Genomic DNA, 918,213 nt, shown 5'->3' with positions numbered 1-918,213 from the left:
CGACTTCGACACCCGGCGCGGCCAACGCATCCTGTTTCGCATCAGCGACCCCCTTGGCGAAGCAGCGCCGTTTGCCGCCCGCGCCGAATTGTTTGCCCCGGATGGCCGCGCCCTCGGCAACACCCTGGTGGCCGACAAAGGCCGCGCGTTCCTGACCGGCGTGCCGCCCGAGGCGCGGTTGTTGGTCAGCGTCGACGGCCAGCCGTGGTGCAGCCGTGAATTGAAGCTGGACGAAACAGCGCCTGCCGACGGCGGCATCACCCAAATGAATATTCAATGTGAGCGCGCGGCCGGTGGGTCGGGTGCCAAGGATTCCTGACATGATCGTTAAAGCAACACATAAGGTGCGTGGACGGCTGATGCTTGCGCTGTTGTGCGCAGTATTGAGCTGCCTTTCACAACAGGCGCAAGCGTTGGTCGAAGGGAATCTCAACTGCACAGTGCCAGGCGTTCCGAGCGGCGGCTACACGTTTACACCGGGCCAGGCGATCAGGATCGTCTTCGAGGGCACGTGCACCGTTCGCCGCGCATTCCCCTATTCAGCCGGTTTAAATACGCGAATCAACTACATGAGCGGCCCGAATCAAGCCCCGTTGAGATGGTCCGACCCGTATAACAACATCTATTTATACGATCTGAATATCGGCCAATACAGCCGCAATTGCCTGGGCGGCTACTGCCGGCCTCTACCCCTTAATACTGTGGTGCCTTACCGCTACATTCTGGTGGGCACAGCACCCCAAACTGCAGGCACACGTTGGATAGGGGTGTTGCTGGGCGTTACCTCGGAAAACTGGCTGGGTTATGGCGAGTGGTTTCTTAACACAGGGTTTTCATACACCGTAGTCCCGCCTGCCTGCAGCCTGAGTTCACCCGGCAGCGTCAACCTGCGCTTCGGCTCTATCAGCAACAGCGACCTCAATAACCAGATGCAGTCGACCACAGTGTCAATTAAATGCTCGGCGCAGATGCGAGCCAACGTCTACCTGCTTCCAAACCAGACGGTAGTCAGCCCTACTACCGGTGTGACGCGCACCTCGCTGGCAGGTTTGAACATGCAGGCGCTGTGGACCGACACCCTGAACCCGGTGAACTTCACTACCCCGCGCTTTATGCAGTTACGCGTGGGCAGCAATGACGTAAACCTGAGCTTCAAGCCACAACTGGCGGCCGGGCAATCACCGACGGGTGCGTTTCAGAGCCAATACACGCTGAACATCGACTATCAATGAGGGCCTTGCCATGAAAACTCCACTGCTCGCCCTGATGCTGCTCAGCAGCACCGCTCACGCTGCCGACGTGGTGAATATCACCGTCAGCGGCACCCTCACCCGCCCACCGTGCGTATTGAGTACCGGCACAACCCTGACCGCCGCATTTGGCGACGTGCGTACTGACCAGGTGGCGACCACCGGCACTGTGGAAGTGCCGGTGCGCTTGAAGTGCTCGTCGGGTTCTTCGCTAAATGTCAGCTTCACGTCCAATAACGGCACCTACACCTCCACCGTGGCCAAGACCACGGCGGATAACCTCGGTGTGTCGTTGCTGTGGGCGGACAACACGGCGGCAAACCTCAATGGCACCGTCAAGAAATACACCAACCTCAGCGGCGACGTGGATATCAGCCTCAAGGCGCAACTGGTCGAACGCGGCACGCTGGCGCCGGGCGCGTTCACCTCGTCGATGGTCATGACCCTCAATTACCTATGAAAGCGCTCGCCTGGATGCTGCTGGCCGTAGCCAGCACCGCCCTTGCGCAAGCGGCGGAAGAAGCGCAGATCGACGTCAGCGGCAAGCTGACCGCACCGCCGTGCACCGCAAGGTTTCCGAGTACGCAACAGGTGGACCTGGGCAAGGTCAACCTCAACCAGTTGGCCGACGGCAGCACCGTCGCCACCGATGTGCCGCTGGTCTTCGACTGTCAGGCGGGCGCTCAGGTCGAGCTGAGTTTGTCGGCGGGCATGGCCCGGGCCCTCACCGTCAGCCCGGTGCTGCTCACCAATCTCCCATCCCTGGGGTTGCAGGTGCAATTGCGTGACAAGACCGACAAGCCGGGGATCGGCCTGGGCCAAACCGGCACCTGGCCGGTAGAAGACGAACCGTTGGCGCTGACCCTGCGCGTCAAGCCCGTGTCCCTGGGCGAGCTGCCCGAGGCGGGTAGCTACAAAGCCACCCTGTTGATGCAGATGACGTACCGCTGATTACTGAAACTGCCGGGCTTCGATGCAATAGGTCAGCAGCGCCTGGTCACTGTCCACCTCCAGCTTGCGCATGGCCGAAATCTTCTGCGCGCTGACGGTCTTGTTGCTGCGGCTCAACTGCCGCGCGATATCGCTCACGCTCATGCCCGTCACGAATAAACGCAGCACTTCCATCTCCCGTGGCGACAGGCTCTGGAAGCGCGCCTGCACCTGGGTCACATTGGCCAAGACCGAAGTCGCGGCGGGCTCCGGTGCGCGGTAACTGCGCTGGGCACTGATCGCGCCGAGGGCCTTTTCGATCTCGCCGTGCAGGTGGTTCTTCTGGATCACCCCGGCCACACCCAATTCCTGCAAGCGGGTGAGAATCAGGCTGTTGGAAATCATGGTCAGCACCAGCACCTGGGTCGCGGGAAAGTGACGCAGGATGTACTCGATCAGCTTCAACCCATCGCCATAGGTGTCGTCACCCGGCATGTTGAAATCGGTGATCAGGACTTGCGGCCGGTGCTTGCGCAACTGCTCGATCAGTTGACTGGAACTGACCGCCTCGCCCACCAGGCTGTAGCGTGAATCACGCTGCACAATTTCGCGCACGCCCACCAGTACGATCGGGTGGTCATCGGCGATCACAACGTTCATTTCTCGCATTCTTTATCTTCCTTGTAATGGGCTTTCATCAAGTTTGCGACTCTGCCAGCAAGCACTGCGCAACCGCTGTAAGCCGTGCGCACACGCCTCGAATCTGCGTGGTGGCGTATGTATCCAGCGGTGCGTCGTACAGGGTGTTCTCCCATGCCTGACAAGCGCTGGACAGTTCCCCGGCACGCACACTGGCCAGCGCGCCGTTGAGGCTGTGCAAACGCTCACGTACGAGGGTGGCATCGCCGGCCGTCAGGCCTTGTTCGATCTGCTGCACATCCACCAGCAACGTGTCGGCCATCAGTTGGCGCATGGCCGGGGAAAGCTCGATCCAGCCTTCGCGGTCCCGGTCCACCTGCACCACCGGCAAGGCCGTGGCCCGCCGGCAGTGCGCCATTAACGCCTGGCGCAGCATGCTCAGGCTCAGCGGTTTGACCACCCACGCGTTCATGCCCACCGCCAGGCAACGCTCGCCCTCCTCGCGCAGGGCATTGGCGGTGACGCCGATGATCGGCACCTGGACGCCTTGTTCACGCAACGCGCGGGCCAGGTCGTAGCCGTTGAGGCGCGGCATATTGATGTCGGTGATCACCAGGTCGAACGGCTGCGAACCCCAGATTTGCAGCGCATGCTCGCCGTCACGCGCTACGGTGGGGTGGGCGCCAAGGGCCTCGAGCTGTTCTTGCAGCACGGCCTGGCTGACCGGGTTGTCTTCGGCGACCAGCACGCGCACGTTCAGGCACGGTGCGTCCAGGCACGGCGGCATCGGTGGTTGTTCCGCAGAGGGCAGGGTTTCCTGAAGCACCGGCAAGGTGATGAACAGCGAAAAACTGCTGCCCAACCCTGGCTCGCTGACCACGCGCATGCTGCCGCCCATCAACTCACTCAAGCGCGAGCAGATAGACAGGCCCAGGCCGGCGCCATTGCCGTCCTGGTCGCCCGCTACCTGATAAAACGGCTTGAACAACTGGTCCAGCGCCTTTTCCGGAATGCCCACGCCGGTGTCAGTGACCTGCCATTGCAGGGTCACTTTATCGTCAAGTAGTTGCTGCACCATCAGGCGCAAACGCACGCGCCCGGAGTCGGTGAACTTGATCGCGTTGCCCAGCAGGTTATGCAGGACCTGCCGGATGCGGCCAGCATCGCCAAGCAGTTGCGGCGGTAGCAGCGGGTCGATCTCGGCATCGATCTGCAAGCCTTTATTGCGCGCGGTCGCGCTGAACGCCAACACCGATTCCGCCACCAACTGGCCCGGGCTGAACGGCGCCGCTTCCACGGCCATTTGCCCGGATTCGATTTTCGATACATCCAGTACGTTGCTGATCAACTGGAACAGCACAGTGGACGAACCCTGGATAATTTCCAGGTAGTGGCGCTGGCGCTCGCTCATGTCGGTCAGGGCCATCAGTTCCAGATTGCCGAGCACGCCGTACAGCGGGGTGCGGATTTCATGGCTCATGGTTGCCAGGAACACGGTTTTGGCCTCGTTGGCTTCGGTGGCTTCCTGGCGCGCCTGGGTCAGCAACTGGGCCTCGTCCACGTGTCGGGTGATGTCGTTGCAGCCGCAGAGGAACACGTCCTCACCTTCGTACCGCGCCGCCACCACCACGACCTGCAAGTACCGCCCCTCCACCGCCAGGCACATCTCGCCGGGGGTATCCGGGCCATCGTTGGCCTTGAGCACGTCAAGCAGCGGTGCGGTGCCCTGCAATTGCAGCGCGCGCTGGTTTTCCAGGAGTAACTGGTGATCGCTGCGGCGCACTACGCACAATCCCACCGGGGCGTTGTGCAGCATGATGCGGTTGAATGCCTCGCTCTCGAACAGACGCTCCTGCGCGCGTTGCGCCGGGCTGACGATGCGGGTCTTGTACCAATGGTTGATCCACCAGCCCAGCAGCACGGCCGCCAGAAACGTCAGGCCAAGGCCCAGCAGCGGCCATTTGGCGTAGCGCAGGAAATCCTGATAGCTGATGGCGTACAGGCCGGTCCAGTGCTCGCCACCCTCGCTGAGCATCTTGAAGCGCAAACCCTGGCTGTTGAAGCTCAGGCCCAGGGGCGCCATGTGTTCATCGCCGAGGCTGCCGAGCAACACGTCGCCCTGGGGCGAGATCAGGGTGAACTGGTTGTAGACCGACAGTTGCAGTACTCGCTCGATTTCGTCGACCTGCGAGGTGTCCACCACCGCCGCCAGCGTGAGCAGGCCCTGAGGCTGATTGGCCGGCAATACGGCGGCAGGCGCGTCGAGGCCGATCATCGCGACCACGCTGCGGCTGTTCTGGTACAACTGCGGCGGCGCACGCATCCAGCGCACGCGGCTGTCGGTCAGCAGGAGGCTTTGGCTCTGTTGCAGTTGCTGCAAGCGGCTCACCACGTCGCGGTACTGCTCGCGCAACAATGGCTGGTGCTGGCGCAAGCCGCCCACGCCGGGCACGGCCAGGCTGGCGACGGCATTGGGGGTGAACACGAACAGCTGCGGCGAGGCGTAAAACGAGCTGGCCCAGTAGCCGCCGTAGTAGTCAGTCAGTTGCACGCCAAACGCCAGTGCCCGGCGCGTGTCATCCGCCGAGAACGTCTCGGCGTGGGACAAGGTGAAGGGTAGCGACATCGCAAACCCCTTGGCCTGCAACACCACCTGCCCGCCTTCGTGCTGCAACTCCACCACCGAGGTCGACTGCACGGCCGGCAGCGGCGGCGCGTTGCTGCGGCTGTAGCCACTGGCCACGTTGCGCAGGAACGCCTCGTGCTCATGGATGATCTCCACCACGCGGGCGAAGTGGAACTCGACCTTTTCCTGTTCAGCGTCGAGCAACCGCGACACCGCCCAATAGCAACTGCTGGACAGCAACAAGGCGAGCCCCGTGAGCAATAACAGGGCTTTGTTCAAGCGTTGAGAGCTTTGCGCCAGCTTGTCCAGGCGCAGACTTGCATGTTTCATCGTCAGTACCGCAGAAGCCTGAATCAGGATATGGGGCCTATGCTTGATCCCGGCATTGGCCAATAACGCCCGGCTGACCGGGCGACCCTTCCTTCGGGCTTCTTGACTGTGTGACCCTGGCCACTCACATAAGTGCTGGCGCAGGGCCATCCTCGATTAACAGGGCGCTGAATTTTTCCGCCGCCACGGCATGGGAGATCAGGAAACCCTGCACCTGATCGCAGCGGATACGCCGCAACATCGCCAGCTCCGCCTGGGTCTCGGCGCCCTCGGCGATGGTGGTCAGCCCGAGTTTGCGGCCCAGCTCGACAATGCTTTGCAAGGCCGACGCCAGGCTTTCGTTCTCGGCACAGCCATGCACCAGTGACCGGTCGATCTTGACCTCGTTGAACGGCGTCGACACCAGGTTGAAGTAGGAACTGAACCCCTTGCCGAAGTCATCCTGCGCCAACCCAAAGCCCATCATGCGCAAGCGACATGCTCCAGCGTAGTAGTTACTGGGCAGCCGTGTGGTGGAGCTTTCCATCAATTCGAAGGTAATTTGCCGGGGTTCGGCGTCGCGGCTTTGCACCTGGGCAAGCAGGCGGTCGACCAGGTCGCTCTGGTCGAGCAAATGCGTGGGCAGGTTGATCGACACCGGCAGCCGGTAACCGAGTTGCGCCCACTGGGCCTGGGCGATGAGGGTTTGGCCGAGAATGCAGGTGAGCAAGCGGGTTTCCAGGTCAAGGCGCTCGATGTCGTCAAGAAACGCGCCGGGCATCAATAACCCTTCCACCGGGTGCACCCAGCGTGCCAGGGCTTCGGCGCCCACGATGCGCCCGTCATGCAGGGATTTTTTCGGCTGGAACCACGCCTGGATTTCACCATTGGCCAAGGCGCGCTCAAGGTTCTCCCGGGCATGGCTGACACCCCGGTGGCAACACGGCGTGCGCGCCTGCTCGGCGAGTTTGTCGAGGCAATCGCGCAGGGTGCGCACCTCGCGTTCGCGCACCGGCTTGGAGATTAGCCCAGCGACGGTCAGGCCGAGGTTCCCGGCCACCTGCCCGGCGCCCACCAGCATGCGCCGCGACGCCACGCTCATCAGCGCCAGCGCAGGCGGCGCGTGCATGCGGGCCAAGTGCTGGATCAGTTGCACACCGTCCATCCCCGGCATCATCAAGTCGCTGAGCAGCAGATCGTAGCGCTGTCGGGCCAGGCGTTGCAGCGCGGTGGCGCCATCCCAGACCACATCGACGTCAAACCCGCCGATTGCCTGGAAGACGTTGATCAAGTACTCATGCTGGAAAGGATGGTCTTCCACGATGAGTACGCGATAGGCGCTCAAAGCACCCTCCTCTGATAGCGATGCAGGCACTGGTAGAGGGCGCGCAGGGTGAACGGCTTGACCAGGCAATGATCCATGCCAGCGTTCAGGCAGCGCTCGGCTTCGTCGAGCATCGCGTTGGCGGTGGCCCCGATGATCGGCAGTGAGCAACCCAGGCGACGCAGTTGTTCGGTGAGTTCATAGCCGTTCATGCGTGGCATGTTGACGTCGGTGAGAATCATGTCGAACGCGGTATCACCCCACAGTGACAGCGCTTCAATGCCGTCGCCGGCCAGCACCACGCTGCAGCCGAGCTCTTCCAACTGGTCGCGCAGGATCAACTGGTTGATCAGGTTGTCTTCGGCCACCAGCAGGCGCAGGTTGAGGCTGAACTCGGTGGGCTTCTCGCTGATCCTCGGCGACAACAACTCTTCGCTGCCCTGGGCGCGGCTGACCGCGCGGTTGAGCGCCTGCAGGTTGTTCAGGCCGATCTGCCAGGGATAAGCGCCATGCTCGTCGACCGCGGCCATCACCCGCGGCCCGGACCAATGCAGCAACTGGTCGGGCTCGGTCGGGCCGGGATACAGCTCGACCAATACCGCGCCGGGGTCGGCCTCGGCGGACTCCGGCGCACCGAGTTGCGCGCGCGCGCCCCAGCGACGCAACCAGCCGCCAACACTTTCCGCCAGCTCACGCACCGGCGACACCACATACACCCGCTCGCCGAGCAGCGGCTGCGCCCAGGGAGCCTGGTCGTCGTCGTTGACTTGCTCCAGCGGCAAGGTGAAGGAAAAGCTGCTGCCCAGGCCCGGTTCGCTGACCACCCGCAAGGTGCCGTTCATCAAGTGCATCAGGCGCTTGCAGATCGACAAGCCCAGGCCGCTGCCGGCGACCACATTCGCATTGCCGCTGACCTGGAAGAACGGCTCGAACAGGTACCGCTGGTCTTCCTCGGCGATGCCCTTGCCGGTGTCGACTATCTGCCACTGCAACATCGTGCGCTCGCCTTCACGGCTTTCCAGGCGCAGACGCAAGACAATCCGGCCGCTTTCGGTGAATTTCAGCGCGTTGTTCAGCAGGTTATTCAGGATCTGGCGGATGCGTGTGACATCCCCGCTCACGTGGTCGGGCAACTGCGGGTCGAGGCAGGCGAACAACTGCAGGCCCTTGCTTTGGGCGGCGCCTGCGTAGCCCTGGATCACTTCCTGCACCAACTCGATCGGTGAGAACGTGCTGAACTCTAGGGACAGTTGTCCCGCTTCGATTTTCGACACGTCCAGCACATCGCAGATCATTTGCAGCAAGTTCGCCGACGAGCCCTCGATGGCATTCAGGTAGCCACGCTGCTGGCTGTTAAGGTCGGTGCGCGCAAGCAATTCCAGGGTGCCCAGCACGCCATACAATGGCGTGCGGATTTCATGGCTCATGGTTGCCAGGAACAGGGTCTTGGCCTCATTCGCCGCGTCCGCCAGCGTGCGCGCCTGCTGCAGGGCCAACTCCACCTGCTTGCGTTCGGTGATGTCGCTGAAGGCGCAGATCAGCACCTCCTCACGCTGGTAACGGGTTGGCGCGAAACTCAAGTACAGGTGACGACCGTCGGCCATTTGCAGCTCGTCGGTGCTGCTTTGTTCCGACTCATCGAACGCGCGGCGAATCCAGCCGTGACACAGTTGCTGGCGCTCGTGGCCGTTGCCCAGCCATTGCCGGGACAGGGGGTTTTCCAGCACTACCTCGCCGTCGCTGCGGCGCAGCACGCACAAGGCCACTGGCGCGATACGAATCACCGCGCTGCTGAATGCCTCACTCTCCACCAGCGCTTCGATGCGATTGGCTGCCGGGATAATCAAACGCTGATCGATGCGCCGCACCAACCGCACCATCAATAAGCTGGCCGCTGCGCACAACAGCAGGCACAGCAGCAACGGCATGGCCAGGCTGGGCAACAGTGAACTCAGCTCCAGGCTGTAGACGATCTGCCACTGGGAGTAACCCAGGTGCTTGCGAATGGCCAAGCGATCCGGCAGCCAGCGGCTGCCTTCCCAACCAAAGCTGGCCGTGGCGTGATACTGGCGCAGCACCTGCGCAGCCGAGGGTTGATGAGGCGTGCTGCTGAAAATCAGCTGCCCGGCGCCGTCAAGCAACATGAAGTCCCCGGCTTTTTCATGCTGCAGGGCGTTGATCAGGTCCGGGCCGTCCACCTCCAGCCCGAGCCAACCCGACGTGGGGCTACGGTCGTCGAGGCGGGTGAAGATGTATAGCGGTGAATCCAGGCGGCTCTGCTCAGTCAGCCACAACTCATCGCTGACCGAGACCTTGCCGGTGTCCACCGCCATCAACCGCTGCAATACCGGCTGCGGCACATTCTCCGGGGCCGCCCCAACGGTAAACAGGCGCTCCACCACCGGCTCGGCGCGCTGCGCGACGTAGATCAGGTTGACCTGGTTGACCTGCAGGTAATCAAGCAGGCGCCTAGTCAGCCAAAGGCTCCAGATATTGCCCGCCTCGCCCAAGGTGATGTGCAACTCTTCGGCCGGCACATTATTGAGGTTGCCCACGGGTGGCGTGACATGACGAACCGTCGACAGGCCGAGGCTTTTGAGCAGCGTCTGGCGGCTGACAAAAAAACTCTGCGCATCGGAAATCGCCTCATTCATATAACTGCGCCGTAGCGAAATTTCCTCATTCAACGCCGCACGCAAGTAGCTGTAGGCACCCACATACACGCCGAGCACCAATGCCAGGGCAAACAGCCGCAACAACTTGCGCGCGGCCTTGGGCGTCGAAAAAGAAGAGTCGAGTGGTTGCAGGAAATGTTTGAGCTTCATCGCCAAAAGAGTAAGCGTGGCGAGAGGGTAGTTGAATAAGACGGATCTCAAAGCCCCGCACTGCTTGCGCCGATGGAACTCTCGCGCAACACGCTGTTCTAGACACCTTCGTCGCTGCTTGCGTAGCATCGGCGGCTGTCCTTCGTGCACTTCATCAAACAGAGTTACCCATGACTATCCAGCAAACACCCGGGCACGTGCTGCCCGCGCGCAGCGCCGCCAAAATGGAAGCGGCCATGGCCGTGGGCGCCTTTGCGATCGGCACCGGCGAATTCGCCATCATGGGGCTGATGCCCGACATCGCCCACAACCTCAATCTCAGCGAACCGCAAGTGGGCCACGCCATCAGCGCCTATGCGCTGGGCGTGATGGTCGGCGCCCCGCTGCTGGCCATCCTCGGCGCCAAGTTGCTGCGTAAACACATGCTGCTATTGCTGATGGGCCTTTATGCCCTGGGCAACCTCGCCACGGCGTTTACCCCAACCTTCGGTTCGCTGGTGGCCTTCCGCTTTATCAGCGGCCTGCCCCACGGCGCCTACTTCGGCATCGCCGCCGTGGTCGCCTCCAGCATGGTGCCCAACGACAAACGTGCCGGCGCGGTCGCGCGGGTGATGATGGGCCTGACCCTGGCCATGCTGCTCGGCAACCCCATCGCCACCTTCCTCGGTCAACACTTTGGCTGGCGCTCGGCGTTCGCGCTGGTCAGTGCTATCGCCCTGTGCACCATCGCGTTGGTCTGGCAATTCGTACCGGATCGCCACGACGAACCCCGCAGCGACCCGCGCAAAGAACTGCGTGCCTTCACCAAACCGCAGGTGTGGATGGCGCTGTCCATTGGCGCTATTGGGTTTGCCGGGATGTTCTGCGTGTTCAGCTACCTGGCGCCGACCATGCTCGAAGTGACCAAAGTCTCGCCGCAGTGGATTCCCTTCGGTCTGGCCGCGTTTGGCGTAGGCGGCATCATCGGCAACATCGCCGGCGGCAAGCTGTTCGATCGCCTGCAATTTCGCGCAGTGGGCTGGATTATGGTGTGGTCGATGGCCGTGCTGATTTTCTTCACCTTCGCCGCGAGTTCGCTGTGGGGCGTACTGCTGGGTATTGGCCTGGTCGGCACCATGATCGCCATGGCCGCGCCGCTGCAAATCCGCTTGATGGACATTGCGCATGAGGCACCGAGCCTGGCGGCGGCGTCCAACCACGCGGCGTTCAACCTGGCGAATGCGCTGGGGCCGTGGTTCGGTGGGATGGCGATTACGGCGGGGTATGGGTGGACCAGCCCGGGCTACATTGGCGCGGCTACGGCGCTGGTAGGCTTGGGCATCTACCTGATCGCCCGACGTATGAAAGGCGGTCACTAAAGCCCTCCCACGATCCAATGTGGGAGCGGGCTTGCTCGCGAAAGCGGTGGGTCAGTCACTGAGTAAATGACTGCCCCACCCGCTCAGTCAGTCATCATGCATCAACCCCGAACCATACTCCCCGTAACTGCTCCCCAGCGCGTTGCCGCCAAAATTCATCTTGGCGGCCTTGCTGGGGCTGTGGTCGCCAAACGCTTGGCATCCCCCTGAATAACAAGGGTCGCTGCTCAGGTCGCTACTCATGCCAGATGAACCCGACGAACAAGCGGCCAAGAGCAACGTGCCTGCGACCATCACGACTTTGACGAGATTGGAGATCATTTTTTCAGTTCCCTTTGGACTGGAGGCGTACAGGTCCTCTCTTAAGGAGGATCGTAGACCTCATAAGCGCAGGGAATTATGAAACTTTGCTGAATGACAGGATGGGTTCAGTTTGCCGCCTTGAGGTAAGGCGGCAGGGTTCGGCGTCAGGCGGTGGCCGTGCTGCCTACAGGCGCGACTTGCTCCAAAGCTCGGTCAACGAGTAGAGCACTCAGGTCGATTAGCTGCTGGATGCCCAGGACGATGGCGCGATGGGGTTCATCGAGGTCGAAAGCCAGGGTTGCAGCCATTTGGTTGGCGGATTCCAGGTTTTCGGCGGCGTTGGCTAGAAGGGTTTCGGTATCTATGTCGGGGCTGACGCGGAATAGGTTGCTGCTCGGTTGCTCGGCGGGAACGTCGTTATCGGATGACGGCAAGTAATGATGGATAGCACGCTGAGCCGCAGCTTGAAGCTTGGCATCAGTGGGGGCAGCGTTTGAAGCATGAGGCGGATTCGGTGTGACTTTGTACATGGCGAAGCTCCTTAACTATTCAGGAACTGCCAATCTCACTTCCACATGAGGGTGGCAGCTGTACGCAGGTGTGGAAGACCAGGGCTAAGGACCCGGCGCACCGAAGTGCCCCGCGCACAGCCGCCATAACACATGATACAGGCGTAAAAAAAACGCCGGCAGGTGTTTATAGGCGATTGCGTCTTAGCTGGTACGGACTTCCACATCCGGCCGCTGGTTTTCCAGCGGTTTGAGGAGGTTAGCGATGCGAGGTCTGAGGGACAAGCTGAGAAAAGCGTGGGAAATTTCTCAAGGAATATTGGAGAGTTCCATGGCCTGCCACCGCATGATCACCATGAAAGACGTCGTACAGATCCTCCAGTTTGGTCCGCTGATTGCGAAGAACTACAGCAAAACCAGCAAGTGATCCGCCGTGACATAAATGTCGCTGCTACCGGACAAAGTGCAGCTTGGATACGGCACCGTCTCCAAGTGCATCGATTGGTTGATCCACTGCCCGAGCATTTTTCTCACCAAGGAAGAAATTAATTGGACGGGGTTATTTGACCCTAATCATTTCCACTCAAGGTCTGAACTATCGAATTCGAAGACCCTGCTGCCTTCTTGGTAAAAATCGGCCTCGATGTAGATTTTTTCGGACTTCCGAGCTTGGGCAACGAACGACGACGCACTGCTGATGAAAAGTAAATTAGAGCTGTGGTCATCAGGCTCGCTGGCTGACATGCGCAGAGCATTGCCCTTAGAAAATCTGACGCGTACATCGCAGTCATCGTATCCACAAACAAACTGACCTTTCTCGATAGCTACATACACCGACGTGCCCCACCGTGGATGCTTACGGATAGTGAGTGTGGCTCTTTGCACGCCGCTGTACGGAAATTTGAAATCCACGGTATTCAACGACGAAACGTACGCCCGCCGCACTGGTTTTCCGGACATATTGTCCTCGCCATCAGAGTAGTTCCAGATTAACCCCATGCTTCGCCGAAGAGCCTTTTCTGCTGCAGCTTTTTCTCGGGTTTCCGCTTCTCTGGTCTGCTGAGTAGCGAGCCTCGAGAATTTATCAGCATTGGCCTGGTAGGTCTGGTCGATAGCGGCTAGTTGGGCGTAGGTGCCTGCAAGCCTTTTGTAATCGCCCTGCTGGATGCTCGCAATGGACGTGAGGAGAGTCGATTTCTTTTGCTGCTTTTCAACCTCAGCCTTTTGCCCCGCGACCTTCGATAGCTCTTGGTCAATCTCAAAGCTGCCAGCATCACTGTACTTAGAGCCCAAGGCAGTGGCCCCGGCGTAATCCTGCTTGTCGGTCAAGACATTCATCTCCGCGAGGATTGCATCTTTGTTAGCGGAAACGTAATCGCGCTTTTCCTTCAAGGCCTGCTCCGCCTTTTGCTGGCTGACTAACGCTTGCTGAGCAGATCGCTCGGCGCGATCAGCATCCAAAGCCTTGTTGCTCGTGTAGAAGAAAAGACCAAAGCAAACCAAGGCAACGACAGCACGGCCACCTGGTGTGATGGTGATATTGGTTTTATCTTTGATCAGTCGGTTGATCTTAGGTACGAACATGCCGGCCGCGAGAAGCATGATCAAACCAGACTGGAAGCTGGTGAAGATAGCGCCCAGAGCAAAAATCAAGAAAACCGCAAACAGCAGCCACATCGCAAACGATCTGAAAAATCCGACAACCCTTGAGTCTGCCACTGCTATCGCTCCCTGATAAAACGTCAAGGAACATATGTAATAGCACTGTGCCATTCAATGCAATACCGACAAATGACCTACCGGCTAATTACAAGAATTCTAAGGATCAACACCCCGCCCCTCCTAACCCATTGCTGATAAACCGATCACCCTTGGCATTCTCCATGCCAGATCCCAATACCCTCAGACACAGCACCACCGCAACACCTCCCCCGCCGCTTCTCCGTGGTCCCCATGATGGATCGGATCGCCAAAGCCTGATTTCATTGGTCAAATCCGTGATCATGTTCACCATGTGTACGAATTTCTGTACCACGCTCGTACCCAAATAGCTGAATTATTGGACGGACTGGTTGGACTCCACAGTGACGTGTACACGCTCAGTCATGGCATTACCGACTGGCACTACCCACTTTTCTTCCAGTCTTGGCATCGTTGACAAGGCAAATTTCGCCATAGCGACTACCCGTGTGATCACCTGCCCTCGAAGGACGTGACACGGAGGTGGTTATGTAGGCGTATTAGTTTAGATAAACTCAAACTGGAAACGATAACCCTATAGGTAGTAATCAAAATGACTTTGATTGTTGCAGGCTATGAGTACGCCAAGTCCGTTGACTACTCGAAATACTTAGATGACGAAGCGAAACCCAGCGATCCCACGATGGAGGTTGAGGGCCTGTACGTTGTAGCGGACAGTGCGATCACAGATGCCAACGGTAAAACGCTTCTCAATGGTTTCAGAAAAACTTATGAAATCGATGTGGAACTATGGAAGCCAAGTTTTTCGCCTGGTGGCTCGTTCCATAGTTATACCCAGGTATACGAAAACAATAAAATATTCATAAGCTTTGCAGGAAGCACTCTTACTGCGCAACACATAATTAACTGTATTACTTCGCACCTTGGCAAACTCAGAATCAGCTACCGAAGATCCCAAGAAGGATCAATCACCTACACCGCGATTCGGCACTGTCAGAAAAATCCTCTCGAACAAAATACCTCTAGTTCCACATGGGATGACGATACGTTCCTTGATCGTAACTTTGAAGGCCTTCTCACTGGAGAACTTATTGCTAGCACAATAGAATACTCAATTACCGAAGCATTAACCTCGGCCTCTAAGTTTAAGCTGGAGCTTAAAGACTTCGAAGCGATGCACACAGAGTTGCTAGCTGGCGTTTGGTGCCCGGTAATTAGACGGCATGAACTCTACGTTTATAGGATGGAAAGCAGGCGTGATGATAATGGAGTTCTAGTCCCCTACACAAAAAAACGCCTAGTTCCTGAGAACGAAATAGTTTTGCTCGGTATGCAGAAACAACTTGAAAGCCAAGCGCAGCAAGCCTTCAAAAATTCACTCTCCGCATTCACCCCACCCTCGAAAGAGTTACTCAATTTTGTACGCGATGCGATAAAAAACGCTGAGGCGCAGGGGGAAAAAGGCATCGCCTTCCCTATGTCCCTGACTACATTAACGCGACACAAAATAGAAAAGGGTTTTCACCCAGAATAAGCGTAAAAAGCCAGCTGAAATCATAATCCTCAACAGCGGAGTCGCAAGCCCCTTTTGCGATTCCACTATACCACTATGCAAAAACACACTCACCCAAAACGATTTCGCACTCTATTAGAGCGAAACCGCACTCATCTATTGCGATTTCGCATTCACACCCTGCGAAAGTTTAGCTATACATTCAAAAACCTTTAAATATCCGTTGAGCCATCAAAAGCTCCAATTGCACAATAGCTTTAGAGCTTCTTTTTAGCCAGTTGTGTCTATGTCAGACAAGCAGGACTAGATACTCACATCCCTCCGGGTGTTGCGTGATTGCCTCGACAAATAAAACAATAAAAGTGAGTCAAGATGAAGAAAACTGAGAAGCAGAATAAAGAGACTAGGATCACTTTCAGGCTTAGCAAGTCTGAGCTAGATACCCTGAATGCAAAGATGGTTGAAGCAGGCTATAAGTCCGCTGGAGCATTTATCCGTGACTACGTTGCCAATGGGCAGGTGAAGCCCAAAGTCACCCAGAACATTGTTCAGATCGCCCGTGAGCTCATGAACCTCGCCTCGATGATCAACGCAGACCGTCCAGGCTCCGAACTGCTTGAGAAAGTGAAGTACATCGCCCAAGTCAACTTTGGGGGTGTTGCATGATCGGCAAGATTTTTCCTAAGTCAGTAGGCTCGTTTAAGAACCGGATTCGGTACATTTTTGGCTGCACCAAGCACGATCACGAGATCAGCGGAATCCGAACGATCAGCCACAACACTATGAGCAAAGATCCACTGCCAGGCGTCCTTCAGGGTAACGAAGCAGACCTCACGGAGATGATCAAGGAGTTCGACCGGATTGAAACCCTTCGCCGCTTCTCAATCGACTCTGATAAAGCCATCAAGCCAGTCTTCCACGCAATGCTCTCCCTTCGGCCCGGAGAGTCCCTGACGACCGCACAGTGGCGCACAGCCGTCCAGACCTACATGACAGACCTGGGCTTCAACGAGACCAACCAGTACCTCGCTGTAATGCACCAAGACAAAGAACACCAACACGTCCACATCGTCGCCAACAGGATCAGGCTCAACGATGACTTCTCCATGGTCAAAGACAGCAACGAGCGAAGCATCAGCCTCGACTCAGTGTCGGCCATAGAAGATCGCTTCGGCCTCACCAAAGCACCAAAGCCCAAGGACACATGGGGCACCTCGATCACTCACGCAGAGCTCCAAGCCTCGATCCGCGACGGCGACCTGCCGTTGAAGCACAAGATGATCGCGAAGATCGCAGGCGCTGTCGAAGCCACCAACGCCGTCGATGGCGATATGTTCACGTTCACCAGGCTACTCAGGAAGCAAAAGGTCTATATCAACCTGACCCTCAACGAGGACGGCCAACCAAAAGGAATATCGTTTGAGTTTGACGGCAAATATTTAAGTGGCAGACAGCTCAAGCGCTCAAGATTCACATGGCACAAATTAACTACGCAGGAAGGAATACATTATGACCCCGAAACCATTCGTGAACTTCAGGATGACATTGCGAGAAGAGATAGCGAAGAACAAGAAAGAGCTCGAATCTATTACTTTGAGTTCGTTGCAACTTCGGGAAAGAGAAGAAGCCCGATCTACGTCAGGTTCACAGCCAGGGACTATGAAGTCCAGAAAATGATTCAGGAGGTTCTTGAGCTGCTGGATGCTATTTTTAATGAGCTATTTAAGCCAAGGGAGTGCAGGTTGATGCGCAGTTACATAGAGTACATACCGGGCCAGCCGCTGGAGCTAGAAGAGGAACAGGCTCCAGCGCTATAAGATCTCGTTAGTCACCTAGTACGCAGGAGGGCTGAGTCAGCCTTCCTTTACTGCGCCTTCTATCTTGGACTCTATGGCTTTGGCTCAGTAGAGATATTGGCGCTTAAAGGGTAACTGGACGTGTATTCGGTGGCGCACCAGATGCCTGCAGCGAGCTGAATAAACGGGACTGGAACAGGGTGTTTGAGTAATGCTGACGGCATGCAAAATTCAGTCAGACGGCTTATTCACGCAGACCGGTATTTGGCCCGCCCTTCGGGCCAGCTGTCGTAAATCAAGCCAGCCATTTCCAATAGCTATCTTGGCCCTCCGGGCTTCCATCTTCGTGCCTGCGCGCTCCGCTTGCCTGATGTGACAGTCCTTCAACGCATCAGTCCCACCAGCCCCGCATGGGCAAACCTGTATCTCTTCAAAAAAAATCACTTCAGGCTCAAGGTTTTCCGAAACCAACCGTTTGTGATGAGTAAGTACCCTTTTTGAGCGACAGCTTTGACCCTCTCTACACATGACTTCGCACAGCGCCTGAGCGGCGCCTTGTCGCTCCCCTGCACGATTCTCGGCAACCGCCAACGGCGCACATGGGAGCGGCTGATCGGCTACATCGAATCCTCAGCCTGCACATCCGAATTCAACAAAGCGGCAGCCTATGCCGAGGGCTATGCGCATGCAATGGCCGATAGCGGCCAGATCGATATCTCCACAGATCGGGATCTGCTGATCATTGCAACCGTGGATGCATGGCGATGCGCCCGTACTTACACGAATACTTCGACCAACCTGAGCTACCCAGGAAAACCATGACTTCCTTTTTTAAACGCTACGCCGACGGCGGAACATCAGACCTACACATCCATATGCCGCAGCGTCTTCTGCCCACGACCGTCAGTCATTGTCCCATCGAGGTCTTAGTGGGCCACTGGGAAAAGTATCTCGTAGATCCCTCCTCCGCTCATGAGCATTGTCCATGGGCAGCGCGATTCGTTATGGGCATGCCCGTGCCAACCTGGTCGCGCGGGCTGGAATGGAACATCGGTCAGAAGTCTCGTTTCATCTCTGCAATATGGTCAGGCGGGGATCTGGGGAGCTACCTGACGAATGACTGGTACGAGCCAGAAAGCGGTAGCAGGGCATTGGCGGAAAACAGTGAAATTTTGATTGATGGCCAACAACGTCTGCACAGCCTTGAAGAGTATTTCCTAGACCGCTTTGCAGTCCCAGATGCGCAAGGGCAGCCGAGGATTTGGTCTGAGCTGGGCAACGGCGAAAGGAAACGCTTTCTGTCGACGATCTTTACCCATGTGAGGGTCTCGTCTGGTGACGAGGTGGCATTGCGCAGAACATACGATCTTTGCGCGATGGGCGTTGTGCCTCGGTCATTTGATCAACGAGCTGTTCGGTAACCTTTTAATCAAGGCGGTCGGGCGTATCCCTTCGGGAGCGGCTGTTGTAAACCGAGCCCCGCTACGTTGGGTCTCGGCCCTTCGGGCTTCCATCCTTACGCTCTTCGACCATCATGGTCTGCGCGCTCCGCTTGCATAATGGCCGAGATCACTTCCCTGCTTGGACATTGCAGGCAGCTCCCACATACTGATCTCGACTAAATCAGAAGCGAGGCCGGCGATGGCATGGCTCTTTTGGAAAGATAAACGCCCTGCCTGGGTGCAGGCAGAAGAACGAGAGTTCATCAAAGCGGTGAACAGCCTGCAAACGCTGCAGACAACTCCTCGTGGCGGGATGAGAATTGATCCTGAAGAGCTCAGGGATCAGATCCTAGAGTCAAGAGAACGATACAAAGATCTAGTGAAGAGGTAGAGATGCGAAGTGCCAACTTGTTCGGTGCCTGACGCAGCTATTCACGAATGGGCAGATTGGTGCGTGCCCCTGCGGCGAATGGCTGTCGTGAAACGAGCCTGGCGAAGCCCCCATCTCTGCATTCGGCGCTTACTGTCGCGTATGGAGATCATCATCCATTTTCAATTCCTCGATTCAAACCGGCAGTCAGTCGACGATAAAGGTCGGCTAAGAGGCGAGCATCCAGCAGCGCGTGATGTGGAAGTTCCGGGAGCGTCACGTCGTCGATATCATCCGCTTCAAGATGCCTGAATAGCAGGATCAGGTTGGTTGGACTATTGGCAACGTTAGCAGGCCAACGATGATGTACGTATGCCAATTGGCAGAAGAGATCCCAGTCCCAATCCGGGGCGTCCGAGCAGATCTCGAGCGGGCCTTCAAGGCTGCCCAGGAAAGCGAGCAGTGAGGTTTGAGCTTCGACCAAGGGTTGCCCATGTTCAGGTAGGTTGAGCTGAGGCAGGACGTTTTGGATCACAAAATCGCTGCAATCTGCCACATGGTAGGTATCTGTGAGCTCGACATAGAATTCGTGGCCAGCCTCGGACACAAGTGCAACTGAAATCAGCTTCGTGTCGCGGTTAAGCCGAGTGAACTCGCAGTCCAAAAATACCTTCATCTCCCCTCCCCTGTGGGCACCTGGTTCACGCCTGCCGGTGTACCTTCGACAGATGATCAAGGCTGACTGAATTCTTCTATGACCTTAACTGATTACCCTGAGGAATCTATGCCGCGCTCACAGCAAGCAAGTCAGCAACCTTTACCATACTCTTTGTGTAAACAGCGACGTAGATCCTAAAGGAAAATTAATTTTAACAAAGCCCGAAGCCGTAGGAGAACTTGCTTACGATAGCTTCGTTAGAGTTCCTGACTACATTGCCGGAACCTTAGCGGACTTTGATTTTGACAAACAAAAAGCATCACATACAAAATTCGATACGATCCGCGACGGAGTATTTGCTGCAGAAAAAAGAAATTCTACAAGGTGTTTTTCTATCCAAACTTTCAAGCCCACAGATTGATGTGGGGAGCGCAAGAGGGCGACACTTCAAAGCCTTAAGGCACTGATTATTCTTTCGCAGATTATAACAAGCCCTTTGTTAAAGGGCTTTCGTAGCAAGCGGAGCGCGCCGGCCAGGAAGGCCGAAGGCGTGAAGGATATCAGCTCGAAAGTGGCCGAGACGATGCGAAACGCGAAGGCTCCGTTTACGACAGCCTGGCCGCGAAGCGGCATGCCCTCCCCCCTTCCCGGACGCAAGTTATATCTCCATCCCCGGCGAAGTCGCGTTCTACGAGCAACTGCGAGGAGCGCTTTAAAAAAAGCGGCACTGGAAATACTGTACAAAAACACAGTTAATCATCTTTTTGTCAATATCTCACAAAGCCAGCGTGGCCCACTGCCATTATTCGCGGTAAATTCGTGCATCAATGCGGCCTGAGCTTCGTCTATCCGGCGCGACATGGACGCCCAGTGCGATTATCCGAGAGAAGGACACATGGACAACACAGAAGCCAGTGCAAGCATCGCTGGGTATGGCTACCAGTTCGAGCGTGCGCTTTATAGAATCTTTCACAGCTCACATAGGGATGCGCTCTTCGGAATAGAAACAACGGATGACGTCGAGGAAGTGACTCCTACAGCAACTGGAACTATTTCAATCCAAGAGCAAGACAAACTCACGCTCTCTGGAAAAAATCCGTTGCAAGACAGCAGCAAAAATCTGTGGAACACATTCAAAAACTGGCTTGAGAAGCTCGAGCAGTCCCAAGCAACTCATGAGCAGATCAACTTTATTCTAGTGACCAACGGAGTGGTCGGAAGCAACAGCCTCGTTCATCTGTTGTCAGCAGCGTCATCCCCAACAGACGTGGCGCACGCTATTAAGACCCTTCGTACTCACGCACTCACCATGGATGGTGCTACCGCTGAAATTGCAGCAAAGGTTACTGCGTTTGACGATGAATCAATCGCCTATGTTGTCGGTCGTTTCGAGGTCATTCACAAGCATGAATCTGCTTCGATAACCGATGCGATGTACGCCGCGCTGCAGCTGCCAGAGGGTCTGGACGAGCATAAGAAAGTAATATTGGATAGTCTCACGGGCCACCTTTTCAACATGGCGCGTGAGACATGGAGACGCAGGGAGCCCTTCTGGACTACATCCCTGCCACTCTTCAACCGCAAGCAGCTCCTTTTCGAAAAATTCCTCAGCGAAGCTTGGACTGCGCGAAGTCAGGACGAAACCGAATATCGCGAGCTGATAGCGCTCAATCAAGAATTGAATCTGCCTTTCATTTTCCAGCTCAAAGAATTGGGGCTAATGGAGCGAACCATCGAAAAGGAGCTTGGACATTACTGGGCTGGGTATGCCGAGCGGTCGAGACTTTTACTCAAAGGTAAGGTACTCCCGGAGCACTTTAATGAGCTTGAGAACACACTTCATGGGAGGTGGGACAGTCTTCGCGAAGCATATTCAAACCTGAAAGGCATTCCTTTCGAAGATTTCTCCGGTGACGATCACAAGCAGATCTACATCAGTACGACCACTCCAGAAAAATTCACAATAGAGATTGGCCGTTTGAAGTCAGACCATCGTTACCTTTACCTAGGCACTTATCACCATCAAGCAAATGATGACGGTACAGATCACCCGATTCTCTGGCATCAGGTCAAAGGTGAAAGTAAGTGAGCGGGCCATATTTGGATACCTATGTAATCCACAACACCGCGCTGGCGTGCTTCTTATTGACCGTATTCGTACAGCAATACGAACTGGAAGCTTCCGAACACCCGCTGGACATGTTGAAACTCAAACTCGTTTTACCATTTGTTTGGGATGAGGCTTCCCGGGAAGCCTTGTGTTCAAGGAATGCTAAAACCAGGCTAGACAAGGTTTTTAGAGAGGCACCAGGTCTTAAGGTTGACTTGGAGCAACGCGTCGCTTCTCGGGCGCCAGTAGCTCTGCAGGGCTTGAACCTCGCAGTTTCGACCAATCTGTTGGCAGTGGCTCATCGCAAAGATGAACTACCGGTCTTCAGTAACAAAATTGATCGCTGGCCGCGTGGAACAAAGTCTGCTCTGCCCAAAGAGATGGTGATGACAGTCAACCGTCTGGCCAATTGGTACGCAAGTGTTGATACCCCTACCCTCCTGAAGCTTCTGTTCGGTATTCCCAATGAAATTTCAAATTGACTCAATTATTCTCTGGCCAAAAAAACAGAACAACGAGATTCAAGAGATCCAATTCAAGCCAGGAAAAATAAATATTATTCACGGGCTGAGTCGAACAGGTAAATCATCCGTTCTTCATATCATCGATTACGCGATGGGGGCAACCAAGTGCCAGATCCCCATCGGCACGATTCGAGACAAGGTCATGTGGTTTGGGGTGAAGGTAACTTTGCGAGGGGAAAGCTGGATAATCGCCCGCAAAGGCCCAATAGATAGTACCCCTTCGAACGACTACTACTTTGAAATGTTCCCTGGCTCGATCCCAGAGATTGTGCCTACCAAAACCAATAGGTCGACTTTCAAGGATAAGTTCAACAATTTGATAGGCGTGAGCGACCTTCCGCATTCTGATGCAGAAAAACCAGGCAAGCTTGATGCCCGAACTTCTTTCAGGGACTTGGCCGCTTTCAACTTTTTGCCACAACACATTGTGGCCAATCCAAACACGCTATTTTTCAAAGCAGACACCTGGATCCACCGTCAAAAGCTGACTAGGGCAATGCCTTACGCTCTAGGGATTGTAGATGCGCAATACGTTATAAATGAACGCAGACGGGACGACGCGCAAAAAGAGCTGGATGGTCTCGAAAAAGAACTCAAGGTTGTCGAGAAAGCAAAGCTTCACTGGCGTCATGAGGTAAACCGGATGATCGACAGATGTATCGAAATCGGTCTACTCGAAGCCGACATACCTGACGATCTAGACATCAAAGTCGCGAAGCTAAAATCGGTCATGGATGCATACCGAAACAAGCGGCTGGAACAAACACTGATTGCGCCTAAGCGCCTACATATCAACGAACGATTTGATGCTGCTGTCGCCAAGGAAACTGCACAGCAGCGACTGGTAGACGAGCTAGGGGAGGAGATCAGTGGCTACAGCAGCTTGGCCCAGAGTAGCCAGCAGTTCGTCAAAGCGGTAAATGAAGAAAAGAGCCATGTTGTCGGCTTGGATTGGCTGAAAAAAAGTCTTCGGGATGAGGGCCAATGCGTTGCCTGCGGATCCACAGCGGACACGATGAGCACGGTGATCACCAACCTTGAAACGAAGGTCAACAAAATCACGCGCGTGGCTGAGATATTGGAACAGAATCCTGCTTTTGATAGCAGGATATCCAACCTTAAACGAAATCTGGCAAAGGAGGAGAAGACGCTTCATACCTATCGCGCTGACAAAAACGCAATTTTGGCGGAGGACGAAAGGCTTCGTAGCGTAATTGGTGATATCTATTATGTTGCTGGGAAAATTTCTGAGGTACTCAAAAAAATCGGCCATACATCAGCAGACGAGGCGATTGCCCAACGCATGAAAGCCGAAAGCAAAAAGATCAGCGATTTCAACAGACTGATGGCCGGCGGGAACCGCGCTGTTAGAGAACGCGAGGTAGATGCCAAGCTTACCGAACTCATTGAGCATTACGCAGATCAGTTTGGCGCCCTCGAAGGTGCGGCTAACTCAGTTCTCAGGTTGGATCAGAAAGAATTGACCATCCGATTCGACAAGGAATTCGATCAGTTTGACTACCTTTGGGAAGTCGGTAGCGGGGCTAACTGGATGGGATATCACGTGGCTGCGTTTCTCGGCATCCATGAATTTTTGCTTCAGAAAGAAAATCTACACCTGCCCACCTTGAGCTTTCTGGTGATAGACCAGCCTAGCCAAGTATATTTCCCGAGCAGCGATCTTGGGGGCAATGCACTGGACTTGGATATGGCCGTGTTGCGTAGGCACAGAATCGAAGACCTGCAGGCCACGCGACGAATTTTCGAGGTACTTGGAGAGGCAATCTCACGGACGAATGCCAACCTCCAAATTATCGTACTTGAGCATGCAGGGGAGGAAATCTGGGGTGACATAGAGCACACACACTCAGTAGCCGCTTGGAGTACAAAAGGCGACGGCCTTATCCCAGCAACGTGGGATTAAGCTCACGCCGTGCGTACAGCCATGTGGAAAAAGCCACCGTTATCAAGGTGGCTTCTCTGAACCTCCAGCGGTTACGTTATGCTTGTTTATATAGCAACCCTCCTTTCTGTAACAATATCCAAGCCAGAGGTGCGGGCATGCTCTGGCAGTGTTGTAGGAAAAAGCCTCCACGGTGGCTCCCAGCGACATCAAGTGGGATTACGCGAGAAAAAGAAGGACTCCATGCCCCAACCACTGTTCGATTTTGATCTCAAACGCGTCTCGCACCAGCACTACATAACAGGCAAAGCCGCCATCAATTTCCCCCATCCTGGAAGCACCACGGGTGGCTGGCATTTCCTTTCATATTTTGATCGGGAATCCGGCGTGGCTAAGGTGTCGTTAGCAGGCATTCATTACCCTGACACCACCAACTAAGTTGGCGGCATAGGCATCACTGACGTCACTCATCAGCTCGCTGATCGCGGATGGCGTATTGAAGGACGACGGCTCTTGGTAGCTGACCGTTATGGAGCTGCTGCGGACATGATAGTGAAGTGGGTACTGAGCCACTCCAAGCATTGTAAGCTTTAGGTAGCGGAGTGGTTCCATCGCAAGCAGAAAGACAGCGATTACTCGCAGTGATTTACTTGGGAAAATCTAAGCTATTTCAGCAAGGTAAGCTGAAGAAAATGAAAGCGTGGCACTGGGCTGGCCTTAGGAAGTCTTAGCAAAAGCAAAGACTGTAAAGACTGACGCTGCATCGCTCGCTCCATTCATTAGGGCTTGGATAGGGATTCGTGCAGAACAACGTCGTAGAACATTTCAATTAGAGCTTTTCAATAAAGCTTCCCAAGCGCTCTAAAAGCCCCTCTTTTGATTTTTCAGTCTGAGATTGCTGAGCTTTGAATCGCTCCCACACATCAGGCTCGAATCGGCTTATTGAGACAATGTTCTTCTGTGAAAGTATGATCGTGAAACCAATCCTCCTACCTCTTCGCTGCATATCCTCAACTACAGCGGAGTAATCGGTGGTGTAGGTCACCTTGAGAGTATCCTTATCACGGTACCCGCTCATCGTAGGAACGATTTCGAAATCCTCGTCCATCAGGCCCGTCTCATGTAGATCACCTACTGATGAAACTCGACCGACGTAGACCTTCCGATCATCCATCGAAAACATGTACTGACTATTTTCATCGCTTATCGAACTGAGCAAATGCTTGGTTAGCGGAGGAAGGGGTACCTGTGAATTCAGAATGAGCGCCCTCACCTTTGAGGGCCCTATCCAGAAACGAACCATGATCAAAAAAGGTAAGACTCTTGGGCAGAGCCAAGCCAGAAAAAAAGAGAGAATCGTGGCCTGCCCAAAAAAAACCCAGAGCGGAGCGCCCTTTTCCTCAATGATCACATTGCGTACCAAAAACGCTTTCAGGTACTTAACGTAATCTGCATAGTCAGTGGTGAGAAATGCAAAATATGAGTGTTTGCTCGCATACATCAGAGCGAAACTTGCTACAGAAGCGACAGCAAAAAGAAAGATTCCGGTCTTCGCTATCAGCATGTACAGCAGTTGGCCATCGTAGCGACTGATGGTTGCCTGACGATAAATACTGCCGTGACAAAAGATGTAGCCACTGACCAAAATGGGCAAAATTAACAAAAGCCCCATTATTCACTAGCCACAATTTTTTTAGCTTTCTCGCTCGCAGCGATAAAATTCTTGTTGTTTAGAATTTCTTGCGAGTCAATGGACATCCCTCCACGGGAGCTTACACGTAGAGTTTGGAGATCGCGCAACGCCTCCAGAAGCTCCTTCTCCTCCTTACTCGGTTTAAACAGCAGTCCAAGCATTTTCATTCCTCAAGTTCTCCGCCCGTGAAGGGAGGTGTACGTACTACGCCTACTCTCACTTGTAGGTACTATAGCACAGCGCCACATGAGTTTTTTACAGCGTATGCTCAGGTCGCGTCCAAGCCGATGAGCTTACCGTGACCCAGTTTATGCCCGCGAGTCCCGCCGTCCCAGGACTCGCCTCGCCTCGCCTTTTCAGCATTGAGCCTACTTAAAAAAAAACTTAGTAAAGAGGTCATCCAACCCGAAGGCTGCCTCAGGAGTACAGATCCTCGCGCCCTTGCTCTTCAGGGAACGTTTCACCGGGCCAGAGGCCGTAGATACCGCATCACCGCGCCATTGCGCTGGCAGCAGCACCCCAGTAGCAGGCTCTTAAACCATACAGGCGCGTCATGCCAAGAGATCTGTCAGCTCGACAATGCGGTATGTGTATTCGTGGCGTTCGCTCTCTATTGTGTCAATTCGCTGTATTTCTTGCCCTATTTCCAGGCGTCGATCCAACAATTCGAAAACGATGTCACTCTTGTCTGAGTAGCCCCACTCGGCGACGTACCTCAGGAGAGACTCGTCCTCGCTTTGCAGAAGGCCTGGCATGAACTGCCAACCATCATCTGTCTTCTCATACACATGGAAGTACATTTCCTTGGAGGCCAGCTTTCCGCCGGAGAGAACCGCATGGATTCTCATCGCCTGATGACTCGTCGTCGACCCAAACGAGGTCAATTTGAACCGCTGCTTTGCTCATACCAGGCTGCTCGTCAATGAAGTTTAGAGAGTCACGGGACGCCAGCAAAAGTCGCGAACCACTATCACGTTGTTGCCGTAGATGACGTGAAGATCGAATTTCTTGACTTGCTTCGAGATGCTCTCCATGACCACGTCAGCCAGCCGGTCACGCTCGCAGATCTTGTAAAACTGATCCCATTTCAGAGTCACGCACTCGTTACCGTTTTTGCGCATTATCTCATTAAGATCTGTGGCGATACTTTGTGCTGACTTAGCCATAATGCCCTTCTTTCCAGTGCCTGAGATGATTCTCTAGCGCAGCCTACAGCCACCTAGCAGAATGTCAAAAGAATTCTTATAGATTCCTTACAGATGCCTTACGGATGTCTTGCAGAGATGTATTTTTGCGGCCTTAAAATACTCGCCTAGAAACCTCTGAGTGCTTATGGATACTACGAAATCTGAGACCAGGCGAAGAAATCGACGACGCAATGAATGGGTTTTCACAAGCGCCGGCGTGACATTTGATTGGGTATGCAACCAACCAGAATGCGCGACCGACCCACAGTTTCATGTGGGAAACCTGAATATGTCGAAACACGCTACCGATCAGTAGATTCTTTCGCGCCAGTCAAATTGAAACGCCTCGCCGAGGGCAAAAGTCAGCGGTAGAAAAGCGCGTATAGATTGCCTAAGCCGATATGCCACGGGCGCTATCGCAACTTAACAGGCACCGAGATGCGTTCTGGGTGGAGTATTCAGCGCACGAGTGAGGCGAGCCTAAACTCGTTTTTAACCCGACATAACCCTGACATCACGTCATTGACAACACTACATATGGTGAATACGATGAAAAAATAGCACATCATATGGTGTAAAAAGCTATGAATCGTGAAAGCATCCAGCAAGCAGCCCATCGTCTTCATAAAGAGATTTGGGACAATCAGGAACGCTTATGGCCGAACCGCCACCTAACGCCTTTTCAGATGCTGGCACCTGAGGTCGCGGCCCATATATTAGGACTTGATTACCAGCTCCTTCCTAATCTGGGCTCTCCACTCTTCGGGCGAGAGGGAGAGCGCTTCAAGGCTGCTGGTTTAATGAATCGCTCGATTCGACGCATAGCCGTTTCCACCGAATTCCCAATGAATGTAATTCGGTTCACTGGCGCACATGAGGTCGGTCACTTTGTGCTTCACGAAGATGAGGTGATGCATCGTGATAAGCCTTTGGACGGATCGGCACGAGGACAAAGTCGACCTCCCAGGGAAAGGGAAGCTGATTACTTTGCGGCGTGTTTTTTGATACCAGCCCGACTTCTACTGGATGCTTTTGCTGCTCAATTCCAAATGAAGGGCCCCTTCCCCTTCACCGATACCACCTGTTACCACCTCAATCCTTCAGATCCATGGTCGCTTCTGAACGCAGAAAGGGATTCGCTTGATCGAGAAATTTCGTTGGCAAGATGTGCCCGGTTCAACAACCGTAATTTGATTCCACTTTCGGTTCAGTTTGGGGTTTCGGATATTGCGATGGCAATACGAATCAAGGAGCTTCAGCTAGTTCGCTGGCCTTAAACGGCATGCGCACTCCTTTGAAGCGGCAGGCGCTGTTTGGCTCAGTTATTTTTAGCCCCACGTTCTCGCCGCGAGCTAAGCCCTTAAAGCTTGAGATGTTTGAAGAGCATCTTTTCCTCGAGTGTTTGATCCTTCAAATCAGAGTCCGAGCCGGTTCGCCATTCGATAATCTTGTCCCCGATCCTCCAAGACCTGGTTTCAAGTGAATACGCGCAGCTAGCGAGGCTTTGAAACAGCTGGTACGCCTGCTCACCAGTCAGCAGGTAATCGACATTGCCCTTACCGAACAGGATCCCACCGTCATGCATAGTCCGGATGCAGAGCGCATTTTCCGGATAGTCTGGGTCTGCACCTACACCTTCATATGTCCAACAAACGCCGAAAAATCGGAACGACGCGCCTTTACCATAGATCGTATCGTCTGAAAATTTGAGAGCCCCTCGATCTCCAGGGAGCGGAGATATTTTCACGAGACGTCCGCCGTCCCAAGGCATGCTCGCAATGTCCAAGCCTGTGCGCATGACAGACATCAATAGCCCCTGGGCAATAGCGTCGGCCTGCCGAGCACTCAATTGATATCGCGAGTCTCCGAGCGACATATCGACAGTGCGACCGTCTTCCGTTGTGGCAGATACATGACTGACTGCCCGGTGGGTAAATTCGACACTTTTCGGCACATAAAATGGCTGAGAGTTTTTGATCGGTACTACGCTCATTGCCGGCACTCCGCATGGTTTTATATACCTAACGGTTTTCGCGACGGCGAAACTTTAGCTCGCGAGAAAATTCTGTTGTTACTCAGTGTGATCGCCGGCCATAGACGTCCATGAGTCTTAGTTCAGGCTAGGTAAAAGAGCAGACTACAGAAGAACTCACTGGCGTCCTCCGCATTGCACTCAATGCCAAGGTGCTATGATGGCCACCTGCCTGATGAGACCATGCTAGATGTTCGCGAACCTAACCAGTCCGGGGTCGCCAACTGATCTATGCAGAGTTAGGTCTACGCTCACCAAGGAAGCACTTAGGGGAAGGATCACTATGTCTGCAGTCTCTGATTTCCGTTTGACCTGGTTGTGGCGCCACGCTTTCGTCAATCCACAAATAGACATTACGACCGCTGAGCAGGAGTTTTTCCGAGAACGATACCTAGCCATGCGTGAAAAAGCGGGCCAACTGGTCGCTCAGATCGTAGCAGCTATGCCAGGCATGACAGTCCATGACTTGAGTCACCTAGACGCCTTGTGGGAGACAGCATCGCTCGTTTCAGAAGGCGCCTTGACAATTTCTCCTGCCGAAGCATTCGTTTTCGGGGCGAGTGTCCTTCTGCACGATTCGGCTATGAGTCTTGCCGCTTATCCGAACGGCCTTGAGGATTTGAGGGAGACCGTGGCATGGAAAGATACCGTGACGGCCTTGCTTGGGGGAGATGACCATGATCCCGAATCGGTCAATAACCCTTCACCAATCATCGTCAACCGTGCTGTACCTGAAGTCTTACGCCAGTTGCATGCCCAACAAGCTGAGAAGCTAGCAACTCAAGGCTGGCCGTCCGTTAACGGAGATACGCTTTACCTGATTGACGATGCAGACGTACGCTTTTTTTATGGCGAGACAATCGGACTCATCGCGCACAGCCACTGGTGGTCGGTAGCACGAGTGGAGCAGGAACTTTCGGAGGATCTTGGTGCTCTTGCAGGCAAGACGAAGAGTAAGATTGACCGCGTGAAACTCGCTTGTTTACTCCGTATTGCAGACGCACTCCATTTGGATCAGCGCAGAGCCCCGAGGTTTCTGCGAGCAATATCACACCCCAAAGGCATATCTGCCCTGCATTGGTCATTCCAAGAGCGGCTAGCTGCGCCCCATATCGAGCATGAAGCCGTGGTCTTCACCGCTGGCGCACCTTTCGATATCGACGACGCGGACGCCTGGTGGCTCGCATATGACACGATCTCGGCGGTGAATCGCGAGTTGCAGGACGTAGACTTGTTGATGCAAAACAGAGCAAAGGGATTGTTCTTTCGAGCCCGGCGAGTCAAGGGCGCCGGCAGCCCCGAATCGTTAGCGCGTACTATTCATACCCGAGGATGGCGTCCGGTTGATACGCAGTTAAAAGTTTCAGACATCCCGAAAGTTGTTGAAACACTGGGGGGCGCCAAGCTTTATGGTGACGACCCGACTGTAGTCATCAGGGAGCTCATCCAAAATAGTACCGACGCCATCCAAGCACGTAGACGTTATCAAGCAGGACGACGCGATAGCTGGGGCAACATAGTGGTGTCCCTCATAGAAAAAGCGGATGGCCACTGGTTGACCGTCGAAGACAATGGTATTGGGATGTCAGAGCTCGTTTTGACCGGCCCGTTGATTGATTTCGGCACATCATTTTGGCGGTCATCACTCGCAGCTCAGGAGTTTCCTGGTCTCATCGCAAAGGGTATGAACGCGATAGGACGATATGGAATCGGTTTTTTCTCGGTATTCATGATTGGTTCCTTAGTAAAGGTGATTTCTCGCCGCTTTGACTTAGGCGAAGCCGCCGCTCGCGTATTAGAGTTTAGAGATGGCACTGTATCGCGCCCCATTCTCGCCCAAGCGATACGGGGTCAATCACCAGTCGACGGGGGGACGAGGATTGAGATTTTGCTGAAGGCCGATCCACGGACTAAAGGGGGAATACTTTTCAACAGTAAATCTGGCGAAAACGTTCTCACTCTAAAGCAGCTCATTGCATCGATAGCGCCAAACTTAGACGTTTCGATTGAGGTTGAAGAAGGCGGTGAAAGTTTTCCAGCGGTAAGTTCCGGCGATTGGCTTGACCTACCTGATGCAGATTTGCTTAGCCGACTTAACCCCTTTGGAATGTCAAACAGACACAGGCATGGGACGAGCATTTCCGCGATACGACCTATCCTTGATGAGACTGGAAAACCGCTAGGTCGAGCATTTATCCAACCAAGTAGTTTCTTCGGCGCTGATGGAGGATGGGTCACTATCGGAGGACTTAGGGCGTCTCGGATGTCTAACATTCAAGGTTTGTTGGTAGGCGAAACCTTAACTGCGTCTCGCGATTCCGCCTTGCCAACTGTGTCTAAAGAACAGCTCGCGGCGTGGGCAACAGAGCAGGCGAAGATTATTGCGGCGGCTAGATCTGATGAGCTTCACAAAGCCCGATGTGCAGAAGTTGTACTTGAGTGTGGAGGAGACATTGGTGAACTGCCGATAGCATGCCAGGGCCCGAATGACTGGTTAAGCGTAAGAGAGATACGTGAACGATTCCAAGACACGTCGGAGGTGGTGATCACATTCGACGGGGAATTCTCCTATGAGGAGGACACCGACGATGTCCATCCTCGAGACTTCAAAAGCTCCTTCGAGCCAGTTAGCAACATTTGGGTTATTCCGAAACACAGCGGCTCAGTGTTAACCGTAGGTCAGACACAATGGCCAAGAGCCTTGGCTCCAGATTTTTCTTGGCAAAGATCAAACCTTGCACAGCTGATCAGGATAGTGATCAGCGAAGCCTGGAGCGAAAATTACGAGGTCGATGATGAAGACGTGGAGGTCGGAACGGTTAACGGCACACCGATAATACGAAACGTTACAGTGTTTAGGCGAAATGATGAATCCGCCGGGTCTGAGAGCTCATTCGAAGAGTGAAGCTCGCAGTAAGCTCAGTTAGTGGAGGATGCTTCAATCTGACGTGGAACCCTAACGAAAGTCGAACCGTGCCGCTTGGTCTGACGATGTCGCGAGCCAGTATGCTGAGAGCATCCATTTCATATGATTCGACCATACAAAACTTTTTGGCTCATCGCCCTAAGCCAAAGCGTCCCGGTGCTGAGCCTCCTGATTATCTCGCCGACAATCTTAGGGGCGAACGGGCGAGAGCCGGAAAAGCGCCTGCCAAAATGTCTTTTAGCTATGCCGAGGAAACCTCATGCCAGTTGAAGGGCCTCTACCAATGACGGGGGATCAGCACGATATTGATGCTGATGCCGATCGTTGCCTAATGGCACGTACACCCAGGAATTGGCGACTAAAGAGCCTAGGTGGGACGGACGATTATGGCTTCGACTACCAAGTCCAAACTACGCCAAATCAACAAGCAACGGATATTTTTCGCATTCAGTTGAAAGGCACTCGTTCCCCTAGCATTACGGCGGATGGGGAATACCTTTCCATAGCACTGAAGGCATCGACTGTCCGCTTTTATGACCGAGCGGTGGAGCCCCTGCTCTTGGTGATCTGTGATCTTTCCGTCGATCCGGATCCTGTGGATTGCAGGCTCTACTACGTTTGGATCAGAGATGAGCTGCTGCGCGTTAATGTAGCTGAGCTGCCTGAGGAGCAGAAATACGTCACCCTTCGGGTTCCTGTAAAAAATCGTCTCACGTCATCTACCGACCTTTCTGAAGAAATTCGTTATCAGAATGAGCTGTCCCGAGCAGGGCATGCCCTGAGCGCAAAAGCGGAACAAACCCATCCTGCAATGGATTCAGAAAATCGTCTGATATTGGTTCAAAGTGCCGTTCAAGGAGTTGCAGCGAGAGGCGCGACCTTCATAGAGGCCCTTGCAGGCCCCAAAGACGAGCATTGGATTAATCCTGCGCCGGGCACACTTGCTTGGCATCTGACCCAAGCCAGGGCTGAGCTGCGTATCAATGCTTTGGAGAGAGCTCTGCATCACCTTGATCAAGCCGAGTCCATGTTGGCAAAAGCAACGGAATTGGAGCTTGGCGAATACTGGTGCTTACGCGGAAACTGGCACGTTGAGTCGGGCGCTGATCAAGCCGCAGTTGTTGCCTATCGCAACGCGTATGAGGAAAACAGCCTTCCCAAATACCTTGCAGCACAAGTGGAAGCGGACATTCGGATTAGATTCGAAACTAGGCCAGAATCGCTCTCAGAGCTACACGCCTTGCTGGAGGGCGATGACCCCGTAATCATCGGGACTAGATCGAGGCTGCACGCGGTTCAAGGGAACTACAAACTTTCGCTTGAGATTGCAGATCACCTGCCAGAGCCTAAGAGGTCGTTCGCAAGAGCCTTCGCGCACTGGCTGTCCGGCGATCCAGATAGTGCATTAGCTGACTCCGAGGCGGGCCTAGATGTATGCGACAGATCTCATGATTCCTACCAGCTATTGCTGCTACTTAGGGCCCGCTCCAAATTTACTCTCGCGCTTGCTACAGCCAGCACGATCAGTAAAGACGTCATCCCGCCGTCCGGTCTGCCTGGCGTAGATCGGCAGGCGCTAGAGAGTGCTTGGACAGCAATCATCGATGCTGTCACTTCTATCAAGGCGGTGGGCTGGGACTCAAATATTGAGCAGATTGCGGACATATGGGCTGCAACCGCCTTAGCGCTCGGAAAGGGCCGAAGCATACTTGCAGACCTTATTGAAGCGACGCGTACACGTCCGGGCCTACCAAATATTCAGGAGGCTTTGAGAAGCGTCGCTGCCCAGTTAAAAGACTTTGATCTTGCCCTAGCGGCAAACGACCAATTGCCTGAGTCTTCCGAAAAACAACTGTGGAACATCCTGCTGCTTTACGAGACACGCAAGTTTAGGCTTTGCTGGCAAGGCTTTAGGGGATGTATAGAGTCTTTGGATAGAGGCCATCCTTTATTCGGGCCCGCAGCAATCGCTGCCTCCCTTTCAGCCCATAAGATGGCTCAGCCTACCTTTGTAAAACAGTGGATCGAAGAACTACAGTCGCATCCAGACCTGAGAGATCAAGCCGCACTCTCAGAGTTTTACATAGCCCTAGAGGTGAGCAGGCTGGCGAAGGAAGATGCATGGAAATCTTTGCATTCCCGCTATGAAGAGCTGGGCCGACCTCTGAGCATTGCGCTCACCCTATTCCAGGAGGCTGATCCTACAGATCTTGAGTATGCGGTGCTGTGCGTGCGTCTATGCGAGAAAATCACAGAGCACTTGTTGCTTTCTCCAGAGATGGCAGCCCGATTGGGGATCGCGTTGGTGACGCTGAAAGACTGGCAGGCACTTCTAGAACTCTGTCAGAGCAAAAGGGTTCGGGCTGAGCCTGGGGATCGGATGGCAGCCTTCGAAGCATTGGCACTCGATCATCTTGGAGAAACAGAACAAGCACGAGACCGATTGCAGGGCATTTTAGCCAAAGGAACTGACGATCAGGTTGCACTCAACACTTACGTAACTATCGCTACAAGGTGTGGCTACGTTGAGGACGCCGTGGAGGCTGCGGAGAAGGTATTTGAAGCCGCAGAAACCAAACATGAACGGCTAGAGTGTGTGAAATTACTGTTTACACTCATCCAATTTGGGGATCAGACCAGCAGCAGGCTTGTTGAGCTTGCTATTCGGGCAGGTGACTTGGTGGATCAAAATGTTGAGAGCCAGGAAGGCGCCTACCTGATGATGCATTTGAGCTCCACGTTAGCGATCACTGACCTCGATCTTGCCAGCGATCGTGAGCAATTTCAGACACGCGCAAATGCGTTTTTCCAGAAATTCCCCAATTCTCGAATGCTTAGGAGAGGGGAAATTCGGGAAGGTTCTTCTGCCACAGAGTTGGTAGAAAGTCTCAAGTCTCTTATAGGCATAACCGCAGATCAGGAAGCGCTCAAGAGTCGGCTTGAATACGGTTTGCAGCAAGGTTTCACAGTCATTCCGTTCTCATGGCGTCCTCGATTTGTTCTGTCCTCCATCTGCGATGTCGTGCACCTCTGGGAAACTGCGAAGGTGTCGAGCCGTGATGATCGAAAGTACCATCTTTCCATGAATAGCGAGCTTGCTTGGCAGCCTCTTGGCGCTGAGGCTCTAAGGCAACTTGTTCCCTTACTGGACTGGACGGCATTGCTCGTACTCTACGATTTGGAATTGATCGAACCCGTTGTCAATTTCTTCGGGAAAATTGCGATTTCCAAAGCCACCATGGAGGAGCTTGCAGAGTTCACGAACCCGATGTATGGAAGTCCAATGCGTGGCAAGTGCCTGGGTCTACAAAAGTCCTTGAAGCCCCATCTCGCTTCAATTCTGCAGCCGTCGTCGTCAGGAGGAGTCAACAGGGCCTCTAATACTGCACCGGTTGGCCGAAGCAATACACAGATTGTAGAGATCTGCGCGGCAGAGCCCGAACGGTTCAGACTTTACTCTGATGACTTTGCTTTCCGAATTTTTTGTGCCGGAAAGTCCGATCCTAACGGAATCTGCACACTTGATGTCTTGGCCGCGCTGGTAGAGGTAGGACTGATTACCCCTATTGATAAGGCCCGAAAAATGGCGCAACTCTGTGAGTGGCGTGTCGGTGTAGTTGTGCATCTACCCGATATTATGGTGCTTCTCCCTCCGTTACTAAATTCGGCCAAGAGCGTACGCCTAGCCGTGGAAATGCTTGATGCGGAACCCGGATTTATTTCTATAGCCTCAGCGCTGTGGGACTATCGCTCACCATTTGAGCAATCACTGGCACATGCTGCTGCTGTGCTTCGCGCTCTCGTTATAGAGCGGTCGCTATCCGACATCGGGCTGGCTGCGCTGTTGAGGCACTGGTATGTCAAAGCGGCCATGAAAAAGGATGCTCCCCCTCACGGCCTCCAGGCAATAACTCTCCTGATACTGATGGCAGGTCTAGATGAAGACTTCACGAAGACTTCTGCAAGAAGATTCTGGACGATCTACATGCTATTGGTAGAGTCCCACCACGGCACCAGGATGGACGAGTCTTGCGAGAGAGATGCGATCCGACTCTTAGGTACCCATTGTGCCCAATTAGAAGCTGTTGAGCCTGGTGAGGGCCATCGAGTGTTCTCTGCTCTCAACGCGAGCCTCATACAGAATGCGTTTGAACAAACTGAGTTTTCCGCCGCTTATGCAGCCGCGCGGGTAGCCTCAGAATACGAGCGAGCAAGAGAAAAATGATCGTTTAAAATTCCGTCGCCAAATGGAACACTCCCCCTCGAAGGCCAAGCGTCTAGCTGATCGCAGAGCTGGATGAAGACGATCGATAAGCGCATGGAATACATCAAAGGCTGATTCGGTTACGGAACCTTACATGAAGCAGCCTCTGTTCGACTTTGACCTCAAACGCGCATCCCGAGAAAACTACATAACAGGCAAGGCCGCCATCAATTTTCCACATCCTGGAAGCACCACGGGTGGATGGCATTTCCTTGCATATTTTGATCGGGAATCCGGCGTGTGTAAGGTGTCGTTAGCAGGCATTCATTACCCTGACACCACAGCCTACTTTGGTGACCTTGGCATCATCGACGTGACCGATGAGCTAGCAAAGCGTGGATGGTCAGTGGATGGCCATCGCCTGTTCATGGCAGATCACTATAGGGCTGCTGCGGACATGATTGTGAGATGGGCACTGAGCGAGTCCAACCACTGCAGCGTCGAGATTGATGATTGGTTTCCCTCTCGTGAGGAAAGACAGCGACTGCTTGAGATTTTAGATACAGGAAGGTCACAGCTTTCAAAGGTTGGCCGATGGCAAAAAGTGGAAGCTTGGCTTCGTGCGCAAACCTTCAGCTAGGGTAGTCACTATCCTAGATGGAGCGTGGTGCCGGTGCTAAGTAGTGCGTCGGCCCCAAGGGCCCCAGGTCGGTGGATTTTCGACGATATCAATCGATGCGCTGAGCTCGTCTTGCATGCGCTCGAAAACCCTGTCGAGAGTCGAATGGGCTTTTGACTCCCTCAATGCGCTAACCAGTTGGAGCAGCTCGCGGCCCTGCGCTAAAGACATCTGGACGTCGCAGTAAACAGTGTCGTCATCGTCTGTCATTCCCATCGAAAAATCCTCGCAGTATGGTCTTGGCCTCTGTTCCCACGACCGGCATTAGGCCGTGCCCTTCGGGGACGGGCTGTCGTAAACCGAGCCTGCGTCTCGGCCCTTCGGGCTTCCATCCCGCACGACTGCGCGCTCCGCTTACCGTGCTTATCCAGCCGCGTTATCAGTTGCCTTAAGTTCGAGCGAACACTCAGGCTGAGCTTCAACAATACTCATCCCTTTCGCATAGCTGAGGGCGGGTATCCCCCCCTCTGATAGTTCAAGCTTCGAAAAAAGCACGGCAGGCCTCCATCAAAGCGGTAGCGTCATGCAGAGCTCGATGGCGCCTGGTTGTTGGCAGTAGGCGATAAATGTCACTAGCCGCCTCCCGGCCCACTAAGACCTCCAAAGGCTTCAACTCGAAGGTGGGCATCAGATCTGCGGCCTCGGAAAGCACATCGAACCAAAAACCGTCTTGAGGAGAGTCGCTGCAAAGCACCTGGCCTGAAAACAGCTTATTCATATTTCTCGCCACAGCGTCTGGGGTATCACCTTCCTGACGTAACTGATCCTGGGAGAGTCCGTGCATGTCTTGCGCATCAAACGACCAGTGCATCCAGTAGCGGGCGGGCTTGATCAGCGAACTGAAGGAGGTGTCACTCGACACGACAGCCACCTCAATGGGATAGCTATCTGGGGCTATCCCTGATGCCTCGAAATCGATAAAAAAAGAAGGCCGTTCCACCTTGCTGCTCCTGCTTGAAGGCTGCGATTTTCAGAGGCTACACCGACTGCTTGTGTGCTTGCGCCGCCATCGCTCGAACCAGCCGCTCTAGCTGGTAGGAGCCTGTGCAGCCCGGTGATTTTTCAGATGCTGCATCTCACGCTCCCATTCATTCACAAATTTATCCCAGTCTGTGGCGTAGGGCCCATCAGGAACTCTGGTTGATCCGATGCTCGCTTGCAGAAAGCGTTCTCGCCAGGGCTGCGGAATAGTCTGCTCCAAGATGATGTCGATTCCGGAGTTGTGGCGCATAACCGAGACAGAGTTACGAACCTCAGGGAGCTCAAGTAGCCTATCGCTACAGGGGGTGTCGTTTCGCTCTTGGTCGTCGAGATCATTGAGGATGGCAAGGAGGTCGGATGCAGTGGGATCGCCAGGACGGAGGCATGCAAGGGCCCACAGAGTCCTTCGCCTAGCGCCCTCAAGCTGACGGAGTTCATCGTGGGTCATTTCAGCCGCATCCTTGTTGATTTGATGTAGGGCAGTAGCTATGGCGTGCCGCCTGCGGCGGAAGGCTGGCGAGAACTGAGCCACGACTACGCCGCGTCTCAGCCCGTTGGGCGCTCATCCTGTACGCCTGCGCGCTCCGCTTGCCCGATACTCGCAAGGAAAGGAAAGTCTGGCGCAGCGATCCTGAAGCCGGGGCGGGTGTAAGCGTGCCCTACGTACAGGACTATTACTTGTGGAACTTACTGAAGCGACTCGATAGAGCTGCGGCTTCGGTAGTTTTCCAAGCTTCAGGATTAGACGTAGCGTTGAACATCACCCATGCCCTCCACAGGAAAAAGGCGGCAACCAAGCTCGACTCAATTACTGCAAATACCGTAGTGGTATACATATAATCTGAATTTTCTCCGAAGAAAAACAGCACTGGAAATATCGAAGCTATCCAGCCGGCGACGAAAGTTAAGCAAAATGCGATGGCCGCAGTGACCGTCAGGAAAAGCGGGACTTGATATCTATACTGGGTTGCAAATGATTTCTCGCCGTTTTGCTTCGCTAGGCCGTACAAGATGCCTGTGTTTTTTTCTTTGTCATTGTTTCTTTTAAACAAGCCATACAGAGTTACACTCTCGCCGACCTCTAACTCTTCGTAAAGCTTGTTCGACACTTGCAAATTTGGGATAACTGCACCATCAATGCTGACTTTAGCTTTATGTCCGCCGTTCATTCGATCAACAGATCGAACGTAGTCAACTTTTCCTGAAACTTTCACGCAATCGAACTTCATCACTCACTATCCCTGCCTTCTCTCAAAAAAATCGATCTGATTCTTGCCAAGACGTCGCTCAGTGACAATTGCAGGCGGGCTTACCCGGGCCATAAACGTCGGACTTGATGAGCGCTTCTCCCATCGAGACGTCCCTAGCCGTGTCTTAGGTGCTGCTCTCATGACCAATCCATCATCAATCCAAACACCCCGCCGCTATGATCAAACGACTGCTTGGCAAACCATGTGTCACGATAATATCACTATGGTCTGTTTATCGAAACACGCTTGCCGTGGCTCTATCCTCGCTTTTGAGGATCCGACTCATGAATCTGAAGGAAGCGCTGGCGGGGGCATTACGCGGAGCCCGTGCACACCAAGGGTTGAGTTACGAGGATCTGGCGGGTGCAACACACAGAACGAATGTAGGGAAGCTTGAGCAGGCCAGGGCGACGCCGACATTGGAGAAACTGGACGAAATCGCTGACTACTTAGGCCTCGACCTTTTGACGGTAGTCACTCTCGCCATTGCGGCTCAGGGTGGCGAACTCCCTTCGGAGGCTCTGCAGCGTGCTGCCTTGCGAATTAGGGAATTCGAGATGTCCGGGGGTTGGCAGTTAGTAGAAGAGCAATTCAGTGATGGAAAGCTCATCAAGCGCTCCCAAGGCAAGCCAAAGCGGCCCGTTAATGCGATTTACGTTCGAGCCCTGAAAGCGCAAGGTTTCGACAGGAAAACAATCGCCGAAAAGCTCGGCGTTGCGCGAAGCACTGTCCAAAAATATTGGAATACATAAGCCTGCAGAACATCAGCAATCCTGCAATCTAAGCAAATCGCGGTTTTGGCGCGCCCTATCGGGTCGGCTGTCGTAAACCATGCCATGGCTGACGCCAAGTCATGGCCCTCTGGGCTTCCATCCTCGCGTCTCCGGCCTTACTGGCCTGCGCGCTCCGCTTGCTCTCGTTATTTCCATCGACGGAAGACACTCCAAGGATACCTTCAGCACTGCGCAATAGAGTGTAGTCATCCTGTCCGTCCAGATTTCTGTTGGAAGGTGCAGTCGCGGGGTGGACAATACGGGTTTGGTCAGTTGGTAGGCGGCCATTGAGGAAGGAACCCGCGCATGAGTCAGAAAGTCCTGAGGCTTCCCCGGAACGAGGTCGGTCGCGACTTCGTTATCGGTGACATTCACTTTAAGTCGATTGATCTCTACAAAGGATTAGTGAAGCTCGGTTTCGACAAAACTATCGACCGAGTCATTGGGGTGGGTGATCTCATAGATCGCGGGCCTGGAGTCCTCGACGGTCTGAAGCTTCTTGGTGAGCCGTGGTTCTTCACCGTCCAAGGTAACCATGAGCAGATGCTTATCAACGCTTACAGGGAAAACCCCAGCGCTCGTTATGTAGCTCATGGCGCAGGCTGGTGGTCGACCATAGCCGACGAATCGAAAGAGATGATAGTTGGAAAGCTTGAGAGCCTTCCATCCGTCATAGAAATCGAGTCGCCTCGCGGCTTGGTTGGCGTTGTTCACGCGGACATTCCTTCCGGGATGTCATGGGTCGAGTTCACTCGAGACATATCAATCCCTGCTTTCGAAGAGATTGCGCTATGGGGGCGCGAGCGGATCAAAAAGCACCATCGAGAAGGTGTAAAAGGGGCATGGCGTGTATGCACAGGGCACACCTGGATTCCAGCGCCGGTTCGATTAGGAAATGTTCTGGCACTCGATTGCACGGGAGGGGGGGAAGGGCCACTCGCTATCTATTGCGTTCAAGACGACACGATTTACGTCGAAGGGCGTCCAGTGTCACTTGACCAAGCGGACGTCGTTACCGAGCTACTGGAAGAACTTGAGCAGACGGTAGGTAATCTGAAAGCAACCATCCACGCTAATAGGCTAATTGAGTCGCAAAGCTTGAGCCAAGAGGCCGACGAATTGACTCGTCGATTGAACACTACCTGGCTGACCTTACGTTCGGAAATTGGCGAATCTCAGAAGTTACTTAACGCGCTGCACGGACTCAGCCTGCTCACCGAGGAGCGAAGGGCAGCTAAGCTCGAAGAGCTGAAATTCAAGCATTCAGGTACCCAAATAGAGGGATTGCTTTCGAGACTTCTTGACTGAAGATTGAGTACCAGTAATTTTGGGGATCTTGGAGAAATGATGGCCGAACCTGTGCGAGTGGTTGGTTAATGACGCATGTCCGGCTAATCCGCCACGGAGAGAGCGCTGCGAACGCAGGCCAAGCCACTTTAGATCACGCGACCATTCCTCTCACTTTGAAAGGATTTGAGCAGGCGCAACTGGTGGCATTGTCGTTCAACCACGCACCGACTCTGATCGTTGCCTCGCCCTTCACCCGAGCGCATTCAACCGCTATGGCGACCGCACCGGTGTTTCCTCATATCCCTTTTGAAACCTGGCCCATCCACGAATTTACTTACCTTGAACCTGGGCGGTGTGCCAATACGACCGTTGCTCAGAGACGAGACTGGGTCGCGGCATATTGGGCCAAGGCAGATCCCGAGTTCACGGACGGTGAAGGCGCAGAGTCATTCCTAGATTTCATATCTCGAGCTCAGTCTTTCCTGGATCGACTTGCGGAGCATCCTGCTGATGACATCGTAGTGTTTTCGCATGGGCAACTTATCAATACCGTCGCGTGGCTGATCGAGCGCAACCCGCAGACAATCGACGGCCAGGCAATGACCGAATGGCGAGAGTACGAGATCACTAACCACGTGCCTAACTGCTCTGGCTACAAGCTAACTAAGCACCCAGACGATGCTGGCTGGAAAATAAGTCCTGGGGAGTCGCGAATTGAAGTAACTCAACGCGTACCAGGTAGGGCCTACCAAGCGGTGCGCGATCCCGAGCGGCTACTCATTGAAGAGCGCGCCGAAGCTCTATCCGCTGCCGGCTACCCGCTGCCAGATGATGATCCGGCTATGTACGCTGAACAAATGCTGATAGAGGCTAGAGCGGCAGCTCGTCCATTCCAGGTAGGTAACGGTAGCGAAAACACTGCCGCTGAGCTCTCCGCAAGAGAGGTATCCCAGGTGCTTAGGGAGGCGATTTTCGGTCGAAGCGTCATGAATAAGGTGGGTCATGAATCGTGGGACGAGATTTATGCCGGCCACTTCCAGATCAATGTAGACGGTTGGGAGATATCGATTTACAACGACTGTGATCAGCTCGACTACTGCGAACATTGCGTCAGTCCAGATGGGCGACACTGGTCGTTTGACTCGGGGTATCGCTTTGGCACTGATCCAGTTGCACTACTCAGCACATGGGAGCATCAGACGCTTGAGCGAATGTTGAAGGCGTTGTGATGAAAATTTGGTTTTGATATGCCCCATTGGACTGATGTCGTAAACCATGCCGACGGTGTCCGATGTCTTGGCTCTCTGGGCTTCCATCCTCACGCTTTGGCCTCTCTTCCTGCGCGCTCCGCGTGCGTTGAACGCGTCCCTAATCGACAGAAAAGAACTCCTTTGATACTCGGTTTGCCCGCTTTTCTTCGCTAATGGGAGAGTCCGCTTTCTCATTCGAGGCAGCTGAAACTATGCGCTTATCTCTGAGCGACCGAGAAAGTCATGACCTCTTTCATGCAGTCACATATCCGAGCGCCGACTAATGGCAGGATGCTATTGCATAGTTCTTAGGGCACCTCGTACCATCCTTGAGCGGGTAAGCCACTCGCTTCTTTCCTCTGGCGGAATCAATAATAAAAAGGAAGCATCTGTGAAGGAACGACGCGCATTGAAGGCCTTTGGGAGCTGTTTCCATGGCTAACCGACAGCTTTCTCCGGATATCGTCGCACTAATCCACCACGTGGAGTTGAACGAGTCAGGCTGGTGGAAAAAAGGTGTCAGCCAGATCGTAAAAGGCGTGCTTTGGAAGAATCATGGTGCAGCGTTGGGGTTGAATGCGCTACATGACGCGATTCGTGCAGAGGCGCCCGGAGCCCTAGGATCTGATGACGAACTTGAAAGGCAACTAAATAATCTCCGTGATCAGGGAACCGTTTCAATCTTGCCTGGGCCAGCCTACAAACTGACTGAGCGAGCTTTTAACGATCTATCTGTTCAAGCTGCCGCTGCACATGCGGAGCAGGATGCGTGCGAAGCGGACTTCATTGTGACCTGCCGGGAGCACTGTCCAACCCTTGACCCCAACCTGGTATGGAAAGATTTCACTGAGGCGCTTTCTCGAGCTATCCGCGTCAGCGGTGCCAACCTCTTCCGGCTATTAGTTGGCGGAAAGCTGCAAAACGATTTTGATTGGCTGCATAACCTTTTCCACAAAGTGGACGCCGACAACCGAGAGGGTCTGCGTAAGGTTTTGATGTTTTTCTTCAATCCGGGAAATCAAGTCTGTCGAAGCCAGATTCTTCGTTTCATGACGGCCTACTTTTTCGCGGAGGCAACCCGCCTCAACCCTGAAACCCTTGCTGCCATCAACCAGGCTCGTAAGGTGAAAACAATTAAGGTGGTACTGGATACCAATTTCCTTTTCTCAGTGCTCCAGCTTCACGACAACCCGGCTGACGCAGCAGCGTTATCACTCGTTGATTTGGCTCACAAGAGCAACGGGAAGCTGGATATAAAGCTTTACGTCCTGCCGAGCACCTTGGAAGAAGCCAAGCGCGTTCTAATCGCACAACTGCATATTATTGAGCGCATACGGGTCACTCAGGCAATGTCCCGCGTAGCCATGACTCAGCCGCTACCCAGCATCGCCAAAAAGTTCTTCAGCACTGCCGCCTCGACTGCAAATCTTTCTGCAGCCGATTTCTTTCGCCCTTACATTGATGAACTTAGGTTCATCCTAGAGGAAAAAGGAATAAGCGTACTGGATGCACATCCAAGCATCTATCACACACGCCAAGATGTCATTGACGATGTAATGCACGAGGTTGAGAGGGAGACAAAAGAGCTCCCGGAGAAACGTCGCAAAGGGTACGAAGCTCTGCTGCATGACGCCGTACTTTGGCATGCCGTCAACGACCGTCGCCCCCCAAATAATGAGTCACCTTTCGAGACTGAGTATTGGGCAGTTTCCATAGACTGGCGCCTGATCGGCTTTGACCGAGCAAAACGCGCAGCCATCCGCGCGAAGCTGCCGGTGGTACTGCATCCAAGCAATCTGGTTCAGCTCATTCAGTTTTGGGTGCCTCGCTCTCCAGAACTCGAAGAAAGTTTGGTTGACTCCTTGCGCCTGCCACTTTTTTTCCAATCGTTCGATCTTGAGGACGAAAGGGCGACGTTGAAGGTGCTGGAATCAATGTCGAGATTCGAAAATGTTGGAGATCTACCAGAATCCGCCATCCGCGTGGTGCTTACTAATCGGGCGCTTCGCGCACGGATCAGCAATATCGAGGCTTCCAATCAGGAAGTGTTCGAGTTGGTACATGATGAGCTGTTGAGCCACCACCGAAACGTTTCCCAGCAGCTTGAAGAAACCAAGGCCGTACTGGATGAAAAGGAGCAGCACCTGCTCGAGGAGCGGGCGGCCCGTTCTGTCGTTGAAGGTCAACAGGACATCACTGCCAAACAGATCGCTGATTTAGAGTCCGAGCGGAGGATGGCCGAGCAGAGGGCTCAAGATCTCGAGAATGCACAGACTCAGTTGCAGCAGCGTCTGCAGGAAGCTAACGAGGCCACAAACGAGATCCAGGCTCATCGAGACCGTGCCGAAACCGCTGAGAGATCACTCACACGTATCAAATATGTCGGGATTTTTCTCGTGCTTCCCACCCTACTAGGTGTGGGTATTTATTTCTTGAGCAGTGCTTTAACACCCGAAATGCTGCCGGTGATAACCACAGATACAAGGGTACTGTGCTTGCGACTTTTCGCAGCCACTCTCCCTCTCACTTTAGCTTTCTGTTTTTCAGCGAAATATGTCGAGCCCAAGCCTCATCTGAACTCTTGGAAGCTGAGCAAATTCTTGAGCTGGGTCGGCACTAAGGTGATCGTTGCCCCAGCATTGATCGCTGGCGAAGGTATCTTCACTGGCGGGACATGGGATGGGATCAAGGCGCTGCTCGGTATTAGCTGATACGGATCTGGGGCCTACCTCTCGGTGCGCCCTGCCTCCCTGTCCTGTCCCAGCGACGACCAACACCCTATTTCCCTGTTGCTATGCTCGGCTTAAAACAGGAGTGAAAAAGTGGCTAGCGAATACTCATTATCAGACGTCCTGGAAAGGATGTACGAGAACCAACTCGCCCTTGAGGCCGCCCTGATGGAGCTGACCCTCCAGGTCGAAGCCCAGGGGCATGCGCAAGTCGGTGAGAACGTTCGCGGTGCGCTTTACACAATAGGCGAGAACGCTGGCCACATAAAACAGGGCTTGGCCCGCCTCAAAAAGCTTCCATGAGGCAGCCGCTATTTGATTTTGTTCTCAAACGCGTTACCAACCAGCTACATCACAGGAAAGGCCGCCATCAATTTTCTGCATCGGGAAGCACTGAAGGTGGTTGGCATTTCTTGTCCTACTTCGACCGAGAATCTGGCGTAACAAGTTAGCTGGCCGTGGCTGGTCTGTTGAAGGCCAACGGCTGTACATGGCGGATCATTACAGGGCTGCAGCGGACATGATTGTTAAATGGGCACTGAGCGAGTGCATTCACTGCAGCGTTGAGATTGATGATTGGCCTCCCTCTCAAACGGAGAAACAGCGCCTGATTGAGCTTCTAGATACGCGAAGGTCAAAGCCTCGCCAAGGTGGCAGATTGCAAAAAAGTAGAGGCTTGGCTAAGTACATAAACCTGAAACCGGGATAGAAGCATGCCCTCAATATTGACGCTTATCTAATACCGTATGAACATTGCAGCCTATTAATTGAAAGCCCTTTGAATCTATGGAGAAGTGAAGAATGAAAAAACCACATAGCACAAATTACAATCCTGATCACTCAGAAACCAGCAAGCTAATTATTTTTTTGATGATCGCTGCTGCCTCCATCTTTGCTACTACTATAGTGCTGTGTGTATGGTTCAGCTGGGGAGCAGTCCTAGGATTTTCACTGTTTTCTACATGCTTCGGACTTTTAATGACAGCTGTGCTGACAATAACAAAATTAAGTGACAAACGCACTTTTTGGCTTACTCTCTCGGGTGTCTTTATGTCTGCCGTAGGTTATATTGCATGCTTGCAGGGAGTTTTCCATCCTGTCTCACAGCTATATTTAAAGACAAATCAGAACTTTGAAGTGAGCCCTGACACTGCCAACTGCAAATACGTTGTCGCGAAGAGTTCATTGATTTGTGATGTGGCGGTTCAACCTAAGTAGAATCAAGTCTGTCTTTAAACTCAATAAGCGTGCAGTCAGTATTCTCACGCTAAAGAGGAACCTTTATGAAGTTGGAAATACTAATTTATGACGCTTTCGTGTCATTTAGTAAGGCGCATACAGGTGAGGAGCCAACCTCTCCTAATTTCGTCACAACAAAAGGTGGCTGGCAGATGAGTGTCAGTGGCGCTACAGAAAACAAAATCAAGCTCGTTTCGTCAGCTCTGTTGAAAATTGGTTGGCCTGATTGTATTAAGCTTGATATAGCGGAGCATCATGGTTTAATCAAAAAGGCCATGGTTGGAGTGTATGCCGAGTTTTTAGAGTCTGGCACGAGTCCTTGTGCGATTAGGTATTTCTTACCTGCCTACTTGAAAGGCGTCATAAAGCCATCTGTGGCAGAGCTGGCATCTACATCAGCCCGTGACTTCACGTGCCACTTACCTGCTGCGCTCACAGGCTTAGAGCGCAATGGGCCTTTTATCCTGGGGCCTGTTGCAATTTTTAAAAAAATGGATTGGATTGATTCTGTTGATTTTCCTGCTGGTGCGCTGAACTTTTTAGGGGTAGATAACTCTGACTGGCGTGAAAACTTAAAAGCGGCGCTGGTTGATAAAAGTGTACTACTAAAACCTCTGAATACTTCGCTTTTTGGTGTGCTTACTAAATCAGGAAGTATGATCAAGGTAACTACTTCAGGTTATGGGCAGGCCCTCTCTCATAAGCTCTCCACGATTGCAGCGAGGACTGCACTTGACTCCATATCACTAATAAGTGGTAGTCATAAAATGTTTAGAAGCCTTACTCTTTATACTGAGAGAAGACCCCCGATCTTAACACATAGCATAGTTGAGACAGATGGGGTTCTTTGGCATGCCGGTGCTAAACTATCTGACGAAATCAATCCGTTTCTACTCAGTCTTGAGGATTTGAGTTGTAACCAGAAAAGATTTTTAGATGCGGTAGCTAAAATATTGACAGGCCTCTTCAATGTGAACGAAGGTTGTCCTGGCCTCTGTCGGCGATGGTCGACAGCACTTGATTGGCACGGTGAAGCATGCCGGGAGGTGAATGACCAGATAGCGATTGCAAAATTTGGTACTTGCTTAGATGTATTAAGTAGTGGGGGTGGCAAAACCCCCGTGATAGCAAATATGGTTTCAAATTTAACCAAGATTCCTGTAAATGATAATATTGTAAATGTTGGTGAGGCGCTTTCTCTTTATAAGGCTATATCCAGGATTTATGAAAATGGCAGGTCTGAAATATTGCACGGTAATAAGGTTGATAGGATGAGTTCATTTGAAGAGCTAAGGGGTATGGCTGAGCATTTTTCTAAGATTACTCTTGTTAGCGCCGCTTTAGCTTTTTTTAATTATTCAGGCGCAGATTCAGAAAAAGCTTTCTGCGACATGTGACTTACATTCTATTGGAGCACCTACGACGAGACGACTTAGAGCAGATTTACACAGTTTACTCCAAGCCGCTTAACCTGACGTTTCTGTTAAGTTATTGAATTATGGGCGGGATGGCTCTGCCTCGAAGCTATAAGCCGCCCCGCTAAGTGGTTATGCGCAAAGCGTATGTGCCGCGCGTTGCCATCAAGTTACGATGGCAGGAATTTAACCGGAAAGCCTTGCGAAGTAGTCTCTCTATCAAGACCATGCAGGGGCTCGGAGGAAGTGCTCCTGCCTGCTGACATAGAAGCGCAGAGGATTGATGTGATTATGCAGAAGGCTCCGTTGATGGCAAAGTGAGCACGACCACTACTGAAGTACCGGTGGTGTGAAATGTTGCTGCCAATGTGAAAGGCGCAAAAACTCCCGCAGGCTCGCACGTCCATTGTCGCGCTGGAAGGTCGCGATTACGTACCGCGAGTTCACTGTGGTCAGTACCCAAAAACGGCCCTCGCGCGCCGCCTTAATGATGTCAGAAGTCCGCATCAGATGTCCGTCGCCGAACCGTCCATATTGGTCTTTACGGTTGTGACCAAACACGACGCCTAATCCAGCACGAGCCTTTATGGATACTCCGCAGAGATAGGCTGTTATCGGTTTGTCGAAGCCTTGCGCCTGTGCTTTTAGGATTCGTGCAAGATCGAAATCTGTATGTCGTTTTCCATGAAGATTCACATCCACAGTGTTCAGCATAATTGCGCTCCTTTCGCAGCCCGTATGGCGTTACCAGGAAATCCGCACGGAAACATCTGCGCTGATATCGTGCTGGATTCTTGGTAAATCTCAGGCTGTACGAATCATGTTTGCGTGATAGATCGGACGAAGGTTGCTCAGCACATCAGTGTTGAAGCCAGGTTGGTGAGAGCTGTGGTATTTGGAGCCGGTCTCCACCTCTAGCAGGCACACAACACACTCGTTTTGGTCTTCACCAAGCGTCACTTTGGTCAGTTTCTCCATGCGCCAAACTCCCGTGCCATTCATGTGGGCAGGTGTGACTACTTGCACCTCTGTGATGATCGTCTCCGCGTCCTGGGCAATCAGCAGTTGCTGAAGCCGTGGTTCGCTGTCGATCATCAGAACCGCCTCTGAAATTCTGTCCTCGTACATGGCATGGACAGTTACGTGATACCAGTGATTACGAAGCACTTTGGATACCTGATGCCATTGGTACTGACCTTCACCGAACATACCCGGCAGGCCAAGCATGTCGGAGTCGTGTGTTCTAAACATCGTATGTCCTTAGCCTGAATGGGCTCCGATACAGAGCGCAGTTAGAAGAGGGAGAAAACGTCTTTCAGGCTTGCGAGCTGTTCATGACCTGGGCCGATCAACACGTAAATAGTGTTCCTGGTTTCGAACGCAACACCGTCGTGGAAACCGGTGTACATGCTTGAACGAACCCAATCGCCGCGTTCAAAACGGCCTTGGCTGTCCTCGGCCACGTTGTGAGCAAACAGGATCATCGGGAGCTGGCCCGCTGCAGAGTTCGTCGCGGGTGACTTCGATGCGAAATATTGTCCAGTCGCGAACTAGGCAGTAAGGCTTTGTAGGGAATCGTTCGACTGCTAAAGCTCGAGCTTCGGAAGTACCCTCCAGGCCCTCAAGGGGCGCACGTGGCCCTTTCATAAAGTCGGGCTCTTGGACGCTAGCCATAGGGTTCACCTCAATTAATAACCCGGAAATTGACAATTCAATCCCGCTTGTTTGCGCTCGCCCCTCGCAAAGAGTCTCTCCGCACGCCAGTTACGTTGGCTTGGAGACGTCAATCGGATCACGGGAAGCCAGCCTGAAAGTGCTGGTCGCACCATAATACGGATGATAATCCGTGTTATGGTGCAGCGCAATATGGCCTCATCCTCGATTTGCTTGGGGAAATGTCATGGAGGCCGCAGAAGCCCTTGCTGTAGTAGTACGAACACTGCGTAGAAGAAAGGGTTTTGCGCAGGAAAACCTGATCACAATTGACCGTTCCTACTGGGGCCGGATAGAGCGTGGTGAAGTTAACATCACGATTGATGTGCTCATTCGTCTTGCAGCGCTAATGGAAGTTGAGCCGGCCTCACTCATTCTCATGGCAACGTCCCTGCAATCTAATGAGCCGTTCGGGGAGGGCCTTAAACGCGTTTCCAAACAGATGAACAGAATTAGAAAAGAAAGTGTTGATCAGGAAATGGAGTCAATGGCACGAGCCGGAAAACTACCGCCTGGTCGACCCGTCCGATCCGATGCGGCGCAAAAGGCAGCGGAGGCTAATCGTTTGAGCAGCGCCGGCGTGTCTGTGTCAGAAATAGCAGAGAGACTGGAGCTGTCGAGATCGACTGTGCGCAGATATCTACAAACAACCACGCCCGAGCGACCTTGATTTCGAATGACCTTTAAATGAGCACAACCCGAGTCAACCTGTCATAGGAAGGCTTCCTGTGGAGAATTTCGGAGGAGCACCTCGGCCCATCGGATCTCCATCAAGTTGTGGGCGCGTCATGGACGGATGTCCGGTCGACCGGTGGTAAAACAGAGGGTATCTGGACGGCTACCTCGGTGGTGGTGATGTGTTGAGTATTCTGAGGATTGCTCAGGCCGCTGCGGGGGCGATTGTTCCCTATAGTCCGGTTGAGCGAGGGCGAATCGTTATCTATTCCGTTCATGCTGAGCACCTGGCGGATAATGAAAATAGCCTTCCGCGTTGTCACCACAGAGCAACTCCGCGACTTGCTCCGACATGCCTGCCTTCCATTTCATACTCCGCTCGGCCCAATTGACCAATACAGACTGCGGATCAATGCGCCTTCTCAGGGTAGTCCTTCCTATGGATTGCTTGTGGTGAACATGCTAGCGATGATACGGGCGTCAAGGAGAGCGTGATGCGGAAGCGGAACCCCGTCGCTTGTGGCATTTAGAGTGGTTGCGTCAGTTGGGTAATTCCGGACGTTCCTTGGCCACTTACCATTGTCATATGCAAGTTCGGTGAAAAGCTCCCAGTCGTACTGTGGAGCGTCTGTGACAATTTCCAGGATTTCGTCAAACGAGGCTAGGAAATCGAGCAGCGCTGACCTTGCCTCAATGGTGGGTCGTACATAGCTACCGCCCCACAGCTGCGGAAGCACGATTTCCTTTACGAAATCACTGCAGTCTTCTTCTTTCCAAGCATCGAGCAATTCCACGTAGAATTCGCGCCCATCCTCAGCCACCAATGCGAGTGATATCAGCTTCGCAGCCGCTGAGAGCTTGGTAAACTCGCAATCAAGAAAGACCATCACCTTGTTAGAACTCCGTAATGACTAGGGCCCGCCTGGATATGGCGCAGGAAGGTCAGCTATGGGAAATGGCCCTCGAGCATCTTGGCTCAGACGGACTCCTCCAAGCGGTCATAGAAATGTGGAGTCACGCCGCGCCTCCGCCCAAACCTGTCGTTGAGCACTTGTCCACGAAACAGGTGAGCCCAGAAGTCCTAGACATACTGAAAATTGCCCAAGAGCGAGTCGGTGCCTTCGTTGCTGATCGGATACCGGTTCCTGGCACAGTGACGCTATACGCTCGTCACGCCAGTGACCTAGCGGACGGGCTCATCATGCTATTACCGAAGGCGCAGCTTTCGCGAGCCTGGAGAGGTTCCTGTCTAGAAATAGACTTAGGTATCTGAAGTCTGATCATGCTCCACAGCGTACCTTAGCGTAGCCACCCCTGTAGAATTTGTTGAGCTAATTGCTTCTCCATTGAGATGTTTTATGAACGCTGATTTAACTGAAGAAGAAATGCGTCGCGCCTTGTTTGGTGAGGCTCAGCAGGAAGTGCAGGTTTCTGCTCCTCCGGTGCAGGAGCCTGCGCCAGAGGTTGTTTTTACCAAGCCGATAGCAACTCCCGCAGCCAAGAAAAAAACGGCGAAAGCTTTTACGCCCCGGCTGCGGGTCACGCTGCGGGTCACGCTGCGGGTCACGCTGCGGGTTGGGAACGAGTTTGAGGGGAAAATGATCGAGTTGGTTCACGACGCTGATACGTTGAGCTCGTTGCTTGCTGAGCAAGAGGCTGTGAAGGAGGCAAGGAAGAAATACAAGTATGTTGAGGTCGTATCGGTTAAATCGATGTAGACGCGTCAACTGACCAAGTTGTGCAAGGATCAGCCCTACCTGGATCATTGATCAAACAACTTGCCTGGCCAAAGGGGCCTTCAGATCGCTCGCATGCAGCTGTTCTTGATGTCATTGGCGCTGATGCTATAGGATCAGAACAGGAGATGGCATTCCTCCTCTAACCGCCTTCGCGCTGATGATGCCTACGTGAACCCTGGACAGGGTGCGTAGGCGTGTCTCCCTGTCCTCCAATTTAGGACAGGATATGAATTTGCCCTTCGATTTTTTCTTCTCTTCCCGCCTCCGTGCGAGCCGTTTGCCCGTTAGTCCACTCATATGTGATGAGGAGGGCTCTCCGTGCTGAAGCCATTAATCGTCATTGCCGTTGGCGCTTCACTTGGAGCCTGGTTGCGTTGGCTCTTGGGGATGAAACTGAATGCTCTGTTCCCGACGATTCCTCCAGGTACTGTGGTTGCGAATATGGTTGGTGGTTACATCATCGGCTTGGCCATCGCCTTCTTGGCCGCATCTCCTTCCCTTAGCCCAGAGTGGCGCCTCCTGATCATCACGGGGTTCTGTGGCGGTCTCACCACCTTTTCTACATTTTCAGCCGAAACGGTTGCCTTGATTCAGGAAGGCAGACTGCTCTGGGCGCTTGGCTCAATTTCGTTGCACGTCGTAGGTTCGTTAGCGATGACCGCTGCCGGGCTTGTGTCCTACCAAATGATTGGTACTCGCTGAGGAGATAGAAATGAAAGGCTATATGGTCGTTTTCTTCACCCAACAAAACCGTCGTTATCAGGGAAAAATGCTAGGCGAATGGATAGTCGACGTGGCTAAAGAAATGGGATTACGCGGCGCCACGCTCTGCACCGGAATCGAAGGGTTTGGGCACACTGGGAAACTGCATTCATCGCACTTTTTTGAGCTGGCGGATCAACCCACAGAAATTCGCTTGGCAATCACGGAAGATGAGGCAGAACGGCTGTTCACACGACTGGACTCCGAGGAAATATCGGTGTTTTTCACGAAGACGCCAATCGAGATGGGCACCCTTGGAAAAACGCCTTCCAGTGCAGCCCCCTCCACAACTTCGGAGGTATGAACATGAGCTACGCGGACATCCCAGCTGGCAACGCCATCCCCGATGACTTTTTCACCGTTATCGAGATTCCTGCAAACCACTCGCCGATTAAGTACGAGGTGGACAAGCCGAGCGGACAAATTTTCGTAGACCGCTTCCTCAGCACGCCCATGTTCTATCCGGCCAACTACGGGTTCATTCCAAATACGTTGAGCGATGACGGAGATCCATTGGATGTCCTGGTGATTTGCCCTTACCCGGTATCGCCTGGCGTTGTCATTCGCAGTCGCCCGGTTGGTGTGATGTATATGACTGACGAAGCCGGAGCGGATGCCAAGGTGATCGCAGTGCCTCATGAAAAACTTAGCTCGATATACAGCGACGTAAAGGAGTGCGCCGACCTCCCTGCGTTACTCCTCGCACAGATCCAGCACTTCTTCGAAAACTACAAGGCATTGGAGCCGGGCAAGTGGGTGAAGATGGGCCGTTGGGGGAGCGCGGACGAAGCGCGGGAAGAGATTCGCAAGTCGGTAGCGGCGTATATCCCCAAATAGGCCTACACCAGATTGAAATGCATCTGTCGGAGGGGCGCGCTGAGGTGCTTGCATTTATGCTTCGCCTCAGTTGCTTCAATCATCAAATATCCGAGGAACCACACGCCTGTGAAGAAGGATCGATGCTCGCTCGCCTAGTGAGGCTATGCGCTTGGAGCGCGCTCCTGGGTTTCGTGAGTGAGCCCGTTTCGGGGAACAGACTGGAGGCTGATTAGGGCTTGGTGTAAATCGTTACAGGCTATGTGCCCTGCCGCGTTGGTAAACCCCGGATGTTAAAATAATCGCTTTGGATCAAAGCGCAAGGACACTGATGACTCACAGTAAAACTCCCGCAGAAACCCCTAGAGCAGCCGCGATTCTGGCTCGCTTCCTATCGTCGGAATCCGCTGGCGGCCTTGTACTGATGGGGGCAGCACTCGCGGCTCTGATCGTGGCCAATTCGCCTCTCTCGCAAGGTTATTTTGCCGCCTTGCACAGTGTCTGGCTGGGCATGTCTGTGGAGCATTGGGTCAATGATGGCCTGATGGCTATCTTCTTCCTGATGGTCGGCCTTGAGATCAAAAGAGAGGTTCTAGCAGGTGGGCTTTCCACTTGGGGCCAGCGTGCCTTACCGGGATTCGGTGCTATAGGCGGCATGGTTGTGCCTGCGCTGATCTACATCGCAATCAACTGGGATAATTCTGAGACCTTGAAGGGCTGGGCCATCCCAGCCGCTACCGATATCGCATTCGCCCTGGGCGTCTTGTCGCTGCTGGGTAAGCGAGTCCCGACTTCGTTAAAGGTTTTCCTCGCCGCCTTGGCGATCATTGACGACCTGGGCGCTGTGGTCATCATCGCCTTTTTCTACACCACTGGTCTTTCCATGCCGATGTTGCTGACATCGCTCGCAACCCTGGTCATTCTGATCGCAATGAATCGATTGGGCGTCAGACGATTATTCCCATATTTGCTGGTCGGTGGTGTGCTGTGGTTCTTCGTGCTGCAGTCGGGAGTGCATGCCACCCTTGCGGGTGTTGCCGTTGCACTGTGCGTCCCAATGGGCAAACCTGAAGAGGAGGCCCGGTCTCCACTGCTGTTCCTGGAAGAAAAGCTGCACATGTGGGTAGCGTTCGCTGTGGTGCCGATTTTCGGCTTCGCCAATGCGGGTGTTTCACTGGCCGGTATTTCTATGGAGAATCTAGTCGATCCGGTTCCGCTGGGCGTAGCTCTGGGTCTGTTGGTGGGCAAGCAGATTGGCATTTTCCTATTGGCTGCTCTGGCCATTCGTATGGGCTTGGCCAAACTACCGGAAGGCAGCAATTGGGCACAGCTTTACGGCGTTGCGCTCTTGTGTGGCATCGGCTTCACGATGAGCCTGTTCATCGGCAGCCTGGCATTTGCTGGATCAGCTCACCTGATTGACGAAGTAAAGGTCGGTGTGTTGATCGGTTCGACCCTGGCTGCAATCGGTGGTGTCCTGATTTTACGGCGCAGCGCTGCTCCTGCCGCTTCGCCCGCCACGATTTCCAGTTAAGCGTAAGGTCGCCGGCCAAAGAATTTCTCCCTGATTGAAATTCAGTGGCCGGGAGCTACCGAGGTATCCTTTCAACTGCGGATCGGCACCAACAACTCGGACGCGACTTTTTTCAGCATGAAAGTTTCGCGCTGGATGGACTGCCCCATCGATGACTCCTGACGCTGCATCACGGCTTCATTGTGCGTTATGGCCTCATGCAGGTTGATCCAGACAGGCCGCATTCCATTAGCGATTTCGTGACTTTCCATTCGTACGGGCTCTAGCTGGGGCGCTACCTCGCATTGATAAAAATGCGAGGTCATGTGCATCAGATCGTACTGTGGCTTCCAGTAGGGCCGGTACTCCTCGATGTAACCGTAGTGCTGGAGCACCTGTATTTCACGAGCACCAGTCTCTTCCTCAAGCTCACGCTTCAGGCCTGTGACAATGTCCTCGTCACCATCAAGGCCACCTCCAGGAAAGCTGAAGTCGTTATAGCGCTCGGTGAACAGCAACAGGATCTGTTCGTCCCGCAATACGATGCCTCGAGCAGCATGACGACGGAATACTCTACCCTGCGTGGATTTGAGTTCTGGATGAATAATTTCGGTTATGAGTTGCATATAGTCTTCAGTTCAAACAAGTGATGGAGGCCTAATCATTTATCGGCATTTTCAACGGTTCTTAGTTACTTTTTTCGACTTGTTGAGCGCATCCGATGCACAGCGCAGTGGCGGGATCGAAATCCAACCTGCCTTGAGCTATTGGCTCGTCGCAGTCGACGCAATAGCCATATAAACCTTCGTCAATTCTTCGAAGCGCAGCCTCAATGCGTAGTCGTTCACTCTTCCCTCGTGCTCGGTTGGCGTCCAGCATGGCTTGTTGCTGCAATGCATCCATACGCGAGAGTCTACCTACCTTGCTTTGATCCAACTCGATGGAGTCGCGTGATTGTGCTGAGAACTCAAGATTTTCCAATTCAACCAAGCGGGCAAGTAGCAGATCGCGAGCGTGCTTCCATTTGATCTCATCACTCATGGGCAATGCCTACTGATGCAGTCTGGGGGCGGCAGGCGCGAAACACCTCCGTGAATGTTGCCGATTGGGAACTCACGAAAAAGGCTGTGGATTGGCGGTAGGACAACCGCTCATGCCAGCTATAGGATGGGCCATAAAGTTTTGTGCTTTGGCGCATTGCTGGCATCCCATGGATTAAACCTAACAGAGGTACCGATAATGAGTCACCCCGCGATCTGGACACTGCCTAGTACAGCATCTGTGCTTGCGACCGCAGAGGAGAACGGGATACCACATGTGGTAATGATAGCTAAGCTCGAAATCCATGGTAACAAATCATTAGCTCAGGGCCGGTAGTCGCGGTTGCATCTACGGGGTTGCCGGGCGATGATTCGGCCCGACATATAAGCATCTAGTCATTTTCCTCTCATTTCTAGCTGAGTCAGACCCTTGTAGAAACCAACCAAACACCACTTCGCCATGCCTCCTCCGCCGAGGTATGTGTCCGGTCGCTTCCTGCTCATGAATCAGGACGCGTCATGTGTTTGTGTATCAATGGTTTCTAAATGCGCTTGAAAAATATTTTTCTCAGCTCGGCTCTTTTTGTCCCGATTTTCGCTGTATTTACTGCCGCCTGGTGGCTCCACCCTGATCGCCCTGTATCGGGTTTTTCTTTCTCAGCAGCTGTCGATCAACAGGGGGTTAGCGCTCAGGCACCTTTTTACAGCAGCAGATTTGCCTCCTCGGATCTTGAAGAATTTGTACACGCCTCATCGGTGACGGCACTGCCTGATGGCGGTCTAATGGCGGTATGGTTTGCTGGCTCACGAGAAGGTGCAGCCGATGTACAGGTTCGCGGCGCTCGCTACGACACCGAAACGGCTGAATGGGATGATGAACTCGTTCTTGCAACGCGAGAGTCGACCCAGCGTGCGACTCAAAAATACATACGCAAACTGGGTAATCCGGTTATTGCTTTGGCGCCTGATAACCGTCTTTGGCTCTTCTATGTTTCAGTCTCAGTGGGCGGTTGGGCTGGGAGCGCAATCAATGCAATGCACTCGGATGATTTGGGTAAAAATTGGTCGGCCCCTCAGCAACTGATCACGACTCCCTTTTTGAACATCAGCACGCTCGTGCGCAATGCCCCAATATTTCATCAGGATGGCACCATCGGCTTGCCTGTATACCACGAGTTTTTGGGGAAATTTGCTGAGTATCTTTACATCAGTCCCACCGGGAATGTAATTGATAAAAGCAGAATCAGCAGAGGTAAGCACTCTTTGCAGCCTACGGTTGTGCCCATGGATGAGCGTAACGCGGTAGCTATGCTGCGTTACGCCGGTGACACATTTCACAAAGTGCTCGCGAGCCGTACGGAGGATGCAGGGCAAACCTGGAGTGAGCCTTACCCGCTTGACCCTGCTAACCCAAACTCTTCACTTGCTGCAGTGGCAACACCTAATAGCGGCTTGCTGGTCGCGTTGAATGACCTAAAGGACGGGCGATTCCGACTTCGGCTTATGAGTACCGACTCTAACCTTGACTTCTGGAAGCCGCTGATCAATTTGGATGAGTCTCCAGACCCAGAAGGTAATCCATTTAGCGCTGAAGCCTACCGTGAAATCATCGGCGATAAGTTCCGCCTATCCAGTGGCCCTCGAAGAGAAATACTCGCTGATGAATTCTTGGTGAATCTTGATCAGCGTGTCTGCGAGGATACCGGTTGCAACTTCGAATACGAATATCCCTATTTCATCAAGAGTGACGATGGTCTCTATCATATCGTTTACTCATGGAATAACACCTTCATCAAACACGTCAGCTTCAATGATGCTTGGCTAGAGGAGCAGCTCTAATGCTTGAACTTTGGCAAGCGCATTTGACCCTCGTACTACTCGCGTTCGTCGTTACTCCAAGATTTGGCCTGCGCCCAGGTATGCAAGTGATGTGGCTGATCGTCTTACTGGGAGTCAGTTTTATTTCTATAAATGGGCTTTCGTTAGCAGCCTACTTTCGCAGCTTCACGGACGATGTGGCTATTACGTCCCTTGTGGCGCTTGGATTTGCTGCTGCGGTACGTATGGGACTAGCGACGAGGCAGGATAGTACGGCTCGCTTGCAGCTACTGATCCCTTTGGCGGCGCTGGCCCTCTTTCTCTATCCGGCCACGATGGGGATGACCTACTTTGATCCTTATCGACTGGGTTACAACCCGCGACCGTTGATCATGATTATCGGCGCGATGACCTTGGGGCTGATGGTGTGGAGAAACTGGCTGGGTGTGTGCATGTTCGGCCTGGCCACTTTGGCCTTCAGCTTGGGCGTTAAACCTTCCCCGAATTACTGGGACTACTTGCTCGACCCATTCATTGCTCTCTACTGCTGGGGAGCGTTGATTGTATATGCGATTAACAGGATCTGGCGTGGCCTGTCCGCACGGCGAAAGTTCACGTTGCCGATACGTGTTTGATGGCTAGGCAAACCTACGTTGATAGTTCTATAGATTGAGGATTCAAACGATGGATTGGCTTCACTCGAGACGCTTGCACTACTGGGTTGGTGCAGTAGCAATCCTGTTCGTAACGCTGGCGGCATTGCGCGGGTTGTTCTTCATAGGTTTCTCGGGATTCGCAGCCAGCGCTCTGAGCGAGGTTGAAGCGGTACCGGAAACCCTCGGAATAGGGCTGCGGTTCGACCTTCGTTTGGCAATCCTGCTGATGTTACCCGTCGCCCTGCTGGCGTGGTTGCCGGTGTGGAATTTGACACGCTCACATGCAGTTCGCTGGTTGACGCGGCTCTACCTTGCGCTGGCGCTCGGCGCAGTAATGTTGATCTATATCGTCGACTTCGGTCACTACGCCTATCTGGGTGTGCGCATCAATGCGACCGTATTACGGTTTCTAGAAGACGCGCAGATCTCAACAGACATGGTCTGGCAAACCTATCCTGTGGTGTGGATTAGCCTTGGCTGGGTGGCTGGTACGGCCCTGATTTTTTGGCTATTGCTGCGTCTTGAGCGAGTGACCCTGGATCGTCCTGCAAAGCCCATCAGTCGACTCTCTCTGACCTGGTGCAGCGCACTGATGGTAGTGGCTGTCTTCCTCGGTATTCTGGGCCGCGTCGAGAACATTAACCTGGAAAACCCGGTACCGCTTCGTTGGAGCGACGCCTTCTTCTCTGGCGACAACCAAATTTCAGCTTTAGGCCTGAACCCGGTGATTTTTCTCTACGATACTTTGAGGGTACCCAGTGAGCCCTTTGATCGGGAGCAGGTCGCTGCACACTACGACGTTGTAAGTCGCTATTTAGATGTTGACCAGCCCGATGTTAAAAGCCTGAGTTTTAGCCGTGAACAACCACCGCAACCCTACGCCATCACGGGCAAGCAGCAACCGAACGTGGTTTTCATCATGCTCGAGTCTCTGGGCACCAGCGCTGTCGGGGCTTACGGCAATCCCCTGAACCCCACTCCGAATATTGATCGACTGGCTAAGCAGAGTTGGTTCTTCGAGAACTTCTATGTGCCCGTTACAGGAACAGCAAAAACCGTATGGGCCAGTATCTCCGGCGTACCTGACGTCTCTCGACAGGAAACAGCAACGCGCAACCCCCTAATCACTCGTCAACACAGCTTGATCAATGCAATGAAGGGTTACGACAAGTATTACATGATTGGCGGTAATTCTGGTTGGGCCAACATGAATGCGTTGATTCGTCAGAGCATCGACGATATCCAACTGTTGGACGAGCGTCACTGGAAGTCACCCATGGTAGACGTCTGGGGTGTTTCGGATTTGGATCTGTTCAAGGAAAGCGACAAGATCCTGCGCCGACAGGCTGAGGGCAAACCATTCTTTGCCTACATCCAGACTGCGGGTAACCATCGACCTTTTACCATCCCAAATGAGAACGACGGCTTCGAGGTGCTTGATATACCTCTGGAAACCGTGCAGAACGCTGGCTCTCGCAGCGTGGCTCAATACAACGCGGTACGCCTGTTGGACTTCAACATTGGGCGCCTGATGGAAATTGCTCAAGAAGGCGGTTGGTACGACAACACGATTTTCGTCATGTTTGGCGACCACAACACGCGTATCAGCCAGATTCCGCATATGCCGCCGGCATTCGAAAAACTGGGGCTTGAGAGCAATCAAGTGCCTTTGCTGATCCACGCACCCAAATTGCTCGAGCCGCGTGTGATTGACGAGGCCGTTGGCTTGGTCGACCTGCTACCCAGCGTGCTTGGCATGGCCGGTATTGAATTCCGCAACGGTGCGATGGGAAGAGATATACAGCAGCCAGCTCCAGAAGGAGAGCGTGTTGTTCCTCTGGTGCTCAGAGAGGGCACGTTCCCGCTTATCGGCGGTGTGACAAAGGACTTCCTTTTACAAATGCAGCACGATGGCAGTCAGCCGAGCTTACATGATCTTGAATCGCAAGAGCCCCTGGAAAACGTGGCCGACCTGCATCCCGAAGAGTTTCGCCGTTTGCTTGCGTTGACGCGAGGTCTACATGAGACCTCACGATTAATGCTCTATCAGAACGTCAATACGGATTGAGTTTCACTGTGGAGGCCAGTCATGCTGAGCCTCCGCACAGACGTAAGGATCAATCTCGCATTGCTGTGAACCTCCAGATCGTGCACTCCATCGAGCGGCGATCCGGTAGTACGATTGCAACGATTATGTATTGGCGCCTAGCGTGGGCCTTGAATAACCGCCCATGACGCCTTCTTTTGAAAGAACCCACTGCCACAGTTGGATATCGCGCGCACGAAACGCTCCAGCACACGACAAGAGATAGTAGCGCCACATTCGATAGAATCGGTCACCTAACTCTGCTGAAAATTGTGGCCATGCGGCTTCAAAGTTGGCGTGCCAAGCCATCAAGGTCTTATCGTAGTCAGCACCGAAGTTATGTAAATCTTCGACCACAAAAAGCCCGCCTACGGCGTCGCCGATTTGACCGATTGATGGTAGGTCGCCATTCGGAAAAATGTACTTATCGATCCATGGGTCGGGCGTAGTGTTGCGCTCGTTTTTTCCGATGGTATGCACCAGGCACAATCCGTCATCTACAAGGCAACGGGAGGCAACTTCCATAAACTCCCGATGGTTCTTACGGCCAACGTGCTCGAACATCCCCACGCTAACGACTCGATCAAAAGCGCCATGTACTTCTCGATAATCCTGGAGCCGAAACTCCAGTGGCAATCCGACGTAACGTTTTTTTGCCCAATCGGTCTGCTCCTTGGAGATTGTAACGCCCACGCACTCGACGCCATAGTGTTCAGCGGCGTACCCCATAAAACTGCCCCAGCCGCACCCAATGTCTAAAACTCGCATTCCAGGCTTCAATTGGAGTTTTCTGCAAATCAACTCGAGCTTGGCTTCCTGAGCTTCTGCAAGGTTACTAGCGTTTTCCCAGTAGCCGCAGGTATAGGCCATTCTTGGATCAAGCATTGCCGAGTAAAAGTCGTTGCCCAAATCGTAATGCGCCTCGCCTACTTGCCAGGCACGCGTTGTATTCTGTCGGTTAAGCAAGCGAACGCGCAGAGCATGGAATATCAACTTGAACGGCTGAACATGTTGATCGAGATGTGCCCGTAGTAAGTGACAGAAAAACTCGTCTAGTCTTTCCGCATCCCAGTCACCATTCATATAGGCATCACCTAGCCCTAGGCTGCCATGAGCAAATGCTCGTTCAGGAACGTTACTCGCATTAAGATGCATGTCCCAAGGGCGATCTCCGCCAATGCGTATGTCAGCTTTCTCAAGCAATTCAATCATCATCCTGTGAATACTGGATTCACGAGAGATAAATGAGGAAGGATTTGTAAGTGATTTTTGAGCCATTTCTTATATCCCGTGTTATGCCTCTTATTAAGAAGAGCTTCAAACATGGGTGGCCTCGAAAACTACTCCCGAGGCAACCTTTTCCAACAGCCGTTCACCTTCGAGTTGGCAAGTAGCTAGGTAAGAACAGCATAGGAATTGCCGTGCTACGTAGGGTTCTGCTTATTATGTTACCGACGAAAAACCCTTGGATTTTCGAATTTCCGCAAGTGCTCATCACCAATATATCTATTTTTTCTTGTTCACAATAACGTTCAATAACGATTTCATACTCACCGGGCATCACTTCAGCCTGCACGGTAAAGTTATTATTCTGTAATAAGTTCCTTGCCCAATCCACTTGACTCCATGCAGTATCAGACTCTGCGTCGATCATCAAGAGGTGGCATTTTATACCCTTCAAAAAAGGGCTATGCGCTATGGCCTCAACTGTTTTACAGTCGGTCTCGCTCCCATCGAAAACGATTAAGAAGCTTCGGGGTATATTGAACTGGGACGGCGTAACGAGCACAGGACAATTAAGTGTCAGAATGACATTCTCTACTCCCAACCCAACGCGCTCTCCTGGTGCTCCGCTGGTGTCTCCGTTTCGGCCAATAATCAACAGTTTGATTTCGCTTTCAATTTCTTGAATGCAATTAACCAATTTTCCATGGCGTTGCCGTCCTTGGGGGTGCACGATACCCAGTTGGTCTACACGATGCTTCGCCGCCTCAAGCAAATAATCGCCATGCTCTTTTGCCAAGGTATTACGTTGTTCATCGAGCTTTGCAAGTTCTTGCAAGAGCCGATCTCGAATACCGATACTAAGTGTCCCGCTTAGATCAGAAGGAGGCGCACATTCTTTCGTCAATGCGTGTAAAAACGTCAACGGGGCAGCGAGACGAACACTTGCCCATGCAGCGTAATCACATACTGCAGTTGACGACGCTGAGCCATCAATGCAGGCCATTACGTGAGTCATTGAGTTCTCCATGAATCAGTGCCCCATCAATTGATCGATAGCGTCAGGCTTATCGTGGACTCCGAAACGGTCAACGATAGTCGCGCTTGCCTCATTAAGGCCCAGCACCTCAACCTCTGTACCTTCACGCCTGAATTTGATGACGACTTTGTCCAACGCAGCAACTGCTGTGATGTCCCAAAAGTGTGCAAAGGAGAGATCAATGACAACTTTCTCCAAAGCTTCCTTGAAGTCAAACGAATCAACAAATTTATCTGCAGAGTTGAAAAAAACTTGACCAACCACAGAATACTTACGCTCGATCCCGTTTTCGTCGGCTTCAGAACTAACGTACATGTAATGGCCGATTTTGTTGGCAAAAAACATTGCTGCAAGCAATACACCCACCAGCACCCCGTAAGCGAGGTTGTGTGTTGCGACAACCACTACCACGGTGGCCACCATAACAATATTGGTGGATAACGGATGCTTTTTAAGGTTGCGCAATGAGTCCCAACTGAAGGTTCCTATTGCCACCATAATCATCACAGCGACCAGCGCAGCCATAGGGATTTGTGCCAGCCACTCGCCCAAGAATACCACCATAAGCAACAGGAAAACGCCCGCTGCCAGAGATGACAGCCTTGTACGTCCTCCAGACTTCACATTAATAATTGACTGGCCGATCATTGCACATCCAGCCATACCACCCAAAAGTCCAGATGCGATATTTGCAATCCCCTGGCCTTTACACTCCCGGTTTTTGTTACTCGGTGTATCAGTTAGGTCGTCAATAATTGTCGCCGTCATCATTGACTCTAACAGGCCGACCACTGCAAGAGCTGCTGAGTAAGGAAAGATGATCGCCAAGGTTTCAAAATTGAGCGGTACATCCGGCCAAAGGAAGAATGGCAGAGTATCTGGTAACGAACCCATGTCTCCTACGGTACGAATATCAAGTCCAAGGTATATAGCAACAGCGGTGAGTACGATGATGCATGCAAGGGGAGATGGGAGAAGCTTTCCAATCTTAGGTACATAGGGAAACAGATAAATGATGCCCAACCCCGCCAACGTCATCGCATACACTTGCCATGTAACATTAGTTAATTCTGGGAGCTGAGCCATGAAAATCAGGATGGCTAACGCGTTAACGAAACCTGTCACCACAGAGCGGGAAACAAACCGCATCAAGCTTCCAAGTTTCAAATATCCAGCAACAATCTGCAGTACACCAGTCAGTAACGTCGTAGCAAGGAGATATTGAAGCCCATGATCTTTTACTAAAGTTACCATTAATAGCGCCATCGCGCCTGTGGCGGCGGTAATCATACCTGGCCGTCCGCCTACGAAGGCAATGACCACTGATATACAGAATGAAGCGTAGAGACCCACTTTCGGATCGACCCCGGCGATGATCGAAAATGCTATTGCCTCTGGAATCAGCGCAAGGGCTACGACTATACCGGCCAATAAATCGCCTCTTATATTGGACAGCCAAGATTGCTTTATTGTTTGAAGCATTCGATTTTCCGTACAGATACATTAATAATTGGCTACTCGTTAAGAAAGTTGCCTTTGAGTATTTAGGTTAAATTTTAACTACATGGTATTTGGCTTTTAATCAAGTAATAAGAGGGTAGCAGGTCGAGGCCAAAAGCCTGATCTGATTTCATTGGGTGGTAAAAGCCCTATTTCTAAAATTAGCTGTGCACCAGTGCTCAACGGGAACGCAACAGTGAGCTTAAGTTTAGAAGTGGGCCTGCCTCACTAAGGCGGAATACCGAGTTTTGTTATGAATCCGGTACGCACCAGCGCGTCCCGACTATGCATTAAGCAAGGCCGGTGACGCATTAGAGTAAAACTTAAAATTGGCGGCATTAGCCCCCCATTTCAAAGCCCCAAATACACCATGCGTCGGAATGCATCAGTGGTTAGCTGCTGAATATGACTTCCAGATAAATACCAGGCTACTCAGCAGACAACGAACAGCATCGATTGGGTGGTGATCAGGCGACGTGTAAAATTACCGTCGTGCGTGGCGACGGCGGAGTGCCAAAAAGCCTGCATTGTAAAATGCAAACGTGCGGCGCTAAAGCGAGGGGGATGGCTGTCTAAGGTGGACTAACAACCAGAAGGGAGCAGAAATTCATCATGTGTCTTCGTATCGCCTGACATTGAATTTGCCAAAATTTTAACATATTCCTCATCGCCTTAGGGAGTAAATTTTCGAATATGGTCAAAATTTTAATGACCAACGTTGAACCCTGACGTCTGAATGTCCATTTTTTCTTGTACGCATAAGTCATTTGGAAGAATCCTCCGGTATGCCTCTCATGCTGAGACTAATTTGACCTCTATAGTCAATATTGGTGACTCTCACAGATAGCGAGTCTCCCAAGCTTAGATATTCATAAAGCTGACCTAACGGTTGCTCGGCAACCTCAGATAGCCGCAGCGTTCCATAACATCCATATGGTAATGAAATACAAGCGAAACCTACCTCTAAACTGAACACGTGCCCATGATAAATTCTGCCAGGGACTATGAGACAATCAGAGTTCTCCAGAGTGGGAATTAACGACTTATCTTCCGGGTCTGATACTTTTAGTGAAGACTGCTGACAGCGAGTGCTTCGAATTTGGGCGCTGGATGACTGGTGGCTCAGCGCTGAACAGAGACTATTATGCTCAAGAATTAGCTGCGTGTAGGTTGCATTAGATAGCCAGTAGCGCTCGTCAGGCTCAAGCTGAAAACTTCTGCTTTCAAGTATCGTATTGAATGATCGATTGGAACCCTCAACTTCAAGTCGATTTAACAGATTGCCAAGTAACTGCTGTCTAGCTAGGAGATCTTGTCTGGGAGATTTAAAAGTTAGTCTACGCATTATCATTCCTCTTATTTGGCACCATTAGGGGAAATCTAGGAACGTATCGGGCAAAGTCTAAATCATTAATCTACATTCGGTTAACCTCCTCGCTAGGGTTTCCTCCGGCTTTACACGAAATTAAAAAAGCCTACTGAGTCCGTCGAACGCGGCGACTCGATAAGCCTCTGCCATGGTTGGATAATTGAACGTCGTATTGACGAAATATTTCAAAGTATTTGCCGACCTACGTTGATTCATAATTGCCTGTCCAATATGGACGATTTCTGCTGCTTGATAGCCAAAGCAATGTACACCTAACACTTCTAAGGTATCTCGGTGAAATAGAATTTTCAGCATGCCTACCGGTTCAACGGCAATTTGTGCACGCGCCATAGATTTGAAAAAGGCTTTACCTACTTCATAAGGTATTTTGGCGTCAGTTAGTTCCCGCTCGTTTTTCCCTACCGAGCTGATCTCGGGGATGGTGTAGATACCGGTAGGTACGTCATTAACGAACCTCCAACTTCCGCTTTCAATCAGATTCTCAGCAGCCGAGCGTCCCTGGTCATAGGCAGCACTAGCGAGGCTGGGCCAACCAATCACATCCCCGGCAGCAAAGATATTGGGGACTTCCGTACGATAGTCTTGGTCAACTTGAATTTGACCACGGCTATTGGCTTCGATCCCAATATTTTCGAGCATGAGATCCTCAGTATTTCCTGAGCGTCCGTTACACCAAAGCAATGCGTCCGCCTTGATTTTTTTGCCGGATTTCAAGTGTAGGATGACGGAGCTATCAAATACCTCAATGCTCGCGTACTCCTCGTTGTGACGGATTAAAACGTTATTATTCCGAAGATGGTAGCTTAGAGCATCGGAAATTTCATCATCTAGAAAACTAAGTAGTTGTTCACGGTTGTCAATTAATTCAACCATCACTCCTAGCCCGCTAAATATTGACGCATACTCACACCCAATCACCCCCGCGCCATAAATAATTAGCTTACGAGGCGTATGATTAAGACTCAGAATTGAATCGCTGTCGTATATTCGCGCATGGGAGAAATCTACATCCGCCGGATGGTAGGGGCGAGACCCTGTAGCTATCACAACTTCCTTAGCTATTAGCGTTTCTACTTCACCGCCAGCACCAATTACATTTAAAGTTTGTTCGTCTACGAAACTTGCTATACCAAAGAAAGTATCGACCCGATTGCGAGCGTAATAGCTTGTGCGTGAGGCGACCTGCTTAGTTATGACTTGTTCCGCACTTTTTAATACGTCTGGAAACGAGAACCAGCGTGGCTCACCAATTTGTCTAAACATGGGATTGGTGTTGAACTGCATTATTTGTCGAACGGAATGTCGCAAAGCTTTTGAGGGAATAGTACCAAGGTGGGTGCAGTTACCACCAACCTGAGCGCGGCTATCCACAACAGCTACTTTGCGGCCATTTTTTGCCGAGTTCATGGCAGCACCTTCTCCTGCCGGGCCTGAACCTACAATGACAACGTCATAATTGTAAACTGCCACTCAACCTCCTCAACAAATCAAACTTTTTAAGGTACCTATTGTATTGATTATTTAAAACATCAGTATCCGCGATTCCTAGTGATCTCAGGATGTAACGCCTTGACAGACAGTTGGCCTTGACCATGGTGATTGACTGATTGGCACACTACACGAATGCATTCCCCTATCTTAAATTGCTCTCTTACTGGGACATGTGTATTTATTAATTGCTCGAGAGGGAGAAAGCCTTCACGTCCGGGAGACAAATTAACCAGTACACCATTCGCCTGTATACCGCTCACCACACCCTCAAAAATTTGACCGGGCTTAAGTGGCTTAAGTGTTTTCTGAATTGCGAGGATCGCGTTTTGCAGACTATCATCATTACTTGCACTGACTCGAACGGTTCCGTCTGGAAAAACCTCAACATTGCTATAAGTCTGCTGGCAGATTGCTTTTACAACGCTTCCGCCACGGCCAACTAATTGCCCGGTTTTCCGTGATGATATCTTCAGGATTTGTACTCTAGGTGCAAACTCACTCAGCTCTCTCGGAAAGGCAACACACTCTTTCATAAGTGCAATCAAAGAAAGGCGCGCTTGCTTAGCATTACTTAACAACTCTTGCAATATATCTCTTGTGAGAAGTGTTTTGCTTCGCAAATTAATTCCAGCAATACCAGTCATTGTCCCAGCAATTGTGGCAACGACATTGCAAGATGCTCTTTCAAAATCGTCGGGATCAATCAGCGGAACAAGTTGGGAGGGTGAACAAATTAAACCCACCTCTACCGCGCCGACAACAGAAAATAGCGGCACTCCTGCGTCTAACATAGATAGCATTGCTGTGCACAAAATTTCATCTGGCGAGCATGAATGCCTCCCAACTGGCTCTACATCTACATGGATTACGTAGGGGAACATATCTAACTTTGGTAGCACAAACCTCAAGGTATCGGCTACCCAGCGTCCGGCATTTAAAGCATGATTAGGAATTGGGTATCTCGCGCCTGCATCATCTGGAGAGTTATGAATATGGACATCAAAGCTGTTCTTTGCTTCAGTATACTGACCATTCAAGGAAGAGCGATCTCTACCCAAGGTCGTGAGCGCAATCGCGCTATGATCTCCAGTCGTATAACTGGCAGATCCATGGGCTCTTGGAAATAAGTGGGTTTTAATTTTTCTCGTATGAAGAGTTGCATGGATGTCACTTGATGACACTGCATTTAAATAATATTCCCTAAGAGTCTCCTGTACGCATTGGTAGAAGTAAACGGCGATTATCTCTTTCCGGCTTCCATCAATTTCGTTAATGCAGATCGCTATCTCCACCGCTTTTTGTAGATCACTTAACTGGTTTGAAAGATCTTTTTTCAAATTTTCCTGAAAAAGCTTCATCAGTGATGTTTTAGCAAGCGCAGCAACTTTTCTTTTTAGTGTTGTTTCGACAGTTTTTGCGAAACTCTTACTACTGGGTGAGTGTTCCAGGATCCATTCTTTTATCGAGCTGCTTGTTTTATGAATATCTCTCTGCCCAGCCTCAATTGCACAAATCAACTCTAATTCATCAAGTTCATTAGTAATGCCGCGCACTTGAATGGTCTGCGAAGAACTTCCGTACACCCACAAGTCGCACTGCGATTTTTCAATCGCGCTATTACTAGGGTTAGTGCAGAAGACGCCATTTATTTTCGCTAAGCGCGCCAAAACTATAGGGTCTGCATGCTGCGGCAAAGTAATTCCTAGCGCACAGCTTGCTGCAATGACAGCTGCGACAATTGGATCGACTTGAGGGTCACGTGAAAAGACTAGGATGTTTAACTCTATTCTTAATTCGTGTTTGTCGGGGAGGGTGTCGTTTAGCACTGATTGGAGTTCTAGAGATCTGCTTTCCTCTACTTTGTTGATCTCGGTTTGGTGGATATGTGAATCATCGGGAATTCGGCCACGTGCATAGCTTCGCTCTACAAATGAGACCACTAAGCCTGGTGGGCGAGACTGAAAAGAAGGGGGCGGCACATGACAAGTGGCCAGAACGACGCTTTGTCCAACATGAACCATCACTGGCGAACCAGTATGTTCAGCGGTCGATCCGAGTTCAATGAAAACCGGATGTTCGCCAAAGCTAAAACGCTTGCTAGAACTGCTCATAGGTATCCTCTCGCGAACCAAGAATTGAAAGGCTTGGGCGAGGTGACGCTATGGCGCTTTACGCTCCGCTAAAGAGCTTTTAGTAGAAATATACATTGGTGTCTGCCATTCTTTTGCAGTTTATTTGATTTTTCGTACGGCTGTTACCATACGCTAAAAAAGGAATGATGACAATTTAAAGGTGGCCGCCAAGGAGATCTTAAGATAAAGATCTGACATAACATTCTGTTTTATAAGCTTTTTTTGTCGAGGGCTTTTTACTCTTTGCCAGGATGGGCAGAGCCTCTCCTTGTGGCCGACAGTAGACATCTATTCCTCATTCTACGAATTGTTCCCATACGCTTAAACTCTCCCCCTAAACTCACATCAGCTCTGCCGCGCGCTGTCATGTTTTTCTAACATTTCGTTTCTGTCGTGGTCTGATTTCAATTGGCCGCCTCCGCATCTGTTTTCAGGTGCTGCAAGGTTTCTAGATTGTCTAAAATGTTATATCTGCTTTACCTTGACGGTTTGAAAGTTCATTTATGCGGTGAAAGTAATGATGCAGGACTTACGAAGTATCAGAAGCGAGATTAGCGATGTATAAATATTTAAAATTTGTTAGTTTGAACTGGAAGGGTCTTTTATTTGGTGCGACCCTCATGGCAACCTCTAGTTTTGGGCAAACTTATTTTGTGGCACTTTATAGCGGTAGTTTTAGAGGTTTTTTTTCGCTCTCGGATGGCGAGCTTGGAGCTATATACGCAGTAGCAACGCTTTTTAGCGCATTAACCCTTCCCTGGGTCGGACGTCTAATAGACCGTGTGTCGCTATTTCGATATACCCTTTTTGTCGCCATGGGTCTAGTGCTAGCATCATTGGTTACTGCTTTCAGTGTAGGGTTTATAACTCTAGGAATTGGCTTTTATTTGTTAAGATTGAGTGGTCAAGGATTGATGGTTCATACCGCTATGACAGCAACTGCTAGGAAATTTCCATTTGATGCAGGGAAAGCGCTTGGTGTCATCGCCCTGGGTTTAGCACTGGCTCAAGCGTTGATGCCTTTAGCAGCGGTGGGACTGATCGGTGCAATTGGATGGCGCTTGGCATGGGTCGTGAACGCCTTAACCGTCGCAGCAATAATAGCTTTTGCCTTAAGGCTACTTCCAACTACTATTTCCATAGAAAAAAAGTATAGCGATAGAATCACTGTCCCCCCAACCGCTCTTAGGTTATGGCGTGACCCGCGAATTCTACTGACATTGCCAATTGTTTTGGCCTCGCCATTTATTACAACCGGGTTCTTCTTTCACCAAGGTCGGTTATCAGAAGAGATGAACTGGAGTATTGCGTGGATTGCGGGATGGTTTATAGCTTATGCACTCACTCAAGCCTTATCTTTGATAATCTCTGGCCCTATGTTGGATCGCTATGGCCCGGTGCGGATTCTTCCCTTTTTTATGGCGCCGCAAGGTATAGCAATGGTGGCGCTGTATCTGTCTAGTTCGATATGGGTCGCTCCTCTATATCTAATATTGACGGGAGTCTCTTCAGCTGTTGCATCAACACTATCTACAGCTTTGTGGATGCAATTGTATGGTCAAGAACAACTAGGTCGAATTAGATCTTTAGTTGGAGCTTGGAGCGTGGTTGCTAGTGGAGCCTCTCCGGTAATCATGGGTATACTTATCGATCAAGGCATCACTCTTAGATTTCAAGCGCTTGGCTGTCTTGCTTTTATATTCATTGCTAGTCTTCTTTCAACTAAAGCGACTCTTCTGGGGCGTGCAAACCATCCGAGCTAAAAGAAACTAAATATTTAAAAGGCAGATTTTAGTTTTTCGATGGCGCAGGTCTCATATATCTGCCCATGGAGTTTCTCACATGTAAGAAACTCCATGGCTGTGGATCAATCTTAGCGAAGCAATAGTACCGGTATAGTTGCCGTTCGCAACATTGTTGTAGTTGTGCTGCCTACCAGAAACTGCCGGATACGTGAATGCCCGTAGGCTCCCATGACTAGGAGGTCAATGGCGTGCTCGGCTTGATAGGCATGCAGAACTGACTCAACTTCGCCTGGCCGGATTTCGGTCTGAACTGTCAGGCCGGATGAGGCAAGTACACTTCTTGCTTTCTCGAGTTCGTTCTGATTATCGTGAGAATCTGCTCCAACCATAACGATATGAATTGGTAAGCCTTTGCACAACGGGCTTGCAGCAAGCGTCAACAAGGTCTTGTGGCCAATAGCGCTTCCGTCAAATGCAACCATGACGGCTTCAGGTTTTTTAAATTGGCTGGTTGTAATCAAGATAGGACGATGGATAGTTCTGACTACCGCTTCAATCTGACTTCCAAGGCTTTCGGTACTATGAGCGCTATCTTCGCCAACCCTTCCAATCACCAGTAATCGAATATCGTCCTGAAGATCATTCAGGCTCTCGACGAGATGACCGTGGCGCTGCTTCAGATCAGGTGAAATGACGCCAGAGCTGACTGTCCGCTCGCGAGCCTTTTCAAGCATGTGCTGGCCATGCTCCAAGGCCAGTTTGGCACGCTGCGCATCTAGCGTGGCCAGCTCATCCAGCAGATGCTCTCGACTGCCAAGACCGATGTTGCCGCTCAGGTCTGCAGATGCTGGGTATTTCCCCTCATCCAAAACATGCAGCAAGGTAAGTGGCGCGCTAAGTCGTTGCGACGCCCATGCTGAGTAGTCGCAGACCGCCAGCGAGGATTGTGAGTTATCAATGCATGCCATTACGTGGGTCATTGTCAATCTCCTTAGTGGCTCATAAGTTTGTCGATGGCGTCAGGTTTGTCATGCACGCCAAAACGGTCAACGATAGTAGCGCTGGCTTCGTTCAGGCCCAGCACCTCAACCTCTGAACCTTCGCGACGGAACTTGATGACTACCTTGTCCAGCGCTGCAACCGAAGTGATGTCCCAGAAATGGGCCTGGGTCAGGTCGATGGTGACTTTGTTCAGGGCTTCCTTGAAGTCAAAAACGTCGGTGAATTTGTCTGATGAGCTGAAGAACACCTGGCCCACCACACGGTAAGTTCGGTGAGACTTCGTTTCTTCAAGCGTGCTCTTAATATCGAGGTAGTGTCCGACCTTGTTCGCAAAGAACAGCGATGCCAGCAGCACTCCCACCAGTACACCGTAGGCCAGGTTATGCGTCGCGACGACCACCACGACAGTCGCAACCATGACGATGTTGGTCGACAGTGGGTGCTCTTTAAGATTGCGCAGGGAATCCCAGCTAAAAGTGCCGATGGAGACCATGATCATCACGGCTACCAATGCGGCCATTGGGATCTTGGAGAGCCATTCCCCCAGGAACACGACCATCAATAGCAAGAAGATGCCTGCGCATAAAGTTGAAAGGCGAGTACGACCACCAGACTTCACGTTGATGATTGACTGGCCAATCATGGCGCAGCCGGCCATACCACCCAGCAGGCCAGATGCAATGTTTGCAACCCCTTGACCTTTGCATTCGCGGTTCTTGTTGCTGGTGGTATCGGTCAAATCATCGACGATGGTCGCCGTCATCATGGACTCAAGCAAACCGACTACAGCCAAGGCAGCTGAATACGGGAAAATGATACGCAGGGTTTCAAAGTTCAGCGGGACTTCAGGCCACAAGAAGATTGGCAGCGTGTCTGGCAACTGGCCCATGTCACCTACGGTGCGGATATCCAACCCCAGGTAAATCGCGATAGCGGTCAGTGTCAGGATGCACACCAGCGGCGAAGGAATCAGCTTGCCGATCTTCGGTATATACGGAAACAGGTAGATGATTCCCAGGCCCGCTGCGGTCATGGCGTAGACATGCCAGGTGACGTTGGTGAGTTCGGGCAGCTGCGCCATGAAAATCAGAATCGCCAGTGCATTCACAAAGCCTGTGACTACTGAGCGCGAGACAAAGCGCATCAGCGAACCTAGCTTCAGGTAACCCGCGAGGATTTGGAGCACCCCACAGAGCAACGTAGCTGCCAGCAGATACTGAAGCCCGTGATCTTTCACCAGTGTAACCATCAACAATGCCATAGCACCGGTAGCTGCCGAGATCATCCCAGGGCGACCACCGACGAAGGCAATGACGGCGCAGATACAGAAGGAAGCGTAGAGACCGACCTTGGGGTCGACGCCGGCGATTATGGAAAAGGCGATTGCTTCCGGGATCAGCGCAAGCGCGACCACTATCCCCGCGAGGACGTCTCCACGGATGTTGGAAAGCCAAGTTTGTTTGAGTGTTTGCAGCATAGAAATATCCAAGGCAATGCACCACATGCCGGCCAGACAAAAGGCGAGCGTGTCGATACGAATTCAAATTGTGAGGATTGTTCGATGAGTGCTTAGGGTGTAGGAACCGGTCACACAGCAGTACGCAGCCGCGAGCGGAGCTGGCGGAGCGAGGTATTGCGAGGGGGCGTAGCGCTAAGGCGGCGTAGGCTGCCAGTAGATCGTTTGGAGTACAGTCATGCTGGTGTTCCTGTAGCTCAAGGGTAAACAGAACCGACAGTATATAGGAAAGCTGGTGTCGATTACGATCCACCGCTCAGCTTTGCACCCGCTGAGCTTTAAGATAGAGCTAGGTAGGGAGCGCGTTTTTGAATATTAGCCCTGGTTGGAAGCGGGTGGGCTTGTCGACATAAAACGGTATCACGGCGGCTATGAATGACGCCCTAGGCGCGCAGTTGCTGAAGTCGTTGGCTTTGGCGCCTTCGTTCATCAGTAAGCATGCCTCATTCATTCAACGTCCCGAAGCCGCCCGTCATCCTCCGATCCAAAAGCGGCATTGTATCCGGCCCAGGTGGGCAGAGAAATTCTACCCACGCCTCATACGCCAGCTTTTGGCGGTGGACGGCGAGGAGCCACTCAGCGCTTCCTGACTGACGCGCCGCGACAAGCATCATTAACGTCGTCGTAGCTGCATCGAGCTCTAGCAAAAATTTATGGGATTGGAAACGACGTTCCTCGGCGTCAATCATAGATCGGCATGCCCGTCATGTGCGCTGGTGCGAATTTAACAGTCTTATTAGTATCATTGTGACATTAGCTTGCAGCTTTCGTCGACTTAGAAGTGCCAGATGGTAGAACAGTCAAGAGACGCTCATGCTGGACGAGCGGAAGACTTACATGGCAGTGAGAGTTTGGCCTGAGCCGTTAAGCAGCGAGATCACGCCTTGGTTGAAAGATATCAGCGCACCAGTAGTGCCTGTAGCCGATCCCTGTCGACACATGAATTAACCTTTCCCAGCCGTGCAGGGCATCACCTTTTTGACCAGCGTTCCGATAGTCATACCTTGGATCAAAATGGAAAACACTACGATTATGTAGGTGAGGGAAACTACTATATCGCGAGGCTCGCTCGGCGGAAGCGATAAAGCCAGAGCCACTGAAATGCCCCCGCGTAACCCACCCCAGGTCATTACACTCCAAGCGCCCTTTGGAAGCCGAAAAAGCCTACCTAAGGCGGCTATAGGAAGCCCGACCGTCAGTAAGCGAGATAGCAGCGTTAAAGCCACGACCATCAATCCCGTGACGAGAAGGGAGTTCGAGAACTGGATTAGAACCACTTCCAGGCCGATCAGGACAAACAAAACTGCGTTAAGGATTTCGTCTATCAGCTCCCAAAACATGTCGAGATTTTTCTTGGTCTGTTCTGACATTGCATAAGAGCGACCCTGATTGCCAATAATTAACCCCATCACCACCATCGCCAAAGGGCCGGAAACGTGTAGGCGTGTTGCGAGGGCATAGGCGCCGAGTACAGCGGCCAAGGTAATGAGGACTTCCTCTTGGTAGCTGTCGATGCTTTTGAGCATTCTGTAGATGACATATCCGACGACCGCGCCTAGAAGAGCGCCGCCGCCTGCCTCTTCCAACAGTAGCTGTGCGGCTACTGTAACCGAAGGAGCTTCACCGCTGGCGACCATAGCCAAAATCAGGGAAAACAGGACGACGCTGACGCCGTCGTTAAATAGAGATTCGCCCGAAATAACCAGCTCAACGCTACCGGGGGCGCCAGCAGACTTCAAAATGCCCATCACAGCGATAGGATCGGTTGGCGAGATCAGCGCACCGAACACCAGACAGTAGGCGAGCGGCAATTCGAGCTCAGTCCAGGAAAGCAACGCCCATAGACCCAAACCGATAAATAACGTCGACAGGGTTGTGCCCACTACGGCCAACGACGTCACTTGCCATCGGTATGTACGCAGCAGTGACAAGTCGACGTGCAAGGCTCCAGCGAATAGCAATAGCGACAACATTCCTTGCATGAGCAATTCGGAGAAATCTATGGACTCCACCAGCGATTGCTCCAACGTGTGCAAGGCATGAAAGCCAAGGCTATCAGCTGCCATGTTCAGCAGCGATATGCCGAGTGCGATACCCATGACACCAATGGCGGAAGGGAGCCCCACGTAACGTCGATTAACATAGGCTAGTAGCGCTGTGACACTTAGAAATATCGCAAGGATGTCTAGCAACGGTTAGCTCCGTCTGAGAGGTATGTCTGTTGATCCGCGACCAACGCTGCGATTCGCGGCGAGTTCTGCCTTCCGGTTAGAGGGCAAAAGCACCCGACAGTGCAACAAATGTTTCCGCTCGGTAGCGCTGCCTGGATAGCAGCTTGGCCACTATTGGCACATCGGCACCATGAACCAACAAACGACCCACACGCTATGTGTGGCTGCGGAGCTTTCCCCCGAATAGGCAGCCTACTGTTAAGAGCGGATGTGCATTCGATTTGCGTCGCGAGTCATCAGGCTGTGCCATGAGATAGCTTTCCACTTGCTTGACCACATTTCGTGCGGTACGAGACACTCCGATGAATGTGGTGGAGGCGAATCACGTCCAATTACCGTAGCCCACCAGCGACAGATTAGGTGAAGCAACACTCCGGTTTACGGCGACTTTGCCGTCATAGCCAACGATATCCAGGTTACCCAAGAGGTCGAGCACTGGAGAAAATTCAGTACACCAGATGACGGCATCAATCTGTACACCGCGTCAGCGAGCTTCCATGAGTGCACCATGACTATGCCGTCCCGCCCCCTAGGCGCTGAGCCACTCTTCAACCTTGTCACGGGTTGGGATGCCCCCTGAGTGAACGACTTTTCCATCAATCACGACACTGGGCGTGGACATTACCCCGTAGCTGACGATCTGTTGCATGTCTTCGATTTTTTCGAGCTTTACGGGTACACCTTTCGCACTCGCCACTTGTTCGATGATGGCGACTGTCGATTTGCATTTTGCACAACCGGTGCCCAGAACCTTGATGTCTTTCATACAAACCTCGGTAGGTGGATTACAAAGCGAAGTTGAAGACGTAACCAACGATGAGAATGCCGACGGCGACGACCCCAATGAAGGTGGCTATCAGGCGAACTTTAAGCACCTTGCGCAAAATCACCATCTCCGGAAGAGATAGAGCGATGACACTCATCATGAAGGCCAGCACAGTGCCCAGTGCCGCGCCCTTTGCGAGTAGTGCCTGCACAATGGGGATGATGCCTGCCGCATTGGTATACATGGGGATGCCGATAAGAACCGCGAGCGGAACCGACCACCAGGCTTCCTTGCCCATGAAACTGGCCATGAAATCCTCTGGCACATACCCGTGAATGCCCGCGCCAATGGCAATACCGGCGAGGATGTAAGGCCAGACTTTTCCGACGATTTCACGCACGCTGCCAAACCCGGCACTTATCCGCTCATACAGGGGCATGCGGGTGTCCCCGGCAGTTGCCTGGATCCTGGGCATGTCACGAACCCAATCTTCCAGATAGGCCTCCATTTTCAGGCGGCCAATGACCCAGCCAGCCACAATCGCAATAAACAACCCTAGGCTGAGATACAGCAACGCAACTTTCCAGCCGAACAAGCCAAGCAGCAGTGTCAGCGCGACCTCATTCACCATGGGCGCAGCAATGAGGAAAGAGAACGTCACCCCCAGGGGCACTCCAGCTTGAACAAAACCTATAAAAAGAGGAACTGCTGAGCACGAGCAAAATGGGGTAAACACCCCGAGAGAGGCAGCCATCACATTGGCTGTGCCCTCGCTTCGCCCAGCCAACATTGCGCGGGTGCGTTCAGGTGTGAAGTGGGAGTTGAGCATGCCCATCAAGAACACAATGCCGGCCAACAGCATCAGCACTTTGGGAGTGTCGTAGAAAAAAAACTGTAAGGCGCCTCCAAGGTGGCTATTCCGATCAACTGGAAGCGCTGCGACCAAAGCCTCTGAAACAGGAATAAGGGCTTCGTACAATCCGAACCAGACAAGCGCTGCTACCGCTAAAAACATGCGGGGATTCCGCTCAGGCCAGCGCACAATCATTTCGTTCATGTCCACTACTCCTCAAGCGTAGGTGTACTAGGCTGCGGACGGATCGCCAAGAAAGGTTGCAATCTCATTGACTGTGCTGCGCGCTGTCCGTGTTACACCGATCAGCGTCGCAGAAGCCGAACCTGTCCACTCGCCATAGCCCACCAGCCATAGTCTTGGCTCTTGGATCGAATGAGTGCCTTCGACCTCAACACGGCCTTCGGTGTTGATCACCCCCAGCGTATCTAGATGCTCGAGGGCTGGTCTAAATCCGGTACACCAGATCACCACATCCACGGCAGACTCAGATCCATCGGCCCAAATAACGCCTTCGCGAGTGAAACTTTCAAATGGACGTACAGATTTTAGAGCTTCACGTTCACGGGCTTCTACAACCGGCGGCACCATGACAATGTCTCCCAACCCGCCGACGGGCTGATCAATGACACGCCCCTCCTGCTGAGCTTTCAAGCGCTGAGTGGCACGTTCGAATAGCACCCGCCCATCCACTTCATCAGGCAAAAACACCGGCTCAGTAGGAGTCAACCAAGTGGTCTCAGCGACCTTGGAGACTTCTGCCAAAATCTGCGCTCCTGAATTGCCACCACCCACCACCAAAACTTTCTTGCCAGCAAACGCTTGTGCATCGACATAGTTCGCGGAATGCAATTGCCGACCGGCGAATAACTCGGCATCAGGGTAGTGAGGGATATACGGATTGCTCCAAGTGCCGGTAGCGCTGATTACAATCTTGGCATCCCAATATTTGTCGTCAGAGCGTACTCGCAGGCCAGATTCCTTACGCTCGACAGAAGTGACCCGAACCGGGCGCTCGACCGGGAATTGGTAGCGCTGTTCGTATTGGTTGAGATAGTCGACCACATGGTTGCGCGAAGGATAACCCTCTTGCGTGGGGGGCATCATCCAGCCAGGGATCGAACTCCAAGTGGCCGGAGAGAATAGACGTAGCGAATTCCAGCCGTGTCGCCAGGCACCACCGGGTTCTTCCTCCGCATCGAGGATAACGAATGAAAGTTGAGTTCGGCGTAGGAAATACGCTACCGCCAAGGCTGACTGCCCCCCGCCGATAATGACTACATCTAGTTTGTCACTGGCCGAATGAGTCATGGGGGAAACCTTAAGTCGCTGCTGAACTGTCGCCAGTATAGAGACCCAAGAACGAATCTAATCTGATCTCGATCATCTGTTGAACATGCTAAAGCTGCCGTTGGTCAGCCGGCAATTAGGCCTCATGCCTCCAGGCCCATCTGCTTTACATCGGTTTAAACCCTGCGGCCATTCTCATCAATGACGACTTGTCCGTCTTCTTTGACGAAGCTGCCGCGCTGCTCCTGCGGCAGAAGGTCGAGGACTGCCTCTGACGGACGACACAAGCGTGTGCCCAAAGGCGTCACGACGATGGGGCGATTGATCAGGATGGGATGAGCGATCATGGCATCGATGAGCTGGTCATCAGTCAGTGACGTATCGCCGAGTCCTAGCTCCTCGTAGGGAGTGCCTTTAATACGAAGCAGGGCCCGCACCTCAATACCCATATCCTTGATCAACCTGACAAGCGTGGTGCGGTCAGGTGGGGTCTGTAGGTACTCAATAACAGTCGGCTCTTCTCCGCTGTTGCGGATCAGCTCCAAGGTGTTGCGAGAGGTGCCACATTGCGGGTTGTGATAGATCGTGATCTGACTCATACCGTTTCCTCGCGGTGAGTTAAATGGAGCGCTGGTTGACGCGCTTGGACAGCTCTTCAGCTAACTCTTTTCGCTCGGAGTAGCGATCAACCAAGTAGTCCTGGCGACCCCGCAACAGCAGCGTGAACTTCATCAACTCTTCCATCACGTCCACCAGTCGGTCGTAGTACGAGGACGGTTTCATACGGCCTGCCTCGTCGAACTCGGTGAACGCCTTGGCCACCGAAGATTGATTTGGGATGGTGAACATGCGCATCCACCGCCCCAATACCCGTAGTTGGTTGACCACATTGAAAGATTGCGAGCCACCACAGACCTGCATTACTGCAAGGGTCTTTCCTTGCGTAGGTCGAACAGCACCAATCGCAAGCGGAACCCAGTCGATCTGGGCCTTGAATACTGCGCTCATGGAGCCGTGCCGCTCAGGCGAACACCACACCTGTCCTTCAGACCATTGCATGAGTTCGCGCAATTCCGCGACTTTGGGATGTGTATCCGGAGCATCATCCGGCAGCGGCAAACCCGAGGGATCGAAGATTTTGGTTTCGGCGCCGAACTCCTCCAACAAGCGGGCTGCTTCCTGAGTCACCAACCGGCTGAAAGAGCGCTCTCGCGTCGATCCATACAGAAGCAAGATTCGAGGCTTATGGAGCGACGGTGTACGCGGCTCCAGTTGCTCCAGCGACGGAATGTCGATCAGGTCGGCGTGTACGTTCGGCAATGTGTCTTGCATATAAACTCCTACGGCGGCGCCAGATTGGGCACCGCCTCGGTTGATCTTTAAAGCGAACCGATGCGATTCAGTTCAGCTTTTAGCTGGTCAGCGCTCATGGTCTTCATTGGCAGCGCAAGAAATGCGCTCACGCGCTCGTGAATTTTGGCCAGTGTGGTTTCGAACGCTGCGGTGATCTCGGCTTCCGACCCGCTAGCGTCAGACGGGTCGGCCAGACCCCAATGCGCCTTCAAAGCTGGCCCAAAGAAGATTGGGCATGCCTCACCCGCTGCCCGGTCACAGACAGTGATCACGATGTCTGGAGGCGAGCCTTCAAAAGCATCCGAAGCCTTGCTGCTCAAGCCCGCAGTGGAGATACCCGCCGCCTCAAGCGTTTGCAATGCCCGTTGATTCACCCGGCCACTGGGAAAGCTTCCTGAGCTGACCGCTTCTACACCCTCGGGCGCCAAGTGGTTGAAAAGCGCCTCGGACAGAATGCTGCGGCAGCTGTTGTGGGTGCACATGAACAAGACTTTCATCAGACGATTCCTTGATTCAGAAACTGAGGCGCAGTGCCAGGGCGGACAATGTGGCGACGAGGATAGGCAAGGTCAGCACGATCCCGGTCTTGAAGTAGTAACCCCAGCTGATCGTTATGTTTTTCCGTGCGAGCACATGCAGCCACAACAGAGTTGCCAAGCTCCCAATTGGGGTGATCTTCGGGCCCAAGTCGCAGCCGATGATGTTGGCGTAAATCATCGCTTGCTGGACTACACCATCGACTTCGGCGGCATGAATGGATAAGGCGCCTACCAGAACGGTGGGCATGTTGTTCATGATCGAAGACAGCAACGCTGTTAGCAGTCCTGTACCTAGGGACGCGCCCCAAACGCCATAATCGGCGAACACGTTCAGGATCTGCGCGATGTGGTCGGTCAGGCCGGCGTTCTTCAGGCCATAAACAACCAGATACATACCCAAAGAAAAAATCACCACCTGCCATGGTGCCTCTTTGAGCACCTTGCTTGTGTTGATGGCGTGACCACGAGCCGCGATGACGTAAAGAATGAATGCACAGACCGCTGCAATGGCGCTGATTGGTACCCCCAATGGCTCAATGACAAAGAAGCCGATCAGGAGTAGTGCCAGCACCCACCAGCCGGCAACAAAAGTGGCTCGGTCGTGGATTGCCTCGTCCGGATTGTCCAGTTGGTTGAGGTCATAGGTCTTTGGTAAATCTTTGCGGAAAAACCACAGCAGCATGGCTAATGTCGCCGCCACGCTGACGATGTTTACCGGCACCATGATCGAAGCATATTCGTTGAAGCCGATATCGAAATAGTCGGCAGAAACGATGTTGACCAGGTTGGAAACCACCAGCGGTAAGCTCGCCGTATCGGCGATAAAACCGGCTGCCATAACGAATGCCAACGTAGCAGCAGGCGAAAAACGCAACGCCAGCAACATCGCGATCACAATGGGTGTGAGGATCAATGCTGCTCCGTCATTGGCGAACAGGGCCGACACCGCTGCGCCCAGCAGGACGATAAAAGCGAACAGCTTGCGGGTGCTCCCGCCTCCCCACTGGGCCACATGCAGCGCAGCCCATTTGAAAAAGCCTGCCTCATCAAGCAGCAGACTAATGATGATGACCGCGATGAAAGTCCCAGTGGCATTCCAGACGATGCGCCAAACCTCGGGTATGTCTGCGAGGGTAACGACGCCTGCCAGCAACGCCACGATGGCACCGAACATCGCACTCCAGCCAACCCCAAGCCCCTTTGGCTGCCAGATAACAAGGACGATGGTGGCGATAAAGATCAATACGGCAATCAGCATTTCATTAATCCGGTTGGGCGTGACTCAGCTACACACGGCTTGGTTGGTCGGACGGTCGTTCATGCCGCAGAGGCGCTTAGCCTCGGTTTCCAGCCATTGCTGATTGGCGTCTACCACCGCCTTCAAAACTGCAGTCACCCACGTGGGCAAATCAGGATTCAGCCGGTAGTACACCCATTGGCCTTGGCGACGATCCAACAGCAAACCGGCAGAGCGCAGCAGCGCCAAATGGCGAGAAATCTTTGGCTGACTCAGGTCGAGTGCTGCCGTTAGCTCGCAAACACACAGCTCACCTTCACTCACGACAAGCAGCGAAATTTTTGCTCGGGTGTCATCCGCCAGGCACTTGAATAAGGTGGTGGGGTTCATGGGTTCTGTCACAGATCCTCCAGGTGTTTGGTCTTGACCAAAACGAAGAGCTTGATGCGCTCGTGGATGTCGTGGAGCGTGTGGCGAAATGCGCCAGGATCATCGCTGGTTACTGGGTCAGGAAAATCCCAGGCAATGACTTCACCTGCACTGGGCGTTGGTAGGCACTCGCTTGCGGATTTATCACAAAGAGTAATTACGTAATCGAATCGATCAGCTTGAAACTCGCTGATGGACTTGCTGCGCAGGCCCGTTGCATCGACTCCAACTGCCTCCAATGCCTGAATCGTGCGCGGATCAACCTCAGACGGTTCGGAACCGGCGCTGAAGGCCTCGAAGCTCGGGTCAGTGTGCCGCAGCAAAGCCTCCGCAAGCAGGGAGCGGACTGAGTTGGCAACGCACACGAAAAGCACTTTGATAGCAGGGCTCATGGTTGAACTCGATGCATATGGAAAATCGAATATACGATTTTTCGAATATTCGGTAAAGCGAATATGATGACTGCTGCTTCGGCTTGAGCGGTGACGGCCCATACAAAGCGGCACAAAGGAGATAAAGGGATGAGCAAGGAGATGAGGATCCAGGCAAAGGAAATAGCCGGAGGACAGTGGCAGCGCTTTCGCGATGCGCTGAAATCTGCTGACCTTCCAGCAGACGATATTGATCTTCCAGGCCGAACCTTTTTTGAGTTCACCATGGACGGAAAGAGTGTCGGATGGGGTGGGTTTGAAACATATGGAGCAGATGGATTGCTGCGCTCCATGGTTGTAGAGCCGGCATACAGATCGAAAGGGGTCGGTGTCGCGGTGCTTCGGGTCATTGAAGCGATAGCCGTCGAGCAGGGAATCGCTCGATTTCATTTGCTGACAACAACTGCGTCAGGCTTTTTTGAGCAGCAGGGCTATGCAGTAAATCAACGAGGTTCTGCGCCGCCTCTGGTTTCTCAGACAGAGCAGTTCAGAGGGCTTTGCCCTGGCTCGGCTTGCTATATGTGTAAGGATTTACATTCGAACGGGCTGACAGCGCTGTCTGAAGAACCGCTGGCTTGATAATCAAGCACAGCGGATTCCGGGGGGGAAAGGAAATCATCGCAAATACCCTCGCCCTTTCACCAAAAGCAGGGTACGAACCCACAGCTTCTTCCATGCAGGCGTATCGTAGGCAAATCCGAGGCAGGGCCTAGTTTGAGTAACAGTTCTTGCGAATGCACCGATGGGAGTGTCGCGCCGAATGTAGCCAATTTCGAAGAAGTCGCTGCGCTTCTCAAGATTGCTGCCGCCACGGGTGTAAACATGACTGTCTTGAAAATCGTGCAGCTCCTGCTCCATAGGAATTGAGGAAAACTTGAAGTTTGGATCGATAAATCCGTAATCCGCGAGATAGATCGGGTGATCACTATGACTCACAACATGAATCATCGTTTCTCTGATGATCTCAGGGCGTACCGTTCCTGTGCCGACAGAGTAATGGTCGCGCTTACCACGCATTTGCAGCCAGAGGCTCCAGACGCCAGTGCAAGCCGCAACCACGGCGCCAACTAGCGTGATCTGCTTCGTCAAAGATTCGACGTCCATGTTCCCCCTAGCGCGTTTTAGATGGTGACGTGGGTTCGGTTCCGCTGTCCTTCCAGTAACGCTTAGATTACTGCTAACGGCGCGAGATCAGCATGGGAATTGCGTGCTTCATAGAATGCCGAATGGATGCTAGGAGGTTGCATCTATTTTGCAGTGGCACTGTGCTCGCCCGGCGGCCTTGCATCTAGCACATACATCGGATCTGTTTGAGCTCCAGGCAGAATGGATGCCCAAGCTTCGTATGCTTGCTTGTGGCGGATTAAAGCTTCGTCCCAACCGCTCCCCGTCACTTCGCGAGAGACAACGAGCATCATTAGATGATTAGTGGTTGCATCTAAATCGATCAGAAGGTGATGAGCGTTAAATCGAAAATCATCGGTAGAAGGCATGACGTCACACGTTAATTGTGGGAGTGGTAAGGGAGCACGGGCACTTTCCATGTGACATCACTCTGACACTGCACAGTACCATCAGTGCGCCCTTCCAGACGACCGGTTGATGACGTTGAAGCCCACCTAGCCAATCTGAGTCGCGATGGGGGAGTGCTTGATGGTTTACCTGTTGATGGCTTTTAGCCTCGATGCCAGCTAGATTTGGAGCTTTCTACGATCAAGGAAGGATATGAAAAAGCTCATCGCAGTAATGGGAATCTGTGTCGCAATTGGCGGTTGCGCTACGTCCCACTACACCGCAGGACGAGACTTTCCGTCGGCCAGTGTAGCGAGTATCACCAAAGGCAAAACCACGACTGCTGAGTTGAAGTCGCTATTTGGTGAGCCCTACGCTAAGAGCGCAGTCAGCGAGACCGACGAGAAGTGGATCTATACCTACACCAATGGCTCAGCCCATGCCCAGAGCTACGTGGTCACCATGAAGGTGACGACTACGGGCACTCAGAAAACGCTTGACGTTTTGATCCGTAATGACGTGGTCATCAACTACACGTTCAGCGAAGGCCCCGCTCCAGGCAGTACAACTGCGACGAACTAAGTTCGCCACCTTGCCATTGGGCGACCCACTGCGCTCAGCACGTTGTTGATGGAGCAAGCTCATGGACAGAACCTATGCCTTCGTGGATGAGTCCGGGAATTCCGACCTTGATACTTCAAAGGGAGGAAGCTCGGGCTTCTTCATCGTGTGCTCCATTCTGGTGGCAGAGAAAGACCTGGAAGCTGCTTATGCCCAAGCTGAAGCACTCCGCATGCGTCATTTTCAAACTGGAGAGATCAAGTCCAGCAATCTTAAGCCCAAGGATTCAGATCGCCGTGCCCGGATCTTAAACGAGCTGTCCGATCTGCCATTCAGGCTCTATTTCACCGTCGTTGATAAGTCCCAAATTCGCAAAGACGGTGGCCTTCGTTTCAAGACCTCATTCATAAAATATGTGAATGGGTTGCTCTATGAACGTTTGTTCCGCACATACCCCGATCTCCAGATGATCGTAGACGAGCATGGTGGCAAGGAATTTGAGGAGAGCCTCAAAAGCTACGTTTCAGAACGGTTTATCGACGACCTATTTGGCGATAAAGATGCGTTCCAGACGATGGCCAGTCAGGACAACGTTTTGGTTCAGGTTGCAGATTTTTTTGCTGGCTCAGTCGCTCAGATCTACGAAGAGAAAGCATCAGAAGAAGCAGTTCTTGCCTACAAAAAGATCCTACGCAGCCTGACTCTTGGAATGCTTGAGTGGCCATCCAAATACCAGTCTCTTCTGCCACCGCCGACGGATGAATCTGGGTATGCAGACTACCAGGTACACCAGGAAGCTCTCCGCCAGGCCGACCGTTTTAGCGAGCGAGTTGGTGAGCATCCTAATGAGGATGAGCGCCTGCAGCTGAGCATCTTGCGGTTCTTGAGATTCCAAAGCGAATTCGTCACCAAAGACTACGTGCCAACCGCAGAAATAGTCGGCCACCTTAAAGATAGCGGCTTCGGAGATATCAACGACCAGAGGATCCGCTCCAGCGGCATCGCCAAGCTTCGCGATTCGGACGTGATCATCACAAGCGCGGCCAAAGGCTACAAAATTCCTCAGACACGGGCTGACATCAACGAGTTTCTGGAAAGGGCGTCAGGCATAGTCGTCCCTCTGCTGGAACGTGTCAAAAAGGCTCGAGAGGTGTATCGGCTGAGTAGTCGAGGAGAATATGACATCGTGACTGCAGCCAACCTGACTGAGCTTGCCAAGCTGCTCGCCACGCTTGAGGCATTGGCGGATGAGTGAGACATGCCTGCATCGCTGAATCGTTCACTTGAAAGGAGATACCAGACATGTCGAGCGTATTTTCGAAGCTCTCATCACACCTCAGTTCCTTGGTGGATACTGATCCCAAGCTTGCATTGCAAAAAGCTCGTGAAATTGATCTAGACGGGCGTGATCGCGCTAATTGGATGTCCCTGAGCGCAGCTACTTTGGTGAATGCCGGCCCCTCGGTTGGACAACAAGACGCCATTGAGGAGGGGCTTGATCTGGACTCGCAGCACTGCGCATAGGTGAGCGAGTTCGCCACAACTCTTGGGCACCTGTCCACTCTGCGATCAGAGGCGTATCGACCAAGCCGGGTGCCACAGCGTTTAAGCGAATGTCTGGCCCAAGTGACACCGCGAGCAAGCGGGTCATGTGATTAAGCGCAGGTTACCGCATAGGGGATCCCCTAGCTTGTGGCTTCCGGCGTCCATTCAAGATGCTGAGGACAACGGACGCAGACCCACCTCTCCCCGACCAGCGCTCCTGGACGCCCGCAGACCTCGCAAAGGGTCAACGACGCCTCCTCGGCAGCATCCACAATCGCCTGACAAAACTCATCGCCGCCAGATATGTAAAACCGTAAGCCGCCGAATTTTTCCTTAACCTGGCTCACGATTATCGGAGGTGTGCTGGGATTAGCATCCAAGTATGTCTGTAGTTGATTACACAGGTCGTTGAGCAAATCCAGCCATCCTGGATAGCATCGAATTTCCCGAAGATCTGGGCTCGAAAAAATCTTGGGATAATTTCGCCGCAAGATTGGTAAGAGCTCGTCGTTCATAAGTCCCCTTTGCGATTAGGTAGTTAGGAGCGCATTTCTTTCGTCGGATTCAGACCAACAGCGATGCTCTAATGAGTAGATCAGATAGCCCCTCAGGGACTAATCGGGAAGTAGCAGTGAAACTGGAGCTGTTATGCCACGAGGCTCTGAACGATGCACCGTCACGCTCACAGCCGTCTAGCCAAGGTTTGTCATAGACCGCTACGTCGTCAAATCTTGCATTGTAGATCTGGACTATCTCGTGTCCAGTCTTACCCTCGTAGATGAAAATACTTTTAAGGTGCCAATCAATCGGACGTCGCTGATCGAAAGGCCCAGCTCCTCCTGTACCTCTCGGGCAATGGCATCGATACTCCGTTCAGCAAACTCAATACCTCCAACAACAGGGCGAAAAAGAGTCTGCCCTCCAGCAGCATCATGGAACTGGTTGACCAGTATTTTTCCGTGATGATTAACGATGCAAAGCGCGAGTAGTCGAATGCGTGGGTCTGGCAGGAGTAAAAATCCCTGGTGTTTATAGAGCAGTCGGTACTGCCTCTCAGCCTAGGGCTCAGTGGCCGTCAGATGGCGGGGCATGATACTAAATCTGTGAACGTGGAACTTTAAGCGTTAATCCTCCCTGATAGCGCAATTCTGCACTGCAGCAATCTGTTACAGCATCTACAGGGTTTAGAAAACAGCTGTCCCGGCGATACGCGTCAGTCTCTACTGCTCCGATCCGATTCGGTTAGAGCGTAATCAATCCATTGACCATCTCAATGTTCAGCACATCGCCAACCTGAAGCTTCAGGGCGTCAGCTATCTCTGGTGTTGATGATGATGTCACCGCTACCGTCTTCAGCTACCTACCAGTTACAAAAAATGCGTTTGTCGTCGCTCATAATTATTCGCAAACCGGCCTGATAATTCTGCGAAGGAATTCAAACGTTGGTACAGCCCATGACCGCATACGTAATGACGAGCAGGGTCAGACATCGTCTTTCTCTTCCCAAATTTCGAATTCACCCCAAGCGCCTAGGCAAATCCTCCTACAAGGCATTTTTATGATGAATCCTTGCTCCAGAAGCAGTCTTGGGATGTTTCTCATCAGACCAGATATCTCCCATTGTTCCGCAGTCGGCGGCATCACCTTTTCAACGAATAAATCCAAGTCGAAGTCCTGCGTTGCGACAAATGGCCCGGCGCGGTCGTATTGCTCAAACACACCTGATGCTACGCAGATGACTTCCCCGGCTTTCACGATCATGAAGACTTCTCAAGGTTTTTAAGGAGGCCTCGCTCACGGCAAAAACGAACAGACCGTTACTGAAGTATCCGTGGCGTGAAATGGTGCTGTCCCTTTGCGATGCGCAGAAAGTCGCGCAGGCTCGCACGCCCGTTCTCACGCTGGAATGTTGCGAGCACGTACCGGCTATTTACCGTAGTCATTACCCAAAACCGACCTTCTCTTTCGATCTTAAGCACATCGGATGTCCTGATCAGATGACCATCGCCGAACCGACCGTACTGATCTTTACGCTTGTGGCCAAAAACAACACCGATGCCTGCGCGCGACCTGATTGAAACACCGCAAAGGTAAGCGGTCACCGGCACATCAAATCCTTGCTCCTGGGCTTTAATAATTCGTTTGAGATCGAAATCCGTGTGGCGTTTTCCGTGGAAATTTACATCTATGGTGTCGAGCATCACTGCGCTCCGGTGCTTTTCCGCAAGTCGTTATCAGGAACTCCGCACGGAACCAAACGCGTTGGTATCGTGCAAGATCTTTGGTAGTTTTCAGCCTGATCTAATCATGCTCGAGAGAAAGATCGGGCGAAGGTCTGTCAGCGAATCGATTTGAAAGTCTGGACGGTGCGAGTTGTGGTAGATAGCTCCTCTCTCAACCTCTATCAGGCAAACCTCAAAATCACTGTCGTAGCCGAGGGATACTTTAGTTACGCGCTCCATGTCCCACCCGGCACCTTTGTTCATCCATGCGGGGGTCGTGACCTGAACATCAATTATCTCTCGTTCAGCGCTCTGGGTGACGAGCATGCTTTGCAACCTGTGCTCCCCCTCAATCATGTCAACGAATTCAGTGCTGCGAGCTTGGTCAGTCAAGCGAACAGTAAGGTGATACCAGTGAGTTCTGAGCACCCGTGACACGCTATGCCAATGCGCAAGGCCTTCACCAAAAATGCCGGGAACGCCGATTAGGTCTGAGTCTTGTGTTCTGAACATCAGGTGCCTCAGTTTTCTGCGGACGCAAAGCAGCCCGGTTGGTTAATTCAAAATAGAGAGAAGATCTCTTTGATGGTTGCTGCTTTGCGATGACCCGGCCCGAGGAGCACATAGACGCTATTCCGAGTTTCGAACAGAAAACCTTCGTTGAACGCAGTACCCATACTTGAGCGCACCCAATGTCCCGGCTCGAAACGGCGCTGCTCGTCGTCCACAACTTTGTGGGCAAACATGAAGATTGGTTGGCAGCCTGCGGCGGCTACTTTGGCTCGCTCGTCGTCGGTGACGATGGCGTCTAGGATGATCCACTCCTCGACGGCGCATAGAGGCATCCATTTGTAGCGCTTTCTGGCTGCAGACATCGCGTCTTGGAGGCTAACTTCTGAGCCAACTAAAGAGACTCCAGGGTCTCCGAAAAGCCCTGTATCGATCACTCCAACCATGTACAGCCTCCGAAATATTCTACGAGTAATACGCCTGCTCAGCAGAGGCTTGCTGGAAAGTCCGCGCGCCGGTCTTCATGCCCAGCGAAACGCTCTCATCTAATTCCCATAAATTGCCAAAACGAGCTTACGGAAGCTTCACAAAGGGCCGTCCTGGCTGCTGTATGCGCAATACTACCTCATTCTGATATTTAACGGAAACCCTCCTGTGTGGCTATATCCTGACTTTTGAGTGAGCCATGCAGCTTAGAATCGCACTCGCGGGCGCCATCCGAGCACTGCGCAAGCAGCGTCAACTTCGGCACGAAGACCTTTCTGACGCCTCCGCGAAATCCAAACTCAGCGCCCTCGAGCGAGGCGAAACAAGTATTACTCTTGAGAAGTTCGAGAGCCTTGCTGAGGGCCTTCGAATAAACCCTCTGGCCCTCCTAGCTCTTTGTATGTCCCAACAGCAGGACACCCCCTACCCTGTCCTCATTGATGCTGCTTTAAAGCAGCTGCAAGCGTTTGAGAAAGAAGGAGGTCTTGGAATTCTTGCTGAACAGCTCACTGATGGAGCGGTTGCCCCCCGTAAGCCTGGAAAGCCTCAGAACAAGGGAAGCGAAAGCGTCGTTCGCGAGCTTAAGACTGCTGGAATGAATCAATCGCAAATTGCGCGGGAGACGGGGCTAGCTCTATCGACTGTGCATCGATATTGGAAGAGGATTAACGCTACCGAAGCTGATTGTTAGAGGACAATGCTGGATTGACGCAGATGCTCTCAAAGGGGGCGGTGCGTTGAGATTGAGCTTCGCCTACACGACAACTCGAGGCCAAGCGGAAAGATCGGTTTGCCGCCAAATGGCTTCGATCACTGGATAACCTTATTTCTGGCTTAATCCACAGCCCCCTGCGCACGCGAACCTCATTAGCGATGGTGCCAGATCTTGATTCAAAATTTACATAAATGCGACATTAATTTCTTTTTTTTCGACATCATGAAATCTCCGCCCTTGAATTCGTTTTTCAAAACCGGAGATCTATATTTTGAATTCAAAAAAAAGCAGCATTGCCTGGGCCTCCCCAGTTTCATGTTCTAAAAACTGTCGTGTTTGCTGGTTGCTTTTCAAATCTGATCCTTCGATCTATAGGATTCTTGAGCTCATTTTCAACAAAATGACATCGTTTAGGGTTGCGCCTCCGCCCCCTCATAACTACTCGCCCATTTGGGGCCGAAGGCCCCGGCTCCTTTTTGCCATCAAAAGCTAAGCTTTTCACTTACTTTTTTTGGTAAATCCGGGGCTCTGCGTGATCGAAAATCGAAAAATCCAGCGAATCAGCAAGAGGCATAATTTCGCCCCGAGCCTTCGTAACTATCCCCAGCATCAAGGACTAGAAATTTTCTCTGTGATATACAGCACACCGCTGAGTCGCCGTTGATAAATAAACACCGCCTCAGTGGCTCGAGGTTTCTCTCAGCAACGCCGGATGGATGGTTAGATAGATTTCCCGAATCAACCTATATTTGCGAACACGTTACATAAGTAAAATCTCACCTAACCACCACTAAGCCACATAAAATTGATTCTTGGCTATATCGTTAACCCAAGGTAGCAAAGTGATTAGCCGAGCGCTGCAAACTTTGTTTTATAGTGGCAATGCTCATTTTTTTACTTTGCAACTTACATTCTAAGACTGCGCCCCTACGCGCAGTTACTACGGACATGCCGCCCAACCCAAAAAAACTTTGCCGATGACAACTTTACCATCAACGACTAGATCTCTATTATCTCAGTATAGATTTCAACATCCTCATAGTTAAGAGTATGCCCTAGGCATACCGTTTAAATAATACGGAATGCTCCTTGACGCCCAGACAAAAAACATTTCTCATGTATTGACAGGCCGCAGGTACGACACCGGGCTTCAGAAAAAATGGGGGTGCTGACGGTCATGATGGCGAGCACTTCCGAGATGTTGATATGCAAAAAAAAATCGCTCAGGGCACAGGCCATGTCGTTGAAAAAGAAACCGCGCAAATCTTAAATTTTTCAAAGCTACGCCTGGAAGACTTGTGCAGGAACTTTATTGAGCAAGCACACACTGATGACAAAAATCACCTCTGCAGTGCTAATGAGAGAAAAAGAACTGTCCTGATTACTAGGGTTAATGATTTCGGCAGCACTCAGAAAAAGCCTGCATCGAATGATTGACGCCAGCAACTTGAGAAGCAAAATGGCAGACGAGATCAACTGCTACACCGCCGAGGACATCAGCGAGCTTGCCAAGGTAACTCTTGAGACCCTTGCTTACTGGAGAAAACACGGCAGAGGCCCGAAACCTATACGCTTCGGCTCTGCTTACTTATATCCAAAAAACGCTGTGATGGAGTTCATTGGTAGTTTGATGGAAACTGATTCTGACGACTTTATCAGGCGCTGCATTTAAAAAAAAGGGGGCCAGATGGCCCCCTTTTTTTTATGCCGGGGCGCCATTCATATCACCGAGCTTCTGTAAGATCAGAGCGAGCTGGCTGTCGACATTTTTCAAATCTCCCTGTTTGAGATTTAGAGCATTGTAAGCTGCATGAACATCAGTCGCTTTGACGTGTGTATAGCGCTTCAGTGTTTGCCAGTCGCGATGGCCACTCATTGAAGCGACCTGGGGTACGTTAAGGCCAAGGCCAAAGAAGTCGGTAATTGCTTTATGCCTTAGGTCGTGGAATCGAACCGGACGTGTCACTCCCGCAACTGCCCTTGCACGAGTGAACGCGGTAGACACAGACTTGGGATTGTAGGGAAAAATGCAGCCTGACTGGCGACTCCCAATGACCGTTTCGACTATCTGCCAGGCAGATGGAAGCAATGCAACTGTCTCATCGTTACCCTCTTTGTCACTCGGATGCTTACGGTCACGAATGATGACAGTTTTATTTTCCCTGTCTAAATCTTCAATTCTGATCCCACAGATTTCCGACTGTCGCATGGACGTGTAAAGTCCGAATTTGATGACCTGGGGCATGTCGATCTTTTGGCGCTTTTTGTTGGCGTAGGCCGCAATAATGGCGTCAACTTCTGACTGAGTCGGCAAGCATTCAACCTCTCGGCTTTTGATCCTCATTTTGTGATTGGTCTTGAGGCTTTTCCGAGCTTTGTCTGCAAGGTCGGGATCTACATCTAGGTGCTTACTGTCATAGCAATAGCGAAGGACAGATGACAGCAGGGAGAGATCACCGGCGATAGTCTGGCCCTGTACGCCCTCCTTTTTCCGATCATTGATGAACGAATCCAGGTGGCTCTTCGAAAGCCGTTCGATGCCGATTTTGCCAAATCTTTTCTTCAACGCCTTGTAGATAAACAGCGCGCTCCGCTGAAGGGTTCGCCCACGCTGTATGTAATCGAGGTAGTCATCGATATAATGAGCGACAGTTGAACCCTTGGGGGCCGCCGTCCTGCCTGTAGCCTTGATCTCTTCAAGCTGACGCTCCTTCTCCTTCGCGAATGCCTTCGCAAGCTTTTCGGTCACGAACGTTGCGCTGATCGGGGTGATGCCCTTTTTCCGAATGAGGGCGCGCCATTTGCCACTGGGGAGCTGGTGTATCGAAGCCATACTTGTGTTCACTCAATGTTCATTAACCCGTACCCCGATGCATACCTTTTTGCACACGGCGTGTACCCCAGGTGTACCAAAACCATCATTTTGGCCCTGAAATGTACACGCAGGATAGCACTAAAATATGCTGGAGGCCTTTAAATACAAGGCTTTATGAATCGTAAATTTAGTGTAGCCCCAATGATGGACTGGACGGACAGGCACTGCCGCTTCTTCCTGCGCCTTCTCTCCAAAAACGCCCTCCTCTACACCGAGATGGTCACCACCGGCGCAATCCTCCACGGCGACCACGAACGCTTTCTGCGCCACAGCGAGGCCGAGCACCCACTCGCCCTGCAGTTGGGCGGTAGCGTCCCCGCCGACCTGGCCGCCTGCGCCCGCATGGCCCAGGACGCCGGCTACGACGAGGTGAACCTCAATGTCGGCTGCCCCAGCGACCGGGTGCAAAACAACATGATCGGCGCGATCCTGATGGCACATCCTGCGTTGGTGGCGGATTGCGTTAAGGCGATGCGGGACGCCGTCTCGATCCCGGTGACGGTTAAGCACCGCATCGGCATCAACGGCCGGGACAGTTACGCCGAGCTGTGCGATTTCGTTGGCCAAGTGAAAGACGCGGGCTGCACCAGTTTTACCGTGCATGCGCGAATCGCCATTCTGGAAGGGCTGTCACCGAAGGAAAATCGGGACATCCCGCCCTTGCGCTACGACGTTGCCGCCCAGTTGAAGCAGGATTTCCCTGAACTGGAGATCATCCTCAACGGCGGCATCAAGACCCTCGAACAGTGCCAGGAGCATCTGCAGACCTTCGATGGCGTGATGCTGGGCCGCGAGGCTTATCACAATCCGTATTTGCTGGCCGAGGTGGATCAGCAGCTGTTTGGCAGCACGGCACCTGTGATCACCCGTGCCGAGGCGTTGGCGCAGTTGCGTCCTTATATTGCCGAACACCTGGCGACAGGTGGCTCGATGCATCACATCACCCGCCACGCGCTGGGGCTGGGGACGGGTTTCCCGGGGGCGCGGAAGTTTCGGCAGTTGTTGTCGGTGGATATTCATAAGGCCAGTGATCCGCTGGCGTTGCTGGATATGGCCGGGGAGTTGTTGGAGGGGCGGTGATTTGGGTGTCAGTGGGTTTATTGGGTGGCTGACACGACGCCTTCGCGAGCAAGCCCGCTCCCACATTTGGATGGGGGGATGTCAGGAAGATGGGGCAAGGCTGCTCCCACCGTTTGATCGGGTGGTCATCGGGCAGTTGGGTTGAACCTGCTGGCTGTTTTGGCCTCCTATTGAGCATTGGCCGGTGATTCAAACGGCTGTTTTCAGGTTGTTGCCCTCGCAAACGATCGAATGCATTTGCGCCCTTGAGCGGCTGTCAGCGCTCGGGTAATGTCATCAGACCCACAGGACAGAGCACGCCCATGACTTCCAAGCTGGAACAACTCAAGCAATTCACCACTGTAGTAGCCGATACCGGCGATTTTTCTACCCTCGCCAAGCTCAAGCCACAAGACGCCACTACCAACCCTTCCCTGCTGCTCAAGGCCGCGTCGATCCCAGGCTATGCCAAGCTGCTGGATGACGCTGTTGCCGACTGCAACGGCGATGTAGGCCTGGCCAGCGACCGTTTTGCGGTAGCCGTCGGCCAGGAAATCCTGAAAGTGGTGCCCGGCCGCATTTCCACCGAGGTGGATGCCCGTCTGTCGTTCGACACTGACGCCGTCCTCAAGCGCGCCCATCGCCTGATCGACCTGTACGACAAGGCCGGCATTGGCCGTGACCGCGTGCTGATCAAGATCGCTTCCACCTGGGAAGGCATCCGCGCCGCCGAGCAGCTGGAAAAGGAAGGCATCCAGACCAACCTGACGCTGCTGTTCTCCTTCGCCCAGGCCGTGGCTTGCGCCGAAGCCGGCGTGTTCCTGATTTCGCCGTTCGTGGGCCGTATCTACGACTGGTACAAGAAGGCCAACGGTAACGATTACACCGGCTCCGAGGATCCGGGCGTGCAGTCGGTGACGCGCATCTACAACTACTACAAGGCCAATGGCTACAAGACCGTGGTAATGGGTGCAAGCTTCCGTAACCTGAGCCAGATCGAAGAGCTGGCTGGTTGTGACCGCCTGACCATCAGCCCGGACCTGCTGGAAAAACTGGCAGCCGACAACGGCAAGCTGGAACGCAAATTGTCGCCAGGCCATGCGGGCGAAGCTCGTGTGCACTTGACCGAAGCGCAGTTCCGTTGGGAATCCAACGAAGATGCAATGGCCACCGAGAAACTGGCCGAAGGCATTCGTCAGTTCGCCCGCGACCAGGAAAAACTCGAAGCGCTGTTGACCGCCAAGCTCTAAAAACGGCGGCGACAAAAAGGGCGGCACCTGTGAGGGTGCCGCCCTTTTTTTGTATTAGCCGATTTCGAGCCGAACTCAGTTAAAAATGTGGGAGGGGGCTTGCTCCCGAATACAGGGCGTCAGTCGCTACATTCACTACTGACCCGCCGCTTTCGGGAGCAAGCCCCCTCCCACACTTTGACAGTGTTTCAGCTGGAAACTAGTGCCGCTCCAGAGCATTCACCAGGTCGTGGAACGCCTCGCGGTTGGAGTCGTTCAGGCCCATCAGGATCTTGTGGGCTTCCAGTACCTTGACCCGTACCACTTCCTCGGACTGGTCCTGGGACGGCAGGTCGGTCAGGCATTCCGGGCACGGGATCGGGCGGTCAACGATGTTGAACACTTGATCGAAGCCCATGGACTGCAACAGACGGGTGATGTCTTCGTGGGTGGTGACGACGGTCGGCAGCAGTCCGACCTTCTGCCGAGACAGAATGGACAACTTGGCCAACAGCCCAAGGGTGGTGCTATCGATGCTGCGGGTTTCGGTCAGATCGATCACGATCGCCGAGAAATTCAAGGCTGTGAAGATCCGCTCAATCGTCGCATCCAGCGCCGAACACAAGGTCAGGCGCACTTCACCGACAAACTTCAGGACAAAAGTCCCGTCTTGCTCGGCGAATTGGATTCTTCCGGTACTCATCAAAGATTCCTGCTCAACACCAATAGGGCGATATCATCCGGCATCTCCCCTAGCGTGGCCAATCCAAAAACCTGCCGCAGGCCATCCAGGCTGCCGCCCGCCGACCTGACCCGTTGGGGCAAGGCGGCTTCTTTCTCTTTGAGTGTAGGCTCTGGCAAAAGGTCCAGGATACCGTCGGACATCAGCGTCAGGCTGAACGTCGGCGGCAATTCCAGGATGTGGTCTTCGTAGGTGGCTTCATTGAACAAGCCAACCGGCAAACCACGCCCTTCCAGGTAGCGCACACTGTCTGGAGTGTATAAAACCGGCAATGGCAGGTGACCGCCAATGCTGTAGGTCAAAAGACCTGTTTCTTCATCAATCACGCCGCCGACCATCGTCACGTGCTTGCCCAGCTTGCAGCTGATCAGGCCCCGGTTGATGTGGCCCAGCACTTGCGAAGGGGTGAACTCCGGCAAGGTGCCATTGCGCTTGGACTCGAACAACAGCCGTGTAGTCATGAACTTCAACAACACGGTCACGAATGCGGAGGAGGCGCCGTGGCCGGAAACGTCGGCCAGGTAGAACGCGACACGCCGCTCATCAACGCGGAAGTAGTCGACGAAATCACCCGACAGGTACAGCGACGGGATGATCTGGTGGGCAAACTTGAACTCGTCGATGCTCCACGGGCTCACCGGCAGCATGTTCATCTGCACCTGGCGACCGGCGTTCTGGTCTTCCTGGAGCAGGTTCAGGCTGGCTTCGAGTTCGCGGTTGGCGGTTTCGAGCTTTTCACGGTAACGCTGGTTTTCCAGCAGCAGCCGTGCACGATCCAGGGCACGACGCACCGAGTGCTCCAGCACAGCCAGGTCTTCCAGGGGCTTGATCAGGTAGTCGGCAGCGCCGAGGCGCAAGGCCTCGACGGCATCGTTCATCACGCCGGCACCGGGACACGACAATCACCGGCGTCTGCGGGGCGATGTCGGTTACCTGGCGGATCAGCTCAAGGCCGCCCACCTGGGGCATGCGCAGGTCGCAGATCACAAGGTCGGGCTTGTCGCGCTCGAATACCTGGAGACCCTGGAGGCCGTTGCTGGCCTGCAGGACGCTGAAGCCACTGTCTTCCAAATAGGCCGCAAGACTCGCGCGCACTACTTCGTCGTCATCGATTATCAGCAGCGTGGCACTGGTTTTCTGCATGTGGGCAAACGGCGCCAGAATTAGGTTGGCGTAGGCAGCTCGACAATGGCCGGGCTTACTACTGGATTCGCTTTCTAGCCTCTCTGTCCTACAAAACGCCGAGTTATTGCCGACGCACAAAGGTAAAGCAGAGGTGCCCTTCTAAGGCGCAGACGGTACTCCCATCCGCCAGGGGTTTCAAGCTCACGGCGATGGTCGCCGGGCGTCTTTACATCGCAAATCACCAGTAGTTATAAGAACGCATAAAACCGCGACTTAAAGTAAGCACGTAACCCACGGATAAACCTCGAATGCCGCCCACAAAAAAGGCGACCCGAGGGCCGCCTTCTTCTTTCAAGCCTGGGGCTTAAAAGTCGTCTACAACCTTGCCATCCTTGACCTTGAACTCACGGTTCTGCAAGTAGGCGTTGCGGATGAAGGTGTATTTGTCGCCGCTGATCAGCTTCTCGGAGGACAGCAGGCTGGCACGCGTGTCGACGATATTCAGGCCGAAGGTGCTGTTGCGCCAGCCGATATCGTTCATGTAGCGGTACGGCTGGGTGTAGCTGTCCACATACTTGGACGGCGCGTCACGCAGGGTGCTTGGGCCCAGCAGTGGCAGCATCACGTAAGGACCGCTGTCGACGCCCCAGTAGCCGAGAGTCTGGCCGAAGTCTTCGTCGTTGCGTTGCAGCCCCATTTTGGTGCCGACATCAACGAAACCCAGCACGCCGAACGTGGTGTTCATCAGCAAGCGGGCAGTGTCGACGCCTGCAGCGTGGGGCTTGAGTTGCAGCACGTCGTTGGCAAAGTTGCCGACGTCGCCGATGTTGCGGAAGAAGTTGTGGATCCCGTCCTGCACGAACTGCGGGGTCACGAACTGATAGCCTTGAGCCAATGGCTTGAGGGCATAGGTATCAACGGTATCGTTGAAGGTGAAGATCGGGCGGTTGACGCTTTCCCATGGATCATCTTCCGAGGCCGCCTGGGCTACGAAAGGAACCAGCAAAATACTCGCACATACGGACAGCTGAGCTAGACATTGGCTCCAGCGCATAGCTTGAACTCCTTGAATGGTCTGTCATGGGCGCTATGCCCTGAATGAGGCCGTCAGTATATGACGGAAGTGTCAGATTAGGCAGCCTTGCGGAAATGTCATTCAGCAAATGCACAAAATTCCTACAATTGCTGCGGGTGTAACTTGCTTGTCACCCAAGTCCGGTAGCGTCACTGCTATTTCAGGGACGTCGAAATGCCACACGCCGAGATTGTTAGTGCCAGCACCCCGTCCTTGACGGCCGTACTGTTCGGGCTTAGTGGCTGCCTGGTGGACTTTGGTTCCCAGGCCCGCGCCGATTCCGCGCCTTCCAGCGATACCCATGCCACTGTCGGCGCTCTGAAGATCCTGCGCAGCCTCGAAGAACAGCGCGTCCCTTGTGCATGGCTGGACGAGTTGCCGGCGTCGGTTTCCACACCGCTGGCCGCCGGGCTACCCCGCTGGATCAAGGCTGCCAAGCCCTCCTCCACCCGCTGGCCGGCGCCCCACGCCTGCTGGCAGGCCCTGATGGAACTGAATATCGAACGCCTGGAAGGCTGCGTCCTGGTCAGCGGCGAGCCACGCCTGCTGCAATCGGGGCTCAATGCCGGGCTGTGGACCATCGGCCTGGCGTCCTGTGGCTCACTGTGCGGGCTTTCGCCGCAGCAATGGCAAGCACTCACCGAGAAGGAACGCGAGCATAAGCGCGCCAAAGCCACTGTCGCGCTCTATGGCCTGGGCGTGCATTCGGTGATTGACCACCTGGGCGAACTGCAGACCTGCCTGGCCGACATCAGTCTGCGCCAGCTTAAGGGCGAGAAGCCCTGATCGAGATCATGCACAGTAGGCGCGAGTGGATTAATCTACAGGTCAGCCCATAGACCTTTCCCGGCGTGCCGCGGTCTATGTCAGTGCCTATCGATAAAAGGAAGAACGCCATGCCTGCCCGCGAACAACTGCAAGAACAGGTCAAAATTTTGCGCGAGCAATTGGATCAGAATCCAGAAATGCCCCTCGAACAGCGCGAAGAGCTGCGAGATTTGATTGCTGAACTGGAAGTTCAGGAGCCACTGGAAGGTGCCATTCAGGATCCAAGCATCGCCGACGGTGTGAACCTGGCGGTAGAACGCTTCGAAATCGACCACCCAGGTATTGCCGGGACCTTGCGCAGCATTGTGGTGACACTGGGTAACATCGGGATTTAATAGCCCGACACCTAACAAATGTGGGAGCGGGCTTGCTCGCGAATGCGGTCCGTCAGCTGATACATATGCTGGCTGATACACCGCTTTCGCGAGCAAGCCCGCTCCCACATTTATTTTGGGTGAAAGCTACTGTCGAGCCAGGCGCAGGTTCTGGAACTGCAGATCTTCCGTACTGCGGTACGGGTTGATATCGAGCCCGCCACGCCGCACATAGCGCGCATACACCGTCAGTTTCTCCGGCTTGAGCAAGCGCTGCAGGTCGAGAAAGATCCGCTCCACGCACTGTTCATGGAAGTCCGAGTGCTGGCGGAAGCTCACCAGGTATTCCAGCAGGCTGGCATGATCCAGCGCCGCGCCGCGGTACTCCACCGCCACACTGCCCCAGTCAGGCTGGCTGGTCACCGGGCAGTTGGACTTGAGCAGATGACTGTGGACGCTCTCCTCCACCACGCGCGAATCGTCGCAACGCAACAGTTCCGGGCGCGGGTGCTCGTAGTTGCTGACGGTAATGTCCAGGTCATCAATGCACACACCCGGCAACGCGACCACGCCTTCGGCTTCAACCTCGCCCAGGCTGCGGATGCGCACGCCAACCGGCTTGCCGGCCGCGGCACTCAGGTCGGTGCGCAACGTCGCTTCAAGGCTTTGCACATCGGCAAACGCGGTTTGGTTCAGCGAGTTGAGGTACAACTTGAACGACTTCGACTCGATGATGTTCGGCGAGTCGGCCGGGATACTGAATTCACCGATGGCCACCACGGGTTTGCCGGATGGCAGCAGCCAGGACAGTTCGAAGCAGTTCCAGAAATCCACGCCTTTATACGGCAGGGTCTCGGCACTCAGGCCCAGCTCGGCCCACTTGGCGGCGCGAGGAATCGGGAACAGCAACGACGGGGTGTAGGTGGAGATGTATTCACTGGACTTGCCCAGCGGCGAATGTTCGGCTGCGGGATGCATGGCGGAAACCTGGCTAAATAAACGCCGCCATTCTACCCGCCTTTGCCCGTCAATGGCTTACTGGCTGACGGTCAGCTTGCCGACCATGCCCGCCTGGTAATGCCCCGGAATGTTGCAGGCAAACTCCAAGCCGGTGGCCTTGGTGAAGGTCCAGGTCAGCTCGGCGGTCTTGCCTGGCTCTACCAACACGCTGTTGGGGTCGTCGTGCTTCATGCCTGCCATATCACCATGCCCCATCGCACTGTGGTCCATTTTGCCCATGCCGGTCGCCGTCAGCATGCCGCTGGCCTGCATCTGCAGCATCTCTTTCTGATGCGCTGCGTGCATGGCGGCATCGCCAAGGTTGAATTCATGAAGCAACTGGCCTTTGTTGACCAGCACAAAGCGCACAGTCTCACCGGCTTTTACATCAATAGCCTTGGGCGAAAAGGAAATATCCTGCAGTACCACTTCCACGGTGCGCGTGGCCTTGGCGGCGGGCGCGGCCTCACCGAAGGCGAAGGTTTCAGCCGGGGATGCCAGCACCGGAAGACTCATCGCCATCAGGCAGCCCGCCAACAACCAGGATTTACGTAAAAACATGCTCACACTCCAAAGGTTCGGAATCAGTCTGTGGGACACTTTACGAACGCGCCGCTGCCAGCCAGCTGACTGCCAGATTACAACTTTGTCAGCTTGAGCCTGCTGCCGGATGTGCGCGGTATAACGTCTGTGTTCCCGTAAAACCATGAGCCGCCCATGAAACTGCTGATCGTCGAAGACCAACCGAAAACCGGCCACTACCTGCGCCAGGGCCTGGCCGAGGCCGGGTTCAACACCGAACTGGTGGCCGACGGCACCAGCGGCCAGCACCTGGCGCTGACCGGTGACTATGACCTGTTGATCCTCGATGTGATGCTGCCAGGTCGCGATGGCTGGCAGATCCTCCAGGCCGTACGCAACGCCGGGCTCGACATGCCGGTACTGTTCCTTACCGCGCGGGACGCCGTGGAAGACCGGGTGCATGGCCTGGAACTGGGCGCCGACGATTACCTGGTCAAGCCCTTCGCCTTCTCCGAACTGCTGGCCCGGGTGCGTAGCCTGTTACGCCGTGGCAGCAGCCCACCCCAGGAAACCAGCCTGCAACTGGCCGACCTGCGCATGGACCTGATCCGCCGCCGGGTAGAGCGCGACGGCCAGCGCATCGACCTGACGGCCAAGGAGTTTTCCCTGCTGGAACTGCTGCTACGCCGCCAGGGCGAAGTACTGCCCAAGTCGCTGATTGCCTCTCAGGTGTGGGACATGAACTTCGACAGCGACACCAACATCATCGAAGTCGCGATCCGCCGCCTGCGCCTGAAGGTCGACGATAACTTTCCCAACAAGCTGATCCATACGGTACGCGGCATGGGCTACGTGCTTGAGGAGCGGTTCAGTTGATGAAACGGATTTCCCTGGCCAGCCGCCTGGCACTGCTGTTTGCTGGCTGTACCGCCGTGGTTTCATTGCTGGCCGGCGTGCTGTTCAACCATGCCAGCGAGGCGCACTTTATCGAGCTGGACCAGCAGTTGCTCGACGGCAAGCTGATAGCGCTGCGCAGTACCTTGCAGGATGCGGACACGCCCGAGCTATTCGCCTTGCGGGAAGTGAAGCTGCGCGACGAACTCAATCGCCAGCCTGACCTGGCCTTGCGCATCACCGCAGGCGACCGGCTCTGGTTCGACGGCGCCCCGGGCATCGCCCTGCCGCAGGAGCCTGGCCTGCACAGTTTGCAGAATGCCGGGACCGATTACCGCGTGTATAACGTGCCCCTGGTACCTGGCAATCGCGAATCGCCACAACTGACGCTGATGCTCGACATCACCCATCACCAACACTTCCTGCAACGCATGCAGCATCTGATCTGGCTGACCGTCAGCCTTTCCGCCCTGGCCACCGCCCTGCTCGGCGCCTGGGCCGCCCGCAGCGGGTTGCGGCCACTGCGGCGCATGAGCGAAGTCGCCAGCGGCGTGTCTGCCCACTCCCTGACCCAGCGCCTGCCCCAGGAACAAATGCCCGCCGAACTGGCGGAACTCGCCCAGTCCTTCAACGCGATGCTTGGTCGCCTGGACGATGCCTTCCAGCGGCTCTCGGCATTTTCTGCCGACATCGCCCATGAACTGCGCACGCCACTGTCGAATTTGCTGACACAGACCCAAGTCATCCTCACGCAGCCACGGGCGCTGGAGGACTACCGCGAAGCCCTGCACAGCAACCTGGAAGAACTGCAATGGATGGCGCAGTTGGTCAACGACATGCTGTACCTGGCCAAGGCGGACCATGGGCTGCTGGTGCCCAAGCGCGAAACCCTGGTGCTGGCGGACGAGGTGGAGGCATTGCTGGAGTTTTTCGCACCGCTGGCGGAGGACGTCCAGGTGCGGCTGGTTCGGGAAGGCAGCGCCAGCACTTCAGGTGACCGCAGCATGTTGCGCCGGGCGATTTCCAACCTGCTGGATAACGCGTTGCGGTTCACCCCGCCGGGTGGCGAAGTCAGCGTGCGGATTGTCGAGGGGATGCAAGGCGTGACGCTGAGTGTGGAAAACACCGGGGAAGGCATTCCCGAGGCATTGTTGCCACGGTTGTTTGACCGGTTTTACCGGGCAGATCCGGCGCGTCATGAAGGGAGCAGCGAGCATGCGGGGCTGGGTTTGGCGATTACCCAGTCGATTGTGCGGGCCCATGGGGGGCGGATTTTCTGTGAGTCGGGGGCGGGATGGGCGAGGTTTGTGATGGCGTTGCCGCAGGGGTATTGATGCAAGCTGTAGCGGCCCTTTCGCGAGCAAGCCCGCTCCCACATTTTGACCGAGTGCATTCAGGAAGAACGCGGTCAAAATGTGGGAGCGGGCTTGCTCGCGAAGGCGGTCTTAAGAATTACGAATACCTGAGGGCATGCGCCGGCTCAATCTTCGCCGCCCGATACGCCGGATAGATGGTCGCCAAAAAGCTCAACACAAACCCCGCCGAGCAAATCAGCAACACATCCCCACCCTGCAACTGCGAAGGCAGGTTGCTGACGAAATACACGTCCGAACTGAAGATATGCTGCCCGGTCACCCGTTCCAGCCAACCGACCAGTTCACTGACGTTCAGCGCCGCAATCACGCCGAGGATGCCACCGATCAAGGTACCGACGATCCCGATCACCGTCCCCTGCACCATGAAGATCGCCATGATCTGCCGCGGCGTGGCGCCAATGGTGCGCAGGATCGCAATGTCGGCTCCCTTGTCGTTCACCACCATGATCAAGGTCGCGATGATGTTGAACGCCGCCACCGCGACGATCATCAGCAACAGCAGGCCTATCATGGTTTTTTCCATCTTCATCGCGCTGAACAGGCTGCCCTGGGTGTGGGTCCAGTCGTCGGCCTTGTAGTCGGCACCGAGGCTGGCGGCGATATCCGCCGAGACCTTGGGTGCGGCATACAAGTCTTTCACCGCCAGGCGCACGCTTTGCACCTGGTTCGGCTCCCAATGCTGTATCTCGGCGGCGTCGGCCATGTGGATCAGGGCCATGGAGCCATCCAGCTCCGCGCCCACCTTGAACACACCCACCACGTTCAAACGCTGCATACGCGGGGTGATGCCACCGGGCGCACTGCTGATTTCCGGTACGATCAGGGTCAGCTTGTCACCGACATTCAGGCGAAAACGCCGGGCGGTGATTTCGCCGATCACCACACCGAACTCGCCCGGTTTCAGGTCTTCCAGATGGCCCTGGACGATGTGCTGGGCCACGATCGACACCTTGCCTTCCTGGGCCGGATCAACGCCACTGATCTCGATCGGCTGCATCGCGCCCTTGTAGGAGAGCATGCCGTCCATCTGTGTGAACGGTACGGCAGCAGTGACTTCCGGATTCTTCATCGCGGCATCTGCCACCGGCTGCCAGTCGCTGATGGGCTTCACGCCAACGATGGTCGCGTGGGGCACCATGCCGAGGATGCGTGAGCTCATCTCCCGCTGGAAACCGTTCATTACCGACAACACCACGATCATCGCCAGCACGCCGAGGGCGAGGCCGATCATCGAGGTCATCGAGATAAACGAAACAAAACGGTTGCGGCGCTTGGCGCGGGTATAGCGCGTGCCGATGAAAATCGATAACGGTCTGAACATTCGCGGGCACCGTTGAAAAAATAGAAAACCCGGCGCTTGGCGCCGGGCTTGAAACAGGTCAGATGGCGACCAGATGACCTTCCTGCAGGTGCAACACACGGTCCATCTGGCGGGCCATGCTCATGTCATGGGTCACCACCAGGAACGCAGTGCGCATCTGGGTGCTCAACTCCAGCATCAAGTCCTTGATGCCCTGGGCGGTGTGGGAGTCGAGGTTGCCGGTCGGCTCGTCGAGCATCACCAGCCCCGGGTTGTTGACCAGGGCACGGGCAATCGCCACACGCTGGCGCTCGCCGCCGGACAACTCAGCCGGTTTGTGCTCCAGGCGATGGCCCAGGCCGACCCGCTCCAGCAACGCCTGGGCACGCTGGCGCGCCTCGGGAATCGCGGTCTTGCCGATCAACAGCGGCATGCAGACGTTTTCCAGGGCGGTGAACTCAGGCAGCAAGTGGTGGAACTGGTACACAAAACCCAGCGAACGGTTGCGCAGCTGGCCACGGGCCCTCTCGCCCAGGGCCGACAGCTCTTCGCCGGCCAGCCAGACGCTGCCCTGGGACGGCGTATCAAGGCCGCCCAACAGGTTGAGCAAGGTACTTTTACCGGAACCGGAACTGCCGACGATCGCTACGCGTTCGCCCGGGTGCAGTTCCAGCTGCAGGTTGGACAGCACCACCACGGACTCCGGGCCTTCCTCGTAGGATTTGCCCAGGTTGCGGCAGCTCAGGATTGCTTTTTCACTCATGCCCGATTCACTCATAACGTAAAGCCTGCGCCGGCTGGGTACGTGCCGCGCGCCAGGCTGGATACAGGGTGGCAAGGAAACTCAGGACCAACGCTGCGCCGCCGACCATCAATACGTCCTGGCTCTGCACCTGGGACGGCAAGTAGTCGATGAAGTAGACGTCGGAGTTCAAGAATTTGTGGCCGATCAACACTTCCAGCCCGGCGATAGCCGCGCTGACGTTCAGCGCGGCGAGAATCCCCACCACGGTGCCGATCAAGGTGCCGACGACGCCGATCACCGTGCCCTGGACCATGAAGATCGCCATGATCTGCCCCGGCGTGGCGCCAAGGGTGCGCAGGATCGCGATGTCGCCCTTCTTGTCGTTCACCACCATCACCAGCGTGGAGATGATGTTGAAGGCGGCGACGGCGACGATCAGCAGCAACAGCAAGCCGATCATGGCTTTTTCCATGCGGATGGCCTGGTACAGGTTGCCGTGGGTACGGGTCCAGTCGCGGGCGTAGTACTGGTTTTCACCCAGGTGCTGGGCGATTTCCCACGAGGTACGCGGCGCGTCGAACAGGTCGTTGAATTTCAGGCGCAAGCCCTGGACCTGGTCCGGCTTCCAGCGATGCAGGCGGGCCAGGTCGGTCAGGTTGGTCAGGCCCAGGTAGCCGTCGATCTCACCGGCGCCGACATGGAAGATGCCGACCACGGTAAAGCGCTTCATGCGCGGGAACATGCCCGCCGGAGTCACGGTGACTTCCGGCGCGACGAAGGTCAGCTTGTCGCCGATGCCCACGCCGAGCTTGGCCGCCGCCTTGTCACCGATAGCGATGCCAAAGCTGCCGGGCGACAAGTCGTCCAGTTTGCCCTGTTGCATGAAGTTATCGATGATCGAGACATTGCGTTCCTGCGCCGGGTCGATGGCATTGAGCAGGACTTTCTGCACCTTGCCGTCGTTGGTCAACAGGCCCTGCATCTGGGTGAAGGGCGCAACCGCCAGCACTTTGGGGTTCTGCTTGACCTTCGCGGCCAGGCTTTGCCAGTCGCTGATGGGCTCACCCGACTCGATGGTCGCGTGGGGCACCATGCCCAGCACGCGGGTACGCATCTCATGATCGAAGCCGTTCATCACCGACAGCACCACAATCATCACGACAACGCCAAGGGCGAGCCCGATCATCGAGGTCAGGGAAATGAACGACACAAAATGATTGCGACGTTTTGCACGGGTATAACGCGTGCCAATAAATACGAAGAGAGGTCTGAACATGTCGGGGCTTGTTCGGAGGAAAAGAAGACGTCCTTGTGGCGGGGTCAGGTAAGCAGCTTTACACTCAGACCATCACCGCTGCCTTGGGTTCGCCATGTCGACATTAGATGAAGAAGATCGCCGCGAATACTACCGTATCGAGGACATGATCGCACTGGAAATTACCCCACTGTCGGGCCCGGAAGCGCTGAGCAAGGAAGTGTTGCTGGATGATTCGCCGCTGTTCAATCTGCTCAGCGAGTTGCACCTGAGTGAATTTGAATCCCAGCACTTGCTGCGCCAGATCGGCGAGCGGGACCGCACCCTGGCCGCCTTCCTCAAAGTGCAGAACAAACGCATGGATTTGCTCAGCCAGATCATGGCGCAAAGCCTGCTGGGCGAGATCGGTACGCCGCAGCCCGTGGTCATTTCCGAAGGCGGCATCGAGTTCCTGTACCCCACGGCGATCCAGCCCGACAGCCACCTGGCGGTCAAGCTGGTGCTGATGCCACAAGCCCTCGGGCTGTTGCTGAGGGCAAAGGTCACCCATTGCGACGCCAAGACCGGCGGCTTTGAAATCGGCACGGAATTCGAAGCCATGACCGATGCCCAACGCCAGTTGCTGGCGCGCTATATCCTGCAGAAACAGGCCCAGGAACGGCGTCTGGCGCGGGAAAAAAGCGACGAATCCGACACCTGAATACGATCATTGAATGGCGCGTCGCGTCATCCATCCAGCCAGGAACCCTGGCGTAAAGGAGCAACTGTGACCCTGATTTATGGCCACCGCGGTGCCAAAGGCGAAGCACCGGAAAACACCCTGACCAGCTTCCAGGAATGCCTCAGGCACGGCGTGCGCCGCTGCGAACTGGATTTGCACCTGTCCATGGACGGCGAGCTGATGGTCATCCACGACCCGACGCTCAAGCGCACCACCGACCGGCGCGGCAAGGTCGTCGAGTATTCAGCCGCCGACCTGGTCAAGATGGACGCGCGCAAAGGCGGCCCGGGCTGGGTCAACCCTTGCCCGATCCCGCGCCTGGAAGAGCTGTTCGAACAGTGCGACTTCGACCACTGGCAACTGGAAGTCAAAAGCGCATCGCGCACCCGTGCGGCAACCACCGTGCTGGCGATCCGGGAAATGGCTCAGCGTTTCGGGCTGATGGACAAGGTCACCGTGACCTCAAGCTCGCGGGAAGTGTTGAAAGCGGCGCTGGACCTCACCCCGGACCTGTCCCGCGGGCTGGTAGCCGAATACGCCTGGCTCGACCCGTTGAAGGTCGCGGCCAACTATGGCTGTGAGATTCTGGCGTTGAACTGGACGTTGTGCACCCCTGAGCGTCTGGAAAAAGCCCAGCGCCAGGGTTTGCACGTGTCCGTGTGGACCGTCAACGAACCCGCGCTGATGCGCAGGCTCGCCGACTTCGGCGTAGATAGCCTGATTACAGACTTTCCCGGTTTGGCCACTGCCACCCTCGGGAATTACTGAAATCGGTCTCCCCGGCCGGCTCAGGCCACCGGCCGGAGCCGCTCAAAAAAGCCGGTTGAGGCCGTCGTAGGCCGCTACCCGATAGGCTTCAGCCATGGTCGGGTAGTTGAACGTGGTGTTCACGAAATACTTGAGGGTATTCAGTTCACCCGGCTGGTTCATGATCGCCTGGCCGATGTGCACGATCTCCGACGCCTGATAGCCGAAGCAGTGCACGCCGAGCACTTCCAGGGTCTCGCGGTGGAACAGGATCTTCAGCATGCCCTGGGGCTCACCGGCGATCTGCGCACGCGCCATGCTCTTGAAGAACGCCTTGCCGACTTCATAAGGCACCTTGGCCTTGGTCAGTTCGTGCTCGTTCTTGCCGATCGAGCTGATCTCGGGAATCGTGTAGATCCCGGTCGGCACGTCGTTGACGTAGCGCCAGCTACCGTTGTCGACAATGCTGCCAGCGGCCGAGCGGCCCTGGTCATGGGCGGCACTGGCCAGGCTCGGCCAGCCAATCACGTCACCGGCACCGTAGATGTTCGGTACGCAGGTGCGGTAGTTCTCGTCGACTTCGATCTGGCCACGGCTGTTGACCTTGACCCCGATGTTTTCCATGCCCAGCTTGTCGGTGTTGCCGGTACGGCCGTTGCACCACAGCAAGGCGTCGGCCTTGATCTTCTTGCCGGATTTCAGGTGCAGGATCACACCGTTGTCCAGGCCTTCGACCCGCTCGTACTCTTCGTTGTGGCGCACGGTGATGTTGTTGTTGCTGAAGTGGTAACTCAACGCCTGGGAAATTTCCGAGTCGAGGAAGCTCAGCAACTGGTCGCGGTTATCCACCAGCTCGACCAATACACCCAGGCCGCTGAAGATCGAGGCGTATTCACAGCCGATCACGCCGGCGCCATAGATGATCAGTTTGCGCGGGGTGTGGCCCAGGCTGAGGATGGTGTCGCTATCGTAGATACGCGGGTGGTGGAAATCGATATCCGCCGGGCGATACGGACGCGAGCCGGTGGCGATGATGATGTGCTTGGCTACCAGCTTCTCGACCACGCCGTTGGCGCAGACCACTTCGACGGTTTGCTCGTCGGCGAAGCTGCCGGTGCCGAAGAACAGGTCGACGCGGTTACGGGCATAGAAGCCGGTACGCGAGGCAACCTGTTTGGAAATGACTTTTTCAGCGCTCTTGAGCACGTCCGGGAACGAAAACCAGCGCGGCTCACCAATGGCCCGGAACATCGGGTTGGTGTTGAACTGCATGATCTGGCGCACCGAGTGACGCAAGGCCTTGGACGGGATGGTACCCAGGTGGGTGCAGTTACCGCCGACCTGGCGACGGCTATCGACCATCGCCACCTTGCGCCCTGCTTTGGCGGCGTTCATCGCCGCACCTTCTCCAGCTGGGCCGGAACCCAGTACCACCACGTCGTAGTTGTAGACAGCCATGCGTACTCCTCAGAACAGGCCAGGGCGCACGGTTGGACGCCTGGCTAAATCATGCCGCGGCCAGCGGTCATGAAGGATCAATGTGGCTCAAGTGTGTGAGCCGGGGCACAGTCTATAGAACGCTCAACGTCGCGCACATTAACCCTTGGTCGCGTCGTAGGCCAGTTTTGCCTTTACTACACGGCGCTCGTTATTGAATTAACCTGTAGGCAAGCACCTTTTCAGGACTGGCCATTATGAAGCATGTCGTCATTTGTTTATTGCTGATGTTTTCGGTCCCGGTTCTGGCGAATGAGGCTGATCGCCTCAAACAAGCCGATTTTCCGGCGCAATCTCATCAACTGGTGCTGAAAAACCAGGCCGTCCTGACCTACCTGTGGGCAGACGTCTATGCGGCGGCATTGTTCGCCCAGGCTGACCTGAGCGCCAAACAAGCCCTGGATCAGCAAAAAGACCTGCGCCTGGAGCTGTATTACTTTCGCGATATCGACCGCAACGATGTGATCAAGGCCGCCACCGCCCCCCTCGAACGTCAGCAAACACCCGCCACCCTCGCCCGCCTGAAGCCTGAACTGGATCAATTGCACAAAAGCTTCCGCAACATCCGCAGCGGCGACCGTTATGCGCTGGACTTCCAGCCTCGGCGCGGCCTGAACCTGGAAATCAACGGCACGGTGGTGTTCAGCAGTCGCAATGACGAGCTGGCCAAGGCTTATCTCGGCATCTGGCTGGCACCAAAAGGTTTGTCCGACAGCCTGCGTAACACCCTCCTCAACTGATCGCAAAAACCCTGTGGGAGCGGGCTTGCTCGCGAATGCGGTGTGTCAGTGGCTCATAAGCTGACTGACACACCGTTTTCGCGAACAAGCCCGCTCCCGCATTGGATTTTCATCACCGGGAGGCCTGCGGCAATTTGCCAGCTTGCTATCGGTTTTTTGTTGCCTGTGGTGGCTTATACACATATCGTTACAAAACTGTTCAGCGCCAGCCTCGTGCCAAGGCTTTAACAGCAAGGACGGTTGCGACCAGGGATTACTAATAAGATAGCCAAAATGAGTGCATGACATGTCCACTACAACGGGCAAGGGCAAGGCGATCTTTCGCGTTGTCAGCGGTAACTTCCTTGAGATGTTCGATTTCATGGTCTACGGCTTCTACGCCACGGCCATTGCCAAGACATTTTTCCCCACCGACAGCGCGTTCGCGTCCCTGATGCTGTCCCTGGCGACCTTTGGTGCCGGGTTCCTGATGCGTCCTCTAGGCGCGATTTTCCTCGGTGCCTACATCGACCGTCACGGCCGTAAAAAAGGCCTGGTGATCACCCTGGCGATGATGGCCGCCGGTACCATCCTGATTGCCTGCGTTCCCGGGTATGCCACCCTGGGCGTCGCGGCGCCGTTGCTGGTGCTGTTCGGCCGCCTGCTGCAAGGCTTCTCCGCCGGTGTCGAACTGGGCGGCGTGTCGGTGTACCTGGCGGAAATCGCCACTGCGGGCCGTAAAGGCTTCTTCGTCAGCTGGCAGTCCGCCAGCCAGCAAGCCGCCGTGGTATTCGCCGGCCTGCTGGGCGTAGGCCTGAACCACTGGCTCAGCCCGGAAGAAATGGGTGACTGGGGCTGGCGCGTGCCGTTCCTGATCGGCTGCCTGATCGTGCCGGTGATCTTCGTGATTCGTCGCTCCCTGGAAGAAACCCCGGAATTCCAGGCGCGCAAACACCGCCCTACCCTGCAGGAAATCGTCCGCTCGATCGGCCAGAACTTCGGCATCGTCATCGCCGGCATGGCGCTGGTGGTGATGACCACCGTGTCGTTCTACCTGATCACCGCCTACACCCCGACCTTCGGCAAGGCCGAACTGCACCTGTCGGACTTCGACGCGCTGCTGGTCACTGTGTGCGTGGGCATCTCGAACTTCATCTGGCTGCCGGTGATGGGCGCGGTGTCCGACAAGATCGGGCGTAAACCCCTGCTGCTGGGGGCGACTATTCTGGCGATCCTCACCGCTTATCCAGCGCTGTCCTGGCTGGTGGCCAACCCGAGTTTCAGCCATCTGCTGATCGTGCTGCTCTGGCTGTCGTTCCTGTATGGCTCGTACAACGGCGCAATGGTTGTAGCGCTGACCGAGATCATGCCGGTAGAAGTGCGCACCACCGGTTTCTCCCTGGCCTACAGCCTGGCGACGGCGACCTTTGGTGGCTTTACTCCGGCGGCGTGTACCTACCTGATCCACGTGCTGGACAACAAGGCCGCACCGGGCATCTGGCTCAGCGGCGCGGCGGTGCTGGGCTTGATCGCCACATTGATTCTGTTCAAGGGCAACCGGCATGAACTGCGTACCGCGCAGGCTTCGATAGTCGGCGGCGCTTGATAGGCCGCTTTCGCGAGCAAGCCCGCTCCCACATTTGAAATGTATTCACAAATCAAAATGTGGGAGCTGGCTTGCCTGCGATGAGGCCGGTACAAGCAACACAAAAACAACAGACATAAAAAAGCCCCGAACCAGTCGGGGCTTTTTCATTTACCGCTGATGCTTAGCGCGGGAATGCTGGCGGGTTAACCCCGGCCATGTCTTCCATCACGCGAACCACCTGGCAGCTGTAACCGAATTCGTTGTCGTACCAGACGTACAGAACAACGCGGTTGTCTTGAGTGATGGTCGCTTCAGCGTCCACCACACCGGCGTGGCGCGAGCCCACGAAGTCGGTGGAAACCACTTCCTGCGAATTGACGAAGTCGATTTGCTTGTGCAGATCGGAGTGCAGCGCCATGTAGCGCAGGTACTCGTTCATCTCTTCACGGGTGGCGGCTTTCTCAAGGTTCAGGTTGAGAATGGCCATCGACACGTTCGGCGTCGGAACACGGATCGCGTTACCGGTCAGCTTGCCGGCCAGCTCAGGCAGGGCCTTGGCAGCAGCGGTGGCAGCACCGGTCTCGGTGATCACCATGTTCAGCGCGGCGCTACGGCCACGGCGATCGCCCTTGTGGAAGTTGTCGATCAGGTTCTGGTCGTTGGTGTACGAGTGAACCGTTTCAACGTGACCGTTAACGATGCCGAACTTGTCATTCACAGCCTTCAGCACCGGCACGATGGCGTTGGTGGTGCAGGAAGCGGCGGACACGATCTTGTCGTCAGCGGTGATTTCACCGTGGTTGATGCCGTGCACGATGTTCTTCAGCTTGCCCTTGCCAGGCGCAGTCAGGACAACGCGGTCGATACCCGGGCACGCCAGGTGCTGGCCCAGGCCCTCGGCGTCACGCCACACACCGGTGTTGTCCACCAGCAGTGCGTCCTTGATGCCGTACTGGGTGTAATCCACCTCAGACGGGTTCTTCGCGTAGATCACCTGGATCAGGTTACCGTTGGCGGTGATGGTGTTGTTTTCTTCGTCGATGACGATGGTGCCGTTGAACGGACCGTGGACCGAGTCACGACGCAGCAGGCTCGCGCGCTTGGTCAGGTCGTTTTCAGCACCTTTACGCACCACGATGGCACGTAGGCGCAGGCCGTCGCCGCCACCGGTTTTTTCGATCAGGATGCGCGCCAGCAGGCGGCCGATACGACCGAAACCGTACAGCACAACGTCGGTGCCTTTGCGGGCTGCGGCGTTTTGCTGGCCAACCACGTCGGCCATTTCTTCACGTACGAACTGCTCGGCGGTGCGGCCAGCGCCTTCCTTGCGGAATTTATAGGCCAGCTTGCCCAGGTCTACCGAAGCCGCGCCGAGCTTGAGCTCGCTCATGGCTTTAAGCAGAGGGAATGTTTCGTGGACGGAGAGTTCGCTATCGTCGGCAGAACGATGGCGAGCAAAGCGATGAGCCTTGAGAATCGCGATGACTGATTGGTTGATCAGGCTGCGGCCATAGATCGAGCTCACCACGTTGTTATTGCGGTATAGCTGACCGATAAGCGGAATCATCGCTTCAGCGAGTGCTTCACGGTCGATCCATTCACCAAGACACTGGTCGGGCTTCTGAGTCACGGGAACCTTCCACATGTAGGGGCAGAAAAAAGGGGCTACATTATGCCGCCCGACCGCCCTCGGAGCAATGCGCGGCCCGCAACAAAACCCCTTGCAAAAAAATATCGCCCCTCTGCAGCCCAGTAAATACGCGGCTTCCAGCGCACCCCCTGTTGGACCAATGTGACAAAGTGTCCGTAACCCTCCGAAACATACACCGATTTCGGCACTACATAATGAGTCAAAAGGCACCTTTGTTTGTCTTAGCCACTACATTTCCTACAAACCGTAATAGGCTCAGTCAGCAACTGACAGGCGGCACTCCGGGCCGTTACAATTACCGACTTTGTCGCAACGCTTGGAGCTCAACCTTCCGTGCCCGTTCTGCGTCTACCGCTTCTCCCTGCCGCGGCAGGTAAACAGCACTGGGGCAATCTGCCCGGTGCCGCCCTGAGCCTGGCCATCGCCGAGGCTGCCAGCGCTGCCAAGCGCTTTACCCTGCTGCTCACCGCCGACAGCCAAAGTGCCGAGCGGCTGGAACAGGAGCTGAGTTTCTTCGCCCCCGATTTGCCGGTACTGCATTTCCCAGACTGGGAAACCCTGCCCTACGATCTGTTCTCGCCGCACCAGGACATCATTTCCCAGCGCATCGCCAGCCTGTACCGCTTGCCGGAACTGGCCCACGGCGTGCTGGTGGTGCCGATCACCACGGCCCTGCACCGCCTGGCACCGACCAAGTTCCTGCTGGGCAGCAGCCTGGTGCTGGATATCGGCCAGAAGCTCGATGTGGAGCAAATGCGCACCCGGCTTGAGGCCAGCGGCTATCGCTGCGTCGACACGGTGTACGAGCACGGCGAGTTCGCCGTGCGTGGCGCGTTGATCGACCTGTTCCCGATGGGCAGCAAACTGCCCTACCGGATCGACCTGTTCGACGACGAAATCGAAACCCTGCGCACCTTCGATCCGGAAAACCAGCGCTCCATCGACAAGGTGCAGTCGATCAAGCTGCTGCCGGCCCGGGAGTTCCCGCTGCAAAAAGACGCGGTCACGCGCTTCAAGGCACGTTTCCGCGAGCGCTTCGACGTGGACTTCCGTCGCTGCCCGATCTTCCAGGACTTGAGCAGCGGGATTACCCCCGCCGGTATCGAGTACTACCTGCCGCTGTTCTTCGACGAAACCTCCACGCTCTTCGATTACCTGCCCCAGGACACCCAGGTGTTCTCGCTGCCAGGCATCGAACAGGCAGCGGAGAATTTCTGGAATGACGTGCGCAACCGTTATGAAGAACGCCGCGTCGACCCGTCCCGTCCTTTATTGCCACCGGCCGAGCTGTTCCTGCCGGTGGAAGACTGCTTCGCCCGCCTGAAAAACTGGCCGCGGGTAGTCGCCAGCCAGCAGGACGTGGATGCAGGCGCCGGCCGCGAGCGCTTTCCGGCGCAAGCGCTGCCGAACCTGGCGATTGAAGCCAAGGCCAACCAGCCGCTGGAAGCATTGTCGAATTTCCTCGGTGACTTCCCCGGCCGCGTGCTGTTTACCGCCGAGTCCGCCGGGCGCCGCGAGGTGCTGCTGGAGTTGCTGGAACGCCTGAAGCTGCGGCCGAAAACCGTCGACAGCTGGCCGGACTTTGTCGCGAGCAAGGACCGCCTGGCGATCACCATCGCACCGCTGGACGAAGGGCTGCTGCTGGACGACCCGGCCCTGGCACTGATTGCCGAGAGCCCGCTGTTCGGTCAGCGGGTGATGCAGCGCCGCCGCCGCGAAAAGCGCGCCGATGCCAACAACGATGCGGTGATCAAGAACCTCACCGAACTGCGCGAAGGCGCGCCGGTGGTGCATATCGACCACGGCGTGGGCCGTTACCTGGGCCTGCAGACCCTGGAGATCGACAACCAGGTGGCCGAATTCCTCACCATGGAATACGCCGAGGGCGCCAAGCTCTACGTGCCCGTGGCCAACCTGCACCTGATCGCCCGCTACACCGGCAGCGACGACGCCCTCGCCCCGTTGCACCGCCTGGGCTCCGAGACCTGGCAGAAAGCCAAGCGCAAGGCCGCCGAACAGGTACGCGATGTGGCCGCCGAGTTGCTCGACATCTATGCCCGCCGCGCCGCCCGCGAAGGTTATGCCTTCGCCGACCCAAAAGCCGACTACGCCACCTTCAGCGCCGGCTTCGCCTTCGAAGAAACCCCGGACCAGCAAACCACCATCGACGCCGTGCGCGCCGACATGCTGGCGCCCAAGCCGATGGACCGCCTGGTGTGCGGCGACGTGGGCTTCGGCAAGACCGAAGTGGCAATGCGCGCAGCGTTTATTGCGGTGCACGGTGGCCGCCAAGTGGCGATCCTCGTCCCCACCACCCTGCTCGCCCAGCAGCACTACAACAGCTTCCGCGACCGCTTTGCCGACTGGCCGGTGACTGTGGAGGTGATGAGCCGCTTCAAATCGGCCAAGGAAGTGAATGCGGCCATCGCCGACCTGGCGGAAGGCAAGATCGACATCGTCATTGGCACTCACAAGCTGCTGTCGGATGACGTGAAGATCAAGAACCTCGGGCTGGTGATCATCGACGAAGAGCACCGCTTCGGGGTTCGCCAGAAAGAACAGCTCAAGGCCCTGCGCAGTGAAGTCGACATCCTGACGCTCACCGCCACGCCGATTCCGCGCACGCTGAACATGGCGGTGTCGGGCATGCGCGACCTCTCGATCATCGCCACGCCGCCGGCGCGCCGGTTGTCGGTGCGCACCTTCGTCATGGAGCAGAACAAAAGCACGGTCAAGGAAGCCCTGCTGCGTGAGTTGCTGCGCGGCGGCCAGGTGTACTACCTGCACAACGATGTAAAAACCATCGAGAAATGCGCCGCCGACCTCGCTGAACTGGTGCCGGAAGCACGGATCGCCATCGGCCACGGGCAGATGCGCGAGCGCGAACTCGAACAGGTAATGAGCGACTTCTATCACAAGCGCTTCAACGTGCTGATCGCCTCGACCATCATCGAGACCGGCATCGACGTGCCGAGCGCCAACACCATCATCATCGAGCGCGCCGACAAGTTCGGCCTGGCGCAGCTGCATCAATTGCGCGGCCGGGTCGGGCGCAGTCACCACCAGGCGTATGCCTATCTGCTGACACCGCCGCGCCAGCAGATCACTTCCGACGCCGAGAAGCGCCTGGAAGCGATCGCCAACACCCAGGACCTCGGCGCCGGCTTTGTGCTGGCCACCAACGACCTGGAAATCCGCGGCGCCGGCGAACTGCTGGGCGACGGCCAGAGCGGGCAGATCCAGGCCGTCGGCTTCACCCTGTATATGGAAATGCTCGAGCGCGCGGTGAAGTCCATCCGCAAGGGCGAACAACCGAACCTCGACCAACCGCTGGGTGGCGGCCCGGAGATCAACCTGCGCCTGCCGGCGCTGATCCCCGAAGACTACCTGCCGGATGTGCACGCGCGACTGATCCTGTACAAGCGCATCGCCTCGGCCACCGACGAAGAAGGTCTCAAGGACCTTCAAGTGGAGATGATCGACCGCTTCGGCCTGTTGCCGGAGCCGACCAAGAACCTGGTGCGCCTGACCCTGCTCAAACTGCAGGCCGAGCAACTGGGCATCAAGAAGGTCGACGCCGGGCCGCAAGGTGGGCGTATCGAATTCGAAGCGCAGACGCCGGTGGACCCACTGGTGCTGATCAAGCTGATTCAGGGCCAGCCCAATCGCTACAAGTTCGAAGGGGCTACGCTGTTCAAATTCATGGTGCCGATGGAACGCGCCGAAGAACGCTTTAATACACTGGAGGCGCTGTTTGAGCGCCTCATCCCGAAATCTGCTTGAAGGACGCCCCAATGCGCCTGTTCCGCATTTTGAGCTTGTTGTTGGTGGTCGTTGCGCCTTCGGCGTTCGCCGACAGCCCGTACCTGGTGGAGATGATCCTGGTGCGCCAGAACGCCGAGCCGGTGATCAACAGCCGTGCGGCGCCGGAAAACTGGGACGCCGGCGCACCACGCCTGGGGACTGACAAAATGAGCCCGCCACGACTGGGCAATATTGTCGAGAAGCTGCAAGCCAGCAGCGACTACACCGTATTGCTGCACAAGTCCTGGGAACAGAATCTCGGTGAGCAACCGGTGAAGCTGGCCATCAGCGATGGCCAGGAACAGTTCGGCCAGTTCCCCATCGAAGGCACCCTGAACCTGCAGCTTGGACGCTTTACCGATATCGACGCAGACTTCTGGGTCAACCAGTTCGACGCCAACGGCAGCGTCATCGCCAGCGAACACCTCAGCCAGCAAGACGTGCGCACCAAGAACAACCAGCTCAACTACCTGGACGGCGGCCACCTCGCCCTGCTGATCAAGATCACTTCGCTGACCGCCAAGCCGCCCAGCGCTCCACCGCCCGATGTCCAGGACTGATCCAGCACCATGCCCCTGACGTCGTCGTTGACCAAACCCCTGGCCCCTTCGTGGGCCAATCGCTTTAAAGAGCAAAGCCTCGAGCGTGGCCGACGCTACGCCCTGGAAAACCGCGTGCGTATCGTCGAGTCCGGCGACAGCACCATCATTGCCAGCTGCGAAGGCTCGGGTGGCAATGTCTACCGCCAGACCATTTCGCTGCGCGAATCCGCCAAGGGCACGTTGATCCTGGTGGACAGCCGCTGCACCTGCCCCGTGCACACCAACTGCAAACACATCGCCGCCGTGCTGCTCAAGGTCCAGGAAACCCTGGCCTACCCGGCGGCGGCCCAGGATGCCGAGTTGCTGGAGAAGCTCCAGGCGGTGCTGGATAACCGCGTGGTGTTGCCGCAAGTGGTGATGGAAGACGTGCAACCGGTGCCGCGCCTGTGGCTGGCGAGTATCGAGTTCAGTGCCTTCGAGCCGCGCAACGGCAAGATGCAGCGTTATATCCAGCATCGCGCAGCGTTGTCCTTCAACTATCTGGGCAACTACGTCAGCGGCCAGAAGAACGCCGACATTATCGTGCGCCAGGAACAGCAGAGCCTGCGGATCAAGCGCCACCCCGAGGTGGAGCAGCAGTTTCGCGAACAGCTGCGCCTGCTGGGCTTCAAGATCGCCACGCGCCAGAGCAAGGCCCTGCCGGAAAGTGCCGGCGAGCTGTTCGAGATGGTCAACGACAGCGCGTGGCTGAACTTCACCCTGAATGCCTCGCCGAACCTGCGCGCCCAGGGTTGGGAACTACAGATCGATGAAGATTTCGGTTTTGACCTGAGCGCCGTCGACGACTGGTACGCCAGCGTCGACGAGATGCCGGAGCGCGACTGGTTCGACCTGGAGCTGGGGATCATCGTCAACGGCGAACGCCTGAGTTTGCTGCCGATCCTGTTGAACCTGATGCGCTCTCACACCGAGATCCTCAACCCGGAAAAACTCGCCCGGCGCCGTGATGACGAACTGATCCTGGTGAACATTCCCGGCCTGCCCAACGGCCACGGCCCGCTGCAAGTGGCGCTGCCTTATGGCCGGCTGAAACCGGTGCTGGCAACCCTGGGCGAGTTCTACCTGCAAGAGCCCGGCACCACCGCGCTGCGCCTGGCCAAGGCCGACGCGATTCGCCTGAACCCGCTGGAAGACCTGCCGCTGCAATGGGAAGGCGGCGAAAAGATCCGCAACTTCGCCCAGCGCCTGCGGGACATCAAGGATTTCAGCTGCGAAGCGCCGGAAGGCTTGAACGCAACGTTGCGCCCTTATCAACTGGAAGGCCTGAGCTGGATGCAGTCGCTGCGCCAACTCGACGTCGGCGGGATTCTCGCGGATGACATGGGCCTGGGCAAAACCTTGCAAACCCTGGCGCATATTCTCAGCGAGAAAATCGCCGGACGCCTGGACCGCCCGTGCATGGTGGTGATGCCCACCAGCCTGATCCCGAACTGGCTCGACGAAGCGGCGCACTTCACGCCGCAGCTCAAAGTCATGGCGTTGTACGGCGCGGGGCGCAAGAAACATTTCCCGCAGTTGCAGGACTACGACCTGCTGCTGACCACCTACGCCCTGCTGCCCAAGGACATCGAGCAACTGGCCGCCCTGCCCTTGCACGTGCTGATCCTCGACGAAGCGCAGTACATCAAGAACCCCAACAGCAAGGCGGCCCAGGCGGCCCGCGAGCTGAACGCCCGCCAGCGCCTGTGCCTCAGCGGTACACCGCTGGAAAACCACTTGGGCGAGCTGTGGTCGCTGTTCCACTTCCTGCTGCCGGGTTGGCTGGGGGACGTGAAGAGCTTCAACCGCGATTACCGCGTACCGATCGAAAAGCGCGGCAGCGATGTGCGATTGCAGCACCTTAATGGTCGGATCAAGCCGTTCCTGCTGCGTCGCACCAAGGAGCAGGTGGCGACCGAGCTGCCGCCCAAGACCGAGATCATCCACTGGGTCGACCTCAACGAAGCCCAACGCGACGTGTACGAAACCATGCGCCTGGCGATGGACAAGAAAGTCCGCGACGAGATTACCCGCAAGGGTGTGGCGCGCAGCCAGATCATCATCCTGGAGGCGCTGCTCAAGTTGCGCCAGGTGTGCTGTGATTTACGCTTGGTCAATGATGCAACCCTGCCGGCAAAGGGCAGTAGCTCGGGCAAACTCGACAGCTTGATGGAGATGCTCGAAGAGCTGTTTGCCGAAGGCCGCAGGATTCTGCTGTTTTCCCAGTTCACTTCGATGCTGAGCCTGATCGAGGCCGAGTTGAAGAAGCGTGGCGTGGCTTATGCGCTGCTTACCGGTCAGACGCGGGATCGGCGCACGCCGGTGAAAGACTTCCAGAGCGGCAAGCTGCAGATCTTCCTGATCAGCCTGAAGGCAGGCGGCGTCGGACTTAACCTGACGGAAGCCGACACGGTGATTCACTACGACCCGTGGTGGAACCCGGCCACGGAGAACCAGGCCACCGACCGTGCGTATCGCATCGGCCAGGAGAAGCCGGTATTTGTGTACAAGATGATTGCCCGGGGCACCGTGGAAGAGAAAATCCAGCATTTGCAGCAGGAAAAGTCTGATCTGGCGGCGGGCGTTCTGGATGGGCGGACGACGGGGGATTGGAAGTTGGGGAATGAGGATATCGAGGCGTTGTTTGCGCCGTTGCCTCATAAGCAGGAAAAGCGCTGACTGTTAGATCGCCTTCGCGAGCAAGCCCGCTCCCACATTTGACCGCATATACCCTGGAGGAATGCGGTCGGATGTGGGAGCGGGCTTGCTCGCGAAGGGCGCACCGCAGTTGTCAGTCGATCAACTGAGCATCCCGCAGCGCACCCAACGCCGCCAACCAACGCGGATCCTGCTTGTACTCGGTCGACGCCACCGCCTGACCACGCATCCGAGCGATACGCGCCGACGGAGTGACCTTCATGCGCTGGGCGGCACTCAGGGCCAGCTCGGCGGCGGCGCGGTCGTTGCACACCAGGCCCATGTCGCAACCGGCAGTCAACGCCGCCTCAATACGACTGGCAGCATCACCGACCACATGAGCCCCCGCCATCGACAGGTCGTCACTGAAGATCACCCCGTCGAACTGCAACTCGCCACGCAGGATGTCCTGCAACCAGCGCCGGGAGAATCCGGCCGGTTGCGCGTCCACTTGTGGATAAATCACATGGGCCGGCATGACGGCTGCCAGTTGCTTGCTCAGGCGGGTGAAAGGCACCAGGTCATTGGCGCGAATCTGTTCCAGGCTGCGCTCGTCGTTGGGAATGGCGACGTGGGAGTCGGCTTCGGCCCAGCCGTGGCCGGGGAAGTGCTTGCCGGTGGCCGCCATACCGGCGCTGTTCATGCCACGGATGAAGGCGCCCGCGAGCACGGCGGCGCGCTCGGGGTCGCCTTCGAAGGCGCGAGTGCCCACAACGGCGCTGCGTTGGTAATCGAGGTCCAGCACCGGGGCGAAGCTCAGGTCCAGGCCAACCGCCAGCACTTCGGTTGCCATGATCCAACCGCACTGCTCGGCCAGTTGCTCCGCATTCGGGTTGTCGGCCAAGGCACGCATCGCCGGCAGACGCACAAACCCCTGACGCAAGCGTTGCACTCGGCCGCCTTCCTGATCGACCGCCAGCAACAGGTCCGGGCGCACGGCGCGAATCGCCGCGCTCAATTCACGCACCTGCCGAGGATGCTCGATATTGCGTGCAAAAATGATCAGGCCGCCCACCTCGGGCTGACGCAACAAGTGGCGATCCTCAGCCGTCAGCCAGGTGCCGGCAACGTCCACCATCAAAGAGCCTTGCAGGGCTTGGGTCATATAGCTTCCTTAAATAACGCACGCAGCCCGAAGCCCCCGCGAGATCGCATCGCCAGGATTGAATCTGGAGACGGACGCTCAGCGAGCGCAACGGGCTGTGGATAGATAGCTGAAATCGGCATGGGCGGCTAGCTTAGCGGATGCAAGCGGCCGCGCACACCCGGGAGGGGTTAAACCTTGGCCGGGACCGGTACTGACTTGCTGCGCGGGCGCAATTGGGCGGCGGCCATGGCCTGGTCGGTGACGCCGGTTTCGGCACGCATGCCGGCGGCGAGAAACGGCACCATCAGGCGCATGACCTGCTCGATGGAGGTGTTGACGCCGAAGTCGGTCTCGGCAATCGCACGCAGTGCCTTGATCCCGGACATGCTGAATGCCGCGGCACCGAGCATGAAGTGCACGCGCCAGAACAGTTCGATTGGCGGGATACGCGGGGCGGCTTCGTTGACCAGCAACATATAGCGGCGGAACACCTTGCCGTACATGTCTTCCAGGTAGCGACGCAGGTGGCCCTGGCTCTGGCTGAACGCCAGGCCCAACAGGCGCATGAAGATCGACAGGTCGTTGCCGCTGCGTGGCTGGACCACCAGGGCTTGCTCGACGAGGATCTCCAGCAGGTCTTCCAGGCTTGGCTTGTTTTCAGGCTTGGCCTGGCGACGCTCCAGCTCACGATCGAGGCTGATGCAGAAAGGCCCCAGGAACCGAGAGAACACGGCCTGGATCAGCGCCTTCTTGGAGCCGAAATGGTAGTTCACTGCCGCCAGGTTGACCCCGGCCTTGCTGGTAATCAGCCGCAATGAAGTTTCAGCAAATCCTTTTTCCGCGAACAACTGCTCGGCAGCATCGAGAATGCGTTCAACGGTTTCCGACTGGGCCATGGCTACTCCGCCTGACAAACACTTGTTTGAAACATACGTTTCAAGCTATGTCTTGTCAAGCCTGCAGGTCGGTTTGCGGCTGGCCGGTCAGCTAGTTCATGGCCATTTAATCACATTCGCCAAGGTCTGTAGGCAGCGCTGTCTCCAGTGTGTAGGACAGGTGATAAATGACCGTCCAGCGGAGTGACTGAAAACGGTGATTGCCAAGCGCAGTCCACTGTATATAATCCCAGTCACTGTATAAAAAGACAGAGCGATCAACATGCTAAAACTGACGCCACGCCAAGCTGAGATTCTGGCTTTTATCAAGCGCTGCCTCGATGACAACGGCTACCCGCCGACCCGGGCGGAAATTGCGCTGGAACTGGGATTCAAGTCACCCAACGCCGCTGAAGAACACCTCAAGGCCCTCGCCCGCAAAGGCGCGATCGAGATGACCCCGGGTGCTTCACGCGGTATTCGCATCCCTGGCTTCGAAGCCAAGGCCGACGAGTCGACACTGCCGATCATCGGCCGCGTCGCAGCCGGTGCGCCGATCCTGGCGCAACAGCACGTCGAGGAATCCTGCAACATCAACCCGACCTTCTTCCATCCCCGTGCCGACTACCTGCTGCGGGTCCATGGCATGAGCATGAAGGACGTGGGCATTTTCGACGGCGACCTGCTGGCCGTCCACACCACACGTGAAGCTCGCAATGGCCAGATCGTCGTCGCCCGTATCGGCGATGAAGTGACGGTCAAACGCTTCAAGCGCGAAGGCAGCAAGGTCTGGCTCCTGGCCGAGAACCCCGAATTCGCGCCGATTGAAGTGAACCTGAAGGATCAGGACCTGGTGATTGAAGGCTTGAGCGTCGGCGTTATTCGCCGCTAACGGAGGCATCATGCAGTTCCTACAGACCCCACAACACACTCAACTGTCGCTGTTTGAGGCCTTTATGGCCCAGCCCCTTGCGCCCATCCTCAAGGAAGTGGGTCGAAGCGCCCTGGAGCGCCGAACCCGAGGCGTTCAGTGAACTGTCGTTGCGCGGTGCTGCCGGGAACTGCCTGAGCCTGTTGGCGCCGATCCTTCGCGAACTGAGCGAGGAACAGGACGCCCGCTGGCTGACGCTGATCGCCCCGCCATCCAGCCTGACCCAGGCCTGGTTGCGGGATGCCGGCCTGAACCGCGAACGCATCCTGTTGCTGCAACCCCGTGGTGCTCAAAGCGCCCAGCAGTTGACCTGCGAAGCCTTGCGCCTGGGCCGTAGCCATACGGTGGTCAGCTGGCTGAACCCGCTGACCACAGCGGCCAGGCAGCAACTGATCAGCGCCGCCCGCACAGGTGATGCGCAAAGCTTGAACATTCGGTTGGGATAAAACGATACGCGGGTAACTGACAGCTGTCAGGATCCGCCATGACGCGAGGCTTCTTCAGAATTGAGAAGCCGATCTGCACAATTGAAGCCTGTAAAAAAGTCGACAGACGGACTCAGTGAAGAATCCGCGGGCCGTCTTCCTTTTCCGGTTCGCCTTCAGCCAGGCGTCCCGCCATCTGCACACCTACGCTCAACATGGCTTTTGCCACTTCCACGTGCTGGCCCTGCAGGAACGCTTTTGCGTCCTCGGAAAAATCCAAGATCACCAGAGAACCCTCGTCCTCAGCCCGGCGCAGCTCGATTCGGCCGTCGGGCAACTCAACAATTTCCAGAAAGGACGTTGGCATAAAAGTCTGTTCTCCACGAAAGGCCGGCATTATATCAGTCTTGTGGCGAGCGGGCTTGCCCGCATTGGGCTGAGCCGCGGCCCTCCGACAGCTGACACTGCCAGGCCTGAAAAGCCTTGGGGCTGCTTCGCAACCCAGCGGGAGCAAGCTCCCTCGCAACTAAGAGCGGTAGGCGTCAGCGAGAAGCCTTCAACACTCGTTCAATCCATCCCGAAACCGAATGGCCAACTTCTTCAGCTCCTGCCGCCAGCTTTCCAGCTCTTCCCGGCTCAACGGCTCGGGTCCTTCTTCGTCCAGGCTTACGGCCACGATCAGCGGCTGGGTCACATCGCCTTTGGGCGTGTGCTTCACCCGTGGCGGCTGGAACATCTCCGCGTGGGCTACCAGCAAGCGCGCCAGCCAACTGTCCGGGCTTTGCGCCATCTCCACCAGTTCGGCCAACTCCGGGATGGCCATGGACTCCAGCACATCCCGGTGGATGATCATTTCCGCACGCGGCGAGCCGGCCTGCGGCAGACGGTAGAACCCGGCAATCTCATGGCACAAGCCAAGCAAGGCGCCATACAGGTGGAACAGCGCGGCTTCACGCCCGGCCTGTACCAGCGCGATAGCGTTCATCTCCTTTCCTTCCTCGGCACGGCCAAGGGCTTCCAGGGACAAACCCGCGAAGTAAATTTTCTGGTTGGTACGGGTATAGAGTTCGTTGGCCATGAAGGCAGTCTCCACAACGAATAAGGCGTGATGCTGGCTGAACAGTGTCACGGATCAGCCAAGGCCACTGCAAGCGCAAAAAAAGGCCGCCTATCAAGGCGGCCTTTGTGCATGTAGCTGATCGTATCAAGCGCCCTGGCGCTTGTCCTCGACCTTCCACTTGCCACCGTCGTAGAACGCTTTCCAGCCGGTAGGCTTGCCTTCCACTTCGGTCTGCACGTACTGCTCCTTGGTCTTGCGGCTGTAGCGGATTACGGACGGGCGACCGTCCGGGTCCTTCTTCGGCGCTTCGCAGAGGAAGTGGTACTTCGGATCGATCTCGTCCTTGTGGGGCACGATCTCCATCACCAGCGGTGCACGGGTCTCACGGTTTTTCGGGAACTGGCTGGCAGCCAGGAACAGCCCCGAAGCACCATCACGCAGGATGTAGGTGTCGTTGACCTTCTCGCACTTGAGCTCAGGCATCTTCACCGGGTCCATCTTCGGCGGCGCCGCGTCACCGCTTTTCAGCAGTTTGCGGGTGTTCTTGCACGTCGGGTTGGTGCAACCGAAGAACTTGCCGAAACGGCCGGTCTTGAGCTGCATCTCGCTGCCGCACTTGTCGCATTCCAGGCTCGGGCCTTCGTAGCCCTTGATGCGGTAAGTGCCTTCTTCGATCTCGTAGCCGTTGCAATCCGGGTTGTTACCGCAGATGTGCAGCTTGTGCTTCTCGTCCAGCAGGTAGGCATCCATTGCCGTGCTGCAGATCGGGCAACGGTGCTTGCCACGCAATACCAGTGACTCGGATTCACCCTCGTCATCGGCCGCGATTTCATCGCCCGGCACCAGGTTGACGGTGGCCTTGCAGCGCTCTTTCGGCGGCAGGCTGTAACCCGAGCAACCGAGGAACACACCGGTGGAGGCGGTACGAATCTGCATCGGGCGGCCGCAGGTGAGGCACGGAATGTCCGTCATCACCGGCTGGTTGGCACGCATGCCGTTCTCGGCGCTTTCTGCTACTTCAAGTTTCTTCTTGAAGTCGCCGTAGAACTCGTCGAGCACGTTTTTCCAGTCGCGTTCGCCCTGGGCCACGTCATCGAGGTTCTCTTCCATGCCGGCGGTGAAGCCGTAGTCCATCAGGTTGGAGAAGCTCTCGGACAGGCGCTCGGTGACGATGTCGCCCATCTTTTCCGAGTAGAAACGACGGTTGTGCAAGGCGACGTAGCCGCGGTCCTGGATGGTGGAAATGATCGCCGCATAGGTCGAAGGACGACCGATACCGCGTTTTTCCATCTCCTTGACCAGGCTCGCTTCCGAATAACGCGCCGGCGGCTTGGTGAAGTGCTGGGACGGGTCGAGCTTGATCAGCTTCAACACATCGCCCTGAGCCATGTCAGGCAGCACATCGTCGTCGCCCGGCTTGGCGATTTGCGGCATCACGCGGGTGTAACCGTCGAACTTGAGGATACGGCCCTTGGCGCGCAGCTCGAAGTCACCAGCACCCACGCTGACAGTCGTCGACAGGTATTGCGCCGGCAGCATCTGGCACGCCAGGAACTGGCGCCAGATCAGCTCGTAGAGGCGCTCAGCGTCGCGCTCCATGCCGCTCAGCTTGCTTGGCTCGGTGTTGGCGTCGGAGGGACGAATCGCTTCGTGAGCCTCTTGTGCGCCTTCCTTGCTGCTGTAGACGTTCGGCTTCTCCGGCAGGTACTTCTTGCCGAATTCGCTTTCAATATAAGTGCGCGCCATCGCCACCGCGTCTTGCGACAGGTTGGTGGAGTCGGTACGCATATACGTGATGTAGCCCGCTTCATACAGGCGCTGGGCCATCATCATGGTCTTCTTCACCCCGAAGCCCAGGCGGTTGCTCGCAGCCTGTTGCAGGGTGGAGGTGATGAACGGCGCCGACGGCTTGCTGCTGGTGGGCTTGTCTTCACGCTTGACGATGCTGTAGCTGGAAGCCTTGAGCTTCTCCAGCGCGGCCATGGCCTGGGCTTCGTTGAGCGGCTTGAAGGCCTCGCCTTTCTCGCGGGCCACTTCAAAGCGTACGTTGTTGCCCTTGGCAGTGCCCAGGTCAGCGTGCACTTCCCAATATTCTTCAGGGTTGAACGCACGAATCTCGCGCTCACGCTCCACCACCAGCTTTACCGCAACCGATTGCACACGGCCGGCGGACAGGCCACGGGCGATTTTCGCCCACAGCAGCGGCGAGACCATGTAACCCACGACGCGGTCGAGGAAGCGACGGGCCTGCTGGGCATTGACGCGGTCAATGTCCAGTTCGCCCGGCTTGGAGAAGGCTTCCTGGATCGCCTTCTTGGTAATTTCGTTGAACACCACGCGCTTGTAGCGGCTGTCGTCACCCCCGATGGCTTCCCGCAGGTGCCAGGCAATAGCCTCCCCTTCGCGGTCCAAGTCGGTTGCGAGATAGATGGTGTCAGCATCCTTGGCGAGCCGGCGCAGCTCTTCGATGACCTTTTCCTTGCCCGGGAGGATCTCGTACTTGGCTTTCCAGCCATGATCGGGATCGACACCCATGCGCGAGACCAGCTGCTTGCGCGCTTTCTCTTTAGGCGTGAGCACCGGACCTTCGCCCGCAGCCGCCTTGCCACGCTTGGCGGCAGGCTCCTTGCTGGCGCTAGCCGAACCGCTGGTGGGCAGGTCTCGGATATGGCCGATACTCGACTTCACCACGTACTCGTTACCCAAGTACTTGTTGATGGTCTTGGCCTTAGCCGGGGATTCCACAATGACCAGCGATTTGCCCATGGATCGGAAAATTCCTGAATTCGAGAAGTGAAAGGCGGTTGGCGCCTGACGCGGCAACGCTATATATAGTGGCAACAAGGTGAGGTCAAGCGCAGCATTCTGCGCGGCCTGCCTTTATTGCACGGAAAAAAGGCTGGGTTCGGCCTGCATCAAAGCAAAGCGCGGGACCTGTTCGCCGTCAACTTCGACGGTCTCAAGGAACATGCTCAAGGGACGCACCCAAAAGCCGTAATCGCCATACAGTGCTTGGTAAAACACCACTTCCTCTTCGGTCTCGGAATGCCGCGCCACATTAAAAACGCGGTACTGCGGACCTTTATAATGCTGGTAGAGCCCTGGTTCGACTTTCATGCTCTGGTCCTCTTACAAAATTTGTTAAAAAAAAATATAAAAAATTCCAAAAAACAAAAACCGGGGCACTGGGCCCCGGCTTCCGTCAACGAAACGTTTAGATACGTTCGAAGACGGTGGAGATGCCTTGGCCGAGGCCAATGCACATGGTTGCAACCCCAAGGTTGCCGCCATTTTGCTTCATCACGTTCAGCAACGTGCCGGAGATACGAGCGCCGGAACACCCAAACGGGTGACCCAAGGCAATCGCGCCGCCGTGCAGGTTAACCTTCTCGTTCATCTTGTCGAGCACTTTCAAATCTTTCAGCACTGGCAGGGCCTGTGCGGCGAAAGCTTCGTTGAGCTCGAAGAAGTCGATGTCGGAGATAGTCAGGCCTGCGCGCTTCAATGCTTTTTGTGTGGCCGGTACTGGACCATAGCCCATGATTGCCGGGTCCACACCTGCGACTGCCATCGAACGAATCACGGCCATCGGCTGGATGCCCAGGTCCTGGGCACGCTGGGCCGACATCACGATCATGCACGAAGCACCGTCAGTGATCTGCGACGAAGTACCGGCTGTCACGGTGCCGCCCTTTGGATTGAAGGCCGGCTTCAGGGCCGCCAGGCTTTCCAGGGTGGTGTCCGGACGAATGGTTTCGTCGTAGTCGAACAGTTTCAGGAAACCGTTCTCGTCGTAGCCGTTCATCGGGATGATTTCATCCTTGAACTTGCCTTCCACGGTGGCCTTGTGGGCCAACTGGTGGGAACGCAGGCCGAATGCATCCTGGGCTTCGCGGGTAATGCCGTGCATTTTGCCAAGCATTTCAGCGGTGAGGCCCATCATGCCCGAGGCTTTCGCCGCGTACAGGGACATGTGCGGGTTCGGATCCACACCGTGCATCATGCTGACGTGGCCCATGTGCTCCACGCCGCCAACCACGAACACATCACCGTTACCGGTCATGATCGCTTGGGCAGCGGTGTGCAGCGCGCTCATGGACGAGCCACACAGCCGGCTGACGGTCTGGCCGGCAGCGGTGTGCGGGATCTGCGTCATCAGGGAAGCCATGCGGGCGATGTTCCAGCCCTGCTCCAGGGTCTGGTTGACGCAGCCCCAGATCACGTCTTCGACTTCGTTCGGGTCGACCTTGACGTTGCGTTCCAGCAATTTGCTGATCAGGTGCGCCGACATGTCTTCGGCACGGGTGTTGCGGTGCATGCCGCCCTTGGAGCGGCCCATCGGAGTACGACCGAAGTCGACAATCACGACGTCTCTTGGATTCAAGCTCATAAATATTCTCGCTCTAGTCGTCTGGGCACTTAACCGAAGAAGCTCTGGCCGTTCTTGGCCATCTCGCGCAGCTTCGCAGTCGGGTGGTACAGCGGGCCCAGATCAGCGTATTGATCAGCCAGGGCAACGAACTCGGCCACACCGATGGAATCGATGTAACGCAGCGCACCACCACGGAATGGAGGGAAACCAATACCGTAGACCAGGCCCATGTCGGCCTCGGCTGCGGTTTCAACGATGCCGTCTTCCAGGCAGCGCACGGTTTCCAGGCACAGGGCGATCATCATCCAGTTGACGATGTCCTCGTCGGACACTTCACGCTGTTCGTAGATGACCGGCGCGAGTACTTCGTGAACCGATGGGTCGGCCACTTTCTTCTGCTTGCCCTTCTTGTCGGTCTCGTAGGCGTAGAAGCCCTTGCCATTCTTCTGGCCCAGGCGCTTGGCTTCGTAGAGCGCGTCGATCGCCGAGCGGCGGTCGTCTTTCATGCGGTCCGGGAAGCCTTCAGCCATTACGTCGCGACCGTGGTGGCCGGTGTCGATGCCGACCACGTCCATCAGGTACGCCGGGCCCATTGGCCAGCCGAATTTTTCCATGACCTTGTCGATGCGCACGAAGTCCACACCGGCGCTGACCAGCTTGGCGAAACCGCCGAAGTACGGGAACAGTACGCGGTTGACCAGGAAGCCCGGGCAGTCATTGACGACGATCGGGTTCTTGCCCATTTTCTTGGCGTAGGCAACGGTGGTGGCAACGGCCAGCTCGCTGGACTTCTCGCCACGGATCACTTCCACCAGCGGCATCATGTGCACCGGGTTGAAGAAGTGCATGCCGACGAAGTTTTCCGGACGCTTGAGGGCCTTGGCCAGCAAGGTGATGGAAATGGTCGAGGTGTTGGACGCCAGGATCGTGTCTTCTTTCACCTGGGCTTCAACTTCAGCCAGTACCGCCTGCTTGACCTTCGGGTTCTCGACAACCGCTTCGACCACCAGGTCGACGTGGCCGAAATCACCGTAGGACAGGGTCGGACGAATGCCGTTAAGCACTTCAGCCATTTTCGCTGCAGTCATGCGGCCTTTATCAACGCGACCTACCAGCAGTTTCGCGGCTTCTGCCAGACCCTGCTCGATGCCGTGCTCGTTGATGTCTTTCATCAGGATCGGCGTGCCTTTGGACGCCGACTGATAAGCGATACCGCCGCCCATGATACCGGCGCCGAGTACGGCAGCCTGTTTCACGTCGCGAGCGATTTCGTCGTAGGCCTTGGCCTTTTTCTTCAGTTCCTGATCGTTCAGGAACAGACCGATCAAGCTCTGCGCGGCAGAGGTCTTGGCCAGTTTGACGAAACCAGCGGCTTCGACTTCCAGGGCTTTGTCGCGACCGAAGTTCGCGGCCTTCTGGATGGTCTTGATCGCTTCAACCGGCGCCGGGTAGTTCGGGCCGGCCTGGCCAGCCACGAAACCCTTGGCGGTTTCGAACGACATCATCTGTTCGATGGCGTTGAGCTTGAGTTTTTCCAGCTTTGGCTGACGCTTGGCCTTGTAGTCAAATTCGCCGCTGATGGCGCCCTTGATCAGGTTCAGCGCGGCTTCTGCCAGCTTGTCGGGAGCCACCACAGCATCCACGGCGCCGACTTTCAGCGCGTCTTCAGCACGGTTTTCCTTGCCGGCGGCAATCCACTCGATGGCATTGTCGGCACCGATGATGCGCGGCAGGCGCACGGTACCGCCGAAGCCTGGGTAGATGCCCAGCTTGACTTCCGGCAGGCCGATTTTCGCGGTGGCAGACATCACGCGGAAGTCGGCGGCCAGGCACATTTCCAGACCGCCGCCCAGGGCGATGCCATTGATCGCGGCAACGGTCGGCACGTTGAGGTCTTCGAAATCGCTGAAAATCTTGTTGGCTTCGAGGTTGCCAGCCACAAGCTCGGCATCGGGCAGCTTGAAGTTGTCGACGAATTCGGTGATGTCAGCGCCGACGATGAACACGTCCTTGCCGCTGGAGACGATCACGCCCTTGACCGAAGCATCTGCTTTGATGGTGTCTACGGCCTGACGCAATTCATTCAGGGTTAGACGGTTGAACTTGTTGACGGACTCACCCTTGAGGTCGAATTTCAATTCGACGATGCCACTTTCAAGAGCCTTAACCGTGATGGCTTTACCTTCGTAAATCATCAACTGATCTCCACGATATGGAAGCTGAACAGTACACGTCGGACGCAGGATTCAGCGTAGGCACTGACGTTTCCGTCGATGCTAACGCCAATTTGCCAGGCACACCCGCCAACGCGATAGTCGGGATTCTGTACGAACGGTCTGAAAGACAAACGCTCAATTCATACGCCCGTTTGATTTGGGTACGTCACCTTCAGCCAAATCCGAAGAATTGTCAATCGCTCGAAAGGGCCGCAAAAACGCGACTTTTCAGTCATTTCAGAACCCGGGGCAGCCGGCATCGCCCCGCCAATGTTTAATCATTCGCGAAATCAATAATGTGAATTTTGATTTAAAGGGCTGTACAGAACCGAATATGCGGCTAGGCTAGCGGCACGTAAAACGAATTACCGGCCTGCCTGGCCAACTCCAGCCCGATGATGCTTTCGGGCTTTTTAATGCCCGCAGGAATCTCAGGCCAGCGCCTTGAGCACCGCGTCAATGTCCTGCAACACGCTCAACTCGCCCTTCTCGCCCCAGTACAGGGTGATCATTTGCTTGTCGGCTTCGACTTTGTAGACGTTCGCCGGCAGCGTCGCAAAATGTGGCAACAACTTTTCATCGACGCAGGTTTCCTGCCACTGATTGACCCAAACCCCCGGCTCCAACTGCCAATAACTCCAGGTCACCCGCGTGGTGCCACGCCGTGGCCGGTGATACTGGGCACACGGGCTTGGCGGCTCGTGCTTGAGCCAGTGTGGCCATTCCTGGGGCGTCAGTTGCATGGCCAGGCCAATGCGCCGCGCCTCCATGCGCAAAGCCATGCGCCCGCTCGAATGGCGCGAAGGACGCAGCCACGCCAGGGGGCTTAAAACCAGCGCAAGGATTGACACCACTATCCAGACCGTCATATGTGTACTCCCGAATTTCTTGATGAGCGGATTTGACCTGACGCAACCCCATCCGCTTGAAACCAGCCATACTGAACTTATCGCTTTCCCTTGGAGGACTCCTCATGCCCTACGAACATATTCTGGTCGCCGTGGACCTGACCGAAGAATGCGACCCCGTGATCAAGCGGGCCGTAGGCCTTGCAGGCGACTCGGTGAAGCTGTCCCTGGTGCATATCGTCGAACCGATGGCCATGGCCTTTGGCGGCGATGTGCCGATGGACCTTTCCCAACTGCAACAGCAGCAGTTCGACCAGGCCAAGGAACGCCTTGACCGGCTGATCAACAAGTACCCTGCCCTGAAAAAAGACCAGAGCCACCTGACCTACGGCCAGCCGCGCCAGGAAATCCACCACCTGGCCAAGGAGCAAGGTTGCGACCTGATCGTGGTCGGCAGCCACGGCCGTCACGGCCTGGCCTTGCTGCTGGGCTCCACCGCCAATGACGTGCTGCACGGCGCACCTTGCGATGTGCTGGCCGTGAAACTGGTCAAGAGCTCGTAAGACCAACGGCAATCCAATGTGGGAGCGGGCTTGTGTGGGAGCGGGCTTGCTCGCGAAAGCGGTGGATCAGTCGACAAATATATGGACTGACACACCGCATTCGCGCGCAAGCCCGCTCCCACATCTGAACCGCGCTTCATACAAAAAACCCGGCGCTCATACAAATGAGCGCCGGGTTTTTTATTGCGCTTGAATCACTCAGGCATCCAGCTCGGCCCAGCGTTCAACCAGGGCTTCAAGCTCGCTGTTAAGCTGCTCGAGGGATGCAATCACCTTGGCGGTTTCTGCAGCCGGACGCAGGTAGAAACCCGCATCAGCCATTTCAGCTTCAACGGCAGCAATCTGCTGTTCCTTGGCGTCGATATCACCCGGCAGTGCTTCCAGCTCACGTTGCAGCTTGTAGCTGAGCTTCTTCTTCGCAGCAGGTGCTTCCTGGGCTGGTGCCGGAGCAGCAGCCACTGGAGCAACCACGGCCGAGGTCAAGTCAGCCTTGCCGGACTTGCTCTCGGTCACGCCCAGCAGGCGCGGCGAGCCGCCCTGGCGCAGCCAGTCCTGGTAACCACCGACGTATTCACGCACCTTGCCTTCGCCTTCGAAGACCAGGGTGCTGGTGACCACGTTATCGAGGAATGCCCGGTCGTGACTGACCATCAGCACGGTGCCGTTGAAGGTGAGCAGGACCTCTTCCAGCAGTTCCAGGGTTTCCACGTCGAGGTCGTTGGTCGGTTCGTCGAGTACCAGCAGGTTGGCTGGCTTGCTGAACAACTTGGCCAGCAGCAGGCGCGCACGCTCACCACCGGACAAGGCCTTGACCGGCGTACGTGCACGCTGCGGGCTGAACAGGAAGTCGCCCAGGTAGCTCAGCACGTGGCGGCTCTGGCCGTCGATGTCGATAAAGTCGCGACCTTCGGCGACGTTGTCGATCACGGTTTTTTCCAGGTCCAACTGGTGGCGCAGCTGGTCGAAGTAGGCCACGTCGATGCGCGTGCCCTCTTCCACGGTACCGCTGGTGGGTTGCAGGCCGTTGAGCATCAGCTTGAGCAAGGTGGTCTTGCCGGTACCGTTGGCGCCGAGCAGGCCGATACGGTCGCCGCGCTGCAGGACCATGGAGAAGTCCTTGATCAGGAACGGGCCGTCCGGGTGATGGAAGCTGACGTTTTCCAGCACCATCACTTGCTTGCCCGACTTGTCGGCGGTGTCCAGCTGGATATTGGCCTTGCCGGTGCGTTCACGGCGCTCGCTGCGCTCGACACGCAGGGCTTTCAGGGCACGTACGCGGCCTTCGTTACGGGTGCGGCGGGCCTTGATGCCCTGGCGGATCCAGACTTCTTCCTGGGCCAATTTTTTGTCAAACAGCGCATTGGCGGTTTCTTCGGCGGACAGTGCAGCTTCTTTATGCACAAGGAAGCTGGCGTAGTCGCCATTCCAGTCGATCAGGCCGCCACGATCCAGTTCGAGGATGCGTGTGGCGAGGTTTTGCAGGAAAGAACGGTCGTGCGTGATGAACAGCACGGCGCCCTGGAAATCCTTGAGGGCTTCTTCAAGCCAGGCGATTGCGCCGATGTCCAGGTGGTTGGTCGGTTCGTCGAGCAGCAACAGATCCGGCTCGGAAACCAGGGCCTGGGCCAGCAGGACGCGGCGACGCCAGCCGCCGGACAACTCGGCGAGGGTCTTGTCGGCGGGCAGTTGCAGGCGACTCAGGGTGCTGTCGACCAATTGCTGCAAGCGCCAGCCGTCGCGGGCTTCGAGGTCTTGCTGGACGTGCATCAACTTGTCCAGGTCGGCTTCGGTGACGCAGTTCTGCGCCAGGTGATGGTATTCGGCGAGCAGTGCGCCCACGCCGTCGAGGCCTTCGGCAACCACGTCGAACACTGTCCGTCCGTCGGCCACCGGCAATTCTTGCGGCAATTCGCCAATCTTGAGGCCCGGGGCGCGCCAGACAGAGCCGTCATCGGGCTTCTGGTCGCCTTTTACCAGCTTCATCATGCTGGACTTGCCGGTGCCGTTGCGGCCGATGATGCACACCCGCTCACCACGGGCGATCTGCCAGGACACCTTGTCCAACAACGGCATAGCGCCGAAAGCAAGGGACACATCGCTGAATTTGAGCAGGGTCATACGCTTCTCCAAAAACTGGGCGCGCATTCTACCTGACTTAGGGCTCGAGGCGGCCGGCATTTTCGCCGCTGACACGTTCTGTTGGACATTTCAGATGAACTTGAACGAAGCGACCGGCAAAGCTTTCACCGGTTGCGGGCAAAAGGCTAAGCTAGGGGCAATCAGTGTCGGCGACGTCGGCACTAGTCCAGATTCCTCTGCACGGACGTCTCATGCGCAGTCGCCTTTTCAGCTTTTTATCTTGTCTGCTTCTTTCTGCCACCGCCGTTCAATCCGCCCAGGCCGTGGACCTCACCACCCAACGTCAATATTACGATGAAGCCAAACGAGCCCTCGCCAAAGGCGACAGCGGCCCGTATTTCCAATACAGCCAGGCCCTGGCCGACTACCCGTTGACGCCGTACCTCGCCTACGACGAGCTGACCGCGCGGCTGAAAACCGCCAGCAACGAGGAGATCGAACAATTCCTCGCCAAGAACGGCGACCTGCCCCAGGCCAACTGGATGAAACTGCGCTGGTTGCGCTGGCTGGCCGACCGTGGCGACTGGCAAACCTTTGAAAAGTACTACGACGCCAAACTCAATTTCGTCGAACTGGACTGCCTCCATGGCCAATTCCAGCTGACCCACAACCAAAAAGCCGAAGGCTATAAAACCACCGAGAAGCTGTGGCTGACCGGTAAATCCCAGCCTGCGGCCTGTGATGCCACCTTTGGCCAGTGGGCCGCCGACGGCCAACTGACCGAACAGAAGATCTGGGACCGCGCCAAGCTGGCCGCCGAAGCCCGCAACTATCCGTTGGCCAACAGCCTGGTGAAGACCCTGCCGACCCTCGGCGCCCAGGGCCGCCTGATGGTGGACGTGGCGCAGAAGCCCGACATGCTCGGCGACCCATCGCGCTTCCTGCCGGCCAACGAAGCCATGTCCGATGCCGTAGGACTGGGCCTGCGCCGCCTGGCACGCCAGGACCCGGACAAGGCCATGGCCCTGCTCGACGGTTATGCCAGCAGCATGCACTTCTCTCGTGACGAAAAAGTGTCGATCGCCCGGGAAATCGGCCTGACCCTGGCGCGTCGCTACGACCCGCGTGCCCTCGACGTGATGACCAAATACGATCCGGAATTGCGGGACAACACCGTTTCCGAATGGCGCCTGCGCCTGCTGTTGCGCCTGGCCCGCTGGGAAGACGCCTACCAGTTGACCCGCAAGCTGCCCCAGGATTTGGCCACCACCAACCGCTGGCGCTACTGGCAGGCCCGCAGCCTGGAACTGGCAGAGCCGAAGAACCCGCAAGCCCTGGTGATGTACAAGGGTCTGGCCAAGGAACGAGACTTTTACGGTTTCCTGGCGGCGGATCGCTCCCAGTCCCCGTACCAACTGAACAACAAGCCACTGGTGATGAGCCAGGCGCTGATGAACAAGGTACGCAACACACCGGGCGTGCGCCGCGCCCTGGAGTTCTACGCCCGTGGCCAGATCGTTGATGGCCGCCGCGAGTGGTACCACGTCAGCCGGCACTTCAACCGCGACGAAATGGTCGCCCAGGCCAAGCTGGCCTACGACATGAAGTGGTACTTCCCGGCGATCCGCACCATCAGCCAGGCGCAGTACTGGGACGACCTGGACATCCGCTTCCCGATGGCCCACCGCGACACCCTGGTGCGCGAAGCCAAGGTCCGCGGCGTGCATTCCAGCTGGGTATTTGCAATCACCCGCCAGGAAAGCGCCTTCATGGACGACGCGCGTTCCGGCGTCGGTGCCACCGGCCTGATGCAACTGATGCCAGGCACCGCCAAGGAGACTGCGCGAAAGTTCAGCATCCCGCTGGCTTCGCAACAGCAGGTGCTCGACCCGGACAAGAACATCCAGCTCGGCGCCGCCTACCTGAGCCAGGTCCACGCCCAGTTCAACGGCAACCGCGTGCTCGCCACCGCCGCCTACAACGCCGGCCCGGGCCGTGTACGCCAATGGCTGCGCGGCGCCGATCACCTGAGTTTCGATGTGTGGGTGGAAAGCATCCCGTTCGACGAAACCCGCCAGTATGTGCAGAACGTGCTGTCTTATTCGGTGATCTACGGGCAGAAGCTCAATGCACCGCAGCCGCTGGTGGATTGGCATGAGCGGTATTTTGATGATCAGTAAGTAACGCGTCCCATAAAAAATGCCCGCATTGAGAGATGCGGGCATTTTTTGTGGGCGGTGAATCAGTGGGTGGTCGACTCACCATCACTGAACTGCAACGCCGCCAGCCGTGCATACAGCGGATTGCTGGCGATCAGTTGCTGATGCGTCCCCACCGCCACCAGCTTGCCCTGGTCCATCACGGCAATCCGGTCGGCATTCTTCACGGTGGCCAGCCGGTGGGCGATGACCAGGGTGGTGCGCCCTTCCATCAACTGCGGCAGCGCCTGCTGGATCAGGTGTTCGCTCTGGGCGTCCAGCGCGCTGGTGGCTTCGTCCAGCAGCAGGATCGGTGCATCCACCAACAAGGCCCGGGCGATGGCCAGGCGTTGGCGCTGGCCGCCCGAAAGGCCCATGCCGCCGTCGCCCAGGTGGGTCTGGTAGCCGTCGGGCATTTGCAAAATGAAGTCGTGGGCGTGGGCGATGCGCGCCGCCTCCTCGACCTGGGCAAAGGTGGCCGTCGGATCGCCGTAGCGGATGTTCTCCTCAACGCTGCCGAAAAACAGCGCCGGGCTCTGGGACACCAGGGCGAAACAGCGGCGCAGGTCCAGCGGATCCAGCTCGGTCAGCGGGTGGCCTTCAAGCAGGATGCGGCCTTGCTGGGGATCGTAGAAACGCAGCAACAGATCGAACATCGTCGATTTACCCGCGCCGGACGGACCGACCAGGGCCAGGGTTTCGCCTGCATTGATGCTCAGGCTCAAGCCGTCGATGGCAAAACGATCCGGGCGCGACGGATAGGAGAAGCGCAAATCCTGGATTTCCAGGCGGCCGCTGACCCGCTCCGGCAGCTCGATCACGTTGGCTTCGGGCGCCTTGATCTCATTGCTCGACTGCAGCAATTCGCCAATCCGCTCCGCCGCACCGGCGGCGCGCTGCAACTCGCCCAACACTTCACTCAAGGTACCGACGGCACTGCCGACGATCAGGCTGTAGAACACGAACGCCGCCAGCTCACCACCGGAAATGCGCCCGCCGATCACGTCCATGCCGCCGACCCAGAGCATCACGCCCACGGCGCCCAGCACCAGCATGATCACCAGGGTAATCAGCCAGGCGCGCTGCACGATGCGTTTGCGGGCGGTGGTGAAGGCCTCTTCCACCGTCAGCGCGAAGCGCTGTTCGTCCTGGACCTGGTGGTTGTAGGCCTGCACGGTCTTGATCTGGCCGAGGGTTTCGGACACATAGCTGCCGACATCGGCGATGCGGTCCTGGCTCTGGCGCGACAGGCTGCGCACCCGGCGGCCGAAGATCAGGATCGGCGCCAGCACCAGTGGCAGCGCTATCACGACGATGCTGGTGAGCTTGGGGTTGGTGACAAACAGCAGCACGATCCCGCCGATCACCATCAAGGCGTTGCGCAGGAACAGCGACAGCGAGGAGCCGATCACCGATTGCAGCAAGGTGGTGTCGGTGGTCAGCCGGGACTGGATTTCCGAGCTGCGGTTGTTTTCGTAGAAGCCCGGATGCAGGTAGATCAAGTGGTTGAACACCTGCCGCCGGATGTCCGCCACCACCCGCTCGCCGATCCACGACACCAGGTAAAACCGCGCAAAGGTGCCCACCGCCAGGCCCAGCACCAGGATCATGAACAGACCGATGGATTGGTTGAGCAGGTGCGGCGACTGGGTCATGAACCCCTGGTCCACCAGCAGGCGAATACCCTGGCCCATGGACAAGGTAATGCCGGCGGTGACGATCAGCGCCAACAAGGCGCCCAGGGCCTGCCAGCGGTAGGGAGCGACGAAGCGACTGGCCAGGCGAATCGCGCGGCGTTGACGGGCTGAGAGCATGGAGGGTTTCACCTGAAGGTTGGAGACGGGAACCTGCATAGCTACATGGGGGGAACTTGAGCGAATCACAATGAGTCAGGTTAATTATGCTCACCGAACCTAGGCCCTAGAGGCTATCGGTCTAAGGACCGGCTGGAAATTTGTATCGGTTTCTGCTGGACTGGGCATTCGATCTGCGGGCCGCGCAAGGAGTTGTAACAACGCGGTCACGCGGGGGTTTTAAAGTAGGTACACAACCTGATGAGGAGACGGGCCATGTCCTTGCAAAACAGCAGCAACGCCAAAATTCAAGTGATCCGCCAACCGCAGCAGTTGCCTTGCTCGTACATCGACGCTCAGGGCCGCGAAGTGCAAATCACCGAAGAAATGATCCAGAGCGCGTGCGCCGAACTGGAACAGAAATTGGTCAAGCCTGCCAAGCGAGGCTGATTCGCCCACGCTCTCTTAAACCCGGCCTTGATGGCCGGGTTTTTTATGCCTTCAGATTGCCTGTGCGCCCAATGCCGCCACGATGTTCGACAAGGCGGCAGACTCGCCGTTGATCCGCACTTTCAAGCCGTCAATCTCACGCCGCTCGGGGTAGTGCTTGCGCAACAGGTCGAAGGCCTTGCGCTGCTCATCCACTGTGCCTACCAGGCTGCGGCGGAAATCCGCGTCATCACGGCGCGGGTCGTACACGCTGCGGCACAGGGTCGCCAGGGCCCAGGCCGGATCGGTATTGGCATTGAGGCTGACTTCGGCCAGCCACGGCTCCGGCAGCAAGTCGCTCAATTGAATCGTCGGGTCCTGACCAAGATGCCGGCAAAACGCCTGATAGATCTGCGCCGTGCCGCGCTGCTTGCCGTCCAGGCTGTAGCCGGCGATATGCGGGGTGGCCAGTACACACAGGTCGGCCAGGTCGACGTCCACCTGGGGCTCGCCTTCCCACACATCCAGCACGGCCTGCAGGTCTTCGCGCGCCAGCAGCACCTCCTTGAGGGCGGCGTTGTCCACCACCGGGCCGCGGCTGGCGTTGATCAGCCAGGCACCGGGCTTGAGCTGGTTGAGGCGCTCGCGGTCGAACAAGTGCCAGGTGGAGCCGTTGCCGGACTTGCTCAGCGGCGTGTGCAGACTGATCACATCGCACTGCTCGACGATCTGCTCCAGGCTGACGTAATCACCGTCCTCGGCGATCTGCCGGGGCGGGTCGCACACCAGCACGTTCCAGCCCAACGCCTTGAGCACCTTGACCAGACGCCCGCCGACTTCACCAGCACCCACCACACCGTAGGTGCGCTGGGCCAGGTCGGCGCCTTCGATCTCGGCCAGGGTCAGCAGGCTGCCCAGCACATAGTCGACCACGCCACGGGCATTGCAGCCGGGGGCGCTGGACCACTGGATGCCGGCGCGCTGGAAGTAATCGAGGTCGAGGTGATCAGTGCCGATGGTGCAGGTGCCGACAAACCGCACCGGCGTGCCTTCGAGCAAGGCCCGGTTGACGTTGGTCACTGAACGCACCAGCAGCACATCGGCCTGCTCGATCGTCGCGCGGTCGATGGACCGGCCCGGAACCCGGCGAATCTCGCCGAATCCTTCAAAGAATGCATCGAGCAGCGGGATATTTTCGTCGGCAACAATCAGCATGGCAGGCTCCTTTCGCGGATCAGCAGTGTACAGCGGTTTTCCTTGTGGCGAGGGAGCTTGCTCCCGCTGGAGTGCGCAGCGCTCCCAAATGCAGCACCGTGTTTTTTCAGGTACACATCGGTTGCCCGTTCTGGGGCTGCTGCGCAGCCCAGCGGGAGCAAGCTCCCTCGCCACAGCAAGCGCCCTCACCACAAAACGCTATATATGCGCGGGGATGTGTTTACAAATCCACAACACAGGTTTTTTCCTGACCAACACGTCAAGGCGTAGAATGCGCCGTCCTGCGCTCCCCCTATCGGACATCTGTACGTGAACACTGCCACAACCACCACCGCCCTTTCTCGCCCCGCCCGCGTCAGCCTTGAAGTGCGCAACCTGCTGGCCCTGGCGCTGCCGATCATGATCGGGCAACTGGCGACCACCGCCATGGGGTTCGTCGATGCCGTGATGGCCGGGCGTGTCAGCTCCCGAGACCTGGCGGCGGTCGCCCTGGGCAACTCCATCTGGATCCCGGTGTACCTGCTGATGACCGGCACCCTGTTGGCCACCACGCCGAAAGTCGCCCAGCGCTTTGGTGCCGGCACCCACGGTGAAATCGGCCCGCTGGTGCGCCAGTCGATGTGGCTGGCACTGGTGGTGGGAATTACCGCGCTGCTGTTGCTGATCAGCGCCGAACCGATCCTGCACCTGATGAAGGTCGATCCCGAGCTGATCAAGCCCTGCATGGGCTACCTGCACGGCATCGCTTCGGGCATGCCGGCCATTGCGCTGTACTACGTGCTGCGCTGCTTCAGCGACGGGCTGGGCCGAACGCGGCCGAGCATGGTCATGGGCCTGTGCGGGCTGGCGCTGAATATTCCGCTGAACTATGTGTTTATCTACGGCCACTTCGGCGTGCCGGCCATGGGCGGCATCGGTTGCGGCTGGGCCACGGCGATCGTGATGTGGGTGATGATGCTCGGCCTGGCCGCCTGGACCCGCTGGGCACCGGTGTATCAGAGCAGCGAGCTGTTCAAGCGCTTTGACTGGCCGCAATGGTCGGTGATCAAGCGTGTGTTGAGCATTGGCTTGCCCATCGGGATCGCGGTGTTCGCCGAGTCGAGCATTTTTGCGGTGATCGCGCTGCTGATCGGCAGCCTCGGCGCCACGGTGGTGGCCGGGCACCAGATCGCGCTGAACTTCAGTTCGCTGGTGTTCATGATTCCCTATTCCCTGAGCATGGCGGTCACCGTGCGCGTGGGCCAGGCCCTGGGCCGAGGAGAACCCCGTGAGGCGCGCTTTGCCGCAGGTGTCGGAATGGGCACCGCGCTGGTGTATGCCTGCCTGTCCTGCAGCCTGATGCTGCTGTTTCGCGAACAGATCGCCACCATCTACACCCAGGACCCGCTGGTGATCCAGGTGGCGGCGATGCTGATTGTGTTTGCGGCGCTCTTTCAGTTCTCGGACGCGATCCAGGTCACGGCCGCCGGCGCACTACGTGGTTACCAGGACACTCGGGTGACCATGGTGCTGACGTTGTTTGCGTATTGGGGCGTGGGCTTGCCGGTGGGCTACGCGCTGGGGCTGACCGAGTGGCTGGGCCAGGCCCGAGGCCCGAGCGGCTTGTGGCAGGGGCTGATCGTGGGCCTGAGCTGTGCCGCGGCGATGTTGGTGATCCGCCTGGTGCGCAGCGCACGCAAGCGGATTCGCCGGGCTTAAGCCGATTTCTTGCGGATCCAGTATAGGTAAGTACCGGCCTGTTCCTGCTGGTCCACCAGTTCATGGTCGAGAAACACGCAGAACTTGGGGATGTCGCGACGGGTCGACGGATCGGTCGCGATCACCTTGAGCAAGCCTCCGGGCGCCAGGTCGCGGATGTGCTGGTGCAGCATCATCACTGGCTCCGGGCAGTTGAGGCCGGTGGCGTCGAGGACGGCATCGACGGGTAAATCAGGGGTCAGGCTCATGGTTTACTCCTAAACAGGCCGGCATTTTAACGGTAACGCGGGGCGCCAGGTAGCCAGCGGCGCCCTCGGTTTTTTCGCGAGCAAGCTCGCTCCTACATTGAGCAGCGTTTACCGGGCCTTTGGCTTCTTCACATCCAACCGGCGCAAATGGCAGGTCACTTCTTCACGGTCGTGGTACAGCTGCTTGCAGCCGATCTCCACCCGGATGCCACGTTCCTTGAAGCCTTCCGCGATGCGTTCAAGTAGGCGCTTCACTTCGGCATAACGCTGCTTCATCGGCAACTTCAGGTTGACCACTGCTTCGCGGCAATGTCCCTCGCCGATCCAGGTTTCCAACAGGGCCGCATTGCGCGCCGGTTTCTCGACGATGTCGCAGACCATCCAGTCCACCGGCTGCTTGGGGGTGTAGATGAAGCCGTCGGCCATCAAGTGCTGCACCAGCCCGGTATCCATCAGGCTTTCGGCCATCGGGCCGTTGTCGATGGCGGTCACCAGCATGCCGCGGTTGACCAGTTGCCAGGTCCAGCCGCCAGGCGCTGCGCCGAGGTCGACGCCGGTCATGTCGCTGTGCAGGCGCTCGTCCCACTGGTCTCGGGGGATAAAGTGGTGCCAGGCCTCTTCCAGCTTCAAGGTCGAGCGGCTTGGCGCGTCCCGCGGGAATTTGAGGCGCGGGATGCCCATCGGCCACATGGCCGAGTTGTTCGACTCGGCCAGGCCCATGAACACTTCGCGGCCGCTCTTGAAGGTCAACAGCAGGCGCGGCTTGCTGGCGTCTTCCACCAGTTTGCCGGCGGCCATCAGCGCCTTGCGCAAGTGAACTTCGAATTTCTTGCAGAAGTTCGACAGCTCCTTGCCGTCATTGGTGTCGACCATTTCCAGCCACAGGCTGCCGCACACCGGGAAATCCCGCAGGTGCGCGAGGATCACGCTGATACGGTCGGTTTCCGGCAAGTCGATGAACACCCCGCGCGCCCACTGCCTCGGGAAGATCAGCTCGGCAAAGCGTTGGCCGCGCATCAGGCGCTGGGCGCCGTCTTCTTCGGTGCAGACAAATTCGGCGCAGGCGCTGCCGGTCTTGGCCTTGGCATAGCCCGAAACGTTCAGGCGTGCGGCGTGTTCCGCGATCTCGGAACAGACTTCGCCTTCAAAACCCGGGCGGCAGTGCATAAAAAGGGTGTTCATCAACTCTCCTGGATCACGGGCTTGCTATAGCGCAATGCCTGTCATGAAAACGCGCGCATGATAGCCGAGTTCGGAACCTTGGACTTATTGATAGAGTCCAGTAATTAGCCAGCTACTTAAAACAGGGCTAATTTGTAAGCTCTGTTCGTCCCGTCAGGTCCGTAGCCGTGCGGACCATAAGGAGTCATGTAATGTCATCCCTTGATAGTCTGAGAACCCTTAAAACCTTACAGATCGACGACAAGACCTATCACTACTTCAGCCTGCCCGAAGCCGCCAAGAGCCTGGGTGATCTGGACAAGCTGCCGATGTCCCTCAAGGTGCTGCTGGAAAACCTGCTGCGCTGGGAAGACGAAAAGACCGTCACCGGCGCCGACCTCAAGGCCATTGCCGCCTGGCTCAAGGAGCGCCGCTCCGACCGCGAGATCCAGTACCGCCCCGCCCGGGTGCTGATGCAAGACTTTACCGGCGTGCCCGCCGTGGTCGACCTGGCCGCCATGCGCGCCGCCGTGGCCAAGGCCGGCGGTGACCCGCAACGCATCAACCCGCTGTCACCGGTGGACCTGGTGATCGACCACTCGGTGATGGTCGACAAGTTCGCCACCACCGGCGCCTTCCAGGAAAACGTCGACATTGAAATGCAGCGCAACGGCGAACGCTACGCCTTCCTGCGCTGGGGCCAGAGCGCCTTCGACAACTTCAGCGTGGTACCGCCGGGCACCGGCATCTGCCACCAGGTCAACCTGGAATACCTCGGTCGCACCGTGTGGACCAAGGATGAAGACGGCCGCACCTATGCCTTCCCCGACACCCTGGTCGGCACCGACTCCCACACCACCATGATCAACGGCCTCGGCGTATTGGGCTGGGGTGTGGGCGGGATCGAAGCGGAAGCCGCGATGCTCGGGCAGCCGGTGTCGATGCTGATCCCGGAAGTGATCGGCTTCAAACTCACCGGCAAGCTGAAAGAAGGCATCACCGCCACTGACCTGGTGCTGACCGTCACCCAGATGCTGCGTAAAAAGGGCGTGGTCGGCAAATTTGTCGAATTCTATGGCGACGGCCTGGCAGATCTGCCACTGGCCGACCGCGCCACCATCGCCAACATGGCCCCGGAGTACGGCGCCACCTGTGGCTTTTTCCCGGTGGATGAAGTAACCCTGGACTACCTGCGCCTGTCGGGCCGTCCTGCAGAAACCGTCAAACTGGTGGAGGCCTACACCAAGGCCCAGGGCCTGTGGCGCAATGCAGGTCAGGAGCCGATCTTTACCGACAGCCTGGCGCTGGACATGGCCAGCGTCGAAGCCAGCCTGGCCGGGCCTAAACGTCCGCAAGACCGTGTCTCGCTGCCTAACGTCGGCCAGGCCTTCAGCGATTTCCTCGACCTGCAATTCAAACCCACCAACAAGGAAGAGGGCCGCCTGGAAAGCGAAGGCGGCGGCGGTGTTGCGGTGGGCAACGCCGACCTGATCGGTGAAGCCGACTACGACTTCGAAGGCCAGACCTATCGCCTGAAAAACGGCGCGGTGGTGATCGCGGCCATTACCTCCTGCACCAACACCTCCAACCCGAGCGTGATGATGGCGGCGGGACTGGTGGCGAAAAAGGCCGTGGAGAAAGGACTGAAGAGCAAGCCCTGGGTGAAAACCTCCCTGGCGCCGGGCTCCAAAGTCGTGACTGATTACTACAAAGCGGCAGGCTTGACCCAATACCTCGACAAGCTGGGCTTCGACCTGGTGGGTTATGGCTGCACCACCTGTATCGGCAACTCCGGGCCGCTGCCCGAGCCGATCGAAAAAGCCATCCAGAAAGCCGACCTGGCCGTGGCCTCGGTGCTCTCGGGCAACCGTAACTTCGAAGGCCGGGTGCATCCCCTGGTGAAAACCAACTGGCTGGCCTCCCCGCCCCTCGTGGTGGCCTATGCCCTGGCCGGCACCGTGCGCATGGACATCAGCAGCGAACCACTGGGCACCGGCTCTGACGGAAAACCGGTGTACCTGCGGGACATCTGGCCCAGCAGCAAGGAAATCGCCGACGCCGTCGCCCAAGTCAGCACCCAGATGTTCCACAAGGAATACGCCGAGGTGTTTGCCGGTGATGAACAGTGGCAGGCCATTGAAGTGCCGCAGGCTGCAACCTACGTGTGGCAGAAGGACTCCACCTACATCCAGCACCCACCTTTCTTCGACGACATCGGCGGCCCGCTGCCGGTGATCGAAGACGTCAAGGGCGCCAATGTGCTGGCATTGCTGGGGGACTCGGTGACCACCGACCACATCTCCCCTGCCGGCAACATCAAGACCGACAGCCCGGCCGGCAAATACCTGCGCGAGCAAGGCGTCGAACCGCGGGACTTCAACTCCTACGGCTCGCGTCGCGGCAACCATGAAGTGATGATGCGCGGCACCTTCGCCAACATCCGCATCCGCAACGAAATGCTCGGCGGCGAGGAAGGCGGCAATACGATCTACATCCCTACCGGCGAGAAAATGCCGATCTATGACGCCGCCATGAAATACCAGGCCTCGGGCACCCCGCTGGTGGTGATCGCCGGCCAGGAATACGGCACCGGCTCAAGCCGTGACTGGGCGGCCAAGGGCACCAACCTGCTGGGGGTCAAGGCGGTGATCGCCGAGAGTTTCGAGCGGATTCACCGTTCCAACCTGGTGGGCATGGGCGTGCTGCCCCTGCAGTTCAAGCTGGACCAGAACCGCAAGGCACTCAAGCTGACCGGCAAGGAGAAGATCGACATCCTCGGGCTGACCAACGCCGAGATCGAGCCACGCATGAACCTGACGCTGGTGATCACCCGTGAGGATGGCAGCAGCGAGAAGGTCGAAGTGCTGTGCCGCATCGACACCCTCAATGAGGTCGAGTACTTCAAGGCCGGCGGGATCCTGCACTACGTGTTGCGGCAGTTGATTGCCTCGTAACTGACACGCGCTACCCAAAACACCGCCTTCCCTGGCGGTGTTTTCATTTTTACCGTCGGTGACGCTCGGTATACTGCCGCCCTCAGATTTTGACTGTCACAAGGATTCCCCATGCTTGCATTGCCATGGCTGTACCTGGCGCTTCTTTCCATCGGCTATGTACTTGCCTTGAGCTACGGGCAATTGGGGTTAATGGCGGCACTGTCTGTCGCCATGCTGCTGTTGGCCGGGTTTGCCGTGCGGCAACAGCGAAACCCGTGGGTACGCTATCTGGGCCACGGGCTGTTTATCGTGCTGGCGCTGGGGCTGGCGATGCATTGGCTGCCGGGGTTCTACAACGGTCGCGGGATCGCGCCGCAGCGTTTTACGGACGACGCCGTGCCTTTCTCGATGTACCTGAACCAGGACAAACCGTTGATTGGCTTCTGGCTGCTGCTGGCCTGCCCGTGGATTGTTGCGCGCCGGTCCCTGCGCCTGTCGATCTACGCCACCGCCCTGGCGTTGACACTGACGGCGATTGCCGCCCTGGGCGGCGCTGCGTTGCTGGGCGTCATCAGTTGGGCCCCGAAGTGGCCTGAGCAGGCCTGGCTGTGGGTGTTGAATAACTTGCTGCTGGTGACCCTGGTGGAGGAAGCGCTGTTCCGCGGTTATATCCAGGGCGGCCTGAGCCGACGGTTCAGGCAATTGCCCTATGGTGAAAACCTCGCCCTGCTGTTGGCCGCCCTGCTGTTCGGCCTGGTACACCTGGGCGCAGGCTGGCAGTGGACCCTGCTGGCGACCATCGCAGGCCTGGGCTACGGCCTGGCGTATCGCTTTGGCGGATTGGGCGCGGCGATCGTTACGCACTTCGGGCTGAACCTGCTGCATTTCGGGTTGTTTACCTATCCGATGCTGGCGGGCTGAGGCTGCGCCGATTGTTGCAAAAAATAAGTTAAATAAAACCCCGCGACGGTCGACAACCTGTCAAAGCCTTGCGGATTGAACAATCATGCGTAATAACCAACCCGTTACCCAGCGCGAACGTACCTTCCCCGCTCAGCAACGGTTGATCTCCACCACGGATGCCAAAGGCGTGATCACCTACTGCAACGACGCCTTCGTCGAGATCAGTGGGTTTTCCCATGACGAACTGCTGCGTGCCCCGCACAACCTGGTTCGTCATCCGGATGTGCCGGCGGCAGTGTTCGCACACATGTGGTCCACGCTCAAACAAGGCTTGCCATGGATGGGCATCGTCAAGAACCGCTGCAAGAGCGGTGATCACTATTGGGTCAACGCCTATGTGACACCGGTCTTCGACGGCAACCAGGTGATCGGCTACGAGTCGGTGCGGGTCAAGCCCACCGCCGAGCAGATCCGCCGTGCCGAAGCGCTTTACCAGCGCATCAACCAGGGCAAGCCGGCCATCCCGCGCCGCGACAAGTGGCTGCCGGTGTTGCAGGACTGGCTGCCGTTTATCCTGGTCAGCCAGTTGAGCTTCCTGATTGGCGTCTGGCTCAATTCCCACTGGGGCTTTGCCCTGGCAGCGGCGCTGTCGGTACCGCTGGGCCTGTTGGGCCTGAGCTGGCAACAACGCGGGCTCAAGCGCTTGCTGCGCCTGGCCGAACAGACCACCTCAGACCCGCTGATCGCGCAGATGTACACCGACAGCCGCGGCGCCCAGGCGCGCCTGGAAATGTCGATCCTCAGCCAGGAGGCGCGCCTGAAGACGTGTCTTACCCGTTTGCAGGACACGGCTGAACACCTCAACTCCCAGGCGGCGCAGTCCAATACCCTGGCGCATAACAGCTCCAGCGGTCTTGAACGCCAGCGCGTGGAAACCGAACAGGTGGCCACCGCGGTCAACCAGATGGCCGCGACGACTCAGGAAGTCGCCAGCCATGTGCAACGCACCGCCGATGCCACCCAGGAAGCCAATCGCCTGACCGGGCGTGGCCGTGATATCGCCGGCGAAACCCGCGAAGCGATTCAGCGCCTATCGGTGGCCGTGGGCGAGACCGGCGTGACCGTGACCCAACTGGCCAAGGACAGTGACGAAATCGGTGGCGTGGTGGATGTGATCAAAGGCATCGCCGACCAGACCAACCTGCTGGCGCTGAACGCGGCCATCGAAGCGGCTCGTGCCGGGGAGATGGGTCGCGGCTTTGCGGTGGTGGCCGACGAAGTGCGGCAACTGGCCCAGCGCACCAGCGAGTCCACCGGGCAGATTCATGCGCTGATCGCCAAGCTGCAACAGACCGCCAGCGCGGCCGTACAAACCATGGACGCCGGGCATCGCCAGGCGGAAGAAGGTGTGGCACGGGTGATGGAAGCGGATCAGGCGCTGATCGGGATCAGCGAGGCGGTGGCGCATATCACTGATATGACGGCACAGATTGCGGCGGCGACCGAAGAGCAGAGCTCGGTGGCGGAAGAGATCAGCCGTAACATCAGCACCATTGCGCTGCTGGCGGACCAGACGTCGGAACAGGCGTTGAATTCGGCGCAGTTGAGTGAAGAGCTGACGCATACCGCCAATACTCAGTATTCGCTGGTAGAACGCTTTAACCGGTAAACCGCTTTCGCGAGCAAGCCCGCTCCCACATTTGGAATGCATTTCAAATGTGGGAGCGGGCTTGCTCGCGAAAGGGCCCTATCAGGCGCCGAGAAACCCGGCCACCTTCACCGCCGCAGCCTCCAGATGCTGCTCATGACTGAACCCCGAAGCCTTCAACGGCTTCAAATCATGATCCCCCGCCACCAGCCACATCACCTCGATGCTCGGCGACAACACGTACCCTTCCACCGCCGCCCGATTGCCCAGTGCATCCCGCTCACCCTGCACAATCAACGTCGGCGTCTTCAGCCCGGCCAGGTGCTCGGTCCGTGGCTTCTCCGGCTTGCCCACCGCATAGAACGGATAACCCAGGCACACCAGCGCGTCCGCGCCCAATTCATCCGCCAATAGACTGGCCATCCGCCCGCCCATGGACTTGCCGCCAACGGCCAGTTTCCCAGCGACATGACGTCGCACCTCGGCGTACACCTCGCGCCAGCATTCCAGCAATTTCGGCGCAGGATTGGGCGGACGCTTGCCCCCATCCACACGACGCTGGGCCATGTACGGAAACTCGAAGCGCAATACGTTCACGCCATGCCCCGCAAGGCGTGCAGCCATGTCTTCCATAAAGCCCGAGTCCATTGGCGCGCCCGCGCCGTGGGCCAGGATCAGCGTCGCGGGCGTACGCGCGATAGACCCTGTCGCGGCCTTCCACAACCAGCCGCGTTCCCGCACACACTGCGCCCATTGATCCCCGTCAATACTGGCCTTGTGCTCTTTGCCCATGCTTGCCTCGCTTTTTAGTCTGCCTATAACTCCAGCCCAAGTGCCGCATTTGCTTGGGTTGAACCGTGGATGGGGAACCATGAACACTACTTTAAGTACCGCCTATAACTACAAGGTGGTCCGCCAATTCGCCATTATGACGGTGGTGTGGGGCATCGTCGGCATGGGGCTCGGGGTTTTTCTCGCTGCCCAGTTGGTATGGCCCGAACTCAACTTCAATTTGCCCTGGACCAGTTTCGGCCGCTTGCGCCCGCTGCACACCAACGCGGTGATCTTTGCCTTTGGCGGTTGCGCGCTGTTTGCCAGCTCCTTCTACTCGGTGCAACGCACCTGCCAGACCCAATTGTTCGCGCCAAAGATCGCGCAGTTCTGCTTCTGGGGCTGGCAGCTGGTCATTGTGCTGGCCGCGATCACCTTGCCGCTGGGCTACACCAGCTCCAAGGAATACGCCGAGCTGGAATGGCCGATCGACATCCTGATCACCATCGTCTGGGTGGCCTATGCCATCGTGTTCTTCGGCACGGTGATGAAGCGCAACACCAAGCACATCTACGTCGGTAACTGGTTCTTCGGTGCGTTCATCATCACCGTAGCGATCCTGCATATCGTCAACAACCTGGAAATCCCGGTCAGCCTGACCAAGTCCTACTCGCTGTACGGCGGTGCGACGGATGCCATGGTGCAGTGGTGGTACGGGCATAACGCGGTAGGCTTTTTCCTCACCGCCGGCTTCCTCGGGATGATGTACTACTTCGTGCCGAAACAGGCCGAACGTCCGGTGTATTCCTATCGCCTGTCCATCGTGCACTTCTGGGCCCTGATCACCCTGTACATCTGGGCCGGCCCGCACCACTTGCACTACACCGCGCTGCCGGACTGGGCACAGTCCCTGGGCATGGTGATGTCGCTGGTACTGCTGGCACCGAGCTGGGGCGGGATGATCAACGGGATGATGACCCTGTCGGGCGCCTGGCATAAGTTGCGCAGCGACCCGATCCTGCGCTTCCTTGTCGTCTCTCTCGCGTTCTACGGCATGTCGACCTTCGAAGGGCCGATGATGGCGATCAAGACGGTCAATGCCCTCTCCCACTACACCGACTGGACCATCGGCCACGTACACGCCGGGGCGCTGGGTTGGGTAGCGATGATCTCCATCGGCGCGCTGTATCACATGATCCCGAAAATCTTCGGTCGCGAGCAGATGTACAGCCTCGGCCTGATCAACGCGCACTTCTGGCTGGCCACCATCGGCACCGTGCTCTACATCGCCTCGATGTGGGTCAACGGCATCGCCCAGGGCCTGATGTGGCGTGCGGTCAACGAAGACGGCACCTTGACCTACTCCTTCGTCGAAACCCTGGTGGCCAGCCACCCAGGCTTCATCGTGCGACTGGTGGGCGGGGCGATCTTCCTCAGCGGCATGATCCTGATGGCTTACAACACTTGGCGCACTGTGCGTTCGGCACAACCCGCCGAAGTCGCCGCTGCGGCGCAGATGGCCTGAGGAGTCGATGATGAAACACGAAACCATTGAAAAGAACGTCGGCCTGCTGATGCTGCTGATGGTGCTCGCCGTGAGCATCGGCGGCCTGACCCAGATTGTGCCGCTGTTCTTCCAGGATGTGACCAACAAGCCGGTGGAAGGCATGAAGCCCTACACCGCGCTGCAACTGGAAGGTCGCGACATCTATATCCGCGAAGGCTGCGTACAGTGCCATTCGCAGATGATCCGCCCGTTCCGCGCCGAAACCGAGCGTTATGGCCACTACTCGGTGGCCGGTGAAAGCGTGTGGGATCACCCGTTCCTGTGGGGCTCCAAGCGTACCGGGCCGGACCTGGCCCGCGTCGGCGCGCGCTACTCGGACGACTGGCACCGCGCGCACTTGTACAACCCGCGCAACGTGGTACCGGAATCGAAGATGCCGGCGTACCCATGGCTGGTCACCGCCCCGGTCGACAGCAGCCACACCGAGACCAAGCTCAAGGTGATGCGCACCCTCGGCGTGCCGTACACCGACGACGACATCGCCGGTGCCGTGGCCTCCCTCAAGGGCAAGACCGAGATGGACGCGCTGGTTTCGTACCTGCAAGTGCTCGGCACTGCCATCAAGAGCAAGAGGTGAGCCATGGGATTTGATTTCGATGCTGGAACCATCCGCGGCCTTGGCACGCTGGTCGTGGCCATCGCCTTCATCGGCCTGTCGCTGTGGGTGTTCAACTCCCGGCGCAACGCAGAGTTCGCCGAGGCGTGCCTGCTGCCGTTTGCCGATGAACCGCTACCGCCAACCCCCGACGCTCAAGAAGAGCCTGCAACAAGGAGCAACCGGCCATGACTACCTTCTGGAGTACATGGATCTGTGTACTGACCCTCGGCAGCCTGATCGGCCTGACCTGGCTGTTGATCGGCACCCGCAAGGGCGAGACCAAGGGCAGCGTGGACCAGACCATGGGCCACGCCTTCGACGGGATCGAGGAGTACGACAACCCGCTGCCACAATGGTGGTTCATGCTGTTCGCCGGCACCCTGGTGTTTGCCGTCGGCTACCTGATCCTCTACCCGGGCCTGGGCAACTGGAAAGGCGTGTTGCCGGGCTATGAAGATGGCTGGACCCAGACCAAGGAATGGGACAAGGAAATGGCCAAGGCCGACGCCAAATTCGGACCGATCTTCGCCAAATTCGCGGCCATGCCGGTGGAAGAAGTCGCCAAGGACCCGCAGGCGCTGAAAATGGGCGGTCGCCTGTTCGCCTCCAACTGCGCGGTGTGCCATGGCTCGGACGCCAAGGGCGCCTACGGCTTCCCGAACCTGGCAGACAACATCTGGCGCTGGGGCGGTTCGGCGGATGCAATCAAGATGACCATCATGAATGGCCGTCATGCCGCGATGCCGGCCTGGGGTGAAGTGCTGGGTGAGGACGGTGTGAAGAACGTCGCAGCCTATGTGCGCCATGAATTGGCAGGCCTGCCGCTGCCGGCGGACAGCACTGCGGATGTCGCCGCGGGCCAAGTGGCATTCAGCACCACCTGTGTCGCCTGCCACGGGCCGGAAGGCCATGGCGTGGAAGCCATGGGCGCGCCGAATCTGACGCAGCCAGGCGGCTTTATCTACGGCACCAGCCTGGCGCAGTTGCAGCAGACCATTCGCCACGGCCGCCAGGGCCAGATGCCTGCGCAGGAAGTACTGCAAGGCAATGACAAGGTGCACCTGCTGGCCGCCTATGTTTACAGCCTGTCCCACAATGCTGATGGCGCAACGCCTGACAGCCAACCCGAGTAATCCTGCACCACCCAAAAGCCGCGCCTGATTCAGGCGCGGCTTTTTTGCGACCCATTGTCGCACCCTTCCGATCGCTGACTTTCCCCTCCTGCCATTCGGGTCTACGCTTGTTTGCACAGTGGACTGGCATTGGCCGGTCGACGGCCGACTTGCACTCGATGGGTTGAAACATTTCTGCTCGATGACAGGCGCAAAGGCTGGTACCTACCGGCTGTCGTGCCACTGGCCATTCGTCACCCGAGCTGCTTGTTTACACACACTCAGTTACAAGTACCTTCGACCCGTTTAAAATCCTGTCCAAGTCGTCAGCTTTTAACCCTGAATTTTGTCCCTACGCCAAACATGGAAAGGGCGCAGAATCTGGTTTGGAACGCATTGACGCAGGTCACCTTGCGTTGCAATGGAATCTTGCTTTCTCCATACTTGCGACCGATTTTTACCCTATAAAAAAACTAAACCGTGGAACCTTAGAATGAGCACAGCAATCAGTCCGACTGCTTATAACTATAAGGTAGTCCGCCAGTTCGCCATCATGACGGTGGTCTGGGGGATCCTTGGCATGGGGCTCGGCGTTTTCATTGCCTCGCAACTGGTTTGGCCAGAGTTGAATTTTGGCCTGCCATGGACGACATTTGGACGCCTGCGCCCGTTGCACACCAACCTGGTGATTTTCGCCTTCGGTGGATGTGCACTGTTTGCCACTTCTTACTACGTCGTGCAGCGAACCTGCCAAACGCGACTGATTTCCGATGCACTGGCGGCCTTTACCTTCTGGGGTTGGCAAGCGGTCATCGTGGGCGCGATCGTCACCCTGCCGCTGGGCTACACCACCACCAAGGAATACGCCGAGCTGGAATGGCCGATCGCCATTTTGCTGGCGATTGTCTGGGTGACCTACGCAGTGGTGTTCTTCGGCACCATCGTCAAGCGCAAGACCAAGCACATCTATGTCGGCAACTGGTTCTACGGGGCATTTATCCTGGTGACGGCGATGCTGCATATCGTCAACCATGCGTCCTTGCCGGTGAGCTTCTTCAAGTCCTACTCGGCCTACGCCGGTGCGACGGACGCAATGATCCAGTGGTGGTACGGCCACAACGCCGTAGGTTTCTTCCTCACCACCGGCTTCCTGGGGATGATGTACTACTTCGTGCCGAAACAGGCCGAGCGTCCGATCTACTCCTATCGCCTGTCCATCGTGCACTTCTGGGCCCTGATCACCCTGTACATCTGGGCAGGTCCGCACCACCTGCACTACACCGCATTGCCGGACTGGGCCCAGTCCCTGGGCATGGCGATGTCGATCATCCTGCTCGCGCCAAGCTGGGGCGGCATGATCAACGGCATGATGACCCTGTCGGGCGCCTGGCATAAATTGCGCACCGACCCGATCCTGCGGTTCCTGGTGGTCTCCCTGGCGTTCTACGGCATGTCGACCTTCGAAGGCCCGATGATGGCCATCAAGACGGTCAACTCGCTGTCCCACTACACCGACTGGACCATCGGCCACGTACACGCCGGCGCCCTCGGTTGGGTAGCGATGATTTCCATCGGCGCGCTGTACCACATGATCCCGAAACTGTTCGGCCGTGCGCAGATGCACAGCGTCAGCCTGATCAACACGCACTTCTGGCTGGCCACCATCGGTACCGTGCTCTACATCGCCTCGATGTGGGTCAACGGCATCACCCAGGGCCTGATGTGGCGTGCAATCAACGATGACGGCACCCTCACCTACTCCTTCGTCGAAGGGCTGCAAGCCAGCCATCCGGGTTACATCGTGCGCGCCCTGGGCGGTGCGATCTTTGCCAGCGGCATGCTGTTCATGGCCTACAACGTGTGGCGCACCGTGCGTGCCTCCGACCCTGTAGAAGCCGAAGCCGCTACCAAGATCGCCGTTGTGGGAGCTCACTGATGAAGCATGAAGTAGTCGAGAAGAATATCGGCCTGCTGGCCTTCTTCATGGTCATCGCCGTGAGTATCGGCGGCCTGACCCAGATCGTTCCGCTGTTTTTCCAGGACGTGACCAACAAGCCGGTGGAAGGCATGAAGCCGCGCACCGCCCTTGAACTGGAAGGCCGCGACGTCTACATCGCCAACGGTTGTGTCGGCTGCCACTCGCAGATGATCCGCCCGTTCCGTGCCGAAACCGAACGCTACGGCCACTACTCGGTCGCCGGTGAAAGCGTGTGGGACCACCCATTCCTGTGGGGTTCCAAGCGTACCGGCCCGGACCTGGCCCGGGTCGGCGGTCGTTACTCCGATGACTGGCAGCGTGCGCACTTGTACAACCCGCGCAACGTGGTGCCCGAATCGAAAATGCCGGCGTACCCGTTCCTGGTCGAAAACAAACTCGACGGCAAGGACACCGCCAAGAAGATGGAAGTCTTGCGCACCCTGGGCGTGCCCTACACCGACGAAGACATCGCCGGCGCGGCAGCGGCCGTGAAGGGCAAGACCGAAATGGACGCACTGGTGGCCTACTTGCAAGGCCTTGGCACCATCATCAAAAGCAAACGGTGATCTGGATGGATATCGGGATGATTCGAGGCCTGGGCACCGTTGTCGTGATGGTGGCCTTTATCGGCCTGGCCTTGTGGGTGTTCAGCCCCAAGCGCAAGTCGGAGTTTGAAGACGCGACGTTGCTGCCCTTCGCGGATGATCCCGAAGCCATCAAGCACGTCGTGGAAGCGTCTAGGAGTAACAAAGAATGACTACGTTCTGGAGTCTGTACGTCACAGTCCTCAGTCTGGGTACCATTTTCGCCCTGACCTGGCTGCTGCTGTCGACCCGCAAGGGCCAGCGCGCCGAGCAAACCGATGAAACCGTCGGCCACTCGTTCGACGGCATCGAGGAGTACGACAACCCGCTGCCCAAATGGTGGTTCATGCTGTTCGTCGGCACCATCATCTTCGCCCTCGGTTACCTGGCGCTGTACCCTGGCCTGGGCAACTGGAAAGGCCTGCTGCCGGGCTACAGCTACCTCGACAACGACAAGCAAACCCCGTTTGCCAATGGCCAGACCGGCTGGACCGGCGTGCACGAATGGGAAAAGGAAATGGCCAAGTCGGACGCCCGGTTCGGGCCGATCTTCGCCAAGTTCGCCGCCATGCCGATCGAAGAAGTGGCCAAGGACCCGCAAGCCTTGAAGATGGGTGGCCGCCTGTTCGCCTCCAACTGCTCGGTGTGCCACGGTTCCGACGCCAAAGGTGCCTACGGCTTCCCCAACCTGACCGACGCCGACTGGCGCTGGGGCGGCGACCCGGCCACCATCAAGGAAACCATCATGAAGGGCCGCCACGCGGTGATGCCGGCGTGGGCCGAAGTCATTGGCGAGCAAGGCGTGGCCGATGTGGCCGGCTTTGTGGTGACCAACCTCGATGGCCGCAAATTGCCGGAAGGCGCGAAGGCAGACGTGGCCAACGGCGAGAAACTCTTCGCCGCCAACTGCGTGGCGTGCCACGGTCCCGCCGGTAAAGGTACACCCGCCATGGGCGCGCCTGACCTGACCCACCCTGGCGCGTTCATCTACGGTTCGAGCTTCGCGCAACTGCAGCAGACCATCCGTTATGGCCGTCAAGGCCAGATGCCTGCGCAGGAGCAGTTGCAGGGCAATGACAAGGTGCACTTGCTGGCGGCCTATGTTTACAGCCTGTCCCATGGAGACAAGGCAGCTGAGGAGCAGTAAGCATTAAAACCAAAAAGCCCCGCGCAGCCAATGCTGCGCGGGGCTTTGGTAATGGGGCATTGGTGGAACTCAACTTACCCCGAGGACGAGGCGTTACCGTTCTTCATGCACTTGGTCCACTCTTTTAATAGCAGCGTTGATCGCCCCCCGATCAGCCGATTTAGACCAATCCGTCAGTCCTAACTGTGCCACTAACTCAGGACGACTCAAGATTTCCCGCGCGACCATCGCTTCATCTGGGCCGCGATCATGACGCGTCCCATCCGCGATGTTCTTCAGTGAAGCGTAAGTCACACCCTCCCTGCGATCAATCCCACCCCAACCGCGCTCCGGGTAATAGGTGTCATATTCATTCAGGAGCTTTTGCGCCAGTTCTTTATCACTCATCGTGGCCAGGGGAAACCCCATATTCTGACCCACGGTTATGATACTTTCACGATCGATTTTGCCATCGTGCTTATGCTTTCCGTACCCATCGAGTTTCTCCATGAGTACAGGATTTTCCAGCAGCGAACGGGCGAAATTCATGTCGTCACTGCTGTAGCCACTCTGCGCAGAGGCATACGCTACCTGTCGTAGAGAGTCGCGGGTGATGTAGTCTGGTTGCGCAGGGTCGGCATACTTATCAAAGTTTCTGAGTAGACGGTCGGCCACCCGATAATCATTCCAACTACTGAATTGCTCTACGCTGATGCCAGAGGATACTGGCAGCGTCGAAGCCGATGGTGGAACGGCTCCAACATTATGCGTGTCATTAGCACGTTGAATGGTCATTGGTTTCCTCGATTTGAATAACGTCAAAACAAAATAAATTTATCGGCGCGCAAGAGACCTAGGCATAACGCTCAACAATTGCTCATCAAAGGTTTCATCGTGGTAACGCTGCGCGCTGCTACAAAACATTGCCGAACACTGATCCAGACTTGATCTCAACGTCGGCATTTCCTGCGTGGCAATAACGCGATCAGCGTTCCTACAACAAACGTTTCATTCTGTGTAAACAAAGGCTCGTTTGGGCCTAAGAACTGATATCGCAGAAGCGTCAGCTTCCTAACCAATCGTTGTAGGTTATTTAACAGCGCAAAAAGCAGTTATAAAAACGCCACCACACCGGCCCGTAGACCTCTCCTGATTTACTTACTCAACACCAGGAAGTCGCAAGGGAAACGGCAAGGTGCACTTGCTGGCGGCGTATGTTTCGGACTGTCCCATGGGAACAAGCCGCCAGACGCCGTGTGAGGAAAAGCGGTGAAAAAAAACGGCCCCGCCAGTGGAGATTGGCGGGGCCGTTTTATTTTCAAGTCGAAAAAGTCGTCACCGCCAGCAACGCATCTACATTTGAGATTGATCAAGAAAACCGCAGGTAGTAACGTGACTACATTCGTACTCCATACGGAGGTTAGCCCCCATGACCATCACCACCATTTCCAGCCGTGAATTCAATCAAGACACAAGCGGTGCCAAAAAAGCCGCCCGTCAAGGCCCGGTTTTTATCACTGACCGGGGCAAGCCTGCCCATGTACTGCTAAGCATTGAGGACTACCAAAAACTGACAGGCCTCAATGCCGACATCGTTGACCTGTTGGTGATGCCAGAAGCGGCAGATATCGAGTTCGAAACCGAACGCGCCGTGATCACTCATCGACCCGTGGACTTCACTTGATGTATCTACTCGACACCAACGTCATCTCTGAACTGCGCAAACCCCAAGCCGATGCCAAGGTCGTCGCCTGGGCCAAAAGTGTCATCGCGCCACGGATGTATATTTCGGCCATTACCTTGAAGGAACTGGAAACAGGAGTCCTGCGAATGGAGCGGCGTGATCCCGCCCAGGGAAAGGTTTTGCGCACATGGCTCAAGCGCCATGTCATGCCGGCGTTTGATGCCAGAATCCTGCCGATTGATGCAGCAGTTGCCCTGCGCTGTGCCAGCTTGCATGTGCCAGACCAAGCCAACGAAAGTGACGCGCTGATCGCTGCAACCGCGCTGGTTCATGGGCTGACAGTGGTCACGCGCAACACTGGCGACTTTCAATCCAGCGGCGTCGCGCTGATCAATCCATGGGACGAATGACCGGTAAGGCTGAAAAAACCGTCCATACTTCACAAGTCAATTGACCCAGATCACGTACACCATCAATTGATTTCCCCCAACGCGACCAAAGGTCGCACCCGTCGAAGGGTATCAGGGGCGTATCATTAGGCCACTGCAACACCCCTATTTTGACCCCGGCTGGCACGTACTGGCCGAGGCAAATCTCCACTGCCGTGGGATGCAATGATGAGCAACCAGATTCCGGTACATGACGTTACCCCGCCTGCCAAAAATTCGAATAACACCGTCGATCTCTACGCATCGCGGGAGAAAATCTACACCCGTGCCTTCACCGGTTTGTTCCGCAATCTGCGGATGCTCGGGGGGGCCGGTTTGTTCCTGCTCTACTTCGGCACCGTGTGGCTGAACTGGGGTGGCCACCAGGCTGTCTGGTGGAACCTGCCGGAGCGTAAATTCTTCATTTTTGGCGCGACTTTCTGGCCCCAGGATTTCATCCTGCTGTCGGGCATCCTGATCGTGGCGGCGTTTGGCCTGTTCTTCATCACCGTGTATGCCGGCCGCGTCTGGTGCGGCTACACCTGCCCGCAAAGCGTGTGGACCTGGATCTTCATGTGGTGCGAAAAGGTCACCGAAGGCGACCGCAACCAACGCATCAAGCTGGACAAGGCGCCGATGAGCGCCAACAAGTTCCTGCGCAAGTTCGGCAAGCACAGCCTGTGGCTGATCATCGGCTTCGTCACCGGCATGACCTTTGTCGGCTACTTCTCGCCGATCCGTGAACTGGTGTTCGATTTCTTCACCGGCCAGGCGGATGGCTGGTCGTATTTCTGGGTCGGCTTCTTCACCCTCGCCACCTACGGCAACGCCGGCTGGCTGCGCGAGCAGGTGTGCATCTACATGTGCCCGTATGCGCGTTTCCAGAGCGTGATGTTCGACAAGGACACGATGATCGTTTCCTACGACCCGCGCCGTGGCGAAGTCCGTGGGCCGCGCAAAAAAGGTATCGACTACAAGGCCCAGGGCTTGGGGGACTGCATCGATTGCACGATGTGCGTGCAGGTGTGCCCTACCGGCATCGACATCCGTGACGGCCTGCAGATTGAATGCATCGGCTGCGCTGCCTGCATCGACGCCTGCGACAACATCATGGACAAGATGGAATACCCGCGCGGGCTGATCAGCTACACCACCGAGCACAACCTGTCCGGGCAGAAAACCCATAAGCTGCGCCCGCGCCTGATCGGTTATGCCCTGGTGCTGCTGGCGATGATCAGCCTGTTGGTGGCCGCCTTCTTCGTGCGCTCGCTGGTGGGTTTCGACGTCAGCAAGGACCGCGTGCTGTACCGCGAAAACGCCGAGGGCCGGATCGAAAACGTCTACAGCCTGAAGATCATGAACAAGGACCAGCGCGACCACACCTACGTGCTTGACGCCGCAGGCCTGCCAGACCTCAAGCTGCAAGGCCGGCGCGAGATCAAGGTAGCGGCCGGGGAAATCTTCAGCATGCCGGTGGAGTTGTCGAGCGCACCGGAACAACTGCCGTCGAGCACCAACGAGGTGAAATTCATCCTCAGGGATGCCGATGACGACAGCGTCCACATTGAAGCCAAGAGCCGATTCATCGGCCCACAAGTCCGTTAATAGAGAGCCGAACAATGCCCGCAGCTACTGCCGCAAGCCCCTGGTACAAGCACCTTTGGCCCTGGATCATCATTGGGATCCTGACCTGCTCGGTGACGTTGACCTTGTCCATGGTGACCATCGCGGTGAACAACCCCGACAACCTGGTCAACGACAACTATTACGAGGCCGGCAAAGGCATCAACCGTTCCCTGGACCGCGAACTGCTGGCCCAGACTCTGCAACTGCGGGCCAAGGTGCACCTGGACGAGTTGACCGGCGAAGTCGAATTGCACCTGACCGGCAACAGCGGGCCCGGCACCCTGGAGCTGAACCTGATTTCGCCGACCCAGCCGGAGAAGGATCGCAAGATCATCCTGACCCGCAGCGACAGCGAACCCGGCCGCTACATCGGCCAGGTGACCGACAAGGTCGAAGGCCGCCGCTTCGTCGAGCTGCTGGGGGTGGAAGGCGACCGGACCTGGCGTATGTTTGAAGAAGAACAGGTCAGCCATGACAAGGACTTGCTGCTGGGCGACGAGCCGCTGCAGGGTGCTGAAGACCTGAAAAAATAGAGCGTCACCTGTTTGATCGTTCCCACGCTCTGCGTGGGAATGCATCCCGTGACGCTCCGCGTCACAAGAGCGGACGCGGAGCGTCCAGCGAAGCGTTCCCACGCAGAGCGTGGGAACGATCATCGGAACTGAGCCATGACCACCCCAATCCCCTGCTACCACTGCGCCCTGCCCGTGCCGCCCGGCAGCCGGTTCACTGCCGTGATCCTCGGCGAGCCCCGCGAGCTGTGCTGCCCGGGCTGCCAGGCGGTGGCCGAGGCGATTGTCGCCGGTGGCCTGGAAAGCTATTACCAGCACCGCAGCGAAGCCTCGGCCAACCCCGAGGCGCTGCCGGTGCAACTGGTGGACGAGCTGGCGCTGTATGACCGTGCCGATGTGCAAAAGCCTTTCGTGCGCCACGACGGTGACCTGTCGCAAGCCACACTGTTGATGGAAGGCATCAGTTGCGCCGCCTGTGGCTGGCTGATCGAAAAACACCTGCGCAGCCTGCCCGCCGTGGCCGAGGCGCGGCTGAACCTGTCCAACCACCGCCTGCACGTGCGTTGGGCCGATGGGCAACTGCCCCTGAGCCAACTGCTCGGCGAGTTGCGTCACATCGGCTACGCCGCCCACCCGTACCAAGCCGACCGCGCCGCCGAACAACTGGCCAGCGAAAACCGCCTGGCCCTGCGTCAACTGGGGGTGGCCGGGCTGCTGTGGTTCCAGGCGATGATGGCGACGATGGCCACCTGGCCGGAATTCAATATCGACCTGAGCCCGGAGCTGCACGTGATCCTGCGCTGGGTCGCGATGTTTCTGACAACGCCCATCGTGTTCTACAGCTGCGCGCCTTTTTTCAAGGGGGCGATGCGCGACCTGCGCACCCGCCACCTGACCATGGATGTTTCGGTGTCCCTGGCCATTGGCGGTGCCTACCTGGCCGGAATCTGGACCGCCATCACCGGCACCGGCGAACTGTATTTCGATGCAGTCGGCATGTTTGCCCTGTTCCTGCTGGCTGGGCGCTACCTGGAGCGTCGCGCCCGGGAACGCACGGCGGCAGCCACTGCGCAGTTGGTCAACCTGTTGCCAGCCTCGTGCCTGCGCATGAGTGCCGACGGGCAAAGTGAACGGATCCTGCTCAGCGAACTGGCCCTGGGCGACCGGGTACTGGTGCATCCGGGGGCGGTGCTGCCGGCAGACGGCATCATCCTCGACGGCCAGTCGAGCATCGACGAATCGCTGCTGACCGGCGAGTACCTGCCGCAACCACGCCAGGTCAGCGATGCCGTCACTGCCGGCACCCTCAACGTCGAAGGTGCGCTGACCGTCGAAGTCCGCGCCCTGGGCCACGACACGCGCCTGTCGGCCATCGTGCGCCTGCTGGAGCGGGCCCAGGCGGAGAAACCCCGGCTGGCGGAGATCGCCGACCGCGCCGCCCAATGGTTCCTGTTGTGCTCGTTGGTCGCCGCTGCGGTCATCGGCCTGGTGTGGTGGGAGCTGGATTCGTCACGGGCGTTCTGGATCGTCCTGGCGATGCTGGTTGCGACCTGCCCTTGCGCCCTCTCACTGGCAACACCCACCGCCCTGACGGCAGCCACCGGCACCCTGCACAAACTCGGCCTGCTGCTGACCCGCGGCCACGTGCTGGAAGGCCTGAACCAGATCGACACGGTGATTTTCGACAAGACCGGCACCCTTACCGAAGGTCGCCTGGCGTTGCGCGCGATCCGCCCGTTGAGCCTGCTGGGCAGCGACGAGTGCCTGAGCCTCGCGGCGGCGCTGGAGCAACGTTCGGAACATCCGATCGCCCGCGCATTCGGCCGCGCGCCGTTGGCGGCGGATGAAGTGCTCAGCACGCCGGGCCTGGGCCTGGAAGGCCGCGTCGGTGACCGCCGGTTGCGCATTGGCCAGCCGGGTTTTGTTTGCGAACTGAGCGGCTGCGCCCTCCCCGCCTCGCCGAAGGAAGCCGGCCAATGGCTGCTGCTGGGCGACACCGACGGCGCCCTGGCCTGGTTTGTCCTGGATGACCGCCTGCGCAGCGACGCGCCCGCCTTGCTCGCCGCCTGCAAGGCACGCGGCTGGCGCACGTTGCTGCTGTCGGGAGACAGCTCGCCGATGGTTGCCAGTGTCGCCGCCGAGCTGGGCATCGACGAAGCCCATGGCGGCCTGCGCCCCGATGACAAGCTGCAAATGCTGCAACAGCTGCACAAGGAAGGCCGCAAGGTGCTGATGCTCGGCGATGGCGTCAACGATGTGCCGGTGCTGGCCGCCGCCGATATCAGCGTGGCCATGGGCTCGGCCACCGACCTGGCCAAGACCAGCGCCGACGCGGTGTTGCTGTCGAACCGCCTCGACGCCCTGGTGCAAGCCTTTACCCTGGCCCGGCGCACCCGCCGGGTAATCATTGAAAACCTGCTGTGGGCCGGGCTGTACAATGGCCTGATGTTGCCGTTTGCCGCCCTCGGCTGGATCACTCCCATCTGGGCGGCGATCGGCATGTCCCTCAGTTCGTTGACCGTGGTGCTCAATGCCCTGCGCCTGACTCGCATGCCGAGCACGCCAGCCGTGAGCCCCGCCCCCGTAACCCGCCCGCTGCCGGCTTGAGCCGCACGGGCATGGAGTGCAGATGCCAGCTCTTTACGTGATGATCCCGGCGGCGCTGTTGATCGTGGCCATCGCCATTTACATCTTCTTCTGGGCGGTGGACAGCGGCCAGTACGACGACCTCGATGGCCCGGCCCACAGCGTGCTGTTCGATGACCAGGACCCGAACCACCTGGCGGCCGTCGATGAAGCCAACGGCCCTGAACAACCGCCCAAGCCGAAAGATCCGCCCCATGCTTGAACTGGCGCCCCTGCTGGTCTCGGCGGTGATCCTCGGCCTGCTGGGCGGCGGCCATTGCCTGGGTATGTGTGGCGGCCTGATGGGCGCGCTGACCCTGGCGATTCCCAAGGAGCAACGCAGTCGGCGCTTTCGCCTGCTGCTGGCCTACAACCTGGGGCGCATCCTCAGCTACGCCACCGCGGGCTTGCTGATCGGCCTGGCCGGCTGGGCCGTGGCCAACAGTCCGGCAGCGATGTTCATGCGCATCCTCGCCGGGCTGTTGCTGATCTGCATGGGCTTGTACCTGGCCGGCTGGTGGAGCGGCCTGACCCGTATCGAAAGCCTCGGGCGCGGCCTGTGGCGGCATATCCAGCCGGTTGCCAACCGTTTGCTGCCGGTGTCCAGCCTGCCCCGGGCGTTGCTGCTGGGTGCGCTCTGGGGCTGGTTGCCGTGCGGGTTGGTCTACAGCACGTTGCTGTGGGCGGCCAGCCAGGGCAATGCGCTGGACAGTGCGGTGCTGATGCTCGCGTTCGGCCTTGGCACCTGGCCGGTACTGCTGGCCACGGGCTTAGCCGCTGATCGAGTCACCGCGTTATTGCGCAAACGCAGCGTGCGGATGGCTGGTGGCCTGCTGGTCATGCTGTTCGGCATCTGGACCTTGCCCGGGCCGCACCAGCACTGGCTGATGGGCCACTAGATCGCCATGTGGCATAGCGCCGCTCCCCGTTGATGCAAATCAAGATGGCTTCCCCACCCAGCCCCTAGACTCGGCCCACTAGCCTATCCGGGGGAACGCCCGCATGCTCGACGCCATTCGTTGGGACACTGATCTGATTCACCGCTACGACCTGGCGGGGCCACGCTATACCTCGTACCCCACCGCCGTACAATTCGACAGCCAGGTCGGCACCTTCGACCTGCTCCACGCCCTGCGCGACAGCCGCAAGGCCGTACGGCCCCTGTCGCTGTATGTGCACGTGCCGTTTTGCGCCAACATTTGCTACTACTGCGCCTGCAACAAGGTCATCACCAAGGATCGCGGCCGGGCTCACGCCTATCTGCAACGCCTGGAGCAGGAAATCCAGTTGGTGGCGTGCCACCTCGACCCCAAACAGCCGGTGGAGCAGCTGCACTTCGGCGGCGGCACCCCGACCTTTCTCAGCCATGACGAGCTGCGTCAGGTCATGGGCCGTCTGCGCCAGCACTTCAACCTGCTGGACGATGACTCCGGCGACTACGGGATTGAAATCGACCCACGGGAAGCCGACTGGGCGACCATGGGCCTGCTGCGTGAACTGGGGTTCAACCGCGTCAGTATCGGCCTGCAGGACCTGGACCCCGAAGTGCAGCGTGCGGTGAACCGCCTGCAAAGCCTGGAAGAAACCCGCGCAGTGATCGACGCAGCGCGCACCCTGCAGTTTCGTTCGATCAATATCGACCTGATCTACGGTTTGCCCAAGCAGACACCGCTGAATTTCGCACGCACCGTGGAAGAAGTCATCAGCCTGCAACCGGACCGCCTCTCGGTGTTCAACTACGCACACCTGCCGGAACGGTTCATGCCCCAGCGACGGATCAACACCGACGACCTGCCCTCCCCGGCGGAAAAACTGCTGATGCTGCAAACCACCATCGAGCAGTTGACCCGGGCGGGCTACCGCTACATCGGCATGGACCACTTTGCCCTGCCGGACGACGAATTGGCCGTCGCCCAGGAAGAAGGCACGCTGCAACGCAACTTCCAGGGCTACACCACCCATGGGCATTGCGATTTGATCGGGCTTGGGGTGTCGGCGATCAGCCAGATCGGCGACCTGTACTGCCAGAACAGCAGCGACCTGAACCACTACCAGAACGCCCTCGCCGGCGCGCAACTGGCCACCAGCCGTGGGTTGTTATGCACCACGGATGACCGGTTGCGACGGGAAGTGATCCAGCAGCTGATCTGCACGTTCAGCCTGAATTTCGAGAAGATCGAACAGGCCTTCAACATCGATTTTCGCGGCTATTTCGACGAGCTCTGGCCGCAACTGGAGGCGATGACCGAGGACGGACTGATCGAACTCGACCCACAGGGCATCCGCGTATTGCCGGCGGGACGCCTGCTGGTACGCTCGGTGTGCATGGTGTTCGATGCCTATCTGGAGCACCAGAATCGGCAACGATTTTCGCGGGTAATCTGAACCTGTCCTACTTCGCCAGCAGGGCCATCGCTTCCAGCTGCGACTCGGGAGACTCGTCCTTCAAGGCCTTGGTCAACTGCGATTGGGCCGTCATCAAGCCGGCCTGCAATGTCGCGATATCACTCTGCAAGGCGGCCACTCTGGCCTGCCTTGCCTGCGGGGTCTTTGAGGCGTCGGACATGGCAGCTGAGAGCTGAGCCAGCTTCTCGGCGAGCTGTTTTCTCATCTCGCGAATCATTTTCAACAGCTGCTTGATGTTGTCTTTCAGGTTGCTGTCGTCAATGTCCTTGTTGGAGTTGGTGCTGGCCTTGGAGGCTTTCAGCCCCGCCCCCGAGATATCCACCACCAGTCCTTGGGGCTTGGTGTCAGTGGCCCGATCGGTCGAAGACGCTTGGTCTTTATCGTCTGCAGCGGGGTCTTTTTTCGCATCAGGCACGGTTAGCGAAGAAACAATGGCAGGGTTGGTTGCGCCAATGGAAAGCATGATCTGAGCCTCCAGCTCTAGGAGTGACAATCTTGTATCGACCTCGATACAAAATTCTTTATACCGCTGCTGCTTTTTTGTACACGCTGGCCTGATCGTCCCCCAGTGCGGTACCCTTACGTCTTATGTGTGTTTTCCCACAAGGATTTAAGAAATGTCCGAGCCAGTTAAACTGCGCGCTCATAGCCAGGCTCATTGCAAGGATTGCAGCCTGGCCCCCCTGTGCCTGCCACTTTCGTTGAATCTGGAAGACATGGAAGCGCTGGACGAGATCGTTAAACGCGGTCGCCCACTGAAAAAAGGCGAGTTCCTGTTTCGCCAGGGCGACAAGTTTGACTCCGTTTATGCAGTACGTTCTGGCGCGCTGAAAACCTTCAGCCTGAGCGATGGCGGCGAAGAACAGATCACCGGCTTCCACCTGCCGAGCGAACTGGTCGGACTGTCGGGCATGGACACTGAGATTCACCCCGTGTCGGCCCAGGCCCTGGAAACCACATCGGTGTGTGAAATCCCGTTCGAACGCCTGGATGAACTGGCCCTGCAGCTGCCGCAATTGCGTCGCCAGTTGATGCGCGTGATGAGCCGGGAAATCCGCGACGACCAACAGATGATGCTGTTGTTGTCGAAGAAAACCGCCGACGAGCGTATTGCCACTTTCCTGGTCAACCTTTCCGCACGTTTCCGCGCGCGGGGTTTCTCGGCCAACCAGTTCCGCCTGAGCATGTCGCGCAACGAAATCGGCAACTACCTGGGCCTGGCGGTGGAAACCGTGTCCCGGGTATTCACCCGCTTCCAGCAGAACGAGTTGATTGCGGCCGAAGGCAAGGAAGTGCATATCCTCGACCCGATCCAGCTCTGCGCATTGGCTGGCGGTTCGCTCGACGGTTGATCCAGACGCTTGCGGCCGAGCCAATCGGCTGGGCCGCAGGTATACTTCGAGTCCGCTTTCCTCCCCAGGACTCCTCGACGATGGTCTTCGATTCGTTCGACATCAAATCCCTGATTCGCCCAGTCATCGACTTCCCCAAGCCTGGGGTGATCTTTCGCGATATCACGCCGCTGTTCCAGTCGCCCAAGGCCTTACGCCTGGTGGCCGACACCTTCGTACACCGCTACGTCGAAGCCGACTTCACCCACATCGGCGCGATGGATGCCCGCGGTTTTTTGATCGGTTCGATCATTGCCTATCAGTTGAACAAACCGCTGATCCTGTTCCGCAAGCAAGGCAAATTGCCGGCTGACGTGCTGGCCGAGAGTTACCAGACCGAATACGGCGAAGCCTTCCTGGAAGTGCACGCCGACAGCCTGTGTGAAGGTGATTCGGTGCTGATGTTCGATGACCTGATCGCCACCGGCGGCACGCTGATCGCGGCGGCCAACCTGGCCCGGCGCATGGGCGCACGGATTTTCGAAGCGGCGGCGATCATTGACCTGCCGGAGCTGGGTGGGTCCCAGCGCCTGGAAGACATGGGCATTGCGACGTTCTGCCTGACGCAGTTTGCCCTGACAGACCAATAACCCGGGATTCGTGTGGCGAGTGAGCTTGCTGTGGCGAGGGAGCTTGCTCCCGCTGGAGTGCGCAGCGCTCCCAAAGATCTTGGGGCCGCTACGCAGCCCAGCGGGAGCAAGCTCCCTCGCCACAGCTCCCTCGCCACAAAAGCGCTTTCTACAAGCCCATCTGCTTGCTGATGATTTCGTTCATCACTTCCCGAGTCCCGCCACCGATGGACAGGATGCGGTTGTCGCGATACAGCCGCTCCACCAGGTTGCCGCGCATGTAGCCCTGGCCGCCGAGGATCTGCACGGCATCAAAGGTCACGCGGTCGGCGGTGTCGGTGGCGAGGTTCTTGGCCATCGAGATCTCCTTGATCACACTCTTGCCCGCGGCCATCTTGGCGGCCTGGCGGTAGGTGAATTCCCGCGAGACCTCCACCGCCGTGGCCATTTCCGCCAGGCGATGCTTGAGCACCTGGAACTTGCCGATGGGTTTGCCGAAGGCCTCGCGCTGGGCCGCCCACTTCAGGCTTTCCTCCAGGGCCATCTGCGCAGTCATATTGGCCATCAGGGCCAGGGCCAGGCGCTCGCTCTGGAAGTTGCCCATGATGCAGGCGAAACCCATGTTCTCGGCGCCGATCAGATTGCCTGCCGGTACGCGGCAATCGTCGAAGAACAGTTCGGCCGTGTCCGACGCCCACCAGCCCATCTTCTTCAGCGGTGTACCGGTGGTGAAACCAGGCGTGCCCTTTTCGATCAACAACAGGCTGATGCCGGCAAAGCCCGGCCCCCCGGTACGCACGGCGACGGTATAGAAGTCGGCACGCTGGCCGCTGGTGATAAAGGTTTTGCTGCCGCTGACGCGGTAATGGTCGCCGTCGCGCACGGCACGGGTCTGCAGGCTGGCGACATCGGAGCCGCCACCGGGCTCGGTGACGGCCAGGGCGGCGATCTTCTCGCCGGATAACACCTGCGGCGCCACACGATCGCGCACCTCGGGCCGGGCCCATTTGACGATGGGCGGCAAGCCGATATCCAGCGAGCCCAACCCTGCCACTACTCCGCCGGAGCCGCAGCGCATCAGTTCTTCGCTGGCGGCGACCTTGGCGAACAGGTCACCTTCGTGGCTGCCTCCAAGGGCTTCGGGGTAACCGATCCCCAGGATCCCCGCCGCGCCGGCCTTGAGGTACAGCTCCCGGGGGAAGCTTTCCGCTTCCTCCCACTGCTCGATGCCCGGCAACATCTCGCGCTCGACGAAACGACGCACGCTGTCGCGGACCAATTGGTGGCTGGGGTCGAAGTATTCCTGATAGGCAGACATCGGCAAGCTCCACGGGAAGGTGGAGCGAACTTACCAAGCGCTTGCTTGGTTATCAAGCAAGAGGAAAGGCTCGTGAACGCCACAAAACAAATGTGGGAGCGGGCTTGCTCGCGAATGCGGTGTATCAGTCGCCAGATGCATTGACTGAACCACCGCATTCGCGAGCAAGCCCGCTCCCACATTTTGTTCTGCGGTGTTTGTTACAGGGCGATCGGCTTACGTCCGGCAAACGAATGCGCCAAGGTCCCGCCATCCACCAGTTCCAGCTCGCCACCCAGCGGCACGCCGTGGGCGATGCGCGAGGTAATCAGGCCTTTGTTGGTCAGCAGCTGGGCGATGTAATGGGCCGTCGCTTCGCCTTCCACCGTAGGGTTGGTGGCCAGGATCACCTCGACGAACGTGCCCTGCTCCTCGATCCGCGTCACCAGTTGCGGAATACCAATCGCCTCCGGCCCCAGCCCGTCCAGCGGCGACAGGTGGCCCTTGAGCACAAAGTAGCGCCCGCGGTAACCGGTCTGCTCCACCGCGTAGACATCCATCGGCCCTTCGACCACGCACAGCAGCGTGTCGTCGCGACGCGGGTCGGCGCATTGCGGGCACAGCTCTTCCTCGGTCAGGGTGCGGCACTGGCGGCAGTGGCCGACCCCTTCCATCGCCTGGCTCAGGGCCTGGGCCAATCGGGAGCCGCCGCTGCGATCACGCTCCAGCAGTTGCAGCGCCATGCGCTGGGCGGTTTTCTGGCCCACACCCGGCAAAGTGCGCAGGGCGTCGATCAGTTGACGAATCAGGGGGCTGAAGCTCATGGGGAAAGGTCCGACAAAACAACGAGACGCGGTTTATACCCGCGCCTCGGATTAGCGTCAAATGCTCAATCTTGTCCGACCCGCACCACCAACTTGCCGAAGTTGCGCCCCTCCAGCAAACCGATAAAGGCTTCAGGTGCCTGCTCCAGGCCTTCCACCACGTCCTCGCGGAACTTGATCTTGCCATCCCGCACCCACGGCGCCATGGCACTGAGGAATTCCGGTTGGCGGTCGCCATAGTCGTCGAACACGATAAAGCCCTGGATCCGCACACGCTTGGTCAGCAAGGTACGTTGCAACGCCGGCAGCCGGTCGGGACCGCTGGGCGCTTCGTGGGCGTTATAGCCGGCGATCAGGCCACACAAGGGAATGCGCGCCTTGGCATTCAGCAGCGGCACGACCGCGTCGAATACCTTGCCGCCGACGTTTTCAAAGTAGATATCGATGCCCTTGGGGCAGGCCTGGGCAAGCTCCTCGGCAAAGTTGTCGCTCTTGTGATCGACACAGGCATCAAAGCCCAGCTCGTCCACCACATAGCGGCACTTGTCGGCGCCACCCGCCACACCGACCACCCGCAGGCCCTTGATCTTCGCCACCTGGCCCACCACCGAGCCCACCGCACCGGAAGCGGCCGCCACCACCAGGGTTTCCCCGGACTTGGGCTGGCCGATATCGGTGAGGCCCATATAGGCGGTCATGCCGGGCATACCCAGCACACCCAGGGCCATGGACGGGCTGGCCAGTCCCTTCGGTACCGGGATCAGGTTGCGCCCATTGGAGATGCTGTGGCTCTGCCAGCCGGTGGAACCGACCACCAGGTCACCCACCTCGAACTTCGGATTGCGGGACTGTTCGATGCGGCTGACAGCGCCACCGGTCATCACTTCGTCGATTTCTACCGGTGCGGCGTAGGACGGCGCATCACTCATGCGCCCGCGCATGTAGGGATCCAGGGACAGGTAAAGGGTCTTCAGCAAAACCTGGCCGTCGGCCAGTTCCGGCAGCGCGACGCGCTCCAGGCGAAAGTTTTCCGGCACCGGTGCGCCGTGGGGGCGTGAGACCAGCACAATGCGCTGGTTGAGGGTCAATGCTTCGGACATCAGCGAGGCTCCTTCTATCGGTGATTGAATTCAACGGTATAGGGTGCAGACCCCAACACAGGGTCCAGGGTTCGACAAAACTCTCGCAGTAGCAGTTGTCGAGCGCCAGCGAGGCTACGTTAGCCGCACCGCTGCTTTCATGCCAGACGTGGGACCGAGTCGCTGCCGACGCAGCCTCGCTGGCGCTCGACAGCTGCTACGGGTATGGAAAATAGCCGGCCAAAAAAATGCCAGGCGCGGGGCCTGGCATTTTCGGTGCTGCTTGCCGATCAGAACGGCAGCTTCATGCCCGGTGGCAGTTGCATGCCAGCGGTCACGCCGGACATCTTGTCCTGGCTGTTGGCTTCGATCTTGCGCACGGCGTCGTTGACGGCCGCGGCAAACAGCGCCTCGAGCATTTCCAGGTCGTCTTCGCCGACGCCCGGCAATACGCTTGGGTCGATGCTCACGCGCTTGATGTCGTGACGACCGGTCATCACCACGCTGACCATATCGCCACCGGCTTTACCGGTGACTTCGGCGTTGGCCAGTTCTTCCTGCATCTTGGCCATCTTTTCCTGCATCTGCTGCGCCTGCTTCATCAGGCCGGCCATGCCACCTTTCATCATGGGAATCACCTCAAAAGTACGTGGATCAATTATTGGCCCCGGGTTATGACGCTTGGGGTACCGGGGCTTCTACAGGTTCAATAGTATCGTGCCGCACCACCGCGCCAAACTGCTGCATCATCTGCTGGATGAGCGGATCACCGTGGATCGACTCTTCAGCCTCACGCTGGCGGTTGACCCGGCGACGAGACGCCGCCTGGGCCGGGGTTTCCTGCTCGGGCTTGATCAGCTCGATGCTGATGGTCAGCGTGCGCCCGTGGAACTGGTTCAGGGCATCGTTGAGCCGGCGCTGCTGGGTCGCGTTGAACAGGGCGCTGTGGGCCGGGTCCAGGTGCAGCAGCCAGTGGTCGCCATCAACGGCAATCAGGGTGCAGTTGGCGGCGATGCTGCCGGTCATGCCGGAGATCGGCAGTTTCGGGAACAGCTCCAGCCATTGCAACGCCAGGCCGGTGGCCGGCATCGCGGCAGGTTCGGGTTCAGGCTCCGGGGCAGGCTCGGCGGTGTGTTCGCTGGCCAGGTCGTCCAGGTAGCTGTAGGCCGAATCCATGTCCGGCTCGATGTAATCTTCGTCCAGCGGCGGCTCGTCGTCGAGGTCGGTGCCCGGGGTGGCGGCGTCCACTTGCGCAACGGTCGGCTCCGGCACCGGGGCCGAAACCCACTCGGGGGCGTCCGGCACCACGCTGTCCGGGGTCGGCGCGGGCATGGGTGTCAGTTCAGGCTGCTCGCTGGTGGTTTCCAGCACCGGCTCGACGGCAGGCTGCAGCTCGACCTCGACCTCGGCCTCTACCGGGTCGTTCCACGGCAGATCGACTTCAGGCACGGGCGCAGGCTCAACCACCGGCTCCGGCACCACCACTGGCGCCACGGGCTCGGCGACAACCGGGGCGGCGGCCTGTGCAACCGGCGCAGGCGGCGCAACCACTGGCGCGACAACAGCCGGGCCAGCCACTGGTTTGGCGGAATCAACTGTGGCCTGGCTGATCCCCACTGGCTTTAGCGGCTGTCTCGGCGCATCCGCCGTGTCGGCGGGCCTGAAGGCCAGCATCCGCAGCAGGACCATTTCAAAGCCGCCTCGCGGATCGGGTGCCAACGGCAGGTCACGTCGCCCAATCAGGCCCATCTGGTAGTAGAACTGTACGTCTTCGGCCGGCAACGCCTGGGCCAGGGCCAACACGCGGTCGCGGTCGCCGTGGCCGTTGTCGACACCTTCGGGCAGGGCCTGGGCGATGGCGACGCGGTGCAGCACATTGAGGATTTCCGACAGCACGCCATTCCAGTCCGGGCCTTGCTCGGACAGATGGCGCACGGCTTCGAGCAACGCCTTGGCGTCGCCTTCGATCAACGCGTGCAGCACGTCGAACACCTGGCCGTGGTCCAGGGTGCCGAGCATCGCCCGCACGTCGGCGGCCAGCACCTTGCCTTCACCGAAGGCGATGGCCTGGTCGGTAAGGCTCATGGCATCACGCATCGAGCCGTCGGCGGCACGCCCCAGCAACCACAGGGCGTCGTCTTCGAACGGTACGTTCTCGACACCCAGCACGTGGGTCAAATGCTCGACCACACGCTCCGGGGTCATGTTTTTCAGGGAGAACTGCAGGCACCGCGACAAAATCGTTGCAGGAAGTTTCTGCGGGTCGGTGGTGGCCAGGATGAATTTGACGTAGGGCGGCGGCTCTTCCAGGGTCTTCAACAAGGCGTTGAAGGAGTGGCTGGACAGCATGTGCACTTCGTCGATCAGGTAGACCTTGAAGCGGCCACGGCTCGGTGCGTACTGCACGTTGTCGAGCAGCTCGCGGGTGTCTTCGACCTTGGTGCGGCTCGCGGCGTCGATCTCGATCAGGTCGACAAAACGCCCTTCGTCGATTTCCCGGCACACCGAGCAGGTACCACACGGCGTCGAGGTGATGCCGGTTTCACAGTTCAGGCACTTGGCAATGATGCGGGCAATGGTGGTCTTGCCCACCCCCCGGGTACCGGTGAACAGGTAGGCGTGGTGCAGCCGCTGGCTGTCCAAGGCATTGATCAGAGCCTTGAGCACATGGGTCTGGCCGACCATTTCGCGGAACGAGCGCGGACGCCATTTACGTGCAAGAACCTGATAACTCATCGAAAACCGTCGCAACTGGGAAGCGGAAGCGGGTAATGCTAGCGGAGCAAGGGGGAAATTGCATCCGGCACGCTCGTCTAATCTGACTAAGCTGGTCTGACCAAGCCTGTAAAAGGCTGAACCCGGAGAATTTATGCGCGCAGTCCTGGGCGCCTTGTGGATGATTGCCACGGTCAGCCTGGCGGCACCCGCACCTCTGCGATTCTCCATTTCCGACAGCTGGACCATGCCCATGGTGCAACTTGACCAGGGCCAGCCCACCCAAGGGATTTTGTATGACCTGATGTTGAGCCTGGCCACCCAGGTCGGCCGTCCTGCGAAATTCCATGTGCTGCCGCGTGCGCGCATCGACACCGCCATGGAGCGCGGGGATGTGGACGTGCGCTGCTACGTGACACCGGCGTGGCTGAACAACCTGTCGGGGGACTACACCTGGAGCATCCCGCTGCTGGTCCAGCGCAATGTGCTGGCCGCCGCGCGCGTGCCCTCAACGTCGGTGGCACTGGACAGCCTTGCGCCGCAACACATCGGCACGGTACTCGGCTACAGCTACCCGACCCTGGAGGCGCGCTTCGCCAGCGGCCAGTTCAGCCGCGACGACAGCCGCAGTGAAGAGCAAGTGCTGCAAAAACTGGTGGCCGGACGCTTCAACTATGCAGTGATCAACGAATGGATCCTTGATCGCTTCAATCAGCAATTACCGCCCACACAGCGCCTGCAGACGGTGGCCGTGATCGAGGAGCAACGCCTGGGCTGCTATGTGCGCAACGATCCACAGGTGCCGGGGCAGCAGATCCTGCGCACGTTGCTGCGGATGAAAATGTCCGGGGAGATTGATGAAATCATCCAGCTGTATATCGGGAACAGCGCCCCCGCCCCTTAAGATCACCTGATTGTCCTTGTGGCCAGGGAGCTTGCTGGCCAGGGAGCTCCCTCGCCACAGCAAGCTCCCTCGCCACAATAAACATCACTCGAGCTTTTGCCACTGCGGCGGCGGTGCAAATCCCTCGACCCAACCCGGCACGTCGTCCGCAGGCATCGGCCGGGCGATGAAATAGCCTTGGGCCACTTCGCAGCCCATGCGCATCAACAGCTGGCCGTGCTCCAGGGTTTCCAGGCCTTCGGCAATCACTTCGCGGCCAAACGCACGGGCCAGACCTATCACGGCCTTGGTCAGCGCCAGGTCGTCCTTGTCGTGCAGGATGTCGCGCACGAACGACTTGTCGATCTTGATGGTCTGGGTCGGCAGGCGCTTGAGGTAGCTCAGGGAGGAATAGCCGGTGCCAAAATCATCCAGGGAGAACTGCACGCCCAAGGCCTGGCAGGCCTCCAGGTGCTGGGTGACACGCTGGATATTGTCGATGGCCACCGACTCGGCGATCTCCAGGTCCAGCCGGTGCGGCTCCACCTGCGGGTATTGCGCCAGCAAGTCTTGCAGGCGCTCGACAAAATCCTCGCGCTGGAAGTGCCGCGCCGCGATGTTCACGCTCACCGACCACCAATGCCCATGCACCTGCCAGCGATGCATCTGGCCCAACACCTGAGCGATCACCCATTCGCCGATATCGACAATCAGGTCGGTCTGCTCGATCAGCGGCAGGAAATCCCCCGGCTTCACCAGGCCACGCTCGGGGTGCTGCCAGCGTAACAACGCTTCGAACCCCACCACCGTGCCGCAGCGCAAGTTGACCTTGGGCTGGTAATGCAGGCACAACTGGCCCGCCGCCAGGGCCTGGCGGATCTGCTCCACGGTCTGGTGGCTGGCCTTGACCTCCTGTTCCAGGGATACATCAAACAACTGGTAGCGGTTGCGCCCGCTCTGCTTGGCCACATACATCGCCTGGTCGGCATGGCGCAGCAAGGTGTCGGCGTCCTCGTCATCCAGGGGGAACAGCGTGACGCCGATGCTGGCGAACACATTCAGCTCCGCCCCCTGGATCGAGTACGGCTCGGAAATCGCCTTGAGGATGCGCAGCAAGGCGCCGTTCAGCTCGTCGATATCGCGCACATAACGCAGGATCAGCACAAATTCGTCACCGGCGAGCCGGGCGACCACGTCCTCGCCGCGGATGATCTCCCGCAACCGAGTGGCCACTTCCACCAACAACAGATCCCCACAGGCATGCCCATACCCGTCGTTGACCGCCTTGAAGCCGTCCAGGTCGAGCATGCACAACGCCAACGGGATGTCTTCGCTGCGGGAGAACTCCAGGGACTGGTTAAGCAACTCGGACAGATAGGCGCGGTTCGGCAAGCCGGTCAGCACATCGTGGCCGACCCGCCATTGCAGGGTGTGCAACAGCTGGCGCTTTTCGCTGACATCAAAGCGGATCGACACGTACTTCTGCACGCGCCCGGTCTTCTCATCGAGCAGCGGCACCATGGTGCTGTCCACCCAATACAACGTCCCATCCTTGGCCCGGTTGCAGATTTCCCCACGCCACACCCGGCCTTCGCTGATGGCTTGCCACATGCCCTGGAAGAACCCCGCAGGGTGCAGTCCCGAGCTCAGAATGCGGTGATTTTGCCCCAGCAACTCGTCACGCCCGTAGCCGGACATGCCGCAGAACTGGTCATTGACGTAAGTGATGCAGCCCGCCAGGTCAGTCTCGGAGAAAATGGCGGCTGCATCCACGGCCCTGCGGTATTTCTCGTCCATGAGTCAGGCTCACTGTGGCTAGCGGTTGAACCGCTCGACCAGGGCGCGCAACCCGGAAGAGATGCTTTCGAGTTCCCGGCCACGGGTAACTGCAGCGTTGGCATTGCCCGCTGTCTTTTGCACCGTGGCGGCAACGTTATTGATCTGCTGTGAAACTTCCTCGGCGACGTGGGATTGTTCCTGTGAGGCAGCAGCCATTTGCTGACTCATATCGGTAATACGCTCCACCGCGTGGCGAATGCCTTGCAGCGCCTGCTGCGCCTCAAGTACTTGCTGCACGCCCTGCTCGGCCTCGTGAATGCCCAGGCTCGCGATCTCGACCGCCTCATCGGCGCCCGCCCGCAGGTTCTGGATGATGCCCTGGATCTGCTGGGTCGACTCGCGCGTCTTGCCCGCCAGGGCGCGCACCTCGTCGGCCACCACGGCAAAGCCACGGCCCTGCTCGCCGGCGCGGGCCGCTTCAATGGCCGCGTTGAGGGCCAGCAGGTTGGTCTGGTCGGCGATTGCCTGGATCATGCTCGCGGCCACCTGGATTTGCTGGGTCTGCCCGGCCAGGTTGCCCACCGCCTGGTTGATCTGGGTGACGGTGCCGGCCAGCAGCTGGATCGCCTCGCGGGACGTGCCGGCCACCTGGCTGCCCTGCTCGGCGAGGGTGTTGGCGGTGTGAGCTTCGCTGGCGGTTTGCTGCACGTGCACCGCCACTTCGGCGATGGACGCAGCCATCTCGGTCATGGCGGCGGCGGTCATGTCGGTCTCGGCGCGCTGTTCCAGCAACGCCGATTCGGTGGTGCTCGACAACACGCTGGAATGGGCGGCTGCTTCGGCCATCTGGTTGGCCAGGTCGCTGAGGCGCGTCAGGGCGGTTTTAAGTCGCGCTTCTTCGCTGATCAGGATCATTTCGAGCTGCGCGGTCGGCCCCAGCGCGTCGCTGTAGGTCATGGCGCTGATGGGGTCGGAAAAGGTATTGGGCGTGTTCTGCACAATCTGCTTGAGCTGTAGCCCCAAGCGTTGATGCCCCCAGACGCCCAGGCCGAGAAACAAGCCGACAGTCAACGCCTGGGCCCACACACCCGGAACCCATTGGAAGGCGGCGACACTGGCAACGGCAGCGGCCAGTGGCAACGCCATGGCCCGGGATACAGACGCCACACGCCGCACCGGAGAGACCGCCGCACCACCTGCCTGCAACCGCGCGTACAGCGCTTCTGCGCGGCGCACCTGTTCGCGGGTGGGCTTGACCCGCACCGACTCGTAGCCCATCAGCCGCCCGTCTTCGAGAATCGGCGTCACATAGGCGCTGACCCAATAATAGTTGCCGTTCTTGCAGCGGTTCTTCACCACGCCCATCCAGCTCTGCCCGGCCTTGAGGTAGCTCCACATCAGCTGGAACACGGCGGGCGGCATGTCCGGGTGGCGCACCAGGTTGTGGGTGCTGCCGATCAGCTCGGCCTGGGTAAAGCCGCTCATGGCGGCAAACTCGGCGTTGCAGTAGGTAATATGGCTGTTGACGTCAGTTGCGGAAATTAGCCGTTGCTGCTCCCCAAAAGTCTGTTCAACAGCAGTGACCGGCAAATTGAGACGCACGTTAAAGCTCCATGGACAGCATTCGATCGCCCTCTCGACCACCGGGTATGCAGGACAGGCGGATTCGTATTTCCAGTCGGGCTGCGCCGTCGATCGGCTGGTTGGCCGCAAAGGTACGCAAACCCACGATTTTGCACAGCAATTCATCATCCATTCAGTGATGATCAACTAGGCTTGAATTCGGGTATCCGGCACGTGAGGCGCAATGAAGCGTGGCACTGACGAGCGACATTTCAGTCCCTGCCAGGCGTCCGTTTTATGGGCACATTTATGAGAGTAAGGAGAGAGCAATGATTTCCTGTTTCATAAACCTGCCTTCTGAAACGAGACCACCAAATACTTGTCCTAGATGCCGATTCTACGAATTACATCACATTTTGCAAGAAAAGGTGATGATACATGCGGTTGTCTAATTTTAAGATTTATCGTTAAGTTCTTGATTCTAAATGGGAATTGAGCGATGCACATTTCAAGTTTGGGTCCAGCCATCAGACGTTACCGCAAGGTCGCAGGGCTTACTCAGGCTGAACTAGGTGAAAAAACCGGTTTTGACCCTAAAACCATCAGCCGCTTCGAAACCGGCACCTATACACCCAGCGTCGAGGCACTGTTCTTGTTCGCAGAGGCGCTGGGAGTGAAGCTGAAAGTCTTTTTCGCAGACCTGGTCGACGAGGAGGAACAGCGCGCTTATCTGTTCGGTGTCATTCACAAAGCCACCCCGAAGGATCTGGGAAAGCTGATCGCAGCGGTAGACCAGGCCTTGTCCAAGCCTTAGAGCTCGCAACACACGTGCACGCAATAAAAAGAGCAGACAGCCAGATTGACTGTCTGCTCTTTGCTTGATGACTCCTGACATGAACTGACAGGACAGCCCCTTAGACTAGGGACTGAGCCGCGCCATTGCTGCGTCATTCCACGGAGTCATCATGAATAGCATTGCCCATTACTTTTTGTTGTACGTCGACAGCCCGGCCACCAGCGCCAACCTCTACAGCCGGCTGCTGGACAAGCCGCCGGTGGAGCTGGGGCCGACCTTCGCGCTGTTCATCCTCGACAACGGGGTGAAACTCGGCCTGTGGTCGCGCCATACCGTGGAGCCTGCGGCCCACGCCTCGGTTGGCGGTAGCGAGGCGGGTTTCTGCGTCGCTGATATCGCAACGGTCGACGATTTGCACACACGCTGGGTGCAACTCGGGATGAGCATCATCCAGTCACCGGTCGAGGCGGACTTCGGCTACACCTTTGTCGCCCAGGACCCCGACGGTCACCGCCTGCGGGTGTTTACCGTGAACCCGTAACGGCTTGCGGCGCCAGCGCCCTTCGAGGCTGATGGCGCCGACACTGGCCAGCACGATCAGGCCACCCAGCACCACGCGCAGCGAAACCTGCTCGCCCAGCAGCGTGGCGGCCATCACCATCGCCACCGGCGGCACCAGGTACAACGCCACTGACGCGCGACTGACCTCGACATGCCGCAACACATAGGCCCAGGCCAGGTACGCCAGGGCGCTGGGAAAGGCGCCGAGCAACAACACCGCCCAGTTGGCTTGGGTCGATGATTGCGACACCACCGCCGGCAAACCCGGCAAATAGACACACAACAGCAAGGTGCCCGACCACACGGTGTAGCACACCGTGGTCAGCGGGCTGTAGCGCCGGGAATAGTGTTTCTGGATGGTGAAATAAAGGCTCCACGACAACGCCGCCAGCAGGATCATCAGTCCACGAGGATCAATCTGCCCCAGGCCATGCTCGCCCCAGATCACCACCAGCACCCCGCTCAAGCCCAGCAGCACGCAACCCCAGCGCCAGCCGGTAACTCGCTCCTTCAAGCCGAAAAACGCCACCAGCACCGTAAATAGCGGAACCGACTGCGCCAGCACACTGGAGGCAGCGGCCGTGACAAATTGCTGGCCGAAATTGATCGTCAGGTGATGCAGGAAAATCCCGAAGAAGCCCAGCACCAGCAACCACGGCAGGTCCCGCAGACGTGGCCGCTCGATCCTCATGACCAACGCGACGCCGGCCATCAATACCGAAGCAATCAGGAACCGTCCCAAGGCCAACTGGCCAGGGCTGTAGCTGTGCAAGGCCAGATGCACGCCAATCGGCGAATACGCCCAACAGAGGATGACGCTGGCAGTGACTAGCGTAAGCTTTACAGGTGACGGGGCTTTCATGAACAGCGTCCAGCAGTGGGAATGCCGTCAGTCTTGGCCCCGGCAAGGCGCAGGACAATTAACCGTTTCTGACTTCTGTAATCACTGGAACTGAGCGATGGAACTGGCCCAACTGAAAATGGTGAAAGCCGTGGCACAAACCGGCAGCGTGGCCCAGGCCGCCCTGCAACTGCACTGCGTGCCGTCCAACATCACCACACGCATCAAGCAACTGGAAAGCGAGTTGGGTACCCCGCTGTTCATTCGCGCCGGGCGCGGGTTGGCGATCAGTGCCGCAGGGGAAGTGTTTCTCGACTACTGCGAGCGCATCCTCGCGCTGGTGGAAGAGTCCAAGCGTGCCGTCGACAGCAACGCGATTCCCCGCGGCAAGCTGCGCATCGGCGCAGTGGAATCCAGCGCCAGTGGCCGCCTGCCGCCGCTGCTGGCCGAATACCATCGACGTTATCCACAAGTGGAGCTGGAACTGGTGACCGGCGCCTGGGCGCAGTTACTCGATGACCTGCAACATCACCGCATCGACGCCGCGCTGGTGGCCGCCGGCGGCAAACGCCCGAAGCTCGAACAAAGCGTGGTCTACAGCGAGCGCCTGGTGCTGATTACCAGCGCCTCCAGCGCACCCATCGAGGACGCCCGGGACCTGGCCGGCCGCACGCTGCTGGTGTGGCCGCCAGGCTGCCCGTATCGCGCAGCCCTGGAGAACTGGCTCAAGCCCCACGACATCAAGCCTGCCATCGCAAGTTATGCCAGTTGGGGCACGATCATTGGCTGCGTCAGCGCGGGGATTGGCGTGGCACTGGCGCCGGAAGGCATCCTGGCGCGCTACGAGCAGGCCAACCAATTGACGTCCTACCGCTTCGACGAATTGGCGGCGGTGGATAACCTGCTGTTCTGGCACAAGGACACCCAACGCCATCTGGCGCGGGATGCCTTTGCGGGGCTGTTGCGGGAGACTTTCGGCTAACCGGTTTTCGCCCCGCTACGCGCGGGCGCAGCAGCATCTTCAGCCTTTTGCGGGGACCAGCCTGGCGTACTGGTCCTGGCTGATCCAGCCCTTGGAAGAGCGGCCTTCGCCATTGATGAACTCGACCTGGGCCCAGCCATCCTTGAACGCCAGTACCGCGACCACATCGTCCTTGACCACGTAGGCACGATGGCTGGCCTTGGCGTCCGGGGTCTTCTGCAGGAAGGCCTTGTCGGACGAAACGGTCACCAGGCCAATCCATTTCTTGGCAGCGGTTTGGGTCAGGTCCAGGCCGGTGGCAATTTCCGGCATCAACACGTTGATGCAGCCGGGATGTTCGCGGCCCTTCTCCACGGTCAGCGTCACACCGTCCGAGGAAGCCGCGACGGTACCCGGATAGGCCTCATCCAGCCATGTCGACACCGATGCCTTCGCACCGTCGACCTTGCCCTGCAGGAAGAACGTGCATGAGCGGGTCACGCCCTCGCCCATTTCCTCGGCATAAAACCCCTCCACCTGATGCTCGGGCGTCACGGCCAGCATCAGCCCTTCGTACTTGCCCGAGTGCAGCGTAGCGGCAAACGCCGGCGCACCTGCAGCAACACACACGAAAGAGGCAACCAGCAATCGGGACACGCAACGTTTGAACGGCATTCTATTTTTTCCCTTCAAGTGCTTCGTAGGCTTTTTTGATGCGTTGGTCATAGTCGCCATAATCCTTGCCGTTATAGTTCAGCGCCATGGCGGCGTAATCCTTGTTCTTCATGGCCTTGACCAGGGCCGGGCTCTGGCTGCAAAAACCGAGGAAGGCCTTTAGTTGATGCCCGGCATTAATCTTCATGGCCACCACAAATTCAAACACCGTTTTATAACCGCATGCCGTGAAGTTGGAGCCCATAATCTGAAACATGCCCCAGGAGGCCGACTTCAAGGCCGCTTCCTGATCCAGTGCGAAGGCGGTGGCCATGGTCTCCCAGGCCTTGGTCTGGTCCTTGTTATTGGCCTTCCACTGGGGCCCGGCCTTCTTCACGTAGGGGTACGACAACAGCGGGTGGGTCTGGTCGTATTTACTCTTGGTGTACTTGCGAAAATGGTGCCCTTCAAAGGCGATCACCGGCAACTTGGCCGGGCCGAACCCGGAGCGCCCGCCCGACTCCACCGTGGCAAAGGCCTTGATGATATTGACGGAAATGCCGTTACCCAACTGCGTGGCAGCGTTCTGGAAGTCCGTATCCGTCAGCGTCGTGCCGCCGTCGCACGTGGCCTGGAGCATCATCTGCCGGTTGCGCCGCTCAGCCTCGATCATTGCCCGCATGCGGTCCAGATAGTGGTCGACCGTGGCCTGGACCATGTCCGCGCCGGTGTTGCCGAACACATTGAGGAACGTCGGAATACGCAGGGTCGGGTTCGGCTTGACCGGCACCTTCACCGCTTCTTCGATCAGGCTATTGAAGGTGCGCCCGGTAGGGTCGATGACACCGTCGGGATGCGCGTATTTGAGGTGGCGGAACTGATACTGGCTGATGCACTGCACCAACTGGCCGTCGCATTTGCCATTTTCCGCCAGGGGGAAACCCAACTTGGGAATGATCAAGTTGAATAAATACTGGATGCATTGAACATCGGCGGGCAAGTTGCGGGCTTTGCCCGGCGCACCGACGGAAGCGCTGATGAGAGTGGGCAACCCTTGCAGGCTTTTCATTACTGACATCCTTGTTAGTTGGAGTAGATGAGCCATAAAGCGCCATCACTTTAATATCATCCATGTGCCACCGACATATTTAGAAATATGTCGCTGGCGCAAACTAACAAGGCGAATTTGGCTTGTCCAGCGCAAGGTTTTAAGGATGTGAGCAATCCCTCACTGACGTCGTCCCTGGGAATAATTTTTAAACGGACTGGGCACTTTGCCACTACCTGCGCTACTGTCTGTTTCGCAGGATGCATTGTCGTCCTGACATCTAACAATGACGTCCAGGGACTGACATGAAATCGACCTTTATTGCCTGTGCCATCAGCGGATTGCTCTTCGTCTCGCCAAACACCCACGCAGAAGATTTTGCGGGCTACTTGCTCAAGGCGGTAACGCCAAAAGGTCCGCAATGGCAAACCAAAAACGATGACGAGATGGCATCAGCGTTCGCGAATGCCGGGGTAAAACGATACAAGTGGTCTGCCGACACCGGAAAAGACGAGATCACCCTGTTTGTGTTGCCGGGCCAGAATCAACCGCCAAGCGCGGCCCGTGATTCCGATACCCGGGCCGCCGAGAAGAACTGCAAAACACATATCAGCCAGACTGACATGGGAGATACCAGCACCCCGTATATGGGCTGGTCGGTGATCTGCACACAGGCGAACGGCAACGTCATGACCTTGAGGCATTTTGCCTATCAATTGGGGGGCGACACGTACAAGGTTTCCAGGACCTGGAGAGAAATGCCTTCAGAACAAACCGTTGCACAATGGAGCGCAACGCTCGCCAGCATCGCCGACCACATCAACAGCACTAAGCCGTGACACAGGAGGTGCCCATGCGCTGGCTAATCGTGGTATCGACTGTCCTGCTGCTGTTCGGCTGTGCATCCAAACCGCCTGTGGCGCCGCCGGACCTGTCCCGCCCGTCGATCGCCGAGACAAAGTCGGTGGTGTTTGCAGGGAAAACATACGTCCTGAAATACCAGGCCCGGGGCAACGTTCCGCTCTGGGAGTATTTCCTCGCACCAGAAAGCGTCAACGCCTGGAGCGAACTGGTGGATTTTCGCCTCGCGCCGCCCCAGAGCACCGGCAACGAGCCCCGGGATCTTGCCAACCTGACCGCGCAGGCCCACAAACAGGAATACCCCAACCTTCCGGTGGAGATGTTTTCAGACGAGAAAACCGATGCGATCTACGTGCTGCTGTTTTATCCGACCTCCACACGCAAGGACGGTAGCTTCTTTGAGTTCAATATCTTCAAATACTACAAGGACAACGGGACCGGCCAAATCATCAGCTTCCACTTTGCCAAGAACATCCCGTCCGACACGCCTGCCGCACGACAGGAGTTGCCCGGGCACATGGCGAGGTTGCGCGCAGAAGTGATTCCGGCCATGGGAGAGTTCCCGCTGTACCGTCAGTAACCCTGATGAGCGAACAGCAGAAATCGCTTCGCAGATGACGATTGTAAGCGAAGGGCTTCATAAAAGTATTTTTTTGAATCAAGGAGGGTTGCGTTATGGAGGCAACCCCACCAGCCACACCCCGGCACACAATGTTCCCGCTGTGGCTGCTGCCTTCCGGCTCTGACCAGGTTCACGGGTAATCGTTGCGGGGGGACCGATGGGGTCACCATAACGACGCTCGCCTCTCGGCAAGCCGCGCCATTGTACCGATCTCATCGGAAGTTACAACCGTTCGCGCGGGATTAAAAATATGAAGGGCTTCAAGCACTTGCCTATTGGGCCTGGAGCACCTCATCTGCCCGACCGCCCTCTTGCTGGATCACCAGGTGAATGAAGTGCAGCTTGGCAATCACCGCCGGCGGCAGGACGAACGGATAGAAATCCGGCTGGCCCATGCTGCGGGACAGTTCGTTGAGCATGCCGGCCAGTTCGATCCACGCATTGACGAATGACAGGAACGCCGTGCCACCGGGATGCCCGGGGTCGTAGAGGGTGCTGAGGGGGAACGGCTGGTAATCCAGGTCCATCTCCCGGGCGCTCATGCCGAAGCCCAGCGCGGTGTCGACGGCGTCCATCATGTGCAGGTAATGCGCCCAGGTTTCCGCCCAGTCTTCCCACGGGTGCATGGTGGCGTAGGCGCTGACGCAGGTTTGCTGCCAGTCCGGGCGCGGGCCGTTCTGGTAGTGCTGCTCCAGGGCGTCGGCGTAGCTGGCGCGCTCGTCACCGAACAGCGTGCGGAACGGCTCCAGCCAATGGCTGTTGGCGATCAGGCGGTCCCAGTAGTAATGGCCGACCTCGTGACGGAAGTGACCGAGCAAGGTGCGGTAAGGCTCGCGCATCTGTACGCGAATTTTCTCACGGTGGGCGTCGTCGGCTTCCTTGATGTCGAGGGTGATCAGGCCATTGGCGTGGCCGGTGGTGGGCGCGTTGCCTTCCAGGTCGATGCCGACAAAATCGAAGGCCAGGCCGGTGTCTTCATCCACCGCCTTGGGAATCACCTGCAAGCCCAGGCTGATGAGTTGGGCCACCAGACGACGCTTGGCGGTTTCGACCTTGCGCCAGCGTTCGGGGTTTTCGGGGATCGACAGGTCGGGAATGGTGCGGTTCAGGCTGCAGGCCACGCACAAGACCTGGCCGTTGTCGGCGGGCAGCAGCCAATTGCACGCGGCGGGCGTGTCAAGGTTGGCGCAGCGACGAAAGGCACCGGCTTCAGGGTCGGCGTCCAGCAGCCAGGTATCGGCGTACGGGCCGGGCTGCAGGGAGGACAGGCGACTCTGCTCCGGCTGATAGCCCAGCAGCGCCGAGCAGGCCAGGCACTGGCTGTTGCGAAAGAACAGCGATTGCCCACAGCGGCACTGCCAGACCTTGCTGTTGCGCGAGGTCTCGGCCATGAACGGTGCGGCGATGCGCAAACTGAGTTGTTCGAAGAAGCGGTACATGGCGATCTCTCCGGGAGGCTTGCCAATACTAGAGCATTGCCCGAGAGAGATCGTTCCCACGCTCTGCGTGGGAATGCATCCAGTGACGCTCCGCGTCGCACCTTTCAGAGCGGACGCAGAGCGTCCAGGGCGGCGTTCCCACGCAGAGCGTGGGAACGATCATCAGACTAGAGCATTGCCCGAGAGAGATCGTTCCCACGCTCCGCGTGGGAATGCATCCAGTGACGCTCCGCGTCGCACCTTTCAGAGCGGACGCAGAGCGTCCAGGGCGGCGTTCCCACGCAGAGCGTGGGAACGATCATCAGACTGTGATGTTGTGCTTGGCCAAAAATGCCACGAACGCCTCTTCATCCAGCACTTTCAAGCCCAGCTCAGTGGCCTTGGCCAGCTTCGAACCCGCGCCTGGCCCGGCGACCACGCAATGGGTTTTCGCCGACACCGAGCCCGCGACCTTGGCGCCCAGGCTTTCGAGTTTTTCCTTGGCAACATCGCGACTCATCAGTTCCAGGGAGCCGGTGAGCACCCAGGTGTGACCGGCCTCGGGCAAGCCTTCGACGACTTTCTTCTCACTCTGCCAGTGCATGCCGAAGTCCTTGAGCTGTCGCTCGATGGCCAGCGCGCGCCGGGCGTTTTCTTCAATATCAAAAAAGTCCCGGACGGCCTTGGCCTGCTTCTCCGGCAAAGCCTGGCGCATGTCGAGCCAGTCGGCCTTGATCACGCCTTCGAGGGAGCCGAATTTGTCGGCGAGTTTCTGCGCGGCGCCCGGGCCCACGGACGGCACGTGCAGCTTGTCGAGCAAGCCGCCCAACGTGGTGCTCGCCGCAAACTCGGCGCTCAGGTCGCCCTGCTCCTGCAACTCCAGGCCGCACTCGTCCTTCGAGATCAGGGCGCCAATCACATCCTGGTTATGGCTGTCTTCAAAGAAGCTGTGAATCTCGTGGGCCACTTCCAGGCCAACGTCCGGCAAGTACGTCAGCACTTCCGGCAAGGCCTGCTGCACGCGCTCCAGGGATGCCAGCGAGCGCGCCAGCACCTTGGCCGTCTCCTCGCCCACATCGGGAATGCCCAGGGCGTAGATAAACCGTGCGAGGGTTGGCGTCTTGCTGTTTTCAATAGAGGCAATCAGCTTCTTGCTGGAAACGTCGGCAAAACCTTCCAGGTCGATGATCTGTTCGTACTTGAGCTTGTAGAGATCCGCCGGCGAGCCGATGAGTTTTTCGTCCACCAGTTGCTCGATGGTCTTGTCGCCCAGGCCATCGATGTCCATGGCCCGGCGCGAAACGAAATGGATGATCGCCTGCTTGAGCTGCGCACCACAGGCCAGGCGCCCGACGCAGCGGTACACCGCGCCTTCACTGACGGTTTCCTTGCCCTTGCTGCGCTTGACCAGTTGCGTGCGCTCAACGTGGGAGCCGCACACCGGGCAGCTCTCGGGGATCTGCACCGCGCGGGCGTTTTCCGGGCGACGCTCGGTGACAACCGACACCACCTGGGGGATTACGTCACCGGCACGGCGGATGATCACGGTGTCGCCGATCATCAGGCCCAGGCGCGCCACTTCGTCCATGTTGTGCAAGGTGGCATTGGACACGGTCACACCCGCGACCTTGACCGGCTTCAAGCGTGCCACGGGCGTCACAGCGCCGGTGCGGCCGACCTGGAATTCAACGTCAAGCAGCTCGGTCAGCTCTTCCATGGCCGGGAATTTATGGGCAATTGCCCAGCGCGGCTCGCGGGCACGGAAGCCCAGCTCCCGCTGGTAGGCAATGCTGTTGACCTTGAACACCACGCCGTCGATTTCATAGGGCAAGGCGTTGCGGCGCTCACCGATATCGCGGTAGTAGTCGAGGCAATCCTGAATCCCCTTGGCCAGCTTCAGCTCATGGCTGATGGGCATGCCCCACTTCTTCAGCTGTTGCAGGTTGCCGATGTGGGTGTCGCTGATATCCGTGGTCACGCCATAGCAGCAGAATTCCAGCGGACGGCTGGCGGTGATCTTCGAGTCCAGCTGACGCAGGCTACCCGCCGCCGCGTTGCGCGGGTTGGCGAAAGTCTTGCCGCCAACTTCCAGCTGGGTGGCGTTCAGCCGCTCGAAACCGGCCTTGGACATGAATACTTCGCCGCGCACTTCGAGGGTCGCCGGCCAGCCGGTGCCGTGCAGTTTCAAAGGAATGTTGCGCACGGTACGCACGTTGACGCTGATGTCTTCGCCAGTGGTGCCATCGCCACGGGTGGCGCCACGCACCAGCTCACCGTCCTGATACAGCAGGCTGACCGCCAGGCCATCGAGCTTCGGCTCGCAGCTGTACTCCACCGCTGCGCCACCGCCAAACAGGTCGCCCACGGGCAGGTCCAGGCCTTCAGTGACCCGGCGATCGAATTCCAGCATGGTGCTTTCATCAAAGGCGTTGCCGAGGCTGAGCATCGGGATTTCGTGGCGTACCTGAGTGAACGCAGACAATGCCGCACTGCCGACCCGCTGCGTCGGTGAATCACGGGTTACCAGCTCCGGGTGCTCGGCTTCAAGCGCCTTGAGCTCGTGGAACAAACGGTCGTACTCGGCGTCCGGAATGCTCGGCTCGTCGAGGACGTGGTAACGGTAGTTGTGCTGATCCAGTTCAGCGCGCAGTTCGAGGATGCGGGTGTGGGCGGCGGTCATGGGTGTTCTCTCATAAAGCAAAAGAGCAGCCGAAGCTGCTCAATATGTTAGTGCATGGATTCTACAGGCAACGCTTAAGCTTGGACCTTAGCGCTTCTGTGTCAGGGCACGACGCTCGAACTCGACGATGCGCTGACGGTAATGCTCGATGGTCTGGGCGGTCAGGACACTGCGTTGATCGTCCTTGAGTTCGCCGTTGAGTTCCTGGGACAGCTTGCGAGCTGCCGCCACCATCACGTCGAACGCTTGTTTCGGGTGACGCGGGCCTGGCAAGCCGAGGAAGAAGCTCACCGCCGGAGTGCTGAAATGGTCGATGTCGTCCAGATCGAAGATGCCCGGCTTGACCGCATTGGCCATGGAGAACAGGACTTCGCCGTTGCCGGCCATGCTTTCGTGGCGATGGAAAATATCCATCTCGCCAAAGCGCAGACCGCTTTCCAGAATATTCTGCAGCAGGGCCGGGCCCTTGAAGCCGGCGGCGTCACGGCAGATCACGCTGATCACCAGCACCTCTTCGGCAGCCGGCTGGTCCTTGACGGATTCTTTATGGGCGCTCTTGGCCGGGGACTCATCCGGGAAGTCGTCATCACGGCTGCTGAAGCTCGGGCCTTCTTCCAGGTCCAGGTTCAGGTCGCCCTGGGATGGCTCGCTGGCCGCGCTGCGCTTGCCGCGCTTGGGTTCACGGGCTTCACGCACCGGTGCGCTCATCGACGGCAGGTCGTGCTCGTCCAGGTGCGGTTCTTTATGGTTGTCCAGGACACGCGGTGGCCCCAGCAGCTCGGCGCTGCCGTCGTCGTCCGGCAAATTGGACAGGTTGCGGTCCAGGCGAAATTTCAACTTGCCCTTGCCGCCACGCATCCGGCGCCAGCCATCAAAAAGAATACCGGCAATGACAATAATGCCGATGACGATCAGCCACTCGCGCAGACCGATTTCCATGTAATCCCGTGCCTCTAATAAAAAATGCTGAAAAATAAGGGGTTTAGCACCGTGCAAACCGCTTTAAAACGTGGCGCCAACTCTATGTTCTGAATGACGTTTTGCCCACGCATACGAAAATTTGACATTAAACTAGCACGACCAAAGATAACTTTACACCGTCTGTCAAAATGCCTTGAACAAATATGTCCATTTGCCACTTTTCCCAGACCGGTAAATCACCTTACGTCCTGCTGAAAATCCTCCTTCGACCTGCGGCTCAGGATTCCACCAGCGCCATCGCCTCTTCGACATCCACCGCCACCAATCGCGAACAGCCCGGCTCGTGCATCGTCACGCCCATCAATTGATCGGCCATTTCCATGGCGATCTTGTTGTGGGTGATATAGATGAACTGCACCGTCTGGGACATCTCTTTAACCAGTCGGGCGTACCGTCCAACGTTAGCGTCATCCAGCGGGGCGTCAACTTCGTCGAGCATGCAAAACGGCGCCGGGTTCAACTTGAAGATCGCAAATACCAGGGCCAATGCGGTCAGTGCCTTCTCGCCACCAGACAACAAATGGATGGTGCTGTTCTTCTTGCCCGGAGGCCGCGCCATGATCGTTACCCCTGTATCGAGTAGATCTTCGCCCGTCAGTTCCAAGTAAGCGCTGCCACCACCGAAAACTTTCGGGAATAACGCCTGTAAACCGCCATTAATCTGATCAAAGGTATCTTTGAAGCGATTACGGGTTTCCTTGTCGATCTTGCGGATCACGTTCTCCAGGGTGTCCAGCGCTTCGACAAGATCGGCGTTCTGCGCATCCAGATAACGTTTGCGCTCGGACTGCTGCTGGTACTCGTCGATGGCCGCGAGGTTGATCGCGCCGAGTCGTTGAATGCGCGCGGCAATCCGCTCAAGTTCTTCTTCGGCTTCTTTCTCGTTGGCCTCGGCGGTCAGGGTATTGAGCACGCCGTGCAGGTCGTAGCCGTCTTCCAGCAACTGGTCTTGCAGGGTTTTGCGGCGCACCGTCAGGGCCTGCCATTCCATGCGCTGCTGTTCGAGCTGGCCCCGGATCAGTTGCGACTGTTGCTCGGCCTGGGTCCGGCGTTTTTCCGCGTCGCGCAGTTCGCGGTCGGCGTCTTCCAGGGCGATCTGGGCGGTCTTGAGCTCTTCGTCGACGGTCATGCGCTTGTCGAGCAACTCTTCAAGCTTCAGGCGCAGCTCTTCCAGCGGGGCCTCGCCCTCCTCCAGGTTGAGGCTCAGTTGCTCGCGTTTTTCGGTCAGGCGTTCGGACTGCATTTCCAGGCGCTCAAGGGCCTGGCGCGTGGAGTCGTGCTGCGCCCGCAGGGAGCCGAGGCGCACGGCCAATTGATGGGCGTGATCCTTGTGCTGGCGAGCTTCCTGGCGCACCCGGTCGAGGCGCTCGCGCAAGCTGTCGCGCTGGGCCAGCAGCAACTCGCGCTGCTCGGTGTCCAGGGCCATGCTGTCGAGGGCTTCCTGCAATTGCAGGCGTGCTTCGCCGACTTGTTCGTGTTCGAGGGCGCGTTGCTCGCCCATCTCGGCCACTTCTTCGTCGAGCCGGGTGCGGCGCAGGGTCAGTTGCTCGACCTTGGCCTTGCTCGCCGAGAGCTGGGCTTTCAATTCGCCCTGCTGGCGCGCTTCGTCCTGCAACAGCCGGCGCAGGTGTTCGCGGCCGGTCTCTTGCTGGCGCTGGGTGGCGCGCAGGGTTTGCAGCTGGTTTTCCAGGGACTCGAGTGTGGCTTCGCGCTCTTCGCGCTCGGCGGTCAGGTTGACGATTTCCTGGCCACGGGCCAATACGCCGCTTTCCGCTTCGCTGGCACGCCGTACCCGCAAAAAGTGCCGGCCGACCCAAAAGCCATCACGGCTGATCAGGCTTTGCCCGGCGGCCAACTGCCCGCGCTGGGCCAGGGCCTGCTCAAGGCTGTCGACCGGCTTGACCTGGCCGAGCCAGGGCGACAGGTCAATCGCCGCCTCCACTTTATCCAGCAGGCTGCCCGGCACGCGAGTGCCGTCCGCCGCCGGGCTGAGCAAACGCAGATCGCCCTGGGCAAAACCCGCCAGGTCAAACCCGCCAAAATCATCCACCAGCACCGCTTGCAGGTCGGCGCCGAGCACGGTTTCCACCGCCAGCTCCCAACCGGTTTCAACCTTCAGGCCTTCGGCCAGGCGCGGACGCTCGGCCAGGTGTTGGTCACGCAGCCATTCAGCCGTGCCGGTGCCCGGGTCGAGCGCCGCTTGCTGCAAGGCTTCCAGGGAAGCCAACCGGCCGTTGAGCCGCTGCAAATCGCCCTGGGCCTGCTGCTGTGCCTGGGTCGCCTGCTGCAGTTGCTGACGCAATTGCTCGAGGCGCTCCACTTGTTGTTCTTCGCTGGCTTCCAGCTCTTCCAGCGTCATTTCGCTTTCGGCGAGTTTCTCGCTCAGTTCGAGGATCGCTGCATCTTCCGGGTCGGCAGCGAGCAGCACGCGCTCTTCCACCAGGCGCCGCTGACGCTCGGCCAGGCGCTCCATGCTGGTTTCCAGTTGCTGGATGCGTGACTGCTGCACCTCAGCCTGGCGGCGCGGCTCGGCAGATTGCAGGTTGAACGTGTCCCACTGCTCCTGCCAGGCGTGCATGGTGGTTTCGGATTCTTCCAGGGCCGCAGCGGCTTCCTCGGCAGCGGCGCTGGTGACTTCCTGCTCGGGAGTGAGCATGTCCAGCTCCTCCCCAAGGGTCAGCAGCAAGGTGCGGTCGTGGCCCAGGTGCGATTCGGTTTCCAGGCGCGCACGCTCGGCTTCTTTCAAGTCGTCCTGCAACTGGCGCAAACGCTGCTGGCCGTGCTGGATGCTCTGCTCGACCCGGGCGATATCGCCGCCCACCGAATAGAAGCGCCCCTGCACCAGATTGAAGCGCTCGGACAGGTCATGGTGACCGTCCCGCAGGCGTTCGATGCTGGCGTCGGCATTGCGCTGCTCGGCCACCAGGGCTTCGAAGCTGATTTCCTGGGTGCCGATGATTGCTTCGCGCTGGCCCACCTGGTCATTCAACGCCTGCCAGCGCAGGGCCGACAGTTGCGCCTTGAGCTGACGCTCCTCGCCCTTGTATTCCTGATACTTCTCGGCGGCCTGGGCCTGGCGGTGCAGGCGCTCCAGCTGGCGCTCCAGCTCTTCACGCAGGTCAGTCAGGCGGGCAAGGTTTTCATGGGTACGGCGGATACGGTTTTCGGTCTCGCGCCGGCGCTCCTTGTACTTGGAGATGCCGGCCGCTTCCTCGATAAAGTTACGCAGGTCTTCGGGCTTGGCTTCGATCAGCTTGGAGATCATCCCCTGTTCGATGATCGAATAGCTGCGCGGGCCCAGGCCGGTACCGAGGAAGATGTCGGTGATGTCCCGGCGGCGACACTTGGTGCCGTTGAGGAAGTAGCTGTTCTGGCTGTCGCGGGTCACTTTGCGGCGAATGGAGATTTCCGCATAGGCCGCGTACTCGCCCACCAGGGTGCCGTCGGAATTGTCGAACACCAGTTCGATGCTGGCCTGGCTCACCGGCTTGCGGCTGGTGGAGCCGTTGAAGATGACGTCGGTCATCGACTCGCCACGCAGGTTTTTTGCGGAGCTCTCGCCCATCACCCAGCGTACGGCGTCGATGATGTTCGACTTGCCGCAGCCATTGGGCCCGACCACTGCCGCCATGTTACTGGGGAAGTTCACCGTGGTCGGGTCGACGAAGGATTTGAACCCCGCCAGTTTGATGCACTTGAGCCGCACGCTTAGGCTTCCGCCAACGCAGCAATGACCAGCGAGCAACTGCGCTCGCCGTAGGCCGAGAGCACCAGGCGAATCTGCGGCAGGTCACGGGCCAGCACGGCGGCGAGCAATTGCTCGAACAGCACCAGGTACTCGCTCATGGACGCCTTGCGCTGATCCAGCGCCAGGTAATAGGCGCGGTTCATCGCCGGCTGAAGGTTCTCGACGGTTTCCTGCAGGTACGGGTTGTTGGCGAACGGATAGGCGGCACGCATCACGTTGAAGCTCTCTTCAACGAAGGCGCGGATGTCCTGGCGTTCGAAGCTGGCGATCAGGCGCTGCTGGATTTGCACGAACGGCGCCATGTCGGCCTGGGTCTGCCAGCCGGCGGCGACCGCATTGCCCAGCAGGATGTACAGCTCGCCCATCAGCGTGCACAGGCTTTGCACCTTGTGGGCCGTCAGCTCGGTGACGTGGGCGCCACGGCGCGGCAGGATCGCAATCAGGTGCCGGCGCTCGAGGATCAGCAAGGCTTCGCGCACGGAACCACGACTGACATTCAGCGCCAGTGTGACCTTCTGCTCCTGGATCCGCTCCCCAGGCTTGAGATCGCCGCGAATGATACGTTCGGCGAGGTGGTGAGCGATTTGCTCGGCAAGACTATCCGGCGCCTTGAACGTCATGTTTTCCCTTCAAAATCTTCTATCGGTACAAGCGCGGCAGTGTAGCGCACTTGCCGGTTGATGGCGTACGGCCCACAGAGCGGAATTTGGCATGAAATAAGCAGCCATTAAAGTCCAGAAGCCCCCAAAAACGGCGGTTCCAGAGAACTGGACCATAATTAAGGATGTTGATATCGCATTTTCTTGACCTTTCGGTCAGAAAATCGTTGACCGAAAAGTCAGACATGACTAGATTCGGCGCAAAGCGGTTAACAACAATAATGAGTCTGCGAGGCCTTCCGTGATCCAGTTTTTACTAAACCAGGAGCTCCGTAGCGAGCACGCCCTGGACCCGAACCTGACCGTGCTCAACTATTTGCGTGAGCACCTGGGCAAATCCGGCACCAAGGAAGGCTGCGCCAGCGGCGACTGTGGCGCCTGCACCGTGGTAGTCGGCGAGTTGCATACCGACGATCAGGGCGCCGAGCAGATTCGCTATCGCAGCCTCAATTCGTGCCTGACGTTTGTCTCGTCCCTGCACGGCAAACAACTGATCAGCGTCGAAGACCTCAAGCACCAGGGCCAACTCCACAGCGTGCAACAGGCCATGGTGGAGTGCCACGGTTCGCAATGCGGCTTCTGCACCCCGGGCTTTGTGATGTCGCTGTTCGCCCTGCAAAAGAACAGTGATGCACCCGACAGCCAAAAGGCCCACGAAGCCCTGGCTGGCAACCTCTGCCGCTGCACCGGCTATCGCCCGATTCTTGCCGCCGCCGAACAGGCCTGCTGCAACAAGCCCCAGGACCAGTTCGACAGTCGCCAGGCCGACACTATCGCGCGCCTGAAAGCCATCGCCCCGACGCAAACCGGCGAGTTGAACAGCGGCGACAAACGCTGCCTGGTGCCGCTGACCGTCGCCGACTTGGCGGACCTTTACGACGCTTACCCACAAGCCCGGCTGTTGGCCGGCGGCACCGACCTGGCGCTGGAAGTCACCCAGTTCCACCGCACGCTGCCGGTGATGATCTACGTCGGCAATATCGAAGAGATGAAGCGCATCGAAAGCTTCGACGACCGCCTGGAAATCGGCGCCGCCACTCCCCTGTCCGATTGCTACAGCGCGCTCAACCACGAATACCCGGATTTCGGCGAATTGCTCCACCGTTTCGCCTCGTTGCAGATCCGCAACCAGGGCACCCTGGGCGGCAATATCGGCAATGCCTCGCCCATCGGTGATTCGCCGCCACTGCTGATCGCCCTCGGCGCGCAGATCGTGCTGTGCAAGGGCAACACCCGCCGTACCCTGGCGCTGGAAGACTACTTCATCGACTACCGCGTCACTGCCCGCCAGGACAGCGAATTCATCGAGAAAATCATCGTGCCCAAAGGCGTGCCGCTGTTCCGCGCCTACAAGGTTTCCAAGCGCCTGGACGATGACATCTCTGCCGTCTGCGCGGCCTTCAACCTGAAGATCACTAACGGTGTGATCGACGATGCCCGCGTGGCGTTCGGCGGCATGGCCGCCACCCCGAAACGCGCGAAGAACTGCGAAGCCGTACTGAACGGCGCCACCTGGAATTCCGCCACCGTGGAAAAAGCCTGCGCGGCCCTGGCCGAGGATTTCACCCCGCTGTCGGACTTCCGCGCCAGCAAGGAATACCGCCTGCTCAGCGCACAGAACCTGCTGCGCAAATACTTCATCGAACTGCAAACGCCGCACATCGAGACTCGGGTGACCGCTTATGTCTAACCATCACGCCGTGGAAAAATCCCAGGCCGAACTCGCCGAACTGTTTGCCAAGGACCTGACCAGCGGCGTCGGTCGCAGCGTCAAGCACGACAGCGCCGCCAAGCATGTCTCGGGCGAAGCGCAGTACATCGATGACCGCCTGGAATTTCCCAACCAGTTGCACCTCTACGCACGCATGTCGGACCGCGCCCACGCGAAGATCCTCAGCATCGACACCGCGCCCTGCTATGCATTTGAAGGCGTGCGCATCGTCATCACCCACGAAGACGTGCCGGGCCTGAAAGACATCGGCCCGTTGATGCCCGGCGACCCGTTGCTGGCCATCGACACCGTGCAGTTCGTCGGCCAGGTGGTGCTGGCCGTCGCCGCCCGCGACCTGGAAACCGCACGCAAGGCGGCGATGGCCGCTGTGATCGAATACGAAGACCTGGAGCCGGTGCTGGACGTGGTCGAGGCGTTTCGCAAAAAACATTTCGTGCTCGACAGCCACACCCACCAGCGCGGTGATTCGGCGGGCGCACTGGCGACCGCGAAGAACCGTATCCAGGGCACCCTGCACATCGGCGGCCAGGAACACTTCTACCTGGAAACCCAGATCTCCTCGGTGATGCCCACCGAAGACGGCGGCATGATCGTCTACTGCTCCACGCAAAACCCCACCGAAGTACAGAAGCTGGTGGCCGAAGTACTCGACGTATCGATGAACAAAATCGTGGTCGACATGCGCCGCATGGGCGGTGGTTTTGGCGGCAAGGAAACCCAGGCCGCCAGCCCGGCATGCCTGTGTGCGGTGGTCGCACGCCTCACCGGCCAGCCGACCAAAATGCGCCTGCCGCGTGTCGAAGACATGCTGATGACCGGCAAGCGCCACCCGTTCTATATCGAGTACGACGTAGGCTTCGACGACAGTGGCCGGCTGCACGGCATCAACCTGGACCTGGCGGGCAACTGCGGTTGCTCACCGGACCTGTCGAACTCGATTGTCGATCGCGCAATGTTCCACTCCGACAACTCGTATTACCTGGGCGACGCCACTGTCAACGGCCACCGCTGCAAGACCAACACCGCCTCCAACACCGCTTACCGTGGCTTCGGCGGCCCCCAAGGCATGGTCGCCATCGAAGAAGTGATGGACGCGATTGCCCGACACCTGGCCCTCGACCCGCTGGCCGTGCGCAAGGCCAACTACTACGGCAAGACCGAGCGCAACGTCACCCACTACTACCAGACCGTCGAGCACAACATGCTCGAAGAGATGACCGCCGAACTCGAACAAAGCAGCCAGTATTTCGAGCGCCGCGAAGCGATCCGTCGCTACAACGCCAACAGCCCGATCCTGAAAAAAGGCCTGGCCCTCACACCGGTAAAATTCGGCATTTCCTTCACCGCCAGTTTCCTCAACCAGGCCGGTGCGCTGATCCACATCTACACCGACGGCAGCATCCACCTGAACCACGGCGGCACCGAGATGGGCCAGGGGTTGAACATCAAGGTCGCGCAGGTAGTGGCCGAGATTTTCCAGGTGGAAATCGACCGCGTGCAGATCACCGCCACCAACACCGACAAGGTGCCCAACACCTCGCCGACGGCGGCTTCCAGCGGCGCCGACCTGAACGGCAAGGCCGCACAGAATGCCGCCGAAACCATCAAGCAGCGCCTGGTGGAGTTTGCCGCGCGCAAATATGAAGTCAGCGAGGCCGACGTTGAATTCCACAGCGGGCATGTGCGGGTCCGCGATCACATCCTGACCTTTGAAGCGCTGATCCAGCAGGCGTATTTCGCCCAGGTGTCGCTCTCCAGCACGGGCTTCTACAAGACCCCGAAAATCTTCTACGACCGCAGCCAGGCACGTGGGCGGCCGTTCTACTACTTTGCGTTCGGCGCGGCCTGTTGCGAGGTGATCGTCGACACGCTGACCGGCGAGTACAAGATGCTGCGCACCGACATCCTGCATGACGTGGGCGCCTCGCTGAACCCGGCCATCGACATCGGCCAGGTCGAAGGCGGCTTCATCCAGGGCATGGGTTGGCTGACCATGGAAGAGCTTGTGTGGAATAACAAGGGCAAGCTGATGACCAACGGCCCGGCCAGCTACAAGATCCCGGCGGTGGCCGACATGCCGCTGGACCTGCGGGTGAAGCTGGTGGAAAACCGCAAGAACCCGGAAGACACGGTGTTCCATTCCAAGGCCGTGGGTGAGCCGCCGTTCATGCTTGGTATTGCCTCGTGGTGTGCGATCAAGGACGCCGTGGCGAGCCTGGGTGACTATCGCCATCAGCCGAAGATCGATGCACCGGCGACGCCGGAGCGGGTGTTGTGGGGCTGTGAGCAGATGCGCCAACTGACCGCTGCAAAAGCTGTGGAAACGGAAACCGAGCTGGCTTCGCTCTAGACCGAGGCGCTGCCATCGCGGGCAAGCCCGGCTCCCACATTTTGATGTGTGAACCCAATCAAATGTGGGAGCGGGCTTGCTCGCGAAGGCGGTCGAACTGACAACAGAGATGTTGAGGTAAACATGAACAACTGGATCAGCGCCCTCGCCGACCTGCAGAACCAGGGTGAACCCTGCGTGCTGGTGACCATCATCGAAGAGCTCGGCTCCACGCCGCGCAACGCCGGTTCGAAGATGGTGATCAGCGCCGCCCAGACGTTCGACACCATCGGTGGCGGACACCTGGAATACAAGGCGATGCAGATCGCCCGGGACATGCTTGTGCGCGGCCAGCAAAACACCCACCTGGAGCGCTTCAGCCTCGGCGCCAGCCTGGGCCAGTGCTGCGGCGGCGTGACGGTGCTGTTGTTCGAACCCATGGGCCAGGTGCAGGCGCAGATCGCGGTGTTCGGCGCCGGCCACGTGGGCCGCGCGCTGGTGCCGTTGCTGGCCAGCCTGCCGTGCCGGGTGCGCTGGATCGATTCCCGGGAACAGGAATTCCCGGAACACATCCCCCAAGGCGTGCGTAAAATCGTCAGCGAAGAGCCGGTGGATGAAATCGACCACTTGCCTGTGGGCAGTTACTGCATCGTCATGACCCACAACCACGCGCTGGACCTGGAGCTGACCGCCGCCCTGCTCAAGCGCAATGACTTCACCTACTTCGGCCTGATCGGCTCGAAGACCAAACGCGTCAAGTTTGAACACCGCCTGCGGGATCGCGGTTTCGACACCGCGCAACTGCAACGCATGCATTGCCCGATGGGGCTGACCGAGGTCAAAGGCAAACTGCCTGTGGAAATCGCCATCTCCATCGCCGGCGAAATCATCGCCACCTATAACGCCAACTTCGGCCAGCACACTGCGAGCGCCGAACCCATTGCCAAACTGCTGCCGGTATCCCGCCGCAGCCAAGCGACTAACTGAGACGACCATGCCTTTGACACGCAAAGCCTACCGTGCCGCCATTTTGCACAGCATCGCCGACCCTGCCGAAGTGGGGATCGAAGCCTCCTATGAATATTTCGAGGACGGCCTGCTGGTGATCGACAACGGCCAGATCAGTGCCCTTGGCCACGCCAGCGACTTGCTCGCCAGCCTGCCCGCCGACATCGAAGTCACCCATTACCAGGACGCGCTGATCACCCCCGGGCTGATCGACACCCACATCCACCTGCCGCAGACCGGCATGGTCGGTGCCTATGGCGAGCAGTTGCTGGACTGGCTCAACACCTACACCTTCCCGTGTGAAAGCCAGTTCGCCGACAAGGCCCACGCCGAAGAAGTCGCGGATATTTTCATCAAGGAACTGCTGCGCAACGGCACCACCACCGCGCTGGTATTTGGCAGCGTGCACCCGCAGTCAGTGAACTCGTTTTTTGAAGCGGCCGAGAAGCTCGACCTGCGGATGATCGCCGGCAAAGTAATGATGGACCGCAACGCGCCGGACTATTTGACCGACACCGCCGAATCCGGCTACGCGGAGAGCAAGGCGCTGATCGAGCGCTGGCACGGCAAGGGCCGTTTGCACTACGCGGTGACGCCACGTTTCGCACCGACCAGTACACCTGAACAACTGACCCTCGCCGGGCAGCTGCTGGGGGAATACCCGGACCTCTACATGCAGACTCACATCAGTGAAAACCTGCAGGAAGTGGAATGGGTGAAAGAACTGTTCCCGGAACGCAAGGGTTACCTGGACGTGTACGACCATTACAAACTGCTGGGTGAACGCTCGGTGTTCGCCCACGGTGTGCACCTGTGCGACGACGAATGCGCGCGGTTGGCAGAAGCCGGTTCGGCAGTCGCGTTCTGCCCGACATCGAACTTCTTCCTGGGCAGCGGTTTGTTCAACCTGCCGATGGCCGAGAAGCACAAGCTGAATGTCGGCCTGGGTACGGACGTCGGCGGTGGCACCAGCTTCTCGCTGCTGCAAACCCTGAACGAAGCGTACAAGGTGATGCAACTGCAAGGGGCGCGCTTGAGTCCGTTCAAGTCGTTGTACCTGGCGACCCTGGGTGGTGCGCGGGCGCTGCGTCTGGAAGACAAGATTGGCACGCTGCAACCCGGCACTGACGCGGACTTCCTGGTACTGGATTACAACGCCACCCCGCTGCTCAGCTATCGCCTGAAGCAGGCCAATAACATCGCCGAGACGTTGTTTGTGTTGATGACACTGGGGGATGACCGGGCGGTGTTGCAGACGTATGCGGCGGGGCAATTGGTGCATCAACGCTGATTTAACAGGTACAACAAAACAAATGTGGGAGCGGGCTTGCTCGCGAAGGCGGTGTGTCAGTCGCTGGATGTGCTGACTGATCCACCGCCTTCGCGAGCAAGCCCGCTCCCACATTTAGTTAGTGGCGAGCCTGGAAAATTACAGTTTTACAGACGAGCGCCCCGGCTTCTTGGTCTGCAACAGATGCGAGAACACCGCATGCAGGTCATCCGACGCGCTTTCCTCATCGAGGTTGAGCTTGCTGTCGATGTGATCCATGTGATGCATCATCAGGTTCACCGCCAAATCCGCATCCCGCGCTTCGATCGCGTCGATCAACTGCGTGTGCTCATCGTAGGAACAGTGGGAGCGGTTGCCGCTTTCGTACTGGGCGATGATCAACGAGGTCTGGGACACCAGACTGCGCTGGAAACTGATCAGCGGCGCATTCTTCGCCGCCTCGGCCAGCTTCAGGTGGAACTCGCCGGAAAGCCGGATGCCCGCGCCGCGATCGCCCCGGGAGAAGCTGTCGCGCTCGTCGTTGACCATCTGCCGCAGCTCGGCCAGTTGCTCGGCCGTGGCATGCTGCACCGCCAATTCAGTGATCGCACGCTCCACCAGGCGCCGGGCGAGGAATACCTGGCGGGCTTCCTCGACGCTCGGGCTGGCCACTACCGCACCACGATTGGGCCGCAGCAGTACCACGCCTTCATGGGCCAGGCGCGACAGCGCGCGGCGAATGATGGTGCGGCTGACGCCGAAGATTTCGCCCAGCGCTTCTTCACTCAATTTGGTACCGGGCGCCAGGCGTTGTTCGAGGATCGCCTCGAAGATATGCGCGTAGACGATATCGTCCTGGGTTCCACTGCGACCGGCCTTACCGGCTCGCGGTTGTTTCTTGAGGGGCTGCAACTGTTCGTTCATGGGCACTCGGGTCGGGAGAACGGCGGCGAATTGACGTTGACTGTAATACGGCACAGAGGGTCGCTGGCAAGTATCGCGTAAAATCAGCGCACATTGTACACAACCCAGTGCGCCAACACACTGTACGGCTGTTTGCGGCGCCGGCTGTATTGCAATGAATCGTTACGTTTGAGTTTAGGCTTGATTCCACGTTTTCTCCTTTGCAGGAGCGAGCTGGCTCGCGAAAAACGCCTAGGCAGCGCATTCATTAAGGATGCCAGCGTCATCGTTAATGATCTTCGCGAGCAAGCTCGCGCCTACAAAAACAACCCGGTAAAAGGAACACCGCCCATGTCCGACGTCCCCCAAGCGCGATTACGCCCACTGGCCGACACTTCGCCTTCGGCCATCGTCGCCGGTTTCATCGCCATGATGACCGGCTACACCAGCTCCCTGGTGCTGATGTTTCAAGCTGGCCAGGCCGCCGGCCTGACCACCGCGCAAATTTCCTCGTGGATCTGGGCGATTTCCATCGGCATGGCGGTGTGCAGCATTGGCCTGTCCTTGCGCTACCGCACGCCGATCACCATTGCCTGGTCCACACCGGGCGCGGCGCTGTTGATCACCAGCCTGGGCGGCGTCAGCTACGGCGAGGCCATCGGCGCCTACATCACCTGCGCGGTGCTGGTGACGATCTGCGGGCTCACCGGCAGCTTCGAAAAACTCGTCAAGCGCATCCCGGCGTCCCTGGCGGCGGCCTTGCTGGCGGGGATTCTGTTCAAGATCGGCAGCGAGATTTTCGTCGCCGCGCAGCACCGTACCGGGCTGGTACTGGGGATGTTCTTCACTTACCTGGTCATCAAGCGCCTGTCGCCGCGTTATGCCGTGCTCGCGGCACTGCTGATCGGCACGGCACTGTCCGGGCTGATGGGGCTGCTGGATTTCAGTGGCTTTCACCTGGAAGTGGCAACGCCGGTGTGGACCACGCCGCACTTCTCCCTGGCCGCGACCATCAGCATCGGCATCCCGCTGTTCGTGGTGGCCATGACCTCGCAGAACATGCCGGGTGTCGCGGTGCTGCGGGCCGACGGCTATAACGTACCGGCGTCGCCATTGATTACTACCACCGGCCTGGCCTCGCTGGTGCTGGCGCCGTTTGGCTCCCATGGCATCAACCTGGCAGCCATCAGCGCGGCGATCTGCACCGGGCCCCATGCCCATGAGGATCGCAACAAGCGCTACACCGCCGCGGTCTGGTGCGGGATTTTTTACGGGATCGCCGGGGTGTTTGGCGCGACATTGGCCGCGTTGTTCGCCGCCCTGCCCAAGGAACTGGTGCTGTCGATTGCCGCACTGGCGTTGTTTGGCTCGATCATCAATGGTTTGAGCATCGCCATGAATGAACCCAGGGAACGGGAAGCTGCGTTGATCACCTTCATGGTCACAGCGTCGGGGTTGACGTTGTTTTCCATCGGTTCGGCGTTCTGGGGGATTGTCGCGGGGGTGTTGACGCTGGTGATTCTGAACTGGCGCAAGGCCTGATTCTTTAGACCCAGTAACGAAAAAGCGACCCGGGCGGGTCGCTTTTTCATGACATCAGACTGCCGGGTTGATCGGCTTTTCTGGGTGCCAAGCGTCCAGCAGGGCGCTGACTTCAACGCGGGTCAGCTCTGGACGAGCCTTCAGCCACGCTTCAACAGCGGCACGCTGTTCTTCGTTGACCGAACCACGGGTGGCTTTGCAAACCAGACCGAAGTCATCACCGCCGACGTAGTCCAGGCCGTTGCCGTCCATCGCTTCAGTCAGGAATGCTTCGAGGAAAGCGTCAACCGCTTCATCGTCCAAACCTTCTTTGAAGTCCAGGTTCAGTTCGAAACCCAGCTCTTGAAATTCATCAACGCACAGTTTTTTGCGCAGACGCCGGGAACGGTTAGTCGCCATTGGAACAATCCTCTTAAGTAATAACGGGCGGCACTTTAGCAGTTTAAGCAGGCCTTTGCCCGATTCTCTGGGACAGGCGGCAGAGTGCCAGTAAAAAAAACCGCCAATTGCAGCTATCGTTCAGCCACAAGTGCGACAGCCTTGGGGCATAATGCCGACACTTTCATGACCATTGAGGGATTTTTCGTACATACCCCTCACCTTTTTACCCCCTCAGCAGTAGGGTTTTAATTCTTATGATCAAATCTTTGCGTCCACTGTTACTCGCCAGTTTTCTTCTGCCCCTGGCCTTTTCCGTTACCGCCGCCCCGATCAACACTTCCCTGCCGCCCAAGGTCCAGGAAGCCCTCCAGAAAGCCAAGCTGCAAAACAATGCCCTGTCCCTGGTGATGATTCCCCTCAATGGCCCGGGCACACCTACCGTGTTCAACGCCGACGTGTCGGTCAACCCGGCCTCGACCATGAAGCTGGTCACCACCTACGCGGCCCTGGAAATGCTCGGTCCCAACCATCAGTGGAAAACCGAGTTCTACACCGACGGCACCCTGAGCGGCGGGATCCTGAACGGCAACCTGTACCTCAAGGGCGGCGGCGACCCCAAGCTGAACATGGAAAAACTCTGGCTGCTGATGCGCGACCTGCGGGCCAATGGCGTGCAGCAAGTGACCGGCGACCTGGTGCTGGACCGTGGCTTCTTCATCCCGCCGCAACTGCCGGAGTTCAATGACGACGGCAACGACGAGAACAAGCCGTTCCTGGTCAAGCCCGATGCCTTGATGGTCAACCTCAAGGCGCTGCGCTTCGTCACCCGCAATGATTCGGGCAAGGTGCTGGTGTCGGTCGAGCCGCCGATTGCGAGCATCCGCATCGACAACCAGGTCAAGGTCTCCAACGCCAAGCAATGCACCGGCGATGTGCGCTACAGCCCGATGACCGCCGCCGACGGCAGCGTCACCGTGACCGTCAGCGGCCAGTTGGCGGACGGCTGCAGCTCGCAGACGTATCTGTCGTTGCTGGACCACGCCACCTACACCGCCGGCGCCGTTCGGGCGATCTGGAAGGAACTGGGCGGCAGCATCCAGGGCCGCGACATCCAGGCGCCGGTACCGAAGAACGCCAAAGTGCTGGCTCGTGCGTTCTCGCCGGACCTGGCGGAGATCATCCGCGACATCAACAAATACAGTAACAACACCATGGCCCAGCAGTTGTTCCTGAGCCTGGGTGCGCAGTACCGCACCGATGCCGACGGCGACGACGCCAAGGCCGCCCAGCGCGTGGTGCGCCAGTGGCTGGCGAAAAAAGGCATCACCGCGCCGCACCTGGTGATGGAGAACGGCTCCGGCCTGTCCCGTGCTGAACGGGTCAGCGCCCGCGAAATGGCGACCATGCTGCAAGCGGCGTGGAGAAGCCCGTACGCGGCGGAGTACATCAGTTCGCTGCCGATTGCCGGCACCGACGGCACCATGCGTAAACGCCTGAAGACCACGGCCATGCGCGGCGAAGCCCACGTCAAGACCGGCACCCTGAACACCGTGCGGGCGATTGCCGGGTTCAGCCGCGACAACAATGGCAATACCTGGGCTGTGGTGGCGATTCTCAACGATCCGAAACCGTGGGGCGCGTCCTCGGTACTGGACCAGGTGCTGCTGGACCTGTATCGCCAGCCGAAACTGGCGGCGGCGGCCCCGGTCCTCTAACAGCAGCAAATATCAAATGTGGGAGCTGGCTTGCCTGCGATGCAGACGCCTCGGTCTATCAGGAATACCGAGGTGATGCTATCGCAGGCAAGCCAGCTCCCACATTGATCTCTAATAGCTTGAATGGCCGTGCACTTCAGGCAAGCACCCGCTCCGCCTCAACCCTGTCCCTGCCCGCCTGCTTGGCGGCATAGACACCCGAATCCGCCCGCAGCAACAAGCTGTCGACGCCCTCCTCGACCCGCCAACTGGCGACCCCGAAGCTCGCCGTCACCGTGCCGACACCTTCCATCGGCTCACCGCGCAACGCCTGCCACAACTCCAGGGCAACATTGAACGCCTGGCTGCCGTCGGTACTGGCGCACAGCACCACAAACTCCTCGCCGCCCAGCCGGCAAAACACATCCGTGCGTCGTAACCGCTGGCTGATGCGCCGGCATAACTCCTTGAGCACTTCATCACCCACCGCGTGACCATGCTGGTCGTTGATGCGCTTGAAGTGATCGATGTCGAACATGATCACCGACAACGCCCCCGAGGCACGCTTGACCCGGATCATCTCGGCCTTCAGCCGGTCCTGGAAGTAGCGTCGGTTATGAATGCCGGTCAGGGAATCGGTAATCGACAGCGCCCGCAGCTCTTCCTCGACCCGCTTGAGATCGGAAATATCCGACACATAGCCATGCCATAACGTACCGCCACCGGCCAGCTCTTCCGGCGTCGCCTCACCGCGAACCCAGCGCAGCCCCCGATGGGGCAACTGCACCCGGTATTCTTCACGCCAATGGCTCAGTTGCAGGGTGGACAGGCGAATGGACTCCCGTACCCGCTCGACATCCAGCGGATGAATCCGCTCGAAGACCTTTCGCGCATCCTGCTGCAACACCCCAGGCTCGATTTCGTAGATGTCGCGGATGCCATCGCTGGCATAAATGAACCGCGAGACATTGTTCGGTTCCAGGACGAACTGGAAAATACCGCCGGGCACATGGGCGCTGAGTTTCTTCAGCAGGCGGTCCCGCGCGGCCAGTGCCTCATAGGCGCGCTTCTGCTCGGTGACATCCAGGCAGATCGCCAGGTGCCCGACCCACAGGCCATGCTCGTCCAGCAGAACAGTGGCGAGCATGTTCACCGTCAGTTGGCTGCCGTCCTTGCGTACCAGCGTCCACTCGCGGGCCTCATGCACTGCATCGGCGCTGTCCACCAGCATCGCCTGGGCTGGCGCGATGCGCTTGCCGAGGATTGCGCTCAATTGCGCGGCACGGGCTTCCAGCTCGGGGGCCAGGTGCAGGCTTTCGAGGGTCAGGTGGCCCAGTACCTCTTGTGCTTCAAAGCCCAGCATCTGCTCGGCGCCGGCGTTGAAGGTGGTGATCACACCGCGCAAGTCCGTCGCGATGATCGCCACCTGGGTGGCCGCATTGAGCACGCTGCGCAGTTGGCCGTGGGTGCCTCGCAGTTCCTGTTCCCGCTGACGCAATTGGGCGGTGCGCTGCTCCACCAGCTTCAATGCGCGCTGGCGCTGGCTGACCACCACGTAGAGCAACGCACTGAGCAGCACACTCAGCAGGCTGCCCATGACCAGGATACTGACCAGCGACGAGTGATTGCCCTGCTGGAACACCTGGCTGGGGCGCAGGCTCAAGGCGTAGACGTGGTCGCCGAGCGTCAGCCGGCGTGCTGCCACCAGGTCACTGTCTGCCACGGGGTTGCTGGATTCGTACAACACCCGTTGCTCTGCATCGGAGGTGTCGACAATCTGCATCACCAGGTTGTCCCGTGCGGCCTTGGGCAAGCCATCGGCCACCAGTTGGCGCATGCTGATCACCGCCATGACGTAGCCGTAAGGTTCACTGTCGGGCACTTGTGTCGTCGGTGCCCGGCTGACCGGTGCCACCAGCAATACACCCATGGCATAGGCCGGCTCCACACCCACCAGTTGCATGGGCTGGGACACCGCCATCTTCCCTGACTGTTGCGCACGCTCCACCGTCGAGCGCCGCAGTGGCTGGGCCAACAGGTCAAAACCCAGCGGCGAGCCAAGAATGCTCTGGGTCTGGCTGTACAGCACCGGAACATACTCATCGCGATCAGTCGCCGGGGTCAGTTCGCCCGCCGCATTCAATTCACGAATGGAGAAATTCGCACCGCGCTCCGCCGTGATTGCCTGCTCGAACGCACCGCGCTGGTCACGCAAAACCCGGGGTGCCCAGGCATAGGCGCGGGTACGCAACAGCAAGGGCTGCGCGAACCCTTCGAACTCTTTGCGCGAGACTGTATTTGAATTGACGAAGAACCGCCGCAGGCTGCCCAGGCGTTGTTCCTGGTCCTCGAAACGCTCCTGGAGACGGCTGTAGCGCTCGTTGACCAGCAGTTGAAAGCGCTGGCGCATCTGCTGCTGGTAAAGCTCGGACGCGGCCCAGGCGACGACGATCGTCAGCGCGATACCGGCCAGCAACACCACCACCGCCACCAGCCACGCCGACACCTGCTCACTGATAAAGCCTAGGATTTTCGGGCGGACGGCATGCAGCGGCATAGACAAGACTCGGAACGCCAGCGTGCGGGTGCGTCACTTTGGCCAGGTCCTAAGTTATAGCCACAGGACTTGCGTTTGACCAGCGCAAAAAAAAGCCGCAAGGCCGGAATGATCCGGGCCTGCGGCTTCAGAACGCAGTGATCAGCGCGCGGTGATTTTCCACGCCCGATGGATCTTGGCGTTACGCGCAAAATCCGGGTCGATGGTCTTGTCGCTGATCTCTTCGACGGCATACCGCTCGACGAGGTTGTCTTCCAGCTGGAACTTGCGGAAGTTGTTCGAGAAGTACAACACGCCGCCCGGTGCCAGGCGCGCCATGGCCAGGTCCAGCAACTGCACGTGGTCGCGTTGCACGTCGAAGATGCCTTCCATGCGCTTGGAGTTGGAGAAGGTCGGCGGGTCGATGAAGATCATGTCGAACTCATCGCGGCTGGCTTCCAGCCAGGCCATCACGTCGCCCTGCTCCAGGCGGTTCTTGTCGGAGAAACCGTTGAGGGAGAAGTTGCGGCGCGCCCAGTCCAGGTAGGTCTTCGACAGGTCGACGCTGGTGGTGCTGCGCGCGCCACCCTTGGCGGCGTGCACACTGGCGGTGGCGGTGTAGCAATACAGGTTGAGGAAGCGTTTGCCGGCCGCCTCTTTCTGGATGCGCATGCGCATTGGACGGTGGTCGAGGAACAGGCCGGTGTCCAGGTAATCGGTCAGGTTGACCAGCAACTTGACGCCGCCTTCGCTGACCTCGGTGAACTTGCCCTGGGCGCTCTGGCGCTCGTACTGCTTGGTGCCGCTCTGGCGTTCGCGACGCTTGACCACCACACGGTTCTTGTCGATGCCCAGCGCCTGGGGAATGGCCGCCAGGGCATCGAACATGCGTGCCGAAGCTTTTTCCGGGTCAATCGACTTCGGCGCCACGTATTCCTGGACGTGGACCCAGTCGTGGTACAGGTCGATGGCCATGGAGTATTCCGGCATGTCGGCATCGTACACACGGTAGCAATCGACGCCTTCGCGCTTGGCCCACTTGCCCAGCAGTTTCAGGTTCTTTTGCAGGCGGTTGGCAAACATCTGCCCGCCTTCGCTCAAGCGCGCCTGCTCGACCACTGGGGCCGGGGCGGGTTTGATCGGGTTCCCGTTCTTGTTGTACTGGCGCTCTTGCGGCTCGGTCGGCGCCTGGTCGTAGGCCGCTTGCTCGCGCTCGGCCTGGCGTTGTTCCGGGGTGCGACGCTCGCCGGTGACGAACTGGTCCGGGGTGACCTTGATCAGCAGCAATTTGCACGGCAAGGCGCCGTTCCAGAACGAATACTGTTTGTGGCTGCGGATGCCCATGCGCTTGCCCAGGTCCGGAGCACCGGTGAACACCGCCGCTTCCCAGCCCAGGCACGCCTGGCGCAGACGCTCGCCGAGGTTCTGATAGAGGTACAACAGGCTGGCTTCATCACCCAGACGCTCGCCATACGGCGGGTTGCAGATCACCAGGCCTTTCTGGTTCTGGTCCGGGCGCGGCTCGAAGGTACCGACTTCGCCCTGGTAGATCTTGATCCAGTGGCTGAGGCCTGCACGTTCGATGTTGTTACGGGCGGGTTGGATCAGGCGAGGATCTGCCTCGTAACCACGAATCCACAGCGGTGGCTTGGCCATGCCGATGGCGGCACGTTCGCTGGCCTCTGTGTGAAGTTTTTTCCACAGCGCCGGAACGTGGCCAAGCCAGGCGGTGAACCCCCACAGCTCACGGTTCAGGTTGGGCGCCATGTCGGCGGCGATCATCGCGCCTTCCACCAGGAAGGTACCGACGCCGCACATCGGGTCCGTCAGCGCGCCGCCTTCGGCAGCGATGCGTGGCCAGCCGGAGCGAATCAGGATCGCCGCCGCCAGGTTCTCTTTCAACGGTGCGGCGCCCTGCTGCAGACGGTAGCCGCGCTGGTGCAGGCTGTGGCCGGACAGGTCGAGAGAGAGGATCGCTTCGCCACGGTCCAGGCGCAGGTGGATGCGCAGGTCCGGGTTGATCTTGTCGATGGATGGACGTTCGCCGGTCGGGGTGCGCAGCTTGTCGACAATCGCATCCTTGACCTTCAGCGCGCCGAAGTGGGTGTTGTCGATGCCCGAGCCATGGCCGCTGAATTCAACGGCCAGGGTGCCGTCGGCGAGCATGTGGTCTTCCCACTCGATGTCCAGCACCCCGTGGTACAGGTCTTCGGCGTCCTTCATCGGGAAGCGCTTGAGCACCAGCAACACGCGGTTGGCGAGGCGCGACCAGAGGCACAGGCGGTAGGCGGTCTCCATGTCGGCCATGCCGCGCACGGCCGAGGTGTGCTCGCGGGCTTCCTCAAGGCCAAGCCCGACGGCTTCCTCGATCAGCAGGCCTTCGAGGCCCTTGGGGCAGGTGAGGAAGAGTTCAAAACGGTCCGACATGGGGCATTCCAGGCTTTTCAGCAATAAGTGAACGGGCGACGCATCGCGCGTTCGGTTTTCAATCAAGCGCTTTTCTTGAAGAGCGCTCGTGTGGCACGAATGTGCCGTTCCACCCCGGCTACCGGCCTTTCGGGCCTTTATCGACGGGGCAGTTCAAGTATTTGAAGCAACAAGAAGAAACATTCCGACCCTTCGTCGAATAATAACCGACTGCAACAGGCGGACATTCTCACTAAAGGATTAAACCCATCCTCTTTGAAGGGCACATCATAGCTGGGTTTGCCCAATAAAAGGGGCGAAAAGCCATCCCAGCTTATGGCTATAGCATCGTTATCGTTACGTGCTTATGACAAAACGATCATTGAATCCATGTGACCTATTGGTTAGAACTCAACACAGGTTGGCGCCGTAACGACGCCGACACATAGCTCGCCACGCCGGCAGCGAGCGCACCAACGGCAGAAAAACTCTGCCCGGCCTCGGACGAGGCCGAAGGATATCAAGACAGTCAACAAGTGAGGGAAACACCCTATGAGAAGACTTAAGCGTGATCCGTTGGAAAGAGCATTTTTACGCGGATATCAATATGGCGTTCATGGCAAATCCCGTGAGCTTTGCCCATTTACTCTACCGTCGGTACGCCAAGCCTGGATCAACGGCTGGCGAGAAGGACGCGGCGACAACTGGGACGGTATGACTGGCACTGCGGGAATCCACAGACTCAACGAACTTCACGCCGTCGGCTAATCAAGGGCATTTAATTCCGACACCAGCACGAATACGCAACCACTTAACCACGCACGCCCCATCCGGGCGGCGGGCTTCGGCCCAGGGGCTCCTTCAAGGAGCCCTTTTTATTGCCTGTTGTCAGCCGCGCGGCAATGCCGCAATCGCATCCACCGCCTGGCGAATCAACGCCGGGCCCTTGTAGATAAAGCCGGAGTACAACTGCACCAGGCTCGCGCCGGCGGCGATTTTCTCGGCCGCGTGCTTGCCCTCGGTGATGCCGCCCACGGCAATGATCGGCAAGCGCCCTGCCAACTCGGCCGCCAGCACCTTGACGATGTGGGTACTCTGGTCGCGTACCGGCGCACCGGACAGGCCGCCCGCTTCGTCACCATACGCCAGGCCTTCGACACCGACGCGGCTCAGGGTGGTGTTGGTGGCGATCACCGCATCCATGCCCGAGTCCACCAGGGCCTGGGCCACCAGTACGGTCTCTTCGTCGTTCATGTCCGGGGCAATCTTGATTGCCAGGGGCACACGCTTGCCGTGGCGCACAGCCAAATCTTCCTGGCGCTGGCGCAAGGCTTCGAGCAGTTGCTTGAGGGAGTCGCCAAACTGCAGGCTGCGCAAGCCCGGAGTGTTCGGTGAGCTGACGTTGACCGTGACGTAGCTGGCGTGGGCGTAGACCTTGTCCAGGCAAATCAGATAGTCATCCACCGCACGCTCCACCGGCGTGTCGAAGTTCTTGCCGATATTGATCCCGAGGATACCGGTGTACTTAGCCGCCTGAACCCGTGACAGCAGGTTATCCACACCCAGGTTGTTGAAGCCCATGCGATTGATGATCGCCTCGGCTTCCGGCAGGCGGAAGATCCGCGGCTTCGGGTTGCCTGGCTGCGGCCGTGGGGTCACGGTGCCGATTTCGACAAAGCCAAAACCCAGCTGCGCAAAACCGTCGATGGCTGCACCGTTTTTGTCCAAACCCGCAGCCAGGCCTACCGGGTTGGGGAAATCGAGCCCCATCACCGACACCGGCATTTTCGCCGGGGCCTTGCACACCAGGCCATTGAGCCCCAGGCGGCCACCGGCACCGATCAAGTCCAGGGACAGATCGTGGGAAGTTTCCGGAGAGAGTTTGAACAACAGCTGGCGGGCCAGGGTATACATGGGCGGGCTTGACTCGGATGGCGGCGAAAGGTGGCGGCGATTATAGCCGGGGTGACGGGCTGCATGCGAGGCGTGCCGTCCAATCGTCAGTTACGGTGCGTCATCAGTTCCTCATAGCGGACCCAGATTTTTTGCGCATAGCGAAGACGCAGGGCCTCACGCTGAGGCCCGGGCCCGCCGCCCACATTGTAGGAACCGATCGCCGTCCAGTTGTAGCCGAACTGTTTGACGAAGTCGGCAAGGATCGACGCCCCCACCTCCACCGACAGGCAAGGCTCATCCAGCAAGCGCTGCTCGGTAATGCCCTCCTTTAGCAGGCGCGGCAGGTGAATGCTGTTGATCTGCATCAGCCCGATATCACGGGTGCCGTTGTTGTTGGCGTAATTCATGGCCTTGGCGCGGTAGCCCGACTCCACCGCGGCGATGGCCTGCAACAATTCCGGCTCCATGCCGTATCGGCTGGCAGCCTCGGCCCAGCAATACGCCCGGGCCTCATTGCCGAAGCCGAGCGTGAGCATCAGCAGCAGCGCCCCCTTGCACCAGGCGCTGCTCATGCCTGCCCCCGACCGCAGGTGGAACAGACAGCGCCCACCGTCAGGCTGGTCATCCTGACCGCACAGGTCACCCGGTACCCCTTGCCGTATACCGTCTTGATCAGGCCCTTGCCGCCCTTCAAATATTTGCGCAGCGAACAGATGCAACGGGTCAGGGACTCTTCCGTGGCCTCGTTATGGGGCCATGCCTGTTCCAGCAAGTGGTCCTTGGTCACCAGCACTCCGGCCGAGGACAGCAACAGGCGCAACACCTGCCACTCCTTGGGCGGGAGTTGAATATCCGAGTCTTCACTGGTCAATCTACCGTCGCCGTGCAACGTCCAGCGCTCAAAGACCATGGGGGTAGCCAGTACCCCATCGTTCACCACGGCCATTCGTACCTCCGCACCCAACTCACCTTCATTTCCAACACTGGTTTCCTGAAGGTCGCGACTATAAAAAGCCCACTCGCTGTATAGGAGAGGAAAAAACCCCATAGGCACTGATTTTTTCAGACTGGGCACGTAGGACCTTTCGACGATGCCCGCCCAGGCGCGCCACCAACGTTCTTATCCTTCGGTCACCCGGTTAAATGCCCGCTTCACCTGCTCATGCTGGGAGCGCGTCAACGGCGGCGCCTGCCCCGGCTCGGCAGCGGTATGCAGCACACTTGCGACCGCCGTCGCCTGAATCACAAACAATCGCACACTGTTGGCCATGGGCCCGTTGTAGCGTCCGAGCAAGGCTGTGCCGGTATCGCGCTGAAAATTCCCCACCAGCAATCGCCTGCCCGGAGCCACACGCACCACCGTGTTGATCCCCATCCGCTCCACCCCCGCCGAGGGTTTGTCGCGACTGGCAGCCTTGCCCATCTGGCGGCCATCCTCGACGGTGAGCAGCATCTCGATTTCATTCGCCTCGGCGAAGCGCGGCAGAACACTGACCTGCGTACCAAAGACCACCGGTTGCCATTCGTCGTGGTCTTCACCCGGCCGGGGTAGATAGAACGTCTGGTTGTCGTTGAAAACCGCGGGCACATTCTCCTGGGTGAGAATCACCGGCAACGTCGTGACCCTCGCTCGCCTGCGCAACTCCAAGGCGGTGATCCGCTGCATGAATGCTTCGTCCTCGATGGGTGCCATGACCCGGGTAGCTGAAGGCTTGTCCGCCCCCTTGTGCATGGTCGCGCCGATCTTCTTGAGCTCATCGCGGTCCACATCCACCAGCCACATCGAAACCTCCACCGCGCGCTTCGGTACGTCCAGTTCTGCCACCAGACCTTCGATAAAGCTCACCTGCGCGGGCTTGCCCTTGATCAGCAGGCTGTTGGTGTCCGGGTACGCCAGCACCGAGATATTCTTGTCGGCCAGTAATCCGGGTTGCCGCGGGGACGCACTCTCCTGCTCGACGGCCAGCAGTTTTTCGATCATGGATGCCATGCCCGGCACCGTGACGGTTCTGTCGCCCATGTTGTACTCGCGGTCTGCAACGTGGGTGTTGAGCACCTGCACCACCCCGATCCGCTGCGGCCCCAGGCGCAGTTCCGCACGCTGGCGGTCCATCAGTTGGGCCAGGCGCAGCACATGGTCGACATAGTTCGGCGGCCCGGACACGTAGAACACCCGCGCCCCACTCGCACGCAGCGGGTAGCGCGCCTCTTCGAGCCCCGAACGGCGCATGAACCCGCGCAGGAGGTCGACCGAGATATGCCGCAGGGTCACTACCGAGCTTTTCGCCTCGTCGGCGTCATAGAGGTAAAGCACCTGGCCATCGGTGTACCAGATCAGGCCTTGCTGCTGGGCGACCGACTCCAGCAGCGGTTGGGGCGAGTCGAAATCGAACGCCCCGCTGATGCGCTTGCGAGCTGCCGCCTGACTGACAACGATCGGCTGCCCCAGCGGCAGGGACAACGCGGTAAAAAAAGTGTGCAGGCTTTCATCACGGGCCTGGTAGGAGCCCCCGAACGCGCCGGGGCTGCCCAGCAGCACCAGGCCGAAAAGCAGCGTCGAAAAACGGTGAAGGTGGCTGAACATGCCTGCATGGCCCGGGCTGAAAGAGCGGCCATACTGCGAGGCAGGCCGATTTCAATCCTGATGGAAAGCTGACGCCCAGCCCATCCTGTGCGCATCGTGGCATGTGCCTTGCTATGCCTTGTCTATCGCAGCTCGCGCCAACGGCGGAACGGGCTCAAGGACACAGACGTCGTTACCCCGGGCTCTTCCTCTGAGTACCCGACGGAACGGCGTTTTTTTATGAAAGGTACGTATTGATGAGTGATCCCCTGGCTTGGGTCAACGGCAGCGATGCCCCGGAAAAGAGCAGCCTCAACCTGGGTTTCATGGCCCTGAGCGATTGCGCCTCGGTGGTGGTCGCCGCCACCCAGGGCTTCGCCCAGCCCTATGGCCTGACCTTGAATCTCAGGCGCCAGTCATCATGGGCCAGCCTGCGGGACAACCTGGTCAGCGGCGAACTGGACGCCGCCCACAGCTTGTACGGCCTGATCTACGCCGTGCACCTGGGCATCGGCGGCGTGGCACCCACCGATATGGCGGTGCTGATGGGCCTGAACCAGAACGGCCAGAGCATCAACCTGTCCCGTGGCTTGCAAAAGCTGGGGGTGACCAGTCCTGAGGCACTGGACCGCCACGTGCACCAAAGCCGAACAAAACTCACCTTCGCCCAGACCTTTCCCACAGGTACCCACGCCATGTGGTTGTATTACTGGCTGGCCAGCCAGGGCATTCATCCCCTGCAGGATGTGGACAGTGTGGTGGTGCCGCCGCCGCAGATGGTTGCGCACCTGCAAGCCGGGCGCATCGACGGCTTTTGTGTGGGCGAGCCCTGGTGCGCCAGTGCGGTGAAGCAGAACCAGGGCTTTACCCTGGCCACCACCCAGGCACTGTGGCCGGACCATCCGGAAAAAGTCCTCGGCTGCACCCAGGCATTTGTCGAGCAATACCCCAATACCGCCCGGGTACTGGTGATGGCGATCCTGCAGGCCAGCCGTTTTATCGAACAGAGCACGGAAAACCGCCGCTCCACTGCACAGTTGCTGAGCGCCCCGCAGTACCTCGACGCCCCGCTCGATTGCATCGAACCGCGCCTGCTCGGCGACTACGATGACGGCCTCGGCAACCACTGGCAGGATCCCCACGCGCTGCGTTTTTATGGCGACGGCGAGGTGAACCTGCCCTACCTGTCTGATGGCATGTGGTTCATGACCCAGTTCCGCCGCTGGGGCCTGCTGCGGGAGGACCCGGACTACCTTGGCGTTGCCCGGCGTGTGCAACAACTGGACATCTATCGCCAGGCGGCCAGCGCCGTGGGCGTGCCTGCCGGTGGCGAGGCCATGCGCAGCAGCCAGTTGATCGACGGAAAAATCTGGGACGGTTCGGACCCGGCCGGGTATGCCCGCAGCTTTCGCCTGCATGCCATGGCAGATGTTGCCAGCCGCCAGGCCTTGCGCTGACAGGAGGAACCCATGCTACGAATCCTGTTGATCAATGACACACCGCGCAAGGTCGGTCGGCTCAAGGCTGCGTTGACCGAGGCCGGGTTTGAGGTGATCGATGAATCGGGGTTGACGATCGACTTGCCGGCGCGGGTCGAAGCGGTGCGCCCGGACGTGATTTTGATCGATACCGAGTCGCCGGGACGCGATGTGATGGAGCAGGTGGTGCTGGTGAGTCGCGACCAGCCACGGCCGATTGTGATGTTTACCGATGAGCATGATCCGGGGGTGATGCGTCAGGCGATCAAGTCCGGGGTGAGTGCCTACATTGTCGAGGGGATTCAGGCGCAGCGGTTGCAGCCGATTCTGGATGTGGCGATGGCGCGGTTCGAGAGTGACCAGGCGCTACGCGCGCAGTTGCAGGCGCGGGATCAGCAGTTGGCCGAACGCAAGCGGATCGAAACGGCCAAGGGGTTGTTGATGAAAATGAAGGGGTGTAATGAGGAAGAGGCCTACACGCTGATGCGGCGTCAGGCGATGAGTCGGCAGCAGAAGCTGATTCAGGTGGCGGAGCAGATTATTGCGATGAGTGAGTTGTTGGGGTGAGAGGGGGGTCGGGGTGTATATCCGTTATTTAGGTAACGGCCGCTATTGGTTCCGCCCTTACGGCGGCTCACTTTTGAACAGCCGGGCTACAGGCCGGCTTGAGTGTTGTGAAGCAAAATCAAAATCTAAAGCGGGCACGGTTCAAATGTGGGAGCTGGCTTGCCTGCGATAGCATCAACTGGAAGTACCTGATGTACCGAGTTGTCTGCATCGCAGGCAAGCCAGCTCCCACAGAAAAGCAGAGCCACACCGCCCGTAGCAGCTGTCGAGCGCCAGCGAGGCTGCGTGCTTTTGATCTGGCTTTTGATTTTGATCTGCGGGCCCCGTCAACCACGATGGCCGCAAGTAGGCACGGTGGAGCGGGTAAACCGGCAGGACGCCGGTTTAGCCGCGCCGGGCCATGGATGGCCCGTCGCGGCGGCCCGCGGAGCCGTGCCGGAGTGCGGGCATGCCGAGCCTAAGCGAGGCACCGAGTGGTGGGGCAAAGACCTTTTGGTTACTTTTGGCTGGGCCGGCATTCCGGGCGTTTGCCAAAAGTGACCCGCTGTAAGAGCGGAACCCTAAGCCGCCGTTACCGCAGCAACGGATATGTACACCACACCACACCACACCACACCACAACGCCCCCACCCCCTGTTGGCCCACCTCTTGCTAAAGAATCCCCACAGGTAGCCAACGGCGGTTGCCCCCTCCACGACAAAGACGTCGCACACCCGGTTTGCCCCAGCGAACCCGGTGGCGGCGTTTTTTCGTTTTGGTCCCATAGCCCGGGGCCGATGGGGCGGCCACAGCCGTTCCATCACCAGGCCTTCTCATAAGACCCCTTACCGCTGAGGTGCGTGATGAAATCAAGCTTCTGGAAATCCGGTCACACCCCGACCCTGTTCGCCGCGTTCCTGTATTTCGACCTGAGCTTCATGGTCTGGTACCTGTTGGGCCCATTGGCGGTACAAATCGCCGCCGACCTGCACCTCACCACCCAACAACGCGGCCTGGTGGTCGCCACCCCCATCCTGGCCGGCGCGGTGCTGCGGTTCCTGATGGGCATGCTCGCCGACAAACTCTCCCCCAAGACCGCCGGCCTGATCGGCCAGGTGATTGTCATCGGCGCCTTGTTCGTCGCCTGGAAACTCGGAATCCACAGCTACGAGCAAGCCCTGCTGCTGGGCATGTTCCTCGGCATGGCGGGAGCCTCGTTCGCCGTCGCCCTGCCCCTGGCGTCCCAGTGGTACCCCGCCGAGCACCAAGGCAAGGCCATGGGCATCGCCGGCGCCGGCAACTCCGGGACGGTGTTTGCGGCCCTGCTGGCACCGGTGCTCGCCGCCGCGTTTGGCTGGAGCAATGTGTTCGGCTTCGCACTGATCCCACTGATCCTGACGCTGATCGTCTTCGCCTGGCTCGCCCGCAACGCCCCGCAACGACCCAAGGCCAAGTCCATGGCCGACTACTTCAAAGCCCTGGGCGACCGCGACAGTTGGTGGTTCATGTTCTTCTACAGTGTGACCTTCGGTGGTTTCATCGGCCTGGCCAGCGCCCTGCCCGGCTATTTCAACGACCAATACGGCCTGAGCCCGGTCACCGCCGGCTACTACACCGCCGCCTGCGTATTCGGCGGCAGCCTGATGCGGCCTTTGGGCGGCGCCCTGGCCGACCGTTTCGGCGGGATTCGCACCCTGCTCGGCATGTACGGCGTGGCAGCGATCTGCATCGCGGCGGTGGGGTTCAACCTGCCAAGCTCCTACGCAGCACTGGCGCTTTTTGTGTGCACCATGCTCGGTTTGGGTGCCGGTAACGGTGCAGTCTTCCAACTGGTGCCCCAACGCTTTCACCGCGAGATTGGTGTGATGACCGGCCTGATCGGCATGGCCGGCGGCATCGGCGGTTTCGCCCTGGCGGCGGGCATGGGCGCGATCAAGCAAAGCACCGGCAGCTATCAGTTGGCGCTGTGGTTGTTCGCCAGCCTGGGCGTGCTGGCCTGGTTCGGCCTGTACGGCGTCAAGCGTCGCTGGAGAACCACCTGGGGCTCTGCTGCGGTGACGGCTGCACGGGTCTGATGAGCCTGCAACTGAGCTTCGCCCAGGCCAGCGCCACCGGCCCACGGCAGGAAAACCAGGACGCTTTGCGCCTGGTCACTCCCGCCCCGGAGCTGGCCGCCAGCAAAGGCTACCTGTGTGCCATCGCCGATGGCGTCAGCCAATGCGCCGATGGCGGACTGGCTGCACGCTCGACCTTGCAAGCCCTGGCCCTGGACTATTACGCCACGCCGCAAACCTGGGGCGTGGCCCAGGCCCTGGAACGCTTGCTGGTGGCCCAGAATCGCTGGCTGCAAGCCAACGGCGGCGGCCAGCCGTTGCTGACCACCCTCAGCGTCCTGGTGTTTCGCGGCCAGCGTTTCACCCTGGCCCATGTGGGTGATTGCCGGGTGTACCGCTGGCTCGATGGCCAGTTGCAGCGCCTGAGCCAGGAGCATGTGTGGGAGCAACCGGGCATGCAGCATGTGCTCAAGCGCGCCATGGGCCTGGATCAGCATCTGGTGCTGGATTTCCTCGACGGCGAGTTGCGGGCAGGCGAGTGTTTCCTGCTGCTCAGCGACGGCGTGTGGGCGACCCTGGATGACAACAACATCAGCGCAATCCTGCGGGAACAGTCGGACCTGGACCTCGCGGTAAACACCCTGGTCAGCGCCGCGCACCTGGCCGGTAGCCAGGACAACGCCAGCGCCCTGCTGGTCCGCGTCGACCAGCTTGGCGCCGCCACCCTCGGCGATGCGCTGGTGCAGTTGCAGCAATGGCCCCTGCCGCCCCCCCTGAAACCCAGCCAGCGCTTTGAAGGCTGGCACGTAGAGTCGCTGTTGGGGCAAAGCCGCCAATCCTTGCTCTATCGGGTGCGCGATGCCCATCAACAGGCGTGGCTGCTGAAGACCTTGCCGCTCAGCCACGACGATGACGTGTTCGCCGCCCAGGCATTGCTGTCAGAGGAATGGTTCCTGCGCCGGGTCGCCGGCCGCGCGTTTCCTGAAGTCCATCCAGCCAGTGGCCGTCAGCATTTGTACTACGTGATGCGTGAATACTCCGGCCAAACCCTGGCCGAACTGTTCAAGCACCAGGGCCCATTGCCCCTGGCGCAGTGGCAAACCCTGGCCGAGCGCCTGTTGCGTGCCGTCGGGCTGCTGCACCGCCGGCAGATCCTGCACCGCGACATCAAGCCGGAAAACCTGCTGCTGGCCGAGGATGGCGAATTGCGTGTGCTGGACTTCGGCCTGGCCTACTGCCCCGGGCTCTCGGAGGATCGCGCGCACCTGTTGCCTGGCACGCCAAGCTTTATCGCCCCGGAAGCCTTCAACGGCGAACGCCCTACCCCGCAACAGGACCTGTATAGCGTCGGTGTGACCTTGTATTACCTGCTCACCGGGCATTACCCCTACGGCGAAATCGAAGCTTTCCAGCGTCCCAGGTTCATTACGCCTGTCGGCGCCAGCCGCTACCGCCCCGACCTGCCCGACTGGCTGCAACAGAGCCTGGAGCGCGCAGTCGCCGCGCAACCCGAGCAGCGTTATGAAACTGCCGAGGAATGGTTGCTGGTACTGGAGCAGGCGGATCGCCGCGAGTTGAGCACGCGACCAAAACCGCTGCTGGAGCGCGAACCGCTGAAGGTCTGGCAAACGTTGGCCGTGCTGTCGTTGCTGATCAATCTGGTGCTGTTGTACTGGCTGTTGCACCACTAAGAGGCGAATTTTCTCGATACATCGCCGCCTCACTTAGCAAAACCGGTCAAAATCCTACTTGGCACAACCGCTGCATTAGCTTTCCCATCAACACACATATAGCCGCACCTTCAACGTCGAAGGTCGGGCTTCCCGAGAGAACGGGACCAGGACAAAGGCGTCCTCGCTACTTACGTAGCGGGGACGCCTTTTTTTGTTGCGCACGATTTGTCGAGCCACTGCGGAGAACGACATGAAGAAACTCAAACTGGTGATGATCGGCAACGGCATGGCCGGGGTTCGCACCCTTGAAGAATTGCTCAAGCTGAGCAGCGACCTGTACGACATCACCGTTTTCGGCGCCGAGCCCCACACCAATTACAACCGCATTTTGCTGTCGCCGGTGCTGGCCGGTGAGCAGACCTTCGAAGAGATCGTGCTCAATGACTTGAGCTGGTACCTCGATAACAACATCAAGCTGTTGCTTAACCGCAAAGTGGTGCAGATCGACCGGGTCAAACGCAAAGTCATCGCCGAAGACGGCAGCGAGGCCGAGTACGATCGCCTGCTGATCGCCACCGGCTCCACGCCGTTTATCCTGCCGATCCCGGGCAATACGTTGCAGGGTGTGATCGGCTACCGCGACATCGCCGACACCCAGGCCATGATCGACACCGCCAAGACCCACAAGCACGCGGTCGTCATCGGCGGCGGCCTGCTGGGCCTGGAGGCCGCCAACGGCCTGATGCTGCGTGGCATGCACGTGACCGTGGTGCATATCGGCGAGTGGCTGCTGGAACGGCAACTGGACAAGACCAGCGGCCAGTTGCTGCAAACCGAACTGGAAAGCCGTGGCCTGGTGTTTCGCTTGAAGGAGCAGACCGAGGCGCTGCATGACGCCGGCAACGGCCGCGTCGGCTCGGTGCAATTCAAGAATGGCGATGTGATCCCCGCCGACCTGGTGGTGATGGCTGCGGGCATCCGCCCCAACACCGAACTCGCGGAAAAATCCGGCATCCCGTGCAACCGCGGGATTCTGGTCAACGACACCCTGCAAACCTACGACCCGCGCATCTATGCCATCGGCGAATGCGCCAGCCATCGCGGGATTGCCTACGGCCTGGTGGCACCGCTGTTCGAGCAGGCCAAGGTCTGCGCCAACCACCTCGCCCAGCTGGGCTTCGCGCGCTATCAAGGCTCGGTGACCTCCACCAAATTGAAAGTCACCGGCATCGACCTGTTCTCCGCCGGGGACTTCATGGGCGGCGAAGGCACGGAAACCATCACGCTTTCCGACCCGATTGGCGGCGTGTACAAGAAGCTGGTGATCAAGGACGACATCCTCGTCGGCGCCTGCCTGTACGGCGATACGGCTGACGGCGGCTGGTATTTCCGGCAGATCCGTGAGAACCATGCCATTGGCGAGATCCGCGATCACCTGATGTTCGGTGAAAATGCTTTGGGCGATGTAGGCCACCAAGGCCAGGACAAAGCCATGAGCATGGCCGACACCGCCGAAGTCTGCGGCTGCAACGGCGTGTGCAAGGGCACCATCGTCAAGGCGATTCAGGAACACGGGCTGTTCAGCGTCGACGATGTGAAGAAGCACACCAAGGCTGCGAGTTCCTGCGGTTCCTGCGCCGGGCTGGTGGAACAAATCCTGATCAACACCGTGGGCGGCGCGGCGGACGTCAAACCGAAAAGCGAAAAAGCCATCTGCGGCTGCAGCGACCTCAACCACGGGCAAATCCGCCAGGCCATCCGCGACCAGCACCTGCTGACCATCGCCGGCACCATGAGTTACCTGAACTGGCGCACCCCGAACGGCTGTGCCACCTGCCGCCCGGCACTCAACTACTACCTGATCTCCACTTGGCCCGGCGAGGCAAAAGACGATCCGCAATCGCGCCTGATCAACGAACGCGCCCACGCCAATATTCAGAAAGACGGCACCTACTCGGTAGTCCCAAGGATGTGGGGTGGTGTGACCAATCCGTCGGAACTGCGGCGCATAGCTGATGTGGCCGACAAGTACAACGTGCCGATGGTCAAGGTTACCGGCGGGCAGCGCATCGATTTGCTGGGCATCAAGAAGCAGGACTTGCCCGGCGTATGGAAAGACCTCGATATGCCATCCGGCCATGCCTACGGCAAATCCATCCGCACCGTGAAGACCTGCGTCGGCAGCGAGTTCTGCCGCTTTGGTACGCAGAATTCCACACAGCTGGGGATTGAGCTGGAACATGACCTGTTCAATATGTGGTCGCCCCACAAGGTCAAGCTGGCAGTGTCCGGCTGCCCGCGCAACTGCTCGGAAGCGGGGATCAAGGACGTGGGAATCATCGGCGTCGATTCCGGCTGGGAGATGTACATCGGCGGTAACGGCGGGATCAAGACCGAGGTCGCCGAGTTCTTCGTCAAGCTGAAAACCGCCGAAGAAGTGCGCGAATACAACGGCGCTTTCCTACAGCTCTACCGGGAAGAAGCCTTCTACCTGGAGCGCACCGTGCACTACCTGCAACGGGTCGGCATGGAGCACATCAAGAAGGCTGTACTGGAAGACCCGGCGCGGCGCCAGGCGCTGAATGAACGCCTGCAATTTTCCCTGTCGTTTGAGCAGGACCCGTGGAAAGAACGCCTGGAACAGCCGCTGCTGAAAAAGGAATTCGACACCATCCCCGTCAAACTGCTGGAGGTGCCGGCATGAACTGGCTGGATATCTGCGCCCTCGAAGAAATCAACGCCCTGGGCTCGCGCATCATCAGCGGGCCAAAAGGCGACATCGCGATTTTTCGTACCAGTGACGACGAGGTTTTCGCCCTCGACGACCGCTGCCCGCACAAGGGTGGCCCGCTGTCCCAAGGCTTGATCTACGGCAAGCGCGTGGCCTGCCCGCTGCACAACTGGCAGATCGACCTGGAGTCCGGGGAGGCCCAGGCACCGGACGTCGGCTGCGCCCATCACCACCCGGCCCGCGTGGAAAACGGCCGGGTGATGTTGGCCCTGCGGGACGCCGGTTGATGAACCGCCAGACCACCGCGTCCACCTGCTGCTACTGCGGGGTCGGTTGCGGCGTACTGATCGAGCATGATGGCTCGCAGATCCTCGGCGTCAGTGGCGATCCGAGTCATCCGGCCAACTTCGGAAAATTGTGCAGCAAGGGCTCCAGCCTGCACCTCACCGGAGACCTCGCAGCCCGCGCGTTGTACCCGGAACTGCGGCTGGGCAAAGGCCTGGCCCGCAGCCGCACCGACTGGGATACCGCCCTGGAGCACGCGGCGAACGTGTTTGCCGAAACCATCGCTGAACACGGGCCGGACAGCGTCGCGTTCTATATTTCCGGGCAGTTGCTGACCGAGGATTACTACAGCTTCAACAAACTGGCGCGGGCGCTGGTGGGCACCAACAACATCGACAGCAACTCGCGGCTGTGCATGTCTTCGGCGGTGGTCGGCTACAAGCGCAGCCTGGGGGCCGACGCGCCACCGTGCAGCTACGAGGACCTGGAGTCGAGCGACTGCGTGATGATCGTCGGCAGCAATATGGCCTACGCGCATCCGGTGTTGTTCCGACGCCTGGAGGAAGCCAAGGCCCGCCGGCCACAGATGAAAGTGCTGGTAATTGATCCCCGGCGCACCGACACCTGCGACTTGGCGGACCTGCATCTGGCGATTCTGCCGGGTACGGATGTCGCATTGTTCCATGGGATCCTGCACTTGTTGTTGTGGGAAGACTGGATCGACCGCGACTTTATCCAGGCCCATACCGACGGCCTGGTCGAACTCAAACGCCTGGTTCACGACTACACACCGCAAATGGTCACGCAGTTGTGCGGGATCAGTGTCGAGCAACTGCGTCTGTGTGCGGAATGGGTCGGCACCTCGGCGAGTTTTCTGTCGTTGTGGTGCATGGGGCTCAATCAGTCCACCGCCGGCAGCGCGAAGAACAGCGCCTTGATTAACCTGCATTTGGCGACCGGCACCATCGGCCGCCCTGGCTGCGGACCTTTCTCCCTGACGGGTCAGCCGAATGCCATGGGTGGGCGGGAAACCGGCAGTTTGTCGAATTTACTGCCTGGCCATCGTGAGGCTGCCAACCCCGAACATCGGGCAGAAGTAGCCGCGTATTGGGGGGTCGACCAACTGCCGGCCAGCACCGGGCTGACCGCCATCGAATTGTTTGAACAGATGCAGGCCGGCAAGATCAAGGCCTTGTGGATCGCGTGCACCAACCCCGCCCAATCCCTGCCCGACCAGAACACCGTGCGCCAGGCCCTGGAAGCGTGTCCGTTCGTGGTGCTACAGGAAGCCTTTCGTACAACCGAGACGGCGCGTTACGCCGACCTGTTGCTGCCAGCCGCGAGCTGGGGCGAGAAGGAAGGCACAGTGACCAACTCTGAGCGGCGCATTTCCCACGTTCGCCGAGCCATCGCCCCACCTGGGGAAGCGCGGCCGGACTGGGCAATCACCGTGGATTTCGCCCAACGCCTGGAGCAGCGTCTTTGTCCCGGAAAACCGGGGCTTTTTGCCTTTGAGCAACCGACGCAGATCTTTGATGAATACAAGCTGCTGACCCGTGGGCGTGACCTGGACCTGTCGGGTATCAGCCACGCGCTGCTGGACCGGATAGGCCCGCAGCAATGGCCATTCCCGGCCGATGCGGTGGGCGGAACACCAAGGCTGTACACCGACGGATTTTTCCCTACGGAGACTGGCCGCGCGCACTTTGTCGCCGACCCTTATCGCGCCGCCAAGGAGCAGCGTGACGCGCGCTTCCCACTCACCCTGATCACCGGCCGCCTGCGGGACCAATGGCATGGCATGAGCCGCACCGGCACCGCTGCGCAGCTGTTCGGCCATGTCAGTGAAGCAGTGCTCAGCCTGCACCCGGACGAACTGCGTCGCCATCGCTTGAAGGAAGGGGATCTGGTCAGCCTGAAAAGCCGGCGCGGCAGCGTGATTGTGGCCGTCGGCAGCGATGACAGCGTGCGTCCCGGCCAGGCTTTCCTGCCGATGCACTGGGGCGACCGTTTTCTTAAAGGCGGCGTAAATGCGCTGACCCAGCCGGCATTCGACCCGCTGTCCAAACAGCCGGAACTCAAGCACAGCGGCGTGCGCCTGGAGGCGGTGCGACTGCCCTGGCACTTGTTTGCGCTGATTGAAGGCGATGTGCAGCAACACTTCGAAGCGTTGCGACCGCTGTGTGACGGCTTTGCCTACGTCAGCCTGAGCCTGACCGGACGCGAGCGGCCTGCCCTGCTGATTCGTGCGGCGCATCACGAGGCGCCCGCCCTTGAACTGCTCAAGCAGATCGACCAACTGCTGGGCCTCAACGACGGCCCCGTGATGGCGTACGACGACCCGCGGCGCTCCATTGGCAAGCGGGTAAAGATTGAAAAAGGCCGTATCACCGCGATCCGCCTGGCTGGCGAAACCCTGGCTCGCCACTGGCTGCAAAGCCTGTGGCTGGAAGGTCGCACCGATGAGCAGTTACGCCGCTGGTTGTTGGCACCATTGAGTGCGCCACCGGGGGGCGGCTCGAGCAGCAACAAGACGCTGTGCAACTGCAAGAACGTCAGCGAAAGCGCGGTCTGCGCCGGCATTGCCCGGGGCCTGGACCTGAACGGGCTGAAGCAGGAACTGGGTTGCGGCACGCAATGCGGCTCCTGTGTGCCGGAAATCAAACGGTTATTGGCGAGCGGCAAGCAGCCAATCGCGATCAGAGTGTGAGGCAAGCATATGAGCGCAAAAGTCTGGCTGGTGGGCGCAGGCCCCGGCGATCCGGAACTGCTGACACTCAAGGCGGTGAGAGCCCTGCGGGAAGCCGATGTGGTGCTGATCGATGATCTGGTCAACCCGGCGCTGCTGGAGCATTGCCCCGCTGCACGGCTGATCACCGTGGGCAAACGCGGTGGCTGCCGTTCCACCCCACAGGCATTTATCCATCGCCTGATGTTGCGTTATGCCCGGCAGGGTAAATGCGTGGTGCGGCTCAAGGGCGGCGACCCGTGCATTTTTGGTCGCGGCGGCGAAGAGGCGGCGTGGCTCAGGCAGCAAGGGGTGGAAGTGGAGTTGGTCAACGGCATTACGGCAGGGCTGGCCGGGGCAACGAACTGCGATATCTCGCTGACGTTGCGCGGTGTCAGCCGTGGCGTCACGTTGGTCACGGCCCATACCCAGGACGACAGCAGCCTCAATTGGCGGGCCCTGGCCGAGGGCGGCACGACGCTGGTGATCTATATGGGGGTGGCGAAACTGGGGGAAATCCGCCGGCAATTGCTGGAAGGTGGCATGAGCGATGACATGCCGGTGGCGATGATTGAAAACGCTTCACTGCCACAACAGCGCGAATGCCGCAGCAGCCTCGCCCGGATGCAGGATGATGCGCACGAATTCGCGCTCAAGAGCCCGGCTATCCTGGTGATTGGCCGGGTTGCTCAAGCGACGCAGGCGCTTGCGGCCCTGGCCAGCGCCACGGCCTGAGGCAAATTGCAGGCGAAAAAAAGCCCGGCCTAAGCCGGGCTTTTTTCTACAACTCAGTAATTACTGAGCTGCTTGTGCTTCTACCGAGGCTTCTACGCGACGGTTGATAGCACGGCCAGCTTCAGTTGCGTTGTCAGCAACTGGGCGGGATTTGCCATAACCAACCGAGCTTACACGGTTAGGAGCGATACCGTCTTTGACCAGGACTTGCTTAACAGCGTCAGCACGACGCTGGGACAGCTTCTGGTTGTAAGCGTCAGGACCGACGGAGTCAGTGTGACCTTCAACAACGGTGGTGGTTTGTGGGTACTGTTTCATGAAGTCAGCGAGGTTTTTCACGTCGCCGTAGCTGTTAGGCTTAACAACCGACTTGTCGAAGTCGAACTTCACGTCCAGCTCAACACGAACAACCTGAGCAACCGGAGCTTCTGGCTCTGGGGTTGGCTCTGGAGCTGGTGCTGGGGTAGGAGCTGGAGCAGTTTTGCCAGCGTTGCCGCCGAAGTTTACGCCCAGGCCAACCAGTGCGGAGTAGTCCCACTTGCCGTTGTCGATAGCGTAGTCAGCTTCAACACCAGCACGTGCGAACAGGTTGTCGGTGAAGTAGTACTTCACACCAGCGCCAGCGATAGCCAGGGTCGATTGATCGCGACCTTTGTGACCATCAGCTTCAACGTTGGTACGGCTCTGGTGGCCGAAACCGCCCTCTACGTATGGACGCAGGGAGTCGACGCCAGCTTGACCGAAGTGGTACTGGGCAGTAACGCTGCCGGTATCACCTTTGATCTTCTGGTTGCCAGTACCGTCGTTCGAACGGGTGTGGTTGGTAGTGTCGTAGTTCAGGTTGATCGACACGTCGTCGGTCAGGAAGTAACCGATGCTGGCGCCAGGATTGAAGCCGTCTTCGATATGTTTGACGCTATCGTTGAACTGCTTTTTGTAAAACAGCTGGCCTTCAACTGCGCCTTGGCCTTGTGCCAGAGCGCCGACAGAAGTGGCAGCAATAAGAGTACCAATGGCCAAGCCCAAGGTGTTTTTCAGTTTCATCCGTTAAATCCCCATCTGGTGATTGTAAAGCAGTCCCACATACCGGGGGACAACTCGGCGACAAGTCTAACAGAACTTGCCTACACGTAAGAGATATTTGCCACGCACTAAGTTTCAGTGCTGCCCGCAAATTTCTCACGTAATTTATCAAGAGCGCGTTTGTAACGCATTTTTGTAGCACTCAAACCCATATGCATGATGTCAGCGATCTCCTGAAACTCCAGCTCTGCGACAAATCGTAGCACCAGAATTTCCCGGTCAATCGGATTCACATGCACCAACCAGCGATCGAGTCCGCCCTTTTCTTCCGGGGTAGGCGCCTTTTCCTCAGACGCTTCCTCAAGGGGGTCCAGACTCAAAGCATCCATCAAGCGACGCTTTCGCCGTTCCTTCCGATACTGCGTGATGCACTCGTTGTACGTGATGCTATAGAGCCATGTCTTGAACTTCGATTTTCCCTCGAAGTTCTTCAGGCCGTATAGCACCTTGAGCATCACTTCCTGACAGACATCATCCGCATCTCTATCGTTCCCTAAATACCTTGAACAAACGTTGAACAGAGTGCGTTGATACCTGCGCATCAATTCTTCGTACGCGCGTGTTACGTGAAACAGCTCCGTGTGCGAGCGCGCGACCAACTCCTCATCAGAGAGCTCACGGGGGTCATAGCGCGTGGACAGCGTTTGGGCTTTATTCAAAACAAGTCGTGCCGACAGTCAGGTCAATGTCCGCCATGGCCTGGATACCCAGGTTTGCGGCGGCGTACATTAGCAGGATTCGCCGGGTTAGCGGCTAGTCACATGCTGTTCCAGCAGGATCCGGTTCGAAAGCGAAACCAGTTCGCCATCGTCCGTCAGCACTGTCGTCTTGACCGTGCCGATCTCCTCGATCTGCCCTTCGACCTCGCCCACACGCACTTGTTGCCCAACCTGATATAGCTCACGCACATAGATTCCCGCAAGAATCTGCCCGGCAATTTCCCGGCTTCCCAGTCCCATGGCCAGCGCAACGGCCAGACCAACGGTAATCAAAACAATCACAATCACATGGTTCAGCAGGTCAGTCTTGACCTCCAGCTGGCTGATCGCGACCGAAATACTGATGATAATCACCAGACCCTGGGCAATTCGCCCCAGGCCGCTGGCGTAATCCAGACCCACGCCTTCAGCCGCGCCACGCACCAGGCCATTGGCCAGTTGCGCCAGCAAAACCCCTACCAGCAACACCAGCGCGCCACCGAATACTTTCGGCAAATACAGCGCCAGCATGTCGAGCGTAGCTGAAACTCGCTCAAGTCCAAGGGATTCAGCCGCAGAAACCAGAAAAATCAGCAAAACAAACCAATAAACGATCTTGCCGATCAGTGTCGAGATCGGCACTTGCAACCCGGCACGCCCCAAAATCTTGGTCAGGCCGGTGCCACCCATCAATCGATCAAGACCCAGCTTAGCCAGCAACTTGGAAAGCAGGGTGTCAAGCAGCTTGGCCACGACAAAACCCAGCAGTACCACCACCAGTGCACCAAACAGGTTGGGAATGAAATTCGCCACCTTGGTCCACAACGCAGTCATTGCAGTTACCAGACTCTGGGTCCAGAGATCGAGTTCCATATTCATTCAGCCTTATCAGCAGTGCGAGCAAGAGGTTTACGACGGGAAACCGGTGAGACATGGGCCGAACCATTGTTCAAGGCCATCATCAACGCCGGCAACCAGCGGCCAAGCAGACCGAACAGATCCCCCGCCCCGACCTGGCGGTTGGCGGTTTTCAAGACGCGACCCAGGCAAGCATCGTCGTCCCGGTTGGACGGCGAGGCATTGAGCATGTCACGCAAAGACTGTTCGAACGGATCGTGCATAAAAAACCTCTCGCAAGTGATTTAAAAGACGAGGGTAAAATTCTTCGGGTCACATGACCTCTTTCCACGTTCAGGTCACATTCAGCTCAAACCCAACGTAACCGTCGAAACAACCACCATTGCCCGACCGCCACCGTGACCATCATCAGGCAGGCAATCAGGAACCCGTAAGGGCTGGAAGAGAACGGAATACCGCCTACATTGATGCCCAGCAAACCGGTCAGGAAACTCATCGGCAGGAAGATCCCGGTGATGATCCCGAAGCGGTACATGGTGCGGTTCATGCGCAGGCTCAAACGCCGGTCTTCGGTCTCCAGCACAAGCCCCACGCGCTCCCGGGCCAGCTCAAGCTCTTCCAGGTAGCGGGTCAGGCTGTTGTTCAATTCGTTCCAGTAGTCAGCATCGTCGTCACAGAACCAAGGCAATTTGATCCGGGTCAACTGCGCGAAAATATCCCTCTGCGGCGACAGGAAACGTTTAAGCCCGGCGGCGCGCCGACGGATCTGCAAAACGCTGCCGTGCTCCGGAGTATACCGTTCGTCGGCATCCAGTTTTTCTTCTTCGATATCGACGATTTCGGACAAGTCGCTGACCAGATCCTGAACCTTGTTGGTCAGGTACTGCGCCATATACAGGACCAGTTCCGAGGAAGTCTTCGGCCCCTTGCCGTCTGCCAGTTGCACCAGCAACTCGTCGGTGGCGCGCAATGGGCGCAAACGCAGGGAAATCACCCGCGCTGCCGAGGCAAAGATCCGCACCGAGACCATGTCTTCCGGTTCGGCGCCGGGATTGAGGTTGACCCCGCGCAAAAACAGCAGCAGTTCGGCATCCGGCAGCGGCAACAGGCGTGGACGAGTGTTCTCCTCCAGCAGCAGGTCACAGGCGAATTCGCTGAGGCCGCTGGATTTGCGCAACCAGGTCTGGGTCTGGGGATGGCTACGGTCCCAATGCAGCCACAGGCTTTCCTGAGGCTGCAGTTGCAGCTCATCAAGCTCTGTCCGGGCAATCGAACGCGCACCACCTTTACCGTCCAGCACCAGGGCATGCACCAGCCCCCACTGCGCGTTTTCTTCCTCGAACATCCTCACCCCTGTCGGCTACGGCTATTTATTCAGGCATTTTCAGCGGGCTTGGGGAGACGATCACGCCGTTATTGTCGGCGTACACGTACTCGCCCGGGCGGAAGGTCACGCCGGCGAATGTCACCGCCACGTTCAAATCGCCAATACCGCGCTTGTCAGTCTTCATCGGGTGGCTGGCCAGGGCCTGCACGCCCAGGTCGGTCTGGGCGATCACGTCGACATCACGGATGCAGCCGTAGATCACCAGCCCTTCCCAGCCGTTTTTCGCGGCTTTCTCGGCGATCATGTCGCCCAGCAACGCGCGGCGCAGGGAACCCCCACCATCGACCACCAGCACCTTGCCGGCCCCATTGAGCTCGGCTTGTTCCTTGACCAGGGAATTGTCTTCAAAGCACTTGATGGTCACGATCTCGCCACCAAAGGAGTCCCGGCCGCCGAAGTTGCTGAACATCGGCTCAACCACCTGCACCAGCTCCGGATAGGCGTCACACAGGTCGGGGGTAAGGTAATGGTTCATCGAGAAACTCCTGTAGGTGAAAGAAGGTGTCAAACATCCCACTGTTTACTTACATCTGGAAACGCTTTGCCGTGAAGGTTCTTTAATCCGGGCCGAATAGTCAGGCCCATCGGATAGCAACGCAAGACCCACTGCGCGACTGAATATGACCAGAACCACCCAACGCGTCATATCTTAGCCTCTACGGCAAACAAGCGAAACGCCCCTGATAGAGCCTTGCGCTCAAACCGCTGCCAGTTCCTGCGCCTGCGCCCCCAGCAAAGGTGTAAGCGGATTTTTCAACCAGCGCGTCACCAGCGGCCACACTTCAGCCTGGGCGGCCTTGCTGACGAGCATCTCGACATGCCCGAAATCCCCGCTGAACCCTTGCTGGCGCCCCAGGCACAGGTATTGGCGATGCTCGGAGCCGACCTGCTCAAAGAGCTTGCGACAGGCCCAGTCCGGGTCCTGGTGATCGCCGGCGGCGCTCACCGCCAACAGCGGCACGTCAACCTCGGCCAGGCCTTTCCACCAATCCTGCTTACCTTCGCCAAAGCGGCCGAACAGCCCATTCCAGCGCATGGCTTCAATCAATACGCCCGCCGGCTCGTCCTCCGGGCCGCGTTTCCACCGAGCGCCGGACAATTGGCCGAAACGTTTCAAGAGCAGGCGACCGGTCCACTCCACCGGTGGCAACTTCAACGGCCAATGCGTGCGACTGACCTGGCAGCCAAACAGCGCCACCGAGGCCACTGCCGGCGCGCCAAGGTGCTGCCCACCCAGGGCCGCAGCCAGGGTTGTGCCACCCAGGGAATGCCCGATCCAGTGGGGAATCTGCCCGCTTTGCTCACGCACGAAGGCGGCAATGGCCGGCAAGTCGTAGCGAGCATAGTCGGCGACACGATTCCTGGCGTAGTCCTGGTTGCGCCGGGACAGCCCGTGACCGCGCATTTCCGGGATCCAGACGTCAAACCCTTCGCGCGCCAGGTAGGCGCCCAGGCCGATCCCCTTGGGCGAGTACCAGAAGCGGCGGTTGGAAAAACTGCCATGCAACAAAACCACCGGCACGCCCCGGTTTTCCGGGACGTCAGCCAGGCCCAGGCGGGTCACGGCCAGCTCGACGGTACCGTCAGGGCTGTTGCCGGGTTTCAGCCGATACACATCTTCACTCAGGTCGCCACGACGCTCAGCGCTGATCAAGGCGACGGGAAACAGGTTGCTGCTGCTTTGCATAATGCTCTTGCACAAAAAAGGGCGGCGTCCGCAAGGAGTTCCGCCCTGTACAGAATGAGAAATGCCGGCCAACCGCAAGGTTGACCGGCACTTTTGGGTGTTGCGTATTACGCCTGGGCTTGACCTTCAGCCAGGAAGAACCAGGTTTCCAGTACGGAATCGGGGTTCAGCGAGACGCTTTCGATGCCCTGCTCCATCAGCCACTTGGCCAGGTCCGGGTGATCGGAAGGGCCCTGGCCGCAGATCCCGATGTACTTGCCGGCCTTGTTGCACGCCTGGATGGCGTTGGCCAGCAGCTTCTTGACCGCAGGGTTACGCTCGTCGAACAGGTGGGCGATGATCCCGGAGTCGCGGTCCAGGCCCAGGGTCAGCTGGGTCAGGTCGTTGGAACCGATGGAGAAGCCGTCGAAGAACTCCAGGAACTCTTCAGCCAGGATGGCATTGGATGGCAGCTCGCACATCATGATGACGCGCAAGCCGTTCTCGCCACGGGACAGGCCGTTTTCAGCCAGCAGGTCCACCACCTGGCTCGCTTCACCCAGGGTGCGCACGAACGGCACCATGATTTCGACGTTGGTCAGGCCCATCTCGTTGCGCACGCGCTTGAGGGCACGGCATTCCAGCTCGAAGCAGTCGCGGAAGGCTTCGCTGATGTAGCGCGAGGCGCCACGGAAGCCCAGCATCGGGTTTTCTTCTTCCGGCTCGTAAAGCTTGCCGCCGATCAGGTTGGCGTACTCGTTGGACTTGAAGTCCGACAGGCGCACGATGACCTTTTTCGGGTAAAACGCCGCTGCCAGGGTGCTGATGCCTTCCACCAGCTTCTCGACGTAGAAGCCCACCGGGTCGTTGTAGCCGGCGATGCGCTTGTCGACGCTTTCCTTGATGTCCGGCGGCAGGCCGTCGTAGTTCAGCAGGGCCTTGGGGTGCACACCGATCATGCGGTTGATGATGAACTCCAGGCGGGCCAGGCCCACACCGGCGTTCGGCAATTGCGCGAAATCGAAGGCGCGGTCCGGGTTGCCGACGTTCATCATGATCTTGAACGGCAGGTCGGGCATGGCGTCGATGGAGTTTTGCTTGATATCGAAGCCCAGCTCACCTTCGAAGATGAAGCCGGTGTCGCCTTCAGCGCAGGACACGGTCACGCCCTGGCCGTCTTTCAACAGTTGGGTGGCGTTACCGCAACCGACCACTGCCGGAATCCCCAGCTCGCGGGCGATGATCGCCGCGTGGCAGGTACGCCCGCCACGGTTGGTGACGATGGCGCTGGCGCGCTTCATCACCGGTTCCCAGTCCGGGTCGGTCATGTCGGAGACCAGCACGTCGCCTGGCTGGACCTTGTCCATCTCGGACACGTCCTTGATGATCCGCACCTTGCCGGCGCCGATGCGCTGGCCGATGGCACGGCCTTCCACCAGCACGGTGCCGGTTTCTTTCAACAGGTAGCGTTCCATGACGTTGGCCGAGGTGCGGCTCTTCACGGTCTCAGGGCGGGCCTGGACGATGTACAGCTTGCCGTCGTCGCCGTCCTTGGCCCATTCGATGTCCATCGGGCACTTGTAGTGCTTCTCGATGATCATCGCTTGTTTGGCCAGTTCGCTGACTTCGGCGTCGGTCAGGCAGAAACGCGCGCGTTCGGCCTTGTCGACATCAACGGTTTTCACCGAGCGACCGGCCTTGGCCTCGTCGCCGTAGATCATCTTGATCGCCTTGCTGCCCAGGTTGCGGCGCAGGATGGCCGGGCGGCCGGCTTCAAGGGTGTGTTTGTGGACGTAGAATTCGTCCGGGTTCACCGCGCCTTGTACGACGGTTTCGCCGAGGCCGTAGGCGCCGGTGATGAACACCACGTCGCGGAAGCCCGATTCGGTGTCCAGGGTGAACATCACGCCGGCGGTGCCGGTTTCCGAACGCACCATGCGCTGCACACCGGCAGACAGGGCCACCAGCTTGTGGTCGAAACCCTGGTGTACGCGGTAGGAAATAGCACGGTCGTTAAAGAGGGAGGCAAACACTTCCTTGGCTGCGCGGATCACGTTTTCCACGCCGCGGATGTTCAGGAAGGTTTCTTGCTGGCCGGCAAAGGAGGCGTCCGGCAGGTCTTCGGCGGTGGCCGAGGAGCGCACGGCGACAGCCATGTCGGGGTTACCGGCCGACAGCGTGGCAAACGCGGTGCGGATCTCGGCGTTGAGCTTCTCGGGGAACTCGGCTTCCATGATCCATTGACGGATCTGGGCGCCAGTCTTGGCCAGGGCGTTGACGTCATCGACGTCCAGCGCATCGAGGGCGGCATGGATCTGATCGTTGAGGCCGCTCAACTCGAGGAAATCACGGTAAGCCTGGGCAGTGGTGGCAAAACCACCTGGCACCGATACACCGGCACCCGCAAGATTACTGATCATCTCGCCCAGGGATGCGTTCTTGCCCCCTACGTGCTCTACATCATGGACGCCGAGCTTATCGAGGGAAACTACGTACTCTACCAAGGTGATCTCTCCACTTTCTGTGTTGGAAAAGCTCAGGACGCCGGCGGCTCAGTAGGAGCAGTTACCGGCGTTTGTGGCCTGGACCTGGAAAATAAGTGAGAATGCGGCCCACTGCGGGACGGCAAAATCGCGCCTATCATATCCAAGATTCGTCATCAGCTTAAGGCCCAAGGCTCAAATGAAACGATCTGCTTTCTTTATCTCCGACGGCACCGGCATTACAGCCGAAACCCTGGGTCAAAGCCTGCTGGCGCAGTTCGAAAACATTACCTTCAGCAAATTCACGCGACCCTATATCGATAGCGTGGATAAAGCGCGAGCCATGGTACAACAAATCAATCTGGCGGCCGAAAAAGACGGATTTCGTCCGATCATTTTCGACACCATCGTCAATCAGGACATTCGTGAGATCCTCGCCACCTCCAATGGTTTCATGATCGACATCTTCTCTACCTTCCTGGCGCCGCTGGAACAAGAGTTAAGTGAACATTCGTCATACTCTGTCGGAAAATCTCACTCCATTGGCCATAACTCCAACTATATGGAGCGGATCGAGGCGGTGAACTTCGCCCTCGACAACGACGACGGCGCCCGTACCCACTACTACGACAAGGCTGATTTGATCCTGGTGGGCGTGTCCCGCTGCGGCAAGACGCCGACCTGCCTTTATATGGCCATGCAGTTCGGGATTCGCGCGGCCAACTACCCGCTGACCGAAGACGACATGGAGCACCTGACGCTGCCGAGCGCCCTGCGCGCGCACCAGCACAAGCTGTTCGGGCTGACCATCGACCCGGACCGCCTGACGGCGATTCGCAACGAGCGCAAGCCCAATAGCCGTTACTCCAGCTATGCGCAGTGCGAATTTGAAGTGCGGGAGGTGGAAAATCTGTTCCGCCGGGAAAATATTGCGCACATCAATTCCACGCATTTTTCGGTGGAAGAGATTTCGGCGAAGATTCTGGTGGAGAAAGGGGTGGAGCGGCGGTTCAAGTAACTCCGCGCTCTGGCCAAGGTGCTTGTGTGGCGAGGGAGCTTCTGTGGCGAGGGAGCTTGCTCCCGCTCGACTGCGCAGCAGTCGCAAACCAGACGACTGGTATTTAGTGAATGGCTTTGGGGCTGCTTCGCAGCCCAGCGGGAGCAAGCTCCCTCGCCACAGGGGTCATGTTCACAACAAGCTGTTGGGTTCACAGGTGAAACCGCCCCCCGCCCTGCCCCAGCGCCGTCGCCAGCGCATCGAACCCATCCAGCAGCAACTGATCATCCCCCGACGTATTGCAGATGCTCGCCCGAATGAATTGCGGCACCGCCGTCTGCCCCACGGCAAACGCTTCGGCTGTCGCGATCAGGTAATTGTTCTGCTTTAACTCCGCCTCGATTTCCGACGCGCGCCATGGCTCCGGGACTTCGATCCAGAAGTGCGGGCTGTTCAGGTGAGTGCGGTACTCCAGCCCGATCAACAAACCTTCCACCAGTGCCTTGCGGCGGCTGATTTCCTGGATCTGCTGGTGCAACAGGTGTTCCGCCGTGCCGTTTTCGATCCACTGGGTCGCCAGTTCCAGGGTGACCGGCGTGGCCATCCAGCAGGTGGAACGCAAGGCCGCAGAAATCCGGCTGACCAGCGCCGGCGGTGCATGCACGTACCCAACTCGCAAGCCTGCAGATACCGCCTTGCTCAGGCTGCTGATCAGAATCGTACGCTCCGGGGCAAAATGACTCAGGGGCGGCGGACGGTCTTCCACCAGCACACCGTGGGCCTCGTCCTCAAGAATCAGCAGGTTGTGTTCCCGACAGACCTTCACCAATGCCTCACGGCGCGGGACCGACAGCACCGCCGTCGTAGGATTCTGGATGGTCGGCGTGCAGTACAGCGCCGACACCCGGTGATTGCGGCAGACTTCATCCAGCGCCCCCGGCAGCAGCCCTTCTTCATCCATTTCCAGGCCGATCAGGCGGATGCCCAGCATGCGCGCGGCGGTGATCAACCCTGGATAGGTCAACTGTTCGGTCACCACCGTATCGCCGGCTCGCAACAGCGCCATCATTGCGCAGAGCAACCCATGCTGGCCGCCGTTCACGCAAATCACCTGCTCGGGAATCGGGTGGAAATCCCGCTGCACCAGCCACTGCGCACCCGCCGCCCGGTAACGCGGCAGCCCGGCATCCGGGGTGTAGGCACTGATGTCCTGCAAGAACTTGGCGTTGTTCGCCAGCGTCTGGAAGCTCTGGGCCAGGAACGTGGTCTCCTGCCCGGGGATGTGCATGTTGCGGCTCATATCAAAGTATTGCCGCGGCTCGTCGCTGAAGTTGCGAAAGCCTTCATCCCGCTGGCGCTCCATCCCACGCTTGCGTACGAAAGTGCCGTCGCCGACCCGCGCCACTACCAGCCCCAGGCGTTCCAGCTCACCGTAGGCGCGGCTGATGGTGCCAATGGTGACCCCCAGATTGTCGGAAAGCACCCGATGAGGCGGCAGTTTTCTTCCCGGTTCAATCAAGCCTTCAAGGATGCCTCGCTCCATGACATCGGACAGGCGCTTGTACTTCACGCCCTGCCCGTTGGAGAGTCCTTCTCGCATAATTGACACCATGTCAATATTTGTTTTGACAGCCATCATTCGCCCTAATAGTGTGCTTTTACGGGTTCAATCACCGAATCATGGCACTCAATATAGAGGTCAATTCGGTCTCATGGAAGCAATGTCACGATGCCAATGTCCGCCGTTCTCGAAAATGCTGAAAAAACAAAAACTCACAAGCAGTGGTTGGCCGGGCTGATTACCAGTGTGATGTTCCTGATCGTATGTCTCAGCTGGGGCACTACCTGGCTGGGCATCAAGATCGCTGTGGAAAGCGTGCCGCCGCTGACCTCTGCCGGGCTGCGGTTTTTGATCGCGTTTCCGCTGTTCCTGTGTTTCGCGTGGGTGCGCCGCGAGCCGATCCTGTTTCCCCGGGAGAGCCGCTGGTTCTTCGTGTTTGTGACGCTGTCCTACTTCAGCGTTCCGTATTACCTGCTCAATTACGGCGAGATGCATGTCTCGTCCGGCCTCACCGCGCTGCTGTTCAGCTGCATGCCGGTGTTTATCCTGATTTTCTCCGCGCTGTTCCTGCGCGAGCGCATCTACTTTTCCCAGGTGATCGGTATCGCCATCGGGTTCGGCAGCCTGTACATGATCATCAAGAGCCAGGGCCTGCACCTGGACCATGCCGAGTTCTTCGGCGTGCTGGCGATCCTCGCCGCCGCGATCATGCATGCCTTGTGCTACGTGATTACCAAGAAACAAGGCAGCGCCATCAGCGTGATCACCTACAACACCCTGCCCATCGGCATCGCCGGGTTGATGCTGTTTGTCGCCGGGCTGTGGTTTGAAACCCCGACCTTTGAAGACATCACCCTGCGTTCCTGGAGTGCGCTGTTCTACCTCGGGCTGGTGGCCTCGGTGGGCGGCTTTATCGTGTATTTCATGCTGCTCAAGCGCCTGAGCCCGATCATTCTGTCCTTCGTGTTCATCATCTTCCCGGTGTTCGCGGTGATCATCGGGGCCTGGTACGAGGGCGTGCAGATTTCCAGGGACCTGATGATGTATTCGGCGATCCTGCTGGCCGGCTTTGCCATCACCAAGCTGCCCATCGAAAAGCTCCTGGCGAAGAAAAACTGAGATGAAGGTCCTGAGCCCAAGCGCACTGGAGCAGATTTACGCCCACGCCGACCGCAGCTACCCCGAGGAATGCTGCGGCTTTGTTTTCGCCGATGGCAGCGTGTACCTGGGCAGCAACATCCAGAACGAGCTGCACCGCAAGAACCCCGAGATGTATCCACGCAGCGCCGCCAACGGCTACACCTTTTCGGTGGCCGACACGCTGATGATGAACAAGGCGTTTCGCAGTGATAACCCGGTGGTGGTGATCTACCACTCCCACCCTGACGTCGGCGCGTATTTCAGCGACGAAGACCAGGACAAGGCCCTCTTCATGGGCGAGCCGATCTACCCCGTAAGTTACCTGGTGGTGGATGTTCGCCAGGGCAAGACCCAAGGTTCCAAGCTGTTTGCCTGGGATGGCAAACGTTTCGCCCAAACCCCCTTCAACGACCTGCAAACGGAGTTGTGCATGAACGCTGTCTCTTTCCCCGACATCCTGGTCCGCGTGGCCAAGCTGCCAGCATCGACCCTCGAGGGTGCCGGATCGACATTGCGCGAAGTCATTGAAAACCTCTGCATCGAGCACCCGCAATTGCGGGCGCACCTGCTCTACGAGAACAACCAGCTCAAGGAACACTTCCTGTTCACCGCCGAAGAGGAACTGATCGACGCCAACGACCGGTTGCCCGAAAAAGCCAAAATCGAAGTGTTGCTGGCCACTTCCGGCGGCATGGACGTCGACCAACTGAGCAACGAAGAAGTGCAGCGCTACGTGCGCCACATCACCCTGCCCGGCGTCGGCCGCGAAGGCCAGTTGAACCTGAAGAAAGCCCGCGTGCTGATCATCGGCACCGGCGGCCTCGGTTCGCCCATCAGCCTGTACCTGGCGGCAGCCGGCATCGGCACCCTGGGGCTGGTGGATTTCGACGTGGTGGAAAGCAGCAACCTGCAACGCCAGATCGTCCACGGCAACAGCACCTTGGGCCTGCCCAAGGTCGAGTCCGCCAAGCAGCGCTTGCAGGACCTCAACAGCCACATCCAGATCAACACCTACGACACCGCCTTCAACACCGACAACGCCCTGGAACTGGTGGGCGCCTATGACCTGGTGATCGACGGCACCGACAATTTCGAAACCCGCTACCTGGTCAACGACGCCTGCGTGCAGTTGGGCAAGCCGTTGGTGTACGGCGCCATCTACCGCTTCGACGGGCAGATCAGCGTGCTCAACTATAAAGGCGGGCCGTGCTACCGCTGCCTGTTTCCCCAGGCACCACCGGCGGAACTGGCACCCAATTGCAGCGCCGGCGGGGTCATCGGCGTATTGCCCGGGGTGGTCGGGATGATCCAGGCCACCGAGGCGATCAAGCTGCTGATCGGCATTGGCGAACCACTCTCGGGCCGGCTGATGCGCTTTGATGCGCTGGCGATGAAGTTCAGCGAGATCCGCTTCAAGCGCCGCGCCGACTGCCCTTGCTGCTCGGAACTGCGCCACAGCCAAACCATCGCCCCCGCCGTCTGCGCCGACGCCATGCCAAGCCAACCTTCCCTGGCTGAAGAGCGCTACATCAAGCCGCGGGTGCTCAAGCAACTGCTCGAGCAACACAGCAAGGCCGACGTACTGCTGGATGTGCGGGACGCCAGCGAGCTGGAAGTGTGCAAGTTGCCGGGGGTGGTGCACATCCCGCTGGCCGAGCTCGACGGGCAACTCGCCAACCTCAGCCGCGACAACACCCACTACCTCATCTGCTACGCCGGGACCCGCGCGGAGCAAGCCGCCAGCACCTTGCTGGCCGCCGGATTCGCCAACACCAAAGTACTGCAAGGTGGCATGAAACACTGGGTTCGCGACGTCGAACCCGACATGCCTTTGTACTGATCAGCGGCCATGGGCTCTTACTTGATGTTGCATAACTCGATACTCGACGCCATTGGCCAAACGCCCATCGTGCGCCTGGAACAGTTTTCCGAAGACCTCGGCATCGAGGTCTACGCCAAGCTGGAATCCCTCAACCCCGGCGGTAGCCACAAGGCACGCATCGCCCTGGGCATGATCCTCGACGCCGAGCGCCGGGGCATTCTGATTCGTGGCTCAGGGCAAACCATCATTGAGCCCAGCGGCGGCAACACCGGCATCGGCCTGGTGATGGCCGGTAACGTGCTGGGCTACAAAGTGGTGCTGGTGATCCCCGACAACTACAGCCCCGAGAAGCAGAAACTGCTGCGCCTGTACGGCGCCAGGGTGGTGCTGTCGGACAGCCGCCTGGGCAACAATTCCCACGGCGAAAAGTGCATGGAGCTGCAGCTGGAAAACCCCAGCTACGTGATGCTCAACCAGCAGCGCAACGGCGCCAACCCGCAGACCCACCGTGACACCACCGCCCGGGAAATCATCCGCGCCTTCGGCGAGCTGCGTGTGGACTACTTCGTCAGCGGCATCGGCACCGGCGGCCATATCACCGGCATCGGCGAAACCCTCAAGAGCACCTGGCCGGCGATCCGCGTGATGGGGGTGGAGCCGGAAGAGTGCGACCTGCTCAGCGACCGCCATGCGCCGCACCATATCCAGGGCCTGTCGATCGGCTTGATCCCGAGCATTCTCAACGTCGCGATCATTGACGGAATGCTCAAGGTGTCGCGCCAGGAATGCCTCGACATGATCAAACGCATCATGCGCACCGACGCCATCAGCCTCGGGCTGTCGTCGGCCGCCAACATGGTAGCCATCGCCAAGCTGGCGCCGGAGCTGCCCACCGACACCGTCGTGCTGACCATGGTCTACGACAGTGCCGACAGCTATCTGCCCTGTTTTGAATAACAACTATTGCGGGGGTGCCTCCATGGGGGGCTTTATCGACATGCAACAGCTGCACGATGAGTTGCTCACCCACCTCATCACCACGCTTACGCCTGCGCAGTTGAAGCAGCTGGAGGCGCATCTCGCGCCGCTGATCCAGGCGGCGGCCCAGGCGGTGGCCGAAGACCTGATCGCCTATGCCTGGCGCGACCCGGCGTCCCGTGGGCGCGGAGAGCTGATCCTGGAGTCCTACGCCTCGTTCAAGGCCGTGCTGTATTACCGCCTAGCCCACCTGGTGTGGAATTTCCCGGACAAGAACAACGGCGTGTTTTCCGCCATCGCCCTGAAGCTGAGCAACCAGGGCAAGATCCTGTCCGGCGCCGAAATTCACCCCGCAGCGCGGATCGGCCGGCGCTTTGTGCTGGACCACGGTTACGGCACGGTCATCGGTGAAACCTGCGAGATCGGCAACGACTGCTACATCCTCTGCGGCGTGACTCTCGGCGCCCGGGGCATCGCCAACAACCCGGACGGCAAGCGCCACCCGCGGCTGGGCAACAACGTGGAAGTCGGCTCCGGCGCGCGGGTGCTCGGTTACGTGCTGATCGGTGACAACGTGTTCATCAGTCCGTCCTGCGTGATCACCCAGGACGTGCCGGCCGGCACCAAGGTCAAGGTGGTCAACCAGATCCAGTTGCAGAAAAACGATGAGTCGGACCACAGCAATTACCTCGGCGCGTTTGCCCTCGACGAACGCCTGCACGTGGTGGGCGAAGTCAACGCCAGCCACAAGGTGACGGTATTGGACGCTGACTTTCATCCCCTGCCCGGCCTGCTGCTGGAGCCGACAGTCAAGGAACGTCATCACCTGCAATTCCGCCTGCGGCACATCGAAACCAACGCCTACCCGCCGCGCCTGCCGCTGAACCTGAAAGTGACCGGGCCCGAATTTGAAATCACCCTGCTATCTCCTCCTGGCTTGAGCGCGATGGTTCGTCGCCTGCTGCAAGCCAGCCCACTGATCGTCGGAGGTTGAACATGTCCGTGCACACCATGGAAACCCTCGCGCTGTTCGACAGCGCGCCTTACCAGAATGCGTTCAGTGCGCGGGTGATTGCCGTCAGCGAACAGGGAATCGCCCTGGAGCACACGCTGTTCTACCCCACCGGCGGCGGCCAACCGGGGGACACCGGCCATTTCATCCTGCCCGACGGCAGCCGCGTCGACATCACCGGCACCGTGCGTGATCCGGTGCTGCGCTCGATCATCTGGCACCAGGTAGAACACTGCCCCGAGCAACTGGCCGCCGGGATGCAGGTCGACGCCAGCCTGGACTGGGAACGTCGCTACCAGCACATGAAAATGCACACCTGCCTGCACCTCCTGTGCTCGATCATCGACGCTCCGGTGACCGGTTGCAGTATCGGCGCCGACAAGGGCCGCCTGGATTTCGACCTGCCGGAAATGACCCTCGACAAAGAGACCATCACCCGTGACCTCAATGCCTTGATCGAACAGGCTCATGGGGTGAAAACCCTGTCCATGCCCGCCTCGGAGTATTCAACCCTGCTGCAGATCACTCGCACCCAGGCGGTGGCGCCACCGGTCATCCAGGGGGCAGTTCGGGTGATTGAAATCGCCGGGATCGATATCCAGCCCTGCGGCGGCACCCATGTGACCAATACCGAAGAAATCGGCCGGGTGTTCTGCGAAAAAATCGAGAAGAAGAGCAAACACAATCGCAGGGTGATCCTGCGGTTTGAATAACCGCCGAGCGACGACCGGGGCGCCGACGCCCTAGTCGCCGTTCGTACAGGAAACTGACAGCAAATTTATGCGCTTGTAACATTCAGAAACGTACAATCCCGCCAGCAACGCCTCGTTGCCCCTGACTCGCGAAAACAGCGCCCGCCCTTCTCGGTGGGTCATTCGTGCAGCAGCTAAGCTCACTCCAATCACGCCCCTGAACCTGAACGCTGCAGGAATGACTGCCTATGAAAAGAGTGTTCCGTCACTACATCCCTGCATCCACATTGCGCTTGCTACCCAACCGCTGGGATTTGGTCGCCCTGCCCCTGGTGATCGGCTTTTTACTGTTTTTCTCCATCACTGCGCGGGAAACCTGGGCGCCTATCGCCACCCTGCAGAGTGAAGTGATCTCGCTGGACCCGGCCAACCTGCCTGAATACGCGATGCGCACCACGATGCGCATGCTCGCGGCGATGGTTGCAGCGCTGGTGTTCACCCTGTTGTACGGCACCCTGGCCGCTAAAAGCCGGCGCGCCGAGAAACTGCTGGTGCCCGTGCTCGACATCCTGCAATCAGTACCAGTGCTGGGTTACATCTCGTTCACAGTGACGTTCTTCCTGCTGCTGTTCCCCGGGCGTGTGCTCGGCGCGGAGTTCGCGGCCATCTTTGCGATTTTCACCAGCCAGGCCTGGAACATGACGTTCAGCTTCTACCAGTCGCTGCGCATGCTGCCCCATGACCTGGTGGAAGTGTCGACCAACCTGCGGCTTTCCGGTTGGCAGCGGTTCTGGAAGCTCGACGTGCCCTTCGCCATGCCCGGGCTGGTGTGGAACATGATGATGAGCATGTCCGGCGGCTGGTTTTTCGTGGTCGCCTCCGAGGCCATTACCGTCGGCGACAAGACCATCACCTTGCCGGGCGTGGGCTCATACCTGGCCCTGGCGATTGCCCAGAAAGACCTGCACGCCGTGGGCTACGTGATCCTGGCGATGATTGTGGTCATCCTGATGTACGACCAGTTCCTGTTCCGCCCACTGGTGGCCTGGGCCGACAAATTCCGCATGGAAACCACCGCCTCCCAGGGCGCCGCACCGCAATCCTGGCTGCTGAACCTGATCCAGCGCACGCGCATCGTCCAGCGCATCCTGCGGCCTGTCACCCGCGCCATCAGCCGCATTGGCAACAAGCGCTTCAGCCTGGCGGGCGGTGCACTCAAGGCGCTGCCGGCAGAAACCCCGAAAGCGTCAAAAGTGATCGACTGGGTATGGGGCGCACTCATCGCGCTGCTGGCCGCTTATGCGCTGTATCACATCGTGCAGTACGTCGGCACTGAAGTGACCCTGGCCGAAGTCGGCCATGTATTCGTGCTAGGGCTGATCACATTGTTGCGGGTGGTCGGCCTGATCCTGATCGCCTCGCTGATCTGGGTGCCGTTGGGCGTGATGATCGGCTTGCGCCCTGCGCTTGCGGAAAAAATCCAGCCGCTGGCGCAGTTCCTTGCGGCCTTCCCGGCGAACCTGCTGTTCCCGGTGTTCGTCATCGTGATCCTGCACTACAACCTCAACCCGGATATCTGGCTGAGCCCGCTGATTGTGCTGGGCACCCAGTGGTACATCCTGTTCAACGTGATCGCCGGAGCCAGCGCGTTCCCGAATGACTTCAAGGAAGCCGCCGCCAACTTCCGCATTCGCGGCTGGTTGTGGTGGCGCAAGGTGATGCTGCCGGGGATTTTCCCGTACTACGTCACCGGCGCCATTACCGCCTCGGGCGGTGCCTGGAACGCCAGTATCGTGTCCGAGTACGTGTCCTGGGGCCACGACAACGTGGTCGCCCACGGGCTGGGCGCCTACATCGCCCAGACCACCGCGGCCGGCGACTTCCCGAAGATCGCCCTGGGCGTGGTGGTGATGTCGATCTTCGTGGTGGCGTTCAACCGCGCTGTGTGGCGGCCGATGTACGCCATGGCTGAAAACAAACTTCGTCTGAATTGATGGGACTCGCTGTGATGACTACCTATACCGAGCATGCCGCCGACACTCCGGAAATCTACTCGTTGAAAAAGGTGAACCGGGTGTTCGGCAAAGGTAAAGACGAGCTGCAAGTCCTCAGCGGCGTGAACTTGAGCCTGCACGAAGGCGAGATTGTCGGCATGCTCGGCCGGTCCGGCTCGGGCAAGTCGACCTTGCTGCGCATCATCGCCGGGCTGATTCAGCCGTCGTCGGGCGAAGTGCGCTACAACGGCGCGCCGCTCAACGGCCCGGCCGAAGGCGTGGCCATGGTGTTCCAGACCTTCGCGCTGTTCCCGTGGCTGACCGTGCTGGAAAACGTCGAGGCCGGCCTGCAAGCCTTGCAGGTCGAGCGCAAGGAATCCCGCAGGCGCGCCCTGGCGGCCATCGACCTGATCGGCCTGGACGGTTTTGAAAACGCCTACCCGCGCGAACTGTCCGGCGGCATGCGCCAACGCGTGGGTTTCGCCCGCGGGTTGGTGGTCAACCCGACCCTGTTGCTGATGGACGAACCGTTCTCGGCGCTGGACGTGCTCACCGCCGAAACCCTGCGCACCGACCTGCTGGATCTGTGGAGCGGCAAGCAACTGCCGATCAAGTCGATCCTGATCGTGACCCACAACATCGAAGAAGCCGTGCTGATGTGCGACCGCATCCTGGTGCTGTCGTCCAACCCTGGCCGGGTGGTGGCCGAGATCAAGGTGCCGTTTGCCCACCCGCGCAACCGGCTGGACCCGACCTTCCGGCAAATGGTCGACGACATCTATGCCCTGATGACCGACCGCCGCAGCGCCGACGCGAGCAGAGGTTTGCCTGAGCTGAAAATGGGCAGCCTGTTGCCGGAAGTCTCCACCAACCTGATGGCTGGCCTGATCGAAACCCTGGCCGCCGAGCCCTACAATGGCCACGCCGGCCTGCCGACCGTGGCTGAACGGCGTTTGCTGGAAGTCGACGATCTGTTCCCGGTGGCGGAGATGCTTGAGCATTTGGGCTTCGCCGAACTCAAGGGTGCCGATATCACCCTGACCGATGCCGGCAAACTGTTCGCCGACTACGGCACCCAGGAGCGTAAAACCCTGTTCGCCGAACACTTGATCCGCCACGTGCCATTGGCCGCGCGCATTCACCAGGTGTTGCTTGAGCGCAGCGGCCACCGGGCGCCACGGGTGCGCTTCGAGCAGGAGCTGGAAGACTCGATGACGGAAGCCTTTGTGGAGAAAACCCTGGAAAGCGTGGTGGCCTGGGGGCGGTATGCGGAGATCTTCTCCTATGACGACCATACCGAGACGTTCAGCCTGGATGATGTGGAAGGCAGCATGTAGGTTTAATGTGGGAGCGGGCTTGCTCGCGAATGCGGTGGATCAGCCATATATGTATTGGCTGACACTCCGCATTCGCGAGCAAGCCCGCTCCCACATTTGACCAGTGGTGTTCTTCAGATGACGAACAGGTCCACAAACCGGTTTACCGCAGTGGCCTCAAGCCGTGCCTGATCCTTGCACAGCGCAAAAATCTCGGCACTGCGCTGCGCGGTAAACCGGGTCGCCAGATTGGCCTTGAACTTGTCTTCCAGCAACGGAATGCCATCCACCCGACGGCGACGGTGGCCAATCGGGTATTCCACGGCCACCTGTTCGGTGCTGGAACCATCCTTGAAGAACACCTGCACCGCATTGGCGATGGAGCGCTTGTCGGCCTCCAGGTATTCGCGGCTGTAGCGCGGCTCCTCGACGATGACCATCTTTTCGCGCAGCTCATCGATGATCGGATGGGCCGCGTGGAATTCATCTTCGTATTGCTCGGCCACCAGGTTGCCAAACGCCAGCGGTACAGCGGTCATGTACTGGAGGCAATGATCGCGGTCCGCCGCGTTGGCCAACTGCCCGACCTTGGAGATGATCCGGATCGCCGACTCGTGGGTGGTGATGACAATCCGGTCGATCTCATGCAGGCGGTGCTTCACCTGTGGGTGCAGGGTGACTGCTGCCTCGCAGGCGGTTTGTGCGTGGAACTCGGCGGGGAAGCTGATCTTGAACAGTACGTTCTCCATCACATACGTGCCGTAGGGCTGCGACAGGCTGAAGGCGCGCTTGTCTTCGGGCTTGAGCGCCAGGTCCTTGTTGGTGTGGCTGAACAGCACGTCATAGAAGCCCCACTGCGGCGCGCTCAACACACCGGGAATGCCCATCTCGCCGCGCATGGCGATATCCGCCAGGCGCACCCCGCGACTCGACGCATCCCCCGCCGCCCACGACTTGCGCGAACCGGCGTTCGGCGCATGACGATAAGTACGCAATGCCTGGCCATCGACAAACGCCTGGGACAGGGCCGACAGCAGTTGCTCACGGTTGGCGCCCATCAGCTTGGCGGTGACGGCGGTGGAGGCGACTTTCACCAGCAGCACGTGGTCAAGGCCGACACGGTTGAAGGAGTTTTCCAGGGCAATCACGCCCTGGATTTCGTGGGCCATGATCATCGCCTCCAGCACTGCCCGCACGGTCAGCGGTGCGTCGCCGTTGGCCAGGCGTTTTTGCGAGAGATGGTCGGCGACCGCGAGGATGCCACCGAGGTTATCGGAAGGGTGACCCCATTCGGCGGCAAGCCAGGTGTCGTTGTAGTCGAGCCAGCGCACGATGCAGCCGATGTCCCATGCGGCCTTGACCGGGTCCAGGCGGAACGAGGTGCCCGGCACCCGTGCGCCGAACGGCACCACCGTGCCTTCGACGATCGGCCCCAGGTGCTTGGTGCACTCCGGGAAACGCAGGGCCAGCAGGCCGCAACCGAGGGTGTCCATCAGGCAGTTGCGGGCGGTGTCGAGGGCATCGCGGGATTCGATCCTGAAACTCAGTACGTAGTCGGCGATGTCCTGCAGGACCTGGTCGTAGTCGGGGCGGTTGTTCTGGTCGACGTTGGCGCTCATGGCAGTACTCCAAAGTGGGTTAGGTGTGGTCCATCCTCAGGGTCAGGGTGTTCGTTCCCACGCTCTGCGTGGGAATGCCGCCTTGGACGCTTCGCGTCCCGTACGGCGCAAGGGTGACGCAGAGCGTCACGGGATGCATTCCCACGCAAAGCGTGGGAATGATCGGTTAGAAAGAGTCGCCGGGGACGCGTACGAACCCTTCCATCAACACTCTCGCACTGCGGCTCATGATGGCTTTTTTCACGACCCATTCACCGTCGACCTGGCTGGCCTCGGCGCCTACGCGCAACGTCCCGGAGGGATGCCCGAACCGCACCGCATTGCGCTCCACGCCGCCCGCCGCCAAATTCACCAGCGTGCCGGAAATCGCCGCCGCCGTGCCAATCGCCACCGCCGCCGTGCCCATCATCGCGTGGTGCAACTTGCCCATGGACAGCGCCCGCACCAGCAGGTCGACATCACCCGCCTTGATCGCCTTGCCGCTGGACGCCACGTAGTCCGCAGGCCGCGCCACAAACGCCACCTTCGGCGTGTGCTGACGCTGGGCCGCTTCGTCCAGGTGTTTGATCAAGCCCATGCGCAGCGCACCATGGGCGCGGATGGTTTCAAACATCGCCAGGGCCTTGGGGTCGCCATTGATCGCGCCCTGCAACTCGGTGCCGGTGTAACCCAGGTCCTGGGCGTTGATGAAGATGGTGGGAATCCCGGCGTTGATCAGCGTCGCCTTGAATGTGCCGACACCCGGCACGTCCAGGTCATCCACCAGGTTGCCGGTAGGGAACATCGAGCCACCGCCGCCCTCTTCTTCCGCCGCCGGGTCCATGAATTCCAGCTGCACCTCGGCGGCCGGGAAGGTCACGCCGTCGAGTTCGAAGTCGCCGGTTTCCTGCACCGCACCGTCGGTGATCGGTACGTGAGCGATGATGGTCTTGGCGATATTCGCCTGCCACACCCGCACCACGGCCACGCCGTTGTGCGGAATGCGCGCGGCATCTACCAGGCCGGCGCTGATGGCGAACGAACCCACCGCCGCCGACAGGTTGCCGCAGTTGCCACTCCAGTCCACGAACGGTTTGTCGATGGACACCTGGCCGAACAGGTAGTCCACGTCGTGATCGGCGCGGGTGCTTTTGGCCAGGATCACGGTTTTGCTGGTGCTGGAAGTCGCGCCGCCCATGCCGTCGATTTGCTTGTCATACGGGTCGGGGCTGCCGATCACCCGCAACAACAACGCATCCCGCGCCGCGCCCGGCACCTGGGCCGACTCGGGCAAATCCTTGAGGCTGAAAAACACGCCTTTACTGGTGCCGCCACGCATGTAGGTGGCGGGAATCTTGATCTGCGGTACGTGTGCCATGGTGGTCCTCATGGGCCGGGGCGTTGACCCCGGCCGCAGTTATCAGGCAGTTACAGCCGATTCCAGGAAGTCCTGGGCAAAACGTTGCAACACGCCGCCCGCCTCGTAGATCGACACTTCTTCAGCCGTGTCCAGCCGGCAGGTCACCGGCACCTCGACACGCTCGCCGTTCTTGCGGTTGATCAGCAACGTCAGTTGCGCACGCGGGGTGCGTTCGCCGATCACGTCGTAGGTTTCCGTGCCGTCGATCTTCAGGGTCTTGCGGTCGGTGCCCGGCAGGAACTCCAGCGGCAGCACGCCCATGCCCACCAGGTTGGTGCGGTGGATGCGCTCGAAACCTTCGGCGGCAATCGCTTCAACACCGGCCAGGCGTACGCCCTTGGCCGCCCAGTCCCGGGACGAACCCTGGCCGTAGTCGGCGCCGGCAATGATGATCAGCGGCTGCTTGCGCTCCATGTAGGTTTCGATGGCTTCCCACATGCGCGTGACCTTGCCTTCCGGCTCCAGGCGCGCCAGCGAACCCTGCTTGACCTTACCGTCTTCAACCACCATTTCATTGAACAGTTTCGGGTTGGCGAAGGTGGCGCGCTGCGCGGTCAAGTGGTCGCCACGATGGGTCGCGTAAGAGTTGAAGTCGACTTCCGGCAGGCCCATTTTCGCCAGGTATTCGCCGGCGGCGCTGTCGAGCATGATCGCGTTGGACGGCGACAGGTGATCGGTGGTGATGTTGTCCGGCAGCACCGCCAGCGGGCGCATGCCCTTGAGCGGACGTGCACCGGCCAGGGCACCTTCCCAGTACGGCGGGCGACGGATGTAGGTGCTCTGCGGGCGCCAGTCGTACAGCGGCGTGACCTTCGGGCCGGTGTCTTCGTGGATCGCGAACATCGGGATGTACACCTGGCGAAACTGCTCCGGCTTGACCGACGCCTTGACCACCGCGTCGATTTCTTCGTCGCTTGGCCAGATGTCCTTGAGGCGGATTTCCTTGCCATTGGCGTCCAGGCCCAGCACGTCTTTTTCGATGTCGAAACGGATGGTGCCGGCAATCGCATAGGCCACCACCAGCGGCGGCGACGCGAGGAACGCTTGCTTGGCGTACGGGTGGATACGGCCGTCGAAGTTGCGGTTACCCGAAAGCACGGCGGTGGCGTACAGGTCGCGGTCGATGATCTCTTGCTGGATCACCGGGTCGAGTGCGCCGGACATGCCGTTGCAGGTGGTGCAGGCGAACGCCACGACACCAAAACCGAGTTGCTCCAGCTCGGTGGTCAGCCCGGCTTCGTCGAGGTACATCGCCACGGTTTTCGAACCCGGTGCCAGGGACGACTTGACCCATGGCTTGCGGGCCAGGCCGAGCTTGTTGGCATTGCGTGCCAGCAGGCCGGCGGCAATCACATTGCGCGGGTTGCTGGTGTTGGTGCAACTGGTGATGGCGGCGATGATCACCGCGCCGTCGGGCATTTGCCCCGGCACGTCATCCCACTGGCCGGAGATGCCCTTGGCCGCCAGGTCGCTGGTGGCGACGCGGGCGTGGGGGTTGCTCGGGCCGGCCATGTTGCGCACCACCGAGGACAAATCGAAGCTCAGGCCACGCTCGTATTGCGCGCCCTTGAGGTCGTCCGCCCACAGGCCGGTGTGGCGAGCGTACTGCTCCACCAGGGTGACTTGCTCGTCTTCACGACCGGTGAGTTTCAGGTAGGCGATGGTCTGTTGGTCGATGTAAAACATCGCGGCGGTGGCGCCATATTCCGGGGCCATGTTGGAGATGGTGGCGCGGTCGCCCAGAGTCAGCGCCGAAGCACCTTCACCGAAGAACTCCAGCCACGCACCGACGACCTTCTGCTTGCGCAGGAACTCGGTCAGCGCCAGCACCATGTCGGTGGCGGTGATGCCCGGTTGCAGCTTGCCCGTCAGCTCCACGCCAACACTTTCCGGCAGGCGCATCCACGAGGCGCGGCCGAGCATCACGCTCTCTGCTTCAAGGCCGCCAACGCCGATGGCGATCACGCCCAAGGCATCAACGTGAGGCGTGTGGCTGTCGGTGCCGACGCAGGTATCCGGGAAGGCCACGCCGTCACGTACCTGGATCACCGGAGACATTTTCTCCAGGTTGATCTGGTGCATGATGCCGTTGCCCGGCGGGATCACGTCGACGTTCTTGAAGGCCTTTTTGGTCCACTCGATAAAGTGGAAACGGTCTTCGTTGCGACGGTCTTCGATGGCGCGATTTTTCTCGAACGCCTGCGGGTCAGAACCACCGGCTTCGACGGCCAGGGAGTGGTCGACGATCAGTTGGGTCGGCACCACCGGGTTGACCTGGGCCGGGTCACCGCCTTGCAGGGCGATGGCGTCGCGCAGGCCGGCAAGGTCCACCAGGGCGGTCTGGCCGAGGATGTCGTGGCATACCACGCGGGCCGGGAACCATGGGAAATCGAGGTCGCGCTTGCGCTCGATCAGTTGGCTCAGGGACGCGTTGAGGGTCGCCGGGTCACAGCGACGCACCAGGTTTTCCGCGAGCACGCGGGAGGTGTACGGCAGTGTGGCGTAGGCGCCGGGGGTGATTGCATCGACTGCCGCGCGGGCGTCAAAGAAATCGAGGCGGCTGCCGGGGAGCGGTTTGCGGTGTTCAGTGTTCATAGGCTGGGACTCAGTCACGGTTAGGTGTACAGCAAAAACCTGTGGCGTTGGCCTGGATGAACACGGTCCCTGTGGGAGCCGGGCTTGCCCGCGATGCAGGCACCTCGGTGTGTCAGTTACACCGAGGTGATGCTATCGCAGGCAAGCCAGCTCCCACATTGAACCGGTTCCGATCCTGAAAACCGGCGCCTCAGATTCCCACCACTCAGCGACGTTCGATTGGCACGAACTTGCGCTGCTCAACGCCGATGTACTCGGCGCTCGGACGGATGATGCGGTTGTTGGCACGCTGTTCAAATACATGCGCGGCCCACCCTGTAAGCCGCGAGCAGACGAAAATCGGGGTGAACAGCTTGGTCGGGATGCCCATGAAGTGGTACGCCGAGGCATGGTAGAAGTCGGCGTTGGGGAACAGTTTCTTCTGCTCCCACATGGTCTTGTCGATGGCTTCGGAAACCGGGAACAACACGGTGTCGCCCACTTCGTCCGCGAGTTTTTTCGACCAGGCCTTGATCACCTCGTTACGCGGGTCGCTGTCTTTATAGATCGCGTGGCCAAAGCCCATGATCTTGTCCTTGCGCGCCAGCATGCCGAGGGTGCCTTCCACCGCTTCCTGGGCGGAAGAGAAACGCTCGATCATCTCCATCGCCGCTTCGTTGGCACCACCGTGCAACGGGCCACGCAGGGAGCCGATGGCGGCGGTGACGCAGGAATACAGGTCCGACAGGGTCGACGCGCACACGCGGGCGGTGAAGGTCGAGGCGTTGAATTCGTGCTCGGCGTAGAGAATCAGCGACACGTTCATCACCTTGACGTGCAAGTCGCTGGGCTTCTTGTCGTGCAGCAGGTGCAGGAAGTGCCCGCCGATGCTCGGCTCGTCGGTCACGCAGTTGATGCGCTGGCCGTCGTGGCTGAAGCGGTACCAGTAGCACATGATCGCCGGGAACGCGGCCAGCAGGCGGTCGGTCACGTCGCGCTGCACGGAGAAGTCTTTCTCCGGCTCGATATTGCCCAGGAACGAGCAACCGGTGCGCATCACGTCCATCGGGTGCGCGTCGGCGGGGATGCGTTCCAGCACTTCTTTCAGCGCCTGGGGCAGGTCGCGCAGTTTGCCGAGCTTGGCGGTGTAGGCGGCCAGTTCGGCTTTGGTCGGCAGTTCGCCGTAGAGCAGCAGGTAGGCGACTTCTTCAAACTGGGCATCGGCGGCGAGTTCGCGCACGTCGTAGCCGCGATAGGTCAAGCCGGCACCGGCCTGGCCCACGGTGGACAGTGCGGTCTGCCCGGCAACCTGGCCACGCAGGCCAGCTCCACTGAGTACTTTTGCTTCGGCCATGGTTATCTCCAATCTTGTAGTTATTAGTGAGGCGCTCGCGTTACTTCTTGGCGGCGAACAGCGCGTCGAGCTTCTGCTCGAAGGTGTGGTAGTCGATGCGATCATAAAGCTCCATGCGGGTTTGCATGGTGTCGATCACGTTCTGCTGGGTGCCGTCGCGACGGATCGCGGTGTAGACATTCTCGGCCGCCTTGTTCATGGCGCGGAAGGCCGAGAGCGGGTACAGGACGATGGAAACATCCGCAGATTTCAGTTGATCGACGGTATAGAGAGGTGTCGCACCGAATTCGGTGATGTTGGCCAGGATCGGCGCTTTCACGCGAGAGGCGAACAGCTTGTACATCTCAAGCTCAGTGATGGCTTCCGGGAACACCATGTCGGCACCGGCCTCAATGCAGGCGGCCGCACGTTCCAGGGCGGATTCCAGACCTTCCACGGCCAGTGCGTCGGTGCGGGCCATGATCACGAAGCTGTCATCGGTACGCGCATCCACCGCAGCCTTGATGCGGTCGACCATTTCCTGCTGGGACACGATTTCTTTGTTCGGGCGATGGCCACAACGCTTGGCGCCCACCTGGTCTTCGATATGGATCGCCGCCGCGCCGAACTTGATCATCGACTTGACGGTGCGCGCCACGTTGAACGCGGAGGAGCCGAAACCGGTGTCCACGTCCACCAGCAGCGGCAGGTCGCACACGTCGGTGATGCGGCGCACGTCCGTCAGCACGTCATCCAGGCCGGTGATGCCCAGGTCCGGCACACCGAGGGAGCCGGCAGCCACCCCGCCACCCGACAGGTAGATCGCCTTGAAGCCGGCGCGCTTGGCCAGCAGCGCATGGTTGGCGTTGATCGCGCCGACTACCTGCAACGGGTGCTCGCTGGCAACCGCGTCACGGAAACGCTGGCCTGGAGTGGTGTTGTTATTGGAACTCATGACTCACCTCGTGATTGGGGAGCGCCGTCCGGGAAGTGACGGGCAATGTTGCGTTTGGAGGCGCCGATATGCCGGCGCATCAACAACTCGGCCAGTTCACCGTCGCGATCGGCAATCGCGTCAAGAATGCGGTGATGCTCGGCAAAGGCCTGGCGTGGACGATTGGGGGTGGCGGAGAACTGGATGCGGTACATGCGCACCAACTGATACAGCTCGCCGCACAACATTTGGGTCAGGGTGCGGTTACCGGCGCCTTGAATTATCCGGTAATGAAAATCGAAGTCGCCTTCCTGCTGGTAGTAGCCGACACCGGCCTGGAAGGCCGCATCGCGCTCGTGGGTGTGCAACACCTGGCGCAGCTCTTCGATCTCGGCGTCGGTCATGCGCTCGGCGGCCAGGCGGCAGGCCATGCCTTCCAGGGATTCGCGGATTTCGTAGAGTTCGATCAGTTCTTCATGGCTCAACGAGACCACTCGCGCGCCCACATGGGGGATGCGCACCAGCAGGCGCTGGCCTTCCAGGCGATGAATCGCCTCGCGCAGCGGGCCACGGCTGATGCCATAGGTGCGCGCCAGTTCCGGCTCGGAGATCTTGCTGCCGGGGGCGATTTCGCCCTTGACGATGGCGGCCTGGATACGCCGGAAGACGTTCTCGGACATGGTCTGGGAATCGTCTTGGGCCATCACTGGGGTTTCCAGTTGATCCAGCATATTGTCGACACCTTTAAAAGCAATGCCGCAAAAACTAGCCAATCAGCCCCGGATAGTCAAAGAATAAATACACATTGTCGACAATCGTCTAATAACCCGCCTTGCACTCTATCGGGGCATGGCCGGCTGCCAGCGCTGGCGCCAGAAAACCTTCATGTTAGAATGCCGGCCACTTTTGCCTCACATCCCTGGATGAAAAGGCGCACGAGGGAGCTTGCGCAGCAATGCCAGTCGCCTTGAATTGAACATCGCACTGCACCGCGTCAGGATTTATGAGACTCAAGCCCTTCCCCCTTTTGCTTCTACTGTTTATCCCGGGCCTTGGCGTTGCTGCCGAGAAGACCGTTTATGGACTCAATGAATACGCCAAGTTGGCCGGCATTGACCTGGAAGTGGCCGCCAAGCTCGACACCGGCGCCAAGACCGCGTCCTTGAGCGCCCGCGACATCAAGCGCTTCAAGCGCAACGGCGAGTCCTGGGTGCGCTTCTACCTGGCCATCGACACCGCACACTCCCACCCCATCGAGCGTCCCCTGGCCCGCGTTAGCAAGATCAAGCGCCGCGCCGGTGACTACGACCCCGATGAAGACAAGAACTACACCGCCCGTCCAGTCATCGCCCTGGACATCTGCATGGGCACCGCTTTACGCAGTATCGAAGTGAACTTGACTGACCGCAGCGCCTTCCAATACCCGTTGCTGATCGGCTCCGAAGCGCTGAAACGCTTTGATGCGCTGGTCGACCCCAGTCTTAAATACGCGGCGGGCAAACCTGCCTGCGCCTCCGACGCTCATACCGCTGAGTAATTTGAATGCGCTCTCTTAATCTGCACCTGAAAATCCTGATCGCCGTTTTGGTGGTCTTGGGCATTTCGGTCACCGCCTATCAGATTTTCGTGCTGGGGATTCCCGTCACCGAGGACGCCACCGACGACCTGTGGAACATCGACGCCAAGGTCGAGTTCGTCGCCAGCGCCAAGGACCCGGTGAAAATCCAGATGTTCGTGCCGCCCCTGAGCCGCGACTTCGTCAGCCTGAATGAAAGCTTTATCTCGAATAACTACGGCGTCAGCGTCAATCGCCTCGACGGCAACCGCAAGGTCACCTGGTCGGCACGCCGGGCCAAGGGCAACCAGACCCTCTACTACCGCCTGGTGCTGACCAAGCGTTACAGCGGTGAAAAGGTCAAGGTCAAGGGCCCGACCTTCCGCGACAGCATCGCCGTCGAAGGCCCGGAAAAAATCGCCGCCGAAGCCCTGCTGGCGCCGATCCGCCAGCACTCGGCCGACGTCGAGACCTTTATCAGCGAAGCCATCAAGCGCACCAACAACCTCAACGACGACAACGTGAAGCTGCTGCTGGCGGGCGACCCGTCGACGCCGCACAAGGCCAAGATCGTCGAGTTGCTGCTGTCCATCGCCCACGTGCCGGTGGAAAAGGTCCACACCATCCGCCTGGTGGCCGACCAGCCGCAAACCCCGGAACTCTGGCTGCGCAGCTTCAACGGTAATGACTGGCTGTACTTCAACCCCGACACCGGCGAGCAAGGCCTGCCGGCCGACCGCCTGCTGTGGTGGACCGGTGATGAAAACCTGATCACCGTCGACGGCGGCAAGAAGGCCATGGTGACCTTCAGCCTCAACAACAGCGAAATGAACGCGATTCGCCTGGCCAAGCTGACGGACGAAAACACCGACGCCAACTTCCTCGAGTACTCGCTGTACGGCCTGCCGCTGCAAACCCAGCAGACCTTCATGATCATGGTGATGATCCCGATTGGCGTGCTGGTGATCCTGATCCTGCGCAACCTGATCGGCCTGCAGACCCTAGGCACGTTTACCCCGGTGCTGATTGCCCTGGCGTTCCGCGAGACACAGCTGGGCTTCGGGATTGTGCTGTTCACCATTATTACGGCGCTGGGGCTGTCGCTTCGGTCTTACCTGGAACACTTGAAGCTGCAGATGCTGCCGAGGCTCTCGGTGGTGCTGACCTTCGTGGTGGTGCTGATCGCCGCCATCAGTCTGTTCAGCCACAAGCTCGGCCTGGAGCGCGGGTTGTCGGTGGCACTGTTCCCGATGGTGATCCTGACCATGACCATCGAACGCCTGTCGATCACCTGGGAAGAACGCGGTGGCGGCCATGCGATGAAAGTCGCGATCGGCACGCTGTTCGCCGCGTCCCTGGCGCACATCATCATGAGCGTGCCGGAACTGATCTACTTCGTGTTCACCTTCCCGGCGATCCTGTTGATCCTGGTGGGCTTCATGCTGGCCATGGGTCGTTATCGCGGCTACCGCCTGACCGAACTGGTGCGTTTCAAGGCCTTCCTCAAGGCTGACTCGTAATGTTCGGCTTCTGGAAGACCTGGAAGGCCCTGGAAGCGCGGGGGATCATGGGCATCAACCGGCGAAATGCCGACTACGTGCTCAAGTACAACAAGCGCAGCCTGTATCCGATCGTCGATGACAAGATCATCACCAAGGAACGGGCCATGGCCGCCGGCATCCACGTGCCGGAAATGTACGGGGTCATTTCCACCGAGAAGGAAATCGACAAGCTCGACGAGATCATCGGCGGGCGCAGCGACTTCGTGATCAAGCCGGCCCAGGGCGCCGGCGGTGACGGTATCCTGGTGATCGCCGACCGTTTTGAAGGGCGCTATCGCACGGTCTCCGGCAAGATCATCAGCCATGAAGAAATCGAGCATCAGATTTCCAGCATCCTCACCGGCCTGTATTCCCTCGGCGGCCACCGTGACCGCGCGCTGATCGAATACCGGGTGGTGCCTGACCAGATCTTCAAAAGCATCAGCTACGAAGGCGTACCGGACATCCGCATCATTGTGCTGATGGGCTACCCGGTGATGGCCATGCTGCGCTTGCCCACCCGCCAGTCCGGCGGCAAGGCCAACCTGCACCAGGGCGCGATTGGCGTGGGTGTCGACCTCGCCACCGGCCTGACCCTGCGCGGCACCTGGCTGAACAACATCATCACCAAGCACCCCGACACCACCAATGCGGTGGACGGCGTGCAACTGCCCAACTGGGACGGTTTCATGAAGCTCGCCGCCGGCTGCTACGAGCTGTGCGGCCTGGGCTATATCGGCGTGGACATGGTGCTGGACCAGGAAAAGGGTCCGTTGATCCTGGAACTTAACGCTCGCCCGGGGCTGAACATCCAGATTGCCAACGACTGCGGCCTGACCTTGCGCACCCATGCCGTGGAGGCTCGACTGGAAGAGCTGAAGGCGGCGGGCGTGACGGAAACACCGGAGGAACGGGTTAAGTTTGTGCAGGAAATGTTTGGGCATATTCCGGCGGTCGAGGGATAAACCCAGTGACCTGCTCCGTACACCCGCTGCCCTACCGGGCCAACCCTGCCGAATACTTTGCAGCAATCCGCCATGCGCCCGGCGCGGTGCTGCTGGACAGTGGCCGACCGGCGGCCGAGCGCGGCCGTTATGACCTGCTGAGCGCCTGGCCCGAGACGACCCTGGCGGTACTGCCCGACGAAAGCGGCAGTGATTTCCTGCAGCGCCTGCGGGAAAACCTGACGTTGCTGGGTGAAGCCACGATCCCCGCGCCCTACGAACTGCCGTTTGCCGGCGGCCTCATCGGCTACCTGAGCTACGACTTCGGTCGTCATCTTGAGCACCTGCCGCACCTGGCGGTGGACGACCTGCACCTGCCGGATGCGCGCTTTGGCCTGTACGCCTGGGCCTTGATCAGCGATCACCAGGCGCAGACCAGCCAACTGGTGTTCCACCCCAAACTGGAGGAAAGCGAACGGCAACGCCTGATTACCTTGTTCGGTCAGCCGACCATCAGCGCATCGGCCACCTTCAAGCTGCAAAGCCCAATGGCTCCGGACGTGACAGCCGACACCTACAAACATGCACTCGCCCGCATCCAGGATTACATCCAGGCGGGTGACTGCTACCAGGTCAACTTTGCCCAACGCTTCCGCGCCCCATGCGTCGGCGACCCGTGGGTTGCCTATTGCGCCCTGCGCGCAGCCTGCCCGACGCCGTTTTCCGGGTTCCAGAGCTTGCCGGATGATGGCGCGGTATTGAGTTTATCGCCGGAACGCTTCGTCAAAATCAGCCAGCGCCAGGTGGAAACCCGCCCGATCAAGGGCACCCGGCCAAGGGGGGCGACGCCCGAGGAAGATGCAGCCAACGCCGCTGAATTGCTGGCCAGCCCCAAGGATCGTGCCGAAAACCTGATGATCGTCGACCTGCTGCGCAACGACCTGGGTCGCACCTGCCGTACCGGCTCGGTGAAAGTGCCGGAGTTGTTCAGCCTGGAAAGCTATCCCAACGTGCATCATCTGGTGAGCAGCGTCACCGGTGAGCTGGCGGACGACAAAGACGCCCTCGACCTGATCGCCGGCAGCTTCCCCGGCGGCTCCATCACCGGCGCACCGAAGATTCGCGCGATGCAGATCATCGACGAGCTGGAGCCGACCCGGCGCGGGTTGTATTGCGGTTCGCTGGTGTATCTGGACGTGCGCGGCGAGATGGACAGCTCCATCGCCATTCGCAGCCTGTTGGTCAAGGATGGTCAGGTGTGCTGCTGGGGCGGCGGCGGGATTGTCGCGGACTCGGAGTGGCAGGCGGAGTATCAGGAGTCGATGACCAAGGTGCGGGTGTTGTTACAAACCTTGGAAAGCCTGTAGCACGCAGCCCTCCCTGGCTCTGCGACGCGGAGCCAGGCAGCAGAAAAGACCTGAATCAGTACCGAAGTAGACGGGGTCGAAGCCGGAGGATAGCGTCCGGTTTCAACCGTCCACCAGCCGTCTGTGAAGGATCACATGAAACGACTGCCTACTTGTCAGGAAAGATTTCCGAGATTGCATCTGCCCTCAACCGCACCTATCATCTCCCGAATTGGGAGGTTGCAGCGATGCGGATAATCGCTCTGTCTGCCCTACGAATATTCTGGGAAAACCACCCTGGTTGCATGGATGCCAAAACGCCGCTGGTCGAGCTGTATCGCCATATGGAAAAAGCTGTTTACCCAACCCCTCAGGCCCTCAAGGCAGAGCTAAGGACAGCGAGCATTCTCAAAGGGGGCAGGGTTGTGTTCAACATAGGCGGCAACAAGTATCGAGTGATCATGGCGATCAATTATCAGCGACAGCTTGCGTTCATACGCTTCGTGGGGACCCACGCGCAGTACGATCAGATCAATGCGGAGACCGTGTGATGAACATCAAACCCATTCATTCCCAGGAAGACCTGACCGCTGCGCTCGCGCGCGTCGAACAGCTATGGGAAGCGGAAATCGGCTCGCCCGAGGGTGACGAGCTGGAAATTCTCGCGATACTTATCGAAAAGTACGAAGCGGAGCATTATCCAATGCCGCCATCGGACCCCGTGGAAGCGATTAGATTTCGAATGGAGCAGCTAGGCCTGACCGCCCGTGACCTGGAGCCTTTCATAGGTCCGAGCGGGCGGGTTTCCGAAGTGTTGAATCATAAGCGCAAGCTGAGCTTGTCGATGATCAAACGCCTGCATGAAGGCTTGCGCATTCCTTATGAGAGTTTGCTGGCAGGGGTCTAGGCTGTGCAGTGGCCATACCGGCCCCATCGCGGGCAAGCCCGGCTCCCACATGGGAGCGCGGTCAACATGTGGGAGCTGGCTTCCATCAGCCACACCCAATAACTTACAGGCTCAACTGCCGATTCGACGCCTTGATGAACTCTTTCTTCAAATCCTCAAACGTATGCACCGCCGGGAACTGCGGGAACTCGCGAATCACGTTCTCCGGCGCGTGGAACAGGATCCCACGGTCGGCCTCACCCAGCATGGTGGTGTCGTTGTAGGAATCACCAGCGGCAATCACGCGGTAGTACAGGGTTTTGAAGGCCAGCACCGACTGACGCTTGGGATCTTTCTGACGCAGCTGGTAGCTCACCACCCGGTCACTCTCGTCGGTGATCAACCGGTGGCACAGCAAGGTCGGGAAACCCAGTTGGCGCATCAGCGGCTGGGAGAACTCATAGAAGGTGTCAGACAGGATCACCACCTGGAAGCGCTCGCGCAGCCAATTGACGAACTCGATGGCGCCGTCCAGCGGCTTGAGGGTGGCGATCACTTCCTGGATGTCGGAGAGCTTCAGCCCATGCTCATCAAGAATGCGCAGGCGCTGTTTCATCAGCACGTCGTAGTCGGGGATGTCCCGGGTGGTGGCCCGCAAGGATTCAATACCGGTTTTTTCGGCGAAGGCGATCCAGATTTCCGGAACCAGCACCCCTTCCAGGTCGAGACAGGCAATTTCCACAAGACACTCCCATTTAAAGTTATTGAGTTGAGCGAGCAAAAGGACTGCCGAACTCTAGCGATTCACGCTGGCCGCCGCAACGCAGGCGGGATTTTGTTACCATCGCCCCCCTATAGAGCGCTCAGCGCCACTGACCTGTAGGAACCGTCCTGATGAACCAAGCCTTCGACGTCGCTGAACTCGCCGCGACTTACGCCAACAAATCCGCCCAGGACATTCTCAAGCTGGCCTTCAGCCAGTTTGGCGACGACCTGTGGATCTCTTTCAGCGGTGCCGAGGACGTGGTGCTGGTCGACATGGCCTGGAAGCTGAACAAGAACGTCAAGGTGTTCAGCCTCGACACCGGTCGCCTGCACCCGGAGACCTACCGGTTTATCGAGCAGGTGCGTGAGTTCTACAAGATCGACATCGAACTGATCTCGCCGGACCAGAGCAAGCTGGAACCCTTCGTCAAGGAAAAGGGCCTGTTCAGTTTCTACAAGGACGGCCATGGCGAGTGCTGTGGCGTGCGCAAGATCGAACCGCTGCGCCGCAAGCTGTCCGGTGTGAGCGCCTGGGCCACCGGCCAGCGCCGCGACCAGAGCCCCGGCACCCGCAGCCAGGTGGCCGCGTTGGAAATCGATACGGCTTTTTCCACCCCGGAACGCACCCTGTACAAGTTCAACCCGCTGGCGCAGATGACCAGTGAGGAAGTATGGGGTTACATCCGCATGCTGGAGTTGCCGTACAACAGCCTGCACGAGCGCGGTTTTATCAGCATCGGCTGTGAGCCGTGCACCCGTCCGGTACTGCCGAACCAGCACGAACGCGAAGGCCGTTGGTGGTGGGAAGAAGCAACCCAAAAAGAATGCGGGTTGCACGCCGGGAACATCATCAGCAAGGCGTAACGCCTGAGCCAGAATCCTGTACACAGAAATGTCACCATCGGTGCCATTTTTGTGTGCACTTATAAAATCCTGCACCGAAAAGTTACATCCTCCCTCGTCACACCTCTACTTAAATCCCCGCCCCTCTCTGCGCTACAAAATAAATAGCTGTTCAAACGGTCAATTTATATCGCTTTAAATTCAGCCGGTTATTTCCAATCACGCTAAAAATCAAATCGCCGTGTATTTCATCCGGCGAAAATCTGGCACGCATGTGGCTTAAGGCAAAACACACTTTGTATACAATTAATAAAAAAGATACATACACTTTGACATCAGCCGCTCTCCTGCTGATGTCCAGGAGCCTGCCGGAATGCGTACAAGTCTCTCCAATAACATCGCACTGGATCTGCCCTCCTCCACCCTGAACCCCGAGGCCACTAGCCCCGGCCCGTTGGTCCTCAGCCCGCGCCTGCACAACAAGGACCTGGCGCCTACCAAGGCCGAAGGCCGGCGCTGGGGCCGCTACAGCATCTTTGCCTTGTGGACCAACGATGTGCACAACATCGCCAACTACTCCTTCGCCATCGGCCTGTATGCGCTGGGCCTGGGTGGCTGGCAGATTCTGCTGTCCCTGGGGATCGGCGCGGCGCTGGTGTACTTCTTCATGAACCTGTCGGGCTATATGGGGCAGAAGACCGGCGTACCGTTTCCAGTGATCAGCCGCATCAGTTTTGGCATCCATGGTGCGCAGATTCCGGCACTGATTCGTGCGGTGATCGCGATTGCCTGGTTCGGGATACAGACCTACCTGGCCTCGGTGGTTTTCCGCGTGCTGTTGACGGCGGTTCATCCAGGTTTTGCCGACTACGACCACAACTCGATCCTCGGCCTGTCCACCCTGGGCTGGGCGTGTTTTGTGGCGATCTGGTTTGTGCAGCTCGCCATCCTCGCCTATGGGATGGAGATGGTGCGCCGCTATGAAGCCTTCGCCGGGCCGGTGATTCTGCTGACAGTAGCGTCCCTGGCCGGCTGGATGTATTTCCAGGCGGACGGCCACATTGCCTGGGCCATTCGCGAGCCGCTGACCGGTGGTGAGATGTGGCGCAATATCTTTGCCGGCGGCGCGCTGTGGCTGGCGATCTACGGCACGCTGATCCTGAATTTCTGCGACTTCGCCCGCTCCTCGCCGTGCCGCAAGACCATCAAGGTCGGCAACTTCTGGGGCCTGCCGGTGAATATCCTGGTGTTCGCGGCCATCACCGTGCTGCTGTGCGGCGGGCAGTTCCACCTCAATGGCCGGGTGATCGAGAGCCCCACGGAAATCATTGCGGCGATTCCGAATACGTTCTTCCTGGTGCTGGGCTGCCTGGCGTTCCTGATTGTGACCGTGGCGGTGAATATCATGGCCAACTTCGTCGCGCCGGCCTTTGTGCTGAGCAACCTGGCGCCCAAGTACCTGAACTTCCGCCGCGCCGGGCTGATCAGCGCCACCGTGGCGGTGTTGATCCTGCCGTGGAACCTCTACAACAGCCCGCTGGTGATCGTGTATTTCCTCTCGGGGCTCGGCGCACTGCTGGGGCCGTTGTACGGGGTGATCATGGTCGACTACTGGTTGATCCGCAAAAGCCAGGTGGACGTGCCGCAGTTGTATAGCGAAGACCCGAATGGCGCTTATTACTACAGCCGCGGAGTCAATCTGCGGGCGGTGGCGGCGTTTATTCCTGCGGCGGTGATCGCCATTCTCCTCGCCCTGCTGCCCGGTTTCGCCCTTGTCTCGCCGTTCTCCTGGCTGATTGGCGCCGGTATTGCAGGGCTGCTGTACCTGCTGTTCGCCAAGCGCCAGCCGTACTACGCCGATGTGAGCGGCGAAAGCATTGCAGTCGATAACGTCAGTCATTAAGTAAGGACATTCCATGCGCATCCTTGTGGTCAACGTCAACACCACCGAGTCCATCACCGAGGCCATCGCCAAACAGGCACGGGCGGTGGCGTCCCCCGGCACCGAGATCGTCGGCCTGACTCCGTTTTTCGGTGCCGAATCGGTGGAAGGCAATTTCGAAAGCTACCTGGCGGCCATCGCGGTGATGGACCGGGTGATGGCCTACGACCAGCCGTTCGATGCGGTAATCCAGGCCGGCTACGGCGAACATGGCCGCGAAGGCTTGCAGGAGTTGCTCAACGTGCCGGTGGTGGACATCACCGAAGCGGCCGCCAGCACCGCGATGTTCCTCGGACATGCCTACTCCGTGGTGACGACTCTGGACCGCACCGTGCCGCTGATTGAGGACCGGCTGAAACTGGCCGGCTTATATCAGCGGTGCGCGTCGGTACGGGCCAGCGGCATGGCGGTATTGGAACTGGAGGAAGACCCGCTGCGGGCCATGGAGGCCATCGTGCGCCAGGCTGAATTGGCGATCAGCGAAGACAAGGCCGAAGTGATCTGCCTGGGCTGCGGCGGCATGGCCGGGCTGGATGAGCAGATTCGCTACCGCACGGGTGTGCCGGTGGTGGACGGTGTGACCTCGGCGGTCACCATTGCCGAAGGCCTGGTGCGGTTGGGACTGTCGACCTCGAAGATCCGCACGTTTGCGACGCCGAGGCCGAAGAAAGTGATCGGCTGGCCCGGAAAGTTCGGACACTGAAGATCCAGAATGTGGGAGCGGGCTTGCTCGCGAAAGCGGTGGATCAGTCGATGCATGTGGTGACTGTCACACCGCCTTCGCGAGCAAGCCCGCTCCCACACTTTGATCCCCACAAGGATCAAATGGCGCTGAACCGCCGCCCCAACTCGCGTTCGACAAACTGCTCCAGGATGAAATCCACAAACGCCCGGGTCTTGCCGGGCAGCAGCTTGTGTTCGGCGTAGTACAGCGAGATGTTGCCGTCGTCGACGTACCAGTCGGGCAGCACTCGCACCAGTTGGCCGCTGTCCAGATACGGCACCGCCATCGGCATGCTGACCAGCGCAATCCCCAGGCCCTGGGCACTGGCGCAGCAGGCAGCGCCCGAGTCGCTCATGGTCATGCGCGGCTTGAGCACCAGCGGGCGTTGTTCGCGCGTGCGGTGGGTGAGTTGCCACGAACGCACGCGGCCGGTTTGCGGTGAGCGGATCAGGATGCCGTTGCACACAGACAAGTCCTCGGGTGCGACCACCGGCTTGCGTTTGGCGAGGTATTCCGGTGAGGCCAGCAGGATCCGGTGCGCCGGCGCCAGCTTGCGCGCGACCACGCCCTGGGGCAGCTCAAAACCACCGCCGATCGCGGCATCGAAACCCTGGCCGATCAGGTCCACCTGGCGGTTATCAAAATGCCAGTCGGGGTTGATATCAGGAAAGCGCTTTAGAAACTCCCCCAGCAACGGCACCACATAACGGTTGCCGAACACCGTGCCCATGCTCACTTTCAGCGTGCCCACTGGCCGCCCTTCGGCACTGGCCAGGTTAGCCACGGCGTTTTGAATGGTGGTGAGGCTGCCGCTGACTTCTTCGAGGAAGAGCTTGCCTGCCTCAGTCAGCGTCAGGCGCCGGGTACTGCGCTGGAACAGCCTTACACCCAGGCGCGCCTCCAGCTTGGCCACGCTTTTGCCCACGGCGGCCGGCGTCAGGCTCAGGTGCCGGGCAGCCTCGGCAAAACTGCCGCCTTCGGCGCTGCGCACAAAGCATTCGATACTGCCAAAGCTTTCCATATCGCCCCACTCTAAACTTTTGGTTTACACAGACTATAGCAATCACGGTCTACCGGGCGCGCCGGGTGAGGTCGATACTCGACTCCAACCTCAACACACCTTTTGGAGAACGACATGACCACACAAAACCTCAGCGGCAAAGTCGCCTTGATCCAGGGCGGTTCCCGCGGTATCGGCGCCGCCATCGTCAAGCGCCTGGCCGCACAGGGCGCTGCCGTCGCCTTTACCTACGTCAGTTCGGCTGCCAAGGCTGAAGCGTTGCAGAACAGCGTGATCAGCCAAGGCGGCAAAGCCCTGGCGATTCATGCCGACAGCGCCGACGCAGACGCCATCCGCAGCGCCGTCAACGCCACCGTCGAAGCGTTCGGGCGCCTGGATATCCTGGTCAACAACGCAGGCGTGCTGGCCGTCGGCCCGCTGGAAGATTTCAAGCTGGAAGACTTCGACCGCACCCTCGCCATCAACGTACGCAGCGTATTTGTCGCCACCCAGGAAGCCGCGCAGCACATGGGCGAAGGTGGCCGCATCATCAACATCGGCAGCACCAATGCCGATCGCATGCCGTTTGCCGGTGGCGGCCCGTACGCCATGAGCAAATCGGCGCTGGTCGGCCTGACCAAAGGCCTGGCCCGCGACCTGGGCCCACGGGGCATCACCATCAATAACGTGCAGCCAGGCCCGGTGGACACCGACATGAACCCGGCAAGCGGTGATTTCGCCGAAAGCCTGATCGGCTTCATGGCCGTGGGCCGTTATGGCCATGTAGAAGAGATCGCCAGTTTCGTCGCCTATCTGGCAGGCCCTGAGGCCGGCTACATCACCGGCGCCAGCCTGACCATCGACGGCGGTTTCGGCGCCTGAACCAACGCTGCGACATCACACCACGCTCCGACCTTGGTCGACACTGACTAACGCCAAGCATCATGCGAGACTGTTCGCCCGGGCCGGGAATGCCCGGGCGTTCTTATGTCTGGAGTTCTCATGACGCTGTCCAGCGGGCTGATCGCCGCCGTTGCCCTGGCCTATATGGCCATTATGTTTGCCATCGCCTTTTACGGTGACCGTCGCCATGCGCCGCTGCCGCCGCGGATGCGTGCCTGGGTGTATAGCCTGTCGCTGGCGGTGTATTGCACCAGTTGGACATTCTTTGGTGCCGTAGGCCAGGCGGCCGAACAGTTGTGGGCGTTTTTACCGATCTACCTGGGGCCGGTGCTGCTGCTGGTGCTCGCGCCGTGGGTCCTGCAGAAGATGGTGCTGATCAGCAAGCAGGAAAACATCACCTCCATCGCCGACTTTATCGCCGCCCGTTACGGCAAATCCCAATCCCTCGCGGTGGTGGTGGCGCTGATCTGCCTGGTGGGCGTCCTGCCTTATATAGCCTTGCAACTCAAAGGCATCGTGCTGGGGGTGAACCTGCTGATCGGCGCCAGCGCCGACACCACGGGCACCCGCTCCCAGGACACGGCGCTGATCGTGTCGCTGGTATTGGCGTTGTTCACCATTGTGTTCGGTACCCGCAACCTGGACGCCACGGAACACCACCGCGGCATGGTGCTGGCGATTGCCTTTGAATCCTTGGTCAAGCTGTTCGCGTTTCTCGCCGTCGGTGCGTTTGTGACCTACGGCCTGTACGACGGTTTCGACGATTTGTTCAGCCAGGCGATGCTCGCGCCACGGCTGGAGGAATACTGGAAAGAGACTGTCAACTGGCCCTCGATGGTGGTGCAGACCGGCGTCGCGATGATGGCGATCATCTGCCTGCCCCGGCAGTTCCATGTCACCGTGGTGGAAAATATCGACCCCCAGGACCTGCGCCTGGCCAAGTGGGTATTCCCGGCCTACCTGATCCTGGCCGCCCTGTTTGTCATCCCGATTGCCCTCGGCGGGAAGATGCTGCTGCCGGGCTCGGTATTACCGGACTCCTACGTGATCAGCCTACCGTTGGCCGAAGCCCATCCGGCGCTCGCCGTGCTGGCGTTTATCGGCGGCGCCTCGGCGGCTACGGGCATGGTGATCGTCGCGAGCATCGCCCTGTCGACCATGGTCTCCAACGACATGCTGCTGCCCTGGCTGCTGCGCCGTTCCAGTGCCGAGCGGCCGTTCGAAGTGTTCCGTCACTGGATGCTGTCGGTACGCCGGGTGAGCATTGTCATCATCCTGCTGCTGGCTTACGTCAGTTACCGGCTGCTGGGGTCCTCCGCCAGCCTTGCAACCATTGGCCAGATTGCCTTTGCCGCCGTGACCCAACTGGCACCGGCGATGCTCGGCGCGCTGTATTGGAAACAGGCCAACCGACGCGGAGTATTTGCCGGGCTGGCGGCGGGTACGTTCCTGTGGTTCTACACCTTGGTCCTGCCGGTCACCGCGAAAAGTCTGGGCTGGTCGTTCAGCCTTTTCCCGGGCATGACGTGGCTGCATTCGCACCCGCTGGGCTTGTCTGTAACTTCTCTGACGCTGGGCACCGTATTTTCCCTGGCGGGTAACTTCACGTTGTTCGTGTGGGTCTCGATGCTGTCCCGCACGCGCGTGTCGGAACATTGGCAGGCCGGGCGTTTTATCGGCCAGGAAATCAGCCAGCGGGCCAGCGCTCGCTCGATGCTTTCGGTGCAGATCAACGACTTGCTCAGCCTGGCAGCGCGGTTTGTCGGTGAAGAACGGGCGCACCAGAGTTTTGTGCGCTTCGCCTATCGGCAAGGCAAAGGTTTCAACCCCAACCAGAACGCCGACAATGACTGGATTGCCCACACCGAACGCCTGTTGGCCGGTGTACTCGGGGCTTCATCGACCCGCGCAGTGGTGAAAGCCGCCATTGAAGGCCGGGAAATGCAACTGGAGGACGTAGTACGCATCGCCGACGAGGCGTCGGAAGTGCTGCAGTTCAACCGGGCATTGCTGCAAGGCGCCATCGAAAACATCACCCAGGGCATCAGCGTGGTCGACCAGTCCCTGCGGCTGGTGGCGTGGAACCGGCGGTACCTGGAGCTGTTCAATTACCCCGAAGGCCTGATCAGTGTGGGCCGGCCGATAGCCGACATCATTCGCTACAACGCCGAGCGCGGGCTGTGCGGCCCGGGCGAGGCCGAAGTACACGTGGCGCGTCGCCTGCACTGGATGCGCCAGGGCCGTGCGCATACCTCCGAGCGGCTGTTTCCCAATGGCCGGGTGATCGAACTGATCGGCAACCCGATGCCGGGTGGCGGGTTTGTGATGAGCTTCACCGACATCACCGCGTTCCGCGAAGCCGAGCAGGCGTTGACCGAGGCCAATGAAGGCCTGGAACAGCGGGTGACCGAGCGAACCCACGAACTGTCGCAACTCAACGTCGCGCTGACCGATGCCAAGGGCGTGGCCGAGACCGCCAGCCAGTCGAAAACCCGGTTCCTCGCAGCGGTCAGTCACGACTTGATGCAACCGTTGAACGCCGCAAGATTGTTCTCTGCTGCCCTCTCCCATCAGAACGACGGCATGTCGCCGGATGCCCGGCAGTTGGTGCAGCATCTGGACAGTTCGTTGCGTTCGGCGGAAGACCTGATCAGCGACCTGCTGGATATTTCGCGCCTGGAAAACGGCAAGATCAATCCGCAGCGCCAGCCCTTCGTGCTCAATGAACTGTTCGATACGCTGGGCGCCGAGTTCAAGGCGCTGGCTCAGGAGCAGGGTTTGCGTTTCCGTCTGCGGGGCAGTCGTTTGCGGGTGGACAGTGACATCAAGTTGCTGCGGCGGGTGTTGCAGAATTTCCTCACCAACGCATTCCGGTACGCCGACGGGCCGGTGCTATTGGGTGTGCGGCGCCGTCGCGGCGAGTTGTGCCTGGAAGTGTGGGACCGTGGTCCCGGGATTCCCCAGGACAAGCAAAAAGTCATCTTCGAGGAATTCAAACGCCTGGACAGTCACCAGACCCGTGCCGAGAAAGGCCTGGGACTGGGCCTGGCGATTGCCGATGGCCTGTGCCGCGTGCTCGGGCACCGCTTGAGCGTGCGTTCATGGCCGGGCAAAGGCAGCGTGTTCAGCGTGCGTGTGCCGTTGGCGCGCACTCAGGTCAGCGCGCCTGCCAAGCCGGCGCAGGAAAGCGGCCAGCCGTTGAGCGGGGCGCAGGTGCTGTGTGTGGATAATGAAGAAAGCATCCTGATCGGCATGCGCAGTTTGCTCACGCGCTGGGGCTGTGAAGTCTGGACCGCCCGCGACCAGGCGCAATGTGCCGCGTTGCTGGCCGAGGGTGTGCGGCCGCAACTGGCCCTGGTGGATTACCACCTCGACCACGGGGAAACGGGCACCGAGTTGATGGGTTGGCTGCGGGCGCAATTGGCAGAGCCGATTCCGGGTGTGGTGATCAGTGCCGACGGGCGGCCGGAGATGGTGGCCCAGGTGCATGCGGCAGGGTTGGATTACCTCGCCAAACCGGTGAAGCCGGCGGCGTTGCGGGCCTTGTTGAGCCGGCACCTGCCGCTTTAGCCCATGTGGGAGCTGGCTTGCCTGCGATGGCATCGCCTCGGTGTATGCGGAGGAACGAGGTGTCTGCATCGCAGGCAAGCCAGCTCCCACAGAGACCGGTGACTATTCTGGCAACTGCGCCACGCCGTCTTCATCGGTCATCGCCCGTTCCAGCAAGTCGGCCGGCAGGCTTTTGCTGGCGCGGGCGCCGAGCAGCTTCAGTTGCTCGGTACGGCTCACCAGGTTTCCGCGTCCGTCGGTCAGCTTGTTGCGCGCCGCACTGTAGGCTTTATCCAGCTGCTGCAGGCGGTTGCCTACCTCGTCCAGGTCCTGGATAAACAGCACGAACTTGTCGTACAGCCAACCGGCGCGCTCGGCAATTTCCCGGGCGTTCTGGCTTTGCCGTTCCTGTTTCCACAGGCTGTCGATCACCCGCAAGGTGGCCAACAGCGTGGTCGGGCTGACGATCACGATGTTGCGGTCGAAGGCTTCCTGGAACAGGTTCGGCTCGGCTTGAAGCGCCGCCGAAAATGCGGCTTCGATGGGCACGAACAGCAGCACGAAATCCAGGCTGTGCAGGCCTTCCAGACGCTTGTAGTCCTTGCCGGCCAGACCTTTGACGTGGTTGCGCAAGGACAGTACGTGCTGCTTGAGGGCTGCCTGGCCGATCGCCTGGTCGTCCTCGGCGACGTACTGTTGATAGGCGGTCAGGCTGACCTTGGAGTCCACCACTACCTGCTTGTCCCCCGGCAGCATGATCAACACGTCGGGCTGGAAGCGTTCGCCGTCCGGGCCCTTGAGGTTTACCTGGGTCTGGTACTCGCGGCCCTTTTCCAGACCGGCATGTTCCAGCACCCGCTCCAGGATCAACTCGCCCCAGTTGCCCTGGGTTTTCTGGCCCTTGAGGGCGCGGGTCAGGTTGGTGGCTTCATCGGACAGGCGCAGGTTCAGCTGTTGCAGGCGCTCCAGCTCCTTGGCCAGGGAGAACCGCTCGCGGGCTTCGCTCTGGTAGCTTTCTTCGACGCGCTTTTCGAACGACTGGATGCGCTCCTTGAGCGGGTCGAGCAATTGGCCGAGGCGCTGCTGGCTGGTTTCGGCGAAGCGTTGCTCGCGCTCGTCGAAGATCTTCCCGGCGAGTTCAGCGAACTGCGCGCGCAGCTCATCACGGGAACCTTGCAGGTCGCTGAGGCGTTGCTGATGGCTTTCCTGTTGCTCGCGCAATTCGGCGCGCAGGGACGCGGACAAGGCATCCAGGCGGCGTAGTTCGGTTTCCTTGGCGGAACGGTCGAGGTTCCAGGCGTGGGCGGCGTCGCGAGCGTTGTCACGGTCGATCTGCAGCAGTTCGACTTCCCGGCGCACGGCGGCCAGATCAGCCTGTTTGGCAGCGTTGGCCTGGCTCAGGTCGCTGATTTCGTCACGGCTGGCGTCCAACTGCGCGGCGAGCCCTTCCTGGGCCAGTTGCGCGGTGGCCAGGCGCTCTTCGAGCAATTCCCAGCCGGCCATTCGCGCGCTCAGTCGGCGCTGAATCTGCCAGCACAGGCCCAACAGCGGCAATCCAGCAGCGGCGAGACCCAGCACAACACTGGTCCAGTCAAAAGCCATAGCGATTCCTGCCGTCACCCGAAAAGAAGAAGGTTAACCAAGCCAGCGCATTGAGGACAGCTCAGTCTTCGATCTGGCCCAGTTCACGCTGAGCGATGCGGTCGCCGGCGCGGGCTGCCTGGCGCAGCAGTTCGTGGCCGATACGGCGGTCGCGGGCATTGCCGCACTCGCGGCACATCAACTGGCCCAGACGGCTTTGCGCCACCACCACGCCAGCACGAGCCGGTTGCTTGAGCAAATGCCCTGCAAAATGTTTGACGTTGGGGCTGTGGCCCAGGCGCGGGCTGTCGAGCAACCACAAGGCAACTTTCAGGGAAAAACGCTTGGGTGCGGTAACAACCTGAGGGCTGTCGGTAACAGAAGATGATACTGAGCGAAACTTCATAAAGCACTGTGGGACAGAACGGAAGGCGCGCCACTCTACTCTTTTTTTCGTACAGGTAAAGCTGAAAAAAGCCTGCACGCCCGTTCTAGAGCAAGCGCTTGGGACAATCCACAGAAGCTGTGGATAACTCAGTGGACAACCGTTCTGTAAGTCCCGCAAAGGCCCATGGAACGGGGGCCGCAGTCAAACTGACGATTTTTTCACCAATAAAAAAAAGCTCGATTTTTCATTGACTTAAATTTTAGTTGCAGGCACCCGGGCGCTTTGCGGGGCGTATGTCAGTTCAGTTACACAGGGCGCCACCAATGTGCACAACTACCCACTCGCCGGTTATATCAACCGCGTTTTTTGCTCAGGCAGCGGCTAAGGAATGTTACCGCAGGCCCAGGACCCGAAAAGTTTTTTGCCTATCACACTTCCTTTCATCGTTTCAATCCGTTACTATCCGCGGCGTTAGTACCAAGCTGAAAGTCAATTCTGGTCGAACAACTCCCTCACGGCACCGCCGACAAAAAGGGATCGACCACCTCGATGGTTTCCAGGTATCACTTGCGACGACACGGCCTTTGAACAATGCAAAGGGTGTCGCGAAGTTTCCATACTCTGTCCGAACCAACCTGCAAATTGATCAGGATCTTCACCCCGGGCCCAGAACCTTTGCCCCTGTTGTGTTGCCTGCCCTCCTAAGTACCTACCTGCCAGCCCAAGCGCGCCAACTTAATAGCGCTTCAAACTGGCTGCTTTGTTCCAGTCGGGTTCTTCGTTCGATCAATGGTGATCAACGTCACTGGAACGTTTTAACGTTGCACGGTTCTTAACCGTGTCATTTGTAGGAACACCAATAATATGTCCACTCAAATCCACACTCAGGATGCCATTCGCACCCTCACCAACGCTTTTGCACCAATGAACTGCCTGATCATGGCCGCTCGCAAAGGCTGCTTCAGCTTTACCCTGGTCAACGAACACGGCATCGCTCGTCACAGCGAACGCCTGTACCCCGATCAATACTCCAGCGCAGAACCGCTGCAGGCCGTGATCGATCGTACTCGCCAGGCACTGGTTGCCTGATCGACCCGAATCGCTGAAACACAAAAACCCCGGTTAAAACCCGGGGTTTTTTATTGCCTGAAATTCAGGCGCGCTAAGTTTAAATTGATATAAACGATATAACTAAATGATGAAAATATTTTAAAAACAGTCCTTTACATCGTAAATATGACACTACACTTCAACTCAAGCGGCATGATCCGCTTCCGGCGGACCTGAGATCCGATTCACCGCTGCCAAGCCCTCGCTCAGGTATCGCCGATTAATTTCATGGATTGAGGCATTTATGGGCATCGCCGCCAGCGAATTGTGTCGTTATGTGATCCGGCCCACCCTGCTTTACCTGGGTCGCCATAACCAGACGGCTGAATCCCTGCTGCTGGGCATCGCCGCCAGCCAGTCGGCACTCGGTTCAGCCCTGCACGACCGCCGCGGCCATGGCCTCTACAGCATCACCGAGCCGCGTCATCGCGCGCTGTGGGATAACTACCTGGCGCTGGACCCCGAGCGCGCCAGCCTGGTACGCGGACTCGCCAGCCAGCATGCCTTCCTCAGCGGGCCGCAGCTTGAGCTGACGGTCAACCTGCGTTACGCCACCGCCATCGCCTGGCTGCTGGTGGAACAACACCGCCCAAACCTGCCACCGGCCGACGACGTATTGGCGATGGCACGTATCTGGAAAGAAATATTTCACCCTCAAGGCCGGCTCCGGGATTTCACCCAGGCCTGGCAAACCTGTGTTTCACCCATGAATCACGTCGCCTGTTGACCGGGCGATTTGCAAGATTCGGCTAAAAACGTTGATTTTGGTCGGATTGTCCTACAAAACCGCTCTATCTCCTGTGTTTGAGCCTATAGCGCAAACATAAATTTATTGTTACTTTCCGCAGCGGTGATCACCACGGAGTTCTAATAATGAAAAAAGTAATGCTCAAGACGACACTTAGCCTCGCCGTTGCAATGGCATCCTCCCACGTGTTCGCGAGCGGCTTCGCCCTCAACGAACAAGACGTTGCCGGGATGGGTACCGGTTTTGCGGGACGTTCTTCATCTGCCGAAAACGCAAGCACTGTTTATGGCAACCCTGCCGGTATGGCTCGCCTTGAAGGCCAGCAAGTTACAGGTGGTGTTGCAGCGATTGATGCTTCCACCAACATCAAAGATGTCAGTGGTCGCTCCAGCGGTAGCAATAAAGGCGACATGGTCCCTTTCACTGCCGTTCCTTTCGGTTTCTACACCAATAAACTCAATGAGCAATGGGCTGTCGGTTTCGGCGTCTATGCACCCTTTGGCCTGGTGACTGACTACGAAAGCGGCTTCCAGGGCAAAGCATTCGGCAGTAAGAGCGAAGTGAAGGTCATCACCTTCCAGCCAACCGTCAGCTATGCCTTCAACGACCGGGTGTCGATTGGTTTTGGTCCGACTATCAACCGTATCGCCGGTACGCTTGAGTCCGATATCAACCTGCCAATCGCCGGGACCGGCTCCAACAACGTCAAGATCAAGGGTGATGACACCGCACTCGGCTTCAATGCCGGCCTGCTGGTACAAGCCACTGACACCACTCGAGTGGGTCTGACCTATCACTCGAAAGTGAAGTACAAGCTCGAAGGCCATACCGAAGTGACCAAGGGGGCCAACGTTCCCGCCAGTCTCTTGAACAACGGTCGTTACGACGCTTCGTTGAAGATCGACACCCCTGAATCCTGGGATCTGTCTGTTACTCAAGACCTGAGCGACGCCTGGAAACTCTATGCGGGCGCAACATGGACTCGCTGGAGCCGCCTGAAAGACATCACCGTCAATAACGAAGGCGTATCGGCCGCCGCAGGCAGTGGCGCTCTGGCTCCGCAAATTGTCGGCACCATCAAGGAAGACCAGAACTGGCACGACACCTGGGCCTACGCCCTGGGTACTTCGTACCGCGTGACCAAGCAGGTGGTACTGCGTACCGGCCTGACGTTCGACCAGTCGCCGACCAACAACACTGATCGCTCGCCTCGCATCCCTACCGGTGACCGGACGATCTTCAGTCTCGGCCTGGGCTACGACGTCATGCCGAACATGACCGTCGACCTGGCTTACTCCTACCTCAAGGAAGAACCTGTCAAAGTTGCACGCGCTAACGCACTGGGCCAGTCCTACAACGCCAAGTACGAAAACAGCGCCAACGGTTTCGGCCTGGGTGTGACGTACAAGTTCTGATGTAAAGCGACATAAAAAAGCCCCGCACTCTTGCAAAAGAGGCGGGGCTTTTTAGTGGGTGCCCATCAGGGTTTCGAAGCCAGCGCCTCTTCCACCGCCTTGATCAGGTCCGCGCTATCCGGCTTGGTCAGGCTGGAGAAGTTGGCGATCACCTTGCCCTGGCGGTCCACCACGTACTTGTAGAAATTCCACTTCGGCGCACTGCTCTGCTGCGCCAGCATCTTGAACAGATGCACCGCGTCCGGGCCCTTGACCTTCTGTGGTTCGGTCATGGTGAAGGTCACGCCGTAATTAACGTAACAAACCTTGGCAGTTTCCTCCCCGGTCTTGGCTTCCTGCTTGAAGTCATCGGACGGCACGCCAATCACTTCCAGCCCCTGGCCCTTGTAGCGCTGGTACAACGCTTCAAGCCCTTTGAACTGCGGCGCAAACCCGCAGAAGCTGGCGGTGTTGACGATCAGCAGCGGCTTGCCGGCAAAGCGCTGGCACAGGTCGATGGATTCCTTGGCGCGCAGCTTGGGCAACTGGCCTTCAAGCAACGGCGGGCAATCGGCAGCCATGGCGACACCGCCAAAAGCCACCATCAGAGCGGGTACTGCGAACCAGCGCATCTGCATGTGAGGTGTCCTTGAAAAGTCTCAGACACAGAACTTAACAGATCGCCATGCCCAACTGCATCAATGCCAGGCCGCCCTGTTGCCAGCCCCACCACGCCAGCAGCAGCAAGAGTCCTGCTCCTGCTGCGCCGAGCCAATGCCAGGTCGAATTCATGCCACCCCCATTTTCGCCTGCAAACGTGCCACCGGGCGCTCGCGCACCGGCCAGTTCAGCGCCGCTGCCACCAGGCTCAGGACGATTGCCACCTGCCAGATCAAATCGTAGCTGCCGGTTCGATCATAGACCACCCCGCCCAACCAGCCGCCGAGGAACGAGCCCAGTTGATGGAACAGGAACACGATCCCACCTAGCATGGAAAGGTTTCTGACACCAAACAAGGTCGCGACCGTGCCGTTGGTCAGTGGCACCGTGGACAGCCACAGGAAGCCCATCGCCATGCCGAACAGGTAGGCGCTGGTCTGCGTCACCGGCGCCCACAGGAAGATCACAATCACCACCGCCCGCAGCAGGTACAAACCGGTCAACAAACGGGGTTTGGACATGCGCCCGCCAAGCCATCCGGCGGTATAGGTGCCAAAGATATTGAACAGGCCGATCAATGCCAGCACGGTCGTCCCCACCGAGGCCGGCAAGTGCTGGTCCACCAGGTACGACGGCAAGTGCACGCCGATAAACACCACCTGGAAACCGCAGACAAAAAAGCCGAACGCCAGCAGCCAGAACCCTGAATGGGAGCAGGCCTCACCCAAGGCTTCGCGCAAGGTCTGCTGGCCAGCCACCGCAGGCAACGGTCGATCCTTGAGCATGGTCACCAACGGCACGATCAGCGCCACCATCAGGCCCAGCACCAGCAACGCGGCGGACCAGCCAAGCCAGCCGATCAAACCGAGGGTGCCCGGCAACATGGCGAACTGGCCGAACGAGCCGGCGGCGCTGGCGATACCCATGGCCATGCTGCGTTTTTCCGGCGCCACGGCACGCCCCACGACGCCGAGGATCACCGAGAACGAGGTGCCCGACAGGCCAATGCCGATCAGCAACCCGGCACTCAGGGACAGCGACCACGCTGAATCCGAAAGGCCCATGAACACCAGGCCCAGCGCGTAAAGCACACCACCGATCATCACCACCCTGGCGGCGCCGAAGCGGTCGGCCAGGGCGCCGGTAAACGGCTGCGCCAGGCCCCAGATCAGGTTTTGCAGGGCGATGGCAAAGGCAAAGGTTTCACGGCCCCAGCCGAATTCGGCACTCATGGGCGCCAGGAACAGGCCGAAGCCATGTCGCACGCCGAGGGACAACGCGAGGATCAGCGCACTCCCCACAAGAATCCAGCCGCTGGTGCGCCACATCGAGGTCATTTCTTATTCTCCGTTCGCGGGTATATACCCGCTTATCATCGAACAAACTCGCGTCAAGCGAGTTCATCCAGCAAGGCCAACAGGGTTTCGCGCTTTTCGGCGCCCAACTTATCAATCAATTTCTGCTGCGCCGCTTCCCAGGCCGGCAATGCGGCGGCGAGCCGTTCGATACCCGCCTCGGTCAGCAAGACCAGGCGGTTGCGCAAGTCATCGCCCTCCACCAACTGCACCAGGCCCTCGCCTTCCAGCACCCGCAGGTTGCGCCCCAGTGTGCTGCGATCCAGGCCCATGGCGTCGGCCAGGCTGGAAATGCTCGGTTGATCGAGGCGCTGCAGATTACACAGCAAAGAATACTGGGCAACGTTGATCCCGAAGCCGTCGAGAGCGCCGTCGTAATGCCTGCTGACGCCACGAGCGGCGCGACGCAGGTTTGTGCATAAACATTGGGAGGCAAGCATGGAGCGTGTATATACCCGGGATTAATGAAATGCAAGAAAGTGTTACAGCACCAGACTGATCAACACCGCCACTTCCAGCAGCTCCAACAGCGCGCCGGCGGTGTCGCCGGTGGTGCCGCCGAGGCGATTGACCATCAATTGGCGCAAGCCGATAAAACAAAGGGCAGCCACCAGCACGGCAATCCCGCCACTGAAACCGCCGATCAAGATACACGCCAGGCCGCTGAGGATCAGCACCTGTTGGCCGACGATCCGTGGCAAATGATCCGCCAGGGCCTGCCCCAGACCACCGGCGCGCACATAACGCGTGGTGAGAAACAGCGCCAGCATCGAAGCGCGGCCAATCAACGGTGCGAGGATCAGCGCGGCTCCGTTGTGCTGCTCGATCAATGCCACCAGCGCGGTGAATTTGAGCAGCAACACCAAGCCCAGGGTGACCACCGCGATCGGGCCGCTGCGCGGGTCTTTCATGATGGTCAGGGTGCGCTCGCGGTCACCGAAGCCACCGAGCCAGGCGTCGGCGCTGTCGGCCAGGCCGTCCAGGTGCAGGCCGCCACTGAGCAACACCCACGCGGTCAACAGCAGCGCGGCGTGCAGCAGCAATGGCGCGCCCATCAACACGGCGTTCAAGCCCCACAGCAGTAGCCCGAACAGCAGTCCCACCAGCGGATAAAACAGCAACGAACGCCCCAGTTCCTGGGGTTGCGGCATGCCCGGCAAGCGAATCGGCAGGCTGCTGAGAAACTGCAAGGCGATCCAGAACGGCAACATGCTCAGCGTCCTTCCCTTAATACGCCATCCGCCTCGACCTGCAGGCTGAACAGGCCACCATGGCCGACTTCGACATTCAACAGTTGCTCACGCGGCAGGCCACGCGCCTGGGCCAGCAGCAAACGCATGACTCCACCATGGCTGATCAGCAGCACTCGCTGGCCGGCATAAGCTTGATACAAGCGGCCGACAGCCCCCAAAACACGCGCGGAAAACTGTGAAACCGGCTCGCCCTGCGGCGGCGTGAAACTGTAGGGATCAGCCCAGAACAGGCCCAGCGCGTCGGCGTCGGTTTCCATCAGGGCAGCGGCGCTCTGCCCTTCCCAGGCGCCGAAGTGCAGTTCCTGCAGATCCTTTTCGAGGGTCACCGGCAGGTTCAGGCGCGTGCCCAACTCCTCGGCAAACCGCGCACAACGTTGCAGCGGCGAACTGACCAGACGCTCCCATGGGCCCTGCTCCACCACCGCCCCACGCATCTGCTCCCAGCCCTTGGCCGTGAGCGCATCGTCCAGGCTGCCGCGCAAGCCGCCGCCCAGTTCGGTTTCGCCGTGGCGCAGCAGGTCCAGGTGCAAGGTCATGCCGGGCGATCCGCCACGGCCGCTTCGGCGAAGGTCGCCATTTGCCCGTGCAGTGCGCAGGCCAGGCGCAGCAACGGCACGGCCAGCGCGGCGCCACTGCCTTCGCCCAGGCGCAGGCCGAGTTCCAGCAGTGGTTCGGCATTGAGGCTTTGCAGCACGTGACGATGGCCGGGCTCGGCACCGCGGTGGCCGAACAGCAGCCATTCACGGCAGCCGGGGTTCAGGCGCGTGGCGACCAAGGCGGCGACGGTGCAGATAAAACCGTCCACCAGCACCACGACCCCTTCTTGAGCGCAGGCCAGGTAGGCGCCGACCAGCGCGGCAATTTCAAAGCCGCCGAGGTTGAACAGGGTTTTCAGTGCGTCGTCGCGATCGCCCGCGTGCAGTGCAAGGGCGCGCTCGACGACGGCGACCTTGTGGCTCACGCCCTGGGTGTTCAGCCCGGTGCCGGGGCCGGTCAGGTCGCTGACCTGGCAATCCAGCAGCGCGCAGGCCAGGGCACTGGCGGCGGTGGTGTTGCCGATGCCCATTTCGCCACCGATAAACAGTTGCGCACCGCTGGTGATAGCGCGGTGCACGCTGTCGCGGCCGGCTTGCAGGGCCAGTTGGCCCTGGGCTTCGGTCATTGCCGGGCCGTTGACGAAGTTGGCGGTACCGAGACCGATATTCAGGTGGCGGACGCCCGGTAGGTTCAACGTCGGGGTGATGGTGCCGAGGTCGACCACTTCCAGCTTGGCGTCGAGTTGGCGCGCAAGCACGCTGATGGCGGCGCCACCGGTGACGAAGTTGTGAAGCATCTGGCCGGTGACTTCCTGGGGGAAGGCGGAGACACCTTCGGCGACGACGCCGTGGTCGCCGGCGAAGATCGCGATCCACAGGTGGTCGACGCTGGGTTTGACCTGGCCCTGGAGGCCGGCCAGTTGGACGGCCACGGCTTCCAGCCGGCCGAGGGAGCCGGCGGGCTTGGTCAGTTGCTGCTGGCGGGCCAGGGCTTGTTCGTGGGCTTGGGTGTCGATCGTTTTGCAGGGGTTGAGCCACCAGGTGTCGGTCATAACGCAGTACCTTTCAAAGTCAGGGGCAGGCCGGCGACGGTCAGGACAACGCGCTGACAACGTTCGGCCAAGGCTTGATGCAGCCAACCGGCTTCATCGACATAGCGGCGAGTCAATTCGCCCAGCGGCACGACACCCATTCCGGTCTCGTTGCTGACAAAAATGATTTCTCCTGGGAGGGTGGCCAGGGTTTGTAGCAGGGCCTCACGCTCTTCTTTGAGACGGTCGGGGTCTTCGAGCATCAGCAGGTTGGTGAGCCATAGGGTCAGGCAGTCGACCAGCAGGCAATGGTTCGGGGTGGCGTTTTCCTTGAGGACACGGGCCAGTTCGACGGGCTCTTCGATCAGGCCCCATTCGGATGGGCGGCGTTCGCGGTGGTGGGCGACGCGTGCGGTCATTTCGCCGTCCAGGGGTTGGCTGGTCGCTATGTAGGTGACGCTTAGGCCGCTGTCGGTGGCGAGTTTTTCAGCCAGGCGGCTTTTGCCGGAGCGGGCGCCGCCGAGGATCAACTGGAGCATGGGTTGTGCCTCTATTTTTGACGGTGTGTATATCCGTTATTTCGGTAACGGCATCTATTGGTTCCGCTCTTACAGCGGCTCACTTTTGAACAGCGCAAAAGTAAGCAAAACGCTCTTGCCCCACCACTCGGCACCTCGCCTAGGCTCGGTGTGCCCTCACTCCGGCTTTGGACCGTGGGCCGCCGCGATGGGCCATCCTTGGCCCAGCGCGGCTAACCTGGCGTCCTGCCAGGTTACCCACGCTCCAAAGCCTGCGTTCGGCCAGCGTGGTTTAACGGGGCGCCTAAGATCAAGATCAAAAGCAGATCAACAGCACAGCGGCCTACCGGCCGGCTTGAGTGTTGAAGAGCAAATCAAAAGCTAAAGCGGGCTCGGTTCAAATGTGGGAGCTGGCTTGCCTGCGATAGCATCAACTGGAAGTACCTGATGTACCGAGTTGTCTGCATCGCAGGCAAGCCAGCTCCCACAGAAAAGCAGAGCCACCCCGCCCGTAGCAGCTGTCGAGCGCCAGCGAGGCTGCGTGCCTTTGATCTTGATCTGCTTTTGATCTTGATCTGCAGGCCCCGTCAACCACGATGGCCGCAAGCAGGCACGGTGGAGCGGGTAAATCGGCAAGGATGCCGATTTAGCCGCGCCGGGCCATGGATGGCCCGTCGCGGCGGCCCGCGGAACCGGGCCGGAGTGCGGGCATGCCGAGCCTAAGCGAGGCACCGAGTGGTGGGGCAAAGACCTTTTGGTTACTTTTGGGGCGTTTGCCAAAAGTGACCCGCTGTAAGAGCGGAACCATAGGTCGCCGTTACCTAAATAACGGATATTCACACGATCCAAAAATCAAACCCCACACAACGAACGCAGCAACCCGGTATCCAGGTGCCGCTCTACCAAGTCCGCCAACCGCTCAATATCCCGCTCCCGCAACCCGTGATAATCCACCGATTGCACATCCTCCAACCCCGCCCACCGCAACAACGCACTACACGCAGCCGGCGTCTCAAACACCCCATGCAGATAGGTCCCGAGAACCTGCCCATCCTCACTCTGAGCCCCATCCAGGCGCCCATCGTCCAACTGCACCGCAGCCCGCACCAAGCCAGCGCCACTGGTTACACCCGCGTGGATCTCATACCCACTCACCTCGGCCTCCTCCAGCAACAACCGCCCCCGCACGTTACGCAGCTGCTTCTCCTCCTCCAGGGTCGTACTGAACGCCAACAACCCCAGCCCAACGCTAGAACCACAAGGCCCTTCCAACCCCAGCGGGTCATGCACCTGCTCGCCGAGCATCTGCAACCCACCACAAATCCCCAGCACCTTCCCGCCATAACGCAGGTGCCGCGCCACCGCCGTATCCCACCCGTTGGCCCGCAAATACGCCAAATCACTGCGCACACTCTTCGAGCCCGGCAAAATAATCAGGTCCGCCGCAGGAATCGCCTGCCCCGGCCCCACAAACTGCAAATCCACCTGCGGGTGCAAGCGCAACGGATCAAAATCCGTGTGATTACTGATCCGCGGCAATACCGGCACCACCACCTTGAGCACTTGCGCCGCCTTGTCGATCTGGCGCTGGTCGATACCGTCCTCAGCCTCCAGATGCAGATCCATCACATACGGCAACACCCCCACCACCGGCTTGCCCGTGCGCGCTTCCAGCCAATCCAGCCCCGGCTGCAATAGCGCGATATCGCCGCGAAAGCGATTGATGATGAAGCCTTTGACCCGCGCCTGTTCGGTGGGTGACAACAATTCCAGAGTGCCCACAAGGTGCGCAAACACCCCGCCGCGATTGATGTCGGCAATCAGCAGCACCGGGCAGTCCACCGCTTCGGCAAAGCCCATGTTGGCAATGTCGTTCGCCCGCAGATTGATCTCGGCCGGCGAACCCGCACCCTCGACCATCACCACCGGGTAAGCCGCACTCAACCGCGCATGAGAGGCCAGCACCGCTTGCATCGCGATGGCTTTGTAATCGTGATAAGCCACGGCATTCATGGTGGTCACGGCGCGCCCGTGGATGATCACTTGGGAGCCCGTGTCGCTGTTGGGTTTGAGCAGCACCGGGTTCATGTCGGTGTGGGGCGCCAGGTTCGCCGCCTGGGCCTGCACCGCCTGCGCTCGGCCGATTTCGCCGCCTTCGGGAGTCACGGCGCTGTTGAGTGCCATGTTCTGCGGTTTGAAGGGCACCACCGGGATGCCCTGGCGCACCAGCCAGCGGCAGAGTGCGGTCACCAGCGTGCTTTTGCCGGCGTCAGAGGTGGTGCCCTGCACCATCAAGGTACTCATGAGGCTTCCTTGTAGGCCTTCAGTGCCTGTTCCAGCCGCAACCAGTCGGCCTCGGTATCCGGCAGGCCGAAACGCAGGCTGCTGTTGTCGACAAACAAGCGCAGCAGAATGCCGCGCTGGGCCATGAATTCATGCAACTGCTCAGCCCGGTCCGTGATCATCCACTGGAACAACGCGCAGCCGCCCTGGGGCCGCAAGTCGTGGCGTTCAAGCACATCAAACAGGCGCTGGCTGGCCGACTCGCAACGCAGCCGCTGTTGCGCATGGCCGGCCGTATAGCGCAGGCATACTTGCCCAAGCACCCGCGTCGGCCCGCTGACGGCCCACGGCCCCACCTGTTCGGCGAGCAGCTTGAGCAGCTTGCGCTCGGCCAGCACGAACCCCAGCCGCACTCCGGCCAGGCCGAAGAATTTGCCGAACGAGCGCAGCACGATCAGGCCGACTTGATGGGCCTGGCCCGCCAGGCTCAGTTGCGGGGTGATGTCCATGAAGGCTTCATCCACCACCAGCCAGCCGCCGCGTTGGGCCAGGCGAGCATGCCAGTCCAGCAGGCGTTGCGGCGTCAGGCTCAGGCCGGTGGGGTTGTTGGGGTTGACCACCACCAGCACGTCAAGGCTGTCGAGGAAGAAGTCAACTTCCTGCTCCAGCACTTCGCGCACGATGTAGCCGGCGCGACGCCAGGCTTCTGCGTGTTCGGCGTAACACGGCGACAGCACACCGACCTTGCCGGCCCGGCGCAGGCGCGGCAATAACTGGATCGCGGCCTGGGAGCCGGCCACCGGCAATACATGGGGCGTGCCGTAATATTCACAGGCAGCCTGCTCCAGGCCGTCATCGTTTTCAGGCAGGCGTGCCCAGGCCCGCAGCGGGATTTCCGGAATCGGGAACGGCCACGGCGCCAGGCCGCTGGACAGGTCCAGCCAGTCTGCTTCTGGAATGCCGTACTGCATCGCCGCCTTGCGCAAGCGGCCACCGTGCTCAAGCATAAAACTCAGCCCCCACACACAGGATCAGCAACCACAGCCACACGCCGCGTTGCACCAGTTGCCAGCCACGCTCGATGGAATCCGCATCCGCCGGCGGGCCTTCGCCCAGTGGCGGGCGCTGGTGCAGCTCACCGTGATAAATCGCTGCACCGCCCAACTCCACGCCAAGGGCACCGGCACCCGCAGCCATCACCGGGCCGGCGTTGGGGCTGTCCCAGGTCGGGCCCTGGGTGCGCCAGCATTTGAGAGCCAGGCGGGTTTTGCCCAGCAGCGCATAGGTCAACGCCACCAGGCGCGCCGGAATGTAGTTGAGCACGTCATCGATCTTTGCTGCGGCCCAGCCGAAACGCTCAAAGCGTTCATTGCGATAGCCCCACATGGCATCCAGGGTGTTGCTCAGGCGATAGAGCACCACGCCGGGCACGCCAGCGACCACAAACCAGAACAAGGCGGCAAATACCGCGTCGCTGCCGTTTTCCAGCACCGATTCGGTGGCTGCACGGGCAACTTCAGTGCGATCCAGCTCGCTGGTCTGGCGGCTCACCAGATAGCTGACACGCTTGCGGGCCTCGTCCAGATCATCACTGCGTAACGCTTGCGCCACCGGCAGCACGTGTTCGCCGAGGCTGCGCATGCCGAGGGCGCAATACAGCGCGGGGATTTCCAGGACCCAACCGATGTAAGGCGCCCACGAGAGGGCCGTGGCCAACAGGGTCAGCGGCACCACCGCAATCACCCATGCGGTAACGCCATGGCTGCGCCAGCCACGGCCGCCGGAGTTGAAACGCTGCTCGATACGCCCGGCAAAATTACCGAACGCCACCAGCGGATGCCAGCGCCTGGGCTCGCCCAGCAGCGCATCCAGCGCCACGGCAGCGACACTCAGCAAGGCCACACTCATTGACTCACTCCCCAAACATTCTCGTACAACATGTCACTCAGCGGCCGTGGTTCGGTCCAGCCTTCGAGCTGCAACATCGGTGCCGGGTAGAACTCGGCCACCGGGCCCAGGCACAACACGGCCAACGGCTTGGCACCAGGCGGCAGGCCCAGCAGATCGGCCAGGGCCTGGGGCTCGAACAGCGAGACCCAGCCCATGCCCAGCCCTTCGACACGAGCCGCCAGCCATAGATTCTGAATCGCACAGGACAACGATGCCATGTCCATTTCCGGCAAGGTGCGGCGCCCGAAGATATGCCGCTCGCGGTCGTCCATCAAGGCAGCCACCAGTACTTCGGCGCAGTCGTTGATGCCTTCGACCTTGAGCTTCATGAACTGGTCGGAGCGCTCGCCGAGAGCCTCGGCGGTGCGTACGCGTTCTTCTTCCACTAGCTGCTGGATCTGGCCGCGCAGGTTGCGGTCGCTGATGCGGATAAAACGCCAGGGCTGCATCAAGCCGACGCTCGGCGCCTGGTGCGCGGCTTGCAGCAGGCGATGGAGCAATTGCGACGCCACGCTGCCACCGCTGAAGTGCCGCATGTCGCGGCGTTCGGCAATAGCGCGGTAGACGGCTTCGCGGTCGGCTTCCGGAAAGGCGTTGTCAGTCATGGCCTCTTCGCGAGCAAGCCCGCTCCCACATTGGATTGCGTTTCAACTCGGTCAAGTGTGGGAGCTGGCTTGCCTGCGATGGCGGTCTCAAGGCTTGGCGCAAACAAGGCAGCCACCGCCATCGGGTTGGACGGGAAGTAAAAGTGCACGTAGGACGCCGTCATCCGGCCCTGACGATAAACCGCCTCGGCACCGCGCCCGCCATTCGGGCTCAGGCCCCGGGCAATCGGCTGCCACTCGGTGCTGGTCAGCGAGTGATGGTAGGTGTGACCGCGCAAGAGGCCTTCGGGCAGTTCGACGTTTTGCAGGGCCAGTGCCGCCAGACGCTTTTGCATCACGGCGTCGCCCTGGAGCAGGCCGACCAGTTCGGCACGGGTGCCGTCGACATCGGTGAGTGAGTCCAGCAGATAGAGCATGCCGCCGCATTCGGCCAGCAGTGGCTTGCCAGCAGCGTGGTGGGCGCGGATGGCGTCGAGCATCGCGGTATTTTCCGACAGCGCCTGGTGATGCAATTCCGGATAACCGCCGGGCAGGTAGAGGCTGTCAGCTTCGGGCAATGCGCGGTCACGAATCGGCGAGAAGAAGCGCAGCTCGGCGCCCATCGCTCGCAACAGGTCGAGGCTGGCGCCGTAGGTAAACGCGAAGGCTTCGTCGCGGGCCACGGCGATGCGCACGCCGGCCAGCAACGGTTGGGCCTCGATTACCTCGGGCGCAGCGAATTCCACCGGCGGTGGCAGCGCTACCTCACAGCTGCTGCCCAGGGCCTGGGCGGCGGCGTCGAGGCGCAGGTCGAGGTCGTTCAATTCGCTGGCCTGCACCAGGCCAAGGTGGCGGCTGGGCAATTCGATCCCGGTTTCCCGGGACAGTGCGCCGTACCAACGCAGGCCTTCGGTCAGGCTGCCTTCAAGCAGTTGCGCATGGCGCAGCGTGCCGACGCGGTTGGCCAGCACGCCGGCAAACGGCAGGTCCGCCTGGTAACGCGCCAAGCCCAATGCCAGGGCACCGAACGTCTGGGCCATGGCCGTGCCATCGATGACCGCCAGTACCGGCACGCCAAAATGCCGCGCCAGGTCGGCGCTGGACGGCGTGCCGTCGAACAGGCCCATCACGCCTTCGATCAGGATCAGGTCGGCTTCCCCCGCCGCTTCCCACAGCAATCGGCGACTTTCCTGCTCGCCGACCATCCACATGTCCAATTGATAGACCGGCGCACCACTGGCGCGCTCGTGGATCATCGGGTCGAGAAAGTCCGGGCCGCATTTGAACACTCGCACCTTGCGCCCCAGGTTGCGGTGCAAACGGGCGAGCGCGGCGGTGACGGTGGTTTTGCCCTGGCCGGACGCCGGTGCGGCGATCAGCACAGCAGGACAGTGACGGGGCTGATTCAAAGTTCGATGCCTTTCTGCGCCTTGATACCCGCCTGGAACGCATGCTTGAGCATGCCCATTTCAGTTACGGTGTCGGCCATTTCGATCAATTCGGGTTTCGCGCCACGGCCGGTGACCAGCACGTGTTGCATCGGCGGGCGGGCCTGCAGGTCGCTGAGTACCTGGTCCAGGTCGAGGTAGCCGTGCTTGAGGGCGATGTTCAGTTCATCCAGCACCACCAGGCCGATGGCCGGGTTCTGCAGCATTTCCCGAGAGACCGCCCAGGCGGCTTCGGCGGCCACGATGTCGCGGGCGCGGTCCTGGGTTTCCCAGGTAAAACCTTCGCCCATCACGTGGAAGCGCACCTGCTCGGGGAAACGGCGGAAGAACAGTTCTTCGCCAGTGCTGTTGCGGCCCTTGATGAACTGCACCACGCCACACTGCATGCCGTGGCCCATGGCCCGGGCGAGCATGCCAAAGGCCGAGCTGCTCTTGCCTTTGCCATTGCCGGTAAGCACCAGCAGCAACCCGCACTCGTTCGGTGAATTGGCAATGCGCTCGTCAATCACGGCTTTTTTGCGCAGCATGCGCGCCAGGTGGCGTTCGTCACGATCGGGGGATTCAGTCATGGCAGCTCTCCGTTGGGGCTGGACAAAAACGGCGGGCAGGAAAAAGACACATACAGACAGCCAAGCATCGCCCACCGTGATGCTGTTGGATGGATCAGGCCGGTCTCCGGGCTCATGAGTGGCATTGGATGCCGAAGGTGCGCCTTCCCATATCGCGGGCGATACAGTGGCTTAAGGCACCGTCTTGACTCATTTACCGTTGCGGGGGCAGCGCCGGGATCGTGGCAGCACTGTAGAAAAATGCGCTCACTCACCGGCTTCCCTGTTTCACTCAGTCGGCGCGTACGCCACAGAGCACCTGAAACAAGCCGCGAAGGTTAGTGGGTTGGGGGTGGAGCGTCAATTAAAGCCGGACATGCGCGTGAACCATCGGGCCGCTGTGTGCCTCTACCGCTACAGGTATTAAGGAGAAAACCATGCACAAGACCCGACTTGCCCTACTGATCATGCTCGCCGGCACCCTCGCCGCCTGCGGCGAAAGCTCTACCCTGCAAGTGTCCGACGGCACCGGGCCCTCGCCCAAACTGCCGGAACCGAATAAAACCCTGATCCCCACGGTGAATATCGCCCCGGCCATCGGCTGGCCCGAAGGCACCAAGCCAACGGCGGCGGCAGGCACTCAAGTAGCGGCGTTTGCCGAAGGCCTGGACCATCCGCGCTGGCTGTATGTGCTGCCCAATGGCGATGTGCTGGTGGCAGAAACCAATGCGCCACCCAAGCCGGACGATTCCAAGGGTATTCGTGGCTGGGTGATGGAGAAAGTCATGGGCCGCGCCGGGGCCGCCGTGCCGAGCCCCAACCGCATCACCCTGCTGCGGGACGCCGACCACGACGGCATAGCCGAAACCCGCACGGTGTTCCTGGAGAACCTGAACTCGCCGTTCGGCATGACACTGGTGGGCAACGACCTGTATGTGGCCGATTCGGACAAGCTGCTGCGCTTCCCCTATCAGCCAGGCGAAACCTCGATCAAGGAAGCCGGCACCACGGTGACCGACTTGCCGGGCGGCAGCATCAACCATCACTGGACCAAGAACGTGGTCGCGAGCCAGGACGGCAGCAAGTTGTACGTCAGCGTGGGCTCCAACAGCAACGTCGCGGAAAACGGCCTGGAAGCCGAACAAGGCCGCGCGGCGATCTGGGAAGTGGACCGTGCTACCGGCCAGCACCGTATCTTCGCCTCTGGCCTGCGCAACCCCAACGGCATGGCTTGGGAACCGCAAAGCGGCAAGCTGTGGACGGCGGTCAATGAGCGCGATGAAATCGGCAGCGACCTGGTGCCGGACTACATCACCTCGGTCAAGGATGGCGCGTTCTATGGCTGGCCCTTCAGTTACTACGGGCAGCACGTGGATGTGCGGGTGAGTCCGCAGAACCCGGAACTGGTAGCCAAGGCGATTGCCCCGGACTACGCGGTAGGCCCGCACACAGCCTCCCTGGGACTGACCTTTGCCGAGGGCAGCAAGCTACCGGCGCAATTCAGCAATGGCGCGTTTATCGGCCAGCATGGTTCGTGGAACCGCAAGCCACACAGTGGCTACAAGGTGATCTTCGTGCCGTTTGAAGGCGGCAAACCCAAAGGCCAGCCGGTGGATGTGCTGACCGGGTTCCTCAATAGCGATGAGAAAGCCATGGGCCGCCCGGTCGGCGTGGTGATCGACAAGCAGGGGGATTTGCTGGTGGCGGATGACGTGGGGAACAAGGTGTGGCGAGTGTCGGCGGCTAAATAGCCAGCTTCGCAAACACCCCAAAACAAATGTGGGAGCGGGCTTGCTCGCGAATGCAGTGTGTCAGTCAGCTTGTTGTCGACTGATCCACCGCATTCGCGAGCAAGCCCGCGCCCACATTTGGTTTCGTGTTTTCCTAGGGGTTTCGTGCCAGGTGCTCGGCTGGCAACACACGCTTGGCGCTCAGGTAGGCGTTTTGCCAATAGGCTTTGGACAGCGTGTCCAGCTTCACCGTACCGCCGGTCTGCGGCGCATGCACAAAGCGCCCTTCTCCCACGTAGATCCCGGCGTGGCTGACCTGCGAGCCGCCACCCGTGGCGAAGAAGATCAGGTCACCGGTCTGCAGGTTGTTTTCGCTCACGTCCTGGGCGCGCATCACGATCAGCTCGCGGGTGGTACGTGGCAAGGAGATGCCCGCCGCGTCACGGTAGACGAAACCGATCAAGCCACTGCAATCAAACCCCGAGTCCGGCGTGTTGCCGCCCCAACGATAAGGCGTGCCGACCAGGCCCAGCGCACGAAAAAGCACGTCTTCGGCCGCAGGCGAGAAACTTTGGGTGGCATAGGTGTTGAACACCGGCTTGGGCTTGACGGCCACGGGAGCAGGCGGTGGACGGCTTGCGCAGGCGCTGAGCAGCGCGGCGCAAACGAGAAGAATTAGGCGGGCCGAGGTCGACATGGGCAGAACAATCCTGATCTGGATGCGGCTTTCGCTGCCGAACGTTGAAAAACAGAACGCGCAAGCAAAGCTCGCGCGATCAATTTACAACAATGTCCAGGGATTCTAGCGCTTACACGTCAAACTTCAAGTATCACTTTAACTTTACTTGCTGGCGGTAACGGTAGTCGGGGCCATCGCCAGGGCGCGCTTGGCTTCGATGAAGGTTTTGCTCCAGTAGCTGTCACCCAGGTTGTCGACTCGCACACCACCGCTGCGGCGGCTGCTGGAGTGGATAAACTGGTTGTCGCCCAGGTAGATACCGGCGTGGCTGACACGACCACGGCCAGCCGTACTAAAGAAAAGCAGATCACCGGGCTTGAGGTTGTTCCGCGCGACCAACGGTGCATCCACGTTGATCATTTCGCGGGTGGAACGCGGGAGGTTCATGCCGGCTTCCTCGCGGAACAGGTAGCCGATGAAACCGCTGCAGTCGAAACCGGCTTCAGAGGTACCGCCGAAACGGTAACGGGTACCGATCAGGGACATGCCGCGTTCGAGAATGCTGTCGGCCAGAACTGGAAGCTGGTAAGGCTTGGCGCCGGCGAAGTCGGCGAGTTCTTTTTCAGTTGCGATCTCTTCCTGATAAACAGTGGAAGACTGCGACGCAACGAATTTTGCCTGGGACTGCTGTACTGGTTTTTGCTGCTCAGCCACGTTTTGAGTGTGGGTGGCGCAACCAAACAACAGGGTAACGAGTGCGAGAGGCACGAGGGGTGCGAAGCGATTTAGCATGGGCACGACCGTGGCTGATGTGTAAAGAAGCCGAGACTATGCCTTCTATCACATCGATTTGCAAATTCAATCGTGATCTATGTGACTTCTTGTTTGGACTATGACATCTAAGCCCTTAACACCCTATGCCAGCCATTTGCGTGGCCAAAACGGCCCAAACGCAGGTTTTCTGGCGCCTGTAATTTGCCGAAAGCCCCGGCTTTAAAGGGCTGGCTACCAGCCCAGGGTTTCTTTGAGGAAGGGAATAGTCAGCTTGCGCTGGGCTTGCAAGGAAGCCTGGTCGAGCTGTTCGAGCAAGTCGAACAGTGCGCTCATGCTGCGTGTACCGCGAGTGAGAATAAAATGCCCGACTTCATCGGTCAGGTGCAACCCGCGGCGCGAAGCACGCAGTTGCAGGGCCCGCAGTTTGTCTTCGTCGGACAACGGGCGCATCTGGAAAATCAGCGCCAGGGTCAGCCTCGACTTCAAGTCCGCCAGCTTCACCGGCAGCTCACGTGGCGAGGTGGAGGCGGCAATCAACAAGCGCCGGCCGCTGTCACGCAAGCGGTTGAACAGATGGAACAGTGCCTCTTCCCAATCTGCCCGCCCCGCCACTGCCTGCAAATCGTCCAGGCAGACCAGTTCGTATTGTTCAAGGTTGTCGAGGATCTCGATACCGCGGTCCAGCAGCTCCGCCAGCGGCAGGTACACCGCCGGTTCACCCATCTGTTCGAAGCGCAGGCAAGCGGCCTGTAACAAGTGGGTACGCCCCACGCCGTGCTTGCCCCAGAGGTAGATCAAGCTTTCGGTCCACCCGGCGTCGGCTTCGCAGAGCCGCTCGACATAGCCGAGTGCAGCGGCATTGGCACCTGGGTAGTAATTGATAAAGGTGGCGTCGTCACGCAGACGCACACCTAGGGGCAGCTGAATCGGTTTCATGCTGACTGAACGGTTCCAATCGAACCGTTAGTGACCTCTGTGTAAAGTTTGCAAAGTTTATACCCGTGACGCCGGGCGCACAATGCAGCAGACCACAAGCAAAATCAAAGGTTTGCGTTAACTTGTTGGATTTGGTGAGGAATGTTTGACGCAATGGCGAAACGCCAGAGCCGATAAATGACAAACCCGGCCTTGAGCCGGGTTTGTGATGCTGCGGTTATAACTCCGGTTCGTCGGTTCCGGCGTACATGTCCGAGTCCTTGTACAAGTCGTGCACATGGCGCACCAGCACCATGATCACCGCCGCCACCGGCAGCGCCAGCAGGATGCCGGTAAAGCCGAACAGCTCGCCGCCCGCCAGGATCGCAAAGATCACCGCCACCGGATGCAGGCCGATCCGGTCGCCCACCAGCAACGGCGTCAGCACCATGCCTTCCAGGGCCTGGCCGACCATGAACACCGCGACAATCCCGAGCATCGGGTACAGGTCGCCGTGGAACTGGAACAACCCGGCCACCAGCGCCGCACCGATACCAATCACAAAGCCCATATAAGGCACGATGGCTGCCAGGCCGGCGATCAGGCCGATCAACAGCCCCAGTTCCAAGCCGATCGCCATCAACCCCGCCGCGTAGATGATCCCCAGCGCCAGCATCACCAGCAACTGGCCACGGACGAAGGCGCCGAGCACCTCATGACACTCCTCGGCCAGGGAGACAATGCGCTCCTCACGGTCGCGCGGCAGCAGGCCGCGGATCTTGGCCATCATGATGTCCCAGTCCCGCAGCAGGTAGAACGCCACGACCGGGATCAGCACCAGGTTGGTCAGCCAGCCAATCAGCGCCAGGCTCGACGCCGTCGCCTGGCTCAGCACCACGCCGACAATGTCGGTGGTCTGGCCCATGTGCTCGCTGATGGCCGCCTTGACCTTGTCGAACTTCCAGAAGCCGTCTGCCAGCCCCAGCTTGGCCTGCGCCCACGGCATGGCCGTGTGTTGCAGCCAGTCGAGCATCTGCGGCGCCAGCTCATAGAGCTTGAACAGCTGCTTGGCCAACATCGGCACCAGCACCAGGACCAGCGCCGTGATGATCAAGGTGAACAACGCAAACACCGCCACCACGCCCCAGGTACGTGACAGGCCGAGCTTTTCCAGGCGATCCACCACCGGATCGAACAGGTAGGCCAGCAGTAACGCGACCAGGAACGGCGTCAGGATCGAATGCAGCAGGAACACAAAAACGCACAGCAGGACAATCCCGCCAAGCCACACCCAACGACGCGTATCCGCCATAAACCACTCCCTCTGTTATTTGCTTCCTGCTTCTATATAAGAAGGAAGAACACTTACCAATGAAAACGTAGCTGCGGCGTCGGCTCGACCGGTGCCGGTTGCGCGCCTTCTACCACCGGCTGCGGAGCCGGAGCTTCACCTGCCGGGATTTCCTGCAACTTGGCCAGGCTCAACTGGGTGCGCAGCTGCTCGGCGCTGCCATTCACCCGATAAACGATGCGAGTGCCGTCCACGCGCACTGGCTGGGCACCGAACGGTTCCAGCAGATGGCCGAGGGCGGCGTAATGCTCGAGATTCATGCCCTGCACTTCCAGCAACTGATCACTGGTGGCAGCGCCGGCCTTGACCGCAAAGCGTGGTGCCAGGCGTTCGCTGACGGCCAGCAGCACGGCGTCAGCCAATGCGGCAGTATCCGTGCCGGTGGCGGTGCCCTGCTCGCTTTTATCCCCCAGCCACAGGCGCCATTTGGCCGACCATTGGCCGCCATCTTCGCGAGCATGCACCGCCAGCAAGGCATCGGCACCATAACGCTCGGACGCGGCGCGCAGCGGTGTGGCGTCAGGGCTTTCAAGATTCGGGGCGGTGGCGACGATCTGTTCGTCCAGGTCACCCAATGGCAGACGCAGCGGCAAACCACGGTGCTGGGCCGCGCGGCGCAGCGGCTGGGCGACGGCCTGGCCATCACCGACCAGGCTGCTGCCTTCGACGGAATCGTTCAGCCACCAACCGAGGATCGATGGCCGATTGCTGCCCCACAGCGCCAGGCCCGCGCCACGCAACGCGCGGTCGGTGCTGACCGGGTCGAAATCCACCTGCAGGCTTTCCGGCGGGCCGGCGTCGTAGCCGTACTGACTGATGATTTGTTGCGGGTCTTTGCGGATCGCCGCCAGGCCCGGGCCATCGGCGGCCTTGGCGTCGCCGGTCAGGCGGATCACCAGGGTTTGCAGGGCACGCTGGGTCGCCTGGTCGCGCTCCTGGGGAGACTGACTGCTGACCGGCTCCAGCACTTGATAGAGACCATTGAGGGTTTCGGCATGACTCGCCAGGCTGACCAACGACAAGCAGCCCACAAAAAAATATTTACTCAGACCCATGAAAGAAGATTCCCGAACGGCAAATAAGCGGTTGGAACAGACCGCGTGAACACTGTTGAGCAAGGCTGTGACCACAGCGACCGGCAAAACATTCACAGGGTCTCGGCAAGTTTTTGTACTGTCATAACGATAGCGAGTTAAAGGCTATACCTTAATAGGGCCTGTGACCGACTCGATTAGCGATTTTTTTAACAGCTATTGCCCCTGCCCGTCGGCCCGAGGATGGCCGCTGCCCCTCAAGCCTGATAAAATCGCGCGCCTTCGCAGACCGTCAATGGCAGGCCGTGCTGAAACTTCAGGTTTCGGTACACCCGCCGCATTCGGTCGTTACCCCTGAATCCCCCCTAAAGGCCTGGATCATGAGCAAGCAACCCTCCCTGAGCTACAAGGACGCCGGTGTAGACATCGACGCCGGTGAAGCATTGGTCGAACGCATCAAGAGCGTCGCCAAGCGCACTGCGCGCCCCGAAGTCATGGGCGGCCTGGGCGGTTTTGGCGCCCTCTGCGAGATCCCGGCCGGCTACAAGCAGCCTGTATTGGTCTCCGGCACCGACGGTGTGGGCACCAAGCTGCGCCTGGCACTGAACCTGAACAAGCACGACAGCATCGGCATCGACCTGGTTGCCATGTGCGTGAACGACCTGGTGGTGTGCGGCGCCGAGCCGCTGTTCTTCCTTGACTACTACGCCACCGGCAAGCTCAACGTCGAGACCGCTACCCAGGTGGTCACCGGCATTGGCGCTGGCTGCGAACTGTCCGGCTGCTCCCTGGTCGGCGGCGAAACCGCTGAAATGCCAGGCATGTACGAAGGCGAAGACTACGACCTGGCCGGTTTCTGCGTCGGCGTTGTCGAAAAATCCGAAATCATCGACGGCTCCAAGGTGGCTGCCGGTGACGCCCTGCTGGCCCTGCCATCGTCCGGCCCGCACTCCAACGGCTACTCGCTGATCCGCAAGATCATCGAAGTGTCCGGCGCCGACATCGAAACCATCCAGCTCGACGGCAAGCCCTTGACCGACCTGCTGATGGCCCCGACCCGCATCTACGTGAAGCCGTTGCTCAAGCTGATCAAGGACACCGGCGCGGTCAAGGCCATGGCCCACATCACCGGTGGCGGCCTGCTGGACAACATCCCGCGCGTACTGCCTGAAGGCGCCCAGGCGATTGTCGACGTGGCCAGCTGGCAGCGCCCGGCAGTCTTCGACTGGCTGCAAGAGAAAGGCAACGTCAACGAAACCGAGATGCACCGCGTGCTGAACTGCGGCGTGGGCATGGTCATCTGCGTGGCTCAAGAGCACGTTGAAAGCGCGCTGAACGTATTGCGTGAAGCCGGCGAACAGCCTTGGGTCATCGGCCAGATCGCTACCGCCCCTGAAGGCGCGGCTCAGGTTGAACTGAAGAACCTTAAGGCGCACTGATGCCTGCAACCTGTGATGTCGTGGTGCTGCTCTCCGGCACCGGCAGTAACTTGCAGGCCCTGATCGACAGCACGCGCGCCGGCGACAGCCCGGTGCGCATCGCTGCGGTGATTTCCAACCGCAGCGACGCCTACGGCCTGCAACGCGCCAGGGACGCAGGTATCGACACCCGCTCCCTGGATCACAAGGCTTTTGAAGGCCGCGAGGCCTTCGACAGCGCCTTGATCGAACTGATCGACGCCTTCAACCCCAAACTCGTGGTACTGGCCGGCTTCATGCGCATTCTCAGCGCTGACTTCGTGCGTCACTACAACGGGCGTCTGCTGAATATCCACCCGTCCCTGCTGCCAAAATACAAAGGGTTACACACCCACCAGCGTGCCCTGGAGGCCGGCGACACCGAGCACGGCTGCAGCGTGCACTTTGTCACCGAGGAACTCGATGGCGGGCCTCTGGTCGTACAGGCAGTAGTTCCGGTAGAGTCTGCGGACTCTGCGCAGACGCTTGCGCAACGGGTTCACACCCAGGAACACAGGATTTACCCGCTGGCTGTTCGCTGGTTCGCTGAGGGGCGGTTGATTCTTGGCGACCACGGTGCATTATTGGACGGTCAGTTACTTGCGGCCAGCGGCCACTTGATTCGAACCTAGGAGACTTTATGCGTCGCGCCCTGCTCTTCGCTTTTGCGCTGTTCGCCTTGCCTGCCGTGCAAGCGGCAGACCTTCACCCTTTCTCCGCCAGCTACACCGCCGACTGGAAACAGTTGCCCATGAGTGGTTCGGCAGAACGCAGCCTGACCAAGAATGACAACGGCAGCTGGACCTTGAATTTCAAGGCTTCCATGATGATCGCCAGCCTGACTGAAACCAGCGTGATCCGCTTCGACAAAGACGCCCTGCAACCGGTGAGCTACACCTTCGAACGCGGTGGCCTGGGCAAGACGAAGAAGATCAACCTCGACTTCGATCAGACGGCCACAGAAAGTCACCGGCTTTGAAAACAAGGACCCGGTCAACGTGGCCCTTCAAAGCGGCATGCTCGACAAGTCGACCTACCAGCTGGCATTGCAGCGCGATGTGGCAGCCGGCAAGAAAAGCATGAGCTACAACGTCGTCGAAGGCACTGATGTCGATACCTACGACTTCCGCGTGATCGGCCCGGAAAAGGTCCAGACCAAAGCCGGCTCCATCGATGCGATCAAGGTCGAGCGCGTGCGTGACCCGACTCAAAGCAAGCGCATTACCCAAATGTGGTTTGCCAAGGACTGGGGCGGCATCCTGGTTGCCCTGCGCCAGGTCGAGACTGACGGCAAGGAATACAACATCATGCTGCAAGACGGTACCGTTGACGGCAAGGCTGTCAAAGGCAGCTGATCCTCTGCGCAATGAAAGAGCCTCGCGTACGCGGGGCTTTTTTTCGCCTGTCGCCTGACGCCAACATGAAACTTTTGTCATAAAACTCAGCACCCTGCGACGCAATGTCGCGGTTTCCGTGGGCTCGCGGGATTACTCCATTTTCTGTAAAGGTGTGTTGCAATTCCTGGTTATTTACTTAGCAAGCTAACAAATCATATAACAAAGGCCTGCGACGCCTTGCCGCAGATCAACCAGAGATTGGAGCAAGCAGATGACTGTAAAAGTAACTGAACGCGACGATGAACATATGTCCCATGAAGCAGTAGCCCACGGGATTCACATCTGGGATGTACACCAGCAAGACCTGCTGGTCGGCATGTTTCACGACGAGGCCGAAGCTCATAATTATAAAAACGAGCTCGAGACCCTTGAGATGAAACGCCAGGCGCAAAGCTCCTGAAACTCTGAAATCCTGTAGATAACCAGCCCCACGCAGCTGGAGTGTCTATAAACACAAACCCCGCCTTTTGAGCGGGGTTTGTGTTTTTGGGGTTGGGGGTTGGGATTTTGGGGGCGCTTCGCGCCCCAGCGGGAGCAAGCTGCCTCGCCACAACAAGCTCCCTCGCCACAACAAGCCGTCTCGCCACAATGTGTGTTTCTAACGCATTACCACATCAGGTCATCAGGGATCTGGTAGGCGGCGTACGGATCATCCTCATCCGGCACCTGGCTTTCGGTCAGCACGTTCATCTGGACGATGCGCTCTGGCGCCCGCTCCTGGATCTTCAGCGCGGCTTCGCGCGGGATCACCTCGTAACCGCCACCGTGATGCACGATCGCCAGGGAGCCGTTGCTCAGCTTGTTACGCATCAGCGTGTTGACCGACAGGCGCTTGACCTTCTTGTCATCCACGAAGTTGTAGTAGTCCTCGGTGGTCAGCTTGGGCAGGCGCGAGGTTTCGATCAATTGCTTGACCTGCGCAACGCGGGCCTTAGCCTCGGCCTTTTCCTGCTGCTGACGGTTCAGCTCCTGGTCGCGCTTGACCTTTTCGGCATGCGCCTGGATGGCCAGGCGCGCCTGGCTGTCGTCCGCTTCGGCCTGGCCTTTATGCACCAGGCGCTGCTGTTTCTGTTTCTCTTTGCCGACCTGCTTGGCCTGCTTTTGGTTGACCAGGCCTGCTTTGAGCAACTGGTCGCGAAGGGAAATGCTCATGGTGCTTACTCACTTGGGCAACGGCTCAGCCGCAGCTGGACAGATTCTTTTCCTGGCGTTTGGCTTCACCCCACAGGGCGTCCAACTCTTCGAGGGTGCAATCTTCTATGGGACGGTGGGTCTCGCGCAATGCCTGTTCGATAAATCGGAAACGTCGTTCGAATTTAGCGTTGGCTAAACGCAAGGCTGCTTCCGGGTCGACCTGGAGGTGACGGGCCAGGTTGACCGCCGCAAACAGCAGGTCACCTACTTCATCGGCGATGGCTGCCGGGTCGTTATCGGCCATGGCTTCGAGCACTTCATCCAGCTCTTCGCGCACGTTATCCACCACGGGCAACGCGGCCGGCCAGTCGAAACCCACCTGCCCGGCGCGCTTTTGCAATTTGGCGGCGCGGGAAAGCGCCGGCAAGGCTGTGGGCACATCGTCCAGCAAGGACAGTTGCTCCGGTGCGTCGGATTTTTCCGCACGCTCCTCGGCCTTTATTTCTTCCCAACGCTGCTTGACCTGCTCTTCGCTCAGCTGCGGAATATCCAGCGGCGCGTACAAGTCTCCCGTGGGAAACACATGCGGGTGACGGCGAATCAACTTGCGGGTAATGCTGTCGATCACCCCGGCGAATTCGAAGCGCCCTTCTTCCCGCGCCAGCTGGCTGTAATACACCACCTGGAACAACAGGTCGCCCAGCTCACCTTGCAGGTGATCAAAATCCCCGCGCTCGATCGCATCGGCGACTTCGTAGGCTTCTTCCAGGGTGTGGGGGACGATAGTGGCGTAGGTTTGCTTGATGTCCCACGGGCAACCGTATTGCGGGTCGCGCAGGCGGTTCATCAGGTGCAGCAGGTCTTCAAGTGAATACATCAGTCTCTTTCCGCAGAAGTGGGAACGCTGAGGATCAAATGTGGGAGCGGGCTTGCTCGCGAAGGCGTCGTGTCAGTTACCTGATATTTGACAGACACATCGCCTTCGCGAGCAAGCCCGCTCCCACATTTCAGTCCGCGCTCATCCAGCTACTCATGGCGTGCGATTACGCCGGGTCTCAATGATGTTCGGCAACTGGGAAATACGCCCCAGCAACCGACCCAACGCGTCCAGCCCCGGAATCTCGATGGTCAGGGACATCAGCGCCGTGTTGTCCTCTTTGTTCGAGCGGGTGTTGACCGCCAGCACGTTGATCCGCTCATTGAGCAGCACCTGCGACACATCACGCAGCAGCCCGGAACGGTCGTAGGCACGAATGATGATGTCCACCGGATAGGTCAACACCGGCACCGGGCCCCAACTGACCTGGATGATCCGCTCCGGCTCGCGCCCGCCCAGTTGCAACACCGAGGCACAGTCCTGGCGGTGAATGCTCACCCCGCGGCCCTGAGTGATGTAACCGACGATGGCGTCGCCCGGCAATGGCTGGCAGCAGCCGGCCATTTGCGTCATCAGGTTGCCGACGCCCTGGATCTGGATATCGCCGCGCTTGCCCGGCTTGTAGCCGGTGGCCTTGCGTGGAATCAGTTCCAGCTGCTCGCTGCCACGCTCCGGCTCAACCAGTTGCTGGGCCAGGTTGACCAACTGCGCCAGGCGCAGATCGCCGGCACCGAGGGCGGCGAACATGTCTTCGGCGATCTTCATGTTGGCCTTTTCGGCCAGCTTGTCGAAGTCCACCTGCGGCAGGCCCAGGCGTGCCAATTCGCGCTCGAGCAAGGTCTTGCCGGCGGCGACGTTCTGGTCGCGCGCCTGCAATTTGAACCAGTGGACGATCTTCGCCCGCGCCCTGGACGTGGTGATGTAGCCCAGGTTCGGGTTCAGCCAGTCGCGGCTCGGCGTACCGTGCTTGCTGGTAATGATCTCGACCTGTTCACCGGTCTGCAGGCTGTAGTTGAGCGGCACGATGCGCCCGTTGATCTTGGCGCCACGGCAGTTGTGGCCGATCTCGGTGTGCACCCGGTACGCAAAATCCAGCGGTGTGGCGCCCTTGGGCAGGTCGATCGCGTGGCCGTCGGGGGTGAAGATGTAGACCCGGTCAGGTTCGATATCTACCCGCAGCTGGTCGGCCAAACCGCCGATGTCGCCCAGCTCTTCGTGCCACTCCAGCACCTGGCGCAACCAGGAGATTTTCTCTTCGTACTGGTTCGACCCGGCCTTGACGTCGGTGCCCTTGTAGCGCCAGTGAGCGCATACGCCCAGCTCCGCCTCTTCGTGCATCGCGTGGGTGCGGATCTGTACTTCCAGCACCTTGCCCTCGGGGCCGATCACTGCCGTGTGCAATGAGCGGTAACCGTTTTCCTTGGGGTTGGCGATGTAGTCGTCGAATTCCTTGGGGATGTGCCGCCACAGCGTGTGCACGATACCCAGCGCGGTGTAGCAGTCGCGCATTTCCGGCACCAGCACACGCACGGCGCGCACGTCGTAGATCTGGCTGAAGGCCAGGCCCTTGCGCTGCATTTTGCGCCAGATGGAATAGATGTGTTTGGCCCGGCCGCTGATGTCGGCTTCAACGCCGGTGGCCTGCAATTCCGTGCGTAACTGGCTCATCACGTCGGCGATAAAGCGCTCACGGTCCAGCCGCCGCTCATGGAGCAGCGTGGCAATCTGTTTATATTGATCGGGTTCGAGGTAACGGAAGGACAAGTCCTCCAGTTCCCACTTGATATGGCCGATGCCCAGGCGGTGGGCCAGCGGCGCGTAGATGTCGAACACCTCGCGGGCGACGCGGTTGCGCTTTTCGTCGTCGGCGGTTTTCACCGCCCGAATCGCGCAGGTACGCTCGGCCAGCTTGATCAAGGCGACGCGCACGTCGTCGACCATCGCCACCAGCATCTTGCGCAGGTTTTCCACCTGGCCCTGGGTGCCCAGCACCATCGACTGGCGCGGGCTGAGGCTGGCACTGATCGCCGCCATGCGCAGCACGCCGTCGATCAGCTTGGCCACCACGGTGCCGAAACGCTGGCTGATGGTGGGCAACTGAATGTGCCCTTCGCGCACGCCGCGATACAGCACCGCCGCGATCAGCGAATCCTGATCGAGCTTGAGATCGGCGAGGATCTCGGCGATTTCCAACCCGGTGCGAAAGCTTGAAGTGCCTTCGGCCCACAGGTTCTTCGCCGCATTGTCTTGCTGTTCAGACTCACGAGCGAACTCGCAGGCTGCTTTCAAGGCTTCACGGTCCAGTGCCGGGTCGACACTGATGGCATGATCCAGCCATGCCTCGAGATTGATACTGCCGTCGGTGTTGATCGGCTGGTGTGCTCTCACCTGTACCATCTTGCTTACCTTCCCTACGACGCACCTTTTAGTGCGTCAAAATCATCGCTGACCTGCTTTACAAAAAAAGCTTGTGCACGCTCCCTGGCAGGTCACAGGCCCAGGAGATGCAGGCCAGTCGGATTAAACGGGCATCCTAGCCCGCTTCAAATAACGCCATGGCCTCGACATGGGCCGTCTGGGGAAACATGTCGAGGATCCCGGCACGTTTTAGCCGGTAGCCTTGCTTGACCAACTCGACCGTGTCCCGCGCCAGCGTTGCCGGATTGCAGGACACATACACCAGGCGATCAGCCCCCAGGGTAGCGAGCTTGCGCACAACCTCCAGGGCACCATCGCGGGGTGGGTCCAAGAGTACCGCAGAAAAGCCCTGTTTGGCCCATTCCGCGTCGGTCAAAGGCTGGGACAAATCGGCCTGAAAAAACTGAACATTATGCAAATTATTGCTGACGGCATTCTGTGCCGCCCGGTCCACCATGGCCTGCACGCCTTCCACCGCCACCACTTCCCGCACTTGGCGGGCCAGCGGCAAGGCGAAGTTGCCCAAGCCACAAAACAAATCCAGCACCCGCTCGTCGGGCTTTGGCGCCAGCCAATCCAGGGCCTGGGCGACCATCGCCTGGTTGACCCCGGCGTTGACCTGCACAAAGTCTCCCGGGCGGTACGCCAACTGCAGATCCCACGGTTCCAGACGGTAGCCCAAGGCCTGGTCTGGTTCGACCGGTTGCGGCTGGCCCTCGCCATGCAGCCACAGTTGGGCTTCATGGAACGTGCAAAATTCCTGCAGGATCGTCAGGTCCGCTTCGGACAAGGGCGCCATGTGTCGCAACAACACGGCAATCGACGAACCACTGAATAATTCCACATGCCCCAATGCCTGAGGCTTGCTCAAGCGCCGCAGCATGTTGGGCAAACGCTGCATGATCGGTTGCAAGGCCTGTACCAGCACCGGGCAATCGTCGATGGCGACGATGTCCTGGCTGGCCACGGCACGAAAGCCGACCTCGAGTTTCTTCGCCTTGGCATCCCAGCGCACGGCCACGCGGGCGCGGCGACGATAGCCGAATTCCGGCCCACTCAAAGGCGCGGCCCACTCCTGGGGTTCGACACCGGCCACACGGGATAATTGCTCGGCGAGCATGCGCTGTTTCAGGGCGAGTTGTTCGTCATGGGGCAAGTGTTGCAGGCTGCAACCGCCACAGCGGCCGGCGTGCACACAGGGTGCCGGACGGCGCAGTTCGCTGGCGGTAAATACGCGCTCGGTGCGCGCCTCGACCACTTTGCCGTGGGCGCCCAACACCCGCGCTTCCACCTCTTCACCGGCCAGCGCACCCACGACAAACCAGGTGCGGCCTTCAAAGAACACAATGCCACGGCCGTCGTTGGCCAGGCGCTCGATGGTCAGGCGCTGCTTCTTGCCTACAGGAATCTGTGGGGCCCGGCTGCCGCCCGTCGGTTGGAAGCGCAGGCCTCTCTCGTGCTTGGCCATCAGTTGGGCGCGTCGAAAATGCCGGTCGACAGGTAACGGTCGCCACGGTCACAGATGATCGCGACGATCACCGCGTTTTCCAACTCCTGGGACAAGCGCAACATCCCGGCCACGGCGCCACCGGACGACACGCCGCAGAAGATCCCTTCTTCACGGGCCAGGCGGCGGGTGGTGTCTTCGGCTTCACGCTGGGCCATGTCGATGATGCGATCGACGCGAGCCGCGTTGTAGATCTTCGGCAAGTACTCTTCGGGCCAACGACGGATCCCCGGGATCGCTGCGCCTTCCATCGGTTGCAGGCCGACGATCTGGATCTCGGGATTCTGCTCCTTGAGGTAGCGCGAATTGCCCATGATGGTGCCGGTGGTGCCCATCGAACTCACGAAGTGAGTGATGGTGCCCTGGGTCTGGCGCCAGATTTCCGGGCCAGTGGTGGTGTAGTGCGCCTCGGGGTTGTCGCCGTTGGCGAACTGGTCCAGCACCAGGCCACGGCCTTCGGCAGCCATACGCTCGGCGAGGTCGCGGGCGCCTTCCATGCCTTCTTCCTGGGTGACCAGGATCAACTCGGCGCCGTAGGCGGTCATCGCCGCCTTGCGCTCGGCGCTGCCGTTGTCGGGCATGATCAGGACCATCTTGTAGCCCTTGATCGCCGCGGCCATGGCCAGGGCAATCCCGGTGTTACCGGAGGTGGCTTCGATCAGGGTGTCGCCGGGCTTGATCTGCCCACGCAACTCGGCGCGGGTGATCATCGACAACGCCGGGCGGTCCTTGACCGAGCCGGCCGGGTTGTTCCCTTCGAGCTTGAGCAACAAGGTATTGCTGGTGTTGCCCGGCAAGCGCTGCAAGCGGACCAGCGGGGTGTTGCCGACGCAATCGGCGATGGTGGGGTACTGCAAGGTCATGGCGTATTCGCAATCCAGACTGCGGGGGCGACCATCATACCGGGAAAGGCTGGCGGGCCATATCACGCAAAGTGTGGTGCTTATCGCTTAATGGAATAAGTCAGGCGGGGCCGTGGTTTCTCTGGAACACTTCATCGCCCATCGCGGCAATCTGTCCTTCGATCAATGCCTCGAACGGTTTCAGCAGCGGCTCAAATGAGGTGGGCGCTTCAAGCACTTGCAACGCCTGCACGATGGCCTCCACCGTCGACAACGCTCCAGGCCCCGGTGCCTTGCGCAGCCGATAACGGGACACGGCGCCTTCCGCCAGCGTCACCCGAGGCAGCGCCGCCAATAAAGGATTGAGGTGCAGCAACTTGCGCGCCTTGCGCCAGGTACCGTCCGGCACCACCAACAGCAACGGTTCGTCGGATGGCGTATAGGCCTGCAAGGGTTGGGCATTTTCGTCCGGAAACAACAGACGCGCCTGATAACCCGGCGGATTCAACAACGCCTGCAAATCCTCAAACACCTCCCCCACCACCAACTGCGCATTCACCAAGCCCAGCGCCGCCAACCGCGCGGTATTCAAGGCGTGATTGACCTCACTTGGGTGCTGCAACAGCAACACCCGGGTGCGGCTATCCAGGCTCGGAATCAGCGCGCACAGGCAATGGGTGGTGGGCCGCAGACAGCGGGAGCATTGGGGTCTGGACATGGGTTTTCAGGCCTGGTTGAGCTGGGCTTTGAGTAAATCGCGGAAGGTCTGGATCAGGGGTTCGCGGCTGCGGCCCCGGCGCATGATCATCGAGAACGGCGCCTGGTAACCAAAGGTCGCCGGCAGCAGTACCCGCAAATCCCCTTTGTCGGCCCAGGCCTGGGCGTAGTGTTCCGGGAGGTAGCCGATGTAGGCGCCGGACAGCACCAGGATCAATTGCGCCTCCATACTTTCCACCGTGGCGGCGCTGTGCTTGAAGCCGTGACGCGCCAGTTCGGCCTGGCTCCAGTAACCACGACCGACCATGCGTTGCTGGGTGATGACTTGTTCGGGAATGCGCCGCTCGTTGAACAATGGGTGACGGGTGCTGCAATACAGCCAGTGCTGTTCGCGGTACAGCGGCATATAGATCAGCCCGCTCATCCGGTTGGAAAACGCACCGATGGCCAGGTCCAGGCGATTGTCCTGGACGCCGAGTTGCAACTCGTAAGGACTCATCACCGACAGGTGCAAATGCACCGCCGGGTGTTCCTGACTGTAGGCGCCGATCACTTCGGCAAACGGCAAGGCCTTGTCGCTGACGGTGGAGTCGAGTACGCCGAGTTTCAGGGTGCCGCGCAGTTCGCCTTTGAGCGCGGCGGCGTATTGCTCGAAGCCTTCCAGCTCGCCCAGCAGGCGCAGGGTTTCCTGATGGAACAACTCGCCCTTGCTGGTGAGGCTGAACCCGCCCCGCCCGCGATGGCACAGCACCAGGCCCAACGCGGCTTCCAGCTGGCTCATGTAAGTGCTGATGGCCGAGGTCGACAGGTTGAGTTCGTGCTGGGCATTGGCGAAACCCTGGTGCCGCACGACGCTGACGAAGATGCGCAGGAGTTTCAGGTCGGGCAAGGCGTTGGCCATAAGATCTCCAAGTAACACAAAACCTGTAGGAGCTGGCTTGCCAGCGATGCAATCCACTCGGTGCGCCTGCTACACCGAGGCGCCTGCATCGCTGGCAAGCCAGCTCCTACAGTTGCAGCCGAGTTTACCTCAGGCATTAGTTTAGAAAAATCTGAACTAAGTATTTGCCCCTGCCGATTCTTCCCTTCCCATGCATTTCGCAGAATCGGCTTCTAATAAACAAAACGATGAGGCAATCCCGTGGACAAGATTTTCCACCAACCACTGGGCGGCAACGAAATGCCGCGCTTCGCCGGCATCGCCACCATGATGCGTCTTCCCCATCTGCAATCGGCCAAGGGCCTGGATGCCGCCTTCGTCGGCGTGCCCCTGGACATCGGCACCTCCCTGCGTGCCGGCACCCGTTTCGGGCCGCGGGAAATTCGCGCCGAATCGGTGATGATCCGCCCTTACAACATGGCCACCGGCGCCGCGCCGTTTGACTCGCTGTCGGTTGCCGACATCGGCGACGTGGCGATCAACACCTTCAACCTGCTGGACGCCGTACGCATCATCGAAGAAGCCTACGACGAGATCCTCGAACACAATGTGATCCCGATGACCCTGGGTGGCGACCACACCATCACCCTGCCGATCCTGCGGGCGATCCACAAGAAACACGGCAAGGTCGGGCTGGTGCACATCGATGCCCACGCTGACGTCAACGACCACATGTTCGGCGAGAAAATCGCCCACGGCACCACCTTCCGCCGCGCGGTGGAAGAAGGCTTGCTGGATTGCGACCGCGTGGTGCAAATCGGCCTGCGCGCCCAGGGCTACACCGCCGAAGACTTCAACTGGAGCCGCAAACAGGGCTTCCGTGTGGTCCAGGCCGAAGAATGCTGGCATCACTCGCTGGCGCCCCTGATGGCTGAAGTGCGCGAGAAAGTCGGCGGTGGCCCGGTGTACCTGAGCTTCGATATCGACGGCATCGACCCAGCCTGGGCGCCCGGCACCGGCACCCCGGAAATCGGTGGCTTGACCACGATCCAGGCGATTGAAATCATCCGCGGCTGCCAAGGCCTGGATCTGATTGGTTGCGACCTGGTAGAAGTTTCGCCGCCGTACGACACCACCGGCAACACCTCGCTGCTGGGCGCCAACCTGCTGTACGAAATGCTCTGCGTATTGCCGGGCGTGGCGCACCGCTGATGAGCGCCCAGGCCGAGGTATTAAAAGCCGCGGCCGACCTGGTGTCGGCCTTCGCCCGCAATGATCGCGACGCCTACTTCGGTGCGTTCAGTGCCGACGCCAGCTTCGTGTTCTACACCCTCCCCCAGCCGCTGCTGAGTCGTGATGCCTACCAGGTGTTGTGGGACAGCTGGCGCCGGGACGAGGGGTTTGAGGTGCTGTCCTGCACCTCAAGCAACGCTTTCGTCAGCCTGCACGGTGACGTCGCGGTATTTGTGCATGACGTGGCCACCGAGCTGCGCATGAACGGGGAGCAATTCTTTAGCCAGGAACGCGAGACCATTGTCTTCAAGCGGCAAGGGGATCGCACACAACAAAAAGAAGGCCTGTGGCTGGCCTGTCACGAACATTTGTCCGCTATGCCGGAAGGGCTGCCGCCCCATTAGCCAATGTGATCGGAGCAGATCATGAATAATAAAAACAACGAAAACAGTATTCGCAACATAGAAACCAACGGCGTCGAACAGATCCCGGACCACGAACGTACCGCCGGGCCGAAGGATTTGTTTCGCCTGATTTTCGGCGGTGCCAACACCTTCGCCACCGCGGTGCTGGGGAGCTTTCCGGTGCTGTTTGGCTTGTCGTTCCAGGCCGGCGTCTGGGCGATTGTGCTGGGCGTGCTGGTGGGTGCGGTGATCCTCGCCCCCATGGGTCTGTTCGGTCCGATCAATGGCACCAACAACGCCGTGTCTTCCGGTGCGCATTTTGGTGTGCACGGGCGGATTGTCGGCTCGTTCCTGTCGCTGCTGACCGCTATCGCGTTCTTCTCACTGTCGGTATGGAGTTCAGGCGATGCGCTGGTGGGCGGTGCGAAACGTCTGGTGGGCTTGCCGGAAACCGACCTGACCCTGGGCCTGGCCTACGGCGTGTTCGCCATTCTGGTACTGACGGTGTGCATCTACGGCTTTCGCTTCATGCTGTGGGTCAACCGCATCGCAGTGTGGGCGGCGAGCCTGCTGTTCCTGCTGGGGATCTTCGCCTTCGCGCCGGCCTTCGACAGCCACTTCGCCGGCACCGTTGCCCTCGGCCAGACCGGCTTCTGGGCGGCGTTTATCGGTGCAGCACTGGTGGCCATGAGCAACCCGATTTCCTTCGGCGCGTTCCTCGGCGACTGGTCGCGCTACATCCCGCGGGAAACCTCGAAGATGCGGATCATGCTGGCGGTGGTGTTTGCGCAGATCGCCACGTTGATCCCGTTCCTGTTCGGCCTGGCCACCGCGACCATCGTGGCAATCAAGGCACCGGACTATATCGCGGCCAACAACTATGTCGGCGGCCTGCTGGCGGTGGCACCGAGCTGGTTCTTCCTGCCGGTGTGCCTGATCGCGGTGATCGGCGGCATGTCCACCGGCACCACCTCGCTGTATGGCACCGGCCTGGACATGTCCAGCGTGTTCCCGCGCCTGCTGTCGCGGGTCAAGGCAACGCTGCTGATTGGGGTGATGTCGATTGCCTTCATCTTTATCGGACGTTTCGCCGCCAACCTGGTGCAGAGCGTGTCGACCTTCGCCGTGCTGATCATCACCTGCACCACGCCGTGGATGGTGATGATGATCATCGGCCTGATCGTGCGCCGGGGTTACTACTGCCCGGATGACCTGCAAGTGTTCACTCGCGGCGAAACCGGCGGGCGCTACTGGTTCAGCCATGGCTGGAACTGGCGCGGCCTGGGGGCCTGGATCCCGAGTGCGCTGGTGGGCCTGTGCTTCGTCAACCTGCCGGGGCAGTTTGTCGGGCCGCTGGGCAACCTCGCCGACGGCATCGACATCAGCTTGCCGGTGACCCTGGGCCTGGCCTCGCTGGTGTACCTGACACTGCTTCGCGTGTTCCCTGAACCGGCTGCCGTCTACGGGCCGACTGTGGCGAGGGAGCCTGCTCCCGTTCGACTGCGCAGCAGTCGCGAGGCCGCCTGATGAATTGCATGGAATGGATTGGGGCTGCCGCGCAGCCCAGCGGGAGCAAGCTCCCTCGCCACACAGCCCCCTTTAGCCCCACATAAAAAAGATAATCGGAGACTCGCCGTCATGGCCTTAGATCTATTCGTCGTCCTCATCTACGCCGCCGGCATGCTGGTGCTCGGCTACTACGGCATGCGCCGCGCCAAGACCCATGAAGACTACCTGGTGGCCGGCCGCAACCTCGGCCCGACGCTGTACATGGGCACCATGGCCGCCACGGTGCTGGGCGGTGCGTCCACCGTCGGCACCGTGCGCCTGGGCTATGTACATGGTATTTCCGGTTTCTGGCTGTGCGCCGCGCTGGGCGCGGGGATCATTGCGCTGAACCTGTTCCTGGCCAAGCCGCTGCTGAAACTGAAAATCTTCACCGTGACCCAGGTCCTGGAGAAACGCTACAACCCCATGGCCCGCCAGGCCAGTGCGGTGATCATGCTGGCCTACGCGCTGATGATCGGCGTGACCTCGATCCTGGCCATCGGCACCGTGCTGCAAGTGTTGTTCGACCTGCCGTTCTGGATGTCGGTATTGGTAGGCGGTGGCGTGGTGGTGGTGTACTCGACCATTGGCGGCATGTGGTCGCTGACCCTGACCGACATCGTGCAGTTCGTGATCAAGACGGTCGGCCTGATGTTTATCCTGCTGCCAATCTGCCTGTACCGCGTCGGCGGTTGGGATGAATTGGTGGCCAAGCTGCCCGCGTCGAATTTCAGCTTCACTGAAATCGGCTGGGACACCATCATCACCTACTTCATGATCTACTTCTTCGGCATCCTGATCGGCCAGGACATCTGGCAACGGGTGTTCACCGCCCGTGACGAAAAGGTCGCCCAGTACGCAGGCACCTTCGCCGGTTTCTACTGCATCCTCTACGGCCTGGCCTGTGCGCTGATCGGCATGGCCGCCCACGTACTGATCCCGGACCTGGACAACGTCAACAATGCGTTCGCCGCCATCGTCAAAGTCTCGCTGCCCGACGGTATCCGCGGCCTGGTGATCGCCGCTGCACTGGCCGCGATGATGTCCACCGCCAGCGCCGGCTTGCTCGCCGCTTCCACCGTATTGACCGAAGACCTGCTGCCGCGCCTGCGTGGTGGCAAGCAGTCAAGCTTGAAGATCAACCGTCTGTTTACCTTGCTGACCGGTATCGCTGTGTTGGGTATCGCGCTGGTGGTGAGTGATGTGATCAGCGCACTGACCCTGGCGTACAACCTGTTGGTGGGCGGCATGTTGATCCCGCTGATCGGGGCGATTTTCTGGAAGCGTGCGACGACTTCCGGGGCGATCACCTCCATGACCCTGGGTTTTGTGACCGCGTTGGTGTTCATGATCAAGGATGGTTTGGACGCCAATACACCGATCTACTACAGCCTGGGCGTGGGCCTGGTGAGTTTTGTGCTGGTGAGTTTGCTGTCCCGTCGTCCGGAGGCTGTTGCGGCTCGGGCGATCTGAAAAAACAGTTGAAAGAAGCTTTCTTCAGCGGGTGCGACGTCGGATGTCGCACCCGTTTTTTTTATTCCCACATTGCCGAAACCGCCGGCGCTCTGGCCTGGATGACTTCCTGGACCAAAGACGCCCATACCAATCCCTGCGTGGTGCCCCCGGCATAAGTTGCCCCCGCGACAATGCGGTTGTAGGCGGACCAATGCACGATTGAAAGTCCATCTGCGGTGCCGGGCCTGACACATTCGATTTGTTGCAAGTCGCCACGTTCGATTGCGCGGCTGCAGGACTTTGGAAAGTGTCGAGAAACGGCAGCCAGGCACGCCGCCCGTATCTGTTCCTTGTACTGCGGCGTCGAATCGGGCGGCACCTGCCCGGCGGAGACAAGGATGCAGTTCCCGTCCAGGCGGCAATTCATGACGCCGATTGGCAGGTCGTACTCCAGCTTGAGTCCGCGCATGTCGACACCTTCATCATCAACGGCGCGCAGCTTGAAAAACCAGCCAATGATCGGGATGACCTCTGGTTCGTCCACCCCCATGGCCGTGACGACATAGTGCTCTCTACTCAGATCGGCAATTTGGACCGGACTCAGGTGCCGTGGCAGGAACTCAACCCCTGAGCGCTGCAAAAGCGTCACCATCTCATCCATTAAATGGATAAATTCCAGATCGTAGCCCGACACCTCAATCGCCCGCCCGACCTCGGGAACTCCATACATTGCCTGGAATTGCAGCTGACTGATCTCTGCAAGCTCACGCCCCGGCTTGCCACTCGGCCAAGGCCTGTTTTCGATATCCCGTTGCTCGCGGATCGCGGCCTCCGTGCCACTGGAGTCGTCCACATAGGCTCGTACAATTCGCGACCGTGCAAATCGTGCCAGCGATGGGTTGTCGGCCAGGAATTTTTCAAACAGCTCGATGCCTGCGCGATTGCACTCAATGGCCAGGTACTGATTTGCGGGAGTCAGGTAATCGTTAGGCAGCGGTTTTGCAGTCGTCTCCGTTGCTGACAGATGACGCATGTTCACCTGCTTGTGACTGGCACCATCGCGCTGCTGATTTCCTCCGTAAACCGTGACCTGATAATTTGCCAGGCGGAACATCACGGCTTGGAGCAGCCCGTTGATACCTCTGCCGATGATCGACACACGCGGCGCACCGGCATCGGCTTGCCGAGAGGGGATCGCCAAAGAGTGTGCGAGTTTGCGCCGGACAAGGCCGCGCAAGGCCATCAAGCTCAGTTGCACCGAGACCGCATAGTCGAGGTCGCAATGGCAGGCTTCGGTGGTGGCCGCCTGTGTGGTCAGCGTCGCCGGCTTGTACCATGTGGAGACACTGCAGCCGAGCGCTTGTGTGCGCACCCGAAACGCATCCAGTGTCCTGGGGCCGTAGTCCAATATGAGCTGGATGTCTTCGGAGATTGCCAGGGCCTGCAACGCATCGTCGCTAAAGACATCCGGCTTGGCGACACAGACAAGGCGAGCCTTCCGGTGCAGGCACTCAATGAGGGTCCGATCAATGCGATAAATGGATTCATCATTCAGGGATAAGCATAGGGCGACTGCATTGGCCCCCTCGAGCGCCTCAAGCCAGTCGTCAACCAATGAAACCCTGCAATCGGAAGAGGCGTTCCCGAAACTGTCCGGCACTCGATCGCGTCGATCCAACACCTTAATCCGAACATCCGGATCTCGAGCAAGCAACAACTTAACAAGCTCTTTCCCTACATTGCCGTATCCCAGTACACAGATGTCACGGGGCAAGGAGCCATCGGCCAGCGTCAGCCAGTGCGCAACATAGGCAGCAACATGCGGCGTATTGACCCCTGGCGTGTTAATCACTCGAACATTGTTGGACTCGCACAGATCCAATCGGATCTTATCCAGACTTGTACCTCTGCGGACCAAATAGAGTTCGCCAAATGGGTGGGATATACGCCATTGGTTGATGACGTCGGCATCAATAACCTGGTCTGCGACAACGAGCGTTGATGGGCGCAGCAGTGCAATCTGTATAAGCAGAGCCTGCTTGGTTAACGTCGGCGGGAAAAACACCACGTTGCCGGGTGCATCAGCTTTCCAGCCACGCGATGCAGGGGCGATATGCAAGATGTTTTCGGTGGTGGCAATAAGTGACGCGGCGACTGGCGGAACGGAAGAGAACATCATGGTTTTGTCTCCAACAGTTCTGACTGGCTCATACTCCGGAGAGCGCAACTCAATGAAGTTGGGGGCTTGTAAGAACTGCAAACGATACAAATCTTTTCGTGATGAAACTCAACCTACGCCTATCCTAATAATCAAATAAGCCCGTCGACTCTGACAAACAGGTAGTCCAATTCCGATACTTAATGGCAAAACTCGACTGACGCGCACACGTCCGGACTACCAATCGGTATTACCGTGGCATTGTTAAATTAAATATTTGAAGGATTATTCCGAAAGCAGGTGTCTTGAGAAAATCACCAAACCCCGGAAATGAAAACGTCCGGCCAAAGCCAGACGAAGAATTGAAGTACACAGCAACGGGTCATGATCAATCATGACTCCAATACATAGGCAAACCACCTGGCCGCGCCCAAACAAACATGCTTGAGCGCTTTCCAGGACTTACCTGCGACGCGGGCGACGCTGCTCGTCATCGGTGCGGATTGGCACCGGTTGCAGCGGTGGCTCGATCAAGCCGAGTGCGACGCCGAGGTCGTGCAGCCAGTTTTGCAGTTTCTCTTTCATGGTGCCCCCTTGGGGTAGTGCCGAGCGGCTGGAATTCTGTGGCCGCCTCCTACAGATAGTAGTCTTAAGTCTTACGTATTGCTTGAACGAAACCACAACGAACTATTACTGAATTGATCAAAATCCTGACGGATCGTTCAAGCAATCGCTCGGGTTTCGGTTTCCGGTAGCACCTTGCCCTCCTGCTGCAGGTCAATCCACGCATTGAGGTTAGCGCCGAGCATGCCCTTGCGCCACATCAACCAGGTGGTGGCGCTGGCAAAAGGCTCGGCCAGCGGATGAATGGACACGCTGTCCTTGCCCGGCAGGCTGTCGAGCATCGATTCCGACATCAACGCCACGCCGGAACCGGCGATTACACAAGCCAGCATGCCCTGGTAGGACTCGATCTCGATGGCCCGGCCCATGGCCACGCGATCGTGGGAAAACCAGGCTTCCAGGCGCGCCCGATAAGAACAACTGCGTCGGAAAGTGAACACCGAACGGCCGGCAACATCCTGCGGCCCACGCACCGGCGGATGATCCGCCTCGCAGATCAGCAGCAGGCGCTCTTCGCACAGCGGCACGCCGTCGAGGGTGGCCAGGGTCAACGGCCCATCCACCAATGCGGCGTCCAGGCGCCCGGTGATCAAGCCTTCCAGCAGTTCACCGCTGGGAGCTGACTGCACCTGCAGGTTCACCATCGGATACGCCTTGTGGTAACGCGCCAGCAGCTTGGGCAAATGAATCGCCGCCGTGCTGTACATGCTGCCGAGCACAAAGTCTCCAGCCGGTTGCCCGCCTTGCACCGCGCCATGGGCTTCGTCATGCAGGGCCAGCAGGCGCGCACTGTAGTCCAGCAGCACTTTGCCTGCAGGAGAAAGCTGCAAGCGCTGGCGCTCGCGCACGAACAGTTCGACGCCCAGCTGTTCTTCCATCTGTTTAAGCCGGGTCGACAGGTTGGACGGCACCCGGTGCAAGCGCTCAGCGGCACGGGTGATGGAGCCTTCCTCGGCCACGGCCTGGAAAATCCGCAATTGACTGAACTCCATCACCATTCTCCAAAACTGAACAAGTTACTCACTATTATTCATTTTTAAAGAAAGTCAATCCGCTTTAGCCTGATGGTCACTCGCTGCTCCCAGGAAAAACCACCATGTCACCGCTGATCCGCTTACTCGCCAGCTTTATCGCCCTGATGATGGCCATGGGCATAGGTCGATTCGCGCTCACCCCGCAAATGCCGCATTTGCTCAGTGAAGGGCAGATCGACCTGACCGGCGCCGGCCTGATTGCGGCGGCCAACTACCTGGGTTATTTCGTCGGTGCGGTGGATTCGATCTTTGCCCGCAGCCATCATCATGTACGCGGGCGTTTGTACGGTGGGCTGTGGCTGTGTGTGTTGCTGACCCTGGCGTCGTACTGGGCCCACGGGTTCTGGCCGCATCTGTTGTTGCGCTTTGGTACCGGTGTAGCCAGTGCCTGGGCGCTGGTGATGATTACCAGCCTGAGCCAGCCGCTGGCCATTGCGGCCGGGCGCCCACGCCTGGGTGCGCTGGTATTTGCGGGGCCGGGGCTGGGAATTCTGTTGACCGGGTTGCTGGCGCTGGGCTCCAACCTGTTGGGGCAAGACTCTGCAACCTTGTGGCTGGTGTATGGGGTAGTCGCCCTGGTCATGCTGCTGGCAATCCTGCCGTTCCTGCCCAAGCCTTCTGCTGCCGACTCGCCCGCTGCCAGCCACACCGACGTGGCCAGCAACGGCAGCATCACACATCTGTGCTGGATCTACGTGTTGTATGGCCTTGGCTACATCATCCCGGCGACATTCCTGTCACAGATGGCCAGCGCGCAATTCAAGGGCGCATGGCAAGCAGACCTGTTCTGGCCCTGCTTTGGCCTGGCTGCCGCGATTGGCGTGGTGGCGGCAAGTTTGCGCCGCAAGGACCCGGACACTACCCGTCGCTGGCTGATGACAACCCTTTGGCTGCAAGCGGCCGGGGTGTTTGCCTGCCTGCTGGGCAACGGTTGGGGGCTGGCGCTGGGGGTGTTGCTGTGCGGTGGGCCATTCCTGGCGTGCATGCAACTGGTGATGGCGCGCTTGCGTGAGGTCGCCCCCCACGGCTACCAGCGCAGCACCGGGTTGCTGACCGCCAGCTTTGCGATCGGCCAATTGAGCGGTCCGTTGCTGGCGTCGGTGAGCAGCCACCTCAGCGGCGGCCTGCAACCGGCGCTGGTGGTAGCAGGCGCCGGTTTGTTGGTGGCCGGATCGGTACTGGTCAGCCGGCAACCATCGACACAGGCGCGCGAACCTGTTCACGCCGCGCCAACACCAGGAAAAACAGCCCACCCAGGAAGCAGCCGGTAAACCAGGCGAAATTGGCCATGCCCTGCAGCGCCGGGGTGAAGGTGATCGCGACGCCTACCAGCGTCGCGGGCACCAGTGCCTTGACCGCCGTCCAGTTCACGCCGCCGTCAAAGTAGTAGCGCCCGCTCGGGCTGTCATCGAACAACGCATCCACGTCGATCTTCTGTTTTTTGATCAGGTAGAAATCCACCAGCAGAATCCCGAACAACGGCCCGATAAACGCGGCGAGGATATCGAGGGTGTAGTGGATCATCAGCGGGTTGTTGAACAGGTTCCATGGGGTGATGAAGATCGAGGCCACCGCCGCAATCATTCCACCGGCACGCCAGCTGATTTTGCTCGGTGCCACGTTGGCGAAGTCAAAGGCCGGCGAGACGAAGTTGGCGACGATGTTGATGCCGATAGTCGCAGTGACAAAGGCGAACGCCCCCAGCAACACAGCCATGTCATTGTCGATGCGCGAAACGGTGGCAATCGGGTCGTGGAGCATTTCGCCGAACACCGGCAAGGTGCCCGAGACGATCACCACGGTGACCAGGGAGAACGCCAGGAAATTTACCGGCAAGCCCCAGAAATTTCCGCGACGCACGTCTTTCATCGTGCGGCAGTAGCGGCTGAAATCACCGAAGTTCAAGGTCGGCCCGGAAAAGTACGACACCACCAACGCGGTTGCCACGATGATTTGGCCAAACGCCTGCCAGCCTGATAGGGATTTTTCCGCCAGGGTGAAGCTGATATTGGCCCAGCCAGCCTTCCAGACGATCCAGCCTGCCAGGGCAAACATCACCGCATAGACCACAGGCCCCGCCCAGTCGATGAAACGACGGATGGACTCCATGCCCGCCCAGAACACCAGCGCCTGGAGCGTCCACAGGCTGAGGAAACCGAACCAGCCCAGGTACGACAGGCCGGCAAAGTGCGGCTCTGCGTATACCGCCATCTGTGGGAAAAAGCGCAGCACCACGATGATCAATGCACTGGACGCCAGGTATGTCTGGATCCCGTACCAGGCCACTGCGATCAACCCACGAATCACCGCCGGGATATTCGCCCCGAATACCCCAAAGGCCAACCGGCAGATTACCGGGTACGGCACTGCCGCCTGCTGGCTCGGCTTGGCCACCAGGTTGGCGATCAATTGCACAATACAAATCCCGGCGAGCAAGGCGATCAATACCTGCCAACTGGCCAGCCCCAGGGCGAACAGGCTGGCGGCGAATACGTAGCCGCCGACGCTGTGCACGTCGCTCATCCAGAAGGCGAAGATGTTGTACCAGTTCCATTTTTGCGGCAGCGGTCCCAGGTCCTGGTTGTACAGGCGCGGGCTGTAGCCTTTGGGCAATTGTTCGGTCATCGCAGGGCTCCTCGTAAATACCGGCCTGCCACCCGCGACGGGAGTGCGTACGGGAGGCGACATGGTTTGTATACGAGTTGTTGAGCAGAATGCGTGCCAATGCAATAAAACTCGGCACAATCCCCCGTGGAGCTTGGCTCTTCAGGCGGCGTAGAGACGATTGAACGGTGGTGATTCGCTCAGCGATGGTGCAGGGCAATCCTGTACACAATCAATTGTGCACCCTGCGCGCACATTGATAGCCCACGGTGCAGCAAACGGCAGTCAGGAAGGTGCCCCAGGCGATGTCCATGAAGGCCAAACCGGCGGACCAGCCCTGCAGGGTTGCCCAATTGCTCAGGTCATAGGTGCCGTAGGCTACCAATCCCAGGAGTGCACCAAGCCGCGCGGCACGCTGCCAGCCGCCGCTCGCCAACGCAGGCAGGACGACAAGCACCACACAACCGAATACATAGAGGAGATAGAACGCCACGGCTGGGAACAGGCGCGGCTGATCAAGCATCAACGGGCCGAGCAGCGCTTTGTAGGTCGGGCCCATGAGGACACCGAGCCACAGGCCGTCAAGAATCAGAAAGGCAAGCAACGTACCGAGGTAGGCGAAAAGCGTTTTTCTGGACATTGAGGCGGCCTTCTGCAGGAGCAAGCGTGCTCCTACAGAAGAGCAAACCACGATCAGCTTAGTTCAATGCGATCCGCGTGGATCACAATCTGACCCTGCTTGTAGAGGGCGCCGATGGCCTTCTTGAAGTTGCCTTTGCTGACACCGAACAAACTGCTGATCAGTGCCGGGTCGCTTTTATCGCTGACCGGCAAGGTGCCGTTGTTGTCGCGCAACTTGGCGAGGATCTTCGAGTTCAGGCTGGAGGCCGCTTCTTCACCCACAGGCTGCAGGCTCAGGCTGATATTGCCGTCGGCGCGGATTTCCTTGATGAAGCCTTTCTCTTCCTTGCCCGGGCGCAGGAACTTGAACACTTCGTTCTTGTGGATCAGGCCCCAGTGCTTGTTGTTGATAATGGCCTTGAAGCCCATGTCGGTGGCTTCGGCTACCAGCAAGTCAACTTCCTGGCCGACCTTGTAGGTGGCCGGGGTCTTGTCCAGGTAGCGGTCAAGGCGTGCGGTGGCGGTGATGCGCTTGGTGTGTTTGTCGAGGTAGACGTGTACCACGCAATACTCACCGGCGGTCAGCTGGCGCTTTTCTTCGGAGTAAGGCAGCAGCAGATCCTTGGGCAGGCCCCAATCGAGGAATACACCGATACTGTTGACTTCAACCACTTTCAGACTGGCAAATTCACCCACCTGTACTTTTGGTTTTTCGGTGGTCGCGATAAGTTTGTCATCGCTGTCCAGATAAATGAAAACGTTGAGCCAGTCTTCATCTTCACTGGGAATATCTTTGGGGATATATCGGTTGGGCAAGAGGATTTCGCCCTCTTGATCACCATCCAGGTACAAACCAAAGTTAGTGTGTTTAACCACTTGCAAGCTGTTGTAGCGCCCGACTAAAGCCATCTCAAATACCCTCATTGCGTGGGCGGCATTCTACCCGAGTTGACGACGGCGGTCCCGCGTACCGGCGTACAGGCCTGAAAAATCATGGGTTTGCCGAGAAGCGCCCCGCTCGTCAGGTCATCGGGCTGAATCCAGCCAGTACCCACGGCCGGATTTCCTCGAGGGTTTCGAGTTAAAACAGCAAGTTAGGTGAGTATTTCACTTAATAATCCAGGCGAATCATAAACCCTGCGTATATTTCAGGGGGATATTTGCCAAGCAATTGTCAAGCATTTCATGTACGATGCATGGCCAAGTTAATTCTCTACAGGTTAGTGGCCGCCATGCGCGTAAAAGCATCCAACAGCAAAGCAAAGCCAGCTCCCGCCGTTGAAACCAGCGAATCGATCAACAGCCAAATTGCTGCATTCCTCAAGCAGGGCGGCGAAATCCAGCAGATTGCCAAAGGCGTAAGCGGCCAGACTTTCGGCCCGTCCAAGCAGATCACCCTGGGTAAAAAGTAAGACTCGCGCATTACACCTGGTCCCTATGCGCTTTGCCTTTCAAGGCGCTAGGACTAGAGCCCGCACTACCCTCTGATACACCCCTTTATTACGCCAATCGACGAACGGGCCTCATCTGCGAACCATCGCCGGTATGCTTGCACACGTCTAGATCGGGCATTTGCCTGATATTTCCCGTTACTGCTCCTCGCTTTTCATGGAGTGAAGCATGCTCAAATCCTGCATATTCCTGGCCGGTGCCCTGTTGGCCAGCCCCCTCGCCGAAGCGCAGGTTTTCCAGCGTGAATTGGGTGATTTCGACCTGAAATTGGGCACGACACCCAGCCGAAGCATGGCTCAAGGCCTGGTAAAGCCCACGGCGCCCGGGAGCGACTCGTTCCATGGCGGCCTGGACCTGAGCCACGGCAGCGGCCTGTACCTCGGCCAATTCTCACCGAGCATGGGCATTTCCCCGACCAGCAACCTGGAAGTCGACTCCTACCTGGGTTTCAAACGCCCCTTCGACCAGACCCTGGGTTATGAACTGGGGATGATTCACTACAGCTATCCCAAGCTGAGCCCCCTCGACAGCCAGGAGTTCTACGGCGGCCTGACCTTGCTGGGCAATCGCTTCGGCGCCTCCTTCAGCAACGACCCGGACCGGCAGGACAGCACCCTGTTCGCCGACCTCGGCGGCACCAAGCCGTTCGGCATCGGCGTCAGCATGAAATACACCACCCACCAGCTCGGCACCCCGGTCTCGGTGGCCGATGGCAGCTCGATCCGCAGCTTCAGCGACTGGTCGGTACAATTTTCCAGGCCATGGATGGGCGTCGACCTGAACCTGATCTACAGCGACTCCAGCCTCAGCGGCGGCGATTGCTCGGCCTACTCCGGACACAACTCGCAATGCGACGGGCTGTTGACCCTGAAGGCCGAGCGGGCGTTTTATTGATGGGCTGAACTGTCGCCGCCCTGACGGGTTCAGATGCAATACTCTCGTCTGCGCAAGGACTCGCTCATGCTGCGTCGGTTAAAATTTCTGGTGATGTTGCTGACCCTCAGCCTGGTGCTTGCCGGCTGCAATCGGGTGGGCCTGGCCTATCGCAATCTGGATGTGATCATCCCCTGGACCCTCAGCGACTACCTGGAAATGAACGCCGGGCAGAAGAGCTGGTTCAACGACACACTCAAGGAACACCTGGCCTGGCATTGCACCACACAATTGCCGGGCTACCTGGACTGGCTCGATCGCCTGCAACAGATGGTCGACACCAACCAGGTGACCGACGCCGCCCTGCAAACCCGTACCGCCGAAGCCAAACAAGCCATTGCCGAGAGCGCCCGGGCGATCACGCCGTCCGCCGTCGAGCTACTGCAGGGGCTGGACGACCAGCAAGTACAGGATATGGAGCAAGCGTTCGCCAAGGACCTGCGCAAGCGTCAGGACGAATACCTGAAACCGCCCCTCGAGCAGCAGATCAAGGAACGCGCCGAGCGCATGAACAAGCGCCTCGATGCGTGGCTCGGGCCGTTAAGTGCCAGCCAGCAGAATCGCGTCACCGCCTGGTCGATCGCCTTGGGTGAGCAGAACCAACAATGGATTGGCAACCGCGCCCACTGGCAAACACTATTTATCGCAGCCGTCAAAGACCGCCACAGCAGCGATTTCCCACAGAAGATCGAGCAACTGCTGGTGAACCGCGAAAGCCTGTGGACGCCGGAATATCGCCAGGCCTACGCCCAGACCGAAGCCGCTGCCCGCAGCCTGATCGTCGACCTGATGGCGGAAAGCACCGTGCAACAACGCCAGAAGCTGACACAAAAGATCGACAAGGTGCGCAGCGACTTCAAGGCCCTTAAATGCCTGAAGGCTGGCACCCCGTAGTCATCAGGCAATCTGTGGTTTGGAAGCCAGTTCATCAAACGTCGCCGGATCCAGCGCATCCGCCTGCTCGTCCAGCACCTGACGCGGGTGATTATCACCGGGGATACAGCTGTCGATCAGGCTCAGCAACTGTGAGCCGCGCTGGGTCAATTTGAAGTTCTCACCATTGCCGCACTCTTCCTCTGACCGCGACTCAATAAAGCCGTGCTTGAACAACAACGCCTCGTAATCCGCCGCGAGCTTTTTAAACTCATCGAGATTACCGATGGGCTCTCCGGCGGCGGCCCTTTTAGTCGCTTCTTCCTCGGCGTATTTGCGTGGGGCGAAGCTGGCGCCACCGTTCTGTACCTCATGCAACAGTCGTTCGATCAAATCCCAATCGTAAGTCGTCATCCTGATTCCTCCTGAAGGCACACGAAATAGGCCCTTCAAAGGTGTGACATGCCGGACCCGTCGTCCGTTCAGCCTAGCGGACGGACGCGATTTCGCTGAACTTTTCAGTGCTCACGGCCCTCAACCGTTCATCACCGCCATGGAGGTCCGAATCATGAAAACCCTGCTGAATATGGCCGTCGCCGCCACGCTGCTTGCCGCCCTGCCCGCCTGGGCCTGCACGCCGGAAGAAGCCACCGCCAAACGTGAGCAACTGGCCAAGAAGGTGACCGAGCTCACCCAACAGAATCCAGAGAAGGCCAAGGAGATCAACGAAGAACTGCAGAACATGAAGCTGGAAACCGCCAGCGCAGACCTGCCCGACAAGTGCCAACTGATCGACCAGCGCCTCACGGAACTCAATGAGGCGACCGACAAAACTAAAAACTGAGGCGAAAAAAAACCGGACATTGTCCGGTTTTTTTATGGCTCAAGCTTTACTCGGCAGCCGGTGCTTCCGGCTTGCGGCGCTTCAGAGGCGCCATGCCGTCCTTGCTGACCAACGACAGGTTGTCGGTCTTTGGACGGTTGGCAATCTTGCGCTTGGTCGGCGACTTGGCACCGGCCTTCTTCTTGTCGCCCTTGGCGTCGACCTTTTTCTTCTTCACGCCAACGGCCTTGCCCGATGCCTTGACCTTCTTCGGCCCGCCGTAGGTGCCTTTGACTTCCTTGATGGTGCGGCGCTCGAACGACTGCTTCAAGTAGCGCTCGATGCTCGACATCAGGTTCCAGTCGCCATGGCAGATCAGCGAGATCGCCAGGCCATCGTTGCCGGCACGCCCGGTACGACCGATACGGTGCACGTATTCGTCGCCGCTGCGGGGCATATCAAAGTTGATCACCATGTCCAGGCCGTCAACATCCAGGCCGCGGGCGGCAACGTCGGTGGCGACCAGGATCTTCACGCCGCCTTGCTTGAGGCGGTCGATGGCCAGCTTGCGGTCCTTCTGGTCTTTCTCACCGTGCAGGACGAACGCCTTGTACTCCTGAGCCACCAGGCGACCGTAGATGCGGTCGGCCATGGCCCGGGTGTTGGTGAACACGATAGCCTTCTGATAGGTCTCGTTGGCCAGCAACCAGTTGAGGATCTGCTCTTTGTGCACGTTGTGGTCAGCAGTGATGATCTGCTGACGGGTGGTCGAGTTCAGGTCGCTGACGTTGTTGACCTGCAGGTGCTCAGGGTTGTTCAGGACCTTGGCGACCATGTCGCGCAGGGTCGAACCACCGGTGGTGGCCGAGAACAGCATGGTCTGCTGGCGGTTGACGCACTCTTGCACCAGGCGCTGCACGTCGTCGGCAAAGCCCATGTCGAGCATGCGGTCGGCTTCGTCGAGCACCAGGACTTCAACTTCCTTGAGGTCCAGGTTGCCGGCGTTCAGTTGTTCGATCATCCGGCCCGGGGTGCCGATCAGGATGTCCGGCACCTTGCGCAGCATGGCGGCCTGGACCTTGAAGTCTTCGCCGCCGGTGATCAGGCCGGACTTGATGAAAGTGAACTGCGAGAAGCGCTCCACTTCCTTCAAGGTCTGCTGGGCCAGTTCGCGGGTCGGCAGCAGGATCAGGGTCTTGATGCTGACACGGACTTTCGCCGGGCCGATCAGACGGTTAAGGATCGGCAGGACGAAAGCGGCAGTCTTGCCACTCCCGGTTTGAGCCGTCACCCGCAGGTCACGCCCTTCGAGCGCGAGCGGGATGGCCGCTGCTTGCACAGGCGTTGGCTCGACAAATTTAAGCTCGGCCACGGCTTTGAGCAGGCGTTCGTGCAGGGCGAATTGGGAAAACACGGGTGCTACCTCGAAGAAATACAAAAAAACAGCTGCATAGGGTAACGGTTTCGGGCGCTCAGGCCGAGTTTCTTTACGCGAACTGGGTTAATCAGGCGCTTTTTTGTCAGGGGATTTGTCCACAACCACAACTTTGACGTACTTAAATGCTCTAATCGGCCCGTCACGTCTTACAGAAGAATCGCGTTTACCCATGGATATCAAACAGCTCTGGCTCAACGTCAAAGACCTTTGGGGCACCCTCGACGAACACCCGCTGCTGCATTCCAGCCTCGCGCTGATGGTGTTGCTGGTAGTGGCATTGCTGCTCGGACGAGTGGCCCGGTACCTCATCCTTCACGCCGTCAAGCTGCTGGGCCGGCAACCCGCGCTGCACTGGCTCAATGACCTGCGGCACAACAAAGTCTTCCATCGCCTGGCACAGATGACGCCGTCACTGGTGATCCAGTTCGGCCTGTACCTGGTGCCGGACCTGAGCAAGACCGCCACCCTGTTCATCGGCAATGTCGCCCTGGCGTTCACCATTCTGTTCATGGTGCTGGCGATCAGTGCACTGCTCAACGCCCTGCTGGACATCTATGCCCGCACCGAACACGCCCGCACCCGCTCGATCAAGGGCTATGTGCAGTTGGCGAAGATGGTGCTGTTCGTGTTTGGCGCAATCATCATCGTCGCCACGCTGATCGACCGCTCGCCACTGCTGCTGCTTTCCGGTCTGGGTGCAATGTCGGCGGTGATTTTGTTGGTCTATAAGGACACCCTGCTGTCGTTCGTCGCCAGTGTGCAACTGACCAGCAACGACATGCTGCGGGTCGGCGACTGGATCGAAATGCCCCAGGTCGGCGCCGACGGTGACGTGGTCGACATCACCCTGCACACCGTCAAAGTGCAGAACTTCGACAAGACCATCGTCTCGATTCCCACCTGGCGCCTGATGTCCGAGTCGTTCAAGAACTGGCGCGGCATGCAGGCCTCCGGTGGCCGGCGGATCAAGCGCAGCCTGTATATCGACGCCAGCGGCGTGCGTTTCATCCGCGACGACGAAGAGCTGAAGCTCACCCAGGTACACCTGCTGACCGACTACATGAGCCGCAAGAAGGCCGAGCTCAAGGCCTGGAACGAAGCCCAGGGCAACGTCGCGGCGATGTCCGCCAACCGCCGACGCATGACCAATATCGGCACGTTCCGCGCGTATGCCTTGGCCTATCTGAAAAGCCATCCGGAGATCCAGCCGAACATGACCTGCATGGTGCGGCAGATGCAGACCACCGCCCAGGGCATTCCGCTGGAGATCTACTGCTTCACCCGCACCACCGCGTGGGCCGACTACGAGCGGATCCAGGGCGATATCTTCGATTACCTGCTGGCGGTGCTGCCGGAATTTGGCTTGAGCCTGTACCAGCAGCCCAGCGGCGGTGACTTGCGGGCGGGGATGTTGCCGGCGGTGCTGGGGGCCAGTCACCTGCCCCCGGCGGAAAAGGCAGTGATGTAACAACAAAAAACGGCACAACCCGCGTTGTGCCGTTTTTTTTTGCGTTGGACCTTACTTGACCTGACGCTGCGGCGCGCCGTGAACCATGGTGTAGGCGTAATCCACGCCCATGCCGTAAGCGCCGCTGTGCTCCTGTACCAGGCCCATCACCGCGTCGTAGGTTTCCTTGTGAGCCCAGTCACGCTGGTATTCCAACAGCACTTGCTGCCAGGTGACCGGTACCGCGCCCGCCTGAATCATCCGTTGCACCGACATGTCATGCGCTTCTTTGCTGGTGCCGCCGGAGGCGTCGGTGACGATGTACACCTCGTAGCCTTCGGCCAGGGCTTCCAGGGCCGGAAAGTTCAGGCACACCTCGGTCCACAGGGCCGCCATGATCAGCTTCTTGCGCCCGGTGGCCTTCACCGCGGCCACCAGCGCCTTGTCTTCCCAGGAGTTCATCGACGTGCGCTCAATCGGCTGCTGGTCCGGGAACACATTCAACAGCTCCGGCCAGATATAGCCGCTGAAGCTCTTGGTCTCAACCGAGGTCAGGATGGTCGGCACATCGAAGATCTTGGCCGCCTTGGCCAGCGCCACCGTGTTGTTCTTCAGGGTCTGGCGATCGATCGACTGCACGCCAAAGGCCATCTGTGGCTGGTGGTCGATCAGGATCAGGGTGGAGTTGGTTGGGTTGAGCAATTCGCGAATAGACATGGTGACTTCCTTTTAATGTTTTCGATTCGGTAAGGGGTGCGTTCAGCGCCGCTGTGAAGCTTTGCTGGCGGCTTGGAAGTAACTTTACGGGCTGGATAAAATCGAGACAATTACCTAAAATCGAGAATCATTGATTCTAAAAAAGGGACAATCATGGATCGCATTGAATGCATGCGCGCGTTTGTCGTCACCGTCGGCGAGAACGGCTTTGCGGCTGCCGCGCGAGCCATGGACGTACCGCGCTCAAAAGTCAGCAAACAGATTCAGGCGCTGGAAGAAGCCATAGGCGTGCAACTGCTTCAGCGCACCACCCGCAGCCTGCATTTGACGGAGGCTGGGGCCGAGTATTTTGAAGCGGCGCGTGAAGTACTGGCCGCCCTGGACGAGGCCGAACAGCGGGCTAGAGACGGCATCGGGGAGTTACGGGGAGTGTTGCGGGTCAATGCGCCGATGTCGTTCGGACTGCATCGCCTGGGAAGATTGATTCCGCTGTTCCATGAACAGCATCCACATATCGAACTGCAACTGGTGCTCAGCGACCAACAGGTCGACCCGGTACGCGGTGGTTTCGACGTGACTATCCGCATCGCCAGCATGCCCGACTCAACGATGATCGCCCGCCAGTTGGCACCTGCGCCACGGATCATGGTGGCTGCGCCAGCCTACCTGGCACGCGCGGGCACACCGCAGACCCCGCAAGACCTGCGCCACCACCAATGCCTCAATTATGGGTATCTGCAAAGCGGCGTCAGCCTGCAACTGAGCAAGGGCCAGGAAACCCAGCGGGTCAACGTTACCGGCCCTCTGCACGCCAACAACGGCGACCTGCTGGCCCAGGCGGCAGAGGCCGGGATGGGCATCGCGCTGTTGCCGGACTTTATCGTCGAAGACGCCCTGAGCGCCGGGCGCCTGGTGCCGGTGCTCTGCGAATGGCAGGCGCCGGCAATCACCATCAATGCGGTTTATTCGTCAGCGCGACGCGTGCCGCAAAAGACCCGCGCATTCATTGATTTTTTGCTGACGCAATTGGCACCGACGACCGCAGGCCCAGCCGGCTGATCCACACCGCCCCGAGAATCACCAAGCCGCCCAGCAGCAACCTGCCCAACGGTTCATGCTGATTCCAGATCAGCAAGTTCAGCAACAACCCCACCGGCACATGCAGGTTGTTCATCACCGCCAATGTGCCACCGTTGACCATGCACGCGCCCTTGTTCCACCAGTACATGCCCAGTGCCGTGCTGACCAGCCCGAGGAATACCAGCACGCCCCATTGCAACGGCGCTTCCGGCAGGAAGTTGGCCTTGCCGAACATCAGGAACGCCGGCAACGCCACCGCCAACGCGCCGAGGTAGAAGTAGCCAAAGCGCCGGTAATGCGGCAGATCACTTGGATGACGGGCCACCAGATGCTTATAAAGCACCTGCCCGGCGGCGTAGGTGAAGTTGGCCAGTTGCAGCAGCAGGAAGCCCATGAAGAAGTTCGGGGTGATCTGGTCGAAGCGAATCACCGCTGCCCCCGCCACCGCCACCAGTGCGGCCACCAGCGCCCACGGGTTGAAGCGGCGGTTCAGGGCGTCTTCGATCAGGGTCACGTGCAACGGTGTCAGGATGGTGAACAGCAACACCTCCGGCACCGTCAGTACGCGAAAGCTCAGGTACAGGCACACGTAGGTCACGCCGAACTGCAGTGCGCCGATCAACAGCATGCCGCGCATGAACGCCGGCTCCACCGAGCGCCAGCGGGTCAGCGGGATAAACACCAGCCCGGCCAACAGTACACGCACCAGCACCGCGAAATAACTGTCGACGTGACCGGCCAGGTATTCGCCGATCAAGCTGAAGGAAAACGCCTGGATCAGCGTCACAACAAGTAGATAGCCCATGCTCGCCTCATTTTGAATGGGCGCGACATTAGCGGTTTTCCGCACGTTACGAAACTCAAGGCAAAAAAAACCCGACCTCGCTAAAAGCGTCAGTCGGGCGGGAGCACTCAGGAGCAAAAAGTGCAAAGGGAGGTTCGATACGCGTACTTGAAGGGTTGCGTGGAGCTATCTAAACAGCGGGCGATTATCTGACGATTAACATCTCACGCCACTTGCGCCAACAACGCCTTGGCCTGGTTCAAGCCCTTCTCCTGGAAATCACCGCCCAGGTTCACCCCTTCGGCATGAATGAACGTGACGTCATGGATGCCGATAAAGCCCATGACCTGACGCAGGTACGGTTCCTGGTGGTCGGTGCTGCCACCGGCGTGGATGCCGCCGCGGGCGGTCAGCACAAAGGCACGCTTGTCGGTCAACAGGCCCTGGGGGCCGGTGGCGGTGTACTTGAAGGTCACACCGGCACGCAGCACATGGTCGAGCCAGGCTTTGAGGGTGCTGGGAATCGCGAAGTTGTACATCGGCGCGGCCATCACCAACACATCGGCGGCCAGCAGCTCATCGGTCAGTTCGTTGGAGCGATCCAGGGAAGCCTGTTCGAGCGTGCTGCGCTGTTCGGCAGGTTTCATCCAGCCGCCCAACAGATTGGCATCCAGGTGCGGAACCGGGTTGATGGCGAGGTCTCGTACGGTGATCTGATCAGCCGGATGGGCGACTTTCCATTGGCTGATGAATTGTTGGGTCATCTGGCGGGAGATTGAATCCTGCTGACGGGCACTGCTTTCGATGATCAGAACACGGGCCATGATTATGTAAGCTCCATCGGTGAATGCTGTAAGGCGATGGAGTGAAGGTTAGACAGGGTCCGTTCGATTAAAAAGCGTAAAAAACTGCTATAACCCATCTAGAAATTTGTTTATAAGCGGAGTATTGCTGTACGCAAGCTCCGCTTTTGCCTTATTTCGGTGCGCAGGTCAGCTGGATACGCATCTTGATGATGGCACGGCTGAAATTGGCCGTGGTGTTGGTGGTTTTCCCTGCCGCGACCGTGACCTTGCGCGTACGCGGGGCTTCCGGACCATTGGTAAAGCGTACCTTGCACTCCGCGTCATTGGGGCCGTAGTTGGTGAGTTGGATCGAACTGATATTGCTGTCGACGTCTGACGCGCTGTAATCGATCTTCACGCCCTGAATGTCTTTCGTCACATCGGTACTGAATGCAAACGCACTCAACGGCAGCAACGCCAGCAGCACACAACAGAATTTTCTCATTCGGCAGTCTCCAATAAGGACCGCCAGCTTAGGACAAGAGGAGCTCATCTTGAAAGCGCCCCGCGTTACCCTTGATCAATGGCGCACCTTGCAAGCCGTGGTCGACCATGGCGGCTTCGCCCAGGCGGCCGAAGCGCTGCACCGCTCGCAATCCTCGGTGAGCTACACCGTGGCCCGCATGCAGGATCAGCTCGGCGTGCCGCTGCTGCGCATTGACGGGCGCAAGGCCGTGCTCACCGAAGCCGGTGAAGTGCTGCTGCGCCGCTCCCGGCAACTGGTGAAAAACGCCAGCCAACTGGAAGACCTGGCCCACCATATGGAACAAGGCTGGGAAGCCGAGGTGCGGTTGGTGGTCGATGCCGCTTACCCCAACGCCCGCCTGGTGCGCGCCCTCACTGCCTTTATGCCGCAAAGCCGTGGCTGCCGGGTGCGTTTGCGCGAAGAGGTGTTGTCCGGCGTCGAAGAGCTGTTGATGGACGGCATGGCCGACCTCGCCATCAGCGGGTTCATCATTCCCGGTTACCTCGGTACGGAAATGAGCGACGTCGAATTTGTCGCCGTGGCCCACCCCGAACATCCGCTGCATCAATTGCACCGCGAACTGAGCTTCCAGGATCTGGAAAGCCACATGCAGGTGGTGATCCGCGACTCCGGCCGCCAGCAGCCACGGGACGTCGGCTGGCTCGGCGCCGAGCAGCGCTGGACCGTCGGCAGCCTGCCCACCGCCGCCACCTTCGTCAGCAGCGGCCTGGGCTTCGCCTGGCTGCCGCGACACCTGATCGAACGCGAACTCAAGGAAGGCCTGCTCAAGCTACTGCCCCTGGAACGGGGTGGCAGCCGCAACCCGACCTTCTATCTTTACTCGAACAAGGACAAACCCCTGGGCCCGGCCACGCAGATTCTCGTCGAGTTGCTGCGCACCTTCGACACTGCACCACTGGACGCGCCATTCGCCGCACCGCAGCAAGCCTGAACAAGGAGTTCACGTGGCCTATTTCGAACATGAAGGTTGCACCCTGCATTACGAGGAATATGGCCACGGCGCGCCGCTGATCCTGATCCACGGCCTGGGCTCCAGTTGCCTGGACTGGGAACTGCAAGTGCCCGTGCTGTCCCAACACTATCGCCTGGTAATGGTGGATGTGCGCGGTCACGGCCGCTCCGACAAACCCCGTGAGCGCTACAGCATCGCCGGCTTCACCGCCGACCTGGTGGCCTTGATCGAACACCTGCATTTGCCGCCGGCCCACGTGGTCGGCCTGTCCATGGGCGGCATGATCGCCTTTCAACTGGCAGTGGATGAGCCGCAAATGCTCAAGAGCCTGTGCATCGTCAACAGTGCGCCCCAGGTCAAGGTTCGCAGCGCCAGCGACTATTGGCAGTGGGCCAAGCGCTGGAGCCTGGCGCGCATCCTCAGCCTGAACACTATCGGCAAGGCCCTGGGCAGCCTGCTGTTTCCCAAGCCCGAACAGGCCGAACTGCGGCGCAAGATGGCCGAACGCTGGGCAAAAAACGACAAACGTGCTTACCTCGCCAGCTTCGATGCGATTGTTGGCTGGGGCGTACAGGAACAACTTTCGAAAATCTCCTGTCCAACCCTGGTCATCAGCGCCGACCACGACTACACCCCCGTGGCGCAGAAAGAAATCTATGTAAAACTGCTGCCCGATGCGCGGCTGGTGGTGATCGAGGATTCCCGCCATGCCACGCCGCTGGACCAACCCGAACGCTTCAACAACACCCTGCTCGATTTTCTCAAGACAGTCGAAACCACAACCCAGGATCACTGACCCATGCTGAAAAAAATCGCCTTCTTTGCCGGTTCTGTACTGTTCGCTGCCAACCTGATGGCGGCCGAACCCGCCAAGGCACCCCACGTATTGATCACCACCACCAATGGCGACATCGAGATCGAACTGGACCCGGTCAAGGCCCCGATCAGTACCAAGAACTTCCTGGCCTATGTCGACAAGGGCTTCTACACCAACACCATTTTTCACCGGGTAATCCCGGGTTTCATGGTGCAGGGCGGTGGTTTTACCCAGCAAATGTCGCAAAAGCCGACCGAAGCACCGATCAAGAACGAAGCCAGCAACGGCCTGCATAACGTGCGCGGCACCCTGTCGATGGCGCGTACCAACGACCCGAACTCCGCCACCAGCCAATTCTTCATCAACGTTGCGGACAATGCCTTCCTCGACCCGGGCCGTGATGCCGGTTACGCGGTGTTCGCCAAAGTGGTCAAGGGCATGGACGTGGTCGACATCATCGTCAACTCGCAGACCACCACCAAACAGGGCATGCAGAACGTGCCAATCGATCCTGTCCTGATCAAGTCGGCCAAGCGCATCGACTGAAGGCTACAGGGAGTTTCGCGCGGGGCCCGCAAGGCGTCGCGCGCATTTGAACAGGAGAGCCCGCCGCGCGGGCGTCAGACCTAATGCTCTATCGTCGTTTTGAACAACTGATCGACATCTTCCGCGAACCTCCCAGCGCGGCCCCTCCAGACAAAGTCCTACCCTTCTACGTCTATTACCTGCGCCAGGTATGGCCAAGCTTTGCCGCCTTGCTGGTGGTGGGCCTGATCGGCGCGCTGATCGAAGTGGCGCTGTTCAGCTACCTGAGCCGCATCATCGACCTGGCCCAGGGCACGCCGCCCGCCAACTTCTTCCAGATCCACGCCACCGAGCTGATCTGGATGGCCGTGGTCGCCCTGCTGTTGCGCCCGATCTTCGGCGCCCTGCATGACCTGCTGGTGCACCAGACCATCAGCCCCGGCATGACCAGCCTGATCCGCTGGCAAAACCACAGCTATGTGCTCAAACAGAGCCTGAACTTCTTCCAGAACGATTTCGCCGGGCGCATTGCCCAGCGCATCATGCAAACCGGCAACTCCCTGCGCGACTCCGCAGTGGCCGCCGTGGACGCGATCTGGCACGTGGCGATCTACGCCATCAGCGCCCTGGTGCTGTTCGCCGAAGCCGACTGGCGCCTGATGATTCCGCTGATCACCTGGATCGTCGCCTACAGCCTCGCCCTGCGGTACTTCGTGCCACGGGTCAAGGAGCGCTCGGTCATCTCCTCCGAGGCACGCTCAAAACTGATGGGGCGGATCGTCGACGGCTACACCAACATCACCACCTTGAAGCTGTTCGCTCATACGAATTTCGAGCAGAACTACGCCAGGGAAGCCATTGTCGAGCAGACCGAGAAAACCCAGCTGGCCAGCCGCGTCGTGACCAGCATGGACATCGTGATTACCACCATGAACGGCCTGCTGATTGTCACCACCACCGGCCTTGCCCTGTGGCTGTGGACCCAATCCCTGATTTCGGTGGGCGCCATCGCCCTGGCCACCGGCCTGGTGATTCGTATCGTCAACATGTCCGGCTGGATCATGTGGGTGGTCAACGGCATTTTCGAAAACATCGGCATGGTCCAGGACGGCCTGAAAACCATCGCCCAGCCGCTGGCAGTGACCGACCGGGAAAATGCCCCGCGCCTGGAAGTGCCCCATGGCGAGGTGCGGTTCGATCAGGTGGATTTCCACTACGGCAAGAAGAGCGGGATCATCAGCGGCTTGAACCTGGCGATTAAACCGGGTGAAAAGATCGGCCTGATCGGTCCGTCCGGCGCGGGCAAATCCACCCTGGTCAACCTGCTGTTGCGCCTGTACGACCTGCAAGGCGGCCGTATCCTGATCGACGGCCAGAACATCGCCGACGTCGCCCAGGAAACCTTGCGCGAACAGATCGGCATGATCACCCAGGACACCTCGCTGCTGCACCGCTCGATCCGCGACAACTTGCTGTATGGCAAGCCGGACGCCACCGACGAAGAGCTTTGGGCCGCCGTGCACAAGGCCCGCGCCGACGAGTTCATCCCATTGCTGTCGGACGCCGAGGGCCGCACCGGCCTCGACGCCCACGTAGGCGAACGCGGGGTGAAACTCTCCGGCGGGCAACGCCAGCGCATCGCCATCGCCCGGGTACTGCTCAAGGACGCGCCGATCCTGATCATGGACGAAGCCACCTCCGCGCTGGATTCGGAAGTCGAAGCGGCGATCCAGGAAAGCCTGGAAACCCTGATGCAGGGCAAGACGGTAATCGCCATCGCCCACCGGCTGTCCACCATTGCCAGAATGGACAGGCTGGTGGTGCTGGAAAAAGGCCAGATCGCCGAGACCGGCAGCCATGCCGAATTGCTCGCACACGGCGGTTTGTATGCGCGATTGTGGCAACACCAGACCGGTGGCTTCGTCGGAATAGACTGATTCCGTTGGTTAACTGCAACCTCAATTCCGAACAATTCTGACAGTTTTCTCTATCCCGCTGGTCTTGCGACACAATCCTGCTGTACTCCAATCAGGCCCCAGGAGGGCCCTGATTTAAGGCAGCAGGGATGCATCACAGACCCGTTAATCAGATAGAGCAATCTATTAAGGATGTGTTCATGTCACTGTTCAAACGTTCCGTTACGGAAGGACTGGGTACGTTTTGGCTGGTGTTGGGTGGCTGCGGCAGTGCGGTACTGGCCGCATCGTCCCCGGTCGGGATCGGTGTGCTCGGTGTGGCCCTGGCGTTCGGGCTCACGGTGCTGACCATGGCATTTGCCATCGGGCACATCAGCGGTTGTCACCTGAACCCTGCAGTGTCGGTGGGGCTGGTAGTGGGCGGAAGATTTCCGGCCAGGGAGTTACCGGCGTACATCGTGTCCCAGGTAATCGGCGGCGTCGTTGCCGCTGCATTGTTGTACTTCATAGCCAGCGGCAAGCCGGGGTTCGAACTGGCTTCGGGCCTGGCCAGCAACGGCTACGGCGAGCACTCACCCGGTGGTTATTCGATGGCAGCGGGGTTTGTGTGCGAGCTGGTGATGACGGCGATGTTCGTGCTGATCATCCTCGGCGCCACCGACCGCCGTGTGCCGACGGGCTTTGCGCCCATTGCCATTGGCCTGGCGCTGACGCTGATCCACCTGATCTCGATCCCGGTCACCAACACCTCGGTCAACCCGGCCCGCAGTACCGGCCCGGCGCTGATCGTCGGCGGTTGGGCGCTCCAGCAGTTGTGGATGTTCTGGCTGGCGCCGATCCTCGGTGCAGTGGTCGGCGGCATTACCTATCGATGGCTGGGCGCGGAAAAAACCGCCTGAGCCAAACGGGTTCAGCCCTGCCGGTAAGGCAGGGCTGCCCTCGCCAGTGCTCTATCAGCTATCAGCCTTGATGTGCCTGCATATACTGGCGCAGCAACTGATTGATGCGCGTCTGATAGCCAGTCCCTTGCCCCTTGAACCACTCAAGAACGTCAGCATCCAGACGGATAGTAACTGCCTGCTTGACCGGCACACGCAATTCGGCACGACGGAAGAAGTCTTCTCCCAACTCGGGGATGTCGCTGGTATCGATCTCCCGATCGTCCATCTTAGCCAGGCGCTCCCAGTCAGTTTTCGATGCTTTCGACATAGTATTTGGCCTCCTGTTTGGTTGCTTTTCGGGCGGAAATAATGCGAATTACGTCACCCCGCCTCTCGGTGTATACAACTACACCTACCAGTAATTTTATCCAGCCAATGCTGACCCAGCGTTCTTCGTCATAATCCGTTCGAGTATCACGTTGTGACAATATTGGATGTTGAAAAATATCCGATACGTCGTTGAAGTCTATGCCGTGCTTGCGGATGTTTATTTGGTTTTTGGATTCATCCCACTCAAAACGCATGGTGCATCCTGTATTTACTTTTGTACATACACTATAGCGAAGTGCTCCCGCCCTCGGCACCTGTCAACCGATCAGTGGTTCAGCCCTGCCGATAAGGCAGGGCTGCCCTCGCCTCCTCGGCATATGCCAGGATCCCCACGCTTTCGCGCTCCAGGAAATCCGCCACGGCGGTCTTCAATCCCGGGTGTCGCAGGTAATGCCAGGAGTGCGTGATCACCGGCTCAAACCCGCGAATCAACTTGTGCTCGCCCTGGGCGCCGGCGTCGAAACGCTGCAGGCCATGGGCAATCGCGTAATCCATGCCTTGGTAGAAGCAAGTCTCGAAATGCAGCCGGTCGAACTCGGCCAGGCAGCCCCAGTAACGCCCATAAAAACTGTCACCGCCGATCAGGCTGAAGGCCATGGCCACCGGCCGTGAGCCTTGCTTGGCCAGCACCACGCGAATCGCCTCGGGCATGCGCTCGGCCAGCAGACTGAAAAACGCCCGGGTCAGGTACGGCGATTGTCGGCGTATGGCGTAGGTATTGGCGTAACAGGCGTAGACAAAATCCCACTGCGCCTCGCTCAACTCATGACCTTGCAGCCACTCGAACTCGATGCCCTGCCCCGCCACTTGCTCGCGCTCCTTGCGCATCTGTTTGCGCTTGCGCGAACTCAGCGCGTCGAGAAAGTCCTGGAAGTCTCGGTAGCCGCGGTTTTGCCAATGAAACTGGCAGCCCAGGCGTTGCAGCCAACCCGGCTGCCGGGCCAGTGCGGTGTCCGCCAGGGCGTCGGTAAAGTTGATATGGGCGCTGGAAAGGCCTTCGATTTCCAGGTAACCGGGCAGGCTTTTAAGCAATTCGAAACCGTCCTCGGCGCTGGCGGCCAACAGGCGCGGGCCGCTGACCGGGCTGAAGGGCACGGCCGTCAGCAATTTCGGGTAGTAGTCGATGCCCGCCCGCTCGCAGGCATCGGCCCAACCGTGGTCGAACACGTACTCGCCATAGGAATGCCATTTGCGATAGCTGGGCAACGCGGCAATCAGCCGTCCACCTTCATAGTGCAGCAAATGCTCGGGCTGCCAGCCGGAGTGCGGGCCGATGCTGGCGCTGTCTTCCAGGGCACTGAGGAACGCATGGCGCAGAAACGGCTGATCGACGGGGACCAACGCGTTCCATTCATCGGGCGCAATCTCGGACAGGTTATTCAAACGTTGTAACGGCATCCCATTCCCCGACGGTCACGGCTTTGTGTAGGAGCGAGCGTGCTCGCGATGATCGTTAACGACAACGCGACCATTCTGACAGAACGCGGTGATCTCGGGTTCTTCGCGAGCAAGCTCGCGCCTACAGGACACGGCGCAAAAAAAAGCCCCGCCAAACGGCGGGGCAAACCAAATGAGGAGCGCTTTGACGGATGAAGAAAGAGCGCTTTGGAGCGGTATTACAGGTTGCCTAGAACACGTATTGCACGCGGGCCACGATGGCGTCGCCGCTGTCGTCGCCATTGGCGTTCTGGATCTTGTCAGTGCTGACCTTGAGGTAGTTGGCAGACACCTTCACCGCTTCGTTGGCGTACCAGTTGACACCGATGGTGTTCAGGCTTGCCTTGGCGTCACCCACTTCACGGGTCGCGCTGTTACGCACTACGTTTTTGTCGTCAACGCTGATGTTGTCGTAGCGGTAGAACACTTCCCACGCACCGAACTGCTTGTTCTGCGGCTTGATGGTGTCGAACTTGGCGCCGTCGAGTTTGTAGACCCGGGACTCGCCGGTCAGCGTGTAGGCCACCTGGCCGTAGAAACCCGTGGCCTTCACATCCTGATAAGCGCTGCTGTCGGCCTTCATCTTGCGGTTCAGGTATTCGGCCTGCAGGGACAGCGGACCGCGGGCGAAGGCAAATTCGCCGCCGAACACCGTGTCGGTGTCGTAGGCGTCGTTCGCGGTCAGGTTGCCGGAGTCCAGCCCTACACCGCCGCCGAAGGTCGCACGGTTGCCGTTGGCCCCGGCATCGTTACCGCCGTTGGTGGCAACGCCACGGGCGTCCAGGCGAGGACGGATCCGCGAGTCGAACGAGGTGTCCTTCAGGTCACGCACCGCCACGTCCACACCCAGGTGCAAGACGTTGCCGCTGTCGTGCATCGGCGCAAACACGGCACGGCCGTTGAACTGCTTCACGCCTTTGCCGTCCTTGTCGTTGATGTCCTTGGACGACACGCTGGAGGACAGGTAGGCCATGTCAGCCACCACGGCGCTGACCTGCAGGCCCATGCCGTTCTCGTGGGAGTTGATCCAGTCGGCGACTTCATAACCGAGGTTACGCTCGATGGCGGTCACCCATTTGGAACTGGTGGCTTTTTCCAGGCCGAAGTCCTGGTCGAAACGACCCGCGCGGATCACCACTGGCTTGAAGCCTACGTACGAGAAGGACGCTTCGTCGAAGTAGCCATCATCGGCATTGCCGGAGTTGTGGGAAAAGTCGTAGTTGATCTGGTATTTCCAGTCCTTGTACACCGTGCCGCCCAATTCGAGGTAGGCACGTCGGAAGTATGTGGCGTCAGCCGAGTTGCCATTCTTGGTGTAAAATCCATCAAACGTGCCGTAGTCGGCCTGCAAACGACCACCCAGCTTGAAGCTGAAATTCTGGTCGGTGGTTGCAACCTCAAGGCCGCCCTTGGTTTTGACAACGATATCGGCACCGTCAGTAGTGACAGTACCGGCGAAAGCCTGGGCGGTGACGGCCAGGGCCAAGGCGCTGGCCGCGAAACCGGCGAAGTGCTTGCGGATCATCGAAGAATTCCCCTAATTGATGGTCTTGTGCATTGGTAAAACACGCGGTTTAGAGCCGCTGGTGTTGGGGGGGCGATCTTGGCGAGGGGATATTTCAGCTGGGTTGCCGGAACATAAAGATTTTGTTACTCGGGAACTTTTTAATAGCCATTCGAAATAAGCAAGAGCCTACGGAAATCAAGGCTCCAGCTCTGAAAACTGGTGAAAATGGCAGATGATACAAAATGTAAAAACACCCGAGAAAAATGAAATATTTTTCATCTTGGTTGTTTTTTGAGCAAAAAAAAGCCCGCATCTTTTATCGATGCGGGCTTCGTTTCAGTGTGAAAAGTGATGGATATTATTGGTCGCGGGAGCGCTCGGCGGCCAGGCGTTCGGCCAACGCATCAACATCGGCGATAGGCGGCTCGGGCAGGATCTTCAGCGTCGCCTGCATCAAGCGCATCTGCCGGATAAAGCGCCGGCAGTTGGGGCAGAACATCAGGTGATGGCGCACCAGCAGGCGCTCGCGAAAGGTCAGTTGCCCATCGAGATAGTCACTGGAACGTGCCACTTGTTCCTTACAGGTCAACATTCGCCGGTTTCCTCAAAATGCTCCACCGTGGCGAAGACTTTAAGCCGTGCTCGATGCAACAGCACACGAACATTGGAGAGCGATAGCGTCAGAAGATTACAAATCTCCTCCAACTCCAGCCCCTGGCGCTCACGCAGCAGCAGTACGCTGCTTTGCAGCTCGGAAAGACTGGCCAGTGTGTGCTCCAGGCATTTACGCAATTCGTCTTCAGTGAGCAGGGCTTCGGGCGTGTCCTGGTGCCAGGCAAACGGCGCGACGGCCCAGTGGCCATCTTCGGGCACAAAGCGATCATCACCGATGGTGCCATGGGGCGCCGGCAGGTCATCGAGCAGTACTTCCCGGCGGTTTTGCTTGTAGCGGCCCTTTGCCGAGTTGGCAGTGATGGTCAGCAGCCAGGTCTTGAGGCTGGAACGCCCCTCGAACTTCGCCAGGTTACGCACCACCGACAGCCAGGCGTCCTGCACCACCTCGTCGGCATGGCGCTGGCCAACGATGGCATAGGCCACGGCGCGCATGGCGCTCTGGTAAGTGGTGACCAACTCCTTGTAGGCCCGCTGCTCACCCTTGAGCAATCGTTCAAGCAGGTGCGCGTCGTCCGCTGCTGCCATTCAAGACCTCGATTTCAAAACATGATCAGCGTTTGCGCAGGATCACGCTACCAATCGAATACCCTGCGCCAAACGAGCTAAGCACAGCCACAGCGCCCTTGGGCAAGTCGTCCTGGTAGGTGTGGAACGCAATCACCGAACCCGCCGAACTGGTGTTGGCGTAAGTATCGAGGATCACCGGCGCCTCTTCCACAGAAGCCTCGCGGCCCAGCAGTTTCTTCACGATCAGGTGATTCATGCTGAGGTTGGCCTGGTGCAGCCAGAAACGCTTCACATCGCCGACATTCAGCTGGTTTTCCGACAGGTGCTTGCCGATCAACTCGGCGACCATCGGACAGACATCACGGAAGACCTTGCGGCCTTCCTGCACGAACAGCTTGTCCGGGGCACCAATCCCCTCTTCCGCCGCGCGGTTGAGGAAGCCGAAGTTATTGCGAATGTTGTTGGAGAACTTGGTCAGCAGCTTGGTGCTCACCACGTCGAACTGATGCTCGGAAGTGGCCAGGTCGGCCCGCTCCAGGATCACGGCGGTGGCCGCATCGCCAAAGATGAAATGGCTGTCGCGGTCACGGAAGTTCAGGTGGCCGGTGCAAATCTCCGGATTGACCATCAGGATCGCCCGCGCCTGGCCCAGCTGGATGCTGTTGGCGGCGTTCTGGATACCGAAGGTCGCCGAGGAACACGCCACGTTCATGTCAAAGCCAAAACCCTGGATACCCAGCGCTTCCTGGACTTCGATGGCAATCGCCGGGTACGCCCGCTGCAGGTTGGAACAGGCGACGATCACACCGTCGATATCGGCGGCGGTCTTGCCGGCACGCTGCAACGCTTGCTCGGCAGCACTGACGGCCATCTGGCAGAGGATCGACCATTCGTCGTTGGAGCGCTCGGGCAGGCGTGGCGCCATGCGTTGCGGGTCGAGAATGCCGGCCTTGTCCATGACAAAGCGGCTCTTGATGCCCGAGGCCTTCTCGATAAAGGCGGCGCTGGATTCGGTCAGGGCCTCCACGTCACCGCGTTCAATGGCGGCGGCGTTATCCAGGTTGAACTGTTGCACGTAAGCATTGAAAGACTGCACCAGCTCTTCGTTGGAGATGCTGTTGGCCGGGGTGTACAGGCCTGTGCCGCTGATGACGACGTTATGCACGGTCGTTCCTCTAAATCTGTTCAGGCAGAAGGGTATTGGTACCGTCGTACCAAACCGTAAGTAGTTTTATGCCGCCCAGCGGCCTTCAAACTGGAAACGCTTTATTCCATCGCGCCACGGCTGCACCAGCCCAACTCGACGATCCCGGCATTTATAACCGCGAAGTTTGCCACAACATCGGACACTTGGCGCCTATCCCGCGCAAACACCTTCCCTGTGGCGAGCGAGCTTGCTCGCGCTGGGTCGCGAAGCGGCCCCAATAAAGTGACCCGGGTGTTTCAGAGAGACCTTATGGGGCTGCTTCGCAGCCCAGCGCGAGCAAGCTCGCTCGCCACAGTTGCTTGCCGCACGTCGGTCACGCTTCGACCAGGCTCCATTGCTTGCTCAGGCGCTTGTCGGAAATCGGTACCTTGGTGCCCAACTGCTGGGCAAACAGCGATACCCGGTATTCCTCCAGCCACCAGCGATACAGCTCCAGCTGAGGGTCGCGCTTGCCTTCCTGGGCGTGTTTGTTCAGGCGGTTCTGATACTGGCTCCACAAACCGCCCAACTCGGTACTCCAGACCCGGTCCTTCTGCACCTGGCTTGGCAGTTTCTCCAGGCGCAGCTCGATGGCCTTGAGGAAGCGCGGCAGTTCCTTGAACCATTGCGCCGGGGTTTCCCGTACGAAACCGGGGTACACCAGATTGCTCAGTTGCTGCTTGATATCATTCAGCGCCACCGCCTGGGCCAGGTCAATCTTGCCCTTGAAGCGTTTTTGCAGGCCATGCCACAGTTTCAAAATTTCGAGGGTCAGGCGCGCCTGGCGCTCGGCGTGCTCGGTCCAACTGCCACGCTTGCGCTCGGCCAGGGCGGCCAGGCCGGCGCCGTCCCGCGGCAGGCTGGCTTCGCCTTCCAGCACGCAACTGTCGAGGCTGGCCAACAGAATGTCTTCCACCAGGGCTTCGATACGCCCCAGCTCGCGGTACATCAACCCCAACTCGGTCAGGCCCGGCAATTTGCCCCGCAGGAACTTTGCCGGCTCGGCCAGTTGTTGCAGCAGCAGGCGCTGCAAGGCTCGACGGTGCTGGAACTCAGCCTCGGCAGCGGTAGAGAAACGCCCTTCCTTGACCGTGCCGTTTTCTTCGACCAAGGCCGGATACACCGTCATCGACAGCCCGGCAATGTTTTGCTGGGTTTTCTCGGCCACCGCCGCGAACACCTTGGCCTCCACCGGCTGCTGGCTCTTCGCAGTCTGCGGCACCGCCAACGCAGCTTGGCTGGCCTCGGCGAAACGCGCGGTCAACTCGGCCAGGTCGCGGCCCTCACCGAGGAACTTGCCCTGGCCGTCGACTACTTCCAGGTTCATCTTCAGGTGGCTCTCCACCTGCTGCGCAGCCTCGGCCCAGGCCTCATCGCTGACCCGTGCCCCGGTCATGCGCAGCAACTCGCGCCCCAAGGCCTGAGGCAACGAGCCTTGGCCGAACTCGATACGTTGCAACGCCGCCTTGACGAAATCCGGCACCGGCACGAAGTTCTTGCGCAGGGCCTTGGGCAAGTTGCGCACCAGGGCAATGCACTTGGCCTCGATCACACCCGGCACCAGCCATTCCAGGCGCTCGGGCGGCAAGGCCGGCAACAACGGCGCCGGTACGCGCAGGGTCACACCGTCCCGTGGATGGTTGGGTTCGAAGTGATAACTCAAGGCAAGCGCCAGGTCGCCCAGGTGCAAGGTGTCGGGGTAATGGGCGGCGGTGACTTCGCTGGCCTCGCGGGCCAGTACGTCTTCTTCGCGCATGATCAACAGTTGCGGGTCTTTCTGGCTGTTGACCTTGTACCAACTGTCGAAGGTCGCGGTCTGGTGAATCTCCGCCGGCAGGCGCGCGTCGTAGAAGGCGTACAGGGTTTCTTCGTCTGCCAGGATGTCGCGGCGGCGGGCCTTGGCTTCCAGTTCGTCGAGCTGCTCCAGCAATTGCTGGTTGGCCGTCAGGCAGCGGGCCCGGGACTGGATCTCGCCGCGCACCAGGCCTTCGCGGATAAACAGCTCGCGAGACGTCACCGGATCAATCGGCCCGTAATGCACCGGCCGGCGCCCGACGATGATCAACCCGAACAGGGTGATCTGCTCAAACGCCACCACCTGGCCGCGCTTCTTTTCCCAATGGGGTTCGAAGTGGTTTTTCTTGATCAGGTGCCCGGCCAACGGCTCGATCCAGTCGGCGTCGATCTTGGCCACCATCCGCGCGTACAGCTTGGTGGTTTCCACCAGCTCGGCGGTCATCAGCCATTGCGGACGCTTCTTGCCAATACCCGACGACGGGTGAATCCAGAAACGCCGCTGACGCGCGCCGAGGTAATCGCCCTCTTCGGTCTTCTGGCCAATCTGGCTGAGCAGGCCGGACAGCACCGCCTTGTGCAGTTTGGGGAAGTCGGCCGGTTCTTTATTGACGGTCAACTGCATGTCGCGACAGATCAGGCTCAACTGGCGGTGGGAGTCACGCCACTCCCGCAGGCGCAGGTAGTTCAGGAAATTCTTGCGGCACCAATTGCGCAGCGGGCTGGCGGTCAATTCCTGGCGCTGCTCTTCAAAACCACGCCACAGGTTCACCAACCCGGCGAAGTCCGAATCCGCGTCCTTCCATTGTGCGTGAGCCTGGTCGGCGGCTTGCTGGCGCTCCGGCGGACGCTCGCGCGGGTCCTGGATCGACATGGCGCTGGCGACGATCAGCACTTCCTGCAGGCTGCCAAGCTTGGCTGCCTCCAGCAACATGCGGCCCATGCGTGGGTCCACCGGCAGACGCGCCAACTGGCGGCCCATCGGTGTCAGCTGGCTGTTGCGGTCAACGGCGGACAACTCTTGCAGCAGGTTGAAACCGTCGCTGATGGCCTTGCCGTCCGGCGGCTCGATAAACGGGAAATCGGTGATCTCGCCCAGGCGCAGGTGCAGCATCTGCAGGATTACGGCCGCGAGGTTTGTGCGAAGAATCTCGGGGTCGGTAAATTCCGGGCGCCCGATAAAATCCTCTTCGCTGTACAAGCGCACGCAGATACCGGGTTCGACCCGCCCGCACCGGCCTTTACGCTGGTTGGCACTGGCCTGGGAAATCGCCTCGATCGGCAGTCGCTGCACCTTGGCCCGGTAGCTGTAGCGGCTGATGCGCGCGGTGCCGCTGTCGATCACATAACGAATCCCTGGCACGGTCAGCGAGGTTTCCGCGACGTTGGTCGCCAGCACCACACGCCGGCCCGGGTGCGACTGGAAGATCCGCTGCTGCTCCGCCGGCGACAGGCGCGCATACAGCGGCAGGATTTCAGTGTGCTTGAGCTGGGCCTTGCGCAGCATGTCGGCGGCGTCGCGAATCTCGCGCTCGCCGGGCAGGAACACCAGCACATCGCCGGGGCTCTTGCGCTCGCTGCGCTCGAAGGCGGCGATCTCATCGAGGGTGGCGAGAATCGCCTGGTCGACGGTCAGGTCGTCCTCGACGCGGTTGCCCTCCTCGTCCTGCTCCAGGGTCAGCGGGCGGTACCAGGTCTCCACCGGGAAGGTGCGGCCCGACACCTCGACAATCGGCGCATCGTCGAAGTGCTTGGAAAAGCGCTCCAGGTCGATGGTGGCCGAGGTGATGATGACCTTGAGGTCCGGGCGACGCGGCAGCAGGGTTTTCAGATAACCCAGCAGGAAGTCGATGTTCAGGCTGCGTTCGTGGGCTTCGTCGACGATGATCGTGTCGTAGCGTTCGAGGTAGCGGTCGTTCTGGGTTTCGGCCAGCAGGATACCGTCGGTCATCAGCTTGATCAGGGTGTTGGAATCACTCTGGTCTTCAAACCGCACCTGATAACCCACCAGGGAACCCAGCGGCGTCGCCAACTCTTCCGCGACCCGGCTCGCTACGCTGCGCGCCGCAATCCGCCGCGGCTGGGTGTGGCCGATCAGGCCGTATTGGCCGCGGCCGATTTCCAGGCAGATTTTCGGCAACTGGGTGGTTTTACCCGAACCGGTCTCACCGGCAATGATCAGCACCTGATGCTTGAGCAACGCTTCCTTGATCTCGTCACGCTTGGCGGCGATCGGCAGGCTGTCGTCATAGCGAATCACCGGCAGGCTGGCGCGCCGCGCCGTCACCTGGGCGCAGGAGGCCTGCATCCGCGTCACCCACTGCGCAAGTTTTTCCTCATCGGGTTTCTTGCGCAGCTCAAGCAGCTGCCGCCGCAGGCGGTGGCGGTCGGCGAGCATGGCGTGATCGAGGTTTTTCAGCAGTTGGTCGATAGCGGGCGCTTGGTCAGTCATCAGGTACGCAAAGGTCGTCTATATAGGCAGGGGGCGGATTGTCGCAGAAAAGCGCCGCCGCGCGCTCCCCTCATTCATTGTCCAGGCCCTTGCGCCGGTAAGGAAACACATCGATTACCTTGCCGGCGCGAATCGCCTCTTGCAGGCCTTTCCAGTAGTCGGCGTTGTACAACTCGCCGTGCAGTTCGTCGAACAGGCGGCGCTGGGCGGAATCAGCAAACAGGAATGGCGGAAACTCCTCGGGAAACACGTCCAGCGGACCGATGGAATACCAGGGCTCGGAGGCCATTTCATCTTCCGGGGTACGCGGCGCCGGGATGTGGCGGAAGTTGGCCTCGGTCAGGAAACAGATTTCGTCATAGTCGTAGAACACCACGCGACCGTGGCGGGTGACGCCAAAATTCTTCAGCAGCATGTCGCCCGGGAAAATATTCGCCGCCGCCAGTTGCTTGATCGCCAGGCCGTAGTCTTCCAGGGCTTCGCGCACCTGGGCTTCGTTGGCGTTTTCCAGGTAGAGGTTGAGCGGGGTCATGCGCCGCTCGGTCCAGCAGTGGCGGATCAGTACCGTATCGCCTTCGACTTCGACGGTACCGGCGGCGACTTCCAGCAGTTCGGCCAGGCATTCAGGCTCGAATTTGCTCAACGGAAAACGGAAGTCGGCGAACTCCTGGGTGTCGGCCATGCGCCCTACCCGGTCGACACTTTTCACCAACCGGTACTTCTCGATCACGGTGGCGCGGTTGACGTTTTTCGACGGTGAAAACCGGTCCTTGATGATCTTGAACACGGTGTTGAAGCCCGGCAGGGTAAACACGCTCATGACCATGCCGCGCACGCCCGGCGCCATGATGAACTGGTCATCGGTGGTGGCAAGGTGGTTGATCAGCGCCCGGTAGAATTCGGATTTGCCGTGTTTGTAGAAGCCGATGGAGGTGTACAACTCGGCGATGTGCTTGCCCGGCAGGATGCGCTTGAGGAAGCCGATAAACTCCGCCGGCACCGGCACGTCCACCATGAAATAGGAGCGGGTGAACGAGAAGATGATCGACACGTCGGCTTCGTCGGTGATCAGCGCGTCGATCTGGATGCCGCGCCCTTCCCGATGCAGCAGCGGGATCACCAGCGGCCACTGTTCGTCGCGGGTGTAGATGCGCCCTACGAGGTACGCGCCTTTGTTGCGGTACAGCACCGAGGAGAATAGTTCGACGTTGAGGTCCGGGTCTTTGCAGACCCAGTCCGGCAGGTTTTCGCGCAATTGCGCTTCCAGGCGGCGCAGGTCGGCGGGCAAGTCGGCGTAGGGCTCGCTGAAACGGTAGTCGGCGAAAATCTGTTCCAGCATGCCTGCCAGCTTGCCGCCCGGTTTGTAGGTGCGGGTCTGCGCCGCCCGGGCGCGGCGCAGGCTCGGCCGCGTGGTGTGAATGAACATGCAGCCGTCGCTGATCAGGTCGTGACTGAACAGCCCGCAAAACGTCGAGTTGTACCAGGTCTCGGACAGCTCATCGTCAAACCGCAGGTCGATCAGGCTGATGTAGGCGCTTTTCACCAGCGGCCAGGCGGCAATGTCGAGCAACACGGCTTCATCGAAGGCCGCCCGCAGCCGCGCCGTGACTTCGCTGACCTTGTCTTCGTACAGGTTGATGCGCGCCGCCGAGGCCGCCTGCCCTTGCTGCCACTGTGCCTTTTCGAAACGCTCCCGGGCGCCATCGGTGATCTGGCGGAAGTGCTCGCGGTAGTCGTCGAAGCCGTCGAGGATCATCTGCGCAATGTCGAGGGCGGGCGTTGGCTGCGGCATTCGGAAAACCTCTGCGGGCATTTGGAGTGAGCTGAGCTTAGCCAGTGTGCGGGAACAGGAGAAGGATCATTTTTCATTCAGACTTGTACAAGATTGTTCATTTCGTACATTTATTTACTCTTTATTTAATTCGACTAACTGGTCAACAAAAAACCCGCGCGTCACGCTCCCGGCATTAAACGTTTCATCTACAGGCCTTATGTGACGTGGCCTGCCTGTGCGAGCCGGGGTAAATAAGAGTCTTTGCTCTACTGCTCCGTTACTGGTGGCTTCTCGACCATTGGATCCAACTTAAGGGAAACCCTGACTACCCTAGCTAGTGGCACTTTGCTATATAGCGCGCCCTCTCCCACCTAACAAGGTCAGAAGACCGATCCGGGAACAGGTTCTAACCGCCAAAGGAGCATTGAGATGTCATTGAGGAATATGGGGATCGGCCTGCGCGCCAGTCTGAGTTTTGGGGTTTTGGCCAGCCTGTTGATCGTGGTCGGCCTGTTTGGTTTAGGCCAGATGGCCAAGCTGCGGGAAAGCGCACTGATCATCGAAGAGTCGTGGATGCCGAGTATTGAAAACATTCACGACAGCGCCGCCTGCGTCGCCAGCATCCGTCTGGAAGCGTTGCGCTTGCTCACCACCGATGAGTCCCGGGTGCGTGACAACAGCAAAAACCTGATCACCCGCCAGCGTGGCGACCTTGAAGAACTGCTGAACCGTCACGAAACCCTGCTGAGCAACGAGCAGGAACGCGACCTGCTCAAACAGTTGAAAGCCAACGTTGCGAGCTATATGACGATCGTCGGCCAGATGATTCAACTGGTCGACCAGGACCAGCAGCAAAACGCCATGGACCTGCTCAACAGCCGCCTCGCCCCCCAAGGCATGGTCCTCAATAAAAGCCTGGAAGACATGATCACCTTCAACCAAAAAGGTGTGGAAGACGCCGCAACATCAGCGGCGCAGATGTACACCAGCGCCCAATGGGTGGTCGGCACCATCATCGTCACCGCCCTGATGGCAACTTTACTGCTGGCCTGGCTGCTGACCCGCAGCATCACCGCGCCCATTGGCCAGGCACTGACAGTGGCCCGCACCATCGCCTCCGGCGATCTGAGCCGGCCGATCGTCGTGGAGGGCAAGGATGAGCCGGCGCAACTGCTCACCGCGCTGGCCACCATGCAGGCCAACCTGCAGGAAACCATCCGTGGCATCAGCGAATCGTCGCAGCAGTTGGCCTCGGCGGCGGAAGAGATGAGTTCGGTAATGGAGCAGAGCACCCGCGGCCTGCAAGCGCAGAACGACGAGATCGAACAGGCTGCCACCGCCGTGACGCAGATGAGCGCGGCAGTCGATGAAGTGGCGGGCAATGCGGTTTCCAGCGCCGAAGCCTCCAAGGCCTCCGACGAAGACAGCAAGCACGGTCACTACCAGATCAGCGAAACCATCAGCTCGATCCAGAACCTGGTGGACGAAGTCCTCGGTGCCTCGACCAAGGCCGAGGGCCTGGCGGCGCAGGCCCAGGACATCAGCAAGGTGCTTGAAGTGATTCGCGGGATTGCCGGGCAGACCAACCTGCTGGCACTCAACGCAGCGATTGAGGCGGCCCGCGCGGGCGAGGCCGGTCGTGGTTTTGCCGTGGTGGCTGACGAAGTGCGCTCCTTGGCACAACGCACCCAGGACTCCACCGAAGAAATCGAGCAGATGATCAACGGTATCCAGCAAGGTACCCAGGACACCGTCGGCGCCCTGAACAGCAGCGCCGAACACGCCGGCCAGACCTTGCAGCGGGCCAACAGCGCCGGCAGTGCACTGGAGAAAATCACGGCGGCAATCTCACAGATCAGCCAGCGCAACCTGGTGATCGCCAGCGCCGCCGAGCAGCAAGCGTTGGTGGCCCGTGAGGTGGACCGCAGCCTGGTGAACATCCGGGACCTGTCGACGCAAACCGCCGCCGGTGCCACCCAGACCTCGGCGGCCAGCCAGGAACTGTCGCGGCTGGCGGTGGACCTCAATGGCTTGGTGACGCGTTTCGTGCTGTAAAACATGTATTAGCGATTGTGTCAGACAGGTCGGTGGGCAACACTTCCGCCCTTATCAAACTGGAGTTCCTCCGTGAGACCTGTCGACACCCTGCACCTGTTGGTGCTGGCCGCTATCTGGGGCGCGAGTTTTTTGTTCATGCGAATTATCGCGCCGGAAATCGGCACCCTTCCTACCGCGTTTTTCCGGGTGTCGATTGCCGCCACCGGCCTGCTGCTGATCCTCGCCATGATGCGGGTGAGTTGGGATTTCCAGGGCAAGTTCAAGACAGTCCTGTTGCTCGGGGTGATCAACTCGGGCATTCCCGCGACCATGTATTCAGTGGCGGCCCAAGTGCTGCCGGCCGGTTACTCGGCGATCTTCAATGCCACGACGCCACTGATGGGCGTGCTGATTGGCGGGTTGTTCTTCAGTGAGCGCCTCACGCCGTCGAAAATCGCCGGGGTATGCCTGGGCCTGTTCGGCGTTGGCATCCTGACCCGCGCCGGGCCGGTGGCCTTCGACATGGAATTGCTGATGGGTGCGCTGGCGTGCCTGTTGGCGACCACCTGCTATGGCTTTGCCGGCTTTTTGGCACGCCGCTGGCTCGATCAACAGGGCGGGCTGGACAGTCGCCTGGCGGCCCTGGGCAGCATGCTCGGGGCCACGCTGTTCCTGCTGCCGCTGTTTGCCTGGAGTGCCATCAGCCATCCACCGGTCAGCTGGGGTGGCTGGCCTGTATGGTTGTCGCTGCTGGGGTTGGGGCTGGTATGCACGGCGTTTGCCTACATCCTGTACTTCCGCTTGCTGACGTCCATCGGCCCGGTGAAGTCGATGACCGTGACCTTCATGATTCCGCCATTCGGGGTGTTGTGGGGCGCGTTGCTGCTGGATGAGCCGTTGTCCATGGCGCATCTGTATGGCGGGTTGTTGATTGCGGGGGCGTTGTGGCTGGTGCTTCGGCCGGGGAAATTGGCCCGCAAGCTGTAGGAGCTTTTTGGCTCCTACAGCGTTGGGTTTATCAGCCCTTACGGAACACAAAAGCCAATCCGACGATGATCAAGCCCATCCCCAGCAAGCTCAACATTGCCAGCTTGTTGCCGAAGATCAGGTAGTCCATCACCGCCGTCACCGCGGGCACCAGGTAGAACAAGCTGGTGACATTCACCAGGTTGCCCCGGGCAATCAGCCGGTACAGCAACAGCGTCGCCAGCAATGACACCACCAGCCCCATCCACAGCACCGGCACGAAAAAGCCGGTGTTGTGTTCAAAGTGGAACGGCTGGAACGGCACAAACACCGAGCACAACAGCAAGCCGGCCAGGTATTGCACAGGCAGCGTGCCCAACGGGTTATCGGTGATGCGCTTCTGCATGATCGAACCAAAGGTCATGCTGGCCAGGGCCAACAGGCCAAAAAGCATGCCTGCCAGGGACATGCCGGACATCCCGATGCCCTGGTACACCACCATGATCAACCCCGCCAATCCCAGCCCGAGGCCGAACATCCGGCTCCAGGAGCGCCGGCGCTCCATCAACACCACGGTCAGGATCGGCTGCACGCCCATGATGGTTGCCATCATGCCGGGCGTGACTTTGAGGTCCAGGGCCAGCAGATAGAAAATCTGGTAGGCCCCCAACAGCACCAGCCCGGTAGCCGCCGCGTAAAGCATCGGCCTGCCGGGACGCGGCAACTTCAGCTTGAGGATCGGTACCAGTATCACCAACCCCGCCAGGGCGATGGCGAAACGGATCAGCAGAAACGCAAAGGGTGAAGCGTGGGCCAGGCCCCATTTGGAGAAAATCGCCCCGCTGCTCCACAGCAAGACAAACAGGCTCGTCGAGGCCGCCGCGGCCACGGATTGTTTCGAAAGAACAGACATGGATACCACCTGTGATCAGGCAAAAAGCCAACTCAGCAACAGCTGAAATTCAGTAGGTTTTTTCAGGCGGGCACAGGGGAACAGCCATCAGCTGATCAGCCCGAAATGCCAACACCCGGCGGTGATACGACTGCGTACACCGGCGTGCTACTGACAGGTGGGGGGTAGTGACTGATCTGCGCAGGCTGCTGGCTCCCGCACGGCACGACCGCAGCGTTGACCGCTGAATCGACTACCGCTATGCGCAGGGAAGCTGGCATGTGCTGATCTTTTATGAAGGGATGAACAAGGTGTCTGGAAACACCTGCGGCCGACTATAACCAGCTGGGGACATGCTTTGCAATAACTTCGCCCGCACAAATCCAGCGCATAAAAAAACCGCTCATCGGAGCGGTTTTTTCGTGCCTGCAAACGCCTTAACCAAACAACCAATACCCCAGCGCCGTCAGCACCACCACCGCCAGCACTGGCCGCAGGATGCGATAAGCCTTCGGATGCTTGCGCTTCCACTGCTTGACCACGCCACTGAAGCTGTCGCTGAAGCGCTTGCTCCAGGCATACGCCTGGTTGATCCCGCCAACGCGTTCGTCATCCAGGTTCTGCGGCGCGGTGGCGCGCCCCAGTTGCGCGCTGACCCAACGGTTGATGCGGGTCATCAGGCGGTTGCTCAGCGGGCGTTCGATGTCGCAGAACAGGATCACCCGGGTGTGCTCGGTTTCGTTCTTTACCCAGTGCACGTAGGTCTCGTCGAACATTACATCTTCACCGTCGCGCCAGGCGTACACCTGGCCGTCGACGAAAATACGGCAGTCGTCGGAGTTCGGCGTGGACAGCCCCAGGTGATAACGCAGGGAACCGGCAAACGGGTCGCGATGCGGGTTGAGGTGGCTGCCACCTGGCAACAGGGCGAACATCGCGCCCTTGACGTTGGGAATGCTGCTGACCAGGGCCACGGTTTTCGGGCACAGCAGTTCAGCCGACGGCAACGGTTTGTCGTACCACTTGAGGTAGAAACGCTTCCAGCCCTTCTTGAAGAACGAGCCGAAACCGGCGTCGTTGTTCTTCTCCGCGGCGCGGATGTAGCCCTCGTCGAACAGGTGCATGGCCTCTTCGCGAATCACTTCCCAGTTGTCCTTGAGCACGTCCAGCTCCGGGAACTTGCTGCGGTCCAGGTACGGCTTGGACGGCACGGCGGAGAAGATGTACATCAAGGCGTTGTACGGGGCGAACAGCGCTGAATGGTTGACGAACTGACGCAACATCGGCAAACGGGCCTTGCCACGCAAATGCACATACAGCGTGCTGCCGATAAAAAGCAGCAACACCGACAGTTTGGCGGCCAAAGAAAAGGTCATGCAGCAACTCCTGGAAATAGGCGTCTGGCCATTAGCCTCCCGTTAAGGGGAAACCAGACGTAGCAGCCGGCCATGATAAACACTCCGGGCCTCGGGAAAAACCCGCGCACTCCAACAATCAGCATCTAGCGGTGCGCGATAACGGGCCAATTATGCATAAGGGCCACGCCATCGCGCTGATTTGAATCAAGCCTGGTTTTCCTGATCGGTGAACAAATCGGCGAACAGCATGCTCGACAGGTAGCGTTCACCGGAGTCCGGCAGCACCACGACGATGGTCTTGCCCTGCATTTCCGGCTTCTGCGCCAGTCGCACCGCCACGGCCATCGCCGCGCCGCAGGAGATACCACACAGAATCCCCTCCTCCTGCATCAGGCGCAACGCCATGGCCTTGGATTCTTCGTCGCTGACCAGTTCGACCCGGTCGACCATCGACAGGTCGAGGTTCTTCGGCACAAAACCGGCGCCGATACCCTGGATCTTGTGGGGGCTGGGCTTGATCTCTTCACCGGCCAGCGCCTGGGTAATCACCGGCGAACTGATCGGCTCCACCGCCACCGACAGGATCGGCTTGCCCTGGATGTTCTTGATATAGCGCGACACCCCGGTGATGGTGCCGCCAGTGCCCACGCCCGCTACCAGCACGTCGACCGCGCCATCAGTGTCATTCCAGATTTCCGGACCGGTGGTTTTCTCGTGGATCGCCGGGTTGGCCGGGTTTTCGAACTGGGCCGGCATAAAGTACCTGGCCGGGTCGCTGGCAAGGATTTCGCCGGCTTTTTCAATCGCGCCCTTCATGCCCTTGGCCGGCTCGGTCAACACCAGTTCGGCGCCGAGGGCCTTGAGCACCTTGCGGCGCTCGATGCTCATGGAGGCGGGCATGGTCAGCAACAGCTTGTAACCACGGGCGGCGGCGACAAATGCCAGGCCGATCCCGGTGTTGCCGGAAGTCGGCTCGACAATGGTCATGCCCGGCTTGAGTTTGCCGCTGCCTTCGGCATCCCAGATCATGTTTGCGCCAATCCGGCACTTCACCGAATACCCCGGGTTACGCCCTTCGATCTTGGCCAGGATAGTCACGCCACGCGGCGCGATACGGTTGATCTGAACCAGGGGCGTGTTACCGATGGAGTGCGCGTTGTCTGCAAAAATGCGGCTCATGACGGGTCCTTAAGGCAATTTCAGGAAGGCCCCAAGGGTATGCCTCGTGCTGCAAGGCGTCCAGTCAAGCGAACGTCCGGCGGCGCCAGCAGTCAATCGCCTACACGGATGGAGAATTTTCCTATGAAACGTCGCTACAGTTGGCCGCTCTGGACCCTCGTCGGGGTCGTGGTACTGCTGGTCGTCCTGGATATCGCCCTGCCCTATCTGGTGCGCAATTACCTGAATGACAAACTCGCCGACATGGGCGATTACCGCGGCCAGGTCACCGATGTCGACCTCGCACTGTGGCGCGGCGCCTATCGGATCAACGGCCTGCAGATCGTCAAGGTCGACGGCAAGGTGCCGGTACCGTTCGTCAAGGCGCCGGTGATCGACCTGTCAGTGAGCTGGCATTCGCTGTGGTACGACCACGCAGTGGTGGCCGAGGCACAGTTCATCAAGCCGGAGCTGAACTTCGTCGACGGCGGCACCAACAAACAGGCGTCCCAGACCGGTCAGGGCACCGACTGGCGGGCACAACTGAGCAAACTGTTGCCGATCACCCTCAACGAGGTACGCATCGACGACGGAAAGATCGCGTTCCATAACTTCAGTTCGAAACCGCCGGTCAATATGTACGCGACCCAGGTCAACGCCAGCTTCTACAACCTGACCAACGTGGTGGATGTCAAAGGCCAGCGCGACGCGCGCTTCGACGGCAAGGCGCTGTTCCTGGGCCAGGCACCGCTGGAAGCCACCGCCACGTTCGACCCCTTGAGCAATTTCGAAAACTTCGAATTCCGCTTCCGGGCCCGGGATATCGAACTCAAGCGCATGAATGACTTCGCCTCGGCCTACGGCAAGTTCGACTTCAATGCCGGCAACGGCGACCTGGTGGTTGAAGCCCAGGCCGAAAAAGGCCAGTTGACCGGCTACATCAAGCCTTTGCTGCGCAATGTCGAAGTGTTCAACTGGCAGCAGGATGTCGAGAACAAGGACAAGGGCATCTTTCGGTCGATCTGGGAGGCGGTGGTTGGCGTCAGCGAAACCGTGCTGAAGAACCAGCAGAAAAACCAGTTCGCCACCCGCGTGGAGCTCAGCGGCAACGTGCACCAGCAAGATATCAGCGCGTTCCAGGCGTTTTTGCAGATTTTGCGCAATGGTTTTGTCCAGGCCTTCAACGCCCGCTATGAACAACCCAAGCCCTCGACAGATTGATCTTCAACGTGACTGCCCATTCAGAGACTGAATAGCCCGTCTGCGTTCACAGTCGCCGGGGCTGCGCGGTATAGTCGGGCCAAGCTGATTACTCGCCCGCTTCGGTCCTGCACCGTTCGGCGTCACGTTCGAGGATTGATAGATGAAGTTCGAAGGCACCCAGGCCTACGTTGCCACCGATGACCTGAAACTGGCCGTCAACGCCGCCATCACATTGGAGCGGCCACTGCTGGTCAAGGGCGAACCGGGCACCGGCAAGACCATGCTCGCCGAGCAACTGGCCGAATCCTTTGGCGCCAAGCTGATCACCTGGCACATCAAGTCCACCACCAAGGCGCACCAGGGCCTGTACGAGTACGACGCGGTGAGCCGCCTGCGGGACTCGCAGCTGGGCGTGGACAAGGTGCACGACGTACGCAACTACCTGAAAAAGGGCAAGCTCTGGGAAGCCTTCGAGTCCGAGGAGCGGGTCATCCTGCTGATCGACGAAATCGACAAGGCCGACATCGAGTTCCCCAACGACCTGCTGCAAGAACTCGACAAGATGGAGTTCTACGTCTACGAAATCGACGAGACCATCAAGGCCAAGAAGCGCCCGATCATCATCATTACCTCCAACAACGAAAAAGAGCTGCCGGACGCGTTCCTGCGCCGCTGCTTCTTCCACTACATCGCCTTCCCGGACCGCACCACCCTGCAAAAGATCGTCGACGTGCACTACCCGGACATCAAGAAAGACCTGGTCAGCGAAGCCCTCGACGTATTCTTTGACGTGCGCAAAGTACCGGGCCTGAAGAAAAAACCGTCCACCTCCGAACTGGTGGACTGGCTGAAACTGCTGATGGCCGACAACATCGGCGAAGCGGTACTGCGCGAGCGCGACCCCACCAAGGCCATCCCGCCCCTGGCCGGTGCCCTGGTGAAGAACGAGCAGGACGTGCAGTTGCTGGAACGCCTGGCGTTCATGAGCCGTCGCGGTAACCGATAAGGGCGATTGCTATGCTGCTCAACCTGTTCAATGAAATGCGTGCAGCCAAGGTGCCGGTGTCGGTGCGTGAGCTGCTGGACCTGATCAACGCGCTGAAACAGCGCGTGACCTTCGCCGACATGGACGAGTTCTACTACCTGGCCCGGGCGATCCTGGTGAAGGACGAACGGCATTTCGACAAGTTCGACCGGGCCTTCGGCGCCTACTTCAATGGCCTGGAAAAACTCGATGATCACCTGCAGGCGCTGATCCCCGAAGACTGGCTGCGCAAGGAATTCGAACGCTCGCTGACCGACGAAGAGCGCGCACAGATCCAGTCCCTCGGCGGGCTGGACAAGCTGATCGAAGAATTCAAGAAACGTCTCGAAGAACAGAAGGAACGCCACGCCGGCGGCAACAAGTGGATCGGCACCGGCGGTACCAGCCCCTTCGGCTCCGGTGGCTTCAACCCCGAAGGCATACGCGTGGGGGATGCCGGCAAGCGCCAGGGCAAGGCCGTCAAGGTCTGGGACCAGCGCGAGTACAAGAACCTCGATGATTCCGTGGAACTGGGCACCCGCAACATCAAGATCGCCCTGCGCCGCCTGCGCAAGTTCGCACGCCAGGGTGCGGCGGAAGAGCTCGACATTGACGGCACCATCGACCATACGGCCCGCGATGCCGGGTTGCTGAATATCCAGATGCGCCCGGAGCGGCGTAACACCATCAAGCTGTTGCTGCTGTTCGACATCGGCGGCTCGATGGATGCCCATGTGAAGACTTGCGAAGAGTTGTTCTCGGCGTGCAAGACCGAGTTCAAGCACCTGGAGTATTTCTACTTCCACAATTTCATTTATGAATCGGTGTGGAAGAACAACATGCGCCGGGGTTCGGAACGCACCTCGACCCAGGATCTGCTGCACAAGTACGGCGCCGACTACAAGGTGATCTTTATCGGCGATGCGGCCATGGCGCCGTATGAAATCACCCAGGCCGGCGGCAGCGTCGAGCACTGGAATGAAGAGCCCGGGTATGTGTGGATGCAGCGGTTCATGGAGAAGTACAAGAAGCTGATCTGGATTAATCCCTACCCGAAAGATACCTGGGGCTATACGGCGTCCACCGGGATTGTCCGGGATTTGATCGAAGACCAGATGTTTCCGTTGACGTTGCGTGGGCTTGAGGAAGGGATGCGCTTTTTGTCGAAGTAATCTGTTTCCCAGACAACCACCATCAAATGTGGGAGCGGGCTTGCTCGCGAAGGCGGTGTATCAGCCAATATATTCGGTGACTGACACTGCGCTTTCGCGAGCAAGCCCGCTCCCACATTTTGTCCTGCGGCGATCTTTAGTTTCTGGCAAGGTACTGCAAATACTCCACTTGCTGGCGATGCGCCGTTTCCTGCACCACCGGCGCCAACCTCACCTTCTCCCCCGGCAAGCACTGCGCCAGCCGCGCCAACGCCAATGGCGTCAACGCGCCCAATCGTGGGTAGCCGCCAATGGTCTGCCGGTCATTGAGCAACACAATCGGCTGCCCGTCCGGCGGCACCTGGATCGCCCCCAGCGGGATGCCTTCCGAGATCAGCGACGGCCCCTGATACTCCAGCGGCGTGCCAAGCAAGCGCATGCCCATGCGGTCGGCACGGCTGTCGAGGGTCCACTCGCTGTTGAACACATCAAACAGACTCTGCCCGCCAAACTGACCGATCTGCGCCCCGAGGATCACCTCCAGTGGCGCCTTGGAATCCAGCTTCGGCAATTGCCCGGCGGACAACACCTGCATCGCACCGCCCACGCCCGAATAGGTCAATTGCGCACCTTCGGCCAGTGACCGGCCAAAGCCATCCAGCCCGCCCAGTTCTTCACGTCCCACCGTGGCGCAGCTGCCCAGCACCTGCGGCGCATCAAACCCGCCCGGCGCTGCCAGGTAAGCCCGCGCACCGCTGAAAGGCTGGGTAAAACGCAAGCGCTGGCCCTTTTGCAGAATAAAGCTGCGCCCCGGGCTGATCGCGCGCTCGTCGACATACGCGCCCAAGTCCGCCCCGGCCAGCGCCAGCAGGCAATAGGCCTCGGCCTGCACGGTGAAGCCACCCAAGGTGATTTCCACCACCGGCGCATCCAGGGCATTGCCCAGCAACCAATTGGCCCACGACATCGACACCCAATCCAGCGCGCCGCCCTGGGTCACGCCCAAATGCCTGACGCCAAAACGTCCGGCGTCCTGCAACAGGCACAGCGGTGTGCTGGCCTCGATCAGCAAGCGGCTCATGCCTGCGCCTCCAACGGCGTGTCATCGCCGCCCAGGTTGATGAATTCGCGATGGCTGACCGCTTTGTAGCGCACGGTATCCCCAGGCTGCATCAGGCTGTAGCCCTCGCGTTCACGGTCAAACAGCTTGGCCGGCGTGCGGCCAATCAGGTTCCAGCCGCCTGGCGAGACCACCGGATAAGCCGCCGTCTGCCGCTCGGCGATGCCCACGCTGCCCGCCGCCACCCGCTTGCGCGGGGTGTTGAGCCGCGGTGTCGCGAGCTGTTCATCCACCAGCCCCATAAAGGCAAACCCCGGGGCGAAGCCCAAGGCGAATACCTGGTACTCATGCTGGCTGTGACGGCGAATCACCTCCTCCACTGCCAGGCCACTGCGCTGCGCCAGCAACGCCAACTCCGGGCCGACACTCAGGTCATACCAGACCGGCAACACATGACATTGCCCGCTGCCCTTGGGTTCGGGCTGCAATTCCTTGAGCGCCTGGTCGATCAACGCCCGTGCCTGGCCAGGGTCCAGCGCCAGCAGGTCGTAGTGCACCATCAGGGTCGTGTAGGACGGCACCAGGTCCACCAGCGCCGGGCCAAAACCTTCGCGCAAACGGCGGGTGGCGGCGAGCATCCAGGGCATGTTGTCTTCGGCGATCACCTCAAACAGGCGCACCATCAGGCAGTCGATGGCCACCACTTCAATCCGTGGCTTCATGCTGGGGTCAACGCCTCGCGGATGCGCTGCACGGCAGCCACTGAGCTGGTGTTATCGCCATGCACGCACAAGGTATTGGCTTGCAGGTGCAACGGACTGCCATCACTGGCGACCAACTGTTCTCCCCGGGCGATGATCAAGGCCTGCTGGATGATCTTTTCCGGGTCATGATGCACCGCGCCCGGCAACTGGCGGGAGACCAGATGGCCGGCGCTGTCGTAGGCACGGTCGGCAAAGGCTTCGAACCACAGGGTCACGCCATATTCGTCACCCAGGGCCTGGGCGGCGCTGTTGTCACGGGTGGCCATCAGCATCAATGGCAGGCTGGCGTCGTAGGCCGCCACGGCCTGGATCACCGCTCGCAATTGCGCAGGCTTGGCCATCATGTCGTTGTACATCGCGCCATGGGGTTTGACGTAGCTGACCCGCCCGCCCTGGGCCCGGCAAATACCGTCGAGGGCGCCGACCTGGTAGTGCAACAGGTCCTGGATTTCCTGCGGGGTGTAGGCCATGGAGCGGCGGCCGAAACCCTGCAGGTCCTGGTACGCCGGGTGCGCGCCCACCTGCACGCCATGCTCGAAGGCCAGGCTGACGGTCTTGCGCATGATGCTCGGGTCGCCGGCGTGGAAACCGCAGGCTACGTTGGCGCAATCAATGAACGGCATGACTTCGGCGTCCAGACCCAAGGTCCAGTTGCCAAAGCTTTCGCCGATGTCGCAGTTCAATAGCAGGCGGCTCACGGTAGGGCTCCTGTAGGCTTTATTTTTTTGTAGTGTGGGATCTTTTACCAAGATCTCGCAACGATGTTGTCCCGAGCCCCAACGACGCTTATCGTGAGACAGCTCGATTTTTGGCGGTTGCGGCACGCTGCGTCCAACTAATAAAAAACAATCCATGCATAAGAAAAGTTGATCCCATGAATTTGAAGTTCCTCGAAACCTTCGTCTGGGTGGCCAAGCTCAAGAGCTTTCGCCTCACGGCAGAGAAGCTGTTCACCACCCAGGCCTCGATCTCCAGCCGCATCGCCGTGCTGGAAAGCGAGTTGGGGGTGAAGCTGTTCCTGCGCGATTCCCGAGGTGTGAGCCTGACGCCGGAAGGCTTGAAGGTGCTCGATTATGCCGAGCAGATGATGGCGACCATGCAAGGGCTCAAGCAGTCCCTGGAAACCACCAGCAGCAAGGTCGGGCGTATCCGCATCGGAGTGATGGACACGGTGATCCACACCTGGCTGAGCGCGCTGGTGGCAGAACTGACGGACAACTTTCCGCGGGTAGAAATCGAGTTGGTCGCCGATACCGCGCTGAACCTCAGCGATCAGTTGCAAAAAGGCTTTCTCGACCTGATCCTGCAAACCGACCTGCTGCGCCAGGAAACCTTGCGCAGCCTGGAACTGGCCAGCCACCCCATGGGCTGGATCGTCGCCAGCCACTCGATCTACAACCGCGACTACGCGTCCCTCGCCGAACTGGCCCAGGAGCGCATCATCACCTACTCGAAAAACTCCTGTCCGCACCAGGACGTGCTCAGCCTGATGCAGGCTAACGGCGTATCCGCCCCACGGATGAACTGTGTGAACTCGGTGTCAGCGATCACCCGCCTGCTGCGGGACGGGTTCGGGATTGGTGCGTTCCCGCCCGTATTGGTCAGTGAAGAGCTGGCACGAGGTGAATTGACCATGCTGCCCATGGAACAACGGCCGCCGAACCTGCAGGTGGTGGTGTCGTGGCGAGTGGGCGTGGAGTTGGTGGAGGAGATTGTGGCGCTGTGCCAGAGCGTGGTGCAGCAGTATGCGCAGAAGGTGGGCGAGGACTTGATGGTGTTGAGCAAACCCATGCCACTGAAGGAACCGATTTAAAACTGTGGGAGCGGGCTTGCTCGCTCCCACAATTTGACCGCGTCAGCCTTTAAAGCCCCTTGAGGTCCCGCTCTTCAATCGGTCGGCTCTGGCGCAGGCGCTTGCCGCCCAACACCACCCAGTCGATCAGGCGGAACAGGCACTCGATGCCGAACGACAACAACATCGCCCCGCCCAGGCCCCAGCCCATGGCTTCCGGGGTCAGCAACAGCATGTAGCTGTAGCCGTTCCAGGTTTCCTGGCGAATCGCCGGGTCGGCGGCCACCGCCACTTGCAGCGCGCGGATGTACCACGGGCCCTGCATCGCCTGGAACTGCTTATCCAGCGCTGCCTGGCGGTCGAGCAAGGTGCCCAGGCTGTTGGCATCGCTGCGAAACACCGGGTCGTCACTGGCACGGTAATGGGCCACCAGCGCCTGCAAGTCACCGTTGAAGAACTGTTGCGCCGTGGCATCGAAGCCGCGCAAGCCGGTCTGGGCTTCGATCAAGTGGGCTTCGACGCGCTTGGCGTAGTCGCTGATAAACCCCGGCACCTGCACACCGACCAACAGACCCACGGCAAACAACACCAGTCGCAAATAGCTGAGCAACATATTCGACGTCCTTATTCCGTTTTACCTTGGCTGACACATTCGCCGCGTCGCCACAGGCTCCACTGGCCCGGTTCGTAGCGGGTCCAGGTCTCGTTTTCGGTCAGGGGTTCGGTGGCAATTACCGTCACCACGTCATTGGGAGTGGTTTCGGCCTGAAAATCGACGATCACGTCGACATCTTTCAACCGTGCAGGGCCAAATGGCGCACGCCGGGTGATCTGTGCCAGTTTGGTCGAGCAATAGCAGAACAGCCAGTCACCGTCGCTGAGCAGGCAGTTGAACACGCCCTTGCTGCGGTATTCGCTGCAGGCGGCGATCAGGTCCGGCAGCACCTGTTCGATGTCCACCGGTTCCGGGAACGCTTCACGGACTCGGTTGAGCAAATCGCAGAACGCCGCTTCGCTATCGGTATCGCCCACCGGGCGGTAGAACGTGGCGCGGGGGTTGAAGTCCGCCAGTTGACCGTTATGGGCAAAGCACCAGTTACGGCCCCACAGTTCACGGACGAACGGATGGGTATTGGACAGGCACACCTTGCCCACATTGGCCTGGCGGATATGGCCAATCACCACTTCACTCTTGATGGGATAACGCTGCACCAGCAGCGCGACTTCCGATTCGCTGCTGGCCGCCGGGTCCTGGAACAACCGCAGGCCACGGCCCTCGTAGAAGGCGATGCCCCAACCGTCGCGGTGGGGCCCGGTACGTCCGCCGCGCTGCATCAGCCCGGTGAAGCTGAAGACGATATCGGTCGGTACGTTGGCACTCATGCCCAATAATTCACACATGCCAGGCTTCTCGATACAGGGCGTACAACGTTAAAGGCGCGGTTCGACCCGCATACCGCTGACAGGTGCCGGGCGACCGTAACGCTCATCGGCGAAGGGTTCGTCGTCATCCTCCGGCTCGGCGGCAGCGGCTGCCGCAGCGGCGGCCTTCTGCTCACGACGAACCCTGGCGGCACGCTCGATGGGCCAGCGGATCAGCACGAACACCAGGTACACGCCGAACGCGATCATGCAATACATGAACAGATCGGAAATCGCCCGCCAGGCGTTGTTGCCGACCTTGAGCACGAGGTCCAGGGCGGTGATGGCCACGGCCGGGGCGAACTGGGTCTTCACCGGGTCGACGATGGTCGGGCTGAACAGCAGCACCGCCACCAGCAACCGCAGCGGCTCGCGCAGCCAGCGCCACATCCAGCGGGTCATGGCAAACCACACCAACAGGCAACCCAGGGCTGCGAAGGCGTAGAGGCCCCAAGCGATCAGATAGTCGTTCTCGGTCATGGTGTCCATGGCAAGGTAGGCAAACAGGCCGCTATGATAACGGCTTTTCAGTGCCGAGGCTGCAATGCCGTCGGCCAACCGCCAGACAGAGAGTGATCCATGCCCCCATCGACCCACATCACTGCCGCCCCGATCGCCCGCAAGGCCCCAGGCACCGACCCGTATGCCTGGCTGCAAGCGCGTGACAGCGCCGAGGTGCTCGATTACCTCAAGGCGGAAAATGCCTGGCAAGAAGCACAATTGTCCGACCAGCAGGCGCTGCGCGAGACCCTGTTCGAGGAGATCAAGGGCCGCATTCTCGAAACCGACCTGTCCCTGCCCTCGCCCTGGGGCCCGTACCTGTATTACACCCGCACCACCGCCGGCGACGAATACGCCCGCCACTACCGCTGCCCGCGCCCGGCGGACGACAGCCAACAGGTCGACGAAAGCGCGGAAGAGCTGCTGCTGGATCCGAACGTACTGGCCAATGGCGGCTTTTTCTCCCTCGGCGCCTTCAGCATCAGCCCGGACCACCAGCGCCTGGCCTACAGCCTGGATACCAGCGGCGAAGAGATCTACACCCTCTACGTGAAGGAATTGGCCACCGGCAAGGTCAGCGAACTGGAGTTTGAAGACTGCGATGGCAGCATGACCTGGGCCAACGACAGCCTGACCCTGTTCTTCACCGAACTGGACGACACCCATCGCCCGCACAAGCTGTATCGCTATCGCCTGGACGGCACTGCCGCCGAAGAAGTGTTCCACGAGCCTGACGGACGTTTCTTCCTGCACTGCTACCGCTCCAGCTCCGAGCGTCAGTTGCTGCTGGCCCTGGGCAGCAAGACCACCAGCGAGATCTGGGCCCTGGACGCCGAAAAGCCGCAGCAGGCGTTTACCTGCATGGCGCCACGGGTCGAAGGCCATGAATATGACGTCGACCACGGCAAGCTGGACGACCAGTGGACCTGGTTTATCCGCAGCAACCGTGACGGCATCAACTTTGCGCTGTTCCAGGCGGCCGACACCGGCAGTGTGCCGACCCAGGACGACTGGCTGAACCTGATCCCCCACGACGACGCGGTAATGCTCGATGGCGTAAGCCTCAATGCCCGGGCCATGACCCTGAGCCTGCGGATCGGCGGCCTGCCGATCATCGAGGTGCACCCACAGGGGCAAGCCGCTTATCGCGTGGAGTTACCGGACGCGGCCTACAGCCTCTATGTGCAAAACAGCCTGGAATTTGCCAGCGACAAGATCCGCCTGCGCTATGAGGCGCTGAACCGCCCGGCCCAGGTTCGTCAGCTGGAACTGGCCGGCGGCGCACAACAAGTGCTCAAGGAAACCCCGGTGCTGGGCGTGTTCAACGCCGACGACTACGTCAGCCAACGCCTGTGGGCAACGTCGGCCGATGGCACTCAGGTGCCGATCAGTCTTGTCGTCCGACGCGACCAGTTGGGTAAGCCGACACCCCTGTATCTGTACGGCTACGGCGCCTACGGCCACAGCCTCGACCCGTGGTTCTCCCACGCCCGCCTGAGCCTGCTGGACCGTGGCGTGGCCTTCGCCATTGCCCATGTACGCGGCGGCGGCGAACTGGGTGAGGCCTGGTATCGCGGCGGCAAGCAGGAGCACAAGCAAAACACCTTCAGCGACTTTATCGCCTGCGCCGAACACTTGATCGCCCAGGGCCTGACCACCTCCAAGCAACTGGCCATCAGCGGCGGCAGCGCCGGCGGCCTGTTGATCGGCGCGGTGCTCAATCAACGCCCGGAGCTGTTCCAGGCGGCGATTGCCGAAGTGCCGTTCGTCGATGTGCTCAACACCATGCTCGACCCCGAGTTGCCGCTGACCATTACCGAGTACGACGAATGGGGCAACCCGCAGGAGCCCGAGGTGTATGAGCGGATCAAGGCCTACGCGCCGTACGAAAACGTCAGCGCCCAGGCCTATCCGGCCACGCTGGTGATCGCCGGCTACAACGACAGCCGCGTGCAGTATTGGGAAGCGGCGAAGTGGGTGGCCAAGCTGCGCGACACCAGGACCGACGACAACCTGTTGCTGCTCAAGACCGAGCTGGGCGCCGGCCACGGCGGCATGAGTGGTCGTTACCAGGGATTACGTGACGTAGCACTCGAATATGCATTTGTTTTCAAGGCGCTGGGGCTGATTTAAGGAACTCCGCCTGGCGGGCCGGTCTGAACACTTGACCGCCGGGCGCGCCCTGCACGATTTATGGACAAAGACTGTAAGCCTCATGCCAGAACCGACCTTACTCAATAACGAAATCCGCGACATGCTGATGGATTGCGGCCTGTTCGACCCGTTGCTGCCGGAAGACTTCCACGTAGCGGCGGGCTATTTCAACATCAGCAGCATCGCCCGCGATGAGGTGATTTTCCTCGAGGGCGACGCGGGCACCTTCATGTGCATCATTCACTCAGGCCAGGTGGCGGTGCAGAAGACCAACCATGCAGGCCAGCGCCTGACTATCGCCACCTTGCGCAGCGGGCGGACCTTTGGCGAGATGGCTGTGCTGGACGGCGAGCGCCGCTCCGCCAGCTGTGTGGCGGCCAGCGATTGCGTGCTGTTGAACCTGGGCAAGGATTCCCTGGAAAAGATGCTCAACGATGCACCGAAAATCGCGGCCAAGATCATTCGTGCGATTGCTATCGCCCTGTCCAGGCGCCTGCGCATGGCGGACGGGCAATTGCTGTCCCAGCAGTTTTAGCCGCCTGGGGTCTTGGGCTTGATGTCGTTTTGCTGCAAGCCGGGGATCGTCTGGTCCTTCGGCGGCGCGGGCAGCACGATCGGCGCCAACAATGGCTCACCGCTGCCGGCCGCCTTTGGCGTTGCCGGTGGCGTGACTTGCGGGTAAGGCGTGGGCGTTGCAGTACCCGGTGAACCCGCCGTGGGCGCGGGGGTAATCGGCACGGTTTGCGACTCCTGAGCCTGGGCCACACCGCCAAGGGCGAGCGCGCTCCACACAATGACCGTTAGAATGCTGCACTTCATCGATGGCTCCATGGCCTGACCGTAAAGTCGTAAGGCTACTCCCAACCGCGCAAGAATGCCCTTCCCAATGAGATTTCCATGAAACGTTTCGTTCTGCTGGACACCACCCCGATCCCCGACAACGGCGGTGCCTTGTGCCTGTTCGAGTACGGTGAGGATTTTGTCATCAAGATTCAGGGCGGTGACGGTGGCCAGTTGATGAACACGCGCATGCACGGTTCCGAGGATGCGCTGGCGGAGATTCCGTGCCGCAAAGTCGCCGGCCGGCCCGGCTCCAGGGTGTTGATTGGCGGCCTGGGCATGGGTTTTACCCTGGCGGCAGCGCTCAAGCATTTGGGCAAGACTGCCGAAGTAGTGGTTGCCGAGCTGGTGCCCGGCGTGGTCGAGTGGAATCGCGGGCCACTGGGGGAAAAGTCCGGCCGCCCGCTGCTGGACCCGCGCACCGTGATCCGTATGGAAGACGTGGCCAAGGTGCTGCAGGCCGAGCCCCAGGGGTTTGACGCGATCATGCTGGACGTCGACAACGGCCCCGAAGGCCTGACGCAAAAAGCCAACAGCTGGCTGTATTCCGCCGGTGGCCTAAGCGCCTGCGCCAAGGCGCTACGGCCCAAGGGCGTGCTGGCGGTATGGTCGGCCAGCGCCGACAAGCAGTTCAGCGACAAACTGCGCAAGGCCGGCTTCAAGGCCGAGGAAGTGCAAGTGTTTGCCCATGGCAACAAGGGCACGCGGCATACCATCTGGATTGCCGAGAAACTCAAGGGCTGAAACAGCCGCCTGAATTCACTGCGCGGGTCGTAGGTCAGATCGACCGGCGCAGTCGATTCAAATGCCTCAAGCCTTCCAGCACCAACACCACCACCGCCAGCCAGATCGGCAGGTAGGTCATCCATTGGCCCGGTTTGAGAGCGTCTCCCAGCATCAGCGACACGGCCACCAGCAGCACCGGCTCTGCGTAACTGAGCAAACCGAACAGGCTGAACGGCAACAGCCGGCTGGCCAGGATGTAGGAATAACCCGCCGCCGCGCTGACCAACCCCATGAGTGGCACCAGCCAATAGAGCGCCGGGCGCTGCGCCAGGGTCTCGTTGATGGGCTCACTACCGAGGACGAACCACAGCGCGACCGGAATCATCAGCATCATGTCCAGCCACAGCCCGCCGAGGTTGTCGGTGCCACAACGCCTGCGCAGCACGAAATACAGCGGATAACCGACGCACACCACCAGGGTGGTCCAGGAGAACCCGCCCGTGCGATACAGCTCGTTGGCCACGCCCACCGCCGCCAGCGCTGCGGCAATTTTTTGCAGATGGGAAAGGCGTTCGCCGTAAACGATGCGCCCGGTGATGACCATGGTCAGCGGTAACAGGAAATAGCCCAGCGACACATCCAGGCCGTGGCCATTGAGGGGCGCCCACATGAATATCCACAACTGCACACCCACCAGGGCACTGGTGAGCACGACACAAGGCAGCAATGCGGGTTTCTCCCGCAGACGCTTGTAGATCAACGGCACCCACTTCCAATCCCCGGACAGGCACAACAGCAACGTCATGAAGGGCAACGAGATGAGCATTCGCCAGCCAAATATCTGCTGGCCATTCAAGGGTTCAAGAAGGGAGGTAAAGAAATACAGCACACCAAACAGGAAGGAAGCGGAAACCGCCAGAACAACGCCTTTAGACACAACAGCCTCTACAAAAAATTGCATGTATTCAATTGAAGCAGGCCGTTGCATTCACGCAGTGTGAATGTCAGTGAGATGAACATCAAAAGCTTATTAACGGGCACCATAAATTTACAACTTGCACAGGACACTTATCCCGAATCTTCAAGTTATAACAACAGGGTAACGCGTCGATTTTTTATTATTTGCACGACGATCATCAGACACTTCAACCACCCGACTTCGGTTATTGGAAGCAGTACGCTCTGGATGAGCGCTTCTGATTTGAAACGCCACAACGCCAACCACGGGGGTTGATATCGTGAAAGGAAAGCCCGGCTTGCGGGAAACTGACAGTCGCCAGGAAAGACCTGACGTATTGACTACCTGACGCCACCACAGAACACACTAACGGCAGTAGGCCAAGAGGCGCCACATTAAACAAACTGGCAAAGTTAGTCCAACACTTTATCACCCTGAAGCCAATTAAATGCCCCACGGCATTTAAATCAATATTTGCCGGATCTTTACTGTATATTAAGCCGTTATACGCCCGACAGAAACAGCACAGGGCCGCCCCTGCCAGTTCGTCACTTAGTTACTTCTACTGTCGATAACGTAGGGCACTTTCTTCTTGAACGTATCGTTCAGTTCTTTGCGGTCAAGTGACGTGAAGCCGCCCAACTGCCGGGCGCTGAAGCCGCTGTCCCCTACCGGTGCCTCGGGCGCCAGGCTGACCATGCGCTTGGCTACCGCCTCGATTGCCTTTTCATACCCGCCTTGCTTGTTCAGGTTGAACGTGCCGAGGTCAATCTGCGTGCGCAACCACCCTCCCCAGTAAAACTCCAGGAATTCCGGCACCACCTCACCAGAGGTCGGCTTGCCGTAGGACGCCTTGCGGGAGAAGTAAACCAGGCTGCGGAACATATCGTCGCCGAGGTCCTTGAAGCCCAGGTGTGCCGGAATTTGCTCAGGCGTGATGGTCTTGCCCTGGCCGTCCTTGAGCCAGACCTTGCGGCCCTGCTCCATGCGTTTCCAGAAAGTCGCCAGGTCGGGACTGTCGCTGAAGTTATCGGTGACCCGCACCCACATCTTCAGTTTGGCGCCGGCACCTGGCTGCTCCCACAAGGTACTGAACGAGTGGTGGCCGTCAGTGAGGTACAACTGGCCAGCGGGGCCGACCACCACGGTTTTCATGTCCGCCGGGTGGGCGCCTACCGGGTCTTTGCAGGTGAAGCTGCCCGGCTTATGCAGATCGGCATCTTCAGGCACCTTGTCGACACCGCCCTGGCCGTTGGTTTCACAGTATTCGTCGAACACTTTTTTGGGCGACTCGGCAAATACCCCCAGCTTGTAATGAATCTGATCAAAACCGATGACGGCCTGGGTCGGGTGGAGCTGCTCCAGCGCCACATCGATCACCTCGCCTGGCTGGGGCGTGGAAAACGCCTGGACCTGAACACTGACGGCGCACAACAGCAGCGCCCACAACCATGAATGCATCCGCATGAGTACCGCTCCTTATGAATTCAGTTCGTCGATACTACAAACAATCCCCCTCACCGGCATGACCGCGCCTGAAAAAGCCGGAGGTTTATTAGCCCGCAAGCAGCTAGAATCAACGCTATCCGTGATCCACTAAAAGACAGGAGCCATGATGAGCTCGACCAACCCGCCCTCCCACACCGCCAAGCTGGACCGCATCCTCGCCGATGCCCAGCGCGACCGGGAAATGGGCTACCGCGACAAAGCCCTGAAGATGTACCCCCACGTATGTGGCCGCTGCGCCCGTGAATTCGCCGGCAAGCGCCTGAGCGAACTGACCGTGCACCACCGCAACCACAACCATGACGACAACCCCCAGGACGGCTCCAACTGGGAGTTGCTGTGCCTGTATTGCCACGACAACGAACACTCGCGTTATACCGACCAGCAGTATTTCGGCGAAGGCTCCACCAGCAGCCCGACGATCGCCAAGGCGACGCACAACCCGTTTGCGGCGTTGGCCGGGTTGATGAAGAAAGACGACTGAGTATCTTCGCTGAATGTGACGGCCTCATCGCGGGCAAGCCCGGCTCCCACAAGGGATTGCATTCCAAATGTGGGAGCCGGGCTTGCCCGCGATAGCGATCGCCCAAGCAATGCATTAGCCCGAGGCCGTATAATCGCGGTTTTTCTCGAAGGCACCCTCTCCCGTGGGCAATAAACGCTACAGCTGCATCGGTCTGTACAACCCCAAATCCCCCGAAAACGTCGGCTCGGTGATGCGCGCCGCCGGCTGCTACGGCGTGGCCTCGGTGTTCTACACCGGCAAGCGCTATGAGCGGGCCCGGGACTTTATTACCGACACCAAGAAGGTCCACCACGACATTCCGCTGATCGGTATCGACGACCTGAAAAAGATCCTGCCCCTGGGCTGCATCCCCGTCGCCGTCGAGCTGGTGGAAGGCGCCCGCCCTCTCCCCGAATACACCCATCCGGACCGTGCGCTGTATATCTTCGGTCCGGAAGACGGCTCCCTCGACAAAGAGATTCGCGACTGGTGTGAAGACGTGATCTACATCCCGACCACCGGTTGCATGAACCTCGCCGCCACCGTCAACGTGGTGCTTTACGACCGTCTGGCCAAGGGCAACAACACCCGTTCGGGCCCCAAATACTGATTTTTTGGGAACATCCGCGGCCTGTGTGCAGTCAGCTGCATATCAATCAGCCCTTGTTGGAGACAGATCATGAGCGACAGCAAAACCCTGCGACCCGTTATCCGGTCCACCCCGTTCGAGCCCCAACCCACGCAAAACGTCCAGGGTTGGGAACGCATCGGCTCCCTGGCTGGCGGTGTGGTGATGATGGGCAAAGGCCTGCGCCGTGGCGGCTTTTTCGGTTTGATTCAGGTAGCGATTGGCGGCGTAGCGCTGGCACGCGGGATCAGCGGGCATAGCTCGGCGAAAGAGTTGCTGGAGCGCAGCCGCCAGGAAATGAACAGCGTGCGAACCAAGATCGAACGCGCCGGTGAGGAACTGAAAAACCTCAAGACCAAGGCTGAAGTGGCGGCTGAAAACGCCAGCAAAACTGTGGGTTAACCCCGATCAAATGTGGGAGCGGGCTTGCTCGCGAAAGCGGAGTGTCAGTCACTGACTGTGTTTCTGATACACCGCTTTCGCGAGCAAGCCCGCTCCCACCTTGGTTTCAGTGCAGCAGTTTGGTATCGAGTACTACCGACGACTCGCCAATAATGCTCTCCCCCAGCTGCACGAATTCCTTTGTGCTGATGCTGTTCAAGCGCATCACCGCCTGGGTCAAATCATCCAGCGAACGCTTGTTGTGGGTTTTCACACGAATCTCGCGGTCCAGCTCCTGCAACAACACCACCGCCCGTGAGACGGTCGCGCTACTGGCGTGCTCGACCCGCAGGGTGGTCACGTCCTTGCCTTCGTTGGCCAGCCGGGCCTGCAGGGCGGCATAACGATCGTCGCTGATCCCCCCTGCGCGGCGCATCAGTTCAATGGCGTAGTACTGCGCCAAGCCCTCGCTGATCCAGTCGCTGCCCTGGTGGTCGTTGAAGCGGCCGATAGCCTGCACCACTTCACGGATCAACGGGCTGCTGCCGTTCTCGCTGACCAACGGCGTACGGCTGTTGAGGTAGATCGAGTCCCGCGCCGAATACGCACCGCGCCGCATCGGGTCACTGGCGCCCACCACCAGCAATTTCGCCGGGTGCCGTGGGAATGCCGCTTGCACTTGCGGCCAGACAAACGTCAGCAAGGTCAGCACATCCATGCGATGCATGCCTTGCCCTTTGGGCGACGCCACGGTGATTTCGGTTTCCCCCAGGCGCATCCTGCGACTGCCCAGCGTACCCGCGAGCATCCAGCCGGTGGGCCGGTCAAACAGGCGGGAAACGTTATCGATGCGGAATTTGTTCTTGCCGATGCGCGGCCAGGACGTCTCGACGCTTTTCCAGCCGGCAGGCAGTTCAAACACCAGGCGCGACACCAGTTCAATGCCGTCCTGTTGATCCAGACGTGCAGTGGGCACCAGGTCCTCGCCGCGAAACAGCGCCCAACTCGGGGTCATCCGCGCTTCATAGACGCCTTTCTTGCGCGCGTGGGTGAGGCGTACACGGTAGGTCAGGCTGGCCTTGTCGGCACTCGGTTGCCACAGGCCGCGGCTGTCACCCGGGGTATTGCCCGGCAACACTTGCCACTGGCCATCGGCCTTGAAGTCGCTGTAGTCGCCGTCGCGGCCCAGGTCGAAGTTGAGGCTGCGCACCGCCGAGCCCTGGGACAGGCTCAGGCGCACTTCTGCCTGATCACTTTGGGGCAACAGCTTGACGTGATAGTCCAGGTCAACTTTCTTCGCCGCCCACGCCGGCGCACTCAATACCAACAACAGCAGGCTCGCCGCCAGCCTGGCTCCAACCGTCATACACACTCCTTCTCAGCCTGCACGAAAAATCAGGTAATCCTCCCAGTCATCCTCGGGCACGCTGCCTTCGCTGAGCATGCGCCCGGACTGGGAAATGCGTTCCTGGTGCACAGCGTCGCGATCGCCGCAGACCAGGTGGTGCCACAGCGGCAAGTCCTTGCGCTCGCTGACCAGCCGGTAACCGCAGGTGGGCGGCAGCCATTTGAACTGGTCGGCCTGGCCCGGAGTGAGCTGGATGCAATCGGGCACCGAGGCGCGACGGTTGGGGTAATCGGTGCACTGGCAGGTTTTCAGGTCCAGCAGTTTGCAGGCGATGCGCGTGTAGTAGACGCTGTTGTCGTCTTCATCCTCGAGCTTTTGCAGGCAGCACAGGCCGCAGCCGTCGCACAACGACTCCCACTCATCCTGGTCGAGTTGTTCGAGGGTTTTGCGGATCCAGAAAGGTTCGACTTTGGCGGCCATGGCTCTACATCAATATCGGTATGTTAAAAGGCCGCCAGTCTAGTGCCCATGGCCCCCGGGGCCAAGCGCTTACGACTGTCGGTAGAACAAGACTTGTCAGCCACCCGGCGGCGAAGTAGTTTTGAACCCCGGTTTTTCATCAGGATCAGCCCAATGAGCAGCAACCCACGCGTCGCCGACTATCCGATCCACCCACAATTCACCGACCGCTGGTCGCCGCGCGCCTTCACCGGCGAAAGCATCCCGGTGGACACCCTGTTGAGCTTCTTCGAAGCCGCGCGCTGGTCACCTTCGGCCTACAACTCGCAGCCATGGCGTTTTCTCTATGCGCGCCGCGACACGCCGAACTGGGAACGTTTCCTGGGCCTGCTGAACGAATTCAACCGTGGCTGGGCACAGCATGCCTCGGCCCTGGTGATCGTCGCATCGAAGACGACTTTTGCCGTGCCTGGTGCCACCGAAGAAACCCCGGCCCTGTGGCACACCTTTGACACCGGCTCGGCCTGGGGCCACCTGGCGCTGCAAGCCAGCCTCAGCGGCTGGCACACCCACGGCATGGCCGGTTTCGACCAGGAACTGACCCGCAAGGAACTGAAGATTCCTGAAGGTTACGCCCTGCACGCTGCGGTGGCGATTGGCAAGCTCGGCGACAAATCGACCCTGGCCGACTACCTGCAAGCCCGGGAAACCCCGAGCCCGCGTCGTCCATTGAACGAGCTGGTGTCCGAAGGCGACTTCAACCACCAGGACTGAACACGCTCTGGCAGTCGTTGACGGTCACGTCAAAACCCTGCTGCTGCGATCACAGCAGGGTACACCCGCCACAAGTGCAGCTACGCCTTGGCGATCAGCGCGTAATAGGCCCTGCGCAGCTCGTCTCGATCACGCTTGTACATATTGGCGAGAAACGGTGTCATGTCTTCAAGACCGTTTGCGTTCAAGTCCACTGGATAGATTTTATTATCCCTCGCTGAATACAGGAAATTACTTAACTGCAGATCGTTGTGGTAAAGATTTTTCTGTTCCATGCGCCGAAATGCGTCATCCAGTAAAAGCCTGGCCTCTGGGGGCAAACTTCCCCTTGCCAGGGTATTTACATCCACCCCGTCCAGCTTGCCCATTTTCAAATAACGGCGACCATTTTCAAATATCGTGGTTGCAAAGCCGTCACCGTAATAGCTGTTCAGGCACAGGGTCTCGTTATCGACAAAGTCGTCGGCAGAAGTCATGGATGAAGGGCCATAGTCCTTATAGACACTTTTCCCGTCGAGACTGTCGTAGATCGTCCCCTCACCGCCCCCGCCAATTTCCGGCCCCAGGTCTGATGCCACAGAAGGCGGGTTACCGCCGCGTGCCCCCAGGCGCTGCCATTGGTCCCCCTGAAGGTGCTGCACCAGCAGCGGCGTTTGCCGGTTGTTGTGATAAATCTGCGCCTGTACGGCACCGTCGGCGGTGCGAGTCACTTGCCGCACTTCGTAGACCGCAGTGTTGCCGGCAGTATCGGTATGGCGGATGTGGGACAAGTGACCGTCCGCCGCCACATAGATCCCCTGACTGTTGCGCGCAAGCCCGGCTATTTTCGATTCGGCCACGCTGTAGTCGCCAAGCAACCGGTTGTTCAGGGCGCTGCCCGGCTCGGCAGGCGTGGTGATGATCGCCCCATCCATCGCACTCGTTTTTGCGGTGAAGCCTTCAAGAGGGCTGCCGTAAGGCCGCATCCTGTCCACATCAAACGCATACCATCGACCGTTCTGGAGTACCGCGCCTCCATCAACGCTTTGCCCGGCGACCTTGAAGGTACCCGTCGCTGCTGCGTCATAGTGTTTACTGGCAGCCTTCAACAGGTCATAGCTGCCGCTCGCGCCCCTGAGCTTGTTGACCACCTCTGCACCCGTGGCGCATACAAAGTTGGCGCCTTTGCCCAGCAACCGGGCACCGCCCGCGACCAGTTCGCTGAAGCCATCCAATGGGTTGAATGCTTGAATGGCAGCCACACCGATGACTTTTGCCACTTGAATGGCCTTGGCGGCGGCGCTCGCGACCTTGGCCCCCGCCTTCGTGACTTTCGCCGCCACACCCGCGCCCGCCGTGACAAAACCAAAGACATCCAGCGCCAGGTCACTGGCCCCTTCCAGGTGGTTACCCCTGGAAAAATTCACGATGGCGGACCTGAGCGGAATCAGGTCAAGAAAAAAGTGGGTGACGTTCCACTCGGTTGCCATTTGTTTATCGAACGAGGTGACACCCCGGGCATAGGTTTTTATGTCATCACTGTCGAGATCAAGATGCTCAACAAAGGCATCGGCGATGTGCTGGGTTCGCGCACTGGAAAAACTGGGGGGCGGCGTTGACAAGCCGTCCTGGCTCTTTTGGCCAAGGGCAGCCTCGCTCACGGTCTTGGGCTTGAAGGGCTCCGTCTTGAACTCCTTGTTGGCCTGCCGCTCGCGTTTTGTTGTTAACTCCGAGGCCGGCACCGACTTGATTGCACCTGCGTTCAAATCAATTTCATAAACGGTGTTGCCATTTCTTCCGGTGGCCTTGATCCACAGTTTGTTTTCCGCGCCCTGCCGTTTTTTAGAGGTGAAGTCGAGGCCCAGTTCATAAGTGTTTTTCTGAAAAAACTCGAGCTTTGCAAACTCCAGGTTTTCCCGGTCAACCAAGGGCAGTGTTGCGACAAGGTGCTTGATGACGCTGCGAACCCCTTGCTGGCGAGAAGTGATTGCTTGTTCAAATTCTTCGTTGAAGATTTTGTTCACGCTGAAATCCAGGCTCTTGCCTTTGATTGCCTCGGCAATGCTCGGGTCCCTGGTTTCCCATGGGTATTGGCCAAGTCCGCTCATGGCGATGTCCAACAACGAGAAAAGCCCGCCGGGCGCCCGGTTCGGATCATAAAGTGGTTGGGCTGACGGTTGTTTCGAGTCAACGACCTTCAGTCGTTTCTCTTCAAAAGGTACGTGTTCGCCAAACCGCTCCTTCAAATGGGCCAACGCAATGTCTTTACGGCTTGGAATCTCCGCTTCCAACAAACCGGTAGCCGCAAGCGTCGACTTCAGTTGTGCGTTGAATGCCGTCCTTGCACGGTCTATCTCATCGTCGCTGTAACGATCACCTGGCTGGCATGTGACGATCCCGTTGACCACGGCCCAGTCCACCAATGCCGCCTTTTGTGCATGTTCGGCGGTGGCTCGATTCGTCAGGATCGCGTTTTCCGCGCTGGACATGACTTGGGCAAAGGTCATGTGCGCCACCTTTCCGGGGAACTGCGCCTCTATGGCCGCCGCTGCGACCGCGAGGCTTACCCAGGCAGGGCTGCCGTAGGTCACGCGGTCGGGGATGTCCTTGATCAAAAACTCGGGCGCCTTTCGTGCCAGTAACAAATAGGCGCCGGCCTTGGCCATCTCGGGACTGGTCTGGTGATTTTCGTGCAGGAAAGTGCTCAGGCGCTCGAGCACTGCCGAAGCCGGCCTGCCCCAGTGGGCGTGTTGCGCGAGGTCGAAACCTGCCACACGGTTACGGTGCGGCGCCGTAATGGACTCGGGATCCAGCAGCAGGTGGATTGCGCTCAGTGCGTATTCGTTCACGCTGGCATCGGTGGCGACGCCCCCGAGCTGATCCCGGATGGCTTGCCCCAGTGCCTGCCCGCGGGTGGAGCTGACGAGGGTTTCGAGTGCCTTGGCAGGATCAGCCAATGCCTCGCCCGACAACGGCTGGTTCGCGTTCAGATATTCCAGTACACCCACGCTTGCGCCGATGTGTGGTGCATTGGGGTTCTGGCTGCCATGGTCGGTAGCCGCCGCCAGTACCCTGCGTTGTTCAGCGGCGCTCATGGGAACAGGCCAGGACAACCCGCCGCCAAAATTGCCGAGCGGATGCTCCAGTGCCCTATCACTCACCGCGTGGGCATGACCGGTCAGCTGAAAATGATTGGTGGGCAACCCCAAGCCGATACTTCCGAGAAAGATCTCTACCGTCGCCGCTTTATCCGTCTGGGTCGGGTAGGACGAGTCGGGGTGTATTTGCATCGGTGTCGTTTGCAGCGCGGCCAGCACCGCTTGAGGGCTGGCATTCACGCCAAGACGGCTGGCGATTTCGTTGAGCTTCTGGCCCAGTGTCCGCAGATTCTCGCGGTCGCCCAACGCCGCGGTGAGACCGGATTGCCGGGGGACTGGGGCGAGGGCCAGCGTATCGCGATCGGCCGTAGCACCCAGAGCAGAGGGCAATAGAGGGAGCGCCGCCGGCTCGGTAGAAAGCAGGGAAAGTTGCGAAGTTACCCGTGGAGGGAGAGACACAGTGCCAGCATTCAACATGAGAATGTACCCATCTGGAGAGGGGTACGAGCCTCACATACGGCCTGCGAAACGAACATCTGATTAGTGTTTGCAGAAATTTGTAAGCGCCCGGCAACACGCGTTGCCGGGCCTTCGCGCTGTCAGTAACCGCGCTCGAAACTCACTTCGCCGCGCAACGTTTCCTGCGCCTGGTACGCGCGCAAATTCTCGACAAATAATTGCACCATCATCCCCGGCGAAGTCGGCGCCGAGCTGTGCCCGGTCAGCAGCAACCCCCAGGCGGTCCAGAACGGATGGCGCTGGGGCAATGGTTCCTGACGGCAAACGTCAATCACCGCGCCGGCCAGATGGCCTTCCTTCAACGCTTCTACCAGGTCTGCATCGACCACCGCCACGCCGCGCCCGACGTTGATGAACAACCCGGTCGGCTTGAATTGCTTGAACAGCGCCGCATTGTACAAATCGTGGGTGTTCGGTGTGTTAGGCAGCAGGTTGACCACGTAGTCCACCTCACCCACCAGGCGCGGCAACGCGTCGAGCCCGGCAACTTCGACAAACGGCGCCTGCTCACGGGCCTCACTGGCAATGCCGTACAGCTCAACGCCAAACGGCTGCAGGAATTGCGCAACGCTGCGGCCGATATCACCGGTACCGACGATCAGCACTTTGCGCCCCGCCAGGCTCTGGCCCATGCGGTTATCCCACTTGCGCTCGACCTGGCTGACCAGCCGCGCCAGCACTTCACGCTCATGGCCAAGCATGTAAGTCAGCACGTATTCGGCCATCACCTGGCCAAAAATGCCCACGGCGCGGGTCAGGCGGTAATCCCGCGGCAGGCCGTCGGCCAGCAGCGGCGTGATGCCGGCCCAGGTGGATTGCAGCCATTGTGGCTGGTGCCCCTGGCGCAGCAAGGTGGCCAGAAGATCCGGCTGGCCCAGCCACACCGGGCAATCGGCCGCCAGGCGCGACAATTCGGCGGAGTCGCCGCTGGTCATGACCTCAAGGTCCGGCGCCGCTTCGCGCAGCAGCCGGGCGTACAGCGGGTGATCGTGTTCAGCAATCAGAACGCGCATGGTTCAAACCTTTCAAAAACACTGCAGGCGGCCGCCGGTCCAGTTCACTGTACCGTGCGGCCGCCGCCAAAAATTGAATTCCATTGATGAATGTGCCCCCGGACGGGGCACTGACCGATCACATCGGGTCATTGCGTCGCAGCAGCTCTTCGGGCAAGTGTTCGATGTACTCGTCCTCGGCCGGCGGCATTTGCAGGTGGTAACCCTGCTTTTCGAGGTTCTCCAGAACCACGGTGATGTCCTCGCGGGACAGCTTGCGCTCCGGGCTCAGCACCAGGTCGAAGGCGTGGTGCGGCTTGCCGAAGGCGGCCAGCAGACTTTCCGGCACGCGCTCCAGTGCATCGCTTTTCAGCACGTAGAGGTACATCTCGTTTCGTTTGAGGCTGCGATAGATGGAGCAGATACGTTTCAAGGCTGTTCTCCGGCAGTGGCCAGGCTGTCCAGCAGCGCCTGGCCCATCAGTTCGCGGCGCCAGCCACGCAGCGAATCTGGCAATTGGTAAGGCCCCTCGGGGTAGCCGCTCTTGACCAGGGCTTCAAGGGTTTTCTTGCGCAGCATCAGTTCCGGCGCCATGTCCAGGCGTTCGGCCTCGGCCTGGCCCAGGGCGCGCAGTTGCTTGATCAGCGTGGCGGCGTCCACCGGCAATGGCTCGGCAACCGCCGGTGGCCACTGGTCCATGGGCACGCTGCCGGCGCGCTTGATCAGGCCCAGCAGGAACTCGCCGTCCTGGCGCACGGTGCGCGGGTGCATGTCTTCGATCTTGCCCAGCGCGGCGAGGTTATCCGGCTGGGATTTGGCCAGGGGCCATAACGAGTGCTCACGGATGATCCGGTTGCGCGGCAGGTCACGGGCACGAGCTTGCTGTTCGCGCCAGGCGCACAGTTCGCGCAATACGGCGAGCTGGGCACGGGAGAGTTTCCAGGCGAGCTTGGCGTCACGGTAAACTTCGTACGGGTCGACTTCGCGGCGCAGGTTGGCCACCAGTTCGGCACCGTCTTCCAGGACCCAGGCGTATTTGTCGTCGGAAAGCTTCGGGCGCAGGCGTGTGTAGACTTCTGCCAGGTGCACCGCGTCTTCGGCGGCGTAGCTGATTTGCGTCTCGGACAATGGCCGCTGCAACCAGTCGGAGCGGGTCTCGCCCTTGGGCAACTCGATATCGAGGACGGCTTGCACCAACCGCGAATAGCCCATGGAGAAACCGAGGTTCAGGTAGGCCGCCGCCAGTTGCGTGTCGAACAACGGCACCGGCAGGCTGCCGGTCAGGCGCAGCAACACTTCCAGGTCTTCGCTGCACGCGTGTACCACCTTGATCACCGCCGGGTTCTCCAGCAAGGCGGCCAGGGGTTGCCAGTTGTCGATGGTCAGGGGGTCGATCAGGTAAGCGCGCACGCCATCACCGATCTGGATCAGCCCGGCAATGGGATAAAAAGTGTCGACCCGCATGAATTCGGTGTCGAGGGCGACGAATGGCAACTGCTGCCATTCGGCGCAGTGCTGGCCGAGGCTATCGTTGTCGCAGATCCAGTGAATATCGATGGCCACACGGCTCTCCCTTGAAGAATGGCGCGCAGTATATATCGCGAAAGGGAGTTGCGAGCATTCGCAGTACAGCATCCGCCATGAAAACTCTTATAGGAGCTGAAGAATAGTCCGACAGTCGGTACTTATCCTCTCTTACGCAGGACATACACCCGCCACATGGCTGAGCCGGGCATGAACTCCTGTTGACCGAGGACCTTGAAACCCGCCAGGCGAAACTCCGCCTCCACTTGCGCCCGGTGGCTGGCAACTGCCGCCGGGCCAGGCTGCAACGCCCGGTAGCCGCTGTCGCTGTTGACCGAAACAATTACCGTGTCGCGGCTTACCCGATGAAACTCACCGAGCAGGGCCAGGCGCCCTTCTGCCGTTGGCACATGGCGAAACAACTCCAGGCAAAAAATGCAGTCCACCGCGTTGGCCGAAAGGCCGATGGAAAATGCCGAGCCCTGGAAGGTCTTGACCCGCTTGAGCAAGCCCGGCGCGTGATGGGTACGGGCGTGGTCGAGCATGTCCTGGGAGTTGTCCGACGCCAGGATCACCCGGTTGCTGTGCTCGGCCAGCACTGGCCAAAAGCGCCCGGAGCCGCACGCCAGGTCGAGGATCAGCCCTGGCTCGCCGGCGATCTTCAGTGCACGGCGCACCAATTGCTCATCGCGCCACAACCCCAGGCGCCGCAACAGCCCCGGCGGACGCGTGTCGGCGCAGACCAGGGCATGCTGCTGGCCAGCGCGTTCGGCAAATTCAATCTCGATGGAAGACGGCGGTTGCGACGGCATCACACGACTCTGTTAATGGATCAGACATTCGCAGCTTAACCACCGTCTCGTGAAAAAAAGGTCGAAGGATTGTTCGCCGTTAATGCAGATCCAGTATCCAGCCCGCTGCCTGTCTGTTAACTGTCTGTGATCAGCGCCTTCATCTTCAGGCCTGGTGCAGATACCAGCGCCAATCCTGCTCGCCCACCTCGCCCATGAACTGACGGTATTCGGCCCGCTTGACCGCCAGGTACACGCCGAGGAATTCGCCGCCGAACGCCTCCCGCGCCCAAACCGAGCCTTCAAGCGCACGCAAGGTGGTCAGCCAATCGGTGGGCAGCAACTCCTTGGCCTGGGCATAACCGTTGCCCTCCACCGGCGCGCCGGGGTCGCGCTGTTCGCGGATGCCCCGGTGGATACCGGCCAGAATCGCGGCCGCCGCGAGGTACGGGTTGGCGTCGGCGCCGCAGATACGGTGTTCGATATGCCGGGAAAACGCCGGCCCGCCGGGCACCCGCAGCGTGACGGTGCGGTTGTCCACGCCCCAGGTCGCGGCCAGCGGCGCGTAGCTGTTGGTCTGGAAGCGTCGATAGGAGTTGGCGTTGGGGCAGAACATCAGCAACGAGTCGAGCAAGGTGCTGAGCATGCCGCCCACCGCGTGGCGCAACAGCGGCGTGCCGTCGGGCGCTTCGCTGGCAAACAGGTTATTGCCGTCGCGGTCCGCCAGGCTGACGTGCATGTGCATGCCGGTGCCGGCCTGATCGTCGAACGGCTTGGCCATGAAACACGCGGTCATCCCGTGCTTGTGGGCTACGCCCTTGACCAGGCGCTTGTAACGCACCGCCTCGTCCATGGCTTGCAGGGCATCGCTGCGATGCTCCAGGGTGATTTCCACCTGGCCCGGGGCGTATTCGGAAATCGCCGTGCGCGCCGGGATACCCTGGAGTTTGCAGGCGCTGTAGAGGTCGGCGAGGAACGGTTCGATCTGCTCCAGCTCCCGCAGGCCGTAAACCTGGGTCGAGCGCGGGCGCCCGCCGTCGACATCCCGCGCCGGTTGCGGGCGGCCGTTGCTGTCGGGTTTCTGGTCGAGCAAATAGAACTCCAGCTCCGCCGCCATCACCGGGTAATAGCCGTCGGCCTTGAGGTCGTCAATCACCCTGGCCAGCAGGTGCCGGGGATCGGCCACGGTAGCGGGCATGCCTTCGGTGGGGTGCATGCTGACTTGCACTGCTGCCGTCGGGATCAGGCGCCACGGCATGCGCTGCAAACTGCCGCTGACCGGGTAGGCGCGGCAGTCGATATCACCGACTTCCCAGACCAGCCCGGAGTTCTCCACGTCGTCGCCATTGATGGTCAGGCCGAGGATGGTACTCGGCAGCGGCCGGCCACTTTCATAGACCGCCAGCAGTTCATCGCGGTGCAGCAGTTTGCCGCGAGGCACACCGTTGTTGTCGAGGATGAACAGCTCGAACATCTCGATATCCGGGTTCTGCTCAAGAAAGGACTGGGCTTCGTGCAGGGTGGCAAAGGGCGTGCTCATGGGCATTCTCATACGTTCGCGTCAGGCAGGCGCGCGGGCGCTGCCGGGCAGATGCGCGGGGCATCCATTCGGGCAAATCAACGTCGGAGAAAGGTGTCCGGTGGGCGTGCGTGGCGGCAGTGCCAGAGCGCCCAGAAGGCGAGTTCGGAAGGGAGGGCATCAGCGGTGACTCGACGACGATCCGGACGGCTGGACGCGGTGGCGCCTGGCGATGTCTCAGGGTGTGTGTCGGGGGAACCGTCCATGCGGGATTCACAGTAAAGAGATGCCGGGCAGCCTCACACGCGAGGTTAAGGCGTTAAATCCAGTCTTGATGGAGTTTGGTTGTGCCGTGGCTAAACATTTGCAAATAATGGCGGCCCTGCCCATGCCCAAGGACCCGACCGCATGAAAGCATTGCTGACCCTTTCCCTGCTGGCCGGCCTGTCTGCCCAGGCCCTGGCCGACAGCCCTGCGTCGCGCCTGGATGAAGTGCTCCAGCGCGGCGAAATGAGCGTCTGTACCACCGGCGACTACAAGCCCTACAGCTATTTACGTCCGGACGGCAGCTACGAAGGCATCGACATTTCGATGGCCCAGTCCCTGGCCAAGAGCCTTGGGGTGCAGGTGAAGTGGGTGCCGACCACCTGGAAAACCCTGATGCCGGACTTCCTGGCCCAGCGCTGTGATATTGCGGTGGGTGGTATTTCAGTGTCCCTGGAGCGGCAGAAAAAGGCGTTTTTCAGCCAGCCATTGGGCGTCGACGGCAAGATCCCGCTGGTGCGTTGCGCCGATGTGCAGCGCTATCAGACGGTGGAGCAGATCAACCAGCCGCAGGTACGCGTGATCGAGCCTGCGGGCGGCACCAATGAAGTATTTGCGCGGGCGCATTTGGGCAAGGCACAACTGACGCTGTTCCCGGATAACGTGACGATTTTCGAGGAACTGCTGGCGAACAAGGCGGACGTGATGATCACCGACGCCAGCGAGGCGCGGTATCAGCAGAAGCTCAAGCCGGGACTGTGCGCGGTGAATCCCGAGCGGTACATGCAGTACAGCGAGAAAGCGTTCCTGCTGCCCCGCGATGATGTCGCATGGAAGAGTTATGTGGACCAGTGGCTGCACTTGAGCACGGTGACCGGCGTGTACGACGGCATCATCAATCAGTGGCTGGCTGCGCCCTGACCAGCTCGACAAACGCCCTGCACGCCGCACTGCGATAGCCTCCCTTGCGGCTGAGCAACGCCGCCGTGCGTTGCGGCAACGGCGGGCTCAGCGGCACCGCCTGCAACCCCGGCTGCGCCAGGGCAATCGCGCTGGGCAGGATGGTCGCCAACTGCGTATTTCGTACGATTTCGATAATCGCGCTGATGGAATTGGCCTCCATGGTGATCAGCGGTTTCACCGCCTGGCTGCGAAAATACTCATCGATATAGCGACGCGTGGCGAAGCCGGCATTCAGCAGCACCAACGGCTGCTGGAGCCACGACTGTCGATCAATGCCGGGATGACCGGCGCTCACCACTACGCTCAACGCCTCGACAAACACCCCTTCACACTCGATATCCGGCAAATGCTCGCCGGTAAAACCGATGCCGATATCCAGCAAATCCTCCGTCAGTGCCGCCTCCATGCGGTCCTGGGTCAGCTCCTCGACACTCACTGTAATCCCCGGATACAGCCCGTTAAATCGCGCCAGCAGCGGCCCGATCAGGTAAGCGGTAAATGTCGGCGTCATCGCCAGGCGCAAGCTGCCACGGCTCAGGTCCTGCACGTCATGCATGGCGCGGGTGCCGGCCTGCAGATCCTGCAAGGCCAGGCGCGCAAACCGCACATAGGCCTCGCCTGCATCGGTCAGGCTGACGCGTCTGCCGGAACGGTCCAGCAGTGGCGCACCGAGAGTGTCTTCCAGTTGCCGGATCTGCTGCGACAAGGTCGGCTGCGACACATGCAGCGCCTCCGCCGCCCGAGTGAAATTACGGTGCTCGGCAACGGCCAGCAGGTAGCGGATATGACGCAGCAACATGGAAGGCGCTCCAACTATAGGCATGACTTATAGAAACCATAATAAGCCGGTCTTGGACGCTATAGCTGAAAACTTCCATCCTTGCCCCATCAGCGACGCAAGGAGAACCACCATGCAAGATCTCATCGACGGCTTTCGCAAGTTCCAGGGTGAAGCCTTCACTCAACGCAGCGACCTGTTCAAACACCTGGCTACCACGCAAAACCCCGGCACGTTGTTCGTGTCTTGTTCCGACAGCCGCGTAGTCCCGGAACTGCTGACCCAGCAGGAACCCGGTGACCTGTTTGTGATCCGTAACGCCGGCAACATCGTCCCGTCCTACGGCCCGGAGCCTGGCGGCGTGTCGGCCACCGTCGAATACGCAGTGGCCGTTCTCGGCGTCAGCGACATCGTGATCTGCGGCCACTCCGACTGCGGCGCCATGACCGCGATCTCCACCTGCAAATGCCTGGATCACTTACCCGCCGTGGCCAACTGGCTGCGCCACGCCGAGTCGGCCAAGGTGATCAATGCCGCCCGCACTCACGCATCGGATGCCGACCGGCTGAACTCGCTGGTACGGGAAAACGTGGTCGCCCAACTGGCCAACCTCAAGACCCACCCTTCCGTGGCCCTGGCCCTGGAACAAGGCCGTTTGAGCCTGCACGGCTGGGTCTACGACATCGAAAGCGGCGCCATCGACGCCCTGGATGGCCGCAGCGGGCGCTTCATGTCGCTGCTCGACCACCCGGCCACCCGTGCCCACGCCGCCTGAACCTTATTCAAACCCAAGAGGACATCACCATGTTGCAATCCCAATTCGCCCAATCCCCACGCCTGGCCCTGGCCGACACCGTCATCGACATCAAGGCGCGCAAGAACCTGTCATGGCAGGACCTCACTGACGGCACCGGCCTGAGCCTGGCGTTCGTCACCGCCGCCCTGCTCGGCCAGCATCCGCTGCCCAAGGACGCTGCTGATGTGGTCTGCGACAAGCTTGGCCTCGACCAGGACGCCAGCCGCCTGCTGCAAACCGTGCCCCTGCGCGGCAGCTTTCCGGGCGGCGTGCCGACGGACCCGACCATGTACCGTTTCTATGAAATGCTGCAGGTCTACGGTTCGACCCTCAAGGCCCTGGTGCACGAACAATTTGGCGACGGCATCATCAGCGCGATCAACTTCAAGCTGGACATCAAGAAGGTCGAAGACCCGGACGGCGGCTCCCGCGCGGTGATCACCCTGGATGGCAAATACCTGCCGACCAAACCGTTCTGATTTGCCGGCAAACCGTCTACGCTCTTGGCACACCAACAAGATCGAGGGACGGGTAATGAAGGCAATGCTCCGAGCCACCTGGCTGCTGCTGTTATGTGTTGGCCAGGTGCACGCCGCCACCGCTGAGGAGGCGGATGCCCAAGCCGCCAAGGCCTTGCTGGAAAAGGCCTTGGCGTATTACCAGACGAATGGTGACAAGGCTTTTGCGGCGTTCAGCCGCCAGGGTGAATTCGTCGACCAGGACCGTTATGTGTTCGTGGTCAACACCAAGGGCGTGCTGCTGGCGAGTGGCGGGCCCTCTTCTGCGTTGATCGGGCGCGATGTTTCCGAGGTACTGGGGCCGGATCTGAACAAGTCGTTCAAGGAGGCGTTGGCGGTGCCGGAAGGCAGTGGCATCCAGCAGGCCGATTACCGGTGGCAGAACTGGAATGACGGCAAGGTGGAGCGCAAACATGTGTATTACCAGCGCGTCGGGCAGCGGATTTTGGCCGTTGGCTACTACCTGCCGCGGGCGACGCCGGAACATGCCAGAGCGCTGCGGAACAAAGCCGTCAAGGCGCTGGAGAAAGACCCGGTTGGAACGCTCAAGGCGATCAACGCCATGCAGGGTGGTTTTCTACAGGACGATTTGTATGTGTTTGTGGTTGACCTCGACACCCAGCGCTACGTGGCCCATGGCACGACTCCGCGGTTGGTGAATACGGATTTCAGCAAGATCAAGGATCCCGACGGGAAGCCGGTGGGTGAGCCGATCCTGGCGGTCATGGCCGAGCAGGATCAGGGGGAATACAGGTACCGCTGGAAAAATCCGGTGACCGGAAAGGTTGAGAACAAGCATGCGTATTTGCGCAAAACCGGACATTTCATGGTGGCTGTGGGGTATTACAGCCCGTGAAGGTCAGCTATTTAAATGCTGGAACGCAATCGAATGTGGGAGCGGGCTTGCTCGCGAATGCGGTGTATCAGCCAACCTATTTATCAGCTGACAGACCGCATTCGCGAGCAAGCCCGCTCCCACATGTTAATCGTAACGTCCTGTTTTTTTTCAGTCGGAAAACTTCCTTTGCCGACGGCGGAGTATTTCCCTGATCCGCTTTCGCCTGTAGCGAAGCTCGAGGAACTTTCCACGCATTTCCCGATGGCGCCTGCTGTTAAGTATCAGCAGGCCCAATAATGGCCAAAATAGACTTTCTGCGTAAATAAACTTATTGGGAGAGAACTGAATTGTCGGCAGTGCCGTCAACAGACAAACAATAAAGTAGACCACTAGAGCCCACACCCACTTGGATCGCCCATATAAAACCATGAAATTGCTGAGCGTAATAACCACACTCAAAGCTATACACACTCCAAACTCCACCCTGGCGCCAACATCCAAAGGCACAGCCCGAAAATAAGTGTTCCCAGCCAACGAGACGGTTGCTGTGCCTCCGACAAAGGCTACATAAATCCCTGCCATCAGGACAGGAAGGTAACGCGCTAGAAAAGGACGAAGGGAAAGCAACAGAGTCACTCTGGTATCTCCTCATACAGTCCGACTGCGATGATTCTGATATTCCCGGCCAAGGCGCTACTGGCTATTCCAAGCGCAGCTCCCAACGCCTCTTGTATCTGGATAAATGTGCCCTGCCTGATTTCAGTGGGTGTATGCCGCTTGGGCATAGCTCCTGTCATTTGCTTGAGCTTGATCATTCTGCGAGTCATTTCTGGATGCTTAACGCTCAGCAGCTCACTCGTAAGCCTTGCACGTTCTTGACGATTAAGCCCTTTGAGAACCTGACGCGGCGTTTTACCTGTCGATGTCTTGGCCACGTTCACCAATTTGACGGTTGTCAACAATGAGGTACCTGCTCCCAATAATGAAACAGAATCCAGTCCGATCATTACGTTCTGATACCACTCTTCGCTATCCAAGTAGTCATTACGAGCGGGATTCACCAATTCGTTACGAACTCGGAAAAACCCATTAATGCATTGAGCACCGCTTGCCAACCCGGCTGATACACCAATGGCAGCGACCACGCCCGAGGCGCCGCCACTGAACGGGATTAGTGAAGCGCCACTCATCGCAACCCTCCAACTCATCCAGGCAGCCGTGCAGGCCAAAGCCATATTGACCAACTCAAACACCACCTGCGATTCCCGCGGCTCATGCTCCAGCCGCCGAATAAACTCCACTCTCCCGACAGAGCGCGGTGCCTCGCGCAAAATCACCTTCTTCGGCACGATGCTGCAAATCGGCTGGAACTCACGCAACACAACCGCCCGTAGATTCCCGTCGAGATACACCACCCCGGCCCCGACAATGGCGGGATCGGCGTCGATGGCAGCAAACAGACGGCGCACGTCGATGCTGCTTTCCACCCGCTGCCGGGTAGTGAGATGGGCACTGGGAAAGCCGTCTTTCAGTAAGCTGGAAGTCATCCCTTTACTCCTTGGTCTTAAAGAGCGCAGAGCGTAAAGATTCAATCCCCTCGAAGAATGTCGGAAAACTCCTCTTTTCCAGACAGGCACTTCCTGATCACTTCCCACGGTCTTGTGGGCAATATCCGAATTAAGAAAAGGTACGTCCCCCCGCCACTACCGGCGAAACTTAAGAGGGAACGACGATGGCAACTGATATGTTTTTGAAACTGGGAGACATCAAGGGAGAGTCAAGGGACCAGGTCCATCGCGACGAGATCGATATCACCGAATGGAACTGGGGGATGTCCCAATCCGGCTCCATGCATAGCGGCACTGGCGGTGGCGCCGGCAAGGTCAACATGGATAACCTGATGATCACCAAGCGTATGGATAAATCCTCGCCCAACCTGATGATGGCCTGCTCCACCGGCAAGCATTACCCCGAAGCCAGGCTGGTAGTACGCAAGGCCGGGGGCGACAGCGCCGTAGAGTATCTGGTGATCACCTTGAAGGAAGTCATGGTCACCTCCTACCAAGCCGACGCAACGGAAACCGCGGATGTACTGACCGAGATTATCGGCCTGAATTTCGCCAAGGTCGAAGTCGGCTATCAACCGCAAAAGGCCGACGGCGGCAAGGATGGTGGCGCCGTCAAGTACGGCTGGAATATCCGCGAAAACATCAAAATGTGATCGAATGTGGGAGCGGGCTTGCTCGCGAATGCGGTGTATCAGCCAACCTATTTATCAACTGACAGACCGCATTCGCGAGCAAGCCCGCTCCCACATTTAATCTTCATTTTTTCGACTATTTGGCCTTGTCTTCCCGACCCCGCAACACGCGATCAGGCATGGCAATCGCCGCCGCCAACCCCAACAACGACACCCCGGCACTGACCATCAGCAAATGCCTGAAGGTAATCAACAACTCCCCCCGCAAGGCATCCTGCGCCGGCCCAGGCGCCGCATTCAAGCCATCCAGCAGCACATTCCCCGAACTCCCTTCCGCGACCAGCGCCCCACTGGCCAGGTGCGCAAAACTGGAGTCCTGCAACAACGCCAGCAACAGCGCCGACATGCATGCCACCCCAACCGCACCGCCCAGGGAACGGAACAGGTTGGTGGTGCTGGTCGCCACCCCGATATCCCGCTGCTCCACCGAGTTCTGCGTACCCACCAGGGAAGTCGGAAACTGCATCCCGGCGGCAATCCCGCACAGCAACATAAACAGACTGGTGACCGCCACCGCCTGAGGCGCACTCAACGCCATGCCGAAAATCGCGATCGGGCTCAGGAAGGCGCCAATCAGGATCATCGGTTTATAACGCCCGGTCACCGAGGTCATGCGCCCGGCAAAATACGCCCCCATCGGCAAGCCCATCGCCAGCGGCAGCAAATGCAAGGCGGCACTGTCGGCACCGGAACCGGTGACGGTCTGGTAGCGCAGCGGCATCAGCACCGTCAGGGAAATCGCCTGGAAACTGGTAAAGAAAATCGTGCACCAGCACAACACCGCGCTGCGGTTGGCAAACAGGTGCATCGGCAACAAGGGCTCCCGCGCCCGACGCTCGTGCCACACAAACACCGTCAACGCCACCACGGCACAGACCAACAGCCCCAGCACTTCATCGTCGCGCCAATGATGGCCCTGGCCGATTTCGGTGATACCCAGCAACAGCGCCGTCAAACCGACGATCATCAGCACAGTGCCGAGGTAGTCGATCACCGGCTTGCGTTGCGGCACCGGCAGCCCCACCAGCGTGCGATGGGCCACCCACCAGGCGCCCGCGCCCAGCGGCAGGTTGATCAGGAACACCCAGCGCCACGACAGGTACTCGGTCATGTAGCCGCCCAACACCGGGCCGGCCACGCTCGCCACCGCGTACATGCTGCTGAAGTACCCCTGGTAGCGCCCGCGCTCACGGGGCGGAATAATGTCGCCGATAATCGCCTGGCTGACCGAAATCATCCCGCCGGCACCGATGCCCTGGAGGATCCGCGCCAGCACCAACTGCTCCATGCTCTGGGCCATGCCGCAGAACAGTGAAGCGAGGGTGAACAGCCCCATGCCGATCAGCATCATTGGCCGGCGCCCGTACAAGTCGCCGAGCTTGCCGTAGATCGGCACGGCCACGGTCATTGCCACCATGTAGCCGGAGATCACCCAGGCCAGCAGGTTTACATCATGGAACTGCGCGGAAATCGCCGGCATGGAAACGGCGACGATGGTCTGGTCCAGGGCCCCGAGAAAGATCGCCATCATCAAGGCGACAAGGACACTGCGCACGGCGGGTGTGGCGGGCTGATTGAGGTTGGTCACGGCAGAACCTGCGAGCAAGGGCCCGCGGGAAAAGGAGGCCCGCGGGAATGCTCGTCAGTGTACTAGATAGCTGACTATTCGATAGCCTCGTAAGGAAGTCCGACGTAATTTTCTGCAATGGTTTTACGACCGGCTTCGGAGTCGACGAAGTATTCCAGTTCGCTCTGGGCGATGCGCTGGCTGAAGCCGTCCGCCTCAGGGAATTGGTGCAACATCGAGGTCATCCACCAGGAAAACCGTTCGGCCTTCCAGATCCGCCGCAGGCAAATCTGCGAGTACTTCTCCAGCAATTCCACTCGGCCCTCGCGATACACCTTGAGCAGGATATTGAACAAGGTACTGACATCGCTGGCCGCCAGGTTCAAACCCTTGGCGCCGGTGGGCGGCACGATGTGGGCGGCGTCGCCCAGCAGGAACAGGCGGCCGTACTGCATCGGCTCCACCACAAAACTGCGCAGTGGCGCGATGCTCTTTTCGATGGACGGGCCGGTCACCAGTTGCTCGGTGAGTGAGCTGGGCAAGCGGGTTTTCAGTTCATCCCAAAAGCGTGCATCGGACCAGTCGTCCACCGACTCATCGGCCGGCACCTGCAGGTAATAACGGCTGCGAGTCGGTGAACGCATGCTGCACAGGGCAAAGCCACGTTCGTGTTTGGCGTACACCAGTTCATCGTGGATCGGTGGGGTGTCGGCGAGGATGCCCAGCCAGCCAAACGGATAGACCCGTTCAAAGACTTTCAATGCCTCGGTGGGAATCGACTGGCGCGCCACACCGTGAAAACCATCGCAGCCAGCGATGTAGTCGCAGTCCAGCCGGTAATGCTCGCCTTTATGTTCGAAGCTCAGCCACGGCTCCGGGCTCTTCAGATCATGGGGCTGCACGTTGCCGGCTTCATACAACGTTGTCGCGCCGCTGGCCTGGCGCGCGGCCATCAGGTCGCGGGTGACTTCGGTTTGCCCGTAGATCATCACCGTCTTGCCGCCGGTCAGCGTCTTGAGGTCGATATGGGTCAGTTGCCCATTCAGCGCCAGCTCAAAGCCCTCATGCACCAGGCCTTCGGCATCCATCCGCGCACTCACGCCGGCCTGGCGCAGCAGGTCGACCATGCCTTGTTCCAGCACCCCGGCACGGATGCGCCCTTGCACGTAATCCGGCGTCTGGCGCTCAAGAATCAGGGTTTCGATCCCGGCGTTGTGCAACAGTTGACCGAGCAGCAGCCCCGAGGGACCGGCGCCGATGATGGCGACTTGGGTTTTCAGCGTTTTCATTATTTTTATGGCCCGCAAGCTTCATCCGAACGTATCCGGTGAAAGAGTTGTCATTGAAGGTGTTGCTGGCATTTTTCACTTGAGTGCCCGGCATAAGAAGGTGAAAACTGAGCCCAAAGCTGCGCTTTTCGCCAATTGGGGCGATTACCGCACAACTATCCCGAAGTATCGGATGAAGCCATGACCAAAACTGCCAGTGCCGCGATTCCAGTGTTCAAACTCTACGGTGAGAGCCAGCAATGGCCGACCCCGGATTTGTTGCACTGTGAAACCATCTCCCGGCGCAGCCGTGAGTACCAGTGGGAAATCCAGCCCCACCGGCATGCGGACCTGTGCCAGTTGCTTTACGTGCACAAAGGCCAGGCACAACTGGAGATCGAGGGGCAGCGCAGCACCCTGAATGAATCGACGCTGCAGGTGCTGCCGCCGTTATGCGTGCATGGCTTTCGCTTTTCCGAAGACGTCGAGGGGTTTGTGGTCACCCTGGCCGCGCCGCTGATGGCGCACCTGCAGGGGCAACTGGGCGCGGCGCTGGATGGCCTGAATGCCCTGGGCAGCTACCCTGCCGGCAACGACAGTGACTACCTCAACAGCCTGTTTGCGCGCCTGCAGGAGGAGTACGCCAGCGACCAACCGGCGCGGGACATGATGATGCACGCCCTGGTCAGCGTGCTGCTGGTGTGGATCAGCCGCCAGGCCATCCAGCGCCGGCATCCACGGGCACCGCGGGGCCGCGAATACTTCCGCCGGTTCACCCAGCTGGTAGAGCAACATTATCGCGAGCACCCAAAAATCGAAGACCTGGCCCACAAGCTCGGGATCTCGGTCTCACACCTGAACGGTACGTGTCGGGAGTTGGGCGGGCAGCCTGCGTTGCAGATCATGCACGACCGCCAGTTGCTGGAAGCCAAGCGCCTGCTGACCTACACCAGCATGACCATCAATGAAATGTCGGAGGTGTTGGGCTTTTCCGACCCGACCAACTTCTCACGGCTGTTTCGCCGACGCGTCGGGTTCTCCCCGAAGGCGTTTCGGGAGCAGTTGAAAGCCGACCAGGACGCTAGCGAAGCGAACTGAAAGCGGCCATATGGCCCACGCATTGACCGTGATTGCAGCTGGAGGCGAAGCCCGGCTGCATGCGGGTCTGTTCGACGCGGTAGGCGGCAGTGCCATAGAGCGCGGTGGCGGCGGCGCACAGGGTGAAAATCATCAGGTACTTTCTTGTTTTGATCGACATGATGCTGACCTCTGATCCGATCAAGAAGGTGCTTTGATAAGCATAGGTCAGCTGGGGCAAGTCGCCATTATCGGGCGACATTCAACCTGTTTATGTCGGCTTAGAGACCGACGTCCCACACCGGCTCTTCCGGAAACCTCAATACCAGGAAATCCAGCAGGCTGCGCAGCGCCGCCGGCATATGCTTGCGCGAGGCGTACACCGCGTAGATGTTCATCTGCTGCGGCTCGGCCTCGGGCAACAAGCGGATCAACTCGCCGCTGCGGATGTAGTCGCCCGCCTGATAACTCGGCAGCCGCGACACCCCTGCTCCCGCCAGCGTCACCCGCAATAAGGTACTGGCCTCGTTGGCGCTGATATTGCCCTGCACCGGCACCGACACCGGCTCGCCGTTTTCCATGAAGTGCCACAGGCTTTTGCCGAAGTAAGAGTGGGTCAGGCAATTGTGCCGGGCCAGGTCCTGTACCTGCCGGGGTTGCGGATGCTCCAGCAGGTAAGCAGGCGATGCGCAGATCACCGAACGGCACAGCGTGAGTCGGCGGGCGATCAGGTTGGGGTCCAGTTCGAAGCTGGTGCGGATCGCCAGGTCAATGCGCTCATCCACCAGGTTCACCGTGCGATCAAGCATCTGCATATCGATGTTGACCAGCGGGTAGCGCTTGACGTATTCGGCCATGGCATCGGCCAGCTGTGCCTGGCCGAACGAGGTGCTGACACTCAGGCGCAGCAGGCCGCGAGGCGCTTCGTCGGGTTCGCTGACGGCGGCCTGCATGTCGCTGCACAACTCCAGCATCTGCCGGCAACGGGGCAGGGTTTCGCTGCCGGCGGCGGTCAGGCTGAGCTTGCGGGTGGTGCGGTGCATCAGGCGCGCGCCGACCCAGTCTTCCAGCTCCGCCAGGTAGCGCGACACCACCGGGCGCGACAGGTCCAGATGGTCGGCTGCCGCCGACTGGCTGCCCAAGTCCACCACCGCGACAAACACCCGCATTGCTTGAAGACGATCCATGATTTGCCCGCTTTTAGAAACAAACTATGTCCAAGCATCGCATTTTTTGTAGCGTTTGGTGCAACTAAGCTCTGTCCACACCTTACCGATGACTGGAGCTGCACATGTTTGGATTCTCCCCGCTCAAGCGCGTGGCCCTGGCCGCCGCCTCCCTGGCCTTCGCCGCGCACGCCATGGCGGCCGACTTGACTCTGGACGCCTACAACCCGGGCGAAACCGCGATGATGCCGGTCACCTCGGTACTGGTCAGCGGCGACAAAGATGCGATCCTGGTGGACGCCCAATTCGGCAAGACCCAGGCCGAGCAACTGGTGCAAAAAATCCGCGCCAGCGGCAAGCGCCTGACTACCATCTACATCAGCCACGGCGACCCGGACTACTACTTCGGCCTCGATACCCTGACCGCCGCCTTCCCCCAGGCCAAAGTCCTGGCACCGCAGCCGGTGGTGGACCATATCAAGGCCACCGTTGAACACAAACTGGCGTTCTGGGGCCCGAAACTAGGCGCGGACAAGCCTGGCAAAGCCGTCATTCCCCAGGTGCTTGAGGGCCACAGCCTGACCCTCGAAGGCAAGCAGTTGGAGGTGATCGGCCTCGACGGCGCACAACCGGACCGCACCTTTTTGTGGATCCCGTCGATCAAGGCAGTGGTCGGTGGTGTGGTGGTCTCCGAGAACATTCATGTGTGGATGGCCGACACACAGACCGCGAAGTCCCACACCGATTGGCTGGCAACCCTGCAACGTATCCAGGACTTGAAACCGCGCACCGTGATCCCGGGTCACTACCTGGGCACACCGTCGCTCAAATCCGTAGCGTTCACCGCCGACTACATCAAGGCGTTTGATGAAGAAACCGCCAAGGCCAAGGACTCTGCCGCCCTGATCGCGGCGATGCAAAAGCGTTACCCGAACCTGGGCGACGAGAGCACCCTGGAACTGGGCGCCAAAGTCGCCAAGGGCGAAATGCAGTGGTGAGTTGATTCAACCCTTAACCGTACTGGAGAACGTCATGAGCAAGATCGCAATCATTGGTGCCACCGGTCGTGCCGGTAGCCAACTGCTGGAAGAAGCGCTGCGTCGCGGGCACACCGTCACGGCCATCGCACGTAATACCGACAAGATCGGCGCGCGCCCTGGCGTCACCGCCAAGCAAGTCGATGCGCTGGATGCCCAGGCGCTGGAACAGGCCATCCGCGGCAACGACGTGGTGATCAGTGCGGCGCACTTCGCCACCCTGCCGCCGGAAGCGGTGATCAACCCGGTGAAAAAAGCCGGCGTGAAGCGCCTGCTGGTGGTCGGCGGTGCCGGTTCGCTGTTGTTGCCGGGCGGCAGCCGAGTGATCGACAGCCCGGGCTTCCCCGAGGAATACAAAGCCGAAGCCAACGCCGGCAGTGTTTTCCTCGATACCCTGCGCCAGGAAAAAGACCTGGACTGGACCTTCCTGTCGCCTTCGGCGGAGTTCGTCGAGACCGCACGCACCGGCACATTCCGCCTGGGCCAGGATGAATTGCTGGTGAGCAGTGAAGGCCGCAGCTGGATCAGCTTTGCCGACTTTGCGATTGCGCTGATTGATGAAGTGGAAACACCGAAGCATTCGCGCCAGCGGTTTACCATAGGTTACTGATCCCCCTACGCTCGATCGTTCCCACGCTCTGCGTGGGAATGCATCTTGTGACGCTCCGCGTCACGGCTCCTAGAGCGGACGCAGAGCGTCCAGGGCGGCATTCCCACGCAGAGCGCGGGAACGATCATTTATTAAGCCTGTGCCTGGCTCACCAGCCAATCCATAAGCTGCTCCAACCCCGCCGAGGGCTCAGTGCCCGGCGGGTACACCAGGTAATACCCCATCCCCGTCGGCACCCGTAGTTCAAACGGCGTGGCCAACCGCCCCGCCTTCAGGTCCTCGCCAATCAGCGCGCTGTCGCCAATTGCCACGCCCGAGCCTTGGGACGCCACCGTCATCGCCAGGTCCAGGGTTTCAAAATGATGCCCCTGGGCCAGATTGCTCAAGCGTGTATTCGCCGCTTTCAACCACAACGCCCAATCGCGCTCATCCCGCGTAGGGTGCAACAACACCTGTTGCTGCAAATCGGCGGGCGTGTGCAAGCCACCGAGCAAGGCCGGCGCACACACCGGTGTCAGGCGCTCATCGAACAGATGCCGGGCCTGGGCCGATTGCTCGGCAATCGGCGCGTAGATCACCGCGGCATCGAACTGCTCGCGGCGAAAGTCGACGGTGTAGGCCACGGTGGTGGTCAACTCCACCGGCACATCCGGGCGTTCCTGCTGCCACTGCATCAGGCGCGGCAACAGCCAGCGCATCACGCAGGTGGAGGCCTTGAGCTGCAAGGTCTCGCGGCGGGTGCCGATCTGCTCAACCGCCTCGCCGATCAGGCCGAACACCTGCTGCGCCCGCAGTGACCATTCGCGGCCCTCTTCGGTGAGGCTCAAGCCACGAGCCTGGCGCTGGAACAGCGCATAGCCCAGATGACTTTCCAGCCCGGCGATCTGCCGACTCACCGCGCCCTGGGTGATGTGCAATTGCTCGGCGGCTCGGGTGAAGTTGCAGCACTGGGCCGTGACCCAAAAGGTGTGCAGGGCCGGCAGCGGCGGAAGACGTTTCATAAGGGCGCAGCCATGACGAGAGGACATGGCTAGTATGACTTTTTATCGATTGTTGCCGCTACGGGCCAGCCGTTCCAATACGGGCCTTTATCAACAATAAGAGCGACGACAATGGCGACCTGCGGCGAAGTATTGGTCAACCTGCTGGAAGGCTACGGCGTGGACCAGGTGTTTGGCATCCCCGGCGTGCACACCGTGGAACTCTACCGGGGCCTGGCGCGCTCGAGCATCCGCCACGTCACCCCGCGCCACGAACAGGGCGCCGGTTTCATGGCCGACGGCTATGCGCGCACCAGCGGCAAGCCCGGCGTGTGCTTCATCATCACCGGCCCCGGCATGACCAACATCACCACCGCCATGGGCCAGGCCTACGCCGACTCGATCCCGATGCTGGTGATCTCCAGCGTGCAGTCCCGCAGCCAGCTGGGCGGCGGGCGCGGCAAGCTGCACGAACTGCCGAACCAGAACGCGATGATCGCGGGCGTGGCGGCGTTCTCCCATACCTTGATGTCGGCAGCCGAATTGCCCGGTGTACTGGCCCGGGCATTTGCGCTGTTCCAGGCCGGACGACCGCGCCCGGTGCACATCGAAATCCCGCTGGACGTGCTGGTGGAAAACGCCGACGCGTTGCTCGGCAGCGAACCGGTCAGCGTTTCCCGCGCTGGCGCTGCGCCGTCGGCGGTCAAGCAGATGAGCCAGTTGCTGGCGGCGGCAAAACGCCCGCTGATTCTCGCCGGTGGTGGCGCCATCGACGCAGCGCCCGAGTTGACGCAACTGGCCGAAGCCCTCGGCGCGCCGGTGGCGCTGACCATCAACGCCAAGGGCATGCTGGCCGCCAACCACCCGCTGCTGATCGGCTCGACCCAAACCCTGGTCGCCACCCGCGCGCTGGTGGCCGAGGCAGATGTGGTGCTGGCGATCGGCACCGAGCTGGCGGAAACCGACTACGACGTGACCTTCGCCGGCGGCTTCGACATTCCCGGCGCCCTGCTGCGCATCGACATCGATTCCGACCAGACCGTGCGCAATTACCCGCCGCAAGTCGCGCTGGTAGCCGACGCGCAAATCGCTGCGCAGGCACTGCTTGCCGAGCTGGGCAACAAACCCCTGGCCGCCCGCGACAGCAACTGGGGCGCCCGCCGCGTCGCCCGCCTGTGGAGCGAACTGGAACCCACCTGGGACGCCGCCACCCGCGCGCAAACCCTGTTCCTCAACACCGTCCTGGACGAACTGCCCGACGCCGTACTGGTGGGCGACTCCACCCAACCGGTGTACACCGGCAACCTGACCCTGAACCTCGACCAACCGCGCCGCTGGTTCAACTCCTCCACCGGCTACGGCACCCTCGGCTACGCCTTGCCGGCGGCCATCGGTGCGTGGCTGGGGCGCGGCAACGGTGCGCCGGTGGTGTGCCTGATCGGCGACGGCGGCCTGCAATTCACCCTGCCGGAACTGGCCAGCGCCGTGGAAGCGCGCACGCCGGTGATCGTGCTGCTGTGGAATAACCAGGGCTATGAGGAGATCAAGAAATACATGGTCAACCGCGCCATCGAACCGGTGGGCGTGGACATCTACACCCCGGACTTTATCGGCGTGGCCAAGGCCCTCGGCGCTGCTGCCCAGCGCGTCCAGGGTGTTGAGGAATTACGCAGCGCCTTGCGTGCCGCGACTGATCGCCAGGGCCCGACGCTGATTGAAATCGACCAGGGCCTTTGGATGAAGGAGGTGGCGGTATGAGCGCGGTATTGAATGGGCTGTTTATCAATGGCGCGTGGCGTGCCGGCCATGACGTGCTGGACGTGATCAACCCGGCCACCGAGGCCACCCTGGCCCAAGTGAGCGTGGGTGATGCAGGCGCGGTGACTGAGGCCATCGGCGCCGCCAGCGCGGCCTTCCCGGGCTGGTCAAAAAGCACCGGCCGCGACCGCGCCGCGCTGTTGCGCAAGATCGCCGAGGGTGTGAGCGCAGAGCGCGAACACCTGATGCAACTGCAATCGAGCAACAACGGCAAGCCGCTGTTTGAAGCCGGCATCGATGTGGATGACGTGATCGCCACCTTTGCCTATTACGCGAACCTGGCCGACGAAATGGATGCCAGCCAAGATCGTCCGGTGGTACTGCCCACCGAGGATTTCAGCGCCCGTGTACGCCGTGAACCCTGCGGCGTGGTGGGCCTGATCGTGCCGTGGAATTTCCCGATGGTGACCACCGCCTGGAAACTCGCCCCGGCGCTGGCGGCCGGTTGCTGCGTGGTGCTCAAGCCTTCGGAAGTGACGCCGCTGGCAGAGCTGGAACTGGGCCGGATCATCGCCTCGGTGGGCTTGCCTGCCGGTGTGTTCAACCTGGTCTGCGGCACTGGCCTGGCGGTGGGCGCGCCGATGGCGGCTGACCCAAGGATCGCGAAAATCTCCTTCACCGGCAGCAATGCCGTGGGCGTGCAGGTGATGCAGCGCGCCGCCGAAACGGTGAAGGGTGTGAGCCTGGAACTGGGCGGCAAATCCGCGTTGCTGGTACTGGCGGACGCCGACCTCGACCTGGCCGTGGAACTGGCCTGCGGCGGTGGTTTCTTCAACGCCGGGCAGATGTGTTCCGCCACCAGCCGGGTGTTGGTGGCCGACGAACTGGCGGACGAGTTTCTCACCCGCTTGCAGGCCAGGGCCGAGAGCATTCGCGTGGCGGACCCGTTTGCCGAAGACGTGGAAATGGGCGCATTGGTCAACCGTGCGCAGTACCAGCGGGTGCTGGGGCATATCGAACGTGGCGTGCAAGCCGGCGCGAAGCTGCTGTGTGGCGGCGGGCGCCCGGCGGATTTGCCTCATGGGTATTTCATTCGCCCGACGGTCTTCACTGAAGTGCCGTTGGACAGCGCGTTGTGGAACGAGGAGATCTTCGGCCCGGTGCTGTGCGTGCGCAGTTTTGCCAGTGAGGCCGAGGCGGTGGCGCTGGCCAATGACAGTGAGTTTGGCCTGGTCGCGAGCGTGCTGAGCAGCAACCTGGAAGCGGCTGAGCGAGTGGCCAATGCTTTGCAGGTGGGTTTGGTGTGGATCAATGCGCCGCAGGTGATCTTCCCGCAAACGGCGTGGGGTGGTTACAAGCAGAGCAGCATTGGCCGGGAACTGGGGCCGTGGGGGTTGCAGGCGTTTCAGGAGATCAAGCATGTGATCCGGGCGGTGTAGAAACACTCAAGAGCACCACTGTTCCCTGTGGGAGCTGGCTTGCCTGCGATTGCGGTCTATCAGACACAGATGTGTTGCCTGACCCACCGCTATCGCAGGCAAGCCAGCTCCTACCTGTTGATTTGTGCCGTGTCAGCAGATGCATTTTTTCAATAGCCCCAACGACTTTCTCATTTGCCGCCCTCCCCCACGCCCGGCCTAATACTGCCCTTGTCAGTTCAAGGCCTGCCCATGGAAAACGTCCGCGCAAAACCCGCCACCGCCGTTTGGCTGATGATCAGCGTTGTGCTGGTCGCCCTCAACCTGCGCCCGTCGATGGCCGCCGTCGGCCCGTTGTTGTCGTCGATTCGCGCCGATGTGGCCCTGAGTTTCAGCACGGCCTCCCTGCTGACCATGCTGCCAGTCATGGCCATGGGCCTGGCGATGTTTTTTGGCATGGCCGTGGCCAAACGCTTCGGCGAGCATCGCAGCATTGTGCTGTCGCTGGTGGTGATCGGCCTGGCCACCGTCTCCCGGTTGTTCCTGGACTCGGCGGTTGAACTGATCCTCAGCGCCATTGCCGCCGGCGTAGGCATCGCGATGATCCAGGCGTTGATGCCCGCCTTGATCAAGTCGCGCTTCAGCGACAACGTTTCCCTGTTCATGGGCCTTTACGTCACCGCGATCATGGGCGGCGCGGCCCTCGCCGCTTCGTTCTCGCCGTTTATCCAGGTGCAAACCGGCAGCTGGCGCATCGGCCTGGCGATCTGGGCGGTTCTCGCGGTATTGGCGCTGGTGTTCTGGTACGCCCAACGCTCGGTGCTGCCGCCGCTGCCGCAAGCCGGCGCAGGCCCGCAGGCGTCATTCTTCGGCAATCGCCGGGCCTGGTTGCTGGCGATTTTCTTCGGCCTCGGTACCGCGTCCTACACCTGCGTGCTGGCCTGGCTGGCGCCGTACTACGTGGAACAAGGCTGGAGTGAACAGAACGCCGGCCTGTTGCTGGGCTTTTTGACGGCCATGGAAGTGGTCTCCGGCCTGATCACCCCGGCCATCGCCAACCGCCGGAGGGACAAGCGGGGTGTGGTCGCGGTGCTGCTGGTGCTGATCATCGCCGGCTTCTGCGGGCTGATCCTGAGCCCGCAATACCTGAGCCTGCTGTGGCCGTGTTTGCTCGGCCTGGGGATTGGCGGCTTGTTTCCGATGAGCCTGATCCTGTCCCTCGACCACCTCGACAACCCGCGCCGCGCCGGTGGCCTGACGGCCTTTGTGCAGGGCATCGGCTACCTGATCGCCGGGTTGTCGCCGTTGATTGCCGGGATGATCCGCGACCAGCTGGGCAGCTTCGAGTGGGCCTGGTGGTCATTGACGGCCGTCGTGGTGATGCTGCTGCTGATCGTACTGCGCTTCGATCCCCGGCATTACGCGCGGCATATTCGCTGAGGTCGTGTTGTAAACATTATTTGTCCCACCTCAAACAGAGAAAGGTCCGACAGAGCTTTCTATTGGTACGAGCGTTCCGTTAACATTTTGTATTGTCTTGTACCGAGTTCGGTACAAAGCGCTTGCGGACGGAACGGATGCTAAACAGCAACTTGCTTAGAAAGCTCGATATGCAGGACCTGATGGTGTTTGTCGCTGTTTACGACCAAAGCAGCGTCACCGAGGTTTCCGAAACCCTGTTCGTCAGCCAGTCCACCGTGAGCTACAGCCTGAAGAAGCTGCGCACCAGCTTCGAAGACGAGTTGTTTATCAACACCCGGGCGGGCATGCGCCCTACGTACAAAGCCGCCACCATGTACGGGCATGTGCAGAAAATCCTCGAAAGCATCAACCTGTGCCATGCCGGCAGCCAAACGTTCGACCCCACCCAGAAGGCTGTGACCTTCAACGTCTGCGCCCCCGAATACTTCGAACAGTTGATCCTGCCGCGCCTGCTGAAAAACTTCGACCGCGCCGACCTGCCGGTGATCGTCAACGTGCAGAAGCTCGAAACCGAGGTCCCGGCCGACGCCTTGCGCGACGGGCGTCTGGACCTGGTGATTTGCTTCGGGCCGCACTTTCATCGCGAGCACAAGGACATCAAGACCCAGATGCTGCTGGAGGACGACCTGGTGTGCGTGTTCGACAAACAGTCGGCGCCCCGGGAACCGGCGTTCAGCCTGCAATCCTTCGTCGCCCGGCGCCATGTGTTTCCGACGCCCTGGAGTTCCGACACCAACATGATCGACGGCTGGCTGGCGCGCCAGTCCCACAAACGCCAGGTGATCGCCCGCGCCAACAGCTACAGCGCGGCGCTGAAGATGATCACCGGCACTGACTTTATCGTCACCTTGCCCCGTCGAGTGCTGAAGCTGCTGGCAGACACAACCGTGTTCGGCCATTGCGAAGCGCCGAACGGTTTGCCGGGGTTTACCCTGGATATGCAGTGGAATGAACACAGCGCGCAGGACAGCGCCAACACGTGGTTCAGGGAGCAGGTGGTGAAGGTGTGTGCGGATCAGGGGTTATTATGACCCCCTGTGGCGAGGGAGCTTGCTCCCGCTGGGCTGCGTAGCGGCCCCAAGAATTTTGGGAGCGCTTCGCACTGGAGCGCCAGCCCGGTCCAGCGGGAGCAAGCTCCCTCGCCTCAGAGTATTGCCCGTCAGCCGATGGTGACTTTGCTATAGGACTCGCGATCCATATCGACCAGCAAGACACTGAGCTGCACCTGCAGGTCTGCAGGCCAATCGCCCAGGTCCTGCAGCGCCGCCAACAGGCTTTCCGACAATTGCTTCTTGACCTGCGGTGAACGCCCGCTGAGCAGCGACAGCTTGACCGCGATAAAAGCGCGCGGGCTGATGGACGTGCCAACCTGGAATGTCTCCACCTTCAGCGCGCGGCTTTTGATATCGAACTCGGAACCGAACTGCCCGGACGCCATCAGCACGTTGTTGAGCCGCAACAAGGTTTTCTCAACGGCCAGCTCTGTGAGATTGGCGGTGTATTCCAGATGCAGATGCGGCATGAAGGCTCCGAGCTTGTTGTAGGAAAAGAGTCATACATATAGCACGGGGCCGGGCGGAATCAGACCGCTTTCAGTGTGAAACTTCGGTCAGGCTGTGCAGCGAGCGATTTTCCCAGATCGCCACGATCACCAACACCGCCGACGTCAACGCCCCCAGTACCAACGCCGAAAACACCTGCTGCAATCCCAGCGGCAGCAATACCAGCAACATCAGCAAGCCGCCCAGGTGCGAAAACGGTGGCAACGGCCGGTCGCTCATCACCCACTTGAACAGCGCACTGCCCAGCAAAAACAACCACGGGCCGGCGATGATCGCCACCACGCCCGCCTGGCTGGCATGCCCCGGATGCACCAGCACCAGTTCGTCGGCCACGGCGCTGACGATAATCCCGGCGACGATCAATACATGCAGGTAGGTGTAGGCGATCCGCGCCTGACGGCCCGGGTCGGCAGAGCTGGCAATGCGATGGTGGGCGCGCTCGGCGCCGCTGTCGAAATAGATCCACCACAGGGCGATGCTGCCCACCACTGCCACCAGGAATGCCGCCAGCCCGTCCACGCTCCAGGGCAGCTCGGCGAAGGTCGCGCCGGTCACCAGCAACGACTCACCGAGGGCGATGATCACAAACAGGCCGCAGCGTTCGGCCATGTGGTTGCCTTCCACATTCCAGTCCGCAAGCGTCGAGGGCCCAAGCCCGGGCACCCAGAAATACACCGACGGGGAAATCAACTCGATCAACAGCGCCAGGGCCCAGAAGGCCAGGCGCTGCTCGCCTTCGAGCAGCGCACCGGTGATCCAGAACACCCCGGAAAACAGCATCCACGCCAGGATCCGCTGGAAATTGCGGGTCATGTTCAGCGACTCGCCGCGCACCGCCCACAACGCAAACAGCGTGCGTCCTACCTGCATGAACACATAGGCGCCGGCGAACAACAGCCCGCGATCGGTAAACGCCTTGGGGATCGACGAGGACAGCAACAGGCCCGCCACCATCAAACCGAACAGGCCGATGCGGATCGGGATTTTTTCCGGGTCCAGCCAATTGGTGACCCACGAAGTGAAGATCCACACCCACCACACCGCGACCATCATCAACGCCACCTGCACGGCACCGCCGATGGACAAGTGGGCGAGCAGCGAATGGGACAACTGGGTCACGGCAAACACGAACACCAGGTCGAAAAACAGCTCGACCATGCCAACCTTGCCGCTGTCATGACTGCCGCGCCCACGCAGCAAGGAACGGGATAGTGCCATGCCTGGATCTCCCTGAAGGTTTTATCTCAAGATTTGGGTGCGACCACCGGCAGCATGTCCCGCTCGCTCATGAACGCCTCCAGCCGCGAACGCATCCAGCGCTCCGCCGGATCGGTGTCAACGTGGCTGAGCCAGACCATCGACAAGTCCAGGGTCGGGGTTTCGAACGGGAACGGTTCACAGAACAGATTGCCCCCGGCGGCCATGGCCTGGGCGGTGTAGTCCGGCAGGCTGGCGATCATGTCGGTGCCGGCGAGCAGCGCCGGCAATGCGCTGTATTGCGGCACCGAGAGCACCACGTGGCGCTTGCGACCGATTTCCGCCAGCCACTCATCGGCAAACCCGGACACGTTGGCGGTGTGGGACACCAGCACATGGGGCCGTGCGCAATATTCGTCGAGGGTCAGGGGTTTGTCCGAGGCGTCCGCCCGCAGCAGGCACGGGCGGATATGCCGCAATAATTTGCGCTTGGCATTGGCCGGCAGGCCGCGGGTCTGGGTGATGCCGACGGTGATATCCCCGGAACCCAGCAGGTCCGGGATGCGCCAGTAATCCACATGCTGCACCACGAACACCACCTGCGGCGCTTCCTGGCGCAAGGCGCGCAGCAGCGGCGGCAGCAGGCCGAACTCGACGTCATCGGACAGGCCGATGCGAAAGGTCATGGTGCTGATGGACGGGTCGAAATCGTGGGTCAGGCTCAGGGCCGACGACAAGGAGTCGAGGGCCGGCGACAGGTGCTTGATGATTTCCTCGGCCCGCGCGGTAGGTTCCATCCGATGGCCGACACGAATGAACAGCGGGTCATTGAACAACGTACGCAGGCGGTTGAGGGCCGAACTGATGGTGGGTTGCCCGAGAAACAGCTTCTCCGCCACCCGGGTCACGTTGCGTTCGAGCATCAAGGTTTCAAAGACCACCATCAAATTGATGTCGGCCTTGCGTAATTCATTGCGATTCATCGGCGACCGCCCCACTGCCCTGGATAAGTCGCAGTTTAGAAACACCCGGGGCCCTGCGTCTATGCGCACACTGTTCAACACGGGCCTTTGGGACTATAAAGCAGCTTCCAAGGCTTGCGAGAACACCATCGTGCTGGTCATTTCTGCCTTGAGCGTCCTGGTTGCCGGGATTTTGCTCTGGGCCATCAAATTCATCGCTCATCCCACCGCCAGGACACTGTTACGGGTATTTGTCGGTTTGTGCCTGGCGGCAGTCGTGGCTTACCTGGTGCTGGCTTCGGGGTTTCCTACCTCGTTGCTGGTGTGACCGGGCTCCTGCTCCTGCCCCTGACGCAAACGCAAGGCGGCCAACGCGGCCACCACCAGCACCACGGCAATCACTTTCAAGCCATTCGTGGCATTGCCGGTGCTCATCTCGATCGCGCCCATCACCGACGGCCCGACAAACCCGCCGAGCAATCCGCAGGCATTGACGAATCCCAGCCCGCCCGCCAGCGCCACGCCCTTGAGGCGCGAGGCCGGGTAGAGAAAGATGATCGACTGCACCACAAAGAACATCACCGCCGACACACAAAAGCCCAGCAGGCTGAACACCGGCCCCGACACCGAGGCAATCCCCAGCCCCAACGCCATGGTCAGCAAACCGGTAATCAACAGCCGCCGGGCACGGGTGGGCGTGGTCGCAAAGCGCGGCAGCAACACAGCGCCGGCCGCTGCGGCAATCCACGGCAATGAGGTCAGCAAGCCGACGCTCATGGTGCTCAATTCACCGTATTTGCTGATGATGCTCGGCAGGAAAAAGATCACGGTGTAGATGGTGATCTGATGGCAAAAATACACAAAGATCGCCAGCAGGATCTGCGGTGTCAGCCAGTTCTTCAGGGAATGCCCGCCCTCGCCTGCGCCCTCTTCGGTCTCCATCGCGATGCGCTGTTCAATCCCGCGCGCCTCTGCGGCCGAGAGCCATGGCGCCTTGCTCGGACGGTCCGGCAACTTGCACCACACCACCCAGGCAAACGCCACTGCCGGCAGCCCTTCGAGCAGGAACATCCACTGCCAGCCGTGCCAGCCGAGCAGCCCGTCCATGCGCATCAACGCCGCGCCCACCGGGCCACCGATGATGTTGGCAAAACACACGCCGAGCAGGAAATACCCGGTAGCCCGCGCCCGTTGCTCGCGGTTGAACCAGTAGGTGAGGTACAGCATCACCCCGGGAAACAGGCCGGCTTCGGCAATGCCCAGCAGCAGGCGCAGGATATAGAACGAGGTCTCACCCTGGACGAACGCCATGGCCGCCGAAATCAGGCCCCAGGTCACCATGATCCGGGCTATCCAGAACCGCGCGCCGACCTTGTGCATGATCAGGTTGCTGGGGATTTCCGACAGCGCATAGGTCAGGAAAAACAGCCCGGCGCCGAGGCCATAGGCCGCTGCTGAAATCCCCAGGTCAACGTCAAGATGGTGCTTGGCCAAGGCGATGTTGGTGCGGTCCAGGAAGCTCAGCACGTAGGCGATGATCAGCAAGGGCATCAGCTTGACGAACATCAGTTTGTTCAACTCCCGTGGTTCACGGGCGGTGTTGGCAGTCTTCATCGGGCAATTCCTCTTGGCGCCCCGCCAGCGCAACGGCTGGGGGACGCATCGGTGTTGTTCTAGGGTTCGAGTTGCGCAACCAGCGCCGGCGGGCGATGGGAAAACAATTGCAGCAGCGCCCCGCCCAGGGCACAGCCGGCCATCACGAAGAAGCACACCGTGTAGCCGTGCAAGGTGGTCCAGCCGCCGCCCATGGCAATCAGGCTGCCCATCAGCACCGGCGCCAGGCCGCCACCGATAAACATCGCGGTGGTGATGATGCCATTGGCGGTGGAGGTCGCCGACGGCTCGGCCGAGTCGCAGGCCACCGCGTAGTAGATCGGCCACACCGCGTTGGCCACCAGGCCGAACAGCAGTTGCACGACGATGATCAGGGTCAGGGTGTTGGCGAAGTAGAACGCACCGACACTGGCGGCCATCCACACCCCGCAGATGATCAGGGTGACGCGCCGGCCAATGATGTCCGACAGCGACGGCCACACCAGTTGCCCGAGAATCCCGGTCAAGGTGAACACCACGCTCATCCCCGCCGACTCGGCCAGGGACAGCCCGGCAATGTTGTACAGGTACGCCGGCAGCACGATGTTGACGCCCATGTACACCACTTGGGTCAGCATCGTATTACCCGCCGTCAGGGCGATATTGCGGTTGCGCAACGTGGCGATAAAGGTGCGCCAGGCGTGGCCCTTCACTTGGCTGGCCGGTGCGTTGTCCGGCGGGGTCATGCCCTTGGCGGCGATGTCGACGTAGAGCGCGGTGATGCGTTCGGCGGTGGAATAGCGCGCCCAGAAAATCATCAGCGGCAACGCCACCACGAACGCGAAGAAGAACACGTAGCGCCAGTTGTCTTCACCGAAGGTGCTGATGACAAAGCTGGCGACGATGCCACTGAGCATGGCGCCGATCGGGTAACCGGTGTGGTGCGCGCCAAGGGCAAAACCACGACGCTCCACCGGCCACCATTCGGCGGTGTTGCTCACGCCCACCGGCTCGCCCCAGCCTGCGCCGAGGTTGACGCCAACCCGCAGCGCGATAAAGGTCGCGAGGTTGCCGCTCAGGGCCTTGAACCCGGAGAGGAACGAAATAGCCGTGTAGCCAAGCACCAGCGGCACCTGGAACCGCGCACGTTTCCAGCCACCGCCGTAGCGGTCACTCCACATGGAGCCGGGAATATCCAGCAGCGCCAGGGCCAGCATGATCACCGTGGCCATCGTGCCCCACTGGTCGGCCGACAAATCGAAATGCTTGGAGATGGTCGGCCCCAGGCGCAGCACGATCTCACGGTCGTAGGCGTTGAGGATCCAGATCATCCAGCACACCAGCAGCGACACCCAGGAGTGCCGGTGAATACTGCGCAGCGAGGCTTTTTTCAAGGTTGCCATGGGTTTCTCCAGGCGCGCGAGGGCGCGCACTGACACAAGGTTGCGAAAGGAAAGTGCCTTGTTGAAAAAAACGCGCTAGCTGGCGAACCGTCGCTCGGCTATTCCTTGCACGCCCAGCCCGGTGATCGCAAAAAGCGCCCCGCGCTGCTGACCGTCTGCCGGGAAACGCGGCAACGGTGGCTTGGCCATGGAGGTGACAAACAGGGTATCCAGGTTCGGCCCGCCAAAGGTCAGGCTGGTGACTTTTTTCACCGGCATCTGGATGATCCGGTCGACCTCGCCGTCGGGTGTGTAGCGCACCAGTTTTCCGGCGTAGACCAGCGCCTGCCACAGGCAGCCTTCGGCATCCACGGTGCAGCCGTCGGCAGCGCCACCGCCGCTGGTATCGACCTTGGCGAAGGTGCGTCGATTGCTCACCGCGCCGCTGGCTGGGTCGTAGTCATAGGCCCAGATCTCGCCGGACCAAGTGTCGCAAAAGTAGAACGTATCGCCCGCCGGGCTCCAGCAGGGGCCGTTGGACACGATGATGCCTTCGTCCAGGGTGTGCAGGCTCAGGTCCGCGTCGAGGCGGTAGAGTTTGGCGCTGGCGCTGTCTTCGAGGGTGTCCATGGAGCCGAAGACAAAGCGCCCCTGGCGGTCGACCTTGCCGTCGTTGAGGCGGTTGTTGGGCAGTGCGGGTTCCGGGTCGATCACCAGGGCCAGTTCGCCGCTGTTGAGGTCCAGGAGGTGCACGCCGTTTTGCAGGGCGACGATGGCTTGCTCGCCGCTATGGCGCAGGGCCATGGAGCCGATTTTCTGGCCCACATCCCAGGCCCGCAGTTCGCGGCCATCCTCGGTGCAGCGCAGGATCCGGCCGTCGGCACTGTCGATCCAGTACAACCGTTGTTGTTCGACGTCCCACACCGGGCCTTCGCCCAGGGTGGTCTTCACGTCCACAAGCACTTCGATACGCATGGTGTTATCCCCTTTTTTGTTGTTGTGCGGGATGGGCATGGCCGCGCCGTGACGCGGCCGGTTTGTCACTTAGAAATTGACCTGGTCACGCCCCTTGAGCCCGAGGATTTCCCGCGCTTCATCCGGCGTGGCGACCTGATGGCCGAGGGCTTCGATCACTGTGCGAATGCGCCGTACCTGGTCGGCGTTGGACGCGGCCAGTTTGCCCGGGCCATCCCACAGCGAATCCTCCAGGCCGACCCGGGCGTTGCTGCCCATGGACAGGCCCATGGTGGCCAGCGGAATCTGCCCACGGCCGGCGCCGAGGATCGACCACACGTAGTCGTCGCCAAACAGGCGGTCGGCGGTGCGGCGCATATGGGCCAGGTCTTCCGGGTGCCCGCCGATGCCGCCGCGCAAGCCGAATACCGACTGGATAAACAACGGTGGTTTCAGCAGGCCGCGCTCCAGGAAATGGGCGGCGGTGTACAGGTGGCCGATGTCGTAGCACTCGATTTCAAAACGGGTGCGGTTCTCGGCGCAGGAATTGAGGATGTGGGTAATGTCGCGGAAGGTATTGCGAAAGATCCGGTCGTCGCTTTCTTCCAGGTACGGACGCTCCCAGTCATGCTTGAACTCGGTGAAGCGGTTGAGCATTTCGTACAGGCCGAAGTTCATCGAGCCCATGTTCAGCGAGGCCAGTTCCGGCTTGAACTGCATCACCGGTTGCAGGCGCTCTTCGACGCCCATGGTCGGTGCGCCGCCGGTGGTGATGTTGATCACCACGTCGCTGGCGGCCTTGATCTGCGGCAGGAATTCGGCGAACAGCGCGGGGTCCTGGCTGGGACGGCCATCGATGGGATCACGGGCATGCAGGTGGACAATGGCGGCGCCGGCTTCGGCGGCACCGATGGCGGCGTCGGCAATTTCCTGCGCGGTGATCGGCAAATGCGGCGACATCGATGGCGTATGGATGGCACCGGTGACGGCGCAGGTGATGATCACAGGACGATTTTTGGACATGACGATTCTCCGACTTTTATTCTTATGAAAAAAATCCCGGGTGTAACTTGTGTGTTCTTCCCTGGCTTAACGCTGACGCGGCCTACAGGTACTCGACGTTACCGTCGACACTGATCGCCTGGCCGGTGACATTGCGGGCGGCGGGCGAGCAGAGAAACAAGGCCATGGCCGCGACGTCTTCGGCGGTGACCATGCGCTTGAGGGAGATCTTGTTCAGGTATTCCTGGCGCATCTCGGCTTCCGGCACACCGACCTGTTCGGCACGGGCGCGGATCACGCCGTCCATGCGCGGGCCTTCAACGATGCCGGGCAGCAAGGCGTTGACGCGGATGTCGCTTTCGCCCAGCTCCGAGGCCAGGGATTTCATCAGGCCGACGATGGCCCATTTGGTCGCCGCATATGGCGTGCGCCAGGCGTAGCCGAGGCGCCCGGCGACCGAGGCGATATGCAGCAGATGGCCGTGGGACGATTCCTTGAGCATCGGCACCGCGTGGTGGGCAAAGCGGTATTGCGCCGTCAGGTTGATATTGATCGTGGCTTGCCACTCGGCATCGCTGATGGCGTCGATGCCGCCGGTGGGCCCGGCAATCCCGGCGTTATTGACCAACACATCCAGCCCGCCAAATTGCTCGCGCTGCACCTGGAACACCGCCTCGATCTGCGCGGCATCGCTCACATCGGCACGGGTGGCGACAGTGCCCGGGTACTTGTCGCGAAACGCCGCCAGGGCCGGTTCGCTGACATCACACACATGCACCTTGGCACCCGCCTCCAGATAGGCCGCCGCCAACACTTCACCGATACCGGCAGCCCCGCCGGAAATCAACACACGTAACCCAGGATAGGGCTGCAGCCGCTGTAGGACACTCATGCACGTTTACCTCCTGAAACAGACGACCGCGAGCGGTCGTTCTTGACGAGCAGGCGCGCCAGGGAATCGGCGGCCTGCATGATGTCATCGGTCACGGCAGCGCGGGCACCGGCACCATCGCGGGCGGCCAGGGCTTCGACGATGCGCGTATGCGCCTCCATCGAGCGCTGCAAGTGAGCTTTGTCGGGAGCGACCAGGGCAAAACACGGGCCCATGTGCAGCCAGAAGTTTTCCACGGCGGCCATGGTCAATTCGGCCTGGGCGACGGCATAGATCCGACGGTGAAAGGCGAAGTTGGTCCACAGGTAGCGGGAAACGTCGACTTCGTCGGCGGCCTGTTGCATCTGTTGGCAGAGGTCGGAGATTTCGTCGAGGTCGGCTTTTTCCAGGAGCAATACGGCCTTTTCTGCCAGCAAACCTTCCAGGGCGACCCGCGCATCGCGGATTTCCCGCAGGCGTTCGACCGTCATCATGCGGACCCGCAGACGAGAGGTTTCGGTGACTTCAAAGGCGTTTTCGGCGCTGAGGCGCTGGAGGGCTTCGCGCACTGGCATGGGGCTGGAGCCGAGGGCTTCGGCGAGGCCGCGGATGGTGAGTTTCTGGCCGGGCTGGAAACGACCACTCATCAAGGCTTCGCGGATCTGGCGATAGACCTGGTCTTGCAAGGTATCGCGGGACACCTGGCGCAAGGTCGGAAGGAGAAGCGGGCCATCTGTCATGAGTCAAAACCTGTGTTGTCGTTCTTATGGCTCCAATATGTGATCACAAATCAAATATGTCAAATAGTTTCCCGTTGACGGTATGCACGACGCTGACTCTAATGAGCCCTTTCTCCAGCAAGGACCGCTGAACCATGAAATTTGCCTACACCATCGTCTACGTCCCGGACGTCGCTGCATCCCTGCAATTCTTCGAAAAAGCCTTCGGCTTCAGTCGCCGTTTCCTGCATGAATCGGGGACCTATGGCGAGTTGGATACCGGTGATACCACCCTCTCTTTTGCAGCGCATGAGTTGGGCGAGATGAACTTCAAGGGCGGGCATGTGGAGGCGCATGCTTCACAGCAACCGCTGGGGATGGAGTTGGGGTTTGTTACCGAGGATGTGTCAAAGGCTCATGCCAGAGCGCTGGCCGAGGGTGCGACAGAACTTGCTGCGCCGAGCACCAAGCCTTGGGGGCAGGTGGTGTCGTATGTGCGGTGCCCGGATGGGACGCTGGTGGAGTTGTGTACGCCGATTCAGTGAATCGTAATGTGGCGAGGGAGCTTGCTCCCGCTGGACCGGGCTGGCGCTCCAGTGCGAAGCGCTCCCAAAAATCTTGGGGCCGCTTCGCAGCCCAGCGGGAGCAAGCTCCCTCGCCACAGCAAGCTCCCTCGCCACAATGAAATGCCTGCATCAAGGCCTGAGCGGGCGCTCCTGATCGCGCTCCGACAGCTCGGTGCCATCGTCCGGATGCTTCCAGGTCTGCGGCTTTTCTTCCTCGCGAAGCTTCCTCGCCCGCTCCTGCTCCAACTCTTCGCGCTGCTTCTGTTCGTTGCTCATACCCACCTCCCATCCGTAAGAATTGGACACACTGGGCAAGCATAGATGAGGGAGCGGTTTTGTGTGCATCCGGCAATTGATAACCACGACGCATCAATACATGTAAACAACTCACTTATCATTTCCAAATGTGTCAGCCACTATCCGCGGTCTTAAGCGAAACAAGCACTTTAAAAAGAACGCTGGAGACACAAGAAAATGCAAAACCCTTCACGGCCTGACTCTGCCCGCTCCAAAGTCGGCGCGGTCTTTCGCGTCACCTCCGGCAACTTTCTCGAACAGTTCGACTTCTTTCTGTTCGGTTTCTATGCCACCTATATCGCCGCCGCCTTCTTCCCTGCCGCTAATGAATTTGCGTCATTAATGATGACCTTCGCCGTGTTCGGCGCGGGCTTTTTGATGCGTCCGCTGGGGGCTATCATTCTCGGCGCGTACATCGATGATGTGGGCCGTCGCAAAGGTTTGATCGTGACCCTGGCGATCATGGCCAGTGGCACCCTGCTGATCGTGCTGGTGCCCGGCTATCACACCATTGGTTTGTGGGCACCGCTGCTGGTGCTGATGGGCCGGCTGTTGCAAGGTTTCTCGGCCGGTGCCGAACTGGGCGGCGTGTCGGTGTACCTGGCCGAAATGGCCACCCCGGGCCGCAAGGGTTTCTATACCAGCTGGCAATCGGGTAGCCAGCAGATCTCCATCGTGGTCGCGGCCGCCCTGGGTTATGGCCTGAACCAGTGGATGGAACCAGCCGTGGTTGCCGATTGGGGCTGGCGCATTCCGTTCGCCATCGGCTGCGTGATCATCCCGTTCATCTTCGTCCTGCGCCGCAACCTGCAGGAAACCGAAGAGTTCGCCAACCGCAAGCATCGCCCGACCATGCGCGAAGTGCTGGCCACCCTGGTGAAGAACTGGACCATCGTGATCGGCGGCATGATGATGGTGGCGATGACCACCACGGCCTTCTACCTGATCACCGTGTACGCACCCACCTTCGGCAAAACCGTACTCAACCTGACCACCGCCGACGCCCTGCTGGTGACCCTGCTGGTGGCCGTGTCGAACTTCATCTGGCTGCCCATCGGTGGCACCCTCAGTGACCGTTTTGGCCGCAAGCCGGTGCTGATCGCCATGACTGCTTTGACCGTGCTGACCGCTTACCCGGCACTTTCCTACGTGGTCAATGCGCCAAGCTTCGCGCACATGCTGGAAACCCTGCTGTGGTTCTCCTTCCTCTACGGCATGTACAACGGTGCCATGATCCCGGCCCTGACCGAGATCATGCCGGTGGAAGTGCGTGTGGCGGGCTTCTCCCTGGCCTATAGCCTGGCGACCGCGATCTTCGGTGGTTTTACCCCGGCGATTTCCACCTGGTTTATCCACGAGACGGGCGACAAGGCATCGCCCGCCTACTGGCTGATGTTCGCCGCGCTGTGCGCCCTGTGCGCGACGTTCGCGCTGTATCGCCGCGCCAGCGCCCGTCTGCAAGTTGCCTGAGGAGTCGCACTGATGAACCCCATGCTGAAAACACTGGCGGTACTGGCGATCGGTTCCCTGGCGATGGTCGCCCACGCCGAAGAGCTGAAAGTCATGACCTCCGGCGGCTTCACCGCTGCCTACAAGGTGCTGGGTGCGCAATACGCCACCCAGAGCGGCGACACCCTCGACACCATCCTCGGCCCGTCGATGGGCAAGGCGCCGGAAGCGATTCCCAACCGCCTGGCCCGTGGCGAACACGCCGACGTGGTGATCATGGTCGGCTACGCATTGGATGAGCTGATCAAGCAAGGCAAGGTCGACAAGGCGTCCCGGGTTGAACTGGCGGACTCGCGCATCGGCCTGGTGGTCAAGGAAGGCGCGGCCAAGCCCTCGATTGCCACCGATGCCGAACTGAAGACGGTACTGACCAACGCCAAATCCGTCGCGTACTCGGACAGCGCCAGCGGCGTCTACGTCGAAAAGGAACTGTTCAAGAAGCTCGGCATGCCGTCCAAGGGCACCATGATCGAACGCATCCCGGTGGCCTCACAGGTGGCCAAGGGTGATTACGAAGTGGGCTTGCAACAGGTGTCCGAACTGCTGCCGATTCCAGGCGTGACCTACGTCGGAAAGATCCCCGAAGACGTGCAGTCCGTCACCCGTTTTGCCGCCGGCATTCCGGTAAATGCGCAGCACCCGGCGCAGGCGAAAAAGCTCCTGCAATTCCTCGCCTCGCCCCAGGCGCAACCGGTGGTGCAATCCACCGGCCTGGATTCGGTCTCACACTGACCGGAACGGCATCTCCCGCGTCAACCGCTCCAGTTCCAGTGCCGCCGGCGTCAACGTACGCCCGCGGCGCTTGATCAACCCCACGTTGCGCACCACCTCCGGCTCCACCAACGGCACGCTCGTCAGAATCGGATGTTCGCCGCCCGGCATCGCAATCGACGGCACCATCGCCACCCCAAGCCCCGCCTCCACCAGCCCGATCATGGTCGTCACGTGATGGGTTTCGCAGATGCTTGGTTTCTTCACCCGCACGCCGCGCAGGGCCTGGTCCAGCAGGAAGCGGTTGCCTGAGGTCTTGTCCACGGTGATGTAGTCGTGCTCGTACGCCTCGGCCCACGTCACACTGGCGCGGTCCGCCAGCGGGTGCTCCCGGCGACAGGCCAGTACATAACGCTCCTGCAACAGCAGCTCGAACTCCACCCCGTCTGCCAGGCTGCCGCTGAAACTCACGCCGAAATCCGCCTCGCCACTTTCCACCGCCGCACACACCTCGCCCGCACTGGCGTCCAGGACCCGCAGGCGAATCTTCGGATAGAGTTTGTGGAATTCGGAGATCACGTGGGGCATGAAGTAGTACGCGGTGGACGGCACACAGGCGATGGTGACATTGCCCATGCGGGTCGAGGCGACGTTGCTGATGCCCATCAGGGCGATGTCCAGGTCATCGAGCATGCGCTCGACTTGCGGCAGGAACGCGCGGCCGACCATGGTCAGGCTGACCCGGCGCGTGGTGCGTTCGAAGAGTTTGACATCGAGGGCGGATTCGAGCTTCTCGATACGCCGGCTGAGGGCCGGCTGGGAGATACGGATGGCTTCGGCCGCCGCACGGAAACTGCCCTTGTCTACGACGGCACGGAAGGCTTGGAGGTCGTTCAGGTCGAAGTTGATGATCACGGGGGCAGCCATTGGTTGAACAGATGTGGCGGGCATTATCGTATGGGGGCTGGCGGGATGCTATTGGCGCGGGCCACAGACTCGGGATCAGCCAATAACCCTACGGAAAATATGCGGTCATACATATCAGCAGGGAATTTGCGTGGGTTGGAAACGAGACTTCTGAAAAGCGTCAATACTGACAGCCTCAAATCCAGCTCTCACTTTTAGGCCCACTATGGAAAAGTTTTTGACGATGGATTACCCCATCAGTATCTGCACGAAACAGACAGCACGCTGGTCAGTTCAGGAGACTCCAGCGACTCACACTGGTCAGTTACCGCTTGCAACACGCCCAGCGTTGAGTAGGATTAAATCCTACCCAGCAAAAGCGGACGCTACCATGCGCTCAACCCAGCAAATGAGCATCACCTTGCCGATTGAGATGGCCGCACTCGTCAAAGCCAAAGTGAGCACTGGCGAATATGCCAGTGAAAGTGAAGTCATACGTGACGGGCTGCGAATCTTGCTGGCACGTGACCGAGCAATGGAAAACTGGCTTCAGGATCAAGTGATTCCAGCAGCCGTCGCCCTCAAGGCCGATCCAGACAGCGCGCTGTCTGCCGCCCAGGTCCGCGAACACATGGCAGCCAAACGCCAACAGAAAGGCAACCGTAAGTCGTGACCTACACGGTAGCTTTTTCACCCAAGGCAGTAACGCAACTCGAAGAACTTGAAGACTACATCACCCAGGCCGGCTCACCCGTCATCGCTGCGCGCTATGTAGATGCCATCATCAGTTACTGCGAAAACCTGTATCTGTTTCCTCTGCGCGGCATCAGCCGTGAAGACTTGTTACCCACTCTACGTACCACTCACTATCGGCACACCACCATCATCGCTTTTACAGTAGATGCCGACACTGAAACGGTATCGATTCTAGGGGTGTTCTACGGAGGGCAAGATTACGCAGCCCTCTTGCAGGACGAGGACAACGGTTAACTTCGGCTCCAATCGTTCTATTCACGAATAGCTACCGGTAACGCAATCAATGGATGAAACAATAAAAAGGACTTCCAGCCCTGCGCCTCTCTATCGAGCGCTTCGAGCGGGGTTGTGGCTCCTGGGTTTGCTCTGCCTTGCAGCTTTGAGCTTCTTCGCCTGGCAAAGCTTCTACCCGGTCAGTGCAGCCGAAGACTGGAGTGTTCATGTCGTCCACCGAGACGTAGCAAAGGCCGCATCACTGATGCCGATGCCCGACGGTTCGCTGATGGTGAGCCAGGAATTGAGCGATGGGCTTGGCAGTATCGTGCGCATATTGCCCGACGGAAAACGCGAGCTGGTTGTAGGAAAACTATCCAAGCCCGATGGCATGGTCGCCACTCAGGGCGGTTGGGTGTTCAGCCAGGAAGTGGACGGCGCGCCGGTCAGCTTCCTCAAGGACGGCGTCGTCACCGAGCTGTTCAGGGGAGAAAGCGTGCAAGGGCTATGGGACGACGGCGAGTACCTGTATGCCATCGAAGACCGCAAGGTCGGGGCGCGGATTCTGCGCTATCACTGGAGCGACAGGACCTTGAGCGTCGTGCGTGACCAACTCAGCGAAGGCGAGTCGATTGTTCGCTGCACGGATGGGCGCATGCTCTACACAGAAAAGAAGAAGGGCGTGGTGCGAGAGCTGACCATCGACGGTAGCGACCCGGTGGTACTGAGCCATTTGAACAAACCCACCTTCCTGATGTGCGATGAACGCGGGTTATGGATCAACGAGGATTCCACCCACCGGGCGCGTTTGTTGTTGATCGACAAGCAAGGACGCCAGCAGACGATCCTGTCTTTCCTGAAGGCGCCACAGTCGATTGTGCGTACGACGAAGGGAACGTACCTGGTGGCCGAAGGTGGCCGTGACCGTATCCTGGAACTGGTGCCCTCCGTGGCACGGGTAGACCCGGTTACAGCTGAAACCGCGCCACCGCCTCGTTGAGCGACACGGCCAAGCGCGCCAGCTCTTGGCTCGACCCGTTGATCTGCCCCGCTCCCGAAGACGACTGCGCAGACAGGTCACGAATATTGACGATGTTGCGGTCCACTTCCTTGGCCACCTGGGCCTGCTCTTCGGCGGCGCTGGCGATGACCAGGTTGCGCTGGTGAATCTGGTCTATGGAGTCGGTGATCTGGCTCAAGGCTCCACCGGCGCCTTCGGCCAGGATCAAGGTTTCGCTGGCCCGCTGGGTGCTCGATTGCATTGAGGTCAGTGCCTCGCTGGAGCCACTGCGCATCGCGGTGACCATCTGGTCGATTTCCAGGGTCGACTGCTGGGTGCGATGGGCCAGCGCACGCACTTCGTCGGCCACCACGGCAAAGCCACGCCCGGACTCACCGGCACGCGCCGCCTCGATGGCGGCGTTCAGGGCCAACAGGTTGGTCTGCTCGGCGATGGAGCGAATCACATCGAGCACCTTGCCGATGTCCCGCGACTGATCGGCGAGGTTTTGCACCAGGCTTGAGGTTTCACCGATGTTGGTACTCAACGCCTGAATCGCGCTGACCGTTTCGCCGACGCGCTGCTGGCCATCGCGGGCCGTTTCATTGGAGAGCCGGGTGGATTCGGAAGTGGAGACCGCATTACGTGCCACCTCATCGGCGGCCGAAGTCATCTCGTTGACCGCGGTGGCGGCTTGCTCGATTTCAGCGGTCTGCTTTTGCAGGCTGCGGCTGCTCTGGTCGGTGATGCCGTTGAGGTCGGTGGCCGATGCCGCCATCTGCCCGGCCGACTGGCGAATCAGCTGCAAGGTACTGCGCAGGCTGCCTTGCATGGTCTGCAACGCCACCAGCAGGCGCGTCACTTCGTCATCGCCGGTCACTTCAACGGTTTGCGTCAGGTCGCCTTGGGCGACGTTTTCGGCGGCGCGCACCGCGTGGCTCAGCGGACCAACGATGCTGCGCGTCAGCAACCAGGCCAGGGCTACGGTGCTCACCGCGGCCAGCAGCACGAAGCCGAAAACCATCGTGCGCGAGCGGCTGTACTGCAACTCGGCCGTCTGGCCCTGCAGGTTTATCTGGGCGTTGTAGTAATCGGCCAGGGCATTGAGCTGATTGCCGGAACCGTCGACCACGGTCTTCATGTCCACCAGCAGCAACTTGTTCAGCTCGGCGGTCTGCTGCTTGTCGGCGAGGATGAATGACTGGGTGAGGCCTTGCTGGTATTGCCGCAGGGAGACCTGAAACTGGTCGTAGAGATTGCGTACCTCAGGTGTATCAAGCACCGCACTCAGGTCGGCCAGTTTCTTTGCCAGATCCTGGCTGCGGGTGTCCATCTGGCTGCGGTATTGCGGGATGCTCGACGCGTTGGAATCAAGGGCCATGCGCAGGGAAATAGTGCGGATGCGCAGCATGATTTCGCGGATATCCGAGACCAGGCGCATCTTCGGCACCAGGCCACTTTCAACCTGCACGGCGCTTTCGCGGATGCTTGCCATGTTCGAGAGCGCAAAGAACCCCAACAGCGCCACGAGCAAGGCAATCAAGGCAAAACCGAGACCCGCACGGCGGGCGATGGACAGGCTGCGGAGCGACATGGCGATTGTTCTCATTATAGGCATACGACATCGTATGACAGAGTTTCGGCCAGTCAGGGCGGGACTTGAGCGCAATTCGTGCAAGTTGCCAGATATAAGATTTTCCACTAAAAGCCCGCTGGCTTTTAGCTACAGCGGGCTTTGCGGGGCGTCGTTGGCGTTCACGGGTTGGCGGGTTTATCAGCTGCAAATTGACGGTCGAGTACCGAGTCCACCAACGCCTGAGCATTCTCGATCAACTGGGCCAACCCCATGGTTAATCGATAGTGAATGCTGTCTTGGCCATCGGCGCAGCGGTAGGCTGTTTCCAGCGCTGACGACAGGATTTCGGTGGCGTTGGCCAGTGCTTCTTCGGTGCCTACATCCGCACCTACGAGGAAGATTTTGCGTGGTGGGCGCTCGTCGATTTCAGCCGATTCGGGCGCAGGTTCACTCAGGTAATAATCAAGCGCTCTTTGCGCCGCGTCGGACATTTTTCCGTCAGTGAGTTTGTTGTGCGCGCGAGCGCCGAAAGAATCAGGGGGATTGGGGGTGATCTTTTTCATGGTGTAGCTCCTGTATGTAATCGGAGCTGCCATTCCCCTGCTGTCAAACAGGATTGGGTGGCAGCTGTACGCGGGTTGACAGACCGGTATACAGGACCCGGCGCACCCGAAGATGCCCCACGTACAGCCGCCATAAAACGACGCCACAGCTAAAGCAGCCTGTAATCGTATGGAGGTTGTACACCTGTAAATCGGTCTGTCAAAACCGGTCGCCATGGGGGCAACGGGGCGAAGGTTACCGCCGTGCCTCAGGCAGCGCAACCCTGCACTGGCAGCTAAAGAATCAGGCTACAGACATCACTGAAATGGCGTAACTTGCAAGTTACTTGGCGCGCTCCTGCTAGTGTGTAAAAAGCACCCGTCCACCATCATTCGTTCACAGGTTACTCCCGCAGTCTCAAACGAAGAGGTGTTCGAATGTCCAGGATATGGTTTATCACCGGCAGTTCCCGCGGCCTCGGCCGCTCGATTACCGTAGCCGCCCTGCGCGCCGGTGATCGTGTGGTTGCCACCGCGCGCAATCCCAAGCAGTTGGATGACCTGGTGGCCGAATACGGCGAGGCGATTTATCCGGTCACGCTGGACGTGACCAATAACCAGCAGGTGCTGGAAGCGGTGGATGCCGCGGTGAAACATTTTGGTCGCCTGGATGTGGTGGTCAATAACGCCGGCTACGGTGACCTGGCGTCGGTGGAAGATGTGACGCTGGAGGATTTTTCCGCGCAGATCAGCACCAACTTCTATGGTGTGGTGCACGTGAGCAAGGCGGTGGTGCCGGTGCTGCGCGCCCAGGGCCGTGGGCATATCTTCCAGGTATCGTCGTTGGGTGGCCGCATCGGCATGGCCGGCCTGGCCGCGTATCAGAGTGCGAAATGGGCAGTCGGTGGATTTTCCACAGTACTGGCACAGGAAGTCACACCACTGGGCATCCAGGTGACCGTGCTGGAGCCGGGCGGCATGCGCACGGACTGGTCGGGCAGTTCCATGACGATTCCGGCCATCAGTGAGCCCTACCAACAAACGGTCGGCGCCCTGGTTGAATTGCTCAACTCCCCCGGCATCCTGCCGACGGGTCCGGACCGGGTTGCCGAAATCGTGCTGGAGCTGGCACTGAACAAAGACGCCCCGCTACGCTTGCTGATCGGCAGCGATGCCGTGCAATACGCCGCCCGTGCAGCCGCAGATTTGGCCGAGTCGGATAAGAAGTGGCATGACCTCAGCGTGTCAGCCTCGGATTAATCTCACGCTTTTGAAAAAGGTGCCGCATGCCTGACGTGACCCAACCCCGTTTCAACATACCGGATGTGTTCTGGCTGGCGCTGCAGAGCGTCGGGCTGGAGCCGTCGGTGGTGTTGCGTCAGGCACGCTTGCCCATGACCCTGCATATCCGCGAGCGGCGAGACCGGCGGCAGGTGACGACGCTGGAGTTCTTTCGCTTGTGGGAGGCGGTGCGCATACTTAATCCTGATCCGGCTGTCGGGATATTACTGGTGACGCGGCTGGATATCACCGCGCTTCCACCCTCCAGCTTTGCCGCTTTTATCGCCCGGGATTATCGCGATGGCCTGCACCGCCTCGCCCGCTTCAAGCAATTGTGCACACCCGAGCGCCTGCAGGTTTGCGAGGATGGCCGTACCTGTACGGTGACCATCGACTGGTTGCACACGCCAGAATTACCGCCTGCGCTGCTGGTGGATGCGGCGTTTGCGACGTTTGTTGAATTGGGGCGACGGGGAGCACGGACGCAGATCACTCCCCTGCAGGTCGAACTGGTTCGCCCGGACGATGGCAGCCGTGCACTGGCCGAGTTTTTCGGTTGCTCCGTGCGTTTTGGTGCCGGGCGCAACGCGCTGATACTGGACGCCGCCGATCTGGACCGACCTTTTCCGGGGTACAACCCGCAAATGCTCGAAATGCTGAACCCGGGCCTGGTGGCAGCGCTTGCCGAGGCCTCGACACCGGCCAGCATCAGCCATCAGGTCAAGATCACCCTCAAGCGCTTCCTGGCCAGTGGCCGCCCCGAGATGGTCGAGGTAGCGCGGGAGCTGGGCATGAGCGAACGCACGTTGCAACGGCGCATTACCGAGGCCGGCACCAGTTTCAGGCAACTGATGCTGGAAACCCGCCAGGAAGTGGTGCGGCATCTGCTCACCGAGCCGTCGATTGAGATAGACGAGATCGCGTGCCTGGTGGGCTATGAAGATACCAACTCGTTTTATCGTGCGTTTCGTTCCTGGGAGGGGACGACGCCGGCTCGGTGGCGGGCGTTGCAGACGCCCTCATCGTCTCATTGAAGCTATGCCGACAAAGCCTTCTTTGCACTGCGCGCCATGATCTGCAAATCCTCGAACGGGTTTCTGCCAATCAACATGAACGCATGGGACGGGCTGGACCAAAACACCACGTTCATGCCCCGGCGCTGTTCGGTGGCCATGGCCACCGCACCTTTTTTCGCCGCCGTAATGCACAGCGCCAGCGGGCCGTGGCGCGCGTCGAGGTAGGTCAGTTGGCCGATCAGTACGCCGTCATAATCAAGGATTTGTGCGCGGCGAAATTCGGCGCCAGGCAGGTGTACTGCATCCGGGTTCAACGACAGGCCGAGCTGGGTCCCGACCGAACTCAGCTGGGCGATATGGGAGTCGGGATCGGCGCTGAGGTTTTCCAGGGTCTGGGGCGTATACAGCGCCATGTATTCGGCAACCGAGGCACGCCAGCCCGAACCGGGCTCAGGCCGGGGCCAGGTCATGAACAAGCGATCAGCGACCACACCGGCCACCGCAAAGCTTGCTGCTACCGCGAGAAATTTGCGTCGACTCAGGGTGGGTGTTTGTGCCGGCGGCAAGGCATCGAGCATCACCTGCAAACGCTCTGTAGGGGCTTGATCGAGAACCGAATCGAAGGCTGATTTGAACGGCAAGTGGCCGCGCTTGAGCAGCTCCAAGCGGGCCGTCACGGCAGGATCGATCCCCAGCAGGTTATCGATAACCTGACGCTGCCGAGGGTCTAACTCACCGTCCAGGTAAGCCACCAGCAGTTCATCCGACGGTGGTGTATTTTGAGTCATCGTCGTTCTCCGCTCGATTTATCCAACAAGCCGCTTGAGTGCGCAGTTTCAGCCAGCTTCATGCGCGCAGCGGCCAACCGGCTCATCACCGTTCCTACGGGAATATGCAGGACTTCGGCAATTTCCTTGTATGAGAGGCCTTCGACGTAGGCAAGAAAAACAGTCTCCCGCTGCGCTTCGGGTAATGCATTGACGCGCTTGATCACCTGTGCGGCCAGGACCTGGTCCTGAGCCAGGGCTTCACCGTCGAACGACAACGCCTGCTCGGCGTCGACAAACCCCTGCCCTTGCCGTACTCGCTGGGCGCGCAATTCGTTAAGCCAGATCGAATGCATGATCGTCAGCAACCAGCGGTCCAGCCGCGTGCCAGCCACGAACTGGCCTGCACGCTCCAACGCCCGCACGCAGGTGGCTTGCACCAGGTCATCAGCCACATGCTTTTGTCGCGACAGCACCAGCCCGTATCGCCATAAACGTGGCAACAGCTGGCTCAACTCTCGGCGCAACTCAGCGTCTGTGGTGATGGCAATCTCCCGGCTGTTCGCTCACAGCTTCAAGCCTGAGGCGCGGCGGCGATGGCTTCAGCCAGGTCTTCGTACTCTTCGCAGGTGGTGCTGCACAACGCCTTGATCTTCACCAGTTGCTCCTGGGCCAGGTCCACACGGCCCTTGATAACGTAGGCTTCCCCCAGGTACTCACGGACTTGTGCGTAGTTGGGGTCCAGTGCCACGGACTTCAGGTAGTAGCTGATGCCTTCATCGGTGCGCCCCAGTTTGCGGGTGGCGTAGCCGCGGTAGTTCAGGGCCTTGGCGGTGTTCGGGTTGTGCAGGGTGTCGAGCAGTGACAGGGCTTCTTCGTAACGCCCGTCCTTGGCCAGGCGGTAGGCGTAGTCGGTGCGGTCGGCGTCCGACGTGGCCTTGCTGGTTTGCAGCACGCACTTGCCAGTCTTGGTATCCCAGACCTGGCCTTTGGGGCAGTTGGGCTTGGGCGGCGCCGATTCGTCACCGGAGGCATGGGCCTGGCCGGCCAATAGCGCGGCGGCCATACAGGCGCCAAAGAACAAAGCGGTGCGGTAACCAACGGCGTGCTCGGGACGATTCTTCATGGCATTCATGCTCCGTAACGATAGGGAAAGTACAGCAGCAAACTCAGTAGGGAAGATCGCCACGATGGGCCGGCAGCATGCGGCGCAACGTGCTGTCGCGCTGGATGTAGTGATGCCACAGCGCGGCGCAGGCATGCAGCCCGGCGAGTACGATGATCGCCCAGGCGACATTGTTGTGCAGGCCACCCAGGGTGCCTCGCAATTCGTGATCGATCACAAAAGGCGCTGGCACCGGGAACAGTCCGAAAAAGTTGAAGGGCTCGCCCTGGGCCCAGCGGAACAGGAAGCCCAGGGTCACCTGCGTCAGTAACAACAGGTATAGACAGCCGTGGGCGATTTTGGCGGCCACGTTAAGCGCAGGGTGATTGTCGGCCTTTGGGTGATTGCCGCCGAACACACGCCAGAGGATACGTGCAGCGATCAGCACCGCCATGGCGATGCCCAGGGAGATATGGACCGATTGCAGGCCCTTGCGCAGTGGCGTGCCTTTTTCCAGGTTTTTCCCAGACGTGGGCGCTGGCGAACATGAAGATCACCAGGGCGGCGGTCAGCCAGTGGAAGGTGCGGGTCAGGCGGTCGTAGCGGTCGGCGGGATTGTTCATGGGCGTTTCCTGAGTGGTCTGTGTGATGAACACCGCAGCAGGAAAACTTATTCAGAGGGATGGAAAATTTACAGATTAGACTTGTTTATTTTCCAACCCCGCATCCTTGGTCAAAATATGCGAACTAAATGCTAGAAACTCATCCAGGTGTTTTGTAATGATCGCTACAGTAATCGGCAATTGAAGCGTCTGGTACTCGTGAACAGCAATGTTACGGAACCCGACCATGTTCTTCAGGTTGGTCAGCAACGCAGGATTGACCCAACCGCCCTGACATAACAACTCAAACACGTCACGAGCTCCTTGTGGAACACCCAGGCGCTCACGACGAATCAAGTGCTGGCCCATGTCCAGCGCTGCCTCACAGGCACGCTGAATATTCAAAATCGCCGCATCCTGGCGCGTGAAATCGGTGGTGAAGCTGGTGGGATCCTTATCGTATTCCTGACGGGCGCGCGCAACGCAACGCTCAATACTGGCTGCTTTATTGATGAGAACATCATCGACCATAAACTTTCCCTTCCTTCTGGATATCCGCCAACAACTCAGCCCTTGCCGTGTCCAGCGCGGTTTTTTCGCTCAGGACGTAGCTCTCGAATAGACCCGCCTGGACGTTCCCGGACCAGAGCCGACGCCCAGTGGTCAATACTTGGTATTGCATTACCGTTGAGGCTGCGCGCAAATCAAGCAAGTCGACGGGAACTCCAACGATATCGGCCAACTCCCCGGAAAGCTGCCATAGCAATAAAGGCTCGACCACTCCCGCAGAAAGGACCGCAACATCCAGATCACTCTCACTACCTGCCTCACCCGTCACTTGGCTACCGAACACATACACAGCCAATAGCTCGGGAACTTCAGCCTGCAAATGCGCCAGTACTTTTTTAAAATTCATGACCGATGTCCGAAGCGCCAATTAACGAAGACCGTAGCAGAATTCATTATGCAGTTTCTGACTGAAAGCAAAAAACCCCCGACAACATTGAAGTTATCGGGGGTTTTTCATTTTTCAATAATGGCGGAGAGATAGGGATTCGAACCCCTTCCTGCCCGCTTACAGGCCGCTTAAGGCCAGTAAAAACGATGATATCCCCTCCCTCACTTGGCGTGAGGCGGACCCAAGCGGCCCCGTTTATGCCCTAATTATGCCCTAAGCTCATGCAGCTCGTCGCCTGAAATTCCACAAACGGCAAACCTCGATTACTGTTTGTACATACAGTATTTGAGTTTCACGCTATGAACGTAGACATGGACACCGATGATTGGCTCCGTTGCCCCACTCCACTAGAGATGTACCAGCACCAGTGCGCGATCCTCGCAGATGAGCTGGTGGAGACCGAGCGTATGCTGCGTCGAGCGCGGGCGAATATCGCCGGGCTGTTGCAGATGAATGACCTGCTGATGGCAGGCAAGGCGGATGCAGAAGAGAGGTTGGCAGCGGCTGAAGAAAAGATCGGCATGCTGGAACAGCAGTACTCGTTTGCCTCAGTGCAAAGCGTGAAGATTATTACCGGGCAGCGAGACCATTTGCTCAGAGAGAATCAGCGACTGCTGGTCGAGCTTAGCGTTTACAAGCAGCCATTAGCCTAACTCTTCGGCATATGCAGCAACCGCCTCTTCGCCCAGCTCGCGCCATTCACCTTCGTTGATCAGCCTCTGTTGCTTGAGGTCGTCAGCCAGGGCCAGCCGCGTTTCGTAGCGCTCCTCAGGCGTGGCCGATATGAAGGTTGGATCGTTGCGCAGCGCAAACCACGCCTCCATTGCGTTCACCTGATCAATGTTGATCGCCATGACGAATACCTCGGGCCAATGTCTACAGTGTAGAGATTGGCCGGGGACCGGCTGTTCATCGGCGCCGACGAGCGGAGAAACTTATGTGCGGGAGACTTTCGCAGTACCGGGGAATCCACGACTTCGTTGCGGCACTGAGCATGCCCAATGCCCTGGCGAACTCCGTCGGTGAGCTGCCGCTGGAACGATACAACGTGGCGCCGTCCACCCAGGTTGCCCTGCTCCACCTGCAGGGCGATCTGCTGCATGCCGACCTGGTGCGCTGGGGGTGGCGACCGCACTGGGCCAAGGATCGCGCTGCACCGATCAACGCCCGCGTCGAAAAGGTGGCCCACGGCCCGTTCTTCCGGGCGATATGGCCGCACCGGGCGATCACGCCGGGCGACAACTGGTTTGAGTGGGTGGACGAAGGTGGCCCGAAGAAGCAGCCGTACCTGATCCGTCGGCGGGATGGCGCGCCAGTGCTGTGTGCTGCCATTGGCCAACTGCCCGATAGCGATGAAGGCCCGGGCGAGCATGACGGATTTGTGATCATCACCGCTGACAGCGCCGGCGGCATGGTGGATATCCATGACCGCCGCCCTGTGGTGCTGACTCCAGACCTGGCCAGGGAATGGTTGGACCCAGCCACGCCCAAGGAGCGAGCAGAACAGATGGTGCTACACCAGGGCGAACCGGCCGAGACTTTCGAGTGGTTCAAGGTCGACACGGCCGTGGGCAACGTCCGGAACAAGGGGCCCAACCTGATAGTGCCTGCCCCCTAAAACAGCCCGCCGAGGTCTGAGGGCTTCCAATTCATGATCACAAGCTCGCCACTGACGTCGGCTTTACCCTGCCGCTGATTGGTGTTGGTGTACCGAATGTCTAACACTTCGAAGTGGAACCCTTCAAATACACACCGGATGTCAGGGTGGTCGTTGATGCTCACCATCACCTTGCCTTTACAACGGCGCATGAAGTCGGCCATCCGCTCATAGTTTTCGAATGGAAAGTCCACCCCATAGCCTGCTGTCTGCCAGTACGGTGGGTCCATGTAGTGGAAAGTGTGCGGTCGATCGTAGCGCTCGGCGCATTCAAGCCACCCCAAGTTTTCGACATAGGTTCCGGAGAGGCGCTGCCAGGCTGCGGAAAGGTTCTCTTCAATCCGTAACAGGTTGATAGCCGGCCCAGTAGTGGCCGTGCCGAAGGTCTGGCCGCTGACCTTCCCGGCAAATGCATGGTGCTGCAGGTAGAAAAACCGGGCAGCCCGCTGAATATCGGTAAGCGTTTCCGGCCGAGTCATCTTCTGCCACTCAAATACCTGCCTGGAGCTGAGAGCCCATTTGAACTGGCGGACGAACTCTTCCAGGTGGTTCTGCACCACCCGATACAACGTCACCAGGTCGCCATTGATATCGTTGAGGACTTCAACTGGTGCAGCCTGGGGCCGCATGAAGTAGAGCGCCGCGCCGCCAGCGAAAACTTCAACGTAGCATTCATGTGGAGGGAAGAGAGGAATCAGACGGTCAGCCAGGCGGCGCTTGCCACCCATCCATGGAACGATTGGGTTTGTCATTTTTGCAATCCTTTGCAAGGTGAGTGTTCATTGGGGGGGGATAATTTTCGCGACCTGGAATGTAGGTCAGGGCGCAATGGTACTGACATAGGCCTGGCACGCCCGCAGCGCGATCAATCCTTGGTCGCCTGCGTCGGTGATGCCGATAATTCGTTGAGCATGCGCTGGGTCAAGTTGGGCTCGACGGGCTGCATGAACCACGCCGACGGTACCGGGGGTGGCAGGCACGTCGCAGCCACTGGCTGAATCCGTGGCTTCGATAAGGACTGACAGCCGGACATCAGCAGTGGCAAGGCGATCGCGCAGAGCAGCCTGCTTGCGTTGTTCATTGGAAAGCTCCAGGGAGTGTTGTTTGTCTGCGGCGGCTAATTGCTGCTCGGTGGCCAGGCGCTTGTCTTGATCGGCGCGAGCCTGGGCGGTAGCAGCATTGCGGATCGCGTCGAGGTCCGTCTGGAACTGCCCCGCCTGCTCTGCCAGCTTTCCGTCATACCGCCAGTCCTGCACCTGCCAGGCGGCGCCGAAGCTCACGGCCATAGTCAGCAGGATCAGCGCCACCAGGCTGGCCAGCTTCTGTACCGGTGTCATGCCATCACCTTCAGCGCCACCTTGTACAACGCCTGGCGGTCGGCCAGTCCGTTGATGCCGCCATTGATTCGGCGAGTGATCTTCAGGAAATCGCTCTGGTCAGCGAGGGTGTTCAGCCCCTGGGAGGACCAGAACCACGCCGCCGACATTGCGGCGTGCTGCGGCTGCTCGAGCAGCTCAGGCTTATTGACCAGGTCCAGGCCCAACGCATCGCCGCACGCCGCATAGTTCGCCCGGCCGGTGACTTGGATCAGGCCACGGCCACGGTACTTGGAGCCGTCCCCCTTTTCGGTGTTGCCCAGATCGGAGCGCCCTTCGTAATCTGCCTGTTGCGCTGTTGGCCCCCACAACTCTTTCAGCCAGCGGAACTGTCCTGACTCGTGTCCGATCTGGGCTATGAATGCAGCAATGCGTAGTCGGGTGACGATTCCATATTTCGTCATTGCCACGTTTAACACAGGAACAAAAACGCCGGCTTGGCGGCCGGCGTTGGGAAGGATCAGCAGCAACTGCTGCGCATTGATGGGCATTGATAATCTCCTAGAAAATCTTGTCAGCGGTGGTTGATTTGGTTCACTGCGACTGAGCTTTGTAAGTGGGGCGCTCCCCCATGAATAATTTCAATCTCACTCTTAATCTACTTCGTTTGGCTGAAACCATTTAGAATTACCGGCTACCTGCAAAACTTTCGAAAAACAAGGAACCCTTGATGCAACGGATCGCCTTCGCGAACGCCTTACGGGGCATCGCCGCCCTCTGCGTAGTCATCGCCCATTACATCCTGATGTTCAACTACATCCGTGGTGAATTCGGCGGACTGCCGGCGCTCGCAGAAAAACCGTTCCCGACTTGGATGATCAGTATCTTCAACCCGCTCAACAACCTGAATATGGGTGCGTTCGGCGTTGCCCTGTTCTTCCTGATCAGCGGCCTGGTGATTCCTATCTCTATCGCAAGCCTGCAAGGCAAGTCGTTTGGAAAAACAAAGTTCGTGATTGGCCGGCTGTTCCGGATCTGGCCAACCTACATTGTCGGACTGCTGATCACCCTCGGCGCGCTTGAGGTTGCGGCCCGATACATGGGCTACACGACCTCGTACACGGCGCCGCAAGTCCTGACTCAGATGTCGTTGTTCCGCGATTGGTTCGGCAGTTCGGTACCGCTGGATGGTGTGGTGTGGACGCTTGAGGTCGAAATCAAGTTCTACCTTGTAGTGCTACTGTGCTGGTCGATGATTGGCCGGGGCAAGCTTCTCCCGATATTCGCACTCGGGCTGGCCACCGTGGCCGCAGCGAATCTTTACCCGGGAAACCATAATCCTGTCGGCCCGCTCGCCGCGTTCGTCTTCCCGATCAAGTACATCTTTTTCATGACGATCGGCGTGGCCTACAACTATCACTTCCGTGGCATGCTGAGTCTTGAGCGACTGTTTGCCATTGCGGTAGGGGCGCTTTGCGTCTTCGGTTACAGTTGCTATACGGAAGGATGGCTGGTCGAGGTGATCGTTTCCTACTTTGCTGCGTTCGCACTATTCACGGCCTTCTACCTCCTGGCTCGCGACTGGAACGGGGGCCCTGTGTTCGACTTCCTAGCGAACATAAGCTACCCGCTTTATGCCTGTCATGGCGCGTTCGGTATCGTCGGCATCCGCATCATGATTGACCAGGGCATCGGCCCCATCCCGGCGCTGATCATTCAAACAGCAATAACGTTACTGCTGTCTTGGGTCATCCACAAGGCTGTTGAAAATCCGACTCACATCCTCGGCAAGCGGATAGCGAAATCAATCGGCAGAGACCAGAAATAAATATCGCTCACAAAAAAGCCCGCCATCGAGCGGGCTTTTTTTATCTAAAAATCAAGAAAAAGGTATTGGCTCAACCATGTAGCAATCAACAGAGTCCGAGGTGATCACGGTATCAAGGTTGATGGGCGATGCAGTCCGTGGGCGAAGGAAACCAGAGCGGATGGACGCAGTGTAAACCCCAACGTTCACGGTATTGAGCCGCGCACGAGCGTTCACGGATACCGTATCGATGCTGTAGTTCATGGCCTGGCCGGCGCCGCAACGCTCACCGCCCGAGTTGATGATTCTGGTACCGTCCTGGCCCTCAACAACGACACCCCACGCGTTTTGCTCTGGGCCAATGCCAGGCTCAGTGCCCGTGCAATAGCTGTTAATGATGGTGTTGTACTCGCCGCCGTTGTCCAGCAGCAGCATGCAGCGACCACGCCAATCAACCGAGGTAATATTTTCAATTACGCAGTGCTGAGCGTAATGCAGGTGCACACCAACGCCACAGTTGCCCGTGAACTCAAGGTTCCGGATGTACACGTTTTTGATGGGCGTAGCCTTGGCAACAATGGCGCCCTGAGGGTGGTCACGCTTGATTACTCGGTTGAGGATCAAGGAATTGGCTGTCACAAAGATGACCTGGCGAACTTCCATTGGCCCATCAAGTGGCAGAGGCATTACGGGGAAGTTTGTGGAAGCATCAGAGATGACGATCCACTCACCATTTGTGTATTTGGATGTGTCAGCTACAAAGATTTGCGTCTGATTAACCCCCGCCGGTGAAGTCAGGTAGCTTGCGGGCAGCACCCGCCCCTCATAGTCAAACGCTGCATAGCTTGGGTCGTTCGGCTCGACGGGATTACGGCCAACACCTGAGGCGTCAATCGTGACCTTTTCGATACCGGGTGCCGGCTCGATGATCTGCCCACTGTAGGGCCAATAGTCGTCCCGGTTCAAAAGGACCGTAGTGCCAATTGGGCACTTAGTGCCATTGATTTGAATCCATCGGTAACCAGCCTTCATGAGCGCTTGGATGCGCGGTCCATTATCGGCGGTAGGATTAGGGGTGAAAACGTAAGGTTGGTCTAGGTAGATAGGCATATCGGTCTCTTAGTATGGTTAGGTGCAACGCCAATAATACTGTATATCCATACAGTTTAAAATCAGAAAAACGCTCTTGACACATTTTGTTTAAAATTAGAAAGGCCTCGGGAACATCTTGATTGCCCCCAAGGCGATGCTGTCACGTCGCACTCAATCCCAATACTCCAGCCGTGTTGCCTGTGCGATTCACAATTTTTAACTTGGAAGAAATTCCGCTAAGCGGAGCGCCCGCTGTGATGCTGTCGAGAGAGAGCATCCCATCAATGAGCGATATTCTATTGAGAACGGCACCAGAATCCTTACCTTCGAAGGCCTGGGTCGGACCAGTGATATGGTTCATCAAACTAGTCACAACAGAATTTCCAAATGCGTAAATGCCGTATGCGCCAGTAGATATCGCACGAATGCCCTGCACGAATACTTCGGAAGTACCGGTCGCAACTACTCCGAAACTTCCGCCTAACAAGTTGGTACCGGAAACGACCGAGCAGCCTGTGCAATCGCCTTGAAACTGAATACAGGCATTTGCTGGACTTGTAATCTGCGCCTTAATGGTAACTCTTCTAGCACTATCCACCAAAATCCCCTGCGTTGATGCATTTCGGACAGAAACATCGAGTTCAAGGCCATCCACGCGTCCGGTACCGGTCCTTCGAACGTTAACGCCTGGTCCGAGGTAGTTGGTTACCCCAACCATGGTTAATCCTTTTACTTTGCTGTCGACAAGATCGCCAGAACCGAATACCCCGATCTGAACTCCACCTGTAACGACCGCAGACCAATCCTCACCTACCAAGCCATTTATGTAATTACCATACTTATTAGTTGAGGTAGCGTTAGTGATTGCACCGATTACGCCACAACGCATAGAAACGCAGCCAACAATCCCACTATAGGAACAGCTCTCCAGAACGTGACCAGTGTCATTGCAGTCCATTGCGACATTACCAGTATTTACTGAATGACTTGAACTGCAGAAGAAGCCGTCAGCAGCCTTGCCCGGCACACCACAGTTGAGTGCAGCGCAGTTAGTGGTGTTCACGCGAGTACCACCACCAGCGGTGGATATTCCAATCCCAGGAATCCCGCCCCCACCGATAGCATTAATACCCTTGACTTCGGTTAATTGGCAGTCAGTACAATTAATCAAATTTACGCCGACCGTACGTGTAGTTAAAACGGCTTCGCGCCCTGCCTTGTTCGCATCAGCAGTAAAACCATAAAACTCTAAGCCCTTTCTATTTCTTGCCGAAACAGTGTATTCAAAGTTAGCGCCATCCATAGCTTTGATCGTCGCCGCCTTGGTTTCAGCATGAAGTCGCAAGTAATCTACCGGAATTTCAATTGGTCGACTTACCACTGACACGCCTGACCACACGACTTTCTTACCCTTAGAAACAGGTAACAACCGATCCCAAGCATCAGCGTCGTCGGTTACTTCGTCCTCTTTTCCGCCAGCCATTTTTAAGGAGTACGCATCGGCGTGCTTAAGTCGCCACCTGCCGCCATCATGAGCTTCCACGACTGTGAAATCGTTACCTACCGTAGTCGTATCAGTCCCGTCGAGGTGATACCGACTATTGATTACGCCAGCACCTGGGCTGTACTCCAGCACTTCAGCATAGGGCGACCCCAACTTCGACAAAGTTTTAAGCTCAGCGATGGTGTCAACTTGCCGGTAAACCCGACCGACCCCGGCAGAGCCCTTTCGCGAGTCGACAGGATTGGCTAACTCCTGCCGGAGGGCCATATCGCCCACCGCCCTCAGCTTGGTATTGTCAGTCGCCCACGCGCCGGTCAGAGTCAGGGGCAACTCTGCTTGATTAATAACGCTGTAGAGTTCGCCTGAGCGTTGGACCAGTTGTCTGGGTCGCTGAATTACTGCGCCTGCGGCGTAGGGTAGAAATACGCTCTCGTACCCAGAATTCATTAATAACTGGTCAAACTTTAGCTTGGCGTCGACAAGTACCTGGTCAATTTCATGTCGAACCTGTTCGACCGCTGTTGCTACATCCAGCGTAGAAATATCAAGCAACATGGGGGCAACATATCCATATCGACTAATTCGAATATCGATACGATCTGTAGTTGAGTAAAAGAAAACCCGAGCGTTTGCGTCTGCAGAGAATGGGTTTTGGAGTGGCACGGTACCCGTCGAATCCGAAAATAAGGTGGCGCGTTCCTGCGAGCCGTGGACAAACACATCCACAGATGCATTAGGCAATAGAGCACCATCTTCGGCCCGGGCGGCAAAGAACTGAATAGGCTGCATAGTTATTCTCGATGGAGTATTAAGAAAACCTCAGGAGCAATGACAATCCGCCCCATGTATAAACCAATGCAGCAACCAATCAACTTCCTCCAGGCAATAGATCACCGTCTGCTACCAACAAGGAGAGCAAGCTAATAAGCTGCTTAGTTAACTACTCTTAAGTATTTAAAGTAATTTCCGGAGCAAAATTCAGCTGTGAGCGAACGCTGCTCCAGGTATCAAACGCTGCAGCCCGCAAGTAATAAGTTGTTCCCGGAGCCAAGCCGGTGATCTGGCCAGTCTCTGAGGCACCCTGATAACCGATGGTGCCCGTGATCGTGGGATCGAACCCCGCCGTGGTTGCATAAACGAACATGTAGCCAGCCCTGTCAGCTGCGGCACTAGTGTTACAACGGACATTCGCGGTGGTCCCGCTCACCATAGCCGCGGTGCCGGTGACGGCCAGAGGCGCGGTGTTTACCACCACAAGGGCAGAAACAGGGGCATTACCGGCCGTATTTCGCTCAATGATTTCAATCCGGTAGCTGCGTACCAGCGGTCCATCGACTAGTGCATCTGCCAACTGGTAAGTGAAGGTGGTGGCGGTGGTGGCAACCTCACGAAGCAAGCCGTTCGTGCCGGCGTTGCGGATCCTGACCAGCCGATCTGCAGCATGCGCCCCTGCCGTCCAACCGACGGTGAAGTAAGGTGCCTCAAAGGCCCCCACCAACTGAACCCCTTGGGCAGCGCCAGGTACAACTCGCACTGGCGACAATGTGATGCTGTAGGGCGTCACATCGGCCAAGTCCTCTGAGGCACGGCCGAACACGTTGAATGAGCGGAACTTAACCCACACCGTTTTTCCAATTTGATCGGTGGTGTAGGTGTATTTCCAGATCGCGTCATCAAGCCGCACAAACTGCGCGTCAACGGGATGGTCGGAGACAGACGAACCAAGGCGGCCACGACGCAAGTACTGCAAGTTATAGGCGCCCGGCCCCGTGAGGGCAGCGTCCCGGTAGCTGATCAACTCGCCATCGATCCAACACAAGGTGGCACCGCTATCGGCCTCAGCGGTGGTCGCCGCCGTCAATTGATCGGCAACCGAGAGCTTTACCGACAAGGTGTTGACCGTATCCGGATCCCCACCAGGTGGTAACGGCGCTGTGAGCCGGCCGATACGGGAGCGACCGTAAACGGTCTCAACCATTCGATAGCTGTCACCATCGGCGCTGATCCAGATATCACAGCCGCCCCACGACTCACCGGCGCCGGCGACCGCACCCCACACCTGAGTCTCCCCTGGCAACAGTAGGCTTTCTGGTGGGTTGAAGATAATCGGCGGCAGCACTGGCCCAGGTGCAGCGTTCTGATTGCCTTGGTAACCGGTCTTGCTCTGCACTGGATAATTTGGTGCGCTGCCCGTCCCCAGCAACGCATCCTCGGCCACAACCGCGAGCTTGCCGTCTTCATCTTCCTCGACCGAGATCAAGCGGACCAGGCGGCGGTCAAGCTTCAACGCCGGCTCGGTGATCGTGACTAGATCCATCGGCTCAAGCAGCACATGCTGCCAGCCCAGGGAAAAATGGTATTCGTTGCGGATATACAGCTTGCGCTGCACCAGCAGCTGCGCCGAGTGCGACGCAATGGCCGTATTGCAGATCTCGTACGCCTTGATGGTGTCCATCGGCTTGGACCCGAACTGCTCGATGGCAGCCTGATCCGGTGCGCGCACCACGTCCGTGTTGTACTCGTGATCGCGATCGAGGATCTCCAGCGACACTTCGTTGTAGCTGTCGGCCTGGCTCTTGATCTTCAGCTGGACCGGTGGCTCGCCCTCTTCCGTCAAAAAGTCATCATCCGTGAGGTGCGCCACGGGCGTGACATTCGGATACCAGGTCACACCGTTACCGGTGACCACCTGATCACCAAATGGGATCACCTTCATTTTGCCGGCTGACCAGATCACCTCGCTGTTGGTCAGTTGCAACCAGCGCGTGATGGCTTCGCTGCACGGGGCTTGCTCATCCAATACCGGGCTGAGCAACAGGTTCTCGGCCAGGCAGTAATCCCGGTAACTGCTCAGGTCATCAATCCAACGCGGATCAAAGCCTATGCCGTCCAGCGGATCCAGCAGTAGCCCGGGCAGAAAGAGCCCCGGGTTGGCGTCGGGCAAGCCTGGCACCTGGTAGGGACCATCAACCTCAAAGGTGTGGTTCTGCACGCCGGCGTTATCGTTGAGCAGGTAGCGCGCGGCGTAAACGTACGACGTGTCCGAATAGGCGATCGCCTCGGTCGGGTGCTTTGTCTCAAGGTACCCCCAGACCTGCTGGTCTGCAGTGCCCGGCATAAAGCTGAATCCGATCTGTGCCAGCGCTGACTGCGTGACGCCATCGACAACCTTGTCGGCAAAGACCTCCTTGTCACGAAAGATCCGCCGCACCGAGCTGAGCTGGCCCCGGCCGATACCGAGGATGATCGCCGCATAGTAGGTATAGGTGGTGTCTTTCTGTGTGGCCCCGCCGCCGCCCTTCCCGCCGGTCTTGGTCTTGGTGGTCTTTGCGACCGCATCGAAGTCGGTGTAGTAGATCAGGTTGGGACTGATGCGGTTGCGGCCGGCAATCCAGGCGATGGGTTTGCCACTGGCACTGCTCTGGATCTGCAGCGCGTTGATGCGTGTTGCGCTGTTGGAAATTGAACTACTGCTCCCTCCCCCCATCACTGCCTCCAAAACTATTGAGTGTGTAATAACGCACCGGCCTGCTGGCCAGTCGCTCTTCGCGCATATTGGCCACCTCCACACCAATATCTAAAAAGGCGTGAATGACGCGGTGTTCATCAATGATCACTGCCCCATGGCTGTAGGTGCGGCCAAACTTCCAGATGGCGACGTCGCCGGGTTGCGGGGTTTCGACTTCGCGCCCGTACTCTTCCAGCCAGCTCAGGTACAGCTCCTTGCTGCGGTGCAGATGCCAGTCTTGGGCATAGGCGCCAGGATCGATCCAGGGGAGAAGGCCGACGGCGTGATACACCTCGATCAGCAACCAGGCGCAGTCCACGCCAACGCCCAGCAGGTGCTGACGGTGCTGATAAGGTGTCCTGAGCCAGCGCCTCGCCTGGACAATGACAGCTTCGCGCTGCTGCAGCTCCAGCTCGGTCATACGGAGGTCTCCGCCACGGGGATAAAGGGCATGCCGCGATAACGCCCGCGGTTGCCGAACTTGTTGGTGCAGGCGTCCAGCGTGCGCGGGCAACCGGGATAAATCAGGAATTGATCCCCCGGCTGTGGCTCAGCCGGCAGCCCGAGAATCACCGTGACGGCACCGTCAGCCGTCTGGCGACGGACAGTGCGCGAAACGCCGGCATTGCCGCCGTTTACGAACCGGATCACGCCTTGGTCAAACCAACCGTTTTCAGCGCCGATATCGGTACGAATGCGCAGACCGCTCGTGGCCTCCAGCACCGAACCCGCAGTTTCGAACAGAGAGCGATTAACGCCGCAATCGGCGCTGTAAACCGTCCGCAGGCACCCAGGCTGATAGACCCCCTTAGGCACCTTGGTATCGAGCAGCTCCATCGGTGATTTGACCGAGAACGTCGCCTGCTCGCGATCAGCAGGATCAACCTCGGCAACCCGCCCAATGAAGCGCAACACCGTACCAACCACTGGCGCCGCCCAATCGGGCATAAACGCCCGGGACAGGCTCAACGACGCACCATCGAAACCACCACCGGCGATGAACGCCAGAATCGGCTCCCCCAGCAAAGTGTCCTCAACGCCGGCGTAGAGGGTGACGCTCAGGGTATCGACCTCGACCCCTCGGACTGTGCGGATCCCGGTGCGCTTGAGCAGCGGCCCGGACGCCGAGTAGTTCGCACCGTCAGCGAACAACTGCACGCCGGCGTCGGTGTAACGCAGTACCTGGCCACTCGCCAGGGTGATGGTGTACAGATCGGCCATCACAAAGCTTCGGGCCGTGGCCAGAAACTGCCTCAACTCGGGACTGACATCGATCATGGTTTGATGCTCGTGAAAGAGACGTTTTTCATCTCCCAAATCCGCCCGAACGGCTGGGCGCCATCGAGCGAATCTGAGTCGTATGCACAGCGGAAAAAGAAGGCGCCAGTCCATTCCAGCGCCTGGCCCAATGCGGGCACTTGGTCGAAGGTGACCTGGCCGAGGGCATCGACGTTGTAGGCCGTCACAGACACTCCCGCGACGGTCAGCAGATCAATGTTGACCACCCCGTAAACGGGTTCGACCCACCCTTCAATGGCCCGCGTCAGCTGAAACGTTCGGGTAACCCCGTCGCCAAAGCCAAAGCGGTGCTTGGTCACCTGGTGATCGGTCCTGTCGAAATACAGAAAGTCCCCGAACTGCCCTTTGCGGCGATTGAAGAACGCCACCAGCCGCGACCATTCGTCCAGGCCGGGACGCTTGCGTACCGCGTTGTAGTTGATCTGGAACGTCCAGAAAGGCGCCGGGTAATACGCGGTGGTACGGCGCCGGCCGCTGGCTGACTTTTGCACCCCCGTGCTCCAGGCCGGGGATTTTTTGGCGAGGAACGTTTGCCCGGGCATATAGGGCAAAACATCCTCCGCCATAACACCGCGATCCGGTAAACCGGCAATCCAACGCGCTGGAAAAAATGGCCCGAGCAGCATGAATTCTCCTTATGCCTTGAGGGCACCGTTGCGCTGCAGCTTCTGCATTTCGAGAGCAAACACCCGTGCATTGCGCCGAATGTCCGCCGGCGTCAGTCGGCCGCTGCTGTCGTGATAGTGATAGCCACCGCCGCCACCGCCGCCCAACTGGCCATCGCCGTTTGCAGCCTGGCGAATCACGTTGGCGTACTGCTTGGGCAGAACCATTTCCTGCTCGTGGAGCTGGGTCATTGGGTTCACCCCGGCTGGAATGTCGTAGCCTCCTTCAGCAGAGGCCACGTTCTTGATGAGGCCGAATACGAACGCACCGGCAGCAACACCTGCAGCAACGCCCAACGCCGGCCCGATGATCGGAATTGCAGACATCGCGGCAAACGCACCCGCGATAGCCTGGTAAGCGCTGGAAATAATGTTGCTGATGGTGGCAGCACCCCAGACCGCCACGGACATCGCGGCGCCTCCGATCTCGGCTGCTGTTCGCAACCCGACGCCGGTTACGGTCGCTCCGGTTTTTGCCGTTTCACCGAACACCCATGCCATCAAAGGCTTGGTGACCATGTTTTCGACAAATGCCGTACCGACGCTGCCAAAAATCCCTTTCAGCAACCCCTGAGTACTCATGGTGCCGGTGAGGATCCCGTTCATTCCGCTCGACCAGCTGGACTGCAAACTCCCCATCATCCCGGTCCAGTTGCTCTGGGATTCCATGGTTTGCTGCCGGCTGAGCACGGCCAAGCTGTTGCGGTGGGTTTGCTCCAAAGCGAGGATCTGCTGCTGGACCTGCTGCAGGGCAACCGGGTTGCGGTCGGGATCCTGGTCCAGCAGCGCCTTGCGTTGCGCCAAGGCTTCAGCCTCGATCGCGTACCGCTGTTTTTCGAACTCTGCCTGAGACTGCAGCAACTGCCCCTGAGTGATCAGGTTGGCCTGCAGGTCCAGTTGGGCCATCTGTTCAGCATGTGCAACGTCGGTCAGCCGAGATTGCTTATCGGCGGCATATTCCTGTTGCTTCATGTTGGTGATTTGTTGCTGTTTCTCCCGCTCGATGGCGACCACCTCAGAAGCGGCCCTGCGGTATTCCTGACTGTCCTGGCCATAGAGCTGCCGGCTGCGCTCCAACGTCTGCTGAGCGATGTTCAGGCGTGCGTCCATGTTGTTGCGGTATTGCTGCGCCTGGGCCTGCAGATCGGCGAATGCCTGGCCTTCATCCTGACGACGCAATGACCCCAAGGCCGTCAGGTAATTGCGCTGAACACCCAGCCGTTCCTTGGCCGTCAGGTCTGTGCGCTTGAGGATCCCTTGCCAGTAATCCGCTTCTTGCTGCTGCGAGAATTGGAGAAACGTGCCCTGCTCGGCCTGCTGCTGAGCATGCGCGACCTTTTGCGCATCCAGCGCTTCGGACCATTCGCTGACTCGCGAGGTAACTTTGCCGGGCGTTGTAGCAGGGGTATCGGTTTTCTTCGGTGGCGTTGTCGTCTCCTCAACCTTTTTTCGATGCTCAATTGCGGCGGCATAGCCGGCTTCAAGCTTCGTCAACCGCGCAATTTCAAGTCCGTAGGGAGTTGGGCTGACCCTACCTTGCTGCGCCGGCTTGAAGAGAGCCGTATTGCCAGTGGCCGCCATCTGGGCAACCTTTCGCCGTTGTTCCTCAATGCGTGCGGAACGGGAGCTAATTCCCGCGTCGACCTCATCGATCTTGTTGGAGACGAGTTGCATGTTTTCCAGCAGCAGCCGCTCCTCTACCAATGCAGCTTCTAGCGGCGCCTTGCTACCGTTACCACGCGGGCCAGGCTTAAAGTCCTTGAGGATGGCCTCATAGCGAGCGACGTTTGCTGCGACCTCCTCGACGGTCGCCCCAACCCCGGACATCCCTTTCAACAGGTTGTTGAACCAACTCGCAGTTTCGGCGAGGCGCTTGTTCAGGCTGACAAAGACCGGTTCCAAAATCGTACCGATGGTGACTTGAAGTTCATTGCTTTTCGAGTCGAGGTCCGCTTGACTTCCGGTCAACCCCTCTGCTGCTTTCGCAGCGTTACCAACCTGCGCCTCCGTCTCTTTCATCACCCCGTTGTATTCAGCCGTGATCTTTTGAGAATCGGACAACTTGTCACGAGTAGTTCCGATACTTTTGGCGTATTCCTCCCACATTTTGGCAACGTTCTTTGTAACGCCTGCGTTGTCGACCAGCACCGAGTTTTCGTTCTTCAAGCCCTCAGTGGCCGTCACTACTGCCTCGGAAAGGCTGAGATTTGCCTGCCGGTTAAAAGCTGCAGCATCCTTCAGCCGCGTGATGACTCCCACAGCTTGATCAACGCTGTAACCTCGACTTAACAGGTTTTGCAGCGCCTTTGCCGAGTCACCTACGCTAATCAACCCATCAGCTGCCAACTTATTGGCTTCATCCATCGCACGACCGATCCCGACGCCCGCGTGGTTGGCCACAGCCTCAAGGCCACGATAAGCGGCCTGCTGCTGGATCGCTGCGTCCTTACTGTCACCGACGAGTTGCTTCACCTTAAAAGCACCCAGAGCAAACACGCCGATCAATCCAGCAGCAACGCTGGAAAGCCCACTCCGCATGATGGTACTGACGCCCCCTAAAGCATCATTTACTGCTGGGCCAAAACGGCTGAGTTGTGTTTGGCTACCCACCATCTCGGTATTGATGGCCCGTAGTTCACGACTGAAGGTCGTTCGCGCATCACGCATGTTCCGCTCAATACTTTCGATTGCGCGGTCGAAGCCTTGAGTGCCGGCAGTGAACTGATACGCAATATTTCTATCCATGCCGGAGCCTCATATCGTAAGTAATAAAAAACCCCGCCGAGGCGAGGTTTGTTGAAACGTTGAACTTGCTTAAGTCAAACCATTTGATAAATACGGTCAAATGTATCCGACGAGTATTCAACGCTATCGCGACCAGACTCTAGCCAGGCGCTACAAATGCATCCAGTGCCCCAAGCAGATGCTCAGGTAGTTCACTGCGCATATCTGCAGCCATTGCCGCTAAGTTGCTCGCCAGATCAGGTGCATCCGTGACGGCCTCTGCCGGTTTGTAGCCCATGTACCCGGCTACCAGCACATGCACGGGAGGATGGTGCCGCCAGTAGTCCGTCATATGGCCCACCATCACCATGTCCCAGTCACGCCGCAGCGTGACCGGGCTTTGTCCCGTACTGGCGATCAGGTGTGCGTAGAGCTGGCCCCAGTCAAAGGGGCCTGGCCTTCCCCCGGCTCTGGCTCCGTCACCTCCAGCCCCGACGCGCCCATCACAGCGTTGAGAGCTTCACGCATGTTGCCGAGGTCCAGCAGGCTGGCCACTTCCGAGCGCTCCATTTCGGGGTAGTTTCGACGAAGTGCTGCATGAGTAGCGTCGATCACGGTGGCGATACTGTCCTTGTCCAGGTTGCCGGCCATGACCCGGTTAATCCGGTCCAGCAACTGCTCCAGGTCGCCCAGCGTCAGCGGCGGAATAACCAGGGACTTACCCGGGAAGGGGAAGGCGACGCCTGGGATATTAACGACGGTCATTCGCTGGAACTCCAGTAAGCGACTTCGCCAAACTCGTCGGCATAGCCGGTGAATTCAAAGTCCGGGATGGTGTAGTCGTCCTGCTTGGTCGAAAGACTCAACTTATTGCTGACGAAGTTGGGCACGCGGACGTAGATAGACTTGCCCTTGTATTTCAGGTACAGCTCGCCCTGGAAGACCGGCATATCGCCCATCGGCAAGTTGCGCACCGAGAGGCTCTTGCCGGTGGCGACCGAATAGCGATAGTCGATAAACACCGGCACGCCAACGTCCACAGCGGCGAACGCGTATTCACCGGTACCAGCGTCAAAGGTGTATTCCCCCTTCGCCGGCGCCGCCAGAACACGGGTGAAGGGAGCTGCGCCACCGCCGCGAACACCCAGGTCACCCGACAGCACGCCGGTGCCAGGCGCGGTGACAATGATCTTGCCACCCACCGGAATGTCTTGGGGCGTGGTCGCATGGTGCACCAGCACCTGGCCGGGCTGCAGGGTTTGCCCGAACACCAGCGCGTTCATTTGCGACAGGCTGATCTGGGCGGCCTTGGCCTTGCCGGACAGCTTGCCCTGGCCACGCGCAGCATCGACGGCGAACTGCTCGCTACCAAACAACTCCTTGGAGTCGTACGACAGATCAACCGATGCTTCCTGCATGATGCCCAGCAGGATCGGGGTGGGTGACGCCAAGGCGTTGCCATAGGCGTCCATCAGCGGGGTGGCGTAAAACAACCCACTGCCGAATGCAATTTGCATAATTTATTCCTCAGTAATAGGTGGGGCCGGTGGTCAAGTCGCCGGTGTTGCACAAGTAGGTAAACCGATAACGAACCAGGCAGTTGCCAGCGGTGTTGTCCCCTTCGTCCTCGATCCAGTCGACGTAAAACCGCTGGACCCGATCGGCTTCCGGGAAAGCGTCCTCGGTGGCCAGCACCGCGTGCACGGCGACCTTCACAAGGTCAGCCACCTGGTCCCAGGCGTCTCCGGTCACAGTGTCTTCCCGGGCGATGATTTCCACCGTCAGTTCGAACTGGTTGCGGTCAACGGCAAAGCTTTCCCGTTCGGTGGTTTCGAGGCTGGGACGCAGCACGATCGCAGGCGTCATGTCGCGGGTGATCGCCTCGGTACGACTGCGGAAAACACGATCAGCCGCCGGCGTACCGGCAGCCTTGATCAGCGCCTGCGCCTTGGAGACGATGCGGTCTTGGATCGAGGGCATGGGTTAAACCTTGGTGAGAGAAGCCAGGCTGAAGGCGCCGTCATCGATCATCCGGCGGTCGCGGACCCGGTAGCACACGCCACCGACGGTGATCAGCTTCGAATTGTTGATGCCGAGGCGTTCAGCCTCGGCAGTGATGACAAGGATCTCGTAGCTGGTGGACTGGCTGTTGGTGCCTCCCATGCCGTGGATCTCATCCGGCATGTCACGCGCCGCCAGAAACGGCTCACCATCAACAATCCCGCCGACGTCGAAGTCCTCAAGGAAACCCCTGAGGTCTTCGTCAAGCATCGGGGTTCACCTTCGGCTTACGCCCACCATCGTTTGCCGGAGCCGGTGGGAGTTCGGCGACCACAACTTCCAACTGGTGGCGGAAGCGATCAGCCACATCGTCCGGCAGTTCGACCACATCACCTTGGCCGACCAAGGTGTTGTCTGGACGGCGGAAAGAGCCAGATTTCACGGTGTAGGATTTATTCGGCATCGCCGGTTCCTCCAGCTTTATCCACTTTCTCAAGCCGCTGATCCAGCGCCTTGTCCGGCTCACCGGGGATCACGATCACCTCCCCGACTTTGAACTGGACAGGCTCCAGAATGGTGTAGCGCCCCTTTTTCTTTTCGACCGGCTTCAGGCAGTGCTTTCGGGCGCCTGCCTGCGCGTCTGTCAGGATCAACTCACCACCGTAAAGGGTGATGGTCTCTGTCACGCGGTATTTCGGCATATCAGTGTCCTCGATGAGGTGGCAGGCCGACCGGCTTATGCCACCAGCTGGTTAAGGACCGCGTACTGCCAGCGACCAAAACCGACGTTGCGCCAGGTGTCGACACCGTATTGGTGAGCGTCGTTATCGAACTCGTATTCCGAGCCTTCCGCCTTCGCCTTCATGGCCACGTCGGTTTCCTGCTGGCGGATAAACGCTTTCAAACGGCCATCGGTACGCAGGGTCACGAACTTGTCCTGCCAGGTATTCAGTCGGACGTTGCCTACAACCCGAACCACAACGTTGTCGGGCATGACAATCTCGTTGATGTTCGTGCCGCGCGGAACACTCAAAGCTGACTGAGCAACGCTCAACAGGTTGAACGGCACCATCACCAGGAACTCGCGGGCCAGTTCGTTGATGGGTTCGCCCTGATCATCCTTGAGGCTGGTGAGCTGGGTCACAGAAAGGGCAACTGCCTGCTGGAATTCTTCGACACTCGGTCGAGTTGGCGTGCCATGAACAGCCGCGGCCAGCTCGGAAAGCTTGGTGGTGATTTTGTTCGACTGCACGCCGCTCTGGCCTTCTTCGTGGTCAACGTCGAAGAAGTACTGGCCGTCGTAGCAGACCTGGGTTTCGCCGTTGACCAGCAGTACCGAGAGCAGCTTGGCCCAGTGGGCATTCGTGCGGTCGGCCAGCTCACCGAGGCGGATCCGCAACTGCCCGGTCTTGTCGCGGCGCAGCTCCTTGACCAGAACCTCAATGGTTGCTTCGAAGTGCAGGTTTTCGATTTCGAGGTCAGCACCGATGAACCCTTTGGCATGACGGCCACCGATCCATTCACGCAGCGTCGGAACCATGCCGATCCACGGGTAGGTTTCTTTGGCCTGGTCGGAATCGAACAGGTTGGATACGGCGTCAATCCAAGTCGCCCCCACATTCTGTTCGAGCATTTCGTAAAACATGCCGATGACGGCACGGCTGGAAAGTACTTCAGCACCCATGGGTGATTCTCCTGAAGAAGGATACGGTCAAAAAAGGAAGGGTTTGGGTGTTGCGTTAAGGCGCGACGGGTACTGGCTGGGCGGCGAACTTGACGATGCCGATGCCAGAGCGGACAAAACGGTGAACATGGCCGACCAGGCTATTCCCGGCCGCTGTCAGCAGAAACGCGCCGCTGTCGCTGGCATAGACGCGCTTTCCGATATCGGCAAGTGCCAGAGCGGCGACGGGCAGTTCAATTTTGCCTTCTTCACGAAGGCGTACGCGCGCGGCCGCAGCGGCGCCGGTGCGATTGTCGACGCCGCGATCAGCGAAACCGACAAACAGATCACCAGCCGCCAGAGGGCGCGCCAAGCCACTGGCGGCGATGATGCCAACGGCCGAGCCTTCGAAGATCTGCACACCGGCGGCAACGGACAAGTCGTTGATGGTGCCGATCTCGTAGGCGCGGGGGGTATCGAGTGTAAGAGGCATGGGATTCTCCAGAGCCAGGGTTTGAGGGACTTACCAGGTGCTTACTTTTTCAGAACCTTGACCAAACCACGGTCGGTGGCCTTGCGATAACCGTGGTAGGCCTCGAAAGTGCCAAACTCGGCGCGCAGTTCCTTATCGCCGTCCCAGGTTGCTTTGGCGCGCTCTTCCAGGGGCGCTTCCGGATCCTCTTCGGCGGCAGTTGGTGCAGCCGGCGGCGTGAGTGCGTTGGGTACCGGCGCAGGGGCCTGGCTGCGAATGTCGGCAAGAGCAGTAGCACGCTTGGACTTTTCGGCACCAATCACCTGTGCCGCCGCCTCGGCGCCGCTGGTTTTGCCATCGAACTTGAGACTGGCGATCAGCTCTTCATGCCCGGGCAAAGCGGCCGCCTCGACTGCCTTGATGCGATCGCACTCGGCGCGAGCGCCAGCTGCATGTGCGTCATGCTCCAGGCTGGCCAGCAACTCCGCGTGATTCGCGGCCAGATATTCACGGGTGATGGCAGGCTTGTCGGTGGTTGGAGCTGGTACGGTGCTGCTGTTTGGTGCGGACATGGATCGATCTCCAGAGGGACTGCCGTTGAATTCGGCGATAAGGTTTTCAAGGGTGGATTCACGGTCGGCCATGCCCAGTTCCACGGCATCCGAGCCAATCCGCATGTCGCCCTGGCCGAAGTCAGCCAGGACGGTTTCAACACTGAGGCCGCGATAATTAGCGACGTCCTCGACGAAGATGTCGGTCAGGCGGTCGACGTGGGCCTGTGCGACAGCGCGGCCTGATTCGGTACCGAAGTCCGGCCGCTTTTTCGGGCTTTGGCTGCTGACGATTTCGAAGCTGCCGTCGTCGCCGTTCTTGCGCACCGTCAACACGGTGCCGATGGATCCCACAGCGCCGGTACGGCTCATGACGATTTCATGGGCCGCTGCCGCCATCCAGTAACCGGCACTGGCCGCGTTGCCGGACACATAGGCCACCACCCGCTTGGGAGACGCGCGGATCATCTGAGCGAACTCAGCGATGCCGCTGGCAATACCGCCCGGTGTATCCATCACCAGGATGATGGTGTCGGTCCGAGGATCGTCGACGGCATTGGTGAACTCTTTGGCCAGGACATCCAGCGAGGTTGCACCGGACAGCGCCGTGAACAAGTTGGCGTAGCGGAACACAGGGCCGGTGACGGGCAGCAAGGCAACGTTTCCACGCTGAGTCACAGCACGGCTGTTCTGCAGGGGCTTGCCTTGCCTGGCTTCCAGGGCCTCGGGGCCTTCATGTTCCCGACGGGCAATGGCGGTGATGGTCTGCAGCATGTCCGGGGTGATGGCCCAGGGCTCGCGTGACACCAAGTCGAACGCCGTCACCCGGTGCACGGGTGCATCGGTTGGGTTGTCGCTCATAGTTAGGTCCGTTCAGGTAGGCCGGGATTGGCCGGCGGTTCATTGTCCGGACGGGCCGTCGGTGAAGCTGATAGCCCGTCATCGCGACGGCGCTTCACTTCCAGGGCGCGCTGTTCGTGGTTTTCCTCCCAGTCGCTGCCGTCGTAGAGCATGGATTCCTTCGCCAGCGTGCTGACGCCGATATCGATCCGCTTTTCAGCGGCGTTGATATCTTTCAGCGGATCTACGGTGCCAGGACCATCGCCCACCCACAGCGAACCGCAGTAGGCATAGCGGAGTAGCGGGTGATCGAAAAACCCGGGGGCCTCGATATCACCCTGCGCAATGGCCTCTTCAAGCCAATGCTCGTACACCGGCTGGCAGAAGTGTGAGCCAAGGAAGTCGCGGCAACCGCGAACGAACTGCCACGCTTCCATGACGGCTGCACGCGCGGCGGTATAGCTGGCAGTGAAGTGCTTGATCAGAACCTCATAGGGCAATTCCAGGGCCATGCCGATCTGGCGCAGCATCGCCAGCACGAACGGGTCAAACGCCATGTTCGGCCGGCCTGGGGCGGCAGTGTCGATGGACGCGCCGTCGTCCAGCTCTGCAACAATGCCGCCGCTCAGCGAACCGTCCCAGCCACCCTGCTCCCGTCCTGCAGGCCGGTCTCCGCCGACTGGCGTGTTGCCGGTGGCAGCAGATGCCAGTGGGCTCAGGCTCCCGCCTGTCCCCGGCTTGATGAACACTGCGAAGAACGCCGACACCACCGCGGCTTCCAGCTCGGCATCGGTGTAGCGGTCCAACTGCTTGAGCTTTTCGATCACCGGCGCCAGGTACGGCACACCACGTGGCTGCCCCCACCCGGCGGCGGCGGTATACGTGCAACAACACCCGACCGCCGCGCTCGTTGAAGAACGGGCGCTCATCCCATACCCGTTCTTTAACGCCCAGCGCGCCTGGGTGACTGCGCAGGATGTGAGCCTTGATCGGCGCGCCGTCGGCATCACGTTCGATACCGGCGGTGAGGGTTTCCGTATCAGCCTTGCCCGACGGGTTGCAGATCCGGTCGGCTTCAATGAGCTGGATACACGCCGAGTAGTGATGACCAGGTCGCTCCTTGTGGGTCAACAGCGGAAACACATCACCGCTGCTCAGTACCGAACGCCACGTCAGATCCTGCAAGCCATAGAAGTTTTGCTCGCGGGTGATGTCGCAGCAGGTGGTTTCCGCCCAGGACTTGAAGAGCGATTCAGTCTTGCGCTGCCACTCCCTGGCCTGATCTTCATCCCAGCCGAGGATCTGGCGATTCACCACGGACTTTAGCGCCAAGCCGGTACCGACCGTTTTAGTCGTTACCGTGTTGATCGCACCGCCGCCAATGGGGTTATTGCGCTCAAGGTCACGGCAACGCTCGCGAAGCGTGGGCAAGTCAGGCAGCAAGTCAGCCGCTGCACTGCCGGCGGCTGGGTTCCAAGCACTCAACGAGCGCTTGGCCTTCGACGCGCCGCTGTAACCGCCCAGCGCGGTCATGGTGAGCCGGGCATGCATGCGCTTGGCGCCGCGTTCAGGGCTCAACCAGGTGATGGCCTTGTCGAGCAGTGTTGGTTCTGGGGCTTTCGGTGCGCGGCTCATCGCGGCGTGATCCCACGCAGGACAATCCCCCGTGGCCGGCCGCTTTCCAGGCCATCAACTTGCTTCTGCCAGTAGTCGATCGTTTTGGTGATCTCGGCAAGGTCAGCGTACTCCAGCTGGCGGGTGCCGATCCGGTAGCTTTGCTTCTGGCTGACCTTCATGCTCGCATCGAGCCAGGCTTGGAGCTGGCCCTGCGCTTGTTCCAGGGTGATAGCCATGATTAATTCCTGCGTTGGGAGAGCACACGCATTGCACTGCGGCGCCCAGAAACAACTCTCCCGCCAGCAGGCGGGAGATCGGGGGGTTCAACGGGTGGCGGTGGTTTAGGGGTCGCCCCTTCGGTTTCGGGATTGGCCTCGGCCTCTGGCCTAACTGGTTCGGGCTGGTCAAACAAACCACCCTGGCGGATCTGGGCATCGAGCGCCGCCCAGTCCTGCTCCTGCAGCAGATGCGTTTTCAGGGAGCGGGCTGCGTGCAGCGCGTAGGTTTCACAGTCCGTGCCTTCGTTCGGCTCGCCGGCCTTCTTCTGCCACACCTTGCGGTAGTGGTGTCGACGGCTGGGTGCCTTCACTTCGGCGGTGATTTGCCGGAAGTAGTCCGGGCGCACCGTCTTGTAAAAGTGCATCCGACCAGGGCCATCCCCCGTCAGCGGCAACCGGCCCTCAATCCACAGATCCTTGGCCCGCGAAGTGCCGACGATGTAGGGGCGAAGGCCGTATTTGGAGGCCTTCTGCTCTTTGTCGGTATCGACGCCCTGCCGAGGAGCGCTGAAGATCTCCCGGCGTTCGTCGTCGCGGGTGTTGCCTCGCTCGCTCGCGCCTTTGATCGCCATCACGCCACTACGTTGGTGCTTACGACAGAACGCATAAGCCGCGTCCTGGGTGATCGTGCCGTCGGAGGTGTCGAGCGAAGTCGCCAACACTTTCAACTTGGCGCCGCAGGCGTGGGGAATCGCCGCAAACAACAGCTTTTCCAGATCCAACCAGACGCCCTGGTCTGGCAGCACCACTTCGCCGTAGATTTCGCCCCAGTAAAGCAACCATGATTCCTCACCCCGGCCCCAAGCCCGCATCACCACCGCCAGGCGATCGTGCTGCACGTCGACACCGGCGGTGACCACAATGCCGCCCATGGGCACGTACATCTCCGGGTAGTCCTCTGCGCGTTCGGCCAGCTTGTCAGCTTCGGGCAGATCAGACTTGTACTCGTAGGCCCGGCCTTGCTTCTGGTTAACGAACTTGATCAGCAGCGACAGGTCGCCCATCGACGCCCGGTGCTCGGCGTTGAGTTTTTCGCGCACGATGTCGGCCAGGCTGGTGCCGGGCAAACAGGCATACAGTTCATTCAGCTCAATGAACCCGGCGCGCCCGGCGAAGGGCTTGGTCGGAACCCAACCGCAGTAGGGGTCTCCAGCTTCGACCGCATTGAACACCGTGTTGCGGATGTTCTCTTTACGCTGGTAGTCGTCCCAGATCTCGCCGCAGTGCGGGCAACCATAGCCGGCGGTATCAGGATCCGCGCGGCCGTAGATATCATGAGGGGTTGCTTCTTCCTCAATGTCGAGCCACTTGATATGAGCGAAGTCCAGCACGTGCGCCTGGCCGCAGGAATGGCAGATAACCGGCAGTACCCGGCAATCGGTCTGTGCAAGGCGCGCCTCAGTCTTGCTCGCGCCCTTGATCGCCGGCGTCCCGCCTACCAGCATCTTGGAGCCGGGATAGCGCTTGCCACGCTCTTCCAGCAGGGCGATCGCATCGCCCTGCCCCTTCACGTCGTCGCTGGTATCGTCCGGTTCCTCTACCACCGACAAGCCCACAGAAGACGTGGATTTGACGTTGCCCGGGGAGTTGGACGCGACCAGTTTGAGGAACCCGCCTGGAAAGGTCTTATGGTCCCAGCGGTTGCCCGATGTGCGGCTGACGTCCACCGGCATGAGCTTCGCCACCTCGGTATTCGCGTTAACGCCGAACTTGAGCTTTTCGTCATGGAAGTTCTTGCCGTCCTTTTCCTTGGCAAACAGGATCATGATCGGACGCGGCAGGTTGTGGATGAATTTGAACAGGTAGCCGATCAGGAACCACGTCCAGCCGATCTGAGCCGCTTTCATCAGGTCAACTTCGCTCACCCGGGGGTCGTCCAGGGCGGCGGCAACGCCGAGAAAGTAAGGCGTGTATTGGAAGTCGTAGAGCCCGTGCAACACACCGCTCTCGGCGGGCAGGTAAAACTCGGTGCTCATGTAATGCGCGGTCGGGATATCACGGGGCGGGTTGAATTTCCCCGCTGCTGCCGACAAGCTCCGCGCCAAGTTTTCGCGCGTAGCCTGCAATTCGCTCGGTTGTAGGTCCAGCAACTTTGGCCACCACTGTTCGATCTACCGTGAGTTTCTGCACGTTCTCGATTTCCTGAATGATTCGTTCAAGGCCGCCCAGGTATTCCCGGTTTGCGAAGCTGGCCCAGTCGGACAGCACCCGCTCAGCCTCACTTGCCGGGATCAGTGATCTCAGTTTTTCGTGATAAGCCAACCGTCCGTTTGCCGACTTCTGTTGCAGGTCATCGATGCGCGCTCTGTTGAGCTGTTCCAGCTGGCTGCCCCCACGCCCAGCGGCTTTTCCGCGCAGGTCGCGGATGTAGGCCGTCCGGATCTCATCCAGGCTTGCGGTCTGCCAGTCCAGGTCCAACGCCTTGAGCACATCGCGGGCATTTCGCTCGCTCATGTCCAGGTGATCAGCGACTTCACGTTGGGTTTGCATGGTCTTGTCCTATTGCCGACATGGAAGCGGAACCCCCTATGTCAGGTTGAATCTGTGAAAAAGTCGGGGTTCGAATTACCCCGTTGGCCGCGGTGCCCGGAAGGACCCATTGATTTCGGGACACATATGCCCCTGTCAAGCCTAAAACCTGCCAAATCATTGAAATATCGCCACTTTTTGAGAGAAAAAAGCACGAAATCGACGGGAGGTCAGCCCCTTTCCATCTCCCGAGCTAGGGCACGCCGGAACAGCGGTTCGAACTCGGCTTGGGCCACGCGATTGGCGACCCCGTAGAAGTCAAAGCGCCGTCGATACGTCGGGCGCTTGACGAAGATCAGGATGGGCCTGGCACCATTGCCGACCCGCTGCCAGATGCCGCGAGGGCCGGTGCCGTTACCAGGCCGACCCACGAAATAGTCCGGTGCATTGCGGTTGCGCCGCTGGCTTCGTTTCGTGCGGTTAGCCATGAAGCCTGAAACCCGCTCTGCGGCACCGAGGGCGGAGAGGATCTGCACGATCTGGCCGCGACTGATGTTCCCGTTGCCATCCATTCGGGCGCGCCGACCTGGTACTGCGTACATGTCCGCTGGCATCAAGCCGTAATGGATCAGCGCCTTCTCAAAGCGCTTGTGCGGGCGGTTGCCACCGTCCATGTGCACCGGCAAATACTTGGATGCGGGAACACCTGAGCTGGCTTCGTCCTTGACCCACACCCGTGCGTACAGCCGGGTGACCGTGGCGCTGCGCTTGAAGATAGAGTTCAACGTCCAACGTGTGGGGCGATCAAACACCCGGGCCAGTTCGGCTTTCTCGGCAGCCTGGACGCGCTCCGCCGTGAAGGTCAGCGCCTTGGCTGCTGCCGTTGGCACCTTCGACCGGCTAATGCCGCGCATCTCCCTGACGATCTGATCGATGTTGTCACGCATCTCAAGCCGCATCATGGCCCTGGCTCCTTGAGGGTTAACGCCCTACATCACCGTTTACCGCTGCTGACTCACTCAGGCCCAGCCGCTTGGCTGTCCACCGCTCGTACAGCCCAATGGCAACGTCAGCACCTGCCATCGCCGTAAGGCATCCCAACGCGCCTGATGTCCAAATCGACATGCCCGCCGCGTAAAGCAGCATGATCGCTGAAACCCCGCACACAACGCAGGCGCCTGACCGAAGAGCCAACCGCCGGACGAGGGCCCAGCCCCGTGCCCCTTCCTTGTCTGCGCGCCACATCTCCCCGGACACACCACCCACCAAGGCGAGGACAATCACTAACCAGATCGGCATCTCGGCCAGGGCCTGTTGTTCATTCGTCATGTTCGTTCCTTACCGATCGCGCCGTACGCGGAAAATAAAAACCCCGCCGAAGCGGGGTCAGGTGACCGGCTCAGGGAAGCCGGGTGAAGCTGCACAGCACGTGCTAGGTCAGCGCCGAGGCGCAAATTCCATATCGTGGGGACTTTTTACCCCTTGAGTACGGAACCGAAAAGGGGGCAATTTCGGTTAACTGACTCGACGCGACTTTGACGCAACTTTGAGGACACTTTGAAGCTGTCCAGTCCGACGAGTGGCAATGTGATTCCGGGCTTCCGCGCGCCGCGTCAACACTCGCAACAACCGCAGGTGCAACGCGTGTACCAGGTCGTAATAGGTTTGACGGCCAGTCGACGCAAAGCCCGCCTGATTCATCTGCATAAGCCAACTTGGCGTCGGGTCATCTCCATAACGCCGAGCTGCCAGCCGTGCCAGCCGCTCCCCACGCTCATCTTGCCGCCCAATCTCAGACAGTGCGGCAGCGACCTCCTGAGTGACACCATCAGGACCAGCACCTGCGCCGAGGATGATGCGCGAGCCTGGGGTACCGCGAGGCGCGCAGCCACCCCATTCCATGATCGTGGCCATGGGGCTTCCCATCCCACCGCCTTCGCCGTTACAGCGGCATTGCTCACCCCAGTGCTTCAACAAGGTTTCCATTTCTTCGATCATCGTCCTGATCCCCCACCCAAAACCCAACCCGACACAAAAAACGCCACACCCAACACAAACCCAACACAGCTAAAATCCTTTAAATTCAACAGCTTTAAGTCATATGTGTTGAGTGTGTTGGGTGTGTTGGGTTTAACGGTTCTCGCATAAGGAAAATATCTTGGCCCCATGGATTCAAATAACGTTGCCCATGCGCGTGCGCGACGACAAACCCAACACACCCAACACAGCAGGCGCAAAGCGGCGAAATAGAAGGCTCTAAACTGTGTGAGGTATCCAAAACCTACCCGACACACACCCAACACACCCAACACACTATTAGACGGACTCATGCTGCAGCCGCCTTGATGTGGTCCCAATTGTCGACGTTCCAACCCGCCAGGCGCGCCGCTGCCCGCCAGGCGACCACCGCCTTCCCCAGATCGGCCGAACTGACTGATGGGGGCTGGGAAGCGCCCTCACCCCGAGGAAAGAAGAAGGCCGCAAACTTGCGGTTGCTGCCGTCCGTCCATGGGATGGCCCGGGTCTTGTCCACCTCCGAGCTGATGAAAAGCGAAAACTTGGTCTGGCTCATCACATGCTCTTTGTTCCGGTGGCACCACTCCAGGAACATCGCGTACAGGTCGCTAGACAAACAGGCGCCCCACATATCACGCCCGAGTTCGCCGTATTGCCAGAGGAACAGGAAAGTCTGCCAGCTCGCCCTACTCAGGGCCACCAGCCGCTCGCGCGCATCAGTGCTGGGAGGCCTTGTGCGTTGATCGAAGTCGCCAAGATCAATGGACAACAACCAGGCGTATAGCGCCGCGACACCACCATTCTCCAGCTCTCGGCCCACAGCTTTTTGACGCTCTACCGGCAGCGTCTCCATTGGCCATAGAACCAACATTCGCCGATCACTCGGCGAGATGGGCCAGGGCATAATCTCGTTGCTGAGGAAGGCGGCATTCATGTGGTTGGCTTCTTCCCAACCGTTGATGAACTTCGATTCCATACGCACCGTCTTGCCAGTCACCAGGTGCTTGATCTTGCCTACCTGGTTGTAACGTTGGTCACGGCTGACTACCTCTTCGAACACGGCCCACAACTTGCGGCTTTGCCAGGCGTTGAAGTTGCTTTCCAGCTGTGTCTGCCCGACCGTGGCCGCGTATTGGCCATACAGCAGCCCGAAGGCGTCGGCGAACAGCAGGCTTTTACCCGAGCCTTCCATAGTCGAGTGAGCTAACACCGCGGTATCCATTTTCGCGCCAAGGTGCTGCAACGGATACGCCAACCACCGTACCAACCAATCGCTCGACGATTTGTCGTGGTTGCACAGGAAAGAGATCAACCACCGCAGATTCTCGCACGCCGCGTCATCGCGGTTCGGTTCCGTGGGCAGGCCGTCGAAGGTGTTGATATAGACGTTCGGGTCTTTAGTCATCGTCGGGTCGAACACGATGTTCTCCACGTCAACCACGCGGCGATCAGGGCTGTTCAACCACATGCCGTACATATCACCGAGGGCCATCTTTACGGCGCCCTCTGGCACACGGCGCTTCTTCTCTCGGTCCCAAACATCCTTGGTACCGTCGATATAGACATAGCGCTGAATCGGCTCAAGGTTCAGCGCCCCACCCTTCTTGCCCGCCATTTTGCGGGCCTGCTCGATCTCTTTGACCTTATCGTCCGAGATCAGCTTTTTCTGGGTGTCATCCATCCACTGTTTCGCCAGGGGTTTCCCGACACGGGCCTCAAACGCGGTTTTCTTCATCGGCCGTGCCTTGTCGAGATCCCACACTTGCGTGGTGCCCTCGACCAGCACGTACCTGCGCAGCACCTGCTCATAGGTCAACGCCTCCCCCGCCCCCCCATCAGCAGCAGGAGCGGCCTCACTGACTGGCACGCTGGAGTCCTGCTCGCTGGCATCCGCCGATGGGGTTGGGGGAAGATCTTGTGAGGCTGGGCGCGAGACGTGCTGCATGCCCAACATACGGGCAGCTTCCTTCACCGCCCGCGACTGATCGCCATCGTGGTCCAGCAGGCAAAACACTTCAAACGCGTCATTCTGGTGACCGTTGGCCAGAGGATCCGCGCCGTGGTGCGAGTAGACCTTGCGGTCGTTGATCGTCACACCTGGCAACCCGGTGCTGCTGTGTGGATAAAGCCATTTGTTGCCACGCTTAATGTAGTCGTGGGCGCGCAACAGCTCTTCCACATCGTGGCATCGGTTGAACTCATCAATCACCGAGGGTTTACCGTCAGCGGGCGGAGTACGCTTGATAGGTTTCGCAGCGGGTTTCTTTGGCTTCGGCGCCCAAGGGCACACGGCTTCAGCGTTGCGTTTGAAGACATCCCAGTTCTGCCAGATGTTCAGCAGCTCGTTGGTGAGGACCGGCAGACCAGCAGCGGCATTCGGCGGAGTACGCCAGGTGTACGGCTTACCGGTACCAGGATGGACCGATGGAGGAAATACGTCCTGCACCAGGCCCGCACGCAGCTCAAACACCGTGATGCGCTTGTATTCCTCGGCCTCGGTTTGCGCTGCTGCCTCATCAACAGCATCACCCACCTCTTTCGCCACCTTGGCCCGAGCCATCAACGCCTTGTGAATCGATCCATCGGGGTCTTTTTCATTGGGCCACGAAAGCGAGTGGCGGGTGAGTTCAATGTCGTCGGGCATCTTGAACAGCACACGGAACCGCAGCGGGTTGCCAACGATGGTCGGATAAACCACCGCCATGGCATCCAGATCAAGGCCCATCTGGTCGAACAACACAAACCGCGTCCACTGCACATCGTCAACGTCCAACGAGCAAACACGGCTTGGCCCGAGCACTACGCCCAGGTTGTGTTTGGGATTGCGTTGCCAGAATGCTTCTGCGGCGACCGGGTCGGTGATGTAGCCGCCCGGCTTGTTCCACCCCTTACCCTTCGGACCCTTTTCGCCCGGTTCAATCGGGACCAGCGCAAGATTGAAGGTTTCGATGTAGCGGCGAGCCCAGGACGATATCGCGGTGCTGGTGGATTGCTCACTCATCGCCGCCGCTCCCGCAACCCCTGGCAACTGGCGCAGGTAGCACAACCCAGCACGGCCTGTTGACGAAGTAACGGGATAGGTTCGTCGCAGTCCTCGCAGATTTGCGCGCTGACGGAGCATGTCGGGCGTGGGCGATTTGCGAGTGCCCGCAGGCGGAACTGTTCGGCGGCCTCGTTGGCGATATCAACATCATCAGACATTGTCAGCGCCCTCCATCGCCTTGCGGGCACCGGCCATGATGCCAAGCACCTCACGAATAACATCCATGCCGCGCTGCTCCAGTAGGAGTACTTCGTGGGGCTCCCAGATATTGTCGGCAGCACCGTCGTGCATGCAGGCCACGAACTGGCCCGACTCCTCGAGCATTTTGCCGACGGCCTTCAAGGCATCTGCAGTTGCCGGTACCGGAATTGGCTTGTACCAAACGGCACCCGCTGGCCTGACCAAGGCATCCAGCAGGCAAGGATCGCCGGTCAACCTGATCACCTCTTCCAGCTCATCAGGGTCCAGCCAGCGCCGCTCTTCGTCGTGCTTGACCTTCTTCTGCAGGCTGTCGTAATCGAGCACCATATCGAGTGCCAAGGCGGTCACGCCGCCCCGGTAATCATGTGCCGCGCGATAGATCGCTTTGCGGAGTGAAAGAACCGGCCCAGCGGCCGGCGATTTATCTGTTCGACTCATAACCGTAAATACCCCTTTTACGGTCTAGCCATAGAAAGGGGCACGCCCTATCCTACGACCACGACCGATGTGCATGTGCTGTGTGTCGTCGTAGCCGGGCTGGGGGATCTTTGGTGAGAGGCCCCAGTCCGGCACCCTTTTTTATGCAGCTCTGGGCTTGCGGCGCGATCCGATTGGTCGAATTTCCACCGCAAAACACGCCCCTTTCTCATCAACTCGCACTCGGATATCTCGTGCCGAGTTCAGCATTTGAGACACCGCGCTTTGCGAAACCCCGATGAGTAAAGCCAGCTCTGGTTGAGTCTTCCCCTCAGCGAAATCTTCCAAGGGGATACCTATTTCATTAGCCATCCACGTTTCCTCGAATGGGCGTTTCGGCATGGATATTAGTGTTACTTCTTTTAAACAGCAAGAGAAAAAGTCGCAACACTGTTTTGAGAATATAAGTCTTCCTTATAAATTGGGTGACATGAATATCTCAATACCCTTAGCTGCCGATGACGAGACCCGAAAAGCCGAGGCTATGCGCCTTAAAGCTATTTTTCAGGATCGCAAGCGGAATGACCCGACCCTCACCCAAGACAAAATCGCCGATCTCTGCGAATGGTCTGGACAAAGTGTCGTCAGCCAGTACTTGAATGGGCGCATCCCCCTCAACATCAGCGCCCTAATAAAATTCGCGAACGTTTTGGGCTTTTCGCTCGACGAAGTAAGTCCGCGATTGGCTGCCATAGCGGAGATGCCCCGCCTTCGGAATTCGCAAGAACAGCAAAAAACAACAGCAAGCACTGACTGGGAAATGCACCCGATTGAAGTATGGGATGACGACACGCCCCTCGGCCCAGACGAGGTCGAGCTGCCATTTTTTAAAGAAGTGGAATTGTCTGCCGGCAAGGGATCTGAGGTGATGCTTGAAACAAACGGGCGCAAGCTGCGATTCGGCAAACGAACCCTGAAACGAAAGAGCATCGATCCGGCCGCTGCCGGCTGCGTGCCGGTAACTGGGAACAGCATGGAGCCCGTGCTACCGGATGGCAGCACCGTCGGGGTCGATACTGCGAATACGACCATCCAGGACGGCAAGATGTATGCAATCGACCATGACGGCCAACTGCGCGTGAAGCTGCTCTACCGCCTGCCAGGCTCCGGTCTACGCCTTCGCAGCTATAACACTGATGAGCATCCTGACGAGCGTTACGATGGCGACTACGTGGAGCAGCATATTCGCGTGATTGGCAAAGTGTTCTGGTACTCCGTAATGCTCTAACGCCCCCGCAAATCGAAAAGGCCCTTAGGGGTCTTTTTTTTCGCCTACTAATTTTATTTGCGCCATTTTATAAGTGTTACTGTTGACTTATTAAATCAGTAATACTAATTTTGTACTCGTATCAACCTCTCACCAAAGAGTACGAGTCATGCAAACCACACAGCACAGCACCACCCGCTGCCCTGTCTACCTCCATCCGGCTGCGGCGACCAGCCCGGGCGCGGTAGAGCGTATCCAGCGCAGCACTGGCCTTCTGGTCATCGTCAATCTGGGTCGCGCCACCATGGCGCCCGCCCCGGCAGCAATCGCTACCGATGACCGGGGTCCATGGGGAGGTGATGCAGCATGAAACCGATCCTGATTGGCCTCACCGGCCGCGCTCGCTCTGGAAAGACCACTGCCGCCGAACACTTGGCGCGAACTTACCTGCTGGAGCAATACGCCTTCGCCGACCCGCTCCGTGATGGCCTGATGGCGATCTTCAACCTCGATCCGACCGACTTTGAAGGCGACCGCAAAGAGCTGCCGCTCGGCTGGCTGGACCGCTCGCCACGCCAACTTATGCAGTCGATGGGCACCGAGTGGGCGCGCAAGACTGTGCACCCTGATGTGTGGGTGAAGCTCGCGGAGCAGAACCTGGACTACATGAGTAATGCGCTGGGTGCCGTTATCGGATTCGTTGTCAGCGACGTGCGGTTTGAGAACGAAGCCGACCTTATTCGCCGCCGCGGTGGCACGGTCATTCACGTCTGCCGCGCCGACGCGCAAGCCGTGAATCCGCACGTTAGTGAAGCGGGCATCGCCGGCAACAAAGATGACCTGCTGGTTTTTAACAACGGCACGGTCGAGGAGTTTCTGGATGCACTGAATTGGGTATTCCTCATGGTCCGAGCACGGCAGCAAGACCCCGAACAGCTCCCTGCCTGAGGCCCGCAGCCATGAACCGCACCCTGGATCAAACAGCCGCTTTGCTCGGACTCAAGCCCCGCGCCTTCCGCACCAGGTTGCGGGAACTCGGCGTGCTGAACTCTTCAGGCGATCTAGCCAGCGCACACCGCGAACGTGGCCACCTCTTTTCAGACCCGCGCAGCCGCTGGAACCCAACGCTTGGCAACTACACCCACTACGCAGTGGTGATGGTGAAAGAGTCGGGCGTTGAGTGGATCGCAAAAAAGCTAGACATCGTCATCACCAAAAAGGACGCCGCAGCATGAAGCCGAACGCCATCAACTCCGCTGTAGGCGCCCTAAAGCTGGTGCCTATGTTCCTTAATCACCCAACAGTGATCAGTCGCGCCACTCTGATTGGCGCTTCATCGGAAGCCGTCGAGCTGCTGGAAGCGCTGCCTTGCGTGTCGGTCGAGCTGGCCGAAGTGTTCCGCTGCGTTGACGCCGTGATCGCCGACGGCCAGGTCGCCTACGTGACACCGGTCAAGTGTCCCGAATATCCATACGGCGCCGTCGTCGCGGACGCCCAGGGCAACGTCCTGGCAGCGGCGAAGGGCAAGAGCAAAGAAGGTCTCGCCGAACTCATCCGCCTCAAGCTGGTGCCCCGAAAGGAGGGGCATGGGGAGGAATTCGCGTGACTACCACCCTGGAACAACTCCGCCGCCAGTTCGCCACACCGTGCCCGACCTTGACCGCCGTGCGTGAGCAGTACTTCACGCACATCCGCACCGACCGCTACCTGCTGAGCGAAATCAAGGCAGGGAAGATCCAGCTGGTGGTCAAGCGCCTGCACTGCTCGGCCCGCGCCAAGCCGGTCGTTTACCTGCATGACCTGGCCGACTACCTCGACGCCCAAGCGACGAAGCAAGCGGCCTGATTCAAACGGTAGCCCCTGCCGATCAGGGGCAGCGACAGCAACTCAACCAGTGAGACACAGCACATGAAAGCGACCAACACCGCCGAATTTATTGGCGAACTCAACGCCGGCGTCTTCGCCAATCAAATCGGGCACGCCCTCTCGGAAGTCGCGGCCGGTGTCGTCGACAACAAGAAGGTTGGCACCGTCACGCTCACCTTCACCCTGAAGCAAATCGCCGACAGCCACCAGGTCACCGTCAACCACAAGCTCGCCTACAAGGTGCCGACCAAGCGCGGCAGCCGCAGCGAAGACACTACCCTCGACACGCCGATGCATGTCGGTTCGGGTGGCTGCCTCACGCTGTTTCCTGAAACGCCTCACGCAGACCAAATGTTTAGCCGAGACGAGGCCCCGATTCACGCCAAGTCCTAACGCCTCACCGTTCCATACCTCTCACCAAAACAGGAATAGATCCAATGGAAGCTCGTGCAATTCAACTGATCCAAGACACCGCCCTGCTCGCCCACGCCAAACCGCTGGGTACCTTCACGCCAGTTCTGGCGCTGGCGGGCGACGTCAAGATCCATAGCATTGAAAAGTTTCAAGAGCTGCGTAGCCGCTTCCGTGGCTCGCTGACCACCCACTCGTTGAAAGACTTTGCCGACTATGTGATCGCCGCAAAAGGCCCAGCTGTCGCGGGGTTTGTAGACGGTGACTCGATGGCTTGTACCGTGTACTTCAACCTCGGGACCGCTGCTGAGCCGGGCCATGGTGACTACACAGCAACACTCGGCCTGAAAAAGACTGCCGCGTTCATCGCACTTGAATATGCCGCGCAGCGACAGCATGCCCAGAAGGATCTCAGCGACTGGATCGAGGACTGGGCACCGAACCTGAAAGCCCTGGACGGTGACGACAAAGAGATTGACCTGCGCAGGGCTGCCGGGGCGATTCGTTCCATCAGCATCGAGCAAGCACGCAAGAGCGAACACGTAGTGGGTGATATGAGCGCTTCCCGTTCGGCGATGGACCAGATCGAGGCCAAGTCGTCGGAAGGGCTGCCGGCTGAATTCCTGTTCACCGCAGCCCCCTACGAAGGGCTGATCGCACGCACCATCCGCTTGCGTGTAGCTGTACTGACTGGCGGCGATAAACCCGCACTTCGACTGCGTTGGATTGGCGAAGCACAACTGCGCGAAGACCTGGCGCAAGAGTTTAAAGAAGTCGTTCAAAAAGAAGTCGGCGGCTCCGCGGCCCTGACGATCGGCACATTCAACCTGGGTTAACCACCTGCAACACCCCGCCGCCGTCCTCTCACCAAAACTGTCCGGCGGCGGGCTCTAACGAGGCATACAGCACATGCAAATTGAAACTTACATCATCGTGTTCGGCCTTCTGGCCGGCTGGATCGCAACCGCCGTTTACCTGCAAAAAGCAGTCAAAAAGGCTTATCTGCGCGGGCTCAATAGCAAGAATGCCATTCATGAGGAACAGATTCAGGGCTTGAGACAGGACCTTCACCACCAGATCGCGCTTCGCCAAGCCGATTCGGTGGCTTTATCACCATCCCCCTGCTCTGCCGCTGATCACGAGCTGCTGACCCAAATCTCAACAAGTCTCGCGATCGCCTTGAACACCTGGAAAGCGTTCCCTGGCACCAAAGCAATGACCACCAAGGTGACACAGCAACGCGCCGACCTCGCCTTGTTTGCCGCAAAACTGTGGGTTGCAGGCTATCCAGCACAGCAGGTAGGGGAGGACGCAGCATGACTACCTTCCATGCATGCCCGTTCTGCGGCCAGCAGAACGCTTTCGTCGAGCAGTTGGATAGCGACGCTTCCGTCGTCGTCTGCCAAGGCCGCATAAGCGAGCATTCTGCGTGCCTTGCCCGTGGGCCAGTCGGAGTTCGACAGGACGACCACGAAGACCAGCCAGGGTATGACAAGGCGGTTGAAGAGTGGAATCGTCGAGCAGCCGCCCTATCCGCCAGCCCAATCCCAACTCCAGCTAATTGCTGCAACTGCGGCGCATGCCCCGCCGGATGTGTCGCGGCACAGAGGACCATCGTATGACCTCCTTTGCCAAAGCTCCGTTTGACTTCAAAACCCAGTACCACCTCGGCTTTAGCACTCAAGACGATGAGATTGTTGTCGACTTCTTTTGCGGTGGTGGTGGTGCTGGTACCGGCTTGGAAATGGGCCTGGGCCGCGCTGTAAACGTCGCGAAGAACCACAGCCCGCAAGCGATCAGCATGCACACCATGAACCACCCAGGCGCCCAGCACTTCACCACCGACGTGTTCGAGGGTGACCCGGACACCGAGTGCGGCGGCCGCGCGGTCGGCTGGTTCCACATGTCACCGGACTGCACGCATCACAGCCAGGCAGCCGGCGGCCAGCCTCGCAAGCGCGAGATCCGCAACCTGTCGTGGATCGGGCACAAGTGGGCAGGCATGAAGCGGCCCCGGGTAATCAGCCTGGAGAACGTGAAACAGATCCTTCAGTGGGGTCGGCTGATCGCCAAACGCGACAAGGTCACCGGCCGGGTAGTGAAACTCGGCGGCGACGTTGCCGCACCTGGTGAGGTTGTGCCGGTTGGCCAGCAGTTCCTGATCCCTGACCCGAAACAGCGCGGCCGCACCTGGCGCCGTTTCGTGGCCCTGCTGGAAGGCATGGGCTACGTCGTTGAGTGGAAGGTGATCAAGGCGTGTGACTTCGGCGCGCCGACCAGCCGGGAACGCCTGTTCATGATTGCCCGGTGCGACGGTCAGCCAATCGTGTGGCCGGAGCCAACCCACGCCAAGAACCCCACCAAGGGCCAGCAGAAGTGGAAGACCGCAGCTGACTGCATCGACTTCAGCGACCTGGGCAAAAGCATTTTTGGCCGGAAAAAGGACCTGGCCCCGGCAACCCTACGCCGCGTTGCCAAGGGCATGAAGAAGTTCGTCATCGACAGCGCGTCGCCATTCATTGTGCCGATTGCCAATTGGTCCGGCGAGGCAGTGCAGTCTGCCGATGAGCCGCTGCGCACCGTCACCTCCTACCCGAAGGGCGGAGCCTTCTCGGTGGTCACCCCGATCATTGCCCCAGCTACCCACCAGGGCAGCGACCGAATCAATGATCCACTTGAACCGCTGCCGACAGTGACCTGCGCAAACCGCGGCGAGCTGACGCTGATCAGTCCCACGCTGATTCAGTCAGGGTACGGCGAGCGGCCGGGCCAGGAGCCGCGAGTGCCTGGTCTGGATCAACCACTGGGTACCGTGGTCGCCGGCGGCGTGAAGCACGCTCTCGCAGCGGCGCACCTGGTGAAGTTCCGCTTCAATGACGCGGGCAAGGCGCTGGATGAGCCACTGCCGACCATCACCAGCGGCGGCAACTATCAGCGCCCAGCTGGTGCCGCTCACGCCATGGGCATATCCACGGTGTTCATGGCTCAAATGAATGGAGGTTTCAACACTACCGACGCCAAGAGCATCGAAGACCCGATGACCACGGTTACCAACACCGGCAGCCAGCAGCAGCTAGTGGCCGCGAATCTGGTGCACCTGCGTGGTAACTGCGATGCCCGGGACGTAAATGATCCGTTGCACACCATCAGCGCCGGCGGCCAGCACCACGGGTTGGTCAGCGCATTCATGGAGCGGGCATTCGGCGCCAGTGTTGGCCAGGGCCTGGAGGAGCCGGCGCCGACCATTACTGCCGGTGGTGGCGGCAAAAGCTCACTGGTGTCGCTCACCCTGTCACCAGAGCATGAAGCCGGCGCCCTGCGCGTCGCCGCTTTCCTGATCAGCTACTACGGTACCGAGAACATCAGCGCTTGCGACTCGCCGGCGCCGACGATCACCACGAAGGACCGCCTCGCGATGGTCACCGTGATGGTCAAGGGCACGCCCTACGTGATCGTCGATATCTGCCTTCGCATGTTGAAACCGGCTGAGCTGTACAAGGCTCAGGGCTTCCCCGCTGATTACATCATCAGCCACGGCGCCGACGGCAAGCCGTTCACCAAAACCCAACAGGTGCACATGTGCGGCAACAGTGTCAGCCCGCCGCCGATGGCTGCATTAGCGCATGCCAATGACCCGTGGCAAATCACGGTGCAACAGCAGGAGGCAGCATGAAAATCACGGCACCCGTCATTCGCTACCACGGCGGCAAGTTTCGGCTTGCTCCCTGGGTGATTGAACACTTCCCACCGCACACCTGCTACGTCGAACCGTTCGGTGGCGCCGCCGGCGTGCTGGTGCAAAAGCCTCGGAGCTACGCCGAGGTGTACAACGACCTCGATCAGGACATCGTTAACCTTTTCGAATGTCTGCGTGACGACGAATTACGCCAACGTCTAACCGAGCAATTGGTGTTAACCCCCTACTCGCGAGTCGAGTTTGAGCGAGCCTGGCTGTCCGCCGACAACCAGATCGAGCGCGCCCGTCGCACAGTGATACGTGCCCAGATGGGATTCGGGTCAGCCGGAGCCACCAAGGGCATCACTGGCTTTCGTATCGACTCAAAACGCCAGTACGGCACCGCCCAGCAACTCTGGACACGCTTCCCCGACCAGCTGGCGGCAATCGGCCAGCGTCTCGCCGGCGTTCTCATTGAAAACCGGCCGGCAATCGAGGTGATGGCGGCTCACGATGCGCCGTCGACACTTCACTACGTCGACCCACCCTACATGCACGCAACTCGGGTTCGAGGCTCTACGAAAGGGCGTTACTACCGCCACGAACTGGATGATGCCCAACACCTGGAGCTTCTGGCCACCCTTAATAACCTGCAGGGAATGGTGATTATTTCCGGCTACCCCAACCAAATGTACGACACGGCTCTACCTGGCTGGACGCGCAATCAAACCAACGCTCGTATATCAGCTGGCCGAGGTGGAGCTACGCGGCAGGAATGCCTATGGATAAACCCAGCAGGTATGCATGCCCTGCAGCAGTCGGGATTGCAGCTTGGAGCGACCGCATGACGAACCTTCGACGAACAGTCCGAATCCGCCAAGGACAGATGGCCCCCCTCGACCTGAGCACCATCTGTGACAAGTGCAACAAGTCACGAGCCCACGGCAACCACCAAAAATGCAGCAAGCAGCGTCAGGCCGAAAGCATCGCTCGGCGCGCTGGGGAGATAGCACAATGAGCGCAGCAGAGAAACTCGACTTCCACATCACACCAGGCGCCTGGTTTCGGCAGGATCTGCTTTACCCAGTCTTCGGCCTAAGTACCGAAGCGGTTCGGAAATATCGCACCCGAGGTCTGTGGCTGGAAGGCAAACACTGGCGTTATGACCCGGCCAACGTAATTGTCTACAACCGTGCCGCCATCGAGCGCTGGATGGAAGGACAGCCATGATCGACAAGATGCCGACAGGCGTTGAGATGAACGGCAAGCAGCTACGTATCTGGTTCATCTTCAACGGCCAACGGTGCCGGGAACCCCTGGAAGGGATCTCGAAAGTAAACAAGGCCGCGATCGCCTACGCCGACAACAAGCGGCGCACCATACTCGCGGAAATCAAAGAGGGTCGCTTCGACTATGCGGCCCACTTTCCTAACTCGCCAAGGGCCGCTATGTTCACTGGAACCGGCGGCCCTTCGCTCAAGCGCACTGTAAAGGAAGGCATTGAGCGCTGGCTGGAGGTTCAGCGCGCGCTTAAAGCGTCGAGCACTGTCATCAACTACGTGAGCAAGTCTGTGCACGTAGAAAAGAAGTTCGGCAAACGCCGAATCGTCGACATCAGTAAGAGCGACATTGAGTTGTTTCAAGCACAACTGCTCAAGCAGGGCCTGGCCCCGAAGACAGTAAACGACATTTTCACCGTCGTTCGTGGGGTCTGGGCGGACGCCTTCGGCGACGGCATCCTGAAGGCCAACCCACTCGACAGGATCAGTAACGTCGGATCGGACGTGGACCTGGAGCATGCCGATCCCTTCAGTCGCACCGAGATCGAATTGATCGGCAAAACGGACCCTGACCGCCGTCCCGACACCCGGATGATTGAGTTCAACTGCTGGGCCGGGATGTCCCTTTCCGAACTCATCGGACTTGCCGTTGAAGACGTAGATCTTGATGCCGGCCTGGTCCACGTCCGCCGTGCTTTGGTCGTCGGCGAGTTCAAAGTCCCCAAAGAGCGCTCCAGGGTCCGAGTCATCGAGCTTATAGACCCGGCCCTCGCACTGATGCGGGAGATAGTTGCCGCCGCCAATGAGGCTGTAACCGAGGAGATCACCGTTATCCAGCGCGACAACATCACGTCTAAGAAGATGAAGGTCAGGTTCCTTTTCCGCAGTTCGACCAGCGGTTTACTCTGGAACGGCAAAACGCTGAGCAACTGGTTCACCGCCCATCTGAAAAAAGCAGAGGTTCGCCACCGAGGCGCCAACCAATGCCGCCACACTTTTGCCAGCCAGATGCTGTCGAGCTATGTCCCGGTCGAATGGGTAGCACGTCAACTTGGACACGCGGATACAACAATGGTGAGAAAGCACTACGGGAGATGGATACCGAAGGACACCAAGAGCATGGCGGGTATCGTGTCGAAAATGTTGGGGTTTAGAGCGGACTAGAGCGGTATACAGGGAAAGGTTTGTGCCCTAAAAATGCCCTAAACAATATGACAGAAACGAAAAAGCCCCTGTAATCTTCAACGATTACAGGGGCTTAGTCTTATTCAATAATGGCGGAGAGATAGGGATTCGAACCCTAGGTACCGGTGAAGGTACAACGGATTTCGAATCCGTCCCATTCGGCCACTCTGGCATCTCTCCAACGGCGCGCATCATAACAGCCTGTTTCCTGGAAGCAAAGCGCCAAAGCGATTTTTTTCCGTGCTATCAGATGCTTGCGTCGATTACAGCGGTACGCCTAGACGGTTGGCGACTTCTTCGTAGGCTTCGATGACATCACCGAGGCCCTGGCGGAAGCGGTCTTTGTCCATCTTCTTGCGGGTGTCTTTGTCCCACAGGCGGCAGCCGTCCGGGCTGAATTCGTCGCCCAGGACGATGGAGCCGTCGTGGAACACACCGAATTCCAGTTTGAAGTCCACCAGCAGCAGGCCGGCGTCGTCGAACAGTTTGCTCAGGACGTCGTTGACCTTCAGCGACAGTTCTTTCATGCGCGCCAGTTGTTCAGCCGTGCCCCAACCAAATGCCACCACGTGGGATTCGTTGATGAACGGGTCACCCTTGGCGTCGTCTTTCAGGAACAGTTCGAAGGTGTAGGGGTTGAGCTTGAGGCCCTCCTCCACGCCCAAACGCTTCACCAGGCTGCCGGCCGCATAGTTACGCACGACGCACTCGACCGGGATCATGTCGAGTTTTTTCACCAGGCATTCGTTGTCGCCCAGCAGTTTGTCGAATTGGGTCGGAATGCCGGCCGCTTCGAGTTTCTGCATGATGAAGGCGTTGAACTTGTTGTTCACCATGCCTTTGCGGTCGAGCTGTTCGATGCGCTTGCCGTCGAACGCCGAGGTGTCGTTGCGAAACAGCAGGATCAAGCGGTTGGCGTCGTCGGTCTTGTAAACCGATTTGGCTTTGCCGCGGTAGAGTTCTTCACGTTTTTCCATGATGGGCTCCGCTTGCTAAGTAGGTGGGCTAGGCGATGTGTCGCCAGTCGAGCCCTGAATCTTGATCGGCCAGTTGCAGCCAGTCCGGGTCGCACCCAAGGGTGTCGACAAAACATTGCCGGGCCAGCTGCGGCAGGTTGTTCTTGCTGCTCAGGTGGGCCAGGACCAGGTGTTGCAGGTCTTGCCAGCCCAACTCATACACCAGGTACGCCGCCTGGTGGTTATTCAAATGTCCAAACTGCCCGCCGACCCGCTGCTTGAGAAAGGCCGGGTAGTGGCCACGCGCAAGCAGGTCACGGCAGTGGTTGGACTCGATCATCAATGCGTCGAGGTCCCGGTAACCGTCCAGCACCTTGGCGCAGTACGAACCCAGGTCAGTGAGCAGGCCAAAACGCCGTTCACCGTCACTGAATACGTATTGCGTCGGTTCCTGGGCATCGTGGGCCACTTCAATCACATCGATGCTCAAGGCACCGATCTGCAATTGTTCGCCACCGGCCAGCAAACCTGCGGGCTCAATCGGTTTGCGCATCCCGCGCAAGGTGCCGCGACTCAGGTACACCGGAAGATTGTAGCGCCGAGACAGCAAACCCACGCCATGCACGTGGTCGGCATGTTCGTGGGTCACCAGAATCGCGCTCAGCTGCGCGGGGTGAACCCCCAGGCGCAGCAGGCGCCGCTCGGTTTCCCGCAGGGAGAAACCACAATCCACCAGGACGTACGTGTCGTCATGGGCTACAAGCGTGCCGTTCCCTTGGCTACCGCTGCCGAGAACGGCAAAACGCATCGGATCAGCCCAGGTTGTCCTGAATCACGCCCAACACTTTGCGCGCCACTTCTGCCGGCGCCACGGTGTTGATGTTTTTCTCGACGGTGACTTGCACGCTTTCGCCTACCTTGCTCAAACGAACCTGGTAACGCTCGGCGCGAGTCTCGATCTCTTCCTTGGTCGGCTTGCTGCCGAACAACTTGCTGAAGAAACCTGGCTCGTCGTCTTTCTTCTCGGCTTTTTCGGCCAGGTTGATGTAGTACAGGCCCAGGCTGCGGTTGATGTCTTCAACGCGCCATTCGCCGTGCTCCAGCGCGCGGCCGACACTCGACCAGGCGCGGTCCAGGTCTTCACCCAGGTTGAGCACCACGTTGCCGCTGCCGTCTTCGCTGAGGCTGACGCGGCTAGGTGTGTCAAAGCTACCGGCGGCGAGCAGGGAGACGGAGCCGCCCTTCTCGGAAATACGGCTCATGCTGGCGAGCATTTCGTCGACCAGGGCAGCGTCCACGCCGGTGTTGACCGAACGTGGGGTGAAATCGACGTTGGCGGTGCTGCCGGCAGGACGCTCGGCGCTGACTACGTAGACTTCACTGGTGTTGCGTTGCACGCCTGGCTCGATACGCACGCGGATGCGGGCTTCGCTGTCATTGGCTACACCACCGGCCTGCAGGCGCTTGGCCATGGATGCCGACAGTTCGCTGGTGTGCTGCCACGCGGTGGTGAACTCACCGGTCTGCGGGCGTTGTTCGTCAATGCGGAAACCGTTGTCCTGGAAGAACTGGACCGCCACCGGCCAGACTTCGGCAGGTGGGCGCTGGGCCATGACCCAACGGGTGTCGCCGCTCTTCTGCAGGCTGTAGTCGCTGGCGTCGGCCACGGCCGACAACGGCTGTGGACGCGGCACTTCGTATTCACCCTTGACGGTGTCGTCGGCCACGTTGCGCGGAATCGGCAGCAACGGGTCAAGGCGCTTGGCGACATTGACGTCCGGCGGCAATTTCATCGGGGCGGTTTGTTGGGCTTCCAGGTAATCGCTACCGCGGTCGCGGAAGTAGCCTTCCGGGCCCCAGATCCAACCGCAGCCACTGGTGCTGGAGATAATCAAGGCAAGTGCGGAAAGTCCGGCCAATCGCTTCATGCGTAGTGCTTCCTCAATTAAACCAGGACGCCGGACTGGCGCAGGGCCTGTCGCAGCGGTTCGTGACAGGCTTCGCTGAGCCAGGTGAGCGGCAGACGGATACCGTCCGGCATCAGGCCCATCTCATGCAGCGCCCATTTCACGGGGATAGGGTTGGATTCGATAAACAGGGTTTTGTTGAGCGGTGCCAGTTGTTCGTGGATCGCCCGGGCCTTGACCGCATCACCGGCGATGGCCGCGGCACACAGCTCGCTCATGGCGCGCGGTGCAACGTTGGCAGTCACCGAGATGTTGCCTTTGCCGCCCAGCAGGATCAGCTCGACCGCCGTGGCGTCATCACCGGAGTACACCAGGAAGTCGCTGCTGACGCCGGCCAGGATGTCCTTGGCGCGCTGCAGGTCACCGGTGGCTTCCTTGATACCGATGATGTTCGGTACGGTGGACAGGCGGATCACGGTCTCGGCCTTCATGTCGCAGGCGGTGCGACCGGGTACGTTGTAGAGGATCTGCGGGATATCGACCGCTTCGGCAACGGCGCGGAAGTGCAGGTACAGGCCTTCCTGGGTCGGCTTGTTGTAGTACGGCGTCACCAGCAGGCAGGCATCGGCGCCGGCTTTCTTGGCGTTGCTGGTCAATTCGATCGCTTCGCGGGTCGAATTGGCGCCCGTGCCGGCGATGACAGCAATGCGCCCTGCAACGCGCTTGACCACGAACTCGATCACTTCGATGTGTTCTTCCACATCCAGTGTGGCCGATTCACCTGTGGTGCCGACCGCCACGATGGCGTTGGTGCCCTCTTGCAGGTGGAAGTCCACCAGTTTGCCCAGGCTGTCCCAGTCGAGATTACCTTGTGCATCCATGGGTGTGACCAGTGCCACCATACTGCCCGCAATCATGCAACCGCTCCTGCCGGAAAAAGAGAGCGGTAATGGTACTGGCGCCAAGATGCTTGTACAAGCGAAGTACCGCCTGAGGATGCGTTCTGGATCAACTTAGTTCGCGGCAGCGCCATCATTCTGCCAAAGCGGGGTTTGATGAAGCTGATTACGTAATGAAAACGCCACCTCCTAGCCCTTGGCGATGGTTTTCGCTACCCTTCATCCTTTGATTGATACCGCTTGCATCGTATCGACCGCTCATCGTTTTAGGAAGGCTGCATGTCCACCCCCACAGTCCGCGAACAATTCCTTGTCATCAGTGCCCTTGGCGCCAACCCCATGGAGCTGACTAACGTCCTGTGCCGCGCCAGCCATGAAAACCGCTGCGCCGTCGTGACCTCCCGCCTGACCCGCCATGGCGAGTGCAGTGCGCTGGTCCTGCAGATTTCCGGGACCTGGGATGCCCTGGCCCGCCTTGAAACCGGTTTACCGGGTTTGGCGAAGAAGCATGACTTCACGGTCAACGTGGTGCGCAGCGCCGCCCTGGAGAACCGTCCACAGGCCCTGCCCTACGTGGCCTATGTCAGTTCGGCCTACCGCTCGGACATCGTCAACGAGCTGTGCCAGTTCTTTATCGACCACAACGTCGAGCTGGAAAACCTGACCTGCGACACCTATCAGGCTCCGCAGACCGGCGGCACCATGCTCAACGCCACCTTTACCGTGACCTTGCCGGCCGGCGTACAGATCAGTTGGCTGCGCGACCAGTTCCTGGATTTCGCCGATGCCCTGAACCTCGACGCACTGATCGAGCCTTGGCGCCCACAGAACCCTATGTAAGGAAGTCTTCATGTCTGTAGTGATCGACCAACCGGTAGCCGACTTCGAAGCCCAGGCCACCAGCGGGCAAACCTTCAGCCTCGCCGGGCTCAAGGGCAAGCAAGTGGTGATCTACTTCTACCCGAAAGACAGCACCCCGGGCTGCACCACTGAAGGCCAGGGCTTCCGTGACCAGCATGCTGCGTTCAAGGCGGCCAACACCGAGGTGTTTGGCGTGTCCCGGGACAGCGTGAAGTCCCACGAGAACTTCAAGGCAAAGCAGGAATTCCCCTTTGAGCTGATCAGCGACAAGGACGAAGCGGTTTGCCAGCTGTTTGATGTGATCAAGCTGAAGAAGCTGTATGGCAAGGAATACCTGGGTGTTGATCGCAGCACCTTCCTGATCGACAAGAATGGCGTACTGCGCCAGGAATGGCGCGGTGTGAAAGTGCCAGGCCATGTGGATGCAGTGCTCGAAGCGGCGCAGGCGCTGAACCAGGCTTGATTCACCTGCTGGCTTTGAAATAGCTATCGCAGCCAAGCCAGCTCCCACCTGTGATCATTGTTCGACAGGACAACTCAGTCAATGTGGGAGCCGGGCTTGCCCGCGATGAGGCCCTGCACCGGCACCACAAATATCAGAGTAACGGCGCCACCACCGGCTCCTGCCGAGGCCAGGCATCCAGCACTGCCTTGAACAGCGTCGCCAGGGGAATCGCAAAGAACACCCCCCAGAAGCCCCACAACCCGCCAAACAACAACACCGCACAGATGATCGCCACCGGATGCAGGTTCACCGCCTCGGAGAACAGCAGCGGCACCAGCACGTTGCCGTCCAGCACCTGGATGATGCCGTACACCGCCATCAGGTAGATGAACTGATCACTCCAGCCCCACTGGAACAGCGCGATCAACATCACCGGCACCGTCACCACCACCGCGCCAACGTATGGCACCACCACTGAAACACCCACCAGCAGCGCCAACAGGGCAGCGTAGTTAAGCCCCAGCGCGACAAAACCGATGTAAGTGACGCCACCGCAGATAAAAATCTCGATAACCTTGCCGCGGATGTAGTTGGCAATCTGCCGGTTCATTTCCTCGGCGACCCGGGTAATCAGCGCACGCTCACGGGGCAGATAGCCACGCACCCAGCGACCGATCATCTCGCGGTCCTTGAGGAAGAAAAACACCAGGATCGGCACCAGTACCAGGTAGATCATGATGTTGACCAGCAGCGGCAAGCTCGAAAGGGAAAAGGTCAGCGCCCACTGTCCGAACTTTCCGATTTCGCCGCGAGCCACCTCAATGGCCTGCAGGACCTGCTCGTCCGACACAAGGTGCGGATAGCGCTCAGGCAACAGCAGCAGCAATGACTGCCACTTGGCGAGCATACCCGGTAGCTCGTTGAACAAGGTGATCAACTGGTGCCACAGCAAAGGCACCACGATCACGATAAATACCAGCAACAGCCCCATGAACAAGGCAAATACCAGACCCACCGCTGCCCCACCCGGCAAGCGCAGACGCTCCAGGATGGAGACCAGGCCTTGCATCAGGTACGCCAGCACCATCCCCGCCAGTACCGGCGCCAGCATGCCGCCCAAAGTGAGCACGGCCGTAAAGGCAAGAAACAGCAGGACGGCCAGCACCACGGCTTCTTCGTCGGAGAAGTAGCGCTGAATCCAGTCACGTAACACTTTGAACATCAATAAACCTCAGGCGATAAGGACAGCATATTCAAGCGATTCAGGCCTTGCGCAACCAGTAACGATAGACGCCCGCTTCGTCTTCTTCATGCAGCAGGGTGTGGCCGGCCAGCTTGGCAAACGTACGAAAGTCCCGCTGGGAGCCAGCGTCCGTGGCGATCACCTTGAGCACCGCGCCGCTGGCCAGCCGATTGAGCTCCAGCTTGGCCTTGAGCAACGGCAGCGGGCAGTTAAGGCCACTGGCATCCAGTTCGGCATCGAAGGCTACAGCGTCGGTCATGGTCTAACTCCGGGTGGGCGTCGAGGGCGCTTAGAATATCTGGTCCGAAGCTCAGTGTCCGGCTACAGTAAGCTCTTTGTCGAAAGGCTTTGTGCATGACTTTTTTGCGCCCTACCCTGCTGACGCTGGCTTGCCTGCTTGCCTCTCCAGGCTTCGCCGACGACCTGCCGTCACTTGGCGACGCCAGTTCTGCCATTGTCTCGCCAAAACAGGAATACGATCTGGGTCGGGCATGGCTGGCCTACCTGCGTGGCCAGGTCTCGCAACTCAACGACCCGCAGCTCAAGGATTACGTCGAATCCAGCGTTTATAAGCTGGTGGAAACCAGCCAGGTCAATGACCGGCGCCTGGAATTCATTCTGATCAACAGCCCGCAGTTGAACGCCTTTGCCGCACCGGGCGGCATCGTCGGGGTCAACGGCGGCCTGTTCCTCAACGCCCAGACCGAAGGCGAATATGCCTCGGTACTGGCCCACGAACTGGCTCACTTGTCCCAACGTCACTTCGCACGAGGCGTGGAAGCACAGCAGCGCATGCAGATCCCGATGATGGCTGCGCTGCTCGGCGGCATCATCGCTGCCGCCGCTGGCGCAGGCGATGCGGGCATTGCCGCGATCGCCGGCAGCCAGGCCGCCGCGATCCAGGAGCAACGGCGCTTTTCCCGGCAAAACGAGCAAGAGGCTGACCGCATCGGCATTCTCAACCTGGAGAAAGCCGGCTACGACCCACGGTCCATGCCAACCATGTTCGAGCGCTTGATGCGCCAGTACCGTTTCGATGCCAAGCCGCCTGAATTCCTGCTGACTCACCCGGTAACCGAATCGCGGATCGCCGACACCCGCAACCGTGCGGAGCAAGCCAAGCTGGGTGGCATTGAGGACAGCCTGCGCTATCAACTGATCCGTGCTCGAGTGCAACTGTATTACGAAGACACTCCGGGGCTGGCCGCCAAACGTTTCCAGGCCCAGCTGGATGAAAATCCGAAGAACGATATCGCGCGTTATGGCCTCGCCATCGCTCAGATCAAGGGTGCCCAGTTCAACCTGGCCCGGGAAAACCTCAAGCCGCTGCTGGCCAAGGCGCCCAACGACATCACCTACAACCTGGCGCAGATCGAGCTGGACATGACCAACAATCGCCTGCCGGATGCCCAGCAGCGTACGGACCGAATGTTGACGCAATATCCAGGCAACTATCCGCTGAACCAGGTTCGTGTGGATCTGCTGCTCAAGCAGAACCGCAACGCTGACGCGGAAAAAGCCCTGGAAGGATTGTTGAAGTCTCGCCCGGACGATCCGGACGTCTGGTACCAGGTTGCGGAAACCCGTGGCTTGTCGGGCAATATCATCGGCCTGCATCAGGCCCGGGCCGAGTACTTCGCGCTGGTGGGAGATTTCAAGCAGGCCATCCAGCAATTGGATTTCGCCAAGCGTCGCGCCGGCAGCAACTTCCCGCTTTCGTCACGTATCGACGCACGCCAGCGTGAACTGATCGACCAGGAACGCATGGTCAAAGACATGATGGGCTAAACCTTTCAGCCACAAAAAAGCCCCGCTCTCGAACATCGAGAGCGGGGCTTTTTATTGGACTAGCGGATTACTCGGCCAGTTTGAAGGTAATGAAGCTGGCACGCCCCTGACGCAGGACGCGCATCGACACCGAACGGTTCTTCGGCAGCGCCTTGGCGATGTCGGTGAACTCTTTGGTGGAGTTGATAGCCTGGTTGTTCAGGTGGGTGATGACATCACCTGGTTGCAGGCCGATCAGGGAGGCAGGACCGTCCTGGACTTCCTTGATCACTACACCGCTCTTGAGGTCGAAGCTCTTTTTCTGTTCGTCGGTCAACTCGACTACAGCAATGCCCAGGCGATTGCTGCTGCGCTCGGCACCTGGCTTGCTGTTGCCCAGCGCATCCAGCGCCGCGCCTTCTTCCGGGATCGCACCGACGGTCAGTTCGACGTTCTGGCGCTTGCCGTCACGAATCACTTCCAGCTTGGCCTTGCTACCGGCCTTGAGCGCGCCCACCAGGTGTGGCAAGTCCGCAGACATGACGATCGGCTGGCCGTTCATGCTCAGGATCACGTCACCGACTTGCAGGCCACCTTTGGCAGCAGGGCCATCGTCCTGGATCTGCGCGACCAGGGCACCGGCCGGCTTGTCGAGACCGAAGGATTCAGCCAGGTCCTTGTTCACTTCCTGGATCACCACGCCCAGCCAGCCGCGGCTGACTTTGCCACCGGTTTTCAGCTGGTTGGATACGTCCATGGCCACATCGATCGGAATCGCGAACGAAACGCCCATGAAACCACCGGAGCGGGTGTAGATCTGCGAGTTGATGCCAACGACTTCACCCGCCAGGTTGAACAACGGACCGCCGGAGTTGCCCGGGTTGATCGGCACGTCGGTCTGGATGAACGGCACGTAGTTTTCGTTCGGCAGGCTGCGACCGATGGCGCTGACGATACCCTGGGTCACAGTATGGTCAAAACCAAACGGCGAACCGATGGCGACGACCCATTGGCCGGCTTTCAGGTCCTGGGATTTGCCCAGTTTCAGCACCGGCAGGTCCTTGCCTTCGATTTTCAGCAGGGCAACGTCGGAACGTGGGTCGGTGCCCACCAGCTTGGCTTTCAGCTCACTGCGGTCCGCCAGGCGCACCAGGATCTCGTCGGCGTCGGCAATCACGTGGTTGTTGGTGAGGATGTAGCCGTCAGGCGAGATGATGAAGCCCGAGCCCAGGGACTGGGCCTCACGCTGGCCGCCACCACCGCCACGCGGCGTGCGCGGCTGGGGCATGCCGCGTTCGAAGAACTCCCGCAGCATCGGCGGCAGGCCTTCCAGGTCGGGCATCTGCTGGTTGGAGACCTTACGATCCGGCAGCTTCTGCGTAGTACTGATGTTCACCACGGCAGGCGACGCCTGCTCCACCAGCTGGGTGAAGTCAGGCAGCTCGGCCGCTTGCGCGGTAACGGCCTGACCCAGCACCAGCACCGTGGCGACTATGGATAGGTAAGACTTCAAACGTGGTATCGACATACAGCTCCCGTTACGACGAGCAGGGTTGAGCGACAGGGTTCAATAAACGCCGAAAAACTGCGACCGACATTTTTGTTCCGCGAACAAAACAAGGCCAGGGCCGTTAAGCCCTGACCTATAAAAAACATAGGGGATATTAGCAAGTGAAAAAAATGATCCAGACATTTCATGCTCTCGGCAGAGGCAGGCATCGACTATCTCCTGCGCAACATTGAAATATCAGGATGAACATAGGATTAACAACTCAAGGCTTGGCGGGCACGGTGCCACTGCGTAGTGACAGCGCAATTCGCTCGGCGGTGCCAATCGGGATCTCGCCGACGACGGTCACCATCACCTCGCCTTCCAGGGTATTCAACCGCCGTGAAACGGCGACTGTCGGGCCCAACTGGGTGCGGGTCTCGTTTACGGTCGCACCGTTAAGCGGCTCCAGGAATACCGAAAAACGCGCCAGACCATCGTCATACATCAGACTGCTGACGGTTACCTTGGTGTGGGAGTCTTTATGGGCACTGCTGTTGACCAACTGAAAGCCTGGTGGCAACCAGTCGAGGCGCCAATCCTGAGGGATCTCGACCTCCGGGGCCTTGGCGTTGGTCACCGCCACCGGCGTGCATTCGCCACTGGGCTGCAAATCACGATCGTCAGGCACCGATGTATTGAGCTGGGTGAACTGGAAACGCTCCAGCAACTGGCCCTGGTCGTTAAGCAACAATGACTTCAATGGCAGCGCAGTTTCACGATCCAGATGCAGCTCAAAACCATAACGGTATTGATCGCGGGGGGTCACGGAGACGATCACCGCATTCCGACCGGCCACGCGCGATTTGCCGATGACGGCAAGATCGTAGAACGCTTTGAGTTTTTGCGGATCAAGGGTACGCGCAGAGGTATTGGGGGAGCCCCCAAGCCCGGCAACCAGCGTGCCGCTCACGCATTGGGTACGGCCATCGACGCGCAGGACTTCCTGGGCAGAACCATCGAGCTGCAAAAGCCGCTCACGGACCTGACCATTCTGGACACGATGCCAGATGTCATGGGTAGAAAAACTACCGTTACGCTCGTAGATGAAGGTGCCCTGAAAGCTTTGCTGCTGCTCCGCCCGCCCAAGACGCGTCAGCCAGTCTTGGGCTTCATCGGCATGGGCGGGGACTGCAAACCAGCCACTGAGCAAAAGCGCAAGGAGCGGTATGGCGCGCATAAAGCTCCTTGGCGGACTAGCGGTTTTCCAGGCTTGCAGCGCGAGCGTAAGGCAGAGCGCTTTCAGTGCCTTTCAAGGCCGATTCCTGTGCGTGTTGGCGCAGGTAGCCTGGAAGACGCTGATCCTGCCAGCCGGATTGCCCTTGAAGTACACCGTTGGCCATAGGCCCGGTGGTATCGGAGCTTTCCTTGTAGCCGGCCAATACGGCTGGACCCTTGACCTGCGGGCCGGCCATGACCGGTTGCTGGGTCTGCTGGGCCAGTTCGGCACCGGCGATTTCGTCCTGGTTGTACAGGCGAACACCTGCCAATACAGCGACGGTCACCGAAGCAGCGACTGCCAGACGGCCCAGGCTACGCCAAGGACCGCGAGCAGCTTTTGCCGGAACGGCTTCATCAGCCAGTGCAGCAGAAACGGCCGCAGCAATATCCAGACGAGGGATTAGAAGATCCTTGTGCATCACCGCCCGAGCGACTTGGTAACGAGACCAGGTATCACGGGTTTCGGCATCATCAAATGCATTAAGCACTCGACGAAGTTCCAGTTCATCCGCTTCGTTATCCATCACTGCGGACAGCGATTCCTGCAGGGCATCACGACTCATGGCGGTTCCTCTCTTGGCTGTCGCCGCTGTCTCAGTTTTCCTGCAACAACGGCTGCAGGGCTTTATCGATGGCTTCCCGAGCCCGGAAGATCCGGGAGCGTACGGTACCCACCGGACATTGCATGACGCTCGCAATGTCTTCGTAACTCAGACCATCGAATTCACGTAAAGTTAACGCCGTACGCAAATCTTCTGGCAGTTGTTGAATAGTGCGATGGACGGTTCCTTCGATCTCGTCGCGCAGCAATGCACGCTCCGGCGACTCGAGATCCTTGAGGCCGTGATCACCATCATAAAATTCAGCATCTTCCGAACTAACATCACTATCCGGCGGGCGGCGACCGCGAGAAACCAGATAGTTCTTCGCCGTGTTAATGGCGATGCGATACAGCCACGTGTAAAACGCACTGTCACCGCGGAAATTACCGAGTGCACGGTACGCCTTGATAAAGGCTTCCTGTGCAACGTCCTGCGCTTCATGGGTGTCGTGCACAAACCGCACGATCAACCCGAGAATTTTGTGCTGGTATTTCAGCACTAGCAGATCAAATGCCCGCTTGTCGCCGCGTTGAACGCGCTCGACCAGCTGCTGATCCTCTTCCTGGGTTAGCATGAACACTCCTCGTTGTACTTGAAGGAGGCTTGCATAACTAATCGATCAGGCTTGCAAACATAGACTCGGACTTTTCGCAAAAGTTCTCCCCCTCCAAGCAAGTTTCCGGCGCGCACTGATTTGGCACACACGAAAAACGCAGCGCGGGCAATGCCGGCTGCGCGAATAATCTGTCGCCAGTTTCCTGACGCGCCTGACACAGACGCGGCTCAGCAAATCCAGCGTGTTCCCAGCTTTCGGGCATCCTGCTATTGAGTCGGGGCCTATGCAAAAAGTTCCCATCCCAATCGCTGTCCGTTTCATGAAAGCCGTGCAGTTCGTTGCCCGTAGTCTCACAATGCCACGAATGCCCGGCTATTGTGCCGCTCCCCCCCTCTATATACTAGTGGGCCGTGTCACCCTTTGATTCGCCGATCCAGGCGTCCTGCTTGCGCCCCCCTACGGATCGCTTTTTGCGGAATCCTTCAAATGAGCCAACAGTTTCAACACGATGTCCTGGTGATTGGCAGCGGCGCCGCGGGCTTGAGCCTTGCACTGACCCTGCCGGGCCACCTGCGCATAGCCGTACTGAGCAAGGGCGACCTCGCCAATGGCTCGACGTTCTGGGCCCAAGGCGGTGTCGCCGCGGTGCTCGATGACACCGACACGGTGCAATCCCACGTCGAAGACACCCTGAATGCCGGCGGCGGCCTGTGCAATGAAGAGGCGGTGCGCTTCACCGTCGAGCATAGCCGCGAAGCCATCCAGTGGCTGATCGACCAGGGCGTGCCCTTCACCCGCGACGAACATTCCGGCACCGACGACGGCGGCTTCGAGTTCCACCTGACCCGCGAAGGCGGCCACAGCCATCGGCGGATCATCCATGCCGCCGACGCCACCGGCGCCGCGATCTTCAAGACCCTGCTCGCCCAGGCCCGGCAACGCCCCAACATCGAACTGCTGGAACAGCGGGTCGCCGTCGACCTGATCACCGAAAAGCGCCTTGGCCTGCCGGGCGAACGCTGCCTCGGCGCCTACGTGCTCAACCGGGCCAGCGGCGAAGTCGACACCTACGGCGCGCGCTTCACCATTCTCGCCTCGGGCGGCGCAGCGAAGGTCTACCTCTATACCAGCAACCCCGACGGCGCCTGCGGTGACGGCATTGCCATGGCCTGGCGTTCGGGCTGCCGAGTGGCGAACCTGGAATTCAACCAGTTCCACCCCACTTGCCTGTATCACCCGCAGGCCAAGAGCTTCCTGATCACCGAAGCCCTGCGCGGCGAAGGCGCACACCTGAAGCTGCCCAACGGCGAACGTTTCATGCAGCGCTTCGACCCACGAGCAGAACTGGCCCCGCGGGACATCGTCGCCCGGGCCATTGACCATGAAATGAAGCGCCTGGGCATCGACTGCGTCTACCTGGACATCAGCCACAAGCCCGAAGCCTTCATCAAGACCCATTTCCCGACGGTCTACGAGCGCTGCCTGGCGTTCAATATCGACATCACCAAGGGCCCGATCCCGGTCGTCCCGGCGGCGCACTACACCTGCGGCGGCGTGATGGTCGACCAGAACGGCCGCACCGACGTGCCCGGCCTGTACGCCATTGGCGAAACCAGCTTCACCGGCCTGCACGGCGCCAACCGCATGGCCAGCAATTCGTTGCTGGAGTGTTTCGTGTACGCCCGCTCCGCCGCCGCCGACATCCTTGAACAGCTGCCGCGCATCCCGGTGCCGGCCGCCCTGCCCCGCTGGGACGCCAGCCAGGTGACCGATTCGGACGAAGACGTGATCATCGCCCACAACTGGGACGAGTTGCGGCGCTTCATGTGGGACTACGTGGGCATCGTGCGCACCAACAAGCGCCTGGCGCGGGCGCAGCACCGGGTTCGACTGTTGCTGGATGAGATCGACGAGTTCTACAGCAACTATAAAGTCAGCCGCGACCTGATCGAGCTGCGCAACCTGGCCCAGGTGGCGGAACTGATGATCCGCTCGGCCATGGAGCGCAAGGAAAGCCGGGGATTGCATTACACCCTCGACTACCCGCAAATGCTGCCCGAAGCGCGCGACACTATTCTGGTGCCAACCACCTACGGCGGCTGAATTTCAAGCGCACCCGCAGGCGCCGATGCACATCGGTAGCCTGCGAATCCCGTGGCACGCAGATCGAACGCACCCGCCAGTCACCCTGCACCCGAAAGCGCAGCACCACGATCAACGGCAACGCCAGGCTGTCGGGGCGCAGTTGCACGCTGTGCCAGCCACGCGCGGCGCTCCACAACTGCCAGCCATCCTCGTCGCGACGCAGGCCACGGATCGACGAACGGTGAGTCAGCAGGATATGACGCGGCAATACCCAACCGGCATGGGCCAGGCACAACAAGGCGCCAAAGGCTCCGAACCACCGGGACACATCGAGAAACCACAGCGCACCCAGTGCGAACGCCTGGGCGAAAAGATAAGCCGCCAGCAACTGCCCGGAGGCGTGCCAGCGGCATTCGAACGTATTACTTGGGCTGGACACGATCCAGAATCATCCGAACCATGCGCTGCAGCTCCGGGTCTTCCGATTCGGCGCGTTCCATGAACCAGCCGAACATGTCCTGATCCTCGCATTCCAGCAGCTTGCGGTAGCAGTCGCGGTCGACGTCGTTGAGGTGCGGATAGACCTCCCTGACGAACGGTACCAGCAACACGTCCAGTTCAAGCATGCCGCGGCGGCTGTGCCAGTAGAGGCGATTGAGTTCTACATCTTCGACCATGGAGCGCTCCTCAAATAGAGCGCAAGTATACAGGCCGAAGCTGCCTGGAACAGTCGGCTTTGGTCGGCCATACGGAAACTATCCATTTGCCGGGCGCCCCTCTATGATGCACTCATGACTTTTTAACCTGCGATGACCCATGGCTGACTCTGCTTTTTTCTGCCCCCTGTCCCACGAAGGCGTTCTCGCCGTCCGCGGTGCCGACGCTGCCAAGTTCCTCCAGGGACAACTGACCTGCAACCTTAACTACCTGAGTGACACCCAGGCCAGCCTGGGCGCGCGCTGCACCCAGAAAGGGCGCATGCAGTCGAGCTTCCGCATCCTGCTGCAAGGCGATGGCGTGTTGCTGGCCATGGCCACCGAACTGCTGGAGCCACAACTGGCGGACCTGAAAAAGTACGCCGTGTTCTCCAAATCCAAACTCACCGACGAAAGCGCTGCCTGGGCGCGTTTCGGTGTGTCGGATGCCGATCAGGTACTGGCCGGCCTCGGCCTCCAACTACCCGCCGAGACCGACAGCGTGGTGCGCAGCGACGACCTGATCGCCATCCGCGTATCGCCGGGCCGTGCCGAACTCTGGGCTCCCGCCGCCCAAGCTCAAACCCTGCACAGCCAACTCGCCGCACAATTGAACGAAGGTGAACTGAACCAATGGCTGCTGGGCCAGATCCGTGCCGGTATCGGCCAGGTCATGCCCCAGACCCGCGAACTGTTCATCCCGCAGATGCTCAACCTGCAAGCCGTCGGCGGCGTCAGCTTCAAGAAAGGCTGCTACACCGGCCAGGAAATCGTCGCGCGCATGCAGTATTTGGGCAAACTCAAGCGTCGCCTGTATCGCCTGAGCCTGAATGCCGGCGAGCTGCCTGAGCCCGGCACCCCACTGTTTTCCCCGAATCACAATAGTGCCATCGGCGAGGTGGTGATTGCCGCCCGTGCCGATCAGGCGATTGAACTTCTAGCGGTGCTGCAAGCCGAAGCAGCAGAGAGTGGCGATGTGCATGTAGGCACGCTGGAAGGCCCGGGCCTTCAGCTGCTCGACCTGCCCTACCAGCTGGACCGTGATCGCGAGATCCAGCGCTGATCGTCGTACCTTTTTGCTACACCCTAGAGATCTTGAATGAACAAGCTGGCGGAAAAAGTCCAACAGGCGTTGGTTGTGGCCATCGATAACGATGACCTGGTTCTGCCAACGCTGCCGGAAGTGGCCCTGAACATTCGCCAGGCCGCCGAAGACCCGGACATCAGCATCAGCCACCTGAGCAAAGTGATCGGCCGTGACACTGCCTTGTCGGCGCGACTGATCAAAGTGGTCAACAGCCCGCTGTTGCGCGCGACCCAGGAAGTCACCGACCTGCACACCGCCATCACCCGCCTGGGCACCAACTACAGCAGCAACCTGGCGATCGGCCTGGTGATGGAACAGATCTTCCACGCCCGTTCCGAAGTGGTCGAACAGAAGATGCGCGATGTCTGGCGGCGCAGCCTGGAAGTGGCCGGCGTGAGCTATGCGTTGTGCCGCAACCACAGCCAGTTGAAGCCTGACCAGGCGGCGCTGGGTGGGCTGGTGCACCAGATTGGCGTGCTACCGATCCTGACCTTCGCCGAAGATCACTATGAACTGCTGTCCGATCCGGTCAGCCTCGATCACGTGATTGAAAGCATCCACCCGTTGCTGGGGGACAAGCTGCTGCGGCGCTGGGACTTCCCGGAAATGCTGGTGAACCTGCCGGCGCAGTACATGAACCTTGAGCGCGACTCCGAGCGCCTGGACTATATCGACCTGGTGCAGGTCGCCGTGTTGTATTGCCACCGCGACACTGACCACCCGCTGGCCAGCGTACCGATATCGACGGTACCTGCGATCAAGAAACTGCGACTCGACCCCTACAGCGACACCTTGCGCGCCGAGCTGGATGAAGCACGGTCAATGTTCTACTGATTACCCCGCGATAAAACTGACCCGCACTTTCAACCCCGCCAACTCTCCGTCATGCAAGCTGATCTGCGCCAGGTGTGCCCGGCAGATCTCGCCAACAATCGCCAATCCCAAGCCCGCCCCCAAGCCCTGCTGGCTGCGCCGATAGAAGCGCTCGAACACTCGGTCCCGCTCATCCAGCGGGATGCCCGGGCCGTCATCTTCCACCTCAAGTACCGCCGGCGCCGTGACCCGCAGGATCACGTTGCCGCCCGGGGGCGTGTGGGCCAGGGCGTTGTCCACCAGGTTGCTCAACAACTCGTTCAACAAGGTGGGCTCGCCCCGCAGCCACACCGGTTCATCCGCCTCCAGCGCCAGGGCCACGCCACGCGCATGGGCCAGCGGCGCCATGGCCATGCCCAGCTCGCGAGCCAACTGGCTCAGGTCCAGCAACTGGGCCCCGCCTTCGGCAATCGCCCGGGCGCCGTTTTCGATGCGCGCCAGCGAGAGCAATTGATTGGCCAGGTGAGTCAGGCGATCAGTGCCCTGGGCTGCGGTTTCCAGGGTGGTGCGCCAGGTAGCCGGATCTTCGGCACGCAGGCCAAGCTCCAAGCGTGCCTTGAGCGCTGCCAACGGAGTGCGCAGCTCATGGGCGGCATCGGCAATAAACTGTGCCTGGCGCTCGAACTGCCCGCGCAGGCGTTCGGTGAAATGGTTGAGCGCATGTACCAGCGGGCCCAATTCATGCTGCACCTCCACCAGCGGCAATGGCCGCAGGTCATCGGGCTGACGCTCTTCCACGGCCGTGCGCAAGCGCTCCAACGGCCGCAGCGCCGCACTCACGGCAAAGAACACCAACAACAAAGCACCGATGGCCAGCATCCCCAGGCGCAGCAAGGTATCGGCCATCAGGCTGCGCGCCATCGCCACCCGCGCCTCGTCGGTTTCGGCCACGCGGATTTCCGCCATGCCGTTCATGTTCGGTTCGGAGACTGCCTTGAGCAGGCTGACCACTCTCACGTTCTGGCCTTGATACCTGGCGTTATAAAAGCGCGCCAGCGCCGGATAGTCATCGGTGCGTGGAGTACCCGGCGGCGGGCCCGGCAGGTTTTCGTAGCCGGAGATCAGCTTCTGGTGAATATCGTTGACCTGGTAGTAGATCCGCCCGGCGCTGTCGTAGGCGAACGTATCCAGGGCGACGTAGGGCACATCGGCACTCAAGGTACCGTCGCGGTGGGACAGGCCGGCCGCAATGGTCCGCGCCGAGGCCAACAGCGTTCGGTCGTAAGCCGTGTCCGCCGCCTCGCGCCCATTCCAGTAAGCGCTCAAGCCGCTGGCAATCATCAACACCACCAGCAACAGCGCCAGGTTCCACAGCAGGCGCCAGCGCAGGCTGCTGGGCTTATGCATCGCGGGCTTCCAGCAGGTACCCCAGGCCACGGAAGGTGACGATGGCTACAGGCTGGCCATCGAGTTTCTTGCGCAGGCGGTGCACGTAGATTTCGATGGCATCGGGGCTGGCCTCTTCATCCAGGCCAAACACCTGGGAGGCCAGTTGCTCCTTGCTCATCACCCGGCCAGGACGCGCGATTAGCGCCTCAAGCACCGCCTGCTCGCGGGAGGTCAACGTCAGCAATTCGCCGCCCAGGGTGAAGCGCCGCGTGTCCAGGTCGTAAATCAGCACGCCACACGCCTGTTGCCGCTCACCGCCCAGCACGCTACGGCGCAGCAGCGCCTTGACCCGGGCTTCCAGCTCCGTCAGTTCGAACGGCTTGGCCAGGTAGTCATCCGCACCCAGGTTGAGGCCATGCACGCGGTCTTTCACATCGCTGCGTGCGGTCAACATCAACACCGGCAGATTTTTCCCACGGGCCCGCAGGCGCGCCAACACTTCAAAACCGTCCATGCGCGGCAGGCCCACATCGAGAATCGCCACCGCGTATTCCTCGCTGCTCAAGGCCAGGTCCGCCGCCACTCCGTCGTGCAACACGTCGACGGTCAAACCCGTGCTCTTGAGCGCCTGGGCGACACTTTCGGCTAGCTGCAAATGGTCTTCGACCAGAAGGACACGCATGGGGTTTTACCTCGTTCGGGGGTGGTCGGCGCCACGCTTTGCCGGGGAGTTTACAGGCGCGGCCTGCGCTGTGAAGCCCGAAAACATTGAAAGGCGACTGAAAGGTTAGTGAAAGCTTCGCCCTTTAGCATCCAGCCACGGTGGGTTTCGCCTGCCGAGCTATTTCACCCATAGCGCCCGAAAAACGCCTCGAAGCGTTTTCGCCAAAATAAGAACAATAACGGAGTACACCCACGATGCTGCGCACACAGCCGCCTGCTCGTTCTTCTCGTATCACCCAGACCGCCCTTGCCAGTGCCGCCGCCCTCGCCGGCTTTTCGCCCGCAGGCCAGGCCGCCTTTTTCGAGGACAGCACCGCCACCCTCGAAACCCGCAACATGTATTTCAACCGCGACTTTCGCGACGGCACCAGCGCACAACAATCCAAGCGCGACGAGTGGGCCCAGGGCTTCATGCTCAACCTGCAGTCGGGCTACACCGACGGTACGGTCGGCTTCGGCGTGGATGCGCTGGGCATGCTCGGAGTCAAGCTCGACTCCAGCCCCGACCGCACCGGCACCGGGCTGTTGCCGACCCACGACGACGGCCGCGCCGCCAACGAATACTCCAAACTCGGCCTGACCGGCAAAGTGAAGATCTCCGCCACCGAGCTGAAGATCGGCGCGCTGATCCCCGAATTGCCGATCCTCAAGCCCAACGACGGGCGCATCCTGCCGCAGACGTTTGAAGGCGGCCTGCTCAGTTCCAGGGAACTCAAGAACCTGGTGTTCACCGGCGGCCGCCTGAACAAGGCCAAGGACCGCGACGACACCAACTACGAAGACATCGGCCTCAACAACAAGAACAGCCGCTTCCTCAGCGGCGCCACCGGCAAGCATTTCGACTTCGGCGGCGTGGACTACAAGTTCGCCGACAAGATCACCGGCAGCTACCACTTCGCCCAACTCGACGACGTGTACCGCCAGCATTTCCTCGGCCTCGTGGCCTCGCGCCCGATGGGCCCCGGCACCTTCGGCGCCGACCTGCGCCTGGCCGTCAGTGACGACACCGGCGCGGCGCGCGGCGGCAAGATCGACAACACCTCCCTCAACGGCCTCTTCAGCTATGCCCTCAATGGCCATAAGCTCAGCGCCGGTTACCAGCACATGTCCGGCGACAGCGCCTTCCCCTACGTGGACGGTAGCGATCCTTACCTTGTCAACTTCGTGCAGATCAACGACTTTGCCGGCGCCGAAGAACGCTCCTGGCAGGCCCGCTACGACTACGACTTCGCCAAGCTGGGGATTCCCGGCCTGAGTTTCATGAGCCGTTACCTGTCGGGTGACAACATCAAGCTCAAGAACGGCGAGACCGGCAAGGAGTGGGAACGCAACAGTGAGATCCGCTACGTGGTGCAAAGCGGCACGTTCAAGGACGTGGCCGTGCGTCTGCGCAATGCCACCTACCGTTCCAACTATTCGGCCCGTGATGCGGATGAAGTGCGCCTGCTGGTGAGCTACAGCGTCGCACTCTGGTAACAGCAACCTCATAACAACAATGATGGAGATGAACATGACCCTTTCACTGCGTAAATTTGCCCTGACGGCCAGCTGCATGCTGTTCGCCAGCCAACTGCTGGCCGCCGAGCCCAAGCGCCCGGAGTGCATCGCCCCGGCGTCCCCTGGCGGTGGTTTCGACCTGACCTGCAAACTGGCGCAGAGCGCGCTGGTCAACGAGAAACTGTTGAGCAAGCCGATGCGCGTGACCTACATGCCCGGCGGCGTGGGCGCGGTGGCCTACAACGCCGTCGTGGCGCAGCGTCCGGCCGACGCCGGCACGCTTGTGGCGTGGTCCAGCGGCTCGCTGTTGAACCTGGCCCAGGGCAAATTTGGCCGCTTCGATGAAAGCGCCGTGCGCTGGCTCGCGGCCGTCGGCACCAGCTACGGTGCCATCGCGGTGAAAAACGATTCGCCCTACAAAAACCTCGACGATCTGGTCAAGGCCCTGAAGAAAGATCCGGGCAGCGTGGTCATCGGTTCCGGCGGCACCGTCGGCAGCCAGGACTGGATGCAAACCGCCCTGATCGCCAAGGCCGCCGGCATCAACCCGCGTGACCTGCGCTACGTGGCACTGGAAGGCGGCGGCGAGATCGCCACCGCCCTGCTCGGCGGCCATATCCAGGTAGGCAGTACCGACATCTCCGACTCCATGCCGCACATCCTCAGTGGTGACATGCGCCTGCTGGCGGTGTTCTCCGACGAACGCCTGGACGAGCCGGAAATGAAGAACATCCCGACCGCCAAGGAACAAGGCTACGACATCGTCTGGCCGGTGGTGCGTGGCTTCTACCTCGGGCCAAAAGTCAGCGACGAAGACTATGCCTGGTGGAAAGACGCCTTCGACAAACTGCTGGCTTCCGAAGAGTTCGCCAAGCTGCGTGACCAGCGCGAGCTGTTCCCGTTCGCCATGACCGGCCCGGAGCTGGACACCTACGTGAAGAAACAGGTGGCTGACTACAAAGTGCTGGCCAAAGAGTTCGGCCTGATCCAGTAATCGCCCCTCTGTGGGAGCGGGCTTGCTCGCGAAAAACTTCAACGATGACGCGTGCTGCCTGTATAAACGCGACGTCCTGGCGTTCTTCGTGAGCAAGCTCGCGCCTACAAGAGTCTCCAAGGAGTTTCCCATGCTCTTACAACGCATTTTCGCCTCAGTGATGTTGCTGGTCTGTGCCGGCCTCGCACTGATGGCCTGGCCATATCAGGCGTCGTTTTCCTACGAGCCGGTAGGGCCTCGGGCCTACCCGCTGCTGATGCTCGGGCTGATGGGCCTGGGCCTGATCTACATGCTGTTTCGTCCACAGCCCACCAAGCACACAGAAGAAGAGCCCGCGCTGGACCGCCAGACACTGGTCAAGATCGCTGTCTGCGTGACGCTTTTGATCATTTTCGCCGGCACCTTCGAACCCCTGGGGTTCATCCTCAGCAGCATGCTGATCGGCATTCCGATGGCGCGCCTGTATGGCGGCCGCTGGATGCCCAGCGTGGTGATCGTGACCTTGATGAGCATCGGTCTTTACCTGCTGTTCGACAAGGCCATGGATGTACCGCTGCCGCTCGGCCTGCTTGAAGTTCTGGAGAACTGATATGGATACGTTCAGCTATTTGGGCCAGGGCTTCGGCGTTGCACTGACCCCTTACAACCTGATCACCGCACTGTGCGGCACCTTGATCGGCACCGTGGTCGGCCTGTTGCCGGGCCTTGGGCCGATCAACGGCGTAGCGCTGTTGATCCCCATCGCATTTGCCCTGGGGCTGCCGCCTGAGTCGGCCTTGATCCTGTTGGCGGCCGTGTACCTGGGCTGCGAATACGGCGGGCGCATCAGCTCGATCCTGTTGAACATCCCGGGTGAAGCTTCCACCGTGATGACCACCCTCGACGGCTACCCGATGGCTCGCAAAGGCCTGGCGGGCGTGGCGTTGTCGCTGTCGGCGTGGAGTTCGTTCATCGGTGCGTTTATCGCCACCTGCGGCATGGTGCTGTTCGCCCCGCTGCTGGCCAAATGGGCGATTGCCTTCGGCCCGGCGGAATATTTCGTACTGATGGTGTTTGCCATCGTCTGCCTGGGCGGCATGGCCGGTGACAAGCCGCTGAAGACCTTTGTCGCGGCATTGATCGGCCTGTTTCTGTCAGCAGTGGGTATCGATGCCAACAGCGGCGTATACCGCTTCACCGGCGATAACATCCACCTGACCGACGGCATCCAGTTCGTGGTGCTTGTATTGGGCCTGTTCTCCATCAGCGAGATCCTGTTGCTGCTGGAAAAAACCCACCGTGGCCAGGAAGCCGTGAAAGCCACCGGACGCATGATGTTCAACCTGAAGGAAGCTTCCGCGGTATTCGTCGTGAATATTCGCTGCGGCCTGCTGGGTTTCATCATGGGTGTATTGCCGGGCGCGGGTGCCACACTGGCCTCGGCCGTGGCCTACATGACCGAAAAACGCCTGGCCGGTGCCAGCGGTAAATTCGGCCAGGGCGACATGCGCGGCCTCGCGGCTCCGGAAACCGCGATCGGCGCTTCCGCCTGCGGCGCCCTGGTGCCGATGCTGACCCTCGGCGTACCCGGCTCGGGCACCACGGCGGTGATGATCGGCGCCCTGTCGCTGTACAACATCACCCCCGGCCCGCTGCTGTTCCAACAGCAACCGGACATCGTCTGGGGCCTGATCGCCTCGTTGTTTATCGCCAACATCATGCTGGTGATCCTCAACATCCCGATGATCCGCATCTTCACCCGCATCCTTGCCGTGCCGAACTGGGCACTGGTGCCGGTGATCGCCATCATCACTGCGATCGGTGTGTACGCGGTTCACGCCACCACCTTCGACCTGTTCCTGATGGTCGGCATCGGCATCTTCGGCTACATCCTGCGCAAGCTGGATTTCCCGCTGTCGCCGGTGCTGCTGGGCTTTATCCTCGGCGGGTTGATGGAGCAGAACCTGCGTCGTGCGCTGTCGATTTCCAACGGCGAATTGCAGATCCTCTGGTCGAGCCCGATCACCTTCGGCGTGTGGGTACTGACGGCCTTGATGCTGTTGTTCCCGCTACTGCGCATCTGGCGCAAGCGTTCCCTGCAGCGTCGTGCCGTGGCCGATGTCTGAGGCCACGTTCAAATACTGGTGGGCAACACCGCTGGTCGGTCTGCTGGGCGGGTACCTCGCCAGCCAGATCGGCTGGCCACTGCCGTACATGGTCGGCTCGTTGCTGGCCATCATCCTGGTGCGCTGCCTGACACCCTGGCAGCTCGCGGAAATTCCCGGCGGCCGCAAATGCGGCCAATGGGTGGTGGGCATCGGCATCGGCCTGCACTTCACCCCCGTGGTGATCGAGCAGGTGATGAGCCACTTCGGCCTGATCTTCTTCGGCGCGCTGGTCACCAGCCTCTCCAGCATTGTGGGTGTGTGGTTGATGCGCCGCAGCGGTGAAGACCGCGCCACGGCGTTTTTCTCGAGCATGCCGGGTGGGTCGGGGGAGATGGTCAACCTCGGCGCACGCAATGGCGCAGTGCTCAGCCGCGTCGCGGCGGGCCAAAGTTTGCGGGTATTGGTGGTGGTGCTCTGTGTGCCGGCGGCGTTTAAGTATTTGCTGGGGGATGGTGCCCCGCAGTTCCATCCAGCGACAGTGGATTGGACCTGGCTGGCGCTGCTGTTTCCCGTCGGCGCCCTGGTGGCCTGGGGTTGGCAGCGTTTGCGTCAGCCAAACCCCTGGCTGTTCGGACCGCTGCTGGTCAGTGCCGCTGCCAGCATTACCTGGGACTTGCACATCGGGCTGCCCGACGGCGGCAGCCAGATTGGCCAGTGGCTGATCGGCAGCGGCCTGGGCTGCCACTTCAACCGGCAGTTCTTCCGGCGCGCGCCGTTGTTCATGGGACGTACGTTGATCGGTACGGCGTTGACCATGTTGATTGCGACGCTGGCGGCTGTGGGCTTGAGTGCGCTCACACATCTGGATCTGCGTTCGCTGACACTGGGCATGATGCCAGGCGGAATCGCGGAAATGAGCCTGACGGCGGAAACCCTGCAACTGTCGGTGCCGTTGGTGACGGCGATGCAGGTGATGCGTTTGTTGTTTGTGTTGTTTCTGGCGGAGCCGTTGTTCAGGCACTGGAACCGACAGCCCTGACCTGCCATCCGTCGGAACTGTCAATATTCACAGCTGGACAAGTGGAAGGGCTGGAGGCTCAATCGTCCCAGCCCAGCCCTTTAGAGTCGGGCCTTCAGACTGACCTTCAGAGGGTAAGGATTATGACCAGAAAATCCCCCCAGCCCCCCTTTCAAGCGACTGGAACATTGAACGGCGATGAGGAACCCAAAGGCATTATCAGCCTCATCAACGTTGCAGACACACCCAGCCGTATAGTGGTCAGTGCGGATGGGGCACGCCTCTACATCTCGAGTACGCGTGAATCTGTCATGGTCATTGATACTGCCAGCGATTCCGTCATCCACACCATTGAAGGTCACGGAACCCCGCTGTGGATGGCCCTGCACCCCACGCAACCACGGATCTATATCAGCTATGGAAACCGCCCGGGCAACCCCGTGGTCGAGGTGATCAGCACCGTTACGTTTGACGTGATCGAGACGATCACGGGTTTTTTCTTCATCAATGGCATTGCGTTGAATTCGAGCGGATCGCGGCTGTATGTCCCTGACAAAGCTGGCGAGCTGGATGTGATCACCACCGCCCCCCCTCAACAACGCGCCAAACTGAGATTTACCGTTGGCCCCGACATTGTCGCCATCGCGCCCGGCAATGCCCGAGCCCACCTGGCCAACGACCAGGCAGACTGGTTCGTCGTCCATCTCGGGACCAATCAATTGGTCACCAGCATCAATACGGGACTGGTAGCCACCCCAGCAACTATCGCCCACGCGATCCACGCAGCGCGCATTTACATCCTCTATCCAAACGCGGGCTTGATTTATATAGGAGACACAACCACCTATCACCAAAGCGAAATTCTCTCCCGCCTGCAACACCCCTGGGATATCGCGTTTAACAGCATGCGAGAACTCGCCTACGTCACCGAAACCGAGGGTGACCGGATCAGCATCATCAATACCACCAGCCAAAGCATCTCCGGTACATTCGAGGGGTTCAACAGGCCCAGGGGCATTGCGGCGACACGAGACGGCCGCACGGCCTATGTCGCCAACAGCGGCGACAACACCGTGGCCAGGGTCCGAGTTTGAGCCACCGGAACACAAGACTCAGAGCGACGGCAACACCCAATTGATCGGCGTCTCGCCATTCTGCTCAAGAAACTTGTTGGTGCGGCTGAAATGCCCGCAGCCAATAAACCCTCTATAGGCCGACAACGGCGACGGATGCACCGACGTCAGCACCAGGTGCTTGGTGGCGTCGATCAGCTTCTGCTTGCCCTGCGCATGGGCGCCCCACAGCAAGAACACCAGGTGCGGCTGATGCTCGCTCACCACTTCAATAATCCGATCGGTAAAGAACTGCCAGCCCTTGCCCGCATGGGCGTTGGCATTCGCGCGCTCCACGGTCATGGTGGTGTTGATCATCAGCACGCCCTGGTCGGCCCAGCTTTGCAGGTAGCCGTGGTTGGGAATGTCGATGTTCAGGTCACGCTTGAGTTCTTTGTAGATATTGACCAGCGACGGCGGTGCCGGCACGCCCGGTTGCACCGAGAAGCACAAGCCGTGGGCCTGGCCCGGGCCGTGATACGGGTCCTGGCCGAGGATCACCACCTTGACCTTGTCCAGGGGCGTTGAGTTGAGTGCGTTGAAGATCATCGGGCCGGGTGGGTAGATCTCCTTGCCTGCCGCGTGCTCCTGGCGCAGGAATTCCCGCAACTGGGCCATGTACGGCTGGTCGAACTCGTCACGCAGGGCGTGTTTCCAGCTGGGTTCGAGTTTGATACGGTCGTCGGTGGTCATGGTTACGCTGTCTAGTCAAAAGAATGAGGCGAACCCTAGGAAAGCCGACCTTGCTTGTCAATTGATCTGACGCAGATACCGCACTTTCCTGCGAAGCGATCATACTGAACCTTCACTTTCTCGATTGAGGTCATGATGAACCTGCACTTCGAAGAGCTGATTGGCACCGGCGGCGCCCGCGTTGGCATCGCCAGCCTGGACGCGGAAAAATCCCTCAATGCCTTGTCGTTGCCGATGATCCTGGCCCTGAGCGAACGCCTGGACGCCTGGGCCAAAGACCCGCAAATCGTCTGCGTGCTGCTGCGCGGCAATGGCCCCAAGGCTTTTTGCGCCGGTGGCGAAGTGCGCAGCCTGGCCCAGGCCTGCCGTGAACATCCCGGCGAAGTACCGGCGCTGGCCGCGCAATTTTTCGCCGCGGAGTACCGCCTCGACTACCGCCTGCACACCTATCCCAAACCGCTGATCTGCTGGGGCCACGGCTATGTGCTGGGCGGTGGCATGGGCTTGCTGCAAAGCGCCGCCGTGCGCATCGTCACTCCGAGCAGCCGCCTGGCCATGCCGGAAATCAGCATCGGCCTGTACCCGGACGTGGGCGCCAGTTGGTTCCTGTCTCGCCTGCCCGGCAAGTTGGGGTTGTTCCTCGGCCTGACCGGCGCCCATATGAATGGCCGCGACGCCCTGGACCTGGGCCTGGCTGACCGTTTCCTGCTGGATGAACAACAAGACGAACTGCTTGAAGGCCTGCTGCAACTGAACTGGCAGGAACAGACCGACATGCAGCTCAACAGCCTGCTCAAGGCCCTGGCCCAGGAAGCCGCCGGCCAGTTGCCCGAAGCCCAATGGCTGCCGCGCCGTGGGCAGATCGACGAGTGGCTGGACGTGGGGGATGTACGCTGTGCGTGGCGAGCCTTGAGCCAGTTACGCGATCACACCGACCCGCTGCTCCGCCGCGCAGGCAAGACCCTGAGCGAAGGCTGCCCGCTGACCGCGCACCTGGTGTGGGAACAGATCCAGCGCGCGCGGCACCTGTCCCTGGCCCAGGTGTTCCAGATGGAATACACCTTGAGCCTGAACTGCTGCCGTCACCCGGAATTCAGCGAAGGTGTGCGGGCGCGGTTGATCGACAAGGATCAGCAGCCACACTGGCACTGGCCGGACATCAACTTGATCCCCGAGGCCGTGGTGCAGGCGCACTTCCACAAGGTCTGGGAAGGGCGGCATCCGCTGGCGGACCTGTCTGACTATTGAGCGCCCGTCGGCGCTTTTTTGCCCTCGAACGTGAAGGCACAATTATCGGGTTGGTGGTCGTCGCACTGGAAAATCTGTTGCCCGAAAGCATCGGTGCCCGGTACCCAATGCGTGGTATCTGCCAGCGACATCGCCCCCCCGGCTTGATCCGTGCCGTACCTCAGGGTGACTGTCTTACCCCTCAGGGTTTTATAAATGCACTTTTCCAGATAGCCATGCTTGCGCTCGTCCTGCTCGCTTGGAGTAAAAAGCGCGCCGACAAAGGTTTCCACGAATTCCCCGCCGCTCATTGCCTGGCTTATCCATGGCGAGTCGCTGTCAGTTCCCTGAAAGTGACCGTCAACGTAGCGTACAGCACTCGGGTAAGGACAGGATTGCGCTGCTGCCAACGTACTGACGCCAAGAAAAGCAAAAAATAACAGGTAGAGCGGGCTGACGTTCATGTCATGGGTTCCATCAGTCGATGCTGGAAGCGATACGCCAAACAGGCGACTGCTCCCAATTAACTACAGGCGTAACCCACAGGATAGCTGTCAAATATGACAGTGCCGACCAACGGTAAACAAAAACGGCGCCTGAGCGCCGTTTTTCCAATTATTCCTATCAGCGATGACCGCCGCCACGGCCTCCACCCTGACCACCACCCTGGCCATGTCCGCCACCATTACCCCAGTGACTGTTGCCCCAACCCTGGTTTGGGTAAGGCCGATAACCCGCGCGCGGCCCCGCAGGATAATAGCGAGGCGCCGGCTGGTAATAACGCGGCGACGGGTAATAACGCTGCGGTGGCGGGTAGTAACCCTGGCGGTAATGGTAATACGGGCCGCCGCCGTAGTAATACGCCGGCGCGGGCGCCGTGTAGACCTCGGAACCGTAGTAGGCCTGGCCGCCACCGTAATAAGGCGCGCACGCAGAAAGGGTCAAGCCGAGCAAAGCGATGAGAAGCAGTCGACGATACATGGCGGCCTCCTGGACCGCGGAAGAGCACACCCAGCGACGCTGGGGGCGGCAAACAGCTTTCACTGCCTGACGAAATATCTGACATCAAAAACGGAATCTGGTGCGATTTAGACATAGATTGATACATCTGCCGGTCGCCTCATTGCAGTGCAATCCCGCACCACCACGACGCATATTCACCGCACGTTGCGCCCCCCTCCTCGCGCCAACCCGCGCCATTACTGCACCCGTGCCACTTGGCACGACTCTCGCTTTACCTCTCCAGTGCAGGAGTCATCACAGGTTCGCGGCACCACAATTTGCAATGGCTGACTAGGGTTCCGGCTCGCTAAGGCGAGTGGCTGGTCCGAGAGTCGGCGACCTCCAGTTGAGGTTACACGGCGGGATAAAAGCCCGGGAGACAAGCCACCGTTCACGGTGCCGCGTTGCTCCTGCTCGCCCTTGATCAACTGGAGAAGCATCCATGCCCTCGATACGTTTACCCGCCCTGCTCGCCGCCGCCTTCGCCGCCGTGGTGAGTTTTTCCGCCCAAGCCACCCCCAAAGACCATTTCAGCGTGTGCTGGACGATCTATTCCGGCTGGATGCCGTGGGAATACGCCGGCAGCCAAGGCATCCTCGACAAGTGGGCCAAGAAGTACGGCATCAAGATCGACATGGTGCAGCTCAATGACTACGTCGAATCCATCAACCAGTACACCGCCGGCCAGTTCGACGGCTGCACCATGACCAACATGGACGCCCTGACCATTCCCGCCGCCGGCGGCGTGGACAGCACCGCGCTGGTGGTCAGCGACTTCTCCAATGGCAACGATGGCGTGGTCATCAAAGGTGAAGGCAAGACCGTCGCCGACCTCAAGGGCATGAACGTCAACCTGGTGGAACTCTCGGTGTCCCACTACCTGCTGGCTCGTGCCCTGGAGTCGGCCAACCTCACCGAAAAAGACCTGAAAGTGGTCAACACCTCCGACGCCGACATCGCCGCCGCCTTCAACACCGACCAGGTCAAGGCCGTCACTACCTGGAACCCGATGCTCTCGGAGATCAAGGCCAAGCCCGGCGTCACTGAAGTGTTCGATTCCAGCAAAGTGCCCGGCGAAATCATGGACATGATGGTGGTCAACACCCAGACCCTCAAAGACAACCCCAAGCTGGGCAAGGCGCTGACCGGTGCCTGGTTTGAAGTGGTCGCCTTGATGAACGCGAAAAACGCCGCCAGCACCGACGCCCTGGAGCACATGGCCAAGGCCTCCGGCACCGACCTCAAGGGCTTCCAGTCGCAACTGGACACCACCAAGCTGTTCGCCACGCCCAAGGAAGCCCTGGCCTTCGCCACCAGCGCGCAGTTGCCCGCCACCATGGGCAAAGTCGCCGAGTTCTCGTTTAAACACGGCCTGCTGGGTGAAGGTGCCAAGGACACCAACGCCGTGGGCATGAGCTTCGCCAATGGCGTGACCCGCGGCGACACCGCCAACCTCAAGCTGCATTTCGACCCCAGCTACGTACAGATGGCCGCCGACGGCACGCTGTAAGAGGACCCGGCCATGCGCCTGATCAACCGTCACCCGGAACGCTCCAGTCGCCTGCTGTTGGTGCTGCTGCCCTTCGCCCTGCTGCTGTTCGCCTACTTCGTGGGCTCGGCCGAGCGCCTGGCAGACAACCCCAACGACAAGCTGCTGCCCAGCGCCGCACAAATGGGCGACGCAGTGAAACGCCTGGCCTTCAGCGCCGACGCGCGCACCGGTGAATACGTGCTGTGGCAAGACAGCGCATCAAGCCTGCGCCGCCTGGCGATCGGCCTGGGCATCAGCGCCCTCGCCGGCCTGTGCCTGGGCATCGCTGCCGGCACCTTGCCGCTGTTTGGCGCACCGTTGTCGCCCTTGCTGACGGTGCTGTCGATGGTGCCGCCGCTGGCGATCCTGCCGATCCTGTTCATCGTGTTCGGGCTGGGGGAATTGTCGAAAGTGATGCTGATCGTGATCGGTATCACCCCGGCCCTGGCGCGGGACCTGGAACAGCGGGCACGGGAAATTCCCGTGGAGTTGCTGGTGAAGGCACAGACCCTCGGCGCCTCCACCTGGACCCTGATGCTGCGGGTGGTGCTGCCGCAATTGCTGCCACGTTTGCTGATCTCCCTGCGCTTGATGCTCGGCTCGGCGTGGCTGTTCCTGATTGCAGCCGAAGCCATCGCCTCCACCGACGGTTTGGGTTACCGGATCTTCCTGGTGCGCCGCTACCTGGCGATGGACGTGATCCTGCCCTACGTGGTGTGGATCACCCTGCTGGCCTGGCTGATGGACTGGGGCCTCAAGGCCCTGACCCGGCGCGCGTTCCCCTGGTACGAAGGAGCGCGGGCATGAGCTTTATCAACGTCAACAATGTGTGGCAGCGCTATGGCGACCAGGTGGTATTGGAGCGCCTGAACCTGCACGTGGCTGAAGGCGAATTCTGCACCCTGGTCGGCACCTCCGGTTGCGGCAAATCGACCTTCCTGCGCCTGCTGCTAGGGCAGGAAACCGCCAGCCATGGCGAGATCCTGCTGGACGGTAAACCGCTCGCCGCCGAACCCGACGCCAGCCGTGGCGTGGTGTTCCAGCGCTACTCGGTGTTCCCGCATCTGACGGTGCTGGACAACGTTGCGCTGGGCCTTGAGTTGCCGCGTTCAGCGTTGCTCGGCCGCCTGTTCGGCAGCGCGAAAAAACAGGCCCGGGAACAGGCCGCAGCCCTGCTGCATAAAGTCGGTTTGGGCCATGCCCTGGACAAGTACCCGGCGCAGCTTTCCGGCGGTATGCAGCAGCGGCTGGCCATCGCCCAGGCGCTGATCATGAAGCCCCGCGTGTTGCTGCTGGACGAACCCTTCGGCGCCCTCGACCCGGGCATTCGCAAAGACATGCACCTGCTGTTGCTGGAGCTGTGGCGCGAAACCAAGCTGACGGTGTTCATGGTCACCCACGACCTCAGCGAAGGCTTCAGCCTCGGCACCCGCTTGCTGGTGTTCGACAAGGTGCGCCTCGACCCCCACGCCCCCGGCGCCTACGGCGCCCGCATCACCTACGACATCCCTTTGAACAGCGAGCGCCGCAAGGCGATCGCCGCCGAACTTGGAGCCACTTCCAAATGACCGACTCAACTCAATTGTTCCCACCTTTCGCCGAGGAAATGCTCCCCGGCGGCGGCCACCGTTCCTTTGTGCTCAAGCGCGGCCAACTGCTGCGCCTCACCGACATTCGCGGCGGCGCCAACGTCAGTTTGACACTGCTCAATGCCAATGAAAAAACCGAGCGCCTGAACCTGCCCGACAGCCTCAAATGCCAACACACCGCCAAGCTCACCAACGGCCATTGCCTGTACTCGGACATGGGCCGCGTGCTGGCTGCCATCACCGCCGACACCTGCGGCTGGAGTGACAGTATCGGCGGCGTGTCATGCGCCTCCGAGGTCGCGGAAAAATACGGCAAAGGCCGCTATCAAGAGCTGCGCAACGGCTTCTACCGCAACGGCACCGACAACCTGCTGGTGGAACTGGGCAAGTGGGGCCTGGGGCTGTCCGACCTGCTGATGACCCTCAACCTGTTCAGCAAAGTCACGGTAGATGAAGCTGGCAGCCTGCACTTTGTCCCCGGTCACTCCAAGGCCGGCGACTACATCGAACTCTACGCACCGATGGACACACTGGTGGTGCTCACCGCGCTGCAACATCCCATGGACCCCAACCCCGAGTACGCGCCGCAGCCGCTGAAACTCAGCTGGATGAACGCCGACCCAAGCGTCGCCGAACACTGCCGAACCTCGCGCCCGGAAAACGAGCGCGGCTTTATCAACACCGACCGTCTGTTCGCCTGAGGACCTGCCATGTCTATCGCACTCGCCAAACAACCGGACGCGGCCGTGTACCGCGCGACCATTCCCGCCGGCGAACCCTGGCTGATGGAAGTCAAGGCCGGCCAGACCCTGCGCATCCTCGACCTTGAGGGCAACCAGGCGGTCGACACGCTGTTCTACAGCCTGAAAAACCCCAGGGAACGCTACGACGTGCAGCGCACCCTGCGTCGGCAAAACAGCGTGTACCTGAGCACCGGCAGCGTGCTGTATTCCAACCTCGGCCAGCCGATGCTGACCATCGTCGACGACACCTGCGGACGCCACGACACCCTTGGCGGCGCCTGCGCCCAAGAGAGCAACACCGTGCGCTACGCCCTGGAAAAACGCTACATGCACAGCTGCCGCGACAACTACCTGCGGGCCTGCGCCCACGATGGCCGGCTGGGTAAAAGCGACATCGGGCCGAACATCAATTTCTTCATGAACGTGCCGGTGACTGCCGATGGCGGGTTGACCTTCGAGGACGGGATTTCCGCCCCCGGCAAGTACGTCGACCTGCGGGCCGAGATGGACGTGATCGTACTGATCTCCAACTGCCCGCAACTGAACAACCCGTGCAACGGCTACAACCCAACCCCTGCGGAGTTACTGGTATGGAACTGAAGATCAAGCGGTTGCGCCAGTGGTTGTTCGCCCTGTGCCAGGCCCGGGCCGGGCAGTGTCTGCGAAAACGCTGAATATTAACTGTGGGAGCGGGCTTGCTCGCGAAAGCGGCGTATCAGGCGACTGATGTATTGACTGAACCACCGCATTCGCGAGCAAGCCCGCTCCCACACTCCACCTCCCACACTGACTGCATGCGCTGCGGACGACCGCAGCGCCATCCACATTTGCGGGACGGCCCGCATCCCAGGACAAGGCCGAGCACTCATCGGCCTGCGGGGTTTTGCCATGTTCGAAAAACTGTTGATCGCCAACCGTGGCGCCATCGCCTGCCGCATCCTGCGCACCCTGCGTGAGCTTTCGGTCAAGGGCGTGGCGGTGTATTCCGAAGCCGATGCCGCCAGCCTGCATATCCAGCAAGCGGATGAGGCCTACAGCCTGGGCGAAGGCGCGGCGGCCGGCACCTATTTGTCGGTGGAGAAAATCCTCGCCACGGCCAAGGCCTGTGGCGCCACCGCGATTCATCCCGGCTATGGCTTTCTATCGGAAAACGCCGCCTTCGCCGAAGCCTGCGAAACAGCAGGCATCGCCTTCGTCGGCCCGACGCCGGAACAGCTGCGGGTATTCGGCCTCAAGCACACCGCGCGCGCGTTGGCCAGGCAGCACAACATCCCGCTGCTGGAAGGCACCGAGCTGCTCAACAGCCTCGACGCCGCACTACTGGCCGGGGAAACCGTGGGCTATCCGATCATGCTTAAAAGCACCGCTGGTGGTGGCGGGATCGGCATGCGCGTGTGCCACAGCGCCGATGAATTGCGCGACTGTTTCGAGGCGGTGAAGCGCCTGGGCCAGAACAATTTCAGCGATGCCGATGTGTTTATCGAGAAGTACATCCAGCACGCCCGGCACCTGGAAGTGCAGGTGTTTGGTGATGGCTGCGGCGAGGTCATCGCCCTCGGCGTGCGCGACTGTTCGGTGCAGCGGCGCAACCAGAAAGTGCTTGAAGAAACCCCGGCGCCGAACCTGCCCGACGGCATGGCGGATGAGCTGTGCCGTGCCGCCATCACCCTGGCCAAGGCAGTGAATTACCGCAGCGCCGGCACCGTGGAATTTATCTTTGATAGCGCCGATGGCCGCTTCTATTTTCTGGAAGTGAACACCCGGTTGCAGGTGGAACATGGCGTCACCGAGCAAGTGTGGGGCGTGGACCTGGTGCGCTGGATGGTGCAATTGGCCGCCGGGGAAATGCCGCCATTGCGGGAACTGCGACTGAAGCCTCACGGCCACGCGATTCAGGCACGCCTGTACGCCGAAGATCCGGGCCGGGAGTTTCAGCCAAGCCCGGGGCTTTTGACGTATGTGGACTTCCCGGTCGCTGAAGGCCTGCGCATCGATACGTGGGTGGAGGCCGGTTGCGAGATTCCGCCCTACTTCGACCCGATGATCGCCAAGCTCATCACCTGGGCGCCGACCCGCGAACAGGCACGCCTGGATTTGCATCAAGCCCTGAGCAACAGCCAACTGTACGGCGTGGAAACCAACCGCGATTATCTGCGCCAGATTCTGCTCGCTACACCGTTCGCCAGTGGCCATCCGTGGACGCGCTGCCTTGAAGATTTGGTGTACCACGCCAACACGTTTGAAGTGCTCAGCGCCGGCACGCAAACCAGTGTGCAGGACTATCCGGGGCGCCTCGGTTACTGGGCCGTAGGCGTGCCGCCGTCGGGGCCGATGGACAGTCGCGCGCTGCGCCTGGGCAATCGCCTGCTGGGCAATGCCGAGGGCACCGCTGCGCTGGAAATCACCATGAGCGGGCCGTTGCTGCGCTTCAATTGTGCGGCGGTGGTGGCGGTGACGGGTGCAGACATTGTGCTGCGCTTGAATGATGAAGCGGTACCGATGAACACCGCGTTGCTGATCCCGGCGGACGCAACCTTGAGCCTGGGCACCATCGCCGGGGCCGGAGCTCGCAGCTACCTTTGCGTGCGCGGCGGGCTGCAGGTTCCGGATTATCTGGGAAGCAAAAGTACCTTCACCCTTGGCCAGTTTGGTGGGCATGGCGGGCGGGCTTTGCGGGCGGGTGATGTGTTGCACTTACTGCCGTTGGAGGATGTCAGTTGCGGCAATACGCTAGTGCCTGAACCGCTTGGCGAGGTGCGAACACTGCGGGTGATCTACGGCCCCCACGGCGCGCCGGAATACTTCAAGCCCGAGTACATCGAGACGTTCTTTGCCACCCAGTGGGAAGTGCATTTCAACTCCAGCCGCACGGGTGTGAGGTTGATCGGGCCGAAGCCTCTGTGGGCGCGTACGGATGGCGGTGAGGCGGGGTTGCATCCGTCGAATATTCACGACAATCCGTATGCGATCGGTGCGGTGGATTTTACCGGGGACATGCCGGTGATCCTCGGCCCCGACGGCCCGAGCCTGGGTGGGTTTGTATGCCCGGTGACGGTGATCGAGGCGGACTTGTGGCAGCTGGGCCAGCTCAAGGCGGGTGACAAAATCTGCTTCACCCCCGTCGACATCAAGACTGCCCGCGACCTCGCCTTGAACTGGGATCGTTCCCACGCTCTGCGTGGGAATGCCGCCTGGGACGCTCCGCGTCCCGCTGTCGACGCAATGACGCAGAGCGTCACAGGATGCATTCCCACGCAGAGCGTGGGAACGATCAGGTCGCCTGTTGTTCTGGACGTCGGCCAGGCCGACACCCGCCTGGTCGCCCGCCTCGCCGGCGACACCCACCTGCTCCTGGAAATCGGCGCCCCGGAACTCGACCTGGTGCTGCGCTTTCGCGCCCACGCCCTGATGCAAGCCCTCGAAGCACAAGCCCTGCACGGCGTCATCGACCTGACACCCGGCATCCGCTCCCTGCAAATCCACTATCAGCCCGAACAACTTACCCTCGCCGACCTCCTGGCGCTGATCACCGCCGAATGGCACGCCGTCTGCGCCAGCCAAAACCTGCAGGTGCCGTCGCGCATCGTCCACCTGCCACTGTCCTGGGACGACCCGGCCTGCCAACTGGCGATCGAAAAATACATGACCACCGTGCGCAAGGATGCCCCGTGGTGCCCGAGCAACCTGGAGTTCATCCGCCGCATCAACGACCTGGCCAACCTCGACGAAGTGCGCCACACCGTGTTCGATGCCAGCTACCTGGTGATGGGCCTGGGCGACGTCTACCTCGGCGCGCCCGTGGCCACGCCGCTGGACCCGCGTCACCGCCTGGTCACCACCAAGTACAACCCGGCACGCACCTGGACCGCCGAAAACTCCGTGGGCATCGGTGGCGCCTACCTGTGCGTCTACGGCATGGAAGGCCCCGGCGGTTATCAGTTCGTCGGGCGTACCTTGCAGATGTGGAACCGCTACCGGGAAGTGGCCGCGTTCGATGGCAAACCGTGGTTGCTGCGCTTCTTCGACCAGATCCGCTTTTACCCGGTGAGCGCCGATGAGCTGGTGCAGATCCGCCGGGATTTTCCCCTTGGGCGGTTTGAACTGAGCATCGAACACAGCCAGTTGAACCTGACGGACTACCAGGCCTTTCTCGCGCAGGAAGCCGAGAGCATTGGCGAGTTTCGCGGGCAACAACAGCGCGCGTTCAACGCCGAACGCGAACGCTGGATCGCCAGTGGCCAGGCGCATTTCGACAGCGAGGAACTCGCCGCACCACAGGGCGCAGACACGCCCTTGCAGGCCAACGAATACAGCATCGACAGCCACATCGCCGGCAATCTCTGGCAAGTGCAGGTCAGCGCTGGCGAACGCGTGGCGGCGGGGGATGTGCTGGTGATCCTGGAGTCGATGAAAATGGAAATCCCGGTAGTCGCACCGTTCGCCGGTACCGTAAGGGAAATCCCCGTGCAACCGGGCAGCGGCATTGGTGCAGGCCAACGGGTGGTGGTGCTGGAGCGTGATTTGCAATAACGCGGCGGGGCTGTATCGTGCAAGGCACACCGGGTTTCACCGGGACCTTGTCCGATACAGCCTGAACCGACCGATGACCACGCCAACCCTCTGCCCCGCCTGCGGCGCCCGCAACGATTGCGCCCTGGCCGACCCGCGCACTGCCGACCAGGCGTGCTGGTGCTATTCCGTCAGCATCGACCCCGCAGTGCTCGAAGCCTTGCCGGCGGAACTGCGCAACAAAGCCTGCCTGTGCCCGCGTTGTGCCCAGGTGGACGAACAACTGCGCGGCAACGAGCGGTCGTAATGCGCGTAGATCGATTCCTCAGCAACCTGCCGCGTTTCAACCGTAAACAGGTTCGCCTGTTGCTGGTGGAGCGGCGGATCAGCGTCGACGGCCAGGCCACCAGCGATCCGCACCACCCGGTAAGCGAGTTCAGCCGTGTGTTGCTGGATGACGAAGTGCTGCAAGCCGGCAAACCCGCGCGTTACTTCATGCTGCACAAACCCCAGGGCTGCGTCAGCGCCACGTCCGATCCGCAACACCCCACCGTGCTCGACCTGCTGGATGAACCTGACAAGCACGAGCTGCACATCGCCGGTCGTCTGGATTTCAACACCACCGGCCTGATGCTGATCACCAACGACGGCCAGTGGTCGCGCCGCCTGACCCAGCCGCAAACCAAACTGCCCAAGGTCTACTACGTCGAGACCGAGCAGGACATCGGCCCACAATACGCGGCCACCTTCGCTGCTGGCCTGTACTTCGCCTTTGAAGACCTCACCACCCAACCGGCGGAACTGGAACTATTGGGCCCCAGAACGGCGCGCCTGAGCATCATTGAAGGGCGTTATCACCAGGTGAAGCGCATGTTCGGGCACTTCGACAACAAAGTGATGCGCCTGCACCGCGAACGCATGGGACCGCTGGAGTTGGACGCAGCCCTTGCGCCAGGCCATTACCGGGCGCTTACAGAGGCTGAAATCCAACAGGTCTGATGACCGTTCAGCCGATGATGGCAAAAACCCACGCCATCGACTGGCGAACTGGCATCCCTGATGCTTGAATCAACCCAGCCAGCCGCAATCTGACTGGTGAGTCACCCCTACCTACAAGAAACACTTTGCCCGTCCGCACGCTTGACCTGCGGGCCTCTCACGGCAAATTGCCCGCCATAACAACACCCGTCGGCCAGCCAGTACCGGATCGACATGGGCCCTCACTTCCAGGCGTATGCCTACCTGTCACAAAGCTCGTGCAGAGTGATCTGCGCGCATTACCCGCTTGCCAGGAGTCTTACGACATGAGGCCAGAAATCGCTGTGCTGGATATACAGGGTCAGTATCGGGTTTACACGGAGTTCCATCGCGCGGACGCAGCAGCCAAGACCATCATCCTGGTCAACGGCTCAATGGCCACCACTGCGTCTTTCGCCCAGACCGTGAAAAGCCTGCACCCGACGTTCAACGTGGTTTTGTATGACCAGCCCTACGCTGGCCGCTCCAAAATCCACAACCGCCACGAGCATATGCTGACGAAAGAAGTCGAGGGCCAGATCCTTCTGGAACTCATCGACCACTTCGCCGCCGAACACGTGCTGTCCTTTTCCTGGGGCGGCGCCGCGACCCTCGTCGCCCTCGCCCATCGCCCGCGTCGTGTGGAAAAGGCCGTGATCAGCTCGTTCTCCCCGGTGATCAACGCCCCGATGCGCGACTACCTGGAGCGCGGTGTCGACTACCTCGGCAACCTCGACCGCGACCGCGTGGGCCACCTGGTCAACAGCACCATCGGCAAACACCTGCCGTCGCTGTTCAAACGCTTCAATCACAAACACGTGAGCAGCCTGGCCGAGCACGAGTATGGGCAGATGCACTTTCACATCAGCCACGTGCTCAACAGCGACCGGCTGTGCTACCTCAAGGCCGCTAAGCAGATTGATATACCGGTGTTGTTCTTGAACGGCGAATGGGACGAGTACACCAGTGCCCAGGATGCCAAGCTGTTTGGGCAACATATTGCGAAAAGCAGCTTCGGCACGATTCAGGCGACCGGGCACTTTCTGGATATGGAGCACAAGGCCGCGTGCCGGGATAGCCGGGAGGCGTTGATGGGCTTTTTGAGACCGGAGCAGCAGCCAAGCCGGTTGCGGTACCACGCGTCACAGCCACAGCATGCGTTTGCCGTATGAGCGGTGGGGTTGTGGGCGGGCCGGATTTCCCAGGGGGGCCGCCTGCCCACGATCGACCGTTGGCACGTAAAACACAGAATTTTCGAAGAAAAACTTCAAATCCGCGAGCACATCTGGTACAAAGTCAGCCGCTCTGAGCGGGTATAGTTTAGTGGTAGAACGAAAGCTTCCCAAGCTTTAGATGAGGGTTCGATTCCCTCTACCCGCTCCACTCAGATTTTGGTCCTGCGTCAGGCTGGTTTTGACGGGGGATGTGTAAAAAAACCGGTCCTTGGTGTCCGGTTTTTTTATGGGTGGAATTTGGAAATTAAACGGTCGAACCGGGCTCATTCAATCGCCTGATAGACCTTCTTCCCGCCAACCCAAGTCTGCAGGACGCGTGTCCTCCAGATGTCTGCCGGGCTGACGGCAAAAATGTCCTGATCAACCAGGATAAAATCGGCCCACTTTCCGGGCTCAATGCTGCCTTGGGTAGCTTCTTGATGGGCTGCATAAGCTGCATCCAGCGTAAATGCACGGAAAGCCTCGAAGAGGGTCATGGCCTGCTCAGGGTGCCATCCAGCCAAGGGGTTGCCCTCATGATCCGAGCGAGTCACGGCAGCATGTATGCCGTAGAACGGATTGGCAGATTCGACTGGGAAGTCTGACCCTGCCGCAATTTTCGTTCCCTGGTTAAGCAGAGTGCGCCAGGCATAAGCCCCCTTGATCCGTTCGACACCCACCCTGTCCTCAGCCATATTCATGTCGCTGGTAGCATGTGTAGGCTGCATCGATGCAATCAGCCCTAGATCGATAAAGCGCGGTATCTGCGCCACTTCAACCACCTGCGCATGCTCGATCCTGTTACGCAAGGCGCGCCCACCGACTGTGGCGTAGGTCTGTTCAAAGCTATCCATGACCTGCTTGATGGCAGCATCACCGATGCCATGCACATTAGCTTGAAAGCCGGCTTTCAGTACCGACTCAATCTTGTGCTTCATCTCCTGCCGGCTTTCAAAAAGCAACCCCTTGTTGGTTGGGTCGTCGGTGTATGGCTCAAACAGCGCCGCACCACGGCTTCCCAAAGCGCCATCGGCATAAAGCTTGACGCTACGAATGGTAAGACGATCATCGCCGTAGCCGATCAAAGGGCCGTCCTGGGACAACACCGCGAAATCATCCCCCGCACCGTTGATCATCGAGTAGACACGTAACGGAAGCCGGCCGCGATCGGCAAAACCGCGCATCGTCTTGATCATCTGCCTATCAGCACCTGCATCGTGCACAGATGTCAGGCCTTGTGCATTGAGATGCTCCAATGCAGCCTGCAACGCGACCTCTCGCTCCTGCTCGTCAGGCAGCGGAATAATATCCGCGACCAGCCCCATAGCGGCGTCGATAAATACACCTGTCGGGTTACCTTCTGCATCCCGTTCGATACGTCCGCCTTTCGGATCAGGCGTGTCCTTAGTAATACCCGCCAGTTGCATCGCCTTGGTATTAGCCCATCCGGCATGGGCATCCACCCGAATTAGCCACACTGGTCGATCGACAACGACCTTATCAATTTCGGCAGCCGTCGGAAACCGCCCCAACTTCCAGGTAACGTGGTTCCAGCCTGAGCCGGTCAGCCAACGGGCGCCGGGGCGCGCTGCAGCGAATACCCGAAGCCTCTCCTGCGTATCAACCAGTGTTGGAGAGCCCCGTAAAGCAATGCTTCGAAGGGACTCTCCAAGCCATTTGATATGGCCGTGCGCATCGGTCAACCCAGGCAAGAGGGACGCACCCTTACCATCGATGCGCGTCGCCAATGCATGCTTGCCAGCAAGATCGGCCGCCATACCGACGCAAATCACTTTGCCCGACGCATCAAAGGCCAACGCATCAAAACGCATCAGACCGCCTCCACTCACGGTATAACCACGCACATTTTCCATAATCGTTGGCTCCGCCCGGACAGGCCCCGCCAGCGACAGGAACATAGCCACCGGGATCAACGCCTTGGGCTGAGTTTTGATACACATCAGCAGCTGTTCAAACGCGGCAAGCATCGGGCCGAGCGTGAGACTTTTAAATGCTGATGGTTGCAGACTCGGTTTTTCTCCTGAAAATCGTGGAGTCATGATTTCCTCCAGTAAGGGGTCACGTCATGCGGTCAGAAAGAAGGTTATAAAAAAGGGCGCTAACACCGTCAGAATCAAACCACTCATGAGAGCGGTAGGCAGCGTGTCGCAGTGGCAGGTTTGGCGCACGATCGGTAACGTCGAGTCCAGAGCGGTTGCCCCAGCGGCGGCAATACCGACCTTTGGGTGGAAGCCACCGACCAGGTACAGTAAAGCGATCGCGATCAGTTCGCGCCCCAGGTCTGCGAGCAATGCCGTAGCGCCATGAACTTCTCCGGACAGCCCTCCGACCAGGACGCTGGATAGCGTGAACCATCCAAATCCCGTCGAGAGTGCCAGGAGCAAACGGATATCTTCGCCAGTGATGAAATGAACCGCATAGGCTCCCAATATTGAGCCAATGACCACGGCAATCGGAACGCATAGAACGCCCCATGAGATCCAGTCACGACCTAACTTGATGCTCGACAAGTCGAGTCCCACCAAGAAGATCAGTACCATTAACATCACGTTGCTGGGTGGAAGCCACAAGCTTGCAACGGTTGATTCTGCATATGTGAACAACACGCCCAAGGCCACCATCAGCAGCGCAATAAAGCACTCTTTCAGAGGAGCAGCAGCGCCATGCATATCGAAACTGGCAACCCTGCCTGGTTCTCGTCCAGCCCCTCTCAAAGCCGCCAAGCCCAGCAGCAGCATGCAAGGCACCACTGTTGTTGCGACCGCGACAAGCGAAGATGTCTTGAGCACATAGCCAACCGCATCCAGCGAAGAAACCACTTCGCCGAACTCAGTGCCTATCAGAAAAAGTAGCCCCCAAACCAAAGGGCTGATCAGACTGACCAATCGGGCAACAACTTTATCCGGGAGCAAGAGTTTGCTCGATAGATAGCCTATTCCCAACGCAATCAAGATGGGTAATATCGAGCTCAACGCCTGCACCGTCACATCCTCTGAATGGTTGGCGAGAAATCAACCAAAACAATACAACGCTCACAGACTCCGGGAGAGGCGTCGTCAAGTTTCTTGATCGGGCTTATGTAATGCGAAACCTTCGGATCATGAACGACAAAACTATCGAGAGGCTGTGAAAGGGTAAACTCCGCCAAAATCTGACTTGCCCGCGCGTCCTCGAACAGCATGTTTCGGATTTCCGGATGCCCAATAAAATTGATTCCACCCGTCATGTTCGAAGAACGGTAGATCAAGTGCGCAAACGTGAAGGGCTCTCCATCCTGGTGAAAAAAGTTCGGTGAGCTTATACCTGGCTGATCTGAACTCGCGGACGTGAGTTTTACAAAATGCACCCCAAAATAGATAGGAAGGGGCTGGCCAGGATGCTCCCAGAACGTCAGGGAAAAATCTTCATCGATCAGGTCGAGTAGTACGCGATTGTTTTTTACCGCATCACTCAACGCGTGAAAGTAGCGAATATTTGCGTGATCCGGATTGTTACCGCCTTGGTCGTAACCTGCGCGTCCGTGGCCTGCCCCATCTTTGACGATTGGCAACCAGTGGCCTTCATGCGTGTCTTGCCAGGGAAGAATGACTCCGTTGCCATACCGTCGAAACCTGTTTACTCCAGGCGGGGCGTACTCATCCGGTTCCAACTGTTCAAACTCTCGACGTAATTCTGCGAGCTCTTCGACGCATTGAGTCTGGCTCACACGAGGCATGTAATGCAGATATCCATCTTCTGCTAAGGCACTTCGAGGCATGGTCATTCCTCCTTGGTTTGATGCCATCAAACATAGGCAATCACCGTGGAGAACTTCAATGGAGGCGCGAACAACGAGAAGTGTCTTACAACGACGTCGGACGCTAATGGGGAGAGGGGGAACGAATATTTTTACTCGGCATTACTGACGCAGTACTGCGCAGACAGGGTGAAACTGTACGCGGGTTGCTGGGCCGGGGAGTCTCTGAACCGGCGCACACTGCTACTGGTAACCCACATTCAGGGAGGTGTACGCAACAATAGCTGCCCGGCCGTCCTGCTCAGCGGTCTGGTTGTAATTCCCGGCCTTGAAATACAGATTGATGCCCTGCCAACCCGATGGCGAAATATCGAATTCCCGGCTGGCCTGCCTGCCATTCGCCGCAGCCGAAACCAGCAGCACCATGCCACCCTCGGAGCCCTTGACCTCAATCTTGTAATTCAGCTTGTCGTTAAGCTCGAGCCCCTTCAGCAATACTGTCCGTTGCTCCTTCTGCCCATAGCGCGTTTTGGTCCCGGCGATGATCGAGCCACCTTCCCAGCGAAGCTTCAGCAGCTCCGAACCTCCCGCCTTGTCGCCATGTATCTGGGCAAATATGATCGATTTTGTGCTTGGATTTTGCACCACATAAAGCTCGCCGGACTGGGTGTTATCAAACACATCACCTGCGGTGAACTCTCTTTTTGCCCGCAGTTCAACCCGGGGATAGTGACTGTTGGGCGTCGCGTTAAGACCCGAGGGTGTGTTGAATACCAGCGCTCCTTCCGGCACACCTTGATGGCATCCCGATGAGCGATAACAGTTTGTGTAGAAATAGGCGTTCTGAAGATTTTCGCCTATCGCTATTTCTTCTGGCTGACCTTGCGCATTGAAATCCTGAAGAACGTACGCACGGCTCAGGTTGGGCAGGTTGTCGCCTGGGGTTTTTGTGGCATCCAGGGCAAAGGCATTTCCACCGTTTAAAATCGCTCCGATGGCCACTACCGACACCGCGATAACTCTAGCGCCAAACACTTTAAATGCGTGCATCACCGTCACCAATTATTCGTCAAAGCCCCAACTCCAACGCCAGCAGATCCGATAGCTGTTGCGGGTGTCGAATCAATGTAATGCGCCTTACTGCCGAAAGAGAAAAAAATATTGGAGGGCTGCCCTTCCCTTGGTATGTGCGGCCTGGAAGGGAAAGCCTTTTACAGAATCAAGAAACCCGATCCACTCGGTCCTGCACGGCTTCTACCAGTAAAAGCCCCAGTTCAATCATTTGCTGAATCGCCAAGGCCAGACTGCGATGCTTATCTGGCAGGTTATCGGCAAATTCGTTGGTCATTGCGCCAGCGCCGGCAATGGTTTCGTAAGCGTTGGCGAGCAATGCATCGGTGCCGATTTCGGGACGTACGCTGAAGATTCTTACGGGTGAGTTATACGAGTCAGTACACATCTGTTGATCCTCAAGAAGGACCACCACCCAGTACTACGGAGATAGGGTGGCAGCTGTACGCAGGTTAGTAGACCGGGAAGTTTCAGAACCGGCGCGCCCGAAGACGCCCTGCGCACAGCTACCATTAGGCACAGGCAATAAGATGCCTGACCGATAGAACAGCCGTACGCCAAAACTTCACCGGGCTACTAAACCCGACCGCTGATGGGCAGCGGCTGACGAACCTTAAAGAGGTTGCCCAAGGCGTACAACCGGGACGATTCTGATGGTTGTGTAGGCAATGGAGCAAGGTTCAAATATTCAGGCCAATCCGCGCTTCAGCCTTCAGTTCCCTCCAACTGCGCAAGATCCGCAAGCAACCCCGGCCCCACCGGTTCCCATCCCAACTTCTTGCGCGTGATCGCACTGGATGCAGGCATATCGTGAGCGGTAAACCTTGCCAACCAACCAAAAAACCCCTGAGCCTCTTGCGCCGAAATGGATTTAACCGGCAACCCTAGCCGCGTCCCCAATACCTCGGCAATCTCCCTTTGCGACACACCCTCCTCCGCCACCGCGTGATACCTCGTGCCCGGCTCGGCCTTTTCAATCGCCAGCCTGTAGAGCCGAGCCACATCCAGAATATGTGCCGCCGGCCAACGGTTTTTCCCGTCGGCGATGTAAGCGCAAACGCCCTTCTCGCGATACAACTCGATCACCGGGCTAACCAGCCCCTGCCTGACGGTGTCGTGTACTTGAGGCAAACGCATCACCGACACATTCACCCCCGTCGCGGCTACAGCGTTAGCCGCTTCTTCCGACGCTGCACGAGGAATTTGCGCTGAGGTAACCACCGCACCATCCTCCGTCGCCAACTGCCCCGGCACGGTGCTCGCAATTCCGACACCGGGATCGGAGGTAATGATCAGCGGTCGATCCGACCCGGCAAGTGCCTCTCCCAGCGCCTGGATAACCCGGCGGTCGTCCTCGCAGTTCGCGACGAATTTCGAGAAGTCGTGATTGAACGCCAGGTGAATCACGCCATCCGCCTGGGTAACACCAGACTTGAGGCTTCCCAGGTCCTCAAGCGACCCACGATGTACCTGAGCCCCGGCGGCCTCCAGCGCTGCCACCTTGTCATCCGAGCGGCACAACCCCAGCACCTGATGGCCCGCCGCGATCAGTTCCTTGACGACAGCCGACCCGATAAATCCGCTGGCACCCGTTATAAATATGCGCATGAACCGTATCTCCGTGTGTATTCAGAGACTAATTTGTGCGCTTGCCCTATACGGGTAAAGTAGTGAAGTTATCAGGGTATAGAGGCTAACAGGCTATGAGCGCAAACCAGTTGGGCAGCTATCTGAAAGACCGACGTACCCGGCTTGATCCGGCGGCATTCGGCTTCTCATCGGCACGACGGCGTACGCCAGGTTTGCGCCGCGAAGAGGTGGCCCAACGCGCGAACATCAGCCCTACCTGGTACACCTGGCTCGAACAGGGCCGTGGTGGCGCGCCGTCGGTGGAAGTGCTGGAGCGGATTGCCCATGCGCTGATGTTGACCGATATCGAACGCGAGCATCTGTTCCTGCTGGCCTTCGGACGCCCACCCGAAGTGCGCTATCAGCAAAACGAAACGGTGACGCCACGCCTGCAACGGGTACTGGATGCCTTGAACCCCAGCGCCGCGATCCTGCGTACGGCGACCTGGGATGTGGTGGCCTGGAACCAGGCGGCGACGGTCATGTTGATGGACTACGGATCCCAGGCGCCGGAACAGCGAAATATCCTGCGGTTCATGTTCCTTGATCCCAATTCCCGCGCGGCCCAATACGACTGGGAAAGCGTGGCGCGGTTTGTGTTGGGGGCTTTCAGGATTGATACGGCGCGCTCAGGCGCGGCGGAGCAGGTACAGCCGCTGGTGGATGAACTGTGTCGACGCAGCCCTGAATTTAAGGCGATGTGGAGCGAAAACGATGTTCAGGGCGCCCATGGTGATCGCATCAAGCGAATACGCCATTCGGTGTTGGGGCCGATCGAATTTGAGTATTCGGTGTTTGCGGTCGATGGGCGCAAGGATCTGAATATGGTGGTGTACAACCCGGCGACGCCGGAGGATGCGCAGCGGATCGCATCCTTGATGGATTAGGCGCCAGCAACTGCAAGAGACTTCGACACTGCAATCGCTCGCAACAAGAGACCATTTGAATCCTTAGCCTTACTCACATCATTCTCCTGCGCCTAACCGCGCCGCGCGCACGTTCTCATGCCTATTGCCAGCCAGTATCCATATGGATACAGTGAGAACCCGTGAACTATCATGTCCAGCAAACGCAGACCTTCATTACCTGGCATTCAGCAACACGTGATTTACGCGCAAAAATCGCCATCGCCCGGCGCATCGATCGCGCATCTGCTGGCAATCTGGGCGATATAAAGACGGTAGGCAATGGTGTCTCGGAAATGCGCGTAGATATCGGTCTGGGTTATCGAGTGTATTTCACGCAGCGAGGAAGAACCGTCATCGTCTTGCTGGCCGGTGGCGACAAATCCTCACAAGACGCCGACATCCGGCGAGCAAAAAAACTGGCAAAGGAAGTTTGATCATGAGCCAAACACTGACGACATTTGATATGGCGGCACTGCTCGACAGTGATGAAGCCATCAGCGAATACCTTTCTCAAGTTCTGGCCGACGGCGATAACGAGGAGTTCCTCAGGGCCGTCGGGTACGTGGCCAAAGCTCGCGGGATGGCGCGGGTCGCGACCGATACCGGCATGGGCCGTGAGAGTCTGTACAAGGCATTTGCCCCTGGAGCAAAGCCCCGCTTCGAAACGGTACTCAAGGTGCTTCACGCACTGGGTATCGATCTGCAAGCACAGCCGGGGCATGTCGCCAATCATTCGATTATTTGAGTGAGCAGCCCCGCTGCACCACCCACGCCAACGGCAACGTCAGCAACAACATCCCCGCCAACACCATTACCGCCACCGGCACGCCCATCGAGTCCCCCAGCCCGCCAAACAGCACCGGCGCCAGTGCGCCGCCGCCGATGGTGCCGGTGTAGAACACCGCAAACGCCTGCTCGCGTTTACCCGCGCCGGCCAGGTCCGGCACGGCGCCGTACAGCACCGACGACGTGCCGTTCAGCGCCAGCCCCAACACCGGCAACATCACCATCAAACCGGTCAACGGCAGGTACACCGCCGCGACGATCAACAGCGCCGTGACGGTTTCCGTCAGCCACACGGTTTTCATCATGCCGATGCGTGCGCCGAGGTAGCCGCAGAGCAATTTGCCGAAGGCGCCGCCGATAAACAGCATGGTCAGCGCGAGACCGATGCCCGCAGTGCCGGCGCCTTTAGCTTGCAGAAGAAAGGGCAGAAACGTGAGAAAGCCCATGCGCACGGCACTGTCGAGTGTGCCCGTGACGATCAGCGCACGCAGACCGCTGACCGAGCCACTTCCGATCAAGGTCTTGGCGGTTTTGCCGGAAGCAGACGCCGCTGCCTGCGTTGGGATCAGCCACCACAGCAACCCCGCCGCGGCCAATCCCAGCATTCCAAGAAGCGTGACGCTCGCGCGCCAGCTGATGACGGTCAGCAACAGGCCGACCAGCCCGGGAACCAGGGTTTTGCCAATGTCCCCGGAGAAGTTGTATTGAGACAGCGCTTCCTTGACCCCACCACCGTTCTCGTAGGTATCGGTGATCATTGAAGAAGCCAGCGGATGCTGAGTACTCGCCCCCAGCCCGCCCAACAGCAGCGCCAGCAACAACATGCCCAACCCGGTCGCCTGCCCCACCAACAGATAGGCAACACCGGCAAGCGCCGTGCCGCCCACCAGCATCGGCGTGCGTCCCCAGCGTTTGGCGGCGCGGCTGGCCATCAGCTGAAACACCGCCATCATCCCGGAATAGGCACCGCGCAGCAGGCCGACCTGGGCGTAGGTCATGCCGAACTGCGCTTGCCAGATCGGCAGCAGCACGTAGATCACATCGGTCAGGCCATCGTGAATCGCGTGGGCGCTGCAGCCGGCGATCAACGAGCGGCGACGGGCGGAAGTCTCGGGTACCGGCAGGGCAACGGCATCGTTCATGAGGTCTTGCTCAGTTCAGGTTGGAGGGGCTTCCAGCCCGCCAGGGCGATCAGCAACGACAGTAGCTGGAAACCGATGATCAGCGCCACACACCCCACCCAACCCCAACGCCCCCAGATCAGCGCCGGGACGATGGCGCCGAAGCTGCCGCCCAGGTAATAGCAGGTGAGGTACAGGCCCACGGCGCCGGCCTTGTTGTGGCGAGCGGTGGCGGTGGTGAAGGCGCTGGCGGCGGCCTGGGCGAGGAACACGCCCGTGGAGCTGAGGGCCAGGCCCAATACGATGCACCACAGGGATGGCAGCAAGGTCAGGCCCGAGCCACAAACGCCAAGCACCGCAGCCGCCGTCAGCAGTTCGGATTGCGGGCGGGATTTGCTCAGGCGCCCGGCAACGGGAATGACCACCAGGGCCAGCAGGAACACCATATAGATCGTGCCCAGCGCCGCCGGGCCAAGGTCGAACGGGGCTTGGCTGAGGTAAAGGCCAGCGTAGGTAAACGTCGCCACTTGGGAGAACAGCACGCAAAATCCTACGGCGTAGGCTGCCAGCAACGGCGTGCCGAGCACATCGGCCCAGGTGGTTGAAGGTCGCGCAATTCGGGGTGGATTGCCCGGCAGCAGGAACTGGATAAACCCGCCCACCATCAGGCTCAACACTGCCAACAGCTCGAAGGCTTCACGCCAGCCGACGTACTCGGTCATCACACCGGTGACGAAGCGCCCGGCAAACCCGCCGAGCACGGTGCCGGCCACGTAGAGGCTGGTGACTTCGGTGACGGTGCCGCCGCGCCAGCGATCACCGATATAAGCCACGCTGGTGGCAAACACCACGGGGATCAGCATGCCTTCGATAAAGCGCCACACCAGAAGTTCGGCGAAGCTGCTGGCATAGGCAGTCATCAAAGCCGGCAACGCCAGCAACAGCGCGGCCGCCGAGATCACCGTGCGTTGCTCAAAACGCCCGGTCAGGCGGCTGACAAAGGGCGCTGTCAGCGCTACCGCCAAGGTGGTGACGGTAATGCTCCAACCGGCCGCCCTGGCGCTCACTTCAAAGTTGGCGGCAAGGGTCTGCAAAATGCTCTGGGTGGCGTAGAGGTTGAGAAACGCCGCGCAGCCACACAGGAACAGGGCAAGACGGGCACAATGCAGGCGCGGTTTCATGAAACCTCTCGTTTTATTATCTGAGGCCTTTATAGAATGACCCGCACACCCGAGACCAATACCGATTTCGAACCGATCAATACCCTGGGGCCAGGATGCTCGACCTACGCAAGCTGCGTTACTTTCTGACCGTCGCCGAAGAATTGCACTTCGGCCGAGCGGCCATTCGCCTGCACCTGGCCCAGCCGCCGTTGACCCGGCAGATTTCCGCGCTGGAGACTGAGCTGGGATTTCGCCTGTTCGACCGCACCAGTCGCACGGTTTCGCTCACTCCCCAGGGGCGCGCGTTCCTGCCCTACGCACGGGCGGTGCTGGAGCAGGTCGACCTCGCTGAAGTCATCGCGGGCAAACTGGCGGCGGGTGCCGCCGGGCAACTGGCGCTGGGTTACGTCAGTTCGATAGCCCTGTCGGACTTGTTCAGCCAAGCGATTCAAGCCTTCGCCCAACGCTTTCCCGATGTGCAACTGACGCTGGTGGAATGCGCCTCCGGCAGCCTGGGCGCACAGGTGGCTGATGGCCGCCTGGATATCGGCCTGAGCCGGTTACTGCCCCAGGACGGTCAGACTGAGGTGCAAGCGTTGTCGTTGGGTGAGGAGCGGCTGGTGGCGGCGGTGTCCAGCGACAGCCCGTTGGCCAACCAGGCCGAGGTCAGCCTGGCGCAGTTGAGTGGGTACCCGTTGATTCTGTTCCCAGCCGATTATGGCTCGGGGCTTAACCAGTCCATTGAGCAGCTTTATCGGCACAAAGGTTTGCCACTGAGGGCCGGGCCGTCTGGACGGCAAATTACCTCGATCATTGCACTGGTGGCGGCGGGACAAGGTGTGGCGCTGGTGCCGGAATGTACGCAGAGTTTGATGAACAAGGGCGTGACGTATCGGCCGTTGGTGGACGCGGAAGCGTATGCACGGCTGCTCGTTCTTACGCGCAGCGGCGCAAGCAGCTTGATGATCACGGCATTTCTCACGGTAATTGATGAGTTGCTGCAGGCTCGTCAGAAAGCCTGATTATTCTCTCGAAAAACCTCGCAATACCTCCGTCGGGCACCGTCCCCATGCGCTCATACACTGCATACAGCCCCTACAGAAACACCGGTCATCGACCGCTGGTAGGTAGAGTGTTGATAATTTATTTTCAGTGGTTATAGTCTCCACCAACACACACCACAAGGAGGTGCTGTGGACAGCCGATATTTGATAGGTCACATCGTTGCGGATGGCTGGTATCTGGTGCGAATCAGAGGCAGCCATCATCATTTCAAGCACCCGACAAAGCCGGGGCTGGTGACGATTCCCCATCCTAAAAAGGACCTGCTGGACAAGACCGCAAAGAGCATTTTGAAACAAGCTCTGCTCAGCTAACACGTTCGTGGAGGACAACAAACATGCTGTACCCAATCGCAATTTCAACCGGTGACGAGGACCATGCCTGGGGTGTGGAAGTCCCGGACATTCCCGGTTGCTTCTCAGCTGGAGATGATCTGGACGACGCCATGGCCATGGCCCGCGAAGCGATCGAAGGCCACTTCGAGATCCTCGCAGAAGACGGTGCGCCCATTCCTACAGCACAGAAAGTCACCCTCCATGCCGCCAACCCGCAATATGCCGGCTGCACGTGGGCGGTGGTGGATATTGATGTGACCAAATACCTGGGCAAGGCACAGAAACTCAATATCACGTTGCCCGGCTATCTGCTGAACCGCATTGACGAATACGTCCTGCATCATCCGGAAGAAAAAAGCCGTTCGGGCTTTCTTGCGTCTGCTGCCCTCAAGGTATTGCAACAGGACCGGTAACAGCACTTCAAGGAACCGCGCAATGCTCCCTCCCTCACACCGCACGCCCAGCCCCGTACTGCGCAAGGTACTGGGCTGGGTACTGATCGCTCCTCTGCTGCTCTCGTTCCTCAGGCTGCCCTTTGCGCTGGGACTCGTGTTGGTGCTGGCGTCCATCACGGCCTCCGTTTATGGCGCCCGGTTTGCCCAACTGCATGCCAGTCGGCGTGTAACCGTATTTGCCGTGATCATCACGCTGCTCAACATCGCTTCATTTTTTGTCATTGGCACGGCATCGGTACTCAAGGCGCTGTACTGGTTCTCGTGGTTTTATTGGTATCCGTATTACGCCGATTGGGTTTACTGGAACTTCTAAGTCGTTCGCGAATTCGACCGCAAGAAACGTAGTTCCACCCTGGGCCGGCCTTTCTACAGTAGAGCCATACCCACTCAAGGAGCCCGACCATGTCCTACGAATACAAATACATGCCCTCCCCCGTCGGCCAACTGACCCTCGTGGCCCGTGACGGAAAACTCACCGCCATCCTCTGGGAAAAAGAGCGGCCCAATCGCGTTCGCCTGGGTACCCTGCAAGAAGCCAGCAACAGCCCAATACTGCTGGAGACCGAGCGACAGTTGAAGGAGTACTTCGCCGGTGCCCGCAATCGTTTCGAGCTGGAACTGGACTTCGCCGGCACCGACTTCCAGAAGAAAGTCTGGCAGGCGCTGTTGACCATCCCGTTCGGAGAGACCCGCAGCTACAGCCAGATCGCTGCGCAGATAGGCAACCCCAAGGCCGTGCGTGCCGTCGGCGCCGCCAACGGGCGCAATCCGATTTCGATTGTTGCGCCGTGCCATCGGGTGATTGGTGCGTCGGGTGGCTTGACCGGGTTCGCCGGCGGGCTTGAGGCCAAGCAGTATCTGCTGGCGCTGGAGGATCACGGCTGAACCCCAGCAGGAAAACGTACAACTTTGTTCAGACCCTCAATTGTAAAAAGAAATTTCAGAGCGCGCCTGCGGTCAGTATTTTCATCACCCACCCTTATAGGAAACCGGTCATGAAATTCTCCGCCATCTCACAATCCCTGTCCCGCTGGGCAGGCAGCGCCCGCACGTTCTACGCGGCGGTAGCGTTGATCCTCCTGTGGAGTTTGAGCGGGCCTTATTTCCACTACAACGACACGTGGCAGCTGATCATCAACACTTCCACCACCATCATCACCTTCCTGATGGTGTTCCTGATCCAGAACACCCAAAACCGCGACAACGACATTTTGCATATCAAGATCGACGAACTGCTGCGCGCCACCAAAGACGCACAAAACGCGGTGCTAAGCCTTGATGGCCTTGATCGCAAGCAGCTTGAGAAGTTGCGCAAGGAATACAAGACCATGGGCGACAGCGAAACCATCACCGTCACCACGCTGACGACTGAACCCGCACAGCCCAAGACCGACCTGAATCAGGCATAAAAAAACGGCGGTTGGAGCTTATCCAACCGCCGTTTTTTGTGAACGGCTCAAGGCAATCAACCGTCGCCCTGGTGACCCTTACCGTACGTCGACGCCAGCGCCCGGGCTTTCTCCAGGCGCTCTTCCAACTTGGGCAAGGTCTCATCCACCAAAGCCTTTATTTCCGGGATATCCGACTCGGCGCCCTCCTGCTTGAACAAGGCGATCGCGTCTTCGTTGGCCTTGATCTGCTGGGCGGTGTAGGCGGCGTCAAAGGAGTCGCCGTCCTTGAGCTCGGGCATCAGCGATTCGGCCTTGTCGACAATCTTGTCCCGTGGGGCCACCGGCAAATCGAGCTTCTTGGCGATGGCCGCCAGGTGCTGATTGGCCAGGGTGCGTTCATTGATGACTTCGATGGTGTAGTCCTTGATCTCCTGGGACGAAGTCTTGGCGTGTGCCATGCGGCTGGTCTCGATATCGGCCATGCCCTTGGCCGAAGCCTGCTCGATGAAATCGGCAGGCGACTGGGCGAAAGCATTGCTGGCGCCGAGGCCCAGCAGCATCGCGAAACTGGCGGTGCGTAACCGGATAGCCATGCGGCTCATGATGGGTTCCTCCAGGTAATAAACAGGTGCAGGGAAACGAGCCCCGCTCTGAATCTGAATTTTCAGGGCGGTAAAGGTTTAGAAAAAACTTGTTAGTGCGACGAACGGTCGTCATGCCCTGCTGCCAAACAGGCCCGGTAACAAACACGGTATTTATCAACCGCGCTCAGACAATACGCCCTGCACCTGCCCATTCAACCACTGCAACGCCGGGTCTCCCCCCCGCCGCGAATGCCATGCCAGCACAAACGCAAACGATGGGATATGAAACGGCGGCGGCACGGCCAATAGCCGTTCGTGATCAATATTGAGCAGCCCGCGAGACGACACGGTAAGCACCAGGTCCGTGCCCTGGATCAACTGCGGCGCGACACCCCAATGAGGCAAGCTGATAGCCACGTGTCGGCGCTCGCGAATCGCCGTCAGCGCCCTTTCGATTTCCGGGGTGCCGCTGCCACGCATTTCCAGCAACACGTGGGGCCGCGCCAGATAGGTGGGCAGGTCAAGTACACCGCTTGCCGGCAGGCTGTCGCGGTCCACCAGGCACACGTAATGCTCTTCAAACAGCGGCGTGCTGCGCAGCTCGGCAGGCATGTCGGGAAACACCCCGGCCGCCAGGTCGATATCGCCATTGAGCACACCGTCAAGCATGCCTTCGCGGCTGGCCTGGATAATCTGCAAATCAATCCCCGGCGCTTCCCGGCGCAAGGTGCGCACCAGTCCCGGCAAGAAAATCGCCGCACTGTAGTCCGACATGGCGACCCGGAAGGTGCGCTTGGCCGACGCCGGATCAAAACGATTGGGCTCCAGCAGCGCCTGTACCTGGGCCAGCGCTTCCGCCAGCGGCATGGCCAGTTCCAGAGCACGAGCAGTGGGCACCAGCGAGCTGCCCTGGCGCACCAGCAACGCGTCTCCGAGCAAATCCCGCAACCGCGCCAGCGCGTGGCTCACCGCCGGCTGGCTCAGGTGCAGGCGCTCGGCGGCACGGGTCACGTGTTGCTCGCTGAGCAAGGCGTCAAGGATCACCAGCAGGTTAAGGTCGATGCGTCGTAGATCATTCATCAGCTGCATGTTCTGCATAAGAACTTGGAATTTAAATTTGCGCGACGAATAGCCTAGAGTCCAGCAAAACCTCTGGGAGATTGATCATGACGACGTTGCATTGGGTAGGTTTGTTGCTGTTGGCCGCGTTCGCCGGGGCAGTGGTGCCGTTTCAAAGCGCGATCAACGCCAACCTGGGACGCGGCCTGGGGCATCCGCTGTGGGCCACCCTCGCCTCGCTGCTGGTGAGCATCATCGTGCTGCTGCCGGTGATCCTGGCCCTGCGCCTGCCGCTGCCCAACCTGGGTTTTATCACCAAGGCGCCGCTGTGGATGTGGAGCGGCGGCGCGTTCGGCGTGTGCTTCATTTCGCTGGCGTTGATCCTGATGCCCAAGCTCGGCGCCTCGGGGTTTATCGCCCTGGCGATGGCCGGGCAAATCGTCGCCTCGTTGATGCTGGACCACTTCGGCTTGTTCGGGCTGGTGGAGCGCCAATTGACCGCGCCCCGGTTGATCGGGGCGCTGATGTTGATTGGCGGTGTGGCCCTGATTCAATTCAGTGCCGCACCCACCCGCTCGCTGGTGACCGCCGGCTGATCAGCGCTTGTCGAGGGTGCGCAGCTTCTGAGGCAAGCCCCACAGCAACAGCGCCGCCGCCAGCAACGCACACACGCCGATGACATACAGCGCCGGCGTGGTGCTGCCGGTGAGGTCCTTGATCCGGCCGACCATCACCGGGCTGACGATGCCGCCGAACTGGCCCAACGTGTTGATCACCGCGATCCCGCCAGCAGCGCCCGCGCCGGCACCGGCCAACAACTTCGGCGGCAGCGTCCAGAACGTCGGGATCGAAGCGATGATCCCGGCGCCCAGCAAGCTCAGGGCGACGATCAGGAACGTGGTGTGATCGGCAAAGATCCCGGCACAGAAGAACCCCACCGCCCCCAGCGCCACCAGGCCGCTGACGAACTTGCGACGTTCGCCGGTGGCGTCGGACAAGCGTCCGATCACCACCATGCTGATGGCGCCGCAGACGTAGGGAATCGCCGTCAGCAAGCCGATCATCACCGGGCTCTGGGTGCCGGCGCTGCGGATCAGTTGCGGCGCCCAGAAATTCAGGCCGTAGGACGCCACCTGGATCAGGAAGTAGATAAAACCCAGCATCAGGAAGCCTGGGATACGCAATGCAGCCAGCAACGAGCCACCGCTCTTGTGGGGTTCATGCACGGCAATGCGACTGGCCAGCAACGTCTTCTCCGCCGAGGTCAGCCAGTGGGCGTCCTCGATACGGTCCTTGAGCAGCTTGAGCACCAGGAACCCCAGGCCCACACAGGGCAAGCCACCGAGCAAGAACAACCAGTGCCAGCCGCGCATTTGCAGCACACCATCGAGGTGTTCCAGCACCAGCCCGGAGAACGGCGCGCCCACCAGCCCGGCAAACGCCGACGCCAGGAACAGCATCGACGTGATGCGCCCACGGAAGTGCTGCGGGAACCACAACGTCAGGTAATACAGCACGCCCGGGGCAAACCCGGCCTCCATCGCACCGATGATGAAACGCAGGCCGTAGAACTGCCATTCGGCCGTGACGAACACCATAGCGGCCGTCGCCAGCCCCCACGACATCATGATGCGGGCGATCCAGCGGCGGGCGCCGACCTTGTACAGCATCATGTTGCTCGGCACTTCAAAGATCACATAGCCCACCACAAACAGCCCGGCGCCGAGACCATAGGCAGTGTCACTCAGGCTCAGGTCGGTCTGTAGCTGGAACTTGGCGAAGCTGATGTTGATGCGGTCAAAAAACGCGAACAGGTAGCAGACCATGATCAGCGGCATCAGGCGCCAGGCGACCTTGCTGACCAGGGCTTTTTCGGCATCGTGTTCAGCGGCCGGGCGCACGCCGGCCTCCAACGTATTAAGGCTCATCGATTCTCTCCAGCGGACTGCTCGCAGGCGTCCGATTGTTTTTGTTGTCTGGTTACGGCTTACAAGGTGGCGATGTAGGCCGGTGGCGGATGCAGGTCGCAATTGCGCCCGGCCTTGGCCACCTGGCCCGGCAATTCGTGGCCCAGCAAGGCTGGCAATTGCCGCGACATTTTCAGCAGGTGCGGCAAGTCGATGCCGGTGTGGATCCCGACTTCATCACACAGGTTGACCAGGTCTTCGGTGCAGATATTGCCCGACGCGCCGGGCGCAAACGGGCAACCGCCGAGGCCGCCCAATGCCGCATCAAACCGTCGCGCACCGGCCTCGTAGGCGGCCAGCACATTGCACAAACCCAGGCCGCGGGTGTTGTGGAAATGCAGGGTCAGGTCGCTCGCCGGAACACGTTCGAGCACGCGCTTGACCAGGCGCTCGACCTGACGCGGATTGGCCATGCCGGTGGTGTCGGCCAGGCTGATGCCCTGGATGCCCAGCTCGCGGTAGGCGTCGACCAATTGCAGCACGCGGTCCTCATCGATCTTGCCCTCGAACGGGCAACCAAAAGTGGTAGCGATGCTGCCGTTGAGGCGCACCGGGTGCTCGGCAGCAAAGCTCACGATATCGCCGAATGCGGCCAACGAAGCCTCGCAACGCATGCGCATATTCGCCAGGTTGTGGGTCTGGCTGGCGGACATCACCAGGTTCAACTCATCGGCCCGGGACTCGATGGCACGCTGGGCGCCCTTGAGATTGGGGATCAACGCCACGTAGATAACCCCGGGATGACGGGTGATGCCCTGGAAAACCTGTTCACCATCGCGCAACGCAGGGATGGCCTTGGGCGACACGAACGAGCCGGCTTCGATCCGGGAAAAACCCGCCAGGGACAGTTGGTCTATCAACGCGATCTTGTCGACAGTCTCGACCCAGGTCGGCTCGATTTGCAGGCCGTCACGGGGTGAGACTTCCTGCACGACCAGGGCATCGGAATAGTTTTTCATTGCACCACTCCCGAGGATTTCAGGCGTTGAATATCGGCGCCGCTCAGGCCCAGGTCGCCGAGGATTGAATCAGTGTGCTGGCCCAGGCTCGGGCCCTGCCAATTCACCGCGCCGGGGGTTTCCGACAGTTTGGGCACGATACCGGGCATCTTCACCGTGAGGCCGCCGGGCAGGTCGGCGCTGAGCAGCATGTCGCGGGCCTGGTAGTGCGGATCGGCGACGATATCAGCCACTGAATAGATGCGCCCCGCCGGTACTTCGGCGGCTTCCAGGGCACTGAGCACCTCGTCGATGGGCAGGCTGCTGGTCCAGTGGGTGATGGCGGCGTCCAGCAGGCCGCTCTTGGCGGCGCGGCCATCGTTGTGGGCAAACTCCGGCGCTTCGGCCAGGTCGGCACGGCCGATGGCGAGCATCAGGCGTTTGTAGATCGGGTCGCTGTTGCCGGCGATCACCACATAGGCGCCGTCGGCGGTCAGGTAAGTGTTCGAGGGTGCGATGCCGGGCAAGGCGCCGCCGCTGCGTTCGCGCACATGGCCGAGCATGTCGTATTCCGGCACCAGGCTTTCCATCAGGTTGAACACACTTTCGGCCAGGGACACATCGACGACCTGGCCGTCGCCCTGGCCGGTCTTGACCCGCAGCAGCGACATCAGCGCGCCGATCACACCGTGCAGCGACGCCAGGGAATCACCGAGGCTCACGCCGACCCGCGCCGGTGGTGAATCCGGGTTGCCAGTGGTGTAGCGAATCCCGCCCATGGCCTCGCCGATGGCACCAAAGCCCGGGCGGTCGCGGTAAGGGCCGGTCTGGCCGTAGCCGGAGATGCGCACCAGGGTCAGCTTGGGGTTGAGGGCGTGCAGCACGTCCCAGCCCAGGCCGAGTTTTTCCAGGCCGCCGGGGCGCAGGTTTTCGATCAGCACGTCGGCGTCGCCCAGCAGTTGCTTGACCAGGTCCAGGCCTTCTGCCGACTTGAGGTCCAGGGCCAGGGACTTCTTGTTGCGCGATTGCAGGTACCACCACAGCGACGTGCCTTCGTGCAGCTTTCGCCATTTGCGAAGCGGATCGCCCTGCCCCATGGCTTCGATCTTGATCACCTCGGCGCCAAACTCGGCCATCAGCCGGGCGGCGAAGGGCGCGGCAATCAGGGTGCCGATCTCGATCACCTTGATACCGCTCAGGGGAGCCGTCATGGGGTGTACCTCTTGTTCTTGGAATGTGGGGCCAAGGCTAGAGGACGCAGGCAGTAGAAATCCAACCGTCAGTTGGCAACGAGCGTTCGCCAAATGCGAACGCTTGAGAAGGACTGGTTGTGGCGAGGGAGCTTGCTCCCGCTGGAGTGCGTAGCGCTCCCGGCTTTTTTGGGGGCTGCTACGCAGCCCAGCGGGAGCAAGCTCCCTCGCCACAGCAAGCGCCCTCGCCACAGGGTTTGCTTACGCCTGCTCCCGCCGCAGGTAATCGAACAACAGCCGGCTCACCGGTGACAGCTGTTCTTCATCACGCACCACCAGGATCAGGCTGCGGTCCGACCAGGCATCCGTCAGCGGCACCGCGTGCAAGCCCAACGCCCGGCCAAACAGTTCATAGGCCTTTTGCGGCAGGATGCCGATGCCCATGTTGGCCTGGACCATCCGGCACATGGCATCGAAGCCCGGCACATGGATCCGCAAGCGCAGCACCTTGCCCGCCTCCCGCGCCGCCGCATGGGTGCGCATGTTGATCGAACTGGCGGAATGCAGCCCCACGTAGTCGCTGTCCAGCGTCTCGGCGAACGCCAGGGTCTTGCGCGACGCCAACGGGTGATCCGCCGGCATCAGCACCACCAGCTTGTCCCGGCGATAGGTCACGCCGGGCAGGCCTTTGGTATCGGTGTCGCTGGAACAGATGCCCAGGTCCGCAACGCCGTCAATCACACCCTGGACCACGCCATTGCTGGGCCGCTCTTCCAGGTCAGCCTTCACCTGTGGATGCAGCGCGGAAAAGTCGCGCAAGTCTTCGGGCAGGAACTGAATGATTGCCGAGAGGTTCGCCAGCATCCGCACATAACCGCGCACGCCGTGACTGTGTTCGCCCAGCTCCAGGCCCATCTTCTCGACATTGAACAGCATCTGCCGTGCATGGTGCAGCAAGGTCTCGCCGGCAGCCGTGAGCTGCATGCCCTTGGCCTGGCGCACAAACAGGCTGACGCCCAGCACCTGCTCCAGCTCCATCAAGCGCTTGCTGGCCGCCGAGACCGCGATAGCTTCACGGGCGGCGGCGCGGGTCAGCGTACCTTCTTCATGCACTGCCACAAACAATTGCAGGGTGATCAGGTCAAGGCGGCGAACCAGGCTTTTGTGCAGCATCTAGGCGCGCTCGGTGGCCAGGCGATTGATATCGGCCTGCTCCACCACCGGCAGAGGTGCACCGTGCCGGACGGCCGAGAGCATTGCGCGGCCAACGGTTTCCGTGCTCACCACCCAGGCCGGTCGCACATGGCGCAGCAGCGACAACAACGGGCCGACCACGGTGTAGATGGACTGGTAGAGCGGGGTTTTCGAGCGCACGCCGTGCAACGGCTGGATCACCCCGGGACGGAACAGGTACACCGCCTTGAACGGCAGGCGCAGCAACGCATTCTCGGTCTTGCCCTTGATCCGTGCCCACATGGTTTTGCCGGTTTCGCTGCTGTCAGTCCCGGCGCCGGACACGTAGATAAAGGTCATCTGCGGGTTGAGCCGCGCCAGGGTGCTGGCGGCCACCAGCGTCAAGTCGTAGCTCAAATGGGTGTACTTGGCTTCATCCATGCCCACCGAGGACACGCCCAGGCAAAAGAAGCAGGCGTCAAAACCTTGCAGCAGATGCTCCAGGGGCTGGAAATCAAACATGTCGGCATGCAGCACCTGATGCAGCTTGCCGTGTTCCTGGGTCAGCGCGGTACGGCCGACGGCGACGACTTCCTGCACGTCACTGGCCAGCAGGCACTCGCGCAACACGCCTTGGCCGACCATGCCGGTGGCGCCGAATAATAGAACTCTCATAAGGTTGGTTCCTAAGCGACAAGCGGTTAGCTTCATGCTGCAAGGTAGAGACAAACCCACTGGCAACTTGTAGCTTGCGGCTTGCAGCTTACTGCTCAACAGGATCTTTTGCCCCTTGAAAAGCACCACGACCCTCGCCATTGCCTGCAGCGCGGCCTTTTTGTCCCAGGTTGGCATCAGCAGTTATCTGCCCGCCGTGCCGGCGATTGCCTTGTCATTGACCGCTGCAGAGGACCAGGTGGCACTGTCCCTGGCGGTGTACTTGATCGGCATGGCGTTGCCTATGCTGCTCTGGGGCAGCCTCGGTGAGCGCCTGGGGAGAAAGCCGGTGTTGCTGGCAGCGTTGGCGTTGTATGCGCTGGCCAGTGCGGCGATTCCGTCCGCCTACAGCCTCGAATCGTTCCTCGGCCTGCGCCTGGTTCAAGGCCTCGGTGCGGGCGGTGTGTCGGTGATGGCGCGGGTGCTGGTTCGTGACAGCTTCAGCGGTGCCCTGTTGGCCAAAGGTTTGTCGTGGCTGGGGATGACGTTCGTGATCGCCCTGGGCATCGGGCAGTTTGTGGGCTCGCTGTTGCAGGTGGCGTTTGGTTGGGAGGCGATCTTTTATGGGCTGGCGGTCGCGGCTGTCGGCTTGATGATTGCGCTGCAACGGGTGGTGTTTGCAAGATTGGAAAAAGCCTCTGGACACGTCTCGGCCTGGCGCATCTACGGCACGATCCTGCGCCATCCGGCGTTCCTGCGGCCTGCGTTGGCGGGCGGTTTGGGTTACGGGGTGATCATCGCGTTCAACACCTGCGCACCGTTGATTTTGCAGGGCCATTTCCAGTGGAGCGCCGCGCAATATGGCTGGCTCGGCTGGCCGATCAGCGGGGCGTATCTGGCAGGGGCGTTGATGGTCAATCGCCTGGTAGCCCGCACCGGGCGCCTGTCGATGATGAGTTGGGGCGTGGCGTTGGTGATGTGCGGCAGCGCAACGATGTTGCTGGGCAGCCTGTTTGCCAATGGGCTGGCGATCCTGCTGTGGCTGCCGTATTGCCTGGCGGTGTTCGGCCAATCGATGAGTTATCCCATCAGCCTGTCCCTGGCCAATGATGAATCACCGGTGAGCGGCTCCTACGCCATGGCCTTGAGCGGCTTTATGCATCAGTTGATGGCAGCGGCGATCGGTGGCGTGGCCAGCCTGCTGGCGAGTCAGCAGGCCTGGCCGTTGGCGGTGTTATGCGTGGCGCTGGCGGGCGGCGCACTGCTGTGCGTCGCCATGGCCAGGACTGATCAGAACGCGCTGCGGAAGATCTCTTCAATCTGACGCTGATCCGCCCGCCGTGGGTTGGTCAGGCCGCAGGCGTCCTTCAGGGCGTTGGACGCCAGCAGCGGGATGTCCTGCAACTTGGCGCCCAGCTCCCGCAACCCGGCAGGAATTTCCACATCCTGGGACAGGCTGCGAATCGCCGCGATGGCCGCCTGGGCGCCCTCTTCCACCGACGTACCCTTGATATCTGCGCCAAGGGCCCGTGCCACATGGCTCAGGCGCTCGGCGCTGACGCTGGCGTTGAAGCTTTGCACATGGGGCAACAGCACCGCATTGCACACGCCGTGGGGCAAGTCATACAGCCCGCCCAACTGGTGCGCCATGGCGTGCACGAACCCCAGGGACGCGTTGTTGAAGGCCATGCCGGCAAGGAACTGCGCGTAGGCCATGTTCTCCCGGGCGGCCAGGTCTTTACCGTCGCGCACCGCAATCCGCAGGTTGGCGCTGATCAGTTCGATGGCCTTGATCGCGCAGGCATCGGTGATCGGGTTGGCGGCGGTGGACACGTAGGCTTCGATTGCGTGGGTGAGCGCGTCCATGCCGGTGGCGGCAGTCAGGCCCTTGGGCATGCCGACCATCAGCGCCGGGTCGTTGACCGACAGCAGCGGCGTGACGTTGCGGTCGACGATGGCCATTTTCACGTGGCGGGTTTCGTCGGTGATGATGCAGAAGCGGGTCATTTCGCTGGCCGTGCCGGCGGTGGTGTTGATGGCCACCAGCGGCAGTTGCGGCTTGGCCGACTGATCGACGCCTTCATAGTCACCGATGTGCCCGCCGTTGGTCGCACACAGGGCAATGCCCTTGGCACAGTCATGGGGTGAGCCACCGCCCAGTGACACCACGAAATCACAGGCACTCTGTTGCAGCAGCGCCAGGCCTTTTTCGACGTTCTCGACGTTCGGGTTGGGCTTGGCGCCGTCATAGATCACCGAGTCGATGTCTTGCATTGCAAGCTTCTCGGCGATCATGCTGGCCACACCTGCCTTGGCCATCCCGGCGTCAGTGACGATCAGCGCCTTGCGAAAACCATAGTTGCGAATCGCGGTCATGGCTTCGTCGAGGCAGTCGAGGCCCATGATGTTGACGGCGGGAATGAAGAAGGTGCTGCTCATGGTGGCTAATCCTTTAAAGTCGTTATGCCTACAGCATCGACCTCGATTGCCTGCGGCATCTTGACCAGGATCAACGCCCGCTCGTGATAAAGTCACCGCCCAGCCGATTTCGAGTAGACCCGCCGCAATGAAGGATTCCCAGGATTTTGATGCCCACCTAGAAGACTGGAACGCTTTGCGCAGCAGTACCGCCATCAGCGGGATCCTGATCGGCAACGGCGCCAGCCGCGCAGTGTGGGAAGACTTTGCCTACGACTCGCTGTTCGAAAACGCCCGCACCGTGGAAGAAAAACCCCTGAGCCAGTCCGAACTCAGCGTGTTTGACGCGATGCAGACCCGCAGCTTCGAGCAGGTGCTGGGTGCACTGAAAACCACCAGCCGGGTCAACAAGGCCCTGGCGGTCAGCTCGGCTGCGCCGCGTAATCGCTATTACGCGATCAAGGAAGCGCTGATCAATACGATCCACAGCGTGCATATTCCGTGGCGCCTGGTGAAGCCGTCGACACTGGCGACCCTCCATCAGGAGCTGGCGAGTTACCCGACGGTGTTCACCAGCAATTACGACTTGCTCAACTACTGGGCGATCCTGCATGCGCCGGGCATCGACGATCTGTTTCGCAGTGCCGATGCGAGCTTTGACCTGCGCAATACTGCCTGCGACACCACGCGCATTTTGTATCTGCATGGTGGCCTGCACCTGGTGCGTAACCTTGACGGTACGGCGCGTAAATTGCCGACCACTGACAGCACGTTGCTCAGCAGTTTTGCGATCAACAACACGATCAAGACGCTGGATGATGTGCCGTTGTTTGTCAGCGAGGGCAAGGTTGAGGAGAAGCTGAAGACCATTCGCAGTTCTGACTATTTGTCGTTCTGTTATGAGCAGTTGTTGGGCCATGAAGGTGGGCTATGCATCTTTGGGCATCACCTCGGCGCGCAGGATGTGCATCTGGTGCAGGCGATTCGACAGGCGAAGATCAGCACGTTGGCGATTTCGGTGTTTGGCCGCAGTGCGGGGTTTATCCAGCAGCAGAAGCGGCGTTTTGCGGAGTTGTTTGAGGGGATGGAGGTGGAGTTGCGGTTTTTTGATGCGCGTAGTCATGCGCTTGGGAATTCGGGGCTTTCGGTGCCCGTGGAGCGGTGATGGGGGTGGGGTGTACATATCCGTTGCTGCGGTAACGGCCACTTATGGTTCCGCTCTTACAGCGGGTCACTTTTTTACAAACGCCTAAAAAAGTAACCAAAAAACGCTTTGCCCCACCACTCGGTGCCTCGCTTAGGCTCGGCATGCCCGCACTCCGGCACGGCTCCGCGGGCCGCCGCGACGGGCCATCCATGGCCCGGCGCGGCTAAATCGGCATCCTTGCCGATTTACCCGCTCCACCGTGCCTACTTGCGGCCATCGTGGTTGACGGGGCCTGCAGATCAAAAGCAAGAGCACAGCGGCCTCCCGGCCGGCTTGAGTGTTAAAAGCCAGATCAAAAGCCAGAGCGAAAACAGATCTGCTTTTCTGTGGGAGCTGGCTTGCCTGCGATGCAGACACCTCGGTGTATCAGGCAGACCCAGTTGATGCTATCGCAGGCAAGCCAGCTCCCACATTTGGACCGTGCCCGCTTTAGCTTTTGATTTTGCTTCTAAACACTCAAGCCGGCCGGTAGGCCGCTGTGCTGTTGATCTGCTTTTGATTTTGATCTTAGGCGCCCCGTTAAACCACGCTGGCCGAACGCAGGCTTTGGAGCGTGGGTAACCCGGCAGGACGCCGGGTTAGCCGTCCTGGGCCAAGGATGGCCCATGACGGCGGCCCACGGTCCAAAGCCGGAGTGAGGGCACTCCGAGCCTAGGCGAGGAGCCGAGTGGTGGGGCAAGAGCGTTTTGCTTACTTTTGCGCTTTTCAAAAGTGAGCCGCTGTAAGAGCGGAACCCTAGGCGGCCCGTTACCCAAATAACGGATATGCCCCGACCCCCACCCCCACCATCACCCCTCAGCACTATGCACCACCACCAAAAGCTGCGCCTGAACCTCCCCCACCGACCGAATCCGATGCGGCTTCTGCGCATTGAAATGCAACGCATCCCCCCGATTCAACACCACCCGCTCGCTCATGAAATCCACCTCAACCTGGCCTTCATGCACAAACAAAAACTCCTCCCCCAAATGTTCCTTGAAGGTCTTGTCGGTGAACTCCGCCGGCGGGTAAATGATGAACGGCAACAAACTAAGCTCACTGACCTGATGCGCCAGCACCGCGTAACCCGGTGACGCATCGGTGCCCGACAACGCCTGCCGTTCGTGGCTGCGCACCAGGCTGTAGCTGTCGAGGCTGACATTGTCCTCGCTGAACAATTCTTCGACCTTCACATTCAACGCCTTGGCCAGTTTCAGCGCCGCCGCAATCGACGGCGTATTCAACCCCCGCTCGACTTTCGACAGGTAACTCTTGGTCATCCCGGATTTTTCCGCGAGCGACTCCAATGTCACACCAAGTTTTTTTCTCAATATTTTCAAACGGATAGACATGCGCAGCGGTTAATCCATTAAAGAGGCGATGATGAATGCTTGCTAATGACACTTTGTGTCATATAGTCTCTTTAGTGTCATTTGCGACGAACAAGGACACTGATATGGCCAAGACATTAGCACTCCCGAAAGACCAACTGGTCAAGCAGGCGCTGACCCAGATGCAAAACACCCTGGCGGATAATACGTGGACCGACCGGCAAAAGCTGGCATTGACCTGCCGGATCCTGTTCGAAAACGGCCACGACTCCGGCCTCGCCGGGCAGATCACCGCACGCGGCCCGACGCCTGGCACCTACTACACCCAACAACTGGGCCTGGGTTTTGATGAGATCACCGCCAGCAACCTGTTGCTGGTCAACGAAGACCTGGAGGTGCTGGAAGGCCATGGCATGCCCAACCCGGCCAACCGTTTTCACAGCTGGGTGTACCGCGGTCGCCCGGACGTGAACTGCATCATCCACACTCACCCGACCCACATCGCTGCGTTGTCGATGCTGGAAGTGCCGTTGCAGGTGTCCCACATGGACCTCTGCCCGTTGTACGAAGATTGCGCATTCCTCGAAGCCTGGCCCGGGGTGCCGGTGGGCAACGAAGAAGGTGAAATCATCACCGCTGCCCTGGGGGATAAACGCGCGATTCTGCTTTCCCACCACGGCCAATTGTCCACTGGGGCGAGCATCGAGGAAGCCTGTGTGATCGCACAGTTGATCGAACGCGCGGCCAAGTTGCAGCTGCTGGCGATGGCCGCCGGCACGATCAAGCCGATCCTGCCGGAACTGGGCCGCGAAGCCCATGACTGGATTTCCAAGCCCAAGCGCCACGGCGCAGCGTTCAACTACTACGCTCGGCAGAACCTGCGCCAACACGCCGATTGCCTGAACTGAAACCCTTTTTCGACCGGAGACTTTTGCATGTCCAGCCCTTCTATTCACGGCATTATCGGCTACACCATCACCCCGTTCAGCACGGACGGCCAGCGCATTGACCTCGAAGCCCTGGGCCTTTCGATCGACCGCCTGATCGACAGCGGCGTGCACGCTGTCGCACCGTTGGGCAGCACCGGCGAAGGCGCCTATCTCAGTGATGCAGAGTGGGATGAAGTCGCCGCCTACAGCATCCAGAAGGTGGGCAAGCGTGTGCCGACCATCGTCAGCGTCTCCGACCTGACCACCGCCAAGGCCGTGCGTCGTGCGCAGTTTGCCGAGGCCCACGGCGCGGACGTGGTAATGGTATTGCCGGCCTCGTACTGGAAACTCAGCGAGGCGGAAATCCTCGCCCACTATGCGGCCATTGGCGACAGCATCGGCGTGCCGATCATGCTCTACAACAACCCGGCCACCAGTGGCACCGACATGTCGGTGGACTTGATCCTGCGCATCGTCAACAGCGTCGACAACGTGACCATGGTCAAGGAAAGCACCGGGGATATTCAGCGCATGCACCAATTGCACCGGCGCAGCGAGGGCCAGGTGCCGTTCTACAACGGCTGCAATCCGCTGGCACTGGAGGCGTTTGCGGCGGGCGCGAAAGGTTGGTGCACGGCGGCGCCGAATCTGATTCCTCAGCTCAACCTGGATTTGTATGAAGCCGTTTTGGCCAATGACCTGGAGAAAGCGCGGGAGCTGTTTTATCGCCAGTTGCCGTTGCTGGATTTCATCCTCAAAGGTGGCTTGCCGGCGACGATCAAGGCCGGTTTGCGGCTGACGGGACTGGAGTCGGGGGATCCACGGCTGCCGGTGTTCCCGCTGGCTGAGGCAGGCCGTGTTCAGTTGCAGGAACTACTGACCCTGTTGCGCTGAAACGCAATCCAAATGTGGCAGCGGGCTTGCTCGCGAAGGCAGTGGGTCGGTCAATTAATAGGTCGACTGACTCACCGCATTCGCGAGCAAGCCCGCTCCCACATTTATTCCGCATCCAACCTTGGATTTTCAATAGAGACAAATGACAATAATTCTCGATATCATTCGCGACTTTTCCACGTCGTGCTTCGTCAAGAAGGATATCCATGTCTCGTCCCAAGCCCGACCCGCTGTCGGCCGATGCCTTTCGCGGGTTTTATGCAGATATCCTGCGTTTCCTGCGTAAACGCACGGACAACGCCAGCGACGCGGCAGACATGACCCAGGATGTCTTCACCCAATGGCTGGACTACCGCGACCGGGCTCAGGTCGAGCAGCCACGGGCGTTTCTGTTCCAGATGGCGCGCAATCTGCTGCGCGATCACTGGCGCAAACAAAAGGTGCGGCACACCGTCCACCAGCAACAGGCCGAACTGGATGCCGAACCTGTCAGCGACTCGCGAGACGATCCCATGGCCGCCGCGCAACGCCTGCAACGCCTGGAACAGTTGAAAGAAGTCCTCTCTGAACTCTCGCCGAGAAGACGAGAAGCCCTTATGCTGCACCGCTTCGAAGGCCTGAGCCAGGCGCAGATCGCCGAGCGCATGGGCGTTTCGGTCAGCATGGTGGAAAAGCACATCGCTTTTGCCTTGCTGCATTGCAAGCAGCGACTTCAACAAGAACAAGGCAAGGAGCAGCCAGAATGACCCGCCTGAGCGACATCGACACCTGTGACATCGAGGCCAGCGACTCCATCGATGCCCAGGCCGCCAGCTGGTTTGCGCGCAACCGCAATGACGCCGGTCGCGCCGACCGCAAGGCGTTTGCCGCCTGGCAGTCCGAGCCGGCCAATGCCCGCGCCTACGCCGAATTCGAACAGCTGTGGGCCGACCTGGCCCAGTTGCAGCAACTGAACAAACCGACACCGCTGCCCGTGCGCAAACCACCCGTGTGGCGCCCGGCCCTGGCGGTGGCTGCCGCCCTGGTGTGTGCCGTGCTGACGAGCAACATCGGCGCCCCACGCGAGCTGTTCCACGCCCAGGTCGCGGCCCATGCCAAAGGAATGCGCACCATGCATTTGCCTGACGGCAGCACCTTGTACGTCAACGCCAATACGCGCCTGCGGGTGGACTTCAACAGTCACCAGCGCATCGTGCATCTGGATCAGGGCCAGTTGTATATCGAGGTGGCGCCCGACAAGGAACGACCGCTGTTCGTGCAGGCCGGTGAAGCCAATGTGCGGGTGGTCGGCACCGGCTTCGATGTGCGGCGCAGCAAGCAGCAGTTGGTGGTCAGCGTGGCCCACGGGCAAGTGGCGTTCGATCCGGATGCCAGGCTGCCGGCCACCCTGCTCGGCGCCGATCAGCGCGCTACGTTCAGTTATGCCAAGGGCACGCTGCAGCAGCAAACCCTCACTGCCGGCGAGGTCGCCGATTGGCGCGGCGGCCACGTGTCGTTTCGTAATCGCGAGCTTGCCAGCCTGATGGATGAGTTGAGCCTGTACCGGCCCCAGGCGCCGTTGCTGGTGGACAGCACAGTGGCGCAGTTGAAGGTCTCGGGCAATCTGGACGTGAATGATCCGGACGCCCTGCTCAACGCCCTGCCGGCACTGTTGCCGGTGAAAACCGTGGCCCTGGCCGACGGCAATATCAGGATCGAACCGCGCAAATAGCCCCGCGGAATTCTTATTTGAGAATATTTTGCATTCGCATGTGAGGATTATTTTTCCTGCCGCGTCTTCCTCGGGTCTGCGTTTGATACGCACACCTTTCTGGCCATTTGGCTACTCCGGGGGATTTCATGTTTCGCGCGCCTTGCCACGTTCAGCACCTGTTTCTTCGACCCACCGCCATTGCCGCCTGCCTGGCCTTCAGCCTGAGTGCCCAGGCCGAGTCGTTCAAGCTGCAACTGCCGGCACAGTCCCTGGCCACGTCCCTGAGCCAGGTGGCGCAGCAGGCGAAAATCCAGCTGCTGTTCGATGAAGCGCTGCTGAAAAATATCCAGGCGCCGGCCCTCAATGGCGACTTCACACCGGAAGTGGCGATTCGCACCCTGCTCAAGGACGGCGAGTTCGTATTGCTCAAGGTCGGCAGCACTTACGTGGTACGCCCCGAAGAGGGCAAGACCACCAACAGCAGCGCGATCCAGCTCGACGCCCTGAGCGTGATCGGCACCGGCAACGAGGTCGACTCAACCACCGTCGGCCGTTCCACCCTGACCCAGGCGGACATCGACCGCTACCAGTCCAACAACATTCCCAGCCTGCTGCAAACCTTGCCCGGCATCAGCCAGGGCGGCTCGCTGAAGCCCGGTGGCCAGACCATCAACATCCGTGGTTTCGGCGACGCCGAAGACGTGCCGCTGACCGTCGATGGCGCCACCAAAAGCGGTTTTGAGCGCTACCAGCAGGGCACTGTGTTTATCGAGCCCGAGCTGATCAAGAGCATCGAAGTGGAGAAAGGCCCCAACTCGCCCTTCAGCGGCAACGGCGGCTTTGGCGGTACGGTCAACATGACCACCAAGGATGCCCCGGACCTGCTCAAGGACGGGCGCAACAGCGGTGCCATGCTCAAATACGGCTACTCCAGCAACGACCATGAGCAGGTCTACAGCAGTGCCGTTTACGGGCGAACCGATGACGGCCGCTTCGACGCGCTGGCCTACCTGACCCAGCGCGACGGCGGCGACATGAAACTGGCTGCCACCCTGCCCAACGACAACAACCAGTACCCGATCAACCCCAAGCGCCTGCCCAACAGCGCCCAGAATGTGGACGGCAAACTGTTCAAGTTCAATGCTCACTTCACCGATGAGCAAAGCCTGGGCCTGTCGTACTCGCGCTCCAACAGCCAGCGCTGGACGCCCTTCTCTGCCGCCAGCTACCCGACGCCGCCGACCCAGGCCAACATCGACCGCTATGGCTACGAAGCCGCGCTGAAACGCTTCCTGGCCAACCGCAATACCGTCGACACCACCTGGTCCGGCAAGTACGAATACCAGCCGATGAATAACCCGCTGGTGGACTTGACCATCAAGTACTCCGAATCCAATACCAACCAGACCGACGAGCGCGACGCCACGGCGTTTTTCCAGTTGGCCACCGGCGGGCGCAAGATGGACACCTCCTATAACGACAAGAACCTCGACGTACGCAACGTCAGCCTGTTTTCCACCGGTGCGTTGCAGCACGCGGTGACCACCGGTGTGCAAATCCGCAAGCACACCCGGGAAACCGAAATGTGGATGCCCGGCGCCACCTACAACACCCCGAAATACAACTACGGGCACTTCCAGCCGGGCTTCATGCCCCATGGCAAGGTCGACACCAACAGCTTCTTTATCCAGGACGCGGTGACGCTGGGCGATGTGACCATTACCCCGTCGATGCGCTATGACCATGTGCGCAACCGCGGCGAGGCCAACGACGCGCCGTACTACAGCAACCCGGATCCGGCCATCGGCCATGACTACAGCGACCGCACTTACACCGGCTGGTCGCCACGCCTGGCGGCGTACTGGACCATCACCCCGAACGTGGCGATGTTTGCCAACTGGAGCCGCACCTGGCGTGCGCCAGTGATCGACGAGCAGTATGAAGTCCAGGGCCTGGGCAGCCGCACCGCCACCAGCCTGGACCTGGACCCGGAGCGCATCACCTCCATCACCCTGGGCAACGTCACCAGTTTCGCCGACGTGTTCGCCCACGGCGACAACCTGCAACTGCGTACCACGCTGTTCCACAACAAGGTCGAGGACGAAATCTTCAAGGCCACGGGCGTGGGCTGCCAGAACCAGGCGGTCAACGGCGGGACGATTTCCAGCGCCTGCCCGCCGGGCGCGATGTCCAACTACCGCAACATCGGCGGCATGACCATCAAGGGTTTCGAGGCCGAGAGTTTCTATGACTCCACCTACGTGTTCGGCTCGGTATCGTTCGCCTACACCACCGGTAAACATGAAGGCGCCTACACCAACCCGTGGGGGCCGGACGTCTGGGCGCGGGACATTCCGCCAACCAAATGGGTGGTGGTGCTCGGCACCAAGATCCCGAGCCTGGATATGCGGGTAGGCTGGCAAGGGCAGTTCATCGGCGCCACCAGCCGCCTGCCGAGCGACAAGTATTCCGGCGGCCCGGGCACCAGCATCGGCGACCTGTTCTACGACCAGTACGGCAACAAGCGCTACAACACCCAGGGCCTCTTCGCCAGCTGGAAGCCGCAACAGGCTTACCTCAAGGGTACCGAGGTGAACTTCACCGTGGACAACCTGTTCAACAACAACTTCCGACCGGCCCTGAGCGGCGACCGCGCCTACACCAAGGGCCGGGATGCGAAGATCAGTGTGACGCGGTTCTTCTGACCCCTACTAATCAATGTGGGAGCGGGCTTGCTCGCGAAAGCGCTGGATCAGTCGGTACATGAGTTACCTGACACACCGCCTTCGCGAGCAAGCCCGCTCCCACATTCAGATCTTCTGCGCGCCATTTCTTGTATTAACCAGGCTGAGCTCTGGGGCGTGAACCCGCTGCTTGCTCAAATACCGCGTGCAACTCACCCGCAAGAACGAAGCAAAATTCACCACTTCGCCGCGGTAATCCATCACTTCTTCATACAGCTTGGCGATCAGTTGATTGGTGGTCATCCCATCCACCTCGGCGATTTCGCTGAGGATGTCCCAGAACTGGTTTTCCAGGCGCACGGTGGTCACCACGCCGCAGATGCGCAGGGAGCGCGAGCGGGATTCGTACAGAATCGGGTCGGCCTTGACGTACAGTTCGCACATGGCGATGACCTCCGCTTTACAGGGTGATTTTGGTGCCCAGCAGGCCGAGGAAACCCGCGAGCCAGCTTGGGTGCGCCGGCCACGCCGGGGCTGTTACCAGATTGCCTTGAACGTGGCTGTCGGTCACCGGGATATCGATGAACGTACCGCCCGCCAGTCGTACCTCCGGCCCGCACGCCGGGTAGGCGCTGCACTCGCGGCCTTCCAGGATCCCGGCAGCCGCCAGCAGTTGAGCGCCATGGCACACGGCAGCGATGGGTTTGCCAGCCTGATCGAAATCCTTGACCAGTTGCAGGACCTTTTCGTTCAGCCGCAGGTACTCGGGGGCACGGCCACCCGGCACCAGCAGCGCGTCGTAGTCGGCGGCGTTCACCTTGGCAAAATCCGCATTCAGGGCGAACAGGTGCCCGGGCTTTTCGCTGTAGGTCTGGTCGCCTTCGAAGTCGTGGATCGCCGTGCGCACGGTCTGGCCGGCGGACTTGTCCGGGCACACGGCGTGCACGGTATGCCCCACCATCAGCAGCGCCTGGAACGGCACCATCACTTCATAGTCTTCGACGTAATCGCCGACCAGCATCAGGATTTTTTTCGCGGTCATGGGACATTCCTCCGGTTGAACGGTTGGGCAGACAGGAGTAGCCAAGATAGACCCGCAGGCTTGATCCGGGTAATGGCCCGCTACTACATCAGCACCCCGGCTTGTGTGGGAGCCGGGCTTGCCCGCGATGCAGACACCTCGGCCTGACAGGTAAACTGCGTTGATCCCATCGCAGCCTCGCCAAGGCTCGACAGCTCCCACATGAACCGAGTCGCCCGTTCAAAACTGTACGGCTCAATCTGCACCCAGCTGTAAGCCCGTGCTTGCGGGGCTTTGTGGCTAGATGAACGTCCACTTCCGGTCCATTCGATTCTGGTTCCTTCCATGAGCTCCCGCGAAAATACCGGCATGGCCCTCGGCCTGCTGGGCGTCGTCATCTTCAGCCTCACCCTGCCCTTCACCCGTATCGTGGTGCAGGAAATCCACCCGTTGCTCAATGGCCTGGGCCGGGCGTTGTTCGCGGCGGTGCCGGCGGCGGCGCTGTTGCTGTGGCGCCGTGAGCGCTGGCCCACCTGGCGCCAGGTGCGCGGGCTGACGCTGGTGATTGCCGGGGTGATCCTGGGCTTCCCGGTGTTGTCGGCCTGGGCCATGCAAACCTTGCCCGCGTCCCATGGCGCGCTGGTCAACGGGTTGCAGCCGCTGTGCGTGGCGCTGTATGCGGCGTGGCTGTCCCATGAACGTCCGTCGAAGGCCTTCTGGGCCTGCGCGGCGCTGGGCAGTGCGCTGGTGCTGAGTTATGCGTTGATCACCGGAGCCGGCAGCATCCAGGCGGGCGACCTGTTGATGCTCGGGGCGATTGCCGTGGGTGGCCTGGGTTATGCCGAAGGCGGCCGGTTGGCCAAGGAGATGGGCGGCTGGCAGGTAATCTGCTGGGCGCTGGTGCTGTCGACACCGGTATTGATCGGGCCGGTGGCCTACCTGGCGCTGCAACACGAAGGGCCGATCTCCATGCGCACCTGGTGGGCGTTTGGTTATGTCTCGTTGTTTTCGCAGTTCCTGGGGTTCTTTGCGTGGTACGCCGGGCTGGCCATGGGTGGCATCGCCCGGGTCAGCCAGATTCAGCTGTTGCAGATCTTTTTCACCATCGCGTTTTCGGCGCTGTTTTTTGGTGAACACATCGAGCCGATTACCTGGCTGTTTGCCTGCGGGGTGATTGTGACGGTGATGTTGGGGCGCAAGACCAGCGTGAAGCCTGCGCCAGCTCCCAAGGCTAGCGCGATCTAATGTGGGAGCGGGCTTGCTCGCGAATGCGGTGGATCAGTTGATACATCAGGTGACTGACACACCGCTTTCGAGAGCAAGCCCGCTCCCACATTTTTGATTTGCGTCGTACTCAGGCGAGGTAACCGTCCGCCCGCAATAGGGTTTCCAGGCAATGTTCGGTGATGTTGTAGAACGCCTTGAGCTCCTGGATTTTCTCCAGGAGTTGAGCGTTGTCCACCGGCTCGGCACGCTTCACGGCCAGGATCATCTTGTTCTTATTGGTGTGCTCCAACGAGATGAACTCAAACACCTTGGTCTCATAGCCGCACGCTTCAAGGAACAACGCGCGCAAACTGTCGGTGACCATTTCCGCCTGCTGGCCCAGGTGCAGGCCGTATTGCAGCATCGGCTTGAGCAGCGCCGGGCTCTGGATCTGCAGGCGAATCTGCTTGTGGCAGCACGGCGAGCACATGATGATCGACGCACCGGAGCGGATGCCGGTGTGAATCGCGTAGTCGGTGGCGATGTCGCAGGCATGCAGGGCGATCATCACGTCCAGCTCGCTGGGCGCGACGCTGCGCACATCCCCGCACTTGAACACCAGCCCCGGGTGGTCCAGGCGGGCGGCGGCGTTGTTGCACAGGGTCACCATGTCTTCGCGCAGTTCCACGCCGGTGACTTCGCCCTCGGCGTTGAGGGTGTTGCGCAGGTAGTCGTGGATGGCAAACGTCAGGTAACCCTTGCCCGAGCCAAAGTCCGCGACCCGCACCGGCTGGTCCAGCTTCAGCGGCGAGGTGGTCAGCGCATGGCTGAACACTTCGATGAACTTGTTGATCTGCTTCCACTTGCGCGACATCGCCGGGATCAGTTCGTGTTTGGCGTTGGTCACGCCAAGGTCGGCGAGGAAGGGCCGGGTCAGGTCCAGGAAGCGATTCTTCTCGCGGTTGTGCTCGGCAGACGGCGCTTCGCGCAGTTGCTGCGGCTTGCTTTTGAACAGTGAGCTTTTGTTCTTCTTGCTGTATTCCAGCTGGGCTTCGTCGGTCACCGACAGCAGGTGCGCATTCTTGAACGCCGCCGGCAACAATTCGGCAATTGCCGCCACGCCGTCGGCCAGGGAGAAGTTCTTGGTGATGTCGCGGGTCTTGTAGCGATAGACGAAGGACAGGCAAGGCTGATCCTTGACCGTCAGCTGCTTGATGATCAGCTTCTGAAGATCAGGCTCGGTGCCGACGTACTTGGCCAGCACCAGCTTGATAAAGGCGTTTTGCTCAAGGCTCGCGCTCAGCAGTTCAAGGAACTGCGCGTGATGATCCGGCGCGGGGCTGGCAGGTTTAGCGGTGGCAGACATGAACAAAAACGCCTCGGGCAGGGAATGCCGGGAATTTTACACTACTCCAACACCACCAACCGATTCGGCAGCTCATTGCGTGCGTGGGTCACCGGTACGTGCTCCCTGAGCAATTCCCCGCAAGCCTCAATACACGCCACAAACCCGGCCAACGTCTGGCCTTGCTTCACCTGGCGGGTGAAGTCCTTGACGATCGCATCCCAACTGCTGTCATCCAGGCGACTGGATATCCCCTTGTCCACCAGGATTTCCACATACCGCTCGGCCTCACTGACAAAAATCAGCACCCCGGTGCTGCCCAGCGTGTGGTGCAGGTGCTGCTCGAGAAACTGCCGCCGTGCCAGGTTGGACGCGCGCCAATGGCGCACCGAGCGCGGGATCAGTCGCGTGGTGACCCTGGGCAAACGGAACACCAGGCACAGCACGACGAACGTGCCCCACTGCGCCAGCAGCAAGGTGTACATGGTCAACCAGCCCGACAGGTAGTGAATGATCCCCGGCACCACCAGCGCCAGCAGGCTGGCCCACAACAGCGGGATGTAGGCGTAGTCGTCGGCGCGGGCCGCGAGCACGGTCACCAGTTCGGCGTCGGTCTGTTGCTCGACCCGGGCGATCGCCTCGGCGACCTGGCGTTGCTCGTGTTGACTCAGTAATGCCATGGTTGTTGATGCTCTCTAGTTATTGTCATTACCAGCCGCCCGAGGCGCCACCGCCGCCGAAACCACCGCCGCCGCCCCTGAAGCCACCACCGCCACCGCCTCCCCCGCCGCCACGACCGCTGCTGCTGAGAATCGCCAGCAGGATAGCGCCAACGGGCAGGCCCATGCGATTGCACAGCCACAACACTGCCAGCAACAGGATGAACAGGCCAATGGAAATGCCCGGGTTTTGCTTGGCGAAGTTGGCCTCGGACACATGCGCCGGCACCGCCAGCGGATCGCCGCCCACCACCTGCAGCATCGCCGCCACGCCGTCGCTGATGCCCTTGCTGTAGTTGCCCGCCTTGAACGCCGGGGCGATCACCTGGTTGATGATCACCCAGGATTGCGCATCCGTGAGTACGCCTTCCAGGCCATAACCCACTTCGATGCGAATCTTGTGCTCATCCCGGGCGACGATCAGCAGGGCGCCGTTGTCCTTGCCCTTCTGGCCGATGCCCCACGCGCGGCCCAGTTGATAACCGAAGTCTTCAATGGGCACGCCTTGCAGGTCGGGCACGGTGACCACCACGATCTGGTCGCCGCTGGTCTGCTCCAGCGCCTGCAACTGCTGGGTCAGCTGCGCACGCACGGCCGGGTCGATCATCTGGGCGTTGTCCACCACCCGTCCGGTCAGGGCCGGGAAATTCAGGGCGGCCTGGGCGGTCAGGCTGAAGGCCAGCAGCACCGCCGCCATCAGCCAAGCGCGCTTGCCCATCAGAATTTCACTTGCGGCGCTTTATCGGCATCGGCACTCGTGGCCTCGAAGTTGGCGCGGACCGGCAAGTCGCTGTACATCACGCTGTGCCACAGGCGGCCAGGGAAGGTGCGGATCTCGGTGTTGTAGGCCTGCACTGCCTGGATAAAGTCGCGGCGGGCCACGGCGATGCGATTTTCGGTGCCTTCAAGCTGCGATTGCAGGGCCAGGAAGTTCTGGTTGGCCTTCAGGTCCGGGTAGCGCTCGGACACCACCATCAAACGGCTGAGTGCACCGCTCAAACCGTCCTGGGCTTGCTGGAACTGCTTGAGTTTCTCGGGATTGTCGAGGGTGCTGGCGTCCACCTGGATCGAGGTGGCCTTGGCCCGCGCTTCGATCACGGCCGTCAGGGTGTCCTGTTCATGGGCGGCGTAGCCCTTGACCACTTCCACCAGGTTGGGGATCAGGTCGGCGCGCCGCTGGTACTGGTTCTGCACCTGGGCCCAGGCCGCCTTGGCCTGTTCGTCCAGGGTCGGGATCTTGTTGATGCCGCAACCGCTCAGCACGGTGCTCACCAGTATCAATGCCACGGCCTTCCAGCCCCAACGGTAACCTTGTGCTGCTTGCATGGTGTTTCTCCTGCCAAACCTATGAAATTTACCGACTGACGCGTTAGCCACGGGCTTAGGGCATAATCCGCCACCACCCACTGGATTGCATCGTGCCAATCAGCTAAAAGATGCCCAGCGCCAATAAGAGTTCAGAAGTGTGCGGTATTTATCTGAACAACACCCGAACAACAATAGACGCTCTCCGGTCCCAAGGCTGCGAGAAAGGATTTTCATGAAGAAGCTGTGTTTGCTGGGCCTTGTTGTCAGTTTGGCCACTCATTCCGTATTAGCCGAAACAAAGCCCGCAGTGCTCAAGGACAAGGACGCCTTCGTCAGTGACCTGCTCAAGCAGATGACCCTTGATGAGAAGATCGGCCAATTGCGCCTGATCAGCATCGGCCCCGAAATGCCCCGCGAACTGATCCGCAAGGAAATCGCCGCCGGTCGCATCGGCGGCACCTTCAATTCGATCACCCGCCCGGAAAACCGTCCGATGCAGGACGCAGCCATGCGCAGCCGGTTGAAGATCCCGATGTTCTTCGCCTATGACGTGATCCACGGCCACCGCACGATATTCCCCATCAGCCTGGCCCTGGCTTCCAGCTGGGACATGGACGCCATCGGCCACTCCGGGCGCATCGCCGCCCAGGAAGCTGCCGCCGACAGCCTCGACATCACCTTCGCGCCGATGGTCGACATCTCCCGCGACCCACGCTGGGGCCGTACCTCCGAAGGCTTTGGCGAAGACACCTACCTGACCTCACGCATTGCCGAAGTGATGGTCAAGGCCTTCCAGGGCAGCAGCCCGGCCAAGGCCGACAGCATCATGGCCAGCGTCAAGCACTTCGCCCTGTATGGCGCGGTGGAAGGCGGTCGCGACTACAACGTGGTCGACATGAGCCCGGTCAAGATGTACCAGGACTACCTGCCGCCCTACCACGCCGCCATCAAGGCTGGCGCCGGTGGCGTGATGGTTGCGCTGAACTCGATCAACGGCGTACCCGCCACCGCCAACACCTGGCTGATGAACGACCTGCTGCGCAAGGACTGGGGCTTCAAGGGCCTGGCCGTGAGCGACCACGGTGCGATCTTCGAGCTGATCAAGCACGGCGTGGCCAAGGACGGGCGTGAAGCCGCCAAGCTGGCGATCAAGGCCGGCATCGACATGAGCATGAACGACTCGCTCTACGGCAAGGAATTGCCCGGCCTGCTGAAGTCCGGCGAGATCGAACAGAGCGACATCGACAATGCCGTGCGCGAAGTGCTCGGCGCCAAGTACGACATGGGCCTGTTCGCCGACCCGTACCTGCGCATCGGCAAGGCCGAGGATGACCCGGCCGACACCTACGCCGAAAGCCGCCTGCATCGCGCCGACGCACGTGACGTGGCACGCCGCAGCCAGGTGCTGCTGAAAAACCGGAACAACACCCTGCCGCTGAAAAAGGACGCGACCATCGCCCTGGTCGGCCCGCTGGCCAAGGCGCCGATCGACATGATGGGCAGCTGGGCCGCTGCCGGTAAACCCGCGCAATCGGTGACCCTGCTGGACGGCATGAACGCCGTGATCGGCGACAAGGGCAAGGTGATCTATGCCCGTGGCGCCAATATCACCAACGACAAGAAAGTCGTCGACTACCTCAACTTCCTGAACTTCGATGCCCCGGAAGTAGTGGATGACCCGCGCTCGTCCCAGGACATGATCGACGAAGCCGTCAAGGCCGCCAAAGGCGCCGATGTGGTCGTGGCCGCCGTGGGCGAGTCCCGTGGCATGTCCCACGAATCGTCGAGCCGCACCGACCTGAACATCCCGCAGAGCCAGCGCGACCTGATCAAGGCCTTGAAAGCCACCGGCAAACCGCTGGTGCTGGTGTTGATGAACGGCCGTCCGCTGTCGATTGTCGAGGAGAACGAACAGGCTGACGCAATCCTGGAAACCTGGTTCGCCGGCACCGAAGGCGGCAACGCTATCGCTGACGTGCTGTTCGGTGACTACAACCCGTCGGGCAAGCTGCCGATCACCTTCCCGCGTTCGGTGGGGCAGATTCCGACCTACTACAACCACCTGAGCATTGGCCGGCCGTTCACTCCGGGCAAGCCGGGCAACTACACCTCGCAGTACTTCGATGACACCACCGGGCCGCTGTTTCCGTTCGGTTACGGCTTGAGCTACACCAGTTTCAGCCTGTCGGACATGGCGCTGTCGTCCACCACCCTGAACAAGACCGGCAAGCTCGACGCCACCGTGGTGGTGAAAAACACCGGCAAGGTCGATGGCGAAACCGTGGTGCAGCTGTATATCCAGGACGTGGCCGGCTCGATGATCCGCCCGGTGAAGGAATTGAAGAACTTCCAGAAGATCATGCTCAAGGCGGGCGAAGAGCGCGCGGTGCACTTCACCATCACCGAGGAAGACTTGAAGTTCTACAACACCCAGCTGAAGTTTGCGGCTGAGCCGGGCGAGTTCAATGTGCAGATCGGGTTGGATTCCCAGGATGTGAAGCAGCAGAGCTTCGAACTGCTCTAACTGATCGTTCCCACGCTCCGCGTGGGAACGCAGCCCGGGACGCTCCGCGTCCCAAAGCTTGACGCAGAGCGTCACAAGAGGCATTCCCACGCGGAGCGTGGGAACGATCTAAAATGTGGGAGCGGGCTTGCTCCCACATTTGATTGGGGTATTCTGGCTTATCCGCGGCGGTCCAGCAGGTTGACCACCAACCGATCAATCCACCCCCACACCCGCTGCTTCACCCGCCGCCACAACGGCCGCGACTGCCATGCCTCAAGGCTCACCGCCTGGCTCAAGGCAAAATCCCGCTCGAAACTCCCCACCACTGCCAACGCCAATTCCGGGTCCAACGCTTCCAGGTTCGCTTCCAGGTTGAAGCGCAGATTCCAGTGGTCGAAGTTGCACGAGCCAATGCTCACCCAATCGTCCACCAGCACCATTTTCAAGTGCAGGAAGCACGGCTGGTATTCAAAGATCTGCACCCCGGATTTGAGCAAACGCGGGTAGTAACGGTGCCCGGCATACCGCACCGACGGGTGATCGGTACGTGGCCCGGTCAACAGCAAACGCACATCCACCCCGCGCCCCGCCGCCCGGCGCAGGGCACGCCGTACGCTCCAGGTCGGCAGGAAATACGGCGTGGCCAGCCAGATACGCTGGTGGCCGCTGTTCAGCGCGCGGATCAGTGACTGCAAGATATCCCGATGCTGGCGGGCGTCGGCATAGGCCACACGCCCCAGCCCCGGTCCTGTCGCTGGCACCTTGGGCAACCGTGGCAGGCCAAAATGCGTGGCCGGTTTCCAGGCTCTACGATCGTCGTTCGCCAGCCACTGACGGTCGAACAACGCCTGCCAATCCAGCACCAGCGGGCCACGAATCTGCACCATCACTTCGTGCCAGTCGGCGGTGTCTTCCCCGGGCGTCCAGAATTCATCCGTCACGCCGGTGCCGCCAACCACGGCGATGGTCTGGTCGATCAACAACAGCTTGCGGTGGTCCCGATAGAGGTTGCGCATCCAGCGGCGCCAGCTCAGGCGGTTGTAGAATCGCAGGTCCACCCCGGCGTCGATCAACCGCCGACGCAGGCCCAGGGTAAACGCCAGGCTGCCGTAGTCATCGAACAGGCAACGTACGCGTACGCCACGTTCGGCGGCCGCCACCAGGGCTTGAACCATCGCCTCGGCACACGCGCCCGCCTCCACCAGATACAGCTCCAGCGCCACCTGTTGCTCGGCCTGGGCGATACCTTCCAGCATGCGCGGGAAGAAACTCGGGCCGTCGACCATCAGCTCGAAACGGTTGGCGCTGCGCCACGGGAACACTGCGCCGCTCATGTCAGCGCGCCGTGAAAATCAGTACCGCACCCACCGGCACCGACAGGCTGATCTGCGACAGCCCGGCGGCCTTGCGCAATGCGGCTACCCCCGGCAGCAAATCGAAATCCTCGGCGTGCACCACCAATGGCTCCAGGGTGACCACCTGGAAGCGTCGGTCATCCAGGCGGGTCGCCAGCAATTCGGTGCTGTAGGCCTGGGTCTTGCCGTGCAGGGTCACCGACAGCGGCAGGCGCAGCTCGTATTGCGCGCCGGGGGCCAGATCGTTGATCGGTTGCAGGTTGATCTGCGCATTGATCACCGCGTCCGGGAAGGTCTTGATCTCGAACAGCTCATTGCGCATGCGCTCGTCGCGCAGCGGGATGCCGCTGTTGATCGACTCCAGTTCGACTTCCAACTGCGCCGCGCCCTTGCTGTCGACCTTGCCATGCAGCACCAGGAAGCGCTGCACTTCGGCGATGTCGGTGTTCTTGGTGGTGACGAACGACAGGCGCGAGGACTCGTTGTCCAGGTACCAGTCGGCGTGGGCAGGCACGGCGACAGCGGCCAGCAGCAGGAAGGCCATGGGTTTGAACAGGGACATAAAGACTCTTGGGGCAAAAAACCTGGGCGAACAGTAACAAAGACCTCCTGTAGGAGCGAGCTTGCTCGCGAAGGTTGCCAACGATGACGCGGGCATTCTGAATGAACGCGGTGCCTGTGAGTTCTTCGCGAGCAAGCTCGCTCCTACGGGGGAACTGTGGTCAGGCCAACGCCTGCTGCACATCGCGAATCGTCGACTCCAGGCTGGCCAGGTGCAGGCTCAGCACCCGTTCCACCGGTGCCTGATCCATCGGCCAATGCAGCGCCATGCTGCCCACCAACCGGCCATTGGCCCGCACCGGCAAGGCCACCGCGCGAATCAGGAACGGCAGGCGCACCGGGTATTCCCAGTAGCCTTCGGTGCGTTGGCCAAACCCCTGGTGCTGGGATTGTTCACACGCCCGGTATTGATCGTCTTCCGCCACATGCTCACGACCGGCCAGGCGCTGCACTTCATCCGCCGACAGTTGCGACAGGCACGCCTTGCCCATGGCCGAATGAAACAGGCTGGCGTGCTGGCCGACGATCTGGCAATTGTTCGGGTAGAGCTTGCGCAGCACCGTGGGGATCGCGCTTTCCATCACCTCCAGGCGTTCGCCGTCGAAGCTCGACAGGTCCACCACCAGGCCGGTGCGCTCGCTGAGGTCCAGCAGCCACGGCGCGGCGCTTTCCACCAGTTGGCGCTTGAAGCGTTGCTGGGTGTCGCCGAACAACCGTCTGGCCCGCAGGCGGTAACGCCGGTCGCTGAGGCCACGATAGATCCAGCCCTGTTCCTGCAAGGTCAGCAGCATCCGCGAGACCGTGGCCTTGGGCAGGTGAGTCAGGTAATGCAACTCTTCCAGCCCCAGCGCCTGATGCTCGCCGAGCAATTCGATGATCGCCAGTGCCCGCCCTACTGAGCGTACGGTTCCCGTCTCGGCGTCGCTGCCCATGTGTCGATCTCCTTGATGCCGATGGATGATCTGATTTCACAGCAAGATACAGGCCCGTCGCGGCTCAACCAGTCGCCGAGAGGCAAGCGGGCGGTCGCCGCTGCACCCAGCGGGTCAGTTGTTCGTGGGCGTACGCCAGTTGCAACACCGCCCTGTCCGCCTGGGCCGGGCCGATGATTTGCAGGCCCATGGGCAAGCCCTGGGGGTTGAAACCCACCGGCACGTTCATGCTCGGCAGGCCGGCCAGTGTGGGGCCGATCACCACTTCCATCCACCGGTGGTAGGTGTCCATCTCGCGCCCTGCGACGAGGCGTGGCCAGGCTTGTTGTGCATCGAAAGGGAACACTTGGGCGGTGGGCAGCAACAGGAAATCGTAACGTTCGAACAGTTTGCCGAGGGCGCGGTACCAGTCGCTGCGGTTGATCGAAGCCTGGTAAACGTCCGCCGCACTCAGTTGCAATCCGCCCTGCACTTCCCATTGCGCCTCGGGCTTGAGCAGTGCACGTTTTTGCGGGTCGGCGTACGCCGCGCCGAGGGAGCCCTGGATCAGCCAATGGCGGTGCACCAGCCAGGTCTGCCACAGCCGTTCCAGAGAAAATTCCGGTTGGCAGTGCTCGACCTCGCAACCCAGCGCAGCGAAGTCCTTGAGGGCCGATTCGCACAGGCTCATCACGCCGTCTTCCATCGGCAGGTAACCGTTGTAATCCCCGAGCCAGCCCAAGCGTGCACCCTTGAAGTCGCGCTGCAATGGCGCACCCAACACCGCCGGATCCTCCTTGAGCGACAGCGGCACCCGAGGGTCGTAGCCGGCCTGCACACTCAGCAGCCGCGCCACATCCGCCACGCTGCGACCCATCGGGCCTTCCGTGGCCAGTTGCTGGACGAACAGCTCCGGCGCCGGCCCGTGAGGCACCCGACCCTGGGACGGACGCAGGCCAAATACGTTATTGAACGCCCCCGGGTTTCGCAGCGAGCCCATCATGTCGCTGCCATCCGCTACCGGCAGCATGCGCAATGCCAGCGCCACCGCCGCGCCCCCGCTGCTGCCACCGGCCACCAGGCGCGGGTCATAGGCGTTGCCGGTGGTGCCGAACACGCTGTTGTAGGTCTGCGAGCCCAGGCCAAATTCCGGCACGTTGGTCTTGCCGATGATGATCGCGCCACTGGCCCGAACCCGCGCCACGCTGATCGCATCTTCTTGAGGAACATGCTCGGCGAACAGCGGCGAACCGAGGGTGGTGCGCAGGCCCTGGGTCGCCGCCAGGTCCTTGATCGCCTGGGGCATGCCGTGCATCCAGCCACGGGATTGGCCTTGGTCCAACTCGCGATCACGCTGCGCCGCTTCGGCCAGCACGTCCTCATGGGAGCGCAGCGAGACCAGCGCATTCACCGTCGGGTTGAAGCGTTCGACCTGGGCCAGATACGCCTGCATCACTTCATGGCAGGACACCTGCCGCGCATGGATCGCCCGAGACAGTTCGATGGCATCCAGTTCAACAATACTCAAGGTTTCACCTCGCTGGAAAACGGCGCCGGTCGTTTCGCCCGTGGCGCCTCATGCATGCAGTAAGTGCCCAGCAGCGTCAGGACGCAAGCGAACAGCACATAAAATGCCGGGGCTACCGGCGTGCCCAGCACCTTGCTGAGCCAGGTGACGATCAACGGCGCAAAGCCCCCGAATACCATCACCGCCACGTTGTAAGCCACCGACACCCCGGTGGAGCGTACTTCGATGGGAAACTGCTCGGCCAGGGCCGTCGGCGCCGGGCCGAAAAAGCCGCCGATGGCAGTGCACAACATCACCTGCATCACCAGCAAACGCTCAATGGACGGTGCCGCCGCGACCCACACATACAGCGGGTACACCATCACAAAAAACGCCAGGGTGAACGCCATCAATACCGGGCGCCGACCGAACCGATCCGACAGCAGGCCGGACAGCGGAATCACCACGGTCATCAGCGCCACCGCGAACATCTGCACCATCAATACCTGGTCCAGCGGCAGGCCGAGGTTCTTGTGGGCGAAGGTCGGCATGTTCACCAGCACCACGTAGAACGACACCGTTGCACCACAGGCCAGGCCCATCGATACCAAGATGCTGCGGCGGTGGTCGCGGATGACGTCCATCAAGCTCGGCGCCGCACCCTTGGCCTGTTTGCGTGCCTCGATAAATTCCTCGGGGTCTTCCATGTGCCGGCGGATCCACAAACCCACCGGGCCGATCAGCAAGCCGAAGATGAACGGCAGGCGCCAGCCCCAGACTTCAAGGGTGTGCGGCTCGAAGAAGTGCGTGACCAACGCCACCATCGCCGCGCCGCCGAACACCGCCAGGCACTGTCCCACCAACTGCCAGGAACCATACAATCCCTTGCGATGGGCCGGCGCGCTTTCCACCAGGAACGCCGTGGCACTGGCGTACTCACCGCCGGTGGCAAAGCCCTGGAGCATGCGCGCAACCACGATCAGCATCGGCGCGCCCATGCCGATGGCAGCATAGCTGGGGGCGAAAGCGATCAGGGCGATGGAGATGGTCATCAACCGGATGATCAGTTGCATCGCAGCCTTGCGGCCTTTGCGGTCCGAATACATGCCCAGCAGAATCCCGCCCACCGGGCGCATGAAGAAGCCGACGCCAAAGGTGGCCAGGGCCATCAGCAGCGAGGCGTATTCATCCTCCGAGGGGAAAAACTGCCGGGCGATAATGCTGGCGAGAAAGCCGTAGACGATGAAGTCATACCATTCCAGCGCATTGCCGATCACCGCCGCCACCACTTGGCGGGTGCGGGATACACCTTGTTTTGAAGCCTGCATGGGAACACTCCATTCAACCAGTCGGAAAAGGGTCCAGCGGCAGAAAAAAGAGGTCGTCAGGCGGGCTTGAGCCAGCTCTCGGCCAGCGCGCCCCAGTAGGCGGCGCCGGTCAACAGGATGTCGTCGTTGAAGTCATAGGCGGGGTTGTGGACCATCGGCCGCGACACGCCGTTGCCGATAAACAGGTAGCTGCCGGGGCAGCGTTGCAGCATCCAGGCGAAGTCTTCGCTGCCCATCAGCTTGGTGGTGTTGCCGTCGACGGCATCTTCACCCAGCAGGGCGACGCCAACCTGGCGGGCGAATTCGGTTTCTTCGGGAGGGTTGACCAGCACCGGATAGGCCGGGCGATGTTCGATCTGCGCGGTGCAACCGAAACTTGCGGCCTGGGTCAGGATGATCGCCTTGACCCGCTCCAGCATCAGTTCACGCACGTTTGCATCCAGGGCACGCAGGCTCAAACGCAACAGTGCTTGCTGGGGAATCACGTTGGCCGCCTGGCCCGCTTGCAGGGCACCGACGGTCACCACGGCGGCTTCCTGGGCATTGATATTGCGCGCCACCACGGTCTGCAATGCCATGACCATACTGGCGGCAGCCACCAGCGGGTCGACCGTCAGGTGCGGCATGGAGCCATGGCCACCGACGCCTTCGAGGGTCACGGTGAGCAGGTCCTGGGAGGCCATCATCGGTCCAACGCGCAGGCCCAGATGGCCGGCGGGCAAGCCCGGCATGTTGTGCATGCCGAACAGTGCGTCGCAGGGAAACCGCTCCAGCAAGCCGTCGGCGAGCATGGCTTCGGCGCCGCCCTGGCCTTCTTCGGCGGGCTGGAAAATCAGGTTCAGGGTGCCGTCGAATTGACGGGTCGCGGCCAGGTAACGCGCGGCGCCCAGCAGCATGGTGGTGTGGCCGTCATGACCGCAGGCATGCATGCAGCCGGCGTGTTGGCTGCTGTAGCTGGCGCCGGTGTTTTTCGATGATCGGCAACGCGTCCATGTCGGCGCGGATACCGAGCTTGCGCGAGCTGCTGCCATTGCGCAGCACACCCACCACGCCGGTCTGGCCGATGCCGGTGTGGACTTCGTAGCCCCAGTTACGCAGGGATTGCGCCACGAGGGCGGAGGTGCGGTTTTCTTCAAAGCCCAGTTCGGGGTGGGCGTGAATGTCCTGACGCACGGCGTGCAGGTCGCTGGCGACATCGCTCAGCCAATCCAGGATGTGCTGGTGTGGGCTCATGGTGATTCTCCTCGCAGGCGGGTGTTCCCGTTCTTTTTCGTTGCACACCGCCAGATAACCGCGATGTGCGCAGGAGGACAATCAAAGGTGGTTCCACCCTGTGGAACCTCAGCCCCACCTGTGGCTGCATTAGGGCAAGAGGCGGCAGCCCTCGCGTTGGCCCAGCCATTGGGCACTGTGGGCGCGGCCCAGGCCGCTGGCGGTCACGAGGTGTTTTTCAGGGTTGTCGGTGAAGGCGCTGGTGGGCACGTATTGCTTCACATAACCCTGGCAATAATCAGCGGGATTGCCCTCCACATATCGGCAGGAGCAGTACTCCTTGGCGGTGTAGGCCGCGATGATGTCGGGGAAGGCTTGCAGGTTGACCCGCTCGTGCCAGACCCAGCCGAGCAACACGAGTAACAGCAGGATCAACAGACTGACGAAGGGATGACGGCGGATCATGGTTGCACCGCTGCAAGGACGCGTTTGAGGAGTTCGTTGTGGCGATAGCTGCCGTCGCGGTCGTCGCCATAGCGCACGATGACCAGCTGTTTTTCGGGCATCACGTAGAGCGCCTGCCCCCAGTGGCCGAGGGCGGCGAAGGTGTCGGCGGGCGCGTCCGGCCAGGGTCTGGCGGCGCCCTGCACTTCGCGGTTGAGCCACCATTGGCCGCCCGGAACGGCTTCGTCCTGGCCCGCCTTGTACTTGTCGAACGGTTGGCGATTGAACGCGACCCACTCCTTGGGCAGCAACTGTTGCTCGCCCCAACGGCCGTCGCGCTGCATCAGCAGGCCGACACGGGCCAGGTCGCGGGCGGTGAGGTAGGCATATGAGGACGCGACGAAGGTTTCCTCGGCATCGCTTTCCCAGGTGGCGTTGTGGATGCCCAGTGGCTGGAACAGGGCGGTCCATGGGTAGTCGACGTAGGCCTTGTGGCCGAGCATGCCCTTGAGGGTGGCGGACAGGATATTGCTGTCGCCACTGGAATAGCGGAATGCCTGGCCGGGGGCGCTGGAGGTCGCGGTGTCGGCGGCGAACTCGGCCATGTCGTGGTGGCCGCGGGTGTAGAGCATGGCGACCACCGAGGATTTCAGCGGGGCGTATTCGTAGTCTTCCTGCCAGTCGAGGCCCGAGGCCCAGTGCAGCAGGTCGGCCATGGTCACGCCGGGGTGTTGTTTCATCGGCGGGTAAAAGCGCGCGGCGGGGTCGGTGAGTTTGAAGCGGTTTTCGCCGAAGGCCACGCCGAGCACGGTGGCCATCAGGCTTTTGCTGATGGACCAGGTCAGGTGCGGGGTGCTGGCGGTGGTGGGGGCGGCGTAGCGTTCGTAGATGATCTGGCCGTCGCGGATGACCAGCAAGGCGTCGGTGCGGACGCCTTTGCGGCTGGTGTCATCGCGGGGTGGGAAGGCGTAGTCGTCCAGGGCCTGGGCGGCCGGGCCGGTTAGCGGTTGGCCTTGGGACCAATCCTTCTGCGGCCAGGTTTCGGCGTGGGCCGTCAGGGTGAACAGCAGCGCGGCGTAGAGCAGGCCTTTGAACATGGAATTGGGACTCGTGGGGCGTTCGAGCCCGCGAGCCTAGCCCAGGGGGATGACGGTTTTGTTACGGACCCTGGGGTGAGTACATATCCGTTATTTGGGTGATGGCTGATATGGGTTCCGCTCTTACAGCGGCTCACTTTTGAACAGCGCAAAAGTAAGCAAAACGCTCTTGCCCCACCACTCGGCTCCTCGCTTAGGCTCGGAGTGCCCTCACTCCGGCTTTGGACCGTGGGCCGCCGTCATGGGCCATCCTTGGCCCAGGACGGCTAACCCGGCGTCCTGCCGGGTTACCCACGCTCCAAAGCCTGCGTTCGGCCAGCGTGGTTTAACGGGGCGCCTAAGATCAAGATCAAAAGCAGATCAAGGGCACAGCGGCCTCCCGGCCGGCTTGAGTGTTTAAAAGCCAAATCAAAAGCTAAAGCGGGCACGGTCAAATGTGGGAGCTGGCTTGCCTGCGATGGCATCAACTGGGTCTGCCTGATACACCGAGGTGTCTGCATCGCAGGCAAGCCAGCTCCCACAGAAAAGCAGAGCTGCATCAGCTTCAGATTTGGCTTTCGCTCTGGCTTTTGATCTGGCTTCTAAACACTCAAGCCGGCCGGTAGGCCGCTGTGCTCTTGCTTTTGATCTTGATCTGCGGGCCCCGTTAACCACGATGGCCGCAAGTAGGCACGGTGGAGCGGGTAAATCGGCAAGGATGCCGATTTAGCCGCGCCGGGCCATGGATGGCCCGTCGCGGCGGCCCGCGGAACCGGGCCGGAGTGCGGGCATGCCGAGCCTAGGCGAGGCACCGAGTGGTGGGGCAAAGACCTTTTGGTTACTTTTGGGGCGTTTGCCAAAAGTGACCCGCTGTAAGAGCGGAACCATAAGCCGCCGTTACCTAAATAACGGATATGTACTCAATCCCCCTGCAAACCACCACCAAGCCCCCTGTCATCTAAGCGTCACCGTAACTTCATGGAGATGACACCGGCCCTACATAGCCTGACATGGCACAAACAAGTCGACCGGCCGTAACCCTGGCCGGCACTCGGAGACTCGCCATGACTCAGATCGCCCGCATCAGCGACACCGGCAATGAACGCCGCCTGCAAGCCGAACGCCTGATCGGCGCCCAGGCTTTGCAGGAAGCCCAGGCCCTGCGGTTCAACGTGTTCAGCGGCGAATTCAACGCCAAGCTGAAAGGCGCTGAACTGGGCCTGGACATGGATGACTATGATGTTCACTGCAGCCACATCGGCGTGCGGGATTTGAACAGCGGTCGACTCGTCGCCACCACCCGTTTGCTCGACCACCAGGCCGCCACCACCCTGGGCCGCTTCTACAGCGAAGAAGAATTCAGCCTCCACGGCCTGCTGCACCTCAAAGGCCCCATCCTGGAAATCGGCCGCACCTGCGTCGACCCCGCCTACCGCAACGGCGGCACCATCGCCGTGTTGTGGGGCGAGCTGGCCGAAGTCCTCAACCAGGGCGGCTACAGTTACCTGATGGGCTGCGCAAGCATCCCTATGCACGACGGCGGCATCCAGGCCCACGCGATCATGCAGCGCCTGCGCGAACGCTACCTGTGCAACGAACACCTGCGGGCCGAGCCGAAAAAGCCGCTGCCGGCACTGGACCTGCCATCCAACGTCATCGCCGAAATGCCCCCCTTGCTCAAGGCCTACATGCGCCTGGGTGCAAAGATTTGCGGCGAACCCTGCTGGGACGAAGACTTCCAGGTCGCCGACGTGTTCATCCTGCTCAAGCGCGACGAGCTGTGCCCGCGGTATGCCCGCCACTTCAAGGCAGCCATGTGATGAGCCGCCTTCGGGTGTACGGGCGAATTGCCCGCGTGCTGGTGGTGGTGGCCCTGGGTTTGACCATGGCCAGTGTGTTTGGCGTGTTTGAACGTCTGGGCGTGGCCAACTCGATGGTGCGCCGGCAGCGCTGGTCGCGTTTTTTCATGGCACGGCTGACCAACGCACTGCCCTTTCGCGTGACCGTTCACGGTGAGTTGCCGCAACAGTCGATGCTGTGGGTCAGCAACCACGTATCGTGGACCGATATCCCGCTGCTGGGGATGGTGGCGCCGATGTCGTTCCTGTCCAAGGCCGAGGTGCGCACCTGGCCGGTGGCGGGCTGGTTGGCCGCCAAGGCAGGCAGCCTGTTCATCCGCCGAGGTTCGGGGGACAGCCAGTTGATTCGCAAACAGATGACGCGTCATCTGGAACAACAACACCCGCTGTTGATGTTCCCGGAAGGCACCACCACCGACGGCCGCGCCCTGCGTACGTTCCACGGGCGGTTACTGGCCAGTGCGATTGATGCCGATGTGTCGCTGCAACCGGTGGCGATTCGTTATCTGCGCGATGGCCACATCGACCCGCTGGCACCGTTTATTGGCGACGATGATTTGCTCTCGCACTTGATGCGTTTGTTCGGCAATGACCAGGGCGACGTGGAAATCCATCTGCTCAAGCCGATTGCCTGCGCCGGGCAGGAACGTGCGGCGCTGGCGTTCCAGGCGCAGCAGGCGGTGCAGAAGGCGTTGTTTGGCCCCCTTCCAGAAGCTGAGCAAATGCCAGCGCGGCCAGCATTCGCGGCCTGAAGCGAGCACGGTGAAAAATGTGGGAGCGGGCTTGCTCGCGAAGGCGGTGCATCAGTCAGCAGATTCATTAGCTGACCCACCGCTTTCGCGAGCAAGCCCGCTCCCACATTTATAGTTGTATTGCCAACTGGCTATTTGAGAACCGCTGCAATTCTGGGTAAAACACCCGAAAATCCTCGCTCAACGGCTCGTACAGCGCTCGTAATTCCTGCATGGCATGGCCCAGTTCTTCGGGCCGTGTCAGGCGTCGGCCAATGCCTCGAAGTACCTGTTCCATCACCGCAAATTCGCGGTACGAACCCAGCCAGTCATCCGCCGCCATGTACGGCGCAATCTGCGCCAGCCGCCCCGGCAACGCCGGCTCTTCGGCGAGCACCCGGTAAACCTCAGAGGTAAATCGCTCCAGCGGCTGATCGGCATATAACGCCCAGTCCCGCGCCAGGCAGTGGTCGAAAAACACATCGAGGACAATCCCGGCATAGCGGCGCCGGGTCAGGGTGAAGCGCGACAGCGCCTGCCCGATCAGCGGATGACTGTCGGTGTAGCGATCGATTGAGCGATGCAACTGAATCGCCGACTCGATTTGCGGGCTGAATTGGCCTTGCAGGCGACCTTTAACAAAGTCGCCATACAGGCTGCCAAGCAATTGAGCAGGAAGTTGGCCGCCGAGGTGCAGATGTGCGAGATAATTCATGGCGCGCAGTCTAGCACTGCCGTCAACGTATCGTTATAACCCGATATACCGATTCAATCTGGTTTAAGACCAAAATCATATTGGTATATCGAGATACAACGATTTAAAGTTCGCCTCATCGCGATATAACGTTTTACAAAACCGAGCATCACTGCCATGTCCATCGACCTCGACGAAATAATAAAAGCCCTGGCGCACCCAGTACGGCGAGACATCCTCAACTGGCTGAAAGACCCGAAAGTGCAATTCCCCGAGCAGTTGCACAACCACGAATACGGCATTTGCGCCGGGCAGATCGACCAGCGCTGCGGGCTGTCTCAGTCCACCGTGTCGGCGCACCTGGCGAACTTGCAACGGGCGGGGCTGATCAGCAGCCAGAAGGCCGGCCAATGGCACTTTTTCAAACGCAATGAGGACGTGATCCAAGCCTTCCTCAAAGCGCTCACCGAAGAACTCAGCGCACCGCTGTAACAAGGACCCATCAATGCCTCTCTCGCTACTCATCCTGGCCTTAAGCGCCTTCGCCATCGGTACGACCGAGTTCGTCATCATGGGCCTGTTGCCCGATGTGGCGGCCGACCTCGGTGTATCGATTCCCGGCGCCGGCTGGCTGGTGACCGGCTACGCCCTGGGCGTGGCCATCGGTGCCCCCTTCATGGCACTGGCCACCGCCAAGCTGCCGCGCAAGGCCGCCCTGGTAGCGTTGATGGGCATCTTCATCATCGGCAACCTGCTCTGCGCCCTGGCAAGTGACTACAACGTGCTGATGTTTGCCCGTGTGGTCACCGCGCTGTGCCACGGTGCCTTCTTCGGTATCGGTTCGGTGGTCGCCGCCAACCTGGTGCCGGCCAACAAGCGTGCTTCGGCCGTGGCGCTGATGTTCACCGGCCTGACCCTGGCCAACGTGCTCGGCGTACCGCTGGGCACCGCGCTGGGTCAGGAAGCCGGCTGGCGCTCGACCTTCTGGGCCGTGACGGTGATTGGGGTGATCGCCCTGATCGGCCTGATCCGCTTCCTGCCGGCCAAGCGTGACGAGGAAAAACTCGACATGCGCGCCGAGCTCAGAGCACTCAAAGGCGCCGGCATCTGGCTGTCGCTGAGCATGACCGCGCTGTTCGCTGCGTCGATGTTCACCCTCTTCACCTACGTCGCGCCGCTGCTGGGGGATGTCACTGGCGTCTCTCCCAAGGGCGTGACCTGGACCCTGCTGCTGATCGGCCTGGGCCTGACCGTCGGCAACATCATCGGCGGCAAGCTGGCAGACAAGCGCCTGGCTGCCACCCTGATCGGCGTGTTCATCAGCATGGCAGTGGTGTCCACCGTCCTGACCTGGACCAGTGTCGCCGTGATCCCGACTGAAATCACCCTGTTGCTCTGGGCCACCGCCTCGTTTGCCGCCGTACCGGCACTGCAGATCAACGTGGTGACCTTCGGCAAGGCCGCACCGAACCTGGTGTCCACCTTGAACATCGGCGCCTTCAACATCGGCAACGCTCTCGGCGCCTGGGTGGGCGGCAGCGTGATTGCCCACGGCTTCGGCCTGACCAGCGTGCCCCTGGCCGCTGCTGCACTGGCCGTGCTCGCGCTGCTGGTGACCCTGATTACTTTCCGTCAGACCGGCGATGCCGACCTGGCCCCCGCGACTAACTGATCAACTAAAGAGAAGGGTGTTATCCCATGACGACTATTTTCGATCCGATCAAACTGGGCGACCTGGAACTGTCGAACCGCATCATCATGGCGCCGCTGACCCGCTGCCGTGCCGACGCCGGTCGCGTGCCCAATGCGCTGATGGCTGAGTACTACGTCCAACGCGCTTCCGCCGGGCTGATCCTCAGCGAAGCCACCTCCGTAACGCCAATGGGCGTGGGTTACCCGGACACCCCGGGCATCTGGTCCAACGACCAGGTTCGCGGCTGGGCCAATGTGACCAAGGCCGTGCACGGTGCAGGCGGCAAGATCTTCCTGCAACTGTGGCACGTGGGCCGGATCTCCCACGAGTCGTACCTGGACGGCGAAGCACCGGTTGCCCCAAGCGCCATCGCAGCCAAGGGCCACGTCAGCCTGGTGCGTCCGCTGGCCGACTACCCTACCCCGCGCGCCCTTGAAGTCGCTGAAATCGCCGATATCGTCGACGCCTACCGCGTAGGTGCCGAGAATGCCAAGGCCGCCGGTTTTGACGGCGTGGAAGTCCACGGTGCGAACGGCTACCTGCTCGACCAGTTCCTGCAAAGCAGCACCAACCAGCGCACTGACAACTACGGTGGCTCCCTGGAAAACCGCGCACGCTTGCTGCTCGAAGTCACTGACGCCGTGATTGAAGTCTGGGGCGCCGGTCGCGTCGGTGTGCACCTGGCACCACGCGCCGACGCACACGACATGGGCGACGCCAACCTGTCGGAAACCTTCACCTACGTCGCCAAAGAGCTGGGCAAGCGTGGCATCGCGTTCATCTGCTCCCGTGAAAAGGAAGCGGGCGACAGCCTCGGCCCACAACTGAAAGCCGCCTTCGGTGGCCCGTACATCGCCAACGAACGCTTCACCAAGGACAGCGCCAACGCGTGGCTGGCTTCGGGCAAGGCTGACGCCGTGGCATTCGGCGTGCCGTTCATCGCCAACCCGGACCTGCCGGCTCGCCTGAAGGCCGATGCACCGCTGAACGAAGCACATCCAGAGACTTTCTACGCCAAAGGCCCGGTCGGCTACATCGACTACCCGACCCTGGCACTCTGATCTGCTGAAACGAAAAAGCCCCGACTTGCGAGAGCCGGGGCTTTTTTATGGGCCGCAGGAAACATTCCTTCACAGCCTTGCAACAATATTGCTACAAAATACTTAGCCAACTACCTATCAACCGCCCGCCAGCCCGTATATAACGTCACCCCACAAAATCAGGGAAAAGCCTGATTGACCAGCCCCGGTGTTTATTGTTGACACAACTGGTCGCAATTACGCATTTTGTCTTAATTGCGCAGGCCAGGGCTCAAGCGCAGCATGTCCAACGCGATATCGACCCAGCGCTCTGCGTCCTGGGCCAACTGGAAACTGTCGGGCACCAGCAGCCACTGGCCGAGAATTCCGTCGATATAGGCGTGCATGCACACCGCGGCACGTACGGTGTCGAGATTCTCCGGAAGCTGCCCGCGATGGACCGCGTTACGCAAGGTCAGCCCGATGCGCAGGTTGCATTCGAGGCTGGCGGTCTGGCGCTGACGGCGCAGATCACACATTTCATCGGTGAATTCGCACTTATGAAACAAAATCTCATTGATGCGCCGGGTCTTCGGGTCCAGGGCCACTTGATGGAACAGATGAATCAGCAGCTTGCGCATGCAACCCAGCGGATCGACCTCGTCCTCGCTCTCACTGGCCCTGGCCAATTCATCCAGCGGCTCGTGCAGTGTATCGAGCATCGCCTGCACCAGGTCGGCCTTGTTGCTGAAATGCCAGTAGATGGCACCACGTGTCACGCCTGCCAGCGCGGCAATATCCGCCAGCGTGGTACGCGCAACCCCGCGCTCGTAGAAGGCCTGCTCGGCCGCTTCAAGAATCTGGCTGCGCGTTTCCTGAGCTTCCTCTTTGGTACGACGAACCATGGCAGTAAAACCTCAATCAGGAGACTTGGGGTGATCGGTAACGCAGACTCAACCGCCGCTAACGACCATCTGAATAATTGTGGGACGACGCCGTCAAGGGCGCCGAACGTACTAGAATCGAGGCTTTGGACGCTGCTTTGTCAACATTCCGCGAAGCCTGTCAAGAGTTTACAAACAACCATGAACGTAAGTATATTGCGTAGCAAGCTACTTATCCACTCAGTGCCTGTTTTTTACCCTTCCACACTTCTTGTGCGCACTCTGCGCGCCTGACCCGAGGATCTTCATGCAACTTAAGCCAGCTGTTACCGCCCTGGTTACTGCCGTCGCCCTGGCATCGCTGCTCAGCGGATGTAAAAAGGAAGAAGCGGCTCCGCCCGCTCAAACCCCTCAGGTCGGCGTGGTCACTATTCAACCTCAAGCCTTTACCCTGACATCCGAGCTGCCAGGCCGCACCACGGCCTACCGCATTGCCGAGGTTCGCCCTCAGGTCAACGGCATCATTCTCAAGCGTCTGTTCAAGGAAGGGGGCGACGTCAAGGAAGGCCAGCAGCTCTATCAGATCGATCCGTCGGTGTATGACGCCTCGCTGAAAAGCGCCCAGGCCAACCTCGCCCAGACCAAGTCGATTGCCGATCGCTACAAGCAGTTGGTCGATGAGCAGGCCGTCAGCCGCCAGGAATACGACACCGCCGTGTCCAACCGCATGACCTCTGAAGCCAACGTGCAAACGGCCCAGATCAACGTGCGCTACACCAAGGTGTTTGCCCCGATCTCCGGGCGTATCGGTCGCTCTTCGGTCACCGAAGGCGCGCTGGTCAGCAACGGCCAGACCGACGCCATGGCAGTGATCCAGCAACTGGACCCGATCTACGTCGACGTCACGCAGTCCTCTGCCGAGATGCTGAAACTGCGTCGCGACCTGGAAAGCGGCCAACTGGAAAAAGCCGGCGAAAACGCGGCCAAGGTCAAGCTGACCCTGGAAGACGGCACCGCCTACGGCGTGGAAGGCAAGCTGGAATTCTCCGAAGTCTCGGTCGACGAAACCACCGGTTCCGTGACCCTGCGTGCCGTATTCCCGAACCCTGACCACACCCTGCTGCCGGGCATGTTCGTCCACGCGCAGTTGCAAGCCGGTGTGAACAGCAAGGCCATCCTGGCACCACAGCAAGGCGTGACCCGCGACCTGAAGGGCATCCCGACCGCGCTGGTGGTGAACAAGGACAACAAGGTCGAGCAACGTGTACTGGTGGCCAACCGTACTACCGGCGCCTACTGGCTGGTGGAAAAAGGCCTGAACGCCGGTGACCGTGTGATCACCGAAGGCCTGCAATTCATCAAGCCGGGCATCGAAGTCAAGGTCAAGGACGCTGATAACGCCAAACCCGCCGGTTCCGCTGCTGCTCCTGCTGCCGCTGCTGGTCAAGGGGAGTAATTCATGTCGAAATTTTTTATCGACCGTCCCATTTTCGCCTGGGTAATTGCCCTGGTGATCATGCTGGTCGGGGCACTGTCGATCCTGAAGTTGCCCATCAACCAGTACCCGGCCATCGCGCCAACCGCCATTGATATCCAGGTGACCTACCCGGGCGCGTCTGCACAAACCGTGCAGGACACCGTGGTGCAGGTGATCGAACAACAGCTCAACGGTATCGACAACCTGCGTTATGTCGCCTCGGACAGTAACTCCGACGGCAGCATGACCATCACCGCGACGTTCAACCAGGGTACCAACCCGGACATCGCCCAGGTTCAGGTACAGAACAAGCTCAACCTGGCGACCCCGCTGCTGCCACAAGAAGTACAGCAGCAGGGTATCCGCGTTACCAAGTCGGTGAAGAACTTCCTGATGGTGATCGGTCTGGTGTCGGAAGACGGCAGCATGACCAAGGATGACCTTTCCAACTACATCGTTTCCAACATCCAGGACCCGATTTCCCGGACCGCCGGTGTGGGCGACTTCCAGGTGTTCGGTTCCCAGTACGCCATGCGTATCTGGCTCGACCCGGCCAAGCTGAACAACTACCAGCTGACGCCAGTGGATGTCAGCAACGCCATCCAGGCGCAGAACGTCCAGGTGGCCACCGGCCAACTCGGCGGCCTGCCTGCCCTGCCCGGCACTCAGTTGAACGCCACCATCATCGGCAAGACGCGTCTGCAAACCACTGAAGCGTTCGGCAATATCCTGATGAAGGTCAATACCGACGGTTCCCAGGTTCGCCTGGGTGACGTTTCGCGTATCGAACTGGGCGGCCAGAACTACAGCATCAGCGCACAGTTCAACGGCAAGCCGGCTTCCGGTATGGCGATCAAGCTGGCAGCCGGTGCCAACGCACTGGACACCGCCAAGGCGATTCGCGAAACGGTTGCGTCCCTCGAACCGTTCTTCCCGCCTGGCATGAAGGCTGTGGTGCCGTATGACACCACGCCGGTTGTGACCGAATCGATCTCCGGTGTGGTTCACACCCTGATCGAAGCGATCGTGCTGGTGTTCCTGGTGATGTTCCTGTTCCTGCAGAACTTCCGCGCCACCATCATCACCACCATGACCGTACCGGTGGTATTGCTGGGTACCTTCGGGATCCTCGCTGCGTTCGGCTTCACCATCAACACCCTGACCATGTTCGGCATGATCCTGGCCATCGGCTTGCTGGTGGACGATGCCATCGTTGTGGTGGAGAACGTCGAGCGGGTAATGGCCGAGGAGCACTTGTCGCCCAAGGAGGCGACGGTCAAGTCCATGGGCCAGATCCAGGGGGCCCTGGTGGGTATCGCCCTGGTGCTGTCGGCGGTATTGCTGCCAATGGCGTTCTTCGGTGGTTCCACCGGTGTGATCTACCGCCAGTTCTCCATCACTATCGTTTCGGCGATGGCGCTGTCGGTACTGGTTGCCCTGGTCTTCACCCCGGCCTTGTGCGCCACCATGCTCAAGCCGATTGACCCGGAAAAACACGGCCAACCCAAGCGCGGCTTCTTCGGCTGGTTCAACCGTACCTTCGACCGTGGCGTACTGAGCTACGAGCGCGGCGTCGGTAACATGATCAAGCACAAGTTCCCGGCGTTCGTGGTCTATGCCCTGATCCTTGCCGGCATGATCTGGATGTTCACCCGCATTCCAAGCGCGTTCCTCCCAGAGGAAGACCAGGGCGTGATCTTTGCCCAGGTACAAACGCCGGTGGGTTCTTCGGCTGAACGTACGCAGAAAGTCATCGACGATATGCGCGCCTACCTGTTGAACGACAAGGAAGGCGAGCCAGGCGAAGGCAAGGCTGTCAAATCGGTGTTTACCGTGAACGGCTTCAACTTCGCCGGTCGTGGCCAGAGCTCGGGCCTCGCGTTCGTGATGCTCAAGCCGTGGGACGAGCGTGACTCGAGCCAGTCGGTATTTGAGGTTGCCAAGCGTGCCCAGGGTTACTTCTTCGGGGCCTTCAAGGACGCCATGGTATTTGCCGTGGTGCCACCTTCGGTACTCGAACTGGGTAACGCCACCGGTTTCGACGTGTTCCTGCAAGACCAGGGCGGCGTCGGCCACCAGAAGCTGATGGATGCGCGTAACCAGTTCCTGGGTGCCGCGGCACAAAGCAAGATCCTGGCGGGCGTGCGCCCCAACGGCGTGAACGATGAGCCGCAGTACGAGCTGACCGTTGACGACGAGAAGGCCAGTGCCCAGGGCATCAGCCTGGCAGACATCCAGCAGACCCTGGCAATCGCCTTGGGTGGCAGCTACATCAACGACTTCATCGACCGTGGTCGTGTGAAGAAGGTGTATGTACAGGGTGACGCCGCCAGCCGGATGTCTCCGGAAGACCTGAGCAAATGGTACGTGCGCAGCACGTCCGGGAAGATGGTGCCGCTGTCGGCCATCTCTTCGGGCAAGTGGATCTTCGGTTCGCCGAAACTCTCGCGCTATAACGGTGTAGCGGCGATGGAAATCCTCGGTACCCCGGCACCTGGCTACAGTACCGGTGATGCGATGGCGGAAGTCGAACGCATTGCCAAGGACCTGCCGGCTGGCGTTGGTTACTCCTGGACCGGCCTGTCGTACGAAGAACGTCTGTCCGGCTCCCAGGCACCTGCGCTGTACGCCCTGTCGCTGCTGGTGGTGTTCCTCTGCCTCGCGGCACTGTACGAAAGCTGGTCGATCCCGATTGCGGTGATTCTGGTTGTACCGCTGGGTGTGATCGGTGCGTTGATCGCCACCAGCCTGCGGGGACTGTCCAACGACGTGTTCTTCCAGGTGGGCCTGTTGGTGACGGTGGGTCTGGCAGCGAAAAACGCCATCCTGATCGTGGAGTTCGCCAAGGAGCTCCACGAGCAGGGCAAAGGCATTGTCGAGTCGGCCATCGAGGCATCCCGCATGCGTCTGCGACCGATCATCATGACGTCCATGGCGTTCATGCTCGGCGTACTGCCCCTGGCAATTTCCACCGGTGCCGGCTCAGGTAGCCAGCACGCCATCGGTACGGGCGTAATTGGCGGTATGATCACCGCCACGGTCCTCGCGATCTTCTGGGTACCCCTGTTCTTCGCAACCGTGTCCTCCGCTGGCGAGCGTAAAAAGACTGAACCCAAGCAAACTCCTAAAGAGGCTGGCCAATGAGCAAGTCGCTACTTTCCTTAGCGGTCACGGCATTCGTGCTCAGTGGCTGCTCGCTGATCCCGGACTACCAGCGCCCTGAAGCGCCGGTAGCCGCGCAGTTCCCGCAGGGGCCGGCGTATTCGTCGGCCCAGGCGCCGGGCCAGGCGGCTGCCGAGCAGGGCTGGAAGCAGTTTTTCCATGACCCTGCCCTGCAACAGCTGATCCAGACCGCCCTGGTGAACAACCGCGACCTGCGTGTCGCGGCCCTGAACATCGATGCGTATGCCGCGCAGTACCAGATCCAGCGCGCCGACCTGTTCCCGGCGGTTTCGGCCACGGGCAGCGGCAGCCGTACGCGCACCCCGGCCAAGCTGTCGCAGACCGGCGAAGCGGGCATCACCAGCCAATACTCGGCGGGCCTCGGGATCAGTTCTTATGAGCTGGACCTGTTCGGCCGCGTACGCAGCCTGAGCGAACAAGCGCTGCAACAATACTTCGCGACCGAAGAAGCGCGTCGCACCACCCAGATCAGCCTGGTGGCCAGCGTGGCCAACGCCTACCTGACCTGGCAGGCCGACAAGGAGCTGCTCAAGCTCACCCAGGACACCCTGGGCGCGTACGAGCAGAGCTTCAAACTGACCTCGCGCAGCAATGAAGTCGGCGTGGCTTCGGCCCTGGACCTGAGCCAGGCCCGTACCTCGGTGGAAAACGCCCGGGTTGCACTGGCGCGTTATACCCGCCAGGTGGCCCAGGACGAAAACAACCTGACCCTGCTGCTGGGTACCGGCCTGCCAGCGAACATCGTCAGCCGGCCATTGGCTGATGACCTGTTGAGCGAAGTACCGGCCGGCCTGCCATCGGACCTGCTGCAACGTCGTCCCGACATCCTGCAGGCCGAGTACAACCTCAAGGCGGCCAACGCCAACATCGGTGCGGCACGCGCTGCGTTCTTCCCGAGCATCACCCTGACCGCCAGCGCCGGCACCGCGAGCCCGACCCTGGGCGGCCTGTTCAAGGGCGGTTCGGGTACCTGGTCGTTTGCACCGCAGATCAACATCCCGATCTTCAACGCCGGCAGCCTGCGCGCCAGCCTGGATTACTCGAAAATCCAGAAAGAGATCAACGTCGCCAACTACGAGAAAGCCATCCAGACCGGCTTCCAGGAAGTCTCCGACGGCCTCGCCGCCCGTGAGACCTACAAGCAGCAACTGGACGCCCAACGTGGTTTCGTCGCGGCCAACCAGGATTACTACCGCCTGGCCGAGCGTCGCTACCGTATTGGTGTCGACAGCAACCTGACGTTCCTCGACGCCCAGCGCCAACTGTTCAGTGCCCAGCAATCGCTGATCACCGACCGCCTGGCGCAACTCAACAGCGAGGTCAACCTGTACAAGGCCCTCGGTGGTGGCTGGAACGAACAGACCGCGAAGAACGAACCGTTGAAAGAAGAAGCACCGCCCTTGAAGTTGTTCTGATAGTGGCGCAGTAAACAAAAACCGCTTCCCGCCCAGGAAGCGGTTTTTTTACGCCCATGACTTTGCGTTCGATCATCGCCCACAACCCGCTCTCCCCCACTTTCATCGCCCCCGCACCGCCCCGCACCATGGCCGCCACCTGCATAACCCCAATAACAACAGGTCTGACACCATGAGCACTTTCAACCCGCGCCGGCTTTTGCTGGCAACCGCTGTCGCCAGCATTGCCCTCCCTGTTGTCGCTGAAGAACACGGCTTCCTGGAAGACGCCAGCGCCAATCTCAACCTGCGTAATTTCTTCTTCAACCGCAACTACACCAATCCCACCAAGACCCAGGGCGGCGCACAGGAGTGGACGCAAAGTTTCATCCTCGACGCCAAATCCGGCTTCACCCAGGGCACCGTCGGTTTCGGCGTGGATGTACTGGGCCTGTACTCATTGAAGCTCGATGGCGGGCGCGGCACGGGTGGCACCCAGCTGTTGCCGCTGGACCACGATGGCCGTCCGGCGGATGAATTCGGGCGTCTGGGCGTGGCGTTCAAGGCACGGGTTTCAAAGACAGAAGTGAAAGTCGGCGAATGGATGCCGGTGCTGCCGATCCTGCGTTCGGACGATGGCCGCTCGCTCCCGCAAACCCTGCGCGGCGGGCAAATCACCTCCAAGGAAATCGACGGCCTGACCCTGTACGGCGGCCAGTTCCGCGCCAACAGCCCACGGGACGACAGCAGCATGACCGACATGTCCATGTTCGGGAAAACCGCGTTCACCTCCGACCGCTTCAACTTCCAGGGCGGCGAATATGCCTTCAACGACAAACGCACCCAGATCGGTGTGTGGAACGCCCAACTCAAGGACATCTACAGCCAGCAATACCTCAACCTGATCCACAGCCAACCGGTGGGCGACTGGACCCTGGGCGCCAACCTCGGGTTCTTCTATGGCAAGGACGACGGCAGCGCCCGCGCCGGTGACCTCGACAACAAGACCTGGTCCGGACTGTTTTCGGCCCGATACGGCGGCAACACGTTCTATGTCGGCCTGCAAAAACTCACCGGCAACAGCGCCTGGATGCGCGTCAACGGCACCAGCGGCGGCACCCTGGCCAACGACAGCTACAACGCCAGCTACGACAACGCCCAGGAAAAATCCTGGCAGGTACGCCATGACTATAACTTCGCCGCCCTGGGTATTCCGGGCCTCACGCTGATGAACCGCTACATCAGCGGCAGCAACGTACACAGCGGCACGGTGACCGATGGCAAGGAATGGGGACGGGAAAGTGAAGTGGCCTACGTGGTGCAGAGCGGAGCGCTGAAGAATCTCAATGTGCGCTGGCGTAACTCCAGCATGCGCCGGGACTACAACAACAACGAGTTTGATGAAAACCGGTTGATCGTCAGTTACCCGATAAGCCTGCTGTAAAGCCTCGACAGTCTTGTTGTATGGTGCGCGCGTGTCATGGATGACCCGCCCCAGCAGCCAATGTCATTCGAGTCCGCCATGAAACACTTCGCCACCGTATCGGCCGCACTAGCCCTGGCCCTGAGCCTCAGCGGTTGCATCGGCCCGCCTCTGGCGCTGACACCGCAAACCGAACAACGCCTGAAAACCGAGGCGCCGATCCGTTTTTTGCTGACCTTCGATGACGGCCCCAGCGCCTCGGGCTTCATGAACCCCAGCCGTTCGGTGATGGCGGACCTGGCGAACAACCCGATACAGCCGGGGATCAAGGCGGTGTTCTTCCTGCAGACCGAGGCGCCCCGCTCCGGCGGCAACCCGCGGGGCTACAAGACCATGGAGCGCGAATACGCGGCCGGCCATATCCTGGGCTTCCACACCGCGACCCCGTGGCACAGCAACCATCGCTTGCAGAATCCGGCTGAACTGGAGCACTACCTCAGCCTGGGTTCGTCGACCCTCACCGCCATCACCGGCCAACCGCCCACACTGGTACGCCCGCCGTTCTGGAACTACGACAAGCGCACCTTCGCCGCCTATCAGCAACACGGCATGCATGTGTTGCTGACCGACCTGAGTGCAAACGATGGGGTGATCTGGGTGTTCAACGGCAGCCCGCGTCGACGGGAAAACCTGATACGCCAACTCTCTGTGGTACGCGAGCGCATCGCCAAAGGCGAATTACCGACGGTGGACGGCGTGATCCCGGTGGTGGTGACCTTCCACGATATCAACCGCTACACCGCCTGGCACTTGAAGGAATACCTGCAAATCCTGCTGGACAGCGCCCATATCAATGGCGTGCCCCTCGCCACACAGCCTTTCTACACCGACCGGGCAACCTTGCAGCGAGCCGCCATGGCCCGCACGGTAAAAAGCGCCGACGAAGTCGTGCACCTGCCAGGTGTGTGGAATTGGGTGTGGGACGCTGACTCGCACTAGGCGCGCGACTCTACCCCCAACTCATCCCACACCGACTCGGCCAAGTGAAACGTCGCATTGGCCGCCGGGATCCCGCAATAGATCGCGCTCTGCATCAGCACTTCCTTGATCTCGGCGCGGGTCACACCGTTGCTCGCGGCGGCGCGCAGGTGCAGCTTCAGCTCTTCGCTGCGGTTCATGCCGATGAGCATGGCGATGGTGATCAGGCTGCGGGTATGCCGCGGCAGCCCCGGGCGGGTCCAGATATCACCCCAGGCGTGGCGGGTGATCATTTCCTGGAACTCGCTGTTGAACTCGGTCAGGGCGTTGAGGCTGCGGTCGACGTGGGCGTCGCCCAGCACTTCGCGGCGCACTTGCAGGCCTTCGGCATAACGTTGTTTCCTCGTCCACAAAACGCTCCTCATGCAACGGTGACGACAGGCACATACCTGTGGCGAGGGAGCTTGCTCCCGTTGGGTCGCGCAGCGACCCCAGTGAGGCCGCTGCAGGGTTTTACAAATAGTTGGGTTGCGGCTGCTCAGGGGCTGCTACGCAGCCCAACGGGAGCAAGCTCCCTCGCCACAGGGTTCAGCGATACTCAGCGCGATAGCAGAAATTCCAGCACACGGTCGCTGAACGCCGCACCGGCTTGCACGTTGGACAAGTGCGCGGCATAGAACTCGGCATACTCGGCGCCCTGCACATGCGCCTGGATAAAGTGCCCACCCGCCGGCGGCGTCACCGCATCTTCGCTGCCTGCGATCACCAGGGTCGGCACCTTGATCGACGCCAGTTGCTCGCGGAAATCCGCGTCGCGCACGGCCGCGCAGTTTGCGGCATAACCCTGGGGATCAGTCGCCGCCAGCATATCGGTGATCAGCTTGGCCTGGTCAGGATGAGCCTCGGCGAAGTCGGCGGTGAACCAGCGGGCAATTGACGCATCACGCAGGGCAACCATCGCGGCCGCACCGTCGCGCAGGACCATCTCGATCCGCGGGTTCCAGATCTCCGGCGTGCCGATCTTCGCGGCGGTGTTGCACACCACCAGCCGGCGCAAACGCTCACCCGCGTTGATCCCCAGCCACTGGCCGATCAGGCCGCCCATGGACAACCCGCAGAAATGCGCGCGCTCGATCTGCAACGCATCCAGCAGTGCCAACACGTCACGGCCCAATTGCTCGATGCTGTAGGGGCCTTCGGTGACCAGCGACTTGCCATGGCCCCGGGTGTCGAAACGCAGCACCCGGAAGTACTGGGTGAACGCCTCGATCTGGATGTCCCACATATGCAGGTCGGTGCCCAGGGAGTTGGACAGCACCAGTACCGGTGCATCTTCGGGGCCATCGAGTTGGTAGTTCAGTTCGCCATCGGCGAGTTGTACAAATCCCACAGCAGCCTCCTCAGGCAGTCAAAGCAAAATGTTCGGCCACGGCCCGGGTGACCCAGGTGTGCGCCTGGCCCAGGTAGTGCGCCGGGTCCAGCAGGCGATCGAGTTCGGCCGCCGAAAGCTCGGCAGTCACTTGCGGTTCATCCCCCAGCACCGCCCGCAGGTGGCGCCCGTCGGCGACGGCGCGTTTGCAGCATTGTTCCAGCAGATGGTGCGCGGTTTCGCGGCCCAGGCGCTGGGCGAGGACGATGCTGACCGCTTCGGCCAGTACCAGGCCCTGGGTCAGATCAAGGTTTTGGACCATGCGCCGGGGATCGACTTCCAGGCCTTCGCTGACCAGCAGCGCCTGGTGCAATGCACCGGATACCAGCCGGCAAATCTCCGGCAGGGTTTCCCATTCGGCGTGCCACAGGCCCAGGCTGCGTTCGTGTTCCTGGGGCATCGCGCTGAACATCGTTGCCACCAGGCCGGGCACTCGCGTTGCAGCGCTGATCAGCACGGCAGCGCCCACCGGGTTGCGCTTGTGGGGCATGGTCGAAGAGCCGCCCTTGCCGGGGGCCGACGGCTCAAACACTTCCGCCGCTTCGGTCTGCATCAGCAGGCTGATGTCGCGACCCAGCTTGCCGAGGCTGCCGGCGATCAAACCGAGTACCGAGGCAAACTCCACCAGGCGGTCGCGCTGGGTGTGCCAGGGTTGCTCCGGCAGGCCCAACTGCAACTCGGCGGCCAGTGCTTGCGCCACCGGCATCGCCTGTTCACCGAGGGCCGCCAGGGTGCCGGAAGCACCGCCAAATTGCAGCACCAGCAAACGCGGCTTGAGCTCACTGAGGCGCTGCCGGTTGCGGGTGACTGCGCCGAGCCAACCGGCGATCTTCATGCCCAGCGTGACCGGCGTTGCATGCTGCAGCCAGGTCCGGCCCGCCAAAGGAGTTGTTCCGTAACGCTGGGCCTGGGCGGCAAGAATGTCCCCCAACCGCGCCAGATCATGTTCGATCAGCTCGACCGCACTGCGCAGTTGCAGCACCAGGCCGGTGTCCATCACATCCTGGCTGGTAGCGCCCAGATGCACATAACGTTCGGCGCCGGCATCTTCGCTGGCGATCAACTTGCCGAGGGCCTTGACCAACGGAATCGCAGAGTTGCCTGCGGTGGCGATGGCGTCGCCGAGGGCATCTACGTCGTAGAGAGAAGCCAGGCAGGCCTGGGCAATGGGCGCGACGGCCGCTTGCGGGATCAACCCGACCTGAGCCTCGGCCCGGGCCAGCGCCGCTTCGAAATCCAGCATGCCCTGCAAACGCCCCTGGTCGCAGAACACTTCAGCCATGCCGTTGGCGGTGAAGTAGGCGTCGAACAGTTGGTTGCTCGTGCGCATCGTCATAACACATCCCTAGGTGGCGCATACCCGGCAACGGGCATGCGCCAGCCGGTTACAGATCGTGGTGCAAATACGCCGCCTCTTTGGGCAGGCGCAAGCTGAACAGGAACGCCACCGCCATCATCGCCGTGACGTACCAGTAGAAGGTGTTCTCCATGCCCATGGACTTGAGCCCCAAGGCCACATATTCCGCCGAACCGCCGAAGATCGCGTTCGCCACCGCATACGCCAGGCCCACGCCCAGTGCGCGTACTTGTGGCGGGAACATTTCGGCTTTCACCAGGCCGCTGATGGAGGTGTAGAAGCTCACGATGGCCAGGGCCAGGGTGATCAGCACAAAAGCCAGGAACGGGCTGCTGACGGTTTTCAGGGTCAACAGGATGGGTACAGTGCACAGCGTGCCCAGGGCGCCGAACCACAGCATCGAGTTACGGCGGCCAATCTTGTCCGCCAGCATGCCGAACACCGGCTGCATGCACATGTAGAAGAACAGCGCGCCGGTCATGATGTAGCTGGCGGTCTTGGCGTGCATCCCGGCGGTGTTCACCAGGTACTTCTGCATATAGGTGGTGAACGTGTAGAAAATCAGCGAGCCGCCGGCGGTGTAGCCGAGCACGGTGATAAACGCCGCCTTGTGATCGCGGAACAGCGCGGCAATGCTGCCGGCGTCCTTGTCTTCACGCATTTCCTTGCTGGTGGTTTCTTTCAGGGTGCGACGCAGCAACAGCGAGATCACCGCCGCAATGGCGCCGATCACGAACGGAATGCGCCAGCCCCAGGCCCGCAGTTCTTCTTCGGTGAGGATCTGTTGCAGGATCACCACCACCAACACCGCCAGCAGTTGCCCGCCGATCAGGGTCACGTACTGGAACGAGGCGAAGAACCCGCGCTGGCCCTTGAGGGCGACTTCACTCATGTAGGTGGCAGTGGTGCCGTATTCGCCGCCTACCGACAGGCCCTGGAACAACCGGGCAACCAACAGCAGGGCCGGGGCCCAGGCGCCGATGTCTTTGTAGGTGGGCAAAAAGGCGATGACCAGGGAACCGGCGCACATCATCAGCACCGAGATCATCATGGAATTCTTGCGACCGTGTTTATCCGCCACCCGGCCGAACAGCCAGCCGCCGATGGGGCGCATCAGGAAGCCGGCGGCGAACACGCCGGCGGTGTTCAGCAGTTGCACGGTGGGGTCGTCCGACGGGAAAAACGCCGGGGCGAAATAGATGGCGCAGAAGGCATAGACGTAGAAGTCGAACCATTCGACGAGGTTGCCGGAAGAGGCACCGACAATCGCAAAAATCCTTTTGCTGCGTTCTTCTCCGGTGTAGTGGCTGGTTTTTGTTGTCATGTTTTTTCACTCAGTGGGAACGGTTATAGCCTAGACATACTTTGCAACAACCATGTTCCGCAAGCAGACTTTTGGATATTTGTTGCCTGGGCCGGCCTCATCGCGGGCAAGCCCGGCTCCCACATTTGGAATGCATTCCCCTGTGGGAGCTGGCTTGCCTGCGATAGATCCGCAGCCCACTCAATAATCGAAGAACACCGTCTCTTCGTCTGTGCCCTGCAAAATCACATTCCACTGATACACACCCGCAGCATCCGCCTTGGCGATCAACGTGCGGCGGCGCTCCTGCGGCACATACGCCAGCAGCGCGTCATCCCCATTCGCCGCTTCACCGTCAAAGTAAATCCGCGTCAGCAGGTGCTTCACCAGCCCACGGGCAAACACCAGCACCACCAGGTGCGGCGCCTGGGTCGTGCCCTTCAACCCCGGCACACTGCCCGGCTTGATGGTGGTAAAGCGAAAACGCCCTTCAGCGTCCACCGGCACCCGGCCGAAGCCTTCGAAGTTCGGGTCCACCGGTTTGTCCTGCTCATCCTCGGGATGGTCGTACTTGCCGGCCGCATTGGCCTGCCAGACTTCCAGCATGGCGTCGTTGACCACATCGCCATTGCCATCCACCACCTGCCCGGTGATCGCCACGCGCTCGCCGAGGGTGGCCGCAACGGTCAGGTCTTCGCGGTTCAGCCAGGTCAGGCCAATGTGGTAATACGGCCCGACGGTGTGGGAAGTAGTCGCGTTGAGGCTCATCTCATTTCTCCATCGGCGTGGCGTCGCGGCCGCGCAGGACGATGTCCCAGCGGTAGCCGAGGGCATAGTGCGGAATGGTTTTTTCCAGATCGAACGAGGCGATCAGGCGCTCCTTGGCGGACGTGTCCGGGACGCAGTTGTAGATCGGGTCATAGGCCAGCAGCGGGTCACCGGGGAAATACATCTGCGTCACCAACCGCGTCAGCACACTCGGGCCGAACAGCGAGAAGTGGATGTGCGCCGGGCGCCACGCGTTGTGGTGGTTGCCCCACGGGTAGGCGCCGGGCTTGATGGTCTGGAACTGGTACCAGCCGTCGGCGTCGGTGACGGTACGCCCGGTGCCGGTGAAGTTCGGGTCCAGCGGTGCGTCGTGCTGGTCGCGCTTGTGGTTGTAGCGGCCGGCAGCGTTGGCCTGCCAGATTTCCACGAGGATGCCGGGAACGGGCAGGCCGTTTTCATCCAGCACGCGCCCGTGAATGATGATGCGTTCGCCCTGGGGCTCGCCTTCGTGCTGGGCGGTCAGGTCGTTGTCCTTCTCGTTGACGCGCTCGGCGCCGATGGTCGGGCCGGTGATTTCCGAAAGGGAATGGGGCAGGAACACCAACGGCTTGGACGGCGAACGCAGGTTCGTCGACTGGTAGGCCGGGTGCAGGTAGTCAGGCTGAGTACCCGCTTGCGGGCGCCGGTATCCGGGCTTGTCACTCATGGAGCAATCCTCTTTATTCTTGTGGGTCTCAAACGCGTTCGATCGCCAGGGCCAGGCCTTGGCCCACACCGACGCACATGGTCGCCAGGCCTTTGCTGCCACCGGTTTTTTCCAGCTGATGCAGCGCGGTCAGTACCAGGCGCGCACCGCTCATGCCCAGCGGATGGCCAAGGGCAATCGCGCCGCCGTTCGGGTTGACCTGCGGTGCGTCGTCGGCAATCCCCAGTTCGCGCAGCACGGCCAGGCCCTGGCTGGCGAAGGCTTCGTTGAGTTCGATCACATCGAAATCAGTTACCGCCAGGCCCAGGCGTTCCACCAGTTTGCGCACCGCCGGCACCGGGCCGATGCCCATCACACGCGGCGCCACACCGGCGCTGGCCATGCCCAGCACCCGGGCGCGGGCGGTCAGGCCGTGTTTTTTGACGGCTTCAGCAGAGGCCAGAATCAGCGCAGCGGCACCATCGTTCACACCAGAGGCGTTGCCTGCGGTGACGGTCTTTTCCGAACCATTGACCGGCTTGAGTTTGGCCAGGGCTTCCAGGGTGGTATCGGCCCGTGGATGCTCGTCGTGCTCGACCACGGTTTCGCCTTTTTTGTGGGCGACGCGCACCGGTACGATTTCTTCGGCGAAGAAACCGGCGGCCTGTGCAGCGGCCGTACGTTGTTGGCTGCGCAGGGCGAAGGCGTCCTGGTCGGCGCGGGAGACTTTATAGTCGTCGGCCACGTTGTCAGCGGTTTGCGGCATCGGGTCGACGCCGTACTGGGCCTTCATCAACGGATTGATAAAGCGCCAGCCGATGGTGGTGTCTTCCAGCTTCATGTTGCGCGAGAACGCCGCATCGGCCTTGCCCATCACGAACGGCGCGCGGGACATCGACTCGACGCCACCGGCAATCGCCAGTTCCATCTCGCCGCTGGCGATGGCGCGGAAGGCCGTGCCGATCGCGTCCATGCCCGAAGCGCACAGGCGGTTCAGGGTGACGCCGGGGATGCTCTCCGGCAGGCCGGCCAGCAATGCCGCCATGCGCGCCACGTTGCGGTTGTCTTCGCCGGCCTGGTTGGCGCAGCCGAGGAACACTTCGTCCACAGCGCTCCACTCCACCGACGGGTTGCGCTCCATCAGCGCCTTGATCGGCAGTGCCGCCAGGTCATCGGCGCGCACGGTGGACAAGCCACCGCCAAAACGGCCGATGGGGGTACGAATGGCGTCACAGATAAATACGTCGCGCATCAGGCTTCTCCGGGGGCTTGGCCGTGGGCGGCAGCGGTGCGTGCCTCAAGGTCGCGCAGGGCAGTCAGTTCAATCTCGGTGGGTTCGGCGCTGGTGGTCACCTGGTCGGCAAAACGAATCGCCCAACCGGTGGCGGCCACTACTTGCTCACGGGTCACGCCGGGGTGCAGGGCGGTGACGACAAATTCGTGGCTGCCCTCCTCCGGCTCCATGATGCACAGGTCGGTAATAATCCCTACAGGACCGGCGCCTGGCAGACCCAGGCGTTTGCGCGAGTCACCGCCTTCGCCGTGGCCGACCGAAGTGATGAAGTCCAGCTTGTCGACAAACGAGCGGGCCGACTGCTTGAGGATGATCAGCACGCTCTTCGCGGAGCCGGCGATCTCCGGCGCGCCACCGGCACCTGGCAGGCGCACTTTGGGCTGGTGGTAGTCACCGACCACGGTGGTGTTGATATTGCCGAAACGGTCGACCTGGGCCGCGCCGAGGAAGCCGACGTCAATGCGCCCGCCCTGCAGCCAGTAGCGAAAAATCTCACCGGTCGGCACCACGGTGTCAGCGGTTTCAGCCAGCTCGCCGTCACCGATGGACAGCGGCAGCACCGAAGGCGTTGGCGCCAATCGGGCCGGACTCGTAGATCAGCACCACATCCGGCGACGACGTCAGGCGCGCCAGGTTGGCAGCCTTGGAGGGAAGGCCGATGCCGACGAAGCACACCGAACCGTTCTTCAGGCGGCGCGCGGCGGCGACGGTCATCATTTCGTTGGTCGAGTAAGCCATTATTTGGCCTCCTGCGCGGTGGCCAGCTTGGCCTGGAATTCACTGAAATTGGCGGTGCCGTGGATGTATTCGTTGATCCACGCAGTAAACGTCTCACGGTCCCGGGCGATGGGGTCCCAGGCCTGGTAGAAACGGTTGTCACGCTCGGTGTAACCGTGGGCGTAGGACGGATGCGCGCCACCCGGCACATGGCACACGGCAGTCAGGGCCCAGGTCGGCAGCACGCAGGCGTTCATCGGCGCGTTGAGGTCGTCGACGATTTCTTCAACGGTAACGATGCAGCGCTTGGCCGCCAGGGCCGCTTCCTTCTGCACCCCGAGGATGCCCCACAGCAGCACGTTGCCCTTGCGGTCAGCCTTTTGCGCGTGGATCACGGTGATGTCCGGGCGCACCGACGGCACGGCCGCCAGCACTTCGCCGGTGAAGGGGCAGGTCACGGTCTTGATCAACGGGTTGACCTTGGGCAGGTCGGAACCGGCGTAGGCCCGCAGCACCGCGAATGGCAGGCCGGAGGCACCGGCGACGTAGGCATTGGCCAGGTCGGCGTGGCTGTGCTCTTCGATCTCCAGCGGTTGCGGCCATTGCTTTTCAACGGCGTCCCGCAGGCGATGCAGGGAACCCACACCCGGGTTGCCGCCCCAGGAGAAAATCAGCTTGCGTGCACAGCCGGCGCCGATCAACTGGTCGTAGATCAGGTCAGGCGTCATGCGCACCAGCGTCAGATCTTTCTTGCCCTGACGAATGATTTCATGACCTGCCGCCGTAGGGATCAGGTGAGTAAAGCCTTCGAGTGCAACGGTGTCGCCGTCATTCACGAACTGCTTTACCGCATCAGCCAGCGAAAGGATTTCAGCCATGGGGTGGGCTCCCGGTATCGATCGAAAAAGGCGCTGGAGGCAGCGCCGAAGTGCTTGAAGATTAAGCCGGGGGTCGGGGCCAAACAATCCGATAATCGACTGAGTGTTCGATTATCGAACAGATTGTTGTCTTGCTATCGGTCCGTTTCAGGTAGCGTCGGCATGGCTGACCATGCCCTTGATCACCACCGCGGTGGTGGCCAATGCCGCCGGGATCACCAGGGCGGTCAGCACCTGTTCGAAGTTCCAGCCCAGGCCCAGCAAGGTCGCGCCCATCCACGCCCCGAGGATCGCGCCGAAGCGGCCGATGCCGAGCATCCACGACACGCCCGTGGCGCGGCCCTGGGTCGGGTAGAAACGTGCGGCCAGCGACGGCATCGCCGACTGCGCACCGTTGACACACATGCCGGCAATCAACACCAGAGTCGCCAGCAGCGTGATATTGCCCAGGCTCTGCCCCACCGCGTAGGCAAACACCCCGGCCAGCAGGTAGAAGGTACCGATGACCTTGTGGGGATTGAACCGGTCCATCGCCCAGCCCACGCCGACCGCACTCAATACGCCACCAAACTGGAACAACGCACCGATAAACGCGGCCTGTTCCATGCTGGCGCCGCTGTCGCGCATCAGGGTCGGCAGCCAACTGGTCAGCAGGTAAACAATCACCAGGCCCATGAAATACGTCAGCCACAACAGCAAGGTGCCGGCGCTGTAGGTGCCGGAGAAGATCACCGCGAACACGTTGCGCGCCTTGACGGTTTTCTGTTCGGGCACGCTGAAGCTCGAGGCCTGGGCGACGATGCCCGGCTCGATAGGCGCCAGGGTCTTGCGCACTTTGTCGGTGCCGCGATTGCGCACCACCAGGTAACGCGCCGACTCCGGCAGCCAGAACAGCAGCACCACCGCGAGGATCAGCGGCAACAGGCCGCCGATCATCAGCAGGCTGTGCCAGCCATACGCCGGGATCAGCTTGGCCGAGATAAATCCGCCACCGGCCATGCCCAGGTTGAAGCCGCAGAACATGCTGGTCACCAGCAGCGACTTATGGCGTTCCGGGGTGTATTCGGAGAGCAGTGTCGTGGCGTTCGGCATGCCGGCGCCCAGGCCAAGACCGGTGAGGAAGCGCAGGATCAGCAGTTGATCGACGTTGCTGCTGTAGGCCGAGGCCAGGCTGAAGGCCCCAAACACCAGCACCGCCCCCACCAGCACCACCTTGCGCCCGAAGCGGTCGGCGAGTGGGCCGGAGCCCAGGGCGCCGAAGACCATGCCGATCAACGCGGCGCTCATTACCGGGCCGAGGCTGGCGCGGTCGATACCCCAGTCCTGGGACAGCGCCGGGGCGATGAAGCCCATGGCGGCAGTGTCGAGGCCGTCGAGGAAGACGATGAGAAAACACAGGATCACCACTCGCCACTGATACCGCGACAGCGGCTGGGCGTTGATGAAGGACTGAACGTCCAAACAAGTACCGACAGCAGGTGAAGGCTGATTCATTATTTTTATTTCCACACCGATGGGCGGGCGAACGACCTTGAGTCGTCATTATTATTGGGGCGGCGCCTTGAAGCGCTGCCGCACATTAATAAGCCTTGGGAAACACCGTCAATTCATCCAGCCGGGATCTGTGCGGTCACCGAACAGCTTACGCAAACAGCTGCGCGCTCAGCTCCTGGCTGGCACTGAGCATGCTCGGCAGGAAACGCTGCTCCAGCTCGCTGCGGCTGACCCGGCCGGCATGGGTGCTGACGTTCAGTGCCGCCAGGACCTGGCCCGAAGCGTCGTACACCGGCACGGCGATGGAACGCAGCCCTTGCTCCAGTTCCTGGTCGACAATGCACCAGCCCTGCTGCCGCACTTCCTGCAGGCATTCAAGCAAGGCTTGCGGGGTGGTGAGGGTGCGGCTGGTCTTGGTTTGCAGGTCGGCGTGGTCGAGGTAGTCCTGCAGCGAGGCGTCATCCAGCGCCGCCAGCAGGATACGGCCCATGGAGGTGCAGTAGGCCGGGAGACGGCCGCCCACGGAAAGGTCGACGGAAATCAGGCGTTGGGTGGTGGCGGAGCGGGCAATGTAGAGGATGTCATCACCTTCCAGGGTCGCCATGTTGCACGCCTCGTGGAGCTGCTCGCTCATGCGGTCCAGGTACGGCTGCGCCGAAACGGCCAGGGGCGTGGACGACAGGTAAGCGTGGCCGAGGGTCAGCACCTTGGGCAGCAGCGAATAGGTACGCCCGTCGGTGGTGGCGTAGCCGAGTTTGATCAGGGTATGCAGGCAACGGCGTACGGCAGCGCGGGGGATTTCCGTGCGGTGGCTGATCTGGGCGATGGTCAGGTGGCGCTTGCGCTCCTGGAATGCCTGCACCACGGCCAGGCCGCGGGCCAGGGAGGTCATGAAATCCGGATCACCGGTAAACGCCTGGATGCGCTTGGCCGGTGACGCAACGATCGGCGGCGCCACTGATGCGAAGGAGTTGCGCAATTGATCGTTCATTTGGGGTCCTTTCTCTTATTTTTAACCGCTGCGGGAGGGTGACCGCTATTACAAGCCGCCGTGCAATGGCTGCACAAGGCAGGGCAACCAACATTGGGCGATTATCGGACGGTCATTCGATTATCGCAATTTGTCACCGCCGACCGGTGCCGGAACCCCTCTACATCCATTTGAGTGCCTTTCAGAATCGACTGATGTACGAGAGAAGTTAAGGTTGATTAACGCCTGTAGAACATTGCACGATTTATGGCGCCAATAGTTCAGCAAATACCCCACACACCTGCGTAACAAAACCCTCACACAAAGTTGACGATTTTTAACTTGTTGGCGATAGTGTTATTCAAGCGCGTGGCTATAATGCATCCTGTGCAGGAGCCAGCCTCGCCTGACCCCGAGGATAGATTTCACCCAGTCGTGCACCGGCTGCGTGCAGGCTCCGCCGCAAGTACCTGACACACATTTCGAATGCCTGCCAACTGCTTGTGGCTGTGACAAGAAAACTGTTGCTACGACAACTGCTCTTCTCCGGTATCGTGGCCGCGTGCAATAAAGAAGTGGTTTTTCCTGTATACCTTTCCACGCTGATCTTCAGATTGACGGTATACCGGGGGCGACTTCCCGGCATCGCGTTTCGCCGGAATCAAACTCAACTCAATTAGGTAACAATGTGACGAAAGACGAACTGCGCGCGGAACTTGAGCGCCAGGAACAACGTTACAAGGATGTTTACGGCGGGGAAGTCACCACCTACGCCGCCCAGCCAGAACCTGAACGCAAGCCATGGCGCAAACGAGCCAGCCTGCTCGACCAGGCCTTTGCCCAAGAAATCCAAAAGATTGAACAGGACCTCAAAGCCGAAGAGCCATAAGCGTTTCGGGTTGAGCTTCCAAAGGTGCCATCTCTCTGCCAGTACCACGCTGGTGGAGGGAAGCCCGTTATGTGGCCTTAGCGAAATTTCATACGATTGTTTCAGTTATTCCCTTCCGGCGCTTTATCCCGCGAATTTGATGGATCCTCCATATAAATCAATCACTTGCCAAAGCCCCGAAAACACCGGGATGCACGCCTCCCCCCCATTTTTTTTCGTTGAAGAATGTTACCGATGAGCAGCTAGTGCATTGATTACCGATGTTTTCTGGCATAATCGCGCCCCCTTACGACCGGGTCAGAAAACCTTCATGATCGATTTATTCAGCGGACTGGATGCTTGGGTTCTAGTGAGCCTGTTGCTCGCCCTGGCCTTTGTCCTCGCCTTCGAGTTCATCAATGGCTTTCATGACACCGCTAACGCGGTTGCCACAGTCATCTATACCAAAGCCATGCCTCCGCATCTGGCCGTGTTCTTCTCCGGGGTGTTCAACTTCCTCGGCGTGTTGCTCGGTGGGGTCGGTGTTGCGTATGCCATCGTGCACCTGCTGCCGGTGGAGTTGCTGATCAATGTGAACACCGGCCATGGTCTGGCCATGGTCTTCTCATTATTGGCAGCGGCGATCACCTGGAACCTCGGCACCTGGTATTTCGGGATCCCGGCATCCAGCTCCCACACCCTGATCGGTTCGATCCTCGGTGTCGGCCTGGCCAACGCCCTGATCAACGACATTCCCCTGGCTGACGGCGTCAACTGGCAGAAAGCGATCGATATCGGCGCTTCGCTGGTGTTCTCGCCGATGGCTGGTTTCGTGGTTGCCGCCCTGGTGCTGCTGGGCCTGAAATGGTGGCGCCCGCTGTCGAAGATGCACAAGACACCGGATCAGCGCCGCAAGCTCGACGACAAGAAGCACCCGCCGTTCTGGAACCGCCTGGTCCTGGTGATTTCGGCGATGGCCGTGAGCTTCGTGCACGGCTCCAACGACGGGCAGAAAGGTATTGGCCTGATCATGCTGGTACTGATCGGTATCGTGCCGGCGCAGTTCGTACTGGACCTGGGCAGCACCACTTACCAGATCGAGCGCACCCGCGACGCCACGCTGCACTTGAATCAGTTCTACCAGCGCAATCAAGAAACCCTCGGTGAGTTCCTGGCCCTGGGCAAAAGCGTGAAAGACGATTTGCCGGGCAAGTTCCAGTGCAATCCGCAGCAGACTGAACCGACGATCAACGCCCTGCTGGGGACCTTGAAAGGTGTCTCTGACTACCATTCGTTGACCGCCGAGCACCGGATTGAAGTGCGTCGTTATCTGTTGTGCCTGGATGACACCGCGAAGAAGGTGGGCAAGTTGCCAGGCCTGGATGCGCGTGAGAAGTCGGACCTGGACAAGTTGCGCAAGGACCTGACCGCGACCACCGAGTACGCGCCGTTCTGGGTGATCCTGGCGGTGGCACTGGCCTTGGGCCTGGGCACCATGGTGGGCTGGAAGCGTGTGGTGCTGACCATTGGTGAGAAGATCGGCAAGCAGGGCATGACGTATGCCCAGGGTATGTCGGCGCAGATCACCACGGCCAGCATGATTGGCTTGGCCAATATCTTCAGCTTGCCGGTTTCCACGACCCATGTGTTGTCTTCGGGTGTGGCCGGGACCATGGTGGCTAACAAGAGCGGGCTGCAAGGTGGCACCGTCAAGACCATTCTGATGGCTTGGGTGTTGACGCTGCCGGCGACTGTGGGCCTTTCGGCCGGGTTGTTCTGGTTGGCTTCCAAGGCTTTGGGTAGCTGACAGCTCTTGGGCTTGTGAAGAAGGTGCGACCTGTGAGGGTCGTGCCTTTTTTTATGGCTGGGGTTTGGGTGTATATCCGTTATTTAGGTAACGGCCACTTATGGTTCCGCTCTTACAGCGGCTCACTTTTGAACAGCCGGAATGCCGGCCCAGTCAAAAGTAAGCAAAACGCTCTTGCCCCACCACTCGGCACCTCGCCCAGGCTCGGTGTGCCCTCACTCCGGCTTTGGACCGTGGGCCGCCGTCATGGGCCATCCTTGGCCCAGGACGGCTAACCTGGCGTCCTGCCAGGTTACCCACGCTCCAAAGCCTGCGTTCGGCCAGCGTGGTTTAACGGGGCGCCTAAGATCAAGATCAAAAGCAGATCAACAGCACAGCGGCCTACCGGCCGGCTTGAGTGTTTAAAAGCCAAATCAAAAACTAAAGCGGGCACGGTCCACTGTAGGAGCTGGCTTGCCTGCGATGGCATCAACTGGGTGTACCTGATGCACCGAGGTGTCTGCATCGCCGGCAAGCCAGCTCCTACAGAAAAGCAGAGCCACCCCGCCCGAAGCAGCTGTCGAGCGCCAGCGAGGCTGCGTGCTTTTGATCTTGATCTGCTCTTGATTTTGATCTGCGGGCCCCGTCAACCACGATGGCCGCAAGTAGGCACGGTGGAGCGGGTAAATCGGCAGGGAAGCCGATTTAGCCGCGCCGGGCCATGGATGGCCCGTCGCGGCGGCCCGCGGAGCCGTGCCGGAGTGCGGGCATGCCGAGCCTAGGCGAGGCACCGAGTGGTGGGGCAAAGCGTTTTTTGGTTACTTTTTTAGGCGTTTGTAAAAAAGTGACCCGCTGTAAGAGCGGAACCATAAGTGGCCGTTACCGCAGCAACGGATATGTACACAAATCAAAAAATCCAAAACAAAAAAAAGGCAACCGAAGTCGCCCAAAATGCCTTGCGTGCTCATGTATCCGAAAAGACCTAAGGCCTCTTACGCTTATTAGCGTCTTTCCAGATAAAAATTCCAACCCCTACAAAGAACATCACCATGAGGCCAACCGTCAGCACTCCGGCAAACACCACATTATCGAAAAACATGACCGGCCTCCTGCACTTGCCCTGTTGCGATAGGGCTAAGTTAACCAAGAAGACGAAAGAAGAAATTGACGAGGATCAATGTCGCCCGCGACGGAGCGTAAAGAAGGGAAATAACTGACCTGCATCAAACGATGCAGGCTATATCAACGCTTTTTCGGTTTGCTTTTCGGCTTTTTCTTGGGCTTCCCCAACGGCATCGCCTGTTCAAACGCCTGGCGCACTTCATTCAGTCGCTTGTCATTCAGATCATGAACACGTTTGGCCCGTTCGGCATTCAGGTCAATCAGCTTGTCATCGTCACTCATGGCTTGGCTTACGTAATGGCTTGGATGCCCCAATAATGCGTCCTGCGCCAATCCCGCGTAAACAAAATCGATGTCATCCCGCGCATTTGCCCGCAAAATCCCCCCATCCCACCCCTCACACAGAGCGTTCGACGTGGCACTGCACAAGGACCTTCCTCCACTCCTGGCCCTGCGCGCCTTTGAGGCCGTGGCCCGGCATTTGAGTTTTATCAAGGCCGCCGCCGAGCTGTCAGTGACCCAAAGCGCCCTCAGCCATCAAGTGCAGAAACTCGAACAGCACCTGGGCAAACCGCTGTTTATCCGACGCACCCGCGCCATCGATCTGACCGAAGACGGCCAACACTACTACGACCAGATCCGCCCCGCCCTCGACACCATCGCCGCCGCCACCCGGCAGCAGCAAACACCGCCCGCCACCAGCGTACTGCGCGTCGGCCTGCTCGCCTCGTTCGCCACTTTGTGGCTGGCACCGCGCCTGGCGGGGTTTCTCAGCCGCTACCCACACATCCAGGTGGAGTTGGTGCCGGCGATTCAGCTGGCAGATGTCGCCGCCGCCGAGGTCGACCTGGCGATTCGCTACGGCAAGGGCGACTGGACCGACGTACAGGCCACGCGCCTGATGAGCGAAACACTGTCACCCGTCTGCAGCCCGGCGTTCAAGGCCAGCCAACTGGCCAATGGCCCGCTGCTGATGGCCACCTCGCACCGCCCTTTCGAGTGGACCGACTGGTCCCGGCATTATCAGGTGGATGTGGAGCACTACCCCAAGGCGCTGCTGCACGACTACAACATCGTGGTCGAAGCCGCCGTCGCCGGCCAGGGCATCGCGATGGGCCGCCACCGCCTGATCGAACGCAGGCTCAAGGAGGGCACATTGGTGGAGGCCTTCGACTGGCCGCCCTATCAAAGCGAGATCGGTTACTGGCTGATTGCCCCGCATGGCGAAACCAGCACGGCGGCCGCTTGTTTCAGTGAATGGCTCAGGGAAATCTGCGCTGACGCATGAGTTATTTCGATACGTCGAGTTAAATCTATCCGTTTGTCGGCGAAAATCGCCCCGCCCATGCTGAAGACTCTTTCCAAGAGGATTCATCATGAGCCACTCCATCTCGCAACGCGTACAAGCCCTCGGCCTGAGCCTGCCGACACCCAGCCAGCCGATTGCCAACTACGTGAATTACGTGATCAGCCAGAACCAGCTGTTCATCTCCGGCCAAATCCCGCTGCTGGACGGCAAACCCACTTACATCGGAAGACTCGGCGAATCCATCAGCGAAGACGAAGGCGCCAAGGCCGCCGAACTCGCGGCGCTGGGCCTGCTGGCACAATTAAGCGATGCCCTGGGCGATGACCTGTCGCGACTGGTGCGCATCATTCGGTTGGGCGTATTTATCGCCAGCAGCGGTGATTTCCAGCGCCAGGGTGCAGTCGCCAATGGCGCTTCGAACTTGCTGGTCAACGCCCTCGGCGACAAAGGCCGGCATGCCCGTACGGCCGTGGGCGTCGCCAGCTTGCCGGGCGGCGTAGCCGTGGAGATCGACGCGATTTTCGAGTTGCAGCCGTGACTGCGCTGTCCCTGACCGAGGTCCGGGAGCTGCGGGACGAAACGCCGGGCTGCCAGTCCGGCATCGTTCACTTCAACCACGCAGGGGCCTCCCTGCCCAGCCAAGGGACGCTTGATGCAATCATTGACCAGTTGCAGCGCGAAGCCCGCGACGGCCCGATGGAGGCCGGCGAACACGGTGCACTGCTGACAGAAAAAGCCCGTCGCGCCGCCGCGCAACTGCTCAATGCGCCCGTGTCATCGATTGCCTTCGCCAGCAGTGGCTCGACCGCCTGGAGCATGGCGTTCCAGGCGCTCGGCCCGTGGCAGCCAGGCGACCGCATTCTGGTGGGCCGCCACGAATGGGGCGGCAACCTGGCGAGCATGCAAACGGCCGTGCAATCGGGTGCGCAAGTAGAAGTGATCCCCTGCGATGAAACCGGCGCGGTCTCCGTCGCCGGGCTGGAAGCCATGCTCGACGCCCGGGTGCGGCTGATCGACCTGACCTGGCTCCCCGCCAACAGCGGCTTGATCAACCCGGCCGAGGCCATCGGCGCGTTGGCCAGGCGTCATGGCATTGCCTATTTCATCGACGCCGGGCAAGCCATCGGCCAGGTGCCGGTGGATGTGCAAGCGCTGCACTGCGATGTGCTCAAGGGCGCCGGGCGCAAGCATCTGCGCGGCCCACGCGGGACCGCCCTGCTCTATGTGCGGCCGGATTTTCTCGAGCGCTTGAACCCGGCCCAACGCGATGTGTTTTCGGCGCCCTGGAGCCCTGCGGGATTTGACTTGCGCAACGACGCCCGGCGCTTTGAAACCAGCGAAGTGTCGTTCGCCTTGCTGGCAGGCCTGGGCAATGCGTTGCTGGAGGTCAATCGATTGGGGGTCGAGCGGGTCCGCGAGACGGTCCGGCTGTTAAGCGACACAATCCGTGAACAATTGCGCCGAATCGACGGGATTACCTTGCATGACCTGGGAACCAGCGCAAACCAGTCCGGCCTGATCGCGTTCAACCTGGCCGGCTGGGACGCCTTCGAGCTCAAGCGCCGCCTGGGCCTCAAGCGGATCAATATCGGTGCCAATGGCGTGCCCTACACTCCACTGGACATGCAGGCCCGCGAGCTGGACAGCGTGGCGCGAATCTCCGTGAGCTACCTCAATACGGCGCAAGACATCGAGCAACTGATCGCCGCCCTGCGCGAACTGCGGGATTAAACCTCGACGTCCACCCACAAACCTTGCCGTGGTGCGTCTTCAATCAACGGCACCACCGGCACGGTGTTGTCGGCGTTGAGTTCGTCACCGGGAACAGCCAGGTGCTCCTGCGAGTCTTCATCGGCTTCGCGGCGACGCTTTTGCTGTTCCTGCTGGCGACGTTGCTCCTCGCGCAGCAGCAAAGCCGCTTCCTCGGGATCGCGCTTTTGCAGGTCGATGGTACTTTCGTTGGAGCCTGGCTGAACCGGCGCCACGGGCGGGATATCCGGCTTCTGGCGCACCGGGTCAAGCTGCGACGTGACCGGCACAACACTCAAGGGCAGCATGGGTGGCAGCATATTATTAGTCTCCTGTTCAGCAGACTGTCGGCTGCGTGGGTGACGACTTGAGCGTCAAGCCGCCAACTTGTGAACCAATCGTCATCTATCCGACGAAGATACCGCCCTTTTTCTTGCCGCTTGTAGCTTAAAGCTCGAAGCTGCACCTATTCCTTTTGGTCTGGAAGCCGTGTTCCGTTAGAATAGTCGGCTTTTTCACGGCGGGAGTCAGGCAGCATGGCGCAGCAGTATCAACCGGGGCAACGCTGGATTAGTGACAGCGAAGCAGAGCTGGGGTTAGGCACCGTTCTGGCACAGGACGGCCGCTTGTTAACCGTGCTCTATCCGGCCACTGGCGACACTCGCCAGTATGCGCTACGGAATGCGCCCCTCACTCGCGTGAGGTTTTCGCCGGGTGACACCATCACCCATTTCGAAGGCTGGAAAATGACCGTGCAAGAAGTCGACGACGTCGACGGCCTGCTGGTCTACCACGGCCTCAATGGGCAGAACGAGCAGGTCACCCTGCCGGAAACCCAGCTCTCGAACTTCATCCAGTTCCGCCTGGCCAGCGACCGTCTGTTCGCCGGCCAGATCGACCCGCTGCCCTGGTTCTCCCTGCGCTACCACACCCTGGAACACACCAGCCGCCAGTTGCAGTCCTCGCTCTGGGGCCTGGGCGGCGTGCGTGCGCAACCGATCGCGCACCAACTGCACATCGCCCGTGAAGTCGCCGACCGTATCGCGCCGCGGGTTCTGCTGGCGGACGAAGTGGGCCTGGGCAAGACCATCGAAGCCGGCCTGGTGATCCATCGCCAGTTGCTGTCGGGTCGCGCCAACCGCGTGTTGATCCTGGTGCCGGAAAACCTCCAGCACCAGTGGCTGGTGGAAATGCGCCGCCGCTTTAACCTGCAGGTCGCACTGTTCGACGAAGAGCGCTTTATCGAAAGCGATGCCACCAACCCGTTCGAAGACACCCAGCTCGCGCTGGTGGCCCTGGAATGGCTGGTGGACGACGAGAAGGCCCAGGACGCGCTGTTCGCGGCCGGCTGGGACCTGCTGGTGGTCGACGAGGCGCACCACCTGGTCTGGCACGAAGAAAAAGCCAGCCCCGAGTATTCGCTGGTGGAACAACTGGCCGAAGTGATTCCGGGCGTGCTGCTGCTCACTGCAACCCCTGAGCAACTGGGCCAGGACAGCCACTTCGCGCGCCTGCGCCTGCTGGACCCGAACCGTTTCCACGACCTGCACGCCTTTCGCGCCGAGAGCGAAAACTATCGCCCGGTGGCCGAAGCCGTCCAGGAGCTGCTGGACAAGGGCCGTCTCTCGCCCGCCGCCCACAAGACCATCCAGGGCTTCCTCGGCGACGAAGGCGAAGCGCTGCTGACCGCCGTCAACGATGGCGACGCCGAAGCCAGTGCCCGCCTGGTCCGCGAACTGCTGGACCGCCACGGCACCGGCCGTGTGCTGTTCCGCAACACCCGCGCCGCGGTGCAAGGTTTCCCGGAGCGCAAGCTGCACGCCTACCCGCTGCCGTGCCCGGACGAATACCTCGAACTGCCCCTGGGCGAGCACGCCGAGCTGTACCCGGAAGTCAGCTTCCAGTCGCAGCCGGATGTGGATGAAGAACAACGCTGGTGGCGTTTCGACCCGCGCGTGGAGTGGCTGATCGACCAGCTGAAGATGCTCAAGCGCACCAAAGTCCTGGTGATCTGCGCCCACGCCGAAACCGCCATGGACCTGGAAGACGCCCTGCGCGTGCGCTCCGGCATCCCGGCCACGGTGTTCCACGAGGGCATGAACATCCTCGAGCGTGACCGCGCTGCCGCCTACTTTGCGGACGAAGAATTCGGCGCCCAGGTGCTGATCTGCTCGGAAATCGGCAGTGAAGGCCGCAACTTCCAGTTCTCCCACCACCTGGTGCTGTTCGACCTGCCGTCCCACCCGGACTTGCTGGAACAGCGGATCGGCCGTCTGGACCGGATCGGCCAGAAACATGTGATCGAACTGCACGTGCCGTACCTGGAAACCAGCCCGCAAGAGCGCCTGTTCCAGTGGTACCACGAGGCGCTGAACGCGTTCCTCAACACCTGCCCGACCGGCAACGCCTTGCAGCACCAGTTCGGCCCGCGCCTGCTGCCGCTGCTGGAAAACGCCGACGACGGCGAGTGGCAGGGGCTGATCGACGAAGCCCGTGCCGAGCGCGAGCGCCTCGAAGCCGAACTGCACACCGGCCGCGACCGTTTGCTGGAGCTCAACTCCGGCGGCGCTGGCGAAGGTGATGCGCTGGTGGAAGCGATCCTTGAGCAAGACGACCAGTTCACCCTGCCGATCTACATGGAAACCCTGTTCGACGCCTTTGGCATCGACAGCGAAGACCATTCGGAAAACGCGCTGATCCTCAAACCCAGCGAAAAAATGCTCGACGCCAGCTTCCCCCTGGGCGACGACGAAGGTGTGACCATCACCTACGACCGCAACCAGGCGCTGTCGCGCGAAGACATGCAGTTCATTACCTGGGAACACCCGATGGTGCAGGGCGGCATGGACCTGGTGCTGTCCGGTTCCATGGGCAACACCGCCGTGGCGCTGATCAAGAACAAGGCGCTCAAGCCGGGCACCGTGTTGCTGGAACTGCTCTACGTCAGCGAAGTGGTTGCTCCGCGTTCGCTGCAGTTGGGCCGTTACCTGCCACCGGCGGCACTGCGTTGCCTGCTGGATGCCAATGGCAATGACCTGTCGGGCCGCGTGTCGTTCCTGACCTTGAATGACCAGTTGGAAAGCGTGCCGCGGGCCAGCGCCAACAAGTTCGTGCAGGCCCAGCGCGACCAGCTGACGCCGCGGATCAACGCCGGTGAAGAGAAGATCGCCCCGCGTCACGCCGAGCGTGTGGCCGAGGCTCAACGGCGCCTGGCGGCGGATACCGACGAAGAACTGGCGCGCCTGACCGCGTTGCAAGCGGTCAACCCGACCGTGCGCGACAGCGAACTGGTTGCCCTGCGCCAACAGCGCGAGCAAGGCCTGGCCATGCTCGACAAGGCGGCGCTGCGACTGGAAGCGATTCGGGTGTTGGTCGCGGGCTAACTTCGCCGCCCTACCCTGCCAAACAAAAAGGCCCGCGCAATGCGGGCCTTTTTTATTCACTTGAGACATCGTTGTTATTGATGGCCTCTTCGCGAGCAAGCCCGCTCCCACATTTGACCGAGTTCCATCTTGAGAATGCGGTCTAATGTGGGAGCGGGCTTGCTCGCGAAGGCGTCACCTCGGTCTCAGGCAGTAACCGCCCTGGCCGGCACCTCCACCACCCCCAACCCATCCTTCATCCGCTGGGCATCGCGCACAAAACTGCGGGACGCCTGGAACAGAAACAGCATGGTCAAAAACAGCGCCACCGGAATCAGGTACATGGCGTCATGCAGTCCCACCGCCTTGTAAGCCTCGGTCATCTGCTGGGCACCGTCGGCATACATCGCCGAATGGGCAAAATGATCCGACAACCCGCCCACCACAATCGGCCCCATGCCCCCGCCCAGCAAATACAAGCCGGCGAAGAACAATGCCATCGCCGTCGCCCTCAGGCGCGGCTCGACCACGTCCTGGATCGCCGTGTACACGCAGGTGTAGAAGTTATAGGCAAACAGCCAGCCGACACTGAACAGCGCCACAAACACACCAATCTCGATCCGCCCCGCGTGCAACGCCCAGGCAGTGGTCACTGTAGAGATAATCAAACTGCACGCCGCGAACAGCAGCCGGCCGTTAGCAATGCGTTGATGGATCTTGTCGGCAATCCAGCCGCCCAGGGTCAGGCCCACCAGGCCGGTAATACCGACGATGACACCGGTGGCGACTGCCGCATCCTGCAACGGCAGCAGGAAATAGCGCTGCAGCATCGGCACCAGGAACGAGTTGCAGGCATAGGTGGCGAAGTTAAAGCACAACCCGGCCAGCACCAGCCAGAGGAATGTCGGCACCGCCAGCACCCGGCGAATCGGCCGGTCGACTTTCTCCTGGGAGACTTGCACGGCTTCCGCCGCGCCGCGCTTGGGTTCCTTGATGTAGAACATGAACACCGCAAGGATCAGCCCCGGCACCGCGGCAATAAAGAACGGCGCACGCCAGCTGTCGAACGCCTTGACCATCGCACCAATGGTGAAGAAGGCCAGCAACAGGCCCAAGGGCAGGCCCAGCATGAAGATTCCCATGGCCCGGGCACGGCGGTGGGCCGGAAACAGGTCACCGATCAGCGAGTTTGCCGCCGGCGCATAACTGGCCTCGCCGATGCCGATGCCCATGCGCACCAGCAAAAAGGTCCAGAAGCTGCCCACCAGACCATTGACCGCTGTCAGGCCACTCCACGCCGCCAGGCCCCAGCCCATGAGTTTGCTGCGCGAGCCGGTATCGGCCAGGCGCCCCAGCGGCAAGCCGGCAATTGCATAAACAATGGTGAACGCGGTACCGATGATCCCGAGCTGGAAGTCGCTGAGGTGCCACTCCATGCGGATCGGCTCGATGATGATCGCGGGAATGGTGCGGTCGAAAAAGTTGAACAGGTTGGCCAGGAACAGCAGGAACAGAATGCGCCAGGCATTCGCCGCTTGGGTCGAGTTCTGCATGGGTCCGTCTCTTTTATTGTTATGTGAGCCGCGATGCCAGACGCATCCTGAGCCCGGAACCTGCAATCTAGTCAGCCTCGTGGGGATTGTCTGTAATGATTCGTAAGTCTGATGTCACTCCATCGGGCGACCCGGGCGGTCATCCCTAATCATTTGGTTCTAGTTGTTTATAAAATCATCGCCAAATAATTAGAAGCAATCTGCCATCAATCCTTGTAACTCGCTCACGCTCTCTATACTGAAAGACGCAGTCAGACTAAAACTCTGTGACGGGACATGCTATGGAATGGCTTGGTTTGCATTTTTTTACCGACCTTCCGGACAGTGGGCACTTATTACTCAATTGCAGTCATAACCCCTTTCTGGTGCTACTGGCGTATGTAGTGGCGTGTGCAGCGGGCTTCGGCACCCTGGACATGGCCGAGCGGGTCGGCCATGTCGACAACCCCAAGGCTCAACGGCACTGGCGCTGGGTAGGCGCGGGCTGCCTGGCAGGCGGCATCTGGTCGACCCACTTCATCAGCATGCTGGCCTTCCAGGCGCCTATCGCGATTCACTACGAATTGATCATGACGTTCGCCTCGCTGCTGATCGCCCTGATCGCGGCGCTGTTCGCCATGCAAACCCTCAGTCATCCAAGGCTGCGAGCCCACCAATATGTGCTGGCGTCGGTGTGGATGGGGCTGGGTATTGCGCTGATGCACTACGTGGGCATGTCGGCCATGCGCTCCGAGGCGGGCGTGTATTTCGAGACTGGCTTGTTCCTCGCCTCTGTGTTGATCGCGATCGGCGCCAGCCTGGCGGCGTTGCTGCTGTCGCTGTACCTGCGCAACGGCACCGGCATGTTCCATCAATTGCTCAAGTACGCGGCCAGCCTGGTGCTTGGCGCGGGCATTATCAGCATGCACTTCACCGGCATGGCGGCCATGCAGCTGCTGGTACCCGAAGACCTCGTACAGTCGGCACTGCCGGTGGACAACAACCCGGTCCAACTGGGGCTGCTGGTGGCGGTCATCGCCCTGCTGGTGATTGGCAGCAGCATCAGTGCTGCCCTCGCGGACAAGAAGCTGCAACACAAGGAAACCGACCTGCGCCGGGTCAACGCCCTGCTCACCGAACTGGACCAGGCCCGCGCCTCGCTGCAACAGGTGGCGCATTACGATGCCCTGACCACCCTGCTCAACCGCCGTGGTTTCAACCAGATCTTCGCCGAGAAACTCGCCGAAAAAACCGCCACCGACGGCATGCTGGCGGTGATCTTCCTGGATATCGACCACTTCAAGCGCATCAACGACAGCCTCGGCCATGACGCCGGCGACGAACTGCTGACGGTGCTGGCCGGCCATATCAAAAGCTCGGTGCGCAGCCATGACGACGTGGTCGCGCGATTTGGTGGTGACGAATTCTGCATCCTGATCAGCATCCATCATCGCGATGAAGCGCGGCACATGGCCCAGCGCATCATGCAGAAAATGAAAGACCCCATCGAACTGGCCGGCCGGCGCATGGTGATGACCACCAGCATCGGCATCAGCCTGTTTCCCGAAGACGGCAAAACCAGCGAAGAGCTGCTGAAGACCGCTGACCTGGCGCTGTATCAGTCCAAGGATGCCGGGCGTAATAGCCTGAACTTCTTCAGCTCCAACCTGAAAACCCGGGCCTTCCTGGAACTGCAACTGGAAGAGGAACTGCGCGCCGCACTGCGGGGCAAGAACGAGTTGGTGCTGTTTTACCAACCGATACTTGACCTGAAAAAAGGCAGGGTCACGCGCCTCGAAGCCCTGGTGCGCTGGCAACACCCCCAACATGGCCTGCTGACCCCGGACCGGTTCATCGGCATTGCCGAAAGCAACGGGCTGATTGCCGAACTGGATCACTGGGTACTGCGCCAGGCCTGCCACGACCTGAGCCTGCTGTCGGAGCAAGGCCACACTGAATTGGTCATGGCCGTGAACTGCTCGGCCCTCAACCTGACGCGTGACGAGTTGGCCGATGAGATCGAAAACGCCCTGCGCTTCGGCGGGATCGCGGCCAATCGCCTGGAACTGGAAGTAACCGAGAACGCGCTGATGGGCAATATCAGCAGCACCCTGGCATTGCTGCGGCAAATCCGCGCCCTGGGCGTGTCGCTGTCCATCGACGACTTCGGCACCGGCTACTCGTCCCTCGCCTACCTTAAGCGCCTGCCGTTGAACACCTTGAAAATCGACCGTTCATTTATCCAGGATATCCCCAAGTCGAACGCCGACATCGAGATCGTCCAGGCCATTATCGGCATGGCCCACACCCTGCACCTGCAGGTGGTGACCGAGGGCGTGGAAACCCTGCAACAATTTGAAGTGGTGCAAAAACACGGCTGTGATTTTGTTCAGGGTTACCTGCTCAGCGCTGCGGTGCCGTTGAGTGATATCAGCGCGGTGATCAACAGCCTGGACCAGAACAACATGTTCAGCCTGCTGGGCCTGACGGGGGGTGACCCCGCGCCGAAAGACCCGCCTTCGGGTCGTGCGGGCCCGGCGTCCATCGTCCGGCCAATTCGCTGAATATGGGGGCGGGCTTGCTCGCTCCCACATATTTGGCAAATCGCCATCATTTCACTAAAGAACTCCGACGAACGGCCGATTCATCAGAGTCCGGCCAGGCTTTCCCCTTAAAACCCTAGGGTTAAACCCTATCGCCCAAGACCCGGACGCACTGTAAAGTCGCGATCTCTCATTCTGTGATGGCTATTTGATACTTACTCAGTCATCCGTCCAGGCACATGGCGCACAATGACTTCTAAAAATAACTCTGCCACTGCGGTATCCGACGTGTTGCTGACAGCCCCTGCGGAAAAACCCTCAGGTTCAAAGTCATTGAGCACCGCCCGCCCACTGGCCACCCAGCAGTACCTGTACTTCACCGAAACCAACACCGACCGCATCCTCGACAACCTCGACGGCCTGCGCGACATGGTGTTCCCGCGCGCACCGCACCTGGAAGTCGACGGTGAATTGCGCAATGAGCAGGAATTCCCCTCGGTGTGCCTGATCGGCCTGGGCCGCTGTGGCTCCAACATTGCCCTGGATGTGGCAGAGCTGGTGTACAACGCCCGCAAGTTCTACCTCAACGAATTCAGCAACGAAGACAAATCCACCGACAAGGGCTACCGCCCCGCCCAGTGGATTCGCAACAACCTGCGCCTGGGTTCGAACAAGGGCACCAAACCGGTGTTCCTGGTCGAGCCGCTGGTGATGCTGGGCGACCTGGACAAGGACATTGCCGGGCGCATCCGTTTCTCGCGCAAGGGTGAGAAAAGCGGTTTCCTGCGGGACTACAGCAAGATGAAAATCATGGACCTCTCGGAAGTCCATGCCGGCGGCGCCGGTAACGCGCCGATCCTCGGCCAGTACCTGGCCAAGATTATCCTCAACAAAGACACCCAGCGCTTCTCCAGCCCCGACTGGAAGATGATCCACTCGTACCTGATCGACTCCTGCGGCATCAAGGCCAACCAGTCGCGCCTGTACTTCTCGATCTTCAGTGCCGGCGGCGGTACCGGTTCAGGCATGGCCTCGGAGTTCGGCCTGGCCCAGCAGCACTCGTACATGAACAAGACGTTCGACACCAAGCCCGCCGATGAACATGACAGCAAAAGCGGTCACGCCTTCGTGTTCGAGCCGATCTTCACCAGCGGGATTTGTGTGCTGCCGAACATCTCCGATCACCGCAGCGAAATGTCCGAGGCGCTGCACATCAACGCCGGGCGGCTGTTGTGCAAATACCTTTCGGAAGAATGGGACTTCTCGTACAACTTCGACAATGAAGACAGCAGCGAAGCCAGCGTGAAAGGCCGTATCCGACCGTGGAACGCGATGATGCTGATCTCCAACGACATCATGCGTTACGCCGAGGAAAGCGATGACGGCAACATCCAGAACATTGATGTCAATGCCATGGAAAAGCACGCCAACCAGTACATCTCGCAGCAGATCTTCAACATTCTGACGGCCCAGGCGGTTACGACCGACTACGACCAGAACTATTTCCGTCGCGCCGGGATCGACATTGGCGAGACCATCCGCCTGGATGCCAACGACCTGTTCATGAGCCTGGCCGGCCCGGTGGCGATTGCCTATGCCGAATCGGTGGTGCCGGAAACGCCGGCGCCTTCGAGCGACAAGTTCAAGGTGTTCGAAAAAGAGCCGCAGCGGCTGAACATCGACGACCTGTTTTTCCGTTCCATTGATCTGCCGCACTTCAACAAGGTGACCCAGGCGATCGAAGGCATCAGCCTGTTGCCGATTGAGTCCAAGCGGTACAAGGCCTCCCTGGAGCAGTACAAGAATTCCGGCTATGACGCGGCGGCGTTGCATGACTTGCACTTCTTCAAGAACTGCTCGTCGGTGGTGTCGATTGTGTCGTTGCCCAAGGATTACAAGCTGTCCTATATGGACCTGAATCGGCTCAAGACGCACCTCAACAGCCTGTTTCCCAATACGACGCTCAAACGGTATGCGCTGGTGATCGGGGCGTCGGCCAACTTGTCGCTCACGACCTTGATCGCTAAAAGCCCATGCCTGTCGGATGATTTTTTGACGTTGATCGTGGCGTTTATCAAGCGCTGTTTTGCGCGTAATCCGTATCGGTTTGATGACACCCTGGATAATTCGATCCTGGATTTCATCATCCATGAGGATTTTGATGAAGACCGGATTGATGAGCTGCTCAACGAGTTCGAGAACCCGGCGAAGATCCTGGATACCAACTGGTATGCGATCAAGCCGATGTACGAGAAGAAGTATCGTGAGTTGATCAACGACAAGGACAAGTTTGTGTCGATCAACGATATTCGTCTGTCGCGGGATTGTGTGAAGAAGGCGATCAAGTACCTGCGTGAGATTTATCGTCACAGGATTGGGAAGACCAAGGTTATTTCGCTGAATAACCATACCGGGAAGACGGCGTAGGCTTTGTTGCTGAGGTGGGGTGTATATCCGTTATTTGGGTTGGGGCTGATATTGGTTCCGCTCTTACAGCGGCTCACTTTTGAAAAGCACAAAAGTAAGCAAAACGCTCTTGCCCCACCACTCGGCACCTCGCTTAGGCTCGGTGTGCCCTCACTCCGGCTTTGGAGCGTGGGCCGCCGTCATGGGCCATCCCTGGCCCAGGACGGCTAACCCGGCGTCCTGCCGGGTTACCCACGCTCCAAAGCCTGCGTTCGGCCAGCGTGGTTTAACGGGGCGCCTAAGATCAAGATCAAAAGCTAAAGCGGGCCCGCTCCACTGTAGGAGCTGGCTTGCCTGCGATGCAGACAACTCGGTCTTTCAGACATACCGAGGTGATGCCATCGCAGGCAAGCCAGCTCCCACAGAAAAGCAGCGCCACCCCGCCCGTAGCAGCTGTCGAGCGCCAGCGAGGCTGCGTGCTTTTGATCTGCGGGCCCCGTTAACCACGATGGCCGCAAGTAGGCACGGTGGAGCGGGTAAATCGGCAGGGATGCCGATTTAGCCGCGCCGGGCCATGGATGGCCCGTCGCGGCGGCCCGCGGAACCGTGCCGGAGTGCGGGCATGCCGAGCCTAGGCGAGGCACCGAGTGGTGGGGCAAAGACCTTTTGGTTACTTTTGGGGCGTTTGCCAAAAGTGACCCGCTGTAAGAGCGGAACCATAGGTGGCCGTTACCTAAATAACGGATATGTACACATACCCAGAAACAATTCCCCCCGCACTCCGCCGCTACCAAAACTGTTCCCATGACGCGCACGTAACCCCCGCCTGTGACCTTTCTCTACGGCAAGGTGCCATCACCGCAAATGCAGTTACCCGCCTACACACTTAAACTCGGAAAAATCACGCACCTTTTTCGCGCATGCATTTCCTACACTGCCCTTTCCTGGATCAGAATCCACGGCGAAACCACCACCGCCCACAAACTCGGATCCCGCTCAACCAGGTCCAATGCCCGCGTCGCAGACACCTCGCCAAGACTCCCCGCAGCCAGCCAGGCAGCGACTTTCTCACGGTTGTCCTCAGCCATGCCCTCGGCGGCCTCGATCAAATCCAGCCCGGCGTCGACCCACAATAGGGCACCCTTGGCAAAGAACGGCTCAAGCTCCTTCCAGGAAATTTCGGCAGTTTCACCGAGCAGCTTGGCATAGAGGGTGCTAGGTTCTTGCGTCATGGGAGTTCACCTGAAGAAAAAATCGGCGCAATCATACCGTCGAGCCCCAGGCAGAAAAACCCAGTTGCAAATGAGGCACCGAACGAAAGTGTCAGGAAAGCCAAGGATTGCCCGAAACTCTGGCATCACCCCGCCGCAATTCTGTCTTTTTCTTTCATTTAAGCGACATACCCGGGTTTTGCCCCCAGCAGCCAGCTTTTCAAGCGATCAACCGGCGCTCTACACTGTACCGGTACAGTTGCCAGGCCGCTGCCGGGGGATATCCGAGATATCTGATCCGGTTCTGCAGCTCACAAGGCCGCTAGAACTATAAAAAATACAACAGTAAGAGTGGAGCACTATGAATAAGGCTACTAAGCAGATTTCCAAACTGTTTGCCGCTATGGTCCTGGCCGGGGTTGCCAGCCATTCGTTCGCAGCTGACACCATCAAGATCGGTATTGCCGGCCCTAAAACCGGCCCTGTGACCCAGTACGGCGACATGCAGTTCATGGGTGCCAAGCAGGCCATCGCCGACATCAACGCCAAGGGCGGCGTAGATGGCAAAATGCTCGAAGCCAAGGAATACGACGACGCTTGCGATCCAAAACAAGCCGTGGCCGTAGCCAACAAAGTGGTCAACGACGGCGTCAAGTTCGTGGTCGGTCACCTTTGCTCCAGCTCCACTCAGCCAGCATCCGACATCTACGAAGACGAAGGCGTGATCATGATCACCCCGGCTGCCACCAGCCCGGAAATCACGTCCCGTGGCTACAAGCTGGTCTTCCGCACCATCGGCCTGGACAGCGCCCAGGGCCCAGCCGCCGGTAACTACATCGCCGACCACGTGAAGCCGAAAGTCGTAGCCGTTATCCACGACAAACAGCAATACGGTGAAGGCATCGCCACCGCCGTTAAACAAACCCTCGAGAAGAAAGGCGTGAAAGTTGCCCTCTTCGAAGGCATCAACGCTGGCGACAAAGACTTCGGTTCGCTGATCCAGAAGCTCAAGCAAGCCAACGTCGACTTCGTCTACTACGGCGGCTACCACCCTGAGCTGGGCCTGATCCTGCGCCAAGCCAAGGAAAAAGGCGTGAACGCCAAGTTCATGGGCCCTGAAGGCGTCGGCAACGACTCCATCTCGCAAATCGCCCAGAACGCTTCCGAAGGCCTGCTGGTTACCCTGCCGAAATCCTTCGACACCGATCCTGCCAACAAGGCAATCGTTGAAGAGTTCACCAAGAACAAGCAGGACCCAACCGGTCCGTTCGTGTTCCCGGCCTACTCGGCTGTTGAAGTGATCGCCGGCGGTATCGCTGCCGCGAAGAGCGAAGACACCGCCAAGGTGGCAGCGGCCATCCACGCCGGTACCTTCAAGACCCCGACCGGCGACCTGAGCTTCGACGCCAAGGGCGACCTGAAGGACTTCAAGTTCGTGGTCTACGAATGGCACTTCGGCAAACCAAAAACCGAAGTTTCCCCTCAGTAAGCCAGGCGTTACTGGTCAACAAGCCCACTGTGCAAGCAGTGGGCTTTGTTTTACGAGGTTTATGGGCCTGTCACCCGCGATCCGGGCGCTGGCTCACCTGAAAATCTTAAAACCGTCACCAGCGGTTCGCTGGCAAACGCTTTGTGCAACCTGATCACAGAACAGGGCACCGAGCCGGAAATTGACTCCACCAGTGAAATGCGTATCGGGTTTTTAGGAGCGCTGTAATGCCTGAGATCTATCATTTTTTCCAAACGCTGGTTAACGGCATGACCGTTGGCAGCACCTATGCCTTGATAGCCATTGGCTACACAATGGTTTACGGCATCATTGGAATGATTAACTTCGCCCATGGCGAGGTGTACATGATTGGTTCCTACGTGGCCTTCATCGCCCTTGCCGGGCTGGCCATGCTGGGTATCCATTCCCTGCCGCTGTTGATGACCGCTGCGTTCCTGGCGTCCATCGTCGTAACCAGTGCCTATGGCTACAGTATCGAACGCGTTGCGTACCGCCCCTTGCGTGGCAGCAACCGCTTGATCCCGCTGATCTCTGCGATCGGCATGTCGATTTTCCTGCAGAACACCGTATTGCTGTCCCAGGACTCCAAGGACAAATCCATTCCCAACCTGATCCCGGGGAGCATCTCCTTCGGCCCAGGCGGCGCACAGGAAGTGCTGATTTCCTATATGCAGATCCTGGTCTTCGTCGTCACCCTGGTGGCGATGCTCGGCCTGACCCTGTTCATCTCCCGCTCCCGTCTGGGGCGCGCCTGCCGGGCCTGCGCCGAAGACATCAAGATGGCCAACCTGTTGGGCATCAACACCAACAACATCATCGCCCTGACCTTCGTCATCGGTGCCGCACTGGCGGCTATCGCTGCCGTGTTGCTGAGCATGCAGTACGGCGTGATCAACCCCAACGCCGGTTTCCTGGTGGGCCTCAAGGCCTTCACCGCGGCGGTATTGGGCGGCATCGGCAGCATTCCGGGCGCGATGCTCGGCGGGCTGGTGCTGGGTGTGGCTGAAGCCTTTGGCGCCGACGTATTCGGTGACCAGTACAAGGACGTGGTGGCATTCGGTCTATTGGTTCTGGTGCTGTTGTTCCGGCCGACCGGCATTCTGGGCCGTCCGGAGGTTGAGAAAGTATGAGCAGATATCTTAAATCGGCGTTTTTCAGCGCCTTGCTGGTCTGGGCCGTGGCCTTCCCGGTACTCGGGCTCAAGTTGAGCATTGTCGGGATCAACCTTGAAGTGCATGGCACCGGTCCCGTGACGTTGACCATCATTGCCCTGTGCTCGGTGTTGATGTTCCTGCGTGTGCTGTTCACCCAGCAGGTCGGGGCACTCCTCAAGTCCAACCGTGGCCCGTTGGTATCGCCCAAGGTCAGCCAGTTCCTGACCCTGCCGCGCACCCAGCGCTACATCATCATCGGCCTGATCGTGGCCGCGTTGATCTGGCCGTTCTTCGGTTCCCGTGGTGCGGTGGATATCGCGACGCTGATCCTGATCTACGTGTTGCTGGGCCTGGGCCTGAACATCGTGGTGGGTCTGGCCGGCCTGCTCGACCTGGGCTATGTGGGCTTCTATGCGGTGGGTGCCTACACCTACGCGCTGCTCTCGCATTACCTGGGCTGGGGCTTCTGGATCTGCCTGCCACTGGCCGGCATGGCGGCGGCCACATTTGGCTTCCTGCTGGGCTTCCCGGTACTGCGCTTGCGCGGTGACTACCTGGCGATCGTGACCCTGGGCTTCGGTGAAATCATCCGTCTGTTCCTGCGTAACCTCACCGATATCACCGGCGGGCCCAATGGCATCAGCAGCATTCCCAAGCCAACGTTCTTCGGGCTGACGTTCGACCGCACCGCGGCCGAAGGCATGCAGACGTTCCACGAGTACTTCGGGATCGACTACAACCCGGTGAGCAAAGTGGTGTTCCTGTACCTGGTGGCCCTGCTGCTGGCACTGGCGGCGCTGTTCGTGATCAACCGCCTGCTGCGCATGCCGATCGGCCGTGCGTGGGAAGCGCTGCGCGAAGATGAAATCGCCTGCCGTGCACTAGGCATGAACCCGACCGTCATCAAGCTTTCGGCATTCACCCTCGGGGCGACCTTCGCCGGTTTTGCCGGCAGCTTCTTCGCCGCGCGCCAAGGTTTGGTGACGCCGGAGTCGTTCACCTTCATCGAGTCGGCAATCATCCTCGCCATCGTGGTACTGGGCGGCATGGGCTCGCAGCTCGGCGTGATCCTCGCGGCGATCGTGATGATCCTGCTGCCGGAAATGATGCGTGAATTCAGCGAATACCGCATGTTGATGTTCGGCGCCATGATGGTGCTGATGATGATCTGGCGACCTCAAGGCCTGCTGCCCATGCAACGTCCCCACATGGAGCTGCGCAAATGAGCCGCGAGATCCTGAAAGTCGAAAACTTGAGCATGCGCTTCGGCGGTTTGCTGGCGGTCAACGGCGTGGCCCTGACCGTGCAAGAGAAACAAGTCGTGGCCCTGATCGGCCCCAACGGCGCCGGCAAGACCACGGTGTTCAACTGCCTGACCGGCTTCTACAAGCCGGCTGGCGGCACCATCCTGCTGGACGGCCAGCCGATCCAGGGCCTGGCCGGCCACGAGATCGCCCGCAAGGGCGTGGTTCGCACCTTCCAGAACGTGCGGTTGTTCAAGGACATGACGGCGGTCGAGAACCTGTTGATCGCCCAGCATCGCCACCTGAACACCAACTTCTTTGCCGGCCTGTTCAAGACGCCGTCGTTCCGCAAGAGCGAGCGCGAGGCCATGGAATATGCAGCGTACTGGCTGGACAAGGTCAACCTCACCGAGTTTGCCAACCGTCCTGCCGGCACCCTGGCCTACGGTCAGCAACGGCGCCTGGAAATCGCCCGTTGCATGATGACCCGCCCGCGGATCCTCATGCTCGACGAACCGGCCGCCGGCTTGAACCCGAAGGAAACAGAAGACCTCAAGGCGCTGATCAGTGTGCTGCGTGAAGAAAACAACGCCACCGTGCTGCTGATCGAACACGACATGAAACTGGTCATGAGCATTTCCGACCATATCGTCGTGATCAACCAGGGCACGCCATTGGCCGACGGTACGCCGGAGCAGATCCGCGACAACCCGGAAGTGATCAAAGCCTATTTGGGGGAAGCGTAAAATGCTGCAATTCGAAAACGTTTCCACTTTCTACGGCAAGATCCAGGCGCTGCACAGCGTCAACGTGGAAGTGCGCCAGGGCGAAATCGTTACCCTGATCGGCGCCAACGGTGCCGGTAAATCCACGCTGCTGATGACCCTGTGCGGTTCGCCCCAGGCTCACAGCGGCAGCATCCGCTACATGGGTGAGGAGCTGGTGGGCCAGGCCTCCTCCGAGATCATGCGCAAGAGCATTGCCGTGGTTCCGGAAGGCCGCCGGGTATTTGCCCGCCTGACCGTGGAAGAGAACCTCGCCATGGGCGGGTTCTTCACCGACAAGGGCGATTACCAGGAGCAGATGGACAAGGTGCTGCACCTGTTCCCGCGGCTCAAGGAACGCTTCAGCCAGCGCGGCGGCACCATGTCCGGCGGCGAACAGCAAATGCTCGCCATCGGCCGCGCGCTGATGAGCAAGCCCAAGCTGTTGTTGCTGGACGAACCGTCCCTGGGGTTGGCGCCGATCATCATCCAGCAGATCTTCGACATCATCGAACAGCTGCGCAAGGACGGTGTGACGGTGTTCCTGGTGGAGCAGAACGCCAACCAGGCGCTGAAGATTGCCGACCGCGCCTATGTGCTGGAAAACGGCCGCGTGGTGATGCAGGGCAGCGGCGAACAACTGCTGACCGATCCGAAAGTACGTGAGGCTTATTTGGGCGGTTGATGCCCATCTGGTCAATGTATGAGCGGGCTTTTGTTGGAGCGGGCTTGCTCGCGAAGGCAGTGTATCAGCCAACTTGTTTGGTGACTGACCCACTGCCTTCGCGAGCAAGCCCGCTCCCACATTTGTTTGGTGTGAACCAAAGACTTTGGCGAAACCTGAAATTATTTTCCCCGGCTTTGTAACGAATCCCTTCCCCCTTTCTCTAGTGGTGTAAGCAGGCGAACATGCTTGCCAACTCAACCCACTGCTGGAGATACACCATGACTACCAAAACCCGCTCGCTGTCCGCCGCCACCCTCGTCCTGGCCCTGGGTTCGGCCCTGAGCCTGTCCGCCCTGACCACCACCGCCCACGCCGCCGATGACATGCAGAAATGCTTCGGTGTAGCCGAAGCCGGCAAGAACGATTGCTCTGCAGGCGCCGGCACTTCCTGCGCGGGCACCTCGAAGGTCAAGGATCAGGCCAACGCCTGGAAACTGGTCCCGGCCGGTACCTGCCTGAAAACCCCAAGCACCACCTCGCCAACCGGCTTCGGCCAGGAAGCTGCCTTCACCGCCAAGTCCTGAAACCCTGCACAGCCTGAGTACTGACGATGACGCTCTCATTCACCCACCCCATCTCCCAGGCTCAGGCGCCCGGCCTCCCCCGTCGGGCCGGGCTGGGGCTCAAGAACGAGCACTTCAGTGAAGTGCTCGAGACGTCCCCCGATATCGGTTTTTTTGAAGTCCACGCCGAAAACTACATGGTGGCCGGCGGGCCTTTCCATCACTACCTGGGCTTGATCCGCGAACAGTACCCGCTGTCGCTGCACGGTGTTGGCCTGTCCATTGGCGGCGAAGGTCCGCTGAACGACGAGCACCTGGCGCGCTTGGCCACGCTGATCGAACGCTATCAACCCCACTCCTTTTCCGAACACCTGGCCTGGTCCAGCCACGGCCCGGTGTTTCTCAATGATTTGCTGCCGCTGGCGTATGACGATGAAACCCTGAAGCGGGTGTGCGAACACATCGACCAGGTACAAACCCGCCTGCAGCGGACCATGCTGCTGGAGAACCCGTCGACCTATCTGCAATTCCAGTGCTCCACCCTGGAAGAGACCGACTTCATCAGCGAAGCGATTCGCCGCACCGGCTGCGGGCTGCTGCTGGACGTGAACAATGTGTATGTGTCATGCATCAACCATCAGCAAGACCCGCTGAAGTACATCGAGGCCTTGCCGTTGCACGCCGTGGGCGAGATTCACCTGGCAGGGTTTGCCGAAGACACCGACAGCCTCGGCGACCGTTTGCTGATTGACGATCACGGCGCCCCCATCGACAACGCGGTATGGCAGCTCTACCAGCACGTGCTCAGCCGCACCGGGCCGGTCGCCACGCTGATCGAGCGCGACAACCAGGTGCCGGCGTTCAGCGTGCTGCACGCTGAAGCACGCGAGGCCGACCGGTTTCTGCTGGAGGTGCGTGCATGAGCCGCCAGGACGTCTTTAGCCGCGCACTGCTGTCCCCCGACGAAAACTGCCCGCAAGGCTTGTTCAGCCGCAACGGCGCCGATCCGGCCGGTCGTTTTGCGGTGTATCGCAACAATGTCCATAGCTCGCTGATCAACGCGCTGGCCGCCGGCTACCCGGTCACCCTGCAACTGGTGGGCGATGAGTTTTTTCGGGCGATGGCCGGTGTGTATGTCCAGGGTTTCCCGCCGACAAGCCCTCTGATCAATGAGTACGGCAGCGACCTTGCGGACTTTATCCAGGGCTTCGCGCCCGCCGCCAGCGTGCCTTACCTGGCTGATGTGGCGCGCCTGGAGCGATTGCGGGTGAGGGCCTACCACGCGGCAGACGCACAGCCACTGGATCAACAGGAGGTCATCGCCACCCTGCAACAACAGTCGGACCTGGGCGAACTGCGCCTGCAACTGCATCCATCCCTGGCCACCCTGAACTCGGCCTACGCCGTGGTGGCTTTATGGGCGGCGCATCAGACCGGCGAATCCCTCGCCACACTCGACCCCTTCCATGCCCAAAGCGCGCTGGTGCTACGCAATGGCCTGCACGTGCAGGTATTTCACATCGACAGCGGCTCAGCGACGTTTATCAACAGCCTGAACAACGGTTGGCCATTGGAAATGGCCGTGGCCTACGCCCTCGATGCGGCCGCCGAATTTGACCTGCACCAATGCCTGGCCCTGCTGATCGGTCACGGCGCCATCACCCACTTGCACACAGAACCCAAGGTATCGCCATGAACACCACCGCTCCCGGGCTGATCCAACGGATCATCCAGTGCTTCGAGAAAATCCCCTACAGCCTGATCGCCTTTGTCGCACGCTTCTCTATCGCGGCGGTGTTCTGGAAATCCGGACAGACCAAGGTCGAAGGCTTCGCCGTGGACCTGATCGGCGGCACGTTCCAACTGGGCTGGCCGCACTTGGCGCCGTCCACCCTGCCGCTGTTTCGCAGCGAATACCACGTGCCGCTGCTGTCTGCGGAAGTGGCGGCGCACATGGCTGCGTTCGCCGAGCATTTTTTCCCGGTGCTGATCCTCGTGGGGTTTGCCACGCGATTCTCGGCGCTGGCGCTGCTGGGCATGACCCTGACCATCCAGCTTTTCGTCTACCCGGACGCCTACCCGACCCACGGCACCTGGATCGCATTGCTGCTGCTGTTGATGGCCAAGGGGCCGGGCAGCTTCTCGATTGATCACCTGATCGCCCGGCGCTACCGCTAAAGGCGATCGAGGGCTTCGCCGCTGCGCTTGAACCAGCCCACCAGATAATCTGCGAGTACCTGGGTGCGGCGCGGCAGGCCGCCCTGATACGGATGGACCAAGTACATCGGCATGCTGCGGGTCTGATAATCCCGCAGGAGCCAGCGCAGGCGACCGTCAGCCAATTCCGCGTGCAGCACGTAGGACGGCAAGCGCGCGATGCCCGCCCCCACCAGTGCAGCCTTCTTCAACAAGTTGTAATGGTTGGAGGCAAAGGTCCCGGATACCCGAACCCGCAGCAGCTCATGCTGCTGGTGATACAACCACTCTTCACGACCACTGTAGTGGCTGTTCAGCAAGCAGTTGTGGCCCACCAGTTCCGCCGGCGTCAGCGGCTCGCCGTGCTGTTCCAGGTAAGCCGGGCTGGCGCAGGTCATCTCGTGCCAGGCGAGCAACGGCTTGGCGACCAGACGCTCGTCGTTGGCGACCTCCGAACGTACCGCCAGGTCGAAGCCATCCCGCGCCAGGTCCCGGTACTGGTTGTTGAGTTCCAACTCGATCTGCACCTGCGGGTACTCCCGGGAAAACTCCAACAACAGACCGTCGAAGAAGGTTTCGCCCAGGGACACCGGAACCGTCATACGCACCGGGCCGACGAGATCATCCTTGAGCCTGGCCAATGCCTGACGTGCCCGCTCCACCTGGACCACCAACGCCTGGGCTTGCGGCAACAGCGCCGCACCCGCCGCCGTCAGGCTCAGGCGGCGGGTGGTGCGATGCAACAACACCACCGAAAACTGCGCTTCCAACTGGCTGATGCGCTTGGACAGTTGCCCTTTGCTGCAGCCCAGTTGCTGGGCCGCCAAGGTAAAGCTGCCGGCTTCGATCAACACGGCAAACGCGGCGAGGTCATCCATTTCGCTCATGGATTGTTTCCAATTGAAAACCAAAGGTTGCCTATTAGTGCACTTATCCGCGCAAAAAATCACTCTAGACTGAAACCTCACCTACACATCTGGAGGAAGGCACGATGAAAATCCTGTTGATTGGCGCAAGCGGTACCGTGGGTTCGGCGGTGAAGGCAGAACTGTCCCAACGGCATGAAGTGATCAGCATCGGTCGCAAAAGTGGCGACTTCCAGGTCGATATCAGCGACAGCGCCTCGATCCGCAAACTGTTCGAACAGACCGGCAAATTCGACGCACTGATCTGCGCCGCCGGCAGCGTCAACTTCGTGCCCCTGGGCGACATGAGCGAAACCGATTTTGACCTGGGCCTGCAAGACAAGCTGATGGGCCAGGTCAACCTGCTGCTGATTGGCCGCGAGTTCGCCAATGACGGCGCGTCGTTCACCTTCACCAGCGGCATTCTCAACCGCGATCCGATTCGTACCGGTGCTTCGGCTGCCCTGGTCAACGGCGCGCTGGATGCATTCGTGAAAGCCGCTGCGATCGAACTGCCCCGCGGCCTGCGCATCAACTCGGTCAGCCCTACCGTCCTGCTGGAAGCCATGGGCAGCTACGCGCCGTACTTCCGTGGGTACAAACCGGCTCCGGGTGCAGAAGTGGCGTTGGCCTACGCGAAAAGCGTGGAAGGCTTGCAGACCGGGCAGACGTTTATCGTTGGTTGATTCAACCTGTGTCCCGGGCTTGTGATGCACCGCCAGCCTGCGTAACGTGGCGGCACTTATCAGGAGACCCGATAATGCGTGCCGCCCGTACCCTAGCCTTGTTTGCCCTGCTGCCCCTGTTCGCCGCCTGCCAGATGTTCGATAACGAGCCGGCCAAGCCCTCTCTCGCCGGAATGACCCGCATGCAGGGCGAGTTGACGGCCCAGGGTGACAAACTGCTGTTCCAGCCCTGCAACGACAAACGCAACTACGTGGTCAACGACACCGGTGGCACCAGCATCCTGCAGGAGGCCGCCTCCCTGGCCGGCCAGCAAGGCGCACTGTTTGCCGACCTGCGTGGCAAGTTCTCCGGCGTCGCCAGCGGCACCCAGGGCACGGTGGACCTGCAACAGGTGTACCGCGTCGAGCGCTCGACCTCGGCCTGTGATGACCCGGACTTCAAGCGCATGATCCTGCGGGCCAACGGCCACAAACCGGCCTGGGCGATGAACGTCACCGCCAAGGGCATGGTGCTGGAGCGTGAAGGCCAGCCACCATTGGCCGTGCCGTATGTGGAAGAGCAATCGGGCGACGGACGGTTCAACCTGATGACCGAAGCGAATAACCAGCACATCGAACTGTGGGTAGCCCCGCAACGCTGTGTCGACAGCGCCAGCGGCAGCCTGCAGCACATGTCCGCCGAGCTTCGGGTCAACGGCCAGGTGCAACGCGGTTGCGCGTCGTTCGGCGGTTCGCGAGACGACTGATTGCGCCCTGCGCTGTTTTAGCATGACGGGAAACCGCTGTTGGGGCTTATAATCGCCGGTTTGCAAAACAGCCGGCCTCTTTGCCCGCCGCCTACCGGATTCCTGTCATGTTACGAATCACCGAACTCAAGCTGCCCATCGACCATCCCGAAGAAGACCTGCGGCCTGCCATTGTGCAACGCCTGGGCATCGCCAGTGATGACCTGCTCGATTTCACCCTGTTCAAACGCAGCTACGACGCCCGCAAGAAATCGTCGGAGCTGTGCTTCATCTACACCATCGACCTGGAAGTCAAAGGCGAGGCGGCCCTGCTGCTCAAGTTCGCCGACGACCGCAACGTCAACCCGGCGCCGGACATCAGCTACAAGGTCGTGGGCCATGCGCCGGAAGGCCTGACCGAGCGGCCGATCGTCGTCGGTTTTGGCCCGTGCGGGATCTTCGCCGGGCTGTTGCTGGCACAGATGGGTTTCAAGCCGATCATCCTCGAGCGCGGCCGCGAAGTGCGCCAACGCACCAAGGATACCTGGGGCCTGTGGCGCAAGAATGTGCTGAACCCGGAATCCAACGTGCAGTTCGGTGAAGGCGGCGCCGGGACCTTCTCCGACGGCAAGCTCTACAGCCAGATCAAGGATCCGAAATTCCACGGTCGCAAGGTGCTGCACGAGTTCGTCAAGGCCGGTGCGCCAGACGAAATCCTCTACGTCAGCAAGCCGCACATCGGTACGTTTCGCCTGACCGGCGTCGTGGAAAACATGCGCCAGCAGATCATCGCCCTGGGCGGTGAAGTGCGCTTCGAGCAGCGGGTCACCGACGTGCTGATCGAAGACGGCCAGTTGAATGGCGTGGTGGTGGATGGCGGCGAGCAGATCCTGTCCAAGCACGTAATCCTGGCCCTCGGCCACAGCGCCCGCGATACCTTCCGCATGCTGCATGGTCGTGGCGTGTACATGGAAGCCAAGCCGTTCTCGGTGGGTTTCCGTATCGAACACCCGCAGTCGCTGATCGACGCTGCACGCCTGGGCAAGTACGCCGGCCACCCGAAACTCGGGGCCGCCGATTACAAACTGGTGCACCACGCCAAGAACGGCCGTTCGGTGTACAGCTTCTGCATGTGCCCGGGCGGTACCGTGGTCGCGGCGACATCAGAGCCGAACCGCGTAGTAACCAACGGCATGAGCCAGTACTCGCGTAACGAACGCAACGCCAACTCCGGGATCGTGGTGGGCATCACCCCGGAAGTGGATTACCCGGGCGGCCCGCTGGCCGGGATCGAGTTGCAGGAACGCCTGGAATCCCACGCGTTCATCCTCGGCGGCAGCAACTACGAAGCACCGGCGCAGCTGGTGGGTGATTTCATCGCCGGCAAGCCGTCCACCGCCATCGGTACCGTGGAGCCATCCTACAAGCCCGGCGTAGCCCTGGGTGACCTGGCGCTGGCGTTGCCGCAGTTTGCCATCGAAGCCATCCGCGAAGCGTTGCCGGCGTTCGAGAAGCAGATCAAGGGCTACTCGCTGCACGACGCGGTCCTGACCGGGATCGAGACCCGCACTTCATCGCCGCTGCGGATTACCCGTAATGAGTCGATGCAGAGCCTGAACGTGAAAGGCCTGTTCCCGGCGGGCGAAGGTGCCGGTTATGCCGGTGGGATTTTGTCGGCGGGTGTCGACGGGATTCGGATTGCCGAGGCGCTGGCGCGGGATATGTTGGGCCTGGAGGCTTAACACCTCTGCCGCAAACGACGCGGATCAAATGTGGGAGCCGGGCTTGCCCGCGATGGCGGTGTGTCATTCAACAGTGATGTTGCCTGATGTATCGCCATCGCGGGCAAGCCCGGCTCCCACATTGTCTTGTGTGGTATGGAAGATTTTAGATATTGGCGCGCAGGATGCTTTCCGGCAACGGTTGCCCCCGCTCGACACTCGCCGCAACGGCCGCAATCAAACCCTCCAACTCATACCCCTGCCCTGCCAGCCAGGCCTGATCGTAATAGGTCGTGGCATAGCGCTCACCGCCGTCGCACAAGATCGCCACGATCGAGCCCGACTCCCCTGCCGCCTTCATCTGCTGCGCCGCGATCAACGCACCGATCAGGTTGGTGCCACTTGAGCCGCCTACTCGCCTCCCCAAGCGCTGCGCCAGGTAATGCATGGCCGCCAGGGACAGTGCATCCGGCACCTTGACCATCGCATCAATCACTTTCGGCAGGAAAGACGCCTCAACCCGTGGCCGGCCAATACCTTCGATGCGCGAGCCACAGTCCAGGCGCAGGCTGGCGTCGCCGCTCAGGTAGTAGTCGAAAAACACCGAACGCTCCGCGTCCGCGCACAACACTCGGGTGCAGTGCTGGCGATAACGCACATAACGCCCCAACGTCGCCGTGGTGCCACCCGTGCCGGGGCTGGAAATCAGCCAACTCGGCTCCGGATAACGCTCAAAGCGCAGTTGCTGGAAGATCGATTCAGCGATGTTGTTGTTCGCGCGCCAGTCAGTGGCACGTTCGGCATAGGTGAACTGGTCCATGAAATGACCACCGCTTTCCTGCGCCAGGCGCTCGGATTCAGCGTAGATCTGCGTCGGATCCTGCACCAGATGGCTCTTGCCCCCGTAGAACGCGATCTGCGCAATCTTTTCCTGGGAAGTGGTGGCCGGCATCACCGCAATAAACGGCAAGCCCAGCAGCCTGGCGAAGTACGCCTCGGAAATCGCCGTGGAACCGCTGGAGGCTTCGATCACCGGTGCACCGGGCTTGAGCCAGCCGTTGCACAACGCATAGAGGAACAACGAACGCGCCAACCGATGTTTCAGGCTGCCGGTGGGATGGCTGGACTCATCCTTGAAATACAACTCGATACCTGGCAAACCCTGCATTGGCAAGGGGATCAGGTGGGTGTCGGCGCTGCGCTGGAAGTCCGCTTCAATAATGCGAATGGCTTCGCGGGCCCATTGGCGGTTGTCGCTCATGATCGGTTTCTCTAAGGATTTCAGACCTGATCTTAGGATGTTTCCTACACTCCACACAGATACAGTCATGACTCAATTGGACACACAATTTTCGGGGTCTGGCGCGCAAGTGATCAGACCGATTCCTTATAACAAATAAGAATATAACTTTTGTTTTAACAACTAACGGTACGGGTTAGGGTACCCACCTATTGAACTTTGATTGGAGAGCATCCCTTGCCTCTGCGTAGCACTTTCACCCGTTTTTTCCAGCTGGAAGCCGCCAGCGGTCTGCTCCTGATCGCTGCTGCCGCTTTGGCGCTGATCATCAACAACTCACCGCTGTCGCACCTCTACGCAAGTTTTCTCGACGTGCCGGTGGTTGCACAAATCGGCGCCCTGAAAATCGCCAAGCCGGCGCTGCTGTGGATCAACGACGGCCTGATGGCCCTGTTCTTCCTGCTGATCGGCCTTGAGGTCAAACGCGAGTTGCTCGACGGCCAACTGTCCAAGCCTTCGCAAGTGGTACTGCCGGGAGCGGCAGCCATCGGCGGCATGGTCGTGCCGGCGCTGATCTATTGGGCGCTGAACAAGGACAACCCGGCCGCCCTGGGTGGCTGGGCAATCCCCATGGCCACCGACATTGCCTTCGCCCTGGGCGTATTGGCCCTGCTGGGCAAGCGCGTGCCGGTTTCGCTGAAGTTGTTCCTGATGACCCTGGCCATCATCGACGACCTTGGCGCAATCATCGTGATCGCCATCTTCTACTCCACCGACCTGTCCGGGGCGTCATTGGCCGGCGCAGCGGCATGCCTGATCGCCTTGATAGCCATGAACCGGCTGGGTGTCGTCAAGCTGGGGCCCTACATGATTGTCGGGCTGATCCTGTGGGTCTGCGTGCTCAAGAGCGGCGTACACGCCACCCTGGCGGGCGTGACATTGGCGTTCTGCATCCCGCTGCGCACCAAAAACGCCGAACCATCGCCGCTACTGACCCTGGAACACGCCCTGCATCCCTGGGTGGCCTACGCGATCCTGCCGCTGTTTGCCTTTGCCAATGCCGGCGTCTCGCTGGTGGGCGTCAACCTGGAAAGCTTCACCCACCACGTGCCAATGGGCATCGCCGCCGGCCTGCTGCTGGGCAAGACCGTTGGCGTACTGGGTTTCACCTGGGTCATGGTAAAAACCGGCCTTGCCGCACTGCCCGCCGGCGCCAACTGGGGCCAGGTGCTCGGCGTGGCGGTCCTGTGCGGCATCGGCTTCACCATGAGCCTGTTTGTCGGCTCCCTGGCGTTTGTGCCGGGCAGCAGTGAATACGCGGGTATGGACCGGATGGGCATCCTGACCGGGTCGATACTGGCGGCGCTGATCGGGTATGCAGTGACGGCGATGGCCAGTCGCAAGCAGGCGCTCGTACAAGCCTGACCGTTAAGAACAATCGCTCCCCCAACAAAAAACCCCAACCGGCCACCCGGTTGGGGTTTTTCTTTTCCTGCAACCTTACCCTTAGCGAGTAACGCGGCTGGTTCCGTCCACCGTCATGATGCGAACGCGGTCGCCGATGCGGAAGATTTCGTTCTCTTCAACCGCCTGGACGTAGGCGCGCATGCTGCCATCATCTTCGCGGACGGTGATTTCAACACCCTGGGTGCGGGTCAGGCCTTCCTCGGTGGCCGAGCCCAGCAGGCCGCCGGCGACTGCGCCGATAACGGCGGTCACGATGCTGCCACGGCCGCCGCCGATGGCGCTGCCGCCAACGCCGCCGATGACTGCGCCCGCAGCGCCGCCGATTGGGGTCTTGGTGCCTTCGATTTTCACCGGACGCAGGGATTCGATGGTGCCCATGCGAACAGTCTGTACACGACGAGCTTCGTCACGGGAGTACGAGTCGCCGGTCAGACTCGAGGCGCAGCCACCCAGCAGCAGCGACAGGGTGGTAAAGCAGGCAACTAGTAAAACGGACTTACGCATAGCATCAACTCCAAAGGACAGGTATCCATTAAACCGCTGTGGCTTGCCGCCTGTCACGGCATGCCGGGCAGAAAATTGTTTTCATTCAGCCTTAGTACAGAGAACCTGTACCGAAAAACTCGACGAACGGTAGCGTTCCCACCTCCCTCAGGATCTTGATGGACGCTGTCATCATTGTAGCTAACGGCCGCATAACGCAGCGCAGCGCTACCCATCCAAGACCTCTGACTAGAGACTTCGGCGTGCAGCGCTACATTCAGGCGAGGTGACGAAAGGTGGGCTCAGGGCGCCAGGCGCTCACGGGTCCAGTCGGCCCCCTGCAAGCGGAAGTTCAAGCGGTCGTGCAAACGACTCGCGCGGCCTTGCCAGAACTCGATGCGCTCCGGCAGCAGGCGGTAACCACCCCAGTGTTCGGGGCAATCAGGCTGGGTATCGCTGAAGCGTTGTTCGGTGGCCTTGAGCAGCGCCTGCAACTCTTCGCGGTCCCTGATTACCCGGCTTTGCGGTGAAGCCCAGGCACCCAGGCGGCTACCCAGGGGACGGACCTGGAAGTAAGCATCCGACTCCTCGGGCGAGACCTTGACCACCCGACCTTCGATGCGCACCTGGCGCTCCAGGGTCGGCCAGAAGAATGTCATGGCGGCAAACGGTCGCGCCGCGAGCTGTTCGCCCTTGGCGCTCTGATAATTGGTGAAGAAGGTAAAGCCCTGTGTATCCAGGCCCTTGAGCAGCAGGATCCGGCAGTGCGGGCGACCGTCCTGGTCCACCGTAGCCAGGGTCATGGCATTGGCCTCCACCGGTGGCTGTTCGGTTTTCACCGCGTCGGCGAACCACTGGTGGAACAAGGCAAACGGTTCATCCGGGGCCTGGGCCTCGCTCAAACCGTCCCGTGTGTAGTCACGGCGCATATCGGCCAGTGCCTGGGTCATGCGGCTTTATCCTTCTTGCTCAAATAATCAGTTCTTCGCCTGGTCGTTGGTAGCAGCTGGAGCGGCGGCCTTGGCAGGTGCTGGCTTTTTAGCGGCAGGCTTGGCCGGGGCCTTTTTGGCAGCCGGCTTGGCGGCAGCTTTCTTGGCGACGGTTTTTTTCGCCGGAGCGGCAGCTTTTTTGACCGGAGCAGCGGCTGGAGCAGGAACGTCCTGCACAGCGACCATTTCAGCCTTCGGCGGGTTGGCCGAGTTGTACTTGCTCAACAGGGCCAGCATGGTGGTGCGCTGGGTGAACATGATTTCCATGCGACGGTTCAGGGCGCGGCCCTGGTTGCTGTCGTTGGCGGCACGCGGCATCAGGTCACCCATGCCACGCAGCATCAGGCGGTCCTGCTTCAGGCCGCTGAGGCTGAAGATCGAAGCGATGGACTGTGCACGTTCCTTGGTCAGGGCCTGGCTCACCGGCTCGGCACCCGAGGTATCTACATGGCCCAGGACCAGTACGGCGGTCTTCGGATCGCCTTCAACGGCCTTGGCAACACGGGTGAACGGACCCAGGGTCACGGGCAGCAACATCGCCGGGCGTTTCGGGTTGTAGGAGCCATCAACCGGGGCAATCACCACCAATACGTTGTCACGGCGTTCCAGTTGCAGGTTGCTGTCCTTGATCGCGAGACGCAGGCGTGGCTCGTAGTCGTCCAGCCAGGCCTGGGTGATTTTTGGATCAGGCATCGGGATGTTGGCGACGTCGACCTTGGCCAATGGCTTTGGCTTGCTTTCGAACGGCCACCACCATTTGGTATCGGTATCCGTCTTGGCAACGGCAGGTGCAGCGGCCGGTGAATCAGCCGGGGCGCCGGAGGCAGGCGTTGCCGCCTTGAGGTCGGCCTTCAGGTCTGCCTTGGCGTCGTCGGCTTTCGACGAGAACGGCCACCAGCTCGAGCCGGTATCCGCCTTCGCAACCGGTGCAGGTGCAGGTGCAGCAGCCGGTGCTACCGGCGCTGGCGCCTTGGCTGCGACCGCCGGCTTGGAATCCGGTTTGGTGTCGGCCTGGCTCACTGCGTCCTTGGTAGCAGCCTTATCGGAGCCAAATGACCACCAATGCCCGCCCTCGGCATCATTTTGTGGGGTTTGTGCACAGCCAGTAATAGTGAGGCATAGCGCCAGTGCCAAGGACTTGTTCGATAACATGAGATATCCACAAAATGAGAAAAAACCAGGGGCCTGAATGACCCGTTAAACAGACGCTTTTGGAACATTAAAGTTACAACATTTTGCCTAGCGTCTTTTTGTATGTGCCTTTGTAACAAAAAAACGCAAGACAGCAAGCTATTTACAGACAACCGGCCAATATTCTTACCAACTTTTGCGCCCGCGGGTCCATAAGTACATAAGGGCCCAATGTATTGGTCACGAAACCAAAGGCTACATCATGTTCCGGATCGGCAAACCCCACCGAACCACCGGCCCCGGGATGCCCAAAGGCCCGTGGGCCAAGGCCGAACGTGGCGTTTGGCACGTGCGGTTGATCCAACATGCAACCCAGCCCGAACCGGGTTTGTGTCAATAAGGTTTTATCCGGGCCGATACTGTGTTCGCGGGTCAACTCTTCGAGCATATCGGCTTCCAGCAAACTACCGTCGAGCAGCCCACTATAAAAACCCGCCAGACTTCGCGCATTACCGTGACCATTTGCCGCTGGCTGCTGCATACGCCGCCATTCGGGTTTATTAGTGCTGGTCAGAATAGACGGTGGATTGGTAAATGCACGGGTAGTCATCGCCGTCGGCTCGCGCATCGTTACTTGAAGTAAACGTTGTGCCGCCTCATCGCCAACATTGCCCTTGCCTCGGGCTATATGGGCAACTCGATAAAACTCTTCATCTGCCAACCCCACATGAAAATCCAGGCCCAGTGGCCGTGCAACCCGGGCCACGATGGACTCGCCCGGCCCACGACCGTCGGCGCGGCGCAGCAACTCGCCCACCAGCCAACCATAGGTAATCGCCGCATAACCGTGCCCTTCCCCGAGCTTCCACCATGGCGCTTCGGCGGCGAGGGCGTCGACCATCATCTGCCAGTCGTACAGGGCTTCGGCGGGCAGCGTTTCACGCAGGGCCGGCAACCCGGCCTGGTGACAGAGCAGATGACGCAGGGTGATGGCTTCCTTGCCCGCGGCAGCAAACTCCGGCCAGTACTTGGCGACCGGCGCATCCAGCTGCAACTTGCCTTCGGCCACCAGTTGCAGCGCCGTGACGGCCGTAAAGGTCTTGGTGCAGGAGAACAGATTGGCAATGGTGTCGCTGTGCCAGGCCTCGGCACCGTCCTTGTCGGCGGTACCGGCCCACAAGTCGACGACGGTTTCGCCGCCAATCTGGATGCACAGCGCGGCACCACGTTCCTGAGGGTCGTCGAACAGCGCGGCGAAGGCTTCACGCACCGCTTCGAATTGAAGCTCGTAATGACCCTGAATCTGCACCTAAGCCCCCTTGGAAAAGTACTACAGAAAGTGGCCGACATTGTTCCAGCCATTGAGCGATTTGTGAACCCGCTCTCGTCGATCAGCCCCCATCAATGACCTTTGCCGGAATGCCCGCCGGAATGCTCTGCACCCGGCGCTGCTGCATTGCCTTCACGCCCGGGCTTGCCGCCCTCACCGGCGTGGACCGCTGCGGCAGCCTTGGCCTTTTCGGCCTCCTTGCCCAGCTGATCGACGGCAGCCAGGTTACTTTTGCGCACACTGTCGACAAACCCCTGGAACGGCACATCGGTGATGCCGACCAGACCGAAATGGCCGTTTTCGCCGTCAAGCAAACGGCCGGTAACCGGCTGGTCCAGGTACTGGAACCAATGCACGCCGACAATCGACGGTTCGGCCATGGCCTGCTTCAGGAAGTTGGCGTAGGCAACCCCACGATCCTCTTCCCGAGCCAACTGCGTCACGCCGCCCCAGAACGGGCCACGGTCCGCCGAGCCGAAGTTGAATTCGGTGATCAGCACCGGCTTGTCCAACGTCCGCAGGGCCGCGAAGTCGTAGCCGTCCTGAGGCTTGAGGGTGTACATGTTGAAGCTCAGCACATCGCAATATTGCGCGCAGGACGCCACCGCTTCCGGCGTGCTGACCGCGTATCGGCCACCCAGCAACAGCTGGTTGGGCGCATGCCATTTCAATGCATCGGAGATGGTCTTGAAGTAGGCGTCGGCAAAGGTCTTCTGGAAGTACTTGAAGTCCGCTTCGATTTCCGGGTGCTCCGGGCTTGGCATTGGCGGCACAAAGCCCGGGTCTTCCATCAGTTCCCAGGCGGGCAGCTCGATGCCCCAGGCCCTGGAAAGCCCCTCCTGGTTGCGGTACTTGTCGCGCAATTGCTTGAGAAACGCGCGCTTGGCCGGCACGTCGGTGGTCATGCGCAGGGTGCCGTAGGCCAGGGCGTAGCGGGATTTCGCATCATCACCGGGACCGGCCCAGGCCAGTTCGTTGTCGGCAAAGAAGCCGATCAGCCACGGGTCGTCGCGATGGTCACGGGCGGCAATTGCCACCGCACGCTCGGTGGCCATGGCGAAGCGCGGGTCGAACGGGTCGGGCATGCCGCCCCACCAATCGGTGCCGGTGCTGATGCTCGCGTAATCACCGACGATCGACAGTGGCAAGGTGTAAGGCACGCGGTCGGCGGTCGCCAGCTGCGGCGCACTCCAGTTGCCGACAGTATTGAAACCCCAGGCCCGCAGGCGGTCGAGGGTGTGGCTGACCCAGCGTTTCTGGTCGAAACCTTCCGGAGCACAAGGTGCCGGCGGCACGCACGGCTGGCCATAGGTACGCTGCAGGTTGGCGCCATAGAAGTCGTACCAGCGGCCGACATTAAAGCTGCGCCCCTGATCGGCACCATTGCCGCTGCGGCTGTCACCGCTGCCGTAGTATTTGTCGAAAGGCTCGCCGGCCTTGGGCAACGCGGCAAACATCCATTCGCGGCCCGCCACGTAGGTCTGGCTGTTGTCCGGGGCGACGGTGTTGACGCCCAGGGAGTAGAACGGATGGCCTTCCGGTGTCACCAGGTACCAGCGCCCGTCGCGCTTCTCGGTGCGGAAGAAGCCGCTGGCGTCAAAGGCCGGGCCCTTGTTCCAGCCGCCGAATTTGTCCAGGGAGGCCTTGTCGCGCTCGGCCAGCCAGCCCTTGAGCTGTTGCTGTTCCTTGACCGCTGCGGCCCTCAACTGCTCGTCGCTGCTGACTTTCTCCGGCCACCGGGCGCGGGTGGACTGCCCATAGGCGTCCACCAGATCGCTGTAGGTAGCCTTGAGTACCGGCGCGATGTCCTGCACGCCAAAGCGTTCGAGCAAGATGCTTTGGGCGACGTTCGGCTTGATCATCGACAGGGTCACCGACACGATCTGGCTGCGGTCGATCTCCCCTTCGCTGCTGGCCAGCAGCACGCGCTGGCCATCGACGGTGATCGGCATCGGCGGGCCGGCCTTCATCCCCTGGCTCAGGGGCGAGTTGGCTTGCAGCGGAATCAACAGCGTTTGCGCGGGACCGGCTGGCAGGTCGATACGGCTGAACAGTGTCCGGCCGTCATTGCTCTGCACCTTGACGTACAGGGTCAGCGCCCAGTCCATCGCACTTTGAATCCGCAGGCTCATGGCACCGGATTGCGACCAGTCCCAGGCGCCGGTCTGCGGGCTGAGCACCAGGCTCGGTTCGGCCGCCGGGTTGAAGGTGATACGGCGCAGCACTTCGCCTTCAGCGGTTTGTTCGGCGTTGTATTGCGGCAGGCTGGCGTCCTGGGTCGCCACCTTGACCACATCGGCGGGCCGTACAAAGTTGAACAAGGTTTGTTGCCCGGCAGGCGCAGCCAGCAATGGCGCGGCAAACAACAGGGCAAAAACAGCGGGCAGCGTGCGAATCATGTGAACAAGGTTCTCCCAAACGGCCGGTGACTGGCCTGATGACGTGAAGCGATGGTGAGATAGACCACAAAGTGGGCGAATTCGCCCACTGGGCCTTAAGAAATTTCCCGCCGAAACGGCGGTAAAGCATTCAGGATAGCTTTCCCATAGCGCTGGGTAACCAGACGCCGGTCAAGCAAGGTGATGGTGCCGCGATCTTCTTCGGTACGCAGCAGGCGGCCGCAGGCCTGGACCAGTTTCAAGGAAGCGTCCGGCACCGAGATCTCCATGAACGGATTGCCGCCCCGGGCTTCGATCCATTCGGCCAACGCGGCTTCCACCGGATCATCCGGCACCGAGAACGGGATCTTGGCGATCACCACGTGTTCGCAGTAGGCACCGGGCAAATCCACGCCCTCGGCGAAACTCGCGAGGCCGAACAGCACGCTGGAATCGCCGCCATCCACCCGCGCCTTGTGCTTGTTCAGGGTTTCCTGTTTCGACAGGTTGCCCTGGATAAACACCTGCTTGCGCCAGTCACGGTCGAGGCCGTCGAACACGTCCTGCATCTGTTTGCGGGACGAGAACAACACCAGCGTGCCCCGTGAGCCCTCCACCAATGATGGCAGGTCACGAATGATCGCCGCCGTATGGGCCGGCGCATCCCGTGGGTCGGCCTTGAGGTCCGGTACCCGCAGCACACCGGCGTCGGCGTGATGGAACGGGCTGGGCACCACGGCGGTGACGGCCTTCTTCGGCAGCCCGGCGCGCATGCGGAAGCGGTCGAAGGTGCCCAGGGCCGTCAGCGTAGCCGAGGTGACCAAGGCACCGTAGGCCACGTTCCACAGATTGCGTCGGAGCATTTCCGCCGCCAGGATCGGGCTGGCGTTGACCTCGATATCGAACAGCGCACCGCTTTCCGACAGGGTCAGCCAACGGGCCATGGGCGGGTTGTCTTCCGGGTCTTCGACGGTAAAGGCGGTCCACAACTCCCAGTTGCCCTGGGAACGGGACAGCAGGCTGCCAAACAGCGGGTACCATTCTTCAGCCTGATTGCTGGCGATGCCGATATTGACCTCGCCATCCATGCCTTCCTTGAGCAAATCGGTGAGACGGGTGAACAAGTCGGTCAGGCGCGAAAAGCCCTTTTTCAGCTCGACGCCCATTTCGCGCATGTGCTCGGGGATCAGCCCGCCAACGAAACGATGGCGCGGCCGTTCGCGACCTTCCACGTCTTCGCCGGGCTTGAAGTCTGCCACCTGCTCGCAGGCGCTGAACATGAATTGCTGCTGGGTCTTGATCTCCCGCGCCAGCTCCGGCACCTGCTCGATCAACTTGCCCAGGTCGCCCGGCAGCGGGTGCTGGGCGAGCAACTTGGTGAGGTTCTTGGCCGTGGTTTCCAGCCAGTCGGCGGTGGAGCGCAGCCGCGTATAGTGAGCAAAGTGGCCGATGGCCTTGTCGGGCAGGTGATGGCCTTCGTCGAACACGTAGAGTGTGTCGCGCGGGTCGGGCAACACGGCGCCGCCCCCCAGGGCCAGGTCGGCGAGGACCATGTCATGGTTGGTGACAATAACGTCTACCTTGCCCATGCCCTCCCGGGCCTTGTAGAAGGCGCACTGGCCGAAGTTGGGGCAATGACGGTTGGTGCACTGGCTGTGATCGGTGGTCAGGCGCGCCCAGTCGGCGTCTTCCAGGGCATTGGGCCAGCTGTCGCGGTCGCCGTCCCATTTATTGCCCGCCAGTTTCTCGATCATGCTGGTAAACAGCTTCTGACTGACCTCATCGACTTCGATCTTGAAGCCTTCTTCTTCGAACAGCGAGGCAGTGGCGGTTTGCGCGTGGCCTTCCTGCAACAGCACGTCGAGCTTGGACAGGCACATATAGCGCCCACGGCCCTTGGCCAGGGCGAAGGTGAAATTCAGGCCGCTGTTGCGCATCAGGTCGGGCAGGTCTTTGTAGACAATCTGCTCTTGCAGGGCGACGGTGGCGGTGGCAATCACCAGGCGCTTGCCGGCGGCCTTGGCGGTGGGGATCGCCGCCAGGCTGTAGGCCACGGTTTTACCGGTACCGGTGCCGGCCTCGACGGCCACCACGGCGGGGTCGCCACTGCGCCGACCTTCGTCGTCGGTGTCGATATCCCCGAGGACCTTGGCGACTTCGGCGATCATCAGGCGCTGGCCGTACCGCGGTTTCAAGCTCTTGGCTTCGAGAAAACGCGAGTAGGCGCCCTGGATCGTGGTTTTGAGTTCAGTGCTGATCATGGATAGTCGGGCGCAAAAAACGCTGGATAAATTTTCAGTGGTTCGGATCGGCCGCTATCATACCCCGCTAATTAATCCCGCGCAGAACGGAGTACCCCAATGACCGTCTTTAGCTTCGCTTACACCCTGCATGTACTGGCCGCCCTGATCTGGGTCGGCGGTATGTTTTTCGCCTGGATGATCCTGCGCCCCGCCGCCATGGCCGCGCTGGACGGGCCGGCCCGGCTGAAACTCTGGGTAAATGTGTTTCAACGTTTTTTCGTGTGGGTCTGGGTGGCGGTGCTGGTGTTGCCGATCAGCGGTGTCGGCCTGCTGCAACTGCGCTTCAGCGGGTTTGAGACCGCGCCGCGTTATGTACAGGTCATGATGGGGCTATATGTGGTGATGACGGCGCTGTTTATCCGGATTCAGGTGCTGAAGTTGCCGGAGCTGCGCGTGGCGGTGGCGGCTGAGGATTGGCCGGCCGGGGCTGCGGCCTTGGGGCAGATTCGTAAATTGGTGGGGATCAACTTGATAGTGGGGTTGGTGCTGGTGGCGATTGCTTCGGCACGGCCGATGTTCTGAAGCGCCTAGTAGACCGCTTTCGCGAGCAAGCCCGCTCCCACATTTGGAATGCGTTTCAAATGTGGGAGCGGGCTTGCTCGCGAAAGCGTCAGGCCAGTCGCCTCAGAGCCTCTGAATGGTCACAGCACCCGCAGGCCCCGCTGGCCCCGGCTGCCCTTCCAACCCGGCCCGGCCCTTTTCGCCGCCATCCGCGCGGTACACCAGGCACCCCTTGGACTGCCCGCCTTTACCCGGCTTGCCCGCCGTGCCCGCCAAACCGCCGGCTCCGCCGTCCACCCATACCTTGATTTTCTCGCCCGGGAAGTCCTGCGGCAATTCCACACGGACCTGCGCGCCCGCCGCGCCCGGCAGCCCGTCGCCGCCGTTGTCGCCATTGGCACCGCGCCCGGCCGAACCCCAGGTGCAGCCCGGGTCTTCGCCGTTGGCACCATCCAGCCCGGCATAACCCTGGGCACCCGCGCCACCGCGGGCATCCACCGACAGCTCATCGGCCGTCAGCGAGTTAATCCGCAACACCAGGTCACGCCCCGCCTTGGCCGGGCGCTCATGGGTACCGGGAGCGCCGCGTGAGGTGATTTGGCTGCCCTGCTCCAGCTGCGCCTGACGCACCTGCAGTTGCAACGTGGTGCTACCGGGCACGATGGCGATTCGCGCGTCGCGGCCCAGGTGCAGTTCATCCACGGTCACCTGGGTGATATTGGCGGGAATCAGCAAGGTGCCGTAATCCGCCACGTCCAGTCGCTCCAGTTGCAACACGCCACTGCTGTTGGGCAGGCGCATCAACGAGTTGGTCTCGACGCTGACGCTCTGGGCCAGGGCAATGGGGCTGACCAGCAGGGCCAACAGAAAAACCTTACGCATGATTGGCCTCCTTGTTTACATCATTAGCCGGTGTCGGCGTCGAAAAGCTCTGCACATGGAACATACCCACCAGCAGGATCTGCAAGCGGTCACGCCAGGGATGGGCACGGGTTTTCACACTGCCGTTGAACAACAGCAGTTCCAGAACATGGGTCAGCAACAACAGGCTGCCGGCCAGGTTGACCAACAGGTGGAACGGGTTGATCAGCGGTGTGATCAGGTTGACCACCACCACGACCCAGAACAGCAACGTCAAGAATTTACCCAGCCCCCAAAACACCTTCATCCCGCACGCTCCCCTTGCACATTATTCTTTGGGCGCACAGTAACGACTTCTACAGGCGTTGTGCCAGTGAAGGATTAAAAAATTGATGAAGGGGCCCCAGGGGATTCCGCAGGGGCCTTGAGGCGGGGTCAGCGGTTGATCTGAATTTCCACGCGGCGGTTCAGCGCGCGGCCATCAGCGGTTTTGTTATCGGCTACGGGGTGGCTTTCGCCGGCGCCGGTCACGGAGACAAAACTGCTGCGCGGGATGCCGGAACTGACCAGGTAGTCGGTCACCGAATGAGCGCGTCGTTCAGAGAGTTTCTGGTTGTAGGCATCTTTACCGACACTGTCGGTATGCCCGCTGACGCGCAGCTGCGCACTCGGGGCCTCTTTTTTCAGGCGGGTGGCAATCACGTCGAGCTTGGTTTTGTCGGCAGCCGTGAGCTTCGCGGAGTCGAACTCGAAGTGCACGTCACGAATCACGATGGTTTCTTCCTTGACCACCACCACTTCCTCTTGAACCACCGCTACCGGCACCGGAGGGCAGCCATTGGCGTCGACCTGCACGCCTTTTGGCGTGCCAGGGCACTTGTCGCGGCTGTCCGGTACGCCATCGCCGTCCTCGTCACCGTCGCCATGCACCCAGCAATAGGCGCCAGCCATGCCGCCAATCAGCAGCGCGCCGTAGCCTGCATAGGACGAGCTTTGGGTCGCACCAATGGCAGCACCGGTCACACCGCCGACGGCGGCACAGGTGGGCCAGTCGGTTTTTTGCAAGCCTGCGCAACCTGTCAATACTCCGGTTAGCAGAACCAAGGGTAGAGCTGTCCGCATGATGCTCATCTGACTTTCTCCTGAGGGGATCGGCGGGGGCCGACGAGTGGAGTAAAGACGGCTCTTTTCATCTGCGCCAGCGTGTCACACCCCAGTATTCATTGGGCCGAGCGGTTTATTCTCGCCGCCCGCTCTAGGCCCGCACGCTCAGGCAGGCTAGTCTCTACGGTCCTGATGTGAGGATCTTCGATGACTGCCGGTATTTCTTCCCGTACACCCCAGCAAGCGCTCGCTGCGCTGCTGGATCTTCACGCGCCCAAACGCCTGCTGTTATTGGGCGCCAGCCAGTTCCCGGCGCTGGATGCCTTTAAGGAAGCACACCCGGATACCGTGGTGTCCTTCGCCGAGCCCGGCCCCTTGCCCACCGACCTCGCGGCCCAGCGTTTTGACCTGGCACTGGCGGTCGGTTGCCTGGAACACCTGTCAAAACCTGCGGGCCTGACCCTGCTGGGGGGCATCCGCAACCTCAATGCCAGTCGCATTGCGGTGCTGGTGGACCTGGAGGCCTGCCACTGGAAAGACACCGATTTCTTCTCCCTGGCCCTGCAAGCCAGCGAGCGTTTCCAGCGCGACGATCAGGTTTTGACGCTGTTTACCTATGATCTGCTTGACTATAAACAGGTGCCGGATTGGCTGAACGCCCGCTTCTGGGCCAACCCGCAAAATTTCGGAAAGTATTGGTGGTAACCCGATGAGTACATCCATTTGCCCCTGCGGCAGCGGCAACCTGCTGGATGCCTGCTGCGGTCATTATCACGCCGGCCACCCGGCCCCCTGCGCCGAAGCGTTGATGCGTTCGCGCTACAGCGCCTATGTGCTGGGCCTGGTGGACTACCTGGTGGCAACCACCCTGCCTGCGCAGCAAGCCGGGCTGGACACCACCGCCATCGGCGCCTGGAGCGCCCAAAGCACCTGGCTGGGCCTTTCAGTGGAAAGCTCCGAGGTGTTCGGCGGCCAGCCGGAACACGCCTTCGTGACCTTTACCGCTCGCTGGCATGACAGCACCGGCGAACACAGCCACCGCGAGCGCTCATCTTTCGTACAGAACAATGAGCACTGGTACTTTATCGACCCGACGGTGGACGTGAAGGCCGGGCGTAATGACGCCTGCGTGTGTGGCAGCGGGCAGAAATTCAAGAAGTGCTGTTCCGGCTACCTCTGACATTCATTGATACCCGACAGGCTCTCGCTTGCTATGCTGACTCTTCACACGGAGTAACGGCATGGTTTCTCAGGCGCGGGTATTCAGGACTTACAGCCTTCTGCTGGCATTGATGCTGGGCCTCTCCGGCTGCGCGTCGTGGTTCGCCGACGAAACGCCCGCCCCCGAGGTGTGTCTGGTCAAGGTCGACCCCGTGCGGGTCAAGTTGCTGGAGCAGAAGTTCAAGCTGTATTTCCGCGTGGATAACCGTGACGACAACGACCTGACCGTACGCGGCCTGGTTTACAAGGTCAGCCTCGGCACGATGGTGCTGACCGAAGGCGAGTCCAACGAATGGCTGACTGTGCCACCCCACAGCCACGCTTTTTTCCGGGTATCGGTGCGCACCAACCTGTGGCCGCAGATCCGCGATGTGGTCGACATGCTGAAAAATCCGCGCGATCCCGTGCCCTATCGTCTTGAAGGCGAGTTGAAAACCGGTTTATTTATCGGGAACGACGTGCAGGTGTTGCGCAATGGCGAGATAATCCCCGGCGATTTTATTCCGGAGCGACATCGATGACTCAGCAACCCCATGTCCATGGTCCCGACTGCAACCACGATCACGATCATCATGATCACGACCACGGCCATGTCCACGGCCCGAACTGCGGCCACGCTCACCAGGAGCCGGTGCGCAATACGTTGAAGGACGTGGGTCGTAACGATCCTTGCCCGTGCGGCAGCGAGAAGAAATTCAAGAAGTGCCACGGGGCTTGAGTTAAGAAACCCGATTCTCGAAACACTGCACATCCAAATGTGGGAGCGGGCTTGCTCGCGAAAGCGCAGTGTCAGTCAACCTCTCTGTTACTGATACACCGCTTTCGCGAGCAAGCCCGCTCCCACATTTAGCCTGCATTTCAAGGCCAGGATTTGCGCTGAAACTCCAACACCACCTCCAATCCCCCACCCTCCCGATTGCTCAAGCCCAACCGCCCGTCATGGGCACTGGCGATCGTATGCGCGATACTCAGCCCCAGCCCGTAACCACCGGTTTCCACATTGCGTGAGCCTTCCACCCGGTAAAACGGCTCCATCACCTGTTCCAGTTGTTCCTGGGGAATCCCCGGCCCACGGTCGCTGATGACGATCTTCAAGCTGTCCGCCTTGTCCTCTACCCGCACCACCACCTCGGAGCCATAACGCACCGCGTTCTCCAGCAGGTTCTGCACGCAACGCTTGAGACTGCGGGCATACCCCGGCAATGGCTGTTTGGCCCGCCCTTCTATCGTCACCGTCTCGCCCACGTCCTGCAGGTCCGCCTGCAAGCTTTGCAGCAAGGCGTTGATGTCGATGTTCTGGCGCTTCTCGTTGATTTCGCCGCTGCTGACGAAGTCCAGGGTGCTGGAAACCATGTGCTCCATTTCTTCCAGGTCACTGCGAAAACGTTCCTTGGTGCGGTTGTCGTCGAGCATTTCCGTACGTAACCGCAGGCGCGTAATGGGCGAGCGCAGGTCGTGGGAAATCGCCGCCAGGAAACGCGTGCGCTCGGCGATGTTGGCGATCAGCCGCTGCTGCATGGCGTTGAACGCCTGGGCGGCACGGCGCACTTCGGTGGGCCCATCGAGGGCCAGCGGTGGCCGCTGGATGTCCCGGCCCAAGGCTTCGGCAGCCTTGGCCAGGGCGTTGAGCGGGCGAATGGCCAGGCGCACCGCCACCAGGGCAATGATCACCAGCACCAATACCCGCAGCAGATAAATGCGCATCACGTAATCGAACAGCAAGTCCATCGGGGAAGTACTGGTCCAGCCTTGTTCCTCGGTGGCCTGCACCTGCAGCCAGCGCCCGTCCGGCAAACGCAGGTCAATCAGGAATTGCCCCACCACAGGCCTGGAACTGAGCAGAGTCGACAGCCCGGCATGCTGGCCCTCGGCATCCAGCAACTTGAGGCTCAACAGATGCAGGTTCTGGGTGTAGCCGGTTTTCTCCGAGAGCACTTTATTCAGCAAGCGCTCGGTGGCCTGGTCGCTGTCGCCGATGCTGCTTGTCACATCACTGGCCTGGTCACTCAGGGTCAGGCGAAAGCGCGGCGTATCGAGCAGCTTGATCAGCACATCCGCCTGCGCCGGATCGCTGTGTACCAGCCGCACCACGTCCGCCAGCCGCGTGGCGATCAGCCGGCTGGGGATTTCCAGCACCTGGCCGTGGCGCATGTCGTACCAGATGCTGCTGGTCAGGGCCTGGGCCGCGAGCATGCCGCTGACCAGAATCAGCACCAGCCGGCCGAACAGCGAACGCGGCAGCAGTTTCACGATTGCAGCGCCACGTCGTCGGCGGTGAGCATGTAACCCTCGTTGCGCACGGTCTTGATCAAACCGGCCGGCAACTGCGAGCGCAGTCGGCTGACGCACACATCAATCGAGCGGTCGAACGGCGTGCTGTCTTTGTCGAACACGTGGTTGAGCAAAAAGTCGCGGCTCAGCGGCCGGTTGGGATGCTGCAACAACAGGCGCAACACCCGGTAATCGGAGTTGCCGAGGCTGACCACCACGCCTTCCGGCGAAAGCAATTGCCGCGCCCGGGTGTCCAGCTGCCAGCCGGCAAAGCTGATGCTCGGTGCTTCATCGAGCCGCGCCCGGTCCGGAAAACTCTGCACCCGGCGCAGCACCACCTTGATCCGCACCAGCAACTCCCGCGGGTCGAACGGCTTGGGCAGGTAATCGTCGGCGCCGATTTCCAGGCCGACGATCCGGTCGATCAGCGTGCCCTTGGCGGTGAGCATGATCACCGGCGTGTTGGAGCTGACGCGCAATTCGCGGCACAAACTCAGGCCGTCTTCGCCGGGCAACATCAGGTCGAGGACGATCAGGTCGATGACATTCAGCGCCAGGCGGCGGCGCATTTCCTTGCCGTCGCCGGCGGTGGACACCTGGAAGCCGGCGTCACTCAGGTAGTCGCACAGCAATTGGCGGATTTGCGGGTCGTCATCAACGATCAGCAGGTGGTCTTGCTTGGCCATGGGGCAATTCGTCCGAAACTCAAAAGGCAGGAGATAGCCGAAACTTCAGCCAGGAGTACGCGCAAATGTAATGGAATGTTGTGGGAAGCGGTAATCACGCATCCACATTACAAAGCCACGGCATGGCGGCCGGTATCGGTCTTTAGACTACCGAATCTAAATGAGATTAATTGTAATTTAGCCTAGGTCACTCCGAATGCCATTGCCTACCCCTCGCGCCCTGTCGCTGCAATCTACCCTTGCGCCGATGTTCGGCCTGCTTGCCGCCGGCAGCGTTTCTCCCACCGCCTGGGCCGATGCGCCGGTGGCGGCGTCGAATGATTCGGTGCTGAGCCTGCCGGAAATCAAGATCGACGGTGAAGCCACATCCGCCTTTAAAGTCGACCGGGTGACCTCGGCAAAGATCAGCCAGCCGCTGCTGGATGCCCCGCAAAGCGTAACCATCGTCCCGCAGCAAGTGCTCAAGGAGCAAAACGCGCAGACCTTGCAGGAAGTGTTGCGCAACGTGCCGGGCATCACCTTCATGTCCGGCGAAGGCAACCTGGGCTGGGGCGACCTGTTTTCGATTCGCGGGTTTTCTTCGGAGCAGAGCCTGACCGTCGACGGTGTGCGCGATGCCGGCCAATCGACCCGCACCGACACCTTCAACCTGCAACAGGCAGAAGTGTTCAAGGGCACCGGCTCGATCGAATCCGGCGTTTCCGCGGTAGGCGGCAGCGTCAACCTGGTGAGTAAAGAGGCGCACCTGGGGGATGCCAACAAACTCTCGGCCGGCATCGGCACCGACAGCTACCGCCGCCTCACCGGCGATTTCAACCAACAACTGAATGACACCACCGCCCTGCGCATCAACCTGATGAAACACTACAACCAGGTGGCCGAGCGTGACGACGTGGACTACGACCGCTGGGGCATCGCGACCTCCCTCGGTTTCGGCCTGGGCACCGACACCCGCCTGTTTATCGACACCTTCTACCAGAAGGACGACAACACGCCGGACGGCGGCGTGCCGATCCAGCGCGGCACCGACGGCGACCGCATGCCGGGAGTCAAGCGCTCCAATTGGTACGGCGACTCGCACCTGTACACCCAGCAGACCAAAACCACTTCGCTGACCACCCGCTTCGAGCATGATTTCGACTGGAACGAAGCGACCCTGAAGAACCAGACCAAGTGGGAGCGTACCGACAACTTCGCGGTGCTCTCGCCCGCGCGCTTCTTCGCCGCCAACGGCAATGGCCAAAAAACCTGCACCGGCACGCGCTGTGCGACCTTGGGCTACACCGGCGTAGGACCGATCAGCCAAGTGCCCGGCAGCACGGTAAATGCGTACCCGGGATACGCCAACAGCGGTAACACCGCCTACGGTATTTTGCGAGGGAGCGACTTCGGCCAGTCGACGCGCTACACCATCCTCGACAACCAGACCGACTTCGCCTTCAAGCTCAATACCGGCGGGCTGGAACACGCAGTGGTCAGCGGGCTCGAGTTCTATCACGAGACCTACGGCGGCCTGAAACGCAACGCCGAAGTGCCGGCCGGAGACCTGTTCTTCGACATGAACGACCCGAGCCACAGCTTTGCCAGCACCGAAGTGACCAAGGGTGAAGGCCAGCCACGCTCAGTGATCGACAACGCCGGCATCTACCTGGGTGACACCATCACCCTGAATGAACAGTGGCAAGTGCTCGGCTCCCTGCGCTACGACAACTGGCAGGCCGAGACCACCCAACGTGGCCAAGCTTCAATCAACAGCACCGACGGTGCCGTGAGCGGCCGGGTCGGCGCGGTGTACAAGCCGTTGCCTAACGGCAGCATCTACGTGTCCTACAGCGAAGCGGCACAACCGTCAGCCCTGGGCGCGTCGACCAACAACCAGATCTACGGCGCCGCGAGCACCAGCAACTACACCCCGGCCAAGTCGAAGACCTACGAGATCGGCACCAAGTGGGACATTGCCCACGACCTGCTGAACGTCACCGCCGCGATCTTCCGCACCGAACTGGACAACTCCTGGGAATACCAGGACGGCGAAAGCGCTCCGGTACGCGCCCTCCCCGCCAAGCGCGTAGACGGTGTAGAACTGGGCCTGCAAGGCAATATCAGCCCGCGCTGGACGGTGTACAGCGGGTTCTCCGCGCTGAAAAGCACCCAGACCAAAGGGGCCAACAAAGGCGAGGAAGCCAAGAACGTTCCCGACCTGACCGCCAACCTGTGGACCACCTACGCCGTTACCGACGACCTGAGCCTGAGTTACGGCGCGCAATACGTAGGACGCCGCCGCTACAGCGACAACAAATACGTCGGCGGCCTGAACAACAACAGCAGCTACGCCACCGGCCCGTCCGGCGTGTACGCGATCTACACCCGCGACCACGAAAAGGCCCCCGGCTACTGGCTCAACAACGTGGCTGCGCAATACAAGGTGAGCAAGCAGACCAAGGTCAACCTCAACCTGAACAACGTGTTTAACAAGTTCTACTACAGCCAGATCGGCGCGTCCCTGGACGGCTTCCAGCTCTACGGCATCCCGGGCGCCGGGCGCACGCTCACCGCCAGCGTCGACTATGAGTTTTAAGCCGTGCTGATCGAAATCCCGGCCCTGTTGAGTGCAGAAGAAGTCGAGGTGGCCGTCGCCACCCTGCTCGATCAACCGTGGGTCGACGGCAAGGTCACCGCCGGGCAACGCTCGGCCAGGGCGAAAAACAACCGGCAGCTGTCGGAAGACGCGCCGGTAGCGATTCGCCTGGGTGAGCAGATTCTGTCGCGGCTGTCGGACAACGCGCTGTTCATGTCCGCCGCCCTGCCGAAGAAAATCTACCCGCCGCTGTTCAACCGCTACAGCGGCGGCGAGGCCTTCGACTGGCATATCGACAATGCGATTCGCGGCCTCAAGGGCGTGCGCGAACGGGTGCGCACCGACATCTCCGCCACCTTGTTCCTGGCTGATCCGGCCAGCTACGGCGGCGGCGAACTGGTGATCCGCGACACCTTCGGCGAGCACGCGGTGAAGCTGCCCGCCGGGCACCTGCTGATTTATCCCGGCAGCAGTTTGCACAAGATCAACCCGGTCACCCGCGGCGAGCGCATCGCCAGTTTCTTCTGGATCGAAAGCCTGGTGCGCGAAGACAGCCAGCGCCAACTGCTGCTGGACATGGACGTGGCGATTCAACGCCTCACCGCGCAACACGCCGACGACCACGCGTTGCTGCAACTGAGCGGCGCCTATCACAACCTTTTGCGGCGCTGGAGCGATGTCTGATGCGCCGCCTTCACCTGGAGTTCTCGCCATGCTGAAACCTCGCAACTTCCTCAAGCTGGGCGCGCTGTTTGCCGTGCTGATCCTCGGCCACGCCGAAACCGCCGCCGCCCATGAAGTCACCGACGTGCTGGGCCGCAAGGTCGAGGTGCCAGACCACGTGCAGCGCGTGGTGCTCGGCGAAGGCCGGCTGATTTCGGCCTTTGCCTTGCTGGACAAGGACGCGCCATTCCAACGGATTGTCGGCTGGCAGAATGATTTGAAACTGTTGGACGCCCACACCTATAACGCCTATGTGGCGAAATTTCCGACGGTAAAAGACATTCCGCTGATTGGCCAGGCGTCGGAGCAAAGCGTCAGCGCCGAGGAAATTCTTTCGCTGAAACCGGACCTGGCGGTGTTCAGCATTTCCGGCCATGGCCCGACTGAACACAGCCCGGTGGCGGACGTGTTGGCCAAGGCGGGCATTGCAGTGTTGTTCGTCGACTTCCGCATCAACCCGGTGCAAGGCACCCACGCCAGCATGACCGCCCTGGGCCAGGCCCTGGGCCGGGAGACCCAGGCCAAGGCGTTCCTCGACTTTTATGACCAGCACATCAAGGTGATCACCGACGCCGTCGCCACCTTGCCGGCCGGGCCGCGCCCGAGCGTGTTCCTGGAATTGCTGGCCGGCGCCTGGCAGGCACCGGGGCACACCACTGGCAAGAGCGGCATGGGTGAAGTGATCAAGCTGGTGGGCGGGCGCAACATCGCCGCCGACGTGGTGCCGGGGGCGCTGGGAGATATCAGTGTCGAGTACGCGCTGAAAGCTGACCCGGATGTGTATGTGGCCACCGGCAATCACAAGCCCGGGTTGATTCTGGGGGCTGGCGTGAGCAACGAAGACGCGCGTGCCGCGTTTGATACCGTGCTGGCCCGCCCTGAGTTTGTGAACCTTCGGGCGATTCGTGAGGGCAATTCCCACGGTCTGTGGCATGACTTCTACAACTCGCCGTACAACCTGCTGGCGATTGAAGCGCTGGCCAAGTGGGTGCATCCGGAATTGTTCGCCAAGCTGGATCCCAAGGCGACCATGGAAGCGATGAACCAACAGTTCCTCGGCATGCCGCTGCAGGGTGCTTACTGGATTGATGGCAAGGCCAAGTAACTAAGGCTCACAACCCATTCCCTGCCTGTACACGGTTCCTGTGGGAGCTGGCTTGCCTGCGATAGCGGTGTTGGATTCACCATCGCCATCGCAGGCAAGCCAGCTCCCACACTGACCGTGTACCGGCAGGGATTTTCGTCGTTTTCAAGGCTGCGAATCCAATGACCACTCAAACCCTCGACCTCGCCACCGCCAGCCAAGGCTATCGCCGCCTGCTGGCCCGCCGCTTCTGGCTGCTGGCCCTGCTGGGTGGCGCGCTGATGTGCACGATCCTCGTGGACCTGGCCAGCGGCCCGTCGGGCATGGGCCTTGGCGCCCTGCTCGATGGCTTGCTGCACCCGGCCCACCTGAGCGCCACCGACCAGGTGATCATCTGGAACGTGCGCCTGCCCTACGCCTTGATGGCGGTGTTGGTCGGTTGCGCGCTGTCGCTGGCGGGCGCCGAGATGCAGGCGATCCTTAACAACCCGCTCGCCAGTCCATTCACCCTGGGGGTTTCCTCGGCGGCGGCGTTGGGCGCGTCCCTGGTGATTGTGTTTCCGGTGACGACGCTGTGGGTGTCGGCCAATACGGCGATTTCCATTTCAGCCTTTGTGTTTGCCGCCGCCTCGGTCTTTTTGCTGCAAGCCATGTCGCGGCTGCGCGGTGCCGGGGTGGAAAGCCTGGTGCTGTTCGGGATTGCCCTGGTGTTCAGTTGCAACGCGGTGGTCGCCCTGTTGCAACTGGTCGCCACCGAAGATGTGCTGCAACAACTGGTGTTCTGGACCCTGGGCAGCGTGACCCGGGCCAACTGGGACAAGCTCGGCATCCTCGCGTTGGTGGTCGCCGTGGTCATGCCCTTTTCCTTCGCGGCCGCGCCACGCCTGACCCTGTTGCGCATGGGCGAAGACCGCGCGCAAAGCTTCGGTGTCGATGTGAAGCGCCTGCGGTTTTTCTCGTTGTTGCGCATCAGCCTGCTGTCGGCCACCGCCGTGGCGTTTGTGGGAACCATCGGATTTATCGGCCTGGTGGGTCCGCACATCGCGCGGATTCTGGTGGGTGAAGACCAGCGCTTCCTGCTGCCGGCCAGCGCGCTTGTCGGCGCGTTACTGTTGTCGCTGTCATCCATCGCCAGCAAGCTGATCATGCCCGGGGTGATCGTACCCGTGGGTATCGTCACCGCGCTGGTGGGCGTGCCGATTTTCGTGTTGCTGGTGTTCAAGCGCGGGAGGCAGTTATGAGCAGCGGGCTGTCGATTCAGAACGCCCAGGTCAGTTATGGCCGGCGCCAGATTGTGCATGACCTGAGTTTGCCAACCCTGGCCCACGGCAGCCTGACCGCGTTGATCGGGCCGAACGGTGCGGGCAAGTCGACGTTGCTGCGGGCGGTGGCGGGGCTGGAAAAGATGCAGGCCGTTGTCAGATTGGGTGACCTGGACCTGACGAAAATGTCCGTCGGTGAACGCGCCCGGCGTGTGACCTATATGCCGCAAAACCTTCCGCCGGGCTTGAGCCTGAGTGTGATGGAAAGCGTGATCGCCGCGCTGCGGGTGGCGAACGTCGAGGGCATTGCGCTTTCAAGCGACGCGTGCATGCGCGAGGCCTTTGATGCGTTGCAAAGGATTGGCATCGCTCATCTGGCGGATCAGCTATTGAGCACGTTATCCGGCGGCCAGCGGCAACTGGTCAGCCTGGCGCAACTGATTGCGCGCCGGCCACAGGTAATGTTGCTGGATGAACCCACCAGTGCGCTGGACTTGAACTACCAGTTGAAGGTCATGGATTGCGTGCGCGACCTGGTGCGGGAACACAACCTGATCGCCGTGGTGGTGCTGCACGACATCAACCTCGCGGCGCGCTATGCCGACCATATCGCGGTGCTGCGCCAGGGCCGGCTGTACGCCAGTGGCGCGGCGGATGACGTGCTGGATACGGCGCTGTTTGCCGAAGTCTATGGTGTGCGGGTACGCATCGAGCGATGCTCACAACAAACGTTGCAGGTGTTGGTGGACGGCGCGGTGGCTTAGATCCTCTGTGGCGAGGGAGCTTGCTCCCGTTGGGCTGCGTAGCAGCCCCAAAATCTGTGCACGCGCGTCTTCAGGCGGACTGAGGTGAGGCACTCGGGAGCGCTTCGCATTGGAGCTCCAGCCTGGTCCAGCGGGAGCAAGCTCCCTCGCCACAACGGTCACTCCAGCAACTGTTTGGAGGAAATCACTGTGGCGTACTCGCCGTGCAGGTTACCCAACGACATGGCATGTACCGCCTGCGCCGAATGCATCTGCCCGAAAAAGTCCGCCTTGTCGAAGGTGTAGCAGGCATCTTCGATAACCCACGTCTCAAACCCCAGGTTGCCGGCACTGCGGGCCGTGGCCTCCACCGAGTTATGGGTGGCCACGCCCACCAGCACCACTTGCCGAAGCCCGGCCTCATGCAACCTCGCTTCCAGCCCCGTCCCACAAAATGCGTCCGGCACCCGTTTCTGGATCAACTGCTCACCCGCCTGCGGAATAAACGCGTCCTGAAACTCCACCCCCGACTGCTGCGGCCAGAACACCGATTCCGGCGAATGGGACAGATGCTGCACATGAATCACCGGCCAGCCTTCGCGCCGCCAATGCGCCAGCAACGCCTGCATGCGCGCCTCGGCGTGCGGATTATTGCGCCGTCCCAGCCTGGGATGGTGAATGCCTTTTTGCTGGTCAATCAGAATCAACGCTGCGCCCGCACGAATTTCCATATCGATAGACCCAAATGTTTCATTGAATTTTCGTCACCCTAACATCACCTATACCTACAGGCATTCGCTCAAGCGTCACCACCCTTGGAGAGCTTCATGATCGACCTGTATTACTGGACCACCCCCAACGGTCACAAAGTGTCGTTGTTCCTGGAAGAAGCCGGCCTGCCTTACGAGGTACACCCGATCAACATCGGCCAGGGCGATCAGTTCAAGCCCGACTTCCTGAAGATCGCCCCCAATAACCGCATCCCGGCCATCGTCGATCAGAACCCGACCGACGGCGGCGCGCCGATTTCCCTGTTCGAATCCGGCGCAATCCTGCTGTACCTCGCGGAAAAAACCGGCAAGTTCATTCCCCAGGACCTGCGTGGTCGTCAGGAAGCGCTGCAATGGCTGTTCTGGCAAATGGGTGGCCTGGGCCCGATGGCCGGCCAGAATCACCACTTCAGCCAGTTCGCCCCGGAAAAGATTCCCTACGCGATCAAACGCTATGTGGATGAGACCGCCCGCCTGTATGGCGTGCTGGACCGGCGCCTGGCCGACCGCACGTTCGTGGCCGGCGAGGAATACAGCATTGCCGACATGGCGATCTACCCGTGGATCGTTTCCCACAAGTGGCAGAGCCAGAAGCTGGAAGACTTCCCACATGTAGAACGCTGGTTCAACCACATCAAGCAACGCCCGGCGACGGTGCGTGCCTATGAGCTGGTGCAGAAGGTCAATCCGCCAAAATCCTGAAGGTCAACGGGATCAAAATGTGGGAGCGGGCTTGCTCGCGAATGCGGTGGATCAGCCACAACTCTTTTAGCTGATACACCGCATTCGCGAGCAAGCCCGCTCCCACACTGATTTGTGCCCGACTGGAAACCTTACGCAAATCCTGAAATAAGCATCGCCTCCCGCTTGCGTCGTTTCGCCGCGCTCACTAACGTAGCGCCTTTACTGACGCTACCCCCCGCAGGAGCTTTGCCATGGCCTCGCCAGCCCTCTCACATTTTCTTCCCCGGTTCGGCGTTGCCGCGGCAATTGCCAGTGCCTTGGGCCTGGCCGGTTGCCAGTTACAGAGCACCCAAGACACCCTGCCTCCGGTTTCCGGCGTACAGCCGATCAAGGGCCTGGCGCAGAACGTTTCGGTGCGCCGCAACAGCCAGGGCATCCCGCTGATTGAAAGCAGCACCTTCCACGATGCGCTGTTCACCCTGGGCTACGTGCACGCCAGCGACCGCATCACCCAGATGGTCACCCTGCGCCTGCTGGCCCAGGGCCGCCTGGCGGAAATGTCCGGGCCGGATGTGCTGGATGTCGACCGTTTCATGCGGGCGGTCAACCTGCGCAAAAGCGCCGGCGAGCTGTATAACGCCTCGTCGCCGCGCCTCAAGCGCTTCTTTGAAGTGTACGCACGCGGGGTCAACGCCTACCTGTTCCGCTACCGCGACAAGCTGCCGCCAGACCTGGCCCAGACTGGCTACAAGCCTGAATACTGGAAGCCGGAAGATTCGGCGCTGCTGTTCTGCCTGCTGAATTTCAGCGAGTCGACCAACTTGCAGGAAGAGCTGTCGTCATTGGTGCTCGCGCAAAAAGTCGGTGCCGACAAACTCGCCTGGCTGACCCCGAGCTACCCGGATGAACCGCTGCCAGTGGCCGAGTCCGACAAGCTCAAGGGCATCAACCTGGGCCAGATCCCGGGCCTCGCTGCGCTGACCAGCCTCAGCGAGCACCTCGACACCCTCAACACCCTGGGCACGTCCAGCTCCAGCAACTGGGCGATCGGCCCGCAGCGCAGCCGCAGTAACAAGAGCCTTTTGGCGAATGACCTGTCGACCTCGATGCAGGCCCCGTCGCTGTGGAACTACGTGCAGATCCGCTCGCCGAAATACCAGGCCGCCGGTGTGTCCATCGCCGGTTTGCCAACCCTGCTTTCCGGCTTCAACGGCAAGGTGGCCTGGAGCATGAGCCAGGTCTCGGGTGACACCCAGGACGTATTCCTGGAGAAGGTCAAGCGCCAGGGCAACGCGCTGTACTACGAGAACAACGGCAAATGGCTGCCCGCCATCGTGCGCAATGAAACCTACTTCGCCAAGGGCCAGCGGCCGATTCGCGAAGCGGTGTACGAAACCCGCCACGGGCCGCTGCTCAACAGTGCCCAGTCGCTGACCAGCGGCTACGGCCTGGCGTTGCAAACCGCCGATTTCAAGGACGACAAGAGCCTGGACGCGTTCTTCGACCTGTCCCGTGCGCAAACCGCCGGTAAAGCGTCTGACGCCACCCGGGAAATTCGCGCAATTGCCTTGAACATGGTCTTCGCCGACGCCAGCAGCATTGGCTGGCAAGTGACCGGGCGGTTCCCCAACCGCCGTGAAGGCGAAGGCCTGGTGCCATCGCCGGGCTGGGACGGGCGTTTCGACTGGGATGGCTACGCCGACGCGATGCTGCACCCCTACGATCAGGACCCGGCCCAGGGTTGGATCGGCACGGCCAACCAGCGCACCATTCCCCGTGGCTACGGCATGCAACTGTCCAACTCGTGGGCCGCGCCGGAACGCGCCGAACGTATCGCGCAACTGGCCGGCAGCGGCAAGCATGACAGCCGCAGCATGATTGCCATGCAGTACGACCAGACCACCACGTTTGCCGCCAAGCTCAAGAGCATGTTCCAGGCGCCGGGCATGGCCCAGCCGCTGAAACAGGCGATCGATGGATTGCCGGTGGCAGACCAGGCCAAGGCGCGGGAAGCACTGGGCCGCCTGATGGCCTTCGACGGTCGACTGGCATCCACCTCCGCCGACGCGGCGATTTATGAGTTGTTCCTGCAGGAAAGCGCCAAGCAGATTTTCCTCGACGAACTCGGTCCGGAAAACAGCGCCACCTGGAAAGCCTTTATCGGTAACGCCAACCTGTCGTACTCGGCGGTGGCCGACCACTTGCTGGGGCGCGAAGACAGCCCGTTCTGGAATGACGCCCGCACCGGGCAGAAAACCGACAAGCCGGCGATCCTCGCCCGCAGCCTGGCCGCCGCGATCACCGCAGGCGACAGCGCGCTGGGCGCCGATCACAAGGCCTGGCAGTGGGGCAAACTGCACAGCTACACCTGGAAGAACACCAGCGGCCAGGCTATTCGCGGCCCACTGGCCGCGGGCGGCGATCACAACACGCTGAACAGCGCACCGTATAGCTGGGGCCAGAGTTTCGACACGACCCAGGTGCCGGCGCTGCGGATGATTGTCGACTTCGGCCTGGCGGAACCGATGATGGGCCAAAGCGGCATCGGCCAATCCGGCAACCCGGCCAGCCCGAACTATGCCAATGGCATCGACCCGTGGCTGAAGGCGCAATACCTGAGCTTCCCGATGCAGCCACAGAACTTTGACGGGGTGTACGGGAAGACGCGGTTGACGCTGGTGCCGGGCAAGTAACCCGGTTTCCCAGACTCAACCAAATCAATGTGGGAGCTGGCTTGCCTGCGATGGCATCAACCCGGTCTGACTGTCAGACCGAGTCGCCAGCATCGCCGGCAAGCCCGCTCCCACATTTGATTGCATGCATTCCGATAGAACTTCTCCACCCGCCCTCGCCTCATAATTAACAAGCCCACCTCCACGGCACGCCCATGGACCTTGTTATCGCCCGGCCCGAAGGCCTCTACTGCCCCGCCGGGGATTTCTACATCGACCCCTGGCGCCCGGTGGAACGTTCGGTCATCACCCACGCCCACGGCGACCACGCCCGCACCGGCAACCAACACTACCTGGCCGCCGCCCCCGGCGAAGGTATCCTGCGCTCGCGCCTCGGCCAGGACATCAACCTGCAAACCCTGGCCTACGGCGAAAGCCTGCGCCACCACGGCGTCACCTTGAGTTTCCACCCCGCCGGCCATGTCCTCGGCTCCGCCCAGGTGCGCCTGGAATACCAGGGTGAAGTCTGGGTCGCCTCCGGCGACTATAAAGTCGAGCCCGACGGCACCTGCGCGCCGTTCGAACCGGTGCGCTGCCATACGTTTATCACCGAATCGACCTTCGGCCTGCCGATCTACCGCTGGCAGCCCCAGGCGCAGATTTTTGCCGGGATCAACGACTGGTGGCAGGCCAATATCGCCGCCGGCAAGGCCAGCGTGTTGTTCTGTTATTCCTTCGGCAAAGCCCAGCGGATTCTCCACGGCATCGACGCCAGCATCGGCCCGATCCTCAGCCATGGCGCGGTCGAACCCTTGAACCGGGTGTACCGCGAAGCTGGCATCTATATCCCTGAAACCCTCTACGCCGGCGACTTCAAAAAGACCGACCCTTTGTTGCGCCAGGCCCTGATCATCGCCCCGCCCTCCGCCGGTGGCAGCACCTGGATGCGCCGCTTCGGCGACTACAGCGACGCCTTCGCCAGCGGCTGGATGCGCCTGCGCGGCACCCGGCGGCGGCGCGGGGTGGATCGCGGCTTTGTGCTCTCGGACCACGCCGATTGGCCCGGACTGTCATGGGCCATTGAGCAAACCGGTGCCGAGCGGGTAATGGTCACCCACGGTTCTGTGGGCGTATTGGTCAGGCACCTGCGGGAAAAGGGCCTGGATGCCCAGGGATTCACCACCGAATACGGCGATGACGAAGAGGAGGCCACGTCATGAAAGCCTTCGCCGAGCTGTACGCCAACCTCGACGCCACCACCTCCAGCAACGCCAAGCTCGCCGCCTTGCAGGCTTATTTCCTACAGGCGCCCGCGGAAGATGCTGCGTGGGCGGTGTACTTTTTATCCGGCGGCCGGCCCCGACAACTGGTACCCACCCGGTTGCTGCGGGACATGGCCACCGAAGCCGCGAGCATTGAGCCGTGGCTGTTCGAAGAGAGTTATCAGTCGGTAGGCGACCTGGCGGAAACCATTTCCCTGCTGTTACCGGAATCGCCCCACACCTCGGACGATGGTCTGGCCGTGTGGCTGGAAGAAAAACTCCTGCCCTTGCGTGGCCTGCCGCCAGAAGAACTGGCAGAACGCCTGCCCGCGTTGTGGGCACAGCTGGATCAGCCGAGCCTGATGCTCTGCATCAAGCTGATCACCGGCAGCTTCCGGGTCGGTGTGTCGAAGTTGCTGGTCACCCGCGCCCTGGCCGCCATGGCCGGGCTGGACAGCAAACGCGTGGCCCAGCGGCTGGTGGGCTACACCGACCTGTCGAACCGTCCGACGGCCGAAGGCTATTTGAAGCTGATTGCCGCCGAATCGTCCGACGAACACGCCCAGCGTGGCGGGCAGCCTTATCCGTTTTTCCTGGCCCATGGCCTGGCCCAGCCGGTGGAGCAGTTCGATGCCTTGCTCGGCTCCCCTGCTGACTGGCAAGTGGAATGGAAGTGGGACGGTATCCGCGCACAACTGGTCAAGCGCGAAGGCCGCTTGTGGGTCTGGTCTCGGGGCGAAGAACTGGTCACCGAGCGCTTTCCGGAGCTTCATGACCTGGAAAACAGCCTGCCCGATGGCACGGTGATCGACGGCGAAATCGTGGTGTGGAAGGACTCGGTGCAACCCTTCGCCCTGCTGCAACAGCGTATCGGCCGCAAGACCCTGGGCAAGAAAATCCTCGAAGACGCGCCGGTCGCCGTGCTGGCTTATGACCTGCTGGAACACCACGGCGAAGACTGGCGCAACCACACCCAGGCCGAACGCCGGGCGCAACTGGAGCTGGTGGTCAGCGACTGCGACCAGCCAATATTGCGCACGTCGCCAGTGCTGATCGGCGATAGCTGGCAAGACTTGGCAGAGCAGCGTGAGGCGTCTCGCAGCCTGGGCGTGGAAGGCATGATGCTCAAGGCCCGGGACGGGCTCTACGGCGTGGGCCGGACCAAGGACATGGGCGTGTGGTGGAAGTGGAAAGTCGACCCGTTCAGTGTCGATGCCGTGCTGATCTATGCCCAGCGCGGCCATGGCCGGCGCGCCAGCCTGTACAGCGACTACACCTTTGCGGTGTGGGACGGCCCGCCCGGTACTGAGCGTACGTTGGTGCCGTTCGCCAAGGCGTATTCGGGGCTGACCGATGAAGAAATGCGCAAGGTCGACGCCATCGTACGCAAGACCACCGTGGAGAAATTCGGCCCGGTGAGCAGCGTCACGCCGAGCATGGTGTTTGAACTGGGTTTTGAAGGGATTGCCCTGTCCAAGCGGCACAAGAGCGGAATTGCGGTGCGTTTCCCGAGGATGTTGCGCTGGCGCCAGGACAAGGCCGTCGAGGAAGCCGACAACCTGGCGACCCTGCAGGATTTACTGGCCTGACACGCCTCTCACGAACGCCACCGATCAATGTGGGAGCGGGCTTGCTCGCGAATGCGGTGTGTCAGTCAATACATGTACCGACTGATCCACCGCATTCGCGAGCAAGCCCGCTCCCACATTTGAAAACCTCACACGCCCCAAAATAATGCATAGATTGATCAATGCCCATTTTCGGGCATTTCCTACTGGCACAACTCCTTAATCTCACCTTTTAAAACGACCATTCGGAACTATGGTGCAGAAATTGCTACTTGAGTCCGGTCTGACACCGTTCAGTAACAGTCCTAACCGCGCCACAAGCGCTTATCTTGGTTTCCAGGGATTACATAATGAAAAAAGCATTGCTGACCCTTTCTGCACTGGCTCTGTGCATGGCCGCCGGTTCCGCGCTGGCCAAGGAATACAAGGAATTGCGTTTTGGTGTCGATCCGTCCTACGCGCCGTTTGAGTCTAAAGCCGCTGACGGCAGCCTGGTGGGCTTCGATATCGACCTGGGCAATGCCATCTGTGCCGAACTGAAGGTCAAGTGCAAGTGGGTCGAAAGTGATTTCGACGGCATGATCCCAGGCCTCAACGCCAACAAGTTTGACGGCGTGATTTCCTCGATGACCGTGACCGAAGCCCGTGAAAAGGCGATCGACTTCTCCAACGAGCTGTTCTCCGGCCCGACTTCCCTGGTGTTCAAAAAGGGCGCGAACTACTCCACCCCTGAGTCCCTCAAGGGCAAAAGCGTTGGCTACGAGCAAGGCACCATCCAGGAAGCCTACGCCAAGGCCGTACTGGACAAGGCCGGTGTCACCACCAAGGCCTACGCCAACCAGGACCAGGTGTACGCCGACCTGACTTCCGGCCGCCTGGACGCTTCCGTGCAGGACATGCTACAAGCCGAACTGGGCTTTTTGAAGTCGCCAGCCGGTGCTGACTACGAAGTCAGCAAGGCCATCGACGATCCACTGCTGCCGTCCAAAACTGCGGTCGGTATCAAAAAAGGTAACAAAGACCTCAAGGCCTTGTTGGATAAAGGTATCAAAGCGTTACACGATGATGGCACCTACGCCACCATCCAGAAGAAACACTTTGGCGATCTGAACCTGTACAGCGGCAAATAATGCCTGGGGCGCCCTTCCTCTGGAGGGGTGCTTTTTTATCGCCATAGGTCCTGATTTATGTTCGAAGATCTTTTGCAAACCCTGGGGCTCAGTGCCTTCAGCTTGAAGGGTTTCGGCCCGCTGTTGCTGCAAGGCACCTGGATGACCGTCAAGTTGTCGGTGTTCTCCCTGGCCGTCAGCGTGTTGCTGGGCCTGCTCGGGGCTACTGCCAAACTGTCCAGCCTGCCGTTCCTGCGGATTCCCGCGCAGATCTACACCACCCTGATTCGCGGCGTGCCCGACCTGGTGCTGATGCTGCTGATTTTCTACAGCCTGCAAATCTGGCTGACCAGCTTTACCGACTTTATGGAATGGGACTACATCGAGATCGACCCATTCAGCGCCGGGGTGATCACCCTGGGCTTTATCTACGGTGCGTATTTCACCGAGACCTTTCGCGGCGCGATCCTCGCCGTGCCCCGTGGCCAGTTGGAGGCCGCCACGGCCTACGGCCTCACGCGTGGCCAGCGGTTTCGTTTCGTGACCTTCCCGCAGATGATGCGCTTCGCCCTGCCGGGCATCGGCAATAACTGGATGGTGATGCTCAAGGCCACGGCACTGGTGTCGATCATCGGCCTGGCCGACCTGGTCAAGGCCGCGCAGGATGCCGGCAAGAGTACTTATCAGCTGTTCTATTTCCTGGTGATCGCCGCGTTTATCTACCTGTTGATCACCAGCGCGTCCAACTTCGTCCTGCGCCGCCTCGAACGGCGCTACTCCGCAGGCTCCCGGGAGGCAGTGCGATGATCGAACTTATCCAGCAATACTGGCGCCCCTTCCTTTATAGCGACGGCCAGCACATCACCGGGCTGGCCATGACGATGTGGCTGCTCAGCGCGTCGATCTTCATCGGCTTCCTGGTATCGATCCCGCTGTCCATTGCGCGGGTGTCGCGCAATCGCTGGGTACGCTGGCCGGTGCAGTTCTACACCTACCTGTTTCGCGGCACGCCGCTGTATATCCAGTTGCTGATTTGCTACACCGGGATCTACAGCATCGCGGCGGTTCGCGCGCAGCCGGTGCTGGACGCGTTCTTTCGTGATGCGATGAACTGCACGATTCTCGCCTTCGCCCTCAACACCTGCGCCTACACCACGGAGATTTTTGCCGGGGCGATCCGCAGCATGGCCCACGGCGAAGTCGAAGCGGCGAAAGCCTACGGCCTCAGCGGCTGGAAGCTGTATGCCTACGTGATCATGCCGTCGGCCCTGCGCCGCTCGCTGCCGTACTACAGTAATGAAGTGATCCTGATGCTGCATTCGACGACGGTGGCCTTCACCGCGACCATCCCGGATATCCTGAAAGTCGCCCGGGACGCCAACTCGGCCACCTACATGACCTTTCAATCATTCGGTATCGCTGCGCTGATCTACCTGACCGTGACCTTTGCCCTGGTCGGTCTGTTTCGTCTGGCGGAGCGTCGCTGGCTGGCCTTTCTCGGCCCCAGCCACTAAGGAGCCTTCATGCGTCATCAGATTCATCCACTTGTGGCGCCGGTGCCGGGCACGGAGCGACAAATCCACAGTTTCCACTTCGGGCCGGAGCAGGCCGAAGGCAAGGTCTACATCCAGTCGTCGCTGCACGCCGACGAATTGCCGGGCATGCTGGTGGCCTGGCACTTGAAGGCGCGCCTGGCGGAGCTGGCTGCGGCCGGCCGCCTGCGCAGCGAGATCGTGCTGGTGCCGATCGCCAACCCGACCGGCCTGGAACAGGTGTTGATGGACATCCCCCTGGGCCGCTACGAGCTGGAAAGCGGGCAGAACTTCAACCGCCTGTTTGTCGACCTGTCCGACGAGGTTGGCAATCAAGTCGACGGCCTGCTGGGAGATGATCCTGCGCACAACGTCGAACTGATCCGCGATGCGCTGACCATGGCCCTGGCGGCGCAAACGCCCGTCACACAACTGGAATCCCAACGCCTGGTGCTGCAACGCCTGGCGTGTGATGCCGACATGGTGCTGGACCTGCACTGCGACTTCGAAGCCGTTGCACACCTGTACACCACCCCCGAGGCGTGGCCGCAGGTGGAGCCGCTGGCGCGCTATATCGGTTCGGAGGCCAGCCTGTTGGCTACCGATTCCGGTGGGCAGTCGTTCGATGAGTGTTTCACGCTGGTGTGGTGGCAATTGCAACAACGGTTTGGCGAGCGCTTCCCGATTCCGATGGGCAGCTTTTCCGTCACCGTCGAATTGCGCGGCCAGGGCGACGTCAACCACGGCCTGGCCAGCCTCGACTGCCAGGCGATCATCGATTACCTGATTCACTTCGGCGCAATCAGCGGCGAGCCGGCACCGCTGCCGGAATTGCCCTACCCCGCCACACCGCTGGCGGGCGTCGAGCCGGTGGCCACAGCCGTGGGCGGCTTGCTGGTATTCAGCGCGCTGCCTGGGGAATACGTGGAAGCCGGGCAACTGATCGCCGAAATCATCGACCCCATTTCCGACCGCGTAACGCCAGTGCATTGCCGCAATGCCGGGCTGCTTTACGCTCGTTCGCTGCGGCGCATGGCCACTGCCGGGATGGTCATTGCCCATGTCGCCGGCACTGAAGCCTATCGCAGCGGCTACCTACTTTCGCCTTGAGGATGCACGCCCCATGTACAAATTGACCGTTGAAGGCCTGCATAAAAGCTATGGCGACAATGAGGTGCTCAAAGGTGTCTCGCTCAAGGCCAGGACCGGTGATGTGATCAGCTTGATCGGCGCCAGTGGCTCGGGCAAGAGTACCTTTTTGCGGTGTATCAATTTTCTTGAACAACCGAATGACGGCGCCATGACGCTGGATGGGCAGCAGATTCGCATGGTCAGTGACCGCCATGGGATGCGCGTGGCGGATGATGCTGAGTTGCAGCGCCTGCGTACGCGGTTGGCGATGGTGTTTCAGCATTTCAATCTGTGGAGCCACATGAGTGTGCTGGAGAACATCACCATGGCGCCGCGCCGGGTGCTGGGTTGCAGCAAGAAGGACGCCGAGGATCGCGCTCGCCGGTATCTGGACAAGGTGGGGTTGCCGGCGCGGGTGGCCGGTCAATATCCGGCGTTTTTGTCGGGTGGCCAGCAACAGCGGGTGGCGATTGCCCGGGCGCTGGCGATGGAGCCGGAGGTGATGCTGTTTGACGAGCCGACTTCGGCGCTGGACCCCGAGTTGGTGGGTGAGGTGTTGAAGGTGATCCAGGGTTTGGCTGAGGAAGGCCGGACGATGATCATGGTGACCCATGAGATGAGCTTTGCGCGCAAGGTGTCGAGCCAGGTGCTGTTTTTGCACAAGGGGTTGGTGGAGGAACAGGGTGCGGCGGAGGATGTGCTGGGTAATCCGAAGAGCGAGCGGTTGCAGCAGTTTTTGAGTGGGAATTTGAAGTAGCCCGCAGGGGTTGGGTGTATATCCGTTATTTAGGTAACGGCCACTTATGGTTCCGCTCTTACAGCGGCTCACTTTTGAACAGCGCAAAAGTAAGCAAAACGCTCTTGCCCCACCACTCGGCACCTCGCCTAGGCTCGGTGTGCCCTCACTCCGGCTTTGGACCGTGGGCCGCCGTCATGGGCCATCCCTGGCCCAGGACGGCTAACCCGGCGTCCTGCCGGGTTACCCACGCTCCAAAGCCTGCGTTCGGCCAGCGTGGTTTAACGGGGCGCCCAAGATCAAGATCAAAAGCAGATCAACAGCACAGCGGCCTCCCGGCCGGCTTGAGTGTTGAAGAGCAAAATCAAAAGCTAAAGCGGGCACGGTCAAATGTGGGAGCTGGCTTGCCTGCGATGGCATCAACTGGGTGTACCTGATACACCGAGGTGTCTGCATCGCAGGCAAGCCAGCTCCCACAGAAAAGCAGATCTGTTTTCGCTCTGGTTTTTGATCTGGCTTTTAACACTCAGGTCGGCTTTCAGGCCGCCGTGCTTTTGCTTTTGATTTTGATCTGCGAGCCCCGTCAACCACGATGGCCGCAAGTAGGCACGGTGGAGCGGGTAAATCGGCAAGGATGCCGATTTAGCCGCGCCGGGCCATGGATGGCCCGTCGCGGCGGCCCGCGGAGCCGAGCCGGAGTGCGGGCATGCCGAGCCTAGGCGAGGCACCGAGTGGTGGGGCAAAGCGTTTTTTGGTTACTTTTTTAGGCGTTTGTAAAAAAGTGACCCGCTGTAAGAGCGGAACCATAAGCAGCCGTTACCTAAATAACGGATATACACCCCCCCGAAAAAATCGCAGTTAAACCTTTCCCCCACCCCAAAGGTCTCTGAATTACCCCCCCAGAGCCCCAAGCATGGCCAAATCCCCCAACTTCGCCAAAGACTGGTTCACCGCCAAGGGCTGGAAACCGTTCGCCTTCCAAAAAGACGTATGGCACGCAGTCAAGGAAGGCCAGTCGGGACTGCTCCACGCCAGCACCGGCGCCGGGAAAACCTACGCCCTGTGGTTCGCCGCCCTCAACCGCTTCGCCATCACCGAAACCACGCCCCGCAAACGCAAAGCCCCCGCCGAACCGCTGGCCGTCCTGTGGATCACCCCAATGCGCGCCCTGGCCGCCGACACCGCCCGCGCCCTTGAGGCCCCGCTCGAATCACTGAAAATCCCCTGGACCGTCGGCCTGCGCACCGGCGACACCAGCAGCAGCGAACGCGCCCGCCAAACCCGCCGTCTGCCCACCACCCTGATCACCACCCCGGAAAGCCTCACGCTGATGCTCGCCCGCGCCGACAGCCAGCCCAGCCTGTCGCACCTGCGCATGGTGGTAGTGGACGAATGGCACGAACTGATCGGCAACAAACGCGGCGTGCAATTGCAACTGGCCCTCGCCCGCCTGCGGCAATGGCACCCCGAGCTGATTGTGTGGGGCATTTCCGCAACCCTGGGTAATCAGGCCCACGCGTTGGAGGTGTTGATCCCACAAGGCGGCGGGATCAACGTCCAAGGCCAAACCACCAAACAGTTGCGAGTAGACACCCTGTTGCCACCGGTTATCGAGCGCTTTCCGTGGGCCGGCCATATCGGCCTGAAAATGCTCCCGCAAGTGGTGGCCGAAGTTGATGCCAGCAGCAGTTGCCTGGTGTTTACCAACACACGGGCACAATCGGAAATCTGGTACCAGGCCCTGCTCGACACGCGCCCCGACTGGGCCGGAGTGATTGCCCTGCACCACGGCTCGCTGTCCCGGGAAACCCGGGACTGGGTGGAGCGAGCCCTGAAGGAGGGGCAACTGAAGGCCGTGGTGTGTACGTCGAGCCTGGACCTGGGGGTAGATTTCCTGCCGGTGGAACGGGTACTGCAGATTGGCTCCGCCAAGGGCGTAGCCCGGCTGATGCAGCGCGCAGGGCGCTCCGGCCACGCACCGGGCCGGCCGTCGCGGGTCACGCTGGTGCCAACCCACAGCCTGGAAATGGTGGAAGCCGCTGCCGCGCAGGACGCCATCGCTGAACGGCGCATAGAAGCGCGCCAGTCGCCTCACAAGCCGTTGGATGTGCTGGTGCAGCATCTGGTGAGCATGGCGCTGGGCGGCGGCTTTGTGCCGGATGAGCTGCTGGCGGAGGTGCGCACCGCGTGGGCCTATCGTGACCTGAGCGAAGCAGATTGGGCCTGGGCCCTGGGTTTCGTGCGCCATGGTGGCCTGTCACTGACGGCCTACCCGGATTACCGCCGGGTCGAGCCGGACGAACACGGCATCTGGCGCGTCCCCGACGCACGCCTGGCGCGGCGCCATCGCATGAGCGTGGGTACGATCGTCAGCGACGCCAGCATCCAGCTGAAATTCTGGAGCAAAGGCGGCGGTGGCAAGACCCTGGGCAGTGTCGAGGAAGGCTTTATTGCACGACTGAAGCCAGGGGATGGTTTCCTGTTCGCCGGCCGCTTGCTGGAGTTGGTACGGGTGGAAAACATGACGGCTTATGTGAAGCGCAGCACCGCGAAAAAGGCTGCCGTGCCACGCTGGAACGGCGGGCGCATGCCTCTTTCCAACGAGCTGGCCCAGGCGGTGGTCGAGCGCTTTGATGCGGCTGCCCACGGTCACTATCTCGGCCCGGAGATGCAAGCGGTGCAACCCTTGCTGGAAACCCAGCTGCGCTGGTCCGGGCTGCCGACCCGCGATCACTTGCTGGCCGAGGCCCTCAAGTCCCGGGAAGGCTGGCATCTGTTCCTGTATCCGTTTGCCGGGCGCCAGGTGCATCTGGGGCTGGCGAGCCTGCTGGCCTGGCGCGTCAGCCGGCAGCAGGCGGTGACGTTCTCGATTGCGGTCAATGACTATGGGCTGGAACTGTTGAGTGCGACCGAAGTGGATTGGCCTGAGTTATTGGGCGGCGAACTGCTGAGCGCGAATCATCTGCTGGATGACGTGGTAGCCAGCCTGAATGCCGGTGAGCTGGCCCTGCGACGTTTTCGCGAGATCGCGCGGATCGCCGGGCTGGTGTTCGCAGGCTATCCGGGCGCGCCGAAAAGTACGCGTCAGGTCCAGGCTTCCAGCGGTTTGTTCTTTGAGGTATTCAAGCAATATGACCCGCAGAACCTGCTGCTGACCCAGGCCGGGGAAGAAGTCCTGCGGGATGAGCTGGATATTCGTCGCCTGGAAGAGACCTTGCGCCACCTGTCTGGGTTGAAGCTGGACCTGCATCGCATCAAACGGCCTACGCCGTTGGCCTTTCCGCTGCTGGTGGAACGTTTTCGGGAAAGCCTGAGCTCGGAAAAACTCTCGGAGCGGATTGCGCGGATGGTCAAGGATCTGGAAAAAGTCGCCGATAACGGGAAGCCCTGATGCCCGCTCATTACCCGATACATCTGGCGGAAGAAGCGCTGTGGTTGCTCGCGGACAAGGCGGTGTACTGGCCTGCGAGAAAGTGCCTGCTGATCGCCGACGCGCATTTTGGCAAGGCGTCGGCCTATCGCAGCCTGGGCCAGCCAGTGCCACAGGGCACGACGACGGCCAACCTGCAGCGCCTGGACCGGTTGTTGGCGGCTTTCCCCGGCGCGCAGGTGATCTTTCTCGGCGACTTTCTCCACGGGCCCGGCTCTCACGCCAGCAGCACCCTGAACGCCCTGAGAGCCTGGCGTGAGCGTCATGCAGGCGTGGCGCTCACGCTGATTCGCGGCAACCACGACAAACGCGCTGGCGACCCGCCCGGCGATCTGAACATTGAGGTGGTGACCGAACCCTTGCTGATGGGCCCGTTTGCCTTGCAGCACGAGCCCGACCCCCATGCCAGCCACCATGTGCTGGCCGGGCACGTGCATCCGGTGTATCGCCTGCGGGGCAAGGGCCGGCAAAGCCTGCGCCTGCCGTGCTTCCTGATCGGCAACCAAGTCAGCCTGCTACCGGCGTTCGGCGCTTTTACCGGGGGTTATTCAGTGACGCAGGAAGAAGGCGGCCGGATCTTCGTGATCGGAGACCAGGAAGTATGGCCAGTGCGTTGAGCAACTGACCATTGGCGACACGTGCAGGAAGTCAGGCCACAGGGGCGGGAGGCGGTTCGTCAGGGAGAGTGGGTTCGCCAGGCTCTTCAGGCTGGTTGGGCCAGGGATCATCGGGACCTGGCTGGCCGGGAATGCCGCCTGCGGCGGGATCGGCCATCAAGGACCAGGCCATCACACCAATCTGGTTGGGTTCAAGCCGGGCGAGTTCGGCGCTGATTCGCGGATCGAGCTTCATAGGGGACTCCTCAAGCGTGGCCCGGCGCGTTGTGCACGCGTCGGGGCAGTACACCCAATAGAGTGCATGCCCGCTGACAAATTCCCTTAGCCTGTAAGACGATTCGATCAAGTGCGTGGGAGAGTGACGCCGCGCTGGCCCTGATACTTGCCGCCACGGTCCTTATAGGACACTTCGCACTCTTCGTCGGATTCGAAGAACAGCATCTGCGCCACGCCTTCGTTGGCGTAGATTTTTGCCGGCAAGGTGGTGGTGTTGGAGAACTCCAGGGTGACGTGCCCTTCCCATTCCGGCTCCAGCGGCGTCACGTTGACGATGATGCCGCAGCGCGCGTAGGTGCTTTTGCCCAGGCAGATAGTCAGGACATTACGCGGGATACGGAAGAATTCGACGGTGCGCGCCAGGGCAAAGGAGTTTGGCGGGATGATGCAGACGTCGCTCTTGACGTCGACGAAGCTTTTTTCGTCGAAGTTTTTCGGATCGACGGTTGCCGAGTTGATGTTGGTGAACACCTTGAACTCATCGGCGCAGCGTACGTCGTAGCCGTAGCTGGAAACCCCGAACGAGATCAGCCGCTCAGCGCCTTCGCCACGCATCTGGCGCTCCACGAAGGGCTCGATCATGCCGTGCTCTTGCGCCATGCGGCGAATCCACTTGTCCGATTTGATGCTCATGGCGGGTGTCCTGAATAGCGAGGTGAAAAAATTCTGTTGGGCATCTTACCGGGGCTGGCCCCGTGGTTCAAAGGGGCGGCTGTTTTTCTTGGCGCCGCGCAGCCCCTGCTGGGCGGGGCGCACCTTCAATCGTGGGGTGTTGGTGCGGTATCAGGGTGCCGCCAGTCACGAAAATAGAGAAACCTTCGGAAATACCATTGGCACGTTCCGGAAAAAGGGTTAAGGTGGCGCCACTGTGCTGCTTGTGTCACTGAGAATCTCTACACGATATGTTGAATTTCGATCCAACCATCTCCAAGAATTTTTCCTGCTCTTTGCACTCAGTCTCGGCCAGGGCTTTTCCTGAGTCGCAGTTAACTTTGTCCAAGGAGATACACCATGTCTAATCGCCAAACTGGTACCGTTAAGTGGTTCAACGATGAAAAAGGCTTCGGCTTCATCACTCCACAATCCGGTGACGACCTGTTCGTTCACTTCAAAGCTATCCAATCCGACGGCTTCAAAAGCCTGAAAGAAGGCCAACAGGTTTCTTTCATCGCTACCCGCGGTCAGAAAGGCATGCAAGCTGAAGAAGTTCAAGTTATCTAACTTGTACTGATTTAGTCGAAAAGCCCCGCCCTCAAAAGCGGGGCTTTTTTGTGCCCGCTCGTTCCTACGCTCTGCGTGGGAATGCCTCTTGTGACGCTCTGCATCACGCTTTGGGACGCGGAGCGTCCTGGGCTGCATTCCCACGCAGAGCGTGGGAACGAGCAAAGAGGGGCTTTTTTTGCGCTCGGGATTTGCCAATCACACGATGTAATTCCATGCACAAAAAAATGTGGGAGCCCACCTATGTGGGAGCCGGGCTTGCCCGCGATAGCATCACCTCGATCTATCAGTTGCACCGAGGTGATGCTATCGCAGGCAAGCCAGCTCCCACACAAGCCCGCTCCCACATTTCATCCTGCGTCGTTTATTGAAACAACGACTCACTCGACAAGCCATTCTTCTCGAGGATCTCGCGCAAGCGCTTGAGGCCCTCGACCTGGATCTGCCGCACCCGCTCACGGGTCAAGCCAATCTCCAGGCCAACATCTTCCAGGGTGCTGCTTTCGTGGCCGCGCAGCCCGAAGCGGCGAATCACCACCTCACGCTGTTTGTCCGTCAGCTCCGAAAGCCACTGGTCGATGCTTTGCGACAGATCGTCGTCCTGCAGCAACTCACATGGGTCCGTAGGACGATCATCGGTCAGGGTGTCCAGCAGGGTTTTATCCGAATCCGGACCCAGCGAGACATCGACGGAAGACACCCGCTCATTGAGACCGAGCATGCGCTTGACCTCTCCCACCGGTTTTTCCAGCAGGTTGGCGATTTCTTCAGGCGAAGGTTCATGATCGAGTTTCTGTGTCAGCTCACGCGCCGCCCGCAGGTAGACGTTGAGCTCCTTGACCACATGGATCGGCAACCGGATCGTACGGGTCTGATTCATGATCGCCCGTTCGATGGTCTGACGAATCCACCAGGTGGCGTAGGTCGAAAAGCGGAAGCCCCGCTCTGGGTCGAACTTTTCCACCGCCCGGATCAGGCCGAGATTGCCTTCCTCGATCAAGTCCAACAGGGACAGCCCACGATTGACGTAGCGTCGGGCGATTTTCACCACCAGTCGCAGGTTGCTTTCAATCATGCGCTTGCGCCCAGCCGGATCGCCCTTTTGCGACAAGCGCGCAAAATGGACTTCTTCTTCGGGAGTGAGCAGAGGGGAAAAGCCGATTTCATTGAGGTACAACTGAGTCGCGTCGAGCGCCCGTGTGTAATCAATGTACTTGTGTTGCTTTAACGCGGTGGAGTTCTTGGATTTGGTGCGAACTGAAGGTACAGCAGGTCCCTCATTCGACATCGATTCCGTATCGATGACAGTCTCCATAAGGAGAACCTCATCGTCGATGTCAAACTCCGGCGCTTCTTTACTGAGAGCCATTGTTATAGTCCTTTGGTGAGTTCGACCTCAAGCTCAAGCGACGCCTTTATCCTTGGCAACGCTGGAGCCTGTTCCTACTACGTGAGGAACAGGCTGTGCAACACATCAACGACGGGGAAGGAATTGCAGCGGATCAACAGGCTTCCCTTGGCGGCGAATCTCAAAGTGCAGTTTCACCCGGTCTGTACCAGTTGACCCCATTTCGGCAATTGTCTGTCCGACTTTGACCTGCTGCCCCTCCCGAACCAACAGCCTGCGGTTGTGACCGTAGGCACTGACGTAGGTATCGCTGTGTTTGATGATGACCAGCTCGCCGTAGCCCCGTAAACCACTCCCGGCGTATACCACTGTCCCATCAGACGCAGCTAAAACAGGCTGTCCCAAATCCCCGGCGATATCAATGCCTTTATTCAAACTACCGTTTGAAGAGAATTTTCCAATAAGGATGCCATTTGAGGGCCATCCCCAGCCGGTCGGTGCAGGCCCCGCCGGCGGCATCGGCGCAGGTGCCGGCTTGCTCGCAACGCTAGGCGCGGCGGTGCCTACAGGCCGGGTGATGATGGTGGTCTTGCTCGAAGACGACGGCGAAGAAGCCGTGTTTGTGACAACCGCGGTCGGTGTTGAACCGGTTCGTCCATCGAAACGAATGGTCTGACCTGGATGTATCGTGTACGGCACAGGGATGTTGTTACGGGCGGCGAGCGCCTTGTAATCCCAGCCATAACGAAAGGCGATCGAGAACATCGTATCGCCCTTGCGCACGACGTATTGGCCAGTGGTAACGGTAGGTTTCTGCGGTACCGCGTTATTGCGGTCGACCACCCGCGCACCACCGGATGGCGTGCTTGAACAAGCCGCCAGCAAGGAACTCAAGACAAGGCCAATCACCAGTCGCTGAAAGCTTGTTTGACTCATACGCTGTGCAATGACCGTGAGACTCACCCGCCGCTCCCTTTGTGGTGGCTGACTATGAACGCCTGTATCAGGCTTGAAATATGACGCAAGTATAACTGGCCGTTGGGTTTTTACTGGAAACACGACTCTAAAGAAAATTTCATCATGTTTAACTCCGACGGCTGATGATGTGGACTCAACAGACCCCGCTGTAAGACACATACCCGGCAATAGAATTCAGTACGCAGGAATAATTGATCAGGCCAGCGGACCGTTGAGCAGCGGGACAAAACGCACGGCGCCGAGCACATGCCGGGAAAAGCCCTCTTCCTCGCGAATGATCAACATTAATTGTTGCACTTCGCCGGAGCCCACCGGAATCACCAGGCGCCCGCCGGGAGCCAGTTGATCGAGCAACGCCTGGGGCACGTCGGTCGCCACGGCGGTGACGATAATGCCGTTGTATGGCGCCAGTGCCGGCCAGCCTTCCCAGCCATCACCCCAACGGAACACCACGTTGCGCAGGTTCAACTCCACCAGGCGTTCCTTGGCCCGGTCTTGCAACACCTTGATGCGCTCCACGGAAAACACCCGCTCCACCAGCTGCGACAACACGGCCGTCTGGTAGCCGGAGCCGGTGCCGATTTCCAGCACCTTGTCCAGCGGGCCCGCCGCCAGCAGCAACTCACTCATCCGCGCCACCATATAGGGCTGGGAGATGGTCTGGTTGTGGCCGATGGGCAAGGCTGTGTCTTCATAGGCGCGGTGCGCCAGGGCTTCATCGACAAACAGATGCCGCGGGGTACGCCGGATGACTTCCAGCACCTGGGCATTGGACAGCCCTTCTTCATACAGGCGCTGGATCAATCGCTCGCGGGTGCGCTGGGAGGTCATCCCGATGCCCCGGCGCAGCAGGTCGTCTTGTTCACGAGCCATCAGCGCAGCCCCTCCAGCCAGCCATCGAGGCTACTGAAGGCATCACTGAAGGTGCGATCGAGTTGCAACGGGGTAATCGAGACATAACCTTGCATCACCGCATGAAAGTCAGTGCCCTCGCCACCGTCCTCGGCATCGCCGGCAGCGGCAATCCAGTACCCTTCCCTGCCACGCGGGTCGACCACCTTCAGCGGCGCTGCCGCACGGGCACGGTGGCCGAGGCGGGTCAGCTGGATACCGCGAATGTGGTCCAGGGGCAGATTGGGAATATTGACGTTGAGCACCGTGCGCGGCGGCAGGACCAGGGTGTCATGGGCCTCCACCAGCTTGCGGGCGAAATAGGCCGCAGTCGCCAGGTTGTCCAATTGACGGGACGCAAACGAAAAAGCGAACGAGGTCCGACCGAGGAAGCGCCCTTCAAGGGCTGCCGCCACCGTACCGGAATACAGCACGTCGTCACCCAGGTTGGCGCCCAGGTTGATCCCGGAAACCACCAGGTCCGGCTCGCGGTCCAGCAGGCTGTTGATCGCCAGGTGCACGCAGTCGGTCGGCGTGCCATTCACGCTGATAAAGCCGTTGGGCAACGTCTGTGTATGCAACGGACGGTCGAGCGTCAGCGAGCTGCTGGCGCCGCTTTTGTCCTGGTCCGGGGCAACCACCACGCACTCGGCGTAATCCGCCAGCGCAGCATGAAGCGCGGCAAGGCCGGGTGCAGTGACCCCGTCGTCGTTAGATATCAGAATACGCATGGGCTGTCCGTCTGCCCCACCGGCACCAGATCTACAAGCTCGCGCACCAAGACAGTGGCGAAGCATCCAGCCGGCAGGACGAATTCCAATTGCAGAATGTCAGGTTCGGGATAATGCCACGTCAACCCGCCAATGGGCAGTCGAAGAATGCGACGTTCCTGGCTCATGCCGGCATTCACCAGCCAATCCCGCAGTTCGGCTTCACCGTCGGCAATCGCCTGTTCCAGCGCGAAGGTTGCTCCCGCCGCCGGCGAATCACCTTCGCCCCACTGCGGGCCGGTGGGATGCAGGTCGAGGATTGCCAGGCGCGGGTCGCTGCATTCAGCCTCCCCCGCCGGGAAAAAGCTGCGGCTGTCGGTAAACGCCAGCAAGTCACCGACCTGGGCGCGCTGCCAGGAACCATCGGCCACCCGCGCCGCCAGCACTTTATTGAACAGGAAGCTGCGGGCCGTCGAGAGCAGGCGCGAACGCACATTGCGCTGCTCCGGCAAGGCCTTGCGCGCCGCCCAGTCACGGGCATCGACGACGTTGCCGCCGTTATGGCCGAAACGCTGGGCGCCGAAATAGTTGGGAATGCCTTGCCTGGCGATCAGTTGCAGGCGGGCGTCGATGGCCGCCGCATCCCCGGCAAACTGGGTCAGGCGCAAGGTAAAACCGTTGGCCGAATGCGCGCCGCGCTGCAGCTTGCGCTTGTGACGGCCGGTCTTGAGGATCTTCAGGGTGTCGTTTTCAGCCGCGCTCAGGTCCGGGTCCGCCTTGCCCGGCAACTGCACGCTGAACCACTGGCGTGTCAGCGCCTGGCGGTCCTTGAGCCCGGCGTAGCTGACGGTACGCAACGGCACGCCCGCCGCCTTGGCAATCCGCCGCGCCGCCTCTTCGGTATTCAGGCCGCGCTTTTCCACCCACAACCACAGGTGTTCACCCTCGCCGGTCAGCGGGATATCCAGCACTTCATCCACCTGGAAGTCTTCAGCGGTGGCCTTCAGAACAGCGCTGCCCAAGGCTTCGCCATAGGCACGCGGGCCCAGCAGTTGCAGATCATTCATGCGCGCAGCAACAAGGCAACGGAGTGCACGGCAATGCCCTCTTCGCGACCGGTAAACCCGAGCTTTTCGGTGGTGGTGGCTTTTACGTTCACTTGATCCAACTCAACTTGAAGATCCGCGGCAATCAGCGCGCGCATCGTTTCGATATGCGGGGCCATCTTGGGCGCCTGGGCGACGATGGTGTTGTCGACGTTGCCGACCTTCCAGCCCTTGGCATGGATCAAGCCGACCACGTGACGCAACAGCACACGGCTGTCCGCGCCCTTGAAGGTCGGGTCGGTGTCCGGAAAGTGCTTGCCGATGTCGCCCAACGCGGCTGCGCCGAGCAAGGCATCGCTCAAGGCATGCAGCACCACGTCGCCGTCGGAATGAGCCAGCAACCCGTGGTGGTGCGCGATCCGCACGCCGCCCAGGGTGATGAAATCGCCTTCGGCGAAACGGTGCACATCATAGCCGTGGCCAATACGCATAAAAAAACGCCCCGATTTAATTCAGGGCGTGATTCTACCTACTTTTGCCTCACATTAACCGAGCAAAGCGCGCGCGTGATGGCGTAAATGGTCTTCGATGAAGCTGGCGATAAAGAAGTAGCTGTGGTCATAGCCCGGTTGCAGGCGCAGCTCCAGCGGATGGTTCGCCGCCCTGGCCGCCTGTTGCAACGCTTCAGGCTTGAGCTGCACCGCGAGGAAATCGTCGCGGTCGCCCTGGTCCACCAGCAATGGCAGCTTTTCCGAGGCTTCGCTGATCAACACGCAGGCATCCCATTCGCGCCATTTCGAGCGCTCTTCGCCGAGGTAGCGGGAGAATGCCTTCTGGCCCCACGGGCAATCCATCGGGTTGTTGATCGGCGAGAACGCCGACACCGACTGATAACGCCCCGGGTTGCGCAAGGCACACACCAGCGCGCCGTGGCCGCCCATGGAGTGGCCGCTGATCCCGCGTTTGGCCGACGCCGGGAAATGCGCCTCGACCAATGCCGGCAACTCCTGCACCACGTAGTCATGCATCCGATAGTGCTGGGCCCAGGGCTCCTGGGTGGCGTTCAGGTAGAAACCGGCGCCCAGGCCAAAGTCCCAGGCGTTGTCCGGATCACCCGGCACACCGGGGCCGCGCGGGCTGGTGTCCGGCGCAACAATGATCAACCCCAGCTCGGCTGCCATGCGTTGCGCGCCGGCCTTCTGCATGAAGTTCTCATCGGTGCAGGTCAGGCCCGACAGCCAGTACAGCACCGGCAATTTGCCGCCCTGCTCCGCTTGCGGCGGCAGGTACACGGCGAAGGTCATGTCGCAACCCAGCACGTCGGAATGATGCTTGTAGCGTTTATGCCAGCCGCCGAAGCTTTTCTGGCACGACAGGTTTTCCAGACTCATGGCCGACCTCAGAAGTGAATGACGGTGCGGATGCTCTTGCCTTCATGCATCAGGTCAAACGCCTTGTTGATATCTTCCAGGCCCATGGTGTGGGTGATGAACGTATCCAGCGGGATTTCACCGGCCTGGGCCATTTCCACATAGCTTGGCAACTCGCTGCGACCGCGCACGCCGCCGAACGCCGAACCGCGCCAGACGCGGCCGGTGACCAGTTGGAACGGACGGGTAGCAATTTCCTGGCCGGCGCCGGCCACGCCGATGATCACCGACTCGCCCCAACCTTTGTGGCAGCACTCAAGGGCCGCACGCATCAGCTGGACATTGCCGATGCACTCGAAGGAAAAGTCGACGCCGCCGTCGGTCAAATCGACGATCACGTCCTGGATCGGGCGGTCGTAGTCTTTCGGGTTGATGCAGTCGGTGGCACCCAGCTGCCTGGCGATTTCAAACTTGGCCGGGTTGATGTCGATGGCAATGATGCGGCCGGCCTTGGCTTTCACCGCGCCGATCACCGCCGACAGGCCGATGCCGCCCAGGCCGAAGATGGCCACGGTGTCGCCTGGCTTGACCTTGGCGGTGTTGATCACTGCACCGATACCGGTGGTGACGCCACAGCCCAGCAGGCAGACTTTTTCCAGCGGCGCTTCTTTGGGAATCTTGGCCACGGAGATTTCCGGCAGCACGGTGTATTCGGAGAAGGTCGAAGTGCCCATGTAGTGGAAAATCGGCTGGCCCTTGTAGGAAAAGCGCGAAGTACCGTCGGGCATCAGGCCTTTGCCCTGGGTGGCGCGAATCGCCTGGCAGAGGTTGGTCTTGCCTGACAGGCAGAATTTGCACTTGCCGCATTCCGGGGTGTACAGAGGGATCACGTGGTCGCCCACCGCCACCGAGGTCACGCCTTCGCCGATGGCTTCAACCACGGCGCCGCCTTCGTGGCCGAGGATCGACGGGAAAATGCCTTCCGGGTCCGCGCCCGACAGGGTGTAGGCATCGGTATGGCACACACCGGACGCCACCACCCGCAACAGCACCTCGCCCGCCTTGGGCATGGCCACATCCACTTCAACGATCTCGAGGGGTTTCTTGGCTTCGAAGGCTACGGCCGCGCGGGACTTGATCATCCGGTTTCTCCATCGGGTTAAAAACGTAAGGCCGGCAGTGTAAAACATGCTCATCTGATTAATAATCCAGACAAAAGCAAAACATTATTGCCGTACAGGGACAATCAGCATGCTGGAAAACCGCTGGGAGGGCATCGACGAGTTCGTCGCCGTGGCCGAATGCAGCCAATTCACCGCGGCCGCCGAGCGCCTGGGCGTGTCGTCGTCCCATATCAGCCGCCAGGTCGCGCGACTGGAAGAGCGCCTGCAAACACGCTTGCTGTATCGCAGCACGCGCAAGGTGACACTGACCGAAGCCGGCCAGACCTTCCTGCAACATTGCCAGCGATTGCAGGACGGTCGCGAAGAAGCCTTGCGCGCCGTGGGCGACCTGGCCAGCGAGCCCAAGGGAATGTTGCGCATGACCTGCGCAGTGGCTTACGGCGAGCGTTTTATCGTGCCGCTGGTGACGCGGTTCATGGCGCTTTATCCGCAATTGCGCGTGGACGTGGAATTGACCAACCGCCAGCTGGACCTGGTGCACGAAGGCCTGGACCTGGCGATTCGCCTCGGGCGCCTGGCGGATTCGCGCATGGTTGCCAGCCGCCTCGCGCCGCGGCGTATGTACCTGTGCGCGTCACCGTCCTACCTGGCCAGGTACGGGCGGCCACATAGCTTGTCGGAGTTAAGCCGGCATAACTGCCTGATCGGCAGCTCGGATATTTGGCAACTGGCCCAGGACGGGCGCGAATTTTCCCAGCGTGTACAGGGAAACTGGCGCTGCAACAGCGGGCAAGCGGTGCTGGATGCGGCCCTGCAAGGTGTCGGTCTTTGCCAATTGCCGGACTATTACGTGCTGGAGCATTTGCACAGCGGCGCACTGGTGTCGTTACTCGAAGCCCATCAACCGCCCAACACCGCAGTTTGGGCGCTGTACCCGCAACAACGCCACCTTTCGCCCAAGGTGCGAAAACTGGTGGACTTTCTCAAGGAGGGCCTGGGCAACCATCCCGTCTACCTGCGATAGACAGCTACCGCCCATGCAGCGCCTGAGTGCCGGTAAATAGCCTTTTTTACTGCGTAACCAGGCACCCCCATGATAACCAACGGCCCGCAACTCCAGCGCATCAGTCATTTCGTTCGCAAGGTCCTGGCGGATTTCCCCGTACCTTCGCGAATCGCCGCCCAGTTGATCCGCGAGCGGGTACAGCCCCTCAGCCAGGTCGAGTTCGACCCGGATACCACCCTCCTCGCCACCCTCGAATACAACACCGACAATCCCAATGCGGCCTTCACCGCCGTGGTGATCCAGTCGATGTCGCTGACCGAGGCCATGGTCTGCAATGCGCCCCAGCCCCCGGGCGGCATGCTCAATACCACCGGGTTTTCCACCACTGCACCTTATTTCAATATTGTCAGCGAGCTGCCTCGCTTGATGGATAACCGGATTCCGGCAATGTTCAACGAAGAGTTCATCGTCTCGGGCTGGATCCCGCCAAGGCGTTATGAGGCGCTGTATCTGCAAAGCCAGCCCCAGGTTTACGACCCGAGCACGCAGCTGCAGATTTCACCAAAAACCTTCAGGCACATCGTTAACTCAAGCCATTTCGAACAAACCTACGACGAGGCGATCGGCAAGTTCTGGAACAGCCACCGGGAAAACTACAACACCCTGATGCGCATCGCGTTCACCAAAGCCTATCTGGAACAGTTCCATGAGTTCACCCTGACCGTGGCAGAGAGACAGCTGGCGGCACGGGCGGCGGGAATCGGCATCGACAAGAACCACGACAACCTCACCCTGGAGGATTTCCAGGAGCCCTATCGCCTCGACCCAAACCTGTCCCTGCGGCTATTGCGCGTTCACAACAGCGAATCCACCGACATCCTGACCATCACCGATAACCAAAGCCAGGTGACCCTGCTCTATATCCCGGGCAACTCCTCGCCCTTCCATGGGTTCAATAACCCGGCAGACATGCGCAGTTGGCTGGTGGAAACGGCAAGGGACGCCACTCAACGCAAGTCGCTGACCCAACACTTCGACGAGGACGCCATCGACTCCGGCCTGATCTACAGCGGCGTGGAGGAGGCACTGGTGGGGATGGCGGTGTTTCCGAAGCCGGCAACCTCCCCGGGTTTGTTCAACAGCCTGCGGGCCGATAACTACTGGGATCCCGAGCAGTACATCAATAACCCGATGTATCCGGCACTGGGCAGTAACCCGTTTGAGTTCATCGCCCGGCAGATCAGGGTACGCCTTGCAAAAGTAGCGGCGCGAAGCTTTATTTCGCCCCTGGATACGCTCAAGGCCGACACCCTGGATGCCCTGGAAAAAGCCTGCATCCTGGCGGTTCCCGTGGCACTGGCCATGGGCAACGCGCTACTGGCGGAATTTTGCTTCCTGACCTCCGGCGCGACTGAAATGGTGGTGGGTGCCGACGACCTGCTGCGCGGCAAACCCCACGCGAAGGAGCGCATTGTATTCGGCGCCCTTAACGCGCTGCCGGTGGTCGCCCATGGCGTGTCCAAGGGGCTCAAGGGCCTCGAAAGCCTGCGCCCCACCCTGGGCCCGGCAGTACGCCAGGATGCGGGCCGGATCAGCGTCAGCGCCATCAACGAAACCTCCATGGCGGCCAACACCGAGACGCGCACCCTGAACCCACGGATGACTCCCGGCGGCCTGCAGACCATCCGGATTCACGGCGACCTGTACCTGACCTACAAGACCCCCAATGAATCAGGCTTCTTCGAACTGTTCGTAATGGCTCCCAACGCGCCAAACACGCTGCAATCCACCGGCCTGTATGCCATCCAGAGCGCCGACCTGAAGTGGCGCACGGCCGGGCTGGCCGGCGGAGGCGCATTTCGCAATGCCTGGCAAAGGGTCTACACGCTGTTCGGCGGCCCGCAACACTCGACGTTCTACAGTGCCTACGAGATGCCACCCCCCGCACGCGAGACCGTTTCGGAGATGCTCACCGACACCAGTTCGTTTTCGGAAAACTTTGAACCCGTGGGCAGCGGTGCCCAGCCGGTGAAAGACACCCGCAAGTTGTTTTTCGAGAAAAGAACCAAGCTGTCTGAAGATGCCACGATATTCTTTGCCAACTTGTCGTTTTCACCGATGCGGCCCGTGCTTCCAAGGCTCAGCCTGAATGAATCGCAGCCGACCATCATTCAAAAACTGCTGCACGCCAGCGACGGCCTGGTGATCGGCGAAAGCCATGGAGCCCTGTCGAGCAAGGCGTTCCTGATCAACAACATGCCGCTGTTGGCCAGCGAGGGGGTCAAACGCCTCTATTTCGAGCATCTGCTGACGGATGTACACATGCCCTTGCTCAAGGCGTTCTACCGTACCCGAAGCGCGGTGATGCCCGAGGAACTCAAGGGCTTCCTCAACAACATCTACCCGCCGTTGCGCGACCGGCACTACTCGTTCGTCAACATCGTCACCGCAGCCCGTGACGCCGGGATCAAAATCCAGCCGATCGACTGCACTGTCAGCTACATGCTGCGCGACCTGCCCGATACCGCCGACAACTTGCGCCAGCGCATGATGAACTACTACGCCACCGAGGTGATTCAATGGATCCAGACCACCAAGCCGCGCCCGGGAAAATGGGTCGCACTGGTGGGTGACAGCCATACCAATACCTACAAAGGGATTCCGGGGATCGCCGAACTCACCGGCAGCATCGGCCTGCGGATCGAGGATGCAGCGGCTGGCGGGCACCTCGGCGTCGAAGTGGACACGGGACGCACCGCCAGCCTGGGCATCGGCAAGGGTGAGGGAACGGTCAAGGCCAACCTGGTCCTGCGGGTGGACCGCGCCAGCTTGCAACGCCCGGCGCAACCGGCGCCCGCCCCCTCCCAGCCCCAGGCCAGGACGCCACAGACGCTGCTGACCAAGCCAGGCCAGTTCATGCTGACCCCGGCCACCGTCACGACACCGGCACACCTTCACTACCGTTCACGGCGAGGCGACGTACGCCATTTCAGGATCGATCAACAGGGCGGCCGATACGCCATCAGCGCGCCCGGTTGGGCCGTGGACGGCAAACCGTTCGACAGCATTCAGGCACTGGTGGATGAGTTCAAGACCCCGGCCGGGGTTGAACAGATGACGGTGTGAGCGTCAGGAAGACTGGAAAGTCCGACGCTGGCGCAGCCATTCAAGGTCTTCCGGGCGCGTGACCTTGAGGTTGTCGGAACGGCCTTCGATCAGGCGAGGCGCATGCCCGGCCCATTCCATGGCCGAGGCTTCGTCGGTGATGACCACGTCCGAGACCAGGCTGTCGGCCAAGGCCCGGTGCAGCGCGCCAAGGTGGAACATCTGCGGGGTGTAGGCCTGCCAGATCGGCGTGCGATCAACCGTTTCCAACACGCGCCCGTGCTTGTCGGCGCGCTTGAGGGTGTCCCGCGCCGGCACGGCCAGCAGCCCACCCACGCTGTCGTCGGCCAGTTCAAAGAGCAACTTGTCCAGGTCATCGCGGCTGAGGTTCGGCCGGGCGGCGTCATGCACCAGCACCCAATCGTCATCGCTCGCGCCCTGGCCGTGCAGGTAAAGCAAGGCATTGAGCACCGAACCCGAGCGCTCTTCGCCGCCGTCAACGCGCACAATGCGTGGGTCGGTGGCGCAAGCCAGGGTCGGCCAGTAAGGGTCATCCATCGCAACGCTGACCACCAGCCCCTTGAGGCCCGGATGATCGAGGAAACAGCCAAGGCTGTGTTCGAGAATAGTGCGCCCACCCAATTGCAAGTACTGCTTGGGACGGTCCGCGGCCATACGGGCACCCACGCCCGCGGCAGGAATCACGGCCCAGAAGGCCGGTGACGAAATGCTCATTGGGCCAACTGGTAGAGGGTTTCGCCCTCCTTGACCATGCCCAACTCATGGCGAGCCCGCTCTTCAACGGTCTCCATGCCTTTTTTCAATTCAAGTACTTCGGCATCGAGCACGCGATTGCGCTCCAGCAACACCTCGTTTTCGGCGTGCTGTGCGGCAATTTGCTGGGTCAGTTCGGTGACCTGCGCCAAGCTGCCATTCCCCACCCAAAGGCGGTACTGCAGGCCAGCCAGCAGCAAGAGCAAGACGAGGAACAACCAATTGGGACTGCGCATCGAATATCGGGTATCCAGTGAAAAAAGACAGCCATGCAAAACTTTTGCAGCAACTGATAGCACGAAGCCTGGAAAAACCAGGCTTGTGCTTGTTAGTCATGAGATTAGCGCCGAAATTCACGCTGCCGTGATTTTTCCGACGTAATCCGCTGACCTTTTACCATTTAACAATCAGCCGCGAAACTCGCTGCGACCGTTGTACTTGGCTTTGCCGCCCAGTTGCTCTTCGATACGCAGCAATTGGTTGTACTTGGAAACGCGATCGGAACGGCACAGGGAACCGGTCTTGATCTGCCCAGCCGAAGTGCCCACGGCCAGGTCGGCAATGGTCGAGTCTTCGGTTTCGCCGGAGCGGTGGGAGATCACGGCGGTGTAGCCCGCAGCCTTGGCCATCTGGATGGCTTCCAGGGTTTCGGTCAGGGTGCCGATCTGGTTGAACTTGATCAGGATCGAGTTGGCGATCTTTTTGTCGATGCCTTCTTTCAGGATCTTGGTGTTGGTCACGAACAGGTCGTCGCCCACCAGCTGGATCTTCTCGCCGATCTTGTCGGTCAACACTTTCCAGCCAGCCCAGTCGGACTCGTCCAGGCCGTCTTCGATCGAGATGATCGGGTAGCGCTCGGTCAGGCCCTTGAGGTAGTCAGCAAAACCTTCCGAGGTGAACACGTGGCCTTCGCCGGACAGGTTGTACTTGCCGTCTTCGTAGAATTCGCTGGCCGCGCAGTCCAGGGCCAGGGTCACGTCGGTGCCCAGCTTGTAGCCAGCGTTGGCCACGGCTTCGGAGATCACTTTCAGTGCGTCTTCGTTGGACGCCAGGTTCGGCGCAAAACCACCTTCGTCACCCACTGCAGTGCTCAGGCCACGGGCCTTCAGCACAGCCTTGAGGTGATGGAAAATCTCGGTGCCCATGCGCAGGCCTTCGGAGAAGGTCTTGGCGCCAACCGGCTGCACCATGAATTCCTGGATGTCGACGTTGTTATCAGCGTGCTCGCCACCGTTGATGATGTTCATCATCGGAACCGGCATCGAGTAGACACCCGGAGTGCCGTTCAGGTTGGCGATGTGGGCGTACAGCGGCAGGTCCTGGTCCTGTGCAGCGGCCTTGGCAGCGGCCAGGGACACGGCGAGGATGGCGTTGGCGCCCAGGCTGCCTTTGTTTTCGGTACCGTCGAGCTTGATCATCGCGTGATCGAGGGCTTTCTGGTCAAGTGGATCCTTGCCCAGCAGCAGGTCGCGGATCGGGCCATTGATGTTGGCCACCGCCTTGAGTACACCCTTGCCCAGGTAACGGCTCTTGTCGCCATCACGCAGTTCCAGTGCTTCGCGGGAACCTGTGGAAGCACCGGACGGCGCGCAGGCGCTGCCGATGATGCCGTTATCGAGAAGCACGTCGGCTTCGACGGTAGGGTTGCCACGGGAGTCGAGAACTTCACGACCTTTGATGTCGACGATTTTTGCCATTGTTGTAAACACTCCAAAGTTGACGAAAACGACGCAGCTGAAGGAAATCTTTTGACCGACCGCAAGGGTGGAACAACGGGCAGGCTTGCAGGCGACAAGGCTCAGGCCTGCGGGCCTGAGCGTAAAGCGAGGGAAAGTCTACCGGAGAAATGGCGCTTACGCGGTCTCTACCGTCGGAAAACTCTTGACCAGGTCGTCCAACTGCTTCAACTGGGCCAGGAATGGCTCCAGCTTGTCCAGGCGCAGGGCGCATGGGCCGTCGCACTTGGCGTTGTCCGGGTCCGGATGGGCTTCCAGGAACAAACCTGCCAGGGACTGGCTGATGCCGGCCTTGGCCAGGTCCAGTACCTGGGCACGGCGCCCGCCAGCGGAATCGGCGCGACCACCGGGCATTTGCAGCGCGTGGGTCACGTCGAAGAACACTGGGTATTCGAACTGTTTCATGATGCCGAAACCGAGCATGTCCACCACGAGGTTGTTGTAGCCGAAACTCGAACCACGCTCGCAGAGGATCAACTGGTCGTTACCCGCTTCCACGCACTTGTTCAGGATATGTTTCATTTCCTGAGGCGCGAGGAACTGGGCTTTCTTGATATTGATCACAGCGCCGGTCTTGGCCATCGCGACCACGAGGTCGGTCTGGCGCGACAGGAAGGCCGGCAACTGGATGATGTCGCACACCTCGGCAACCACGGCAGCCTGCTCAGGCTCGTGGACGTCGGTGATGATCGGCACGCCGAAGGCTTGCTTGATGTCCTGGAAGATCCGCATGCCTTCTTCAAGGCCCGGGCCGCGGTAGGAGGTCACGGACGAACGGTTGGCCTTGTCGAAGCTGGCCTTGAATACGTAGGGGATACCGAGTTTCTCGGTCACCTTCACGTACTCTTCACAGACCTGCATCGCCATGTCGCGGCTTTCCAGCACGTTCATGCCGCCGAACAGCACCATGGGCTTGTCGTTGGCAATCTCGATGTCGCCTACGCGAATGATCTTCTGGGCCATCAGGTTTACGCCTTCTTCTGATGTTGCGTCAGTGCTGCTTTAACGAAGCCGCTGAACAACGGGTGACCGTCGCGCGGGGTCGAGGTGAACTCCGGGTGGAACTGGCAAGCCACGAACCATGGATGATCCGGTGCTTCAACCACTTCAACCAGCGCGCCATCACCGGAACGACCGGAGATTTTCAGGCCGGCTTCCATGATTTTCGGCAGCAGGTTGTTGTTCACTTCGTAGCGGTGACGGTGACGCTCGACAATCACGTCCTTGCCGTAGCAATCGTGAACCAGGGACCCCGGCTCCAGCAGGCAATCCTGCGCGCCGAGGCGCATGGTGCCGCCCAGGTCGGAGGCTTCGGTACGGGTTTCGACGGCGCCGGTGGCATCTTCCCACTCGGTGATCAGGCCCACGACCGGATGACCGCTGGTGCGATCGAACTCGGTGGAGTTGGCGTCTTTCCAGCCCATCACGTTACGGGCGAACTCGATGACCGCCACTTGCATGCCCAGGCAGATCCCCAGGTACGGCACCTTGTTCTCACGAGCGTACTGGACGGCAGTGATCTTGCCTTCCACGCCACGCAGACCGAAGCCGCCCGGAACCAGGATGGCGTCAACGCCTTCCAGCAGCGCAGTGCCCTGGTTCTCGATGTCTTCGGAGTCGATGTAGCGCAGGTTGACCTTGGTACGGTTGCTGATGCCCGCGTGGCTCATCGCTTCGATCAGCGACTTGTAGGCATCCAGCAGCTCCATGTACTTGCCGACCATGGCGATGGTGACTTCATGCTCAGGGTTGAGCTTGGCGTCGACCACGGCTTCCCACTCGGACAGATCGGCGCCGCCACACTGCAGGCCGAAGCGCTCGACGACAAAATCATCCAGGCCCTGGGAATGCAGGATGCCCGGGATCTTGTAGATGGTGTCGGCGTCTTCCAGGGCGATTACCGCACGTTCTTCAACGTTGGTGAACTGGGCGATCTTGCGACGGGACGCGATGTCGATCGCGTGGTCGGAGCGGCACACCAGCACGTCCGGCTGCAGGCCGATGGAACGCAGTTCCTTGACCGAGTGCTGGGTAGGCTTGGTTTTGGTTTCGCCGGCGGTGGCGATGTACGGCACCAGCGTCAGGTGCATCAGCATCGCGCGCTTGGCGCCGACTTCGAAACGCAACTGGCGGATGGCTTCGAGGAACGGTTGGGATTCGATGTCACCCACGGTGCCACCGATCTCGACCATCGCCACGTCGGCATCGCCTGCACCCTTGATGATGCGGCGCTTGATTTCGTCGGTGATGTGCGGGATCACCTGGATGGTTGCACCCAGGTAGTCACCACGGCGCTCCTTGCGCAGCACGTGCTCGTAGACACGGCCGGTGGTGAAGTTGTTGTTCTGGGTCATGGTCGTGCGGATGAACCGCTCGTAGTGGCCCAGGTCCAGGTCGGTCTCGGCGCCGTCGTGGGTGACGAACACTTCACCGTGCTGGAACGGGCTCATGGTGCCCGGGTCAACGTTGATGTACGGGTCCAGCTTGAGCATGGTGACCTTAAGTCCCCGCGCCTCCAGGATGGCCGCCAATGAAGCGGAGGCAATGCCTTTCCCCAATGAAGAAACAACACCGCCCGTGACGAATATGTAGCGCGTCATGAAAAACCCTAGAAGTCTGCGTTAAAGCGGTCCGAGCCGCCGGGGAAAGCGAAGGAAGGCCGAAGCCCCCGATCACCTGCATTAATCACAGTGCACCTTTCAAAAAAACCGCCGCGTTGTGACAGACCAGCAATGAAACACCGGTACGTTGATCGCTACACATTTTTTGGAATCGCCCAGCAAAGACTGCTTGGTAATCGGCAACTGCTGCGATTCAGGCGAATCCACAGAAGTTGTATCAAGAAGGGAGCGTAGTCTACCGGAAAGGCTCTATCAGCTCAAACCTTGATCGCAGGTTGGTGGCATCCAATGTAATTGCCAGCCGGTACCGCCACCCGCCGCAAGCCCCGGCAGGTTGGCCACAGCCAGCAATTGCTGGCCCTGATACAGCAGCGGCAATCTGCCACGGATGAAGCCTGGCACCGCACTTTCGTTAAGCAAGCGCTTCAGGTCGCGCCGGCCCCGGCCTGGCAATTCCATGATTTCACCGCCCTGGCGATAACGGATGCTCAGGGGGCCTTCGGGTGCACTGCCGCTGAAGCGCACTTGACCGTTACCGGGTAACTGTAGTGGGTTTTGCGGGTGCGGCCAGCTCACCGATGCGTCAGAAAATTCCGACCAACTGGCAGGTAACCACCAGATAAGCCCACCACAACGGTGCAATTGACCGTCGGCCAGGCGCCACAGTGGCTGTGCATCGTGTTTGGCGTCGCGCAAGGTCGCCCAGCCGGTCCAGTGGTCGCTGTCGGGCAAGCGTGTCAGCGGTGTCAGCCAGTGCCTAAGTGCGTTGCGCTGGCGGGCCTCGGAGAGCGCGGCAAGCGGTTCAAGGGTCAGCGAAGGCAATGCCAGCCAGGGAAACACCGGGTGCTGGCTGGCGGCCAGCAGGTCCATCTGCGCCAGTTCGTCGAGCAAGCCGTGGGCTTCGCTCAGATGTTCGGCGCTGCGGGCCATGGTGCTGACGGCTTGGGGCCAACGTTCGGTCAGGCGTGGGAAAACATGGTGGCGCAGGTAATTGCGGGAGAAACGCGGATCAGCGTTCGACGGGTCTTCGATCCAGGTCAATTGATGTTCACGGGCGTAGGCTTCAAGCTCGGCGCGAGACACATCCAGCAAGGGTCGCACCAGATAGCCATCTGCCAAAGGGCGCTGCGCGGGCATTGCCGCCAGGCCACGCACGCCAGCCCCACGCAACAGCCGAAACAGTAAGGTTTCTGCCTGATCGTCACGGTGCTGGCCCGTGACCAGCAACTCCCCTGCCCCGGTGACCTCGGCAAACGCCTGATACCGCGCGTTACGGGCCGCGCGCTCCAGGCTTGCACCTTGTTGCACTTGCACGCGGATCACCCGCAGAGGCACGCACAAGGCGTCGCACACGGACTGGCAATGGGCCGGCCACGCATCCGCCGCAGCTTGCAGCCCATGATGAACATGGATAGCGCTGAGTGGCGGGAGCTTGTCGATTTTGGCCAGCGTGGCCAGGAGGTGCAGCAGGACGGTGGAGTCGAGGCCGCCGGAGAAGGCGATATGCCAGGCCGGGGCGTTGCGCCAGGGAGCGAGGATTTGCAGGAGCTTGGCGGGCAGAGTTGGTTTCATCGCAAAGTACCGCCGCAAAACTGGAACACGATAGCCAAGCATACACAAAACAAATGTGGGAGCCGGGCTTGCCCGCGATGCAGGCAACTCGGTTTATCTAGTGCACCGAGTTGATGCTATCGCAGGCAAGCCCGCTCCCACACAAGCCAGCTCCCACATTTTAGAAGGCGTCGGCTTAGAGACCGTAGCTCATCAGGCGCTCGTAACGACGGGCCAGCAGCGCCTCGTTGTCGAACTTCTTGAGCATCGCCAGTTGCGAGCTGAGTTCGGCACGAATGGTCGCGGCAGCGGCAGCCGGGTCACGGTGGGCGCCGCCCAATGGCTCAGCGATCACTTTATCCACGATACCCAGGCCTTTCAGGCGATCGGCAGTGATGCCCATGGCTTCCGCGGCATCCGGCGCTTTCTCGGCGGTTTTCCACAGGATCGAGGCACAACCTTCCGGCGAGATCACCGCGTAGGTCGAATATTGCAGCATGTTCAGTTGGTCGCAGACGCCAATGGCCAATGCACCGCCGGAACCGCCTTCGCCGATCACGGTAGCGATGATCGGAGTCTTCAGGCGCGCCATCACCCGCAGGTTCCAGGCAATCGCTTCGCTCTGGTTGCGCTCTTCAGCGTCGATACCCGGGTAGGCGCCCGGGGTGTCGATGAAGGTCAGGATCGGCATCTTGAAGCGCTCGGCCATTTCCATCAGACGACACGCCTTGCGGTAGCCTTCAGGGCGCGGCATGCCGAAGTTGCGGCGGACTTTCTCGCGCACTTCACGGCCTTTCTGGTGACCGATGACCATCACTGGCTGGTCGTCCAGGCGAGCGATACCGCCCACGATGGCGGCGTCGTCGGAGAAGTGACGGTCGCCGTGCAGCTCATCGAACTCGGTAAAGATATGGTCGATGTAGTCCAGGGTGTACGGACGGCGCGGGTGGCGGGCCAGGCGCGCGATCTGCCAGCTGGTCAGCTTGCCGAAGATGTCTTCGGTAAGCGTGCTGCTCTTGTCTTGCAGGCGAGCGATTTCATCGCCGATATTCAGCGAATTGTCATTGCCGACCAGGCGCAGCTCTTCGATCTTGGCTTGCAGGTCAGCGATCGGCTGTTCGAAATCAAGAAAATTCGGGTTCATAAGCGTCCGTCTTGGGTCGACGGCCAAGGAGTGCCTGGCCAGCCGGTTGTCTATTCGCGCCCTACCTTAAGGGAGAGGCGCGGTTAGGTCGAGATTAAATGTTCGGTCGAGATCAGGCGATCTTCGTACTGCCTGACCGTCAACGGTATTGGAGGAAGACGTTGTCACGCCCGAACTGGTCACGCAATGCTTGAATCAAGCCATCGGCGGGGTCAATTCGCCACGTCTCACCAAACTGCAACATCGCCTTGGCGTCGTTGCCGGTGTACTCCATGGTCACCGGGCAGGCGCCACGGTGGCGTTTAAGCAAGTCACCCAACCAGCGTAGCTGATCGCCTTTGAGCGCATCGGTCCTGACCTTCAGGCGCAGGCTTTCGGCCAGGTTGGTGCGGGCATCTTCCATGCTCATCACACGTTTGATCCGCAGGCGCAGGCCGCCGGAGAAGTCGTCGTTGCTGACCTCCCCTTCCACCACCACCATCGCGTCGGTCTGCAACAGCGACTGGGCGGAATGGAATGCATCGGCAAACAGCGAGGCTTCGATCCGGCCCGAGCGGTCGTCTAGGGTGATGAAACCCATCTTGTCGCCCTTTTTATTCTTCATCACCCGCAGCGCGATGATCATGCCTGCGACGGTCTGGGTATCCCGCGCCGGCTTCAGGTCGATGATGCGCTGGCGGGCGAAACGCCGGATTTCACCTTCATATTCGTCAATCGGGTGACCGGTGAGGTACAGGCCCAGGGTGTCTTTCTCACCCTTGAGGCGTTCCTTGAGGGTCAGCTCCTTGGCCTTGCGATGGTTGGCGTAGACGTCGGCATCTTCTTCGACGAACAGCCCCCCAAACAGGTCGGCGTGGCCGCTGTCGTGGGTGCGTGCGGTCTGCTCGGCGGCCTTGATCGCTTCTTCCATGGCGGTCAGCAATACCGCGCGGTTGCGGTCGATATTGGCCTGGTAAGCCTTCGGCTCGTCATGGAAGTACGGGCCCAGGCGATCCAGGGCGCCGCTGCGGATCAAGCCATCCAGAGTACGTTTGTTGATGCGCTTGAGGTCGACCCGGGCGCAGAAATCGAACAGGTCCTTGAACGGCCCGTTCTGACGCGCTTCGGTAATCGCCTCCACCGGGCCTTCGCCCACGCCCTTGATCGCGCCGAGGCCATAGATGATGCGGCCTTCGTCGTTCACCGTGAACTTGAACTCGGAAGTGTTCACGTCCGGCGCGTCGAGGCGCAGCTTCATGGTCCGCACTTCCTCGATCAAGGTCACGACCTTGTCGGTGTTGTGCATATCCGCAGACAGTACCGCCGCCATGAACGGCGCCGGGTAGTGAGCCTTCAGCCACGCAGTCTGGTAAGACACCAGGCCATAGGCGGCAGAGTGGGATTTGTTGAAGCCGTAACCGGCGAACTTTTCCACCAGGTCGAAGATGTTACCGGCCAGGTCGGCATCGATGTTGTTGGTGGCGCAACCTTCAATGAAGCCACCGCGCTGCTTGGCCATTTCCTCGGGCTTTTTCTTACCCATGGCTCGACGCAGCATGTCCGCACCGCCAAGGGTGTAGCCGGCCATGACCTGGGCAATCTGCATCACCTGTTCTTGATACAGGATGATGCCGTAGGTCGGTGCCAGTACCGGCTTGAGACCTTCGTACTGGTAGTCGGAGTGCGGGTAAGCCAGCTCGGCACGCCCGTGCTTACGGTTGATGAAGTCATCCACCATGCCTGATTGCAGCGGGCCCGGACGGAACAGGGCCACCAGTGCGATCAAGTCTTCCAGGCAGTCGGGCTTGAGCTTTTTGATCAGCTCTTTCATGCCGCGGGATTCAAGCTGGAACACGGCCGTGGTTTCGGCTTTTTGCAGCAGGCTGTAGGTCGGCTTGTCATCCAGCGGGATAAACGCGATATCCAGCGGTGGCTCATTGACCTTGGCGCGGTCGCGGTTGATGGTCTTCAGCGCCCAGTCGATGATCGTCAGGGTACGCAGGCCGAGGAAGTCGAACTTCACCAGGCCGGCCGCCTCCACGTCGTCCTTGTCGAACTGGGTTACCAGGCCGTCGCCTTCTTCGTCGCAATAGATCGGCGAAAAGTCGGTCAGCTTGGTAGGCGCGATTACTACACCACCGGCGTGTTTACCGACGTTACGCACCACGCCTTCGAGCTTGCGCGCCATGTCCCAGATTTCAGCCGCTTCTTCATCGACCTTGATGAAGTCCCGCAGGATTTCTTCCTGCTCGTAGGCTTTTTCCAGGGTCATGCCGACTTCAAACGGAATCATCTTCGACAGGCGGTCAGCCAGGCCGTAGGACTTGCCCTGCACCCGGGCCACGTCGCGGATTACCGCTTTCGCCGCCATGGAACCGAAGGTGATGATCTGGCTTACCGCGTTGCGCCCGTATTTCTCGGCCACGTATTCAATAACCCGGTCGCGACCATCCATGCAGAAGTCGACGTCGAAGTCGGGCATCGATACCCGTTCCGGGTTAAGGAAACGTTCGAACAGCAGGTCATATTCCAGCGGGTCGAGGTCGGTGATCTTCTGCACATAGGCCACCAGCGACCCGGCACCCGATCCACGGCCTGGGCCCACTGGCACGCCGTTGCTTTTGGCCCACTGGATAAAGTCCATTACGATCAGGAAGTAACCGGGGAACCCCATCTGGATAATGATATCCAGCTCGAAATTCAGCCGGTCGACGTAGACCTGGCGCTTGGCCTCGTAATCTTGCGTGGTGTCCTTGGGCAACAGGACGCTCAGGCGTTCTTCGAGGCCGTCGAAGGACACCTTGCGGAAATACTCGTCGATGGTCATGCCATCGGGAATCGGGAAGTTGGGCAGGAAGTGCTTGCCCAGCTTCACTTCAATATTGCAGCGCTTGGCGATTTCGACGGAGTTTTCCAGGGCCTCGGGCAGGTCACTGAACAGCTCGGCCATTTCATCGGCGCTTTTGAGGTACTGCTCTTCGCTGTAGTTCTTCGAGCGGCGCGGATCGTCCAGCGCCCGGCCTTCGCCGATGCATACGCGGGTTTCGTGGGCCTCGAAGTCTTCCTTCTTGATAAAGCGTACATCGTTGGTCGCGACCAGCGGCGCGCCAAGCTTTTCAGCCAGGGCCACAGCGGCGTGCAACTGCTCTTCATCGTTGGGGCGGTTAGTGCGCTGGATTTCCAGGTAGAAACGGTCGGGGAACACCTCCATCCACTCACGGGCGAGCACTTCAGCCTCATGAGGATTGCCGCCCAACAGCGCGATACCGATTTCACCCTCTTTGGCCGCCGAGAGCATGATCAGCCCTTCGCTGGCTTCGGCCACCCACTCGCGCTCGATGATGATCGAGCCGTTGCGCTGGCCATCGATAAAGCCACGGGAAATCAGTTCGGTGAGGTTGCGATAACCCACGCCGTTCATCGCCAACAGGCTGATGCGGCTCAGTGGGTTATCCGGGTCCTTGTTCGACAGCCACAGGTCGGCACCGCAGATCGGCTTGATGCCGGCGCCCATGGCGGCCTTGTAGAACTTGACCAGGGAACACATGTTGTTCTGGTCGGTCACCGCCACGGCAGGCATGTTCATGCCCACCAGGGTTTTGACCAGGGGTTTGATCCGTACCAGGCCGTCGACCAGGGAGTATTCAGTGTGCAGGCGCAGGTGAACGAATGAAGCCGGCATAGTGATCCTGTACAAAACGTGGAGACAACAAGGCCCGGATTGTACCGGGCCTTGGCAAAAACATCAGCCTTGCTGCTAAACCTCGATCAGGCTTTCCCGAGCCTCGAAAGCCTGGCGAACCGGGGCAAACGAGCGACGGTGGATCGGGGTCGGGCCCAGGCGAGCCAAAGCTTCCAGATGAACGGGCGTCGGGTAACCCTTATGGCCACCAATCCCGTAGCCGGGATAGATCAATTCGAAAGCCGCCATTTCACGGTCACGGCTGACCTTGGCCAAAATCGATGCAGCGGCAATCGCCGGCACCTTGCTATCACCCTTGACCACCGCTTCAGCCGGCATCGTCAGCTTCGGGCAGCGGTTGCCGTCGATCATCGCCATTTTTGGCGTGATATGCAGGCCTTCAATAGCGCGCTGCATGGCCAGCATGGTGGCGTGCAGGATGTTCAGTTCGTCGATTTCTTCGACCTCAGCCCGGGCGATGTGCCAGCTCAGGGCTTTCTCACAGATCTCGTCATAGAGCTTTTCACGACGGGCCTCGGTAAGTTTCTTGGAATCGTTCAGGCCGAGGATCGGGCGGTTCGGGTCGAGAATCACTGCGGCGGTGACGACTGCGCCGCACAGCGGGCCGCGACCGACTTCGTCAACACCGGCAACCAGATCAAGGGCATCGGCGACCAGGCTGAAATCCAGGCCCATTTGCGTCTTCATAGGGTTTCCTGTTTATGGCCGATCAAGGTCAGCACAGCGTCCGCCGCCTGGTTCGACGCATCACGGCGCAAGGTGCGGTGGATTTCGTCGAAACCACGGGTCTGCTCTTCGCCGCCATCGATCAACGGAAGCATGGTTTGCGCCAACGCCTCAGGCGTCGCATCGTCCTGCAACAACTCGGGCACCAACAGACGCTGGGCCAGCAAATTCGGCAGGGAGATGTAGGGGCTTTTGACCATACGCTTGAGAATCCAGTAGGTCAGCGGCGCCAGGCGATAGGCCACGACCATCGGGCGCTTGTAGAGCAAGGCCTCCAGGGTCGCAGTGCCGGAGGCGATCAGCACCGCATCGCACGCCGCCAGTGCCAGGTGCGAGCCGCCGTCGAGCAAGGTCAACGGCAAGTCGCGCCCTACCAGCAGCTCTTCAATTTGTGCACGGCGCTGAGGGCTGGCGCATGGCAATACGAAGCGCACACCCGGCTTCAGCGCCTGCAGGCGTTCGGCTGCATCAAAAAACAGCGCGCCGAGACGACCGACTTCGCCGCCACGACTGCCCGGCATCAAGGCCACCAGCGGACCTTCGGGCAAACCCAGTTCGGCACGCGCGGCAGCACGGTCGGCCTGCAGAGGAATGGTATCGGCCAGGGTGTGCCCGACAAACCGCACCGGCACGCCCTTCTCTTCGTAGAACCTGGCCTCGAAGGGCAGCAGGGTCAGCATCAGGTCGCAGCCTTCGCGAATCTTGAGCACGCGCTTTTGCCGCCACGCCCACACGGACGGGCTGACGTAATGCACGGTCTTGATCCCGGCCTGACGCAACTTGAGTTCGATATTGAGGGTGAAGTCCGGCGCGTCGATTCCGATAAAGACGTCGGGCTTTTCTTCGATCAGGGTCTGGATCAGCTTTTTGCGACGGGCCAGCAGCTCGCGCAAACGGCCCAGCACCTCCACCAGCCCCATGACCGACAAGCGCTCCATGGGAAAGTAGGACGTGAGGCCTTCAGCCTGCATCAGCGGACCGCCGACACCGATGAATTCAACCGCAGGATGCTGGAGCTTGAGGGCCCGCATCAGGCCTGCACCGAGAATATCGCCGGAAGCTTCTCCGGCCACCAACGCTATACGCAGCCTGGCCATGATCAGCGGGTGATGCCGCGAGTCGACGACTGGATAGAGTCACGGAATATCGCGACTTCCGGAAACAATGCGGCTGGCTCCGTCAGTTCGATCAACGCTTGGTCAACCGTCAACCCCTGGCGGTAAACCACCTTGTAGGCGCGGCGCAGGGCGTGGATGGCGTCTTCGCTGAAGCCCCGACGGCGCATGCCTTCGAAGTTCATGCTGCGGGCTTCGGCCGGGTTGCCGAATACGGTGACGAACGCCGGAACGTCCTTGCCGATGGCGGTACCCATGCCGGAAAAGCTGTGGGCGCCGATATGGCAGTACTGATGCACCAGGGTAAAGCCGGACAGGATCGCCCAATCGTCAACGTGCACATGGCCGGCCAACGCAGTGTTGTTGACCAGGATGCAATGGTTGCCGATTACGCTGTCATGACCGATATGCGCATAAGCCATCACCAGGTTGTGGTCACCCAGGGTGGTCTCGGCACGGTCCTGGACAGTACCGCGGTGAATGGTCACGCCTTCACGGATGATGTTGTGATCACCGATTACCAGACGTGTTTCTTCACCCTTGTACTTCATGTCCGGGGTGTCTTCGCCTATCGATGAGAACTGATAGATACGATTGTGTTTGCCAATCCTCGTCGGGCCTTTGAGGATCACATGCGGCCCGATGACTGTCCCCTCGCCGATTTCCACACCTGCGCCGACGATCGACCAAGGGCCGACCTCAACGTCGGCGGCCAGTACGGCCGTCGGATCGATGATTGCGCGAGGGTCAATCAAACTCATAGTTTGCGTTCCGCACAGATGATTTCAGCCGAGCACACCGGCTTGCCGTCGACCGAGGCCTGGCATTCGAACTTCCAGATCTGGCGCTTGCAGCTGATGAACTTGGCTTCAAGGATCAACTGGTCACCCGGAGTTACCGGGTTGCGGAAGCGCAGTTTGTCAGAGCCCACGAAATAGTAGAGCGTGCCATCGGCAGGCTTCAGGTCGAGCATTTTGAAACCAAGGATACCGGCAGCCTGGGCCATCGCTTCGATGATCAATACGCCTGGCATGATGGGATGCGCAGGGAAGTGACCGTTGAAGAACGGTTCGTTGATGCTGACATTCTTGTAGGCACGAATGCGCTTTTCCTCAACATTGAGGTCCGTGACCCGGTCCACCAGCAGGAACGGGTAACGGTGAGGCAGGTATTCGCGAATCTCGTTGATGTCCATCATTTCGGGGGGAAGCCTGTAATAAAGATTGGGAGCGTGCGGACTAAGGCACGCCCCTCTAGCAAATCAAGGAGGCAGTCTAGCGGCTGTGCACACTTGATATGGAAATGGTATCAGCCATCTGATGAAGCATTACCGCCAGGGGTCACGTCCCCAACACGCTTTTCCAGATGTTTCAGGCGCCGAGCGATATCGTCGAGCTGCCTCAGACGCGCCGCGCTCTTGCGCCATTCGGCCGCAGGCTGCATGGCCGTACCGGATGAATAGGACCCAGGCTCGGTAATCGAATGGGTCACCATGGTCATGCCGGTGATGAATACGTTGTCGCACACTTCGATATGGCCCACCAGGCCAACCCCCCCGGCGAGCATGCAATGCTTGCCGATCCTGGTGCTGCCGGAGATCCCCACGCAGGCGGCCATGGCGGTGTGATCGCCAATCTGCACGTTGTGGGCGATCTGAATCTGGTTATCCAGTTTCACGCCGTTACCAATGACGGTATCGGCCAGGGCCCCGCGGTCAACGGCAGTGTTGACGCCAATTTCAACGTCATCGCCAATCAACACGCCGCCCACTTGGGCAATCTTGTGCCAGACACCCTTCGAGTTGGCGAAGCCGAAGCCCTCGCCGCCAATCACGGCACCGGACTGAATCACCACACGCTCACCGATACGCACATCGTGGTACAGGGTCACACGCGGAGCCAGCCAGCCACCGGCACCAATCTCGCTGCGCGCGCCGATAAAACACTGGGCACCCAGCGTTACACCCGCCCCGATGCGTGCACCGCTTTCAATCACCACAAAAGCACCGATGCTCGCGGCAGGGTCAACCTGAGCGTCATCGGCGATCACCGCCGTCGGATGGATACCGGCGGGGGCCTTGGGTTTCGGATCGAACAGGTGCGACACCCGGGCATACGCCAGGTACGGATCGGCAACAACCAGCGCGTCCCCAACAAAACCTTCGGCGTCAGCGGCCTTCAGCAGCACGGCTGCGGCGCGGCTTTCGCCCAGGTATTTACGGTATTGGGGGTTTGCCAGGAAGCTCAACTGAGCTGGGCCAGCCTCCTGCAAGGTGGCTAGCCCAGTGATTTCCTTCTCCGCGGAGCCACGCAAGGTGGCTCCCAGGAACTCGGCCAATTGGCCGAGCTTGATAGTCGCAGTCATGGCTTACTTCAGCTGATTCATGCGCTCGATCACCTGACGGGTGATGTCGTACTGAGGTTTAACGTCGATGACTGCACCGCGTTCGAATACCAGGTCAAAGGCACCTTTCTTGATGACTTCTTCCACAGCGCTGTCGAGTTTCGGCTTCAGCTGCTTGAGCATTTCGCGGTCGGCAACAGCCTTGGCTTCGTTCAGCTCCTTGGACTGGAACTGGTAGTCACGGGCCTTTTGCTTGAATTCAAGCTCCAGACGCTCGCGCTCGCCTTGCTGCATCTTGTCGCCACCGGCTACCAGACGATCCTGGATGCCCTTGGCGCTGCTTTCCAGCGTCTTGAGCTTGGTCAGTTGAGGACCGAATTTCTTCTCGGCATCTACGGCATACTTCTTGGCCGCATCGGATTCCAGCAGCGCCATCTGATAGTTCAGAACGGCAATTTTCATTTCGGCAAAGGCCGGGGTCGCTACCAGGACAGTCGCCAGGAGAACCAATTGAGTCAACTTACGCACGATGCACTCCTACAGAATCCGTTGTCGTTATCTTGGGTCAGACGCTTAGAACGTCTGGCCGAGGGAGAATTGGAAAATCTGGGTTTCAGCGTTATCCGGTTTCTTGACCGGCATGGCCAGAGCAAAGCTCAATGGGCCAAGCGCGGTAACCCAGGTCACACCGACACCGACAGAGCTTGCCAGGTTGCTGAAGCTCACGTCGTTGCACTGCGTGTTGGACTTCGAGCCATTCGGGTTGGTGACCTGTTCGCACTTGGAGTCGAACACGTTACCCACATCCCAGAAGACCGAAGTACGCAGGGAACGTTGATCTTTAACGAATGGCAGCGGGAACAGAATCTCAGCACCACCCTGGATCAGCACGTTACCACCGAATGGCAGCGGGTCGTTGTCCGAGTCAGCCACAGTCCCCTGGTTACCGGTCACACCCACGCCACGGCTTGGGGTACCACGAGGACCCAAGGTGCTGTCCTTAAAACCACGTACCGAGTTGAAACCACCCGCGTAGTAGTTCTCATAGAACGGCAAGCCGCTGGTCGAACCATAACCATCGCCATAACCCAATTCGGTGTGCAGGCGCATGGTGTAGTTTTCGCTCAATGGCTGGAACAACTGGCCACGGTAGTCGAGTTTGAAGAACGACAGGTCGCTGCCCGGCGTGGTGGCTTCCAGAGTCAGGCTCTGGGAATGGCCACGGGTCGCCAGTACGCCTTTGTTCAGGGTCGATTCCGACCAACCGGCCGAAGCCTTGAAGTTCAGGAACTGGTCGCCTTCTTTACGCACGAAGTTGAAGATCTCATCCACGGTGTACACACCGGTCTTGATCTTGTCCTGCTGCGCGGTCAGGCCGAAGGTCAGACGCGAGGTCTCACTGATCGGGTAACCAATGTTGGCACCAACACCGAAGCTGTCGATTGCATAGCTTGCAACGTCAACGTCGAGGTCTTTGTAGTCGGTTGTGCGATAGAAGGCGTTGTAGCCCAGGCTCACGCCGTCAGCAGTCCAGTAGGGGTCGACATAACCGAAGTTATAGCGGCTCTGGTATTCGCTTCGGGTCAGGCCGATGGAAACCTTGTTACCGGTACCGAGGAAGTTGTTCTGGGTGATCGAACCACCGAGGATCAGGCCGGCACTCTGGGCGAAACCGACACTGGCGGTAATCGAACCGGAGGCTTGCTCTTCTACGGCGTAGTTCACGTCAACCTGGTCATCCACACCCGGTACAGCCGGGGTTTCAACGTTGACTTCCTTAAAGAAGCCCAGGCGCTCAAGGCGAACCTTGGACTGGTCGATCAGGTAAGTCGATGCCCAGCCACCTTCCATCTGACGCATTTCGCGGCGCAGCACTTCGTCGGCAGACTTGGTGTTGCCACGGAAGTTGATGCGGTTCACGTAGGCACGCTTGCCCGGGTCTACAACGAAGGTGATGTCCACGGTGTGGTCTTCGTCGTGCGGGGTCGGTACGCCGTTGACGTTGGCGAAGGTATAGCCTTCGTTACCCAGGCGACGGGTGATCAGCTCGGAGGTGGTGGTCATCAGCTTGCGCGAGAACACCTGGTCCTTCTGCACCAGCAACAGGGACTTGACCTGGTCTTCAGGCACTTTCAAGTCGCCGCTGAGCTTGACGTCACGAACCTTGTACTTCTCGCCTTCGTTGACGTTGACAGTGATATAGACGTGCTTCTTGTCCGGGGTGATGGACACCTGGGTCGAAGCGATATCCATGTTGATATAGCCGCGATCCAGGTAGTAGGAACGCAGGCGCTCCAGGTCACCGGAGAGTTTTTCACGGGCATACTTGTCATCGTTCTTGAAGAACGACAGCCAGTTGGTGGTCTTGAGTTCGAACAGGTCGATCAGGTCGTCATCAGCAAACTTGGTGTTACCCACCACGTTGATGTGCTGGATGGCCGCCACGGTGCCTTCGTTGATGTTGACCTTCAGGCCGACGCGGTTACGCGGTTGCGGCACCACTTCGGTCTCGACGGTAGCCGAGTAACGACCCTGGGCAACGTACTGGCGTTGCAGTTCGTTACGCACGCCTTCGAGGGTGGCACGCTGGAAGATCTCGCCTTCGGCAAGGCCGGATTGCTTGAGGCCTTTCATCAAGTCTTCAGTGGAGATCGCCTTGTTGCCTTCGATCTCGATACTGGCGACAGAAGGTCGCTCAACGACAGTGATGACGAGGACGTTACCTTCGCGACCCAGTTGGATATCTTGAAAGAACCCGGTTTTGAACAGCGCACGAGTGGATTCCACCAGGCGACGGTCATCAGCCTGTTCCCCGACGTTCAACGGCAAGGCACCAAAGACGCTACCCGCGGAAACCCGCTGGAGGCCGTTGACGCGAATATCGGAGATGGTGAAGGACTCGGCGTGAACTTCGGCGATCATCAATACGGTGAGAACCGCAGTTAGCAGCAGACGTTTCATGAAGTCCTTTCTTATTCCAACTGGCAATAAACAAACTGCCGCAAAATGCGGCAGATTCGCAATTCAGCGAAGCGTTACAGTCGTCCCAGATCGTTGACCAGGGCTAATAACATCACCCCGACCACCAAACTGATACCGATCTGTATCCCCCAACCCTGCACCCGATCCGACAAGGGGCGACCACGCGCCCACTCGACCAGATAAAACAACAGATGCCCCCCATCCAATACTGGAATGGGCAACAAATTCAGAACCCCAAGGCTAATACTCAGATAAGCCAGGAAATTCAGGAAATCTACAACGCCCGACTGGGCAGAAGCGCCCGCCACTTTAGCAATGGTTATCGGTCCACTCAAGTTTTTTACCGAGAGCTCGCCGAACAACATTTTCTTGAGGGAATCGAGGGTCAGCACACTCATGGTCCAGGTGCGTCTCGCACCCTCGCCAATCGCCGCCAACGGCCCGAAGCTGACCTCTCGAACCATCGAAGGTGGCCAATCGACACCTTTAACGCCGGCCCCCAGGTAACCCCCGGCTGCCTTGGCTTCCCCACGAACCGCCAGGGTCACAGGGACGTCGATTTGAGCACCATCGCGCTCAACTTTCAGCACAATTTTGGTATCAGGGCGTACACGCACCAGGTCGACCACCTGCTGCCAGTCACCCAGCGCCTGGCCATCGAGGGCCAGCAGGCGATCGCCGGTTTTCAGACCCGCGGCCTGGGCTGGCCCCTTCGGATCCAGCTCTGCCAGCACCGGCGGCAAGGCCGGACGCCATGGGCGAATGCCCAGGGATTTGATCGGGTCAGGCTCATCGGAGCCTTTCAGCCAGTGATCCAGGGCCAGCTCGCGCGAGGTTTCGGTGGTGGAATCCTGATCGCGCACGACCAGTTTCACGATGCCGCTTTCACCCAGGCGACGCACCAACTGCAAATTGACGGCACCCCAGCCGGTGGTTGGCTCGCCATCAACTGCAACAATTTCTTGCCCGGCAGTCAGGCCGGCCTTCGCCGCCATGCTGTCGGCCTCGACGGCACCGATCACCGGACGCACCTGCTGGCTACCCAACATGGCCAGGACCCAGAAGAACACCATCGCCAAAAGGAAATTCGCGATCGGGCCTGCCGCGACGATGGCGATGCGCTGACGAACGGTCTTGCGGTTGAAGGATTGATCCAACTGATCAGCCGGCACTTCGCCTTCGCGCTCGTCGAGCATCTTGACGTAGCCGCCCAATGGAATGGCCGCAATTACGAACTCGGTGCCACGACGGTCGTGCCAGCGCAGCAACGGCATGCCGAAGCCTACGGAAAAGCGCAGTACCTTGACGCCGCAACGACGCGCGACCCAGAAATGGCCGAACTCGTGGAAGGTAACCAGCACACCCAGAGCAACCAGGGTGCCGACAATCATGTAGAGCGCACTCATCTAATTTCTCCGCATTTCAATCCAGTGCCTGAAGGCTTGAACACACCCAGAGGCTAACGCGTATTGCGGCTCAACCACTGCTCGGTCAAGGCCCGGGCCTTTGCATCCGCTTCGAACACCGCGCCCAGATCATTCACCGGGACGACGGGCTCAAGGCTCAAGACGTCCTCGATGATACCCGCGATCTGCGGAAAGCGGATGCGCCGGTCCAGAAACGCCGCCACAGCCACTTCATTGGCCGCATTCAGCATCGCCGGGGCACTGTTACCCGCCTCCGCAGCTTGCCGCGCAAGACGCAGGCAAGGGAAGCGTTGCTCGTCGGGCGCTTCGAAGTCCAGACGGGCAATGGCAAACAGATCCAGCGGCGCAACACCCGAGTCAATCCGCTCAGGCCATGCCAGGGCATTGGCGATCGGCGTACGCATGTCCGGATTGCCCAGTTGGGCCAATACCGAGCCATCCACATAGTCCACCAGGGAATGAATCACACTTTGCGGGTGGATCACCACCTCGACCTGGTCCGGCCGGGCATCGAACAACCAGCAGGCCTCAATCAGCTCCAGGCCCTTGTTCATCATGCTCGCTGAATCCACCGAGATCTTGCGCCCCATGGACCAGTTCGGGTGAGCGCACGCCTGATCGGGAGAAACATGCTCCAGATCGGCCAGCGGCGTCTGCCGGAACGGGCCACCGGAGGCTGTCAGCAGAATCCGGCGCACGCCGACCTGGCTCAACCCGCGGGCGAAATCACCCGGCATGCATTGGAAAATCGCGTTGTGCTCGCTGTCGAGCGGCAACAGCACGGCGCCGCTCTTGCGCACCGCCTGCATGAAGAGTGCCCCGGACATCACCAGGGCTTCTTTGTTGGCCAGCAGAATCTTCTTGCCCGCATCAACGGCCGCCAGGGTCGGGCGCAAGCCGGCAGCGCCGACAATCGCCGCAACCACGGTGTCGACCTCAGGGTCTGCCGAAACCTGGCACAACCCCTCCTCCCCCACCAATACCTGAGTCGCCAGGCCCGCAGCGCGCAAGTCATCCTGCAAACCACGTGCAACTGCCGCTTCGGGCACTACTGCGTATTGCGGCGCGTGCCGCACACACAGTGCCAGCAGTTCACTCAGGCGACTGAAACCGGTCAAGGCGAATACTTGATAACGCTCGGGATGACGGGCAATCACATCCAGGGTGCTTAGCCCCACCGAGCCGGTAGCGCCCAGCACGGTTACCTGTTGCAGGCGGCTCACGAGGCAGCCATCCACAGCAGTACGGCAAAGATCGGGATCGCGGCAGTCAGGCTGTCGATACGATCCAGCACGCCACCGTGACCCGGCAGCAGGTTACTGCTGTCCTTGATCCCGGCCTGGCGCTTGAACATGCTTTCGGTCAGGTCACCGACCACCGAGATGAACACCACCACGGCTGCGCCCACCAGGCCCAGGAGCATTTCCTTGACGGTCCAGTCACGCACCACACCGACCACCACGGTAATCACCAGGGTCAACGCCAGGCCGCCATACACACCTTCCCAGCTTTTGCCCGGGCTGACAGCCGGCGCCAGCTTGCGCTTGCCGAAGGCACGCCCAGAGAAATAGGCGCCGATATCGGCACCCCACACCAGAACCATCACCGCCATGATCAGCCAGTTACCCAACTGCATGTGCTTGATGTAGACCAGGCCCTGCCAGGCAGGCAACAGAATCAAAAGGCCAATCACCAGCTTGCAGGCGACACTGGACCAGTGACTGCTGGTGCCCGGATAGGTCAGCACCAGATAGGTCGCCAACGCCCACCACAGCACCGACGCCCCCAAGACCCAGGGTAATACTTCCGGCTGGACGTGCATCAGGAACATCAACAACGCCACGACAGCGGCATACACCACACGAGGCAACTGCGCGGCGAAACCCGCCAGGCGCGCCCACTCCCAGGCACCCAGGGTCACAACCAGGCCGATGAACAGCGCGAAGTTCGCACCTTCAAGCAGGAAAAACCCGCACAGGGCAATAGGCAGCAGGATCAGCGCCGTGATGATTCGTTGTTTAAGCATTAAACCCGGGCTCCAGCTTCGATCTGCTCGCTCGTTTTACCGAAGCGACGCTGACGGGAAGCGAAATCGGCCAGCGCATTGCGCATGGCATCGTGTTTGAAGTCCGGCCAGAACAGGTCGGAGAAGTACAGTTCGGTATAGGCCAACTGCCACAACAGGAAGTTGCTGATGCGATGGTCGCCACCGGTACGAATGCACAGGTCCGGCAACGGCAGGTCGCCGGTCACCAGGCAGGTTTGCAAGAGTTCGGGGGTAATGTCTTCCGGACGCAGATGGCCGGCCTGCACTTCCCGCGCCAGACGCTGTGCGGCCTGGGCAATATCCCACTGGCCGCCGTAGTTGGCTGCGATCTGCAGCACAAAACGGTTGCTGCCGGCAGTGATCGCCTCGGCTTCGCGCATGGCCGCCTGCAGCTCCGGATGAAACCGCGAACGGTCACCGATGATACGCAGGCTGATGTTGTTCTCGTTCAGGCGCTTGGCCTCGCGGCGCAGGGCCTTGAAGAACAGGTCCATCAAGGCACTGACCTCCTCGGCCGGGCGCTGCCAGTTTTCACTGGAGAACGCGAACAGGGTCAATACTTCGACCTTGGCCTCGGCGCACACCTCGATCACGGCTCGTACAGCGTCGACACCCGCCTTATGCCCGGCAACGCCCGGCATAAAGCGCTTCTTCGCCCAGCGATTATTCCCGTCCATGATGATCGCGACATGGCGCGGCACCACGGAGGGCACAGTCTGCTTGGTCTTTTCCATGAAGGCGTCCTGACCCCTTATACGGCCATCAGGTCCTTTTCTTTATCTTCCGTGGCCTTGGTGATCTGGGCCTCGGCATCTTTAGTCAGCTTGTCGATATCAGCAACGGCACGGCGCTCTTCGTCTTCGCTGATTTCCTTGTCCTTGACCAGCTTCTTCAGGTCACCCAAAGCATCACGACGGATGTTGCGCACGGCAACACGTGCGTCTTCTGCTGCACTGCGCGCCTGCTTGGTGAAGCCCTTGCGGGTTTCTTCGGTCAGGGCAGGCATGGAGATCAGCAGCAATTCGCCCAGGTTGGTCGGATTGAGGTTCAAACCGGCGCTCTGGATGGCCTTGTCGACGGCGCCGAGCATGTTGCGCTCGAAAGCAACGACTTGCAGGGTGCGCGAATCTTTTACAGTGATGTTGGCCACTTGGGTGATCGAGGTATCAGCGCCGTAGTAAGGCACCATCACGCTGCCCAGGATGCTTGGGTGGGCCTTGCCGGTACGAATCTGGCCAAACGCATGGTTCAGGGATTCCAGGGATTTTTGCATGCGCTCTTGAGCGTCTTTTTTGATTTCGTTGATCATTGTTCGATTTCCTCGATCAGAGTCCCTTCCGCGCCGCCGTGTACGATGTTCAGCAGGGCGCCGGGCTTGTTCATGTTAAATACGCGCAGCGGCATCTTGTGGTCGCGGCACAAGCAAATTGCCGTCAGATCCATCACGCCCAGCTTGCGATCCAGTACTTCATCATAAGTCAGATGATCGAACTTCTCGGCATGCGGGTCTTTGAATGGGTCTGCGGTGTAGACACCGTCAACCTTGGTGGCCTTGAGTACCACGTCCGCGTTGATCTCGATACCACGCAGGCAAGCTGCCGAATCGGTGGTAAAGAATGGGTTGCCGGTACCGGCCGCAAAAATCACGACTTCCTTGGCATCCAGGTGACGCATGGCCTTGCGACGATCATAGTGATCCGTTACGCCAACCATGGAAATAGCCGACATCACGATCGCGGTGATATTGGCGCGCTCCAGCGCATCACGCATGGCCAGGGCGTTCATCACAGTGGCCAGCATGCCCATGTGGTCGCCTGTCACCCGATCCATGCCGGCAGCGCTGAGTGCCGCGCCACGGAACAGGTTGCCGCCGCCGATCACCAGACCGACCTGGACACCGATACCGACCAATTGGCCGACTTCCAGCGCCATGCGATCGAGTACTTTGGGATCGATCCCAAACTCTTCCGAGCCCATCAGGGCCTCGCCGCTAAGCTTGAGTAGAATGCGTTTATAGCGAGCCTGATGACCACTGCCCTGCTGAGCCATTGCGAATCTCTCCTGCGGCGTATTTTTTGAAAATTCTTGGCAAGCCGTTTACGGCCTGCGTTCACTCTAGCTTGACGCTGTCACAGCGCCATCGGAACACGGCTTTGTAAGCCAGTTCCAAAGGGAAACCAATAAAAATCGATCACCCCATTTGAAAAGAGGCTGCGCGCGTAAGCGGGCAGCCTCTTTTGGGCGACAGTTAAAAACTGTCTTACTTCTTGGTGGCAGCCAGCTGGGCAGCAACTTCTTCAGCGAAGTTGTCGACCGGCTTCTCGATGCCGTCGCCTACTTTGTAGTAGGTGAAGGAAACGATTTCAGCACCGGCTTTCTTGGCCAGTTCGCCAACCTTGATTTCAGGGTTCTTGACGAACGCCTGCTCAACCAGGGAAGCCTCAGCCAGGAACTTGCTGATACGGCCCTTGACCATGTTTTCAACGATGTTTTCAGGCTTGCCTTTGATTTTCTCTTCGTTCAGCTGCAGGAACACGGCTTTCTCGCGTTCGATGGCTTCAGCAGAAACTTCCGATGGCAGCAGGAATTCAGGGTTGCTGGCCGCTACGTGCATAGCAATGTCTTTGGCCAGTTCAACGTTGCCGCCTTTCAGGGCAACCACAACACCGATCTTGTTGCCGTGCAGGTAAGCACCCACAACGTCACCTTCAACGCGGGTCAGGCGACGAATGTTAACGTTCTCGCCTACTTTACCCACCAGAACCAGACGATCAGCTTCTTGAGCTTCGATCAGCGGAGCGGCGTCGGTCAGCTTGTCAGCGAATGCTTTTTCAACGCTGGCAGCGACGAAGTTCTTGAAGTCGTCTTGCAGGGCCAGGAAGTCGGTCTGCGAGTTAACTTCCAGGATAACGGCCGATTTGCCGTCTTCCTTGATTGCGATGGCGCCTTCAGCAGCGACGTTGCCTGCTTTCTTGGCAGCCTTGATGGCGCCCGAAGCACGCATGTCATCAATGGCTTTTTCGATGTCGCCGCCGGCCTTGGTCAAGGCCTTTTTGCAATCCATCATGCCTTCGCCGGTACGCTCACGCAGTTCTTTAACCAACGCTGCAGTAATCTCTGCCATTTTCAAAATCCTCTTGGATAGGTTTTCAACCATTCCACCCGATTGAACGGGCGATCAATTCTTCCCGAACCACCCTTGTAGGCCGCTGCACGTTACAAATGTTGTAGCTGCGCTGCCGACAAATGGTTTTCGAGGTGGCAAAAAGGGGGCCAAGCCCCCTTTTTGCTTACTGAGTCAACGCCAAGGCGTCAGTTACTCAGCTGCAGCTACCGGAGCTTCTTCAACGAACTGCTCGGTACCGCCAGCAACGTGGTTGCGACCACGGATTACAGCGTCAGCCATCGAACCCATGTACAGCTGGATAGCGCGGATTGCGTCATCGTTGCCTGGGATGATGTAGTCAACGCCTTCCGGGCTGCTGTTGGTATCGACTACGCCGATAACCGGGATGCCCAGCTTGTTGGCTTCGGTGATCGCGATGCGCTCGTGATCAACGTCGATAACGAACAGTGCGTCAGGCAGACCGCCCATGTCCTTGATACCACCCAGGGAACGATCGAGCTTTTCCAGGTCGCGAGTGCGCATCAGCGCCTCTTTCTTGGTCAGCTTGGCGAAAGTACCGTCTTCGGCTTGCACTTCAAGGTCACGCAGACGCTTGATGGAAGCACGGATGGTTTTGAAGTTGGTCAGCATGCCGCCCAACCAGCGGTGATCGACGTACGGCGAACCGCAACGTGCTGCTTCTTCAGCAACGATCTTGCCAGCGGAACGCTTGGTGCCGACGAACAGAATCTTGTTTTTGCCCTGGGCCAGGCGCTCTACGAAAGTCAGAGCTTCGTTGAACATTGGCAGGGTTTTTTCAAGGTTGATGATGTGGATCTTGTTACGCGCGCCGAAAATGTACTTACCCATTTTCGGGTTCCAGTAACGGGTCTGGTGACCGAAGTGCACACCGGCCTTCAGCATATCGCGCATGTTGACTTGGGACATGATAGTTCCTTAATAAGTCGGGTTTGGCCTCCACGTATCCCAATGACCAACCAGCGGCATTCGCCTCCGGCACCCAGGTCATCGTGTCGACACGTGTGTGGATTTAAGCTTTGCGGGGTATCCCCGGAAAGCGGCGCATTTTATACCACAGAGCTTGCAAAAACGAAACCCGCAATCACATTTGCCGTCAGTCGCTTTTGCCTAAGCCTTTGAATAGAGCCAGAATGCCCCCATCCTTATAGACAGAAGCGATCGCCAGACGCTCATGGTTTCACCCTTGCGTCTGCTAGAATCGCGTTTTTTGGGCTTGTGCGAATTCTGCAACCTTTTGTCGCACACCCGTAAACCGTATTGATTTCAGCGCGTCGCGCTAGAGAGAGCCTGTATGACCGTCACCCTCAAAACCGCCGAAGATATCGCTGGCATGCGTGTTGCCGGCAAACTGGCTGCCGACGTCCTGGAAATGATTGCCGAACACGTCAAGCCCGGCGTCACCACCGAAGCGCTGGACCGCATTTGCCACGACTATATCGTCGACGTGCAAAAGGCCATCCCTGCGCCGCTGAACTACAAGGGTTTCCCCAAGTCGATCTGCACCTCGATCAACCACGTGGTGTGCCACGGGATTCCCGGCGACAAGCCGCTGAAGGACGGCGACACCCTGAACATCGACGTCACCGTCATCAAGGACGGCTACCACGGCGACACCAGCCGCATGTTCCACGTCGGCACCGTGCCGGTCTGGGCCGAGCGCCTGTCGCAAGTCACCCAGGAATGCATGTACAAGGCCATCGAGATCGTCAAGCCTGGCTGCCGCCTGGGTGACATCGGTGAAATCATCCAGAAGCACGCTGAAAAGAACGGCTTCTCGGTGGTGCGCGAGTTCTGCGGCCACGGCATCGGCAAGGTGTTCCACGAAGAGCCACAGATCCTGCACTACGGCCGCGCCGGCACCGGCATGGAGCTCAAGGCAGGCATGACCTTCACCATCGAGCCGATGATCAACCAGGGCAAGGCCGACACCAAGGTGCTGGGCGACGGCTGGACCGCCATCACCAAGGACCGCAAGCTCTCGGCGCAGTGGGAACACACCCTGCTGGTGACCGACACCGGCTACGAGATCTTCACCCTGCGTGCCGACGACACGATTCCCCGCGTTTCGGCGTAATGTTTGCACCGGTTTTCTAATAGCGACGCTGTGACCCATAGATAGAAAGGAAAACCGATCGATGCCCCAGGTGGATCCCGAACTCTTCGACCGTGGCCAGTTCCAGGCGGAACTGGCACTGAAGGCCAGCCCCATCGCCGCCTTCAAGAAGGCCATTCGTCAGGCCCGCGAGGTGCTCGATGGGCGCTTTCGTACCGGCCGCGATATCCGCCGGCTGATCGAGGACCGCGCCTGGTTCGTCGACAACATCCTGCAAAAGGCCTGGGAACAGTTCAGCTGGAGTGAAGACGCCGATATCGCCCTGGTGGCGGTCGGCGGCTACGGCCGTGGCGAACTGCACCCCTACTCCGACATCGACCTGCTGATCTTGCTGGACAGCGCCGATCACGAGATCTTTCGCGACTCCATCGAGCGTTTTCTGACGCTGTTGTGGGACATTGGCCTGGAAGTCGGCCAAAGCGTGCGCTCGGTGGACGAGTGCGCCCAGGAAGCCCGCGCCGACCTGACGGTGATCACCAACCTGATGGAAAGCCGCACCATCGCCGGCCCCGAGCGCCTGCGCCAGCGCATGCTGGAAGTCACCAGCACCGCGCACATGTGGCCAAGCAAGGACTTCTTCCTGGCCAAGCGTGCCGAGCAGAAAGCCCGGCACCACAAGTACAACGACACCGAATACAACCTGGAACCCAACGTCAAAGGCTCACCGGGCGGGCTGCGGGACATCCAGACGATTTTGTGGGTCGCCCGTCGCCAGTACGGCACCCTGAACCTGCGCGCCCTGGCCGGGGAAGGCTTCCTGGTGGAGAGCGAAAACGCCCTGCTGGCCTCCTCCCAGGAATTCCTCTGGAAAGTGCGCTACGCGCTGCACATGCTGGCCGGGCGCTCCGAAGACCGCCTGCTGTTCGACCACCAGCGCTCCATCGCCACCCTGCTGGGGTTTGAAGGCGAAGACGCGAAGACCAGCATCGAAAGTTTCATGCAGCAGTACTACCGCGTGGTGATGAGCATTGCCCAGCTCAGCGACCTGATCATCCAGCACTTCGAAGAAGTGATCCTGGCCCCGGAAGACGAAGCACCGCCGCAGCCGATCAACGCGCGCTTCCAGCTCCACGATGGCTATATCGAGGCACGCAACGACAACGTGTTCAAACGCACGCCGTTCGCCATGCTGGAAATCTTCGTGTTGATGGCCCAGCAGCCGGAAATCAAGGGCGTACGCGCCGACACCATTCGCCTGCTGCGGGAAAACCGTCACCTGATCGACGACGATTTCCGCCACGACATCCGCAATACCAGCCTGTTTATCGAGCTGTTCAAGTGCAAGATCGGCATCCACCGCAACCTGCGGCGCATGAACCGCTACGGGATCCTGGGGCGCTACCTGCCGGAGTTCGGTTTTATCGTCGGGCAGATGCAGCACGACCTGTTCCACATCTACACGGTGGACGCCCACACCCTGAACCTGATCAAGCACCTGCGTAAGTTGCAGTACACCCAGGTGTCAGAGAAATTCCCGCTGGCCAGCAAGCTCATGGCGCGTCTGCCCAAGCCGGAATTGATCTACCTCGCCGGCCTGTACCACGACATCGGCAAGGGCCGGCACGGTGATCACTCGGAAATTGGCGCAGTGGACGCCGAAGCGTTCTGCCAGCGTCACCAGTTGCCGCTGTGGGACAGCCGCCTGATCGTGTGGCTGGTGCAGAACCACCTGGTGATGTCCACCACCGCCCAGCGCAAGGACTTGTCCGACCCGCAGGTGATCCACGATTTTGCCCAGGCCGTCGGCGATGAAACCCGCCTCGACTACCTGTACGTGCTCACCGTGTCCGACATCAACGCCACCAACCCGACGCTGTGGAACTCCTGGCGCGCCAGCCTGTTGCGCCAGCTCTACACCGAGACCAAGCGCGCGCTGCGTCGCGGCCTGGAGAACCCGGTGGACCGCGAAGAACAGATCCGCCGCACCCAAAGCGCGGCCCTGGATATTCTGGTGCGTGGCGGCAATGACCCGGACGACGTCGAGCAACTCTGGTCGCAACTGGGAGACGACTACTTCCTGCGCCACACCGCCGGCGACGTGGCCTGGCACAGCGACGCGATCCTGCAGCAGCCGGCCGATGGCGGCCCACTGGTGCTGATCAAGGAAACCACCCAGCGCGAGTTCGAGGGTGGCACCCAGATCTTCATCTACGCGCCCGACCAGCACGACTTCTTCGCCGTGACCGTGGCGGCGATGGACCAGCTCAACCTGAACATTCACGACGCCCGGGTCATCACCTCCAGCAGCCAGTTCACCCTCGACACCTACATCGTGCTCGACACAGAAGGCGAGTCCATCGGCGACAACCCGGAGCGGGTGAAAAAGATCCGCAAAGGCCTCACCGACGCGCTGCGCAATCCTGACGACTACCCGACCATCATCCAGCGTCGGGTGCCGCGCCAGCTCAAGCACTTTGCTTTTGCCCCCGAGGTGACCATCCACAACGACGCCCAGCGCCCGGTGACGGTGCTGGAACTCAGCGCGCCGGACCGCCCGGGCCTGCTGGCACGGATCGGCACGATCTTCCTGGAGTTCGACCTGTCGTTGCAGAACGCCAAGATTGCGACCCTGGGCGAGCGGGTGGAAGACGTGTTCTTCATTACCGATGCCGACAACCAGCCGCTTTCCGACCCTGAACTGTGCCGACGCTTGCAGGAAGCCATCGTCCAGCAGTTGAGCGTCAATCAGGAGACCGGCGTCGAGATGTCACGCTTGAGCATCTGACCGACCGCCCATTTTCAGCTTCCAATGAATTGAACGAGATTTATCGATGAACAACGCCCTGAACCAGCTGCAGCCCTACCCGTTCGAGAAATTGCGCGTCCTGCTGGGCAGCGTCACGCCGAACCCGGACAAACGCCCCATCGCCCTGTCCATCGGTGAGCCGAAGCACAAATCCCCGCAGTTTGTCGCCGAGGCGCTGGCCAACAACCTGGACCAGATGGCGGTGTACCCCACCACCCTGGGCATTCCCGCCCTGCGCGAAGCCATTGGCGCCTGGTGTGAACGCCGTTTCAGCGTGCCCAAGGGCTGGCTTGACCCGGCACGCAACATCCTGCCGGTGAACGGCACCCGTGAAGCGCTGTTCGCCTTCACCCAGACCGTAGTCAACCGCGGCGACGACGCGCTGGTGGTCAGCCCGAACCCGTTCTACCAGATCTACGAAGGCGCGGCGTTCCTCGCCGGGGCCAAGCCGCATTACCTGCCGTGCCTGGATGAAAACGGCTTCAACCCGGATTTCGACGCCGTATCGCCGGACATCTGGAAACGCTGCCAGATCCTGTTCCTGTGCTCGCCAGGCAACCCCACCGGTGCACTGATTCCCGTCGACACCCTGAAAAAGCTGATCGCCCTGGCTGACGAATACGACTTCGTGATCGCCGCCGATGAGTGCTACAGCGAGCTGTACTTCGACGAACAAACCCCGCCGCCAGGCCTGCTCAGCGCCTGCGTGGAACTGGGCCGCCAGGACTTCAAGCGTTGCGTGGTGTTCCACAGCCTGTCCAAGCGCTCCAACCTGCCGGGCCTGCGTTCGGGCTTTGTGGCCGGCGACGCCGATATCCTCAAGGGCTTCCTGCTGTACCGCACCTACCACGGTTGCGCGATGCCGGTGCAAACCCAACTGGCGAGCATTGCTGCCTGGCAGGACGAAGCCCACGTGCAGGCCAACCGTGACCTGTACCGGGAGAAGTTCGATGCGGTGCTGGCGATCCTGAAGCCGGTGCTGGACGTGCAAAACCCGGACGGCGGCTTCTACCTGTGGCCGAATGTGAAGGGCGACGATGCGGCGTTCTGCCGGGACTTGTTCGTGGAAGAACACGTGACCGTGGTACCGGGCTCGTACCTGTCGCGGGAAGTGGACGGGGTCAACCCGGGCGCCGGGCGTGTACGCCTGGCGCTGGTCGCGCCGCTGGCGGAGTGCGTGGAAGCGGCGACGCGGATTCGCGACTTTATTACCCGCAATAAATAACTGCGCTGAATGTGGCGAGGGAGCTTGCTCCCGCTGGAGTGCGCAGCGCTCCCGCTTTTTTGGGGCCGCTACGCAGCCCAGCGGGAGCAAGCTCCCTCGCCACAAGCAAGCACCGCGGTGTTATTTGATATGACCCAGATTCGCCTCGCTCATATCCAGATCCGCCAACACCTCCCGTAGCACATCATCACCAATCTGATGGTGACGGCTCAGGCTATACAGCTCCAGACGCTGCGCCCGCAGGGCCTTGAGCCGCAACTTGCGCTCCAGTTGATCCATCTGCAACGCCAGCGCCTGGGCTTCGGCCGAATCGTTGAACACTTCCAGTTGATGACGATACTCCGACATCAACCGCGCCTTGAGCTCGGTGGCCAAGGCTGCCTGGGCGGCATCCTGGGGTGCAGCTTCAGCGGGTTCTTCGGCTTCCAGGGCATGGATAGCAGCCACGGCGGTCTTCTTCCAGGCCTCGCGCACTTCATTGTGGCGTTTCTCATCCGGGCTCTTCTCGATGCCGCGCAACAGCAGCGGCAAAGCGATGCAGGCCGCGACGAGCGAAAGCAGGATCACACCGGCGGCGATGAAGATCAGCAGGTCGCGCTCGGGAAAATCCTGCCCCGGCGCAAGCAGTAACGGTACTGACATCACACCCGCCAGGGTCACGGCACCGCGTACGCCACCGACGGTCAGCAACCAGCAGGACCGCGCGGTGGGCACCAGCGTCAGCTCACTTTTCCCACGAATCCGGCGCAATAAACCCGACAGTCGCCAGATGCTTTGCACCCAGATAAACCGCAACACCACCAGCACCAGGAAAATCGCGATCACGTCCAGGCAGCGATACAACAAGGTCGGCCACAGCGTCGGCTCATGGCTGACCACCGCCTTGATGATGTCAGGCAGTTGCAGGCCCAGCAGCAGGAAGATCAAGCCGTTGAACGCAAACTCCAGCAGCGACCAGACGCTGCGATTGAGCAACCGGGTGCTGGTCTGGCGCGGCAGCAGGTCCAGCCAGCTTTGCATCATGCCCGCAGCCACCGCCGACAGGATGCCCGATGCGCCAAGGCGTTCCGCCAGCACGTAGGCGGCGAATGGCAGCAACAACATGAACACCACGTGCGTCGCCGGGTCGTCCCAGCCCCGGGCGATCATCCAGGCACGCAGGCGGCCGACCAGCCAGCTCAACGCCACACCGACCGCCAGCCCACCCACGGCCACCAGCACAAAGGTGAGGCTCGCATCCGCCAGCGAGAACACGCCGGTCAGTGCCGCCGCCAGGGCGAACTTGAAGGTCACCAGGCCCGAGGCATCATTCATCAACGCCTCGCCCTGGAGCATGTGCATCAGTGGCGTCGGCAAGCGGTTCTGGGAAATGGCCGACACCGCCACGGCATCCGTCGGCGACAACACGGCCGCCAGGGCGAAGGCCACCGGCAGGGGAATACTCGGCAACAACCAGTGAATGAAGTAACCGGCCCCCACCACCGTAAACAGCACCAACCCCACCGCCAGCGTCAGGATCGGCCCGCGCAGGCGCCACAATTCACGCTTGGGCATGCGCCAGCCATCAGAGAACAGCAGCGGCGGCAGAAACAGGAAAAGAAACAACTCAGGGTCCAGGGCGACATGCAGCCCCAGGGTCGGCCAGGCCAGCAACGCACCGGCGGCGATCTGCACCAGTGGCAACGGCAGCGGGATCACACGCCCGACAAGGCGCGAAACGCTGACCAGCATCAGCAGGATAAGTACGGTGTAGGCGGTTTGCATAACGCGGGATTCCCAGACAATCAACTTGCAACAACACACATCAGGCAACAACTCGCCGTTGAAGTGCCATATTAGCCGCCTATGCTGCGCGATGGCCTTTGCACAAAAGTCGCACACGAGCAAAACGTAAGTGTGACGAGCGGCGCCGAAAGCCGCTGGCCATGGCATAATCCGTGACCTTTAATCTGCGTGAGCCCAAAGGGGGGCAATTCCTTGACCGCTTCAAGCAAAACGTTGCACCTTTTCGGCATCAAAGCCTGCGACACCATGAAAAAGGCGCGCACCTGGCTCGATGAGCACGCTATCCAGTATGAGTTTCATGACTACAAGACGGCCGGTATCGACCGCGAACACTTGACCCAATGGTGCAATGAGCACGGTTGGCAGGTGGTTTTGAACCGTGCGGGCACCACCTTTCGCAAACTCGAAGACGAACGCAAAGCCGATCTCGACCAAGCGAAAGCCATTGAATTGATGCTCGCGCAACCCTCGATGATCAAGCGCCCGGTGCTTGATCTCGGTGACAAAACCCTGATTGGCTTCAAGCCAGATAGCTATTCGGCGGCCCTCAAGTAGGCCAGCCCACTCCATTTTTGTAGAGGTAACAGCATGTCCAATTCCCTGTTCAGCCTGGGCTTCGGCGTCGGCACTCAGAACCGCCAAGGTGCTTGGCTGGAAGTGTTTTACGCACAACCGCTGCTCAATCCATCGGCTGAAATCATCGCGGCCATCGCGCCGATCCTCGGTTACACCGAAGGCAACCAGGCGATCACTTTCACCGTCACCCAGGCCCTGCAACTGGCTGACGCGCTCAAGGGCGTCGACGCTGCCCAAGCCGCCCTGTTGAGCCGCCTGGCTGAAAGCCACACGCCGCTGGTCGCCACCCTGCTGGCCGAAGACGCCGCACTGACCTCCACGCCTGAGGCCTACCTCAAGCTGCACCTGCTGTCCCATCGCCTGGTCAAGCCTCACGGCCTGAGCCTGGCCGGTGTGTTCCCGCAGTTGCCGAACGTGGCCTGGACCAGCCAGGGCGCAATCGACATCAATGAGCTGGCCGAGCGTCAACTGGAAGCGCGCCTGCGTGGCGACCTGCTGGAAGTGTTCTCGGTGGACAAGTTCCCGAAGATGACCGACTACGTGGTGCCGAGCGGCGTGCGTATCGCTGATGCCGCGCGCATCCGCCTGGGCGCCTACGTAGGCGAAGGCACCACCGTGATGCACGAAGGTTTCGTCAACTTCAACGCCGGTACCGAAGGCCCGGGCATGATCGAAGGCCGCGTGTCGGCTGGCGTGTTCGTCGGCAAGGGTTCGGACCTGGGCGGCGGTTGCTCCACCATGGGCACCCTGTCGGGTGGCGGCAACATCGTGATCAAGGTCGGCGAAGGCTGCCTGATCGGCGGCCAACGCCGGTATCGGTATCCCGTTGGGCGACCGCAACACCGTGGAGTCGGGCCTGTACGTGACCGCCGGCACCAAGGTTGCGCTGCTGGACGAGCAGAATCAGCTGGTCAAGGTGGTCAAGGCCCGCGAGCTGGCCGGCCAACCGGACCTGCTGTTCCGCCGCAACTCCGAGACCGGTGCCGTGGAGTGCAAAACCCACAAATCGGCCATCGAACTGAACGCAGCGCTGCACGCTCACAACTAAGCAGCGACTCGATGCCACTAACGGCCCGCGCCTGACCGGTGCGGGCCGTTTATACGAGTCTTGATCACCATGCTTGTGCCCTCTCCCTGGCGCGCCGATTTTCCGGCCATCGCCACCCTGCAACGGCAAGACCAGACCTATCTGGACAACGCCGCCACCACGCAAAAACCTCAAGCCCTGCTGGACGCCATCAGCCATTACTACGCCAATGGCGCAGCCAATGTGCACCGTGCACAGCACTTGCCGGGCGCCCATGCGACCCAGGCTTTCGAGGACAGTCGCAGCAAGGTGGCACAGTGGCTGAACGTCGGTGACGACGGGCAAATCATCTTCACCCACGGCGCGACATCGGCGCTGAACCTCCTGGCTTATGGCCTTGAGCACCTATTCAACCCGGGCGACGAGATTGTCATCAGCGCCCTGGAGCACCACGCCAACCTGCTGCCGTGGCAGCAACTGGCCAAGCGTCGCGGGCTGGCGCTGGTGGTACTGCCGCTTGACGCTGGCGGTTTGATCGACCTGCAAGCCGCCGCCCAACTGATCGGCCCGCGTACCCGCCTGCTGGCGGTGAGCCAACTGTCCAACGTACTCGGCGCCTGGCAGCCGTTGCCGCAATTGCTGGCACTGGCCAAGGCCCACGACGCCCTGACGGTGGTCGATGGCGCCCAAGGCATCGTGCATGGTCGCCATGATATGCAGGCCCTGGGCTGCGACTTCTACGTGTTTTCCAGCCATAAACTCTACGGGCCGGACGGCGTCGGCGTGCTGTATGGCCGCACCGAAGCCCTGCATCACCTGCGCCACTGGCAGTTTGGGGGCGAGATGGTGCAGCAGGCTGATTATCAAAGCGCCAGTTTCCGCCCTGCGCCCCTCGGCTTCGAAGCCGGAACTCCGCCGATCGCCAGCGTGATCGGCCTGGGGGCAACCCTGGATTACCTGAGTTCCCTGGACCAGCAGGCGGTGACGGCTCACGAAGCCGCCCTGCACGACTACCTGTTGCGTGGCTTGCAAGCGCGCAATGGCGTGCGCTTGCTGGGGTCGCCGCACGTCGCCCTGGCCAGCTTCGTGGTGGAAGGCGTGCACAACGCCGACCTCGCCCACTTGCTGACCGAACAAGGGATTGCGGTGCGCGCCGGCCATCATTGTGCGATGCCGCTGCTCAAGCAGATGGAATTGTCGGGGGCGATTCGGGTGTCATTGGCGCTGTACAACGACTCCGATGACCTGGAGCGCTTTTTTGAAGCGCTGGATCAAGCCCTGGATATGTTGCGATGAGCTTGCCGACTGAGGCCGTTGTCGCGCTGGAAGCGTTCCAGGCGGTCGGCAGTTGGGAGCAACGAGCCCGCCTGCTGATGCAATGGGGCGAGCGGCTGCCCGCCTTGCCGGATGAAGACAAGGTCGACGCCAACCTGGTGCAGGGCTGTGAAAGCCTGGTGTGGCTGGTGGGGCGCTTGCAGGATGGGCATTGGCAGTTTGCCGCCAGCAGCGATGCACGGCTGATACGCGGGCTGGTGGCGTTGTTGCTGGCGCGGGTCAACAGCTTGTCTGCCGCTGAGTTGCAGGCGGTCGACTTGCCCGGCTGGTTTGAGCAACTGGGCCTGTCGCGGCAGTTATCGCCGTCGCGCAGCAATGGGTTGAATGCGGTGTTGCAGCGCATGCGGCATCTGAGCCTCACACAAAACTAAATGTGGGAGCGGGCTTGCTCGCGAAAGCGGTGTATCAGTCGACCTGTCTGGTGACTGACACTCCGCCTTCGCGAGCAAGCCCGCTCCCACATTTTGATCTTCATTCCAGACTGAGATCTAAGGGGCCTTGACTCGATCCGAAGGCCGGCGCACTCCGGCCACTATCTTGTCCACCGCCTTGGTCGCGGCCACCATGCCGAAGGTCGCAGTGACCATCATCACCGCGCCAAACCCGCCGGCGCAGTCCAGCTTCACGCCATCCCCGACAAAACTCTTCTGCAAACAGATGCTGCCGTCCGGCTTCGGGTAACGCAGCTGTTCGGTGGAGAACACGCAGGGCACGCTGTAATGGCGGGTCACAGTGCGGGAGAAGCCATAATCGCGACGCAACGTGGAGCGCACCTTCGACGCCAGCGGGTCATTGAACGTACGGTTCAAGTCACACACCTGGATCAACGTCGGATCAATCTGTCCGCCCGCGCCGCCGGTGGTGATGATCTGGATCTTGCGCCGCTTGCACCAGGCAATCAGTGCGGCCTTGGCGTTCACACTGTCGATGCAGTCGATCACACAGTCGATGTTCGGCGTGATGTACTCGGCCATCGTCTCGCGGGTCACGAAGTCCGCCACCGCGTGCACGGTGCAATCCGGGTTGATGCCTTTCAGGCGCTCGGCCATGACCTCGACCTTGGCCTTGCCCACCGTGCTGTCCAGCGCATGCAACTGACGGTTGCTGTTGCTGACGCATACATCATCCAGGTCAAACAGCGAAATCTCGCCCACGCCGCAGCGAGCGATGGCTTCCGCCGCCCACGAACCCACCCCGCCCACGCCGACGATGGCCACATGGGCCGCCTTCAGGCGCTCCAGGCCTTCAATGCCATACAAGCGGGCGACGCCGGCAAACCGTGGATCTTCTGTACTCATGACCATTACCCCAAAAACCGGCGCGCATTATAGGGCTACACAGCGACAAGTTTTAAACTACAAGCTACAAGTAAGAGAACTTACGACGAGTTGCACTGCCCAATGTCCGGTTTTTCCCGGCTTGCTGTACGGTCGGTGAAAGGCCAGTGTAGGATGCGCGCCGTTCGGCGCAGGCCGACACCTCTTTTCGTTCCACACCCTTTGGAACCCGAAATAGCCATGTCATCGCGTAAATTTGGACTCAACCTGGTGGTGGTGCTGGCAATTGCCGCGCTGTTCACCGGCTTCTGGGCGCTGATCAACCGCCCGGTCAATGCCCCTAACTGGCCCGAGCAGATCTCCGGTTTTTCGTACTCGCCGTTCCAGCAAGGCCAGTACCCACAGAAAGACCAGTATCCGACCGACGATCAAATGCGTCAGGACCTTGCGATCATGAGCAAGCTGACGGACAACATCCGTACCTACTCGGTCGACGGCACCCTGGGGGATATCCCCAAGCTGGCGGAAGAATTCGGCCTGCGGGTGACCCTGGGGATCTGGATCAGTCCGGACCTCGAGCGCAACGAGCGCGAGATCCAGCGCGCCATCGAAATCGCCAACAGCTCCCGCAGCGTAGTGCGGGTAGTGGTGGGCAACGAGGCGCTGTTCCGTGAGGAAATCACTCCGGAAGCGCTGATCGTGCTGCTGGATCGGGTACGGGCCGCCGTCAAGGTGCCCGTAACCACCTCAGAGCAATGGCACATCTGGGAACACAACCCGCAACTGGCCAAGCACGTCGACCTGATCGCCGCGCACATCCTGCCGTACTGGGAACATATCCCGGTGGACAAGGCCGGCCAGTTCGTCCTCGATCGCGCACGGGACCTGAAGAAGACGTTCCCGAAAAAGCCGCTGTTGCTGTCGGAGGTTGGCTGGCCGAGCAACGGACGGATGCGTGGCGGTGCTGACGCCTCCCCCGCCGACCAAGCGATTTACCTGCGCACGCTGGTTAACACGCTGAACCGCCAGGGCTACAACTACTTCGTGATCGAAGCGTTTGACCAGCCATGGAAAGCCAGCGACGAAGGCTCTGTAGGGGCCTATTGGGGCGTGTTCAACGCCGCACGCCAGCAGAAATTCAACTTTGATGGCCCGGTGGTCGCGATTCCGCAATGGCGAGTGCTGGCGATCGGCTCGGTGGTGCTTGCGCTGCTGTCCCTGACCCTGCTGATGATCGACGGCTCGGCCCTGCGCCAGCGCGGCCGTACGTTCCTGACCTTTATCGCGTTCCTGTGCGGGTCGGTATTGGTGTGGATCGGTTATGACTACAGTCAGCAATACAGCACCTGGTTCAGCTTGACGGTGGGCTTCCTGCTGGCACTCGGCGCCCTGGGCGTATTTATCGTGTTGCTGACCGAAGCCCATGAGCTGGCCGAAGCAGTCTGGACCCACAAACGCCGGCGTGAATTCCTGCCGGTTGAAGGGGATTCGGACTACCGCCCGAAAGTCTCGATCCACGTGCCGTGCTACAACGAGCCGCCGGAGATGGTCAAACAGACCCTCGACGCCCTGGCCGCCCTCGATTATCCGGACTACGAAGTCCTGATCATCGACAACAATACCAAGGACCCGGCCGTGTGGGAGCCGGTGCGCGACTACTGCGAAACCCTCGGCCCGCGCTTCAAGTTCTTCCACGTCTCGCCCCTGGCCGGTTTCAAGGGCGGCGCACTGAACTACCTGATCCCGCACACCGCCAAGGATGCCGAAGTGATCGCGGTGATCGACTCCGATTACTGCGTATCGCCAAACTGGCTCAAGCACATGGTGCCGCACTTCGCCGATCCGAAAATCGCCGTGGTGCAGTCGCCACAGGATTATCGCGACCAGAACGAAAGCACCTTCAAGAAGCTCTGCTACGCGGAATACAAAGGCTTCTTCCATATCGGCATGGTCACCCGCAACGACCGTGACGCGATCATCCAGCACGGCACCATGACCATGACCCGTCGCTCGGTGCTGGAAGAGCTGGGCTGGGCCGACTGGTGCATCTGTGAGGATGCCGAGCTGGGCCTGCGGGTCTTCGAGAAGGGCCTGTCGGCGGCGTACTACCACGACAGCTACGGCAAGGGCCTGATGCCCGATACCTTTATCGACTTCAAGAAACAGCGTTTCCGCTGGGCCTACGGCGCGATCCAGATCATCAAGCGCCACACTGCGAGCCTCTTGCGCGGCAAGGACACCGAGCTGACCCGTGGCCAGCGCTACCACTTCCTCGCGGGGTGGTTGCCGTGGGTGGCCGACGGCATGAACATCTTCTTCACCGTGGGCGCCTTGTTGTGGTCGGCGGCGATGATTATCGTGCCGACGCGGGTTGACCCGCCGCTGCTGATTTTCGCGATTCCGCCACTGGCGTTGTTCGTGTTCAAGGTCGGCAAGATCATCTTCCTCTACCGTCGTGCGGTGGGTGTGAACCTGAAAGATGCGTTCTGCGCGGCACTGGCCGGGCTGGCGTTGTCGCACACCATCGCCAAGGCGGTGCTGTACGGGTTCTTCACCACCAGCATTCCGTTCTTCCGTACACCGAAGAATGCCGATAACCACGGTTTCTGGGTGGCGATTTCCGAAGCCCGGGAAGAGATGTTCATCATGCTGCTGTTGTGGGGTGCGGCACTGGGGATTTACCTGGTGCAGGGCCTGCCGAGCAATGACATGCGCTTCTGGGTGGTGATGTTGCTGGTGCAGTCGCTGCCGTATGTGGCGGCGCTGATCATGGCGTTCCTGTCGTCGCTGCCGAAACCGGCACCGAAGCAAGAGCCTGTGGCCGCTGCTTAAAATCCTGCGCAATGCACTAAACGGCGGCCTCTGGCCGCCGTTTTGCTATAAGATAACGGCCATTTTGTGAGACTTGGCCCAGGCCATTGCTTTGTGTGGGAGCGGGCTTGCTCGCGAATGCGCCGGGTCAGTTCATACATTGTTGACTGACACTCCGTATTCGCGAGCAAGCCCGCTCCCACACAAGCCCCCCTCCCACATAAGCCTTGCGCCCTGACATGCTTCTGGAGTTTTTACATGACGGCCCACGCCGACCTTTCGCCGACCCTCCAACTCGCTATCGACCTGATCCGCCGCCCGTCGGTGACGCCGGTCGACGCCGATTGCCAGAAGCTGATGATGCAGCGCCTGGGCGACGCCGGTTTTGCGCTTGAGCCGATGCGCATCGAGGATGTGGATAACTTCTGGGCCACCCACGGCAAACACGAAGGCCCGGTATTGTGCTTCGCCGGCCACACCGACGTGGTGCCGACCGGCCCGGTCAAGGCCTGGCAGAACGACCCGTTCGACGCGCTGATCGATGAAAACGGCATGCTCTGCGGCCGTGGCGCAGCCGACATGAAAGGCAGCCTGGCGGCGATGCTGGTCGCTTCCGAGCGCTTTGTGACCGACTACCCGGACCACAAGGGTTCGGTCGCATTCCTGATCACCAGTGACGAAGAAGGCCCGGCGCACCACGGCACCAAGGCCGTGATCGAACGCCTGGCAGCCCGCAAGGAGCGCCTGGACTGGTGCATCGTCGGCGAACCGTCGAGCACCACCCTGGTGGGCGACGTGGTCAAGAACGGCCGTCGCGGCTCCCTCGGCGCCACCCTGACCGTGCGCGGCGTGCAAGGCCATGTGGCCTACCCGCACCTGGCGAAGAACCCGATCCACCTGGCGGCTCCGGCCCTGGCCGAACTGGCCGCCGAGCACTGGGACGATGGCAACACCTTCTTCCCGCCTACGAGCTTCCAGATTTCCAACCTCAACTCCGGCACCGGCGCCACCAACGTGATCCCGGGCGACCTGACGGCGGTGTTCAACTTCCGCTTCTCCACCGAGTCCACCGTCGAAGGCCTGCAGCAGCGGGTCGCGGCGATTCTCGACAAGCATGGCCTGGACTGGCATGTGGAGTGGGCACTGTCGGGCCTGCCGTTCCTCACCGAACCGGGCGCGTTGCTCGATGCGGTCTCCGCCAGCATCAAGGCCGTCACCGGTCGCGAGACCCAGGCGTCCACCAGCGGCGGCACCTCCGATGGGCGCTTCATCGCGACCCTCGGCACTCAGGTGGTGGAGCTGGGCCCGGTCAACGCGACGATCCATCAGGTCAACGAGCGCATCCTCGCCAGCGACCTCGATGTGCTGACCGAAATCTACTACCAGACCCTGATCAAGTTGCTCGCCTGATGCTCGCTTGCCCCATTTGCAGCGCACCGCTCCATGAAGTGGACAACGGCGTAGCCTGCCCGGCCGGGCACCGTTTCGACCGGGCGCGCCAGGGTTACCTGAACCTGTTGCCGGTGCAGCACAAGAACAGCCGTGACCCGGGCGACAACCTGGCAATGGTGGAAGCGCGCCGCGACTTCCTCAACGCCGGGCATTACGCCCCGGTGGCCAGGCGCCTGGCCGAACTGGCCGCTGAACGCAAACCCCAGCGCTGGCTGGATATCGGCTGTGGCGAGGGTTACTACACCGCACAGATCGCCGACGCCCTGCTGCGCGCCGATGGTTATGCCCTGGATATTTCCAGGGAAGCGGTCAAGCGCGCCTGCAAGCGCAACCCCACGGTGACCTGGTTGATCGCCAGCATGGCTCGGGTGCCGTTGGCCGATGCCAGCTGCCAGTTCCTGGCCAGCGTGTTCAGCCCGCTGGACTGGCTGGAGGCCAAGCGCCTGCTCAGCCCGGGCGGCGGCTTGATGAAAGTCGGCCCGACCCGCGGCCACCTGATGGAGCTGCGTGAGCGTTTGTACGACGAAGTGCGCGAGTACACCGACGACAAGCACCTGGCGCTGGTGCCGCAGGGCATGAGCCTGCAACACAGCGAAACCCTGGAGTTCAAGCTCAGCCTGGCCGATCCCAAGGATCGCGCCAACCTGCTGGCGATGACGCCCCACGGCTGGCGCGCGAGTGCCGAACGCCGGGCCCGGGTGATCGAAGCCGCCGAACCGCTGCTGGTCACTGTGTCGATGCGCTACGACTATTTCGTGCTTCAATAACCCATTATTTTTGTGGGCCTCGGGGCCCACACCGAATCCGCGAATGGATTTTCAAAATCCCGCAACGAGGAACATCCATGCGCCAACCTGATATCGAGATTTACCTCAAGGACGCCGACGTCGACCACAAGGCCATCGCCGCCTGGTTGGGCGCCGCCCTGGGCCCGTGCACCGACTGGGTCCAGCGCGGCCAGACCTACAAGTGCAAAGCCGGCAGCGTACCGGTCACCTGGCTGCCGAAAGCCGTAGGCAAATGGAACAGCCTGTACCTGGAAAGCGACCAGACCCCGTGGGAAGACGACATCGCCTGCGCCCGCGCAGCCTTTGCCGCGCTGAACGTCGAAGTGCGTTGCGCGCCGGGCAGCTGGGTAGAGGAAGAAGGTGAAGAAAGCGCGGATACCTGGATTCGTATCAGCGCAGACGGTGAAGAGCAGATCACCTGGAAAACAACCTGAGGGGTCGTTCCCACGCTCTGCGTGGGAATGCAACCTGTGACGCTCCGCGTCACGATTAAAAGCAGACGCGGAGCGTCCAAAGAAGCATTCCCACGCAGAGCGTGGGAACGATCACGCCAAGGTTACAGGCCCACCACATCCTCAGCCTGCAAGCCCTTCTCTCCCGTCACCACGGCGTATTCCACCTGCTGGCCTTCAGCCAATGAACGATGCCCTTCACCGCGAATGGCGCGGTAGTGCACAAACACATCCTTGCCATCTTCCCGCTGGATAAAGCCATAGCCCTTGGCGTCGTTGAACCACTTCACATTGCCGGTTTCGCGCGTTGCCATCTGTTTTGCTCCCACATGCTTTTTATAAGTACGTTTATTGTTGAGTCGTCGCAGTTGAACTGCCGAGTATAAGACAGGCTCAAAAAGCTTCAACTCAAGATTACTTCGCCGCTTTTTTGCCGATTTTCGGCTAATACTGCACACTAGCGCCCCGAGCACCTGCCCGGTTTTTTTCCCCACTCAAAGCAGAAGCCGTATGACCCGTTCTCCCTTTCGCCGTCTGGTATTTGGCACCTTGCGCCGGCTGTTGTACCTCTGGGTTCGCTCAGAGACGATCAACCAGTCGTCCCTTACCTTGAACCTCGACCGCAGTCGTCCGGTGTTTTACGTCCTGCAATCTCCATCCCTCACCGAATTGGCGGTTGTTGATACCGAATGTACCAAGGCCGGCCTGCCGCGCCCGGTGCTGCCGGTGTCGGTCGGCCCGCTGATGGAGCCGGCGGCCTTCTTCTACCTGACGCCCGACCCTGACTGGCTGGGGCGCCAGGACAAGCGTGGGGCCCCACCCACCCTGACCCGCCTGGTGGATGTGCTCACCGAACACGCCGAAGAGAATGCACAGATCATTCCAGTCAGCGTGTTCTGGGGCCAGTCGCCCGACAGCGAGTCCAGCCCCTGGAAACTGCTGTTCGCCGACAGCTGGGCCGTCACCGGCCGCCTGCGCCGGCTGCTGAGCATCCTGATCCTGGGCCGCAAGACCCGGGTGCAATTCTCCGCGCCCATCAACCTGCGTGAGTTGATCGAGCACAATAAAGGCCACGAACGCACCGTGCGCATGGCCCAGCGCATCCTGCGGGTGCACTTTCGCAACCTGAAAACCGCAGTGATCGGCCCCGACCTGTCCCACCGGCGCAACCTGGTGAAGGGCCTGGTGAACATGCCACTGGTACGCCAGGCGATCCTCGACGAGGCCGAACGCGAGAAAATCACCCCCGAGAAAGCCAAGGCCCAGGCTCTGCGCTATGGCAACGAGATCGCCTCGGACTACACCTACACCGCCATCCGTTTCCTCGAAGTGGTGCTGAGCTGGTTCTGGAACAAGATCTACGACGGCATCAAGGTCAACAACATCGAAGGTGTGCAAAAGGTCGCCCAGGGCTACGAGGTGATCTATGTACCGTGCCATCGCAGCCATATCGACTACCTGCTGCTCTCCTATCTCCTGTTCAAGAATGGCTTGACCCCGCCGCACATCGCCGCCGGGATCAACCTGAACATGCCGGTGATCGGCAGCCTGTTGCGCCGTGGCGGGGCGTTTTTCATGCGCCGCACCTTCAAGGGCAACCCGCTGTACACCTCGGTGTTCAACGAATACCTGCACACCTTGTTCACCAAGGGTTTCCCGGTGGAGTACTTCGTCGAAGGCGGACGTTCGCGCACCGGGCGCATGCTGCAACCGAAGACCGGGATGCTGGCGATCACCCTGCGCAGCTTCCTGCGTTCCTCGCGCATGCCCATCGTGTTCGTGCCGGTGTACATCGGCTATGAGCGGGTGCTGGAAGGCCGCACTTACCTGGGCGAACTGCGCGGTGCGAGCAAGAAGAAAGAGTCGATTTTCGATATTTTCAAAGTGGTCGGCGCCCTCAAGCAGCGCTTTGGCCAGGTCGCCGTGAACTTCGGCGAACCGATCAAGCTGGCTGAATTCCTCGACAGCGAGCAGCCCGACTGGCGCTCCCAGGAGCTGGGCCCGAACTACAAGCCGGCGTGGCTCAACGAAACCACCAACCGCCTCGGAGAACGGGTGGCGCAACACTTGAACGAAGCGGCGGCGATCAATCCGGTGAACCTGGTGGCCCTCGCGCTGCTGTCCACCACCCGCCTGGCCCTGGACGAACAGGCGATGGCGCGCCAGCTGGATCTGTACCTGGCACTGCTGCGCAAGGTGCCCTACTCGCCCCACACCACCCTGCCGGAAGGCGACGGCCTGGCGCTGATCAAGCACGTCAAGGACATGCACCTGCTGTCGGAACAGAGCGATGCACTGGGCAAGATCCTCTACCTGGACGAGCAGAACGCCGTCCTGATGACCTACTACCGCAACAACGTGCTACACATCTTCGCCCTGCCGGCGCTGCTGGCAAGTTTCTTCCAGAGCAGCTCGCGGATGAGCCGCGAACAGATCCTACGCTATACCCGTGCGCTCTACCCGTACCTGCAATCGGAGCTGTTTATCCGCTGGTCCCTGGACGAGCTGGACGCGGTGGTCGACCAGTGGCTCGAAGCCTTCGTCGAACAAGGCCTGCTGCGTTTTGAAAACGACGTGTACCTGCGCCCGGCGCCGAGCTCACGGCAGTTTGTGCTGTTGACCCTGCTGTCCAAGAGCATCGCCCAGACCCTGCAACGCTTCTACATGGCGATCTCGCTGCTGCTCAACAGCGGCCAGAACAGCATCAGCGCCGAAGAGCTGGAAGACCTGTGCACGGTCATGGCCCAGCGCCTGTCGATCCTGCACGGCCTGAATGCCCCGGAGTTCTTCGACAAGAGCCTTTTCCGACATTTTATCCAGACCCTGCTGGAGCAAGATGTGCTGCGTCGCGACGAGGCCGGCAAACTGAGCTATCACCCGCTGCTGGGTGAGCTGGCCGAAGGTGCAGCCAAACGCGTATTGCCCGCGGAGATTCGCCTGTCGATTCGCCAGGTCGCACTGCATCGCAGCGAAGAGGCGGCAGACCAGCCTGTGGTACCCGAAGAAACACACTAGAGTGACCGAGGCGCCAGGGTGTTTCTGGCGCCGTTGACAAGGAGCTGCACCATGAAAAAAATCATCCTCCTGGGCCTGACCGCCCTGCTGGGAGCCTGCCAGACCATGAGCCCCGCGCCCAAAGCCAGCCTCGATGGCGAAGTCTTCTATTTGCAACGCATCGCCCTCCCGCCCGCCGCCACCTTGAGTGTGACCCTGCAGGATGTGTCCTTGATGGACGCCCCGGCCGTGACCCTGGCCGAGCAGAAAGGCCCGGTGAAAGGCCAGGTGCCGCTGCCCTTTCATCTGAGCTACGACCCGACCCAGGTCAAGCCTGGCCACAGTTACTCAGTGAGCGCTCGCATCGAACTGGAGGGCAAGCTACTGTTTATCACCACCGAACGGCACTCCGTGCAGTTGAACGGCCAGGACCCACAACCGCTGCGCCTGCGCGTGGATGCGGTTGCACACTGATTAAAATATCGAACATAAGGAAGCGCCCATGCTCCGTAACTCCCTTCGCCTCACTGCCCTGTGCGCCGGCTTGCTGCTCGGTGCCAACGCCATGGCCTTGTCCCTCGGCAGCCTGTCCCAGGGCGATGCCACCGGCGGCCTCAAGGATGCACTGACCCAAGGCGCACAGATTGCCGTGAAACAACTGGGTGTGCCCGGTGGTTTCAGCAACAACCCCGAAGTGAAGATCGGCCTGCCGGGCAAGTTGGGCAAAGTCGCTGACAAGTTGAAAATGTTCGGCATGGGTGACCAGGTCACGCAACTTGAAACCAGCATGAACAAGGCGGCCGAGTCTGCTGTCACCCAGGCCCAGCCGATCCTGGTAAACGCGGTGAAAAACATGAGCGTGACCGATGCCAAGGGCATCCTCACCGGCGGCCAGGACTCGGCCACCCAGTACCTGAACAAAAGCAGCCGTGACGAGATCCGGGCCAAGTTCCTGCCGATCGTCAAGGCCGCTACCGACAAGGTCGGCGTGGCCCAGCAGTACAACGCGCTCGCCGGCAAGGCCGCCACCTTTGGCGCCATTGATGCCAAGAGCGCCAATGTCGAAAGCTACGTGACCGAACAGGCGCTGGACGGGCTGTTCAAGATGATCGCCCAGCAGGAAGAAACCATTCGCAAGAACCCGGCGGCGGCTGCCACCAGCTTGGCCAAGAAGGTGTTCGGCGCGCTGTAGACCACACCCGGCAACTAAAAACGCCCTGAACTATTCAGGGCGTTTTTTTTAATAGCGGCACTTGCAAGGCAAATCACTACCCACGGCATTGCTGTTGCTGCTGTTGGTGGTGTTGTTTTCGGTTTTGATATTAATGTTGATCTCGGGCTGGCCATTGCCATTGGACCGACCGAAATTCGGCCCTATTCCAAATACAGCCCCCAACAGGTGCAGTGGTGAAACCAGTACTGGAAAAATCATACACACTCCTCGATATCTATGGTCAAAAGCCCCCTCTGAGTGGCAAGGCAGCCCGAGTGGTTCCCGGGCTGCCTCGAGTCAGCGGCTATCGATGGATCGGAAAGAGTGCCGATGACCTCTGGTAGGGTTGGTGGGCCTCATGCACCGGCGCCTGGTGATACGGCTTGAGCCGCGCAGGCAGGACAGGCCCCGTTGGTCGGGAGTGATGGCCGTGGTTGAAACCGGGCCGTCCATGGCCGGGCTTGTGCGGTCGCGCCGTATCAGCTTCTTTATTGGAACCAGGCAACAGATTGCCCAGCAGTGACCCCAGGAAAGCACCTTTGAAAGCTGCCAGGGCAGACAAAATAAACATATGACACTCCATGAACTCATTGTTGTTCATCGGGACCGCAGGCTTGCGGCCCCGACAACGACGTCTGTCAATCAGACAATTCTGAGTGGAGCACCACGGGCAAACGTTCCGTCGCCCAGGGTCGTAGTTTGCGTCTATGTGTGAATGACCAGAGGCATTTCCTTACAGGACACCCCTGCCACTCGCAGCCTTACACCGCCTCCTTGCGCACCCGAAACCACGCCGCATACAGCGCGGGCAGGAACAACAGGGTCAATGCCGTCGCAACAATCAAGCCGCCCATGATCGCCACGGCCATCGGCCCGAAGAACACGCTGCGGGACAGCGGGATCATCGCCAGTACGGCCGCCAGCGCCGTCAGCACAATCGGCCGGAAGCGCCGCACGGTCGCCTCGATAATCGCCTGCCAGGGAGCCAGGCCGGCCTTGATGTCCTGCTCGATCTGGTCCACCAGGATCACCGAGTTACGCATGATCATCCCCGACAGCGCGATGGTCCCCAGCATCGCCACGAACCCAAAGGGCTGGCGGAACACCAGCAGGAACAGTGTCACCCCGATCAGGCCCAAGGGTGCCGTGAGAAACACCATCGCGGTGCGGGAGAAGCTGCGCAATTGCAGCATCAGCAAGGTCAGCACCACCACGATAAACAGCGGCACACCGGCCTTGACCGAGTTCTGCCCACGGGCGGAATCCTCGACCGTGCCGCCAACTTCCAGCAGGTAGCCGTCCGGCAGTTCAGCGCGCACGCCTTCGAGGGTCGGCAGGATCTGCTGCACCAGGGTGGCCGGTTGTTCCTTGCCGTAGATATCGGCGCGAACGGTCACGGTCGGCAGGCGATTACGGTGCCAGATGATGCCTTCCTCAAAGCCGTATTCCAGGGTCGCGATCTGCGACAGCGCCACGCTCTTGCCGTTGTCGGTCGGCACCGCCAGGCTTGGCAGCAGCGACAGTTCGGTGCGCTCATGCACCGTGCCGCGCAGCAGGATTTCGATCAACTCGTTGTCCTCGCGGTACTGGCTGACGCTGGAGCCCGTGAGGGAACTCTGGAGGAATTTCGACAGGTTGGCGGTGCTCACGCCGAGGGCACGGGCGCGGTCCTGGTCAACGTTGAGGTAGACGATCTTGCTCGGTTCTTCCCAGTCCAGGTGCACGTTGACCACGTGGGTATTTTCGCGAACCTTGGCCGCCACTTTCCGCGCCAGGGCCCGGACTTCTTCGATGTGCTCGCCCGTTACCCGGAACTGCACGGGGTAGCCAACCGGCGGGCCGTTTTCAAGCCGCGTAACCCGCGAACGCAGGTCCGGGAATTGTTCGTTGAGGGTTTCGATCAGCCAGGTGCGCAAGCTTTCGCGCTCCTCGATGGTCTTGGCCAACACCACAAACTGGGCAAAGCTGGCGGCCGGCAGTTGCTGGTCCAGCGGCAGGTAGAAACGTGGCGAACCGGTACCGACGTAGGCCACATAATTTTCAATACCTGCATGTTCCTTGAGCAAGGCTTCAAGGCGTTTGACCTGGTCGGCCGTATTGCTCAGGGACGCGCCTTCAGCGAGTTTCAGGTCGACCATCAGTTCCAGTCGCCCGGAAGCCGGGAAGAACTGCTGGGGCACAAAGCGGAACAGCGCCACCGAGCCGATAAACAGCAGCAAGGTCAGGACGATCACCGTCTTGCGCCGACGCACACACCATTCCACCAGGCGTCTTACGCGCTGATAGAAGGGTGTGCCGTAGGGATCCGGCCCGTCGGTGCCATGCTTGGCCGCATGAATCTTCGCCAGGTCCGGCAGGAGTTTTTCCCCCAGGTACGGCACGAACATCACTGCGGCGACCCACGAGGCCAGCAGCGCAATGGTCACCACCTGGAAGATCGAGCGGGTGTATTCACCGGTGCTCGATTGCGCCGTGGCAATCGGCAGGAAACCCGCGGCCGTGATCAGGGTGCCGGTGAGCATCGGGAAGGCTGTGCTGGTCCAGGCGAAACTGGCGGCCTTGAGCCGGTCGTACCCTTGCTCCATTTTGATCGCCATCATTTCCACGGCGATGATCGCATCGTCCACCAGCAAGCCCAGCGCCAGCACCAGCGCGCCGAGGGAGATTTTGTGCAGGCCGATGCCGAGGTAATACATGGTGGCAAACGTCATGGCCAACACCAGCGGAATCGCCAGGGCGACCACCATGCCGGTGCGCACGCCCAGAGAGAAAAAGCTCACCAGCAACACAATCGCCAGGGCCTCGGCGAGCACCTGGACGAATTCGCCGACACTGGTTTTTACCGCTGCCGGCTGGTCCGACACCTTGCGCAGTTCCATACCGGCAGGAAGGTTCTTCTGCAGGCGTGCGAATTCGCCTTCCAGGGCCTTGCCCAGCACCAGGATGTCGCCACCATCACGCATGGCCACGGCCAGCCCGATGGCGTCGGCGCCCATGTAGCGCATGCGCGGTGCCGGTGGATCGTTGAAGCCACGATGAATCTCGGCCACGTCACCGATACGGAACGTACGATCACCGACGCGGATCGGGAAGTCGCGAATCTCCTTAACGGTCTTGAAGTTGCCGGACACCCTTAACTGCACGCGCTCGCTCGGGGTTTCAAAGAAGCCGGCGGTGGACACCGCGTTCTGTTCCTGCAACGCCTGCTGCACGGCCGCCAGCGGCAGGCCAAGGGTGGCGAGCTTGAGGTTGGACAGCTCGATCCAGATCTTCTCGTCCTGCAAGCCCAGCAGTTCGACCTTGCCGACATCCGGCACCCGTTGCAGCTGAATCTGGATGCGGTCGGCGTAGTCCTTGAGCACGGCGTAGTCAAAGCCATCGCCGGTCAGGGCGTAGATATTGCCGAAGGTGGTACCGAATTCATCGTTGAAAAACGGGCCCTGGATATCCGGTGGCAGGGTCTGGCGAATATCGCTGATTTTCTTGCGCACCTGGTACCAGAGGTCCGGGATCTCTGCGGAGTGCATCGAGTCCCGGGCCATGAAGGTGACCTGGGATTCACCGGGCCGCGAGAAGGAGACGATGCGCTCGTAGTCGCCGGTCTCCATCAATTTCTTTTCAATACGCTCGGTGACCTGGCGCGACACTTCCTGGGCCGTAGCGCCTGGCCAGTTGGTCTTGATCACCATGGCCTTGAAGGTAAACGGCGGGTCTTCGCTTTGTCCCAGCTTGGTGTAGGACAAGGTGCCGACCACTGCCAGCAGGATCATCAGGAACAGTACGATCTGGCGATTACGCAACGCCCATTCGGAAAGATTGAAACCCATCGGGGACTACTCCTTGGCCGCCAGACTTACCACTCGATTGGCGCGATCCACCGGGCGCACTTGCTGGCCCTCATGGAGTACATGCACACCGGCGGCGATCACCCAATCAGTGGGGTTCAAGCCTTCCAGTACCGGCACGGTTTTCTCGCCAAAGGCGCCGATCCGCACCGGTGTGCGCTTGAGGGTATTGTCGGGCTGCACCACCCAGACGTAGGACGCGCCGTTCTCCGCGCTCAGGGCAGACAGCGGCACCGCCAGGGGAATCACACCGTCAGCCTGGATGAAGACGCGAGCGCTCTGCCCCAGTTCCGCAGGCACTTTGCCGCCGGTAAACGCGACGCGGGCGGCGAAGGTTCGCGACTTTGGATCGGCAGCCGGCGACAGTTCGCGGATGCGGCCGTTGAAGCGCTGGTCGGGCTGGCTCCACAGTTCCACGGACACCGGCTGGCCAATCTTGAAACGCCCGAAGCTTTGCTCCGGCAGGCTGATCAACACCTCCCGCTCGCCATCGGTGGCCAGGGTGAATACGGTCTGGCCGGCCGACACCACCTGGCCGACTTCCACTGCACGCTTGGCGACCACGCCATCCTGGGGTGCGCGCAACACGGCGTAACCGGCCTGGTTATTGGCCACGTCGAATTCGGCCTTGATCTGCTTGAGGCGTGCTTCACCGGAGCGGTAGAGGTTTTCGGAGTTGTCGTACTGGGAGCGGCTGACCATCTGACGGTCCATCAGGGTCTTGTAGCGGTCACGCTCGGCGCGCACCAGGCTCAAGTTGGCGTCGGCAGCGGCGACCTGGGCGCGGGTGGCTTCCAGTTGCAGGCGTACGTCCTGAGGGTCGAGTTCGGCCAGGGGCTGGTTGGCCTTGACGCGCTCGCCCTCCTCCACCAGTCGTCGGCTGACTTTGCCGCCAATGCGAAAGGCCAGGTCGGGTTCATAGCGTGCACGCACCTCGCCCGGGTAGCTGTCGGAAGCCTGCGCCGAAGGCTCTGGTTGAACCACCATGGCCGGGCGGACGGTGGTTTGCGCCGCTTCTTCATGGCCACAGGCAGCCAACAGGAATAACAAGCTGGCAGGCAAAGCGAGTGGCAGGAAATAGCTGCGCATGCTGAAGGACCTTTCGCTAATGGTGCTAGGAATAATTATACTGGCCAGTATGTTATTAATACCAAACTCACCAGTCCAGTAATAAAGTGAAAATGTCCGACAATCCTGTGAACACCAATAGCCCCGGGCGTCCCAAGGACATGGCAAAACGCCAGGCGATTCTTGATGCGGCGAAGATCCTGTTTTTGAGTAATGGATATGCCAGTACCAGCATGGATGCCGTGGCAGTGGAGGCCGGGGTGTCGAAGCTGACGGTGTACAGCCATTTCACCGACAAGGAGACGCTGTTCTCGGCAGCGGTGGTTGCCAAGTGCGAAGAGCAGTTACCGGTGATGTATTTCGAGCTGCCCGAGGGTATGCCGGTGGAGAAGGTGCTGCTCAATATCGCCCGCGGGTTTCATGTGCTGATCAATAGCGAGGAGTCGGTGAACCTGCATCGGTTGATGATGACGTCCGGGAGTCAGGATCCGAAGTTGTCGCAGATCTTTTTCGAGGCTGGGCCGATGCGTATGTTGCAGGGGATGGAGCGGCTGCTCGGTAAGATCGACCAGAGTGGCGCATTGCGTATTGCCAAGCCGTTCACCGCGGCGGAGCATTTTTTCTGTTTGCTCAAAGGGACGGCGAATTTTTGTTTGTTGTATGGGTGCGGGGGGCAACTGAGCGCTGAGGCGGCCGAGGAGCATGTGCAGGAAGTGGTTGGTTTGTTCATGCGGGCTTATCGGGCTTTTTGAACTGAGTACATATCCGTTTTTTGGGTCAGGGCCGCTTATGGTTCCGCTCTTACAGCGGCTCACTTTTGAACAGCGCAAAAGTAAGCAAAACGCTCTTGCCCCACCACTCGGCACCTCGCCTAGGCTCGGTGTGCCCTCACTCCGGCTTTGGACCGTGGGCCGCCGTCATGGGCCATCCTTGGCCCAGGACGGCTAACCCGGCGTCCTGCCGGGTTACCCACGCTCCAAAGCCTGCGTTCGGCCAGCGTGGTTTAACGGGGCGCCTAAGATCAAGATCAAAAGCAGATCAAGAGCACAGCGGCCTACCGGCCGGCTTGAGTGTTTAGAAACCAAATCAAAAGCTAAAGCGGGCACGGTCCAAATGTGGGAGCGGGCTTGCTCGCGAAGGTCGTTAACGATGACGCGGGCATTCTGGATGAACGCGGCGCTCTCAGGTTTTTCGCGAGCAAGCCCGCTCCCACAGAAAAGCTGATCTGTTTTCGCTCTGGATCTTGCTTTTGCTTTTAACACTCAAGCCGGCCGGGAGGCCGCTGTGCTTTTGCTTTTGCTTTTGATTTTGATCTGACTGCCCCAATAAGCCCGAGGCCGAACGCAGGTATTGCGGAGCGGGTAAACCGGCAGGACGCCGGTTTAGCCGCGCTGGGCCATGGATGGCCCATCGCGGCGGCCCGCGGAGCAATGCCGGAGTGAGGGAACGCCGAGCCCCAGCGAGGCGCCGACAGGCGGGGCAGAGCCCTTTGCTTACTTTGGGGCTTTTCCAAAGTGAGTCGCTGTAAGAGCGAAACCATAAGCAGCCGTTACCTAAATAACGGATATGTACCCAGCCCTCAGGACTTCAACGCCTTCTTCGGATAAATATCATACCGACTGGACTTCCCATCCAACGCATGACTCGGCTTAACCCCCTCAATACAAGGCGCCTTACGCGGCCGCTTGACCACCACCCGATGACTGGCCAAAGCCAACGCCGCCGCCAACAACGCCGGCGCATCCGGATCATCCCCCACCAGCGGCCGAAACAACCTCATCTCCTTCTTCACCAACGCCGTCTTCTCCCGATGCGGAAACATCGGATCCAGATAAATCACCTGAGGCGGCTCCCCCTCCCAATCGCGCATCACCTCAATGGAGTTGCCCTTGAGCAACCTCATCCGCGCCACAATCGGCGCCACCTCAAAATCCTCTGCACCTCGCGCCAAGCCATCTTCCAGCAACGCCCCAATCAACGGCTGGCGTTCAATCAGGCTCATCTCGCAACCCAGGCTGGCCAACACAAATGCATCCTTTCCCAACCCAGCGGTAGCATCCAGCACCCTGGGCCGCACGCCCTGCGCCACACCCACCGCCTTGGCAATCATTTGCCCGCTGCCGCCGCCATACAGACGCCGGTGCGCCGCCCCACCCTCCACAAAATCCACCCGCACCGGCCCCGGCGCCTCAGGCCCCAGCTGTTGCAACTGCAGCCCCTGCTCCCCCACCTGCAAGGCAAAGTCCGCCTCATCCAGTTGCAAAGGCAACCCCAGCTGCTCGGCCCAGTGCTGCGCACGTGCCTGAAAACCTTCGGCCAAGGCCTCGACCCGAATGCGGCTGGCCGCTGGTTGTTCGCTCATCGGTGACTACGCTCAAAAATATTAAGGATCGGCAAAAAGCGGCCGATAAAAAAAAGGATCCGGCATTTTGCCAGAGCTGAGCGACGATCGAGAGAAATGTCAGACATTCCTTCGCTATTCACCGGTGTACTGCCGACCCACAACCACTTCGGCCTGCGCAATACCCAAGCGCTGGCCGGCGTCAGTCATGTGTGGCAGGACTTCTTCGCCCAGGCGTTGGCCGAACAGCTCGGCGACACGCCGGGCGCGCTCGCCAAGTCGGTGGCGAAACCTGTGGACCCGGCGGTAGAACCCAGCGAAGGCAGTGACCTGCTGTCGCAGATCGTCACCCAGCGCGCCTGTGATGTGACAGACACCGAGATCGCCCCGCCCGAGCCGCTGTTCCTGCCCATCGCCGAATTCGAACTGGAACTGCTGCCACCGGCCCCGCCACCGTACCCGGCGGAAGAAGTGGTCGCCCAGCAAAAGCAGCAAAACTTCGAAAGCGCCTGGGTGCGCCCGATCGTCCTGGCCGCCGGTCAACCGCTGCCCGAACCGGGTCCCGCGCCGCAACCACGCCCGCTGCATTTGCCGATCGCCGAATTCGAACTGGACCTGCTGCCACCACCACCGCCACCGTTCCCGACAGAAGAGCTGGTTGAGCAACAGAAAGCCCTGGATTTCGACAGCCGCTGGGCGCGTCCGCTGATCCTGCACAACCTGCGCCTGGCCGCCTGACCCTCAGCGACACACCCACCACCGACCCATGTCCAGATGAAAGTGATTACGGTGGGCGGCGTTGTAATCCGGGCTCAACACCACATTGAAATCCTTGCAGGCGCCGTCGCGCACTTGCCGCAGGAAGCGCGCACGCTCGCCGTCACCCGGCCAATCCTTGAGCACACTGATGGTGCGCCCGTCCGCCAGGCGAAACCCGGCGATATCCAACGCATTGGCCGACGCATGCTGGCTGAGTCGCCCGTTGGCGCGGTTGTAGATATTGCGACAGGCAAAGCTGCCCAGGTGATCGACCCGCGTCACTGCCTGGCCAAACACCGCCTGGGCCGCTGGTTGCAGGCTATGGCGCTCGAACAGGGCGAACGCCACGGCCAGCGGGCAACTGGCGAGAAAGCTGCTGCTCAAGCCGACGTCAGCGCCTTGGACCCGCAATGTATTGCGCAGCGGGCAAGCTGCGTCGGCAGGGCTGTCCGCCTGATGGGCCACCCGCAGCCCGGAGGTCTTCAGCACTTGGTCACATAGGGCAGGATCATCCTGCAAACGCCCAAGCTTGAATCGGGTCAGCAGGTTCGGGCTTGCCCGCACGTCCAGCGGCGCCCACGGGTTCCACTCATCGGGCAGCGGCACCCAGCCCCGCCACACGCCAACCAACACACCACATGCCAACACCAGCAGCACGCCCAGCACCTTGAAGAAACGCACGCCTCAGCCCTTGAACAGTTGATTAGCCTGGTTGAACGGCATCGAGCGCTCAGTGAAGGTAAACGTGCCCAACTCATGAACCTCCTGGGCCGCCCTGAAGAACTCGCCATAAGCCGCCAGGGCCATGGCCGAGCCGACGCTGATGCGCTTGACGCCCATCTCGCTCAACTGCGCCACGCTGAGTTTCAGGGCGCCTGACATCAAGATATTCACGGGCTTGGGTGCAACCGCCTTCACCACCGCCAATACTTCCTCGGCACTGCGCAGGGCCGGTGCATAGAGCACGTCGGCGCCAGCTTCGGCGTAGGCCTGCAGGCGGCGAATGGTGTCGGGCAAATCCAGCCGGCCATGCAGGAGGTTTTCCGCGCGGGCGGTCAGGGTGAAGGGGAATGGCAAACTGCGGGCAGCGGCGACTGCGGCTTCGACGCGCTCCACGGAAAGGTCAAAGGGATAGATCGGGTCGACGGCAATTCCGGTGGCGTCTTCGATGGAGCCACCGACAATCCCAGTCGCTGCCGCCCGCAGGATGGTCTTGGCGCAGCCTTCAGGGGTGTCACTGAAGCAGTTTTCCAGGTCGGCGGCGACGGGCAGCGAGGTCGCCTGGACGATCGCCCCGGCATTGCCCAAGGTGTCTTCCAGGGACAACGCACCTTCGGCATCCGGGCGGCCGAGGCTGAAGGCAAAGCCGGCGCTGGTGGTGGCCAGGGCTTCAAACCCCAGGCTGGCGAGCATTTTTGCAGAGCCGGCATCCCATGGATTGGGCATCACGAACGCGCGGTCACGCTCATGCAGGGCCTTGAAGGTTTCGGCGCGAAGGGTTTGGGCATCCATGACTGACTCCTGTCGGGAAAAGGAGCCTTAGAGTAACCCCAGTTGCTCCGCTGCGGGTTCTCGATGCAGGGCGGGCAATGCCGGCAAGCCGGGCAAGCGCAGCATCAATTTCTCATGAAAGCGCAAGGCCAGTTGGGCGGCCAGGCGGTTGTCGGAAGTGTGAAGAAACACGTAGGGCGAACGCCCCTCTTCGATCCAGCCGGCGACCTTTTCAATCCAGGGCACCAGGAACGGATCATTGGCTTCCAACTCCGGATGGCCAATAAAGCGCACTTGCGGAAACTGCGTCAGCGCCGCCGGGCGAGGCGGCACCTTGGGCTTTTTCGATTGGGCGTGCAGCACGGCTGCCGAGGTGGAGGTGCAACTGAACAACGCACGCGGGTCCAGGCAGATGCGCTCGACACCGCGGTCGCGCAGCAAGCGGTTGAGACTGCGCTCGGCGTCGCCCTTGGCGAAAAATTCCGAGTGACGCACCTCCACCGCCAACGGTCGCTCCAGCCCGTCGATAAACCCGGCCAACTCACCCAGGCGCTGCGGGGTGAAACTGGCCGGCAGCTGCAGCCACAACGGCGAAATACGCTCGCCCAACGGGCTCATCAACCCCAGGAAACTTTCCGCCGCCGGCAACTGCTCGATCAGGTTGCCGCTGTGGCTGATATCCCCCGGAAACTTGGCCGTGAAGCGAAAATGCCCGGGCATGATTTCAGCCCAGCGCTGCACGGTAGCGACGGAAGGACGGGCGTAGAAGGTGGTGTTGCCCTCGACGGCGTTGAAGACCTGGGAATACAGGGCAAGGTAATCGCTGGAGCGGGCGTCGGCGGGATACAGGTATTCGCGCCAGGCGTTTTCACTCCAGGACGGACAACCGAGGTAGTAAGGCAACAGCATCAGATATGGATATCGAGGCCCAGCACTTCCATATCCCATTCGACAAAGCCGGCAGTGGTCAGGTAGCTGGCCAGGGCATTGGCGACGTTTTTGCTCATGGAGCGCGGGAAGATCATGTCTTGCTGGCGGGCAGGAACGCCGCTGGTGCGTGCACCGCCGGAACCCTGGGAACGGGTTGAAACAGCAGTGTTGTCAGACTGGATTTCAACAAAATCGGGCGAGCCTTCGACGGAGTCGTCTACCGTCACGTTCGCCTTGCGAGGCTTGCGCTTGAGGGGGTAGGACTGTGATGAAAAGCCGTCTATGCGCATACATGCGAACTCGGTATCGGTGATGGCATTTTAGTGGCGCTTTCCATGGCGCGCAAATGCTCTGGTGATAACTAGAACACATAATTGGTAAAAGGTTTAAAAGCGCGGGCAAATTCTGACGATTGGCTATTTTTGTCTGAAATTGCCCGCACTTTTGACGTCAAATAATCCCGCGTTCAGCCTTGGTCTGCGCCACTTTATCCCGCAGGTACACAGGGGCTGCCTGGTCGGCCGGAATCGCCTCGCCCCGCTCCCAGGCAAAGCGTGCCAGGGCCAGCAGGTCTTCGGCATGGGGCAGCATCCCCGCATCCTGGCCGGCAAGCGTCACGCCAATGCGCTCGCCGTAGCCCCAGCCGGTGCCGGCACCGAACCAGTCGCCGCTGGCATCGCCCGGCAACGCCGCCGCTTCAGGTGGCAGCACGGCTTCAGCGCCGATCAGGCGCATCTCGCCAGCGGTTTCGCGGTAGCAGCCCCAATACACTTCATCCATGCGCGCATCGATGGCCGCCGCGACCTGGTTGGCGCCGTGTTCGCGAAACGCGCGCTGCGCCAGCACCGCCAGGTTGGACACCGGCAACACCGGACGCTCCAGCGCAAACGCCAACCCCTGGACCACACCGATAGCGATGCGCACGCCGGTGAACGCGCCCGGGCCGCGCCCGAATGCGATGGCGTCCACTGCCGACAAGGTGGTGCCCGCGTCCAGCAGCAATTGCTTGATCATCGGCAACAGCTTCTGCGCGTGCAGGCGCGGAATCACCTCGTAGTGGCTCGTAACCTTGCCATCGTGCAGCAGGGCAACGGAGCAAGCTTCAGTCGCGGTGTCCAGGGCCAGCAAGGTGCTCATCGGTGTATGCATCCACGTTGAAAAAAAGTGCGTCAGTATAAACAACAACGGCCCGCAAGCGGGCCGTTGTCAATCAAGCGGATGAACGATCAGATCAGCGCTTCCAGTACTTTGCCAGTGATGGCTTCAACCGAACCCACACCTTCGATGTGGCTGTACTTCGGCTTGCCCTGGGCGGCCGAGAGTTTCTGGTAGAAGTCCACCAGCGGCTTGGTCTGGGAATGGTAGACCGACAGGCGATGACGCACGGTCTCTTCGGTGTCGTCCTTACGCTGCACCAGGTCTTCGCCGGTGACATCGTCCTTGCCCGCGACTTTCGGCGGGTTGTAGACGATGTGGTAGACGCGGCCCGAGGCCTCGTGAACACGACGACCGGCAATACGCTGCACGATCTCTTCGTCTTCAACGGCGATTTCCACCACGTTGTCCAGCTCGACGCCGGCCTTCACCAGGGCTTCAGCCTGGGGAATGGTGCGCGGGAAGCCATCGAACAGGAAACCGTTCTTGCAGTCGTCCTGGCTGATGCGTTCCTTGACCAGGTTGATGATCAGGTCATCGGAGACCAGGCCGCCGCTGTCCATCACGCTCTTGGCGATCAGGCCCAGCTCGGTGCCGGCCTTGACGGCCGCACGCAGCATGTCGCCGGTGGAGATTTGTGGAATGCCGAATTTTTCAGTGATGAACTTTGCCTGAGTACCTTTACCGGCCCCGGGAGCTCCCAGCAGAATGACGCGCATCGATGTGCTCCTCAATTTTTTATAGAGATGACGCTCGGATTCGCCGCGTGGGGCCAATCTCGGAAATTTTGGGTCCAGGCCGCACAAACGGCCAAAGGCTGATCAAGATACACAGCAGGCCCAAACCACACAAGCCGCCGAAAGTAGGAGAAACCCGCGCCGCGCTGGCTTTATAGGCAGGTACAACCCTGACAGCAAAACGCCGGTCGCCAATTTTACGGCGACCGGCGCGGGGTATCTGCAAGCTATTGAGAACACGCCATAAATGTCAGCCGGTGTTGCGCAAACCAGCGGCAATACCGGCCACAGACACCAGCAGCGCCTGTTCCAGAGGGCTGTCTTGTGCCGCTTCCTGTTGCCGCGATCGGGCCAGCAATTCGGCCTGCAGCAGGTGCAACGGGTCCAGGTAGGTGTTGCGCAGGCGGATGAACTCCAGCGTATCGGGGCTGTGGGCCAGCAGCTGAGACTGGCCAGTCAGGCCAAGCACCACACTGCACGCCTGCGACAATAGGTCGCGTAAGTGCGCGCCCAATGGCAGCAGATCGGGCTGCACCAATCGCTCGTCATACAGCCGGGCGATGTCGGCGTCGGCCTTGGCCAGCACCATTTCCAGCATATCGATGCGCGTACGGAAGAACGGCCACTGCTCGCGCATCTGCCCCAGCAACTCGCCTTCGCCCCGCTCCAGGGCATTGTTCAACGCCGCTTCCCAGCCGAGCCAGGCGGGCAGCATCAGGCGGGTCTGGGTCCAGCCGAAGATCCACGGGATCGCCCGCAGGCTTTCAATGCCACCAGCCCGGCGCTTGGCCGGACGACTGCCCAGGGGCAAGCGACCCAGTTCCTGCTCCGGGGTCGACTGGCGGAAATACTCGACGAACTGCGGATTTTCCCGCACCACGGCGCGGTAAGCGCTGACACCGTCGGCGGCCAATTCGTCCATCAAGTGGCGCCAGGCCGGTTCCGGTGGTGGCGGTGGCAGCAAGGTTGCCTCCAGCACCGCCGCCAGGTACAGGTTGAGGTTTTGCTCGGCGATGTCCGGCAGGCCGAACTTGAAGCGGATCATCTCGCCCTGCTCAGTGGTACGGAAACGCCCCGCCACCGACCCAGGAGGCTGCGACAGAATCGCCGCGTGAGCCGGGCCGCCGCCGCGGCCTACGGTGCCGCCACGACCGTGGAACAGCAGCAGTTCGACTTGTTGTTCGCGGCAGATTTCCACCAGCCGTTCCTGGGCCCGGTATTGCGCCCAGGCGGCGGCGGTAGTGCCGGCGTCCTTGGCCGAATCCGAGTAGCCGATCATCACTTCCTGCGGGCCCTGCAGACGGGCGCGATAACCCGGCAACAGCAGCAGTTTTTCGATCACCGGGCCTGCGTTGTCCAGGTCAGCCAGGGTCTCGAACAACGGCACCACACGCATCGGCCGTTGTACGCCGGACTCCTTGAGCAGCAGTTGCACGGCCAACACGTCCGACGCGGCGCCGGCCATGGAGATGACGTAGGAACCCAGGGACGCAGCCGGTGCGGCAGCGATTTCCTTACAGGTGTTCAGCACTTCGTCGGTGTCTGCCGAAGGCTTGAAGTAGCCCGGCAACAAGGGTCGACGGTTGGCCAGTTCCTTCATCAGGAAGCTGATGCGCGCCTCTTCGTCCCAATCCTCGTACCGGCCAAGGCCCAGGTAGTCGGTGATTTCGGTCATGGCCGCGCAGTGGCGGGTGGAGTCCTGGCGTACGTCGAGGCGCACCAGGAACAGGCCAAACGTGACCGCCCGACGCAAGCAATCCAGCAGCGGGCCGTCGGCAATCACGCCCATGCCGCAGCTATGCAGCGACTCGTAGCACAGTTGCAAAGGCTCGAGCAGGTCGCGGTTGTTTTGCAGCACATCGGCGGGCACCGGCGTGGTGCTGGTCAACGAGGTGTGGGCCCATTGGCGTGTGGCGCGCAGCCGCTCACGCAATTGCTTGAGCAACGCCCGGTAAGGTTCGACGCTGTCACCCACCTTGGCCTGCAATGCCGGGCTGGCCTGTTGCATCGACAGTTCGGAGGCGAGGTGGTCGATGTCGCGCAAGTACAGGTCAGCGGCCATCCAGCGCGCGAGCAGCAACACTTCGCGGGTGACCGGGGCGGTGACGTTGGGGTTGCCGTCGCGGTCGCCGCCCATCCAGGAAGCGAAGCGAATCGGCGCGGCCTCCAGAGGCAGGCGCAGGCCGGTCGCGGCATGCAAAGCGTGATCGGCCTTGCGCAAATAATTCGGGATGGCGTGCCACAACGAATGCTCGATCACCGCAAAGCCCCACTTGGCTTCGTCTACCGGCGTGGGCCGGGTGCGGCGAATTTCTTCGGTGTGCCAGGCTTCGGCGATCAGGCGTTGCAGGCGATTGCGGATCTGCTCGCGCTCGGCGGTGGTGAGGTCGCGGTGATCCTGCAGGGCCAGTTGTGCGGCGATGGCGTCGTATTTCTGGATCAGGGTGCGGCGGGCGACTTCGGTGGGGTGAGCGGTGAGCACCAGTTCGATTTCCAGCCGGCCCAACTGGCGCGCCAGGGATTCGCTGCTGTGGCCTTCACTCTGCAGGCGCGCCAGCAGTTCCGGCAGCACCCGCGACTCGAACGGCGCCGGGGTTGATTCATCACGGCGGTGGATCAACTGATACTGTTCGGCGATATTGGCCAGGTTGAGAAACTGGTTGAAGGCCCGCGCCACCGGCAGCAGTTCGTCTTCCTTGAGTTGATTGAGGCTGGCGCTCAGCTCTTCGCCGGCCACCTGCTCCGAGGCTGCGCCACGGCGGTCGGCCTTGGCGCCTTTACGGATCTGCTCGATCTTGTCGAGGAATTCATCGCCGTACTGTTCTCGAATCGTGTTGCCCAACAGTTCACCCAGCAGGTGAACATCCTCACGCAAACGTGCATCGATATCGCTCATCAGCCAATCTCCAGCAGAAAATCCGGGACGCTTTGATCTTCAAGAGTGCCGCCCACGGCGACGTCTTACAAGGAACTTTAAACCTTGTGAGTTGCAGCTAGTCTCAACAGTAAGCCGCAGCGTTATCCGCGCTGGCCGGCTGGTCACTCATCATCGCCCGCGTACCGTGGGCTCCATTGAGGTTGCCATGAAAATCCGAGAACTGGCCCAGCATTGGGAAGAAAACGCCAAGGGTCGCCTGACCAAAACCGAATACGCCATCCATCTGGACGTGGAAGCCGCCGCCAGGCTGGCGGCGATCTCCGAGATGTACCCCAAACGCCATACCGAAGAACTGCTCGGCGAGTTGATTGGCGCAGCCCTCGAAGAGCTGGAAGCGAGCTTTCCCTATATCAAGGGCAAGCAGGTGATTGCCACCGATGAGGAAGGCGATCCGCTGTATGAGGATGTCGGCCCAACCCCACGTTTTCTCAGCCTGTCACGGCGTTACCTACACGATTTGTCAGCTCAGTCCGACAAGCAGAAACACTAGTAAACCTGAGCCTCGAACCCCTTAACCTCCCGTATTCAGGGCCTCCCACAGGCCCTGGATACCGCTGCGCCATGCAAAAGTTCCAACTTTTAAACGCTGACCGTTCAGTCAAATATTTTTTTAGGCAAATCGCCATCTTCGCTGAACTATTCAAAAAAGCCTCCGGTCACAGCCAGTAAGCCATCACTTGGAACAGCCGTTTGAATAGGCGTCCTGAGCTAACCGCCGGGCCCCGCAGACACTGCAAGCCGGAGATGGATTTGATGTTTTTCAGGAGTTACCTAATGGAGTTGAAGACGATGAAGACCAGCACTGCCAAAACCTCGTTTAACCACCTGCGCGGGCTTAAATTGGCCGCGCTGGCAATCGGCACCAGCTTCGTACTGGCTGGCTGCGCCGGCAACCCGCCGACCGAGCAATACGCTGTGACCCAATCTGCGGTGAACAGCGCTGTCAGCGCCGGCGGTACCGAGTTCGCAGCCGTGGAGATGAAGTCTGCCCAGGACAAACTGAAGCAAGCTGAAATCGCCATGCACGACAAGAACTACGACGAAGCCCGTCGCCTGGCCGAACAGTCCGAGTGGGACGCTCGCGTAGCAGAGCGTAAAGCCCAGGCTGCCAAGGCCGAACAGGCTGTGAAGGATTCCCAGAAAGCTGTTCAGGAGCTGCGTCAGGAAGGCATGCGCCCGGCTGTGATCCAGCCGCAACAATAAGCCGCCGCCCCTGATTGCATTGCACCCGAAACCGAATTGAAAGGACGATACGACTATGCGTAAACAATTGATGATCCCTGCCCTGCTGGCGATGAGCGTTGCTCTGGCGGCTTGCTCCACCCCGCCGAACCAGAACCTGGAAAACGCTCGGACCAACTTCTCGGCCCTGCAAGCCAACCCGCAAGCTACCAAGGTAGCGGCGCTGGAAACCAAAGACGCCAGCGACTGGCTGGACAAGGCTGACAAGGCCTACCGCGACAAGGAAGACCAGAAGAAGGTCGACCAACTGGCCTACCTGACCAACCAGCGCGTTGAAGTGGCCAAGGACACCATCGTCCTGCGTGAGTCCGAAGCCAAGCTGAAAAACGCCGGTGACGAACGTGCCCGCGCCCTGCTGCAGGCCCGTGACGCGCAGATCAAGCAACTGCAGGACAGCTTGAACGCCAAGCAGACTGATCGCGGCACACTGGTGACCTTTGGTGACGTGCTGTTCGCCACCAACAAGTCGGACCTCAAGTCCAGCGGCCTGGTGAACATCACCAAGCTGGCGCAGTTCCTGCGCGATAACCCGGACCGTAAAGTGATCGTCGAAGGCTACACCGACAGCACCGGTTCCGACTCGTACAACCAGAGCCTGTCCGAGCGCCGCGCCGCTTCCGTACAGCGCGCACTGGCCAACCAGGGTGTGGATATCTCGCGCATCGTGACCCAGGGCTATGGCAAGGAATACCCGGTTGCCGATAACGGCAGCGTTTCGGGCCGCGCCATGAACCGCCGCGTTGAAGTGACCATCTCCAACGACAACCAGCCGGTCAAGCCACGTTCTTCGATGGCCAACTGATCGATTGATGCTGGAAAAAAAACCCACGTTACTGTGGGTTTTTTTTCGGGTCGTCGAACCGCACAGGTCGGTTGGGATCCTCGGCTGGTAGCTCTATCTTCCCGCCGTAGCCATGTTCCGACAGCTTGTCGAGCAAGTGCTTGAGCTTATGATCCTCGGCGTCGAGCATTTCCAGCTTCTCGTGCCCCCTGAGCATGTTCACCATGTTGCTTATTGCAGCAATATCTATCGCCACCTTCTCGCCCCGACTCGTGTAAATCACATCGCTTCTGTGGTGCGTTACGCAATACGGTTCCAGATATTTCCATCATCAACTACGACTGCACCGGAGGGCCCAGCCCGCACACCACGCCGCCCGCTCCGTCGCTGAATGATCGTTTGAGGCCGCATGAAAAATCCCGCCAAATGGCGGGATTCTTTTATTTGCAGGCCAGGAATCAAGAGGTCCCAGTGCGCTTCAAGAGCATCGGGTCAGTAGCTTACTGGCGCCGAGTTATCCTGCTCCGGAGCCGCCTGCCCTTTGAGTTGGGCCAGCTCCGCCTCGAGCCTCTTGAGCCTTTCCTCAAGGCTTTCTTCGCCCTGCGCGCCCTGTGCACCACCGCCTCCTTGGGCGATCTGGTTCTTCAACTTCTGAATCTCTTGTTCCAATTGCTGAAGTCGCGAATCACCTCCCCCCGCACCTGCAGTGAATGGGGAAGACGAGTTGTTTACGCGAGGAATGTCCATTCAAGTGACTCCAAATTAAGTATCCGAGATAACCGATCCAGCGCTGCTGGCCAGTACGGAATCTGTGGCAATCCACTTAAAATGGTTCCAGACCTTTCCCACTTGACTCGCGCTACTGCTCCAATTGCGGCGTTTCCTGCCCCATGCAACGCACTGCCTGCTTCTTGCTGTTGACCAGTACGCCGGTCAGCCCTTTCTGTTCGGTATCAAACAGCACCAGTACGCCATCAACGCATTGCGCCACCTGGGCGGCCGGGGTCAGGGAGATTTTGTAATCCTCGCCCGGCACGGTCTTGAGCATGGTGAAGTCGCTGAGCAGCAACGCATCCTCGGGCTTGGCGAAGTGCAAATAGCCGTAGTACCACAGGCAGCCAACGGTACCGATGATGGTGCCGATGCCGGTGAGGATCAGGGGGATCATGTTGCGTTCTTCGCTCATTGCGGGTTCTCTGCGTTGGAATTCGGGGCCGCCGGGTAATTGGGGATTTCCCCCAGGCGGCGCAGCCCGTTGAAATGCTGGGGGTCGTCCAGGTAGCGCAGCATCACGGTTTGCCAGGTCTTGTCGGCAAAGGTTTGCACGTGGCCACCCCGGGTCAGTTGCAGCACCCGCGGTGGCGGCGCAGCCTGATACAGGCGAATGCCGTTGGAGAGCGGCACGATCGGGTCATCCAGGCTATGGAATAACAATTTCGGCACGCCGGTCAGCCGGGGCATGGCGTTGATCGCACTGTCGCCGTCCGGCACCAGCCACGACAACGGCACCTGGAACGGCCATGTTAGCCAGGAGGTGCTGAGGGCGAATTGTCCTACGTCACGATAACTGGCCGGCACACCGTCCAGTACCAGCGCCTTGAGCTGCGGCTGACGTTCGGGATGTTCCGCCAGGTAGTGCACCACTAACGCGCCGCCCAGGCTTTGGCCGAGCACGATCAACGGCTGGCCCTGGGTTTCGGGGGCGCTGTCGATCCACTTGAAGGCAGCGTCGATGTCCTGGTAAACCGCCGGCAGCGAAGGTTCGCCTTCGGACAACCCGTAGCCGCGATAGTCCACCAACAGCACTTGATAGCCCTGCTCCGGCAGCCACCAACTGCCGCCGAGGTGCCAGGCGAGATTGCCGCCATTGCCGTGCAGGTGCAGCACCGTGCCCTTGAGCGGCACGCCGGCCTTGGCCGGCAGCCACCAGGCGTGGAGCTTCAGGCCATCGGCGGTGGTCAATGTGACGTCACGGTATTGCAAGCGAGCCTTTTCCGGGGTGAACGGCATGCCGCGCTCCGGATAGAACAATAAGGAGCTGCAGCCGTTAAGGGTCAGTAGCAGGCAAAGAATGCCGAGGATTCTCATCCGTTGAAGCCTCGTGAATGGGTTGGGAACGATCCTGAAGACCTATGGAGATCAAAGGTGGGAGCGGGCTTGCTCGCGAATGCGGTGATTCAGTAACCACATCTGTTGCTGATACACCGCATTCGCGAGCAAGCCCGCTCCCACATTTTGACTGAGTTCCTTCAGAGATATCGTTAAAGGATATTGGAGTAATCCGCCTCGATCCGGTCCAGGCTCAAATGGTTGAGGAAGTTGGAGAAACACATCCACGCCGCCAACGCATTCATGTCGCGGAACTGATCCGGCAGGTATTTGGGTGGCACCACCAGGCCTTCGTCCACCAGTTGGCGCAGGGTACGCATGTCTTCCAGGGTGGTCTTGCCGCAGAACAACAACGGCACTTGCTCCAGCTTGCCTTTGCGCACGGCCAACTGAATGTAGTTGTAAACCATGATAAAGCCCTTGAGGTAGGACAAATCCTTGGTAAACGGCAGACCCGTAGGCGTCGACCCACGGAAAACCCGGCTGGCGTTGCCGTAGCTTTCCGCCATCTCAAAGCCCTGCTCACGGAAGAACTCGAACACCTGCAGGAAGTCGGCTCCCTGCTCCACCATATGAATGGCGCGAGTGCGGTTGGTCAGCTTGCGCAGGCGGCTGGGGTAGGAGGCGAAGGTGATGATTTCCATCAGGATCGCCAGGCCTTCCTGGGTCACGGTCGACGAGGGCGGGCCCTTGGACAGGAAGGTGCAGATCGGCTGGTTTTGCCCATTGAGGGTGGTGCCCACGTGCACCAGGCCTTCATGGACCTCCAGGGCGCGCACGTCGCGGTCGTTGAACATCGCGTCGGCGCGGATCTTGATGTAGTCGGCACCTGCCGCCGCATCCGCCACGATACCGTCGGACTCGAACACCCGGATGGTTTCCTCGGCCTCGCCGAATACCTTGTTCAGGCGGCTCTGCAGCAGGTTGACGGCGTCCTTGGCGGTCAGGGTCTTGGCTTCGTCCTTGAGGTCGCCACGGCCATCGATATTGTTCAGGTAGTCCGACATCATCAGGCCGAGGTCGGCCAGGGTCGGGTCACCGGCATGGAACGCATCGGAAGCGGCGCCATACAGCTCCTGGGAGATCAGGCCGAAATCCTCGGTGCCCCGCGCTTCGAGCATGCGCACCACCATGCGGTACTCCTTGCACATGCGCCGCATGATCTGCCCGACCGGGTTGAACTGGCCAAGCTGGCGGGTGATGTCACGCTCGATGTTCTGGAACTCCAGCTTCACCGCGCTGGAATCGAACGACAGCGGCCGGGTCAGGTAGTAGTCGCGGTCCACCGCCGGCATTTCCTTGCCCTTGGCCTTGAGGAATCCCTGGCGAATATTCTCGTCCCACTTCACGGCGTCGAGGACGCGAATCGGTGTTTGCGCCAGCACAATGCGATCGGACAAGGCGCGTATCGTCTGCTGGTAATCGTCCACCCGGTACTTCCTCTTTAAACGTTATTTGCCTGCACGCTGGTAGCGCACGGCTTCGACGAACACATCGGCATTGGCCGGATCATCCAGGTACGCAAATACCCGGGCCATGGAACTGTCAATCAACACACCGGCACCCTCGACGGTTTCGACGGTGCTGCCACTCAGGACCTTCTGGCCGACCGCCTGGTGGACCTGATCCAGGTCGAGGTTGTAGACCACAAGCTCGTGCTCATCATTCAATTCGAACCCGGCGAGGATGTAATGCCCGCCGAACCTGGCCGGCAATGGCGCCGACAGATACCAGCGGCTGCCATGCCGGGAAACCGTGAACAGGTATTCATCCCGCTGGCCCGGCTTGGCCTTAGGGTAGCTCACGGCTTTGTAGCGGTGCTCACCGACGCGGCTGATTTGCAGGTTGAGCGGCTCACCCCAGGCGTTTTTGCTGGCCCATTTGCCAAGCAGACCATCAGGCGCCGCCTCGCTGGCGGGCAACGGGTCCTTGAAGGTCACCAGGCAACCGCTGAGCAACAGGAACGACAAGGCGATCACGACGACGCGCCAGGCTTTCATTGGACAATCCCCTGTGTCAGACCGAAGCCAACACCAAATGCATGTAACGCTTGAGGATCTCAAGCATTTCTTCGCTGGTCAGAGGCTCTGCGCCGCCCAGCAGGCCCTGATATTCCATCCGACCGATAATCGCCGTCAACACTTTGGCATCCTGTTGCGGCTCGCGGGAACCCAATACCTGGAAAAACTGGCAAGTGCCCTGCAGCAGGATTTGCTGATGGGAGCGCACCAGCTCGGCCAGGCGCGGGTTCAGCAGCGCTTCCTGGCGAAACGCCTGCTCGGCCATCAGGTGCTCACGGCGGTTGAGCAATTGGCGTTGCACGTAATCGGCGGTCAGGCGCGCGATGTCATCGGCCAGTTGCGAGCGCGACTGCGGGCTGCCGTCGCCATAAGCCACCATCTCGCGCAGCAGGCCTTCGTTACGCACCCACAACTTGCCCATGAACGCGGCGCTGCGCTCCACATATTGGGCGAAGGTGTCGGTGAGCAGGTCGTCGATGTCCTTGAAGTAATAGGTGGTGGCCGACAACGGCACACCGGCTTCCGCCGCCACCGCACGGTGACGCACGGCACGCACGCCTTCGCGTACCACGATGCGCATCGCTGCATCGAGAATGTCCTGCCTGCGCTGCTCACTGCCCCGGCGACTGGCCTTGCGGCCCTGGTACTGAACACTTTCAGCCACGGCAGCGGCAATGCCGGCGGCACCCTTTTGAGCCATTACGCGGTTCACGACGGATCTTCCTCCACAGTGTGACGCGGAGCGTCACGGGCTGCGTTCCCACGCAGAGCGTGGGAACGATCACCTGGCGCTGTTTACTTGACGCTTATAAACGCCACATAAAAAAGCCGCCTTATAAAAGGCGGCTTCGGATTTCGCTACGGTTACGCTTGTGGCCGCATGTGCGGGAACAAGATCACGTCACGGATCGACGGCGAGTTGGTCAACAACATCACCAACCGGTCGATGCCGATACCTTCACCGGCGGTAGGCGGCATGCCGTATTCCAGGGCGCGTACGAAGTCGGCGTCGTAGTGCATCGCCTCGTCGTCGCCAGCGTCCTTGTCGGCCACCTGGGCCATGAAGCGCTCGGCCTGGTCTTCGGCATCGTTCAGCTCGGAGTAGGCGTTGGCGATTTCACGGCCGCCGATGAACAGCTCGAAACGGTCGGTGACGTTCGGGTTGTCATCGTTGCGACGGGCCAGCGGCGACACTTCGAACGGGTACTGGGTAATGAAGTGCGGCTGCTCCAGCTTGTGCTCCACCAGCTCTTCGAAAATCATCACCTGCAATTTGCCCAGGCCTTCGAAGCCCAGCACCTTGGCGCCGGCTTTCTTGGCGATGGCGCGGGCCTTGTCGATGTCGTTCAGGTCATCGGCGGTCAGCTCAGGGTTGTACTTGAGGATCGAATCGAACACCGACAGGCGCACGAACGGCTCGCCGAAGTGGAACACCTTGTCGCCGTACGGCACGTCGGTGGTGCCCAGGACCAGTTGCGCGAGTTCGCGGAACAGTTCCTCGGTCAGGTCCATGTTGTCTTCGTAGTCGGCGTAGGCCTGGTAGAACTCCAACATGGTGAATTCAGGGTTGTGACGAGTCGAAACGCCTTCGTTACGGAAGTTGCGGTTGATCTCGAACACTTTTTCGAAGCCGCCAACAACAAGCCGCTTGAGGTACAGCTCAGGCGCAATACGCAGGAACATTTCCATGTCCAGCGCGTTGTGGTGGGTTTCGAACGGCTTGGCTGCGGCACCACCCGGGATGGTTTGCAGCATCGGCGTTTCAACTTCGAGGAAGTCGCGCTTCATCAGGAAGCTGCGGATGTGCGCAATAACCTGCGAACGCACGCGGAAGGTCTGGCGCACTTCTTCGTTGACGATCAGGTCAACGTAGCGCTGGCGATAGCGCTGCTCGGTGTCGGTCAGGCCGTGGTGCTTGTCCGGCAGCGGGCGCAGGGATTTGGTCAGCAGGCGCACGCTGGTCATTTCAACGTACAGGTCACCCTTGCCGGAACGGGCCAGGGTGCCTTCGGCGGCAATGATGTCGCCCATGTCCCAGGTTTTCACCGAGGCCAGGGTTTCTTCGGACAGGGTTTTACGGTTGACGTAGACCTGGATGCGACCGGTCATGTCCTGGATCACCATGAACGAGCCACGGTTGAGCATGATGCGACCGGCAACCTTGACCGGGATTGCAGCCTCTGCCAGCTCTTCCTTGGTCTTGTCCGCGTACTGTTTCTGCAAGGCATCGCAGTAGTTTTCGCGGCGGAAGTCGTTCGGGAAGGCATTGCCCTTGGCGCGCTCGGCAGCAAGCTTTTCCTTGCGCAGGGCGATCAGGGAGTTTTCTTCCTGTTGCAGGGCTTGCGGGTCGAGTTGTTGGTCGCTCATGTCTTTAAATTTTCCATCAGGTTCGTTGTCCCCGGCCTGCGGCCGGGGATCGCCGGCAAGCCGGCTCCTACAAAGGAGTTACAGGCCAGATTTCAGGCTGGCTTCCAGGTATTCGTCGATATCACCGTCGAGCACCTTGTCGCAGTCGCTGCGTTCGATGTTGGTACGCAGATCCTTGATCCGCGACGCGTCGAGCACATACGAGCGGATCTGGTGACCCCAGCCGATATCCGACTTGGTGTCTTCCAGCGCCTGGGACGCGGCGTTGCGTTTCTGCATTTCCTGCTCGTACAACTTGGCCCGCAGCATTTTCATGGCGGTGTCCTTGTTCGCGTGCTGGGAACGTTCGTTCTGGCAGCTCACCACGGTATTGGTCGGTACGTGGGTAATACGTACGGCCGAGTCGGTGGTGTTTACGTGCTGGCCACCGGCACCGGAGGAACGGTAGGTGTCGATCCGCAGGTCTGCCGGGTTGATCTCGATTTCCACCTTGTCGTCGATCTCTGGCGAGACGAAAACGGCGGAGAACGACGTGTGGCGACGGTTGCCGGAGTCGAACGGGCTCTTGCGCACCAGGCGGTGTACGCCGATCTCGGTCCGCAGCCAGCCAAAGGCGTATTCGCCCTTGATGTGCACGGTCGCGCCCTTGATGCCGGCGACTTCACCGGCCGACAGTTCCATGATGGTCGCGTCGAAACCGCGTTTGTCGGCCCAGCGCAGGTACATGCGCAACAGGATGTTGGCCCAGTCCTGGGCTTCGGTGCCGCCGGAACCGGCCTGGATGTCCAGGTAGGCGTTGTTCGGGTCCATTTCATGGCTGAACATGCGGCGGAATTCGAGTTTGGCGAGGTTTTCCTCGAGACGGGCCAGCTCGGCGACGACATCGCCCACTGCGCCTTCGTCGTTTTCTTCGACGGCCATGTCCAGCAGGTCGCGGCAATCGCCCAGACCGGTGTTCAATTCGTCGAGGGTGTCGACGATCTGCGCCAGCGCAGCGCGCTCGCGGCCCAGTTCCTGGGCGTATTCAGGTTTGTTCCAGACAGCCGGATCTTCAAGCTCGCGATTGACTTCGGTCAGACGCTCATGCTTTTGATCGTAGTCAAAGATACCCCCGAATAGTTTCGGAGCGCTCGGACAGGTCCTTGATGGTGTTAAGGATCGGGTTGATTTCCATGGCGGGCAGCACTCGTTGGCGAACTTTTGAAAGCCGACGAGTATAACGACAAACGGCTGATAACGGCAGTCCGCTTGGCCGAAAAGGCGGGGATATGCACCATCCAGACAGCGATGAAGATCAAATGTGGGAGCGGGCTTGCTCGCGAATGCGGTGGTTCAGTCGCCAGATGCATTGACTGACACACCGCATTCGCGAGCAAGCCCGCTCCCACATTAGGTCTGCGACATCCCACAGACCGTATTCCCTACTCGATCCCCACCTGATTACGCCCATTGTGCTTGGCCAGGTACAAGCCTTTGTCCGCTGCCGAGATCAACTGCCGGCAATCGGTACCCTGCAATGGGGTCATGGTCGCCAGACCAATACTGATGGTCAGGCTCGAGCCGTCCGCCGGGGCAATGTGCGGGATTTTCAGGCTAGCCACCGCCTGGCGCAGCTTCTCGGCAACCAGCCGTGCCCCACCCGGCGAGGTATTGGGCAGCACCAGGGCAAACTCTTCACCGCCATAACGCGCCGGCAAATCCGAAGGACGGCTGCTGGCATCACGAATGGTCGCCGCCACCTTGCGCAACGCCTCGTCGCCTTCCAGGTGGCCGAAACTGTCGTTGTAGGTCTTGAAGAAGTCCACGTCGATCATCAGCAGCGACAGTTGGGTCTGGTCACGCATGGCGCGGCGCCATTCCAGTTCCAGGTATTCGTCGAAATGCCGGCGATTGGACAGCCCGGTCAGGCCGTCGGAGTTCATCAGCCGTTGCAGCACCAGGTTGGTGTCCAGCAACTGCTGTTGGCTGACCCGCAGCGCCCGGTAGGCCGCGTCCCGTTGCAACAGGGTCATGTAGGAGCGCGAGTGATAGCGGATGCGCGCCACCAGTTCGATGTTATCCGGCAGCTTGACCAGGTAGTCGTTGGCCCCGGCAGCAAACGCCGCGCTCTTGATCAGCGGGTCTTCCTTGGTGGAAAGCACGATGATCGGGATGTTCTGCGTCGCCGGGTGATTGCGGTATTCGCGCACCAGAGTCAGGCCATCGAGCCCCGGCATCACCAGGTCCTGCAGGATCACCGTCGGCTTGATACGGATCGCCTGGGCAATGGCCTGGTGCGGGTCGGCGCAAAAGTGGAAGTCGATATTGTCTTCATGGGCCAGGCCCCGGCGTACGGCCTCGCCGATCATCGCCTGGTCGTCGACGAGCAGCACCATGGCGGCGTTTTCGTCGGTCTTGAAGTCGTCGAGCTGCAAATCATTCATTTACGGTCACCTGAATTACTACCTGCAGGCCAGGACAGCGTGTGATATCGGTCATTTTGCGAATACCTCCAGCAATCGTGGCGCAATTCTGTCCAATGGGCGAATTTCAACAGCCGCGTCAATCGCCGCTGCCGCTTTGGGCATGCCGTAAACAGCACAGCTTTGCTGGTCCTGCGCGATGGTCAGGTAGCCTTGCTGACGCATCAACTTAAGTCCCTGGGCGCCATCACGCCCCATCCCCGTCAACAGCACGCCAACGGCATCGCCATTCCAGTAGCTGGCGACGCTCTCGAAAAACACGTCGATGGACGGCCGGTAAATCTCGTTCACAGGTTCGGCGGTGTAGGCCAGCGTGCCGTTCTTCAGCAGACGAATGTGATGGTTGGTGCCCGCCAGCAACACGACGCCGCTTTGGGGCGGCTCGCCTTCCCGGGCCAGGCGCACCGGCAGGCCCGAGGCACTGCTCAGCCATTCGGCCATGCCGGCGGCGAACACCTGGTCCACATGCTGCACCAGCACAATGGCCGGCGAGAAGTCCCGGGGCAAGCCCTTGAGCAGGGATTCCAGGGCAGCCGGGCCGCCTGCGGACGAACCGATGGCCACCAGGCTCTGGCGTTTGCCCGTGGCCCGCTGGGGCGCAGGCTCGGCCCGCACGCGGCTGCCACGCTGGCCAATCAGCCAGCCGATATTGAGGATCTTGCGCAACAGCGGTGCCGCGGCGTCCTTCGGATTGCCCACGCCCAGTGCAGGGGTGTCAACCACGTCCAGGGCGCCATGGCCCATGGCTTCGAATACACGGCTGACGTTGGCCTGGCGGTCGACGGTGACAATCAGGATCGCACAGGGCGTCTCGGCCATGATCTGCCGGGTGGCCTCCACACCGTCCATCACCGGCATGATCAGGTCCATCAGAATCAGGTCGGGCGTGAACTCGGCGCAACGCTGCACTGCTTCCAGGCCGTTGCCTGCAACCCACACCACTTCGTGGGCCGGCTCAAGGCTCAACGCCCGGCGCAAGGCCTCCACGGCCATGGGCATGTCATTGACGATCGCAATCCTCATGCCCTTGCTCCTCCAATCAGCTCCACCACCGCGTCCAACAGCGCGTCGTCATGGAAGCTGGCCTTGGCTAGATAATAGTCGGCGCCGGCGTCCAGTCCACGACGACGGTCTTCTTCCCGATCCTTGTAGGAAACAACCATCACCGGCAGGGATTGCAGGCGAGTATCACGGCGCAAGAGTGTGACCAATTCAATACCGTCCATGCGAGGCATATCAATGTCCGTGATCAGCAGGTCGAAGTCTTCGGAGCGCAGCGCGTTCCAGCCATCCATGCCATCGACTGCCACGGCCACTTCATAACCGCGATTAAGTAACAATTTGCGTTGCAGCTCGCGCACGGTCAGCGAGTCATCCACCACCAGAATACGCTTGCGCGGTGCTTCGAGGGTTTGCTGGGTGCGTCGGGCGATGCGCTCCAGACGACCGGTATTCAGCAGTTTGTCCACCGATCGCAGCATGTCTTCGACGTCGACGATCAGCACCACCGAACCGTCATCGAGCAACGCTCCGGCGGAGATGTCCTGGACCTTGCCCAACCGGTCGTCCAGGGGCAATACCACCAGCGTGCGCTCGCCGATAAAACGCTCCACGGCAATCCCGTAGACCGCATCGCGCTCGCGGATCACCACGACCTTCAGGGTTTCCTGACTACCCTGCCCCGGCGGGCGCTGCAGCAACTGGCTGGCGGCGACCAGGCCGACATGCCGGCCTTCGTGCCAGAAATGCTGGCGGCCTTCCAGTTGCACGATGTCGTCGGGCGCAAGATCGCACATGCGCTCGATGTGGGCCAGCGGGAAGGCGTAGGCCTCTTCGCCAACTTCCACCACCAGGCTGCGCACTACCGACAGGGTCAACGGCACTTCCAGGTGGAAGCGACTGCCCTGCCCCGCCGTCTGCTCCAGCACCACCGCGCCGCGCAACTGGCGCACCATATGCTGCACCGCATCCAGGCCGACCCCGCGCCCCGAGACCTCGGTGACCTTGTCCCGCAGGCTGAACCCCGGCAGGAACAGGAACGTGAGCAGTTCCTCTTCGCTCAGGCGCAGGGCGGTTTCCACCGGCGACAACTGCCGGTCGACGATGGTGCCGCGCAGGCGCTCCAGGTCGACACCGTTACCGTCGTCGCTCAACTCCAGCACCAGCAAGCCGGCCTGGTGAGACGCCCGCAGGCGGATCAGGCCTTCAGCCGGTTTGCCCGCCAGCAGGCGTTGCTCGGGCATTTCAATGCCGTGGTCAACAGCATTGCGCAGTAAATGGGTCAGCGGCGCTTCGAGTTTTTCCAGCACATCGCGGTCGACCTGGGTTTTCTCGCCTTCGATTTCCAGGCGTACCTGTTTACCAAGGCTGCGGCCCAGGTCACGCACCATGCGCACCTGCCCGGCCAGCACGTCGGCAAACGGCCGCATGCGGCACGCCAGCGCCGTGTCGTACAAGACTTGGGCGCGTTGCCCGGCCTGCCAGCCGAACTCGTCGATTTCGGCGGTTTTTTCCGCGAGCAGCGCCTGGGCTTCGCTCAACAGGCGGCGGGTGTCGGCCAGGGCTTCCTGGGCTTCCAGGCTCAGGTCGACGGTCTTGAGGTGGCCGTCGAGGTTTTCCAGGGCGCGGGCGCTGTTGCTCTGGATGCGCTTGAGGCGTTGCAAGCTGGCGAGGTAAGGCTTGAGCCGCTGGGTTTCCACCAGGGACTTGCTGGACAGGTCCAACAGGCTGTTCAAACGTTCGGCGGTCACCCGCAACACCCGCTCGCCGCCTTCGGTCATGCGCTTATTTTGGCGTGGCAGTTCGGCACTGACCGGCGGCGCGGGCTCGGGCTCCGGCGGCAGGGTCAGCAGCGCTTCCATCGACAATTCAGGTTCTGGCGCGGGTGTGGGCGGCGGCGCAGGCTTTGGCGCAGCGGGCGGCGCGACTTTCTGCGACGGATCGAGCAACCGCTCCATCAATGCCACATAGGACTCGATGTCCGCCAGGCCCACGGTGTTGCCCGGCGTGGCAATGCGCATCAGCAAATCGGTGCCTTGCAGCAGTGCGTCGATATGTTCCGGCAGCAGGTACAAGCGGCTTTCCTGGGCGCTGACCAGGCAATCTTCCATCACGTGGGCCACGCTGACCCCCGCGTCCACCCCGACAATCCGCGCCGCGCCCTTCAGGGAATGGGCGGCGCGCATGCAGGCTTCGAGCTGGTCGGCCTGGGTCGGGTTGCGCTCCAGGGCCAGCAGGCCGGCGCTGAGCACCTGGGTCTGGGCGTCGGCTTCCAGGCTGAACAGCTCCAGCAGCGAGGCATCGCGCATCTGGTCGGGGGTCATGTGAGGCTCCGGGTCACGGCAGACAACAATTGCGCCTCGTCCAGCCAGCGCAGGCTGCGGCCTTTCCACTGCAACACCCCTTGGGTATAGCGGGCGCTGGCCTGGGTGCCCGACGCAGATGCCGCATTCAAGGTGCGTTCATCAATGGCATGGATACCGTCCACTTCGTCCACCGGCACCACCACCGGGCCGTCCTGCGCCGCGATGATCAGCATGCGCGGCATGATTCGTGCGCCACTGGGGCCGCTGCCGGTGCTGTCCAGCCCCAGCAATTCCACCAGGGACAGGCACGCCACCAGTGCGCCACGCACATTGGCCACGCCCAGCAAGGCGCGGGAACGCTGATGGGGCAAGGAATGGATCGGCTGCAACGGTGCCACTTCCACCAGGCAGCGAGTGGCGATGCCCAGCCATTCTTCGCCGAGGCGGAACATCAGCAGCGAACGGGTGAGGACATCACCCTCGACTTCCGGCGTCGCGACGGGGCGGTGATCGTCCTGCTGCAAGGCATAACGGTCGAGCAGGCGCGTGGCGGCGGCGGAATACACCGAGCAATTGCGACAGTGAATGTGCTCGGCCAGCAACGGGCAGGACTTGTCACCGTGGATGCCGATGCGGTTCCAGCAGTCATCGATGGCCTGGGTATCGGCCAGGGTCAGGTTCAGCTCGGGATCCAGGGTCATGATTTACGCTCACTGTCAGCTCGCTCGCTGCGCGCGGCACGAGCCTGCAAACGCCGGGCGCCGGCGACATCGCCCTGGGACTCGAGCAACGCGGCCAGGTGCATCAAGGCCTGCGGGTGCTGGGGTTCCAGGTACAAGGCTTTTCTGTAATAACCCTGGGCTTCCAGGGCGCTGCCGGCCACATCGCTGAGCAGGCCCAGCCAATAAAACACCTGGGCCGCCGGCGGATGGCTCTGCAAATAACGCTCGCAGGCAGCACGGGCTTCCAGGCTCTTGCCTTCATTGGCCAGGGTCGCAATCTGACTGAGCAGATCGGCGGCGTCCGACTGCGGGGGCGGCGGCTTGATCGGTACCACTTGGGCACTGACGGTGCTGAACGGCCGGGGCCTGGTCGGGATAGGCGCGGCACTGCGCTGAGGAATCGGCGCGGGCATCGGCACAAATACCGGTTCAGGCGCGGGCTCCGCATGCCGGCTGAAGGCAAACGACTGCGGCACGCCAATCGAACGCATGCCCAGGCGCCCCAGCAGGCTGCCTTCGGCAGGCCCGATAAACAGCACGCCGTCGACGTGGGTCAGGCCCTTGAGCACTTCAAACACCTGCTTCTGGGTCGGCTGGTCGAAGTAGATCAGCAGGTTGCGGCAGAATACAAAATCGTAGGTGGGCTCGTTGGCCAGCAGCGTGGGGTCCAGCAGGTTGCCCACCTGCAGGCGCACTTGTTCGCGTACCCGGTCGGCAATCCGGTAGCCGTCGGTTTGCTCGGTGAAGTGGCGATCGCGGAACTCGAGGTCCTGGCCGCGAAACGAATTCTTGCCGTACACCCCACGGCGGGCGCGCTCCACCGACAGCGGGCTGACGTCCATGCCCTGCACCTTGAACTGATGCGGCGCCAGCCCGGCGTCGAGCAAGGCCATGGCAATCGAATAGGGTTCTTCGCCGGTGGAACACGGCAGGCTGAGGATCCGCAGGGCGCGCATCTGCTTGATTTCGGCCAGGCGGGCGACCGCCAGCCGGCCCAGGGTGGCGAAGGATTCGGGGTAACGGAAAAACCAGGTTTCGGGGACGATCACCGCCTCGATCAGCGCTTGCTGTTCGTCGGTGGAGGCCTGCAATTGCTGCCAGTATTGATCGGCGGTCTGCGCGCTGAGCGCCATGCTGCGCTGGCGTACGGCACGCTCGATGATCGCTTCGCCCACCGAGGCAACGTCCAGGCCAATGCGCTCCTTAAGGAAGTCGAAGAAGCGTTGATCACTGCTCATCAACCCTCCTCGCCCGCGGCAAACAGCAGCGCCTGCACGTCAGCCGTCAGCAGGTCCGCCACGCCGATCCACTGCATCAAGCCACGCTCGTCTTCGCGCACCGGGCCCAGGTAACGTGCCTGGCGGTTGTCCAGGCCGTAGGGCTGGAACTCCGCCGGGTCACAGCGCAGGGTATCGGTGGCCTGTTCGAGGATCAGCCCCAGCCAGCGTGCCGGAGTGAGTGCATCCGGCTGATAATTGACCAACACCAGGCGCGTGCTGGTGCGGGCCTGGGCCGGCGTACCGAAGGTCAAGGCACTGAGATCGATCACCGGCACCATTGCCCCGCGATGGGCAAAGATCCCGGCAACCCACGCAGGCGCATGGGCAATGGGCTTGAGCGGCAGGCGCGGCAGCACCTCGGCCACTTCCGTGGCCTTGAGGGCATACCGTTCATTACCGATGTGAAACACCAGGAACAGTGCTTTCTTCACTGCCGCAACGGCACCGCGTTTAGCCGTGAGGTCGTTCATCAGACTTTAAAACGCGACACGCCGCTGCGCAGGCCGACGGCGACCTGGCTCAGCTCGTCGATGGCAAAGCTGGCCTGACGCAGGGACTCCACGGTCTGGCTGCTGGCATCGCCCAACTGCACCAGCGCATGGTTGATCTGCTCGGCGCCGGTGGCCTGGGCCTGCATGCCTTCGTTGACCATCAACACCCGTGGCGCCAGGGCCTGCACCTGATGGATGATCTGCGACAGCTGCTCGCCCACCTGCTGCACCTCGAACATGCCACGGCGCACTTCTTCAGAGAACTTGTCCATGCCCATCACCCCGGCCGACACCGCCGACTGGATCTCGCGCACCATCTGCTCGATGTCGTAGGTGGCCACGGCGGTCTGGTCGGCCAGGCGCCGCACTTCGGTGGCCACCACGGCAAACCCGCGACCGTACTCACCGGCCTTCTCGGCCTCGATGGCAGCGTTGAGGGACAACAGGTTGGTCTGGTCGGCGACCTTGACGATGGTCACCACCACCTGGTTGATGTTGCCGGCCTTCTCATTGAGGATCGCCAGCTTGGCGTTTACCAGGTCAGCTGCGCCCATCACCGAGTGCATGGTTTCTTCCATGCGCGCCAGGCCTTGCTGGCCGGAGCCGGCGGCCACCGAGGCCTGGTCGGCGGCGGTGGAGACTTCGGTCATGGTACGGACCAAGTCCTTGGAAGTAGCAGCGATCTCCCGCGAAGTAGCGCCGATCTCGGTGGTCGTCGCGGCGGTTTCAGTGGCCGTGGCCTGTTGTTGCTTGGAAGTCGCGGCAATCTCGGTGACCGAGGTAGTGACCTGTACCGAAGAGCGCTGTGCCTGGGACACCAGGGCGGTGAGCTCGGTCATCATGTCGTTGAAGCCGGTCTCTACTGCGCCGAATTCGTCCTTGCGTTCGAGGTTCAGGCGTTTGCTCAAGTCGCCGGTGCGCATGGTTTCGAGGATGTCGACGATGCGTTTCATCGGCGCCATGATCGCGCGCATCAGCAGCAGGCCGCAGAGGCCAGCGGCGAGGATCGCGAGGATCAGCGAGACGCCCATGCTGATTTTTGCAGCGGACACGGCGTCGTCGATAGCGTTGGTGGCGCGGTCCGCGACGTTTTTGTTTTCGGTGATGATGTCGTTGAGCTTCATGCGGCCTGCGGTCCAGGTCGGGGTCAGCTCTTCGTCGAACACTTTGCGGGCGGCGGCGACGTCATTGCGTTGCAGGTTTTCAGTGACTGCGGCCAAAGCCTTGTTGTAGGCCTGGTGCAGGGCTTCGAACTTATCGAACTCGGCCTGATCCTCAGCGCCGTTGATAGTTGCCTTGTAATTGGCCATTTGCGTGATGATGCGCGCTTCGAAGGACTTGTAGTCGGCCTTGTCGGCTTCGGTGAGTGTCTTGTCTTTGCGCAGGCCGATGATGTCGAGGGTGTCGAGGTAGCTGTCGACCCATGCGCTGCGGATCATGGAGCTTAGGTAGACCCCGGGGACTGCGTCATCGCGGACTGACTCTTCGCCAGCCTCGATCTTCAACAGGCGTGAATACGAGACCACTACCATCAGCAGCATGATCGCGATGATGACCGCAAAGCTCGCCAAAATCCGTTGGCGCAAGGTCCAGTTCTTCACAGTAATTCCTCGAGGGCCATTCAAATGGAGAGGAGTATAGCTGAGCGGATGCCATCATTAATCAACGGGTTGTGGGATCTGGGTCACGCTCGGGGGAGGAAAGTTTTCTTGGGGGGGGGGCATATCCGTTGCTGCGGTAACGGCTGCTATTGGTTCCGCTCTTACAGCGGCTCACTTTTGAACAGCGCAAAAGTAAGCAAAACGCTCTTGCCCCACCACTCGGCACCTCGCCCAGGCTCGGTGTGCCCTCACTCCGGCTTTGGACCGTGGGCCGCCGTCATGGGCCATCCCTGGCCCAGGACGGCTAACCTGGCGTCCTGCCAGGTTACCCACGCTCCAAAGCCTGCGTTCGGCCAGCGTGGTTTAACGGGGCGCCTAAGATCAAGATCAAAAGCAGATCAAGAGCACAGCGGCCTACCGGCCGGCTTGAGTGTTTAAAAGCCAAATCAAAAGCTAAAGCGGGCACGGTTCAAATGTGGGAGCTGGCTTGCCTGCGATGGCATCAACTGGGTGTACCTGATGCACCGAGGTGTCTGCATCGCAGGCAAGCCAGCTCCCACAGAAAAACAGATCTGTTTTCGCTCTGGTCTTTGCTTTTGCTTTTAACACTCAGGTCGGCTTTCAGGCCGCCGTGCTCTTGCTTTTGATCTTGATCTTGATCTGACTGCCCCAATAAGCCCGAGGCCGAACGCAGGTATTGCGGAGCGGGTAAACCGGCAGGACGCCGGTTTAGCCGCGCCGGGCCATGGATGGCCCGTCGCGGCGGCCCGCGGAGCAATGCCGGAGTGAGGGAACACCGAGCCTAGGCGAGGTGCCGACAGGCGGGGCAGAGCGCTTTGGTTACTTTGCCGCTTTTGCAAAGTGACTCGCTGTAAGAGCGAAACCATAAGTAGCCGTTACCGCAGAAACGGATATGTACACAATCAAACCACCACAGCCTGCCGCACCTGCTTCTCCAATTCAGCCTTCAACCCCGGCTCCAACTTAAGCTGCCGCGCCAACTCATCGAGGTAAGCCTTCTCCATGAAGTTCTCCTCATCCACCAACATCACACTGGCGATATACATCTCGGCGGCCAATTCCGGAGTACTGGCAGCCCGAGCCACATCTGCCGGATCCAGCGGCTTGTTCAGCTCGGCATGTAACCACTGCTGCAACTCACGATCGTTATCCAGCTTCACAAACTCCCCTTCGATCAACGCCCGCTCACGCTCATCCACATGCCCGTCAGCCTTGGCCGCAGCCACCAGCGCCTTCAAAATCCCCTGGCTGTGCTGCTCGACCTGGGCCGGCGGCAGCCGATCAATGGTCTGCGGCTCCCCTTGAGGCGCACTGGCCTGATGCGCCTGCCAATTACCGTAGGCCTTGTAGGCAATCACCCCCAAAGCAGCCAACCCGCCATAGGTCAGCGCCTTGCCGCCAAACTTGCGGGCTTTCTTGTTGCCCAGCAACAGACCCATGGCGCCGGCCGCGAGGGCCCCACCACCGGCACCGCCAAGCAAGCTACCCAACCCGCCGCCACCCAGCAGTCCGCCAAGGGCCCCCTTGTCATCTGACTTGCGCTGCCCGCCAGCCTTGTTCTGCAACATGTCCTGGCCGGATTTGAGCAGTTGATCGAGCAATCCACGGGTATTCATTCACAACCTCCAGAAACTCAAGTTCACAGGACCAATAGGCCCCCAGCGTAAAACTAAGTGCCAAAAACCCCCGATCTAGAGTGCTTCCAGATGTAACGCGCTTACCCCTCAATTAAAACGATATACACTCGAATAAATCTATAAAAACACCCCACTGGTAATTCCAGCATGATGACCTTGCGTCAGATCCGTCACTTCATCGCCGTGGCCGAGACCGGTTCGATCTCCGCCGCTGCCCAGACCGCCTTCATCTCCCAGTCCACCCTGACCCTGGCGATCCAGCAACTGGAACAGGAAATCGGCGTCAACCTGTTCAACCGCCACGCCAAGGGCATGACCCTGACCCACCAGGGCCATCAGTTCCTGCGCCAGGCGCACCTCATCCTCGCCACCGTCGACAACGCCAAGCGCAGCCTGCAACAGAGCACCGACCAGGTGGCCGGGCAGTTGATCATCGGCGTGACCAGCCTGGTCGCCGGCTACTACCTGGCGGACTTGCTTACCCGCTTCCAGCGCGCCTACCCCAATGTCGAGATCCGCGTGATGGAGGACGAACGCCCCTACATCGAACACCTGCTGGTCAGCGGTGAAATCGACGTCGGCGTGCTGATCCTCTCCAACCTCGAAGACCGCCACGCCCTGCAAACCGAAGTGCTCACCCACTCGCCCCACCGTTTATGGCTGCCGGCCCAGCACCCGCTGCTGGAACACGACAGCATCAACCTGGCGGACGTAGCGCGCGAGCCGCTGATTCAACTGAACGTCGACGAAATGGGCCACAACGCCCAACGCATGTGGACCGGCGCCGGGCTGCAACCCCGCGTCACCTTGCGCACCGCCTCGACGGAAGCCGTGCGAAGCCTGGTCGCCGCCGGCCTGGGCGTGTCGATCCAGCCGGACATGACCTACCGCCCCTGGTCCCTGGAAGGCGACATCATCGAGGCCCGGCCGATTGCCGACCTCAGCCAGACCCTCGACGTGGGCCTGGCCTGGCGCCGGGGCACGGCGCGCCCGGCGCTGGTGGACCCATTCCTGACGGTGGCCCGCGAACAGCCCCACCCACGCAAGCCATCTATTTAATCGAATGCTGCTTTCAGTATTTAGTATTTGTTGACCTCGCGCCTGACCTCTAGTCTCTGCTCATCCCATAAGAGAAGGTCAGGCGCCTCGCACGAGAACAGCCATGACCATACAAGAAAAGAGATCGCGAAAAATGTCTGGCGCGCCCACACCGCTGCTCACTGCGTTGCTGATCGACGGCGAACTGGTCCCGGGCCAGGGGTTTGTCGAGCCGATCATCAACCCGGCCACCGGTGAAATCCTCACCCATATCGCCGAAGCCAGTACCGAGCAGGTCGAAGCCGCAATCCTCGCCGCCCACCGGGCCTTTGCCGGTTGGTCGCGGACCACGCCCCAGCAGCGTTCGAACATCCTCCTGGGCATCGCCGAGACAATCGAAAAACAAGCCGACTACCTCGCCCGCCTGGAATCGCTGAATTGCGGCAAGCCGCTGCACCTGGCACGTCAGGACGATTTGAGCGCGACCGTCGATGTGTTCCGTTTCTTCGCCGGCGCCGTGCGCTGCCAGACCGGGCAACTGAGCGGTGAATACCTGCCGGGCTACACCAGCATGGTGCGTCGCGATCCGATTGGCGTGGTGGCCTCCATTGCGCCGTGGAATTACCCGCTGATGATGGCCGCCTGGAAAATCGCCCCGGCCCTGGCGGCCGGTAATACCCTGGTGTTCAAGCCGTCGGAACATACTCCGCTGTCGATCCTGGCCCTGGCGCCCGTACTGAGCCAGTTGTTGCCGCGCGGGGTGATCAACATCCTGTGTGGCGGCGGCGAAGGGGTCGGCAGCCATTTGGTCAGCCACCCGAAGGTGCGCATGGTCTCGTTGACCGGCGATATCGTCACCGGGCAGAAGATCCTCCAGGCCGCCTCCAAGACACTCAAGCGCACGCACCTGGAGCTGGGCGGCAAGGCCCCGGTAATCGTGTGCAACGACGCCGACCTGCAAGCCGTGGTCGAAGGCGTGCGCGCCTACGGTTACTACAACGCCGGCCAGGACTGCACCGCCGCGTGCCGCATCTACGCCCAGGCCGGTATCCACGACAAACTGGTGGCCGAGCTCGGCGCCGCCGTCAGCAGCCTGCGGTTTGCCGGCAAGCGCGATGCCGACAACGAACTCGGCCCGCTGATCAGCACCCGCCAGCGCGACCGCGTCGCCAGTTTTGTCGAACGCGCCCTCGGCCAGCCGCATATCGAACGCATCACCGGCGCCGCCGTGCATTCCGGTGCTGGCTTCTTCTACCAGCCAACCTTGCTGGCCGGTTGTAAACAGAATGATGAAATCGTGCAGCGCGAAGTGTTCGGCCCGGTGGTCACCGTGACCCGCTTCGACGAGCTGGAACAGGCGGTGGACTGGGCCAACGACTCGGAATACGGCCTGGCCTCCTCCGTGTGGACCCAGAATCTGGACAAGGCGATGCAAGTGGCGTCGCGCCTGCAATACGGCTGCACCTGGATCAACAGTCATTTCATGCTGGTCAGCGAAATGCCCCACGGCGGCTTGAAGCGCTCGGGGTATGGCAAAGATCTGTCCAGCGATTCGCTACAGGACTACAGCGTGGTGCGGCACATCATGGCGCGCCACGGCCAGCATCTTTAAAACAACAACTACGCTCACGCACCACCTGCTGCAAAAACTGCCCCGACCATAATTAAAGAAGAGGGAACCCCCATGTCTGCGCACAAGACCGCTCTGCTCAGTGCCCTGACCACCGCGCTGCTGGCCAGTGTCAGCATCCAGGCCGCCGAACCGCTGAAGGCGGTGGGTGCCGGTGAAGGCCAGTTGGATATCGTCGCCTGGCCCGGCTATATCGAACGTGGCGAAAGCGACAAGAACTACGACTGGGTCACCGGTTTCGAGAAAGAGACCGGCTGCAAGGTCAACGTCAAGACCGCCGCCACCTCCGACGAGATGGTGAGCTTGATGGCCAAGGGTGGCTACGACCTGGTCACCGCATCCGGCGATGCCTCGCTGCGGTTGATCGTCGGCAAGCGCGTACAGCCGATCAACACCTCGCTGATTCCCAACTGGAAGAACATCGACCCGCGCCTGAAAGATGCGCCGTGGTACGTGGTCGGCCAGCAAACGTACGGCACGCCGTACCAGTGGGGCCCGAACGTGTTGATGTACAACACCAACGTGTTCAAGACCGCGCCCACCAGCTGGAACGTAGTGTTCGATGCGCAGAACCTGCCGGACGGCAAGCCGAACAAAGGCCGCGTGCAGGCCTATGACGGCCCGATCTACATCGCCGATGCGGCGCTGTACCTCAAGGCCACCAAGCCGGAACTGGGCATCCAGAGCCCGTACGAGCTGACCGAAACCCAGTACAAGGCCGTGCTCGACCTGTTGCGCGCCCAGCAGCCGTTGATCCACCGCTACTGGCATGACACCACCGTGCAGATGAGCGACTTCAAGAACGAAGGCGTGGTGGCCTCCAGCGCATGGCCGTATCAGGTCAACGGCCTGGTGAACGAGAAACAGCCGATTGCCTCGACCATTCCGAAGGAAGGCGCCACCGGCTGGGCGGATACCACCATGCTGCACACCGACGCCAAGCACCCGAACTGCGCCTACAAGTGGATGGACTGGTCGCTGCAGCCGAAGGTCCAGGGTGATGTGGCCTCGTGGTTCGGTTCGTTGCCGGCGGTTCCCGCGGCGTGCAAGGAAAGCGAACTGCTGGGCGCCGAGGGTTGCAAGACCAACGGTTTCGACCAGTTCGAGAAGATCGCCTTCTGGAAAACCCCGCAGGCTGAAGGCGGCAAGTTCGTGCCGTACAGCCGCTGGACCCAGGATTACATCGCGATCATGGGCGGGCGCTAAGCACTCCCTAGTTGATCGTTCCCACGCTCCGCGTGGGAACGCCTCCTGTGACGCTCCGCGTCACGACTTTAAGGGCGGACGCGGAGCGTCCAGCGCTGCATTCCCACGCAGAGCGTGGGAACGATCACCTCTACCTCCGATTTAATTTTTACAAGACGCGCCTTTTTGGAGCACCGCACCATGACGCTTGCAGTCCAATTCACCCACGTTTCCCGTCAGTTCGGCGAAGTGAAAGCCGTTGACCGGGTTTCCATCGATATCCAGGACGGCGAGTTCTTTTCCATGCTCGGCCCTTCCGGCTCGGGCAAAACCACGTGCCTGCGCCTGATCGCCGGGTTCGAGCAACCCAGTGCCGGCTCCATCCGCATCCACGGTGAGGAAGCCGCCGGCTTGCCGCCGTATCAGCGCGACGTGAACACTGTGTTCCAGGATTACGCACTGTTCCCCCACATGAACGTGCGGGACAACGTGGCCTACGGCCTGAAAGTCAAAGGCGTGGGCAAGACCGAACGCCTCAACCGCGCCGAAGAAGCGCTGGGCATGGTCGCCCTCGGCGGTTACGGCGACCGCAAGCCGGTGCAACTCTCCGGCGGCCAGCGTCAACGTGTGGCCCTGGCCCGCGCACTGGTCAATCGTCCGCGCGTATTGCTGCTGGATGAGCCCCTCGGCGCTCTCGACCTGAAGCTGCGCGAACAGATGCAAAGCGAGCTGAAGAAACTGCAACGCCAACTTGGCATCACCTTCATCTTCGTCACCCACGACCAGACCGAAGCACTGTCGATGTCCGACCGTGTGGCCGTATTCAACAAGGGCCGCATCGAACAGGTCGACACCCCGCGCAACCTGTACATGAAGCCCGCCACCACCTTCGTCGCGGAATTCGTCGGCACCTCCAACGTGATTCGCGGCGAATTGGCGCAACGCTTGAGCGGTAACCCGCAGCCGTTCTCGATCCGCCCGGAACACGTGCGTTTCGCCGAAGGCCCGCTGGGCAGCGGCGAGGTGGAAGTCAGCGGCCTGCTGCATGACATTCAGTATCAGGGCAGCGCCACTCGCTACGAACTGAAACTGGAAAACGGCCAGGCCCTGAACATCAGTCAGGCCAACAACCAATGGCTGGACACCACCGCCGGGCATCAAGTCGGCCAGTCCATCACCGCGCGCTGGGCGCGGGAAGCCATGACGCCGTTGACCGACATCGCAGGCGAGGTGTGACATGAGCCTGGCCCTGTCCCAACCGCCGATGCGCAGGTTTTCCAACCTGCTGTACAAGAAGCCCAACCTGTACCTGTCGCTGCTGCTGGTACCGCCGCTGATCTGGTTCGGCGCGATCTATTTGGGTTCGCTGCTGACCTTGCTGTGGCAAGGCTTCTATACGTTCGATGACTTCACCATGGCGGTCACCCCGGACCTGACCCTGGCCAACTTTGCCGCGCTGTTCCAGCCGTCGAACTTCGACATCATCGTGCGCACCTTGAGCATGGCGGTGGTGGTGTCCATCGCCAGTGCCATCGTCGCGTTCCCGATCGCCTACTACATGGCGCGCTACACCACCGGCAAGACCAAGGCGTTTTTCTACATCGCGGTGATGATGCCGATGTGGGCCAGCTACATCGTCAAGGCCTACGCCTGGACCCTGCTGCTGGCCAAGGGCGGCGTGGCGCAGTGGTTCGTGCAGCACCTGGGCCTGGAGCCGGCGCTGCAATTCATCATGGGCATTCCCGGCGTGGGCGGCAGCACCTTGAGCACCTCGCACCTGGGGCGGTTCATGGTGTTTGTGTACATCTGGCTGCCGTTCATGATTCTGCCGATCCAGGCCTCGCTGGAGCGTTTGCCGCCATCGTTGCTGCAGGCCTCGGCAGACCTCGGCGCCAAGCCGCGCCAGACCTTCATGCAGGTGATTCTGCCGCTGTCGGTGCCGGGGATCGCGGCGGGTTCGATCTTTACGTTCTCGCTGACCCTGGGCGACTTCATCGTGCCGCAACTGGTGGGCCCGCCGGGTTACTTCGTCGGCGGCATGGTGTACGCGCAACAAGGCGCTATCGGCAACATGCCCATGGCCGCGGCGTTCACTCTGGTGCCGATCGTGCTGATCGCGGTTTACCTGTCCATCGTCAAACGTCTGGGGGCCTTCGATGCACTCTGAAAAAGCCTCACTCAGTCTAAAAATCGCGGCCTGGGGCGGGTTGGTTTTCCTGCACTTCCCGATCCTGATCATCTTCCTCTACGCCTTCAACACCGAAGAGGCGGCGTTCAGCTTTCCACCCCAGGGCTTCACCCTGAAGTGGTTCAGCGTGGCCTTCTCGCGGCCGGACGTATTGGAAGCGATCAAGCTGTCGCTGCAAATCGCGGCCATCGCCACGCTGATTGCGATGGTGCTCGGCACCCTGGCCTCGGCGGCGTTGTATCGCCGGGAGTTCTTCGGCAAGCAAGGCATCTCGCTGATGCTGATCCTGCCGATTGCACTGCCGGGGATCATCACCGGTATCGCGTTGCTGGCGACCTTCAAGACCCTGGGGATTGAGCCGGGGATGTTCACCATCATCGTCGGCCACGCGACCTTCTGCGTGGTGATCGTCTACAACAACGTGATCGCCCGTTTGCGCCGCACTTCCCACAGCCTGATCGAAGCCTCGATGGACCTCGGCGCCGACGGCTGGCAGACCTTCCGCTACATCATCATGCCCAACCTCGGCTCGGCGTTGCTGGCCGGCGGCATGCTGGCGTTCGCGCTGTCGTTCGACGAAATCATCGTCACCACCTTCACCGCCGGCCACGAGCGCACCTTGCCGCTGTGGCTGCTCAACCAGTTGAGCCGGCCACGGGATGTGCCGGTGACCAACGTGGTGGCGATGCTGGTGATGATCGTGACGATGTTCCCGATCCTGGGTGCCTATTACCTGACCCGCGGCGGCGAAAGCGTGGCCGGTAGTGGCGGTAAATAACTGACAACACATTGCCACTGAAGGAATGAGGTTCAAATGTGGGAGCGGGCTTGCTCGCGAAAGCGGTGTATCAGTCAGGTGATGTATCAACTGAAAGACCGTATTCGCGAGCAAGCCCGCTCCCACACTTGAACCGGTTTCGGCAGGGGAAACGATGCAGCTTTAAGAGGACTGAACCATGCAAACCAAACTGCTGATCAACGGCCATCTGGTCGAAGGCGAAGGCCCGGCGCAGCCGGTGTTCAACCCGGCGTTGGGTCGGGTACTGGTGGAAATCAAGGAAGCCAGCGAAGCCCAGGTCGACGCCGCCGTGCGTGCTGCCGACAGCGCTTTTGAAGGCTGGTCGCAAACGCCACCGAAGGATCGCTCGCTGCTGCTGCTCAAACTCGCCGACGCCATCGAAGCCCACGGCGCAGAGCTGGCAAAGCTTGAGTCGGACAACTGCGGCAAACCCTACAGCGCCGCGCTGAACGACGAGATCCCGGCGGTGGCCGATGTGTTCCGCTTCTTCGCCGGCGCCAGCCGCTGCATGAGCGGTTCGGCCGGCGGCGAGTACCTGCCGGGCCACACCTCGATGATCCGCCGTGACCCGGTGGGCGTAATTGCCTCCATCGCGCCGTGGAACTACCCGCTGATGATGGTCGCCTGGAAAATCGCCCCGGCCCTGGCCGCCGGTAATACCGTGGTGCTCAAGCCTTCGGAACAAACCCCGCTGACCGCGCTGCGCCTGGTGGAACTGGCCGCTGAAATTTTCCCGGCCGGTGTACTCAACCTGGTGTTTGGCCGTGGGCCAACCGTGGGCAGCCCGCTGGTGAATCACCCGAAAGTGCGCATGGTGTCGCTGACGGGTTCGATTGCCACTGGGGCCAATATCATTTCCAGCACTGCCGACAGCGTCAAACGCATGCACATGGAACTGGGCGGCAAGGCGCCGGTGATCATCTTCAACGACGCCGATATCGACGCGGCGGTGGAAGGCATTCGCACCTTCGGCTTCTACAACGCCGGGCAGGATTGCACCGCTGCGTGCCGGATTTATGCACAGGCCGATATCTACGACGCGTTCGTCGAAAAGCTCGGCGCGGCGGTTGCCAGCATCAAATACGGTTTGCAGGATGACCCGGCCACCGAGCTGGGCCCGCTGATCACCGCACAGCACCGTGACCGTGTGGCCGGGTTTGTGGAGCGTGCCGTGGCGCAATCCCATATCCGCCTGATCACGGGTGGCAAGGCGGTGGAAGGCAACGGGTTCTTCTTTGAGCCGACCGTATTGGCCGACGCGCAGCAGGACGATGAAATCGTGCGCCGCGAAGTGTTCGGGCCGGTGGTGTCGGTAACCAAATTCAACGACGAGGCCCAGGTATTGGCCTGGGCCAACGATTCGGACTACGGCCTGGCCTCTTCCGTGTGGACCGCCGATGTCGGCCGCGCCCATCGCCTGGCTGCACGGTTGCAGTACGGCTGCACCTGGGTGAACACCCACTTCATGCTGGTCAGCGAAATGCCCCATGGCGGTCAGAAACTGTCCGGCTACGGCAAGGACATGTCCATGTACGGCCTGGAGGACTACACCACCGTTCGCCATGTGATGTTCAAGCACTGACCCTTTACCCCTGTCGAAGCAAGCTCCCTCGCCACAACAGCCGGCTCCTGCAGGGATCTCATAACAATAAATAATTCGCAGGTTCCCATGGACATCACCCGCCGCGACTTCCTCAACGGCGTCGCTATCACGATTGCCGCCGGTATGACCCCGCTGCAAATCCTCCAGGCCGCTCCCGATGGGCGCTACTACCCGCCCGCCCTCACCGGCTTGCGCGGCAGCCATGTCGGCTCATTCGAAGTTGCCCACCAGATGGGCTGGGAAAAGAAGGCCTTCGACACCGATAAACTGCCGATCACCGAAGACTACGACCTGGTGGTGGTCGGCGGTGGCTTGAGCGGTTTGTCGGCGGCGTGGTTCTACCGTGAGAAGCACCCGAAGGCGAAGATCCTGATCCTGGAGAACCACGACGACTTCGGCGGCCATGCCAAGCGCAATGAGTTCCAGGCCGGTGGCCGGCTGATCATCGGCTACGGCGGCAGCGAAGCGTTCCAGTCACCGAATCATCTTTACAGCAAGGAAGTAAACGGGCTGTTGAAAAAACTCGGGGTGAACATCAAGCGCTTCGAGACCGCCTTCGACCGCCAGTTCTACCCGGGCATGGGTTTGTCCCGTGGGGTGTTCTTCGACAAGGAAAACTTTGGCGAAGACAAACTGGTGACCGGCGACCCGACGCCGATGGTCGCCGACGACATCGCCCCGGACCAGTTGCATGCGCGCTCCATCAGCGACTTCATCAATGATTTCCCGCTGCCGGAAACCGACCGTCAGGCGCTGATTGCCTTGCACGTCGCGCCCAAGGATTACCTGCCGGGCAAGACTGCCGAGGAAAAGGCCGAGTACCTCGCGACCACCAGCTACCGCGATTTCCTGCTCAAGAACGTAGGACTCTCGGAAGGCGCGGTGAAGTACTTCCAAAGCCGCACCAACGACTTCATGGCCTTGAGTATCGACGCGGTGGCGTCGGCTGATGCCTATAGCGTGGGTTTCCCTGGCTTCGGCGGAATGAACCTGGCACCGATCAGCGAAGAAGCCGCCGCAGAAATGGAAGAACCCTACATCTACCACTTCCCCGACGGCAACGCCTCGCTGGCACGCTTGCTGGTGCGCAGCCTGATTCCGGCAGTGGCACCGGGGCACACCATGGATGACATCGTGCTGGCGCCGTTTGACTACGCCAGGCTTGATCAGCCCAGGACGCCGGTGCGGGTGCGTTTGAACAGCACTGCGGTCAGTGTGCGTAACGTCGGTGACGGTGTGCACATCGGCTACAGCCGTGGCGGCCAACTCGCACAGGTACGCGGCAAACGCTGCATCCTGGCCTGCTACAACATGATGATCCCGTACCTGCTGCGGGACCTGCCGGCAGAACAAGCCCAGGCCCTGAGCCAGAACGTGAAGTACCCGCTGGTCTACACCAAAGTGGTGGTACGCAACTGGACGTCGTTCCAGAAGCTGGGGGTGCACGAGATTTATGCAGCGACCCAGCCTTACAGCCGGATCAAGCTGGATTACCCGGTGAGCATGGGCGGCTACGAGCACCCGCGCGACCCGACGCAGCCGATTGGTTTGCACATGGTCTACGTGCCCACCAGCCCCAACAGCGGCATGAACGGCCGCGACCAGGCCCGCGCCGGGCGGGGCAAGTTGTATGGGCAGACATTTGAACAACTGGAAGCGCAACTGCGGGATCAGCTGCAGCGCATGCTCGGCCCGGGCGGTTTCAACCACCAGACCGACATTCTGGCGATCACTGTCAACCGTTGGTCACACGGCTATGCGACCTTCTCCAACAGCTTGTTTGACGATGCCGATGAAAGCGAAAAACTGAAGGACCTGGCGCGCCAGCCGGTGGGACATGTGAGCATCGCCAACTCGGATGCGGCGTGGAGTGCGTATGCCCATGCGGCGATTGATGAGGCATATCGAGCGGTAGGCGAAGTGGGCTGATCCCGGCATTCCTGAAGGAAGAGATTATTGTGGCGAGGGAGCTTGCTCCCGCTGGGCTGCGCAGCAGCCCCAAACCAGGCGATCGAGATATCCCTGAAGGATCTCCATCGCCTGAGCTGGGGTCGCTTCGCGACCCAACGGGAGCAAGCTCCCTCACCACACGGTTTCCACAGAAACGTCTTGTTTCATATGCAGCGCCATCAACCCGCCATCAATCATTTTTCCTTGCGCACCGAACCGCTTAAGCTATTTGGTATCTGTTTAATGTCCGTTGCGTTTGGCCGAAGGCATGTCCGAACCGTTTTCCTTGATCCAGCACGTGCCAGGAACGGCGCGGGATTGTTCACGACAGGTTGTATTTATGCACCGCAGGAATTTGCTCAAAGCGTCCATGGCCATCGCGGCTTACACCGGTCTGTCGGCCAGTGGCCTGCTGGCCGCCCAGGCCTGGGCGGGCAACCGCGCCGCTGATGGCGAGGCCCAGGCCTTCGATTTCGAGGCCCTGAAGATCCAGGCCAAGCAGTTGGCAAGCAATCGCTACCAGGACACCAAGCAGGTATTGCCGCCGACCCTGGCGACCATGACCCCGCAGAATTTCAACGCCATCGGCTACGACGGCAAGCATTCGCTGTGGAAAGAATTGAACGGCCAACTGGACGTGCAGTTCTTCCACGTCGGCATGGGTTTCAAGACGCCGGTGCGCATGTACAGCGTCGACCCGAAAACCCGCCAGGCCCGCGAGGTGCACTTCCGCCCTTCGCTGTTCAACTATGAAAAAACCACGGTAGACACCAAGCAGCTGACCGGCGACCTGGGTTTCTCCGGCTTCAAGCTGTTCAAGGCCCCGGAACTGGACCGCCACGACGTGCTGTCCTTCCTCGGCGCCAGCTACTTCCGTGCGGTGGATTCCACCGGCCAGTACGGCCTTTCCGCACGCGGCCTGGCCATCGACACCTACGCGAAAAAGCGCGAGGAATTCCCGGACTTCACCAAGTTCTGGTTCGAAACCCCGGACAAGGACAGCACCCGCTTCGTGGTCTACGCCCTGCTGGATTCGCCGAGCGCCACTGGTGCCTATCGCTTCGATATCGACTGCCAGGCCAACCAGGTGGTAATGGCCATCGACGCCCATATCAATGCGCGTACCGCCATCGAGCAACTGGGCATCGCACCGATGACCAGCATGTTCAGCTGCGGCACCGTTGAGCGGCGGATGTGCGACACCATTCACCCGCAAATCCACGACTCGGATCGCCTGGCCATGTGGCGCGGTAATGGCGAGTGGATCTGCCGCCCGCTGAACAACCCGGCTACCCTGCAATTCAACGCGTTTGCCGACACCGACCCGAAAGGCTTCGGCCTGGTGCAGACCGATCATGAGTTCGCCAGCTATCAGGACACGGTGGACTGGTACAGCAAACGCCCAAGCCTGTGGGTAGAACCTACAACCGCGTGGGGCGAAGGCTCTATCGATCTGCTGGAAATTCCTACAACCGGCGAGACCCTGGACAACATCGTGGCCTTCTGGACCCCGAAGAAGCCCGTCGCTGCCGGCGAATCCCTGAATTACGGCTACAAGCTCTACTGGAGCGCCCTGCCGCCGGTCAGCACGCCACTGGCGCAGGTCAATGCCACCCGTTCGGGCATGGGCGGTTTCACCGAAGGTTGGGCGCCGGGCGAGCACTACCCCGAAGTCTGGGCGCGGCGCTTTGCCGTGGACTTCAACGGCGGCGGGCTGGATCGTTTGCCTGAAGGCACCGGGATCGAGCCGGTGGTGACCTGCTCCCATGGTGAGGTCAAAGACTTCAGCGTGTTGGTACTGGATGCCATCAAGGGCTATCGAATTCTGTTTGACTGGTACCCGACCAGCGACAGCGTCGAGCCGGTTGAACTGCGGCTGTTCATCCGCACCCAGGACCGCACTTTGAGCGAAACCTGGCTGTACCAATACTTCCCACCTGCACCAGACAAGCGCAAGTACACCTGATACCGAACGTTCCCACGCTTGCGTGGGAACGCCCCTTCGGGATCTCAGAACCGCGAAATACTCTTCATCGCCCCAATCAAGTACCGCATCGCCACCTGATCATTCTCGGTCAGGGCGCGGTACTGTTCCAGCAATTGCTCTTCGTCCGAACTCAGGCGCCGGCTGCGCAGCGACATCCTGCGGGCCAGAAAAGACGACAACACCCCCGCTACACCATAAGACTTGGCCATGGACTGTCTCCTCGTATCAATCAACTGCTCCTGGTTGCCCATAACCCCATCCCGCGATGCGACCTGCGAGGATCAACAAGCCGATTTCCTGGGCCAGAAATCATGCTTACCTTAAGCGTAGAAACTATCTTGCAGGGCGTGGGACTTTTTTAGAGTAATCACTTAAAAAAACGCTTGCAGGGCAATGACCTACAGCGTTATCCCACAAGCGGCCGGTACAGGTGGATGTCGTGCGGCTCCTGTTGAAACAGCTCGGGATCCGGCTGCTTGAGCAACCGGCAGCCGAGCCGCAGATAGAACTCCACCGTATTGCGCGATTCCGTGGCCGATATGTACAACGCCTCGGCCCCGGCTGCGCGGGCGTGTTCACAGGCCAGGGCAAACAGCTGGCCACCCAGGCCCAGGCCACGGGCCCCATGGCTCACATGCAGGAATTTGAGCTGGCGCATACGCAGGCCCTGGTTGAGGATAACCCGGTTGTCCACTACCACGGCCGCCAGCAGCTTTGCATCGTCAAACACACCGTGCAGCCACCCGCCGCGCTTCAGGCACGCCTGCAAGGCCACGGCATCCTGCTCCGCTTCGCCTTCGGGCCAGCCGCGCATGTCGTGGTGCTCGGGGTACAGCAGCAACTCCCCGTGCTCCACGCGATAGCACGCCTCGATCCGTTCGGTACGGTCAATCAGCGCCAGCAACGGCAGGTCCTTTTCGGTCAGGTCACGCTTGATCAACATGCTGTGCTTCCAAGGGTTGATGGTGAACAAGGTTGAAGCCTTCCGCAGGTGTCGGTGCTTCGAAATAGCCGGTGATCAAGTCGAACTGGGCGTCACTGGTTTCGAACGCGTGGGTACCCGCCGCGTTGCGCGCACGCAGGCGTGCCTTGCAGACCTCGTCCGGTACGTCCAGGTAATGCAATTGGTGGTCAGCGCCTGCGCCTTCGAACAGTGAGCGCATCCAGCGGCGACTGGACAGGGTGTTGGCGGGAAAATCCAGCACCACCGAGACGCCGGCCTTGAGCAACGCGATGATATGCGCCGTCAACGCATCACGCAGGTGGCCGGGTGCAGCGCACGTAGTCGCCCAGGGCGTGAATTTGTCCGGGATAGAGGCGTGACAGCCACTCATCCTCACTGATCAGGATCGCCTGGGAGCCCTGCGACAACTGTTGGGCCAGGGTCGATTTACCGGCTGCGATTTTGCCGCAGATCAGGTGCAACATGAGCTTCTCCTTGTGTCGCAGGGCTTGGCCGGTGATCGGCGGGCAATAAAAAACCCGCCGGATCAAGGGCGGGTTTTTCATGCTTTTCCAGCACGCGTCAGCCCACCCTCTCCTGGAGGGTGGGAATAATCGAGGCGTTCAGTAATAGAGTCATAGTTTCGACATTAGCTTCAGGCGTTTTCCTACGCAAGGTTAATCCCGCAAATCCGACTCATGAATCGGCTGGTCTCGATGCGTAGCCCGCTGATACTGGGCCGGCCAGGTGGCTTTGCGCCCGCCCAGGTCATCGTCGGCATGCAGTGGCCAGTACGGGTCACGCAACAGTTCACGGGCGAGGAAAATGATATCGGCCTGGCAGGTGCGCAGGATGTGCTCGGCCTGGGCGGGCTCGGTAATCATGCCCACGGTGCCGGTGGCGATTCCCGACTCTTTGCGCACACGCTCGGCAAAGCGGGTCTGGTAGCCGGGCCCGGTAGGAATTTCCGCATTGGCCGCGGTGCCACCCGAGGAGACGTCGATCAGGTCGACGCCCAGGTCTTTCAGGCGGCGCGCCAGTTCGACGGTTTCATCCGGGTTCCAGCCGTCCTCGACCCAATCGGTGGCCGAGACCCGTACAAACAGCGGCAGCTCTTGCGGCCAGGCCTCACGCACCGCCGTGGTCACTTGCAGCACCAGGCGGATGCGGTTTTCGAACGAGCCGCCGTACTGGTCCTGGCGCTGGTTGCTCAGGGGCGAAAGAAATTGATGCAACAGGTAGCCATGGGCGGCATGGATTTCCGCCACTTTGAAACCGGCGGTCAACGCGCGCTTGGCGGCAGCGACGAAGTCAGCGATCACTTGCTGGATCTGCCCTTCATCGAGTTGCTTGGGGGAAGTGTGCTGCGGATCGAAGGCAATCGGCGAGGGGCCCACCGGCACCCAGCCGCCATCTTCCGGCTTGACGCTGCCGTGCTTGCCGATCCATGGCCGGTGCGTGCTGGCTTTGCGCCCGGCGTGGGCCAGTTGAATGCCCGCCACCGCGCCCTGGGCATTGATAAAGCGCGTGATGCGTTGCAGCGGTTCGATCTGTTCGTCGTTCCACAGGCCCAGGTCCTGGGCGGTGATGCGGCCATCGGCAGTCACGGCGGTGGCTTCGGTAAAGATCAGCCCGGCGCCACCGACGGCACGGCTGCCGAGGTGCACCAGGTGCCAGTCATTGGCCAGGCCATCGACGCTGGAATACTGGCACATCGGCGAAACGGCGATGCGGTTGAGCAGGGTCAGTTGGCGCAGGGTATAGGGTTCAAGCAGCAGACTCATGGGGCACCTCTTTTATGCAGTGGGCAGGCTCCAGGGTTCTGTTTGAAAGGTCGACGAAAAACCCGTCCCCGGCGGGCTGAAATAAGACAAGGTCACAAGACCGATCACACAGTGCTTAGAGACTAGTCGACAACAGAGGATTGCACAGGGTTCAGCGCGGCTCGATATGCGCGATCATCAGTTGCACGGTTTCCTGGCCACGGAACTCGTTCACGTCGAGCTTGTAGGCCAGTTCCACCCAACGAATGGTGGGGTTGGGCCAGATCTCACGGTCGATGCCGAAAGCAATGCCATCGAGCTTCACCGATCCACACTCGCTCTTGAGCACCACCTTCAGATGGCGCTCGCCGACGACGCGCTGCTCCACCAGTTGGAACACCCCGTGAAACAACGGCTCTGGGAAATGCTGGCCCCACGGCCCGGCGTTGCGCAGGGCGCGGGCCAGTTCCAGGTGAAACTCTTCAACCGCCAGGGTGCCGTCGGACAGCAGCCGGCCCGTCAGGTCTTCTTCGCGCAGTTGCCGACGCACTTCGGCGTCAAAGGCCTCGGCGAACAGTGGGAAGTTGGCCTCGGGCAAGGTAAGACCTGCCGCCATGGCGTGGCCGCCGTACTTGGCGATCAGCGTTGGGTGCTGGCTGGCCACCACGGCCAGCGCGTCACGGATATGAAAACCCGGCACGGAGCGTCCGGAGCCCTTGAGCAGGCCGTCACCGGCGTCGGCAAAGGCGATGGTCGGGCGGAAGTAACGCTCTTTCATGCGCGAGGCAAGGATGCCGATCACGCCCTGGTGCCATTCCGGGTCGAACAGGCACAAGCCATACGGCATCGACTCCACCGGCAAGTCCTTGAGCTGGGCCAGGGCCTCGCGCTGCATGCCTTGTTCGATGGACTTGCGGTCCTGGTTCATGCCGTCCAGTTGCGCGGCCATTTCCCGGGCGGCGGCGAAATCCGAGGTGAGCAGGCACTCGATACCCAGGCTCATGTCATCCAGGCGCCCGGCGGCGTTCAGGCGCGGGCCGAGGATAAAACCAAGGTCGGTGGAGGTGATGCGGGCGTGATCGCGCTTGGCTACTTCGAGGATCGCCTTGATCCCCGGCCGGGCACGACCGGCGCGAATGCGTTCCAGGCCCTGGTAGACCAGGATGCGATTGTTGGCGTCCAGCGGGACCACGTCGGCCACGCTGCCCAGGGCCACCAGGTCCAGCAGTTCGCCGATATTCGGCTGCGGCTTGTTCTCGTACCAACCCAAACTGCGCAAGCGCGCACGCAGGGCCATCAGCACGTAGAAGATCACGCCCACACCCGCCAGGGCCTTGCTGGGGAATTCACAGCCCGGCTGGTTCGGGTTGACGATGGCGTCGGCTGCGGGCAGTTCGTCGCCCGGCAAGTGGTGGTCGGTAACCAGCACCTTGAGCCCCGCCGCTTTTGCGGCCGCCACACCTTCGACGCTGGAGATACCGTTGTCCACGGTGATCAGCAGCTGTGGCTGGCGCTGCAGGGCCACGGCGACGATTTCCGGGGTCAGGCCGTAGCCGTATTCGAAACGGTTGGGCACCAGGTAGTCGACATGGGCAGCACCCAACAAGCGCAGGCCCAGGGTGCCCACGGTGCTGGCGGTGGCGCCGTCGGCGTCGAAGTCACCCACGATCAGGATCCGCTGGCGCTGCTCCAGGGCCGTCATCAGCAAGTCCACCGCGGCATCGATGCCCTTGAGCTGCTGATACGGGATCAGCCGCGCCAGGCTTTTATCCAGCTCGGCTTCCGATTGCACCCCGCGTGCGGCGTAGAGACGGGTCAACAACGGTGGCAATTCACCGAGGAATGGCAGGACGGCGGGCAACGGGCGAGGATCGATACGCATGGGGTGACGGAAACTTCTCTTTAATGTTGAAAATTAGCGGTGATCCCTTGTAGGAGCTGTCGAGCCCCAGCGAGGCTGCGATGGGATCACCTCGGTGTACCTGTCAGACCGCAGCGCCTGCATCGCAGCCTCGCTGAAGCTCGACAGCTCCCACACTCGACCAGCGTCCAATCAGTTATCGACGTTTCAGCCGCGCTCGCCAGCCAGCCATTCCAGCTGGACTTCGTGCTGGCCACGGTCATCGGTCACGAAGATCGTGCCTTCGCTGATCATCACGTCCCACTTGATCACTCGTGGCATGTCCTTGGCCAGGACTTCCAGGATTTCCTGGGGGACGGCGGCGATGCTCACGTTTTTCAGGTTCTTCGCCACCGGCACCACTTTGCCTTCCCAGACGCGCAAGCTGCCGTAGGCCAGCAAGGTCGTGCGTTCGGTACGGCGGGAACACCAGGTCAGGCGGTCCGCGTCCGGCTGGCCGACTTCGATCCAGTGCAGGACGCGATCATCCAGGCTCTTTTCCCACAGCGCCGGCTCGTCTACATCTGACAGGCCACGACCGAAAGACAGCTGCTCGTTGTAGAAAAGCGCGTAGGCCAGCAAACGCACGGTCATGCGCTCTTCGGTTTCCGAAGGGTGGCGGGCGATGGTCTGCTTGACGCTCTCGTACACCGAACGGTCAAGGTCGGTGAGGTTGAGTTCAAACTTGTAGGTCGTGGACGGCTGGGCCATGAACGGACTTCTAGAGACAGGGAAAGGCGGCAAGTCTAACCGATGGCGAGGTGATTCAACGAATACTGCGCTGCATCATCCTTATCACTGCGCCACTCGCCTATGTTAAAAGGCTCACATCCCTGCCCTGCCCGAAAGGTTCCTCATGTCGTTTACCGCCAAACCACTTGCCGGCCTGAAAGTCATCGAACTCGGCACCTTGATCGCCGGCCCGTTTGCGTCGCGCATCTGCGCCGAGTTCGGCGCCGAGGTGATCAAGGTCGAATCCCCGGATGGCGGCGACCCGCTGCGCAAGTGGCGCAAGCTGTATGAAGGCACCTCGCTGTGGTGGTTTGTGCAGGCGCGCAACAAGAAATCCCTGACCCTGAACCTGACACACCCGGACGGCCTGGCGATCCTCAAGCAACTGTTGGCGGATGCCGACATTTTGATCGAGAACTTTCGCCCTGGCGTGCTGGAAAAGCTCGGCCTGAGCTGGGAAACCTTGCACGCCCTGAACCCGAAACTGGTGATGGTGCGCCTCTCGGGCTTTGGCCAGACCGGGCCGATGAAGGACCAGCCTGGGTTTGGCGCGGTGGGCGAATCCATGGGGGGCCTGCGTTACATCACCGGTTTCGAGGACCGCCCGCCGGTGCGCACCGGGATTTCCATCGGGGACTCGATCGCGGCGTTGTGGGCCGTGATCGGGGCGCTGATGGCCCTGCGTCATCGTGAAGTGAATGGCGGGCTCGGCCAGGTGGTGGATGTGGCGCTGTATGAGGCGATCTTCGCGATGATGGAGAGCATGATCCCGGAGTTCGACGTGTTCGGCTTTATCCGCGAGCGCACCGGCAACATCATGCCCGGCATCACGCCCTCCTCGATCCACACCAGCAAAGATGGCAAGCATGTGCAGATCGGCGCCAATGGCGACGCGATCTTCAAGCGCTTCATGTCAGCCATTGGTCGCGACGACCTGGCCAACGACCCGGCACTGGCCAGCAACGATGGCCGCGACAGCCGGCGCGATGAGTTGTACGGGGTGATTGATCGCTGGGTCAACTCGCTGCCGCTTGAGCAAGTGGTGGAACAGTTGAACAAGGCCGAAGTGCCCGCCAGCCGTATCTACAGCGCGCAAGACATGCTGGGAGACCCGCAATTTCTTGCCCGCGAGATGTTCCTCAAGGCGCAGCTCCCGGGCGGCAAGGACTTCAAGATGCCCGGCATCGTGCCCAAACTGTCGGACACACCGGGCAGCTGTGAGTGGGTCGGACCGCAGCTGGGCGAGCACAACAGCGTGGTGCTCGCTGAATTGGGCTACGATGCGGCCGCCGTTACTCGCCTGCGTGAGAACGGCGCGATCTGATGGGCCGGCGCTTCATCATTCGACTCTGCCTCCTGGGTTCACTGCTCGGGACTTGGCCACTGTCGAGCCAGGCCCAGGAAACCCTGACCTGGCTGTTGCGTGACCTGCCGCCAGTGACGATTTTCGAAGGCCCGCAAAAAGGCCAGGGCGCCCTCGACCAACTGCTGCCGATACTCGCCGAACACATGCCGGAGTATCGACATCAGATCCTCCACGTGAACCGCGCGCGCGGCATGCAGATGCTCCGCGACCCCGGCACGCTTACCTGCGACCCGTCCCTGCTGTGGACGGCGGAGCGCGCTAAAACCATCGTGTTTTCCGCCCAGGCCTTCGCGGCCGTGAGCAACGGGGTGACGATCCGCCAGGGTCAGCGGGCGCTGCTGGCGCCGTTTGTGGTGGATGGACTGTTCGACCTGGAGGCATTTTTGAATGCACGGGATGCGCGCCTTGGCATCATCGCCGAACGCAGCTACGGCGCCATCATCGATGAAGCGCTGAAGCACACCAGTGCTCACAAACTGGCGCCGCATTACGGCAATGACGCCCTCGGCAGCCTGCTGCAGATGCAACGAAAGGGGCGGCTGGAAGCGGTGCTGGGTTACTGGACAGAAGTGCGCTACCAGGCGCTGCAACAAGGCATTGATCCACAGGAGCTGATCTTCTACCCCATCAAAGGCACCCCGCCCTATCAACTGACCCGGATTGCCTGCACGGATAACGCCTCAGGCCGCACGGCTATCGAGCGGATCAATCAGGTGCTGCGCGAGATCCCGCAGGAGCAACTGCGACAGTCCTACGCCTCATGGCTCGACCCGGTCATGTGTGAGCAATACCTGCAAGACCACCCGACGTTTTTTCAGGATGCCCCGAGCCCATGACAAATCGCAGGCAAAAAGAAACCCCGAGCAGTGGGGAGACAACTCGGGGTTAATAAGGGCCTAAAAAGACCAGTAACAACGAGCCACAAGCACCGGAGCACAATGCTTGATCTCGCTGTTACAAAATCTGACTCACCTTGCCGTAGGAAGGTTCCCAACAAAAATAAATCTTCATGCGCAGGCGATCGGCCGAGTCAGGGCCGCATTACGCAGGGCCGCCATGACCGAGGGTTCCAGGCGTCCTTCGGCAATCATCAAGTCGCGGTGCAAACAGTCCACCACATCCACCAATGCACGCTTGTCGGTCAATTGTGCCTGGTCGACTTCTCGTTCGACCACGATGGCACCGGCCGGATTCTTTACGGTCACCAGGCATTCGCCCTGCACACCCGAGGTGGTCAGCGTGACCTGATAAGGGCTCAGTGCTTCACCGAGCAATAGGCTGATACTTTCCATCTCGATCACCACTCAATAGTTCGGAAACAATCGTGTAAACGGGAGCTGCATCTATCCTAAGTGACTATTTGCGTCGTAGGAAAGTTCGCTTTTTCGTCTTTCAAGGGTTGCCGGGGGATGACGTGTTCAGCATGCGCTTGCAACATGACAAGCAAAAAACGGCAGCACATAACTGCTTACTCAATGAGTTGCCGTTTTGGCGCTGATGCCGAGGGTGAATCCTATACTCGGTGAGTGCTGATCATGCCGGCACATCGATAAACAGCGCATACCAAGAGGCCCCGTTGCGAAGGACGAAGACCATGCTGGAACACGAAAAAGAGCAGGCAATACTAGAGAAGATTCACGCCGACATATCCAGAATTTATGCCGAGCAACGCAAGCTAAACGCAGAGTCCCACAAGATAACCCGAGAGAATTTCTGGTATCCCGTTGGTATCGCCATCGGCTTCTTCACGGCTGTCGGAACCGTAATGGCAGTGGCGCAGAAACTACTCGCCTAAACGATCGCTCCGGCCGGGCCTGCCAGAAACGAAAAACTCCGCTGCCCCACGGACGGGGACGCGGCGTTTTTTACGCCTTTGTAGAACCCACCTTCAGAGCCTCTCCTGCGTTAACAGGCTAGAATCCCCAAATTACCCTGGGAGCCTGTATTGAACGAAACGTCTGACAAGCCATTGCGCATCGTCCTCGCCGACGACCACCCGATTTTCCTCATCGGTCTGCGGGCGGTCCTGGAACGTGACGAGAGGCTAACCATCGTCGGTGAAGCCAACTCACCCCAGGCCCTTGGCGAACTGCTGCAACGTTGTGCCTGCGACATTCTGGTGACCGACTTCATGATGCCCGCCGAGCCCCAGGCCGACGGCTTGCGCCTGATCGAACAACTGCGCCGGCATCACCCGGGCCTGCCCATCGTGGTGGTGACCATGCTGAACAACGCCGGCCTGTTCCACGCCATCCTGGAGTTGGGTGTCATGGGCCTGCTGAGCAAGGCCAGTCTCGCAGACGAATTGCCTGAAGCAATCCGTCGGGTGCGCCAGCAGCGACGTTATGTGGCCCAGACCATCAGTCAGTCACTGAACCTGGCAGGCGTCGAGCGTGTGCACTCCCAGGATCAACTATCACCCCGTGAACTTGAAGTCATCCGCCTGCTGGCCGGCGGCCTGACGGTAGGCGAGATCGCCGCGAATCTTCATCGCAGCAAGCAAACCGTCAGTGCACAAAAGGTCAGCGCCATGCGCAAGCTGGGCCTGAGCAACGACGCCGCGCTGTTTATCTATGTGCAGGAACACGGGCTGGCCTAGCCTGAAACGCGATCCACTGCTTCAGCGCCTCGGCGTCCATGGGGCCGGCGATAAAGCAGCCTTGCAACCACGCAGCCCCCAGTTCACTTACCGCGTGATAGTCGGCGGCGCTTTCAACCCCGGTCACCACCACACCCACACCCAGTCGCCTCGCCATGCTCATGGCGCCGGCAACCACTGCCGCCTTGCGATCGTCCCTGGCCATGCCGCTGGCAAACGCCGGCGGGATCTTCAATTCGCTGAAGGGCAATTCCAGCAAGCGTTGCAGGCTGGTGCCGCCCACGCCGAAATCACCGATGGACAGCTTGCACCCCATCATCCGCAAACGCAGCAAGCCGGTGACGTGGGCGCTGTCGGTGTTCAGGCGCGAGGTTTCCACCAGTTCCAGAGTCAGGCCACGGGCGGGCACGCCGTGAAGTTGCAGCAAGCCTTGCAGCACTTGGGGAAAGTGCGGACGCTCCAGCATCCGCCCCGGGATATTCACCGCCACCGGCAGCACCTGCCCGGTTTCGCGCATGACGTGTGCCGCCTGGCCCAGCGCTTGTTCCAGCACGTGCCAGGTAAACGCCTCTTCCATTCCGGCAAACTCCAGCACCGGCAGAAACGCGTCAGGCAACAGCAACTCGCCGTCAGGAAGCTGCCAGCGGGCCAGCGCTTCGACACCTTGCAACACGCCCGCCTGGCTGACAATGGGCTGATACCAGACCGTGCCGCAGCGGGCGATAGCGACCTGGCTCAGATCCGCCGAAGGCGGCAACTGCTCGGACTCACTCAAGTCCAGCAACTGGCGCACCCGCTCCCAGGACACCACCGGCGGCCCGGGCCGCAAGCGTTCCCGGCACGCCTCGAGGACTTTCCCGATCAGCGTTGCCGACGCCGGTTTGGGCAGGCAGCCGAGCACGTTGAGCCCCAACTGTCGGGCCATGTGCGCCACGCCTTCCAGCACATCCGGCTCGGCGTTGCTCAGCAGGATCAACACCTGAGCCTGGCGGCGCTCGGCCATTTCCCGAATCAGCTCAAGGCCATCACCCTGCTCCAGGTACAGATCGCAAATCGCGATGTCCACCGCGCCCTTGCTCTCCAGTGACTGGCGAGCGGCGTCGACCGTTTCGGCCGTGCGTACATTGAATACGCCGTTGGCGTTGAGCATCTGATGCAGGGCCATCAGTTGGAACGGGTTATCTTCGAGGATCAGGACGTTGAGGGAGCGCATGAAAAACGTTACCGGGGAGAAGCGAGGGTGCACAGACTAATAAAAACCCCGCGCCTTCCCCATAGGACATGTCTTATTCGGACGGGTCCAGATAAGCCTCAAGCTCGACCTGGAATTCGATCAATGCTTCGCGCAGCGCTAACCAATGCATTTCAATCTCAGCGTTGCGCTGCTCCCGAATACACCCTTCCAGCGCCACACAGGCCTTGGCCAGCGGCAACGCATCCACCAGGCAGCATATGCCCTTCAGGCGGTGCAGCGAGGCGGCCAGCCGGACCTGGTCGTGGTCCGCCATGGCGGAGGCCATCAGGTTATGCTCCTGCTCAAGGCTCCTCGCCAACTCCTGCAGCATCCGCTGCAAAACCGGTCCGTCGGCCTGGGTCATGGTGCGCAGGGTCTGGATGCTGAAAGAGCGTGCAGGCACGACGCGGGCGAACACACGCGTCCAGTGCTCAAGGGTCACGGGCTTGACCAGCAGTTCATCCATTCCCGCCTCCCGGCAGCGCTGCTGTTCATCATCCAGGGCATTCGCCGTGCAACCCACCAGCGCCAGGCGTGGCCGTCGCTCCTGTGCTTCCAGCCGGCGGATGGCCTCACTCAAGGCATAGCCGGACATGCCCGGCATATTGCAATCGGTGACCAGGACGTCAAACACCTCATGATGCCAACGCTGCAAGGCCGCTTCGGCCGAGTCGACGGCCACTACTTGATGACCCAGGAACTGCAACTGCTGAACCAGCACCAGCCGATTGGCCGGCAGGTCATCCACCACCAACACCGACAGGTTGCGGCCGGCCACCAGCAGCGGTACACCCGCAGATGCTGGCACGTCGTCACTGCTGACCCGATCCAGGTACAGGTCGATGCACACCACCGTGCCCTCTCCCACCACGCTGCTCAGGGTGATGCTGCCTCCCATCAATTCCACCAGTTGCTGGCAGATGCTCAAGCCCAGTCCCGTGCCGCCGTGCTCGGCAGCCGTCCGCGCGCTGACCTGGATAAACGGCTTGAACACTCGCGCCTGCTGCTCGACGCCAATGCCCGGCCCGCTGTCCTCCACACACAGCTGCAAATATTCGGCCCCCGCCGGGTCAAGCTTGCGCGCAACACTGACCCGAACCTCACCGCGCGAGGTGAACTTGAGCGCGTTGCCCAACAGGTTATGGATAACCTGACGCAGGCGCAGCGGATCGAACCAGTAATATCCTTGCGCGCTCGGGTCGAATGCCAGGGTCAGGTGAAGGCCCTTTTTCTGCGCCATGGGTTCGAACAAGCGCTGTATGCCCTCGAAGAAACCTTTCAAGTCAGTGGCCTGCGGCGCCAGTTGCAGATGACCGGCTTCAATCTTGGCCAGGTCCAGGCTGTCACCCATCAGGGCAATCAACTCACGCGCCGAGCGATGGGCCACTCGCAGGGCTTCAGACACTGGCTTGCCTTCAGCCTGGGCACGCTCCTGCTCCAGCTCGAGCAGACCGATAATGGCGGTCATCGGCGTGCGAATCTCGTGGCTCAGGGTCGAGAGAAACGCGCTTTTTGCGTAGTTCGCTTCGTCAGCGGCCTGCCGCGCATCCATCAGCTGGAGCTCCAGGACCTTGCGCTCGTTGATATCGACCCAGCCACCGAGCAAACCCTGGAGCTGGCCCTTGGCGTCGAAGAACGGCACCGTCCACTGATACACATGAAACGCCCCGCCATTGAACTCCAGCTGCCGGTCGACGAACAGCGACTGCTGGCTCGCCAATTGCTCCATGTGGCCGGCATGCAGGCGCGCGGCCGTAGCGTCAGGCATCAGCCCGCTTTCCATCAGCGTCAGGCCCTGGATCTGCTCGCGCCGGGTGTTCAACTGTTGTTCATAGCTGGTGTTGCAGGTCACCAGGCGTCCTTCCAGATCACGCACAAATACCGGGTTGGGCATGCCGTCCAGCAGCGCGCGCTTGAACGCCAACTGGTCGTTGAGCCGCTGCTCGGCCTGGAGGCGCTGGCGAATCTGGCGCTTGAGCCGGCTGTTCCAGGCCAGGGACACCAGCACAAACAGCAGCGCCATGGCGACCGTCCAGTAGGCCCATGGCGGCACACGCTGCCAGGCCGGCACCGGGACGGGTACGCTCCCCAGCCAACGCAAACGCAGGGCGCTCAGCTCCGCGACCGGCAGCGCTTCCAGCGCCTTGTTCAAAATGCTCAGCAGTTCCGGTTGATCCTTGCGCACCGACAGGCTGTTGGCCGACCACTTGCCCTCGACACTGCGGCCGATGCGCAACTCATCGGCAGGGTAACTCTGCACTTCCACTTCACTCTGGATAGTCGCCGCCGCGCGACCCTGCGTTACCAGCTCACGGGCCTGGACGTAGTTATCCACCGATTGCAGCTTGATCCCGGGGTGCTCGCGACGAATATATCCCTCCAGGACATGGCGTGCCGGCAGCGCCAGCACCTTGCCTGAAAGCTCGCTCAAACTGGCCACTGGCGGTGCGTCAGCGCGCTGGATAAACACCCAGCCTGAGCCCCCGAACCCATGGCTGAAATCGAGAAAGGCCTTGCGCTCCTGATTCTCGGCCAGGGTGGTGTTCATGTCCGCCCTGCCCGTTTCCAGCAACCCCAGGGTCTGTGCCGTGGAGGACACTTCCTCCATCACGAACTGCAGGCCGGTCATGCGTGAAATGCGGTTGAGCAAGTCCACATTCAGCCCCACCCACTGGCCGTCCTTGTCCTTGAATACATAGGGAGACAGTTGCTGGGACGCCACCACCACATGCGGATGCTGAAGTACCCAGGCCCGTTCCGGGGCCGACAAGGCGATGCGCTCGGCGGCAATGCCCACCCCCAGTCCAGTGGTCCAGCGCGCAAGGATCTCCCGCCGCACAGACTCATCAATACTCGCCAGCGCCCGGTCCATCAGCGTGCCCAGCAGCGGGTCGGCCTCCCGCGTGGCAAAGGCAAAGCCGATGGGCGCCAGCCGGCTTTCCACCTTGATCTGCAAGCCCAGGTAGGGCCGTAGCGATTTATAGGCGCGCACGATCACTTCGTTGCCGATAAACGCATCAGCATCACCTTGCTTCAGCGCTTCGAGGCCACTGTAGAGATTCGGTGCCAGCATGATGTGGCTCCCGGGATACGCCTGATGGACGTTCTTGACGTTGGCGTAACCGTCCAGCAACACCAGCTTCTTGTCCTTGAGGTCCTCGTTCTGGGTGCTGTCATCCCGGCGCACGACCACCACCGAGCGGTCCGGCATGTAGTCTTCGGTAAAGCGCAACCCCGACACATCACGCTCGTAACCGTTGGCACTGGTGAGAATATCGATGGCGCCGCTCCGCAGGGCCTCCACCGCCTGCGCCCGCTCGGCAAAACCCAGGACTTGCATCGGTGCATGCAGACGCGCACCGATCAGGCTCAGGTAATCGGCGCTGATGCCCTGGTAGCGATTGCGGTCGCGGGTGATATCGATCGGCTGATAGTCATCAATCGAAATGCCCACTCTCAGTGGCCGATGGGCCGCCAGCCATTGCTGCTCGCTGGCCGTCAGGGGCATGGGCTCCAGGGCAATGAACGCCGGCACCAGCTTGAACGGCAGGCTGACAGCCGCGAGGCTTGCCGAACCATGGCCAAGCAGCAGCACACATGCCAGCCACGCGTGTGCTCGGGTCGATAAATACACCGGTTGGGTTTCCTTGATTATTCTTGTTGGTCGCCGCGCAAGTATGGCTCGCCAGAATGAAAAAGCCCGTCACGAAGACGGGCTTGATCCACCACGCAAAGCCGTTGGCTCAGAGTGGCTTGCCGCGATTGCCATGCTGGCTGACAAACGCCTGTACCGCTTTCAGGTCATTGGCCAATACCGTGCAACGCTCTTCACGCTCGAACAGGTCGGTGAGGTGCGGCGGCAATTCCAGCGCCTTGCCAACCCCGGCCTTCTCTACCGCTTCCGGGAATTTGACCGGGTGCGCGGTGCCGAGAATCACCATCGGGATGTCCAGGCTGCGGCGGCATTCGCGCGCGGCCTTGACGCCAATGGCGGTGTGCGGGTCCAGCAGCTCGCCGGTCTGGGCGTAGACTTCGGCGATGGTCTCGCAGGTTTCTGCGTCGTCCACCGCCAGGGAGTCGAACAGCTTGCGGGTTTCGGTCCAGCGCTCCTGCTCGACGCTGAAACCGCCACCTTGCTTGAAGCTGTCCATCAGGCCGGCCAGGGCAGCACCGTTGCGACCGTGCATGTCGAACAGCAGGCGTTCGAAGTTCGACGAGACCATGATGTCCATCGACGGCGACAGTGTGGCGTGCAGGGTTTCCTTGACGTACTGGTTGCCGCTCATGAAGCGGTGCAGGATGTCGTTGCGGTTGGTGGCGACGATCAACTGGTTGATCGGCAGGCCCATGTTGCGTGCCAGGTAACCGGCGAAGATGTCGCCGAAGTTGCCGGTTGGCACCGAGAACGACACCGAACGCGCCGGGCCGCCCAACTGCAGGGAAGCATGGAAGTAGTAAACGATCTGGGCCATGATCCGCGCCCAGTTGATCGAGTTCACCGCTACCAGGCGGGTGCCTTTGAGGAAGCTCTGGTCGGCGAAGCTGGCCTTGACCATTTCCTGGCAGTCATCGAAGTTGCCTTCGATGGCGATGTTGTGGATGTTCTCGCCGAAGATCGTGGTCATCTGACGACGCTGCACTTCCGACACGCGGTTGTGCGGGTGCAGGATGAAGATGTCGACGTTTTCGCAGTGCTTGCAGCCTTCGATCGCCGCCGAGCCGGTATCACCGGAAGTAGCGCCGATGATCACCACGCGCTCACCGCGTTTTTCCAGCACGTAGTCCAGCAGGCGACCCAGCAGTTGCAGGGCGAAGTCCTTGAACGCCAGGGTTGGGCCGTGGAACAGCTCCAGGACCCATTCGTTGCCGTTCAGTTGACGCAACGGGGCGATGGCGCTGTGGGAAAACACGCCGTAGGTTTCTTCCAGGATCTTCTTGAAATCCGCATCCGGGATGCTGCCGGTGACGAACGGGCGCATGACCCGGAACGCCAGCTCGTGGTACGGCAGGCCGGCCCACGAAGCGATTTCTTCCTGGGTAAAGCGTGGCAGGTTTTCCGGCACGTACAGGCCGCCGTCAGTGGCCAGACCGGCCAGCAGAACGTCTTCGAAATTCAGGGCCGGTGCCTGGCCGCGGGTGCTGATATAACGCATGACTGGCTCCTCTAGAGCATGCTTGAACAAGGGCCGCCGAACGCGTGGGGCCCTTGCCGCAAAACGATTAGTTCAGGTGTTCGACGCGAATCCGCACCACCGGCCCAACCACGCCCTGCAACGCTTCAAGCGCGGCGATGGCGTCGTTGATGTGCTGCTCCAGCACACGGTGGGTCAGCAGGATCATGGGCACCAGGCCGTCCTGTTCTTCGACTTCCTTCTGCATGATCGATTCAATATTGATGCCGCGCTCCGACAGGATGCTGGCCACCTGAGCGAGCACGCCCGGATGATCCTTGGCCTGGATGCGCAGGTAGTAGGCACTTTCGCAGGCTTCGATCGGCAGGATCGGGTGGGCCGACAGCGAATCCGGCTGGAAGGCCAGGTGCGGTACGCGGTTTTCCGGGTCGCTGGTCATGGCACGCACCACGTCCACCAGGTCGGCGATCACAGACGAAGCGGTCGGCTCCATGCCGGCGCCGGCGCCGTAGAACAGGGTGGAACCGGCAGCGTCACCGTTGACCATCACGGCGTTCATCACGCCATTGACGTTGGCGATCAGGCGGTCGGCCGGGATCAGCGTCGGGTGCACACGCAGCTCGATACCGGCCGGGGTGCTGCGCGCCACACCGAGGTGCTTGATGCGGTAGCCCAGGGCTTCGGCGTAGTTCACGTCGGCGGTGGTCAGCTTGGTGATGCCTTCGGTATAGGCCTTGTCGAACTGCAGCGGGATACCAAAGGCGATGGACGCCAGGATGGTCAGCTTGTGGGCAGCGTCGATGCCTTCCACGTCGAAGGTCGGATCGGCTTCGGCGTAACCCAGGGCCTGGGCTTCGGCCAGCACGTCTTCGAAGGTACGGCCCTTCTCGCGCATTTCGGTGAGGATGAAGTTACCGGTGCCGTTGATGATGCCGGCCACCCAGTTGATACGGTTGGCGGACAGGCCTTCACGGATCGCCTTGATCACCGGGATACCACCGGCCACGGCGGCTTCGAATGCCACGATCACGCCCTTCTCGCGGGCCCTGGCGAAGATTTCGTTACCGTGCACGGCAATCAGCGCCTTGTTGGCAGTGACCACATGCTTGCCGTTTTCGATAGCCTTGAGCACCAGCTCGCGGGCCACGGTGTAGCCGCCTACCAGCTCGATGACGATATCGATTTCAGGGTTGGTGGCGACTTCGAAGACATCGTTGGTAATCGCAATACCGGTCGTTTGGAACTGAGGCTTTGGCGTACGCGTGGCAATTTGTGCCACTTCAATCCCACGCCCTGCACGGCGGGAAATTTCTTCAGCGTTACGCTGAAGTACGTTGAAGGTGCCGCCACCGACGGTCCCTAACCCACAGATGCCTACTTTGACCGGTTTCACTGAAGAACTCCCCATGAAACGGCCGACTCAAGGTCGGCCGTGAAAACAGCCGCACAACTGCGGCTCTCTATTAATGACCCGCCGAACTGTCGGCGGATCATGATCGTCAAGGCTCGACGATAGTGCTTACTTTGCGTTCAGTGCCAGTTTGGCAACTTGCGGCGCAGGCTGGTAGCCCGGAATCACCTGGCCGTCAGCCAAAACGATGGCCGGCGTACCGTTCACACCAATCGACTGGCCGAGGGCGAACTGCTTGGAAACCGGGTTGGCGCACTTGGCGGCCTTGATTTCCTTGCCATCGACCATCTTGTCCATGGCCGCTTTCTTGTCGGCCGAACACCAGACGGCTTGCAACTGCTCGTCACCCGGCGAACCCAGGCCCTGGCGCGGGAACGCCACGTAGCGCACTTCAACGCCGAGCTTGTTCAGCTCAGGCACTTCGGCATGCAGCTTGTGGCAGTACGGGCAGGTGGTGTCGGTGAACACGGTGATGTGAGTCTTGGTTTCGCCGATGGCCGGGTAAACCACGGTTTCAGCCACCGGAATACCGTTGATCAGCTTGGACACGCCCAGGCGCTCGGCTTTCTCGGTGAGGTTCACCGGCTTGCCGTCTTTGAGCTGGAACAGGTAGCCCTGGACGATGTACTGGCCATCGGCACTGGCGTACAGCACGCGGCTGCCCTTGAGCTTGACTTCGTACAGGCCGGCCATCGGGCTGGCGTTGATGCTTTCAATCGGGGTGTCGAGCTGGAGGGCTTCCAGGCTCTTGCGGATTGTCTTCTCTGCGGCGTCGTCGGCGACGGCAAAGGTTGAGACCAACGCAATGGCTGCGATGGCAAAAATCTGGGTCAAGCGCATGGGAACTCCTGAAGGCAGATGCAGGGACGGGAGCAGGAACACCGATCTTCAAACACGGGTTTGGGCCGTCCCCTTTGCGAACCGGCAAAGCCTACCACAGTTGGGCCGCAGGGCAGCCAGTCCCGGGGAAATTGGGCTTTTTCCGAAGTATTTTTCATCCACGGGGATGGTGCTTGGCGTGCATCTCCTGCAAACGTGCCCGCGCCACATGGGTGTAGATCTGGGTGGTGGATAAGTCGCTGTGGCCCAGGAGCATTTGAACCACACGCAAATCCGCGCCGTGGTTGAGCAAATGCGTAGCGAACGCGTGACGCAGGGTGTGGGGCGACAGCGACTTGCCGATGCCGGCAACCTTGGCCTGGTGCTTGATGCGATGCCAGAAGGTCTGGCGGGTCATCTGTTCGCCGCGCTGGCTGGGAAACAGCACATCGCTGGGCCGACCGTTGAGCAACTCGGCTCGGGCGTCGCGCATGTAGCGTTCGATCCACACGATCGCCTCTTCACCCATGGGCACCAGGCGCTCCTTGCTGCCCTTGCCCATTACGCGCAATACACCCTGGCGCAGGTTGACCTGTTCCAGGGTCAGGCTGATCAGCTCGGTGACGCGCAGGCCGCAGGCATACAGCACTTCCAGCATGGCACGGTCGCGCTGGCCGATGGCTTCGCTCAGGTCGGGGGCTGCGAGCAGGGCTTCGACGTCGGCTTCCGACAGGGATTTGGGCAGTGGCCGGCCCAGCTGCGGCATGTCGATTTGCAGGGTTGGGTCGATGGCGATCAGCTTTTCCCGCAGCAGGTAGCGATAGAAGCCACGCACGCCTGAGAGAAAACGCGCAGTAGAGCGAGGCTTGTAGTTTTGCTCCAGGCGCCAGGCCAGGTGGTCGAGAATCAGCTCACGACCGGCGTCGAGCAGCTCGAGGTTTTTCTCCTGCAGCCAGCCATTGAACAACGCGAGGTCGCTGCGGTAAGCCTGGCGGGTGTTGTCCGACAGGCCTTTTTCCAGCCAGAGGGCGTCAAGGAAGCGATCTATCTGCGGGTGGTCGATGGCGGACATGAGGGCTCAAGCAGGGAAAATGGCGATGTCGGGTAGATCCTATCGCAGCACGGGCCGCTACACATCAATGAAAGCGGGCAAATAATCTGTGGCGAGGGAGCTTGCTCCCGCTGGGGCGCGAAGCGGCCCTGATTGACCATTGAGGTCCAACAGAGAGACTTCTATTGCCGGTTTCAGGGCCGCTGCGCAGCCCAACGGGAGCAAGCTCCCTCGCCACAAAAGCGGAAAACGGCTTTAAGGTCAGTACGACGCTGAATTTCTTCGAGGCGAGTAGTCATGAATAAGTACCGGGGAAATAGACAAATTTCAGGCAACAAAAAAGCAGCCCGTAGGCTGCTTTTTTCTGCATCGGGAAGCTGGACTTAAGCCAGTTTTTCCTTGATGCGAGCTGCTTTACCGGACAGGTCACGCAGGTAGTACAGCTTGGCTTTACGTACGTCACCGCGACGTTTAACGGCCATGCTGTCGATTTGCGGGCTGTAGGTCTGGAAAGTACGCTCTACGCCAACACCGTTGGAGATTTTACGAACAGTGAAAGCACTGTTCACACCACGGTTACGCTTGGCAATTACCACGCCTTCGAACGCTTGCAGACGCGAACGGTCGCCTTCCTTCACTTTCACCTGAACGACAATGGTGTCGCCCGGGGCAAAGGTAGGGATCTCTTTGGTCATCTGCTCTGCTTCGAGTGCAAGGATGATTTTGTTAGTCATGCTGTGCTCCTAAGGTAAGTCGTCGGACCTACCATCGATACGTTGTTAACTATCGTCCCGCCCGAGGATGTATTCCTCGAGCAGCTTCTTCTCTTCTCCAGAAAGCGAGCGGCTTTCCAGAAGATCGGCGCGTCGTTCATAGGTCCGCCCGAGGGACTGCTGTAAACGCCAACGCCGGATGTGTGCGTGATTGCCACTTAGCAATACGTCGGGAACACGCTGATCCGCATACACCTCCGGTCGGGTGTAGTGCGGGCAATCCAGCAAACCATCCGTGAAGGAATCTTCCTCCGCGGAGTCCGCATGCCCTAAAGCTCCAGGCAGCAGTCGTGTAACCGCATCTATCAGGACCATCGCCGGCAGCTCGCCGCCAGACAGGACATAGTCCCCAATCGACCACTCTTCATCGACATGAGCATCAATAAAACGCTCGTCAATGCCTTCATAGCGACCGGCAATCAGGATTAATGCTTCCAGATTCGCCAACTCGCGTACCGCCGACTGATTCAGCTGACGGCCTTGAGGGGACAGGTAAATTACCTTCGCCTTCTCCCCGGCGGCTGCCTTGGCCTGAACCAACGCATCTTCCAGGGGCTTGATCTTCATCACCATGCCCGGGCCACCGCCAAATGGGCGATCGTCCACAGTGTGATGTCGATCCGTCGTGTAGTCTCGCGGGTTCCAACAGGTGAGCTGCAAGAGCCCCTGTTTCACCGCCCGACTGGTGATGCCGTACTCGCTGATGGCGGAAAACATCTCGGGAAACAAACTGATCACTTCAACGCGCAGGTTAGCCACGTTAGAAGTCCGCGTCCCATTCCACCTTCATCTCGCCCGCTGCCAGGTCGACGGCCAACACGCATTGCTCGGTATAGGGCAACAGGCGTTCGCGATCATCCAGGCTGCCAGCGCAAGGCTTGACCACCATTACATCATTGGCGCCGGTTTCCAGAAGATGATCGATTTTCCCGAGCAATTGCCCGAGTTGATCAATAACCTTCAGACCTTCCAGCTGGTACCAGTAGTACTCGCCGTCGGTCAATTCAGGGAACAGGTTGCGCGGCACGCAGATCTCATAACCGGCCAGAAGACGAGCTTCTTCACGATCATCAAGACCCTTGAGCTTTGCGACCAGGAACTTGTCGCTCCCGCGTCCACTGACCAGCTCTACCTGTTTCACACTACCTTCGCGCTTGAGCGTCCAGGTCTTGTACTGCAACAGGTTTTCAGTCGGATCAGTAAAGGAATACACCTTCACTTCGCCGCGAACGCCATGAACAGAATAAATCTTGCCGATAACGATCAAATCATCAGCTACCGCTGGCGTCGCGTTCATATTGCTCAGGCCGCAGCCTTAGATGCATCCTTCAACAACTGAGCAACGCGCTCAGAAGGTTGTGCACCAACGCTCAGCCAGTAGGCTACGCGCTCTTGGTTCACGGACAGACGGACTTCTTGACCACGAGCGATCGGGTTGAAGAAGCCAACTTGTTCCTTGTGAGAGCCGTCACGTGGGTTGCGGCTGTCAGTTACGGTCAAGTGGTAAAACGGGCGCTTTTTGGAGCCGCCAAGGGCAAGACGGATTGTTAGCATGTGAACATCGTTCCTGTAGTCGGTGCTGCAAATCTAAATGCACAGCGGGCATAGGTGCCCGAAAGGCCGCATATTCTAAGGAATATCCGGACTTTTGCAAATGTCTTTTTCTGGCGCCTATCAGCGTGCCATTCAGATCTGCTATAGAGCCGTCGGTTAAAACGGCAAGTCAGCTCCCGCCAATGGCGGGTTTGCTGGAGATCCCGCATCCCTGCGGGTCGGAGCAGAAGCGAACTTCTGCTCGAATTCTTTACATTTTCGGCATGCCGCCGCCGGGCAACATACCGCCCATGCCGCGCATCATCTTGGCCATCCCGCCTTTTGCGGAGAATTTCTTCATCATCTTCTGCATCTGCTTGTGCTGCTTGATCAAGCGACCGATGTCCTGCACCTGGGTGCCGGAACCCATGGCGATCCGACGTTTGCGCGAACCGCTGATCAGCTCAGGGTCGCGGCGCTCGGCCGGGGTCATGGAATTGATGATGGCTTCCATCTGCTTGAATTGCTTCTCTGCCGCGCCCTGGGCATTGCCCATTTGCGCCAGGTTCACGCCGCCGATGTTCGGCAGCTTGTCCATCAGGCCGCCGAGGCCGCCCATGTTCTTCATCTGTTGCAGCTGGTCGCGGAAGTCTTCGAGGTCGAAGCCCTTGCCCTTCTTCAGCTTTTTAGCCAGCTTGTCGGCCTTGTCCTTGTCGAGGGTCGCCTCCGCTTGCTCGATCAGGCTGAGCACGTCGCCCATGCCGAGGATACGCGAGGCGATCCGCTCAGGGTGGAACGGCTCGAGCGCTTCGCTCTTCTCGCCCATACCGATGAACTTGATCGGCTTGCCGGTAATGGCGCGTACCGACAAGGCGGCACCGCCACGGGCATCGCCGTCGACCTTGGTCAGGATCACACCGGTCAGCGGCAGCGCATCACCAAAGGCCTTGGCGGTATTGGCCGCATCCTGGCCGGTCATGGCATCGACCACGAACAGGGTTTCTACCGGATTGATCGCGGCATGCAGCGCCTTGATCTCGCCCATCATCTCTTCGTCGATGTGCAGGCGACCGGCGGTATCGACGATGACCACGTCGATGAATTTCAGCTTGGCTTCTTTAATAGCCGCCTGGGCGATATCGACCGGCTTCTGGCTCAGGTCGGACGGGAAGAAGGTCACGCCCACTTCGCCCGCGAGCATTTCCAGCTGTTTAATAGCCGCCGGGCGGTAAACGTCGGCAGACACCACCATCACCGACTTCTTCTTGCGCTCTTTAAGGAAGCGCGCCAGTTTGCCGGCGGTGGTGGTCTTGCCCGCACCTTGCAGACCGGCCATCAGCACAACGGCTGGCGGCACAGCGCTGAGGTTCAAATCTTCGTTGGCCGCGCCCATCAGGCTTTCGAGTTCGGCCTGGACGATCTTCACAAAGGCCTGGCCCGGCGTCAGGCTGCGGGACACTTCGGTGCCGACCGCGCGCTCTTTGACCGAGTTGACGAAGTCCTTCACCACCGGCAAGGCGACGTCGGCTTCCAGCAACGCCATGCGCACTTCACGCAGGGTGTCTTTAATATTGTCCTCGGTCAGCTTGGCCTTGCCGGTGACATGGCGCAGCGTCTGCGAGAGACGGTCAGTCAGATTTTCAAACATGCGCGATCCTTTCAGGCCCTATTCATCGAAATGCATTGTTAGACCGAGGTAATGGCGGCCCAGGCTGTGGTAAATCGCTATTAAAAACAGCGCTCGGCGAGCCTGCGGCGTGGGCAGGTCGCGGATTATAGCGAAGACTGTCGCCATGCACACCCGCTGTCTGGCCTGAGAGTCTTTCGTGTTACGCAGGTGTATGCCAAACTCAGCGCCTTTCGGGCCTGCTTAACAGGATTTATGCTCCCTTTGTCACCCAGTTTGCTACCCAGCCTCGCCGCCGCCATCTTGTATGCCGCTGCGACCCTCTATCAGGGCACTCGTCTGGCCCAAGGCGCCAAGGCCGACAAACGCCTGCTGGTAGGCCTTGGCGTCCTCGCCCTGCTGGCTCACGCCGCCAGCCTGTTCACGCACTTGATGACGCCGGTCGGCCTGGGCCTGGATTTCTTCAGCGCTGCCAGCCTGATTGCCGCCGCGGTGATCGCGCTGACCCTGATGGCCTGCTACCGGATCCCGGTGGAGAACCTGCTGGTGCTGTTGTTCCCGCTCGGGATGCTGACGGTGCTGCTGGCGCAATTCACACCGACCGGCACCGTGCAGGTCATTGATGAAGAGCCGGGCATCCTCGCCCACATCCTGCTGTCGATCCTCGCCTACGGCATGTTCACCATCGCGGTGTTCCAGGCCTTGCTGCTGCTGTTGCAAGACCACCAGCTCAAGCACAAGCACCCGTCGGGGCTGATCAAGAACTTCCCGCCACTGCAAACCATGGAAAGCCTGCTGTTCGGCTTCCTCTGGGCCGGCTGGACGCTGCTGTCGCTGTCGCTGATCTCCGGCTGGCTGTTCGTCGAGAACCTGTTTGCCCAGCACCTTGTGCATAAAACCCTGCTGGCCTGCCTGGCCTGGGTGGTGTTCAGCGTGCTGCTGTGGGGCCGCAACCGTCTCGGCTGGCGCGGGCACAAGGCGATCCGCTGGACCCTGGCCGGTTTCTGCCTGCTGATGCTGGCCTATTTCGGCAGCAAGCTGGTTCGCGAATACATCCTGCATATCTGACGGGCAGCCGACATGGACAACTTGCCCTTGGGGCCGATGCTTGCGGTAGTAGCCTTGCTGGTTTTATGGTCGGCGCTGTTTACCGCCATCGAAGCCGCCCAGCAACATTTGCTGGCCCTGCGCCCCGGCACCCGCCAGGGTGACAAAGCCGCCGCCCGCCTGAATTTCCCGCGCAACAGCCTGATCCTCTGCAACACCCTGTGCCGCGCCGTGGTGGTGATTCTCTGCACCCTGCTGGCGATCTACGCCTGGGCGCAAAACGGCCCGTGGCTCGGCTGGGTGATCTCCAGCGCGGTGCTGCTGGTGCTGGCCGACTATCTGCCGCGCGCCCTGGCCACTCGCCACCCGCAAACCATCCTTGGCTTTGGCAACACCCTGCTGAGCGTGCCGCTGAAAATCCTTTATCCGCTGGCCTGGCTGCTCAACGGTGTCAGCCTGTTCCTGCTGCGCCCGTTCACCCGCAAGCCCGGGCTGGTCAAGAAGAGCGACGAGCCGCAGCCGGACCAGGACGACGAGCCGGAAGCCGAAATCCCCAACACCCGCGCGCCGGGCATGCCGGGCATCCACGCCCTGGACAACATCACCGTCAACGACATCCTGGTGCCCCGCAGCGAAGTGGACGGCATCAACCTGGATGACCCGGTAGAGGAAATCATCGAGCAACTGCGGGTTTCCACCCGAACCCGGCTGCCGGTGTTCCACAGCGACATCAACCAGGTCGAGGCGGTGCTCAACACGCGGCAGATCCGCCACCTGCTGCCGGACGCCAGCCTGACCAAGGAAGCCCTGCTGGCCGCCTGCCACGAGCCCTACTTCGTCCCGGAAAGTACACCGCTGCAACTGCAATTGCTGAACTTCCACAAGCAACAGCGCCGCCTGGGCATGGTGGTGGATGAATACGGCGAAGTGCTGGGCATTGTGACCCTGGAAGACATTCTTGAAGAAATCGTCGGTGAGTTCGAAAACGAGCAGCACCTCGACAACCCGCACATCCAGCCGCAACTGGATGGCCGCTACGTGATCGACGGCGCCGCCTCGATCCGTGACTTGAACAAAGCCCTCGGCTGGCACCTGCCCAGCGACGGCCCCAAGACCCTCAACGGCCTGGTGACCGAAGCACTGGAGACCATTCCGGATTGCGCCGTGTGCCTGAAAATCGGCCGCTATCGCCTGGAAATCCTCGAGACCGAGGACAACCGCGTCGCCAAGGTGTTGATCTGGCACACCAGCACGGTGCCAGTTGCCGCTTAAGCCCCTTGTTGGATCCGCAAACCCCTTCCTATAATCGGGCGGCTTACCCAAGCCCCGCCCGACCGCGTGCTACCCGCACTGAGCGCGTCCAGGCAGCGCTTTACCGTGTCTGACCGGTGTTTGCTCCCATCCCGAGCCGCCCCGCGCACAACCCTGATCCATGGGTGTTCGACCAATAATAATCCGCGTCCAAACGCGCAATGACCGTCAGGGATACCTCAATGAGCACCACCTATAACGAGACGGCGACCGCCGCCCCGACCAACTCGACGGCCCGGGTCGCCACCGCGAGCATCATCGGCACCGCCATCGAGTTCTACGACTTCTATATCTACGCAACTGCCGCCGCGCTGGTGATCGGCCCGGTGTTCTTCCCGCAAACCTCCGGCACGGCGCAGATGCTCGCCTCGTTCCTGACCTTCGGTATCGCGTTTATCGCGCGACCACTGGGCTCGGCGCTGTTCGGCCACTTTGGTGACCGGATTGGCCGCAAGTCGACACTGGTGGCTTCCCTGCTGCTGATGGGCGTGTGCACCACGCTGATCGGCTTGCTGCCCGGTTATGACAGCATCGGGGCCTGGGCACCGATCCTGCTCTGCGTACTGCGCTTCGGCCAGGGCCTCGGGCTTGGCGGCGAATGGGGCGGCGCGGCGTTGCTGGCCACCGAGAACGCCCCGAAGGGCAAACGCGCCTGGTTCGGCATGTTCCCGCAGTTGGGCCCGTCGATTGGCTTTCTGGCGGCCAACGGGCTGTTCCTGATCCTGGCCATGAGCCTGAGCGACGAGCAGTTCCGCAGCTGGGGCTGGCGCATTCCGTTCATTCTCAGCGCGGCGCTGGTGATGGTGGGGCTGTATGCGCGGCTCAAACTGCATGAAACGCCGGTGTTCGCGAACGCCGTGGCCAGGGAAGCGCCGGTGAAGGTGCCGCTGGTGGAACTGTTCAGCCAGCATTGGCTGCCGGTCCTGCTGGGTGCGGCCTCGATGGTGGTGTGTTATGCGCTGTTCTATATCACCACCGCGTTTTCCCTGAGCTACGGCGTGTCTACGCTGGGCTACAGCCGTGAAACGTTCCTGGGTTTGCTGTGCTTCGCGGTGCTGTTCATGGGCGCGGCAACGCCGCTGGCGGCGTGGGCAAGCGACCGTTACGGGCGTAAGCCGGTGCTGATTGTCGGTGCGATCCTGACCATCCTCTCCGGCTTCACCATGGAACCGTTGCTGACCCACGGTTCAACCTGGGCCGTGGCACTGTTCCTGGCGCTGGAGCTGTTCCTGATGGGCGTGACGTTTGCCCCGATGGGCGCGATGTTGCCGGAACTGTTCCCTACCCGCGTGCGTTATACCGGTGCTTCGGCGGCGTATAACCTGGGTGGGATCGTGGGTGCGTCGGCGGCACCGTTCTTCGCGACCAAGCTGGTGGCGATGGGCGGTTTGAGTTATGTCGGCGGGTATGTGTCGGCGGCAGCGGTGATCAGCTTGATTGCTGTGTTGTGCCTGAAAGAGACGCGCAATAACGATTTGAACAAGGTCGCCTAATGATGATCATTCCCACGCTCTGCGTGGGAATGCATCCGGTGACGCTCTGCGTCACGCCCTTAAGAGCGGACGCGGAGCGTCCAGCGCGGCATTCCCACGCGGAGCGTGGGAACGATCGGCGGGGGGTTACAGCTCGACAACAACCGCTTTCGAAGCACGGGTCGCTTTAGCCCGGGCAGCCTCAATCGACTCATCCCGCGCCAGCGCCACGCCCATACGGCGCTGGCCATTCACTTCCGGCTTGCCGAACAGACGCAACGCCGTATCCGGCTCGCTCAAGGCTGCACCCAGGTTGGAAAACGCCGTCTGGGTCGACTTGCCTTCCACCAGGATCACTGCCGAAGCCGAAGGCCCGAACTGACGGATCAACGGGATCGGCAGGCCGAGAATTGCCCGCGCATGCAGGGCGAACTGCGACAAGTCCTGGGAAATCAGGGTCACCAGGCCAGTGTCATGGGGGCGCGGCGATACTTCGCTGAACCACACCTGATCGCCTTTGATAAACAGCTCGACGCCAAACAGACCACGACCACCCAACGCTTCGGTTACCGCCTTGGCAACGCGCTCGGACTCCGCCAGTGCAATCGGGCTCATGGCCTGTGGCTGCCAGGATTCCTGATAGTCGCCCTTCTCCTGACGGTGACCGACAGGCGCGCAGAAGGTAGTGCCGCCAATGTGGCGCACGGTCAGCAGGGTGATCTCGTAGTCGAAGTCGATAAAGCCTTCGATGATCACGCGGCCCTTGCCGGCACGCCCGCCCTCCTGGGCGTAATCCCAGGCTTTCTGCACGTCATCGGCGCTGCGCAGCAAGCTCTGGCCCTTGCCCGACGAACTCATCACCGGCTTGACCACACACGGGAAGCCCAGGTCGGTGACGGCCTTGCTGTAGTCCTCGAAGGTGTCGGCGAAGTGGTACGGCGAGGTCGGCAGGTCCAGCTCTTCGGCGGCCAGGCGACGGATGCCTTCGCGGTTCATGGTCAGCAACGTCGCGCGGGCGGTCGGGATCACGGTGAAGCCTTCGGCTTCCAGCTCAACCAGGGTCGCGGTGGCGATCGCTTCAATTTCCGGCACGATGAAGTGCGGCTTTTCGGCTTCGATCACGGCACGCAGGGCGGCACCGTCGAGCATGTTGATCACGTGGCTGCGGTGGGCAACCTGCATGGCCGGTGCGTTGGCGTAGCGATCCACGGCAATCACTTCAACGCCCAGGCGTTGCAGTTCGATTACCACTTCCTTGCCCAGCTCACCGCAGCCACACAGCATTACGCGGGTCGCGGTTGGCGACAATGGAGTTCCGATTCGGGTCATCTCAGGTCCTCAGGGGAGCGGATCGTGGGGAGAAAGGCCGGCATTTTACATGAACTGTAAGGATTGGCTTCAGTTGGCGACGCGCTGCCGGCGCAAACGCCAGGCCATGGCCAGCCACACCACGGTAACGCCGGCGAATTTCGACACCAGGGCAGTGCCGGCGACCGCGGGCGTCAAGGCGCCGATCAGGCCGAAAAAGATGAAGGTATCGAGGGGGATACTCAGCGCCGAACTTATCCACAGGCGGTCGTGGAGTGGGCGCTTGGTGATGCTGAACACCAGCCAGTCAATGCATTCGGACACCGCGAACGCCGTGGCGCTGGCCAGGGCGATGGACGGATCGGAGGTGATATAGGACAGCACCAGCGCCGCCAGCATGGCGATGATCGCGCCATGGCCGAAGCGAGTTTGCACCATGTCCCGCAGGACAAATACCAGGCCGCCCCAGGCAGACCAGATCACATCCAGGTGCGGAGCGGTAGAAAAGGCGAAGTTGATCAGCACGACGCTGCTGATGTAGGCAATCAGGAAGAACATGGGGCGAGGGACCTGTGAACAAGGGGCACAGGGTACTTCACATTTGGAAATATGTCGTCTGGGCGGGCCCTTTCGCGAGCAAGCCCGCTCCCACATTTTGAACGCATTCCTCCAAGATAAACGCAATCAAATGTGGGAGCGGGCTTGCTCGCGAAAGCGGTCTATCAGGCGCCGGACTTCCCCGGAATCATCCACACCAGCCCACTCGCCTTCGCCCGCTCATGGCACAACCCCAGCACTACCCGGCGCTCGGTATTGTCCATGCGACTCCAGCGGGTAATCTCTTCCACCGTGCGCTGGCATCCCGTGCAGATATCATCGTCATCCAGCGCACAAATGCTCACGCACGGCGAGGCGACGGGTCGTTCTACCGGGTTCATTCTTCCTGCTCAACCAGATCACGGGCATACCGCTGGGCGTTATGCACATAGTGCGCAGCGCTAGCCTCGAGCATTTTCTTCTGCACGTCGGTCAGCTCCCGCACCACTTTGCCCGGCGAGCCCATCACCAACGAACCATCGGGAATTTCCTTGCCCTCGCCGATCAGCGAATTGGCGCCGATGATGCAGTGCTTGCCGATCTTCGCCCCGTTAAGAATCACCGCATTGATGCCAATCAGGCTGTAATCGTCGACGGTGCAGCCATGCAACATGGCGTTATGGCCGATGGTCACGCCGGTGCCAAGGGTCAGCGGGTAACCCATGTCGGTGTGCATCACGCTGCCGTCCTGCACGTTGCTGTTCTTGCCGATCAGGATCAGCTCGTTGTCGCCGCGCAACACCGCGTTGAACCAGACGTTGGCGCCCTCCTCCAGCTTGACCTTGCCCACCAGCGTGGCATTGGGGGCCACCCAGCTGTTGGGATGGGTTTCGACTCGGGCGTCGCCCAGGCGGTATTTCATAGGTGGATCCTCACGGCAGGAACGATGGCCATCTGGCTCTTAGGTATTGATGAAGCTTTTCGGCGGTCGATGCAGGCTGATGTCGGCATCGTCATAGAGCAGATTGATCAGCTCGACGATCATGATCGCCGTCAGGCCCCAGATCTTGTATTCGCCAAACCGGTAACTGGGCACGTACCAACTGCGGCCCTGGTAATCGATACGGTGGGTATGTTCGCGCGGGTCCTGGCGAAAAAACTCCAGGGGCACGCTGAAAACCGCGGCGATCTCGGCGTCATTGGCCAGGTATTCGACGTAATCGGGGATAACGCCTACATAAGGCGTGACACGGATACCGTGCAGGGAAATCAGCGGGCTCAACGGCCCGATGACTTCCACCAGGCCCGGCGGCAGGCCGATCTCTTCTTCGGCTTCGCGCAGCGCGGTGAATATCAGGTCGGGGTCTTCCGGGTCGCGCCGCCCGCCAGGGAATGCCACTTCGCCGCCATGGGTGGATAACCCGCTGGCGCGCAAGGTCAGGATCAGCTCGGGTTCGTCACTGCGGGTGATCGGCACCAGTACCGCCGCTTCCGGGAAACGACCGTCGGTCTCCAGCGTGTGGGGCGTATGATTGCTTACCCGGCGAAGTAGCTCGTCCAGCATGAGTCATCTCGGTCTGTTGGCTACCTTGCATCATGCACCAAACCTTGCGCACGCCCAACCCCAAAACCCTGGCCATGTCGCTAAACGACAACTTGCAGCCCATACCCGGTCACGCCAAGATAGGCGCACTCTCCAGGAACCCCAGCATGAACTTCTGCAGCCAGTGCGGTAAACCGGTCACCCAGCGCATTCCCGAAGGCGACGCACGCTTGCGTTATGTCTGCGATCACTGTCAGACCATTCACTACCAGAACCCCAATATCGTCGCGGGCACCGTACCGGTGTGGGGCGACCAGGTGCTGCTGTGCCGGCGCGCCATCGAGCCGCGCCTGGGTTTCTGGACCTTGCCCGCCGGCTTCATGGAGAACGGCGAGACCGTCGAGCAGGCCGCGATGCGCGAAACCCTGGAAGAAGCCTGCGCCCGGGTGCGCAACCTGAGCATCTACACCCTGATCGACGTGCCTCACATCAGCCAGGTGCACATCTTCTACCGGGCCGAACTGATCGACCTGGATTTTGCCGCCGGCCCCGAAAGCCTTGAAGTGCGCTTATTCGATGAAGCCGACATCCCTTGGTCCGAGCTGGCTTTCCGCACGGTCGGGCGTACCTTAGAATGCTTTTTTGCTGACCGCCGGCAACAGTCGTATCCGGTGCGCAGCGAATCGGTGCCGCCGCTGACCCAGTTGGCCAAATAACAATCCAGGCGGCACGTAGTCTTTTCAGGGGATACCGTTTCAATGCGTTGGTTGCTTGCTCTGATCTGCCTGTCGTTTGCCACGCTGTCGCCAGCCTCCACCCAAGTGATCCTGGGGGGCAAACCCGTCGAGAAAATCCTGGTGCTCAAGTCGGCCCATCAGTTGCAACTGATCAATGACGGCAAGCCCCTCAGGACCTACCGCATTTCCCTGGGCAAGAACCCCAAGGGCACCAAGCTGATGGAAGGCGACCGCCGCACCCCGGAAGGTTTCTACTGGATCGACTGGCGCAAGACCAGCGACCGCTTCAACCTGGCCATGCACATCTCCTACCCCAATATCAGCGATTCCGCGCGCGCCCGCCGCGAAGGGGTCAAGCCCGGCAGCATGATCATGATCCACGGCACCCCCGACGCCGAGGACTACCCCGAAGAGCTGTTCCACACCCTGGACTGGACCGACGGCTGCATCGGCATGCGCAATGTCGACATGCGCGAAGTCTGGAACCTGGTGAAAGACGGCACGATGATCGAGATTCGTCCGTAATTTCCTGCCCCTCGTAAAATAATTCAAAAAAAATTCCCGCCCCATGGGTAGCCTGCCGGTGAATACCAGTTCACCTCGGCAAGCTGCGCGCTTCTGCCTGAAATAAAGACCTCTCTAATACCACTTGAACTGGCGCACTATTAAGGCGCCCGCAAACGCTCGCCTGCACTGTTTTCGCTGCATTGACATGGTATTTAAGTGGTATTAGCTTGCGATCACTACCGGGCGACAACACTCCAATAACCGCATCGGAAACCGACACGATGAACCCCATCCTGGCCCTGCGCCCCGACGATAAACAATCGACGCCGCTGTACCTGCAACTGGCCCGCAACCTCGAAGCCGCGATTCATGCCGGCCAGTGGAAATCCGAGCAGGCTTTGCCGTCGGAACGTGCCCTCAGCGAGCAACTGAGCATTTCCCGGGTGACCGCCCGCAAGGCGCTGGAAGTGCTGTTCGAACAAGGTCTGATCCGTCGCAGCCAAGGCTCCGGAACCTTCATCACGCCACGCCTGGAACAACCGCTGTCGCGCCTCTCGGGCTTCAGCGAAATGCTCCGGCTCAAGGGCTTTGTGCCGACGTCCCAGTGGCTGGAGCGCGACATCACCCCGCCGACCCATGAAGAATTGATTCGCCTGGGCCTGTCACCCAGCGACAAAGTCGCGCGGCTCAAGCGTTTGCGTAAGGCCGACGACACGGTGATGGCGATTGAAATGACCGCCATGCCCGCCTCCGTCCTCCCCCACCCGCAGGCCATCGGCAATTCGCTGTACGAATACCTGGAAAGCATCGGCAAGCCCATCGTGCGCGCCCTGCAACACATCCAGGCGATCAACGCCTCGGACGAGTTCGCAGCCCTGGTGGGCATCGCCCCCGGCACCGCCATGCTGCTGATGACCCGGGTGGGCTACACCGCCGACAACACCCCGATTGAAATCACCGACACCTACTGCCGCAACGACTACTACGACTTCGTCGCAGAACTGCGCCGCCACGACTATTCCGCTGAACTGCGAATTTAGAGAACTGCCCATGTCCGAAGACAATATCCTCACGCCACACGGCTGGATTCGTGGCCGCCTGGTGCACCAGCACGGCAAGGTCACTGCCTTAGAAGGCAGCCCGTGCAACCCGGCTGACAACGACCTGCCGTACCTGCTGCCAGGCTTTATCGACCTGCACGTACACGGCGGTGGCGGCAAAGACATTATGGAAGGCACCGACGCCTTCCACACCATCACCCGCACCCACGTGCGGTTTGGCACCACCTCGCTGCTGGCCACCACCATGACCGCGCCAGTGGATGAGATTTCCCGCGTGCTCGGCGAAATCGGCACCTATTGCGAAAGCCGCCCGACCGGCACCGCTCGTGTCCTGGGCGTGCACCTGGAAGGCCCCTACATCAATCCGGGAAAACTCGGCGCACAACCGAACTTCGCCCACACCGCCTTGATGGCCGAAGTCGAAGAATACCTGCGCCTGGCGCCGATCCGGGTGATCACCATTGCTCCGGAAATCGCCGGCCATGACGGCCTGATCCGCGCCCTCAGCGAACGTGGCGTGCGCATGCAGATCGGCCACACCCTGGGCAGCTATGAAGAAGGTGTCGCCGCCCTCGCCGCCGGGGCCACCAGCTTTACCCACTTGTACAACGCCATGAGCCCGCTGCATCACCGCGAGCCCGGCATCGTCGGTGCGGCCCTGGCCCACGCCAAATACGCCGAGTTGATTCCCGACCTGCTGCACGTGCACCCCGGTGCCATGCGCGTGGCGCTGCGCTCGATCCCGTGCCTGTACTGCGTCACCGATTCCACCGCCGCCGCCGGCATGCCCGACGGCGAATACAAGCTGGGCAGCCACACCGTGACCAAGTGCCTGGGCGGCGTCCGCCTGGCCGATGGAACGCTGGCCGGCAGCACCCTGACCATGGACCAGGCGTTGCGCAACCTGGTGAAGATCGGCCTGCCGATCAGCGAAGCCTCACAACGCCTGTCGCAATTTCCTGCGGACTACCTGGGCCTCGAAGAACGCGGTCGCCTGCAACCCGGCAGCTTTGCCGACTGCGTGCGCCTGGACCGCTCCCTGCACCTCACCGACGTAATGGTCGAAGGAGAAACCATTGACTTCAAAAATGCTTGAAGAGGCCCTGGCCTCCTGTGAGGCCGTCGAGGCTCAACTGCAACGCCTGGACCCGCTGCTGGTGGAAGTCGCCGGCCGCCTGCGTCGCCAGCCACCGCAAGTGGCGATGACCATCGCCCGTGGCAGCTCGGACCACGCCGCCAGTTACTTCGCCTACCTGACTATGCAACATCTGGGGATTCCGGTGGCGTCGCTGCCGATGTCGGTGGTGACCATGCTGCAATCGCCGCTCAAGGTCAGCGGGCAAGTGGCGTTCGGTTTCTCCCAGTCGGGACAGAGCCCGGACCTGGTCAACAGCCTGCGCCTGTTGCGCAAGCGCGGCGCCTTGAGCATCTCGATGGTCAACGCCGAAGACTCGCCACTGGAAGCCGCCTGCGAATTCCATGTGCCGCTGTGCGCCGGGCCGGAACGCAGCGTCGCCGCCACCAAAAGCTTTATCGCGACCCTGAGCGCCAGCGCCCAGCTGATCGGCCACTGGAATCAGGAAGACGAGTTGCTGCAAGCCTGTAAGGCACTGCCCGAAGGTTTGCGTGAAGCCGCCAGGCAAGATTGGAGCCTGGCCATCGACGCCCTGCGCGACTGCCAGCAACTGATGGTGATCGGCCGTGGCGCCGGTTTTGCCATCGCCCAGGAAGCCGCGCTCAAGCTCAAGGAAACCTCGGCGATCCAGGCCGAAGCCTTCAGCAGCGCTGAAGTGCGCCATGGCCCGATGGCTCTGATCGATGACAACTACCCGCTGCTGGTTTTCGCGCCCCGTGGTGCCGAACAAGCCGGCCTGCTGAGCCTGGCCGCCGATATGCGCCAGCGCGGTGCCCGCGTGCTGCTGGCCGCTCCCGATGACATCGCCGAGCGCGACCTGACTCTGAGCCGCGCCGAACACCCGGCCCTGGACCCGATCCTGGCGATCCAGAGTTTCTACGTGATGGCCGCCGGTTTGGCAGAGGCCCGGGGCATGGACCCGGACCAACCGCGTCACTTGAGCAAAGTGACCCGCACCCACTGAGTTGATTGCAGCGTTTTCCTGATGAGTACCGTGCCCATGTCCCACAATAATAAAGACCTCACCCTCAGCGCTCCCCTCAGTGGGCCGGTGCTGACCCTGGGCGACGTTCCCGACGAAGTGTTCGCCAGTGGCGCCATGGGCGACGGCATTGCCATCGACCCGCTCAACGATTGCCTGCACGCGCCGTGTGATGGCGTGATCATCCACGTCGCCCGCACCGGGCATGCGCTGACCATTCGCGCCGATAATGGCGCTGAATTGCTGATGCACGTGGGCATCGACACGGTGGAATTGAATGGCGAAGGCTTTGCGCTGCTGGTCAAGCAAGGTGCGCGCGTCAGCAAGGGCCAGGCACTGGTGCAGTTTGATCTGGACCTGATTGCGCGGCAGTGCAAAAGCCTGGTCAGCTTGATCATCCTGACCAACAGCGAGCTGTTTGAGCTACGGCCGATCACCTTGAAAACAGTGAAGGTCGGCGAGCCGCTGCTGCATGTGGTTGCACGGTTGGCCGGTGCAGCGAAAGTGATTGATGAGTCGGTCACCGAAGCCAGCGCGACCATTCGCATCACCCATCGTGGCGGCCTGCATGCGCGCCCCGCTGCCTTGATCCGCAAGACTGCACAGGCATTCAGCAGCCAGTCGCAGCTGCATTTCGCTGGCAAGTCGGCTTCGTGCGACAGCCTGATCGGCTTGATGGGCCTGGGGATTGGTGAGCAGGACGAGGTGCAGGTCACCTGTCGTGGCAAGGATTGTGAAGCGGCGCTGCAAGCACTGATCGCTGCGCTGTCGGTGGAAGTTGGCGAAGCGCATCACGCTCCAGTGGCCGTCGCCCCACGCCGCGCGAATACCGAAGCCGGAGTACTGCAAGGCGTGTGTGCCGCGCCGGGGTTGGTCTGCGGCCCGTTGTTCCGCCTGAACGGAATCGAGCTGCCGATGGACCCGGGCAACAACGCCCCGGATGAACAGCTGCAGCACCTGGACAGTGCCCTGGAACAGGTGCGTAGCGAAATCCGCCACACCCTGGACCAGGCCCGTCTGCGCAAGGATGTGGAGGAAGAAGAGATCTTCGCCGCCCACCTGGCCCTGCTGGAAGACCCTACGTTGCTGGAGGCCGCCACCGCCGCCATCGAACGGGGCAGCGCCGCCACTCACGCCTGGCGCGATGCGATCCAGGCCCAATGCGCGGTGCTGCTGGCACTGGGTAAACCGTTGTTCGCCGAACGCGCCAACGACCTGCGCGACTTGCAGCAACGCGTGCTGCGGGCGTTGCTGGGCGAGGCCTGGAATTTTGATTTGCCGGCCGGCGCTATCGTCTCGGCCCATGAGCTGACCCCATCGGATCTGCTGCAACTGAGCAATCAACACGCCGCCGGTATCTGCATGGCCGAAGGCGGCGCGACGTCTCATGTGGCGATTCTAGCGCGGGGTAAAGGCTTGCCGTGCGTGGTTGCACTGGGCACTGAATTGCTTGATGTGCCCCAAGGCCAGCGCGTGGTGCTGGATGCCGCCAACGGCCGCCTGGAGCTGACGCCGGATGATGCGCGCCACGCCCAGGTTCACCAGTTGCGCGATGCACAGAAACTGCGGCGCCAACAGCAGCACGCGGAGGCTCAAGGCACCGCCAGCACTCAGGATGGCGTGCGTATTGAAGTGGCCGCGAATGTCGCCTCCAGCGTCGAAGCCCAACTGGCCTTCGAGAATGGCGCCGATGGCGTCGGCCTGCTGCGCACAGAATTTCTCTTCGTCGACCGCCGCACCGCGCCCGACGAGCAAGAGCAGCGCCAGGCCTACCAAGCCGTACTGGATGCCATGGGCGACAAATCCGTGATCATCCGCACCATCGACGTCGGCGGCGACAAGCAACTCGACTACCTGCCGCTGCCGTTCGAGACCAACCCGGTGCTGGGCCTGCGGGGCATTCGCATGGCCCAGGTACGCCCGGAACTGCTGGACCAGCAACTGCGTGCCCTTCTCCAGGTCAGCCCGCTGGAACGTTGCCGCATCCTGCTGCCAATGGTCAGCGAAGTCGACGAACTGCTGCACATTCGCCAGCGCCTCGATGAACTGTGCGCCGAGCTGGAACTGACCCAACGCCCGGAACTGGGGGTGATGATCGAAGTGCCCGCGGCGGCGCTGATGGCCGAACAACTGGCCGAGCACGCGGACTTTCTGTCCATCGGCACCAATGACCTATCGCAGTACACCCTCGCCATGGACCGCGACCACGCCGGCCTCGCCGCCCGGGTCGATGCCATGCACCCGGCGCTGTTGCGGCTGATCGCCCAGACGTGCATCGGCGCAGCCAAGCATGGGCGCTGGGTCGGTGTGTGCGGGGCGCTGGCGTCCGACCCGCTGGCCACGCCGGTGCTGATCGGTCTGGGCATCAGCGAGCTGTCCGTCAGCCCGCCGCAAATCGGAGAAATCAAGGACCGTGTCCGTCACCTGGACGCAGCCCAATGCCGGCAACTGAGCCAAAGCCTGCTTAACCTGAGCAGCGCCAAAGCCGTTCGCCAAGCCTGTCAACACCACTGGCCGCTGAGCTGAAAACAACAAGAATAGGGAGACACGCCGTGTACCAATATTTTATCGAAGGGCTGCAACGCCTGGGCCGTGCACTGATGCTGCCGATCGCGATTCTGCCGATCGCCGGCCTCCTGCTGCGACTGGGCGACACTGACCTGCTGAACATCGCGGTGATGCACGACGCCGGGCAGGCGATCTTCGCCAACCTGGCGCTGATCTTCGCCATCGGCATTGCCGTGGGTTTTGCCCGCGACAACAACGGCACGGCGGGCCTGGCAGGCGCCATCGGTTACCTGGTGATGGTCTCCACCCTCAAGGTGATGGACGCCAGCATCAACATGGGCATGCTCGCGGGCATCGCCAGCGGCTTGATGGCCGGTGCGCTGTATAACCGCTTCAAGGACATCAAGCTGCCGGAGTACCTCGCATTCTTTGGTGGGCGACGGTTTGTGCCGATCGTCACCGGGTTCTCCGCGGTGGCGCTGGGGGTGATCTTTGGTTTGATCTGGCCACCCGTGCAGCAAGGCATCAACAGCTTCGGCGTGCTGCTGATGGAAAGCGGCAGTTTTGGTGCGTTCGTGTTTGGCGTGTTCAACCGCCTGCTGATCGTCACCGGCTTGCACCATATCCTCAACAACATGGCGTGGTTTGTGTTCGGCACCTTCACCGACCCGACGACCGGCGCGGTAGTGACCGGCGACCTGACTCGCTATTTTGCCGGCGACCCGAAAGGTGGGCAGTTTCATGACCGGCATGTTCCCGGTGATGCTGTTCGGCCTGCCGGCGGCGTGCCTGGCGATGTACCGCAATGCACTGCCGGAGCGGCGCAAGATCATGGGCGGGATTTTCCTGTCGATGGCGTTGACCTCGTTCCTGACCGGGGTCACCGAGCCGATCGAATTCGCCTTCATGTTCCTCGCGCCGTTCCTGTACCTGGTGCATGCGCTGCTGACCGGGTTGTCGATGGCGATCACCAACATGCTCAACATTCACCTGGGCTTTACCTTCTCCGGTGGGTTTATCGACATGGTGCTGGGTTGGGGTAAATCCACCAACGGCTGGTTGGTATTCCCGGTTGGGCTGGCGTATGCGGTGATCTACTACAGCGTGTTCAACTACTGCATCCGTCGCTTCAATTTGAAGACGCCCGGGCGCGAGGATATTCAAGTCGCGCAGGCTGAGGCCATGACCGATAACCAGCGGGCCGGCGCTTACATTCGCGCGCTGGGTGGTGCAGAGAATCTGCTGAGTGTGGGTGCTTGCACGACGCGTCTGCGGCTGGACATGGTGGATCGCAACAAGGCGGTGGATGCCGAGCTGAAAGCACTGGGTGCCATGGCGGTGGTTCGGCCGGGCAATGGCGGGAGTTTGCAGGTAGTGGTCGGGCCGATGGCGGACAGCATTGCCGATGAGATTCGGTTGGCGATGCCTTCGTATGTTGCGGCACCTGCGGTGGTGGTAGCGCCTGTTGAGAAGAGCACACCGGTGAATGTGCATGAGGCCGAGAAATGGCTGAGTGCGCTGGGCGGTCGGGCCAATGTATTGCAACTGGATGCGGTGGCGATGACGCGGCTGCGAGTGGAGCTGGGGGATGGTTCGGTGTTGTCGGAATCCCAACTGACTGCGCTAGGTTGCCAGGGGGTTAGCCAGCTTGAGAGTGGGGTTTGGCACTTGCTGATTGGTGACAAGGCTTCGGGGTTGGGTGAGGCGTTGGAGCGGTTGGTCAGTGGCCGTGAGGTTGGGGTAAAAGCCTGAATCTTTGCTGAGCATCAGGGCCCCTTCGCGAGCAAGCCCGCTCCCACATTTTGATCGGTGCCCGTCATGGCAACGCGGTCAAATGTGGGAGCGGGCTTGCTCGCGAATGGCCCTCACAGGCGCCGAATTACTCAGGCTCAGGCACCTCATACAAGTCCAGCATCCGATCCACCATCATTTGAATCCCCTCCAGCATCCGACAAATCCCCAGCGCCACATCACGGTGAGAACCGTCGACTTCAAACGCCAGATGAACCGTCAGCGCCTGCACTGAGGCAAGGTCCTGAGAGGCGTTGGCCAGCAGGGTTTCGCTATCCAGATTAGGTACAAGGGTGAATAACTGATCGGCAGGTTGACTCGTCGCCTGACGGGCTGCAGCTTGAAGCGAGGCTATGGAAGATGAAGTGTTTTCGTTGACCATCGTGAAGCTCCGAGAAGAATACGCTCCTAGTGATGTTTACGAGCTTGCAGTCCCGGTCACTGAATTGGCAGCGACTGGCGAAGGTTAGAGAGGCAGGTTCCGAGGGACAACCTGAAAGACTTGTCAGAAAAATCCGAGTCGCTCCGACGAGCCAGCTCCCACATTTGATCGTCACCAGGCATGGCAACGCGGTCCAATGTGGGAGCCGGGCTTGCCCGCGATGAGGCCCTACAGGCAACAAAAAACCCGCTGACCAAACTGGCCCAGCGGGTTTCTTGTTTTCACAACCAGCGAATCAAAAATCCGCCAACTGCCACACCTCATACGCCGGTGTCTCGTACGGATGGCTCAGTTTCAACGCAGCCACTACAGCCACGATCAACTCATCCGCCACCACCAGCTCAACCTTCCATTCTTCAACCACTTCAAGCTGCCCCACCTGCCCGATAAACGGTTGGCTGCCGTCCATCGCGCGGAATTGGCCCTGGCCCAGGACCTGCCAGGCGCAGCTGTCGTAGTTGCCGATGCGCCCGCCGCCGGCTGCGAAGACGGCGGTTTTCACCGTCTCCACGTGGCTGTCGGGCACAAAGAAGCTGAGCTTGTACACCGACTTAGTTCACCCAGACGCGAGCGTTACGGAACATGCGCATCCACGCGCCGTCTTCGTTCCACTCTTCCGGGCGCCACGAGTTCTGCACGGCGCGGAACACACGCTCCGGGTGCGGCATCATGATGGTGACGCGACCGTCGCGGCTGGTCAGCCCGGTGATCCCGCGCGGCGAGCCGTTCGGGTTGGCCGGGTAGCCTTCGGTGACCTTGCCGTGGTTGTCGACAAAACGCAGGGCCACAGTACCGGACAGGTCGGCTTCCAGCAGTGCTTCTTCGCTGGCGAATTCCGCATGGCCTTCACCGTGGGCGATGGCGATTGGCATGCGCGAACCGGCCATGCCCTGCAGGAAGATCGAGTTGGATTCCTGCACCTGAACCATCGCAACCCGGGCTTCGAACTGCTCGGAACGGTTACGCACGAAGTGCGGCCAGAACTCGCTGCCCGGGATCAGTTCGCTGAGGTTGGACATCATCTGGCAACCGTTGCACACACCCAGGGTGAAGCTGTCGTTACGCTCGAAGAAACCCTGGAACGCGTCACGGGCACGGCTGTTGAACAGGGCCGACTTGGCCCAGCCTTCACCGGCACCCAGTACGTCGCCGTAGGAGAAACCACCGCAGGCAACCAGGCCTTTGAACTCGTTGAGGTCAACGCGACCGGCGAGGATGTCGCTCATGTGCACGTCGATCGCATTGAAGCCGGCCCGGTCGAACGCTGCCGCCATTTCCACCTGGCCGTTGACGCCCTGCTCACGCAGTACGGCCACTTGTGGGCGGATGCCTTTCTTGATGTAAGGCGCGGCGATGTCCTGGTTGACGTCGAAGCTGAGCTTGGTGCTCAGGCCCGGGTTGTCTTCTTCCAGGATCACGTCGAATTCCTGCTCGGCGCAGTCGGCGTTGTCGCGCAGGCGCTGGATCTGGTAGCTGGTCTCGGCCCACTGGCGTTGCAGCAGGCGGCGCTGGCCTTCAAACACGGTTTCGCCGTTGAAGACGATGTTGATTTCACCGTTGTTGATCGGCTGGCCAATCACGGCCACGCAGTCGCCCAGGCCAGCGGCGCTGAACTGTGCGAGTACGTCCGGGGTTGCGTCCTGGCGAACCTGGATAACGGCGCCCAGCTCTTCGTTGAACAGGATTGCTGCGATGTCAGCGGAAGTTTCTGCCAGGCCATCGAGGTTCAGGCTCAGGCCGCAGTGACCGGCGAAGGCCATTTCCACGGCGCTGGTCAGCAAACCACCGTCGGAACGGTCGTGGTAAGCCAGCAGGTGGCCGTCGGCGTTCAGGCCCTGGATCACGGCGAAGAAAGCTTTCAGGTCTTCGGCGTCGTCGACGTCCGGGGCCTGCTTGCCGAGCTTGCCGTGCACCTGGGCAAGGATCGAGGCACCCATGCGGTTCTGGCCGCGACCGAGGTCGATCAGGATCAGGTCGGTGGTGCCCTTGTCCATGCGCAGTTGCGGGGTCAGGGTCTGGCGAATGTCGGTGACTGGCGCAAAGCCGGTAACGATCAGCGACAGCGGCGAGGTGACGCTCTTGTCCACGCCTTCATCGTTCCAGCGGGTGGCCATGGACATGGAGTCCTTGCCCACCGGAATGGTGATGCCCAGCTCAGGGCACAGCTCCATGCCGACCGCTTTCACGGTGTCGTACAGGCGCGCATCTTCACCCGGGTGACCGGCAGCGGACATCCAGTTGGCCGACAGCTTGATGTCGGAGATCTTGGCAATACGCGAAGCCGCGATGTTGGTCAGGGTTTCGCCGATGGCCATGCGGCCCGACGCCGGGGCGTCCAGCAGCGCCAGCGGAGTACGCTCGCCCATGGCCATGGCTTCACCGGTGTACACGTCGAAGCTGGTGGCGGTGACGGCAACGTCAGCCACCGGGACCTGCCACGGGCCGACCATTTGATCACGGGCAACCAGACCGGTGATGGTGCGGTCGCCGATGGTGATCAGGAAGCTTTTGCTGGCAACGGCCGGGTGGTGCAGGACGCGCTCCACGCAGTCGGCGATGGCCAGGGTCGATGGATCGAAATCGTCGCCCAGTTCGTTTTCACGCACGGCCGAACGGTGCATGCGCGGGGCTTTGCCCAGCAGCACTTCCAGCGGCATGTCCACAGGGCTGTTGCCGAAGTGGCTGTCGGTGACCGTCAGTTGCGGCTCGGCAGTGGCTTCGCCGACTACCGCAAACGGGCAGCGCTCGCGCTCGCAAATCGCCTGGAAGCGTTCGAAGTCTGCAGGACCTACCGCCAACACGTAGCGTTCCTGGGATTCGTTGCTCCAGATTTCGTGCGGGGCCATGCCCGGCTCGTCGTTTGGAATGTTGCGCAGTTCAAAACGGCCGCCACGGTCGCCATCGTTGACCAGTTCCGGGAAGGCGTTGGACAAGCCACCTGCGCCGACGTCGTGGATGAAGCTGATGGGGTTTTTGTCACCCAGTTGCCAGCAACGGTCGATGACTTCCTGGCAACGGCGTTCCATCTCAGGGTTTTCACGCTGTACGGAAGCGAAGTCCAGGTCGGCCGAGCTGGTGCCGGTGGCCATGGAGGAAGCGGCGCCGCCACCCAGGCCGATCAGCATCGCCGGGCCACCGAGGACGATCAGCTTGGAGCCGACCAGAATCTCGCCTTTCTGTACGTGTTCGGCGCGGATGTTGCCCATGCCTCCTGCCAACATGATCGGCTTGTGGTAACCGCGCACTTCATCGCCACGCGGGGTGGTGATGGACTGTTCGAAAGTACGGAAGTAGCCGGTCAGGGCCGGACGCCCGAATTCGTTGTTGAACGCGGCGCCGCCCAGCGGGCCTTCGATCATGATGTCCAGCGCGGTGACGATGCGCTCAGGCTTGCCGTACGGCACTTCCCACGGCTGTTCGAAGCCCGGGATCTGCAGGTTGGACACGGTGAAGCCGGTTAGGCCAGCCTTTGGCTTGGCGCCACGACCGGTTGCACCTTCGTCGCGAATCTCGCCGCCGGAACCGGTGGCTGCGCCCGGGAACGGGGCAATCGCGGTCGGGTGGTTGTGGGTCTCGACTTTCATCAGGATGTGCACCGGCTCCTGCACCGCGCCGTACTGGCGGGTTTCAGGGTCCGGGAAGAAACGGCCGGCGACAGAGCCGACGATGACCGAGGCGTTGTCCTTATAAGCCGACAGAACGCCTTCGCTGTGCATCACGTAGGTGTTCTTGATCATGCCGAACAGGCTTTTTTCCTGGCTCTGGCCGTCGATGTCCCAACTGGCGTTGAAGATCTTGTGGCGGCAGTGCTCGGAGTTCGCCTGGGCGAACATCATCAGTTCGATGTCGTGCGGGTTGCGCTTCAGGCCGATGAAGGCGTTGACCAGGTAGTCAATTTCGTCTTCGGCCAGGGCCAGGCCCAGCTCGGTGTTGGCGGTTTCCAGGGCGGCACGGCCACCACCGAGCACGTCAATCGCGGTCAGCGGCTTGGGTTCGGCGTGGCTGAACAGACCGGCGGCCTGTTCCAGCTGGCTGACGATGATCTGGGTCATGCGGTCGTGCAGGCTGCTGGCGATCAGCTCGGCCTCGGCCTCGCTGAACTGGCCTGCTACATAGAAGGCAATCCCGCGTTCCAGGCGCTGGATTTTTTCCAGGCCGCAGTTGCGGGCGATGTCGCTGGCCTTGCTCGACCAGGGCGAGATGGTGCCGAACCGTGGCAGGACCAGGAACAAGCGGCCGTTAGGCTCTTGGACAGGAACGCTGGGACCGTACTTCAGAAGGCGCGCCAGCACTTGCTGTTCGTCGGCGGTCAAAACGCCAGTAACGTCGGCGAAGTGAGCAAATTCAGCATACAAGCCACTGACAGAAGGTACCTTCTGGCTCAGTTGCTCAAGGAGTTTGCTGTGGCGAAAGGCAGAAAGGGCAGGAGCGCCGCGCAGGATCAACATCTTCGGGACAGCCTCGGGAAGGGGGTGTGCTTTGAGGCCGTGCATTCTAGCGTAAACCGTCGCCAACGGCACCCGAAACGGCACCAGTGGCCGCAGCCGGACGTCAGTTGGCATAAATCGCACGATATCATATGGCCATACAGGCTATTCCGGGCAGTTATTTTAACCGTCACAATCGGCTGCCAAGCCCCGTTTCTGCGGGCTGCAGCCAAGGTTTACGGGCGCTAGCAGACAAGTGCCCCGCTGTCGAGATATGGCGCCGAGGGTCCTTTGCGTATACTGCGCAGATGTTCTCCCCTACTGCTTTACGCCCGCGATGCGCCAAATGGCTCTTCGTTACCGGACTCTTCCTGCTGCTCAGTGCGTGTGTGGATAAACCCAACACCCTCGAGCGAATCAAGGAGGATGGCGTATTGCGGGTGGTCACCCGAAACAGTCCGGCCACTTATTTCCAGGACCGTAACGGCGAAACCGGCTTCGAATACGAACTGGTGAAACGTTTTGCCGACGAGTTAGGGGTAAAGCTCGAGATCGAGGCGGCCGACAACCTGGATGACCTGTTCTCGCAGATCGGCAAACCCAACGGCCCGGTACTGGCCGCCGCCGGCCTGGTCAGCAGTGAGCAGCGTCGCCAGCAAGTGCGTTTCTCCCACCCTTATCTGGAAGTGACCCCGCAGATCATCTACCGCAACGGCCAGTCCCGGCCGACCACCGCGGCAGACCTGGTGGGCAAGAAGATCATGGTGCTCAAGGGCAGCACCCACGCCGAGCAACTGGCGCAGCTGAAAAAACAGTTTCCCGGGATTGAATACGAAGAATCCGACGCCGTTGAGGTGGTCGACCTGCTGCGCATGGTGGATGAGGGCCAGATCGACCTGACCCTGGTGGACTCCAACGAAGTGGCGATGAACCAGGTGTACTTCCCCAACGTGCGGGTGGCCTTTGACCTCGGTGACGCCAGCCATCAAGCCTGGGCGGTCGCCGCCGGTGAAGACAACAGCCTGCTCAACGAGGTCAACAACTACCTCGACAAGGTGGAAAAGAACGGCACGCTGCAACGCCTGAAAGATCGCTATTACGGGCACGTCGACGTACTCGGCTACATGGGCGCCTACACCTTCGCCCAGCATCTGCAGCAGCGCCTGCCCAAATACGAGAAACACTTCCGGGCCTATGCCAAGGAAGAAAAGGTCGACTGGCGCCTGCTGGCGGCCATCGGCTATCAGGAATCACTCTGGCAGCCGGCGGTGACCTCCAAGACCGGCGTGCGCGGCCTGATGATGCTGACCCAGAACACGGCGCAGGCCATGGGCGTGTCCAACCGCCTGGACGCCAAGCAGAGCATCATGGGCGGCGCCAAGTACCTGGCCAAGATCAAGGATGAGCTGGACGACAAGATTGCCGAGCCGGACCGCACCTGGTTTGCCCTGGCGGCGTACAACGTCGGCACCGGCCATTTGGACGACGCGCGCAAGCTGGCCGAAAAAGAAGGCCTGAACCCGAACAAGTGGCTGGACGTGAAGAAGATGCTGCCGCGCCTGTCGCAGAAGCAGTGGTACAGCAAGACGCGGTATGGCTATGCCCGTGGCGGTGAGCCCGTGCATTTTGTGGCGAACATCCGGCGTTACTACGACATTCTGACGTGGGTGACGCAGCCGCAACTGGAAGGCAACCAGGTGGTCGAAGGCAACCTGCATGTGCCGGGTGTGGACAAGACCAAGCCGACGGAAGAAACCCCGCCGCTGTAACTCCCCAATTATCCAAACACCAAAAAAACCAATGTGGGAGCGGGCTTGCTCGCGAAGGCGGTGGTTCAGCCAGCACATGTATTGACTGACACACCGCCTTCGCGAGCAAGCCCGCTCCCACATTTGATCTTAGTCGTCTTATAGAGCGGTGTTCAGGCCGGTAAGCAGGTGCACCACCCCACCCGCCAACACCATCACGCCCGGCACGCCTGCCGCCTTGAGCGCCTGCGCATCCAACCGCCCCGCATCCTGCAACTGCACCCGCACCCGGGTCAGTGCTACCCGCTGCTGCGACTTGAGATTCTCCGCGCCTCCCAGCGCATTCAGCACTGCCGGGGCCAACTGTGTTTCGCTCACTGGAGCTGCCTGCGGCGTTTCAAGCACCAGATCCGGCGTCAGGGCCTTCCAGAACGCCCGCTGAAATTTCTCGAACATGTCAGTTCTCCACAACCAATGAGGTTTCAACGGTAGCCGCGTGGTACAGGCGCAAGGCCTCGCGAACCTGCGACGCTTCTTCCAGGCCCAGCACCTGGCGGGCGATGGATTGGCAATCCGCCAGGTCCAGCTCGCGCACGGTAGCCTTGATGGTCGGGATCAGCGGCACGCTGACCGATAACTCATCCACCCCCAGCCCGATCAGCACCGGCACTGCCAGCGCTTCAGACGCCAACGCCCCACATACGCCGACCCACTTGCCATGGGCATGGGCCGACTTGACGGTGGTGGCGATCAGGCGCAGTACCGCCGGGTGAAAGCTGTCGGCCTGGCTGGCGAGGCGCGGGTGATCGCGGTCCATGGCCAGGGTGTATTGGGTCAGGTCGTTGGTGCCGATGGAGAAGAAATCCACCTCCGGCGCAAACAGATCGGCCATCAACGCCGCCGATGGCACTTCGATCATGATTCCCAGCTTCGGCAGTTCCGTCAGCCCCAGGGCCAGCGCTTCCTCTTCAAGAATCTGCCGTGCCAGGCGCAGCTCCGAGAGCAGGCTGACCATCGGCAACATGATGTGCAGCCGGGCGAAACCGGCACTGGCGAGAATCGCACGGAATTGTTCACGCAACAGTTCCGGGCGCTCCAGGCACAGGCGAATCCCGCGCAGGCCAAGGAACGGGTTGGTCTCGCTGTCCATCGGCACATAGGCCAACGGCTTGTCGCCACCAACGTCGAGAGTGCGCACCACCAGATTGCGTTGCGGCCCCAATGCACGGGCGATGGCGCTGTAGGTGCCCGCCTGCTCCTCGGGGCTCGGCGCGCGGTTGCGGTCCAGGTAGAGGAACTCGGAACGCAGCAAACCAACGCCTTCGCCCCCCAGGGACAATGCCTGCTCCACCTCCTGCAACGATGCGACGTTGGCCGTCACTTCGACGTGATGACCGTCGCGGGTCGTGGCGGGCAACGACGCCTGCTCCACTTCCCGCTGGCGGCGCAGCACTTGTTGTTGGCGGCTGGCTTGCAAGTGTTCGATCTCGGCCAGGTCCGGGTCCAGGTGCAACTCGCCCTTGTCGGCATCCAGCAGCACTTGCTTGCCGTTGGCCAGTTCCAGCACCTGCGCCGGCACCCCGCAGATGGCCGGCAAGCCAAGGGCGCGGGCGAGAATTGCGACGTGGCTGGTAGCGCCGCCGCCCACCGTCACAAAACCCAGCACCTTGCGCGTGTCGAGGCTGGCGGTTTGCGAGGGAGTCAGTTGTTCGGCAATCAGGATTGCCTGCTCCGGCAAATCCCAGGCGCTGTCCTGAACCCCGAGGATCAATTTCAGTACCCGCTGGCCAACGTCTGCCAGGTCGGCAGCGCGCTCGGCAAGCAAGGCGTTGCCCAGGCCCTGGAAGAGCGTGGCGGTGGCCTCGGTGGCGCTGTTCCAGGCGAAGGCCGCGCTCTTGCCCTGGTCCAGCAGGTCGCGGGTTTGTTCCAGCAGGGCCGGATCGTCCAGCAACTCCTGATGGGCGCGGAAGATCTCGGACTGGGCAGTGCCGACGGCCTTTTCCTGCAGGGCTTGCAGCGCCTGATTGGCGTTGTTCAGGGCATGGGTCAGGGCCGCACGTTCCAGCGCTTCACCTTTGCCGGTCTCTACGAACGTCAGTGCCGGCTCCTTGACCTGCACCACCTGGCCGAACGCCGAACCGGGCGAGGCGCACACGCCGCGCAGCAAGGTCGCCGATGAATCAGGCGCCACGGGTGCAGCGCCAGGTTGAGGAGCCGCGACGGTTTCGCCGCAGCCTTCGGCCAGCAAGGTCACCAGCGCCTGGATCGCCGCTTCGGCATCCTCGCCAGCCGCGCTGACTTGCAAGGTGTCACCCTGCACCGTTTGCAATGCCATGATCCGTACCAGCGACTTGGCGTTGGCGCTCTCGGTTTGCTTGTGCAGGTAAATACTCGCCTTGAAGCCTTTGGCCGCCTGCGCCAGCACCGCCGCCGGGCGCGCATGCAGGCCGTTGGCGTTGGGCAAGGTCAGTGGCCTGGAGAACAGGGCGTCACCCTCCTCGTCTTTCACCTCGTCGGCAACGGCTTGCGGCGTGACTCGCAGCAGTGGCTGCCCCACGTCCACCAGGACCTGCTCGGGCGTCAGCAGCTTGAAGGGCTCGCCACTGACCACCAGCATCAGGGTCAGCAAACTACGGGCATTGAGCGCCACGTAGTCGGCATCGAATTCAATCAGCGGTTGCCCGGCTTCCACCCGCTGGCCTTCCTCGACCAATCGGGTGAAACCCTTGCCCGCCAGGTTCACGGTGTCCAGGCCGATGTGCATCAGCACCTGGACGCCGTTGTCATCGGTGATGCTCACCGCATGACCACTGTCCTGGATATTGCTGATCACCCCGGCCAGTGGCGCGCAGAGGGTCTGCGAGGTCGGATCGATGCACAGGCCATCGCCGATCAGGCGACTGGAGAACACCGGATCAGGCACCTGGTCCAGGGCGAGCAGCACCCCGGACAATGGCGCCAGCAATTCCAGGGAATGGGTTGTGGTCATGACTTCACCTGCTGTTTGGTTCTGTAAAAATCATTGGGCATCGACGGCTTTATTTCCACCAGTACTCAACCTGCACACCAAAGTTGGAGCCATGCAACGCCGAGCCATAACTGCCGGTGTCGGACAACGCCGAACCTGCCGCCAGTTCATTGGCCGCACGCTTGGCCGCTTCGTTCCAGGTCGCGTAGGTGTAATACAGGCGCACTTCCGGTCGTGCCCAGAAATCCGGGCCTTTGGGCGACCAGGTCGGGGCGAACGTAAATTTGCTCAGCTTGCGCGTGCCACCGGTAGCCTCGACCTGATCATGACCCAGTTCGGTGACCAGCTTGAACTGTTCGGAAATCGCATAGGCCGGGCGCACGCCCAGCGACATCCAGGTCTGATCCTGGCTGCCCGGGCGAATATCCTTCTGGTACACGGCCTCGATCTGCCCGCCAAACCGTGGTGTCACTTGCCAGTCGAAGAACTCCACTGCGCGGTAGCTCTTGCTGCTTTTATCGAGGAACGTATCGCCGGTGTAGCCGAGGCCGGTGCCGGGGCCTTCGCCGTACTGCAGGGCAAATTTGTTGCGCCCGCCGAGGAAGGGTTTCTGCACATGCTGGGCGGTAATGGCCCAGCCGCTGTTGGTGTCACGGCCACCGGCTTTTTCGATATAGCTCAAGCCCAGTTCCAGCTCGCCGCCGGGATTGGTCTTGAAGCCGGCCACGTTAAAGTCGTGACGGGTGGCGTATTCCTTCTGGTACAGGTTGTCCTTGCGGGAAAGCGCGTAGCTGTATTTCAGGTCGCCGATTTTCACGTCCTCGATACCGCCGCCCGTGGCGCTCTGGTTCCAGTAGTAGAAGTCGGAGATATGGATGTCGTTTCGTTTGTAGTAGCGCCGGCCGGCCCACAGCGAACCGCCGTTGAGGCTGGGGATGTTCGACCACTGCGCATACATCTGCGGCATGCGTGCCGAGCCGTTGTCTTCGCCCTGGAACTTCAGCGCCCGGTCGTACTTGTTGTACAGCGAAGCCATGGCGTCGACGCTGAACACCGAGCCGTCGTCGAGGGTCAGCAGGTCCTGGCGCAATTCGAGTTCGGCGTACTGCTCGCACTCGTTGCCCAGGCGGTATTTGGATTGTGCACCCGGCAACTGGAAGCACTGCTGCTTGCCACTGCCGGTTGAAGTCCCCGCACCGCTACGCAAGTAGCCGGCAAATTCCAACGCCTGGGCTGCCATCGGCAAGGTCAGGCAGGATGCAACGAGGCCCAGCTTTATTGTTGTTTTCATGAAGCACTCCGATATTTTTATTATGTTTTTTTAAGCGCCCCGGCTCTCCCACGCCGGGGGTAAAGCGGGTCTCAGTCCTTGAGATGCAGCACAAACGATTCATACGGGCGCAGCGAGACCTGGCTCGAGCGCTGTGGGCAGTCGTTGTAGTTGCTGATCAGCAGGCGTTGCTCACTCGCCGCCGTCAGCAGGCCATCGGGCAGTTCGATCTGGCATGGCGTGCCGTAGAAGTTGTTCAGCACCAGCAGGCGTTCGCCGTGGCCTTCGCGCAGGTACGCCCAGACCTGGGTGTGCTGCGGCAGCAGTTGGCGATAAACGCCTTCCTGAATCAGCGGCTCATGCCGACGCAGCTTGATCAGCGCACGGTAGTGATGCAGTACCGATTGCGGGTCATCCAGCTCGCTTTGCACGTTGATCTGCGCCGCGTTGGCCGGGATGCCGATCCACGGTTCGCCGCGGCTGAAGCCGGCGTTTTGCTCGGCGTTCCATTGCATCGGTGTGCGGCTGTTATCGCGGGACTTCTGCATGATCGCCGCCATGCTCGATGCCTCGGACTCACCGGCCTCACGCTTGAGCCGATAGATGTTCAGCGTCTCGACATCCCGGTATTGGTCGATGGTGTCGAAGCCCGGATTGGTCATGCCCAACTCTTCGCCCTGGTACACGAAAGGCGTGCCCTGGAGGAAGTGCAGCGCAGTGGCGAGCATCTTCGCCGAGACCACGCGGTGCTCGCCGTCGTCACCAAAACGCGAGACCACCCGCGGCTGGTCGTGGTTACACCAGAACAGCGCATTCCAGCCGCCACCGGCCTGCATGCCGAGTTGCCAGTCGGACAGAATCTGCTTGAGTTGCAGGAAGTCGAAGTCGGCCGCGACCCACTTCTGCAGGTTCGGATAATCGACTTTCAGGTGGTGAAAGTTGAAGGTCATCGACAGCTCTTTCGACTGTGGATTCGAATAACGAATGCAGTGCTCAAGGCTGGTGGACGACATCTCACCGACGTTGATCAGGTCATGCCCCTCGAACACTTCGCGGTGCATTTCCTTCAGGTATTCATGCACGTTCGGGCCGTCGGTGTAGAAGCGCCGACCGTCGCTGTTGTCTTCCGGAAAATCCGCCGGCTTGGAGATCAGGTTGATCACGTCCAGGCGAAAACCGCCCACGCCCTTGTCGCGCCAGAAGCGCATCAGCTTGAACACTTCGGCGCGCACCTTGGGGTTGTCCCAGTTCAGGTCGGCCTGGGTGTGGTCGAACAGGTGCAGGAAGTACTGGCCGGTCTGCGCCTCGTATTCCCAGGCCGAGCCGCCGAACTTGGATTCCCAGTTGTTCGGCTGGTCGCGCCAGATGTAGAAGTCGCGGTACGGGTTGTCGAGGCTGCTGCGGGCCTGCTGGAACCACTCGTGTTCGATGGAGGTGTGGTTGACCACGATGTCGAGCATCAGCGTGATGCCGCGCTTGGCGGCTTCGCTGATCAGCAAGTCGCAATCGGCCATGGTCCCGTAGCTCGGGTCGATGGCGTAGTAGTCACTGATGTCGTAGCCGTTGTCGCGCTGGGGCGAACGCAGGAACGGGGGTGATCCACAGGCAGTCGACGCCCAGCCACTTCAGGTAATCGAGCTTGTCCACGATGCCCAGCAGGTCACCGGTGGCGTTACCCGCGTGGCTGTGGAAGCTTTTGGGGTAGATCTGGTAGATCACCGAATGTTGCCAGTTTTGCATGACGGGTTCCTTCAATCTGGAAATGCGATCAACTGTGGGAGCTGGCTTGCCTGCGATAGCGGTAGATCAGGCGACCCGGTATCCGGGCCGGACAATTTTCATGCTCAACACACAGGTCAAAACAAACGGCACGACAATCGCGACGACCATGCCGATGACAAAACTTGGGATGTACTGCGGGATGATCGAGATGAACCCGGGCAAGCCACCCACGCCAATCGCCGAGGCCTGCACCTTGTTCAGCGAGAGGAAAATACTGCCCAGCGCCGAGCCGGTCAGCGCCGCGTAGAACGGAAACTTGAAGCGCAGGTTGACCCCGAACATCGCCGGCTCGGTGATGCCGAAGTAGGCGGAAATCGCCGAGGTGGACGCCATGCTCTTGTCCCGCGCATTGCGGCTCATGTAGAACACGCCGAGCGCCGCGCTGCCCTGGGCCAGGTTGGACATGACGATCATCGGCCAGATAAAGGTGCCGCCCTGGGTGGAGATCAGTTGCAGGTCCACGGCGAGGAACATGTGGTGCATGCCGGTGATCACCAGCGGTGCATACAGCAGACCGAAGATTGCGCCGCCGACCATCGGCGCCAGGTCAAACAGGGTGACCACGCCTTCGGTGATCAGGATGCCGAGGTGGCGGGTCACCGGGCCGATGATCGCCAGCGCCAGTACGCCGGTGACGACGATGGTAGTGATCGGCACCACCAGCAACTGAATGGCATTCGGCACCCGTGCCCGCAGCCATTTCTCAATCACGCTCATCACGTAGGCGGCCAGCAGGATCGGCAGGATCTGGCCCTGGTAGCCAACCTTCTCGATCTTGAACCAGCCGAAAATATCGAAGTACGGCAGGCTCTGGCCGTCGAGGCCGGCGACCGCCTTGCCGTAGTTCCAGGCGTTGAGCAGATCGGGGTGCACCAGCATCAGGCCGAGGACAATGCCGAGGATTTCACTGCCACCAAAGCGCTTGGCCGCCGACCAGCCCACCAGTGCCGGCAGGAACACGAACGAGGTGTTGGCCATCAGGTTGATCAGGCTCCACAGGCCATCCAGGTTCGGATAGGCGTCGAGCAGGGTCTTGTCCGCGATGAACATGCCCTTGGCGCCCATCAGGTTGTTCACCCCCATGAGCAAACCGGCAATGATCAGCGCCGGCAAAATCGGCATGAACACATCGGAGAACACCCGCACCAGGCGCTGCATCGGGTTTATTTTGTCGGCGCTTTTCTGTTTCACGTCCGCGATGGTCGACGCGGCGAGGCCCGTTTGCTCACGCAGGGCGGCGTAGACTTTTTCCACTTCGCCGGGGCCGATCACGATCTGGAACAGGCCGCCGGTGAAGAACGAACCCTTGACCAGGTCGACCTGGTTCAGCTCGCCGCTGTTGGCCAGGCTCGGGTCCTTGAGGGCCAGGCGCAGGCGGGTCACGCAGTGGGCAGCTTGCTCAAGGTTGTCGCTGCCGCCGAGGTTCTTGAGAATCTCGCGGGCAATATTCGGATAGTCGTGGCTCATGCTTGGTATCCACTCTGGTTTTTTTTATTGGGCGGTCATAGGCAGCACGCCGAAGCCAAAAGTACTCGTCTGTACGAGTTAAAGCAATAACTCGTATGTACGAGTTTGAAAATGATTAATTTTCTGTTTTTTGAGTCAGAAATTTCCGAGTTCTACAATGGGTTGCATGGACAAACCCCATCGCTGCCACTAAGGTTCCTGCCTTGAACGCCAACGCGGCACAGAGCCCTTCCCCATGAGTAAATACAACCAGATCTATACCGATCTGCTTGCCAGCATCACCACCGAACGCCTGCAACGCGGCACGCGCCTGCCCTCCGAAACCGAACTGATGGACGCCTACCAGGCCAGCCGTGGCACGGTACGCCGGGCGATCGAGCAATTGCAGGAGCGTGGGTTCGCGCAAAAGATCCACGGCAAGGGCACCTTCGTGCTGTCACCCAACCCCATCGAGTTCCAGCTCGGCGGTATCGTCAGCTTTCGCGAGACCCATGCCGCCCTCGGCGACGACGTCAGTACCGAAGTGGTGGAGTTCAGCCAGTTCCCGCTGGAAGGCCCGTTGATGCAACACATTGAGGCCGAAGCTGGCAGCCTGATTACCCGGGTCAAACGGGTGCGGCGGATCGACGGCAAACGGGTGATCCTCGACATCAACCACTTCGTCGCCGACCTGATACCGGGGCTGGATCGGGAGATTGCCGAGCAGTCGATCTATGCGTTTATCGAACAGACCTTGCAGCTGCAGATCAGCTATGCCCAGCGCACCATCGAAGCGCTGCCACGGGGAAAGGACGACCAGACACACCTGGACCTCGAAGGTCAGAGCCATGTGATCGTGGTGAGCAACCAGACGTTTTTGCAGGATGGACGGCAGTTCGAGTACACCGAGTCGCGGCATACGCTGGATAAGTTTTACTTTTCGGATATTGCGCGGCGGTAGACAAACGCCAGAAACACAAAACCCCGGCACCAGGCCGGGGTTTTGTTATTCAGCGCTCACCTGCTACGGCAGGATCATTCCCACTCAATCGTCGCCGGCGGCTTGCTCGACACGTCATAAGTCACGCGCGAAATACCTTCGATCTCATTGATGATACGACCGCTGACAGTCTCCAGCAGTTCGTACGGCAGGTGCGCCCAACGGGCGGTCATGAAGTCGATGGTTTCCACCGCACGCAGGGCAACAACCCAGGCGTAACGACGACCATCGCCTACGACACCAACCGACTTGACTGGCTGGAACACTACGAACGCCTGGCTGACCTTGTGATACCAGTCGGCCTTGCGCAGTTCTTCGATGAAGATGTGGTCGGCGCGACGCAGCAGGTCGGCGTATTCCTTCTTCACTTCACCGAGGATCCGCACGCCCAGGCCCGGGCCCGGGAATGGGTGGCGGTAGACCATGTCGTACGGCAGGCCCAATTCCAGGCCCAGACGACGGACTTCGTCCTTGAACAGTTCGCGCAGTGGCTCTACCAGCTTGAGGTTCATTTCCTCAGGCAGGCCGCCCACGTTGTGGTGGGACTTGATCACGTGGGCCTTGCCGCTCTTGGCGCCGGCCGACTCGATCACGTCCGGGTAGATGGTGCCCTGGGCGAGGTACTTGATGTTGTCCAGTTTGTTGGACTGGGCATCGAATACGTCGATGAAGGTGCGACCGATGATCTTGCGCTTCTTCTCCGGGTCGGACTCGCCGGCCAGGTTGTTCAGGAACTGATCTTCAGCGTTGGCGCGGATCACCTTGACGCCCATGTTCTCGGCGAACATGGCCATCACTTGCTCACCTTCGTGCAGGCGCAGCAGGCCGTTGTCGACGAAGACGCAGGTCAGTTGGTCGCCGATGGCCTTGTGCAGCAGCGCCGCAACCACGGAGGAGTCAACGCCGCCGGACAGGCCCAGCAGGACGTTGTCGGTGCCGACCTGGGCACGCACGTTGGCGATGGCGTCTTCAGCGATCTTCGACGGGGTCCACAGGGCTTCGCACTGGCAGATGTCGAGGATGAAGCGCGACAGGATGCGACCGCCTTGCTTGGTGTGGGTCACTTCCGGGTGGAACTGCACGCCGTAGTAGCCGCGCTCGTCGTTGAACATGCCGGCAATCGGGCAGCTCGGGGTGCTGGCCAGGATGTGGAAGTCTTCCGGCATCCTGGTGACCTTGTCACCGTGGCTCATCCATACGTCGAGGCCGAACAGGCCGTCGGCGTCGATATGGTCTTCGATGCCGTCCAGCAGGCGGCTCTTGCCGACCACGTCGACACGGGCGTAACCGAATTCACGCAGCTCGGAACCTTCTACCTTGCCGCCCAGTTGCTCGGCCATGGTCTGCATGCCGTAGCAGATACCGAAGACCGGCACGCCCAGGTCAAACACCGCCTGTGGGCAACGCGGGCTGTTGGCTTCGTGTACGGACTCGGGGCCGCCGGCGAGAATGACGCCTTTTGGAGCGAATTCGCGAATCGCTTCGTCGTCCATGTCGAACGGATGCAGTTCGCAGTACACGCCGATTTCACGCACGCGGCGGGCGATCAGCTGGGTGTACTGGGAACCGAAGTCGAGGATCAGGATGCGGTGGGCGTGAATGTCGAGGGCCATGAGATCAGTCTCGTCTAATGAATCAGAAACAACTCGGGGCTGAATAAGACAGCCCCGGTTACTTAACTATTTGCTGGAAGCATCAACCTACGCGGTAGTTTGGCGCTTCCTTGGTGATCTGTACGTCGTGGACGTGGGACTCGGCCATGCCGGCACCGGTGATCCGCACGAACTCAGGCTTGGTGCGCATTTCTTCGATGTCGGCGCTGCCGGTGTAGCCCATCGAGGAACGCAGGCCGCCCATCAGTTGATGGATGATGGCGCTCAGGGTGCCCTTGTACGGAACACGCCCTTCAATGCCTTCCGGTACCAGCTTCTCGGCGCCCGCGGAGGAGTCCTGGAAGTAGCGGTCGGAAGAGCCTTGAGCCTGGGACATGGCGCCCAGGGAACCCATGCCGCGGTAAGCCTTGTACGAACGACCCTGGAACAGTTCGATCTCGCCCGGCGCTTCTTCAGTACCGGCGAACATCGAGCCCATCATCACGCAGGAAGCACCGGCGACGATGGCCTTGGACAGGTCACCGGAGAAACGGATGCCGCCGTCGGCGATCAACGGTACGCCAGTGCCTTCAAGGGCAGCGGCGACGTTGGCGATGGCGCTGATTTGCGGCACGCCTACACCGGCCACGATACGGGTGGTGCAGATCGAGCCAGGGCCGATACCGACCTTGACCGCATCAGCACCGGCTTCGGCCAGGGCCTTGGCGGCAGCGCCGGTGGCAATGTTGCCGCCGATCACTTGCACGTCAGGGAAATTCTGTTTGACCCAGCGAACGCGGTCGATCACGCCTTTGGAGTGACCGTGGGCAGTGTCGACCACTACCACGTCAACACCGGCAGCCACCAGGGCCGCTACACGGTCACCGGTGTCTTTGCCGGTACCGACCGCAGCGCCTACGCGCAGGCGACCTTGATCGTCCTTGCTGGCCAGCGGGTAAGCCTTGGCTTTTTCGATGTCGTTGACGGTCATCATGCCCTTGAGGGCGAATTTGTCGTCGACGATCAGTACGCGTTCGATGCGGTGCTTGTGCAGCAGCTCGCGCACATCGTTCTTGTCGGCGCCTTCCTTGACAGTAACGAGGCGCTCTTTAGGCGTCATCACTTCACGGACGGTGACTTCAAGACGGTTCTCGAAACGCACGTCACGGGAAGTGACGATGCCGACCAGGTCGCCATCGTGCAGTACCGGAACGCCGGAGATGTTGTGCAGGCGGGTCAGGTCGAACAGGTCACGAACGGTGGCATCGGCCTCGATGGTGATCGGGTCCTTGACCACACCGGCTTCGTAACGCTTGACCTTGCGAACTTCGGCAGCTTGCTGCTCGATGGTCATGTTCTTGTGGATGATGCCGATGCCGCCTTCCTGAGCCATGGCGATTGCCAAACGGGCTTCAGTGACGGTGTCCATGGCAGCGGAAACCAGAGGAATATTCAGCTCGATGCCACGGGTTAGGCGGGTCTTGAGACTGACTTCGTTAGGAAGCACCTCGGAATAACCGGGCACTAGGAGAATGTCGTCGAATGTCAGAGCTTCTTGGCTGATACGCAGCATCGCGGGGGCTCCCGAGCGGGAAAATGGAAGCGCGCCATTATAGTCAGACACCCCCTCGGGTTCAATGTAAAACTCTGACAAACTTGGTAATACTGATAGATGGATGATTTTTGCAGCGCTGATCGTTCCCACGCTCTGCGTGGTAACGCTGCTTTGGACGCTCCGCGTCCTGGCCAGGGCGACGCGGAGCGTCACGGGAAGCGTTCCCACGCGGGAGCGTGGGAACGCTCACATCGGATTAAAGTTCGACTTTGACCCAACTCATCTTCTGGTCCAGCCAGTCGGCAAATTCGTCGATAAAACTCTGCTTGAACCCCGCCTCCGCCCAGTTATTGAAGATGAATCCCAGGTTGGAAAAGCCGCATTCCTGCAGGAACAGGAAACCGTTGATGTCGTCCTCATGCCCACACAGCGGGCAGGTGAAGTTATCGGTGTGGCCGGGCATCCAGTCTTCCAGGCTTTCGAACAGGGCTTCGCCGACTTCCTTCAAGCACTCGGGACAGCCGGCCTCTTCCAGGAAGCCTTTGGCCGGGGTGTAGATGCAGCGCTTGTAGATGATCTCCAGGCCGTTGATCGGCTCGTTGAACGGCAGCGCGTCGGGGTGCAGCACCACGGCGCGGGCACCGTCGGCCAGGGCATAGCCCATGCGGTTGCCGGTGCGCCCGCAGGTGGTGAGTTCTTCCTTGACGATGTTCTTGCGCACCAGCCAGCGCACGATCGCCCGGGCGCGGGGTTCGTGGACGGGCAAGGTGGAGATCTTGGGGACAAGGATGCTTTGGGAGTTCATGGTGCCTGGGTGTCCTGCGGTGTGGCTTCTGGCCTCATCGCGGGCAAGCCCGGCTCCCACATTGGAATGCGACCAACTGTGGGAGCCGGGCTTGCCCGCGATGGGGCCCTAGAGCCCGGCAGCTTAATCCCTGACACCCACAGGTCAAGTACTCAAGTAACGGGCAATCAAGGCAATGCCACTGGCCAGCACCAGCCAGGTCACCAACCGCACAAACGCCTCGCGGGACATGCGCAGGGTCAACCGCCGCCCCGCCCACAGCCCGAGCGCCATGGCCGGCAACAGGCACACCGCCAACATCAACAAGGGTAGCTCGGCATACACGCCCGCGATCAGAAACAGGCTCAAGCGCACCACCGTGCTGCAACTGATCAACGCACTCTGGGTCGCCCGCGCGCCATCCTTGGGCAATCGGCTGTTGAGGTAGATCGCATACAGAAAGCCGCCACTGCCGAACAACGCGCCAAACAGCCCGCCGACAACCCCCATGGGAATCGCCCAGCCGGCTGCCATCTGCGTGGGCTTGGCCTTCACCGCCAGGCTGTAGATCGCATAGGCGCTGATAAACAGCCCCATCAACAGCAGCAATAAATCGGAGTGCAAGTTGAGCAGGAAGATCACCCCAAGGGTGCAGCCAATCGCCATGCACGGCAGTAGCCTGAACAACTCCGGTTTCACCACATCCCGGCGCGATTGCAGAAGGTTGCCGAAGGCCGCGACAAAATCCAGCAGCACCAGCAAGGGGATGATCTTCGACAGCGGCATGAACAGAATCAGGATCGGCCCCGCGACCAATGCGGTACCAAAGCCTGCAATGCCGAACACGATATACGCCAGGGCAATCGCCACGCCGATCACCAGCCAGTCCACACCGCCAAACGACCAATGACTCAACAGCTCGACCGGACTCATGACGTATTCCTTATTAGAGATGGCCATCACTTTAGCCATTGGCAAGCCTTGCGACTAATATCTTCAAAGCCCATCACTCATCTCGAAAAGGCATGACTTGTGATTTCCACCCGGCAATTGCGTTACTTCGTCGAAATCGCCGAGAGCGGCAGCTTCAGCGCAGCGGCCGAGCGGCTGTTTGTGGCGCAATCGGCACTGAGCCGGCAGATCAAGGAGCTGGAAAACCTGCTGCAAACGCCATTGTTCGAGCGTACAGCGCGCCAGCCACGGCTGACGGCTGCGGGCGAGGCTTTTTATCCGCGGGCACGCAACCTGCTGGGCGAACTGCTCAAGGCCAGTGAGATGGCGACGCAAGTGGGCAATGGACAGCTCGGCACGCTGCGGATGAGCCATTCGAGCACGGTGCCGATGAGTGGCCGCCTGCTGCGCGGCATCGGTGCCTGGCTGGAACGATGCCCGGGCGTGTCGATGGACATCGCCAAACTGTCCTCCGAAGCCCAGTTGGAAGAAATCGCCGACGGCCGACTGGAGGTCGGGCTGTTGCGCTTACCGGTGTTGCGCCAGCGCGAAGGCGTGCGCATCGTGCCTTTATATAGCGAGCGACTGTTGCTGGCCGTGCCGCCGAACCACCGGTTGGCCGGGCACACATCCGGTATAGATTTGGCGCAACTGAAGAACGAAGCGTTTATCTCGATCCCTCACCCCCAGCGCGGAGGGCTGAGTTACCTGTCAGCCGAGTTGTGCATGCGTGCAGGATTTTTTCCCAAGGCGGCGCGGGTGATGTCGCGCAAGACCACGCAGTTACAGCTGATCCAGGCCGGATTCGGGATCGCCTTGCTGCCGGAGTCGATGCAGGACATTGCGCCGGCCAACATTCATTTTTTACCCCTGGCCGATCCCGATTGCCAAAGCACCGTCGCCCTCGCCTGCCAGCAAACGCCGAGCGCGCTGGTGGAGCAGTTCTGTCAAACCCTGCACGAATGCCTATAAACTGCCGCCCATGATTAAAGATCCCTTTGCCCGTCTGGGCCTGGACCGCGAAGTCCTGACTGTCAGCCAGCTCAACGGCCGCGCGCGGGTGTTGCTGGAAGACGTGTTCACCAATATCTGGGTCGAAGGCGAGATCTCCAACCTCGCCCGCCCGGCCTCCGGCCACGTGTATTTCACCCTCAAGGACAGTGGCGCCCAGGTGCGTTGTGCGCTGTTCCGGCAGAACGCCGCACGGGTGCGCCAGGCGTTGAAAGACGGCCTGGCGGTGAAGGTACGGGGCAAGGTCTCGCTGTTTGAGGGCCGTGGCGACTATCAGCTGATTCTCGACACGGTGGAGCCGGCCGGTGACGGCGCATTGCGCCTGGCCTTCGACGCGCTGAAGGAAAAACTCAGCGCCGAAGGCCTGTTCAGTGCCGAGCGCAAGGTGCCGCTGCCCGCACACCCACGGCGCATCGGGATTATCAGCTCGCCCACCGGTGCGGTGATTCGCGACATCATCAGCGTGTTCCGCCGCCGGGCGCCCAACGTGGAACTGACGTTGATCCCGACAGCCGTACAAGGTCGTGAAGCCGTGGCGCAGATCGTCCGTGCACTGAAGCTGGCCGATGCACGCGGCTTCGACGCGCTGATCCTGGCCCGTGGCGGCGGGTCGCTGGAAGACCTCTGGTGCTTCAACGAAGAAGCCGTGGCGCGTGCCGTGGACGCCTGCGTGACGCCCATCGTCAGCGCCGTTGGCCATGAGACCGATGTGTCGATCAGCGACTTTGTCGCCGACGTACGCGCCCCAACGCCTTCCGCCGCTGCCGAGCTGTTGGCGCCAGACTCCAGCCACCTGACTCGCCAGGTAGAGAACCTGCACCGCCGCCTGGTGATGCTGATGCGCAACCGCCTGACCCACGACCGCCTGCGCCTGGAAGGCATGGCTCGTCGCCTGCGTCACCCGGGCGAGCGCCTGCGCCAACAGGCCCAGCGCCTGGATGACCTGGACATGCGCCTGCGGCGTGCCTTCGAGCGCAGCCTCAACACCCGTCGCGAGCGTTTGATCCGCCTGGAAACCCGCCTCGCCGGCCAACACCCCGGCCGCCAACTGGCGCTGTTGCGCCAGCGCCTGGACAGCCTTGCCGAACGCCTGCCCCGTGCCATGCGCGAAGGCCTCAAGGCCCGTCGCCTGCAACTGCAAAGCCAGGTGCAGACGCTGCACGTGGTCAGCCCGCTGGCGACGCTTGGACGCGGCTACAGCATCTTGCTCGACGAACGCGGCCAGGCGATTCGCAACGCCGCGCAAACCCACACCGGCCAGCGCCTGACCGCGCGCCTCGGTGAAGGCCAATTGCAGGTACGGGTGGAAGACAACCACCTGACGCCCGTCACCCTCTCGTTACTGGATTGATTGATGCCACGCTTTTTAAGTTTGTTGATGCTGCTGTGCCTGACCTTTAACGCCCATGCCGACAGCTACATCACCCGCCTGCTGAACAAGCCGGTGCCCGGTGGCGTGGCGGTGGTCGACCTCGGCACTTCGGCCACGGCGCCCAAAGCCACCTACATGAACCGCCCAGTGCTGGTGGTGAAGGAGCAAAACAACTGGTTGGCGATTGTGGGCATCCCGCTGACGGTCAAGCCCGGCACCCAACGCATCACCAGCGGCAGCCAGAACCTGCCGTTTGTCGTGGGCTTCAAGAAATACCCCGAGCAGCACATCACCCTGAAGAACAAGAGCCAGGTGAACCCGGACCCGGCGCAACTCAAGCGCATCGAAGGCGAGCTGGCGGTCCAGCTCAAGGCGTATCGCAGTTTCAGCCCGAACACGCCGAGCAACCTGCTGCTGGACAAGCCGGTGAACGGGCCGCTGTCGAGCAAGTTCGGCGTACGACGTTTCTTCAATGGCGAGGAGCGGAATCCGCATTCCGGCCTGGACTTTGCCGTGGGCGCCGGCACGCCGATCAAGACCCCGGCAGCGGGCAAGGTGATCCTGACCGGCAACTACTTCTTCAACGGCAACACCGTGTTTGTCGACCATGGCCAGGGCTTTATCAGCATGTTCTGCCATATGTCGAAGATTGATGTGAGCGTGGGCCAGCAACTGGCTCGTGGTGCGGTGGTGGGCAAGGTCGGTTCCACCGGCCGGGCGACCGGGCCGCATATGCATTGGAACATCAGCCTGAACGACGCACGGGTGGATCCGGCGATCTTTATCGGCGCGTTTCAGCCCTGATGCTCAATTGCGCACCCGGCAAAGGGTGCGCAAACAAAACAACCCCGCGCACAATTCTCAACCATAAAATCTCGTTTTCCTCAGCAATAGCAGAACTTCTCTCAATTTTTTCCGACTGCTTGCCATCTTTCACCCCGGCGGTTAGGGTTGGACCTATGAAAACCTCTCACACCCTCATTCAGCTCCGCCAGCACCGCAGCCTGTGCCTAGTCAGCGCACGACTGCCAGGCTGAATCGATCTGCCTCGTCTTCCGCTTTATCCCCAATAACAGTTTTACGGCAGGCCGCCTTTTCTCGGCCCCTAGACAAAGGATTTCCCGATGAGCATGCTCAAAGACCCGTCTTCGAAGTACCGCGCGTTCCCGACCATTGATATCCCGGACCGTACCTGGCCTTCGAAAACCATCACCACCGCGCCGATCTGGTGCAGTTCCGACCTGCGCGACGGCAACCAGTCGCTGATCGAACCGATGGACGCGGTGAAAAAGCTGCGTTTCTGGAAGACCCTGGTCGCCGTCGGTGTGAAGGAAATCGAAGCCTCCTTCCCGGCCGCATCGCAAACCGATTTCGACTTCGTGCGCACCCTGATCGAAGACAATCACATCCCCGCGGACACCACCATCCAGGTGCTGACCCAGGGCCGTGAAGACTTGATCGCGCGCACCTTCGAATCCCTGCGCGGGGCGAAGAAAGCCATCGTTCACTTGTACAACGCCACCTCGCCGTCGTTCCGCCGCATCGTGTTCAACCAGGACAAGGACGGCATCAAGGCGATCGCGGTCAACGCGGCCAAGCTGTTCGTCAAATACGCCGCCCAGCAGCCGGAAACCCAGTGGACCTTCGAATACTCGCCAGAGACGTTCAGCGCCACTGAGCTTGAGTTCGCCAAGGAAGTCTGTGACGCGGTGATCGAGGTCTGGAACCCGACGCCTGAGCACAAGGTGATCCTCAACCTGCCAGCCACCGTCGAGTGCGCCACCCCGAACATCTATGCCGACCAGATCGAGTGGTTCGGTCGTCATATCAACCGTCGCGACAGCGTGATCATCAGCCTGCACACCCACAACGACCGTGGCACCGGCGTAGCCGCCACCGAGTTGGGCCTGATGGCCGGCGCCGACCGTGTCGAAGGCTGCCTGTTCGGCAACGGCGAGCGTACCGGTAACGTCGACCTGGTCACCGTGGCCTTGAACATGTACACCCAGGGCCTCGACCCTCAGCTGGACTTCTCCGACATCGACGGTATTCGCAAAGTTGTCGAAGAGTGCAACCAGATCCCGGTGCACCCGCGTCACCCGTACGTCGGCGACCTGGTTCACACCGCCTTCTCCGGCTCCCACCAGGACGCGATCCGCAAGGGCTTCACCCAGCAGAAAGACGACGCCTTGTGGGAAGTGCCGTACTTGCCGATCGACCCGGCCGACATCGGCCGCAGCTACGAGGCGGTGATTCGCGTCAACAGCCAGTCGGGCAAAGGCGGCATCGCCTACCTGCTGGAGCAGGAATACGGCATCAGCTTGCCGCGCCGCATGCAGATCGAGTTCAGCCAGGTGGTACAGGCCGAAACCGACCGAGTGGGCCTGGAGATGACCGCCGCGCAGATCTACAGCTTGTTGCAGCGTGAATACCTGCAAGCCAACATTCCTTACGCGCTGGTCAGCCATCGCTTGCAGGAAGAGAACGGCAACAGCTCGGTGGAAGTTGAAGTCTCCGGCAAGGGCCAGGGCGAAACCAACCTGCGCTGGCACGGCAAGGGCAACGGCGCCCTGGAAGCGCTGGTGGCCGGGCTGCCGATTGGTGTGGAGATCATGGATTACAACGAACATGCGATTGGTGCCGGCACCAATGCCAAGGCAGCGGCCTACATCGAGCTGCGAGTGAACGGTGAGCGTCCGGTGCATGGCGTGGGCATTGATGAAAACATCACCACGGCGAGCTTCAAGGCGGTGTTCAGCGCGCTGAACCGCTCGTTGAGCCAGCTGGAAGCGAAAGCGGCGTAAGCACTGACCGCTGAAATGCAAAAGGCCCCGGGATGAGAATCCAGGGGCTTTTTTATGATCGTTCCCACGCTCCGCGTGGGAATGCAGCTCGGACGCTCCGCGTCCCGAAGCGTGACGCGGAGCGTCACAAGAGGCGTGCCCACGCAGAGCGTGGGAACGATTTAAAATCCTTCAGGTGAACTCGAAGCTGTCCGCATCCAGGTTCGCCGGGAAGCGTGTGCGGTACTCCGCCAATTCCGCTGCGTCCAGGCACACCTGGAACACCCCGTCCGCCTCCCCTGCGCTCAGCAGGCTTTCGCCCTGGAAGTCCACGACCTGGCTGTCGCCGGTGTAGGCAAAGCCCTTGCCGTCCGTGCCCACCCGATTCACCGCCGCCACGTAGCACAGGTTTTCAATGGCCCGTGCCGGCAGCAGACGGTTCCAGTGCTGGCGACGTGCGCCCGGCCAGTTGGCGGTGTACAGCAGCAAGTCAGTGTCCTGGGCGTCACGACTCCACACCGGGAATCGCAGGTCGTAGCAGATCAACGGACGAATCCGCCACCCCTTGAGTTCGAACTGCACCTGGCGCTCGCCGGGGGTGTAGTGGTCGTGTTCACCGGCCATACGGAACAGGTGACGCTTGTCGTAGTGCAACACCTCACCATCCGGTCGCGCCCACAGCAGGCGATTGCGGTGACTGCGGTCGGCGGCCTGGATGATCACGCTGCCGGTGATCACCGCGTTGTACTTCTTCGCCTGGGCCTGCAGCCATTGATGGGTGGGGCCGTTTTCAGGCTCGGCGAGGGTTTCCGATTCCATCGAGAAACCGGTGGTGAACATCTCCGGTAGCACGATCAGGTCGGCACCCTTGGCCTGTTCCAGCAGCAGTTCAAAATGCTCCAGGTTGGCCTGGCGGTCGTGCCAGGCCAGGGTGGTTTGCACCAGGGCGATGTTCAGGTTGGGCAGTGCACTCAGATCACGCATAGTTTCTCGGCTGCTTGACGCAGCGTCTCCTCGCGTTTGGCAAAGCACAGTCGCACCAGGCGCTGGCCTTGCGGTGGGTTCTGGTAGAACACCGAGACCGGGATGGTTGCTACGCCATGCTCGCGGGTCATCCACAGCGACATGGCGACGTCATCCAGGTCCGGGCGAATCTGTGAGTAATCCACCAATTGAAAGTAGGTACCGGCCACCCGGGTAAAGCTGAAACGCGACGGTTCCAGCAGGTCGCAGAACAGGTCGCGCTTGGCTTGATAAAAAGCCGGCAGCTCCTCGACGTGTTCCGGGTGTTCGGCCATGAAGTCTGCCAAAGCGTACTGCAACGGGGTCACGCCGCAAAAGTTGACATATTGATGCACCTTGCGCAGCTCGGCGCTGAGGGCTGGCGGCGCGACCACGTAGCCGGTTTTCCAGCCGGTGACGTGGTAGGTCTTGCCGAACGAACTGACCACAAACGCACGCTGATACAGCTCTTCGTGGGCCAGCACGCTGACGTGGGGCACACCGTCGAACACCAGGTGCTCGTAGACCTCGTCGCTGACCAGGTAGATGTCGCGGTCGCGGATCAACTCGGCCAACTGGTCCAGCTCGGCACGGCTGATCAGGGCACCGGTGGGGTTATGCGGGCTGTTGAGGATGATCATGCGGGTGCGCGGCGACAGCGCAGCGCGCAGTTGCTCGAAGTCCAGGGCGAAATCATCCAGGCCCAGTTGCACGTGTACGCAGCGACCGCCTGCCAGTTCCACAGAAGGCTCGTAGCTGTCGTAGGCCGGATCGAACACGATGACTTCATCACCGCTGCGGATCACCGCCTGGATCGCACAGAAGATCGCTTCAGTGGCGCCTGGGGTGATGGTCACTTCGCTGTCGGCATTCACCGTTGCGCCATAGCTGCGGGCGATCTTGGCCGCCACTTGCTGGCGCAGTACCGGCAGGCCGGTCATCGGGGCGTATTGGTTATGGCCCAGGGCAATGTGTCTGCCCACTCCATTGAGCAACTCCTGGGGCCCGTTAAAGTCGGGAAAGCCCTGGGACAGGTTGAGCGCACCGGTTTCGGCAGCGAGTTGCGACATGGTGGTGAAGATGGTGGTGCCGACATTCGGCAGCTTACTGGTGATCATCGGTGCGCCCCTTGCGGTGAGCCCCAAGTTTTAAGCTGCATGCCGCGAAGGGTCAACCGCCAGGCACAAAAAAAGGGCTCTGAAAGAGCCCTTTTTCAACCGATCAGGATCAGCGCTTGTCGCGGCGCTTTTTGTCGGCCTTCTTGTGGTGCGTCATCATCCGGCGCTTTTTGTTTACCTGGCGGTCGGTGAGGCTGTTCTTGTTACCTTCGTACGGGTTCTCGCCGCCCTTGAACTCGATACGGATCGGCGTACCGACCAGTTTCAAGACACGGCGGTAGGTATTTTCCAGGTAACGCACGTAGGACTTCGGCACCTTCTCCAGCTGGTTACCGTGAATCACGATAATCGGCGGGTTGGCACCACCCAAGTGAGCGTAGCGCAGCTTGATGCGACGGTTGTTGACCATCGGCGGCGCGTGCTCGCTGACCGCATCTTCAAGAATCTGGGTCAGGCGGTTGGTCGGCCAGCGGGTAACCGCGGACTTGAACGAGTTCTGCACCGAGGCGTAGAGGTTACCCACGCCGGTACCGTGCAGTGCCGAGATAAAGTGGATATCGGCAAACTCGACGAAGAACAGGCGACGCTGCAGCTCGACCTTGACGTAGTCGCGCTCGCTCGGCGTCATGCCGTCCCACTTGTTGATCGCAATCACCAGGGCGCGACCGGCTTCCAGGGCAAAGCCCAGCAAGTTCAGGTCGTGGTCTACCACGCCTTCGCGGGCGTCCATGACGAAGATCACTACGTTGGCGTCTTTGATCGCCTGCAGGGTTTTCACCACGGAGAACTTTTCAACTTCTTCGTGGATCTTGCCGCGCTTGCGCACACCGGCAGTGTCGATCAGCGTGTACTTCTCGTCGTTACGCTCGAACGGGATGTAGATGCTGTCGCGAGTGGTGCCCGGCTCGTCATAGACGATTACCCGGTCTTCACCGAGCATGCGGTTGACCAGGGTCGACTTGCCGACGTTCGGACGGCCGATGATCGCGATCTTGATACCGTCTTTTTCGCTTGGGCCAGGAATGCGCTTGGCTTCCTCGCCTTCGGCAACGATTTCTTCTTCGCCTTCGACTTCATCCACGTCATCACGCGGGAAGTCGCGCAGGGCGATTTCCAGCATCTGGGTGATGCCGCGACCGTGGGCACCGGCGATCGGGATCGCATCGCCCAGGCCCATCGGGCTGAACTCGGCGCGGGCCATTTCAGGATCGATATTGTCGATCTTGTTGGCCACCACGTAGGAACGCTTGTTGCGCTTGCGCAGGTGCTCGCCAATCATCTGGTCTGCAGCGGTGTAGCCCGCGCGGGCGTCCACCAGGAACAACACGACATCAGCTTCTTCAATGGCCAGCAGCGACTGCTCGGCCATCTTTTCGTCCATGCCATGCTCGTCACCGGAGATACCACCGGTGTCGACAATAATGTAGGAGCGCCCTTGCCACTTTGCCTCACCGTATTGGCGATCACGGGTCAGACCGGACAAGTCGCCGACGATGGCGTCGCGAGTCCTGGTCAGGCGGTTGAACAAGGTGGACTTGCCGACGTTCGGTCGGCCCACCAGGGCGATTACGGGAACCATGCGGCTCTCCACTTCGTTATTTCAGAAAATACAAAAGCCGCTGCAAGGCAGCGGCTGGTGCTCGGGGCAGCGCTCGAAAGCGCCGCATGCCCTGCCGAAGCAGGGCCGCCTGGGAATTACCCCAAGCATAGTCAAACCATTACTTGATGGTCAGCGCTTCCAGTTTGCCGCTGTTGCCATACACGTAAAGCATGTTACCTACCACCAGCGGACGGGCACGCAGGCCGTCGCTGTCGATACGTTCGCGACCCACGAAGCGACCGTCCACCTGGCTCAGCAGGTGCAGGTAACCTTCAAAGTCGCCTACCGCTACGTAGCTGGAGAACACTTCCGGTGCCGACAACTGACGGCGGGCCAGGGAGTCGTTGCTCCACAATGCAGTGGTGGAACGCTCGTCGACACTTTCAACGGTGCCGGACGCCAGGCTTACGTAGACGCTGCCAAACCCTTGGGCGACACCGGCGTAGCTGGAAGCATCACGCTGCCAGTTGATCCGGCCGCTCTGCACGTCCAGCGCCGCAACACGGCCCTGATAAGTAGCGACGTAAAGGGTATCACCCGACAGCAGCAAGCCACCGTCGATGTCCACTACGCGGTCCAGTTCCGAACGACCTTGAGGAATCGCGACCCGGGTTTCCCAGGCCGGCACGCCGTTCTGGGTGTCCAGGGCGACCACTTTACCGGTCGACAGGCCTGCCAGTGCCAGGTTGCTGGTCACAACCGGACCGCTGGTACCGCGCAAGGTCAGGACCGCCGGCGTGCTGTCATACAACCAGCGCTGGTTACCGGTGGCGGCGTCAAGGCCGATCACACGGTCATCCTGGGTCTGCACGACAACCACGTCACCGTTGGTAGCCGGCGGCGAGAGCACTTCACTGGTCACGCGAGCGCGCCATTTCTCTTCACCGGTGCTCGAATCCAGTGCCACGACGTCGCCTTTCAGCGTGCCGAGCATCACCAGGCCAGAACCCACGCCAACGGCGCCGGACACAGGCAGTTCGAGGTCTTTCTTCCACTTGACGTCGCCGTTCATGCGATCCATGGAGACCACAACACCGGTGGAATCAGCGGCGTAGATAGTGTCACCGTCGATCGCCGGGACCATCAGGTTGTACAGATCGCCCTGACCGTCACCAATGGAGCGGCTCCACTGCTTTTGCAGGACCACTTCTTCCTTGAAGCTGGTCAGCTCGGCCGGAGGCAGTTCTTTTTTGCTGTTGCTGCTGCAACCCGCGGCCAAAACGGCCAGAGCCAGCAATGCTGCATGTTTCCAACGGATCACGTCACGCATCCCCTTTGGCCAAGTCGTCGAGCTTGATTTGTAAGCCACCGACCGCCGCTTCATCAGACAGCGCCGCCTTGGCTTTTTGGTACGCAGCATTGGCTTCGTCGGTACGACCCAATTGGACCAGGAGGTCGCCCTTGAGCTCTTCACGAGTGGCCAGGAATGCCTTGTCAGCATCGCCGTCGAGCAGTTTCAGTGCTTCATCGGCCTTGTTCTGTGCCGCCAGTACCTGAGCCAGACGCTGACGTGCGATTTCACCCAGTGTCGGGTTGGCCGGCTTGTCGGTGATGGCTTTCAGCTCGGAGGCTGCGTCATCCAGCTTGCCGTTGTCGACCGCAACTTTTGCGACGAACAGGCTGCCGTATTGCGCGTAGGTGCTACCGCCGAATTCGCTCTTCAGCTTGCCGGCCAGGTCTGCAACCTGGGCCAGGTCAGGCTTGCCGTTTGGCGTCAGCGTGGTTTCCAGCAGTTGCTGATAGATAATCGAGGCGCCTTGCGACTGGTTAGCCTGATACTTGTGCCAGGCTTGCCAGCCGAACACCACTACTAAAGCCAGCAAGCCGCCAGTGACCAGGGGCTTGCCGTTGCGCTGCCACCAGTCTTTGAACTCGGCCAGCTGGTCATCATCAGTACTCGACACCCCAATACTCCTTAATCGCTAAATCGGCTGTTTGACAGCTTCAACCCTGCACGATGCAGGTGGCCAGGTGCGCTGCAAGCGCATCAAAGGCAATGCTTTGTTGTTCACCCTGACCACGCAGGGGTTTGAAACTTACCACTTGCTGGGCCAACTCATCATCACCCAGGATCAGTGCATACAACGCACCGCTCTTGTCGGCTTTCTTGAACTGGCTTTTGAAGCTGCCGGCGCCGGCATTGACTTGCAGGCGCAGGTTCGGCAGTTGGTCGCGCAGTTTCTCGCTCAGGGCCAGGGCAGCCAGTTCGGCCGCCTCGCCAAAGGCACAGAAATACACGTCCACCTGACGGGAGATTTCTTCGGGAACCTGCTCCAGGGTTTCCAGCAGCAGGATCAGCCGCTCGATGCCCATGGCAAAACCTACGCCGGTGGTCGGCTTGCCGCCCATCTGCTCGACCAGGCCGTCGTAACGACCACCGGCACACACCGTGCCCTGGGCGCCGAGCTTGTCGGTGACCCACTCGAACACGGTCTTGCTGTAGTAATCGAGGCCACGCACCAGTTTCGGGTTGATGACGTAAGGAATACCGGCTGCATCCAGGCGAGCCTTGAGGCCCTCGAAGTGGATACGGGACTCGTCGTCAAGGTAGTCGGCCATTTTCGGCGCGTCCACCAGTGCGGCCTGGGTCTCGGCGTTCTTGGTGTCCAGTACTCGCAGCGGGTTGGTTTTCAGGCGGCGCTGGCTGTCTTCGTCCAGCTTGTCCAGGTGGGCCGACAGGAATTCCACCAGGGCTTCGCGGTAGCGGCCCCGGGATTCGCTGGTGCCCAGGCTGTTGAGTTCAAGCTTGACCGCATCGCGGATGCCCAGCATGCCCCACAGGCGCCAGGTCAGCACGATCAGCTCGGCGTCGATGTCCGGACCGTCTAGGTTGAAGACTTCCAGGCCGATCTGGTGAAACTGGCGATAACGGCCTTTCTGCGGACGCTCGTGGCGGAACATCGGGCCGATGTACCAGAGCTTCTGCGGCTGGCCACCGCCGGTGAGACCATGTTCGAGCACCGCACGCACACACGCGGCAGTACCTTCCGGACGCAGGGTCAGGGAGTCACCGTTGCGGTCTTCGAAGGTGTACATCTCTTTTTCGACGATGTCGGTCACTTCACCGATGGAGCGCTTGAACAGCTCGGTGAACTCGACGATCGGCATGCGGATCTGCTTGTAACCGTAGTTATCCAGCAGGCGCGCGACAGTGCCCTCGAAGTAGCGCCACAGGGGCGTCTGCTCAGGCAGGATGTCGTTCATGCCACGAATGGCTTGCAGAGACTTGCTCACATCAAATCCTTAAATTCGTTCGATCAGCCGCGCGCGATAACCGCTGCGTCAGCTTCGACCTTTTCGGCCGCTTTCTGGCGGATCAGCCGTTCCAGCTCATCCACCAGATTGTCATTCGTCAATTTCTGCGACGGCTTGCCGTCGATGTAAATCAGGTTTGGCGTACCACCGGTCAGGCCCACATGGGCCTCTTTGGCCTCACCCGGCCCGTTGACCACACAGCCGATCACCGCGACATCCAGCGGCACCAGCAGGTCTTCGAGGCGTACTTCCAGTTCGTTCATGGTTTTCACCACGTCGAAGTTCTGCCGCGAGCAGCTCGGGCAGGCAATGAAGTTGATGCCACGGGAACGCAAATGCAGGGATTTGAGAATGTCGTAACCGACTTTCACTTCCTCTACCGGGTCTGCCGCGAGGGAGATGCGAATAGTATCGCCAATCCCGTCGGCCAGCAGCATACCGAGACCCACCGCAGATTTCACTGTGCCTGAGCGTAAACCGCCGGCTTCGGTGATACCCAGGTGCAGCGGCTGGACGATTTCCTTGGCCAGCAGGCGGTACGCTTCTACCGCCATGAACACGTCGGAAGCCTTTACGCTGACCTTGAAGTCCTGGAAATTCAGGCGTTCGAGGTGTTCAACGTGGCGCAGCGCGGACTCGACCAGTGCGGCCGGCGTCGGCTCGCCGTATTTCTTTTGCAGGTCTTTTTCCAGGGAGCCGGCGTTGACGCCGATGCGAATTGGAATCCCGCGATCACGGGCGGCATCCACCACGGCGCGAACCCGGTCTTCACGACCGATGTTGCCCGGGTTGATCCGCAGGCAATCGACGCCCAACTCGGCCACGCGCAACGCGATCTTGTAGTCGAAGTGGATATCGGCGACCAGCGGCACCTTGACCAGTTGCTTGATGCGGCCAAAGGCTTCGGCAGCGTCCATATCCGGTACGGATACACGCACGATGTCGACGCCCGCCGCTTCCAGGCGGTTGATCTGGGCGACAGTGGCCGCCACATCATTGGTGTCGCTGTTGGTCATGCTTTGTACTGCGATGGGGGCATCGCCGCCCACCGGCACCGAGCCGACCCAGATCTTGCGCGATACGCGACGTTTGATTGGAGATTCGCCGTGCATGACTTTATTGTCCCAACTTGAGGCGAGCAGTCTCGCCACTGGTGAACGGCGCCACGTCCACAGGCTGGCCGTTGTAGGCCACTTGCGCGCCACGGGCAAAGCCCAGACGCAGCGTCAAAGGAGGCTTGCCGCCCTGGTCAAGTGTATCTCCCTTACGCTTCAGACCACTGAACAGCACCTTGCCGTTGCCATCGGAGACTTGCGTCCAGCAGTCAGCGACGTAGGTAATTTGGACTCGACCATCACCGGCGATCAGTACCGGGGTGGTTGGCGCGGAAATCGCCGGGGCGACGGGAGCCGTTGTTGCCGGAGCCTGCGCCGGTACTGCTGGCGTTGCTGGCGTTGCTGGCGTATGAGCTGGAGCAGCAGGCGTCACTGCAACCGCTGGAGCGGGTGCGACGGGTGCCACTGCGGCGGCAGTACCTGCTTCGGGCGCAGGCTGCTCGGCGCTTGGCTCTGCCTCAGGCGCCGCCTGCCCCTGGGCCACGGCCTGGTCTTCCGGCTCATCCAACGGATGAATCTGGGTGGTGCCGTCGGCGCTTTCGACTTCGACGTGCTCCATGGCGTTGCTGGACAAGTCTTTGCCACGCTGGGCGGTCTGATCCTGCCACCATACAAAACCACCGCCGATCACGGCGATGAGCAGCAACAGGCTGACAATGCGCAAAATGGTGTGGGAAACCCGCACAGGCTCTTCAATGCGGCCAAGACCATGGACATTGCTGCCCTGGGAATCGGTACCGGTGATTTGGTCGAACTCCTGGACCAATGCAGCCTGGTCGATACCCAGCAACTTGGCGTAGGCGCGGATATAGCCGCGGGCAAAGGTGTGCCCTGGCAGCTTGTCGAATGCGCCAGCTTCAAGGTTGCCCAATGAAGTCGTGGTCAAATTGAGCTTGAGGGCCACTTCTGCCAGCGACCAACCATTGCTTTCGCGGGCCTGACGCAAGGTCTCGCCTGGGTTTCCACGATTAGCTGCTACAACTTCCGGGTGCGCCGCTTTCATCATTGCTCCGACAGGTATTGCTGATATTCCGGCGTACCGGGATAGAGTCGTTCGAGTTGCTGGCCAAAACGTGCGGCCTTGTCGCGTTCTTCATGAACCGTCGCCAGGCGCACACCGAGCAATAGACTACGTGCATTTTGCCCGCTCAGCAGGCTAAAACGCTCGTAATAGTCACGTGCCGGCACATAATGCCTGTCTTCGAAGGACAACTCAGCCATTTCGAGCAAGGCCCGTGGCTGGCGCTGGTTCAGGTGCAGGGCTTTTTCCAGTTGCTGGCGTGCGGTGTCGCGCTGGCCGAGAAGCATTGAGGTCACCCCCAGGTTCTCGAAAACCCGCGAACGCTCAGGATAGAGGGTATCGGCCGCAGCCTGCTGGAAATATTCGGATGCCTGGGCATAACGTTTCTGCGCAAACAAAAAACTGCCGTAGTTATTCAGCAGTCTTGGGTCGCCAGGGCGTGTGGCCAGGGCCTTGTGGAAATATTGATCGGCCAATTCAGGCTCGGCCTGGGCCTGGAACACCAAAGCCAGCGCAGCATTGGCGTCAGCGTCGCTGCCATCCAGCTCAAGGGCCTTCTTCAGCGGCACCTTGGCCTGTTCGGTCATCCCTTGCTGCAAGTACCCCAAGCCCAGTTGCACATAGGCAGCGCGCGCTTCGTCACGGCCCTTGCCGGTTTGCAACGGGCTGTCATGGCCCGATGAAACACAGCCAGCCGCGAGGCTGGCAACAAGCAAAAGCAGCGCAAGGCGCAAGGGCATAGAGATCCTCTCTCAGGTTCGAGTCGCGGCGCTTTGCGGCATATCGTCGGCGGCACTCAATTCACGCACGGCGATATAACGTTCGCTGCGACGGGTGCGATCCAGCACCTGTCCTACCAATTGGCCACATGCCGCATCGATGTCTTCGCCGCGGGTGGTGCGCACGGTGACATTGAAGCCTGCATGGTGCAGTTGATCCTGGAAACGGCGGATGGCGTTGTTGCTCGGCCGCTCATAGCCAGAATGGGGAAACGGGTTAAACGGAATCAGGTTGATCTTGCACGGTACGTTCTTGAGCAACTCGATCATCTCGACCGCGTGCTCGACCTTGTCGTTGATGTCCTTGAGCATGGTGTACTCAATGGTCAACACACGCTTTTCGCCCAAGGTCGCCATGTAGCGCTGGCAAGATTCGAGCAGCATCTTAAGCGGATACTTCTTGTTGATCGGCACCAATTGGTTACGCAATGCGTCATTCGGTGCGTGCAGCGACAACGCCAGGGAGACGTCGATGTGCTTGGCCAGCTCATCGATCATCGGTACCACGCCGGAGGTCGACAGGGTCACGCGGCGCTTGGAGATGCCGTAGCCCAGGTCGTCCATCATCAGGTGCATGGCCGCAACAACGTTGTCGAAGTTCAGCAGCGGCTCGCCCATGCCCATCATCACCACGTTGGTGATGGCACGGTCGGCGGTCGCCGGGATGCTGCCGAACGATTTATTGGCAATCCACACCTGGCCGATGACTTCGGCGGCGGTGAGGTTGCTGTTGAAACCTTGCTTGCCGGTGGAGCAGAAACTGCAGTCCAGGGCACAGCCTGCCTGGGACGAAACGCACAGAGTGCCGCGCTTGCCCTGGGGAATGTACACGGTCTCGACGCAGCTGCCGGACGCCACGCGCACCACCCACTTACGGGTGCCATCGGTGGAAATGTCCTCGCTGACCACTTCGGGCCCGCGAACTTCGGCAATGGCCTTGAGCTTGTCGCGCAGGGCCTTGCTGACGTTCGTCATGGCGTCGAAATCATCGACGCCAAGATGGTGAATCCACTTCATTACCTGAGCGGCACGAAAACGCTTCTCCCCGATTGAGTCGAAGAATTTTTCCATTTCCTGTTGAGTCAGACCCAGCAGGTTGGTTTTTGCAGTCAATGTAGTCATGGATTCACCTTCGCTCTTTTAAGCCAATGCTTAGCGAGCGGTTACTTCAGTAGCAGCGAAAAAGTACGAGATTTCGCGGGCAGCAGCGGCTTCGGAGTCCGAACCGTGAACGGCGTTGGCGTCGATCGATTCAGCGAAGTCAGCACGGATGGTGCCGGCAGCAGCTTCTTTAGGGTTGGTAGCGCCCATCAGCTCACGGTTCAAAGCGATAGCGTTTTCGCCTTCCAGAACCTGAACAACAACAGGGCCGGAGATCATGAAGGCAACCAGGTCGCCGAAGAAACCACGAGCGCTGTGCTCAGCGTAGAAGCCTTCAGCTTCAGCCTTGGACAGTTGCTTGAGTTTCGAAGCTACAACCTTCAGGCCGGCTTTTTCGAAACGAGTGGTGATCTCGCCGATGACGTTTTTTGCAACAGCGTCAGGCTTGATGATGGAGAAAGTACGTTGAACAGCCATGGTGTAACTCCAGAAACGGTAATTTGCGAAAAATTAAACCCGCGAATTATACGCGGGTTCTTGGGTATTGCCTAACTGCGTAAAAAGGCGATTCAGTCTGCTTCTTCGATCCACAGGCCTTGTATCGCCTCAAGAACCTTTTCGCCACCCCGATCCGGGATGTCGTCAAATTCAGGCAGCTGCATCACCAGGTTGCGCAACTTGACGAAGTTCACCGACAGAGGATCGACATCCGGGTGAGCTTCAGCAAGTTGTATAGCGATTTCTTGTACATCAACCCATTTCAGGCTCATGACATTTCCTTGAATCAATGCGGCGCTTCGGCGGCATGGTTGAGCGAATACTTCGGAATTTCGACGGTAAGGTCTTCTGTTCCCACTTTTGCCTGACAGCTCAATCGCGACGTCGGCTCAAGGCCCCACGCCCTATCAAGATAGTCCTCTTCCAGCTCATCAGCCTCTTCCAGGCTATTGAAACCTTCGCGGATGATGCAATGGCACGTGGTACAGGCGTTGACGCCGCCGCAGGCGCTTTCGATCTCGATGTGGTTATCGTGAGCGACTTCGAGAATGGACTTGCCGGTCTCAGCCTCCACAACCATACCGTCCGGGCAATGCTCGGCGTGTGGCAGAAAAATGATCTGCGGCATCAGTTAATCCTCAAGTTCGTTCAAGTTGCGGCCCGCCAGGGCGGCTTTCACCGTCTGGTCCATGCGACGGGCGGCAAAGGCATCGGTCACTTGCGACAGGCGCTTGGTCTGTTGCTCGATGGCGTAACCATCGGTGCCTTTCATCAATTCAGCCAGTTCCTGCATTTGCAGGTCGATAACCATGCGCTCTTCGGCATCCAGCAGACGCTCGCCGTCAGCTTCAAGGGCGCCCTGAACCGCTTCGAGCAGGCGCTGGGCGTCGACTTGCTGCTCACGCAGCACGCGGGCGACCTTGTCGTCACCGGCGTACTGGAACGAATCCTTGAGCATCTTGGCGATTTCGCCGTCGGTCAGGCCGTAGGACGGCTTGACCTGGATGCTGGCTTCAACGCCGGAGGCCAGTTCGCGAGCGGCAACGCTGAGCAAGCCGTCGGCGTCGACCTGGAAGGTGACGCGAATCTTCGCCGCACCAGCCACCATCGCCGGAATGCCGCGCAATTCGAAGCGCGCCAGGGAACGGCAGTCGCTGATGAGCTCACGCTCGCCTTGCAGCACGTGAATCATCATGGCCGTCTGGCCATCTTTGTAAGTCGTGAAGTCCTGGGCGCGGGCAACGGGGATGGTGGTGTTGCGGGGAATCACCTTCTCCATCAGGCCGCCCATGGTTTCCAGCCCCAGAGACAACGGAATCACGTCGAGCAGAAGCAGTTCGCCACCATCGCGCTTGTTACCGGCGAGGGTGTCGGCCTGGATCGCGGCACCAATGGCCACCACTTGATCCGGGTCGATTTCAGTCAGCGGCTGACGGCCGAAGGCTTCAGCTACCGCCTCACGAACACGCGGCACGCGGGTCGAACCACCCACCATGACCACGGCGACCACGTCTTCCAGCTCGACACCGGAATCACGCACGGCGCGGCGGCAGGCTTTCAGGCTGCGGGCGACCATCGGTTCGATCAACGAATCGAACGCTTCGCGGGTTAGTTGAGCCGACCAGCTACCGTAGGAAACTTCAACCGACGCAGCATCAGTCAGCGCTTCTTTGGCGGCACAGGCAGTTTGCAGCAAATTACGTTGCGCACCCGGGTCCAGGTCGGCAGACAAGCCGGCGCTGGTGATGATCCAGCCAGCAATGGCGTGATCGAAGTCATCGCCACCCAGAGCGGTATCGCCACCGGTAGCCAACACTTCGAAGACACCGCCGGTCAGGCGCAGGATCGAAATATCAAAGGTACCGCCGCCCAGGTCGTAAATAGCCACCAGGCCTTCGGCGTGCTGATCCAGGCCGTAAGCCACAGCGGCTGCGGTCGGCTCGTTGAGCAGGCGCAGCACGTTCAGGCCGGCAAGTTTCGCCGCATCCTTGGTGGCCTGGCGCTGAGCGTCATCGAAATATGCAGGAACAGTAATCACCGCACCTACCAGTTCGCCACCCAAGGTGGTCTCGGCGCGCTGGCGCAAGACCTTGAGGATATCGGCCGACACTTCCACCGGGCTTTTCGGGCCCTGGATCGTGTCGATGAACGGCATATGTGATTCACCGCCGACAAAGCGGTAGGGAAGCTGGTCGCCCAGCTGCTTGACGTCGGACAAACCACGACCCATCAAGCGCTTGACCGACAGCACGGTATTCAAAGGATCGGTAGACGCCGCCAGCTTGGCCGACTCGCCCACTTCGGTGCGGTCAGCGTGATAACGCACGGCAGACGGCAGGATGACCTGGCCATCCGCGTCGGGCAGCGGCTCGGAAAGACCGCTGCGCAATGCAGCGACCAGCGAATTGGTAGTGCCCAAGTCAATCCCGACCGCCAGACGACGCTGGTGCGGTTGAGGACTTTGACCGGGTTCGGCGATCTGCAGTAGGGCCATGGTAATCAGGACTTATCTGTATATCAGGCGTGCAACCTGGGCGGCACTGGGTTAATCGTCGAGGCGCTCTTCTAACTGGCGCACTTCGTAGGTGAGCTTGTCGAGGAACTGCATGCGCCGCATCAGGCGTTCGGCCTGTTCACGCTGCGCCGCATCATCCCAACAGGCTGCGAAGCTTTCGTTGAGTTCATCCTGGGCCACTTTCAGACGGCGCTTGAACACTGCGACTCCGGCCAGATCAGCCTCGTCCTGCAGTTCTTCAAGCTCCTCGCGCCATTGCATCTGCTGCATCAGGAAATCAGGGTCCTGGACCGTGACTTCAAGCGGCAGCTCGCGACCGCCCATCGCGAGCAGGTAGCGCGCGCGTTTGGGAGGGTTCTTGAGCGTCTGATAGGCTTCGTTGAGGCTGGCTGATTGCTCCAGCGCCAGGCGTTGCTCACGCTCGGAAGCGTCAGCGAAGCGGTCCGGATGCACCCCACGCGCCAGTTCACGGTAGCGCGTGGCAAGCTGTTCAAGGTCCAGTCGAAAACTCGGCTGCAGCTCGAACAAAGCGAAATGACAAGGAGTACCCACGATCAGCCTCAGATGTTGAAGCTTTCGCCGCAGCCACATTCACCGCGTACGTTGGGGTTGTTGAACTTGAAGCCTTCGTTCAACCCTTCCTTGACGAAATCGAGTTCGGTGCCGTCCAGGTAGGTCAGGCTTTTCGGGTCGATGATCACTTTTTCGCCGTGACTCTCGAACACCTGATCTTCCTCGACCACCTCGTCGACAAACTCCAGCACGTAGGCAAGGCCGGAACAGCCTGTGGTGCGAACACCCAGACGAATCCCCTCACCTTTACCGCGCCCATTCAGGGAGCGGCGAATGTGCTGCGCAGCCGCTTCTGTCATGCTGATAGCCATCGTGACTCCTTACTCGTCGCCAAATTGCTTAGATCAAGCCTTTCTTCTGCTTGTAGTCGCGAACGGCCGCCTTGATGGCGTCTTCTGCGAGTACCGAGCAGTGGATTTTCACTGGCGGCAAGGCCAGTTCTTCGGCCAGCTGGGTGTTGCTGATAGTCACAGCCTCATCCAAGGTCTTGCCTTTCATCCATTCGGTCGCCAGGGAGCTGGAGGCGATGGCCGAACCGCAACCGTAAGTCTTGAACTTGGCGTCTTCGATAACGCCAGCTTCGTTGACCTTGATCTGCAGGCGCATAACGTCACCGCACGCCGGAGCGCCGACCATGCCGGTGCCGACATCAGGGTCTTCCGCGTTCATCTTGCCGACGTTGCGCGGGTTTTCGTAGTGGTCGATGACCTTTTCGCTGTAAGCCATGGTACTGAATCCTCACTCATCAGGGCCGCTCTGGAACCCTGCAAATACGCCTGCGTTTTCCGCCACGTCTTTACAGAGCCTTTTGGGTGGCGGCTTCTATATTTAGTGTGCCGCCCACTCGATCTTGGAAATGTCGACACCGTCCTTGTACATGTCCCACAGCGGGGACAAGGTACGCAGCTTGGTGACGGCCTCGCAGACTTTCTGCGCGGCGTAGTCGACTTCTTCTTCGGTGGTGAAACGGCCGAATGTAAAGCGGATCGAGCTGTGAGCCAGTTCGTCGTTGCGGCCCAGGGCGCGCAGGACGTAAGACGGCTCAAGGGAAGCCGAGGTGCAGGCCGAGCCGGACGAAACCGCCAGGTCCTTGAGCGCCATGATCAGCGACTCGCCTTCGACGTAGTTGAAGCTCAAATTCAGGTTGTGCGGTACACGGGCGGTCATGCTGCCGTTGATGTACAGCTCTTCAAGGTGCTCGACCTGCTTGTAGAAGCGATCGCTCAGGGCCTTGATGCGCACGTTTTCGGCAGCCATGTCTTCCTTGGCCACACGGAACGCTTCGCCGATGCCGACGATCTGGTGGGTCGCCAGGGTGCCCGAACGCATGCCGCGCTCGTGACCGCCGCCGTGCATGGTGGCTTCGATACGTACGCGAGGCTTGCGGCTCACGTAGAGCGCGCCAATGCCTTTAGGGCCGTAGGTCTTGTGGGCAGAGAACGACATCAGGTCGACTTTCAGTTTCGACAGGTCAATATCGACCTTGCCGGTGGACTGCGCAGCGTCGACGTGCAGCAACACGCCCTTGGAGCGGGTCAGCTCGCCGATGGCGGCGATGTCGTTGATGGTGCCGATTTCGTTGTTCACGTGGATCACGGAAACCAGGATGGTGTCTTCACGCATCGCGGCTTCGATCATCGCAGGGGTCACGATACCGTCGGTGGTTGGCTCGAGGTAGGTAACCTCAAAACCTTCACGCTCCAGTTGGCGCATGGTGTCGAGGACAGCCTTGTGCTCAATCTTGGTGGTGATCAGGTGTTTGCCTTTGGTCGCGTAGAAATGCGCCGCACCCTTGATTGCCAGGTTGTCGGACTCGGTGGCACCGGAGGTCCAGACGATTTCACGTGGGTCGGCATTCACCAGGTCAGCGACCTGGCGACGAGCGTTTTCCACTGCTTCTTCGGCTTTCCAGCCGAAAACGTGGGAACGGGACGCCGGGTTACCGAAGTTTCCGTCAACCAGCAGGCATTCGCTCATCTTTTGCGCGACACGCGGATCAACCGGGGTGGTCGCTGAGTAATCAAGGTAAATCGGCAATTTCATGGACTTTCTCCTAAATCAGGCTGGCTGGCGTGCCGTTAGCTCTTCGGCTGTCACTCGACGGCGGACGCTTCAATCTTGTCCAGACGCGGCGCCTTGGTGTTGCAACGGCGCTGGTCCTGACGCTGGGCTACTTCTTGCACCTCACGGCGAGTCACAAGATCAGCCAAGCTGATACCACTCAAAAACTCATGGATCTGCAGGCTCAGGTCACACCACAAGTGGTGCGTAAGGCAGGTATCGCCTGCGTGGCAATCACCCAGGCCCTGGCATTTGGTGGCATCGACGGATTCGTTCACCGCGTCGATCACCTGGGCGACCTGGATGCCCTGCATCTCGCGGGACAATTGATAGCCGCCGCCTGGACCACGAACGCTGGAAACCAGATTGCTGCGGCGCAACTTGGCGAACAACTGCTCGAGGTAGGACAGGGAAATGCCTTGGCGCTCGGAGATATCGGCCAGGGACACCGGCCCATTTTGCGCGTGCAAGGCCAGGTCAAGCATGGCGGTCACCGCGTATCGGCCTTTTGTAGTCAGTCTCATGGACAAGTACCAAGGTGTTTCAGAATGGGAGCAAGTATGCGATTCCCGAGTATTTAAGTCAACTATAAGACCTAGTACTTTAGTCAGGAATACCCGTAAAAAGGGCGCGCGAATCATAGCAGGGCGGGACGGGATGGACCAGCGGGAACAGGGCCAAGCCCCCAACCTCAAGACCAATGGAGATCAAATGTGGGAGCTGGCTTGCCTGCGATAGCGGTTTGCCAGCCAGCCTTTCCGGCACTGACTCGCCGCCATCGCAGGCAAGCCAGCTCCCACAGGTATCGCGACCGGCTCAAGAGTCAGCCAGCTTTGGTAGCGCTTTCGTCCTTGATCTCGGCGAAGTCTTCCTTGCGCAGCTCAGGCAGATCCTTGGCGCAGTAGCTGCTGCCGAGGTCTTTCAGGGCACCGCACATACCGTCCAGCTTGCCGTCCACCGCTTGCAGGTGATCCAGCAACTGACCGATGGCACGCGCTACCGGGTCAGGCATGTCTTCGCTGACGCCATAGGCATCGAAGCCGATCTTCTCGGCCATGGCCTTGCGCTTGGCTTCCTGCTCATCACCCACTTCCGGCTTGACGATGATCCGCCCGGGAATGCCGACAACCGTTGCGCCAGGCGGTACAGCCTTGGTCACCACAGCATTGGAGCCGACCTTGGCGCCCGCACCCACGGTAAACGGACCGAGCACCTTCGCGCCCGCCCCGACTACAACGCCATCTTCAAGCGTAGGGTGGCGCTTGCCTTTGTTCCAGGTTGTGCCACCCAGGGTCACGCCCTGGTACAGGGTCACGTCATCACCAATCTCGGCGGTCTCGCCGATAACGATGCCCATGCCGTGGTCGATAAAAAAGCGGCGGCCGACCTTGGCGCCCGGATGAATCTCAATCCCGGTCAACCAACGGCCGAAGTTCGACACCAGCCGCGCCAGCCATTTCCAGCCCATGCCCCACAAGGCGCCGGACAGGCGATGGATCCAGATCGCGTGCATGCCCGGGTAGCAGGTCAGCACTTCAAAGGCGTTGCGCGCCGCCGGGTCACGGTGGAAAACACTCTGGATATCTTCTCGCAAACGCTCGAACATTTTTAATCCTTCCGTTTAAGAAGCTCGCCACGGGCCGCTTTCTGGGTTTCCGTGAGGATGCCACGCAATATATTCATTTCTGCCCGGCTGACCGAGCTGCGTCCGTACAACCGACGCAGGCGCGCCATCAAGTGCCGCGGTTTTTCCGGATCGAGGAATTCGATGGCCACCAGGGTTTGCTCCAGGTGCTCATAGAACCGCTCAAGCTCGTCCATGGTGGCCAGTTCGCCACTCTTGGTCGATGCAACCTCGTCCTTTTCAACCTTGCTTGGCTGGCCTTCAGCGGCCAGCCAGGCCATGCGCACTTCATAGCTCAACACCTGCACCGCTGCCCCGAGGTTCAGCGAACTGAACTCGGGGTCTGATGGGATGTGCACGTGATAATGACATCGCTGCAGCTCTTCATTGGTCAGGCCGGAGTCTTCACGGCCGAATACCAAGGCGATTTCAGCGCCGCCGGCGGCCTCTTCCACGACTTTGGTCCCGCATTCGCGAGGATCCAGCAGCGGCCAGGGGATGCGACGGTCGCGAGCGCTGGTGCCGAGCACCAGGTTGCAGCCGACCAGGGCGTCTTCCAGGGTGGCAACGACCTGGGCTTTTTCGAGGATGTCATTGGCGCCGGACGCGCGCGCATCGGCCTCGTGGTGCGGGAACACACGCGGCTCCACCAGCACCAGGCGCGTCAGCCCCATGTTCTTCATGGCTCGCGCCACGCCGCCGATATTGCCGGGATGACTGGTATTGACGAGGACGACACGGATGTTTTGCAGCAAGGGAGGCGCTCTCGGACACGGGAAAGGGGAGCAAATCTTACAGAACAGCCTAAGGTTATGCCATGAAAGGTAACGTCGTCCTTCACCTGAAGAAAGTTTCTGCTAGAATGCTCGGCTTTCTTTAACAACCTTAGGTGACACATCCATGCAGCCCATGCTGAATATCGCGCTGCGCGCCGCCCGCAGCGCCAGTGAATTGATCTTCCGCTCCATCGAGCGCCTGGATACCATCAAGGTCGACGAAAAAGACGCCAAGGATTACGTATCCGAGGTGGATCGCGCCGCCGAGCAGAAAATCATCGACGCGCTGCGCAAGGCCTACCCTACCCACGGCATCCTCGGTGAAGAAACCGGTTTGCACAAAGGTAGCGGCGAAGGCGAAGACTACCTGTGGATCATCGACCCACTGGATGGCACCACCAACTTCCTGCGCGGTATCCCGCACTTTGCCGTGAGCATTGCCTGCAAATACCGTGGCCGCCTGGAACACGCCGTTGTGCTGGACCCGGTTCGCCAGGAAGAATTCACCGCCAGCCGTGGCCGTGGCGCCCAGTTGAACGGTCGCCGCCTGCGCGTCAGCGGTCGCACCAGCCTCGACGGCGCCCTGCTGGGTACCGGCTTCCCGTTCCGTGACGACCAGATGGACAACCTGGAAAACTACCTGGGCATGTTCCGCGCCCTGGTTGGCCAGACCGCCGGCATCCGTCGCGCCGGCGCAGCCAGCCTGGACCTGGCGTATGTCGCTGCCGGTCGTTTTGATGCGTTCTGGGAGTCGGGCCTGTCCGAGTGGGACATGGCTGCAGGCGCACTGCTGATTCAAGAAGCGGGCGGCCTGGTGAGCGACTTCACCGGTGGTCACGACTTCCTGGAGAAGGGTCACGTGGTTGCCGGCAACACCAAATGCTTCAAGGCAGTCCTGACGGCGATCCAGCCGCACCTGCCGGCTTCGCTGAAGCGCTAAGCGAGCGAGCACAAAAAAGCACCCCTCGGGGTGCTTTTTTTATACCTGGGATTACTGCTGCGGCTGGTTCTGACCGATAACCAGGCGCCCTTCCTTGTCGACGGGGATCTGGTTGCCTGGATCACGATCCATGCGCACGGAGCCTTCCTTGCCGTCCAGGGTGTAACGTACGTCGTACCCGACAACCTTGTCGCTGATGTCATTAACGGTATTACAACGAGTTTGCGTGGTGGTGTAGGTATCGCGGTTCTGCATGCCTTCCTGAACCTTGTTACCAGCGTAACCGCCACCGACCGCACCGGCCACGGTGGCCAGCTTCTTGCCATTACCGCCGCCGACCTGATTACCCAACAGGCCGCCCGCCAGCGCACCGACCACCGTACCGACGATCTGATGCTGATCCTGCACAGGTTTCTGCCGGGTTACGGCAACATCCTTGCAGACTTCACGCGGGGTTTTAATCTGGGTTTTCACCGGCTGCACCGCCAGCACTTGCGCATACTCAGGGCCGCTTTTTACCAGGCTGTAGGTGGCAACAGCACCCCCGGCAGTCACACCGACAGCACCCAATACCGCACCAACCAGTAACGACTTGTTCACGTGAACCTCCTGACCATCACAAACGGACCGAACGATCCGCGCTATACCCAGCCTTGGAGCAAAAAAAAAGGCGCGAGTTCAATACTCGCGCCTTATTTGTAACAGCAGATCAACAATCACCCATCAAGGGCGGTCGTCGACCTCCTTGCCGGTGCTGGCAGGAGGGATCAAGTCTTCGCTGTTGAGGTTCAGCCAGATCAGTACCACGTTGGCGATGTAGATCGACGAGTAGGTACCCGCCAGCACGCCGATGAACAGCGACAGCGAGAAGCCCCACAGGTTGTCGCCACCGAACACCATCAGTGCGGCAATCGCCAGCAAGGTGGAGATCGACGTCGCCATGGTGCGCAGCAGGGTCTGGGTGGTGGAGATGTTGATGTTCTCGATCAACGTCGCCTTGCGCAGTACCCGGAAGTTCTCACGCACCCGGTCGAATACCACGATGGTGTCGTTGAGGGAGTAACCAATGATCGCCAGCACCGCCGCCAATACCGTCAGGTCGAAGGTGATCTGGAAGTAGGCCAGGATGCCCACGGTCACGATCACGTCGTGGATCAGCGACACAATGGCGCCGACACCGAACTTCCACTGAAAGCGGAAAGCCAGGTAGATCATGATGCCGACCAGCGCCATCAGCATGCCGAGGCCGCCCTGGTCGCGCAGCTCTTCACCTACCTGCGGGCCCACGAACTCGACGCGCTTGACCGACGCCGGGTTGTCGCCGCCGACCTTCTGCAAGGCCTCGGCTACCTGGTGACCCAGTTGCGGGTCTTCGCCCGGCATACGCACCAGCAGGTCGGTGGTTGCACCAAAGCTCTGCACGATAGCTTCGTGATAGCCGGCCTTGACCAGCTCGTTGCGCACCAGGCTAACGTCGGCCGGCTTCTCGTAGGTCAGCTCGATGAGCGTACCGCCGGTGAAGTCCAGACCGTAGTTCAGGCCCTTATGGAACCAGCTGAACAACGCCAGAACGGTAAGGAGCATGGTGAAGCCGAACGCAACGTTGCGAACGCCCATGAAGTTGATTGTACGTAACATGGCAGCCCCTTAAATCCACAACTTCTTGAAGTCACGTCCGCCAAAGATCAGGTTGACCATTGCGCGGGTCACCATGATGGCCGTGAACATCGAGGTAAAGATACCGAGGGACATGGTCACCGCAAAACCTTTGACCGGGCCGGTGCCCATGGCAAAGAGAATCCCGCCGACCAACAGGGTGGTCAGGTTGGAGTCGAGAATTGCAGTAAATGCCCGGCCGAAGCCTTCGTTGATTGCCCGTTGCACGGTCATGCCCGCAGCAATCTCTTCACGAATCCGCGAGAAGATCAGTACGTTGGCGTCAACCGCCATACCCATGGTGAGTACGATACCGGCGATACCTGGCAGGGTCAGCGTTGCACCCAGCAGCGACATCAGGGCCAGCAGCATCACCATGTTGCCCGCCAGCGCGACGGTGGCGATGACGCCGAAGAAGCGATAGATGGCGATGATGAACAGGGAGACGAACAGCATGCCCCACAGTGCAGCGTCGATACCCTTGGTGATGTTGTCAGCACCCAGGCTCGGGCCGATGGTACGTTCTTCAGCGAAGTACATCGGGGCGGCCAGGCCACCGGCACGCAGCAGCAGCGCCAGTTCGGACGACTCACCCTGGCCGTTCAGGCCGGTGATGCGGAATTGAGCACCCAGCGGCGACTGGATGGTCGCCAGGCTGATGATCTTCTTCTCTTCTTTAAAGGTCTGTACCGGTACGTCTTTCTCGACGCCGTCGACCACTTGCTTGGTGTAGGTGGTGACAGGACGCTGCTCGATGAAGATCACCGCCATGCTGCGACCGACGTTGCTGCGGGTTGCGCGGCTCATCAGTTCGCCGCCGTGGCCATCCAGGCGGATGTTCACTTCAGGCGTACCGTGCTCGCCGAAACCAGCCTTGGCGTCGGTCACCTGGTCACCTGTAATGATCAAGCCACGCTCGATCAGTGCAGGTGGACGATTGCCTTCACGGAACTCGAACTCTTCTGCAGTAGCACGGGTAGCACCCGGCTCAGCCGCCAGGCGGAATTCCAGGTTGGCTGTTTTACCCAGGATACGCTTGGCTTCAGCGGTGTCCTGCACGCCCGGCAGTTCAACCACGATGCGGTTGGCACCCTGGCGCTGAACGATCGGCTCGGCCACACCCAGTTCGTTGACGCGGTTACGTACCGTGGTCAAGTTCTGCTTGATCGAGTATTCACGGATTTCCGCCAGCTTGGCCGGGGTCATCGCCAGACGCAGTACCGCCTGACCATTGAGGTCGGCCGGAACAATGTCGAAATCGTTGAAGTTCTTGCGGATCAGCGCACGGGCCTGTTCGCGGGTTGCTTCGTCAGCAAAGCCCAGCTGTATGGCACCGTTGAGCTGCGGCAGGCTGCGATAACGCAGGCGCTCTTTACGCAGCAGGCTCTTCACATCGCCTTCGTAGACTTTCAGGCGAGCGTCGAGGGCCTTGTCCATGTCCACTTCCAGCAGGAAGTGCACACCACCGGACAAGTCCAGACCCAGCTTCATCGGGTGTGCGCCGATCGCGCGCAGCCATTTTGGCGTGGTCTGTGCCAGGTTCAGTGCGACGACGTAGTCATCACCCATGACCTTGCGCACAACGTCTTTTGCCGGCAATTGGTCTTCTTGCTTGGTCAGGCGCAACAAGCCGCCCTTCGCATCAGCAGCCAAACTTGCCGCTTTAACCTGGATACCCGCGTCGGTGAGCGCCTTGCTCGCACGGTCCAGATCAGCCTGATTGACCTGCAGCGCAGTGCTGGCGCCAGTGATCTGGATAGCCGGGTCATCAGGATAGAGATTGGGAGCGGAATAAATAAAACCGATCGCCAGCACCGCCAGGATCAGTACGTATTTCCACAGAGGGTATTTGTTCAGCATCACGCCGCCCGCTTATAACGCGGGGCGCCTTGCGCGCCCCGTCGATTGGTAAAGGTTGTTACTTAGATCGCTTTGAGCGTGCCTTTTGGCAGCGTGGCAGCGATGGCGCCCTTCTGGAACTTCATTTCTACGGTGTCGGAGACTTCCAGAACCACGAAAGCGTCGGACACTTTAGTGATCTTGCCGGCGATGCCGCCAGTGGTCACAACTTCGTCGCCTTTCTGCAAGCTGCCCAGCAGGTTCTTCTGCTCTTTAGCGCGCTTGGCCTGTGGACGCCAGATCATCAGGTAGAAGATGACCAGGAAGCCGACCAGGAAAATCCACTCAAAACCACCGCCCATAGGACCGGCAGCGGCCGGTGCAGCGGCATCAGCCATGGCATTAGAGATAAAAAAGCTCATTTAGCACTCCAGTTGCAAATAGTGAATCTTAGGGTCGGAAAACTCAGTCCAAGGGCGGCACAGGCAGCCCGCGCTTGGCATAGAAGGCATCGACGAAGGCGGCCAATGTACCCTGTTGAATAGCCTCGCGCAAACCAGCCATCAGGACTTGGTAGTGACGCAAATTGTGGATGGTATTCAACATGCTACCCAGCATTTCCCCACACTTGTCCAGATGGTGCAGATAAGCGCGCGAGAAGTTCTGGCAGGTGTAGCAGTCACAGGTAGGATCCAGCGGCGATTCATCATGGCGATGGAACGCGTTACGGATCTTCAGCACGCCTGTATCGATGAACAGATGCCCATTGCGGGCATTACGGGTTGGCATCACGCAATCGAACATGTCCACACCGCGGCGCACACCCTCTACGAGATCTTCCGGTTTGCCAACGCCCATAAGGTAACGAGGTTTGTCAGCCGGCATCAGGCCCGGCAGGTAATCCAGCACCTTGATCATCTCGTGCTTGGGCTCGCCCACCGACAGGCCGCCGATGGCCAGGCCGTCGAAGCCGATCTTGTCCAGGCCTTCCAGCGAGCGCTTGCGCAAGCTTTCATGCATGCCGCCCTGCACGATACCGAACAGGGCAGCGGTGTTATCGCCATGGGCGTTTTTCGAGCGCTGGGCCCAACGCAACGACAGCTCCATGGAAATCCGCGCGACGTCTTCATCGGCCGGGTACGGCGTGCACTCGTCGAAAATCATCACGATGTCGGAGCCCAGGTCACGTTGCACCTGCATCGACTCTTCCGGGCCCATGAACACTTTGGCGCCGTCCACCGGGGAGGCGAAGGTCACGCCCTCCTCCTTGATCTTGCGCATGGCGCCCAGGCTGAACACCTGGAACCCACCGGAGTCAGTGAGGATCGGGCCTTGCCACTTCATGAAGTCATGCAGGTCGCCATGCTTCTTGATCACTTCGGTGCCCGGGCGCAGCCACAGGTGGAAGGTGTTGCCCAGGATAATTTCGGCGCCCGTGGCGACGATGTCACGCGGCAGCATGCCTTTTACCGTGCCGTAGGTACCGACCGGCATAAAAGCCGGGGTCTCGACGGTACCGCGAGGGAAAGTCAAACGGCCGCGGCGAGCTTTACCATCCGTGGCCAGCAATTCAAACGACATACGACTCATGATTGTTCCTCTGGGCCGCGCGGCGCCGGATTACGGGTGATAAACATCGCATCACCGTAGCTGAAAAAACGGTATCCGTTATCGATGGCGGCTTGATAAGCGGCCATGGTCTCGGGATAACCGGCAAATGCCGACACCAGCATCAACAGCGTGGATTCCGGCAAATGGAAATTGGTCACCAGGGCATCGACCAAATGAAACGGCCGGCCCGGGTAGATAAAGATGTCTGTGTCGCCACTGAACGGCTTGAGCACGCCATCGCGCGCCGCGCTTTCCAGCGAGCGCACGCTGGTCGTACCGACCGCCACCACCCGCCCGCCGCGCGCCTTGCACGCGTCAACCGCATCCACGACGTCCTGGCTGACTTCCAGCCACTCGCTGTGCATATGGTGGTCTTCGATGTTATCCACACGCACCGGCTGAAACGTGCCGGCCCCCACGTGCAGGGTCACATAGGCCGTTTCAACGCCTTTGGCGGCAATCGCATCCAGCAGCGGCTGGTCGAAATGCAGCCCCGCCGTCGGTGCAGCCACCGCGCCCAGGCGCTGGGAATACACCGTCTGATAACGCTCGCGGTCCGAGTGTTCATCCGGGCGGTCTATATAAGGAGGCAACGGCATATGGCCGACGCGTTCCAGCAGCGGCAACACTTCCTCGGCAAACCCAAGCTCGAACAACGCATCATGACGGGCCAGCATTTCTGCTTCGCCACCGCCATCGATAAGGATCTTCGAACCCGGTTTCGGCGACTTGCTGGAGCGCACATGGGCCAGCACGCGATGGCTGTCCAGCACCCGCTCCACCAGAATTTCCAGCTTGCCGCCGGATGCTTTCTGGCCAAAAAGGCGAGCCGGAATCACCCGGGTATTGTTGAAAACCATCAAGTCGCCTGGGCGTAAATGCTCAAGCAAATCAGTGAATTGACGGTGTGCGAGGGCACCGCTGACCCCGTCCAGGGTCAGCAGTCGACTGGCGCGACGCTCGGCCAAAGGATGGCGAGCGATCAGCGAATCAGGGAGCTCAAAAGTAAAGTCAGCAACGCGCATGATGGGGTTCGTCTAGCAGGGCCGGGAAGTCTAGCGGAAATAGTGAAAATTGACCATGAAACGTGATTGACCAACGGTAATCTCATCTCTATACTTCGCCGCCATTGAGCCCTGATGGCGGAATTGGTAGACGCGGCGGATTCAAAATCCGTTTTCGAAAGGAGTGGGAGTTCGAGTCTCCCTCGGGGCACCATCTAAAGGTTTCATGTTGTTCTGACATGCTGCTGATACACAGCAAAGCCGGCCACTGCGCCGGCTTTCTTGCTTCTGCTTATCCCTTCTTTTTCCAGTATGTTCCTTGTTGTCTTATTCGGCGTTGATGTATGTTCGCCAAAAATACGAACTTGGCTCCATGAAAATTGAAGCGGTCCGGCATCAAGCGCGCCCTTCTCGCTGACACAGTCCTGTTATCACTTGAACCCGAAGCCAAGCAGTGCTGTGAGACCTATGACGTCGCTCGTACTTACTTCCGTGCGCCGCAAGCAAGCCTGCCAGTCACTGCGGAACATGATCCATGTGCGAGCCAAGGACGCGTCAGGCGACGCCCTGACCGGCCGCTTCAGGCCAGAGCTCAGCACGAAGGTGAGCACCCGGTAGAAGCTCATTACAACAGAACACAGTACAATCAACCCCTTTAGAACCGCCGCCTCTTTACAAGACGATAGACAATCACAAGGAACATCGTCATGCAGCGCATCGTTTTGACGGTATAGCCCAGGCACGATGACAAAAGGCAGGCACACAACAACTCGTCGGTGACGAAGCAATTTCATTCGGGGCCGGCCGTGACTTGACAGCTGCCCAAATTCGTTAAAAGGAGTCAACATGAATACTTATGCAATTGTTGGAGCTGGGGGATTTGGCCGAGAAGTGCTGCCACTCGTAAGAGAGAAACTCGGCGTGCTCAGCGAGGAAAAATTTCAGATTGTATTTGTCGATGATGGATCGCAAGCGGCAGAGATTAACGGCGTAGCAGTGATGACCACCGCTGAATTCAATGCATTGTCATCAGGCGAAAAATTCTTCAACATCGCCATAGGTAATAGCAGGATTCGCGAGCGAATTGCCGCCGAAATGATTTCTTCGGGAGCGCTGCCATTCACAATACACTCCATCAATAACAGTGTAAGTTTAGATTGCAACGTAATAGGTGAGGGCGCAATTTTATGCCCATTCACAACCATTACATCCAATACAAAAATCGGGAAATACTTTCACGCCAACCTGTACTCTTATGTCGCACATGATTGCACGATAGGTGACTTCGTAACTTTCGCACCAAGCGTAAAATGTAACGGTAACGTCACCATAGAAGATCATGCCTATATAGGAACAGGTGCCATTATTAAGCAGGGAACACCAGAAAAACCAATTGTCATTGGTGAAGGGGCTGTTGTTGGGATGGGAGCCGTAGTGACCAAGAGCGTTGCACCGGGCACCGTAGTTGTCGGAAACCCGGCCAAACCACTTCGAAAGGGACTGGGCAGCTGATGAGAGACTTTACCATGGGGTCCGTTCCCATTGCTGAAATTACAGTTGGAATGAAGGCAAGCTACTCTCAAACTATAACGGACGCTGATATCAAGGCATTTGCAGGTATTAGTGGCGACCACAACCCTGTACACGTCGACAGAGAATATGCTGAGGCTTCAAGGTTTGGCAAGCGTATCGCACATGGATTAATGTCTGCTGGGTTTTTCTCTGCCATATTCGGCACAAAAATCCCGGGGCCTGGTTGTGTGTATGTATCGCAGAGCCTGAATTTTTTACGCCCCGTCTATATTGACGACACTATCGTTGCCGAAGTTACAGTAACTAAAGTAGACTTGGAAAAACGCCGAGTTTTTTTCGATACTATCTGTAGCGTAAAAGGCAAGAAAGTCATTAGCGGATCTGCAGAAATCTTTATCCCAAACAAATAGCAACCACCCCGCTTTTTTGGGCGGGGCGGTTTCATCAATGGCGCAGAATGATTATCTCAACTCGAGAGCTTCAAGGCTTACAGTTGGAGACTAAATTACAATAGTACCCCTCAACACAATGCGCCACTCGCCTAAGAAAAACTTTGCATATTAGAAATATAGCATTCAGTGTTTTCCGGGCTTTCGTAACGATCAAGGATGAGAGGCATGTCGGTCCTCGGGCGAAGAAAGCCACTTCTCAGCGATTGAGTGTAGACTCCAACGTTAACATTATTGCGACGAGCCCTTGCGTCGACCGACACGCTGTCAATACAGTAATTCATTGCACTGCCATTCCCACAAAGCTCGCCGCCGCTATTTATCATGCGGGATGAGTCCTGCCCTTCCATCACGACACCCCAAGCATTCTGCTCTGGCCCACCGCCTGGCACAGTGCCGGTGCAATAACAGTCGATCACAGAGTTGTTATTGCCGCCATTATCAATAAGAACAAGCGCTCGTCCTTTCCAATTAACCGACGTGATGTTCTGCACTGTACAATGCTGAGCGTAATGTAAATGCACGCCTACGGCGGAGTTCCCCGTAAATTCAAGACCTCGAATAAAGACGTTACGAATCGGCACACAAGTTGCCACAATAGCGCCGTTAGGATGTGCCGTCTTCAAGGCGTTATTAATTACCAAGGAGCCACCAAGCACGCGGAGAACTTGGCGAACCTCCATCGGTCCGTCGAGTGGCAGAGGCATACTTGCAAAATTAGTCGATGCGTCCGAAATTACAATCCAATCCCCCGCCACATACTTTGTCGCGTCAGCGACGAAAATTTCAGTTTGATTCAGACCTGCTGCGCGAACAAGATAACTTGCCGGGCGTACCTTTCCTTGGTAATCAAACGCAGCATAACTTGGATCGGTAGGGGAGTTGGGGTTGCGGCCGATTCCGCTTGAATCAATTCGTACCTTTTCAATCCCCGGTGCTGGCTCGATGATGAGGCCATGAGCCGGAGTTAAATCCAATTTATTGAGAGATACGGGGGTCTTGATCGGGCATACGTCCCGATTGATTTGAATCCAACGATATCCAGCCTGAATGATTGATCTTAGCTGTGGCCCGTTATCGAGCGATGCGCTTGGCATAAACACATATGGAGTATCTTGATACATTGGTTACCTTATTCCTTAAATTAAATCGTCTCGCCTTCCTGGCGAGAAACAACTGTACATATAAACAGTATAAAAGTAAAGAAATGTGTAGGGATTTTCTCAGCCCCCCTAAATTCTGGCACCACGTGAGCGCTCGATTCGGTAAGCCTGCCGTAGCGCCAAGCGCAGTGACCAGCGTTGCCCTGGACTGAGCGGCGCGCCCGACCAAGGATATGATGCGCCTACTGGACATTGATCGTACGACCCTGCCTCCCCTTCAAATCTCGGCCAATGTTTGGATCAACCTCAAAGGCAGACAGTAAGCACACTGCGTAAGTATACTTGTCGCGGCCCGCCATCTTCACAGGGCAACAGTTGCAACAAAACGTCGTCACACAAACCTTCCTCTATGGTCACGTGTATGGACGAACTTTAAACACCTATGGCCCTCAAGGTTGCTGAATAGCTTGGCCCTCCCAATGAGGCGACCATCTTAAAAAGACCTTGAAATCCAAGGTCTTTTTTTCGCCTGCAGGAAAGTGATGATGGGCGGGCGAACGCGAGAAAAGAGGAACCTTGGCCATGGAACAGACGCTGGAAGCTGTAGCACTTTTTGCGCTCAAGCTGGTGCATGAGACCGAAGACGCGAGCCCGATTCTGCGGGACGACCTGGTCATGGACGGCTATGAGCGGGAGGTGTTTGGCTTGCTGGTGCGCAAGGGCGATATCAATGCCATCCAGCATAAGATCGACGAGTGCCTGGCATTGGCCCTCGAATCCCTGGGCGGTGCACACACCGTGATGGGCCGCGAGCTGCAACGGCTTGCGGTGGATGCGCGCCAAGCGACGACACTCGAAGAACTCAATGCCCCGCTCAACGCACTCAAGGATTACCTGAAGGCGATCCTTTAACGCCTGCCTTCGACCGCCATGCGTACAGCCAGGCCCATCAGCACCGAGCCCATCAACCAGCGCTGTACGGTTTGCCAGACCGGTTTGCGGATGAAGAACCCCGCGATCGAGCCCGCCATAAGAGCGATCAGCCCGTTGACACTCACGCTGATCATGATCTGCGTAAAGCCCAGTACCAGCGATTGCGAGAGCACACTGGCGTGCCCGTTGGGGTCGATAAACTGGGGCAGCAACGACAGATACATCACTGCCACTTTGGGATTCAGCAGGTTGGTGACAAAGCCCATCATGAACAGCTTGCGCGGGCTGTCCTTGGGCAAGTCCCGCACCTGGAAGGGCGACCGGCCACCCGGCTTCACCGCCTGCCAGGCCAGGTAAACCAGATACAGCGCCCCGCCGAGCCGCAGCGCGTCGTAGGCATAGGGAACCGCCATCACCAACGCGGTGATACCCAATGCCGCGCAGAACATATAGACGACAAAACCCATCGCAACGCCGCCCAGGGAAATCAGCCCGGCCACTCGCCCCTGGCAGATCGACCGCGAAATGAGGTAAATCATGTTCGGGCCGGGCGTCAGCACCATGCCGAGCGAGATCAGGCCGTAGGCAAGCACGCTGGAGAGTTCGGGCATGTTGTGGCTCCTTGACGACGTAAAACCTTGTAATGGCCGGCGGGTTGTTGGCGCCATGGTAGGTCGATAAAAGGAACGCCGTTAGATACAGATCCGCGAGCAAAACGTCATACACCGGTACCGGCGTCTGCTGCACCACTCACCCAAGGAAAGGCACATGATCGACTTCAACAACAAAGGCTTCTTCAAGCTCAAGCAAAACAACGAATACGCCGAGCGCGTTTCGTCATTGCTGCTGGATGATGAGCAGGTCATCGATTCCTACAAGGCCATGCGCGATGGGGTGGTGTTCACCACCAAGCGCATCATCGCCGTGAACGTGCAGGGAATTACCGGCAGCAAAAAGGATTTCACGTCCCTGCCGTATAAAAATATCGTCGCGTATTCGGTGGAAACCTCGGGGACCTTTGACCTGGATTCGGAGTTGGAGATTTACTTTTCGGCGGTGGGGAAAGTGAAGTTTGAGTTCACGGGGAAGACGTCGATTGTTGAGATATCGAGGGTGATTTCCAGGCATGTGCTTTGAACCGTTACGAAAACTCCGCTTTTAAGGATTTCCCACTATGGGCCCAAAAACCGCAGAGCTAATCGATGTGCTTGAGGAACTTGCCATCCTGCTGGAAAGCGATGGGGACAATCACTGGAGCCGATGGATGCGTAAGGCCAAAACCTTATTGCAAGCATCCGATTACTCCGGAATCACCTATTTGCGCTCTGCATACGGCGGAATGGGCTCGTTCAATGACCTCGTTCTTGGACAAAGCAGCGAAGGCGGCGTTTTTTCCTGGAAGCCTGGATACAAGGAGTTGAACGACCGGTTGGACGGGTTACGTAATAAAGCCGCGCAGTTGGGCGCGCAGATACAGCGCTCTCAGGCAGAGTAAGCGTGCTTGAATCAATGTAGCGATTGCTAAAGTGACTTTTCCCACACCTCCCATTGAACAACGAGAATTTCAGGTTCTTCTCCGCTCTCATAGGCTCGCTTCCTTGCACAGGGAAGTGAGTCGTCATGACAGAGCGCGCGTATCCAATTACCGAAGAAGAGCAGCTGAAGCGGCGAATCCTGACGCCGCAGCCTAAGCAGATTCCGTATTCACCGTTCATTGATTTGTACGAAGCACCTTCTGCGCCATCGCCTGAACCTGCAAGGATTCCAGGCCTGGTATTCGCCAAGTCGTGCCAACTGCCCGACGGGATCATCAGCTACAACAACCCCACCGGTTATGTGCCGCTTGAGCTGATCAAGGATTACGGTCACTTCACGCTGTTAGGCGGACGGGAAGTGGACAGCCAAGGCGGCGTATCCCTCAGGAAAATCAGCGGTAGTCCCCTACCCGTTGGGCTTGGCCAGCTTGTGCTGCGTACATCCGCGTTGGAGTCCGCGGCTGCGGCGGTCGGTGCCGCCGCTGGGGGGTTGCTTGCAGGGCTGGTGGCGCTGGCCTGGCCGTCGGAGCTTGGCGACAGTGCGCTCTATAGCGAAGAGCAGCTTCGTCACCTGCAAAAAGCCCGTTCGCGGATGCGGTTGCATATCGAGCAACGCGCCGATGGGACGCTGAAGGGATATGGGTTTTACACCGGTAAAAATACCGACTGGCAGATGATCGATGTGGTGCAGTTTCAGAGTCGTGACAGTCAGTTCGTGGCGGATCTTGGCGAGGGTGTGGAGCTTACTTGGACGCCGGCCATTGATCCTGGCGACACCCTTGGCATACCGGCATTGGAGGCTGCACCGCAAGCACCGGTGATGTGGATTTATCCGCCGACGGAGGCTGCAAAGCAGATTCTGGTGAATCCGATTTATCCGCCGGAGTATCGGGATTTTATTCTGGTGTTTCCGGTGGAGTCGGGGGTTCGGCCGCTGTATGTGGTGGTTAACGAACCACGAAAGGGGCTTAAAAAACCGGACCATGATTATTTCCCGGCCCCCAACGCTGCAGACATAACAGGCTTTCCAGGTCTGATAGACCAAAGACCCGTGACACCTAGAAAAGGCGGTAGCGGCTTACGCGAGCGCTGGATAGATGCCAAAGGGAGGAAAATATTTGAGTGGGATTCCAAGAAAGGCGAATTAGAAGTCTATCGAAACAGTGACCTTGCCCACCTAGACGCATTCGATCCCTACACCGGTGAGCGCCGAGGTCGAGCAAAACCCGAACGCCGCATATACAGATAAGTGGAAAACACATCATGGTTATGAAAGTCAGATTGCGTTGGTACGACAAGCAAAGCAATTACGTGAAGGCAGATGAATACTCGGCAGATATTGATGACGCGGAGAGCTTTTTTGAAACACTAGGGTTGAGTCAAGAAACGGCGATATATGCGGACGTGTTCAACGTTCGCCCAAGCTGGATAGCGACTATCCAACCGCATTTCCAGCACGTAATTGAACCCGTGAACTTCGATTACCAAATCTCTTTCAGCTACCAAGGCACATGGCCGCCCCAATCCTCCAAGAAACCATAAAGGAATCCAATGAAAAAGCCCCCTCTCTACCGCTCAGTCAACACCCGCACGCACAACGTGCGTCACGGCAGTTGCCGCACCTACAGGCAACAACGCCATAGTAAAAGTGAAAAGAATTCCATGCTCAGCCGTGGATCAATGCATAGCCATCACCGGCACGGTCTCGATTACACGCCACTATTTCGGTTTCTTCTGTCCAAGGTCGGCCATCATTGGGATGGTGTGTTCAGCGAAGCCAACGCCCGCCTGGACCGCCCGGAACCTGTGTTCTGGATGGTTGCTCTGCATGAAAGCGACAAAAAAGAGTACGTACGAACGGACGAATCCAGTTACTACAGCGGCTTGTATGTCGACGAGGCTGGCCTGCTGCAAAAGGTTAACCCACAACTGACACCCGCGTTCATGAAGCCGTTTTGCGACTGCTGCACCCACACCTTCAACGGTGTGGTATTCCCACCGGTTCCACCCCACAGGCGCTAAAACTCAACCGCGCACACAACCCACCCACCTCCCGGCTATACAACTCCAACCGCCCCCCGATCTTCCCCACAATCATCTGCACAATCGCCAACCCCAACCCCGCCCCATTCGCATTCCCACGACTATAGAACCGCTCGAACAACCGCCCAATCTCCCCTTCATCAATCCCCGGCCCCGCATCCTCCACACACAGCTGCACCCCTCCTGAATCCGTCCCCCGCACCATCACCCTCACCTCACTCCCCGCCGGCGAGAAATTCAGCGCATTGGTCACCAGGTTCTGCAGCGCAATCGCCAACGCTATCGGGTCCGTTTCAATCCAGCATTCCTCATCCCCTTCCAGCACCAACTCAACGCCTTTCTCCATCGCCAGGGGCGTCAGTTCCGCAAGCTCTTCACGCACCAACTCCGTCAACGGAACGCGCACGCGAACGGTGTTGTTCAACTGCGGCTCGATCCGCGCCATGGTCAGCAACTGGCTGCCAATGCGCGTCGCCCGGTCCACGCCATTCACCAGGAAGTCCAACGCCTCTCGCCGCTCCTCCCCGGTACCCGCGCTCTGGGCGTTCTGCGCGTGAATGCGCAATATCGCCAACGGCGTGCGCAGTTCATGCGCCGCGTCCGCGATAAACCGACGCTCCCGCCCCAGCAGGTCATCCACCTGCACCAGCAGGCGATTCAGCGCGGTTTGCATCGGTTCCAGGTCCGTGGGCAATGGCTCAAGCTGCAGCGGTCGCAACGTATTGCTGTCCCGCCCGCGAATGGCCTGGGCCATGGCGCGCAGGGGCTTGAGGCCCCAGCCGATGGTCAGCCAGATCAACAACGCCAGCAGCGGCACGCCAATCAGGATGGGCCAGAGGGTGTGGCGGATGATGCGCTGGATCACGTCCTGGCGAATGTCGTCGCGCTCGCCCACCCAAATGAGCAGGCCTTGTTGCATGTCGGCGAGCATGAACGCGCACCAGTCATTGCCGTTTTCCATCAGGTCGTGAGGCCCGAGGGTGGTGGGCGGTGCGTTGAGGATCGGCGCGTCGGTGGAGCGCACCAGCAGTTGGCCGTCGGTGCGCCATACCTGAAAGGTCAGGCGGGTTTCGTAGGGGTGCGCGGCGCCGTCTTCGCCGACGCGGCTCATGGCTTGATCGAAAGCCTGGTACAGGCGGTCCCAGTCGGCATCGCCGGGGTCGCGCTGGCGCAGTACGCCTTGCAGCAAACGGGCACTTTGGGCGAGTTGGGCGTCGTAGACTTCTTCGATTTCGTGGTGGCTGTCCCGCAGCACCAGCCAACTGATCAGGCCATCTCCCAGCAGGATCAGCACCAGCACCGGAATGAGGATGCGCGCGCGGACCGAATTCATGGTTTGAGTTCCACCATGTAGCCCACGCCACGCACGGTGCGGATCAGTTCGGTGGAGAGTTTTTTGCGCAGGTTGTGGATAAGGACTTCGAGGGTGTTGCTTTCGACGCGGTCCTGCCAGCCGTACAGCGCGCGGGACAACCGCTCGCGGGTGACGACTTTGCCGGGGCGCACCATCAGTTGATGGAGCAGTTGGTATTCCATCGGCGTGACCACAACGTCCTCGCCTTGATAACTGACCTGTTGGGTCACCGGGTCCAGGCTCACGCCCGCATGTTCCAGCAATGGCTGCGCGCGGCCCTGGCTGCGGCGCAACAGGGCGCGCACACGGGCCTTGAATTCTTCGACGTCGAAGGGTTTGACCAGGTAGTCGTCGGCGCCGGCGTCCAGGCCGGCGATGCGCTCGGCGGTGCCGTCGCGGGCGGTAAGGATCAGCACCGGCAGGTCGTATTGCTCGGCGCGCAGGGTTTGCAAGAGAGTCAGGCCGTCGAGGCGTGGCAGGCCGAGGTCAAGCAGCAGCAAGTCGAAGCTTTCGGTGCGCAGCGCGTGCAAGGCGCTGACGCCATCCTGCAGCCAGTCCAGGGTGTAGCCTTCGGCGCCCAGGGCTACACGAATCCCTTGGCCAAGGGCACGATCATCTTCGACAAGGAGCAGGCGCATAACTGATTCTCTGGAGTAACCGGCGGCATGATGCCGTGTAACCGTCGAGGCTATTTCGGGAAAGATGTTACGGGCCGTTGCCAACTAAGCTTTCGCTAAGGTTGGTTTTGCACAGTGAAACCTCCTATGCCTGTTGAGAGTGTTTCTGTGCGCAACAAGCCTTTTTTCGACACGTTTTCGATACGCGCGCCTTTAACGATCTGCAGTCTGCTACTGGTGTTTCTAGTTGCCTGGACCAGTCACCCGCCCCACGTGCTGGCGCCGTTTGCCCAAGCTGGCAAGGACACGTCCCCTGCAGCGGCCGCCCCGCAATACAGCAGCCGGTTTGTCTCCTCGCAGCTCAATGACTTTGTGCATTCCTCCTCGGTCACTGCCCTGCCCGGCGGCGACCTGATGGCCGTGTGGTTTGCCGGGTCCCGCGAGGGCGCCGCCGATGTGCAGGTGCGCACCGCGCGCTTTGACGCGAAAAGCGCCGAGTGGGGCCCGGAGCAAGTATTGGCCACCCGCGAAAGCACGCGCGACGGCACGCACCGCTACATCCGCAAGCTGGGCAACCCGGTGATCGCCCTGGCACCGGACAATCGCCTGTGGATGTTCTACGTTTCGGTGTCGGTAGGCGGCTGGGCCACCAGCGCGATCAACGTGATGGTCTCGGATGACCTGGGGACGAACTGGTCGGCCCCTCGGCAACTGATCACCTCGCCTTTCTTCAATATCAGCACGCTGGTGCGCGCCGCACCGGTATTCCACGCCGACGGTTCCATCGGCCTGCCGGTGTACCACGAGTTCATGGGCAAATTCGCCGAGTACCTGTACCTGAGCCCCGACGGTGCGGTGGTCGACAAATTCCGTATCAGCCGTGGGAAGAACTCGCTGCAGCCGACCATCGTCCCGCAGGACGGCCAACGCGCCATCGCCATGCTGCGTTACGCCGGCGAAACCCATCACCGAGTCCTCGCCAGCCGCACCGAAGACGCCGGCCAAACCTGGAGCGAGCCTTACCCACTGGAACCGTCCAATCCCAACTCCTCGCTGGCAGCCGTCAGCACTGAAGGCGACGGTTTGCTCGTGGCCCTCAACGACCTGCAGGACGGCCGCTTCAAGCTCAGCCTGTACGGCACCGATGCCAAGCTCAATCAGTGGCGCACCGTGGTGGAACTGGACCAATCCCCCGACCCCTTGGGCCAACCGTTCTCCCCCGAGGCCTACAAGGAAATCATCGGCGAAGGCTTCCGCGCCTCCAGCGGCGCCCTGCGCCTGCCGCTGGAACAACGCTTCCTCAGCAACCTGGATTACCGGGTGTGCAAGCCCCGTGGCTGCGATTTCGAATACGAGTACCCGTACTTCAGCCGCAGCCCGGACGGCATGTACCACCTGGTGTACTCGTGGAATAACACCTTTATCAAACATGTCAGCTTCAACGAAGCCTGGCTGTCGGAGCGCCTGTGATGGTTTCTGTATGGCAAGCGCATTTGAGTTTTGTGCTGTTGGGTTTTGTGCTGCTCAGCCTGTTGCGCGTCACAACACCCTGGCGCCCCTGGCTGCTGCCGGTGTTGGTGGTGGTGAGTTTTATCCCGGTCAACGAACTGCCGTTGGCGGCGTATGTGCGCAGCTTCACCGATGACCTGGCCATCAGCACCCTGGTGTTGCTGGCGTGGGTCAGCCTGTGCCGGTTGGGTGTGGTGCAGCCGCTCCAGCGCCCGCAGAAGGTCCAGGTGCTGCTGCTGTTTGGCATCCTGAGCCTGGTGCTGTACCCGGCAACGATGGGCCTGACGTATTTCGACCCCTACCGCTGGGGTTTCAACCCTCGGCCGATGATCGTGCTGATAGGCGCGGCAGCACTGTTGATGCTCTGGCTGCGTAATACGCTGGCGGTGTGGATGCTCGCGGCGGGCACCCTGGCGTTCGCGCTGCGGCTCAAGGCCTCGGAAAACTACTGGGACTATCTGATCGACCCACTGCTGACGGGCTACTGCCTGGTGGCCGGGTTGTGGATGCTGGCGATGGCTGCCTGGCGCCCTCTTTTAAAATTGCACAGAGGTCAATGATGGGATGGTTGCACTCGCGCCGCCTGCGCTACGGCGTGGGCGCGATCGGTTTGGTATTTGCGTTGCTGGCGGCACTGCGGCTGGTGTTTGTATGGGGATTTTCCGGGGTCGGCCTGAGGGAGCCCGCACTGCTGGAAACCGTGGGCATCGGCCTGCGTTTCGACCTGCGCCTGGCGGTGCTGATCCTGTTGCCCCTGGCACTGCTCGCCTGGCTGCCACGCTGGAACCTGATGACTGTCCCCGCCCTGCGCTGGCTGGCACGGGGTTATCTGCTGCTGGCGCTGGCCACCGTCGGGCTGGTGTACATCATCGACTTCGGCCACTACGCCTACCTCGGTGTGCGCATCAACGCCACGGTGCTGCGTTACCTGGAAGACGCGCAGATTTCCCAACAGATGGTGTGGGAAACCTACCCGGTGCTATGGATAACCTTGAGTTGGCTTACCGCCGTCGGCCTGTGGACCTACGCCCTGGTTCGCCTTGAACGCATCACCCTGGATGGCGAACGCAAACCCATTGGCAAGTTGGCCATCGCATCCGTGGCCACCGTCGGCGTGATCGCGGTATTGCTGGCCCTGCTCGGCCGCGTCGCCAACCTCAATATCGAAAACCCGGTGCCCCTGCGCTGGAGCGACGCGTTCTTTTCCGGCAACAACCAGATCGCCGCCGTGGGCCTCAACCCGGTGCTGTTTCTGTACGACACCCTCAAGGTCGGCCAGTCGCAATTCGATGAGGCGCGGGTACGAGAGCATTACCCGCAAGTCGCGAATTATCTGGGGGTCAGCCAGCCCGACCCCGAGCAGTTGAACTTCGCCCGTGAACAAGCCGTGCAGCCTTATCAGCTCAAGGGCGAGCGCCCGCCGAACGTGATCTTCGTGATGCTCGAGTCCCTCGGCACCAGCGCCGTGGGCGCCTATGGCAACCCGCTGAACCCCACGCCGAACCTCGACAAGCTGGCGAAGGAAAGCTGGTTCTTCAAACACTTCTACGTGCCCGTCACCGGCACCGCCAAAACCGTGTGGGCGAGCATCACCGGCGTGCCCGACGTTACCCGCCAGGAGACGGCGACCCGCAACCCGCTGATCACCCGGCAACACACCTTGATCAATGCGTTCGAGGACTACCAGAAGCTCTACATGATCGGCGGCAATGCCGGCTGGGCGAATATCAACGCCTTGATCCGCCAGAGCATCGACGGCGTGAAGCTGTATGACGAAAGCCACTGGCGCTCGCCACGGGTGGACGTGTGGGGCGTTTCGGATCTGGACCTGTTCAAGGAAGGCGACGAACTGCTGCGGGCCATCCCCAAGGACCAACCGTTCTTCGCCTACCTGCAAACCTCCGGCAACCACCGACCGTTTACCATCCCCAAGACCAACGATGGCTTCAAGGTGCATGACCTCACCGTGGAACAAGTCCAGGCCGCAGGCAGCCGCAGCGTCGAGCAGTACAACGCCGTGCGCCTGCTGGACTTCAACATCGGCCGCCTGATGGAAATCGCCAAGGCTGGCGGTTACTACGACAACACCATCTTCGTGTTTTTCGGCGACCACAACACCCGAATCAGCCAGATTCCGCACATGGCGCCGGCATTCGAGCAGCTTGGACTGGAAAGCAACAACGTGCCGATGATGATCCACGCGCCCGGCCTGCAACCCCGGGTGATCGAAGAAGCCGTCGGCCTGGCGGACCTGCTGCCGACCGTGGCCGGCATGGCGGGCATACCGTTCCGCAATGGCGCGATGGGCCGGGATATCCAGCAACCTGCGCCGGAAGGCGAGCGCGTGGTGCCGCTGGTATTGCGCGAGGGCACGTTCCCGCTGATCGGCGGCGTGACCAAGGACTTCCTGCTGCAAATGGAGCACGACGGCAGCTCGCCGACCCTGCATGACCTGGCGTCGCAAACGCCGAGGGACAATGTGGCTCAGCAGTATCCCGAGGAGTTTGAGCGGTTGCAGGGGCTGACCCGTGGCCTGCATGAGAGTGCGCGATTGATGTTGTTCCGGAACGTGCGCTGACGCCCCAGGAGGCCAACCCCAACGGCACAAAAACCACTTACGCTACCCGGTCAAAGAGGCCGCGGATGACGACGATGCGGCCCAGGACCGGACCTGCCTTGATGGTGCTAAACGACCAAATAAACAGCAAACAGGCACATCGGCAGCAATACCAGTCCCAACACCATAAACACCACAACGCTCAACGCGTTGGCACGGGGCGTGCCAACGCTGCTGACAAACCCCAGGCAAAACCGTCTGAGTAACTCGACACCTTGGGCAAACAGATAAGCCAGCGTGATCGCAACCAGGGAGAGCGTTCCCGTAATCGCACAGTAAAGCAGTACCGGCTCCGGCATGAAGTAAGTCGTTATCCAGCCTTGGGAGGTGACATGGATAATCGTGGGAGGCTGAAACAAGGACAATGCGTAATAAAAATCACTGAACGGTGAATACTCAACATTGGGCCTCACCTCACCTGCGGGTAAGGCGTTGTACAGCTCATTCATGTCCGACCAACGAAACCAATACGTCGCGGCGGTAAACAGAACGTAGGCCACCATAATTGTCAGCAGGAAACTCAGCGCAAAACGCAGAGAGCAAAAACCTCGCCGCACTCCAACGTTGATGCTTAACTTGGTGAGTTGAATCGTGACGAAGTCGATTGCCACGGCAACAATCAGGCCCTTGGTATAAAAATCCACAAACGCCTGCAAAACACTAAGCGGCGGCAGGACATTAAACACGTGCTCTGGGTTGTTGAATAAGTACAGATCCAATAACCAGGCGCTGAAAAAAACAACGGACACCACCAGCGTATACAGCGGCACACTAATAATTTGCCGCTTGGCAAACAGCGTAGTCCCAAACAACCGCTGAAAACTGCGGGCCCATAGTTGGGCGATACGCACGATGCCATTGTGCCCAAAATCCATCCCACCCAAGGTCTTCAGGATTTCCATACGCGACTTTTTGGTAGCGAGCGCTACGCCTAGAAATACAATGGTCACAGAAAAAATTATTGAAATAAAAACGATCAGTGCCCCCACCAAATCCTTCATCGTTACTCCCTATCAGTTCAACGCCAACTTCATGAAAATCCCTTCACAGCCCGTCTTTGGCGGGCTCTTCATTTGGCCGCCAAGGCGGTGTAACAAACGTCTATTGCTTCTGAAACGTCGCAAGGTAGGCCAGCAAGTTGTCGATCTTCTCCTGATCACTGATCCCCCAGAAAATCATCCGAGTGCCGCTCACGACCTTTTTCGGTGCCTCGATGTAGGCGGCCAGCTTGTCCCGCGTCCAGACCACCCCTGAATTCTTCATCGCATCTGAATACTGGTAATCCGTGGTCGTGCCGGCCGGGCGGCCAATGATGCCGTTGAGCTGCGGCCCGAAACCACCCCGTGCGTTTTCGCCGACGCTATGGCAACCGCCGCAGGTCTTGCTGAATAACTTTCCACCGGCTTCGGCATCGCCTTCTGCGACGGCTTGAAAACTGAAGGCCCCACCGATGAAGGCAATGGCGAGTAAAGCGGCGTATTTCATGAGTGGCTCCCCACAGGTCGTTCGCCCAACCGCTGCACCAGACGCACCAGATAGCCATCCGGATCTTGCACGATGAATTGCCGTTGGCCCGCCTCCACCTCGCCCGCCCGATACCAGGCGTCTTCGACCTCGCGGAACAGCGGCCAGCCGATGGCAGCCAGACGCTGCAAGACAGGCGCCACGGCAGGCACATCGATTTGCAGGTTGATGCCTCGTCCCAGAGGTTTTTCCAGCGGTGCGGTCAACCACTGGCCGGCATCCGGATCGTATTGCTCAAGCATGATTTGCGCGCCTTGCTGGTCGAGATAGGCAAAGCCTTCTTCGGGGCGCTGATAGGCAATGTCGAAACCCAACTGGGTGACCCAGAAGTCGAGGCTCGCCGTGAGACTTGTCACGATGAGCTCGGGGACAATGGGGTTGCGGATGAACATAAGGATCCTTGGGGGCTTGGTCGGCGTTGTAGAGATTAACATCTGGAAACAGCCACTCAATTGATATGGAGCGCCCTGCCCTGACGCACACAACCAAATGACCACCCATCGCAAAAAAAACATCCAATCGAACCTAATCGACGGCGCCCCACTCCACCTTACTTAACCCGGATGGTGGAGTAAGGATCATGGCTCAGCCATCGATATTGGTGCTGGAAGACGACGAAATCATTCGCTCGTTGATGGTAGATGTACTGGAGGATTTCGGCGCGGTGGTGACCTCGTTCCCGTCCGCAGACGAAGGGATGATTTTTCTTGAACGAGCCAGTGATCCGGTAGACTTGATTGTCAGCGATATCCAGATGCCCGGCCTGCTCAATGGCTACGACTTGAGCAAGGTGGTCGCCCATCGCTGGCCGACGCTGCCGGTGGTGCTGACCTCGGGCAACACCGCAATGGCCTCGCAGTTGGGCAGCACCGTGCGGTTCCTGCCCAAGCCGTGGACCACCAAGCGCCTGATCGACTGCGTGCAGTCGGCCCTGGTGCAGGGTTCGCCCATGCACTGATAGCATCGCGATATCAGCCAAGGCGAACTTCACGGCGACTCCTGCGGTCAGTTATTAAGCAACCTTACATGGCCAGCAGGCCCCCAGTTCGAGTTTACTGAATGCATTCACAGGCCCATGACGTTGGTGCGCCCCCTGTACTTGAAGCCCTGCGCTCGGGTACCGCTTTACTGCACGTCGCCCTGGAAAAGCGCTTGCCGTTTTTCTCCCCGCAGCTGGATCACACTCGGTATAAACGCCTGCTCCAGGCCTATTACGGGTTCTACAACCCTCTGGAAACGACGCTGAACGACAGCGGCTTGATCCCCGTGGGGTTTGATCAGGTGCTGCGTCGCAAAACTCCTACCTTGCTGACGGATCTTCACGCCCTGGGCCTGGACGCCCGAGCCATCGCCGCCCTTCCCCATTGCATGTCGCTACCGCTCCTCGACACGCCGGCCGCCTGCCTGGGCGCGCTGTATGTGCTGGAAGGCGCCACCCTGGGCGGGCAGATCCTGCGCCGGGAAATGGCCCAGCGCCTGGGACTGGAGGCCGACAACGGCGGCGCGTTTCTCAACGTGTACGGCGCTGAAACCGGTCGGCGCTGGAAAGACTTTCTCGACTACCTGAGCCATGTGCCCCTCGATGCGCACGCCAAACTGCGCGCCGTGAACGCGGCCCGCTCGACATTCAGCTGCTTTGAGCAATGGCTCGACAGCCAGGAGGTACTGCTATGAAACCCGAAGATTTTGAAGAGTTGCTTGCCAACTGTGCAGACGAACCCATCCGCTTCCCGGGGGCCATCCAGCCCCACGGTGCGCTGCTGACCCTGTCCGAGCCGGACCTGCATATCGTGCAGGTGAGCGCCAACGTAGCCGAACTGTTCAACCACTCACCGGAATCCCTGCTGGGCCAGCCGCTGCACACATTGATCGGCATTGAACATGCCGAAGCCGTCCAGGCCATGGTCACGCAAAACAGCTTTTTCGACGCCGCACCGCTGCACATGACCCTCAACGGCGCCGAGTTCGAAGGCTTGCTGCACCGCCATCAGGATGTACTGGTGCTGGAGTTCGAACCACGGCTCAAGGACTTCCAGCCGCGGGCACTCAATGGCCGGACCAGCAACCTGGGCAAGATGCTGCAACGCCTGCAGGCGGCGAAAACCCTGCAAGCCTTGTATGAAATCAGCGTCAACGAAATCCAGGCCATGACCGGCTATGACCGGGTGCTGATTTATCGTTTCGAAGAGGAAGGCCACGGCCAGGTGATCGCCGAAGCGTCCGCCCCGTCGATGGAATTGTTCAACGGCCTGTTCTTCCCGGCGTCTGACATCCCCGAACAAGCCCGGGAGCTGTACCGCACCAATTGGCTGCGGATCATCCCCAATGCCGATTATGAGGCAGTGCCGCTGGTGCCCAGGTTGCGCCCGGACACCGGCCAGCCCCTGGACCTGAGCTTCGCCACCCTGCGCAGCGTGTCGCCGATTCACTGCCAGTACATGAAAAACATGGGGGTGCTGTCGTCCATGAGCATCTCCCTGATGGCCGGCGACAAACTCTGGGGCCTGATCAGTTGCGGCAACCGCCAGCCGCTGCTGGTGCCCAATGATTTGCGCACCGCGTGCCAGACCATCGGCCAGGTGCTGTCGTTGCAGATCAGCGCCATGGAGGCCCTGGACCTAAGCCGCCAGCGCGAAGAAAAAGTCGAGGCCCTGGCCTTGCTCAGCCAGGCCATGCAGGCCTCGCCCGCAAACGTCTTCGATGGCCTGGCGCAGCGTCCGCAATTGCTGATGGACCTGACCCTCGCAGGCGGTGTGGCGATCATCGAAGACAAGCAACTGCACCGTTACGGTAATTGCCCGGAACCTGCGCAGATTCGCGCCCTGCACAAGTGGCTGCAAGAGACCGGGCAGCCGGTGTTTGCCAGCCATAACCTGGCCTCGGTTTACCCGCCGGCGGCTGAATACCAGCACGTAGCCAGTGGCGTGCTGGCCATGAGCTTGCCCAAGCCGGTGGACAACGGCGTGTTGTGGTTTCGTCCCGAAGTGAAGGAAAACATCAACTGGAGCGGCGACCCGAACAAACCCCTGGACCTGGAAAGCACCGACGCGGGCCTGCACCTTCGCCCACGCACCTCGTTTGAAATCTGGAAGGTGGAGATGGCCGGCATTTCCACCAAATGGAGCCACGGTGACCGCTTCGCCGCCAACGACCTGCGCCGCTCGGCCCTGGAAAATGACCTGGCCCGCCAGGTGCTGCGTGAACAACAGGCGGTGCGCGCCCGGGATGAACTGGTGGCGGTGGTTTCCCACGACCTGCGCAACCCGATGACGGTGATCTCGATGCTCTGCGGCATGATGCAAAAGGCCTTCAGTTCCGATGGCCCACACACCTCGCGACGGATTTCCTCGGCCATCGATACCATGCAACAAGCCGCCGGGCGCATGAATGTGCTGCTGGAAGATTTGCTCGACACCTCGAAGATCGAAGCCGGGCGCTACACCGTCAAGCCGGTGGCCCTGGACGTGAGCCAGATGTTCGAGGAGGCCTATTCACTGCTCGCGCCCCTGGCGATGGAAAAGGGCATCGACCTGTCCTTCAATGCCGAACCCGGGCTGCAAATCCATGCCGACCCGGAACGGTTGTTCCAGGTGCTGTCGAACCTGATCGGCAACGCCATCAAGTTCACCCCGCGCCAGGGCAATATCGGCATCAGTGCGTTGAGCAATGGCGAAGAGATTGTGTTTTCGGTGCGTGACTCCGGCGAAGGGATCGCCCCTGATCAGTTGCCTCACGTGTTTGATCGCTACTGGACGCAAACCGAAAACAATCCCACCGGCAGCGGCCTGGGCTTGTACATCACCCAAGGCATCGTGCAGGCCCACGGCGGGCGGATCGAGGCTGAAAGTGAGTTGGGGCGAGGCAGCGAGTTTCGGTTTACGGTGCCCAAGCCGGCTTGAAACGGCGCCTCATCGAGACGGCGAAGCATATGGAAACCCAAAGGCCCGGAACGCCGGACCGGGCCAGGGCCACTGATCAGGACGCACTCAAAGGGAGGTGAATGCGCACACTTCACGTCCTTTCTAATGAGAGCCAAAATCTATGTCCTTTCCAATCATTGGCAGCGCTTTCCATATCCAATCCTTCAATGGGCCCACTCATTCGCCTCAAGCCACTCAACCCGTCCAACCTGTTCAGCCGGCCCCCAAACCAAACGATGAGCCCTCGCGTAGCAGTTCCAACCAGCAAAGTTTTCAGTCGAACAGCAGTAATCTGAGCGGTTTGGGACCCAATTTGCTCTGACCGTTAAGCCTTCCTAAACCGGCAACACCACCACGGCGGCCAACCCGCCGCACGGGCGATTTTCCAGGGTCAGCGTTCCACCGTGTTCCAGGACGATCGCCCGTGCCGTGGAGAGTCCCAAACCGACACCCCCGGTACTTTTATTGCGTGAACCTTCCAGACGAAAGAACGGCAGGAACACCTGCTCATGCTGCTCCTGCGGGATGCCCGGGCCACGGTCCAGCACCCGCACCGTCACCCTTCCCGGGCTCTGTTGCAGCTCAATCTCCGGCGCCAGCCCGTAGTGGATCGCATTGTCCATCAGGTTGGTCATCACTCGCTTGAGCCCCAGCGGACGACCGAAATACACCAGCCGTGGCGGGCCATTGAAGCCGATGTCGATGGACTGGTCGCGGTAGTCGTCAATCAGCGTTTGCAGCAACTCCGCAAGGTCCAGTTGGGTGGCCTGTTCCAGGCGCGCATCGTCGCGAAAGAATTCCAGCGCGGTGTTGATCATCGCCTGCATCTCGTCGACATCCCGGAACAGGCGGTGCTGCTGGTCGGCATCTTCGATGAATTCCCCCCGCAGGCGCAGGCGGGTCAGCGGCGCACGCAGGTCATGGGAAATCGCGGCGAGCATCTGGGTGCGGTCCTGGATGAAGTGCTGCAACTGCGCCTGCATGCCGTTGAACGCGAGAATCGCCTGGCGGATTTCCTGGGGGCCGACCGGCTCGATAGGCGGCGCACGAAAGTCGGCGCCGAAACGTCGCACACCCTGGGCGAAATACTGCAGCGGCCGGGCCAGGCGCCGGGTGGCGATCAGCGTGACCAGCGCGGTGGAAATCAGTACCAGCATCAGCACGATCAGGCTTCGCGGGCCTTCCGCCAGGCCCCAGCTGCGCGACGGCGCGCTGAACATCAGCCAGGATTCATCCACCAGCTGCACCACCAGCGCATAGCGCCCGCCGGGGCCAGGCCAGTCGGACGGTTCGTAGGCTTCCATTCGCCGCTCCGGCCCCTTGAGCAGCTGCTTGAACACCTGGTCGGAGTGAAACCCCGGGTCTTCCAGAACCGGCACATCAATGCCTGTGCGGGTGGCCGACCAACTCACATTGAAGCTGTCATCGGCCACTGCCCGAGTCAGTTGCGCGCGCTGGGACGGCTCCGCCGCTTCGATCATCCGCACGATCACCGCGACCTTCTCCAACAGGCCGGTTTCACCCAAAGGCGGCCTGGCCCAAACGCCAGCCAGTTGCACAAACAGCGCATTGAAGGCCAGCGCAGTGAGCATCGCAATCAGGATGGTCAGGGCAATCCAGCGGGCCACGGTGTCCCGAGGTTTGAAGCGGCTCATGAGCGGGTCACCGCGACGGTGAACTGGTAACCACCGTTGCGCACGGTACGAATCATCGCCGGGCGCTTGGTGTCGAACTCCAGCTTGCGTCGCAGGCGGCTGACCTGCACGTCGATGCTGCGGTCGAACGCGTCGTGGCTATGGCCCCGCGCCAGGTTCAGCAATTGCTCGCGGGTGAGCACGCGCTGCGGGTGTTCGACGAACACCAGCAGCAGGTCGAACTCCCCGGACGACAACGGGATCATCACCTGGTCCGGCGAGCGCAACTCACGGCGCGTCAGGTCCAGTTGCCAGCCGGCGAAACGAATCAGCGGGCGCGACACGTCGCCCAACGTCGGCCGGTTTTCACCCGCCCGACGCAGTACGGCGCGCACCCGGGCAAGTAATTCACGGGCATCGAAAGGTTTGCTCAGGTAATCATCGGCGCCCATTTCCAGGCCCACCACGCGATCACTCAGTTCGCCCATGGCGGTCAGCATGATCACCGGTGTTGCGTATTGCTGGCGCAGGCGCTGGCACAGCAACAGGCCGTTATCCCCCGGCAGCATCAGGTCGAGGATGATCAGGTCGGCAGGTGTACGCTCCATGGCCGCCCACAGCTCGGCGCCATTGGCGGCGGTCTCGACCGTGTAGCCATGTTGCAGGAAGAATTTCTTCAGCAGGGCGAGGACCTCGAGGTCATCGTCCACGATTAAAAGATGGCTCACCGATGGGCATCACTTGGTCTTGTCGATGCGCCATCTAAAACCATTCGACGCGGCCCGTCATATATTTCAATCGTGCAATAAAGCGTCAACGGCGCAATAAAGCAGACATCTTTGCGCAAGCTGCGGCTGCCAGCATCGGCTTCCTTTTCCCGGAGACTGACCCCATGCGCTCGCTGACGTATCCCCAGCACCTGGCTCGCCAGGCGGTGTTGTTGCTGACTGTGTCTTACCTCACAGGCTGCGCGAGCCCGGCCAACGTAACGAGTACCACACGCTGCGCACAGGTTTCCTACCCGGTGTATGACCCCGCTGAACCAGTCAACCGGGGCGTGTTCGCCTTCAACCGCGCGGTGGATGACTACGCCCTGGCGCCTGTAGCCCGAGGCTACCGATACATGCCGGAGTTTTTCCAGCAGGGTGTGCATAACTTCGCCAGCAACTTCAGCGAGCCCAAGGTCTTCATCAACGACCTGCTGCAAGGCAACCCACGGCGCTCGATCAACACCCTGGGACGTTTTGCGGTGAACAGCACCGTGGGGATCGTCGGCTTGATTGATGTCTCGGACCCGCTGGGCATCCCTCGCCACACCGCCGACTTCGGCCAGACCTTTGGCGTGTGGGGAATTGGCAACGGACCGATTGTCGAACTGCCGTTGCTGGGCACCGGCAACAGCCGCGATGCGGCGGGCAAGGTCCTGAACTTCCTGGTGGCGCCGCTGGGCGACAGCGATACCGTGCAAACCCTGGGCACCATCAGCCTGGTGGGTGGCACAGTGGACACGCGCGCCTCGTTGCTGCCGCTGACCGACAGCCTGCAAAAGCTGCCGGACTACTACAGTGCCTTGCGCAACGTGGTGGCCGAACACCGCGCGGCCTTTGTGCTGGAGGGCAAGCAGGGGGCGACATCGCCTCAGGCCGATAATTGTGCACAGGGAGCCGGCGATGATTTCTGAATCAAGCTCACTGGTCCTGCAACGTCAGGTTCGTAAACGCGGGACCAGCGCCCTGCTCTGCCGGGAGACCCGCCTGAGCCTGTCGTCGGAGCAGGGCCGCCTGGTGCTGAGCCGCTATGTCGAACGGTACAGCCCGCAGGGTGTGCGCTGGGTCGAGCGCCAGCACAGTGTGGCCCTGGCCGAAGTGCTGCGCTGGATGATTGCCGAAGGCGAGACCTGCGCCACGCAGTCATGATTTGAGATGAAAGGTTTATAGCCCGGGCCAGTGGGCGCCGGGTAATTTGCGGCTCGCCCGGGTATCGCGCCTTAACAAAACGCTGACATTCAATGCGTTACCTTTTCGGCCCAACCTTGCCCAGAGCCGTTGCCTTGATGCCTCACCCCGACACACTTCCCGCTGTACTCGCCGGCCCGTTGCTGCGACGCCTGGAACCGCGGCGCCTGGTGATGTGGCTGGTGGGAAGTCGTCCCCTGGCATTGACCCTGAGGCTGCAAGTCGCCCAAGGCGCGGCGCTCGATATCGAGTTGGACGCCGGCCAATGCAAGGTGGTGCCCGTCGGGCGCCAGGCCTTTATCCACCTGATCGACGTACCGCTGGCGGAAGCCCTGCCCCAGGACGTGAGCATAGGCTACGACCTGCTGGTAAACCGTGCCAGTATCGCCGAATGGGCGCCGCACCTGCTCTACCCGGGCGCACAAGGCCCGCATTTCGTCCTGCACAGCCGCATCCACCAATTGGTCCACGGTTCCTGCCGCAAGCCCCATCACAGCGCAGCCGACGGTTTGCTGTGTGTCGACCGGCTGCTGGCCGAATCGAACACCCTGGAGGAACGCCCGGCCTTGTTGATGATGAGTGGCGACCAGGTCTACGCCGACGATGTCGCGGGGCCGATGCTGCGGGCCATTCATGCGCTGATCACGCGCCTCGGCCTGTTCGATGAACACCTCGACGGTGCCGTCGTCGACAACAGCGCCGCGCTTTATGAGCATGCCGCCAGCTACTACCATCGAGCCGACCTGTTGCCCGCCCTGAAGAGCAACGAGACCCTGCGCGAGCGTTTTTTTGGCGGGGTGAAGAAGCCTATTTTCACCAGCAGCAGCGCCGACAACCACTTGGTGACTTTTGCCGAAGTCATGGCGATGTACCTGCTGGCGTGGTCGCCCGTACCGTGGCAGCTGATCACACCGCAAGCGCCGCAACTGCGCGCCGAAGGGCACGTACGCTATGGGCACGAGCAAGTGCAGATCGACACGTTCCGTGACGGCCTGGGTGGCGTGGCCAGGGTGTTCGCCCACCTCTCCTGCCTGATGATCTTCGATGATCACGACATCACCGACGACTGGAACCTCAGCGCCCAATGGGAAGAAACCGCCTACGGGCATCCGTTCTCCAAGCGCATCATCGGCAACGCACTGCTGGCCTACATGCTGTGCCAGGGCTGGGGCAATAACCCGGATGCGTTCGATACGGTGATCGGCAAAACCCTGGCGCTCACCACACAGGCCCACGACAACTACCTGCCGCCTGTCGCTCAAGATGAGCTGGTGGATGACCTGCTGAAGTTCCAGCAATGGCATTACGTGCTGCCCACCACCCCCGCACTGGTAGTGCTCGACACCCGTACCCGGCGCTGGCGCAGCGAGTTCAACCTCAAGCAACCCTCCGGCCTGCTGGACTGGGAAGCGCTGAGCGAACTGCAACAGGAGCTGCTGGATCACCCTTGCGCGATCATCGTTTCACCGGCGCCGATCTTCGGCGTCAAACTGATCGAAACCGTGCAGAAGGCCTTCAGCTGGTGCGGCTACCCGCTGCTGGTGGACGCGGAAAACTGGATGGCCCATCGCGGCGCGGCACAGGTGATCCTCAACATCTTTCGTCACTCCCGCACACCGGGCAACTATGTGATCCTCTCGGGAGACGTGCACTATTCGTTCGTCTATGAAGTGCTGATTCGCCACCGCAATGCCGGTCCAAAAATCTGGCAGATCACCAGCAGCGGCATCAAGAACGAATTCCCGCCGCGCTTGCTGGAATGGTTCGACCGTCTCAATCGATGGCTCTACTCACCGCGCTCACCGCTGAACTGGTTCACCCGTCGCCGACTCATGCAGGTAGTGCCGCATATTCCGGAACACGCTGAAGCGGGCGAACGGCTCTGGAATTCTGCCGGGATCGGGCAGGTGTTTTTTAACCGGCAGGGGCAGCCTGAGGCGATTTATCAGCACAATGCCAATGGGGCGCCCAGGACCAGGATGGCGGCGCCTGATCAGAAGCTGAACCCAAGCAAGTAGTGGCTTTTAGCCACATTCTCACTAGACCAAAGACCCCCTTCTAAGCGCCAAGGCGCCGTTGTACAGTACCGCCAGCCACGGAGTATCGGCATCAATTTTGGCTGGCCCCAGGAGCCAGTCCACGCAGGGAGTGCGCAATGGACGATACATCCGGCAGCGAACCGTCAAGGAAGGACTTTTGCGACCTTAACGCCGACATGCTGCATGCCATCATGGAGCTGGTCAGCGACGGGATCTGGGACTGGAACGCCAACACCGGGTTCGTCTACCGCAACCCCGGCTGGTACGAAATGCTCGGCTATGCCCATCACTCCCTGGAAAACAGCGTATTCACCTGGGAAAACGTGATTCATCCCGATGACTATCCCCAAGTGATGGTGCTGTTTGATAACTACATCAACCGCCGCACCACTCACTATCAAGCCGAATACCGCTGCCGCAAGAAAGACGGCTCCTACCTGTGGATCGAAGACCGCGGCTACGTGATCGCACGTAACGACGACGGCTCGGTGGCACGCATGGTCGGCGCCCACCGCAGTATCCAGGCGCGCAAACAGTCCATCGAACAGCTGGAGCGCCGCAATCAATCCCTTGAAGCCCTGGTGGCCGAGCGCACCCGCGAGCTGTCGCGTGTCAATCAACAACTGCAGTTGCAACTGGACGAGAATCGCTCCCTGGCCGAACGCGACGCCTTGACTCGCGTGGCCAATCGTTACCGCCTTGAACGCGTCCTGCTGGAAGAGTGCGCTCGCGCCCAACGGTTTCGCCTGCCGCTGTCGCTGATCGCCATGGACATTGACGACTTCAAGCCCATCAACGATCAGCACGGCCATGCAGTAGGCGATGAAACCCTGGTGCGCGTGGTGGAATGCCTGGAGGCCTGCATTCGCCACGGCGACTTGCTGGCCCGCTGGGGCGGCGATGAATTCATGGTCATCGTGCCCAAAAGCACGTTGGAGACCGCGCGGGAATTGGCCGAGCGGATGCGCTGTGCGCTCAAGGACTTGCCCGCCGTGGGCAGCTTCAAGGTGACGTTGAGCCTCGGCGTGGTAGAGCGACGCAACGATGAGTCACCCGCCTGCCTGATGGCCAGGGCCGATCAGGCGTTGTATCGCTCCAAGGCGGCGGGCAAGGACACGGTTTCTTCGTGAAACCTCAGCGAACCGGCGGCGCATATTGGATCCCGCCGTTGCTCCACAGGGCATTAAGGCCGCGCTTGATCTTCAGCACGCTGCCCTGGCCGATGTTGCGCTCGAACACCTCGCTGTAGTTGCCCACTTGCTTGACGATCTGCACGACCCAGTCCTTGCGCAGTTTCAGGTCCTTGCCGTAGTCACCGTCTGCGCCGAGCAAACGGGCGACGTCCGGGTTCTTGCTGGACTTGGCTTGCTCTTCAACGTTCTGCGAAGTGATGCCCATTTCCTCGGCATTGAGCATGGCGAACAACGTCCACTTGACGATGCTGAACCACTCGTCGTCGCCCTTGCGCACCAGCGGGCCCAATGGCTCCTTGGAAATCACTTCAGGCAATACGACGAACTCATCCGGGTGAGCCATCTTGATCCGCTGGGCATACAGCCCCGACTGGTCGGTGGTGAGCACGTCACAGCGGCCCGCTTCGAGGCCCTTGGCACTTTCGTCAGCAGTGTCGAAGGTAATCGGCGTGTACTTCAGGCCGTTGGCGCGGAAGTAATCCGAGACGTTCAGCTCGGTGGTGGTGCCGGCCTGGATGCAGATGGTCGCGCCGTCCAGGTCCTTGGCGCTCTTCACACCGAGCTTGGTGTTCACCAGGAACCCGATGCCGTCGTAGTAGGTCACGCCGGTGAACACCATGCCCATGCCCGCGTCACGGGAACTGGTCCAGGTGGTGTTGCGGGAAATCAGGTCGATCTCGCCGGATTGCAACGCAGTGAAACGCTCCTTGGCGGTCAACTGGCTGAACTTCACCTTCGACGCATCACCAAAGAGTGCTGCAGCGACGGCGTGGCACACGTCCACATCAATGCCGGTCATCTTGCCGTTGGCGTCCGGCACGCCAAAACCCGGTAACCCATCACTGACCCCACACTGGATAAAACCCTTCTTCTGGATCGCATCCAGGGTCGCCCCCGCGTGTGCGCTTGCGGCCAGCCCCAATAGTGCTGCGGCGGTGAATGCCGCCAACGTGGATTTCATGTGCTTCATGCAAGGCGCTCCCTGTCGGTCTTTATTATTCGGCGCCACAAACCCGCGCCGTTTATAGTGTTGCCGGTCAGTATCAACGGCTTTACACCTTGGCCACAAACGACGTTTAGGCAAAGGCTCCTTCCGATTTGGAATGAACTTCTCATGATCTCGAAACGCTTGACCCCTTCGATGACCGCCCTGCAGTGCTTCGAAGCCGCCGCCCGCCACCTGAGTTTCACCCGCGCGGCCGAAGAACTGCACCTGACCCAGAGCGCGGTGAGCAAGCAGGTGGCACAGCTCGAAGAGATGCTCTGCCACCCGCTGTTCCAGCGAGTACGCCAGCGCTTGTACCTGTCGCCGGCGGGCTCGCTGTACCTGGAGGAAGTACGCAAGATCCTCAACCAGGTAGATATTTCCAGCCGCTACATCCTCACCTACGGTGGCGAGACCGAAGTGCTGCGCATCGCCACCCAGCCGACCTTCGGTGACCGCTGGCTGGTGCCCAAGCTCAAGGATTTTGCCGCGCGCCATCCCAATATCCACCTGGACGTGCGCAACGAACTGGAGCCGTTCGACGTGTTGCAGGCCAAGGCGGATATCGCGTTTTTCTTCGGCCAGGGAGCGTGGCCGGGGGCAACTTGCATCGAGTTGTTTCGCGAAGCCGTGGTGCCGGTCTGTGCCCCCGGGTTTGTTGCCGCTGGCAGCGACGCCTCGTCCCGCCACACCTTGCTGCAATGCACCTCGCGCCCGGAAGCCTGGCACGAGTGGTTTCTGGAACAGGGCCTGCACTCGCAAAACAGCTACCACGGGCCGCGTTTCGACACGTTCTACATGTGCATCCGCGCCGCGCAATCGGGGTACGGCGTGGCGTTGGTGCCGCAGTATCTGGTGGCCGAGGAATTGGCGAACGCCAGCCTGATGATCCCCTGGGATTACAGAATGCCGAGTGCCGGCGCGCACTTTATCGCCCATGCCGAACATGCCGGGGAGATCCCGAAAGTGAAGGCGTTCCTGAACTGGATGGTGGATGTGGCGAAGGAGCTTGCTCCCTCGCCATAGCACATCCCGACTTTTAATAATGACCCGGCGACTTTATTTCGTTTGCGGGGCAAGGCGGCTCACGGCTTAGATAAAAGGACGCATCCTATTCTTGAGTCCCGGATCCATGAGCCGCGAAACCATCAGCCAGTCGATTTCCATCGTCCACCCCATCAGCCTCAGCCATGGCCGGAACGCCGAAGTCTGGGACACCACCGGCAAGCGCTTCATCGATTTCGTCGGCGGCATCGGCGTGCTCAACCTGGGCCACTGCCACCCGCGTGTGGTGGAGGCGATCCGCGACCAGGCCACCAGGCTCACCCACTACGCCTTCAATGCTGCGCCTCACGCGCCCTACATCGAACTGATGGACCGTCTTACCGCATTCATCCCGGTGGATTACCCGGTCAGTGGCATGCTCACCAACAGTGGCGCGGAAGCGGCGGAAAACGCCCTGAAAATTGTCCGCGGCGCCACTGGCCGCACCGCCGTCATCGCCTTTGACGGTGCGTTTCATGGGCGCACGCTGGCGACGCTCAATCTCAACGGCAAGGTCGCGCCATACAAGCAAAAAGTCGGCGTATTGCCGGGGCCGGTGTTCCACCTGCCCTACCCCAGCCGCGACAACGGTGTGACCTGCGGCGAAGCACTCAAGGCGATGGACCGCCTGTTCAGCGTGGAAATCGACGTCGACGACGTGGCCTGTTTCATCATCGAACCCGTGCAGGGCGAAGGTGGTTTCCTGGCGCTGGACGTGGAATTTGCCCAGGCCCTGCGACGCTTCTGCGATGAGAAAAACATCCTGTTGATTGCCGATGAAATCCAGTCCGGCTTCGGCCGCACCGGCCAGCGCTTCGCCTTCTCACGCCTGGGCATCGAACCGGACCTGATCCTGCTGGGCAAAAGCATCGCCGGCGGTGTGCCGTTGGGTGCGGTGGTGGGTCGCAAGACATTGCTCGACAACCTGCCCAAAGGCGGCCTCGGCGGCACCTACTCCGGTAACCCGATTGCCTGCGCGGCGGCCTTGGCCACCCTGGATGAAATGACGGACGAGCACCTGCAAGGTTGGGGCGCGCAGCAGGAAGAAGCGATCGTCAGTCGCTATGAATCATGGTGTTCGAAAAGGCTCTCCCCCTACCTCGGCCGCTTGACCGGCGTGGGCGCCATGCGTGGCATCGAACTGGGCAACGCCGACGGCAGCCCGGCGCCACAACAACTGGCCCAGCTGCTGGCACTGGCCCGCGAGGCGGGTTTGTTGCTGATGCCCAGCGGCAAATCGCGGCATATCATCCGCCTGCTGGCGCCGTTGACGATTGAAGCGGCGGTGCTGGAGGAAGGGCTGGATATTCTTGAAGAGTGTTTGGCGAAGTTGGCTTAAAAACCAGAAAGCCCGGCGGGAAGCCGGGCTTCGAACGGAAAACGTCAGTGGACGAGTCGGGCGACGCCAAAGGCGATGGCAGACAGAACGCCCGCAGTTCCAACAAACCATTTCAGGATACGGGTTTCCATTGATTGCATGTCTGTCCTGAAATTGGCGATCTCAAGACGCAGCCCTGATGTGTCTTCACGAAACTCGGCCCTTGTGGCGATCAGGTCAGCCTTGGTCACCATCTGTTCTTTTATGCCATCGAGCTTCGTCTCTACTCGCGAAAGCCGATCGCGTATATCAGGAAGTGCTTTTTCAATCGTATCAATACGCTTTTCCAAGTCGTTTCCTCCTCCGCTGCCTCCACCACTTTTGCGGGTACTCTCGAGTGAAGAGGCTTGACGATACTCGTGTCGAAGATAACTCACATTATTCTTGAGGTCATTCGCCATTTGGGATGCCTTTTTCCTTGGCCAACGCGTTTAAATCATCAGCGACGCTGTCCATGTAATCGATAAACTCATTCAGTTTTAACCAAGCCTCATCTGCCGCCTCTTTCACTTCGGCATTTTCACTGTGTTTCAGAGCACCGGACAAACTGATGATCCCGGAGCCCAGTCTGGACATTGCACTGTGATACTGACCGAGAATAATGACTAGTTCCCCGGCTGTTACGGCCTTTGCCTCACCCACGTTGTCGTCGCCTTCCATGTCGACCCCCATCTGTTTTGGTGACGCAGATAACCACGCCCTCAAACACAAACCAACGCACAGATTGCTACCAAATCCGACGATCCAGCGCACTATTACCAAATCCGAAAGAATCCATCTTCCGTTTAGCCCTTTCTCTCCCCGCGCCAGGGCTTTATCCTTGTCAGCAACAAACTGAAACGTTTCATCATTCCACCAAACCATCGACCGCCCGTGTTCAACGCCCTTGTGCGAACGCGCCAGGCCGCTGTTTGCGTTTCAAAACCATAAAATATTAAGACCCCATTTTGCCTATGCCTGCTTTCCCAAACCTGCGCCTGTGCGCTGCGCTGTTACCGTTCGGCCTGATCAACTGTGCCCAGGCCGCACCTGCCTTTGACGCTGAATCACCGTGGATGCTGGGTGATTTCGGCGGCGCTCGGACAGCGCTGTCTCAACAAGGCTACGACTTCAAATTCGACTACACCGGCGAAATGGGCAGCAACCTGCACGGCGGCTCGGATCACGACCGCACTGCGCGCTACAGCGACCAATTCGGCCTGGGCACGCACCTGGATCTGCAGAAGATCCTCGGCTGGCACGACGCCGAGTTCCAGTTGACGGTAACCGAGCGCAGCGGCAACAACATCACCAATGACCGGGTCAACGATCCGCGTGTGGGCGGTTTTACCTCGTCCCAGGAAGTCTGGGGCCGTGGCCAGACCTGGCGCCTGACGCAGATGTGGTACCAGCAGAAATTCTTCGACCAGAAGCTCGACATCAAGGCCGGGCGCTTTGGCGAAGGTGAAGACTTCAACAGCTTCCCCTGCGACTTCCAGAACCTCGCATTCTGCGGCTCGCAGGTCGGTAACTGGGTTGGCAGCATCTGGTACAACTGGCCGGTGAGCCAGTGGGCGTTGCGGGTCAAATATCACCTGACGCCCGAGTTGTACGCCCAGGTCGGCGTCTACGAACAGAACCCGTCCAACCTCGATCGCGGCAATGGCTTCAAGCTCAGCGGCAGCGGCACCCAAGGCGCCCTGCTCCCGGTTGAGCTGGTGTGGACGCCTACGCTGAACGGCCTGCCCGGCGAATACCGCGCCGGCTACTACTACAGCAGCGCCAAGGCCAGCGATGTGTATAAAGACCGCAACGACCAGCCGGCAGCCCTCAGCGGCGAGGCCTATCGCAGCGCCTCCAGCAAGCACGGGGTGTGGCTGGGGGTGCAGCAGCAAGTCACCAGCCTGGCCAGCGACCATTCGCGGGGCTTGAACGTGTTCGCCAACGGCACGATGCACGACAAGAAAACCAACGCTGTGGATAACTACGTGCAAGCCGGCGTGGTCTACAAGGGCCTGTTCGACGCCCGCGCCAAGGACGATATCGGTTTCGCCGTGGCCCGGGTGCACGTCAACCCGGCCTACCGCAAGAATGCCGAGGCAAGCAACCAGGCCCACGCGGTATACGACTTCGATGACCCATCCTACCTGCCGATTCAACACACGGAATACAGCGCTGAGCTCTATTACGGCATCCATGTCACCCAGTGGCTGACGGTTCGCCCGAACCTGCAATACATCCGTCACCCCGGAGCCGTGGCCCAGGTGGATGACGCGCTCATCGGCGGGATCAAGCTGCAAAGCTCATTCTGACGTTGTAAGTAAATTCTGAAGAAAACGAATTAGCCCTGAACCAAGCCTGCGCCGGAACGTCATCTACAGTGAACTGTGCGCAATCAATTCAAAACGTAACGGAGAACCACACTATGAGCACTGATGGTGCTTCAAGTCCAAGTCGCCTGCTGCCCAGGCTGCTGGGGATCTTGCTGCTGATAATGGGCCTGGCCTTGTTGGCCGGGGGGATCAAGCTGAGCATGCTCGGCGGGTCGCTGTATTACCTGCTGGCCGGTCTCGGCATCACCGTCACAGGCCTGTTGCTGCTGGCTACACGCCGTGCGGCGCTGGGCTTGTACGCACTGGTGCTGTTTGCAAGCACCGTATGGGCGCTGTGGGAAGTCGGCCTGGACTGGTGGCAACTGGTACCGCGCCTGGCCCTGCTGTTTGCCCTCGGCATCGTCATGCTGCTCCCGTGGTTCCGCCGTCCGTTGCTGCGTGGCCAAGCCTCGCCGCTGGGCACTGGCGCGCTGAGCGTCGCGGTCGTACTGGCCGGCGCCGCTGCATTGGCCAGCCAATTCACCGACCCGGGCGCCATGGTCAAGAAAGGCCAGCTGGACCGCGATGCGGTACCGGGCATGGCCAGCACTGCGCCAGCCCAGGCTGATGGTGACTGGAACTCCTATGGCCGTTCGGCCTTCGGTGATCGTTACTCGCCACTCGCACAGATCACTCCGGAAAACGCCCACAAGCTGGTTCCAGCCTGGACCTTCCGTACTGGCGACATCCCTGGCCCAGGCGATCCCGGTGAAACCACCGCGGAAAACACCCCGCTGAAAGTCAACGGCATGCTCTACGTGTGCACGCCTCACAGCCAGGTGATTGCCCTGGACCCGGACACCGGCAAGGAAATCTGGCGTTTCGACCCGAAGATCAGCAGCGAAGGTGCTGCCAACTTCAAGGGTTGGGCGCACATGACCTGCCGTGGCGTGTCGTATCACGATGACGCGGTCTATGCCTCGGAACAGAGCCCGACTGGCAGCGCCAGCCCGGCCGCCGCGCCGAATGCCTGCCCGAAACGCATCTTCGTCCCTACCGCCGACACCCGTCTGATCGCCCTGAACGCCGACACCGGCAAGATGTGCGAAGACTTCGGTGACAAAGGCCAGATCGACTTGCGTGCCAACATCGGCACCTTCGCCCCGGGCGGTTACTACTCCACCTCGCCACCGGCCGTCACCAAGAACCTGGTGGTAATCGGCGGTCACGTGACCGACAACGTCTCCACCGACGAGCCTAGCGGCGTGATCCGTGCGTTCGACGTGCACACCGGCAAGCTGGTGTGGAATTGGGACAGCGGCAACCCGGACGACACCACCCCGTTGGCCGAGGGCAAGACTTACACCCGCAACTCGCCAAACATGTGGTCGATGTTCGCGGTGGACGAAAAACTCGGCATGCTCTACCTGCCGATGGGTAACCAGATGCCCGACCAGTACGGCGGCGACCGGACTCCGGACTCCGAGAAGTACAGCGCCGGCCTGACTGCCCTGGACATCGACAGCGGCCACGTGAAGTGGACCTTCCAGTTCACTCACCATGACCTGTGGGACATGGACGTGGGCGGCCAGCCTTCGCTGATCGACATCAAGACCGCTGACGGCGTGAAGCAAGCGGTGATGGCGTCGACCAAGCAAGGCAGCATCTACGTGATCGACCGCTCGAACGGTCAGCCTGTAGTGCCGATCAATGAAATCCCTGTACCGCAAGGCGCAGTGGCCGGCGATCACACCGCACCGACCCAACCGAAGTCCGACCTGAACTTCATGCCACCGCCCCTCAAGGAGCGCGACATGTGGGGCGTGACGCCGTTCGACCAGATGCTGTGCCGGATTGACTTCAAATCCATGCGCTACGACGGTCCGTTCACCCCGCCGTCGCTGCAGGGCTCGATCGTTTACCCAGGTAACTTCGGCGTGTTCGACTGGGGTGGCATTTCCGTCGACCCGGTTCGCCAGATCGCGTTCGTGAACCCAAGCTACATGGCGTTCAAATCGAAACTGATCCCGGCCGCCGACATTGCCAAGCAAGGCCCACGGGTCAGCGAAACCGAAGGCGTGCAGCCGAACAAAGGCGCGCCATACGGTGTGATCCTCGAAGCCATGCTGTCGCCACTGGGCCTGCCGTGCCAGGCGCCGGCGTGGGGTTATGTGGCCGCGGTCGACCTGACCAACCACCAGACCATCTGGATGCACAAGAACGGCACCGTGCGTGACAGCTCGCCGGTTCCGATTCCACTGACCATGGGCGTGCCAAGCCTGGGCGGGACTTTTACCACCGCCGGTGGCGTGTCCTTCCTCAGCGGTACCCTTGACCAGTACCTGCGTGCCTATGACGTGAAAAACGGCAAGCAGTTGTGGGAAGGCCGCCTGCCGGCAGGCGCGCAAACCACACCAATGACCTACACCGGCAAGGACGGCAAGCAGTACGTGCTGGTCATGGCCGGCGGTCATGGTTCCCTGGGCACCAAGCAGGGTGACTATGTGATGGCGTTCAAACTGCCGGATTAAGCAAAACCGGCAGTAAGAAAAAGGCGGCTACCTAAGTGGGTAGCCGCCTTTTTTTATGCGTGAAATAAAGCGATCCGATAGCGCCGATGTATTTAAAAGTTTACTCGGAAAAGTCCTATACCTCCCCAAAAGTCTTTCCCTCAACTTTGGCCCTGCGCCATCCGACGCTCACTGTCGCCAGTAAATCCCCAGCCAAACAAACGTTATCTATATGACGTGCTGTAACTAACATGGAGTTTTCATCATGACGGACCTCAACAGCGTTGAATCAATACCTGCAGTCCCGCATAGCCAGGTGCCCGGGATCCTGGCGCTTGAGCAACTCGACACACTCAGCCTGGAAAAACTTATTCGCGGAGAAATACTTGCCATCCGGGTACCTGACTACGCGAATGAACAAACCAGCGAAGTACTAAATAAACATATCAACGAAACGGCGACGCTCCAGGAATATAACCACGAGACCTATGAGCACGGAAAAGTTGTCCAGCATTTCTATGGTGTCCATCGCTGGGGAACACCGTTCAACTCCACCTACGGCAAGGCCGCAGACAGCTATTCGCAACAGAAATACTACGCAGACGCCACCCACATGCGCTGCGTGATCGATGACCTCTGTGCCCCGCGCAAACCACCCATCCATCTACTGATGGAGCATATCCGGCAGGTGTGGCCAGAAGGTGCGACAACCGCGGCGTTCCAGGGCCAGCCGATGTTCTGCGGCATTATCCGCGCCATGTTCCCGGAGACAGCCCACCTCTCCGAAACAGTCCCCCATGTCGATTGCCTGCCCTTGTCGATTGCCGAACTGGAACATCAATTCAGCGCGAATATTTACCTCGAAGTACCACCTTCGGGAGGTGAACTGGTCATTTGGGATACCGAGGCGTTTACCTACGACGAGGTCATCCGTTTCGAAGGGGCGGAACTGCCCGAAGATCGTTTGCAAAAACCGCTGCGCATCCAGCCGCAGAAAAACGAACTGGTGATTATCAATACTCGCCGTCCCCATGCCATTTGCGGTTTCGATTCAGGCAAGCGCATCAGCATCCAGTCGTTTATCGGCTATACCACTGGCCAGCCGTTTTACTTCTGGTGCTAACGCCTTTATTTCTCTTCCTGACGGACACCCTGATATGACACCTGAAGAATTCCGCCGACATGGCCACGCCATGATCGACCTGATTGCAGACTATCGACAAAACATCGAGCAACGCGGTGTGCAACCCACCACGGCCCCGGGCGAAATCAGGTCCGCATTGCCGGCCAGCCCGCCTGAGACAGCCGAACCGTTCGAACAGATCATGGGCGACGTCGAAACACTGATCATGCCCGGTCTGTTGCATTGGCAGCATCCAAGCTTCTTCGGGTTCTTCCCGTCGAATGTGGAACTGTCCTCCGTCCTCGGCGATTGCTTGAGTACCGGCCTGGGCGTAGTGGGATTGTCGTGGCAATCGAGCCCGGCCCTGACCGAAATCGAGGAAGTCACCACCGATTGGCTGCGCGACATGATCGGCCTGAGCGCCAACTGGAGCGGAGTGATCCAGGACTCGGCCTCGACCTCCACCCTGGTGGCGCTGATCAGCGCCCGCGAACGCAGCTCCAACTACGCGCTGATGCACGATGGCCTGCAAAACAGCGGCGCCCCCTTGATCGTCTACACCTCGGCCCACGCCCATAGTTCAGTGAACAAGGCCGCGATCCTGGCGGGGTTCGGCCAGAACAATATCCGTACCGTGGCAACCGACGAACACAATGCAATGTCACCGCATGCATTGGAGCGGGCAATCGAACAAGACCTGGCTGCCGGGAACAGACCCTGTGTGGTGATTGCGACCACCGGCACAACGGCAGCCATGGCCATCGATCCCCTGGAAGCCATCGGCGCCCTGACGCAACGCCACGGCCTGTGGTTGCATGTCGACTCAGCCATGGCCGGGGCCGCGATGATCCTCCCGGAATGCCGCGCGCTGTGGCACGGCATCGAGAACGCCGACTCGCTGGTCCTCAACCCTCACAAATGGCTGGGGGCGGCGTTTGATTGCTCGGTGTACTTTGTACGCGACCCCGAGCACTTGATTCGCATCATGACCACCAACCCCAGCTATCTACAGTCCAAGGCTGACGGCCAGGTCAGGAACTACCGCGACTGGCGGATCTCCCTGGGCAGCCGGTTCCGCGCGCTGAAGCTGTGGTTCCTGATCCGCGAGCAAGGCGTCAGCGGCCTGCAGGCCCGGCTGCGGCGTGACCTGGCGAATGCCCGCTGGCTGGCAGAACAGATTGAAGGCAGCAAACACTGGAAACTGGTAGCCGCCGTCACCCTGCAAACCTTGTGCATTCGCCACGAGCCACCAGGCCTTGATGGTGAGGCGCTGGATAACTACACCCGGGCCTGGGCGGAAAAGCTCAACCATTCAGGCAGCGCCTACGTCACCCCCGCCGTGCTCGACGAGCGCTGGATGGTACGCGTGTCCATTGGCGCGCTGGGGACGGAGCGCCACCACGTCGAAGGCTTGTGGGAACGGTTGCAAACCCTGGTCGATGCAACGGTGGAACACTGAAAGACCGGCGTCGGTGCAGCCACCGACGCCCTAGACCGGCACGCGCTCGCGGCGCATCCACATCTCAAACGCCATGGCATTCAACGGCCGGCTGATCAGATAGCCCTGGGCCGTGTCGCACTTCCAGAGCTTGAGCAGCTTGAGGCTGGGCTCGAACTCCACCCCTTCGGCCACCACCTTGAGCCCCAGGTTGTGGCTCATTTCGATGGTCGAGCGCACGATCACGCCGTCGCCGGAAGTGCTGTCGAGGTTGCGCACAAACGATTGGTCGATCTTCAATTCCTGCACCGGCAGGCGTTGCAGTTGCGCCAGGGATGAATAGCCGGTGCCGAAGTCATCCACCGACAGGCTGATGCCACAAGCGCGCAGTTGCTCCAGCACGCTGAGGGCCTGGGCCGGGTTGTGCATGATCGCGCTTTCGGTGATTTCGAAAATCAGTTGCCGGGCCGATACCCGGTAGTGCGCCAGCAACTCGGTCACCCGCGGGGCCAGGCCGTCATCGGCCAGGTCATCCACCGAGATGTTCACCGACAACTGCACCTCCAACCCGCGCACCGCCCACTCGGCCAGTTGGCGAATGGCTTCTTCGATCACCCACTGGGTCAGGCTGCCCATGCTGCCGGTGCGCTCGGCCAGGGGAATGAACTCGGCCGGCGACACCAGGCCCAGGGTCGGGTGCTGCCAGCGCAACAGCGCTTCGGCCTGGCGCACATGGCCATGGTGCAGGTCGAGCTTGGGCTGGTAACACAGGTACAACTCGCCCTCCGTCGGCGCCCGGCGCAGGTCACGAATCAGGCTGATCTGGCGTTGATGGGCGAGGTCGCGGTCCTGCTGGTAGATCTGCAAGTAACCCGGGAACGCTGCCGCATCGTGGCGGGCAATCGCGGCGCGGCTGATCAGCTCTTCAACCTGCTGGCCGTCGGCCGGGTAGGCGGCGATGCCGATGCTCACTTCGTGGCGCAATTCATCGCCACCAATGCGCTGGGGTTCGGTGAGCAGCCCATACAAGCGGTCAGCCAGGGCCACCGCGCGGTCGATCGCGGTGTTTTCCAGCAGCAGCAAAAACTCGCTGCCGGTGATGCGCGCGGCGGTGTCGCTGGCCGACAGGCTCGACAGCAGGCAGCGGCTGGCTTCGCGGAGCATTTCTTCCACGCCTTCCGGGCCGTAGCCTTCGTTGATCACCCGGTAGTTTTCAATCCCCAGGTACAGCAACACCACCGGCCGGCCGGCGCTGATGGCGCTGCCCAGGCGTTCCATGGCCAGCGCGCGGTTAGGCAGGCCGGTGAGCGGGTCGTGCAAGGCGTTGTGGGCCAGTTGTCGCTCGCGTACCGCAATCCCGTTTTGCATGGCGTTGAAGGCCTGGGCCAGCAGGCCGAACTCATCGTGGCTGCGCACCTGTACCGGTGTGCGGTAGTCACCGGCCCCGATGCGTTCGGCCGCCTGCACCAACGCATTGAGTGGGCGTGAAACCCGCCGCGCCATGAAACAACGCACCCGCCAGCGACACCAGCAGCACCACCAGGGCGATCGCGAGAAATTGCCGGTCCAGCGGCGCGAAGGATTCAAGGGCGTGGTCCAGCGGGCTTTGCAGCAGCACCCGGACCTCGCCACCGTCTGCCGTGTTGCCCAACGGCAGCACCTGGCTGAGATAGCGCTGGCCGTGGAACAGGTTCAATTGCGCCACCGGAGTGATGTACGCGCCCTGCAGGTCGCTGGCAATCGACGCCTGTAGCGCCTCGGGCTGAGTACTGAACAATTCGCCGGGCTGACCATGCTGCGCGCTGATGAACGACACTTCCAGGTTGCTCATGGAGCGCAATTCACTGGCAAAGATTTCGTCCATGGGAAAGCCCATGGCGACACGGGCGATCGGTGCGGGGTCGACGACTTCCTGTTGCACCAGCAGGAAAGGCCGGCCATCCAGGGCCACGATCAACATTTGCAGGCCGCTGCGCCGGGCCTGGCGCAAGGCATCGTTATAGGGAAAGGCCTGGCCGGACGTCAGCGCCGGTAACGTGCTGACCATCACGCGGCCGTCGAGCCCCAGCACAAATACCTCGCTGGAACTCAGGCCGGTGCCATGTCGGCGCAGGGTCGCGAGAATCGCGTCGGGTTCGCCATCGGCGACAGCCTGGCGAAACGGCAGGTCCGCCGTCAGCCAGTTCAAGCCGTATTGCAGGCGCCGGCCACGCAGGTCGAGCAGGCGTTCGAACACCTGGCTGCCGGTTTCCAGCTGCACCTGGGCCTGGTTTTCCACGGCGCGATTGGTGGCGGTCTTCACCGCGAAATACACCGCCGCCACGACCACCAGCAACAGCAGCGCCAGCACCCCGGCAATCCGGGTTTGAAACGTATGGCGCCACCTCATTCTGTTGCCCTCTGGCAGCGCCTGCCCCCTCCAGCCGAAACGTCCCTTCGTCATACGCGTCCCTCGCGATAGCTGAACCGGCGTCAAATAAATATCCTTTTTACAGGGATATTTGAATTATCCAGATTAGCTGCGCAAGAGAAGAAGTGCACCCAATAAATACGGGAGTTTATATGTCATTAATTTGGCGACAGGGTGCCGTTACGACGTTCGCGCCCGCATGAAGTCCCCCCAACGCCGCACGAGATAGTTGTGCTCATCCATCACCGAGTTCCACACCGCGATATGCCCCATGCGCTGTTCATAGGAACCGCCGTCGCGCACGTCACCCACATCGATCAGCGGCAAGCCATCGCTGCCCAACAGCTCTTCCCGAGCGGGCAGCCCGGCGTACCAGTAGTCCCATTCGGCGCTGCTCAGGTGATCTCGGCTGCGAGCCGGGTTGCCGATGTAATAACCCTGGCGCGCCATCACCGCACCCGGCCAGCCGGACAGCCACCAGTTGAGGTAAGCATAGGCCGCATCCAGCACCGGGCCCTTGGCATGGCGCGACAGCGACAACCCGCCGAACCAGGCGCGATAGCCTTCACGGGGCACCGCCAGGCGGTATTTGACCCCGGCCCGATGCAGGCGCATCAGGGTCGGTGACCACAGGCTCTGGATATCGATGCTCGGGCTGAGCATCAGTTGCGCGGCTTCCTCGTCATCGGACCAGAACGCCGCGAAGTGGCCTTCCTTCTGTTTACGCACCAGGATATCGGCCAGTACATCGATCTCTTCGATGCTCATGTTGCCGATGTCCTTGAAGCTCGCGAGGCCCGCGCCTTGCACGGCCAGCGCCGCGTCGAGGGCGCCGATGGCGGCGTCGCTCTGCAACGCAGTGCGTGCGCCCCATGCCGGGTCCAGCAACCAGCCCCAACTCTCGTTGGCGCGGTTGAACCCTTCGGGCAAGCGCTCGGGGCGGTAGGCGAAACTGTCGGCGTTGTGGGTCAGGGGCAGCATGCTGATGCGTTCGGTGACGGTGCTGCCGAGGCTGCCGTCGTGCTGCACGAAGAGGCGCTCGCTGGGCACACTGCCGCTGCCCAGACGGTCGTTGGCGGACAAGCGTCCGCGCTTGGGCAGGTCGTTGATCTCGTGCCACAGCGCGATGCGCCGGGTGTCGATCGGCTGGATCGCCCGCGCCGGCCACACGAAATCGACGTTGTGAAACCACTGGTCGTAGAGGTCGTAGCTGTCAGGTTGCATCACCGCAATGCGCTGGGCCTGCTCGACATCATGCACCTGGTACACCAGGCGAATGCCCAGCTCTTTTTCCGCTCGCACACGCAAGGTTTCGAGCAAGGTCACCGAGGTGCCGAGGACGCGAAGCGTGATCATGCGGCGAACCTTCTGGAGAACACTTCAAAGGAGCGCCGCAGCAGAGCCGGGTCGAGCCCGCGCAGGATAAACACCAGGCGCGATTGCCGATCGGTCCCCGGCCAGGCAGGCAGGTGAACCGGGGCATGCAGGCAATGCTGCACGCCATGAATGACGATGGGAGCGTTACTGGCGTTCACGTTGAGCAGTCCTTTGACGCGAAGAATACGTTCGCCGTGGCATCTTAACAGCATCGATAACCAGACCCCGAAACCGACCCAATCCAGCGGCTGATCGAAGGTCAGGCAACAGACTTGCGCAGCGCCGTGGTTGGCGGCGGTGGTTTGATGGAGTTTCCAGCGGCGGACTTCTGCAACGGGCTCGGCACTGCGCAGGCCTTCGCCAAGCAGCAGTTGTTCACCGCTGTCGATATCGCAGGTATTGAGGATCGGCGTACCGGCGTTCAGTGCCTGCAAGTGCAAGCGCAACGGGCCACAGTCTTCGACGAGGTCGGTCTTGCTCAACAGCAGGCGATCGGCAGCGGCCACTTGCGCCAGCCATTCCGTGTGCAGGCGCTCTTGCAGGGCGGCGTGGCTGGCGTCCACCAGCGTCACCACCAGGCCGATATGAAAGCGCCCGCGCAGTTGCACGTCGTTGTTCAAGGTGGCGAGGATTGGCGCCGGGTCGGCCAGGCCGGTGGTTTCCAGGATCACTCGCTTGAAGGGCGGAATCTCGCCCCGCTCACGACGCTGCAACAGGCCGAGCAAGGCGTCTTTCAACTCGCCGCGAATCGAACAGCACACGCAGCCGCTGGGCAGCAGTACGGTGTCGGGCGCGACTTCCTCCACCAGCAGGTGGTCGATGCCGACGTCGCCGAACTCATTGATCAGCAACGCCGTGTCGCCGAGGCTTTCACCTTGCAGCAGGCGCTTGAGCAAGGTGGTCTTGCCGCTGCCGAGGAAGCCGGTGATGACGTTTAGCGCGATGCTCATAGTTCTACCTCAATGATGCCCCTGCAGGAGTCCGGCTTGCCGGCGATGGCGATATCAAGGACGCCATCGCCGGCAAGCCGGGCTCCTACAGTTCCAGATGATCGAGCAGGCGCGGGTCCAACGGGTCTAGCGGTCGACCGAGCATGGTCTCTGCCGCCTGCCACAATTGATCCAGGCCGCTGGCCAGTTCCTGTTTGCCGGTGGCGCCCAGCAGCAGATAGGACGCGCCCTGGAAGTCTTCGACCTTGAGCCGGAACACCGCCAGCACCTGGTTGATCGCCGCGATTCGGCGCAGACGTTCGCGTCGGCGCGGCAATTCATCGCCCAAGGGATCGCTCCAGTGCAGGTCTTCGCCCAACAGGCCGCAAAGTCCGCACATGCTTAATACCCGCTCATGGCATGACGTCGCCGGAGTTCGGGCCAAGGGTCTGGCCGACGAACAGATTGCCGCCCGGCTCGCTGGCCAGCAGCACGGCAGTCGGTGCGACTTCGTCCGCCAGGCCGAAACGACCCAGGGGCAGCTCGGCGGCCTTGGCGCGTTTCCAGGTGTCGCTGATGCCGCCTACCAATGGCGTTTCGATAGGCCCGGGTGCGATAGCGTTGACCAGTACGTTGTCCTTGGCCACTTCCAGGGCCAGGGATTTAGTGAAGCCGATCACGCCGGCCTTGGCCGCCGCATAGTGCGTCAACTCGGCGCCGCCCTTGATCCCCAGTTGCGAGGCGACGTTGATGATCCGGCCCCAGCGCTGGGCGATCATGTGAGGCAAGGCGCGCTGGCTGGCGACGAACACGCTGGTGAGGTCGACGCGCAGCATGTCGTTCCACATGTCCAGGGTCAGGTCGACGCAACGGGCCTGGGTCAGCATGCCGGCGTTGTTGACCAGGATGTCGATGCCGCCGTAGTGGGTGACGCAGGTATCGACGCTGGCCCGGGCGCCGTCGACGGTGCCGACATCGGCCACGCACTCGAGGACTTCGGCGCCGAGGTTGCGGCAGGTGATGGCGGTTTCGGCGAGGGTGGCGGCATCGCGGTCGGCCAGCAACAGACGCGCGCCTTCGACGGCGTAGGCGCGGGCGATGGCGGCGCCGATGCCGCTGCCGGCGCCGGTGATCACGGCACGGCGGTTAGCGAGTTGGGGCATGGTGAACTCCTGAAATAATCAAACGGCGAACGCGGTCAAAAATGTGGGAGCGGGCTTGCTCGCGAAAGCGGAGTGCCAGCCAATACATGCGGAACTGATCCACCGCATTCGCGAGCAAGCCCGCTCCCACATTTGGAGCGAGTCCGGCTTAAAACTGGGGGTTAGTCCGGCCAGCGCACGGTCAAGCCACCATCAATCACAATGCTCTGCCCGGTCAGGTAGCTCGATTCCTCACTGGTCAAAAACCGCACCAGAGACGCCACTTCATCCGCCCGCCCTACCCGGCCCAGCGGAATCGCCCGCGCCGCTTTCGCCAGCCCTTCCGGGCCGAGGGAGTTCTTCGCGTCCAGCGACTGCGGCGTCTCGATCAACCCCGGAATCACCGCATTGCAACGAATCCCCAACGGCGCCAATTCCACCGCCAGCGACCGACACAACCCCGGCACACCGGCCTTGGCCGCCGCATAGTGCGCGTGCTCCTGCCAGCCATACACGCCACCGGCAATCGACGAAATCGCCACCAACGCACCGCCTTCATGCATGTGCCGGGTCGCCGCCCGGAAGGTGCGCATCACCCCGGTCAGGTCGACGTTGAGCATCTCGTTCCACAGCTCGTCGGTCATTTCCAGCAGTGGCGCACGGCGTAACAAACCGGCGTTGGCCACCGCGTAATCGAGGCGACCGAAGTGCTGGACCGCCTGCGCCGCCAGGTTATCCACCGAGGTTGTATTGCCCACGTCCAGCGGCAACATCAGGCATTCACCGCCCGCCTCTTCCACCAGCGCAACCGTGTGATGCGGGTCATGGGGATCGGCCGGGTAATACCCACCCACCACCGCCACGCCGCTGCGGGCATACGCCACCGCGAGGGCCTGGCCGATGCCGCTGGCGGCACCGGTAATCAATGCAACTTTACGACTCATCGAATCAACTCCTTACTGGACGGTTTCCGGACGCACATGGCGCGCGGCAAACATCAACGCACCGGAGAGGAAGCACGGCACTGCGCCAAACCACAGCGCAGCGGTCTGCCAGTCACTCCCGGCCGACAACACCTGGGTCGCGCCGAACCCGGCGACCACCGCACCAATCGGCCCCATGGCATGGATGATCGCGCCACCGGTAGCCCGGATGCTGGTGGGGAAACTTTCACTGATGAAAAACAGCGCCGCCGAGTACGGCCCGATCAGGAAGAACAGGCCCAGGCTGTACAGCCCCACCACCATCGCCATGTTGCTCGGGCCAAACAGCATCCCGGCAAACGACAGCCCGCCGAGCATCCAGCCGAGGCCGATGACATTGCGCCGGCCGATCTTGTCGCCCATCCAGCCGTGGCTGAGGTAGCCGCAGTAGCCCACCAGGTTCGACAGCACGAGGATGATCAGCGAGTTCTCGAACGAGATGTGGTGCACGCTGACGATCACCGACGTACCCAGCACGCTGAACACCTGGATCGCCGCCCAGTTGAGCAGCAGCGCCGCACCGATCACCAGGGTTGCACGGCGGGCCGGGCCACGGAATGCGGCCTTGAGGCCGGCCTTGCTGTGTTCGTCATAGTCTACGCCGTAGGTCACGGCGACGTTTTGCGCTTCCTTCACCGCGCCGCTTTTACGCAGCTCGCTGATACGCTGGTGAATCTGGAACTGCGGGCTTTCCTTGAGCTTGCGCGCCATGACCGCGATCACAATCGCCGGGATCGCCGCAAACACGAAGCACCCCTGCCAGCCAATCACCGGCAGCAACAGCGCGGTCAAACCCGCCGCGATCAACGCGCCCACCGGCCAGCCGCCCTGCACCAGGCTGTAGATAAAGCCGCGACGCTTGGCCAGTTTTGGATCATCGGAAGCCGCGTACAGCTCGCTCAAGTAAGTCGCGTTGACGGTTTCCTCGGCATAACCCAGGCCGCCCAGCGAACGGATCAGGATCAACGACGACTTGCCCCACGCGCCGCCAATGGCGGTGAGCGCCGAGCAGATCGCCGAACCGGCCACGGTGAAAATAATCCCTTTGCGCCGACCCAGTTTGTCCACGATCGGACCGATGGCCAGCGCGACCACGGCGGTGCCTACCGCCACCCATGTCGCAATCTCCGCCTGCTCCACTTCACCCCAGTTAAAGTGCCGCCCGATTTCCGGCAGCAAGGTGCCGAAAAGGATGAAGTCATACACCGCAAACACCCAGGCGAAAAACGCGATCCAGGTGGCGAAACGCACTTCCTTGGGCGTCAGTTGCCGGGGTTTCCAGCCAGTCAGATCAAGCTTGTTGTAGATAGACATGAATCGCGCCTCGGGAGGTTGGCCAGGGTTTAGGTACAGGTGTCAGGTACGCGGTTGGCGGCGGATAAAGTCATCGGCGATTTCGTCGAAGGTGACGAAGCGCACGCCGGCATGGCTCTGGATGTGTTCGATCAGCCGCTCAAGCATCAGCAGCACTTGCGGGCGGCCGGACACGTCGGGGTGGATGGTCATGGTGAACACCGCGTGTTCGTGCTCGCGGTAGACCCAGTCGAACTGGTCGCGCCACATTTCTTCGAGGTGACGCGGGTTGACGAAGCCATGGCTGTTGGGGGCTTTCTTGATGAACATCATCGGCGGCAGGTCGTCTAGGTACCAGTTGGCCGGGATCTCCACCAGGTCGGTTTCTTCGCCGCGCACCAGGGGTTTCATCCAGGTGTCGGGGTGCTGGCTGTAGTCGATCTTGGTCCAGGTGTCGCCCTTGCGTACGTAGTACGGGTGGAAGTCGTTGTGCATCAGGCTGTGGTCGTACTTGATGCCTTTTTTCAGCAGCAGTTCGTTGGTGACCTTGCTGAATTCCCACCACGGCGCGACGTAGCCGGTGGGGCGTTTGCCGGTGACCTGGGTGATCAGCTCGATGGACTTGTCGAGGACGATTTCTTCCTGCTCGGCCGTCATCGCAATCGGGTTTTCGTGGCTGTAGCCGTGCACACCGATTTCGTGACCGGCGTCGGCCACCGCCTTCATCTGCTCGGGAAAGGTTTCCATCGAGTGGCCGGGGATAAACCAGGTGGTGCGCAGGCCGTAGCGCTCGAACAATTTGAGCAGGCGTGGCGCACCGATTTCACCGGCGAACAGGCCGCGGGAAATGTCGTCCGGGGAATCTTCGCGCCGCCATAGGAACCGAGCCAGCCGGCGACCGCGTCGACGTCGACGCCAAATGCACAGAGGATGTCTTTAGCCATGATGTGTCTCCTTAAAAAGTGAGTGCGGTTTCTACTGACAGCGCGGCCCGAAGCAGGCGCGCGTCTTCGCCGCTGGGGGCGCTGAGCAGCAGGCCGGTGGGCAGGCCCAGGGCATCGCGGCCGCTGGGCAGGCTGACGCCGGGCATGTCCAGCAGGCTGCCGGGCATGGTCAGGCGCAGGGTGGCGAGGTTGGTGCTGACGAACAGTTCAAAGTCGGCTTCCAACGGCGCCAGGGCCGGGGCCACATGGGCCACGGTGGGGGTGATGAGGATCGCGCCGTCGAGTTCGTCGACAAGTTGCTGTTGCAGGCGGCGACGGGCGTCGTACAGCGCCAGCAGTTGGCTGGCCGGCAGTGTGCGGGCCGCTTCAAGGCGACGGCGAACGCGGGGGTCGAGTTGCTCGGCATCAGGGCTGTCGAGCAGGGCTTCGTGGAGGGCGAAGGCTTCGAAGGCGCCGAGCCAGCCCTGGTGCAGGATCAGGTCGAGGGTGGCCTGGAAGGTCTTCGAGGGGCGCACGTCAATCAGCGCGCCATCTGCCTTCAATCGGTCCACACAACGTTGCAGGTTATCGCGCACCGCAGGTTCAACCCGTGCGTCTTCCAGCACACTTTGCTCGACCCAGAACCGCTGGCCATTGAGGCTGCGGGGCGGGCGTGGTGGGCGCTGGTCGCGACCATTGAGCAGGTCGTCGATGGCCAGTGCATCGCGCACGCTGCGGGTCAGCGGGCCGAGGCTGTCGAGGGTGTGAGCCAGCGGAAAAACGCCGTCGCGGCTGTAGCGCCGGCAACTGCTGCGATAACCGACCACGCCATTCAGCGCAGCCGGAATACGGATGGAGCCGGCGGTGTCGGTACCCATGGCGATCGGCACGATGCCGGCTGCCACGGCGACCGCCGAGCCCGACGACGAGCCGCCGGGAATCCGCGGTTGATCGACGCTGGCCGGGTTGTGCGGCGTGCCGAAATGCGGGTTCAGGCCCAGGCCGGAATAGGCCAGCTCGCTGAGGTTGGTCTTGCCGACGCTGACCATTCCGGCGCGGCACAACAGGCCCACACTTGGCGCGTCCAGCAAGGCGGCCGGCGCATTACGGCGATAGGCCGCGCCCGCCGTGGTAATGCTGCCGGCCACATCGAACAGATCTTTCCAGGCCAGTGGCACCCCGTCGAACACGCTCAACGGCTGGCCGGCACGCCAACGGGCGGCCGACGCTTCGGCCTCACGGCGAGCGCGCTCGGCGGTCAGGGAGATGAACACGCCGGGGGCCATGCTCGCGTGGGCAATTGCCTGTTCCAGGACCTGCACCGGGTCGCTGCGACCGCTGGCGAAATCCTCGGCCATTGAAGTGGCGTCTGACATGGGAACGACCTTTAAAAAATGTACATATTAATAAAATGTACATTTCACAAAGGCAGCTTTCGTGCCAGTCTTGTGGACAGCTCGGTTGCCACACCTGGCACTTTGGAGCAGATCCACGGGCTAGATGGGTTTCAGGCATTAAAAGAAATATCGGCTGGTGTTTAAGGCTCGCCAGGAATGAAATAATGTATCTTTTATTAATAAATACATTTTGGTGCAGAAAAGTAACATCAACCCTCTGAAGGCCCCAAAAAAGTGCCACCGACGTGGCGCAGAGTGACAGGCGCAACTATGAGAGAATCCCCGGCCACCGACCCGTTTGCTCCAGAGAGCCCGATGAAAGCAGTGTCAGCCTCGGCTTCCCGTTACGCGATGATTCACCAGGTTCTGCGCGACGCAATCACCCACGGCACCGCCCGCCATGGCCTGGTGTTGCTGGAAGCGCCGCTGGCCGAATTGTTCGGCACCAGCCGGGTGCCGGTGCGCAAAGCCCTGAACCTGTTGCATGACGAAGGACTGATCTGCCGCTTCGATGGCCGGGGTTACCTGATCAACCCCGACGGCCTGGACATGGAGCCGCTGCGCCTGCCCCTGAGCCATGCGCACCTGGGCCTCAACGGTGAAGATGAATTGGTGGACACCCGGCCACTGGGGGAGCGCATCGTCGAGGAAATCGGCGCAGCGCTCTCGACCTGTATCGCCTTCGGGCATTATCGCCTCGATGAACAGGCCGCCGCCGAGCACTACAACGTCAGCCGCGCGGTGGTGCGTGAAGCGCTGATGCGCCTGCGGGACCGTGGCCTGGTAGAAAAGGAACCCTATTCCCAATGGCTGGCCGGGCCACTGACTGCCCGGGAAGTCACCGAAGACTACGAACTGCGCGCCTGCCTGGAGCCCGAAGCCCTGCGCCAGAGCGCGCCGAACCTCGACCGCGACCTGCTGCACGCCATGTTGCAGCGCGTGCTCGATGCGCAAAACAGCGCCCATTGCAGCCTGGAAGAGATCGAGCAGATCGAGGAAGACCTGCACCAGCACTGCCTCGCGGGCCTGCAAAATCGCAAGATCGCCGCGCTGATCCGCCAGGGGCAGAGCCCGATGATCATCAGCCGGATTTTCTACCGGCTGCTGGGCATCGGTGCCGATCCGGCGATGCTGGCCGAGCACCGGCTGATCCTTGAGCTGTTGCTGCATGGCGCCTTCGACGCCGCCGCGCTGAACCTGCGCGAGCACCTGCAACGGGCCCGGCAGCGGATGTTGCAGCGTTTGAAGGTGCTGTCGGTGCTGCCTGAACAACCTTTACCGGCCTACTTGCACAAACTCAGCTGACGAAATGCAATCGAAAATGTGGGAGCGGGCTTGCTCGCGAAGGCGGCGCATCAGTCACAGATGCATCGACTGACAGACCGCCTTCGCGAGCAAGCCCGCTCCCACATTTGTTCAGCGGTGCTTTTGAAAATATTGTGCAATATGTTGCTATCTCACCCCCCCCATTGAAACCACTGCCGACCCGCCCCATCTAACTTGCATACTTCCTTATGCAGGTGCCCCATGAGCGACCAGCAAGAATTCCCGGACATCGACCTCAACGACTACGCCGACCCGGAAAACGCTGAACACACTTCCGCCAACACTGGCTTGGCCCTCCCAGGGCAAAACCTGCCCGACAAGGTCTACATCATCCCGATCCACAATCGGCCTTTCTTCCCGGCGCAAGTGTTGCCGGTGATCGTCAATGAAGAGCCGTGGGCCGAAACCCTGGAGCTGGTGAGCAAGTCCGACCACCACTCCCTTGCCCTGTTCTTCATGGAAACCCCGCCTGAAGATCCGCGCCACTTCGACACCTCCAGCCTGCCGCTGTACGGCACCCTGGTGAAGGTGCACCACGCCAGCCGCGAAAACGGCAAGCTGCAATTCGTCGCCCAGGGCCTGACCCGCGTGCGGATCAAGACCTGGCTCAAGCACCACCGCCCACCGTACCTGGTGGAAGTCGAATACCCGCACCAGCCGACCCAGCCGACCGACGAGGTCAAGGCCTACGGCATGGCGCTGATCAATGCGATCAAGGAACTGCTGCCGCTCAACCCGCTGTACAGCGAAGAACTGAAGAACTACCTCAACCGCTTCAGCCCCAACGATCCGTCGCCGCTGACCGACTTTGCCGCCGCCCTTACCTCGGCCACCGGCACTGAACTGCAGCAAGTGCTGGACTGCGTGCCCATGCTCAAGCGCATGGAAAAAGTCCTGCCGATGCTGCGCAAGGAAGTCGAAGTCGCGCGCCTGCAAAAAGAAATCTCCGCCGAAGTGAACCGCAAGATCGGCGAACACCAGCGCGAGTTCTTCCTCAAGGAACAACTCAAGGTCATCCAGCAAGAGCTGGGGCTGACCAAGGACGATCGCAGCGCCGACGTCGAGCAATTCGAACAACGCCTGGTGGACAAGGTCCTGCCGACCCAGGCGCAGAAGCGCATCAGCGAAGAAATGAACAAGCTGTCGATCCTGGAAACCGGTTCGCCGGAGTACGCGGTCACCCGCAACTACCTGGACTGGGCCACATCCGTGCCGTGGGGCGTGTATGGCGAGGACAAACTCGACCTCAAGCACGCCCGCAAGGTACTCGACAAGCACCACGCCGGCCTGGACGACATCAAGAGTCGCATCCTCGAATTCCTTGCGGTGGGCGCCTATAAAGGCGAAGTCGCCGGTTCCATCGTGCTGCTGGTGGGCCCGCCGGGCGTGGGCAAGACCAGTGTCGGCAAATCGATTGCCGAATCCCTCGGCCGGCCGTTCTACCGCTTCAGCGTCGGCGGCATGCGCGACGAGGCCGAGATCAAGGGCCATCGCCGCACCTACATCGGTGCGATGCCGGGCAAGCTCGTGCAAGCCCTCAAAGATGTGGAAGTGATGAACCCGGTGATCATGCTCGACGAGATCGACAAGATGGGCCAGAGCTACCAGGGCGACCCGGCCTCGGCCCTGCTCGAAACCCTCGACCCGGAACAGAACGTCGAATTCCTCGACCACTACCTGGACCTGCGCCTGGACCTGTCCAAAGTGCTGTTCGTGTGCACCGCCAACACCCTGGATTCGATCCCCGGGCCGTTGCTGGACCGGATGGAAGTGATTCGCCTGTCGGGCTACATCACCGAAGAAAAGGTCGCGATTGCCAAGCGTCACCTGTGGCCCAAGCAGCTGGAAAAAGCCGGCGTGTCGAAAAACAGCCTGTCCATCAGCGACGGCGCCCTGCGCGCCCTGATCGATGGTTACGCTCGCGAAGCCGGGGTGCGCCAACTGGAGAAACAGCTGGGCAAACTGGTGCGCAAGGCGGTGGTCAAGCTGCTGGATGAGCCGGACTCGGTGATCAAGATCGGCAACAAGGACCTGGAAGCCTCCCTGGGCATGCCGGTGTTCCGTAACGAGCAAGTGCTGTCGGGCACCGGTGTGATCACCGGCCTGGCCTGGACCAGCATGGGCGGCGCGACCCTGCCGATCGAGGCGACGCGCATCCACACGCTGAACCGTGGCTTCAAGCTCACCGGGCAACTGGGTGAAGTGATGAAGGAATCGGCCGAGATTGCCTACAGCTACATCAGCTCGAACCTGAAGTCGTTTGGCGGTGACCCGAAGTTCTTCGATGAAGCCTTCGTGCACCTGCACGTGCCGGAAGGCGCCACACCGAAAGACGGCCCGAGCGCGGGCGTGACCATGGCCAGTGCGCTGCTGTCGCTGGCGCGTAACCAGCCGCCGAAAAAAGGCGTGGCCATGACCGGTGAACTGACGCTGACCGGGCATGTGCTGCCGATTGGCGGGGTGCGCGAGAAGGTGATTGCGGCGCGGCGCCAGAAGATTCACGAACTGATCTTGCCGGAGCCTAACCGGGGGAGCTTTGAAGAGCTGCCGGAGTACCTGAAGGAAGGGATGACGGTGCACTTTGCCAAGCGCTTTGCGGATGTGGCGAAGGTGTTGTTCTGATAGTTATGTAGCGCCTGAGCTGGCCTCTTCGCGAGCAAGCCCGCTCCCACACTTGACCGAGTCCATGCTTTGGAATGCGGTCGAATGTGGGAGCGGGCTTGCTCGCGAAGAGGCCGGTGCAGCCAACACAACGCCATCTGTCACACCTTGTCTCATCTTCGGTTATGCTCGCCCTTCGTCGCCAAACAACGGAGCCCCCATGACCGCTGCCCGTCTGCTTCTCCCCCTGAGCCTTTGCCTGCTCGCCGCCTGCGCCAGTGCGCCGAAGCAAAACGTCACCGTGGAAAAACAGAGCGCCTGCCCGCTGCAACTCAAGACCGGGCAAAACCTGATCCTGACCCTGCCCAGCAATCCCACCACCGGTTACCGCTGGGCCATCCAGGACTCGGCCGGCGGCGTGCTGCGCAGCCTGAGCCCCGAGGTCTACAGCAACACCGACGACACCGGCGTGGTCGGCAGTGGCGGCCAATCCACCTGGCGCTTCCAGGCCTTCAACGCCGGCCAGGGCCGTTTGCGCCTCACCTCACAACAACCCTGGGAGCCGGAAGCAGAACCGGCCGAAACCTTCGACTGCGCCATTACGGTGAACTGATATGCCATGGATGATCCTTGCGTTGATGGGGGCGGTAACCTTTATCTACGGCCTGAGCACCCACGCCACCCTGCTCTGCCTGTTGGTAAAGCCATTGCCGGTACTGGCGCTGCTGGGCTGGCTGCATGATGCGCCGCCCACTGACTATCGACGCTGGATCAGCCTGGGGCTGATTTTTTCCCTGGTGGGCGACGTGCTGCTGGCCTGGCCCGGCGACCTGTTCATCTTCGGCCTCGGTGCGTTTTTGTTCGCACACCTGGCGTACCTGAAAGCCTACTTGAGCGACTGCCGCCGCCCGGCGATTTTGCCGCTGGTACTGGCGCTGGTGGTGGGCGCGATCTTGCTGAGCATTCTGATTTCCCATGGCCTGGGCCCATTGCTGGTGCCGGTGGTGGTGTATGCGCTGGTGATCAGCGCGATGCTGTGGCGAGCGCTTGCGCGGTTGGGCAGCGGCGTGCCCAAGCGCTCGGCATACCTGGCGGCCGCAGGTGCGGCGTCGTTCGTGTTTTCCGACACGCTGATCGGGATCAATCGGTTTGTGGTGGCGTTTGAAGCGGCGCCGTATTTGCTGATCGTCAGCTACTGGCTGGGGCAGTGGGGCATTACGGCCTCTTCCTTTCCTCAGAAAAAAACCGTCAACCTGTAGGAGCTGGCTTGCCAGCGAAAAAACCCACAGTTGCCGCGTTCATCCAGAAAGTCCGCGTCATCGTTAACGAACATCGCCGGCAAGCCAGCTCCTACGCTAAAATGCCCGGCTTTCCCCCTTCGTCGCCGGAACAGCCGTGAGCAAAGAACCCGATCGCCTATTCGCCCAGCCCCTGCCCCAGGTGCCGGACTTCGCCTTCAACGAAGACGTGGTGCGGGTTTTCCCGGACATGATCAAGCGCTCGGTGCCCGGCTACCCGACCATCGTCGAGAACCTCGGCGTACTCGCGGCGCAGTTTGCCCAGCCCAATAGCGTGCTCTACGACCTCGGTTCATCCCTCGGCGCGGTGACCCAGGCCCTGCGCCGTCACGTGCGCACCGACGGTTGCCGGGTGATCGCGGTGGATAACTCGGCGGCGATGGTCGAGCGTTGCCGCGAATACCTCAATGGCCAGGACTCGATGTTCCAGGAGTTGCTGCCGGTGGAGGTGATCGAGGGCGATATCCTCGCCCTGCAATTCCAGCCGGCTTCGGTGGTGGCGCTGAACTTCACCCTGCAATTCATCGCCCCCGAACAACGCCTGGCCTTGCTCTCGCGCATTCGCCAATCGCTGCTGCCGGGCGGCGCGCTGATCCTTTCGGAAAAGCTGCGCTTCAATGACCCGGAAGAACATGCGCTGCTCACCGACTTGCACATCGCCTTCAAGCGTGCCAACGGCTACAGCGAACTGGAAATCGCCCAGAAGCGCAGCGCCATCGAAAACGTCATGAAGCCCGACAGCCTCGAAGAACACCGCGAACGCCTGCTGGCGGCCGGGTTCTCGAAAGTCGTGCCGTGGTTCCAGTGTCTTAACTTTGCTTCGTTGATTGCCTTGCCATGATTGATCTGTCTCCCCTCGCCCGCCATCTGGTCGGCACTCCCCTGGCCGTATGGGCCCAGGGCCTGCAAGCGCAACTCGATGCAAAGATGGAAAAAGGCCATGGCGACCTGGAACGCTGGCAGAGCGCGCTGGATGCGCTGCCGAAGATCATGCCCAGTGAAATCGACCTGCTGAACGGCCTGGTGCTGGATACCGACTGCGACGACGACACCCGTGCGCAAATGCGTACTGCGCTGATGGGCCTTTGCCCGTGGCGCAAGGGCCCGTTCGATCTGTTCGGCGTGCACGTGGACACCGAATGGCGCTCGGACTGGAAATGGTCGCGGGTCGCGCCGCACCTGGACCTCAAGGGCAAACGGATCCTCGATGTGGGCTGTGGCAACGGCTATTACATGTGGCGCATGCTCGGCGCCGGCGCCGACAGTGTGATTGGCGTCGACCCGAACTGGTTGTTCTTCTGCCAGTTCCAGGCGGTGCAGCGTTATCTGCCGACGCCCAAGGCCTGGCACCTGCCGTTCCCGTTTGAAGACCTGCCGTCGAACATGGAAGGCTTCGACACGGTATTTTCCATGGGCGTGTTCTACCATCGCCGCTCGCCCATCGAGCATTTGCTGGCGCTGAAGGATTGTCTGGTCAAGGGTGGGGAGCTGGTGCTGGAGACGCTGGTGGTTGAAGGCGATCAGCAGCAAGTGCTGGTGCCGGAAGACCGCTACGCGCAGATGCGCAACGTTTGGTTCCTGCCGTCGGTGCCGGCGCTGATGCTGTGGCTGCGGCGTGCGGGCTTCAGTGAGGTGCGCTGTGTGGATGTGAGCGTGACCACGGTCGAGGAACAGCGCGGCACGGAGTGGATGAAGTATCAGTCCCTCAGCGACTTCCTGGACCCTGAAGATCACAGCAAGACCATCGAAGGGCTGCCGGCGCCGATGCGGGCGGTGATTGTCGCGAAGAAATAAGACTGCTGTTGTGTTGAAGAAATAAGACTGCTGTTGTGGCGAGGGAGCTTGCTCCCGCTGGAGTGCGCAGCGCTCCCCGGATTTTGGGGCCGCTACGCAGCCCAGCGGGAGCAAGCTCCCTCGCCACAGGGCATCGCGTCAGCCTTTGGCTCTTCGCGCCTTGAAGAACTCGCTCAACACCGTCCCGCACTCCTCGGCCAACACCCCGCCCTCATACAGCACCCGATGGTTGAGAAAGCCCTGGGTAAAAAACTGCCCCTGGCTTTGCACAATTCCGGCTTTGGGCTCCAGCGCGCCGTACACCACCCGGGCAATCCGTGAATGCACGATCAGCCCGGCGCACATGCTGCACGGCTCCAGCGTGACGTAGAGCGTGCTGCCCGGCAGCCGGTAATTGCTGACAGCCTGAGCAGCGGCCCGAATCGCGACCATCTCGGCATGCGCACTGGGGTCGTTGCCGCTGATGGGGCAGTTGAAGCCGCGCCCGATCACTTCGCCATCCTGCACCAGCACCGCGCCCACCGGCACTTCGCCCAGCGCGGCCCCCTGGGCAGCCAGGGCCAGCGCTTCACGCATGAAGTCCTGGTCGCGGCTGCGGTCGATAATCGCCGTGGGGCGAAACTGGCGCATCACGCCACCTCGATGGCGGCCATCAGGCCGGTTTCCATGTGGTCGATCACATGGCAGTGGAACATCCAGACACCCGGGTTATCCGCCACCAGCGCCACGCGGGCACGCTCGTTCTTGCCCAGCAGGTAGGTGTCGGTGAAGTACGGAATCACCTTGTGGCGGTTCGAGGCGATGACCTTGAAACTCATGCCGTGCAGGTGGATCGGGTGTTGGTACTGGGTCATGTTCTTCAATTCGAAAATGTAGCTCTTGCCCTTTGCAAGCTTGGCAATCGGGCGGTCGGCGCAGGTCTTGTCGGTGATGTCCCAGGCCTGGCCGTTGATCTGCCACAGGCTCGGTGGCTTATTGTCCACGTTCACCGAGACCGATCCAACCCATTCGAAATTGAAGTTGAGTTTCTCGGCATTGGCCAGGTCCGGCTCGGCAATCGGGTTCGCCGGCAACGCAGGCGGCCATTCGGTCGCCGTGTCGGTGCTGGCCACCGAGCGGAAGGTGCCCAGGCGTACCGGGCCGTTGCGGATCGACAATTCTTCACCGGCGGGCGGCGCCTTGATCGCCAGGCAGATGCGCATGCCAGGGCCGAGCCAGTATTCCTTGCCCAGCGGGCGCGGTTCGATGGGGTTGCCGTCCAGGGCATAGATCTGCGCTTCAACGTCGGGGATGTTGATGCGATAGGTCAGGGTGTTATCGAGGTTGAGCAGGCGCACACGGGTGATCTGCCCGGCCGGCAAATCAATCACCGCCTGGGACACGCCATTGATGGTCGACAGGCGTCCGGCGGTGCCGCCCCGGGCCGCTTCGCGGGGAATGCTGAAGGCGACAAAAGCGCCCTCTTCGTCCACGTGCCAGCTTTTCAGGCTCAGGGTGCGTTCGTGCTTGAAACCGGTGGGTTCGCGCTCCTCGATGATCAGCGGGCCCACCAGGCCACGGCCCAGTTCTTCGCTGCTGTTCACGTGGGGGTGATACCAATAGCTGCCGGCATCGGGCACGCGGAATTTGTAGTCGAAGTATTCGCCCGGCAGTACCGGCAATTGCGAGACATACGGCACGCCGTCCATTTCCAGCGGCAGGCGAATGCCATGCCAGTGGATGGTGGTGGCGACCGGCAGGTGGTTGATAAAGCGTACCCGCAGCCATTCACCCTGGCGCACTCGCAACTCGGTGCCCGGCGCCGAAGGGCCGAAGGCCCAGGCCTGGGTCTTGTGCCCCGGCACCAGCTCCACGTCCAGCGGCGCGGCGATCAGCTCGTAATCGTGCCCCGCCTCGGCCTCGGCCACCTTCCCGAGCCAGTAGCGATAGGCGCCACCGGCACCGACGCCCACCACCGCGAGACCGGCAAGACCACCCAGGATTTGTCGACGGGAAAACGATTGGGACACAACAACCTCACGTATCTGCCGCGGGTCCGAGACCCGCAAAGGGCAGATACCATACACCGGCATCACCTAAACAGTAAGGGTTCGCATTGCCACATGTGGGAGCGGGCTTGTGTGGGAGCGGGCTTGCTCGCGAAAGCGGCGTGTCAGACGATGCATGAGTAACAGACCCACCGCCTTCGCGAGCAAGCCCGCTCCCACATTGGATCTTCAGCGCTCTTTTAATGTTTGGCGGCGGCCAGAATCAAGGCCTTCATCTCGGCGACGGCGCCTTTGAAGCCGACGAACAGCGCGTGCGCCACCAGCGCATGGCCGATGTTCAGCTCGTTGATGCCCTTGATCGCAGCCACGGCTTCGACGTTATGGTAGTGCAGGCCGTGGCCGGCGTTGACGATCAGGCCTTCGCCCAGGCCGCAGTTGACGCCGTCGATGATGCGCTGTAATTCGTCGGCAACTTCGGTCGGCGTGGTCGCGTCGGCATAACGGCCGGTGTGCAGTTCGATGGCCGGGGCACCGACACGGCGCGAAGCTTCGATCTGGCGCTCGTCGGCATCAATGAACAGCGAGACTTCACTGCCGATCTTCGACAGGCGCTCCACGGCAGCCTTGATCCGCGCTTCCTGGCCAGCCACATCGAGGCCGCCTTCGGTGGTCAGTTCCTGGCGGGTTTCCGGCACCAGGCAGATATGCGCCGGGCGGATGCGCTCGGCGAACGCCATCATTTCCTCGGTGACGCCCATTTCGAAGTTCATGCGGGTTTGCAGCACGTCCTTGAGCAGCAGCACGTCGCGCTCCTGGATGTGGCGCCGGTCTTCGCGCAGGTGCACGGTGATGCCGTCGGCGCCCGCTTCTTCGGCGTCCAGCGCGGCCTTGACCGGGTCCGGGTAACGGGTGCCCCGGGCCTGGCGCAGGGTGGCTACGTGGTCGATGTTCACGCCGAGAAGAATGCGATTGCTGGTGGTCACGAAAAGCGCTCCTGAAGAGGGAAGGAATCGCTGCACAGCATACACGGGGATGTCAGGGCTTTCGAAACAACTCGCGGCTGACCAGTGGCCGACCGCCCAGATGCACGGCCAGGGCTTGGCGCATCAGGCGCTTGGCGGCGGACAGGGCGCCGGGGGCGGTCCAGTCGGCTTCGCTCATGGCGAGCAATTCGGTGCCCTGGAACAGGCCGGGTTGCAGCAGGTAGACCCGCTCCAGGCCTGCGTCCACTTGCAGGCGGTACATGCCGTCGGCGGCGATGGGCTCGCCGTGCAGGTCGTTGCTCAGTTCGAAGCCGTAGCCCAAGTCATCCAGCAGGCGCCATTCGAATGCGCGCAGCAGCGGCTCCAGGGGACGGCCTTCGGCGAGGGCGAGCAAGGTGGCGGCATAATGATCGAAGACGCCGGGGTGCGGGTCTTCGGCGGGGAGCAGGCGGATCAGCAATTCGTTGAGGTAGAGGCCGCTGAACAGCGCCTCACCGTTGAGCCAGTTGGAGGCGCCGGCAGCTTCCATGCGGCCGACGTTCTTCAGCTCGCCGCGTCCACGAAACTCCACTTCCAGGGCCACGAAGGGCCGCGCCAGGGTGCCGGCCTTGCCACGTGCACTGCGCAAGACCGCGCGCAGGCGGCCTTGGGGCGTGAGGAAGTCCACCAGGGCGCTTGTCTCGCGGTAGGCGCGGCTGTGCAAGACGTAGGCGGGTTGGCCGGTGGGTGGGGTTTGAGACATGGGGTTCTCGCTGCGGGAACACGGTCTGGAAAACAACGACTATCAATGTGGGAGCGGGCTTGCTCGCGAATGCAGGGTGTCAGTCAACACATCTGGTGACTGACACCCTGCATTCGCGAGCAAGCCCGCTCCCACATTTGTCCTGCGGTGTTCCGGAGACCTGTTACAGGTCGCCGTAACCCAACGAACGCAACGCGCGCTCATCATCGGACCAACCGCCCTTAACCTTCACCCACAGGTTGAGCATGATCTTGGAATCAAACAGCAATTCCATGTCCTTGCGCGCTTCGGTGCCGATGCGCTTGATGCGCTCGCCCTTGTCGCCAATGATGATTTTCTTCTGGCCATCACGCTCAACGAGGATCAACGCATGGATATGCAGGGTCTTGCCCTGCTGCTTGAACTCTTCGATTTCGACGGTGATCTGGTACGGCAGCTCGGCACCCATCTGGCGCATGATTTTCTCGCGTACCAGTTCGGCGGCGAGGAAACGGCTGCTGCGGTCGGTGATCTGGTCTTCCGGGAAGAAGTGTTCGTTCTCCGGCAGGTAGCCAGCAATCACACGTTCCAGGGCTTCAAGGTTGTGCCCGTGCTGGGCCGAGATCGGCATGATCTGGGCGTTCGGCAGTTGTTCCTGCAGCCAGCTCAGGTGCGGCATCAGCTCGGCCTTGTCTTCGATGCGGTCAGTCTTGTTCAACGCGACGATCAACGGGCCGGTGACGTACTGCACGCGCTCCAGAACCATCTGGTCTTCGTCGGTCCACTTGGTACGGTCGACCACGAAGATCACCACGTCGACGTCTTTCAACGCTGCCGAAGCGGTTTTGTTCATGTAGCGGTTGAGGGCCTTTTCGCCGCCTTTGTGCATGCCCGGGGTATCAACGTAGACAGCCTGTACGGCGCCTTCGGTCTTGATGCCCAGCATGTTGTGGCGGGTGGTCTGGGGCTTGCGCGAGGTGATCGCCAGCTTCTGTCCCAGGATGTGGTTCAGCAACGTGGACTTGCCCACGTTCGGACGGCCGACGATGGCAACATAGCCACAGCGAGTTGCGGTTGAATCAGTCATGGCCATTCTCCACGCCCAGGGCAATCAGTGCTGCAGCGGCCGCTACCTGTTCGGCAATACGACGGCTCACACCCTGACCTCGGCTTTTTTCATTCAGTAAGGTGATTTCGCATTCGACGAAGAAGACTCGGCAATGCGGCTCACCCTGGATATCCACCACTTCGTAACGCGGCAGGTCGCAACCACGGGACTGCAGGAATTCCTGCAGGCGGGTCTTTGGATCTTTGTTGGTGTCTACCAGCGTCAGGCTTTCGATTTCGGTCGACAGCCAGGCGACGACGCGCTCCTTGGCCGCTTCCATGCCCGCGTCGAGGTAGATCGCGCCGATCAGTGCCTCAAGGGCGTCGGCCAGGATCGACTCGCGACGGAAACCGCCGCTCTTAAGCTCGCCGGAGCCCAGGCGCAGGTAATCACCCAGGTCGAAACCACGGGCCAGTACAGCCAGGGTCTCGCCTTTCACCAGGCGCGCACGCAAGCGCGACAACTGGCCTTCGCGGGCCAGCGGGAAGCGATTGAACAGGGCTTCGCCGGCGACGAAATTGAGGATGGCATCACCGAGGAATTCCAGGCGCTCGTTGTTACGCCCGGCAAAACTGCGGTGTGTGAGGGCAAGGATCATCAATTCCTGATCCTTGAAGGTGTAGCCGAGCTGGCGCTCGAGACGGCTTAGAGAAACGCTCACGGTTTACCCACATTCAGTTCGAGGCACCGGTGGCCTGCGACGATTAACGCTGTGTTCAAATTCAAATCCTGGTGGTTGCTGCATGGGGCCTGGTTTTGTCCAAGCCCCAGAAAAGCATTCGGCGCTGTGTTCACAGCGCCGCATGGATTACTTGATCAGCCCGACCCGCGAGAAGTTCGGCAGGTGGCTGAGCTTGGGTTCCGGCCAACTCATCCAGACCGCGAAGGCCTTGCCGACGATATTCTGGTCGGGGACCATGCCCAGCAGGTCCTTGGGAATATTCGGGTCATCCCAGTAGCGGCTGTCGTTGGAGTTGTCGCGGTTGTCGCCCATCATGAAGTAGTGCCCGGCAGGCACTGTCCACTGGTTGTCAGGCGGCGAACGGTAGCGGCTCATCTCCTTGCGGATTTCGTGCTCTACCGCCCCGAGTTTTTCCTGGTACAGCTCGGCGCTGCCCAGGGTGTTCGGCTCGGAACCGATCAGTTTTTCTGCCACCGACTCGCCGTTGACGAACAGGCGCTTGTCACTGGTGTAGCGAATCACGTCGCCCGGCAGGCCCACTACACGCTTGATGTAGTTGACGTTCGGGTCGCTTGGGTAGCGAAACACCATCACATCGCCGCGCTGCGGGTCACCGATCTCGATCACTTTCTTGTCGATCACCGGCAAGCGGATCCCGTAGGAAAACTTGTTCACCAGGATGAAGTCGCCCACGTCCAGGGTAGGTTTCATCGAGCCCGAAGGGATCTGAAACGGTTCCACCAGGAACGAACGCAGCACCAGCACGATGAACAACACCGGGAAGAACGACTTGCCGTATTCAACCAGCATCGGCTCTTTGTTCAGTTTCTCGATCACCGCCACATCGGGCTGGCTGACGCTGCCCTGATAGGACGCGATGGCTGCCCGGCGACGCGGGGCGAAGAACACCAGATCGAGCAACGCCAATAGACCGCAAACGGCAACGGCGATGACCAGCAACAGCGGGAAATTTAGTGACATAGGACCTAACTATCCAACCTGAGCACCGCAAGGAAGGCTTCTTGTGGAATTTCCACGTTACCCACTTGCTTCATGCGTTTTTTACCGGCCTTTTGCTTCTCGAGCAGCTTGCGCTTACGGCTGACGTCGCCGCCATAGCATTTGGCCAGTACGTTCTTTCTGAGTGCCTTGACGGAAGTCCGTGCAATGATCTGCCCGCCAATGGCGGCCTGGATCGCAACGTCGAACATCTGGCGCGGAATCAGTTCTTTCATCTTCTCGGTCAACTGGCGACCTTTGTAGTGCGCGTTGTCCTTGTGCACGATCAGCGCCAGGGCATCTACCTTGTCGCCGTTGATCAGTACATCCAGCTTCACCAGATTAGCTGATTGGTAACGGTCAAAATGGTAATCCAGCGAAGCATAGCCGCGGCTGGTGGATTTGAGACGGTCGAAGAAGTCCAGGACCACTTCGTTCATCGGCAAATCGTAGGTCACTTGCACCTGGGTACCGAGGAACAGCATGTCGTGCTGTACGCCACGCTTTTCGATACACAGGGTAATGACGTTGCCCAGATGCTCTTGCGGCACAAGAATATTGGCCCGCACGATCGGTTCGCGCATGTCTTCGATGGAAGACAGATCCGGAAGCTTGGACGGGTTGTCGACGTAAATCGTTTCACCGGTTTTCAGCGCCAGTTCAAAAATAACCGTCGGCGCGGTGGTGATCAGGTCCAGGTCGTATTCGCGCTCGAGGCGCTCCTGGATGATTTCCATGTGCAGCATGCCCAGGAACCCGCAGCGGAAACCGAAGCCCAGGGCGTCGGAGCTTTCCGGGGTGTACTGCAACGACGAGTCGTTGAGGGTCAGCTTCTGCAGGGCTTCGCGGAAGTCCTCGAAGTCGTCGGAGCTGACCGGGAACAGGCCGGCGTAAACCTGCGGCTGGATGCGTTTGAAGCCCGGCAGCACGTCGACGTCAGGGGTGGAGCTCAAGGTCAGGGTGTCACCTACCGGTGCACCGTGGATGTCCTTGATACCGGCGATGATGAAGCCTACTTCGCCGGCTTTCAGATCAGTGGTAGCCGTGTGCTTCGGGTTGAATACACCGACGCTGTCCACCAGGTGGATCTTGCCGGTGGACTTGACCAGGATCTTGTCGCCCTTCTTCACACGGCCGTGGCGCACGCGTACCAGGGAAACAACGCCCAGGTAGTTGTCGAACCAGGAGTCGATGATCAACGCTTGCAGCGGATCTTCGTAGTTGCCGGTGGGGGCTGGAATGGTCTTGACCAGGCGCTCGAGCACTTCGTCGACGCCCAGGCCGGTCTTGGCGCTGCACTCGACGGCGTCGGTGGCGTCAATGCCGATGATCTTCTCGATCTCTTCCTTGACGCGGTCCGGATCGGCCTGTGGCAGGTCGATCTTGTTCAGCACCGGCATCACCTCCAGGCCTTGCTCGATGGCGGTGTAGCAGTTGGCCACGGACTGGGCTTCAACGCCCTGGCCCGCGTCCACTACCAGCAACGCACCTTCGCAGGCCGCCAGGGAACGGCTGACTTCATAGGTGAAGTCGACGTGACCCGGGGTGTCAATGAAGTTGAGCTGGTACTTGATACCGTCTTTGGCGGTGTAGTACAGGGTTACGCTGTGGGCCTTGATGGTGATCCCGCGCTCGCGCTCGAGGTCCATGGAGTCCAGCACCTGGGCTTCCATTTCACGCTCGGCAAGGCCGCCGCACATCTGGATGAATCGATCGGCCAGCGTCGACTTGCCATGGTCAATGTGGGCGATGATGGAGAAATTGCGGATATGACTCAAATCACTCACGGATCAACACTCAAAAAGGCTGCAGGCAGACTGCCCGCTGAAAAATAGCCGGGAATTGTACCTGATGCGCAGACCAGACGTCATCCATGGCGACCAAGAACAAAAATGCCCCGGTCGTTCGAACGGGGCATTTTTTGTTCATAAGCGCGGGCTCAACCGGCCCGACGCAACAGCCAGAAGCCGGCCACGGCGCAGATGGCGGTCGGCACCAGCACCGCAAACAGCGGCGAGAAACCGAATACCAGGCTGGACGGCCCCAGCAGGTCCTGGGCGATACGGAAGGTGAAACCCACCAGTACGCCGGTAAACACGCGCTGGCCGAGGGTCACGGAACGCAACGGGCCAAAGATGAACGAGATCGCCATCAGCACCAGCGCGGCCGTCACCACCGGCTGCAACACCTTGACCCAAAACGCCAGCCAGTAACGGCCGTTGTTCAAGCCCTGGTCCTTGAGGTAATGGATATACCCCCACAGGCCGGAGATAGGCAGGCTTTCCGGGATCATCACCACGGTATTCAGCAATTCGGGCTTGAGGGAAATATCCCACTGCTCCGTCGGCACATTGATCACTTCGGTGGTCGATGCCGCACCCTTGCCGATATCACGGAAATAGGTGGTGGTCACATCGCTCAGTTGCCACTTTTCGTCGGCGTACTGCGCACGTTTGGCGAAGCTCGACGACAGCAGGTGACGTTCCTTGTCGAAGTGGTAGCGGGTGACACCCACCAGCAAGCCACCCGGCTGCACGGCGTTGATGTGGATAAACTCCTCACCCTGGCGGTGCCACAGGCCATGCTTGGAGCTCTGGGCATCGCCCGAACCCTGGGCCAGGGCACGATTGGCCTGGGCCGTGGACTCGGCTGGAGGCGCCACGTATTCACCGATCAGCACGCTGACCACCATCAGCAACAGCATGGGCTTCATGACCGCCCACACGATGCGACCGATGGAAACACCCGCCGCGCGCATGATGGTCAGCTCGCTGTTGCTGGCCAGGCTGCCCAGGCCGATCAGGCAGCCGATCAGCGCGGCCATCGGCATCATGTCGTACAGGCGACGGGGCGCCGTCAGCGCCACGTAGCTCAGGACGTCGGTAACGGTGTAGGTATCGCTGACGTTGCCGACTTCATCAATGAAGGCGAACAACGAGGCCAGCCCCAGAATAATGCCCAATACCGCAAGGATTGCGACCAGGACGCTGCTACCAATGTAGCGGTCGAGCTTAACCACGAGCCATCTCCTTCACGCTGCGACGACTCCGCATCTTCAACCGCATCGGTTCCCAATAAAGCAGCCCCAGGCCAATGGCCAGGAAGACCCCGTGGACCCACCACAACCCAAGGGCCGGCGGCAGTTTGCCCTTCTCCAGGGAGCCGCGGGCGGAAATCAGGATGGTCAGGTAAGCCATATAAAGCAGGATCGCCGGCAGCAGCTTGAGGAAGCGGCCCTGGCGCGGGTTGACCCGGGACAGCGGCACGGCCATCAAGGTCACGATGAACACCAGCAGCGGCAGGGAAATCCGCCATTGCAGCTCGGCGATCGAACGCAGTTCCTTGCTGCCGATCAGGTCGGGGGTCGGGATCGCGTCGCGGTCGGTGACCTCATCGCTGACATCCGGCCGGGCCAGCATCACGCCATAGGTGTCGTACTTGATTGCGCGGTAATCGGCCTGACCGGGGCTGCCGTCATAGCGATAGCCATCTTCCAGGATCAGGTAACGGCTGCCATCCGGACGCACTTCCTGGCGCCCCTTGTCGGCCACCAGAATCGAAATACCACGGTCTTTCTGGTTCTGGCCGAGATTTTTCTGGGAGATGAACACCCCTCCCAGGTTGGCACGGTCATCCGACATTTGCTCGGTATAGGTCACCCGGGTGCCGTCGTTGAGCGCTTGGAAGCGGCCCGGCTCCAGGGTGTCGAATTCGGTCATGGCGTCCTGTTTGTTCAGCACCAGCTGGAACTGCATGGCGCCCTGGGGCGCCAGGCTCAAGCTCAGCCAGGCCACCACCAGCGCGATACCGGTGGCCGGAACCATGGTCATGGCCAGCAAACGTTGCTGGCTCATGCCGGTGGCCGACAACACGGTCATTTCGCTTTCAAGGTACAAGCGGCCGTAGGCCAGCAGAATCCCGAGAAACAGGCCCAATGGCAGGATCAGCTGCAGGAAGCCCGGCAGGCGAAAGCCCATGATCAGGAACAGCGAACCCGGATCCAGGGCACCCGAGGCAGCCTGGGCGAGGTATTTGACGAAGCGACCACTCATGATGATGACCAGCAATACCGCACTCACGGCACTCAGGGTCAACAGGACTTCGCGGGATAGATAACGGAAGACGATCAAACCAGACACTCCAGGGTTGTCAGGCTAAGGCGGCCAAACAAGCAAGCATATCGAGTCGACCCATTGCTGCAGGCCGGCTAAAAAGATGGCGCATTATCCTGTGATTGACCGCACCTGTCACGGAGCTTGCTCATACGCGTGCACAAAGCTGCCCGCAAGGGTTGTCAGGCTCGGGCGGCGAGGTTCAAACTGCGGCCTTTGTCGCGGGCGGCCTACAGGCTGCCAAGCTTACAAGCCGGAGTACAGACTCCTGGCTCACTGACCTTTATAAGGGACCCGAAAATGGAACTGGTTGTAAAAAGCGTTAGCCCCGAAACGTTGAAAACCGCCACCCTCGTGGTCGCTGTCGGCGAAGGCCGCAAGCTGGGCGTTGCCGCCAAGCAACTGGACGAACTGAGCGGCGGCGCCATCAGCGCAGTCCTCAAGCGCGGCGACCTGGCCGGCAAGGTCGGCCAAAGCCTGCTGCTGCAAAGCCTGCCTAACCTTAAAGCCGACCGCGTATTGCTGGTGGGCGTTGGTAAAGACGCCGAACTGGGCGACCGTCCGTTCCGCAAGATCATCGCCGGCATCCTCAACACCCTCAAGGGCCTAGGCGGCACCGACGCAGCCCTGGCGCTGGACGAAGTCGTGGTCAAGGGCCGCGACAGCTACGGCAAGACCCGCCTGCTGGCCGAAAGCCTGCTGGACGGCGGCTACGTCTTCGACCAGTTCAAGAGCACCAAGGCCGAACCCCGCGCCCTGAAGAAAGTCACCCTGCTGACCATCAAGGCGGCCCAGGCTGAAGTCGAACGCGCCGTGACCCACGCCCAGGCCATCGCCGGCGGCATGGCGTTCACCCGTGACCTGGGCAACCTGCCACCGAACATCTGCCACCCAACCTACCTGGGCGAGCAAGCCAAGGCGCTGGGCAAGGAATTCAAGGGCCTGAAAGTCGAAGTCCTGGATGAGAAGAAGATCAAGGAACTGGGCATGGGCTCGTTCTATGCCGTGGGCCAGGGCAGCGACCAGCCGCCACGCCTGATCGTGATGCAATACAACGGCGGCAAGAAGTCAGAGAAGCCATTTGCCCTGGTCGGTAAAGGCATCACCTTCGACACCGGCGGCATCAGCCTCAAGCCGGGCCTGGGCATGGACGAGATGAAGTACGACATGGGCGGCGCCGCCAGCGTGTTCGGCACCCTGCGTGCCGTGCTGGAACTCAAGCTGCCGATCAACCTGGTGTGCATCCTGGCCTGCGCCGAGAACATGCCGAGCGGCGGCGCGACCCGTCCGGGCGACATCGTCACCACCCTCAGCGGCCAGACCGTGGAAATCCTCAACACTGACGCCGAAGGTCGCCTGGTGCTGTGCGACGCACTCACCTACGCCGAGCGCTTCAAGCCGCAAGCCGTGATCGACATCGCCACCCTGACCGGTGCCTGCGTGGTTGCCCTGGGCGCCCACACGTCGGGCCTGCTGGGCAACAGCGACGAACTGATCGGCCAACTGCTCAGCGCCGGCCAGGCTGCCGACGACCGCGCCTGGCAACTGCCGCTGTTCGATGAGTACCAGGAACAGCTGGACAGCCCGTTCGCCGACATCGCCAACATTGGCGGCCCGAAAGCCGGCACCATCACCGCCGCGTGCTTCCTGTCGCGTTTCGCCAAGAACTTCAACTGGGCCCACCTGGACATCGCCGGCACCGCCTGGACCAGCGGCGGCAAGGACAAGGGCGCCACTGGCCGTCCGGTTCCATTGCTGACCCAGTACCTGCTGGACCGCGCCAAAGCCTGAAAATGAAGATCCCCGGGCGCTTGTAAAGCCGCCCGGGGCTCAGGAACCGCAATGACCCAAGTCGACTTCTATATATTGCCCAGCGCCGATCCTTCCGCGCGCCTGGACTTTGCCTGCAAGCTCACCGAAAAAGCCTGGCGCATGGGCCACCGCATCTACCTGCATTGCAGCGATGCCGCCCAGCGTGACGACCTCGACGCCCGCCTGTGGCGCTTCAAGGGCGAAAGCTTCGTGCCCCACGGTGCCGCCGAATCAGAACCGGAAGGCCTGGTGGTACTGGGTTTGGGCGACAACTGCGGCGATCACACAGACCTGCTGGTCAACCTTGACCTGAAAGTACCGGCCTTCGCCAAGGGGTTCGCCCGCGTGGCGGAAGTGGTGGTGGAAGACCCGGCTATTCGTCAGGCCGCGCGGGAGAGTTTCCGTTTCTACCGCGAACAGGGCTATTCTCTGCAAGATCACCGGCTACAACGACTTTGAGCACACGATGGACACTCCAAACCCGCTAAAAGACTCTGACCACCTGCTGGACGACCTTGAGTCGATCCGCAAGCTGCTCGGTGATGATGACCTGCAACCGCCATTGCTGACCGATGCGGTCAACGGTGACGTACAAATTCCCCTGCTGTTCGATATGGTGGGTGGCAAGCCGGTTACGCCGGAACCTGTCGAAACGCCCGCGGTGCAAGCTGCGCCGGCTGCGGCTGTTGCCGTACCGGCCGCCGAAAAAGCGCCCGACGCCCTGCTGCTGCACCTGGATAACGAACTGCGCGCCGCCGCGCAACTGATCATGCAAGACGTGATCGACGATTTTGCCCCGCATATCGAAACCGAGATCAAGCGCCGGCTGGATGCGCGCATGGAGCGGTTGTTGAGCCAGTACCAGAACTAAGGCTGACACATATCCCCTGTGGGAGCGGGCTTGCTCGCGAAGGGCGTGAACGATAACGCGTACATCCTGAATGAACGCGCCGCCCTCAGGTTTTTCGCGAGCAAGCTCGCTCCTACCCCTCTCCCCTATCCCCCGTTATACTTGTCGGCTTTCCTGAATTAATGCCAACTAGGGTCCCGCCGCGCATGGATAAGACCTACCAGCCGCACGCTATTGAAACTTCCTGGTACCAGACCTGGGAGTCCGAGAATTATTTCGCTCCGCAAGGCGCGGGCGATGCCTACACCATCATGATTCCGCCACCGAACGTCACTGGCAGCCTGCACATGGGCCATGGCTTCAACAATGCGATCATGGATGCCCTGATTCGTTTCCGCCGCATGCAGGGTCGCAACACCCTGTGGCAGCCAGGTACCGACCACGCCGGTATCGCCACCCAGATGCTGGTGGAACGCCAACTGGAAGCCACCGGCCAGAACCGTCACGACCTGGGCCGCGAGAAATTCCTCGAGAAAATCTGGGAATGGAAGGATCAGTCCGGCGGCAATATCAGCCGTCAGATCCGTCGCCTGGGCTCGTCCGTCGACTGGAGCCGCGAGCGCTTCACCATGGACGATGGCCTGTCGGAAGCCGTGAAGGAAGCCTTCGTGCGCCTGCATGAAGACGGCCTGATCTACCGCGGCAAGCGCCTGGTCAACTGGGACACCAAGCTGCACACGGCGATTTCCGACCTTGAAGTGGAAAACCACGACGAAAAAGGTTTCCTGTGGAACCTCAAGTACCCGTTGGCTGACGGCGCCAAGACCGCCGAAGGCAATGATTACCTGATCGTCGCCACCACCCGTCCGGAAACCATGCTTGGTGATGCCGCCGTCGCGGTCAACCCGAATGACGAACGCTACCAGGCGCTGATCGGCAAGTTCGTCGAGCTGCCGCTGGTTGGCCGTCGCATCCCGATTATTGCGGATGACTACTGCGACCCTGAATTCGGCACCGGCTGCGTGAAAATCACCCCGGCCCACGATTTCAACGACTACGAAGTCGGCAAGCGCCATAACCTGCCGCTGCTGAACATCTTCGACAAAAACGCCGCTGTTCTGCCGGCCTGCCAGGTGTTCAACCTCGACGGCACGCTGAACGAGAGCATCGACGGCAAGATCCCGGCTGAATACGCCGGCCTCGACCGTTTTGAAGCGCGCAAGCAGATCGTTGCCGCCTTCGACGCTGCCGGCCTGCTGGTGAGCGTTGACGACCACGCCCTGAAGGTACCGAAAGGTGACCGCTCCGGCACTGTCATCGAGCCTTGGCTGACCGACCAGTGGTACGTGTCCACCAAGCCTTTGGCTGAGCCGGCAATTGCTGCCGTGGAAGACGGCCGCATCGCGTTCGTGCCGAAACAGTACGAAAACATGTACTTCTCGTGGATGCGCGACATCCAGGATTGGTGCATCAGCCGTCAGCTGTGGTGGGGCCACCGGATTCCGGCCTGGTACGACGAGTCGGGCAAGGTCTACGTTGGCCGCGACGAAGCCGAAGTACGTGCCAAGCACAACCTCGGCCCGGACGTGGCGCTGCAACAGGACAACGACGTACTGGACACCTGGTTCAGCTCGGGCCTGTGGACGTTTTCCACCCTCGGCTGGCCGCAACAGACCGAATTCCTGAAGAAATTCCACTCCACCGACGTGCTGGTCACCGGCTTCGACATCATTTTCTTCTGGGTTGCCCGGATGATCATGCTCACCATGCACTTGGTGAAGAACGAAGACGGCACCCCGCAGGTACCGTTCAAGACCGTGTACGTGCACGGCCTGGTGCGTGATGGCCAGGGCCAGAAGATGTCCAAGTCCAAGGGCAACGTCCTGGACCCGCTGGACATCATCGACGGCATCGACCTGGAAACCCTGGTGCAGAAACGCACCTCGGGCCTGATGCAGCCGAAACTGGCGAAGAAGATCGAGAAGCAGACCCGCGACGAGTTCGCAGACGGCATCGCCAGCTACGGCACCGACGCCCTGCGCTTTACCTTCTGCTCGCTGGCGTCCACCGGTCGCGACATCAAGTTCGACATGGGCCGCGTCGAAGGCTATCGCAACTTCTGCAACAAGATCTGGAATGCCGCGCGCTACGTGCTGGACAAAGGCGAAGACTGCGGCCAGAACGGCGAGGCCATCGAGCTGTCCCTGGCGGACCGCTGGATCATCTCCCAGTTGCAGCGCACCGAAGCCGAAGTGACCCGTCAACTCGACCAGTTCCGCTTTGACCTGGCGGCACAGGCCCTGTACGAGTTCATCTGGAACCAGTATTGCGACTGGTACCTGGAACTGTCCAAGCCCGTGCTGTGGGACGAGAACTCGCCGATCGAACGTCAGCGCGGCACCCGTCAAACCCTGGTACGCGTGCTGGAAGTGGCGTTGCGCCTGGCGCATCCGTTCATGCCCTTCATCACCGAAGAAATCTGGCAGCGCATCGCGCCGCTGGCGGGCAAAGACGGCAAGACCATCATGCTGCAACCTTGGCCGGTGGCCAACGACGCCCGCATTGACGAGGCGGCCGAAAGCGATATCGAGTGGCTCAAGACCCTGATGATGGGTACACGCAACATCCGCGCCGAGATGAATATCGGTCCGGGCAAGCCACTGGCCGTGTTCGTGAAGAACGCCAGCACTGAAGATCAGCGTCGCCTCACCGAGAACGACGCGCTGCTCAAGAAGCTGGCGAAGCTGGAGTCGATCACCGTATTGGCCGCTGGCGAAGAAGCACCGCTGTCCGCCACCGCACTGGTGGGCGAGATGGAAGTGCTGGTGCCGATGGCCGGCCTGATCGACAAGGGTGCCGAACTGGCGCGCCTGGACAAGGAAATCCTGCGCCTGCAAGGCGAAGTGCAGCGGGTGGGCGGCAAGCTGTCCAACGCGGCGTTCGTCGACAAGGCTCCGGCTGAAGTGATCGAGAAAGAACGCGCCAAACTGGCTGAAGCTGAACAGGCTTTGGGCAAGCTGGCGGAGCAACACGCACGGATCTCCAGCCTGTAAGGGGCAGCCCGTGTAAAAAAAGAGACCTTCGGGTCTCTTTTTTTTGCTTGGAAAAACACCGCTATTTCTCTTTGGAAACCCGACCAATGTGGGAGCTGGCTTGCCTGCGATGGCATCGACTCGGTCTGGCAGATACACCGAGTCGCCTGCATCGCAGGCAAGCCAGCTCCCACATTTGACCGAGTTCGACCAAGGAATGTGTGACAATACCCGCCACTTTTGAAACAAACGCAGAATCGACGCAGCCCATGACCGCCCCCAGCACACCCAAAGCACCGCGCAAGAAGCCAAAATCCAGTACGCCGGCCAAGCCCGTCGTTCCGCGCAAAGAGGCCACCTTGCACCCGCGTAACCGCCACCAGGGCCGTTACGACTTCCAGGCGCTGATCAAGACCACGCCGGAACTGGCGCAATTCGTGATCATCAACCCGTACGGCAAGGAAAGCATCGACTTCGCCAGCCCCGACGCGGTGCGGGTGTTCAACCGGGCGTTGCTCAAGGCGTTCTACGGCATCAATCACTGGGACATCCCGGCTGACTACCTGTGCCCACCGGTACCGGGGCGTGCCGACTACGTGCACTTCCTCGCCGACCTGCTGGCCAGCGTCAACGAAGGCGTGATCCCCCGTGGCGCGCCGGTGAAGGTGCTGGACATCGGCATGGGCGCCAACTGCGTCTATCCGTTGATTGGCTACAGCGAGTACCGCTGGAACTTCCTCGGCTCGGAAGTCGACCCGACTGCCGTGGCCGCCGCCAAGGCGATCGTGCAGTCCAACGGGCTGAACAAGGCCATCCAGCTGCGCCAGCAAACCAACCCCAAGCAGATCCTGCTGGGCTTGCTGGAGCCAGGCGAGCGGTTTGACCTGACCATGTGCAACCCGCCCTTCCACGCGTCCATGGATGAGGCGACCAAGGGCAGCGAGCGTAAATGGCGCGCACTGGGCAAGGCTGATCCGAAACGCAAGCTGCCGGTGCTGAACTTCGGTGGCCAGTCGGCGGAATTATGGTGTGAAGGCGGTGAAGCGCGGTTTGTGACGCAGTTGATCGCTGAAAGCGCGCATTTCCAGCACAAGGTGCTGTGGTTCAGCACCCTGGTGTCGAAAGCGTCAAACCTGCCGGCCATTCAGACAGCGCTGAAAAAGGCCGGTGTGCTGGAAAGCCAGGTGGTGGAAATGTCCCAGGGCCAGAAGCAGAGCCGCTTCGTCGCCTGGACGTTCCAGACCCCGAGCGAGCAACAGGTGTGGCGCCAGCGTTGGGCCCGTAAAGACTGATAAATCGCAGGCAACAAAAAACCGTGCCCGGATCGCTCCGGAGCACGGTTTTTTTTGCTGCGTCTTACTTGTTAACAGCGTCGGTCAGGCCTTTGGCCACAACCAGCTTGATAACTTTCTTGGCAGCGATTTCGATGGCAGCGCCAGTCGAAGGGTTACGGCCAGTACGGGCAGGACGCTCGGTCACTTTCAGTTTGCCAACGCCTGGCAGAGTGATTTCGCCGCCGTTTTCCAGCTGATCAGCAACGATCTGGCTCAGTTGGTCCAGCAGAGCACGCACGGTGGTTTTCGGTGCGTCTACAGCTTCAGCCAGATCAGCGATCAGTTGGTCTTTAGTAATAGCCATTGTGGTGTTCCTTCCCTATCAAATTCATTTGGATTGCAGAGTGCAGTGTCAGCCATCGAGCCCTGCCATCAAGGCCTGGCACCCAAGGGCTATAACCACGAAGATCGGGGTTATAGATACCTGAAACCGGGTTTGGTTCGACCTGACAAATGCTGAATGCACGCTTAACGCCCAGACTGCGCGTAAGACGGGGCAAAACTAGCACAGAGACGGGGAAATATCCGCCTCAACATACCCATTTGGTCAGCTTTATCGCTCTAAACCGTGAAAAAAAGGCATATGGCCCGTCGGATGGCGCTCAAAACGCCCTCCGAACAGCGCCATCCCCAGCGGGTGCGGTACACTGGCGACTTTTTCCGGGAGCCCCCCCCCTCCCCTTCAACCAGCCGAGAAGCCCATGCCGATCCGTCATTGCATCGTCCACCTGATCGACAAAAAACCCGACGGCACACCCGCAGTTCTCCACGCCCGCGACTCCGAGCTTGCCGAGTCGGCCGCGATCGAGAACATGCTCGCCGACCTCAACGAGAGCTACAACGCCAAACAAGGCAAGGCCTGGGGCTTTTTCCATGCCGAGTCCGGCGCGCACCCGTTCAGCGGCTGGTTGAAGGAGTATTTCGACGGCGGCAAGGATTTCACCGCCTTCAGCCGCATTGCGGTGGAACACCTGCAGAAGCTGATGGAAGAGTCCAACCTCTCCACCGGCGGCCACGTGCTGTTTGCCCACTATCAACAGGGCATGACCGATTACCTGGCGATCGCCCTGCTGCACCACAGTGAAGGCGTAGCCGTGACCGACCAGCTGGACGTGACGCCGTCGCGCCACCTGGATCTTGGCCAACTGCACCTCGCCGCGCGCATCAACGTGTCCGAGTGGCAGAACAACAAGCAATCCAAGCAATACATCTCGTTTATCAAGGGCAAGAACGGCAAGAAGGTCTCGGAGTACTTCCGCGACTTTATCGGCTGCCAGGAAGGCGTCGACGGCCCGGGCGAGACCCGCACCCTGCTCAAGGCCTTCAGCGACTTCGTCGAGAGCGAAGACCTGCCGGACGAATCCGCCCGCGAGAAAACCAAGACCCTGGTGGACTACGCCAGCAGCCAGGCCAAGCTCGGCGAGCCGATGGGCCTGGAAGAGCTGTCCGGGTTGATCGATGAAGATCGGCCAAAAGCCTTCTACGATCACATCCGCAACAAGGACTACGGCCTGTCGCCGGAAATCCCGGCGGATAAACGCACCCTCAACCAGTTCCGCCGTTTCACCGGGCGTGCCGAAGGCTTGTCCATCAGCTTTGAAGCGCACCTGCTGGGCGACAAGATCGAATACGACGAAGCCGCCGGCACCTTGATCATCAAGGGCCTGCCGACCCAGCTGACCGACCAGCTCAAGCGTCGCAACTGATGCTGGGCGGGGTTCTGAAGAAAGTCCTGCTGGTGTTGCTGGTGGTGGTGGTTTTCCAGAACTGGGGCAAGATCGAGCGGCTGTTCAACCCCTCCCAGGTGGTGCCGGAGCAGACACGCGCGGCAGCGCGCGTGGTGCTGTACTCCACCGAGTGGTGCGGCTACTGCAAACAGATCCGGCGCTTTCTGGATTCCAAGGGGATTCCCTACCAGGCGTTCGATATCGAGAAGGACGCCCAGGCGCGCAAGGCGTACGAGGCGTTGGGGGGCGGCGGGATTCCGTTTGTGGACGTGAACGGCACGCTGATTCGCGACTACAACCCGGAAGCGATCA

843 protein-coding genes, 3 tRNA genes, 1 other RNA gene, 20 pseudogenes and 3 riboswitches (2 of these 870 running past the window's edge) are annotated in these 918,213 nt (G+C 60.0%); of the genes and pseudogenes, 383 read left to right on the top strand and 484 right to left on the bottom strand.

Annotated elements, in window-relative coordinates; all coding sequences use genetic code 11:
• The 4 genes in view from QF039_RS05155 to QF039_RS05140 are tightly spaced (at most 10 nt apart) and all read left to right on the top strand, a layout consistent with a single transcriptional unit that may run on beyond the window.
• Window positions 1-319 carry the 3' end of a fimbria/pilus outer membrane usher protein gene (locus QF039_RS05155; RefSeq protein WP_177122722.1) on the top strand. It extends 2,258 nt beyond the left edge of the window, so the window shows 319 of its 2,577 coding nt (coding positions 2,259-2,577); its start codon lies off the left edge, out of view; the stop codon is at window positions 317-319.
• 1 nt (window position 320) lies between these two features.
• Complete coding sequence (locus QF039_RS05150; RefSeq protein ID WP_236260813.1) at window positions 321-1,232, top strand: fimbrial protein; 912 nt, start codon at window positions 321-323, stop codon at window positions 1,230-1,232.
• Between the two features lie 10 nt (window positions 1,233-1,242).
• Window positions 1,243-1,710, top strand: coding sequence for a fimbrial protein (locus QF039_RS05145; protein WP_003218898.1), 468 nt, complete (start codon window positions 1,243-1,245; stop codon window positions 1,708-1,710).
• The gene (locus QF039_RS05140; RefSeq protein WP_003218900.1) at window positions 1,707-2,201 is read left to right on the top strand and encodes a fimbrial protein; all 495 of its coding nucleotides are present in this window, start codon (window positions 1,707-1,709) and stop codon (window positions 2,199-2,201) included. Before QF039_RS05145 ends, QF039_RS05140 begins: the two co-directional genes overlap by 4 nt.
• On the opposite strand, the gene QF039_RS05135 is transcribed toward QF039_RS05140, so the two are convergent.
• From QF039_RS05135 to QF039_RS05120, 4 genes are all read right to left on the bottom strand, one after another.
• Window positions 2,202-2,849, bottom strand: a complete 648-nt coding sequence (locus QF039_RS05135; RefSeq protein ID WP_017477281.1) for a response regulator — start codon at window positions 2,847-2,849, stop codon at window positions 2,202-2,204.
• A 28-nt stretch (window positions 2,850-2,877) separates the two neighbouring features.
• On the bottom strand, window positions 2,878-5,775 hold the full coding sequence (locus tag QF039_RS05130) for an ATP-binding protein (protein ID WP_087693699.1): 2,898 nt from the start codon (window positions 5,773-5,775) through the stop codon (window positions 2,878-2,880).
• A 124-nt stretch (window positions 5,776-5,899) separates the two neighbouring features.
• Window positions 5,900-7,099: an EAL domain-containing protein gene (locus QF039_RS05125; RefSeq protein ID WP_102368407.1), complete on the bottom strand. Its 1,200-nt coding sequence runs from the start codon at window positions 7,097-7,099 to the stop codon at window positions 5,900-5,902.
• Window positions 7,096-9,903 (bottom strand): ATP-binding protein, encoded by a 2,808-nt coding sequence (locus QF039_RS05120; RefSeq protein ID WP_008437634.1) that lies wholly within the window; start codon window positions 9,901-9,903, stop codon window positions 7,096-7,098. Before QF039_RS05120 ends, QF039_RS05125 begins: the two co-directional genes overlap by 4 nt.
• 170 nt (window positions 9,904-10,073) lie before the next feature.
• Here QF039_RS05120 and QF039_RS05115 point away from each other — a divergent pair, with 170 nt between their 5' ends.
• Complete coding sequence (locus tag QF039_RS05115; protein WP_307517109.1) at window positions 10,074-11,261, top strand: MFS transporter; 1,188 nt, start codon at window positions 10,074-10,076, stop codon at window positions 11,259-11,261.
• Window positions 11,262-11,348: 87 nt separating this feature from the next.
• On the opposite strand, the gene QF039_RS05110 is transcribed toward QF039_RS05115, so the two are convergent.
• The 3 genes from QF039_RS05110 to QF039_RS05100 form a co-directional block, all read right to left on the bottom strand.
• A complete protein-coding gene (locus tag QF039_RS05110; protein WP_003218911.1) occupies window positions 11,349-11,582 on the bottom strand; it encodes a hypothetical protein in 234 nt (77 codons plus the stop codon).
• Window positions 11,583-11,728: 146 nt separating this feature from the next.
• The gene (locus tag QF039_RS05105; RefSeq protein ID WP_307517108.1) at window positions 11,729-12,094 is read right to left on the bottom strand and encodes a DUF6124 family protein; all 366 of its coding nucleotides are present in this window, start codon (window positions 12,092-12,094) and stop codon (window positions 11,729-11,731) included.
• Window positions 12,095-12,646: 552 nt separating this feature from the next.
• Entirely contained in the window at window positions 12,647-13,750 is a 1,104-nt protein-coding gene (locus QF039_RS05100) for a hypothetical protein (RefSeq protein ID WP_307517107.1), read from the bottom strand.
• Between the two features lie 616 nt (window positions 13,751-14,366).
• Between QF039_RS05100 and QF039_RS05095 the strand changes: the two genes are divergently transcribed.
• The 5 genes from QF039_RS05095 (at window position 14,367) to QF039_RS05075 (ending at window position 18,504) form a co-directional block, all read left to right on the top strand.
• The gene (locus tag QF039_RS05095) at window positions 14,367-15,308 is read left to right on the top strand and encodes a hypothetical protein (RefSeq protein WP_213550891.1); all 942 of its coding nucleotides are present in this window, start codon (window positions 14,367-14,369) and stop codon (window positions 15,306-15,308) included.
• A 351-nt stretch (window positions 15,309-15,659) separates the two neighbouring features.
• Window positions 15,660-15,953, top strand: a complete 294-nt coding sequence (locus QF039_RS05090) for a hypothetical protein (RefSeq protein ID WP_122590558.1) — start codon at window positions 15,660-15,662, stop codon at window positions 15,951-15,953.
• Window positions 15,950-17,104 (top strand): relaxase/mobilization nuclease domain-containing protein, encoded by a 1,155-nt coding sequence (locus QF039_RS05085; RefSeq protein ID WP_213550889.1) that lies wholly within the window; start codon window positions 15,950-15,952, stop codon window positions 17,102-17,104. The genes QF039_RS05090 and QF039_RS05085 overlap by 4 nt, the downstream gene beginning before the upstream one ends.
• Before the next feature lie 489 nt (window positions 17,105-17,593).
• A complete protein-coding gene (locus QF039_RS05080) occupies window positions 17,594-17,905 on the top strand; it encodes a hypothetical protein (protein ID WP_307517106.1) in 312 nt (103 codons plus the stop codon).
• Window positions 17,902-18,504, top strand: a complete 603-nt coding sequence (locus QF039_RS05075; protein ID WP_307517105.1) for a DUF262 domain-containing protein — start codon at window positions 17,902-17,904, stop codon at window positions 18,502-18,504. Before QF039_RS05080 ends, QF039_RS05075 begins: the two co-directional genes overlap by 4 nt.
• A gap of 563 nt (window positions 18,505-19,067) precedes the next feature.
• Here the strand turns inward: QF039_RS05075 and QF039_RS05070 are convergent.
• Window positions 19,068-19,571, bottom strand: a complete 504-nt coding sequence (locus tag QF039_RS05070; protein ID WP_307517104.1) for a 3'-5' exoribonuclease — start codon at window positions 19,569-19,571, stop codon at window positions 19,068-19,070.
• A gap of 877 nt (window positions 19,572-20,448) precedes the next feature.
• On the opposite strand from QF039_RS05070, the gene QF039_RS05065 reads away from it, so the two are divergent.
• The 4 genes and pseudogenes from QF039_RS05065 (at window position 20,449) to QF039_RS05050 (ending at window position 24,821) form a co-directional block, all read left to right on the top strand.
• A complete protein-coding gene (locus QF039_RS05065) occupies window positions 20,449-21,642 on the top strand; it encodes an ABC-three component system protein (RefSeq protein ID WP_307517103.1) in 1,194 nt (397 codons plus the stop codon).
• A complete protein-coding gene (locus tag QF039_RS05060) occupies window positions 21,639-22,145 on the top strand; it encodes a three component ABC system middle component (RefSeq protein WP_307517102.1) in 507 nt (168 codons plus the stop codon). The genes QF039_RS05065 and QF039_RS05060 overlap by 4 nt, the downstream gene beginning before the upstream one ends.
• A complete protein-coding gene (locus QF039_RS05055) occupies window positions 22,129-24,111 on the top strand; it encodes a DUF3732 domain-containing protein (RefSeq protein WP_307517101.1) in 1,983 nt (660 codons plus the stop codon). The genes QF039_RS05060 and QF039_RS05055 overlap by 17 nt, the downstream gene beginning before the upstream one ends.
• 222 nt (window positions 24,112-24,333) lie before the next feature.
• A pseudogene (locus QF039_RS05050) lies at window positions 24,334-24,821 on the top strand (hypothetical protein).
• Window positions 24,822-24,919: 98 nt separating this feature from the next.
• On the opposite strand, the gene QF039_RS05045 reads toward QF039_RS05050, so the two are convergent.
• The 5 genes and pseudogenes from QF039_RS05045 to QF039_RS05025 all read right to left on the bottom strand — a co-directional run.
• Complete coding sequence (locus QF039_RS05045) at window positions 24,920-25,762, bottom strand: hypothetical protein (RefSeq protein ID WP_116030734.1); 843 nt, start codon at window positions 25,760-25,762, stop codon at window positions 24,920-24,922.
• The gene (locus QF039_RS05040) at window positions 25,762-25,944 is read right to left on the bottom strand and encodes a hypothetical protein (protein WP_116030736.1); all 183 of its coding nucleotides are present in this window, start codon (window positions 25,942-25,944) and stop codon (window positions 25,762-25,764) included. The genes QF039_RS05045 and QF039_RS05040 overlap by 1 nt, the downstream gene beginning before the upstream one ends.
• Before the next feature lie 390 nt (window positions 25,945-26,334).
• On the bottom strand, window positions 26,335-26,631 hold the full coding sequence (locus QF039_RS05035; protein WP_307517100.1) for a hypothetical protein: 297 nt from the start codon (window positions 26,629-26,631) through the stop codon (window positions 26,335-26,337).
• Window positions 26,632-26,712: 81 nt separating this feature from the next.
• Window positions 26,713-26,949 carry a hypothetical protein gene (locus QF039_RS05030; RefSeq protein ID WP_181283762.1) on the bottom strand — a complete coding sequence of 79 codons (237 nt, stop codon included), beginning with the start codon at window positions 26,947-26,949 and terminating at the stop codon, window positions 26,713-26,715.
• 238 nt (window positions 26,950-27,187) lie between these two features.
• Window positions 27,188-27,351 (bottom strand): annotated as a pseudogene (locus tag QF039_RS05025) (IS21 family transposase); the annotation flags it as partial.
• A 203-nt stretch (window positions 27,352-27,554) separates the two neighbouring features.
• Between QF039_RS05025 and QF039_RS05020 the strand changes: the two are divergent.
• Window positions 27,555-28,247, top strand: coding sequence for an ImmA/IrrE family metallo-endopeptidase (locus QF039_RS05020; protein ID WP_307517099.1), 693 nt, complete (start codon window positions 27,555-27,557; stop codon window positions 28,245-28,247).
• An 83-nt stretch (window positions 28,248-28,330) separates the two neighbouring features.
• On the opposite strand, the gene QF039_RS05015 is transcribed toward QF039_RS05020, so the two are convergent.
• A complete protein-coding gene (locus QF039_RS05015; RefSeq protein WP_307517098.1) occupies window positions 28,331-28,963 on the bottom strand; it encodes a hypothetical protein in 633 nt (210 codons plus the stop codon).
• Between the two features lie 322 nt (window positions 28,964-29,285).
• On the opposite strand from QF039_RS05015, the gene QF039_RS05010 reads away from it, so the two are divergent.
• The 3 genes from QF039_RS05010 to QF039_RS05000 all read left to right on the top strand — a co-directional run bounded on the left by QF039_RS05010 (window position 29,286) and on the right by QF039_RS05000 (window position 36,772).
• Window positions 29,286-31,907 (top strand): ATP-binding protein, encoded by a 2,622-nt coding sequence (locus QF039_RS05010; protein WP_307517097.1) that lies wholly within the window; start codon window positions 29,286-29,288, stop codon window positions 31,905-31,907.
• A 280-nt stretch (window positions 31,908-32,187) separates the two neighbouring features.
• A complete protein-coding gene (locus QF039_RS05005) occupies window positions 32,188-36,153 on the top strand; it encodes a DUF4365 domain-containing protein (protein WP_307517096.1) in 3,966 nt (1,321 codons plus the stop codon).
• Between the two features lie 133 nt (window positions 36,154-36,286).
• On the top strand, window positions 36,287-36,772 hold the full coding sequence (locus tag QF039_RS05000) for a hypothetical protein (protein ID WP_307517095.1): 486 nt from the start codon (window positions 36,287-36,289) through the stop codon (window positions 36,770-36,772).
• A 36-nt stretch (window positions 36,773-36,808) separates the two neighbouring features.
• Here QF039_RS05000 and QF039_RS04995 read toward each other — a convergent pair whose 3' ends face one another.
• From QF039_RS04995 to QF039_RS04985, 3 genes are all read right to left on the bottom strand, one after another.
• On the bottom strand, window positions 36,809-37,027 hold the full coding sequence (locus QF039_RS04995; protein ID WP_307517094.1) for a hypothetical protein: 219 nt from the start codon (window positions 37,025-37,027) through the stop codon (window positions 36,809-36,811).
• Between the two features lie 259 nt (window positions 37,028-37,286).
• On the bottom strand, window positions 37,287-37,751 hold the full coding sequence (locus QF039_RS04990) for a hypothetical protein (RefSeq protein ID WP_307517093.1): 465 nt from the start codon (window positions 37,749-37,751) through the stop codon (window positions 37,287-37,289).
• A 715-nt stretch (window positions 37,752-38,466) separates the two neighbouring features.
• The gene (locus QF039_RS04985) at window positions 38,467-39,021 is read right to left on the bottom strand and encodes a hypothetical protein (RefSeq protein ID WP_307522898.1); all 555 of its coding nucleotides are present in this window, start codon (window positions 39,019-39,021) and stop codon (window positions 38,467-38,469) included.
• 305 nt (window positions 39,022-39,326) lie between these two features.
• Between QF039_RS04985 and QF039_RS04980 the strand changes: the two genes are divergently transcribed.
• The 7 genes and pseudogenes from QF039_RS04980 (at window position 39,327) to QF039_RS04945 (ending at window position 47,720) form a co-directional block, all read left to right on the top strand.
• Complete coding sequence (locus QF039_RS04980) at window positions 39,327-39,794, top strand: helix-turn-helix domain-containing protein (RefSeq protein WP_307517092.1); 468 nt, start codon at window positions 39,327-39,329, stop codon at window positions 39,792-39,794.
• Between the two features lie 327 nt (window positions 39,795-40,121).
• On the top strand, window positions 40,122-41,123 hold the full coding sequence (locus QF039_RS04975; protein ID WP_307517091.1) for a metallophosphoesterase: 1,002 nt from the start codon (window positions 40,122-40,124) through the stop codon (window positions 41,121-41,123).
• A gap of 68 nt (window positions 41,124-41,191) precedes the next feature.
• A pseudogene (locus QF039_RS04970) lies at window positions 41,192-41,800 on the top strand (histidine phosphatase family protein); the annotation flags it as partial.
• 989 nt (window positions 41,801-42,789) lie between these two features.
• Window positions 42,790-45,066 (top strand): hypothetical protein, encoded by a 2,277-nt coding sequence (locus QF039_RS04965; RefSeq protein ID WP_307517090.1) that lies wholly within the window; start codon window positions 42,790-42,792, stop codon window positions 45,064-45,066.
• A 111-nt stretch (window positions 45,067-45,177) separates the two neighbouring features.
• Entirely contained in the window at window positions 45,178-45,387 is a 210-nt protein-coding gene (locus QF039_RS04960; RefSeq protein ID WP_177035164.1) for a hypothetical protein, read from the top strand.
• Window positions 45,388-45,885: 498 nt separating this feature from the next.
• The gene (locus QF039_RS04950) at window positions 45,886-46,302 is read left to right on the top strand and encodes a hypothetical protein (protein ID WP_307517089.1); all 417 of its coding nucleotides are present in this window, start codon (window positions 45,886-45,888) and stop codon (window positions 46,300-46,302) included.
• A gap of 65 nt (window positions 46,303-46,367) precedes the next feature.
• Window positions 46,368-47,720: a hypothetical protein gene (locus tag QF039_RS04945; RefSeq protein WP_307517088.1), complete on the top strand. Its 1,353-nt coding sequence runs from the start codon at window positions 46,368-46,370 to the stop codon at window positions 47,718-47,720.
• A gap of 348 nt (window positions 47,721-48,068) precedes the next feature.
• Here QF039_RS04945 and QF039_RS04940 read toward each other — a convergent pair whose 3' ends face one another.
• The 3 genes and pseudogenes from QF039_RS04940 to QF039_RS33685 form a co-directional block, all read right to left on the bottom strand.
• Window positions 48,069-48,452 (bottom strand): hypothetical protein, encoded by a 384-nt coding sequence (locus QF039_RS04940; protein WP_307517087.1) that lies wholly within the window; start codon window positions 48,450-48,452, stop codon window positions 48,069-48,071.
• A gap of 90 nt (window positions 48,453-48,542) precedes the next feature.
• Entirely contained in the window at window positions 48,543-48,965 is a 423-nt protein-coding gene (locus QF039_RS04935; protein WP_252117491.1) for a hypothetical protein, read from the bottom strand.
• Window positions 48,966-49,030: 65 nt separating this feature from the next.
• A pseudogene (locus QF039_RS33685) lies at window positions 49,031-49,385 on the bottom strand (hypothetical protein).
• 253 nt (window positions 49,386-49,638) lie between these two features.
• On the opposite strand from QF039_RS33685, the gene QF039_RS04925 reads away from it, so the two are divergent.
• Complete coding sequence (locus QF039_RS04925) at window positions 49,639-50,121, top strand: helix-turn-helix domain-containing protein (protein WP_307517085.1); 483 nt, start codon at window positions 49,639-49,641, stop codon at window positions 50,119-50,121.
• 442 nt (window positions 50,122-50,563) lie between these two features.
• Here the strand turns inward: QF039_RS04925 and QF039_RS04920 are convergent, their stop codons facing one another.
• Complete coding sequence (locus QF039_RS04920; protein ID WP_307517084.1) at window positions 50,564-51,016, bottom strand: 3'-5' exoribonuclease; 453 nt, start codon at window positions 51,014-51,016, stop codon at window positions 50,564-50,566.
• 468 nt (window positions 51,017-51,484) lie between these two features.
• Here QF039_RS04920 and QF039_RS04915 point away from each other — a divergent pair, with 468 nt between their 5' ends.
• The 5 genes from QF039_RS04915 to nhaA (QF039_RS04895) all read left to right on the top strand — a co-directional run bounded on the left by QF039_RS04915 (window position 51,485) and on the right by nhaA (QF039_RS04895) (window position 54,977).
• Window positions 51,485-51,844: a hypothetical protein gene (locus tag QF039_RS04915; RefSeq protein WP_307517083.1), complete on the top strand. Its 360-nt coding sequence runs from the start codon at window positions 51,485-51,487 to the stop codon at window positions 51,842-51,844.
• A 133-nt stretch (window positions 51,845-51,977) separates the two neighbouring features.
• Window positions 51,978-52,039: riboswitch (Fluoride riboswitch) on the top strand.
• A gap of 144 nt (window positions 52,040-52,183) precedes the next feature.
• Window positions 52,184-52,567 carry a fluoride efflux transporter CrcB gene (crcB, locus tag QF039_RS04910; RefSeq protein WP_307517082.1) on the top strand — a complete coding sequence of 128 codons (384 nt, stop codon included), beginning with the start codon at window positions 52,184-52,186 and terminating at the stop codon, window positions 52,565-52,567.
• Between the two features lie 10 nt (window positions 52,568-52,577).
• Entirely contained in the window at window positions 52,578-52,931 is a 354-nt protein-coding gene (locus QF039_RS04905; protein WP_124527275.1) for a DUF190 domain-containing protein, read from the top strand.
• A gap of 2 nt (window positions 52,932-52,933) precedes the next feature.
• The gene (ppa, locus tag QF039_RS04900; protein ID WP_124527274.1) at window positions 52,934-53,464 is read left to right on the top strand and encodes an inorganic diphosphatase; all 531 of its coding nucleotides are present in this window, start codon (window positions 52,934-52,936) and stop codon (window positions 53,462-53,464) included.
• A 310-nt stretch (window positions 53,465-53,774) separates the two neighbouring features.
• Complete coding sequence (gene nhaA / locus QF039_RS04895) at window positions 53,775-54,977, top strand: Na+/H+ antiporter NhaA (RefSeq protein ID WP_124527273.1); 1,203 nt, start codon at window positions 53,775-53,777, stop codon at window positions 54,975-54,977.
• 71 nt (window positions 54,978-55,048) lie between these two features.
• Here the strand turns inward: nhaA (QF039_RS04895) and QF039_RS04890 are convergent, their stop codons facing one another.
• Entirely contained in the window at window positions 55,049-55,582 is a 534-nt protein-coding gene (locus tag QF039_RS04890) for an NUDIX hydrolase (RefSeq protein WP_124527272.1), read from the bottom strand.
• Window positions 55,583-55,643: 61 nt separating this feature from the next.
• Window positions 55,644-55,997, bottom strand: a complete 354-nt coding sequence (locus QF039_RS04885) for a TraR/DksA family transcriptional regulator (protein WP_124527271.1) — start codon at window positions 55,995-55,997, stop codon at window positions 55,644-55,646.
• A 545-nt stretch (window positions 55,998-56,542) separates the two neighbouring features.
• Between QF039_RS04885 and QF039_RS04880 the strand changes: the two genes are divergently transcribed.
• Genes QF039_RS04880 through QF039_RS04870 form a run of 3 tightly spaced genes read left to right on the top strand, consistent with a single transcriptional unit; the run spans window position 56,543 to window position 60,538 of the window.
• Window positions 56,543-57,835, top strand: a complete 1,293-nt coding sequence (locus tag QF039_RS04880) for an exo-alpha-sialidase (RefSeq protein WP_124527270.1) — start codon at window positions 56,543-56,545, stop codon at window positions 57,833-57,835.
• Window positions 57,835-58,449, top strand: a complete 615-nt coding sequence (locus tag QF039_RS04875; RefSeq protein ID WP_124527269.1) for a hypothetical protein — start codon at window positions 57,835-57,837, stop codon at window positions 58,447-58,449. The genes QF039_RS04880 and QF039_RS04875 overlap by 1 nt, the downstream gene beginning before the upstream one ends.
• Before the next feature lie 49 nt (window positions 58,450-58,498).
• Entirely contained in the window at window positions 58,499-60,538 is a 2,040-nt protein-coding gene (locus tag QF039_RS04870; protein ID WP_124527268.1) for an LTA synthase family protein, read from the top strand.
• A 123-nt stretch (window positions 60,539-60,661) separates the two neighbouring features.
• Here the strand turns inward: QF039_RS04870 and cfa are convergent, their stop codons facing one another.
• From cfa to QF039_RS04845, 5 genes are all read right to left on the bottom strand, one after another.
• Window positions 60,662-61,834, bottom strand: coding sequence for a cyclopropane fatty acyl phospholipid synthase (cfa, locus tag QF039_RS04865; protein ID WP_124527267.1), 1,173 nt, complete (start codon window positions 61,832-61,834; stop codon window positions 60,662-60,664).
• A gap of 94 nt (window positions 61,835-61,928) precedes the next feature.
• The gene (locus QF039_RS04860; protein WP_158619158.1) at window positions 61,929-62,798 is read right to left on the bottom strand and encodes a universal stress protein; all 870 of its coding nucleotides are present in this window, start codon (window positions 62,796-62,798) and stop codon (window positions 61,929-61,931) included.
• A 15-nt stretch (window positions 62,799-62,813) separates the two neighbouring features.
• Window positions 62,814-64,301 carry a SulP family inorganic anion transporter gene (locus QF039_RS04855; protein WP_124527265.1) on the bottom strand — a complete coding sequence of 496 codons (1,488 nt, stop codon included), beginning with the start codon at window positions 64,299-64,301 and terminating at the stop codon, window positions 62,814-62,816.
• Window positions 64,302-65,784: 1,483 nt separating this feature from the next.
• Window positions 65,785-67,179: a Si-specific NAD(P)(+) transhydrogenase gene (gene sthA, locus QF039_RS04850; protein WP_124527264.1), complete on the bottom strand. Its 1,395-nt coding sequence runs from the start codon at window positions 67,177-67,179 to the stop codon at window positions 65,785-65,787.
• A 59-nt stretch (window positions 67,180-67,238) separates the two neighbouring features.
• A complete protein-coding gene (locus QF039_RS04845; protein WP_124527263.1) occupies window positions 67,239-69,311 on the bottom strand; it encodes a S1 RNA-binding domain-containing protein in 2,073 nt (690 codons plus the stop codon).
• Window positions 69,312-69,889: 578 nt separating this feature from the next.
• Here QF039_RS04845 and QF039_RS04840 point away from each other — a divergent pair.
• Window positions 69,890-71,095 carry an MFS transporter gene (locus QF039_RS04840; protein ID WP_124527262.1) on the top strand — a complete coding sequence of 402 codons (1,206 nt, stop codon included), beginning with the start codon at window positions 69,890-69,892 and terminating at the stop codon, window positions 71,093-71,095.
• A gap of 110 nt (window positions 71,096-71,205) precedes the next feature.
• Here QF039_RS04840 and QF039_RS04835 read toward each other — a convergent pair whose 3' ends face one another.
• From QF039_RS04835 to QF039_RS04780, 12 genes are all read right to left on the bottom strand, one after another.
• Complete coding sequence (locus QF039_RS04835; RefSeq protein WP_124527261.1) at window positions 71,206-72,057, bottom strand: universal stress protein; 852 nt, start codon at window positions 72,055-72,057, stop codon at window positions 71,206-71,208.
• Between the two features lie 11 nt (window positions 72,058-72,068).
• On the bottom strand, window positions 72,069-73,556 hold the full coding sequence (locus tag QF039_RS04830) for a SulP family inorganic anion transporter (protein ID WP_124527260.1): 1,488 nt from the start codon (window positions 73,554-73,556) through the stop codon (window positions 72,069-72,071).
• 983 nt (window positions 73,557-74,539) lie between these two features.
• Complete coding sequence (locus QF039_RS04825) at window positions 74,540-75,787, bottom strand: sodium:proton antiporter (protein WP_124527259.1); 1,248 nt, start codon at window positions 75,785-75,787, stop codon at window positions 74,540-74,542.
• 568 nt (window positions 75,788-76,355) lie between these two features.
• A complete protein-coding gene (locus QF039_RS04820) occupies window positions 76,356-76,592 on the bottom strand; it encodes a thioredoxin family protein (protein WP_124527258.1) in 237 nt (78 codons plus the stop codon).
• A 19-nt stretch (window positions 76,593-76,611) separates the two neighbouring features.
• Window positions 76,612-77,649, bottom strand: coding sequence for a permease (locus QF039_RS04815; RefSeq protein ID WP_124527257.1), 1,038 nt, complete (start codon window positions 77,647-77,649; stop codon window positions 76,612-76,614).
• 27 nt (window positions 77,650-77,676) lie between these two features.
• Entirely contained in the window at window positions 77,677-78,756 is a 1,080-nt protein-coding gene (locus QF039_RS04810; protein ID WP_124527256.1) for an ArsO family NAD(P)H-dependent flavin-containing monooxygenase, read from the bottom strand.
• Between the two features lie 155 nt (window positions 78,757-78,911).
• Window positions 78,912-79,334, bottom strand: coding sequence for an arsenate reductase (glutaredoxin) (gene arsC, locus QF039_RS04805; RefSeq protein ID WP_124527255.1), 423 nt, complete (start codon window positions 79,332-79,334; stop codon window positions 78,912-78,914).
• A 19-nt stretch (window positions 79,335-79,353) separates the two neighbouring features.
• Window positions 79,354-80,067, bottom strand: a complete 714-nt coding sequence (arsH, locus tag QF039_RS04800; protein ID WP_124527254.1) for an arsenical resistance protein ArsH — start codon at window positions 80,065-80,067, stop codon at window positions 79,354-79,356.
• 47 nt (window positions 80,068-80,114) lie between these two features.
• Complete coding sequence (locus QF039_RS04795) at window positions 80,115-80,585, bottom strand: arsenate reductase ArsC (protein WP_124527253.1); 471 nt, start codon at window positions 80,583-80,585, stop codon at window positions 80,115-80,117.
• 16 nt (window positions 80,586-80,601) lie between these two features.
• A complete protein-coding gene (locus QF039_RS04790; protein WP_124527252.1) occupies window positions 80,602-81,885 on the bottom strand; it encodes an arsenic transporter in 1,284 nt (427 codons plus the stop codon).
• Between the two features lie 24 nt (window positions 81,886-81,909).
• Window positions 81,910-82,254, bottom strand: coding sequence for a metalloregulator ArsR/SmtB family transcription factor (locus QF039_RS04785; protein WP_177414087.1), 345 nt, complete (start codon window positions 82,252-82,254; stop codon window positions 81,910-81,912).
• A gap of 8 nt (window positions 82,255-82,262) precedes the next feature.
• A complete protein-coding gene (locus QF039_RS04780; protein WP_124527250.1) occupies window positions 82,263-82,685 on the bottom strand; it encodes an arsenate reductase ArsC in 423 nt (140 codons plus the stop codon).
• A 129-nt stretch (window positions 82,686-82,814) separates the two neighbouring features.
• Between QF039_RS04780 and arsN2 the strand changes: the two genes are divergently transcribed.
• On the top strand, window positions 82,815-83,303 hold the full coding sequence (gene arsN2 / locus QF039_RS04775) for an arsenic resistance N-acetyltransferase ArsN2 (protein WP_124527249.1): 489 nt from the start codon (window positions 82,815-82,817) through the stop codon (window positions 83,301-83,303).
• A 36-nt stretch (window positions 83,304-83,339) separates the two neighbouring features.
• On the opposite strand, the gene QF039_RS04770 is transcribed toward arsN2, so the two are convergent.
• Both QF039_RS04770 and QF039_RS04765 read right to left on the bottom strand, forming a co-directional pair.
• Window positions 83,340-83,828, bottom strand: coding sequence for a hypothetical protein (locus QF039_RS04770; protein ID WP_124527248.1), 489 nt, complete (start codon window positions 83,826-83,828; stop codon window positions 83,340-83,342).
• Between the two features lie 143 nt (window positions 83,829-83,971).
• Complete coding sequence (locus QF039_RS04765) at window positions 83,972-84,217, bottom strand: hypothetical protein (RefSeq protein ID WP_124527247.1); 246 nt, start codon at window positions 84,215-84,217, stop codon at window positions 83,972-83,974.
• Between the two features lie 232 nt (window positions 84,218-84,449).
• Between QF039_RS04765 and QF039_RS04760 the strand changes: the two genes are divergently transcribed.
• From QF039_RS04760 to QF039_RS04750, 3 genes are all read left to right on the top strand, one after another.
• Window positions 84,450-84,818, top strand: coding sequence for a hypothetical protein (locus tag QF039_RS04760; RefSeq protein WP_124527246.1), 369 nt, complete (start codon window positions 84,450-84,452; stop codon window positions 84,816-84,818).
• A 61-nt stretch (window positions 84,819-84,879) separates the two neighbouring features.
• Window positions 84,880-86,052 (top strand): DUF3800 domain-containing protein, encoded by a 1,173-nt coding sequence (locus QF039_RS04755; RefSeq protein ID WP_307517081.1) that lies wholly within the window; start codon window positions 84,880-84,882, stop codon window positions 86,050-86,052.
• Window positions 86,053-86,099: 47 nt separating this feature from the next.
• Complete coding sequence (locus QF039_RS04750; RefSeq protein ID WP_307517080.1) at window positions 86,100-86,321, top strand: hypothetical protein; 222 nt, start codon at window positions 86,100-86,102, stop codon at window positions 86,319-86,321.
• On the opposite strand, the pseudogene QF039_RS04745 reads toward QF039_RS04750, so the two are convergent.
• The 6 genes and pseudogenes from QF039_RS04745 to QF039_RS04720 all read right to left on the bottom strand — a co-directional run.
• Window positions 86,236-86,460, bottom strand: a pseudogene (locus tag QF039_RS04745) (SDR family oxidoreductase); the annotation flags it as partial. The gene QF039_RS04750 and the pseudogene QF039_RS04745 overlap by 86 nt on opposite strands.
• A gap of 446 nt (window positions 86,461-86,906) precedes the next feature.
• Window positions 86,907-87,352 (bottom strand): annotated as a pseudogene (locus QF039_RS04740) (NUDIX hydrolase).
• A gap of 472 nt (window positions 87,353-87,824) precedes the next feature.
• The gene (locus QF039_RS04735; protein ID WP_307517079.1) at window positions 87,825-88,103 is read right to left on the bottom strand and encodes a hypothetical protein; all 279 of its coding nucleotides are present in this window, start codon (window positions 88,101-88,103) and stop codon (window positions 87,825-87,827) included.
• A gap of 56 nt (window positions 88,104-88,159) precedes the next feature.
• A complete protein-coding gene (locus QF039_RS04730; protein WP_307517078.1) occupies window positions 88,160-88,543 on the bottom strand; it encodes a hypothetical protein in 384 nt (127 codons plus the stop codon).
• A 90-nt stretch (window positions 88,544-88,633) separates the two neighbouring features.
• Window positions 88,634-89,077 (bottom strand): hypothetical protein, encoded by a 444-nt coding sequence (locus QF039_RS04725; protein ID WP_098949354.1) that lies wholly within the window; start codon window positions 89,075-89,077, stop codon window positions 88,634-88,636.
• 47 nt (window positions 89,078-89,124) lie between these two features.
• Window positions 89,125-89,520, bottom strand: a complete 396-nt coding sequence (locus QF039_RS04720) for a hypothetical protein (RefSeq protein WP_307517077.1) — start codon at window positions 89,518-89,520, stop codon at window positions 89,125-89,127.
• A gap of 239 nt (window positions 89,521-89,759) precedes the next feature.
• Between QF039_RS04720 and QF039_RS04715 the strand changes: the two genes are divergently transcribed.
• The 3 genes from QF039_RS04715 to QF039_RS04705 all read left to right on the top strand — a co-directional run bounded on the left by QF039_RS04715 (window position 89,760) and on the right by QF039_RS04705 (window position 91,947).
• Window positions 89,760-90,251 (top strand): helix-turn-helix domain-containing protein, encoded by a 492-nt coding sequence (locus tag QF039_RS04715; protein ID WP_307517076.1) that lies wholly within the window; start codon window positions 89,760-89,762, stop codon window positions 90,249-90,251.
• Between the two features lie 1,230 nt (window positions 90,252-91,481).
• Entirely contained in the window at window positions 91,482-91,712 is a 231-nt protein-coding gene (locus QF039_RS04710; protein ID WP_307517075.1) for a hypothetical protein, read from the top strand.
• 22 nt (window positions 91,713-91,734) lie between these two features.
• Window positions 91,735-91,947: a hypothetical protein gene (locus tag QF039_RS04705; protein WP_307517074.1), complete on the top strand. Its 213-nt coding sequence runs from the start codon at window positions 91,735-91,737 to the stop codon at window positions 91,945-91,947.
• 30 nt (window positions 91,948-91,977) lie between these two features.
• Here the strand turns inward: QF039_RS04705 and QF039_RS04700 are convergent, their stop codons facing one another.
• Window positions 91,978-93,120: a site-specific integrase gene (locus QF039_RS04700; RefSeq protein ID WP_307517073.1), complete on the bottom strand. Its 1,143-nt coding sequence runs from the start codon at window positions 93,118-93,120 to the stop codon at window positions 91,978-91,980.
• 144 nt (window positions 93,121-93,264) lie between these two features.
• Here QF039_RS04700 and dusA point away from each other — a divergent pair, with 144 nt between their 5' ends.
• Together dusA and tal are read left to right on the top strand one after the other, a co-directional pair.
• On the top strand, window positions 93,265-94,230 hold the full coding sequence (dusA, locus tag QF039_RS04695; protein WP_307517072.1) for a tRNA dihydrouridine(20/20a) synthase DusA: 966 nt from the start codon (window positions 93,265-93,267) through the stop codon (window positions 94,228-94,230).
• Window positions 94,231-94,532: 302 nt separating this feature from the next.
• Window positions 94,533-95,459, top strand: a complete 927-nt coding sequence (tal, locus tag QF039_RS04690; protein WP_177080467.1) for a transaldolase — start codon at window positions 94,533-94,535, stop codon at window positions 95,457-95,459.
• Between the two features lie 199 nt (window positions 95,460-95,658).
• On the opposite strand, the gene rssC is transcribed toward tal, so the two are convergent.
• The 3 genes and pseudogenes from rssC to QF039_RS04675 form a co-directional block, all read right to left on the bottom strand.
• Window positions 95,659-96,141 carry an anti-sigma factor antagonist RssC gene (gene rssC / locus QF039_RS04685; protein ID WP_003218919.1) on the bottom strand — a complete coding sequence of 161 codons (483 nt, stop codon included), beginning with the start codon at window positions 96,139-96,141 and terminating at the stop codon, window positions 95,659-95,661.
• Window positions 96,141-97,323: pseudogene (gene rssB / locus QF039_RS04680) on the bottom strand (two-component system response regulator RssB). Before rssB ends, rssC begins: the two are co-directional and overlap by 1 nt.
• Before the next feature lie 346 nt (window positions 97,324-97,669).
• Window positions 97,670-98,359, bottom strand: coding sequence for a VacJ family lipoprotein (locus tag QF039_RS04675; RefSeq protein WP_008437615.1), 690 nt, complete (start codon window positions 98,357-98,359; stop codon window positions 97,670-97,672).
• Window positions 98,360-98,554: 195 nt separating this feature from the next.
• Between QF039_RS04675 and QF039_RS04670 the strand changes: the two genes are divergently transcribed.
• A complete protein-coding gene (locus tag QF039_RS04670; protein ID WP_008437613.1) occupies window positions 98,555-99,166 on the top strand; it encodes a hypothetical protein in 612 nt (203 codons plus the stop codon).
• Window positions 99,167-99,276: 110 nt separating this feature from the next.
• Window positions 99,277-99,543 carry a DUF4404 family protein gene (locus QF039_RS04665; RefSeq protein ID WP_177019520.1) on the top strand — a complete coding sequence of 89 codons (267 nt, stop codon included), beginning with the start codon at window positions 99,277-99,279 and terminating at the stop codon, window positions 99,541-99,543.
• 126 nt (window positions 99,544-99,669) lie between these two features.
• Here QF039_RS04665 and queF read toward each other — a convergent pair whose 3' ends face one another.
• Together queF and QF039_RS04655 are read right to left on the bottom strand one after the other, a co-directional pair.
• Window positions 99,670-100,500, bottom strand: coding sequence for an NADPH-dependent 7-cyano-7-deazaguanine reductase QueF (queF, locus tag QF039_RS04660; RefSeq protein ID WP_076017252.1), 831 nt, complete (start codon window positions 100,498-100,500; stop codon window positions 99,670-99,672).
• Window positions 100,501-100,557: 57 nt separating this feature from the next.
• Window positions 100,558-101,082, bottom strand: a complete 525-nt coding sequence (locus QF039_RS04655; protein WP_003218934.1) for a plastocyanin/azurin family copper-binding protein — start codon at window positions 101,080-101,082, stop codon at window positions 100,558-100,560.
• Window positions 101,083-101,238: 156 nt separating this feature from the next.
• Between QF039_RS04655 and QF039_RS04650 the strand changes: the two genes are divergently transcribed.
• Window positions 101,239-101,919 carry a heavy metal response regulator transcription factor gene (locus tag QF039_RS04650; RefSeq protein WP_003218936.1) on the top strand — a complete coding sequence of 227 codons (681 nt, stop codon included), beginning with the start codon at window positions 101,239-101,241 and terminating at the stop codon, window positions 101,917-101,919.
• Window positions 101,919-103,271: a heavy metal sensor histidine kinase gene (locus tag QF039_RS04645; RefSeq protein WP_307517071.1), complete on the top strand. Its 1,353-nt coding sequence runs from the start codon at window positions 101,919-101,921 to the stop codon at window positions 103,269-103,271. Before QF039_RS04650 ends, QF039_RS04645 begins: the two co-directional genes overlap by 1 nt.
• A 118-nt stretch (window positions 103,272-103,389) precedes the next feature.
• Here the strand turns inward: QF039_RS04645 and QF039_RS04640 are convergent, their stop codons facing one another.
• Genes QF039_RS04640 through QF039_RS04630 form a run of 3 tightly spaced genes read right to left on the bottom strand, consistent with a single transcriptional unit; the run spans window position 103,390 to window position 106,634 of the window.
• Window positions 103,390-104,634: a lipoprotein-releasing ABC transporter permease subunit gene (locus QF039_RS04640; protein WP_003218940.1), complete on the bottom strand. Its 1,245-nt coding sequence runs from the start codon at window positions 104,632-104,634 to the stop codon at window positions 103,390-103,392.
• A gap of 58 nt (window positions 104,635-104,692) precedes the next feature.
• Window positions 104,693-105,376, bottom strand: a complete 684-nt coding sequence (lolD, locus tag QF039_RS04635; protein WP_307517070.1) for a lipoprotein-releasing ABC transporter ATP-binding protein LolD — start codon at window positions 105,374-105,376, stop codon at window positions 104,693-104,695.
• 7 nt (window positions 105,377-105,383) lie between these two features.
• Complete coding sequence (locus tag QF039_RS04630; protein ID WP_003218943.1) at window positions 105,384-106,634, bottom strand: lipoprotein-releasing ABC transporter permease subunit; 1,251 nt, start codon at window positions 106,632-106,634, stop codon at window positions 105,384-105,386.
• A 94-nt stretch (window positions 106,635-106,728) separates the two neighbouring features.
• Here QF039_RS04630 and QF039_RS04625 point away from each other — a divergent pair, with 94 nt between their 5' ends.
• Window positions 106,729-107,313 (top strand): PilZ domain-containing protein, encoded by a 585-nt coding sequence (locus QF039_RS04625; protein WP_214499226.1) that lies wholly within the window; start codon window positions 106,729-106,731, stop codon window positions 107,311-107,313.
• 66 nt (window positions 107,314-107,379) lie between these two features.
• Window positions 107,380-108,102: a glycerophosphodiester phosphodiesterase family protein gene (locus tag QF039_RS04620; protein WP_307517069.1), complete on the top strand. Its 723-nt coding sequence runs from the start codon at window positions 107,380-107,382 to the stop codon at window positions 108,100-108,102.
• Window positions 108,103-108,144: 42 nt separating this feature from the next.
• On the opposite strand, the gene sthA (QF039_RS04615) is transcribed toward QF039_RS04620, so the two are convergent.
• Window positions 108,145-109,539: a Si-specific NAD(P)(+) transhydrogenase gene (sthA, locus tag QF039_RS04615; RefSeq protein WP_003218947.1), complete on the bottom strand. Its 1,395-nt coding sequence runs from the start codon at window positions 109,537-109,539 to the stop codon at window positions 108,145-108,147.
• Window positions 109,540-109,775: 236 nt separating this feature from the next.
• On the opposite strand from sthA (QF039_RS04615), the gene QF039_RS04610 reads away from it, so the two are divergent.
• Together QF039_RS04610 and QF039_RS04605 are read left to right on the top strand one after the other, a co-directional pair.
• Window positions 109,776-110,318 (top strand): chalcone isomerase family protein, encoded by a 543-nt coding sequence (locus QF039_RS04610; RefSeq protein WP_307517068.1) that lies wholly within the window; start codon window positions 109,776-109,778, stop codon window positions 110,316-110,318.
• A gap of 286 nt (window positions 110,319-110,604) precedes the next feature.
• Window positions 110,605-111,903 (top strand): MFS transporter, encoded by a 1,299-nt coding sequence (locus QF039_RS04605; protein ID WP_177008117.1) that lies wholly within the window; start codon window positions 110,605-110,607, stop codon window positions 111,901-111,903.
• Between the two features lie 163 nt (window positions 111,904-112,066).
• On the opposite strand, the gene QF039_RS04600 is transcribed toward QF039_RS04605, so the two are convergent.
• Window positions 112,067-113,530 carry a glyceraldehyde-3-phosphate dehydrogenase gene (locus tag QF039_RS04600; protein WP_023659083.1) on the bottom strand — a complete coding sequence of 488 codons (1,464 nt, stop codon included), beginning with the start codon at window positions 113,528-113,530 and terminating at the stop codon, window positions 112,067-112,069.
• Window positions 113,531-113,869: 339 nt separating this feature from the next.
• On the opposite strand from QF039_RS04600, the gene mfd reads away from it, so the two are divergent.
• From mfd to QF039_RS04585, 3 genes are read left to right on the top strand one after another with little or no spacing between them, the layout of a single operon-like run.
• Entirely contained in the window at window positions 113,870-117,319 is a 3,450-nt protein-coding gene (gene mfd / locus QF039_RS04595; protein WP_003218956.1) for a transcription-repair coupling factor, read from the top strand.
• A gap of 11 nt (window positions 117,320-117,330) precedes the next feature.
• Window positions 117,331-117,900 carry a CsiV family protein gene (locus tag QF039_RS04590; protein WP_003218957.1) on the top strand — a complete coding sequence of 190 codons (570 nt, stop codon included), beginning with the start codon at window positions 117,331-117,333 and terminating at the stop codon, window positions 117,898-117,900.
• A gap of 9 nt (window positions 117,901-117,909) precedes the next feature.
• Window positions 117,910-120,600 carry a DEAD/DEAH box helicase gene (locus QF039_RS04585; RefSeq protein ID WP_003218960.1) on the top strand — a complete coding sequence of 897 codons (2,691 nt, stop codon included), beginning with the start codon at window positions 117,910-117,912 and terminating at the stop codon, window positions 120,598-120,600.
• 112 nt (window positions 120,601-120,712) lie between these two features.
• Here the strand turns inward: QF039_RS04585 and nagZ are convergent, their stop codons facing one another.
• Both nagZ and psrA read right to left on the bottom strand, forming a co-directional pair.
• Entirely contained in the window at window positions 120,713-121,723 is a 1,011-nt protein-coding gene (nagZ, locus tag QF039_RS04580) for a beta-N-acetylhexosaminidase (protein ID WP_307517067.1), read from the bottom strand.
• Window positions 121,724-121,893: 170 nt separating this feature from the next.
• The gene (gene psrA, locus QF039_RS04575) at window positions 121,894-122,601 is read right to left on the bottom strand and encodes a transcriptional regulator PsrA (protein ID WP_003218964.1); all 708 of its coding nucleotides are present in this window, start codon (window positions 122,599-122,601) and stop codon (window positions 121,894-121,896) included.
• Between the two features lie 262 nt (window positions 122,602-122,863).
• Between psrA and lexA the strand changes: the two genes are divergently transcribed.
• Window positions 122,864-123,472 carry a transcriptional repressor LexA gene (gene lexA / locus QF039_RS04570; RefSeq protein ID WP_003172575.1) on the top strand — a complete coding sequence of 203 codons (609 nt, stop codon included), beginning with the start codon at window positions 122,864-122,866 and terminating at the stop codon, window positions 123,470-123,472.
• Window positions 123,473-123,482: 10 nt separating this feature from the next.
• Window positions 123,483-123,957: pseudogene (gene sulA / locus QF039_RS04565) on the top strand (SOS-induced cell division inhibitor SulA).
• 112 nt (window positions 123,958-124,069) lie between these two features.
• On the opposite strand, the gene QF039_RS04560 reads toward sulA, so the two are convergent.
• From QF039_RS04560 to QF039_RS04530, 7 genes are all read right to left on the bottom strand, one after another.
• Window positions 124,070-124,303, bottom strand: a complete 234-nt coding sequence (locus QF039_RS04560) for a hypothetical protein (protein WP_003218969.1) — start codon at window positions 124,301-124,303, stop codon at window positions 124,070-124,072.
• A gap of 189 nt (window positions 124,304-124,492) precedes the next feature.
• Complete coding sequence (locus QF039_RS04555; protein ID WP_003218971.1) at window positions 124,493-125,014, bottom strand: DUF6586 family protein; 522 nt, start codon at window positions 125,012-125,014, stop codon at window positions 124,493-124,495.
• 126 nt (window positions 125,015-125,140) lie between these two features.
• On the bottom strand, window positions 125,141-127,762 hold the full coding sequence (topA, locus tag QF039_RS04550; RefSeq protein WP_003218973.1) for a type I DNA topoisomerase: 2,622 nt from the start codon (window positions 127,760-127,762) through the stop codon (window positions 125,141-125,143).
• Window positions 127,763-127,876: 114 nt separating this feature from the next.
• The gene (locus QF039_RS04545; RefSeq protein WP_008437597.1) at window positions 127,877-128,113 is read right to left on the bottom strand and encodes a DUF1653 domain-containing protein; all 237 of its coding nucleotides are present in this window, start codon (window positions 128,111-128,113) and stop codon (window positions 127,877-127,879) included.
• Window positions 128,114-128,210: 97 nt separating this feature from the next.
• Entirely contained in the window at window positions 128,211-129,386 is a 1,176-nt protein-coding gene (gene fadA / locus QF039_RS04540) for an acetyl-CoA C-acyltransferase FadA (protein ID WP_003218978.1), read from the bottom strand.
• A gap of 29 nt (window positions 129,387-129,415) precedes the next feature.
• Window positions 129,416-131,563, bottom strand: a complete 2,148-nt coding sequence (gene fadB / locus QF039_RS04535) for a fatty acid oxidation complex subunit alpha FadB (protein WP_003218979.1) — start codon at window positions 131,561-131,563, stop codon at window positions 129,416-129,418.
• 452 nt (window positions 131,564-132,015) lie between these two features.
• Window positions 132,016-132,453, bottom strand: a complete 438-nt coding sequence (locus QF039_RS04530; RefSeq protein ID WP_003218981.1) for a hypothetical protein — start codon at window positions 132,451-132,453, stop codon at window positions 132,016-132,018.
• Window positions 132,454-132,557: 104 nt separating this feature from the next.
• Between QF039_RS04530 and QF039_RS04525 the strand changes: the two genes are divergently transcribed.
• Window positions 132,558-132,995, top strand: coding sequence for a universal stress protein (locus tag QF039_RS04525; RefSeq protein WP_003218985.1), 438 nt, complete (start codon window positions 132,558-132,560; stop codon window positions 132,993-132,995).
• A gap of 198 nt (window positions 132,996-133,193) precedes the next feature.
• On the opposite strand, the gene QF039_RS04520 is transcribed toward QF039_RS04525, so the two are convergent.
• Window positions 133,194-135,113: an ATP-binding cassette domain-containing protein gene (locus QF039_RS04520; RefSeq protein WP_003218986.1), complete on the bottom strand. Its 1,920-nt coding sequence runs from the start codon at window positions 135,111-135,113 to the stop codon at window positions 133,194-133,196.
• Window positions 135,114-135,325: 212 nt separating this feature from the next.
• Here QF039_RS04520 and QF039_RS04515 point away from each other — a divergent pair, with 212 nt between their 5' ends.
• Complete coding sequence (locus tag QF039_RS04515) at window positions 135,326-137,254, top strand: transglycosylase SLT domain-containing protein (protein WP_008437594.1); 1,929 nt, start codon at window positions 135,326-135,328, stop codon at window positions 137,252-137,254.
• A 62-nt stretch (window positions 137,255-137,316) separates the two neighbouring features.
• On the opposite strand, the gene QF039_RS04510 is transcribed toward QF039_RS04515, so the two are convergent.
• Entirely contained in the window at window positions 137,317-139,125 is a 1,809-nt protein-coding gene (locus QF039_RS04510) for an ABC transporter transmembrane domain-containing protein (protein WP_307517066.1), read from the bottom strand.
• A gap of 216 nt (window positions 139,126-139,341) precedes the next feature.
• On the opposite strand from QF039_RS04510, the gene QF039_RS04505 reads away from it, so the two are divergent.
• On the top strand, window positions 139,342-139,515 hold the full coding sequence (locus QF039_RS04505; protein ID WP_003218992.1) for a PA1571 family protein: 174 nt from the start codon (window positions 139,342-139,344) through the stop codon (window positions 139,513-139,515).
• Window positions 139,516-139,566: 51 nt separating this feature from the next.
• Here QF039_RS04505 and pdxB read toward each other — a convergent pair whose 3' ends face one another.
• The gene (gene pdxB / locus QF039_RS04500) at window positions 139,567-140,709 is read right to left on the bottom strand and encodes a 4-phosphoerythronate dehydrogenase PdxB (RefSeq protein WP_307517065.1); all 1,143 of its coding nucleotides are present in this window, start codon (window positions 140,707-140,709) and stop codon (window positions 139,567-139,569) included.
• Window positions 140,710-141,018: 309 nt separating this feature from the next.
• On the opposite strand from pdxB, the gene QF039_RS04495 reads away from it, so the two are divergent.
• A complete protein-coding gene (locus QF039_RS04495; protein ID WP_003218996.1) occupies window positions 141,019-142,407 on the top strand; it encodes an MATE family efflux transporter in 1,389 nt (462 codons plus the stop codon).
• Here QF039_RS04495 and tusA read toward each other — a convergent pair.
• Window positions 142,404-142,655, bottom strand: coding sequence for a sulfurtransferase TusA (gene tusA, locus QF039_RS04490; RefSeq protein WP_003218998.1), 252 nt, complete (start codon window positions 142,653-142,655; stop codon window positions 142,404-142,406). The two genes, QF039_RS04495 and tusA, sit on opposite strands and share 4 nt — an antisense overlap.
• A gap of 108 nt (window positions 142,656-142,763) precedes the next feature.
• Window positions 142,764-143,837, bottom strand: a complete 1,074-nt coding sequence (gene rlmM / locus QF039_RS04485) for a 23S rRNA (cytidine(2498)-2'-O)-methyltransferase RlmM (RefSeq protein WP_003219000.1) — start codon at window positions 143,835-143,837, stop codon at window positions 142,764-142,766.
• A 191-nt stretch (window positions 143,838-144,028) separates the two neighbouring features.
• On the opposite strand from rlmM, the gene acnA reads away from it, so the two are divergent.
• From acnA to QF039_RS04470, 3 genes are all read left to right on the top strand, one after another.
• Window positions 144,029-146,770 carry an aconitate hydratase AcnA gene (gene acnA / locus QF039_RS04480; protein ID WP_008437584.1) on the top strand — a complete coding sequence of 914 codons (2,742 nt, stop codon included), beginning with the start codon at window positions 144,029-144,031 and terminating at the stop codon, window positions 146,768-146,770.
• A 111-nt stretch (window positions 146,771-146,881) separates the two neighbouring features.
• Window positions 146,882-147,673 (top strand): CPBP family intramembrane glutamic endopeptidase, encoded by a 792-nt coding sequence (locus tag QF039_RS04475; RefSeq protein WP_307517064.1) that lies wholly within the window; start codon window positions 146,882-146,884, stop codon window positions 147,671-147,673.
• Between the two features lie 85 nt (window positions 147,674-147,758).
• Window positions 147,759-149,324: a PAS domain-containing methyl-accepting chemotaxis protein gene (locus QF039_RS04470; RefSeq protein WP_003219005.1), complete on the top strand. Its 1,566-nt coding sequence runs from the start codon at window positions 147,759-147,761 to the stop codon at window positions 149,322-149,324.
• 81 nt (window positions 149,325-149,405) lie between these two features.
• Here QF039_RS04470 and QF039_RS04465 read toward each other — a convergent pair whose 3' ends face one another.
• Window positions 149,406-150,095, bottom strand: a complete 690-nt coding sequence (locus QF039_RS04465; protein WP_134325956.1) for an alpha/beta family hydrolase — start codon at window positions 150,093-150,095, stop codon at window positions 149,406-149,408.
• A 79-nt stretch (window positions 150,096-150,174) separates the two neighbouring features.
• On the opposite strand from QF039_RS04465, the gene ccoN (QF039_RS04460) reads away from it, so the two are divergent.
• From ccoN (QF039_RS04460) to ccoP (QF039_RS04425), 8 genes are all read left to right on the top strand, one after another.
• The gene (ccoN, locus tag QF039_RS04460; protein WP_307517063.1) at window positions 150,175-151,599 is read left to right on the top strand and encodes a cytochrome-c oxidase, cbb3-type subunit I; all 1,425 of its coding nucleotides are present in this window, start codon (window positions 150,175-150,177) and stop codon (window positions 151,597-151,599) included.
• Between the two features lie 10 nt (window positions 151,600-151,609).
• Window positions 151,610-152,218 (top strand): cytochrome-c oxidase, cbb3-type subunit II, encoded by a 609-nt coding sequence (gene ccoO / locus QF039_RS04455; RefSeq protein ID WP_003219010.1) that lies wholly within the window; start codon window positions 151,610-151,612, stop codon window positions 152,216-152,218.
• A gap of 3 nt (window positions 152,219-152,221) precedes the next feature.
• Window positions 152,222-152,428, top strand: a complete 207-nt coding sequence (locus QF039_RS04450; protein WP_177040100.1) for a cbb3-type cytochrome c oxidase subunit 3 — start codon at window positions 152,222-152,224, stop codon at window positions 152,426-152,428.
• Window positions 152,425-153,372 (top strand): cytochrome-c oxidase, cbb3-type subunit III, encoded by a 948-nt coding sequence (gene ccoP, locus QF039_RS04445; protein WP_003219014.1) that lies wholly within the window; start codon window positions 152,425-152,427, stop codon window positions 153,370-153,372. The genes QF039_RS04450 and ccoP (QF039_RS04445) overlap by 4 nt, the downstream gene beginning before the upstream one ends.
• A gap of 472 nt (window positions 153,373-153,844) precedes the next feature.
• The gene (gene ccoN, locus QF039_RS04440; protein ID WP_003219015.1) at window positions 153,845-155,287 is read left to right on the top strand and encodes a cytochrome-c oxidase, cbb3-type subunit I; all 1,443 of its coding nucleotides are present in this window, start codon (window positions 153,845-153,847) and stop codon (window positions 155,285-155,287) included.
• Window positions 155,287-155,895 (top strand): cytochrome-c oxidase, cbb3-type subunit II, encoded by a 609-nt coding sequence (gene ccoO / locus QF039_RS04435; protein WP_003193167.1) that lies wholly within the window; start codon window positions 155,287-155,289, stop codon window positions 155,893-155,895. Before ccoN (QF039_RS04440) ends, ccoO (QF039_RS04435) begins: the two co-directional genes overlap by 1 nt.
• A 5-nt stretch (window positions 155,896-155,900) precedes the next feature.
• Window positions 155,901-156,086, top strand: a complete 186-nt coding sequence (locus tag QF039_RS04430; protein WP_008437575.1) for a CcoQ/FixQ family Cbb3-type cytochrome c oxidase assembly chaperone — start codon at window positions 155,901-155,903, stop codon at window positions 156,084-156,086.
• Window positions 156,083-157,060, top strand: a complete 978-nt coding sequence (gene ccoP / locus QF039_RS04425; protein WP_177019528.1) for a cytochrome-c oxidase, cbb3-type subunit III — start codon at window positions 156,083-156,085, stop codon at window positions 157,058-157,060. The genes QF039_RS04430 and ccoP (QF039_RS04425) overlap by 4 nt, the downstream gene beginning before the upstream one ends.
• Window positions 157,061-157,153: 93 nt before the next feature.
• On the opposite strand, the gene QF039_RS04420 is transcribed toward ccoP (QF039_RS04425), so the two are convergent.
• Window positions 157,154-157,834 carry a hypothetical protein gene (locus QF039_RS04420; RefSeq protein WP_177437393.1) on the bottom strand — a complete coding sequence of 227 codons (681 nt, stop codon included), beginning with the start codon at window positions 157,832-157,834 and terminating at the stop codon, window positions 157,154-157,156.
• A 634-nt stretch (window positions 157,835-158,468) separates the two neighbouring features.
• Here QF039_RS04420 and QF039_RS04415 point away from each other — a divergent pair.
• The 8 genes from QF039_RS04415 (at window position 158,469) to hemN (ending at window position 166,299) form a co-directional block, all read left to right on the top strand.
• Window positions 158,469-158,723: a type II toxin-antitoxin system Phd/YefM family antitoxin gene (locus QF039_RS04415; RefSeq protein ID WP_003219024.1), complete on the top strand. Its 255-nt coding sequence runs from the start codon at window positions 158,469-158,471 to the stop codon at window positions 158,721-158,723.
• On the top strand, window positions 158,723-159,133 hold the full coding sequence (locus QF039_RS04410) for a type II toxin-antitoxin system VapC family toxin (protein WP_087694843.1): 411 nt from the start codon (window positions 158,723-158,725) through the stop codon (window positions 159,131-159,133). Before QF039_RS04415 ends, QF039_RS04410 begins: the two co-directional genes overlap by 1 nt.
• A gap of 207 nt (window positions 159,134-159,340) precedes the next feature.
• Complete coding sequence (gene ccoG, locus QF039_RS04405) at window positions 159,341-160,756, top strand: cytochrome c oxidase accessory protein CcoG (RefSeq protein WP_003219028.1); 1,416 nt, start codon at window positions 159,341-159,343, stop codon at window positions 160,754-160,756.
• Between the two features lie 14 nt (window positions 160,757-160,770).
• Window positions 160,771-161,310, top strand: coding sequence for a FixH family protein (locus QF039_RS04400; RefSeq protein ID WP_008437568.1), 540 nt, complete (start codon window positions 160,771-160,773; stop codon window positions 161,308-161,310).
• A 135-nt stretch (window positions 161,311-161,445) separates the two neighbouring features.
• On the top strand, window positions 161,446-163,896 hold the full coding sequence (locus QF039_RS04395) for a heavy metal translocating P-type ATPase (RefSeq protein WP_307517062.1): 2,451 nt from the start codon (window positions 161,446-161,448) through the stop codon (window positions 163,894-163,896).
• A gap of 22 nt (window positions 163,897-163,918) precedes the next feature.
• Window positions 163,919-164,137, top strand: a complete 219-nt coding sequence (gene ccoS / locus QF039_RS04390) for a cbb3-type cytochrome oxidase assembly protein CcoS (protein ID WP_003219033.1) — start codon at window positions 163,919-163,921, stop codon at window positions 164,135-164,137.
• Window positions 164,130-164,813 carry a sulfite exporter TauE/SafE family protein gene (locus tag QF039_RS04385; protein ID WP_003219035.1) on the top strand — a complete coding sequence of 228 codons (684 nt, stop codon included), beginning with the start codon at window positions 164,130-164,132 and terminating at the stop codon, window positions 164,811-164,813. Before ccoS ends, QF039_RS04385 begins: the two co-directional genes overlap by 8 nt.
• 103 nt (window positions 164,814-164,916) lie before the next feature.
• Complete coding sequence (gene hemN, locus QF039_RS04380) at window positions 164,917-166,299, top strand: oxygen-independent coproporphyrinogen III oxidase (RefSeq protein ID WP_003219038.1); 1,383 nt, start codon at window positions 164,917-164,919, stop codon at window positions 166,297-166,299.
• 7 nt (window positions 166,300-166,306) lie between these two features.
• Here the strand turns inward: hemN and QF039_RS04375 are convergent, their stop codons facing one another.
• The gene (locus QF039_RS04375) at window positions 166,307-166,783 is read right to left on the bottom strand and encodes a hypothetical protein (RefSeq protein WP_008437565.1); all 477 of its coding nucleotides are present in this window, start codon (window positions 166,781-166,783) and stop codon (window positions 166,307-166,309) included.
• 154 nt (window positions 166,784-166,937) lie between these two features.
• Between QF039_RS04375 and fnr the strand changes: the two genes are divergently transcribed.
• Entirely contained in the window at window positions 166,938-167,672 is a 735-nt protein-coding gene (gene fnr, locus QF039_RS04370) for a fumarate/nitrate reduction transcriptional regulator Fnr (protein ID WP_003219044.1), read from the top strand.
• Window positions 167,673-167,752: 80 nt separating this feature from the next.
• Window positions 167,753-168,301, top strand: a complete 549-nt coding sequence (locus QF039_RS04365) for an adenine phosphoribosyltransferase (protein ID WP_003219046.1) — start codon at window positions 167,753-167,755, stop codon at window positions 168,299-168,301.
• 148 nt (window positions 168,302-168,449) lie between these two features.
• On the opposite strand, the gene QF039_RS04360 is transcribed toward QF039_RS04365, so the two are convergent.
• The 5 genes from QF039_RS04360 to dnaX all read right to left on the bottom strand — a co-directional run bounded on the left by QF039_RS04360 (window position 168,450) and on the right by dnaX (window position 174,216).
• Window positions 168,450-169,598 carry an acyl-CoA dehydrogenase family protein gene (locus QF039_RS04360; protein ID WP_177036337.1) on the bottom strand — a complete coding sequence of 383 codons (1,149 nt, stop codon included), beginning with the start codon at window positions 169,596-169,598 and terminating at the stop codon, window positions 168,450-168,452.
• 200 nt (window positions 169,599-169,798) lie between these two features.
• The gene (gene recR, locus QF039_RS04355; RefSeq protein ID WP_003219049.1) at window positions 169,799-170,401 is read right to left on the bottom strand and encodes a recombination mediator RecR; all 603 of its coding nucleotides are present in this window, start codon (window positions 170,399-170,401) and stop codon (window positions 169,799-169,801) included.
• Window positions 170,402-170,466: 65 nt separating this feature from the next.
• Window positions 170,467-171,501, bottom strand: a complete 1,035-nt coding sequence (locus QF039_RS04350; RefSeq protein ID WP_307517061.1) for an NADP-dependent oxidoreductase — start codon at window positions 171,499-171,501, stop codon at window positions 170,467-170,469.
• Window positions 171,502-171,770: 269 nt separating this feature from the next.
• Window positions 171,771-172,109 carry a YbaB/EbfC family nucleoid-associated protein gene (locus QF039_RS04345; RefSeq protein ID WP_003193199.1) on the bottom strand — a complete coding sequence of 113 codons (339 nt, stop codon included), beginning with the start codon at window positions 172,107-172,109 and terminating at the stop codon, window positions 171,771-171,773.
• Window positions 172,110-172,152: 43 nt separating this feature from the next.
• Complete coding sequence (gene dnaX / locus QF039_RS04340) at window positions 172,153-174,216, bottom strand: DNA polymerase III subunit gamma/tau (protein WP_102368376.1); 2,064 nt, start codon at window positions 174,214-174,216, stop codon at window positions 172,153-172,155.
• Between the two features lie 133 nt (window positions 174,217-174,349).
• Here dnaX and QF039_RS04335 point away from each other — a divergent pair, with 133 nt between their 5' ends.
• Complete coding sequence (locus QF039_RS04335) at window positions 174,350-175,099, top strand: ABC transporter substrate-binding protein (protein ID WP_307517060.1); 750 nt, start codon at window positions 174,350-174,352, stop codon at window positions 175,097-175,099.
• A gap of 84 nt (window positions 175,100-175,183) precedes the next feature.
• Here the strand turns inward: QF039_RS04335 and QF039_RS04330 are convergent, their stop codons facing one another.
• Genes QF039_RS04330 through QF039_RS04320 form a run of 3 tightly spaced genes read right to left on the bottom strand, consistent with a single transcriptional unit; the run spans window position 175,184 to window position 178,613 of the window.
• On the bottom strand, window positions 175,184-176,875 hold the full coding sequence (locus QF039_RS04330) for a bifunctional diguanylate cyclase/phosphodiesterase (protein WP_003219057.1): 1,692 nt from the start codon (window positions 176,873-176,875) through the stop codon (window positions 175,184-175,186).
• Between the two features lie 18 nt (window positions 176,876-176,893).
• Window positions 176,894-178,459: a PAS domain-containing methyl-accepting chemotaxis protein gene (locus QF039_RS04325; protein ID WP_307517059.1), complete on the bottom strand. Its 1,566-nt coding sequence runs from the start codon at window positions 178,457-178,459 to the stop codon at window positions 176,894-176,896.
• Between the two features lies 1 nt (window position 178,460).
• Window positions 178,461-178,613: a hypothetical protein gene (locus QF039_RS04320; RefSeq protein ID WP_307517058.1), complete on the bottom strand. Its 153-nt coding sequence runs from the start codon at window positions 178,611-178,613 to the stop codon at window positions 178,461-178,463.
• A 306-nt stretch (window positions 178,614-178,919) separates the two neighbouring features.
• On the opposite strand from QF039_RS04320, the gene QF039_RS04315 reads away from it, so the two are divergent.
• Together QF039_RS04315 and QF039_RS04310 are read left to right on the top strand one after the other, a co-directional pair.
• Window positions 178,920-179,234 (top strand): helix-turn-helix domain-containing protein, encoded by a 315-nt coding sequence (locus tag QF039_RS04315; RefSeq protein ID WP_003219061.1) that lies wholly within the window; start codon window positions 178,920-178,922, stop codon window positions 179,232-179,234.
• Window positions 179,235-179,385: 151 nt separating this feature from the next.
• Entirely contained in the window at window positions 179,386-179,757 is a 372-nt protein-coding gene (locus QF039_RS04310; protein ID WP_177022906.1) for a VOC family protein, read from the top strand.
• Here the strand turns inward: QF039_RS04310 and QF039_RS04305 are convergent.
• Entirely contained in the window at window positions 179,671-180,639 is a 969-nt protein-coding gene (locus tag QF039_RS04305) for a DMT family transporter (protein WP_003219065.1), read from the bottom strand. The genes QF039_RS04310 and QF039_RS04305 overlap by 87 nt on opposite strands.
• 97 nt (window positions 180,640-180,736) lie before the next feature.
• On the opposite strand from QF039_RS04305, the gene QF039_RS04300 reads away from it, so the two are divergent.
• Entirely contained in the window at window positions 180,737-181,600 is an 864-nt protein-coding gene (locus QF039_RS04300; RefSeq protein WP_003219067.1) for a LysR family transcriptional regulator, read from the top strand.
• A 39-nt stretch (window positions 181,601-181,639) separates the two neighbouring features.
• On the opposite strand, the gene QF039_RS04295 is transcribed toward QF039_RS04300, so the two are convergent.
• Window positions 181,640-182,254 carry a hypothetical protein gene (locus tag QF039_RS04295; RefSeq protein WP_177068669.1) on the bottom strand — a complete coding sequence of 205 codons (615 nt, stop codon included), beginning with the start codon at window positions 182,252-182,254 and terminating at the stop codon, window positions 181,640-181,642.
• 1 nt (window position 182,255) lies between these two features.
• On the bottom strand, window positions 182,256-183,302 hold the full coding sequence (locus tag QF039_RS04290; RefSeq protein ID WP_087694832.1) for an N-acetylmuramidase family protein: 1,047 nt from the start codon (window positions 183,300-183,302) through the stop codon (window positions 182,256-182,258).
• A 284-nt stretch (window positions 183,303-183,586) separates the two neighbouring features.
• Between QF039_RS04290 and QF039_RS04285 the strand changes: the two genes are divergently transcribed.
• Together QF039_RS04285 and QF039_RS04280 are read left to right on the top strand one after the other, a co-directional pair.
• Window positions 183,587-184,120 carry a hypothetical protein gene (locus QF039_RS04285; RefSeq protein WP_003219072.1) on the top strand — a complete coding sequence of 178 codons (534 nt, stop codon included), beginning with the start codon at window positions 183,587-183,589 and terminating at the stop codon, window positions 184,118-184,120.
• 14 nt (window positions 184,121-184,134) lie between these two features.
• A complete protein-coding gene (locus tag QF039_RS04280; RefSeq protein ID WP_177008134.1) occupies window positions 184,135-184,722 on the top strand; it encodes a hypothetical protein in 588 nt (195 codons plus the stop codon).
• A 105-nt stretch (window positions 184,723-184,827) separates the two neighbouring features.
• On the opposite strand, the gene ffs is transcribed toward QF039_RS04280, so the two are convergent.
• From ffs to QF039_RS04250, 6 genes are all read right to left on the bottom strand, one after another.
• Window positions 184,828-184,924: signal recognition particle sRNA small type (ffs, locus tag QF039_RS04275), an RNA gene on the bottom strand.
• A gap of 112 nt (window positions 184,925-185,036) precedes the next feature.
• Complete coding sequence (locus tag QF039_RS04270; RefSeq protein WP_307517057.1) at window positions 185,037-186,203, bottom strand: putative zinc-binding metallopeptidase; 1,167 nt, start codon at window positions 186,201-186,203, stop codon at window positions 185,037-185,039.
• Window positions 186,204-186,504: 301 nt separating this feature from the next.
• The gene (gene ligA, locus QF039_RS04265; RefSeq protein WP_307517056.1) at window positions 186,505-188,862 is read right to left on the bottom strand and encodes an NAD-dependent DNA ligase LigA; all 2,358 of its coding nucleotides are present in this window, start codon (window positions 188,860-188,862) and stop codon (window positions 186,505-186,507) included.
• Between the two features lie 87 nt (window positions 188,863-188,949).
• A complete protein-coding gene (gene zipA / locus QF039_RS04260) occupies window positions 188,950-189,801 on the bottom strand; it encodes a cell division protein ZipA (protein WP_003219080.1) in 852 nt (283 codons plus the stop codon).
• Window positions 189,802-190,060: 259 nt separating this feature from the next.
• Complete coding sequence (smc, locus tag QF039_RS04255; protein WP_307517055.1) at window positions 190,061-193,549, bottom strand: chromosome segregation protein SMC; 3,489 nt, start codon at window positions 193,547-193,549, stop codon at window positions 190,061-190,063.
• 2 nt (window positions 193,550-193,551) lie between these two features.
• The gene (locus QF039_RS04250) at window positions 193,552-194,211 is read right to left on the bottom strand and encodes a GntR family transcriptional regulator (protein WP_003219085.1); all 660 of its coding nucleotides are present in this window, start codon (window positions 194,209-194,211) and stop codon (window positions 193,552-193,554) included.
• 280 nt (window positions 194,212-194,491) lie between these two features.
• On the opposite strand from QF039_RS04250, the gene xdhA reads away from it, so the two are divergent.
• The 4 genes from xdhA (at window position 194,492) to guaD (ending at window position 200,610) form a co-directional block, all read left to right on the top strand.
• Window positions 194,492-195,940: a xanthine dehydrogenase small subunit gene (gene xdhA / locus QF039_RS04245; protein WP_102368369.1), complete on the top strand. Its 1,449-nt coding sequence runs from the start codon at window positions 194,492-194,494 to the stop codon at window positions 195,938-195,940.
• On the top strand, window positions 195,933-198,332 hold the full coding sequence (gene xdhB, locus QF039_RS04240; protein ID WP_307517054.1) for a xanthine dehydrogenase molybdopterin binding subunit: 2,400 nt from the start codon (window positions 195,933-195,935) through the stop codon (window positions 198,330-198,332). Before xdhA ends, xdhB begins: the two co-directional genes overlap by 8 nt.
• Before the next feature lie 123 nt (window positions 198,333-198,455).
• On the top strand, window positions 198,456-199,298 hold the full coding sequence (gene xdhC, locus QF039_RS04235) for a xanthine dehydrogenase accessory protein XdhC (RefSeq protein WP_003219091.1): 843 nt from the start codon (window positions 198,456-198,458) through the stop codon (window positions 199,296-199,298).
• Between the two features lie 7 nt (window positions 199,299-199,305).
• Complete coding sequence (gene guaD, locus QF039_RS04230) at window positions 199,306-200,610, top strand: guanine deaminase (RefSeq protein WP_003219093.1); 1,305 nt, start codon at window positions 199,306-199,308, stop codon at window positions 200,608-200,610.
• Window positions 200,611-200,748: 138 nt separating this feature from the next.
• Here guaD and QF039_RS04225 read toward each other — a convergent pair whose 3' ends face one another.
• Window positions 200,749-201,513 (bottom strand): GntR family transcriptional regulator, encoded by a 765-nt coding sequence (locus QF039_RS04225; RefSeq protein WP_003219095.1) that lies wholly within the window; start codon window positions 201,511-201,513, stop codon window positions 200,749-200,751.
• A 330-nt stretch (window positions 201,514-201,843) separates the two neighbouring features.
• Here QF039_RS04225 and QF039_RS04220 point away from each other — a divergent pair, with 330 nt between their 5' ends.
• On the top strand, window positions 201,844-203,034 hold the full coding sequence (locus tag QF039_RS04220) for a benzoate/H(+) symporter BenE family transporter (RefSeq protein WP_008437554.1): 1,191 nt from the start codon (window positions 201,844-201,846) through the stop codon (window positions 203,032-203,034).
• 54 nt (window positions 203,035-203,088) lie between these two features.
• On the opposite strand, the gene QF039_RS04215 is transcribed toward QF039_RS04220, so the two are convergent.
• Entirely contained in the window at window positions 203,089-203,433 is a 345-nt protein-coding gene (locus QF039_RS04215; RefSeq protein ID WP_003219101.1) for a YggL family protein, read from the bottom strand.
• 236 nt (window positions 203,434-203,669) lie between these two features.
• Between QF039_RS04215 and dacB the strand changes: the two genes are divergently transcribed.
• Window positions 203,670-205,130, top strand: a complete 1,461-nt coding sequence (dacB, locus tag QF039_RS04210; protein WP_003219103.1) for a D-alanyl-D-alanine carboxypeptidase/D-alanyl-D-alanine-endopeptidase — start codon at window positions 203,670-203,672, stop codon at window positions 205,128-205,130.
• A gap of 136 nt (window positions 205,131-205,266) precedes the next feature.
• On the opposite strand, the gene QF039_RS04205 is transcribed toward dacB, so the two are convergent.
• On the bottom strand, window positions 205,267-207,666 hold the full coding sequence (locus tag QF039_RS04205) for a diguanylate cyclase (protein WP_307517053.1): 2,400 nt from the start codon (window positions 207,664-207,666) through the stop codon (window positions 205,267-205,269).
• Between the two features lie 141 nt (window positions 207,667-207,807).
• Window positions 207,808-210,072, bottom strand: a complete 2,265-nt coding sequence (gene rlmKL, locus QF039_RS04200; protein WP_003219107.1) for a bifunctional 23S rRNA (guanine(2069)-N(7))-methyltransferase RlmK/23S rRNA (guanine(2445)-N(2))-methyltransferase RlmL — start codon at window positions 210,070-210,072, stop codon at window positions 207,808-207,810.
• 531 nt (window positions 210,073-210,603) lie between these two features.
• Between rlmKL and rmf the strand changes: the two genes are divergently transcribed.
• The gene (rmf, locus tag QF039_RS04195; RefSeq protein ID WP_002553055.1) at window positions 210,604-210,819 is read left to right on the top strand and encodes a ribosome modulation factor; all 216 of its coding nucleotides are present in this window, start codon (window positions 210,604-210,606) and stop codon (window positions 210,817-210,819) included.
• A gap of 120 nt (window positions 210,820-210,939) precedes the next feature.
• On the opposite strand, the gene QF039_RS04190 is transcribed toward rmf, so the two are convergent.
• From QF039_RS04190 to sctC, 4 genes are all read right to left on the bottom strand, one after another.
• Complete coding sequence (locus tag QF039_RS04190) at window positions 210,940-211,965, bottom strand: quinone-dependent dihydroorotate dehydrogenase (RefSeq protein ID WP_003219118.1); 1,026 nt, start codon at window positions 211,963-211,965, stop codon at window positions 210,940-210,942.
• 86 nt (window positions 211,966-212,051) lie between these two features.
• Window positions 212,052-212,519 (bottom strand): transglycosylase SLT domain-containing protein, encoded by a 468-nt coding sequence (locus tag QF039_RS04185; RefSeq protein WP_307517052.1) that lies wholly within the window; start codon window positions 212,517-212,519, stop codon window positions 212,052-212,054.
• A complete protein-coding gene (locus QF039_RS04180) occupies window positions 212,516-212,893 on the bottom strand; it encodes a winged helix-turn-helix domain-containing protein (protein ID WP_023659087.1) in 378 nt (125 codons plus the stop codon). Before QF039_RS04180 ends, QF039_RS04185 begins: the two co-directional genes overlap by 4 nt.
• Window positions 212,894-213,067: 174 nt before the next feature.
• Window positions 213,068-214,531, bottom strand: coding sequence for a type III secretion system outer membrane ring subunit SctC (gene sctC, locus QF039_RS04175; RefSeq protein ID WP_307517051.1), 1,464 nt, complete (start codon window positions 214,529-214,531; stop codon window positions 213,068-213,070).
• 236 nt (window positions 214,532-214,767) lie between these two features.
• On the opposite strand from sctC, the gene QF039_RS04170 reads away from it, so the two are divergent.
• The 8 genes from QF039_RS04170 (at window position 214,768) to cobA (ending at window position 226,740) form a co-directional block, all read left to right on the top strand.
• Window positions 214,768-215,967 carry a CmpA/NrtA family ABC transporter substrate-binding protein gene (locus tag QF039_RS04170; RefSeq protein ID WP_307517050.1) on the top strand — a complete coding sequence of 400 codons (1,200 nt, stop codon included), beginning with the start codon at window positions 214,768-214,770 and terminating at the stop codon, window positions 215,965-215,967.
• 12 nt (window positions 215,968-215,979) lie between these two features.
• Window positions 215,980-216,555 carry an ANTAR domain-containing response regulator gene (locus QF039_RS04165; RefSeq protein WP_003219125.1) on the top strand — a complete coding sequence of 192 codons (576 nt, stop codon included), beginning with the start codon at window positions 215,980-215,982 and terminating at the stop codon, window positions 216,553-216,555.
• An 842-nt stretch (window positions 216,556-217,397) separates the two neighbouring features.
• On the top strand, window positions 217,398-218,609 hold the full coding sequence (locus QF039_RS04160; protein WP_003215029.1) for a NarK/NasA family nitrate transporter: 1,212 nt from the start codon (window positions 217,398-217,400) through the stop codon (window positions 218,607-218,609).
• Entirely contained in the window at window positions 218,609-220,279 is a 1,671-nt protein-coding gene (locus QF039_RS04155) for a bifunctional protein-serine/threonine kinase/phosphatase (protein ID WP_307517049.1), read from the top strand. The genes QF039_RS04160 and QF039_RS04155 overlap by 1 nt, the downstream gene beginning before the upstream one ends.
• A gap of 232 nt (window positions 220,280-220,511) precedes the next feature.
• On the top strand, window positions 220,512-222,965 hold the full coding sequence (gene nirB / locus QF039_RS04150) for a nitrite reductase large subunit NirB (protein ID WP_003215025.1): 2,454 nt from the start codon (window positions 220,512-220,514) through the stop codon (window positions 222,963-222,965).
• Window positions 222,962-223,279 carry a nitrite reductase small subunit NirD gene (nirD, locus tag QF039_RS04145; protein WP_003215022.1) on the top strand — a complete coding sequence of 106 codons (318 nt, stop codon included), beginning with the start codon at window positions 222,962-222,964 and terminating at the stop codon, window positions 223,277-223,279. Before nirB ends, nirD begins: the two co-directional genes overlap by 4 nt.
• On the top strand, window positions 223,279-225,987 hold the full coding sequence (locus tag QF039_RS04140) for a nitrate reductase (RefSeq protein ID WP_307517048.1): 2,709 nt from the start codon (window positions 223,279-223,281) through the stop codon (window positions 225,985-225,987). The genes nirD and QF039_RS04140 overlap by 1 nt, the downstream gene beginning before the upstream one ends.
• 9 nt (window positions 225,988-225,996) lie before the next feature.
• Window positions 225,997-226,740, top strand: a complete 744-nt coding sequence (gene cobA, locus QF039_RS04135; RefSeq protein WP_003215019.1) for a uroporphyrinogen-III C-methyltransferase — start codon at window positions 225,997-225,999, stop codon at window positions 226,738-226,740.
• A gap of 60 nt (window positions 226,741-226,800) precedes the next feature.
• Here the strand turns inward: cobA and QF039_RS04130 are convergent, their stop codons facing one another.
• The 8 genes from QF039_RS04130 to ppsA all read right to left on the bottom strand — a co-directional run bounded on the left by QF039_RS04130 (window position 226,801) and on the right by ppsA (window position 234,936).
• Window positions 226,801-227,784 carry an OmpA family protein gene (locus QF039_RS04130; RefSeq protein ID WP_003215016.1) on the bottom strand — a complete coding sequence of 328 codons (984 nt, stop codon included), beginning with the start codon at window positions 227,782-227,784 and terminating at the stop codon, window positions 226,801-226,803.
• A gap of 107 nt (window positions 227,785-227,891) precedes the next feature.
• Window positions 227,892-228,482: an RNA polymerase sigma factor SigX gene (gene sigX / locus QF039_RS04125; protein WP_003215014.1), complete on the bottom strand. Its 591-nt coding sequence runs from the start codon at window positions 228,480-228,482 to the stop codon at window positions 227,892-227,894.
• An 87-nt stretch (window positions 228,483-228,569) separates the two neighbouring features.
• On the bottom strand, window positions 228,570-229,394 hold the full coding sequence (locus QF039_RS04120) for a mechanosensitive ion channel domain-containing protein (protein ID WP_008432650.1): 825 nt from the start codon (window positions 229,392-229,394) through the stop codon (window positions 228,570-228,572).
• A gap of 2 nt (window positions 229,395-229,396) precedes the next feature.
• Window positions 229,397-229,642, bottom strand: coding sequence for a hypothetical protein (locus QF039_RS04115; RefSeq protein WP_003215011.1), 246 nt, complete (start codon window positions 229,640-229,642; stop codon window positions 229,397-229,399).
• 86 nt (window positions 229,643-229,728) lie between these two features.
• Window positions 229,729-230,724 (bottom strand): zinc transporter ZntB, encoded by a 996-nt coding sequence (locus tag QF039_RS04110; RefSeq protein WP_003215009.1) that lies wholly within the window; start codon window positions 230,722-230,724, stop codon window positions 229,729-229,731.
• A gap of 25 nt (window positions 230,725-230,749) precedes the next feature.
• Window positions 230,750-231,241: a ribonuclease E activity regulator RraA gene (rraA, locus tag QF039_RS04105; RefSeq protein ID WP_003215007.1), complete on the bottom strand. Its 492-nt coding sequence runs from the start codon at window positions 231,239-231,241 to the stop codon at window positions 230,750-230,752.
• Between the two features lie 222 nt (window positions 231,242-231,463).
• Window positions 231,464-232,453, bottom strand: coding sequence for an alpha/beta fold hydrolase (locus tag QF039_RS04100; RefSeq protein WP_003215005.1), 990 nt, complete (start codon window positions 232,451-232,453; stop codon window positions 231,464-231,466).
• 107 nt (window positions 232,454-232,560) lie between these two features.
• Window positions 232,561-234,936 (bottom strand): phosphoenolpyruvate synthase, encoded by a 2,376-nt coding sequence (ppsA, locus tag QF039_RS04095; RefSeq protein ID WP_003215003.1) that lies wholly within the window; start codon window positions 234,934-234,936, stop codon window positions 232,561-232,563.
• A 178-nt stretch (window positions 234,937-235,114) separates the two neighbouring features.
• Between ppsA and QF039_RS04090 the strand changes: the two genes are divergently transcribed.
• Window positions 235,115-235,933, top strand: coding sequence for a pyruvate, water dikinase regulatory protein (locus QF039_RS04090; RefSeq protein WP_003215001.1), 819 nt, complete (start codon window positions 235,115-235,117; stop codon window positions 235,931-235,933).
• Between the two features lie 190 nt (window positions 235,934-236,123).
• On the opposite strand, the gene QF039_RS04085 is transcribed toward QF039_RS04090, so the two are convergent.
• The gene (locus tag QF039_RS04085; protein WP_102370226.1) at window positions 236,124-237,548 is read right to left on the bottom strand and encodes a PLP-dependent aminotransferase family protein; all 1,425 of its coding nucleotides are present in this window, start codon (window positions 237,546-237,548) and stop codon (window positions 236,124-236,126) included.
• A 150-nt stretch (window positions 237,549-237,698) separates the two neighbouring features.
• Between QF039_RS04085 and QF039_RS04080 the strand changes: the two genes are divergently transcribed.
• The 7 genes from QF039_RS04080 (at window position 237,699) to QF039_RS04050 (ending at window position 246,448) form a co-directional block, all read left to right on the top strand.
• Entirely contained in the window at window positions 237,699-238,592 is an 894-nt protein-coding gene (locus tag QF039_RS04080; protein ID WP_166742189.1) for a DMT family transporter, read from the top strand.
• A gap of 1 nt (window position 238,593) precedes the next feature.
• Window positions 238,594-240,453, top strand: a complete 1,860-nt coding sequence (gene moeB, locus QF039_RS04075; RefSeq protein WP_307517047.1) for a molybdopterin-synthase adenylyltransferase MoeB — start codon at window positions 238,594-238,596, stop codon at window positions 240,451-240,453.
• Window positions 240,454-240,477: 24 nt separating this feature from the next.
• Window positions 240,478-241,392 carry a PLP-dependent cysteine synthase family protein gene (locus tag QF039_RS04070; protein ID WP_043225528.1) on the top strand — a complete coding sequence of 305 codons (915 nt, stop codon included), beginning with the start codon at window positions 240,478-240,480 and terminating at the stop codon, window positions 241,390-241,392.
• Window positions 241,393-241,414: 22 nt separating this feature from the next.
• Window positions 241,415-242,407: a serine O-acetyltransferase gene (locus QF039_RS04065; protein WP_003214992.1), complete on the top strand. Its 993-nt coding sequence runs from the start codon at window positions 241,415-241,417 to the stop codon at window positions 242,405-242,407.
• Window positions 242,408-242,409: 2 nt separating this feature from the next.
• Window positions 242,410-243,138 (top strand): alanyl-tRNA editing protein, encoded by a 729-nt coding sequence (locus tag QF039_RS04060; protein ID WP_003214990.1) that lies wholly within the window; start codon window positions 242,410-242,412, stop codon window positions 243,136-243,138.
• A gap of 227 nt (window positions 243,139-243,365) precedes the next feature.
• Entirely contained in the window at window positions 243,366-245,111 is a 1,746-nt protein-coding gene (locus tag QF039_RS04055) for an ABC transporter permease subunit (RefSeq protein WP_003214988.1), read from the top strand.
• A 14-nt stretch (window positions 245,112-245,125) separates the two neighbouring features.
• On the top strand, window positions 245,126-246,448 hold the full coding sequence (locus QF039_RS04050) for a nitrate/sulfonate/bicarbonate ABC transporter ATP-binding protein (protein ID WP_307517046.1): 1,323 nt from the start codon (window positions 245,126-245,128) through the stop codon (window positions 246,446-246,448).
• A 113-nt stretch (window positions 246,449-246,561) separates the two neighbouring features.
• Here the strand turns inward: QF039_RS04050 and prpD are convergent, their stop codons facing one another.
• From prpD to QF039_RS04020, 6 genes are all read right to left on the bottom strand, one after another.
• On the bottom strand, window positions 246,562-248,046 hold the full coding sequence (gene prpD, locus QF039_RS04045; protein ID WP_214499245.1) for a 2-methylcitrate dehydratase: 1,485 nt from the start codon (window positions 248,044-248,046) through the stop codon (window positions 246,562-246,564).
• A 166-nt stretch (window positions 248,047-248,212) separates the two neighbouring features.
• Window positions 248,213-249,403, bottom strand: coding sequence for a 2-methylaconitate cis-trans isomerase PrpF (prpF, locus tag QF039_RS04040; protein WP_307517045.1), 1,191 nt, complete (start codon window positions 249,401-249,403; stop codon window positions 248,213-248,215).
• Between the two features lie 42 nt (window positions 249,404-249,445).
• On the bottom strand, window positions 249,446-252,040 hold the full coding sequence (acnD, locus tag QF039_RS04035) for a Fe/S-dependent 2-methylisocitrate dehydratase AcnD (RefSeq protein WP_102368357.1): 2,595 nt from the start codon (window positions 252,038-252,040) through the stop codon (window positions 249,446-249,448).
• A 205-nt stretch (window positions 252,041-252,245) separates the two neighbouring features.
• Window positions 252,246-253,373, bottom strand: coding sequence for a 2-methylcitrate synthase (gene prpC / locus QF039_RS04030; protein ID WP_008432675.1), 1,128 nt, complete (start codon window positions 253,371-253,373; stop codon window positions 252,246-252,248).
• A gap of 40 nt (window positions 253,374-253,413) precedes the next feature.
• Window positions 253,414-254,307, bottom strand: coding sequence for a methylisocitrate lyase (gene prpB, locus QF039_RS04025; protein ID WP_003214976.1), 894 nt, complete (start codon window positions 254,305-254,307; stop codon window positions 253,414-253,416).
• Window positions 254,304-255,017: a GntR family transcriptional regulator gene (locus QF039_RS04020; RefSeq protein WP_008432676.1), complete on the bottom strand. Its 714-nt coding sequence runs from the start codon at window positions 255,015-255,017 to the stop codon at window positions 254,304-254,306. Before QF039_RS04020 ends, prpB begins: the two co-directional genes overlap by 4 nt.
• A 272-nt stretch (window positions 255,018-255,289) precedes the next feature.
• Here QF039_RS04020 and QF039_RS04015 point away from each other — a divergent pair, with 272 nt between their 5' ends.
• The 6 genes from QF039_RS04015 (at window position 255,290) to QF039_RS03990 (ending at window position 260,579) form a co-directional block, all read left to right on the top strand.
• Window positions 255,290-255,823, top strand: coding sequence for an ATP-dependent zinc protease (locus tag QF039_RS04015; protein ID WP_023659091.1), 534 nt, complete (start codon window positions 255,290-255,292; stop codon window positions 255,821-255,823).
• Between the two features lie 5 nt (window positions 255,824-255,828).
• Window positions 255,829-257,361 (top strand): inactive transglutaminase family protein, encoded by a 1,533-nt coding sequence (locus tag QF039_RS04010; protein WP_003214971.1) that lies wholly within the window; start codon window positions 255,829-255,831, stop codon window positions 257,359-257,361.
• A complete protein-coding gene (locus QF039_RS04005) occupies window positions 257,361-258,347 on the top strand; it encodes an alpha-L-glutamate ligase-like protein (protein WP_003214969.1) in 987 nt (328 codons plus the stop codon). Before QF039_RS04010 ends, QF039_RS04005 begins: the two co-directional genes overlap by 1 nt.
• Before the next feature lie 5 nt (window positions 258,348-258,352).
• Window positions 258,353-259,693 carry an aminodeoxychorismate synthase component I gene (pabB, locus tag QF039_RS04000; protein ID WP_307517044.1) on the top strand — a complete coding sequence of 447 codons (1,341 nt, stop codon included), beginning with the start codon at window positions 258,353-258,355 and terminating at the stop codon, window positions 259,691-259,693.
• Window positions 259,694-259,920: 227 nt separating this feature from the next.
• Window positions 259,921-260,223: a type II toxin-antitoxin system HigB family toxin gene (locus tag QF039_RS03995; protein ID WP_003214964.1), complete on the top strand. Its 303-nt coding sequence runs from the start codon at window positions 259,921-259,923 to the stop codon at window positions 260,221-260,223.
• On the top strand, window positions 260,223-260,579 hold the full coding sequence (locus tag QF039_RS03990; protein ID WP_307517043.1) for a type II toxin-antitoxin system HigA family antitoxin: 357 nt from the start codon (window positions 260,223-260,225) through the stop codon (window positions 260,577-260,579). The genes QF039_RS03995 and QF039_RS03990 overlap by 1 nt, the downstream gene beginning before the upstream one ends.
• 103 nt (window positions 260,580-260,682) lie before the next feature.
• Here QF039_RS03990 and thrH read toward each other — a convergent pair whose 3' ends face one another.
• The gene (gene thrH / locus QF039_RS03985) at window positions 260,683-261,300 is read right to left on the bottom strand and encodes a bifunctional phosphoserine phosphatase/homoserine phosphotransferase ThrH (protein ID WP_102368354.1); all 618 of its coding nucleotides are present in this window, start codon (window positions 261,298-261,300) and stop codon (window positions 260,683-260,685) included.
• Window positions 261,301-261,452: 152 nt separating this feature from the next.
• On the opposite strand from thrH, the gene QF039_RS03980 reads away from it, so the two are divergent.
• From QF039_RS03980 to QF039_RS03970, 3 genes are all read left to right on the top strand, one after another.
• Window positions 261,453-262,187, top strand: a complete 735-nt coding sequence (locus QF039_RS03980) for a phosphoadenylyl-sulfate reductase (protein ID WP_003214958.1) — start codon at window positions 261,453-261,455, stop codon at window positions 262,185-262,187.
• A gap of 352 nt (window positions 262,188-262,539) precedes the next feature.
• A complete protein-coding gene (locus QF039_RS03975; RefSeq protein WP_307517042.1) occupies window positions 262,540-264,069 on the top strand; it encodes an NCS1 family nucleobase:cation symporter-1 in 1,530 nt (509 codons plus the stop codon).
• Between the two features lie 13 nt (window positions 264,070-264,082).
• Window positions 264,083-264,811, top strand: a complete 729-nt coding sequence (locus QF039_RS03970) for an aspartate/glutamate racemase family protein (protein WP_008432690.1) — start codon at window positions 264,083-264,085, stop codon at window positions 264,809-264,811.
• Between the two features lie 118 nt (window positions 264,812-264,929).
• On the opposite strand, the gene QF039_RS03965 is transcribed toward QF039_RS03970, so the two are convergent.
• A complete protein-coding gene (locus tag QF039_RS03965) occupies window positions 264,930-265,853 on the bottom strand; it encodes a LysR family transcriptional regulator (RefSeq protein ID WP_102605104.1) in 924 nt (307 codons plus the stop codon).
• A gap of 114 nt (window positions 265,854-265,967) precedes the next feature.
• Here QF039_RS03965 and QF039_RS03960 point away from each other — a divergent pair, with 114 nt between their 5' ends.
• Both QF039_RS03960 and QF039_RS03955 read left to right on the top strand, forming a co-directional pair.
• Window positions 265,968-266,714: a 3-oxoacyl-ACP reductase family protein gene (locus tag QF039_RS03960; protein ID WP_307517041.1), complete on the top strand. Its 747-nt coding sequence runs from the start codon at window positions 265,968-265,970 to the stop codon at window positions 266,712-266,714.
• Window positions 266,715-266,834: 120 nt separating this feature from the next.
• A complete protein-coding gene (locus QF039_RS03955; RefSeq protein WP_003214948.1) occupies window positions 266,835-270,305 on the top strand; it encodes a PAS domain-containing hybrid sensor histidine kinase/response regulator in 3,471 nt (1,156 codons plus the stop codon).
• Window positions 270,306-270,407: 102 nt separating this feature from the next.
• Here the strand turns inward: QF039_RS03955 and rmuC are convergent, their stop codons facing one another.
• Entirely contained in the window at window positions 270,408-271,772 is a 1,365-nt protein-coding gene (gene rmuC, locus QF039_RS03950) for a DNA recombination protein RmuC (RefSeq protein WP_173406092.1), read from the bottom strand.
• Window positions 271,773-271,947: 175 nt separating this feature from the next.
• On the bottom strand, window positions 271,948-272,271 hold the full coding sequence (locus QF039_RS03945; RefSeq protein WP_307517040.1) for a sel1 repeat family protein: 324 nt from the start codon (window positions 272,269-272,271) through the stop codon (window positions 271,948-271,950).
• An 846-nt stretch (window positions 272,272-273,117) separates the two neighbouring features.
• Between QF039_RS03945 and QF039_RS03940 the strand changes: the two genes are divergently transcribed.
• The 3 genes from QF039_RS03940 (at window position 273,118) to QF039_RS03930 (ending at window position 275,526) form a co-directional block, all read left to right on the top strand.
• On the top strand, window positions 273,118-273,342 hold the full coding sequence (locus QF039_RS03940) for a hypothetical protein (protein ID WP_003214941.1): 225 nt from the start codon (window positions 273,118-273,120) through the stop codon (window positions 273,340-273,342).
• A gap of 265 nt (window positions 273,343-273,607) precedes the next feature.
• Window positions 273,608-274,090 carry a hypothetical protein gene (locus QF039_RS03935; RefSeq protein ID WP_087695206.1) on the top strand — a complete coding sequence of 161 codons (483 nt, stop codon included), beginning with the start codon at window positions 273,608-273,610 and terminating at the stop codon, window positions 274,088-274,090.
• Window positions 274,091-274,236: 146 nt separating this feature from the next.
• Entirely contained in the window at window positions 274,237-275,526 is a 1,290-nt protein-coding gene (locus tag QF039_RS03930; RefSeq protein ID WP_177008960.1) for an OmpP1/FadL family transporter, read from the top strand.
• 65 nt (window positions 275,527-275,591) lie between these two features.
• On the opposite strand, the gene QF039_RS03925 is transcribed toward QF039_RS03930, so the two are convergent.
• The 13 genes from QF039_RS03925 to cobO all read right to left on the bottom strand — a co-directional run bounded on the left by QF039_RS03925 (window position 275,592) and on the right by cobO (window position 287,692).
• A complete protein-coding gene (locus tag QF039_RS03925) occupies window positions 275,592-276,143 on the bottom strand; it encodes a glutathione peroxidase (RefSeq protein WP_177019645.1) in 552 nt (183 codons plus the stop codon).
• 150 nt (window positions 276,144-276,293) lie between these two features.
• Complete coding sequence (locus QF039_RS03920) at window positions 276,294-277,493, bottom strand: MFS transporter (protein WP_307522891.1); 1,200 nt, start codon at window positions 277,491-277,493, stop codon at window positions 276,294-276,296.
• A gap of 62 nt (window positions 277,494-277,555) precedes the next feature.
• Entirely contained in the window at window positions 277,556-277,960 is a 405-nt protein-coding gene (locus tag QF039_RS03915; RefSeq protein ID WP_003214925.1) for a MarR family winged helix-turn-helix transcriptional regulator, read from the bottom strand.
• A gap of 42 nt (window positions 277,961-278,002) precedes the next feature.
• Entirely contained in the window at window positions 278,003-278,731 is a 729-nt protein-coding gene (locus QF039_RS03910; RefSeq protein WP_307517038.1) for an adenosylcobinamide-GDP ribazoletransferase, read from the bottom strand.
• A 2-nt stretch (window positions 278,732-278,733) separates the two neighbouring features.
• Window positions 278,734-279,309: an alpha-ribazole phosphatase family protein gene (gene cobC, locus QF039_RS03905; RefSeq protein WP_307517036.1), complete on the bottom strand. Its 576-nt coding sequence runs from the start codon at window positions 279,307-279,309 to the stop codon at window positions 278,734-278,736.
• Window positions 279,306-280,361, bottom strand: a complete 1,056-nt coding sequence (cobT, locus tag QF039_RS03900) for a nicotinate-nucleotide--dimethylbenzimidazole phosphoribosyltransferase (RefSeq protein ID WP_307517034.1) — start codon at window positions 280,359-280,361, stop codon at window positions 279,306-279,308. Before cobT ends, cobC begins: the two co-directional genes overlap by 4 nt.
• Window positions 280,358-280,879, bottom strand: coding sequence for a bifunctional adenosylcobinamide kinase/adenosylcobinamide-phosphate guanylyltransferase (gene cobU / locus QF039_RS03895; RefSeq protein ID WP_177008957.1), 522 nt, complete (start codon window positions 280,877-280,879; stop codon window positions 280,358-280,360). The genes cobT and cobU overlap by 4 nt, the downstream gene beginning before the upstream one ends.
• Before the next feature lie 831 nt (window positions 280,880-281,710).
• Complete coding sequence (locus QF039_RS03890; protein ID WP_307517031.1) at window positions 281,711-283,162, bottom strand: cobyric acid synthase; 1,452 nt, start codon at window positions 283,160-283,162, stop codon at window positions 281,711-281,713.
• Window positions 283,159-284,148, bottom strand: coding sequence for a threonine-phosphate decarboxylase CobD (cobD, locus tag QF039_RS03885; RefSeq protein WP_307517029.1), 990 nt, complete (start codon window positions 284,146-284,148; stop codon window positions 283,159-283,161). Before cobD ends, QF039_RS03890 begins: the two co-directional genes overlap by 4 nt.
• Window positions 284,141-285,049 carry an adenosylcobinamide-phosphate synthase CbiB gene (gene cbiB, locus QF039_RS03880; RefSeq protein ID WP_307517027.1) on the bottom strand — a complete coding sequence of 303 codons (909 nt, stop codon included), beginning with the start codon at window positions 285,047-285,049 and terminating at the stop codon, window positions 284,141-284,143. Before cbiB ends, cobD begins: the two co-directional genes overlap by 8 nt.
• Window positions 285,046-285,696, bottom strand: a complete 651-nt coding sequence (gene bluB, locus QF039_RS03875) for a 5,6-dimethylbenzimidazole synthase (RefSeq protein WP_307517025.1) — start codon at window positions 285,694-285,696, stop codon at window positions 285,046-285,048. Before bluB ends, cbiB begins: the two co-directional genes overlap by 4 nt.
• The gene (locus tag QF039_RS03870) at window positions 285,693-287,084 is read right to left on the bottom strand and encodes a cobyrinate a,c-diamide synthase (protein ID WP_043225537.1); all 1,392 of its coding nucleotides are present in this window, start codon (window positions 287,082-287,084) and stop codon (window positions 285,693-285,695) included. The genes bluB and QF039_RS03870 overlap by 4 nt, the downstream gene beginning before the upstream one ends.
• Entirely contained in the window at window positions 287,081-287,692 is a 612-nt protein-coding gene (gene cobO, locus QF039_RS03865) for a cob(I)yrinic acid a,c-diamide adenosyltransferase (RefSeq protein WP_003210751.1), read from the bottom strand. Before cobO ends, QF039_RS03870 begins: the two co-directional genes overlap by 4 nt.
• Before the next feature lie 79 nt (window positions 287,693-287,771).
• Window positions 287,772-288,009, bottom strand: a riboswitch (cobalamin riboswitch).
• 99 nt (window positions 288,010-288,108) lie between these two features.
• Here cobO and QF039_RS03860 point away from each other — a divergent pair.
• Window positions 288,109-289,422, top strand: coding sequence for a sorbosone dehydrogenase family protein (locus QF039_RS03860; RefSeq protein WP_008438196.1), 1,314 nt, complete (start codon window positions 288,109-288,111; stop codon window positions 289,420-289,422).
• Between the two features lie 133 nt (window positions 289,423-289,555).
• On the opposite strand, the gene QF039_RS03855 is transcribed toward QF039_RS03860, so the two are convergent.
• The 5 genes from QF039_RS03855 to QF039_RS03835 form a co-directional block, all read right to left on the bottom strand.
• Window positions 289,556-290,098, bottom strand: coding sequence for a C40 family peptidase (locus QF039_RS03855; protein WP_003210749.1), 543 nt, complete (start codon window positions 290,096-290,098; stop codon window positions 289,556-289,558).
• Between the two features lie 144 nt (window positions 290,099-290,242).
• A complete protein-coding gene (locus QF039_RS03850) occupies window positions 290,243-290,872 on the bottom strand; it encodes a C40 family peptidase (RefSeq protein WP_003210748.1) in 630 nt (209 codons plus the stop codon).
• A 213-nt stretch (window positions 290,873-291,085) separates the two neighbouring features.
• Window positions 291,086-291,790, bottom strand: coding sequence for a DnaA regulatory inactivator Hda (hda, locus tag QF039_RS03845; protein ID WP_003210747.1), 705 nt, complete (start codon window positions 291,788-291,790; stop codon window positions 291,086-291,088).
• Window positions 291,791-292,007: 217 nt separating this feature from the next.
• Window positions 292,008-293,081: an AI-2E family transporter gene (locus tag QF039_RS03840; protein WP_177019653.1), complete on the bottom strand. Its 1,074-nt coding sequence runs from the start codon at window positions 293,079-293,081 to the stop codon at window positions 292,008-292,010.
• Between the two features lie 53 nt (window positions 293,082-293,134).
• Window positions 293,135-294,175 carry a DUF2066 domain-containing protein gene (locus QF039_RS03835; protein WP_003210745.1) on the bottom strand — a complete coding sequence of 347 codons (1,041 nt, stop codon included), beginning with the start codon at window positions 294,173-294,175 and terminating at the stop codon, window positions 293,135-293,137.
• A 359-nt stretch (window positions 294,176-294,534) separates the two neighbouring features.
• Here QF039_RS03835 and purM point away from each other — a divergent pair, with 359 nt between their 5' ends.
• From purM to QF039_RS03815, 4 genes and pseudogenes are all read left to right on the top strand, one after another.
• Window positions 294,535-295,593, top strand: a complete 1,059-nt coding sequence (purM, locus tag QF039_RS03830; protein ID WP_003210744.1) for a phosphoribosylformylglycinamidine cyclo-ligase — start codon at window positions 294,535-294,537, stop codon at window positions 295,591-295,593.
• Window positions 295,593-296,243 (top strand): phosphoribosylglycinamide formyltransferase, encoded by a 651-nt coding sequence (gene purN, locus QF039_RS03825; RefSeq protein ID WP_008438189.1) that lies wholly within the window; start codon window positions 295,593-295,595, stop codon window positions 296,241-296,243. The genes purM and purN overlap by 1 nt, the downstream gene beginning before the upstream one ends.
• A gap of 8 nt (window positions 296,244-296,251) precedes the next feature.
• Window positions 296,252-296,966, top strand: a pseudogene (locus QF039_RS03820) (DUF3108 domain-containing protein).
• A gap of 253 nt (window positions 296,967-297,219) precedes the next feature.
• Window positions 297,220-297,408, top strand: coding sequence for a hypothetical protein (locus QF039_RS03815; protein WP_003210741.1), 189 nt, complete (start codon window positions 297,220-297,222; stop codon window positions 297,406-297,408).
• A 206-nt stretch (window positions 297,409-297,614) separates the two neighbouring features.
• Here QF039_RS03815 and QF039_RS03810 read toward each other — a convergent pair whose 3' ends face one another.
• The 7 genes from QF039_RS03810 to QF039_RS03780 all read right to left on the bottom strand — a co-directional run bounded on the left by QF039_RS03810 (window position 297,615) and on the right by QF039_RS03780 (window position 305,404).
• A complete protein-coding gene (locus tag QF039_RS03810) occupies window positions 297,615-298,160 on the bottom strand; it encodes a DUF2058 domain-containing protein (RefSeq protein ID WP_003210740.1) in 546 nt (181 codons plus the stop codon).
• A gap of 25 nt (window positions 298,161-298,185) precedes the next feature.
• On the bottom strand, window positions 298,186-299,019 hold the full coding sequence (gene mazG / locus QF039_RS03805; RefSeq protein WP_003210739.1) for a nucleoside triphosphate pyrophosphohydrolase: 834 nt from the start codon (window positions 299,017-299,019) through the stop codon (window positions 298,186-298,188).
• A 153-nt stretch (window positions 299,020-299,172) separates the two neighbouring features.
• Window positions 299,173-301,416 (bottom strand): GTP diphosphokinase, encoded by a 2,244-nt coding sequence (gene relA, locus QF039_RS03800; protein WP_008438176.1) that lies wholly within the window; start codon window positions 301,414-301,416, stop codon window positions 299,173-299,175.
• 136 nt (window positions 301,417-301,552) lie between these two features.
• Window positions 301,553-302,905, bottom strand: a complete 1,353-nt coding sequence (gene rlmD / locus QF039_RS03795) for a 23S rRNA (uracil(1939)-C(5))-methyltransferase RlmD (protein WP_008438175.1) — start codon at window positions 302,903-302,905, stop codon at window positions 301,553-301,555.
• A complete protein-coding gene (cysM, locus tag QF039_RS03790; protein WP_003210736.1) occupies window positions 302,905-303,807 on the bottom strand; it encodes a cysteine synthase CysM in 903 nt (300 codons plus the stop codon). The genes rlmD and cysM overlap by 1 nt, the downstream gene beginning before the upstream one ends.
• A 100-nt stretch (window positions 303,808-303,907) precedes the next feature.
• A complete protein-coding gene (locus tag QF039_RS03785) occupies window positions 303,908-304,504 on the bottom strand; it encodes a tRNA-uridine aminocarboxypropyltransferase (RefSeq protein WP_307517015.1) in 597 nt (198 codons plus the stop codon).
• A gap of 6 nt (window positions 304,505-304,510) precedes the next feature.
• Window positions 304,511-305,404: a LysR family transcriptional regulator gene (locus QF039_RS03780; RefSeq protein WP_003210734.1), complete on the bottom strand. Its 894-nt coding sequence runs from the start codon at window positions 305,402-305,404 to the stop codon at window positions 304,511-304,513.
• Window positions 305,405-305,644: 240 nt separating this feature from the next.
• Here QF039_RS03780 and speB point away from each other — a divergent pair, with 240 nt between their 5' ends.
• The 4 genes from speB to QF039_RS03760 all read left to right on the top strand — a co-directional run bounded on the left by speB (window position 305,645) and on the right by QF039_RS03760 (window position 310,041).
• Window positions 305,645-306,595 carry an agmatinase gene (gene speB, locus QF039_RS03775; RefSeq protein WP_003210733.1) on the top strand — a complete coding sequence of 317 codons (951 nt, stop codon included), beginning with the start codon at window positions 305,645-305,647 and terminating at the stop codon, window positions 306,593-306,595.
• On the top strand, window positions 306,595-307,020 hold the full coding sequence (locus tag QF039_RS03770) for a nuclear transport factor 2 family protein (RefSeq protein WP_003210732.1): 426 nt from the start codon (window positions 306,595-306,597) through the stop codon (window positions 307,018-307,020). Before speB ends, QF039_RS03770 begins: the two co-directional genes overlap by 1 nt.
• 21 nt (window positions 307,021-307,041) lie before the next feature.
• Window positions 307,042-308,547, top strand: coding sequence for a cytosine permease (locus QF039_RS03765; RefSeq protein ID WP_307517013.1), 1,506 nt, complete (start codon window positions 307,042-307,044; stop codon window positions 308,545-308,547).
• 111 nt (window positions 308,548-308,658) lie between these two features.
• On the top strand, window positions 308,659-310,041 hold the full coding sequence (locus QF039_RS03760; RefSeq protein WP_003210730.1) for a sodium:solute symporter: 1,383 nt from the start codon (window positions 308,659-308,661) through the stop codon (window positions 310,039-310,041).
• A 61-nt stretch (window positions 310,042-310,102) separates the two neighbouring features.
• Here the strand turns inward: QF039_RS03760 and QF039_RS03755 are convergent, their stop codons facing one another.
• The 3 genes from QF039_RS03755 to QF039_RS03745 form a co-directional block, all read right to left on the bottom strand.
• Window positions 310,103-312,202 carry an FAD-dependent oxidoreductase gene (locus QF039_RS03755; protein ID WP_307517012.1) on the bottom strand — a complete coding sequence of 700 codons (2,100 nt, stop codon included), beginning with the start codon at window positions 312,200-312,202 and terminating at the stop codon, window positions 310,103-310,105.
• 441 nt (window positions 312,203-312,643) lie between these two features.
• Entirely contained in the window at window positions 312,644-312,766 is a 123-nt protein-coding gene (locus QF039_RS03750; protein WP_003210728.1) for a PA1414 family protein, read from the bottom strand.
• A 137-nt stretch (window positions 312,767-312,903) separates the two neighbouring features.
• Window positions 312,904-313,797: a LysR family transcriptional regulator gene (locus tag QF039_RS03745; protein WP_003210727.1), complete on the bottom strand. Its 894-nt coding sequence runs from the start codon at window positions 313,795-313,797 to the stop codon at window positions 312,904-312,906.
• A gap of 104 nt (window positions 313,798-313,901) precedes the next feature.
• Between QF039_RS03745 and QF039_RS03740 the strand changes: the two genes are divergently transcribed.
• Window positions 313,902-315,110, top strand: a complete 1,209-nt coding sequence (locus tag QF039_RS03740; protein WP_003210726.1) for an MFS transporter — start codon at window positions 313,902-313,904, stop codon at window positions 315,108-315,110.
• Here QF039_RS03740 and QF039_RS03735 read toward each other — a convergent pair.
• The 3 genes from QF039_RS03735 to QF039_RS03725 form a co-directional block, all read right to left on the bottom strand.
• Window positions 315,022-316,464 (bottom strand): NCS1 family nucleobase:cation symporter-1, encoded by a 1,443-nt coding sequence (locus QF039_RS03735; RefSeq protein WP_008438164.1) that lies wholly within the window; start codon window positions 316,462-316,464, stop codon window positions 315,022-315,024. The two genes, QF039_RS03740 and QF039_RS03735, sit on opposite strands and share 89 nt — an antisense overlap.
• Before the next feature lie 211 nt (window positions 316,465-316,675).
• Entirely contained in the window at window positions 316,676-317,083 is a 408-nt protein-coding gene (locus QF039_RS03730) for a DUF2177 family protein (RefSeq protein ID WP_177035913.1), read from the bottom strand.
• A 53-nt stretch (window positions 317,084-317,136) separates the two neighbouring features.
• Window positions 317,137-317,973 (bottom strand): S1 RNA-binding domain-containing protein, encoded by an 837-nt coding sequence (locus tag QF039_RS03725; RefSeq protein ID WP_008438162.1) that lies wholly within the window; start codon window positions 317,971-317,973, stop codon window positions 317,137-317,139.
• 323 nt (window positions 317,974-318,296) lie between these two features.
• Between QF039_RS03725 and QF039_RS03720 the strand changes: the two genes are divergently transcribed.
• The 3 genes from QF039_RS03720 (at window position 318,297) to QF039_RS03710 (ending at window position 320,343) form a co-directional block, all read left to right on the top strand.
• The gene (locus QF039_RS03720; protein ID WP_003210722.1) at window positions 318,297-318,476 is read left to right on the top strand and encodes a hypothetical protein; all 180 of its coding nucleotides are present in this window, start codon (window positions 318,297-318,299) and stop codon (window positions 318,474-318,476) included.
• Between the two features lie 208 nt (window positions 318,477-318,684).
• Window positions 318,685-319,410, top strand: a complete 726-nt coding sequence (locus QF039_RS03715) for a TorF family putative porin (protein WP_003210721.1) — start codon at window positions 318,685-318,687, stop codon at window positions 319,408-319,410.
• A 66-nt stretch (window positions 319,411-319,476) separates the two neighbouring features.
• Window positions 319,477-320,343, top strand: coding sequence for a DUF6279 family lipoprotein (locus tag QF039_RS03710; RefSeq protein WP_003210720.1), 867 nt, complete (start codon window positions 319,477-319,479; stop codon window positions 320,341-320,343).
• A 3-nt stretch (window positions 320,344-320,346) separates the two neighbouring features.
• Here the strand turns inward: QF039_RS03710 and QF039_RS03705 are convergent, their stop codons facing one another.
• Window positions 320,347-320,736: a hypothetical protein gene (locus QF039_RS03705; RefSeq protein ID WP_003210719.1), complete on the bottom strand. Its 390-nt coding sequence runs from the start codon at window positions 320,734-320,736 to the stop codon at window positions 320,347-320,349.
• Between the two features lie 154 nt (window positions 320,737-320,890).
• On the opposite strand from QF039_RS03705, the gene QF039_RS03700 reads away from it, so the two are divergent.
• Window positions 320,891-321,166, top strand: coding sequence for a hypothetical protein (locus tag QF039_RS03700; protein ID WP_102368338.1), 276 nt, complete (start codon window positions 320,891-320,893; stop codon window positions 321,164-321,166).
• Window positions 321,167-321,212: 46 nt separating this feature from the next.
• Here the strand turns inward: QF039_RS03700 and QF039_RS03695 are convergent, their stop codons facing one another.
• Entirely contained in the window at window positions 321,213-322,559 is a 1,347-nt protein-coding gene (locus tag QF039_RS03695) for a DEAD/DEAH box helicase (RefSeq protein ID WP_063034035.1), read from the bottom strand.
• 193 nt (window positions 322,560-322,752) lie between these two features.
• Between QF039_RS03695 and QF039_RS03690 the strand changes: the two genes are divergently transcribed.
• Window positions 322,753-324,051: a mechanosensitive ion channel family protein gene (locus QF039_RS03690; RefSeq protein ID WP_003210716.1), complete on the top strand. Its 1,299-nt coding sequence runs from the start codon at window positions 322,753-322,755 to the stop codon at window positions 324,049-324,051.
• A gap of 51 nt (window positions 324,052-324,102) precedes the next feature.
• On the opposite strand, the gene QF039_RS03685 is transcribed toward QF039_RS03690, so the two are convergent.
• Complete coding sequence (locus QF039_RS03685) at window positions 324,103-324,747, bottom strand: hydrolase (protein WP_307517006.1); 645 nt, start codon at window positions 324,745-324,747, stop codon at window positions 324,103-324,105.
• Between the two features lie 153 nt (window positions 324,748-324,900).
• Here QF039_RS03685 and QF039_RS03680 point away from each other — a divergent pair, with 153 nt between their 5' ends.
• On the top strand, window positions 324,901-325,806 hold the full coding sequence (locus QF039_RS03680; RefSeq protein WP_177040345.1) for a LysR family transcriptional regulator: 906 nt from the start codon (window positions 324,901-324,903) through the stop codon (window positions 325,804-325,806).
• Here the strand turns inward: QF039_RS03680 and QF039_RS03675 are convergent.
• The 3 genes from QF039_RS03675 to QF039_RS03665 all read right to left on the bottom strand — a co-directional run bounded on the left by QF039_RS03675 (window position 325,751) and on the right by QF039_RS03665 (window position 327,901).
• Entirely contained in the window at window positions 325,751-326,632 is an 882-nt protein-coding gene (locus QF039_RS03675; protein WP_177066782.1) for a carboxylate/amino acid/amine transporter, read from the bottom strand. The two genes, QF039_RS03680 and QF039_RS03675, sit on opposite strands and share 56 nt — an antisense overlap.
• 203 nt (window positions 326,633-326,835) lie before the next feature.
• On the bottom strand, window positions 326,836-327,435 hold the full coding sequence (locus tag QF039_RS03670; protein WP_102605389.1) for an FMN-dependent NADH-azoreductase: 600 nt from the start codon (window positions 327,433-327,435) through the stop codon (window positions 326,836-326,838).
• A gap of 151 nt (window positions 327,436-327,586) precedes the next feature.
• Window positions 327,587-327,901, bottom strand: coding sequence for a hypothetical protein (locus QF039_RS03665; protein WP_032899698.1), 315 nt, complete (start codon window positions 327,899-327,901; stop codon window positions 327,587-327,589).
• 49 nt (window positions 327,902-327,950) lie between these two features.
• On the opposite strand from QF039_RS03665, the gene QF039_RS03660 reads away from it, so the two are divergent.
• The 5 genes from QF039_RS03660 (at window position 327,951) to aqpZ (ending at window position 333,052) form a co-directional block, all read left to right on the top strand.
• Complete coding sequence (locus QF039_RS03660; protein ID WP_003210710.1) at window positions 327,951-328,874, top strand: LysR family transcriptional regulator; 924 nt, start codon at window positions 327,951-327,953, stop codon at window positions 328,872-328,874.
• Between the two features lie 13 nt (window positions 328,875-328,887).
• The gene (locus QF039_RS03655; protein WP_307516997.1) at window positions 328,888-329,691 is read left to right on the top strand and encodes an alpha/beta fold hydrolase; all 804 of its coding nucleotides are present in this window, start codon (window positions 328,888-328,890) and stop codon (window positions 329,689-329,691) included.
• Between the two features lie 3 nt (window positions 329,692-329,694).
• Entirely contained in the window at window positions 329,695-330,258 is a 564-nt protein-coding gene (locus QF039_RS03650; RefSeq protein WP_003210708.1) for a peptidylprolyl isomerase A, read from the top strand.
• An 83-nt stretch (window positions 330,259-330,341) separates the two neighbouring features.
• A complete protein-coding gene (locus QF039_RS03645) occupies window positions 330,342-332,174 on the top strand; it encodes an ABC transporter ATP-binding protein (RefSeq protein WP_003210707.1) in 1,833 nt (610 codons plus the stop codon).
• A gap of 179 nt (window positions 332,175-332,353) precedes the next feature.
• Window positions 332,354-333,052 (top strand): aquaporin Z, encoded by a 699-nt coding sequence (gene aqpZ, locus QF039_RS03640; RefSeq protein ID WP_008437990.1) that lies wholly within the window; start codon window positions 332,354-332,356, stop codon window positions 333,050-333,052.
• Between the two features lie 61 nt (window positions 333,053-333,113).
• Here aqpZ and QF039_RS03635 read toward each other — a convergent pair whose 3' ends face one another.
• The 3 genes from QF039_RS03635 to QF039_RS03625 form a co-directional block, all read right to left on the bottom strand.
• Entirely contained in the window at window positions 333,114-333,362 is a 249-nt protein-coding gene (locus QF039_RS03635; RefSeq protein ID WP_003210705.1) for a BrnA antitoxin family protein, read from the bottom strand.
• On the bottom strand, window positions 333,340-333,618 hold the full coding sequence (locus tag QF039_RS03630; RefSeq protein WP_177050393.1) for a BrnT family toxin: 279 nt from the start codon (window positions 333,616-333,618) through the stop codon (window positions 333,340-333,342). Before QF039_RS03630 ends, QF039_RS03635 begins: the two co-directional genes overlap by 23 nt.
• A gap of 79 nt (window positions 333,619-333,697) precedes the next feature.
• Window positions 333,698-334,822: a GNAT family N-acetyltransferase gene (locus QF039_RS03625; RefSeq protein WP_307516989.1), complete on the bottom strand. Its 1,125-nt coding sequence runs from the start codon at window positions 334,820-334,822 to the stop codon at window positions 333,698-333,700.
• 39 nt (window positions 334,823-334,861) lie between these two features.
• On the opposite strand from QF039_RS03625, the gene QF039_RS03620 reads away from it, so the two are divergent.
• Window positions 334,862-335,017 carry a hypothetical protein gene (locus QF039_RS03620; protein ID WP_157222855.1) on the top strand — a complete coding sequence of 52 codons (156 nt, stop codon included), beginning with the start codon at window positions 334,862-334,864 and terminating at the stop codon, window positions 335,015-335,017.
• Between the two features lie 34 nt (window positions 335,018-335,051).
• Here the strand turns inward: QF039_RS03620 and QF039_RS03615 are convergent, their stop codons facing one another.
• The 6 genes from QF039_RS03615 to aceK form a co-directional block, all read right to left on the bottom strand.
• Complete coding sequence (locus QF039_RS03615) at window positions 335,052-336,386, bottom strand: OprO/OprP family phosphate-selective porin (RefSeq protein WP_003210703.1); 1,335 nt, start codon at window positions 336,384-336,386, stop codon at window positions 335,052-335,054.
• 340 nt (window positions 336,387-336,726) lie between these two features.
• The gene (locus QF039_RS03610) at window positions 336,727-336,960 is read right to left on the bottom strand and encodes an anti-sigma factor (protein ID WP_003210701.1); all 234 of its coding nucleotides are present in this window, start codon (window positions 336,958-336,960) and stop codon (window positions 336,727-336,729) included.
• Complete coding sequence (locus tag QF039_RS03605) at window positions 336,954-337,568, bottom strand: RNA polymerase sigma factor (RefSeq protein WP_003210700.1); 615 nt, start codon at window positions 337,566-337,568, stop codon at window positions 336,954-336,956. Before QF039_RS03605 ends, QF039_RS03610 begins: the two co-directional genes overlap by 7 nt.
• A 25-nt stretch (window positions 337,569-337,593) precedes the next feature.
• Window positions 337,594-338,715 (bottom strand): beta-ketoacyl-ACP synthase III, encoded by a 1,122-nt coding sequence (locus QF039_RS03600; RefSeq protein WP_003210699.1) that lies wholly within the window; start codon window positions 338,713-338,715, stop codon window positions 337,594-337,596.
• A gap of 355 nt (window positions 338,716-339,070) precedes the next feature.
• Complete coding sequence (gene hrpA, locus QF039_RS03595) at window positions 339,071-342,982, bottom strand: ATP-dependent RNA helicase HrpA (protein WP_008437986.1); 3,912 nt, start codon at window positions 342,980-342,982, stop codon at window positions 339,071-339,073.
• Between the two features lie 70 nt (window positions 342,983-343,052).
• Window positions 343,053-344,774, bottom strand: a complete 1,722-nt coding sequence (aceK, locus tag QF039_RS03590) for a bifunctional isocitrate dehydrogenase kinase/phosphatase (RefSeq protein ID WP_307516985.1) — start codon at window positions 344,772-344,774, stop codon at window positions 343,053-343,055.
• Between the two features lie 411 nt (window positions 344,775-345,185).
• Between aceK and QF039_RS03585 the strand changes: the two genes are divergently transcribed.
• Together QF039_RS03585 and QF039_RS03580 are read left to right on the top strand one after the other, a co-directional pair.
• Window positions 345,186-346,811 carry a methyl-accepting chemotaxis protein gene (locus tag QF039_RS03585; protein ID WP_177019669.1) on the top strand — a complete coding sequence of 542 codons (1,626 nt, stop codon included), beginning with the start codon at window positions 345,186-345,188 and terminating at the stop codon, window positions 346,809-346,811.
• A 72-nt stretch (window positions 346,812-346,883) separates the two neighbouring features.
• Window positions 346,884-347,780 carry a DMT family transporter gene (locus QF039_RS03580; RefSeq protein ID WP_087692563.1) on the top strand — a complete coding sequence of 299 codons (897 nt, stop codon included), beginning with the start codon at window positions 346,884-346,886 and terminating at the stop codon, window positions 347,778-347,780.
• Between the two features lie 31 nt (window positions 347,781-347,811).
• On the opposite strand, the gene QF039_RS03575 is transcribed toward QF039_RS03580, so the two are convergent.
• From QF039_RS03575 to cysK, 3 genes are all read right to left on the bottom strand, one after another.
• Entirely contained in the window at window positions 347,812-348,672 is an 861-nt protein-coding gene (locus tag QF039_RS03575; protein ID WP_307516982.1) for a DMT family transporter, read from the bottom strand.
• 416 nt (window positions 348,673-349,088) lie between these two features.
• A complete protein-coding gene (locus QF039_RS03570) occupies window positions 349,089-350,027 on the bottom strand; it encodes an aspartyl/asparaginyl beta-hydroxylase domain-containing protein (RefSeq protein WP_003210693.1) in 939 nt (312 codons plus the stop codon).
• A 186-nt stretch (window positions 350,028-350,213) separates the two neighbouring features.
• A complete protein-coding gene (gene cysK, locus QF039_RS03565; RefSeq protein WP_008437962.1) occupies window positions 350,214-351,188 on the bottom strand; it encodes a cysteine synthase A in 975 nt (324 codons plus the stop codon).
• Between the two features lie 123 nt (window positions 351,189-351,311).
• Between cysK and QF039_RS03560 the strand changes: the two genes are divergently transcribed.
• The 3 genes from QF039_RS03560 to QF039_RS03550 all read left to right on the top strand — a co-directional run bounded on the left by QF039_RS03560 (window position 351,312) and on the right by QF039_RS03550 (window position 354,566).
• Complete coding sequence (locus tag QF039_RS03560) at window positions 351,312-352,388, top strand: DUF748 domain-containing protein (RefSeq protein ID WP_102368329.1); 1,077 nt, start codon at window positions 351,312-351,314, stop codon at window positions 352,386-352,388.
• A 142-nt stretch (window positions 352,389-352,530) separates the two neighbouring features.
• Window positions 352,531-353,376, top strand: a complete 846-nt coding sequence (locus QF039_RS03555; RefSeq protein ID WP_003210690.1) for a MoxR family ATPase — start codon at window positions 352,531-352,533, stop codon at window positions 353,374-353,376.
• A gap of 11 nt (window positions 353,377-353,387) precedes the next feature.
• A complete protein-coding gene (locus tag QF039_RS03550; RefSeq protein WP_003210689.1) occupies window positions 353,388-354,566 on the top strand; it encodes a VWA domain-containing protein in 1,179 nt (392 codons plus the stop codon).
• Between the two features lie 136 nt (window positions 354,567-354,702).
• On the opposite strand, the gene QF039_RS03545 is transcribed toward QF039_RS03550, so the two are convergent.
• The 3 genes from QF039_RS03545 to QF039_RS03535 are packed head-to-tail and all read right to left on the bottom strand — an operon-like array spanning window position 354,703 to window position 357,067.
• Window positions 354,703-355,626, bottom strand: a complete 924-nt coding sequence (locus tag QF039_RS03545) for a biotin-dependent carboxyltransferase family protein (RefSeq protein ID WP_003210688.1) — start codon at window positions 355,624-355,626, stop codon at window positions 354,703-354,705.
• Entirely contained in the window at window positions 355,623-356,327 is a 705-nt protein-coding gene (gene pxpB, locus QF039_RS03540; protein WP_307516977.1) for a 5-oxoprolinase subunit PxpB, read from the bottom strand. Before pxpB ends, QF039_RS03545 begins: the two co-directional genes overlap by 4 nt.
• The gene (locus QF039_RS03535) at window positions 356,324-357,067 is read right to left on the bottom strand and encodes a 5-oxoprolinase subunit PxpA (protein WP_102368327.1); all 744 of its coding nucleotides are present in this window, start codon (window positions 357,065-357,067) and stop codon (window positions 356,324-356,326) included. Before QF039_RS03535 ends, pxpB begins: the two co-directional genes overlap by 4 nt.
• Before the next feature lie 176 nt (window positions 357,068-357,243).
• On the opposite strand from QF039_RS03535, the gene QF039_RS03530 reads away from it, so the two are divergent.
• Window positions 357,244-358,182: a LysR family transcriptional regulator gene (locus QF039_RS03530; protein ID WP_008437943.1), complete on the top strand. Its 939-nt coding sequence runs from the start codon at window positions 357,244-357,246 to the stop codon at window positions 358,180-358,182.
• Between the two features lie 49 nt (window positions 358,183-358,231).
• On the opposite strand, the gene QF039_RS03525 is transcribed toward QF039_RS03530, so the two are convergent.
• From QF039_RS03525 to QF039_RS03515, 3 genes are read right to left on the bottom strand one after another with little or no spacing between them, the layout of a single operon-like run.
• Window positions 358,232-358,774, bottom strand: coding sequence for a DUF2937 family protein (locus QF039_RS03525; protein WP_177040339.1), 543 nt, complete (start codon window positions 358,772-358,774; stop codon window positions 358,232-358,234).
• Window positions 358,775-358,785: 11 nt separating this feature from the next.
• The gene (locus tag QF039_RS03520; RefSeq protein ID WP_003210683.1) at window positions 358,786-359,562 is read right to left on the bottom strand and encodes a class II glutamine amidotransferase; all 777 of its coding nucleotides are present in this window, start codon (window positions 359,560-359,562) and stop codon (window positions 358,786-358,788) included.
• 30 nt (window positions 359,563-359,592) lie between these two features.
• Window positions 359,593-360,141, bottom strand: a complete 549-nt coding sequence (locus QF039_RS03515; RefSeq protein WP_003210682.1) for a hypothetical protein — start codon at window positions 360,139-360,141, stop codon at window positions 359,593-359,595.
• Window positions 360,142-360,162: 21 nt separating this feature from the next.
• On the opposite strand from QF039_RS03515, the gene QF039_RS03510 reads away from it, so the two are divergent.
• Together QF039_RS03510 and QF039_RS03505 are read left to right on the top strand one after the other, a co-directional pair.
• The gene (locus QF039_RS03510) at window positions 360,163-362,217 is read left to right on the top strand and encodes a S9 family peptidase (protein WP_008437939.1); all 2,055 of its coding nucleotides are present in this window, start codon (window positions 360,163-360,165) and stop codon (window positions 362,215-362,217) included.
• Window positions 362,218-362,299: 82 nt separating this feature from the next.
• A complete protein-coding gene (locus QF039_RS03505) occupies window positions 362,300-362,773 on the top strand; it encodes a cyclic nucleotide-binding domain-containing protein (protein ID WP_003210680.1) in 474 nt (157 codons plus the stop codon).
• On the opposite strand, the gene QF039_RS03500 is transcribed toward QF039_RS03505, so the two are convergent.
• On the bottom strand, window positions 362,770-363,057 hold the full coding sequence (locus QF039_RS03500) for a hypothetical protein (RefSeq protein ID WP_003210679.1): 288 nt from the start codon (window positions 363,055-363,057) through the stop codon (window positions 362,770-362,772). The two genes, QF039_RS03505 and QF039_RS03500, sit on opposite strands and share 4 nt — an antisense overlap.
• A 78-nt stretch (window positions 363,058-363,135) precedes the next feature.
• On the opposite strand from QF039_RS03500, the gene QF039_RS03495 reads away from it, so the two are divergent.
• Window positions 363,136-363,822 carry a spermidine synthase gene (locus QF039_RS03495; protein WP_063032534.1) on the top strand — a complete coding sequence of 229 codons (687 nt, stop codon included), beginning with the start codon at window positions 363,136-363,138 and terminating at the stop codon, window positions 363,820-363,822.
• Window positions 363,823-363,856: 34 nt separating this feature from the next.
• Here QF039_RS03495 and rarD read toward each other — a convergent pair whose 3' ends face one another.
• Entirely contained in the window at window positions 363,857-364,741 is an 885-nt protein-coding gene (gene rarD / locus QF039_RS03490) for an EamA family transporter RarD (RefSeq protein ID WP_023659097.1), read from the bottom strand.
• 573 nt (window positions 364,742-365,314) lie between these two features.
• Window positions 365,315-366,229 (bottom strand): ParB/Srx family N-terminal domain-containing protein, encoded by a 915-nt coding sequence (locus tag QF039_RS03485; protein WP_307516966.1) that lies wholly within the window; start codon window positions 366,227-366,229, stop codon window positions 365,315-365,317.
• 148 nt (window positions 366,230-366,377) lie between these two features.
• Between QF039_RS03485 and QF039_RS03480 the strand changes: the two genes are divergently transcribed.
• From QF039_RS03480 to QF039_RS03470, 3 genes are all read left to right on the top strand, one after another.
• Complete coding sequence (locus QF039_RS03480; RefSeq protein ID WP_003210675.1) at window positions 366,378-366,752, top strand: YajD family HNH nuclease; 375 nt, start codon at window positions 366,378-366,380, stop codon at window positions 366,750-366,752.
• Between the two features lie 163 nt (window positions 366,753-366,915).
• Window positions 366,916-367,383 carry an RNA methyltransferase gene (locus tag QF039_RS03475; protein ID WP_003210674.1) on the top strand — a complete coding sequence of 156 codons (468 nt, stop codon included), beginning with the start codon at window positions 366,916-366,918 and terminating at the stop codon, window positions 367,381-367,383.
• Window positions 367,384-367,452: 69 nt separating this feature from the next.
• Window positions 367,453-367,803: a DUF2892 domain-containing protein gene (locus tag QF039_RS03470; protein WP_003210673.1), complete on the top strand. Its 351-nt coding sequence runs from the start codon at window positions 367,453-367,455 to the stop codon at window positions 367,801-367,803.
• 106 nt (window positions 367,804-367,909) lie between these two features.
• On the opposite strand, the gene QF039_RS03465 is transcribed toward QF039_RS03470, so the two are convergent.
• Entirely contained in the window at window positions 367,910-369,148 is a 1,239-nt protein-coding gene (locus QF039_RS03465) for a hypothetical protein (protein WP_177080161.1), read from the bottom strand.
• 12 nt (window positions 369,149-369,160) lie between these two features.
• Entirely contained in the window at window positions 369,161-369,610 is a 450-nt protein-coding gene (locus QF039_RS03460; RefSeq protein ID WP_003210671.1) for a YcgN family cysteine cluster protein, read from the bottom strand.
• Between the two features lie 153 nt (window positions 369,611-369,763).
• On the opposite strand from QF039_RS03460, the gene QF039_RS03455 reads away from it, so the two are divergent.
• Window positions 369,764-370,363: a nitroreductase family protein gene (locus tag QF039_RS03455; protein WP_008437924.1), complete on the top strand. Its 600-nt coding sequence runs from the start codon at window positions 369,764-369,766 to the stop codon at window positions 370,361-370,363.
• Between the two features lie 80 nt (window positions 370,364-370,443).
• On the opposite strand, the gene QF039_RS03450 is transcribed toward QF039_RS03455, so the two are convergent.
• From QF039_RS03450 to QF039_RS03425, 6 genes are all read right to left on the bottom strand, one after another.
• Window positions 370,444-373,830, bottom strand: a complete 3,387-nt coding sequence (locus QF039_RS03450; protein WP_307516960.1) for a hypothetical protein — start codon at window positions 373,828-373,830, stop codon at window positions 370,444-370,446.
• A 209-nt stretch (window positions 373,831-374,039) separates the two neighbouring features.
• Window positions 374,040-374,972 carry a D-2-hydroxyacid dehydrogenase gene (locus tag QF039_RS03445; RefSeq protein ID WP_003210668.1) on the bottom strand — a complete coding sequence of 311 codons (933 nt, stop codon included), beginning with the start codon at window positions 374,970-374,972 and terminating at the stop codon, window positions 374,040-374,042.
• A 118-nt stretch (window positions 374,973-375,090) separates the two neighbouring features.
• Window positions 375,091-375,384 carry a YcgL domain-containing protein gene (locus QF039_RS03440; protein WP_003210667.1) on the bottom strand — a complete coding sequence of 98 codons (294 nt, stop codon included), beginning with the start codon at window positions 375,382-375,384 and terminating at the stop codon, window positions 375,091-375,093.
• Window positions 375,381-376,514, bottom strand: coding sequence for a ribonuclease D (rnd, locus tag QF039_RS03435; protein ID WP_003210666.1), 1,134 nt, complete (start codon window positions 376,512-376,514; stop codon window positions 375,381-375,383). The genes QF039_RS03440 and rnd overlap by 4 nt, the downstream gene beginning before the upstream one ends.
• A gap of 122 nt (window positions 376,515-376,636) precedes the next feature.
• Window positions 376,637-377,287, bottom strand: a complete 651-nt coding sequence (locus tag QF039_RS03430) for a class I SAM-dependent methyltransferase (RefSeq protein ID WP_177066770.1) — start codon at window positions 377,285-377,287, stop codon at window positions 376,637-376,639.
• A 145-nt stretch (window positions 377,288-377,432) separates the two neighbouring features.
• A complete protein-coding gene (locus tag QF039_RS03425) occupies window positions 377,433-378,806 on the bottom strand; it encodes a glutamine synthetase family protein (protein WP_307516955.1) in 1,374 nt (457 codons plus the stop codon).
• 387 nt (window positions 378,807-379,193) lie between these two features.
• Between QF039_RS03425 and QF039_RS03420 the strand changes: the two genes are divergently transcribed.
• On the top strand, window positions 379,194-379,970 hold the full coding sequence (locus tag QF039_RS03420; protein WP_008437921.1) for a transporter substrate-binding domain-containing protein: 777 nt from the start codon (window positions 379,194-379,196) through the stop codon (window positions 379,968-379,970).
• On the opposite strand, the gene cynR is transcribed toward QF039_RS03420, so the two are convergent.
• On the bottom strand, window positions 379,945-380,811 hold the full coding sequence (gene cynR / locus QF039_RS03415) for a transcriptional regulator CynR (protein WP_307516953.1): 867 nt from the start codon (window positions 380,809-380,811) through the stop codon (window positions 379,945-379,947). The genes QF039_RS03420 and cynR overlap by 26 nt on opposite strands.
• A gap of 112 nt (window positions 380,812-380,923) precedes the next feature.
• Here cynR and QF039_RS03410 point away from each other — a divergent pair, with 112 nt between their 5' ends.
• The 3 genes from QF039_RS03410 to QF039_RS03400 are packed head-to-tail and all read left to right on the top strand — an operon-like array spanning window position 380,924 to window position 382,960.
• Window positions 380,924-381,565 (top strand): carbonic anhydrase, encoded by a 642-nt coding sequence (locus QF039_RS03410; protein ID WP_177019677.1) that lies wholly within the window; start codon window positions 380,924-380,926, stop codon window positions 381,563-381,565.
• A 29-nt stretch (window positions 381,566-381,594) separates the two neighbouring features.
• Window positions 381,595-382,065: a cyanase gene (gene cynS, locus QF039_RS03405; RefSeq protein WP_003210659.1), complete on the top strand. Its 471-nt coding sequence runs from the start codon at window positions 381,595-381,597 to the stop codon at window positions 382,063-382,065.
• Between the two features lie 55 nt (window positions 382,066-382,120).
• Window positions 382,121-382,960: a cache domain-containing protein gene (locus QF039_RS03400; protein WP_307516950.1), complete on the top strand. Its 840-nt coding sequence runs from the start codon at window positions 382,121-382,123 to the stop codon at window positions 382,958-382,960.
• Between the two features lie 150 nt (window positions 382,961-383,110).
• Here QF039_RS03400 and QF039_RS03395 read toward each other — a convergent pair whose 3' ends face one another.
• Complete coding sequence (locus QF039_RS03395; protein ID WP_307516947.1) at window positions 383,111-383,578, bottom strand: hypothetical protein; 468 nt, start codon at window positions 383,576-383,578, stop codon at window positions 383,111-383,113.
• Complete coding sequence (locus QF039_RS03390) at window positions 383,575-384,489, bottom strand: NAD synthetase (protein ID WP_307516945.1); 915 nt, start codon at window positions 384,487-384,489, stop codon at window positions 383,575-383,577. The genes QF039_RS03395 and QF039_RS03390 overlap by 4 nt, the downstream gene beginning before the upstream one ends.
• Before the next feature lie 185 nt (window positions 384,490-384,674).
• Here QF039_RS03390 and QF039_RS03385 point away from each other — a divergent pair, with 185 nt between their 5' ends.
• Complete coding sequence (locus QF039_RS03385) at window positions 384,675-385,163, top strand: type VI secretion system tube protein Hcp (RefSeq protein WP_307516943.1); 489 nt, start codon at window positions 384,675-384,677, stop codon at window positions 385,161-385,163.
• A 115-nt stretch (window positions 385,164-385,278) separates the two neighbouring features.
• On the opposite strand, the gene QF039_RS03380 is transcribed toward QF039_RS03385, so the two are convergent.
• A complete protein-coding gene (locus tag QF039_RS03380) occupies window positions 385,279-386,790 on the bottom strand; it encodes an MDR family MFS transporter (protein WP_177019679.1) in 1,512 nt (503 codons plus the stop codon).
• 74 nt (window positions 386,791-386,864) lie between these two features.
• Window positions 386,865-388,049, bottom strand: a complete 1,185-nt coding sequence (pobA, locus tag QF039_RS03375; RefSeq protein ID WP_173883010.1) for a 4-hydroxybenzoate 3-monooxygenase — start codon at window positions 388,047-388,049, stop codon at window positions 386,865-386,867.
• Between the two features lie 189 nt (window positions 388,050-388,238).
• On the opposite strand from pobA, the gene QF039_RS03370 reads away from it, so the two are divergent.
• Window positions 388,239-389,135 (top strand): helix-turn-helix domain-containing protein, encoded by an 897-nt coding sequence (locus QF039_RS03370; RefSeq protein WP_003210655.1) that lies wholly within the window; start codon window positions 388,239-388,241, stop codon window positions 389,133-389,135.
• Here the strand turns inward: QF039_RS03370 and QF039_RS03365 are convergent.
• Both QF039_RS03365 and QF039_RS03360 read right to left on the bottom strand, forming a co-directional pair.
• On the bottom strand, window positions 389,119-389,295 hold the full coding sequence (locus QF039_RS03365; protein ID WP_162835184.1) for a hypothetical protein: 177 nt from the start codon (window positions 389,293-389,295) through the stop codon (window positions 389,119-389,121). The two genes, QF039_RS03370 and QF039_RS03365, sit on opposite strands and share 17 nt — an antisense overlap.
• Before the next feature lie 100 nt (window positions 389,296-389,395).
• Window positions 389,396-390,301 carry a LysR family transcriptional regulator gene (locus tag QF039_RS03360; RefSeq protein WP_003210653.1) on the bottom strand — a complete coding sequence of 302 codons (906 nt, stop codon included), beginning with the start codon at window positions 390,299-390,301 and terminating at the stop codon, window positions 389,396-389,398.
• A 104-nt stretch (window positions 390,302-390,405) separates the two neighbouring features.
• Between QF039_RS03360 and QF039_RS03355 the strand changes: the two genes are divergently transcribed.
• On the top strand, window positions 390,406-391,278 hold the full coding sequence (locus QF039_RS03355) for an MBL fold metallo-hydrolase (protein ID WP_307516939.1): 873 nt from the start codon (window positions 390,406-390,408) through the stop codon (window positions 391,276-391,278).
• A gap of 34 nt (window positions 391,279-391,312) precedes the next feature.
• Entirely contained in the window at window positions 391,313-391,927 is a 615-nt protein-coding gene (locus tag QF039_RS03350) for an NAD(P)-dependent oxidoreductase (RefSeq protein ID WP_307516938.1), read from the top strand.
• A gap of 131 nt (window positions 391,928-392,058) precedes the next feature.
• Here QF039_RS03350 and QF039_RS03345 read toward each other — a convergent pair whose 3' ends face one another.
• Window positions 392,059-392,928, bottom strand: coding sequence for a LysR substrate-binding domain-containing protein (locus QF039_RS03345; protein WP_003210650.1), 870 nt, complete (start codon window positions 392,926-392,928; stop codon window positions 392,059-392,061).
• Window positions 392,929-393,039: 111 nt separating this feature from the next.
• Between QF039_RS03345 and QF039_RS03340 the strand changes: the two genes are divergently transcribed.
• The 4 genes from QF039_RS03340 (at window position 393,040) to QF039_RS03325 (ending at window position 398,596) form a co-directional block, all read left to right on the top strand.
• Window positions 393,040-394,665, top strand: a complete 1,626-nt coding sequence (locus QF039_RS03340) for a 5-guanidino-2-oxopentanoate decarboxylase (RefSeq protein ID WP_307516937.1) — start codon at window positions 393,040-393,042, stop codon at window positions 394,663-394,665.
• Entirely contained in the window at window positions 394,662-396,104 is a 1,443-nt protein-coding gene (locus tag QF039_RS03335) for an aldehyde dehydrogenase family protein (protein WP_307516936.1), read from the top strand. Before QF039_RS03340 ends, QF039_RS03335 begins: the two co-directional genes overlap by 4 nt.
• 231 nt (window positions 396,105-396,335) lie before the next feature.
• Window positions 396,336-397,523 carry a cyanate transporter gene (locus QF039_RS03330; RefSeq protein WP_307516934.1) on the top strand — a complete coding sequence of 396 codons (1,188 nt, stop codon included), beginning with the start codon at window positions 396,336-396,338 and terminating at the stop codon, window positions 397,521-397,523.
• 137 nt (window positions 397,524-397,660) lie between these two features.
• Window positions 397,661-398,596 carry a LysR family transcriptional regulator gene (locus tag QF039_RS03325; protein WP_177019683.1) on the top strand — a complete coding sequence of 312 codons (936 nt, stop codon included), beginning with the start codon at window positions 397,661-397,663 and terminating at the stop codon, window positions 398,594-398,596.
• Between the two features lie 128 nt (window positions 398,597-398,724).
• Here QF039_RS03325 and QF039_RS03320 read toward each other — a convergent pair whose 3' ends face one another.
• The 3 genes from QF039_RS03320 to QF039_RS03310 form a co-directional block, all read right to left on the bottom strand.
• Window positions 398,725-399,087 (bottom strand): 5-carboxymethyl-2-hydroxymuconate Delta-isomerase, encoded by a 363-nt coding sequence (locus QF039_RS03320; protein WP_102368307.1) that lies wholly within the window; start codon window positions 399,085-399,087, stop codon window positions 398,725-398,727.
• A gap of 70 nt (window positions 399,088-399,157) precedes the next feature.
• Window positions 399,158-400,345 carry a low temperature requirement protein A gene (locus QF039_RS03315; RefSeq protein WP_102604246.1) on the bottom strand — a complete coding sequence of 396 codons (1,188 nt, stop codon included), beginning with the start codon at window positions 400,343-400,345 and terminating at the stop codon, window positions 399,158-399,160.
• Window positions 400,346-400,371: 26 nt separating this feature from the next.
• Window positions 400,372-401,307 carry a LysR substrate-binding domain-containing protein gene (locus QF039_RS03310; protein WP_003211897.1) on the bottom strand — a complete coding sequence of 312 codons (936 nt, stop codon included), beginning with the start codon at window positions 401,305-401,307 and terminating at the stop codon, window positions 400,372-400,374.
• A gap of 61 nt (window positions 401,308-401,368) precedes the next feature.
• Between QF039_RS03310 and QF039_RS03305 the strand changes: the two genes are divergently transcribed.
• Complete coding sequence (locus tag QF039_RS03305) at window positions 401,369-401,614, top strand: hypothetical protein (RefSeq protein ID WP_023659101.1); 246 nt, start codon at window positions 401,369-401,371, stop codon at window positions 401,612-401,614.
• On the opposite strand, the gene QF039_RS03300 is transcribed toward QF039_RS03305, so the two are convergent.
• The 6 genes from QF039_RS03300 to QF039_RS03275 form a co-directional block, all read right to left on the bottom strand.
• Window positions 401,569-402,900, bottom strand: coding sequence for an MFS transporter (locus QF039_RS03300; RefSeq protein ID WP_087692587.1), 1,332 nt, complete (start codon window positions 402,898-402,900; stop codon window positions 401,569-401,571). The genes QF039_RS03305 and QF039_RS03300 overlap by 46 nt on opposite strands.
• Window positions 402,901-402,959: 59 nt before the next feature.
• A complete protein-coding gene (locus QF039_RS03295; RefSeq protein WP_003211904.1) occupies window positions 402,960-404,282 on the bottom strand; it encodes an MFS transporter in 1,323 nt (440 codons plus the stop codon).
• Between the two features lie 75 nt (window positions 404,283-404,357).
• Window positions 404,358-405,236 carry an SMP-30/gluconolactonase/LRE family protein gene (locus QF039_RS03290; protein ID WP_134325896.1) on the bottom strand — a complete coding sequence of 293 codons (879 nt, stop codon included), beginning with the start codon at window positions 405,234-405,236 and terminating at the stop codon, window positions 404,358-404,360.
• 69 nt (window positions 405,237-405,305) lie between these two features.
• Window positions 405,306-406,238 carry a 3-keto-5-aminohexanoate cleavage protein gene (locus QF039_RS03285; protein ID WP_087692589.1) on the bottom strand — a complete coding sequence of 311 codons (933 nt, stop codon included), beginning with the start codon at window positions 406,236-406,238 and terminating at the stop codon, window positions 405,306-405,308.
• A gap of 82 nt (window positions 406,239-406,320) precedes the next feature.
• Window positions 406,321-407,109, bottom strand: a complete 789-nt coding sequence (locus QF039_RS03280) for an SDR family oxidoreductase (protein WP_010176559.1) — start codon at window positions 407,107-407,109, stop codon at window positions 406,321-406,323.
• Window positions 407,106-407,828, bottom strand: a complete 723-nt coding sequence (locus QF039_RS03275; RefSeq protein WP_003211913.1) for a GntR family transcriptional regulator — start codon at window positions 407,826-407,828, stop codon at window positions 407,106-407,108. The genes QF039_RS03280 and QF039_RS03275 overlap by 4 nt, the downstream gene beginning before the upstream one ends.
• 134 nt (window positions 407,829-407,962) lie before the next feature.
• Between QF039_RS03275 and QF039_RS03270 the strand changes: the two genes are divergently transcribed.
• Window positions 407,963-408,352: a VOC family protein gene (locus QF039_RS03270; protein WP_177066761.1), complete on the top strand. Its 390-nt coding sequence runs from the start codon at window positions 407,963-407,965 to the stop codon at window positions 408,350-408,352.
• A 150-nt stretch (window positions 408,353-408,502) separates the two neighbouring features.
• Here the strand turns inward: QF039_RS03270 and QF039_RS03265 are convergent, their stop codons facing one another.
• Window positions 408,503-408,649: a hypothetical protein gene (locus QF039_RS03265; protein WP_003211914.1), complete on the bottom strand. Its 147-nt coding sequence runs from the start codon at window positions 408,647-408,649 to the stop codon at window positions 408,503-408,505.
• Between the two features lie 198 nt (window positions 408,650-408,847).
• On the opposite strand from QF039_RS03265, the gene QF039_RS03260 reads away from it, so the two are divergent.
• Window positions 408,848-410,140: an MFS transporter gene (locus QF039_RS03260; RefSeq protein WP_003211917.1), complete on the top strand. Its 1,293-nt coding sequence runs from the start codon at window positions 408,848-408,850 to the stop codon at window positions 410,138-410,140.
• 12 nt (window positions 410,141-410,152) lie between these two features.
• Window positions 410,153-410,911: a substrate-binding domain-containing protein gene (locus QF039_RS03255; RefSeq protein WP_087692592.1), complete on the top strand. Its 759-nt coding sequence runs from the start codon at window positions 410,153-410,155 to the stop codon at window positions 410,909-410,911.
• Here the strand turns inward: QF039_RS03255 and QF039_RS03250 are convergent.
• Window positions 410,903-411,805: a LysR family transcriptional regulator gene (locus tag QF039_RS03250; protein ID WP_008437881.1), complete on the bottom strand. Its 903-nt coding sequence runs from the start codon at window positions 411,803-411,805 to the stop codon at window positions 410,903-410,905. The genes QF039_RS03255 and QF039_RS03250 overlap by 9 nt on opposite strands.
• A 382-nt stretch (window positions 411,806-412,187) precedes the next feature.
• On the opposite strand from QF039_RS03250, the gene QF039_RS03245 reads away from it, so the two are divergent.
• From QF039_RS03245 to QF039_RS03235, 3 genes are all read left to right on the top strand, one after another.
• Window positions 412,188-412,469, top strand: coding sequence for a type II toxin-antitoxin system ParD family antitoxin (locus tag QF039_RS03245; protein WP_063032594.1), 282 nt, complete (start codon window positions 412,188-412,190; stop codon window positions 412,467-412,469).
• The gene (locus tag QF039_RS03240) at window positions 412,466-412,786 is read left to right on the top strand and encodes a type II toxin-antitoxin system RelE/ParE family toxin (RefSeq protein ID WP_177019686.1); all 321 of its coding nucleotides are present in this window, start codon (window positions 412,466-412,468) and stop codon (window positions 412,784-412,786) included. Before QF039_RS03245 ends, QF039_RS03240 begins: the two co-directional genes overlap by 4 nt.
• 127 nt (window positions 412,787-412,913) lie before the next feature.
• Window positions 412,914-413,765, top strand: a complete 852-nt coding sequence (locus tag QF039_RS03235) for a hypothetical protein (RefSeq protein WP_307516912.1) — start codon at window positions 412,914-412,916, stop codon at window positions 413,763-413,765.
• Here the strand turns inward: QF039_RS03235 and QF039_RS33680 are convergent.
• The 3 genes and pseudogenes from QF039_RS33680 to QF039_RS03225 all read right to left on the bottom strand — a co-directional run bounded on the left by QF039_RS33680 (window position 413,734) and on the right by QF039_RS03225 (window position 415,904).
• Entirely contained in the window at window positions 413,734-414,543 is an 810-nt protein-coding gene (locus QF039_RS33680) for a methyl-accepting chemotaxis protein (RefSeq protein WP_371316412.1), read from the bottom strand. The genes QF039_RS03235 and QF039_RS33680 overlap by 32 nt on opposite strands.
• A 48-nt stretch (window positions 414,544-414,591) precedes the next feature.
• A pseudogene (locus QF039_RS33675) lies at window positions 414,592-415,359 on the bottom strand (MCP four helix bundle domain-containing protein); the annotation flags it as partial.
• 161 nt (window positions 415,360-415,520) lie between these two features.
• Entirely contained in the window at window positions 415,521-415,904 is a 384-nt protein-coding gene (locus QF039_RS03225) for a DUF6124 family protein (RefSeq protein ID WP_226474990.1), read from the bottom strand.
• Between the two features lie 417 nt (window positions 415,905-416,321).
• Between QF039_RS03225 and QF039_RS03220 the strand changes: the two genes are divergently transcribed.
• Together QF039_RS03220 and QF039_RS03215 are read left to right on the top strand one after the other, a co-directional pair.
• Entirely contained in the window at window positions 416,322-417,143 is an 822-nt protein-coding gene (locus tag QF039_RS03220; RefSeq protein ID WP_008437872.1) for an SDR family NAD(P)-dependent oxidoreductase, read from the top strand.
• Window positions 417,144-417,169: 26 nt separating this feature from the next.
• Window positions 417,170-418,198 (top strand): AraC family transcriptional regulator, encoded by a 1,029-nt coding sequence (locus QF039_RS03215; RefSeq protein WP_177035878.1) that lies wholly within the window; start codon window positions 417,170-417,172, stop codon window positions 418,196-418,198.
• Between the two features lie 2 nt (window positions 418,199-418,200).
• Here the strand turns inward: QF039_RS03215 and QF039_RS03210 are convergent, their stop codons facing one another.
• The 6 genes and pseudogenes from QF039_RS03210 to QF039_RS03185 all read right to left on the bottom strand — a co-directional run bounded on the left by QF039_RS03210 (window position 418,201) and on the right by QF039_RS03185 (window position 421,570).
• Window positions 418,201-418,968 carry an anti-sigma factor gene (locus tag QF039_RS03210; RefSeq protein WP_307516906.1) on the bottom strand — a complete coding sequence of 256 codons (768 nt, stop codon included), beginning with the start codon at window positions 418,966-418,968 and terminating at the stop codon, window positions 418,201-418,203.
• Window positions 418,965-419,462, bottom strand: coding sequence for an RNA polymerase sigma factor (locus QF039_RS03205; RefSeq protein WP_003211943.1), 498 nt, complete (start codon window positions 419,460-419,462; stop codon window positions 418,965-418,967). Before QF039_RS03205 ends, QF039_RS03210 begins: the two co-directional genes overlap by 4 nt.
• A gap of 59 nt (window positions 419,463-419,521) precedes the next feature.
• Window positions 419,522-420,073: a tetratricopeptide repeat protein gene (locus QF039_RS03200; RefSeq protein ID WP_003211945.1), complete on the bottom strand. Its 552-nt coding sequence runs from the start codon at window positions 420,071-420,073 to the stop codon at window positions 419,522-419,524.
• A 43-nt stretch (window positions 420,074-420,116) separates the two neighbouring features.
• Window positions 420,117-420,675 (bottom strand): annotated as a pseudogene (locus tag QF039_RS03195) (cytochrome b).
• Window positions 420,676-420,750: 75 nt separating this feature from the next.
• Window positions 420,751-421,185 (bottom strand): DUF86 domain-containing protein, encoded by a 435-nt coding sequence (locus QF039_RS03190; protein WP_003211948.1) that lies wholly within the window; start codon window positions 421,183-421,185, stop codon window positions 420,751-420,753.
• Window positions 421,175-421,570 (bottom strand): nucleotidyltransferase domain-containing protein, encoded by a 396-nt coding sequence (locus tag QF039_RS03185; protein WP_087692601.1) that lies wholly within the window; start codon window positions 421,568-421,570, stop codon window positions 421,175-421,177. Before QF039_RS03185 ends, QF039_RS03190 begins: the two co-directional genes overlap by 11 nt.
• A gap of 341 nt (window positions 421,571-421,911) precedes the next feature.
• On the opposite strand from QF039_RS03185, the gene QF039_RS03180 reads away from it, so the two are divergent.
• The gene (locus tag QF039_RS03180; RefSeq protein WP_307516902.1) at window positions 421,912-422,265 is read left to right on the top strand and encodes a hypothetical protein; all 354 of its coding nucleotides are present in this window, start codon (window positions 421,912-421,914) and stop codon (window positions 422,263-422,265) included.
• Here the strand turns inward: QF039_RS03180 and QF039_RS03175 are convergent.
• Window positions 422,257-422,466, bottom strand: a complete 210-nt coding sequence (locus tag QF039_RS03175; RefSeq protein WP_307516901.1) for a hypothetical protein — start codon at window positions 422,464-422,466, stop codon at window positions 422,257-422,259. The genes QF039_RS03180 and QF039_RS03175 overlap by 9 nt on opposite strands.
• An 83-nt stretch (window positions 422,467-422,549) precedes the next feature.
• Between QF039_RS03175 and QF039_RS03170 the strand changes: the two genes are divergently transcribed.
• Complete coding sequence (locus QF039_RS03170) at window positions 422,550-423,230, top strand: SOS response-associated peptidase family protein (protein WP_307516899.1); 681 nt, start codon at window positions 422,550-422,552, stop codon at window positions 423,228-423,230.
• Here the strand turns inward: QF039_RS03170 and QF039_RS03165 are convergent.
• The 3 genes from QF039_RS03165 to QF039_RS03155 form a co-directional block, all read right to left on the bottom strand.
• A complete protein-coding gene (locus QF039_RS03165; RefSeq protein ID WP_307516897.1) occupies window positions 423,227-424,021 on the bottom strand; it encodes a DNA adenine methylase in 795 nt (264 codons plus the stop codon). The two genes, QF039_RS03170 and QF039_RS03165, sit on opposite strands and share 4 nt — an antisense overlap.
• Before the next feature lie 66 nt (window positions 424,022-424,087).
• Window positions 424,088-424,606, bottom strand: coding sequence for a lysis system i-spanin subunit Rz (locus tag QF039_RS03160; protein WP_307516896.1), 519 nt, complete (start codon window positions 424,604-424,606; stop codon window positions 424,088-424,090).
• Entirely contained in the window at window positions 424,603-425,136 is a 534-nt protein-coding gene (locus QF039_RS03155) for a glycoside hydrolase family 19 protein (RefSeq protein ID WP_307516895.1), read from the bottom strand. The genes QF039_RS03160 and QF039_RS03155 overlap by 4 nt, the downstream gene beginning before the upstream one ends.
• A 179-nt stretch (window positions 425,137-425,315) precedes the next feature.
• Between QF039_RS03155 and QF039_RS03150 the strand changes: the two genes are divergently transcribed.
• Complete coding sequence (locus QF039_RS03150; RefSeq protein ID WP_307516894.1) at window positions 425,316-426,413, top strand: acyltransferase; 1,098 nt, start codon at window positions 425,316-425,318, stop codon at window positions 426,411-426,413.
• A gap of 51 nt (window positions 426,414-426,464) precedes the next feature.
• Here QF039_RS03150 and QF039_RS03145 read toward each other — a convergent pair whose 3' ends face one another.
• The 27 genes and pseudogenes from QF039_RS03145 to QF039_RS33665 all read right to left on the bottom strand — a co-directional run bounded on the left by QF039_RS03145 (window position 426,465) and on the right by QF039_RS33665 (window position 453,124).
• Window positions 426,465-427,502: a right-handed parallel beta-helix repeat-containing protein gene (locus tag QF039_RS03145; RefSeq protein WP_307516893.1), complete on the bottom strand. Its 1,038-nt coding sequence runs from the start codon at window positions 427,500-427,502 to the stop codon at window positions 426,465-426,467.
• A gap of 142 nt (window positions 427,503-427,644) precedes the next feature.
• Window positions 427,645-429,777: a hypothetical protein gene (locus tag QF039_RS03140; RefSeq protein WP_307516892.1), complete on the bottom strand. Its 2,133-nt coding sequence runs from the start codon at window positions 429,775-429,777 to the stop codon at window positions 427,645-427,647.
• Between the two features lie 157 nt (window positions 429,778-429,934).
• Window positions 429,935-432,475: a phage tail protein gene (locus tag QF039_RS03135; RefSeq protein WP_307516891.1), complete on the bottom strand. Its 2,541-nt coding sequence runs from the start codon at window positions 432,473-432,475 to the stop codon at window positions 429,935-429,937.
• On the bottom strand, window positions 432,456-432,917 hold the full coding sequence (locus tag QF039_RS03130) for an NlpC/P60 family protein (protein WP_307516889.1): 462 nt from the start codon (window positions 432,915-432,917) through the stop codon (window positions 432,456-432,458). Before QF039_RS03130 ends, QF039_RS03135 begins: the two co-directional genes overlap by 20 nt.
• The gene (locus tag QF039_RS03125; RefSeq protein WP_307516887.1) at window positions 432,914-433,774 is read right to left on the bottom strand and encodes a DUF2163 domain-containing protein; all 861 of its coding nucleotides are present in this window, start codon (window positions 433,772-433,774) and stop codon (window positions 432,914-432,916) included. The genes QF039_RS03130 and QF039_RS03125 overlap by 4 nt, the downstream gene beginning before the upstream one ends.
• Complete coding sequence (locus tag QF039_RS03120) at window positions 433,771-434,421, bottom strand: DUF2460 domain-containing protein (protein WP_284184557.1); 651 nt, start codon at window positions 434,419-434,421, stop codon at window positions 433,771-433,773. Before QF039_RS03120 ends, QF039_RS03125 begins: the two co-directional genes overlap by 4 nt.
• A gap of 9 nt (window positions 434,422-434,430) precedes the next feature.
• Window positions 434,431-437,205 (bottom strand): hypothetical protein, encoded by a 2,775-nt coding sequence (locus QF039_RS03115; RefSeq protein ID WP_307516884.1) that lies wholly within the window; start codon window positions 437,203-437,205, stop codon window positions 434,431-434,433.
• A 396-nt stretch (window positions 437,206-437,601) separates the two neighbouring features.
• A complete protein-coding gene (locus QF039_RS03110; RefSeq protein ID WP_307516882.1) occupies window positions 437,602-437,949 on the bottom strand; it encodes a hypothetical protein in 348 nt (115 codons plus the stop codon).
• Window positions 437,946-438,701 carry a hypothetical protein gene (locus QF039_RS03105; RefSeq protein WP_307516879.1) on the bottom strand — a complete coding sequence of 252 codons (756 nt, stop codon included), beginning with the start codon at window positions 438,699-438,701 and terminating at the stop codon, window positions 437,946-437,948. The genes QF039_RS03110 and QF039_RS03105 overlap by 4 nt, the downstream gene beginning before the upstream one ends.
• 10 nt (window positions 438,702-438,711) lie before the next feature.
• Window positions 438,712-439,164, bottom strand: coding sequence for a hypothetical protein (locus tag QF039_RS03100; RefSeq protein WP_307516877.1), 453 nt, complete (start codon window positions 439,162-439,164; stop codon window positions 438,712-438,714).
• Between the two features lie 3 nt (window positions 439,165-439,167).
• Window positions 439,168-439,455 (bottom strand): hypothetical protein, encoded by a 288-nt coding sequence (locus tag QF039_RS03095; protein ID WP_307516875.1) that lies wholly within the window; start codon window positions 439,453-439,455, stop codon window positions 439,168-439,170.
• Window positions 439,448-439,648 (bottom strand): hypothetical protein, encoded by a 201-nt coding sequence (locus QF039_RS03090; RefSeq protein WP_307516874.1) that lies wholly within the window; start codon window positions 439,646-439,648, stop codon window positions 439,448-439,450. The genes QF039_RS03095 and QF039_RS03090 overlap by 8 nt, the downstream gene beginning before the upstream one ends.
• Window positions 439,638-439,886: a hypothetical protein gene (locus QF039_RS03085; protein ID WP_307516872.1), complete on the bottom strand. Its 249-nt coding sequence runs from the start codon at window positions 439,884-439,886 to the stop codon at window positions 439,638-439,640. The genes QF039_RS03090 and QF039_RS03085 overlap by 11 nt, the downstream gene beginning before the upstream one ends.
• Before the next feature lie 35 nt (window positions 439,887-439,921).
• Window positions 439,922-440,869, bottom strand: coding sequence for a Mu-like prophage major head subunit gpT family protein (locus tag QF039_RS03080; RefSeq protein ID WP_307516870.1), 948 nt, complete (start codon window positions 440,867-440,869; stop codon window positions 439,922-439,924).
• Window positions 440,870-440,924: 55 nt separating this feature from the next.
• Window positions 440,925-441,341: a hypothetical protein gene (locus QF039_RS03075; RefSeq protein ID WP_307516868.1), complete on the bottom strand. Its 417-nt coding sequence runs from the start codon at window positions 441,339-441,341 to the stop codon at window positions 440,925-440,927.
• Window positions 441,342-441,382: 41 nt separating this feature from the next.
• Entirely contained in the window at window positions 441,383-442,732 is a 1,350-nt protein-coding gene (locus QF039_RS03070) for a S49 family peptidase (protein ID WP_307516866.1), read from the bottom strand.
• Between the two features lie 2 nt (window positions 442,733-442,734).
• On the bottom strand, window positions 442,735-443,640 hold the full coding sequence (locus QF039_RS03065) for a phage portal protein (protein WP_307516864.1): 906 nt from the start codon (window positions 443,638-443,640) through the stop codon (window positions 442,735-442,737).
• Window positions 443,636-444,244, bottom strand: a pseudogene (locus QF039_RS33670) (phage portal protein); the annotation flags it as partial. The gene QF039_RS03065 and the pseudogene QF039_RS33670, both read right to left, overlap by 5 nt.
• A 98-nt stretch (window positions 444,245-444,342) precedes the next feature.
• Window positions 444,343-444,564 carry a DUF6148 family protein gene (locus tag QF039_RS03055; RefSeq protein ID WP_032892955.1) on the bottom strand — a complete coding sequence of 74 codons (222 nt, stop codon included), beginning with the start codon at window positions 444,562-444,564 and terminating at the stop codon, window positions 444,343-444,345.
• Between the two features lie 2 nt (window positions 444,565-444,566).
• On the bottom strand, window positions 444,567-446,582 hold the full coding sequence (locus QF039_RS03050) for a phage terminase large subunit family protein (protein WP_307516860.1): 2,016 nt from the start codon (window positions 446,580-446,582) through the stop codon (window positions 444,567-444,569).
• Window positions 446,583-446,601: 19 nt separating this feature from the next.
• On the bottom strand, window positions 446,602-447,096 hold the full coding sequence (locus QF039_RS03045) for a hypothetical protein (RefSeq protein WP_032892956.1): 495 nt from the start codon (window positions 447,094-447,096) through the stop codon (window positions 446,602-446,604).
• 209 nt (window positions 447,097-447,305) lie between these two features.
• Window positions 447,306-448,037, bottom strand: coding sequence for a hypothetical protein (locus tag QF039_RS03040; RefSeq protein ID WP_032892958.1), 732 nt, complete (start codon window positions 448,035-448,037; stop codon window positions 447,306-447,308).
• A 19-nt stretch (window positions 448,038-448,056) separates the two neighbouring features.
• The gene (locus tag QF039_RS03035; protein WP_032892960.1) at window positions 448,057-448,404 is read right to left on the bottom strand and encodes a phage holin family protein; all 348 of its coding nucleotides are present in this window, start codon (window positions 448,402-448,404) and stop codon (window positions 448,057-448,059) included.
• A gap of 997 nt (window positions 448,405-449,401) precedes the next feature.
• The gene (locus QF039_RS03030; RefSeq protein WP_307516854.1) at window positions 449,402-452,092 is read right to left on the bottom strand and encodes a bifunctional DNA primase/polymerase; all 2,691 of its coding nucleotides are present in this window, start codon (window positions 452,090-452,092) and stop codon (window positions 449,402-449,404) included.
• Window positions 452,089-452,292, bottom strand: a complete 204-nt coding sequence (locus tag QF039_RS03025; RefSeq protein WP_084570942.1) for a TraR/DksA C4-type zinc finger protein — start codon at window positions 452,290-452,292, stop codon at window positions 452,089-452,091. Before QF039_RS03025 ends, QF039_RS03030 begins: the two co-directional genes overlap by 4 nt.
• A complete protein-coding gene (locus QF039_RS03020; RefSeq protein WP_307516849.1) occupies window positions 452,285-452,773 on the bottom strand; it encodes a phage regulatory CII family protein in 489 nt (162 codons plus the stop codon). Before QF039_RS03020 ends, QF039_RS03025 begins: the two co-directional genes overlap by 8 nt.
• 141 nt (window positions 452,774-452,914) lie before the next feature.
• Entirely contained in the window at window positions 452,915-453,124 is a 210-nt protein-coding gene (locus QF039_RS33665; RefSeq protein ID WP_032892964.1) for a Cro/CI family transcriptional regulator, read from the bottom strand.
• A 118-nt stretch (window positions 453,125-453,242) separates the two neighbouring features.
• On the opposite strand from QF039_RS33665, the gene QF039_RS03015 reads away from it, so the two are divergent.
• The 14 genes from QF039_RS03015 to QF039_RS02955 all read left to right on the top strand — a co-directional run bounded on the left by QF039_RS03015 (window position 453,243) and on the right by QF039_RS02955 (window position 462,416).
• Window positions 453,243-454,040 (top strand): helix-turn-helix transcriptional regulator, encoded by a 798-nt coding sequence (locus tag QF039_RS03015; protein WP_307522888.1) that lies wholly within the window; start codon window positions 453,243-453,245, stop codon window positions 454,038-454,040.
• A gap of 148 nt (window positions 454,041-454,188) precedes the next feature.
• Window positions 454,189-454,389, top strand: a complete 201-nt coding sequence (locus tag QF039_RS03010) for a hypothetical protein (RefSeq protein WP_307516846.1) — start codon at window positions 454,189-454,191, stop codon at window positions 454,387-454,389.
• On the top strand, window positions 454,386-454,967 hold the full coding sequence (locus QF039_RS03005) for a deoxynucleotide monophosphate kinase (RefSeq protein ID WP_307516845.1): 582 nt from the start codon (window positions 454,386-454,388) through the stop codon (window positions 454,965-454,967). The genes QF039_RS03010 and QF039_RS03005 overlap by 4 nt, the downstream gene beginning before the upstream one ends.
• Window positions 454,968-454,978: 11 nt before the next feature.
• Window positions 454,979-455,254, top strand: coding sequence for a hypothetical protein (locus QF039_RS03000; protein ID WP_307516843.1), 276 nt, complete (start codon window positions 454,979-454,981; stop codon window positions 455,252-455,254).
• Window positions 455,251-455,625 (top strand): hypothetical protein, encoded by a 375-nt coding sequence (locus QF039_RS02995; RefSeq protein ID WP_103451419.1) that lies wholly within the window; start codon window positions 455,251-455,253, stop codon window positions 455,623-455,625. The genes QF039_RS03000 and QF039_RS02995 overlap by 4 nt, the downstream gene beginning before the upstream one ends.
• Entirely contained in the window at window positions 455,622-455,864 is a 243-nt protein-coding gene (locus tag QF039_RS02990; protein ID WP_032892969.1) for a pyocin activator PrtN family protein, read from the top strand. The genes QF039_RS02995 and QF039_RS02990 overlap by 4 nt, the downstream gene beginning before the upstream one ends.
• Before the next feature lie 63 nt (window positions 455,865-455,927).
• The gene (locus QF039_RS02985) at window positions 455,928-456,278 is read left to right on the top strand and encodes a hypothetical protein (protein ID WP_307516841.1); all 351 of its coding nucleotides are present in this window, start codon (window positions 455,928-455,930) and stop codon (window positions 456,276-456,278) included.
• Between the two features lie 44 nt (window positions 456,279-456,322).
• Entirely contained in the window at window positions 456,323-457,132 is an 810-nt protein-coding gene (locus QF039_RS02980) for a DUF2303 family protein (protein ID WP_307516839.1), read from the top strand.
• A gap of 73 nt (window positions 457,133-457,205) precedes the next feature.
• Entirely contained in the window at window positions 457,206-457,616 is a 411-nt protein-coding gene (locus tag QF039_RS02975; protein WP_307516837.1) for a hypothetical protein, read from the top strand.
• A complete protein-coding gene (locus QF039_RS33660) occupies window positions 457,613-457,918 on the top strand; it encodes a Lar family restriction alleviation protein (RefSeq protein ID WP_373461956.1) in 306 nt (101 codons plus the stop codon). The genes QF039_RS02975 and QF039_RS33660 overlap by 4 nt, the downstream gene beginning before the upstream one ends.
• Window positions 457,915-459,969, top strand: coding sequence for a DNA cytosine methyltransferase (locus tag QF039_RS02970; RefSeq protein ID WP_307516835.1), 2,055 nt, complete (start codon window positions 457,915-457,917; stop codon window positions 459,967-459,969). Before QF039_RS33660 ends, QF039_RS02970 begins: the two co-directional genes overlap by 4 nt.
• The gene (locus QF039_RS02965) at window positions 459,966-460,820 is read left to right on the top strand and encodes a DNA adenine methylase (RefSeq protein ID WP_307516834.1); all 855 of its coding nucleotides are present in this window, start codon (window positions 459,966-459,968) and stop codon (window positions 460,818-460,820) included. Before QF039_RS02970 ends, QF039_RS02965 begins: the two co-directional genes overlap by 4 nt.
• Window positions 460,821-460,986: 166 nt before the next feature.
• A complete protein-coding gene (xisR, locus tag QF039_RS02960) occupies window positions 460,987-461,202 on the top strand; it encodes an excisionase family protein (RefSeq protein WP_032892978.1) in 216 nt (71 codons plus the stop codon).
• Window positions 461,199-462,416: an Arm DNA-binding domain-containing protein gene (locus QF039_RS02955; RefSeq protein ID WP_307516831.1), complete on the top strand. Its 1,218-nt coding sequence runs from the start codon at window positions 461,199-461,201 to the stop codon at window positions 462,414-462,416. The genes xisR and QF039_RS02955 overlap by 4 nt, the downstream gene beginning before the upstream one ends.
• A gap of 111 nt (window positions 462,417-462,527) precedes the next feature.
• Here QF039_RS02955 and QF039_RS02950 read toward each other — a convergent pair.
• The 5 genes from QF039_RS02950 to dapA form a co-directional block, all read right to left on the bottom strand.
• Window positions 462,528-462,617, bottom strand: a tRNA-Ser gene (locus QF039_RS02950).
• A gap of 83 nt (window positions 462,618-462,700) precedes the next feature.
• Complete coding sequence (gene purC / locus QF039_RS02945; RefSeq protein WP_003211975.1) at window positions 462,701-463,414, bottom strand: phosphoribosylaminoimidazolesuccinocarboxamide synthase; 714 nt, start codon at window positions 463,412-463,414, stop codon at window positions 462,701-462,703.
• Between the two features lie 28 nt (window positions 463,415-463,442).
• Window positions 463,443-464,201, bottom strand: a complete 759-nt coding sequence (locus tag QF039_RS02940; protein WP_003211977.1) for an MBL fold metallo-hydrolase — start codon at window positions 464,199-464,201, stop codon at window positions 463,443-463,445.
• Between the two features lie 4 nt (window positions 464,202-464,205).
• Entirely contained in the window at window positions 464,206-465,321 is a 1,116-nt protein-coding gene (bamC, locus tag QF039_RS02935) for an outer membrane protein assembly factor BamC (RefSeq protein WP_177019696.1), read from the bottom strand.
• Between the two features lie 17 nt (window positions 465,322-465,338).
• The gene (dapA, locus tag QF039_RS02930; RefSeq protein WP_003211981.1) at window positions 465,339-466,217 is read right to left on the bottom strand and encodes a 4-hydroxy-tetrahydrodipicolinate synthase; all 879 of its coding nucleotides are present in this window, start codon (window positions 466,215-466,217) and stop codon (window positions 465,339-465,341) included.
• Between the two features lie 261 nt (window positions 466,218-466,478).
• On the opposite strand from dapA, the gene QF039_RS02925 reads away from it, so the two are divergent.
• Both QF039_RS02925 and QF039_RS02920 read left to right on the top strand, forming a co-directional pair.
• Entirely contained in the window at window positions 466,479-467,039 is a 561-nt protein-coding gene (locus QF039_RS02925) for a glycine cleavage system protein R (RefSeq protein WP_003172487.1), read from the top strand.
• Between the two features lie 10 nt (window positions 467,040-467,049).
• A complete protein-coding gene (locus tag QF039_RS02920) occupies window positions 467,050-467,523 on the top strand; it encodes a peroxiredoxin (RefSeq protein WP_003211984.1) in 474 nt (157 codons plus the stop codon).
• 133 nt (window positions 467,524-467,656) lie between these two features.
• Here QF039_RS02920 and QF039_RS02915 read toward each other — a convergent pair whose 3' ends face one another.
• Together QF039_RS02915 and QF039_RS02910 are read right to left on the bottom strand one after the other, a co-directional pair.
• Window positions 467,657-468,727 carry an AI-2E family transporter gene (locus QF039_RS02915; protein ID WP_003211986.1) on the bottom strand — a complete coding sequence of 357 codons (1,071 nt, stop codon included), beginning with the start codon at window positions 468,725-468,727 and terminating at the stop codon, window positions 467,657-467,659.
• Window positions 468,728-468,767: 40 nt separating this feature from the next.
• Window positions 468,768-469,007, bottom strand: a complete 240-nt coding sequence (locus tag QF039_RS02910) for a sulfurtransferase TusA family protein (RefSeq protein WP_003211989.1) — start codon at window positions 469,005-469,007, stop codon at window positions 468,768-468,770.
• A 95-nt stretch (window positions 469,008-469,102) separates the two neighbouring features.
• On the opposite strand from QF039_RS02910, the gene QF039_RS02905 reads away from it, so the two are divergent.
• On the top strand, window positions 469,103-470,536 hold the full coding sequence (locus QF039_RS02905; protein WP_003211991.1) for a M48 family metalloprotease: 1,434 nt from the start codon (window positions 469,103-469,105) through the stop codon (window positions 470,534-470,536).
• Between the two features lie 67 nt (window positions 470,537-470,603).
• Here the strand turns inward: QF039_RS02905 and QF039_RS02900 are convergent, their stop codons facing one another.
• From QF039_RS02900 to rpoE, 4 genes are all read right to left on the bottom strand, one after another.
• Window positions 470,604-472,043 (bottom strand): DegQ family serine endoprotease, encoded by a 1,440-nt coding sequence (locus QF039_RS02900; RefSeq protein ID WP_003211993.1) that lies wholly within the window; start codon window positions 472,041-472,043, stop codon window positions 470,604-470,606.
• 244 nt (window positions 472,044-472,287) lie between these two features.
• Complete coding sequence (locus tag QF039_RS02895) at window positions 472,288-473,244, bottom strand: MucB/RseB C-terminal domain-containing protein (protein ID WP_003211995.1); 957 nt, start codon at window positions 473,242-473,244, stop codon at window positions 472,288-472,290.
• A gap of 16 nt (window positions 473,245-473,260) precedes the next feature.
• Window positions 473,261-473,848 carry a sigma-E factor negative regulatory protein gene (locus QF039_RS02890; RefSeq protein WP_003172479.1) on the bottom strand — a complete coding sequence of 196 codons (588 nt, stop codon included), beginning with the start codon at window positions 473,846-473,848 and terminating at the stop codon, window positions 473,261-473,263.
• Between the two features lie 31 nt (window positions 473,849-473,879).
• On the bottom strand, window positions 473,880-474,461 hold the full coding sequence (gene rpoE, locus QF039_RS02885; protein ID WP_003172477.1) for an RNA polymerase sigma factor RpoE: 582 nt from the start codon (window positions 474,459-474,461) through the stop codon (window positions 473,880-473,882).
• Window positions 474,462-474,929: 468 nt separating this feature from the next.
• Here rpoE and nadB point away from each other — a divergent pair, with 468 nt between their 5' ends.
• Window positions 474,930-476,546 (top strand): L-aspartate oxidase, encoded by a 1,617-nt coding sequence (gene nadB / locus QF039_RS02880; RefSeq protein WP_003211997.1) that lies wholly within the window; start codon window positions 474,930-474,932, stop codon window positions 476,544-476,546.
• Here the strand turns inward: nadB and QF039_RS02875 are convergent.
• Together QF039_RS02875 and QF039_RS02870 are read right to left on the bottom strand one after the other, a co-directional pair.
• On the bottom strand, window positions 476,515-476,967 hold the full coding sequence (locus QF039_RS02875; RefSeq protein ID WP_177008913.1) for a protein YgfX: 453 nt from the start codon (window positions 476,965-476,967) through the stop codon (window positions 476,515-476,517). The genes nadB and QF039_RS02875 overlap by 32 nt on opposite strands.
• The gene (locus tag QF039_RS02870; RefSeq protein WP_003212000.1) at window positions 476,951-477,205 is read right to left on the bottom strand and encodes a succinate dehydrogenase assembly factor 2; all 255 of its coding nucleotides are present in this window, start codon (window positions 477,203-477,205) and stop codon (window positions 476,951-476,953) included. The genes QF039_RS02875 and QF039_RS02870 overlap by 17 nt, the downstream gene beginning before the upstream one ends.
• A gap of 139 nt (window positions 477,206-477,344) precedes the next feature.
• On the opposite strand from QF039_RS02870, the gene QF039_RS02865 reads away from it, so the two are divergent.
• Both QF039_RS02865 and QF039_RS02860 read left to right on the top strand, forming a co-directional pair.
• Window positions 477,345-478,286 carry a folate-binding protein YgfZ gene (locus QF039_RS02865; RefSeq protein WP_307516820.1) on the top strand — a complete coding sequence of 314 codons (942 nt, stop codon included), beginning with the start codon at window positions 477,345-477,347 and terminating at the stop codon, window positions 478,284-478,286.
• Between the two features lie 36 nt (window positions 478,287-478,322).
• Window positions 478,323-479,144, top strand: a complete 822-nt coding sequence (locus tag QF039_RS02860; RefSeq protein WP_177035873.1) for an HDOD domain-containing protein — start codon at window positions 478,323-478,325, stop codon at window positions 479,142-479,144.
• Here QF039_RS02860 and QF039_RS02855 read toward each other — a convergent pair whose 3' ends face one another.
• Complete coding sequence (locus tag QF039_RS02855) at window positions 479,145-480,530, bottom strand: sensor histidine kinase (protein ID WP_003212006.1); 1,386 nt, start codon at window positions 480,528-480,530, stop codon at window positions 479,145-479,147. It lies immediately after the preceding gene.
• Window positions 480,523-481,194 (bottom strand): response regulator, encoded by a 672-nt coding sequence (locus tag QF039_RS02850; protein ID WP_003212008.1) that lies wholly within the window; start codon window positions 481,192-481,194, stop codon window positions 480,523-480,525. The genes QF039_RS02855 and QF039_RS02850 overlap by 8 nt, the downstream gene beginning before the upstream one ends.
• Before the next feature lie 236 nt (window positions 481,195-481,430).
• Here QF039_RS02850 and QF039_RS02845 point away from each other — a divergent pair, with 236 nt between their 5' ends.
• The 6 genes from QF039_RS02845 (at window position 481,431) to QF039_RS02820 (ending at window position 487,925) form a co-directional block, all read left to right on the top strand.
• Window positions 481,431-482,711, top strand: coding sequence for an OprD family porin (locus tag QF039_RS02845; protein WP_307516815.1), 1,281 nt, complete (start codon window positions 481,431-481,433; stop codon window positions 482,709-482,711).
• A 28-nt stretch (window positions 482,712-482,739) separates the two neighbouring features.
• Window positions 482,740-483,726: a tripartite tricarboxylate transporter substrate binding protein gene (locus tag QF039_RS02840; RefSeq protein ID WP_166742143.1), complete on the top strand. Its 987-nt coding sequence runs from the start codon at window positions 482,740-482,742 to the stop codon at window positions 483,724-483,726.
• 130 nt (window positions 483,727-483,856) lie between these two features.
• On the top strand, window positions 483,857-484,315 hold the full coding sequence (locus QF039_RS02835; RefSeq protein WP_307516812.1) for a tripartite tricarboxylate transporter TctB family protein: 459 nt from the start codon (window positions 483,857-483,859) through the stop codon (window positions 484,313-484,315).
• A gap of 1 nt (window position 484,316) precedes the next feature.
• On the top strand, window positions 484,317-485,831 hold the full coding sequence (locus tag QF039_RS02830; protein WP_003212016.1) for a tripartite tricarboxylate transporter permease: 1,515 nt from the start codon (window positions 484,317-484,319) through the stop codon (window positions 485,829-485,831).
• The gene (locus QF039_RS02825) at window positions 485,824-486,852 is read left to right on the top strand and encodes an AbrB family transcriptional regulator (RefSeq protein WP_307516809.1); all 1,029 of its coding nucleotides are present in this window, start codon (window positions 485,824-485,826) and stop codon (window positions 486,850-486,852) included. Before QF039_RS02830 ends, QF039_RS02825 begins: the two co-directional genes overlap by 8 nt.
• 122 nt (window positions 486,853-486,974) lie before the next feature.
• Window positions 486,975-487,925 (top strand): YncE family protein, encoded by a 951-nt coding sequence (locus QF039_RS02820; RefSeq protein WP_307516807.1) that lies wholly within the window; start codon window positions 486,975-486,977, stop codon window positions 487,923-487,925.
• Between the two features lie 18 nt (window positions 487,926-487,943).
• Here the strand turns inward: QF039_RS02820 and ung are convergent, their stop codons facing one another.
• The gene (gene ung, locus QF039_RS02815) at window positions 487,944-488,636 is read right to left on the bottom strand and encodes a uracil-DNA glycosylase (protein ID WP_307516805.1); all 693 of its coding nucleotides are present in this window, start codon (window positions 488,634-488,636) and stop codon (window positions 487,944-487,946) included.
• A gap of 135 nt (window positions 488,637-488,771) precedes the next feature.
• On the opposite strand from ung, the gene QF039_RS02810 reads away from it, so the two are divergent.
• Window positions 488,772-489,884, top strand: a complete 1,113-nt coding sequence (locus QF039_RS02810) for an enoyl-CoA hydratase/isomerase family protein (RefSeq protein ID WP_008437835.1) — start codon at window positions 488,772-488,774, stop codon at window positions 489,882-489,884.
• Here the strand turns inward: QF039_RS02810 and QF039_RS02805 are convergent.
• Entirely contained in the window at window positions 489,878-490,327 is a 450-nt protein-coding gene (locus tag QF039_RS02805) for a DUF3757 domain-containing protein (RefSeq protein WP_307516803.1), read from the bottom strand. The two genes, QF039_RS02810 and QF039_RS02805, sit on opposite strands and share 7 nt — an antisense overlap.
• 160 nt (window positions 490,328-490,487) lie before the next feature.
• Window positions 490,488-490,844 (bottom strand): hypothetical protein, encoded by a 357-nt coding sequence (locus QF039_RS02800; RefSeq protein ID WP_003212026.1) that lies wholly within the window; start codon window positions 490,842-490,844, stop codon window positions 490,488-490,490.
• 301 nt (window positions 490,845-491,145) lie between these two features.
• Window positions 491,146-491,246, top strand: a riboswitch (guanidine-I (ykkC/yxkD leader).
• 61 nt (window positions 491,247-491,307) lie between these two features.
• Between QF039_RS02800 and QF039_RS02795 the strand changes: the two genes are divergently transcribed.
• From QF039_RS02795 to QF039_RS02750, 10 genes are all read left to right on the top strand, one after another.
• Entirely contained in the window at window positions 491,308-492,375 is a 1,068-nt protein-coding gene (locus tag QF039_RS02795; RefSeq protein ID WP_307516800.1) for a putative urea ABC transporter substrate-binding protein, read from the top strand.
• 12 nt (window positions 492,376-492,387) lie between these two features.
• On the top strand, window positions 492,388-493,203 hold the full coding sequence (locus QF039_RS02790; protein WP_017479272.1) for an ABC transporter permease: 816 nt from the start codon (window positions 492,388-492,390) through the stop codon (window positions 493,201-493,203).
• Window positions 493,200-493,964 (top strand): ABC transporter ATP-binding protein, encoded by a 765-nt coding sequence (locus QF039_RS02785; RefSeq protein ID WP_307516798.1) that lies wholly within the window; start codon window positions 493,200-493,202, stop codon window positions 493,962-493,964. The genes QF039_RS02790 and QF039_RS02785 overlap by 4 nt, the downstream gene beginning before the upstream one ends.
• The gene (locus QF039_RS02780) at window positions 493,961-494,686 is read left to right on the top strand and encodes an urea amidolyase associated protein UAAP1 (protein WP_003212035.1); all 726 of its coding nucleotides are present in this window, start codon (window positions 493,961-493,963) and stop codon (window positions 494,684-494,686) included. Before QF039_RS02785 ends, QF039_RS02780 begins: the two co-directional genes overlap by 4 nt.
• Before the next feature lie 9 nt (window positions 494,687-494,695).
• The gene (locus tag QF039_RS02775; protein WP_003212037.1) at window positions 494,696-495,328 is read left to right on the top strand and encodes an urea amidolyase associated protein UAAP2; all 633 of its coding nucleotides are present in this window, start codon (window positions 494,696-494,698) and stop codon (window positions 495,326-495,328) included.
• A gap of 288 nt (window positions 495,329-495,616) precedes the next feature.
• The gene (uca, locus tag QF039_RS02770) at window positions 495,617-499,258 is read left to right on the top strand and encodes an urea carboxylase (RefSeq protein ID WP_307516795.1); all 3,642 of its coding nucleotides are present in this window, start codon (window positions 495,617-495,619) and stop codon (window positions 499,256-499,258) included.
• Window positions 499,259-499,331: 73 nt separating this feature from the next.
• Complete coding sequence (locus tag QF039_RS02765) at window positions 499,332-499,544, top strand: cysteine-rich CWC family protein (protein ID WP_003212042.1); 213 nt, start codon at window positions 499,332-499,334, stop codon at window positions 499,542-499,544.
• Complete coding sequence (locus QF039_RS02760) at window positions 499,544-500,236, top strand: pseudouridine synthase (protein WP_177022964.1); 693 nt, start codon at window positions 499,544-499,546, stop codon at window positions 500,234-500,236. The genes QF039_RS02765 and QF039_RS02760 overlap by 1 nt, the downstream gene beginning before the upstream one ends.
• A gap of 305 nt (window positions 500,237-500,541) precedes the next feature.
• Complete coding sequence (locus QF039_RS02755; protein WP_307516792.1) at window positions 500,542-501,426, top strand: alpha/beta fold hydrolase; 885 nt, start codon at window positions 500,542-500,544, stop codon at window positions 501,424-501,426.
• Window positions 501,427-501,563: 137 nt separating this feature from the next.
• A tRNA-Gly gene (locus tag QF039_RS02750) sits at window positions 501,564-501,637 on the top strand.
• A gap of 115 nt (window positions 501,638-501,752) precedes the next feature.
• On the opposite strand, the gene QF039_RS02745 is transcribed toward QF039_RS02750, so the two are convergent.
• The 6 genes from QF039_RS02745 to QF039_RS02720 all read right to left on the bottom strand — a co-directional run bounded on the left by QF039_RS02745 (window position 501,753) and on the right by QF039_RS02720 (window position 507,904).
• Complete coding sequence (locus QF039_RS02745) at window positions 501,753-503,528, bottom strand: amidohydrolase (protein ID WP_307516790.1); 1,776 nt, start codon at window positions 503,526-503,528, stop codon at window positions 501,753-501,755.
• A gap of 24 nt (window positions 503,529-503,552) precedes the next feature.
• Window positions 503,553-504,470, bottom strand: a complete 918-nt coding sequence (locus QF039_RS02740) for a lysine exporter LysO family protein (RefSeq protein WP_003212050.1) — start codon at window positions 504,468-504,470, stop codon at window positions 503,553-503,555.
• A 2-nt stretch (window positions 504,471-504,472) separates the two neighbouring features.
• Window positions 504,473-505,246: a 2OG-Fe dioxygenase family protein gene (locus QF039_RS02735; RefSeq protein ID WP_307516788.1), complete on the bottom strand. Its 774-nt coding sequence runs from the start codon at window positions 505,244-505,246 to the stop codon at window positions 504,473-504,475.
• Between the two features lie 222 nt (window positions 505,247-505,468).
• Window positions 505,469-506,275 carry a polysaccharide lyase family 7 protein gene (locus tag QF039_RS02730; RefSeq protein ID WP_307516787.1) on the bottom strand — a complete coding sequence of 269 codons (807 nt, stop codon included), beginning with the start codon at window positions 506,273-506,275 and terminating at the stop codon, window positions 505,469-505,471.
• 169 nt (window positions 506,276-506,444) lie between these two features.
• On the bottom strand, window positions 506,445-506,684 hold the full coding sequence (locus tag QF039_RS02725) for a DUF6124 family protein (protein ID WP_003212057.1): 240 nt from the start codon (window positions 506,682-506,684) through the stop codon (window positions 506,445-506,447).
• A 317-nt stretch (window positions 506,685-507,001) separates the two neighbouring features.
• The gene (locus tag QF039_RS02720) at window positions 507,002-507,904 is read right to left on the bottom strand and encodes an SDR family oxidoreductase (protein WP_307516784.1); all 903 of its coding nucleotides are present in this window, start codon (window positions 507,902-507,904) and stop codon (window positions 507,002-507,004) included.
• 95 nt (window positions 507,905-507,999) lie between these two features.
• On the opposite strand from QF039_RS02720, the gene QF039_RS02715 reads away from it, so the two are divergent.
• From QF039_RS02715 to QF039_RS02705, 3 genes are all read left to right on the top strand, one after another.
• Window positions 508,000-508,812, top strand: a complete 813-nt coding sequence (locus QF039_RS02715) for a helix-turn-helix transcriptional regulator (protein WP_008437810.1) — start codon at window positions 508,000-508,002, stop codon at window positions 508,810-508,812.
• Between the two features lie 161 nt (window positions 508,813-508,973).
• A complete protein-coding gene (locus tag QF039_RS02710; RefSeq protein WP_307516783.1) occupies window positions 508,974-509,267 on the top strand; it encodes a type II toxin-antitoxin system RelE/ParE family toxin in 294 nt (97 codons plus the stop codon).
• A 2-nt stretch (window positions 509,268-509,269) separates the two neighbouring features.
• Window positions 509,270-509,578, top strand: a complete 309-nt coding sequence (locus QF039_RS02705; protein ID WP_003212064.1) for an addiction module antidote protein — start codon at window positions 509,270-509,272, stop codon at window positions 509,576-509,578.
• On the opposite strand, the gene QF039_RS02700 is transcribed toward QF039_RS02705, so the two are convergent.
• Together QF039_RS02700 and QF039_RS02695 are read right to left on the bottom strand one after the other, a co-directional pair.
• Window positions 509,571-510,761: an MFS transporter gene (locus QF039_RS02700; protein ID WP_307516782.1), complete on the bottom strand. Its 1,191-nt coding sequence runs from the start codon at window positions 510,759-510,761 to the stop codon at window positions 509,571-509,573. The two genes, QF039_RS02705 and QF039_RS02700, sit on opposite strands and share 8 nt — an antisense overlap.
• The gene (locus tag QF039_RS02695; protein WP_008437807.1) at window positions 510,758-511,921 is read right to left on the bottom strand and encodes an MFS transporter; all 1,164 of its coding nucleotides are present in this window, start codon (window positions 511,919-511,921) and stop codon (window positions 510,758-510,760) included. Before QF039_RS02695 ends, QF039_RS02700 begins: the two co-directional genes overlap by 4 nt.
• A 95-nt stretch (window positions 511,922-512,016) precedes the next feature.
• Between QF039_RS02695 and QF039_RS02690 the strand changes: the two genes are divergently transcribed.
• From QF039_RS02690 to QF039_RS02665, 6 genes are all read left to right on the top strand, one after another.
• On the top strand, window positions 512,017-512,925 hold the full coding sequence (locus QF039_RS02690) for a LysR family transcriptional regulator (RefSeq protein ID WP_307516779.1): 909 nt from the start codon (window positions 512,017-512,019) through the stop codon (window positions 512,923-512,925).
• Between the two features lie 171 nt (window positions 512,926-513,096).
• A complete protein-coding gene (locus QF039_RS02685; RefSeq protein WP_003189411.1) occupies window positions 513,097-513,279 on the top strand; it encodes a type II toxin-antitoxin system HicA family toxin in 183 nt (60 codons plus the stop codon).
• 23 nt (window positions 513,280-513,302) lie between these two features.
• Entirely contained in the window at window positions 513,303-513,713 is a 411-nt protein-coding gene (locus QF039_RS02680; RefSeq protein WP_003212074.1) for a type II toxin-antitoxin system HicB family antitoxin, read from the top strand.
• Window positions 513,714-513,735: 22 nt separating this feature from the next.
• The gene (locus tag QF039_RS02675; RefSeq protein WP_003212076.1) at window positions 513,736-514,068 is read left to right on the top strand and encodes a hypothetical protein; all 333 of its coding nucleotides are present in this window, start codon (window positions 513,736-513,738) and stop codon (window positions 514,066-514,068) included.
• 89 nt (window positions 514,069-514,157) lie between these two features.
• Window positions 514,158-514,640: a methylated-DNA--[protein]-cysteine S-methyltransferase gene (locus tag QF039_RS02670; RefSeq protein WP_177068317.1), complete on the top strand. Its 483-nt coding sequence runs from the start codon at window positions 514,158-514,160 to the stop codon at window positions 514,638-514,640.
• A 110-nt stretch (window positions 514,641-514,750) separates the two neighbouring features.
• Window positions 514,751-515,164 carry a low affinity iron permease family protein gene (locus QF039_RS02665; RefSeq protein ID WP_177019708.1) on the top strand — a complete coding sequence of 138 codons (414 nt, stop codon included), beginning with the start codon at window positions 514,751-514,753 and terminating at the stop codon, window positions 515,162-515,164.
• Window positions 515,165-515,220: 56 nt separating this feature from the next.
• On the opposite strand, the gene QF039_RS02660 is transcribed toward QF039_RS02665, so the two are convergent.
• Together QF039_RS02660 and QF039_RS02655 are read right to left on the bottom strand one after the other, a co-directional pair.
• On the bottom strand, window positions 515,221-515,748 hold the full coding sequence (locus QF039_RS02660; protein ID WP_003212082.1) for a DUF4142 domain-containing protein: 528 nt from the start codon (window positions 515,746-515,748) through the stop codon (window positions 515,221-515,223).
• 156 nt (window positions 515,749-515,904) lie between these two features.
• Window positions 515,905-516,828 (bottom strand): LysR family transcriptional regulator, encoded by a 924-nt coding sequence (locus tag QF039_RS02655; RefSeq protein ID WP_177054975.1) that lies wholly within the window; start codon window positions 516,826-516,828, stop codon window positions 515,905-515,907.
• A gap of 68 nt (window positions 516,829-516,896) precedes the next feature.
• Here QF039_RS02655 and QF039_RS02650 point away from each other — a divergent pair, with 68 nt between their 5' ends.
• A complete protein-coding gene (locus tag QF039_RS02650) occupies window positions 516,897-517,385 on the top strand; it encodes a DMT family transporter (RefSeq protein ID WP_003212086.1) in 489 nt (162 codons plus the stop codon).
• On the opposite strand, the gene QF039_RS02645 is transcribed toward QF039_RS02650, so the two are convergent.
• The 5 genes from QF039_RS02645 to QF039_RS02625 form a co-directional block, all read right to left on the bottom strand.
• A complete protein-coding gene (locus QF039_RS02645) occupies window positions 517,386-518,717 on the bottom strand; it encodes an MFS transporter (RefSeq protein ID WP_307516776.1) in 1,332 nt (443 codons plus the stop codon).
• Window positions 518,718-518,776: 59 nt separating this feature from the next.
• Entirely contained in the window at window positions 518,777-519,715 is a 939-nt protein-coding gene (locus QF039_RS02640) for a hydroxymethylglutaryl-CoA lyase (RefSeq protein ID WP_307516774.1), read from the bottom strand.
• The gene (locus QF039_RS02635) at window positions 519,712-520,905 is read right to left on the bottom strand and encodes a CaiB/BaiF CoA-transferase family protein (protein ID WP_307516773.1); all 1,194 of its coding nucleotides are present in this window, start codon (window positions 520,903-520,905) and stop codon (window positions 519,712-519,714) included. The genes QF039_RS02640 and QF039_RS02635 overlap by 4 nt, the downstream gene beginning before the upstream one ends.
• A gap of 240 nt (window positions 520,906-521,145) precedes the next feature.
• Complete coding sequence (locus QF039_RS02630) at window positions 521,146-522,057, bottom strand: LysR substrate-binding domain-containing protein (RefSeq protein WP_134325871.1); 912 nt, start codon at window positions 522,055-522,057, stop codon at window positions 521,146-521,148.
• Window positions 522,058-522,732 carry an NAD(P)H-binding protein gene (locus tag QF039_RS02625; RefSeq protein WP_102604145.1) on the bottom strand — a complete coding sequence of 225 codons (675 nt, stop codon included), beginning with the start codon at window positions 522,730-522,732 and terminating at the stop codon, window positions 522,058-522,060.
• Window positions 522,733-522,847: 115 nt separating this feature from the next.
• On the opposite strand from QF039_RS02625, the gene QF039_RS02620 reads away from it, so the two are divergent.
• Window positions 522,848-524,035, top strand: a complete 1,188-nt coding sequence (locus tag QF039_RS02620; protein WP_307516769.1) for an MFS transporter — start codon at window positions 522,848-522,850, stop codon at window positions 524,033-524,035.
• Here QF039_RS02620 and yiaY read toward each other — a convergent pair.
• A complete protein-coding gene (gene yiaY, locus QF039_RS02615; protein WP_008437790.1) occupies window positions 524,002-525,150 on the bottom strand; it encodes an L-threonine dehydrogenase in 1,149 nt (382 codons plus the stop codon). The genes QF039_RS02620 and yiaY overlap by 34 nt on opposite strands.
• Window positions 525,151-525,277: 127 nt before the next feature.
• Here yiaY and QF039_RS02610 point away from each other — a divergent pair, with 127 nt between their 5' ends.
• The gene (locus QF039_RS02610) at window positions 525,278-526,294 is read left to right on the top strand and encodes a DUF4917 family protein (protein ID WP_003212103.1); all 1,017 of its coding nucleotides are present in this window, start codon (window positions 525,278-525,280) and stop codon (window positions 526,292-526,294) included.
• An 830-nt stretch (window positions 526,295-527,124) separates the two neighbouring features.
• Here QF039_RS02610 and QF039_RS02605 read toward each other — a convergent pair.
• Window positions 527,125-527,667, bottom strand: a complete 543-nt coding sequence (locus QF039_RS02605; RefSeq protein ID WP_307516765.1) for a helix-turn-helix domain-containing protein — start codon at window positions 527,665-527,667, stop codon at window positions 527,125-527,127.
• A 104-nt stretch (window positions 527,668-527,771) separates the two neighbouring features.
• Between QF039_RS02605 and QF039_RS02600 the strand changes: the two genes are divergently transcribed.
• The 5 genes from QF039_RS02600 to QF039_RS02580 all read left to right on the top strand — a co-directional run bounded on the left by QF039_RS02600 (window position 527,772) and on the right by QF039_RS02580 (window position 533,867).
• Complete coding sequence (locus QF039_RS02600; protein ID WP_003209128.1) at window positions 527,772-528,554, top strand: aldolase; 783 nt, start codon at window positions 527,772-527,774, stop codon at window positions 528,552-528,554.
• A gap of 27 nt (window positions 528,555-528,581) precedes the next feature.
• Complete coding sequence (locus QF039_RS02595; protein ID WP_307516762.1) at window positions 528,582-529,469, top strand: dihydrodipicolinate synthase family protein; 888 nt, start codon at window positions 528,582-528,584, stop codon at window positions 529,467-529,469.
• Window positions 529,470-529,675: 206 nt separating this feature from the next.
• The gene (locus QF039_RS02590; RefSeq protein ID WP_307516760.1) at window positions 529,676-530,215 is read left to right on the top strand and encodes an RNA polymerase sigma factor; all 540 of its coding nucleotides are present in this window, start codon (window positions 529,676-529,678) and stop codon (window positions 530,213-530,215) included.
• Entirely contained in the window at window positions 530,212-531,180 is a 969-nt protein-coding gene (locus QF039_RS02585) for a FecR domain-containing protein (RefSeq protein ID WP_307516758.1), read from the top strand. Before QF039_RS02590 ends, QF039_RS02585 begins: the two co-directional genes overlap by 4 nt.
• A 128-nt stretch (window positions 531,181-531,308) precedes the next feature.
• Complete coding sequence (locus QF039_RS02580) at window positions 531,309-533,867, top strand: TonB-dependent receptor (RefSeq protein WP_307516757.1); 2,559 nt, start codon at window positions 531,309-531,311, stop codon at window positions 533,865-533,867.
• Window positions 533,868-533,972: 105 nt separating this feature from the next.
• On the opposite strand, the gene QF039_RS02575 is transcribed toward QF039_RS02580, so the two are convergent.
• Entirely contained in the window at window positions 533,973-534,290 is a 318-nt protein-coding gene (locus tag QF039_RS02575) for a ribbon-helix-helix domain-containing protein (RefSeq protein ID WP_003209138.1), read from the bottom strand.
• Between the two features lie 16 nt (window positions 534,291-534,306).
• Window positions 534,307-534,888, bottom strand: coding sequence for a DJ-1/PfpI family protein (locus QF039_RS02570; protein ID WP_307516755.1), 582 nt, complete (start codon window positions 534,886-534,888; stop codon window positions 534,307-534,309).
• A gap of 324 nt (window positions 534,889-535,212) precedes the next feature.
• Between QF039_RS02570 and QF039_RS02565 the strand changes: the two genes are divergently transcribed.
• A complete protein-coding gene (locus tag QF039_RS02565; protein WP_003209142.1) occupies window positions 535,213-536,112 on the top strand; it encodes a DMT family transporter in 900 nt (299 codons plus the stop codon).
• 109 nt (window positions 536,113-536,221) lie between these two features.
• On the opposite strand, the gene QF039_RS02560 is transcribed toward QF039_RS02565, so the two are convergent.
• Genes QF039_RS02560 through QF039_RS02545 form a run of 4 tightly spaced genes read right to left on the bottom strand, consistent with a single transcriptional unit; the run spans window position 536,222 to window position 539,463 of the window.
• Window positions 536,222-537,439, bottom strand: a complete 1,218-nt coding sequence (locus tag QF039_RS02560) for an SAM-dependent methyltransferase (RefSeq protein WP_003209145.1) — start codon at window positions 537,437-537,439, stop codon at window positions 536,222-536,224.
• A 41-nt stretch (window positions 537,440-537,480) separates the two neighbouring features.
• Window positions 537,481-538,098 (bottom strand): TPM domain-containing protein, encoded by a 618-nt coding sequence (locus QF039_RS02555; RefSeq protein ID WP_003209147.1) that lies wholly within the window; start codon window positions 538,096-538,098, stop codon window positions 537,481-537,483.
• 28 nt (window positions 538,099-538,126) lie between these two features.
• Entirely contained in the window at window positions 538,127-538,855 is a 729-nt protein-coding gene (locus tag QF039_RS02550) for a YgcG family protein (protein ID WP_003209148.1), read from the bottom strand.
• A complete protein-coding gene (locus tag QF039_RS02545; protein WP_003209150.1) occupies window positions 538,855-539,463 on the bottom strand; it encodes a LemA family protein in 609 nt (202 codons plus the stop codon). Before QF039_RS02545 ends, QF039_RS02550 begins: the two co-directional genes overlap by 1 nt.
• Before the next feature lie 214 nt (window positions 539,464-539,677).
• Here QF039_RS02545 and bglX point away from each other — a divergent pair, with 214 nt between their 5' ends.
• Window positions 539,678-541,969 (top strand): beta-glucosidase BglX, encoded by a 2,292-nt coding sequence (bglX, locus tag QF039_RS02540; protein WP_008430891.1) that lies wholly within the window; start codon window positions 539,678-539,680, stop codon window positions 541,967-541,969.
• Window positions 541,970-542,127: 158 nt separating this feature from the next.
• On the opposite strand, the gene QF039_RS02535 is transcribed toward bglX, so the two are convergent.
• From QF039_RS02535 to QF039_RS02495, 8 genes and pseudogenes are all read right to left on the bottom strand, one after another.
• Window positions 542,128-543,285 carry a phosphatidylserine/phosphatidylglycerophosphate/cardiolipin synthase family protein gene (locus tag QF039_RS02535; protein WP_307516748.1) on the bottom strand — a complete coding sequence of 386 codons (1,158 nt, stop codon included), beginning with the start codon at window positions 543,283-543,285 and terminating at the stop codon, window positions 542,128-542,130.
• 1 nt (window position 543,286) lies between these two features.
• Entirely contained in the window at window positions 543,287-543,868 is a 582-nt protein-coding gene (locus QF039_RS02530; protein ID WP_307516745.1) for a YceI family protein, read from the bottom strand.
• Between the two features lie 160 nt (window positions 543,869-544,028).
• Entirely contained in the window at window positions 544,029-544,799 is a 771-nt protein-coding gene (locus QF039_RS02520; RefSeq protein ID WP_008430887.1) for a helix-turn-helix domain-containing protein, read from the bottom strand.
• A gap of 64 nt (window positions 544,800-544,863) precedes the next feature.
• Window positions 544,864-546,306 carry an amidase gene (locus QF039_RS02515; protein ID WP_307516742.1) on the bottom strand — a complete coding sequence of 481 codons (1,443 nt, stop codon included), beginning with the start codon at window positions 546,304-546,306 and terminating at the stop codon, window positions 544,864-544,866.
• Entirely contained in the window at window positions 546,303-547,613 is a 1,311-nt protein-coding gene (locus QF039_RS02510) for a citrate-proton symporter (protein ID WP_008430884.1), read from the bottom strand. The genes QF039_RS02515 and QF039_RS02510 overlap by 4 nt, the downstream gene beginning before the upstream one ends.
• Before the next feature lie 56 nt (window positions 547,614-547,669).
• A pseudogene (locus QF039_RS02505) lies at window positions 547,670-548,846 on the bottom strand (M20 aminoacylase family protein).
• Window positions 548,847-548,975: 129 nt separating this feature from the next.
• Window positions 548,976-549,290 (bottom strand): amidase, encoded by a 315-nt coding sequence (locus tag QF039_RS02500; protein WP_177021695.1) that lies wholly within the window; start codon window positions 549,288-549,290, stop codon window positions 548,976-548,978.
• Window positions 549,287-550,366 carry a serine hydrolase gene (locus QF039_RS02495; protein WP_307516738.1) on the bottom strand — a complete coding sequence of 360 codons (1,080 nt, stop codon included), beginning with the start codon at window positions 550,364-550,366 and terminating at the stop codon, window positions 549,287-549,289. The genes QF039_RS02500 and QF039_RS02495 overlap by 4 nt, the downstream gene beginning before the upstream one ends.
• Window positions 550,367-551,409: 1,043 nt before the next feature.
• Between QF039_RS02495 and olsB the strand changes: the two genes are divergently transcribed.
• On the top strand, window positions 551,410-552,165 hold the full coding sequence (gene olsB / locus QF039_RS02490) for an L-ornithine N(alpha)-acyltransferase (protein ID WP_008431132.1): 756 nt from the start codon (window positions 551,410-551,412) through the stop codon (window positions 552,163-552,165).
• Window positions 552,165-552,956, top strand: a complete 792-nt coding sequence (locus QF039_RS02485) for a lysophospholipid acyltransferase family protein (protein WP_003219789.1) — start codon at window positions 552,165-552,167, stop codon at window positions 552,954-552,956. The genes olsB and QF039_RS02485 overlap by 1 nt, the downstream gene beginning before the upstream one ends.
• Window positions 552,957-553,065: 109 nt before the next feature.
• On the opposite strand, the gene QF039_RS02480 is transcribed toward QF039_RS02485, so the two are convergent.
• Complete coding sequence (locus QF039_RS02480) at window positions 553,066-553,650, bottom strand: ACP phosphodiesterase (protein WP_003219791.1); 585 nt, start codon at window positions 553,648-553,650, stop codon at window positions 553,066-553,068.
• Between the two features lie 156 nt (window positions 553,651-553,806).
• Between QF039_RS02480 and QF039_RS02475 the strand changes: the two genes are divergently transcribed.
• Genes QF039_RS02475 through QF039_RS02465 form a run of 3 tightly spaced genes read left to right on the top strand, consistent with a single transcriptional unit; the run spans window position 553,807 to window position 556,383 of the window.
• Entirely contained in the window at window positions 553,807-554,121 is a 315-nt protein-coding gene (locus QF039_RS02475) for a helix-turn-helix transcriptional regulator (protein WP_003219793.1), read from the top strand.
• A 13-nt stretch (window positions 554,122-554,134) separates the two neighbouring features.
• The gene (locus QF039_RS02470; RefSeq protein ID WP_307516735.1) at window positions 554,135-555,301 is read left to right on the top strand and encodes an MFS transporter; all 1,167 of its coding nucleotides are present in this window, start codon (window positions 554,135-554,137) and stop codon (window positions 555,299-555,301) included.
• Between the two features lie 26 nt (window positions 555,302-555,327).
• The gene (locus QF039_RS02465; RefSeq protein ID WP_003219797.1) at window positions 555,328-556,383 is read left to right on the top strand and encodes an alkene reductase; all 1,056 of its coding nucleotides are present in this window, start codon (window positions 555,328-555,330) and stop codon (window positions 556,381-556,383) included.
• Between the two features lie 230 nt (window positions 556,384-556,613).
• On the opposite strand, the gene QF039_RS02460 is transcribed toward QF039_RS02465, so the two are convergent.
• Window positions 556,614-557,246 carry a TetR family transcriptional regulator gene (locus tag QF039_RS02460; protein ID WP_003219798.1) on the bottom strand — a complete coding sequence of 211 codons (633 nt, stop codon included), beginning with the start codon at window positions 557,244-557,246 and terminating at the stop codon, window positions 556,614-556,616.
• A 286-nt stretch (window positions 557,247-557,532) separates the two neighbouring features.
• On the opposite strand from QF039_RS02460, the gene QF039_RS02455 reads away from it, so the two are divergent.
• The 5 genes from QF039_RS02455 (at window position 557,533) to QF039_RS02435 (ending at window position 565,701) form a co-directional block, all read left to right on the top strand.
• Complete coding sequence (locus QF039_RS02455) at window positions 557,533-558,681, top strand: efflux RND transporter periplasmic adaptor subunit (protein WP_003219800.1); 1,149 nt, start codon at window positions 557,533-557,535, stop codon at window positions 558,679-558,681.
• Window positions 558,682-558,684: 3 nt separating this feature from the next.
• Window positions 558,685-561,846: an efflux RND transporter permease subunit gene (locus QF039_RS02450; RefSeq protein WP_003219803.1), complete on the top strand. Its 3,162-nt coding sequence runs from the start codon at window positions 558,685-558,687 to the stop codon at window positions 561,844-561,846.
• On the top strand, window positions 561,843-563,300 hold the full coding sequence (gene adeC, locus QF039_RS02445) for an AdeC/AdeK/OprM family multidrug efflux complex outer membrane factor (RefSeq protein WP_003219806.1): 1,458 nt from the start codon (window positions 561,843-561,845) through the stop codon (window positions 563,298-563,300). Before QF039_RS02450 ends, adeC begins: the two co-directional genes overlap by 4 nt.
• A 172-nt stretch (window positions 563,301-563,472) precedes the next feature.
• Window positions 563,473-564,723: an OprD family porin gene (locus QF039_RS02440; protein ID WP_177036909.1), complete on the top strand. Its 1,251-nt coding sequence runs from the start codon at window positions 563,473-563,475 to the stop codon at window positions 564,721-564,723.
• A gap of 78 nt (window positions 564,724-564,801) precedes the next feature.
• Window positions 564,802-565,701 (top strand): polysaccharide deacetylase family protein, encoded by a 900-nt coding sequence (locus QF039_RS02435; RefSeq protein WP_032898704.1) that lies wholly within the window; start codon window positions 564,802-564,804, stop codon window positions 565,699-565,701.
• On the opposite strand, the gene pcaC is transcribed toward QF039_RS02435, so the two are convergent.
• The 11 genes and pseudogenes from pcaC to pcaR form a co-directional block, all read right to left on the bottom strand.
• Window positions 565,698-566,093 (bottom strand): 4-carboxymuconolactone decarboxylase, encoded by a 396-nt coding sequence (pcaC, locus tag QF039_RS02430; protein ID WP_307516734.1) that lies wholly within the window; start codon window positions 566,091-566,093, stop codon window positions 565,698-565,700. The genes QF039_RS02435 and pcaC overlap by 4 nt on opposite strands.
• A gap of 185 nt (window positions 566,094-566,278) precedes the next feature.
• Window positions 566,279-567,070: a 3-oxoadipate enol-lactonase gene (pcaD, locus tag QF039_RS02425; RefSeq protein WP_003219815.1), complete on the bottom strand. Its 792-nt coding sequence runs from the start codon at window positions 567,068-567,070 to the stop codon at window positions 566,279-566,281.
• A 10-nt stretch (window positions 567,071-567,080) separates the two neighbouring features.
• Window positions 567,081-568,445, bottom strand: coding sequence for a 3-carboxy-cis,cis-muconate cycloisomerase (locus QF039_RS02420; RefSeq protein WP_008431146.1), 1,365 nt, complete (start codon window positions 568,443-568,445; stop codon window positions 567,081-567,083).
• Between the two features lie 49 nt (window positions 568,446-568,494).
• Complete coding sequence (locus tag QF039_RS02415; protein ID WP_003219818.1) at window positions 568,495-569,790, bottom strand: MFS family transporter; 1,296 nt, start codon at window positions 569,788-569,790, stop codon at window positions 568,495-568,497.
• Between the two features lie 180 nt (window positions 569,791-569,970).
• Entirely contained in the window at window positions 569,971-570,537 is a 567-nt protein-coding gene (pcaG, locus tag QF039_RS02410; RefSeq protein WP_178965873.1) for a protocatechuate 3,4-dioxygenase subunit alpha, read from the bottom strand.
• Between the two features lies 1 nt (window position 570,538).
• Window positions 570,539-571,243 carry a protocatechuate 3,4-dioxygenase subunit beta gene (gene pcaH, locus QF039_RS02405; protein WP_003219824.1) on the bottom strand — a complete coding sequence of 235 codons (705 nt, stop codon included), beginning with the start codon at window positions 571,241-571,243 and terminating at the stop codon, window positions 570,539-570,541.
• A 28-nt stretch (window positions 571,244-571,271) separates the two neighbouring features.
• Entirely contained in the window at window positions 571,272-572,477 is a 1,206-nt protein-coding gene (gene pcaF / locus QF039_RS02400; RefSeq protein WP_307522886.1) for a 3-oxoadipyl-CoA thiolase, read from the bottom strand.
• Window positions 572,474-573,257 (bottom strand): annotated as a pseudogene (locus tag QF039_RS02395) (CoA-transferase subunit beta). Before QF039_RS02395 ends, pcaF begins: the two are co-directional and overlap by 4 nt.
• Window positions 573,254-574,111 (bottom strand): CoA transferase subunit A, encoded by an 858-nt coding sequence (locus QF039_RS02390; protein ID WP_003219830.1) that lies wholly within the window; start codon window positions 574,109-574,111, stop codon window positions 573,254-573,256. Before QF039_RS02390 ends, QF039_RS02395 begins: the two are co-directional and overlap by 4 nt.
• A 147-nt stretch (window positions 574,112-574,258) precedes the next feature.
• Complete coding sequence (locus tag QF039_RS02385) at window positions 574,259-575,605, bottom strand: MFS transporter (protein WP_003219832.1); 1,347 nt, start codon at window positions 575,603-575,605, stop codon at window positions 574,259-574,261.
• A gap of 148 nt (window positions 575,606-575,753) precedes the next feature.
• Window positions 575,754-576,596 carry a pca regulon transcriptional regulator PcaR gene (pcaR, locus tag QF039_RS02380; protein ID WP_003219833.1) on the bottom strand — a complete coding sequence of 281 codons (843 nt, stop codon included), beginning with the start codon at window positions 576,594-576,596 and terminating at the stop codon, window positions 575,754-575,756.
• 667 nt (window positions 576,597-577,263) lie between these two features.
• On the opposite strand from pcaR, the gene QF039_RS02375 reads away from it, so the two are divergent.
• Together QF039_RS02375 and QF039_RS02370 are read left to right on the top strand one after the other, a co-directional pair.
• Window positions 577,264-577,464, top strand: coding sequence for a hypothetical protein (locus QF039_RS02375; protein WP_003219834.1), 201 nt, complete (start codon window positions 577,264-577,266; stop codon window positions 577,462-577,464).
• A 310-nt stretch (window positions 577,465-577,774) separates the two neighbouring features.
• Window positions 577,775-579,250: an inorganic phosphate transporter gene (locus QF039_RS02370; protein WP_003219836.1), complete on the top strand. Its 1,476-nt coding sequence runs from the start codon at window positions 577,775-577,777 to the stop codon at window positions 579,248-579,250.
• Between the two features lie 961 nt (window positions 579,251-580,211).
• Here QF039_RS02370 and ccoM read toward each other — a convergent pair.
• Together ccoM and QF039_RS02360 are read right to left on the bottom strand one after the other, a co-directional pair.
• The gene (gene ccoM, locus QF039_RS02365; RefSeq protein ID WP_307516733.1) at window positions 580,212-580,328 is read right to left on the bottom strand and encodes a cytochrome c oxidase subunit CcoM; all 117 of its coding nucleotides are present in this window, start codon (window positions 580,326-580,328) and stop codon (window positions 580,212-580,214) included.
• Window positions 580,329-580,471: 143 nt separating this feature from the next.
• Complete coding sequence (locus tag QF039_RS02360) at window positions 580,472-580,780, bottom strand: hypothetical protein (protein ID WP_134325857.1); 309 nt, start codon at window positions 580,778-580,780, stop codon at window positions 580,472-580,474.
• On the opposite strand from QF039_RS02360, the gene QF039_RS02355 reads away from it, so the two are divergent.
• The 3 genes from QF039_RS02355 (at window position 580,767) to QF039_RS02345 (ending at window position 583,391) form a co-directional block, all read left to right on the top strand.
• Entirely contained in the window at window positions 580,767-581,639 is an 873-nt protein-coding gene (locus QF039_RS02355; protein WP_102368259.1) for a LysR substrate-binding domain-containing protein, read from the top strand. The two genes, QF039_RS02360 and QF039_RS02355, sit on opposite strands and share 14 nt — an antisense overlap.
• 88 nt (window positions 581,640-581,727) lie before the next feature.
• Window positions 581,728-582,198 (top strand): RidA family protein, encoded by a 471-nt coding sequence (locus QF039_RS02350; RefSeq protein WP_003210913.1) that lies wholly within the window; start codon window positions 581,728-581,730, stop codon window positions 582,196-582,198.
• Window positions 582,195-583,391, top strand: coding sequence for an aminotransferase class V-fold PLP-dependent enzyme (locus QF039_RS02345; protein ID WP_371132488.1), 1,197 nt, complete (start codon window positions 582,195-582,197; stop codon window positions 583,389-583,391). The genes QF039_RS02350 and QF039_RS02345 overlap by 4 nt, the downstream gene beginning before the upstream one ends.
• Here the strand turns inward: QF039_RS02345 and QF039_RS02340 are convergent.
• Window positions 583,388-583,729 carry a hypothetical protein gene (locus QF039_RS02340; RefSeq protein ID WP_008430424.1) on the bottom strand — a complete coding sequence of 114 codons (342 nt, stop codon included), beginning with the start codon at window positions 583,727-583,729 and terminating at the stop codon, window positions 583,388-583,390. The genes QF039_RS02345 and QF039_RS02340 overlap by 4 nt on opposite strands.
• 216 nt (window positions 583,730-583,945) lie before the next feature.
• Between QF039_RS02340 and rapA the strand changes: the two genes are divergently transcribed.
• On the top strand, window positions 583,946-586,792 hold the full coding sequence (rapA, locus tag QF039_RS02335; protein ID WP_003210909.1) for an RNA polymerase-associated protein RapA: 2,847 nt from the start codon (window positions 583,946-583,948) through the stop codon (window positions 586,790-586,792).
• 185 nt (window positions 586,793-586,977) lie between these two features.
• On the opposite strand, the gene QF039_RS02330 is transcribed toward rapA, so the two are convergent.
• Complete coding sequence (locus QF039_RS02330; RefSeq protein ID WP_003210907.1) at window positions 586,978-588,324, bottom strand: MFS transporter; 1,347 nt, start codon at window positions 588,322-588,324, stop codon at window positions 586,978-586,980.
• A gap of 281 nt (window positions 588,325-588,605) precedes the next feature.
• Between QF039_RS02330 and QF039_RS02325 the strand changes: the two genes are divergently transcribed.
• Window positions 588,606-590,867: a bifunctional diguanylate cyclase/phosphodiesterase gene (locus QF039_RS02325; protein ID WP_008430421.1), complete on the top strand. Its 2,262-nt coding sequence runs from the start codon at window positions 588,606-588,608 to the stop codon at window positions 590,865-590,867.
• A gap of 228 nt (window positions 590,868-591,095) precedes the next feature.
• The gene (locus QF039_RS02320) at window positions 591,096-593,273 is read left to right on the top strand and encodes a hypothetical protein (protein ID WP_023659116.1); all 2,178 of its coding nucleotides are present in this window, start codon (window positions 591,096-591,098) and stop codon (window positions 593,271-593,273) included.
• A gap of 908 nt (window positions 593,274-594,181) precedes the next feature.
• On the opposite strand, the gene QF039_RS02315 is transcribed toward QF039_RS02320, so the two are convergent.
• The gene (locus QF039_RS02315; RefSeq protein ID WP_003211652.1) at window positions 594,182-594,484 is read right to left on the bottom strand and encodes a DUF2288 domain-containing protein; all 303 of its coding nucleotides are present in this window, start codon (window positions 594,482-594,484) and stop codon (window positions 594,182-594,184) included.
• A 340-nt stretch (window positions 594,485-594,824) separates the two neighbouring features.
• On the opposite strand from QF039_RS02315, the gene QF039_RS02310 reads away from it, so the two are divergent.
• The 10 genes from QF039_RS02310 (at window position 594,825) to QF039_RS02265 (ending at window position 602,543) form a co-directional block, all read left to right on the top strand.
• Window positions 594,825-595,952: a branched-chain amino acid ABC transporter substrate-binding protein gene (locus tag QF039_RS02310; protein WP_087693197.1), complete on the top strand. Its 1,128-nt coding sequence runs from the start codon at window positions 594,825-594,827 to the stop codon at window positions 595,950-595,952.
• A 45-nt stretch (window positions 595,953-595,997) separates the two neighbouring features.
• Window positions 595,998-596,180 (top strand): hypothetical protein, encoded by a 183-nt coding sequence (locus QF039_RS02305; RefSeq protein WP_003211657.1) that lies wholly within the window; start codon window positions 595,998-596,000, stop codon window positions 596,178-596,180.
• Window positions 596,180-597,103, top strand: coding sequence for a high-affinity branched-chain amino acid ABC transporter permease LivH (gene livH / locus QF039_RS02300; RefSeq protein ID WP_003211659.1), 924 nt, complete (start codon window positions 596,180-596,182; stop codon window positions 597,101-597,103). Before QF039_RS02305 ends, livH begins: the two co-directional genes overlap by 1 nt.
• The gene (locus QF039_RS02295; RefSeq protein ID WP_003211661.1) at window positions 597,100-598,353 is read left to right on the top strand and encodes a high-affinity branched-chain amino acid ABC transporter permease LivM; all 1,254 of its coding nucleotides are present in this window, start codon (window positions 597,100-597,102) and stop codon (window positions 598,351-598,353) included. Before livH ends, QF039_RS02295 begins: the two co-directional genes overlap by 4 nt.
• Window positions 598,350-599,117 carry a high-affinity branched-chain amino acid ABC transporter ATP-binding protein LivG gene (livG, locus tag QF039_RS02290; protein WP_003211663.1) on the top strand — a complete coding sequence of 256 codons (768 nt, stop codon included), beginning with the start codon at window positions 598,350-598,352 and terminating at the stop codon, window positions 599,115-599,117. The genes QF039_RS02295 and livG overlap by 4 nt, the downstream gene beginning before the upstream one ends.
• Window position 599,118: 1 nt before the next feature.
• Complete coding sequence (locus QF039_RS02285) at window positions 599,119-599,820, top strand: ABC transporter ATP-binding protein (RefSeq protein ID WP_003211664.1); 702 nt, start codon at window positions 599,119-599,121, stop codon at window positions 599,818-599,820.
• 260 nt (window positions 599,821-600,080) lie between these two features.
• Window positions 600,081-600,386: a DUF2282 domain-containing protein gene (locus tag QF039_RS02280; protein ID WP_307516732.1), complete on the top strand. Its 306-nt coding sequence runs from the start codon at window positions 600,081-600,083 to the stop codon at window positions 600,384-600,386.
• Window positions 600,387-600,412: 26 nt separating this feature from the next.
• Window positions 600,413-601,288, top strand: coding sequence for a DUF692 domain-containing protein (locus tag QF039_RS02275; RefSeq protein WP_307516731.1), 876 nt, complete (start codon window positions 600,413-600,415; stop codon window positions 601,286-601,288).
• Window positions 601,285-602,061: a DUF2063 domain-containing protein gene (locus QF039_RS02270; RefSeq protein WP_102368254.1), complete on the top strand. Its 777-nt coding sequence runs from the start codon at window positions 601,285-601,287 to the stop codon at window positions 602,059-602,061. Before QF039_RS02275 ends, QF039_RS02270 begins: the two co-directional genes overlap by 4 nt.
• Window positions 602,058-602,543 carry a DoxX family protein gene (locus QF039_RS02265; RefSeq protein ID WP_008432068.1) on the top strand — a complete coding sequence of 162 codons (486 nt, stop codon included), beginning with the start codon at window positions 602,058-602,060 and terminating at the stop codon, window positions 602,541-602,543. Before QF039_RS02270 ends, QF039_RS02265 begins: the two co-directional genes overlap by 4 nt.
• Here the strand turns inward: QF039_RS02265 and QF039_RS02260 are convergent.
• A complete protein-coding gene (locus tag QF039_RS02260) occupies window positions 602,540-603,448 on the bottom strand; it encodes a LysR family transcriptional regulator (RefSeq protein ID WP_003211675.1) in 909 nt (302 codons plus the stop codon). The genes QF039_RS02265 and QF039_RS02260 overlap by 4 nt on opposite strands.
• 104 nt (window positions 603,449-603,552) lie before the next feature.
• Here QF039_RS02260 and QF039_RS02255 point away from each other — a divergent pair, with 104 nt between their 5' ends.
• The 3 genes from QF039_RS02255 to QF039_RS02245 all read left to right on the top strand — a co-directional run bounded on the left by QF039_RS02255 (window position 603,553) and on the right by QF039_RS02245 (window position 606,619).
• Window positions 603,553-604,152 (top strand): short chain dehydrogenase, encoded by a 600-nt coding sequence (locus QF039_RS02255; RefSeq protein ID WP_003211677.1) that lies wholly within the window; start codon window positions 603,553-603,555, stop codon window positions 604,150-604,152.
• A 74-nt stretch (window positions 604,153-604,226) separates the two neighbouring features.
• A complete protein-coding gene (locus QF039_RS02250; protein ID WP_003211681.1) occupies window positions 604,227-604,898 on the top strand; it encodes a COG3650 family protein in 672 nt (223 codons plus the stop codon).
• A gap of 107 nt (window positions 604,899-605,005) precedes the next feature.
• Window positions 605,006-606,619, top strand: a complete 1,614-nt coding sequence (locus QF039_RS02245; RefSeq protein ID WP_177021288.1) for an NAD(P)/FAD-dependent oxidoreductase — start codon at window positions 605,006-605,008, stop codon at window positions 606,617-606,619.
• A 145-nt stretch (window positions 606,620-606,764) separates the two neighbouring features.
• On the opposite strand, the gene QF039_RS02240 is transcribed toward QF039_RS02245, so the two are convergent.
• Window positions 606,765-607,862 (bottom strand): PLP-dependent cysteine synthase family protein, encoded by a 1,098-nt coding sequence (locus QF039_RS02240; RefSeq protein WP_173406096.1) that lies wholly within the window; start codon window positions 607,860-607,862, stop codon window positions 606,765-606,767.
• Between the two features lie 213 nt (window positions 607,863-608,075).
• On the opposite strand from QF039_RS02240, the gene nhaA (QF039_RS02235) reads away from it, so the two are divergent.
• Window positions 608,076-609,263, top strand: coding sequence for a Na+/H+ antiporter NhaA (gene nhaA, locus QF039_RS02235; RefSeq protein WP_003211688.1), 1,188 nt, complete (start codon window positions 608,076-608,078; stop codon window positions 609,261-609,263).
• Window positions 609,264-609,344: 81 nt separating this feature from the next.
• On the opposite strand, the gene QF039_RS02230 is transcribed toward nhaA (QF039_RS02235), so the two are convergent.
• The 6 genes from QF039_RS02230 to dinG form a co-directional block, all read right to left on the bottom strand.
• Window positions 609,345-609,809 (bottom strand): glycine zipper 2TM domain-containing protein, encoded by a 465-nt coding sequence (locus QF039_RS02230; protein ID WP_177041969.1) that lies wholly within the window; start codon window positions 609,807-609,809, stop codon window positions 609,345-609,347.
• Window positions 609,810-610,090: 281 nt separating this feature from the next.
• On the bottom strand, window positions 610,091-610,738 hold the full coding sequence (pdxH, locus tag QF039_RS02225) for a pyridoxamine 5'-phosphate oxidase (RefSeq protein WP_003211693.1): 648 nt from the start codon (window positions 610,736-610,738) through the stop codon (window positions 610,091-610,093).
• 27 nt (window positions 610,739-610,765) lie between these two features.
• The gene (locus QF039_RS02220) at window positions 610,766-611,929 is read right to left on the bottom strand and encodes an OmpA family protein (protein WP_307516730.1); all 1,164 of its coding nucleotides are present in this window, start codon (window positions 611,927-611,929) and stop codon (window positions 610,766-610,768) included.
• A gap of 142 nt (window positions 611,930-612,071) precedes the next feature.
• A complete protein-coding gene (locus QF039_RS02215; RefSeq protein ID WP_003211696.1) occupies window positions 612,072-613,217 on the bottom strand; it encodes an EstA family serine hydrolase in 1,146 nt (381 codons plus the stop codon).
• A 92-nt stretch (window positions 613,218-613,309) separates the two neighbouring features.
• The gene (locus QF039_RS02210; RefSeq protein ID WP_008432094.1) at window positions 613,310-615,637 is read right to left on the bottom strand and encodes a beta-galactosidase; all 2,328 of its coding nucleotides are present in this window, start codon (window positions 615,635-615,637) and stop codon (window positions 613,310-613,312) included.
• A gap of 95 nt (window positions 615,638-615,732) precedes the next feature.
• Window positions 615,733-617,877 carry an ATP-dependent DNA helicase DinG gene (gene dinG / locus QF039_RS02205; RefSeq protein WP_008432096.1) on the bottom strand — a complete coding sequence of 715 codons (2,145 nt, stop codon included), beginning with the start codon at window positions 617,875-617,877 and terminating at the stop codon, window positions 615,733-615,735.
• 99 nt (window positions 617,878-617,976) lie between these two features.
• Here dinG and QF039_RS02200 point away from each other — a divergent pair, with 99 nt between their 5' ends.
• Window positions 617,977-618,441 carry a CopD family protein gene (locus tag QF039_RS02200; protein WP_307516729.1) on the top strand — a complete coding sequence of 155 codons (465 nt, stop codon included), beginning with the start codon at window positions 617,977-617,979 and terminating at the stop codon, window positions 618,439-618,441.
• Between the two features lie 102 nt (window positions 618,442-618,543).
• Here the strand turns inward: QF039_RS02200 and QF039_RS02195 are convergent, their stop codons facing one another.
• The 3 genes from QF039_RS02195 to QF039_RS02185 all read right to left on the bottom strand — a co-directional run bounded on the left by QF039_RS02195 (window position 618,544) and on the right by QF039_RS02185 (window position 620,412).
• Complete coding sequence (locus tag QF039_RS02195; RefSeq protein ID WP_003213707.1) at window positions 618,544-619,302, bottom strand: hypothetical protein; 759 nt, start codon at window positions 619,300-619,302, stop codon at window positions 618,544-618,546.
• On the bottom strand, window positions 619,295-619,588 hold the full coding sequence (locus tag QF039_RS02190) for a DUF1145 domain-containing protein (RefSeq protein ID WP_087694264.1): 294 nt from the start codon (window positions 619,586-619,588) through the stop codon (window positions 619,295-619,297). Before QF039_RS02190 ends, QF039_RS02195 begins: the two co-directional genes overlap by 8 nt.
• A gap of 128 nt (window positions 619,589-619,716) precedes the next feature.
• Entirely contained in the window at window positions 619,717-620,412 is a 696-nt protein-coding gene (locus QF039_RS02185; protein WP_008432103.1) for an OmpA family protein, read from the bottom strand.
• A gap of 180 nt (window positions 620,413-620,592) precedes the next feature.
• On the opposite strand from QF039_RS02185, the gene QF039_RS02180 reads away from it, so the two are divergent.
• The 4 genes from QF039_RS02180 (at window position 620,593) to QF039_RS02165 (ending at window position 622,324) form a co-directional block, all read left to right on the top strand.
• Window positions 620,593-621,090 (top strand): DUF6231 family protein, encoded by a 498-nt coding sequence (locus tag QF039_RS02180; RefSeq protein ID WP_008432105.1) that lies wholly within the window; start codon window positions 620,593-620,595, stop codon window positions 621,088-621,090.
• Between the two features lie 4 nt (window positions 621,091-621,094).
• Entirely contained in the window at window positions 621,095-621,565 is a 471-nt protein-coding gene (locus QF039_RS02175; RefSeq protein ID WP_177009888.1) for a YchJ family protein, read from the top strand.
• Window positions 621,566-621,626: 61 nt separating this feature from the next.
• Window positions 621,627-622,127 (top strand): LEA type 2 family protein, encoded by a 501-nt coding sequence (locus tag QF039_RS02170; RefSeq protein ID WP_307516728.1) that lies wholly within the window; start codon window positions 621,627-621,629, stop codon window positions 622,125-622,127.
• Complete coding sequence (locus tag QF039_RS02165) at window positions 622,124-622,324, top strand: SEC-C metal-binding domain-containing protein (RefSeq protein ID WP_003213695.1); 201 nt, start codon at window positions 622,124-622,126, stop codon at window positions 622,322-622,324. Before QF039_RS02170 ends, QF039_RS02165 begins: the two co-directional genes overlap by 4 nt.
• Before the next feature lie 140 nt (window positions 622,325-622,464).
• On the opposite strand, the gene QF039_RS02160 is transcribed toward QF039_RS02165, so the two are convergent.
• Together QF039_RS02160 and QF039_RS02155 are read right to left on the bottom strand one after the other, a co-directional pair.
• A complete protein-coding gene (locus QF039_RS02160; RefSeq protein WP_307516727.1) occupies window positions 622,465-623,856 on the bottom strand; it encodes an ATP-binding protein in 1,392 nt (463 codons plus the stop codon).
• Window positions 623,853-624,563: a response regulator gene (locus QF039_RS02155; RefSeq protein WP_003213692.1), complete on the bottom strand. Its 711-nt coding sequence runs from the start codon at window positions 624,561-624,563 to the stop codon at window positions 623,853-623,855. The genes QF039_RS02160 and QF039_RS02155 overlap by 4 nt, the downstream gene beginning before the upstream one ends.
• A gap of 196 nt (window positions 624,564-624,759) precedes the next feature.
• Between QF039_RS02155 and QF039_RS02150 the strand changes: the two genes are divergently transcribed.
• From QF039_RS02150 to QF039_RS02130, 5 genes are all read left to right on the top strand, one after another.
• A complete protein-coding gene (locus QF039_RS02150) occupies window positions 624,760-627,141 on the top strand; it encodes a TonB-dependent siderophore receptor (RefSeq protein WP_307516726.1) in 2,382 nt (793 codons plus the stop codon).
• A gap of 3 nt (window positions 627,142-627,144) precedes the next feature.
• Entirely contained in the window at window positions 627,145-627,825 is a 681-nt protein-coding gene (locus tag QF039_RS02145) for a Fe2+-dependent dioxygenase (protein WP_177081108.1), read from the top strand.
• 28 nt (window positions 627,826-627,853) lie between these two features.
• On the top strand, window positions 627,854-628,969 hold the full coding sequence (locus QF039_RS02140) for an ABC transporter substrate-binding protein (RefSeq protein ID WP_177021283.1): 1,116 nt from the start codon (window positions 627,854-627,856) through the stop codon (window positions 628,967-628,969).
• Between the two features lie 161 nt (window positions 628,970-629,130).
• Window positions 629,131-630,189, top strand: a complete 1,059-nt coding sequence (locus QF039_RS02135) for an iron ABC transporter permease (RefSeq protein WP_307516725.1) — start codon at window positions 629,131-629,133, stop codon at window positions 630,187-630,189.
• Window positions 630,186-630,974 (top strand): ABC transporter ATP-binding protein, encoded by a 789-nt coding sequence (locus QF039_RS02130; RefSeq protein WP_307516724.1) that lies wholly within the window; start codon window positions 630,186-630,188, stop codon window positions 630,972-630,974. Before QF039_RS02135 ends, QF039_RS02130 begins: the two co-directional genes overlap by 4 nt.
• 158 nt (window positions 630,975-631,132) lie before the next feature.
• Here QF039_RS02130 and QF039_RS02125 read toward each other — a convergent pair whose 3' ends face one another.
• Window positions 631,133-631,684, bottom strand: a complete 552-nt coding sequence (locus QF039_RS02125) for a cysteine hydrolase family protein (RefSeq protein ID WP_134325841.1) — start codon at window positions 631,682-631,684, stop codon at window positions 631,133-631,135.
• A 96-nt stretch (window positions 631,685-631,780) separates the two neighbouring features.
• Here QF039_RS02125 and QF039_RS02120 point away from each other — a divergent pair, with 96 nt between their 5' ends.
• The 11 genes from QF039_RS02120 to pdeM all read left to right on the top strand — a co-directional run bounded on the left by QF039_RS02120 (window position 631,781) and on the right by pdeM (window position 646,464).
• The gene (locus tag QF039_RS02120) at window positions 631,781-632,425 is read left to right on the top strand and encodes a glutathione binding-like protein (protein WP_003213676.1); all 645 of its coding nucleotides are present in this window, start codon (window positions 631,781-631,783) and stop codon (window positions 632,423-632,425) included.
• A gap of 233 nt (window positions 632,426-632,658) precedes the next feature.
• Window positions 632,659-635,100, top strand: coding sequence for a penicillin acylase family protein (locus QF039_RS02115; RefSeq protein WP_177067532.1), 2,442 nt, complete (start codon window positions 632,659-632,661; stop codon window positions 635,098-635,100).
• A 194-nt stretch (window positions 635,101-635,294) separates the two neighbouring features.
• A complete protein-coding gene (locus QF039_RS02110) occupies window positions 635,295-636,299 on the top strand; it encodes a ligase-associated DNA damage response exonuclease (protein ID WP_307516723.1) in 1,005 nt (334 codons plus the stop codon).
• Complete coding sequence (locus QF039_RS02105) at window positions 636,296-637,930, top strand: ATP-dependent DNA ligase (RefSeq protein ID WP_307516722.1); 1,635 nt, start codon at window positions 636,296-636,298, stop codon at window positions 637,928-637,930. Before QF039_RS02110 ends, QF039_RS02105 begins: the two co-directional genes overlap by 4 nt.
• Window positions 637,931-638,259: 329 nt before the next feature.
• Window positions 638,260-639,039, top strand: a complete 780-nt coding sequence (locus QF039_RS02100; protein ID WP_003213667.1) for a transporter substrate-binding domain-containing protein — start codon at window positions 638,260-638,262, stop codon at window positions 639,037-639,039.
• 57 nt (window positions 639,040-639,096) lie between these two features.
• Window positions 639,097-639,825 (top strand): ABC transporter permease, encoded by a 729-nt coding sequence (locus tag QF039_RS02095; protein ID WP_008432134.1) that lies wholly within the window; start codon window positions 639,097-639,099, stop codon window positions 639,823-639,825.
• Window positions 639,822-640,532 (top strand): ABC transporter permease, encoded by a 711-nt coding sequence (locus tag QF039_RS02090; protein ID WP_003209532.1) that lies wholly within the window; start codon window positions 639,822-639,824, stop codon window positions 640,530-640,532. The genes QF039_RS02095 and QF039_RS02090 overlap by 4 nt, the downstream gene beginning before the upstream one ends.
• Window positions 640,533-640,541: 9 nt before the next feature.
• The gene (locus QF039_RS02085; RefSeq protein WP_307516721.1) at window positions 640,542-641,660 is read left to right on the top strand and encodes a succinylglutamate desuccinylase/aspartoacylase family protein; all 1,119 of its coding nucleotides are present in this window, start codon (window positions 640,542-640,544) and stop codon (window positions 641,658-641,660) included.
• A 13-nt stretch (window positions 641,661-641,673) separates the two neighbouring features.
• The gene (locus QF039_RS02080) at window positions 641,674-642,438 is read left to right on the top strand and encodes an ABC transporter ATP-binding protein (RefSeq protein ID WP_307516720.1); all 765 of its coding nucleotides are present in this window, start codon (window positions 641,674-641,676) and stop codon (window positions 642,436-642,438) included.
• An 892-nt stretch (window positions 642,439-643,330) separates the two neighbouring features.
• On the top strand, window positions 643,331-645,808 hold the full coding sequence (locus QF039_RS02075; protein WP_307516719.1) for a ligase-associated DNA damage response DEXH box helicase: 2,478 nt from the start codon (window positions 643,331-643,333) through the stop codon (window positions 645,806-645,808).
• Window positions 645,808-646,464: a ligase-associated DNA damage response endonuclease PdeM gene (gene pdeM, locus QF039_RS02070; RefSeq protein ID WP_307516718.1), complete on the top strand. Its 657-nt coding sequence runs from the start codon at window positions 645,808-645,810 to the stop codon at window positions 646,462-646,464. Before QF039_RS02075 ends, pdeM begins: the two co-directional genes overlap by 1 nt.
• 31 nt (window positions 646,465-646,495) lie before the next feature.
• On the opposite strand, the gene QF039_RS02065 is transcribed toward pdeM, so the two are convergent.
• Window positions 646,496-646,699 (bottom strand): hypothetical protein, encoded by a 204-nt coding sequence (locus tag QF039_RS02065; RefSeq protein ID WP_003219272.1) that lies wholly within the window; start codon window positions 646,697-646,699, stop codon window positions 646,496-646,498.
• A gap of 107 nt (window positions 646,700-646,806) precedes the next feature.
• Window positions 646,807-647,373 carry a dCTP deaminase gene (dcd, locus tag QF039_RS02060; protein WP_003219273.1) on the bottom strand — a complete coding sequence of 189 codons (567 nt, stop codon included), beginning with the start codon at window positions 647,371-647,373 and terminating at the stop codon, window positions 646,807-646,809.
• Between the two features lie 378 nt (window positions 647,374-647,751).
• Here dcd and QF039_RS02055 point away from each other — a divergent pair, with 378 nt between their 5' ends.
• Window positions 647,752-647,961, top strand: a complete 210-nt coding sequence (locus QF039_RS02055; protein ID WP_002554837.1) for a cold-shock protein — start codon at window positions 647,752-647,754, stop codon at window positions 647,959-647,961.
• Between the two features lie 364 nt (window positions 647,962-648,325).
• Here QF039_RS02055 and rpoS read toward each other — a convergent pair whose 3' ends face one another.
• From rpoS to QF039_RS02015, 8 genes are all read right to left on the bottom strand, one after another.
• A complete protein-coding gene (gene rpoS, locus QF039_RS02050; protein WP_003219274.1) occupies window positions 648,326-649,330 on the bottom strand; it encodes an RNA polymerase sigma factor RpoS in 1,005 nt (334 codons plus the stop codon).
• Window positions 649,331-649,435: 105 nt separating this feature from the next.
• Window positions 649,436-650,272 (bottom strand): peptidoglycan DD-metalloendopeptidase family protein, encoded by an 837-nt coding sequence (locus QF039_RS02045; protein ID WP_307516717.1) that lies wholly within the window; start codon window positions 650,270-650,272, stop codon window positions 649,436-649,438.
• Window positions 650,273-650,482: 210 nt separating this feature from the next.
• Entirely contained in the window at window positions 650,483-651,118 is a 636-nt protein-coding gene (locus QF039_RS02040) for a protein-L-isoaspartate(D-aspartate) O-methyltransferase (protein WP_010176736.1), read from the bottom strand.
• Window positions 651,119-651,159: 41 nt separating this feature from the next.
• Window positions 651,160-651,909 carry a 5'/3'-nucleotidase SurE gene (gene surE, locus QF039_RS02035; RefSeq protein WP_003219278.1) on the bottom strand — a complete coding sequence of 250 codons (750 nt, stop codon included), beginning with the start codon at window positions 651,907-651,909 and terminating at the stop codon, window positions 651,160-651,162.
• Entirely contained in the window at window positions 651,897-652,955 is a 1,059-nt protein-coding gene (truD, locus tag QF039_RS02030; RefSeq protein WP_003219280.1) for a tRNA pseudouridine(13) synthase TruD, read from the bottom strand. The genes surE and truD overlap by 13 nt, the downstream gene beginning before the upstream one ends.
• Entirely contained in the window at window positions 652,952-653,425 is a 474-nt protein-coding gene (gene ispF / locus QF039_RS02025; RefSeq protein WP_003219282.1) for a 2-C-methyl-D-erythritol 2,4-cyclodiphosphate synthase, read from the bottom strand. Before ispF ends, truD begins: the two co-directional genes overlap by 4 nt.
• Before the next feature lie 54 nt (window positions 653,426-653,479).
• Complete coding sequence (gene fghA, locus QF039_RS02020) at window positions 653,480-654,325, bottom strand: S-formylglutathione hydrolase (protein ID WP_003219284.1); 846 nt, start codon at window positions 654,323-654,325, stop codon at window positions 653,480-653,482.
• Between the two features lie 8 nt (window positions 654,326-654,333).
• A complete protein-coding gene (locus tag QF039_RS02015; RefSeq protein WP_008432216.1) occupies window positions 654,334-655,446 on the bottom strand; it encodes an S-(hydroxymethyl)glutathione dehydrogenase/class III alcohol dehydrogenase in 1,113 nt (370 codons plus the stop codon).
• 109 nt (window positions 655,447-655,555) lie between these two features.
• Between QF039_RS02015 and QF039_RS02010 the strand changes: the two genes are divergently transcribed.
• Window positions 655,556-656,452, top strand: a complete 897-nt coding sequence (locus QF039_RS02010) for a LysR substrate-binding domain-containing protein (protein WP_003219287.1) — start codon at window positions 655,556-655,558, stop codon at window positions 656,450-656,452.
• Window positions 656,453-656,521: 69 nt separating this feature from the next.
• Window positions 656,522-659,560 (top strand): dermonecrotic toxin domain-containing protein, encoded by a 3,039-nt coding sequence (locus tag QF039_RS02005; protein WP_307516716.1) that lies wholly within the window; start codon window positions 656,522-656,524, stop codon window positions 659,558-659,560.
• Between the two features lie 3 nt (window positions 659,561-659,563).
• Here QF039_RS02005 and ispD read toward each other — a convergent pair whose 3' ends face one another.
• From ispD to rpsB, 23 genes are all read right to left on the bottom strand, one after another.
• Window positions 659,564-660,274: a 2-C-methyl-D-erythritol 4-phosphate cytidylyltransferase gene (gene ispD / locus QF039_RS02000; RefSeq protein ID WP_003219291.1), complete on the bottom strand. Its 711-nt coding sequence runs from the start codon at window positions 660,272-660,274 to the stop codon at window positions 659,564-659,566.
• Complete coding sequence (gene ftsB, locus QF039_RS01995) at window positions 660,271-660,549, bottom strand: cell division protein FtsB (protein ID WP_003219292.1); 279 nt, start codon at window positions 660,547-660,549, stop codon at window positions 660,271-660,273. Before ftsB ends, ispD begins: the two co-directional genes overlap by 4 nt.
• Before the next feature lie 171 nt (window positions 660,550-660,720).
• A complete protein-coding gene (gene eno / locus QF039_RS01990) occupies window positions 660,721-662,010 on the bottom strand; it encodes a phosphopyruvate hydratase (protein ID WP_003219294.1) in 1,290 nt (429 codons plus the stop codon).
• Window positions 662,011-662,166: 156 nt separating this feature from the next.
• Window positions 662,167-663,012 (bottom strand): 3-deoxy-8-phosphooctulonate synthase, encoded by an 846-nt coding sequence (gene kdsA, locus QF039_RS01985; protein ID WP_003219295.1) that lies wholly within the window; start codon window positions 663,010-663,012, stop codon window positions 662,167-662,169.
• A gap of 5 nt (window positions 663,013-663,017) precedes the next feature.
• Entirely contained in the window at window positions 663,018-664,649 is a 1,632-nt protein-coding gene (locus QF039_RS01980) for a CTP synthase (protein ID WP_003219298.1), read from the bottom strand.
• Between the two features lie 273 nt (window positions 664,650-664,922).
• Window positions 664,923-666,242 carry a tRNA lysidine(34) synthetase TilS gene (gene tilS, locus QF039_RS01975; RefSeq protein WP_307516715.1) on the bottom strand — a complete coding sequence of 440 codons (1,320 nt, stop codon included), beginning with the start codon at window positions 666,240-666,242 and terminating at the stop codon, window positions 664,923-664,925.
• Window positions 666,243-666,417: 175 nt separating this feature from the next.
• Window positions 666,418-667,365, bottom strand: coding sequence for an acetyl-CoA carboxylase carboxyltransferase subunit alpha (locus QF039_RS01970; RefSeq protein ID WP_003219302.1), 948 nt, complete (start codon window positions 667,363-667,365; stop codon window positions 666,418-666,420).
• A 139-nt stretch (window positions 667,366-667,504) separates the two neighbouring features.
• Window positions 667,505-671,026, bottom strand: a complete 3,522-nt coding sequence (gene dnaE, locus QF039_RS01965; RefSeq protein WP_307516714.1) for a DNA polymerase III subunit alpha — start codon at window positions 671,024-671,026, stop codon at window positions 667,505-667,507.
• A gap of 75 nt (window positions 671,027-671,101) precedes the next feature.
• Window positions 671,102-671,734: a ribonuclease HII gene (gene rnhB, locus QF039_RS01960; protein WP_177008895.1), complete on the bottom strand. Its 633-nt coding sequence runs from the start codon at window positions 671,732-671,734 to the stop codon at window positions 671,102-671,104.
• Entirely contained in the window at window positions 671,731-672,870 is a 1,140-nt protein-coding gene (gene lpxB, locus QF039_RS01955; RefSeq protein WP_373461952.1) for a lipid-A-disaccharide synthase, read from the bottom strand. Before lpxB ends, rnhB begins: the two co-directional genes overlap by 4 nt.
• 2 nt (window positions 672,871-672,872) lie before the next feature.
• Complete coding sequence (gene lpxA / locus QF039_RS01950; protein ID WP_003219308.1) at window positions 672,873-673,649, bottom strand: acyl-ACP--UDP-N-acetylglucosamine O-acyltransferase; 777 nt, start codon at window positions 673,647-673,649, stop codon at window positions 672,873-672,875.
• Complete coding sequence (gene fabZ / locus QF039_RS01945) at window positions 673,646-674,086, bottom strand: 3-hydroxyacyl-ACP dehydratase FabZ (RefSeq protein ID WP_003219309.1); 441 nt, start codon at window positions 674,084-674,086, stop codon at window positions 673,646-673,648. The genes lpxA and fabZ overlap by 4 nt, the downstream gene beginning before the upstream one ends.
• 110 nt (window positions 674,087-674,196) lie before the next feature.
• Window positions 674,197-675,252, bottom strand: coding sequence for a UDP-3-O-(3-hydroxymyristoyl)glucosamine N-acyltransferase (lpxD, locus tag QF039_RS01940; protein ID WP_307516713.1), 1,056 nt, complete (start codon window positions 675,250-675,252; stop codon window positions 674,197-674,199).
• A 3-nt stretch (window positions 675,253-675,255) separates the two neighbouring features.
• A complete protein-coding gene (locus QF039_RS01935; protein WP_003219314.1) occupies window positions 675,256-675,759 on the bottom strand; it encodes an OmpH family outer membrane protein in 504 nt (167 codons plus the stop codon).
• A gap of 45 nt (window positions 675,760-675,804) precedes the next feature.
• Window positions 675,805-678,192, bottom strand: a complete 2,388-nt coding sequence (gene bamA / locus QF039_RS01930) for an outer membrane protein assembly factor BamA (protein ID WP_008432225.1) — start codon at window positions 678,190-678,192, stop codon at window positions 675,805-675,807.
• Between the two features lie 74 nt (window positions 678,193-678,266).
• Entirely contained in the window at window positions 678,267-679,619 is a 1,353-nt protein-coding gene (rseP, locus tag QF039_RS01925) for a sigma E protease regulator RseP (RefSeq protein WP_177008894.1), read from the bottom strand.
• 53 nt (window positions 679,620-679,672) lie between these two features.
• Window positions 679,673-680,863 carry a 1-deoxy-D-xylulose-5-phosphate reductoisomerase gene (gene ispC, locus QF039_RS01920; RefSeq protein WP_087694925.1) on the bottom strand — a complete coding sequence of 397 codons (1,191 nt, stop codon included), beginning with the start codon at window positions 680,861-680,863 and terminating at the stop codon, window positions 679,673-679,675.
• Window positions 680,860-681,666 (bottom strand): phosphatidate cytidylyltransferase, encoded by an 807-nt coding sequence (locus tag QF039_RS01915; RefSeq protein ID WP_307516711.1) that lies wholly within the window; start codon window positions 681,664-681,666, stop codon window positions 680,860-680,862. The genes ispC and QF039_RS01915 overlap by 4 nt, the downstream gene beginning before the upstream one ends.
• A complete protein-coding gene (gene uppS, locus QF039_RS01910; RefSeq protein ID WP_003219323.1) occupies window positions 681,666-682,421 on the bottom strand; it encodes a polyprenyl diphosphate synthase in 756 nt (251 codons plus the stop codon). The genes QF039_RS01915 and uppS overlap by 1 nt, the downstream gene beginning before the upstream one ends.
• Window positions 682,422-682,438: 17 nt before the next feature.
• A complete protein-coding gene (gene frr, locus QF039_RS01905; protein WP_003219325.1) occupies window positions 682,439-682,996 on the bottom strand; it encodes a ribosome recycling factor in 558 nt (185 codons plus the stop codon).
• Window positions 682,993-683,736: a UMP kinase gene (gene pyrH, locus QF039_RS01900; protein WP_003219327.1), complete on the bottom strand. Its 744-nt coding sequence runs from the start codon at window positions 683,734-683,736 to the stop codon at window positions 682,993-682,995. Before pyrH ends, frr begins: the two co-directional genes overlap by 4 nt.
• A gap of 211 nt (window positions 683,737-683,947) precedes the next feature.
• Window positions 683,948-684,811 (bottom strand): translation elongation factor Ts, encoded by an 864-nt coding sequence (gene tsf, locus QF039_RS01895; RefSeq protein WP_008432237.1) that lies wholly within the window; start codon window positions 684,809-684,811, stop codon window positions 683,948-683,950.
• 192 nt (window positions 684,812-685,003) lie between these two features.
• Window positions 685,004-685,741: a 30S ribosomal protein S2 gene (rpsB, locus tag QF039_RS01890; protein WP_003219330.1), complete on the bottom strand. Its 738-nt coding sequence runs from the start codon at window positions 685,739-685,741 to the stop codon at window positions 685,004-685,006.
• A gap of 385 nt (window positions 685,742-686,126) precedes the next feature.
• Between rpsB and map the strand changes: the two genes are divergently transcribed.
• The 3 genes from map to dapC all read left to right on the top strand — a co-directional run bounded on the left by map (window position 686,127) and on the right by dapC (window position 690,919).
• Window positions 686,127-686,909, top strand: coding sequence for a type I methionyl aminopeptidase (map, locus tag QF039_RS01885; RefSeq protein ID WP_003219332.1), 783 nt, complete (start codon window positions 686,127-686,129; stop codon window positions 686,907-686,909).
• A 61-nt stretch (window positions 686,910-686,970) separates the two neighbouring features.
• Complete coding sequence (locus QF039_RS01880) at window positions 686,971-689,673, top strand: [protein-PII] uridylyltransferase (protein WP_003219334.1); 2,703 nt, start codon at window positions 686,971-686,973, stop codon at window positions 689,671-689,673.
• A 46-nt stretch (window positions 689,674-689,719) separates the two neighbouring features.
• A complete protein-coding gene (gene dapC / locus QF039_RS01875) occupies window positions 689,720-690,919 on the top strand; it encodes a succinyldiaminopimelate transaminase (protein WP_087694928.1) in 1,200 nt (399 codons plus the stop codon).
• Between the two features lie 120 nt (window positions 690,920-691,039).
• On the opposite strand, the gene QF039_RS01870 is transcribed toward dapC, so the two are convergent.
• Entirely contained in the window at window positions 691,040-692,683 is a 1,644-nt protein-coding gene (locus tag QF039_RS01870) for a Na+/H+ antiporter (RefSeq protein WP_003219338.1), read from the bottom strand.
• Between the two features lie 213 nt (window positions 692,684-692,896).
• Between QF039_RS01870 and QF039_RS01865 the strand changes: the two genes are divergently transcribed.
• The 4 genes and pseudogenes from QF039_RS01865 (at window position 692,897) to QF039_RS01850 (ending at window position 696,013) form a co-directional block, all read left to right on the top strand.
• Complete coding sequence (locus QF039_RS01865; protein ID WP_003219341.1) at window positions 692,897-693,259, top strand: ArsC family reductase; 363 nt, start codon at window positions 692,897-692,899, stop codon at window positions 693,257-693,259.
• Between the two features lie 33 nt (window positions 693,260-693,292).
• A pseudogene (dapD, locus tag QF039_RS01860) lies at window positions 693,293-694,328 on the top strand (2,3,4,5-tetrahydropyridine-2,6-dicarboxylate N-succinyltransferase).
• A 69-nt stretch (window positions 694,329-694,397) separates the two neighbouring features.
• Window positions 694,398-695,603: an aminotransferase class V-fold PLP-dependent enzyme gene (locus tag QF039_RS01855; RefSeq protein WP_307516705.1), complete on the top strand. Its 1,206-nt coding sequence runs from the start codon at window positions 694,398-694,400 to the stop codon at window positions 695,601-695,603.
• On the top strand, window positions 695,600-696,013 hold the full coding sequence (locus tag QF039_RS01850) for a SufE family protein (RefSeq protein ID WP_307516704.1): 414 nt from the start codon (window positions 695,600-695,602) through the stop codon (window positions 696,011-696,013). The genes QF039_RS01855 and QF039_RS01850 overlap by 4 nt, the downstream gene beginning before the upstream one ends.
• A gap of 117 nt (window positions 696,014-696,130) precedes the next feature.
• On the opposite strand, the gene tcdA is transcribed toward QF039_RS01850, so the two are convergent.
• On the bottom strand, window positions 696,131-696,940 hold the full coding sequence (tcdA, locus tag QF039_RS01845; protein ID WP_177048605.1) for a tRNA cyclic N6-threonylcarbamoyladenosine(37) synthase TcdA: 810 nt from the start codon (window positions 696,938-696,940) through the stop codon (window positions 696,131-696,133).
• A 219-nt stretch (window positions 696,941-697,159) separates the two neighbouring features.
• Here tcdA and QF039_RS01840 point away from each other — a divergent pair, with 219 nt between their 5' ends.
• The 4 genes from QF039_RS01840 (at window position 697,160) to QF039_RS01825 (ending at window position 702,404) form a co-directional block, all read left to right on the top strand.
• Complete coding sequence (locus tag QF039_RS01840; RefSeq protein WP_003219347.1) at window positions 697,160-699,751, top strand: glycosyltransferase; 2,592 nt, start codon at window positions 697,160-697,162, stop codon at window positions 699,749-699,751.
• Between the two features lie 237 nt (window positions 699,752-699,988).
• On the top strand, window positions 699,989-701,140 hold the full coding sequence (gene dapE, locus QF039_RS01835) for a succinyl-diaminopimelate desuccinylase (RefSeq protein WP_008430488.1): 1,152 nt from the start codon (window positions 699,989-699,991) through the stop codon (window positions 701,138-701,140).
• Window positions 701,140-701,949, top strand: coding sequence for a putative RNA methyltransferase (locus QF039_RS01830; RefSeq protein WP_008430489.1), 810 nt, complete (start codon window positions 701,140-701,142; stop codon window positions 701,947-701,949). The genes dapE and QF039_RS01830 overlap by 1 nt, the downstream gene beginning before the upstream one ends.
• Before the next feature lie 77 nt (window positions 701,950-702,026).
• On the top strand, window positions 702,027-702,404 hold the full coding sequence (locus QF039_RS01825; RefSeq protein ID WP_008430491.1) for a hypothetical protein: 378 nt from the start codon (window positions 702,027-702,029) through the stop codon (window positions 702,402-702,404).
• 122 nt (window positions 702,405-702,526) lie between these two features.
• On the opposite strand, the gene QF039_RS01820 is transcribed toward QF039_RS01825, so the two are convergent.
• Window positions 702,527-702,736: a cold-shock protein gene (locus QF039_RS01820; protein WP_003219353.1), complete on the bottom strand. Its 210-nt coding sequence runs from the start codon at window positions 702,734-702,736 to the stop codon at window positions 702,527-702,529.
• Between the two features lie 196 nt (window positions 702,737-702,932).
• Between QF039_RS01820 and plsB the strand changes: the two genes are divergently transcribed.
• The 3 genes from plsB to QF039_RS01805 are packed head-to-tail and all read left to right on the top strand — an operon-like array spanning window position 702,933 to window position 706,608.
• Window positions 702,933-705,437 carry a glycerol-3-phosphate 1-O-acyltransferase PlsB gene (plsB, locus tag QF039_RS01815; protein WP_307516697.1) on the top strand — a complete coding sequence of 835 codons (2,505 nt, stop codon included), beginning with the start codon at window positions 702,933-702,935 and terminating at the stop codon, window positions 705,435-705,437.
• A gap of 51 nt (window positions 705,438-705,488) precedes the next feature.
• Window positions 705,489-705,890 carry a YbaY family lipoprotein gene (locus tag QF039_RS01810; RefSeq protein ID WP_003219355.1) on the top strand — a complete coding sequence of 134 codons (402 nt, stop codon included), beginning with the start codon at window positions 705,489-705,491 and terminating at the stop codon, window positions 705,888-705,890.
• A gap of 28 nt (window positions 705,891-705,918) precedes the next feature.
• Window positions 705,919-706,608, top strand: coding sequence for a DUF4197 domain-containing protein (locus QF039_RS01805; RefSeq protein WP_003219356.1), 690 nt, complete (start codon window positions 705,919-705,921; stop codon window positions 706,606-706,608).
• A gap of 48 nt (window positions 706,609-706,656) precedes the next feature.
• On the opposite strand, the gene QF039_RS01800 is transcribed toward QF039_RS01805, so the two are convergent.
• The 3 genes from QF039_RS01800 to QF039_RS01790 form a co-directional block, all read right to left on the bottom strand.
• Window positions 706,657-706,848 (bottom strand): hypothetical protein, encoded by a 192-nt coding sequence (locus QF039_RS01800; protein WP_008430499.1) that lies wholly within the window; start codon window positions 706,846-706,848, stop codon window positions 706,657-706,659.
• A gap of 542 nt (window positions 706,849-707,390) precedes the next feature.
• The gene (locus QF039_RS01795; protein WP_134325827.1) at window positions 707,391-710,456 is read right to left on the bottom strand and encodes an efflux RND transporter permease subunit; all 3,066 of its coding nucleotides are present in this window, start codon (window positions 710,454-710,456) and stop codon (window positions 707,391-707,393) included.
• A 6-nt stretch (window positions 710,457-710,462) separates the two neighbouring features.
• Entirely contained in the window at window positions 710,463-711,563 is a 1,101-nt protein-coding gene (locus QF039_RS01790) for an efflux RND transporter periplasmic adaptor subunit (protein ID WP_003219359.1), read from the bottom strand.
• A gap of 92 nt (window positions 711,564-711,655) precedes the next feature.
• Here QF039_RS01790 and QF039_RS01785 point away from each other — a divergent pair, with 92 nt between their 5' ends.
• Window positions 711,656-712,294 (top strand): TetR/AcrR family transcriptional regulator, encoded by a 639-nt coding sequence (locus QF039_RS01785; RefSeq protein ID WP_003219360.1) that lies wholly within the window; start codon window positions 711,656-711,658, stop codon window positions 712,292-712,294.
• 827 nt (window positions 712,295-713,121) lie between these two features.
• Here the strand turns inward: QF039_RS01785 and QF039_RS01780 are convergent.
• Window positions 713,122-713,904: a class I SAM-dependent methyltransferase gene (locus QF039_RS01780; RefSeq protein ID WP_003219204.1), complete on the bottom strand. Its 783-nt coding sequence runs from the start codon at window positions 713,902-713,904 to the stop codon at window positions 713,122-713,124.
• Window positions 713,905-714,000: 96 nt separating this feature from the next.
• On the opposite strand from QF039_RS01780, the gene QF039_RS01775 reads away from it, so the two are divergent.
• Window positions 714,001-714,621 (top strand): energy transducer TonB, encoded by a 621-nt coding sequence (locus QF039_RS01775; protein WP_307516692.1) that lies wholly within the window; start codon window positions 714,001-714,003, stop codon window positions 714,619-714,621.
• 3 nt (window positions 714,622-714,624) lie between these two features.
• Here QF039_RS01775 and QF039_RS01770 read toward each other — a convergent pair whose 3' ends face one another.
• From QF039_RS01770 to ppc, 7 genes are all read right to left on the bottom strand, one after another.
• On the bottom strand, window positions 714,625-715,323 hold the full coding sequence (locus tag QF039_RS01770; protein ID WP_307516690.1) for an extensin family protein: 699 nt from the start codon (window positions 715,321-715,323) through the stop codon (window positions 714,625-714,627).
• A gap of 3 nt (window positions 715,324-715,326) precedes the next feature.
• Window positions 715,327-716,154, bottom strand: coding sequence for an oxaloacetate decarboxylase (locus QF039_RS01765; RefSeq protein ID WP_178911505.1), 828 nt, complete (start codon window positions 716,152-716,154; stop codon window positions 715,327-715,329).
• A gap of 27 nt (window positions 716,155-716,181) precedes the next feature.
• Window positions 716,182-717,042, bottom strand: coding sequence for a DUF72 domain-containing protein (locus QF039_RS01760; RefSeq protein ID WP_307516689.1), 861 nt, complete (start codon window positions 717,040-717,042; stop codon window positions 716,182-716,184).
• Window positions 717,042-717,353: a hypothetical protein gene (locus tag QF039_RS01755; RefSeq protein ID WP_307516688.1), complete on the bottom strand. Its 312-nt coding sequence runs from the start codon at window positions 717,351-717,353 to the stop codon at window positions 717,042-717,044. Before QF039_RS01755 ends, QF039_RS01760 begins: the two co-directional genes overlap by 1 nt.
• A gap of 160 nt (window positions 717,354-717,513) precedes the next feature.
• Window positions 717,514-718,200, bottom strand: coding sequence for a tRNA (adenosine(37)-N6)-threonylcarbamoyltransferase complex dimerization subunit type 1 TsaB (gene tsaB / locus QF039_RS01750; RefSeq protein ID WP_177029431.1), 687 nt, complete (start codon window positions 718,198-718,200; stop codon window positions 717,514-717,516).
• An 89-nt stretch (window positions 718,201-718,289) separates the two neighbouring features.
• On the bottom strand, window positions 718,290-718,937 hold the full coding sequence (gene adk, locus QF039_RS01745) for an adenylate kinase (protein WP_008431098.1): 648 nt from the start codon (window positions 718,935-718,937) through the stop codon (window positions 718,290-718,292).
• Between the two features lie 268 nt (window positions 718,938-719,205).
• Entirely contained in the window at window positions 719,206-721,851 is a 2,646-nt protein-coding gene (ppc, locus tag QF039_RS01740) for a phosphoenolpyruvate carboxylase (protein ID WP_307516687.1), read from the bottom strand.
• A 187-nt stretch (window positions 721,852-722,038) separates the two neighbouring features.
• On the opposite strand from ppc, the gene QF039_RS01735 reads away from it, so the two are divergent.
• From QF039_RS01735 to QF039_RS01725, 3 genes are all read left to right on the top strand, one after another.
• On the top strand, window positions 722,039-722,383 hold the full coding sequence (locus tag QF039_RS01735; RefSeq protein WP_003219222.1) for a hypothetical protein: 345 nt from the start codon (window positions 722,039-722,041) through the stop codon (window positions 722,381-722,383).
• 284 nt (window positions 722,384-722,667) lie between these two features.
• On the top strand, window positions 722,668-723,096 hold the full coding sequence (locus tag QF039_RS01730; RefSeq protein WP_003219226.1) for a DUF4398 domain-containing protein: 429 nt from the start codon (window positions 722,668-722,670) through the stop codon (window positions 723,094-723,096).
• Between the two features lie 55 nt (window positions 723,097-723,151).
• On the top strand, window positions 723,152-723,937 hold the full coding sequence (locus QF039_RS01725) for an OmpA family protein (protein WP_003219227.1): 786 nt from the start codon (window positions 723,152-723,154) through the stop codon (window positions 723,935-723,937).
• Window positions 723,938-723,965: 28 nt separating this feature from the next.
• Here QF039_RS01725 and QF039_RS01720 read toward each other — a convergent pair whose 3' ends face one another.
• The 17 genes from QF039_RS01720 to QF039_RS01640 all read right to left on the bottom strand — a co-directional run bounded on the left by QF039_RS01720 (window position 723,966) and on the right by QF039_RS01640 (window position 741,911).
• Window positions 723,966-724,199, bottom strand: coding sequence for a hypothetical protein (locus tag QF039_RS01720; RefSeq protein ID WP_008431103.1), 234 nt, complete (start codon window positions 724,197-724,199; stop codon window positions 723,966-723,968).
• 209 nt (window positions 724,200-724,408) lie between these two features.
• On the bottom strand, window positions 724,409-724,663 hold the full coding sequence (locus tag QF039_RS01715) for a FlxA-like family protein (protein ID WP_003219231.1): 255 nt from the start codon (window positions 724,661-724,663) through the stop codon (window positions 724,409-724,411).
• Window positions 724,664-724,775: 112 nt separating this feature from the next.
• A complete protein-coding gene (locus tag QF039_RS01710) occupies window positions 724,776-725,102 on the bottom strand; it encodes a hypothetical protein (protein WP_003219233.1) in 327 nt (108 codons plus the stop codon).
• A complete protein-coding gene (locus tag QF039_RS01705; RefSeq protein WP_023659124.1) occupies window positions 725,099-726,004 on the bottom strand; it encodes an alpha/beta hydrolase in 906 nt (301 codons plus the stop codon). Before QF039_RS01705 ends, QF039_RS01710 begins: the two co-directional genes overlap by 4 nt.
• A gap of 173 nt (window positions 726,005-726,177) precedes the next feature.
• Window positions 726,178-727,455, bottom strand: a complete 1,278-nt coding sequence (locus QF039_RS01700) for a flavohemoglobin expression-modulating QEGLA motif protein (RefSeq protein ID WP_003219237.1) — start codon at window positions 727,453-727,455, stop codon at window positions 726,178-726,180.
• A 21-nt stretch (window positions 727,456-727,476) separates the two neighbouring features.
• Window positions 727,477-728,025, bottom strand: coding sequence for a hypothetical protein (locus QF039_RS01695; protein ID WP_008431109.1), 549 nt, complete (start codon window positions 728,023-728,025; stop codon window positions 727,477-727,479).
• A gap of 16 nt (window positions 728,026-728,041) precedes the next feature.
• Window positions 728,042-728,758: a TetR/AcrR family transcriptional regulator gene (locus QF039_RS01690; protein WP_023659125.1), complete on the bottom strand. Its 717-nt coding sequence runs from the start codon at window positions 728,756-728,758 to the stop codon at window positions 728,042-728,044.
• 152 nt (window positions 728,759-728,910) lie between these two features.
• Window positions 728,911-730,413, bottom strand: coding sequence for a lysine--tRNA ligase (gene lysS / locus QF039_RS01685; RefSeq protein ID WP_003219243.1), 1,503 nt, complete (start codon window positions 730,411-730,413; stop codon window positions 728,911-728,913).
• Window positions 730,414-730,491: 78 nt separating this feature from the next.
• Window positions 730,492-731,587 (bottom strand): peptide chain release factor 2 gene (gene prfB / locus QF039_RS01680; RefSeq protein ID WP_096236834.1). Its coding sequence is split into 2 segments (ribosomal slippage): window positions 730,492-731,514 and window positions 731,516-731,587, totalling 1,095 coding nucleotides; the frame shifts between segments, so codons are not numbered across the junction.
• A gap of 247 nt (window positions 731,588-731,834) precedes the next feature.
• Window positions 731,835-732,836, bottom strand: a complete 1,002-nt coding sequence (locus QF039_RS01675) for a diguanylate cyclase domain-containing protein (protein ID WP_177068066.1) — start codon at window positions 732,834-732,836, stop codon at window positions 731,835-731,837.
• Between the two features lie 51 nt (window positions 732,837-732,887).
• Window positions 732,888-733,898, bottom strand: coding sequence for a chemotaxis response regulator protein-glutamate methylesterase (locus QF039_RS01670; RefSeq protein ID WP_003219250.1), 1,011 nt, complete (start codon window positions 733,896-733,898; stop codon window positions 732,888-732,890).
• Complete coding sequence (locus QF039_RS01665; protein WP_307516683.1) at window positions 733,895-736,198, bottom strand: hybrid sensor histidine kinase/response regulator; 2,304 nt, start codon at window positions 736,196-736,198, stop codon at window positions 733,895-733,897. The genes QF039_RS01670 and QF039_RS01665 overlap by 4 nt, the downstream gene beginning before the upstream one ends.
• On the bottom strand, window positions 736,195-736,881 hold the full coding sequence (locus QF039_RS01660) for a chemotaxis protein CheW (protein ID WP_102368208.1): 687 nt from the start codon (window positions 736,879-736,881) through the stop codon (window positions 736,195-736,197). Before QF039_RS01660 ends, QF039_RS01665 begins: the two co-directional genes overlap by 4 nt.
• Window positions 736,878-738,140 (bottom strand): protein-glutamate O-methyltransferase CheR, encoded by a 1,263-nt coding sequence (locus QF039_RS01655; protein WP_134325821.1) that lies wholly within the window; start codon window positions 738,138-738,140, stop codon window positions 736,878-736,880. Before QF039_RS01655 ends, QF039_RS01660 begins: the two co-directional genes overlap by 4 nt.
• Window positions 738,140-738,652: a chemotaxis protein CheW gene (locus QF039_RS01650; protein WP_008431120.1), complete on the bottom strand. Its 513-nt coding sequence runs from the start codon at window positions 738,650-738,652 to the stop codon at window positions 738,140-738,142. The genes QF039_RS01655 and QF039_RS01650 overlap by 1 nt, the downstream gene beginning before the upstream one ends.
• Window positions 738,652-740,274 (bottom strand): methyl-accepting chemotaxis protein, encoded by a 1,623-nt coding sequence (locus QF039_RS01645; protein ID WP_003219261.1) that lies wholly within the window; start codon window positions 740,272-740,274, stop codon window positions 738,652-738,654. Before QF039_RS01645 ends, QF039_RS01650 begins: the two co-directional genes overlap by 1 nt.
• Before the next feature lie 923 nt (window positions 740,275-741,197).
• Window positions 741,198-741,911, bottom strand: coding sequence for a tellurite resistance TerB family protein (locus tag QF039_RS01640; protein ID WP_307516681.1), 714 nt, complete (start codon window positions 741,909-741,911; stop codon window positions 741,198-741,200).
• Window positions 741,912-742,079: 168 nt separating this feature from the next.
• On the opposite strand from QF039_RS01640, the gene QF039_RS01635 reads away from it, so the two are divergent.
• The 9 genes from QF039_RS01635 to QF039_RS01595 all read left to right on the top strand — a co-directional run bounded on the left by QF039_RS01635 (window position 742,080) and on the right by QF039_RS01595 (window position 754,291).
• Window positions 742,080-742,991: a LysR family transcriptional regulator gene (locus QF039_RS01635; protein WP_003209548.1), complete on the top strand. Its 912-nt coding sequence runs from the start codon at window positions 742,080-742,082 to the stop codon at window positions 742,989-742,991.
• Between the two features lie 133 nt (window positions 742,992-743,124).
• Window positions 743,125-744,582, top strand: coding sequence for a gamma-aminobutyraldehyde dehydrogenase (locus QF039_RS01630; protein ID WP_003209549.1), 1,458 nt, complete (start codon window positions 743,125-743,127; stop codon window positions 744,580-744,582).
• 72 nt (window positions 744,583-744,654) lie between these two features.
• The gene (gene ydcS, locus QF039_RS01625; protein ID WP_003209550.1) at window positions 744,655-745,806 is read left to right on the top strand and encodes a putative ABC transporter substrate-binding protein YdcS; all 1,152 of its coding nucleotides are present in this window, start codon (window positions 744,655-744,657) and stop codon (window positions 745,804-745,806) included.
• Between the two features lie 180 nt (window positions 745,807-745,986).
• On the top strand, window positions 745,987-747,021 hold the full coding sequence (locus tag QF039_RS01620; RefSeq protein ID WP_003209551.1) for an ABC transporter ATP-binding protein: 1,035 nt from the start codon (window positions 745,987-745,989) through the stop codon (window positions 747,019-747,021).
• A 1-nt stretch (window position 747,022) separates the two neighbouring features.
• Window positions 747,023-747,952: an ABC transporter permease gene (locus tag QF039_RS01615; protein ID WP_003209552.1), complete on the top strand. Its 930-nt coding sequence runs from the start codon at window positions 747,023-747,025 to the stop codon at window positions 747,950-747,952.
• Window positions 747,942-748,751 (top strand): ABC transporter permease, encoded by an 810-nt coding sequence (locus tag QF039_RS01610; RefSeq protein WP_003209553.1) that lies wholly within the window; start codon window positions 747,942-747,944, stop codon window positions 748,749-748,751. The genes QF039_RS01615 and QF039_RS01610 overlap by 11 nt, the downstream gene beginning before the upstream one ends.
• Window positions 748,752-748,929: 178 nt before the next feature.
• Complete coding sequence (locus QF039_RS01605) at window positions 748,930-750,354, top strand: gamma-aminobutyraldehyde dehydrogenase (protein ID WP_003209554.1); 1,425 nt, start codon at window positions 748,930-748,932, stop codon at window positions 750,352-750,354.
• 87 nt (window positions 750,355-750,441) lie between these two features.
• A complete protein-coding gene (locus QF039_RS01600; protein WP_307516676.1) occupies window positions 750,442-752,304 on the top strand; it encodes an NAD(P)/FAD-dependent oxidoreductase in 1,863 nt (620 codons plus the stop codon).
• 361 nt (window positions 752,305-752,665) lie between these two features.
• The gene (locus QF039_RS01595; protein ID WP_102368202.1) at window positions 752,666-754,291 is read left to right on the top strand and encodes a glucan biosynthesis protein D; all 1,626 of its coding nucleotides are present in this window, start codon (window positions 752,666-752,668) and stop codon (window positions 754,289-754,291) included.
• 44 nt (window positions 754,292-754,335) lie between these two features.
• Here the strand turns inward: QF039_RS01595 and QF039_RS01590 are convergent, their stop codons facing one another.
• From QF039_RS01590 to QF039_RS01565, 6 genes and pseudogenes are all read right to left on the bottom strand, one after another.
• A complete protein-coding gene (locus QF039_RS01590) occupies window positions 754,336-754,521 on the bottom strand; it encodes a hypothetical protein (RefSeq protein ID WP_307516673.1) in 186 nt (61 codons plus the stop codon).
• A gap of 197 nt (window positions 754,522-754,718) precedes the next feature.
• Complete coding sequence (locus tag QF039_RS01585) at window positions 754,719-755,255, bottom strand: GNAT family N-acetyltransferase (protein WP_307516672.1); 537 nt, start codon at window positions 755,253-755,255, stop codon at window positions 754,719-754,721.
• Window positions 755,239-755,740: pseudogene (locus tag QF039_RS01580) on the bottom strand (AAA family ATPase). The gene QF039_RS01585 and the pseudogene QF039_RS01580 overlap by 17 nt, the downstream one beginning before the upstream one ends.
• A gap of 192 nt (window positions 755,741-755,932) precedes the next feature.
• Window positions 755,933-757,039 carry an NADH:flavin oxidoreductase/NADH oxidase gene (locus QF039_RS01575; RefSeq protein ID WP_003209564.1) on the bottom strand — a complete coding sequence of 369 codons (1,107 nt, stop codon included), beginning with the start codon at window positions 757,037-757,039 and terminating at the stop codon, window positions 755,933-755,935.
• Between the two features lie 151 nt (window positions 757,040-757,190).
• On the bottom strand, window positions 757,191-758,900 hold the full coding sequence (recJ, locus tag QF039_RS01570) for a single-stranded-DNA-specific exonuclease RecJ (RefSeq protein ID WP_307516670.1): 1,710 nt from the start codon (window positions 758,898-758,900) through the stop codon (window positions 757,191-757,193).
• Between the two features lie 186 nt (window positions 758,901-759,086).
• Window positions 759,087-759,629 carry a YaeQ family protein gene (locus QF039_RS01565; protein WP_003209567.1) on the bottom strand — a complete coding sequence of 181 codons (543 nt, stop codon included), beginning with the start codon at window positions 759,627-759,629 and terminating at the stop codon, window positions 759,087-759,089.
• A gap of 145 nt (window positions 759,630-759,774) precedes the next feature.
• Between QF039_RS01565 and QF039_RS01560 the strand changes: the two genes are divergently transcribed.
• Both QF039_RS01560 and QF039_RS01555 read left to right on the top strand, forming a co-directional pair.
• Complete coding sequence (locus QF039_RS01560) at window positions 759,775-760,974, top strand: CaiB/BaiF CoA-transferase family protein (RefSeq protein WP_307516668.1); 1,200 nt, start codon at window positions 759,775-759,777, stop codon at window positions 760,972-760,974.
• Entirely contained in the window at window positions 760,974-761,852 is an 879-nt protein-coding gene (locus QF039_RS01555; protein ID WP_307516666.1) for a TIGR02285 family protein, read from the top strand. Before QF039_RS01560 ends, QF039_RS01555 begins: the two co-directional genes overlap by 1 nt.
• A 171-nt stretch (window positions 761,853-762,023) precedes the next feature.
• On the opposite strand, the gene QF039_RS01550 is transcribed toward QF039_RS01555, so the two are convergent.
• Window positions 762,024-762,308: a DUF3509 domain-containing protein gene (locus QF039_RS01550; protein WP_003209570.1), complete on the bottom strand. Its 285-nt coding sequence runs from the start codon at window positions 762,306-762,308 to the stop codon at window positions 762,024-762,026.
• A 302-nt stretch (window positions 762,309-762,610) separates the two neighbouring features.
• Between QF039_RS01550 and QF039_RS01545 the strand changes: the two genes are divergently transcribed.
• Together QF039_RS01545 and QF039_RS01540 are read left to right on the top strand one after the other, a co-directional pair.
• The gene (locus tag QF039_RS01545) at window positions 762,611-762,811 is read left to right on the top strand and encodes a hypothetical protein (RefSeq protein WP_003209572.1); all 201 of its coding nucleotides are present in this window, start codon (window positions 762,611-762,613) and stop codon (window positions 762,809-762,811) included.
• Between the two features lie 150 nt (window positions 762,812-762,961).
• Window positions 762,962-763,615, top strand: a complete 654-nt coding sequence (locus QF039_RS01540) for a response regulator transcription factor (RefSeq protein ID WP_307516664.1) — start codon at window positions 762,962-762,964, stop codon at window positions 763,613-763,615.
• Here QF039_RS01540 and QF039_RS01535 read toward each other — a convergent pair.
• The 11 genes from QF039_RS01535 to ffh all read right to left on the bottom strand — a co-directional run bounded on the left by QF039_RS01535 (window position 763,584) and on the right by ffh (window position 777,216).
• Window positions 763,584-764,828 carry an EAL domain-containing protein gene (locus QF039_RS01535; protein ID WP_134325814.1) on the bottom strand — a complete coding sequence of 415 codons (1,245 nt, stop codon included), beginning with the start codon at window positions 764,826-764,828 and terminating at the stop codon, window positions 763,584-763,586. The two genes, QF039_RS01540 and QF039_RS01535, sit on opposite strands and share 32 nt — an antisense overlap.
• 73 nt (window positions 764,829-764,901) lie before the next feature.
• Entirely contained in the window at window positions 764,902-768,483 is a 3,582-nt protein-coding gene (locus tag QF039_RS01530; protein ID WP_307516663.1) for a transporter substrate-binding domain-containing protein, read from the bottom strand.
• Between the two features lie 109 nt (window positions 768,484-768,592).
• Entirely contained in the window at window positions 768,593-770,002 is a 1,410-nt protein-coding gene (thrC, locus tag QF039_RS01525) for a threonine synthase (protein ID WP_003209579.1), read from the bottom strand.
• Between the two features lie 67 nt (window positions 770,003-770,069).
• On the bottom strand, window positions 770,070-771,374 hold the full coding sequence (locus QF039_RS01520; protein WP_177055031.1) for a homoserine dehydrogenase: 1,305 nt from the start codon (window positions 771,372-771,374) through the stop codon (window positions 770,070-770,072).
• A gap of 126 nt (window positions 771,375-771,500) precedes the next feature.
• A complete protein-coding gene (dsbC, locus tag QF039_RS01515) occupies window positions 771,501-772,232 on the bottom strand; it encodes a bifunctional protein-disulfide isomerase/oxidoreductase DsbC (protein ID WP_003209582.1) in 732 nt (243 codons plus the stop codon).
• 154 nt (window positions 772,233-772,386) lie between these two features.
• A complete protein-coding gene (gene xerD / locus QF039_RS01510; protein WP_177067671.1) occupies window positions 772,387-773,283 on the bottom strand; it encodes a site-specific tyrosine recombinase XerD in 897 nt (298 codons plus the stop codon).
• A 362-nt stretch (window positions 773,284-773,645) separates the two neighbouring features.
• Complete coding sequence (gene rplS / locus QF039_RS01505; protein ID WP_003175895.1) at window positions 773,646-773,996, bottom strand: 50S ribosomal protein L19; 351 nt, start codon at window positions 773,994-773,996, stop codon at window positions 773,646-773,648.
• Window positions 773,997-774,041: 45 nt separating this feature from the next.
• Entirely contained in the window at window positions 774,042-774,752 is a 711-nt protein-coding gene (gene trmD, locus QF039_RS01500; RefSeq protein ID WP_236260845.1) for a tRNA (guanosine(37)-N1)-methyltransferase TrmD, read from the bottom strand.
• A 43-nt stretch (window positions 774,753-774,795) separates the two neighbouring features.
• Window positions 774,796-775,332: a ribosome maturation factor RimM gene (gene rimM, locus QF039_RS01495; RefSeq protein WP_003175898.1), complete on the bottom strand. Its 537-nt coding sequence runs from the start codon at window positions 775,330-775,332 to the stop codon at window positions 774,796-774,798.
• 5 nt (window positions 775,333-775,337) lie between these two features.
• Complete coding sequence (gene rpsP / locus QF039_RS01490; protein WP_003209587.1) at window positions 775,338-775,589, bottom strand: 30S ribosomal protein S16; 252 nt, start codon at window positions 775,587-775,589, stop codon at window positions 775,338-775,340.
• Window positions 775,590-775,839: 250 nt separating this feature from the next.
• Window positions 775,840-777,216: a signal recognition particle protein gene (ffh, locus tag QF039_RS01485; protein ID WP_003209589.1), complete on the bottom strand. Its 1,377-nt coding sequence runs from the start codon at window positions 777,214-777,216 to the stop codon at window positions 775,840-775,842.
• Between the two features lie 234 nt (window positions 777,217-777,450).
• Between ffh and QF039_RS01480 the strand changes: the two genes are divergently transcribed.
• The 3 genes from QF039_RS01480 to QF039_RS01470 all read left to right on the top strand — a co-directional run bounded on the left by QF039_RS01480 (window position 777,451) and on the right by QF039_RS01470 (window position 781,046).
• Window positions 777,451-778,263, top strand: a complete 813-nt coding sequence (locus QF039_RS01480; RefSeq protein ID WP_010176828.1) for an inner membrane protein YpjD — start codon at window positions 777,451-777,453, stop codon at window positions 778,261-778,263.
• A gap of 12 nt (window positions 778,264-778,275) precedes the next feature.
• Entirely contained in the window at window positions 778,276-779,514 is a 1,239-nt protein-coding gene (locus tag QF039_RS01475) for a transporter associated domain-containing protein (protein ID WP_307516659.1), read from the top strand.
• A 221-nt stretch (window positions 779,515-779,735) separates the two neighbouring features.
• Window positions 779,736-781,046: an MFS transporter gene (locus tag QF039_RS01470; protein WP_177067669.1), complete on the top strand. Its 1,311-nt coding sequence runs from the start codon at window positions 779,736-779,738 to the stop codon at window positions 781,044-781,046.
• Window positions 781,047-781,172: 126 nt separating this feature from the next.
• Here QF039_RS01470 and purT read toward each other — a convergent pair whose 3' ends face one another.
• The 5 genes from purT to QF039_RS01445 all read right to left on the bottom strand — a co-directional run bounded on the left by purT (window position 781,173) and on the right by QF039_RS01445 (window position 784,434).
• Window positions 781,173-782,354 (bottom strand): formate-dependent phosphoribosylglycinamide formyltransferase, encoded by a 1,182-nt coding sequence (purT, locus tag QF039_RS01465; protein WP_023659130.1) that lies wholly within the window; start codon window positions 782,352-782,354, stop codon window positions 781,173-781,175.
• A 69-nt stretch (window positions 782,355-782,423) separates the two neighbouring features.
• Window positions 782,424-782,891 (bottom strand): hypothetical protein, encoded by a 468-nt coding sequence (locus QF039_RS01460; RefSeq protein WP_003209599.1) that lies wholly within the window; start codon window positions 782,889-782,891, stop codon window positions 782,424-782,426.
• Window positions 782,892-783,055: 164 nt separating this feature from the next.
• Window positions 783,056-783,271 (bottom strand): DUF1289 domain-containing protein, encoded by a 216-nt coding sequence (locus QF039_RS01455; protein ID WP_003209601.1) that lies wholly within the window; start codon window positions 783,269-783,271, stop codon window positions 783,056-783,058.
• On the bottom strand, window positions 783,268-783,792 hold the full coding sequence (locus tag QF039_RS01450; RefSeq protein WP_008438249.1) for a gamma carbonic anhydrase family protein: 525 nt from the start codon (window positions 783,790-783,792) through the stop codon (window positions 783,268-783,270). Before QF039_RS01450 ends, QF039_RS01455 begins: the two co-directional genes overlap by 4 nt.
• Before the next feature lie 39 nt (window positions 783,793-783,831).
• Window positions 783,832-784,434 (bottom strand): CoA pyrophosphatase, encoded by a 603-nt coding sequence (locus QF039_RS01445; RefSeq protein ID WP_003209605.1) that lies wholly within the window; start codon window positions 784,432-784,434, stop codon window positions 783,832-783,834.
• A gap of 146 nt (window positions 784,435-784,580) precedes the next feature.
• Here QF039_RS01445 and QF039_RS01440 point away from each other — a divergent pair, with 146 nt between their 5' ends.
• The 7 genes and pseudogenes from QF039_RS01440 to nagE all read left to right on the top strand — a co-directional run bounded on the left by QF039_RS01440 (window position 784,581) and on the right by nagE (window position 793,095).
• On the top strand, window positions 784,581-785,129 hold the full coding sequence (locus QF039_RS01440) for an NUDIX hydrolase (protein WP_003209606.1): 549 nt from the start codon (window positions 784,581-784,583) through the stop codon (window positions 785,127-785,129).
• 42 nt (window positions 785,130-785,171) lie between these two features.
• Complete coding sequence (locus tag QF039_RS01435; RefSeq protein ID WP_003209608.1) at window positions 785,172-785,675, top strand: murein L,D-transpeptidase family protein; 504 nt, start codon at window positions 785,172-785,174, stop codon at window positions 785,673-785,675.
• 263 nt (window positions 785,676-785,938) lie between these two features.
• Complete coding sequence (locus QF039_RS01430; RefSeq protein WP_003209609.1) at window positions 785,939-786,697, top strand: GntR family transcriptional regulator; 759 nt, start codon at window positions 785,939-785,941, stop codon at window positions 786,695-786,697.
• A 10-nt stretch (window positions 786,698-786,707) separates the two neighbouring features.
• Window positions 786,708-787,814, top strand: coding sequence for an N-acetylglucosamine-6-phosphate deacetylase (gene nagA, locus QF039_RS01425; RefSeq protein WP_307516654.1), 1,107 nt, complete (start codon window positions 786,708-786,710; stop codon window positions 787,812-787,814).
• Window positions 787,795-788,817, top strand: coding sequence for an SIS domain-containing protein (locus QF039_RS01420; protein ID WP_023659131.1), 1,023 nt, complete (start codon window positions 787,795-787,797; stop codon window positions 788,815-788,817). Before nagA ends, QF039_RS01420 begins: the two co-directional genes overlap by 20 nt.
• Window positions 788,818-788,853: 36 nt before the next feature.
• Window positions 788,854-791,361, top strand: coding sequence for a phosphoenolpyruvate--protein phosphotransferase (ptsP, locus tag QF039_RS01415; protein WP_307516651.1), 2,508 nt, complete (start codon window positions 788,854-788,856; stop codon window positions 791,359-791,361).
• Window positions 791,362-791,435: 74 nt separating this feature from the next.
• A pseudogene (gene nagE / locus QF039_RS01410) lies at window positions 791,436-793,095 on the top strand (N-acetylglucosamine-specific PTS transporter subunit IIBC).
• A 127-nt stretch (window positions 793,096-793,222) separates the two neighbouring features.
• Here nagE and QF039_RS01405 read toward each other — a convergent pair.
• The 3 genes from QF039_RS01405 to purL form a co-directional block, all read right to left on the bottom strand.
• Window positions 793,223-793,516 (bottom strand): DUF6124 family protein, encoded by a 294-nt coding sequence (locus tag QF039_RS01405; protein WP_177020415.1) that lies wholly within the window; start codon window positions 793,514-793,516, stop codon window positions 793,223-793,225.
• A 295-nt stretch (window positions 793,517-793,811) separates the two neighbouring features.
• The gene (locus QF039_RS01400) at window positions 793,812-794,123 is read right to left on the bottom strand and encodes a YqfO family protein (protein ID WP_177067665.1); all 312 of its coding nucleotides are present in this window, start codon (window positions 794,121-794,123) and stop codon (window positions 793,812-793,814) included.
• Between the two features lie 4 nt (window positions 794,124-794,127).
• Complete coding sequence (gene purL / locus QF039_RS01395) at window positions 794,128-798,024, bottom strand: phosphoribosylformylglycinamidine synthase (protein WP_177116663.1); 3,897 nt, start codon at window positions 798,022-798,024, stop codon at window positions 794,128-794,130.
• Between the two features lie 287 nt (window positions 798,025-798,311).
• Between purL and mltF the strand changes: the two genes are divergently transcribed.
• Complete coding sequence (mltF, locus tag QF039_RS01390) at window positions 798,312-799,772, top strand: membrane-bound lytic murein transglycosylase MltF (protein ID WP_087695124.1); 1,461 nt, start codon at window positions 798,312-798,314, stop codon at window positions 799,770-799,772.
• Between the two features lie 138 nt (window positions 799,773-799,910).
• Here the strand turns inward: mltF and QF039_RS01385 are convergent, their stop codons facing one another.
• The 5 genes and pseudogenes from QF039_RS01385 to treP all read right to left on the bottom strand — a co-directional run bounded on the left by QF039_RS01385 (window position 799,911) and on the right by treP (window position 807,238).
• A complete protein-coding gene (locus tag QF039_RS01385) occupies window positions 799,911-800,207 on the bottom strand; it encodes a PTS transporter subunit EIIB (protein ID WP_307516647.1) in 297 nt (98 codons plus the stop codon).
• 1 nt (window position 800,208) lies between these two features.
• On the bottom strand, window positions 800,209-802,740 hold the full coding sequence (gene ptsP / locus QF039_RS01380) for a phosphoenolpyruvate--protein phosphotransferase (RefSeq protein ID WP_307516645.1): 2,532 nt from the start codon (window positions 802,738-802,740) through the stop codon (window positions 800,209-800,211).
• 49 nt (window positions 802,741-802,789) lie between these two features.
• On the bottom strand, window positions 802,790-804,010 hold the full coding sequence (locus tag QF039_RS01375; protein WP_087695126.1) for a carbohydrate porin: 1,221 nt from the start codon (window positions 804,008-804,010) through the stop codon (window positions 802,790-802,792).
• Between the two features lie 71 nt (window positions 804,011-804,081).
• Window positions 804,082-805,729 (bottom strand): annotated as a pseudogene (treC, locus tag QF039_RS01370) (alpha,alpha-phosphotrehalase).
• 66 nt (window positions 805,730-805,795) lie between these two features.
• The gene (gene treP / locus QF039_RS01365) at window positions 805,796-807,238 is read right to left on the bottom strand and encodes a PTS system trehalose-specific EIIBC component (protein WP_008438268.1); all 1,443 of its coding nucleotides are present in this window, start codon (window positions 807,236-807,238) and stop codon (window positions 805,796-805,798) included.
• A gap of 235 nt (window positions 807,239-807,473) precedes the next feature.
• On the opposite strand from treP, the gene treR reads away from it, so the two are divergent.
• A complete protein-coding gene (gene treR / locus QF039_RS01360; RefSeq protein ID WP_003209636.1) occupies window positions 807,474-808,178 on the top strand; it encodes a trehalose operon repressor in 705 nt (234 codons plus the stop codon).
• 74 nt (window positions 808,179-808,252) lie between these two features.
• On the opposite strand, the gene guaA is transcribed toward treR, so the two are convergent.
• From guaA to QF039_RS01340, 4 genes are all read right to left on the bottom strand, one after another.
• A complete protein-coding gene (gene guaA / locus QF039_RS01355; RefSeq protein WP_003209644.1) occupies window positions 808,253-809,830 on the bottom strand; it encodes a glutamine-hydrolyzing GMP synthase in 1,578 nt (525 codons plus the stop codon).
• Window positions 809,831-809,912: 82 nt separating this feature from the next.
• Window positions 809,913-811,382 carry an IMP dehydrogenase gene (gene guaB / locus QF039_RS01350; RefSeq protein WP_003209646.1) on the bottom strand — a complete coding sequence of 490 codons (1,470 nt, stop codon included), beginning with the start codon at window positions 811,380-811,382 and terminating at the stop codon, window positions 809,913-809,915.
• 238 nt (window positions 811,383-811,620) lie between these two features.
• A complete protein-coding gene (locus QF039_RS01345; protein ID WP_003209647.1) occupies window positions 811,621-812,169 on the bottom strand; it encodes a hypothetical protein in 549 nt (182 codons plus the stop codon).
• A gap of 144 nt (window positions 812,170-812,313) precedes the next feature.
• The gene (locus QF039_RS01340; RefSeq protein ID WP_003209649.1) at window positions 812,314-813,081 is read right to left on the bottom strand and encodes a sulfite exporter TauE/SafE family protein; all 768 of its coding nucleotides are present in this window, start codon (window positions 813,079-813,081) and stop codon (window positions 812,314-812,316) included.
• A 99-nt stretch (window positions 813,082-813,180) separates the two neighbouring features.
• Between QF039_RS01340 and QF039_RS01335 the strand changes: the two genes are divergently transcribed.
• From QF039_RS01335 to leuA, 4 genes are all read left to right on the top strand, one after another.
• Window positions 813,181-814,071 (top strand): LysR family transcriptional regulator, encoded by an 891-nt coding sequence (locus QF039_RS01335; RefSeq protein WP_003209651.1) that lies wholly within the window; start codon window positions 813,181-813,183, stop codon window positions 814,069-814,071.
• 10 nt (window positions 814,072-814,081) lie between these two features.
• A complete protein-coding gene (gene xseA / locus QF039_RS01330) occupies window positions 814,082-815,461 on the top strand; it encodes an exodeoxyribonuclease VII large subunit (RefSeq protein ID WP_003209653.1) in 1,380 nt (459 codons plus the stop codon).
• A 3-nt stretch (window positions 815,462-815,464) separates the two neighbouring features.
• Window positions 815,465-816,286 carry a peptidoglycan DD-metalloendopeptidase family protein gene (locus tag QF039_RS01325; protein WP_008438272.1) on the top strand — a complete coding sequence of 274 codons (822 nt, stop codon included), beginning with the start codon at window positions 815,465-815,467 and terminating at the stop codon, window positions 816,284-816,286.
• 320 nt (window positions 816,287-816,606) lie between these two features.
• Complete coding sequence (gene leuA, locus QF039_RS01320) at window positions 816,607-818,286, top strand: 2-isopropylmalate synthase (RefSeq protein ID WP_102605673.1); 1,680 nt, start codon at window positions 816,607-816,609, stop codon at window positions 818,284-818,286.
• A 171-nt stretch (window positions 818,287-818,457) separates the two neighbouring features.
• On the opposite strand, the gene QF039_RS01315 is transcribed toward leuA, so the two are convergent.
• The 21 genes from QF039_RS01315 to trmJ all read right to left on the bottom strand — a co-directional run bounded on the left by QF039_RS01315 (window position 818,458) and on the right by trmJ (window position 837,282).
• Window positions 818,458-819,249, bottom strand: coding sequence for an amidohydrolase (locus QF039_RS01315; RefSeq protein ID WP_008438274.1), 792 nt, complete (start codon window positions 819,247-819,249; stop codon window positions 818,458-818,460).
• The gene (locus QF039_RS01310) at window positions 819,237-820,385 is read right to left on the bottom strand and encodes a pyridoxal phosphate-dependent aminotransferase (protein ID WP_307516637.1); all 1,149 of its coding nucleotides are present in this window, start codon (window positions 820,383-820,385) and stop codon (window positions 819,237-819,239) included. The genes QF039_RS01315 and QF039_RS01310 overlap by 13 nt, the downstream gene beginning before the upstream one ends.
• A gap of 109 nt (window positions 820,386-820,494) precedes the next feature.
• On the bottom strand, window positions 820,495-821,964 hold the full coding sequence (gene der, locus QF039_RS01305) for a ribosome biogenesis GTPase Der (RefSeq protein WP_003209661.1): 1,470 nt from the start codon (window positions 821,962-821,964) through the stop codon (window positions 820,495-820,497).
• Window positions 821,965-822,103: 139 nt separating this feature from the next.
• Window positions 822,104-823,255 (bottom strand): outer membrane protein assembly factor BamB, encoded by a 1,152-nt coding sequence (gene bamB, locus QF039_RS01300; protein ID WP_003209662.1) that lies wholly within the window; start codon window positions 823,253-823,255, stop codon window positions 822,104-822,106.
• Window positions 823,248-823,889 (bottom strand): tetratricopeptide repeat protein, encoded by a 642-nt coding sequence (locus QF039_RS01295; protein WP_003209663.1) that lies wholly within the window; start codon window positions 823,887-823,889, stop codon window positions 823,248-823,250. The genes bamB and QF039_RS01295 overlap by 8 nt, the downstream gene beginning before the upstream one ends.
• A gap of 40 nt (window positions 823,890-823,929) precedes the next feature.
• The gene (hisS, locus tag QF039_RS01290) at window positions 823,930-825,219 is read right to left on the bottom strand and encodes a histidine--tRNA ligase (RefSeq protein ID WP_307516634.1); all 1,290 of its coding nucleotides are present in this window, start codon (window positions 825,217-825,219) and stop codon (window positions 823,930-823,932) included.
• A gap of 23 nt (window positions 825,220-825,242) precedes the next feature.
• On the bottom strand, window positions 825,243-826,352 hold the full coding sequence (gene ispG, locus QF039_RS01285; RefSeq protein ID WP_003209666.1) for a flavodoxin-dependent (E)-4-hydroxy-3-methylbut-2-enyl-diphosphate synthase: 1,110 nt from the start codon (window positions 826,350-826,352) through the stop codon (window positions 825,243-825,245).
• A 4-nt stretch (window positions 826,353-826,356) separates the two neighbouring features.
• Window positions 826,357-827,358: a RodZ family helix-turn-helix domain-containing protein gene (locus QF039_RS01280; RefSeq protein WP_102605676.1), complete on the bottom strand. Its 1,002-nt coding sequence runs from the start codon at window positions 827,356-827,358 to the stop codon at window positions 826,357-826,359.
• Window positions 827,358-828,116, bottom strand: coding sequence for a type IV pilus biogenesis/stability protein PilW (pilW, locus tag QF039_RS01275; RefSeq protein ID WP_008438284.1), 759 nt, complete (start codon window positions 828,114-828,116; stop codon window positions 827,358-827,360). The genes QF039_RS01280 and pilW overlap by 1 nt, the downstream gene beginning before the upstream one ends.
• A 12-nt stretch (window positions 828,117-828,128) precedes the next feature.
• A complete protein-coding gene (rlmN, locus tag QF039_RS01270) occupies window positions 828,129-829,277 on the bottom strand; it encodes a 23S rRNA (adenine(2503)-C(2))-methyltransferase RlmN (RefSeq protein WP_003209670.1) in 1,149 nt (382 codons plus the stop codon).
• Between the two features lie 30 nt (window positions 829,278-829,307).
• Window positions 829,308-829,733, bottom strand: a complete 426-nt coding sequence (gene ndk, locus QF039_RS01265; RefSeq protein ID WP_003175956.1) for a nucleoside-diphosphate kinase — start codon at window positions 829,731-829,733, stop codon at window positions 829,308-829,310.
• Window positions 829,734-829,825: 92 nt separating this feature from the next.
• Window positions 829,826-830,026 carry a Fe-S cluster assembly protein IscX gene (iscX, locus tag QF039_RS01260; protein ID WP_003209673.1) on the bottom strand — a complete coding sequence of 67 codons (201 nt, stop codon included), beginning with the start codon at window positions 830,024-830,026 and terminating at the stop codon, window positions 829,826-829,828.
• A gap of 14 nt (window positions 830,027-830,040) precedes the next feature.
• Window positions 830,041-830,382 (bottom strand): ISC system 2Fe-2S type ferredoxin, encoded by a 342-nt coding sequence (fdx, locus tag QF039_RS01255; protein ID WP_003209674.1) that lies wholly within the window; start codon window positions 830,380-830,382, stop codon window positions 830,041-830,043.
• Between the two features lie 3 nt (window positions 830,383-830,385).
• Window positions 830,386-832,248 carry a Fe-S protein assembly chaperone HscA gene (gene hscA, locus QF039_RS01250; RefSeq protein WP_087695132.1) on the bottom strand — a complete coding sequence of 621 codons (1,863 nt, stop codon included), beginning with the start codon at window positions 832,246-832,248 and terminating at the stop codon, window positions 830,386-830,388.
• 51 nt (window positions 832,249-832,299) lie between these two features.
• Window positions 832,300-832,821: a co-chaperone HscB gene (gene hscB, locus QF039_RS01245; RefSeq protein WP_008438289.1), complete on the bottom strand. Its 522-nt coding sequence runs from the start codon at window positions 832,819-832,821 to the stop codon at window positions 832,300-832,302.
• Window positions 832,822-832,829: 8 nt separating this feature from the next.
• On the bottom strand, window positions 832,830-833,153 hold the full coding sequence (iscA, locus tag QF039_RS01240; protein ID WP_003209680.1) for an iron-sulfur cluster assembly protein IscA: 324 nt from the start codon (window positions 833,151-833,153) through the stop codon (window positions 832,830-832,832).
• A 28-nt stretch (window positions 833,154-833,181) separates the two neighbouring features.
• Window positions 833,182-833,568, bottom strand: a complete 387-nt coding sequence (gene iscU, locus QF039_RS01235; protein ID WP_003209682.1) for a Fe-S cluster assembly scaffold IscU — start codon at window positions 833,566-833,568, stop codon at window positions 833,182-833,184.
• A gap of 102 nt (window positions 833,569-833,670) precedes the next feature.
• Window positions 833,671-834,885: an IscS subfamily cysteine desulfurase gene (locus tag QF039_RS01230; RefSeq protein WP_008438290.1), complete on the bottom strand. Its 1,215-nt coding sequence runs from the start codon at window positions 834,883-834,885 to the stop codon at window positions 833,671-833,673.
• A gap of 50 nt (window positions 834,886-834,935) precedes the next feature.
• A complete protein-coding gene (gene iscR, locus QF039_RS01225) occupies window positions 834,936-835,427 on the bottom strand; it encodes a Fe-S cluster assembly transcriptional regulator IscR (RefSeq protein ID WP_177027913.1) in 492 nt (163 codons plus the stop codon).
• 299 nt (window positions 835,428-835,726) lie between these two features.
• Window positions 835,727-836,509, bottom strand: a complete 783-nt coding sequence (gene cysE, locus QF039_RS01220; protein ID WP_003210306.1) for a serine O-acetyltransferase — start codon at window positions 836,507-836,509, stop codon at window positions 835,727-835,729.
• Between the two features lie 2 nt (window positions 836,510-836,511).
• Window positions 836,512-837,282, bottom strand: coding sequence for a tRNA (cytosine(32)/uridine(32)-2'-O)-methyltransferase TrmJ (gene trmJ / locus QF039_RS01215; protein WP_003210307.1), 771 nt, complete (start codon window positions 837,280-837,282; stop codon window positions 836,512-836,514).
• A gap of 145 nt (window positions 837,283-837,427) precedes the next feature.
• On the opposite strand from trmJ, the gene suhB reads away from it, so the two are divergent.
• Complete coding sequence (gene suhB / locus QF039_RS01210) at window positions 837,428-838,243, top strand: inositol-phosphate phosphatase (RefSeq protein ID WP_003175971.1); 816 nt, start codon at window positions 837,428-837,430, stop codon at window positions 838,241-838,243.
• A gap of 51 nt (window positions 838,244-838,294) precedes the next feature.
• Here suhB and QF039_RS01205 read toward each other — a convergent pair whose 3' ends face one another.
• From QF039_RS01205 to queA, 6 genes are all read right to left on the bottom strand, one after another.
• Window positions 838,295-838,843, bottom strand: a complete 549-nt coding sequence (locus QF039_RS01205) for a glycine zipper 2TM domain-containing protein (RefSeq protein WP_003210309.1) — start codon at window positions 838,841-838,843, stop codon at window positions 838,295-838,297.
• A gap of 123 nt (window positions 838,844-838,966) precedes the next feature.
• Window positions 838,967-839,881, bottom strand: coding sequence for a protein translocase subunit SecF (gene secF / locus QF039_RS01200; RefSeq protein WP_003210311.1), 915 nt, complete (start codon window positions 839,879-839,881; stop codon window positions 838,967-838,969).
• 9 nt (window positions 839,882-839,890) lie between these two features.
• A complete protein-coding gene (gene secD / locus QF039_RS01195) occupies window positions 839,891-841,759 on the bottom strand; it encodes a protein translocase subunit SecD (RefSeq protein ID WP_003210312.1) in 1,869 nt (622 codons plus the stop codon).
• Between the two features lie 62 nt (window positions 841,760-841,821).
• Complete coding sequence (gene yajC / locus QF039_RS01190; protein WP_003175975.1) at window positions 841,822-842,160, bottom strand: preprotein translocase subunit YajC; 339 nt, start codon at window positions 842,158-842,160, stop codon at window positions 841,822-841,824.
• A 43-nt stretch (window positions 842,161-842,203) separates the two neighbouring features.
• On the bottom strand, window positions 842,204-843,319 hold the full coding sequence (tgt, locus tag QF039_RS01185; RefSeq protein WP_003210314.1) for a tRNA guanosine(34) transglycosylase Tgt: 1,116 nt from the start codon (window positions 843,317-843,319) through the stop codon (window positions 842,204-842,206).
• 5 nt (window positions 843,320-843,324) lie between these two features.
• Window positions 843,325-844,374: a tRNA preQ1(34) S-adenosylmethionine ribosyltransferase-isomerase QueA gene (queA, locus tag QF039_RS01180; RefSeq protein ID WP_307516627.1), complete on the bottom strand. Its 1,050-nt coding sequence runs from the start codon at window positions 844,372-844,374 to the stop codon at window positions 843,325-843,327.
• A gap of 108 nt (window positions 844,375-844,482) precedes the next feature.
• Between queA and QF039_RS01175 the strand changes: the two genes are divergently transcribed.
• From QF039_RS01175 to QF039_RS01165, 3 genes are all read left to right on the top strand, one after another.
• A tRNA-Leu gene (locus QF039_RS01175) sits at window positions 844,483-844,567 on the top strand.
• Between the two features lie 632 nt (window positions 844,568-845,199).
• Entirely contained in the window at window positions 845,200-845,865 is a 666-nt protein-coding gene (locus QF039_RS01170) for an acetyltransferase (RefSeq protein WP_008438437.1), read from the top strand.
• Entirely contained in the window at window positions 845,865-846,296 is a 432-nt protein-coding gene (locus QF039_RS01165; protein ID WP_087695135.1) for a MaoC family dehydratase, read from the top strand. The genes QF039_RS01170 and QF039_RS01165 overlap by 1 nt, the downstream gene beginning before the upstream one ends.
• Before the next feature lie 131 nt (window positions 846,297-846,427).
• Here the strand turns inward: QF039_RS01165 and QF039_RS01160 are convergent, their stop codons facing one another.
• Window positions 846,428-847,459: a hypothetical protein gene (locus QF039_RS01160; RefSeq protein WP_083853252.1), complete on the bottom strand. Its 1,032-nt coding sequence runs from the start codon at window positions 847,457-847,459 to the stop codon at window positions 846,428-846,430.
• Window positions 847,460-848,020: 561 nt separating this feature from the next.
• On the opposite strand from QF039_RS01160, the gene QF039_RS01155 reads away from it, so the two are divergent.
• Entirely contained in the window at window positions 848,021-848,350 is a 330-nt protein-coding gene (locus QF039_RS01155) for a hypothetical protein (RefSeq protein WP_177046425.1), read from the top strand.
• Here the strand turns inward: QF039_RS01155 and QF039_RS01150 are convergent.
• Entirely contained in the window at window positions 848,347-848,982 is a 636-nt protein-coding gene (locus tag QF039_RS01150; RefSeq protein WP_134325800.1) for a LysE family translocator, read from the bottom strand. The two genes, QF039_RS01155 and QF039_RS01150, sit on opposite strands and share 4 nt — an antisense overlap.
• Before the next feature lie 157 nt (window positions 848,983-849,139).
• Here QF039_RS01150 and QF039_RS01145 point away from each other — a divergent pair, with 157 nt between their 5' ends.
• From QF039_RS01145 to QF039_RS01125, 5 genes are all read left to right on the top strand, one after another.
• Entirely contained in the window at window positions 849,140-849,508 is a 369-nt protein-coding gene (locus tag QF039_RS01145; RefSeq protein ID WP_003210321.1) for a PH domain-containing protein, read from the top strand.
• A 37-nt stretch (window positions 849,509-849,545) separates the two neighbouring features.
• Window positions 849,546-849,866 carry a hypothetical protein gene (locus QF039_RS01140; RefSeq protein ID WP_003210323.1) on the top strand — a complete coding sequence of 107 codons (321 nt, stop codon included), beginning with the start codon at window positions 849,546-849,548 and terminating at the stop codon, window positions 849,864-849,866.
• 125 nt (window positions 849,867-849,991) lie between these two features.
• A complete protein-coding gene (locus tag QF039_RS01135) occupies window positions 849,992-851,155 on the top strand; it encodes an S-type pyocin domain-containing protein (protein ID WP_307516622.1) in 1,164 nt (387 codons plus the stop codon).
• A gap of 14 nt (window positions 851,156-851,169) precedes the next feature.
• Complete coding sequence (locus tag QF039_RS01130) at window positions 851,170-851,448, top strand: colicin E3-like toxin immunity protein (RefSeq protein WP_008438442.1); 279 nt, start codon at window positions 851,170-851,172, stop codon at window positions 851,446-851,448.
• Between the two features lie 9 nt (window positions 851,449-851,457).
• Window positions 851,458-851,928, top strand: a complete 471-nt coding sequence (locus QF039_RS01125) for a hypothetical protein (RefSeq protein ID WP_307516620.1) — start codon at window positions 851,458-851,460, stop codon at window positions 851,926-851,928.
• On the opposite strand, the gene QF039_RS01120 is transcribed toward QF039_RS01125, so the two are convergent.
• On the bottom strand, window positions 851,885-853,282 hold the full coding sequence (locus tag QF039_RS01120) for a sensor histidine kinase (protein WP_307516618.1): 1,398 nt from the start codon (window positions 853,280-853,282) through the stop codon (window positions 851,885-851,887). The two genes, QF039_RS01125 and QF039_RS01120, sit on opposite strands and share 44 nt — an antisense overlap.
• A complete protein-coding gene (locus QF039_RS01115) occupies window positions 853,279-853,941 on the bottom strand; it encodes a response regulator (RefSeq protein WP_177021394.1) in 663 nt (220 codons plus the stop codon). The genes QF039_RS01120 and QF039_RS01115 overlap by 4 nt, the downstream gene beginning before the upstream one ends.
• Window positions 853,942-854,121: 180 nt before the next feature.
• On the opposite strand from QF039_RS01115, the gene QF039_RS01110 reads away from it, so the two are divergent.
• The 3 genes from QF039_RS01110 to QF039_RS01100 are packed head-to-tail and all read left to right on the top strand — an operon-like array spanning window position 854,122 to window position 858,007.
• Window positions 854,122-855,390 carry a sialidase family protein gene (locus tag QF039_RS01110; RefSeq protein ID WP_177020425.1) on the top strand — a complete coding sequence of 423 codons (1,269 nt, stop codon included), beginning with the start codon at window positions 854,122-854,124 and terminating at the stop codon, window positions 855,388-855,390.
• The gene (locus tag QF039_RS01105; protein WP_177069723.1) at window positions 855,390-855,989 is read left to right on the top strand and encodes a hypothetical protein; all 600 of its coding nucleotides are present in this window, start codon (window positions 855,390-855,392) and stop codon (window positions 855,987-855,989) included. The genes QF039_RS01110 and QF039_RS01105 overlap by 1 nt, the downstream gene beginning before the upstream one ends.
• Window positions 855,989-858,007 (top strand): LTA synthase family protein, encoded by a 2,019-nt coding sequence (locus QF039_RS01100; protein ID WP_307516614.1) that lies wholly within the window; start codon window positions 855,989-855,991, stop codon window positions 858,005-858,007. The genes QF039_RS01105 and QF039_RS01100 overlap by 1 nt, the downstream gene beginning before the upstream one ends.
• 107 nt (window positions 858,008-858,114) lie before the next feature.
• On the opposite strand, the gene QF039_RS01095 is transcribed toward QF039_RS01100, so the two are convergent.
• From QF039_RS01095 to QF039_RS01085, 3 genes are all read right to left on the bottom strand, one after another.
• Complete coding sequence (locus QF039_RS01095; protein WP_177008165.1) at window positions 858,115-859,047, bottom strand: hypothetical protein; 933 nt, start codon at window positions 859,045-859,047, stop codon at window positions 858,115-858,117.
• Window positions 859,048-859,147: 100 nt separating this feature from the next.
• Entirely contained in the window at window positions 859,148-859,531 is a 384-nt protein-coding gene (locus QF039_RS01090) for a cytochrome c family protein (RefSeq protein WP_177008166.1), read from the bottom strand.
• On the bottom strand, window positions 859,528-859,962 hold the full coding sequence (locus QF039_RS01085; protein ID WP_177008167.1) for a VOC family protein: 435 nt from the start codon (window positions 859,960-859,962) through the stop codon (window positions 859,528-859,530). The genes QF039_RS01090 and QF039_RS01085 overlap by 4 nt, the downstream gene beginning before the upstream one ends.
• Window positions 859,963-860,150: 188 nt before the next feature.
• Between QF039_RS01085 and QF039_RS01080 the strand changes: the two genes are divergently transcribed.
• The 3 genes from QF039_RS01080 (at window position 860,151) to QF039_RS01070 (ending at window position 863,469) form a co-directional block, all read left to right on the top strand.
• On the top strand, window positions 860,151-860,528 hold the full coding sequence (locus QF039_RS01080; protein ID WP_003210361.1) for a response regulator: 378 nt from the start codon (window positions 860,151-860,153) through the stop codon (window positions 860,526-860,528).
• 101 nt (window positions 860,529-860,629) lie between these two features.
• Window positions 860,630-861,244, top strand: coding sequence for a biliverdin-producing heme oxygenase (locus QF039_RS01075; protein WP_307516609.1), 615 nt, complete (start codon window positions 860,630-860,632; stop codon window positions 861,242-861,244).
• Window positions 861,241-863,469 carry an ATP-binding protein gene (locus QF039_RS01070; RefSeq protein WP_307516607.1) on the top strand — a complete coding sequence of 743 codons (2,229 nt, stop codon included), beginning with the start codon at window positions 861,241-861,243 and terminating at the stop codon, window positions 863,467-863,469. The genes QF039_RS01075 and QF039_RS01070 overlap by 4 nt, the downstream gene beginning before the upstream one ends.
• Window positions 863,470-863,825: 356 nt before the next feature.
• On the opposite strand, the gene QF039_RS01065 is transcribed toward QF039_RS01070, so the two are convergent.
• Window positions 863,826-865,145, bottom strand: a complete 1,320-nt coding sequence (locus tag QF039_RS01065; RefSeq protein ID WP_008438475.1) for an ATP-binding protein — start codon at window positions 865,143-865,145, stop codon at window positions 863,826-863,828.
• A complete protein-coding gene (locus QF039_RS01060) occupies window positions 865,142-865,852 on the bottom strand; it encodes a response regulator (protein WP_023659139.1) in 711 nt (236 codons plus the stop codon). Before QF039_RS01060 ends, QF039_RS01065 begins: the two co-directional genes overlap by 4 nt.
• Window positions 865,853-866,016: 164 nt before the next feature.
• Here QF039_RS01060 and QF039_RS01055 point away from each other — a divergent pair, with 164 nt between their 5' ends.
• The 4 genes from QF039_RS01055 to QF039_RS01040 all read left to right on the top strand — a co-directional run bounded on the left by QF039_RS01055 (window position 866,017) and on the right by QF039_RS01040 (window position 870,248).
• On the top strand, window positions 866,017-866,805 hold the full coding sequence (locus QF039_RS01055) for a VacJ family lipoprotein (RefSeq protein ID WP_307516605.1): 789 nt from the start codon (window positions 866,017-866,019) through the stop codon (window positions 866,803-866,805).
• A complete protein-coding gene (locus QF039_RS01050; protein WP_003210371.1) occupies window positions 866,795-867,040 on the top strand; it encodes a hypothetical protein in 246 nt (81 codons plus the stop codon). The genes QF039_RS01055 and QF039_RS01050 overlap by 11 nt, the downstream gene beginning before the upstream one ends.
• A gap of 137 nt (window positions 867,041-867,177) precedes the next feature.
• The gene (locus QF039_RS01045) at window positions 867,178-869,097 is read left to right on the top strand and encodes an alkaline phosphatase D family protein (RefSeq protein ID WP_307516603.1); all 1,920 of its coding nucleotides are present in this window, start codon (window positions 867,178-867,180) and stop codon (window positions 869,095-869,097) included.
• Window positions 869,098-869,234: 137 nt separating this feature from the next.
• A complete protein-coding gene (locus QF039_RS01040; protein ID WP_023659140.1) occupies window positions 869,235-870,248 on the top strand; it encodes a diguanylate cyclase in 1,014 nt (337 codons plus the stop codon).
• Between the two features lie 4 nt (window positions 870,249-870,252).
• On the opposite strand, the gene QF039_RS01035 is transcribed toward QF039_RS01040, so the two are convergent.
• Window positions 870,253-871,281 (bottom strand): amino acid ABC transporter substrate-binding protein, encoded by a 1,029-nt coding sequence (locus QF039_RS01035; RefSeq protein ID WP_008438485.1) that lies wholly within the window; start codon window positions 871,279-871,281, stop codon window positions 870,253-870,255.
• 144 nt (window positions 871,282-871,425) lie between these two features.
• Between QF039_RS01035 and QF039_RS01030 the strand changes: the two genes are divergently transcribed.
• Window positions 871,426-872,322 (top strand): LysR substrate-binding domain-containing protein, encoded by an 897-nt coding sequence (locus QF039_RS01030; protein WP_102605928.1) that lies wholly within the window; start codon window positions 871,426-871,428, stop codon window positions 872,320-872,322.
• Between the two features lie 106 nt (window positions 872,323-872,428).
• Window positions 872,429-873,679: an aspartate aminotransferase family protein gene (locus QF039_RS01025; RefSeq protein WP_307516599.1), complete on the top strand. Its 1,251-nt coding sequence runs from the start codon at window positions 872,429-872,431 to the stop codon at window positions 873,677-873,679.
• Between the two features lie 44 nt (window positions 873,680-873,723).
• Here QF039_RS01025 and QF039_RS01020 read toward each other — a convergent pair whose 3' ends face one another.
• Both QF039_RS01020 and QF039_RS01015 read right to left on the bottom strand, forming a co-directional pair.
• Window positions 873,724-874,119 carry a DUF1640 domain-containing protein gene (locus tag QF039_RS01020; RefSeq protein ID WP_102368169.1) on the bottom strand — a complete coding sequence of 132 codons (396 nt, stop codon included), beginning with the start codon at window positions 874,117-874,119 and terminating at the stop codon, window positions 873,724-873,726.
• The gene (locus QF039_RS01015) at window positions 874,109-874,582 is read right to left on the bottom strand and encodes a hypothetical protein (RefSeq protein WP_307516597.1); all 474 of its coding nucleotides are present in this window, start codon (window positions 874,580-874,582) and stop codon (window positions 874,109-874,111) included. The genes QF039_RS01020 and QF039_RS01015 overlap by 11 nt, the downstream gene beginning before the upstream one ends.
• Before the next feature lie 89 nt (window positions 874,583-874,671).
• Between QF039_RS01015 and QF039_RS01010 the strand changes: the two genes are divergently transcribed.
• From QF039_RS01010 to QF039_RS00995, 4 genes are all read left to right on the top strand, one after another.
• The gene (locus QF039_RS01010; RefSeq protein WP_307516596.1) at window positions 874,672-876,009 is read left to right on the top strand and encodes a carbohydrate porin; all 1,338 of its coding nucleotides are present in this window, start codon (window positions 874,672-874,674) and stop codon (window positions 876,007-876,009) included.
• Window positions 876,010-876,122: 113 nt separating this feature from the next.
• On the top strand, window positions 876,123-878,540 hold the full coding sequence (locus tag QF039_RS01005; RefSeq protein WP_008438499.1) for a glucose/quinate/shikimate family membrane-bound PQQ-dependent dehydrogenase: 2,418 nt from the start codon (window positions 876,123-876,125) through the stop codon (window positions 878,538-878,540).
• A 244-nt stretch (window positions 878,541-878,784) separates the two neighbouring features.
• Entirely contained in the window at window positions 878,785-879,642 is an 858-nt protein-coding gene (locus tag QF039_RS01000; RefSeq protein WP_003210388.1) for a 2OG-Fe(II) oxygenase, read from the top strand.
• A 34-nt stretch (window positions 879,643-879,676) separates the two neighbouring features.
• Window positions 879,677-881,101, top strand: coding sequence for a pyridoxal-dependent decarboxylase (locus tag QF039_RS00995; RefSeq protein WP_307516594.1), 1,425 nt, complete (start codon window positions 879,677-879,679; stop codon window positions 881,099-881,101).
• Between the two features lie 30 nt (window positions 881,102-881,131).
• Here the strand turns inward: QF039_RS00995 and QF039_RS00990 are convergent.
• The 9 genes and pseudogenes from QF039_RS00990 to QF039_RS00950 all read right to left on the bottom strand — a co-directional run bounded on the left by QF039_RS00990 (window position 881,132) and on the right by QF039_RS00950 (window position 891,513).
• A pseudogene (locus QF039_RS00990) lies at window positions 881,132-883,469 on the bottom strand (putative bifunctional diguanylate cyclase/phosphodiesterase).
• Window positions 883,470-883,670: 201 nt separating this feature from the next.
• Window positions 883,671-884,846 (bottom strand): PotD/PotF family extracellular solute-binding protein, encoded by a 1,176-nt coding sequence (locus QF039_RS00985; RefSeq protein WP_134325784.1) that lies wholly within the window; start codon window positions 884,844-884,846, stop codon window positions 883,671-883,673.
• Complete coding sequence (locus tag QF039_RS00980; protein WP_307516593.1) at window positions 884,843-885,817, bottom strand: GTP-binding protein; 975 nt, start codon at window positions 885,815-885,817, stop codon at window positions 884,843-884,845. The genes QF039_RS00985 and QF039_RS00980 overlap by 4 nt, the downstream gene beginning before the upstream one ends.
• Window positions 885,818-885,902: 85 nt before the next feature.
• Window positions 885,903-886,196: a hypothetical protein gene (locus QF039_RS00975; RefSeq protein WP_003210398.1), complete on the bottom strand. Its 294-nt coding sequence runs from the start codon at window positions 886,194-886,196 to the stop codon at window positions 885,903-885,905.
• Window positions 886,197-886,209: 13 nt separating this feature from the next.
• Window positions 886,210-886,959 (bottom strand): SDR family NAD(P)-dependent oxidoreductase, encoded by a 750-nt coding sequence (locus tag QF039_RS00970; protein ID WP_177123267.1) that lies wholly within the window; start codon window positions 886,957-886,959, stop codon window positions 886,210-886,212.
• 161 nt (window positions 886,960-887,120) lie between these two features.
• On the bottom strand, window positions 887,121-887,882 hold the full coding sequence (locus QF039_RS00965; protein ID WP_307516591.1) for an SDR family NAD(P)-dependent oxidoreductase: 762 nt from the start codon (window positions 887,880-887,882) through the stop codon (window positions 887,121-887,123).
• A 12-nt stretch (window positions 887,883-887,894) separates the two neighbouring features.
• Complete coding sequence (locus QF039_RS00960) at window positions 887,895-889,235, bottom strand: MFS transporter (RefSeq protein WP_003210404.1); 1,341 nt, start codon at window positions 889,233-889,235, stop codon at window positions 887,895-887,897.
• Window positions 889,236-889,277: 42 nt separating this feature from the next.
• Window positions 889,278-890,158, bottom strand: a pseudogene (locus QF039_RS00955) (polysaccharide deacetylase).
• Window positions 890,159-890,169: 11 nt separating this feature from the next.
• Complete coding sequence (locus tag QF039_RS00950; protein WP_032899782.1) at window positions 890,170-891,513, bottom strand: amidase; 1,344 nt, start codon at window positions 891,511-891,513, stop codon at window positions 890,170-890,172.
• A 336-nt stretch (window positions 891,514-891,849) separates the two neighbouring features.
• On the opposite strand from QF039_RS00950, the gene QF039_RS00945 reads away from it, so the two are divergent.
• The 6 genes from QF039_RS00945 to cmoB all read left to right on the top strand — a co-directional run bounded on the left by QF039_RS00945 (window position 891,850) and on the right by cmoB (window position 898,553).
• Window positions 891,850-892,839 carry a GntR family transcriptional regulator gene (locus tag QF039_RS00945; protein ID WP_003210410.1) on the top strand — a complete coding sequence of 330 codons (990 nt, stop codon included), beginning with the start codon at window positions 891,850-891,852 and terminating at the stop codon, window positions 892,837-892,839.
• 222 nt (window positions 892,840-893,061) lie between these two features.
• Entirely contained in the window at window positions 893,062-895,482 is a 2,421-nt protein-coding gene (gene lon / locus QF039_RS00940) for an endopeptidase La (protein ID WP_003210412.1), read from the top strand.
• A 199-nt stretch (window positions 895,483-895,681) separates the two neighbouring features.
• Complete coding sequence (locus QF039_RS00935; protein ID WP_003210413.1) at window positions 895,682-896,074, top strand: protease inhibitor I42 family protein; 393 nt, start codon at window positions 895,682-895,684, stop codon at window positions 896,072-896,074.
• A 1-nt stretch (window position 896,075) separates the two neighbouring features.
• On the top strand, window positions 896,076-896,720 hold the full coding sequence (locus QF039_RS00930) for a lysoplasmalogenase (RefSeq protein ID WP_003210415.1): 645 nt from the start codon (window positions 896,076-896,078) through the stop codon (window positions 896,718-896,720).
• 136 nt (window positions 896,721-896,856) lie between these two features.
• On the top strand, window positions 896,857-897,600 hold the full coding sequence (gene cmoA / locus QF039_RS00925; protein ID WP_093201534.1) for a carboxy-S-adenosyl-L-methionine synthase CmoA: 744 nt from the start codon (window positions 896,857-896,859) through the stop codon (window positions 897,598-897,600).
• Complete coding sequence (gene cmoB, locus QF039_RS00920) at window positions 897,597-898,553, top strand: tRNA 5-methoxyuridine(34)/uridine 5-oxyacetic acid(34) synthase CmoB (RefSeq protein ID WP_003210420.1); 957 nt, start codon at window positions 897,597-897,599, stop codon at window positions 898,551-898,553. Before cmoA ends, cmoB begins: the two co-directional genes overlap by 4 nt.
• Before the next feature lie 138 nt (window positions 898,554-898,691).
• Here cmoB and tadA read toward each other — a convergent pair whose 3' ends face one another.
• From tadA to lptF, 10 genes are all read right to left on the bottom strand, one after another.
• Window positions 898,692-899,183 carry a tRNA adenosine(34) deaminase TadA gene (gene tadA, locus QF039_RS00915; protein ID WP_003210422.1) on the bottom strand — a complete coding sequence of 164 codons (492 nt, stop codon included), beginning with the start codon at window positions 899,181-899,183 and terminating at the stop codon, window positions 898,692-898,694.
• Window positions 899,183-900,562 carry a multicopper oxidase family protein gene (locus QF039_RS00910; RefSeq protein ID WP_087695164.1) on the bottom strand — a complete coding sequence of 460 codons (1,380 nt, stop codon included), beginning with the start codon at window positions 900,560-900,562 and terminating at the stop codon, window positions 899,183-899,185. Before QF039_RS00910 ends, tadA begins: the two co-directional genes overlap by 1 nt.
• A 218-nt stretch (window positions 900,563-900,780) precedes the next feature.
• The gene (gene pdxJ / locus QF039_RS00905; RefSeq protein ID WP_003210427.1) at window positions 900,781-901,524 is read right to left on the bottom strand and encodes a pyridoxine 5'-phosphate synthase; all 744 of its coding nucleotides are present in this window, start codon (window positions 901,522-901,524) and stop codon (window positions 900,781-900,783) included.
• 52 nt (window positions 901,525-901,576) lie between these two features.
• Window positions 901,577-902,266, bottom strand: a complete 690-nt coding sequence (recO, locus tag QF039_RS00900) for a DNA repair protein RecO (protein WP_003210428.1) — start codon at window positions 902,264-902,266, stop codon at window positions 901,577-901,579.
• Window positions 902,267-902,429: 163 nt separating this feature from the next.
• Entirely contained in the window at window positions 902,430-903,332 is a 903-nt protein-coding gene (gene era, locus QF039_RS00895) for a GTPase Era (RefSeq protein ID WP_003210432.1), read from the bottom strand.
• Entirely contained in the window at window positions 903,325-904,014 is a 690-nt protein-coding gene (gene rnc / locus QF039_RS00890; RefSeq protein WP_003210434.1) for a ribonuclease III, read from the bottom strand. The genes era and rnc overlap by 8 nt, the downstream gene beginning before the upstream one ends.
• A 147-nt stretch (window positions 904,015-904,161) precedes the next feature.
• Window positions 904,162-905,016, bottom strand: coding sequence for a signal peptidase I (gene lepB / locus QF039_RS00885; RefSeq protein WP_003210437.1), 855 nt, complete (start codon window positions 905,014-905,016; stop codon window positions 904,162-904,164).
• Window positions 905,017-905,021: 5 nt separating this feature from the next.
• Entirely contained in the window at window positions 905,022-906,821 is a 1,800-nt protein-coding gene (gene lepA, locus QF039_RS00880) for a translation elongation factor 4 (RefSeq protein ID WP_003210439.1), read from the bottom strand.
• Between the two features lie 152 nt (window positions 906,822-906,973).
• Window positions 906,974-908,053 (bottom strand): LPS export ABC transporter permease LptG, encoded by a 1,080-nt coding sequence (gene lptG, locus QF039_RS00875; RefSeq protein ID WP_003210440.1) that lies wholly within the window; start codon window positions 908,051-908,053, stop codon window positions 906,974-906,976.
• Window positions 908,046-909,164: an LPS export ABC transporter permease LptF gene (gene lptF / locus QF039_RS00870; protein ID WP_003210442.1), complete on the bottom strand. Its 1,119-nt coding sequence runs from the start codon at window positions 909,162-909,164 to the stop codon at window positions 908,046-908,048. Before lptF ends, lptG begins: the two co-directional genes overlap by 8 nt.
• 282 nt (window positions 909,165-909,446) lie before the next feature.
• On the opposite strand from lptF, the gene QF039_RS00865 reads away from it, so the two are divergent.
• The 5 genes from QF039_RS00865 to rlmF all read left to right on the top strand — a co-directional run bounded on the left by QF039_RS00865 (window position 909,447) and on the right by rlmF (window position 916,132).
• A complete protein-coding gene (locus QF039_RS00865; RefSeq protein ID WP_003210444.1) occupies window positions 909,447-910,937 on the top strand; it encodes a leucyl aminopeptidase in 1,491 nt (496 codons plus the stop codon).
• Between the two features lie 51 nt (window positions 910,938-910,988).
• On the top strand, window positions 910,989-911,417 hold the full coding sequence (locus QF039_RS00860; RefSeq protein WP_087695165.1) for a DNA polymerase III subunit chi: 429 nt from the start codon (window positions 910,989-910,991) through the stop codon (window positions 911,415-911,417).
• Between the two features lie 7 nt (window positions 911,418-911,424).
• Window positions 911,425-911,829 (top strand): DNA polymerase III subunit chi, encoded by a 405-nt coding sequence (locus QF039_RS00855; RefSeq protein WP_177027932.1) that lies wholly within the window; start codon window positions 911,425-911,427, stop codon window positions 911,827-911,829.
• A gap of 185 nt (window positions 911,830-912,014) precedes the next feature.
• Window positions 912,015-914,861 (top strand): valine--tRNA ligase, encoded by a 2,847-nt coding sequence (locus QF039_RS00850; RefSeq protein ID WP_307516579.1) that lies wholly within the window; start codon window positions 912,015-912,017, stop codon window positions 914,859-914,861.
• Window positions 914,862-915,109: 248 nt separating this feature from the next.
• On the top strand, window positions 915,110-916,132 hold the full coding sequence (rlmF, locus tag QF039_RS00845) for a 23S rRNA (adenine(1618)-N(6))-methyltransferase RlmF (protein ID WP_003212741.1): 1,023 nt from the start codon (window positions 915,110-915,112) through the stop codon (window positions 916,130-916,132).
• A 64-nt stretch (window positions 916,133-916,196) separates the two neighbouring features.
• Here rlmF and QF039_RS00840 read toward each other — a convergent pair whose 3' ends face one another.
• The gene (locus QF039_RS00840; protein WP_003212743.1) at window positions 916,197-916,478 is read right to left on the bottom strand and encodes an HU family DNA-binding protein; all 282 of its coding nucleotides are present in this window, start codon (window positions 916,476-916,478) and stop codon (window positions 916,197-916,199) included.
• A 397-nt stretch (window positions 916,479-916,875) separates the two neighbouring features.
• Between QF039_RS00840 and yejK the strand changes: the two genes are divergently transcribed.
• Both yejK and QF039_RS00830 read left to right on the top strand, forming a co-directional pair.
• Window positions 916,876-917,880, top strand: coding sequence for a nucleoid-associated protein YejK (gene yejK / locus QF039_RS00835; RefSeq protein WP_003212745.1), 1,005 nt, complete (start codon window positions 916,876-916,878; stop codon window positions 917,878-917,880).
• On the top strand, window positions 917,880-918,213 hold the 5' portion of the coding sequence (locus tag QF039_RS00830) for a glutaredoxin family protein (RefSeq protein ID WP_003212747.1). Its footprint extends 17 nt past the window's final position; 334 of the gene's 351 nt are visible here — the first part of the coding sequence; the start codon lies at window positions 917,880-917,882; its stop codon lies off the right edge, out of view. The genes yejK and QF039_RS00830 overlap by 1 nt, the downstream gene beginning before the upstream one ends.

The organism is Pseudomonas sp. W2I6, assembly GCF_030815935.1.
Lineage (GTDB): Bacteria > Pseudomonadota > Gammaproteobacteria > Pseudomonadales > Pseudomonadaceae > Aquipseudomonas.
The sequence above is the reverse complement of the archived record's forward strand: the minus strand, read 5'-3'. Positions and strand labels throughout refer to the sequence as shown.

Excerpts from the sequence above, each read along its gene's own strand:
- QF039_RS05150 (WP_236260813.1), top strand. The coding sequence starts at position 321 with ATGATCGTTAAAGCAACACATAAGGTGCGTGGACGGCTGATGCTTGCG.
- QF039_RS05145 (WP_003218898.1), top strand. The coding sequence starts at position 1,243 with ATGAAAACTCCACTGCTCGCCCTGATGCTGCTCAGCAGCACCGCTCAC.
- QF039_RS05140 (WP_003218900.1), top strand. The coding sequence starts at position 1,707 with ATGAAAGCGCTCGCCTGGATGCTGCTGGCCGTAGCCAGCACCGCCCTT.
- QF039_RS05135 (WP_017477281.1), bottom strand. The coding sequence starts at position 2,849 with ATGCGAGAAATGAACGTTGTGATCGCCGATGACCACCCGATCGTACTG.
- QF039_RS05130 (WP_087693699.1), bottom strand. The coding sequence starts at position 5,775 with ATGAAACATGCAAGTCTGCGCCTGGACAAGCTGGCGCAAAGCTCTCAA.
- QF039_RS05120 (WP_008437634.1), bottom strand. The coding sequence starts at position 9,903 with ATGAAGCTCAAACATTTCCTGCAACCACTCGACTCTTCTTTTTCGACG.
- QF039_RS05115 (WP_307517109.1), top strand. The coding sequence starts at position 10,074 with ATGACTATCCAGCAAACACCCGGGCACGTGCTGCCCGCGCGCAGCGCC.
- QF039_RS05110 (WP_003218911.1), bottom strand. The coding sequence starts at position 11,582 with ATGATCTCCAATCTCGTCAAAGTCGTGATGGTCGCAGGCACGTTGCTC.
- QF039_RS05105 (WP_307517108.1), bottom strand. The coding sequence starts at position 12,094 with ATGTACAAAGTCACACCGAATCCGCCTCATGCTTCAAACGCTGCCCCC.
- QF039_RS05100 (WP_307517107.1), bottom strand. The coding sequence starts at position 13,750 with ATGTGGCTGCTGTTTGCGGTTTTCTTGATTTTTGCTCTGGGCGCTATC.
- QF039_RS05095 (WP_213550891.1), top strand. The coding sequence starts at position 14,367 with ATGACTTTGATTGTTGCAGGCTATGAGTACGCCAAGTCCGTTGACTAC.
- QF039_RS05090 (WP_122590558.1), top strand. The coding sequence starts at position 15,660 with ATGAAGAAAACTGAGAAGCAGAATAAAGAGACTAGGATCACTTTCAGG.
- QF039_RS05085 (WP_213550889.1), top strand. The coding sequence starts at position 15,950 with ATGATCGGCAAGATTTTTCCTAAGTCAGTAGGCTCGTTTAAGAACCGG.
- QF039_RS05075 (WP_307517105.1), top strand. The coding sequence starts at position 17,902 with ATGACTTCCTTTTTTAAACGCTACGCCGACGGCGGAACATCAGACCTA.
- QF039_RS05070 (WP_307517104.1), bottom strand. The coding sequence starts at position 19,571 with ATGAAGGTATTTTTGGACTGCGAGTTCACTCGGCTTAACCGCGACACG.
- QF039_RS05065 (WP_307517103.1), top strand. The coding sequence starts at position 20,449 with ATGGACAACACAGAAGCCAGTGCAAGCATCGCTGGGTATGGCTACCAG.
- QF039_RS05055 (WP_307517101.1), top strand. The coding sequence starts at position 22,129 with ATGAAATTTCAAATTGACTCAATTATTCTCTGGCCAAAAAAACAGAAC.
- QF039_RS05045 (WP_116030734.1), bottom strand. The coding sequence starts at position 25,762 with ATGGGGCTTTTGTTAATTTTGCCCATTTTGGTCAGTGGCTACATCTTT.
- QF039_RS05040 (WP_116030736.1), bottom strand. The coding sequence starts at position 25,944 with ATGCTTGGACTGCTGTTTAAACCGAGTAAGGAGGAGAAGGAGCTTCTG.
- QF039_RS05035 (WP_307517100.1), bottom strand. The coding sequence starts at position 26,631 with ATGAGAATCCATGCGGTTCTCTCCGGCGGAAAGCTGGCCTCCAAGGAA.
- QF039_RS05030 (WP_181283762.1), bottom strand. The coding sequence starts at position 26,949 with ATGGCTAAGTCAGCACAAAGTATCGCCACAGATCTTAATGAGATAATG.
- QF039_RS05020 (WP_307517099.1), top strand. The coding sequence starts at position 27,555 with ATGAATCGTGAAAGCATCCAGCAAGCAGCCCATCGTCTTCATAAAGAG.
- QF039_RS05015 (WP_307517098.1), bottom strand. The coding sequence starts at position 28,963 with ATGAGCGTAGTACCGATCAAAAACTCTCAGCCATTTTATGTGCCGAAA.
- QF039_RS05010 (WP_307517097.1), top strand. The coding sequence starts at position 29,286 with ATGTCTGCAGTCTCTGATTTCCGTTTGACCTGGTTGTGGCGCCACGCT.
- QF039_RS05005 (WP_307517096.1), top strand. The coding sequence starts at position 32,188 with ATGCCAGTTGAAGGGCCTCTACCAATGACGGGGGATCAGCACGATATT.
- QF039_RS05000 (WP_307517095.1), top strand. The coding sequence starts at position 36,287 with ATGAAGCAGCCTCTGTTCGACTTTGACCTCAAACGCGCATCCCGAGAA.
- QF039_RS04995 (WP_307517094.1), bottom strand. The coding sequence starts at position 37,027 with ATGGGAATGACAGACGATGACGACACTGTTTACTGCGACGTCCAGATG.
- QF039_RS04985 (WP_307522898.1), bottom strand. The coding sequence starts at position 39,021 with ATGAAGTTCGATTGCGTGAAAGTTTCAGGAAAAGTTGACTACGTTCGA.
- QF039_RS04980 (WP_307517092.1), top strand. The coding sequence starts at position 39,327 with ATGAATCTGAAGGAAGCGCTGGCGGGGGCATTACGCGGAGCCCGTGCA.
- QF039_RS04975 (WP_307517091.1), top strand. The coding sequence starts at position 40,122 with ATGAGTCAGAAAGTCCTGAGGCTTCCCCGGAACGAGGTCGGTCGCGAC.
- QF039_RS04965 (WP_307517090.1), top strand. The coding sequence starts at position 42,790 with ATGGCTAACCGACAGCTTTCTCCGGATATCGTCGCACTAATCCACCAC.
- QF039_RS04950 (WP_307517089.1), top strand. The coding sequence starts at position 45,886 with ATGAAAAAACCACATAGCACAAATTACAATCCTGATCACTCAGAAACC.
- QF039_RS04945 (WP_307517088.1), top strand. The coding sequence starts at position 46,368 with ATGAAGTTGGAAATACTAATTTATGACGCTTTCGTGTCATTTAGTAAG.
- QF039_RS04940 (WP_307517087.1), bottom strand. The coding sequence starts at position 48,452 with ATGCTGAACACTGTGGATGTGAATCTTCATGGAAAACGACATACAGAT.
- QF039_RS04935 (WP_252117491.1), bottom strand. The coding sequence starts at position 48,965 with ATGCTTGGCCTGCCGGGTATGTTCGGTGAAGGTCAGTACCAATGGCAT.
- QF039_RS04925 (WP_307517085.1), top strand. The coding sequence starts at position 49,639 with ATGGAGGCCGCAGAAGCCCTTGCTGTAGTAGTACGAACACTGCGTAGA.
- QF039_RS04915 (WP_307517083.1), top strand. The coding sequence starts at position 51,485 with ATGAACGCTGATTTAACTGAAGAAGAAATGCGTCGCGCCTTGTTTGGT.
- QF039_RS04905 (WP_124527275.1), top strand. The coding sequence starts at position 52,578 with ATGAAAGGCTATATGGTCGTTTTCTTCACCCAACAAAACCGTCGTTAT.
- ppa (WP_124527274.1), top strand. The coding sequence starts at position 52,934 with ATGAGCTACGCGGACATCCCAGCTGGCAACGCCATCCCCGATGACTTT.
- nhaA (WP_124527273.1), top strand. The coding sequence starts at position 53,775 with ATGACTCACAGTAAAACTCCCGCAGAAACCCCTAGAGCAGCCGCGATT.
- QF039_RS04890 (WP_124527272.1), bottom strand. The coding sequence starts at position 55,582 with ATGCAACTCATAACCGAAATTATTCATCCAGAACTCAAATCCACGCAG.
- QF039_RS04885 (WP_124527271.1), bottom strand. The coding sequence starts at position 55,997 with ATGAGTGATGAGATCAAATGGAAGCACGCTCGCGATCTGCTACTTGCC.
- QF039_RS04880 (WP_124527270.1), top strand. The coding sequence starts at position 56,543 with ATGCGCTTGAAAAATATTTTTCTCAGCTCGGCTCTTTTTGTCCCGATT.
- QF039_RS04875 (WP_124527269.1), top strand. The coding sequence starts at position 57,835 with ATGCTTGAACTTTGGCAAGCGCATTTGACCCTCGTACTACTCGCGTTC.
- QF039_RS04870 (WP_124527268.1), top strand. The coding sequence starts at position 58,499 with ATGGATTGGCTTCACTCGAGACGCTTGCACTACTGGGTTGGTGCAGTA.
- cfa (WP_124527267.1), bottom strand. The coding sequence starts at position 61,834 with ATGGCTCAAAAATCACTTACAAATCCTTCCTCATTTATCTCTCGTGAA.
- QF039_RS04860 (WP_158619158.1), bottom strand. The coding sequence starts at position 62,798 with ATGACTCACGTAATGGCCTGCATTGATGGCTCAGCGTCGTCAACTGCA.
- QF039_RS04855 (WP_124527265.1), bottom strand. The coding sequence starts at position 64,301 with ATGCTTCAAACAATAAAGCAATCTTGGCTGTCCAATATAAGAGGCGAT.
- QF039_RS04845 (WP_124527263.1), bottom strand. The coding sequence starts at position 69,311 with ATGAGCAGTTCTAGCAAGCGTTTTAGCTTTGGCGAACATCCGGTTTTC.
- QF039_RS04840 (WP_124527262.1), top strand. The coding sequence starts at position 69,890 with ATGTATAAATATTTAAAATTTGTTAGTTTGAACTGGAAGGGTCTTTTA.
- QF039_RS04835 (WP_124527261.1), bottom strand. The coding sequence starts at position 72,057 with ATGACCCACGTAATGGCATGCATTGATAACTCACAATCCTCGCTGGCG.
- QF039_RS04830 (WP_124527260.1), bottom strand. The coding sequence starts at position 73,556 with ATGCTGCAAACACTCAAACAAACTTGGCTTTCCAACATCCGTGGAGAC.
- QF039_RS04820 (WP_124527258.1), bottom strand. The coding sequence starts at position 76,592 with ATGAAAGACATCAAGGTTCTGGGCACCGGTTGTGCAAAATGCAAATCG.
- QF039_RS04815 (WP_124527257.1), bottom strand. The coding sequence starts at position 77,649 with ATGAACGAAATGATTGTGCGCTGGCCTGAGCGGAATCCCCGCATGTTT.
- QF039_RS04810 (WP_124527256.1), bottom strand. The coding sequence starts at position 78,756 with ATGACTCATTCGGCCAGTGACAAACTAGATGTAGTCATTATCGGCGGG.
- arsC (WP_124527255.1), bottom strand. The coding sequence starts at position 79,334 with ATGAGTCAGATCACGATCTATCACAACCCGCAATGTGGCACCTCTCGC.
- arsH (WP_124527254.1), bottom strand. The coding sequence starts at position 80,067 with ATGCAAGACACATTGCCGAACGTACACGCCGACCTGATCGACATTCCG.
- QF039_RS04795 (WP_124527253.1), bottom strand. The coding sequence starts at position 80,585 with ATGAAAGTCTTGTTCATGTGCACCCACAACAGCTGCCGCAGCATTCTG.
- QF039_RS04790 (WP_124527252.1), bottom strand. The coding sequence starts at position 81,885 with ATGCTGATTGCCGTATTGATCTTTATCGCCACCATCGTCCTTGTTATC.
- QF039_RS04785 (WP_177414087.1), bottom strand. The coding sequence starts at position 82,254 with ATGAACCCCACCACCTTATTCAAGTGCCTGGCGGATGACACCCGAGCA.
- QF039_RS04780 (WP_124527250.1), bottom strand. The coding sequence starts at position 82,685 with ATGAGCCCTGCTATCAAAGTGCTTTTCGTGTGCGTTGCCAACTCAGTC.
- arsN2 (WP_124527249.1), top strand. The coding sequence starts at position 82,815 with ATGAGCAAGGAGATGAGGATCCAGGCAAAGGAAATAGCCGGAGGACAG.
- QF039_RS04770 (WP_124527248.1), bottom strand. The coding sequence starts at position 83,828 with ATGGACGTCGAATCTTTGACGAAGCAGATCACGCTAGTTGGCGCCGTG.
- QF039_RS04765 (WP_124527247.1), bottom strand. The coding sequence starts at position 84,217 with ATGCCTTCTACCGATGATTTTCGATTTAACGCTCATCACCTTCTGATC.
- QF039_RS04760 (WP_124527246.1), top strand. The coding sequence starts at position 84,450 with ATGAAAAAGCTCATCGCAGTAATGGGAATCTGTGTCGCAATTGGCGGT.
- QF039_RS04755 (WP_307517081.1), top strand. The coding sequence starts at position 84,880 with ATGGACAGAACCTATGCCTTCGTGGATGAGTCCGGGAATTCCGACCTT.
- QF039_RS04750 (WP_307517080.1), top strand. The coding sequence starts at position 86,100 with ATGTCGAGCGTATTTTCGAAGCTCTCATCACACCTCAGTTCCTTGGTG.
- QF039_RS04735 (WP_307517079.1), bottom strand. The coding sequence starts at position 88,103 with ATGATCGTGAAAGCCGGGGAAGTCATCTGCGTAGCATCAGGTGTGTTT.
- QF039_RS04730 (WP_307517078.1), bottom strand. The coding sequence starts at position 88,543 with ATGCTCGACACCATAGATGTAAATTTCCACGGAAAACGCCACACGGAT.
- QF039_RS04725 (WP_098949354.1), bottom strand. The coding sequence starts at position 89,077 with ATGTTCAGAACACAAGACTCAGACCTAATCGGCGTTCCCGGCATTTTT.
- QF039_RS04720 (WP_307517077.1), bottom strand. The coding sequence starts at position 89,520 with ATGGTTGGAGTGATCGATACAGGGCTTTTCGGAGACCCTGGAGTCTCT.
- QF039_RS04715 (WP_307517076.1), top strand. The coding sequence starts at position 89,760 with ATGCAGCTTAGAATCGCACTCGCGGGCGCCATCCGAGCACTGCGCAAG.
- QF039_RS04710 (WP_307517075.1), top strand. The coding sequence starts at position 91,482 with ATGCAAAAAAAAATCGCTCAGGGCACAGGCCATGTCGTTGAAAAAGAA.
- QF039_RS04705 (WP_307517074.1), top strand. The coding sequence starts at position 91,735 with ATGGCAGACGAGATCAACTGCTACACCGCCGAGGACATCAGCGAGCTT.
- dusA (WP_307517072.1), top strand. The coding sequence starts at position 93,265 with ATGAATCGTAAATTTAGTGTAGCCCCAATGATGGACTGGACGGACAGG.
- tal (WP_177080467.1), top strand. The coding sequence starts at position 94,533 with ATGACTTCCAAGCTGGAACAACTCAAGCAATTCACCACTGTAGTAGCC.
- rssC (WP_003218919.1), bottom strand. The coding sequence starts at position 96,141 with ATGAGTACCGGAAGAATCCAATTCGCCGAGCAAGACGGGACTTTTGTC.
- QF039_RS04675 (WP_008437615.1), bottom strand. The coding sequence starts at position 98,359 with ATGCGCTGGAGCCAATGTCTAGCTCAGCTGTCCGTATGTGCGAGTATT.
- QF039_RS04670 (WP_008437613.1), top strand. The coding sequence starts at position 98,555 with ATGCCACACGCCGAGATTGTTAGTGCCAGCACCCCGTCCTTGACGGCC.
- QF039_RS04665 (WP_177019520.1), top strand. The coding sequence starts at position 99,277 with ATGCCTGCCCGCGAACAACTGCAAGAACAGGTCAAAATTTTGCGCGAG.
- queF (WP_076017252.1), bottom strand. The coding sequence starts at position 100,500 with ATGCATCCCGCAGCCGAACATTCGCCGCTGGGCAAGTCCAGTGAATAC.
- QF039_RS04655 (WP_003218934.1), bottom strand. The coding sequence starts at position 101,082 with ATGTTTTTACGTAAATCCTGGTTGTTGGCGGGCTGCCTGATGGCGATG.
- QF039_RS04650 (WP_003218936.1), top strand. The coding sequence starts at position 101,239 with ATGAAACTGCTGATCGTCGAAGACCAACCGAAAACCGGCCACTACCTG.
- QF039_RS04645 (WP_307517071.1), top strand. The coding sequence starts at position 101,919 with ATGAAACGGATTTCCCTGGCCAGCCGCCTGGCACTGCTGTTTGCTGGC.
- QF039_RS04640 (WP_003218940.1), bottom strand. The coding sequence starts at position 104,634 with ATGTTCAGACCGTTATCGATTTTCATCGGCACGCGCTATACCCGCGCC.
- lolD (WP_307517070.1), bottom strand. The coding sequence starts at position 105,376 with ATGAGTGAAAAAGCAATCCTGAGCTGCCGCAACCTGGGCAAATCCTAC.
- QF039_RS04630 (WP_003218943.1), bottom strand. The coding sequence starts at position 106,634 with ATGTTCAGACCTCTCTTCGTATTTATTGGCACGCGTTATACCCGTGCA.
- QF039_RS04625 (WP_214499226.1), top strand. The coding sequence starts at position 106,729 with ATGTCGACATTAGATGAAGAAGATCGCCGCGAATACTACCGTATCGAG.
- sthA (WP_003218947.1), bottom strand. The coding sequence starts at position 109,539 with ATGGCTGTCTACAACTACGACGTGGTGGTACTGGGTTCCGGCCCAGCT.
- QF039_RS04610 (WP_307517068.1), top strand. The coding sequence starts at position 109,776 with ATGAAGCATGTCGTCATTTGTTTATTGCTGATGTTTTCGGTCCCGGTT.
- QF039_RS04605 (WP_177008117.1), top strand. The coding sequence starts at position 110,605 with ATGTCCACTACAACGGGCAAGGGCAAGGCGATCTTTCGCGTTGTCAGC.
- QF039_RS04600 (WP_023659083.1), bottom strand. The coding sequence starts at position 113,530 with ATGTGGAAGGTTCCCGTGACTCAGAAGCCCGACCAGTGTCTTGGTGAA.
- QF039_RS04590 (WP_003218957.1), top strand. The coding sequence starts at position 117,331 with ATGCGCCTGTTCCGCATTTTGAGCTTGTTGTTGGTGGTCGTTGCGCCT.
- QF039_RS04585 (WP_003218960.1), top strand. The coding sequence starts at position 117,910 with ATGCCCCTGACGTCGTCGTTGACCAAACCCCTGGCCCCTTCGTGGGCC.
- nagZ (WP_307517067.1), bottom strand. The coding sequence starts at position 121,723 with ATGACCCAAGCCCTGCAAGGCTCTTTGATGGTGGACGTTGCCGGCACC.
- psrA (WP_003218964.1), bottom strand. The coding sequence starts at position 122,601 with ATGGCCCAGTCGGAAACCGTTGAACGCATTCTCGATGCTGCCGAGCAG.
- lexA (WP_003172575.1), top strand. The coding sequence starts at position 122,864 with ATGCTAAAACTGACGCCACGCCAAGCTGAGATTCTGGCTTTTATCAAG.
- QF039_RS04560 (WP_003218969.1), bottom strand. The coding sequence starts at position 124,303 with ATGCCAACGTCCTTTCTGGAAATTGTTGAGTTGCCCGACGGCCGAATC.
- QF039_RS04555 (WP_003218971.1), bottom strand. The coding sequence starts at position 125,014 with ATGGCCAACGAACTCTATACCCGTACCAACCAGAAAATTTACTTCGCG.
- topA (WP_003218973.1), bottom strand. The coding sequence starts at position 127,762 with ATGGGCAAATCGCTGGTCATTGTGGAATCCCCGGCTAAGGCCAAGACC.
- QF039_RS04545 (WP_008437597.1), bottom strand. The coding sequence starts at position 128,113 with ATGAAAGTCGAACCAGGGCTCTACCAGCATTATAAAGGTCCGCAGTAC.
- fadA (WP_003218978.1), bottom strand. The coding sequence starts at position 129,386 with ATGAGCTTGAATCCAAGAGACGTCGTGATTGTCGACTTCGGTCGTACT.
- fadB (WP_003218979.1), bottom strand. The coding sequence starts at position 131,563 with ATGATTTACGAAGGTAAAGCCATCACGGTTAAGGCTCTTGAAAGTGGC.
- QF039_RS04530 (WP_003218981.1), bottom strand. The coding sequence starts at position 132,453 with ATGACGGTCTGGATAGTGGTGTCAATCCTTGCGCTGGTTTTAAGCCCC.
- QF039_RS04525 (WP_003218985.1), top strand. The coding sequence starts at position 132,558 with ATGCCCTACGAACATATTCTGGTCGCCGTGGACCTGACCGAAGAATGC.
- QF039_RS04520 (WP_003218986.1), bottom strand. The coding sequence starts at position 135,113 with ATGACCCTGCTCAAATTCAGCGATGTGTCCCTTGCTTTCGGCGCTATG.
- QF039_RS04515 (WP_008437594.1), top strand. The coding sequence starts at position 135,326 with ATGCGCAGTCGCCTTTTCAGCTTTTTATCTTGTCTGCTTCTTTCTGCC.
- QF039_RS04510 (WP_307517066.1), bottom strand. The coding sequence starts at position 139,125 with ATGCAGGTTCCCGTCTCCAACCTTCAGGTGAAACCCTCCATGCTCTCA.
- QF039_RS04505 (WP_003218992.1), top strand. The coding sequence starts at position 139,342 with ATGTCCTTGCAAAACAGCAGCAACGCCAAAATTCAAGTGATCCGCCAA.
- pdxB (WP_307517065.1), bottom strand. The coding sequence starts at position 140,709 with ATGCTGATTGTTGCCGACGAAAATATCCCGCTGCTCGATGCATTCTTT.
- tusA (WP_003218998.1), bottom strand. The coding sequence starts at position 142,655 with ATGAGCCTGACCCCTGATTTACCCGTCGATGCCGTCCTCGACGCCACC.
- rlmM (WP_003219000.1), bottom strand. The coding sequence starts at position 143,837 with ATGAACACCCTTTTTATGCACTGCCGCCCGGGTTTTGAAGGCGAAGTC.
- acnA (WP_008437584.1), top strand. The coding sequence starts at position 144,029 with ATGTCATCCCTTGATAGTCTGAGAACCCTTAAAACCTTACAGATCGAC.
- QF039_RS04475 (WP_307517064.1), top strand. The coding sequence starts at position 146,882 with ATGCTTGCATTGCCATGGCTGTACCTGGCGCTTCTTTCCATCGGCTAT.
- QF039_RS04470 (WP_003219005.1), top strand. The coding sequence starts at position 147,759 with ATGCGTAATAACCAACCCGTTACCCAGCGCGAACGTACCTTCCCCGCT.
- QF039_RS04465 (WP_134325956.1), bottom strand. The coding sequence starts at position 150,095 with ATGGGCAAAGAGCACAAGGCCAGTATTGACGGGGATCAATGGGCGCAG.
- ccoN (WP_307517063.1), top strand. The coding sequence starts at position 150,175 with ATGAACACTACTTTAAGTACCGCCTATAACTACAAGGTGGTCCGCCAA.
- ccoO (WP_003219010.1), top strand. The coding sequence starts at position 151,610 with ATGAAACACGAAACCATTGAAAAGAACGTCGGCCTGCTGATGCTGCTG.
- QF039_RS04450 (WP_177040100.1), top strand. The coding sequence starts at position 152,222 with ATGGGATTTGATTTCGATGCTGGAACCATCCGCGGCCTTGGCACGCTG.
- ccoP (WP_003219014.1), top strand. The coding sequence starts at position 152,425 with ATGACTACCTTCTGGAGTACATGGATCTGTGTACTGACCCTCGGCAGC.
- ccoN (WP_003219015.1), top strand. The coding sequence starts at position 153,845 with ATGAGCACAGCAATCAGTCCGACTGCTTATAACTATAAGGTAGTCCGC.
- ccoO (WP_003193167.1), top strand. The coding sequence starts at position 155,287 with ATGAAGCATGAAGTAGTCGAGAAGAATATCGGCCTGCTGGCCTTCTTC.
- QF039_RS04430 (WP_008437575.1), top strand. The coding sequence starts at position 155,901 with ATGGATATCGGGATGATTCGAGGCCTGGGCACCGTTGTCGTGATGGTG.
- ccoP (WP_177019528.1), top strand. The coding sequence starts at position 156,083 with ATGACTACGTTCTGGAGTCTGTACGTCACAGTCCTCAGTCTGGGTACC.
- QF039_RS04420 (WP_177437393.1), bottom strand. The coding sequence starts at position 157,834 with ATGACCATTCAACGTGCTAATGACACGCATAATGTTGGAGCCGTTCCA.
- QF039_RS04415 (WP_003219024.1), top strand. The coding sequence starts at position 158,469 with ATGACCATCACCACCATTTCCAGCCGTGAATTCAATCAAGACACAAGC.
- QF039_RS04410 (WP_087694843.1), top strand. The coding sequence starts at position 158,723 with ATGTATCTACTCGACACCAACGTCATCTCTGAACTGCGCAAACCCCAA.
- ccoG (WP_003219028.1), top strand. The coding sequence starts at position 159,341 with ATGAGCAACCAGATTCCGGTACATGACGTTACCCCGCCTGCCAAAAAT.
- QF039_RS04400 (WP_008437568.1), top strand. The coding sequence starts at position 160,771 with ATGCCCGCAGCTACTGCCGCAAGCCCCTGGTACAAGCACCTTTGGCCC.
- QF039_RS04395 (WP_307517062.1), top strand. The coding sequence starts at position 161,446 with ATGACCACCCCAATCCCCTGCTACCACTGCGCCCTGCCCGTGCCGCCC.
- ccoS (WP_003219033.1), top strand. The coding sequence starts at position 163,919 with ATGCCAGCTCTTTACGTGATGATCCCGGCGGCGCTGTTGATCGTGGCC.
- QF039_RS04385 (WP_003219035.1), top strand. The coding sequence starts at position 164,130 with ATGCTTGAACTGGCGCCCCTGCTGGTCTCGGCGGTGATCCTCGGCCTG.
- hemN (WP_003219038.1), top strand. The coding sequence starts at position 164,917 with ATGCTCGACGCCATTCGTTGGGACACTGATCTGATTCACCGCTACGAC.
- QF039_RS04375 (WP_008437565.1), bottom strand. The coding sequence starts at position 166,783 with ATGCTTTCCATTGGCGCAACCAACCCTGCCATTGTTTCTTCGCTAACC.
- fnr (WP_003219044.1), top strand. The coding sequence starts at position 166,938 with ATGTCCGAGCCAGTTAAACTGCGCGCTCATAGCCAGGCTCATTGCAAG.
- QF039_RS04365 (WP_003219046.1), top strand. The coding sequence starts at position 167,753 with ATGGTCTTCGATTCGTTCGACATCAAATCCCTGATTCGCCCAGTCATC.
- QF039_RS04360 (WP_177036337.1), bottom strand. The coding sequence starts at position 169,598 with ATGTCTGCCTATCAGGAATACTTCGACCCCAGCCACCAATTGGTCCGC.
- recR (WP_003219049.1), bottom strand. The coding sequence starts at position 170,401 with ATGAGCTTCAGCCCCCTGATTCGTCAACTGATCGACGCCCTGCGCACT.
- QF039_RS04350 (WP_307517061.1), bottom strand. The coding sequence starts at position 171,501 with ATGTCCGAAGCATTGACCCTCAACCAGCGCATTGTGCTGGTCTCACGC.
- QF039_RS04345 (WP_003193199.1), bottom strand. The coding sequence starts at position 172,109 with ATGATGAAAGGTGGCATGGCCGGCCTGATGAAGCAGGCGCAGCAGATG.
- dnaX (WP_102368376.1), bottom strand. The coding sequence starts at position 174,216 with ATGAGTTATCAGGTTCTTGCACGTAAATGGCGTCCGCGCTCGTTCCGC.
- QF039_RS04335 (WP_307517060.1), top strand. The coding sequence starts at position 174,350 with ATGCGCGCAGTCCTGGGCGCCTTGTGGATGATTGCCACGGTCAGCCTG.
- QF039_RS04330 (WP_003219057.1), bottom strand. The coding sequence starts at position 176,875 with ATGGACGAGAAATACCGCAGGGCCGTGGATGCAGCCGCCATTTTCTCC.
- QF039_RS04320 (WP_307517058.1), bottom strand. The coding sequence starts at position 178,613 with ATGGATGATGAATTGCTGTGCAAAATCGTGGGTTTGCGTACCTTTGCG.
- QF039_RS04315 (WP_003219061.1), top strand. The coding sequence starts at position 178,920 with ATGCACATTTCAAGTTTGGGTCCAGCCATCAGACGTTACCGCAAGGTC.
- QF039_RS04310 (WP_177022906.1), top strand. The coding sequence starts at position 179,386 with ATGAATAGCATTGCCCATTACTTTTTGTTGTACGTCGACAGCCCGGCC.
- QF039_RS04305 (WP_003219065.1), bottom strand. The coding sequence starts at position 180,639 with ATGAAAGCCCCGTCACCTGTAAAGCTTACGCTAGTCACTGCCAGCGTC.
- QF039_RS04300 (WP_003219067.1), top strand. The coding sequence starts at position 180,737 with ATGGAACTGGCCCAACTGAAAATGGTGAAAGCCGTGGCACAAACCGGC.
- QF039_RS04295 (WP_177068669.1), bottom strand. The coding sequence starts at position 182,254 with ATGCCGTTCAAACGTTGCGTGTCCCGATTGCTGGTTGCCTCTTTCGTG.
- QF039_RS04290 (WP_087694832.1), bottom strand. The coding sequence starts at position 183,302 with ATGAAAAGCCTGCAAGGGTTGCCCACTCTCATCAGCGCTTCCGTCGGT.
- QF039_RS04285 (WP_003219072.1), top strand. The coding sequence starts at position 183,587 with ATGAAATCGACCTTTATTGCCTGTGCCATCAGCGGATTGCTCTTCGTC.
- QF039_RS04280 (WP_177008134.1), top strand. The coding sequence starts at position 184,135 with ATGCGCTGGCTAATCGTGGTATCGACTGTCCTGCTGCTGTTCGGCTGT.
- QF039_RS04270 (WP_307517057.1), bottom strand. The coding sequence starts at position 186,203 with ATGTACCGCTTCTTCGAACAACTCAGTTTGCGCATCGCCGCACCGTTC.
- ligA (WP_307517056.1), bottom strand. The coding sequence starts at position 188,862 with ATGACCGCCGCCCACACCCGCATCCTCGAACTGCGCGCTGAACTGGAT.
- zipA (WP_003219080.1), bottom strand. The coding sequence starts at position 189,801 with ATGGAAATCGGTCTGCGCGAGTGGCTGATCGTCATCGGCATTATTGTC.
- QF039_RS04250 (WP_003219085.1), bottom strand. The coding sequence starts at position 194,211 with ATGACGTTCAAGGCGCCGGATAGTCTTGCCGAGCAAATCGCTCACCAC.
- xdhB (WP_307517054.1), top strand. The coding sequence starts at position 195,933 with ATGTCTAACCATCACGCCGTGGAAAAATCCCAGGCCGAACTCGCCGAA.
- xdhC (WP_003219091.1), top strand. The coding sequence starts at position 198,456 with ATGAACAACTGGATCAGCGCCCTCGCCGACCTGCAGAACCAGGGTGAA.
- guaD (WP_003219093.1), top strand. The coding sequence starts at position 199,306 with ATGCCTTTGACACGCAAAGCCTACCGTGCCGCCATTTTGCACAGCATC.
- QF039_RS04225 (WP_003219095.1), bottom strand. The coding sequence starts at position 201,513 with ATGAACGAACAGTTGCAGCCCCTCAAGAAACAACCGCGAGCCGGTAAG.
- QF039_RS04220 (WP_008437554.1), top strand. The coding sequence starts at position 201,844 with ATGTCCGACGTCCCCCAAGCGCGATTACGCCCACTGGCCGACACTTCG.
- QF039_RS04215 (WP_003219101.1), bottom strand. The coding sequence starts at position 203,433 with ATGGCGACTAACCGTTCCCGGCGTCTGCGCAAAAAACTGTGCGTTGAT.
- dacB (WP_003219103.1), top strand. The coding sequence starts at position 203,670 with ATGATCAAATCTTTGCGTCCACTGTTACTCGCCAGTTTTCTTCTGCCC.
- QF039_RS04205 (WP_307517053.1), bottom strand. The coding sequence starts at position 207,666 with ATGCCGCTGCATGCCGTCCGCCCGAAAATCCTAGGCTTTATCAGTGAG.
- rlmKL (WP_003219107.1), bottom strand. The coding sequence starts at position 210,072 with ATGTCGGACCGTTTTGAACTCTTCCTCACCTGCCCCAAGGGCCTCGAA.
- rmf (WP_002553055.1), top strand. The coding sequence starts at position 210,604 with ATGAGAAGACTTAAGCGTGATCCGTTGGAAAGAGCATTTTTACGCGGA.
- QF039_RS04190 (WP_003219118.1), bottom strand. The coding sequence starts at position 211,965 with ATGTATACCCTGGCCCGCCAGCTGTTGTTCAAACTCTCTCCGGAAACT.
- QF039_RS04185 (WP_307517052.1), bottom strand. The coding sequence starts at position 212,519 with ATGAGCAGCGCCTGGTGCAAGGGGGCGCTGCTGCTGATGCTCACGCTC.
- QF039_RS04180 (WP_023659087.1), bottom strand. The coding sequence starts at position 212,893 with ATGGCCGTGGTGAACGATGGGGTACTGGCTACCCCCATGGTCTTTGAG.
- sctC (WP_307517051.1), bottom strand. The coding sequence starts at position 214,531 with ATGTTCAGCCACCTTCACCGTTTTTCGACGCTGCTTTTCGGCCTGGTG.
- QF039_RS04170 (WP_307517050.1), top strand. The coding sequence starts at position 214,768 with ATGAGTGATCCCCTGGCTTGGGTCAACGGCAGCGATGCCCCGGAAAAG.
- QF039_RS04165 (WP_003219125.1), top strand. The coding sequence starts at position 215,980 with ATGCTACGAATCCTGTTGATCAATGACACACCGCGCAAGGTCGGTCGG.
- QF039_RS04160 (WP_003215029.1), top strand. The coding sequence starts at position 217,398 with ATGAAATCAAGCTTCTGGAAATCCGGTCACACCCCGACCCTGTTCGCC.
- QF039_RS04155 (WP_307517049.1), top strand. The coding sequence starts at position 218,609 with ATGAGCCTGCAACTGAGCTTCGCCCAGGCCAGCGCCACCGGCCCACGG.
- nirB (WP_003215025.1), top strand. The coding sequence starts at position 220,512 with ATGAAGAAACTCAAACTGGTGATGATCGGCAACGGCATGGCCGGGGTT.
- nirD (WP_003215022.1), top strand. The coding sequence starts at position 222,962 with ATGAACTGGCTGGATATCTGCGCCCTCGAAGAAATCAACGCCCTGGGC.
- QF039_RS04140 (WP_307517048.1), top strand. The coding sequence starts at position 223,279 with ATGAACCGCCAGACCACCGCGTCCACCTGCTGCTACTGCGGGGTCGGT.
- cobA (WP_003215019.1), top strand. The coding sequence starts at position 225,997 with ATGAGCGCAAAAGTCTGGCTGGTGGGCGCAGGCCCCGGCGATCCGGAA.
- QF039_RS04130 (WP_003215016.1), bottom strand. The coding sequence starts at position 227,784 with ATGAAACTGAAAAACACCTTGGGCTTGGCCATTGGTACTCTTATTGCT.
- QF039_RS04120 (WP_008432650.1), bottom strand. The coding sequence starts at position 229,394 with ATGGAACTCGATCTCTGGACCCAGAGTCTGGTAACTGCAATGACTGCG.
- QF039_RS04115 (WP_003215011.1), bottom strand. The coding sequence starts at position 229,642 with ATGCACGATCCGTTCGAACAGTCTTTGCGTGACATGCTCAATGCCTCG.
- QF039_RS04110 (WP_003215009.1), bottom strand. The coding sequence starts at position 230,724 with ATGTTCGAGGAAGAAAACGCGCAGTGGGGGCTGGTGCATGCCCTGGTG.
- rraA (WP_003215007.1), bottom strand. The coding sequence starts at position 231,241 with ATGAACCATTACCTTACCCCCGACCTGTGTGACGCCTATCCGGAGCTG.
- QF039_RS04100 (WP_003215005.1), bottom strand. The coding sequence starts at position 232,453 with ATGCAAAGCAGCAGCAACCTGTTTCCCGTCGCCTTGATCAGCGCTGAG.
- QF039_RS04090 (WP_003215001.1), top strand. The coding sequence starts at position 235,115 with ATGAAACGATCTGCTTTCTTTATCTCCGACGGCACCGGCATTACAGCC.
- QF039_RS04085 (WP_102370226.1), bottom strand. The coding sequence starts at position 237,548 with ATGGCTGTCAAAACAAATATTGACATGGTGTCAATTATGCGAGAAGGA.
- moeB (WP_307517047.1), top strand. The coding sequence starts at position 238,594 with ATGAAGGTCCTGAGCCCAAGCGCACTGGAGCAGATTTACGCCCACGCC.
- QF039_RS04070 (WP_043225528.1), top strand. The coding sequence starts at position 240,478 with ATGTTGCATAACTCGATACTCGACGCCATTGGCCAAACGCCCATCGTG.
- QF039_RS04065 (WP_003214992.1), top strand. The coding sequence starts at position 241,415 with ATGGGGGGCTTTATCGACATGCAACAGCTGCACGATGAGTTGCTCACC.
- QF039_RS04060 (WP_003214990.1), top strand. The coding sequence starts at position 242,410 with ATGTCCGTGCACACCATGGAAACCCTCGCGCTGTTCGACAGCGCGCCT.
- QF039_RS04055 (WP_003214988.1), top strand. The coding sequence starts at position 243,366 with ATGAAAAGAGTGTTCCGTCACTACATCCCTGCATCCACATTGCGCTTG.
- QF039_RS04050 (WP_307517046.1), top strand. The coding sequence starts at position 245,126 with ATGACTACCTATACCGAGCATGCCGCCGACACTCCGGAAATCTACTCG.
- prpD (WP_214499245.1), bottom strand. The coding sequence starts at position 248,046 with ATGAGCGCCAACGTCGACCAGAACAACCGCCCCGACTACGACCAGGTC.
- prpF (WP_307517045.1), bottom strand. The coding sequence starts at position 249,403 with ATGGCACACGTACCGCAGATCAAGATTCCCGCCACCTACATGCGTGGC.
- acnD (WP_102368357.1), bottom strand. The coding sequence starts at position 252,040 with ATGAACACTGAACACCGCAAACCGCTCCCCGGCAGCCGCCTCGATTTC.
- prpC (WP_008432675.1), bottom strand. The coding sequence starts at position 253,373 with ATGGCCGAAGCAAAAGTACTCAGTGGAGCTGGCCTGCGTGGCCAGGTT.
- prpB (WP_003214976.1), bottom strand. The coding sequence starts at position 254,307 with ATGAGTTCCAATAACAACACCACTCCAGGCCAGCGTTTCCGTGACGCG.
- QF039_RS04020 (WP_008432676.1), bottom strand. The coding sequence starts at position 255,017 with ATGCTGGATCAACTGGAAACCCCAGTGATGGCCCAAGACGATTCCCAG.
- QF039_RS04015 (WP_023659091.1), top strand. The coding sequence starts at position 255,290 with ATGAGACTCAAGCCCTTCCCCCTTTTGCTTCTACTGTTTATCCCGGGC.
- QF039_RS04010 (WP_003214971.1), top strand. The coding sequence starts at position 255,829 with ATGCGCTCTCTTAATCTGCACCTGAAAATCCTGATCGCCGTTTTGGTG.
- QF039_RS04005 (WP_003214969.1), top strand. The coding sequence starts at position 257,361 with ATGTTCGGCTTCTGGAAGACCTGGAAGGCCCTGGAAGCGCGGGGGATC.
- QF039_RS03995 (WP_003214964.1), top strand. The coding sequence starts at position 259,921 with ATGCGGATAATCGCTCTGTCTGCCCTACGAATATTCTGGGAAAACCAC.
- QF039_RS03990 (WP_307517043.1), top strand. The coding sequence starts at position 260,223 with ATGAACATCAAACCCATTCATTCCCAGGAAGACCTGACCGCTGCGCTC.
- QF039_RS03980 (WP_003214958.1), top strand. The coding sequence starts at position 261,453 with ATGAACCAAGCCTTCGACGTCGCTGAACTCGCCGCGACTTACGCCAAC.
- QF039_RS03975 (WP_307517042.1), top strand. The coding sequence starts at position 262,540 with ATGCGTACAAGTCTCTCCAATAACATCGCACTGGATCTGCCCTCCTCC.
- QF039_RS03970 (WP_008432690.1), top strand. The coding sequence starts at position 264,083 with ATGCGCATCCTTGTGGTCAACGTCAACACCACCGAGTCCATCACCGAG.
- QF039_RS03965 (WP_102605104.1), bottom strand. The coding sequence starts at position 265,853 with ATGGAAAGCTTTGGCAGTATCGAATGCTTTGTGCGCAGCGCCGAAGGC.
- QF039_RS03960 (WP_307517041.1), top strand. The coding sequence starts at position 265,968 with ATGACCACACAAAACCTCAGCGGCAAAGTCGCCTTGATCCAGGGCGGT.
- QF039_RS03955 (WP_003214948.1), top strand. The coding sequence starts at position 266,835 with ATGACGCTGTCCAGCGGGCTGATCGCCGCCGTTGCCCTGGCCTATATG.
- QF039_RS03945 (WP_307517040.1), bottom strand. The coding sequence starts at position 272,271 with ATGAAGTTTCGCTCAGTATCATCTTCTGTTACCGACAGCCCTCAGGTT.
- QF039_RS03940 (WP_003214941.1), top strand. The coding sequence starts at position 273,118 with ATGTCCACTCAAATCCACACTCAGGATGCCATTCGCACCCTCACCAAC.
- QF039_RS03935 (WP_087695206.1), top strand. The coding sequence starts at position 273,608 with ATGGGCATCGCCGCCAGCGAATTGTGTCGTTATGTGATCCGGCCCACC.
- QF039_RS03930 (WP_177008960.1), top strand. The coding sequence starts at position 274,237 with ATGAAAAAAGTAATGCTCAAGACGACACTTAGCCTCGCCGTTGCAATG.
- QF039_RS03925 (WP_177019645.1), bottom strand. The coding sequence starts at position 276,143 with ATGCAGATGCGCTGGTTCGCAGTACCCGCTCTGATGGTGGCTTTTGGC.
- QF039_RS03920 (WP_307522891.1), bottom strand. The coding sequence starts at position 277,493 with ATGTGGCGCACCAGCGGCTGGATTCTTGTGGGGAGTGCGCTGATCCTC.
- QF039_RS03915 (WP_003214925.1), bottom strand. The coding sequence starts at position 277,960 with ATGCTTGCCTCCCAATGTTTATGCACAAACCTGCGTCGCGCCGCTCGT.
- QF039_RS03910 (WP_307517038.1), bottom strand. The coding sequence starts at position 278,731 with ATGTTGCCGTTCTGGATCGCCTTGCAGTTTCTCAGCAGCCTGCCGATT.
- cobC (WP_307517036.1), bottom strand. The coding sequence starts at position 279,309 with ATGACCTTGCACCTGGACCTGCTGCGCCACGGCGAAACCGAACTGGGC.
- cobT (WP_307517034.1), bottom strand. The coding sequence starts at position 280,361 with ATGACCGACACCTGGTGGCTCAACCCCTGCAAAACGATCGACACCCAA.
- cobU (WP_177008957.1), bottom strand. The coding sequence starts at position 280,879 with ATGCTCCAGTTGATCCTCGGCGGCGCCCGCTCCGGCAAAAGCCGCCTG.
- QF039_RS03890 (WP_307517031.1), bottom strand. The coding sequence starts at position 283,162 with ATGAGTACCTTGATGGTGCAGGGCACCACCTCTGACGCCGGCAAAAGC.
- cobD (WP_307517029.1), bottom strand. The coding sequence starts at position 284,148 with ATGCTTGAGCACGGTGGCCGCTTGCGCAAGGCGGCGATGCAGTACGGC.
- cbiB (WP_307517027.1), bottom strand. The coding sequence starts at position 285,049 with ATGAGTGTGGCCTTGCTGAGTGTCGCTGCCGTGGCGCTGGATGCGCTG.
- bluB (WP_307517025.1), bottom strand. The coding sequence starts at position 285,696 with ATGACTGACAACGCCTTTCCGGAAGCCGACCGCGAAGCCGTCTACCGC.
- cobO (WP_003210751.1), bottom strand. The coding sequence starts at position 287,692 with ATGACTGAATCCCCCGATCGTGACGAACGCCACCTGGCGCGCATGCTG.
- QF039_RS03860 (WP_008438196.1), top strand. The coding sequence starts at position 288,109 with ATGCACAAGACCCGACTTGCCCTACTGATCATGCTCGCCGGCACCCTC.
- QF039_RS03855 (WP_003210749.1), bottom strand. The coding sequence starts at position 290,098 with ATGTCGACCTCGGCCCGCCTAATTCTTCTCGTTTGCGCCGCGCTGCTC.
- QF039_RS03850 (WP_003210748.1), bottom strand. The coding sequence starts at position 290,872 with ATGCTAAATCGCTTCGCACCCCTCGTGCCTCTCGCACTCGTTACCCTG.
- hda (WP_003210747.1), bottom strand. The coding sequence starts at position 291,790 with ATGAAACCGATTCAGCTGCCCCTAGGTGTGCGTCTGCGTGACGACGCC.
- QF039_RS03840 (WP_177019653.1), bottom strand. The coding sequence starts at position 293,081 with ATGGCGGATACGCGTCGTTGGGTGTGGCTTGGCGGGATTGTCCTGCTG.
- QF039_RS03835 (WP_003210745.1), bottom strand. The coding sequence starts at position 294,175 with ATGGGTCTGAGTAAATATTTTTTTGTGGGCTGCTTGTCGTTGGTCAGC.
- purM (WP_003210744.1), top strand. The coding sequence starts at position 294,535 with ATGAGCAAGCAACCCTCCCTGAGCTACAAGGACGCCGGTGTAGACATC.
- purN (WP_008438189.1), top strand. The coding sequence starts at position 295,593 with ATGCCTGCAACCTGTGATGTCGTGGTGCTGCTCTCCGGCACCGGCAGT.
- QF039_RS03815 (WP_003210741.1), top strand. The coding sequence starts at position 297,220 with ATGACTGTAAAAGTAACTGAACGCGACGATGAACATATGTCCCATGAA.
- QF039_RS03810 (WP_003210740.1), bottom strand. The coding sequence starts at position 298,160 with ATGAGCATTTCCCTTCGCGACCAGTTGCTCAAAGCAGGCCTGGTCAAC.
- mazG (WP_003210739.1), bottom strand. The coding sequence starts at position 299,019 with ATGTATTCACTTGAAGACCTGCTGCACCTGATGAACCGCCTGCGCGAC.
- relA (WP_008438176.1), bottom strand. The coding sequence starts at position 301,416 with ATGGTACAGGTGAGAGCACACCAGCCGATCAACACCGACGGCAGTATC.
- rlmD (WP_008438175.1), bottom strand. The coding sequence starts at position 302,905 with ATGGCCAAGCACGAGAGAGGCCTGCGCTTCCAACCGACGGGCGGCAGC.
- cysM (WP_003210736.1), bottom strand. The coding sequence starts at position 303,807 with ATGACCTTGCAGTACCCCACCATCGCCGATTGCGTCGGCAACACCCCG.
- QF039_RS03785 (WP_307517015.1), bottom strand. The coding sequence starts at position 304,504 with ATGTCCAGACCCCAATGCTCCCGCTGTCTGCGGCCCACCACCCATTGC.
- QF039_RS03780 (WP_003210734.1), bottom strand. The coding sequence starts at position 305,404 with ATGGCCAACGCCTTGCCCGACCTGAAACTCCTGCGCATCTTCGTCAGC.
- QF039_RS03770 (WP_003210732.1), top strand. The coding sequence starts at position 306,595 with ATGAGCGCCCAGGCCGAGGTATTAAAAGCCGCGGCCGACCTGGTGTCG.
- QF039_RS03765 (WP_307517013.1), top strand. The coding sequence starts at position 307,042 with ATGAATAATAAAAACAACGAAAACAGTATTCGCAACATAGAAACCAAC.
- QF039_RS03760 (WP_003210730.1), top strand. The coding sequence starts at position 308,659 with ATGGCCTTAGATCTATTCGTCGTCCTCATCTACGCCGCCGGCATGCTG.
- QF039_RS03755 (WP_307517012.1), bottom strand. The coding sequence starts at position 312,202 with ATGATGTTCTCTTCCGTTCCGCCAGTCGCCGCGTCACTTATTGCCACC.
- QF039_RS03750 (WP_003210728.1), bottom strand. The coding sequence starts at position 312,766 with ATGAAAGAGAAACTGCAAAACTGGCTGCACGACCTCGGCGTCGCACTC.
- QF039_RS03745 (WP_003210727.1), bottom strand. The coding sequence starts at position 313,797 with ATGGAGTTCAGTCAATTGCGGATTTTCCAGGCCGTGGCCGAGGAAGGC.
- QF039_RS03740 (WP_003210726.1), top strand. The coding sequence starts at position 313,902 with ATGTCACCGCTGATCCGCTTACTCGCCAGCTTTATCGCCCTGATGATG.
- QF039_RS03735 (WP_008438164.1), bottom strand. The coding sequence starts at position 316,464 with ATGACCGAACAATTGCCCAAAGGCTACAGCCCGCGCCTGTACAACCAG.
- QF039_RS03730 (WP_177035913.1), bottom strand. The coding sequence starts at position 317,083 with ATGTCCAGAAAAACGCTTTTCGCCTACCTCGGTACGTTGCTTGCCTTT.
- QF039_RS03725 (WP_008438162.1), bottom strand. The coding sequence starts at position 317,973 with ATGGCTTTAGTCGGGCGCTACAACAGCTTGCAAGTGGTTAAACACACT.
- QF039_RS03720 (WP_003210722.1), top strand. The coding sequence starts at position 318,297 with ATGCGCGTAAAAGCATCCAACAGCAAAGCAAAGCCAGCTCCCGCCGTT.
- QF039_RS03715 (WP_003210721.1), top strand. The coding sequence starts at position 318,685 with ATGCTCAAATCCTGCATATTCCTGGCCGGTGCCCTGTTGGCCAGCCCC.
- QF039_RS03710 (WP_003210720.1), top strand. The coding sequence starts at position 319,477 with ATGCTGCGTCGGTTAAAATTTCTGGTGATGTTGCTGACCCTCAGCCTG.
- QF039_RS03705 (WP_003210719.1), bottom strand. The coding sequence starts at position 320,736 with ATGACGACTTACGATTGGGATTTGATCGAACGACTGTTGCATGAGGTA.
- QF039_RS03700 (WP_102368338.1), top strand. The coding sequence starts at position 320,891 with ATGAAAACCCTGCTGAATATGGCCGTCGCCGCCACGCTGCTTGCCGCC.
- QF039_RS03690 (WP_003210716.1), top strand. The coding sequence starts at position 322,753 with ATGGATATCAAACAGCTCTGGCTCAACGTCAAAGACCTTTGGGGCACC.
- QF039_RS03685 (WP_307517006.1), bottom strand. The coding sequence starts at position 324,747 with ATGTCTATTCGCGAATTGCTCAACCCAACCAACTCCACCCTGATCCTG.
- QF039_RS03680 (WP_177040345.1), top strand. The coding sequence starts at position 324,901 with ATGGATCGCATTGAATGCATGCGCGCGTTTGTCGTCACCGTCGGCGAG.
- QF039_RS03675 (WP_177066782.1), bottom strand. The coding sequence starts at position 326,632 with ATGGGCTATCTACTTGTTGTGACGCTGATCCAGGCGTTTTCCTTCAGC.
- QF039_RS03670 (WP_102605389.1), bottom strand. The coding sequence starts at position 327,435 with ATGGCCCGTGTTCTGATCATCGAAAGCAGTGCCCGTCAGCAGGATTCA.
- QF039_RS03665 (WP_032899698.1), bottom strand. The coding sequence starts at position 327,901 with ATGAGAAAATTCTGTTGTGTGCTGCTGGCGTTGCTGCCGTTGAGTGCG.
- QF039_RS03650 (WP_003210708.1), top strand. The coding sequence starts at position 329,695 with ATGCTGAAAAAAATCGCCTTCTTTGCCGGTTCTGTACTGTTCGCTGCC.
- QF039_RS03645 (WP_003210707.1), top strand. The coding sequence starts at position 330,342 with ATGCTCTATCGTCGTTTTGAACAACTGATCGACATCTTCCGCGAACCT.
- aqpZ (WP_008437990.1), top strand. The coding sequence starts at position 332,354 with ATGTCACTGTTCAAACGTTCCGTTACGGAAGGACTGGGTACGTTTTGG.
- QF039_RS03635 (WP_003210705.1), bottom strand. The coding sequence starts at position 333,362 with ATGTCGAAAGCATCGAAAACTGACTGGGAGCGCCTGGCTAAGATGGAC.
- QF039_RS03630 (WP_177050393.1), bottom strand. The coding sequence starts at position 333,618 with ATGCGTTTTGAGTGGGATGAATCCAAAAACCAAATAAACATCCGCAAG.
- QF039_RS03625 (WP_307516989.1), bottom strand. The coding sequence starts at position 334,822 with ATGCCGTTACAACGTTTGAATAACCTGTCCGAGATTGCGCCCGATGAA.
- QF039_RS03615 (WP_003210703.1), bottom strand. The coding sequence starts at position 336,386 with ATGATCCGCAAGCACTTCGCCGGTTTCGCGGCCAGCGCCTTGGCCCTG.
- QF039_RS03610 (WP_003210701.1), bottom strand. The coding sequence starts at position 336,960 with ATGTTGACCTGTAAGGAACAAGTGGCACGTTCCAGTGACTATCTCGAT.
- QF039_RS03605 (WP_003210700.1), bottom strand. The coding sequence starts at position 337,568 with ATGGCAGCAGCGGACGACGCGCACCTGCTTGAACGATTGCTCAAGGGT.
- hrpA (WP_008437986.1), bottom strand. The coding sequence starts at position 342,982 with ATGACTGACCAAGCGCCCGCTATCGACCAACTGCTGAAAAACCTCGAT.
- aceK (WP_307516985.1), bottom strand. The coding sequence starts at position 344,774 with ATGCCGCAGCCAACGCCCGCCCTCGACATTGCGCAGATGATCCTCGAC.
- QF039_RS03585 (WP_177019669.1), top strand. The coding sequence starts at position 345,186 with ATGTCATTGAGGAATATGGGGATCGGCCTGCGCGCCAGTCTGAGTTTT.
- QF039_RS03575 (WP_307516982.1), bottom strand. The coding sequence starts at position 348,672 with ATGTCTGTTCTTTCGAAACAATCCGTGGCCGCGGCGGCCTCGACGAGC.
- QF039_RS03570 (WP_003210693.1), bottom strand. The coding sequence starts at position 350,027 with ATGACCTTTTCTTTGGCCGCCAAACTGTCGGTGTTGCTGCTTTTTATC.
- cysK (WP_008437962.1), bottom strand. The coding sequence starts at position 351,188 with ATGAGCCGCATTTTTGCAGACAACGCGCACTCCATCGGTAACACGCCC.
- QF039_RS03560 (WP_102368329.1), top strand. The coding sequence starts at position 351,312 with ATGAAACGTCGCTACAGTTGGCCGCTCTGGACCCTCGTCGGGGTCGTG.
- QF039_RS03555 (WP_003210690.1), top strand. The coding sequence starts at position 352,531 with ATGAAGTTCGAAGGCACCCAGGCCTACGTTGCCACCGATGACCTGAAA.
- QF039_RS03550 (WP_003210689.1), top strand. The coding sequence starts at position 353,388 with ATGCTGCTCAACCTGTTCAATGAAATGCGTGCAGCCAAGGTGCCGGTG.
- QF039_RS03545 (WP_003210688.1), bottom strand. The coding sequence starts at position 355,626 with ATGAGCCGCTTGCTGATCGAGGCCAGCACACCGCTGTGCCTGTTGCAG.
- pxpB (WP_307516977.1), bottom strand. The coding sequence starts at position 356,327 with ATGAAGCCACGGATTGAAGTGGTGGCCATCGACTGCCTGATGGTGCGC.
- QF039_RS03530 (WP_008437943.1), top strand. The coding sequence starts at position 357,244 with ATGAATTTGAAGTTCCTCGAAACCTTCGTCTGGGTGGCCAAGCTCAAG.
- QF039_RS03525 (WP_177040339.1), bottom strand. The coding sequence starts at position 358,774 with ATGTTGCTCAGCTATTTGCGACTGGTGTTGTTTGCCGTGGGTCTGTTG.
- QF039_RS03520 (WP_003210683.1), bottom strand. The coding sequence starts at position 359,562 with ATGTGTGAATTATTGGGCATGAGTGCCAACGTACCGACCGATATCGTC.
- QF039_RS03510 (WP_008437939.1), top strand. The coding sequence starts at position 360,163 with ATGCCCCCATCGACCCACATCACTGCCGCCCCGATCGCCCGCAAGGCC.
- QF039_RS03505 (WP_003210680.1), top strand. The coding sequence starts at position 362,300 with ATGCCAGAACCGACCTTACTCAATAACGAAATCCGCGACATGCTGATG.
- QF039_RS03500 (WP_003210679.1), bottom strand. The coding sequence starts at position 363,057 with ATGAAGTGCAGCATTCTAACGGTCATTGTGTGGAGCGCGCTCGCCCTT.
- QF039_RS03495 (WP_063032534.1), top strand. The coding sequence starts at position 363,136 with ATGAAACGTTTCGTTCTGCTGGACACCACCCCGATCCCCGACAACGGC.
- QF039_RS03485 (WP_307516966.1), bottom strand. The coding sequence starts at position 366,229 with ATGCGGATGCATTCATGGTTGTGGGCGCTGCTGTTGTGCGCCGTCAGT.
- QF039_RS03480 (WP_003210675.1), top strand. The coding sequence starts at position 366,378 with ATGAGCTCGACCAACCCGCCCTCCCACACCGCCAAGCTGGACCGCATC.
- QF039_RS03470 (WP_003210673.1), top strand. The coding sequence starts at position 367,453 with ATGAGCGACAGCAAAACCCTGCGACCCGTTATCCGGTCCACCCCGTTC.
- QF039_RS03465 (WP_177080161.1), bottom strand. The coding sequence starts at position 369,148 with ATGACGGTTGGAGCCAGGCTGGCGGCGAGCCTGCTGTTGTTGGTATTG.
- QF039_RS03460 (WP_003210671.1), bottom strand. The coding sequence starts at position 369,610 with ATGGCCGCCAAAGTCGAACCTTTCTGGATCCGCAAAACCCTCGAACAA.
- QF039_RS03455 (WP_008437924.1), top strand. The coding sequence starts at position 369,764 with ATGAGCAGCAACCCACGCGTCGCCGACTATCCGATCCACCCACAATTC.
- QF039_RS03445 (WP_003210668.1), bottom strand. The coding sequence starts at position 374,972 with ATGCGCGTTCTGATTGCTGAACACGATCACCCGCTGTACGCCCGGCTG.
- QF039_RS03430 (WP_177066770.1), bottom strand. The coding sequence starts at position 377,287 with ATGCCGTCGCAACCGCCGTCTTCCATCGAGATTGAATTTGCCGAACGC.
- QF039_RS03425 (WP_307516955.1), bottom strand. The coding sequence starts at position 378,806 with ATGAGCACGCCCTTTGCCACCCTGCACGAAGCCCAGTCCTTTCTTGAG.
- QF039_RS03420 (WP_008437921.1), top strand. The coding sequence starts at position 379,194 with ATGAAAGCATTGCTGACCCTTTCCCTGCTGGCCGGCCTGTCTGCCCAG.
- cynR (WP_307516953.1), bottom strand. The coding sequence starts at position 380,811 with ATGTTGCTGCGTCATATCCGCTACCTGCTGGCCGTTGCCGAGCACCGT.
- QF039_RS03410 (WP_177019677.1), top strand. The coding sequence starts at position 380,924 with ATGCAAGATCTCATCGACGGCTTTCGCAAGTTCCAGGGTGAAGCCTTC.
- cynS (WP_003210659.1), top strand. The coding sequence starts at position 381,595 with ATGTTGCAATCCCAATTCGCCCAATCCCCACGCCTGGCCCTGGCCGAC.
- QF039_RS03400 (WP_307516950.1), top strand. The coding sequence starts at position 382,121 with ATGAAGGCAATGCTCCGAGCCACCTGGCTGCTGCTGTTATGTGTTGGC.
- QF039_RS03390 (WP_307516945.1), bottom strand. The coding sequence starts at position 384,489 with ATGACTTCCAGCTTACTGAAAGACGGCTTTCCCAGTGCCCATCTCACT.
- QF039_RS03385 (WP_307516943.1), top strand. The coding sequence starts at position 384,675 with ATGGCAACTGATATGTTTTTGAAACTGGGAGACATCAAGGGAGAGTCA.
- QF039_RS03370 (WP_003210655.1), top strand. The coding sequence starts at position 388,239 with ATGACCAAAACTGCCAGTGCCGCGATTCCAGTGTTCAAACTCTACGGT.
- QF039_RS03365 (WP_162835184.1), bottom strand. The coding sequence starts at position 389,295 with ATGTCGATCAAAACAAGAAAGTACCTGATGATTTTCACCCTGTGCGCC.
- QF039_RS03360 (WP_003210653.1), bottom strand. The coding sequence starts at position 390,301 with ATGGATCGTCTTCAAGCAATGCGGGTGTTTGTCGCGGTGGTGGACTTG.
- QF039_RS03355 (WP_307516939.1), top strand. The coding sequence starts at position 390,406 with ATGTTTGGATTCTCCCCGCTCAAGCGCGTGGCCCTGGCCGCCGCCTCC.
- QF039_RS03350 (WP_307516938.1), top strand. The coding sequence starts at position 391,313 with ATGAGCAAGATCGCAATCATTGGTGCCACCGGTCGTGCCGGTAGCCAA.
- QF039_RS03345 (WP_003210650.1), bottom strand. The coding sequence starts at position 392,928 with ATGAAACGTCTTCCGCCGCTGCCGGCCCTGCACACCTTTTGGGTCACG.
- QF039_RS03340 (WP_307516937.1), top strand. The coding sequence starts at position 393,040 with ATGGCGACCTGCGGCGAAGTATTGGTCAACCTGCTGGAAGGCTACGGC.
- QF039_RS03335 (WP_307516936.1), top strand. The coding sequence starts at position 394,662 with ATGAGCGCGGTATTGAATGGGCTGTTTATCAATGGCGCGTGGCGTGCC.
- QF039_RS03330 (WP_307516934.1), top strand. The coding sequence starts at position 396,336 with ATGGAAAACGTCCGCGCAAAACCCGCCACCGCCGTTTGGCTGATGATC.
- QF039_RS03325 (WP_177019683.1), top strand. The coding sequence starts at position 397,661 with ATGCTAAACAGCAACTTGCTTAGAAAGCTCGATATGCAGGACCTGATG.
- QF039_RS03320 (WP_102368307.1), bottom strand. The coding sequence starts at position 399,087 with ATGCCGCATCTGCATCTGGAATACACCGCCAATCTCACAGAGCTGGCC.
- QF039_RS03315 (WP_102604246.1), bottom strand. The coding sequence starts at position 400,345 with ATGGCACTATCCCGTTCCTTGCTGCGTGGGCGCGGCAGTCATGACAGC.
- QF039_RS03310 (WP_003211897.1), bottom strand. The coding sequence starts at position 401,307 with ATGAATCGCAATGAATTACGCAAGGCCGACATCAATTTGATGGTGGTC.
- QF039_RS03305 (WP_023659101.1), top strand. The coding sequence starts at position 401,369 with ATGCGCACACTGTTCAACACGGGCCTTTGGGACTATAAAGCAGCTTCC.
- QF039_RS03300 (WP_087692587.1), bottom strand. The coding sequence starts at position 402,900 with ATGAAGACTGCCAACACCGCCCGTGAACCACGGGAGTTGAACAAACTG.
- QF039_RS03295 (WP_003211904.1), bottom strand. The coding sequence starts at position 404,282 with ATGGCAACCTTGAAAAAAGCCTCGCTGCGCAGTATTCACCGGCACTCC.
- QF039_RS03290 (WP_134325896.1), bottom strand. The coding sequence starts at position 405,236 with ATGCGTATCGAAGTGCTTGTGGACGTGAAGACCACCCTGGGCGAAGGC.
- QF039_RS03285 (WP_087692589.1), bottom strand. The coding sequence starts at position 406,238 with ATGTCCAAAAATCGTCCTGTGATCATCACCTGCGCCGTCACCGGTGCC.
- QF039_RS03280 (WP_010176559.1), bottom strand. The coding sequence starts at position 407,109 with ATGAGTGTCCTACAGCGGCTGCAGCCCTATCCTGGGTTACGTGTGTTG.
- QF039_RS03275 (WP_003211913.1), bottom strand. The coding sequence starts at position 407,828 with ATGACAGATGGCCCGCTTCTCCTTCCGACCTTGCGCCAGGTGTCCCGC.
- QF039_RS03270 (WP_177066761.1), top strand. The coding sequence starts at position 407,963 with ATGAAATTTGCCTACACCATCGTCTACGTCCCGGACGTCGCTGCATCC.
- QF039_RS03265 (WP_003211914.1), bottom strand. The coding sequence starts at position 408,649 with ATGAGCAACGAACAGAAGCAGCGCGAAGAGTTGGAGCAGGAGCGGGCG.
- QF039_RS03260 (WP_003211917.1), top strand. The coding sequence starts at position 408,848 with ATGCAAAACCCTTCACGGCCTGACTCTGCCCGCTCCAAAGTCGGCGCG.
- QF039_RS03255 (WP_087692592.1), top strand. The coding sequence starts at position 410,153 with ATGAACCCCATGCTGAAAACACTGGCGGTACTGGCGATCGGTTCCCTG.
- QF039_RS03245 (WP_063032594.1), top strand. The coding sequence starts at position 412,188 with ATGCGCTCAACCCAGCAAATGAGCATCACCTTGCCGATTGAGATGGCC.
- QF039_RS33680 (WP_371316412.1), bottom strand. The coding sequence starts at position 414,543 with ATGGCGGCATCGGCCACCGACCTCAACGGCATCACCGACCAGAGCAGC.
- QF039_RS03225 (WP_226474990.1), bottom strand. The coding sequence starts at position 415,904 with ATGAAAAAGATCACCCCCAATCCCCCTGATTCTTTCGGCGCTCGCGCG.
- QF039_RS03220 (WP_008437872.1), top strand. The coding sequence starts at position 416,322 with ATGTCCAGGATATGGTTTATCACCGGCAGTTCCCGCGGCCTCGGCCGC.
- QF039_RS03215 (WP_177035878.1), top strand. The coding sequence starts at position 417,170 with ATGCCTGACGTGACCCAACCCCGTTTCAACATACCGGATGTGTTCTGG.
- QF039_RS03210 (WP_307516906.1), bottom strand. The coding sequence starts at position 418,968 with ATGACTCAAAATACACCACCGTCGGATGAACTGCTGGTGGCTTACCTG.
- QF039_RS03200 (WP_003211945.1), bottom strand. The coding sequence starts at position 420,073 with ATGAAGAATCGTCCCGAGCACGCCGTTGGTTACCGCACCGCTTTGTTC.
- QF039_RS03190 (WP_003211948.1), bottom strand. The coding sequence starts at position 421,185 with ATGGTCGATGATGTTCTCATCAATAAAGCAGCCAGTATTGAGCGTTGC.
- QF039_RS03185 (WP_087692601.1), bottom strand. The coding sequence starts at position 421,570 with ATGAATTTTAAAAAAGTACTGGCGCATTTGCAGGCTGAAGTTCCCGAG.
- QF039_RS03180 (WP_307516902.1), top strand. The coding sequence starts at position 421,912 with ATGAACGTAGACATGGACACCGATGATTGGCTCCGTTGCCCCACTCCA.
- QF039_RS03175 (WP_307516901.1), bottom strand. The coding sequence starts at position 422,466 with ATGGCGATCAACATTGATCAGGTGAACGCAATGGAGGCGTGGTTTGCG.
- QF039_RS03170 (WP_307516899.1), top strand. The coding sequence starts at position 422,550 with ATGTGCGGGAGACTTTCGCAGTACCGGGGAATCCACGACTTCGTTGCG.
- QF039_RS03165 (WP_307516897.1), bottom strand. The coding sequence starts at position 424,021 with ATGACAAACCCAATCGTTCCATGGATGGGTGGCAAGCGCCGCCTGGCT.
- QF039_RS03160 (WP_307516896.1), bottom strand. The coding sequence starts at position 424,606 with ATGACACCGGTACAGAAGCTGGCCAGCCTGGTGGCGCTGATCCTGCTG.
- QF039_RS03155 (WP_307516895.1), bottom strand. The coding sequence starts at position 425,136 with ATGCCCATCAATGCGCAGCAGTTGCTGCTGATCCTTCCCAACGCCGGC.
- QF039_RS03150 (WP_307516894.1), top strand. The coding sequence starts at position 425,316 with ATGCAACGGATCGCCTTCGCGAACGCCTTACGGGGCATCGCCGCCCTC.
- QF039_RS03145 (WP_307516893.1), bottom strand. The coding sequence starts at position 427,502 with ATGCCTATCTACCTAGACCAACCTTACGTTTTCACCCCTAATCCTACC.
- QF039_RS03140 (WP_307516892.1), bottom strand. The coding sequence starts at position 429,777 with ATGCAGCCTATTCAGTTCTTTGCCGCCCGGGCCGAAGATGGTGCTCTA.
- QF039_RS03135 (WP_307516891.1), bottom strand. The coding sequence starts at position 432,475 with ATGGGGGGAGGGAGCAGTAGTTCAATTTCCAACAGCGCAACACGCATC.
- QF039_RS03130 (WP_307516889.1), bottom strand. The coding sequence starts at position 432,917 with ATGACCGAGCTGGAGCTGCAGCAGCGCGAAGCTGTCATTGTCCAGGCG.
- QF039_RS03125 (WP_307516887.1), bottom strand. The coding sequence starts at position 433,774 with ATGATCGATGTCAGTCCCGAGTTGAGGCAGTTTCTGGCCACGGCCCGA.
- QF039_RS03120 (WP_284184557.1), bottom strand. The coding sequence starts at position 434,421 with ATGCTGCTCGGGCCATTTTTTCCAGCGCGTTGGATTGCCGGTTTACCG.
- QF039_RS03115 (WP_307516884.1), bottom strand. The coding sequence starts at position 437,205 with ATGGATAGAAATATTGCGTATCAGTTCACTGCCGGCACTCAAGGCTTC.
- QF039_RS03110 (WP_307516882.1), bottom strand. The coding sequence starts at position 437,949 with ATGACCGTCGTTAATATCCCAGGCGTCGCCTTCCCCTTCCCGGGTAAG.
- QF039_RS03105 (WP_307516879.1), bottom strand. The coding sequence starts at position 438,701 with ATGCAAATTGCATTCGGCAGTGGGTTGTTTTACGCCACCCCGCTGATG.
- QF039_RS03100 (WP_307516877.1), bottom strand. The coding sequence starts at position 439,164 with ATGCCCTCGATCCAAGACCGCATCGTCTCCAAGGCGCAGGCGCTGATC.
- QF039_RS03095 (WP_307516875.1), bottom strand. The coding sequence starts at position 439,455 with ATGCTTGACGAAGACCTCAGGGGTTTCCTTGAGGACTTCGACGTCGGC.
- QF039_RS03090 (WP_307516874.1), bottom strand. The coding sequence starts at position 439,648 with ATGCCGAATAAATCCTACACCGTGAAATCTGGCTCTTTCCGCCGTCCA.
- QF039_RS03085 (WP_307516872.1), bottom strand. The coding sequence starts at position 439,886 with ATGCCGAAATACCGCGTGACAGAGACCATCACCCTTTACGGTGGTGAG.
- QF039_RS03080 (WP_307516870.1), bottom strand. The coding sequence starts at position 440,869 with ATGGGTGCTGAAGTACTTTCCAGCCGTGCCGTCATCGGCATGTTTTAC.
- QF039_RS03075 (WP_307516868.1), bottom strand. The coding sequence starts at position 441,341 with ATGCCTCTTACACTCGATACCCCCCGCGCCTACGAGATCGGCACCATC.
- QF039_RS03070 (WP_307516866.1), bottom strand. The coding sequence starts at position 442,732 with ATGAGCGACAACCCAACCGATGCACCCGTGCACCGGGTGACGGCGTTC.
- QF039_RS03065 (WP_307516864.1), bottom strand. The coding sequence starts at position 443,640 with ATGAGCGCCCGTTCTTCAACGAGCGCGGCGGTCGGGTGTTGTTGCACG.
- QF039_RS03055 (WP_032892955.1), bottom strand. The coding sequence starts at position 444,564 with ATGGCTATCACCCTGGAACAAGCGCAGGGCCAGCTCCAAGCCTGGCTC.
- QF039_RS03050 (WP_307516860.1), bottom strand. The coding sequence starts at position 446,582 with ATGAGCACCGAGTTTTACCTGCCCGCCGAGAGCGGTGTGTTGCACGGG.
- QF039_RS03045 (WP_032892956.1), bottom strand. The coding sequence starts at position 447,096 with ATGCAAACCCAACGTGAAGTCGCTGATCACCTGGACATGAGCGAGCGA.
- QF039_RS03040 (WP_032892958.1), bottom strand. The coding sequence starts at position 448,037 with ATGATGCGGCTTGAGATGCGTGACAACATCGATCAGATCGTCAGGGAG.
- QF039_RS03035 (WP_032892960.1), bottom strand. The coding sequence starts at position 448,404 with ATGACGAATGAACAACAGGCCCTGGCCGAGATGCCGATCTGGTTAGTG.
- QF039_RS03030 (WP_307516854.1), bottom strand. The coding sequence starts at position 452,092 with ATGAGTGAGCAATCCACCAGCACCGCGATATCGTCCTGGGCTCGCCGC.
- QF039_RS03025 (WP_084570942.1), bottom strand. The coding sequence starts at position 452,292 with ATGTCTGATGATGTTGATATCGCCAACGAGGCCGCCGAACAGTTCCGC.
- QF039_RS03020 (WP_307516849.1), bottom strand. The coding sequence starts at position 452,773 with ATGAGTCGAACAGATAAATCGCCGGCCGCTGGGCCGGTTCTTTCACTC.
- QF039_RS33665 (WP_032892964.1), bottom strand. The coding sequence starts at position 453,124 with ATGGCTAATGAAATAGGTATCCCCTTGGAAGATTTCGCTGAGGGGAAG.
- QF039_RS03015 (WP_307522888.1), top strand. The coding sequence starts at position 453,243 with ATGAATATCTCAATACCCTTAGCTGCCGATGACGAGACCCGAAAAGCC.
- QF039_RS03010 (WP_307516846.1), top strand. The coding sequence starts at position 454,189 with ATGCAAACCACACAGCACAGCACCACCCGCTGCCCTGTCTACCTCCAT.
- QF039_RS03005 (WP_307516845.1), top strand. The coding sequence starts at position 454,386 with ATGAAACCGATCCTGATTGGCCTCACCGGCCGCGCTCGCTCTGGAAAG.
- QF039_RS03000 (WP_307516843.1), top strand. The coding sequence starts at position 454,979 with ATGAACCGCACCCTGGATCAAACAGCCGCTTTGCTCGGACTCAAGCCC.
- QF039_RS02995 (WP_103451419.1), top strand. The coding sequence starts at position 455,251 with ATGAAGCCGAACGCCATCAACTCCGCTGTAGGCGCCCTAAAGCTGGTG.
- QF039_RS02985 (WP_307516841.1), top strand. The coding sequence starts at position 455,928 with ATGAAAGCGACCAACACCGCCGAATTTATTGGCGAACTCAACGCCGGC.
- QF039_RS02980 (WP_307516839.1), top strand. The coding sequence starts at position 456,323 with ATGGAAGCTCGTGCAATTCAACTGATCCAAGACACCGCCCTGCTCGCC.
- QF039_RS02975 (WP_307516837.1), top strand. The coding sequence starts at position 457,206 with ATGCAAATTGAAACTTACATCATCGTGTTCGGCCTTCTGGCCGGCTGG.
- QF039_RS33660 (WP_373461956.1), top strand. The coding sequence starts at position 457,613 with ATGACTACCTTCCATGCATGCCCGTTCTGCGGCCAGCAGAACGCTTTC.
- QF039_RS02970 (WP_307516835.1), top strand. The coding sequence starts at position 457,915 with ATGACCTCCTTTGCCAAAGCTCCGTTTGACTTCAAAACCCAGTACCAC.
- QF039_RS02965 (WP_307516834.1), top strand. The coding sequence starts at position 459,966 with ATGAAAATCACGGCACCCGTCATTCGCTACCACGGCGGCAAGTTTCGG.
- xisR (WP_032892978.1), top strand. The coding sequence starts at position 460,987 with ATGAGCGCAGCAGAGAAACTCGACTTCCACATCACACCAGGCGCCTGG.
- QF039_RS02955 (WP_307516831.1), top strand. The coding sequence starts at position 461,199 with ATGATCGACAAGATGCCGACAGGCGTTGAGATGAACGGCAAGCAGCTA.
- purC (WP_003211975.1), bottom strand. The coding sequence starts at position 463,414 with ATGGAAAAACGTGAAGAACTCTACCGCGGCAAAGCCAAATCGGTTTAC.
- QF039_RS02940 (WP_003211977.1), bottom strand. The coding sequence starts at position 464,201 with ATGCGTTTTGCCGTTCTCGGCAGCGGTAGCCAAGGGAACGGCACGCTT.
- bamC (WP_177019696.1), bottom strand. The coding sequence starts at position 465,321 with ATGAAGCGATTGGCCGGACTTTCCGCACTTGCCTTGATTATCTCCAGC.
- dapA (WP_003211981.1), bottom strand. The coding sequence starts at position 466,217 with ATGATTGCGGGCAGTATGGTGGCACTGGTCACACCCATGGATGCACAA.
- QF039_RS02925 (WP_003172487.1), top strand. The coding sequence starts at position 466,479 with ATGTCCACCCCCACAGTCCGCGAACAATTCCTTGTCATCAGTGCCCTT.
- QF039_RS02920 (WP_003211984.1), top strand. The coding sequence starts at position 467,050 with ATGTCTGTAGTGATCGACCAACCGGTAGCCGACTTCGAAGCCCAGGCC.
- QF039_RS02915 (WP_003211986.1), bottom strand. The coding sequence starts at position 468,727 with ATGTTCAAAGTGTTACGTGACTGGATTCAGCGCTACTTCTCCGACGAA.
- QF039_RS02910 (WP_003211989.1), bottom strand. The coding sequence starts at position 469,007 with ATGACCGACGCTGTAGCCTTCGATGCCGAACTGGATGCCAGTGGCCTT.
- QF039_RS02905 (WP_003211991.1), top strand. The coding sequence starts at position 469,103 with ATGACTTTTTTGCGCCCTACCCTGCTGACGCTGGCTTGCCTGCTTGCC.
- QF039_RS02900 (WP_003211993.1), bottom strand. The coding sequence starts at position 472,043 with ATGTCGATACCACGTTTGAAGTCTTACCTATCCATAGTCGCCACGGTG.
- QF039_RS02895 (WP_003211995.1), bottom strand. The coding sequence starts at position 473,244 with ATGCGCGCCATACCGCTCCTTGCGCTTTTGCTCAGTGGCTGGTTTGCA.
- QF039_RS02890 (WP_003172479.1), bottom strand. The coding sequence starts at position 473,848 with ATGAGTCGTGATGCCCTGCAGGAATCGCTGTCCGCAGTGATGGATAAC.
- rpoE (WP_003172477.1), bottom strand. The coding sequence starts at position 474,461 with ATGCTAACCCAGGAAGAGGATCAGCAGCTGGTCGAGCGCGTTCAACGC.
- nadB (WP_003211997.1), top strand. The coding sequence starts at position 474,930 with ATGAGCCAACAGTTTCAACACGATGTCCTGGTGATTGGCAGCGGCGCC.
- QF039_RS02870 (WP_003212000.1), bottom strand. The coding sequence starts at position 477,205 with ATGGTCGAAGATGTAGAACTCAATCGCCTCTACTGGCACAGCCGCCGC.
- QF039_RS02865 (WP_307516820.1), top strand. The coding sequence starts at position 477,345 with ATGGCTGACTCTGCTTTTTTCTGCCCCCTGTCCCACGAAGGCGTTCTC.
- QF039_RS02860 (WP_177035873.1), top strand. The coding sequence starts at position 478,323 with ATGAACAAGCTGGCGGAAAAAGTCCAACAGGCGTTGGTTGTGGCCATC.
- QF039_RS02855 (WP_003212006.1), bottom strand. The coding sequence starts at position 480,530 with ATGCATAAGCCCAGCAGCCTGCGCTGGCGCCTGCTGTGGAACCTGGCG.
- QF039_RS02850 (WP_003212008.1), bottom strand. The coding sequence starts at position 481,194 with ATGCGTGTCCTTCTGGTCGAAGACCATTTGCAGCTAGCCGAAAGTGTC.
- QF039_RS02845 (WP_307516815.1), top strand. The coding sequence starts at position 481,431 with ATGCTGCGCACACAGCCGCCTGCTCGTTCTTCTCGTATCACCCAGACC.
- QF039_RS02840 (WP_166742143.1), top strand. The coding sequence starts at position 482,740 with ATGAACATGACCCTTTCACTGCGTAAATTTGCCCTGACGGCCAGCTGC.
- QF039_RS02835 (WP_307516812.1), top strand. The coding sequence starts at position 483,857 with ATGCTCTTACAACGCATTTTCGCCTCAGTGATGTTGCTGGTCTGTGCC.
- QF039_RS02830 (WP_003212016.1), top strand. The coding sequence starts at position 484,317 with ATGGATACGTTCAGCTATTTGGGCCAGGGCTTCGGCGTTGCACTGACC.
- QF039_RS02825 (WP_307516809.1), top strand. The coding sequence starts at position 485,824 with ATGTCTGAGGCCACGTTCAAATACTGGTGGGCAACACCGCTGGTCGGT.
- QF039_RS02820 (WP_307516807.1), top strand. The coding sequence starts at position 486,975 with ATGACCAGAAAATCCCCCCAGCCCCCCTTTCAAGCGACTGGAACATTG.
- ung (WP_307516805.1), bottom strand. The coding sequence starts at position 488,636 with ATGACCACCGACGACCGTATCAAACTCGAACCCAGCTGGAAACACGCC.
- QF039_RS02810 (WP_008437835.1), top strand. The coding sequence starts at position 488,772 with ATGAACCTGCACTTCGAAGAGCTGATTGGCACCGGCGGCGCCCGCGTT.
- QF039_RS02805 (WP_307516803.1), bottom strand. The coding sequence starts at position 490,327 with ATGAACGTCAGCCCGCTCTACCTGTTATTTTTTGCTTTTCTTGGCGTC.
- QF039_RS02800 (WP_003212026.1), bottom strand. The coding sequence starts at position 490,844 with ATGTATCGTCGACTGCTTCTCATCGCTTTGCTCGGCTTGACCCTTTCT.
- QF039_RS02795 (WP_307516800.1), top strand. The coding sequence starts at position 491,308 with ATGCCCTCGATACGTTTACCCGCCCTGCTCGCCGCCGCCTTCGCCGCC.
- QF039_RS02790 (WP_017479272.1), top strand. The coding sequence starts at position 492,388 with ATGCGCCTGATCAACCGTCACCCGGAACGCTCCAGTCGCCTGCTGTTG.
- QF039_RS02785 (WP_307516798.1), top strand. The coding sequence starts at position 493,200 with ATGAGCTTTATCAACGTCAACAATGTGTGGCAGCGCTATGGCGACCAG.
- QF039_RS02780 (WP_003212035.1), top strand. The coding sequence starts at position 493,961 with ATGACCGACTCAACTCAATTGTTCCCACCTTTCGCCGAGGAAATGCTC.
- QF039_RS02775 (WP_003212037.1), top strand. The coding sequence starts at position 494,696 with ATGTCTATCGCACTCGCCAAACAACCGGACGCGGCCGTGTACCGCGCG.
- uca (WP_307516795.1), top strand. The coding sequence starts at position 495,617 with ATGTTCGAAAAACTGTTGATCGCCAACCGTGGCGCCATCGCCTGCCGC.
- QF039_RS02765 (WP_003212042.1), top strand. The coding sequence starts at position 499,332 with ATGACCACGCCAACCCTCTGCCCCGCCTGCGGCGCCCGCAACGATTGC.
- QF039_RS02760 (WP_177022964.1), top strand. The coding sequence starts at position 499,544 with ATGCGCGTAGATCGATTCCTCAGCAACCTGCCGCGTTTCAACCGTAAA.
- QF039_RS02755 (WP_307516792.1), top strand. The coding sequence starts at position 500,542 with ATGAGGCCAGAAATCGCTGTGCTGGATATACAGGGTCAGTATCGGGTT.
- QF039_RS02745 (WP_307516790.1), bottom strand. The coding sequence starts at position 503,528 with ATGACTCCACGATTTTCAGGAGAAAAACCGAGTCTGCAACCATCAGCA.
- QF039_RS02735 (WP_307516788.1), bottom strand. The coding sequence starts at position 505,246 with ATGCCTCGAAGTGCCTTAGCAGAAGATGGATATCTGCATTACATGCCT.
- QF039_RS02730 (WP_307516787.1), bottom strand. The coding sequence starts at position 506,275 with ATGCACGCATTTAAAGTGTTTGGCGCTAGAGTTATCGCGGTGTCGGTA.
- QF039_RS02725 (WP_003212057.1), bottom strand. The coding sequence starts at position 506,684 with ATGTGTACTGACTCGTATAACTCACCCGTAAGAATCTTCAGCGTACGT.
- QF039_RS02720 (WP_307516784.1), bottom strand. The coding sequence starts at position 507,904 with ATGCGCATATTTATAACGGGTGCCAGCGGATTTATCGGGTCGGCTGTC.
- QF039_RS02715 (WP_008437810.1), top strand. The coding sequence starts at position 508,000 with ATGAGCGCAAACCAGTTGGGCAGCTATCTGAAAGACCGACGTACCCGG.
- QF039_RS02705 (WP_003212064.1), top strand. The coding sequence starts at position 509,270 with ATGAGCCAAACACTGACGACATTTGATATGGCGGCACTGCTCGACAGT.
- QF039_RS02700 (WP_307516782.1), bottom strand. The coding sequence starts at position 510,761 with ATGAACGATGCCGTTGCCCTGCCGGTACCCGAGACTTCCGCCCGTCGC.
- QF039_RS02695 (WP_008437807.1), bottom strand. The coding sequence starts at position 511,921 with ATGAAACCGCGCCTGCATTGTGCCCGTCTTGCCCTGTTCCTGTGTGGC.
- QF039_RS02690 (WP_307516779.1), top strand. The coding sequence starts at position 512,017 with ATGCTCGACCTACGCAAGCTGCGTTACTTTCTGACCGTCGCCGAAGAA.
- QF039_RS02680 (WP_003212074.1), top strand. The coding sequence starts at position 513,303 with ATGCTGTACCCAATCGCAATTTCAACCGGTGACGAGGACCATGCCTGG.
- QF039_RS02675 (WP_003212076.1), top strand. The coding sequence starts at position 513,736 with ATGCTCCCTCCCTCACACCGCACGCCCAGCCCCGTACTGCGCAAGGTA.
- QF039_RS02670 (WP_177068317.1), top strand. The coding sequence starts at position 514,158 with ATGTCCTACGAATACAAATACATGCCCTCCCCCGTCGGCCAACTGACC.
- QF039_RS02665 (WP_177019708.1), top strand. The coding sequence starts at position 514,751 with ATGAAATTCTCCGCCATCTCACAATCCCTGTCCCGCTGGGCAGGCAGC.
- QF039_RS02660 (WP_003212082.1), bottom strand. The coding sequence starts at position 515,748 with ATGAGCCGCATGGCTATCCGGTTACGCACCGCCAGTTTCGCGATGCTG.
- QF039_RS02655 (WP_177054975.1), bottom strand. The coding sequence starts at position 516,828 with ATGCAGAACATGCAGCTGATGAATGATCTACGACGCATCGACCTTAAC.
- QF039_RS02650 (WP_003212086.1), top strand. The coding sequence starts at position 516,897 with ATGACGACGTTGCATTGGGTAGGTTTGTTGCTGTTGGCCGCGTTCGCC.
- QF039_RS02645 (WP_307516776.1), bottom strand. The coding sequence starts at position 518,717 with ATGAGCCTTAATACGTTGGAGGCCGGCGTGCGCCCGGCCGCTGAACAC.
- QF039_RS02640 (WP_307516774.1), bottom strand. The coding sequence starts at position 519,715 with ATGAAAAACTATTCCGATGCCCTGGTCGTGCAGGAAGTCTCACCCCGT.
- QF039_RS02635 (WP_307516773.1), bottom strand. The coding sequence starts at position 520,905 with ATGACGGCTCCCCTGAGCGGTATCAAGGTGATCGAGATCGGCACCCTG.
- QF039_RS02630 (WP_134325871.1), bottom strand. The coding sequence starts at position 522,057 with ATGCTGCACAAAAGCCTGGTTCGCCGCCTTGACCTGATCACCCTGCAA.
- QF039_RS02625 (WP_102604145.1), bottom strand. The coding sequence starts at position 522,732 with ATGAGAGTTCTATTATTCGGCGCCACCGGCATGGTCGGCCAAGGCGTG.
- yiaY (WP_008437790.1), bottom strand. The coding sequence starts at position 525,150 with ATGAGCAGCACCTTCTTCATTCCCGCCGTCAACATCATGGGCCTCGAC.
- QF039_RS02610 (WP_003212103.1), top strand. The coding sequence starts at position 525,278 with ATGAAGGATTCCCAGGATTTTGATGCCCACCTAGAAGACTGGAACGCT.
- QF039_RS02605 (WP_307516765.1), bottom strand. The coding sequence starts at position 527,667 with ATGTCTATCCGTTTGAAAATATTGAGAAAAAAACTTGGTGTGACATTG.
- QF039_RS02600 (WP_003209128.1), top strand. The coding sequence starts at position 527,772 with ATGGCCAAGACATTAGCACTCCCGAAAGACCAACTGGTCAAGCAGGCG.
- QF039_RS02595 (WP_307516762.1), top strand. The coding sequence starts at position 528,582 with ATGTCCAGCCCTTCTATTCACGGCATTATCGGCTACACCATCACCCCG.
- QF039_RS02590 (WP_307516760.1), top strand. The coding sequence starts at position 529,676 with ATGTCTCGTCCCAAGCCCGACCCGCTGTCGGCCGATGCCTTTCGCGGG.
- QF039_RS02585 (WP_307516758.1), top strand. The coding sequence starts at position 530,212 with ATGACCCGCCTGAGCGACATCGACACCTGTGACATCGAGGCCAGCGAC.
- QF039_RS02580 (WP_307516757.1), top strand. The coding sequence starts at position 531,309 with ATGTTTCGCGCGCCTTGCCACGTTCAGCACCTGTTTCTTCGACCCACC.
- QF039_RS02575 (WP_003209138.1), bottom strand. The coding sequence starts at position 534,290 with ATGTGCGAACTGTACGTCAAGGCCGACCCGATTCTGTACGAATCCCGC.
- QF039_RS02570 (WP_307516755.1), bottom strand. The coding sequence starts at position 534,888 with ATGACCGCGAAAAAAATCCTGATGCTGGTCGGCGATTACGTCGAAGAC.
- QF039_RS02565 (WP_003209142.1), top strand. The coding sequence starts at position 535,213 with ATGAGCTCCCGCGAAAATACCGGCATGGCCCTCGGCCTGCTGGGCGTC.
- QF039_RS02560 (WP_003209145.1), bottom strand. The coding sequence starts at position 537,439 with ATGTCTGCCACCGCTAAACCTGCCAGCCCCGCGCCGGATCATCACGCG.
- QF039_RS02555 (WP_003209147.1), bottom strand. The coding sequence starts at position 538,098 with ATGGCATTACTGAGTCAACACGAGCAACGCCAGGTCGCCGAGGCGATC.
- QF039_RS02550 (WP_003209148.1), bottom strand. The coding sequence starts at position 538,855 with ATGGGCAAGCGCGCTTGGCTGATGGCGGCGGTGCTGCTGGCCTTCAGC.
- QF039_RS02545 (WP_003209150.1), bottom strand. The coding sequence starts at position 539,463 with ATGCAAGCAGCACAAGGTTACCGTTGGGGCTGGAAGGCCGTGGCATTG.
- bglX (WP_008430891.1), top strand. The coding sequence starts at position 539,678 with ATGAAGAAGCTGTGTTTGCTGGGCCTTGTTGTCAGTTTGGCCACTCAT.
- QF039_RS02535 (WP_307516748.1), bottom strand. The coding sequence starts at position 543,285 with ATGAGCGGCGCAGTGTTCCCGTGGCGCAGCGCCAACCGTTTCGAGCTG.
- QF039_RS02530 (WP_307516745.1), bottom strand. The coding sequence starts at position 543,868 with ATGTCCCTGTTCAAACCCATGGCCTTCCTGCTGCTGGCCGCTGTCGCC.
- QF039_RS02520 (WP_008430887.1), bottom strand. The coding sequence starts at position 544,799 with ATGGGCAGCGACGCCGAGACGGGAACCGTACGCTCAGTAGGGCGGGCA.
- QF039_RS02510 (WP_008430884.1), bottom strand. The coding sequence starts at position 547,613 with ATGCAGGCTTCAAAACAAGGTGTATCCCGCACCCGCCAAGTGGTGGCG.
- QF039_RS02500 (WP_177021695.1), bottom strand. The coding sequence starts at position 549,290 with ATGATCCGCCGTCATCCCTTCGTCAGTCTGTTGATCCTGCTGTTACTC.
- QF039_RS02495 (WP_307516738.1), bottom strand. The coding sequence starts at position 550,366 with ATGTTCAAAGGCCTGCTCTACGCCGCGCTGCTGTTCACCCTGACGGCC.
- olsB (WP_008431132.1), top strand. The coding sequence starts at position 551,410 with ATGACTCAGATCGCCCGCATCAGCGACACCGGCAATGAACGCCGCCTG.
- QF039_RS02485 (WP_003219789.1), top strand. The coding sequence starts at position 552,165 with ATGAGCCGCCTTCGGGTGTACGGGCGAATTGCCCGCGTGCTGGTGGTG.
- QF039_RS02480 (WP_003219791.1), bottom strand. The coding sequence starts at position 553,650 with ATGAATTATCTCGCACATCTGCACCTCGGCGGCCAACTTCCTGCTCAA.
- QF039_RS02475 (WP_003219793.1), top strand. The coding sequence starts at position 553,807 with ATGTCCATCGACCTCGACGAAATAATAAAAGCCCTGGCGCACCCAGTA.
- QF039_RS02470 (WP_307516735.1), top strand. The coding sequence starts at position 554,135 with ATGCCTCTCTCGCTACTCATCCTGGCCTTAAGCGCCTTCGCCATCGGT.
- QF039_RS02465 (WP_003219797.1), top strand. The coding sequence starts at position 555,328 with ATGACGACTATTTTCGATCCGATCAAACTGGGCGACCTGGAACTGTCG.
- QF039_RS02460 (WP_003219798.1), bottom strand. The coding sequence starts at position 557,246 with ATGGTTCGTCGTACCAAAGAGGAAGCTCAGGAAACGCGCAGCCAGATT.
- QF039_RS02455 (WP_003219800.1), top strand. The coding sequence starts at position 557,533 with ATGCAACTTAAGCCAGCTGTTACCGCCCTGGTTACTGCCGTCGCCCTG.
- QF039_RS02450 (WP_003219803.1), top strand. The coding sequence starts at position 558,685 with ATGTCGAAATTTTTTATCGACCGTCCCATTTTCGCCTGGGTAATTGCC.
- adeC (WP_003219806.1), top strand. The coding sequence starts at position 561,843 with ATGAGCAAGTCGCTACTTTCCTTAGCGGTCACGGCATTCGTGCTCAGT.
- QF039_RS02440 (WP_177036909.1), top strand. The coding sequence starts at position 563,473 with ATGAGCACTTTCAACCCGCGCCGGCTTTTGCTGGCAACCGCTGTCGCC.
- QF039_RS02435 (WP_032898704.1), top strand. The coding sequence starts at position 564,802 with ATGAAACACTTCGCCACCGTATCGGCCGCACTAGCCCTGGCCCTGAGC.
- QF039_RS02420 (WP_008431146.1), bottom strand. The coding sequence starts at position 568,445 with ATGACGATGCGCACGAGCAACCAACTGTTCGACGCCTACTTCACCGCC.
- QF039_RS02415 (WP_003219818.1), bottom strand. The coding sequence starts at position 569,790 with ATGACAACAAAAACCAGCCACTACACCGGAGAAGAACGCAGCAAAAGG.
- pcaG (WP_178965873.1), bottom strand. The coding sequence starts at position 570,537 with ATGAGCCTCAACGCGACTACTTCCCACACCGTCGGGCCGTATTACCAC.
- pcaH (WP_003219824.1), bottom strand. The coding sequence starts at position 571,243 with ATGAGTGACAAGCCCGGATACCGGCGCCCGCAAGCGGGTACTCAGCCT.
- QF039_RS02390 (WP_003219830.1), bottom strand. The coding sequence starts at position 574,111 with ATGGCTGAAATCCTTTCGCTGGCTGATGCGGTAAAGCAGTTCGTGAAT.
- QF039_RS02385 (WP_003219832.1), bottom strand. The coding sequence starts at position 575,605 with ATGAATCAGCCTTCACCTGCTGTCGGTACTTGTTTGGACGTTCAGTCC.
- pcaR (WP_003219833.1), bottom strand. The coding sequence starts at position 576,596 with ATGAACGATCAATTGCGCAACTCCTTCGCATCAGTGGCGCCGCCGATC.
- QF039_RS02370 (WP_003219836.1), top strand. The coding sequence starts at position 577,775 with ATGATCGATTTATTCAGCGGACTGGATGCTTGGGTTCTAGTGAGCCTG.
- ccoM (WP_307516733.1), bottom strand. The coding sequence starts at position 580,328 with ATGTTTTTCGATAATGTGGTGTTTGCCGGAGTGCTGACGGTTGGCCTC.
- QF039_RS02350 (WP_003210913.1), top strand. The coding sequence starts at position 581,728 with ATGAGCCACTCCATCTCGCAACGCGTACAAGCCCTCGGCCTGAGCCTG.
- QF039_RS02340 (WP_008430424.1), bottom strand. The coding sequence starts at position 583,729 with ATGCTGCCACCCATGCTGCCCTTGAGTGTTGTGCCGGTCACGTCGCAG.
- rapA (WP_003210909.1), top strand. The coding sequence starts at position 583,946 with ATGGCGCAGCAGTATCAACCGGGGCAACGCTGGATTAGTGACAGCGAA.
- QF039_RS02330 (WP_003210907.1), bottom strand. The coding sequence starts at position 588,324 with ATGCAGAACTCGACCCAAGCGGCGAATGCCTGGCGCATTCTGTTCCTG.
- QF039_RS02325 (WP_008430421.1), top strand. The coding sequence starts at position 588,606 with ATGGAATGGCTTGGTTTGCATTTTTTTACCGACCTTCCGGACAGTGGG.
- QF039_RS02320 (WP_023659116.1), top strand. The coding sequence starts at position 591,096 with ATGACTTCTAAAAATAACTCTGCCACTGCGGTATCCGACGTGTTGCTG.
- QF039_RS02315 (WP_003211652.1), bottom strand. The coding sequence starts at position 594,484 with ATGACGCAAGAACCTAGCACCCTCTATGCCAAGCTGCTCGGTGAAACT.
- QF039_RS02310 (WP_087693197.1), top strand. The coding sequence starts at position 594,825 with ATGAATAAGGCTACTAAGCAGATTTCCAAACTGTTTGCCGCTATGGTC.
- livH (WP_003211659.1), top strand. The coding sequence starts at position 596,180 with ATGCCTGAGATCTATCATTTTTTCCAAACGCTGGTTAACGGCATGACC.
- QF039_RS02295 (WP_003211661.1), top strand. The coding sequence starts at position 597,100 with ATGAGCAGATATCTTAAATCGGCGTTTTTCAGCGCCTTGCTGGTCTGG.
- livG (WP_003211663.1), top strand. The coding sequence starts at position 598,350 with ATGAGCCGCGAGATCCTGAAAGTCGAAAACTTGAGCATGCGCTTCGGC.
- QF039_RS02285 (WP_003211664.1), top strand. The coding sequence starts at position 599,119 with ATGCTGCAATTCGAAAACGTTTCCACTTTCTACGGCAAGATCCAGGCG.
- QF039_RS02280 (WP_307516732.1), top strand. The coding sequence starts at position 600,081 with ATGACTACCAAAACCCGCTCGCTGTCCGCCGCCACCCTCGTCCTGGCC.
- QF039_RS02275 (WP_307516731.1), top strand. The coding sequence starts at position 600,413 with ATGACGCTCTCATTCACCCACCCCATCTCCCAGGCTCAGGCGCCCGGC.
- QF039_RS02270 (WP_102368254.1), top strand. The coding sequence starts at position 601,285 with ATGAGCCGCCAGGACGTCTTTAGCCGCGCACTGCTGTCCCCCGACGAA.
- QF039_RS02265 (WP_008432068.1), top strand. The coding sequence starts at position 602,058 with ATGAACACCACCGCTCCCGGGCTGATCCAACGGATCATCCAGTGCTTC.
- QF039_RS02260 (WP_003211675.1), bottom strand. The coding sequence starts at position 603,448 with ATGAGCGAAATGGATGACCTCGCCGCGTTTGCCGTGTTGATCGAAGCC.
- QF039_RS02255 (WP_003211677.1), top strand. The coding sequence starts at position 603,553 with ATGAAAATCCTGTTGATTGGCGCAAGCGGTACCGTGGGTTCGGCGGTG.
- QF039_RS02250 (WP_003211681.1), top strand. The coding sequence starts at position 604,227 with ATGCGTGCCGCCCGTACCCTAGCCTTGTTTGCCCTGCTGCCCCTGTTC.
- QF039_RS02245 (WP_177021288.1), top strand. The coding sequence starts at position 605,006 with ATGTTACGAATCACCGAACTCAAGCTGCCCATCGACCATCCCGAAGAA.
- QF039_RS02230 (WP_177041969.1), bottom strand. The coding sequence starts at position 609,809 with ATGCGTAAGTCCGTTTTACTAGTTGCCTGCTTTACCACCCTGTCGCTG.
- pdxH (WP_003211693.1), bottom strand. The coding sequence starts at position 610,738 with ATGACCCAGGCACTGGCCGATATGCGCCGTGACTACACACGGGACGGT.
- QF039_RS02220 (WP_307516730.1), bottom strand. The coding sequence starts at position 611,929 with ATGTTATCGAACAAGTCCTTGGCACTGGCGCTATGCCTCACTATTACT.
- QF039_RS02210 (WP_008432094.1), bottom strand. The coding sequence starts at position 615,637 with ATGATTCGCACGCTGCCCGCTGTTTTTGCCCTGTTGTTTGCCGCGCCA.
- dinG (WP_008432096.1), bottom strand. The coding sequence starts at position 617,877 with ATGATCAGCACTGAACTCAAAACCACGATCCAGGGCGCCTACTCGCGT.
- QF039_RS02200 (WP_307516729.1), top strand. The coding sequence starts at position 617,977 with ATGACCGTCTTTAGCTTCGCTTACACCCTGCATGTACTGGCCGCCCTG.
- QF039_RS02195 (WP_003213707.1), bottom strand. The coding sequence starts at position 619,302 with ATGCGTAAGGTTTTTCTGTTGGCCCTGCTGGTCAGCCCCATTGCCCTG.
- QF039_RS02190 (WP_087694264.1), bottom strand. The coding sequence starts at position 619,588 with ATGAAGGTGTTTTGGGGGCTGGGTAAATTCTTGACGTTGCTGTTCTGG.
- QF039_RS02185 (WP_008432103.1), bottom strand. The coding sequence starts at position 620,412 with ATGAGCATCATGCGGACAGCTCTACCCTTGGTTCTGCTAACCGGAGTA.
- QF039_RS02180 (WP_008432105.1), top strand. The coding sequence starts at position 620,593 with ATGACTGCCGGTATTTCTTCCCGTACACCCCAGCAAGCGCTCGCTGCG.
- QF039_RS02175 (WP_177009888.1), top strand. The coding sequence starts at position 621,095 with ATGAGTACATCCATTTGCCCCTGCGGCAGCGGCAACCTGCTGGATGCC.
- QF039_RS02170 (WP_307516728.1), top strand. The coding sequence starts at position 621,627 with ATGGTTTCTCAGGCGCGGGTATTCAGGACTTACAGCCTTCTGCTGGCA.
- QF039_RS02165 (WP_003213695.1), top strand. The coding sequence starts at position 622,124 with ATGACTCAGCAACCCCATGTCCATGGTCCCGACTGCAACCACGATCAC.
- QF039_RS02155 (WP_003213692.1), bottom strand. The coding sequence starts at position 624,563 with ATGGCCAAGCAAGACCACCTGCTGATCGTTGATGACGACCCGCAAATC.
- QF039_RS02150 (WP_307516726.1), top strand. The coding sequence starts at position 624,760 with ATGCCATTGCCTACCCCTCGCGCCCTGTCGCTGCAATCTACCCTTGCG.
- QF039_RS02140 (WP_177021283.1), top strand. The coding sequence starts at position 627,854 with ATGCTGAAACCTCGCAACTTCCTCAAGCTGGGCGCGCTGTTTGCCGTG.
- QF039_RS02135 (WP_307516725.1), top strand. The coding sequence starts at position 629,131 with ATGACCACTCAAACCCTCGACCTCGCCACCGCCAGCCAAGGCTATCGC.
- QF039_RS02130 (WP_307516724.1), top strand. The coding sequence starts at position 630,186 with ATGAGCAGCGGGCTGTCGATTCAGAACGCCCAGGTCAGTTATGGCCGG.
- QF039_RS02125 (WP_134325841.1), bottom strand. The coding sequence starts at position 631,684 with ATGGAAATTCGTGCGGGCGCAGCGTTGATTCTGATTGACCAGCAAAAA.
- QF039_RS02120 (WP_003213676.1), top strand. The coding sequence starts at position 631,781 with ATGATCGACCTGTATTACTGGACCACCCCCAACGGTCACAAAGTGTCG.
- QF039_RS02115 (WP_177067532.1), top strand. The coding sequence starts at position 632,659 with ATGGCCTCGCCAGCCCTCTCACATTTTCTTCCCCGGTTCGGCGTTGCC.
- QF039_RS02110 (WP_307516723.1), top strand. The coding sequence starts at position 635,295 with ATGGACCTTGTTATCGCCCGGCCCGAAGGCCTCTACTGCCCCGCCGGG.
- QF039_RS02105 (WP_307516722.1), top strand. The coding sequence starts at position 636,296 with ATGAAAGCCTTCGCCGAGCTGTACGCCAACCTCGACGCCACCACCTCC.
- QF039_RS02100 (WP_003213667.1), top strand. The coding sequence starts at position 638,260 with ATGAAAAAAGCATTGCTGACCCTTTCTGCACTGGCTCTGTGCATGGCC.
- QF039_RS02095 (WP_008432134.1), top strand. The coding sequence starts at position 639,097 with ATGTTCGAAGATCTTTTGCAAACCCTGGGGCTCAGTGCCTTCAGCTTG.
- QF039_RS02090 (WP_003209532.1), top strand. The coding sequence starts at position 639,822 with ATGATCGAACTTATCCAGCAATACTGGCGCCCCTTCCTTTATAGCGAC.
- QF039_RS02085 (WP_307516721.1), top strand. The coding sequence starts at position 640,542 with ATGCGTCATCAGATTCATCCACTTGTGGCGCCGGTGCCGGGCACGGAG.
- QF039_RS02080 (WP_307516720.1), top strand. The coding sequence starts at position 641,674 with ATGTACAAATTGACCGTTGAAGGCCTGCATAAAAGCTATGGCGACAAT.
- QF039_RS02075 (WP_307516719.1), top strand. The coding sequence starts at position 643,331 with ATGGCCAAATCCCCCAACTTCGCCAAAGACTGGTTCACCGCCAAGGGC.
- pdeM (WP_307516718.1), top strand. The coding sequence starts at position 645,808 with ATGCCCGCTCATTACCCGATACATCTGGCGGAAGAAGCGCTGTGGTTG.
- QF039_RS02065 (WP_003219272.1), bottom strand. The coding sequence starts at position 646,699 with ATGAAGCTCGATCCGCGAATCAGCGCCGAACTCGCCCGGCTTGAACCC.
- dcd (WP_003219273.1), bottom strand. The coding sequence starts at position 647,373 with ATGAGCATCAAATCGGACAAGTGGATTCGCCGCATGGCGCAAGAGCAC.
- QF039_RS02055 (WP_002554837.1), top strand. The coding sequence starts at position 647,752 with ATGTCTAATCGCCAAACTGGTACCGTTAAGTGGTTCAACGATGAAAAA.
- rpoS (WP_003219274.1), bottom strand. The coding sequence starts at position 649,330 with ATGGCTCTCAGTAAAGAAGCGCCGGAGTTTGACATCGACGATGAGGTT.
- QF039_RS02040 (WP_010176736.1), bottom strand. The coding sequence starts at position 651,118 with ATGACCTCCCAGCGCACCCGCGAGCGATTGATCCAGCGCCTGTATGAA.
- surE (WP_003219278.1), bottom strand. The coding sequence starts at position 651,909 with ATGCGTATTCTGATATCTAACGACGACGGGGTCACTGCACCCGGCCTT.
- truD (WP_003219280.1), bottom strand. The coding sequence starts at position 652,955 with ATGAATGATCTGCAACTGCTGGGCCCGCGTGCCTATGGCGAAGCCTTG.
- ispF (WP_003219282.1), bottom strand. The coding sequence starts at position 653,425 with ATGCGTATTGGCCACGGCTATGATGTGCACCGTTTCGCCGAAGGCGAT.
- fghA (WP_003219284.1), bottom strand. The coding sequence starts at position 654,325 with ATGAGTCTGGAAAACCTGTCGTGCCAGAAAAGCTTCGGCGGCTGGCAT.
- QF039_RS02015 (WP_008432216.1), bottom strand. The coding sequence starts at position 655,446 with ATGATCAAGTCCCGCGCGGCCGTAGCCTTCGAAGCCAAGAAACCCCTC.
- QF039_RS02010 (WP_003219287.1), top strand. The coding sequence starts at position 655,556 with ATGCTGGAAAACCGCTGGGAGGGCATCGACGAGTTCGTCGCCGTGGCC.
- QF039_RS02005 (WP_307516716.1), top strand. The coding sequence starts at position 656,522 with ATGATAACCAACGGCCCGCAACTCCAGCGCATCAGTCATTTCGTTCGC.
- ispD (WP_003219291.1), bottom strand. The coding sequence starts at position 660,274 with ATGAGCATTTCGTCACCGGCCTTCTGGGCCGTGATTCCTGCCGCGGGC.
- ftsB (WP_003219292.1), bottom strand. The coding sequence starts at position 660,549 with ATGCGCAGTCCCAATTGGTTGTTCCTCGTCTTGCTCTTGCTGCTGGCT.
- eno (WP_003219294.1), bottom strand. The coding sequence starts at position 662,010 with ATGGCAAAAATCGTCGACATCAAAGGTCGTGAAGTTCTCGACTCCCGT.
- kdsA (WP_003219295.1), bottom strand. The coding sequence starts at position 663,012 with ATGGCCCAGAAGATCATTCGCGTAGGCGACATCGAGATTGCCAACGAC.
- QF039_RS01980 (WP_003219298.1), bottom strand. The coding sequence starts at position 664,649 with ATGACGCGCTACATATTCGTCACGGGCGGTGTTGTTTCTTCATTGGGG.
- tilS (WP_307516715.1), bottom strand. The coding sequence starts at position 666,242 with ATGAAACCAACTCTGCCCGCCAAGCTCCTGCAAATCCTCGCTCCCTGG.
- QF039_RS01970 (WP_003219302.1), bottom strand. The coding sequence starts at position 667,365 with ATGAACCCGAATTTTCTTGATTTCGAACAGCCGATCGCTGACCTGCAA.
- dnaE (WP_307516714.1), bottom strand. The coding sequence starts at position 671,026 with ATGCCGGCTTCATTCGTTCACCTGCGCCTGCACACTGAATACTCCCTG.
- rnhB (WP_177008895.1), bottom strand. The coding sequence starts at position 671,734 with ATGAAGACGCAAATGGGCCTGGATTTCAGCCTGGTCGCCGATGCCCTT.
- lpxB (WP_373461952.1), bottom strand. The coding sequence starts at position 672,870 with ATGGCCAGGCTGCGTATAGCGTTGGTGGCCGGAGAAGCTTCCGGCGAT.
- lpxA (WP_003219308.1), bottom strand. The coding sequence starts at position 673,649 with ATGAGTTTGATTGACCCTCGCGCAATCATCGATCCGACGGCCGTACTG.
- fabZ (WP_003219309.1), bottom strand. The coding sequence starts at position 674,086 with ATGATGGACATCAACGAGATTCGCGAATACCTGCCTCACCGTTACCCG.
- lpxD (WP_307516713.1), bottom strand. The coding sequence starts at position 675,252 with ATGACTGCGACTATCAAGCTCGGCCAATTGGCCGAGTTCCTGGGAGCC.
- bamA (WP_008432225.1), bottom strand. The coding sequence starts at position 678,192 with ATGAAACGTCTGCTGCTAACTGCGGTTCTCACCGTATTGATGATCGCC.
- rseP (WP_177008894.1), bottom strand. The coding sequence starts at position 679,619 with ATGAGTGCGCTCTACATGATTGTCGGCACCCTGGTTGCTCTGGGTGTG.
- QF039_RS01915 (WP_307516711.1), bottom strand. The coding sequence starts at position 681,666 with ATGCTTAAACAACGAATCATCACGGCGCTGATCCTGCTGCCTATTGCC.
- uppS (WP_003219323.1), bottom strand. The coding sequence starts at position 682,421 with ATGGAAAAGACCAAGCAGACTGTGCCCTCCGTGGTGCCGCGCCATGTC.
- frr (WP_003219325.1), bottom strand. The coding sequence starts at position 682,996 with ATGATCAACGAAATCAAAAAAGACGCTCAAGAGCGCATGCAAAAATCC.
- pyrH (WP_003219327.1), bottom strand. The coding sequence starts at position 683,736 with ATGGCTCAGCAGGGCAGTGGTCATCAGGCTCGCTATAAACGCATTCTA.
- tsf (WP_008432237.1), bottom strand. The coding sequence starts at position 684,811 with ATGGCAGAGATTACTGCAGCGTTGGTTAAAGAACTGCGTGAGCGTACC.
- rpsB (WP_003219330.1), bottom strand. The coding sequence starts at position 685,741 with ATGTCCCAAGTCAACATGCGCGATATGCTGAAGGCCGGTGTGCACTTC.
- map (WP_003219332.1), top strand. The coding sequence starts at position 686,127 with ATGACCGTCACCCTCAAAACCGCCGAAGATATCGCTGGCATGCGTGTT.
- QF039_RS01880 (WP_003219334.1), top strand. The coding sequence starts at position 686,971 with ATGCCCCAGGTGGATCCCGAACTCTTCGACCGTGGCCAGTTCCAGGCG.
- dapC (WP_087694928.1), top strand. The coding sequence starts at position 689,720 with ATGAACAACGCCCTGAACCAGCTGCAGCCCTACCCGTTCGAGAAATTG.
- QF039_RS01870 (WP_003219338.1), bottom strand. The coding sequence starts at position 692,683 with ATGCAAACCGCCTACACCGTACTTATCCTGCTGATGCTGGTCAGCGTT.
- QF039_RS01855 (WP_307516705.1), top strand. The coding sequence starts at position 694,398 with ATGCTTGTGCCCTCTCCCTGGCGCGCCGATTTTCCGGCCATCGCCACC.
- QF039_RS01850 (WP_307516704.1), top strand. The coding sequence starts at position 695,600 with ATGAGCTTGCCGACTGAGGCCGTTGTCGCGCTGGAAGCGTTCCAGGCG.
- tcdA (WP_177048605.1), bottom strand. The coding sequence starts at position 696,940 with ATGAGTACAGAAGATCCACGGTTTGCCGGCGTCGCCCGCTTGTATGGC.
- QF039_RS01840 (WP_003219347.1), top strand. The coding sequence starts at position 697,160 with ATGTCATCGCGTAAATTTGGACTCAACCTGGTGGTGGTGCTGGCAATT.
- dapE (WP_008430488.1), top strand. The coding sequence starts at position 699,989 with ATGACGGCCCACGCCGACCTTTCGCCGACCCTCCAACTCGCTATCGAC.
- QF039_RS01830 (WP_008430489.1), top strand. The coding sequence starts at position 701,140 with ATGCTCGCTTGCCCCATTTGCAGCGCACCGCTCCATGAAGTGGACAAC.
- QF039_RS01825 (WP_008430491.1), top strand. The coding sequence starts at position 702,027 with ATGCGCCAACCTGATATCGAGATTTACCTCAAGGACGCCGACGTCGAC.
- QF039_RS01820 (WP_003219353.1), bottom strand. The coding sequence starts at position 702,736 with ATGGCAACGCGCGAAACCGGCAATGTGAAGTGGTTCAACGACGCCAAG.
- plsB (WP_307516697.1), top strand. The coding sequence starts at position 702,933 with ATGACCCGTTCTCCCTTTCGCCGTCTGGTATTTGGCACCTTGCGCCGG.
- QF039_RS01810 (WP_003219355.1), top strand. The coding sequence starts at position 705,489 with ATGAAAAAAATCATCCTCCTGGGCCTGACCGCCCTGCTGGGAGCCTGC.
- QF039_RS01805 (WP_003219356.1), top strand. The coding sequence starts at position 705,919 with ATGCTCCGTAACTCCCTTCGCCTCACTGCCCTGTGCGCCGGCTTGCTG.
- QF039_RS01800 (WP_008430499.1), bottom strand. The coding sequence starts at position 706,848 with ATGATTTTTCCAGTACTGGTTTCACCACTGCACCTGTTGGGGGCTGTA.
- QF039_RS01795 (WP_134325827.1), bottom strand. The coding sequence starts at position 710,456 with ATGGGTTTCAATCTTTCCGAATGGGCGTTGCGTAATCGCCAGATCGTA.
- QF039_RS01790 (WP_003219359.1), bottom strand. The coding sequence starts at position 711,563 with ATGCGCAGCTATTTCCTGCCACTCGCTTTGCCTGCCAGCTTGTTATTC.
- QF039_RS01785 (WP_003219360.1), top strand. The coding sequence starts at position 711,656 with ATGTCCGACAATCCTGTGAACACCAATAGCCCCGGGCGTCCCAAGGAC.
- QF039_RS01780 (WP_003219204.1), bottom strand. The coding sequence starts at position 713,904 with ATGAGCGAACAACCAGCGGCCAGCCGCATTCGGGTCGAGGCCTTGGCC.
- QF039_RS01775 (WP_307516692.1), top strand. The coding sequence starts at position 714,001 with ATGTCAGACATTCCTTCGCTATTCACCGGTGTACTGCCGACCCACAAC.
- QF039_RS01765 (WP_178911505.1), bottom strand. The coding sequence starts at position 716,154 with ATGGATGCCCAAACCCTTCGCGCCGAAACCTTCAAGGCCCTGCATGAG.
- QF039_RS01760 (WP_307516689.1), bottom strand. The coding sequence starts at position 717,042 with ATGCTGTTGCCTTACTACCTCGGTTGTCCGTCCTGGAGTGAAAACGCC.
- QF039_RS01755 (WP_307516688.1), bottom strand. The coding sequence starts at position 717,353 with ATGCGCATAGACGGCTTTTCATCACAGTCCTACCCCCTCAAGCGCAAG.
- tsaB (WP_177029431.1), bottom strand. The coding sequence starts at position 718,200 with ATGAGCACCTTGCTGGCCCTGGACACCGCGACTGAAGCTTGCTCCGTT.
- adk (WP_008431098.1), bottom strand. The coding sequence starts at position 718,937 with ATGCGCGTCATTCTGCTGGGAGCTCCCGGGGCCGGTAAAGGTACTCAG.
- ppc (WP_307516687.1), bottom strand. The coding sequence starts at position 721,851 with ATGAGCGATATCGATGCACGTTTGCGTGAGGATGTTCACCTGCTGGGT.
- QF039_RS01735 (WP_003219222.1), top strand. The coding sequence starts at position 722,039 with ATGAAAATCCGAGAACTGGCCCAGCATTGGGAAGAAAACGCCAAGGGT.
- QF039_RS01730 (WP_003219226.1), top strand. The coding sequence starts at position 722,668 with ATGGAGTTGAAGACGATGAAGACCAGCACTGCCAAAACCTCGTTTAAC.
- QF039_RS01725 (WP_003219227.1), top strand. The coding sequence starts at position 723,152 with ATGCGTAAACAATTGATGATCCCTGCCCTGCTGGCGATGAGCGTTGCT.
- QF039_RS01715 (WP_003219231.1), bottom strand. The coding sequence starts at position 724,663 with ATGGACATTCCTCGCGTAAACAACTCGTCTTCCCCATTCACTGCAGGT.
- QF039_RS01710 (WP_003219233.1), bottom strand. The coding sequence starts at position 725,102 with ATGAGCGAAGAACGCAACATGATCCCCCTGATCCTCACCGGCATCGGC.
- QF039_RS01705 (WP_023659124.1), bottom strand. The coding sequence starts at position 726,004 with ATGAGAATCCTCGGCATTCTTTGCCTGCTACTGACCCTTAACGGCTGC.
- QF039_RS01695 (WP_008431109.1), bottom strand. The coding sequence starts at position 728,025 with ATGAAAGCCTGGCGCGTCGTCGTGATCGCCTTGTCGTTCCTGTTGCTC.
- lysS (WP_003219243.1), bottom strand. The coding sequence starts at position 730,413 with ATGAGCGACCAACAACTCGACCCGCAAGCCCTGCAACAGGAAGAAAAC.
- QF039_RS01675 (WP_177068066.1), bottom strand. The coding sequence starts at position 732,836 with ATGAATGATTTGCAGCTCGACGACTTCAAGACCGACGAAAACGCCGCC.
- QF039_RS01670 (WP_003219250.1), bottom strand. The coding sequence starts at position 733,898 with ATGAGGATTGCGATCGTCAATGACATGCCCATGGCCGTGGAGGCCTTG.
- QF039_RS01665 (WP_307516683.1), bottom strand. The coding sequence starts at position 736,198 with ATGACCCCCGACCAGATGCGCGATGCCTCGCTGCTGGAGCTGTTCAGC.
- QF039_RS01660 (WP_102368208.1), bottom strand. The coding sequence starts at position 736,881 with ATGACCCTGGATCCCGAGCTGAACCTGACCCTGGCCGATACCCAGGCC.
- QF039_RS01655 (WP_134325821.1), bottom strand. The coding sequence starts at position 738,140 with ATGAGCAGTGATCAACGCTTCTTCGACTTCCTTAAGGAGCGCATTGGC.
- QF039_RS01650 (WP_008431120.1), bottom strand. The coding sequence starts at position 738,652 with ATGAACGACCTCACGGCTAAACGCGGTGCCGTTGCGGCAGTGAAGAAA.
- QF039_RS01640 (WP_307516681.1), bottom strand. The coding sequence starts at position 741,911 with ATGAATACCCGTGGATTGCTCGATCAACTGCTCAAATCCGGCCAGGAC.
- QF039_RS01635 (WP_003209548.1), top strand. The coding sequence starts at position 742,080 with ATGATGACCTTGCGTCAGATCCGTCACTTCATCGCCGTGGCCGAGACC.
- QF039_RS01630 (WP_003209549.1), top strand. The coding sequence starts at position 743,125 with ATGTCTGGCGCGCCCACACCGCTGCTCACTGCGTTGCTGATCGACGGC.
- ydcS (WP_003209550.1), top strand. The coding sequence starts at position 744,655 with ATGTCTGCGCACAAGACCGCTCTGCTCAGTGCCCTGACCACCGCGCTG.
- QF039_RS01620 (WP_003209551.1), top strand. The coding sequence starts at position 745,987 with ATGACGCTTGCAGTCCAATTCACCCACGTTTCCCGTCAGTTCGGCGAA.
- QF039_RS01615 (WP_003209552.1), top strand. The coding sequence starts at position 747,023 with ATGAGCCTGGCCCTGTCCCAACCGCCGATGCGCAGGTTTTCCAACCTG.
- QF039_RS01610 (WP_003209553.1), top strand. The coding sequence starts at position 747,942 with ATGCACTCTGAAAAAGCCTCACTCAGTCTAAAAATCGCGGCCTGGGGC.
- QF039_RS01605 (WP_003209554.1), top strand. The coding sequence starts at position 748,930 with ATGCAAACCAAACTGCTGATCAACGGCCATCTGGTCGAAGGCGAAGGC.
- QF039_RS01600 (WP_307516676.1), top strand. The coding sequence starts at position 750,442 with ATGGACATCACCCGCCGCGACTTCCTCAACGGCGTCGCTATCACGATT.
- QF039_RS01595 (WP_102368202.1), top strand. The coding sequence starts at position 752,666 with ATGCACCGCAGGAATTTGCTCAAAGCGTCCATGGCCATCGCGGCTTAC.
- QF039_RS01590 (WP_307516673.1), bottom strand. The coding sequence starts at position 754,521 with ATGGCCAAGTCTTATGGTGTAGCGGGGGTGTTGTCGTCTTTTCTGGCC.
- QF039_RS01585 (WP_307516672.1), bottom strand. The coding sequence starts at position 755,255 with ATGTTGATCAAGCGTGACCTGACCGAAAAGGACCTGCCGTTGCTGGCG.
- QF039_RS01575 (WP_003209564.1), bottom strand. The coding sequence starts at position 757,039 with ATGAGTCTGCTGCTTGAACCCTATACCCTGCGCCAACTGACCCTGCTC.
- recJ (WP_307516670.1), bottom strand. The coding sequence starts at position 758,900 with ATGCGTATCGATCCTCGCCCGTTGCCCGCCGTCCTGCCATTCCTCGGT.
- QF039_RS01565 (WP_003209567.1), bottom strand. The coding sequence starts at position 759,629 with ATGGCCCAGCCGTCCACGACCTACAAGTTTGAACTCAACCTCACCGAC.
- QF039_RS01560 (WP_307516668.1), top strand. The coding sequence starts at position 759,775 with ATGTCGTTTACCGCCAAACCACTTGCCGGCCTGAAAGTCATCGAACTC.
- QF039_RS01555 (WP_307516666.1), top strand. The coding sequence starts at position 760,974 with ATGGGCCGGCGCTTCATCATTCGACTCTGCCTCCTGGGTTCACTGCTC.
- QF039_RS01550 (WP_003209570.1), bottom strand. The coding sequence starts at position 762,308 with ATGGAAAGTATCAGCCTATTGCTCGGTGAAGCACTGAGCCCTTATCAG.
- QF039_RS01545 (WP_003209572.1), top strand. The coding sequence starts at position 762,611 with ATGCTGGAACACGAAAAAGAGCAGGCAATACTAGAGAAGATTCACGCC.
- QF039_RS01535 (WP_134325814.1), bottom strand. The coding sequence starts at position 764,828 with ATGCGCTCCCTCAACGTCCTGATCCTCGAAGATAACCCGTTCCAACTG.
- thrC (WP_003209579.1), bottom strand. The coding sequence starts at position 770,002 with ATGCGTTATATCAGCACCCGCGGCCAGGCACCGGCCCTGAATTTCGAA.
- dsbC (WP_003209582.1), bottom strand. The coding sequence starts at position 772,232 with ATGCGCTTGACCCAGATTTTTGCCATCGCAGCCATTGCGTTGGTCTCA.
- xerD (WP_177067671.1), bottom strand. The coding sequence starts at position 773,283 with ATGTCCGCCATCGACCACCCGCAGATAGATCGCTTCCTTGACGCCCTC.
- rplS (WP_003175895.1), bottom strand. The coding sequence starts at position 773,996 with ATGACTAACAAAATCATCCTTGCACTCGAAGCAGAGCAGATGACCAAA.
- trmD (WP_236260845.1), bottom strand. The coding sequence starts at position 774,752 with ATGTTTTCCGCCATCAGCGAGTACGGCATCACCAGTCGGGCGGTGAAA.
- rimM (WP_003175898.1), bottom strand. The coding sequence starts at position 775,332 with ATGAACGCGACGCCAGCGGTAGCTGATGATTTGATCGTTATCGGCAAG.
- rpsP (WP_003209587.1), bottom strand. The coding sequence starts at position 775,589 with ATGCTAACAATCCGTCTTGCCCTTGGCGGCTCCAAAAAGCGCCCGTTT.
- ffh (WP_003209589.1), bottom strand. The coding sequence starts at position 777,216 with ATGTTTGAAAATCTGACTGACCGTCTCTCGCAGACGCTGCGCCATGTC.
- QF039_RS01480 (WP_010176828.1), top strand. The coding sequence starts at position 777,451 with ATGCTCCCTTTGTCACCCAGTTTGCTACCCAGCCTCGCCGCCGCCATC.
- QF039_RS01475 (WP_307516659.1), top strand. The coding sequence starts at position 778,276 with ATGGACAACTTGCCCTTGGGGCCGATGCTTGCGGTAGTAGCCTTGCTG.
- QF039_RS01470 (WP_177067669.1), top strand. The coding sequence starts at position 779,736 with ATGAGCACCACCTATAACGAGACGGCGACCGCCGCCCCGACCAACTCG.
- purT (WP_023659130.1), bottom strand. The coding sequence starts at position 782,354 with ATGACCCGAATCGGAACTCCATTGTCGCCAACCGCGACCCGCGTAATG.
- QF039_RS01460 (WP_003209599.1), bottom strand. The coding sequence starts at position 782,891 with ATGTTCTTCCTGATTGCCTACATCAGCAGCGTCGTGCTGATCAACTTC.
- QF039_RS01455 (WP_003209601.1), bottom strand. The coding sequence starts at position 783,271 with ATGAACCCGGTAGAACGACCCGTCGCCTCGCCGTGCGTGAGCATTTGT.
- QF039_RS01450 (WP_008438249.1), bottom strand. The coding sequence starts at position 783,792 with ATGAAATACCGCCTGGGCGACGCCCGAGTCGAAACCCATCCCAACAGC.
- QF039_RS01445 (WP_003209605.1), bottom strand. The coding sequence starts at position 784,434 with ATGCTGGACGAGCTACTTCGCCGGGTAAGCAATCATACGCCCCACACG.
- QF039_RS01440 (WP_003209606.1), top strand. The coding sequence starts at position 784,581 with ATGAACTTCTGCAGCCAGTGCGGTAAACCGGTCACCCAGCGCATTCCC.
- QF039_RS01435 (WP_003209608.1), top strand. The coding sequence starts at position 785,172 with ATGCGTTGGTTGCTTGCTCTGATCTGCCTGTCGTTTGCCACGCTGTCG.
- QF039_RS01430 (WP_003209609.1), top strand. The coding sequence starts at position 785,939 with ATGAACCCCATCCTGGCCCTGCGCCCCGACGATAAACAATCGACGCCG.
- nagA (WP_307516654.1), top strand. The coding sequence starts at position 786,708 with ATGTCCGAAGACAATATCCTCACGCCACACGGCTGGATTCGTGGCCGC.
- ptsP (WP_307516651.1), top strand. The coding sequence starts at position 788,854 with ATGTCCCACAATAATAAAGACCTCACCCTCAGCGCTCCCCTCAGTGGG.
- QF039_RS01405 (WP_177020415.1), bottom strand. The coding sequence starts at position 793,516 with ATGGTCAACGAAAACACTTCATCTTCCATAGCCTCGCTTCAAGCTGCA.
- purL (WP_177116663.1), bottom strand. The coding sequence starts at position 798,024 with ATGTTGATCCTGCGCGGCGCTCCTGCCCTTTCTGCCTTTCGCCACAGC.
- mltF (WP_087695124.1), top strand. The coding sequence starts at position 798,312 with ATGTTCTCCCCTACTGCTTTACGCCCGCGATGCGCCAAATGGCTCTTC.
- QF039_RS01385 (WP_307516647.1), bottom strand. The coding sequence starts at position 800,207 with ATGTTCGAGAAATTTCAGCGGGCGTTCTGGAAGGCCCTGACGCCGGAT.
- ptsP (WP_307516645.1), bottom strand. The coding sequence starts at position 802,740 with ATGACCACAACCCATTCCCTGGAATTGCTGGCGCCATTGTCCGGGGTG.
- QF039_RS01375 (WP_087695126.1), bottom strand. The coding sequence starts at position 804,010 with ATGAAAACAACAATAAAGCTGGGCCTCGTTGCATCCTGCCTGACCTTG.
- treP (WP_008438268.1), bottom strand. The coding sequence starts at position 807,238 with ATGAGCCACGACTATCCGAATATTGCCCGCGAGATTCTCAAGAACCTC.
- treR (WP_003209636.1), top strand. The coding sequence starts at position 807,474 with ATGAGTAAATACAACCAGATCTATACCGATCTGCTTGCCAGCATCACC.
- guaA (WP_003209644.1), bottom strand. The coding sequence starts at position 809,830 with ATGGCCCTCGACATTCACGCCCACCGCATCCTGATCCTCGACTTCGGT.
- guaB (WP_003209646.1), bottom strand. The coding sequence starts at position 811,382 with ATGCTGCGTATCAGCCAAGAAGCTCTGACATTCGACGACATTCTCCTA.
- QF039_RS01345 (WP_003209647.1), bottom strand. The coding sequence starts at position 812,169 with ATGAACTCCCAAAGCATCCTTGTCCCCAAGATCTCCACCTTGCCCGTC.
- QF039_RS01340 (WP_003209649.1), bottom strand. The coding sequence starts at position 813,081 with ATGAGTCCGGTCGAGCTGTTGAGTCATTGGTCGTTTGGCGGTGTGGAC.
- xseA (WP_003209653.1), top strand. The coding sequence starts at position 814,082 with ATGATTAAAGATCCCTTTGCCCGTCTGGGCCTGGACCGCGAAGTCCTG.
- QF039_RS01325 (WP_008438272.1), top strand. The coding sequence starts at position 815,465 with ATGCCACGCTTTTTAAGTTTGTTGATGCTGCTGTGCCTGACCTTTAAC.
- leuA (WP_102605673.1), top strand. The coding sequence starts at position 816,607 with ATGAGCATGCTCAAAGACCCGTCTTCGAAGTACCGCGCGTTCCCGACC.
- QF039_RS01315 (WP_008438274.1), bottom strand. The coding sequence starts at position 819,249 with ATGCGTGATCTGAGTGCACTGCCCAACCTGAACATCGCCCTGGTGCAA.
- QF039_RS01310 (WP_307516637.1), bottom strand. The coding sequence starts at position 820,385 with ATGATCACCAGTAAGCTGCCGAATGTCGGCACCACCATCTTCACCACC.
- der (WP_003209661.1), bottom strand. The coding sequence starts at position 821,964 with ATGGTTCCCGTAATCGCCCTGGTGGGCCGACCGAACGTCGGCAAGTCC.
- bamB (WP_003209662.1), bottom strand. The coding sequence starts at position 823,255 with ATGCGTGACGTGATCCGTTGGAAACATGCAGCATTGCTGGCTCTGGCC.
- ispG (WP_003209666.1), bottom strand. The coding sequence starts at position 826,352 with ATGCACGGCGAATCTCCAATCAAACGTCGCGTATCGCGCAAGATCTGG.
- QF039_RS01280 (WP_102605676.1), bottom strand. The coding sequence starts at position 827,358 with ATGAAAGCGGCGCACCCGGAAGTTGTAGCAGCTAATCGTGGAAACCCA.
- pilW (WP_008438284.1), bottom strand. The coding sequence starts at position 828,116 with ATGCCCTTGCGCCTTGCGCTGCTTTTGCTTGTTGCCAGCCTCGCGGCT.
- rlmN (WP_003209670.1), bottom strand. The coding sequence starts at position 829,277 with ATGACTACATTGACTGCAAAAACCAACCTGCTGGGTCTGACTCAACAG.
- ndk (WP_003175956.1), bottom strand. The coding sequence starts at position 829,733 with ATGGCTGTTCAACGTACTTTCTCCATCATCAAGCCTGACGCTGTTGCA.
- iscX (WP_003209673.1), bottom strand. The coding sequence starts at position 830,026 with ATGAGCCTGAAATGGGTTGATGTACAAGAAATCGCTATACAACTTGCT.
- fdx (WP_003209674.1), bottom strand. The coding sequence starts at position 830,382 with ATGCCGCAGATCATTTTTCTGCCACACGCCGAGCATTGCCCGGACGGT.
- hscA (WP_087695132.1), bottom strand. The coding sequence starts at position 832,248 with ATGGCCCTACTGCAGATCGCCGAACCCGGTCAAAGTCCTCAACCGCAC.
- iscA (WP_003209680.1), bottom strand. The coding sequence starts at position 833,153 with ATGGCTATCAGCATGACAGAAGCGGCTGCGCAGCACATTCGCCGCTCC.
- iscU (WP_003209682.1), bottom strand. The coding sequence starts at position 833,568 with ATGGCTTACAGCGAAAAGGTCATCGACCACTACGAAAACCCGCGCAAC.
- QF039_RS01230 (WP_008438290.1), bottom strand. The coding sequence starts at position 834,885 with ATGAAATTGCCGATTTACCTTGATTACTCAGCGACCACCCCGGTTGAT.
- iscR (WP_177027913.1), bottom strand. The coding sequence starts at position 835,427 with ATGAGACTGACTACAAAAGGCCGATACGCGGTGACCGCCATGCTTGAC.
- cysE (WP_003210306.1), bottom strand. The coding sequence starts at position 836,509 with ATGTTCGAGCGTTTGCGAGAAGATATCCAGAGTGTTTTCCACCGTGAC.
- suhB (WP_003175971.1), top strand. The coding sequence starts at position 837,428 with ATGCAGCCCATGCTGAATATCGCGCTGCGCGCCGCCCGCAGCGCCAGT.
- secF (WP_003210311.1), bottom strand. The coding sequence starts at position 839,881 with ATGTTACGTACAATCAACTTCATGGGCGTTCGCAACGTTGCGTTCGGC.
- secD (WP_003210312.1), bottom strand. The coding sequence starts at position 841,759 with ATGCTGAACAAATACCCTCTGTGGAAATACGTACTGATCCTGGCGGTG.
- yajC (WP_003175975.1), bottom strand. The coding sequence starts at position 842,160 with ATGAGCTTTTTTATCTCTAATGCCATGGCTGATGCCGCTGCACCGGCC.
- tgt (WP_003210314.1), bottom strand. The coding sequence starts at position 843,319 with ATGTCGTTTGAATTGCTGGCCACGGATGGTAAAGCTCGCCGCGGCCGT.
- queA (WP_307516627.1), bottom strand. The coding sequence starts at position 844,374 with ATGCGCGTTGCTGACTTTACTTTTGAGCTCCCTGATTCGCTGATCGCT.
- QF039_RS01170 (WP_008438437.1), top strand. The coding sequence starts at position 845,200 with ATGAATACTTATGCAATTGTTGGAGCTGGGGGATTTGGCCGAGAAGTG.
- QF039_RS01165 (WP_087695135.1), top strand. The coding sequence starts at position 845,865 with ATGAGAGACTTTACCATGGGGTCCGTTCCCATTGCTGAAATTACAGTT.
- QF039_RS01160 (WP_083853252.1), bottom strand. The coding sequence starts at position 847,459 with ATGTATCAAGATACTCCATATGTGTTTATGCCAAGCGCATCGCTCGAT.
- QF039_RS01155 (WP_177046425.1), top strand. The coding sequence starts at position 848,021 with ATGGAACAGACGCTGGAAGCTGTAGCACTTTTTGCGCTCAAGCTGGTG.
- QF039_RS01150 (WP_134325800.1), bottom strand. The coding sequence starts at position 848,982 with ATGCCCGAACTCTCCAGCGTGCTTGCCTACGGCCTGATCTCGCTCGGC.
- QF039_RS01145 (WP_003210321.1), top strand. The coding sequence starts at position 849,140 with ATGATCGACTTCAACAACAAAGGCTTCTTCAAGCTCAAGCAAAACAAC.
- QF039_RS01140 (WP_003210323.1), top strand. The coding sequence starts at position 849,546 with ATGGGCCCAAAAACCGCAGAGCTAATCGATGTGCTTGAGGAACTTGCC.
- QF039_RS01135 (WP_307516622.1), top strand. The coding sequence starts at position 849,992 with ATGACAGAGCGCGCGTATCCAATTACCGAAGAAGAGCAGCTGAAGCGG.
- QF039_RS01130 (WP_008438442.1), top strand. The coding sequence starts at position 851,170 with ATGGTTATGAAAGTCAGATTGCGTTGGTACGACAAGCAAAGCAATTAC.
- QF039_RS01125 (WP_307516620.1), top strand. The coding sequence starts at position 851,458 with ATGAAAAAGCCCCCTCTCTACCGCTCAGTCAACACCCGCACGCACAAC.
- QF039_RS01120 (WP_307516618.1), bottom strand. The coding sequence starts at position 853,282 with ATGAATTCGGTCCGCGCGCGCATCCTCATTCCGGTGCTGGTGCTGATC.
- QF039_RS01115 (WP_177021394.1), bottom strand. The coding sequence starts at position 853,941 with ATGCGCCTGCTCCTTGTCGAAGATGATCGTGCCCTTGGCCAAGGGATT.
- QF039_RS01105 (WP_177069723.1), top strand. The coding sequence starts at position 855,390 with ATGGTTTCTGTATGGCAAGCGCATTTGAGTTTTGTGCTGTTGGGTTTT.
- QF039_RS01100 (WP_307516614.1), top strand. The coding sequence starts at position 855,989 with ATGGGATGGTTGCACTCGCGCCGCCTGCGCTACGGCGTGGGCGCGATC.
- QF039_RS01095 (WP_177008165.1), bottom strand. The coding sequence starts at position 859,047 with ATGAAGGATTTGGTGGGGGCACTGATCGTTTTTATTTCAATAATTTTT.
- QF039_RS01090 (WP_177008166.1), bottom strand. The coding sequence starts at position 859,531 with ATGAAATACGCCGCTTTACTCGCCATTGCCTTCATCGGTGGGGCCTTC.
- QF039_RS01085 (WP_177008167.1), bottom strand. The coding sequence starts at position 859,962 with ATGTTCATCCGCAACCCCATTGTCCCCGAGCTCATCGTGACAAGTCTC.
- QF039_RS01080 (WP_003210361.1), top strand. The coding sequence starts at position 860,151 with ATGGCTCAGCCATCGATATTGGTGCTGGAAGACGACGAAATCATTCGC.
- QF039_RS01075 (WP_307516609.1), top strand. The coding sequence starts at position 860,630 with ATGCATTCACAGGCCCATGACGTTGGTGCGCCCCCTGTACTTGAAGCC.
- QF039_RS01070 (WP_307516607.1), top strand. The coding sequence starts at position 861,241 with ATGAAACCCGAAGATTTTGAAGAGTTGCTTGCCAACTGTGCAGACGAA.
- QF039_RS01065 (WP_008438475.1), bottom strand. The coding sequence starts at position 865,145 with ATGAGCCGCTTCAAACCTCGGGACACCGTGGCCCGCTGGATTGCCCTG.
- QF039_RS01055 (WP_307516605.1), top strand. The coding sequence starts at position 866,017 with ATGCGCTCGCTGACGTATCCCCAGCACCTGGCTCGCCAGGCGGTGTTG.
- QF039_RS01050 (WP_003210371.1), top strand. The coding sequence starts at position 866,795 with ATGATTTCTGAATCAAGCTCACTGGTCCTGCAACGTCAGGTTCGTAAA.
- QF039_RS01045 (WP_307516603.1), top strand. The coding sequence starts at position 867,178 with ATGCCTCACCCCGACACACTTCCCGCTGTACTCGCCGGCCCGTTGCTG.
- QF039_RS01040 (WP_023659140.1), top strand. The coding sequence starts at position 869,235 with ATGGACGATACATCCGGCAGCGAACCGTCAAGGAAGGACTTTTGCGAC.
- QF039_RS01035 (WP_008438485.1), bottom strand. The coding sequence starts at position 871,281 with ATGAAGCACATGAAATCCACGTTGGCGGCATTCACCGCCGCAGCACTA.
- QF039_RS01030 (WP_102605928.1), top strand. The coding sequence starts at position 871,426 with ATGATCTCGAAACGCTTGACCCCTTCGATGACCGCCCTGCAGTGCTTC.
- QF039_RS01025 (WP_307516599.1), top strand. The coding sequence starts at position 872,429 with ATGAGCCGCGAAACCATCAGCCAGTCGATTTCCATCGTCCACCCCATC.
- QF039_RS01020 (WP_102368169.1), bottom strand. The coding sequence starts at position 874,119 with ATGGCGAATGACCTCAAGAATAATGTGAGTTATCTTCGACACGAGTAT.
- QF039_RS01015 (WP_307516597.1), bottom strand. The coding sequence starts at position 874,582 with ATGGTTTGGTGGAATGATGAAACGTTTCAGTTTGTTGCTGACAAGGAT.
- QF039_RS01010 (WP_307516596.1), top strand. The coding sequence starts at position 874,672 with ATGCCTGCTTTCCCAAACCTGCGCCTGTGCGCTGCGCTGTTACCGTTC.
- QF039_RS01005 (WP_008438499.1), top strand. The coding sequence starts at position 876,123 with ATGAGCACTGATGGTGCTTCAAGTCCAAGTCGCCTGCTGCCCAGGCTG.
- QF039_RS01000 (WP_003210388.1), top strand. The coding sequence starts at position 878,785 with ATGACGGACCTCAACAGCGTTGAATCAATACCTGCAGTCCCGCATAGC.
- QF039_RS00995 (WP_307516594.1), top strand. The coding sequence starts at position 879,677 with ATGACACCTGAAGAATTCCGCCGACATGGCCACGCCATGATCGACCTG.
- QF039_RS00985 (WP_134325784.1), bottom strand. The coding sequence starts at position 884,846 with ATGATCACGCTTCGCGTCCTCGGCACCTCGGTGACCTTGCTCGAAACC.
- QF039_RS00980 (WP_307516593.1), bottom strand. The coding sequence starts at position 885,817 with ATGAGCATCGCGCTAAACGTCATCACCGGCTTCCTCGGCAGCGGCAAG.
- QF039_RS00975 (WP_003210398.1), bottom strand. The coding sequence starts at position 886,196 with ATGTGCGGACTTTGCGGCCTGTTGGGCGAAGACCTGCACTGGAGCGAT.
- QF039_RS00970 (WP_177123267.1), bottom strand. The coding sequence starts at position 886,959 with ATGCCCCAACTCGCTAACCGCCGTGCCGTGATCACCGGCGCCGGCAGC.
- QF039_RS00965 (WP_307516591.1), bottom strand. The coding sequence starts at position 887,882 with ATGAGTCGTAAAGTTGCATTGATTACCGGTGCCGCCAGCGGCATCGGC.
- QF039_RS00960 (WP_003210404.1), bottom strand. The coding sequence starts at position 889,235 with ATGTCTATCTACAACAAGCTTGATCTGACTGGCTGGAAACCCCGGCAA.
- QF039_RS00950 (WP_032899782.1), bottom strand. The coding sequence starts at position 891,513 with ATGTCAGACGCCACTTCAATGGCCGAGGATTTCGCCAGCGGTCGCAGC.
- QF039_RS00945 (WP_003210410.1), top strand. The coding sequence starts at position 891,850 with ATGAAAGCAGTGTCAGCCTCGGCTTCCCGTTACGCGATGATTCACCAG.
- lon (WP_003210412.1), top strand. The coding sequence starts at position 893,062 with ATGAGCGACCAGCAAGAATTCCCGGACATCGACCTCAACGACTACGCC.
- QF039_RS00935 (WP_003210413.1), top strand. The coding sequence starts at position 895,682 with ATGACCGCTGCCCGTCTGCTTCTCCCCCTGAGCCTTTGCCTGCTCGCC.
- QF039_RS00930 (WP_003210415.1), top strand. The coding sequence starts at position 896,076 with ATGCCATGGATGATCCTTGCGTTGATGGGGGCGGTAACCTTTATCTAC.
- cmoB (WP_003210420.1), top strand. The coding sequence starts at position 897,597 with ATGATTGATCTGTCTCCCCTCGCCCGCCATCTGGTCGGCACTCCCCTG.
- tadA (WP_003210422.1), bottom strand. The coding sequence starts at position 899,183 with ATGCGCCAGTTTCGCCCCACGGCGATTATCGACCGCAGCCGCGACCAG.
- recO (WP_003210428.1), bottom strand. The coding sequence starts at position 902,266 with ATGTCTCAAACCCCACCCACCGGCCAACCCGCCTACGTCTTGCACAGC.
- era (WP_003210432.1), bottom strand. The coding sequence starts at position 903,332 with ATGACTGATTCAACCGCAACTCGCTGTGGCTATGTTGCCATCGTCGGC.
- lepB (WP_003210437.1), bottom strand. The coding sequence starts at position 905,016 with ATGTCACTAAATTTCCCGCTGTTGCTGGTCATCGCCGTTGCCGTTTGC.
- QF039_RS00865 (WP_003210444.1), top strand. The coding sequence starts at position 909,447 with ATGGAACTGGTTGTAAAAAGCGTTAGCCCCGAAACGTTGAAAACCGCC.
- QF039_RS00860 (WP_087695165.1), top strand. The coding sequence starts at position 910,989 with ATGACCCAAGTCGACTTCTATATATTGCCCAGCGCCGATCCTTCCGCG.
- QF039_RS00855 (WP_177027932.1), top strand. The coding sequence starts at position 911,425 with ATGGACACTCCAAACCCGCTAAAAGACTCTGACCACCTGCTGGACGAC.
- QF039_RS00850 (WP_307516579.1), top strand. The coding sequence starts at position 912,015 with ATGGATAAGACCTACCAGCCGCACGCTATTGAAACTTCCTGGTACCAG.
- rlmF (WP_003212741.1), top strand. The coding sequence starts at position 915,110 with ATGACCGCCCCCAGCACACCCAAAGCACCGCGCAAGAAGCCAAAATCC.
- QF039_RS00840 (WP_003212743.1), bottom strand. The coding sequence starts at position 916,478 with ATGGCTATTACTAAAGACCAACTGATCGCTGATCTGGCTGAAGCTGTA.
- yejK (WP_003212745.1), top strand. The coding sequence starts at position 916,876 with ATGCCGATCCGTCATTGCATCGTCCACCTGATCGACAAAAAACCCGAC.